We start from the raw sequence: 922746 nt of genomic DNA, 5'->3' as shown, positions 1-922746 counted from the left end.
CACCTTCGACATCGAGTTCAACGGCGGAGGCGGCCTCGTGGACACTGTCCTGGACGAGGGCGCCGAAGCAGCCATGTTCGCCTTCCTGGAGCACTTCCCGCTGGCCGATGTGACCAGCGCCGTGGCCATCATGCTGGTCGGCATCTTCTTCATCACCTCCCTGGACTCCGCCTCCCTGGTGCTGGATGACATGTGCAACGGCTACGACGGCGACGGCCGCCCCAAGGGCACCACAGCACCCCACCAGCGCGCGGTGTGGACCGTCTACATCGGCATCGTCGCCACCGTGCTGCTGACCTTCACGCCCGGCGAGGAGGGCGGTGTGGCCGTGCTGCGCGACGTGGCACTGTTCTTCGGTCTGCCGTTCATGATCCTGGCGTTCTTCATGATGTACAGCCTCCAGCGGGCCATGAAGGAGGACGCTGGTGAGATCGGCTTCCTGCGCAGCCGTCGCTGGCTGAAGACCCTGCCGCCGGAGGAGTACGAACGCCGCATGGAGGAGAACGACCCCACGCTGGCCAACATCGTGGTGGCTCCGGACTACGCTGAAGGGACGCAGCCGGAGAATGCGCCGGAGGTCGAACACGCCGAGCAGCCGGAGATCGTGGAGGAATACCGCATCCGCACCGGCGAGACCCCCACGGTGGATCCGGTCACCGGCGAACCTGTGGAGGCACCGTGGGAGGAGCCCCGGAGCTGATCATCTGTGGGCCTGTCCGCGAAACGGCCGGTATGTTCTCCTTCCTTAGTTCGCGAAGCGCGCCACGCTGGCGCGTGTCGCGAAACCCTTCGCTCACACAAGGGATCTGGGAGAACACACCGGCCGTTTCGCTGCGTTCCGAGGTCGAGCCTCAGCGCGGGGTCCTATGGTGGTGAGTATGAGTGATTGTCTGAGCGTGGGGCTGACCGGGGGGATCGCCTCGGGGAAGTCGGCGGTGTCGCAGCGGATGGCCGAGCTCGGGGCGGTGGTCATCGACGCCGACCTGCTGGCTCGGCAGGTGATGGAGCCCGGCACCGAGGGTCTCGCCGAGGCCGTGGAGGCCTTCGGTGAGGGGATCCTGCGTGCTGATGGGTCCTTGGACCGGCCGGTGCTGGGACGGATCGTCTTCGGCGATGAGGCGGCGCGTGAGCGGCTGAACTCCATCGTGCATCCGCGGGTGCGCGCGGCGTCTGCCCGGCTGCGCGAGCAGGCCGCGCCGGGTGCTGTGGTGGTCGAGGACATCCCGCTGCTGGTGGAGACCGGCCAGCAGGAACGCTTCGACGTCGTCGTGGTGGTCCAGGCTCCGGAGCAGGAGCGGATCCGGCGGATCGTGGAAGACCGTGGCGCCACGGAGCAGGAGGCGCGGTCGAGGATCGACGCCCAGGGCACGGACGCCCAGCGTGAGGCCGCCGCCGACGTGGTGCTGGACAACAGCGGGACTCTGCAGCAGCTGCAGACCCAGGTGGATGAGCTCATGGAGAAACTCACAGCGCGGGCCGCAGCACGGGCGTAAGCTGGTCCCGTGAGCTTGGCACCGAAGATCTCCCGGACCGTCGCCCCCTTCGAAGTCGTCAGCCCGTATCAGCCCTCCGGCGACCAGCCCAAGGCGATCGAGGAACTCGCCGAACGGATCGAAGGCGGCGAGAAGGACGTCGTGCTGATGGGAGCCACCGGCACGGGCAAGTCGGCGACGGCGGCCTGGCTGGTCGAGCGCATTCAGCGCCCCACGCTCATCATGGTGCAGAACAAGACGCTGGCCGCTCAGCTGGCCAACGAGTTCCGCGAGCTGCTGCCGAACAACGCTGTGGAGTACTTCGTCTCCTACTACGACTATTACCAGCCTGAGGCTTACGTGCCGCAGACCGACACCTTCATCGAGAAGGACTCCTCGGTCAACGAAGAGGTCGAGCGGCTGCGTCACTCAGCCACCAACGCTCTGCTGACCCGGCGGGACGTGGTCGTGGTCGCCACCGTCTCCTGCATCTACGGCCTGGGAACCCCGGAGGAGTACATCGAGCAGATGGTCCCGATCCGCCGGGGCCAGCAGATCGATCGGGACCAGCTGCTGCGTCGGTTCGTGACCATGCAGTACGTGCGCAATGACACCGACTTCCATCGCGGCACCTTCCGGGTGCGCGGGGACACGGTGGAGATCATCCCCATGTATGAGGAGCTCGCCATCCGCATCGAGTTCTTCGGCGATGAGATCGAAGCGATCCACACCCTTCATCCGCTGACCGGCACCGTGGTGCGCGAAGAGGAGGAGATGTACATCTTCCCGGCCAGCCACTATGTGGCCGGTGATGATCGGATGGCTCAGGCCATCACTCGGATCGAGGACGAGCTGCGGATCCGACTCGAGGAGCTGGAGTCCAAGGACAAGCTGCTGGAGGCCCAGCGGCTGCGCATGCGCACCACCTACGACCTCGAGATGATGCAGCAGATGGGCTTCTGCAACGGCATCGAGAACTACTCACGGCATATCGACGGCCGGGGACCGGGCTCGGCTCCGCACTGTCTGCTGGACTACTTCCCGGACGACTTCCTGCTGATCGTCGACGAGTCCCATGTGACCATCCCGCAGATCGGCGGCATGTACGAGGGCGACATGTCCCGCAAACGTACTCTGGTCGAGCACGGCTTCCGCCTGCCCAGCGCGATGGACAACCGTCCGCTGAAGTGGGACGAGTTTTTGGAGCGGATCGGCCAGACCGTCTATCTCTCCGCCACACCGGGCAACTACGAGCTCTCCCAGTCCGATGGGGTGGTCGAACAGATCATCCGTCCCACCGGCCTGGTCGACCCGGAGATCGTGGTCAAACCGACCAAGGGCCAGATCGATGACCTGCTCGGCGAGATCCGCAGCCGATCGGCCCAGGACGAGCGCGTCTTGGTCACCACGCTGACCAAGCGCATGGCGGAGGACCTCACCGAGTATCTGCTCGAACACGGGGTCAAGGTCGAGTACCTGCATTCCGATGTGGACACTCTCCGGCGTGTGGAGGTGCTGCGCGAGCTGCGTAAGGGAACCTACGACGTCGTCGTCGGGATCAACCTGCTGCGCGAGGGCTTGGACCTGCCCGAGGTCTCGCTGGTGGCCATCCTGGATGCCGATAAGGAAGGCTTCCTGCGCTCGACCACCTCACTGATCCAGACCATCGGCCGTGCCGCCCGCAACGTCCAGGGTCAGGTGCATATGTACGCCGACCGGATCACCGATTCCATGCGCTACGCCATCGATGAGACCGAGCGACGCCGGCAGATCCAGATGGCCTACAACCAGGAGCACGGGATCGATCCGGCCCCGCTGCAGAAGAAGATCGCTGACATCACCGATCAGTTGGCCCGCGAGGACGCCGATACGGCGGATCTGCTGCAGGGGATGGGTGGGTTGGCCACCGGATTCCAGTACGGAAAGGGTCAGCGCGGCTGGACGGGGTTCCAGAAGGACGGTGACCAGGCTGAGCAGGAGACCGCCGCCTCCACCACACCGGCCAAGGACCTGGCCGACCTCATCGAGCAGATGACCCAGCAGATGCACAACGCCGCCGAAGAGCTGAACTTCGAGCTGGCCGCACGCCTGCGCGATGAGATCGGGGACCTGAAGAAGGAGCTGCGCCAGATGAAGGCCGCGGAGTAGCCGCCATGCCCCAGGCGGCGCGCCTCCTCGAGCTCTCCGACGTCGAGGAGCTCACCGAACTGCTGCGTGTGAACCGGAACTTCCTCGCGCCCTGGTCGCCTGCCTGGGATGACGAGTTCTTCACTGGGGAACGACAGCGGGAACTGGCCCAGGACGCCCTGGGGCTGCACCAGGCGGGTTCCATGGTGCCGTGGGTGATCTGTGACGAGCGCGGCCGGATCGCCGGGCGGCTGAACCTGAACGGCATCGTGCGCGGTGCGCTTCAGTCCGCGGCTGTGGGCTACTGGGTGGGGGAGCAGTTCAACGGCCAGGGACTGGCCGGCTGTGCCGTCGCTGAGGCGGTGGTCTATAGCCGGGATGTGCTGGGCCTGCACCGGCTGCAGGCAGAGACTCTGGTGCACAACATCGCCTCCCAGCGGGTGCTGGAGACGAACGGTTTCTCCCGCTACGGGATGGCCCCGGAGTACCTGAAGATCGACGGAGCCTGGCAGGACACCTGATGTATCAGCGCATCCTCTTCTGACCCGCTGGCGCTTCTGAGAAACAGGAGTATCCTGGAGCAACGCGGGGGAGTATCCCTTCTGCGCTGTGGACGTCATCACGTGGGGCACCGATGCTTCGCCGGACACAGCGGGTCTGTACCGGCAGGAGCCTGCCGAGCCGGACGGAGAGACTCGCGACGATGCCGCACACCGTCGCGAAAGGTCCATATCCATGGAGATCACTCCACTCCTCTGGGGCGTCACCCTCACTCTCATCATCGGGCTGCTGCTCTTCGACTACGTCTTCCACGTGCGCAAGGCCCATACCCCCACTATTCGTGAGGCGGCCGTCTGGTCCTCGGTCTATATCGGGATCGCTCTGGTCTTCGGTCTGATCTTCTTCGCCGCCGGCGACCATCAGCACGCGGTGGAGTACTACGCCGGCTACCTGACCGAGAAGGCGCTGAGCGTGGACAACCTCTTCGTCTTCCTGGTCATCATGGCCTCCTTCAAGGTGCCCCGCGAGTACCAGCAGAAGGTTCTGCTCTTCGGGATCACCTTCGCTCTCATCTCGCGCACTGCCTTCATCTTCTTGGGCGCAGCGATCATCGAACGCTGGTCCGATGTCTTCTACCTCTTCGGGCTGGCGCTGCTGCTGGTGGCCGGCCAGCAGCTGCGCGGCGAGCTGACCGGGGACAAAGACGGCAAGGACGAGGCCGACAACATCATGATCCGGCTGGCCACCCGTGTCCTGCCCAGTTCGGAGGAGTACGACGGCGACCGGCTCGTCACACGCGTGGACGGCAGGCGGCTCATGACACCGATGCTGCTGGTGATGGTGGCCATCGGCGCCACCGATCTGCTCTTCGCCTTCGACTCCATCCCGGCGATCTTCGGCCTGACCCAGGAGCCCTACATCGTCTTCACCGCCACGGCCTTCTCCCTGATGGGTCTGCGGCAGCTGTACTTCCTGATTGACGGGCTGCTGGATCGCCTGGTCTACCTGTCCTTCGGCCTGGCGGCCATCCTCGGCTTCATCGGCGTCAAGCTCATCCTCCATGCCCTGCACGAGAACAACCTGCCGTTCGTCAACGAGGGCCAGAACGTCCCGATCCAGGAGATACCTACGCTGGTCTCACTGGCGGTCATCGTGGTGATCCTCGCGGTGACCGTTGCGGTCTCACTGCTCAGCCCCAAGGGACGTGCGCTGCGGGCCCTGCAGAACGCCGAGCGCTATGCCTATCGCTACACGATGCTGGCTGAGGACGCCCCGGAGGAGCAGCGTCAGGCGGCTGCGGAGCGCATGGACCGGTGGACCTCAGCGGCGGAGCGGGTCTCTGAGAAGCACCGTGATGACCTGTTGGATCATAAGGACAGGTACTCGGCGATCATCCGCGAGGCTTATGAGGCCCGGTCCGCCGCAGAAGCTCGGAGAAGATCCGGGCACCGTCCTCACTGATCCCGTCATGGTGGAACTCGTCGGTCTCCCAGACCTGCAGGTTCGCCACGGTGTCAGCTGTCTCCAGGCTGAGCTCGCGCGCCACGAAGACATCATCGGTGTAGACCGCAGCCGCGGCGGGCACTGTGTTGCGCCTCAGCTGCTCCACGTCATAGAGCCGCCCCCAATCCTCGACGCCGGCCAGGCACTCCGCGGCCTCGGCCAGCGGTGCCAGGGCCGGATCCGAGACGACATGCTCGCGCAGGATCATCTCACCCAGCAGCAGGGGAGACTCCGCCTCAGGCGAGAACTCCGGGAACTGCTGCCGGACCCGCTCAGCGGCCCATCCGGTGTCCCCACGCCCACCGGTCAGCTCAGCGGGCTGGCCATAGATCGACTCATGGACCACGGCATAGAGCGGATTGGTCGCACAGGAGATCTGCGCTGCGACGCCGGCCAGGAAGGTGTCGCTGAGCTCAGTGCAGTCAGGGTCGATGAAGGCTTCCTCCAGCAGGTAGTGCAGAGCATCGATCCGTGTATTGCCGCCCAGGAGCATCCCCAGCAGCTGCAGCCGCGGGACGGTGAGTTCGCTGCCGTCGGGGAGTCGGACCGGATCGCCCTCGGCGGCGCTGCGGCGCAGGTGCTCGACCACTGCGTCCAGACGCCGGCGGTCCTCTGGAAAACGCCGGAAGTACTCCGCGTTGCGGGCGGCCATCTTCGCATAGGTGTGCTCATAGACCCGGTCGGCATGGCCGGTCAGCGGTGCCAGTCCGCCGGACAGCAGCGCACGGTCCAGCGAGTGCGGGAAGAAGGAGAGGTAGGTCAGCGTGCAGAACCCGCCGAAGCTCTGCCCCAGGACGCTCCAGGAGCTCAGCCCGAGGTGCTCACGGAAGGCCTCGGCGTCGCGGATGATGCTCTCAGCCCGGAAGTGACGCAGATAGGCGGCCTGATCCTGGGGATCCTTCCGACCCAGGCTCTGCCGGTTCAGCGGTGTGGACAGACCTGTGCCGCGCTGGTCGAGCATGAGGATGCGGAAGTCCTTCGCCGCCTCCTGCATCCACCCCGAGAGCCGGGTCGGACGGCTGCCCTTGCCGCCCGGTCCACCCTGGAGGAAGAGCAGCCAGGGGAGCGCGGCCGTCTGCTCGGGCGTGTGCTCCGCGCCGCGGAACTCCCGGGCGTAGACGCTGATGCGCTCGCCGTCGGGATCCTCCCAGTCCAGGGGGACCTCGATCCGGTGATCGGTGACGGCGGTCCCGTCCAGCAGGGTGCGGCTCTCCGCGTGCCCGGCGATGTTCATGCGGCTCCTCTCAGCTCACCCACACGGTCCATGATCACCGCGGGAGCGCCGGACTCGTCGGAGGCGGTCAGATCGATCCAGGCGTGGATGCCCCAATCGTGATTGCCCTCGGCATCATCGAGGACCTGGACGGCATACCACCATGACCTCTGCGGATCCGGAGTCTCCGTCGGGTTCTGCTGGATGCGTATCAGTCCGGGCCCACGGGAGGACGCATCGGTGAAGACGTCGTCGTAGATCTCGAAGAAGGCATCCATCGCCTCGCCCCACCGGTCCGCATCCCAGCCGTGCTCGCCGTCGAGCTCCTCCAGTCGGCGCTCCTTCTCCTCCGCGAAGAGCTCGGCGCGCAGGAACATCGCATTGCGCACCATCACGGTGAAGGCGCGGCTGTTGGCGGTGACCCGATCGGGCTGATCCATCTGGACGATGTCCTGCTCCTTGGCGACCAGCTCTGCGAGCTTCTGCGGGTCATCGCCGGCGCTGAGCCGCTCCCACTCCTCCAGCAGAGAGTTGTCGGTCTGGCGCACCACTTCGCCCAGCCATTCGACCAGATCCTCGAGCTCATCGGTGGTCTTGGACTCAGGAACCGTCTGACGCAGCGCCTTATACGCATCCGAGAGGTAGCGCAGCAGCACGCCTTCCGAACGGGCGATCCCGTAATGGTTGACCATGTCGGTGAAGCCGAAGGCACGCTCGAGCATATCCCGGACCACCGACTTCGGCTTCAGCTCCTGATCGGCCACCCACGGCGCCCCTGAGCGGTAGACCTCGAACTGCTGATTGAGCAGATCCGCCAGGGGCTGCGGATGCGTGAGCTCATCGAGGATGCGCATCCGCTCCACATAGTCCACGCCCTCTGCCTTGAGCTCGCCGAGCCGCTCCGACTTCAGCTTCTTCACCTGGGCGCCGGTGATCTGGTGCGGAGTCTCCAGGATGGACTCGATCACGCTGATCACATCCAGTGCGTAGGAGGCCGTGCCGGGCGCGCCCGGGGTGTCCTCCGGATCCAGCAGATCCAAGGCGGCCATGGCGAAGGGGGCCAGCGGCTGATTCAGCGCGAAGTCGTCCTGCAGGTCCAGGGTCAGGTCCACGGTCCGGCCGTCGTCGTCGGGCTCGTCCAGGCGCTCCAGCACTCCTGCGGTCAGCAGCTCGCGCAGGATCTGAAGACCGCGCCGCTGCAGCTGAGCCTTGCGCACCGGCGTCTCATCCGAGGCCAGGATCATCCGGCGCATCGCGGCGATGGGATCCTCCGGACGCTCCAACAGGTGCAGGACCACGGCGTAGCTGATCTGCATGCGCGAGACCATCGGCTCGGGCTGCGCCTCGATCAGCCGTTCGAAGCTCTTCTCGCTCCAGGAGACGAAGCCCTCCGGAGGTCGCTTCTTCGGCGAAGACTTCACGGCCTGCGCGACCTTCTTCTCGTCCCCGCCGTGCTTGGCCCGGGCCTTGGCGAGCATCGCCTCGTTCTCGATCACATGCTCAGGGGCCGGGACCACCACAGTTCCGGAGGTGTCATAGCCGGCGCGTCCGGCACGGCCGGCGATCTGATGGAATTCGCGGGCGTTGAGCTGCCGGGTGCGCTCGCCGTCGAATTTGCTCAGCGCGGTCAGCAGCACAGTACGGATGGGAACGTTGATCCCGACGCCGAGGGTGTCGGTGCCGCAGATGACCTTCAGCAGGCCCTCCTGGGCCAGCTGCTCGACCAGCCGCCGATACTTCGGCAGCATGCCGGCGTGGTGGACTCCGATCCCGGAGCGCAGAAGCCGGTTCAGCGTCTTGCCGAAGCCCTTGGCGAAGCGGAAGGTCTCCAGGCGCTTCCGGATGCGCTCCTTGTCCTCTTTGGAGAGGACGTTGAGCGAAGCCAATCCGGCGGCACGCTCAGCGGCTTCGCGCTGGGAGAAGTGGACCACGTAGACCGGAGCCTGACGCGTGGAGACCAGCTCCTCCAGCTTGGCCTGCAGAGGCGTGGTGGAGTACTCGAAGTGCAGCGGAACGGGACGCTCCGCACTGGTCACGGTGACCACGTCGCGGCCGGTGCGTTCGGCGATCCGCTGTTCGAAGCGGCTGGTGTCGCCCAAGGTCGCCGACATGAGTAGGAACTGCGCCTGCGGCATCTCGATCAGCGGCACCTGCCAGGCCCACCCGCGCTGAGGTTCGGCATAGAAGTGGAACTCGTCCATGATGACCGGTCCCACATCGGCCTCGGCGCCGTCCCGCAGCGCCTCGTTGGCCAGGATCTCGGCGGTGCAGCAGATGATGGGGGCCTCGGCGTTGACCGACGAGTCGCCGGTGACCATGCCGACCTTCTCGGCGCCGAAGATCTCCACCAGCGAGAAGAACTTCTCAGAGACCAGCGCCTTGATCGGAGCGGTGTAGACGCTGCGCTGACCACGCTCGAGGGCCAGGAAGTGGGCGGCGGCGGCCACCATCGACTTTCCTGATCCGGTGGGGGTGGCCATGATGACGTGATGGCCTTCGGCCAGCTCCAGGACAGCGTCCTCTTGGGCCGGGTAGAGGGTGATGCCGCGGGATTCGACCCAGGAGTGGAACTTCTCGAGGGTCACCAGCCGCGCTCCCGCCACTCGGCGAGCTTGGGTCGCTCTGCGCCGAGAGTGGTGGGGTCGCCGTGGCCGGGATGGACGATGGTGTCGTCGTCGTAGACGGAGAAGATGCGTTCCTCCACATCGTCGATCAGCTGCCCGAAGTCCGCCTCGGAGAAGGTCTTGCCCACGCCGCCCGGGAACAGGGAGTCGCCGGTGAACAGATGGGTGGGGTCGTCCTCGACCGGGTAGACGAAGGCCACGGAGCCCGGAGTGTGGCCGCGCAGGTGGATCACGTCGAGGCTGATGCCGTCATAGCTGACGACGTCTCCGTGCTGCAGCCGGGTGGAGATCTCCACGTCCTTGTCCTCTTCGATGGCCTCGGCATCGGGTTCGCCGGCGGCCAGCGCGACGCCGGGCTGAGCGAGCTCGGCGAGGGCGCGGATGTGGTCCCAGTGCTGGTGCGTGGTGAGCACCGCGTGCAGGCCGGGGGAGCAGGGGGTGTCGGCGCCGGCCTCAGCCATCATCGATCGGATGGCCGCGGCGTCGTCGGCCGCATCGATGAGTACCTGAACCCCTGACTTCTTTGCGGTGAGCAGGTACACGTTGTTGCTCATCTCGGAGACTGAGATGCGCCGCACTGTGACGGCGGGGAGATCGTGAATCAGGGAACTGTCCGTGGCCATGACCGCCAGTCTATGGTCTGGCGCAGAAGCTGGGCCACCTTCGAAGGTCCGTGAGCAGACCAGGACGCTGTCCTCCGGCAGGCCGCCCATCGATCGAATGTTTGTTCGAAGCCGTCAGTGCGCTTAGACTTGTGCGCGTGTCTGAGACTAGAGCTGAAGCGACCCAGATCGTGGTGCAGGGTGCTCGCGAGCATAACCTGAAGGACGTCGCGGTGGAGCTGCCGCGCAACTCCTTCATCGTCTTCACCGGACTCTCCGGATCAGGGAAGTCCTCGCTCGCCTTCGACACCATCTTCGCCGAGGGGCAGCGCCGCTATGTCGAGTCCCTCTCTGCCTACGCCCGGCAGTTCCTCGGGCGTGTGGACAAGCCGGACATCGACTTCATCGAGGGTCTCTCTCCGGCAGTCTCCATCGATCAGAAGTCGACCTCGCGCAACCCCCGCTCCACCGTGGGCACGGTCACGGAGATCCACGACTACCTGCGTCTGCTGTGGGCGCGCATCGGCGTGCCGCACTGCCCGGTCTGCGGGGAGAAGATCGACCGGCAGACACCGCAGCAGATCGTGGACCAGGTGCTCTCCTTTCCGGAGAAGACCCGCTTCCAGGTGCTGGCGCCGGTGGTCCGCGGCCGCAAAGGCGAGTTCAAGGACCTGTTCCGCGACCTGGCCGGCCAAGGGTTCGCCCGCGCGGTCGTCGACGGCGAGGTCATCCAGCTCAACGAGCCGCCCACGTTGGAGAAGCAGTACAAGCACACCATCGATGTGGTCATCGATCGCCTGGTCATCCGCGAGGGGATGCGGCAGCGTCTGACCGATTCGGTGGAGACCGCGCTGAAGCTGGCCGAGGGTCGTGTGGTCGTGGATCTGGTGGATCTGGACCAGGACGGGACGCCGTCGGATCTGGAGAGGGTCCCTGAGGGGCTCACCGGACCCAAGCTCCGGTCCTTCTCCGAGAACCTCGCCTGCCCGAATGAGCATCCGCTGGAGATCGACGAGATCGAGCCCCGGTCCTTCTCCTTCAACTCTCCCTTCGGCGCCTGCCAGACCTGCTCCGGCATCGGGTCGCGCCTGGAGGTGGACCCGGACCTGGTGGTGCCTGACGATTCGCTGTCCCTCGAGGACGGCGCCATCGCACCGTGGGCCATGGGTAAGGGCACGAAGGAGTACTGGCTGCGCATCATGGGTGGGCTGGCCGCTGAGCTGGACTTCTCCCTGCGCACACCATGGAAGGACCTGTCCAAGAAGGTCCAGAAGGCGCTGCTGCACGGGCGCAACTACAAGGTCACCGTCCAGTACCGGAACCGGTGGGGCCGCGAACGCCGCTACTCCACGGGCTTCGAGGGAGTCATCGGCTACATCGCCCGTAAGCACGAAGAGGTCGAGTCGGACAACGCGCGCGACCGCTACGAGCAGTACATGCGCGAGATCCCCTGCCCCGACTGCGACGGTCAGCGGCTGAACTCCGCCTCCCTCTCGGTGCTCGTGGAGGGACGCTCCATCGCCGATATCGCCCGTCTGCCCCTGGACGAGACGGCGGAGTTCTTCCGCGCGATGACCCTCTCGGCCCGGGACGCTCAGATCGCCGACCAGGTGCTGAAGGAGATCCACGCCCGCCTGGACTTCCTGCTCGACGTCGGGCTGGGCTATCTCAACCTGGAGCGCGCCGCCGGCACACTCTCCGGCGGCGAGGCCCAGCGCATCCGGCTGGCGACCCAGATCGGCTCCGGCCTGGTGGGGGTGCTCTATGTGCTCGATGAGCCCTCCATCGGCCTGCACCAGCGGGACAACACACGGCTGATCCAGACGCTGACCCGGCTGCGTGATCTCGGAAACACACTCATCGTGGTCGAACACGATGAGGACACCATCGCCGAGGCCGACTGGATCGTGGACATCGGCCCCGGGGCGGGGGAGCGCGGGGGTGAGATCGTCCATTCCGGCTCCGTGCAGGGCCTGCGGGACAATCAGAAGTCCATCACCGGTGACTACCTCTCCGGACGCCGGAGCATCGCCGTGCCTGCTGAGCGACGTCCCCTGGACCCTGAGCGCAGCCTGCGGATCGTCGAAGCCTATGAGAACAACCTGCAGAACGTCTCTGCGGACATCCCGCTGGGAGTCTTCCTCGCGGTCACCGGCGTCTCCGGGTCCGGCAAGTCCACCCTGATCAACGAGATCCTCTACAAGTCGTTGGCCAATCGGCTCAACAACGCCAAGCAGGTCCCGGGCCGCCACCGGCGCATCGACGGGGTGGATCACCTGGACAAGATCATCCATGTGGACCAGAGCCCCATCGGTCGGACCCCGCGGTCCAACCCAGCCACCTACACCGGGGTCTTCGACCACATCCGCAAGCTCTTCGCCGAGACGCAGGAGGCCAAGACCCGCGGATACCAGCCCGGCCGCTTCTCCTTCAACATCAAGGGCGGCCGCTGCGAGTCCTGCTCGGGCGACGGCACGCTGAAGATCGAGATGAACTTCCTCCCGGACGTCTACGTGCCCTGCGAGGTCTGCCAGGGAGCCCGCTACAACCGGGAGACCCTCGAGGTCCTCTACAAGGGCAAGTCCATCGCCGAGGTCCTGGACATGCCGATCGAGGAGGCCGCAGAGTTCTTCTCCGCCTTCGCTCCCATCGCTCGGCATCTGAACACCTTGGTCGACGTCGGGCTGGGCTATGTCCGTCTGGGCCAGGCGGCCACTACGCTCTCCGGGGGAGAGGCTCAGCGCGTGAAGCTGGCCACCGAGCTGCAGAAGCGATCCAACGGCCGCTCCATCTACGTGTTGGACGAGCCCACCACCGGGCTGCACTTCGAGGACATCCGCAAGCTGCTCAACGTCCTCCAGGGTCTGGTGGACAAGGGCAACACTGTGGTGACCATCGAGCACAATCTGGACGTCATCAAATCTGCCGACTGGCTCATCGACCTGGGTCCGGAAGGCGGCACCGGAGGTGGTCGCATCCTGGTGGAGGGAACACCCGAACATGTGGCCCGCACGGCGGAGGAGACCGGTTCCCATACCGGTGCCTTCCTCAAGCCGTTGTTATGATTCCGTGGTGAGTTCAGCAGAGGAAGCATCCGGTGAGACGCCTGTGGTCACCCACAGCGCCATCCGTAAGACCTTCGCGGGAGTCGTGCGGGTCTCCTGCCGGCCGGTCATCACCGGACTCGACCACGTGCCCGCCGACGGCGGGTTCATCGTGGCGTCGAACCACCTCTCCTTCCTGGACTCCGTGCTCATCCAGGCTCTCTCGCCGCGGCCGGTGAGCTTCTTCGCCAAGGCTGAGTACTTCACCCAGCCCGGCCTGAAGGGCCGGGCCATGAAGATCTTCTTCGAGTCGGTGGGATCGGTGCCTGTGGAGCGTGACCGCAAAGCCGCCTCTGTGGAAGCTCTGCACGGGCTCGGGCGCATCGCCTCTCGGGGTCACGGCGTCGGGATCTACCCGGAGGGGACCCGCAGCCGTGACGGGAAGCTCTACCGGGGCAAGACCGGGGTGGGCTGGCTGGCCGTGGCCACCGGGCTTCCCGTGGTCCCGGTCGGGCTGAAGGGGACTGAGCATCTGCAGGCCGCGGACTCCTCGGCCATCCGCCCGCACCGGTTCGAGATGCGTGTGGGCGAGCCGCTCCGGTTCGAGAAGCTGGGGGAGAAGCATCCTCTGCCCGCCCGCCGGCAGGCCACTGCGCAGATCATGGACGCCATTGCCGAGCTCTCCGGGCAGGAGCGGGTGGACCGTTACAACAGCCCGCCGGCCGGTGGGAGCGAGGCCGGCGACTGAACTGATGGCTGATCCCGCCTCCTACCGTCCCCAGCCGGGAGAGATTCCTACCTCTCCCGGGGTGTACCGCTTCCTGGATCCCCACGGCCGCGTGATCTATGTGGGCAAGGCCAAGAACCTGCGGTCCCGGCTGAACTCCTACTTCGCACGGGTGGCTTCGCTGCCCCCGAAGACCCACGCCATGGTCCACGCCGCCTCGCGGGTGGAATGGACCGTCGTGGGCTCTGAGCTCGAGGCGATCCAGCTGGAGTACACCTGGATCAAGCAGCACACGCCGCGGTTCAACATCATGTACCGGGATGACAAGTCCTATCCCTACCTCGCGGTCACGATGAATGAGAAATTCCCGCGGGTCCAGGTCATGCGTGGAGACAAGAAGCCCGGAGTCCGCTACTTCGGGCCCTTCCACCCGGCCAAGGCCATCCGCGAGACGGTGGACACCATGCTGCGGGTCTTCCCGGTGCGCAGCTGCTCGGCCGGGGTCTTCCGCCGCGCCCAGGCCTCCGGGCGTCCCTGCCTGCTGGGCTACATCGACAAATGCTCGGCACCGTGCGTGGGCAACATCTCCGAGGAGGACCACCGTGCACTGGCCGAGGAATTCGTGGAGGTCATGGCAGGCCGCCCGGGTCCGCATATGCGCCGGATCGAACAGCAGATGAAGGGCGCGGTCTCTGAGCTGCGCTATGAGGATGCAGCCCGGTACCGCGATGATCTGGAAGCGCTGCGCCGCGTCTTCGAGCGCAACGCAGTGGTGCTCTCCGAGGACACCGACGCCGACATCTTCGCCTTCGCCGAGGATGAGCTGGAGGCTGCCGCTCAGGTCTTCCACGTCCGTCAGGGACGCATCCGCGGCCAGCGCGGCTGGGTGGTGGAGAAGGTGGAGGAGACCGACGCCGGTGCAATGGTCGAGCAGCTGCTCCTGCAGGTATACGGAGCGATCCCGGACACTGAGCGGATCCCCCGCGAGGTCCTGGTGCCTGAGCTGCCGGAGAACGCCGAGGAGATCAGCACCTGGCTGCGCCAGCTGCGCGGGGCACGGGTGGATCTGCGCGTGCCTCAGCGCGGCGACAAGGCTTCTCTGCTGGGCACGGTCAATGAGAATGCTGACCAGGCTCTGGCTCTGCACAAGGCGCGGCGCAGCTCTGACATCACCACCCGCTCGGCGGCCCTGCGGGAGCTGCAGGAGTCCCTCGGGGCCCCGGAGCCCCTGCTGCGCATCGAATGCTTCGACATCTCGCACACCGGAGGCACCAACGTCGTGGCCTCCATGGTGGTGCTCGAGGACGGGCTGCCCAAGAAGAAGGACTACCGCCGCTTCTCCATCGGGGGTGAGGCTGCCCGGGATGACACCTCAGCCATGCACGATGTCATCACGCGGCGCTTCTCCCGCTATCTGAAGGAGCAGGCTGAGTCCGGCGACCCCGCCCAGCTCTCCGGAGAGGTGGATCCTGAGGCGGAGGAGGAGCGCGGCCGCTTCGCCTATCCGCCGTCGTTGGTGGTGGTCGACGGCGGGCAGCCGCAGGTCAACGCGGCCGCCGCCGCGCTGGAAGAGCTGGGCATCACCGATATGCCGGTGGTCGGGCTGGCCAAGCGGCTCGAGGAGATCTGGCTTCCCGACGACGACTTTCCGCTCGTGCTGCCGCGCAGCTCCGAGGCGCTGTACATGCTCCAGCGGATCCGCGACGAAGCCCACCGCTTCGCCATCGCGTATCACCGCTCCAAGCGTTCTCAGCAGATGACCTCCTCGGCCCTGGACGATGTGCCCGGGCTGGGGCCCAGTCGGCGTGCTGCCGTCGTCGAACACTTCGGCTCGGTGGCCAAGCTGCGCGAGGCCACTGCTGAGCAGGTGGCGGAGGTGCCCGGCATCGGTGCGGCGACGGCGCAGAAGATTCTCGACCACCTGCAGCAGGAATAGATAAGGTCTCCCTATGAGTAATGGTGATGCCCTGACCCCGGTGAAGCCTCCGGAGAACGAACTTCTGATCCTCACCGGGATGTCCGGGGCGGGGCGCACCACCGCAGCTCACGCGCTGGAAGACATGGGCTGGTACGTGGTGGAGGGGCTCCCGCCGGAGCTGATCACCACCATGATGGACATCATCGCCCGGCACCCCGGTTCGGTGGAGAAGCTCGCCGTCGTCCTCGATGTGCGCAGCCGCGGCCTGTTCAGCAACATTCAGGACGCCTTGGCCCAGGTGAAGGCCTCCGGCATCCACTACCGCATGCTCTTCCTGGACGCCTCCGACGAGCTGCTGGTCCGGCGCTTCGAACAGGGCCGCCGGCCTCATCCGCTGCAGGGCTCCGGGCGCATCCTGGACGGGATCACAGCAGAACGCGATCTGCTCCAGGAGATCAAAGCCGGAGCCGAAGTGGTCGTGGACACCACCTCGCTCAACGTCCACGGCCTGGCCCACGCGATGAATGAGCTCTTCGCCGCCGACGGCCCCGTCCAGCTGCGGCTGAACGTCATGAGCTTCGGCTTCAAGTACGGTGTGCCCGCCGATGCGAACTTCGTGGCCGACGTCCGCTTCATCCCCAACCCGCACTGGGTTCCTGAGCTGCGTCCGCTGACCGGCCAGGACGATGAGGTCCGGGACTATGTGCTGGAGAACCAGGGTGCCGGCGAATTCGTGGACCGCTACGTCGAAGCTCTGCTGCCGGTGCTGGAGGGCTACCGCCGGGAGAACAAGCACTACGCCACCCTTGCGGTGGGGTGCACCGGAGGCAAGCACCGCTCGGTGGCGATCTCGGAGGAGCTCGCCCGCCGTCTGGACCAGCTGCCTCACGTCACGGTCAATACGGTGCACCGGGACCTCGGACGGGAGTGAGGCGTGAAGAAATCCGTCTTCCGGGTCGCGGCCCTCGGCGGAGGCCATGGCCTCTCCGCCACGCTTGCGGCGCTGCGCATCATCGCTGCCGAACATCTGACCGCCATCGTCACGGTGGCCGACGACGGCGGCTCCTCCGGCCGGATCCGCCAGGACATGGACGTGCTGCCACCGGGCGATCTCCGGATGGCGCTGGCCGCGCTCTGCGATGACACCGAATGGGGCCGGACCTGGGCCCAGGTCATGCAGCACCGCTTCCGCTCCCGGGACGGGGTCACCGGAAGTCTGGACGATCACGCGATGGGCAACCTGCTGATCGTGGCCCTCTGGGAGCTGATCGGGGACCCCGTGGACGGGCTGCGCTGGGCGGGTGCGCTCCTCGGAGCCCGCGGCCAGGTGCTGCCCATGTCGCGCCAGCCGCTGACCATGTCGGGTCTGGTCCACCCTCCGGTCCACGAGCGTACCGAGCCGGGGGAGGAGGATGGCGCTCCGGTGCGCATCGGATCCCAGGTGGAACTCGCCAAGGCGGGGCGGATGGGTCGGCTCTCCGATGTGGAGATCCACCCGGCCCAGGCGCAGGCCTGTGTGGAGGCGGTCAGCGCCATCGAACTCAGCGACTGGGTGGTCTTCGGTCCGGGGTCCTGGTACACCTCTGTGCTGCCGCATCTGCTGCTGGAGGATATGCGGACTGCGCTGTATGAGACCGAGGCCAAGCGATGTATCGTGATGAACCTCATCGCGGAGACCGACGAGACGGCAGGCATGTCTCCGGCGGACCATCTCCGTGTGCTGCACCACTACGCCCCACAGATCCGGATCGACCGGGTCTTGGCCGACCCGGAGTCGGTGAAGCAGTCTGAGAGGGAGGAGTTCCAAGAGGTCGCCGCACAGATCGGAGCCCAGGTCGTCTATCAGGAGGTCCGCTCGACGGATCGTCCCGACGTCCATGACCCGCTGCGCCTGGCGATGGCGCTCCATGAGGTGTTCAACAGCTGACCAGGCTCTGCAGCAGCTGGGAGAACCCTGGAACAGGGCATTGAGACTCCCATCGGGGAATCCAGTAGCATAGCGGGGCTGACACAACCGGAAGACTCAGGGGATCGATCACATGGCGCTGACCGAATCGGTCAAGGAAGAGCTCTCCCGCCAAGAGGCGGAGACCACCTCCGAGCGGAAGGCAGAGGTCTCCTCGATGCTCCGCTTCGCCGGCGGGCTGCACATCATCTCCGGGCGCATCGTCATCGAGGCCGAACTCGACCACGCCGCCTCGGCGCGCCGCCTGCGTGCCGCCGTCGCAGAGGTCTATGGCCACGACAGCGAGATCATCGTGGTCTCGGGCAACGGACTGAAGAAGGGCTCCCGCTATGTGGTCCGTGTCGTGCGCGAGGGCGAGACCCTGGCGCGTCAGACGGGCCTGTTGGATGCCCGCGGCCGCCCCGTGCGGGGGCTTCCCTCCGTCATCGTCAACGGGTCGGTGGCTGACGCCGTCGCCGTCTGGCGGGGAGCATTCCTGGCCCATGGTTCGCTCACCGAGCCCGGCCGCTCCTCCTCGCTGGAGGTGACCTGCCCCGGTCCCGAGGCCGCACTGGCCCTGGTCGGCTCCGCCCGGCGCCTGGGCATCACGGCCAAGGCGCGCGAAGTGCGCAGCGTGGACCGGGTGGTCATCCGGGACGGAGACTCCATCGCCCAGCTGTTGACCCGCATGGGTGCTCACCAGACGCTGCTGGTCTGGGAGGAGCGTCGGATGCGCAAGGAGGTCCGCGCCACCGCCAACCGTCTGGCCAACTTCGACGACGCCAACCTCCGCCGTTCGGCCCAGGCCGCTGTCGCAGCAGGTGCGCGGGTGGAGCGGGCTCTGGAGATCCTCGGCGAGGACGTCCCGGATCACCTGAAGTACGCCGGAGAGCTGCGCCTGGCCCATAAGCAGGCTTCGCTGGATGAGCTGGGCCGACTGGCTGAGCCGCCGATGACCAAGGACGCCATCGCCGGCCGGATCCGCAGACTGCTGGCCATGGCGGATAAGAAGGCTTCTGATCTGGAGATTCCGGGCACGGAGGCCAATGTCACCCCCGACATGCTGGAGAACTGAGTCTCTGGCCGGAGGCTCTCGGCACAGGTGACTTCATCCCTGGGTGAACACTGGGTTCATAGTCCGTAGCGGTCTTTATGCCATCTGCCTCTGGGCATAGGATGAGGTGCGGAACTCATCTCACAAGGAGGAAGATCATGGCTGAGTACACCCTTCCGGAACTCGACTACGACTATGGCGCTCTGGAGCCCCACATCTCGGGCCGCATCATGGAGCTGCACCACTCCAAGCACCACAACACCTACGTGGGCGGCGCCAACACCGCGCTGGAGAAGCTGGCCGAGGCCCGCGAGAAGGAGGACTACGCCTCCACTCCGCTGCTGCTGAAGAACCTGCAGTTCAACCTGGGTGGTCACACCAACCACTCCATCTTCTGGAAGAACCTGACCCCCAACGGTCAGGGCCGTCCCGAAGGTGAGCTTGCCGCAGCCATCGACGAGTACTTCGGCTCCTTCGAGAAGTTCCAGGCGCAGTTCACCCAGGCCGCGCTGACCATCCAGGGCTCCGGCTGGGCGATCCTCGCCTACGAGCCCATCGGCGGCAACCTGGTGATCGAGCAGTTCTACGACCAGCAGAACGGTGTGCCGGTGGCCACCACCCCGCTGCTGATGCTGGACATGTGGGAGCACGCCTTCTACCTGGACTACCAGAACGTGAAGCCGGACTACGTCAAGGCCTTCTGGAACATCGTCAACTGGGACGACGTGGCCTCCCGCTTCGACTCGGCCCGCTCCGGCGCGGGCAAGCTGGTCACGCCTTGATCGACGTGACAGAATAGTGTGCGATAAATAAAAACTGCGTTCTACAGGCAACCTGAGAACAACGATGTTGTTGGGGGTCAGTGGGCACGGCACAAGCCGTCCTGCTGATCCCCAACGCATGTCTTGAGGCAAAACGAAAGGGAACATATGGCGACAAAGATCGCGATCAACGGTTTCGGGCGCATCGGCCGCAACGTCCTGCGTGTGCTGGAAGACCAGAACTCCGAGCTGGAGCTGGTGGCCATCAACGACCTCACCGACCCGAAGGCTCTGGTGACCCTGACCAAGTACGACTCCGTGCTGGGCCGTTTCCCTCAGGACGTCTCGCTGGACGGTGAGCACCTGGTGGTCGGAGACAAGAAGATCCGGCTGCTCTCGGACCGCGACCCGGCCAACCTGCCCTGGGGCGAGCTGGATGTGGACATCGTCATCGAGTCCACCGGTTTCTTCACCACCAAGGAGGCCGCAGGCAAGCACCTCGAGGCCGGTGCCAAGAAGGTCATCGTCTCCGCTCCGGCCAAGGGCGTGGACGGCACCTTCGTGCTGGGTATCAACGAGGAGACCTACGACGCCGAGAACCACACGGTCATCTCCAACGCCTCCTGCACCACCAACTGCCTGGCGCCGCTGGCCAAGGTCCTCAACGACGAGTTCGGCATCGTCGAGGGCCTGATGACCACCATCCACGCCTACACCGGTGACCAGCGCCTGCACGACGCACCGCACAGCGATGCACGCCGTGCCCGCGCAGCAGGCGTGAACATGGTGCCCACCTCCACCGGTGCCGCAGCGGCCATCGGGCTGGTCCTGCCGGAGATCGACGGCAAGCTGGACGGATTCGCCGTGCGCGTGCCCACCATCACCGGATCCGGCACGGACCTGACGGTGACCGTCGAGAAGGACGGGGTCACCGCAGAAGACGTCAACGCAGCCTTCAAGAAGGCGGCCGAGGGTTCGCTGAAGGGCGTCCTGTCCTACAACGAGGACCCGATCGTCTCCACCGACATCGTCGGCGACCCGCACGCCAGCATCTTCGACGCACCGCTGACCAAGGTCATCGGCAACACCGTCAAGGTCTTCTCCTGGTACGACAACGAGTACGGCTACTCCTCCCGTCTGGTGGAGATGGCCTCCTACGTCGGCGGCAAGCTCTGAGCGAGTCGGCCACAGCGCCTGTGACGGCGTGACACAGCGGGGTGTCCCGGGCTGCGGTCCGGGGCACCTCTTCTGTCTCTTGTGATTGGTAATGTGTAGGAAAGCGAGCCGGGGTCCCGGCTCAGCGCGAAGCGATGTGAAGGGAAGCTCGCGAACGATGACTGCCAGCAATACGCTCGATGCCCTGATCGAGGCCGGGATCTCCGGCCGTACAGTTCTGGTCCGCTCGGACCTCAACGTCCCGCTCGCGGAGGAGGACGGCACCCGAATCGTCACCGACGACGGCCGCATCCGTGCCTCTCTGCCGGTGTTGGAGAAGCTGGCCGCCGCCGGCGCCAAGGTCATCGTCACCGCTCACCTCGGTCGGCCCAAGGGCGAGCCCACCCCGGAGTTCTCCCTGGCCCCGGTGGCCGCCCGCATGGATGAGCTGACCGATGTCTCCATCCGTCGGGCCGAGGACCTGGTGGGCGAGTCTGCCGCCTCCGGCGCGGAATCCCTCGCCGAGGGCGAGATCCTGCTGCTGGAGAACGTGCGCTTCGACCCCCGTGAGACCTCCAAGGACGATGCCGAGCGCCAGGAGCTGGCCTCCGAACTGGCCGCGCTGGTCGGCGAGGGCGGTGCCTACGTCAACGACGCCTTCGGGGCCGTGCACCGCAAGCACGCCTCGGTCTACGACATCGCCGCGCAGCTTCCGGCCTATCAGGGTGACCTGGTGGCCACGGAGCTGAAGGTCCTGCAGCGGCTCACCGAGTCCCCTGAGCGCCCCTACACTGTGGTCCTCGGCGGATCCAAGGTCTCCGATAAGCTCGCCGTGATCGAGAATCTGATCCCCAAGGCTGATGCCCTGCTGATCGGCGGCGGCATGGTCTTCACCTTCGCCAAGGCGATGGGCTACGAGATCGGAAAGTCCCTGGTGGAGGAGGACAAGCTCCACACGGCGAAGGGCTTCGTGAAGCTGGCCGAGGAGAGCGGCTGCCGGCTGATCCTCCCCACCGACATCGTCATGGCCGCCTCCTTCGCCCCCGACGCCGAGCATGAGGTGCTGCCGGTGGGTGAGCTGGAGACCGGCAAGCACGGTGCCGAGGCGCTGGGTCTGGACATCGGTCCGGAGACTGCGCGGACCTTCGCCGAACAGATCAGGGCCTCCAAGACGATCTTCTGGAACGGCCCCATGGGCGTCTTCGAGATGGAGGCCTTCGCCGGAGGCACTGTCGCGATCGCTCAGGCGCTCACCGAGACCGAGGGCTTCACCGTGGTCGGCGGCGGCGACTCCGCAGCGGCGGTGCGCACCCTCGGCTTCGACGAGGAGGCCTTCGGCCACATCTCCACCGGCGGCGGTGCCAGCCTGGAGTACCTCGAGGGCAAGGACCTGCCCGGCATCGACGCCCTCACTGCCTGAACACTACGGAAGGACATCCTGATATGACCACCCAGAAGGACGGGACGTTCGTCCGTCGCCCGCTGATCGCCGGCAACTGGAAGATGAACATGGACCACATGCAGGCCATCGCCCTGGTCCAGAAGCTGGCATGGACCCTGGACGACGCGGGCCACGACTATGACCGCGTGCAGGTCTCGGTGTTCCCTCCGTTCACCGATCTGCGCGGAGTCCAGACCCTGGTCGCCGGGGACAAGCTCAGGATCGACTACGGCGCCCAGGACCTCTCGGACCAGGACTCCGGCGCCTACACCGGCGACATCTCCGGCCAGTTCCTGAACAAGCTGGGCTGCGGCCAGGTGCTCATCGGCCATTCGGAGCGCCGCGAGATCCACGCAGAGACCGACGAGCTGCTCAACTCCAAGATCCGTGCGGCGCTGCGTCATGGACTGGCTCCCATGCTCTGCGTGGGCGAGGGCCTGGAGATCCGCGAGTCCGGTCAGCACATCGAGCACACGCTGGCCCAGCTGGCTGAGGCCCTGAAGGGCCTCTCCGCAGAGGAGCTCTCCGAGCTGATCGTGGCCTATGAGCCCGTCTGGGCCATCGGCACGGGCAAGGTCGCCGGCCCGGAGGACGCTCAGGAGATGTCGGCGGCCATCCGCGCCAAGCTCGCTGAGCTCTACTCCCAGGAGTTCGCCGAGAGCATCCGGATCCTCTACGGCGGCTCCGTCAAGGCCAAGAACGTGGCCTCCATCCTCCAGGGCCCCGATGTCGACGGCGCCCTGGTGGGCGGCGCAAGCCTGGAGGCCGAAGAGTTCGCCAACATCGTCTCCTTCGAGAAGCATCTCGTCACGGAGTGAGTCCGACCGGCGCCGGGATGACGCCTCGCTCTGCGCGAGGCGTTATCCTGGTACCCGGTTCTTCTCCCGCTAGTCGTCACGAAAGGTCGCTGTGACCGCACTGTCCATCGCACTCCAGGTCACCCTGGCCCTGATCAGCCTGATGCTGATCCTGCTGATCCTCCTGCACAAGGGCCGCGGCGGCGGCATGTCTGACATGTTCGGCGGCGGCGTGACCTCGTCACTGGGATCCTCGGGCGTCGCCGAGCGGAACCTCAACCGGCTCACCATCACCCTGGGGATCCTCTGGGGCCTGATCGTGGTCGCGCTGGGACTGCTCATCCAAGTCTCCGCCTGAGACCTCCTCACCCGATCCGGCGGGGTAGAACACCCCGCCGATCACCTCTGCCCGCACCCGATCACCAGGGGCGGGGCGCCAACCCACCGTCTCGCCGCGCAGCCGTCGACCCGCCCAGCTGACCTCCACCTCGTGGACGTGCCGGCCGTACAGGCTCGAGACCACGTCTGCCTCAGCCCCTCGGGCCTCGTCACCCTCGGCAGGGGAGAGGAGCACATGGTGCGGGGCCACAGCCAGCTCTCCGACGCATGCGCCCGCGGCCTCTGTCTCGCTGTCCCGCTGCGGACGGGAGATCCTCTGCCGCGGCACCTCCAGCCCCAGCTGCTCGCAGCGGAACCCTTCGGAGTGCAGCTCGCCACCGAGCAGCGCGGCGTCCTGCAGGAACTGGGCCACGAAGCCTGAGGCCGGCCGCTCCATCACCTCCTCCGGGCCTCCGATCTGTTGGACGCGTCCATGATCCAGGACCACGATCCGATCGGCGACCGCAAGCGCCTCGGCGCGGTCATGGGTCACATGGACGACGGTGAGTCCCAGCCGTTTGGACATGGACTGCAGCTGGGCCCGCAGCGAGGCGCGCAGCGGCTCGTCCAAGGCGGAGAGCGCCTCATCCAACAGCAGCACGCGAGGCTGGTGGATGATGGCACGGGCGAGGGCCACACGCTGCCGCTGCCCGCCGGAGAGCTGATCGGGCCTGCGGCCGCCCATTCCGGCCAGGCCCACCATCTCCAGAGACTCCTCGACCCGAGCACGGCGCTCGGCTCGGCGGACTCCGGCCAGACGGAGCGGATACCCGATGTTCTCCGCCGCTTTCATATGGGGCCAAAGGGCATGCTGTTGGAAGACCATGCCCAGCCCACGTTGTTCCACAGCCGTGCTGTGCCTGGGGGAGGAGAGCACCTGCCCGTCGATGCTGATCGTCCCACCGCTGGGACGCAGGAAGCCGGCCAGGCTGCGCAGCAGAGTCGTCTTGCCGGAGCCGGAGGGGCCCACCAGCGCGATGATCTCTCCGTCGGCTATCTCCAGACTCACCGAGTCCAACGCGCGGTGGCCGTCGTCGAAGACCACGTCGACGGCGTCGAAGCGGACTGAACTCATCCTCGGATTCCTCTCATCGGGTGTGCAGACGGCGGGTGACCAGGCCCATGCCCAGCAGACCGGCCACGGTCACCAGCACGGACAGCGCGGCTGCGGAGCCGTAGGAGCCGGCCTGCTGCAGGTTGAAGATCGCCACACCGAGGGTCTGGGCGTTGGGAGCCAACAGCAATGCAGAGATGGTCAGCTCGCGCACCGCGGTCAGCAGCACGAGCAGAGCCCCGGCAGCGGCAGCGGGCAGAGCCAGCCGGACCGAGACATCGCTGAAGGCGCGCAGCGCTGAGGCACCGCTGACGCGTGCAGCCTCCTCCAATGCGGCGGACGTGGAGCGCAGCGGGGCCTCGATCGCCTGGACCACCAGGGCCAGGAAAGACATGACATAGGCCCACAGGATCAGCCAAGGGCTGTTGTAGAGGCCCAGATGGGGAGCCAGAAGCAGCCAGCCCACAGCGCCGATCAGACCGGGCACTGCCAGCGGGAGCAGGGAGACGCTGCGCAGCAGGCCGCGTCCGGGCAGCGAGGTCCGGGTCATCACTGTGCCGATGGCCAGTCCGGCCACCCCGGTGATCAGTGCGGCACCCAGGGCAAGAGTCACGCTCAGCTGCGCGCCCTCGGAGGCCCAGGGACTCTCCAGCACAGATCTGAAGTTGTCCAGACTCAGGTTCTCCCAGCTCAGCTCCACTCCCGGCGCAGGCAGCAGAGCCTGGATCAGCAGGGCGCTGAGCGGCAGCGCGGTGATCCCCAGGACAGCCGCCCAGGTGATCCCACCCAGCGCCCAGGGCCGCTTCAGCGTCAGCGGCGCGGGTCGGGAGCTCGAGGGCTCCAGGGAGTAGGAGGCCCGGGAGAAGCGCCGGATCAGCAGCATCCCCAGCGCGACGATGATCAGCAGCACGACGCCGACGCAGGCCGCCAGCTCCACGGGGTTCTCCACAGTGCCCGAGCGCACGAAGCGGTAGGCGATCGTCGCCAGCGTCTCGTAACGCTGGGGTCCTCCCACCAGCGCGGGGATGCCGAAGTCGGCCAGATTCGAGACCGTGACCAGGATGAAGGAGGACACCAGGGCAGGGCGGAGCAGCGGCAGGGTGATGTGGACCAGCGCGCGCCGGGACCCGGCACCTGAGGCTCGAGCGGCCTCCTCCAGCTCAGCAGGAATGCGAGCGAGGGCGGCGGTCAGCAGCAGATAGGCGATCGGATAGGAGTGCAGCGCCAGCAGCAGAACCACGCCGTCCCCACCGTAGATGGTCCACACCGGTCCGCCGAAGAGCTCCTCGGCCACGCTGTTGACCATCCCCGAAGGCCCGAACAGGCCGATCCAGCTGATCGCACCGATGAAGGGCGGGATCAGCAGCGGGCTCAGTGCCAGAATGCGCAGGGCGGTGCGGCCGGGCAGCTGTGTGTGCTCGATGGCCAGCACCAGCGCCAGCGCGAGGAGGACCGCCAGAACGCCGGAGAGCGTCGCAGAGCTCAGGCTGTTCCACGCGGCCGTGCCGACCGCCGGCTGGGCGAGCTCTCCGAGGCGCCCGCTGGCCACCCCGTAGAGAGCCACAGTGCCCAGCGGCACCAGGACGACGGCCAGGCAGAAGAGCCACAGCCCGGTATTGATCAGGCCCAGCGCGGGCAGGCTCCGTTCAGCCTCCGATGGTCGAGTCGAAGGCATCCAGCGCCTCGCCCTGGACCTCAGTGATCTCGGAGAGGTCCTCCTCCATGAAGGTGATCTCGTCCAGTGCCGGAGCGCCCTCGGGGCTTCCCGCGTCGTCGCGGACCGGCAGATAGTTCTGCTCCACGGCGTACTCCTGGCCGCGCTGGCTGATCACGTAGTCCACGAACGCCTGGGCGGCTTCGGCCTCCTCGGTGGCTTGGAAGATCCCGATGGGCTGGTAGATATAGGGCACGCCCTCCTCGGGGTAGGAGACCTCGACCGGGGAACCGGCATCGCGCAGGTCGCGCATCATGAAGTCCACGACGATGCCCACCGGCTGGCTGCCGTCGGCCACGGCCTGGCCCACCGGGCCGTTGGACTCCGCGATCACCGGGGCGTTGGCGCCGAGCTCGTCGAACCAGTCCTCGCCCAGGTCGTCCTGGAGATACCAGACTGCCGCATTGAAGGCGGCAGCCCCGGAGACCGCGGGATCGGGCAGTGTGATCTCGCCGTCGTACTCGGGGTCGGTGAGATCCTGCCAGGAGGCCGGGGCGGCGTCGTACTCGGCGGTGTTGTGGGCGATGACAGTCGGGATGATCCGGGTGCCGACGTACTGTCCCTCGGGGTCCTGCCACTGCTCGGGGACGGCGTCGAGCTCCTCGGGCTCGAGCTCCATGAGGAGACCATCCTCCTTGAACCCTTCGAAGGTGGGCGCGTCGGCGGCCAGAAAGACGTCGGCTCCGGGATCCCCGGCGTTGAGATCGGTCTCCAGGCGGGCGGTCAGATCCCCGGTGCCCGCACGGAAGACCTCCACCTCGATATCGGGCTCCACCTCGGCGAAGTCGGCGAGGAGCTCGTCGATCTTCTCCTGAGGCTCGGAGGTGTAGAGCGTGATGGTGGTGGCCTCAGAGCGGTCGTCGCCGGTGCCGCAGGCGCTCAGGAGCAGTCCTGCCAGAACGGTGGTCCCCAGTGCGGCCCGGCGTCGTACAGTCTGTGTCATAGTCCCTCTTCATCCGGCGGAGCGCGTAACACGCAGTGCCGATCAATTCTGCTGACGGCAGGTGAACCGGAGGTGACCGGCGGGCGAGACCGGACTGAGGAGGGGATGAACTCGCTCAGAGCTGAGCGGCGGCGGGCCTGTCCAGATGCCAGATGGTCTCGGCGGTACCGCGGGCGTTCTTGGCGGGGATCTGCTCCACCGCGGTCTCCTCGCGGAAGGCCAGACCGGCAGCCTCGGCCTTGTCCTCGCCGGTGACCACCATCCATACGCGCTCGGCGGTGTGGATGGCATCGAAGGTCAGCGAGACGCGCGGCGGAGGAGGCTTGGGGGAGTCCTCCTCGCCGACGGTGGTGCGTCCGGTGACCTCCAGTGACTCCTTGCCGGGGAAGAGGCTGGCGATATGACCGTCGGGGCCCACTCCCAGCAGGATCACGGCGAACCGCGGCAGCGCCAGCCCACAACGTCCGTCCGCCTCGGCGAAGGCCGCCAGGTGCTCGGCATACATCTCAGCGCCGACCTGCGGGCTGGCGGCATCCTCCGAGCTGGGCATGGGGTGCAGGTTCTCCGTGGGCATGCCGTGCTCGGAGACCAGTGCATCGGTGAGCGCATCGGCGGCCTGCTGGGCGTTGCGCTCACCGTCCTCGGTGGGAAGCAGACGCTCATCGCCCCACCAGAAGTGGACCTTTGTCCAGTCCGGCTTCTCCACACCGGGGGTGCCGGCCAGCTGGCGCAGCTGCTCCAGCACGGCGATGCCGGCCCCTCCGCCGGTCAGCGCGGCATGGGCGACGCCGTAGGTGTGGATCTCATCGACCAGTACGGCCAGCAGCCGCTCGGCCACGGTGCGGACCGCAGTGTCCTTGTCCGGATAGATCTCTGTGCGCGGAGCTGCGGCGGAGGTGTTGACTGCTGGCATGGCTGCACCCTTCATGTCCGAGGTTGTGGGAGGGGGTCGTGCGGGGCGGTCAGGCCGCGGTGCGGCAGACGGTGAGGTCCACGGAGGCCAGACCGCGGACGAGCACCTCACCGAAGACCTCGTCGGCGTCGAGCCGGCGCAGCTCTTCGGCCAGGCAGTCCTCCAGCGTCCGGTGCGGCATCGGAACCTGCTGCACCGGACCGTCGGGCAGGTGCAGAGAGGCGATGTCGCCGACGGGCCGGGACAGGACGATCTCATCGCCGCCGCGGCTGTCATCGCTCAGGTGCAGACGCACGCTGCTGAGCCCGTTGTCGGTGGCGCTGCGGTGCAGCCGCACCGGCACGTCCAGCGACTTCTGCAGCCAGGCGGCCAGCAGCACGGCGCTGGGAAGCTCCGGAGGAGTCTCCACCGTCACCGCGGTGACGGTGCGGGGGTCCATGGAGTCCAGGATGCTGGCCAGCTGGATGCGCCACCTGGTCAGACGGGTCCAGGCCAAGTCGGTGTCGCCGTCGTCGTAGGAGTGGGCCAGCCGTTCCAAGGTGGCCACCGGCGCGGCCGCCATGGCACTGTCGGTGATCCTGCGGTGTGCGATGCGACCGATCGGTGTGGCGCTGACATCCTCAGGGACTTCGTCGGCCCACCAGGCCACGATGGGTGCATCGGGCAGCAGCAGAGCAGAGATCATCGCCTCAGACTGCTCGGCCAGTTCGCCGCCGGCGTTGAGGATGAGGACCTCCGAGGCCCCGGCGTCACCTCCGACGCGGATCTGGGCGTCCAGGCGAGTCTCCTCGGAGGAGCTCCCCGAGGCCAGCACGATGATCCGGCAGGGATGTTCGCGGGAGGCGAGGTTCGCCGCGGCGATGGCCGGCTCGGCATTGTCCCTCGAAGCGAGGATCACCAGGGTCAGCACACGGGTGAGGGCGACCACGCCGCCGTCCTCCCGCAGCTCGGCCAGCTTCTTGGAGACCTTGGAGGTGGTGGTGTCAGGGATGTCGACGATCATTGCGACCTCTTTCTCACGGCCTGCGCCAGGTGCGTCCGTCGCGGGCCAGCAGCTCATGGGCGGAATCCGGGCCCCAGCTGCCTGGGGCGTAGGGCTCCGGCTGGGATTCCAGGGATTCCCAGTGCTCCTCGAAGGGATCAAGGATCTTCCAGGAGAGCTCGACCTCCTCATGACGGGGGAACAGCGGGGGCTCGCCCAGCAGGACATCCAGGATGAGGCGTTCGTAGGCTTCAGGGCTGTCCTCGGTGAAGGCATGTCCATAGCCGAAGTCCATGGTCACATCACGGACCTCCATCTGGGTGCCCGGCACCTTGGAGGCGAAGCGGATGGTGGCGCCCTCATCCGGCTGCACGCGGATGACCACGGCGTTCTGGCCGAACTCGTCGTCCTCGTGGTCCTGGAAGAGCAGGTTGGGAGCGCGCTTGAAGATCACGGCGATCTCAGTCACTCGACGTCCCAGACGCTTGCCGGCCCGCAGGTAGAAGGGGACCCCCGCCCAGCGGCGTGTGTTGATGTCCAGCTTCAGCGCGGCGTAGGTCTCGGTCTTGGACTCCGGGTTGAAGCCCTCCTCGTCGAGGAAGCCGACCACCTTCTCCCCGCCCTGCCAGCCGGAGGTGTACTGGCCCCGGGCTGAGGCGGCGCCCAGGTCCTCCGGCAGCTTCACCGCGGCCAGCACCTTCTCCTTCTCAGCACGCAGATGATCCGCATCGAAGGAGATGGGCTCCTCCATGGCGGTCAGCGCCAGGAGCTGGAGCAGGTGGTTCTGGATGACGTCGCGGGCCGCACCCACACCGTCGTAGTAGCTGGCCCGTCCGCCGATGCCGATGTCCTCGGCCATGGTGATCTGGACATGATCCACATGCTGGTTGTTCCAGAGCGGCTCGAAGAGCTGGTTGGCGAAGCGCAGTGCCAGCAGGTTCTGGACCGTCTCCTTGCCCAGGTAGTGGTCGATCCGGAAGACCGCATCCGGAGGGAACACCTCCTCGACCACGCGGTTGAGCTCCCGGGCGGACTCCAGGTCATGTCCGAAGGGCTTCTCGATGACCACGCGGCTCCAGGGCTGCTGGGCAGAGCCCGACGGCGACTGCACCTGATCGCGTGAGGCCAACCCGTGGGCGGCCAGCTTCTGGCAGACCACTTCGAAGGAGTTCGGCGGGATGGACAGGTAGAAGGCGTGGTTGCCCCGCGTGCCGCGGGAGGTCTCCAGCTCCTTGAGGGTCTCGCCGAGCCGAGCGAAGGCATCATCGTCGTCGAAGCCCTCGCCCTGGACGAAGCGCAGACCGGCAGAGAGCTGGTCCCAGACGCGCTGGTCGAAGGCGGTGCGTGCCGAGGCCTTCACATGGCCGAGGACCTCCTCGGCGAACTGCTCATGGGTCCACTCTCGGCGCCCGAAGCCCACCAGGGAGAAGCTCGGCGGGAGGAGGCCCCGGTTGGCCAGGTCATAGATCGCCGGCAGCAGCTTCTTGCGTGCCAGATCGCCGGTGACGCCGAACATCACCATGGCGCTGGGTCCGGCGATCCGGTTCAGCCGACGATCGCGCGGATCGCGCAGCGGGTTGCCGTTCTTCATATCCGGCTTGTTCCTCCTGCTCAGGAAAGTGAGTCGACGGCGTCGGTGAGCTGCTGCAGGCCCGCGGCGCGGTCCCTCAGGTGAAGCTGGACCACAGGCATGCCGTGGCCTGCCAGGACCTGTGCGTCCCCATCGGCCTGGGCTGAGATCAGCTGGCTCAGGGTGAACGGCCGCTGAGGCACCTCGAGGTCCTCTGCGGCTCCGGCGGTGATCTGCAGGAAGACCCCGACGTGGGGGCCGCCCTTGTGGAACTGTCCGGTGGAGTGCAGGAAGCGCGGTCCCCAGCCGAAGGTGGTGGGCCGGCCGGCCGCAGCGGCCAGCTGCGGCCGGATCTCCTCCAGGGAAGCCTCTGCGATGCGGTCCAGATAGGCCATCACGGCGAGGTAGCCGTCGGAGGGCAGCTGCTCCAGCAGGGAGCCCAGGACCTCTGAGACGGTCTGGCCGGTCACAGACTCTGTTCCGGAGACGCGGATCTCCACGGCCCCGTCGACCACCGGTTCTGCGGTCTCGGGTGCGGGAGAGTCCAGCAGACCGCGGGCAGCCTTCTTGGCGGACTCGACGTCGGGCTGGTCGAAGGGATTGATGCCCAGCAGGGAGCCTGCCACGGCGGTGGCGATCTCCCAGAGCATGAACTGGGCGCCCAGGCTTCCCCCGGTGCGCACCACGTGGGGGCTGACCACGGTGTCGGCGTCGTCGCCGTCCACCGAAGCGCCGTCCTCGGCGTCGACGTCGATGATCTGGGTGATCAGCAGGTCCTCGGCGTCGGTGTGCAGCTCGGGCTCACCGTCGGCGACGATGACCGGCAGCACGCCGGTCCCCTCTTTGCCCGTGGACTCGGCGATCAGCTGCTCGATCCAGGCGCCCAGGCCCACCAGCGGAGAACCGGCATCAGTGATGACCAGCTTGTTGCGCAGCACTCCGTCCGGACGGGAGGACAGGGAGCCACCGATGGCGGATCCCAGCTGCAGGCCAGGGTTGGAGGAGTCGTCCTCGGCCAGCACGGCCATCGTCTCCTCGGCGTCCTCCAGCAGAGCCTCGACGTCGGCACCGGCCAGTCCGGCCGGGACCAGGCCGAACGCGGTCAGGGCGGAGTAGCGCCCGCCCACGCTCGGGTCGGCCTCGAAGATGGCGCGGACTCCGGCCTCGGCGGACTGCTCGGCCAGCGGTGAGCCCGGGTCGGTGACCACCACGGTGCGGGCCTGGGCGTCGATGCCGGCTTCGCTCAGAGCCTGCTGGACGATGCGCCGCTGGGAATCGGTCTCCACGGTGGAGCCGGACTTGGAGGAGACCACCAGCACGGTGCGCTCCAGGGATTCGGAGATCACGGCGGCGACCTGCTGCGGATCGGTGGAGTCCAGGACGGTCAGCTCCACGCCGTCTGTGGCGCAGATGACCTCGGGCGCCAGGGAGGAGCCGCCCATGCCGGCGAGGACCACGCGGTCCACGCCCTCTGCGGCGAGCTCCTCACGCAGTGCGGCGATGCGGGGGAGCAGGGAGCGGGAGTCCTCGAACAGGCTCACCCAGCCCAGACGCTTCGAAGCCTCGTCCTCTGCGGCGGTTCCCCACAGAGTGTGGTCCTGGGCTGCCAGCCGTGAGGCGAACTCGTGATCCACCAGTCCCGGGACGTGATGGTCGGCGGCTTCGCGGGCGGCGCCGCGGAGGCTCAGCGAAAGCGAACTCATGATCTGTGCATCCTTTCGGGTGAAGGGTCAGGCTGTCAGCCCTGACCGGTGCCCCGGCACGCTGCGCGGCGAGCAGGGACGGGGCACCGTACAGAGCGGACAGCCTCAGCTGTCGTTGCGCTTGAGGCCCTCGGTGATGGTTCCGAGCAGGCCTTCCCAGGACTTGTCGAACTTGGACAGTCCGTCAGCCTCCAGGTGATCGACCACCTCGCGGTAGCTGATCCCGGCGGCGGAGATGCCGTCGAGGACCCGGTTGGACTCCACGTAGGTGTCGGTCATGGTGTCGCCGTCGATCTCGCCGTGGTCGGCCAGTGCGTTCAGCGTCTTCTCCGGCATCGTGTTCACCACTCCCGCTGCGGCCAGCTCCGTCACGTAGAGGGTGTCCGAGAGGTTGGGGTCCTTGGTGCCGGTGGAGGCCAGCAGCAGGCGCTGCGGGTGGGCACCGCGATCAGCCAGCAGCTGCCAGCGCTCGGAGCTGAAGGACTCTCCGGCGATCTGGTGGGCCAGGCGGGCGTTGGCGATGGCGGCCTGGCTCCGAAGCTTCTCGGTGCCGGGCTTGCCCTCTTCCGCGGCCAGCTCCAGACGCTTGTCGACTTCGCCGTCCACGCGGGATACGAAGAAGGAAGCCACCGAGTGGATCTTCGACAGATCGCGGCCGGCGGCGTGGGCCTTCTCCAGGCCCAGCATGAAGGCGTTGATGACCGCGCGGTAGCGCTCCAGCGAGAAGATCAGGGTCACGTTGACGCTGATGCCCTCGGCGAGGGTCGCGGCGATGGCCTCGATGCCCTCCACCGTGGCGGGAATCTTGATCATCACGTTCTCACGGCCCACTGCGTCGTAGAGACGCTTGGCCTCAGCGATCGTCGCGTCGGCGTCGCGAGCCATGCGTGGGTCCACCTCGATGGAGACGCGGCCGTCCACGCCGTCGGTGGCGGCGTGGACTCCGGCGAAGACGTCGCAGGCCTCGCGCACATCAGAGGTGGTGATCTCGAAGACCGCCTGCTCGGCGTCGGCGCCCTTGGCCGCCAGCTCTGCGAGCTGCTGCTCATAGGCCTCGCCGTTCTGGAGGGCGGACTCGAAGATCGTGGGGTTGGTGGTCACACCGACCACGTTGTGGGTCTCGATGAGCTGAGCCAGCGAGCCGGAGTTCAGCCGCTCGCGGGACAGATCGTCGAGCCAGATGGAGACGCCCACATCGGAGAGGGCCTGGGTGTTCGGGTTTGCAGTCATGGAGTGTTCTCCTGTTCCGAGATCTGAGTTCTGGCGCGGCCGTGTCTGACCGGAGTCAGGAGGCCGCAGCGATGGACTCCTGAGCCGCGGCGGCCACGGCCTCGGAGGTGATGCCGAACTCCTTGTAGAGGGTCTTGTAGTCGGCCGAGGCGCCGAAGTGGTCGAGACCGACCACACGGCCGGCGTCGCCGACGTAGCGGTACCAGGTCATCGGGTGCCCTGCCTCCACGGCCACGCGTGCCTTCACCGAGGACGGGATGACCTTCTCGCGGTAGTCGGCATCCTGCCCATCGAACCACTCCAGGCAGGGGGCGGAGACCACGCGGGCGGCCACGCCCTCCTCGGCGAGGGATTCGCGGGCCTCGACGGCCAACTCCACCTCGGATCCGGTGGCGATCAGCACGACGTCGGGGGTCACCACGGCGCCGTCCCGGACCGCTTCGGCCAGGACATAGGCGCCCTTGGCCGCACCCTCGACCGAGCCGAACTCGGTGGCGGTGGCCTCTCCGGCTCCGCGGGCGAAGGTGGCGATGCCCTGGCGGGTCAGGGCCAGGCCGGCAGGCCGCTCGGAGCTCTTGAGGACCTCGCGCCAGGCCACAGCCACCTCGTTGGCGTCGCCGGGGCGGACCACGTCCAGGTTCGGGATGGCGCGCAGGCTGGTCAGCTGCTCGACCGGCTGATGGGTCGGACCGTCCTCGCCCAGACCGATGGAGTCGTGGGTCCAGACGAAGATCGATCCCACGCCCATCAGTGCGGCCAGCCGGACGGCGGGGCGCTGATAGTCGGAGAAGATCAGGAAGGTGCCGTTGTAGGTGCGCAGCGGAACGGAGAGCTGGATGCCGTTGGTGATGGCCGCGGCGGCATGCTCGCGGATGCCGAAGTGCAGGTTCCGTCCGTAGGGGTTGCCCTCGAACTTATCGGTGGAGCGATCGCTCGGCACGAAGGACGGGGAGCCGGAGAGGATGGTGTTGTTCGAACCGGCCAGGTCGGCGGAGCCGCCCCAGAGCTCGGGCAGCACCTCGGCGACGGCGTTGAGCACCTTGCCGGAGGCCGCACGGGTGGCGACGGCCTCGCCGGCGGGGAACTCCGGAAGCTCGGACTCCCAGCCCTCGGGCAGCCGGCCCTCGGAGAGGCGGTCGAAGAGTTCGGCGGACTCCGGGTTGGCCTCGCGCCAGGCCTGGAATCCCTTCTCCCACTCCTGACGGGTCTCGAGGCTTCGCTGCTTGATCTCCCGTGCGTGGGCGATGACCTCATCGTCCACGTGGAAGTGCTGCTCGGGGTCGAAGCCCAGTGCCGTCTTCAGGCCCTCGAGCTCCTCGCCGCCGAGCTTGGCGCCGTGGATCCCGCCGGTGTTCTGCTTGGTGGGGGCCGGCCAGCCGATCACAGTCCGCAGCGCGATCAGTGAGGGCTTGGAGGTCTCGGCCTTGGCGGCGTCGAGGGCGCGGGAGAGCTCCTCGACATCCTCGGCGTAGTCGCCGGTCTTCAGCCAGTCCACCCGCTGGACGTGCCAGCCGTAGGCCTCATAGCGGGCCAGGACGTCCTCGGTGAAGGCGATGTCGGTGTCGTCCTCGATGGAGATCTTGTTGTCGTCCCAGATGACGTTGAGGTTGCCCAGCTCCTGGTGCCCGGCCAGCGAGGAGGCCTCAGAGGTGACGCCCTCCTGCAGATCGCCGTCGGAGGCGATGACCCACACGTTGTGGTCGAAGGGAGACTCGCCAGCGGCAGCCTCGGCATCGAGCAGTCCGCGGAAGCGGCGCTGGCCGTAGGCGAAGCCCACGGCCGAGGCCAGGCCCTGGCCCAGCGGGCCGGTGGTGATCTCGACGCCGTCGGTGTGGCCGTACTCGGGGTGGCCCGGGGTCTTGGAGTCCCAGGTGCGCAGGGCCTTGATGTCGTCGAGCTCCAGGCCGTATCCGGAGAAGTAGAGCTGCAGATAGAGGGTCAGTGAGGTGTGACCGGGGGAGAGGATGAAACGGTCGCGGCCGATCCACGTCGGATCCGAGGGGTCATGCTTCATGACCTTCTGGAAGAGCAGGTAGGCGGCCGGGGCCAGCGACATCGCCGTACCGGGGTGGCCGGAGCCGACCTTCTCCACGGCGTCTGCGGCCAGCACGCGCAGCGTGTCGACCGCGCGCTTGTCCAGGTCGGTGAATACGGCTTGATCGGTCACTGAGTTTCCTCCAAATGAATGTGTGACAGTTGACAACGAGGATCGTGCACATCGTTGTACCACGCTGTTCCTCAGCCTACCGCCGATGAGCCTATTTCTCTCCCATGATCAGGAGATTGCCGAAGGCTCACAGCGCTGCGGCCGGGAGCTGAATCCCTCCTCTAGAGACCCAGCGCCAGAGCGACGAGCTCCAGCGAACGATGCCTGATGACCAGGTCCGCCTGTTCGGCCAGTGCGGGCTTGGGACAGAACGCGACGCCGACGCCGGCGGCGGTGACCATGTCGAGGTCGTTGGCGCCGTCGCCGATCGCCACGACCTGGTGGGGCTGCAGGCCGTGCTCAGCGCAGCGGGCCAGCAGGTATTCCTTCTTCGCCGCGCGGTCGACCACCGCGCCCTCCACCGTCCCGGCCAGCGCGCCCTGATCGATGCTGAGATCGTTGGCGTGGAAGCCGGCCAGGCCCAATCGGCCGGCCAGCGGCTCGAGGACCTGGAGGAAGCCTCCGGAGACGGCGTAGGCGGGCCATGCTTTGGCGGCGAAGGCGCCGATCAGCGCGTGGGCGCCCTGTGTGGGGGTGACGGCGTCCACGGCGGCATCGATGACCGAGCTGGGCAGTCCCTCCAGCGTGGCCACCCGGGCATGGAGGGACTGGGTGAAGTCCAGCTCGCCGCGCATGGCGCGTTCGGTGACCGCGGCGACTTCGGCCTCGCGGCCGGCGTGGCGGGCCAGAAGCTCGATGACCTCCTGGTCGATCAGCGTGGAGTCGACGTCCATCAGCAGCGCCGCGCCGGAGTCGGGGGCCGGTCGGTGCTGGACGGGCAGGACGGTGGAGGTGACGTGCTCGGGGCCACCGTTGGTCTCGGCGAGGATCCCGACTGCGTCCTCGAACAGGGCCTCGATGAGCTGGGAGCCGAAGGAGTCGTCGGCGTCATCCAACGTCACGGACCACCGCACCGCCTGGGCGGTGCCGTCGGCGCCGTCGGTCTCGCGCAGGGCGACCTCGCGCAGCTCCACACTGTGGACGGCGCCTCGGCGTTCGAACTCCTTGGTCAGCGAACGCATCAGCGCAGCGTCGAGGTGTTCGGCCGCCAGCATCGCGACCGTCCCGGCGGGCAGATCAGGAGAGTGGGTCATCACCGGACCACCCTATAGCCTCAGCGGCCGGTGGGTTCGGCATGAGCGGCATCGACTCTTCGATAGTGTTATCCGCATGAGTTCAGTGCTCGATATCCGACATGCCACCGTGCGCCGTGGCCGCAAGCTTCTGCTCGATGACGTCTCCTGGACCGTGGGCGCCGATGAGCGCTGGGTGGTAATGGGTCCCAACGGGGCCGGAAAGAGCACCCTGATGCAGCTGGCGGCGGCTCAGATGTTCCCCACCTCCGGCAGCGTCTCCGTGTTGGAGGAGACGCTCGGCGCGGTGGACGTCTTCGAGCTGCGTCCGAGGATCGGCTTCTGCTCCAATGCGGTGGCCAACACCATTCCACCGCGTGAGACGGCGCTCAATGCGGTGGTCACCGCGGCCTACGGAGTCACCGGACGCTGGCGCGAGGACTACGAGAGGCTCGACGAGCGCCGCGCCTTCGACCTGCTCAACACGTGGGGAGTGGGCACGGTCTTCGATCGCCCCTTCTCCACCCTCTCGGAGGGGGAGCGCAAGCGTGTGCAGATCGCTCGTGCGCTGATGACCGACCCGGAGCTGCTGCTCTTCGACGAACCCGGTGCCGGACTGGACCTGGCCGGCCGTGAGTCCCTGGTGGCTTCGATGGCTGAGCTGGTCGCGTGGGAGGATGCGCCGACCTCCGTGCTGGTGACCCATCACTTGGAGGAGATCCCTCAAGGCTTCACCCATGTGCTGCTCCTGCGTGACGGGCAGGTCGTCAGCGCTGGGCCGATGGGCGAGACGCTGACCGCTGAGAACCTCTCGAGAACCTTTGACATGCCGCTGGACCTGGTGGAACGTTCGGGCCGCTACAGCGCTTTTATGAAACAGTAGTTTCATGGACGCTCTTCTCGATTTCAGTCTGAACGGCCTCGGCCTGGGGGCGCTGCTTCTGGTGCTGCTGGCCGGCATCTGGGCCGGTGCGATCAACACGGTGGTCGGCTCCGGGACGCTGGTGACCTTCCCGGTGCTGGTGGCGATGGGTGTGCCTCCCGTCTCGGCCACCGTCTCCAACGCCATGGGTCTGATCGCCGGAAACTTCACCGGGGCCTGGGGCTATCGGCGGGAGATCCGGCAGGTCAGGAGCATTCTGGCCAAGCTGATCCCGGCGTCGCTGGTGGGCGGCGTCATCGGCGCCACGCTGCTGATCACGCTGCCGGAGGAGGTCTTCGGCCGTGCCGCTCCGGTCCTGATCATCATCTCGCTGGCCTTCGTCATCCTGCAGCCCCGGCTCTCCCGCTGGGTGAAGGCCCGCGCGGCCCGCCGTGAGCAGCCGATGGATGCCGAAGAGGGCGAGGAACGCGATGTCTCAGAGGAGAGGAAGTCGCCCTCGATGCCGGCAGTGGGCCTGGTGCTAACCCTGCTGGTCTTCCTCGCCGGGATCTACGGCGGCTACTTCGTGGCCGCCCAGGGGATCCTGCTCATGGCCATCCTCGGCATCTTCCTGGCGGCGAACATCCAACAGGCCAACGGCGTGAAGAACCTGTTGGTGGCCGTGGTGAACCTGACCGCTGCGATCAGCTACGTCATCGTCGACTTCCTGATCCGAGAGCCCGACGACCGCGTGATCCTCTGGGGAGTGGTGCTGATCATCGCAGTGGGCTCCACCGTGGGTGGGCTGATCGGTGCCTGGGTCGGGCGCCGTCTGTCACCGGTGGTGCTGCGCACTGTCATCGTGACGCTGGGCCTGGTGGCGCTGGCCGTCATGCTCAACAACCTCTTCGGCTGGGTCTGACCGGTCTGATACAGTAGATCGCTGGCACATCTGTGCCTGAAACTTCCATCTCCTACAGCTTCTGGCGGCTTCGCCTCAGACCGAGTCTGCTCAGCGAAGACCAGCGGCACAAGAAAAGGACACCATCATGAAGAAGGACGCCCACCCGCAGTACCAGCCGGTCATCTTCAACGACCTCTCCTCCGGCGAGAAGGTCCTGACCCGCTCCACCGCTTCCTCCGACAAGACTATGGAGTGGGAGGACGGCAACACCTACCCGGTCATCGACGTCGAGATCTCCGCTGCTTCGCACCCGTTCTACACCGGTAAGCAGCGCATCATGGACTCCGCAGGCCGCGTGGACAAGTTCAACAAGCGCTTCAAGGGCTTCGGCAAGAAGTCCTGATCTCGATTAGAGATCGCGGCTGTCCTCGTGCTAAGCTCTCTTGGTCGCGCTGATCAGCAGAGACGCGGACAGCCCACCTGCGCGGGTGGCGGAATAGGTAGACGCGCTAGCTTGAGGTGCTAGTCCTCGTATAAGAGGGTAGGGGTTCAAGTCCCCTTCCGCGCACTGGCCCAGAACGGGAGAAATCCCGCTCTGACAAGGCCGAATGTACTGCAAGGCCCCGATCCGAGTTGCTACGGATCGGGGCCTTGCTTTGTCTCCACATGGGAGCGTGTCACAAAAACGTGTCACAACCTGCGGCCTGCAATGGTTGCTATTCACTGCACGCCCGGCGTTGTGACCGGTTTATCCCACGGCGGCTACTCCGAGGGCCTGGGCTGCGCGCTGAATCCCGGTTGCACCGGACTCGGGCAGGTAGGTGGACAGGTGGACCTCCGCAGTGTGGCCCAGCAGCGCGGCTGCGTCTGCCGGTGGCGCTCCGAGGGAGTGGAGCCAGAAGGCCAGCGAGTGGCGCACGGAGTGAAGCCGGATACGACGGTGCCCGCCGGAGTCGCACAGTTTCCAGAACCATGCCGAGTAGGTAGCCGGGCGCAGTCCGCGCCCGAGTTCATCCACCACCACAAGCCCGGTGTCATGCCAGGCCCCGCCCGCTGCAGGGGGTGGCGACGGGGCTGCTCGATGATCACCTGAAGCACTGTGTGCTCGATGCCGCCAAGCTTAGCGACGAGGCCGCCCACGAGAAGATTCAGGAGGCCACTGCCGCGGTCAACCGGCTGATCCGATCGTGACTGTGTGAGTCGGCCTCGCGGGTTAGCCTACCGGCACTTCCTGCCGAGCAGGGCTCTCGCGCCGCGCACCCCGGTGCGCTCGGAGCGCGCGGAGCGCCGACAGAATGGCCACAAGGTCAACAATCTCTTGCAGCAGCGCTCCCATCACCGCCGGCAAATAGCCGGATGCGGCGACGAGCATCAAACCGACTGAGATGATGATGCCCATCCAGATCGACTGCAGGGCGATCTGCACCGTGCGCCGCGAGACATAGGCCACATCTGCCACTCGCGCGATGTCGTTCGAGGTGATCACCGCCGCTGCTGACTCGCTCGCGACCGTTGCACCCCTGCCCGCCATCGCAACACCGACGTCGGCGGCCGCCAGCACCGGGGCATCATTGATCCCATCGCCGACCATGAGTACGGGTCTCGGCCGCATCGCCTGCACAATCCGCACCTTGGTCTGGGGAGTGGTCTCAGCGTGCACCGTCTGAATGTCGACCGCGTGTGCGACAGACTCCGCGGTCGACGTGATATCACCGGTCACCATCGCGATCTCGGCTACGCCTGCTCGGCGAAGACGGGACACCGTCTCTGCAGACTGCTCACGAATCGGGTCGGACAAGATGATCACTCCGGCGAGCTCGTCACCGACCGATACGTAGACGGCCGTCTCCCCAGCTGAGAGTACGGGTCGATCGATCGGCCCGGTCACCTCTTCGATAAATGAGGGCTTGCCCACTCGCACCGAGGTGCCGTCTGCCAGGGAGGCGAGGACACCGTTTGTTGCCACCTCGTCGGCCGTCACCACTTCGGGAAGCTCAAGTTGCTGTGTGCGTGCCGATGCCACGATCGGATCGGCGAACACGTGCACGGAGTACTGCTCGGCGGCGGCCGCGAGCTGCAGCGTCTCGTCTACGGTGCGAGCAGCAGGGTGAATCTCGACGACGTCGGCTTTGCCTTCGGTCAAGGTGCCGGTCTTGTCGAATGCGACTGCACGGACCCGGGCGAGCACCTCTAACACGCCACCGTCTTTGATGATGACGTTGAGCTTTGCCGCGGAACTCATCCCGCCCATGAACGCGACCGGGGTGGCGATGAGCAGCGGGCACGGCGTCGCCACGACGAGCACCTCGGCAAACCGCACCGGGTCCTCGCTGAGAAACCACGCGAAGCCCGCAATCAGCAATGACACAATGGTGAACGGCACCGCATAACGGTCGGCGAGTCGCACCATCGGTGCCCGGGAGTCCACGGCCTCCTCGACCAACCGTACGATCGAGGCGTAGTTCGAATCGGCTGCCACCTTCTGCGCGCGCATCGTGAAGCTCGTCGTGCTGTTGACCGTTCCAGAAAGCAGTGGGTCGCCCGCGTGGTAGTTCACCGGGATCGGTTCACCGGTCACGGATGATTCATCAATCGTCGCGTGATTCGATAGGAGCACCCCGTCGACGGGGAGGATCTCTGAGGAGCGCACCAGCAGTTCGTCGCCGACTTTCACCTCTTCGATCGCGATGCGTTCGACCTCACCTGTTACCGGGTGAATTCGACCCGCGAATGCTGGGGCTCGGCTCAACAGTTGGTCGAGTTCTCGGCTCGCGCGGCGAGCGGCGAGGTCTTCGAGTGCTTCCCCTCCGGTGAGCATCAACGCGATGATGAGCCCCGCGACATATTCCTGTACGGCGAGTGTCGCGATCATGGCGATGACCGCAAGAATGTCGAGCCCCCAATGCCCGCGCATCAGATCTTTGAACATGTCGATCGCGGTGATCACGATCACGATACCGAGCACCAAGTATGCGGTGACCCCGAGAGCCATCTCTGCGCCGGTCAGCCAGAGCATAACCCCGGTCGCCAAACCGACGAGCACGAACATCATGAGCTTGCGGTTGCGAAGAAATTCCCCCGTCGATGACATTGCGTGTGACGCTTCCGAGGTACGTGGGGCGATGGTCTGGGCTGGCACGGTGCTGTTCTCAGTCTCTCTTCGAGAGGGTTGAGAGTGCGGTGAGCGCGGTCACATCAGTGATCGTGATCCGCCCCTGTTCCTGTTGTGAGATCACCCCGGTGTCGGTGAGTTTGCGAAGTTGCCGACTGAGGGACTCTGGTGTCGTGGACAGGAGCGAAGCGATGTCCTTCTTTGCGAGCGGCAGCGTCACGTCGATGGCTCCTCGCGGCCCTGGCGTCGCAGGGAGCGAGAGCAGGTAATCGGCGAGACGAGAGCTCACGTTTCCGAAGATGACAGAAGCCAGCCGCCCCTCAGTATCATCCAAGCGCTGACTCACTCCTTGCAGCATGCGCAGCCCGATGCTCGGATGCTTCTCGACGAGACGCCCGAGATCGGCATGACGGAACACGCACAGTTCGGTATGCACGAGCGCTTCTGCTGCGTGATCGGGTCTCGTGCCGGTGAGAAACGCGGATTCTCCGATGAAGTCGCCCGGACCGAGGACCCGGATCACCTGCTCGTGCCCAGCCGCACTTGTACGAGCGATCTTCACCTGACCGGTGTGCACCACCATCAACTGCGACATATCCGAGCCTGCTGTATACGCCTGCTCGACAGCGTCTAATCGGACGGTACGTGCAAATCCCGCAACTTCCACTTGCTGCGCATGTGTGAGCCCTTGAAACAGCGGTACACGGGCCACGCAGAGATCATTTGCTGGATCAGCATCCACATCGGTTGAAACAGCCAACGGCATCCTTCCCTTCCCTTCTAGTATGGCGACTCGTGGCACAACACACGCGCTTCAGCTGAAGCCAGGGGTGGCGCGTGCAGTGATGTACGCGTGTGGCGTCCGCGGGTTCGAGCGCTGCCCGATCACCTCGAACCCGGCGTAGGTGAGGGCTTCGACCATTTTGTTCATCGGCCACCGGTATGCGGCGGCGATCGGATGGTCGAATGCCTCCCGCCGCGGCCCCGCGAAAAAGGACATCAGCAGCGATCCGCCGTCACCCAGCCGAGTGCGCAGTGTTGCGAGCGCGTGTAGGAGCTCTTCTGAGCTCATGTGAATGGTCGAATACCAGGCGAGGATCCCGCCCCAGCGGGTCTCGCAACGGGCGAGATCTTCGATGGAATCGTGATGGAACACAACCGCGGGATGTCTGGCTCGGGCAATCGTGATGAGGCGATCCGATGGCTCGAGCCCTTCCACCGTGTGTCCGAGGCGTGCGAGGCGACCGGTCCAACGCCCGGTACCCGCGCCGACATCAAGAATGGGGCCATCGACTGCCGCGGCCCACGGCTCGATGACCGCACGGTCAGGGTCATCCGGTGAGATCTCGGCGCCGAGAATGCCCTCGATATCAACCTCAGGCGACCCGTATGCATCGGCCACCCGGTTTATTGAGGCCACAGGATCAGACGTCCGTGCTGCTGTGAATACGGCGTCCGTCGGTGCCTCAGGCCGCTGGGTCATGGTTCGATGATCACTTTGCCGGCAGTGTGCCCAGCCTCCACCATGGCGACGGCCTCCGCAGCCCGATCGAGACTGTACCGGTCCGTCACCTGCGGGTCGACGAGACCGTACTGGGCGACGCCGGTGACCTTCTCGAGCCCTTCACGCGTGCGCACCACCGCTACGCCACCGAGTTGCTGCACGGTGGTCGGGTCTGCGGTACTGATGATGACGCTCGGGTCTTTGGCGACGACCGCGAGATCACGAAGCGCCTGCCCACCGACCAGGTCGATGAGCACATCAACACCCTCCGGCGCGATGGCACGCACCCGGTCAGCCGCACCCTCGCCGGAGGCAACGAACGTCGCACCGGTCGACTCCACCAGTTCCTGCTTCGTTGCACTGGCCACACCGATGACCGTGAACTTGTGCACATTGCCGATCTGCGCCGCCATCAGCCCGACCCCACCTCCGGCGCCAAGAATCAGCATCGTCTGACCAGGTTCCAGCTCGATCTGATGCGTCACGTCATACGCAGTCGCCCCTGCGACAGGCAGTGCTGCAGCGTCAGCAAAGGAAAGCTCTTCGGGCTTCTGGACGGTTTGTGCCGCATCCAACACCGTGTGCTTCGCGAACGTTCCCTGTCCTTTGGCCGCGAGGCCGAGCACCATGTCACCGACAGCGAAGTTCTCGACCTCTGCGCCTACGGCGGTGACGACACCGGAGGCCTCTCGGCCCATCGGTGCGGGAAGCGGCCAGTGGGAGCCCATCTGCCCCGCACGGATCTTCCAGTCAGCAGGGTTCACCCCGGCCGCTTTCACTTCGATCGCGAGCTCTCCAGGCCCAGGCGCCGGAGCGGGGCGTTCAACGAGTTCCTGCGTCTCGGGGCCGCCATAGGCGGCGAAGACCAGCGCTTTCGACATTATTGACTTCTCCTCATTCTCCAGGTGAGTGACACTTACGTGGTTGCCTGTGGCGGAGCGTCTTCACCCGAAGCCTCTGCCGCATCAGCGAGTTCCTTCGTGGCATACTCCGCGTCAATTGCGTGCTCCGGAGGTGAATAGACGGTGTAGAGCACCAAAGGCTCAGCGCCAGTGTTGCGGAAGTTGTGGCGAGTACCGGCCGGGACAGCGCACAGGTCGCCAGCATCAACGGTGTGCGTCTCGCCGTCAAGGTCGGCCTCTCCGCTGCCCGATACAAAACTCAGCAACTGGTCGGTGGTGTCATGCACCTCGTCGCCGATCTCCCCGCCCACCGGAATCGTCATCGCAACGAGTTGGGAATGCTTTCCCGTCCAGAGCACCTGACGAAAATACGTGTTTGCTTTCGCGACCTCGTCGATGATGAAGTGCGTCGCCTTCTCGCCGACGCTGAACTGGTTCTCACTCATGTGCGCGGTCCTTTCTTAAGATGGAAGTTCGGATGAACTCTGGGCCGTGGCTGGTTCGACCGGGCGGCCTGCTTCATGTGCGGCTCGGGCGCGTTCACTCCTCGACAACGCAGTGGCTCCTTGGGTGTTGCGCAGCAGGCGCATCGCGTTGAGGATTACGATGAGCACCGATCCCTCGTGCACGAGCATGCCGATAGCCATCGTGACACCCCCTGCGAAGACCCCGACGAGCAGCACGACAACGGTGATGAGCGCGATCCAGATGTTCTGGCGCATGACGTTCACGGTGCGTTTGGCGAGGCTGATTGCTTCGGGCAGTTTCAAGAGGTTGTCGCCCATCAGGGCAATGTCTGCCGTCTCCACGGCCACCGCTGAGCCCGCTGCACCCATGGCAACACCAATGTCGGCGGTCGCGAGGGCCGGGGCGTCGTTCACGCCGTCGCCCACCATCGCGACCGTGTGCCCCTCGCGCTGCAACCGCGCGACAGCGTCGAGCTTGTCCTCGGGTAGCAACGAAGCATGGATCTCATCGATACCGACCGCCTCACCGATGGCTTCGGCGACAAGGCGCGTATCTCCGGTGAGCATCACCACCTTCTGCACCCCGCTAGCGTGCAAGCGCCTGATCATCTCCGGGGCATCCTCGCGGATCGTATCTGCGACACCGATTACGCCAAGCACGCTCTCATCGACCGCGACAATCATGGGGGTCTTGCCTGCCGCTGCCAGTTTGTTCGCAGCCACAGCCGCCCCCGCGTCGTTCACGATCCCGTACTGTTCGAGCAGCGGCACGTTACCGATGAGTACCCGCTTGCCGTGAGCGTCGGCCACGATCCCCTTGCCCACGACCGGTGTGACCGATCCCGGAAGGCCCTCGGGGGCCACTCCTTCTTCTCGTGCGGTGTCGAGGATCGGGCGGGCAAGTGGGTGCTCGGACCCTGCTTCTGCGGCGGCTGCCCAGCGAAGCACCTCGCGCCGATCCGCTTCAGGATTGAGCACAACGATGTCGGTGAGTACCGGGCGGCCCTCGGTGAGAGTCCCCGTCTTATCGACTGCGACGGCCGAGATCTTGGCCGAGGTTTCGAGGTACTCGCCGCCCTTGATGAGAATCCCGTTGCGGGCCGAGCGGCCGATTCCCGCTACGATCGCCACGGGAATCGAGATGACGAGCGCGCCCGGGCAACCGATCACGAGCAACGTGAGGCCGAGCACTACGTCACCAGAGATGAGGCCCGCCGCAAGCGCGAGTACCATCACCGCGGGCGTGTACCACTTCGAGAATCGGTCGATGAATGCCTGCGTTTTCGCTTTCGCATCCTGCGCTTCTTCGACACGGCGAATGATGCGCGCGAGCGTCGTGTCGGCTCCGATGCCGGTCGCCATGACCTGTAGGAAACCGCCCCGCGAGATCGTGCCCGCAAACACGTGATCTGACTTCGTCTTTTCGACAGGGATCGACTCACCCGTGATCGATGCCTCGTCGATCGCTCCGGTGCCTGACACGACCTGCCCGTCGACGGGAACTTTCGCTCCGTTCTTTACGAGCACGATCTCGCCCATGCGCACCTGATGTGCGGCGATCTCGACCTGCTCACCGTCGCGCATCACGACTGCAACGTCGGGGGCCACCGCGACCAACTCAGCGAGCGCTGCACGGGTCTTGTTCATCGTGCCGGCTTCGAGTGCGTGACCGATCGCGAAGAGGAACGTCACGGCGGCAGCTTCCCAGAAGTTGCCGATGAGTGTCGCGCCGATCGCTGCAATCGATACGAGCAGGTCGATACTGATGAACTTTACGAGCAGTGCCCGGACGGCCTTCACGACGATTCCGTACCCCGCGACAATTGCTGCGGCGAGCATGAACGCGTTCGCAAGGGTAAACACATGACCAGAACCGTGGGCGTGTTCGCCAGCGTCGATCCACCATTGCGGGCCGACCGTGACGTTCCAGCTGCCGCCGAAGAGCTTTTCGACGCCGAACGACACGAGAATGAGGAGGCCCGAGACAACGGGAATGAACCAGTTGCCATACCGCCACTTACGGAACGCGTTCACGAATGTGCCGCCTTTCGAATTGGTGAACTTCGTGCGTTAGGAGCTGTTTGGCTAGAACGCGGAGGCCTTCGACTTATAGCCGGCCTTATCGACAGCAGCAATGAGATCGTCGACGGAACTTCTTGTCTCATCGTGGTCGATCTCAACGCGACCCGAGGCGAAGTGCACCGTCACGTTCTCGACGCCATCGAGCTTGCCGACCTGCTTCTCGATCTTGGTCACGCACGACGGGCACGAGAAACCCTCGGCGCGCAGCAGAGTGTGGGTGGTGTCAGTAGCGTTCGCCATGATGAGTCCTTTCGCTTCACCCCGAAACGGGGATCGACCAGGAGGTTCCTGGCCTTCACGACCCAGACTATTGTGTTGACAGAGCCTCAGCCTTGACCTAGATCAAGTCGTGCTCGGAGCTCTTCTCTGTGGCTCACCAGCTACTTGGGTGCTGTGAGTCGCTTCTTGGTTGATCTGCTGGGCGCCATGAAGGTCTACAAGGCCGAACTGATCCGTCAGCAAGGCCCTGGCGGACGGTCGAGCAGGTCGAGCTTGCGACCCTCGAATACGTGTGGTGGTGGAAGCATGAGCGGCTCCACGGGGAACTCGATAGGGTCTGCTGAAGGTTCGGTTGACTTCAAGACTGCTTAGAAAGCAGGAAGGATGGAAGTCATGCCGAAAGTCGTCTACACCGAGGAGTTTCGCCGGACCGCCGTGGAGCTGGTTGCTGGCGGGATGAGCCAGAAGCAGGTCTGCGCGGATATGGGCTGCTCGAAATCTGCGCTGCAGTCCTGGGTCCGGGCCGCGAAGCTCGAAGAGCACGGGATCGAGCCGGCTAAGGATGCTGAGGAGTCTCGGGAACAGGCGAAGATGCTGCGCCGGATCCGTGAGCTGGAGCAGGAGAACAAGGTCCTGCGCGAAGCTGCGGCGTATCTCTCCCAGGCGAATTTGAAGCTGGGTGGGGCCTCCCCAAAATGATGTTCCCGCTGGTCCGTGACCTTGCCGCCGCCGGGGTGCCGGTGGCGGTGACCTGCCGGGTTCTGGGTTTCACCAAGCAAGCGTTCTACAAATGGGCAGCAGCCCCGATTTCTCAGCGGGATTGGGAGGATGCCCACCTGCTCAACGCCGCAATCGATGTTCATGCTGATGACCCGGAGCTCGGGCACCGGTTCATCGCCGATGAGCTCGCCGCCGCCGGGTACCGGGCCTCTGAGCGGCGGGCGTGGCGGCTGTGCTCACAGCAGCAGATCTTCTCCGCCACTCAGCGCAAGGGCCGGAAGAATCACAAGAAGCCAGGCCCGCCAGTCTGTGATGACCTGCTGGCCCGGGATTTCACCGCCACCAGGTCGAATCAGAAATGGCTGGTGGACATCACCGAGCACCGTACCGGTGAGGGCAAGCTCTACCTATGTGCGATCAAGGATGTCTTCAGCAACCGGATCGTAGGCTATGCGATCGATTCCAGGATGAAATCACGGCTGGCTGTGGCCGCCCTGCATGATGCGGTTTCCCGCCGCGGAGGACCCTCAGAAGTGGCCGGATGCATTGTCCATTCGGATAGAGGGTCGCAATTTCGTTCACGGAAATTCCAGCGGGCGCTGAAGGGATACAAGCTGGCTGGGTCCATGGGACGGGTCGGGGCTGCTGGGGATAACGCGGCGATGGAGAGCTTCTTCTCGACGTTGCAGAAGAACGTGCTCAACAGGCAGTCCTGGGCCACCAGGGATCAGTTGCGAGCCCGGATCATTCACTGGATCGAAGCGACCTATCATCGCCGCCGCCGACAGCGGAGGCTGGGTAAGCTGACTCCGGTCGAATACGAGACCGTTCACAAGGATGCCGTCGCCCTGGCGGCATAAGCCCGACGGTCAACCGAACCTTCAGCAGACCCCATGTCCGGGGCAGGGATGGTGAGGGCATCGGCAGTGACGGCGGTGTTGATCGTTGCCCACCCAAGCTGGTAGCGGGCGCAGGTTCGCCAGATCGGCATCCCCTCATCCAGCACTGCTTCGACGGCGGCTGCCTTCAACCGGGCGGTGCACCGGGCACGGAAAGGAAGCTGGTCGGTGACCTGGGTGAAGGTCCGCCGAGCACAGGCGGCCTCGGCGCAGAGGAACCGGGGTTTGATGATCACCAGTTCGATGTCTTTGCCGCCGACGCCGAGGTCTTTGACCTTCTGGCGGGTGCGCTGATGCACCCGAGTCGAGACCACCCCGCAGTCAGGGCAGGCCGCCTCGACGCTGTTGGCAACGGCGCTGACCCGCCGGCCGCCCAGCGGCAGATCACAGGCTGCGAGCACCTGGTAACCGTCCAGGTTGAACACCACCGAGGTCGGATCCCGAACTGCGTCAATGACGCTGCTGGCAGTGGGCAGGGACAGGTGTGGGCCCGTAGGCTGGAACATGGCTCGCGTCCTTCGGTAGACGATGTGATTCTTCGCAGAACCCATCATCCAACAAGGGCGCGAGCCCCTTGACTCACGACACCTCCACGCTCAACCGCGAATGGCCGATTTACCACCGTGGGGTGAAATCCGGGAAGTGGACCGACCCCGCCGAGCAGCCGATTAACTGAATGCTCCCGCGCCGGGATCGGCATGGTTGGAGCCAGCGCGGTTGTTCCTCCGTGCCCCCCACATAAGGGCTAGGGCGTAGCTCGTGCACGCCCCGGCGGCCAGTCCGCCAGCATATCCCCAGGCCGTGAGCGGGTCCTCTCGGTCGGCCAACCACGCGATGCCGGCAGAGGCACAGATGACCGGCAGGAGGAAGAAGTCAATCGGACGCCGAAATGCGTACGTCATCGCCAGGAAATGCAGCAGCACCGAGCTGAGAAGAAGCGCTCCGAGCAGCCACCACGCATCCCACACGAATCCGGCGATCAGACCGGCGGCTACCGCGAGGAACTCCAACCCGGAGGTCAATCCCACAAAGGCCAGGCCCTGTTTGGTGGGGGCTCTGCCTCTAACACCGAGACGAGCCAGAAGTACTGCCGAGCTGCCCATCACCGTGAAGAAAAGCCCAACGCAGAGTGCAAGGTGTCCCAGGCCCGGTGACCAGATCAGGGGAAGCAGATACAGCACTGAAAAAACGGTCAACAAGCCGATGACGCTGCGTGGTGATTGATTCATAGTGGGTGATCCATAGCTCTTCGATCCGGGGACGGGGCGGCGACGGGTCAGGAAAATGGGTGAGGCAGAAGCAGGGGCTCCCGGGCCTCGCCGGTGAACCGCTGGGATAGCTCAGCAAGCCGGGGAGAGGATAGCACCCGCTGATTCCCCCATCCGAAATCGATCGGAAGGAGATCAGGGGCAATCACCATCACTGTCTCCAGGCCCAGGCTGCGTTCGATCTCCGAGGTCTGAACATACACATAGACTTCCACCCCGTCTCGATCGAGTACACCAACAAGGTGGTCCAGCAGCGCTCTGGCTGAGGAGAAGGACGAAAATTCGGTGAGGTCCGATGACGCCTCGTTCAAAGGGACAGCGGGAGCGGGGCCGCAGAAATTGTCGTAGCGGGGGTCCTGGCCGGGAACAAACACCAGAGGATGGTCGTCGATGTCGGTGACCTTTTCGGGGTCTGCGGTGACCTCGGCGATCCTCTCCGGGTTCTTCCGGGCGACCTGCACACGCTCGGGCAGATAGGTCCATGCCTCCTCCACGGCCTGGGTGATCGCTCGAGCCGGATCAGGGTGGCAGGCGGCACCCACCGCCCGGATCTCCGGGGCTGAGGCCACCGCCACTGCAGCCGGGACTCCCGTGGGGGAGGGCATCAGGCCGGTTTCGACCTCATAGCCGAGCAGCCGAGCACGGGCCAGGACCGGTACGAGTCCAGGCAACGACTCTGGGGCAATTCTTTGTGCCGGAATCTGACCATGCCAACACGTCAAGAACGCATCACGTTCAAGAAGTTCCAGCAGTCCGAAGAGAGCTGCCTCCGTGGTGGAAGAGCCGGTGGCGCAGCCCGACGAGGTTGACAGTGCCCACCGCCGGTAGCTCATCTGTTCACCGTAGAAGACGTATTCACGAGGGATCCACACTGGCTCATCTGTGCTGAGACTGCGGCCACGTACCCACTCGTGAAGTTCATTCTCGGTATAGCGTGCGCCCCGGTGATGGTAGAAATCCTCGGGGTAGGCCGGAAAATCATTCGGAGTGACGGCCCGGCCAGGCAGGTCCTTCCCAGCGGCGAGAGTCGAGACGCCTGTTGACTGCAGGGCACCGACACAGCGTTCGATCCCCTCGACCAGGGCTGCTGTGCGGCTTCTTTCATAGGAAGTGGTGTGCCCTGACCAGGAGAGTGTGCGAACTTCTGATTTGTTCCAGTTCGGGGTTGACCCAGTGACCGGGGCGACTGTGGTCCAGCCGATCGCGTTGGTGACGGGATGCCCCAGATAGGAAGCAACGGAGTTGACCAGGAGGTGCTCGGGGAGCTCGACCTCCCCGAGGGTGCGCTCACGCAGCCCCGGGGCTGTCCCACCGGTGAGCTGCTCCGGATCGGAGTCCGCATCGGTGTCCGTGGTCTCCCACGGCTCGCTAACTGCCGGGCGGAAGAAACCGCGGCGGCTCTCACCGCTGAGGTCAAGCTCCCAGATGGGCACCTCCCCTCCCTCTTCGGCAGGGGAGAGGTGGTCCGCCATCGCCGCCAGTGCCTCACCCAGAGCGCTCCACGGCTGGACCTCTTCCAGTGTTTCGGCGTAACCGCAGCGGATGAGGCCGTGAATCCGTTCCTCCCGAGTGCGGGACCACTGGGTGCGGGCCTGCTCGGTGTGCTGCTGTGCCCAATGGGGAAGGGTGACATACCCCGAAGGTGCGCGCCAGGTTCGAGGCAGCGGGGACGGTGGCCAGTTTTGGGTCATCTGGTTCGCTTCCTCTACTTATCCCAGCGCATCAGAGAGCGGACCACGAGAAACAGCAGGGCAGAGACTCCGGTGAGGTAGAGGCACCCCAGTGCGGCATCTCCCCAGGTGCCCACATCGACCAGCGGCATAGTGACAGCTTCACGCGTGTGATAAATCGGGGTGTAGGGCGCGATGGTCTGAAGCCAGTCGGGCAGGCCCTCCTCGGGCATCATCGCTCCCCCTGCATACCCCAACGGAATCACGATGAGGACTGCGACCATCGAGACCGCAGCCATCGAGGGGACTAGGATGCCGATGAGCACGCCTAAGAAGAAGAACATCAAATAGCCCAGTACGACCGGGATCAGAGCTGCTGGAGCCGTTATGGCCGGGGTCATTCCCAGCCAGGGAGTGACACCGATGATGACCAGCAGCACGGCTTGGGCGATGGCAAACATCACCCCGACGGCGGCTTGGGAGAGCAGGATGGTCCCAGTGGAGATGGGGAAGGCCCGCAATACCCGAATCATGCCGTTCTCTTTCCACAGGGCAAGATGGGAAGCTCCGGCGAAGATGCCGACGAAGGCTGTGCCGAAGGCGACGACGTTGGAGCTCACCTCGTTGACGGAGTCCCCGCCCGAGGAAGAAGGCATATCACCGAAAGAAAGGACCAGGGCGATGAGCAGCCCGGCAGGTACCAGGAACGTGAAGATGAGCGTCGGGGCGTCTCGCAGATCACAGACCAGCAGCACCTTTGACATAGCGCGGAAGCGTTTCATGCTACATAGTCCTTTCCGGTCAGCTGCAGGTAGACGTCCTCGAGCCGGCCATTGTGTACCTGGGCAGATCCGGTGTCGATGCCCGCGGCCGAGAGTGCGGCGAAGGCAGCGGCCGTATCCGGTGTGCGGACCTCGACGCCGTCGTCGGTGACTCGCACCGAGGTGATGCCCGAGAGGCCCTCGATGGCATCAGCCTGGTGCAGTGCGGCCGGTAGCAGGATGGTGGCTCCCAGATCCGCTTCAGCAATGAGCCGGGAAGGGCTGCCAGTGCGCTGGATCTTGCCGTCGTCGATGATCGAGACTGTGTCGCAGAGCCGCTCGGCCTCATCGAGGTAGTGGGTGGTGTAGACCGTGGTCATGCCTAAGACGTCGGCAGACTGCAGCAGGGCAACCAAGTTCTGCCGGGCTGCTGGGTCCAGGCCCGCGGTGGGCTCATCGAGGAAGACAACATCGGGCCGATGGACCAGTGCGGAGGCGACGGCGAGCCGTTGCCGTTCACCCCCTGAGAGGTTCTCCACTTTGGTCTTCGCCGCGGCTGTGAGATCCAGAGCCTCGACGAGGGTGCCCACCGACGAGCGGGAGGCTCCGAAGATATCGGCTACTGCCTGCAGATGTTCGATAAGCCGGGTCTTGGTGAAGAACGCTGTCTTCTGCGGCTGGATCCCGACCCGTGCCAGGAGTTCGGGGCGCCGTGGGTGGGGGGTCTGTCCGAGGAGGGAAACACGCCCTGAGGTGGGCTGGCGAAAACCCAGAACAGTGTCGAAGAGTGTGGTCTTACCGGCCCCATTGGGGCCGATGACACCGTGGAAACTCCCCTGCTCTACACGCAGGTCGAGTCCCTTCAGTATGTGTTTCTGTTTGATCGTTACGGCGAGATTCTCGACGTCGACCGCCAGTGCTTCTGGCATGCGCTACAGTTATCCTTTCCTGCAGGGGAGACGGCGTGCGGGCCGAAACATCCGGCCCGCACGCCGGTTATTCACAGATCGTCTCACGCGGTGGCGCAGGACGAGGTCGAGGTGCAGCACGAAGTGCAGGACGAGGAGCAGGAGGACGAGCTCGAGGAGGAGCAGGTCGACCCGAAGGCCATCTCCGAGTAGTCCACGTAGTCCTTGACCTCGAAGGTCTCAGTCTCGAAGGAATCGAGCTCTGCTGCCAGGTTAGCGAGATTCGACATGATTAATCCCTTTCGGAGATTACCGAATGACTATTTCTTGAAGTGCTCGTCTTACGCGGTGGCGCAGGACGAGGTCGACGAGCAGCAGGAGGAGCAGGACGAGGAGCAGGAGGACGAGCTCGAGGAGGAGCAGGTCGACCCGAAGGCCATCTCCGAGTAGTCCACGTAGTCCTTGACCTCGAAGGTCTCAGTCTCGAAGGAATCGAGCTCTGCTGCGAGATTAGCGAGATTCGACATGTTCTTTCCTTTCTATTCTGGGTTTGCCCAACCGCGGTCGCGGATTAGGCCAGTACGAGCCATGTAGCCCATACTGCTGCTAGCACCCACGCCAAGAGCGTGAGCACCAGCAAGATCGGGTAGACGCGCACCAACACCCGGGTACGCGTTGGCAAGGCCGCCGGTAGAGGGTTCTTCCCGCTGAGAGTCCGGAAGGCCACCTGTTGGATCTGGTCGGCCCCGGCCCAGGTCTCCAGCAGCCGGCTCCCATCAGTGTTCGGGAAGAAAGCCAGACCCAGAGCCAGTACTACGGTCTCCAGGCAGACCGAGAGTGCGGCTAGTTGATGTAGCCATGACCCAGGTTCGCTGAGCTGCCAAACTGCCACCGGAACCAGCGCCAGAGCGGCGGATACGGCCGGCCCAGCAGCGATGATCTGGGCTTTCTTACCCCGCGGGAGCAACGACAAGCCCGAGAGATGCGAATTGGGCAGCGGGATAATCCCGAACCGGGTGACTCCGAGGAACGGCCGACGTCCGCCGTGCCGGTGGAACGTGCCGGCATGGGCGTTTTCATGCAGCAGGGTGACGACGGTATGCCAGAGGATGGCTAGGGCCGCACTGGCTGCGAGAAGCCCCCAGTGGGGGTCAGTGAAGAGTTCCTCCCAGGCGGCGGCAACGCTGAGGCCAAGTCCCATTGCCCCCAGAACCCCGAGGAGCATCAGTACCGTGAACATCGCAGGATGGCCAAGCCACCCGAGGTGCCGCCAGAGGGTGAAAAGACCACCGGCAGAACCCCGTGCCACGGCGGAGTCCTCCAGAGTCGAAGGAGCCTCTTTCTTGCCAGCGTCCACATGGGACAGGCCCTGATCAGTTGTGAAAGGACGCTCAACGATGCCGTACATAGCGAATTTGTTGAGCAGCTGGAACAGCTTCTGTATGGGCACCTCGACGTCATCGGCGGCCAGGGCTTCCTGGAGTGCGACGACGTCGCGCTCACCGTCCATCGCCTCAAGCAGCATGCGCTCAATGAGGCCTATGGTGATGATGCGTTCTTCGCCGGTCTGGGAGACGTCAGTGACCATGGCGGTGCCGGTCCAGCGTGCCGGGCCGATGACGAGATCCTCAGTCGGACGCGGTGTCCATTGCATAGCAGGTAGGGTAACAGGGGAGTCAGTCATCATCAGTTTCCTGCGGTTGCAGCGCGGCGACGATCTGATAGGCCAGGAAAGCCTCGTCTGCCACCGAAACCATCATCCGGTTGTTGGTCATGTGAATGAAGGAGTGACAAAGGGACCAGGCTGCCTCATGAGGGGTCTTAGCGGCTCGGTAACCATCGGTGTATTCGAAGTACAGCGGCCCGTCCTCATAGGCTGCGTCAATCGCCTCCCGCACCGTGAGGCAGACCTCCGCCCAGTTCTTCAGCACCGGCGGCAGATCCTCGAGCCGTCCGTGCCCCAGTGCGCGCAGCTGCGGGATTACCAGCTGGCTGATGGCCTTGGTCGTTGACGCGTGTTCTCTGCGACCCTCCGGGGTCCCGTAGGCCGGGTTCGTGTCATAACCGTCCACCCAACGGTGGTGGTAGGCCACGAAGAAGTCTCTGACCGTATCGAGGTCACGGAGCATGCATGCTGCGGTCAACGCCGTCATCTGGGTGGCGATGCCCAGCAGAATGGTGCGCACCCCGAGGTTTCCCAGCTTCATGAGGTCGACTACCTGGGCGGTGGAACGGACGAAGAACCACTCGGATATCATCATTCCGCGCTCGCCACCGTAGCGGGCCCACTCGGGTTCGTACTCGCGGATCTGGATCGAGTTGTTCTCAGCGAAGATCGGTTCGCCATCCTCGGTGAAGTACTTCGGGCGGTCCGCCTCGGTGAACTCACCGATGAAGAGCTGGTTGTAGAAATCGTTGTCGGACAGCTCGGTCATCGGGTGCAATGAGGGATGCTCGGCCAAGTACTCGCGCACCGGTCCCAGCACGGCATTGTCCACTGCTTCGAGGCCCACGCTGTCTGGGACTCGTACACGCAGTCGGACATGGGAGCCCTGGAGCCAGTAGTTGATGTAGAAGTACTCGGTGATGAGCTTCTCTTCGGTGAGTCGTTCGGCCAGCGGAATGATGCAGTCCGAGAGAAGCACCAGCGGGGAGCCGCCGTAGTAGACGTGGTAGGCCCTCCAGCTGTGGGTGTCGCGAAGCTGGGTTTCGTTGCTGAGGCAGAGAGTATGTGATGTCGATGTTGTCATGAGTTGTCTTTCGTCAGGCTGATTCCAACCATGGATTCGCTGGCGCGGTCTGTCTGGTCCACTGTGGCGGTGCCCTCACCGGGTAGCGGCAGGGCCTCGGCCACCTCGATATACGTTGAAGCGTCGGCGTCGCAGGTGCTGTTGTGCAGGATGCTGAAGCACAGAGCCAGGGAAGCATCGTGGTAGGCGGGCTTGTGGCGTTTGTCCGAGTCGTCAAGAATCCGCACAAAGGACTTCTGCGGAAGCCCGGTGCTCATCCAGAACTGTGTCCATTCGGCGAAACCGCCTGCGGTGAGCGGATTCGTCCGGGGTAAGTCCACAGCCGCCACAATTGCCCGAGCCCGGGCGATGACGATCCTTCCCAGCCGGATACGGGGGGAGGCGAGAACAGTTCCAGGCTCCGGCCGGCTCTCCACGGTGTCGGCAGGTTTGCGGGAGAAATTCCCGGTCGGGCCGAACAATGAGAGCACCTGATGGTGCCGGGGAGTGGCTGCCGGGACGAGGTAGCCGGGATAGATGGGGTGGACGATGGCGTCATCGTTGTCCACCAGGACCAGCCGTTTTTGGTCAGCCGCGTACCGAACCGAGAGGTCACCGACCTCGATCTGGCGCTCGCTGCGCGACCCCGGCGGATCCCCGGGGACCACGATCTCTGCCTCCACCAGGGGCCGGTGGGCGTTGAGATTGGTGAACAGCGCGCCACCAGCAACCTCAGCCAGCACCACACCTGCCTGGGCCGCGGTTTCTTCGACGTCGGCGGTGTAGCGCCGGGGGTCCTCGACCTCATGGCTGAACCGTGAGACGGGGAAGCCAATGCCGCCGAAGCTGTCGTTGAGCAGCACATCACCGTGGTCAGTCTCCTGCAACAGTACGTTGATGTGGCGGAAAGGTGGCGAGGAAAGGGGCACCTCTTCGGCGATTCCTTCGAACTCTGCGGTGAGATCCACCTCGTTCTCGAACAGCAAGGTCTGCGTTCCCAGGGGGGACTGTTCGGTTTGAGCTGTCAGGATCTCGGATAGCCTGCGTCGCCCAGCAACCCAACGCCATGCCTCTCCCCAGGTCAGCCAGGGGTCGCTGGGCAGTTCGGCATCCCCGACACGGGTGAGGTCATAACCTTCGAAGGAATCGAGCAGCTCCAGCTGGAACCCGGTGAGGAAACCACTGACATCCGGGCAGGTACCCTCCGGGCCCCAGCGGTGGAGGAAATAGCCGATCATCAGGGCGTGCTTGAGGTTAGCGTCATCCTGGAGGTCGATCAGCATGGTTAACAGGTCGAAAGGAATGCCCTCGATGTTCACCGGGGGCGCGGTGACCTGCTCAGCCGGGACCAGCACATCCTCATAGACCACTGAGCGGGGTAGCTGCCCATCGATGCCGGCCTCCTCGTAGGCGGCGGCCACAAGTTCCTGCAGGGACTGCAGCTCGTTGACCCGGTCTTCAGCCGAGTGCAGGTCGGAGAACGCCCCGGCACGGTCACAGTACGCGGCCAGGGTCGTGGCCAAGTCCTCGTTGTTGTCACTGAGACGGGCCACTGAGGCACGTGCGTCCTCGATGCCGTGGGGGTGACAGGTCAAAGCGGGGACATCGAGGAAGCCCAGCCGCAGGAGGTTCGCCAGCATCTGCCGGCTCCGTTCAGCTGAGAGGTCTCCGGCTTCTGCCAGGGAATGGGTCAGCTCGCCGAAGGTCATGCCCTCGGTGAGGAGTTCTGCGACGGTGGTGGTCAGATTGCGCTGGCCGATGGTGACCACCGACTCAACACAGGCGGCGTAGTCGTCCCGGGAGTCGATGTCTTTGAAGGACCAGCGTGTGCGTTCGACTTCGACCCCGTCATCGGTGGCAGTGACATAGGGGCTGATGGTCACGTCGAGATTCTCCAGCAGCTCGGGTTCGGTCCCCAGGACATTGAGCACCCGGGCGATCGGATAGATCGACCAGCGAGAGCTCTGCTGTGCCTCGAATTGGGTCTGCTCAGCCTCGCACCTTTCGGAGCTGGCAAGAGAGACTGGCCCCAGGGTGGAGAAGGGCGAGGTTTTCGCCGCCGCCCTGAGTACGTAGGAGAGCAGGGAGCGTTCAGTTTTTCGATCCTTCTTATCCACCCGTCCTTCTGCGATATGCCCGGCAAAGCGGCGGATGGAGGGGACCAGGCTAGGGGCGGCGATGGCGACTCCAGCCAGGAGTTCGTCGTCGTCGATATAGGTGGCAAGGCGCTGGCGTTCAGCCATCAGCCATGAATCGAACTCATCGAAGAGCTGTTCTTCAGCGCGTACTGTGGTGCGCAGCCGCTGCATGTGCTCTCCGAGTGTGGATTCGACCTCGTCACGGAACCCCTCCAGAGAGTTGATTCCCGACAGGGCAGCGGCATAGTTCGAGTTGAAGAGGTCCCGCCGGATCTTGACCAGTTTCTTACGGTCTGGGTCTTGGGCGTCCAAGGTGCCGATCAAGGCATGGAGGGCCTGGCTGATCTCATCCTGGCTGCCAGTTAGGGCCTGCCGGGCTTCGCAGAGCTGTCCGTACCAGGTTGCCGCCTGTTCGCCGGGCAGGCTGGCAGCGGCGTCGACGTCGAGCCCTCCGAGCCGGATCTGGCGGTAAGAATCAAGACGGGCCGCAGTCATGCGAGGTCCTCCAGAATCGTAGTGAGGGTGGTTGTGGTGGCGCTGAAACGGCCACATTTTTCGTCATCGACGCCGGTCATCATCATCAGCAGCGGAGTCATCCGCTCAGCCTCCAGTCCCGCATGGTGGGCGTGTTTGAGCGCGTCGAAGCCCAGGGCGGTCCCGGTGCTGATGCCGTGGCGGACAGCCTGAACTGACATCGCTTGGCACATCGCGCCGACGATGGCGTTGATGTAGCGGTATCCCCGGACTCCCCAAAGCTGGGTGGCTTCGAAGACGTTGGCACAGAGGATGACAGTGGCCGCGGCGCGATGGCCGTCATAGTTCCTCAAGAAATAGGTGGAGGCCAGGAAGTCATTCTGTGGCCCCTCCACCAGTAAGGTCAGGGGGTCTTGCTGATGCTGGCCGCCCCGGTAGGAGTAGAGGCCGGGGGTGAGCCCGTCGACGGCGGTGACGTAGACCAGGAACTCCCAGCGGGCACCCGGCCCGGTGGTGAAGAGGTCTCCGACTGTGTCGGCTCGCTGCAGCATCGTCCTGAGAGCTTCGGCAGGGACGGGGGCTCCGGTGAACCGCCCGAAGCTCGACTCCCGGTGCAGGAGGCTTCCCAGCCAGTCGTGGGGGCGGTCGGTTGTATCTAACTCGGCGACTGCGGAGGGGGTCGGGAACTCTTGGGGTCGCTGGGGTTGCGAGGACATCTCTCGCTGGAGTGCTTTGGTGGTCAGGAAGGTTCTGGTAGACGCTTCGGGACCGGTGAGGCGCTGAGGCAACTGCCGGGGCGGGGTGGGCGCCGGTTGCGAGGGGCGGGAGCTGCCCCATGCTTGGACGGCATAGACCCCATCCTCGTCCGGGTTGAGGCCGAGGAGGTCAGACAACGAGGTTTCTGCGACCCACATATCCCAGGAGGAGGAAAGCCCCGAACCCATGATCTCGATAAGCGTCCCTGCAACAGTGCCCAGATCCATGGCCGTGGCTTGATAGGCGAAGTCGTTGTACTTGAAGCCGCTGCGCCAGTAGTTGATGGTTGTCAGCAGATAGCGCTGGGCGGTATGGTCATGTCCCTGGGCGTCAGCCACGGCGTCGGTGTAATCACCCGGGGCCAGCAGCTCCCATGCGTGGTGCAGGATTGAGTAGTGGTAGATCCCTGCCGGAAGCCCTATCTTGGGCTCTAGGTGTGGTTCTGCACTGTGCGCTGCTGCAGCCGCATCGCCAGACTCCACCAGATAGACATCACCGCAGTAACGGCCCCCGCCCGAGGCGGTGGTCCGTCCCCATTTCGCGGAATCGGCCTGGGAATAGACGGTGTGACCGTCGTTGAGGTTGACCGACAGTCGCTGGGCAACGATTCCAAGAGCGATGTGGAGGGCCTCTGCCAGCGCCTGCGGGGTCGGGTGCACCGTCTCTGCCAATAGGGTGGAATCCGGCCCGGGCAGCGGCATTGTATAGGTGGTGCTGGAGGGGTAGACCGCATGGGTGAACGGCTGCCGGGACCAATCGACTTCCCAGTCATCAATGAGCATCCCGTCGGTGGCACGGCGGTAGATCAGGGAGGCATAGCTCTGTGCTGCCTGCCCTTGGGGCATCTTTGTCCAGTCGTCTAGCAGGGGCATCGGTCCTCCTAGGGAAAAGGGTGGGGGACGATGTAGGGGGCGAACTCAGTGCTGTAGCCATGGCCAGCATTGAATTTCTTAGCGACCTGAGCCAGGCGTGGCATCCGCAGGGCGCGTTGGTAGGAGAACCCGAAATCAATCGGGATGAGACCGGGGACCACCACTTTCCAGCAGCGTGCCCCGACGGCATCAGCCAGCGGAGTCTGGGCGCGAACCGCGATCGGCTCAAGCTCTGCTGCCCGGCAAGCGTCCAGAGTCTGAGCGAGATCAGCGGCTACCGAGGTTCCGCTGCCCGGGCGAGACAGGGCGTCAAGGTCGGTCAGCCGGTGGTTACTGTCCAGCCAGGGGGCAAGTAGCGGGCGCGCCCCGGGGTGAGCGAACATATCAGCATGGTCTTCCATACTGCGCACTCGCGAATAGTCGTTGAGCATGGTGGCCAGCTCGTCTTCGCGCTCGCGTCGGTGCTGAGCGACAACCTGGAAATCTGAGGCCACTTCGACCAGTGCCGAATGCAAGGCTTTCTCGGCGTTTGGGTGGGAGCCGGCCCCCACGCAGGCAGAGCCACCGGGCTCAGTACATACGGCGATGACAGTGGGGACCTCCACCCCGATTGTGGCGTTGAAGAATCGGACCTCTTGTCCACACAGTGCCATGCGGTCCAGGAGCACCCGGCTGAGGGGGTCGGTCACGGAGTCGGCCCGGATTTCATCCAGCGCCAAACCCCCGTACCAAGCAGCCAGGAAGGCATCGCGTTCAATTGCCTCCAACAACCCGAACAACAGAGCTTCCTGGTCACTGCCGCCGATGGCACAGCCATTGGAGGAGTCCTGGACCCAGCGGTGTTCATCGAGCTGTGGGTGGTAATAGACCAGACGTGTAGGCAGAGCAACCTCTTCTCCGGTGAGAAGGGATTCTCCGGTGCTCCAAGAACGGACCTCCGGGTGGGGGATGAGCCAGTCCTCATTAGCGAGCCCGAACCTCTCGGGACCGATTCTGCGTGCGCCTTCTGGAACCGCCGCGTAGAGGTTATCCCCCGGGGATTCTGCACCGAGGCGTTCAATCCCTTCCAGGATGCCAATACGTGTGGCCTCCGCATAGACCGTACGATGCCCACCCCAGGGGCGGACGAAGTGCCCATTCTCGGAGGCCTTGATCATAAATCCGGAAGACTTTGCGGTGACCAGGCTGGTGACGTCGATGTCGATGTCGGCACCAAGCGCCCCGAAGACCGGGCCTACAAAATCTTCCTCGGCGGCTGCGCCGGCGAAGAAGTCTTGGAGACGCTGGGCGCGATAGGAATCTGCCTCCGGCTCCGGAACGGCGCGGGAGATCTCCTCACAACCGGGAAGCGTTCCTACCGGCAGGCTGGTCAGATGGTGACGGTGAAGGGCGAGTCCCGTGGGGACAGAGCATTGGGCAGCTTCAGCCATGACACCAGGGAGGAAGGGGTTCGGGACGCCGTCGCTGACTCTGTGGATCTCCCGGGACCCGGTGCGCAGCAGAAACTCATCCATCTCGAGCATGCGCTGTAATGCGCAATTGGGGCGGGCGCGGCTTGGCCATGCGAGGTACCGGTAACCTTCCAGGCAGTCGCCGGCTTGCATCAGGCGGCCCTCCACGTAGCCTCGACGACGCAGAGATTGAGTGAATCAGCGAGTTCATTGGGGAGCCTGCGAACCTCGAAGAAGACCGCTTCTCGGGTGCCTGTCCCCAGGAATCGCTCCGGGTTGCCGTGACCGAGGGGCACATCGGCTTGTCTGGCTCCCAACACTTCGACCGCTGCAGTGATGAGCGCTTCTGACAGTTCAGGGGCGGCCGTTACGGCCCATCGGTTGTGGTCGTAGGCCAGCCCGACATGCCACCCTCCATGCTCACCGAGGTCTGTATACTTCATCTCGGGTGCCGTGCTGCGGATGAAATGTCCTGCCCGACTCTCTGCGAAGAGTTCACATTCCTTACCCGCAGCACGATCACTGGAGAGCGCTTTTGCGCAGGCAGCCGAGCGCACGGCACGCAGCGCAGCCTGCTCTGGGTCACGGTCGACTCCGAGGAAAGAAGGCGAGACGGTGGTCGGGGGAAGGATGGTGCTGAAGTAGTTTTCGTAGGCACGGCAGAGCGTTTCGATACGGGCGTCTGCAGTGGTCCACAATGAGGCACCGTGAACAGTGCTGCCTTTGGATGTGAGTGAGCTGACCTTCACCGGCACTTGTTCCAGCTCGAGGTCAGTGAACTCTTCGGCCGGTAATGTCATGGGGTCTACCAACTTCGCCCAGGCGGCGTCGTACTCCTCGGCTCTGGAGGAGGCGATGTCCAAGGGTTGAGAGGCAGGCGCGGGTGTTTCTTTGCGCTGGGGCTCTCCCCATTCAGGGCTGGGGGCAACGGGGTGAGTGGTGGTCTCCCCAGTAAGTCCGTTGAGCACCAAAACCTTATCCGCAGTTTCGGGACGAATTGCTCCGGTCAGACCTTTGAAGATCTCATAGGCCAGCAGGGCCCCGAACATGCGCTGGATAGGTTCGGCCATCACTCGTTCATCTACCGCAGCAGAGTGCTCAAGTAACTCTCTGGCGGCTGCTGCTGGCCCCTGGTGAGGATCACTGAGACCAAGGCTTGCCGCTGCGTCCAGCCAGGTGAAGGAGCTCAGGTCGGGCCAAGGGCGTGTCAGGGCTCGGAGTTGATTCTCATACCCGGTCACGGCCAATACGAGGTGCTCCTCGAGGTTCTCCAGGAGGTGCAGGGTCTCGGGTGCGAGAACAATGAGGTCGACGTCTTGACCGAACGGCTCCTCACGGTTGGTGAGGCCCATGGGTGCACTCGGGTGCGTGGACACTCCCCTGGCGCCGTTGTCTCTCAAGTTGGTTACCAAGGAAACGGTAAACGGAGAATCGCCGAGAACAAGTATTTTTGCGCTTGAAAAAGTCGAGAAAGACGCGTGAGGGGTGTCGGTGAACTGGGCCAGGTAGGCGATTTGGTCTGAGTTCTCCGAGCGTTCTCGCTCTGGTAATACCTCGAAGTCGGTTGCTGGTATCCATCGGATGAAACCGTGGTCTGTCAGCGGTTTAAGAAAACGCTCGATGATCGGCCAGCGGTCACCAGTTGCGTTCTTGATGTCCTGGAGAGAGTGGCTTCCGTCGAGGAAGGGGTGGATTGTGCGAAAGAGTCGATAGGCAGAGGATCCAGTGATTTCAAAGCCTGTGGATGCATTCGCCAGTTGTAGACCCGACCCGGTGTCTGTAAAAAAGGTGTCGCGTCGCAACCAGGGGTGGTCAGTAGAAGAATGCATCTTTGCCAAGTGTCTATCCCTCCGTCATACATAAAAGTTCTGTGCGCAAAATGGCACATGACGACGAATTAGTTGTTCCGCTCCAAATAAAAGTGCTACTGCCGTTCTCAGTAACCATATGACCGTATCAGGGCAAAGGTTAACGCGAGCTTTACAGCACAGAGATGTTACGGGGCTATTCACCGTTGAGCGTGGAGCCCTTGTTGGTGGGGGATCCTGCGGCGTCGGCGTGTCTGCCTGACGCTGGTGCCTAGGATACGTGATTGGTAGTTCCTCTGGTTGCGGAACCCGCGGCCGGTGCGCTTGATCTGCTTGATCCCGGTGTTCGCCGACTCGGTCCTGGCGTTGGTGACTTGGGTGCGGACGAAGACTTTGATCTCGGTCCACCACTTCGCCACCGTGGCGGCGAGTTTATCGGTCTCGGCCATGTCAGCGGCGGCCACGGCCATTTCGAAGTCGATCCGGGCGTTCTGGGCTGCCGGGATGTCCCTGGCGGCCAGCATGGCCCGCAGGCGCTCCTTGACCGCCCAGGCAGCTGCGACCTGCTCGTAGTCCTCATCATCGAGGACTTGCTCTAACCGGTGGAGTCCGGCGTCGGTGAGTCGATCGCCTGCCCGGAGTAGCAGCATCCGGTGAGCCCACACCGAGTCTTCTTTGCGGCCCCGCCGACCCAAGACCTCGCGGGTGACTCGTTGGCGGACCTCGGTGAGCATCTGATTACCCAGGCGGACTACGTGCCAGTGATCAACGCTGATCTCCACCGCCGGCAGCACCTGGCGCACCGCGTTGCGGAACGCGGAAGCGGGGTCGATCGCCACGACCTCCAGCTGGTCCAGCCAGGCTTGGGAGCGTTGGTTCAGCCAGCGGGTGATGTTCGCGCTGGAGCGGCCATCGACGACGCCGAGGATGTGGCCGGTGTCGGCGTCGACGAAGGTCGACATCCACGGTTCGACCCGGCACCACTGAGCAGTCTCGGGGTGCTTGAACCACTTAGCGCGGGCGAAGCGGTGCTCATCAATCCCGAGTGCTCGTACCGGCACCATGTCCGGGGCAGGGATGGTGAGGGCATCGGCAGTGACGGCGGTGTTGATCGTTGCCCACCCAAGCCGGTAGTGGGCGCAGGTTCGCCAGATCGGCATCCCCTCATCCAGCACTGCTTCGACGGCGGCTGCCTTCAACCGGGCGGTGCACCGGGCACGGAAAGGAAGCTGGTCGGTGACCTGGGTGAAGGTCCGCCGAGCACAGGCGGCCTCGGCGCAGAGGAACCGGGGTTTGATGATCACCAGTTCGATGTCTTTGCCGCCGACGCCGAGGTCTTTGACCCTCTGGCGGGTGCGCTGATGCACCCGAGTCGAGACCACCCCGCAGTCAGGGCAGGCCGCCTCGACGCTGTTGGCAACGGCGCTGACCCGCCGGCCGCCCAGCGGCAGATCACAGGCTGCGAGCACCTGGTAACCGTCCAGGTTGAACACCACCGAGGTCGGATCCCGAACTGCGTCAATGACGCTGCTGGCAGTGGGCAGGGACAGGTGTGGGCCCGTAGGCTGGAACATGGCTCGCGTCCTTCGGTAGACGATGTGATTCTTCGCAGAACCCATCATCCAACAAGGGCGCGAGCCCCTTGACTCACGACACCTCCACGCTCAACCGCGAATGGCCGGTTTGATGGAGACCTGTTTTATTGGATTTCCACCAGCTGGTTGGCGCCGGTGGTCTCAGCATAGAACAGCTGCTCGAACTCCGCCGGAGGGCGGTCTTCGAGGTAGCCGTGCAGGCGGGCAGTGTTATGCCAGTGGACCCACCCGAGAGTGGCCAGCTCCACGTCTTCAACGGTCTTCCACGGCCCTTTCTGGGAGCGGGCGGGGCCACGGATCAGCTCGGCTTTGTAGTAGCCGTTGACAGTCTCAGCCAGGGCATTGTCATAGCTGTCGGCCACGGACCCGATTGAGGGCACTGCGCCGATCTCGGCCAATCGTTCTCCGTATCGAATACTTGTGAATTGAGATCCTGCATCGCTGTGACAGCGCAGCTGTTCATGCTTGGGGCCTCGGGCCCAGCGGGCCATCTCGATTGCATCCAGCACGGTCTCAGTGCGCATATTCGAAGCGACCCGCCAGCCCACGATCATCCGGCTGAAGGCATCGATGATGAAACACACATAGGCGATACCTGCCCAGGTGGGCACGAAGGTCAGATCGGTGACCCACAGCCGGTTCGGAGCATCAGCGCTGAAGCGGCGTTTGACCAAGTCAGGATGCCGCGGCGCAGAGGCGTCGGGTTTCGTGGTGCGGACCTTCTTCCGGCGCTGCACACCCTCCAAGCCGGCGATCTTCATGAGCCTGGCCGTCTGATCCCGACCAATGTCCAGGCCTGCCCGTTGGGCGGCCTTCCACAGCTTCCTCACCCCGTAGACCCCGTAGTTCTGCGCATGGATAGCCACCAGCTGTGGGACCAAGTGCCTGTCCCGCAGCGTAGGAGCTGAGGGGGCACGGTTCTTCGCTGCGTAGTAGGTGCTGGCAGCCACCTGTATCCCTGCTTCCCGCAGGATCTTGCAGATGGACTCGACTCCCAGCCGCCGCCCGGCGACAACCGCGTCTTTATGCGCGTCGATGAAGGTGACTAGATCTTGTGCTGGCGGTCGAGTTCCGCGCCGAAGAAAGACGCCGCACGCTTGAGGATCTCATTAGCCCGGCGCAGCTCACGGTTCTCCTGCTCCAAAGCCTTCTCCCGCTCAGTCTGCTCGGTAGTGGTCCCCGCCACCTGGCCGGTGTCGATCTCAGCCTGCCGGACCCATTTACGCACTGACTCAACACCGAATCCCAGCTGATCCGCTACCCGCTTGACCGAACCGTTCTTAGTTCCTAACTCTTCACGCAGCTGGAGGACCATCCGCACTGCTGCTTCCTTCTCCTGCTGTGAGTACCGCCGCGTAGAAGCGACTCCGGGATTCTTCTGCTCTGGCATGACTCCATGATCCTTTCCAAGCAATGGAGTCTCCATCAAACCCAGGGCGCTTCACGCCGAGGACGTGGACGCCCTAAAGTCTTCCCTGACTGCCTCGGAGTGGCGGCGGCTCATCCTGTGCGAGTGGGCCGAGGGAGACGACGCCCTGACCACCCCCGAGGACGTAGACGCCTGTATCCGCCCCGGAGCTGCCACCCTCCCAGCCCGCAAGGGCACCGAGTACGTGGCCGCGCTGGACATCGGCACCCGCCGTGACCTCACCGCACTGGTAGTCGGCCACGCCGAGACCAGGGACGCCGGGCGCGTAGTGGTCATTGACCGGGTGCTCTCATGGAAGCCCGAGCCAGGCCAGCGCGTGGACCTGACTGAGGTGGAAGCCGCCGCCCGGCGCATCTGCAAGGGATACCGCGCCCGGCTGCGCTTTGACCGGATGCAAGCCGAGCAACTGACCGGCAACCTCACCCGGTCTGGCCTCCGAACCGATGAGTACATCTTCAGCGCCGCCGGAGCCTTACGGCTTGCCCGCTCCCTGGCAACGGCACTGCGTGACCGCGCCCTTGAACTGCCAGACGATGAGGAGACCCGCCGGGAGTTCATCACCACCCGCCTGGTAGAGACCGGCCCCGGCACGGTGAAGCTTCAGAATCCGCCCGGCGCTCACGACGACATCGTGACTGCCGTGGGCATGGTGGTCACCGACCTCATGGCCCGCCCCGAGACGGGCCGGGGCAGTGTGATGGTCCCACAGGGCCGGATGGTCAAGCGTGACCTCTCCGCCCTCGGCCCCCGTGCTGCTCGCAGTGCTGCCCACCCTCCGCGTCCGATCCGTCAGAATGCAGCGGCTGCTCTGCTGCGCGGTCCTCGGATGCAGCGCCGGGGATAGGGGGGGCAGATGTCAGAGCGAGGGAGTGCCCGTCGGGGTGCTTTACCCCAGGTTGGATAGGAGGGTAGCGACCCTCTCTCGCTCGGTCGTACCGAGCCCTTGAAGGGGAAGAGGGAGGCAGTTACGTGGGGCCAGTTCCAGGTGCTCAGCAAGGGCGGCAGTTACCCGCAGACTGCCGTACTCGCTGAACAGGTCCCATAAGGGGCTCAGTCGCTGAGCCTCGCCTAGGGCCTGGGTAGTGTTCCCTTGGATGACCGCCTGGACCATCCGCATCGCGGGTTCGGGCAAGGTCCCGCCGATGACCGAGTACCAGGCATCGGCACCTGCGACGAGGCCGGTAACTGCGGTGGGATCGCCAGAGACTCCGATGGTGACATGTTCGGGGACCGCAGCGCGGACCTCTTGGATTCGTTGCTGTGCCAGATCGAGGTCATCCGGTACCGGTGGAATCTTGATGGAGGCAACAGCGGGTAGTTCGGCGATACGGCCATATAGGTCGGAAGTGAAAGTGAATCGCGTCGTGCCGGGGTTGTCGTAGACGATCAATGGCACAGACGCGTTTACCGCGACTGCGGAGAAGAGTTGGTAGACCTCCTCATCAGTCAAGGGTTGGTAGCTGACCGGAGCCAGTAGCAGGCCTTGAGCCCCGGCTTGCTGGGCTGCCTCGACGTGAGCAAGCACTTGGGAAGTGCGCAGTGCCCCGACCCCGGCGAAGACCGGTGTGCCTTCTGCGTGTTCTACTGCCAGGCGGATAACCCGGGCGCGTTCGGCGGCGGTGAGATACGCATAGGAGCCGGTGGACCCTAGCGCGGTGATGGAGTCCACCCCTGCCGATACCAGGCGTTGGGTCAACTTGATGAAGGAATGCTCATCAACGACATCGTGAGCTAACGGGGTGAGCGGGAAGGCACTGATTCCGGTGAACATAAGGCTACTCCTGGTTTCTACGGTTTCTCGGCTGGGATGGGGATGGGTCCGGTGGTTACCGGTGGTCGGTCGCGGCGTCCTCCGCGTTGCGCGGCGGCTCCGGCTAGGACGACCAGTGCGATCCCGACGTACTGAAACAGGGTGGGCATCTGAGCCAGGATGATCAGTCCCAGTAGCAGTGCTGCGGCGGGTTCCAAGGCCATGAGCGTGCCGAAGGCGGTCGCAGTCATCCGACGAAGAGCTGCCAGTTCCAGCACGAACTGGACCACTGGGGCCAGTGACGCCAGTCCGAGGGCGATCAGAACAACCCGTAGGTCGATGTGCCCGGCGGCTTGGGGTACTCCGATCGTCCCGGCAGTGACTGCTGCCACGGGCAGGGTGATCGAGAGAACCCCTGCCCCGGTGAAACGATCTCCGACCAGTTGCAGCAACACGATGTAGGCTCCCCAGCCGATGCCTGCCAGCAGGGCGAAGAAGACTCCTGCCAGGTTGATTTCTCCCTTCCATGGCTCTGTTAGGACTACCACTCCGATCAGTGCGAGCACCGGCCAGGCCATCGCCCGCAGACTTCCGCTGCGCACCGCTGCCACGGTCAGCGGGCCCAAGAACTCGATAGCCACGGCAGTCCCCAGCGGGATTCGTTCGATCGCGGCTAAAAAGGCCACAGTGGTCATCCCCATGGCCGCACCGAGCCCCAATAGGACAGGAACGTCTCTGCGGCGTACTGAGCGCAACGGTGGCGGCGCGAGCAGGATCATCAGCAAAGTACCCATGCTCAGGCGCAGCCATGCTGAGCCGCCAGGGCCGACCATCTCGATCAGCGGTACAGACAGCGCAGAAGCCAGTTGGATCGCGAAGATCGCCACGATCGCTAGTAACCATGGAGGACCAGGGATAGTGATCAGATGGCGTGCAATCATCCAGTCACCCCGCATCGTCAGCTGATAGGAGGCGGCGCGTCGACTGCAGGCCAGGGCTAAATGCACTGAGGTGGGTGATCAGATCATCGGTAGCCGCGTGCAGGTCCTCACCGGTCAGCGGGTCGAGACCGTCGAGGATGAACAGCGCCGCTGTAGTGTCGTCCTTCAGCTGGGTCCGGGTTCCTTGCCGCCAGTTCCACCGCCGACAGGTCACTCCTGCCTCGTCACACCACGCGACCTCACCCGGCTTAGGATGCTCGACCACAGGTTCCCCGCCAGCAACGGTGTTGAACGCTTCATCCCCACTGGCTCGGACTAGCCGTGGCGCCCCCTGATAGGCATCCAGGTTCTCACCGCCCAAAGGGACGCGGTGAAGGACCGAGACCGCGTTATATATGTCGGTGAGGCGGTTGATCCTGGGCAGTCCGGCTTCAGCTCTGCGGATCAGGGCCTCGGCGCTGTTGAGGATGCGTTTCGGCTTCGCTCCGAAGGCGCGGAACGCTTCGTGCCACGAGGCGATATGAGGCAGTTCCTCCACCGGACTCTCTGCCTGCAGTGTGCGGACGGACTCTTCTGCCCTCCTCAACAGGTCTTCACTGGCCTCATCACTGGGTCCCGGTGCCAGTCTCTCGACCACCACCAGAAGAGCACGGTAATCAGGACGTAGCTCGAAGACAGCGTCATCAATCCACGCTTTCGAGAGCAAACGCGAGTAAGCGGTGAAGTCACCCATGAGATTCCTCCTGATGGAAGCCCGATGAACCACCAGGCTCGTAGACGGTCAGCGAAAACCGAGCGGATTCCCCCTCTGCATGCGCATAGGAATGGGGGACATCGCCCGGGAAGGACAGGGCGTCGCCCGCTTTGGCTCTATGAGGTTCTCCATCGACCTCAACTACCAGAGGCCCGGCATGAACGTGCAGCAACTCACGGGTGCCTGGGGTATGAGCCTCGCTGCTGTGCGACTCACCAGGCCTCAGAGTCCACTCCCACAGCTCTACAACGCCCGGAGACTCGGTGTGTGCGACCAGCACGCCGCGGCCACCGTGCTCACCCTTCCAAAGCACAGTGCCTGCGCCCGCAGGGGTCAGTTTCACCTTCGGGGAGGGTGGCTCCACCAGCGCCGGGAGTCCCACACCAAGTGCCTCGCTCAGTTTCAGCAACGTGCTCAGGCTGGGATTCGCGGCACCCTGTTCAATGTTGATGAGCATCCGCCGGCTAACGCCGGAGGAATCACTGAGCTGATCAAGCGTCCAGTTCCGATCCAGCCTCTGTCCTCTGACTCTGGTTCCGATCGCTTCAGCTATGGGGTCACTGTGTTGCACCATAAGTGCATCCTAATGCACATCGGGTGCATTGCTCGAGCTCCACTGCCGAAAGTGGATGGTTCCAACATGTCCCAGGAAGTGTCACAAAGGGCGTCATATGAGGTTCTCAGAGACCGCATCAGATCGGTGAGCGTGTCGAGAGAACCGCATGAAACCAGGGGAGAACGGATGAAACACCAGGTCAGGCGCAGATTGAGGTGCTAGTCCTCGCATAAGAGGGTAGGGGTTCAAGTCCCCTTCCGCGCACAGGTCGAGAGGCCCGGTCCCATACGGAGACGTATGGGGCCGGGCCTCTTTCGTATCCTCCCTCTGGAGACTCCGTCTCCTCGGTAGGGTGGAGCTATGACCGCATCTGAACTGAATCCCGCCGAGCAGGCGGCCGCCGACGTCGTCGACTTCTGCCGTGACCTCATCCGGTTCGACACGCAGAACTGGGGCAACGGGACCTCCAGCGGAGAGCGCGACGCCGCCGAGTACTGCGCCGCGATCCTCCGCCGAGCAGGTCTGGAGCCCCAGCTCTTCGAATCTGCGCCGGGGCGCACGTCAGTGGTCGCCCGTTGGAAGGGGACCGGCCCCCAGGGCGGCGGTCCCGACCGCGGTGCCCTCGTGGTCCACGGCCACCTGGATGTGGTCCCCGCCCAGGCTGAGGACTGGCAGGTGGAGCCCTTCGCCGCTGAGCTCCGCGACGGGCTCATCTGGGGCCGTGGGGCAGTGGATATGAAGGACATGGACGCCATGATCCTGGCCTCGGTCCTGCAGCTCACCCGCGAAGGGTTCCAGCCCGAGCGTGACATCATCCTGGCCTTCTTCGCCGATGAGGAGGACAACGGGACCTACGGCGCCGGATGGATGGTCCGTGAGCACCCCGAGGTCTTCGAGGGTGCCACGGAGGCGATCAGTGAAGTGGGCGGCTTCTCCGCAGACATCGCGGGTCAGCGTGCCTATCTCATCCAGACCGGCGAGAAGGGGATCCACTGGACCAAGATGATCGCCGAGGGCACGGCCGGTCACGGATCCGCAGTCCAGAGCGACAACCCGGTGGTCACTCTGGGCGCAGCTGTGGCACGCATCGGAGAGCACACATGGCCCGTCGAATACACCAAGACCACCCGTGCGCTCATGGAGCAGCTCTCCGAGCTGACCGGGATCCCCTTCGACGAGGAGGATCCTTCGGCGCTTCTGGAGGCCACCGGCTCCACGTCCAAGTTCATCGCGGCCACGCTGCAGAACACCTCCAATCCCACTGCGCTCGAGGCCGGCTATAAGCACAATGTGGTACCCGGCTCGGCCGAGGCTCTGGTGGATGCTCGCACTCTGCCCGAGCAGGACGAGAAGGTCGCCGCCAAGCTCGCCGAACTGGCCGGGGAGAAGGTCCGCTTCGAGCTGATGAACGGCGGCCCCTCGCTGGAGGTGCCCTTCTCCGGGGCACTGGTGGAGCAGATGGTGGCCTCGCTGCGTGCTGAGGATCCCGACGCTGTGGTGCTTCCCTACATGCTCGGCGGCGGCACCGACAACAAGCACCTGGCTTCGCTGGGGATCTCCGGCTACGGTTTCGCTCCGCTGCGCCTGCCGGCTGAGCTGGACTTCACCGGAATGTTCCACGGCGTGGACGAGCGCGTGCCGGTGGATGCCCTGACCTTCGGGGTCACCGTGCTGCACCGGTTCCTGTCGGCTCAGTGAGCGTCTGAGGCGTGGAGGGCGCTGGTCACAGCGTCTTCCTCACCTTCATGATGCGTCGGCGCAGCCAGTATTTGCGCATCCCGCCGCCGTAGATCCGGCTGCGGCGCAGCTCCCATTTGCCGTATTCGGCGTGCTCGGCCAGCTGCCGGCGCACTTCGTTGAGCGATTCATGCGGCTGGCACGTGACGACCACGTATTCCCAATCGGGGCCCGCTCGGCCGCCGGTGGTCCAGCGGTCGGAGACGGCATGGGGGAGCGGAGGGAGCTGCTGGGCCATCAGCGGGATGTCCTTCCGGGCCGGGGCCGAGGGGGCGGCAGGCGACGTGCCGCTTAGCAGGCCACCATAGCGCCGGAGGATATTTTCGCCAAGGCCTTACCGTGTTGGATCGGTGTTGATACGGTGACCCTATGAACATGGACCCTCGCGTCGCGCTCAACGCGCTGACCACCGCGCTCGAAGAGCACCTCTCAGCCTCTGTGAACCGGCGCGGCGAAGAGGACCCTGCTGTGGAGTCCGCCTTCTACAGTGTGGCCGACGCCTTCGAGGCCTATGAGGACGCCCTGTTCGCCGCCACCGGCGAGGTCACTCCGCTGGACCTCTATGACGAGGAGGGCGACGCCGACGACCTCCTCGACGATGAGGAGGACGAGGAGGACGAGGCTCTGCCCGAGGAGGAGGACCTCCTCGACGAAGACGAGGACGAGCAATAGACATCACCCTCTGAGGTGACCGGCTTCCCCAGTTCGATGGTCTAAGCTCGCTGACGTGCAGTGGATCGAAGCAATCATCCTGGGGCTCGTTCAGGGCCTCACCGAGTTCCTCCCCGTCTCCTCCTCCGCGCATCTGCGCATCGTGGGCGAGTTCCTGCCCGGAGCGGCGGACCCCGGCGCGGCCTTCACCGCCATCACACAGCTGGGCACCGAGACGGCCGTCCTGGTCTTCTTCTGGCGCGACATCGTACGCATCCTGAAGGCCTGGTTCGCCGCCGTGGCGGGTCGGCTCCCACATTCGGACCCCGATGTGCGGATGGGGTGGCTGATCATCATCGGCACGCTGCCGATCGTAGTCCTGGGCCTGTTCTTCGAAGAGATGATCGACACCGTCTTCCGGACCCTGTGGCTGACCGCCACCATGCTGGTCGTCTTCGCCGTGCTGCTGGCCTTCGCCGATGCGTATGGGCGGCAGCGCAAGCCGCTGGAGGAGCTGAACGTCCGCGACGGCATTCTCTTCGGCTTCGCCCAGGCTCTGGCACTGATCCCTGGGGTCTCTCGCTCGGGTGGGACGATCACCGCGGGACTGCTGATGGGCTACACACGCGAGGCCGCGGCCCGCTATTCCTTCCTGCTGGCCATCCCCGCCGTCTTCGGCTCCGGGTTCTATAAGCTCATCGGCGCCCTGGGCGAGCAGTCGGGGCCCTACACGATGGGGCAGACCTTCGTGGCCACAGCGGTGGGCTTCGTCGTCGCCTACTTCATCATCGGATGGTTCCTGAAGTACGTCTCCACCAACAGCTACACGCTCTTCGTCAACTACCGGATCTTCCTGGGGCTCTTCGTCTACATCATGCTCGGGGCGGGAATCATCAGCGCCTGAGCGCTGTTGGCGAGTGGATGGTGTCTCCCCAGGTGAAAGGACCGACTGCGTGAAATCGTGGACCTCCCCGGACGTTCCTGTCCTCCCGGCTCTGCCCCAGACCCTCCAGCTGCATGACACGTCCCGGGACGAGCTGGTCGGCGTCGTTGCACGCGAGGGCCTGGGCTCCCTCTATGTCTGCGGGATCACCCCCTATGACGCCACGCATCTCGGCCATGCCAACACCTACGTCCAGTTCGATCTGCTGGTGCGCTACTGGCGGGCCTGCGGGCTGGAGGTGAACTACGTGCAGAACGTCACAGACATCGATGATCCGCTGCTGGAGCGGGCCGAGGCCACCGGCGTGGATTGGCGTGAGCTCGCAGAGGAGCAGACCGATCTGTTCCGCCGTGACATGGACGCTCTGGAGATCATCGCTCCCAGCTCCTACCTGGGGGCCGTCGAGTTCATCCCCGCTGTGGTCGAGGATGTGGAGCGGCTGGTGGAGCTGGGTACCGGCTACCGCGTCCCGGCCCCGGACGCCGTCGAGGGGGAGGACATCTACTTCGACATCGTCGCCGCCGAGGCCAGCACCGACTGGCGCCTGGGCAGCATCGGCAACTTCGACCGGGCCACGATGGAGCAGCTCTTCCCCGAGCGCGGCGGGGACCCGGACCGTGCGGGCAAACGTGACCCGCTGGATCCTCTGCTCTGGCGGGCGCACCGTGAGGGGGAGCCGTCCTGGGACGGCAGCAGCCTCGGGGCGGGCCGTCCCGGCTGGCACATCGAATGCTCGGTCATCGCGCGGCGTCGTCTGCCCGCTCCGTTCACCGTCCAGGGCGGCGGCTCCGACCTGCGGTTCCCCCACCACGAGTTCAGCGCGGCCCACGCCACCGCCGCTGACGGAACGGCCCTGGCCGAGACCTACCTGCACAGCGGCATGGTCGGTCTCGAAGGCGAGAAGATGTCCAAGTCCAAGGGCAACCTGGTGCTCGTCTCCACTCTGCGCGCCGCCGGCGTCGACCCGCAGGCCATCCGTACGCTGCTGCTGACTCATCACTATGCCGAGGACTGGAGCTACACCGACGCCGAACTGACCGCCTCCGCGGACCGGCTCAGCCGGTGGAAGCAGGCCTGGGAGTCGACGCCCGACGTCGGCACCGAGACCGACGGCCAGCCCGAAGACCTGCAGTACGCTCTGCAGTCGGCGCTGTCGCAGAACCTCAATGCCCCCGCTGCGCTGGATCAGCTGGACATGTGGGCGGCCGGACACCTGGCCGCCGGAACCGGCCGGAGCCGAGTGCAGCAGGTGGTCCAGGCGCTGTTGGGCCTGGACCTCTCTCGCTGACCGACCTCCTCCGCCGGCCTCTCGCTACGGCTCAGGTGGTCTGCGCCGGCGCAGGTAGCGCTCGAACTCGTGGGCGATGGCCTCTCCGCTGGCCTCCGGCAGACTGGTGGTGTCTGTGGCCTCTTCCAGGCGTTTGACATAGTCGGCGATCTCGTCATCGTCCTGAGCGAGGTCGTCCACGCCGCGTTCCCACGCCTCTGCGTCCTCGGCGACCTCCTCCACGTCCAGTGTGAGGCCGAGGAGATCCTCCAGCTGGCGCATCAGGGCCAGCTGGGCTTTGGGAGAGGGAGCCTGTCCCACGTAGTGGGGCACCGCGGCCCACAGTGAGACCGCGGGGACGCCGGCGTGGAAGGCGGTGTGGGCCAGCACGCCCACGATGCCGGTGGGCCCCTCATAGGTGGGCTCGTCGATCTCCAGGATGTCCTGGAGGTGCTCATCCTCACTGGAGAGGGAAGCTGGGATCGGACGGCTGTGCGGCACATCGGCCAGCAGTGCGCCCACCAGGACCACTCCGGAGACGTGCTGCTCGGCCGCACGGGTCAGCAGGTCAGCGGTGAAGGCCTGCCAGCGGAAGCTGGGTTCCACACCCTGGACCAGCAGCAGTTCGAACTCGCCGGAGGGCGGCACAGCCCGGTAGAACTTCGTCGAGGGCCAGATCAGCTCGCGCTGGGATCCCGTGCCGGTCTTGCGGATCTTCGGGCGGGTGAACTGGTAGTCGTAGTAGTTCTCGTCCTCGAGACGCTCCAGCAGCTCAGCATCGAAGGTCTGGCTGAGTCCGCGCACAGCCGCCGTGGCCGCCCCGCCGGCGTCGTTCCACCCTTCGAAGGCCACCACCATGATGGTGGGCCGACCGCTCTCTGAGGAGGGGGAGCGCCGAGGGCGCAGGGCCGGCATGGCACCGGTGTCGTCGCGGCCGATATTGGTCCCCGCGGCGCGCAGATAGGCAGCCAGTCGAGCCGCCCGGTCGATGCCGGAGGGCAGTTGGTCCTCGGACTCGTTCTCCTCACTCACGTTTCTCACACTAGTCCGCTGCCGTTGGCTTGAGAAGCGTACGATGGTCTGCATGTCTTCTGCCCCCACCGCTCTGACCTCGACCTCCGCGTCTGCGCTCCAGGCCGTCTTCTGGGATATGGACGGCACGCTGGTGGACACCGAGCCGTATTGGATCGCCGCAGAATATGAACTGGTGGAGTCCTACGGCGGCACCTGGTCCGAGGAGCAGGCCCATCACCTGGTGGGACAGGCGCTGACCTACAGCGCCTCGATGCTGCAGCAGGCCGGTGTGCGGATGCAGAGCCAGGAGATCATCGACTGGCTGATCACGCGTGTGGCCGCTCGGGCCCGCGAGTCCATGCCGTGGCGTCCGGGCGCCCGCGAGCTGTTGGCCAGCGTGCATGAGGCCGGGGTGCGCAGCGCGCTGGTCACAATGAGCCACCGTCCTCTGGCCGAGGCGATCGTGGAGGCACTTCCCGCTGGCCAGATGGAGTTCATCGTCTCTGGTGACATGGTCAGCCGGGGCAAGCCGGATCCGGAGGCCTACCACCTGGCCTTCGAGACCATGGGAGCTGACCACCGGCAGCGCCGCGGCGAAGAGCTGAGCGCTTCGCGGTGCATCGCCATCGAAGACTCTGTGCCAGGGACCGCGGCCGCGGCCGCCTCCGGGCTGGTGACGGTGGCCGTGCCGCACTTCACCGAGCTGCCCGAGTCGGAGCGGTGGCACCTGCTGCCCACACTCGCCGGGGTGGACGTGCGCCAGCTCGAAGAGCTGCTCGCTGACCCGGTCCCGGCGGCCTAGCAGCGCCGATGGCCTCGCGCAGCGGCATCACCCTGGCGCGGATCGCGGGCACCCCGATCCGCTTCCAGTACTCCTGGTTCCTGGTCACCGCGGCCATCGTGGTGCTCTTCGGACCTCAGGTCTCGCGCATCTTCCCGGAGATCGGTCTCGGCGCCTATGCCGTGGCGCTGGGCTACGCTCTGCTGCTGATGCTCTCGGTGCTGGCGCATGAGCTCGCCCATGCGCTCAGCGCCCGCGTCTTCGGCTGGCCCTCCACCGAGATCGAACTGAACCTCTGGGGCGGTCATACCCAGTTCGTCGCCCACGACGCGACGCCGGGGAAGTCCCTCGCCGTCTCGCTGGCCGGGCCGGCGGCGAATCTGGTCATCGCTGGGGTCGGCTGGGCCCTCATCCAGGCCCTGGAGCCCACAGCAGTGGTGGGCCTGCTCGCCGAGGTCACCGTGCTGGTGAACCTTCTGGTGGGGCTGTTCAACCTGTTGCCCGGAAACCCGCTCGACGGCGGGCGGCTGGTGGAGTCGGTGGTCTGGCAGATCACCGGGGATCAGGGCCGCGGGATGCTGGCCGCCGGTTGGGCCGGTCGCGCTGTGGTGGGCCTGCTGGTCGGGTTCGTGATGTGGCAGGTGTTCCTCGCAGGACCGCAGACCAACCTGGTGCTGGTGGTGGTGGCCACGATGATCTGCTTCTTCCTCTGGCAGGGCGCAGGAGAGAGCATCCGCATAGCGAGAGCGAGACTTCGGCGAAGCGCTGAAGAGGGCATCAGCGATAGGCTGAGAGGATGACTCACGGACCTATCGGTGCACATATGCGGAAGGGGCCGCTGCGTGCCGGCCAGCGCGTCCAGCTCACGGATCGCAAGGGGAAGCCCAGCACCATCACCCTGCAGGACGGCGGAGAATGGCACACGCATCAGGGCGTGTTGCGCCACGATACGCTGATCGGCCGCTCCGAGGGGATCGTGATCGCCAACGACGCCGGCTATGAATACCAGGTCCTGCGGCCGCTGCTCAACGACTACGTGCTCTCGATGCCGCGCGGGGCCACCGTGGTCTATCCCAAAGACTCTGCCCAAATCGTCCAGGTGGCCGACATCTTCCCCGGGGCCCATGTGGTGGAGGCCGGAGTCGGCTCCGGGGCCCTCTCCATCTCTCTGCTGCGTGCTGTGGGCGATCAGGGCACCGTGCACTCCTATGAGCGCCGCGAGGACTTCCGCGACATCGCCGTGGGCAATGTGGAGGCCTTCTTCGGTCAGGAGCACCCTGGCTGGCAGGTCCGGGTGGGGGACATGCAGGAGGAGGCACTCCGCGCGGAGGAGCCCGGCTCCGTGGACCGTGTGGTCCTGGACATGCTCGCGCCCTGGGAATGTCTGGAGGCGGTCAAGCAGATCCTCGCTCCCGGTGGGGTGTGGGTCAGCTACGTGGCCTCGGTGACCCAGATGTCGCGGCTGGCTGAGGCGCTGCGGGCCTCCGGGGGCTTCACCGAGCCTGAGGCGCATGAGACCATGTTGCGCACCTGGAACGTGGACGGTCTGGCCGTGCGCCCGGATCACCGGATGGTGGCCCACACCGGTTTCCTGCTCTCGGCACGGCGGCTGGCCGAGGACCAGACCCCGCTGCAGCTGAAGAAGCGGGAGAAGGTCTCCGAGGCCAGCTCCGAGGATCGTGCCGCCTGGCCTGGTGAGCGCTGGAAGGACGATCCGGACGCCGAGGAAGGCTGGGACCCCACCGCGCTGAAGACCCGGACCGTCTCCGGGAAGAAGAGCCGCAAGACGGCCGCGTATGCACAGAAGATCGCAGATCAGGCGAAGGAGGTGCCGCGCGATGGATGAGCCCGCACACGTCCGCCCTGAGAGCACCGAGTCCAGGGAGCGGATCCGCCAGCTCGAGCACCAGCTGCAGACCGCAGGGCGGAACAACAAGCGGATGGCGGATCTGCTCGAGGTCACGCGCAACGAGATGCAGGAGCTGAAGAAGGCTCTGGAGGCCGACGGGCAGGCTCCCTTCACCTTCGCCACAGTGATCGCCTACCGGCCCGCGCATGCGCAGCGGGAGGGTCGGGAGATCGAGGCGGCCACCGCCGCGGGTGTGGATGTTCTGCATGCCGGGCGCAAGCTGCGTGTGAGCGTCTCGCCGCTGATCGAGGTGGAGAAGCTCACCGCCGGCGTCGAAGTGCTCCTCAACGAGAACTTCACCGTCGTGGCGATCCTGGAGCCCGAACGCACCGGTGAGATCGCGCGGGTCAAAGAGGTGCTGCCGGATGAGCGTCTGCTCATCCTCGCCCGCGGGGAGGACGAACGGGTGGTGACCCTCTCCGCCGAGCCCCAGCAGAAGGCAGACCAGCCGGTCCGGGTCGGCGACGCCGTCATCGTGGACCTGCGCACCGGCACAGCCACAGAGATCGTGCCGCTCTCCGAGGTCGAGGACGTGGTCCTGGAGGAGAGCCCCGATGTCTCCTATGCCGACATCGGGGGACTGGACGGCCAGATCGAACAGATCCGTGACGCCGTCGAGCTGCCGTTCCTCCACGCCGACCTCTACCGCGAGCACGGACTCTCCGCCCCCAAGGGGATCCTGCTCTACGGGCCTCCCGGATGCGGCAAGACGATGATCGCCAAAGCTGTGGCCGCCTCGCTCTCCGAACGTATGGGTGAGGATGATGGGGTCGGGTCGGTGGCCAGCGGCTCCACCGCCTCATTCCTGAACATCAAAGGCCCGGAGCTGCTGAACAAGTACGTCGGTGAGACGGAGCGCCACATCCGGGTCATCTTCTCCCGGGCTCGGGAACGCGCCAGTGCCGGCCATCCTGTGGTGGTCTTCTTCGATGAGATGGAGGCGCTGTTCCGCACCCGCGGCACCGGGGTCTCCTCGGACGTGGAGACCACGATCGTGCCGCAGCTGCTCGCGGAGATCGACGGCGTGGAGTCCCTGGACAACGTGATCGTCATCGGGGCCTCCAACCGGGAGGACATGATCGACCCGGCCATCCTTCGGCCCGGACGCCTGGACGTGAAGATTCGCGTGCAGCGCCCGAGCGCCGAGGGGGCCAAAGAGATCCTGCGCATCCACCTCGGCGGCCAGGTGCCGCTGCGGGCAGGGGAGGTCGCAGAGCACGGCGGCCGCGAGCAGGCCCTGGAGGCTCTGGTCGAGGCTGTGGTCGGCCGGCTCTACCCGGCCCATGCGGATCTGGTCTCCGGAGCGGTGCTGAGCAACATCGTCGATCGGGCCAAGAAGGCGGCCATCAAGGAGTTCCTCGGCACCGCTGGGGCAGCTGAGGCCAAGGGGCTCACGCTGGAGCATCTGCTGGCCGGCACGGAGGCGGAGCTGGAGGACCAGCGTCGGATGGCCCCGGAGAATCTGGCCGTGCCCGCCGAGTTCCTGCGCGGCGACGGCCCCGGCGGGACAGGAGGGGCGGCGTGAGCGTGCGGCGCCTGATCGGCATGGAGACCGAGTACGGCATCCATGCGCCCCAGAACCCGCGGGCCAGCCATGTCGCGCTGTCCATCGAGCTGGTCAACGCCTACGCGGCGGCTGTGACCGAGGCCGGTGGGGCGGTGGCCGGAACCGAGTGGGACTATCAGTCCGAGTCGCCGCTGGTCGACGCTCGGGGATGGGTGCTGCCGCGTTCCGCCGCTCATCCCAGTCAGCTCACAGACACCGAGGAGGCCGTGGCCTACGCCTCCGAGCAGGAACCCGGCCAAGGTGAGGTCCGAGACGCGCTGGGCAACCTCAGCGGAGGCGACCCGACGCCGGCGGACGCAGCTGAGCGGGGCGCCTTTCACCCGCCGGGCAGCGGGCACTGGCGCGGCGACTTCTTCCGACTGAAGAAGGACCAGCCGCAGCTGCTGATGAACCTGGTGCTCTCCAACGGGGCACGCTTCTACGTGGATCACGCTCACCCGGAGTACTCCGCCCCGGAGGCGGTCGGGGCCAAGCGCGCGGTGCTCTACGACGTGGCCGGCGATGTGGTGGCCCGGGCAGCTGCAGAACGGCTGACCCGTGAAGAGGGCGCCCCGGAGCTGCTGCTCTATAAGAACAACACGGACAACAAGTCTGTCTCCTACGGGGCCCACGAGAACTACCTGGTGCCTCGTGAGACCAGCTTCGATGCTGTGATCGCCGGACTGATCCCGTTCTTTGTGAGCCGTCAGATCCTCTGCGGGGCAGGGCGGGTCGGCATCGGGCAGACCAACTCCACGGCCGGCTATCAGATCTCTCAGCGAGCTGACTTCTTCGAAGAGGAGGTCGGGCTGGAGACCACAGTGCGCCGCCCGATCATCAACACTCGGGATGAGCCCCACGCCGATATGCACAGGTACCGGCGGCTGCATGTGATCATCGGTGATGCCAACATGAGTGAATACTCGGCCTGGCTGCGGGTGGGGACCACAGCTCTGGTGCTGGACCTCATCGAATCCGGCCAGGTCCCGGCACTGAGGGTTTTGGAGCCGGTCAGCGCTCTTCGGGCGATATCCCATGATCCGACGCTGACCGCCACAGTGGCGACCGACCGAGGAGAGATGACAGCGCTGCAGATCCAGCGGCTCTACCTCGATGCTGCGCTCGCCCGTGCGGCTGAGCAGTCCGGCCCAGGCGGCAGCTGGTCCGCCCCGGATACGGAGACCGCAGAGATCCTCGAGGCCTGGCAGGCCCTGCTGGACGACCTCTCTGAAGACGTCTCTCTGGCCGCGGATCGGGTGGACTGGGTGGCCAAGCTGCAGCTGTTGGAGTCATACCGCCGCCGCGACGGCTTGGGCTGGGACGCCGCCCTGCTGGGCATGATCGACCTGCAGTACGCGGATCTGCGCGAGGAGAAGGGGCTCTATCACAAGCTCGTCCGAGCCGGTCGTATGCGGCGGCTCTTCACCGATGACCAGATCTCCTGGGCCGCCCAGCATCCGCCCGAGGAGACCCGCGCCTGGCTGCGCGGTGAGCTGGTCAGCCGCTTCTCCGACTATGTGGCCGGAGCCAGCTGGGACCAGGTGCTGCTGCGGCCCGACGCCGTCTCACCCATCACACGGGTCCATCTGGACGAGCCGCTGGCTGGGACTCGGGCCCACGCCGAGGAGGCGCTGGAGCAGGCCACGGACGGACCCAGTCTGATCGCCAGCGTCACCACGATGCTCGATGACGTCCGTACGACACTGCCTGAGAAGGCACCGACCCCGAAGGAGGACAGCTGATGTCCGAACAGCCGCAGAAGCGCAGCCATGGAGGCCCCGGTGAGGACGGGCCCGGTGAGGATGCCGGGGTCCCCTCGGGCAGCGGGCAGTCTCAGCAGAAGGCCGGTGAGCTGGACAGTCTGCTCGATGAGATCGACTCGGTGCTGGAGTCCAACGCAGAGGAGTTCGTGAAGGGCTTCGTCCAGAAGGGCGGCCAGTAGACGGTCATGGAGCGACGAGTCTTCGGGGTGGAGACCGAGTTCGGTCTCACCCACCTGGGAAACCAGCGCCGCGGTCTTCCTCCGGACGAGGTGGCCCGATACCTCTTCCGTCCGGTGGTGGAGTGGGGGAGGAGCTCCAACGTCTTCATCCCCAACGCTTCCCGGCTGTACCTGGATGTGGGATCCCACCCCGAGTACGCCACGGCTGAATGCGATGATCTGCTCGACCTGATCGCCTCGGACCGCGCCGGAGAGCGCATCATGCACGATCTCGCGCTGCGTGCCCAGGAGGCGCTGCAGCGGGACGGCTTCGACGGCAGCGTGTACCTGCTGAAGAACAACGTGGACTCGCGGGGAAACTCCTACGGTTCCCATGAGAACTATCTGATCCCGCGGACCACCCATTTCCGGCGCCTCTCCACCGTCCTGCTGCCCTTCCTGGTGACCCGGCAGGTGATCGCCGGGGCAGGTCACGTGGTCCAGAGCAGCGACGAGCGCGGCGCACACTTCGCCTTTTCGCAGCGGGCTGACCACATGTGGGAGGGCATCTCTTCGGCCACCACCCGCTCCCGGCCCATCATCAACACTCGGGACGAACCCCACGCCGACGCCGGAGTGCACCGGCGGCTGCACGTGATCGTGGGCGACTCGAACATGTCGGAGACCACCCAGCTGCTGCGCTACGGCGCCACGGACCTGGTGCTGCGCATGATCGAGGCGGGGGTTCCCGTGGGCGACTACGAGCTGGAGAATCCCATCGGGGCCATCCGGCACATCAGCCACGACATCACCGGAACCGCTGGGGTGCGCATCCGTGGGGGTCAGGAGCTGACAGCCGTCGAGATCCAATCCGGCCTGTTGGAGAAGGCCAAGACCTTCATCGCTCGCCACGGAGCTCATCATCAGCATGTGGATCAGATCCTGGAACTGTGGGAGCGCACGCTCGAGGCCGTGCGCTCAGGTGATCACTCCTTGGTGGATCAGGAGATCGACTGGGCGATCAAGAAGCGCCTCGTGGACGAGGTCGCTGCGCGCGACGACGTGGGCTATGACCACCCTCGGTTGGAACAGATCGATATGGCGTATCACGACATCCACCCGGAGCGTGGGCTCTTCCACCTGCTGCGCCGTCGTGGCCGGGCCGCAGCCCTGTTGGACGAGGAGCGCATCCGCCAGGCCGTGATGGTCCCGCCGGCGACGACGCGGGCGGCTCTGCGCGGGCATTTCCTCTCCACCGCCAGAGCCTACGGAGCCGAGCACACCGTGGACTGGGTGCACCATAAGCTGGTGGACCGCCCCCTGGAGGCGCTGATGGTCAAAGACCCCTTCGCCGTGGAGGATGAGCGGCTCGAAGCGCTGCTGGACAAGCTCGGAGACCGATCCGCCCAGCTGCGGGAACGCACCGTCGAGGAGCGCGAGGCACAGGGTGGACCGCTGGCGCTCAGCGAACGCTATACGCTGACCGCTGATCGGCCTCACGGCGATCCGCCGGTGATCTGACGCGCCCCAGCCTGAGCCGGTACAGTGCATGAAGGCTCGTTGCTCGAGAACCCCGAAGCTTAAGGACTCCTCTGTGCGAAAGAAGTACATCGCCCTCTCCGTGCCGGCTCTGATGCTGATGTCCGGATGCTCCACCGACGGACTGGGGGATGTCGACGCCCTCTCCGGCGTCAGCCTCCACATGACGGAGGACGGCGCCCCCGAAGTCATCCTGCAGAATCCGGTGGAGGCTGAGGAGGAGTCCGCTCGGGTCCTGGACGAGGGCGACGGCGACCCCATCGATGAGGATTCCCTGCTGTACCTCTCCACGGCCATGGCCGATCCGGAGACCGGCAACGTCCAGCAGGAGGACTTCAGCGAAGAGGCCCCGTCGCTGCTCTACCTGCCGCTGATCGAGGAGCAGAACGAGTTCATCCACGAGTCCATCACCGAGACCGGGCTCAACGTCGGCGGCGAAGTCGCGATGTATGTCCCCGGCGGTGAGGGCGGAGAACCTGTGCTGATCATCGTGCGGGTCGATGAGCAGAAGCCTGACCACGCCGAAGGTGAGATCGAGGACCAGAGCGGAGACCTGCCGGCGATCCTCAATGAGGAGGGCGAGGCCCCTGAGCTCGAGGACTTCGATCCTGAGGCCGCTGAGGCTCCGGAGGAGGTCGAGTCTGAGGTCCTCATCCAAGGTGAGGGTGAGGAGATCGGTCCCTATGACCATCTGGTGATGCGCTACACCGGGTGGCGCTGGTCCGACGGTGAGGTCTTCGACAGCGCCTGGCCCGGTGTCCAGCCTGCTCCGCCGGAGGGCGAGGAGCAGCCTGAAGGTCAGGAATCGCCGGAGGAGGATGAGGATCAGGTCGTTCCGCCGATGGATTCTCCGCTGCCGCAGCTGATCCCGGGCTGGGCGGAGGCTCTGGAAGGTGTTGAGGTCGGATCACGGGTGGCGATGGTGATCCCACCTGAGCAGGCCTACGGCGAGTCCGAAGAGGAAGACGGCGAGTCCAGCGACGAGGACGGTTCCGATGACGACGGCGGGTCCGGCGTCGAGCCTCAGACTGCTGAGGGCGAGCCGGCGCCTGAGGACATCGAGGATATGGACATGGAGGAGATCGAGGAGATGCTCGGCGGCCAGCAGGGCGAGCACCCGCTGGCGGGCGAGACGCTGATCTTCGTGGTCGATGTCATCGCCGCCGTGCCCGCCTCCGATGAGCAGGTCGAGCAGATGGAGCAGCAACAGCAGCAGCTGGACGAGGCCGAGGAGCAGGACGGCCAGGAAGAGTCCGGCGAAGAAGAGACCGGGGAACAGCCCCAGGGACAGGAGAACTGAGAGATGTCTTTCGGACAGCGCACCTATGACCGCACCAAGCCAGAGATCGACTTTCCGGGCATCACTCCGCCCGAGGACCTGGTGATCGAGGAGCTGATCCCCGGCGGCGGCCCCGCCGTGCAGCCCGGTGACCAGGTCTCCTGCCACTATGTGGGCGTCTCCTGGTCCACCGGCGAGGAGTTCGACGCCTCGTGGAACCGTGGCCAGACCTTGGACTTCACCGCCGGCATCGGTCAGGTCATCCAGGGCTGGGACCAGGGCCTGATCGGAATGCAGGAGGGCGCTCGGCGCCGCTTCGAGATCCCGCCGCACCTGGCCTACGGGGAGCAGGGCGCCGGAGCGGCCATCGGGCCGAACGAGACGCTGATCTTCGTGGTCGACCTGGTCAGGGTCCGCAAGGCCTCCTGAGGAACTGATGGAGGAAGCCTCGCAGGATGCCTATGCCGAGGAGCACGTGGCTCGGGCGCTCTCCCTGGCGGCCACTGTCCTGGAAGCCTCCCCACGGGGACTGACCAAGGCTGAGATCTGGGAGCGGATCGAGTTCTATCCGGCTCGGGTCTCCACCCTCGAGGAGAGGGAGGCCCGGGAGAAGGTCTTCGACCGGGACAAGAAGTACCTGAGCCAGAACGGCATCCGACTCGTCCCAGGGGAGGGATCCTCCGAGCATGAATACCGCTATGCCATCGACCCGGAGGACTACGGACTTCCCGAGCTGGAGCTGACCGCAGCCGAACTCATGCTGCTGCGTCAGCTCCAGCGTCTCTGGCGAGGTCGGCGCGGACGTGCCACGATGCTCCAAGCCATCGGTGCGCTGACCGGGTACCAGCAGGACCTCGCCGACGCCGGTGATGCTGTGCCGCCGCTGTCGGCACCGCCGCTGGAGCTCGGCGATGACCGGGACTTCGAGCACCTCGAGACGTTGGCGGGCTTGGGCCGACGGCCTGCGATCAGCTTCGACTACATCGCCCGAGGCCGTTTCGAGGCCGAGAGCCGACGAGTGGTCCTGCTCGGCGTCGGCGTGCGTGGCCACTGGTACCTCACCGGATACGACCTGGACCGTCACGCGGTGCGGACCTTCCGGCTGGACCGCATCCACGGCGGCATCCGAGCTGTTCGGCGCTCAGCGCTGAACTCCATGGAGGAGATGGAGACGGTCCGAGCGATCAGGGCCTCGGAGAGCTACGCAGACTTCGACCTCTCAGCGGCCCTGGACGACGCGGCTGCGGCTTCCGGAGATCAGCAGAACCGTCTCCGCGCCGCCCTGCAGGCTCATCGCCAGCCTCCTGACCATCCGGGCAGGCTCCGGCCGATCCGAGAAGGCCGTTCATCGGATCCTGCGCCGCAGAAGGTGGAACGGCTGCTGAGCATGACCGCTCATCTGCACGCCAGCGGGGGTGTGCGGGTCTCTGAGCTGCTGGTCAGCTACGGCGTCGGGCCGGCCCAGCTGCAGCGGGACCTGCTCTCTCTGCAGCAGACCGGTTCCTACGACGCCGATCGCTTCGGCTCCCTGGCAGAGGTCCGTCCGGAGATTCCCCTCACCTTCGCCGACTTCGAGAAGCAGTTCGTGCAGGGCGACCCCCTGGTCTCGTTGGAGCTGCCCGACGGTGCTCTGCGCGGAACACTGACTCGGCCTATCCGGCTCTCGGTGCCGATGGGTCTCTCCCTGCTCATCGGGGTCCACAGTCTTGAGGCTTCGCCCGTGGTCGACGGACTCCGGAACAAGCTCCAGGAGGTGCTGCCGGAGCAGATGCGTCACGTGGCCGACCAGGTGAGCCTCTCCGGCGTCGAGCTTCCCGGGACGGAACATGCGCAGGTGCTGGCAGGGGCCGCAGACCAGGGCCGCGCCGTGGAGCTGGACTACGAGGACGCGCAGGGCCGGACCAGCAGGCGCACAGTGGAGCCCACTGCTGTCTTCCGCTCGGGGGCACACAGCTATCTGCGTGCCTGGAGCCGTCCCGATGAGGAGCCCCGCACGTTCAGGATCTCGCGCATCCGCTGTGTGGAGGTGCTGCAGGAGCAGATCGGTGAGCAGGCGCACCGTCTGGCTGAGCTGCCGATCGAGCCGCCGCGGGTCCCCGACCATCGGCGTCCGGTGCGTGCCGTGCTGCATTTCGCCGCTCCGGCCGCTGCCGAGGCCGATGACTACGAGCCTGAGCTGCATCGTCGGCACGAGGGCGGCGGCCGCACCGCCCAGGCCCAGTTCCGCAGCGAGGAGAGTCTCATTCGGCTCTGCGCCGAGGCCGGGGGAGACATCATCCTGATGGAGCCGGAGGCACTCCGAATCCGCGTGATCGACCGGGTCGAATCGCAGCTCTCCCCCTCGGGGCCGCAGGCGGAGTAGAATCGTGCAGACGACGAAAGGACCTCGACTGTGAGTATGCCCACCGGATGGATGATCGCGATCATCGCAGTGCTGATCATCCTGCTCTTCGGCGCCCCGAAGCTGCCGAAACTGGCCAAATCGATGGGCCAGTCCATGCGCATCTTCAACTCTGAGGTGAAGACGATGCGCACTGAGCGTGAGAAGAACGCCGACTCCTCCCAGGACGATGAGGAGAAGGACGAGGAAGCCGTCGAAGGGCGCGTCATCAGCCCGGAGAAGCAGAAGCAGTCGGGGACCCAGGGCCGCACCGGCGCTGAGTCCTACGACGAACACCGCTGAGCCCCATGGCGACGGCGCGCCACGACGAGCCTGCGAAGAAGTCCAGACGGCGCAAGCGCAGAGACCCGGAAGGGACGATGTCCCTGGCAGAACACCTCCGGGAGCTGCGCAATCGCGTGTTCATCGCTGCCGTCGGGGTCCTGCTCGGAGCGGTGGCAGGATTCTTCATCTATGACACGCTCTTCCGCCTCCTGGCCGCACCGGTCCTGGAGTTCGGAGGGACGGACCGCTCCGCGGAGATCGCCTTCAACACTGTGGGGCAGCCGCTGGACCTGATGATCCGCATCTCGCTGTTCGTCGGAATCGTCGTCTCCTCACCGCTGTGGCTCTACCAGATCTGGGCCTTCATCATGCCCGGGCTGAAGAAGTCGGAGAAGCGCTATGCCGTGGGCTTCATCGCCGCCTCGGTCCCGCTCTTCCTCGCGGGGATCGTGCTGGCCTACACCGTGCTCCCGCGTGCCATCGGGTTCTTCTTCGCGCTGAACCCGGAGGGCACCTCCAACTTCATCGCCCCCGATGTGTACTTCAGCTTTGTGCTGCACATCTTCCTGGCCTTCGGCATCGCCATGGTGTTGCCGGTGGTGCTGGTGGGGATCAACATGATGGGCCTGGTCAGCGGGAAGCAGGTCCTGAAGGCCTGGCGCTGGGTGGTCATGCTCATCGCCATCGTCTCTGCCATCGCCGCCCCGGAAGTCGTCAGCATGATCTTCATCGGGCTGCCGCTGTGCCTGCTCTTCGGCGTGGCGATCGTACTGTGCCTGCTCAACGACCGTCGGCGCGTGAAGCGTCAGGCCGAGCGTGAGGAGCAGAACGAAGAGCTGGTGCACTCCACCGAGCTGCAGTGAGGCTGTCGTCCTGCCTGGTGAGGTGGGCCGGTGATTGCGGGGCTTGCTTCCTTCATGAGCGAAGCGCGCCACGCTGGCGCGTGTCGCGAAACCCTTCGCTCAGACAAGGAATCCTGCAAGCTCCTCCATCCCCGGCCGGTGTAACCAGGGGGGCGCTGCGCCAGCTTCCCCGTGGGTGATGCGGCTAGGAACGGCTCTTGTGCTGGGCTGTGAGAGCTCGCAGGAGGTGGTCCTGCTCTTCGAGGATGATCCGGCGCAGGGCTGCGGGGGCCTCGCGGTGATCGTCCAGCCAGGACTGGGTGAGTCTGGCGGTGGGGTGCTCCTCGGGAGTCTGGCCTGGGGAGAGATCTTGGACGCCCGGGAAGAGCCCTTCGACCACGCGTGTGGCCTGGCCTTGGGTCATCCGGTCCCAGACGTCTTCCAACGCTTCGAAGTAGGCGCCGGTGTAGGCCGGGGCCAGCCCGGCTGTATCGGTCATGAATCCTGAGACCACGGCGCTGAGATGGTCGTTGGAGAGCTCCTGACCGTGTTCGTCGGTGCCGCTGAGCGCCTGGGCGAAGGCACGCTCCTTGACCTTCTTCTCCGGGAAGGCCGCCACGGCCAACCGGTGAGCGATTCTTCCGCGGGCCGTGTCGCGAGCGAGCAGCTCCGTCTCCAGCTGCCGCAGGCTGAGCCGACCGTGGGCAGCCAGAGCCTGCAGGAAGGACCAGCGCAGCTCTTCATCCATCTCCAGGCGGGCGATGCCGGCGTCGGGCCCTCCGCCGTCCAGCAGGGCGGAGAGCAGGTGGAGCTGGCTGCCATGACGCCGGGAGAAGGAGCCCAGCACGCGAGCTGCGGCCCGCTGATGGTCCTGCCGGCCCGCTGCGCCGTCGGTCTCGGTCAGATACTCCGCCAGCCGGGAGCCGAAGCGAAGCTGCAGCTCCTCGCGCTGTTCCGCAGGTGTGTAGAGCTCCAGCGCCCGGTCGGCCTGACGCAGCAGTGACTGCACCACGCCGATCTCGGGGACCTGCAGCCCATGATCCATCACGGCGTCGAGGAACTGCGACGCGGGCAGCTCTCCATCGCGCACCATCGACCACAGCGCCGCCCAGACCGTGGCCCGGCCCAACGGGTCCTCCACAGGGAAGCGCAGAGCGGCCGCCGCGGAGGCTGGATCCAAACGCAGCTTGGCGTAGGTGAGGTCCTTCTCATTGGGGAGGATCAGACGCGGCCGGCCGTCTTCGGGCACGGTGGTGACCTCGACCGGCTCGCCGGCGGCGTCGGCAGGGATCTGCACCGCCGTGGAGCTCTCCAGAGCCAGGTGGCCGTTCTGGGTGAGCGCGTAGATCCCCAGATCGATCACATGGGGACGGTGGATCGGGGAGCCGGTCATCGGGTCGATGCCCGACTCGCGCACGCTGACGACAGTTCCGGAGACCTCGGAACTGAGCTCGGGAAGCCCTGCGGTCTGCAGCCAGCTCTGTGCCCAGGCCTGCATATCTTTGCCGGTGGCCTCTTCGAGAGCATCCAGGAAGTCGCGCAGCGAGGCGTTGCCGAACGCGTGGCGGCGGAAGTACTGCCGGGACGCTTCGCGGAAGGCCTCCCGGCCGGCGTAGGCGGCCAGCTGCTTGAGCACGCTTGCGCCCTTGGCGTAGGTGATGCCGTCGAAGTTCTGGTCAGCCGCCTCCAGGTCCTCGATGTCGGCGACGATCGGGTGAGTGGTGGGCAGCTGGTCCTGGACATAGGCCCAGGCTTTGCGTCCGTTGGCGAAGGAGACCCACGACGTCGACCAGGCGGTCGCCTCGTCCACGGCCAAGGTGCCCATGTAGTCGGCGAAGGACTCTTTGAGCCACAGGTCGTCCCACCAGTGCATGGTGACCAGATCGCCGAACCACATATGGGCCATCTCGTGCATGATCGTGGTGGCGCGGCCTTCGTGCTGAGCGTCGGTGGCGGCAGTGTCGAAGACATACTTCTCGGTGAAGGTGACCAGCCCCGGGTTCTCCATGGCGCCGAGGTTGTACTCGGGCACGAAGACCTGGTCGTATTTGGCGCGCCCATCGGTGCCGCGACCCCAGGGGTATCCGTAGGAGAACTCCTCGTGGAAGAACTCCAAGCCCTGGGCCGTCACGGTCAGGATCTCCTCAGCGTCGAGATGCTGTGCCAGGGATGTGCGGCAGAGCACTCCCAGGTCGATGTCGCGCCAGGTGTCCTGGACCAGATGGTAGGGCCCGGCCAGCAGCGTGGTGATGTAGGAGCTCATCGGCTCGGTCTCGGCGAAGGAGACGGTCACCAGCCCCTCGCCGGCCGATTCCCTCGCGATCTCCGGGCTGTTGGAGCGCAGCTGCCAGGACTCCGGGCCGGTGATCGAGAACCTGAAGCGTGCTTTGAGGTCGGGCTGCTCGAAGACCGGGAAGACCCGGCGTGAATCGGCCGGCTCATACTGCGTATAGAGGTAGACCTGACCGTCGGAGGGATCCACGAACCGGTGCATGCCCTCCCCGGAGCGGGAGTAGCGCGAGGTGGAGCGGATCTCCGCGGTGTTCGTCTCCTGCAGGTTCCGCAGGCGGATGCGTGCAGTCCCGACGTCCTGGGCAGGATCGAGGGTCTCGCCGTTGAGCAGCACCTGCTCGACCGAGTCCCCGAGGTAATCCAAGAACGTGGACTGCCCTGCCTCGGCGCGGAACCTGACCCTCGTGGTCACGGGGTAGGCGGCTGCTCCGTTCTCCGCCGCCCCGGAGAGGTCCACGTGGACCTCATAGCGCTCCACCTCCAGGTGTGCGGAGCGCTGGAAGGCTTCCTCACGGGTGAGATTCTCACGGTGGGCGCCGGGGAAAGGGGAGTCCGCACGGGACGATGCATCTGAGCCGATCACTGCCATCCCACCATTCAACTCCCACGGAGCTGGAAACGCCAAGATGCGGGCGCAGCGGTCCCGCGGGTCACCTGCTGCGGTCTCTGGCGATGAGCGTGCGCTCATCCACCGGTGCCGACGACGAGGCCCGCAGCCGACGGTAGTGCTCGATGGCCTCCTCCTGGCGCTTCGCCTCAGCCCCCGAGGCCACCTCCATGCGGATGTGGTCATCGGTGTAGCCGAAGGCGTCCACGATGTCCTGGGCGTGGGGGCGGACTCGGGCGACCAGTCGGTTGATGTAGGGGCTCAGCGTCTTTGCCCGCTGGGCGGAGACACGGCCGTTGATCAGGTACCAGTCCAGGGTCTCCTCGATCCGGCTCAGTGCGTAGATGTCGCGCAGCCAGGTCATGACCTTCTTGGTGCCCGGGTCCTCGATCTCCTCCAGCGCCTCGGTGAAGGCCTCCCAGAGCAGCAGGTCGGAATGGGCCTTGGCCGCGCTGATGATCTCGTACTGGTGCTCATTGAAGGTGGCCGCCTGTTCGGCTGCAGGCTTCTTGGCCACGCTGCGCAGTTCGCCGGCGGCGTCGATCACCATCTGGCGCACCCGGTCGGTGAGCAGATCGCGCTGGACGTCGGGCTGCTTGAACCAGTTGGCGCTGCGGCGCTCATCGCCGGTGTCCTGGACCGACTGGAAGGCCCGGCGCAGTCCGAATCGGTGCAACACCGTGGACTGCGCCTGAGTGGCCACATAGCGGGAGAGAGCCCCGGCGTCGGCGTTCTTGAACTCTGCGGCGTAGTCGCTGAGCAGGCGCTTGGCCACCAGCTGCAGCAGCACGTTGTTGTCACCTTCGAAGGTCACATAGACATCCAGATCCGCTCGCAGCGAGGTGAAACGGTTCTCTGCCATGAACCCGGCGCCGCCACAGGCCTCACGGGCCTCCTGCAGCGTGTCCAGGGCGTGCCAGGTGGCCACAGGCTTGATCGCAGCGGCCAGGGTCTCCAGCTCCTGACGGTTCTGGTCGGAGTCGTCGGCTCCGGAGAAGACGTCGTCGAGCTTGGTCAGCAGCTTCTCGTGGGCGAAGCTTGCCGCCAGCGTGGTGGCCAACCGGGGGATGAGGCGGCGCTGATGGAGCTGATAGTCCATCAGGACCTCTTCCTCCGTGGTGGAGGAGGCGTTGAACTGCCGGCGCTGGTTGCCGTAGGTGATCGCCCCGATCAGCCCCAGCTTGGAAGCGGCGACGGCGGCGCCGGTCAGCGAGACCCGGCCCTGGACCAGTGTGCCGATCATGGTGAAGAAGCGGCGGCCGGGGGATTCGATGGAGGAGGTGTAGGTGCCGTCCGGGGCCACATCGCCGTAGCGGTTGAGCAGGTAGGTCCGCGGGATGCGGATCTCCTCGAAGGTGAACTGGCCGTTGTCCACCCCGTTGAGTCCGCCCTTCTGGCCGTCATCGCCGATGGTGATCCCAGGCAGCGGGTTCCCCTGGTCATCGCGGATGTGGCAGTAGAAGGCGTGCACGCCGCGGTTGATGGGGGCTTGGCCCTCCTCCTCGCCCGGGGTGATCAGCTGGGCGAAGACCACGGCGTCCTTGGCGTCCACGGCGGCATTGCCGAGGTATCGCTTGGTGGCGGCCGGGAATGGCGTGTTGAGCACAAACTCCTCGGTGGCCGGATCATAGGTGGCGGTGGTGCCCAGGGACGCCACATCGGAGCCGTGGCCGATCTCCGTCATGGCGAAGGCGCCGGGTACGCTGAGATCCATGATCCCGGGCAGGAATCGCTCATGGTGCTCGCGGGAGCCCAGGTGCAGCACCGCCGCGCCGAAGAGACCCCACTGGACTCCGGATTTGATCTGCAGGGAAGGGTCAGCGGTGACCAGCTCCTCGAAGGCCGCGATGTTCGCGCCATGGGCATCCTGACCTCCGTACTCCTCGGGGAAGGCACGCTGGATGGCGCCGGCGTCCACCAGGCCGTGGAGCTGTTTGAGGACGCGCTCGCGGTGATCTTCTTTGGTGATGCCCTCGACCTTGTGGAACTTCGGGTCGGCGGCCACGGCGCGGGAGGTGCGCCGCGTCTCGGCCCAGCGGCCCAGCAGCAGCTTCTCGAGCAACTCTTTGTCCACAGCGGCATCGGTGGTGGTCTCTTCGGTGAGGCTCTCAGTCATGGCAGCTCCTTTTAGAGTGACGGGACACACATGTAGTCTAGATACTGGTGAGTAATAAAAGCCAAATGCCACCCAGATCTCTTGAGGAGCGTGACCAGTGAGCACCCCGACCACCACTCGCGACGCCGTCATCATCGGCGGAAATCGCATCCCTTTCGTCCGGGCCCATGGTGCCTATGCGAAGGCTTCCAACCAGGACATGCTGACCTCTGCGCTCAACGGGCTGATCGCGCGCTTCGGCCTCCAGGGCGAACAGCTGGGCACAGTCGCCGGCGGCGCGGTGATGAAGCACTCCAAGAACTTCAACCTGGTGCGGGAGTCGGTGCTGGGCACCCCGCTGGATCCCAAGACGCCGGCCTATGACGTCCAGATGGCCTGTGCCACCGGTATGGAGGCCATCGGCTCGCTCGCCAATAAGATCAAGCTGGGCCAGATCGACTCCGCCGTCGGCGGCGGCGTGGACTCCATCTCGGATGCACCCATCGTGGTCACCGATGAGCTGCGCGGCATCCTCATGGAGGCCAACCGCGCCAAGACCGCCGGGCAGCGGCTGAAGGCTCTGGCCAAGATCCGTCCGGGCCACCTGGTGCCGCAGGCCCCCGGTGTGGCCGAGCCGCGCACCGGTCTGTCCATGGGCGATCACATGGCCGTGACAGCCCACGCCTGGGGCATCACCCGTCAGGAGCAGGATGAGCTCGCCCTGGCCAGCCATAAGAACCTGGCCGCAGCCTACGACGCCGGATTCTTCGACGATCTGATCACCCCCTTCCAGGGCGTGGCCAAGGACAACAACCTGCGCCCGGACTCCAGCATGGAGAAGCTGGCCAAGCTCAAGCCCAGCTTCGGCCGGGACCTCGGGGAGGAGGCCACGATGACCGCGGCCAACTCCACTCCGCTGACCGACGGCGCGGCAGCGGTCCTGCTGGGCTCGGAGGAGTGGGCCGATGCGCACGATCTGCCCAAGCTGGCCAACTTCGTGGACTACGAGGAGGGCGCTGTGGACTTCGTCGACGGCGCCGAAGGCCTGCTCATGGCTCCGGCCTATGCCGCCGCGCGGATGCTGCGCCGCAACAACCTCACCTTCGAGGACTTCGAGTTCATCGAGATCCACGAGGCCTTCGCCTCCACGGTGCTGGCCCAGATCAAGGCCTGGGAGGATGAGGACTTCTGCCGCAATAAGCTCGGACTCGACGGCGCCATGGGTCCGATCGACCGGTCCAAGCTCAACGTCAACGGCTCCTCGCTGGCAGCCGGCCACCCCTTCGCCGCCACCGGTGGGAGGATCGTGGGCACGCTGGCCAAGATGCTGCACGGCAAGCCCGGAAAGCTCGGCTTCATCTCTGTCTGCGCCGCCGGTGGACAGGGCATCACTGCGATCGTGGAAGGACGGTGACGATGAGGGACACCTACACCGAATTCGCCAACACCGGCCTGGGGCGGAAGCTCACCACGTCGCTCGGCCTGCCCCAGCCGGCCAAGCTGCGTCGCTATCGCCCCGACGCCCCACTGGTCGAAGGGCCCGTCGTCGTGGTGGGCGAGAGCGCGACCTCAGACCGCATCGCCGAGGTCATGCTTGGGTGGGGCCTGGACGTGCGCCGGCATCTGGGGCCCCGTGAGAAGGCCGCGGCCGTTGTGGCCGCCTTCGATACGATCAGCTCCCCGGCTCAGCTCAGCGCCGATGTGCTCGCCGTGGGTGGACTGCTCAAGCAGCTGAGGTCCTCGGCCCGAGTCATCACCGTCTTCCGAGACCCTCAGCAGGCTGAGGATCCTGGTGTGCGTGCCGCGCGCAAGGGGGTCGAAGGGATGACCCGGTCGTTGGCTCATGAGATGCGGGCCGGCGGGACCGCCAACGGCATCGTGCTGCAGAATGACCTCGACGCCGCCGCGCCCGGGTTCGCCGGGGCCCTGCGCTTCCTGCTCTCGGGCCGCTCGGCCTTCGTCTCCGGACAGTTCATCTCGGTGGGCAGCGTCAACGGCGCCCTGCCTGAGGACTGGTCCACACCGCTGCAGGGTCAGGTGGCGGTGGTGACCGGAGCCGCCCGAGGCATCGGCGCGGCCATCGCCAAGACGCTGCGCCGCGACGGGGCCGAGGTGATCGCAGTGGACATCCCGGCGGCCGGTGAGCACCTGGCCGCTGTGGCCAACGAGATCTCCGGAACGGCTCTGCAGCTGGACATCACAGCGGAGGACGCCGGGGAGCGGATCCTCACCCATGCTGAGCAGCACTACGGGCGCCTGGACATCGTGGTGCACAACGCCGGCATCACTCGGGACAAGCTGCTGGCCAATATGGACGCCTCCCGCTGGGACTCGGTGATCGCAGTGAACATCGAATCCCAGCTGCGGATGAACCGGGCCTTCCTCGCCTCCGAGCTGTTCAACCGCGCCGAGGCCACTGTGGGGCCGCGGATCGTGTCTCTGGCCTCGACCTCCGGCATCGCCGGCAATCGCGGACAGACGAACTACGCGGCGTCGAAGTCCGGCGTCATCGGAATGGTCTCAGCGACCTCGGCTCAGCTGCAGGCCCGGCACGGGACCATCAACGCGGTGGCTCCGGGCTTCATCGAGACCGAGATGACTGCGAAGATCCCGCTGGTCACCCGAGAGGTCGCCCGCCGGCTGAACTCGCTGAACCAGGGCGGACTGCCGGAGGATGTCGCGGAGACCATCGCCTTCCTCGCCTCACCGGCAGCCGGAGGGACCTCTGGGCTGACGCTGCGGGTCTGCGGCCAGAACCTCGTGGGGGCGTGATCATGGCCAGCATTCTGAGCTCATACCGCAAGGCCGCCCTCGGCGCACTGACCTCCAAGCTCAGCTCCAACGGGGATCTGCGCGTGCTGTCCTCGTCTCCGGAGGAGGTCAGCCATCCGGGAGCCTCGGCGGAACAGCTGGAGGCCTACCGCAGGCTCTTCGGAGGCGAAGCCTTCGACGGAGTCCACCGCAGCTCGCTGCCCTCCGTGTTGGTGCACATCCTGGGCTTCCCGCTGCAGCTGCAGCTGATGACCCGTGAGGACTTCCCTCTGCAGCTGATGGGGCTGGTCCACCTGTCCAACCAGGTGGAGCATCGTCGGCCGATCGCCCCGGGGCAGCCCCTGCGGCTGCGGGCGCATGCGGAGAACCTGCGCCCGCATCGCAAGGGGACCCAGGTCGATATCGTCACCGAGGCCTTCAGCGCAGCTGCGGCGGAGGAAGCTCCGCTGTGGCGCGGAGCATCCACCTACCTCAGCCGCGGGGTGTTTCTGGCGGGGAAGCCGGACCGCAGCGAGGAGTCCCGCTCCGGCGGAGCAGGCTTCGTCCCGCCGCCCATGACGGCACAGTGGTCTCTCGGCTCCGATGAGGGCCGACGCTATGCGGCGGTCTCCGGCGACTACAACCCCATCCACCTGTCGGGACTGAGTGCCAAAGCGCTGGGCATGCCGAAGGCCATCGTCCACGGCATGTACACCGCGGCTCGGATTCTGGAAGGCAGAGAGCCCGACGCCGCAGGTCACAGCTGGAGCATCAGCTTCGACGCCCCGGTCACCCTGCCGGGCAAGGTGGCGGTCAGCGTGGAGAAGCCGGATGAGAAGACGCAGCTCTTCACCGGGTGGAACCCGAGGAAGGGGCGCCGCCACTTCTCCGGAGAGCTTCACCTGCCCTGACGGTCGAGGCGAGGATCTGCTCATGTCTGTGACCAGCGATAGGATCGACCCGTGGCAGCACAGCGAGGCAGAGGATCAGGACGCGGCGGTTCGGCGCGCGGGGGCAGGGCCTCCGGCGGTCGGGGCGCCCAACAGTCTGCGGGAGTGGACTTCCGCGCAGTGGAGGCCTCTCCGCTGGTCCTGCTCAAAGGCCCCGAGGACTACGTGGCCACCCGTGCCACAGACCGGATCAAAGCTCAGCTGCGTGCCGAGCAGCCGGACCTCGAGTACACGCGGCTCGACGTCGCCAATGCCGCCGTCGGGGAGCTGGCCACACTGGCCTCGCCCTCGCTGTTCGGCGAGGCCCGCCTGATCCTCGCCGAGGATCTGGCGCAGATGAATGACACCTTCCTGGCCGAGGCTCTGGCCTTCCTGGAGGAGGGCGGTGACGACGTGACCATCATCTTCCGCCACTCCGGGGGCAACCGCGGCAAGAAGCTGCTCGACGTGCTGGCCAAGAAGGCCGTGGTGGTGGACTGCTCCGCCGCCAAGAGCGACACCGATAAGCTCGACTTCGTCCGCCGCGAGTTCCGCGCCGCGGACCGTTCCATCCAGCCCGACGCCGCCCGTGCCCTGGTCCAGGCCGCCGGCACCTCGCTCTCCGACCTCGGCGGAGCCTGCCAGCAGCTGCTGCGTGACATCCCCGGCGAGGTCACGGAGGATGATGTCGACCGCTATCACGGCGGCCGAGTCGAGGCCACAGCCTTCAAAGTGGCCGACGCCGCCTTCGAAGGCAGGGGAGAGGCCGCCACACGTCTGTACCGCCACGCTGTGGCCACTGGGGTCTCACCCATCGCCGTCACCGCAGCCTTGGCCGGCAAGGGGCGTCATATCGCAGCTCTGGTGGACCACCGCGGCAGCGCGGACCGGCTGGCTTCGGCCCTCGGCGCGCCGCCCTGGCAGCTGCGCCAGGCCCAGGAGACGGCCCGCCGATGGCAGTCGCACCGGGCCGCGGAGGCCATCGAAGCCGTCGCCCAGGCCGACGCTGAGGCCAAAGGCGCCTCGCGCACCCCAGAGTACGCGGTGGAGAAGGCGATCGGCATCGTGGCCGCCGCCGCGGGACGCTGAGGATCTGACGGGTTTCTCTGCTAAGATTTACTCTCAGTGTCTACGGCTCTGCGGGCTGTCCGCGGAGTCGGCACTGACTACGACGGCGATCAAGCGCTCCGACCGATGGGTCCCTCTGCCCGACAGAGGTCGGGGTGAATCGCCACGGCGCCCCACGCCGCTGAAATCTTCCGCCGTCGTCGTCAGTGCTCGTCCGAAAACACCTGATCCGTAAGGAATCGAGCACACGTGGCAAACATCAAGTCTCAGAAGAAGCGCATCCTCACCAACGAGAAGGCTCGCCAGCGCAACCAGGCCGTGAAGTCCGAGCTGCGCACCTCCATCAAGAAGGTCCGCAAGGCGATCACCGCCGGTGACAAGGACGCCGCGCAGGCCGCTCAGCGTGAGGCGGCCCGCAAGCTGGACAAGGCAGCCTCCAAGGGCGTCATCCACAAGAACAACGCCGCCAACCGGAAGTCCGGTCTGGCAGCCAAGGTCAACGCTCTCTGATCGTCACCCAGACCAGCAGCACGACCTGAGGGCGGCAGTAGACTGAGGTCTGCTGCCGCCCTCTTTGCTACCGAGAGAGAAGGACGTCCTACACGTGTCACCGAAGGCCCGCACTCCACGGGTGCCCGCCGCGACGGATCCCAGCGTCATCCGCAACTTCTGCATCATTGCGCACATCGACCACGGGAAATCCACCCTCGCGGATCGGATGCTCCAGCTCACCGGTGTGGTCCAGCCCCGGGACATGAAGGCCCAGTACCTGGACCGCATGGACATCGAACGCGACCGCGGCATCACCATCAAGTCCCAGGCCGTGCGCATGCCCTGGGAGTACCAGGACGAGACCTACGCCTTCCACATGATCGACACCCCCGGTCACGTGGACTTCTCCTATGAGGTCTCACGCTCCCTGGCCGCCTGTGAGGGCGCCGTCCTCCTGGTGGACGCGGCCCAAGGGATCGAGGCCCAGACCCTGGCCAACCTGTACCTGGCCATGGAGCACGAGCTGGCCATCATCCCGGTGCTCAACAAGATCGATCTGCCCGCGGCCATGCCGGACAAATACTCCGAGGAGCTGGCCCACCTGATCGGATGCGAACCCGAAGATGTCCTGCGCGTCTCCGGCAAGACCGGTGAGGGTGTGGAGGATCTGCTGGACAAGCTCGTCGAGGATGTCCCGGCACCGGTGGGCGACGCCGAGGCTCCGGCCCGCGCGATGATCTTCGACTCCGTCTACGACACCTACCGCGGTGTGGTCACCTTCGTCCGGGTGGTCGACGGCCAGCTCTCCCACCGCGAGAAGATTAAGATGATGTCCACCGGCGCCACGCACGAGCTGCTGGAGATCGGGGTCTCCCAGCCTGAGCCGGAGCCCTCCGAGGGGCTCGGCGTGGGCGAGGTCGGCTACCTGATCACCGGGGTGAAGGACGTCCGGCAGTCCAAGGTCGGTGACACCGTCACCTCAGCCAACCAGCCGGCGGATGACATCATCACCGGCTATCAGGAACCGCTGCCCATGGTGTATTCCGGGCTCTTCCCGATCGACGGCTCCGACTTCCCCGTACTGCGCGAGGCGCTGGAGAAGCTTCAGCTCAACGACGCCGCCCTGAACTTCGAGCCCGAAGTCTCGGCCGCGCTGGGCTTCGGCTTCCGTGTGGGCTTCCTGGGTCTGCTGCACCTGGAGATCACCCGGCAGCGCCTCGAGGCCGAATACAACCTGGACCTGATCTCCACGGCGCCTAACGTCATCTACGACGTGGTGGACGAAGGCGGGGAGCTGCACCGGGTCACCAACCCGTCTGAGTTCCCCGACGGCAAGGTCAACGAGATCCGCGAGCCGGTGGTGGATTCCACCATCATCGTTCCGGCGGAGTTCATCGGGGCGGTCATGGAGCTGTGTCAGTCCCGCCGCGGCTCGATGTCCGGGATGGACTACCTGTCCGAGGAGCGCGTGGAGATCCGGTACAAGATGCCGCTGGCCGAGATCGTCTTCGACTTCTTCGATCTGCTGAAGTCCCGCACCAAGGGATACGCCTCCTTCAACTGGCAGAGCGCCGGCGACCAGGTCGCGGACCTGGTCAAGGTGGACATCTTGCTGCAGGGCGACAAGGTCGACGCCTTCTCGGCGATCACCCACCGCGACCACGCCTATTCCTACGGCGTGAAGATGGCCTCGCGGCTCAAGGAGCTCATTCCTCGTCAGCAGTATGAGGTCCCTATCCAGGCCGCCATCGGATCCCGCATCATCGCTCGTGAGAACATCCGCGCCATCCGTAAGGACGTCCTCTCGAAGTGCTACGGCGGCGACATCAGCCGTAAGCGCAAGCTGCTGGAGAAGCAGAAGGAGGGCAAGAAGCGCATGAAGATGGTCGGCACTGTGGAGATCCCACAGGAGGCCTTCATCGCCGCACTCTCCTCTGACGAGGAGTCCGGCAAGGAGAAGGCGGCGAAGAAGTAGCGTGAGCCCTTCAGCTCTTCCGCTGGGGGATCCGCTGCCAGCCGACGGGTCCTTCCCGCAGGAGGTCCTGGGCGCTCTGCCGGGCCGAGCCCAGAATCCCTTCGGACTCTACGTCCACATTCCGTTCTGCTCGGTGCGCTGCGGCTACTGCGACTTCAACACCTACACCTCTGAAGACCTGGGGCCGGGCGCCTCCCGGCAGTCCTATCCGGATACGCTCATCAGCGAGCTGGATTTCGCTCGTGGGGTCCTGGACCGCTCGGGCGCGCCGGAGCGGCCGCTGTCGACTGTGTTCTTCGGAGGCGGGACGCCCACGCTGCTGCCCGCCGAGGATCTCTCCCGCATCCTGGGCCGGGCACGGGAGCTCTTCGGCTTCGTCGAGGGCGCTGAGATCACCACCGAGGCCAATCCCGACACCGTGACCCCAGAGTCCGCCCGGGTGTTGGCTCAGGCCGGCTTCACCCGGATCAGTCTGGGTATGCAGTCAGCGGTGCCGGAGGTGCTCGCCACCTTGGACCGCACCCACGACCCGCGCAACGTTCCCCGTGCGGTGGAGGCGGCCCGAGCTGTCGGCCTTGAGGTCAGTCTGGATCTGATCCACGGGACACCGGGGGAGAGCCTTCAGGACTGGCGGCGCAGCCTGGAGGAAGTCGTGGCGATGGGCCCGGACCACGTCTCGGCCTACTCGCTGATCGTGGAGGAGGGCACGGCCATGGCCGCCCAGATCCGCCGCGGCACGCTGCCGGACATCGATCCTGACGATCAGGCCGATAAGTACCTGCTCACCGATGAGGTGCTCACAGCGGCCGGCTACCGGTGGTATGAGGTCTCGAACTACTCCACCTCGGAGCAGACCCGCTCCGATCACAACCTGAACTACTGGAGGGATGCAGACTGGTGGGGCGCCGGTCCTGGTGCTCATTCACATATGGCCGGGATGCGCTGGTGGAACGCCAAACACCCCGCCGCCTATGCCCAACGTCTGCACGCAGGGACCACGCCGGGCCACGGCCGGGAGATCCTCGACGCCGAGGCCAAGGTCCTGGAACATCTGATGCTGCGTCTGCGCATCCGGGAGGGCCTGGACATCGCCGACTACAACGCGTTGGAGGAGTTGGCAGAGATCGACGGCGAGAGGATCAGCGCAGCGGAGCTGGGCCGGCTGGTCAGCGACGGCCTGATCGAGGAGGAAGCGGCCGTCCCCACTGAGGCTCACCCGGAGGGGCGCGCCGTGCTGACGCTGAAAGGCCGCCTGCTCGCCGACGCGGTCACTCGTCGGCTCGCGCCCTGAGCTGAGCCGTCCCGATCAGTGGATCAGGCGCAGGTTCATCCAATAGCGGTACGGGCGCCCCTTATTGCACTCGATGCCGGCGACCAGCCCGGAGAGCGTCATGACCACCCAGAGGAAGACCGCTGCGATGCCGAAGATCCACCCGATGGCCGGCAGCAGAGCCAGCAGGTAGCAGGCCAGCATGACCACCGTCAGCGGCAGGGTGTAGTTCAGCGCCTCTTTCGACTCCTGGGCGGTGAAGGGACCACGGTCCCGGAAGACCAGGTAGATGGCCAGGGAAGGGATGCAGCCCATGACTCCGCCGAAGTGAGCCAGAGTGGCCCAGCGGCGGTCTTCGCTCGGCGTCAACGGCTGGGCTGCTGCCGGTGATCCTTCCAGGTGTGCCATGGCAGAGATTTTATCCGTTGAGGTGCGGACCCGGCCAGAGACACGCGAACTACTGGGTCACGAAGTCGATGAGCTCCTCGACCCGTCCCAGCAGCGAGGGCTCCAAGTCCGTATAGCTGGTGACGGTGGAGAGGATCCGCTTCCACCCCTGGGCGATGTCGCGCTGGCCGGCATGGGGCCATCCCAGAGCCTTGAGGGTGCCTACCTTGATGTCCACGGAGCGGGGGATGTCAGGCCAGCGCTGCAGGCCCAGCAGCTGAGGCTTCACCGCCTGCCAGACATCGACATAGGGGTGGCCGAGCACCAGCACATTGCCGGAGGCGCCCGGCATCGCCATGGCCTCTGCGGCGATCCTCGACTCTTTGGATCCCTTGACCAGATGGTCCAGCAGAACGCCGACTCGCCGCTCCGGGCCGGGCCGGAACTCCCGGATCGCCCCGACGAGGTCGTCTGCGCCGTGCAGCGGCTCCACCACGATCCCCTCCAGGCGCAGGTCCTCGCCCCAGACCTTCTCGACCAGCTCGGCGTCGTGGGTGCCCTCCACCCAGATCCGGGAGGCGCGGGCCACGCGGGCTGGCGCGTTCTCCACGGCCACGGAGCCTGAGGCGGTGCGCGCAGGCTTCTTCGGCTGAGCCGTCGTAGAGGCCGGCGCGGTCAGCTCCACCGGTGAGCCTTCGTGCAGGAATCCGTGGCCCAGGGGGAAGGCGCGGGTGGCGCCGCGCCGGTCCTCCAGGACCACCACATGGACGCCGCCTGCAGCCTCGACGCCGACGATCGCGCCGACCCATCCGCTGGCGGTCTCTTCGACGACGGTGCCGCGGTCGGCGGGCAGAGTGGGCACTTCGCGGTGCTGGGCCCGGCGTCGTGCGCCCATGTCTGCGGGGCCCCAGGATGACCAATCGGTGGGGAAGCTCATAGCTGTGGGAGCCTACCACCGGCGGTGCCGCATGCCGCGGATCGGAGGCGACAGCTGTAGAATTAGCACTTGATCATTCAGAGTGCTAACCGACCTGCCCCCGGGGAGGCGTGAAGAAGATGTCGGAGACCCGTCGCCTGCAGGTCCTGCGGGCCATCGTGGAGGACTACGTGCACACCCGCGAACCTGTGGGTTCCAAGGCGCTGGTGGACCGCCACAACCTGGAGGTCTCGCCGGCCACGATCCGCAACGATATGGCGTTCCTGGAGGATGAGGGGCTGATCGTCGCCCCGCACACCTCCGCCGGGCGGATCCCCACCGACCGCGGATACCGCACCTTCGTGGACAAGATCACCGCAGTCAGGCCGCTCTCCAGCGCAGAGCGCCGTGCCATGGACACGCTGCTCGAGGCGGCCGACGACCACGACGCCATGCTGGATCAGACGGTCCGGCTGCTGGCCATGCTGACCAACCAGGTGGCTGTGCTGCAGCACCCGCAGCACAGCCAGGCCAAGATCCGTCATATCGAAGTGGTCTCCATGACCCCTCAGAAGGCGCTGGCGGTGGTCATCCTCTCCTCCGGCAAGGTGGAGCAGCGGATGGTGACCCTCTCCGACGGACTGGATGAGGAGAGCCTCCATCGGATCGGACAGCGTCTGGCCGAGGAGCTCTACAACCGTTCGGCCTCGGCCACCCCGCTGCCCCTGGACCACCTGATCGCCCAGGTGGAGCCGAGTCTGCAGCCAGCCATGGCAGTGATCGCGAACTCTGTGGAGGCCGTGTTGGAGGCCGGTCGCGTGGATCGCATCATCATGGCCGGCACTGCTAACCTCGCGAAGTCGGACCGTGACTTCGGGCCCTCCATCGGACCCATCCTCGAAGCCCTGGAAGAGCAGGTCGTCCTGCTGCGTCTGCTGACCGAGATGCAGGAGGACCCGCGCGGACTCTCTGTGCGGATCGGCCGGGAGACCAGCCACGACTCGCTGGCCGAGGCCGCCGTCGTCGCCGCCGAGTATGGACCTGAGGCCGGAGACGGGGCCAAGCTCGGCGTGGTCGGACCCACGCGGATGGACTACGGGTCCACGATGTCCGCGGTCCGAGCGATGGCGCGATACCTCTCCAGGATCCTCTCCGACGGATGACAGCACCTGACGCAACCGCACCTACTGACCTAGCAGATCGAAGGGCAAGCATTGACTGACTACTACGAGGCACTCGGCGTCAGCCGTGACGCGTCGACCGAGGACATCAAGAAGGCGTACCGGAAGAAGGCGCGCAAGCTCCACCCGGACGTCAACCCCTCCGACGACGCCGCTGAGCAGTTCAAGACGCTCGGCCGCGCCTACGAGGTCCTGTCCGATCCGGAGAAGCGCCGCAACTATGACGCCACCGGCGACGAGAACGGCCGCGCAGCAGGCGGCTTCCCCGGCGGAGGGGGAGGCTTCGGCGGCTTCAGCGACATCTTCGAGACATTCTTCGGCGGCGGAGCCTCCGGGCCCGCCTCCCGCACCCGCCGCGGTCAGGACTCGCTGCTGCGGGTCAAGATCGACCTGGAGGACGCCGTCTTCGGCACCACCAAGGAGGTCGAGTTCGAGACTGCGGTCACCTGCACCGTCTGCGACGGCAGCTGCACCCGCGAGGGCACGACGCCGAGCACCTGCCCGGACTGCCACGGCCAGGGACAGGTGCAGCGGCCCATGCGCTCCATCCTCGGCACGGTCATCCAGACCGAGACCTGCGCCCGCTGCAGCGGTTTCGGCAACATCATCGAGGACCCCTGCCAGGAGTGCGACGGTCAGGGCCGGGTGCGCGAGCGGCGCAGCCTGAAGATCAAGATCCCGGCGGGCGTGGACAAGGGCAACCGCATCCACCTCAGCGGCGAAGGGGAGGCCGGCATGGCCGGCGGGCCCTCCGGCGACCTGTTCATCGAGGTGGACATCCGTCCGCACGAGGTCTTCACCCGACGCGGCAACGACCTCCACGCGACCGTGTCGGTCCCGATGACCGCAGCGGCGCTGGGCACCACGGTCACTCTGGAGACCTTCGACGGGCCCGAAGAGCTCGAGGTCAGGCCGGGCACCCAGTCCGGTGAGGTGCTGACCCTGCGCGATCGCGGGATCGGACACCTGCGCGGCTCCGGTCGGGGTGCCATCAAGGTGCATCTGAAGGTGGAGACCCCGTCCAAGCTCAGCGACCGGCAGAAGGAGCTGCTGCGCGAGTTCGCCGAGGACCGCGGTGAGGAGCTCGGAGAGTCCACCACTGAGCACCGCGGCGTCTTCGCCAAGCTGCGCGAACGCTGGGACGCACTCTAGATCCCAGACCCCACCCGATGAGGAGACCCCTGCTGTGACTGCTCCGCTGTTCCATCTGAGCCCCGGACGTCTGGACGGGCTGACGCCCGGCTCCCAGATCACTGTGGACGGGACCGAGGGCCACCATGCCGCCACGGTGATGCGGCTGGGGGCGGGGGAGCAGGTGCTGCTCTCCGACACGCATCGCCTGAAGGTCTCGGGTGTGATCCTCGACGCCGGCGCCGGCGAGATGGTCGTCGAGGTCCAGGAGGTCTCCGAAGAGCCTCAGGACCATCCGGCCCTGGTGCTCGTCCAAGGCCTGGCCAAGGACAAGCGCGACCTCCAAGCCGTGGAATCGGCCACGGAGCTCGGCGTCGACGCGGTGATCCCGTGGCAGGCGGAACGGTCGGTGGCCCGGTGGAAGGCCGGTCGTGAGGCCAAGAAGCATGCTGAGTGGGTCAGCACGGTGACCACTGCCGCCAAGCAGACTCGCCGCACCTCGGTGCCGCAGGTGCGTGAGCTGCACACCACGGCCCAGTACCTCCGCAGCCTCGCCGAGCAGCAGGGGGTCGGCGTCGTGGTCCTCCACGAGGCCGAGGAGATCTCACTGGCCTCTGTGCTGGACCAGCTTCAGGCCCCTGAGCTGCGGGAGCTGCACCTGGTGGTGGGCCCGGAGGGCGGAATCTCCGAGGCTGAGATCGCCCAGCTCACCCAGGCCGGGGCGCGGACCGCTCGTCTGGGACGCAGCGTGCTGCGGTCATCGACCGCGGGCCCCGCGGGAATCGCCGGAGCACAGATTCTGCTCGGGCGCTGGGATTGGTGAGCGACCGCGCTAGAATGGGGCTCACATGACTGAGACTTCACACTCCTCCGGGCTCGCCGCCGGCGCGGCGGCCGCACCCGTGGGCAACATCGAACGCACTGTGCACTTCGCCGACGCGGAGACCATGTTCCGCACCCTCGGCCAGCAGGACCTCGCGGTGCGCATCCTCCAAGGCATCTACCCTGCGGTATCTCTGGGCGTGAGGGACCAGCTGCTGACCGCAGTCGGCCCGGCCGACGAGGTGAACCAGCTGCTGGAGATCGTGGACCAGCTGAAGTCGCTGGCCGCCTCCGGCACCACCGCCACCTCAGAGATGATCGAGCGGGTCACCACGATGGTCCGGGCCCAGCAGGCTCAGACCTCCGCCAAGATGGTGACCACCAACATCCTTTCGCACCGCGGCCGCACCATCCGCCCCAAGACGGCGAACCAGCAGGACTACGTCGAACACATCGACGAGTCCACCGTGGTCTTCGGCATCGGCCCGGCCGGCACGGGCAAGACCTATCTGGCCATGGCCAAGGCGGTGCAGGCTCTGCAGGCCAAAGAGATCAACCGGATCATCCTGACCCGCCCTGCCGTGGAGGCGGGGGAGCGGCTGGGGTTCCTGCCCGGCTCGCTCAACGAGAAGATCGATCCCTATCTGCGGCCGCTCTACGACGCTCTCTACGACATGATCGATCCGGAGTCCATCCCGCGGCTCATGGAGTCGGGCATCATCGAGGTCGCGCCGCTGGCCTATATGCGCGGCCGGACGCTGAACGACTCGTTCATCATCCTGGATGAGGCGCAGAACACCACCGCCGAGCAGATGAAGATGTTCCTGACGCGCCTGGGCTTCAACTCCAAGATCGTGGTCACCGGCGACATCACGCAGGTGGATCTGCCCCGCGGCACCGACTCCGGCCTGCGCACCGTCCTGGAGATCCTCGAGGGCGTCGACGACATCGCCATCTCCCGGCTCGGTTCCGAAGATGTGGTGCGCCACCAGCTGGTGGGGCGCATCGTGGACGCCTACGAGCGCCACCAGAACAGCCGGGAAGGTCAGAACAGGGCGGCACGGAGGTGAGCGCCCCCGTCCCGACGTCGCCCTCGGTCCCGACGCCGCCGGGCGTCGCCGTGGAGGACACCTCAGGCAGCGCCTGGGTCACCGCGGAGCATCTGGGCATGCTCGGTCGGCTCACCGCTCACCTGTACCGGCGTCTGCACCTGGCGGGCGAGGTGGAGCTCTCCGTGACGCTGATCGATGATGCGCAGATGGAACAGCTGCATCGCGATTGGATGGATCTGCCGGACACCACTGATGTGATGAGCTTCCCGATGGACGAACTCGTCCCCGGAACGGCCGAAGAGCCCGTGGACGAGGGAGTGCTGGGTGACATCGTGCTCTCACCGGAGGTGGCGCGCCGACAGGCCGAGGCGGCCGGGCACGCGCCGGAGGACGAACTGGCGCTGCTCTGCGTCCATGGAGTCCTTCACCTGCTGGGACACGATCACGCTGATGCTGATCAGCGGCGCGTGATGTTCTCCCTGCAGAAGGCGCTGCTGGAAGAGTTCCTGGGCCGTCCGAGTCCCGCCCCTACGGAGGCCTGAGCAGGATGGTCCCCGCTCTGCTGATCACGGCTGCCCTGATCTGCGCAGTGCTGGCCTTTCTGCTCTCCACCGCAGAGGCCGCCTTCATCCGGCTGACCCGCCGCGAGGCTGAGGAGATCGCCTCCAGAGGGGGAGGCCGCGGACGATCGGTCGCTGTGCAGATGATCCTCGACCATCCGGTCTCGCACACTGCCGCGCTGCAGATGTGGCGCTGGCTCCTCGGCACTGCCGCCGTCGTGCTGGTCACCCTCACCGCAGTGCTCACCGTGGGGGAGCTCGCCTGGGCCGGGCTGCTGGCTGCGGCCGCGCTGGTCCTGGCCGGAACGGGCCTCTCTGTGCTCTCACCCCGGAGAGTGGGCCGAGCGCACCACGTGCTGGTGGCCTCAGCCACCGCCAACCTGGTCCGCGGGCTGCGACTGGCGCTGGGCCCCGTGCCGCAGGCGATCACCGGCCTGGGGGCTCGCCTGGTGCCCGGCAGCGGGGAGGGTGATCAAGGGTTCTTCGACGACGAGGAGTTCCGCGAGTTCGTGGCTCGTGCCTCGGAGACCGATGTGCTGGAGGACGCTGAGGCCGAGCTGATCCAGTCGGTCTTCGAGCTCTCCGACACCAGAGTGCGGGCGGTCATGGTGCCGCGCACGGATATGGTCACCATGAACCTCGGCCTCTCCCTGGCCGAGGCCATGACGCTGTTCCTGCGTTCGGGCTACTCCCGTGTGCCGGTGACCCGCGGTTCGGCCGATGACATCACCGGCATGGTCTACCTCAAGGACGTCGCCTTTCTGGAGCACCACCTGCGCACCGGTGAGGTCCCCGGCGCCTATGCCGGCCGCGACTCCCGGAGCATCACTGTGCAGGAGCTTCAGCGCGACGTCCGGTATGTCCCGGAGTCCAAGCCGGTCTCCGAACTCCTCTCCGAGCTGCAGCGGGAATCGACCCATGTCGCCGTCGTGGTGGACGAGTACGGCGGGACCGCCGGTCTGGTCACACTGGAGGACCTGCTTGAGGAGATCGTGGGTGAGATCATCGATGAGTACGACACCGCCGCTGTGGAGGTCGAGGCCTTGGAGGACGGACGGCATCGGATCTCGGCTCGGATGGCCGTGGACGACTTCGCTGAGCTCTTCGCCCTGAACCTGGACCACGAGGACGAGGTGGACACTGTCGGAGGCCTGCTGGCCAAGACGTTGGGCCGGGTGCCCATCGCAGGCTCAGAGGTGCAGATCGCCGGGCGCGGCGACTCGCGTGTAGTGCTGCGCGCCGACCGGCTCGAAGGACGGCGCAATCGCGTGAGCCACATCCTGGCCTGGGAGGCCCACGACCACCGCGGAGTCCAGGCCCTCCACGCCGCAGACGGTGCACAGGGAACAGACGAGGGACACAACGCCATGGCTGTGGCTGAACAGGAGACAGTACGATGACCGCAGGACCGACCGTGTTCCCTGAGTTCGACGAGAGCTTCCGGGCGGGATTCGCCAGCTTCGTGGGTCGTCCCAATGCCGGCAAATCGACGCTGACCAACGCGTTGGTGGGCGAGAAGGTGGCGATCACCTCCTCCAAGCCCCAGACCACGCGGCACACCATCCGCGGCATCGTGAACCGTCCGGCCGACGAGCAGCGCAGCGGCGCTCAGCTGGTCCTGGTGGACACGCCGGGGCTGCACCGACCCCGCACGCTGCTGGGCCAGCGTCTCAACGATCTGGTGATCGACACGCTCTCCGAGGTCGACGTCGTAGGGTTCTGTCTCCCTGCCGACGAGAAGATCGGCCCGGGGGACCGTTTCATCGCCTCTCAGCTGACCAAAGTCCCGCATAAGCGCGTGGTCGCCCTGGTCACCAAGACCGACAAGGTCTCGCGCAGCCAGCTGGCCGAGCAGCTGATCGCTGTCGATCAGCTCGGGCGTGAGCACCTGGCCGGAGAGCGGAAGCAGGCCGAGGGCTTCGAAGCGATCATCCCCGTCTCGGCGACGGCGGGTGAGCAGGTGGACACGGTGGCCGATGAGCTCGCCGGCATGATGCCGCTCTCTCCGCCGCTCTACCCGGAGGGGGAGCTCACCGATGAGCCGGAGGCGGTCATGGTCTCTGAGCTGATCCGGGAGGCGGCGCTGGAGGACGTCCGGGACGAGCTCCCGCACTCCATCGCGGTGACGGTCGAGGAGCTCCTGCCGCGCGAAGGTCGGGACGAGGACCGTCCGCTGATCGACGTGCATGCCACCATCCACGTGGAGCGGGACTCACAGAAGGCGATCATCATCGGCCGCGGCGGCACCCGGCTCAAGCAGATCGGCAGCCAGGCCCGTGAGGGCATCAGGCGCCTGTTGGGCACCCCGGTCTACCTGGACCTGCACGTGAAGGTCACCAAGGAATGGCAGCGCGACGCCAAGAAGCTGGGGCGCCTGGGCTTCTGACCAGGCACACGCTTCTGACCAGGCCACAGAGTCCAGAGTCTGGACGTTGCGGCCGTGACCTGCGGCTGCGGCATCGTCATGCTACGGTCGGAAATGTGCAGATCATCACGCGTCCCGGGCTACTACTAGAGCTTCTCCGCCGCAGCGGGGAAGAGCCTGCGCACGCCTAGCGGCGTCATCTCGCGCACGGCTTCCTGGTCGAGTCCCCGCTGCGGAGTCACCGGCACCTGAGGCCGGCTCCCCTTTCGGCCGCACCCGATCAAGCTCCCACCCTTGAAAAGGACGCATGATGCAGAAGCTGCAGAAGCCCTCCGGAATGCCGTTCCACCGCTATGTCCCCTTCCAGGACCAGATCACGGTCTCCCTGCCTGACCGCACGTGGCCGGAGAAGACCATCACTGAGGCTCCGCGCTGGTGCGCTGTGGACCTGCGCGACGGCAACCAGGCTCTGATCGACCCGATGACCCCGGACCGCAAGCACCGGATGTTCGACCTGCTGGTCCGGATGGGCTACAAAGAGATCGAGGTGGGCTTCCCCTCGGCCTCGCAGACCGACTTCGACTTCGTCCGGCAGCTCATCGAGCAGGACAAGATCCCTGAGGACGTCTACATCCAGGTGCTGACCCAGGCCCGCGAGCATCTGATCGAGCGGACCTTCGAAGCCCTGGAAGGTGCTCCGCGCGCCATCGTCCACCTCTACAACTCCACCTCGGTGCTCCAGCGTGAGGTCGTCTTCAAGCAGGACAAGCCCGGGATCGTCGACATCGCGACCCAGGGGGCCCGGCTCTGCCGCAAATACGAGGAGCAGCTGCTGGCGACCTCCGGCACGCAGACCGACATCCGGTACCAGTACTCTCCGGAGTCCTTCACCGGCACCGAGCTGGACTTCGCCGCGCACATCTCTGACGAAGTCGTCGAGATCTTCGAGGCCACTGCTGAACGGCCCGTGATCGTTAACCTTCCCGCCACGGTGGAGATGTCCACTCCGGATGTCTACGCCGATTCCATCGAGTGGATGCACCGGAACCTGCGCAACCGGGATTCCATCATCCTCTCCCTGCACCCGCACAACGACCGGGGCACCGGCGTGGCCGCCGCCGAGCTGGGGTACAAAGCAGGGGCCGACCGCATCGAAGGCTGCCTGTTCGGCAACGGGGAGCGCACCGGCAACGTGGATCTGGTGACCCTGGGCATGAACCTCTTCAGCCAGGGCATCGACCCGGAGATCGACTTCTCCTCGATGGACGAGATCAAGCGCACCGCCGAGTACTGCAACCAGATGCCGGTGGCTGAGCGCTCTCCCTGGGCCGGCGACCTGGTCTTCACCGCCTTCTCCGGGTCCCACCAGGACGCGATCAACAAGGGTTTCGACCACATCAACGCCCGGGCCGAGCGGGAAGGCCGGTCCGTGGATCAGATCACCTGGGCCGTGCCCTACCTGCCCATCGACCCGAAGGACATCGGACGCAGCTATGAGGCTGTCATCCGCGTGAACTCCCAGTCCGGCAAGGGCGGGGTCGCCTATCTGCTCAAGACTGAGCACGGCCTGGATCTGCCCCGCCGGGCTCAGGTCGAGTTCTCCGGTGTCATCCAGCGCCGCGCCGACGACGCCGGCGGTGAGGTCTCCGGCGAGGAGATCTGGAGGGTCTTCAGCGACGAGTACCTCCCCTCCGAGGGCGAAGGTGAGCAGTGGGGCCGATACCGCCTGGGCAAGGTGGAGACGACCACCGACGACGACGGTGAGTTCTCCATGGACATCCAGCTGCAGATCGGCGGTCGTTGGACACAGCAGACCGCCGATGCCAACGGACCCATCGCCTCGCTTCTGGAGATCCTCCGACGCGACGGCGTCGATGTCCGCCTGCTGGACTACACCGAACACGCCATGAGTCAGGGCGGCGACGCCCAGGCCGCCTCGTTCGTGGAACTGGCCATCGGCGAGCGGGTGCTCTGGGGAGTGGGCCTGGACCACAACACCACCACTGCCTCTCTGCATGCTGTGGTCTCAGCGGTGAACCGCGCCCTGCGCGACGCTGAGTGACCGCAGGCGACGCCGGCGCAGTACCCTGGAGCCATGGCCGGGTCCACCTTCGCTTCGCGCAGCTACCGTGACGCCGCGATCGTCCTGCGCACCCAGAACCTGGGGGAGGCCGACCGCATCCTCACCACGCTGACGGCCTCCCACGGGTTGGTCCGAGCCGTGGCCAAGGGGGTGCGCCGTACCTCCTCCAAGTTCGGTGCCACGCTGGAACCGTTCATGGTCGCCGATGTTCAGTTCGTCCACGGGCGCAGCCTGGACATCGCCACGCAGGCCACCTCCAAAGGGACCTACGGACCGGACATCGCCGCAGACTACGAGAAGTACATGGCGGCCCACACGATGGCCGAGGCGGCGGAGCGGGTGACCGAATCCGACGACGGCTCAGCCTCCGGACAGTTCACCCTCCTGCATGGGGCCCTGTCGGCGCTGGCCCGCGGAGTCCATGCCCCTGATCTGATCCTGAACTCCTATCTGCTGCGCGCGCTCAGCGCTGCGGGGTGGGCGATCACCTGGAACGCCTGTGTCTCCTGCGGACGGCCAGGCCTCCAAGACGGATTCCATCCCGCCGCCGGAGGTCCCGTCTGTCCGGACTGCCGGCCGCCCGGAACCCGCAGCCTCACACGGGGAGCCGCTGATCTCCTCCAGGCTCTGCAGCAGGGCCGGTGGGAGCAGACTCGCAGGGCCGCCGCTGAGGACCGTCACGAGGCGACCTCTGTGGTCGGCGGCTACGTCCAACATCATCTGGAGCGACCCCTGCGATCGATGGCCGGCGGAGCGTATGGATGAACCTGACCTGCGCTATGCCCGATAATGGTCACCATGCCTTCTGAGTATGCGGAGCCCTGGCCCCATGAGGCCGGTGCCCAGCCGCCGTCGATCCCGGCACAGTTCGTGCCCGAGCACGTGGCCATCGTCATGGACGGCAACGGCCGCTGGGCCAACCAGCGCGGCCTGCCCCGCACCGAAGGGCACCGAGCCGGCGAGGCGGCGCTGATGGATGTGATGGCCGGTGCGGTGCAGATGGGCATCAAGCATGTGAGCGTCTACGCGTTCTCCACGGAGAACTGGAAGCGTTCCCCGGACGAGGTGCGCTTCCTGATGGGCTTCTCCCGGGATGTGCTGCGCCGCCGCCGGCAGGTCCTGGACTCCTGGGGCGTGCGCATCCGGTGGAACGGCCGACGGCCCAGGCTCTGGCGCTCAGTGATCAAGGAGTTGGAACTCTCTGAGGAGCAGACGGCCGCCAACGATCGCTGCACGCTGACCATGTGTGTGAACTACGGCGGCCGCGCGGAGATCACCGACGCCGTCCGGCAGATCGCGGAGAAGGCCGCGGCCGGTACGCTCGACCCCCGACGCATCCGTGAGTCCACAGTGGCCGCGCACCTGGACGAGCCGGAGGTGCCCGACGTCGACCTCTTCCTGCGCACCTCAGGAGAGCAGCGGTTCTCCAACTTCCTGCTGTGGCAGTCCGCCTACGCGGAGATGGTGTTCCTGGACACCCTCTGGCCCGATGTGGACCGGACCACCCTGTGGGAGGCCGTCGAGATCTACGCCCAGCGGGATCGCCGATACGGCGGAGCGGTGGACCAGGTCGGCAACGGCTCTCAGACCGGTGCGTAGGCCCGCATCCAGCGTGAGACCTCATCGAACGCTTCCTGGCGCACTGCAGCCTCGGAGGCGAAGACGTCATGCAGTGCTCGTCGCAGCCGCACCACGGTGACGTGACGGCCCAGCTTCATCGCACGGCGGGCCAACAGGTCCACGTCGAGGACCGAATCGTGTTCGAGCAGCTCCTCGGACCAGTGACGTCGATACTTCGTGGCGGCCGAGAGCAGGACCAGCACCGGCATCTGCAGATGAAGCCCCTCATAGACCGCTCGGTGACCGGCGAGGACCGCCTTCAGCCATCCTGAGGTCATCGGAAAGGAGTCGCGCGGACGCCATCGCGGATGCAGGGACCATTCTCCGTGGGCCTGGTCCGAGAGCGACTTCCAGTAGTTGTCCATCACCGGGAGCTTCATCGCTCGCTTCGGGCTCAGGTGGCTCAGCGGCGTCAGCAGCCCCTCCAGGGCGGTGCGGGCGGCGGCGTCTCCGGGGACCTCCAGCCACGGGCTGTTGAGCACCAGTGCCCCGAGGCGGCCGGGATGACGTTCGGCCCACAGCGCGGCGATCAGACCGCCGGTGGAGTGACCCTGCACCAGGGGCAGGGGCGCCTGAGGATGCTCGGCGGCGATGACCTCCAGTGCGGCCTCCAGATCGGCGTCATAGTGCGCAAGGTCTTCGATGTAGCCGGGAGTCTGTCCCTCCCGGAGGCTGCGGCCGTAGCGGCGCAGGTCCAGGGCGTAGAACGGATGTCCCTGCTCGGCCCAGAGACGCGCCAGGGGCAGGTTGTAGAAGTAGTCGGACCAGCCGTGCAGATGCAGCACCGGCGCCTTCGGCTCCTGCGGCGCAGACCTCGTCCCGGCGTTCTCCGCTTCGGAGGTCCTGGGGCTTGGGCGCTCGTCGAAGCGCACGAGTGTGGCGCAGAATGGTCCCTCCTCATCGTCGCCCAGGGGAAGAGTTCGGCGGGAGCAGCCGGGCAGGGGGTCCGGAACCCACTGGTCGGCGGGGGAGTCCTCCAACAGTGCCGCGGAGTCGTGGGGCCGCTGAGTCATCCTCCGAGTCTAGGAGATCGCTCCGCGCAGTCGGCGCCGTGCCGATTAGGATGGAGCTCATGCCGAGTTCCTTCTCTTCTCCGGTGCTCTACCGGGCCGTCTTCAGCACTGTCTTCAAGCGTATGGACCCGGAAGCCGCACATCATGCAGTGGTCGCCGGCCTGCAGATCGCCGCCGCCGTCGGCGCCGATCGGCTGCTCGAGCGACTGACACGGCCGCAGGAGTCTCTGCGCACCGAGGCGCTGGGGCGCAGCTGGCCCTCGCCCTTCGGCCTGGCGGCCGGGTTCGACAAGGGGGGCGTCGCAGTCCTTCCGCTGGCCGCGCTGGGCTTCGGCCATATCGAGGTGGGCACGGTGACCGCCCACGCCCAGCCCGGAAACGCCGCGCCGCGCCTGTTCCGTCTGGTGGAGGACCAGGCGCTGATCAACCGTATGGGCTTCAACAACGACGGCGCCTCCGCCGTGCGGTCTCGGCTGGAGCGCACCAGGCGCCGCATCGACAGGCTGCGCGCCTCTGGGCGGCACGCGCCCGTCGTCGGGGTCAACATCGGCAAGACCAAGGTGACCCCTCTGGATGAGGCCACGGAGGACTACCTGATCTCCACCCGCGCGCTGGCGCCGGTGGCGGATTATCTGGTGGTCAACGTGTCCTCGCCGAACACCCCGGGGCTGCGGCAGCTCCAGGACATCGAGGCGCTGCGGCCGCTGCTGGAAGCGGTGCGCCGCCAGGCTGACGAGTCCACCTCAGAACATGTCCCGCTGCTGGTGAAGATCGCCCCGGACCTGGCCGACGACGACGTCGATGCGGTGGCGGACCTGGTCACCGAACTCGGTCTGGACGGCATCATCGCCACCAATACGACCATCTCCCGGAAGGGGCTGCTCACCTCGGCGGAGGAAGTGGAGTCCAAGGGGGCCGGCGGTCTCAGCGGTCCTGTGCTGGCCGGCCGCTCCAAGGAGATCCTGGTGAGGCTGCGCGAGCGGCTTCCGCAGAGCGCGGCCATCATCTCTGTCGGGGGAGTGGTCAGCGCCGAAGACGTGGCCGAGCGGCTGGACCTGGGAGCAGATCTGGTGCAGGGCTACTCGGCGTTCATCTATCAGGGGCCGTTCTGGGTCCGGCGGATCAACGCAGGCCTGGTTCGTATCAGGAAGGGAACGCGCCTCAGGAGGGGAACTCGCCGCGGCTGACCATCGGCTTGGGCAGGCGCAGGCGCCGGATCTGCAGCGACCGCATCGCGGCGTAGAAGCGGACGCCCTTCTCCACCTCGCCGAACTTCGCCTCCAGCTGCTTGCGGACGCGTCGGGCGACCCACCAGCACTCGACGATCACGGCCAGGACGAAGAGCCAGAGCACCTGGCTCATCACCAGGCGAGCCTCGTCGGTCAGGACGAAGGAGATGAACAGGAAGGCGAGCACCAGCAGCAGCATCCACTCGCCGACGCCGAACCGGGCGTCCACCCAGTCACGGACGAAGCGTCGCTGAGGGCCCCGGTCGCGCGGAGGCAGGTACTTCTCGTCACCGGTCTCCATGGCCACGCGCTGCTTCTGGCGAAGTTCGCGCAGGTGTTCGCGCTGTGCCAGACGTGCTGCCTTACGGTCATCGGGCACCAGAGGACGCTTGCGGGCAGCCTCGCGCTCACGCCGTGTCGGCGTCGGGGTGCCCTTGGGCTGCGGGCTCCGCTTGGTCTGATCCTCGGCGGCCGCGTCCTGGGTCTCGGGCTCGGTGGTCTCGTCGGCAGTCTTCTTATTACGTCCAAACACCGGACCAGTGTAACCGCCGTCGCAGCGCGCAGGCTCCCTCCGCTCCTCCGCTGCAGGCCCTCGGGCCTGTGGGGGAGGCGGAGATGTGGGAGAGGCGGATGTGGGGAATGTTCGGGCGCACCACTGGTGTTGGTACCTTTGAACAGGAAGACCATCCATATGTGGAGAGGGGATTGCGATGTCTGCACCCGCACAGGAAACAGCCGAGCAGGCGGCACAGGCCGCCGAGATCGCGGGCAATGAGGTCGAAGGCTTCAAAGCTCATCAGGTGGAGCTCAGCGATGAGGCGGCACAGAAGGTCGCTTCTCTGCTGGAGCAGGAGGGCCGGACCGACCTGCGGCTGCGCGTCGCCGTCCAGCCCGGCGGCTGCTCCGGTCTGATCTACCAGCTCTACTTCGATGAGCGGATCCTCGACGGCGACGCCCTGCGTGAGTTCAGCGGCGTCGAAGTCGTGGTGGACAAGATGAGCGTCCCGTACCTCGAAAGCGCCAAGATCGACTTCGAGGACTCCATCTCGAAGCAGGGCTTCACCATCGACAACCCCAACGCCGGGGGATCCTGCGCCTGCGGCGACTCGTTCCACTGAGCCGCTGACGCCGCGCACCCGCTTCGTGTCACGAATATGACATCGAGCAGGTGCTGCGGGCGCTGGCCCGCACTGAGCGAAAACCCCGCCTCTTCACGAGTTCTACACCGTGTAGAAGCGGGGTTTTCGCGTATCTGTGCAGGTCATAGCGGTCCCTGCGGCGATCGGAATCGGTGTCATCGCGGAGTGTCCGGGCTCCCGGGCTTCTACTTCACGTAGTAGTCTTGTCTCCGAACGTCCAAGGCCGCCCACAGGTCCGATCCGCCGGCGGCCCCACAACGTGCTGATCGCATCGCACACCAAGGAAAGAGGAAGGGCCGTCTGTGAGTTCGCAGAATCGAACCGGCAGCCGCCGTCACCGCGCGGTCAAAGCGACCGCGCTGGCCGGCGCGGCCTCGCTGGTGCTCACCGCCTGCGTCGCGGAGATCCCGGATCCAGTCCGTCGCGGCTGGCTTCCCGGAAGTCGGGGCACCACCAGCAACACAGCAGAGCTGACTGATCTCTGGGTCAACTCCTGGATCGCCGCGCTGATCGTCGGCGTGATCACCTGGGCGCTCATGCTCTGGTGCATGGTGGCCTACCGCCGTCGCAAGGGGGAGACCGGCTACCCCCGCCAGCTGGCCTACAACGTGCCCCTGGAGATCATGTACACCCTGGTCCCGCTGGTGATGGTCGGTGTGCTCTTCTACTACACCGATGAGGTCCAGCGCTCCATCGACGAGCCCCATGAGGACCCGGAGCTCGTGGTCAACGTGGTCGGCAAGCAGTGGGCCTGGGACTTCAACTACACCTACAACGGTGAGGAGCGGCACTACGCCGGCACTCAGGCTCACCTCTCCGGCGAAGAGGGCGACCAGCAGCGTCTGCCCACTCTGTACCTGCCGGTCGATGAGGAGGTCACCTTCGAGCTGACCTCCCGCGATGTCATCCACTCCTTCTGGATCCCGCAGTTCCTGCAGAAGCGCGATATGGTTCCCGGCCGCACCACCGAGATCCACCTGGTCCCCGAAGAAGAGGGAACCTTCGACGGCAAGTGCGCCGAGCTCTGCGGCGAGTACCACTCGGAGATGCTGTTCAACGTGGAGGTCGTCTCCCCGCAGGAGTTCGAGCAGTACCTCGAGACTCTGGACGAGGGTCACTTGGATGAGACCTACGACCGGAACCCGAACCTCAACGACGTGAGTGCGACCGAAGGGGACGACTGACCGTGGCCACGACACTCGGATACACCGCTGACGAAGGGGCCGTAGAGGCTCGCTCCGTCCCGCGCTCCAAAGGCGCGATCGTCGTCAGCTGGCTGACGACCACCGATCACAAGGTCATCGGGTACATGTACCTGATCGCCTCGTTCCTGTTCTTCTGCATCGGCGGCGTGATGGCGCTGATCATCCGTGCTGAGCTCTTCGAACCCGGCATGCAGTTCCTGCAGACCAAGGAGCAGTACAACCAGCTGTTCACCATGCACGGCACGGTGATGCTGCTGATGTTCGCGACCCCGCTGTTCACCGGATTCGCCAATGTGATGATGCCCCTGCAGATCGGCTCGCCGGATGTGGCCTTCCCGCGTTTGAACGCGCTGGCCTTCTGGTTCTTCCTGTTCGGCTCCCTGGTGGCCCTCGCCGGTTTCCTGACCCCGCAGGGTGCAGCCTCCTTCGGCTGGTTCGCCTACGCGCCGCTCTCAGATACGACCTACTCACCAGGTGTGGGTGGTGACCTCTGGGTCTTCGGCCTGGCGCTGACCGGCTTCGGCACCATCATGGGTGGCGTCAACTTCATCACCACCATCATCTGCATGCGTGCTCCGGGGATGACCATGTGGCGTATGCCCATCTTCACCTGGAACACGCTGATCACCTCGATCCTGGTGCTGATGGCCTTCCCGCCGCTGGCAGCCGCACTCTTCGGCCTCGGCCTGGACCGTCGCTTCGGCGGCCACGTCTTCGACCCGGAGGCGGGCGGTGCCATCCTGTGGCAGCACCTCTTCTGGTTCTTCGGGCACCCTGAGGTCTACATCATCGCCCTGCCGTTCTTCGGCATCGTCTCCGAGATCCTGCCGGTGTTCAGCCGCAAGCCGATCTTCGGCTACAAGGGCCTGGTCTACGCGACCATCGCGATTGCCGCGCTGTCGGTGACCGTCTGGGCGCACCACATGTACGTGACCGGCGCAGTGATGCTGCCGTTCTTCGCGCTGATGACCATGCTCATCGCTATTCCGACCGGTGTGAAGTTCTTCAACTGGATCGGCACGATGTGGCGAGGGTCGATCACCTTCGAGACGCCGATGCTCTGGAGCCTCGGCTTCCTGGTGACCTTCCTCTTCGGCGGTCTGACCGGCGTCATCCTGGCCTCACCGCCGCTGGACTTCCACCTGTCCGACAGCTACTTCGTGGTGGCGCACTTCCACTACGTGGTCTTCGGCACCGTGGTCTTCGCGATGTTCGCCGGCTTCTACTTCTGGTGGCCGAAGTGGACCGGCAAGATGCTCAACGAGCGTCTGGGCAAGATCAACTTCTGGATGCTCTTCATCGGCTTCCACGGCACCTTCATGATCCAGCACTGGCTGGGCGTGATGGGCATGCCGCGTCGTTACGCCGACTACCTGGTCGAGGACGGGTTCACCACGATGAATCAGTTCTCCACGGTGTTCTCGATGCTGCTGGGCGCCTCGCTGATTCCGTTCTTCTGGAACGTATGGATCACTCACCGCAAGGGCAAGAGGGTCCTCGTGGACGACCCGTGGGGCTTCGGAGGCTCACTCGAGTGGGCTACGTCCTGCCCGCCGCCGCGTCACAACTTCTACTCGCTGCCGCGGATCCGCTCCGAGCGTCCGGCGCTGGACCTGCATCACCCCGAGCTGGGAGAGCGGCACACGCTGAGCACTCCGGCCGGCAAGATCTTCGGACCTGCTGATCAGAAGGACAAGGGTGGTATCTGATGAAGACGAATATCGGACTCTTCCTCGCGCTTGGCCTGTTCTTACTGGTGGTGGCCGTTGTCTACGCCTTCCTCACCGTGAACTGGACCGTGGCGGGATCCGGCGAGCAGACGGGCCTGGAATGGGTCGGCTTCGTCTGTCTGCTGCTGACCGCTGGCCTGGGCCTCATGCTCTGGTTCTACCTGCGCCTGACCGCCAAGAACTCGGAGGCCATGGACAGTGACAACCCCGAGGGCGAGATCGAGGAGATGAAGGGCAACTACGGCGACTTCGCCCCGTGGAGCTGGTGGCCGCTGGGCCTGGGCTTCTCGGCAGCCTTCGCCTTCTTCGGGATCGCCATCGACTGGTGGGTGTTCTTCATCGCCTGCATCCCCACGCTGTTCTTCATCACCGGCTGGGTGATGGAGTTCAACCGAAAGCGCTACGCTCACTGAGCTGACGCCGCACCGTTCGAAGAATCCGCCTCGGGCTCAGCCTGGGGCGGATTCTTCGTCTCTGATTAGAATCGAGGACCATGACCATCCGGCCCATCACCGTCCACGGCGAGCCTGTGCTGCACCGCCGTGCCGTCGAAGTAGAGACCATCGACGACGAGATCCGCACACTCATCGCTGATATGGACGAGACCCTGGACGCCTCCCACGGCGTCGGGCTCGCCGCTCCACAGGTGGGCGTGGGTCTGCGGATCTTCAACTGGAAGTACGACGGCGACACCTCAGGGGCGCCCAGCCGCGGGGTGATCATCAATCCACGGCTTCGGCTGATCGGCAAGGTCTCCAAAGAGGATCCGGATCCGGAGGAGGAGACGGAGGGGTGCCTCTCTGCTCCCGGCTATGGGTTCCCGCTCAAGCGCTCTGATCATGTCGAGATCCAGGGACTGGACGCGCAAGGGTCTGCTGTGCGCTTCGAAGCCACAGGATGGTTCGCCCGGATCATGCAGCATGAGTACGACCATCTGGACGGCTACCTCTATGTGAACCGCTTGAACCCGAGATGGGCCAAGCGGTGGAAGAAGGTTCTGAAGAAGGAGGGGTGGACAGAACCTGGCCACTCATGGATGCCGGGCGAGGACCCGGATCCGTTCGGCCACGACGAGGAGGACGAGCCCCAGTCCTGAGCTCAGGAGGCTGCTGAGAACTTCGTCCAGCGTTGCAGGACCTCGGCCGCCGCGCCGGAGTCCAACGACTGGGCCGCGCGCTCGATGTTGCGCTCCAGACGGGAGAGCAGGGGGCCTGCGGCGTCCTCATCCAGGGCGGTCAGGCCCGCGGCCGCATTGAGCAGCACGGCGTGCCGCACAGGCCCGTGCTCGCCCCGCAGGAGCCGACGTACGATCTCGGCGTTCTCCTCTCCGGTGCCGCCCTGCAGGTCTTCCACAGCACAGCGTGGGAGCCCCACGTCTTCGGGAGCGAGCTCCAGGTGCTCCACAGCGCCGTCCCGGACCTCCCAGAGGTCGCTGGCCGCCGACGCGGTGATCTTGTCCCGGCCGTCCTGACCGCGGAACACCAGGCCGCGGGTGCCCCGGGCTGCGAGCACATCCGCCATCTTCGGCGCCAGCTCCAGGCTGGCACAGCCCAGGGCCTGCGCACTCACTCGGGCCGGATTGGCCAACGGGCCCAGAAAGTTGAAGATGGTGCGCACGCCCAGGCGTTTGCGGGCGGGGCCGACGAAGCGCATGGAGGGATGGAAGGTCTGGGCGAAGAGGAACGTGATGCCCACCTGCTCGGCTGCCCGGATCACCCGGTCGGTCGGCAGGGAGAGGTCGACGCCGAGCGCTTCGATGACATCGGCGGCACCAGCTGTGCTGGAGGCGCCTCGGTTGCCATGCTTGACCACTGTGGCACCGGCGCCCGCGGCCACCAGAGAAGACATGGTGGAGATGTTGACCGTGCCCAAGCGATCTCCGCCCGTGCCGACGATGTCCAGGGTGGGCCCGGAGATCTGGGCCGGCAGGGCCCTGTCCATCATGGCGCTGCTGAGGCCCACGAGTTCCTGTGCGGTCTCTCCTTTGGCGCGCAGTGCGATCAGGAATCCGGCGATCTGTGCGTCGCTGAGCTCTCCGCTCATGAGCTGGCCCATCGCCCAGGCGGCGGTCTCTGCCGTGAGGTCCTCGGCGGCGAGCAGCGTCTCGAGCAGGACGGGCCAGGTCAGTTCGGAGGTCTCAGCCTGTGTATCCATAGCGACGACAATACCGGGCTCCGGAGGGGGTCGACACGCTCAGATTTCTACAGGCTGTCGAAATATTCTGTTTTTTTCCGAGCGCTCTGACCTTGGTACTCCCTGAGAATGACGCGGAAGCCGCGGCCTGACAAGGATCTGAAGACGCGCCACGCACCCGAGAGCGTTAGCGAACTGGGGTCTTTTCAGGCAATAATGTGTCCGTGACGTCTGCAACCCAAGCCCCAAACGTTCCGGCGCGCACGCTGCCGAACCGCCCGAACATGGTGTCCGTGGGCACCATGGTGTGGCTGACCAGCGAGCTGATGTTCTTCGCCGGCCTGTTCGCGATCTACTTCACCCTGCGCTCGGCGCAGCCCGAGATGTTTGCCGAGGGTGCCAGCCAGCTGGACATCACGTTGGCGACGACCATCACGGTCATCCTCGTGGCCAGCTCGGTGACTGCTCAGTTCGGCGTCTTCGCCGCTGAACGGCACCAGCCGCGGCGCACCGGGGGACTGCTCCAGGTGAAGAACTGGGGCATGATCGAGTGGTACATCCTCTCCTTCGTGATGGGCGCGGTCTTCATCGCCGGCCAGACCTATGAGTTCGCTGTGCTGGTGTCCCACGGCGTCGCCGTGCAGACCAACGCCTTCGGCTCGGCGTTCTACATCACAACCGGCTTCCACGGTCTGCACGTGATCGGCGGTCTGGTGGCGTTCTGCTACGTCGTCGCCCGGGCGTACTTCAGCGTGAAGTTCACCCACCGGGAAGCCAGCGCAGCCGTGGTGGTCTCCTACTACTGGCACTTCGTGGACGTCGTCTGGATCGCCCTGTTCGGCATCGTCTACGTCCTTCCGCTGCTCGTCTGATCCGGACGACGGCGCACCCATGAACCTGACAACGCACCGACAAGTGAGGAACCGGCACGTGAAGGCACTCTCACAGAAGCGCCGCCATCCCTTCGCAGGAGTGGCCCTGCTCCTCCTGGGTCTGCTGATCACCGGTGGCCTGTACAGCGCGGCCACCACGATCAACGAGGCTCAGGCGTCCGAGAACGCGGATGCATACTCCGATCCGGAGAACATCGAAGAGGGCGAGCGGCTCTTCGTCGCCAACTGCGCCACCTGCCACGGCATGAATGCCGAGGGCACCGACGCCGGCCCGTCGCTGATCGGCGTGGGCGCGGCCTCTGTTGACTTCCAGGTCGGCACCGGTCGTATGCCGATGCAGATGCAGGGTCCTCAGGCGCAGGAGAAGCCGGCTCAGTTCAACGATGAGCAGACCATGCAGCTGGCCTCCTACGTGGCGTCTCTGGGTGCGGGTCCGGCAGTTCCGGACGAGGAGTACCTCGACGTCGATGAGGGCGACCCCGCCCGCGGCGGTGAGCTCTTCCGCATCAACTGCGCCATGTGCCACAACGCCGCGGCCGCGGGCGGTGCGCTGACCGAAGGAAAGTTCGCACCCTCTCTGCATGGCGTCGAGAGTCAGCATGTCTACGAGGCCATGACCACCGGCCCGCAGAACATGCCGGTCTTCTCCGATGCCAACCTGGTTCCGGAGGACAAGCGGGACATCGTCGCCTTCCTGGAGACCTACCAGAGCCAGGGCACTCCCGGCGGCTTCTCCCTGGGCTTCCTCGGCCCGGTGTCTGAGGGCCTGTTCATCTGGACCGGTGGGCTCGCACTGCTCATCGCTTCCATGGTCTGGCTGACCTCGCGGTCCTCGTAGCCGAGGCAGTCGGCCCGATATCTTCGGCGGTGTCCGCAGCACCGCACCCACGCACTCCAAGCAATCACTCAAGCAAAGGACGAAAACCATATGGGCGAGCACGGTAACGGCGACCCGAAGGACTCGGGTGCCGTCATCAAAGCCGGTGAAGGGGAGTCGGGCGCCTACGCCATCGACAACCCGGGCCTGCCCCCGCACCGCCCGCGGCTGGCAGACGAGAGCGAGAAGGTCGCCAAAGGTGCTGAGCGCATCGTGTCGATTCTCTTCCTGCTCTCCATCATCGGCACCGTGGTCTTCTTTGTCGGCTACTTCGCCATCGGCCAGACGGAAGGGGATCTGCAGCTTCTGCGTGTGCAGAACACCCTGCTCGGAGTCGGTGTCGCCTTCGCGATGCTCGGCATCGGTCTGGGCATCGTGCACTGGGCCAAGGTGCTGATGCCCGACCACGAGATGGTCGAGGACCGCAAGCCCCTGCGCAAGGAGGCAGAGCGCGAAGAAGCCGAGAAGATCATCGGCGACGTCCTCGATGAGTCGCAGATCAAACGTCGCCCGCTGCTGCGCAACACGATGATCGGCGCAGCGCTGCTCGCTCCGCTTCCCTTCATCGTGACTCTGCGCGATCTGGACCGCTCCGAAGACTTCGGCGTCGAGCGCATGAGGCACTCGATGTGGGACGAGGGCGTCCACCTGGTCCGTGACCCCTCGGGAACCCGCATCAAGGCGTCGGACCTCACCGTCGGCACCGCGATGCACGTGATCCCGGAGAACCTGCGCACCATCTCCAGCCATGGGCAGCGGCTCTCGGAGAAGGCGAAGGCCGTGACACTGGTCATGCGCATGAACCCCGAGGACATCGAGACGGTCAGCGAGGGTCGTGAGGACTGGAGCTACGACGGGATCATCGCCTGCTCCAAGGTCTGCACCCATGTCGGCTGCCCCGTCGCGCTGTACGAGCGGCACACGCATCACCTGCTGTGCCCCTGCCACCAGTCCACCTTCGATGCCGCCAACGAGTTCAAGGTCGTCTTCGGGCCTGCTGGCCGTCCGCTGCCCCAGCTGCCCATCACCGTGGACGACGAGGGCTATCTCGTCGCCCGGAGCGATTTCACCGAACCCGTCGGCCCGACCTACTGGGAGCGCGGCAACACCGACCCGGAGGGTGATTACGCATCATGAGCGCCACCAAAGAGAAATACACCGAGGAGCAGTACCTCGAGGTCGACCAGTACCAGCCGAAGACGAGCACGGGTCGGATCGCCAACTACGTGGACACCCGCGTGGGGGGCACAGGGATCGTTCGTGAGTTCGGTCGGAAGGTCTTCCCGGACCACTGGACGTTCATGTTCGGTGAGGTTGCGCTCTACAGCTTCGTCATCCTGATCCTCTCCGGAACGTTCCTGACCTTCTGGTTCGACCCCTCGATGGCCACCACGCGGTATTCCGGCTCCTACGCTCCGCTGCAGGGGCTGGAGATGTCTACGGCGTATTCGACGGCGCTTGAGCTGTCCTTCGACGTCCGTGGCGGCCTGTTCATGCGTCAGCTGCATCACTGGGCGGCACTGCTGTTCATCGCAGCGATGTCCATCCACATGCTGCGTGTGTTCTTCACCGGCGCGTTCCGCAAGCCGCGCGAGCTCAACTGGGTGGTCGGTTGTGCGCTGCTGATCCTCGGCCTGGGCGCCGGCTTCACCGGTTATTCCCTGCCTGATGAGGTGCTCTCCGGCAACGGCCTGCGCATCATCGACGGCATGCTGAAAGCATTTCCTGTGGTCGGCACCTACATCTCGTTCTTCCTGTTCGGTGGAGAGTTCCCCGGACACGAGGTCATTCCGCGCCTCTACGTGATGCACATCATGGTCATCCCCGCGATGATCCTGCTGCTGATCGCCATCCACCTGTTCATGGTGGTTCTGCACAAGCACACCCAGTACCCCGGCCCCGGGCGCACCGAGCGCAACGTGGTCGGCTACCCGGTGGGCCCGGTCTACGCGGCCAAGGCCGGTGGATTCTTCTTCATCGTCTTCGGCATCCTCGCTCTGATCTCCGGCACGTTCCAGATCAACGCACTGTGGAACTACGGTCCCTACGACCCGTCGCCGGTGCAGGCAGGCGCGCAGCCGGACTGGTACATCGGCCCGTTCGAGGGTGTCCTGCGACTCATGCCAGGCCATCTGGGGGACTTCTCACTCGAATGGGTCCTGCCGACGCCGTGGGGTGGGAACTCTCTGGCGCTGCCGGTGCTGATCCCGCTGATCCCGGTCGGGCTGATGTTCCTCGGCCTGTTCGTGTGGCCGTGGATCGAATCGTGGATCACCAAGGATCGCAAGGAGCACCACCTCCTGGACCGTCCGCGCAATGCGCCGACCCGCACTGCCTTCGGCGCCGCGGTCATGACCTTCTACATGATCATGTGGGGCATGGGCTCCAACGACCTGATCGCTACGCACTTCGGTCTGTCGCTGAACGACATCACCTATTGGTCGCGTGTGCTGATCTTCGTGGGTCCGGTGATCGCCTACATCCTCACCAAGCGCATCTGCCTGTCCCTGCAGCGCAAGGATCGGGAGATCGTGCTCCACGGCGATGAGGCGGGTGTGATCCAGGTGGCGGCCGACGGCGGGTTCAGCGAGAAGCACCGCCGCTTGGACGACTACGAGCTGTGGACCCTGGTCTCCTACGATGCGCCGGAGCCGAGCCCGGCCGAGCCGAACGCCAAGGGCAAGATCACACTGCTCGAGAAGGTCCGCGCGCGTCTGAACCGTGCCTTCTACGAGGACCGTGTGGCTCCGGTGAGCCGTGAGGAGTACTTGGAGGCTCTGGAGCACGACCATCACGACGCTCATGAGCTTCCCTCCAGCGGCGTGGGCGCCATCGAGTCGAAGGATCACTGATCCCGATCCTCTGAGGCCACGTCCTCTGAGAGTCTGAGCGGCTCCATGACGCCGGCGGGCCCGTTTTCCACAGATGTGGGAGGCGGGCCCGCCGTCGTATGTGCTGGCGGATAGGCTGGGCGCATCGTTGATCCTGGTCGGGCCGTTGTGGTCTGGCCGAGGAGAGGAGTCTGGGTGGAGTTCCTGATCATCATCGGGCTGGTGCTGGCTGTGCTCTGCGGAGTGCCGCTGCTGATCGGATTCGCCATCGGCCAGGCGGTGGAGCGGCGGCGCTGGATCCGCTCGGGAGCCTCAGCCCCGCATATCCCGGCCCAGCAGCCATACCCGACGCCCTACGGTCAGGCTACCCAGCAGCCGCCTCAGCAGGATCATGGGGCCCGGGCAGAGACCCGAGAGTCTGTGCCCTACGCTGAGCCTGCGCTGTACGATCCGAGTTCTGGCTACCACGCATGGCAGGAGCGGGCCGACACTCATCGACCGGTGCAGCCGGCGGAACTCACAGGGCCGCTCGGATCCGAAGGGTCTGTGGAGGAACCTCTCATCCATCCTGAACCTGGCCGGGAACCCGCGCCGCATGTCCCGTGGCAGGAACAGGCACCGGCGCAGAATGCGGTGGCGCAGAGAACTGCGGAGCAGCTGGCCGCGGAGAAGAAGCGCCGGGAGCGTCGCAACATCAACGTCGCGCTCTACATCGGCGGGCTGCTGCTGGTGGCTGCGGCCCTGTCCTTCGTCGCCGTCGTCGGGGATCCTGCGCTGACGGCGGGCAGCTTGGGCGTGGTGTGTCTGGCGTTCACCGGTGGCGGCTTCCTGGTCGCACGGTTCTCTGCGGTGCTGCGACCGGCCGGCATCTCGCTCTATGGCACCGGACTGGCGCTGCTTCCCGTGCTGGCCCTGCCGCTGAACGACGCCATCATCCGCGATGGGCTGCTGACCTGGCTGATCATCTCTGCTGCGGGCACTGCTGTGTACCTCCACGGCGCCCTGGCCTTGGACAGCCGAATCCTCGGGTATCTGGTCATTCCCTTCCTGTATTCCACCGTCTTCGCTGCGACAGCGGCTGTGCGCCCGGCGCTGTTCTGGGCGCTGCTGGTGATCATCGTGATCTCCTCTGTGCTGCAGGCGGCCATGGCGTTCGTGGGCGAGCGCGTGCCACAGGTTCTGTCGAAACCCTTCGGTCAGCTCAATGGCGTCGTGGTGCCTGGTGTCCTGCTGGCTTCGCTGGTGATGCTGGGCGAGCTGAGCCGATACGAGTACGCCGCTGTCTTCGGAGTCGCGGGTGTCCATTACTTGGCGAGCTCCTGGCAATGTGTCACGCAGGCCGGTCGGATGGCGCAGCGGGCGGCTGCGCGGGCCCTCTGGTTATCGGCTGCGATGCTGGTCCTCGGGGACCAGGGGTTGGAGCCGCTGCCGCTGCTCGTCCTGCTGGTCAGCATCCTGGCGACACTCTACCTCGCGGCAGCCCATGTTCCAGGCTTCACCGTGACGCTGTGGGCGCGTGCTGACCGCCGCGTCTCGCTGCTGCTGGTGCTGGGCGCCTCGGCCCTGGCCCAGCTGTCTGTGCTGCCCTACCGTGAGCTGGACGGTTCCGAACATGTCTGGATGATCATTCTGGTGGTGATCACAGCAGCCGTGGCGGCTCACTCGCTGCTGATCACTCGGGATACGGCACCGACCTCGGCGCAGTGGGGCTGGCAGCTTGTCCTCAGGGGAGTGCTGCTGCTGTCCATGCTGGCTGCTCTGCCCCAGAACATCTGGTGGACCGTGGTCTGGGCCGCGGTCTGGCTGGTGGGAGAGCCTGCGCTGTCGCTGCGGCCCTGGCGTGCCGCCTGGCAGCGTGCGGCCGGGGCGGTGACCGTCGGCGCGTTCGGGCTGGCCCTCGGGTCGCTCCTGAACGACGCTCTGCTGGGCAACCAGGTCGCTCTCGTCGGGGTGACCCTCTTCGCTGTGTTCTGTGCCGGGATGCTCGGCGTGGCCGCTGGCAGGGCGGGTGCGCGCGGAGAGATGCCCCGCCGGCAGCTGGGGGAGTCCTGGGGATGGGCAGCAGTTTTCATCCCGGCGGCAGCACTGGGCATGGAGGTCTACCCGCTGGGGGAGTTGACTACGGTGCTGTACCTCTCGGGTGTGGTGGCGGTGGTCTACAGCATCGTGATCATGACAGCCGCTCCTGGTGCGGTGGCAGGTGCTCACAGTGATGTGCCCTGGCTCAGCGTCGTTCGTACGGCGGCCTTCATCGGCTGCGCACTGGTGGCCGTCAGGGCTGTTGACCTGGTCGGCGCCGGGGCGCAGGATCAGGCGGCCATGCTGTTGGCTGGGGCGATGATCCTGTGGGGCGGGGAGGCGCTCAGTGCCGTCTGGCTGCGCCTGCGTGGTCCTGCCGGTGGTGTCGCTGTTCGGACCTGGGTGCCGCTGCATCTCTCGTCGAATCTGCTGTGGCTGGCCACAGTCAACGCTGTGTTGGCGGCCACCGGCATCGACGGGGCCCTGTACTGGGCCACGGCGCTGCCTTGGGCGCTGTCCGCGCTGGTCCTGCTGTGGCGAGCGGAGCGCTGGACGCTGGGGCGGCTGCGGATCGCTCCGGCGCTCTACGCCTGCGGTGCGGCCGTCATGATGGTGGCCGGGCTGTTCTCCGCGGAGCGGCCCTGGTGGGCTGCCCTGGTGCTGGGCGTTGCCGGCGCGCTGCTGGTGATCCTGTGTCTTCGCCATGTGGTTCTGCCTCCGGCGGCGATGGTCCTTGCGCCCGCCGCCGCGCTGAGCGGATCTCTGCTGATGCTGGGACCGCTGGAGGCCGCTGAGGCTCCCGCAGGACTGACCCTGTACGTGGTTCCGACCGCAGCCTTCCTGCTGTGTCTGCTGGTCGGCGTCGGGACTGCGGCACTGCGTCCGGTCCAGCAGACGCGCTCTGTGCTGGTGGTCTCCACAGGCGTGGTGGCGCTTCTCGCTTCCTTGGTCCCTGTGGTGGTAGCCCCGTCGGCCGATCCGTCCGGCCTGGGGTGGACGGTGCCCGCAATGCACGTGGTGCTGCTGCTGGCCGTGCTCCGGGGTGGACCGCAGAATGCGCGGCCGACCGCGGCTCTGCTCGGCAGCCTGGCCGTGCCCGCCTCGCTGCTCTTCGCCTGGGGCCAGCATGAGCCGATCACCGGGACCACGACGGCTGCTGCGGTGCTCCTGATGCTCGCGGGACTGCTCCTCAGCGAACCGATGGTGAGTCGTACGCTCGGTGAGTCCCATCTCTTCCTGGGCACCGGTGCTGCAGTGCTGGCGGTTCTGGTGGTCACCTCGCATCAGCCGCTGCCGGCGGAGACCTCTCCCATGGTGGTGCAGGCGACGCCCTTCGTCGGCGCCGCGGCGCTGCTGACCCATGGCCTGGCGCGTCGGCACCGTGGGGCACTCTGGGCTGGCGCCCTTCTGCCCGTGGCGGCGCCAGTGCCGGAGGAGACGATGCACCTGTTCTGGCTGGTGCCGGTGCTGCACGCGTTGGTGTTCCTGGCGGAGCTGGACTGGTCTGGCGTCACACAGCGTGCCTCCTGTTGCCTTGTCGGGGCGATCGGACTGCCAGCCTCAGTCCTCTATGCCTGGGCGCGGACAGTGGAGCTCTCGCAGGTCAGTGTCTCCGTGACGCTGGTGGTGATGGTCGTGGCTCTGATGGTCAGCGAGTTCGTGCTGGCCGCTCGTGAGGAGCTGCCCAGCCAGGTGCCGAGGGCGGATCGGACCGCAGCCCGAAGGGACGGTCTGTTCTTCGGCGCTGGGGGAGCGGCAGCCACGGCTGCGGCGTTGGTCTCCTTCCTGGGGGACTCGCTCCTCGCCGAGGTGGCGCCGCTGGCCGCTTCGGCCGCTGTGCTGGTGTGTGCGCTGCTGCGCTCGAGCCGCATGGGCCTGTGGTGGGCCGCTGCGCTGATCGTGCTCAGCGTGCTCTGGTGGCTGCGCAGCTTCACCGTGCTGCTGCTGGTCACCCTGGCGGTGCTGATCATCGGCGCAGCAGTCTGGCGGCTGATCGCCATCAACCGCCGGGACGTCAGCTCCGGCGCGTGATCCCGCGCAGCTTCTCCAACCGCTCGGCCACCGCCCGCTCGGCGCCGTTGGTGGTGGGCCGGTAGTAGTCCACGCCGACCAGATCGTCCGGCGGGTACTGCTGGGCGGCCACATGGTGGGGCTCATCATGGGCGTATACGTAGCCTCTGCCGTGGCCCAGCCGGTGGGCTCCGGAGTAGTGAGCATCGCGCAGATGGGCCGGAACGGGGGCGCCCTTGCCCGCACGCACATCGGCGATGGCGGCGTCGAGGGCCCGATAGGAAGCGTTGGACTTCGGAGCGGTGGCGATGTGCACAGTGGCCTGGGCCAGCAGGATCCTGCCCTCAGGCATGCCGATGAGCTGGACGGCGTCGGCGGCGGCCACCGCAGTGGTGAGCGCACTGGGATCGGCCATTCCGACCTCCTCCCCGGCGGCGATCACCAGGCGGCGAGCCAGGAACCGCGGATCCTCACCCGCCTCGATCATCCGCGCCAGATAGTGCAGTGCGGCATCCGGGTCGGAGCCGCGCAGCGACTTGATGAAGGCCGAGATGATGTCATAGTGCTGATCGCCGTCCTTGTCATACCTCTGGACCGCATGATCCATGGCATGCTCTGCGTCCTGTGCGGTGATCTGCGCCTGCTGATCCTCGGCGGACCGGGCGGAGGCCACCGCTGCCGAGGCTTCCAGGGCGGTGAGCACCCGGCGGGCGTCCCCGCCGGACATCCGCAGGATGTGTGAGCGAGCCTCGTTCTCCAGGAGGAACTCACCGTTGAGCCCCCGGGGCTCGGCCACGGCGCGGTCGATCAGCTCGCCCAGGTCGTCGGTGGTCAGAGGCTGAAGGGTAAGGAGCAATGACCGGGAGAGCAGTGGTGCGATGACGGAGAACGAGGGGTTCTCCGTCGTGGCCGCCACCAGGATGACCCAGCCGTTCTCCACACCAGGCAGCAGAGCGTCCTGCTGCGCTTTGTTGAAGCGGTGGATCTCATCCAGGAACAGGACAGTGGTCTTGCCGCGGAGGTCACGATCCTCCAGGGCTTGATCCATGACGCGGCGAACGTCTTTGACTCCGGCTCGGATAGCCGAGAGCTCCACGAACTTTCGGGAGGCGCCCCGGGCGATCACATGGGCCAGGGTGGTCTTGCCGGTGCCGGGAGGTCCCCAGAGGATCACGGAGGAGGGGCCGGCGGGGCCCCGTGACCCTTCGGAGAGCACGCGCAGTGGTGAGCCTTCGTCCAGGAGGTGCTTCTGTCCCACCACTTCGTCCAGAGTGCGAGGACGCATACGCACGGCCAGAGGCGTGTGGCGGCCTCGTGAGGCGGTGGTCTCCGAGGAGCCGCTGTCCTCGTCTTCCGGGCCGAAGTCACCGGCGGAGAAGAGATCGGTCACAGTGCACCTCCGGTGATATTCGGAGAAAGATTCGAACGGGCGGAGTCCACTCTACCGCGGCTGCGGCTGCGGGGCATCGTCCTGCGGCGTCCCGGCACCGACCAGGCTGGGAAGTCCTGCCCGGCTGCCCATAGCAGCGACGGCGATCAGGCGGCCGAGCACCAGGACAGCAGCGGCGAACATGTTGAGCACACCGGGCAGCAGGTCCACCAGCTGATACGCGCCGATGCCGCCGGCGTAGCGCAGCAGGCGGTGAGGCAGGGCTGCCGGGCCCGGCGTCGTGGCGGAGGTGAAACGGATGCGCACAGCGAAGTCGCCCACAGTGCGTCCCGAGACCAGGGTGAGCAGTCCCAGGGCCAGCAGTGGGACCCAGACGGCGATCCGTTGGGTCAGCTCGGCGTCGATCTGTTCTCCGGTTCTGCCCAGGTGCATCTGCCAGGCATTGCTGAGCACCGCCACAGCCACGGCCAGAAGCAGCACGGCCAGGACATCGCAGACCATGCCGGTCACGCGACGCCCGAGGCTGATCCGTTCTGAGACTCCTGAGATGTCCGAGGGCGCCGCGATGGGCGCCGGCAGCAGTCTGCTGCGCAGCTGCAGCAGCAGGCTGACCAGCACGGCACCGAGAAGGGCTCCGGAGGTGTTGGCCAGCAGATCGTCTACGTCGAATACCCGGTAGGGGCAGGGGTAGATGCCCCAGACGCCGGTGATCTGAGTGGTCTCGATCATCGCGGAGACTGCCAGGCCTGTCGCCGTCGACACGACGACGCCGCGGCCCCACAACATCCGCAGGAAGCAGCCCAGCGGCATGAACAGCAGGACGTTCAGCGGCCACCTGCATGAAGGCAGGATTATGGGGCAGGGACACGCCTGTGGCCGCCGCGGTGGTGCCGATGTCGTCGAGGAGCTGCAGCGGTCTCAGCTGAGCGGAGGTGCACTGGATGTCGTTCGGAGCAGGCTGAGGCGGCCGCGTCGCCGATAGTTCAGGAAGACGAACGGGACGAACAGCACCACAGCCACCACAGCCCCTGTGAGCAGGGCGACGACGGCGGACATGATCTGGTCGCTCATCCGGTGCGCTCCATCCACGCGGGAATGATCTGGGTGCTCAGCAGAGGCGCGATGTCGGTGCCGGTGACGATCTGCTCAGCCGACATCCAGCGCAGTTCGTCGATCTCGGCGGCCGCCTGGAGATCCTCGGGGCGCTGAGGCTCAGGCAGCAGATAGGCTTCGGCCTGGACCAGCTGGCCGGGCTCATTGGCCGCATCGGCGCTGAACTGTCCCAGGTGCTCCAATGTGTGGGCGTCCAAGTCAAGGCCGATCTCTTCGTAGGCCTCGCGGGCGGCTGCCTGATGAGGGTCCTCTCCGGCCTCCGGCTTGCCGCCGGGCAGCATGAACCGGTGGGTCCCCCGTTTGCGGACGGTGAGGATCCGTCGCTGGGAATCACAGATCACGACGGCGGCGACGCGGATGATGCTGGGGTTCTGCAGGCCGGAGTCCATCCCCTCAGTCTTTCATAGGAGGGTCCCCAGAGAACGTGTCACGCAGTCATGTCAGACCCCCCCTCCGTAGGGTCAGATCATGGCAGAGAATCGGGCTCGGGCTCGGGCTCGGGCTTGGGCTCAGGACCAGGCGCAGGATCAGCGCGGGAGCGGTCGGCGGGTGCACGATCCGGAGGAGCTGCTGGTCTCTGCCTCAACGCTGCAGAGACAGGCCCGCCGGACTGAGGGCGCGCAGATCAGCAGGATGCTGGACTATCAGGATGCGCGAGAGCGCGAGATCGGGGGACTTCAGCTTCCTGCGCCACTCCGTGCTGATGTTCGCAAGGCCACTGTCCGGGATCTGGCGCTCACCTTGGGGAGCAGCGAGCGGTCGGTGACTGAGCTGCTCGGAGCCATGCGCTTCGCTCGACGGGAACTGCCCCGGGTCTGGCGACGCTTCAGTGACGGCGGCACGGACGCGGCGCGGGTCCGCAAGATTGCGCGTGCGGCGCTGAGTATGGAGGACCCGAAGAATGTGGAGTCTCTGGATCAGGCGGCGGCGGAGGTTGTGGAACACCGGGCGCCGAGCAGTCTGCAGGCCTGGCTGAACCGATACCTCGCATGTCTGGACGTGCGGGAGCATGCCGCCCGATGCCACCGGGCCGAGGAGGAACGAGCCGTCCACGTCGTCCACGGTGAGGACGGCATGAGCCTGGTCCAGGCGCTGATCCCCACAGTGGCCGCCGCTTCCATCTAGAGGCGATTGGTTGCGGCTGCCCGCGGCCGACGATCGGACCAGCGGCCAGAGGATGACCGGACTCTGGCTCAGCTCGAGGCAGATCTCTTCGCCTCGTGGTTGTTGGATGGTCGGGTGGACGGCTCCCCGGTGCAGACGAAGATCGCGATCATGATTCCAGAGGCTTCGTTGACCGAGGACTCCGAGGAGCCGGCCGTGAGCGCTGACCGGCGTTGGGCTGTTCCGGCGGAGCAGGCGCGCAGGTTGGCTGCAGCTCCCGGAGCGGCTCACGAGTGGTATGAGGCGTTCTGCGGACCTGATGTCGGCCCGGGCGAGGTGCCGGACATCCTTGCGGTGCGCTACCGCGGCCGATTCGCCCCGATGCGGCTGAGAGACGCGCTCACGTTCCGGGACGGAACCTGCCGGGCTCCGGGCTGTATGGTCCCCGCCGAGAGGTCAGATCTGGACCATCAGGTCCCTTGGCCCGCGGGCCCCACTGAGGCGGCCAACCTCTGGGCGCTGTGCCGCCGCCACCACCGCATGACGACCCACGGTTTCCTGGACCCTCCGCTGAGTGTGGAAGAGGAAGAGATGGCCTCGGAGCAGGACGAGTCGACGTCAGTGTCCCCACGTCCGGGGACAGAGTCTTGGTGTTCTCGTGCTCAGGCGGCGTGAGGGTCACTCCGATTCTCGGGTGAGTGCCTCCACGATCCGCTCTGTCGATGTGACGCGCGCGAATCCTCCGCTGTGCAGGTCAGCGGCGGTGGCCTGCGCGCTGAAGGTGGTCACAGTGCTCATGGGCCGCACCGGGAGCAGACACACCAAGGCCCGGCAGGAGAGAGGACTTCCTGCCGGGCCTCGTGTGTAGAGCTGTGGGGCTGGGGATCAGCTCGCCGCGCCGTACTTGCTCTCGCTGCTGCCTTCGCGCTTGGGCTCCGGCGTGGAGTCCACACCGGCCTCCTTGCGCTGCTGGGCGGTGATGGGTGTCGGGGCAGCGGTCAGCGGGTCGTAGCCGCCACCGGTCTTCGGGAAGGCGATGACCTCGCGGATGGACTCCTCGCCGGCCAGCAGGGCCACCACGCGGTCCCAGCCGAAAGCGATGCCGCCGTGCGGGGGCGCGCCGAACTTCATGGCGTCCAGCAGGAAGCCGAACTTCTCCTGGGCCTCCTCCTCGGAGATGCCCATGACCTTGAACACGCGCTCCTGCATGTCCTGGCGGTGGATACGGATGGAGCCGCCGCCGATCTCGTTGCCGTTGCAGACCAGGTCGTAGGCATAGGCCAGCGCCTCGCCCGGTTCCTGGTCGAAGGTCTCAGCGAACTCCGGCTTCGGGGCGGTGAAGGCGTGGTGCACGGCAGTCCAGGCACCGGAGCCGACCGCTACGTCGCCGGCGGCAGTTGCGTCGGCGGCCGGTTCGAACATAGGAGCGTCCACCACCCACACGAAGGACCAGGAGCCCTCTTCGATCAGGCCCAGACGGGCAGCGATCTCGTTGCGGGCCGCGCCGAGCAGGCTGCGGGAGGGGGAGACCTCACCGGCGGCGAAGAAGACGCAGTCGCCCGGCTCGGCGCCGACCGCCTCGGCCAGGCCGGCCTTCTCCGTCTCGGAGAGGTTCTTGGCCACCGGGCCGCCGAGCTCTCCGTCCTCCTGGATCAACACGTAGGCCAGGCCCTTGGCGCCGCGCTGCTTGGCCCATTCCTGCCACGCGTCCAGGGTGCGCCGGGGCTGGTCCGCCCCGCCGGGCATGACCACAGCGCCCACGTAGGGGGCCTGGAAGACGCGGAACGGGGTGTCCTTGAAGTACTCAGTGAGCTCGGTGAGCTCCAGGCCGAAGCGCAGATCCGGCTTATCGGTTCCGTACTTGGCCATGGCCTCACGGTAGGTGATGTGGGGGATCGGAGCCTCGATCTCAGCGCCGATGAGCTTCCACAGCCGCCCGACGAGCTCTTCGGCGAGGGAGATCACATCGGCCTGCTCCACGAAGCTCGCCTCGATGTCCAACTGGGTGAACTCAGGCTGACGGTCGGCGCGGAAGTCCTCATCGCGATAGCACCGCGCGATCTGGTAGTAGCGCTCGATCCCACCGACCTGCAGCAGCTGTTTGAACAGCTGAGGCGACTGGGGCAGGGCGTACCAGGCACCCGGCGACAGACGGGCCGGCACCAGGAAATCGCGGGCGCCCTCCGGAGTGGACCGCGTCAGAGTCGGGGTCTCGACCTCGGTGTAGGCCTGCTCATGCAGGAACTCCCGGGCGACCCGGTTGGCCTCGGAGCGCAGCTTCATCGCCTTCGCGGGTGCAGGGCGGCGCAGGTCCAGGTAGCGGTGCTTCAGGCGAGCCTCTTCGCCCACCTCCACATGCTCATCCACCTGGAACGGCAGGGGAGCGGCCGTGTTGAGGACCTCCACGGTCTCTGCGATGACCTCGACCTCGCCGGAGGGAAGGTTCGGGTTCTCGTTGCCCTCAGGGCGACGCTCCACTGTGCCGGTGACCTTCAGGACGAACTCGTTGCGCAGGGGATCGAAGTCCTCCTCGTCCCGCACCACGACCTGGGCGATGCCGGAGGCGTCCCGCAGATCGAGGAATGCCACCCCTCCATGGTCCCGACGGCGGGCGACCCAGCCGGTCAGGGTGACGGTCTGGCCAATATGTTCGGCGTTGATCGCGCCGGTCTCGTGTGTGCGGAGCACGGTGTCCTTCCAGAGGGGTCGTTCAGGGGCTTCGGCGTCCAGCCGAGGTGTTCAGACGGATTCTACAATCCGCGGAAGCCTGTCATCGTCTGCGGGGCTCCAGGTCGCGGGGTCTGCCGACGTCTGTTCCCCGGAGCGGATGTCCTTGACCTCATGGTTCCCCTCCTCATCGGTGAACCAGACGAAGGGGATGCCGCGGCGGTCGGCGTGGCGGATCTGCTTGCCGAACTTCTCGGCCTTCAACGCCACCTCAGCGTTGATCCCGCGGGAACGCAGCGTGTCTGCCACATCCTGGGCGGCCCCCCATTCCTCCTCGGTGCGCAGGGCCACGTAGACCGCGGCAGGCACCGAACGGGTCGCCGTCGCCATCTCGGAGGAGAGTACGCGGGCCACCAGCCGGGTGACCCCGATGGAGATCCCGACGCCGGGGAAGGTGCGTCGGCCCTTCGAAGCCAGAGATTCGTAGCGCCCGCCTGAGCAGATGGAGCCGAGGTTCTCGTGGCCCACCAGCACCGTCTCGTAGACGGTTCCGGTGTAGTAGTCCAGGCCGCGGGCGATGGAGAGGTCGGCCACAGCTCGTCCGGGGACCCGCTTGCCGACCTCCGCGATGAGCTCCTCCAGCTCGGCGAGGCCCTCCTCGAGCAGAGATGTGTCGCCGGTGAGGCCCTCGGCCAGTGCGCGGACCTGGTCGACGAAGGAGGTGTCCTCTGTGCGGATCTGGGCCAGGGCCAGAGCCTTCTGTGCCTGGTCGTCGGTGGCTCCCGCGGTGGTCCTGAGGTCCTCGGCCACCCGCTCAGGACCGATCTTCTCGAGCTTGTCGATGCTGCGCAGCACAGCGGTGGTGTCGTCCAGGCCGAGGGCGGTGTAGAAGCCCTGGGCCAGCTTGCGGTTGTTGATCCGCAGGCGGAAATCGCCGATGGGCATGGCCTCCAGCGCCTGGGCGATCACCACAGCGATCTCAACATCGGCGCGGAAGGGGAGTTCGCCGTCGCCGATGACGTCGATGTCAGCCTGGGTGAACTCGCGGTAGCGGCCGTCCTGGGGACGTTCCCCGCGCCACACCTTCTGGATCTGGTACCGGCGGAAGGGGAAGTTCAGGTGCCCGGCATTCTCCACGACATAGCGGGCGAAGGGCACAGTGTTGTCGAACCGCAGAGCAAGACGGCTGTCCTTCTTGGAGGCCGTGCCCTCTGCCAGCTCCTCCTGGAGGCGGGAGACGGCGTAGATCTCCTTGTCCACCTCGCCCTTCTGCAGCAGCGTCTCCAGAGTCTCCACGGCACGGGACTCCAAGGAGGAGAAGCCATGGCGTTCGAAGACCTCACGCAGGGTGTCCAGCATATGCAGCTCCACGAGCCGTTCGGCCGGGAGCCATTCGGCGAAGCCGGAGAGTGAGGTTGAACGTGCCATAGCGGTGCGCAGCACTCCTATCAGAGGGGCAGGGGTGGGATGAGCCCGTTCATCATATCGGCAGACGGTACGCTGGTGTCCATGAGTCCCGCAGTCAAGCCAGGCCATCATGAGACTTCGCTGGAGGAAGCCCGCCAGCTCGCCCGCGTCGACCAGGAGGGGCACGTCTACTCGCTCGCCTCCGGCCGCGGGGAGGAGACGTATGTCGGGCAGTACCCCGGCGTCACAGAGGACGAGGCGCTGCAGTACTTCACGCGGAAGTTCGACGACCTCTATAGCCGAGTGCTGCTGCTCAAGGCGCGCGCCGCCGCCGGGGCCGACTCGGCGAAGTCCCTGCGAGAGAGCTCCGCCGCGCTGCGTGCCGAGCTGGATGAAGGTGTGTGGGCCGGCGACGTCCCCGGGCTCACCGCCGTGCTCGATGAGACCGATCGCCAGATCGCTGAGCAGGCCGAGCAGCAGAAGAGGGCCTCGGAGGAGGCTGTGGCAGAGCACCTGGCGCTGCGGGAACAGATCGTGGCTGAGGCGGAGCAGATCGCCGACGCCGATTCCTCGACTCAGCACTGGAAGAACGCCCAGGCGCGGATGAATGAGCTCTTTGACGCATGGAAGGCGGAGCAGAAGAAGCCGCCGCGGCTCTCCAAGGCCCAGGAAGATCCCTATTGGAAGCGCTTCCGTGCAGCGCGGACCACCTTCGACAAGAATCGCCGTGCCTTCTTCAGCCAGCGTGACCGCGACCATGCCGAGATCAAGAAGGTCAAAGAGGACCTGATCGCCCGTGCTGAGGAGCTGCAGAACAGCACCGACTACGGTCCTACCACGAAGGCGTACCACCGGCTGATGGACGAGTGGAAGGCCGCCGGGCGCGGTGCCCGGAAGACTGATGACGCACAGTGGGCGCGCTTCCGCGCCGCGCAAGATGTGTTCTTCGCCGCACGCGATGCGGCCAATGCTGAGATCGACGCCGAGTACGAGCAGAACCTGAAGGTCAAGGAGGCCATCCTCCAGGAGCTGGAACAGCTCATGCCCTTCGACGAGCCCGAGCGGGTCCGTGACCAATATCATGAGCTGCTCGGCCGGTGGGATGAGGCCGGCAAGGTCCCCCGCGGCGACATCCGTCGGATGGAGACCACCATCAAGCGGATCCAGGATGCCTTCCGTGAGGCGGAGGACCGGCACTGGCAGCGCACCGACCCGGAGACCGAGGCGCGGGCGAATTCGATGCTGACCCAGCTCGATGAGACCATTGCTGAGCTTCAGGCAGAGCTCGACGCCGCGCGACAGGCCAGCGACGACACGCGCATCAAGGCGGCCGAGGAGGCCCTCGAGGCCCGCCGCAGCTGGCGCGCGATGCTGGTTCAGAACGCCGACTGACGCAGGCTCGGACTGGGCTGCTCGCGGGGAGTCCTGCGAACATGCAAGGTCACGAGTAGATTACAATCAACACGTCAGAGGCACAGGACTGACCGATTGTGCCCGGAGAACATGGGCCTGAAGAGTATTGCCGTCGAATTTCAGTGAGGACCCCCGCGTGAGCGATGAAAAGCCGCATGAGGCGGGTTCCCGTGGTCGCCGTCGCGAGATCCGCGAGGCGCGGGAACGCGCAGCTGCAGCAGAACGCGAGCGGGAAGAGGCCCTGCGCCGGCGTCGGATGAGCTTCGACCAGGATCTCCGCGAGGAGGAGGCAGAGAAGTCCGCCCCCCGCGGTCCTGTCACGCGTTCGGCCCCGGCGGAGCAGACCTCCGGCGAGGTCTTCGATCAGACGGTCTACGATCAGGAGAACGCGGGCTCGAAGCCTGCGCAGCCGGTGCGGCCCGCTGCGACCCCCGCGGAGCCCTTCGAGTCTGTGGTCTCGCCGCACCGGGCCGCCTCGCCTGTCGAGGCGCAGGACGAGGAAGCGGCCGCCGAGGCCCATGAGGACCGTCCGCGCGACTTCCTGGACGACCACCTGGACGGCGAAGACCACGTCGAGGACCACATCGAACACGATGAGGACGGCACGCCGCTGCTCATCTCCTCCTCCAGCTACGGCCGCGGCTACCAGACCGTCACCCCGGTGGACAGCGACGTGAGTCGAACCGTGCTGCAGCGTCGGCGCCAGCGTCGCCGTCGTCGCAACCTCACTCTGGCCGCTGCACTGGCGGGCTTCACAGTGCTCGTGATCGGCTTCGTCTGGGCCGTGGGAGCATTCCTCGGCGGTCGCGGACCGGAAGACTATGACCAGGTCGCCGGCGACACAGTGGAGTTCACCGTCTCAGAGGGTGATGTGCCGGATGCGGTCTTCAACCGCCTGGTGGACGAAGAGATCGTCGCCAGCGAAGAGGCGCTCACCGAGGCTTGGCAGCAGTGGCAGGCCTCCGGCGGGGACGACCTGCTGCGCACCGGGGACTTCGCACTCAATGAGGAGATGCCGGCGGAGGACGCCATCGCCGCGATCTTCGACGGCGAAGAGGCCTCCCACTACTTCAGCATCAACTCCGGTGTGCGCATCGACGACGCCTTGGACACCATCGCGGAGAATACCGGCATCGACCGCCGTGAGCTCAGCGAGATCAGTGACAACCCTCAGCAGCTCGGGCTGCCTGAGGAGGCAGAGACACTGGAAGGCTACTTGGCCGTGGGTGAGTACAGTCCGCCGGTGGACGCCACGGCCGAGGATGTCCTCCGCGAGCCCGTGGAGCGCACTTTCGAGCAGCTCGAAGAGCTCGGGATCGAGGAGGACGAGCAGTTCGAAGCCATCACCAAGGCGTCGCTGGTCACTGCCGAGTCCCACTACGACGCCGACGGCGGAGACTACTCCACGATCGCAGGCGCCATCGAGAATCGCCTGGACGAAGTGGGGGACGAGGACAGCGAGACTGAGGGCTATCTGCAGATCGACGCCGCGGTGATCTACGGTCTGGGCACTCAGCAGATCCACTTCACCGACGAGGAGCGGGAAGACTCTGAGAACGAGTACAACACCTACCAGCACCCAGGGCTGCCCCCCGGGCCCATCGAGGCTCCGCACCCGGACGCGCTGGCTGCCGTGGCGGACCCGGATGAGAACGACTACCTCTACTGGGTGACCGTGGACCTGGAGACTGGGGAGACGATGTTCGCCGAGACCTACAGCGAGCACGAGGAGAACGTGGAGCGCCTCAGCGAGTACTGCGCGGAGAACTCCGAGATCTGCTCCGGTGAGCCGGCCGAGCAGACTGAAGCAGTCGAACCCGGAGAGTGACCGTGAGCGCACCGACCACCCCAGTACCGATGACCCCAGCACGGACAGGGCGGGCGGCGGTGCTCGGTCATCCGATCGGGCACTCGAAGTCCCCGCTGCTGCACGCGGCAGCCTATGAACACCTCGGCCTGGCCATCGACTACACGCGCATCGATCTTCAGGAGAACGGTGCCCGGGAGTTCCTCTCCGCCCGCGCCCAGGAATCGGGGTGGCTCGGCTGGTCGGTGACCATGCCGCTGAAGGCGGCGATGGTCCCGCATATGGCTGAGACCTCCTCCCGGGTGGAGACCCTCGGGGTGCTCAACACGGTGATCTGCCGGGCCGACGGCACGCTGCGCGGGGAGAACACGGATGTGGACGGCATCGTGGAGGCGCTGCGCGAGGCCGGACTGGCGCCCAGCTCCTCGGGCAGGCCGGTGGGGATCCTCGGCGCCGGCGCGACAGCCTCGGCCGCCGTGGCCGCGGCGGCCGAACTGGGATTCTCCGACGTGGCCGTCTACGCCCGATCGCCCGAACGCGCGGCACCTCTGAACACGGTGGTGGAGTCCTTCGGCCTGAACATGAGTCTGCGCCCCAGCGCGGAGTTCCCGGCCGAGTCCTCGGGACTCAGCGCCGCCATCTCGACTCTGCCGCCGCGCGCCGCGGATCCGATGGCCGATCAGTTCGTCGCCGACGGCGCGCTGACCGGCATCCCTCTGTTGGATGTCGCCTATGATCCTTGGCCCTCGCAGCTCGCCCTGGGCTGGGAGCGGGCCGGAGGCACCGTGGTCAGCGGTCTGGTGATGCTGCTGCACCAGGCCGTGCGGCAGGTGGAGCTGTTCACCGACGCCACCACAGCTCCGGCGGCCGCTCAGGCCGAAGCGGATCGCGCCGCGATGGTTCATCAGATGAGAAGCGCCCTCGGGCTGTGACGCCCCGGGCACAGGCACGGATAGGATGGGGCCCATGTTGCGTTGGCTGACCTCCGGAGAATCACACGGAAAATCACTCGTCGGAATCCTTGAGGGGCTTCCTGCCGGAGTGCAACTGACCAGTCAGATGGTCCAGGACACCCTGGCCCGGCGTCGGCTGGGCTATGGCCGCGGCGCACGGATGAAGTTCGAACAGGATCAGGTCACCCTGCTGGCCGGGGTCCGTCACGGACTGACCCAGGGCGGCCCGCTGACCATCGAGGTCGGCAACACCGAATGGCCCAAATGGGAGAAGGTCATGAACCCGGACCCGGTGGACACCGCCGAGCTCGAGGGGCTGGCCCGCAACGCTCCGCTGACCCGACCGCGCCCGGGCCACGCCGACTACACCGGTATGCAGAAGTACGGCTTCTCGGAGGCACGCCCTGTCCTCGAGCGGGCCTCCGCCCGTGAGACCGCCACCCGAGTGGCGCTGGGCACCGCGGCACAGGCCTTCCTCGCTGAGCTGGGGATCCGCACGGTCTCCCACACGACCGCCATCGGGCCTGTAGAGGTGCCGGAGGAGGCGCCGGTTCCCCATGCCGACGACGTGGAGCAGCTCGACGCCGATCCGCTGCGCTGCTTCGACCCGGCCACCTCAGAGCGGATGGTCGCCGAGGTCGATGACGCCCATAAGGCCGGCGAGACCCTCGGCGGGGTGGTGGAGGTCGTCGTCGACGGCCTCCCGCCCGGACTGGGCAGCTATGTCCACTGGGACCGACGCCTCGACGCGCGGCTGGCCGGGGCCCTGATGGGCATCCAGGCGATCAAGGGTGTGGAGGTCGGAGACGGCTTCCGGACCACTCGGCGTCGCGGCACCCAGGCCCATGACGAGATCGAGCGGGCCGAGGACGGAACGCTGCGCCGCGACGGCAACAAGGCCGGGGGCGTCGAAGGCGGTATGAGCGTCGGCGGCACGCTGCGCGTGCGCGCCGGGATGAAGCCGATCGCCACGGTGCCTCGTGCCCTGCGCACAGTGGACACCGCCAGCGGGGAGGCCACCACGGCCCATCACCAGCGCTCCGACGTCTGCGCAGTCCCTGCCGCCGGCGTGGTGGCCGAGGCCATGGTCGCCCTGGTGATCGCCCAGTCCGTGCTGGAGAAGTTCGGCGGGGACTCTGTGGCCGAGGTGCGCCGCAACATGGAGAGCTACCTCGCCCACCTGCCCGTGGTGGGGGAGGATCCCCAGGCCTCAGGCAGCGACGGCGACCCCCTTCAGGCGCCCGCAGGGTTCTGAGCATGTCCAACATCGTGCTCATCGGCCCGATGGGCTCGGGCAAGTCCACTGTGGGCGCAGCGCTGGCCCGGCGGCTCGGGCGTCCGCATGTGGATTCCGACCATTTCTTCGTGGCCCGCTACGGCTCCATCCCGGAATACTTCCGCGCCCACGGCGAGAAGGACTTCCGCGAGCGTGAACACCGGATCATCGCGGAGCTGCTCGATTCGCCGCGCCCCTCGGTCATCAGTCTGGGCGGCGGTGCCGTGCTCGATGAGCGCACCCGAGCGCTGCTGAAGGACCAGACCGTGGTGATGCTGGACATCACGCCCGATCAGGCCGCTCTGCGGATCGGTGACGGCACCAGCCGCCCCGTTCTCGGCGACGAGCCGATGGAGGCGTGGACGCGCATCTACGCCGAGCGTGAGACCATCTACCGGGCCTGCGCCGATATGGTGCTCTCCGCCGATGATGAGAGCATCGAGACCAGGGCAGATACCATAGTTGCCAGACTGAACCCCACCCCTTCAGGAGATGACACCACTCCATGAGCCATGAGGCTGAGAACGGAACACCCCAGACCGACCCCGAACCGACGGTGATCAGGGTCGGCCAGAGCGGGGACGCCGGACAGGAGGTGGGCAGCGCCGGTGCCGGATCCTATGACGTGCTCGTGGGCAACGGTCTGCTCGCCAGGCTCCCTGAGATGATCGGCACCCAGGCTGAGCGTGTCCTGGTCGTGCACCCGCGTGCGCTGCGCGCTACGGGCGACGTGGTCCGCGAGGACCTCGAGAAGGCCGGCTACACGGCCATGGTCGCCGAGATCCCCGACGCCGAAGAGGGCAAGCACATCCAGGTGGCGGCCTTCTGCTGGCAGGTCCTGGGGCAGAACGACTTCACCCGCTCCGACGCCGTGGTCTCCGTCGGCGGCGGCGCGGTGACCGACGTCGCCGGATTTGTGGCCGCCACCTGGCTGCGCGGCGTCCGTGTGGTGCATATGCCGACCACGCTGCTAGGCATGGTCGACGCCGCGATCGGCGGCAAGACCGGCATCAACACTGCAGAGGGCAAGAACCTGGTGGGGTCCTTCCACCAGCCGGCCGGTGTGCTCGCCGACCTGGACACGCTGCTGACCCTGCCGCGCAACGAACTGGTGGCCGGCCTGGCCGAAGTCGTGAAATGCGGCTTCATCGCCGATGAGAAGATCCTGGACATCATCGAATCCGCCCCGGATCAGGCGCAGAACCCGCACTCCTGGCAGCTGCGCGAGCTCATCGAGCGTGCCATCACCGTCAAGGCCGGTGTGGTGGGTGAGGACCCCAAGGAATCCGGGGTCCGCGAGTCGCTGAACTACGGACACACGCTGGCCCACGCCATCGAGCTGGCAGAGCGCTATCAGTGGCGCCACGGCGCAGCGGTGGCCGTCGGTATGGTCTTCGCGGCCGAGCTGGCCCGCAGCCTGGGCCGCCTCGACGACGAGACCGCCGACCGTCATCGGGCGATCCTGACGTCCCTGGGTCTGCCCACCACCTACCGTGATGACCGTTGGTCCCAGCTGCTGGAGGGGATCCGCCGGGACAAGAAGAACCGCGGCGACCAGCTGCGGTTCGTGCTCCTGAACGGACAGGGGCGGCCGGCCACTGTGGAGATCCCGGATGCCTCGATCCTGTTCACCACCTACCAGGAGATCGCTGAACCGATCACCGGCACGACAGTGACCATCTAGAGACGGCAGGCATCTGCAGACACTGTAGAATTGGCCGTCGGTCCAAGAAGCAACTCAGAGAGAGACGCACCTGTGGCAACCTCGAACGACATCAAGAACGGCGCTGTGCTCAAGCTGGAAGGCCAGCTGTGGAACACGTTGGAGTTCCAGCACGTCAAGCCCGGCAAGGGTGGGGCCTTCATCCGCACCAAGCTGAAGAACATCACCTCCGGCAAAGTGGTCGACAAGACCTTCAATGCCGGTGCCAAGGTTGAGTTCGCCACGGTGGACCGTTCCACCTACCAGTACCTCTACATGGACGGCGAAGACTACGTCTTCATGGACCTGCGCGACTACGACCAGGTCACCGTCCCGGCCGCTGTGGTCGGCGACGCCGCCAACTTCCTGCTGGAGTCCGCCGAGGTCCAGCTGGCCATGAACGAGGGAACCCCTCTCTACATCGAGCTGCCGCCGTCGGTGGTCCTGGAGATCACCCAGACCGACCCGGGCCTGCAGGGCGACCGCTCCAAGGCCGGCACCAAGCCTGCGACCCTGGAGACCGGCCACGAGATCCAGGTTCCGCTGTTCGTGGAGCAGGGCACCAAGGTCAAGGTCAGCACCACGACGTCCGAGTATCTCGGCCGAGTCTGAACGGCGCGCGGAGAACAGTGGCAAAGAGAAGCAAAGCACGACGCCGGGCCCTCGAGGTCCTCTTCGAGGCCGAGCAGCGGAAGATGGATCCGCTGCAGGTCCTGCGTGTCCGCCGGGAGCGGGCTGACCTCATCGTCAACGACTATGTGGTCGACATCATCGAAGGCGTGAAGACTCAGCAGGAGCAGATCGACGAGCTGCTCTCGACCTACGCCCGCGGATGGACCCTGGACCGGATGCCGCGAGTGGACCTGATGGCCCTGCGCATCGGTGCCTGGGAGCTGCTCTACAATGAGGAGATCCCGGACGGCGTCGCCGTGGCCGAGGCGGTGGCGCTGACGCGGGAGCTCTCCACCGATGAGTCACCCCCGTTCGTCAACGGCCTGCTGGGTCGGCTCCAGAAGCTGAAGCCGACTCTCGAGCTCGGCTGAGGTAAGCTGACTCCGGACAACTTGATACACACAGAAGACCTCCTTTAAGGATCGTCCCGTGAGGCGAGGAAGGAGTCTATGGTGGAAACACCTGAGACCGCAGAATCATCGCAGGTCATGTCCGTCTCCGATGTGGACCGGGCACTGACGCGCATCGCCCATGAGATCGTCGAGACCCAGCGGGGGACCGACGGACTCATGCTCCTGGGCATCCCGCGCCGCGGCGCCCCCTTGGCCGTACGGCTGGGGGAGAAGCTGGCGCGCATCGATCCCTCCTTCGATCCGAGCGTCTCCGTCGGTGCCCTGGACATCACCATGTACCGGGATGACCTCCGCTCCGGAGCAGCCCGCACCCCTGAACCCACCCATGTGCCTGAGTCGGGCGTGGACGGGGCCACCGTCGTCCTGGTCGACGACGTCCTCTATTCCGGGCGCACCATCCGCGCCGCGCTGGACGCCCTCTCCGACCTCGGCCGGCCCCAGACCGTCCGGCTGGCCGTGCTCGTGGATCGTGGTCATCGTGACCTGCCGATCCGTGCAGACCACGTGGGCAAGAACCTGCCCACCTCCCGTGAGGAGCGTGTCTCGGTGAAGCTGGCGGAGACCGACGGCGTCTCCGCCGACGAAGAGGGCGTGGTGATCACCCGGTGAGGCACCTCCTCTCCACCGCAGACCTCAGCCGGGACGAGGCCCTGAACATTCTCGACACCGCCGAGGAGATGTCCGGAGTCTCCGCCCGGGAGGTCAAGAAGCTTCCCACGCTGCGCGGACGCACTGTGGTCAACCTCTTCTTCGAGGACTCCACCCGGACCCGCATCTCCTTCGAAGCGGCGGCCAAGCGGCTCTCCGCCGATGTCATGAACTTCTCGGCCAAAGGGTCCTCAGTCTCCAAAGGGGAGTCCCTCAAGGACACCGTGCAGACTCTGGAAGCCATCGGAGCCGACGCTGTGGTCATGCGCCACTGGGCCTCCGGCGCCGCCGCCCAGCTGGCCGCCTCCGACTGGACCGACTGCGCGGTGGTCAACGCCGGCGACGGCACCCATGAGCATCCCACCCAGGCCCTGCTGGACGCTCTGACTCTGCGGCGCGGCTGGTCCGCCGCCCACCACGGCCCCGAGCAGTCACCGCGCGGCACCGACCTCTCCGGGATGAAGGTGCTGATCGTCGGAGACATCCTGCACTCACGGGTCGCCCGGTCGAACATCTGGCTGCTCAATACCCTGGGCGCCGAGGTCGGTCTGGTCGCCCCGGCCACACTGCTTCCGGTGGGTGTGGAGACCTGGCCGGTCACCGTCCACTACAGCTTCGACGAGGCCCTGGCCCCCGACTCAGCAGGACGCACCCCAGACGCGGTCATGATGCTTCGCGTGCAGGCAGAGCGCATGGTCGGCGGAGCCTTCTTCCCGACGGCGGCCGAGTACACCCGTCGCTGGGGCCTCACCGATGAGCGCCTCGCCACCCTGGAACGGCTGCGGCTGGGGGAGACCGACAGCCCGGCCATGCTGCTGCATCCGGGGCCGATGAACCGCGGCGTGGAGGTCTCCTCAGCCGCCGCGGACTCTCCGCTGAACCACGCACTCGACCAGGTCTCCCACGGTGTCTCCGTGCGCATGGCGGTGCTCCACCTGCTGCTGACAGGAGCTGATGACTCATGACCGCCCCATCGAACCCCGCTCTGCTGATCACCGGCGCCCGCCCCTACGGCGAGCAGCCCCAGGACCTGCTGATCGCTGAGGGCAGGATCGCCGCCGTCGGGCCTGAAGCCTCCTCTCATGCTGAGCAGCTGCGTGCCCAGGGGACGCAGGTGGAGACCCTCGAGGCGGAGGGCCAGATCGCGCTGCCCGGCCTGGTGGATCTGCACACCCACCTGCGCGAACCGGGACGTGAGGACGCGGAGACGGTGGCCACCGGCTCCCGCGCCGCAGCCCTGGGAGGCTTCACCGCCGTGCATGCGATGGCCAACTCCTCGCCCGTCGCCGATACGGCCGGCGTCGTGGAGCAGGTGCACCGTTTGGGACTGGACGCCGGCTACACCGAGGTCTACCCGGTCGGTGCGGTCACCGTAGGTCTGGCCGGCGAGCAGCTGGCCGAACTGGGCGCTATGGCGGAGAGCTCCGCGCAGGTGCGGATGTTCTCCGACGACGGGCACTGCGTGCACAATCCGGTGCTGATGCGTCGCGCGCTCGAATACGTGAAGACCTTCGACGGCTTCATCGCCCAGCATGCCCAGGAGCCTGCTCTGACCGGCTGGGGCACCGAGACCCCGGCGCAGATGAACGAGGGCTGTGTCTCCGCGGAGCTCGGCCTGCCGGGCTGGCCCGCCGTGGCGGAGGAAGCCATCATCGCCCGAGACGTGCTGCTGGCCCAGCATGTCGGCTCTCGGCTGCACGTCTGCCATGTCTCCACTCGGGGCAGCGTGGAGATCATCCGTTGGGCCAAGGAGCGCGGCATCGACGTGACCGCAGAGGTCACTCCGCATCACCTGATCCTGACCGATGAGCTCGTCCGCAGCTATGACCCGGTGTACAAGGTCAACCCTCCGCTGCGCACCGAGGCCGATGTCCACGCCCTGCGTGAGGGCCTGGCCGACGGCACCATCGACGTCATCGGCACCGATCACGCTCCGCATCCCACCGAGGCCAAGGAATGCGAATGGTCGCAGGCGGCCATGGGGATGACCGGCCTGGAGACTGCGCTGTCCGTGGTGCAGATGACCATGGTGGAGACCGGACTGATCGATTGGCGCCGAGTCGCTGAGATCACCTCCGCCAAGCCTGCTGAGATCTACCGGCACACTCACCAGGGACGTCCGCTGGCCGCCGGTGAGGCCGCCAACCTGATCCTGGTCGACCCTGCCGCCCGCCGCACGGTGGACCCGCTCCAGCACGCTTCCAAGGGCCGCAACTCGCCGTTCCGCGGCATGGAGCTGCCCGGTGAGGTCCGGGCCACCGTCCTCAACGGCCGCGCTGTGGTCCGGGAAGGGGCATTGGTATGACCTTCGCCATGACTATGACCTATATGAACTACTTCTGGGTCTCCCTGGCCGCGATCCTGCTGTTCGGATCGCTGATCTGGCTGGGGTGGCGCAACCGGAAACGACGCCAGAGCAACCTTCCCGCGCCTGCTGAGATCCCAGCCGAGGTCATCGACGCAGAACCGCTGGCCGCAGGGGAGGGCATGGTGATCGGCACCGTGCGCGCTTCCGACTATCTGGACCGGGTTGCGGTCCACGGCCTGGGTCTGCGCACCGACGGTCGTCTGGAGGTCCACGAGGCCGGCGTCGCGGTGCTGCGTGCCGGAGCACCGAACTTTCTCATCATGCGGGAAGCCCTGCGGCACACACGCACCGACCGCGGCGTGGTCGGTAAATTCGTCGAGCGCGACGGTGCGCTCATCGTCGGCTGGCAGCTCGGGGAGGAGCTCGTGGAGACAGCCTTCCGCGCCCGCCACGCCGAAGCCCACCAGCAGCTCCTGGGTGAGCTGCGCACGCTCACCGACCGTGGAGCAGACGCCCACGGCGAGAACCCTGATGAGGAGTCCAACACCCCATGAGAATCGAACCGGCTCTCTTCGTCCTCGAGGACGGAACCGTCCATGAGGGAACAGCCTATGGGGCCCGCGGCAGCCGCCTGGGCGAGGCAGTCTTCTCCACCGGCATGACCGGTTACCAGGAGACTCTCACGGACCCCTCCTATGCACGGCAGATCATCGTGCAGACCGCCCCGCACATCGGCAACACCGGAATCAACGACGAGGACCCCGAGTCCCGGAAGATCTGGGTCGCCGGGTACGTGGTCCGCGACGCCGCCCGCCGCCCCTCCAACTGGCGCTCGGTGCGCAGTCTGGAGGAGGAGCTCACTGCTCAGGACGTGGTGGGCATCAAGGACGTGGACACCCGTGCCATCACCCGCCACCTGCGTGACCACGGCTCCATGCGTGCCGGCGTCTTCTCCGGCGAGGCCGCCTCGCGCCCTGTCGCCGAGCTCGTCGAAGAGGTCCGCAGCCAGCCCGCGATGAAGGGCGCCCGTCTGGCGGAGGAGGTCACGGTGGAGTCCGCCCACGTGGTGGAGCCGGCCGACCACGGATGGCAGGACGAGCCGCTGGCTTCGGTGGCCGCCATCGACCTGGGCCTGAAGAACATGACTCCGGTTCGGATGGCCGAGCGCGGACTGCGCGTGCATGTGCTGCCGGCCAGCACCACCTTCGCCGAGATCGACCAGCTGGACGTCGACGGCGTCTTCCTCTCCAACGGGCCCGGAGATCCGGCCACTGCGGCCACTCAGATCGGCCTGTTGCGTGAGGTGCTGAATGCCAGGAAGCCGTTCTTCGGCATCTGCTTCGGCAACCAGATCTTGGGCCGTGCCCTGGGCTTCGGCACCTATAAGCTGCCCTTCGGTCACCGCGGCATCAACCAGCCGGTGATGGATCACGCCACCGGCAAGGTGGAGATCACCTCGCAGAACCACGGTTTCGCCGTCGATGCCCCCATCGGCGAGGTCGTCACCGCTCCGCAGGAGCAGTACGGCCGGGTGCAGGTCAGCCACTCCAGCCTCAACGACGACGTCGTCGAGGGCCTGCGCTGCCTGGACATCCCCGCGTTCTCCGTGCAGTACCACCCGGAGGCCGCCGCCGGTCCGCATGACTCCGCCTACCTCTTCGACCGATTCGTCGAGATGCTGACCAGCGACCGGGTCACCACCGGCGCCGACACCCTTCCCCCTGAAGACCGGAGGCCCTCGGCCTCCGCCGAGACCACCGGAGGTTCCGCTCTCCATGCCTAAGCGTACCGACCTCAACTCCGTCATGGTGATCGGCTCCGGCCCGATCGTCATCGGCCAGGCCGCCGAGTTCGACTACTCCGGGACCCAAGCACTGCGGGTGCTCAAGGAGGAGGGGGTCCGGGTCATCCTGGTCAACTCGAACCCCGCGACGATCATGACCGACCCGGAGTTCGCCGACGCCACCTATGTGGAGCCGATCAGCCCCGAAGTCGTCGCCAAGATCATCGAGAAGGAGCGCCCTGACGCGCTGCTGCCGACTCTCGGCGGACAGACGGCGCTGAACACTGCCATCGCCCTGGACAAGGACGGGGTGCTCGAGAAGTACGGCGTCGAGCTCATCGGCGCGAACATCGACGCCATCGAGCTCGGTGAGGACCGCGAGAAGTTCAAGGGTGTGGTCGAGCGCTCCGGCGGCGAGTCCGCCCGCTCCAGGATCGTCCACTCCATGGAGGAGGCGCTGGAGGCCGCCGAGGACCTCGGCTACCCGATGGTGGTCCGCCCGTCCTTCACCATGGGCGGCCTCGGCTCCGGCATGGCCTATGACGAGGAGGACCTGCACCGGATCGCCGGCGCGGGCCTGCAGTACTCGCCCACCACAGAGGTGCTCCTGGAGGAGTCCATCCTGGGGTGGAAGGAGTACGAGCTCGAGATGATGCGCGACGCCAACGACAACGTCGTGGTGGTCTGTTCCATCGAGAACCTGGATCCGGTGGGCGTCCACACCGGAGATTCGATCACGGTGGCCCCCGCCATGACGCTGACCGACCGCGAGTATCAGAAGCTGCGCGACATCGCGATCAACGTCATCCGTGAGGTCGGCGTGGACACCGGCGGCTGCAACATCCAGTTCGCCGTGGACCCGAAGAGCGGCCGTGTGGTGGTCATCGAGATGAATCCACGTGTCTCCCGCTCCTCGGCCCTGGCGTCGAAGGCCACCGGCTTCGCCATCGCCAAGATCGCCACGAAGCTCGCCGTGGGCTACACCCTGGATGAGATCCCCAACGACATCACCCAGAAGACCCCGGCCAGCTTTGAGCCGACTCTGGACTATGTGGTCGTCAAGGTCCCGCGCTTCGCCTTCGAGAAGTTCCCAGCGGCGGATCCCACGCTGACCACCACCATGAAGTCCGTCGGTGAGGCCATGGCCATCGGGCGAAACTTCACCGAGACCCTGCAGAAGGCCCTGCGCTCCCTGGAGCAGCGCGGCAGCGAGTTCGACTTCACCCCGGCCGAAGGTCAGGAGCTCGAGGCTCTGCTGGAGGGCATGAGGACTGCGACCACGGATCGGCTCTACCAGGTCCAGCGCGCCCTGCTCTCCGGCGTCTCCTGGGAGAAGATCTTCGAGATCACCGCGATCGACCCCTGGTACCTGGATCAGCTGCAGCTGATCAACGAGGTGGCCGAGTCCGTGCGCACTGCCGATGAGCTCGACGTCGTCACTCTGCGCACAGCCAAGCGCCACGGCTTCTCCGACGAACAGATCGGCGCGCTGCGTCATATGGATCCCGCCGTGGTCCGTGGCGTCCGCCACGCTCTGGGGATCCGCCCGGTCTATAAGACAGTGGACACCTGCGCTGCGGAGTTCCCTGCGTTCACTCCCTACCACTACTCGTCCTATGACAGGGAGGACGAGATCGGTGATCACCAGAAGCCCTCGGTCATCATCCTGGGCTCAGGTCCCAACCGCATCGGACAGGGCATCGAGTTCGACTACTCCTGCGTCCACGCCACGCTGGCGCTGCGAGAGGCCGGCTATGAGACCGTCATGGTCAACTGCAACCCGGAGACTGTCTCCACTGACTACGACGTCTCGACCCGCCTCTACTTCGAACCGCTGACCCTCGAGGACGTCCTGGAGATCATCGCCGCCGAGGAGCGGACCGGCGGCGTGGCCGGCGTCTTCGTCCAGCTGGGCGGACAGACTCCGCTGAAGCTGGCTGAGCAGCTCGCCGACGCCGGGGTGCCCATCCTCGGCACCAGCCCGGAGGCCATCGACCTGGCCGAGGACCGCGGAGAGTTCGACCAGGTCCTGCAGAAGGCTGGGCTGATCGCGCCGAAGAACGGCACCGCCGTCAGCTTCGAGGACGCCAAGCGGGTGGCCGACGGCATCGGATACCCGGTGCTGGTCCGGCCCAGCTACGTCCTGGGCGGACGCGGTATGGAGATCGTCTACGACGAGCCGGGCCTGGAGCGCTACATCGCCAATGCCACGGAGGTCACTCCCGAGCACCCTGTCCTGGTGGACCGGTTCCTGGAGGACGCCATCGAGGTCGACGTCGACGCCCTCTTCGACGGCGAGGAGCTCTACCTCGGCGGCATCATGGAGCACATCGAGGAGGCCGGCATCCATTCGGGCGACTCCGCCTGTGTGCTGCCTCCGATCACCCTCGGCCCCGACATCCTGCAGCGGGTGCGCGAGGCTACCAAGGCCATCGCGGCCGGCGTCGGGGTCCGCGGCCTGATCAACATCCAGTTCGCTGTGGCCTCCGATGTGCTCTACGTGATCGAGGCGAACCCGCGGGCGTCCCGCACCGTCCCCTTCGTCTCCAAAGCCACCGGCGTGCAGCTGGCCAAGGCCGCTGCGCATATCGGCATCGGCATCAGCATCGCTGAGCTGCGTGCCGGCTCCGGCCATCCGAGCGCCGGCGTGCTTCCTGAGTCGGGAGACGGGTCCCTCCTGCCCCCGGGCGCACCGGTCTCGGTCAAGGAGGCTGTGCTGCCCTTCGCCCGCTTCCGCACGCAGGAGGGCCGTGTGGTGGATTCGCTGCTGGGCCCCGAGATGCGCTCCACCGGCGAAGTGATGGGCATCGACAAGCACTTCGACACTGCCTTCGCCAAGTCCCAGCAGGCTGCGAACAACCCGCTGCCCACCTCGGGCAAGGTCTTCGTCTCCGTGGCCAATCGGGATAAGCGTGCGATCATCATGCCGGTCAAACGGCTCAAGGATCTCGGCTTCGACGTGGTCTCCACCGGAGGCACCGCTGATGTGCTGCGCCGCAACGGCATCGAGACCGAAGTCGTCGCGAAGATCGCCGATGTCGACGGCGGCGAGACTGGGACCATCCTGGAAGCGGTTCAGGGCGGAGAGATCGCGCTGATCATCAATACGCCCTCCGGTGGCGACGCGCGCAGCGACGGCTACGAGATCCGCGCCGCCGCCACCTCGATGGGCACCCCGGTTATCACCACCGTGGCCGAGTTCGGTGCCGCCCTGCAGGCCATCGAGGCTCAGCGTCAGTTCACCTGGTCGGTCTCTTCGCTGCAGGAGCACGAGCAGCGGCTGGCTGAGGCGGCGGGCCGGTGACAGCAGCGCCTGAGGGCTCGGGTGGTTTCGGGGCCAGACTCACCGCGGCCATGGAGCGACATGGACGCCTCTGCGTGGGTCTCGACCCGCACCCGGGCATGCTCACCACCTGGGGACTGAACGACGACGCCTCCGGGCTGCGAGAGTTCGGTCACCGGGTGATCGCCGCGACGGCCGGCCGGGCTGGCGTGATCAAGCCGCAGGTGGCCTTCTTCGAGCGCTACGGCGTCTCCGGGATGCAGGCCCTGGCAGAGATCCAGCGTGAGGCACGTGAGGCCGGGCTCCTGGTCATCGCCGACGCCAAGCGAGGAGACATCGGCTCCACGATGGCCGCCTACGCCGAGGCGTGGCTCGACCCGGAGTCCGAGTTCGCCGCCGACGCCCTCACCGTCACCCCTTTCCTGGGCTTCGGTTCGCTGGCCCCGGCCGTGGAGGCCGCGGCTCGGCATGGGGCAGGGCTCTTCGTGCTGGCGCTGACCTCCAATCCGGAGGGGCAGCAGGTGCAGCTGGCCGCGCGTGAGCATGTGACTGTGGCCGAGCAGATCGTCCGTGCAGTCGCTCAGGCGGACACCGGCCGGGAAGCGGGGCAGGAGGGCCTGGCCGACATCGGTCTGGTCGTCGGGGCCACCACGGCGAGTCTGGCGGCCGAGCACGGCATCGACCTCACGGCCGGGCCCATGCCGATCCTGGCCCCCGGATACGGGGCTCAGGGCGCAACGGCCCAGAGCCTGCGTGCAGGGTTCGGAGCTGCTTACCCCCAGGTGCTGGTGAACGCTTCACGGAGCATCCTGGCCGCAGGGCCGGCCCCCAAGGCGTTGGCGGAGGCTGTCGAGAGGGCAGCGGCCGAGCTGCGCTGAGCTGGTCTGCCTGGGGGCTGAGCTGGAGCTTCTCTGCGGAAAACGGACTCGGGCGGGTCAGAGGCTATTGCCCCTCGAGGAGATTGCCGCTAGATTCTGGCACATGTGATGTCCGGTGCGCCGCACCGCCCCACTTGGAGGAGAATCAACCGTGGCTCTGCGAGAACTCAGCACAGAAGAACGCGATAAGGCCCGGAAGAAGGCGCTGGCAGCACGGATCGAGCGTGCTGAGCTGAAGCAGAGCTTCGGGGCGGGCAAGACCAGCTTCCCCGATGTCCTGAAGAAGGCCGACTCCTCGGAGGCCGTCGCTCGTCTCAAGACTCTCGAGCTGCTGGAGGCGCTCCCCGGCATCGGCCGTGTCACCGCTGGCAAGGTCTTGGAGGAGCTGGGCATCTCGGAGAACCGCCGCATCGGCGGGCTCGGAGTCAAGCAGCGTGCGGCGCTGTCCGATTATCTGGCCAGCCTGAGCTGAGCGGATCGGGTGTCCCGACCCCAGCGGGACCACTCTCGTTGAACGGATGAAGCTCTTGTGTCTCGCGTCCGAACCCGGTGGACTCAGAACATGACGCACGACTCACGTTCTGAGGAGAGCTGCTATGGGGCTGCTGGACACCGCCGTCTGGGACGGGAAGATCTTCGTCGACGAATGGACCTCAGGTTCTGGAGGCACCCGGCCGGTCGTCGAACCGGCCACGTCCCAGCAGCTGGGCACCCAAGGATTCGCCACGGCCGAGGATGTGCGGCGAGCCGCGGCGTCGGCCGCCGCCGCGCAGAAGGATTGGGTGCGGACGAAGCCGGAGGAGCGGGCCGCCCTGGTGCGCAGAGCGGGTGATCTCTTCGAAGAGCACGCCGAGGAGATCCACGGGTGGATCCAGCGTGAGTCCGGTGGGATCGCGGCCAAAGCCGGCCTGGAGACCCACGTGGCCGCCGCTGAATGCTTCGACGCCGCCGCGCTTCCCACTCTCGCTCAGGGTGAGGTGCTCTCATCCAACGATGACCGTTGGTCCTTCGCCCGCCGCCGTCCCCTAGGTGTGGTCTCAGTGATCGCGCCCTTCAACTTTCCCCTGATCCTGGCCATCCGGGCCGTGGCGCCCGCCCTGGCACTGGGCAACGCCGTTCTGCTGAAGCCGGATCCGCGCACCACCGTCTCCGGCGGCGTCACCATCATGCGCATCTTCGAGGAGGCCGGTCTGCCGGTGGGCCTGCTCCCGTCTGCTCAAGCGTGCTCATCTGGAGCTCGGCGGCAAGAACGCGATGATCGTGCTGGAGGATGCGGACCCCGCTCAGGCCGCCTCCGCCGCTGCGTTCGGCTCCTTCATGCATCAGGGCCAGATCTGCATGGCGGCAGGGCGTCACATCGTCCACGACGCCGTCTACGACGAGTACGTCTCTACGCTCGCAGACAAGGCCAAGAACCTGCCGGTGGGCGACCCTGTCGAGAGCAGCACTGCGATCGGTGCGATCATCGATGAGAACCAGCTGAGCCGCATCGAGGCGATCGTGCAGGACGCCGTATCGGCCGGCGCGAAGGTCGCCGCCGGAGGAAGCTCCTCCGGTGCCTATTACAGCCCGACGGTGCTGACCGATCTGGCGCCGGACAATCGTGCCTGGCGTGAGGAGATCTTTGGTCCGGTGGCTCCGGTGATCCGTTTCTCCGACCTGGAGGAGGCCATCGCGCTGGCGCAGGACAATGAGGATGGGCTCTCCCTGGGCGTCCTGGGCGATGTGAGCCAGGCGATGGCCATCGCCGATCGGGTCACCTCTGGGAAGGTCCATATCAATGAGCAGACGGTCTCCGATGAGGCCCATGCGCCGTTCGGAGGGTTCAAGAGCTCCGGCAACGGGACGCGCATCGGTGGGGCCAGCACCAATCTCGAGGCGTTCACTGAGATTCAGTGGCTGACGATGCGCCCGGAGATCGCCCCCTACCCCTTCTGAGGGCGATAGGATGTGGGGCATGCCCTTGCAGGATCAGCAGCAGCCCACCGTCACCGTCCTCGCCGGCCCGACCTCTGTGGGCAAGTCCACGATGAGTCGGTTCATCCGCAGCGCCTACCCGCAGGTGCACTTCTCCGTCTCTGCGACCACGCGGCCTCCTCGCCCAGGTGAGGTGGAGGGTGAGGACTATCTCTTCATCGATCCGGTGCGCTTCGACGAGCTGGTGGAGGCCGGGGCGTTCCTGGAATGGGCCACGGTCCACCAGAAGCACCGCTACGGCACGCTGCGCTCCACTGTGGAGGAGGCGTTGGCGGAAGGCAGGAGCGTGCTGCTGGAGATCGACCTGCAGGGCGCGCGACAGGTGAGGCAGACCATGCCGGAGGCTCAGTTCGTCTTCCTCGCCCCTCCGACCTGGGACGACCTGGTCTCACGGCTGATCGGGCGGGGCACCGAGAGCGAGGACGAACAGCAGCGGCGCCTGGAAACCGCTAAGATGGAACTTGCGGCAGAATCGGAATTCGACGTGACCGTCACCAATGACGACGTCGAACGTGCCGCAGCCGAACTGGTGAAGCTCATGGGCTTCGACCCAGCCGCATGAGGCCGAGACCAGCCACAGACTTTCCCCGACCGCAACCGAAGGACGCAGTTTCAAGTGACCGAGCAGCTCGAAGGCATCATCAATCCGCCGATCGACTCCCTGATGGAGAAGAGCACCTCCAAGTACGCCCTGGTGCTCTTCGCCGCCAAGCGTGCCCGTCAGATCAACGCCTACTACGCGCAGCTGCACGAGGGCCTCTTCGAGTACGTGGGCCCGCTGGTGGACACCAAGCTGAACGAGAAGCCGCTGTCCATCTCGCTGCGTGAGATCAACGAGGGCCTGCTGGTGAACCACCCCGCAGAGGCTCCGGCTTCCTGAGCCGCCGAATCGTCGGAAGACATCGACCTGATGCGCATCGTTCTCGGGGTCAGCGGAGGTATCGCCGCCTATAAGGCGGTACACCTGCTGAGACTCCTCCGAGAGGATGGGCATCAGGTCGATGTCATTCCCACGCCCTCCTCCTTGGAGTTCATCGGCCGTGCCACCTGGGAGGCCATCAGCGGCCGTCCGGTGACCACCTCCGTGTTCGAAGGCGTGGAACAGGTCCGGCATGTCCGCCTGGGCCAGGAGGCCGACCTGGTGGTCGTCGCCCCCGCCACAGCGGATCTGCTCGCTCGGGCCCGTGCGGGAACGGCCGATGACCTGCTGACCTCTACGCTGCTGGCCACCCAGGCTCGGACACTTCTGGTGCCCGCCATGCATACCGAGATGTGGCAGAACCCCGCCACTGTCGAGAACGTCGCCGTGCTGCGGCAGCGCGGCCTCCACGTCATGGATCCTGCTGTGGGACGCCTGACCGGCACGGATTCCGGGCCCGGACGCCTGCCGGAGCCTGAGGACATCAAAGCTCGTGTGGACCAGATCAGCGCTGGCGGCGTTCAGCGGCATGTCCGTCCGCAGGGCGAACCCGACGCCGCTCCGTCCGGTCGGCTCAGCGGCCGCACAGTGGTCATCACCGCAGGAGGCACCCGGGAGCCCCTTGACCCGGTGCGCTACCTGGGCAACCGGTCTTCGGGGAAGCAGGGCATCGCCCTGGCTCTGGAGGCTGCGGCCCAGGGTGCTGAGGTCACGCTGATCACCGGCATCATCGACGCCGAGCTCCCCCCTGAGCTGCCGGGCAATCTGACACGGCAGAGCGTGGAGACGGCCCACCAGCTCCAACAGGCGGTGCTGGGTGCCGCCGAGCACGCCGATATGCTCATCATGGCCGCCGCCGTCGCCGACTTCCGCCCGGCCGAATATGCCCAGGCGAAGATCAAGAAGTCCGAGGGCGGCGAGAACCCGGTGATCACCTTGGAACGCAATCCAGACATCCTCGCCGACCTGGTGCGGCGACGGAACTCCTCCGGCCGCGGCCCCGGTGTGATCGTGGGGTTCGCTGCCGAGACCGGCGACGAAGGCACCGACCCGCTGGATCTCGCTCAGCAGAAGCTGCTGCGCAAGGGCTGCGAGCTTCTGGTCTTCAACCGTGTCGGAGAGGACCTCGTCTTCGGACAGGACCAGACCGAAGTGCACATTCTGGCCTCCTTCGGTGCCCAGGGAGTGCTCGGAGAAGCCGAGCCGGTGCACGTCACCGGGTCCAAGCAGGAAGCGGCCTCCGCCGTCGTCGCCCGTGCCGCCCAGCTGCTGGAAGCGACCCAGCAGCTCTGAGCCCTCCTCCGCTCCCAGGCCCTCGTCTCAGGGGAAACCGCGGAGCGACTGCGTCCCCATATGACACTCCGGATGAGTCCGCAGATGCTCCAGCGATAGGATGATCCGGTGACCCCTTCTGATTCTCTGCGCCTGTTCTCTTCGGAGTCGGTGACGATCGGCCATCCGGACAAGATCTGCGACCAGATCTCTGACGCCATCTTGGACGCCATGCTGGCGGCCGACCCGGACTCCCGCGTCGCTGTTGAGACGCTGACCACCACCGGACTGGTGCATGTGGTCGGTGAAGTCACCACCTCCGGCTATGTGGAGATCCCGCAGATCGTGCGGAACACGCTGCTGGACATCGGCTATGACTCCTCGGCCAACGGCTTCGACGGCGCCCGAGTGGGCGTCTCGGTCAGCATCGGCCAACAGTCCCCGGACATCGCTGGAGGGGTGTTCAACTCGCTGGAGGCTCGCGGCGGCGCCCAGGATCCCCGCGATGCACAGGGTGCAGGCGACCAGGGCATCATGTTCGGCTATGCCACCAATGAGACCGACACCTATATGCCCACCTCCATCGCGTTGGCGCACCGGCTCTCCGCCCAGCTGACCCAGGTGAGGCAGAAGGGCGGGTTGGAGTACCTGCGCCCCGACGGCAAGACCCAGGTCACCATCGGCTACGACGGCGCGCGGCCTGTGGCTCTGGACACTGTGGTGGTCTCGACCCAGCACGAGGACCTGGTGACACAGGAGCAGCTGCAGGCGGACATCTCCTCCCACGTCATCGCACCGGTGATCGAGGCCTCGGGCCTGGACGCCGCATCGCACCATGAGATCATCAACCCCTCCGGCCCCTTCGTGGTCGGAGGACCGGTGGGCGACGCCGGCCTGACCGGCCGCAAGATCATCGTGGACACCTACGGCGGCTACGCTCGGCACGGCGGCGGCGCCTTCTCCGGCAAGGACCCCTCCAAGGTGGACCGCTCCGCCGCCTACGCCATGCGCTGGGTCGCGAAGAACGTGGTCGCCGCCGGACTGGCCGATCGGGCCGAGATCCAGATCGCCTACGCCATCGGCCGCGCCCACCCCGTGGGTGTCTACGTGGAGACCTTCGGCACGGAGAAGGTGGACCCGGTGCAGATCGCGGCTGCGATCCGGGAAGTCTTCGACCTGCGCCCGCTGGGCATCATCGAGGACCTGGATCTGAAGCGCCCCATCTACCGAGAGACGGCGAAGAACGGTCACTTCGGCCGAGAAGGCCAATCCTTCCCCTGGGAGCGGCTGGACCGAGTGGAGGCGCTGCGCAGCTTCTTCGACGCCTGAGCGCGTCCGAGGAGTCTCGATGGACCACGATGGGCCGCAAGACGTTGATCACCCTGACGTCGTCGTCCACCAGTGACAGGATGTGGGGGAGGACGGCGGCCGTAGTCTGCCGTATGGACATCGACCGCCCAGGAGGGTATCCATGCCACGCTTCTCCTCCCGCAGCCCCCTTGCCCGCAACGACGCCGAGCGCGCAGTGCTTCGTGGACTCGTGGAGAACATCGGATACGAGGTCGTGCCGTTCAAGACGGCTGAGGAGAAGGTGCTGGGCGCGGTGCCGACCGAGGTGCCGCTGACCATCACCGCCACCGGCGACAAGGGGCTGGACCCCACGCTCACCCTCAGCGAGACTCTGGTCCGCCAGGGCTACAGCGTCGCCCCACATATCCCGGCGCGGATGGTGTCCGGACCCGGCGAGCTGGACGAGATCGTGAGTCGTCTGGAGTCTGCCGGGATCGACCGGCTCGTCGTCATCGGCGGTGATGCCGAGGAGCCTGCCGGGGAGTTCCACCAGGCTGTGGATCTGCTGAAGGCACTGCAGACGCGTGGGCACCACTTGAGGGACATCGGGATCGGGGGGTACCCAGAAGGCCATGCCTTCTTCCCAGACGAGGCCATCGATCAAGCCCTTCGCGACAAAGCCCCCTACGCCGATCGTGTCCTCACTCAGATCTGCTTCAGTCCGGAGACGCTCATCCGATGGGGCGAACGCATCCGCTCCGAAGGTGTGGAGCTTCCTGTCTTCACAGGCATGCCGGGCCCGGTGAGCCGTCCGAAGCTGATGCGCATCTCGGCGTCGCTGGGTCTGGGGCAGTCGGCGAACTTCCTGAAGAAGCAGCAGAACATGTTCTGGAAGTTCTTCAGCCCCTCAGGCTATAGGCCCACCCGACTGATCCGCGGCCTGGTCCGTGAGCTCGGCCAGTCACGGACCTTGATCACCGGATTCCACATCTTCACCTTCAACGAGCTGGAAGCTGTCGAGAGCTGGCGTCGAGAGCTGCGGCAGGCCAGTCGAGATGACCAGTGAGGAGCACCTGTGAGGCGCGCCTCCATGTCGCTGCGGACCGATACGATCGGACTATGTCCGGTGCAGGAACCCCAGATCCAGCTCAGCAGCCTGCGCTGCTCGATGCGTTGGCCCCGCCGCCTCCGCAGAAGCTGCCTGCCGGATCGGCGGAGCACCTGCCCATCGCCCAGGTGCTGATCGAGTCGCCGGTGCCGCATCTGGACCGTGCCTTCGACTATGCGGTGCCCATCGATCTGGACGAGAAGGTCGTACCGGGCTGCCGCGTGAAGGTGCGCTTCTCCGGCCGAGAGATGTCCGGCTATGTGCTCAGCCGCCGGCAGAGGCCGGAGACCTCCTCCCGGCTCTCGCTGATCACCAAGGTCGTCTCGGCGCTGCCGGTCGTCTCACCCGAAGTGCAGGAGCTCGCGGAGAAGGTGGCCACCCGGGGAGCCGGGGTCACCTCTGATGTCCTCCGGGCCGCTGTGCCCTCGCGTGTGGCGCGCGTCGAGAAGGAGTTCGAAGACCTCCCGGTTCCTGAGCCTGTGCCCGCCGCTGAGGAGCCCGGGCCGCGTCAGGCCGATCTGGCCCTGAAGTCCTTCGGGCCTCAGGGGTGGCCGCAGAAGATCCTCGAGGCGGTGCGCCGCTGCTATGAGACCGGTGGGGACGCCGTCGTCGTCCTTCCGGACCAGCGTGATGTGGACCGTGCCGCCGAGCTGCTCGAGGCGGAGTTCGGCGACAGGGTGGCGCGGCTCAGTGCAGAGATGGGCCCGACGCCGCGCTACCGATCCTTCCTGCGTCTGCGCTACGGGCAGGCGCAGATCGCAGTGGGTACGCGCTCGGCGATCTTCGCCCCCGTTCCCGCCCCGCGGCTGCTGATCGTGCTGGACGACGCCGAGCACACCCACGCTGAGTCGCGAGCCCCCTATCACCACGTGCGTGAGGTGGCGCTGCTGCGGACCGTGCTCACAGGCTCTTCTCTCCTGTTCCTCTCCACCTCTCGCAGCCTGGAGGTCCAACGGCTGGTGGAGCGGGGGTGGCTCGAGGACCTCGCGCCGTCCCGGGAAGTTCGCCGCGAGGCCTCGCCGCGGATGGTCTCCACCGCCGACTCCTATCAGCAGGAGAGGGAACCTGCCTCTCGTCAGGCGCGGCTGCCGGCGGCGGCCTACCGCGCGGCGCGTGAGGGCCTGCAGCAGGGGCCGGTGCTCATCCAGGTGGCTCGCAGCGGCTTCGTCCCGGCGGTGATCTGCGAGCGGTGCCGCAGTCGGCAACAGTGCCCGAGCTGCCATGGTCCGTTGGCCGCGCCGCCGCACCATGGTCAGTCGGGGACGCTGCGCTGCCGCTGGTGCGGGCTGCACCATCGGGGCCATCGCTGCGCCGAGTGCGGGCATGCTGGGTTCCGCGCGGGCTCCCGCGGTGCCGACCGTACTGCTCAGGAGCTGGGCCGGGCCTTCCCGAACACTCCGGTGATCTCCTCGACCGCAGATCACCCGGTGACTCTCGTCGGCCGGGACCCGGCCGTGGTGGTGAGCACCCCTGGGGTCGAGCCTGTGGCTCCGGAGGGCTACACGGCGGCGCTGCTGTTGGACGGGGACTCTCAGCTCTCGCGGGAGGGCCTGGACGTGCCGCGCCAGGTGCTCGACCGATGGTTCCGTGCGGCTTCGCTGGTGCGTCCCCACCGCGGCACCCCTGAGGAGTCCGGGACGGTGGTGGTCACCGCGGACATGGAGGAGCTGACCGCTGCGCTGGTGCGCTGGGATCCTGTGGGTTACGCCCGTCGAGAGCTCTATAACCGGTGGGAGCTGGGACTCCCTCCGGCCACTCGCATGCTGAGCCTGACGGGAGAGCAGGCGGAGGCCGAGGCGTTCATCCGCCAGGTTCAGCTGCCGGAGGGGGTGGACTGGATCGGGCCGACCCATATGGAGGACGGCCGGCACCGCTATCTGCTGTTCTTCGGGTATGCCCAGGCCGAAGCGCTCGTGGGCGAGATCCGTCGCATTCGGCGCACGCACAGTGCTCAGCCGGCCGGTCGGACGCCGAGCCAGCGTGGGCTGAGGATCGCCGTCGACGACCTGGAGGCCCTGCAGATCTGAACCCTCAGCGGCGCTGCGCCGGACCTCAGAGGCTGTGCAGGAAGCGCCGCACCGCTCGACCGGTCTGAGCGGGCTTCTCATAGTGGAGCAGGTGGCCTGTGCCGCGCAGGAGCTCCCACTGTGGTCCCTGGCCTCTGGGGCCTGGAACAGCATCGCGCAGGGCGCGTCGACCGGCCACTGTGCTCAGCTGATCCCGGGAACCGTTGAGCAGCAGCACCGGCAGATCCAACCAGGGCGCATAGTCGGTGACGGTGTGTCGGCTGGAGGCGCGGTACGCCTCCAGCACCGTGCGGCGGTCTGAATAGGCGCCGAAGTAGCGGCGGTGCTGGTCCCGGATGTAGTCCTGAAGATCCGGTTCAGGGCTGACCATCATGGTCAGGTTCGTCACCGCCAGAGCCGCAGGAGATCGCAGCGCCCAGTCGCCGCTGCCACCTGGAAGCACCTGACAGAGCCGGTAGTAGAGCTCGACGCCGAGCGCGCCGGGCAGCAGCGCGGGCCGCCGGAAGATGTCATCGCTGATCGGTGCCAGGAGCGCGGCCCCGGCCCAACGGCGGGAACCCTCTGCGCGGTCGGAGCCTGTGGCCGCACGGTGCAGATGAGCCGAGACCACGATGCTGCCGAAGGAATGCCCGGCCACCACGTCGGTGGCGCCCAGACGAAGGCTCTGTGCCAGGGCCTCCACCACCTCGGCGTAGCGCTGAACCGTGTGCTCCAGCCTCCGCCCGCGGGCTGAGCGCAGCGCAGGGGTCTCGCCGAACCCGGGCAGGTCCGGGACGAAGATCTCATAGTCGGGCAGAGCGTCGACGATCAGCTGCATCCCGTGGTGGTCCCCGCGGAACCCGTGGATGAGCAGAAGCCGCGGACGGACCGTGGGGCCCGGGGTGTCGTCGTCCCTCAGGGTGGGCGCATAGCGGCGCAGCACGAGCTCGGCGGAGCCTTGGGGAAGCGTCACCTCGACGGTGCGGCGCTCACCGGTGCGGCTGGGGTGGTCCGTCCACGAAAACATCACGTCCCCAGCATAGGAACAATGCGAAGAGGGATTAGACTGTGTCGGGTCCCAAGCCCGCATCCGACGACATCACGACCACCGACATCACGACTACGAGGTGCCCTTTCAGTGAACGACAAGAAGCAGTATGACTTCCAGGAGATCGAGGCGCGCTGGCAGCCGTACTGGGAGGAAGCCGGAACCTTCGTCGTAGATCCGGAGGACACCCGCGAGAAGAAGTACGTGATGGACATGTTCCCCTATCCCTCGGGGGACCTCCACATGGGCCATGCGGAGGCCTTCGCCATCGGTGATGTGCCGGCCCGGTATGCGCGACTGCGCGGCTATAACGTGCTGCATCCGATCGGGTGGGACTCCTTCGGCCTGCCCGCGGAGAACGCCGCCATCAAGAACGATGCGCACCCGGCAGAGTGGACCTACGCCAACATCGAGACCCAGGCCGCCAGCTTCAAGCGCTACGCGATCAGCGCCGACTGGACCCGCCGCCTGCACACCTCCGATGAGCGCTACTACCGCTGGACCCAGTGGCTCTTCCTGCAGTTCTATCGGCAGGGTCTGGCCTATCGGAAGGACTCGCCGGTCAACTGGTGCCCCAAGGACCAGACCGTGCTGGCCAACGAGCAGGTCGTCGACGGTGCCTGTGAGCGGTGCAAGACCCCTGTGACCAAGAAGGCCCTGAACCAGTGGTACTTCAAGATCACCGATTATGCGGACCGTCTCCTCGATGACATGGAGCAGCTCAAGGGTGCCTGGCCCGAGCGTGTGCTCGCCATGCAGCGCAACTGGATCGGCCGCTCCACCGGCGCTTCGGTGAACTACATCATCGAGGCGGCCGCTGATGCTCCGCAGAAGGACATCTCTGTCTTCACCACACGGCCTGACACCCTCTATGGGGTGACCTTCATGGTCGTCGCCGCAGATGCCCAGCTCGCCGAGGAATTGGTGACGCAGGACCGCCGGGCCGAGCTGGAGGAGTACCGCGCGGCGCTGGGCAGCGTCTCCGACATCGAGCGCCAGTCCGCCGACCGTGAGCGCACCGGAGTCTTCCTGGGACGCTATGCCCTGCACCCGCTGACCGGTGAGAGGCTGCCCGTCTGGGCCTCCGACTATGTCCTGGCCGACTACGGCACCGGAGCCGTCATGGGTGTGCCGGCCCACGATCAGCGTGACCTGGAGTTCGCGCTGGCCATGGACCTGCCGGTCACGGTGGTCGTCGAGACTGAGGATGAGGATCCGGTCGCCTCCGGTGTGGCGGCGGCCGGCGAAGGCCGGCTGATCAACTCCCCGGCCTGGGACGGTCTGAGCAAGGACGAGGCCATCGCCAAGTCCATCGAGGTGCTCGGTGGGAAGAGCCTGGGCGAGGCCGAGGTCAACTATCGGCTGCGCGACTGGCTGCTCTCCCGCCAGCGGTTCTGGGGCGCGCCCATTCCGATCATCCACTGCCCCAGCTGCGGTGAGGTTCCGGTGCCGGAGGATCAGCTGCCGGTGCGGCTTCCCAGCGACATGCGCGGCGAGCAGCTCTCCCCGAAGGGCAAGTCCCCGCTGGCCGGGGCTGAAGACTGGGTGAACGTGGAGTGCCCCTCGTGCGGCGAGCCTGCGACCCGGGACACCGACACGATGGACACCTTCGTGGACTCCTCCTGGTACTACCTGCGGTACATCGCCCCGCAGGATGACGACTCCGTCTTCCCCACCGAGGAGGTCAACCGGTGGCTTCCGGTGGATCAGTACGTCGGCGGCGTCGAGCATGCCATCCTGCACCTGCTCTACTCGCGCTTCTTCACCAAGGTCCTCTATGACCTGGGCCTGGTGAACTTCACCGAGCCCTTCTCCGCCCTGCTCAACCAGGGACAGGTGCTCAACGGCGGCAAAGCCATGTCCAAGTCGCTGGGCAACGGCGTCAACCTCGGCGAGCAGCTGGATGCCTTCGGCGTCGACGCCGTGCGGCTCACCATGGTCTTCGCCTCCCCGCCGGAGGACGACGTGGACTGGGCCGATGTCTCGCCCTCGGGTTCGGCGAAGTTCTTGGCCCGCGCCTGGCGCCTGGCCCAGGACGTCGACTCCGCCGCAGGCACCGACCCTGCCGGCGGCGCCTCCGGGCTGCGATCCCTGACCCATCGGACCATCGCCGACTCTGAGCAGCTGATCGAGGATCAGAAGTTCAACGTCGTCGTCGCCCGGGTCATGGAGCTGGTCAACGCCGCACGCAAGGAGATCGACTCCGGTGCCGGCGCGGCGGATCCTGCCGTGCGGGAGGCGACGGAGGTCACCGCTCAGCTCCTGTCGCTGGTGGCTCCCTACACCGCAGAGGACATGTGGGCGCTGCTGGGACATGAGCCCTCTGTGGCCAACTCCTCCTGGCCGTCGGTGGATGAATCGCTGCTGGTCGAGAACACGGTGACCGCCGTGGTGCAGGTGAAGGGCAAGCTGCGCGACAAGCTCGACGTCCCTGCCGACATCTCCGCCGAGGAGCTGGAGGAGCAGGCGCTGGCGCTGCCCAAGATCCAGAAGTACATCGAAGAGGGCGGCGGCGTGCGCAAGGTCATCGTCCGAGAGCCCAAGCTGATCAACGTGGTGACCGGCTGACCCTTCCTATGGAACATGCGGTGCAGGAGTGGGCCCGGGCCTCTGAGGAAGAGCTCTATGCCCGGCGCTCCCGCTTCCCCGGGCGCAGGCCCAGCCTCAGGCGGCGCCGCGGTCGGATCGCGGTGGTCACCGACTCCTCCTGCTCGCTGCCCACAGACGCTGAGGGCCGGATCCGCATGGGCCAGGTGGGGGCCAACATCACCAGTGTCCCCATCCCGGTGATGATCGAGACGGCCCCTCAGGATGCTCAGATCTATGCTGGTGCCTCAGCCGAGCTGGACCGGGATCTGGCGCTGGCGGTGGCTCAGGGGACTCCCGTGCGCACCTCACGGCCCTCGCCCGGACGGCTGTCCGAGAATTATCACCGTCTGGCCGACCAGGGATATGCCGGCATCGTGTCCATCCACCTCTCCGGGAAGCTCTCCGGAACGGTGGAGGCCGCCCGACTGGCCGCTGAGGACAGTCGTATTCCGGTGAGCGTCGTGGACTCGGCACAGACGGGACTCTCGCTGGGACATGCCGTGCTCGATGCAGCGATGACTGCTCAGCTCGGCGGCAGCCAGCCCGAGGTGGTCCGTGCCGCCGCGGAGACGGCCGCCGCCTCCCAGTCGCTGTTCGTCGTGCCCAACCTGGAGCAGCTGCGCCGCGGCGGGCGGATCAACACGCTGGCCGGGATCGTCGGCAACCTCCTCTGGGTCAAGCCGCTGCTGCAGATCCGCGACGGTGAGGTCCAGCCCCTGGAGCGGCCCCGCACCCTTCCGCGGGCGCTCTCGCGACTGACAGCTCGGGTCGAGGAGGCGGCTGCCGAGATGGACCGGCCGCGGATCGTGGTCCACGGATTCGGCAACGCCGAGCAGGCTCAGGAGCTCGCTGAGGCCCTGCAGGAACACTCAGCACTGCCGGTTCCGGTGGTTCCGCTGCCTCCCGCCCTGGCCGCCCACCTGGGACTCGGGGCGGTGGCTGTCTGCGTGAGCCCCGCGCAGCCGGTGACGCCGCGGCAGTAGCTCGCCGAGCTGTCCAGCCCCGCAGATTCCTCCACAGCCCTCTGCTGGCCCACCGCGCCACGCCCGGCAGTCCCCAGCCCGACCACGGGTGTGTCCTGTTGAGCCGGTCGGGTCCTAGCGTGGCCGTATGGAGGACGAGGAGCTCATCTCACGGCGCGACCGACTCCTGCAGGAGCGGGAAGAGCGTCACCGGGTGCGCCAGGAGCGTCACAGCGCGCCCGGACGCTTCCGCCTGCGTGCGATGGCCGTGGTCGTGGTGGCCGGTGCTCTGATCGGCTGGTTGCTGGTCTCATGGCTCGGCAGCGGTTCGTCCTCCTCCGAGGCCCTTCCGGCGGCTCCCGAACTGACCGGTGAGCGTACTGCGGAGGAGGAGTCTCCCGCAGAGCCTGTCCGCGAGGGTGAGGGCCCACAGGACGAGGTACGGGAGGGCGCGGCTGCCGAGGACGACGGAGCAGGGCCTGTGGTGGCTCATGTGGCGGGAGCGGTGCAGACCCCTGGCGTGGTGGAGGTCCCACCCGGGGCTCGTGTCCATGAGGCCGTGGAGGAGGCAGGCGGACCCATCTCGGGAGCGGCCCTGGACGGATTGAACCTGGCCCAGGAGGTGCAGGACGGTGCGCTCATCTGGGTGCCCACTCAGGAGGAGCTCGACGCCGGCGAGGCCCCTCCCGCTGATCAGGCACAGCCGGGCGGACCTGTCGGGGGAGAGGAACAGGCGGAGCTGATCAACCTCAACACCGCCGACGCGGCGACCTTGGAGGAGCTGCCGGGCATCGGACCGGCTCTGGCCGAACGGATCGTGGACCACCGGGACTCCCACGGTGAATTCGGCGCGGTGGAGGAGCTGGCTGCGGTCAGTGGGATCGGCCCCGCCATCCTCGCCGATGTCGAAGACCTCGTGACGTGGTGAGTCGTCGGCCCAGGGCCCTGGCCAGCTCCACGCTGGGTTGGTTGCGGGATTCGGTCCTGGGATTCCGGAGGGCCCAGAACGACCCGCGTCCAGAGGCCGGGCTGCGGCCTCTGGATCTGCGTCTTCTGCCCGCGGCGCTGGCCGCATGGATTGCCGCCTCGGCGGCAGTCCACCTGCCGTGGACGGCGGCGGCCAGGCTGGGCTGGACGGCCGTGATCGCAGCACCGGCGTTGGGCTTGGTCCTGCTGCTGATGCAAAGACTTGCGGGAGGAGCTCATACCCGCCTCATCGGCTGGTGCAGGCATCTGCTGCTCCACTGTGTGTTGTGCTGCCTGATCGCGGCAACGGTCGCACTCTCTGCGGCCTCGCCTCAGCGTGCGGCGGAAGAGGCCGGTTGGACGGAGGCGGTCACCAGCGAGATCCCCTTCGAGGTCGTGGTCCGCGTCAACGGCGACGCTCAGCTTCTGGACCGTCCGGGCTTCGACGGTGAGGACCGTCTGTTGGCGCAGGTGAGCGTGGAATCCGCGCAGCTTCCCGGCGCCGACTCTGCTCACGGTGCAGGCAGTTCAGAAGGCGCAGCGGCCCTGGGAGCCGCTGCGGTGCTGATCGTATCCGTCGGCGAGGTCTCAGCGGACAGCGGCAGTACAGAGCTGGTGGCTGGACAGCGCTACCGGGGCACAGTGCGGGCCTCTCCTGCTGAGTCTGGGGACCGAGCCACGGCTCTGCTGTTCCCCTTCGGCCAGGACGGCTTGACTGCGCTGTCACCGGACCGCTGGACGCAGTTCACTGCGGGCTTCAACAGTCTGCGGGCAGCCACAGTCGAACACGCACAGCATGCCGTGGCTGACGGTCCGGCTCTGCTGCCGGCCATCGTGCTCGGCGATCGCTCCCAACAGTCTGCTGAGCTGCGCGACGCCATGTTGGACTCGGGGCTGAGCCATCTCAGCGCGGTCAGCGGTACGCATCTGGCGTTGGTCACCGGGGCGCTGCTGGGCATGCTGCGCCTGGTACGGGCACCGCGTTGGCTCACTCTGCCGGTGCTGCTGCTCGGGACGGTGCTCTTCGTGCTGCTGGTGCAGCCGAAGCCGAGCGTGATCCGGGCGGCGGTCATGGGGAACATCGGAGCGCTGGCGGTCTTCGCCGGCCGGGGGCGAGCCTCCTTCGCGCTGCTGTGCCTCTGTGTGCTGATCCTGCTGGTCTATGACCCGTGGTACAGCGTCGAACCCGCTTTCCAACTCTCCGTAGCGGCCACGTTGGGCATCATCCTGGCCGGACAGCGGATCAAGGAGATGCTGGACCCGTGGCTTCCAGCGATGCTCTCGGCGCCTTTGGCGCTGACCGCCTCCGCCCAGCTCTTCGCCGTTCCGGTCCTGCTGCCGTTGGCAGGGGGTGTACAGACCTACTCCGTTCCGGCCAACATTCTGGCCGGGCCTCTGCTGCCTCTGGTCACCGTGCCGGGGACAGCCGCAGCGCTGCTCAGCACCGCTGCGCCCTGGCTGTCGGCGGCGCTGTTGTGGTGTTCCGGCTGGGCGGCGGCGGGGATCGGACAGATCGGCAGGGCCGCAGCGGACATGCCGCGTGCGGTTGCTCCGTGGCCTCAGGGTGGATTCGGCCTGGCCCTGGTGGGGCTCTACCTGCTCGCGGTGCTGATCCTGGTCGTGCTGCTGGTCAGACGGGGCGCCTGGCAGATCACGTGGCTGCACGGCCTCGTGCTCGGGGCGGCGTCGGGCTCCTTGGTGGCTCTGATGCTGCCAGCAACGGTCTGGGCCGGTGGCGGGCTGCCCGAGCAGTGGCGGGTGGCGCTCTGCGATGTGGGCCAAGGGGACATGCTGGTGGTCCGCACCGCTGAGGACGCAGCGGTGGTCATCGACGCCGGGGAAGAGCCGGAGGCGGCTGATGACTGTTTGGATGATCTCGGCATCAGCGCGGTGGAGATGCTGATGATCACCCACGACCACCGTGACCACTACGCAGGTGCGCCGGGCGTGGTCCGTGGACGCGAGGTGGGGCGGGTTCTGTACTCAGCCACCAGCGGCTGGGATGCGGCTGCGGCTATGGGGATCGGAGAGGAGGTTCCCACAGTCCGCGCAGAGCTGGGCCAGGAAGGGAGGCTCGGTGAGACGTTCCCGGTGTCGTACCGGATCTGGTCGGCATACGGCCATTTCCCCAATCCCAACGACAACTCACTCGTGGTCCAGCTGTCTCTCTATGAGACGGCAGAAGCCCCAGCGGGATCCGCGAACGATCCGCTGAGGCTTCTGGTGACTGGTGATCTGGAGGAGGAGCTGACCGCAGCGCTGCTGCGGCAGGATCGCCTCCCGCAGGAGGTGGATCTGCTCAAGGTCGCCCATCATGGTGCCGCGAACGGCGGACTCGATCTGCTCAAGAGCAGGGAGCCCGCCGTCGCGCTGATCGGGGTGGGGGAGGAGAACCGCTACGGCCATCCGGACCAGAGCATTTTGGATGCCCTGGCGGAGGTCGGCGCGGTCACCTACCGGACCGATCTGCATGGAACAGTGATCCTCAGTTGGGAAGAGGGCCTGCTGAGTGCAGTCCGGCTTCCCAACTGAGGATCAGCCGTATGGAGTGATCAGAGGACGGGGAGCTTCAGCTCATCACCGACGAAGATGGTGTTCGGGTCCTGGATCTGGTCGGCGTTGGCGCCCCACAGGTCCTGCCAGTCAGCGATGCCGAGCGCATCGGCGATCTTGGTCAGGGAGTCACCCTCCTGGATGGTGTAGGTCTCCCCGGAGACCTCAACATCGGCCTCCGGAGCAGCCTCCGGCTCGGTCGGCTCCGGGATGTCCTGAGCCGGTGCCTCCTGGACAGGTGCTTCCTGAACCGGAGCCTGCTGCACGGGAGCCTGCTCAGCCGGTGCCTGCTGCACGGGGGCCTCCTGCACGGGGGCCTCCTGGACGGGTGCCTGCTGCTCAGCAGGAGCCTGCTGCTCAGCAGGTGCCTGCTGCTCAGCAGGTGCCTGCGCTGCGCCGCCGCCGCTGGGCTGGCCGGAGAGGCCGAGCTGAGCGGAGCAGGCGGGCCATGCGCCCCAGCCCTGCATCTCGAGCAGGTTCTCAGCCACGCGGATCTGCTCGGCCTTGGAGGCGTTGGCCGGGGAGCCAGAGCCGCCGGCAGCGTTCCAGGACTGCTGCGAGAACTGCAGGCCGCCGTAGTAGCCGTTGCCGGTGTTGATCGACCAGTCGCCGCCGGACTCGCACTCTGCGAGGCGGTCCCAGTCAGACTGGGCGAAGGCGGCCGGGGCCTGTGCGACGAGGGCGCCGCCGGCCAGAGTGGCTGCGGCCATGCCGCCGCCGAGGATCTTCTTGAAAGTCTTGGTGTTCTGCATAATCAGGGAGTTGTATCGAAGCCCCCGCCACTCAGACCTTCCCAGGTCTTCCTCGTGTCACCGTCCTGCTTCACCTCACGTGTCCAACGGTCTGTCCGCGGAAGCCGGCCTTATGGACGGTGATGGGGAGCGGCCGGCTCCTGCAGCTTCTGCGACGCGATCTGATCCGGAGTGGCTCCGGTCAGAGGCGGAACTCGAAAGTTACGCCGACATCACAGAAGATGTCCGCAATCCAGTAAAAGGTCTCGAAAAGGTTGCGTCAAACAGGTCAAGAACCCCCGTGTCGCCCCGGGAGGCCCGGAATCGCGGGGATCTGGGCTCGTTACCGTCCTGTTATAGAGTTTCTGTGAGTTAAATGTGAGTCGACGCGATCTCTGTGCCCTGCCGTAAGCGCCTACGGAGGCGTCATGCGAGAAGAGCAGGCGTTATGCCTGGTCAGCGGCGCTGAGGCCCGGCGTCGTCTCGGCAGCGGTCCCAGGGTGCCAGAATGGCACATATGACCAGCGGCACACCTGGAACGCGCACCCTGCGGGGTTTCGCGGTGATCTCCACCAGTGCCCTGAGCACCCAATCTGGGGCAGCAGTGGGTTCCTTGGCGTTCAGCACGATGACCCCGGTCGGCGTCGTGGCTGTGCGTCAGCTGGTGGCCGCACTGGTGCTCCTGCCGATGACCCGGCCCCGAGTATGGCAGTTCACCCGTTCCCAATGGTGGCCCCTGGCGCTGCTGGCCTTCTTCTTCGCCGGGATGAACACTGCCCTCTATGCGGCCGTCGAGCGAGTGGGCCTGGGAACGGCGGTGACCATCGAATTCCTGGGACCGCTGGCGGTGGCGCTGACCTCTGGGCGTCGCCCCAGAGATGCGGTCTGCGCGGCACTGGCGCTGTGCGGCGTCGTGCTGCTCACTCGGCCGGGGCCCACCTCGGATCTGTTGGGACTGAGCTTCGCTGTGCTGGCCGCTGTGTGTTGGGCCGGCTATATCGTGACCAACCGGGTGGTGGGGCAGAGGCTGCCAGGAGTCCAGGGGACTGCAGTGGCCACCACCCTCTCCGCCTGCGTGACGGTTCCGGTCGCCGCGCTGATCGTCTGGCAGGCTCAGCCTCCGGCGCAGGCGTTCTTCTTCGCCGCGGTGGCCGGGATCCTGGCGACGGCCGTGCCCTATTCTCTGGATCTGATCGTGTTGCGCCGGATCAGTCCTGTGGTCTTCGGCCTCGGGATGTCCATGCATCCCTTCTTCGCAGCGCTGATCGGACTGGTGGCGCTCTCCGAGGACCTGCCACTGATCGCTTGGGTCGGGATCGGATTGGTGATCCTCAGCAACGTCCTGACGATCATCAGCGATCAGCCGCACCACACACATCGAAGACGAGCTCGCGGAAGAGGCCGCGGCCGCCGGTCCACGAGCCGAGGCCCCGGAGATTCAACAGAAGGGAAGACACGATGACCATGATGGAGCAGCTGGGTATGCGCCTGCCGATCGTCGCCGCGCCGATGGCGGGCGGTCCCAGCACGCCGGAGCTGGTGGCGGCCGCTGCACGAGCCGGTGGGATCGGATTCCTCGCCGCCGGCTATCAGCGTCCTGAGCGGCTGGCCGAGCAGATCGAACAGGTCTCGGCAGCGACAGATCGCTTCGGCGTGAACCTCTTCGCCCCCACGCCGGTGGGGATCGGTGCGGAGGCCTATGACGACTACCGGCGGCGGCTCGAGCCGTGGGCCCAGCACTACGGAGTCAGCCTTCCAGAGATTCCCGTGGAGGACGACGACCGGTGGGAGGAGAAGCTGGCCGTCCTGGAAGAACACCCGGTGCCGGCGGTGAGCGTGACCTTCGGCCTGCCGACCTCCACCGACATCCGGCGCCTGCAGCGCACCGGAGCCGCGGTCCTGCAGACGGTCACCACAGTCACCGAGGCTGAGCACGCAGACATCGCCGGCGCCGATGCGCTGATTATCCAGTCGCATGAGGCAGGCGGCCATTCGGGGACCTGGACTCCTGCAGCGCCGCCGGCCCCGGTCGAGCTGGAGGAGATGCTGCTGCACATCCGGGCGGCCACGGATCTGCCGCTCTGGGCCGCCGGAGGCATCTCCACGCCCGACCGTGTGCGTGAAGTCCGTGCGGCCGGGGCCGAGGCCGCCGTCGTGGGCACTGTGCTGCTGCGCACTGAGGAGAGTGGTGCGAACCCGGTCCATCAGGAGGCTCTGGCGGCGGCGGACCGGGAGGCGACCATCATCACCACGGCCTTCTCCGGGCGTCCGGCCCGCGCCTTGGAGAATGAGTTCGCCGCGGCGCTGACCGGCGCAGCACCGCTGGGCTTCCCAGCGCTGCACCACCTTACGGCTCCGCTGCGCCGGGCTGCGACGGCGGCCGGTGATGCTGAGACGCTCAACCTGTGGGCCGGCACCGGATGGCGCGACGCCGTCGCGGAGCCCGCCGAGGCGCTGCTGCGTCGGCTGGGCTCATAGCCGGAGGGTGTGGTGCCGCGCGGTCACGAACCGGGCAGCTTCCGTGAGGAGGTTCCCTTCCACGCACGGTAGGCCCACACCGTCATGATCAGCACCACAGTCCAGGCACAGGCCACGATGATCCCTGAGAGGACCCCCGGGTGGGCGATGAACGCCCCGACGGCGACCAGGGACACCTGGCCGGGGACGGTGGAGACCAGACTGGCCGTCAGGAAGGTCCGCTGTCCGATGCCGAAGGCCCCGCTGCCGTAGTTCACCGGCCAATAGGGGAAGCCCGGCATCAGTCGCAGGGTGCAGACTGCCTGGAAGCCTGCTCCCTGCAGGTTGCTCTCGACCTTGCGCGCGTGCTCACCCAGCAGCTTCAGCACCGTTCTGTGCCCGAGTCCGCGGGCCAGCCAATAGGCGCCCCAGCAGCCCACCAGCACTCCGGCCACGGAGAGGGCGCTGCCGATGATCACACCGAAGAGCAGCCCCCCTGTGACCGCCATGATGGTCACCGGGATCGGAGTCATAGCGACAGCGGCGTAGAGGGCGAGGAAGGCGACGACGCCGACCCACCCCAGCTCCTCGATTTGGGCCTGCAGCTCGCCGACGGAAGGCAGCCGCACGTTGAAGCCCAGCCACAGCATGATCAGCAGGACGACGACCAGCAGGCCGTTGCGCAGCAGGCTGCCCCAGGGCAGACTGCCGCGCCGGTGCCCCTCGTGATGGTGGGGGCGGGGCTCATCGCTCATCTGCCCCACTGTAGAGGGTCGGAGGAGCGGCCCTCAGCCTGGAGGCCACGGTCAGCTCTGCAGGGTCCGCTCGATGGCTCCGGCCAGGGCGTCGGCGGCGTGGGGTGCTCGGTGTAGGTTCAGCGCCGGTTCGAAGAGCTCGGCCTCCAGGAGCACGGTGCCGTGCTCAGTGGAGGTGACGATGTCGATCCTCCCGTAGAGCGGGATCTCTGTGCCGGCTGCGGCCGCGCAGGCGCTGATCACACGCTCTCCGAAGGCGATCTCTTCGGCGGAGGCCCGTTCCACCTGGGGGTTCTCCTGATAGTGGCCGCCGAGGAAGCCGCCGCCGCGCTCCAGCAGCGCCCCTTTGGCGATGGTGTGGGTGTGCTCTCCGCCGATGAAGTACAGCGCCTTCTCCCGGCCCTCGGAGAGCTCGGGGACCTCCGGCTGGACCATCACAGTGCGGCCCTGCTCCAGGATCTTCCGGCCCAGTGTCAGGGCGCGCTCGGAATCGGCCTGCAGCAGCTCGGTGTCCAGAGCCCCGGCCGAGACGCTGGGCTTGATCACCACCCACTCCTCACCGTGCTGAGCCAGGGCCTGGCTGAGCTCCTCCGAGGTGTGGACCCACTCGGTGGGCACCAGGGCGACGCCGCGCTGCTGCAGCTGCTGCAGGTAGACCTTGTCCAGGTTCCACTCGACCAGCTCGGGAGTGTTCAGGACCTGAGTGCGTGAGGCTGCGGTGCGCAGCCACGACCGGAACTCCGGCTCGCGCTCGGCGTAGTCCCACGGGCTGCGCAGCACCAGCAGATCGAACTGCCGGGAGTCATCCTCTGCGGGCCAACGGTGCCAGACCACCGGCTCGGCGAGGATGTTCCGAGCCGAGAGGGCCTCGATCAGCGGCCCGGTGTCATGGTCGTCGTCGCTGGGGCGGTAAGTGTCGGTGACGACGACGCCGACGCGGGGAGTGGGCTCTTCCGACATGCTCACATCTGCCCGTTGTCCTGGAAGTTCTCGTGCCAGGACAGCGCCTCGCGCAGCAGGTGCGGAGTGTGCCGTCCGTTCGGGTTGGCCGCCGCGGCACGGTCGAAGTAGTCCTGCAGGCGGTCCCGGTAGTCGGGGTGGGCGCAGCTGTGGATGATCTTCTTCGCCCGAGCTGTGGGGGAGAGCCCGCGCAGGTCGGCCAGGCCCTGTTCGGTGACGAGGATCTGGGTGTCGTGCTCGGTGTGGTCGATGTGGCTGGCGAAGGGCACGATGGAGGAGATCGCGCCGTCCTTGGCCACCGAGGGGGAGACGAAGAAGTTCAGGTAGGCGTTGCGAGCGAAGTCGCCGGAGCCGCCGATGCCGTTGATGATCGAGCTGCCCATCACGTGGGTGGAGTTCACGTTGCCGTAGATATCGGCTTCGACCATGCCGTTGATGGCGATCAGACCCAGGCGGCGGATGGCCTCCGGATGGTTCGAGATCTCTTGGGTGCGCAGCAGGATGCGGCCCTTATAGCTCTCGATGTTCTCGTTGAAGTCGGCGGCCCGCTCGGCTGAGAGTGAGAAGCTGGTCGCCGAGACTGCGGTCAGCTTCCCGGTGTCGATCAGGTCCAGCATGCCGTCCTGGATGACCTCGGTGTAGGCGGTGAGGTTCTCGAACTCGCTGTGGGCCAGGTTGGACATCACAGCATTGGCCACATTGCCTACGCCGGACTGCAACGGCAGCAGGTTCTCCGGCAGGCGGTCGTGGTCGATCTCGTGGCGCAGGAAGTCCACCACGTGATCGGCCATGGCCTTGGAGCTCTCATCGGCATCTTTGAACGGCAGGTTGCGGTCGGGAGCCTCGGTCTCCACGATGGCCACGACCTTCTCCGGATCCACGCGGAGGTAGGGGTCTCCGATGCGCTGGAGGGGATCCAGCAGCTGCAGAGGGCGACGCTCGGGAGGAAGGCGGGTGCCGTAGTAGACGTCGTGGAAGCCCTCATAGGCACGCGGATGCCAGTCGTTGACCTCGATGATCACCTTATCGGCGAGGTCCAGCCACGTCTTGGCGTTGCCCACCGAGCTGCCGGGGACCAGCAGTCCGTTGGGCAGCACGGCGGCGACTTCGACCACTGCCACATCGAGGTTGCCGTAGAAGCCGAACCATGCCTGCTGGGCCGAGTGGCTCAGGTGGGTGTCGATGTATTCGGTGGAGCCGGAGTTGATCGACCTGCGCAGCGTCGGGTCCGACTGGAAGGGAAGACGCTTGCGCAGGGCGCCGGCCTCAGCGAGCACGCCGTCCAGCTCCGGTGCGGTGGAAGCGCCGGTCCAGAGCTCGATGCCGAACTCCTCGCCCCGTTGGTGGGAGTCCTGGGCCCGTTCGGCGAGGGCGCCGGGGACGGCCTTGGGATAGCCGGCTCCGGTGAAGCCGCTCATGCCGACGCGGTCACCGTCATGGATGTGTGAGGCCGCCTCGGAGGCTGAGGTGATCTTGCTGCTCAGGACGGGGCAGGTGATGCGAGACATGGAGTGGGGACGCTTCCTCGAGTGTGTGGATTCCGACCGGGTATCAGGGTATGTGATCTCAGCCTCGCTGAGGTTCAGATGAAGCCGGGTGTCTGGTCCTGCGCCATTCGTTCCACATCTGTCGGAGGTCCCATGCCTCGTCGGCCTGGATGGTCATGCCGCGCGCTCCGGTCCGTCGGGTCCGTCCGCGGATGATCATCAGCCGAGTGCCGAAGAGCAGCGGACCGACCTGCTGCTGGGCATCGTCGAAGAAGGTGGTGTCCACACAGCCGGTGCCGTCGTCCAGGCTGATGAACACCGTGCGGTCCCCGGAGCGCATCGGCGGCGTCTGGGTGGCCACTCGGGCCCCTGCCACCAGAACTTCGGAGCTGTTGCGCAGGCTCAGAAGATCCTCGGCGGCGACGACGCCGAGCTCTTCGAGCATCGGACGGTAGGGGTCGAGGATATGGCCGTCCACCTCGGAGGAGAGGACCTCCAGCTCGGCCTCGAGCTGTTCCTCCGGGGAAGGGTCCGGTGCTTCCGAACTGATCAGCAGCTGCTCATCGAAGAGGCTCTGCTGCTGGTCATCCGTGGCCTGAGGCCGTCGCGGTCGGGCGGTCAGCTGACGGACATAGGCGATCAGCCCGCCGCGGCTGGCTCGCTGCTCCTGGCCGGCGGCCAGCGAGTCCAGTGCGCCGATGGAGGCCAGGCGCATCAGCAGCGGACGGGAGGGCTCCGCCCGATGACGCAGCTCGGAGATGGAGGAATAGGGCTGTCCGGCGACGATGCGGTCCAGCTCAGCCTCGGTGATGCCCCGAACATCGCGCAGGGCCAGGCGGATCCCTTTCTCCTCGGCGGAGACCCGCTCTACGCGGTACTCCCGGCCGGAGGAGTTGGCGTCCACCGGCAGCAGCGGAATGCCGATCCGTCGTGCCTCGGCCATCAGCAGCCGGCGCGGGTACATCCCCGGGTCATGTTCGAACAGGGCACAGAGGAACTCCACCGGGTAGTGCGTCTTCAGCCAGGCGCTCTGATAGGTGGGCAGGGCGAAGGCCGCACCGTGGGCCTTGCAGAAGCCGAAGCTTCCGAACCCCTTCATCGCCTCCCAGATGGTCTCCGTCTCCTCTGCGGTGAAGCGCCCGGCCGCCGCAGTATTCCGGCGGAACTCTGCCTCCACCTCCTCCGGGTCGCGCTGCAGCCGGCGTCGGAGCTCGTCGGCGTAGGCCAGGTCCACATCCATGCAGTCGGAGAGGATCCGCAGCACATGTTCGTGATAGACCACGACGCCGTAGGAGTCCTGGAGGAAGGGGGCGAAGCGCGGATGCAGATAGTCCACCCGTTGGAAGCCGTGCTTGCGCTCGGTGAAGGGGCCCACCATATTCGCCTTCATCGGGCCGGGCCGGAAGAGGGAGATGTCAGCGATCAGGTCGCTGTATTCGGTGGGTTGGAGCTTGCCGATCAGCTCGCGCTGCCCGGGGGACTCGATCTGGAACATCCCCAACGTGTGCGTGGTGCGGATGGCCGCATAGGTGGCCTCGTCATCAGTGGGCACCGCATCCAGGTCGATCCGACCCTCCGGGGAGACGTAGGGGGTGTCCTCGGGCAGGCCTCCCTCCTGAGCGGCGTGGGGCCCGTTGACCCGGGCGACCTCTCGGACCGCGTAGGCCATGGCCGACTGCATGCGCACTCCGAGCACATCGAGCTTGAGCAGGCCGAGGTCGTCGATGTCGTCCTTGTCGAACTGGGACATCGGCAGGCCCATCCCTGAGGGCTGGGTGGGGGTCAGCGAGAGCAGTTCGGAATCGCCCAGGATGACGCCGCAGGAGTGCATGGAGATATGTCGGGGGAGCCGGTCCAGACGCTCGGTGAGGTCCACCAGCAGGTCCACCTGGGGCTCGGTGTCCACCAGCTCCGCGACTTCCCGGAGCTCCGGCTTGGAACGCAGGACTTTCCGGAAGTCGGCGGCGTCGAAGCGCCAGAGGCTCTCAGCGATCTGGTCGATGCGCTCCTCGCTCAGTCCCAGGGCCAGACCGGCGTCGCGGGCCGCTCCACGGGCCCGGTAACGGTTCTGCATGGACAGCAGGGTCACTCGGTGGTGTCCGTAGCGCTCGAAGATCGCCTGGTAGATCTCATGCCGACGGGCGGACTCGATGTCCACATCGATGTCCGGCAGTGTGGTGCGCGCTCGGCCCAGGAACCGTTCGAAGAGCAGGTCGTGCTCCAGCGGGTCCACAGTCGAGATGCCCAGCAGGTGGTTGACCAGGCTGCCGGCGCCGGAGCCCCGGGCCTGGACCCGTACGTCTCTGCCGCGGATCATCTCCACCACATCGGCCACTGTGAGGAAATAGGTGTTGTAGCCGAAGTGGTCGATGGTCTGCAGCTCCTGGTGGAGGCGGTCCCGGATATCGCGGAGCTGGTCTCCGGAGGCCCACGGGTAGCGCAGGGACAGGCCCACCTCGCACTGCTGGCGCAGGGCCGCGGCCGGGTCCCCGTCGATGCCCAGCGCCTCCAGCTCCGGGACTTTGGGGCGGCGCCACTGCAGGTCGGTCTCCGGGTCCAGCTGGCAGCGTTCGGCCAGCTGCTCGGTGTGCTCCAGCATGGCGACGGCGGCGGCTGTGGGGAGATCGGCCTGTTCGGCCACGCGGTAGGCGATCCGGTGCATCTCCTCGGCGGGTTTGAGCCAGGCTTGGGCATTGGGCTGGCCGGGAAAGCTGCCCAGCGGCAGCAGGTGTGCGGCCGAGTCGAGGACGTCGGCGGTGACGGCGTCGTCGGGCTTCAGATAGCGCACCGCGTTGGTGAGCACCGCCGGGGTGCCGCTGTGCTCTGCCAGGGCAAGCATCTGCGCGGCGTGCTGCAGGCTGAACGGGGTACCGGGACGGGTGTGGTGGACCACGATCTCCAGCACGACGCCGCCGGGGAGCCGCTGCCGCCAGTCCTCCAGCAGAGTGGCGGCTCGGCGCGGATCCTCGGCCAGCACAGCCTGCCCCACGTCGGACTCCGGGCCGAGCATGACAGTGGCTGTGGGGCCCTGCTCCGCCTGGAGGAAGACCGCGGGTCGGCTCCGTTCGATCCACGCCGGGCGGTGCACGCTGCCGTGGGCCTTCCGGCGCGCCCCACGCTTGGGCGCGTGGGCTGAGGAGATCAGCCGGGTCAGTCCGGCCCATCCGGCTCCGCCGGTGCTGCCATGGGCCAGCACCGTGATCTCGGACTGCGCAGAGCCTTCGCGGACCTGCAGCCCGGCGCCCACGATGGGGCGGATCCCGGCGGCCAGGCAGGCGCGGATGTGGCGGACTGCTCCGTAGAGGCCGTCGCGATCGGTGATGGCTGCGCTGTGCTGGTCAGCCGCGTGGGCGGCGTCGACCAGAGCCTCCGGGCGGGTGGTGCCGTGGTGGGCGGAGAAGGCGCTGGTGACGTGGAGATGGGTGAAGCTGGCCATCGCGCCTCAGTCGTAGATTCCGGTGATCGGCCACTGCATGCCGGAGGAGGCGATCAGGTCGAAGATCAGGATCTGTCCGTCGTGGGCCTGGGCGCGGACCTGCCACATCGGCTGTTCCAGCACATCGGCGGCCTGTCCTGCCGGGGCGCGTCCGGCGGTGGTCCACCAGGGCCGGCGGTCGAACCATTGGATCGGCTGGCCGGTGACGGTGAACCGCCTCCCGGACCAGACCAGGCGCAGCGGTACGCCGGCCTCATCGGCCCAGACTGTGGCCATCTCCTCCTGGGCCGCTGGATCTGCACTCATCGGTCACCCTCCGTCTATTCGAATACGTGTTCGAATATCGAGTGTACGACCGGCCTCTGACACGGCCAAGTGACAGCGGCCCGGATCACTCCGGAGGGCAGAGGCTCAGCGGCTCAGCTCCAGGTCAGCTTCACGGAACTCCAAGGGAGCCGAAGTCGTCGCTGCCTCGGGGCGTGAGGCCTCGAGCTCACGCAGCTCCACTCGGCGGATCTTTCCGGAGATGGTCTTGGGCAGATCGGCCAGTTCGATGCGCCGGATGCGTTTGAACGGCGGCACAGCATCACGGCAGTGCTGCAGGATGGCGGCGGCGGTCTTCTCGTCCCATTCCACGCCGGAGGCCAGCACCACGAAGGCCTTGGGAACGGCCAGACGCAGCGGATCGGGGGAGGGGACCACTGCAGCCTCGGCCACTGCGGGGTGCTCCACCAGCACCGACTCCAGCTCGAAGGGCGAGATCCGGTAGTCGCTGGCTTTGAAGACGTCATCGGAGCGGCCCACGTAGGTCAGCACGCCCTCCGCGTCGCGTCGGACCACATCTCCGGTGTGGTACACGCCGCCGCGGAAGACCTCCGCAGTGCGCTGTTCGTCGCCGTAGTAGGACTTCAGCAGGCCCACCGGCCGGTTCGGTCCGGTCTGTTCGGCCCGCAGGCAGAGCTCTCCCTCCTGGAGTCCGTCCCGGACAGGGGCCTCCTCACCGGTCTGGGGGTCCAGCAGCACCACGTCGAAGCCGGGAAGCGGACGGCCCATGGAGCCGGGGGTGACCGGCAGTCCCGGAGTGTTGGCCACCTGCAGGGTGGACTCCGTCTGGCCGAAGCCGTCACGGATGGTGCTGCCCCAGGCTCGGCGGACCTGTTCGATGACCTCCGCGTTGAGCGGTTCTCCGGCGGAGACGGTCACCCGCGGCGGGGTGCTCAGCCGGCTGAGGTCGGCCTGGATGAGCATCCGCCAGACCGTGGGCGGCGCGCAGAAGCTGGTGACCCCGTGAGTCTGCATCTGGTCCATCAGGGCATAGGCGTCGAAGCGCTGATAGTTGTAGACGAAGATCGTCGCCTCCGCGATCCACGGCGCGAAGAAGTTGGACCAGGCGTGCTTGCCCCATCCCGGCCCGGCCACATTGAGATGGACGTCGCCGGGCTGGATGCCGATCCAGTACATCGTGGTCAGGTGCCCCACCGGGTAGGAGGTGTGGGTGTGCTCCACCAGCTTGGGCAGGGAGGTGGTGCCGGAGGTGAAGTAGAGCAGCAGCGTCTCGTCGGCGGCCGTGGGCGCATCCGGAGTGAAGCCCGACGCCGCCTGGTAGGCCTGCGGATAGTGCAGCACCAGGTGCCCGCTGATCTCGGGGTCCGGGATCTGCGGGGTGTAGAAGCCGGGGACGTGGATCAGGTTGAGCTCACCGGAAACCTCGGAGAACTTCTGCAGGTCCTCGGTGCCGGCGGCCGCCCAGGTGGCCTGGCCGCGGGTGGCCCGGTCCTGCAGGTCGGCCGGGCCCATCTGGACGGCGGTGGGGATGAGCACCGCGCCCAGTTTGATCCCGGCCAGCATGAGCTCCCAGAGCTCGATCTGGTTGCCCAGCATCAGGATCATCCGGTCCCCGCGGCGCATGCCCTGTTCGCGCAGCCAGTTGGCCACCCGGTCCGAGGCTTCGGAGAGCTCCGCGAAGCTGCGGCGCAGCACGGAGCCGTCGGCCTCGGCGATGATCAGCGCGTCCTGCTCAGCGCGCTCCGGGGAGGCAGCGATGCGGTCGAACCAGTCCAGAGCGAAGTTGAACTCCTCGAAGCGAGGCCACTCGAACTGCTCGCGGGCCTGTTCGTAGTCCTGCTGGTATGCGACCAGCCGGTCCCGGGCTGCTCGGAACGCCTGGGTCTGTTCCGGCTCTGAGCTGCTCATCCTTCGGGTCCCCCTGCGTACTGGATGCGATGGTTCTCTCCCATACAGTACGCCGCGGCGGTTCAGCGGCGGCGTCGCGGGCGTCGGCGGTTCGGATTCTGAGACTTCTGGGAGCCCTGCGACTTCTGCGGCTGCGGCGGTGCCGGCGGCTGCACATAGGGAGCCGGAGTGCCCACCAGCGCGCTCACCTCGGGAGAGTCTTCGGTGACCTGGATGGGGGAGACCTTGATCTCCGCCTTGCGCAGCAGGGCCTGGGTGTCCTTGCGCTGCTCAGGCAGCATCACGGTGACCACATCGCCGGCGCTTCCCGCCCGGGCGGTGCGCCCTGAGCGGTGCAGGTAGGCCTTGTGCTCGGCCGGTGGGTCCACATGGACCACCAGTTCCACGGAGTCGACGTGTACGCCGCGGGCCGCGACGTCAGTGGCGACCAGAACGTTCACATCTCCGCCGCCGAAGGCCGCGAGGTTCCGGTCCCGGGCGTTCTGCGAGAGGTTGCCGTGCAGGTCCACTGCCGGGATCCCCTGGGTGGTCAGCTGTTTGGCCAGCTTGCGTGCTTGGTGCTTGGTGCGGGTGAACAGGATGCGTCGTCCCTGACCGGAGGCCAAAGTCCTCACCAGCTCCTTCTTGCCCTCCGGGTGGGCTTCGAAGACGTGGTGGGTCATGGCCGCCACATGGGAGGTGGCCTCATCCACTGAATGCAGCAGCTCGTCCTTCAGGAAGCGCTTGACCAGTTTGTCCACACCGTTGTCCAGGGTGGCGGAGAAGAACAGGCGCTGACCTTCGGCCGGGGTCTTGGCCAGGATACGGGTCACTCCGGGCAGGAAGCCCAGGTCGGCCATATGGTCGGCCTCGTCCAGCACGGTGATGCGCACGTCGTCCAGAGTCAGCGCCCCCTGCTGCAGCAGGTCCTCCAGGCGGCCCGGGCAGGCCACCACGATGTCGACGCCGGAGTTGAGCGCGTTGATCTGGTGTTTGGCGCTGACGCCGCCGAAGATCGTGGTGGTCCGCAGGCCGTAGGCCGCGGCGAGCGGCTCGAGCACGGTGTTGATCTGGGTGGCCAGTTCGCGGGTGGGCGCCAGCACCAGTGCGGTGGGGCGTCCGGGGCGGCGTGAGGCTGCGGCGTCGTCCTCTCCCAGGGTGGCGACCACCGGGATGGAGAAGGCCAGGGTCTTGCCGGAACCGGTCTTGCCCCGGCCGAGGACATCGCGGCCGGTGAGGGTGTCCGGCAGGGTCTGCTGCTGGATGGGGAAGGCGAGGAGCTTGCCGTCGGCGGCCAGGGCCTGCACCAAGGGTGCGGGGACGTTGAGGTCGACGAAGGTCACAGGTGTTTCAGAGATGGCATGAGCCTTTCAGAAGGTGCCGGGCTCAGCGGCGGCAGGTCTCTCTGTGCCGCCGCGTCCGGCAGGGTGGCGAACGCACCGGAGGGTGCACTCGGTTCGCCGCGAGAAGATCACTGCTGATGACAGGCTGGTTGAGAGGCCTGTAGGAATGAGGCGTTCTTACGACGCAGAAGCTCCGCAGCGGCCTGCCGGAACAGGGTTCAGCGGAACGTCCAGTCCTCGAGTCTACGGCATCGGGTGGGAATAGGGTGTAGGGCATGGGAGCTGTCAGCTGACGGACCCTCATCCACCTGCCTGAAACGAGGAGGAGCTCCTGATGCGAGCCACCATGATGTACACCGCCGGCGATGTCCGGGTGGAAGACGCCCCCGACGCCGCCCTGCAGGATCCCACCGATGCCGTGGTGCGGGTGGTCCGCACCTGTATCTGCGGATCTGACCTGCACCCTTATCACTCCAAGGCTGATTCCGAACCGGCCTTCATGGGCCATGAGTTCCTCGGCACGGTGGAGGAGGTCGGCTCGGAGGTCTCTGAGCTGAAGAAGGGTGATCTGGTGGTCGCGCCCTTCGCCTACGGCTGCGGAAGCTGTGTGCTCTGCCGCGAGGGCCTGCCCACCTCCTGCCCCCGGGGCGGCTTCTTCACCTCGGCGCAGTCGGAGGCCATCCGCGCACCGTTCGCCGACTACAACCTCACCAAGCTGCCTCACGACGTCGACGAGGCGCTGCTCCCTTCGCTTCTGACCCTGGCCGATGTCTACGGCACCGGCTGGCACGCTGCGGTCAAGGCAGGCGTCAACCCCTCGACCAGCGTCACGGTGATCGGCGACGGCGCCGTGGGACTGCTGGCCGTGCTCTCGGCACGGCAGCTGGGAGCCGAGCAGATCATCCTGATGGGCCGTCACCAGGCCCGGACGGATCTGGGCCGCGAGTTCGGCGCCACCGACGTCGTCGCCGAGCGCGGTCAGGAGGGCATCGAGAGAGTCCGCGAACTGACCGGCGGTCTGGGCACCCACGCGGTGCTGGAGGCAGTGGGTCATATGCCCGCCTATGAGCAGTCCGTCGGCGTGGTGCGTCCCGGCGGCGTGATCAGCCGCGTGGGCGTGCCGCAGTACGACCAGGCCTCGGTGGGCTTCACCAGCCTGTTCGGCCCCAACGTCACCCTGACCGGAGGCCCGGCGCCCACCAGCACCTACGTGGAACAGCTGCTGCCCGGCGTGCTGGACGGCAGTGTGGAGCCCGGCAAGGTCTTCGACCGCAGCATCAGCTTGGAGGAGACTCCGGAAGGCTACCGGGCGATGGATCAGCGCGAATCTCTGAAGGTGCTGGTCACCCCATGAGAGCCGGCGGCGGGCGCAGCCGCCGTCGTGGATAACCAGATCAGGCAGTGAAATTCTGAAAGGAAGGGGATCGTGATGACCACGATCGCAATCATCGGAGCCGGCCGTAACCTCGGTGAAGCACTGGCGCGTCGTTTCGGCCGCGAAGGGTTCAGCCTGGCGCTGATCTCCCGGAATCAGGAGCGTCTGGATGCCCTGGCCGCTGACCTGGCGGCGGAGGAAGGGCTATGCCGCCAATGTGCGTGAGCCGGAGAGCCTGATCGCCGCATTGGACAGGGCCGGCCAGGAGCTGGGTCATATCGAGGTGCTCAGCTATAACCCGCTGCCGCAGAAGGAATTTCTGCGTCCCCTGTTGGAATCCACAGTGACCGATATCAAGGCCGCTGTGGAGTTCTCCGTCTATGGGCCGGTGGCCGCAGTGCATCAGGTGCTGCAGGGCATGCGGTTCCTGAAACGCGGCTCGGTGCTCTTCGTCAACGGCGGCTCTGCCGTCCAGCCGGTCCAGCACTTCGCCGGGACCTCCATCGGCTTCGCAGGGGAGACCGCCTATGCGGAGATGCTCGACCAGGCGATGAAGGATGAACCGATCTATGTGGGTCAGCTCATCATCCCGGGTGCGATCATCCCTGGTGACGAGCAGAAGGACCCGGAGGTCCTCGCCGAGAAGCTGTGGCAGATGCACGCGCAGCGTTCTGAGTTCCGCGTCTATGCCACCGAGCTGGAGCAGCAGCCCTACTGAGCTGCGCCCTGCTGTGAGGACACCGCCGCTCAGGCGGTCTGTGCCGGCGGGAGCAGCCGGAGGCGCTCGACGACGATCAGCTCGTCCTCGGGAAGCGAGCCTCCGGCGCTCTCGCCGACCTGTCCCCAGAACTGTTCATGGGCGCGGCGCCAGGCGGCGACGTCGACGAATCCTTCGCCTTCGGCATGGGCGATCTCATCGGTGATCTCGCTGATCGGCATGATCTGGACGTCGGTGATCTCCACGACTCCGGCCACAGAACCATCCCGGGCCAGCAGCCGCTGTCGACCCGGCTGAGGGAGCGGCTGGTCGTCGGCCACATAGCTGCGGTGCAGACTGGAGGTCGCTGTCTTCGCCCCGGAGAGCACAGCGGCCACCAGCTGGTCCTGCAGTTCGGCATCCCCGAGGATCAGCGGAGGCAGGGAATCGATCTCGTCTGACATGGGCTCCATCCTATAGACGAGATGAGTCGCTGTTCGCCCCGCGCTCGCGGGAGATCGCTCAAAAGCTACAGTGGCCAGATGAGTTCAAAAGACCTCAGCATCCACATCGGACATGAAGAGCTCGTGATCCGAGGTCGGTACGAGACTGTCAGCATCATCAATGACCTTCTCATCGCTGTGTGGTTCATCGTGGGCAGCGTCCTCTTCTTCAGCACCAGCACCACCACGGCCGGCACCTGGCTCTTCCTGATCGGAAGTGTCCAGCTGCTCATCCGGCCGGTCATCCGACTGGCTCGGCGTATACACATCACCCGTATCGGGCAGACCGCCGGCGAAACCGCACGGGACTTCTGAGCGCAGCGAGACACCAGGGCGCGGCTGAGACTGGTGCTGTTCGCATCCAGGCCCTCCGGGTCTGGGTCGGGGTGAGCAGCTTCTCCTCGAATGTCACGGGGTCAATCTCTTCAGCCCTTTCTGCCTCCTCCTTCGGTGACAGTCCCTCTCAGACCGCCGGATCATGGTGGTCTGAGGCTCTTCATCACAGCCGGGGAGTCGCCAGGTCAGTCACCTCCGGTCGATCGTGAACAGCTCGCCGGGGGTGCAACCCAACGCGTCGCAGATTGCGGTGAGGCTGGAGAAGCGTGCGGCCTTAGCTTTGTTGTTCTTCAGGATCGACAAGTTGGCCATCGTGATGCCCGTCCGCTGGGAGAGTTCGGTCATCGTCATGCCGTTGGCCTCCAGAAGCTGCCCAAGGTGGCAGCGGATGCGGTGGCTGGATTCTGGCGTGGGAGTCATACGAGCCCCGTCGTGTCCTCTTCCAGGTCCCGAGTCCGAGAACTCAGCAGCCCAATGAGGATCAGTACCGAGGCGGCGATCAACAGAATGAAGGGTGACTGTCCGGAGGCCTCATAACCAGTGCTGGGCAGATCGAGGTGGTGAAGGATATGCCTCTCCACCCAGGAGAGCCCCCAGCTTCCGGCGGTGACGGCGACGGCAGCCAGCAGACCACAGGCGGATATGGTCAGGTGCCAACGCCTGGAGGCCGCTTCAGACTCCCGTCCGACGGCCAGGATGAAGCTTGCATATCCGATGATCAGCGCTGCGATTCCAACTGCCAGCACAGTGATGCTGAGCGCATACAGCGTGACCCACCCTGCACTCATCTGCGCGGCATCGACCAATGCGGTCAATGAGGCGTCTTGAACCGTGACGGCATCGTCGATCGGCGCCTCGGCGGCAGTGGGTTGCACCGTGACGGTCATGCGCTGGTCATTGATCAGGGTCCACAGGGGATTGAACCACTCGAGTGCCGCGAACGCCGCACCGACGCAGAAGATGCCGCCCGTGAAGTTGGATACCTGGGCCATGCGGTTCTTGGTGGGCATCTCGTCTCCCATATCGAATATCGATGTTATCGAATAACGATAATATGGCTGGCAGTCAGAGGCGTCAAATGGCCCCAGCGCAGGGGACCAGGAGGCCGACGGCTGAGGTGCTCGCCCACGACTCCGGTGAGGATTCTTGCTGCGGTCCTGTTTCCCGGCTGCGGTGGTCTCGGTCCGCTCATGGCCAGCTTCTGCGTGGCGCACCCTCGGGGTCATCACGGGGGTTTCACGCCAAGAAAAAGGGCCCCTGCCTGGAAAACTCCAGATCAGAGGCCCTTCTATCGGGGTGAGTGACGGGGCTTGAACCCGCGACCCTCGCGACCACAACGCGATGCTCTACCAGCTGAGCTACACCCACCATATTCATGAGCTCTCCGGCTGAACGGCCGAAAAGCAACGCCGATTAGTCTACACCTATCCGGCGCTGAGAACGAAATCAGCGGAAGACGGCCTGTCGATAGTGCTTGAGCTCCTCGATGGAATCGCGGATATCGCCCAGCGCCCGGTGATTTCCGGTCTTCTCCGGGGCGGAGGTGCGCGCCTCGGGATACCAGCGTCCGGCGAGTTCCTTGATGGTGGAGACATCGATGATCCGGTAGTGCAGGTGGTTCATCAGCTCCGGCATGCCCAGCCGCAGGAACGCCTTGTCGGCGTGGACGGAGTTGCCGGCCAGGGGGGCCTTCTTGGCTTCCGGGACCCACTTCTTCACGTAGTCGAGCACCCGCTTCTCCGCCTCCTGCAGCGAGACTCCCTGATCCAGGTCCTCCAGCAGCCCGGAGTCGGTGTGCATCTCTCGGACGATCTTCTGCATCCGGTCCAAGGCTGAGGCCGGTTCCGGGCGGATCACCGCTTGGACACCCTCGCCCAGGATGTTCAGATCACTGTCGGTGACCAGGGCGGCCACCTCGATCAGCACGTCCTGGTCCGGGTCCAGGCCGGTCATCTCGCAGTCGATCCAGACCATGCGGCCTTCCCAGGATCCTGTGCTCTTCTGCTCTGCTTCTGCACTCACGCCAGACACTCTACAACCCTGCCCTGGCCCCGGTCCTGGGGCGCCCGGCCTGCTCAGCGGTGAGATCCGCAGTGGTAGATTATCGTCGATGACATCTGTGGCAGACGCCGGGCGTTCCGGGCTTCGTGCTCCACAGATCAGGCTTCCTCACTTCAGCCCGCTGGCTGAGGGCCTTCTGGGCTCGGCGCTGATCCTCATCGGCTCCTACGGCGTCGGCTGGTTGGTCAGCATCTCTCCGCTCAGCCGCTGGGACCTGCTCCTGCCGCTGCGCACGACGCCGACCGGCGTCGTCGTCTCCACCGTCGCCCTGACACTGGGCTGCTGGCTCATGTTCCACGCCTGGCTGCGCCTGCGCGAGGTTCTGCACACCGGCGAACAGCCGCTGCGCAGCATCAGCCGGACTGCGGCGGCATGGATGATTCCGCAGCTGTTCGTGCTGCCGATCTTCTCCCGGGATGTCTTCGCCTACCTCAACCAGGGCCGGCTGGTGCTCCAGGGGGAAGATCCCTACACCACCGGAGTCTCCACACTGGAGAACTGGTTTCAGCTGGGCACAGACATCGTCTGGGCCGAAGACGCGACGCCCTACGGCCCGCTGTTCCTGTGGCTGGAGGCCGCCGTGATGCGGGTCAGCGCTGATCAGCCGGATCTGGCGGTGTTCCTCTTCCGCCTGGCCTGTGCGGCCGGTCTCGTCCTGATGATGATCTATGTGCCCAGGCTGGCCCGGCTGCTGGGCGCTGATCCGGCACGTGCCCAGTGGCTGACAGCTGCCAACCCCCTGCTGATCATCAGCTTCATCTCCAGCGTGCATAACGATTCCCTGATGATCGGCTTCGCCCTGGCGGGGATCTACCTGGCGGCCACAGCGGAGCGTCAGCGTGGTCGGGGTGTGCTGGCTGTGCTGCTGGTGACCCTCTCCATCGGCATCAAACCGATCACGATGGTGCTGCTGCCCTTCATCGGGCTGCTGTGGGCCTGGGCCGGACTGCGCGGTGAAGGGATCTCGCTGGGCTGGATGCGGCGACTGCGCCACTGGGCGTGGACTCTGCTGATCGCTGCCGCGGTGATGCTCGGCGTCGGACTGATCAGCGTGGCCGGCGGTGACGCCTACGGCTTCGGTTGGCTGGAGGTGCTCAGCGGGACCGGGACCGGCAGCATGCTCTGGTCTCCGGTCGGCCTGGCCGATGCTCTGCTGACAGGGGCCCTCATCCTGGCTGGGGCGGATCACGGATGGACCCTGGATGTGCTGCGTGTGGTCGGCCGGGCGCTCTCCGTGGTGATCGTGCTGGTGCTCATGATGCTGCCGCTGCGTGCTGCGGGTTCCGCCGCACCGGCCTCCGCATCCGCACCGGCGTCCTGCTCTGCCGAGGCAGCAGCCTCCAACACCGGTGCGGACGCACAGCTGCGGGCCCTCGTCCTGCGGATGACCTGGGCCTTCTCCGCTCTGGTGCTGCTCTCGCCGGTCATCCAGCCCTGGTATCTGCTCTGGCTGCTGCCGCTCATCGCAGTGCTGCGAGGAGGCGAAGGCCGCGGCTTCGTCGGCATCGTCCTGATCACTGCCTTCTTCCTCGCCTTCGGGGCGGCCGATCAGCTTCAGATCTGGCAGTTCCTGGAGTTCGGCGCACTCGCCCCGAGCACTGCCATGGCGCTGGTCTCGGCAGCAGTCTCTGTGATGGCCCTGACCGTGCTGCTGGTGCGGCGCAGCAGCCGCCGACTGATCCTCCCAGGAGGTGAGATCCGTGACCGAGGAGTCCGACATCCCACAGCCTGAGGCCCCCCGGCCCCGGAACCCGATCACCCGGGGCGTGGAGCGCACCCGCAACGTTCTAGGACGGCACCGGGCCACCCGCTGGCTCTTCGGCGGGGCGGAGTCCGATGTCTCCCACACCCTGCGTCAGGGCATGCTCGCCGCCCTGATGATCATGGTCGGCTCATGGGGCGTGGGGTGGCTGGCGATGTCACCGACCTCGCTGCTGGCTCTTCACCCGTGGCTGCTGCCGCTGCGCTCGACGACGGCGGGCGTGGTCACCTGCACTGTGCTGCTGACCTTCGGTGCCCTGCTCCTGCTGCGTTCCTGGCTGCGCCTGGCTCAGCGCGTGGGGCAGTGGTCGGCGGAGGCGACCGGGGTCATGTACCGGGCCGCCGCCATGTGGGGTGGGCCGCTGCTGCTGACCATTCCGATTTTCTCCCGAGATGTCTATTCCTATCTGGCCCAGGGGCGGCTGCTCTTCCTGGGGGAGAACCCCTATGAGACCGGGGTCTCTGAGCTGCCGGGCTGGTTCATGGCCGGGGCGGACGGGCTCTGGGCGGAATCGCCCTCGCCCTATGGGCCCCTCTTTCTGATGATCAGCCAGTCCTTCTGGTATCTCTCCGAAGGGATCCCCGAGGTCGCCGTCGCACTGTTCCGACTGCTCAGTGTGGTGGGAGTGCTGCTGATGCTGGCCTTCCTCCCTCGATTGGCGCGGGCCTTCGGCTCCGAGCCTTCATGGGCGCTGTGGATCTGTCTGCTCAATCCGCTGAGCCTGTTGGTCTTCCTGCCGGCGGCCCACAACGACTCCCTGATGATCGGGCTGATGATGGCCGGCTGCTGGTACGCGCTGCAGAAGAAGCGCCTGGTCGCTCTGCTGCTGCTGGTCGCGGCCGTGGCCATCAAACCGATCGCCATGGTCATCGTGCCCTTTGCCGTGCTGCTCAGCCTGGAGAGCACCAAGCACTACCTGCTGCGGCTGCGCGAATGGGGCATCGCCGGGCTGCTGGGCGGAGGTGCCCTCATCCTGGCCGGCTACGCCCTGGGCATCGGGCTGGGTTGGCTGCCCTCTGCTCTGTCCGCCGGTTCGGCCATCGAACCCATCGCCCCGGTGGGTCTGCTGGGCACCGGAGCCGGTATGTTCTTCGCCTGGATCATCGGGGCAGATCCTGATCTGATCGCCGGAGGGGTCCATCTGCTGGCCCGGTTGGCCGCCGCCGTCGTGCTGACGGTGATGCTGCTGCGGCTGCCGCTGGGAGACTCGCCGCGGAACAATCTGGTGCTGTGGTCCGGCTACGGGCTGGCCGTGGTGGTGATCAGCTCCACTGTGCTGCAGCCCTGGTATCTGCTCTGGCTGCTTCCGCTCTTCGCAGTGGTGCACGTCTATCGGGGGCGGCTGCTGATGTGGGTGATCCTGCTGATCACCGTGCTGGTGCTGCTCTCCATGGTCGGACAGCTCTCCGTGGCCCAGTGGATCGACACTCTGGTGGTCCAGTCCATCGCGATGGCGGTGGCTGTGGCCTATCTGCTCTATATCATCGTCTTCGACCCCCACACTTCGGAGCTGTTCCGTATGCGCCGTCGCTCTGCCCGTTGGAACGCCGATGAAGGCTGGACGCTGCTGAGAGGCCGCAGATGAGCGCCCTCACCGTCTTCGTCCAGCGGCTGGGCGGCGTCTCGTCGCGCCGGCTGACCTGGATCCTGCTGGCCGCGACTGTGCTGGGTGCCGCGCTCTCGGTGCTGGCCATGCAGTGGTGCCGGATCAACGGCTGGAGCGATCCCGAGCAGCACCTCTACATGTGCTATTCCGACTTCTCTCTGCTCTTCACCCAGCGGGGCCTGGCCGAAGGCGCCATGCCCTTCTTCACGGAGCCCGCTGAAGGGCAGATGATGGAGTATCCCGTACTCATCGCGCTGGTCGCCGGCGCTCTGGCTGCGCTGGTGCCCCAGGACCTGGCCGCGGATGATCGAATCCTGGTCTTCTACGACCTGAACCATGCCCTGGTCATCCTGTGCTGGGTCGGCGTGGTCCTGGTGACGGCAGCCTCTGCAGGGCGGCGACGCTCGGACGCCCTGCTGGTGGCTCTGGCCCCCGGGATCATCCTCACCCTCTCGGTGAACTGGGACATGTGGGCCGTCTTCCTGGGTGGACTGGGCCTGCTGCTCTGGGGACGGTCCCGTCCGGCCTGGGCCGGCGTGCTGCTGGGGCTCGGCGCGGCGATGAAGCTCTATCCGCTGTTCTTCCTGGGCGCGGTCCTGGTGCTCTGCATCCGTGCCGGTCGGATCCGCTCCTTCGTCACGGTGGCCGCCGCCGGAGCGGTCACCTGGTTGGCGGTGAATGTGCCGTTCATGCTGATGTCCTTCGAGCAATGGTCGCTGTTCTACACCTTCTCCTCCGAACGCGAGGTCAGCTTCTCCTCCATGTGGCTGGCCTTCGTCTGGACCGGCTGGGACGGGCAGACCTTCTCGCTGCTGTCCAACGGGATCTTCCTGCTGTGCTGCCTGGCCATCGCATACCTGGGGTGGGCCGCCCCTCAGCGTCCGCGGATGGCGCAGCTGTGCTTCCTGATCGTGGCCAGCTTCCTGCTGCTGGGGAAGGTCTACTCTCCGCAGTTCGTGATGTGGCTGATCCCCCTGGTGGTGTTGGCACGCCCCAAGGTCCGCGGATTCCTCGTCTGGCAGGCGGTGGAGGTCTTCCATTGGGCCTCGGTGTGGCTGATCAGCGCCAAGATCAACGCGGAGGAGCTTGCGGGCGCAGGTGAGCAGTTCTTCGGCAGCGGCCACCTGCTCTTCGAAGTCCTCTACGGCACAGGTGTCATCGCCCATATGGCTGTGCTGATCTGGCTGATGGTCCAGGTGGTCCGAGAGATCCTTCACCCTGAGCTCGACGCCGTAGGCCCCGATCCGCTCGCCGGCGTGTTGGCCGGACGCACAGACCGATTCACTCTGCCCGGGCTGGGAGCCGCCGATCAGGCGCAGCACGGCCCAGAGAGGAGCAGACACCTGACATGGTGACCATGCTGAGCACCATCGCCCCCATGTTCGTGGTGATCGTGGCGGGCTTCGCCGCCGGCTTCATCAGTCGGTTCCGCCAGGCGACCTCACATCTGAACGCCTTCCTGTTCTATTTCGCGCTGCCGGCCTTCATCTATACGGCGATGGTTACCGCGCCGCCGCTGGAGGGCTTTCCGCTGGCTGCCCTGGTGATACCGCTGCTGATCACTCCGGCGCTGTCGGTGGGGCTGTACTACCTGTGCCGGGTGTTGGGTGAGCAGGCCCGGCGTGGTGCGGCGCCGGCGTCGTTGGCCGGAACCTTCGGCAATGTGGGCTATTTCGGCATCCCGATCTCGATCAGCGTGATCGGCCCGGAAGCTGGTCTGGCCGCCGGGGTGATCCATATGATCCACAACGCCTTCTATATGAACGGCTATCCGCTGGTGCGCACTGCGGCGAACACCCGGAACTGCTCCGCCGAGCAGCCGCGCGGCTTCCGCAGCGTGGCCCGGCGGCAGCTCTGGCCGGTGATGCGCCGCGCCATCCTGTTCAATCCGGTCTTCTCCGCGATGCTGCTGGCACTGATCCTGGTGCTGACAGACCGGCGCATGCCTTCCCTCGTCGACGAGCCGGCGGAGATGTTGGGAGACACTGCGGTGCCGCTGGCCCTGTTCTGCGTGGGTCTGGCGCTGCATCCGGCCATCGAGGGGATCCGCAGTGGGGGAGTGCCCATCGCTCCGATCGCCGTGGGAACCGCCGTGAAGCTGCTGATCCTTCCGCTGCTGACCTGGGCTGCCGTGCTGGTCTTCTACGATCAGCTGGGCCCGGTCTGGGCTGGCACCCTGATCATCCTGGCCGCCACACCTTCCTCCACCACGGTCTTCCTGTTCAGTGAGGAGTATGACGGCGACGGCAGATTGGCTGCGGCGATCTTGGTGACAAGCACCGGACTGAGCCTGATCACGCTGCCTCTGATCGCCGAGTTTATGCGGATCTAGGCGGTTGATGGTGGTTGCTGGTCCGGCCTCTCGGAGTGGTCTAGAGAGCGGCACCGACAGGACTGCTGAGAACCTCGCGACCGTTTTACGACCGTTTTTCGTCAGCCTTTTGCACGAGTGCCGGACACTATGCACGTGTTCCGACGACTCGCAGCACAGGGGGTATCGACATGCCACGACCGCGCCTGAAGATTGGTGAACGTGGGAAGACCACACACCAGAAGATGGAAGACGGCACCTGGAAGGCCAAAGCCTCCTACCGTGACGTCAAAGGGGTCAAGCGTGAACTGACCGCTCGGGCCAAGAGCAAGAGCCGCGCTGAGACGGCTCTGAACGACAAATGGCACCGCTTGTCGAAGCAGATCATCAACGGGCGGTTGGGTACTGAGAGCATCACGTTGTCTGCGGTCTTCGACCAATGGTTCGAGCATCTGGAGCGACGTAGTGAGAGAACTGGCAAGCCGACGATGCGTAGCATCTATGACGACCGACTCGTCGTGAACAACCATGTCCTTCCCCGAGCTGGGGAATGGGCGATGGATCAGATCACTGTGGGGATGCTCAACGAGATGCTCTGGTCGATCCCAGGCAAGGACGGATCGTTGATGGCCACCGCCCGCAGGGCGCAGACGATCATGTCGAGACTGTGTGCCTACGCTGTCTCCCACGAGCTCCTCCCGTTCAACATGGGGCGGGAGACGGACAAGATCGAATACACCTCGCCCCCACCGAAGGTCGTCGAGCCTGAAGAGCTTGGTGCCATCCGCGAAGTCTTCCGTGCTTGGTGCGATCACCCCACCCGGTGGAGGACTCCGATCCTAGATATCCTCGATCTCATGCTGGCAACCGGATGCCGCATCGGTGAGGTCCTGGCACTGACCTGGGACAAGGTTCATCTTGAAGACGACGTGGCGTGGGTGATGATTGACTCCTCAACTGGCTACGTGCCGGGCAAGGGCATGGCTATCGGGCCGACGAAGAATCGAAAGAGTCTGCGCATCGCGCTGCCGGACTTTGCGGTCACCCTATTGATGCGACGGATGACTAGCCAGATCGTGGAGTCCGAATACGTCTTCCACACCAGTGCGGGCAATCCGTACTACCTCTCCCAGATCGAGCGGTCTGTTAAGTGGGCCATGAGTCCAGCGCCTCACCTGCAGCACATCTGGCAGGGAGGCTTCCGCTCGCACAGCCTACGCAAGACAGTGCTGACCGCCATCGAACGCGAGCATGGTCTTGCGGCTGCAGCTGCCCAGGGCGGGCACAGTAAGGAGTACATCACCGAGAAGTTCTACGTCGCGCCGAACCTGGCGACGATTGACCACACCGATGCCATCGGACAGCTGATCACGATGAAGAGCCCGGTGGTGGCCACTGGGGAGTGATGCTGCCTCTCCTGCGGTGAAGACCGCTGGCGCCCAGCTGGGCCTTAGGGGGTGCCTGCGGGATGCTGCGATTGCGTCGGCACCGCGGAATCGTAGGCGACTGCGACGATGGCGGCCAGCAGAGCGGTCCAGGAGACCCAGGCGAACAGACTGAACGGCTCAGCGGCGGCCGTGGCCATCACCAGCAGTGTCAGCGACACCGCGATGATCCAGAACTTCGGGGTGGTCAGGGCCTTCTTGATGGCGTTCATGGAATGTCTTTTGTCCTTGTTCAGTGACTGCGTCCGGTCTGACATTCCCACAGTGTCCGGCATCTGTCAGCAGATGTGGGACCCCGGTCGCTCGCGCATGTCGCCGATCGATCGGCTCGCTCGGGGCGCTGAAGCAACTCGGCTCTGCCCGGGCGTTTATAGAACCCGAACCCGAAGTCATCGCCAGACTGGATCGTGGCGGTGAAGCGCACCCTTGCACCCGGATTCCGACTGCCTCGTCGTCAGTCATGTGGATGGGCGGGGAAAGAAGCCGCACAACCATATTTTGGTTCTTAATCACAACAACCGCACGGGAAAGGCGCTCTCGGACTATCGCACGTTCCACGACCGCAAGGCCGGGAATCAGAAGGGCGTGCAGTCGGCGAACGACGAGCTGATGCGCGAGCACGGGCTCTCGGTCGTGAAGCGGCTGGAGCACGCGCCGAAGGACTGGGAGCTGCGCCGCGAAGACTTCGCCGAGGGGTCGCTCGACCGCGAGATGGGCGACCGGATGAGTGCGGCGCTGGCCGATCCCCGCGCGGTGGACAAGGCCGGTCTGGTCTCGGTGATCGAGGAGCAGAACCAGCAGCTCGGTGATGACGGGGATCGGGTGCCACGGATGCGGCTGCACAGCCCCGTCAGCAAGAAGGGCAAACGCGCCGGGCAGGAGACCTGGACGCTCTACATCGAGGACCGCCGCGGCGAGTCCGGGCGTGCCGAGCGCCGCAAGCGCACGAGCGCACTCTCGGCGGACTTCACCCCGGAGGGCGCGCAGGCGTTCTTCGACTACCACCAGCAGCAGAAGGAGCAGGAACATGAGCGCAGCACTCGACAGGCTGAAGCAGCAGAACGGGCCCGTGCAGTCGCCGCAACCGCTCGGCAGTCCGGAGACGATGGAGCTGTTGACCTCGATCCTCGCCGCCGTCGAGGCGCAGAATACGAGGATCGCCACGCTGACCGAGCAGCAGAAGAAGCTCGCGGGGTTCGTGAAGGTGGACAGCGAGGAGCAGGAGAAGCAGCTCTCCGCGATCTCGCATCAGCTGACCTCAACGTCGCCGCCGCCGGAGTCGAACGAGAACAGCGAACTGCTCGCCAGAATCGCGTCCACTCTCGCGGGTATGAGCGTGAACCTCAACGGGGAGAGTCTGAAGGGCTCAGCCTCTAAGTCCGAGGCTGCCGCCAAGCATCTCGATGAGAGCCGGGCTAAGTTCGAGCGGGCCGCGAACGGTGCGCAGAAGGCCTGGCGGGAGTCGATCACCCAAGCCAGCGCCGAGGCGACGAGCGCGATCAGCACGGCCCGGGATCAGGCTGTGCAGTCGATCGAGAGGGCCGCTGCCGACGCCGGGGCCGTGGCAACAGCCAAGATTGACGCCGCGAACGAGCGGGCCGAAAAGATCATCGCCACAACGGCCAAGCTGGAGGCCCGTCAGCTTTGGTCTGTCGCCGCGTCGATGTGCCTCGCGCTGCTGCCGGTCGCAGTGATCGTCGCGGGTGTTTGGATGGCCGTCGCCGGGCTTATCACGGGCGCTCAGTGGGCCCTCGACGTGGACGGGAGCGTGTGGCTCGGGATCGGTCGCTGGCTCGTGGTCTCCATGGGCCTCGCCGGGGCCGGCTACGGACTCTTCGCGTCCGTCCGCTGGGTCGCCGGTCTCGTGGAGACCTGGAAGGGCCGCGGGATGCCGAGGTGGCCCCGTTGGCGGTGATGGCTGGATCCGATCGAGCTACCGGTTCCGATCAGCAGTCGAAGGATTTTCGCAGCAGCCAGTCCTGCGGCCTCGGTGCCACCGCCGTAGCCTGACGAGCATCCCGGCCGTGACGGCCATCGCGACGGCGATCCCGGCACCGATGATCCAGGGATTGCCGAGGAGCCCTCCGACGCCTGCGAGTGCTCCGCCCGCCGCGATGAGCGGCAGGCCGCAGCAGAGCAGCAACGGAAGCGCGCAGCATGCCAGTAGGAGCAGCCCGGTCCCTGCGGCGACGATGAGACCGGCGCGCCGTTCGTCGCGGTCGTGATCGGCGCTCATCGTCTGCACCTCTTCCGGATGAGATCTCCCCGATTGCATGCGTTGCCGTTCATGCGCAGCACGAGAGCAGTGACGGGTCGGTGGTGAAGGACTTCGCGGCGATCCGGATGCCTTCGGTCATGGTCAGGTAGGGGGCCCAGGCGTCGGCGACTTCGGCGATGGTCTTGCCGAGCACGTGGACGCCTGCGGCGGCGAGTTCCCCGGCGTCCTTGGCGACGGCGGTGAGGCCGAGGATCTCGCTCGTATCGGCGTTCACGACGATCTTGATGAACCCGCGGGTGTCGCGGTTGATCACCGCCCGGGGCACATACTCCAGGGGCAGCACGCGGCAGTCGCAGCGGATCCCCGCGGCGACGACCTCCTTCTCGGTCATCCCGACCGCGCCGATCGCCGGTCCGGTGAACGTCACCCGCGGCAGATGGGAGTAGTCGACGGACCGGTCGGCGTCGGCGAACGCGTTCTCGGCAACGAGGGTGCCGTGGTGGGCCGCGACGTAGACGAACTCCGGGTGCCCGGTCACGTCGCCCGCGGCCCAGATCCGCGGGTTCGACGACTGCAGAGGGTCGGAGACGACCACCTCGCCGGAGTCCCCGGTCTTCACCCCGACCGCATCGAGGTTCAAGCCGTCGGTGACGGGACGGCGTCCGAGGGCGACGAGCACCTGGTCGGCGCGGAACTCCTGCGAGCCGCCGGACACGTCCGCGGTAACCACGACCTGCCCGGTCGCCGCGTCCCGGGACACCCGGGTCGGCACCGCGCGGCGGACCACCCGGATGCCCTCGTCGGCGAACACCTCCTGCAGTGTCCGGGACACCTCCGGCTCCTCCTTCGACGCGAGCCGGGACCGCACCAGCACGGTGACCTGGGAGCCGAGGCGGGCGAACAGCTGCGCCTGCTCCAGGGCAACGTAGCCGCCGCCGAGCACCAGCATCGACTCGGGGACCTCGGTCAGGTCCATCGCCGTGGTCGAGGTCAGGTACCCGGCCTCGTCCAGGCCGTCGATCGGCGGAGCCCACGGCCGCGCACCGGCGGCGACCAGGTAGTGCTCGGCCTCGATCGTCTCGACCGCTCCGTCTGCGGCGGTGACCTCCAACACCGGCGCGTCCGGGGTGCCCGCGAACCCGGCGTCTCCCCGCCGGACGTGCCACCCGTATGAATCGGCGACGTCGGCGTACTTCTCGCCCCGCATCGTCTCGACCAACGCCTGCTTCCCGGCGATCAGCGCGGGCATGTCCACTGGGCCTGCCGTCGTCGCGATCCCCGGGAACCGGTCGGCGGCGTCGGCGGCGACGTGCCGTGCATCGGCGGCGGCGATGAGGGCCTTCGACGGCACGCAGCCCGTGTTCACGCAGGTGCCGCCGAGCGTGCCACGCTCGATCATCACCACCGACTTCCCGAGCATGGTCGCGCGAATCGCGGCGGCGAACGCTCCGCCGCCCGATCCGATGATGGCGAGATCGTACTTCGTAGGCATCGCTGCTCCCGTCAAGGCTTGGACTTCTGTTCCGTTTCAGCCATACTGGACCTTCCAGTGCAGGGGAAGGTCAAGCGTGGCCCCTGCCGAATGATCGGAGGCCGCAATGCGCATCGGAGAACTCGCCGAACGCGCGGGCACCACCTCGAAGACGCTCCGGTTCTACGAAGAGCAGGGACTGCTGCCCCCGGCCGACCGGACGCCATCCGGGTACCGCGACTACGCGCCCGACGCCGTCGCCCGGATCGACTTCGTTCACCGTGGCCAGGCCGCAGGCCTCACCCTCGCCCAGATCCGCCAAATCCTCGACATCCGCGACAGCGGCCACGCGCCCTGCGAGCACGTGCGAGACCTCCTCGACGCGCGCCTGGCCGAGATCGAGCAGCAGATCGCCCAGCTCACCGCCCTGCACGGCACCATCGCCGACCTCCGGCACGACGCCGCGCACCCGGACCCCGACACATGCAGCCCAGACCAGGTCTGCCGGTACCTGTAGAGGGACGCGGACCGAGAAAACGAGAGCCATAACACGAACATGCGCTACCGCAACCCGAGGTGCTTCAGTCCGCTGTACTGCATCGTGGCCCCGCGGGAAGACGTCTTCGCTGTCACGAGGATTCGCCGAAACCCGGTGACCAGGAGCCTCATCGACGAGGTCCAAGACCCCAACACGTACTCGACCGCCCATGCAGCGATCGCCCATGCCGTCGAGGTCATGGACAACTGCCGAACACGTCAGCGGAAACAGGCGCGCTACCTGGAGAAAGGTATGTGACCCCATGGTTGAGATCTTCAGCGACCCCACGTACCTCGACGATTTGGACGGGATCAAGATCTGGCTGCCCCACGCGATCTTCTTCGCGTTCGCCGGATCTGTGATCGTAGGCATCCTCGTCGTGCTTGCCGTTCGCTTCCTCTGGCCGTACACCAACGCGCCTGTGGCCGAACTGATGGAGGACAAGAAGGACTGGGCCATCGTGCTCACCTCAGGCGCGATTGTGATGGTCATCCAGTACTTCGCTTGGTTGAACAGCGTACCCATGCCGGATGAGGTCGACGCGGCCCGTGAAGCGGAAGATCAGGCCGCCGCAGAGAACCGCCAGTCCACCGAGGAGCAGTTCACCGACCGCTACGGGGAGATCACTTTCCTGAGCTGCACCGGCAGACAGTGCCGGGAGGAGGACGATCTCTACGAGGAGCTGACCGAAGAGTGGGTCGGTGGGTACGCCACCCGCGATGTCTCCTTCTACGACGCCGACGGCGTGCTCGTCGAGGATGCCTACCTGCTGCGGCAGGACTCTGATGACGACGACGTCGAGTTCACGGTGAAGCTCATGGTCCGCACCGGTGCCGATGCAGCCGAAGAATACCGCCCCGAGGGAGCCTGAACCGTGATCGAGATCTACACCGAACCTGATGTGACTACATCGTTACCCTTCGAGATGTCACTCCTCGTCGTGATCGGCGGACCGATCCTCATAGGTCTGATCGCAGCTGGCTTGGTCGCTTTCAGCCGACAGAAGACTAGGACATCTGATGACGAGAAGACAGAGTGGACTGTCGCGGCCACGACCAGCATCGCGTTGATGCTCATCATGGGGTTCTTCTGGTTGCCGGAGAGACCCAGCTTCAACGAAAACCGAGCCGCCAGAGCCGAGTACGATGCGGCACTTGCCGAAAACCGATCAGCCACTGAAGAGCAGTTCACCGACCGCTACGGGGAGGTCACCTTCCTCGAATGTGAAGGCGGCGCCTGCAACCCGGCTGGGGACACCGCGCCCTACGACATTCTCACCGGCGACGACGCTACCGAGGATGTCGCCTTCCGCACCGAAGACGGCGTGCTCGACGAGGATGCCTACCTGGTGCGTGAAGACTCGGACGACGACAAGGTCGACTACACAGTGACCCTGATGATCCGCGACGGTGCCGACGACGCCCATGAGTACAGGCCGAATACGGACGAGGATGCCACCGACCCTCAGTAGGATAAGTGCCGGACACTCTACGGAGGGCGAAGAGTCAGCTGAAGCTTCCTAAGGCTTAGAGCTCCAGCGGGTCCACCGCTGGCTCTTCGGTCTCATCGGCCTGGGCAGGGTCTTCCGTGGGGTCCACCGCCGGCTCTTCCTCCTGCGCGGGCTCCTGGGCAGGGCCCTCGTCCGAATCCTGCTGCTGAACCTCGCCTTCTTCGTCGACGCTGGCCGTGTTGTCGTCATCGAGCTCGACGGTGATGTCGCCGCGACCCGAGTCCCCTTCGAGCTCTATGGCGTGGTCTTCTTCGGAATACACAGCCGGGACAGACACATCTCGTCCCGCCTGAACGAAGTTGCAATCCACGGAAGCACCATCGTCCAAGGCAAGCGGTCCATCGCAGGAGACCTCGTCAGCAGTCGTGATGGACTCCTCCACAATCGCTTGAAGCTCGTCGACCTCGATCTCATCGGTGCCGCACGCGGTCAGCGCCAGCATGGATGCAGCGGCGAGTCCGAACAGCCCGGCCCTAGAAGTCATTCGGTTGTCTCGCATCGCGGACATCTCCTTCGTTCTCTCTGTCAGTCTCAGAATATGAGACATGTCTTCGTCACCATAGTGTCCGGCGTCTCGCAATGCGAGACATCGTTATTTCAGGATGCGAGACAACGGGTTGCCATCTCGCATCCTGGGATTGTGTTCACCCTCCGAAAGCGCGGCGGGCGATGGAACGGCCGGGGCCGATCGGCTTTCCATTCGGGTCCCTCCAGCCACGGGCGATCTCGTCGATCTCACGGTCCTGGTTATAGTTGTCCAGCAGGGTTCCGGTGTTATGCCGAATCCGGTCCTGGCCTCTGGTTTGCTGAGTCCATCGATCTGGTCGAGCACCTACTCGTAGGTGTTCGAACCCATCAATTGCACAGCAGCTTGCGGTGGTTCCAGCTCGGGAGAGTCCCCGCCTGGTACAGCGAACAGCCATGACAGTGAGTGATGTTCGTCAGCGATGTATCCATCAAAGCTGGTTGACGTTTCGTAGATGATCTGTCCCATGGTCATGACCCTACTTGCAGGCTCAGAGTTCAGATCGAGGTTCCCGCACTGACACCCAGTGCGCGACCGATTTTTGGGGTCTTCGAAGCACTGGTCAATGGGTAGTGCCGCGTGGGGATCCGCCACCGGGACGCCGGCCAGCTTGACCTTGCTGATTAGTCAGTCAACCCTGTATAGTCACTGTGTGCTGACTATTGCTTCTCGTCTTGATGTCATGAACCGGCTCGGCCGCGCCATGGCAGACCCCACGCGGTCTCGAATCTTACTCTCTCTGCTGCATGGCCCCGGCTACCCAGCCCAGCTATCCCGGGACTTAGGGCTGACTCGGACCAACGTGTCGAATCACCTGGCCTGCCTGCGGGACTGCGGGATCGTGGTCACCGAGCCTGAAGGTCGCCAGACCCGGTACGAAATTGCTGATGCACACCTTGCTCAGGCATTGAATGCGCTGGTGGAGACCACCCTTGCTATCGATGAATACGCGTCCTGCATCGATCCACAGTGCTCGCTTCCTGGCTGTGCTCAGGCGCGTAGCCGCTCATGATAGTGACTGTTGCTGCACAGGCGTTAGCCCTGTTCGTTGCCACCAACATCGATGACATCATCGTCCTGTCCCTGTTTTTCGGCCGTGGCCGAGGGCAACCAGGTACGACCCGGCGAATACTGCTAGGGCAGTACGTGGGCTTCATCGGCATTCTGGGGACTGCTGTGGTTGTGGCGCTGGGCGCACAAGTGATGCTCCCAGAAGAAGTCTTGCCCTACTTCGGCCTGATCCCGCTGGGCCTGGGCCTCTGGGCAGCATGGCGAACATGGCGCAACCGCGACGAAAAAGACGACGACGAAGCCCAACTGGAAGGCAAGCGAGTCTCTGTCGGCACGGTTGCCCTAGTGACCTTCGCCAACGGTGGAGACAACATCGGTGTCTATGTACCAGTCTTCGTCAGCCTCAGCTGGGCCGCTGTCCTGGCCTTCTGCATCGTCTTCCTATCACTGGTCGCGCTCCTGGTCCTGGCTGCTAAGTGGATCACCTCACGCAAACCCATCGCTGAAGTTCTGGAGCGGTGGGAAAGCATCCTCTTTCCACTTGTGCTCATTACCCTGGGGGTCATCATCCTGGTCACTGGCGGCGCATTCGGGCTCTAGCCCTGAGCCGGCTAGTTCCGTGAGTGGCGTTGTCAGTTGAGGAACCCCAACCGGGAACACCCACCTCTGACCAGGCGTAACGCCAACTGGCCAGAGAGGGTGTCCCGTATAGGTGGTCCGCACCCTGTCCCGCTGACGGGGGGCTAACCGGGACACCGTGCGTGCGAGCTTTTAGGTCTCGATAGATCGGCGGAGACTCTGCTGGGGAATCGCGGCCATGGGGATGATTCGACGTGACCCACTGACAGATAGATGACACCACTGACAAACCACTGACAGATAGGTGACACTACTGACCACTTAGCTGGAACCTACAACGGTTCCTGACGGTCTAACGTGGACCGATGGCCCTCATGCGAAGCGGACGGATCACCCTCTGTCGAGGAAGCGGCAAGGAGGTGGCCCGATTGACCGCCAAAAGTGGTCGCTTCGCCAGCGACCGTTTTACGACCACTTTTGAACGTGACGGCGCGTGATCCTGGGTTACGGTCAATGACGGTCTAACGTGGCTGGATGACCGGAAGCTCGCGGCAAAGGGCCGTCATGGCGGGCAACGGCGCGGGTCCGTCATACTCCTCAGTGAGGAGTACGACGGCGACGGCCGCCTGGCCGCCTCCATCCTGGTGGTCAGCACTGTGCTGTCCCTGCTCACTCTGCCTCTGGTGGCGGAGTTCATGCTCTGAGAGTTTCCCTGCTGTTCACGTGCCTGCGGAAAAGTCGTGACCTATGAGCGACGATCGATCCACCATCGACCGGAACCCCGGCAATGTGCTGGAGGTCTTCTGGGTCTTCCTGAGGTTGGGGCTGACCTCCTTTGGCGGCCCGGTGGCCCACCTGGCCTATTTCCGTGAGGCCTTCGTGGAGCGGCGCCGCTGGCTCAGCGAGAAGGCCTACGCAGACCTGGTGGCCCTCTGCCAGTTCCTGCCCGGACCTGCCTCCTCTCAGGTCGGGATGGCGCTGGGGCTGCAGCGCGCCGGGTACGGAGGCATGCTCGCAGCCTGGTTCGCCTTCACCATGCCCTCGGTGGTGCTGTTGGTGGCCTTCGCCTACGGTGTGGCCGCGGCGGGGGACCTCTCTGAGGCCGGGTGGATCAGTGGTCTGAAGGCCGCCGCCGTCGCCGTGGTGGCTCACGCCGTGCTGGGGATGGCCAAATCGCTGACCCCAGATGCAGCGCGTGCCTCCATCGCAGCAGTGGCCATGATCATCGTGCTGCTGCTGCCCCACCCCTTCGTGCTGGTCGGGGCCATCGTCGCCGCTGGGGCGATCGGCCTGTTCTGGCTGAAGCCCGAGGCTGAGCAGCAGAAGCCGGAGGATGCCTTCCCGGTGCGGGTCTCCAAACGGTTCGCAGTCTGCTGTCTGGGCCTCTTCGCTCTGCTGCTGGCTGGGCTGCCGTTGCTCGCCGCCGCCACCGGGCAGGGCTGGGCGGCGCTGACGGACCTCTTCTACCGCGCCGGCGCCCTGGTCTTCGGCGGTGGCCATGTCGTGCTTCCGCTGCTGCAGGCTGAGACGGTCCACACCGGACTGGTGGACGCCGACAGCTTCCTTGCCGGATATGGGGCGGCTCAGGCTGTGCCCGGACCGCTGTTCACCTTCGCCGGATTCCTCGGCGCCTCCTCTTCGGGGGAGCCCAGCGGGATCCTCGGCGCGGCCATCGCCATCGTCGCCATCTTCCTGCCTGCTGCGCTGCTGGTCCTGGGCACTCTGCCGTTCTGGGAGGGGCTGCGCAGCAACGCCTGGGCCCGCCGCACACTCATGGGCGTCAACGCCGGGGTCGTCGGCATTCTGGCCGCCGCACTCTATGATCCGGTGTTCACCGCGGGAGTCCTCGAGGTGGGCATTGCGGCGCTGTGCATCGCGGTGGTCTCCTTCGTCGCGCTCAACAGCTGGAAGGTCCCGGCCTGGGCCGTGGTGATCGGTGCGGGGCTGGTGGGCTGGGTGGTCCTCTAGGGTGCGCCCCGGAGCGGAGCAGTCGTGCTGGCCGCCGCGTCCTTGAGGAAAACCCAAGGTCATCCTGGGTAGAGTTGGTGAGTATCTGCCACACCGGGCGGCAGCGCTCAGACTGAGGGCATGTGCGCCTGAACGAATCCGCCGGGAGGAGCTCCGCCCAATGCTGAGCACGCAAGCGCGCGGGGTCTCCCGGCTCTACGCGTTGGACGTCGCCCGCGCCCTGGCGATCTTCGGGATGATCATCGTCAACGTGGGCCCCTACACCACAGACGGTTGGGCCTCGTGGTTCGTGCGGGCCTTCAACGGGCGTGCCTCCATCCTCTTCGTGATCCTGGCCGGGATCGGCGTGACCTTCTTGGCCCGCCGGGCGCTCACCAAAGGAGTCACCCGCCGCAGCACACTGCTGTGGCGAGGTCTGCTGCTGTTCGTGCTCGGCATCGCGCTGCAGGTGCTCAACCATGACGTCAACGTCATCCTCCCCACCTATGCGGCCCTGTTCTTCCTCGCGGCCTTCATGGTGCGGATGACCACGCGCTGGCTCTTCTGGTCGGCGATCAGCTCCGCGCTGGTGGGGCCCGTCATCTGGATCCTGGTCCGTAAGCTGACGAACTTCCGTCCGCATCCGGCAGAGCTGGGTGATTCACCTCTGGAGATCCTGAGCATCATCCTCTTCTCCGGCCCCTATCCGCTGGTGGTGTGGATCGCCCCCTTCTTCCTCGGCGTCTGGATGGGCCGTCTGCCGCTGGGCAACCAGAAGGTTCAGCTGCGCCTGCTGGTCATCGGCGCGGTGGCCGGCATCGGGGCCTTCCTGCTCTCAGGCGTCCTGGTGCGCACCCTGGGCGAGCCGGACACTGAGCGGATCGACTTCGACCGGCTCATCTCGGCGGTCGGGCACTCACAGATGCCGCTGTGGCTGATCAGCTCCACCGGTACCGCCATCATGGTGCTCAGCGCGCTGCTGCTGGTGGTGCCCAAGTTCGGCAAACGCATCCGCGTGTTGGTGGCTGTGGGCCAGATGCCGCTGACCGCCTACTCGGCCCACCTGGTCATCATCGCCCTGATCGTCCGGCCGGCACCCGAGACCGCGCTGCAGGGGCTGCTCATCAGTGTGGCGATGATGGCGTTCCTGATCTTCTTCGCCGTGGTGTGGATCGCGAACCTGCGCTACGGCCCTCTGGAGATGCTGCTCAGACAGCCTCCCCCTTTCCTCCGGGTGGAATATAAGCTCCCAGCACGGCACCGCACACGCCTCTTCGCCCGTCCCGCCCCGCGCCGGGCCAGGAAGGAGTAGCTTCCCATGGCACGAACTCGTCCGATCTCCGCAGCCGCCGGGACCCTCGCGGTCCTGGGTCTGACCGCCGGCTGCCTGGCCGAGGACGATCCTCCGCCGGAGGCCTCCGAGCCTCCACAGAGTCCCTCCACCAGTCCGGAGCCGGTCGAGGACACCTTGGAGCAGCAGGGTGTCAGCGCGGGCCATCCGATGGCTGTGGCCGCGGGGGAACAGATTCTCTCAGAGGGAGGCAACGCGGTCGACGCCGCCATCGCCGCTTCCTTCGCCGTGGCTGTGGTGGAGCCCTACGCCTCCGGCATCGGGGGCGGCGGATCCGCGATCCTCGCCGGCCAGGAAGGTGATCCGGTCTTCTATGACTACCGTGAGGTCGTCAACGAGGAGGGGGAGATCCCTGACTCCGGCGCCGGCATCCCCGGATTCGTGGCAGGCATGGGGGAGCTGCACGAGAATCACGGCACGATGGACTGGTCCCAGCTGCTGGAGCCCGCCGAGACCTTGGCCAGCGAGGGCTTCGAGGTCTCCGACTATCTGGCTGAGCGGATGGCTCAGGACGATGCCCTCGCGGCCATCAGCGACCTCGAGCACTACGCGCCCGGCGGCGAGCCGCTGGGATCCGGAGAGCAGCTCGTCCAGGAGGACCTGGGGGAGACTCTCTCCGCTCTGGCCGAGAACGGTTGGGAGGACTTCTACACCGGCCAGCTCGCCGAGTCGGTGGCAGAGCAGGTCGAGGGGGTCGACCAGCAGTCCCTGGAGAACTATGAGGTCGCTGTCGCAGAACCCTCGCGCGGGGAGTTCGGCGACTATGAGCTGCTGGCCGCCGCGCCTTCGCTGCCGGGCCCTGCGATGATCCAGATGATGCAGATCGCTGAGGCTCAGGGCATCGCGGAGATGGACCCGACCTCGGCCGAGTATGTGGACCTGCTCTCCGAGTCCTGGCTGGTGGCCGAGGAGACTGTGTTCTCCGATCTGGGCGACCCCAGCTTCATCGAGGTTCCCGAGGGCATCACCGACGCGGAGTCCAATGCGGAGATCGATCTTTCTGCCGCGGAGCCTGCCGCGCAGGACTACGGCGGAGATCCGGGCGATCACGCCAACACCACGCATATCAGCGTGGTGGACTCGGACGGGCTGACCGTCTCCATGACGAATACGATCATGTACTTCTGGGGCAGCGGCCAGATGGTGGACGGGTATTTCGTCAACAACCATCTGTCCCGCTTCGAGGCCATCGATTCTCCCGCCAATGAGCCGGAGCCGGGGCGCAGGACGGTCACCTGGTCCAACCCGACCGTCGTCCTCGACGCCGAACAGCGTCCGGTCCTGGCCGCTGGAAGCCCGGGCGGACATCAGATCCTCAACATCCTGGGCACCGTCCTGGCTCAATGGGGCCTGCAGGGGCGCACCTTGGAGGAGGCCATCGCCACACCCCGCTTCCGCGCGGAGGAGGACACGCTCTACATCGAGGAGAGCACCCCCGCCGAGCTGGTCGAGGAGTTGGAGGACAGCGGCTGGCAGACCGAGGTCTGGCCGGATGCGATGGCCAGCTTCGGTTCGGTCCAGCCCCTGGAGATCGACTACGACGACGGCACGGTCAGCGGCGCCGACGATCCGCGCCGCGAAGGTGCCCACGCGATCATCGAGTGATCGATCCGGCCGAGCCACACCGGCACGCGCCGGGGTGCTGGTAGGCTCGGTCAGCACAGCACGGGGTGCTCGTCGCCGATCGGCGAGCTGAGAAGAGACCCGTTGAACCTGTTTGGTTAGCACCAGCGAAGGGAATGCCTGTGAGCGACCTCTCTGTGCTCCCGGCCGCCTCTGCGGCACGGCGCACCGTCCCCAACCTCCTCTCCATCGCCGGGACCGACCCCACCGGGGGCGCCGGCATCCAAGCGGATCTGAAGAGCTTCGCAGCCCACCGCGGCTACGGGATGGCTGTGGTCACTGCCCTGGTCGCCCAGAACACGGAGGGAGTCCGGGACATCCACCTGCCCCCGGTGGAGTTCCTGAGGGCGCAGCTGGACGCAGTCAGCGACGACGTCGCCATCGACGGGGTCAAAGTCGGCATGCTCGGCACCGCAGAGATCATCGGAACTGTCGCTGCTTGGTGGGATGAGCTGACTGAACCTTCAGGCACCGAACCTTCAGGCACCGAACCTTCCCGCACCGAGACGCCTGTCCTAGTGGTGGACCCGGTCATGGTCGCAACCTCAGGGGACCGCCTGCTGCACGCCGAGGCCGAATCAGCTCTCATCGATTTCCTGCACCGGGCGGATCTGATCACGCCCAATGTGCCGGAGCTGGCCCTGCTGGCCGGTGCGGAGCCCGCCACCACCACCGAAGACCTCCTGGCCCAGGCCGAGCAGGTCGCCGACACCCACAACGTGCTCGTCCTGGCCAAGGGCGGTCACCTGAAGGACGCCACGGTCACCGACACGCTGGTCCACCCCACCGACGACGCCGGCGGCCGGCCCAGCCATCAGCAGTTCGAATCGCTCCGAGTCGAGACCACCAACACCCACGGGACCGGCTGCTCCGTCTCGGCCGCCCTGACCGCCCTGCGAGCTCGAGGCCTCAGCTGGCCCGAAGCAGTGGCCCAGGTCAAAGACTGGATGACCTCATCCCTGCAGTCCGCCGAGACCCTCGATGTCGGCCGCGGCCACGGCCCGATCCACCACTTCGCCGACCTGTGGGCCTGAGCCGCCCAGCTCAGTCCTCAGACGGAGCTCCTTCGCTGAACCAGCCGCTCGGATTCGGCCGGTCAGCGGGCGTCGGGCCGGTGGCGCCTTCGCCGGACGTGGGCGCTTGGCGCTTCAGAGAGCTGACACGGTCGCGGATCTCTGCCATCTGCTTGTCCAGCGCGGCGGCCTTATCGGCGGCATCGCGCAGCTCCCCGAGGATGTCGTCGGGGACCTCGCCCTCATAGGTGTAGTAGATCTTGTGCTCCAGCGAGGCCCAGAAGTCCATGGCCACTGTGCGGATCTGGACTTCCACGTAGACGAACTCAGTGCGGTTGGACAGGAAGACCGGCACCTGCAGGATCACGTGCAGGGACTGGTAGCCGTTGGGCTTGGGGCTGCGGATGTAGTCCTTGACCTCCACGACCCGCAGGTCCGGCTGGCTGCAGAGCATCTCGGCGACCCAGTAGGAGTCGGAGACGAAGGAGCAGGTGATCCGGATGCCGGCGATGTCACGGATGGCGTGCCGGATGCCTTTGAGCGTAGGTTCGCAGCCGTAGCGCTGGACCTTGTCCATGATCCGATCGAGGGACTTCAGCCGATAGTTCACATGCTCGATGGGGGAGTAGTCGCGGGTGTGCTCGAACTCCTCGCGCAGGATGTTGATCTTGGTGAGGACTTCATCCATCCCGAACTTATAGTGCAGTTGGAACTCGGTGAGCTGGCGCCGGATGTCCATCATGCGGGGGACCACTCCGGTCTGCCCGTTCTTCCCGGCGTCGTCGTTGAGCTGGGAGAGCAGCTGCTGATACATGTCGGAGTCCGTGGAGGTGCCGTGGCCGGCCGTCTCCATCTCCGTGGTGGTGTGCGCAGTATGCGTCTCTGGGCTGTGGCCCTCGGCAGAGAGGAATCGGCTGTCTGCCGCGGGGGCGCTTCCAGAGGACATCATTTTCTCCTTGGAGTCGATGACTCGAATGGGGGAGCGGCTTAGGCGAGTCGGTGCAGGCTCGCCGGCGCTCTGTCGTCAACCAATTGTCGACCCTAGGGCATCCGCCTGTGAAGACCCTCCACATGGCGGCTAAGGTGGAGACAGACTGAGCGAAGGAGGTCCCTGATGAAGCCTCAGCCACTCAACCGGTCCACCCGTCAGGCCGCCCTGGAGCGTATGGCGGCGACGAGTTCCGAGGAGCCGCTGGATGTCCTGGTGATCGGAGGAGGCGTGGTCGGATCGGCCACAGCCTTCGACGCCGCCACCAGGGGGCTGGAGGTGGGACTGGTCGAGGCCCGGGACTTCGCCGAGGGGACCTCGTCACGGTCCTCGAAGCTGGTCCACGGTGGGCTGCGCTATCTGCAGATGCTCGACTTCAAGCTGGTCGCCGAGGCGCTGCGCGAGCGCGATCTGCTGCTGACCAGGACCGCACCGCATCTGGTGCGTCCGCTGCCGTTCATCTACCCCTTCGAGAAGCGCGTCTTCGAGCGGGCATTCGTGGGCTCGGGCGTCTCCCTCTACGACGCGCTCACGCTGCGTCCCGGCGGTGGCCGGCGTCGTCGGCGTCGGGCGGTGCCCTTCCACCGTCACCTGAGCCGTCATGGGCTGCGGCAGCGGTTTCCGGGGCTGGACGAGGAGAAGTTCGTCGGCGCTCTGGAGTATTACGACGCCCAGGTCGATGACGCACGCCTGGTCCTGACCCTGGCCCGTTCGGCCCACAGCCTGGGCGCCCACACGGCAGTGCGCACTGAGGCGGTGGACTACCTGCGGGACGCCGAGGGGCGGATCTGCGGTGCACGGCTGCGCGACCACGAGACCGGCCGTGAGTTCGAGGTCCGCGCCCGCGAGACCATCCTGGCCGCCGGCGTCTGGACCGGCGAGGCCCAGGAGGCCGCGCTGGAGGGCAGCGGCAGTCAGGCCGGGCTGAAGGTGCTGGCCTCGAAGGGCATCCACGTCACCGTCCCCCGTGACCGCATCCCGGCTGAGGGGACGGTCGGTGTGATCACCCAGACGGAGAAGTCTGTGCTCTTCCTCATCCCGCTGCGCGATGTCTGGGCCATCGGAACCACCGACACCGCCTGGCATGAGGCGGTGGATGCTCCTGCCCCCACCTCGGAGGACATCGACTATGTCCTGGCTCATGCCAATGAGGTGCTGGGGGCTGATCTGTCCCGTCAGGACGTGTTGGGCACCTGGGCCGGGCTGCGACCGCTGCTCCAGCCCACGGAGACGCAGGACGACGGCGACGGCTCAGCCAAGGTCTCCCGGGAGCACACTGTCATGCAGCTGGCGCCTGGGCTGATCGGGATCGCCGGCGGCAAGCTGACCACCTATCGCGTCATGGCCGAGGACGCCGTGGACTTCGCCGCAGAGGGCAGCTTCAAAGACCGGGAGAGCCTGACCGAGCTCATGCCGCTGGCCGGAGGCCAGGGCTACGGCGAATGGGTGGACCAGGCAGAGGACATCGCCCAGGCCTATGGCTGGGACGCTCACCGGGTGGACCGGCTGCTCAATCGCTACGGCTCCATGGTGGGCGAGCTCCTGGAGCTCATCGATGAGGACGAGTCGCTCGGCAGGCCTCTGGAGCACGCCCCGGCCTATCTGCGTGCTGAGATCCTCTATGCGGTGCGCTTCGAGGGCGCCATGCATCTGGACGATCTGCTCTCACGCCGCACACGCCTCTTCCACGAGGTGGCTGATCGTGGCTTGGACAGTGTCGAGGAGATCCTCGAGGTGGCAGCCCCTGAGCTGGGCTGGGATGCTGAGCGCACCGCGGCGGAGCGCTCTGCCTACGCCGGTTATGTCGAGGCTCAGCGTGCTGCAGAGAGCACAGAGCACGACGCCGAGGCGGCGGCTCTGCTCTCCGAGGCCCGCCCCGTTCCTGAGCAGCACGCCACCGAGCCCTCCGGCTCGGCCGGTGAGCCCACCGGCGCGGCGGAGAAGGAGCCCCAGGCATAAGCCCGGATCTGAGGGCTGGCCCATCGGAAAGCAGCGCTGAATCGCCTCCGCGAGCTGCCTCGCTGAGCGGCAGATTGGGACGCGTATCACTAGATGTAGCGTCAGAACGTGATCTGCGGCGCAACATCTTCGACCGATCGGGCGTTGCGACACGCCGCGACACACCTGTGGCGAAAAAATCTCAGCGGGGGAGAACCCTCCTCCACAGCTGTGGAGCGGCTGAAGGTGCCGAGCGTTCTGAGGCGTCAGATCAAGGATCGGGGAATCCACAGGGGGCTGTGCAGGGTCGGTGGAGAACTACAGCCGTGCAAGTACAGCATTTAGTGGTCACCCATAGAGCTCGACCCAAGATGTAGTATTGAGGGCGCAACGAAAAGAAAGACCCTTCGACTCCAGGGAGTAGCCGTTATGTCCGTGACTGTGTACACCAAGCCCGCATGCGTCCAGTGCAACGCCACCTACCGCGCCCTGGACAAGAACGGCGTCACCTACAAGACCGTCGACATCTCCCAGGATGCTGAGGCCCTCGAGCGGGTCCGCGCGCTCGGTTACATGCAGGCTCCGGTCGTCATCACCGAGGACGACCACTGGTCCGGCTTCCGTCCGGACAAGATCTCCGCGCTCTCCGGGAATGAGGCAGCCGTCTCGGCCGCTTAACCCTCACAGGACCTCGAGAAGCCTCGCTGCGACGATCGTGAGATGAAGACCTCCGCCCCGCTGATCTATTTCTCCTCCGTATCGAACAATACGCATCGATTCGTGGGGAAGCTCGGCCTGCCGGAGCAGAGCACCGCACGGCTGCCGCTGCGCACCAAGGACGAGACGCTCGAGGCCGCCGAGCCGTTCGTGCTCATCCTCCCCACCTATGGGGCGGACGGAGGTCGAGGCTCGGTGCCCAAGCAGGTCATCAAGTTCCTCAACGTAGAGTCCAACCGGGCTCTTCTGCGAGGGGTGATCGGCGCAGGGAACACGAATTTCCACGAGAGCTACTGCATCGCCGGGGACATCGTCGCCCAGAAATGCGGGGTTCCGCATCTGTACAGGTTCGAGCTCATGGGCACCGAAGAGGACGTGTCCCGAGTCAGACAGGGATTGGAAGAGTTTTGGAAACAGCAGTCAAGCCTCTCAGCCGCGTAGAAGAGCCAGCATTGGCCAAGGAGGTTCCCCCGCAGTGGGAGGGCCTGAGCTATCACGAGCTCAACGCCATGCTGAACCTGTACGGACCGGACGGAGAGATCCAGTTCGAGGCCGACCAGCTGGCGGCCAGGAAGTATTTCCTGGACAACGTCAACGTCAACACCGTCTTCTTCCATGACCTGGATGAGAAGCTGAAGTACCTGGTCGAGAACGACTACTACGAGCCGGCTACGCTGGAGCAGTACGACCGCTCCTTCATCCACCAGCTGTGGGACAGCGCCTACGCCGCGAAGTTCCGCTTCCCGACGTTCCTGGGTGCCTTCAAGTTCTACACCTCCTATGCGCTGAAGACCTTCGACGGCAAGCGGTACCTGGAGCGTTTCGAGGACCGCGTCTGCATGGTGGCCCTCTACCTGGCCCGCGGTGACGAGGCCCAGGCCCAGAAGCTCATGGAGGAGATCATCTCCGGGCGCTTCCAGCCGGCCACCCCCACCTTCCTCAACGCAGGCAAGAAGCAGCGCGGTGAGCTCGTCTCCTGCTTCCTGCTGCGCATCGAGGACAACATGGAGTCCATCTCCCGGGGCATCAACTCGGCCCTGCAGCTGTCCAAGCGCGGTGGCGGCGTCGCCCTGTCTCTGACCAACATCCGCGAGCACGGCGCTCCGATCAAGCAGATCCAGAACCAGTCCTCGGGCGTCATCCCGGTGATGAAGCTGCTGGAGGACTCGTTCTCCTACGCCAACCAGCTCGGCGCCCGCCAGGGTGCCGGCGCGGTGTACCTCAACGCCCACCACCCGGACATTCACCGCTTCCTGGACACCAAGCGCGAGAACGCGGATGAGAAGATCCGCATCAAGACTCTCTCGCTGGGCGTGGTGGTTCCGGACATCACCTTCGAGCTGGCCAAGCGCAATGAGGACATGTACCTCTTCAGCCCGTATGACGTCGAGCGCGTCTACGGCAAGCCGTTCAGCGAGATCTCGGTGACCGAGAAGTACTACGAGATGGTCGACGACGCGCGGATCCGCAAGAACAAGATCAATGCGCGTGAGTTCTTCCAGACGCTGGCCGAGATCCAGTTCGAGTCCGGCTACCCCTACATCATGTTCGAAGACACGGTGAACCGGGCCAACCCGATCGCCGGGCGGATCACCATGTCCAACCTGTGCTCCGAGATCCTGCAGGTCTCTGAGGCCTCTGAGTACGAGGCTGATCTGGGCTACGCCCAGGTGGGCAAGGACATCTCCTGCAACCTCGGTTCGCTCAACATCGCCAAGACGATGGATTCCCCGGACTTCGGGCAGACCATCGAGACTGCGATCCGGTCGCTGACCGCAGTCTCGGACATGTCCTACATCGAGTCTGTGCCGTCCATCGCCGACGGCAACCGGCGCAGCCATGCCATCGGTCTGGGACAGATGAACCTGCACGGCTTCCTGGCGCGGGAGCGGGTGCACTACGGTTCCGAGGAGGGCCTGGACTTCACCAACATCTACTTCTACACGGTGCTGTTCCATTGCCTGCGTGCCTCGAACCTGATCGCCAAGGAGACCGGCGAGACCTTCGACGGCTTCGAGAACTCGGCCTACGCCTCCGGAGAGTTCTTCGACAAGTACACCGAGCAGGTCTGGGAGCCTCAGACCGAGAAGGTCCGTGAGCTCTTCAGCCACGTGCACCTCCCGACTCAGGCGGACTGGCGTGAGCTGAAGGAGGAGATCCTCAAGCACGGCATCTACAACCAGAACCTGCAGGCCGTTCCGCCGACGGGATCGATCTCCTACATCAACAACTCCACCTCCTCGATCCATCCGGTGGCCTCGCCCATCGAGATCCGCAAGGAAGGTAAGCTCGGCCGTGTCTACTACCCGGCGCCGTACCTGACCAATGACAACCTGGAGTACTACCAGGATGCCTATGAGATCGGTTACGAGAAGATCATCGACACCTACGCCGCTGCCACCCAGCATGTGGATCAGGGGCTGAGCCTGACGCTGTTCTTCAAGGACACCGCCACCACCCGTGACATCAACAAGGCGCAGATCTACGCGTGGAAGAAGGGCATCAAGACCCTCTACTACATCCGCCTGCGTCAGCTGGCACTGGAAGGCACCGAGGTCGAGGGCTGCGTCTCCTGCATGCTGTGAGGCATGCCTGAGACATCTCGGCCGGCAGATCATCGTTCAGTCACAAGAGAAGGACACAAAGCGCGTGACCACTTCCGCAGAAGCGCCCCACTCCGTGTCGCTGCTCGACCATGTCGAGGCGATCAACTGGAACCGCATGCCCGATGACAAAGACGGCGAGGTGTGGAACCGGCTGGTCAACAACTTCTGGCTGCCGGAGAAGGTCCCGGTCTCCAACGACGTCCAGTCCTGGAGCACCCTGACTGAGGAGGAGAAGACTCTCACGATGCGGGTCTTCACGGGTCTGACCCTGCTGGACACCATCCAGGGGACCGTGGGCGCGGTGGCGCTGATCCCGCATTCGCTGACTCAGCATGAGGAAGCGGTGCTGACCAACATCGCCTTCATGGAGTCGGTCCACGCGAAGTCCTACTCGCAGATCTTCTCCACGCTGTGCTCCACTCGCGAGATCGACGACGCCTTCCGCTGGTCCAAGGAGAACGTGAACCTCCAGCGCAAGGCGCAGATCATCATGGATTACTACCATGGCGAGGACGGTATGAAGAAGCGGATCGCCTCCACGATCCTGGAGTCCTTCCTCTTCTATTCCGGCTTCTACCTGCCGATGCACTGGTCCTCCCGGGCCAAGCTGACCAACACAGCCGACATCATCCGTCTGATCATCCGGGATGAGGCTGTCCACGGCTACTACATCGGTTATAAGTACCAGCGGGCCCTGGAGGACGAGACTCCGGAGCGCCGTGAGGAGCTGAAGGCCTACACCTATGAGCTTCTCCTCGAGCTCTACGAGAACGAGGTCCAGTACACCGCGGACCTATACGACGGTGTGGGGCTGACCGAGGACGTCAAGAAGTTCCTCCACTACAACGCCAATAAGGCCCTGATGAATCTGGGCTATGAGGCGATGTTCCCCAAGGAGGTCACCGACGTGAACCCTGCGATCCTCTCGGCGCTGAGCCCGAACGCGGATGAGAACCACGACTTCTTCTCCGGCTCCGGCTCCAGCTACGTGATCGGCAAGGCCGTCGAGACCGACGACGAGGACTGGGACTTCTAAAGACCGATGTCCTGAGTTGTCGCCGTAAGGCCTGGCAAGGGGCCCGGATCCGCAGGTTTCTGCAGGTCCGGGCCTCTTCCATGTCTCCTCCCAATGAACACAGGAGGACGCCCCGGCGGAAGTCTCTGCTCTGCTCAGACGCCGCGTCCTAGCAGAGTGTGCTGTTTTCTGAGGCTATAGAGGCACGCGCCCACCCAGCCAGCGTTCATCACCGCTGTTGACCGCAGGGCCCAGCGCGGGCAGTTCACCGCCCCGAAGAGACAGACCCCGCTGGTCACCGACAGCCCTGTCCGCACTGCAGCCTGTGTGGTGAGCTCAGGATCGACCATCCGGTAGACGCCCGGTACCGATACTGCAGCAGCGCACCCCAGGCCATCAGCGAGCAACACGGCTTGAGACGGAGCCGAGAGGTCATCGCTCATATTCTTCATTCCTCGTTCGGCGGCATGTCTTCTCGGTCCGAGTGACGATCTGCATCCACAGCTGCTGACGGATGGCCCAAAGATCGGTCGACCAGGGCGCCCAAGACGTGGGACTGAACATCATGTCAGTTCTCCTGTTCAGATGAAGGGCACTACGACCCCGACGGTCAGAACCAGCAGACCGGCGGAGAGCCAGCGGTAGTTCTGGTACCACGGTTTGCCTTTGAGCTGCTTCGACTCCTCAGCCCATGTGCGCTTGTCGAAGGTGCATCCTGGATCGTGGCAGGGTCCGGAGCCGGTGTGAGCAGCGAAATGGTGGCGAAGCTGATGAGGCTGAGCACCACCATGATCCCGGTGGCGTAGAGGAACTGCACCCCGTGCAGACCGAAGACCTCCCCGGTGAGGAACCCGGCCAGCCCGAGCGGGGTGACCGCCACAAGGGTCCAGAAGGCTCCCTGGCGGGTTGCCCGCTTCCAGAAGATGCCCCCGACCAGGACGACGATGGGCATCGTCACGTAGCCGAGGAAAGATTGGAAGTACTCGACGAGTGTGTCGAAGCCGAGGATCACTGGGGCCCATGCCACCGCGATCACCATGAAGACGCCGACCAGTATGCGGCTGATCCGCAGCAGCGCCTTTTCGCTGAACTCCTTGCGGCTTGTCTTGATGAAGTCATTGACGACAAGGGCTGAACGCACCGTTGAGCACCGAGTCCAGGGAGGACATCAGGGCAGCCAGCAGCGCAGCCACGATGAGTCCGCGCACCCCTACTGGCATGTACTCGAAGATCAGCGAGGGCCAGGCCAGATCCGGGTACTCCAAGTCGGGGAACACATCGCGGGCCAGAATCCCAGGGAAGATCAGCAGCACCAGGAACGGCAGCTGCATGGCCCTGGCGAACAGTGCGCCCCACCGGCCATGGTCCAGGTTCCTGGCAGCCTGAAGCGCCCTGGGTTTCGTTCCGAGTCTCAGCAAGGAGAATCGGAGTATGCCCAAGAAGTTCAGTCCAGAGCTGCGTGACCGCGCCGTGCGCATGGTTCACGACCGTCAAGCCCTCGAGGGAGGTCCCAGAGCGCAGTCGATCCGTGCCGTCGCACCACAGCTCGGTGTCGGGGAGGAGACCCTGCGGATCTGGTGCAACCGCTACGGCCCCACCGAGCCGACCGGCCCGGGCGAGCCGCTCGAGGAGGAGAACCGGCGTCTTCGACGGGAACTCGCCGAGGCACGGCGCGCGAATGAGATTCTGAAGGCCGCCTCAGCGTTTTTCGCAGCGGAGCTCGACCGCCCCACGACGAAATGATCGCGTTCATCGACATGCATCGCGAACAGTTCGGGGTCGAGGCCATCTGCCGCATCCTCGGTGCGACAGAATGTGGGTTCATCACCTCCCGCGGATACCGTGCCGCAAAGAGCAGGCCAGCCTGCGCTCGTAGCATTCGGGACGAGATGCTCGTGGAGGAGGTGAAACGAATTCACAAGGAGAACTACAGCGTCTACGGGGTCCGAAAGATGTGGCACGCGATGCGGCATGCGGGATGGGACGTCGGTCGCGACCAGGTGGCACGACTGATGAGGGTCGCGGGACTCCAAGGCGTCCGGCGAGGCCGTAAGCCCGTCACCACCTGCCCTGGAGCCGGACCGGATGAGCGCCCCGACCTTGTGGAACGGAAGTTTGCCGCGGACCGTCCGCGGCAGCTCTGGGTCGCTGACATCACCTACGTCCGGATCCTCGCCGGATTCTGCTACGTCGCATTCATCACCGATGTCTTCAGTCGGAGAATTGTCGGCTGGGCGGTCGCACCCACACTCCACACACAGTCTCTACCTTTGCTCGCACTGGAGCACGCACTTCTTTCCACTGGTGCAAGCAGGAATGATAGCGGATTGGTTCACCACTCCGACAGGGGCAGTCAGGCCGTATTCAACTGGTCGTCGCAACAGTGTGTTGTTGGACTGAGCGTAGTTGATCGGCGAACGCCTCGGCGGGAGTGCGCCACCCCAAGATCCCGCGTGGCCGGTTGTTCATGGCGGTGGCGATAGCTGCGATTTCGGTGGCGTTCCACCTGGAGAGGTCAGTGCCTTTCGGGAAGTATTGCCGAAGCAGACCATGAGGTGCTCGTTGGAGCCACGCTGCCAGGGACTCTTCGCGTCAGCGAAGTACACCGGCAGCCCAGTCTCTTTCGTCAGCAGCGCATGTGCCGAGAGCTCTTTGCCGCGGTCCCAGGTCAAAGAACGGCGCAGCTGCTCAGGCAGATGGGTGATCGACTTCGCCAGAGCGTCTTTCATGGTCAACGCCCCATACCCCGCCAGTGCCGGGCCGTTCTTCGTTGGTCGAATTTGCCCGTACCCGGCCTGGCGGGGCAGGTGGACCAGTATCGCGTAGCGGGTGTGGGTTGCCCCCGGAAGTAGGTCCACGCGTTATGCGGGCCGCGGTTTCTTCAATGGGTACAGATTTCAGCATACTCAGCCGGGCTGCGGTACCCGAGCGCTGAGTGGCGCCGGATGGTGTTGTATTCCTTCTTCCAATCCGTGATGATCACCCGAGCATGGGTCAAAGACCAGAAGCTGGTGATGTTCAGGCACTCATCCCGGATCCTGCTGTTGAAGGACTCCACGTACCCATTGCGCCACGGCGCACCCGGCGGGATGTAGTGGATCCCCGTGACCTCCCCGGCCCAGTCGGCCATCGCGTGGCAGATCAGCTCCGGGCCGTTGTCACACCGTAGGACCTCTGGAAGCCCCCGGTCAGCGGCGATAGCGTCGAGGTGGGCGGTGAGGTCATCACCGGTGATGCTGCGGGCCACGATCCCGCCCAGGCATTCGCGAGTGTGCTCATCGACGATCGAGGCGATCTTGATCGCCCGGCCCGTCTCATCGGCGTCGAATTGGAAGTCCACCGCCCACACCACATTCGGCGCGTCCGCCTGCGGGGCTTCCGCGGTGGAGGACCCCACGCGTTTGCGTCGACGTCTCACCGGAACCCGCAGGCCCTCTTCACGCCAGAGCCGCTGGACCTTCTTATGGTTGACCGCCCAGCCCTCGGCTCGGGCATCATGATAGGCCCGCCGGTAGCCCCAGCGCGGGTGGTCCTTTGCATAAGCCCGTAGCCAGGCCCGCAGCCCAGCATCAGGATCACCAGCGTTCTCAGACTTCAGTGCCCGGCGGAAGGCGGATCGGGCAAGCCCGGCCAGCGCGGTGGCTCTGCGTTCACTGATGCCCATGGTGGCCATCAGGTGTCGCGCAGCTGCTCGGCGCCGGTCCGGGCTTAGAAGTTTCCCTCCGCCAGCTCCTTCAGCGCGGCCTTCTCCAGCTCCGCCTCGGCCAGGAGCTTCTTGAGCCGGTCGTTTTGCTTCTGAAGTTCCTTCAGCCGTTTGGCGTCTTCGGCTTTGAGCCCGCCGTATTGGTTCTTCCACCGGTAGTAGGTGGCCTCGGTGACTCCCAGTTCGCGGGCGGTGGCGGCGACGTCGTGGCCTTCTGCCTGGAGCTTCTCAGCGTCTTGGAGCTTCCGGATGATCTGTTCCGGGGTATGGCGTCTTCTCTTGCTTGTCATGGTCACACCAGTTTTCCTGCCCGGAGCGTCGGGCGCTAGTGCGACTCTCATAACTCGTGGACCGAAATTAGGGGGTCATGCCAGGTGGTGCGCTCGATCAACGTGGCCACGGCCGAACGCTTCAGTCCGATGATCAGGTCACCTTCCCAGTGGCCGGCGATCTTGCGGTCCTCGACCTCCTTGGGGCGTTTCTGCAGCACGGTCTCGGCAGTGACATGAGCCCAGGCTTCCTGCCGTGTGCGGGCCCGGGGCATTCGCTTGGTGCGACCTCGGCGCAGGTGCCAGGACTGCTTCCGGGCAAGCCCGCCGCGGGATTCGACGTAGAGGGCCTGATAGATCGCCTCATGAGAGATCCTCATGGTCGGGTCATCGGGGAACTCCAGTGGCAGCCGCTTGGCAATCTGCTGCGGACTCCAGGCGGTGACCCATTCACGGTCCCCACGGTGGGGCTTGTTCTTTCCATCCCAGGCCGGGCCCTCGGGGCCGACAACTTCACCTTCGGCGGTGATGATCTCACCGCTGAGCTTGTCTTGGACGTACTGGCGCAGCCGGTCGTTGGTGACCATCTTCGCGGTCTTCGGACGGCGGGCGCGCCGCTCAGCATGCCACTGAGCAATCGAGGCCTTGTACTCCAGCTGATAGGTCCTGGTCGAGGCGTTACGCCGTAGCTCCCGTGAGATCGTCGATGGGCTACGCCCCAGCCGACGGGCGATCTCACGGACCCCGCTGTCTTGGGCTCGCCATAAAGCGATGTCCTCCCGTTCAGAGGAGGAGATATACCGTCCGGAAACAGTCGAGGCCAAGTGTGGATTCACGCCACCAGCATGTCGGAACCAACGGTGAGCTACAGGCTCGGAGACACCGGCGGCTTCACCGGCCTCTCGGGTCTTAGCTCCTGCAGCGATGGCCTGCCAGAACCGCACACGGTCCTCGCGCCAAGCCACCGTTGGGCGCCCAGGAGAGACGATCTGACCGCGATATTCCCTTGCCCTCTTCTGCCTTGGGCCAATGCCCATCGAACACCTCCATCAGGTAGGTGTTGCGACGACCACTTGAATACGGCCAGTATGTCTCACTGGCCTATTCGGACGCTCTCATCGCAGCGGGGGTGAAAGCATCAGTCGGCACCGTTGGCGATAGCTACGATAACGCCCTGGCCGAGACCGTGAACGGTCTCTACAAGACGGAACTGATCTACTCGAAGCGGATCTGGGATTCGGTCAGCGAAGTCGAGTTGGCGACGATGGGCTGGGTCCACTGGTGGAACACGACCCGGCTCCACGAGGCGCTCGACTACCGCACTCCAGCGGCAGTCGAAGCGGCCTACACTCACACCACGACGACCGCGCCCGCGACCGTCTAACCACGGAACGAAACCCAGGGCGCTTCAGGCCAGGTCGCGGAAGACGCCCCAGTCGAAGCCGAACTCGGCGAAGAGCACCACGAAGATCGTGCCTGCGGCCAGGAGCAGCAGCACGCCTTGAATGGTGTCTGTGATCATCACAGCTTTGAGGCCGCCGAGGATCACGACCCGAGGAACTGGGTGCCGGAGAAGTTGGTGACGACCAGCGAGAACCCGACCAGCGGCCAGATCATGCCGCGCCCAGCCAGGAAGAAGTCGTCGGAGCTCTTGGTCCCACGTCCTACCCAGAAACCGATCGCCACGATACCGAGGGCGTAGGCAGCTATCACCGCCAGATCGAGACCAGCAAGTTCGAAACCCGGCATGATGCTCCTTGCAGCTATCAGCTCATCGATCAGGCTCCCACACGGTACGGCCGGTCCCCAGCGCAGGCAAGGAGTTCGGGTCCTCGGACCGTGGCCCGCGGGTCGCGAGCCTCACCCTTGAGAAGCACGCCGAACCAGCGCTCCAGCGGGCCTCCTACGGTCTGAGAAGTACCTACAGGGGCCAGATCCGCAGATTTCTGCGGGGCCAGGGCTGTTCTCATCGGTGGCGCAAAGGGCTGTAAAGACCTGCGCGTCCGCCTTTAGACTGGCACCGGATCGCACCGCATCATCCAGGGGAGACAAGGCACCGATGTCATACGTCGCACCACCTGAAGTCACCGAGGACATGCTGGAGCAGGGCACCTCGAAGTCCGAACTGAGCAGCTGGCAGCAGATCCTGCGATCCATGATCGCCGTGTTCGTGCTCTCGGCCGCCACAGTCATGGCGATCCTCGCCGCGGAAGAGACAGGGAACAGCCTGGTGGGAGCACTGGTCTTCCCGTTGGGGCTGGCTGTCGTCGTCGTGCTCGGCCTAGAGCTGCTCACCGGCAACTTCGCCCTGGTGCCGCTGGCGGTGCTCGATGGCCGGGCCCGCCTGTCCTCGCTCTTCCGCAGCTTCGGCGTGGTTCTGACCGGGCACGTGATCGGCGGCCTGCTCTGTGCGCTGCTCTTCGCCGCGTGGCTCACCGAATTCTGGACGGGCGGGTCAGGTCTGCTGATCGACGGGCTGATCGACACCGCCGAGGACAAGACGCTCGCCTACCGTGATCTGGGCCTGCCCGCGGGGATCGGCCTGGCCCTGCTCAGCGGCATCCTGTGTAACTGGCTGGTGGTGCTCGGCGTGGTCATGGGTATGACCAGCACCAGCACCACGGGCAAGCTCGCGGCGCTCTGGCTGCCGATCGCCGCCTTCTTCTATCTGGGACTGGAACACGCAGTGGTCAATCTGTTCGTGATCCCCGCCGGGATGATGGTCGGAGCCGATGTCGGCGTCGACGACTGGCTGCTGTGGAACCAAGTGCCTGTGCTGATCGGCAACCTGATCGGCGGCTTCCTCCTCCTCGGGCTGCCGGTCTATCTCGCGTTCAGGACCACACAGGAGGATCTGCCGGCCGACACTGCCCATGAGCCCTCCGAAGGGCTGTGAGAGACCTAGACGACGACCTCGCGGAGTGCGCTGTCCACTCGCCGGGTCCAACCGCGGGCATCGAGGTGCTCCAGCAGCGGCACGGCAACGCGGCGTGAGGTACCCAGGGCCTGACGTGCCGCACTCACGGTGAACGGCTGCTCCAGCGAGGTCAGCTCTCGCATAGCACGTGCGGGCGAGCTCGGGAGCAGGACCACGCCCCCGGGCAGCCGCAGCAGGCGCCCCTGACGTTCGGCTGCGGCCAGTTCGCGATCGTGAAGTCCCAGTTCTCGCAGCCGGTCCGCCTCAGGAGCCGAGAACGGTCGTTCCTTCAGTTCCTGCTCCAGCACGGATAGTGAGGCTTCCGCCGCCCCCAGGTCCCGGGGGCCGTCACCGGTTCTGATGCGGCCGGCACTCTGGTGCAGTCCGGCTTCGTGGATGACCGGGCCCAAGAGAGCCGGATCGGGCAGCTTCAGCGCGTCGGCGGCCGCGCCCTGGGACAGCCCCGCTGAGAGCGGATGCTCGTGCAGGTGGGCTTCGGTCGCCGTGCGCAGCCGTCGCATCCAGGCGGAGGCCTGATCGGCATCCACCAGCCAGCCGCCCCATCGCCGCACCGCGCTCGGCAGCGCCTCAGGTACGGGGATCCCCATCCTCACCAGGTGCTCCTCAGTGACGGCGCGGCGACGTCTGACCTCATCGGAGAGCTCGCCGGAGCTGCTCATCTGGGCCAAGGTCTGCCGGCGTCGGGCTCCGTCACCGCGGCGGGTGAGCGGCGGAACATCGGCATCCAGGACCTGAGCTCCGGCCAGGACGGTCCGGCGCCCGGAGCTTCTGACCAGCAGTCGGTCGCCCACCCGCAGCGGCAGCGGACGGCTGAGGGTGAGGCGGGCGTGGTCGTCGTCGAAGGGGCGGCACCGGGCAGCCACGGCCGCTGTCCCGATGTGGACGGTGACACTCTGCGGAGTCTGCGAGAAGTCTTGGCCCGAGGCATGCCGGACATCGAGAGCATCAGTGAGGTGCCAGGCATCAGGAGTCAGAAGGACATCGCCTCGGCTGAGCTGCTCGGCAGAGATGCCCCGCAGGTTGATGGCCACGCGGTTGGCCGCTCGGACTGCGGCTGCGTCCTGGCCATGAGACTGCAGGCCACGCACCGTCACTGGCGCGTCCACGTCCGCGCCGAGCAGATGAAGGCGCTGCTCACGCTCCAGGCGACCTGCTGCGAGGGTTCCGGTGACCACCGTCCCGGCCCCGCGCAGGCTGAAGGCCCGATCGACCCAGAGCCGGATCGGTCCGTCCACCGCGGGAGTCTCCGCCGCCGAGAGGACCTCATCCAGAGTCGACCGCAGCGGGTCCAGCCCCTCGCCCGTGGCGGCAGAGACGGCGACGGCCGGCGCGTTCTGCAGGGCGGTGCCGGCCAGCTCCTCACGAGCCTCGGCCAGTACGTCAGTGACACGGTCAGGGGCCAGGTCAGTGCGAGTGATGACGATCATCCCTGTATCGACGCCGAGGGCGGCCACTGCATCGCGGTGATCACTGGACTGGGCCTGCCACCCCTGGTCGGCGGCGACCACGAAGCAGACCACCGGTGCGGGCCCCAGTCCGGAGAGCATATTGCCCAGGAAACGTTCGTGGCCTGGAACATCGACGAAGGAGACGCCCCGGCCAGAGGGCAGCGTGGTCGCGGCGAAGCCCAGATCGATGGTCAGGCCGCGGCGGTGCTCCTCATCCCAGCGGTCCGGCTCGGTGCCGGTGAACGCGCGCACCAGCGTGGATTTTCCATGATCGACGTGTCCGGCTGTGGCGACCACATACATGTCACACGTCCTCTCCGAGGGGTGTGCTTCCAGACGGCGTGGCCTGCAGGTCCTGAAGGACTGAGCGCACCGCCTCGAGCACGGTCTCATCCTCGGACTCGGGGACGCACCGCAGATCGAGCAGGCACCAGGAATCGCTGGTCCGGGTCACCACAGGAGGAAGGTGGGAGCGCAGAGGCTCAGCGGCCGACTCCGGCAGCTGGACCGCCCAGCCGGGAAGCGGGACCTCAGCGCCACCGCCGCCGCCGACCCGCCCGTCATGGGCCACGACGTCAGCACCTACGGCCTCAGCGATGCGCCGTGCCCTGGTCAGCAGATCCTCCGGATCCGCATGCAGCGATGTGGTCACCGGGGCGGGACCTGCGGTGAGCGTGGCCTCCAGTGCGGCCAGGGTCAGCTTGTCGGTGCGCATCGCCCGGGCGAGGGGATGGCGCTTCAGCTGAGCGATGGTCTCGGTGGAGCCCAGGAGCAGCCCGGCCTGCGGGCCTCCGAGGAGCTTGTCACCGCTGGCGATGGCCAGGTCAGCTCCGTCTGAGAGGACACCGCTGAGGTCTGGTTCCTCCGGCAGAACGGGTTCGGGTTCGAGGACACCGCTGCCGGCGTCGACCACCAGCGGCAGTCCGTGACGCTGCGCGAGCTCGGCCAGCTCGGCGGTGGGCACCGCGGAGGTGAAGCCGGCGATCCGGTAGTTGCTGGGGTGGACCTTCAGGATGCAGGCGCGCTCACCCTGAGGCAGTGCCTCCACCGCCGAGGCGTAGTCCTGGAGGTGAGTCCGGTTGGTGGTGCCGACCTCCACCAACTCTGCTCCTGTCGATTTGATGAGCTCGGGCAGACGGAACCCCGCGCCGATCTCGACCAGCTCACCACGGCTGATGATCACGCTTCCTGCCCCGACCAGAGCGGCGGCGGCCAAGGCGAGCGCCGCGGCTCCGTTGTTGACGATGAGGGCGTCCTCCGCTGGGCCGCAGGCCTCCAGCAGCGCATGGTGGGCGGCTGCTCCTCGCTGGGACCGACGGCCTGTGTGCAGGTCCATCTCGACGTCGACGTATCCGGCGGCCTCGACGATGGCTTGGCGAGCCGCTGGGGAGAGCGGCGCCCGCCCGAGATTGGTGTGGACCACCACGCCGGTGGCGTTGATGACCGGACGGAGGGAAGACGGGCGAAGGCCCTCCAGCTGGGCGAGCACCTCGGGCAGGACCTGTTCTGGGGAGATGCTCCCGCTGCGAGCACGGCTCTGTGCTTGGTGGACGATCCGCTGGAGAACGGGACGGCTGAGTCTGTGTGCGGCTTCGCGCACCTGCGGATGCGCCAGCACCGTGTCCGTTCCCGGGATTCGACGCCGGGGATCCTCCTCAACCACGTCCAGCCTCCTCGTCGGGGTGGGAACAGGTTTGGCGGAGGTGGACGGGAATCGAACCCGCCAGACCGAGGTACTCGGTCTCAACGGTTTTGAAGACCGCGGAGCCCACCAGGACCCATACACCTCCACGGCTCAAATTACCACGTCGGCGGCGGGGACGGAGTGCCGCAGTTCATGCTGGTCAGCGCGAGATTCCTGCCCTCTGGACGGGGTATGGCCGCCGGAGGAGGCCTCTCCTATACTCGCGGTATGACTGAGCGTGCACCTTCAGCTGGAACCGGAGCAGTCCGCCTGACGACCTACGCACACGGAGGCGGGTGTGCCTGCAAGATCCCCGCAGGTGAGCTCGAGGAGGTGCTCAGCGGTCTCGGCACGCCGGAGGCGGACCAGGTGATCGTCGGGCTCAACAACGGTGACGACGCCGCGGCAGTGCGCCTCGACGGTCAGACCGCCATCCTCTCCACGGCTGACTTCTTCACACCGGTGGTCGACGACGCCTACGACTGGGGCCGCATCGCCGCGGCCAATGCTCTCTCCGACATCTATGCCATGGGAGGCTCCCCCAGGGTGGCGATCAATCTGGTCGGGTGGCCGAGGGGAACTCTGCCGATGGAGCTGCTGGCGGAGGTCCTGCGCGGTGGCCTGGCTGTCGCGGAGCAGGCCGGCTGCCCGCTGATCGGTGGTCATACCGTCGATGATCCGGAGCCGAAGTATGGCCTCTCCGTCACCGGGACGGCAGATTCCGCATCTCTGCTGCGCAACGACGCCGCAGAGCCCGGTCTGCCGCTGACGCTGACCAAGCCATTGGGGCTGGGACTGCTGAACAACCGTCATAAGGCCACAGGGGAGGTCTTCGCGGAGGCGGTTGAGACGATGGTCACGCTGAACCGGGAGGCCTCAGAAGCCGCTCAGTCCGTCGGGGCGCGTGCTGCCACCGACGTGACCGGCTTCGGCCTGCTGGGCCACCTCTACAAGATGTGCCGCGGCTCAGGAGTGGGCGCCCGCCTCGATTCGGCAGCGGTCCCGCTGGTCTCGGGTGCCGCCGAGGCGCTGCGGGACGGCTACGTCTCCGGCGGGACGCGGCGCAATCTGGAATGGGTGCGCGACCATCTGTCCACCGGAGCAGAGGTGACCGAAGAAGACCTGCTGGTCTTGGCCGATGCACAGACCTCCGGCGGCCTGTTGGTGGTGGGCGAGGTCCCGGGCTATCCGGTCATCGGACACACCACAGCGCTGCCGGAGGAGTCTCAGACCCTGATCGAGGTCAGGTAGCCGCCGGACCGCACGTCTCAGCCAGCTGTGGTGATCGAGTCGTCCACCACTCCTCGTGCACGCCGCCGCTCGAGCCGATCCTTCTGCGGCTCGATCGTGTGCCGCGGGTCCTCTGCTGAGCTGATGCCCGCGCGCAGGATGCCCACACGGGTCAGAGCAGAGCCGCCCAGCAGCAGCAGACCGCTGAGTACTGCCGTGGGACGGCGCCCACCCAGCAGGACCGATCCGGCGGTGCCGGCGAGAGTCAGCCGTTCGGCCCATCTGAGCATCGTGCCGGGCGCGCCGTTCTCCAACGGCTCGGCCTCTGCCGGGTGCATCCGCTTCTTCATAATCTTCATCGAGGCAACCTCACCGATGGCCGCCGCGGCGGAGAGCCCCCGGGCGGGCTGAGTCTGCCCGGGCGGCGTCGAGACCAGGGCCGCTCCAGACGCGGCGAGTGCCGCTGAGGAGGCGAAGAGGAACGGCAGTTCGTCGCGACCGGCGTTCCACGTCGGCACCGCGGTGTCGGCCAAGAGTGCGCCGGTGTAGCTCGCCAGAGGAGCGGCCAGCAGCGTGGTGCCGACCTCGGCCGGACTCTCGCATACACGCAGCACACGCCGCGCCGGCCCGAGAGGAAGCCTGCAGACCGACAACCGGTCCACTTCGACGGCCGCCGTCACGGCGGCCGCAGTGCTGAAGGAGCTCAGCAGCCACGTCCCCATGCTCATGGGGGAGGTCGGTTTGAACGTGCGAAGCATATAGAGGAAGCGTTCCGGCCGGCCCAGGTCGTGGATCAATGCAGCGGTCCCCAGCCCGACGGCCCCCAGTGCGGTCAGCCGGGCGTTACGGCGCAGCAGGGGCCGGTCGGTCCACCGGGCGCCGACGGCGAGCAGCGATGATCCTCCGGCCAGGCCGCCGAGGAAGAGGTAGGCCGCGATCTCGTCACCCCACGGCGGTGCTTTCACCACTGGCCGACCGTAGTAGGAGGAGAACTGCGGCTTCTCCACCAGCGGGACTTCCCGAGCGCCCTCCTCAGCCCGTTGCCCCTTCCTCCGGCTGCGGCGAGTCTCCGGCGGTCGGTGGCTGTCATGAGGCGATGTCGTCATCTACGGCCTCCCCAGGCGAAGGAGGCACCGACCGCGGCGAGCATGCCGGCTGCGGCGACCACAGTGTGCTTATACATCCGCGGCAGGTCCTTGGTGGGCACGCGCGGATCGGGTGGCAGGCCATAGACCTCCGGCTCGTCGAGCAGCAGGAAGACCGACCCTGTGCCCCCGACGCCGTCCTGAGGGTTGGCCCCATAGAGCCGAGCCTCGGTCATGCCTTCGCTGTGCAGCTGAGCCACGCGTTCACGGGCCTGGTGGACCATATCGGTGTGCTCGCCGAACTTGATCGAGGTCGTCGGACAGGTCTGGGCGCAGGCCGGTGTCTGCCCGTCCACCAGGCGGTCATGGCAGAACGTGCACTTATTGGCAGTACCCTCGTTGGGGATCTCTTGGGCGTAGCGCGATTGGTTCCGCTCCGTCTTGGCGCGGATGATGCCTTCGTCCCTGCGTTCGATCACGCCGAAGGGGCACCCGCCCACACATGTGCCGCACCCGTTGCAGATATCCTCCTGGACCTTCACCGTTCCGAACTCAGTGCGGTACAGGGCTCCGGTGGGACAGACGTCCAGACAGCCGGCATGGGTGCAGTGCTTGCACACGTCTGAGGACATGAGCCAGCGGAACTCAGCAGTGTCCGGGGGAGTGGTGTCTCTGTCCCCGGATGGGCCGGGGGCTCCGGACGAGGACGGCGGCCCCACCCCTGGCATGCCGAGGCTGACGAGCTTTCTGCCGGACTCCCGAGCAGCCTGGATGCGTTCCTGGTCCTGCTCCACGAACGCTACGTGGCGCCACGTATTGGCACCGAGTGACCCCGTGTTGTCGTAGGAGGACTCCAGCAGGCCCAGATCACTGTCCATCGGGTTGCGGTTCCATTCCTTGCACGCCACCTCGCAGGCCTTGCAGCCGATGCAGATAGAGGTGTCGGTGAAGAATGACTTCCGCTCCTGGGCACGTTCCCCGTGGGCTTCAGCGCTGCGAGCGGGGTCTTCGGTGAGCGAGCGCATCAATCCTCCTCGCTGGTCGTAGTCTCGGGCTGCGGGTAGGGCGCGGTGAGTTTCTGGTTGCCTGTCTCCACGGTAATCCCTGCTCGCTGTCGGTAGCTCTCCACCAGATCCAGCAGCGCCTGGCCGCGCGGTCGCCGTCCAGGGATGACGTCGCACTGGGCGGCCTTCGATCCCTGAATCTGCACGTTGGGGTCCAACGTGATGCCCAGCAGGTCGTTGGCGGCGTCGCCTTCGACCACTGCATCCGTCCCTGTGCCCCAATGGTAGGGAAGGCCCACCTGGTGGATGCGTCTGCCCCCGGCCGTCAGCGCACGGACACGGTCTGTGACCAGCACGCGAGCTTCGATGGCCGAGCGTGGAGAGATGATGGTGGCCCATCCGTAGTTCTCAAGGCCGACCAGCTCTGCGAACTCCGGCGAGACTTCACAGAACATCTCCGGCTGCAGCTCTGAGAGGTAGGGAAGGAACCTGCTCATGCCTCCGGCCGTGTGGTGCTCGGTGAGGCGATAGGTGGTGAACACGTGCGGGTAGACCTCGGAGCCGCGGTGAGCGGCCGAGGGCGCGAGCAGATTGTCACGGCGGGGCAGGGTGATCCTGGCTGGATTGCTCTGCTGCTCATAGAGCGGATTGGAGATGGGCGATTCCGGAGGCTCATAGTGAGTGGGCATCGGGCCGTCCACCAGCCCGTTGGGTACGAAGAGCCACCCTTTGCCGTCGGCCTGCATGATGAACGGATCATCGCCGGCCAACGCATCAGGTCCTCCGGCATCGGGATGTGACTTCGTCCCGGGAGCGAGCGTCTCGGGGAAGTCGGGGACGTCGCGGCCGGTCCACCGCCCGTTCTCCTGATCCCACCAGACGTGCTTCTTGCGTTCGCTCCACGGCCGGCCTTCCGGGTCAGCCGAAGCACGGTTGTACAGGATGCGCCGGTTGGCGGGCCAGGCCCATGCCCATTCGGCTGCGGTCTCATCCTGTTCATGGCCCGGTCTGCGCCGTGCCGCCTGGTTGACCCCGTCAGCGAAGATGCCTGTGTAGATCCAGCACCCTCCGGCAGTGGAGCCGTCGGCCCGCATCTGGGTGAAGGCTGACAGCGGCGTGCCGGCGTCCGGGCCGCTGACGTAGTATCCGTTGATCTCTCGGAGCACAGACTCGGGGTCAGGCTCCCCATGCTCATCAGTGGGGTAGTCCCAGGTGAGATCGAGCAGAGGACGGTCCCGCGGGTCAGAGGAGTCCGCGACCCGGGCACGGATGCGCCTGCCCAACTCGTGGAAGAACTCCAGCTCGCTCTGAGCGTCATCGGGCGGAGTGACAGCCTGGTGCCGCCACTGGACAAGCCGCTGAGTCTGCGTGAACGATCCGGCCTTCTCCGTGTGGTTGGCCGCCGGCATGAAGAACACCTCGGTGTCGATGTCTTCGGTGCGCAGCTCGCCGCTCTCGATCTCCGGGCCGTCCTTCCACCATGTCGCTGACTCGATGAGGCTGAAGTCACGGACCACCAGCCACTTCAGGTGGGACATGCCCATGCGCTGCATTTTCCCGTTGGCTGAACCCACTGCCGGGTTCTGCCCGACGAGGAAGTATCCGTCCAGCTCGTCCCGGAGCATCCGTTCCACCGTCTGATAGGTGCCGTGGGCGCCGGTCAGACGCGGCAGATACTCGAAGGCGTAGTCATTTCCCTCATGGGCGGCGTCGCCGAACCACGCTTTGAGCAGGCTCACGGTGTAGGCATCCGCGTTGGCCCAGAAGCCCTTCTGGAGCTTTGAGCCGATGGCTCCGGTGAAGTCTTCCAGACTGTCGTGCTGACCTGCCTCCGGCATGGGGAGGTACCCAGGAAGCAGGTTGAACAACGTCGGAATGTCGGTGGAGCCCTGGATGGTCGCATGGCCGCGCAGGGCGACGATTCCGCCGCCGGGACGTCCCATATTGCCCAGCAGCAGCTGCAACACTGCGGCCGTTCGGATGAACTGGGCGCCTTGGGCATGCTGGGTCCACCCGACGGCATAGCAGAACGCCGTGGTGCGTTCGCGACCCGAATTCTTCGTGATCGACTCCGCCAGGTAATGGAAGTCCTCAGCAGAGATGCCGCAGGTCTCTTCGACCATTTCGGGGGTGTATCGCCGGTAGTGACGCTTCAGCAGCTGGAAGACCGAGCGGGGGTCCTGCAGGGAATCGTCCCGCGCGACGTCCGCGTGCCGCAGCGCCGGGCCGCCGGCGCCGTATTCATGCGGCTCAGCGACGTCACTCTCCGGTTCTGTCCCAGGCTCCTCGACCTTCTCGTCATCTCCGCGGGAAGCATAGGACCAGGACGTCGCATCGTAGGTGCCCTTCTGTGGGTCATACCCGGAGAAGAGCCCGTTCAGGTCCTCGGTGTCCTGGTAGTCCTCCGAGACGATGGTGGCGGCATTGGTGTAGTGCCGGACGTACTCGTCGAAGTGCAGGTCGTTGCTCAACACGTAGTTGATCAGCGCACCGAGCAGGACGATGTCGCTGCCGGCACGCAGAGCGACATGCTTATCGGCCACAGCGCTGGTGCGGGTGAAGCGGGGATCGATGTGGATCACGCGCGCTCCGCGCTGCTGAGCCTCTGTCACCCATTGGAATCCGACGGGGTGGCACTCGGCCATGTTGGATCCCTGGATGATGATGCAGTCGGCGTTGGCCAGATCCTGCTGGGGTTGTGTGGCGCCCCCGCGCCCGAACGAGGTTCCCAGACCGGGAACCGTGGAAGAGTGTCAAATGCGGGCTTGGTTCTCGATCTGGACGGCGCCGGCAGCCGAGAAGAGCTTCTTGATCAGATAGTTCTCTTCATTGTCGATGGTCGCTCCGCCCAGACTGGCGATGCCCATGGTCCGGTTCACTGGGTTGCCATGCTCGTCCTCATCCTCCCAATGACGACGGCGCGACTCGACGAAGCGGTCGGCGATCATATTCAGCGCCCGGTCCCGATCGAGCTCCTCCCACTCCCGGGCTCGGGGTGCACGGTAGAGGACCTTCGTCTGGCGGCCGGAGGAGTTGACCAGCTGTTCGCTGGCCGCTCCCTTGGGGCACAGCCTGCCCCGGGATATCGGTGAGTCTGGATCGCCTTCGATGTGGATGACACGGTCGTCCTTGGCATAGACCTTCTGCCCGCAGCCCACCGCGCAGTAGGGGCAGACGCTCTGCACCACGGTGTCGGCATCTTCGGTCCGCGGAGCGGTCCGGCGCGTCTTCTGCGACGTGACAGCAGCGCCGCGGCCGGTGGAATCCCGGGAGCGCAGCTGACGGAGGACGGGCCATTCGAGAGGCGTGATCCGTGCCATAGGGCTCATGCTAACAGCTGTGAGTGCCGTCAGGGAGGACCTGACAGTGCTGCCCGGCAGATCTGTGGGCGGTGCGCTGTGGGCGGTGTGCCGGCGGGCGGGCGCAGAAGGGCGGCCGAGATTTCAGCAGGTGAGCGCAGGGACCGTAGACTCATTTCTCATGAGTGAAGCCGGGTCGCTGCTGCTCTATAGGCAGCCGGAGAGTCTCGGGGCCTCCAGAGATCTCGATCTGGCCATCGAGCTGCTCCGCGGCACTCGCCGATATGCCCAGGATCCGCACGACCCGCTGGCCACAGGCCCCATGCTGCGCATCTATCAGCCTCTGCCCACTGTCGCCTTCGGCCAGCGGGACCAGAAGCTGCCGGGCTTTCGCGCCGCGGTCGAGGCCTGCGCCGACAACGGATTCGCTCCGTTGGTGCGCCGAGCCGGAGGACGTGCCGCCGCATACCATGGCGGTTCACTGGTCATCGACCATATCGAGCCGGATCCAGACCCGATCCGCGAGTCGCAGGACCGTTTCCGTGCGTTCGGAGCGCTCTTCGTCGAGGCGCTGCAGCGCTGTGGGGTGGATGCGCTGCTGGGGCCCATCCCTGCGGAGTACTGCTACGGGGAGCACTCCGTCCATGCGGTGATGCCCGGAGAGCCGGATGTCCGCATCAAACTTGTGGGAACCGCCCAGCGTCAGGTCGGCTCCGGCTGGCTGTTCTCCACCTCTGTGGTGGTCGAGGACGGTGCACCCATCCGCCGCGTGCTCACCGAGGCCTATGACGCTTTGGGCCTGGAATGGGATCCTCTCACCGCAGGGGCTGCCGCGGATCTGCTCCCCGGGCTGACCATATCCGAGGTGGAGCAGGCCGTGGTGGACACCTATCGCCGGCATTGGGAGCTGAGACCGGGCACCCCGGGCCCGCTGGGCTGATCTGCCCCTCCGTCCGGCCGCGGTGGCCGACGGCACGGCGGCGGACGCAGCACGACCCCGGGCACAGCGGTCCGTGCCCGGGGTCGTGCTGCTTCTGAGATGCTCAGCGGCTGAGACCTCAGCTGTTGTTCTTCACAGCCTCATCCACGGTGGGCTTCTCCGCACCGACTGTGGTCGAAGGACCGTGGCCTGTCTTCACGGCGGTGTCCTCAGGCAGAGCGAAGAGCACTGTGCGGATCGAATCCACGATGGTCTCGAAGCTGCTGTAGGAGCGTCCGGTCGCGCCGGGGCCCCCGTTGAAGAGGGTGTCTCCGCCGAAGACCACACCACCCTCCAGGTCTGCCGCGTAGTAGCAGGTGGAGCCGGGGGAGTGGCCGGGGGTGTGCAGCGCCTTCAGCGTCGTTCCTGCCACGGTGAAGGTGTCTCCGTCGGAGATCTTCACATCCGGCTCCCCGTCGGGGTAGACCTGCTCCCAGAGGACCTTGTCCTCCCAGTTCAGGTGGATGTCGCCGCCGATGCGGGCCTGGACGTCCTTGACCTGGCCGATGTGATCATCGTGGGCGTGGGTGAGCAGGATTGCGGCCACCCGACGGCCGTCCACCGCCTTCTCCACGGCCTCGGCGTCGTGGGCTGGATCGATCACGATGACCTCCTGATCGTCGCCCACGATCCAGATGTTGTTGTCCACCTGGTGGGTCTCGCCGTCCAGGGAGAAGGTTCCGGAGGTCTCCAGGTGCTCGATACGTGCGTTCATGCTGTGCTCCTCATCCTTGCGGGGTGTTCCTGGGACGTGATGCGGCTCAGGCCTGGATCTCGACCACGGAGCGCAGCACCTCGCCGCGGTTCATGGTGTCGAAGCCCTCCTGGACCTTGTCCAGGGTGATCCGTTCGGTCACGAAGGCATCCAGGTCCAGACGGCCCTGCTGGTACAGGTCCACCAGCATCGGGAAGTCGCGGGACGGCAGGCAGTCGCCGTACCAGGAGGACTTCAGCGATCCGCCGCGGCTGAAGAGGTCCTGGAGCGGCAGCTCCAGGGTCAGGGAGGCATCCGGCACACCGACCAGCACCACACGGCCAGCCAGGTCGCGGGCGTAGAAGGCCTGCTTATAGGTGGCAGGGATGCCCACGGCATCGATCACGAGATCTGCGCCGAACCCGCCGGTCAGCTCTCGGATGGCTTCCACTGCGTCGGTCTCCTTCGAGTTGACCGTGTGGGTCGCACCGAGCTCTTCGGCCTTCTCCAGCTTCCGCGGGTCGAGGTCCACTGCGATGATGGTCGTCGCTCCGGCGAGCTTGGCTCCGGCGATGGCGGCAGTGCCCACTCCGCCGGCGCCGATGACGGCCACCGACTCTCCACGCTTGACCTCACCGGTGTTGATCGCGGCGCCGATGCCGGCCATCACTCCGCAGCCCAGCAGGCCCACCGCGGCGTTGGCTGAGTCGTCGACGTCATCGATGACGGTGCACTGGCCGGAGTGGACCAGAGTCTTCTCCGCGAAGGCGCCGATGCCCAGCGCGGCCTCCAGCTCGGTCCCATCGGTCAGTGTCATAGGCTGTGCGGCGTTGTGGGTGTTGAAGCAGTACTTCAGGTCACCCTTGGCGCAGGCGCGGCATTCGCCGCAGACGGCGCGCCAGTTCAGGATGACCTTGTCGCCGACTTTGACGTTGGTCACGCCCTCGCCGATCTCGGAGACTCGAGCAGTGGCCTCGTGGCCCAGCAGGTAGGGGAAGTTGTCTCCCACCTCGCCCTGCTGGAAGTGCTGATCGGTCTGGCAGACGCCGCAGGTCAGGACGTCGACGACGACTTCGCCGGGTCCCGGGTCCGGGATCACGATCTGCTCGACGACCGCCGGGGCGTTCTTCTCCTTGACCACGACAGCATTGACGGTCTGTGACATGGCATCTCCTCAGTAGGTGTGTGCAGACAGGTAGGTGCACCCTCATTCTGGCAGTCGCCCCCACGCCTGAACAGATGCTGTCCGGCTAGGTCGGCTAGCGAAACGTCCAGGTCAGGGGAGGAAGAAGAACTGATCAGAAGGTGAGGATCTGTGGGAACTCCACGATGATGCTGGCGGCCGCCGCCAGGTAGAGCAGAAGCGCGGCCACCCACCACCAGTCGCGGGCCGCCCGCCGCAGGCCCTCTCCGGCAGGGATGACTCCACAGATGATGTTGCGTGCGGTCACCGCGGCGGCCATCGGGATGACGGCGGCCCAGACGATCATGCAGTAGGGGCACAGGGCCCCGATCACGTAGACGGCCTGGGACCAGAGCCACACACAGAAGCCCAGGGCGAAGAGCACCCCGGCCTGCAGGCCGACCCAGTACCAGCGGGGCAGGAGGAGACGCCCCAGCAGTCCGACGCCGATCGCGATGATCAGCGGAAAGCCCACCACGCCGATGAAGATGTTCGGGAAGCCGAAGGTCGAGGCCTGCCAGGACTCCATGACCTGGCCGCAGGAGACCCACGGGCTGATGTCGCAGGCAGTGGAATGGCTGCTGTCCTGCCACAGCTGGATGCGTTCGTAGAGCAGCAGGAAGGTCGCCGCCGCGGCGACGAGTCCGGTGATCACCAGCCAGAGGCCCAGCCCGCGGTCCCGCGCCACGTGGGGGACGTCTGCCTGCCCGGCAGTGCTGCTCCGGCCTGCCCGCGGCTCCTCGGGGGTGCCCTGCGACACGCCCGGCGTCGTCTCAACTGCCATACTGCGATTCTACGCGCCTGTGCTCGGCACCGACGACGCCGTGATGCCGGCGGCTCCGGGCAGGTGTGCGATACTGGGGGTTATCGAGATGCGGACCACACCCGAGTATCGAGAAGGCTTTGGACATTCCGTCGAGTCGCCGCGGAAGAGACGCGGCACCACAGCCAGTGATGACGGACGGCCGGACAGCCGTGCAGAGCGCGCCCAGATAGTGGGGCAGCGCCCGGCGAGTCCCGGCAGAGCTGAGAAGACAAGGTTTTTGAGACAACACAGGCAGTTCGAAGGCCGCACCCGTGGTGAGAGGACGGGGCAACGAGGCCGGCGACACGAGAGAATCGTCGCCTCCGCCAGCTGGTGAGTGTGGCACCGCCGGAGACGGCAGGAGCAATTGCATACATGACCGACACCCCTACACCCCAGTCGTCAGGCGCTGACGTCTTCACTCCGCTCTTCCAGGCACCGGATCTGGACTCGGTGGAACCCGTCAGAGTGCGTCCTGCTGAGCACCAGGAGCCCGAGGAACACTCCTCCGACGACGCGCAGCAGACCCAGTACGCCGAAGATCAGCAGAGCCAGGACGACGGCGGCGGCCGCAAGCCGCGTCGCAAGCGTCGTCGCGGAGGCCGCAACAAGAATCGCCAGGACCAGGACGGCCAACAGGCCGACGACTCCCATGACGGGGCAGAGGCCGAGGCGTCAGGCTCCGGCGCCTCCGCCGACCAGAAGCAGGACTCAGCATCCTCCGGCAGCGAGGCCGAGGAGGAGCAGGTCATCCGCAAGCGTCGCCGCCGTCGTCGTGGCTCCATGGACATGGAGCTCGAGGAGGAGAGCGACGAGGCCCACACGGTCACCCGTGTGCGTGCGCCTCGGGAGGCCGCTGAGAGCGATGCTCCGGACAAGGTCACCAGCCTGAAGGGATCCACTCGGCTGGAGGCCAAGCGGCAGCGACGCCGCGCATCCCGCGAAGGCGGCCGGAAGCGCCAGGTCATCACGGAGGCAGAGTTCCTGGCCCGCCGCGAGTCGGTGGACCGCAAGATGATCGTGCGTCAGCGCGGCGAGCGGATCCAGATCGGCGTGCTCGAGGACGGCGTGTTGGCTGAGCACTACGTCTCCAACACCACCCAGGACTCGCTGATCGGCAATGTCTACCTGGGCAAGGTCCAGAATGTGCTGCCCTCCATGGAGGCGGCCTTCGTGGACATCGGTCGCGGGCGCAACGCGGTGCTCTACGCCGGTGAGGTCGACTGGTCCGCTGCGAATCTGGGCGGAAAGCCGCGGAAGATCGAGAACGCTCTGAAGTCCGGTGACCCTGTGCTGGTCCAGGTGACCAAGGACCCGGTGGGACATAAGGGCGCCCGGCTGACCAGCCAGGTCTCCCTGCCCGGCCGCTACCTCGTCTTCGTCCCAGGCGGAACGATGACGGGGATCTCCCGCAAGCTGCCGGACACCGAGCGCTCCCGCCTGAAGAAGATCCTCAAGGAGCACATGCCTGAGGACGCCGGCGTGATCGTCCGCACGGCCGCAGAGGGCGCCTCCGAGGAGGAGCTCACCAATGACATCAACCGCCTGCGGGCTCTCTGGGAGTCCATCCGCGAGCAGGAGCAGGATCGGAAGGTGCTCCCGCCTGAGCTGCTCTACTCCGAGCCGGACCTGACCATCAAGGTGGTCCGTGACGTCTTCAACGAGGACTTCTCCTCCATGGAGATCCAGGGGGACGAGACGTGGGACAGCGTCGAGGCCTACGTCACCTACGTGGCTCCGCATCTGCTGGATCGTCTCACGAAGTGGGAGACTCCGCAGGACGGGCAGCCCGGCGACGGGGACATCTTCGCCCACCACCGCATCGACGAACAGCTGAACAAGGCCCTGGACCGCAATGTGAAGCTGCCCTCAGGCGGATCGCTGGTCTTCGACCGCACTGAGGCGATGACCGTGGTGGACGTCAACACCGGCAAGTTCACCGGCTCCGGCGGCAACCTCGAAGAGACGGTCACCCGCAACAACCTGGAGGCCGCCGAGGAGATCGTCCGCCAGCTCCGGCTGCGCGACATCGGCGGCATCATCGTCATCGACTTCATCGATATGGTCCTGGAATCCAACCGCGACCTGGTGCTGCGCCGCCTGGTCGAATGCCTGGGACGGGACCGCACCAAGCATCAGGTGGCCGAGGTGACCTCGCTGGGTCTGGTCCAGATGACGCGTAAGCGCATGGGCACCGGGCTGCTGGAGGTGTTCTCCGAGGGCTGTGAGCACTGCGCCGGCCGCGGCATCATCACCCATGAGGAGCCGATCGAGCACCGCCCGGCCTATAACTCCCACGGGGAGCAGCAGGGCGGGCGCAGCTCCAAGAAGCGCCGCAAGTCCAAGGGTGGTCGCGGCGGAGGCGGCTCCTCGGAGAACGGCTCACACTCCAACGACTCCTCGGCCGAGCAGTCCAAGGAGGAGAGGGAGAAGACCGAGAAGGCCCGCCAGGCGCTGGCTCAGGTGGCCGCAGCCACCACCGGCAAGCAGGATGAGGCTGAGGATTCCGGCCCACGAGAGGGGGCCCAGCAGGGCTCCGGGCAGAAGCAGGGCTCAGGATCCAAGAAGGGTTCCGGGCGGAAGCAGAGGTCCGACTCTGAACAGAAGTCCGGTTCTGAACATAAGTCCGGCGGCCGGAAGGATCACGAGGCATCGGAGCAGGAGCAGCCCGTGCTGACCATCGGCGGAGAAGAGGTCCCGGTTCCCCGCGGAGAGACGCAGGGGGCAGGCTCCGGCCGGAAGAAGGCAGCCCAGCAGGCCGACCCTGAGAAGGCCGAGGAAAAGCTCTCCCTGGACTCCTTGGACCAGGTCCTGAGCTCACGCACTTCGACGGCTCAACAGGGCTCTGCAGCCCGGCCGCCGCGCCGACGCCGTGCGGCCGGCGCCTCCCAAGGTGCCGCCGGAGAGGTTCAGCAGGTCTCAGCGGCAGTCTCCGGGCCTGCCAAGACTTTCTCGTCCACCACGGCTCAGGTCGCGGCGGAGGAGCAGAAGAAGCAGGAGGAGAAGCCTTCCGCTGAGCCGATGATGTTCGGCGTCGGTGTGAAGGCCGAAGACATCTCCTCCCCGAAGAGGAACAGCTGAACAGTCCCCGTCGGCGATGGCGCGCAGCGCAGCACGTGTACGACGCGCGATCGCTTGCCGGGGAAGGGGATATGCCGTACAGTAGATCCCTGGTGTCATCGGCACCGTCATGTCTTCCATGCGCTGTCACAGGCGCATGAATTATGTCCGTTTTATTCATCGAGAGAAGTGAGTCCCAAGTGGTGTACGCGATTGTCCGCGCAGGCGGCCGCCAGGAGAAGGTTTCCGTCGGAGACCTCGTGACCCTTGACCGCGTCCCCGCCGAGGCAGGCAGCACCATTGAGCTGCCGGCAGTGATGCTGGTGGACGGGGACAAGGTCACCACCGGAGCCGAGAAGCTGGCCAAGGTCAAGGTCGAGGCTGAGGTTCTGGAGAACGTCCGTGGCAAGAAGGTCGTCATTCACAAGTACAAGAACAAGACCGGCTACCAGAAGCGCCAGGGTCACCGTTCTGAGCTGACCCGGGTGAAGATCACCTCCGTCGGCTGACCTTCTGCCCACCGGCAGACTTTCCACAGAATTCCCGTCCATCATCCTGAGAGGCAGGCAGACCTATGGCACATAAGAAGGGTGCGAGCTCCACTCGCAACGGCCGCGATTCCAACGCACAGCGCCTCGGCGTCAAGCGTTTCGGCGGCCAGAACGTCTCCGCCGGCGAGATCCTGATCCGCCAGCGCGGCACCAAGTTCCACCCCGGCACCAATGTCGGCCGCGGCGGCGATGACACGCTCTTCGCCCTCGCCGACGGTTCGGTGGAATTCGGCAACCGTCGCGGCCGCAAGGTCGTGAACATCGTCCCAGCAGCCTGAACAGGCCTGCACAGACGATCTGACACGTAGAGTCAAGGGTGGGCCCGTCTTCGGGTCCACCCTTGTTCTGTCTTAACAGCCGGTCCCACTCCGGCAGCGAGGAGAGCAGTCATGGCACATTTCGTGGACCGCGTGGTGCTGCACGTGGCCGGCGGCCAGGGAGGCAACGGCTGCGTCTCCGTGCACCGCGAGAAGTTCAAGCCGCTGGGCGGCCCGGACGGCGCCAACGGGGGCGACGGCGGCGCTGTGGAGCTGGTGGTCAGTGCACAGACCACCACTCTGCTGGACTATCACCACCGCCCCCACCGCAGCGCGGAGAACGGGGGAGTGGGTCAGGGCGACCTGCGTCACGGCCATAAGGGGCGGACGCTGGAGCTTCCTGTTCCTGACGGCACCGTGGTCAAGGATCGTGAGGGCAACGTGCTCGCGGACCTGGTCGGCATCGGCGCCCGCTTCACCGTGGCCGAAGGAGGTCAGGGCGGCCTGGGCAATGCGGCGCTGGCCTCCAGGAAGCGCAAGGCACCGGGTTTCGCCCTGCTGGGCACCCCCGGTGAGGAACGTGACATCGTCCTCGAGGTCAAATCCGTGGCGGACATCGCCCTGGTCGGATTCCCCTCGGCGGGGAAGTCCAGCCTCATCGCCGCGATGAGCGCAGCACGGCCAAAGGTCGCCGACTACCCGTTCACCACTCTGGTGCCCAACCTGGGTGTGGTCGAGGCCGGGGACACCCGGTTCACCGTGGCCGATGTTCCTGGGCTCATCCCGGGCGCCGCCCAGGGCAAGGGCCTGGGCCATGAGTTCCTGCGCCACGTGGAGCGCTGCGCCGCGCTGGTCCATGTCCTGGACTGCGCCTCCCTGGAGACCGACCGTGACCCCATCGGTGACCTGGAGGCCATCGAGGCCGAACTGGCCGCCTATGATCCTGACACGATCGAAGGGACCGGCGGCGGCTCCGAGGGCGCTGTCGACGCGGTGCCGCTGCACGAGCGTCCCCGTCTGGTCGCGCTGAACAAGACTGACCTGCAGGACGGGGCCGAGATGGCCGAGATGGTCCGCAGTGAACTCGAGTCACGCGGATACCGCGTCTTCGACATCTCAGCGCTCAACCGTGAGGGCCTGCGCTCTCTGGGCTTCGCCATGGCTGAGCTGGTCGAGGAGGCACGCGCGCAGCGCGAGGTCGACGTCGCCCCGGTCCAGGTCACTGTTCGCCCCCAGGCGGTGAACCGGAAGAGCTTCACGGTGACGCCGGAGGAGCAGAACGGCGAACCGCTGTGGCGGGTCCGCGGCGCCAAGCCGGAGCGCTGGATCCAGCAGACCGATTTCAACAATGACGAGGCAGTCGGCTACCTGGCCGACCGGCTCGCAAAGATCGGCATCGAGGATGAGCTCTTCTCCCAGGGTGCGAAGCCGGGTGACGCTGTGCTGATCGGTTCCGACGAGGACGGCGTCGTCTTCGAATGGGAGCCGACGATGGCCGCCGGTGCCGAACACCTGACGGGGCCGCGCGGCACGGATCTGCGCTTCGAGGACAGTCAGCGTCCCACCCGTGAGCAGAAGCGTCAGGAGCAGCTGGATCGGCGCGCCGCCAAGGCCGCCACCCGCGCTGAGATGGATGCTCAGTATCAGGCCGAGCAGAGCTATGAGAACCAGGGAGAGACTGAGGTGCACTACATCCGGCCCGATGCCGAGGACGAACGATGAGCACGCCCCGGCTGACTGAGTCGGTGATCTCCGGGCGCGAGGACATCTCCCGTGCTCGACGCCTGGTCATCAAGGTCGGCTCCTCCTCCCTGACCACTCTGGACGGGGGCATCTCTGTGGAGGCGGTCAACGCGCTGGTCGATGATCTGCAGAGTCTGCAGCGCCGGGGCACCCAGATCGTGCTCGTCTCTTCGGGTGCGATCGCCGCGGGCTTGGCACCTCTGGGCCTGAACGTGCGTCCGCATGATCTGGCGACTCAGCAGGCCGCCGCCGCAGTGGGCCAGGGCCTGCTCCTCTCGCACTATTCCCGGGCCTTCGCCAGCTATGGCACCACCGTCTCCCAGGTGCTGCTCACGGTGGAGGACCTCATCCGGCGGACTCAGTACACCAATGCGCTGCGGGCACTGGAGAAGCTGTTGAGCCTGGGAGCGGTCCCGGTGGTCAATGAGAACGATGCGGTGGCCACCCACGAGATCCGTTTCGGCGACAATGATCGCCTCGCTGCGCTCACTGCGAATCTCATCCGGGCAGATGCTCTGGTGCTGCTCTCCGACGTGGACGCGCTCTACGACGGCCCGCCGGACGAAGGCGGGCGGCCGGTGCCCACTGTCCGTGGGGAGGAGGACCTGCAGGGCGTCACGCTGGGTCGGCGCGGCAAGGCCGGCGTCGGGACTGGGGGAATGGTCACCAAAGTCGAGGCTGCCCGCATCACTGCCACCAACGGCATCCCTGCGATGCTCACCTCAGCTGCTCAGGCCGGTGCGCTCTTCTGCGGCGAAGAGGTCGGCACCTACTTCCAGGCTCAGGGCCGACGCCGCGGGGCGCGCTCAGCCTGGCTGGCCCACCTGGCCCATGTGAAGGGACGGCTGGTCATCGACGCCGGAGCGGTCCGTGCCGTCGTCAAGGACCGCCGGTCGCTGCTGCCGGCAGGGATCACTGGGTTCACCGGTGACTTCGAGGCCTCTGATCCGGTGGAGATCACAGATGCCGACGGCGTGGTGCAGGCGCGCGGACTGACCGCCTTCTCCTCGGAGGAGCTGCCTCAGATGCTCGGGCGCACCACGGCTGAGCTGGGACGGTCCTTGGGGCATGACTATGAACGTCCCGTGGTCCACACCGACGACCTGGTCCGGCTCCAGCAGGGTTAGGGTAGGACTATGGCAGAGATCGCAGAAGACATCCGCACCGTCTCCGACAGGGCTCGGGCCGCTTCCCGGACTCTGAACCGTCTGGACCGAGAGCATAAGGACCGGACGCTGGCCGCCGTGGCCTCGGGTCTGCGCGAGTCGGTCTCATCGCTGATGGCCGCCAACCGAGAGGACCTGGAGCGCGGACGCGACTCGGGACTCAGCCGCGCGTTGCTGGACCGGTTGGCCCTCGACGAGGAACGCATCGAGAAGCTCGCCCAGGCGGTCGAAGAGATCATCGCACTGGATGACCCGATCGGCCGGGTGATCCAGGGACGCACCCTTCCCAACGGCCTGCGCCTGAGTCAGATCAGTGTTCCGCTGGGGGTGCTCGGGGTCATCTACGAGGCACGCCCGAACGTCACAGTGGACATCGCCGCCCTCGCCCTGAAATCCGGCAATGCGGCCGTCCTGCGCGGAGGATCTGCGGCGCAGAGCACCAACGAGATGCTGCTGGCCATCATCCGTGAGGCGCTGCGCAGCACCGCAGCTCCGGTGGAGGCCGTTCAGTCCATCGATGCCTATGGGCGCGAAGGCGCGACCGAGCTGATGACACAGCGCGGATCGGTGGACGTGCTCATTCCGCGGGGCGGTCGAGAGCTGATCCAGCATGTGGTCCAGAATGCCCGGGTGCCTGTCATCGAGACCGGCGAAGGCAATGTGCATCTGTTCATCGACGCCAGCGCCGATCCGGAGAAGGCTCGGGAGATCGCGCTGAACGCAAAGACCCATCGGCCCAGTGTCTGCAACACCGCGGAGACTCTGCTCATCCACTCCCAGGCGGAGGAGGCCGGCCGCGAAGTGCTGCGTTCCCTGCACCGGGCCGGAGTCAACCTGCACCTGGACCCGCGCGCCCGGCACTGGCTTCCTGCCGAGGAACCGGAGGACCCCGCCAAGAACCAGGTGTACGGCACGGTCTCCGAAGTCACCGACGAGGACTTCGCCACCGAATACATGGACCTGGACATCGCTGTGGCAGTGGTGGACTCGCTGGATGAGGCCATGGACCACATCACCCGGTGGAGCACCGGGCACACCGAGGCCATCGTCACCGACTCGGTGACCAATGCGGACCGCTTCGTCACTGAGGTCGACGCGGCCGCGGTGATCGTCAACGCCTCCACCCGCTTCACCGACGGTGGCCAGTTCGGGCTGGGCGCCGAGGTGGGGATCTCCACCCAGAAGACCCACGCGCGCGGTCCCATGGGTATGGGCGAGCTGACCACCACCAAATGGGTCGTGCGCGGTGAGGGCCAGACCCGCGCCTGACGCGCGCGCCGGGCCCTTTCCCGTAGACTGATCCCCAGAGACTTCATCATCTTCGACATCTGACACGTTCGACTTCTGACAAGGGAGAGGCATGCTGAATCTGCCGTTCGCCACTATGTTGCTGGGCTCTGAGATGTACCAGCACACTGAGCTCTTCATGCCCGCCGAATGGTTCGGCATCATCATGTTCGCCGTTCTGATGCTGATTCTCCTGACCACCGTCGCCTTCGCCAATAAGGGCAAGGAGCTGCCGGCCCGCGCTCACGAGGACCACTGAACCACTTGGCTCAGCAGTCCCCGCGCCGCCTGGGCATCATGGGCGGCACCTTCGATCCCATCCACCACGGTCACCTCGTGGCCGCGAGTGAGGTTGCCGCTGAGTTCCAGCTGGACGAAGTGATCTTCGTGCCCACCGGCGAACCGTGGCAGAAAGCCTCCCGCAGCGTCACTGCGGCAGAGCACAGGTATCTGCTCACGGTGATCGCCACGGCCTCCAACCCGCGGTTCACCGTGTCTCGAGTGGACATCGATCGCGGTGGGCCGACCTACACCATCGATACGCTGCGGGACTTCCGCAGGATGTATCCCCAGGCGGAGCTCTTCTTCATCACCGGTGCCGACGCCATGGCGCAGATCATGTCGTGGAAGAACGTCGATGAGCTCTGGGAGCTCGCCCACTTCGTCTCTGTGACCCGTCCGGGCTATGTCTCACAGGACTTCGGGCGCACGGAGCAGATCTCGCTGATGGAGATCCCGGCGATGGCCATCTCCTCCACCGACTGCCGTCGGCGTGTGGAGGACGGAAAGCCGGTCTGGTACCTCGTGCCCGACGGCGTGGTGCAGTACATCAACAAGCACCGGCTCTACGAACTGGATTCGGCCACACGCGGCCGCAGTGACGCTCCCTCCGGCTCCGACACGCCTACGATGGAGCAGACAGACGAATCACGGACCCTTCACAGTCCGCAGGAGGCCACATCATGAGCGCAGATACCACCGAGCAGGATGGCGGCGGGGGAGAGGATCTCCGCGCCCGGTATCTGCCTGTCTCCCGCAAAGAGCTGCGCCGCCGTCGTGAGGCCGAGCTGGCGACCCAGGATGAGCCCGCTGAACAGGGTGAGGACGAGTCCGTCCAGCAGGAGCAGCCGGAGGACGAGCAGGGATCCGTCACGCTTCCGCGGCCTCCGGAGGACCGGACCGAGGTCGATATGCCAGCGGTCACCGACGCTTCTGTCGACTCCGACCAGGAGGACCTCGCCCCGGCTGATGCTCAGCCGGAGGACAAGCCGGAAGATGCTCCCACGTCTGAGAGCTCCGAGGCTGAACCTGCTGAGGATGATGGTGCCCTGGACGAGGAGGACCGGGACTCAGCCGCCGATGCTGAGCTGACACTGGCGCCTGACTCTGCAGAGGCGGATGACGCCGCTGAGGCTGACGACGCCGCTGAGGCTGACGACGCCGACGACCTCGCGGAGAAGGCTGAACCCGACGCTGAGGACCCCGCTGGCCTTGACGACCAGACTGAGGACTCAGATGCGGATGAACCCGCTGCAGATGAGCTCGCTGTAGGGGACGACGCGGACACTGCTGTCGACGAGCAGGACCCGCTGCAGAGCGCGGCGGCCGATGAGGACGGCGCTCAGGATCCGGACGAAGTGGTGGACCCGGATGACACCACCGATCTCGACGGCGACGTCGAACTCGGCGACGACACGAATCTCGGCGATGACTCCGGGCGCGAAGCCGACGATGACGAGGAGGCCCCGGTGCCGGCCTCCCGCCGGTCGCGCAGGCTTCTGCGCGAGACGGATTCTCTCGATGTCCTCGACGACGAGAAGCTGCGCGAACTTGAAGAGCTCAACCAGCAGGTCGCTCAGCGCGACGATCCGCACCGCGTGGACCCCGAGCTGCTGAAGAAGCAGCAGGCGCTGGCCGCCATGGCTATGCAGGCCAACCAGGAGCGCCTGCGCAAGGAGCAGGAGGAGCGCGAGGAGGCAGAGCGCGAGGAGCGCCGCCGCCGTCGTCGTCAGCGCCCCGAATCCGAGGTCATCACTCGCAAGGCGCTGCGCGCTCATGCCGAGTCCGACCAGGACGTCGAAGAGGAGCCCTACGCCACCGGGGAGATCGAGCCGATCCAGGCCCGCGGTGCCCACGGTCTGGAGCTGGACGAGATCGTCGAGCATTCGTCACGTCAGGCCAACCGGCAGAGCATGCTGCTGTGGTTGGTGATCATTCTCGCAGTCCTGCTGGCGGTGGCTGTGGGCGTCATCCTCTTCGTCGTGCTCTAAGCTGGAGAGGACATGGCTATCTCACAGACTGTTCTCGCAGAGCTTCGGACTGCCGCCGCGGCCGCATCCGACAAACTTGCCACCGATATCGTCGGTCTGGACGTCGGGGAGCGCATCGGCATCACCGATGCCTTCCTCATCTGCTCCGCACCGTCGGATCGGCAGATCAACGCGATCGTGGACGCGATCGAAGTCCAGCTCAAGCAGGAGCATTCCTCTGCACCGCTGCGCCGCGAAGGCCGCGACTCCGGCACCTGGGTGCTTCTTGACTATGGTCATATGGTGATCCACGTCCAGCACGAGGAGGAGCGGACCATCTACGGGCTGGACCGACTCTATGCCGATGTGGAGCGTGTCGATCTCGATTTGCATGATGCTTCAGAGGTGGATTAGAGTATAAGGGTTGCCGCGGAGGGATCCGGGGAAACAGAACAAGAGAATACGGGGCATTGGCGCAGCTGGTAGCGCGTCTGTATGGCATACAGAAGGTCATCGGTTCGAGTCCGATATGCTCCACAGAAAGATGAAGGTCCGATCCGGTCACGGGTCGGACCTTCATCGTATCTGCAGATGCATTCTGCGCTCGTTCAGTCCAGCCTTCATCGTTGAGCGCGCCCCCGAGCCCCGTGATGTACTGGCCCCATGCGGATTCTGATCTACGGCGCAGGGGCCATGGGCCTCTACCTCAGTGCTCGGCTGGCTCAAGCCGGCCACAGCGTCTCTCTGAAGGCACGCGGGGCAGCCGTCTCCCAAGCTGAGGCCGGCGTGCCGGTGACGATCGTCAGCGGGGGAGACTCCCACGAGGTCAGCACTGTGCGGACCGTCGCCGAGATCCCGTCCTCCTCCGACTTCGACCTGGTGATCCTGACGACGAAGGCCTGGCAGGTGCCGCAGGCGGCTGAGGAGGCCGCACCGGCGCTGAGCCCGCAGGGGCGTCTGCTGACCGTGCAGAACGGGGTCGACGCCCCGGCCCGGGCTGCCGAGCATGTCGCTGCCCGGCAGGTGCTGGCCGGTACCGCCGTCGTGATCGCCGAACGCACCGGACCCCTCCAGGTCTCTCTGAACGGCCCCGAGGCGCATCTGATCCTCGGACGCTGGGAGGCTGACGCTGAGGGGCAGGAGGGTGACCAAGCCATCACTGCCGCGCTCCTTCAGGCAGGACTTCTGGCGCAGTGGAGTGAAGACATCGTGACCGCGCTGTGGAAGAAGCTCGCGCTGGTGGCCTCCTACGGGGGAGTGGGTGCGCTCTCCGGGGCACCGGTGGGCATCACCCGCGCGGTCCCACAGACCAAGGCCTTGGTGCGCAACGCCATGCTCGAGGTCTTCAACGTGGGCAACGCTCGAGGTGCTTCCCTTCAGGAGCAGGACCTGGAGGACATCATGGGCACGTTCACCCAGAAGTTCCCGGAATCGACCACGTCCTCATTGCAGCGTGACCTCCTGGAGGGTCGGCCCTCCGAGCTGCGGGACCAAGTGGGAGCAGTGGTGGCTCACGCCCGTGAGCTGGGAGTGGACGTGCCGATCTTCGAGACGATCTATGCCTCGCAGCTTCCTCGTGAGCTTCAGGCGCGAGCGGCGGCCGAACGCAGCTGAGCGCCGGTCCGCCGACCCTTGAGCCCTGCACGCCGCTGTGATGGTCTGTCACCGAGGAGGTCCAGCCTCTCCGCATGAGTGCATCAGGAAGTGAGGGTCTCTGCGTATCGCCGTCGTCGGTGCCACCGGAAATCTCGGCACCGCTGTTCTGAACCAGCTGCAGTCCACACCGGAGGTCGCCTCGGTCCTCGGGATCGCGCGCAGACTCCCCGACGTCGACGCCGCTCCCTACAGCGGTGCTCAGTGGCTCAGCGCTGACATCCAGTTCGAGGAGTCGCGCAGCGCGCTGGCCGAGGCGTTCGCGTCGGTGGATTCGGTCATCCACCTGGCCTGGCTGATCCAGCCGAACAAGGAGCGCGACCTGCTGCGGCGGGTCAACGTGGACGGGACCCGACATGTGCTCGAAGCCGCTGAGAAGGCCGGAGTCGGGCATATCGCAGTGGCCTCCTCAGTGGGGGCCTACTCGCCGGTGGACGATGACCGGCCCCGAGGGGAGGACTGGCCGACCGGAGGGATCCCGACCTCGCACTACAGCGTGGACAAGGCGGCTCAGGAGCGAGTCCTGGACGAGTTCGCTCAGGCGCATCCGGAGATCGCAGTGGCCGGCCTGCGCCCGGGGCTGATCTTCCAAGCCTCCGCCGGTGCGGAGATCCAGCGATACTTCGCCGGGACGTGGGCACCTGTCCAGGTGCTGAGCTCTTTCCGCCCTCCGGTGCTGCCGCTGCCGAAGGGGCTGAGGACGCAGGCGGTGCACGCCGATGACGTGGCCGCCGCGTTCGTCCAGGCCGTGGTGCGCAGAGCTCACGGGGCTTTCAACATCTGTGCTGATGACCTGCTCACCGCCGAGACCATCTCCCAGATCGTCGGGCAGGGCCGACACCTCGACGTTCCCGGGGCGGCGCTGCGCCCGCTGCTGCGGGCCGCGCACCGGGCCAGGGTCATTCCCATGGATGAGGGGTGGTTGGACATCGCCCACCGGGTCCCTGTGATGGACAGTTCCCGGGCGGAGGAACAGCTCGGGTGGAGACCTCAGAAGTCCGCCGCGCAGGCCTTGGAGGAGCTGATCCACGGTATGGCGCGTGGATCGGGGACGGAGTCCGTGCCCCTGCGCCCCCGCAGCACGCCGGTCGCCCACCAGAGGGAGCTGCCCGGTCAGGAGCACCGTCTGCCGCAGCATGTGGACGCCCTGCTGCTGCGCCAGTACATGGCTGATCATCTGGCAGGTGCTACGGCGGGACTCGACCGGATCCTCCAGATGGCTGAGAATTTCGTGGATACACCCGTCTATCCGGAGGTCTCCGCCGTGGCAGAGGGAATCCGCTCGGAGCACGCCTTCCTGCAGGAGCTGATGAAGCGGCAGGGCTTTCCGCGCCCACCTTTCTCTACGGCCCTGACCTGGGCGGGAGAGAAGGTCGCGCGTCTCAAGCCCAATGGGCGCGGCCCGGCAGGCCGTTCCCCGGTCCGCATGGTGCTGGAGGCTGAGCTGATGATCACCGCGGTCACCGGCAAGATGCACGGGTGGAAGACGATGCTCGATCATGCCGAAGCGCTGGGCGTCGCCCCTGCCGTCTTCGAAGAGCTCATCGAGGCCGCCGAGCAGCAGAGGCAGACGCTGGGCGAGGTGCACAGCTACGCCGCACAGCGTGCGTTCCGCCAGGGGGAAGAGACCTTCGAGCCCCAGAAGCAGCAGTGAGCGGCCGCTGCGAGTCCTTCTGAACCTCTCGTAAGAGGCGACTTCGGTTGTTACTCTCAGACGTGTCCACCCCATGCGGAAAGAAACGTGTTGAAGTTGGCTGGCGACGAACAGATCCTGACCACGCGGCAGGGGCATCCTGTCCAGTACAACCAGAACATGCGCACCATCGGGTCGCGGGGACCGGCGACCTTGGAGAACTACCACTTCCTGGAGAAGATCTCCCACTTCGACCGTGAACGGATCCCGGAGCGTGTGGTCCACGCCCGGGGATTCGTGGCCTACGGCGAGTTCGAGGCCACTGGCACGATCGGTGACGAGCCGGCATCGAGGTACACCCGCGCTGCGCTCTTCTCCGAGGCTGGCAAGAAGACCCCGCTGGCCGTCCGATTCTCCACGGTCATCGGCGGACGGGATTCCTCGGAAGCTGCCCGCGATCCGCGCGGCTTCGCGGTGAAGTTCTACACCAAGGAGGGCAACTGGGATCTGGTGGGGAACAACCTGGCGCTGTTCTTCATCACCTCTTCAGCCCTCGCGGGATTCCCGCCACCTACCGCCATATGGAGGGCTTCGGCGTCAACACCTACAAGATGGTCAACGCTGAGGGCGAGACGGTGCTGGTGAAGTATCACTGGCATCCGCGGGCCGGCGTGGCCTCGCTGTCCTCAGAGGAGGCTGCCAAGGTTCAGGGCCAGGACACCGGGCATGCCAGCCGTGACCTCTTCGACGCCATCGAACGCGGCGAGTATCCCCAGTGGGACTTTTACGTCCAGATCATGGACGACCACGATCATCCTGAGCTGGACTGGGACCCCCTGGACGACACCAAGATCTGGCCCGAGGAGCAGTTCCCGCTGCGCCACCTGGGCACGATGACGCTGAACCGCAACGTGGACGACCATCACAACGAGAACGAGCAGATCGCCATGGGCACCGGTGTGCTGGTGGACGGTCTGGACTTCTCCGACGACAAGATGCTGATCGGCCGCACATTCAGCTATTCGGACACGCAGCGCTACCGTGTGGGCCCGAACTACCTCCAGCTTCCGGTGAACTCGCCCAAGGGTGTCGAAGGCGGTGCCAACACCCACCAGCGCGGAGGCCTGATGTCCTTCGGCGTGGACGTGGCGCCGGGTCAGAACCCGCATGTGAACTACGAGCCTTCGATCACCGGGGGACTGCAGGAGGCGGAGAAGAAGCCGAACAACCCGCCGGAGGTCTCCGGTCAGCTCGCTCCGGCCTCGCTGGAGCGCACCAATGACTACCTCCACGCCCGGGGGCGGTACTGCACGATGAACGGGTGGGAGCGTGACCACCTGGTCGCAGAACTCGGCGGCATGATCCAGCAGGCCGCACCGCAGGTCCAGGAACGCTTCCTGTGGCACCTGTTCATGATCCATGACGACTACGGCACTCGCGTGGGGGAGTACATCGGTAAGACCGCTGATGATGTCAGGCACCTGGAGCCGCTGCCGTCGCAGCGCTTCACTGAGGACGAGACGAAGCGCCTGCAGAACCTGGGCAGCAACAGTGATGCCTTGGACGCCTCGCAGTGGGGAGACTGGACCTCCTCGGTGATCAACCACCAGGTCACGGCGGAGGAAGTGCTGCAGGGCCTCGGATCGCTGGAGTACTCGCGCTGAGGCACCTCTGAGGTGCAGTGCTGGTAGTACGGCACACGCTGTACGGCGCGGAGAGTGGCGTACAGTCGCTGGGCCGGGCAGAGGCGGCGGCAGAAGAGACCGAGTCTCTGCCGCCGCCTTCCGAGAACTGGGCTCGTTGAGAGAAGGGAGGCATCCATGGCGCGCAGCAGCGTCGAGAACTGGTCCGGGAGCATCAGCTTCACTCCGCAGAAGCTGGCACGGCCAGGGAATGAGCGCGACGTGGTTCGCCTCGTCAGACGCGCCCGACGCCGGGGCAGCGGTGTGCGCCCCATCGGTTCAGGGCACTCCTCAACGCCTCTGATGAACACAGATGACGTGCTGGTCTCGCTGGACCGGATGAGCGGCGTCGTCGAAGCAGACCCTGATCTGGGACGGGCGAGCATCCTTCCCGGCACGGGGCTGAGTGAGCTGGGCGCAGAACTGGAGCAGTTCGGGCTCGCCATGGAGAACCTGGGCGACGTCGACTACCAGACGATCGCCGGGGCTCTCGGCACTGGGACCCACGGCAGCGGCATCACGCTGGGCAATCTCTCCTCGACGATGATCGGCGGTCGGCTGGTCACGGGGACCGGCGAGGTGCTGCCCTTCGGTGTGGACGCCGGAGAGGATCCTTCGGATCCGCTGGCGCGTGCCGCGCAGGTGTCGCTGGGAACTCTCGGCATTCTGACCTCGGTCACTCTGCAGCTGGAAGAAGCCCATGAGCTGCATCGGCAGAATTGGATGACGCACATCGACTGGGTTCTGGAGCATTTCGACCAGCTGGTCCGGTCACACCGCAGTGTGGACTTCTACTGGTATCCGCGCAGTGACCTGGCGCAGGTCAGGACGTTGGACAAGCCGGGCCAGGAACCGGACCTGATGCCTCCGGGAGAGCTGAAGAAGGACGTCGTCGGGCCCAACTACGAGGTCATACCCAACGACCGTCATCTGAAGTTCGAAGAGATGGAGTACATGCTGCCGCTGGACACTTCGCTGGAGGCGTTCCGCGAGGTCCGCCGGCGGGTCAAGGAGGTGCACCGTTCCCAGGTCGGATGGCGGGTGCTGGTCCGCACGATCGCCGCGGATCAGGCGATGATCTCCAACGCCCAGCACCGCCAGACTATGACGATCGCTCTGCTGCAGAACCACAGTCTGCCCTACGAGGACTATTTCGATGACCTCGAACCTGTGTTCCGCGAGTTTCGGGGCCGGCCGCACTGGGGGAAGAAACACTCTCTGAAGGCGCCGCAGCTGCGCATGCTCTACCCAGAATGGGCAGACTTCCAGGCCCTCCGGCGTGACCTGGACCCTGATGGCATCTTCCTGAACGACTACCTGCGTGAACTCTTCGGCGAGGAGGACAGATGAGAGACGACTCCCTGGGACGCACCACGTGGGTGTTCTCTTCCGGCTTCGCCCCGAGCGGCAGCACCGGACGAGAGCCGGAGTTCACCTCACGCAACACCCTGTGTCTGCTCAACACTGGTCAGAAGCAGGCCTGCGCGCATCTGACCTTCTACTACGACGACGCCGACCCGGTGGGACCCTACGAAGTGCTCGTGGAGGCACAGCGGGTCAAGCATCAACGGATCAACGATCTGATCGACCCTCAGGCCGTGCCGTTGGACACCGCCTATGGGCTGGTCATCACCTCAGACCGGCCAGTGGTCGCTCAGCTCTACTATGTGGACACCCGCGGGGGAGCCCTGGCGGTCAGCCATCTGAATCCTGCGCCGCACTGCTGATCAGTTCGGCATAGCCCTCACGGAAGCTGGGATACCTCAGAGGCGGGTTCGTCGGCAGACTGCGCAGAGCCGAGGCGTCGATGGTCTTGCCGCGCGGGCTGCCGTCGCCGTTGTCCGGTGGAGTCGGCACGCCCAGACGCTCGGCGATGAAGGCTGCCACCTCCGCCTGTCGGGCAGGGGCGCCATCTGTGGCGTGCAGGAGCTCCGGCGGGTCCGTCGACTCCACCAGCGTGACGAGGATCTCGGCCAAGTCGTCCCGATGGATCCGATTGGTCATCAGCATGTGATCCACGGGGTCTCCGCGCCTGATGCGTTCGATCGTGCGGGTCCGGCCGGGGCCGTAGATCCCAGCGGGTCGGATGACGACGACGTGCTCGAAGAGGTCACGGGCGTCCTGCTCCGCGGCCAGCAGCACTTCGGAGGTCTCAGTGCTGGGCGCCGGGGGAGTCTCCTCGGTGACCCGCTGGCCGTCGTAGGGGCCGATCACACTGGTGGAGGAGACGAACACGAGGCGGGGCTGCTGGTCGCCCAGGGTACGACGCAGACCCCGCAGTCCCTGTCGGTAAGTGCGCTCGTAGTCGGCTGCGGTGCGCCCGTCGGCGGTCAGCGACATCACGACGACGTCGGTGCTCGGCAGCCGCATGTCGGCCGGATCAGCGAGGTCGAGGCGCAGTGTGGCCAGAGCGCCGGAGGCAGAAGGCTGGCGTCGCAGTCCGGTGACCGCCCACCCTCGCCTGAGCAGACGAAGGCCGACCGCGGTTCCCAGGTCCCCGCAGCCGGCCATGAGCACATGAGATGTCATGGGCCCATCATCTCAGTGCTTGCGCAGCGCCGTGATGAGTTCGTCCTTGTTCATATCCGAATAGCCGGTGATGCCCAGCTCCTTCGCCCGATCCTTGAGCTCATCGACGGTCCGGTCCTCATAATTCTGTGCCTGACCGCCCTTCTCGCCCTGAGCCTCTCGGCCTTCGTCCGCTGCGGAGTTGGCGATGCGAGCCGCCTTCTCCTTGGAGTTTCCCTCCTCGCGGAGCTTCTCGTAGAGCTCCTGGTCCTTCACGGAATCAGCCATGACGTTCTCCTTCCGTCGTGCGCTGTCTCTGAGCCGCTCAGCCTCTGGACAGTTCGAGCCTCAGAAGCCCTTGCCGCCGGTGACCGGGATGACCGAGCCGGAGACGTAGGAGGCCTCCTCGCTCGCCAGGTACACATAGGCCCCGGCAAGCTCCGCGGGCTGGCCCGGGCGGCCCAGGGGAGTGTCCTGTCCGAACTCTTCCACGGACTCCTCTCCGAAGCCGGTGGCCGGGATCAGCGGAGTCCAGATGGGCCCGGGGGCCACGCCGTTGACCCTGATCCCCTTCTCGCCGAGCTCTGCGGCGACGGACTCGATGAGGGCCACCTGTGCCGCCTTGGTCATCGCGTAGTCGAACAGCGGCGGCTTGGGACCGACAGCCTGGATGGAGGTCGTCACGATGATGGACGCGCCCGGCTGCAGGTGCGGGACCGCCGCCTTGGCGAAGGCGATGTGGGCCACCAAGTTGGTGTCGAAGACCTTCTTGACCTCATCGATCTCAGTCTCATCGATGCCGGTGCGCGCCTTCTGATAGGCCGCGTTGAGGATCAGCACGTCGAGGCCGCCCAGGTCTTCCAGCGCCTGTCCCACCAGTGATTCGGCGGCCTGCGGCTCCCGGATGTCCTGAGGATAGAGGAACGCCTGCTGACCGGCCTCGCGGATGAGCTCAGCTGTGGCTTCCGCATCCTCCTGCTCCTCGGGCAGATAGTTGATGGCCACGTCAGATCCCTCTCGGGCGAAGGCGATGGCCACCGCTCGGCCGATGCCGGAATCGCCGCCGGTGATCAGTGTCCTGCGTCCCTGAAGGCGCCCGTGGCCGGTCCACGTCTGTTCGCCATGATCGGGTGTCGGCCCGGTCTCCGAGGTGAGCCCCGGCTGACCGACGTCCTCGTGAGGCGGCATCTCGTCGGAGCGGTGCTTGCCGCGCGGGTCCTGCTGGGTCTGCTCAGTCATGCTCATGCTCCTCACATCGTGTGATGGCATTCATCGATACGGTCAGGACTGTTCTGTACGGTCAGGACTGTGGCTTCAGGACGACCTTGATGCAGCCGTCCTCCTTCTTCTGGAAGGTCTCGTAGGCTCCCGGGGCGTCCTCCAGGGGCAGGGTATGGGTGACGAAGTCATCGACACCCAGCGGATCGGCGTCGTCCTCGACGAGGGGGAGGATCTGTTCCACCCAACGCTTCACGTTGGCCTGCCCCTGACGGACGGTGATCTGTTTGTCGAAGAGCGTCAACAGCGGCAGGGGAGACGCCTGGCCGCCGTAGACGCCCGAAAGGCTGATGGTTCCGCCGCGGCGGACGAGCTCGATGGAGGAGTACAGCGCGGCCAGACGGTCCATACCTGCGTTCTGCATCATCGACTGTCCGAGCTTCTCCGGAGCATATTGGGCCGAAAGCTGGGCGAACTTGGCCATGACCCCCTGGGCGCCGCCGTGCGCCTCCATGCCCACAGCGTCGACCACGGCGTCCACACCACGGCCGTGGGTGGCCTCACGGATGGTCTCGACGGCGTCGTCGCTCAGGTCATGGACCTCCACGCCGTGACGGGCCGCCATGTCGCGGCGTTCCTTCTCCGGTTCGACGGCGTAGACCTGCATTCCCTGATGGGCGGCGATGCGCGCCACGAACTGCCCGATGGGGCCCAGGCCCATGACGGCCAGGGAATCTCCCGCGGAGGCGCCGGTATAGGCCACGCCCTGCCACGCGGTGGGCAGCACATCCGAGAGGAAGAGGTACCGGTGGTCCTCGAGCTCATCGCCGACGGCGATGGGCCCGTAGTCGGCGTGGGGGACCCGCAGGTATTCGGCCTGACCGCCGGGGATCTGTCCGTAGAGCGCGGAGTAGCCGAACAGGGGAGCGCCCATGCCGGTCTCGGTGACCTGCGTGGTCTCACACTGGGTCTGCAGTCCCCGATCGCAGAAGAAGCAGCTGCCGCAGGCGATCTGAAAGGGGATCACCACTCGGTCGCCGACGCTGAGCCCGCTGTTCGGACCAGCTTCGACCACTCGGCCCATCGGCTCATGACCGACGATGTCGCCGGGTTCCATGAACGGCCCCATGACTTCATACAGGTGCAGATCCGACCCGCAGATGGCGGTGGAGGTCACCTCGATGATGGCGTCGTCGGGCTTCTGGATGGTCGGGTCCGGGACTGTCTCCACAGACATCTTGCGGGGACCCTGCCATGTCACTGCCTTCATGTGTTGCCTCCTGGACCGATCGTGGAACGTGCTCTGTGCGGAGGCGACGAGGGGACACCCGTCGTGGGCTGTGTGGCTTGCTGAACGTACCTCGCTGAACCCCTTCATCACCCTATGTGGGGCCACACTAATAGGTTCTGGCTCAGAACACACTGGTCATGAGGCCATCAGAGACCAAAAAAGTCGTGAACGATCGGTGGTGAGATGGACGTGCCGCTGAACGGCCAGCTGTCAGCTGTGTGCCCGACGGCGGATCATGCCGCTCAGCACGCGACGGCCCAGCAGGAACACCGCCAGCACGCCTGTGGCCACCAGGACGAACGAGAGCTGTGTGCCGCCGTCGGTGAACAGAGTGCGCAAGGTCATGCCGAAGATCACCGTGCCGAGCACCACAAGGATGCCGGTGGGCCAGATTCTGTTCGGGCTGACCCAGGAGAAGGCCAGGAGCCAGCTCAGCGCCAGACCGAGCAGGAAGGGCCATGCTGTGCTGATGATCTCGGAGAGTCCGAGCCCGGAGTCGTGCGAGCGGTTGCCCAGCAGAGCGAACACCAGCACCAGGAGCCCGTCACAGAGCAGGCAGAGCGCTGAATGCAGCGGCGCGTCGGTGCGATGGGTCAGGGCAGGATGGCGCTGTGACGACTGAGAGCTCATAGGTTCAGTCTAGGAGAGCGACGCCAGGCGATTAGGTTGACATAATATAGATTATCGGACGACAGTATGGATGTCCGCCGCAGGCCGGTGCAGCCCGCTGGACAGACTTTCAACACGTCACTGACGCGCCACCCCTCAGAGACTGTCTCGGTCTGACCACGCGCCCAGCGTCACCGAGGCAGAACGCGGGATACTCTGGAGGGCGATGAGTGATCTCTGGCCTCTGAGCTGCCCACACTGTTCTGCCTCCATGACCTTGGCTGTCGACGACGATCGGCTGCGTGGCTTGGACTGCCCCTCCGGTCACCACTTCACGGCAGCCAAGCAGGGTTATGTCAACCTATTGGTGGGTCGAGGGAGCTCATCCACACCAGACAGCTCAGAGATGATCATGGCGCGTGAGCGTGTCCAGCAGGCAGGTCTGTTCGACCTGGTCGCACTGAAGCTCAACGCGATGCTGGACGAGCACGCACCCGAGGCGACGATGATCCTCGACGCCGGCACCGGCACGGGCCACTATCTGCACGAGATCCTGGATGCACACCCACAGCTGCGGGGCATCGGTCTGGATCTCTCCAGCGCAGGGCTCAAGCGAGCCGCCAAACACGAACGCGGCATGGCCCTGGCATGGGATCTGTGGAAGCCCCTCCCCCTGGACGAGAACAGCGTCGACGTCGTGCTCGACATCTTTGCTCCGCGCAACCCCGCGGAATATGCGCGTGTGCTGCGCAGCTCCGGTGCGGTCGTCGTCGTGACACCGCGGAACGGGCACCTGGCTGAGCTCGCTGAGGCGGGCCTGCTCACTCAGCAGGAGGATAAGCACGAGAGCCTGCTGGCTCAGATGCGGCCGACCTTCGGTGACCCTCTCGCCCACGGCTGGGTCACCAGCACGCTTCCTGTGGAGGACGAGGAGGCCGCCGACCTGGTCATGATGGGCCCGGCGGGCCATCATCGTGACCGCGCGGACGTCCTGGTGGCCGTCGAGGGCCAGGAGATCTGGTCAGTGACCGTCGACGTCGACATCACTGTCTGGGCCGCACGCTGAGCATCTCGACGCCGCACTGCCGCCTCGATAGGGTGAAGCCATGATCGAATGGTTCAGCGAGAATCTCTGGGCCGCCTGGCTGGCGCTGGCCTTCGTGCTGCTGCTCTTCGAGATCTTCATGCTCGATCTGCTCTTCCTCATGTTGGCCGCAGGTGCTGGTGCGGCCACCACAGTGGCTCTGGCCGACGGACCGCCATGGTTGCAGGTCGTCGCAGGATCCGCGACTGCCCTGCTCATGCTCGGTGCCGTGCGTCCGGTGGCGCTGAAGCACCTGAAGAAGGGGCCAGAGGCCCAGCTGACCAATGTGGATCGCATGGCAGGCCTGGAAGCCATCGCCCTGGAACCCATCACGGAGGCCTCCGGCCTGGCCGAGGTCGACGGCGACACCTGGACCGCCCGTGCCGCCGGCGACTTCCGCATCGAGCCCGGCAGCACTGCCCTCGTGGACTCCGTCGAAGGTGCCACGGTCTATCTCAAGCCGACCCTCGGCATCGAATGGAATGAAGAAGGAACGGTGACTCCATGAACGTCGCACTCATCGTCGTGCTGCTGGCCCTGATCGCATTTGTGGTGGCGATCCTGGTCAACAGCGTCAAGATCGTGCCGCAGGCGCGCTCCGGCATCATCGAGCGGCTCGGCAAATACCAGCGCACCCAGGGGCCCGGCCTGACTCTGCTGGTGCCCTTCATCGACCGGCTGCTCCCCCTGCTGGACATGCGTGAGCAGGTCGTCTCCTTCCCGCCCCAGCCGGTGATCACCGAGGACAACCTGGTGGTCTCGATCGACACTGTGGTCTATTTCCAGATCACCGACCCCAAGGCCGCCACCTACGAGATCCAGAACTACATCGTGGCCGTGGAGCAGCTGACCACCACCACGCTGCGCAATGTGGTCGGCGGCATGAATCTCGAAGAGGCCCTGACCTCTCGCGACAAGATCAACTCCATGCTGCGCGGCGAGCTCGACAAGGTCACCGGCCGCTGGGGCATCCGCGTGGCACGTGTGGAGCTCAAGGCCATCGACCCGCCGCACAGCATCCAGGACTCCATGGAGCAGCAGATGCGCGCCGAGCGAGACCGTCGCGCGGCGATCCTCACGGCAGAAGGCACCAAGCAGTCTGCGATCCTCACCGCGGAGGGTGAGCGTCAGGCCGCCATCCTGGCCGCAGAGGGTGAAGCGCAGGCTCGTATCCTGGCGGCCAACGCCGAGGCCCAAGCGATCGAGACTGTGTTCAACGCAGTGCATGACTCGGAGCCCGGACCGGAGCTGCTCTCCTACCAGTACCTGCAGACCCTTCCGGAGATCGCGAAGTCCGACTCCAACACCATGTGGGTGATCCCTGGTGAGTTCGGCGAAGCGCTGAAGAGCCTCTCAGGCGCCTTCAGCAGTGAGTCGGGCGCTCAGCAGGACGGGTTGAGCTTCGAAGAGCGTGAGAAGGAACGGGCCGCCCGCGCCGAACGGCTGAAGCAGCGTCGCCAGGAGAAGGCCGAGGAAGCCAGTGAGCGCAAGGGGAAGCCGGCCATCTCCGATGCGATCGCAGACCTGGCAGAGTCGGCTCGCACCACGTCGGTGACAGATGACAACCCCAGCTATGTCAGCTCAGAGGAGCTCGAAGAGGCCGCTCGCAAGGCTGAGTCCGGCCGAAAAGGTCTCCAGGGCGATGACTCGCTGGCCTGGGAGCAGCAGGACCAGACCCAGCCGCCCCAGCAGCCCGACGGTCCGGATCAGCAGGGCTCCGAAGCTCGCGGACAGCAGACTCAGCACGGCCAGTGGCAGAATCCCCCGCAGCAGTGGAATAATCCCTGAGCGTTCTTCTGTTGTAGATCCAGAAGAGTACTGTCCCGAGAGCTGGAGGAAGAGCTATGAGCGATCGCAGTCTGCGCGGTATGCGCCTGGGTGCGCAGTCGATGGAGACCGAGCACGGTGTGGAGCCAGCTCCGCGTCAGGACGTGGAGTATGTCTGCGAGGACGGCGAGAAGATCGTCGTCACCTTCTCCGCCGATGCCGAGATCCCTCCCACCTGGACCTCTCCCACAGGCAAGGAGGGCGTCCTGGTGGACGGCTCCAAGCCCGATGAGACTCCGGACAAGCCGGTCCGCACCCACTGGGACATGCTGCTGGAGCGTCGCTCCGAGGAGGAGCTCGAGCAGATCCTGCAGGATCGTCTGAAGATTCTGCGTGAACGGCGCGGCGAGAAGGTCGACGCCTGAGCCTCGTCTTCCCCGCCCCATAGAGAAGCCCCGGTCGGGTGTCCGACGGGGGCTTCTCTATGTCTGGGCTGAGCGCATCACCGCGTGCCCAGCTTCTGGGCCAGAGTCTGTCCGCGCGCCCGCAGACCCCATCTCGTCACATTGGCCATGGCCTCGACCACGATGTCCGAGCTCATCTTGGAGGCGCCGAGGGTCCGTTCCACGAACGTGATGGGCACTTCGGCGATGGTCTTGCGCTGACGTGCCACGCGGAAGGTCATATCGACTTGGAACCCGTATCCCACCGACTCGATGCTGGTCAGGTCGATGTCCTCCAGCGTGCTTCGGCGGAAGGCTCGATAGCCCGCCGTGATGTCGCGGACCTTCAGGCCCAACATCGTTCGCGAATAGAGACTGCCGGCGCGGGAGATCAGCTTACGGTGCAACGGCCAGTTGACCACCGAGCCGCCGGGGACCCAGCGCGAGCCGATGACCAGGTCAGCCTCATCCACCGCAGCCAGCAGCGCGGGCAGCTGTTCGGGCTGGTGGGAGCCGTCGGCGTCGAGCTCCACGAAGACGTCGTAGTCGCGCTCCAGGCCCCAGCCGAATCCAGCGATGTAGGCACCGCCCAGGCCGTTCTTCTGGGTGCGATGCAGCACGTGGATCTGTGGGTCAGCGGCATGCATCTCTTCGGCCAGGTCCCCCGTGCCGTCAGGGCTGTTGTCGTCGACGATCAGAACGTCGGAGTCAGGAACAGCGGCGCGGAGCCGCTCCACCGTGATCGGCAGTGCCTCGATCTCGTTATAGGTCGGGATGATCGTCAGAGTCTTCACAGGTGACTTCGTGCCCTTCTGCAGCTGGTACGTCGGTGAGGCGGTGACAGTCTACTCGGCGTCACGGCTGAACAGGATGGCGCCGTCGATCACCGTGTGGACCAGCTCGGGGAAGCTCTCCCCGTCCAGATACGGCAGCAGCGGGGTCCTGGCACGCGCGTCGGTGGACCAGGCGGCGGTCCGGGAGTCAGGGGTCTGGACCGCCAGAGAGTCCACCTCCCAGACGGCGTAGGTGGCCGGGGCTCCAGGATTCAGCTGGCCGCCGGCCGCCCCACCGGCAGCGCCGCCGGCCAGTGAGCGGTAGGCGCCGCGGACCTGGGCATTGAAGCCGGCCCGGACCGAGACGGGATCCGCATCATGGTGGACGTGTTGGGAGATCAGCTCCCACGGGTTGCGGCCCTGTTCCGGCGCTGCGCTGGAGGGCAGACCCACGCTGAGTGCGGTGGCCAGGTGCCCCGGCGCGCGGAAGATCACATGCACCCCGGTGTTCAGCAGACGCTCCCACAGGTGGCGATCCGAGGTGTCGAAGCCGGAGAGCACAGTAGGTGTGGCCGGCGAAGGAGTCATCTTCTCCCGGCGCAGCCGCTCATGGGACGACACCACAGCATCGACCAGCGCGGCCGCACGGTCCCCGGCTGCTGCGGCGCCGGCGTCGTCGGCTCCGTCGATGATCAGCTGCCGCTGAGCTCCGCTGGCCGTCCGTCGGATCTCCAGAAGGATCTCCTCGGCCTGATCGGTGCTGCGCCCGGCGAAGAGATCCTCCGTGCTGACGGCGAGGGCCAGCGGTGCGCCCGCGGCCTCGTCCAAGACTCGCATCATCTGGACCACCTCGGTCAGGAAGCTGGAGGACCGCGGATCCTCCAGGTCCAGCCCGCCCATATCAGTCACATGCAGATGGGGGAAGACCGGCAGCGGGTGCTCGCGCGCCTCCGTGAGGACCTGCTGCAGCAGCTGCTCCACCACCCCCGGAGCGTCATAGCGGTCGAAGCTCTGCTCTCCCTCCGCCGTGTTGATCCGCAGACCGAGGAACCGCTCCCGGGAGATCCGCAGGTCCAAGCGCACGGCGCCGTAGCCCAGCGTCAGAGCCTGATCGAGAGCGGGGCGGCTGTCCGCCGGCTCCGGGCCGTCGAGCACCGGGGAATCGACCCAGCCGATGAAGGCGGGCGCCACCAGTGCGCGGTCCAGATCCTGGACCTCAACAGTGTCCTCGGTGCCCCGGCGGGCCGTGTCCTCATCCCCGACCCAGGCCACCAGGCCGTCTTTGACCAGCAGGGATTCGGCGTAGGGCTCTGTGGTGCTGTGCACGGTCCCGTTGATCAGCAGGCGAGGCGCGCGGGTCGCCGATGTGCTCTCAGTCGTCAATGAGGTCTTCCTCCGTCGGTTGGTAACTCACAGAGGAGTAGGCCACCACTCCCCTGGCGATCAGGTCCACCGCCTCATGGCAGGCGGCAGAGAGTTTGGCTGGGGTATGCGGGACTTTGCCCAGCTGGTCCAGCACATCGATGCACTGCTTGGCCCACCGGACGAAGTCTCCGGCGGCCAGCGGCGTATCCTCCAGGGCACTGCGGAGGCTCTGTCCGGAGGCCCACGCGTACATGGGCAGCGCCAGTCCCAGCTCAGGGGCGGAGGTGGGCTCGAGATGATGCTGCTTCTCCAGAGCCTCCAGATCTGCGTGGACCTCCAAGGCCGTGCGTGTGGCATCGCTGAGCCCCTTGGTGGGCATGACGGGCATCGCACCCTCATCCTCACGCTTGGCCTGATAGACCAGCAGTGTGGAGAAGGCCGCGAGCTCCTCCGGCTTCAGCGCTGAGAGCGTCCCGCGCTCCTGCAGCAGCTCGGTGAAGAGGTCACGCTCGCCGTAGATGCGGCGCAGGCGCTGTCCACGCTCTGTGACCACGAACTCGGCCCGCGCCCATTCCTCTCCGACCGGGTCGGCGGTAGGCATCTGCTCGGGGTCGGCCGGCTGCAGATGGCCGAGGTCGTAGAGCACGCCGGAGACTCGGTCGAAGGTCTTGGCGATGGAGCCGGTGCGGCGATCGATCTTCTGCTTGAGCTGATCGGTCTCCTTCTTCAGCTTCCACCAGCGCTCGGCCCAGCGGGCGTGGTCCTCCCGATCGCTGCAGCTGTGGCACGGGTGCCGACGCAGCTGTGACTGCAGCTGCTCCACCTGCTCCTCGCCGCCAGCGTCCTCGACGAAGCCGAATCCGGCAGTCGGAGCGTTCTTCCGGGGCGGGACCCGGTCATGGACTGCCGAACGCATGGAGGCGGCCAGGTCACGGCGGACTTTGGGCACCTTGACCTGGGGTTTGCGGGGCAGCCGGATGCTGGCGATGACCTCTGGCGGCTGCGGAAAGTCTTCCACGGTGACGTTGCGCAGCTTGCCCTGCTCGGTGATGACTCCGGGCCGCGGGTCATGCTCGGGCGCAGTGTGCACGACCAGACAGGTGCCCAGTCGGCGCTTGCCGCCGTCGACCTCGATCACATCGCCGGGCTGCAGCGCCGCCAGGACGCGGACCAGCTCGCGGCGGCGCTGGCGGTTCCGTGCCTTGGCCTGGTCCTTCTGCAGATCGTTGAGCTGGCGCCGCATGGCGGCGTACTCGCCGAAGTCCCCGAGATGACAGGCCATCGCCTCTTCATAGCCCTTCAGCGAGGACTCGCGTTTGGCCACATCGCGGGCCAGGCCGACGACCGCGCGGTCCGCCTGGAACTGCGCGAAGGAGGACTCCAGAATGGTGCGGGCCCGGCGTCGTCCGAACTGTGCCGTGAGGTTGACCGCCATGTTGTAGCTGGGCCGGAAGCTGGAGTTCAGCGGATAGGTGCGCTTGGAGGCCAGTCCGGCCACCTGGCGTGGGTCCATCCCGGGCTGCCAGACGACGACGGCGTGGCCTTCGACATCGATGCCGCGACGTCCGGCCCGTCCGGTGAGCTGGGTGTACTCCCCCGGGGTGATGTCCTCGTGAGATTCGCCGTTGAACTTGTCCAGCTTCTCCAGCACCACGGTGCGGGCGGGCATGTTGATGCCCAGTGCGAGGGTCTCGGTGGCGAAGACCACCTTCAGCAGCCCTTCGGCGAAGAGCTCCTCCACGAGTTCTTTGAAGGGCGGCAACATCCCGGCGTGGTGAGAGGCCACGCCGTTGATCAGCGCCTCACGGAAGCTGTCGAAGCCCAGGACTGCGAGGTCCTCCGCGGGCAGCTCCCACCCCATGGCTTCCACGCGCGAGGCGATCTCCTGCGTCTCCTCGCGTGTGGTCAGCCGCAGGTCGGCATGGAGACACTGTTCCACCGCAGCCTCGCAGCCGGCCCTGGAGAAGATGAAAGTGATGCACGGCAGCAGACCGTCGCGGTCCAGCGCTCGGATCATCTTGGGCCGGTTCAGCCGAGGGCGACCTGCCGGGGATCCGGAGATCTTCGAGACCTCACTGTGGTCCCTGCCCCCACGGTGAGCGCTGCTGCGGTGGTCTCGGTGCATGTCGCGGCGCCCACGACCACGCGATCGGTGCCCGCCGGAACGCCGTGAGGGAGGGCCGGAGTGCTGCAGAGTCATCCGCTGCAGCTCCGGGTTCACCAGAGACTTCGGGTCACTGTGCGGACCGCCTGAACGCCGCCCTGTCCTGCCGTCCTCCGGGGTGATGAAGAGGTCGTGCAGCTCGTGGTCGAAGAGCATGTGCTGCCACAGCGGGACCGGGCGGTGCTCGGAGACCACCACAGCGGTCTCGCCGCGCACGGTGTCCAGCCAGGCGCCGAACTCCTCGGCATTGGACACCGTCGCCGACAGCGCCACCAGCTGCACGTGCTCGGGCAGGTGGATGATGACCTCTTCCCAGACTGCGCCGCGGAAGCGATCGGCCAGGTAATGGACCTCGTCCATGACCACATAGCCCAGGTCGTCCAGCGTGGTGGAGTTCTGGTAGAGCATATTGCGCAGCACCTCGGTGGTCATCACCACCACCTGCGCCTCGGAGTTGATGCTGGTGTCCCCGGTCAGCAGCCCCACGCGGTCGGCACCGTACTCCTCGACCAGCTCCTGGTACTTCTGGTTGGACAGTGCCTTGATGGGGGTCGTGTAGAAGGTCTTGCTGCCCTGGGCGATGCCCAGATGGACCGCGAACTCCCCCACGATCGTCTTTCCCGCACCGGTGGGCGCGGCCACCAGGACTGCCTGACCGGATTCCAGGTGCCGGCAGGCCTGAAGCTGGAACTCATCGAGGTCGAAGCTCTGCTGGGCACGGAAGGCGCCCAGCTCAGTCGCAGCTTCGGCGGCCCGCTGTCGGGCGGCCGCATACCGTTCTGCAGGAGAGCGCTGCTCCTCGTCCGGAGAACTCATAGGCTCCAGCCTAATGCCTATAGGATGGCTCGTTGTGCCCTCCTCACCGAGTCGTCAGCCGATCTTCCCGTTCAGGACTGTGGTCCTCGGGGCGCTGATCCCAGCCTTCGTGTTCAGCGCGGGCCTCGGTGCGATCCTGCCGATCATCGCGCCCTTCGCGGTGGAGCAGGGAGCCTCTCTGGCGACGGCAGGTCTGATCGCGGCCATGCTGCCGCTGGGCCAGATCCTGGCAGACCTTCCCGCCGGCGCCTTGGCCTCCAAACTCGGCGACCGCGCTGCACTGCTGCTGGCCGGCTCGCTGGCGGGCGCGGCCTTCCTGGCGGCGGCTCTCTCACCTTCGCTGATCACACTGGGAACGGCCATCCTCGTGGTGGGTGCCGCCAATGCCGTGTTCCAGCTGGCGCGGCACTCCTATCTGACCGTGGTCACCCCGGTGACCCAGCGGGCACGCGTGCTCTCCACGCTCGGCGGGGTGCACCGCATCGGCCAGTTCGTCGGCCCCTTCCTGGGTGCCCTGGTGACCCTGGGCGGGGACACCCGCGGCGTCTTCCTGGTCGCCGTGGTCACCTCTGCGGCGGCCACTGTCACCGTGCTGCTGGCCAAGCCACGGCAGAGGTCCCATCCCTCCGCCCACGCAGAGCTCGACGCCGACGCCGCCCGCTCCCCTGCCGCCAAGCCCACGCTGCTGGACATCCTGGTGGAGCACCGTCGGAAGTTCCTGGCCCTCGGGACGGTTGCGCTGCTGGTGGGCATCATCCGCGGTGCCCGGCAGCAGGTGATCCCCCTGTGGGGCGAGCACATCGGATTGGACCCCACCACCATCTCGCTGATCTTCGGCCTGGCCAGCGGCATCGACATGCTGCTCTTCTACCCCGCGGGCAAGGTCATGGACCGCTGCGGGCGGCTCTGGCTGGGGGTGCCGGCCATGGTGCTGCTGGGTATCGCAATGGCTCTGGTCCCCGTGACCGCCACGGCCTCCGGGCTGGCGATCATCGGTGTCCTGCTGGGCTTCGCCAACGGACTGGGCTCGGGGATCATGATGACCATCTCCTCAGATGTCTCCCCGGAGGTGGGCCGCCCGCAGTTCCTGGGCATCTGGCGCCTGCTCACCGATATCGGAATGGGCGCCGGTCCGCTGATCCTGTCCGGCGGTGCGGCCCTGGGCTCCCTGGCCGTGGGGGTCTGGGTGGCCGCGGCCATGGGCCCGCTGTCCTCCGCCGGGATGCAGCGCTGGCTGCCCCGGTACTCCGATCATGCCAACCGGACCACCCGACGTCGGGCCGGGCTGCTCTGAACTGCTGCTGCGCGTCTGCTGCGGCTCAGCCGGTGCGTACCGGGCTCAGCTCCGCGGCCTCCTCATCGGTGAACAGTCTGGAGCGCACGATGAACCGGTGTCCGGTGGGCCCTTCGATGCTGAACCCGGCGCCGCGCCCCTGTGTCACATCGATGGTGATGTGCGTGTGGGACCAGTATTCGAACTGCGCTCGGGAGATCCATACCGGCACCGGCTCAGGCGTGCCGGGCTCGAGCTCGCCGAGCAGCACATCGGCCGGGCCGGTCATGAAGGTGCCCTGGGTGTAGCACATGGGCGCCGAACCGTCGCAGCAGCCCCCAGACTGATGGAACATCAGCGGCTGCCCGTGGTCCTCGCGCAGGGTGCGCAGCAGGGCAGCGGCCTCCTCCGTGATGGCGACTCGTTCGGCACCCATGCTTCCCTCCTCAAAGGCCTAGAAGAATCCCAGCTTGTCCTCGGAATAGCTGACCAGCAGGTTCTTGGTCTGCTGATAGTGATCCAGCATCATCCGGTGGTTCTCCCGCCCGATGCCGGATTGCTTGTAGCCTCCGAAGGCCGCGTGGGCCGGATACTGGTGGTAGCAGTTGGTCCAGACGCGGCCGGCCTGGATCTCCCGTCCAGCACGATAGGCGGTGTTTCCGCTGCGGGACCAGACTCCCGCTCCGAGCCCGTAGAGGGTGTCGTTAGCCACTGAGATGGCATCCTCATAGGTGTCGAAGCCGGTCGCAGAGACCACCGGACCGAAGATCTCCTCCTGGAAGATGCGCATGCTGTTGTCTCCGCGGAAGATCGTTGGAGCCACGTAGTAGCCCTCGGAGAGACCTTCTCCCGGATCCATCCGCTGCCCACCGGTGAGGACCTGGGCGCCTTCCTTCTGTCCGATGTCCAGATAGGAGAGGATCTTTTCCAGCTGGTCGTTGCTGGCCTGGGCTCCCACCTGGGTCTCGGTGTCCAGCGGATTGCCCTGCTTCATCGCTAGGGTCCGTTCGACGGCGGCGTCGAGGAAGTCGTCGATGATGCTGTTCTGGATCAGCGCGCGTGATGGACAGGTGCAGACCTCACCCTGGTTCAGCGCGAACATCGCGAAGCCTTCCAGCGACTTGTCGTAGAAGGCGTCGTCAGCGGCGGCTACATCCTCGAAGAAGATGTTGGGGCTCTTCCCACCCAGCTCCAGAGTCACCGGTATGAGGTTCTGCGAGGCGTACTGCATGATCAGCCGGCCGGTGGTCGTCTCTCCGGTGAAGGCGATCTTCTTGATGCGTGGGCTGGATGCCAGTGGGGCCCCAGCCTCTGCGCCGAAGCCGTTGACGATGTTGAGCACCCCATCGGGGAGCAGGTCCCCGATCAGCTCCGCCAGCACCATGATGGAGGCCGGTGTCTGCTCTGCCGGTTTGAGGACGACGGCGTTGCCCGCTACCAGGGCGGGGGCCAGCTTCCAGACAGCCATCAGGAGTGGGAAGTTCCACGGGATGATCTGTCCCACCACACCGAGGGGCTCGTGGAAGTGGTAGGCGACGGTATCACCGTCGATTTCGCTGATCCCGCCTTCCTGGGCCCGGATTGCTCCGGCGAAATAGCGGAAGTGATCCACTGCCAACGGGAGATCCGCGGCGAGGGTCTCGCGCACAGGTTTGCCGTTCTCCCAGGTCTCGGCGACCGCCAGCATCTCGAGGTTCTCCTCGATGCGGTCCGCGATCCGGGTCAGGACGACAGCACGTTCGGCGACCGAGGTGCTGCCCCAGGCCGGAGCCGCGGCATGGGCGGCGTCGAGCGCGGCGTCGATATCCTCTGCGGTGGAGCGTGCGACTTCGGTGAAGACCTTGCCGTTGACCGGTGAGGGATTCTCGAAGTATTGCCCCTTCACGGGGGCGACCCATTGTCCACCGATGTAGTTGTCATAGCGGGACCGGTAGCTGACGATGCTGCCCTCAGTGCCGGGCTGTGCGTAGACGCTCATCATGACTCCCTTGATGGTCGAAGCAATCCTTGGAAGTGATCCGTATCACTTAAGAGAACCATAGGGCCCAACGCGTTGCATAGACGTTGCACCGGCTTGCTGCCTCGCCGGTGTGAGCGAGAAGTCGTGACATGCACCGGAGTGCTCTCTACTATGTGATGCAGAACACGTCGCGATGACCGGAAGGAGCGCCATGCCAGCACTCCCGGAGGAGCCTCGGACCTGGGGCAGGCTGTCTCCCGACCTGCAGGCATCATGGCGGCGCTCAGCCGGCTACCTCGCGAATCCTGCTGCCGCCACAGCACCGATCGACTTGGGCGACCAGGATCTGGCCGCCTACCTGGAGGAACATCCGCTTCGCTTGGTGTTGCCCGTCTTCCGCCGACTACTCATCGAACCAGCCGCCGACGCAGGTCTGATCACAGCCATCGGTGACGCACAGGGGCGTCTTCTCTGGGTTGACGGCGCCCGGCCCACCCTCCGCCGGGCTGAGGGATCCGCCTTTCAGCCCGGTGCCAAATGGTCCGAAGATGCCATCGGAACCTCGGCACCGGGACTTGCCCTCGCGACCCGCCGTGGCGCGCAGGTTCACCAGGAGGAACACTTCGCCTCCTCCGCACACCACTTCTCCTGCTCCGCTGCCCCCATCCACGACCCGCACACAGGGAATCTGCTCGGGATGGTCGATCTGACCGGCGGCCCGGAGGCTGTTGCAACCCATTCGCTGCCCCTGATCTGTGCTGCGATCTCGGCCGCGGAAGCCGAGCTGAAGGTGCTGCCGGCGCGCAGTTCCAACCCGCAGCTCACCGCGCTGGGAACTGCGGCTCCCCAGCTGATCTCAGCCGGCAGGCGCGTCCGCCTGACCCTGCGTCAGGCCGAACTGCTGATGCTGCTGACCTGGGAGGCGTACACCGGCGGCCCGGAGACAGGCCTGAGCGCCGGGGAGCTCGCAGCACAGCTCTACGGCGAGACCGGACATGAGGTGGCACTCCGAGCAGAGATCCTCCGACTCCGCCGGGTCCTCGACTCAGCACCTGTCGAAGGCCTTCAGGTCCTCAGCCGGCCATATCGCCTCTCTGCTGCCCCGGAAGTCGACGTGCTCCGGTGCGCACGGGCCCTCACCGCCGGCGATCGCTCCTCCGCCCTGGATCTCTACGGCGGACCGGTCCTTCCCCTCTCCGAGGCTCCCGGGGTTCTGCACATCAGACATCGGCTGTCCGTTCTGCTGCGTGAGTCCGTGCTCTCAGACGGGTCGGGTCAGGAGCTCTGGCGCTACCTGCAGCTGCCTGAGACAGCTGGGGACGAGGACGCCGTCTACACCGCTCTGCGCACTCTGCCGGCAGACTCGCCCCAGCGTGCGGCGCTGGTCGCCCGCATGCAACGTTGATGCAACGGCCAGCTCAGTAGCTTCGGAGTACACCGCACTCAGAAGGTGCGGGCACCGATCAGAAGCACATCAGCCGTGACGAAGGAGCCACCATGAGCACTATGACAGCCGCCGTCGTCGAAGACTTCGGAAAAGACTTGGCAGTGACCGACTACCCCCGTCCCGCACCGGGGCCGGGACAGGTTCTGGTGAAGCTCATCGCTTCAGGGGTATGTCACACCGACCTCCACGCCGCTGAAGGGGACTGGCCGGTCAAGCCCGCGCCACCGTTCGTCCCCGGACACGAAGGCGTCGGACTCGTGGAAGAGCTCGGTGAGGGGGTGACGAACCTCGAGGTGGGCCAGATGGTGGGCAACGCCTGGCTGTGGAGCGCCTGCGGTACCTGCGAACACTGCCGCACCGGTTGGGAGACGCTCTGCGAAGCGCAGACCAACGGCGGCTATTCAGTGGACGGATCCTTCGGGGAGTACATGCTGGTGGACGCGGCTTTTGCGGCAGCTGTCCCGGAAGGATCGGACCCGCATGAGATCGCTCCGGTCCTCTGCGCCGGCGTCACCGTCTACAAAGGACTGAAGACGACGGGGGTCCGTCCGGGGCAGTGGGTGGTCATCTCAGGGATCGGCGGTTTGGGGCACATCGCAGTCCAGTATGCCGTCGCGATGGGAATGCGGGTGGTCGCCGTCGACGTGGCCGATGACAAGCTCGCACTGGCTGAGCGCCACGGAGCCGAGATCACGCTGAACGCCCAGGGCCGGGATCCTGCTCAGGAGATCAGCGAGAGGATCGGCGGTGCCCACGGCGTGCTGGTGACCGCGGTCCATCCCTCCGCCTTCGGCCAGGCCATCGCGATGACCCGCCGCGGCGGAACCATCGTCTTCAACGGACTGCCGCCGGGAGACTTCCCCGCTCCGATCTTCGACATCGTGCTGAAGGGTCTGACCATCCGTGGCTCCATCGTGGGAACGCGCCAGGACATGGTCGAGGCGCTGGACTTCTATTCTCGGGGGCTGATCCACCCGACCTTCTCCAAGCGACCGCTGGACGACATCAATGCCGTCTTCGATGAGATGCAGCACGGGAAGATCGACGGACGGGTGGTCATCGACTATTCAGCGTGAGTCCCCGTGTTCCTACAGCGGCTTCGGGGTGCTCCTGTGCTCCAGGCCTGCCCGGTCCGGCTCCATCCGGTCGCCACGGCCACCGCAAGACAGGCGGCTGAGGTGAGCAGGACGGCCCACCAGGCCCACGGAAGCAGGAGCATCCCCAGCGCCGCTGTCAGAGAGACCACGAGGCCCTCGGCCACCCAGAACAACACCTTCAACCCGGAGAGATCGCCAAAGGGAGTGGGAATCGGGACCAGCGAGTCCAGGGGCATCTGGCGGTTTCGCATGGTCTGCATGAAGCGGGCGGACAGAACGATGCCGGTCAGCACGAGGCTCCATCCGATCGCGGTGCCTGAGTGCTCCCCGAGCCACCACGAGGCTGTCAGCGCGGTGAGATGCCCGAGGCCGACAGCCACAAGACCTGCCGCGCAGGGCCAGGCCAGCCTCCGCAGCGTTGCTTGCCGAGCAGCCCACCCGAAGAGTGGGGCGGCGTCGAATTCGTCTTTGAGGCTGCGCCATCCATCGGCGATGGCCCCGCTGCCAAGGTGCAGCAGAGCCGTGCCGAGCAGAATGGCCGGCACGAGGATCAGCATACGATCCTCGTCCTCCTGAGAGCTCCCGGGGCCCGCGGCGCCGAGGCACAGGCTGACCAGCAGGACCCCGAGCATCATTGTTGAGAACCCGAGCACCAGCCGCCGTGGGGTCCGAGTCGCCGCCGCCACATCAGCGACGAACCCGCTGAAGGCGCCCCTCAGCCCGGTTGTCGGCCCCCGGACTGCCCAGCGCATCAGCGCGTTGCCACGGTGCCGGGGCCTGTCACGAAAGAGCTCGGCAGCGTCGTCGAAGCTGCCGGTGGAGCTGTAGAGCCGCGCATCGGCTATCCGCCTGCTCTGATCGATCAGCGTCCGCGCAGGCATGCCGCCCAGTGCAGAGGGGATCAGCACCATCAGCGCCACCCCGACGACGGCGACCGCCCCGGAGACCGCCAGCGCGGCACCCGAGGCCTGGTCCGTCCAGAGAAGGGCGAACCAACCGCCGGGTGCAAGCCAGATGCTCCTCGCAATCACCAGGGGCGCTGCGGCGAACACCGTGAGCGTCAGAAAGATCAGCAGCCCGGCGGTCGACGGCCGCGGCACGGCGGCCCACCGCTGTCCCAGGAACCAGAAGAATGCACAGTGAAAACCGGTGAAGAGCGAACCGGACAACAAGAGCCAGAGGTGGTCAGGGCCCCATACGCCGGTCTGCAGCACGGAGAAGCCCGCGACCGCCGTGGCTCCGACGACCGCCGCGGCCACAGAGGTCATCATGCTGAGGGTCGGCCGGAGGAGCACTCTGCGGCGCTCGAAATCGCCGGTGAGCAGCGTGTGCGCCAAGAAGGGCGTGAGATAGGCCGGGCCCTGGCCCGTGCCGAGCAGGTAGGCCAGCGCGCTGAGGAGGCAGAGGACGGCATTGATGACGACCAAGGCACCGTCACCGGTGAGTGCCGTGGCAGTGGCCGCGTTCAGGGATGTTCCGATGAGGTACGCCGTAGGCACCACATAGATGCCCAGCATCAGGGCGATCACGTAGAGGCTGAACCAACGGCCCGTGGCCTCGGTGGCCTCCTGCCTGCGTGAGTAGATATGCCGGACGGTTCGCAGCCGTTCCAGCTCGGTGCGCGCAGGCCCGTTCATCGACTGCCCACAGGGCCGAGATCCAGTTGCCGGGCAGACCGCTCGATGATCTCTGCCCGGTGCGTGGCAGCGACCACCAGGGCCCCAGCGGATGCCCGTTCTTCCAACACCGAGATCACTGCCTCTACCCGCTCCTCGTCGAGATGGCGCTCCGGCTCATCGAGCAGGAGAAGTCCCCCAGGGCGGCTCAACGTGAGCCCCACTGCGAAGAGCTGGAGCTGTCCGGCGGAGAGCTCATGGGGGAAGCGCCCTGCCAGCTGAGGGATCGTGAGGCGCTCCAGGAGCCCGTGGGAGGTCTCTTCAGCAGAATCCGGCGGAGGCGCCCCAGGAGGCTCCCACCATAGTGAGCTGCTCGGAGAGCGTCATCTCACGGGCCATAGGCGGGGTGTCGATGAGCGAAGCCGCCGCCGCGCGAAAGCCCCGGTCATGCTCAGCCGGGACCCCGGAGAAGCCCTCGGCCTCGCTGCGGATCTCACAGCTGCCGCTGGTGGGAGGCATCCTGCCGGCCAGAATCTTCAGCAGGGTGGTCTTGCCCGTGCCGTTGGCACCGGTCAGCGCTACGAGGCCCGGGCCGACCAGCTCAGCAAAGAGGGCGGGCAGCAGGGTCGCGTCCTCCACGGAGACGGTGAGAGCTTCACAGAGAACGCGCATTCCGCCACGCCAACACCGCCGATCTGGGGCGGAATCCTCCAAAAGGATGACAACGGGAGCTGCTGAGGAGTCAGCTCAGCCCATCAGGGGTGAACCGATGAAGGGATCGAACCCGAGGCCGACGAACAGCAACGTCAGGTACATGATCGACAGGTGGAAGACCTTCATAGCCTTCTTATCGGTCAACGCTTCGTTCTGCGCCTGGCGGTAGAGCACGTGGGACTCGAAGACGAACCAGGCACCGGCGATGACGGCCACTGCCGTGTAGGTGACGCCGGCCCATCCCATAGGGACCAGGAGCAGGGAGCACACCACAGTGGCCCAGGCGTAGAGCACCACCTGGACTGAGACGGTCTTCGCGGTGGCGATGGCTCCCAGCATCGGCACATCGGCCAGCTGATAGTCGGTGCGGTACTTCATGGACAGCGGCCAGTAGTGCGGCGGGGTCCAGAGGAAGATGATGGTGAAGAGCACCAGGGCGGGCCACTCCACAGAGTCACGGACTGCGGCCCACGCGATGAGCACCGGGAAGCAGCCGGCGAGGCCGCCCCAGATGATGTTCTGCTCGGTGCGCCGCTTCAGGATGATCGTGTAGATGACCACATAGAAGAAGATCGCTGCCGCGCCCAGCGCTGTGGCCAGCGGGTTCGTGCCGAACCAGAGCACCACCATGGAGAACAGGCCCAGCAGCCAGGAGAAGACCAGGGCCTCACGGGGAGTCAGCTCCCCGGTGACCAGCGGCCGCTTCTTGGTTCGGTTCATCACCTTGTCCATATCGCGGTCGATATAGCAGTTGAACGCACCTGCTGAGCCGGCGGCGGCGGCGCCGCCGAGCACAGTGGCCAGCGCCACCCACAGGTCGGGCAGGCCGCCCTGGGCGAAGAACATCGTCGGAATCGCAGTGACGATCAGCAGCTCCATCACACGCGGCTTCGTCAGCGAGACATAGGCTGCTGCTTTGCGCTTGAACCCGATGCGGGAGGGATTCTCCGGGGCATCGGTCTCAGGGGTGCGAGTGCTCAGATCGGTCACCGCTCCAGTGTACCTTTTCTACGCTCCGTAGAAGAATGGTTGCGCGTGTTCTCCACCGCCTGGGTCGTCTCAGGCATCGATCCGTTCCTTGTCCAGAGCCTTGGAGCCTTCGATGATGAAATCTCTGCGCGGAGCGACCACGGACCCCATGAGCAGATCGAAGACACGCTCGGCCGCCTCGGCATCTTCGACGCGGATGCGACGCAGGGAGCGGTGAGCAGGGTCCATCGTCGTCTCCGAGAGCTGATCGGCGTCCATCTCGCCCAGACCTTTGTACCGCTGGATGGGCTCCTTATAGCGCAGCCCCTTGCGCTCCAGATCGGCGAGCAGCCGGTTCAGCTCGGCTTCAGAATAGGTGTAGCGGATCTCATTGGCCCTGCGCCCGGAGTGGATGACCTCCACCCGGTGCAGCGGCGGCACAGCCGCGAAGACCCGGCCCGCCTCGATCATCGGGCGCATATAGCGGAAGAACAGGGTCAGCAGCAGCGTGCGGATATGAGCGCCGTCGACGTCGGCGTCGGTCATCAGCACCACCTTGCCATAGCGCGCCGCCTCCAGATCGAAGCTGCGGCCGGAACCGGCTCCGATGACCTGCAGCAGCGCAGCGCACTCGGCGTTGGAGAGCATATCGGCGATCGAGGCCTTCTGGACGTTGAGGATCTTGCCGCGGATGGGCAGCAGCGCCTGGAAGTCTGAGGACCGTGCCAACTTGGCGGTGCCGAGCGCCGAGTCGCCCTCCACGATGAACAGCTCCGTGTCCTCGACCCCCTTGGAGCGGCATTCCACCAGCTTGGCCGGCATCGACGAGTTCTCCAGCGCATTCTTCCGGCGCTGGGTCTCCTTATGCTGGCGGGCGGAGATGCGAGACTTCATCTCAGCCACGACCTTCTCCATCAGCGTGGTGGCCTGCTGCTTCTCAGCACGCTTGGTGGAGTTCAGACGAGTCTCGAGCTCTCTGCTGACCACTTTGGTCACGATCTGGCGTGCCGCTGGGGTGCCGAGGATCTCCTTGGTCTGGCCTTCGAACTGCGGCTCGGCGATGCGCACGGTGACCACGGCGGTCAGGCCGGCGAGCACATCGTCCTTCTCCACCTTGTCGTTGCCGGCTTTGAGCTTGCGTGCATTGGCCTCGACAGCTTTGCGCAGGGTCTTGAGCAGAGCCTGCTCGAAGCCGGACATATGTGTTCCGCCCTTGGGCGTGGCGATGATGTTCACGAAGCTGCGCACCGTGGTCTCATAGCCGGTCCCCCAGCGCAGGGCGATGTCGACCTCGCAGTCGCGCTCGACGTCCTGCATATGCGACTTGCCGTCGCCGTCCAGGACAGGAATGCGTTCGGTGAAGCTGCCGTGCCCTTGGATCCGCCAGATGTCGGTGACGCCCGCATCGGGGGTCAGGTGCTCGACGAATTCGCTGATGCCGCCGTCGAACTGGAAGACCTCCTCGACGGGCTCTGCACCGCGCTCATCGCGGATGGTGATGCGCAGCCCGGGGACCAGGAAGGCCGTCTGGCGGGCCCGGTTGACCAGCTCCTCGTCGTCGAACCGGGCGTCGGGAGTGAAGATGTGGCGGTCTGCCCAGTAGCGGATGGTGGTGCCGGTGACTCCGCGTTTGGCCTTGCCGACCGCTTCCAGCGGCGAGCCCTTCTCCGCCGGGGTGAACTCAGCGTCAGGTGTGGCTCGGGAGCCCGCGAAGGTTCCGGGTTCGCCTCGGCGGAAGGACAGCTGGTGGACTTTTCCGCCGCGTGTGACCTTGGCGTCCAGGCGTGAGGAGAGGGCATTGACCACTGAGGCGCCGACGCCGTGGAGACCGCCGACTGCGTTGTAGGAGCCGCCGCCGAACTTGCCGCCGGCGTGCAGCTTGGTGAAGACGACTTCCAGCCCGGAGAGTCCGGTGCGCGGCTCGACATCGACCGGGATGCCACGACCGTCGTCGGAGACCTCGACCGAGTCGTCCGGGTGCAGGGTGATCGAGATGGTGGAGGCATAGCCCGCCAGGGCCTCATCGACGGAGTTGTCGATGATCTCCCAGAGACAGTGCATGAGCCCGCGGGAGTCGGTGGACCCGATGTACATGCCCGGCCGTTTGCGTACGGCTTCCAGACCCTCGAGCACCGACAGATGACGGGCATCGTACTCGGAACGCTGCGCCACGAATCTCCTCCTGCATATAGCCGAACCTGTCCAGGGTAGACCGACTGAGCTCCCAAACGGCGCAGAAGCGCCGAAGCCGGCGCCCACAGGCTGCTCGGACCCACGCGCTCGGCCCGGATGCTCTGCCACGGGTCCCGAGTGCTGAGCCGGTACGCGGTCAGCGAAAGCAGCCCGTGTGAGGGCCCCTCTGCCGAATGATCGGCAGGTGTCCGTGGTTATATGGATGACACCACGTATTTGTGAGGAGGCGAAGAGCATGACCGGAACCACGGGAACTCTCGAAGCACAGACCACCTTGACCGCTCTGGACCGCTGCGACCGCTGCGGTGCTCAGGCCTACGTCCGCGCAGTGCTGTCTTCCGGCGGCTCGCTGCTCTTCTGCAATCACCACGCACGGCAGGTGGAAGAGAACCTCCGCCCGCAGAGCGCTGAATGGGTCGACGAATCCTCCAGGATCTCCTGACCCTGAGCGGCCCCGATACAGAAATGCCCCCGGTACTGTCCGGGGGCATTTCTGTATCGGCTTCCGCAGGGGCGCCTCCTCGGGAGGACGAGCTGTACAGCCCCGTCCTCCCGAGGAGGCGGTGGGCCGTGCGCCCACCGCCTGAGAGCTGATCAGTCGAGGTAGTCGCGCAGGACCTGGCTACGGCTGGGGTGCCGCAGCTTCGACATGGTCTTGGACTCTATCTGCCTTATCCGCTCGCGGGTGACCCCGTAGACCTTGCCGATCTCGTCCAGGGTCTTGGGCTGACCATCGGTCAGACCGAAGCGCATGGCGACCACGCCGGCCTCGCGCTCGGCCAAGGTGTCCAGCACCGAGTGCAGCTGCTCCTGCAGGAGCGTGAAGCTGACGGCGTCGGAGGGGACGACTGCTTCGGAGTCCTCGATGAGGTCACCGAACTCGGAGTCGCCGTCCTCACCCAGGGGGGTGTGCAGGGAGATCGGCTCGCGACCATACTTCTGGACCTCGACGACCTTCTCAGGAGTCATGTCCAGCTCCTTGGCCAGCTCCTCCGGAGTGGGCTCACGGCCCAGGTCCTGGAGCATCTGACGCTGGACGCGGGCCAGCTTGTTGATGACCTCCACCATGTGCACGGGGATGCGGATGGTGCGCGCCTGGTCGGCCATCGCGCGCGTGATGGCCTGACGGATCCACCAGGTGGCGTAGGTCGAGAACTTGAAGCCCTTGGTGTAGTCGAACTTCTCCACGGCGCGGATCAGGCCGAGGTTGCCCTCCTGGATGAGGTCCAGGAACAGCATGCCGCGTCCGGTGTAGCGCTTGGCCAGGGAGACCACGAGGCGGAGGTTGGCCTCCAGCAGGTGGTTCTTGGCGCGGCGCCCGTCTGCGATGACCAGTTCGAGGTCACGACGGAGTCGCTTGTCCTTGATCTCGTTCTCGGCGAGCTTGTGCTCGGCGAAGAGTCCGGCCTCGATGCGCAGGGCAAGGTCGACCTCCTGCTCAGCGTTCAGCAGAGAGACCTTTCCGATCTGCTTGAGGTAGTCCTTGACCGGATCTGCGGTGGCGCCGGCGGAGACGACCTGGACGGCCGGGGCGTCATCGTCGTCGGCGTTGGAGAGCACGAAGCCGCGGCCCTTGGTCTCCTCCTCCTCGACCTCTTCGCCCTTGACGGCCTTCTTGGCGTTCTCGACGATGGCCGCGGCGTTCTCCTCATCGCCTGCGGCGGCCGCGATCTTCTTGGCGACCTCCTCCTCGTCACCATCCTCCAGGGCTTTGGCGACGGCGGCCTCGAGTGCGGCGGTCGGCGCCGCGCTCTCCTTCTCCTCCTCGGCGAGCACCTCGTCCACCGGATCAGCGGCCTTCCTACGGCCTCCGGTCTTCTTGTCAGCAGGCTTCTTCGCCGAGGAGGTGCTCTTGCCGGATGCGGCCTGCTCGGCCTTACCCTTCTGAGCAGCGCTCTCCTCAGCCTCAGCAGCGGCTGCGTTGTCTTCTTTCGTCTTGGACGCAGTTGTTGGCACGGTGACCTTCCGACTCGGATGTGCGAAGGCGATGGGCTGACCAGTGGTCAACACACCTATGACCCTGTCAAGTCCGTCGCCCCGGCACAGCCCCTCTCCGGACTCTCAGAAGAGCCGCCCGGTGGGCTGGACCAGACAATGGATGCAGGGTCTCAGCATGCCATAACGGAGCTGGAGCTCTGTTCATTCCCGCTCCCGCTCAGAAATTTTCGAACAGATTTCCCCTGCTCATAGTTGCTCCAGCTCCAACTGTGCTGTTTGACCTGAGCCCAGGGACAGATGCCACCCACATCCATATAGCGGCTCAGCAGCTGGGCCAAGCGGTTCTGCGGATACCTCTCCACGCAGCGGTCGGCGTACGCCCCGGCGATGCTGCCGCGTCCACGGGCCCACTCCACCCAGACCATAAGGCTGAGGATGTGAGAGCGCGCCGGGGCGTCCCCGAAGGCATGGGCCATTCTCAGCACCATCTCAAGCGCATCGATGCGCGCCCAGTCCGGCCGCCGACCCGTGTCCCCCAGGAACGCCGCCTGGAAGTCCTCCACCGCGGCATCGAGGTCCCCCGGAGCCGGTCGCCCTTCGCGCCCGAGAAGTTCGGCGATCTTCTCCCGATGACGACCGGATCGTGGCCCTGCTGAGAGCACCAGGTACCCGCACAGGGCCGTGTCGAAGTCCAACGCCGCCATCGGAATGATCGCATCACGCAGCCCACTGTCGGTCACAGCGGTCAGCATGGCGGCCAACTGGTCCGGGCACTCCGCCAGCCATCCGGCGGAGCCGCTGACCTCAGTGCGCGAGATCGCAGCGTCCCAGGCCGCAGCACAGACATAGGGAGGGCGCCCGTCCTGGGCGGCCATGGAGTCGAACCGTTTCCTGTGGGCGGCGACATCTTCGCGCAGCTGCTGCACCTCCTCGCGGCTGTAGAGCACCTCTCCCGTCGGCATCCCCGTCTCGAGGGGAGACGACTCGAACCAGCGGACCACAGCCTCCGGGCCCTGAGCCGCCGGTACAGGCCCGCCTCGAGGTCTACCCCGGCCCTGCACGGCGAAGAGCGGATGGTCCTGCAGGACAGCATCCATCTCCCGCCGCACGTCCAGGCCGGGATACCCGCAGCAGCGACGATCAGCGCAGTCATAGTCTCGGATGCGGTCCCCGCCGACGTACCAGGTGTGGACGATCGGAGCCTCACCCCGTGTGGCGAAGGACACCTTCAGCGCCTCCAGCATCCCTCCATAGGGACGCTGGCCGGGTTCCGCCTCCTCCGGGGCGAAGAGCAGCACCAGCGCCGCCTCAGGCACGGGCGAGGCACCGGCGCCGAGCAGACATTCTGCGATGCTGTCGGCGAAGTCGCTCAGGTTCTCCGCCGGCGCCTGTGCGGCGCCCGCGGGAAGATCCACGCGCAGATGGCCGCCGGTGGTCCCCTGATCCAGGCCGATGACCACGAGGGAATTCTTCGGAAGGAACCCGAAGGTCCAGCTGATCAGGGCCAAGGCTTCCCCGGGCCGGTTCAGTGAGAGGGGTGTCTGTGTATCCATGCCGCCAGTCTGTGCCGACGGCAGGCTGCTCCCGCCGAACTGAGGCGCAGCTGTGGAGAGCCGCGCGCGGCAGGTGAGCCGCACGCTGGGCTGTGGAGGAAATCAGTCCTGACTCTGGTTGCGAAGATACGCCTCGGCGGCCGCGCCGAGCTCCTCCGCGTCGGGGACGGCGTCGTCGTTCTTGACCAGCAGAGAGCGCTGCTCTGTGCCGGCATGCTCATCGAAGTTCTTCTCCAGCCGAGCGACCAGTGCCTGGATCTCGGAGTTCTGCTCCACCTGACGACTCACGTCCTGGTCCACCAGCCGGGCGGACTCGCGCAGCTCGTCAGTGGGGAGCATCAGCTCCAGAGCCGCACCTGAGTACTCCAGGGCCGCCACAGCAACCTGCGGATACTTCCCGTTGGCCAAGTAATGGGGCACATGGATGGTGTAGCCGACCACATCGTGGCCGGACTCGTCGATCCGCATCTCCAGGACCTGCCCGAAGCCGGCCTCCAGCTGAGCCGTGGGGGCCCAGGTGGAGATGCCTTCGATGAGATCCTCGCGATTGCCGTGGGCGGTCAGTCCCAATGGTCGGGTGTGCGGGACCGGCAGGCCGAGGGAATCCACCACGACCACCAGCTGCACGCCCAGGCGGTCGATCAGCTCCAGCACCGCTTCGGAGACCCGCTCCCATTGGAAGTCAGGCTCATCACCGGTGAGCAGCAGAAACGGCTGGCCCTGGGAGTCCCGCACCTCGTAGAGGTCGAGATGTGGTCCGCGATAGTCGGAGAAGCGACTCTCGGAGAACGTCACCTGCGGCCGCCGGGTGCGGTAGTCGAAGAGCGAATCGGCGTCGAAGCTGGCCAGCTGCCGGTGCGGCAGCGTGCTCAGCAGCGAATCGGTGAGCTGTTCGCTCAGCGTGCCTGCATCGCCGTGGCCCGCCCAGGAGACGAGCATGTTGAGGTCCCGACGCTCCTCAGAGGCGCCGGAGGCGTCGCGCAGCATCAGGTCACCGCCTTCGGCCCGCACAGCACCGTCAGGCAGGGTGTAGTCGTAGACACCTTCGCCGGTCTCATCCTGGCCGACGAAACCCGGTTCAGCCGGGTACACATGCAGAAGGTCCAAAGGGTCTCTCACAGCGCATTCTCCTCTCCGCACAGGCTTGCCGGTGCGTCTGTCCGGGGCACAACGCAGGGCATAGGCGCGGCATTCCCCGGCGCAGATGATTGTGGATAGGATCGACTCGGATAAAGAGGTTCGACCGATTCGGTCCCCTGGTGGGGATCAGACAGGACAGACGTGATCAACGACTTCCATCCCACACTGACCGCCGTCTCCAGCTCCGTGGAGAAGACCGACGCCGACGCTCTCGTCCTCGGCGTCGCCAAGGGTCCGCAGGGCCCGATCCTTCTCCCCAACCCCCTGGCCGACAAGGCAGCCAAGAGCGTGGCCGACTCGCTCAAGGCCCTCGGCGCCTCGGGCGCCGCTGACCAGTTGCTGCGGCTGCCCGGAGTCGACGGCTTCAAGTCCGAGACCCTGGTGCTGATCGGCGTGGGGCCGCTCACCGGTGAGCCCACCGGCGGCGTGTCCCTGGAAGCGCTGCGCCGAGCCGCCGGCTCAGCGGTGCGTCAGCTCAGCAGCGCCGATTCCGTCGCCCTCGCATTGCCGGCCTCGAGCGCTGAGCAGGTCGCCGCGATCGCAGAGGGCGCAGCCATCGGGGCCTACTCCTTCAACCACTTCCGCAGCTCCGAAGAGGCGAAGTCGAAGACCCCGGTCGGTGCGATCAGCATCCTGACAGACCTGAAGGACCGTCACACCCGCCCGGCTCTGGATCGGGCGGCCGTGATCGGTGCAGCCGTGCGCGCCACCCGGGATCTGGTCAACACTCCCCCGAGCCACCTGTACCCCGAATCCTTCGCCGAGATCGCCGAAGAGCTGGCAGGCCGCACCAAGGCCCCCGCTCAGGGAGGCGGCACCACCAGAGCACCGAAGCTCAAGGCCAAGGTCTGGGACGAGAAGGCCTTGGAGAAGGAGGGCTTCGGGGGCATCCTGGGTGTGGGCAGCGGCTCCGCACGCAAGCCCCGCCTGGTGCGGCTGGAGCACTCCCCCTCCAAGCCTGTGGCGCATATCTCTCTGGTGGGCAAGGGGATCACCTTCGACTCCGGCGGACTCTCGCTGAAGCCCGCCAATGCGATGACCACGATGAAGCTGGACATGGCCGGTGCGGCCGCTGTGACCGCCGTCGTGCGTGCCGCTGCGGACCTCGACCTGCCGGTGAAGGTCACCGGCTGGCTGTGTCTGGCCGAGAACATGCCCTCTGACACTGCCCAGCGCCCCGAGGACGTCATCACCATCTACGGAGGCAAGACAGTCGAGGTGCTCAACACCGACGCCGAAGGCCGCCTGGTCATGGCGGACGGGCTGGTGGCCGCCTCGCAGGAGAACCCGGACGCGATCATCGACATCGCCACTCTCACCGGGGCCCAGATGGTCTCCCTGGGCGTGCGCACCAGCGGCGTCATGGGCGAGGAGGGGCTGCGCACCGCCCTGTTCGAAGCATCGCAGCAGGTCGGAGAGTCTCTGTGGCCCATGCCCATCCCGGAGGAGGCACGCTCCGGCTTCGACTCCGATGTGGCCGACCTGACCAACACCGGGGACCGCTTCGGCGGCATGCTCAACGCGGCCGCGTTCCTGCGCGAGTTCGTGGGCGAACGGTCCGACGCCGAGGCTTCCTCTCTGGATCCGGACGCCGGCCGGATCCCCTGGGCGCACGTCGACATCGCTGGACCGGCCTTCAACGAGAAGAGCCCCTACGGCTACACCGCCAAGTCCGGAACCGGTGTCATGGTCCGTACGCTGATCAGCTACCTGGAGTCCATCGGACGCTGAGCGCCCCCTGCGCCGCTGATAAGCTGAAACTCAGAGAAATCGACATCAATTCTCATGCAACCCAAGGGAGAACACCGTGGCTGATCAGCCTCAGGAATTCGACGTACTCGTCCTCGGCGGCGGCAGCGCCGGCTACGCCGCAGCGCTGCGCTCCGTCCAGCACGGACTGACCGTCGGCCTGGTCGAGAAGTCCAAGCTGGGCGGAACCTGCCTGCACACCGGATGCATCCCCACGAAGGCATATCTGCACGCAGCCGAGCTCGCCGATGAGGCCAAGGAGTCGGAGAAGTACGGCGTGAAGATGACCTTCGAGGGCATCGACATGGCCAAGGTCAAGGAGTACAAGGACGGCATCGTCGCCGGTAAGCACAAGGGTCTCACCGGCCTGCTGAAGATGCGCAAGGTTCAGGTCATCGAGGGCGAGGGCAAGCTCGTCTCTCAGGATGCGGTCGAGGTCGGCGGCACCCGCTACCGGGCCAAGAACATCGTGCTGGCCACCGGCTCCACCTCCAAGACGATGGGCCTGCCCCTCTCGGGCAAGATCATCACCTCCACAGAGGCTCTGGAGCTGGAGCGCACTCCGAAGTCGGCCATCGTCCTGGGCGGCGGTGTCATCGGCTGTGAGTTCGCCTCTGCCTGGACCTCCTACGGCACTGAGGTGACCATCATCGAGGGCCTGCCCACTCTGGTCCCCAACGAGGATCCCTCGATCATCAAGCAGCTCGAGCGCTCCTTCAAGAAGCGCGGCATCAAGTCCAATCTCGGGACCTTCTTCAAGTCCGTCGAGGAGACCTCCGACGGCGTGAAGGTCACGCTGGAGGACGGCAAGACCTTTGAGGCTGAGATCTGCCTGATCGCTGTGGGCCGCGGCCCCGTCACCGAAGGCCTGGGCTTCGAGGAGCAGGGCATCACCCTGGACCGAGGCTTCGTCATCACCGACGAGCGCCTCCACACCGGCGTCGGCAACATCTACGCCATCGGCGACATCGTGCCCGGTCTGCAGCTCGCGCACCGCGGCTACCAGCAGGGCATCTTCGTCGCCGAGGAGATCGTGGGCAACAACCCGGTGATCGTCGAGGACATCAACATCCCGAAGGTCACCTTCTGCGAGCCTGAGATCATGTCTGTCGGCTACACCCAGCCCAAGGCTGAGGAGCAGTTCGGCAAGGACCAGGTCGAGATCACCGAATACAACCTGGCCGGCAACGGCAAGTCCTCCATCCTCGGCACCGGCGGCATCATCAAGATGGTCGGCGTCAAGGGCGGTCCGATCGTGGGCGTCCACGGCATCGGCACCCGCATCGGTGAGCAGATCGGTGAGGCCCAGCTCATCGTCAACTGGGAGGCCTACCCCGAGGATGTGGCCACCCTCGTCCATGCCCACCCGACCCAGAATGAGGCCCTCGGCGAAGCCGCCATGGCCCTCTTCGGCCACCCGCTGCACGGCTGAGTCCACCCAAACGAGACGACTAGGAGTCGGACACAATGTCTGAGACTGTAAATCTTCCGGCCCTCGGTGAATCCGTCACCGAAGGCACTGTGACCCGTTGGCTCGTCGAAGTCGGTGACGAGGTCGAGGTCGACCAGCCGATCGTCGAGGTCTCCACCGACAAGGTGGACACCGAGGTCCCCTCCCCCGCCGCCGGCACCATCGAGGAGCTGCTGGTCAGCGAGGACGAGACCGTCGAGGTCGGCGCACCGCTGGTCAAGATCGGCGACGGCAGCTCCGGCGGCGGTTCCGAGGAACCTGCCCAGCAGAGCGAGGAGCCCGCCGAGGCTGAGGAGGAGGCCCCCACCCCGGCCGCCGGTGAGGCCGGCGGAGCCGAGGCTGTCGCAGAGGAGCAGAGCCCGGCAGAGGACACTGAGTCCTCCTCCGACTCTGCCCCGTCGGGTGATGCTCAGGAGGTCACCCTGCCAGCCCTCGGTGAGTCGGTGACAGAAGGCACTGTCACCCGCTGGCTGGTGGAGGTCGGCGACGAGGTCGACGTCGACCAGCCGCTGCTCGAGGTCTCCACCGACAAGGTGGACACCGAGGTTCCCTCCCCCGTCGCCGGAACCGTCCAGGAGCTGAAGGTCAGCGAGGACGAGTCCGTCGAAGTCGGCGCTGTGCTGGCCCTGGTGGGTTCGGGCGCCTCCGCAGGCGGATCGGCACCCGCTCAGGAGGAGCCGGCTGAGGAGAAGTCTGCCGAAGAGCAGGCGCCTGCTGAGGAGCCGCAGGCCGAGGCCGCACCTGCCCAGGAGGAAGCGCCCAAGCAGGAGGAGGCCCCCAAGCAGGAGCCGAAGCAGGAGGCCCCACAGGCTGAGGAGAAGCCCGCACCGGCGTCGTCCTCCTCGGCTGCTTCGTCCTCCTCGGGGGAGGGATATGTGACTCCGCTGGTGCGTAAGCTGGCCAAGCAGGAGGGCATCGACCTCTCCTCGGTCAAGGGCACCGGCGTGGGTGGCCGCATCCGCAAGCAGGATGTCCTGGACGCGGCCGAGACGAAGAAGTCCTCGGCCCCGGCTGAGTCGGCACCGGCCGGCGGCGAGGGCTCGAAGCCTGCGCCGAAGGTCGAGGTGGACACCACCAAGCGCGGCACGACAGAGAAGGCACCGCGCATCCGCCAGGTCATCGCCCGGCGGATGAAGGAGTCCCTGGAGGTCTCGGCCCAGCTGACGCAGGTGCAGGAGGTCGACATGACCCGCATCGTGAACCTGCGTGCCAAGGCGAAGGCGTCCTTCAAGGAGCAGAACGGTGTGAACCTGACCTACCTTCCGTTCATCGCTACGGCAGTCACGGAGGGACTCAAGCAGCACCCCAAGCTGAACGCCGAGTACCACGAGGATTCGCAGGAGATCGTCCACCACGACGCTGAGCACCTGGCCTTCGCCGTGGACACGGAGAAGGGCCTGCTGGTCCCCGTGATCTCCGACGCGGGCGACCTCTCCATGGCCGGGCTGGCCAAGAAGATCACCGACGTGGCCGGTCGCACCCGTGACGGCAAGATCGGCCCGGAGGAGCTGGCCGGCGGCACGTTCACCATCACCAACATCGGTTCGGTGGGCGCGCTGTTCGACACTCCGATCATCAACCAGCCCCAGGTCGCCATCCTGGGCACCGGCACCATCGAGAAGCGTCCCAAGGTGGTCACCGATGCTGATGGCAACGACACCATCGGAATCCGCCACCTGATGTACCTCTCGCTGACCTACGATCACCGGATCGTGGACGGCGCGGACGCCGGCCGCTTCCTGCAGACGCTGAAGGCGCGTCTGGAGGAGGGCAACTTCGAGGCGCAGCTGGGGCTGTGATCCCCGACTTCCTCTGAAGTCGTCTGTCCCTGTGGGGGCCCGCTCGTGTGAGCAGGCCCCCACAGCTGTCTGCGCCCACGATCGAAGCGGCGACCGTCGAGCCCCCGCACTCATGCTCCATCGGCTCCGGCCTCGCCGTCCGGCCTGCGCCGTCCATCGGGCCCGCTCTCGGTCTCCGGCCTGCTCTGGTCCCCGGCGTCGACCCCCAGAGGGTCCAGATCTTGGACCTCGTAGAGGAGCCAGCTGCCCTCGACGCGGTGCAGGACCAGCCTCACGTCCTGGCTGTGCAGCTGGTCAGTGCGGACGTCGTAGACACTGACGCGGACGTCCAGGACAGACTCGTCCTCGGCGGCTGCGACGATCTCATGCGAGTCCCCGGTGGTGGGGGCCTCCGCAGTGCCGTCGAGGGGCTCGATCCGCAGCGCGGGATCCTCATAGGTGATCTGGGAGGCATGGAGAGTGTCCATCAGCTCGCGCTCAGCGGTGAGCGCCGGGGAGTCATCCACTGTGTATGTCTGCGGAAGGTCTGAGCTGGGATCGCTGAGTGCCTCCGAGCGCAGTTCCACGATGCCGTCCAGGGCGTCCACCGGCTCGTCCTGGGCCAGCAGCTCCAGGGCCTCGTGGGCCTCCGGCGTGTCTGCCGCCTCCGGGTCCGGCGTGAGGTCATCAGCTTCCCGGGTTCCCCCAGCATGACCGACTGCCGAGTCGGCGACGTCGTCCCCTGAGGTCCCCCACCACACTGCTGCACCGAGCCCGAGGAGCAGCGCAGCCGCAGCGGCGGCCAGCACGGCTCTGCTGCGCACAGCGCCGCTGAGGCGCAGGCGAGGACCATCCTGAGGGTCCGGCAGGCGTGTGGGCAGTTCGGGCAGGACCTCGTCATCGACGTGGGCGCTCAGGTCCACCGGCTGTGCAGGTGCGGCTCTGAAGAGATCGTGGGCGAACTCACCGGCGCTCGGGCGATCCTCCGGATGCTCGGCCAGGGCCTCCTCCAGCAGTCTGACCAGGCGGGGCGGGGCCTGTGGGCAGTGGGCGCTCAGCGGCATCCGTTCCCGTACCCGCGGTGGCCTCTCACCGGTGAGAGCGAACCAGCAGACGGCGGCCAAGGAATACACGTCAGCTTCTGGGGCGAGATCACGCGCCAGCCTGCGCGAGAGGCTGCGCTCCTCCTGCTGGCTGCGCCTCAGATTCTCGCGCATCAGGTCCTCACGCTCCGGGGCCATGAAGCCGGGTGTCCCTCGCTCGCTGAGCGATGTCCCCAGCAGCTGGGCCTCCCCTAAGTCGGCCAGTGCAGGACGACCGTCGGGGGCCAGCAGTATGTTTCCCGCTGAGATGTCACCGTGGACAGCGCCCAGCCCGTGCAGATGGGCCGTGGCCTCAGCGACAGGACTCAGCACAGTCACCAGCTCGCCCGGGCCGATGCGGCCCTCTGCCCTGATCAGGGCACTCAGCGACCCACCCGTATAGGGCTCCAGGAGCAGGCCGGTTCCCCGCGACGTCTGCACTGCTCCGTAGGCACGCACGATGTGGGGGTGTCGCAGCGGCTCCATGGCCTGCAGCTCAGCCCTGATGTCTTCGGGCGCGGCTTGTGACTGCGCCTGCGTGGGCGCATCGGTCTCAGCCCTCGGAATCGTGTGGGGTTCGGGTGCCCCGTGGGGCAGCTTCAGTGCGATCTCTTCGGGCAGACTGCGCATCTGAGGCGAGGCGGCGCCAGCCCGTCTGATCAGCCACACGGTGGCAGCGCCGCCGGTGCCCAGCAGCCTCCGCACCGAGAAGCCTGGCACCGTCGGGGGCCGCTGGGTCTCATCATTGCTCTGCATGACGCCCACACTGCCCCAATCTTCGACGACGGTGCTGCGCTTCTCCACAGGGCTGGCGCTCCGAGGCCGTTCTCCACAGATGCGACGCCCCTTCCATTGCGTCGGTGCGGTCACATCTCTAAGCTCTGAAGGTTTAGGCTGGGGGCATGGACCTCGAACTTCGCCGCCTCGGCTTCGACCCCGAACTGGTCGACTACACCGAGGCACTCGAGCTGCAGCGTCATCTCCACACCAGCGTCCGCGAGGGTTCATCCCCCTCGACTGTCCTGCTGCTGGAGCACTCCGACGTCTACACCGCCGGCAAGCGCACCGAAGAGGCAGACCGTCCCAAAGACGGGACGCCGGTGATCGATGTGGACCGCGGAGGCAAGATCACCTGGCACGGTCGCGGTCAGCTCGTGGGCTACCCCATCCTGCAGCTGCGCGACCGCTCCCTGGTCAAGGACTACGTGTGCACCCTCGAAGGGGTCATCATGAAGGTGCTGGCCGAGGACTATGGGATCCAGGGACAGCGGGTCGAGGGCCGCTCCGGGGTCTGGCTCACCGACGGTCTGCGTGACCGCAAGATCGCTGCAGTGGGCATCCGCGTGCACCAGTCGGTGACGCTGCACGGATTCGCCCTCAACTGCTCCAACTCCCTGGACCCGTTCGAGAACATCATCCCCTGCGGGATCAGCGACGCCGACACCACCACGATCAGTCGCGAGCTCGGACGCACGGTCCGTCCGGCCGACGTGGTCGAGCGTATCGCCGAAGAACTGAAATCAGCCCTGCCCCAGTACATCGGTGCAGGCCAGCGGACCTCTCAGTCCGCCGATGAGGAGCCGGTGACCAGTGCCTGCTCCATCGCACAGCCGAAGGAAGGTGTCCCCCAGTGACCGAACAGGCAGTCCGTCCCGCCGGAGGATGCGGCACAGGCAGCGCAGCCAGCTCCACCGTGGCCCCCGAGGGGCGCCGCATGTTGCGAGTCGAGGCGAAGAACGCCGCAGTGCCCGTGGAGCGCAAACCGGAATGGATGCGCTCTAAGGTCAAGATGGGCCCGGAGTTCGTGGAGATGAAGAAGCGTGTGGGCCAGAAGGGCCTGCACACGGTCTGCGAGGAAGCAGGCTGCCCCAACATCTACGAATGTTGGGAAGACCGCGAGGCGACGTTCCTCATCGGCGGCTCGGCCTGCACGCGGCGCTGCGACTTCTGCGAGATCGATACCGGTCGCCCGGCCGCACTGGACGAGTCCGAGCCGCTGCAGGTGGCCCAGTCGGTGGCAGAGATGCAGCTGCGCTACGCCACAGTCACCGGTGTGGCCCGCGACGATCTCGACGATGAGGGCGTCTGGCTCTATGCCGAGACCATCCGTAGGATCCACGAGCTCAACCCTGGCACCGGCGTGGAGATCCTGATCCCCGACTTCTCCGGCAAGGAGGAGAACATCGCTGGCATCTGCGAGGCCAAGCCCGAGGTCTTCGCCCACAACGTGGAGACGGTGCCGCGCATCTTCCGGCGCATCCGCCCGGCCTTCCGCTACGAGCGCTCCCTCGATGTGCTCACTCAGGGCCGCAGCCACGGCATGATCACCAAGTCCAACCTCATCCTGGGCATGGGCGAGACGCGGGAAGAGGTCTCGGAGGCTCTCCAGGACCTTCACGACGCCGGCTGCGACCTGCTGACCATCACTCAGTACCTGCGTCCGACTCCGCGCCACCTGCCGGTGGACCGCTGGGTCAAGCCCCAGGAGTTCCTCGACGTCCAGCAGGAGGCCGAAGAGATCGGTTTCCTGGGCGTGATGTCCGGGCCCTTGGTGCGCTCCTCCTACCGAGCCGGCTCGCTGTGGGCCAAGGCCATGCAGAAGAAGGGCTGGGAGATCCCGGCCGAGCTCTCCCACATCGAACCGTCCGGGCAGACCCGTCAGGAGGCCGCTACGCTGGTCGCCGCCGGGCACTGATGCGCTAGACTGGAGCCATTATGGCAACCGGTTCATCCTCCACTCCCCAGGTCACCTCCAAAGCCGAGGCGAAGGCCCAGCTGAAGAAGCTCAGGGCCCAGCAGGCCGCTGAGAAGAAGGCTCGCAAGTCGCGTCGCAAGGACAAGAAGAACAAGGGCGAAGGCTTCTTCGCCCGGCTGAAGCAGGTCTTCAGCATGACCCGGGAGTTCGACCCGAACATCGTCTGGTGGATGGCTCTGGCCTTCCTCGTCACCCTGGCGGTCAGCTTTGTGCTCTTCAGTGTGCTGCTTCCCTTCCACTGGGTGACCGGTCTGCTGATCGGAGTGCCCTTCGGGCTGCTGGCCGCGATGATCGTGATGAATCGACGGGCGGAGAAGGCGGCCTTCGCTCGGATCGAGGGACGCCCGGGAGCATCTGCTGCCGCCCTGGGCACGCTGCGCCGCGGATGGATCGTCACCGAGGACCCGGTGGCGATGAACCCCAAGACTCAGGACGCTGTGTTCCGCGTGGTGGGCCGTCCCGGACTCATCCTGGTCTCCGAGGGCCCGGCAGGTCGGGTCAACAAGATGATCGAGAAGGAGCGACGCCGCTTCTCCCGCTACCTGCCCAACGTTCCTGTCCACGTCGTCCAGTGCGGCCGCGGCGAGGAACAGGTTCCGCTGTCCAAGCTGACCAAGTCGATCAAGAAGCTGCCCAAGACGCTGACCAAGCACGAGGTCAACGCTGTCGAGAAGCGCATCGGGGCCCTGTCCAACACCAAGCCCCCTATTCCGAAGGGCGTGGACCCCTACCGTGTCCGGCCTGATCGCAAAGCGCTGCGCGGCTGATCCTGCTCAGACGATCTGGTAGAGTGGTCTGCTGTCTGGCAGGCAGAAGTATGTCTTCTGTCGTAGTCATCGAGCACTCGGCAGCTCGAGCTCTCCCTGTGTGATCCGGAGGCCAGGACGCAGCTGTGCTTCCTTCGTGCCGCGCAGCTGCGATAAACCACGATGCCGACTGATACGAAAGGCACACTATGCCCACCACACCCCTGCGCGGTCGCCGCACCGTGAAGGCCAGCCGCGCCCTCGGCGTTGCGCTGACCCCCAAAGCCCAGAAGTACCTGGAGCGCCGCCCCTACGGCCCCGGCCAGCACGGCCGCACCCGCCGCAAGACCGACTCCGACTACGCAGTGCGTCTGCGCGAGAAGCAGCGCCTTCGCGCCCAGTACGGCATCCGCGAGTCGCAGATGGTCCGCTACTACGAAGAGGCGAAGCGTCAGTCCGAGGGCCTGACCGGTGAGAACCTCATCGAGCTGCTCGAGTCCCGCCTTGACGCTCTGGTCCTGCGCTCCGGCTTCGCTCGGACCATCGCCCAGGCCCGTCAGTTCGTGGTCCACCGCCACATCACTGTCAACGGCAAGCGCGTGGACCGTCCGTCCTACCGCGTGAAGCCCGGCCAGGTCATCCAGGTCCACGAGCGGTCCGAGAAGTTCGAGCCGTTCCAGGTCGCAGCTGCCGGCGCCCACCAGGACGTGCTGCCCGCAGTGCCCGGCTATCTGTCCGTGGAGATCGACAAGCTGCAGGCCACCCTGAGCCGCAAGCCCGAGCGCGCCGAGGTCCCCGTGACCTGCGAAGAGCAGCTCGTGGTCGAGTACTACGCACGCTGATCCCTTCAGCGCACTGAGCGAAGCCCGTCACGTCCCCACCGGGATGCGGCGGGCTTCGCTGTATCCACTAAGATTGTCCAGTCATCACCCACAGCGGAAGAAGGGTCATCCCCATCATGAAGTCTGAGGACATCGCGAGCACCTGGTACGACTATTTCGTGGCCAAGGGCCACACCAAGGTGCCCTCGGCCTCATTGGTCTCCCCCGACCCTTCTCTGCTGTTCACCATCGCCGGGATGGTGCCCTTCATCCCCTATTTCACAGGTACGGAGACAGCGCCGTATGACCGCGCCGTCTCTGTTCAGAAGTGCATCCGCACCGAGGACATCGAGGAGGTGGGCAAGACCGCCCGCCACGGCACCTTCTTCCAGATGTGTGGCAACTTCAGCTTCGGCGACTACTTCAAGGCCGGCGTGATCCCCATGGCGTGGGAGCTGCTGACCAGCCCCATCGACGGCGATCCGGAGACCGGGCTGCGCGGCTTCGGTCTGGATCCGGAACGACTGTGGGTCACCGTCTACGAGGATGACGATGAGGCATTCGGCATCTGGCGCGACACCGTCGGAGTTCCTGAGGACCGCATCCAGCGATTCGGCCCCGAGGACAACTTCTGGAACACCGGCCAGCCCGGCCCCGGAGGGCCATGCTCCGAGATCTACTACGACCGCGGCCCGGCCTATGGCGCCGACGGCGGCCCTGCCGCCGATGAGAACCGGTACGTGGAGATCTGGAACCTGGTCTTCATGCAGTACCGCCTGTCGTCGGTGCAGTCGAAGTCCGAGTTCGAGATCGCCGGTCCGCTGGAGAAGCAGAACATCGATACCGGTCTGGGCCTCGAGCGTCTCGCGATGATCCTGCAGGGCGTGGAGAACATGTACGAGACCGACCAGGTCCGGCCGGTCCTCGACCGCGCTCAGGAGCTGGCTGGGGTCACCTACACCTCGACAGAAGATCCGCAGGACCCCAACCACACGACTGACGTGCGGCTGCGGATGATCGCTGACCACACCCGCAGCGCCCTCATGCTGATCTCCGACGGCGTGCGCCCGGGCAATGAGGGCGGAGGCTACATCCTGCGCCGACTCATCCGCCGGGTCATCCTCGGTATGCGCCTGATGGGCGTGGAGAAGCCGGTCTTCTCCGACCTGATCGGCGTCTCCCGTGACGCCATGAAGGGTGTCTACCCCGAGGTCGCGACCAACTTCTCGAAGATCGCTCAGGTGGCCGAGCGTGAGGAGCAGGCATTCCTGCGCACCATCGCCGCCGGCACCGAGCGCCTGGAGTCTGCGGTGTCCGCCGCCAAGTCCACCGGAGCTCCGCTGAAGGGCGCAGACGCCTTCGCTCTGCATGACACCTACGGCTTCCCGATCGATCTGACCCTGGAGATGGCTGCTGAGGCCGGCGTCTCGGTGGACGAGGGCCGCTTCCGCGAGCTGATGAGCGAGCAGCGTGAGCGCGCCCGTGCCGACGCCAAGGGCAAGAAGTCGGGCCACGCCGACACCGAGGTCTACCGGCAGCTGCTGGCCGACACTCCGACCCACTTCACCGGTTACACCGAGCACACCACTGAGTCCCGGATCCGGGGGCTCGTGGTCGACGGTGAGAGTCGTGACCGCGCCGCAGCCGGCGAGGAGGTCGAGCTGATCCTCGACGCCACACCGTTCTATGCCGAGGCCGGCGGCCAGGCACCCGACACCGGGCGGATCACCGGTGATGGATTCGAGATCGAGGTCACCGACGTCCAGTCCCCCATCAAGGGGCTCTCCGTCCACCGTGCACGTGTGGTCTCCGGAGAGGTCCCTGCGGGGGCTGAGGCACTGGGGGCCATCGACCTGCGGCGCCGCTTGGACGCTCAGAAGGCCCATTCGGCCACCCACATCATCCACGCTGCTCTGCACGATGTGCTCGGGCCTGAAGCTGTCCAGGCCGGCTCCTTCAACAAAGAGGGCTACCTGCGCTTCGACTTCTCCGCGGATCAGGCGATGAGTGAGAGTGCCCGTCAGGAGCTGGAGGAGATCTCAAACCTCGCCATCCGCGACAACTATGAGGTCAATACGCAGGTGATGGGCCTGGACGAGGCCAAGAAGCTCGGGGCCATGATGCTCTTCGGCGAGAAGTATGGCGACGAGGTGCGGGTGGTCGAGATGAACGGCCCGTGGTCCCGTGAGCTCTGCGGCGGCACACACGTGTCCTCCACCTCAGAGATCGGCACCCTGGCGCTGCTCTCCGAAGCCTCGGTGGGCTCGGGCAACCGACGGGTCGAGGCCCTGGTGGGGATGGACGCCTTCGAGCACTTCGCCGCCGAACGCACTCTGGTCAACCAGCTCACCGAGATGCTCAAGGTTCCTGCCGATCAGGTGCCTGATCGCATCTCGTCGACCTTGGCCAAGCTCAAGGAGACTGAGCGTGAGCTGGAGCGTCTGCGTGCCGAGCAGCTGCGCGCCCAGGCCGGTGCGCTGGTCGACCAAGCGGTCGATGCCGCCGGCGTCGACGTCCTGGCCCACAACGCCGGAACCGTCTCCGGGGCCGATGACGTACGGAATCTGGCCATGGACCTGCGGGGACGCTTCGGCTCCCGGGCCGCTGTGGTGGCCGTGGCGGCAGAGTCCAAGGGGCGTCCGCTCATCGTGGTGGCCACCACCGAAGAGGCACGCGCCGAGGGGGTGTCCGCCGGTGATCTGGTCAAGCAGGCCTGCGGCGTGCTGGGCGGAGGTGGCGGCGGGAAGCCGGACATCGCCCAGGGCGGCGGTCAGGACCCCTCCAAGATCACCGAAGCGCTGGACGGACTGGTTGCCTCCGTGAGGAACCGCGGCTGATGCCGCAGCGTCCCGGCGTCCGGCTCGGAGTCGACGTGGGCGATGCCCGCGTCGGCCTGGCCGCCACTGACCCCGATGCGCTCCTGGCCACACCGGTGATGACACTGCGCCGGGACCCGAACAGGGGTTCCGACCTGCGGATGCTCACCAAGATCGTGGCCGATCGTGCCGTCACCGTCATCTACGTCGGTCTGCCCCTGTCTCTCTCCGGCGCGGAGACCCCCTCGACGCAGAAGGCGCGTGACTACGCTCAGGCGCTCTCTGGACGTCTGGCAGAGGCAGAGCTGTCGGCCGATGTCCGTCTGGTCGATGAGCGCCTCTCCACCGTCTCGGCGGCGGATAAGATGCGTGCCTCCGGGGTGGAGTCCAAAGACCAACGTGACCGGATCGATCAGGCTGCCGCCGTCGAGATCCTCGAACACGCGCTGGAGATCCGCCGCACTCAGGGAGTGGAGCCGGGCCGAGCCTGTGGATAGCCGCAGGCGCCGTCGAGCGTTCTGCGTCATGCTGGGGGGCATGACCGCAACAGACCCCTTCCGAGATCTGTACCGCCCCGACGGGACGTTCCGTTCCGAAGAGCTGCAGATCATGGCCAAGGAGGGATACCTGCGCCATCTGTTCGCCCAGGTCTATGTCGCCTCCCATGTTCCGGAGACAGCCGCCCTCCGGGCCCGTGCCCTCCGCCTGGTGCTGAACCAGACCGCTGCGCCCGCCACCGCAGTCTGCGGAGAGACTGCGGCATGGGTCCATCTGGGTGCCCCCGCGCCCGAGCGACTGAGCCTCTGCACCGAGGGGTTCCTGAGGCACCGGCCGCAGATGGACCTGCAGCGTCAGATCCACCAGGTGACCCTGTTGGATACGGAGATCACCGGGATCGACCATCTGCCGGTCACCACCGCTCTGCGGACAGCTGTGGACCTGTTCCTGGGCATCGGAACAGTGGGCAGCCGAGGCGCGGTGGACAAGGCCTCGCAGCAGCAGGCCTTCTTCCGCACGGAGGTCAGCTACTGGCCCCGGCGCACCTCATCCTGGAAGCCCGATGAGCATGTCGAAGCCCTGCACGACGCCGACGTGGCCGCCTGGACCCGGCGCATGGAGACGCTGGGCAGGCTGCTCAGCCACCTGCAGTCCCGAGGAAGCGATCTGGAGACGATCGCCGAGGAGATCATGGCAGTGCGTGCCCGCAGCTACCACCGCAGTCGTCCCACCCCCGAGCACCGTCAGTGCATCCTGGAGGCGCTGGATCATTCCGTCTCGCGGCGCTTGCCGACGGTTCTGTACACGTCGTAGACGCCGTCGATGCGTCGCACAGAGTTCAGCACATGGTTGAGATAGCGCGGGTCGCCCATCTCGAAGGAGAAGCGGGAGATGGCCACGCGGTCCCGTGAGGTCTGCACGCTCGCCGAAAGGATGTTGACCTGAGATTCTGCCAACACCCGGGTCACATCCGAGAGCAGCGACTTTCGGTCCAGGGCCTCGACCTGGATCTCCACCAGGAAGACCGAGGATTTGGTGGGAGCCCACTCGACTTCGACCAGGCGTCCGGGCTGGTCCCGCAGCTGATTGACATTGCGGCAGCCTGATCGGTGGACCGAGACACCCTGGCCGCGGGTGACGAACCCTTCGATCTCATCCGGTGGCACGGGGGTGCAGCAGCGGGCCAGCTTCACCAGCACGTTGCCCGCGCCTCGGACGATCACACCGGCGTCGGAGTATTGACTGGGTGCGGAGCTGGGCTTGGTGATCGGAGTGGTGTCGTGCTCCTCGGACTCTTCCTCCTCCGGTTCGAAGAGGGCTGTGAGGTGCTCGATGACGTTCTGAGTGGAGACATGGCTGTCCCCGATGCCGGCGTAGAGTCCGGAGATGTCCGGGTAGTGCAGCTGCTGGGCGACCTCGGTGAGGACATCCGGGTTCATCACCTTCTGCAGCGGGAGGTTCGAACGGCGGATGGCCTTGGTGAGATCATCTTTGCCGCGCTCGACGGCCTCTTCACGACGTTCCTTGCTGAACCACTGGCGGATCTTGTTGCGTGCCCTGGCACTCTTGACGAAGTGCTGCCAGTCGCTGCTCGGCCCGGCGCTCTCGGCCTTCGAGGTGAAGATCTCCACCCAATCACCGTGCTGCAGCTCGGAGTTCAGCGGAACCAACTTGCCGTTGACCCGCGCGCCGATGGTGCGATGGCCGACGTCGGTGTGGATCGAATAGGCGAAGTCCACCGGAGTCGATCCGGCAGGAAGCGCGATGACCTCGCCCTTGGGCGTATAGACGAACACCTCTTTGGCGTTGATCTCATAGCGCAGCGAGTCCAGAAACTCGTCCGGGTCCTTGGTCTCGGACTGCCAGTCCACCAGAGAACGCAGCCAACCGATGTCTTCTGTGGCCTGGGACTGCTGTGTGGTGGCCCCGCCTGTGGAGCCCCCGGTGGTGACCTCCGGGCCGCCGCCGTCGTGGGGAGCCTTCTGCTTGTACTTCCAATGCGCCGCCACGCCGTACTCTGCGCGACGGTGCATCTCATAGGTGCGGATCTGAATCTCCACCGGCTTGCCCTGCGGGCCGATCACCGTGGTGTGCAGCGACTGGTACATGTTGTACTTCGGCATCGCGATATAGTCCTTGAACCGGCCCGGCAGCGGGTTCCATCGCGCGTGAAGAGTCCCCAGCGCGGCGTAGCAGTCCCGGACGGAGTCCACCAGCACACGCACGCCCATCAGGTCATGGATGTCGTCGAAGTCCTTACCCCGGACGATCATCTTCTGATAGATCGAGTAGTAGTGCTTGGGCCGTCCGGTGATCGTCGCCGCGAGACTGGCCCCGTTGAGGTCATCGGCGATCGTCTGACGCACCTCGGAGAGGAACTTCTCGCGCTGCGGGGTCCGCTCCCCCACCAGCCGGACGATCTCCTCGTACACCTTGGGATACAGAGCTGCGAAGGACAGGTCCTCCAGCTCCCATTTGATCGTGTTCATGCCCAGCCGATGAGCCAGCGGAGAGAAGATCTCCAGAGTCTCCTTGGCCTTCTTGGCACTCTTCTCCGCAGGCACGTAGCGCCATGTCCGAGCATTGTGCAGCCGGTCCGCCAGCTTGATCATCAGCACCCGGATGTCCTTGGCCATCGCCAGGACCATCTTGCGCACCGTCTCGGCCTGGGCGGCGTCGCCGAACTTCAGTTTGTCCAGCTTGGTGACTCCGTCGACCAGCAGGGCGATCTCTTCGTCGAAGTCGGCGGTGAGCTGGTCCAGGCTGTAGTCGGTGTCCTCCACTGTGTCATGGAGCAGAGCCGCCGCCAGCGTCGAGCCGTTGAGCCCCAGCTCCGCCAAGATGGTGGCCACTGCCACGGGGTGGGTGATGTAGGGGTCGCCGCTCTTGCGCTTCTGGTCACGGTGGTGGAACTCGGCGACCTCGAAGGCTCGCCGGATCAGCGGAATGTCCTCGTCGCTGCCGCTGGAGCGCACGGCCCGCACCAGCGGCTCCAGCAGCGGAGACTCCCCGTCCGCGGAGTCCCCCACCACGCCGACGGCGCGCGCTCGTCGCGTCACCGGCGGGGACGGTGGCGTGGCAGCCGAGTGCGAGACGGCCTGGGCGGACGCGTCATTCACCAGTGCGGACCTACTTCCTTCCGAAACTGTTCACCGAGCTGGTCACCAGCGAGGTGTGTCCGCAATTGTAACGCCGAAAGGGTCCTTACGAAGATTCCCGCGGCGAGCCAGATCCGGTGTCCTCTCCCGGCTCCTCGGGGGCGGATGATTCCACGGGCACTGCCGAGGGGTCGGAGCTCTGGATCACCAGCTGCCACTGGTCCTGCTCCTCCTGCTCGTCCTCGTCCTCCTCAGGCTCAGGAAGCGGCGGGAATGCGACGGGCCTGCCGTCCTGCAGCGGGGTCCCGGAGGCCGTGACCACTGGGGTCATGCCCGCCAGGCTGAAACGCTCCTGGCGCAGGGCGAGGACCTCTCGGGTGTGCTCGACATAGTCGCCCCGGCGGATCAGCGCATACAGCGGTGCCTGCACGAAGAGGGTGGCCACAGTGCCCACGATGATGCCGACGAAGAGCGAGAGCGCGATGTCGCGCAGGGTGCCGGCGCCCAGCAGCCAGGAGCCGATGAACAGGATGGAGCCCACCGGCAGAATGCCGACCACAGAGGTGTTGACCGAACGCACCAGCGTCTGGTTGACCGCCAGGTTGGTCCGTTCGGTGAACGTCTGGTCGTACTGTCTCTCCAAGGGATCCAGATTCTCTCGGACCTTGTCGAAGACCACCATCGTGTCGTACAGGGCATAGGAGAGGATCGTCAGGAAGCCGATGATGGCGCTGGGCGTGACCTCGAAGTCAGTGGCCGCGTAGACACCCACAGTCGTGACCACCACGAAGCCCAGTCCGGCGATCGCGGCCAACGACATCTTCCAGGTCCTGAAGTAGAAGGCCATATACAGGGCCACCAGGACGACGAAGATGACCAGGCCGAGCATCATCTGTTCCGAGACGTGCTCCCCCCAGACCGGACCGATGAAGGTCGACGAGACCTGTTCGGAGCTCACACCGTAGCCTTCGGTGAGTCCCTCGGCCACGTCGAGGGTCTCGGTGTCGCTGAGCTCCTCCGTCTGGATCCGTACCGTACCGGGACCCACGTTCGTGACGGTGGCCTCCTGATCGGTGATCTCCGAGACCACATCCTCACCGATGCTGATGTCGGTGTCCTCCGTCTGCGAGACGGTGAACTCGGAACCTCCGGTGAATTCGATCCCGAGATTGAAGCCGCCGCGGAGGAACGGGATGGCCACGGAGATCAGAACGATCAGTCCGGCCAGGCCGAACCACAGCTTGGACTTCTGGATGAACGGGTACGCCCGCTCACCGGTGTAGAGCTGGTTGCCGGCCTTGGCGAATCCTGCTGCCATCAGCGGGCCTCCTCTTCCTCGTGGGCCTCGTCGTCGCCGGATGCGGCCTCAGCCTGCTTGCGAGCAGCCTCTTCGCGAGCCTTGCGGCGTTCGGCGATGGTCATCGTGGCCCATTCCGCATCTGAGATGTCAGGCACGGCCTCGATGCGATCTGCTGTGGCATGCTCCCCGCGGCGGCGGCGTTCCTGGGCACGCTCTGAGCCCGCCGCTCCAGGCTGGGACGAGGCGGCCGGTGACGGCACGGTCTCCTCTGCGTCTGCCGCTTCAGCCTCGCTCTCCTCAGGAGTGGCCGCGCCCACCGCGGCGGGGTCGGAGTAGACGACCTGCCGTCGTGCGAAACGACCCTGCCCACGGTAGAGGACGTCCACTCCCAGTTCCTTCTCCGAGAGCCCCGAGAAGCGTCTGCCTGCCGCGAAGAACTTTCTGCGGGCCAGGATCTGCATCAGCGGATGGGTGAACAGGAAGACCAGGATGACGTCGATGACGGCCGTCAGGCCGAGGGTGAACGCGAAGCCTCGCACATTGCCCACAGCCACGAGATAGAGCACGACGGCCGCGATGATGTTCACGGCTTTGGAGGCCAGGATGGTGCGGCGCGCACGGGACCAGCCGGTCTCCACTGCGCCGGCGAGAGATCTGCCTTCTCGCAGCTCGTCCTTCACACGCTCGAAGTAGACGATGAAGGAGTCCGCAGTCAGGCCGATGGAGACGATCAGTCCGGCGATGCCGGCCAGAGAGAGCCGGTAGCCCTCGGACCAGCCGAGCAGTGCGATCGCCCACCAGGTCAGCAGACCGGCGACCACCAATGAGGTGATGGTGACCAGACCGAGTGCGCGGTACTGGAAGAGTGCATAGGCAGCGGTCAGAGCCAGGCCGATCACACCGGCGAGCAGGCCCATGCGCAGCTGATCCTCACCGAGGGTCGCGGAGATCTGCTCCTCGGACTCGATGTCGAAACTGATCGGCAGCGAGCCGTAGCGCAGCTGCTCCGAGAGGTTCCGCGCCTCCTCTTCGGTGAAGTTTCCGGTGATCTGCGCGTTGCCGTCGGTGATGGGCGCGTTCATGCTCGGTGCAGAGATCACTTGGCCGTCCAGCATGATCGCGAACTGGTTGCGCTGGCCCTCGAGGGCGTTCAGCCGGGTCGAGGAGTCGGCGAACTCCTCGCGCCCTTCGGAGTCGAAGCTGAGGTTGACCGCCCAGCCTCCGGTGGAGATGCCCTGTCCGGTCTGCTCCATGCCGAAGTCGGCGTCGTCGATGTGGGTGCCGGGCACATCCACCGGGCCCAGCAGATACTTCATCCCGCTCTCGGGGTCGCAGGCGATCAGCGGCTCTTCAGGGTCAGCGGCGGCACGCTCCTCCAGACTCACGTCGCGGGAGCAGGTGTAGTTCTCGAAATCGGCGGCCAGCTCCTGGGTGATCCAGTTCGGGTCCGAGTTGTCCTGAGGCTCAGCCTCCGGCTCCGGGAAGTCCTCCGGCTGAGCGGCCTCCTCGTCATCCTCGGCAGAGCCGTCCCCATCCTCCTGGGCGGTCTCCTCGTCCTCTGGGGCCGCCTGCTCGTCCTGGTCAGCTGTGCCTTCGAGCTCCTCGTCCTGAGCGGCGAGGTCCTCCATGTAGTCGGTGTCCTGGCTGATCTGCAGGACGGGTCGGAACTCCATGTCCGCCGAGGCCTGGATCAGCTCTCGGGTCTCCTCGTCCGGGACCCCGGGCATGCCGACGACGATGTTCTCCGCGCCCTGAGTGGCGATCTCCGCCTCAGAGACTCCTGTTCCGTCGACGCGCTGACGGATGATCTCGACAGCCTGTTCCAGCTGTTCGTCGTCGACCTCTCCCTCGGTCTCATCGAGCTGGGGAGAGAGGACCATCTGGGTGCCGCCCTCGAGGTCCAGGGCCAGCAGGGGGCTCCACTGGGCCTCTCCCTGCTGGACGCCGTAGGTCAACAGCCCGCCCATGCCGAAGAGCAGGATGAGCAGGCCTGTCAGGGCGGTTCGAGCGCGCGCCACCGGTGTGGTCCTGGCCATGCGGGAGTCTTACTTCTCCTGGCCGGAGGTGGGATCCTCAGTGGTGGGATCCTCCGCGGTCACGGCAGGTTCGATGACATGCTGGACGGCCGCGACCTGGAAGTCGGCGCGGTCACCGGAGGAGAACTCCAGAGTCAGCCGCTGACGTTCCTCGTCGCGCGCGACGACGGTGCCGATCATTCCGCCGGCGGTCATCACCTCGGCACCGACCACGGCGGAGCTCACCGCCGCTGCCTGAGCGTCGCGCATCTTCTTGCCGCGGCGGAACGTCATCACCATGAAGATCAGCATGATGCCGAGCAACGCCAGCATGAAGAACTCGCCGCCGCCGGCAGCTCCTCCGCCTCCTCCGGCAAGGATCTGAGCAGCGGTGGTCTGGGCGTAGAGGAGATCGATCACAGGGTTGAGCCAATCTGTCTGTGTCACGGGTCAGGGGCGTTCTTCAACGATTCAGGGTATCAGCCGATCCTGGCACCTCAGGTGTCGGAGGGCCTCTCCTGGCCCGAAGGGATCGGAAGACCCAGGTGGGTCCAGGCGGCATCGGTCGCGATGCGCCCGCGCGGGGTCCGGGCCAGGAATCCTTCTCTGACCAGGTAGGGTTCCGCGACGGTCTCGACGGTCTCGGTCTCCTCCCCCACCAGGATGGCCAGGGTGGACAGCCCGACCGGGCCGCCGCGGAACTTGGTGCACAGCGCCTCGAGCACTGCGCGGTCCAGACGGTCCAGGCCGCGCCGGTCCACCTCATAGGTGTCCAGAGCCTCGGAGGCGGCGCTGCGTCCCACTTCCTCGACGCTGTGGACCAATGCCCAGTCACGGACCCGCCGCAGCAGACGGTTGGCGATGCGCGGTGTGCCGCGGGAGCGGGAGGCGATCTCGGCGAACCCGTGGGTGGAGACGGACATGTCCAGCATCCCTGCGGAGCGGCGCAGGACCAGCTCCAGCTCCTCTGCGCTGTAGTACTCAAGGTGCCCGGTGAAGCCGAATCGGTCACGCAGCGGAGCCGGCAGAAGGCCTGCCCGCGTCGTCGCGCCGACCAGGGTGAAGGCCGGAAGATCCAGCGGGATGGAGGTGGCCCCGGCGCCCTTGCCCACGATGATGTCGACGCGGAAGTCCTCCATCGCCATGTAGAGCATCTCTTCGGCCGGCCGAGACATCCGGTGGATCTCGTCGATGAACAGGACCTCGCCCTCGGTCAGCGAGGAGAGGATGGCTGCGAGGTCACCGGCATGCTGGATGGCCGGACCCGAGCTGATGCGCAGGGGCGCGTTCATCTCACCTGCGATGATCATCGCCAGTGTGGTCTTACCCAGTCCGGGCGGTCCGGACAGCAGCACGTGGTCAGCTGCGGCACCGCGCAGTCGGGACGACTCCAGCACCAGAGACAGCTGTCCGCGCACCGTCTTCTGCCCGACGAAATCGTCGAGGGCCTTGGGCCTCAGGGCGGCCTCCATGGCCTTCTCCTCGGCCACCGGCGAGGTGCCCACCACCTCTCGAGGGTCCTCTGTGCTCATCGGGCGCCTCCCGGCCCTCCGAGTGAGCGCAGAGTGTGGCGCAGGACTACGGAGACGTCCCGGCCGACCAGGTCCGGTTCAGCATCGAGGACTCTGTCCACGGCGGCCTTGGCGTCCTTCTCCGTCCATCCCAGAGACGCCAGCGCCTCGCGGACCTGCAGAACTGTCTCATCCTCAGCGGCAGGTCGGTCAGCGCCGGCAGCGGGCTCAGCGGCGGGGTCCACAGACTCGATGACGAGTTTGCCGGCCAGCTCCAGCAGGATCCGTTGGGCGGTCTTCTTGCCGATCCCCGGGACCTTGGTGAAGGCCGCGGTGTCCGACTCGGCGATGGCCTGACGAACTTCGCCGGGGGTGTGCACACTGAGCACCGCCAGGGCCAGGCGCGGGCCGACTCCGGAGATGGAGAGCATCGTGGTGAAGATCTCCCGCTCCCCCGCATCGGCGAAGCCGAAGAGCAGCGGGGCGTCATCCTGTCGCGGCACGAAGCTGGTCTGCAGGCGCGTCTCGGAGCCGACGCGCAGCTGGCCCAACGTCTGAGCCGTGGCGGTGACCTCGAGCCCGAAGCCGGAGACCTCCACCACGGCGTGGTCGAGGGCGACATGGAGGACTTCACCGCGGATCGAAGAGATCATCACTCACCTAACAGCCGGAGCGTCGATTAGAACAGACCTTCGAATACTAACGCACTCTGCGCTCAGCCTCCCGCCAGGCACGCTGGGCGGGAGTCAGCGTGGTCCTCTGCTTCTCAGCGGCCTTCTGCAGCGCCGTCCGGGCGCCCTGGTGGGTCCGAGTTCCGGCCGCCATGTCGAAGCGCGCGCCGATGCCGGACCGCCAGGCGTGACAGATGGCCGCCGCGTAGGCGTCGGTGGCATCCACAGGCTTGGGCAGACCAGGCAGTCGGAGGATGCGCTGGACCATCCGGGCGACTGCGTCCTTGTCCGCGCCGCCGTCGTCGGTGACCGCCGCCTTGATCTCGGAGGGCGTGTGCCAGGCGACTGGGATGCCGCGGGCCGCCGCTGCAGCGATGACCACGCCTGAAGCCTGAGCAGTGCCGACCACTGTGGGGGCGTTGGCTGAGGCGAAGACGCGCTCGATGGCCAGCACATCGGGCGCGTAGGTGTCCAACAGCTCTTCAGCCGCACGCTGGATGGCCAGGATCCGCACAGCGAGGTCCTGGTCCGACGAGGTTCCCTTGACCTCCACATGGACCGACTCGCCGGTGCGGTCGCGGCTCATCTCCACGACTGCGAAGCCGCAGCGGGTCAGCCCGGGGTCGACCCCCAGGATGCGTTGGGAGACCAAGGACCCTCCCGCCGTGCCTCGAACCGCGACCATCGCAGCGTCCGCTCAGCTCTCGGCGTCGAGCGCGTCCAGAGTCTCCTGGCTCAGGTCCGCGTTGGTGTGGATGGCCTGGACGTCGTCGAGGTCATCGAGGGCATCATGGAGCTTCAGGAACTTCTTGGCATCGGAGAGCTCCAGATCCACCTTCATGTCAGAGATGAAGGCGACCTCGTCGGAGTCGTACTCGATGCCGGCCTCCTCCAATCCCGAGGTGACAGCCTGCAGATCGCTGGGCTCGGCCTGGACCTCAAAACGGTTCTCCTGCTCCAGGACGTCCTCCACACCGGCCTCTAGCACCGCGGCCAGCACATCGTCTTCGGTGAGACCCTCGGCGTGGGGCACAGTGACCACACCTTTGCGCTGGAACATGTAGGCCACAGAGCCAGGATCGGCGAGGGTTCCCCCGGAACGCGTCACAGCAGTGCGCACCTCGGCGGCGGCACGGTTGCGGTTATCGGTCAGGCACTCCACCAGCAGGGCGGAACCGGCCGGGCCGCGGACCTCGTAGGTGACCTCTTCGTATTCGACGGTGTCGCCGGTCAGGCCAGCACCGCGCTTGATGGCGCGATCGATGTTGTCGTTGGGCACCGACTCCTTCTTCGCCTTGGAGACGGCCAGATCGAGAGCCGGATTCCCGTCGGTGTCCGGCCCGCCGTTGCGTGCGGCGACCTCGATCTGCTTGATGTAGCGCGCGTTGATCTTGGCGCGCTTGGCGTCGACAGCAGCCTTACGGTGCTTGGTGTTGGCCCATTTGGAGTGGCCGGCCATAGTTCTCCTCGTGTCTCTCTGCGACGTGACGGTTCGGTGCGCTGGGCTGATGCAGACGCCAGCCGGCGCTGAACTGTGTGGAACAGCTGAACTGTGTGGAACAGGTGCTCTGGGCCGAACAGCTCAACTGTGCGGACCAGGCATCGCTGCGGAACAGCTGATCGTTGCTCTGCCCAAGACTATCGGAGAGAGTCGGCACCACGCGGCATCTGAGCCTGGAGGCCTCACCTCAGCCCTCCTGAGAACAGCTGCACGCGCCCCCGTCAGGAGGGAGACTGCAGCGACTGCCGGTAGACCCCCACCATGCGCTGCACCACTGTGATCAGAGAAGCCGCCGCCAGCAGCGTCAGCACCCCCAGCAGCACCTCCGGTGCCAGCCCGAGCCCGGTGAATCCAGTGAACACCAGGGTCAGCACCATCCGCTCAGGCCGTTCGGCGATGCCGCCCTGGGCTGTGTAGCCCAGAGATTCGGCTTTGGCCCGCACATAGGAGACCAGCGCGCCCAGCAGCAGACACAGCGCCGCGACGATGCCGAGCCATAGGTGATCGCCCCCGGTGAAGAACCAGATCAGCAGGCCCAGGAACACCGCTCCGTCCTGCATCCGGTCCAGGGTGGAGTCCAGGAACCCGCCCAGGACAGAGCCCTTTCCGCTGAGCCGGGCCATGAGGCCGTCGATCAGATCAGAGAAGACGAAGAGCGTGATGAACACTGTGCCCCAGAACAGTTCGCCCATCGGGTAGAAGATCAGCGCGCCGGCGCATACGCCCAGCGTGCCGATGACGGTGACCGCGTTGGGCGTCAGCCCCAGCTTCAGCAGGCCCTTGGCCAGCGGGGTGAACAGTGCGACGAAGAAGGCCTTGGCGTAGCGGTTGAGCATCAGCGGTCCCCCTTCTCGACGCCGTCCTGCTGGGCTGCATCGTCCTGCTGGGCTGCATCGTCCTGCTGGGCTGCGAACTCTGCGGCTGCCTGATCCCAGGCATCGCTCAGCAGTCGGTGCGTCTCTCCCAACGTCTGAGACATGTTCTTGGTCTGAGCGATGATGGGCAGGAAGTTTCCGTCCCCTCCCCAACGCGGCACGACGTGCTGATGCAGGTGTGCGGCGATGCCGGCCCCGCCGACTTTGCCCTGGTTGATGCCGAGGTTGAATCCTCCCGGTGCTGCAACACTGCGCAGTGCGGTCATCGCCACCTGGGCCAGCCGGGTGAACTCCTCCGACTCAGCGGCGCTGAGGTCGGTCAGGTCCGGCACGTGGCGATACGGGCAGATCAACAGGTGCCCGGGATTGTAGGGATAGAGGTTCAGCAGCACGAAGCAGCGCTCACCGCGATGGATGACCAGCGATTCGGCGTCGTCGTGGGCCGGAGCCGCACAGAAGGGGCAGTCCGATCGTCCGGTGACCTGGTCCTGGCCGCGCTTCAGATACGCCGTGCGGTGGGGGTTCCAGAGCCGCTGGAAGGCGTCCGGAACCCCGGCCGGCACGAACTGCTGATCCTCGTCCCCCACGATCGGTTCAGGCTTCCTTCGTCCGGATGGCGGCCAGGATGCGCTCCACGGCCTCGTCCACAGGGATCTGGTTGTCCTGGCTGCCGTCGCGGAAGCGGAAGGAGACTGCACCGGCCTCGGCATCCTCCCCGCCGGCGATCAGCACGAAGGGGATCTTGTCCTTCGATGCTGTGCGGATCTTCTTGGGGAAGCGGTCGGAGCCGTCGTCGAGCTCAGCACGCACGCCTGCGGACCGGAGTTTCTCGATGACCTCTCCCAGGTAGTCGTTGAAGGGTTCGGCCACGGGGATTCCGCGGACCTGCACAGGAGCCAGCCAGGCCGGGAACGCACCGGCGTAGTGCTCCAACAGGATCGCGAAGAAACGCTCGATGGAGCCGAAGAGGGCCCGATGGATCATGATGGGGCGCTGGCGCGAGCCGTCCTCCGCGGTGTACTCCAGCTCGAAGCGCTCGGGAAGGTTCGGGTCCACCTGGACGGTCGAGAGCTGCCACTTGCGGCCGATGGCATCTGTGATCTTCAGGTCGATCTTCGGGCCGTAGAACGCCGCCTCGCCGGGAATCTCGGTGAGCTTGAGCCCGGAGTTCAGAGCCACGTTGCGCAGGGCCTGGGTGGCCGACTCCCAGTACTGGTCGGAGCCCACCCATTTGTCCTTCTCGTCATCGCGCATGGACAGCTCCAGTTCGAAGCTCTCCAGGCCGAAGTCACGCAGCAGCGAGACCACGAACTCCACGACCTTGGTGACCTCGTCCTCCAGCTGGTCGGGTCGGACGAACAGATGCGCGTCATCCTGGGTGAAGCCCCGGACCCGCGTGAGTCCGTGCAACGCCCCGGAACGCTCGTTGCGGTAGACCGTGCCGTTCTCCGCCAGCCGCAGCGGCAGCTCGCGGTAGCTGCGGCCTCGCTCCTTGTAGATGAGGATGTGCATGGGGCAGTTCATCGGCTTCAGGTAGTAGTCCTGGCCCTGCTTGGTGACGTTGCCCTCCTCGTCCACCTCCTCATCCATGGAGATGGCAGGCCACATGTCGTCCTTGTAGTTGGCCAGATGCCCCGAGGTCGAGAACAGATCCGCCTTCGAGATGTGCGGGGTGTAGACGTAGGTGTAGCCGGACTCCAGGTGACGGGAACGGGCATGCTGTTCCATAAGACCTCGGACCAGTCCGCCCTTGGGGTGCCAGACGGAGAGACCGGAGCCGATCTCCTCCGGGAAGCTGAACAGGTCCAGCTCCCGACCCAGACGGCGGTGATCCCGGCGCTCAGCCTCAGCCAGTCGCTCCTTATAGGCGGTCAGATCCTCCTTGGTGGGCCAGGCGGTGCCGTAGAGCCGCTGCAGCTGAGGGTTGGTCTCTTTGCCGCGCCAGTAGGCTCCGGCCGCGCGCATCACGGAGAAGCCGTTGGCGATCAGCTTGGTGGAGGGCACATGCGGGCCGCGGCACAGATCGGCCCAGACCCGCTCCCCCTTGCGATCCACGTTGTGGTAGATGGTGATCACGTCGCCGCCGACCTCGACCGAGGCCCCCTCCGCGGCTTCCCCGCCGGACTCGCCCAGCAGCTCGAGCTTATAGGGCTCATCCGCCATCTGGCGTCGCGCCTCGTCGACGTCGACGACCTCGCGTTCGAAGGTCTGGCCGGACTTGACGATCTTCTGCATCGTCTTCTCGATCGTCTTCAGATCATCCGGAGTGAAGGGCTCTTCGACGTCGAAGTCGAAGTAGAAGCCATCGGTGATGTAGGGACCGATGCCCAGCTTCGATCCGGGGAACAGCTGCTGGACGGCCTGAGCCATCACGTGGGCGGTGGAGTGGCGCAGGACGTTGAGGCCGTCCTGCTCGCTGATGTCGACCGGTTCCACGGAGGCGCCGTCGGGGATCTCGCGGGAGAGGTCCCAGAGTTCGCCGTCCACGCGCATGACCAGCACAGTGGTCTCCTCAGCGAAGAGTGTGGTGCCTGTGGTGCCCGCCTCAAGGGTCGTGGATGAGCCGTTGAGGGTGATGCTGATGTTTTCGGACACGGGGCGTGCTTCTCCTCGCTCAGGTGGTGCGTCGGACTTGTCCTGTGCGGACGGTGCGATTCTACGGGACTGTTCAGCTTCGGTGGGCATCGAGGGCGCCGGTCGGTCATCGCGCCGCTCACACCTCCGCCGTCGGACCCGGTGAGCGCCGTCTGACCCGGTGAGGTATCCGACGGGCACCCGTTCAGCGAGTCTGGCACCCGGGGCACCAATAGAGCCGACGACCCTGCAGCATGCGCATCGCGATGGTCTCCCCGCAGCGCAGGCACGGCGTTCCCTGGTGCTGATAGACGTGATGACGGCGTTCGACGTCGCGGACCTTCCCCGCATAGTAGTCATGGGTGAGTCCGGCACGAGCGTCGGTGCTCTCCGGGCGCAGTGTGCGGATCACCCCTTCGGTCACACCGTCGCGCAGCTGCTCGGTCAGCCGTACCCAGAGGGCCTCGGCCTGTCCCCTGTCCAGCGCATGCGACGCGGTATCGGGTGAGATCCGCTCCATGAACAGAGATTCGGCCCGATAGATGTTCCCGACGCCGGCGACCACAGCCTGATCCATCAGGGCCGCACCGATGCTCACGCGGCGACGCGACAGGTTCTGCACGAACTGCTCGCAGGCCTGCGGATCCACCCTGTCCTCCGGCTGACGCAGCGGATCCGGGCCCAGCCGGCGGATGACCTTCTCGTACTCGACGACGGTGAGCACCGCGCAGGTGGCCGGTCCACGCAGATCGGCCCAGCCGTGCTGACTGCGGATCCGGGCCCGCACCGCACCCTCGGGCGGTTCCGGGAGGATCCAGCCGGCGTCGTCGTAACGGGGTTCCAGCTGCTGCGCGGCGGCACGCGGGGCGCCCAGCGTCGCAGCGGTCTCCCCCTGGGTGAACTCCTCGTCCCCGCGGAAGCTGAACGCTCCGTACAGACCCAGGTGGACCTGCCAGATGTCTGCGCCCACATGGACGAACAGATGCTTGCCCCAGGCCTGGGCGCGGTCGGGCGTGCGTCCGTTCAGGCGGGCCGCACCGGCGTCGAACCGTCCCTGCGGCGAGCTGACCTTCCAGGGTCTGCCGACGAAGAGCCGGTCGACCTGTCGGGCGAGCCGGTGCAGCGTGTGTCCTTCAGGCATGACGGTGCAGGCTCAGTCCAGGATCTCTCCGGTCTCCTCGTAGTGGGAGATCTTGCCGATCCGGCGCGTGTGCCGCTCATCCTCGCTCCAGGCAGCGGTCAGGAAGGCCTCCACGATGGCGGTGGCCTCTTCCAATGAGTGCTGACGACCGCCCAAGCCGACCACATTGGCGTCGTTGTGCTCACGCGCCAGACGGGCGGTGTCCAGGTTCCAGGCCAAGGCGGCCCGGACACCGCGGACCTTATTGGCGGCGATCTGCTCACCGTTGCCGGAGCCGCCGAGGACGATGCCCAGAGAGTCCTGTCCCTCGGCACGCTCGCCGGCCACCGCCTCAGCGGCCCTCAGGCAGAAGCCCGGGTAGTCGTCGGAGGCGTCATATTCCTGCGGACCGTGATCGACCATCTCATACCCCAGTGCGGTGAGGTGCTGGACCAGATGGGCGGAGAGCTCCATTCCGGCATGATCGGTGGCGATATGGACGCGCATAGTCGACGAAGTTCCTCTCAGAGACGGCAGATCCTTCAGATCGCAACCATCCTAGCCCGTAGAATGAAGGGATCATGAGCGAGACGAATCAGCACCCCGAGCCATCAGAAGACGACCGGAAGCTGCCCGACTTCTCCCGCCGACTGGGTGCGCCCATCGCCACGGTGAAGCCGGTCGGAAAGCCGCCCTCACAGGTCAGCGGCCTGCCTTCCCGCGGCGGCGCCGTGGACCGGGAGACCGGACGTCCGGCCGGGGCAGACCTGGGCTTCCTCCCCAACCCGGACGGCAGCACACCCACGACGACGCCGGCCGCACCGCAGAGCGGCGGCTCCGGTGAGGACCAGGAGAAGTCCGGACCGGAGCAGCAGAGCTTCTACGACGCTGTGGGCGGACATGAGACCTTCAAGAAGATCGTGGACGTCTTCTATGACCAGGTGGCCGAGGATGAGGACTTCCGCGCCATGTACCCGGAGGAGGACCTCGAGCCGGCCAAGCAGCGCCTGCTGATGTTCTTGGAGCAGTACTGGGGCGGCCCCCGGACCTACCAGGAGCAGCGCGGCCATCCGCGGCTGCGCATGCGGCATATGCCCTTCCGGGTCGATGCCGCAGCCCGCGACAAGTGGCTGGACTTCATGGGCCGTGCGGTCAAGGCCGCAGAGCTCTCCCCTATGCATGAGGAGATCCTCTGGGACTACCTGGAGCGGGCGGCCCATTCCATGGTCAACAGCTGAGCCCGTGCCGCTGGTCCGGCGCGGCGGGTCAGCTCCGCACCAGGGTGAACCCGCCCTGGGAGCTCAGCCGCATCCAGCGGCCCACGCGATGGACCGTGGTCATCGCACCGGTCTCGGCCGCGCCCAGGAAGTTCAGTGCGAAGCTGCCGAAGCCCGCACCGGCCGGCAGACCGCCGTCGAGGGTTCGGCCCCAGACGCGCTCGCGGACCTGCTCCACCACATGGGCTCCCGCCGTATCCGGAACGGCCTCGGAGATCTCACGGATCCCCTCCTCTGCCGCCGAACGCAGCGTGTCATCGCTGATGGTCCCCAACGGCTCCCAGCCGGAGCGCGGCGGGGTCACAGCCGCCCAGGGTGCGTTGAGCCGGCTGACCGGCAGGGAGAGCTCGGTCTCTGCGGGGTTCATGCGGGCCAGGCGCTCGCTGACCGAGTTCAGCTCGGCGGTGACATCGGCGGTGGAGGCCTCGGCCAGAGCCATCGTGCGCAGCCCCAGCACCGCCGGCAGAGAGCCGTTGAGTGAGCTGGGTGTCATGACCGGCACCCAGGCCGCCACCACGGAGCCGGCGGCCTGCAGGCGGATCCCCTGCTCCTGGATGCGTCGTGCGCGCTTGATGTAGGTGGAGAGGTCCTGCAGCGAGACGGCCTCGGCGAAGTTCAGGACCTCAGGTGAGGAAGAGTGGGTCATAGCGTTCATTCTTCCAGAGCCCGGCGCACCTCATCGACCAGCAGCTGCATATTCTCCCGAGCCGTGCGCGTGTCCTGCTCCGCGATGCCCCGGGCCACGGCGTCATGGGCGTCCAGAGCCTCGGGCTTGGGGCGCTCGGGCATCAGGCCGTGATGGGTTCGGCCGGTGAGCACCTCGGCCACGACATCGCCCAACGCCGTGAACATAGTGTTGCCCCCGGCCTCGAGCAGCAGCCGATGGAAGGCGACGTCGGCCACCATGAACTCCTCCAGACGTCCGGCCTCGCCGAGACGGCGCATCTTTGACGCCAGGGCGAGCAGCTCCTCCATCTGCTCCTCGCTGCGGTGCTGGGCCGCAAGTTCGGCGGCCTCGGGCTCCACGGCGATGCGCAGCTGGCTCAGCTCCACATAGGCCTTGCGGGAGTGCTCCGACTCCAGACGCCATGCGATCACCGAGGGGGCGTAGACGTTCCACTGGTCCTCAGCGGTGACCACCAGCCCCACGCGGCGCTTGGAGTACAGCAGCCCCAGAGACTCCAGGACCTTCACGCCGTCGCGGGCCACCGTCCGGGACACGCCGAAGCGACCCTGCAGGGAGTCCAAAGTGAGGATCTCCCCCGGCTGCAGCGTTCCCCCGATGATCTCCCGTCCCAGAGCGGCTGACATGCCCTCCGGGCGCACGGCTGCGATGCCGTTGGCCTGCGGCGCCACACGGTCCCCTTCCCCTTGTGGTTGAGAAAAATCACACCTTTTCGAGAAAAGACGCTACCTTTGTCTGCCAGTGGCCCCCATCACAGATGGTGGGACGCCCCGGCCCCGACCCGACCTCAAGGAATTCGATGACGAGTCCTGACCTCAAGCCTATCCGGCCACGCCCCGATGCTCCTCGCCACCTGGTGGTGATGGGAGTCTCCGGCTCCGGCAAATCCACACTGGCGCTCGAACTGGCAGACCGGCTGGGACTGCCCATGGCCGAAGCCGATGAGTTTCACCCGCCGGAGAACATCGAGAAGATGTCTCAGCAGATCCCGCTCACCGATGAGGACCGCTGGCCCTGGCTGCGGACTCTCCGCGACTGGATGAGCGAGCAGACCGCCGGCGGCAGCATCATCACCTGCTCCGCTCTGCGCCGCAGCTACCGCGATGTGCTGCGTGAGGCCCACGGGCAGGTGCTCTTCCTCCACGTCACGGTGGACACTCCGCGGCTCACCGGCCGCCTGGCCCACCGCTCGGGCCACTTCATGCCCGCCTCTCTGCTGGACTCTCAGCTGGCCACTCTGGAGGCACTGCATGCCGATGAGGACGGCGTCGTCCTCTCCAACGACGGCTCCATCGAGGATCTGATCGATTCGGCCTCGGCCTGGCTGGCCAAGAGCGAGGAGGGATCGCTGCGATGACGCTGGAGAACTGGGAACAGACCATGAGCGCAGGGCCGCTTCTGGCCATCGCCGCCGGATCGGTGGCCGTGCTGCTGATCCTCATCATCCGCTTCAAGATCCATGCCTTCCTCGCCCTGCTGCTGGTCTCCCTGGCCACCGCAGCGGTGGCAGGAATCCCCACCGGCGAGATCGTCGGCGTGCTCACCGACGGATTCGGCTCCACCCTGGCCTCAGTGGCGCTGCTGGTCGGCCTGGGCGCGATGCTCGGCCGGATCATCGAGGTCTCCGGTGGCGCCAAGGTGCTCTCCGACGCCCTGATCCGACGGTTCGGCGAGGACCGGGCGCCCTTCGCCCTGGGTGTGGCCTCGCTGCTTTTCGGCTTCCCGATCTTCTTCGACGCCGGCCTGGTGGTCATGCTGCCCGTGGTCTTCGCTGTGGGCCGCCGCCTGGGCGGCTCTGTCCTCCTCTACGGGCTGCCCGTGGCCGGCGCCTTCTCGGTGATGCACATCTTTGTGCCGCCGCATCCGGGACCGGTGGCCGCCGCAGAGTTCTTCGGCGCCAACGTGGGCATCATCCTGCTGGTGGCCCTGCCCATCGCAGTGATCACTTGGTACGTCACCAGCTACCTCTTCGGTCTGTGGGCCGGACGGCGGCTCCAGCTTCCCATCCCCTCTCTGCTGGGACAGGCCTCCGAGGAGGCAGAGCAGAATCCTCCCCGGTTCAGCCTGGTGATCGCGATCCTGCTGATGCCGATGGTGCTGATCTTCTTCAACACCGGCCTGGACACCCTCTCCACCGCTGAGGTCGTCACCCAGGAGCAGACCGAACAGACCTGGTACGGACTGCTCACCTCACTGGGCGAGGTGCCGGTGGCCCTGGCGTTGACCCTGGTGGTCGCCCTGGTGACCCTGGGAACCCGCGGAGGACGCGGCCTGGGCGGTGCCCAAGAGGTCATGGACAAGGCGCTGGCACCGGTCTGCGCCGTCATCCTGATCACCGGCGCCGGCGGAATGCTCGGCTCCGTGCTGCGTGAGTCCGGGATCGGTGAGGCGCTGTCGGACTCCCTGGACGGCGTCGGGATCCCGATGATCGCCGCCGGCTTCATCATCGCCGGTGTCCTGCGCATCGCTCAGGGTTCGGCCACTGTGGCGCTGACCGCCACCGCCGGCCTGCTCTCCGCCGGTGTGATGGATGCCGGCTTCAACGAGGTGCAGCTGGCGGCCATGGTGGTCTCCGTGGCGGCCGGCTCGGTCATCGCCTCCCATGTCAACGATTCCGGCTTCTGGCTGATGCAGCGGTTCTTCGACATGACGGTGAAGCAGACGCTGAAGACCTGGACGGTGCTGCAGACGCTGATCGGCGTGATGGGCTTCGGCGCCGCGGCCGCCGTGTTCGGTCTGGCCTCGGCCTTCTGAACTAGAGTGGTCGTCAGAGTCCGCACCGCTTTCGAAGGAGCACCCGCCCATGCCTGAGCACCAGTACCGCGTCCCGACGCCTGAACAGGCCGTCGAACAGCTGGTGGGCATGTTGGACCTCGAGGAGCTTCCGGTCACCGAGGAGACCTCCCATCCGGAGGAGCGGTTCCTCGGGCCGGTCTTCGAGCAGGCCTTCTGGCGGGTCTTCGGCGGACAGGTGCTGGCCCAGTCCGCGGCTGCGGCCATGCGCACCGTGGAGCCGGGACGCGTCATCCACTCGGTGCACGGCTACTTCCTGCGGCCCGGTGATGCCACGGAGCCCATCGAGATCGGTGTGGAGCGGCTCCGCGACGGCGGCAGCTTCTCTGCCCGACGCAGCCAGGCGTACCAGGACGATCGGCCCATCCTCTCGATGATCGCTTCCTTCCAGAAGTCCTCCCACGGCCCGGAGCACCAGCTTCCGTCGCTGGAGACGGTTCCCGCCCCGGAGGACCTGCCGTCCCCTCAGGACCTCGTCGGCCATGTGAAGCATCCGATCATGCAGGAGTGGGGCTATGGACGCCCGTTCGAGATCCGGCACATCGACAAGCCGCTCTACCTGGAGCCGGATAAGTCGCCACGACCCTCCAACGGTGTCTGGATGCGTGCCAAGGCGCCGCTGCCCAATGACCCCAACATCCATCGTGCGGCCATGCTCTACGCTTCGGACTACACCCTGCTGGAACCGATCCTTCGTCAACACGGCCTCTACTGGGCCAAGCCGGGCATGAAGCTCGCGTCCCTGGACCACGCGATGTGGTGGCATCGGGACGCTCGGGCGGATGACTGGCTGCTGTACCTGCAGGACAGCCCCAGTGCGCAGAACGCCCGAGGGCTGAGCATGGGCTACATCTATGACCGATCGGGCAACCTGGTCGCCACAGTGGCCCAGGAGGGGATGGTGCGCGCCCCTGAGGGACTCAAACCGAAGATCCGCGAGACGATCCAGCGGTCGGTGATGAGGACCAAGCGCTGAATCTGGTCAGGCGCGATCAGCCCACGCGGGCCGGCGCCAGACGGCGGTAGAGCGCCAGTGCGGCATTGGCCGTGGCAGCCCAGGAGTAGGACTGCGCCGTGGCCGAGGCGGTGCTGCTGTAACGGTTCCAGGCGCGGCGGTGCAGCACCAACCAGCGCATCTGTCCGGCCCATTCCTGGGGATCCAGCGAACCGATGAGACGTCCGGTGCGCTTATGCCGGACCAGTTCGGAGAGGCCTCCGACGTCATGGGCCAGCACTGGAGTTCCGCAGGCCATCGCCTCCAGGGCCACCAGGCCGAAGGACTCGCTGTAGGAGGGGACCAGGACGGCGTCGCTGCTGCGGAAGAGCTCCGCCAGATCATGATGCGGCATAGGCGGAGCAGCATGCACCAGATCCCCGACGCCGGCCTCTGCGGCCAGAGCGGTGACATCCAGCGCATCGCTGCCGCTCTGCTGCCCGGCCACGGTCAGCTCGAGGGGCACCTCCGGCATCATGGTCCGGAAGACGCCGAGAGCCTCGATGGCCACCTGCGGTCCCTTATGCGGCTGAAGCCGCCCGGCGAAGGTCAGCCGCAGCGGACGACCCTCCAACTCGGCGCGGGGATCCTCCTCCCCCGATCCTGCGGGCGGATGGAAGACAGCGAGGTCCACACCGGGCTTGACCAGACCCACCCGCTGCCGCGGCACGCCGAAGAGCCGGTGCAGATCATCGGCCTCGTGCTGAGTGTTGGCGGTGAGCAGGTCCGCCTGCGCGGAGATCTGTGCCTCCGCGGCGTCTCGCCGCGGATCCTCCCGCGAGGAGGGGTCGCGCTCCCGCTTGACCCGCCCGATGGTGTGCATGGTGTGGATCAGCGGGCGCTGCGGGTCGGCCAGATGCAGTGCGGCCAGACCGGAGATCCAGTAGTGGGAGTGCAGGATGATCTGCTCCCCCGGCTCCCCGTACCGGCCCAGTGAGATCTCAGCGCGTCGAGCCAGCTCCTCGACATGCTCGACGAGCCGGTTCTTCTCCGGTCGGCCGTCGGGGCCGCTGAGCAGATGAGCCGGCACAGCCAAGGTATGCACGCGACGGCCGTCCTCAAGCACGGTGACCACATCAGCCTGCTCGGCTGAGCCGGCCTCCTCGATGCTGGTGGTGACGATGTCCACCCCCACACCTGCTGCACGCAGGGAGCGTGAGAGGGCGTTGACGTAGACGTTGAGCCCGCCGGCGTCGCCCTGGCCGGCCTGAACCAGCGGCGAGGTGTGGAGGCTCAGCATGACCACGCGCGGCACAGCGGCTCCGCCGCAGAGTGCGGTGGGAGCGGCGGTGGTGGTCATAGAAGGTGTCTCCGTGCAGAGGGTGTGGCGAAAAGTGCCCCAGGAGGGAATCGAACCCCCGACCGGCGGATTAGAAGGCCGCTGCTCTATCCCCTGAGCTACTGGGGCAAGGACTCCGGAGAGTCCAGTCTATGAGTGTACCGATTGGATTCCTCCACAGGCGAGCCGGAGTGCGGTGCGCCACGCCCGGGACTCCCCAGATCGCACGCTTCCTGTCCGAAGCGTATCCCTGTGAGGAGATTCTGAGGGTGGACATGCTCATCACAGGAAAGGAACTCTCATGTCAGAGACCGTCACCGTGCGAGGCTTCGCCGGCACCGATATCCGCAAGATCACCACCGATAAGGGCCTGCCGATCTCCACCTTCCGCCTGGCCTCGACTCCGCGCCGCTTCGATCGGGAGTCCGGGGAATGGGTCAACGGGGAGACCAACTGGTTCAACGTGACATGTTTCCGCAATCTGGCGCTGAATGCGCACAGCACCCTGGCCAAGGGAGATCCGGTGATCGTCACCGGTCGCCTGAAGATCCGTCCCTGGGAGAACGACGCCGGCCAGCGCGGCACAGCCGTGGAGATCGACGCCGACGGGCTGGGCCACGATCTGACCTTCGGAACCGGTTCCTTCACCCGGCTCAATCCCGGCTCCGCTGAACCGGCCGCTGCCGAGCCGAGCACCGGCGCGGCAGCAGAGTCAGCTCCGGAGGGTCCCGACGCGCAGGAGGCCGCGGAGCCCCAGCAGAGCTGGGACACCCCGGCCTCCGAACAGCGAGAGTCGGCCCCGTTCTAGGAGCGGGTCAGCTTGCGGTGGGTGACTCGGCTCGGGCGGGCCGCCTCTGGGCCGAGGCGCTCCACCTTGTTCTTCTCGTAGGCCTCGAAGTTGCCCTCGAACCAATACCAGTTGGCCGGGTCCTCCTCCGTGCCCTCCCAGGCAAGGATGTGAGTGGCCACGCGGTCGAGGAACCACCGGTCGTGGGAGATGACCACGGCGCAGCCGGGGAAGTCCAGCAGGGCGTTCTCCAGCGAACCGAGGGTCTCGACGTCGAGGTCGTTGGTGGGCTCATCGAGCAGCAGCAGGTTCCCGCCCTGCTTCAGAGTCAGGGCGAGATTGAGACGGTTGCGCTCACCGCCGGAGAGCACACCGGCCTTCTTCTGCTGATCAGGGCCCTTGAACCCGAAGGCAGAGACATAGGCACGGGAGGACATCTCCACTGCGCCGACGTGGATGTAGTCCAATCCGTCGGAGACCACTTCCCAGAGAGTCTTCTCCGGGTCGATGTTCTCGCGGTTCTGATCCACATACGAGATCTTCACCGAGTCACCGATGGTGAGGTCTCCGCCGTCGAGCTCCTCGAAGCCGACGATGGACTTGAACAGAGTGGACTTGCCGACACCGTTGGGGCCGATCACGCCCACGATGCCGTTGCGGGGCAGCGAGAAGCTCAGTCCGTCGATCAGAGTGCGGTCGCCGAAGCCCTTCTGGATGTTCTCCGCTTCGATGACCTGGGTGCCCAGACGCGGCCCGGGCGGGATCTGGATCTCTTCGAGGTCGAGCTTCTTGGTGCGCTCGGCCTCAGCGGCCATCTCCTCATAGCGCTGCAGACGCGCCTTGGACTTGGTCTGTTTGCCCTTGGCGTTGGAGCGGACCCATTCGAGCTCCTCGGACAGACGCTTGGCCAGCTTGGCGTCCTTCTTGCCCTGGACCTCCATGCGGGACTTCTTCTTCTCCAGATACGTGGAGTAGTTGCCCTCATAGGGGTACAGACGGCCGCGGTCGACCTCACAGATCCACTCAGCGACATGGTCGAGGAAATACCGGTCGTGGGTCACGGCCAGCACGGCACCCTCGTAGTCGGCCAGGTGCTGCTCCAGCCAGAGCACCGATTCGGCGTCGAGGTGGTTGGTGGGCTCATCGAGCAGCAGCAGGTCCGGCTTGGACAGCAGCAGCTTGCACAGGGCCACACGGCGACGCTCACCACCGGAGAGGTGGGTGACAGGCTCTTCCCCGGGCGGGCAGCGCAGCGCGTCCATCGCCTGCTCGAGCTGAGAGTCGATGTCCCAGGCGTTGGCCGCGTCGATCTCCTCCTGGAGCTTGCCCATCTCCTCCATCAGGGCCTCGAAGTCCGCGTCCGGGTCGGCCATCTCCTCGGAGATCCGGTTGTAGCGCTGGACCTTCTCGAAGATCTCGCCCACACCCTCCTGGACGTTCTCCAGGACGGTCTTCTCCTCGTTCAGCGGGGGCTCCTGCTGCAGGATGCCGACCGAGTAGCCCGGCGAGATCCAGGCCTCACCGTTGGAGGGCTCATCGAGGCCCGCCATGATCTTGAGGATCGTGGACTTACCGGCACCGTTGGGGCCGACCACGCCGATCTTGGCGCCGGGATAGAAGGACATCGTGACGTCATCGAGGATGACTTTGTCGCCCACCTTCTTGCGGGCTTTGATCATCGAGTAGATAAATTCAGCCATGCTCTCCAGCGTAGTCGCCAGAGCACGGATCCTGGAATCAGCGGTGCTGCAGCAGCCGGGCCGCCACCTTCTGATGACCGGGCAGGACGTAGAGCCAGGTGCTCCACGGCCGCAGCCACACCAGCAGCACCGACCCGCCGATGCCGATCAGCGTCATCACCAGCACGTGTAGGCCGGCCTCCAGCCCCCACTGCTCCAGGACGCCCCGGGCCAGGATGATGATCGGGAAGTGAGCGACATAGACGACGATGGAGCTGCGGCCCACCCATTCGATGAAGCGGACCGGGGCGACGCGGGGCAGTCGGGCGGCCAGCCAGAGGATCACGGCGATACCCAGCACAGAGATCCCGGCGGCCTCGAAGGTTCCCACGCGCAGTGCGTGGTTGTGCACTCCGATATGGGCGAAATAGGCCGCAGCCCCAGCCAGCGGCAGGATCAGCACCCAATGGGCCTTCACCCAGCGAGGCGCGAAGCGGACCGCCCAGGCGCCGAGGAAGAAGAAGGAGCCGTACCAGAACGTGCTGCCGATGATCCCCCCGGCCACGTCTCCCCACACATAGGTGGTGATCATCACGACGAACACGGCCAGGAAAGCCCAGCCGTTGCCGGTGGGGAACCTGCTCAGCAGCGGTTTGAACACCGCGGCGAAGAGGTAGCAGAGCGTCAGGGACATCAGGAACCAGAGGTAGTCCCCACCCAGCCAGTAGTCGATGCCGTTGCCGGGGCCGCCGAGGCCGTTGCGTACGAAGAATCCGTAGAGGCACATCCACACCAGCAGCGGCCAGACGATGGCGGCCGCCTTTCCCCAGAGGTACAGCGGGAGGGGCTTGGCCAGAGATCGGTGGAGCAGCATGCCGGAGAGGAACATCAGCAGCGGCATCCGGAACGGGGTCAGGTGCCGATTGATCTCGCTCCAGGTCTGGGTGTCAGCCCCGCCATGAGAGGCGGCATGGAGCACCACCACCAGCAGCACGGCGATGCCGCGGAGGAAGTCCATCCACTGCATGCGGGAGGACCCGGGGGCGGAAGGGCCGGCGCTGCGCGGCTGGGCGGAGATCCTGGTCACGGGCGTCAAGGATACCGCCACTCAGCGCTGCAGGTAGTCGCTGCAGATCGGAGCGTCCGGCATCTCCCGGTGCAGCACCCAGAGACCGTGATCGTCCGCACTGACCACCTCGAAGCCCAGGTCCTCGGCCCGTTCGAAGGCCTCCTGCGGGGTCAGCGGCTCGTTGCCGCCGAGCTCCGCGACGGTGTCATCGATGATGATCCAGTTGACGTGCTCCTCACTCAGGGTCCCGCTGAGCCCCACATAGGTGCGGTCCACCAGGTGCGGGACGGCCGTGTCCGCGGCCTCTACGCACACGCCGTCGGGAATCGACTCAACAGCGCGACGGTGTGCCGCCGCGCGCTCGTCCAACTCCCAGTTCTCCGCGGTGTAGGTCCGATGCAGCGGGAAGATCTGGTGCTCCTGCGGCACAGTGTGGGCCATCGCCGCTCCGCCTGCCAGCGTGATGACCAGCATCCCACCGGGCAGCCACAGCGCTGGACGATCGCTCCACCCGCGACGCTGTCCGATCCGGCGGAGCACGTCCAGGGCCGCCAGCAGGAAGACCGGCACCAGGATGGCGTCGTACTGATAGACCAGCCCCCACACGGTCAGCCTGTCGTTCAGCAGCCGTGAGACCACGATCGGGAGTCCGAGCAGCACATAGGGCGAGAGCAGCGGCAGCAGCCACAGCGGCAGGAGGTGAGCGGCTATCAGGCCGAGTTTGAGGGGGTGATCCACCAACGCCGGAAACACCGTCCACGGGCGGGTCACGAGAGTGGTGAGCGCAGCGCTCGCCGTGGCGCCCAACGCGGTGTACTCCCAATAGCCGAATTCCCCATCGGCCGCGAAGTGCGGGATCACCACCCCGACGGCGAACCAGAATCCCACCAGGCCCAGCAGGATCGCTGCGACTGCCGGCAGCCAGAAGCGCCGGATGGCCAGCACGAGCCCGAGAGCCACCAGCGTGGCCCCGAGGTCCTCGCGGACCAGCAGCAGGACCGCGCCCAGGCCGACCGCCAGCCAGGGACGATGTCGCTCGAGGGCCCAGATGACCCAACCGATGATCGGCACCCCGAAGGCGATCTCGTGGAAGTCCCAATCGACGAACGACTGGAAGGGCCACCACAGCAGCATTGCAGCCGCCGAGAGCATGGCCGCCGTGTGGCCGAACCAACCACGCACCACCAGATAGACCGGCACCGCAGAGGAGACCAGTAGGACCACCAGCGCGATGTTGAGCATCCGTGGGTCGTCCCAGACCCAGTAGAGCGGCGCAAGCGCAGCGATGATCGGATGGAAGTGGTCTCCCAGAAGGTGGAACCCCTCCCCCTTGATCGGCACGATCGGCGCGTCGAACTGCGCGTACTGCCGCACCGCCTGATCGAAGATGCCCAGGTCGTAGCCGCGGGCCTCGAAGTTCCGAAAACGCAGCAGCGAATGGGACAGGTACAGCACACAGACCGCCGTCAGGAGCAGACCGAGGTGGAGACGGTGGGCCGTGGTCATCGCCGCCGAGGCTCTCATGGCATCGGTTCCCTGCCGCGCTCAGAGAAGAAGGTGAGGGTCTTCGGCCGACCCCGTTCATCGGTGGACCACGGCAGCCGGACCGTGATCGGCGAGAGCACCCATCCGTCGAGCACCGCCCACCGGGTGCCGCGCATCAGGCCGATGAGGACCATGCAGATGATCGAGGTGACCAGGGAGGTCCGCAGCATCTGCTCATCCATGTTCAGGAACTGCCAGACGTGCAGCTGGTCCTGGGCCCCGTAGCAGATGAAGAATCCGACGGTGAAGAAGACCCATTTGGTCTGCCAGTCGTTGCGGATGCCGGTGACTGCGAACAGGGGCAGCAGCCACAGCAGATACCAGGGATGGATGATCGGGCTGAGCACCACCAGGGCGGTGAACGCCCACGTCATACGCTGCACGATGTGCTCGTCCCTGCCCAGGAACATCAGGGCGACCACGATCGCCACAGAGCTGAGACGTCCGAGCACACGCATCGTGTCCAAGGTCCAGTCGGCGTCCATCCCGAAGACCAGCAGCAGATCGGTCAGCCTGGTGTCGGCGATCCCCATGGGTGACCAGAAGGACTTCCCGGTGTCCCCGGTCCCGGCCAGCACACCCAACCATCCGATGCCGTAGCCGTTGGCCCATCCGACCATCAGCAGCACCGCTCCAGAGATCGCCGCGGTGAGGAACCAATAGGTGAAGCGCATCAGCCAGGTGGCCTGATCCAGACCCTTCCGGTGAGCAGCGTACGCGGCCCAGAGAAGTCCAACGAAGGGCAGCAGCACGATAGTGATCAGCTTCATGCCGATGGAGACGGTGACCAGCACCGTGGCCAGCACTCCCCGGCCCCGGGCCGCTGCATAGATCCCGGCCAGAGCAAATCCCATCATGAGGGCGTCATTATGGGCCGAGGAGATGAAGCTGATGATGAACAGCGGATTCGCCGCAGTCAGCCACTGGGCCCGCGCCGAATCCACGCCCAGAAGCCGTGCCAGCTTGGGCACGAAGACCATGATGAGCACGACGCCGGCCACACAGGCCAGCCGGAAGAGGAAGATCGACGGATCCACCGCATTGTCGGTGATCCGCATGACCAGCGCCTCGATCCACAGGAACATAGGCCCGTAAGGAGTCTCTGAGTGGGCCCACATGATGTCGGTGCCGAAATGGAACCAGTTGTCCAGCTGGGAGACGCCGACCATATAGGGATCTTCGCCGGCCAGGACCAGACGCCCCTGATTGACGTAGGCGTAGACATCGCGGGAGAAGATCGGCAGGCAGATCAGGTGCGGCAGCGACCAGACCGCTGTGGCCCAGTTGACCGTGGACAGCGAGCCTCCGGGCCAGCCGCGCAGGGCCCTGCCCAGCCGCAGCCAGGCGCGGAACATGAGCCAGCAGCCCAGGGTCAGTGCGATGGTCGTCACGGTGACACCCTCAGCAGTGGTGCGCAGCGGGATGACCCAGTCCCATCGGTTGATGGTCGAGGCGTTGGCCAACCAGCCCACCCCGAATGAGCCGAAGAGCACCAGCAGCGAGCCGACCACACCCTCGAGCACGGGCCCGCGGACCCCCTGACGCCACAGGCCGGGGCTCAGCAGAGCACTGCTCAGACGGCCCCGGTCCGCCTCAGAGGCGGTCGGGGCAGACGACGAAAGGCCGCCCCCGTCGTCGGGAGCGGCCGTTCGCGCGTGTTTCTGATGCGGCCCTGAGCTATTCACCGACTCGAGGATACTTGGTGGATGCTGAGGCAGTCATATGCTCCAGCACCCGGACCACCTGAGCCGAGTAGCCGAACTCGTTGTCGTACCAGACGTAGAGGATCGCCTGAGTGCCGTTGACGATGGTCGCCAGTCCGTCGACGATTCCGGCCGCACGCGTGCCGACGAAGTCGCTGGAGACCACTTCGGCGGAATCGATGTAGTCGACCTGCTGATGCAGCTCGCCCTCCAGGGACTCGGTACGCAGGAAGCGGTTGAGCTCCTCCTTGGTGGTCTCCCTCTGCAGCTCCAGGTTCAGGATGGCCATGGACACATCCGCAGTGGGTACGCGGATGGCGTTGCCGGAGAGCCTGCCCCTCAGCTCGGGCAGCGCCTTGGCCACAGCCTTGGCCGCACCGGTCTCGGTGAGCACCATGTTCAGCGCCGCCGAGCGTCCGCGCCGCTCCCCCTTGTGGAAGTTGTCGATCAGGTTCTGATCGTTGGTGTAGGAGTGCACCGTCTCGACGTGACCGTGATCGATGCCATAGGTCTCGTGCATCAGCTTGGCCACCGGAGTGATCGCGTTGGTGGTGCAGCTGGCGGCGGAGACGATCTGATCGGCGTCGGTGATGTCCTCGTGGTTCACCCCGTGGACCACGTTCTTCAGGTCGCCCTTGCCGGGGGCCGTCAGCAGGACCCGAGAAGCTCCCGGAGCCTGCAGGTGCTGACTCAGCCCCTCCTCGTCGCGCCACCGTCCGGTGTTGTCGACCACGATGGCATCGCTGATCCCGTACTGGGTGTAATCGACCTGGGCAGGGTCATCGGCGTGGATGACCTGGATGTAGGTGCCGTTGGCGATGATCGCGCCGTTCTCCTCATCCAGACGGATGGAACCGGCGAAGGGCCCGTGGACGGAGTCGCGGCGCAGCAGGGAGGCTCGCTTGGCCAGGTCGTTCTCCGCACCCTTGCGGACCACGATGGCGCGCAGCCTCAGCCCGGTGGCCGAGGAGGCCCTGCCCACCATGATCCGGGCCAGCAGGCGACCGATGCGGCCGAAGCCGTAGAGGACCACGTCGCGCGGCTCGGCCTGGCCTCGGCCCTTCTGCCCCACGATGTCCTCGAGCTCCTCGCGCAGGAAGGCCTCAAGATCAACGGCCCCGGATGCGCGGTACTTGGCGTTGAGCCGGGCAATGTCGATCGTGCAGGCGCCGAGGTCCAGCTCGGTCAGCGCCTGGACCAGAGGCAGCGTCTCCGAGATGGGAAGCTCTGTCTCATCGACCTGACGGGCGAAGCGATGGGCTTTGAGGATGTCCGTGGCCGACTGGTTGACCAGCTGCCGCCCGTAGATCCCGGTGACGACGTTGTTGTCCCGGTAGAGGCGGCCGATGAGCGGGATCATGGTCTCGGCCTGAGCCTCGCGATCGATCCACTGCTGAAGCTGCTGCTGGGTCTGGTGCTCTGCGCTGGAGGGCACAGTGATTTTCCTTCCGATAGACGTCCTTGTCTATGAGCGGAGCTCACCGGGACAGTCTATGGGGAGAGGGACGGGTTGGCGTGTACGCCGGATTCTGTGACGTCGGGCGATCGCTCCCCCGACGCCGGCCATCATCCATCTGGGCACCGTGTTGCCACGGCCCTCAAGCAGCCAACCCGGATGCTCGGGCGGGCAGCCCTGTCGGAGCGGAGCTCCTGCGCATCCTGTTCGGCCTTGCTCCGGATGGGGTTTACCGAGCCGCACCGGTCGCCCGGTGCGCTGGTGGTCTCTTACACCACCGTTTCACCCTTACCTGAGGGCACGCGGCCCTCAGGCGGTCTGCTTTCTGTGGCACTGGCCTGCGGGTCTCCCCGAGTGGGTGTTACCCACCATCCTGCCCTGCGGAGTCCGGACGTTCCTCGGCGCCGACCGTTATCCGCCGGGCAGACGACAGTGCCGTCTGCCCGGCGGGGCCTGGCGGCGACGCGATGGCCCGGCCAACCCGTCCCTGAGCGTCCATGGTAACGCCCCGGACGCTCAGAGGGCGTGTCGACTGACCTCAGGCAGGCAGCGGCGCCTCGGCGGAGATGAGTTCCCGCTCGCGCAGCTCCTGCCAGAAAGCAGTCGGGATCTCGGCGCCGATGGACTCGAGGTCCTCGCGGATCCGCTCAGGACGGCTCGATCCCGGGATCACAGCGGCCACAGCCGGATGAGCCGTGGAGAACTGCAGAGCGGCCGCCTTGAGACTGACGTCATACCGCTCAGCGACCTCATTGAGCGCAGCGACGCGGTCCTTGATCTCCGCGGGGACCTCACCGTAGTCGAAGTGGTCGCCGCCGAGCAGCGCACCGGAGTTGAACGGTCCGCCGACCACGATCTTGGCCTCCTGTGCCTCCGAGCGCGGCATCATGCGCTGGAGCGCACGCTCATGCTGGAGCAGCGTGTACTGCGTGGCGGAGAGGCTGATGTTCGGCGTCGCCTCCTCCATGTCCAGTGCCAGCTCGATGGGCTCGGTGGTGTTCACGCCGAGGCCCCAGCCCTTGATCACGCCCTCCTCCTTCAGCTGCGAGAGCACGGTGAACGCGCCCCGCCGGGCCTGATCGAACAGAGAGACCCACTCGTCTCCGTAGAAGTCGCGGGAGGTGTCGTGGATGAATACGAAGTCGAGACGATCGGTCTGCAGCCGGCGCAGACTGTCCTCGATGGAGCGCTTGGTCGCATCCGCCGAGTAGTCGGTGATCACCTTCTTCTGATGGCCGAACTCGAACAGCCCGGACTTCTGCTCAGGCTCCTCCTGCACCAGGCGGCCGACCTTGGTGGAGAGGATGAACTCGTCGCGGGACTTCTGGGAGAGGACCTCACCCAGGCGCTCCTCGGCCAGTCCGGCGCCGTAGAAGGGCGCGGCGTCGAAGTAGCGGACGCCTTCTGACCACGCGGCCTCGACGGTGGCCAGCGCCTCGTCCTGAGGGATGTCCCGGAACATGTTGCCCAGGGGCGCGGTACCGAATCCGATCTTGTTCTTCACTGGTTCGATCATTTCCGTGCCAACACACCACCCACCGCTGTTCCTTCCCGCTCTCGGGAGAGAATTCGCCCATGGTAGAAATGGCCTATGCCACAGACGCCATCGCTGCAGGACGTCCTCGACATGGCCGAAGAGCTCTGGCCCCGCTCCCTGGCCGAATCCTGGGACGCCGTCGGGCTGGTCGCCGGGCGCCGCAGCGCCCCGGTCGAGAAGATCCACTTCGCCGTGGACCCGGTCAGGCCAGTGGTCGAGGAGGCCTGCAGCGCCGAAGCAGATCTGCTGATCACCCACCATCCGCTGCTGCTGCGGCCGGTCAGTTCGGTGGAGGCCGGCACGTTCAAAGGAGAGCTGGTGCACCGGCTCATCGAGTCGGGGTGTGCCCTGCTGACCGCCCATACCAATGGGGATTCGGCCGTCGGCGGCGTCAACGACGTCCTGGCCGAGATATTCGGCCTGGAGGACGCGGTTCCGCTCAAAGCCGCCGAGGACGGCCTCGAAGAAGAGGGGCTGGGTCGCATCGGCACCCTGCCGCAGGGCACCACTCTGGGTGAGTTCGCCGCCACGGTGTTCTCGACCCTTCCCTCGGTGGCGGGCGGAGTCCGGGTGGCCGGAGACCGGGACGCGTTCATCCGACGCGTGGCCCTGTGCGGCGGCGCCGGGGACTCCCTGCTCGAGGCCGCACGCCGGGCCGAGGCCGATGTCTTCATCACAGCTGACCTGCGTCACCACCCGGCCTCGGAGGCCCGTGAGGCCGTGGGCGAGCAGCGTCCCTATCTCATCGACGTCTCCCACTTCGCCAGCGAATGGATGTGGCTTCCCGCCGCGGCGCATGCCTTGGACCGTGCCCTGGCCGACCGCGGCTATGATGTCGAGGTCGCAGTCAGCGGCATCAACACCGACCCCTGGGACTTCGTGATCACCCCTGGGCCCTGAGCCCCGCACGACGCTTCCGGGCATCGTCTGAAGGAGCACAGTGACCGACCTCATCGTCGAAGCCGACGGCGGCAGCCGCGGCAATCCCGGAATCGCCGGCTCCGGAGCTCTTGTCCGCGACAGCAGCGGACGGATCCTGGCCACCAGAGCCACCCCTCTGGGCAGAGCCAGCAACAACGTGGCCGAGTACACCGGGCTGGTGGACGGGCTCACTCTGGCGCGGGAGATCGACCCCTCCGCCACTGTTGAGGTCCGTATGGACTCCAAGCTGGTGGTCGAGCAGATGAGCGGCCGCTGGAAGATCAAGCATGAGGACATGAAGCGCCTGGCCGCGCAGGCCGCCGCGATCCTTCCGCCCACGCAGGTCACCTACACCTGGATCCCCCGGCGGGAGAACGGCGACGCCGACGCGCTCAGCAACGAGGCCATGGACGCCTCGGCCGCGGGAGTCCAGTGGGATCCCGCAGCCAGCCGCATCATCGTTCAGGACTGAGCGGAGCCGCCCACAGCCGCCCGGCGGCGGCGTCCTCGATGAGTTCTGCGATCCGGGGCCAGCGTCCATAGCCGTCAGCCGTCCCGAGGCGCCCGGCGCCTGGAACGACTTCGACTGTGCTGCCCCATTCCTCGGTGAGATGCTGTGCTCTTGCCAGGCCCAGGTGTGGATCGTCGTCACTGACCACCACGTGGGTGGGTGCCGGCAGAGGACCCCACGGCAAAGGGCGCTGGGCCCGGATCGCCGGCAGCCCACTCTTGGCGGTCCACACGATTCCAATCCCGCTGGTGGACACGGGCGATCGCGGCATCGGACCGTTCCAGGTGGCTCTGCCAGTGATCTTCGCCGGATCCTGTGTAGCGGGGCACCGTGAGCACGCGCATCAGGCGCAGGACCCGTCATCGGTGACGCCCCGCCGGCAGAGCTGAGTCTGCTCCACCTCCGCCAGTTCGAAGCCCTCGCCCGCCTCCGCCACGGTGACGAACAGCCGGTAGCCGGCCACGGAATCGTCCTGCAGCCCGGTCACGTCCAAGCGATAGAAATCCTCCCCGTGGTCCTCCGGGGTGCTGATCAGCGTCCATTCCGGTCCATGCTGCTGATCGGGGCCCTCGCCGGCGGCACGTTCGGCCACGCCTTCGGCGATGGTCTGGGCGTCTTCGGCCGGGGGAACCTCATCGAGGTAGTCCTCTGTGACCTCCTCGGTCCCGGCGAAGTAAGTCAGCCCACCGTCGACCCAGCCGTAACCATCGGAGAGCTCGACTTCGGTCCAGATTCCGGCCTCGGGGTCATCGGGGTCCTGACGCTGCCGGCCCGTGACCGTCACAGCGTCCAGGGGCTCCAGCTCGCCGACCACGTCGCCGTCCTGATCCAGCGGCAGGTCGAACACCTCAAGCGGCGCCTCCTCGGGGTCCAGACCTGCGACGCCGAGCTCTTCGCCCTGCTCGTAATAGAGTGCCACGTCCTCGCCGGGAAGTTCGTCCTCCGGGACCTGCTCAGAGCCACCGGAAGGCACCTCCTCACCGGGTTGATCGTGCTCACGGTCCTCGCCCTCCCTGGCACGACGGTCATCCTGATCGGCACCGTCTTCGGCAGCCGAGTCGTCCCGGACACTCTGATCGTCGTCAGTGCCCGAGTCATCCTGGACCGCGTCCTCCGAGGAGCCGTCCTCGACCTGCTGAGAATCGTCACCGGCGCAGGCGGTCAGCACCAGCAGGCCGACGGCGCCCCAAGCAGTCATCTGTGCGGTCAGTCGTGTCCTCATCGTTCTCCTCCTCGCATCAGCCCTGGTCTCCCCACCTTAGGAAACCGAATCTGAACACCCGGTCACCAAGGGATCACAACATCGTTGCGATGCCGCCGCAGCCCGCCGACTCAGGCAGCGGTGCTGATCAGGTCCAGCTGGTGCGGCGAACGACCTGCCGCCGGACGGATCTCGACGGTCCAACGCTGAGAGGCGACGGCCGCGACGTCGTCGATGGTCTCCACCGGTTCCTGCGCCCGCAGCAGCATTCCGGTGAGCTCGCCGCGGGCCTGTTTGGCGAAATGCGTGACCACCTTTCGCGCTCCGTCCTTCTCAGTGAAGCTGTTGACCATCAGAGTCCGCTGCGGGGACGGCTGAAATGCTCTGCCGTAGGTGGCCGAGCGGCAGTCGATGACCAGCTCGTCGCCCACCAGCTCCTGCAGCGGATCCCGCAGCCGGCCCTTCCAATAGGTCCCGAGGTTCCCCAGCTCTGCGAGCTTCACATCCATCGAAAGTCGGTAGGCGGGAATGCGATCGGTGAATCCGGTGACGCCGAAGAGGCCGGAGAAGATCAACACGTCCTGTGCGGCGCGCCCGCGCTGTTCCGGGGACAGAGAATGAGCCTGCAGAGCGTCGAAGAGAACTCCGGTGTAGACCTCATAGGCCGGCGCGGTGAGCGCCTCACGCAGCTCGAGGTTGGCACGGACCTCAGCCACGACCTGTGCGCCGACTTTGAGCACCGTCTGAGCGTCCTCGCAGCCGCTGGCTGCGATCAGCGCACTGAGCACCCGCTCGCGATCGGCGGCGAGCTCCGGCAGCAGGAGCGCGTCCAGGTCCAGGCCCGAACCGGATGCTGACTGCCCGGTCTCGGGCTGAGGTGCGGCTTTGCCCTCAGAGGGCGGAAGGAGGATCTTCACCCCGACAGACTAGCAACGGAATGAACTCCGTCCCGGCACAGTTGGACCCGATATGAGCGATACCCCTGAGGCGACATCCCGAACCGTCGTGCTCGCCGCCGGCTGCTTCTGGTGCCTGGACTCCCTGGCCCGTCGGCTGCAGGGCGTGGAGACAGTCCGCAGCGTCTACACCGGCGGCACCGCAGAGACCGCGAACTACAGTGCAGTCTGCACCGGTATGACCTCCCATGCGGAGGCGGTGGAGATCACCTACGACCCTGCACAGCTGCCCACTGAGGTGCTGTTGGAGGTCTTCTTCTCCTCCCATGACCCGACCTCGCTGAACCGTCAGGGCCACGACGTCGGCCCGCAGTACCGTTCGGCGATGTTCTGTGCCTCCGAGGAGGAGAAGGCGGAGTTCCAGGAGGCGATCACGCGGTTCCAGGAGCACTATGACCGCCCGATCGTCACCACGCTCGAACCGCTGGGCACGGTCTACGAGGCCGAGCCTGAGCACCAGGACTTCCACGCCCGCCGCCCTGAGGTGGGCTACTGTCAGTTCATCATCGATCCCAAAGTCGCCACACTGCGTCGGCACTGGGGCCGATGGATGCGACCGATAGGCTGATACCCGACACCTGCACCCCGTCCTGTCAGAGAGGTTCATCAGACAATGGGCAAGATCCTTGAGAACATCGCCGAAGCCGTGGGCAACACTCCCCTGGTGCAGCTGAACAGACTCGACGCCGACCTGCCCGGCAACGTGGCCGTGAAGCTGGAGTTCTACTCACCCGCCAGCTCGGTGAAGGACCGCATCGGCACCGCCATCGTGGACGCCGCCGAACAGGCCGGGGTGCTGCGGCCCGGCGGCACCATCGTGGAGGGCACCTCCGGCAACACCGGCATCGCACTGGCCATGGTGGGCGCGGCCCGCGGCTACCGCGTGGTGCTGACCATGCCCGAGACGATGTCCACTGAGCGCCGTGTCATGCTGCGCGCCTTCGGCGCCGAGATCGTGCTGACCCCCGGTGCCGACGGCATGCGCGGCGCAGTGGAGAAGGCGAAGTCCATCGTCGAAGAGACCGACAACGCCATCTGGGCGCGTCAGTTCGCCAACGAGGCCAACCCCGAGGTGCACTACAACACCACCGGCGAGGAGATCTGGCAGGACACCGACGGGGCTGTGGACGTACTGGTCTCCGGCATCGGCACCGGCGGCACCATCACCGGCGCCGGCCGCAGGCTGCGTGAGCACAAGCCCGAGGTGAAGGTGGTGGCCGTGGAGCCCGAGGATTCCCCCATCCTCTCCGGGGGCCAGGCCGGTCCACACAAGATTCAGGGCATCGGCCCGAACTTCGTGCCCGACATCCTGGACACCGATCTCTACGACGAGGTCATCCAGGCCAACCTGGACACCGCTCTGGAGACCGCGCGTCGTCTGGGCATGGAGGAGGGCATCCTCGGCGGCATCTCCACCGGCGCCAACGTCGCCGCTGCCCTGGAGGTCGCCTCCCGCCCGGAGAACCAGGACAAGCTCATCGTCACCCTCGCCTGTGACTTCGGTGAGCGCTACATCTCCACTCTCCTCTACGAAGACATCCGGGGCTGAGGACGCCGTCAGGCCGTCCCGGCACCCCAGACCTCGAAAGGCAGAAGACCTTGGGCCTCCTCAAGCGATTCCGCGAAGACGTCAAGACAGCCCGTGAGTATGACCCGGCAGCCCGCAGCGATGCGGAGGTCGTCCTGGTCTATTCAGGGCTGCACGCCATCTGGTCCCACCGAGTGGCCCACCGCATGTGGCGCCATCGCCCGCTGAAGACGCCGGCGCGGCTGCTCTCTCAGGTGACCCGCGGGCTCACCGGCATCGAGATCCATCCTGGTGCGACCATCGGCCGGCGCTTCTTCATCGACCACGGCATGGGCGTGGTCATCGGAGAGACCGCCGAGATCGGCGACGACGTCATGCTCTACCAGGGCGTGACCTTGGGCGGCACGTCTCTGGAGCAGACCAAGCGACACCCCACGCTGCGCGACGGCGTCACCGTCGGCGCCGGCGCCAAAGTGCTAGGCCCGGTGGAGATCGGCGAAGAATCCGCCATCGGCGCCAATGCCGTGGTGGTGAAGTCGGCTCCGGCACACTCCGTGCTGGTGGGCGTGCCCGCCAAGGACCGCAAACGTCGCGATGAGGAGCACGAGCCGCTGGTGGACCCCTCCACCTACGCGCTGGACCCTGCTCTGTTCATCTGAGCCGGCAGGACTGAACCGCACAGGGCTGAACCGCACAGGGCTGAATCTGGCGGGACCGAAGCGGGCCGGGCTGAATCTGGCGGGACTTCGCAGCCGGACATGACGAGGGCCCCTCACCGAATGTCGGTGAGGGGCCCTGATCATGTCACTTCGATCATTCAGGCATCGACCTCGATGCGCGTGCCCGACCAGAGGGTGTGGAAGGTGCCCTCCTTGTCCACGCGCTGATAGGTGTGTGCGCCGAAGTAGTCCCGCTGGCCCTGGATCAGGGCAGCCGGCAGACGATCGCGGCGCAGGCTGTCGTAGTAGGACAGCGAGGAGGAGAAGACCGGGGCCGGCACACCGTAGGTGGCGGCCGCCGCGACCACGCGGCGCCAGGACGGCAGGCACTCGTTGATGGCCTCGGTGAACTCCTCGGCCAGCAGCAGGTTCTGAGGCCGGTCCTCCGGCGCGGCGTCGTAGGCCTTCATGATGGTGTCCAGCAGGTCTGCACGGATGATGCAGCCCGCGCGCCACAGCGAGGCGATGGACTTCAGGTCCAGGTCCCAGCCGTACTCATCGGCCGCCGAGACCAGCATGTCCAGTCCCTGTGCATAGGCCACCAGCTTGGAGGCGTAGAGAGCCTTGCGGACATCCTCCACGAAGGTCTGCTGAGTGCCTTCCTCCTGGTACGGGACCTCAGGGGCGTTCTCATCGAGGCCGGAGGGGAAGACCTCGTTGGTCACGGTGCGCAGCTCGCGCTGGGAGGAGATGGACCGAGCGAACACGGACTCAGCGATGGCGGTGACCGGCGAACCGACCTCCAGGCCGGAGATGGCGGTCCACCGTCCGGTGCCCTTCTGGCCTGCCGAGTCCACGATGACATCCACCAGCGGGTTGCCGGTGACCTCGTCCTCCTGCTCGAGCACCTCCGCGGTGATCTCGATCAGGTAGGAGGCCAGGTCAGTGGTGTTCCACTCGCGGAAGACCTCAGCCTGCTGGACCGGCTCCAGGCCGCCCAGCGAACGCATCAGGTCGTAGGCCTCGCCGATGACCTGCATATCGGCGTACTCGATGCCGTTGTGCACCATCTTCACGTAGTGGCCGGCACCGTCGGTGCCCACCCAGGCGCAGCAGGGTTCGCCGTTGTACTTCGCCGAGATCTTCTCCAGCATCGGGCCCAGGGTCTTATAGGACTCCTCAGAACCGCCCGGCATGATCGAGGGTCCGTTCAGTGCGCCCTCCTCGCCGCCTGAGACGCCCACACCGACGAAGTGCAGGCCCTTCTCACGCAGCGCCTCCTCGCGGCGGCGGGTCTCCTCATAGAAGGAGTTGCCGGCGTCGATGACGATGTCGCCTTCGTCCAGCAGCGGGGCGAGCTGCTCGATCACGGCGTCCACCGGAGCTCCGGCCTTGACCATGATCAGCACACGGCGAGGACGCTCCAGGGATTCGACCAGCTCAGCCAGGGTCTCAGTGCGGACGAACTCGCCCTCATCGCCATGGGCTTCGATCAGTGCGTCGGTCTTGCCGGCAGACCGGTTGTGCAGTGCGACGGTGTAGCCGTTCCGGGCGAGATTGCGGGCCAGGTTTGCCCCCATCACTGCCAGACCGGTCACTCCGATATGGGCGCTCATGCATTCTCCTCTTTCGAAGTCAGATACGTCTCTCACCGATCTTACGCCCGCGAAGTGTCAGCGCTGCGACACGGCACTCACAGATGAGCAGATCGGAGGTGAGTCTGCTGAGTCTGCCAGGAGCAGACAGCAGCCCCAGCGCGGATCAGTCGCCCACTGCGTCGCGGCCGCGCCGGACGATCAGCGGATCGGGCTCCCCCACGATCTCGTGGTCCTTGCCCTCATACTCGAACTGCGACAGGAAGTAGCGCATCGCGTTGAGTCGGGCCCGCTTCTTGTCATTGGACTTGATGGTGATCCACGGAGCGTGGTCGGTGTCCGTGCGGCGGAACATCTCCTCCTTGGCCGCGGTGTAGTCCTCCCAGCGGTCCAGAGACTCCAGGTCCATCGGAGAGAGCTTCCACTGCCGGACCGGATCGATCTGACGGATGGCGAATCGGGTCCGCTGCTCCTTCTGGGTCACGGAGAACCAGAACTTGGTCAGGTGGATGCCGGCGTCGGCGAGCATCTGCTCGAACTGCGGCGCCTGCTTCATGAAGACTTCATACTCTGAGTCTGAGCAGAATCCCATGACCCGCTCCACCCCGGCCCGGTTGTACCAGGAGCGGTCGAAGAGGACCATCTCCCCGGCTGTGGGCAGATGGTAGATGTAGCGCTGGAAGTACCACTGGCCCTGTTCACGGTCCGAGGGTTTGTTCAGGGCGACCACGCGGGCGGTCCGTGGGTTCAGGTGTTCGGTGAAGCGCTTGATCGTGCCGCCCTTGCCGGCGGCGTCGCGTCCTTCGAAGACGATGACGTGCTTGAGACCATAGTCCTCGGCCCAGTACTGGAACTTCAGCAGCTCGACCTGCAGATGGTACTTCTCGATCTCATAGATGTCCCGCTCCATCCGCTCGTCATACGGATAGTTCTCCTGCCAGGTCTCCACCGCGTCGCCCTGGGGATCGATGAGGTCAGGATCGGGTGTGTGCCCATCGAGGACGGTATAGCCGCCGGCGCGCAGGTTATCGATGAACTCGCGCAGATTCTGCCGAGGCGTCTCCTCCAGATCGAACAAGGAATCGTTCTTCATACCCTCCGCCTTCGTGGACTCCGCTGGAATGACATCATCGCATCACTGACCCGTGAACTGAACGTAAACACCCGGGGAGCGCATAGAGTTGGTCCCATGCTTTCCACCGCAGCCCCGCTGAGCGAACGTACACCGCAGGTCTCCGTGGACGATCTCTTGGAAGGGCTCAAACCCTCCTTCCGCTTCTCCGAGGTCTCCTTCGACTCCTACATCCCGGACCCGGCCCACCCTTCGCAGGCTGAGGCGGTGGAGGCGCTGCGCGCCTTCTCCACCACAGTGGGCCGCAAGCGCGGCGGCCTGATGAACAAGCTCTTCGGCGGAGGCAAACCCGCTGCCGGGCCCAACGGCATCTACCTCGACGGCGGCTTCGGCGTGGGCAAGACCCACCTGCTCGCCTCGCTCTACCATTCCGTCGAGGGCAAGCGGGCCTTCGGCACCTTCGTGGAGTACACCAACCTGGTGGGCGCGCTGACTTTCCGAAAGACCGTGGAGGTGCTCAGCGACTATGCGTTGGTCTGCATTGATGAGTTCGAGCTCGACGACGCCGGTGACACCACGCTGATGTCCCGTCTGCTGCGCGAGCTCTCCGACGCCGGCGTCAAGCTGGCTGCGACCTCCAACACCCTGCCTGGCTCCCTGGGCGAGGGCCGCTTCGCCGCCAGCGACTTCAAGCGAGAGATCCAGGTCCTGGCCGATCAGTTCAAGGTCATCCGCGTGGACGGTGAGGACTATCGCCACCGCGGTCTGCCCGAAGCTCCGCCGCCGCTGACCTCCGATGAGGTGGAGAGTTTCGCGGCCGAGCGCTTCCCGGACCGAGAGATCGTCGTGGACGACTTCGACGCGCTCACCGAACACCTCTCCCATGTGCATCCCAGTCGCTACCGCCAGATGATCGCGGGGGTCGACGTGCTGGTGCTCAAGGACGTGGAGACCATCGACGCCCAGGCGCTGGCCCTGCGGTTCGTGGTGCTCGCCGACCGGCTCTACGACCAGGATGTGGCGATCGTGGCCTCCGGCCAGCCCTTTGACAAGCTGTTCACCGAGGAGATGATGAACGGCGGCTATATGAAGAAGTACAACCGCGCCGTGTCACGTCTGACCGCGTTGGCCCGCTCCGGCCAGATGGGCGAGGAGGCCCTCTGACCGAAGCTGCGGCGGCCGTGGTCACGCGACGGCCGCTTGCCTAGGCCGCGGCTGCGGGCGCCGTGCGGGCCTTGAGCTCACGGCGCAGAATCTTGCCCGTCCGGGATTTGGGCACCTCGTCGATGAACTCCACATAGCGAATCTTCTTATGCGGGGCCACCCGTGAGGCCATGTACTCCATGACCTCCTTCCCGCTGAGCTGGGCCGGCTGCTCCTGGGCGTCCTGGCGCACCACCACGAAGGCTTTGGGCGCCTCGCCCCCCTCCTCATCGGGGACGCCGATGACGGCGGCGTCGGTGATCTGATCGTGCTCGAGCAGCACCGCCTCCAATTCGGCCGGAGGCACCTGGTAGCCCTTGTACTTGATGAGCTCCTTGAGCCGGTCCACGGCAGTGAACCAGCCGCCGGCGTTGTAGGTGACGATGTCTCCGGTGCGCAGCCAGCCGTCCTCTGTGATGGTGGCGACGGTGGCCTCCTCATTGTTGAGGTAGCCCTTCATGACCAGCGGTCCGCGGGTCCACATCTCCCCCGGCGCGGATTCGCCCTCCTGGGGCAGTTCCACATCCTCTCCGGTGGCCGGATCCACCACTCGGCATTCCACATTGGCCACAGCGGGCCCGATGGAGCCCAGCGGGTTGCGGTCATCGCCGTAGGGCGCCAGATGGGAGACGGGGGAAAGCTCCGTCATCCCGAAGCCCTGCCGCAGGTCTGCTCCCAGCCGGCGGCTCACCGCGGAAGCGGTGCTCTCATCCAGCGGCGCAGCGCCGCAGAGCATGGAGATGAGGCTGTCGGTGTCATAGTCATCGACCATCGGATGCTTGGCCAGGGCCACAGCGATGGGCGGAGCGATGAAGGAGACCCTGATCTGGTGGTCCTGGATGATGCGCAGGAACTCGGAGAGGTCGAATTTGGCCATGGTGACGATCTCGGCGCGGCGGTGGAGTCCGAAGTTCATCAGCACGGTCAGCCCGTAGATGTGGAACATCGGCAGCACCGCCTGGATGGGCGCTCCGGGGTCCACCGGCAGCAGGCCTTCGAGCTGCAGCGTATTGGCCACCAGATTGCGGTGGGTCAGCATCACGCCCTTGGGCACGCCGGTGGTCCCGGAGGAGTAGGGCAGCACCGCCACATGCTCGGCCGGGTCGATCTGCGGGTCCGGAGCCTCGTGCTCCTCCCCCAGCAGCGTCAGCAGCGAGGGGTGGATGCCGTCCTCATCCAGCATGATGATGCGCTCGGTGCTGAATCCGGCCTCCTCAGCTCCTGCCACGGCGTTCTGTGCCAGGGCAGAGACGGTGATCATCATGGTGGCCCCGGAGGCCCGCAGCTGCCGCGCCACCTCGGAGGCGGTGTATAGCGAGTTCACCGTGGTCGCCGTCGCGCCGGAGCGCAGGATGCCGTGGAATGCGGTGACGAACTCGGGCAGATTGGGCGCCTGCAGCGCCACCACGCTGCCGGGTCCGATGCCGCGGGCGGACAGCGCCCCGGCCAATTGATCCACCTGCTGCTTCAGCGCCCCGTAGCTGACCGCCCGCCCGGTCTCGCCCTGGACCAGGGCCGTGCGCGCGGCGTCCTCATCGCTCAGTGAGCCGAACAGCAGGTCATACAGGCTGAGGTCCGGGATCTCGATGGAGGTGTGCGGGCTGGTGATGACAGCCATCGGGGCTCCTTCGTCTGTCGGTGACGATCGGATGATGTGACACGCATCACTCTACTGAGGATTCCACGGATGACAAGGGCTGACACATCTCGTCACCCTCACAGCGGGCCCGTGCTCACCGGTAGACTCGGGCCGCATGAGTGAGGACGTTCCCGAGCCGCTGGCAGAGATCATCGACGAGTTCCAGGCCGTGGAGGATCGGCAGAAGCTGGAGCTGCTGCTGGAGCTCTCCCGCGAGCTGCCGGAGCTGCCCGAGGGTTACGGCGATGACTACCAGGAGTCGATGGAGCAGGTGGTGGAGTGCCAGTCTCCGCTGTTCCTGAGCCTGGAGTTCGACGACGAGGCCCGCCGCGCCGAGCTCATCTTCGCCGCCCCTCCGGAGGCCCCCACGACCCGCGGGTTCGCCTCCATCCTCCACCAAGGCCTCAGCGGGCTCACCTACGAGCAGATCCTGAACACACCAGACGACGTCGCCAACCGCCTGGGCCTGGCCCAAGCCATCACACCGCTGCGGCTGCGCGGGATGAGTGCGATGCTCGCACGGGTCAAACAGAACATCCGCCGTCACCTCGACGGCGCGTAGCCGCGGATAGGAGCCGATCAGCCCGACTGCTCCGATAGGATCAGGCCCCATGACTGCCCCGGATTGGCTGACCGAGCGACCGATCGCCCACCGCGGCCTGCACCGAGGCAGCGAGGCGCCGGAGAACTCCCGGCCCGCATTCCTCGCAGCCGTCGAGGCAGGACTGCCGATCGAGCTGGACGTGCAGCTCAGCGCCGACGATCAGCTCGTGGTGCACCACGACGCCGCGCTGGGCCGGCTGACAGAGCAGACCGGTACCGTGCGCAGCCACAGCCTGCGGGAGCTGACGCAGATGGAGATCGCCGGCGGACCGCACCGGATCATGAGCTTCGCCGAACTGCTGGAGCTGGTCCGCGGACGCGTTCCGCTGCTCGTGGAGGTCAAGAGCGGCCCTGCGGCGACGACGCGTGCCGCCGCCGTCGCCGTCGCGCTGCGCCGATACCGCGGAGAGGCGGCCGTACAGTCCTTCGACCCGGACATCGTGGCCTGGTTCCGCCGGCATGCCCCCGGGATCCCCCGAGGCCAGCTCTCCGGCAGCCTCTCGGGAAAGCGGGACGTCTCAGCGCTGCGGCGGATGATGCTGCGGAACTTCGCCTTCAACGTGGTGACCCGCCCGGACTTCCTGGGCTATGAACTGGCGTTCCTGAGCTCCCGGCGGGCTGCCATGCTGCGCCGTCTGGGCAAGCCTCTGCTGCTGTGGACCATCACCTCGGAGGAGCAGCGCCGACGCGCCGAAGACTTGGGCGACAACTTCATCTTCGAGGGCTTCTCGCCCCTGCCCTGATCCAGGTGCCGGCCCGCTCAGGCTCCCGGCTGCGCTCAGTCCCCCGGCTGTGCCTCAGAGAACAGATCAGTCACCCACGAGGTCACGCGCCCGTTCCACCGCTCAGGGTCATGGTTCCACTCTTTGACGTGCCGCGCCTGCGTGAACGGCTCGAAGCTGACCAGCCCGTTCTTCTCCGCCAGGTCCCGGCTCGGTCCATGCGGAACGGTCTCATCGTCTTGGCTGTGCAGAATCAGGGTCCGCGTGTGGAGCTGCTCGGCCCGGTCGATCCAGTTCATGGCCTTGAGATCCAGCGGTGACGCCAATCCGGTCACCCGGCGCCCCCACGGGTGGGAGAGCAGCCAGCGGGACATGTTGCCCACCGGTTCCGGAACCCGGTTGACCCGAGCCTGGTGAGCCAGCACATCGATCCAGTCGATCACAGGGCCGGTGAGCACCATCCCCCGCACAGCAGGGGCCAGCTGAGAGCGGTCTGCGGCCTGTAGGCAGATGGCACCGCCCATGGACCAGCCGAAGAGCAGCACGTCTTCGGCTCCGTGGTCCAGCGCGTACCGGATGGCTGCCTCCACGTCCTCCCATTCGGTCATGCCCAGACCGTAGCGGCCGTCCGGCGCCGCCGGAGCCTCGCCGTCGTTGCGATAGGAGATCAGCAGAGAGTCCAGACCCAGCTGCTGAGCAGCCGGCAGGGCTTTGATGCCCTCGACGCGCGTGCCGGCGCGCCCGTGGACCATGATCGCCCAGATGTTCCGCCCCGCCAGGGGTGCCTGCGGATCTGCGGCCGGGACGAACCACGCCGGAGCCTCGCCCACGGGGGTGTCCACGGTGACCTCTTCGACGTCGAAGCCGGCCTGGCTCGGATCCCGGTGGAACCCGGAGCTGATCCATCCGCGGCGCGCGGCCCGCAGATCACCGTCGACCACCTCTTCCACGCGGCGGGTCACGGTGCCGTGCTTGGGCTCCAGGGCAGTGACCTCACCGATCCTGGCCAGGCCGCGACCGGCGTCGAAGTGGAGCCCATAGGTGCCGCTGACGATGGTCTCGGGCGTGCTGGTCAGCACGACCTCCTGACCCTTCGAGGTCTGGATCACGGCGAGGATCTCGACGTCCGCGCGCTTCTCGTGGACCGGGGTCACCACGACCCGGGCCAGGTAGGCAGCTATGGCGGAGGCAGTGGCTGTCAGTGTCATGCCGGTGGCGAGACCCACCCCGGCGCCGGAGGCCACCGAACGGACCCAGGGGGTCTGCGCTTCGGTCTCGGCCTGTGCTTCCCGTCTGAATGGAATCGAAGCCATAGAAGTAGAATACGCATATGCAGATCAGTGACGAGGAATGGCGGAAGAGACTCTCACCCGAGGAGTACCAGGTCCTGCGTCAGTCCGGCACAGAACGCCCCTTCACCGGGGAGCACTGGGACAACGAGCGTGCGGGCACCTATCGGTGCCGCGCCTGCGGAGCCGTACTGTTCACCTCGGAGACCAAATTCGATGCCCGATGCGGATGGCCGAGCTTCTATCAGCCCGCGGATGACGCAAATGTGACGTACCTGAAGGACACCACCCTCGGGATGGAGCGCGTCGAAGTCCGCTGCGGCAGCTGCGACTCCCACCTGGGTCATGTCTTCTCCGGGGAAGGGTTCGGCACACCCACGGACCAGCGGTACTGCATCAACTCCATCTCCATGACCTTCGACGAGAACGGTGCATGAGCGAACAGTCCAGCCCTGCGGCTTCCAGCGTGCTGGATGCCGGCTTCGCCTCCGACAACGTCTCCGGGGTCTCCGAAGAAGTCATGGCCGCGCTGACGGCCCAGAACTCCGGCTCTGCGCTTCCCTATGGTGACGACGCCGCCACCGCGGCCCTGCAGGAGACCGCCCGCGCGCACTTCGGTGCCCAGGCTGAGATCCTGCCCGTGTTCAACGGCACCGGCGCCAATGTGGTCTCCCTGCAGGCCCTGCTGCCCCGCTGGGGCGCGGCGATCTGCACGCAGGCTGCCCATGTCAACACCGACGAGGGCGGCGCTCCCGAGCGCCTCGGACTGAAGCTGCTGCCGCAGCCCTCCCCGGACGGCAGACTCACCCCGGACCACGTCCGCGCCGCCGCCGAGGACCTGGACTTCGTCCACGCCGCACAGCCCCTGGCCGTCACACTGACCCAGTCCACTGAGCTGGGGACTCTCTACACGGTCGATGAGATCGCCGCCGTGACGGAGGAGGCGCACCGGCTGGGCATGGCGGTCCACATGGACGGCTCGCGGTTGTCCAACGCCGCCGCCGCCCTGGGAACCACGCTGGGTGCGCTGACCACAGAGCTCGGCGTGGACGTGCTCAGCCTGGGAGGGACGAAGAACGGGGCGATGGCGGCCGAGGCCGTGGTGGCGATCCGTCCGGAGAAGGTCCCGGGCCTGAGCTTCATCCGGAAGCACTCCATGCAGCTGGCGAGCAAACAGCGCTACGTCGCCGCCCAGCTCGAGGCCCTCTTCGGCACCGACCTCTGGCGCCGCAACGCAGAGCATGCCAACCGTCAGGCGCAGCGCCTCGGCGATCGGCTCGCTCAGATCGAGGGCGTCCGCCTGGCCAGGCCCACTGAGGTCAACGCAGTGTTCCCTGAGATGCCACCACACATCGCCCAGGCGGTGCAGGACCGGTACTTGGCGCATGTGTGGGAGACCGCGACGAACGGCAGTCCGGTGCTGCGGCTGATGTGCTCCTTCTCGACCGAGGACGAGGAGATCGAGGCATTGGTGCGTCTCGCTGAAGACGCCGCACGGCGCGCCTAGCACATCATCCTCAGAAGGATTCCTAGGCTGGGGCCGTGACAGCAATCGGTCCCATGCACCGCGGCGTCGGCGAGGCGGCAGGCCGGAGCGGCCAGACAGGCTCCTCCGGCCTCGAAGGGCTGCCGCAGTCCTTTCTGACCGCCTTGGGAGATCTGCGCCGGGCATCGCCACGGCGCCAGGCAGTCGTGGAGGAGACGCCGGCCCCATCGAAGCTCGCACCCTACGCTGTCGCGCTGCGCGCCGAGGTCAGAGACCCGGCCGCCGCGAGTCTGGAGGGCCATCCGGTGCCGCGGCTGCGCCCGTCTCCCCAGCAGGACGAGATGCTGGCCACCGGCCGCTTCATCCTGCTCCACGACCCAGAGGGCCAGGAGGCGTGGGGCGGCACATTCCGCGTGGTCATCTACATCAAGGCTGAGCTGGATCCGGAGATGGGCAATGACCCGCTGCTGGCCTCCGTCGCGTGGACTTGGCTCTCCGATTCGCTGGCTCTGCACGGCGTGGAGCACAGCCGCGCCGGCGGAACAGCCACCCGCATCCTCTCCGAGAGCTTCGGCAGCCTGGAGGACCGGCAGGCCAGCAATGACGTCGAGCTGCGCGCCTCCTGGACACCGACAGGCTCCCGATTCGACGCCCACCTCGAGGCCTGGGCAGATATGGTCTGCTCCTTCGCCGGGCTGCCGCCGCTGCCCGACGGCGTCGTGGCCCTCCCCCACGTGAGGAGAAGCTGACACCCTGATGTCAGAGAACACCACACCTGCTGAGGACGAGCTTCCTCCCCTGCTCACCGAGCCCGAGGACGGCATACCGTTCGTCATCGACTCTGACCGCGGCCTGCAGCGCTGTGCCGATGCGTTGGCCGCCGGTACAGGCCCGGTGGCCATCGACGCCGAGCGCGCCTCCGGCTTCCGCTATGGACAGCGTGCCTTCCTGGTCCAGCTCAAGCGGGAAGGATCCGGCCTGTGGCTGGTGGATCCGGAGCCGTTCGACACGCTGGTGCCGCTGCAGAAGGCCCTGGGCGACGCCGAGTGGATCCTCCACGCCGCCACGCAAGATCTGCCGTGCCTGGCGGAGCTGGGCATGAGTCCGCATTCGCTGTTCGACACTGAGCTGGCGGCCCGCCTGACCGGGCTCCCCAAGGTGGGGCTGGGAGCCGTCGTCGAGAATCTGATGGGTGTCCGACTGGCCAAGGAGCATTCGGCGGCCGACTGGTCCACCCGACCGCTGCCCAAAGACTGGCTGCGCTACGCCGCCCTGGACGTGGAGCTGCTGATCCCCCTGCGCGAGAAGCTCACCGCTCTCCTCGAGGAGCAGGGCAAGACGGAATGGGCCGCCCAGGAGTTCGAATATGCCCGCACCCATCGTCCAGCGGTTGTGCCGCGCAAGGAGCGGTGGCGCCGAACCACCGGCATCAACAAGCTGAAGAGTCCGCGCAAGCTGGCTGTGCTGCGCGAGCTCTGGTTCGCCCGCGAGTCATTGGCGGAGAAGAAGGATGTGGCCCCCGGCCATGTGCTTCCCGACTCGGCGCTGATCGCCGCAGCGGACGCTGTGCCGCGGACTGTGCCTCAGCTGCTCTCCGTCAGCGGCTTCCACGGACGGGCGGCCAAGCGGGAGGCTCCCCGGTGGTTGCGCGCCATCAAGACAGGATCCTCCACCCGGGACCTTCCCGAACAGCAGCGCCGCACCGCCGGCCCGCCTCCGCCGCGATCGTGGAAGGACCGCAGCCCACTGGCCTATCGGCAGTACCGGACGGCACGCTCGTGGCTCACCACCAGGGCCGAAGAGCTCAACGTCATGTCGGAGACGATGCTGACCCCGGCTGTGCTCAAGCAGCTCTGTTGGACACCGCCGGAGCGGATCGACCTGGATTCGGTGAGAGAGGCGCTGACCGAACTCGGTGCCCGGCCGTGGCAGGTGGAGCAGACTGCCGCGGTGGTGACTGTCGCACTGCTGGATCCAGATCCGATGGACTCTGTCTGATCCGCTGAACGTCGACTGGTCGGTCGGACGCCGGTCTCCGGAGCAGCTCAGATCAGGACGCGGATCTCGCCTGCCTCGATCTCAGCGGTGAAGCGGGTCAGCGGCTCCCGGGCCGGACCGCCGTAGGGCACTCCGTCCTCGAGCTGGTAGACCGAGCCATGGCACGGACAGTGGAAGCGGTCCTCCTCGGCATCGACGGCGCATCCCTCATGGGTGCAGACATTGGAGAACACGTGGATCTCCTCGTGGGAGGCGCGGTAGAGCAGCAGCTCATACTCGCCTGCCTGGGCCCGGGTGGTCTCCCCCACCGGAAGGTCCTCAGCGGGCAGGAGCCACTCCCACACTGACCCCTCATGGGTGCTGGGCGCGGAGTCCTCCTCCGCCAGCGCATCGGTCCGGCAGCCGCTGACCGCCAGCCCCGAACCGCCCACCAATCCCGCGGCAGCAGTGGTGCGGACGAACGAGCGACGGGAGCAGCAGGACGAAGACACCCGGGCATTCTACACCCGCAGCAGGCCGCGGGCGCAGTGGGATCCGGACTCACACAGCGGCGTCGAAGCGGCGGCCGTTGACCCGATCGCTGGCTCCGCACTGGTCCAGATAGGGTGTGATGCCTCCGCGATGCATGGGCCACCCGGCACCGAGGATCATGCACAGGTCCACGTCCTTGGGCGAGGCCACCACTCCCTCGTCCAGGAGCAGTCCGATCTCCTCAGCCAGGGCGTCCTGGACCGTGGTCAGGATCTCGTCCGCGGTGCGCTGGGTCTGGCCCTGTGACAGCAGCTCACGCGTGGACTCTGTGATGGTGACCGAACCGTCCTCCTGGCGGCTCCAGATCTCAGTGACCCCATTGTCGATGAGACGCTGCAGGTTCGCGGAGACGTAGAAGCGGTCCCCGAAGGAGGTATGCAGGGACTCGGTGACATGCTGGGCCACTGGGATGCCCACCATGGCCAGAAGGGTGAAGGGGCTCATCGGCAGTCCGATCGGTGCCAGGGCGCCGTCGGCGGTCTTCGCATCGGTGCCCTCGTCGAAGGCCTTCTGGACTTCGGCCATCAGCCGCAGCAGCACACGGTTGACCACGAAGGCGGTGGAGTCGCGGCTCAGCACCGGAGTCTTCCGCAGAGCAGCCGCCAGCTGGAAGGCCGTGGCGATGGGCTCATCGGCGGTCTGCGGGGTGCGGGCGATCTCGATCAGCGGCATGACCGCCACCGGATTGAAGAAGTGGAAGCCGATGACCCGGTCCGGATGCTTCAGATCGGCGGCCATCTCAGTGACCGACAGCGAGGAGGTGTTCGTGGCCAGGATCGCCTCCGGAGAGACGATCTCCTCCAGCTCGGCGAAGACCTGCTTCTTCACGCCGATCTCCTCGAAGACCGCCTCGATGATGAAGTCGGCATCGGCGTAGACGCTCTTGTCCACCGAACCGGTGACCAGGGAGCTCAGACCCTCGGCCTGCTCCACGGAGATGCGCCCCTTCTCGGCCAGCTTCTTCGCCTGTCCGCGGATGTAGTCCACCCCCTTGTCCACGCGCGCCTGGTCGATGTCGCTGATGACCACGGGCACCTGCAGCTTCTGGGCGAAGACCATGGCCAGCTGCGACGCCATCAGGCCCGCCCCCACGACGCCGATCTTCTTCAGCGGGCGGGGCTGGACTTCCGGGACTCCGGCGGGGCGCTTGGCGCGCTTCTGCACCAGCTCCAGGAAGGCGTAGACCGTGTTCGCGAACTCGTCGGTGACCATGAGGTCGCCCAGAGCCGCGACCTCCTCCTGCCGTTCCTCGGCGCGGCTGCGGCGGCGCCCGGCTTCGAAGAGCTCAAGAGCGCGCTTGGGCGCCGGGGCGGAGTCGCCGGTCTTGGAGGCCACTGCCTTCTGTGCGGCGGCGAGGCCTCGCTCCCAGGCGGCCTCGGAGTGGTCCCGCTCCCGGTGTGCGGTCAGCGCGCCGATGGCGGCGGAGTCCTGACTGATCACCTGTGCCGCGAAGGTCAGCGACTCCTCCAGGAAGGTGTCGGCGCCGAACAGAGCATCGGCGATGCCCAGTGCGTAGGCCTGAGCTCCCTTGAGCGTCTTGTTGTTGTTCAGCGCATTGGTGAAGATGACCTGCGCAGCCGCCTCCGGGCCGATGATCTTCGGCAGGCGGTAGACGCCGCCCCAGCCCGGGACCAGGCCGAGGAAGGCTTCGGGCAGGGAGAGAGCCTTGGCCTCCTCGGAGACGGTTCGGTAGTGCGCGGCCAGGGCGATCTCCAGGCCGCCGCCCAAAGCCGTTCCATTGATGAAGGCGAAGGTCGGAACCGGGAAGTCTTCCAGCAGCTCATAGGCGTGGTGGCCCAGATCCGCCATGGCACGCGCCTGGTCCTTGGAGTCGATGCGGTTGACCGCACCGAGATCGGCCCCGGCCACCAGGAATCCCGGCTTGCCGATGACACCCAGTCCGACGATCTCGCCGGCCCGTGCACGCTCGGCCTGAGCGGCCACCGTCTCCCCGAACTCGATGAGCGAGTTGGGGCCCAGCGTGCTCGGACGCTTGGGGCTGTCATTGTCCAGACGGATCAGGGCGAAGGTCCCGGCTCCCTGGGGAAGCTGGACATCCTCCACGCGACTGTGGGTGACCACCTCGTCGCTGAATGCGGCGGCAAGATCGCGGTAGGCGCTGAAGTCAGAATGTTTCATAGCTCACATGCTACCCATCAGTAGCTTGAGTGGCCAGAGACACACTCTGCGGAGCGGCTCACCGGCTGATCTCCACCTTGGACAGCGGCACATCGGTGTGCTTGATGGCCGACTGTGCGGCGTCGACGGCCTTTCTGGTGCGCACGGTCTGCGAGGTCATGACAAGGGCCTGTCCCCCGCACTCGCGCGGCTGCTGCTCAGGGTCGGACAACGCGCCCAGGCCGCGCCAGGCCAGGGCCACCAGCACGGCCTCATGCACCGTGTTCGCATTGCGGCGCTCCGAGGCATTGGGCTCAGCGCCCTTCAGCGGATAGGCCACGGTCAGTGTGCCGAGGTCATCCTCCGCGGGCTCCGCATAGCCGTCGTCGGCGCACTGGGCGGCGAAGGACTCCACCAGAGCCTGCGCTTCCTCGGCCGAGGCCTTCTCAGCGGTGATCTTGCCGTTGGTGCCGACCTTGCCGTGATGGATCACAAACTCGCCGGCGCTCTCGTCGTACCAGGCCTCGCGGTAGTGCCAACCCTGCTCGGGATCACGGCGGAACAGACTGAGCATCAGGACTCCTTGGTTCGATGAAACACCGGGATCTCTCCGGTGGGAAGATCCTCACCCGGCAGCGGCCGAGCGAAGGGGACCTTGGTGCCGAGCACCTGGGCGACTGTGTCCTGAGCGATGCGCTGGGCGGTCAGGCCCACACGCTCCATCACCTGGGCACGGCTGCCGTGGGCCAGGAACTCCACGGGCAGGCCGACTTCGTTCAGCGCAGTGTCCACACCGGCCTCACGCATGGTCTGTCGGATCCGTGACCCGACGCCGCCGGCCTTCACGCCGTCCTCCACACAGACGACCAACCGGTGACGCGCCGCGGCGGAGATCAGCGACTGAGGAACCGGCAGGACCCACCGGGGGTCCACCACCGTGGAGCTGATCCCCTGGTCCTCCAGACGACGGGCCAGGTCCAGGGAGAGCTCACCCATGGTGCCGACCGAGACGATCAGGACATCCGCGGTGTAGGAACCGTCCTCCTGGGCCTCCCCGCGCAGAACGTCGACGCCGTCGTCGAAGCGTTCGAGCGCCTCGATCTCGCCGTTGACCGAACCCTTGGAGAAGCGGACCACAGTGGGGGCGTCCTCCACCTCGACGGCCTCACGCAGCTCTTCCCGCAGCCGCGTCGAGTCACGCGGCGCGGCGATCTGCAGGCCAGGCACGATCTGGAGCAGCGAGAGATCCCACATGCCATGGTGGCTGGGCCCGTCGGGGCCGGTGACACCGGCACGGTCCAGCACGATCGTCACACCGGCACGATGCAGCGCCACATCCATCAGCAGCTGGTCGAAGGCACGGTTCAGGAACGTGGCATAGACGGCCACCACCGGATGCAGTCCTCCGTAGGCCAGCCCGGCGGCCGAGGCCACCGCATGCTGTTCGGCGATGCCGACGTCGTAGACGCGGTCCGGATGCTCCTGGGCCATGGAGCGCAGTCCCACCGGGATCATCATGGCCCCGGTCAGCGCGACGATGTCCTCGCGCTCGTCGGCCAGAGCGGTGATCTCCTCCTCGAACACGGAGGTCCAGGAACGGGAGGACCCGCTGGAGACGGGTTCCCCCGTCTCCGGGTCGATCACACCGACGGCATGGAACTGGTCCTTCTCATCGGCGCGGGCCGGAGCGTAGCCGCGTCCCTTCTCGGTCAGGGCGTGCACGATGACCGGTCCGCCGTAGTTCTTGGCGTCGGTCAGAGCCTCCTCCATCGCAGACTGGCTGTGCCCGTCCACCGGCCCGATGTACTTCATCCCCAGGTCTTCGAAGAGACCCTGGGGCGCCCAGAAGTCCTTGGCGCCCTTCTTCGCAGCGTGCAGGCTGCGATAGACCATCTGGCTCAGCGGCCCCCCGTGGCGCAGCCGCTGCTTGGTGCCGTCCATGGTCTTCTCATAGATGCGATGGGTGCGGACCTTGTCGAGGAAGCAGCGGCGCAGGCTGTTCAGCTGCTCAGCCAGTCCGCCGACAGTGGGCGCGTAGGAACGGCCGTTGTCGTTGACCACGATCACCACACGGCGGTCCTTATCAGCGGCGATGTTGTTCATCGCCTCCCAGGCCATACCGCCGGTGAGCGCTCCGTCACCGATGACGGCCACCGCGAAGCGGTCCTCCTCGCCGTTGAGCACCCGCGCCTTGGAGATGCCGTCGGCCCAGGACAGGGAGGAAGAGGCATGGGAGGACTCCACGACGTCGTGGACCGATTCTGCCCGCTCGGGGTATCCGGCCAGCCCATCCTGCTGGCGTAGCGTGGAGAAGTCCTGCCGGCCGGTCACGAGTTTGTGGATGTAGGACTGGTGACCGGTGTCGAAGATGATCGAGTCCCGCGGCGAGTCGAAGACGCGGTGCAGAGCCAGCGTCAGCTCCACCACACCGAGGTTGGGGCCCAGATGGCCGCCGGTCTGCGAGACGTTGGCGATGAGGAACTCGCGGATCTCCTCGGCCAGCCGCTCCAGCTGCTCATCGCTCAGCTTCGACAGGTCCTGCGGAGACTGGATCGTCTGCAGAATGCTCATCCTCTGATTCTACTTCTCTCACGTGGAACAGTGCAGACACGACGACGGCGGCCCTCTCCCCCTTCCTTAGCTCGCGAAGCGCACCGCGCTGGCGCGCGTTGCGGAACCCTTCGCTCGCACAAGGAATCCTGGGGAGACGACCGCCGTCGTCTTCAGCTCTTCAGCCGATCAGTCAGCCGATCACTGGTTGGTGACCAGCTGCCGAAGCACGTACTGCAGGATGCCGCCGTTGCGGTAGTAGTCGGCCTCGCCGGGAGTGTCGATGCGGACGTCCGCGTCGAACTCCACAGTGGAGCCGTCCTCCTTGGTGGCGGTGACCTTCACAGTCTTCGGGGTGGTGCCCTCGTTCAGAGCAGTGATCCCGGAGATGGAGAAGGTCTCGAAACCGGTCAGGCCGAGGGTGTCTGCCGACTCGCCCTCAGGGAACTGCAGCGGCAGAACGCCCATACCGATCAGGTTGGAACGGTGGATGCGCTCGAAGGACTCGGTGATGACAGCCTTCACGCCCAGCAGACGGGTGCCCTTGGCCGCCCAGTCGCGGGAGGATCCGGAACCGTACTCCTTGCCGCCCAGGACCACCAGCGGGGTGCCCTCCGCCTGGTAGTTCTGCGCCGCGTCGTAGACGTAGGCCTGCTCGCCGCCCTTGGTGAAGTCGCGGGTGAATCCGCCCTCCACACCGGCGCCGTCGTTCTCATCGGCCAGCAGCTCGTTCTTGATCCGGATGTTGGCAAAGGTGCCACGGATCATGACCTCGTGGTTGCCGCGACGGGAGCCGTAGGAGTTGAAGTCCTTGCGCTCCACGCCGTTCTCCAGCAGGTAGCGGCCTGCCGGTGTGTCCGACTTGAACGAGCCGGCCGGGGAGATGTGGTCGGTGGTGACCGAGTCGCCCAGCTTCAGCAGAACCCGTGCGCCCTCGATGTCCGAGACGGGCTGGGGCTCCAGCTCCATGCCCTCGAAGTAGGGAGCCTTCCGGACGTAGGTGGAGTCCTCATCCCAGGAGAAGGTCGATCCCTCGGGGGTGTCCAGCTCCTGCCAGCGGTGGTCACCGTCGAAGATGGTGCCGTACTTGGAGGTGAACATGCCGGTGTCGATGGACTCATCGATGATCTTCTGCACCTCGGACGGGTCCGGCCAGATGTCCTTCAGGTAGACATCGTTGCCCTCGGAGTCCTGACCCAGCGGCTCATTCTGGAAGTCGAAGTCCATCGTGCCGGCCAGTGCGTAGGCCACCACCAGCGGCGGCGAGGCCAGGTAGTTCATCTTCACATCGGGGTTGATGCGACCCTCGAAGTTACGGTTGCCGGAGAGCACGGAGGTGACCGCGAGGTCCTCCTCCTGGATCTTCTGGGAGATCTCCTCCTCCAGAGGACCCGAGTTGCCGATGCAGGTGGTGCAGCCGTAGCCGACCACGAAGAAGCCGACCTTCTCGAGGTAGTCGATCAGACCCGACTTCTCGTAGTAGTCGGTGACGACCTTCGAACCCGGGGCGATGGAGGTCTTGACCCAGGGCTTCTGGACCAGGCCCTTCTCCACGGCGTTGCGCGCCAGCACACCGGCGGCCAGCATCACGTTCGGGTTGGAGGTGTTGGTGCAGGAGGTGATCGAAGCGATGGAGACCGCACCGTGGTCCAGGGTGAACTCCCGGCCGTCGGGCATCTTCACCGGAACCTGCTTGGAGGGCCGGCCCACGACCGGAGCACCCGAGCCGTCCATGTTCCGCGGCTTATCGGCCGGGTCCTGGGCGTCTCCCGCCGCCGGGGTCGGGGCGTCCGAGGCGGGGAAGGACTCTTCCACCGTCTCGTCCACGTGGCCGTTGCGGCCGTCCTCGTCCTGCGCGTAGTTGTGGATGTCCTTGCGGAACTGCTCCTTGGCATCGGTGAGCTCGATGCGGTCCTGCGGACGCTTCGGACCGGAGATGGAGGGAACCACAGTGGAGAGGTCCAGCTCCAGGTGCTCGGAGAAGCGCAGCTCGCGGGAGGGGTCGTGCCACATGCCCTGCTCCTTGGCGTAGGCCTCCACCAGAGCGAGCTGCTCTTCGGTGCGACCGGTCAGGCGCAGGTAGTCGATGGTGACGTCGTCGATCGGGAACATCGCCGCAGTGGAGCCGAACTCCGGGGACATGTTGCCGATGGTGGCGCGGTTGGCCAGGGGGACCTCGGCCACACCCTCGCCGTAGAACTCGACGAATTTGCCGACCACACCGTGCTCACGCAGCATCTGGGTGATGGTCAGCACGACGTCGGTGGCGGTCGCGCCGGCAGGGATCTCACCGGAGAGCTTGAAGCCCACCACGCGCGGGATCAGCATGGAGATCGGCTGGCCGAGCATGGCGGCCTCGGCCTCGATGCCGCCCACGCCCCAGCCGAGCACGCCCAGGCCGTTCTCCATCGTGGTGTGGGAGTCGGTGCCCACGCAGGTGTCGGGGTAGGCACGCAGTGCCCCGCCGACCTCGCGGGTCATGACCGTACGTGCCAGGGACTCGATGTTCACCTGGTGGACGATGCCCATGCCCGGGGGGACAACCTTGAAGTCGTCGAAGGCGGTCTGTCCCCAGCGCAGGAACTTGTACCGCTCACCATTGCGCTGGTACTCGATGTCCATGTTGCGCTCGATCGCATCGGAGTTGCCGAAGGAGTCGATCTGGACGGAGTGGTCGATGACCATCTCAGCCGGTGCCAGAGGGTTGATCCTGTTCGGGTCGCCGCCGAGATCGGTGACTGCCTCGCGCATCGTCGCCAGGTCCACCACGCAGGGCACGCCGGTGAAGTCCTGCATCAGGACACGACCCGGGGTGAACTGGATCTCCTTGGAGGGCTGCGCGGTCTCATCCCACTGTCCGAGCGCCTTGATGTGCTCGGCAGTGACGTTTGCTCCGTCTTCGGTGCGCAGAAGGTTCTCGAGCAGAACCTTCAGGCTGTACGGGAGGGACTCGTAGCCCTCGACCGAGTTGAGTCGGAAGATTTCATAATCGGCTCCGTCGACGTTGAGAACGCCTTTGGCTCCGAAGCTGTCCACAGTGCTCACGCGGGACTCCTCTGTAGTTGCCAGACTGACACTGTCCGGAAGACTGGTCTCACGGACACCGGCCCATCGGTGCCGTGGAGGTGTGACGAGGCCGTGGTCGCCTCCCCCGCGGCTCGAGCTCAGCGGTGAGCAGCGCGCCGTCGGCGGAGTCAGTGGTGCGACCAGGCCTGAGTCCGTCGTACTCCGCAGCGCTCAGGGCCGTATCGCTGTCCATCCTACTCGCTCGCCCCGCTGTGAGGTGCACCATGACGTCTCCGGCGAGGCAGCCCCGCGCGACGGCGGCTCAGCGGGTGAAGGAGGCCACCGATTCCATGTGATGGGTGTTGGGGTACAGGTCGAGCACACGCAGGCCGTCCAGCTGCCACCCGCGAGTGATCAGCTCTTTTGCGTCACGGGCGAAGGAAGAGGGCTCGCAGGAGACGTAGATGATCTGGCGAGCCTGCGTCTGATCGAGGCCTTCGATCACGCGCTCCCCCGCCCCTGCCCGAGGAGGATCGAGCACCACAGTGGCGGCACTGCCGCTGCCGCCGCTCAGGAACCTGCGGACCTGCTCCAGGGAACGTTCCACCGGGGCCTGCAGGGTCTGCACCTCGTCCATGCCGTCGAAGAGTTCGGAGGCACTGCGATGTGAGGCACCGGCCGCCTCCACACTGAGCACGTGCCCCGTCGGGCCCACCCGTTGAGCGGCCCACGCGGTGAAGAGCCCGGCACCGGCATAGAGATCGACGACGGTGTCCCCCTCCTCGGCGCGAGCCATCTCAGCCACGGCCGCGACCAGCGCCTGCGGAGCACCGCGGTGGATCTGCCAGAAACCCTCAGGTCGCATCCGCACCTCTGCACGGTCCTCGCGAGCAGGTGCAGGAAGCGGTTCGCTGACCATACGGGCGCCGGTGACCAGCTCAACGTCGACCTGTGCGGGGGTCACGGAGTCGGACCGACCGCGAGGTCCCCGTCCTCTCCTGGCGGAGGATCGCCCGTTCTGGGTTCTGCCGTTCTGTGGACCGGGCGTGGTCACGCCCAGCAGTATGTTCCCCACGGCAGGGTCCTCTGAGGCCAATGCGTGCAGGCGGCTGCGCAGGCTCTGCTGCTCCTGCGCCTGGGCCAGAGTGTGGACCACCAGGGTCACAGCGCCCTCGCCGCCGGGGGCCACGGCATCCACGCGCTGGGCACCGCGGAAGTCTGCGGAGAAGATCCGGCTCTCGTGGATGCCTTCTACGGCCAGCGGCATGCCGCGCAGTTCGATCAGCTCGTTGCTGCGATGGGGCTTCATGCTCAGCATCCCGGCGGGGTCCACGGCGAAGCTCACCCGAGTGCGCCAATGCAGTCCGTTGCTGTGGGGGCGACTGATGTCCTCCACGTGGATCTCGCCGTCGGCGTGCTCCTGCGGGATGTTCAGATCGTGCAGAGAGATTCCGCCGATCCGCTGCAGGGTATCCCGGAAGACCTGACCCTTGAGTCGGCGCTGGTGCTGGTCCGTGATGTGACCGAATTCGGCTCCGCCCACCGGCAGGCGCCCCATCTCCTCGGCCCGCAGGGAATCTGCGAGCTTCCAGATGTGGCGGCGGCGATAGTCGGAGGCTGAGAGCACCTCGATCACGTCAGCGCGCCAGAACTTGGCCTGCTCACCCCCTTCGGTGAGCCGGGCGCGCACCACCTCTCCGGGGATGGCATGGCGGACGAACACCACCCTTCCCTCGTAGCGGGCCACGCAGTGACCGCCATGGGCCATCGGCCCGACTTCCAGCGTGAGGACCTGCTGGTCCGCGGTGGGGGCAGCTGTCATGAGGCGCTCTCACGTCCGATCTGCGGTTGGGGTCGAGTGATCATCCAGCAGACCCACAGGGCCAGCGCATAGAGCGGCATTCCCATCACCAGCCGGGCGACCCCGAGCGAGGCCACATCATCGGCCAGATAGAACGGCACCTGGACGATCAGCCGTGCGGCCATGACGAAGGTGATGATCCACGTGGCCGCAGCGTAGCGACGACGCTTCAGGACATCATGCCGCCACTCCGTCCCTTCTCCGCGCACCAGACCGAAGAGGATCCCGATCATCGGCCAACGCACCAGGATGGAGACGATGAAGGCCACGATGTAGACACCGTTGATGAAGAAGCCCGGAGCGTAGAAGTCACGGCCGTCACCCGTGGTGAGGGCCGCGGCGGCACAGACCCCGACGCCGACCAGACCGGAGAGCGACTGGACCAGCGGTCCACGCTGGAGCAGCCGCCCTGCGGCGAACACCCCCGCCACACCGAGCGCGACGACCAGGGCCGGAGTGAGGTCATCGGTGACCACGAAGATGACCAGGAAGAGCGCCGCCGGCAACGAGGCCTCCGCCAGGCCGCGGACGCCTCCGATGGAGGCCATGACGTTCAGCGACCCGTCCTCACGGGTGCGAAGCTTCGAGGCCGGACTGGTGGAGAGCTGCTGCCCGACGTCCTCGCTGCTCATTGTTCGGCCGCTCCCGAGGCCGAGACGTCTGCGGCGGCGGGGTTCGGGCTGTCGCCGGTGCGACGCTGGGCCGGGTTGCGCGGCACGGTGACCCGCTTGGCCCCCTCCGGCGGCCGCAGCTGCAGCAGCTCACGTGGGGGCATGGGGTCATCGCCCCGGACCACGACGATCCGGGAGAAGAGGTCCTCCACCTCTTTGGCCGCGCTGCGGTCGATGGCCCCTCGACCGCCGACCACGCCGCGGAGGAACCACCGGTCGCCCTCGAAGCCGATGAACCGGGCCACGCGCCAGCCGGAGCGGCCGTCCTTCAGCGTGGTGGGCACTCGCGCCACGAGCTCCTTGTCGAAGCGCCCCTCAGCCTCTTTGACCTTGCCCTTCTGCTTGACCACCGACTCGTGGATCTGCTGGCGCACCTCGTCCCAGCTGCCGCCGGACTTGGGCGCAGAGAAGGGCTGCAGCTGCACACTGGCCTGACCCACAGAGATGGTCAGGGCGACTACGCGCTTGGTCTTCTGGTCGATGTCCAGACGGACCTTCTGATCCTTGCCACCGGGGATCAGCACTGAGCCGAAGTCGACATAGCCCTTGCGCGACTCGATCTCACTGATGTCGTAGGGACCGCCCGAGATCTGCCCCGCGGCGGAGTCGCCGCGCTGCTCAGCGTCCGCCCCAGCGCGGGCCGAGGCCCCTGATTCGGGCTCCGCGGTCTTCTGCGTGGAGGCGGGCTTCTGCGTAGGGGCGGTCTTCTGCGTGGGGGCCGGATCCTCGACGGGCTCAGCTGTGGCTGCCTCGGTCGGCTCGGCTGCAGGGGACTCTTCCTTCAGCGCCTCACGGATCGTCGCCGGTGCGGCGGCCTTGTCCTTCGATTTCTTCTTTCCGAAGAGCATGGGGATTGACCTCAATTCCTTACTGTTGCGAGCCGAGTCCGGTGGAGCCGAAGCCGCCCGCGCCGCGTGCGCTCTCCTCCAGATCAGCCACCGGCACGAAGTCGGCCCCTCCGACGCGCTGCAGCACCAACTGTGCGATCCGGTCCCCGCGGGAGAAATGCACCGCCTCAGCGCGGTCCGTGTTCAGCAGGCACACCTTCACCTCACCACGATAACCGGCGTCGATGGTCCCGGGGGCGTTGACCAGGGTGATTCCATGCTTGACAGCCAGACCGCTGCGCGGGTGGACCAGGCCCACCCATCCTTCCGGCAGGGCGAGGGCGATCCCCGTCGGAACCAGGCGCCGCTCCCCCGGCTCCAGCGTGAAGTCCTCGGCACAGAGCAGGTCGGCGCCGGCGTCGCCGGGGTGGGCGTAGACGGGCAGGGGAAGTTCGGGGTCCAGCTGACGGATGGGGACAGTGATCTTCTCAGGTGCGATCGTCTCAGGGGAGGTCTGCGGACTCATGCCACCGAGTCTACTCATGCGACGATAGAGATATGACGACTCAGTACGACCACGGCGTGCGCTACGCCGAGAAGCTGTGGCCCTCCTGGTGGATGTGGACCGCTGCAGTGATCATCGGGGCTTCGGTCTCCCTGATCTTCTTCCCCATCGACCTGACCTTCGGGTTCCTGGCCATGGTCATCGGCATCAGTCTGCTGGTCTTCGCTCTGATCATCACCACCCCGACCGTGGAGGTCCGCGACGGATGGCTGCGTGTGGGCAGAGCTCAGATCGAGACCCGGCATCTGGGGCGCGTCGTCGCCCATCGTCGCCAGGCGGCGCGCGAGCAGCTGGGTCCCGGCTTCGATGCCCGCTCCTACCAGTGCATCCGTGGCTGGATCGATCCGGTCATCACCGCCGAGATCACCGACGAGCAGGATGCCACGCCCTATTGGCTGTTCTCCACGCGCCGTCCCGAAGCGCTGCTGAAGGCTCTGGGGTCCGTGGAGCAGGTACGCGAAGAGGGTGTCAGCACCACCGGCTGAGCCGGGGGCCGACACCCTCCTGACGAGTGCGGTCAGCGGAGAGGACGTCTCCTGCTAGGCGTCGCAGTCCTTGCAGATGAACATGCCGCCCTGCTCCCGGGAGACCTGGGAGCGGTGGCGGACCAGGAAGCACTCGCCGCAGGTGAACTCGTCGGACTGGGCGGGCAGCACCCGCACCTGGAGCTCTTCGTCGGAGAGATCGGCGCCGGGCAGCTCGAAGCCCTCGGCGGCCTCAGCCTCATCCTCGTCGACGACCGCGGACTGGCGGTTGTTCGAGCGATTCTTCAGCTCTTCGATCGAGTCCTCATTGACTTCGTCGTCGTTCTTACGCGGTGCATCGTAATCAGTTGCCATGAGAGTCGCTCCACACTTCGAGTCCGTACGGCCTAATCGGTCGCACAGATTGTGCCCCCCGAGGGGGTATATGGACAAATCGAAGGGCCCGTGTTGAGCCGTGAGCAAAAATCGTTCGGGTCGAGCTCGAAGGATGCGGTCCCATTCTTCCTGCCCCGCGATACAGTGGCGAGAAGCGAAAGCGAGACGACCGCCCCGCCAACGGGCCCGATTCCCGTCCGGGAGACGGGCGGCAGTCTCCACAGTCTTTTCGGAGGAAGCCTCTCATGCAGCACCTGCGGATCGTCGGCGTCGGCGATGAGGAGAATCAGAATCAGCTGATCCTCTCAGACGATCAGGGCAACGAGTTCTCGCTGCCGGTCGATGACGCTCTCCGCTCTGCCGTGGGCAGAGCTGCCCGCCACAGCTCCCCTGCGGAGGATTCCTCGGCACCTCTGTCGCCGCGCGAGATCCAGGCGCGGCTCCGCGCCGGCGCCTCCGTGGACCAGGTCGTCGAGGACTCCGGCCTGGACCCCAAGCATGTCCAACGCTACGCCGGACCGGTGCAGGCCGAACGTTCCTACATCGCTCAGCGCGCCCGCAGCACCGAAGTTGCTCCGGCGTCGACGGCCGAACACCACCGCCTGGCCTTCGGCGACGCTCCGGCCAGCCTGGAGGCCATGGTCAAGGTCCGCCTGCGAGCCATGGAGGTGGAGCTGAAGACCGTCTCCTGGGACGCCTGGCGCCGCGAGGACGGACGCTGGCAGGTGGAGTGCTGGTTCGACGCCGGCTCCTCGGAGACCCATGGCGCCGGCATCGGGCTGCAGCCGCCGGCCGAATGGACCTTCAACGCAGAGACGCGCCACCTCACCGCTGCCAACCGCTGGGCCGAGTCGCTGAGCACCCTGCCGCTGCCGGGCAAGTCCCGCCGACGCGGCAGTTCGCGGCACTTGGCCGCCGTCGACGCTCCCTTCGACGTCGACGCCGAGCACACCCCAGCTTCCGGCAGGGACCGCGGCCCCCGACCGGTGCGGGAGACCTCCGGGTCTGCGCGAGCGACCGCGCAGACGCCCGCCCGCACTCCGCAGACCCCGGACGAGGGCGGCTCGGAGCAGACCGGCTCCGAAGGCGGGGAGCATGAGCACCTGCTGGATGTCCTGCGTGCCCGGCGAGGTCAGCGCCTGGGAGCCGATGAGGAGTCAGACGAGAAGCTGGCCCTGATGCTGACCCGGAAGGAGCCCGCTGACACCCCGGAGCCCCGCCTGCGCGCCGTCGAACCGGAGCACCCTGAGGCGCAGGTCGAGCAGGACGAGCAGCTGACCGGTCCGGTCCCGGGACTCGAGGACGGCGGGACCAGTGCAGACCGCTCCGAGGACAGCGATGAGCAGAACGCGCCCGGCACAGACGCCTGGGGCTTCTCCTATGAGGAAGGGGCCGAGGAGCCGGAGGGGCCCGCGGCCGACGGGGCCGCTGACCAGGAAGCCGACGAGCAGGATCCGGTTCCTGAGCCGCGGCACCGGAAGCGTTCCTCCTCCCGCCGCCCCTCGATGCCGAAGTGGGATGACATCCTCTTCGGCGGCAAGGACTGATCTCGGGATCACACCGCTGACGCTCAGTCGGGCCGGATGTCCTGACCGCTGAGCGAGAGCAGCGGAATCTTCCGTTCGGCGTCGGTGAGCGATCCGTGCTGCCCGACCATGGACAGCGGAGCCTTGCCGGACTCGGCGGTGTGGAACAGGGCGATCGGGCCGTGGACAGCCACCAGGACGTCACCGATCCGTGAGAGCACCCGGTCCTCCACGGGGCCGAACCATCCGGCGTCGAGGGCCTCCTGCTTCTGCACCACCCACGCCTGATCGCCGAAGGCCCGCTGCCAGGTCTCTCGAACCTCGGCCTCACGTCCTTCGACTGTGTGCAGGTGCAGGAACCGAGGCTCACCGGCCACGTGCTCCACGGCACCGAGCAGCTCATCCTGCTCCTGCTGTTCCAATGCCTGAAGGTCGATCCGGTTCTCCGGGGCGATGTCGATCATGCCGTGATCAGCGGTCATCAGGACCAGAGCCTGGGATCCGTAGAGGGCAGACAGCGAGGCGCAGAACCTTTCGGCCTCGGCGTCGAGCAGCTCCAGCATGCGGATCCATTCGGCCGAGTCCACGCCGTGCTTATGGCCGGTCTTGTCGAGCTCATCGACATAGAGGTAGACCATCAGCGGCGTGGGTGCGCCCTGGCGGACCTGGCCCTTCCGGGGACGGTGGCCGGAGATCCAGTCCTCGGCCAGCCGAAAACGGGCGTCCATGTGCTTGGCCCCCAAGAACTCACCGCCGGAGAGTGCGGCCTGAGTCAGCGGAGAGTCCTGGAACTGAGGCCTGGAGATCGTCACCACGGCAGCACCGGATCCTTCGGCCCGGCCCAGCAGAGAACTGTGCGGCTGCCAGCTGCCAGGATCGACCTCGGGATCCCAACCGCCGAGCATATTGACCACTCGGTCCAGGTCCTCCGCGTAGACGTTGTACCCGGTGAGTCCGTGCTCCCCCGGCGTCCGGCCGGTGCCCAAGGAGGTCAGCGAGGCCGAGGTCGTGGAGGGGACGCCCGCATCGAGGACACGGCCGGTGGCCGGCTTCCTCCAGCGCGAGGCGAGAAAGCGCGCGTGGCCGGTGTGGCGCGCCAGCTGCTCGTCGCCGAGGCCGTCGACCATGAGCACCACAGCGATGTTCGCCTCAGGCAGCCCCAGACGGTTCTGGAAGCACTCCCCGGACGCGTCCGAACTGCTCAGTCCCAGGGACGCGCCCACAGAGGGCAGGATCCGGCGCAGGTGGGCGCCGTCGTAGTCCGGTGCCTCCGGCAGGGTCAGATCAGTCACCGGCGGCCTCAGCGTGCGTACTTCACACAGGCACGGCGCAGCGCCCGCACGAAGCCTCGTGCCTCATCGACCGCAGTGTCGCCTTCGGCTGTGGCCGCGATGCGCAGCACGATGTCCTCCGGAACCCAGGTGCCGTTGTCCCCATGATCTGCCATACAGTCAGGATTGGCGCAGTCGGCCGGGACCGTCTCGAACCTCGCCCCGCCGGTCCACTGCATGTTCAGCGTCACCTCGGCCAGTCCGCGCTCGGGGCTGAACCGGTCAGGATGGCGGTGGACCTCGGAGAGGATCAGCGACCGGATGCGACTGACGGGGACCACCTCGGTGGAGATCCTCGCCACAGTGTCGCCGGACCCTGCGGCAGATTCCTGGAGCCCGCCGTCGTCGGCCTCCAGATCATGGTCGTCCAGATGAGCGACCACGACCACGTCATCAGCCAGGGCCAGCACGGTGATGTGGCGATGGACCTCTTCCATGTCGAAATGGGTGTCCACGTGCACGATCTGATGGCTGGCTTCGCGGCCGTCGAGCGCCTCGGTCACCGTGTGGTGGACCAGCGCGGGGTAGAAGCCGCCGCGCTCGATGGCCTCGCGCATGGAAAGTGTCATAGACACCATCGTATCCAGACCCTGCGGGGGTCCGGCGCACTGAGGGCTGCTGACTTTCCAGTAGCATGGACCGGTGCCCGGAAACACGACCTTCCATCACCAGAACGCCTCCCTGCTCTCTGTGGCAGAGGTCGAGGCGCCCGCCGCACTGACGTCGAAGGAGCTGGACCACCGGCTCTCCGATGCCCTGAAGCGGCTGAGACTTCCCACAGGACTCCTCCAGCGTGTGGCCGGCGTCAAGGCTCGACGCAACTGGGACACCCCCGACGGCGCCATCACCGGCGCGGTGGAGGCAGGCCGTCGCGCCATCGAGGCCGCAGGGATCAGCCGCGACGACATCACTGTGATGATCAACACCTCGGTCACCCGTGAGCACCTGGAGCCTTCGGTCGCGGTGGGCATCCACCACCGGCTGGGCCTGCCGAGCTCCGCGATGAACTTCGACATCACCAATGCCTGCCTCGGCTTCGTGAACGCGATGACCCTGGCCAGCTCCCTCATCGACGCCGGACAGGCCAAGTACGTGCTGATCGTCAACGGTGAGGACGCACGCAAGGTCCAGGAAGCGACCGTGGAGCGGATCAACTCCCTGGAGCAGGCCGTCTCCCGCGACGACTTCATGAGCGAGTTCGCCTCCCTGACCCTGGGATGCGGTGCCGCCGCGGCCGTGATCGGCCCCACCGACCAGCATCCTGAGGGCCACCGCATCATCGGTGGTGTGACCCGCGCGGCCTCCCAGCACCACGGCCTCTGCGTGGGAGATCACCACGGCATGTTCACCGACTCCCGCGGCCTGCTCGACGGCGGCCTCGAGCTGGTCATGGATGCGTGGGAGGACGCCAAGGAGCACTTCGACTGGCAGCAGATGGACTCCTATGTGACCCACCAGGTCTCCCAGCTGCACACCTCCTCCATCGTCAAAGCGGCCAAGCTGGACAAGAAGCGTGTGCCGGTCACCTACCCCGAGCTGGGGAATGTGGGGCCGGCCTCACTGCCCATCACGCTCTCGCGTGAGGCATCCTCCCTCCGGCGCGGTGCACGCGTGCTCTGCATGGGGGTAGGGTCGGGCCTGAACACCGCCATGGTCGAGATCGAATGGTGAATCGGCAGTCACCGCAGAACACAGAGTGAGGGAGCAGCGCCGATGACGAAGCTGAAGGCATGGCGTCCGATTCCGGCGGCAGGAGCGCGGCTGCCCACCGAGCACCTCCCGTCTGAGGGAGCCTTTCCCGGGCTGGATCCCGCGTGGTCCCGGCTGGTCAGCGCCAAGACCGTCCCTGCCATGGCCCGCACGGAGGCTGGCGCCTCCGCACGGGTCCCTGATGCCAGGGGCCCTGCCGTCACCCACACCTTCCACGTGCTGGACACCGGCCCGGTGCTCGCCGAGCGGGGCATCACCCCCACCGGCACCATCCTGGCCGTGCATGGCAACCCGACCTGGTCCTACCTCTGGCGCCGGGTGATCGCCGCCTCCCTGGACCGGGCCGTCGAAGGTCAGGCGTGGCGAGTCATCGCACCGGACCAGCTCGACATGGGCTTCTCGGACCGCTTGGCGCACCCCGAGGCACCGGCTCCTGAGGCGCACACCTACCGTCGCTTCGATCAGCGCCTGACCGATCTGGACGGGCTCATGGACGCCCTGGATGTGGACACCACCGTCCCACTGGTCACCCTGGGCCACGACTGGGGCGGGGTGATCAGCATGGGGTGGGCCATGCGCCACACCGAAGAGGTCGACGCCGTGATCACTCTGAACACAGCGGTCGACCACCCCACCGAAGACCACGTCCCCGCGGCGCTGCGTGCGGCCATGGCACCGGATGTACTCCCGCTGTCCACCGTCGAGACCGAAGGCTTCCTGCAGGTCACCCTCGGGCTGGCCGACGGCGGGCTGGAGCCAGCGGTGAAGAAGGCCTACCGGGCCCCCTATACCTCCCGCTGGGGCCGGGGCGGCATCGGCGGGTTCGTCGCTGACATCCCCGCCCAGGCCGAGCACCTCTCCCGCCCGGTGCTCGAGGAGACCTCCTCGCAGCTGACCCGCTGGCAGAAGCCTGCGCTGCTCCTCTGGGGCCCCCAGGACCCTGTGTTCCAGGATCGCTACCTGGCTGACCTGGTGGAACGCCTCCCCCACGCCGAGGTCCATCGGTTCGAAGGGTCCGGCCACCTGCTCGCCGAGGACCGCGACATCTCCACACCCCTGTTCACCTGGCTGTCGGATCACTTCCCCACCCCGGGGGCGGCAGAGGATCCCCGGGCCGGGCTGCGCTCACCGGCGCCTGCCGGTGAGGTGACCCGGCTGCACGACCAGCTCGAACACCTGACCATGACCTGGCGCAAAGCCAGCCCCGCTGTGGTGGACATGGGCGTGGCTGAAGACGCTGATCGGACCGTCTCGTGGGACGATCTGGCTGAGAAGGTCGACGCCCTGGCCGTCGGACTGAGCGAACTCGGCGTCTCCCCCGGCGACCGGGTCTCCCTGCTGGTCCAGCCCGGCAACGACCTCACCGTCATCCTCTATGCCTGCCTGCGCATCGGTGCCGTGACTGTGGTGGCCGACCAGGGCCTGGGGCTGAAGGGCATGACCCGGGCTGTCCGCAGTGCCAGACCACGATGGATCATCGGGGCCACGCCGGGCCTGACCGTTGCGCGGAGCCTGAACTGGCCAGGTCAGCGGATCAGCCTGAACGTGCTCTCGGGCCGGCAGGCCAAGCTGCTGGGCACTGTGGCCTCAGTGGAGCGTCTGCTGCGCAGCCACAGCGGCCGCCGTCCCGACGCTGTCCCTCATCCGGCTCCCGAGGACCCGGCCGCAGTGCTGTTCACCTCCGGCTCCACCGGCCCGGCCAAGGGAGTTCTCTACACCCACGGCCGTCTGGGTGCGCTGGTAGCCCTGCTGCGCCAGCAGTTCGCCGTGAAGCCTGGGTCCTCACTCATCGCAGGATTCGCTCCCTTCGCGCTGCTGGGACCTGCGATCGGTGCCACCTCGGTGACTCCGGACATGTCGGTGACCAAACCCTCCACGCTGACCGCCGTGGCAGTCGCTGAGGCCGCACTGGCCGGCGAGGCCACGATGTTCTTCGGCTCTCCGGCCGCGCTGCGCAACGTCGTGGCCACGGCCGATCAGCTCACTCAGCGCCAACGTGATGCCCTGGGCGGGATCTACCTGGTCCTCTCCGCTGGGGCCCCGGTGCACCCGGTGCTCCTCGATCAGGTTCAGGAGCTCTTCCCGGAGGCCGAGATCCATACCCCCTACGGCATGACGGAGGGGCTGCTCCAGGCGGACATCTCCCGCGAACAGATCCATGAGGCTATGACGTCCGGACCTGCAGGGGCCGGTCAGCCGGGAGTCTGTGTGGGCCGGGCGGTCGACGGCGTCCGCTTCGCGCTGGCTCCGCTGGATGCCCAGGGACGAGCGGCTGACCATCTGGTGGAGCCGGCCGAGAACGTCGGCACCCTCGGCGAGATCGTCGTCTCCGCGGCCCATCTCAAGGAGGGCTACGACCGCCTCTGGCACACCGACCGGCAGAGCCGACGGGACACCCATGACGGGCTGATCTGGCACCGGACCAATGACATCGGACACTTCGACGCCGAAGAGCGGCTCTGGATCCAGGGCCGGCTCCAGCACGTGATCACCACACCGGCAGGACCTGTGGGCCCCGGCGCCGTGGAGACCCCGGTCGACGCTGTGGACGAGGTGGCCCGCTGCGCCGCCGTCGGCGTGGGACCGATCGGGACCCAGGCAGTGGTGGTCATCGTCGAGCCTGAGGGCAGCGCCAAGCGGCTGCGCACCGGTCGTTCCCCGCTGGCCCGCCCGGAGTTCGCCCGAACTGTGCGCGAAGCCTCCGAGGTGCCGGTCTCAGCAGTTCTGGTCCTGGAGAAGCTGCCCACCGACATCCGCCACAACTCCAAGATCGACCGCACCCGGCTGGCCGAGTGGGCGGCTGAGGTGCTCGCTGGGGAGAAGGTGAAGTCCCTGTGAGTCCCAAGACTGTGACCGACCACGAGATCCTTCCCGGCAGCCGTGTGCTGGTCACCGGCGCCTCAGGCCTGTTGGGACGCTCCGTGGCCCGCAGGCTCGTGGAGCTCGGATATGAGGTCACCACGCTGCAGCGCAGCTCGGCCGGCGTCGACGGCGCACACGAGGTCCGCGGGTCGCTCAGCGACCCTGACGTCGTAGCTCGGGCGGTGCAGGGCCAGCACGCGATCATCCACATGGCCGCGAAGGTATCCGTCTCCGGTCGGCGCGAAGACTTCGTCGAGATCAATGTCCGCGGCACCGAGCGACTGCTGGAAGCCGCGTGGGCGGCAGGCGTGGACAACGTTCTGCATGTCTCCTCCCCTTCTGTGGCCCACGGCGGCTCCTCGCTGGTGGGCGAAGGCGCAGGCCCGGCCGACCCGCAGCATGCGGAGGGCAACTACGCTCAGACCAAGGCAGAGGCGGAGCTGATCGCCGAGACCTACGGCAGCGCCGGGATGAAGGTGTTGGTCATCCGGCCCCATCTGATCTGGGGGCCCGGCGACGGACAGCTCACCCACCGGATCGTGGCCCGCGCCCGATCCGGACGCCTGCCGATCCTGGGATCAGGTGCGGCTCTGGTGGACACCCTCTACATCGACAACGCTGTGGACGCCTTCGTGGCCGGGCTGCGCCGTCTTCCGGCGATCCACGGTCAGCGGCTGGTCCTCACCAACGGAGAGCCTCGCCCGATCGGCGAGCTGCTGATGGGCATCGCGGAGGCCGGCGGGGCCAAGCGTCCGCGGATGCGTGTGGCGCCGGGCATCGCCAAGGCGGCCGGCGCGGCTGTGGAGAAGCTCTGGGCGGCTGCCGGCCGCATCACCCAGATGCCCGGCGACGGGGAGCCTCCTATGACCAGGTTCCTGGCCGAACAGCTGAGCACCGCGCACTGGTTCGATCAGCGGCGCACCCGCGCAGCGCTGGACTGGGCACCCTCGATCAGCATCGACGACGGGCTGCAGAGGCTGGCCGATCACGTCCGCCGCACCGGCGGAGTGCTCTGAGGCTTCCCTGCCGTCGCCGCGATTGCCGCGGGTTATCCGCATTGCCGCGGGTTATATCTTGCGGCAATGCGGATAACCCGCGGCATTTCGAGGCCCCTGTGGATAACCTCTGCAGAGTTCGGAGATATCCGGCACGCTGAACGGATGAACCCTGCACAGCCCGACGCCGCCCACCCGTTCCTCATCAGCCGGCGGGAGCCGGAGGGTACCCACACGGGAAGCCAGTACGGCAGGGAGCTGCGGCGCGGCCGACTCCTCAAACTCAGACGCGGTGTCTATATCCCAGTGGACATCTGGGCCGCGTCGCACCCCTCAGAGCGGTTCAGCCTGACCGCGGCCGCCGCTGCCTTCCAGCTCGAAGAGCCGATCTTCTGCCGCGAGACCGCGCTCCATCTGCACGGCCTGCCCCTGATGCAGACGCCACCGGATGTCCAGGTCCGCGCGGCCGCACGTCATCAGGCACGGAAGCTGAAGCAGCCTTCCATGACCGGAACTCTGAGTGCTCGAGAGTTCAGCGCCCTCTTCGACAGAGGGAGACCGGAGCGTCCCGCTGGCCTAGGGCCTCACGCATTCCGCGGTTTCGGCACCCACATGATCTCTCCCACCACGGCTCCAGATCCCGCGTCACCTCTTCCCACGTCGGCTCATGGAGTCAGCCTGCTGACTGAGCCGCTGACCAGGGCGGTTCCAGACGCCGTTGGCAGGATGCGCTTCCCAGCCGGCGTCGTGGTCTTGGATGCCGCGCTCAGAGATGGTGGCAGCCGACCTGCCCTCACTCAGCAACAGTTCCAGGAGGGCGCCGCAGCTCTGCAGTGGACACGACGACGCCGCCACCTCTGGGAGACAGCCCTGGCCTTCACCGATCCGGCCTCCGAATCTCCTGGAGAGTCTCTGGCGCGGGCACAGTTCGCCGCGCTGGGCTTCGCCCCACCACGCCTGCAGGTCACCATCACAGCCGACGGGCGGCGATACCGTGTGGACTTCCTCTGGGAAGAGGCCGGGGTCATCGGCGAGTTCGACGGCTGGATGAAGTATCGGCAGGAAGGACATCATGCGCTGCGCGAGGAGAAGGTGCGGGAAGATGACCTGCGCCGACTGGGCTACGGCTTCATGCGCTGCTATTGGGAAGACCTCCACGACCTGAGGAAGCTCGAACGGAAGCTCTTGCGTGCCGGGGTTCCCCGGATAAGCTCTTAGCCCGGTTGCCGCGAGCTTTCATCATTGCCGCAGGTTATATCTCGCGGCACGTGTGAAAACGCGCGGCAAGTACCACGGTCAGCCTCACCACCGGGACATGGCGCGGCGTGCCGAATCGGTGCGCTGCTCGGGATTGGCGATCTCCACTGAAGCATGCAGAACCGTGACGCCGTCCGGGGAGGCCAGCAGCGGGGTCAGCTCCAGTGAGGCCACCTGGGGGTGGTTGTCCTTCAGGATGGCGATCCGCTGCACCGTCTCCTCCAGCGACCGGACATCCACAGCCGGAACGCCCTGGTAGCCCAGCAGCTTCTGGGCGGCGCGCGGACGGCGGATCAGTCGGCGCACATCCCGATCGGTCAGCGGCGGCACGCCGTGGGCCCAGTCATCGAGGAGGTCCACCGCATCCCCGGAGATGCCGAAGGAGACCACCGGACCCATCATCGGGTCTTCGATCGCCCGCAGGACGCACCCCTGACCGGTGGGTGCCATCGGCTGGACCTCCAGGCCGGGGCTGCCGTAGCGGGCCAAGGTCCGGCGCATCTCGGAGACCGTGCGGCGGAGCATCTCGGCGTCCTCGATGTTCAGCTGCACCCCGCCCAGGTCCAGGCGGTGCCGCAGATAGGAGTTGGTGGCCTTCACCGCCACCGGGTATCCCAGCTCCTCGGCGGCGGCCACCGCCTCTTCGTCGGTCTCGAAGGGGATGGAGCGCATGACCGAGACCCCATAGAGGCTGAGGAGCTCGGAGACCTCAGCGGCGTCGAGCCTGTACAGCTCTGCGCCGCGGACATCTTCCAACCACCGGTTCAGCATGTCATCGGCGGCGCGCAGCACGGCAGTCCCTTCCAGCCCGGCCGGGATGAAGGGCTCACCGATGCTGTCCTGGCGCCAGCGCCGGTACCGCGCGATCTTGCCCAGAGCGGCCACCGACCGCTCCGGTGAGGAGAAGATCGGCACTCCCTGCTGCAGCGCACCGGTCTCGATCACCGGGGCGGCATCGCCCACATAGTTCAGCGCGACGTTCTGGTCCAGGACACCGATGAAGGAGACCACCACCGGTTTGGCGTACTGCTGCGAGATCTGCGAGATCTCCCGGCTGCGGTCCACATGTTCGCCGGTGAAGCCGGGCTGAAGGCACAGGGCGACGGAGTCGACGTCGTCGTCGGCCAGGAGCTCGCCCAAGGATCGGCTCAAGGCCTGCCCGGCCTCCCGCCGAGTCCCCTCCACGTCCAGGTCTCCGACCACGCGGGTGGGCCTGAGGTTCTGAGACTCGGCGGCATCGGCCAGGACCCGGCTCATCGACGGAGAGTTGGACAGGATCCCGATCCGCCGCCCGGCCGGAAGCGGCTGCGTGGCCAGCACCTGGAGCACATCCATCAGCGAATCGTGGTTGCCCACCTGGATCACTCCGGAGTGGTCCAACATCGCGTCCACCGCACCCAGCGGAGCACGCGTGGTGCGCACCTCATGGCCCGGAGGCAGCCGCCGTCCCATGACGTCGGACTTCGCGACCACCACCGGCTTGGTGCGCGAGAGCCGGCGTGCGATGCGCGAGAACTTGCGCGGATTGCCGAAGCTCTCCAGATAGACCCCGACCGCCCGCGTGGCCTGATCGTCCTCGAAGTACTGCATGGCGTCATTGCCGGAGAGGTCGGCCCGATTGCCCGCGGAGATCACCGAGGAGAGCCCCAGCTCGCGCCGGTGGGCCTGGGCGTAGAGGGAGACGCCCATCGAGGCGGACTGGCTGAACAGGCCCACTCCCCCGCGCAGCGGCATGCTCGGCGACAGGGAGGCGTTCAGCGAGACGTCGGGGTCTGTGTTGAGCAGACCCACCGAGGCCGGACCCACCACACGCATGCCCCAGCGCCGTGCCAGCCGCACCAGTTCGCGCTGGTCGATCTTGGGCGAATCGGTGAGCACCAGGATCCCTCGGACTCCGTGGCGTCCGCAGTCGGCCACCACCTCCTCCAGATGCTCCGGCGGCACAGCCACCACACCTAGGTCGATGTCCTGTCTGATGTCCTCCAAGGAGGCGTAGGCCGTGGTGCCGCCGACTTCGAAGGCCTGCGGGTTCACCGAGTGGACGCCGCCGGTGAAGCGCCCCTCCACGATGTTCTGCAGCAGGTGATAGCCCACGGAACCGTATTCGCGAGAGGCTCCGATGACCGCCACCTGTTCGGGGGCCAGCAGCTCGCCGACGCTGCGCGCCTCAGCGCGGTGCTCCCGCGACTCCATGACCTCCCGGGACCGCTCGGTGGGATCGATGCTGAACTCCAGCAGCACGACTCCGTCCTCGAACTTCCGCTGGACCTCGTAGCCGGCCTCGGAGAAGACGGTCAGCATCTTTCGGTTCTCCGGCAGCACCTCGGCGGAGAAGCGTTCGATGCCGCGCTCGCGACCGGCCGCGGCCAGATGCTCCAGCAGGATGGAGCCCAGCCCTCGCCCCTGGTGTGCATCCGAGATGTTGAACGAGACCTCAGCCTCTCGGGTATCGTCGATGCGGTCGAATCCCCCGACACCGATGATCTCGTCATCGAGCAGGATCACCATCGCCGCCCGGTCGAGGTGGTCGACGTCGGTGAAGCGCTCCAGCTCCTTCTCCGTCAGCGTCGACTTATAGGTGAAGTAGCGCAGATAGATCGACGACTCCGACTGGCCCTGGTGCATCCGCTGCAGCCGCTCGGCGTCGTCGCGGCTGATGGGGCGCAGGTGAGCCGCCGCTCCGTCGCGGAGCACGACATCTGCCTCCCAGTGGGACGGATATCCCTCGGTTCTGCTCTGATGACCCATAGGATCAACAGTACGAGAAGTTTCGCACGACGGATACAGGACCTTCACTCACACTATGGCGCGCAGCACCGAACAGTCTCCGGCGACCCCCGAGGACCACATCGTCGACATCGACGTCTCTGCGGAGATGGAGACCTCCTTCCTCGAGTACGCCTATTCGGTCATCTATTCCCGCGCGCTCCCCGATGCCCGCGACGGCCTGAAGCCGGTGCAGCGCCGGATCCTCTACATGATGGCGGACATGGGTCTGCGCCCGGAGAAGGGCCATGTGAAGTCCGCACGCGTGGTCGGCGAAGTCATGGGCAAGCTCCATCCCCACGGCGACGCCGCCATCTATGACGCTCTGGTCCGTCTGGCCCAGTCCTGGGCCCTGCGGCTGCCCCTGGTGGACGGGCACGGCAACTTCGGCTCCCTGGACGACGGCCCGGCGGCCGCCCGCTACACCGAGGCGCGTATGACCTCGGCCGCCCTGGCGATGACGGCGGATCTGGATGAGGATGTCGTCGACTATGTGCCCAACTATGACAACCAGCTGACCCAGCCGGGTGTGCTGCCCAGCGCCTTCCCGAACCTGCTGGTCAACGGCGCCTCCGGCATCGCGGTGGGCATGGCTACGAATATGGCTCCGCACAACCTGCGCGAAGTGGTCCACGGGGCGCGGCACCTGATCCTGCATCCCGAGGCCACCCTCGAGGACCTGATGCAGCACATCCCCGGACCGGATCTTCCCTCTGGGGGCCGGATCGTCGGCCTGGACGGCATCAAGGACGCCTACGCCACCGGACGGGGCTCGTTCAAGACTCGCGCGACCGTCTCCATCGAGCAGGTCACCGCCCGCAAGACCGGAATCGTGGTCACCGAGCTTCCCTACATGGTCGGTCCGGAGAAGCTGATCGAGAAGATCAAGGATGCCGTCCAGAACAAGAAGCTGACCGGGATCTCCGATGTCCTGGACCTGACCGACCGCAAGAACGGCATGAAGCTCATCATCGAGCTCAAGGCCGGCTTCAACCCGCAGGCGGTCCTGGCCCAGCTCTATAAGCTCACGCCGATGGAGGACTCCTTCGGCATCAACAACGTGGCCCTGGTGGACGGCCAACCGAGGACCATGGGCCTGGTCGAGCTGCTCCAGGTCTATGTGGATCACCGTCTGGAAGTCGTCAGGCGCCGCACCTCCTTCCGACTGAACAAGCGCCAGGACCGTCTCCACCTGGTCGAAGGCCTGCTCATCGCGATCTTGGACATCGACGAGGTCATCCAGGTCATCCGCGCCGCCGAGGACAGCGGCACTGCCCGTGAACGCCTGATGACGATCTTCGATCTGACCCAGCCCCAGGCCGAGCACATCCTGGAGCTGCGTCTTCGTCAGCTCACCCGCTACTCCACCTTGGAGCTGGAGCAGGAGAAGCAGAAGCTCGAGGAGGAGATCGCCGAGCTGAAGGCCATCCTCGAATCCGAGACCAAGCTGCGCCAGACGGTGGCCGATGAGTTGGAAGCCGTGGCCGAGAAGCACGGGGACGAGCGCCGCACCGTGCTGCTGGAGTCCGAGACTGCGGAGCCCGCTGCGGCGGCGTCGGTCCCTGCGGCCTCGGCACCCGAGGCCGGCGGCTCCCTGCAGATCGCCGACTCCCCCTGCTGGGCCCTGCTCTCCACCTCCGGACAGTTGGCCCGGACCACAGACCGCTCCGCACTGGTCCATCCGACCCGGCGCAGCAGGCACGATGCCTTGGTCTCTGCGGTACCGACCACCGCTCGCGGCGAGATCGGCGCCGTCACCTCTTTCGGCCGGATGATCCGCGTCCCTGTGGTGGACATGCCCGCGGTGGAGATCGCCTCCGGAAAGGCCAACCTGGCCCAGGGGGTGAAGACCAAGGAGTTCTTCACCGGTGCCTACCAGCTGGAGAAGAAGGAGGAGCTCATCGCCTTCGTCCCGCTGGACGCAGTGATCGCCCTGGGCACAGCCTCCGGCCGGGTCAAGCGGGTCAATCCCGACTATCCCCTGAACCGGGACGAATGGGAGGTCATCGCGCTCAAGGACGCCGGCACCGCGAAGGCGGACACAGTGGTGGGCGCCTCGGCGGCCGCTGACGCCGACCAGCTGGTCTTCATCACCGCCGGCGCCCAGCTGCTGCGCTATGAGGCGTCCCTGGTACGCCCGCAGGGCCGCACGGCTTCCGGCATGGCAGGGATCAAGGTGACCGACGGCGACCGCGTGGTCGGCTTCTCCGTGGTGCCCGCTGCGGCATCCCAGGAGCAGGCGGAAGGCATCTCCCAGGCTGTGGTGGTGACCCTGGCCGCCGGCGAGGTCCCCCTCGAGGGCTTTGAGTCCGGCAGCGTCAAAGTCACCGACTTCGCCGAGTTCCCCGCCAAGGGACGCGGCACCGCCGGTGTGCGCGCCCACCGCTTCGGCAAGGGCGAAGACCACCTGAAGCTCGGGTGGGCCGGGCCCTCCCCAGCGCTGGCGGCGGCCAAGAACGGCACTGCTCGGGTGCTGCCGGCGGAGATGGCCAAGCGTGACGCCTCCGGCGTCCCGCTGGAGCGATCCATCGACGCAGTGGCCGCCAGCCCGGAGCAGCTCACGGCACAGGTCGCACCCGCCGAGACCACTGAGGCGTGAGGCGCGCCACATTGTGACACGGTCCTACTACACAATGTAGAAGTCGGGGCCTCACCAGGAGTATCGTAGTGACATGGCCACACTTGGAGATCTCGAGCGTTCCGTCATGAGCCTGCTGTGGGAGGGCGATTCTCCACTCAGCGCCAATGACGTCCGGGACCAGCTGGGCGAAGACCTGGCGGTCACCACTGTGCTCACCGTCCTCTCCCGGCTCGAGAAGAAGGGACTGGTCCGCCGCGAGCGTTCCAGCCGCCCCCATCGCTACACCGCCACCGCCTCCCGCGAGGAGCACACAGTGGAGATGCTGAACGAAGTCCTCGGCACCGCCTCCGACCGCGAGGCCGTGCTCGCCCGCTTCATCGGCGGCATCTCCGAGGATGAGGCCGCCGGGCTGCGCCGCATCCTCAAGTAGTCGCCTGCCCCGCTGAGCACCCGCGCCGCGGCAGAGCCGTGCCGCACCCACCCGTAGGATGGTCCGGTGGAGTTCCTCGCCCTCTTCCTGGCGCTGCTCGCCTTCCTGCTGGCCGTACCGGTCCCGCGGATGCTGAGCACCGCCCGCTTCCGGTCCCAGTCACCCTGGTCCGCCATGCTTCTGTGGCAGGCCATCGCGTTGGCCGGCGGCCTCTCCATCGTGGGCGCTCCGATGACCTATGGACTGGCGCCCTTCGGAGGGTCCCTGCCCCAGGCTGTGGCAGAGGTGATCCGGCTGATGTTCGCCGAAGACTACACCGCCCTGGGCGAACGCGACGTCCATCCCACCCATATCTTCGCCCTATGCTTCAGCGTGGTCATCGGTGCCCACCTGCTGCTGACCCTACTGCGCACCTATATGCGTGTGCTCGCATCCCGACGCCGGCACCGCGATCTGGTGCGCCTGCTCTCCACTCCGGTGGACGGCTCCCCCGGGGCCGACCTGGGCCGACACACCGGGCTGGGTGATCAGCTGGACGATGCTCATGTGATCGAGCACCAGGCCCCCCTCGCCTACTGCCTGCCCGGACGCACACATGCCGGCTCGGTCACCGTGATCTCGCGCGGACTGCTGGATCAGCTCTCGGAGCAGGAGCTGGCCGCCGTCGTCGCCCATGAACGCACCCACCTGCAGCAGCGTCACCATCTGCTGACCATGGCCTTCGACGCCTGGTACCGCGCACTGCCCTGGCTGCCGACTGCGCGCTACGGGCGCGAAGCTGTGCTGGAGCTGACCGAGATGCTCGCCGATGACGGGGCGCTGCGTCACCACTCGCGCGAGGACCTCCTGCGCTCACTGGCGCTGAGCTCCCCCGAGGGCGAATCCACCGAGGCCGACCTGGGCCAGCACTCCTCCAGGCTGATCACCGGTGTGCGCCTCAAGCGGCTGATCATGCCGCCGAAGCCTCTGGGGCGGGCTGCCGTCTCCGGGGTGCTCCTCTGCGCGGCCGCCCTGCTGCTGGTGCCCACCGGGCTGCTGATGACGCTGTGAGGCGGACGGAGCTGCAGAGATCCCCTACCGGCTGAGCTGCTCCTCCACCCAGGCGTCTTCCATGTCTTCATCGCTGAGCCTGCCGGAGCGCAGGCGATGGATCCGCTTGGCCTCCCGCAGACGTTCCTGCTTGGACGCGCCTGAGGCGCTGTGCCGAGCGTCGTCATCTGTGTCCAGCAGCTCCAGGTCGTTGTTGCGCGCCTGCAGTCGGGCGGCGTAGCCCCAGCCCACGAAGCCCAGGAGCCCGAAGGCCACCCACTGCATGGAGTAGGCCAGATGCGGGCCCTCATCCAGCGCCGGGCGCGCCAGCTGCTGCGGGGCCTCCTCGGGGGCCGGGGACTCCTCGGCCATCAGACCGTACGCGCCTGGGATGAGTTCGTAGCCGACCTCATCCTCATACTCGGCGATGTCCACCGAGGCCAGCTGACCCTCGGGAGCGTCACGATCGATGGCCGGCTCCCCCGGTTTCAGCCGCCAGACGACGTCGACCTCGCCCTGAGGAGGCTCAGGCAGCGTGGCGGGGCGGCCGCCGTCCTCGCTGTGGGTGGCCAGCCACCCCCGGCTGATGATGAGCACGTCGCCGGCAGCCTCGCCCTGGGTGATCTCGAAGGGCACCAGCTGCTCGTAGCCGACCGCACCGCCGTGGCCGCGGTTGCGGACCAGCAGCATGTCCTCCGCGCGGTACTCGCCGGTGGCCTCAGCCACCGTCCACTCGTCCTCCTCGTCGGTGTCCACGAAGAGCCCACGGACCTCTGAGTAGGGCACGGGGTCCTCGTCATAGTTGTGGACCACGCGATTGATCTCCTCCAGTGCCTGGTCGCGGCGGTCCATCTGCCACTGGCCCAGGAAGATGCAGGCGACCAGGAACAGGGCACAGACGGCGAGCCACCCCAGCCACGTGGGGCTGAGCAGGAAGGAATAGCGCTGCTTCATGCCTCAGTGTCCTCCAGCGGCTCCGTGCTGCGCCAGAACAGACGCTGCTGCAGGAAGTTCTCCAGCCAGCCGCGGTGCTCCTCACAGGCCAGCCAGACTTTGCGCCGCTCAGCGTCGTGGATCTTGGGGTTGTTCCAGAGGATCTGCCAGACGGCATCGGCACGGCAGCCTTTGCGTGAGCACTGGGGAACGTCCGGGCCGGGGCTGCCCGTGCTGTCGCCGAGTGAGCTGAGGAGATCCATCGTGTCCTATTCTCTCAGAGAGTTCAGCGGTCACCATCGGCGTCGTCGCTGACGATCTCGCCCTCGATGACGGTGTCCGCGGCGCCGGGGCCTGTGTCGTCGCTCGGGTCTGCCTGCTCCTGGGGCTCCCACCACGGGGACGCCTCTGCGGGCTCCTCCGGGCCAGTGCTCAGGCGTGCCTGCGGGTCGACGTCATCGGCCTGGCGACCGCGGGTGTAGCGGTCGCCGCCGGCATTGGCATCGACCACCGCGACATAGGGCAGGATCATGGCCGCGACCACGAAGGCCATGGACCACCAGCTCTGCCAGACGATGGCGATGACCGCGGCAAGGATGAAGCAGAGCATCCGGATGCCCTGGGAGCAGGCGTAGCGGAGCATGCGGGCATGCTGTTCCTCACTGTGCCGCTGTGGGGCATCAGTGATCGAGTGCACCTCGTCGCCGTGTCGTGCCACCGCCCCAGTCTACGTCCGATCTTCTACGGAAGGTAGAAGACCGACATGGGCACAGAGGTTGTGACGCGACGGTCACCGCCTCTCTGACATAGGCTGGGGTGCAGCTTTTCTGCACCGATCCTGAGGAGAATGATGTCCGGACGCAGCGTTCTGGTCACCGGCGGAAACCGCGGCATCGGCCGCGCCATCGCCGAGGAGTTCATCGCGAACGGGGACAAGGTCGCCGTCACCACCCGCAGCGGCGAGGCTCCGGAGGGGGCGCTCGGCGTGGCGGCGGACGTCACCGACTCCGCCTCCATCGACGCAGCCTTCAAACAGGTCGAAGAGGCTCACGGGCCAGTGGAGATCCTGGTGGCCAATGCCGGCATCACCAAGGACACGCTGCTGCTGCGCATGACTGAGGACGACTTCTCCGAGGTCCTGGACACCAATCTCACCGGGGCGTTCCGTGTGCTCAAACGGGCTTCGAAGGGCATGCTGCGTCTGAAGCGCGGCCGCGTGATCCTCATCGGCTCCGTCGTGGGCCTCTACGGCTCCCCCGGCCAGATCAACTACTCCTCCTCCAAGTCTGCCCTGGTGGGCATGGCCCGGTCCCTGACCCGGGAGCTCGGAGGCCGCGGGATCACCGCCAATGTGGTCGCCCCCGGCTTCGTGCGCTCGGACATGACCGACGCCCTGGACGAGGACACCCAGAAGAAGTACCTGGAGAACATCCCGGCCGGCCGCTTCGCCGAGGCTGATGAGGTCGCCCGAGTGGTGAAGTGGCTGGGCTCCGAGGACGCCGGCTACATCTCCGGCGCGGTGATCCCGGTCGACGGCGGCCTGGGCATGGGCCACTGAGGGCCTGCCCTTTACCGACGAACAGAAGGAATGAGCGATGACTGACACTCCCCAGAAGGATCTCGCCGGCAAGGGCGCGATCATCACCGGCTCCTCCCGCGGCATCGGCGCGGCCACCGCACAGCTGCTCGGCGCCCGCGGCGCCGGCGTCGTGGTGAACTATCGTGCCAAGGCTCCGCGGGCGCAGAAGGTGGCACAGAGCATCGAGGAGGTCGGCGGCCGTGCCGTGGCCGTCGGTGCTGATCTGACCGAGGCTGAAGGTACGAAGGCCCTGGTCGCCGCCGCCGTGGAGAACTTCGGCTCGTTGGACCTGCTCATCCTCAACGCCTCCGGCGGCATGGAGACCGACCGCGGCGAGGAATATGCGCTCAAGCTCAACCGCGATGCCCAGGTGCAGATGGCGCGCGCCGCCGTCGAGGTCATGCCCTCCGGCTCACAGATCGTCTTCGTGACCAGCCACCAGGCGCACTTCATCAACCAGACCGCCACCATGGACGCCTACGAGCCGGTGGCCCGCTCCAAGCGTGCCGGTGAGGACGCGCTGCGGGAGATGGCCCCCGAGCTCGCGGAGAAGGGCATCCGGCTCACTGTGGTCTCCGGAGACATGATCGAAGGCACCATCACAGCCACGCTGCTCAACCGCGCCGAGCCCGGAGCCATCGAGGCACGCCGCGAGGCTGCCGGCAAGCTCTACTCCGTGGAGGAGTTCGCCGCCGAGATCGCACAGCTGGTCGGCCGCGAGGACCTGGAGCAGGTCCACACCGAACTGGTCGGCGGTGCCGAAGACTTCCTCGCCGCCAACGGCTGAGGCCGGACCCGAGGTGAAGCCAGCCCTGGGGTGAGGCAGCAGGCCAGCCTTGCTGCCTCACCCCAGGGCTCTCACTGAGCACAGATCGGTCCGGCCGATCACTCCAGGCGTTCCGAGCTCATCACTCCAGGGTGATGAGGTCCTCGTACTCCTGGGTATACAGGTCCTCGATACCGTCGGGCAGCAGCAGGACCCGCTCGGGAGCGAGTGCCTCCACAGCGCCCGGGTCATGAGAGATGAGCACCACGGCACCCTCATAGGTGCGCAGGGCGGCCAGGATCTCCTCCCGCGAGGCGGGGTCCAAGTTGTTGGTCGGCTCATCCAGCAGCAGCACGTTCGCCTGTGATGCGACCAAGGTGGCCAGCGCCAGACGTGTCTTCTCACCGCCGGAGAGCACGGAGGCCGGCTTGTCCACCTCGTCACCGGTGAAGAGGAACGATCCCAGGATCTTCCGCTGGTCGGTGTCGTTGAGGAAGGGCGCGGCCGACTTCATATTCGCCAGCACCGACTGCTCAGTGTCCAGCGTGTCGTGCTCCTGGGCGAAGTAGCCCAGCTTCAGGCCGTGGCCATGGATGACCCCGCCCGTGTCCGATTCGGTGACACCGGCCAGCAGCTTCATCAGGGTGGTCTTTCCGGCACCGTTGTAGCCGAGGATGACCACCCGCGAGCCGCGATCGATGGCCAGGTCGAGCCCGGTGAAGATCTCCAGAGATCCGTAGGACTTGGAGATGCCCTCCGCCATGAGCGGGGTCTTGCCGCAGGCCTGAGGCTTGGGGAAGCGGATGTTGGCCACCTTGTCCTCCTGTCGTTCCCCCTCCAGGCCGCGCATCATGCGCTCGGCACGCTTGAGCATGGACTGAGCCGCCGTGGCCTTGGTGGCGGTGGCCTTCATCTTCTCCGCCTGCTGACGCAGCTGGGAGGCCTTCTTCTCCGCGTTGGCGAACTCACGCCTGCGTCGAGCTTCGTCCTGCTCCCGCTGGATCAGGTACTTCTTCCATCCCATGTTGTAGGTGTCCACCGTCTGCCGGTTGGCATCCAGGTAGAGGACCTTGTTGACCGTCTCCTCGATGAGGTCGACGTCGTGGGAGATCATCAGCACCCCGCCGGGGAAGGTCCGCAGGTGCTCGCGCAACCAGGCGATGGAGTCGGCGTCGAGGTGGTTGGTGGGCTCATCCAGCAGCAGGGTGTCGGCGTCGGAGAACAGGATGCGCGCCAGCTCCACACGCCGCCGCTGGCCCCCGGAGAGCGTCTTCAGCGGCTGGACGAGGATGCGTTCGGGCAGGTCCAGATTCGCGCAGATCGTCGCCGCCTCAGATTCGGCGGCATAGCCTCCGGCTGCGGTGAAGCGGGCCTCCAGACCGGAGTAGCGCTTCATGGCCTTGTCCCGCAGGGCCTCATCGTCGCCAGCCATGTCCTGCTCGGCCTGACGCATCTCGGCCACGACCTCATCCATGCCGCGCGCCGAGAGGATCCGATCCCGGGCCAGCTGCTCCATGTTCTCCACACGAGGATCCTGCGGAAGATAGCCGATCTCTCCGCGGCGCTCCACCGTGCCTGCCGTCGGGGCGGACTCACCGGCCAGGACCTTGGTCATCGTCGTCTTGCCGGCGCCGTTGCGCCCGACCAGCCCGATCTTGTCCCCGGAGTCGATGCGGAAAGAGACCTCGTCCATGAGCAGACGCGCACCGACGCGCAGCTCAAGGTCGGACACAGTGATCACGGAAACGCAGAACCTCTCAGAGCTTTCGGGGATGTCTGCCGGACGGCAACCTGCCCAGTGTACCGGGGGCACACCGCGCAGGCGGCATCTACTCCTGAGGCAGGGACCAGGCCCGCAGCGCAGCGATCAGCTCCTGCGGCTCGTCGGAGACCACCAAGGCGTCCCGGCGCCACTCGGCCATGAAACCTTCGGCGACCATGTGATCGACCATCGCCAGCAACGGGTCCCAGAAGCCGCCGATGTTGTAGAGCCCCACCGGCTTGTGGTGGATGTTGAGATACTGCCAGGTCCAGGCCTCGAAGAACTCCTCCAGCGTACCCATTCCCCCGGGCAGCGCGATGAAGGCGTCCCCATGCTCGGCCATGCGCCTCTTGCGTTCGTGCATATCGGCGACGACGTCCAGGCGAGTCAGCCCGGGGTGTGCGACCTCACGCTCGACCAGCACATCGGGGATGACCCCGTGTGCCTCTCCCCCGGCCTCCAGCGCGGCATCAGCGATGTGGCCCATCAGCCCCACCCGGCCTCCGCCGAAGACGACGCCGATCCTTTCATGGGCCAGCTGCGTCCCCAACCGGCGCACTTCCCTCTGGTATCCGAGATCTGCTCCGGTGGCCGATCCGGTGAACACGGTCAGATGGGAGATTTCGCTCATGGACCGATCCTATCGGGCAGACTCTGCAAGACTGGCGCGAGGGCTGTCGAGACCGAGGAGGACTGATGATCGCTGAGCATCATTTCTATGAGCCGGCCCAGGGGCACGGGCTGCCGCATTCGCCGTTCAACGCCATCATCGCTCCCCGGCCCATCGGCTGGATCTCCTCACAGAGCCGGCAGGGGGTGCTGAATCTGGCGCCCTTCAGCTTCTTCAACGCCTTCAACTATGAGCCGCCGATCATCGGATTCGCCGGCAACGGCCCCAAGGACAGCGTGTTCAACGCCGAGTCCACCGGGGAGTTCTGCTGGAACCTGGCCAGCGCGGATCTGGGCGAACAGATGAATGCCACCTCAGCGGCCGTCCCGCCGGATCAGGACGAGTTCGCACTGGCTGGTCTGACCCCTGCGGCCTCCCGCGTGGTGGCGGTCCCGCATGTGGCCCAGGCTCAGGCGGTCTTCGAATGCCGAACCAGCCAGGTGGTCCCGCTGGTCTCGGCCTCCGGAGCGCAGACGGTCACCACAGTGGTCTTCGGGGAGGTGGTCGGGGTGCACATCAGCACTGCGCTGCTGCAGGAGGGCATCTATCAGACAGCGGCCGCCGAGCCTCTGCTGCGCGGCGGCGGCCCTTCGGCCTACTTCACCGTGCGGGCTGAGGACCGCCTCGAGATGTCCCGGCCCCAGCCCACGTCCCGGCCCCAGCCCTCACTCCGGCCTCAGCAGAAGACTGCCGAGGGCCCGGACGCCGCGGCATAGGGTGGGACTATGACCAAGCCGTTCCGCCAAGTCGATGTCTTCTGCCATACGCCCTTCTCCGGAAACCCGGTGGCAGTGGTGGCTGATGCTGATGATCTGACCGACGAGCAGATGCAGGCGGTGTCACGGTGGACCAATCTCTCGGAATGCACCTTCCTGCTGACGCCCACCACCGGTGACGCTGACTACCGGGTGCGCATCTTCAGCCTGGATCGCGAGCTGCCCTTCGCCGGACATCCCACGCTGGGAACGGCGCGGGCCTGGCTGGATCTGAGCGGCCGCCCCCGCACTCCGGGGCGGATCGTCCAGGAGTGCGGTGTGGGACTGGTCCCGCTGCGTCATGAGAAGGATCGGCTGGCCTTCCGCGCTCCGCCGCTGCTGCGCTCCGGCGCCGTGGACCCGACCTACCGGGACCAGCTGCGCCGCACGCTGCGGCTGAGCGAGGGCCAGCTCGTCGACGCCGCATGGACCGACAACGGCCCCGGGTGGGTGACCGTGCTGGTGGACAGCCCCGAGACGCTCTACGGGATCGCACCGGACCCGAGCATCATCGCCGATCCGGAGCTGAAACATATCGGCGTCGCCGCACTGACCCACGGATCCGCGGCGACGGCCTTGGAGGTACGCGGTTTCTTCGGTGACGACACCGGCGCCTTCCGCGAGGACCCCGTCACGGGCAGCCTGAACGCCTCCGTCGCTCAGTGGCTGACCTTCTCAGAGCGCCTCAGCACGCCCTACACCGCAGGACAGGGTTCCGCGCTGCAGCGCGACGGACGGATCCTGATCGACGCCGACGATGAGGGCCTCTGGGTCGGCGGGAACACTGCAGTCGCGCTCTCCGGCACGATCGCTCTGTGACGCGCACTCAGCTCTGTGAGGGGACACTCACAGAAGCGATGAGAGTCACAGGACCAGTGTGGTGAGCACTCCGACCAGTCCGGCCCAGAGGTAGCTGACCAGAGTGCCGATGATGAACCGCTCAGTGGCTTTGGCCCGCTGGGCGCTGTGGGTGGCCCGCAGCTCCGGATAGCGCCCCAGACCCTTGACCGCGAGCACCACGACCACCGCTTCCGGATGACCGGCGATGATCGCCCCAGTGATGGCCAGGCGCTCCAGCACCCCGATCCAGGTGCCCCCGCGCAGCACGCCCGGGGCGTATCCCTCAGGCTCCACCCACCGCAGGATCAGCGAGACCAGCAGCGCGCCCAACGCTGCGGAGAGCCCCAGAGCGGCGACGACGATCCCGGCACTGATCAACACGTCCATGGCACCATTCTGCGTGTGGGCACCGACATCTCAGCGTGACGGCCCGGCCGTGCCCGCTGCGCGCTGCAGCAGATCGGCGATCACCGGCCGCACACGCAGCTCCTCCTCAGCCATCGCGGCCTGCAGACGCTTGCTGACCGCCTGGGGCGAGACATCGAGCTCAGCGGCGATGCTGGTCTGTGTCATGCCCTCCAGCTTCAGTGCCACAGCCTGCTGTCCGCCCTCGGATCGACGCCGGACCGCTGAGGCCAGCAGCTGCAGCACGGCAGTGGCCGAGGAGGCCGCGTGGTCATCGGCACCTTCGACCACCACCGGCGACGGCTCGCCGCGACCTTTCGCCCGCTCCACAGCAGTGCGCGCCAGGTAGAACGCCTCGCCTGAACTTTCCCGGGCGCTGGGGCCCCGAGGCTCCTCCACGGATCCTGCACCGATCCCCACCGCCCAGTGCTCACCCCGGAGAAGTCGGATGCTGAGGTCCACTGCGGCCTCGGCATCGGAGAGCAGGATCTGAACCTCATCGCCCACAGTGCGCTCAAGAGGCAGCGCGATGACCTCTGCGTTGCCCTGAGACCAGGGGCGCAGCTGCTCGATGAGCGCGGGAACACGATCCGCGCTGCAGCGGCTGCCGCGCTGATCTGCTGTGATCACGAACATGCATCAACCCTAGACCGTTGATTCGTGGAGATCAACCTCTGGAGGTTGTTCCATCAGGATCAGCTTCTCAGCGGAGACAGACAGAGGGCCCGGGTGGGGCGCCGTATCAGCGCCCCTCCCGGGCCCTCTCTGCAGATGTGCTGTGCCACATCCATGCAGGGTGTCTCGGCCGAGCCGACTTCAGATGTTGAACCCGAGGGCCCGCATCTGCTCGCGGCCGTCATCAGTGATCTTCTCGGGACCCCATGGCGGCATCCACACCCAGTTCAGCCGCCACTCGTCGACCATGGTGCCGATGTTCTGACCGACCTGCTCCTCGAGCACGTCGGTCAGCGGGCAGGCCGCGGTGGTCAGCGTCATGTCGATGATCAGGGCGCCGTCCTCGGCATAGTGCAGGCCGTAGAGCAGCCCCAGATCCACGATGTTGATCCCGAGTTCCGGGTCGATGACCTCTTTGAGGGCCTCTTCGATGTCTTCCAGCGGAGTCTGAGCAGCAACGTCAGTCATCCGGCTCTCCTTCCTGTCCGCCCGACGCTTCTCACAGCGTCAACGTCAATAGTGTCTCAGCTATGCCCGAGCCTGTGCCAGAGCATCTTTCAGAGCGGCCCATCCCAGCAGCGCACATTTGATGCGGGCCGGATACTTGGCCACGCCGGTGAACGCGCTGAGGTCCTCCAGATCCTCCTGCTTGGCCGCCTCGAGCTCCTTGCCCCGACCATGCATGAGCTCACGGAACAGGTCGCCGAGCTCATCGGCCCGCTGCGGCTGCTCCCCGTCGAGCATCTCGTGCATGATCGACAGAGAGGCCTGGGAGATGGAGCACCCGCGCCCGGTCCACGCCAGGCCCTCGAGCCTGGCGCCCTCGAGCTTCACCTGCACCGTGCACTCATCACCGCAGGTGGGGTTCACCTGGAAGGAGGACCCGTCGGCACCGGCGAGCTCGCCCTCACCCGAACGCTCTCGGGAGTGGTCGAGGATGACCTGCTGATAGAGCTGTTCCATCGCATCAGCCATGGTCAGTCCCTCCCTTCGGCAGCTCCGAAGAAGCTGCGCACACGGTGCAGCCCCTCGATGAACGCGTCGATCTCCGCCTCAGTGGTGTGAACCCCGGCGGAGGCTCGTGCAGAGGCATGGACACCCAGGCGACGGTGCACCGGCTGGGCGCAGTGGTGACCCACCCGCACTGCGATGCCGGCATCGTCCAGCACCTGTCCCACATCATGAGGATGGACGCCTTCGACCTCGAAGGCCACCACGGCCAAACGGTCCTCTGGGCTCTGCGGACCCAGCACACGCACGCCGGGCACCTGCGCCATGGACTCGAGCAGACGCCTGGTCAGGGTCTGCTCATGGGCGGCGAAGGCCTGCATACCCACATCGCTGAGGTAATCGACAGCGGCATGGAAGCCCGCCGCCTGGGCCACCATCTGGGTCCCAGCCTCGAACCGCTGCGGCGGTGGCATAAAGGTCGTGGACTCCATGGTCACCAGCTCCACCATCGAGCCTCCGGTGAGGAACGGCGGCAGGGCCTCCAGCAGCTCCCGGCGTCCGTAGAGGGCGCCGATGCCGGTCGGAGCCAGCATCTTATGGCCGGAGAACGCCGCAAAGTCTACGCCGAGGTCGTGGAAGTCCACCGGCAGGTGGGCCGCCGACTGGCAGGCGTCGAGTACGGTGAAGGCTCCCACAGCCTGAGCACGTCGTACGATCTCAGCCACCGGGGTGATGGCGCCGGTGACGTTGGAGGCGTGGGTGAAGGCCACGACCTTGGTCCTGGCTCCGATGACCTCGAAGTCTTCAGCGTCGAGCCGACACTCATCGGTCACACCGATCCAGCGCAGCCGCGCACCGGTCTTGGCCGCCAGCTCCTGCCACGGCACCAGGTTCGCGTGATGCTCCAGCTCGGTGACCACGATCTCGTCACCCTCGGAGAGCACGAACGGCTCCTCCTCGGCTGCACCACGGCCCATGCGTGCATTCAGTGTGGCGTTGAGGAAGCTGTAGGCCACCAGGTTCAGACCCTCGGTGGCGTTCTTGGCCCACACGAGCTCATCGAACTCCGCACCCACGAACTCTGCGACCGCCGTGCGTGCGCCCTCGTAGACCTCAGTGGCCTCCTCAGCCACCGCGTGGGCACCGCGGTGGACCGCCGCATTGGTGTGCTCGTAGAAGTGCCGCTCAGCCTCGATGACCTGACGAGGCTTCTGCGACGTGGCACCGGTGTCCAGATAGACGAGACGCTTCCCGTCCCGGACCTCACGGTCCAGGAGCGGGAAGTCGGCCCGAATGCGTTCGATATCGATCACGTGAGGATCAGGCGCCCACAGCGGTGAGGAAACGGTCGTAGCCGTTGGCCTCGAGCTCATCAGCCAGCTCGGGTCCGCCCTGCTCAGCCACCTGACCGTCGACGAAGACGTGGACGTAGTCAGGCTTGATGTAGTTGAGGATGCGGGTGTAGTGGGTGATCAGCAGAGTGCCCATGTCGTTCTCGGCGTGAGCACGGTTCACACCCTCGGAGACCACGCGCAGAGCGTCGATGTCCAGGCCCGAGTCGGTCTCGTCCAGCACGGCGAACTTCGGCTTGAACAGCTCGAGCTGCAGGATCTCCACGCGCTTCTTCTCGCCGCCGGAGAAGCCCTCGTTCACGTTGCGGTTGGCGAAGTCGGCGTCGACCTTCAGCTTGGCCATCGCCTCCTTGACCTCCTTGGTCCAGGTGCGCAGCTTCGGAGCCTCGCCGTCCAGGGCCGTCTTGGCGGTCCGCAGGAAGTTGGTCATGGTCACGCCGGGCACCTCGACGGGGTACTGCATCGCCAGGAAGAGGCCGGCCTGGGCGCGCTCATCGACGCCCATCTCCAGGACGTCCTCGCCGTCCAGAGTGATGGAGCCGGAGGTCACCTCGTAGCGGGGGTGGCCGGCGATCGTGGAGGCCAGGGTGGACTTGCCGGAGCCGTTGGGGCCCATGATGGCGTGGGTCTCGCCGGAGCTGATGGTCAGGGAGACGCCCTTGAGGATCTCCTTGGAGCCCTGCTCGGTCTCGATGGAGACGTGCAGGTCCTTGATCTCGAGAGTAGACATGTTCTCTGTGTGTCCTTTGCTCGTGTGGTGAAGCGTTGAAGTCAGTGCTGCCGGTCCGTGCCGGACCGACGGGGGAACTCAGAAGCCGGCGATCTCCAGCTCGTTCTCCAGGTCCTCCTGGAGGGACTCTTCGATGGAGTCCACGCCGATCTTCTGGATGATCTCGTTGAGGAAGCCGCGGACCACCAGCTGGCGGGCCTCCTTCTCCGGGATGCCGCGGGCCATGAGGTAGAACAGGTGGTTCTCGTCGAAGCGGCCGGTGGAGGATGCGTGGCCTGCGCCTTCGATGACGCCGGTCTCGATCTCCAGGTTCGGCACAGAATCGGCGCGGGCGCCGTCGGTGAGCACCAGGTTCTGGTTCTTCTCGTAGGAGTCGGTACCCTCGGCCGCCTTGCGGATCAGGACATCGCCCACCCACACCGAACGCGCGGACTCGCCCTGCAGCGCACCCTTGTACAGCACGTTGGAGGCGTTGCGCGGGGCGTTGTGGTCCACGAAGGTGCGGTGCTCGAGGTGCTGGCCGGCGTCGGCGAAGTACAGACCGTACATCTCAGCCTCTGCACCCTCTGCGGCGTAGCGGAAGTTCGCGTTCAGACGCACCATCTCGCCGCCCAGGGTCACGGCGACGTGCTTGTACTTGGCGTCGCGGCCGACCTCGGCGTCGTGCTGACCGACGTGGACGGCGTCGTCGTTCCACCGCTGCAGAGAGATGACCTTGATGTCGGCACCGTCGGCGACCTTGACCTCCACGTTGCCGTTGAAGGCGGCGCTGCCGCGGTGCTCCAGGACGAAGACGGCCTTGGCGTGGTTCTCGGCCTCGAGCACGATGTGGCTGTTCGCGCGGCTGCCGGCCTCGGTGCCGGTGATGTCCACACGGATGGGCTCCTCCAGCTCGGCCGATGCCGGAACCTTCAGGTACAGCGCCTCGGCGGCGTTCTTGGATCCGACGGCGGCGGCACGGTCAGCCGGGTGCAGGACGGTGTTCCGGGGTGCGGCGTCCTGGCCCAGGGAGGAGACGGTGACGTTCTCAGGCGCGGTGACCTCGTAGCGCACCGGCTCACCGTCGGTGGCAGCGTCGGTGAGCACGGGAGCAAGCTTCTTCAGCGGAGTGAACCGCCACTCCTCCTCGCGGCCCGTGGGCTCCGGAAAGCCGGCCACGTCGAATCCGGTGTGGCGGTTGGCGCGGGAGCCGATGCCCGCAGTGATCTCCTTGGACTCGCCCACACCGCCGTGGGAGTGGTCTGCGGCGGCGTTGGTCTGGGCGGCGAGGTTCTCGCCCTCTTCGGTCATGCCGGGGATGAAGATACGGCGTTCGCCGACCTCTACGCCAGCAACCTTCTCCGCCTGCTCAGCAGGGGTATTCGTCATCTGTTTCTCGTCCCTTAACTCTCGATGAGATCTCGGTAAAAGTGGTGGTGAAAGGCTGCCCGTCCCCACAGCCGCCCGCCGAGGCCCTCACAGGACCTCAGCGGGCGGCCGGGGTGCGGCGACGGCTGGATCAGCCGACGGAGCCCTCCATCTGCAGCTCGATCAGGCGGTTGAGCTCCAGCGCGTACTCCATGGGCAGCTCACGGGCGATCGGCTCGATGAAGCCGCGCACGATCATCGCCATGGCCTCGTCCTCAGCCATGCCGCGCGCCATCAGGTAGAACAGCTGGTCTTCGGAGACCTTGGAGACCGTGGCCTCGTGCCCCAGCGTCACATCGTCCTCACGGATGTCGATGTAGGGGTAGGTGTCGGTCTTGGAGATCGTGTCCACCAGCAGGGCGTCGCAGACCACAGAGTTGGCCGAGTTGTAGGCGCCCTCGTTGATCTGGACCAGTCCGCGGTAGGAGGCGCGGCCGCCGGAGCGGGCCACCGACTTCGACACGATCGAGCTCGAGGTGTGCGGCGCCATGTGCACCATCTTGGAGCCGGTGTCCTGGTGCTGGTCCTCGCCGGCGAAGGCCACCGAGAGGGTCTCTCCCTTGGCATGCTCGCCGGTGAGGTAGACCGCGGGGTACTTCATGGTGACCTTGGAACCGATGTTGCCGTCGATCCACTCCATCGTGCCGCCCTCTTCGACCACGGCACGCTTGGTCACCAGGTTGTACACGTTGGTGGACCAGTTCTGGATGGTGGTGTAGCGCACGCGCGCGTTCTTCTTCACCACGATCTCGACCACTGCCGAGTGCAGCGAGTCGGTGTTGTAGATCGGTGCGGTGCAGCCCTCGATGTAGTGGACGTAGGAATCCTCGTCCGCGATGATCAGGGTCCGCTCGAACTGGCCCATGTTCTCGGTGTTGATGCGGAAGTAGGCCTGCAGCGGGATCTCCACGTGCACGCCCTTGGGGACGTAGACGAAGGAGCCGCCGGACCATACGGCGGTGTTCAGCGCGGCGAACTTGTTGTCGCCCACCGGGATCACGGAGCCGAAGTACTCCTCGAAGAACTCCGGGTGCTCCTTCAGAGCGGTGTCGGTGTCCATGAAGATGACGCCCTGCTCCTCCAGATCTTCACGGATCTGGTGGTAGACGACCTCGGACTCGTACTGGGCGGCCACGCCGGCCACCAGACGCTCGCGCTCAGCCTCCGGGATGCCCAGCTTCTCGTAGGTGTTGCGGATCTCCTCCGGCAGGTCCTCCCAGGTCTGGGCCTGCTTCTCGGTGGAGCGCACGAAGTACTTGATGTTGTCGAAGTCGATCTCGGTGAGGTCGGCGCCCCAGAGCGGCAGCGGCTTGCGGTCGAAGTACTTCAGGCCCTTCTGACGCAGCTTGAGCATCCAGTCCGGCTCGTCCTTCTTGCTGGAGATGTCAGCGACGACCTCCGAGTCGATGCCGCGCTTGGCATTGGCGCCGGCGTCGTCCTTGTCAGCCCACCCGTACTCATAGGCACCGATGGCATTCAGCTCGGGGTTGGCATCCAGGACCTCCTGGATGACCCCCGGATCCTCGGTCTTGTTGATCTGCTCGGTCATGACAACCTCTCTTGTTGACGGGGGGAGATGACGATTCTCCGGCGTCCGCCGCCGGTGGCCCGGATCCGTGCCGGGTCGGCGCCTGCGGACTCGGAAGCGTGTGGTCCCGACGCGGCCGCAGTCTGTGCGGCCCGTGCGCGACGCTCTGCGGCGAGCTTCTCACGGCCCACCGGGACGTGGGTGGTGCAGACGTGGGCACCGCCGGCCTGTGTGGAGAGCCTGCGGACGTCGACATCGAGCAGGCGGGAGATCATCTCCGTCTCCTCCTCACAGAACACCGGATGCGCCTCAGCTATTTCCCGAATGGGACAGTGGCCCTGGCACAGCTGGGTGGACTGCATGGCCAGCAGCGGGTTGTCCCGGCCGACCAATCGGGTGAAGCCGGCGAAGCCGTCCTGGTTGAAGAGCTCGGAGAGCTTCTCGGTGCGCTCGTCGAGATCGGTGATGCCCTCCAGCCGCTGGCGGTACTTCGACTCGAATCCGCCGAAGTACCGTGTGGCCAGGGCCCGGGCGGCGTCGTCCTGCTCGCTCTCCTCCAGCAGGCTCAGCGCCTGCCGGGTCAGGGACAGGTAGTCGTCGCCCAACGCCTGTTGGCCGCGCTGCGAGATGACGTAGCGCCGCGACGGGCGTCCGGCGCCCTTGCGACGCGTGGTCACATTCTTGATCTCCACGATGCCCTGCTCAGTCATCGCGTCCAGGTGGCGGCGGACCGCCGCCGCGGTCAGATCCAGCCTGCGTCCGAGGGCGGCCGCGCTGATGGGACCCTCCTCGACCACGAGCTGGAGCACCCGCTCCCGGGTCGAACCGTCAGCCTCGCGGGACGTGTCGGCCTCTGCGGTCTCGCCCGGTCCGGGCGACCGCACGGCGTCGGGTCGCGAAGCGATGGAATCCATAGTCCTATTATGAACTACTAAGATCAGCAATCTCTAGTAAGGCCGACCTTGCCCCGTCGGTGCGGCCTGCTCCATCGGTTCGGCAGGGGCGCCGCTGCGGTCAGCTCACGCCCAGAGCGTCCTGGATCGGCCCAGAGACGAAGTAGAGCACGAACAGCGCCGCCGTGACGTACATCAGCGGGTGGACCTCGCGGAACTTCCCGCGCAGCACCTTGACCAGGACATAGGTGATGAATCCGGCGCCGATGCCGTTGGTGATCGAGTAGCTGAAGGGCATCATCACCAGCGTCATGAAGGCGGGGATCGCGATCTCCACGTCCTTCCAGTCGATCCTGGTGATCTGCTGCATCATCAGGAAGCCCACCAGGATCAGAGTCGCCGATGCCGCCTCAGTGGGGATCAGCTCAGCCAGCGGGGCCAGCACGATCGTCGCCAGGAACAGCACGCCGGTGACCATGTTCGCCAGACCGGTGCGGGCGCCGTCGCCGACGCCCACCGTGGATTCGATGAATCCGGAGTTCACCGAGGTCCCGCCGGCACCGCCGCCCATCGTGCCCAGCGCATCAGCCACCATGATCCGGCGGGAGTAGGGGATCTCGCCGTCGTCGTCCTTGATGTCACCGGTGTTGGAGACTCCGACCATGGTGCCCAGCAGGTCGAAGAAGTTGGCCAGCAGCAGCGTGAAGATCAGCAGAGTGGCCGCCACCATGCCCACAGATTCCCAGGAGCCCAGCAGGTTGAACTGTCCGAGCACGCTCAGATCCGGAGCCGTGATCCAGTCCTTGTCCAGAGTCGGCACATTGAGGTCCCACCCGTATTCGTTGAGCACCTCACCGTCGTCACCGGTGCGCGGCCCCACCGACAGCAGGGACTCGATGGTGATGGCCAGAACTGTGGCGCCGATGATCGAGTACAGGATGGCGCCGCGGATGTTCGCCGACCACATGGCGAAGAGGGCGAAGAGAGCGACCAGGAAGATCAGCAGCGGCCAGCCGAAGACGAAGCCGCCCACACCGAGCTCCAGACCGGTGCCGCCTGAGTTCTGGATGAAGCCGGCGTTGATCATGCCGATCAGGGCGATGAACAGGCCGATACCCACACTGATGGCCACCTTCAGCGGTGAAGGGACCGCGTTGAATATCGCGGAGCGGAAGCCGGTCAGCACCAGGATCAGCAGGATGAAGCCTTCGATGACGACCAGGCCCATGGCATCGGCCCAGGTCATCCCCGGAAGGACCACGATCCCGTAGGTGATGAAGGCCGAGAGGCCCAACGAGGAGGAGACCGCCATGGGGAATTTGCCCACCACCCCCATCAGGATGGTCAGCACGCCTGAGATCAGAGAGGTGGCCGCCGCGATCATCGCGAAGTTCGGCTCCTCGCCGCCGCCCAGGTAGTTGCCGGTGGAGTCCTGCGCGCCCCCGATGATCAACGGGTTGAGCACAATGATGTAGGACATCGCGAAGAAGGTCGCCAGTCCTCCACGCATCTCGCGGCCCAGGGTCGAACCCCGTTCGGTGATGTGGAAGTAGCGGTCCAGGAAGCTCAGGTTCCCGCGGGCGTGGGTGGTGGAATCATTCTGCTGCGTCACAGCACGGCACTCTATCGCCTGGACGGCTCGGGCGCGCACCGCTTTCTTCTACGCACTGTAGAAAAGGTAGACTGGACCGGTGCCCCAGCATCCACCCTGTCTCAGCCTGCGCCAGGTGCGGTACGCCGTGGGCTCCTCCCAGCGGAGCGCCGGAGTGAAGGAGATCCTCCGCGGCGTGGACTTCACCGCACGCAGCGGCGAGGTGACCGTCCTCCTCGGCCCCAACGGCGCGGGAAAGACCACCGCGCTCGGAGCCGCCCAAGGCCTCCTGCGCCCGTCCCAGGGAACTGTCCAGCTGCTCGGGCAGAATCCCTACAGAGCCGGCGCGGCGCTGCGCGCCCGGGTCGGTGTGATGCTTCAGGACGGCGGGCTCCCCCAGTCCCAGCAGCCCGGTGTGCTGCTGCGCCACGTGGCCCGCCTGCATCAGAACCCCTGGCCGGTGGATGACCTGATGGAGCGCCTGGACATGGGTGACTTCATGACCACCAGCATCCGCCGCCTCTCCGGCGGACAGAAGCAGCGGGTCGCCTTGGCGGCCAGCCTGATCGGGCGCCCGGAAGTGGTCTTCCTGGATGAGCCCTCCGCCGGCCTGGACCCCCAGTCACGCCAGATGGTCTTCGACCTGATCCAGCACCTGCGACGCCTCGGGCTGGGCATCGTGCTGACCACGCACCTCCTCGAAGAGGCCCAGAAGCTGGCCGACTCGGTGTTCATCCTCAAGGACGGTCTCGTGGTCCGCCACGGGACAGTGTCCGAACTCACCGGCGACGCCGACGCGGCCGCAACCGACGGTGCGGCACCGGCCCGACGGCTCGTGTTCGTGGCACCTAGGACCCTCACCCGGGTCGAGCTGGAGTCTGCTCCGCTGGCTCTGGAGCTCGATGGCAGCGCCGACAACGAGCCCGGCGCCCGGTGGGCCGCCTCGGGGATCAGCACCCCCGCCGACCTGAGCGCGCTGACCACCTGGTGGGAGCAGATCCGTCTCATGCCCGGCGAGGTCTCCTTCGAAGCCCGCACCCTTGAGGACGTCTTCTGGGAGGTCTCGACCTCATGAGCACTGAGCTCTCGCGCCCAGCCCCCGCGGCACAGCGGGTGATCGCCCATGGTCTGTATGAGACCCGCAACGTGCTGCGCAACGGCGAGCAGCTGCTGGTCTCCCTGATCCTCCCCCTGCTGGTGCTGCTGGGCGCGCACCGACTGGACATCGCCCTGGGCGACAGCTCCCTGCCGAGCATCGACGTGATCACTCCGGGCGTGCTCGCCCTGGCCGTCATGGCCTCCGCCTTCACCGGGCAGGGCATCGCCACCGGCTTCGAGCGCCAGTACGGGGTGCTGGCCTATCTGGCCACCACTCCCCTGGGCCCCACCGGGCTGATCCTGGGCAAGGCCCTGGCCGTGCTCTGTGTGGTCATCGTCCAAGCCGTGGTGCTCGGCGGCGCCGGACTGGTGCTGGGCTGGTCGCCTGAGCCGACCGGGCTGCCGTGGCTGGCCCTCGCCGTCGTCATGGGCGCCGCCGCGTTCACCGCACTAGGCCTGCTGCTGGCCGGAACCGTCCGCGCCGAAGCCACACTGGCGCTGACCAATGTGCTCTGGGTGCTGATGGGCGCCGCCGGCGGGACGGTGTTCCCGCTCGACCACGACGGCGGAGCCGCCCTGCTGCTCCTGCTGCCCTCTGCCTCGCTGGGCGAGAGCATCCGCACTGCGACTCTGGAGGGCAGCCCTGCCCTGCTGCCCCTGATCATCCTTGCCGGCTGGGCCGCCCTGGCGACCCTGGCCGCACGCCGCTGGTTCAACTGGAGATGAGGACCCTCCCATGAACATCATCGATAGCATCCGACGTCGGCTCCCGACCGAGATCACGCGCAGGACCAAGCGGATCGCCTGGGCCTCGCTGGTGGCCAACATCGGCATCATCCTCACCGGCGGTGCCGTCCGGCTCACCGACTCCGGACTGGGCTGCCCCGAATGGCCCATGTGCACCGAAGACTCCCTGGTCTCCACCGCAGAGATGGGCATCCACGGTGCCATCGAGTTCGGCAACCGGCTGCTGACCTATGTGCTGATCGCCATCGCAGCAGCCCTGCTGCTCTCCGTGGTGCGGCTCTGGCAGACCCATCGCTCGCTGGTGGTCATGTCCATCGTGGTCGTGGCCGGCATCCCGATGCAGGGCGTCATCGGCGGCATCACCGTCTGGACCCACCTCAACCCCTGGGTCGTCGCACTTCACTTCATCGTCTCGGCGGGACTGGTGATGGTCTCCACGTGGATCCTCAACCGGATCTCTCTGGAGCTGCGGACCGGCGGGCCCGGCGTCCCGCTGGTCGACGGCGACACCGATCATGTCACCCGAGGCATGGCCTGGGTGATCCTGGGCGCGGCATGGGTCGCCGTGGTGCTGGGCACTGTGGTGACCGGCACCGGGCCTCACGCGGGCGACCCGGAGGCACCGCGGCACGGCTTCGACCCCCAGCTGGTCACCCAGCTGCATGTGGTGCCGGTCTATGTGCTCTGCGCGGCCACTGTGGCAGTGCTGGTCCGCCAGGCAGGTCTGCGCACCTCCCCCGCCCAGCGCCGTGCGGCGTGGCTTCTGGTGGCTGTGATCGTGGCCCAGGGCATCATCGGCTACACGCAGCACTTCACCGGCCTGCCCCTCGGTCTGGTCTGGGCCCATATGTTGGGCTCGGCGCTGACGATGGTCGCCGCCGCCAACCTGTGGGACCGCTATCAGGGCCCCTACATCACCAGGAGTCCCTACTCCTCACCCGAGTCCCCGGAGTCGTCGAAGACGTCGATGGTTCCTGAGTAGTTCGCCACCCAGACCGAGGCGGTGACCGAGTCATAGCTGACCCCGATGGGCAGGTGTCCGGTGGGTCGGCGGTCGATCTCCTCGAAGCTCTCGGCGTCGAACTTCGAGACGGTGTCCTCGTCATAGTTGACGATGTAGAGGGCGCTGCCGTCGGCGGAGATGTCCATGGTGCGCGGCTCCTGGCCCGTGTTCGCCGTGCGGATGACCTCGTCGGTCTCGGTGTCGAAGGCCACCAGCAGGTCCGACCGGGAGAAGGTCACATACAGAGTCTCGCTGTCCGGCGAGAGCACCAGATGGCGCGGGAAGCTCGCCTGGTCATAGATGATCTCGCTCTGTTGGGACTCCAGGTCCACGCGGTAGAGCTCATCGGCATACATCGCCGTCACATAGACCGTCTCATTGTCCGGCATCGCGGCGATGCCGCGAGGCTGGGCATTGAGCGGAATGCGGAACTCCTCCTCGCCGGTCTCTGTGTCGATGACAGAGAGGTCGAAGTCGCACCAGTTGGTCACCAGCAGCCTTGAGCCGTCCGGCGTCAGCTCCACGAACTTGGGCACCCGACCCACTTCGATGAACTGGTCCCAGTCCTGCTCCTCGACGCTGTACCGGTAGACCGCAGAGGGTGCGATCGCCTCGCCTGCTGTACAGCTGTCATCAGCACTGGCGCCCATATCGGCCAGACGGTAGTTGGACACATAGGCGTACTGGCCGTCCTCAGTCCAGACCGCCTCCACCGGAGCCCCTTGGACACTCTCCGGGTAGCCTTCCGCCCCGAGATCCCCCGGGGTCACCGTGTCCGGAAGCTCCTGGACGAGCTCCCGAGTCTCCGTGTCATAGACGGTGACGGTGTTCTGATAGAGCATGTTGTTGGCGATGGCCAGGCCGTCTCCGCTGGAGACCACAGACTTCGGCGAGATCACCGTATCGGTCAGGCTGTCCTGGTGGAGCGTGGTCTCATGCTCCAGCGAGGTGCTGCTGGCCTCGGGGACGTCTGGAGCCTGCTCCTCGCTCTCCTGTTCCGGGCTCTCCTGCTCCGGGCTCTCCTGCTCCTCGTCCTCACCGAGAGGGGCCTCTGTTCCCTCGGCCGTCTGCTCGGAGGCTGTCTGCTGCTGAGTCGCCTCGTCCGATCCTGCCTCGGCGTCGTCGCCTCCGCAGGAGGTCAGCATCAGCAGCGCCGCCAACGACGCCGCGCCCCAGGCCTCATGAGTCCTCTGCTCCACCGGTCTCCCTCTCTCTGTGCAGATCTGTCCCTGTCCACGGCGCCGACGGCGCGGGGTCAGGGTCTGTACAGACTCTACTCGGAGGGACTGCGGCCGTCAGGGATCACATGCGCAGCTGGAATGTCCCTGCGGCCTTGTCGTGCAGCGCCCGCCCGTCGGGGCCGGAGAGGATGGCCGGGATCACCAGCAGCAGCAGACCGGTGCGCAAGGCCACGGGGCCAATGCCGGGGGCCTGAGTTCCGCGGACCACCTGGATCCGCACGATCCGCTTGCCGACCGTGATCCCCAGGAAGCTCACCATGGTCAGGTGCATCAGCACGAAGAGCACCAGGGCCAGGAGCCCGCCCAGCTGATCGGCAGCCTGTGCGGATCCGCCGAAGGATCCGGCGAGCACGGTTCCGAAGACCATCACCAAGGCCCAATCGATGAACAGAGCGAGCACCCTCCGTCCCAGCGGCGCCATGCTTCCCGGACCGGACTCCGGGAGCCCATACTCGTGGCCGGGCCAGCCGGCGTCGTTGTCTGAAGTCATCTGCACCATCCTAAGTGGGCGGCGAATGAGCACCTTAAGTTACATGCCTGAAACATTTGCGTGATGGGTGAGAAACTCAGCACTCGGTAGGGTGAGGGTTGACCCGAACGCATGACCCATAGACATGACCCATAGAGGAGCACGGACGCATGTTCACCAGCCCCGAGGAAGTTCTGAAGTTCATCAAGGAAGAGGACGTCAAGTTCGTCGACATCCGCTTCACTGACCTTCCCGGCCTCCAGCACCACTTCAATGTTCCGGCCAAGACCGTCGACCTCGAGTTCTTCGAGAACGGTCAGCTGTTCGATGGCTCCTCCATCCGCGGCTTCCAGGGCATCGCAGAGTCCGATATGCAGCTGATCCCGGATGTGGCGACTGCGTTCCTGGACGAGTACCGCGCAGAGAAGACTCTCGCGATGAACTTCTCCATCGTGAACCCCCGCACCGGCGAGCCCTACGCCCGCGATCCCCGCGGCGTGGCCCAGAAGGCCGAAGAGTACCTCTCCTCCTCCGGCATCGCCGACACCGCGTTCTTCGGCCCCGAGGCTGAGTTCTTCCTCTTCGACGATGTGAAGTGGTCCTCCACCCCGCAGGCCTCCTTCTACTCCGTGGACGCCGAGGAGGCCGAGTGGAAGTCCGGCGAGCAGATCCCCGGCGGCAATCTGGGCCACCAGATGGCCACCAAGGGCGGCTACTTCCCCGTGACTCCTCAGGACAAGACCGCAGACGTCCGCGATGCGATCTGCCTGGCCCTCGAAGCTGTGGGCCTGGAGGTCGAGCGCTCCCACCACGAGGTCGGCGGCCCCGGTCAGCAGGAGATCAACTACAAGTTCAACACTCTGGTGCACGCGGCCGACGACGTCCAGAAGTTCAAGTACGTCGTGAAGAACACCGCGCTGGAGTACGGCAAGAGCGCCACCTTCATGCCCAAGCCGATCTTCGGTGAGAACGGCTCCGGCATGCACTGCCACCAGTCGCTGTGGTCCGGCGGTGAGCCCCTGTTCTACGACGAGAAGGGCTACGCCAACCTCTCCGACACCGCACGCTGGTACATCGGCGGCCTGCTGAAGCACGCACACGCTGTGCTGGCCTTCTCCAACCCGACCGTGAACTCCTATAAGCGTCTGGTCAAGGGCTACGAGGCTCCGGTCTCGCTGGTCTACTCCCAGGGCAACCGGTCGGCAGCGGTGCGCATCCCGATCACCGGCTCCAACCCGAAGGCCAAGCGCCTGGAGTTCCGTGCCCCCGACGCCTCCGGCAACCCCTACCTGGGCTTCGCCGCCATGCTGATGGCAGGTCTCGACGGCATCAAGAACCGCATCGAGCCCCACGAGCCGGTGGACAAGGACCTCTACGAGCTGCCCGCTGAGGAGCTCAAGGACATCCCGCAGGCTCCCGGCAGCCTCGAGGAGGCCCTGAACGCTCTGGAGAACGACTACGAGTTCCTGCTCGAGGGCGGCGTCTTCACCGAAGAGCTGGTCAAGGCGTGGATCGAGTACAAGCGTGAAGAGGAGATCGCTCCGCTGAACCTGCGCCCGAACCCCTACGAGTTCGAGCTGTACTACAGCGTCTGATCCTGACTCGGACGCCCCCGGAGACAGGCCCCGCACCGACTGGTGCGGGGCCTGTCTCTGTCTGGAGGGGCCCTCTGATCATCCGCGAGGGCCGGGCAGCTCAGGTGAGGGGTCCCAGGATGAAGTTCGCCAAGGTCCGGTGGGCGGATTCGTTATCCGAAGGATGGTGGATTCCGGCCAGAGCGTCCCTGTGCAGCCGGGAGAGTTCGGAGGTGCGGCGGTACTGCGCTCCCCCGCTCACGTTCAGCGCGGCCTCCAGCACCGCACGCGCAGTCCGCGTGGCTGAGGTCCGCAGCGTGACCAGCCGCGGGAACCAGGACGCCCCATAGTCGGCGCCCCGCTCGATGGCCTCCGCCAGTCCGCGCAGCTGCGCGTCCAGGGCCAGCTGCTGCAGCTGCGCCTCGGCCATCTTGTACCGGATGTCAGGATCCTGGTCCATACCCTGCCCTGTGGTCAGCGCAGTCCGCGACGCCGCATGCTCAGCACCCAGCTGCAGGGCCCGGTCACCGATGCCGGTGTAGACCGAGGCCAGCAGCGTCAGGAAGGACGAGAAGACCGCGAAGACCAACGGATCCTGGTTGGGTCCGGCGGGCAGCCGACGCACGATCCGCTCGGCCGGCACTCTGGCGCCCTTCAGCGCAGTGGCATTGGAATGAGTGGCTCGCATGCCCAACATGTCCCAGTCGCCGAGGACCTCCCAGCCCTGCGCCTCGCGCGGCAGGAAGCCGAAGATCAGCGGCCGCTCCTCCGCAGCCCCGGAGGCGGAGCTGTCCTTGCCGAAGAGACCCAGCCGGGTCCATGCCGGCGAGAGCGTGGTGAAGATCTTGGTGCCGGTGAAGCTGACGGAGCCGTCGTCGTGGACTCTGGCCTGCGTCGTGGAGTCGAAGAGGACGGCGTCGTTGCCCGGTTCTGAGATGCCGAAGGCGAAGAGGTGCCCTTCGACGGTCTCCGTGAGGACCTGTTCGAACTCAAGGTGGTGGTGGGCCACCATCTGCCGAGCAACAGAGACCCAGACATGGTGCATGTTGACCGCCAGGGCAGTGGCCGGAGCGTGGGCGGCCAGCAGACGCTGGGCCTCGACCAGCTGTGGCAGGCTCCAGCCGAGGCCTCCGTACTTCTGCGGGACCAGGGCCTTCAGGTACCCGGCCTGCTGCAGCTCGTCGAGATCCTCTCGGCAGAACTCATTGGCCTCGTCATAGCCCGGTGCGCGCTGCCGGATCCGCTCCAGCAGCTGGTGGGTGAGGACATCGTCGATCGCGCTCATGGGACTCGTGCCGTCCATTCCTCGGTGCCGAACTTCTCTGCCACCAGCTGCTCCGCGCGGGCCAGCTCGTGGGGACGGATGCTGGCCACCGTGGCGCCGTGGCGCTCTGCGAAGGTCCGCACGAACACGTCCATGATCTCCTGCCGCGCCAGACCGGTCTGGCTGCGCAGCGGGTCCACACGTTTCACCGCTGAGCGGTGGCCCTTGTCGGAGAGCTTCTCACGACCGATGCGCAGCACCTGGGTCATACGCTCGGCGTCGATGTCATAGCTCATGGTCACGTGGTGGAGCATGCCCCCGTTGGCAAGCCGCTTCTGGGCGGCCCCGCCGATCTTGCGCCCCAGGCCTTCGCCCTCGGCAGCCGAGACGATGTCGTTGAGCGGTTTGTACTCGGCACGGACACCGACCCGCTCCAGGGCCTCCATGACCCAGGAGTCCAGGAAGGGATAGGAATCGGCGAAGCTCAAGCCATCCACCAGCGACTGGGGGAAGCACAGCGAGTAGGTGATGCAGTTGCCCGATTCCATGAACATCGCGCCGCCGCCGGAGATCCGGCGCACCACCTCAGTATCCAGCGCCGCCGCCGCGGCGCTGTCCACCTCATTGGCCAAGGACTGGAAGGACCCGATCACCACTGCGCGCTCTGACCAGTCCCAGAGCCGCATCAGCGGAGGGCGATTGCCCGCACCGACCTCTTCGGTGAGCACCTGATCCAGGGCCACGTTCACCGCAATCGGCAGGTTCGTGGCCGGCAGCACCTCCCACTGGTGGTCCTCCCAACCGGTGGCGCGGCCGAGCGCCCGGCGCACGGCTGTGGCCACTGCGGCCTCATCGAAGCCGATCATCTGCGCACCCTCCGGCAGACCGGCCCGGACAGCAGCGGCGATCTCCTCCCGGGAGGCGTCAGCGGAGAGTCCGGTCAACGCGGCGTTGAGGGCCTCCAAAGCGTCATCAGGTTCCAGGAAGAAATCTCCGTTGATCGATGCCCGCGCGATGACAGGGGCATCCTCGCTGAGCTCCAGATCAGCCACCACCAGCTTGCCGCTGGGCACTTTGTATTCACCATGAGCCATGCCTCCCATCCTAGGAGGTCACACCCGGCTGCGGGGGCGAGAGCAAGCCTCGTCACAGGCGGGATTATGCGAGACCGGCGCGGCGTTGACCTGGATATGTCCATCACCGCATCACGACCGCTGTCTCTGCTCGACCTCGCCCGGGTGAACCCCGGAGAGCCGATCGCAGAGGGCATCGCCCGCAGCCGCCGTCTGGCACAGACCGCGGACTCTCGGGGCTACACCCGGCTCTGGTTCGCCGAACACCACAACATGCCGCATGTGGCCTCCTCAGCCACCTCCCTGCTCATCCAGCACATCGCCGCCGCCACCGAGAACATCCGCGTGGGCGCCGGCGGCATCATGCTGCCCAACCACTCCCCGCTGGTCATCGCCGAGCAGTTCGGCACGCTGGAGACGCTCTTCCCCGGGCGCATCGATCTGGGTCTGGGCCGTGCGCCCGGCACCGACGGGGTCACCATGCGCGCGCTGCGCCGCGACGGCACGGAGGCAGACCGGTTCCAGTCCGATGTGATGGAGCTCAACGGCTATCTGGCCGGATACAGCCGTGTCCCCGGCGTAAACGCCTATCCCGGCCACCGCACCGATGTGCCGCTCTACATCCTGGGATCTTCGCTGTTCGGCGCCCAGCTGGCCGCTCATCTCGGCGTGCCCTACGCGTTCGCCTCCCACTTCGCGCCGCAGATGCTCACCCAAGCTGCGGAGACCTACCGGGAGCAGTTCGACTCCTCCAAGTCACTGACCGGCCCGGATGCGAAGCCGCACTTCATCGCCGCAGCCAACGTGATCGCCCACGACGACGCCGATGTCGCCCGTCAGCAGCGACGTCAGGCGGAGGACAGCTGGATCCGCACCATGCTGGGCCGCGATAAGCAGCTCTCCGATGACGACGTCACCCAGCTGCGAGACCATCCCGCAGGCCAGCAGGTCCTCGGTATGCTCAGCCGCACCGTCTCCGGCACCCAGCGGGAGGTCGTGGACTGGCTGGATGCCTTCGGCGACGAAGTCCAGGCCGACGAGATCATGCTGGTCAACCTGGCACCGTCTGAAGACAACCAGCACCGGACCTTGGAACTGCTGGCGCCGCAGGCGCCTGTCCTCTGAGAGGGGCCTCCGCCGCGGCAGGGTCCCGCGTCGCTGCGCAGCAGCGAGGTGGGCCGCGGTGGGGATCTGCTGGCGCCGCAGGCGCCAGTCCTCTGAGAGGGGCCCGCAGTCCGGCTGGGCGACCTCAGGCCGTCTCGTAGAAGAGACGCTCGAAGACCTGCCGGGCTCGGCGGGTGGTGCGCAGGTAGTGCTCTTCGAAGGCCGAGGTGCTGCCGGGTTCGAAGCCGCACCACCTGCCGATCGCATCCAGATCACGCCGGGCCGAGGGCAGCACGTCTGAGATCTTGCCGCGCCAGATCATGGTCGCGGCGCGGACCTTCGTGCACAGCGTCCACGCCTCGGCCAGGGTGGCGGCGTCGAAGGGGCTCAGCAGCTCTTCGTCCACCAGGATGTCCAGCGCCGCCAGCGTGGACTGGGTGCGCAGCTTCCGACGGCGGCGCGCGTGCTGCAGCTGCAGCAGCTGGACCAGCCATTCGACGTCGGAGAGTCCCCCGCGGCCCAGCTTCACGTGTCGAGCCGGATCTGCTCCGCGCGGAAGCCGCTCCGATTCCACCCGCGCCTTGATGCGACGGATCTCGCGCACCTGGGCCGGGGAAGGTTCCTCGCCGTAGCGGATCGCGTCCACCAGCTTCATGAAGTCCGCGGCAAGCTCATCGCAGCCCGCCAGCGGCCGGGCGCGCAGCAGAGCCTGGCGCTCCCAGACATCCATCCACCGGCGGTAGTACTCCGCGAAGGAGTCCAGGGATCGGGAGAGCGGCCCATTCTTTCCTTCGGGGCGCAGGTCAGCGTCCAGCTGCAGCGGGTACTCGCCGCGGACAGCGGCCCCTTGGGAGAGCAGCGCCCGCACCCGAGCAGCCAGCTTCTGGGCCTGAGCGTCAGCCTTGGTCGGGTCACCGCCCTGCGCCGTGCGGTGGACGAAGAGGGCGTCCATATCGGAACCATAGGAGATCTCACGTCCGCCCTGCCGGCCCATGGCCACGATCAGGAGTTGGACGTGCTGCCCCTCGTCGGCGTAGATCTCACGCTCGGCCATATGCAGAGCGCCCAGCGTGGCCGCACGGTCGGCATCGGAGAGCGCGACGCCGACCTGCTGGACATCCAGGTGGCCGACGGCGTCCGCTATGGCCACCCGCAGAACCTCCCGCTGGCGGATCAGCCGCACCAGGCGCACCGCCGCGGAGGTGTCGGTCTCGTGCCGGAACAATGAGTTCCGGATCTCACGCCAGAGCTGCTCGAAGCTGCGGGGCGCCAGGTCCCTGTCCTCGCCGAGCCACTTGGTGGATTCCGGGGAGTGCTCCAGCTGGTCTGAGATGAACCGGGCACTGGAGAGGATGTGGCAGAGCCGCTCGGCTGCCACGGACGAGTCGCGAAGCATCGTCAGATACCACGGGCTGGCACCCAGGGACTCGCTGAGGCGTCGGAAGGCGAGCAGACCGGCGTCGGGGTCCACTCCTTCGGCGAACCACCCGAGCATCATCGGCAGGATCCGACGCTGCAGGGTGGCCCGTCGGCTCACACCAGAGGTCAGCGCCTCGATATGACGCATCGCTCCGCGGGTGTCGGCATAACCCAGTGCCGCCAGCCGCTCCTGAGCTGCTTCCGGAGACAGCCGGGCGTCTTCGTCGGAGAGCACGGCCATGGTCGAGAGCAGGGGCCGGTAGAAGATGGTCTCGTGGAAGGTGGAGACCTCGCGGACGATCCCCCGCCACTGCTGGTGCAGAGCCTCAGGGTGCGATCGTCGCAGCGGACTGGGCGGCTCCGCCGCCAAGGCCAGCGCCCGCAGCTCCGAGTCCTTCTCCGGCATCAGGTGGGTGCGCCGCATCTGGGACATCTGGATCCGATGCTCATAGAGGCGCAGCTGCCGGTAGCACCGCGACATCGCGTCGCGGTCGCGGCTGGCCATGTACTCGCCCTGGGCCAGGGAGTCGATGGCCGAGAGGGTGTCACGGACCCGCAGGGACTCATCCACGCGCCCATGGACCAGCTGCAGCAGCTGGACGGTGAACTCCACGTCCCGCAGGCCCCCGCGCCCCAGCTTCAGCTCCCGGTCCCCGGAGGAGGCCGGGATGTTCTCGAAGACCCGACGACGCATCCGCTGGACGTTCTCCACGAAGCCCTCCTGCTGGGAGGAGCTCCAGACGAAGGGCCAGATCTTCTCCATGTAGTCCGCCCCGAGGGCGGGGCTGCCGGCGATGGGCCGGGCCTTCAGCAGAGCTTGGAACTCCCACCCGTGAGCCCAGCGGCGGTAGTACTCCACGTGGGACTCCAGGCTGCGTGAGAGCTCCCCGTCCCTGCCCTCCGGGCGCAGGTTCGCGTCCACCTCCCAGAGGCCGGGCTCCGGTGCGGCGCTGTTGATGATCTTGGAGATCCCGGCGGCCATCGCGGCGGCGGCTGTCCGCGCCCGGCCGGGGTCCACGTCCTCGGGGGCACGATGGACGAAGATGACGTCCACATCGGAGATGTAGTTCAGCTCTCGCGCTCCGCATTTGCCCATTCCGATGACGGCGAGCTCCAGGTCATCGACCAGCTCTCCCTGCTTCTCACGCTGCTCGGCACGGCTGACCGCCAGGGCGGCCTCCAGCGCGGCCGCAGCGAGGTCGGCCAGCTGCTGAGCCACCAGCGGCTGGTAGGCCAAGGGGTCCTCCGTGCAGAGGTCGCGCAGGGCCAGAACGGTCAGCTCGCGGCGATAGGCCACCCGCAGCTGGACCGAGGCATCACGGACCGTGAAGGCCTCGCCCAAGACCGCCTGGGGAACTTCAGCATGGGGGTCCGCCTGCACAGCGCGCAGCAGGGTGTTCCGCAGCTCAGTGTCCGTGCTGACCGCCGGCGGTTCGGCCGGAGTGCCATCGTCGCCGGAACCCAGCAGCACGTCGGCGCTGAGGAGCAGGTCTGCGTGCTCAGGGCGCCGGATCAGAAACTCGCTGATCGCCTGGGAGGATCCCAACAGACGCATCAGCGCAATGGCACGGGGGTACTCCCCCGCCGCTTCGGTGAAGAGCTCCTTGATCTGTGGAGCACGTTCGAGCAGCCGGATCAGCAGCAGGACTGCCTGGTCGGCGTCCGGGGCGTACCGCAGCGCAGCCAGCAGAGGTGCCGGGGCGAAGTCGGCCAGCTGCTCATCGGCCAGGAACCCCGAGGCGCGCTCGAGGTCCTGGAAGCCGGTGGCGATCAGGTCGCGTCGCGAGTATCCGGTCATACGGGGCAGCAGCGGTGGATTCGGCTCAGATGGTCCCCAGGTAGCGGTTGATCTCCCAGGGCGAGACGTTCACGCGGTACTCGTCCCATTCCTGCTGCTTATTGCGCAGGAAGTTGCTGAAGACCTGCTCGCCGAGGACCTCGGCCACCAGCTCGGAGTCCTCCATCTGGCGGATCGCGTCATGCAGGGTGCCGGGCAGCGGCTTGATGCCCAGGGCCTTGCGTTCGGCGGTGGTCAGCGACCAGACGTCCTCGGTGATGGCGTCGCCCAGGTCGTACTCGTCGCGGATGCCCTTCAGGCCGGCGCCCAGGACCATGGCGTAGGCCAGGTAGGGGTTGGCCGCAGAGTCGATGCCGCGGAACTCGATGCGCGCCGAGCCGCCCTTGGTGGGTTTGTACAGCGGCACGCGGATCAGGGCGGAGCGGTTGTTGTGGCCCCAGGAGACGTGGGAGGGGGCCTCTCCCCCGCCCCACAGGCGCTTATAGGAGTTCACGAACTGGTTGGTGACCGCGGTGAACTCGGGGGCGTGGGTCAGCACGCCGGAGATGAACTGACGTGCTGTGGTGGAGAGGTTGTACTCGGCGTTGGGCGAGTACAGCGCGTTGGTGTCGCCTTCGAAGAGGCTGAAGTGGGTGTGCATCGCCGAGCCCGGGTGCTCTGAGAAGGGCTTGGGCATGAAGGAGGCGAACTTATTGTGCTGCAGCGCCACCTCCTTGACGATGGTGCGGAAGGTCATGATGTTGTCCGCAGTCGTCAGCGCATCAGCGTAGCGCAGGTCGATCTCGTTCTGACCCGGCCCGACCTCGTTGTGGGTGAACTCCACCGAGATGCCCACTGCCTCGAGCATGCTGACCGTCTGACGGCGCAGGTCCTGAGCGACGGAGCCGGTGATGTGGTCGAAATAGCCGGCGCGATCGGCGGGTCGGGGCAGCCCGTCCGCGTCGAGCTCCTCAGATTCGAACAGGTAGAACTCGATCTCCGGGTGGGTGTAGCAGGTGAAGCCCATCTCACCGGCGGCCTCGAGCTGACGGCGCAGGACCCAGCGCGGATCCCCGGCGGCCGGTTCCTGGTCCGGGGTCAGGACATCGCAGAACATGCGGGAGGTGGGTTCCTCCTCGCCGCGCCAGGGCAGGATCTGGAAGCTGGAGGGGTCAGGCTTCAGGAGCATGTCCGATTCGAAGACTCGGGACAGGCCCTCGATGGAGGACCCGTCGAAGCCCAGGCCCTCGCCGAAGGCGCCCTCGACCTCGGCCGGGGAGAGCGCCACGGACTTCAGCGACCCGACGACGTCAGTGAACCAAAGCCGCACGAACCGGACATCGCGCTCCTCGATGGTGCGCAGTACGAATTCCTGCTGTCGATCCATGCGTGCAGCCTCCTGACACGGGGTAAGTCCAATCCGCGACCCACTCTACCCAAATCGGGCCACGCTGTACTCTATGGGCATGTCCGATGCGCAGAAGTCGACGCCGGCCCGCATCCGCACCCTTCATCTGAAGCAGTTCAAGGAGCAGGGGCGGCGCTTCGCCATGCTGACCGCCTATGACGCCATGACCGCAGGCATCTTCGACCAGGCCGGCGTCGAGGTTCTGCTGGTGGGCGACTCCGCCGCCAACGTGATGATGGGCCGGGAGAGCACGCTTCCGATCACCACTGATGAGCTGCTGGTCTTCGCGAGATCTGTGGTGGCCGGCGCGCGCCGCGCACTGGTGGTCGCAGACCTCCCCTTCGGCACCTATGAGGCCTCCCCGCAGCAGGCGGTGGAGACGGCGGTGCGCTTCATGAAGGAGGCCGGTGTCCACGCGGTCAAGGTGGAGGGCGACGCCGAACTGGCGCCTCATATCCGCGCCATGGTCTCCGCAGGGATCCCAGTCATCGGCCATGTGGGCTTCACCCCGCAGTCCGAACATGCTCTGGGCGGCTACCGGGTCCAGGGCCGCGGAGACGCGGCGGAGGCGGTGCTGACCGATGCCCGGGCCATGGAGCAGGCCGGATCCTTTGCCGTGCTCGCCGAGATGGTGCCCGCCGAGGTGATGGAGCAGCTCGACGCCGCACTGGAGGTTCCGACCATCGGGATCGGTGCCGGAGCGGCCGCCACCGGACAGGTGCTGGTCTGGCAGGACATGCTCGGCCTGGGCGAGGGCAGGAGCCCGCGCTTTGTGAAGAAATATGCAGATCTGCGCAGCGTGATGACCGAGGCGGTCAGCACCTACCGCAGCGAGGTGCTCGAGGGCCGGTTCCCCGGCGAGGAGCATTCCTTCTGAACCGCCGCGCGGACAGGGCGGGCTGAAACAGGGGGCTGGGGGTGCCGTCGGGGTTCAATTCGGCTGCTCAGCTGGACTGGCCGCCGTCGTCCTGCCAGTGTTCGGAGGCTTCTTCGTCCTCCCAGGCCTCGTTGTTGGCCTTCACACGCTCCATGGCCTGGGTCGCCTCGGCATAGGAGCTGTAGGGCCCCAGCAAGTGCTTCCAGCCGGACTGCGCGCCCTGCTCCACCTGGCCGGTCTGGATGTTGTACCAATAGTCGTTGCCCATAGCTCCCAGCCTACGTCCGCCGGCGGGCGAGCCGACAGCGCCGCCGGCCGCACAGCGTTAGGATGACACTCATGACCTCAGCGCAGTCTTCTGCATCCTCCTCCGCGCCGGTCGGCACCCTTACCAAGGGCATCGTCTCCCCGCAGCGCAGCGTCCCAGACCATATTCCGAGGCCGAACTATGTCGGTCTCGATGCTCCGCCGGAGTACACCGGGCCGGATAGCTTCGACGCCGAGACGGTGGAGAACATCCGCCGCGCCGGCCAGCTCGCCGCCGATGCGATGGTGGCCACCGGTCGGCTGATCCGACCGGGTGTGACCACCGATGAGCTCGATGCCTTCGCGCATCAGTATCTGACCGAGCGTGGCGCCTACCCCTCCTGCCTGTCCTACCGCGGCTTCCCCAAGTCGATCTGCACCTCGGTGAACGAGGTGGTCTGCCATGGGATCCCGGATTCCACAGTCCTGAACGACGGCGACATCGTGAACCTGGACATCACCGCCTTCCTGGACGGGGTCCACGGCGATCACAACGTCACCTTCCTGGTGGGCGATGTGGATGAGGAGTCCCGCCTGCTGGTGGAGCGGGCGAAGGAAGCGATGATGCGCGGCATCCGTGCGGTGAAGCCGGGCCGGCCCATCAACGTGATCGGGCGGACCATCGAGGTCTACGCCCGCCGCTTCGGCTACGGCACGGTGCACGAGTTCATCGGGCACGGCGTGGGACCGGCCTTCCACACCGGCCTGGTCATCCCCCACTTCGACGCCGCACCTGACCACTCCCAGCCGATGGAGCCCGGCATGGTCTTCACCATCGAGCCGATGATCACGCTGGGAACGCGCCACTGGGACATGTGGGAGGACGGCTGGACCGCTGTCACCCGCGACCGGAAGCGCACCGCCCAGTTCGAGCACACCCTCGTGGTCACCGAGGATGGCGCCGAGATCCTGACCCTACCCTCTGAGGAGAACTGACGTCCATGGCAACTACCGACCGCTCCCCTGACAACCTGCCGGAGGGCGACGCTCTCGCAGCCAAGGCCATCGGCCCGGCCAGCGCAGGCGTGAAGAACCTCCCGCGACGCGCCATCGGCATCGACGTCGGCGGAACCGGCATCAAGGGCGGCATCGTGGATCTCCCCACCGGTGAGCTGGTGGGCGACCGCTACCGCATCCCGACCCCCAAGCCTGCCACTCCTGAGGCGGTGGCTGAGGTGATCGACACGATCCTGCACGAGCTGCTGCACCGCAAGGGCGCGCCGTCGCCCGATGATCTGGCGGTGGGTGTGCTGGTGCCCGGCATCGTCATCGACAATGTGGTGCTCTCCGCGGCGAACGTCGATGACTCCTGGCTGGAGTGCGACGCCGGCCAGCTGCTGGCCGAGCTTCCCGGCCAGATCTACACCATGAACGACGCCGACGGCGCCGGCCTGGCAGAGGCGCGCTACGGCGCCGGCGTCGGGCGCACCGGCACAGTCATGACCATCACCCTGGGCACCGGGATCGGTGCCGCCATGGTCCACGACGGCGTCCTGGTGCCCAATGCCGAGTTCGGCCACCTGGAGTTCGAAGGCGAGATCGCAGAGAAGGTCGCCTCGGCCTCGGCCCGTGAGCGCGCCGATATGCCCTGGGATGAGTACGGGCGCACTGTGGGCCGGTATCTGAAGCACCTCGAGCGGATCTTCCCGCCCTCGATGTTCATCATCGGCGGGGGCATCTCCAAGCGCAGCGAGGACTTCCTCCCCTATGTGGAGGGCCTGCGCGCCGAGGTGGTCACCGCTCAGCTGCAGAACAACGCCGGCATCGTGGGCGCGGCTCTGTACGCTGCCGAGCAGACTGCTCTCACCGACGGGTGACTCCACGCAGGGTCTGTGGAAACAGAACTCTGCTATAGTTCTAGGCTGTTGCCGTTCATGCGGCACAGTCCGGGCGCTTAGCTCAGTTGGCTAGAGCACTTCGTTTACACCGAATAGGTCGGGGGTTCGAGTCCCTCAGCGCCCACCAGATCGTCGTTGTTCAAACCGCCGACATCACCGGTTTGAGTCCTAGTGAGGTCTCCGTCCGTCTGCTGGCGCAACGCGGTCGCCTGGACCTGGGGGTTGAACGGCACCCCGGGCTCCCCGTCCACGGTGTCAGCCTCGGTCACGTAGAGCTTGTCGAAGAAGGCCTGGTTCGCGATCCGTCGCAGCGAGTCATCGATGCTGGTGTAGATCGCATGGCAGTCCCCGGCCAGAGCCAGGCAGTCCTCCAGATGTGACTTGGGTCCGCTGAAGGTCTGGTTGACCGTGGGGCTTATGCCGCCAGGGCGACGGCTTCTTTGCAAACGGTCTCGTATTCGATCGGGATCAGCTTACCCAGCCTCCGTTGTCGGCGGCGGCGGTAGTAGATCGCTTCGATCCGATGGATGATCCGGGCCCGCAGCTGAGCGCGAGTGGCCCAGGAGCTCCCACTCGGCCCATGGACCCGGCCAGCTCGTAGCCCTTCAGGGCCCGTTGGAATCTCCGTGAACGAAATTGGCCGTATTCAAGTGGTCGTCGCAATACCTACCTGATGGAGGTGTTCGATGGGAGTCTGGGAAAAGCAGAAGAGGGTCCGAGAGTATCGGGGGCAGATTGTGTCTCCGGGGCGTCCAACAGTGGCGTGGAGAGAAGACCGGGTCCGGTTCTAGCAATCCATTGCTGCAGGAGCTAAGACGCGGGAGGCCGGTGAAGCCGCCGGTGTCTCCGAGCCTGTAGCTCACCGTTGGTTCAAGCATGCTGGTGGCGTGAATCCGCGATTGGCTCCGACTGTTTCGGGGCGGTATATCTCCTCCTCCGAGCGAGAGGACATCGCTTTATGGCGAGCCCAAGACACTGGGGTCCGTGAGATCGCCCGTCGGCTGGGGCGAAGCCCATCGACGATTTCACGAGAGCTACGGCGTAACGCCTCGACCAGGACCTATCAGCTGCAGTACAAAGCCTCTACTGCGCAGTGGCATGCTGAGCGGCGCGCCCGCCGCCCGAAGACCGCGAAGGTAGCCACGAACGATCGGCTGCGCCAGTACGTCCAAGACAAGCTCAGCGGGGCGATTCTCACCGCTGCTGGTGAGATCGTCGGCCCCGATGGCCCGGCCTGGGATGGGAAGAACAAGCCCCACCGTGGGGATCGGCATAAGCAGTCCTGGCACCTGCGCCGAGGTCGCACCAAGCGGATGCCTCGGGCCCGCACACGGCAGGAAGGCTGGGCTCATGTCACTGCCGAGACCGTGCTGCAGAAACGCCCCAAGGAGGTCGAGGACCGCAAGATCGCCGGCCATTGGGAAGGAGACCTGATCATCGGGCTGAAACGCTCAGCGGTGGCCACCCTGATTGAGCGCACCACCCGCTACACGATGCTCGTACACCTACCCCGACAGGTCGGCTACGGGCTCATCCCGCCGAAGAAGAACGGGCCCGCCCTGGCCGGCTACGGGGCACTGACCATGAAGGACGCCCTGATCAACGTTATGACTCCGGTGCCGCCGAGGCTTCGACGATCCTTGACCTGGGACCGGGGCAAGGAACTCCCAGCCCATGCTCTGTTCACTGAGGCCACCAAGACCCCGGTGTACTTCGCCGACGCGAAGAGCCCGTGGCAGCGCGGCAGCAACGAACACCTCAATGGGCTGCTGCGTCAGTACTTCCCGAAAGGCACCGACCTCTCACGGTGGAGTGCCGCGGAGATCGCTGCGATAGCCACCACGATGAATAACCGGCCCCGCGGAATCCTCGGATGGAGGACACCTGCCGAAGCCTTCGAGGATCAGCTACGCTCAGCTCAACAGTCAACTGTTGCGACCACCGGTTGAATACGGCTTGCGACCCACGGTCCGAACGAACAATGCACCCGGCCACTGCTGAAGGGCCTCCGCGACGAGCCACAGGATCGTGCAAAGCCGTCACTGCCAGACGGGACTTCATCCTGGAGTCGATGGCATATCCCACGATCCTGGTACTGAAGACATCCTTGATCGCGCACAGGTAGAGCTTGCCCTCACCGGTGCGGTGCTCGGTGATATCCGCCAACCACTTCTGGTGAGCCCCGACGGCGGTGAAGTCCCTGCCGATGAGGTCATCACAGACCGGCGCGCCCGGGTTATTGCGCTTCTTCCTGCCCTTGCGCTGAGTGGCTGAGAAGAGCTGCTGCTGTGAACACAGCCGCCACACCCGCCGCTCAGAGGCCTGATACCCGGCGGCGGTGAGCTCATCGGCGATGAACCGGTGTCCGAACTCAGGGTCATCAGCATGAACATCTACCGCGGCGTTGAGCAGGTGGGCCTCATCCCAATCCCGCTGAGAGATCGGCGCCGCTGCCCATTTATAGAAGGCCTGCTTGGTAAAGCCCAGAACCCGGCAGGTCACCGCCACAGGCACCCCGGCAGCGGCAAGGTCCCGGACCAGCGGGAACATCATTTTGGGGAGGTCCCACCCAGCTTCAGATTCGCCTGGGAGAGATACGCCGCAGCTTCACGCAGGACCTTGTTCTCCTGCTCAAGCTCACGGATCCGGCGCAGCATCTTCGCCTGCGCCCGGGATTCCTCAGCATCCTTAGCCGGCTCGATCCCATGCTCTTCGAGCTTCGCAGCTCGGATCTAGGACTGCAGCGCGGACATCGAGCAGCCCATATCCGCCCAGACCTGCTTATGGCTCATCCCTCCAGCAACCAGCTCCACAGCGGTGCGGCGGAACTCCTCGGTATAGACGACTTTCGGCATGACTTCCATCCTTCCTGCTTTCTCCGCAGTCTTGAAGTCAACCGAACCTTCAGCAAACCCACTCCTAGGTGGTGAAGTTTCGGGTGGAGACTTCTGGCCGGAGGTCCAAGCGGCGCAGCAGTTGGGCGTTGAGGGCGACCACGACAGTGGAGGCTGACATCAGGATCGCGCCGATGCTCATGGGCAGCACAAATCCGATGGGCGCGAGGATGCCTGCGGCCAGTGGTACGGAGATGAGGTTGTAGCCGGCGGCCCACCAGAGGTTCTGCTTCATCTTCCGGTAGCTGGAGCGGGACAGATCAATCACTGACAACACTGAGCGGGGGTCGGAGCTGGCCAGGATCACCCCGGCGGAGCCGATGGCCACATCAGTTCCCGCCCCGATGGCCACGCCGACATCGGCCTGGGCCAGGGCGGGGGCGTCGTTTACGCCGTCACCGACCATGGCTACCTTCTGTCCCTCCTGCTGGAGTTCTTTGACCTTGGCGGCCTTGTCTTCGGGGCGGACCCCGGCGAAGACCCGGTCGATGCCCAGCTCGGCCGCAACAGTGTCGGCGACCGCTTGGGCGTCCCCAGTGATCATGACCACCTGAGCCCCCACGGCGTGGAGGGCTTGGACCGTGGCTCGGGATTCGGGTCGGATTTCATCGGCCAGGCGCAGGGCGCCGATTACCTTGCCTTCGGCCAGGACGTGGAGGATGATCGCTCCCTCGTGCCTCCATCGCTCGGCGATGGGCAGCTCGTCTTGGTGCTGCTCGCTGAGCATGTAGGGGCCACCGACCTGAATCACGGTGCCGTTGACTGTGGCACGGACCCCTACAGCGGGTGAGGATGAGAAGTCCCCGGCGGCAGCAACCTCCAGGTTGCGGTGGGATGCTGCGCCGACGATGGCGCGGGCCAGCGGGTGCTCGCTGTCGGCCTCAGCTGCGGCGGCCAGGGCCAGGACCTCATCTCCGGTGTACCCCTGGGTGGGTTCGATGCCTGTGACGGTGGGTTCTCCCTTGGTGAGAGTGCCGGTCTTGTCGAACAGCATCGCGTCAACGGTGCGCATTGATTCCAGGGCCAGCCGGTCCTTGATGAGCACCCCGCCGCGGGCAGCGCGTTCGGTGGCGATGGAGACCACAAGCGGGATCGCCAGGCCCAGGGCGTGCGGGCAGGCGATCACCAACACAGTGATGGTCCGCACCACCGCAGCATCCGGCATCCCCAACATGACCCAGGCTGCCGCCGTGATCAGCGCGGCGACCAGGGCGAACCAGAACAACCACCCCGCCGCGGTATCGGCGATCCGCTGAGCCCGGGAAGACGAGGCCTGGGCATCAGCGACCAGGCGTTGAATACCGGCCAAGGCGGTGTCGTCTCCGGTGGCGGTGATCCTTACCCGGATGCCGGAGTCAGTGGCTACCGTCCCGGCCACCACATGATCGCCTTCCTCGCGCCGTACGGGCTTGGACTCACCGGTGACCATCGACTCATCCATACTGGCCGAACCATCAATCACCTGACCATCAGCAGGCACAGAAGCACCGGGACGCACGATCACCACATCATCGAGAGCCAACTGCGCCGGGGACACCTTCTCTACGCCGTGGTCGGTGACCTTCTCTGCCTCATCGGGCAGCAGGGCAGCCAGCGAGTCCAGGGCTGAGCTGGTTCGGGCCAGGGAGCGCATCTCGATCCAGTGGCCTAACAGCATGATCACCACCAGCAGGGCCAGCTCCCACCAGAAGTTCAGCTCATGATCAAGCAGGTGCAGGGTAGCACCCCAAGAGGCGATGAACGCCACCGTGATCGCTAGGCCGATCAGCAGCATCATCCCCGGCTTGCCGGAACGAATCTCCGAGACCGCCCCGGTGAGGAAGGGCCAGCCGCCCCAGGCGTAGATCACGGTGCCCAGTACCGGGGAGACCCACCAAACCCAAGTAGCCTCTGGCAGGTGGTAGCCGATGAGGTGGGCGAACATCTCGTTGAACCCCACCACCGGCACCGCCAAGACCAGCATGATCCAGAACAGCCTGCGGAACTGCCCGACGTGATCACCATGGCCTCCATGGCCTGAGTGGCCATGGTGAGCTGAATGGTCGTGCTCGGCATGGCCGGAGGAAGCATGTCCGTGGGCGTCGTCGCCTTTGGGATGCATCGCATGCCCATGGTGACCAGTGGGGTGGCCGTGGCCTTCCTCGGGGGCGTGCGCTACGTGGGGGCCGTGGTGGTGGCCTGAGTGGTCGTGGTGCCCGTGGTGTTCAGCCATGAGGGTTCTTCACGTTCTCCAGCAGGTCTTCCATGTGTTCGATCTCAGCCTGCTGGACGCTGATGATCTCTTCTGATAGTTCCAGGGCCTCGGGGTTCTCCCCCGTTGGCCAGGTGGTCTTCCGCCACCGTAACAGCACCTTCGTGATGGACGATCATCTGCTCTAAGAACAGTTGCGCGGCTTGATCACCCTCAGCGGTTTCGAGCTCGGCGATGTCTTCTTCGCTCATCAGCCCCGGGCCGCCCCGGAAGAGGACCCCGCCTCGTCGACGTCGACCCGCACGCGCCGGGCGACGAAGCCAGGCTCCTGGTCCGCGGCATCACGGATGATCTGCCGGATCGTCGCGGTGAGCATCTCGAAGCGGAGACCTGACGGGGTGGACAGTTCGGTGGTGGGCCCGAGAACCGATTCCCGGTGCACAATGTCCATCACCTGCGCGATCTCGGCATACGACTGGCCGTGGACCTCGTAGAGCAGCCAGGCCAGCCGCTGTTCCGCAGGCAACGCGGTCAGCACGTTCTCCAAGTGGCGCACAGCTGCTCCGCGTTCCGCCGTCTCTTCCAAAGACGGTGCCCTGGACGCGACATCCACGAAGTCCGCGGGGCCATCGAGTTCGTGCGTTGCCGTTCCCGACGGCGGACGACATCGATGCAGGCGTTGCTGACCAGGCGATAGATCCAGGTCTTGAACCGGCCCGCGTCCTCCAGAGTATCGACCCGGCGCCAGACCGTCAGGAAGGTGTCCTGCACGACGTCCTCGGCGTCGAAACGAACCCGCAGCATCCTGACCGCCAAGCGCAGCAGTGGAGCCTCATAGATGTCCAACAGCTGTTCGAAGGCGGCCACGTCTCCGTCCTGCGCCCGCGCGGCCACCGTGGCCTCGTCCACGACGGCCGGAGGCTCAGACCAACCGGAACGATGCGGGGAGCAACCGCGAGGCGATTCGGAGTTCCCGGTCTGAGGCTTCTGCTGACAGCCCACTGGTCACTGCCCACGGAACCACCGTCGTCGAGGAGACGGTCGTCCAGAAGCTCTCCGGACTCGCCGCGCGCGAGGTTCCGGGTGTGTATGCGATGGGCGACGCCGCGCGTCGGACCTTCGATGCCATCTCGGAGCGGATCCCCGGATCAAAGACCCAGGTCAGCGGCGGCGTCTCGGTGGAGAAGGGCGAGCGGGAGACCGCCATCGACCTGACTGTGATCGTCGAGTACGGCGCTGCGGTGGTGGAGGTGGCCGAGAACATCCGCCGCAACGTGATCCGCTCAGTGGAGCACGGCACCGGCCTCAAGGTGGTCGAGGTCAACGTCACCATCGCTGACGTGCACCTGCCGGAGGGCGATGACGAGAGCACCGATCATGACCTGGCCTGACCCTCGGCGTGCTCGAGAGGAGCGCATCATGATCACGACTGTCACCGGACTCCTCGTCGGCCTCGTACTGGGCCTCGTCGCTGTGTTCGCGGGCTTCCTCGCGATGCTGGGCGTGGCTTTCTTCGCGGCTCTGGGCCTGGTCGTCGGGGCCACGCTCGAAGGGCGGCTCGACCTGGTCGGGATGTTCTCTCGTGAGCGGACCCGCCGATGAGCGCCGCTGTTTCCGTCCGCGGCAGCCTGGTGGTCCACGAGGCGGTGGTGTTGAAGTCCGCCGCTCAGGCGGCCTCGGAGATCCCCGACGTACGGGCCTCGGGACGGGGCCCACTGGGTCTGTGGCGTGCGGACAGGACCACCCGACCGCAGGTGGGGGCGACGCTCTCCGGCGGCACAGTCGCTCTGGAAGTGCGTCTGGCCCTGCCATACCCGGTCCCGGTGCGCGAACTGACTGAGACAGCGCGACGGCACCTGCGCGAACGGGCCGAGGCTCTCACCGGCCTGAGGGTTCGCCTGGTCGACCTGCAGGTCGAACGGAAGGGGGTCTTCCGGGCGCCTCGCAGCCCATCATATGTCGAGCCATGGAGGGTGCAGACGAGGTGCTCTCCCTCCATATGACCATCGGGCAGCAGCGCACCGCGGTGCTGGCATCGACCATAGTAGACCCGAGCGACGTCGGAGACGTCGAGCACTGCTACGAGGTCGACACCTTCGACCAGGCGGCCCACGGGCTCGTCTCGGGAGAGCTCCTCATGGGAGAGGATGGCGACGGGATCCGCAGTTCCTCCTCAGGGCCACAGACAGAAAAGTTCGGCTGCGATGAATCGTGCGGTTGTGTGCGCCTGACATGGAACTCCCAGAAGTCGCGGGCAGCACCATGGGTAAGTGACTTGATAGTAGGCCCCTCCATACGCCTGATCAACCCCGCGGCAAGCTTCGCCGAGAGGCCCTCTTCTCGGAACTCCTCGCCCGCTGTTCTACGATCGACAGGGACAGCATTCTTCTCGCACCTGAGGACAGATCATCATGGAACAGCGGACTCTCGGACGCACCGGACGCAGCATCTCTGAGATCGGCCTGGGCACCTGGCAGCTCGGCGGCGACTGGGGTGATGTCGCGGAGGCCGATGCCTTCGCCGTCCTCGACGCCGCAGCAGAGGCCGGAGTGACCTTCTTCGACACCGCCGATGTCTACGGCGACGGCCGCTCCGAGCAGCTCATCGGTCGCTGGCGCGGGAAGAACCCGGACTGGGACGGCTTCGTGGCCACCAAGATGGTCCGCCGCGCCCCAGCCCCCAGCCTGGGGCACGCCACGGAGGCGAATTTCCGCGCCTGGACCGACCGCTCCCGGGCCAACCTGGGCATGGACACTCTGGACATGGTCCAGCTGCACTGCCCGGAAACCCCGGTCTACAGCTCCGACGCCGTCTACGACGCCCTGGACGAGTTGGTCGACGAGGGTGCGATCGCCGCCTACGGGGTCTCCGTGGAGACCGTGGAGGAAGCGCTCACCGCTCTCGCCCGGCCGAACGTAGCCTCTGTGCAGATCATCCTCAACGCGTTCCGTCAGAAGCCCCTGGACCAGCTGCTGCCTGCCGCCGCAGAGGCCGGCGTCGGGATCATCGCCCGGGTACCCCTGGCCAGCGGACTGCTCTCAGGGCGCTACACCCCGGAGACGGTCTTCGCTGAGAACGACCATCGGAACTTCAACCGCCGCGGCGAAGCCTTCGACGTGGGCGAGACCTTCTCCGGCGTGGACTTCTCCGTAGGAGTGGAGGCGGCCGCACGTTTCTCGGCACTGGCCCGCGAGGCCGGCCTGGAACCGGCCGCCGCAGCCCTGGTCTGGATCATCCAGCAGCCGGGTGTCACCAGCGTGATCCCCGGTGCCCGCAATGCCCAGCAGGCTCAGCGCAATGCGGCCGCCGCAGAGGTCCCCACCCTGTCCCAGGACTTCCTCGACGCCGTGTCCTCTCTCTACGAGGGGGCCATCAGGCCGCAGGTCCACGACCGGTGGTGAGCTGCTGGGACCGGCGCACCGCTGCGTCCCTGCACTGTCGCTCGGCTCAGTGTGTGTAGACGGTGCGCCCGGCCAGCAGTCCTGCCGCCGCAAGCAGCCCGACGGCGGCCAGCATTCCATAGAGCACCGGGTTCCATGACCCGGTGAGGTCGAAGATCGCTCCCGCCAGCAGCGGGCCGGTCGCTGCGCAGAGGTATCCCACTCCCTGGGCCATGCCGGAGAGCCGGCCGGCCTGGTGCGCGGTGCGAGCCCGCAGCGAGATCATCGTCAGCGCCAGCAGCAGCATGGTGGAGGTGGAGAAACCGCCGAGCAGGCTCCAGAGGACCACCCACGAGGGCGCGAGCAGGATGCCGAGCAGAGTCAGGACCATCGTGCAACAGACCACCGAGGAGACAGCCCGCTGGTCCCTCGCCCGCTGAAGCACCGGCCCCACCAGCAGGCTCGCCGCGATGCCGACGCCCTGCCAGAGGGAGAGCATCCATCCGGCGAAGGCTTCACCGATCCCGTGATAGCTCAGAATCGCCGGGTACCACGTCAGCATCAGGTAGAACATCCCGGACTGCAGGGCGAAATAGGCGGTCACCTGCCAGGCCACCGGGGAGCGCCACATCGAGGGTTCCTGCGCAGACTCCGGTGCGGTCGACTCGGGTGCAGTCGGCGTCGACGGCTGTTGTGCCCCGTGCCCCCAGACCAAGCGTGCACTCCACAGAACACACGCGATCAGTGCCAGCAGCGCCGTGCAGCCCAGCGCAGACTCCCAGCCCACCGCCGAGGACAAGGGCACGGCCGAGCCGGAAGCCGCTGCGGCTGCGCCGGCCATCGTGGCCGTATAGAGCCCGGTCATCAGCGGCACCCGGTCAGGGAAGTCGCGCTTGACCACTGCCGGCACCAGAACGTTGCCGACCCCGATGGCCAGACTGAGGATCACCGTGCCGCTCACCAGAGAGATCTGTGCGGCGGTGGACTCGTCGCCGGGCAGCAGCGGAGCCGGCAGAGAACGCAGCACTGTCCCGGCGGCCAGCAGGAGCAGGGAGGCGAAGATGCTGCGCTCCAGCCCCCAGCGGGAGGAGAGCAGGTGCACGAACGGCGAGACCACTCCGAAGCTGATCACGGGGATCGCGCCCAGCAGTCCGAGCAGCGAGGGACTCAGCCCAGTATCCGCCCGGATCTGTTCCAGCAGCGGACCCACGGCGCTGATCGCGGGGCGCAGATTCGCCGCCACCACCAGCACAGTGGCGATCAGCAGCACTCGCGGCAGTCCCGCTCCTCGTTCTCTCACGAGGATCAGTTCTACCAGGTTCCGGAGATGACGCGGATCAGTCGTCGAATGACCGCGACATGTGCGCATGCGGACGCGGCGATTTGATGATCTTCATCGGGAAGGCCGAATCGGTGTCCTGAACTCCTGGGATGGTCAGCACCTTGTGGGTCAGGAAATGCTCATAGGCCTGCAGGTCCGCCACAGCTACCCTCGCGTAGTAGTCCGGGGAGCGGAACTGGCGCAGCAGCTCCAGCACCTCCTCGTAGCCGGCCATCGTGTCTTCGAAGTGCTGGACCGTCTCACGGTCGCCCCATCTGAGGTCCACCGAGAGCCCCACTTCGAAGGACTGGCCCAGAACCTCCGGATTGATGTCGGCCGAATAGCCCAGGATGATGCCGTCCGCCTCCAGCCGCTGGACACGGCGCAGGCAGGGCCCGGGCGTCAGGCCCACCTTCTGGGCCAGAGCGGCATTCGAGATACGCCCGTCCTCACGCAGGGCCTCGATGATTGCACGGTCCATGCTGTCCATGCGCCGATTCTTGCACCTGTCCAGCGCCGGGGGCACCGCCGCTGGAAAAGGGCCACATAATGGAACGGCCCGCCATCGGCTCAGCGTGCTCAGGTGAGCTCGGCCAGATGCCCCAGAGCTTCAGAGAAGTCCCTGGAACGGGAGAACTCCGCAGACTGGACGTGGCGGACGGTCAGCTCAGCGTCGAGGAAAAAGCTGACCCGCTGGGCAGCGCCCCGGCCGGCGTCGAAGGCTCCGAAGGAGGCCGAGATCTCACCATGGGGCCAGAAGTCGCTGAGCAGGTCGAAGCCCAGCGGCTCCGCACCGTCACCACCGCCCTGGTCATGCAGCAGCTCAGCATAGGCACGCAGCGAATGCATGGGATCGCAGCTGATGGCCAGAACACGCACGCCATGGGCCTGAACCTCAGGCCACCGGGCATGCAGCTGCGCAAGTTCGGAGCCGCAGACCCGGCTGAAGGCGAAGGGGTAGAACATCACCCACGACGCCGCACCGGCCAGATCCGCTGATCCGACCGTCTCTCCCTGCTGGTTCCGAGCGGTGAACTCCGGGACACGGCTGCCCACCGGCAACAGCGTGCCGGCCTCAGCGCCGGAGCTGCTCACTTGCGCGAGACGAGCCTGGTGGCCGCCCAGTTCGCGCTCACACCAGCGGAGGAGGTCACATGCAGCCCAGCGTTGGGCGCAGCGTCCTGGATCTCCACCGGAGGCACATAGCCCTCGCGCCCCGAGCGCGGAGTCAGCAGCCAGACCACGCCGCCTTCGTCCAACGTGGTCAGCGAATCCACCAGAGCATCGGTGAGGTCATCGTCGCCCTCGCGGAACCACAGGAGCACGGCATCGACGACCTCCTGCTCGTCCTCATCGATCAGCTCCTCGGCCAATGCGGCCTCGAGAGCATCGCGGAACTCATCGTCGACGTCGTCGTCCACGCCGATCTCCTGGACGAGGAATTCCTTGGTGAACCCCAGTTCCTCCAACAGGTCCGATGTGTCCACCACGTTGGCGTCCGCATCGTACTTCTGGCCTGCTGCTGCGCTGACCGGTTCCTCGGCAGCTGAAGCCTGACTCACCAGAGGTTCCCTCTCTCTCTTCTCCTGCGACGGCGATTGATCGTGCATCGTTCTCGGCGGTGGGCCGTGCTGGCCCGTTCTCCCCATACGTTACGCGGACAGCTCGCCGTTCGGGAAGTGCAACCCGGTGCGTTCCGGGTAGAGTTGCGGTGAAGAAAACGAGGACCCATTGCCGGGAGACCCCTGGTGGAGGCCTCAAGGAAACCCTTCTGAAAGAGGTACCCGTGAGCGCTGGTGAAGAGAACACCCACATTCGCAGCGGCCTGACGAATCAGCTTCCGGATCACGATCCGGAGGAGACGCAGGAATGGCTGGAGTCATTCGACCAGCTCGTCGAAGCCCACGGCACCGAGCGTGCCGAGTACATCATCCGCACCCTGCTGCAGCGTGCCGGTGCACGATCCATCGACTACCCGATGGTCACCACCACCGACTACGTCAACACCATCCCGAAGGACCAGGAGCCCGAGTTCCCCGGCGATGAGGAGATGGAGCGCCGCTACCGTCGGATCCTGCGCTGGAACGCCGCGGTCATGGTGCACCGCGCCCAGCGCGAGGACATCGGCGTGGGAGGCCACATCTCCTCCTACGCAGGCGTCTCCACCCTCTACGAAGTGGGCCTCAACCACTTCTTCCGCGGCCAGGACCACCCCGGCGGCGGTGATCAGGTCTTCTTCCAGGGCCACTCCTCCCCCGGCAACTACGCACGCGCCTTCCTGGAGGGCCGGCTCACTGAGGATCAGCTCAACGGATTCCGCCAGGAGTTCTCCAAGTCGCCCAACGGACTGAGCTCCTACCCGCACCCCCGCCTGATGCCGGAGTTCTGGCAGTTCCCGACCGTGTCGATGGGCATCGGCCCGATGAACGCCATCTACCAGGCGCAGTTCAACCGCTACCTGCACAACCGCGGCATCAAGGACACCTCGGATCAGAACGTCTGGGCCTTCCTGGGTGACGGCGAGATGGACGAGCCCGAGTCGCGCGGCCTGCTGCAGCTGGCGGCCAACGAGAAGCTGGACAACCTCAACTTCGTCATCAACTGCAACCTGCAGCGCCTCGACGGCCCGGTCCGCGGCAACGGCAAGATCGTCCAGGAGCTGGAAGGGTTCTTCCGCGGCGCCGGCTGGAACGTCATCAAGGTCCTCTGGGGCCGTGAGTGGGACGAGCTGCTGGACAAGGACGACGACGGCGAGCTGGTCCGCATCATGAACGAGACCCTCGACGGCGACTACCAGACCTATAAGGCAGAGTCCGGCGAGTTCGTCCGTGAGCACTTCTTCGGCCGCGCGGCGAAGACCAAAGAGATGGTCCAGGACATGTCCGACGACGAGATCTGGGGCCTCAAGCGCGGCGGGCACGACTACCAGAAGGTCTACGCCGCGTACCAGGCAGCTGTGGAGACCAAGGGCAAGCCCACAGTCATCCTGGCTCAGACCGTCAAGGGCTACGGCCTCGGCCCGAGCTTCGAGGGACGCAACGCGACCCACCAGATGAAGAAGCTCACCGTGGACGACATGAAGCGCTTCCGCGACACTCTGCGCATCCCGATCAGCGATGAGCAGCTCGAGGCCGACCCCTACAACGTGCCCTACTACCACCCGGGCGAGGACTCCGAGGAGATCTCCTACCTCAAGGAGCGCCGCAAGGAGCTCGGAGGCTCGCTTCCCGAGCGCCGGGTGGCCCGCAACACCCTGGACATGCCCGACCAGAAGGTCTTCGACGCCGCGAAGAAGGGCTCCGGCAAGCAGAAGGCCGCCACCACGATGGCCCTGGTCCGTCTGCTCAAGGACCTGATGCGGGACAAGAACGTGGGCGACCGGATCGTGCCGATCATCCCGGATGAGGCGCGCACCTTCGGCATGGACTCGTTCTTCCCCACCGCGAAGATCTACAACCCCAAGGGTCAGAACTACCTCTCGGTGGATCGTGAGCTGATGCTCGCCTATAAGGAGTCCCCGCAGGGCAAGCTGCTGCACCCCGGCATCAACGAGGCCGGCGCTACGGCGGCCTTCACCGCCGCAGGCACCAGCTATGCCACCCACGGTGAGCCGATGATCCCGTTGTACATCTTCTACTCGATGTTCGGGTTCCAGCGCACCGGCGACTCCTTCTGGGCGGCGGCCGACCAGATGACCCGTGGGTTCATCATCGGCGCCACTGCAGGCCGCACCACCCTGACCGGTGAGGGGCTGCAGCACGCCGACGGTCACTCCCCGCTGTTGGCCGCCACCAACCCGGCGGTCAAGCACTTCGACCCGGCCTTCGGCTACGAGATCGCCCACATCATGCAGAACGGCATCTACGAGATGTACGGCGACCACGACGGCGACCACAACGTCATGTACTACCTGACGGTGTACAATGAGCCGGTCCTGCACCTGCCCGAGCCCGAGGGCGTGGACGTCGAAGGCATCAAGCGCGGCATCTACCGCCAGTCCACCTCGGAGAAGGAAGGCCCGAAGGTTCAGTTGCTGGCCTCCGGCGTGTCCGTCCCGTGGGCGCAGGAGGCCGCCGAGATCCTCGCCGAGGACTGGGGCGTCTCCGCTGACATCTGGTCGGTCACCTCGTGGAACGAGCTGCGTCGCCAGGCCCTGCAGGTCGAGCAGGAGGCCATGCTGAACCCGGAGAATGAGCCGGAGACCCCGTTCGTCACCCAGCAGCTCGAGGGAGCTGAGGGACCGATCGTGGCCTCCACCGACTACTCCGCGGCCGTGCCTGATCAGATCCGTCAGTTCGTGCCCAACAGCTTCGCTTCTCTGGGCGCAGACGACTTCGGCTTCTCAGACACCCGCGCCGCCGCACGCCGACACTTCAAGATCGACGCGCACTCCATGGTGGTCCGGGCGCTGCAGCTGCTGGCCGAAGAGGGAGCGGTCGACAAGTCCGCTCCGGCCGAAGCTCTGAAGAAGTACGACCTGAACAACGTCAACGCCGGAACCTCCGGTGAGACCGGGGGCGACGCCTGATCTGATTCGGGGCTGATCGTCGAAAGCGGCAGAGAACTCTCCTTCCTTAGCTCGCGAAGCGCACCGCGCTGGCGCGCGTTGCGAAACCCTTCGCTCACACAAGGGATCCTGGAGAGTCCTCTGCCGCTTTCTCGTGCTCGGAGGCGTCTCACCCTGCCGCGGTCGCGGGAAGATCGGCTGGGAGCAGACGGTGTCCTGGCGGGAGTTTCCCGGTCAGTGCCGGTCGGGATGAGGGTGGGTTTGTAGGGTCTGTACAATCCTTGGCATGTCTCCTGCGCCGCAGCTTCCTCCAGCAGTTCATGTCTCCGAGGAAGCGCTCCAGGTCCTGAAGTCCCATTCGGGGACGCTCACGACGGCGGTCAACGCGCATCTGGAGTCCACACTCTCCTGGTACCGCCAGCTCTCCACCGATGAGCGCGCCTCGCTGCGGCTCATCGCCCAGCGCGGCATCCAAGGGCTGGCCCATTGGTTGGAGCACCCAGAGTCCCGCTCGCTGCCCCTGGTCAACGAGCTGCTGGGACCAGCGCCCACGGAGCTGATGCGCAGCATCTCGCTGCAGCGGGCGCTGCAGCTGATCCGCACCATCGTCGAGTCCGTGGAGCAGCACCTGCCCGGGCTGGTTCCGGAGCCGGACCAGCGCGTGATGCTGGAGGGGGTCCTGCGCTATTCCCGCGAGGTGGCCTTCGCCATCGCCGATGTCTATGCTCGTGCGGCCGAATCCCGCGGCGCCTGGGACTCCCGCCTCGAAGCTCTGCTGGTGGATGCCGTCCTGCGCGGGGAGCCGGAGGAGCAGATCACCTCCCGGGCCGCCGCCGTCGGGTGGAACAGCTCCACCTCAGTGGTCGTCGTCGTGGGGGCGGCCCCCGACCAGGCGGATGCCGTGTTCATGAGCCACCTGCGGCGCCAATGCGTGCGATTCGCCTCCGATGCCGTAGTCGGCGTCCAGGGCGATCGCCTGGTGCTCTTCCTCGGCGGAGTCACCGACCTGAAGGAGGGCTTCGAACGCATCCTCAGCCGCTTCGGATCCGGGCATGTGGTCTACAGCCGCACAGAGGGGACCATCGCTCAGGCGCATCGCTGCGCCCAGGCCGCCTATTCGGGCTACACAGCCGCCAATGCATGGACCGAGGCGCCACAGCCCGTGGCGGCCGAGGACCTGCTGCCGGAGCGGGCGCTGGCAGGCGACGCCACAGCCAAAGAGGTGCTGCGCAGCAGCATCTTCGCCCCCTTGGAGGAAGCCGGCAACGGGCTGCTCGAGACCGCGACCTCCTACATCAACGGAGGCCACTCCCTGGAGGCCACCGCGCGAGGCCTCTTCGTCCACCCCAACACCGTGCGCTACCGACTCCGGCGGATCTGCGACATCACCGGATGGGACCCCATGCTCCCCCGGGACGCCTACGTCCTCCAGACCGCCCTGGCAGTGGGTCGACTATTCTGAACGCGGTTGTAGGATTGCTACAAACGTCACGGAGCAGCTTGGTCGGCCCATGACCCGCTCCGAGCCCTCCCGATATGGAAAGTTGGAACTGTGCTAGCAATCGTATGTCCAGGACAGGGATCACAGACCCCCGGCTTCCTCTCCGCATGGCTGGAGCAGGGGGAATCGGCCGCGCGTCTGAGCAGCTACGCCGAGGCCTCCGGCATCGACCTGGAGACTCACGGCACCGTCTCCGATGAGGACACCATCCGGGACACCGCCGTGGCCCAGCCGCTGATCGTCGCGGCCTCGCTCCTCTCCGCCCGCGCACTGGGCGTCGCTGAGCTTCCCACCGATCAGGTGCTCTTCGCCGGGCACTCCGTGGGCGAAGTCCCTGCCTCGGCCCTGGCGGGGGTGCTCACCGATGAGCAGGCCCTGCAGCTGATCGCTGTCCGCGCAGCCGGCATGGCGGAGGCCGCCGCAGCCGAGCCCACCTCCATGGCGGCCGTGGTGGGCGGCGCGGAGGACGAGGTCCGCCAGACCATCGCCGATGCGGGCCTGACCGCCGCCAACGCCAACGGCCCCGGCCAGATCGTGGCCGCCGGCGCAGTCGAGCGCATCAAGGCTCTGGAGGAGAACGCCCCGGCCCGCGCCCGGGTCATCCCGCTGAGCGTGGCCGGCGCCTTCCACACCGAATGCATGGCCCCCGCTCAGGAGAAGCTGGCCGCCGCCGTGCAGGACCTCGAGCCCGCCGACGCCGCCCACACTCTGCTGTCCAACCGCGACGGCGAGGTCGTCGGCACCGGCCAACAGGTCCTTGACCGTCTGGTGGATCAGGTCACCCGCCCGGTGCGCTGGGACCTGTGCATGGAGGCGATGAAGGCCCAGGGCGTGACCGGTATCCTGGAGCTGCTGCCGGGCGGAACGCTCACCGGCCTCGCCAAGCGTGGCCTCAAGGGCGTGAAGTCCTTCGCAGTGAAGTCTCCTGAGGATCTCGACGCCGCCCGCGAGTTCATCGCCGAGCACACCGCCTGAGCGCCGACCCACCTTCAGCTTCAGGCGCCGAGCCCCCGACGCCGCCGTCCCCGACCAGCCAGGACAAGGACCGATCCGCCGTGACAGCCGTTCTGAACCAGCCCACCCCCGTCCAAGCCTCCCGCGTGATGGGACTGGGCGCCCACCGTCCCGACGTCATCGTCGACAACGAGCAGATCTGCCGGTGGATCGACTCCTCCGACGAGTGGATCCGCCAGCGCACCGGCATCGTCACCCGCCACCGCGCCCGGCCTGAGGTCTCAGTGGTCGACATGGCCGAAGGCGCCGCGCGCGAGGCCATCGAGCAGGCCGGTCTCACCGGCGCCGACGTCGACGCGGTCATCATGGCCACGGTCACCCACCCCTACCAGACGCCGGCAGCAGCGACCGACCTGGCGCACCGCCTGGGCGCTGAGGCCGCCATAGCCTATGACATCTCTGCAGCCTGCGCCGGCTACTGCTATGGCATGGGCCAGGCAGATGCACTGGTCCGCTCGGGCACCGCACGCCACGTGCTGGTGGTCGGCGTCGAGAAGCTCTCCGACTTCATCGACAACCATGAGCGCAGCATGTCCTTCCTGCTCGGCGACGGCGCCGGAGCCGCCGTCGTCGGTCCGTCCGAGGAGCCGGGCATCTCGCCGAGCATCATGGGATCCAACGGCGCCAAATGGGACGCCGTCTCGATGGACGCCTCACTGCTGCCGCTGCGCGACGCCTTGGCCGAGGCACGAACCACCCAGGATGCCTCTGCACTGTTGGACGCGGAGAACCGCCTGTGGCCGACGCTGCGCCAGGATGGTCCGACGGTCTTCCGCTGGGCCGTCTGGGAGATGGCCAAAGTCGCTCAGCAGGCTCTCGATGCCGCCGGCATCGGCGCCGATGACCTGGTGGCCTTCGTGCCGCACCAGGCGAACATCCGGATCATCGATGAGATGGTCAAGCAGCTGCAGCTCCCCGAGCATGTCGCTGTCGGCCGGGATATCGTCGACGCCGGCAACACCTCAGCTGCTTCGATCCCCCTGGCGATGCACCGGTTGGTCCAGGAGAAGCCCGAGCTCTCCGGCGGCCTCGCCCTGCAGATCGGCTTCGGCGCCGGGCTTGTCTACGGCGCTCAGGTGATCCGGATCCCCTGATCCGGGACCTGCCCCAGTTGTCCCTGTCCGTCCAAGTACACCCAACCCCGAAAGGAGCCCACCGTGGCTGATAAGAACGAGATCCTCGCCGGACTGGCCGAGATCGTCAACGAGGAGACCGGCCTGGAGACCGAGGAGGTCCAGCTGGACAAGTCCTTCACCGAGGACCTGGACATCGACTCCATCTCCATGATGACCATCGTGGTCAACGCTGAGGAGAAGTTCGACGTGAAGATCCCGGACGAAGAGGTCAAGAACCTCTCCACCGTGGGTGACGCCGTCGACTTCATCGCCAACGCCCAGGGCTGATGCGATGTGCGGGCGGGTTCTCTCCCGCCCGCACATCAGTTGCCACTTCATACGCTATCCAGAGGTAGATCCATGACTCGCCTTGTCATCACCGGCCTCGGCGCCACCACCCCCATCGGCGGCGACGTCCCCACCCTGTGGGAGAACGCGCTGGCCGGTACCCCCGGAGCCAAGACCCTTGAGCACGAGTGGGTGGAGAAGTACGAGCTTCCCGTCACCTTCGCCGCCGAAGTCAGCGTCGAGCCCGCTGAGGTGCTCGCACGCCCGGAGACCCGCCGCATGGACCGCTCGACCCAGCTGGGCATGGTCGCCGCGCGACAGGCCTGGGCAGACTCGGGCCTGGCCGAGACCGAGGTGGACGGCGAACGTCTGGCCGTCTCCTTCGCCACCGGCATCGGCGGTGTGTGGACACTGCTGGACGGTTGGGACACCCTCCGCGAGAAGGGCCCCCGGCGCGTCATGCCGATGACTGTACCCATGTTGATGCCCAACGGCGCGGCCGGGGCCATCAGCCTGGAGCTGGGGGCGAAGGCCGGTGCCCGCACCGCCGTCTCCGCCTGCGCCTCCGGCGTGGAGTCCCTGGATCTGGCCATCGAGCTGCTGCGCTCCGGCGAGGCCGATGTGGTCATGGCCGGCGGCACCGAGGGTGCCATCCACCCCTTCACGCTGGCCGCCTTCTCCTCCATGCAGGCACTCTCCAAGCGCAACGATGATCCGGCGGCGGCCTCCCGCCCCTACGACGTCGACCGTGACGGCTTCGTCATGGGTGAAGGTGCCGGCGCCCTGGTCATCGAGACGGAGGAGCACGCCAAGGCACGCGGTGCGCGGATCTACGCTGAGCTGGCGGGCTCCGGGGTCACCTCCGATGCCCACCACATCACGGCACCGGATCCGGAGGCGCTCGGCGCCACCCGCGCCCTGCGCAAAGCGCTGGAGTCCGCGGGCGCATCACCGGAGGAGGTCACGCACGTCAACGCGCATGCGACCTCCACCCCGGTGGGCGACAAGCCCGAGTACGGCGCGATGAAGGCCGCCTTCGGAGACCAGCTGGAGAACATCTGCGTCTCGGCCACCAAATCCCAGACCGGGCATCTGCTGGGCGCCGCCGGAGCGGTCGAATCGGTGCTGACGGTCAAGGCTCTGCACGACCGCAAAGCTCCGGTCACGATCAACCTGGACAACCAGGACCCGGACATGCCGCTGGATGTGGTCGCCGGAACTCCCCGCGAGCTCAGCTCCGGCGATCAGATGGCCGTGTGCAACTCCTTCGGCTTCGGCGGGCACAACGCTGTCGCCGCCTTCCGGACCTACTGAGGTCCGAGGCTCCCGAAGCACGCACAGAAGGGCCCGGTCGAGACGAACGGATCGTCTCGACCGGGCCCTTTTCGCACGTATGGGAAGCTGCCGCGTGGGAAGCGACCAGCCCGTGGAGGTGGGCTGTTCTCGCAGCAGGTCTTATGTGGTGGCTGGGACGATCAGCCCACCTGGTGCAGCCAACGCACCGGAGCGCCCTCAGCGGCATGGCGGAATGTCTCCAGCTCCTCGTCCCAGGCCTCGCCCAGTGCCAGAGAGATCTCCTGGTAGACCACTGTGGGGTCTCCTGCGCCCATCTCGTAGGCGTAGCGGATGCGGCCCTCGGAGACCACGATGTTGCCGTGGACGTCTGTGGTGGCATGGAAGATGCCGAGCTCGGGAGTGTGGGACCACCGGCTGCCGTCGCAGCCGGGAGAGGGATCTTCGGTGACCTCGAAGCGCAGATGGGAGAGGCTCCGCAGAGTGGAGGCCAGCGTGGCACCGATGCCCTGCGTGCCCTGCCAGGTCAGTTCGGCCCGGTACGATCCGGGCGCGGCAGGCTGGGGGTTCCACTCGAAATCCACGCGTGCGTCGACGACCGAGGACACTGCCCACTCGACATGGGGGCAGAGCGCGGCCGGCGCCGAATGGATGTGCAGGACACCCCGGGCCGTGTGATCAGACATATCCATCCTCCACAGTTGCTGTTGGTACGTCTTCCCCTACGACCGGCAGCAATGCATCTGTGGATGGCGGAATGTGTGATGATGAAGTTGTTCCGCGCTCATCTTAACAGAGTCGGCACAGATTGACACTCACCTTTCAGGCGCGTGGATGCGAGCGTCCGTAGGCTTCCCGCAGCCGGTCCACCGAGACGTGGGTATAGATCTGTGTGGTGGACAGCGAGGCGTGGCCCAGCAGCTCCTGGACGGTGCGCAGGTCCGCGCCGCCATCGAGCAGATGCGTGGCGGCACTGTGCCGGAGTGCATGGGGGCCCCGCGCCGCCGTCGTCCCCAATGCTTCGAGCTGCTCGTCGACGACCTTGCGCACCACGCGCACATCGATCCTGCGCCCGCGTCGGCCCAGGAACAGCGCGCGTCCGGACTCCTCACCTGCGAGCGCCGGCCGACCTTCCCCGAGCCACTGCTGGAGAGCCTGTTCCGCAGGCGCGCCGAAAGGCACCATCCGTTCCTTGCCTCCTTTGCCCAGAACGCGCACCATCCGGCGGTCCGAGGCGAAGGCGTCCAGGTCCAGCCCTGCGAGTTCGGAGACGCGCATCCCCGTGGCATAGAGCAGCTCGACCATCGCCTCATCACGCAGAGTGATCGCGTAGACAGCGGGGTCCTGGTCGCGAGTCTGCTCACCGGCCTGGCTGCGCTGATGCAGACGCTGGGTCAGTGTGTCCACGTGCTGCTCCTGGAGCACATCGGGCAGATGCGAGCTGCGTGAGGAGCTGCGCAGCCGGACCGCAGGGTCTTCGGGCAGGTGGCCCCTGCGGTGAGCCCAGGAGGAGAACGCTCTGACAGAGGCGATCTTTCGGTTCAGCGTGCTGCGGCTGAGTCCCCGCTCGTGCAGCTGCGCCAACCAGGCCCTGATCCGGCCCAGGCTGAGGTCCTCCAACGCACCCTGACTCTGGATCAGCTGTGCGAGATCGCTGCGATAGGAGCGGATGCTGTGCTCGGAGAGTCCCCGCTCATGGACCAGGTGGGAGACGAACTCCTCCAGCAGGGGGTCCTGCGCGGAGTCCTCCTGGGAGCGGTTCGAGGAGTGCATACCTCGATTGTTTCCTCCACACACCGCCGCGCGCCCTGCACGACACGCCCGCGCCTCCCCAGAACGGGGATTCCCCACCTGCGCTGCCTCGGCCTGAGGCGAAGCTGGTCAGGGACGAGAGGAGCACACTGATGCGGATCAAGGACAAGGTCGGGGCCCTGGGCGAGGCGCTTGCGGCGGAGCATCTGCGCGGACGCGGCCACGTCGTGCTGCACCAGAGGTGGCGCTGCCCCGCCGGCGAGCTGGACCTGGTCACCCGGCACCACGACACTCTGGTGGGCGTAGAGGTCAAGACCCGTCGGGGAACCGGGTTCGGGCACCCTCTGGAGGCGGTGGGCGCCCAGAAGCGGGAGCGCCTGTACCGGCTCCTGCTGGAGTATGCCGTCACCCACGAGCTGCTCGACGTTCCTCGGCGTCTGGATGTCATCGGTCTGGTCCTCTCCCCTGGTGGAGTCTGCCGGGAGCTCACCCATCTGCAGGACGTGCGCCCATGACGATGGGACGAGCAGCCGGAGTCGTACTGATGGGGACCCAGGGGCACATGATCGAGGTGGAGGCGGACATCAGTCAGACCCTGCCGGCCTTCGTGCTGCTGGGCCTGCCGGATGCGTCGTTGAAGGAGAGCCAGGACAGGATCCGCTCCGCAGCCAATAACGCTGGCCTGGCCCTGCCGCCGCGCAAGCTCACCATCAATCTGCTGCCCGCACCCCTGCGGAAGTCCGGTTCCTCACTGGACCTGGCGATCCTGATGAGCGCGTGGGCGGCAGACCGTCACGTCTCCGGCACCGGAGGCACTGTGTTCTTGGCTGAGCTGGGGTTGGACGGGCGACTTCGCCCGGTGCGCGGCGTGCTGCCGGCGGTGGCCGCGGCGGTGAGAGCAGGTTTCAGCCGTGTGGTGGTCTCCCGGGGCAATGCCGCCGAGGCGGCTCTTGTCCCGGGGGCCGAGGTCCTGGCGGGCGACCTTGTCATCGAGGTGGCCTACGCCTTCCGCAGCGATCAGTGGAAGGAGCTCCCGTCCGGGGCCCCTGATCCCCTGGACCGTCATTGGGGAGGCACCACGGTCCGAGCGAGTGCTCAGGGCACCTCGCCATCAGAGACTGACGCCCCAGAGGTGCCTGACCTCGCCGAGGTCCATGGCCAGCATGAGGCTCGGTTCGCCCTGGAGGCCGCCGCCGCGGGAGGGCATCATCTGCTGCTGGTGGGACCTCCCGGTGCCGGCAAGACCATGATGGCCGAACGGCTGCCCAGCATCCTGCCGCCTCTGGACGAGGAGGCCGCTATGGAGGTCACCGCCATCGCCTCGATCACCGCCAACGCCAAGACGGTGGCCTCCCTGCAGCGCACTCCCCCGTTCGAATCTCCACATCACAGTGCCAGCTCTGCCGCCATCGTGGGAGGCGGTGCCCGAGTGGCCGCGCCCGGGGCAGTGACCCGGGCCCACCGCGGGGTGCTCTTCCTGGATGAGGCGCCGGAACACTCGCGGCAGGTGCTGGACTCACTGCGTCAGCCCTTGGAGTCCGGCTGCGTCTCACTGCACCGCTCAGAAGGGTCGGTGACCTACCCGGCACGCTTTCAACTGGTCATGGCGGCCAACCCCTGCCTGTGTGGGATGAACACCGGCTCCGGGACGCTGTGCACCTGCACGGTCCTGCAGCGCAGGACCTACCTCTCACGGATCTCCGGCCCCCTGCTGGACCGCATCGACTGCCAGGTCCAGGTGGAACGGCCCCGTTCGGTCTCGCAGAGCCTGGAGTCCTCGGGCGAGTCCTCCGGCGCTGTGCTGCGACGGGTGATACACGCCCGCGCTGCGCAGCGGGAACGCCTCGCGCCCTGGGGCTTGGAGTTGAACAGTCAGGTCTCGCTGAAGCTGCTCTCCCACGGGCTGAGGCTTCCCCGGACCGCCACCGGCCGGTTGGACGAGGCCCTGGACCGAGCCGATCTGTCTCTGCGCGGCTATGTCCGGGTGCTGCGTCTGGCCTGGACGATCAGCGACATCAGCGGAGAGGACCGCCCCGGAGAAGAGCACATCGACGCCGCCGTCCAACTGCGCCAGCAGGTAGGTGGCCCGGCATGAACCGGCAGCCGATCAGCACAGGGACGCACGAGCACGGACACGATGAAGGGATCAGCGCTGTGGACACTCAGGAACACCTCCGGCAGGTCCGGGCCGAGCTGAGCCGGATCATCGAACCAGGCGACCTGCTGGCCGGCGTGGTCATAGACCATATGGGCTGCTTCGAGGCCCACGCGCTGATCCGCAGCGGCGAGTCTGCTCCGCAGCGCCTGGTGCAGTCGGTGACCGAGGCCGCAGAGGCCGCCGGCCTCAGCGGTCGCCAGCGCGATCTGCGCGAGGCGCTGGTGCGCTGGCGCACTCGGCAGGATCAGGCCGCCGGTGCCCGCGACCTTGCCACGCTGCGGCGACTCGGCGGCGGGATACTGGTCCCCGAGGACCCTCATTGGCCCACTGGCCTGAGGGACTTGGGGCCGGCCCAGCCCCTGGCACTGTGGTGGCGCCGGGACCGCTCGTCCCATCCCGTCGAGGCTCTGCCCGAACTGCACCGGACTGTGGCGGTGGTCGGCTCCCGAGAAATCACCGACTACGGCTCCCGGGTCACTGCGGAGATCTGCGAGACCTTGGCCGAGCGCCAGATGTGCCTGCTCTCCGGAGGCGCCTACGGGGTCGACGCCGCGGTGCACCGCGCGGCGCTGAGAGTCTGGGAGCGCCGCAGCGACCATCCAGATGCAGAGGAGCATTCGCTGATTCCGACGGTGGCCGTGCTCGCCGGGGGCCTGGACCGTCTCTATCCGGCTGGCAACGATTCCCTGCTCCGCGCAGCGGCGCAGGCGGGGTTGCTGCTCAGCGAGCTGGCCCCCGGATCTTCGCCGAGCAAACACCGGTTCCTTCAGCGGAACCGCATCATTGCGGCACTGGCCTCTGTGACTGTGGTGCCGGAGGCCCGATGGCGCAGCGGAGCGCAGAACACCGCGCATCATGCCCTCAGCCTGGGCAGACCGGTGGGTGCCGTACCTGGCAGCGTGTACTCCCCGCTCTCCGCAGGTTGCCACCGGCTGCTGCGCGAGACACCCACGGAGATGGTCCGCGACGCCGCCGATGTGGCGGAGCTGATCGCCTCCGGGACCGCGTCACCGGTCTCGGCGCCGCAGCCCCGCCAGCAGATGCTGGCCCTTCCCACCGGTGAGGGCGCCTCCGCACAGAAGCACCGGACGGAGACCAGCCGCCCGGAGGATTCCCTCGGGGAGGCGGACCGGCTGCTGCTGGATGCCTTGCCCAAGCGTCGTCTCAGCCCGCCGGGCAAACTCTCGGAAGTGGCGGGGCTGCCGATGCCTCAGGTCTTAGGCGGTCTCAGTCGGCTCCAGCGCCGAGGGCTGGCCCGGTCGGTGAACGGCCAGTGGGGCAAGACTCTGACCCGGCCGTCCTCATGAGGAGCGCCTGTCTGCGAGCCGCCTCGCCGCTGATCCAGCCAGTCTCAGCTCAGACGCCGAGGTTCCAGCTCCTGCGGTGGAAGCGCGTCACGCCGCGGGTCGTCAGGGCCTGTCGATGAGCCGCGGAGCCGTAGCCGCGGTTGGAGTGCCACCCGTACTCAGGGTGGTCCGCCGCCAGCTGCTCCATCAGGCGGTCCCGTTCGACCTTGGCGATTACACTGGCACAGGCCACGGTCAGGCAACGGACGTCAGCCTTGACCTCGCAGCGGACCCGATCAGAGGTGCCGCCGGTGAGCCAGTCGTGGGATCCGTCCAGGATGACCGCGTCCAACCGGGTGCCCAGCTGCTGCTCCACGGCGTTGAGTGCGGCGATCCCGGCGCTGCGCATGGCCGCGCCGATCCCGACGGCGTCGATCTCCTCTGCGTGGCGATGCTGGACGCTGAAGGCTGCGGCATGCTCACAGATGATCGGAGACCACCGGGTTCGGGCCTTGGCGGTCAGCAGCTTGGAGTCGCGGACCCCGTCCAGGTGGTCCACCACCCCGGTCTCTGCCGGGACCTGCTGCAGCAGCGGGTCCTGCATGTCGAAGACCGAGACTCCGATGCTCACCGGGCCGGCCAGGGCACCCCGTCCGACCTCGTCGACGCCGGCGATGTAGCGCGCGCCGGTGGCAGCTGCCAGGCGCAGCTCCGGCAGCAGTGTGGCGTTCTCAGGCATGGACCAGGGTCATCCGTCCTCGGCGTCGGTCTGATCTTCAGCCGGAGGCTCGTCGGGCACCTGTTCGAAGGGCTCCCGGTCGGATCCGCCGCCGGACCAGTTCTGCCAGGGCCAGATGACCGCCGCGGAACGACCGATGATGTCATCGACGGGCACAGCGCCCATATCCGGATCCTCGGTGTGGGCGCGGGAGTCGGCCGAGGCGCTGCGGTGATCACCGAGCAGCCAGACGGAGTCCTCGGGGACGGTCACGTCGAACTCTGCGGCGCTGGGAGCGTCTCCGGGGAAGAGATAGGGCTCATCGATGGGTTCGCCGTTGACCAGGATCCGCCCCTGATCGTCGCAGCACTCCACATGGTCGCCCTCCATGCCGACCACTCGCTTGACCACATAGTGAGAGGAGGTGTCGGGCATCAGGCCCACGAAGGTCATGGCGTCCTGGAAGGCGTTGGTCTCAGGTTCCGAGCCGCTGCCCCACCACTCTCGGGTGTCTTCGAAGACCACCACGTCGCCACGGTCGATGTCCATGACGCCGGGGGCCAGCAGATTGACCACGATCCGGTCATCCACCTGCAGCGTCTGCTCCATGGACTCAGAAGGGATGAAGAACGCGCGCAGAAAGAAGGTCTTCACCACGAAGGAGATGACGATGGCCAGCACGATCACGATGGCGCACTCCGTCACGAAGGACAGCAGCGGGCTGCGTTCCTTCAGAGTACGCCGCCGCCCAGAGGCCTCCCGGCGCTGCCGACGGGTCTGCGGCTCCTCGTCGCTCTCAGCCATCGATCTCTCCGTTCTCGAGCCGGCGACGGTCATCCCAAGGCCAGAAGACATCGGTGGCTCGTCCGATGATGCGATCTTCGCTGATCATACCCCCGCCGGGTGCTCCCAAGAGGGCACGGGAATCGATCGAGACCTCGCGGTGATCGCCCATCACCCACACCCTGCCCGGAGGGACCACAGACTCGAAGGAGGTCTCGGAGGCCGGCGTCTCCGCCGAGGGCGGGGTGGCCAGGTAAGGCTCCTCGGTGGGTTCACCGTTGACGGTCACCCGTCCCTGATCATCACAGCAGGCCACGGTGTCGCCTCCCACGGCGATCACCCGTTTGACATAGGTGTCCGGAGGGGAACCAATCCCGAACCAGTGGCCGATCTGCTCCAGCGTCTGAGCCATGACCCCGGACTGGCCCTCATAGGGAGCGAAGGAGCCGGTCCCGTCGAAGAGGATGAGGTCCCCACGCTGAGCCCCCTCCTCATGGGGGTACCCCTTCTCGACCAGGATCCGTTCCCCGTCGTCGAGGGTGGGGTACATCGAATCCTGGCTGACCGTGTAGACATCGATCACGAAGCTGCGCAGCAGCACGGTGGCCAGCAGGGCCAGAATCACGACGACGCCGAGCAGGTGACGCAGCTTCAGCCGCCGCCCAGCCGCACGGCAAGAGCCCCGGGCCGGAAGCTCGGAGGCTTCAGGCCCGGGGCTCTTCTGAGAGTTCATTCAGCGAATGATGTCAGCGCATGATGCGTCAGACGAGGCTCACGCCTCGGTGACTGCCTCGACGTCCTCACCCTGCTGACGGGCGATGGCGGACTCGCGCTTCTCGGGGATGCGAGCAGCCTTACCGTGACGGTCACGCATGTAGTACAGCTTGGCGCGACGCACGTCACCGCGGGCGGCGACCTCGATCTTCTCGATGATCGGGGTGTGCACCGGGAAGGTGCGCTCCACACCGACACCGAAGGAGACCTTGCGGACGGTGAAGGTCTCACCGATGCCGCGGCCCTGACGACCGATCACGTAGCCCTTGAACACCTGGACACGAGTGGTCTTACCCTCGACGATGTTCACGTGCACGTTGACGGTGTCGCCGGGGGCGAACTCCGGGATGTCGTCCCGCAGGCTGGCTGCGTCGACGAAGTCAAGCTTATGCATAGCTCTCTCCTCCAGGGATCTGCCACAGGTCAGCTCCCTGATGTCAGGGACCCGGGCCGCCTGCAGAAGCAGTGCGGCGCTGGTCTTCAGTCTTGGGAATCCGGGTTCGGCGGAGTGCCGGAGCCCGGGGCCTGACTGTTGACGCCTCTCCCCCATGGCAGAGCCGGCGCCCAGCAGGCACAGAGATCTATCCTACCTGGATTCACGCTCCTGCGCGACCACATAGCGCGCCCAGATGTCCGGACGACCCTTTCTGGTGCGCAGCTCCTGCTGCTCGCGTCGCCAGGCCGCAATCTTCCCATGGTCGCCCGAGAGCAGGACTTGGGGAATCTCGTGACCGCGCCACTGAGCCGGCTTGGTGTAGACGGGATACTCCAGCAGCCCGTCGCCGGCGTGGGACTCCTCATCCAGAGATTCGGGGTTGCCGATCACCCCGGGCACCAGACGAGTGATGGCCTCGACCATCACCACCACAGCGGCCTCTCCCCCGTTGAGCACATAGTCACCGATGCTCATCGGGCGGACCTCGAAGTGCTCCTGGGCCCATTCGGTGACCCGCTGGTCGATCCCTTCGAAGCGCCCCGCGGCGAAGACCAGATGCTGCCGGTGGGCGAGTTCCTCAGCGGCACGCTGCGTGAACAGCTCGCCCGATGGGGTGGGGATGATCAGCACGGGGCGCTCCTGCGCTCCCGATTCTGACGGGCCGGACTCCGACGGGCCGGACTCAGACAGGCCGGACTCAGACCGGTCGATCTCTCCCGCGCCGGGTCCTGCTGAGGAGTCCAGCACATGTTCCAGGGCTTGGGCGATGGGCTCAGGCTTCATGACCATCCCGGCGCCGCCGCCGGCGGGCGGGCTGTCCACGGTCCGATGCCGATCGGTGGTGAAGTCTCGGGGCTGGATGCGGTTGATCTCCAGCAGGCCGTCCTGCTGGGCTCGGCCGATCAGCGAGAGGTCCAGGACGTCGAAGAACTCAGGGAAGATAGAGAGGAGGTCGATGCGCACTGCGTCCTCCTCAGAAGAGTCCGTGAGGCGGGTCCAGACGGATGACCCCGGCCTCCACGTCGATCTCAGGGACGAGCTCCTCCACAAAGGGAACCAGGACCTCGTCGTGGTCAGCGGTCACGACCGCCAGGAGGTCCTGGGCCGGTCCGGTAATCAGTTCGCGGACGGTGCCGAGGGTCTCTCCTGCAGGATTGAGGCAGCGCAGGCCCTCAAGTTCGTGGCTGTACCACTCATCACCGTCGTCCTCGGGCTCTGCGGCCAGCTCCACGAAGAGCACAGAGCCGCGGAGGTTCTCGGCCGCCGTGCGGTCCCGGATCTCCTCGAAGCCCAGCAGGCAGATGTTCTTGTTCCAGCGCTGCGCGGCGACGGTCAGCACCCGGGTGCTGCGGTCGGCGGTGTCCTTGCCGGGCTCACGCAGCAGCACGGCGCCCGGAGCCAGCCGTCGGCCCGGGTCGTCGGTGAAAAGCTGAACGGTGACCTCGCCGCGGACGCCGTGAGGCTTGCCGACGCGAGCGACCCGCAGGCGGTCCATCTCGGAGGATGGCGCCTGCGGGTCGTCCGCGGATGGGTGATGTGTGGTCACAGCGGGTGACCGGTCAGCGGCGATCGGTGTCGACGACGTCGACCCGGACGTTCTCGCCTCCCGGCAGGGCGGTGACCACAGTGCGCAGTGCCTTGGCGGTGCGCCCGGCACGGCCGATCACGCGGCCGAGATCCTCAGGGTGCACACGCACCTGGAGGACGTCGTGGCGCCGACCGCTCCTGCGGCGGACGTCCACGTCATCCGGGGAGTCCACAATGCCGCGGACCAGATGTTCCAGGGCGTCGGTGAGCACTGCGTCAGCAACCATGATTACTCGGCCTTCTCCTCAGCGGCTTCCTCAGAAGCTGCCTCCTCTGCCGGAGCCTCTTCGGCCTGCTCAGCAGGAGCCTCGGACTTCTCGACGACGACCGAGCCCTTGGACGGAGCGACGTACTCCTCCTTGGCGGCCTTGGTCTTCAAGGAGCCCTCGGCGCCCTCGATGCCCTTGAACTTCTGCCAGTCGCCGGTCACCTTGAGCAGAGCCAGCACCTGCTCGGTCGGCTGAGCACCGACGGAGAGCCAGTACTGAGCGCGCTCCGACTCGATGTCGATGAGCGAGGGCTCCTCAGTGGGGTGGTACTTGCCGATCTGCTCGATCGCAGCACCGTCACGCTTGGCCTTGGAGTCCATGACGACGACGCGGTAGTGGGGTGCACGGATCTTGCCCATGCGCTTCAGACGAATCTTGACTGCCACTTGTGTGGTTACTCCTGTATGTCTTGGGGTGCGCCGGGGACCTGGTCTGCGTGGGGTATGCAAACAGCCAGCGTCCTGCGCCAGAACGTTGGTCAGCGTCGAGGGAGTAGAGGGTGCCCCGGACGCTGAGCAAAGTACGTACTGATTTTGTCATAAGTCGGAGCTGAGCGCGATTCCGACAGGCCCACCCGCGGTCGCGCTGCGCTCACGTCACTTCAGGTACTTCTCGAAGCCCTTCGGGAGGTTCAGGTTCGAGGGGTCGAAGTCCTGCGCGTCGCCTCCGAAGCTGGAGCCGTCCATCCGCTTCTCGGCGGCCTGGGCACGGCGCTGCTCGGCCTCGCGGGCCTGCTGCGCCGCCTTCGCCGGGTTTCCGGACTTGCCCTTCTTCTTCCCCTTGGACACCTGCTTGGCCTTCTTCTTGCCCCCGGGTGCGCCTCCGGGCATACCGCCCATCCCCGGCATTCCTGCTCCGCCTCCGGGCATGCCGGGCATCCCGCCGGGCATTCCGCCGCCGCCGGCCATCTTCTTCATCATCTTCTGAGCCTGGCCGAAGCGCTCCAGCAGCTGGTTCACCTCAGAGACGTGGACACCGGAGCCTTTGGCGATGCGGGCACGGCGGGACCCGTTGATGATCTTCGGCGCCACCCGCTCATGCGGGGTCATCGAGTTGATGATCGCCTCGATCCGGTCCACTGAGGAGTCGTCGAACTGGTCCAGCTGCTGGCGCATCCCCTGAGCGCCGGGCATCATGCCCAGCAGCTTCTTCATGGAGCCCATCTTCTTGAGCTGCTGCATCTGGGACCGGAAGTCCTCGAGGGTGAAGTCCTCCTGATCGGCGAACTTCTGGGCCATCTTGGCGGCCTCGGCCTTGTCCCAGCTCTGTTCGGCCTGCTCGATGAGCGAGAGCACATCGCCCATATCCAGGATGCGGCGGGCCATGCGGTCCGGGTGGAAGACCTCGAAGTCCTTCAGCCCCTCACCGGTGGAGGCATACATCACCGGCTTGCCGGTCACCTGCGCCACCGAGAGCGCAGCGCCGCCGCGGGCGTCGCCGTCGAGCTTGGTCAGCACCACACCGGTGAAGTCCACGCCCTCGTTGAAGGCCTGGGCGGTGTTGACCGCGTCCTGACCGATCATCGAATCGATGACGAAGAGCGTCTCGTGAGCCCCGACGGCGGCCTTGATGTCCGCAGCCTGGCGCATCAGCTCCTGGTCCACGCCCAGACGGCCGGCGGTGTCGATGATGACGATGTCGTGCAGCTTGGACCGCGCCTCGCTGACGGCGTCGCGGGCCACCTGGACCGGATCTCCGGTGGGCGTCTCTGCTTCAGAGCTGATGCCTGGGTGAGGAGCGAAGACGGGGACGCCGGCCCGCTCACCGCCGACCTGCAGCTGGTTGACGGCATTGGGGCGCTGGAGGTCGCAGGCAGCCAGGATCGGGGTGTGACCCTTGCCCTTCAGATGGGCGGCAAGCTTGCCTGCCAGGGTGGTCTTGCCGGCACCCTGCAGACCGGCCAGCATGATGACCGTCGGCGGGTTCTTGGCCAGGCGCAGCTCACGGGTGTCGCCGCCGAGGATGCCCACGAGCTCCTCGTTGACGATCTTGACGACCTGCTGTCCGGGATTCAGCGCCTCGGAGACCTCGGCACCCAGAGCGCGGGCCTTGATCTTGGCGATGAATTCGCGGACCACCGGCACGGCCACATCGGCGTCGAGCAGCGCGCGGCGGATCTCGCGTGCGGTGCCGTCGATGTCAGCCTCGCTGAGCCGGCCCTTGCCGCGGAGATTCTTGAACGTCGCTGTCAGGCGATCGGAGAGTGAGTTGAACACGTCGCGCTGTTTCCTCAGATTGTGGTCGGGATGATCCGGGAGGGTCACATGACCCTGTGAGTCTCAAGCGTCTAGAGTATCAATGTGCGATGGATCGACGGCAGCAGCTCCTCGTCGGAGGATGAGACACCCAGGCAGGACGCGCTCACAGCCGCTCTGCGCGGCTACTCCCACCTGATGGAGACCGTGGAGGAAGCCCACGGGGCGGCCGCCCGAGCACTGTCCGGGGCACGGGCGGAGCGGGGCGGGACTCCTGCGGCGTGGCAGGAGGTCGCCCAGGCCCACACGGAGCGGGCCCAGGCCTATGCCGAGCAGCGCACCTTCGCTGAGCAGATCAGCTCCTTCTCCAGCAAGGCCCTGAGCTCGCTGGATCCGGAGGACTTCCGTTCGCTCAGCGTCCACCAGCAGCTCTCCCCCGCCGTGCAGACCCCCACCCGCCTGGTGGGCGAGGCGCTCGAATCGGGCCAGGATCTGCCGGCCGGCCGGCCGGGCATCTCGCATCCGCCGCTGGAGCTCCGCATCGGCGTCATCGGCGACGACGCCGGCTGGAAGCGCTTCGCAGGCCAGGCTGAGCTGCTCCGGGTCACCCCGGAGAACTGGCGGAGAGTCCACGGACTGGACCTGCTGCTGATCACCGCTCCCTTCGCCGACGCCGAGGGCTGGGGTCAGGCAGGTTCCCTCCACCCGGCGCTTGTCGAGGAAGTGCTGCCTGCCTTCCGCCGCGCGGCTGTGCCCACGATCTTCAGCGCCCTGGCGGAGCCGGCGGCCTTCGAGCACTTCGCCGATCTGGCAGCGGCCTGTGACCGCATCGCCACTCCGCGCGCCGAATCGGTGCAGGCCTACCGCTCCCGCTGCCCGCAGACCCAGAGCGTGGAGGTGCTGCCGGCCTCGGTGAACCCGCTGACCCACACGCCCATCGACAGCCGCCCCGCCGCTTCGGACCTCGTCCTGCTGGCCGGCTCTCCTGCTGAACCGATCTCCGGGCACGTGGCCGAGTATGCCCAGCCGCTCATCACCGGCCTGGCCGCGGCCCAACGCCCCGCCGCATTCTTCGCAGAGCACGGCACGCTGGACATCCCCGCAGACCAGGCGCTGTCCACCTTCCGGCAGCTCCCCATCCAGTCCGAGGCGCAGAATGCGCCAGAGGCACAGCGCGAGTCAGGGGCACAGCGCGAGTCAGGCGCGCAGGATGCCCTCGCGCCCCTGCTGCGCAGCGTGGACATCGCCGCTGCGGTGAGCCCGGATCCTGCCTCCCAGACCTCCGTGGAGCAGCGGGTGTTGGATCTGCAGGCCTGCGGCACCATGGTCCTGTCCACCTACAGCCAGGGTATGAACTCCTACTACCCGCAGGTCTACATCGCCAACGACGCCGATGACGTCGCCAAGACGCTGGACACCCTGACCCTGGAGGAGCTGCGCCGCGTCCAGAACGACGGGCTGCGCAAAGTCTTCCGCGACAACCACGCCCGCGATGCGCTGGGCCGACTCTGCGCAGCGGCCGGGCTGCAGGTCGATCAGCCCGAAGAGCGCGTCGTGGCAGTGGCCGAGCAGATCACCGATGCCCTGCGCGGGGCCATGGAGGCCCAGACGATCCCGGTGGAGCTGCTCAGCTGGGAGGAGCTCGCCGAGGACCCCGAGCAGGAGCAGATCACTATGCTGCTGCCGGTCTCGGCCCACCTGCACTATTCGCCCAACTACGCCCTGGATCAGCTGACCACCTTCGCCTATCAGGACGCCGCTGTGGTCACCAAGCTGCTCGGCACGGCCGAGCAGACGGACCACCTGGCCCACCGCCACCACAGCGGCAGCTCCTCCGAAGTCTTCGCACTGGAGCGCAGCGCCTGGTGGAGGCCTGGTCGGGACCTGCTGGAGTCGGCGTCGCGGCTTCGGGAGGCCGCTCAGGACGCCGTGATCTATGCCGGCGACCACATCGGAGTCCGCCGCGCACCTGCTGCCGCACCGAAGCGAGTGCGACGCAGCTTCGACGAGGTCATCTTCGGAGGAGCGGCTCAGAAGGCCACTCTGCCCCCACCACCCTCGGGAGCCCGGGGCAGGCGCGCCGGCCCGGGCTCGGCTGCGGCGGAGGTCCCCGCCGGCGCCGGACGGCGGACCCCGGCCGAGCTGACCGAGGGCGAGGACATGGAGGCGGCGGGCGAACGCTTCAGCCGCACGGCCGAACGTCTGGGCCTCGAACTGGCCGTGGTGGTGCCGATCTACAACAACGGTGACCACCTGCGGCACAAGGCCTTCGCCTCGCTGCGCCGTTCCGGCATGTTCGAGCGGATGCACGTGCTGCTCATCAACGACGGCTCAACCGACGCCGGGACCACTGAGACCATCGAGGAGCTGGCCGCGGCCTGGCCGAACGTCTCAGCCTTCCATCATGCCCGGGGCGGCTCCGGCTCGGCCTCCCGCCCCCGGAACACGGGCCTGGCCCTGACCCGCACGCCCTACGTGACCTACCTGGACCCCGATGATGAGGAGCTGGCCGAGGGCTACTCCGAGCTTCTGGAGAAGCTGAAGTCCGCACCGGAGGCGAACTTCGCCCTGGGCACGATGGCCGTCTGGACCAACCGGCTGCTGGTGCAGGACTACCACGAGTGGTTCTCCCAGGAGATCGAACAGCGCGACGGGCTGTTCCGTCCCACCAAGGACTCGCTGGTGAAGATCCGGTTCCGCCCGGCCAGCATCGAGGCCATGGTCGCCCGGACCGACTGGCTCCAGTCCCTGGGCCTGGAGCAACCGGTGGGGGCAGTCGGGCAGGACACGTTCTTCTTCCAGCAGCTGCTCTACCACACTGAGGCCTATGTCCCGGTGTTCCGCCCGGTCTACACCTACTACGGCGCGGTGGAGACCTCGATCGTCAACGTGGTCTCCCCGAACTATTTCCGCAAATACCTGGGCCTGGAGCAGGCCCGTGCCGCGTGGTTGGACGAGATCGGTCTCAAACAGGAATACCTGGAGACCCGTTTCGAGCGCTTCTTCATCACCTGGTACCTGAGGAAGCTCAATCAGGTCCCTGAGGCCCAGCGCGCTGAGGCCGCCGAGGTCCTCCATGAGATCGCCGCCCTGTACGGGGATCACCGGTGGAAGGACCTCGAAGCCAGACGCTTCTTCAAGCGTCGCCCCCGTCAACAGCTGAACGACCCACTGAAGGATGCCTAAATGACGTCACAGTCTGAGCAGGATGTCATCGTCGCGCTGCTGGAGCAGCAGGAGGCGATGCTGAGTGAGCTGCGGTGGGCCTATGCCCAGCTCGAGCGCCTCCAGGACTCCGACATCGCCGAGCTCAAGCAGCGGGTCGCTGAGCTGGAGGAAGGCATGGCCAAGGCCGAGAGCAGCCAGCTGATCCCAGACCTGGGCTTCGCCGCGAAGACCAAGCGCCGTGTGGAGTTCACGCTGCAGCATCCGGACCGCGCTGCCCGCGTGGCTCGCCAGAAGCTGAGCCGTGTCGCCAAGAAGGCCGGAATCTCGCGCTCATGACAGCACGCACGACTCAGCTGACCCGCAGCCTGGACCACGTCCGGCAGCTGCTGCAGAACCCGTCGGCCGATGAGGTGGCGCGGGCGGGGCTGCTCGGCCCGCTGCGCTCGGCACCCTTCCTGCGCACAGTGCAGCAGAATCACGAGGCCGACGCCGGCGAGCACCACAGTCCGGGAGAGCACCACAGTCCGGGAGAGCTCGGCCCGGCCGTACCCCGGCTCGATCTGCGGGTCGCTGTGCTGGCAGATGAGACGCTGAGCGAGCATCTCCAGGGCCTCTGCGAGGTCATCTCGTGGGATCCCGAAGAGAGGCTCAGCGAGCAGGCTGATCTGGTGGTCCTCTCCCCCGTCGCCGCGGCCGCCTTCGGCGAGGGAGTGCCTGAGTCGCTGCTGCCTGCCGGAACCCCGGTGGTCTTCTGGGACTACAGCTTCGAGGATCCCTCGGAACATGTCTTGACCGTCGCTCGGCAGGCCGGGACAGTCGCCGCCGCCTCCGAGGAGCAGGTCCGACGCTATGAGGAGCAGCTGACCGGAGAAGCCGTCAGCTTCGGCGGCTCACGTCCGCCGCAGGTGCACCTGCTGCCCTCGGCGGTGAACCCGTTGCAGCACTCCCCCATCGGCTCCCGCACAGCCGCCGGCACTGCCGCCGCACACACCGTCACCTTCGCCGATGCGTGGATGCCCCGGCGTCCTCATCAGGCCGGTGATCACCTGCAGTGGATCCTCGACGCCGTCATCGAGGCCGAACTCCCGTTGGTCCTGGCCGCCGACGGCTCGCACGCACAGGGCACAGCCGCCGACGGGACAGATCCCCTGGCGGATCTGCCCATCCGGCACCGCCCCTATGTGACCTCCCCGCGCACCGCTGAGGAGACGGCCGCGGCGGACCGGCGCGCCGACGTCGGGATCACGCTGAACCCGGTTGCCGATTCCCAGTCCGCCGTCGCCCCACGGGTCCTGCAGATGCTGGCCTCAGGCACGATGGTGCTGGCCAGCTACAACCAGGGCGTGAACTCCTATCTGCCTGAGGTGCACCTGGCCAACTCGCAGCAGGACGTGGCGGATGCGCTGCGCAGCCTCACCCTGGAGGAGATGCGCCGGGTCCAGGCCGACGGCCTGCGCAAGGTCTTCCTCGACCATCACGCAGCTGCGCAGCTGCGCTCGCTGTGCCGTGCCGCAGGTCTGAACGTCCAGGAGCTGGCCGAGCCTCGGGTGCTCGCCGTGACCGATCAGGTCACTGATGCGCTGCACGAGGCCCTGTCGGTTCAGCAGAGCCACCCGGTCCAGGACCTCGTCACCTGGGATCAGCTCCAGGACTATGGCCGAGACTCTGCAGACAGCCACTACGACGTGCTGCTCCCCGTCTCCGCCGAACGCCACTACTCGCCGAGCTATGTGGCCGATCATCTGGCCGCCTTCACATATCAGTCCGCCAAGATCACGGCAAAGCTCGACGCCGACGCACCCGCCGCTGACGCTCAGGCACACCGCCATCACGAGGGCTTCGCCGCGCTGGATGTGCCCCTGGAGCTGACCGCCTGGTGGAGACCCACGGCCCCGCAGCTCACCGCGGAGGCGCTGCGCACTGCGGCGCAGAGCACCCGGATCTACGCGCTGGATCATCTGGAGCATCGCCGTGCCGCGGACCGGCGGCCTGTCGGCGTCAAGGATGCCGCCGCCGCACGCGGACCGCAGGATGCCGAGCTGGAGCTGACCGTTGTGGTCCCGGTCTACAACAACGGGGCACATCTGCGGCATAAGGCCTTCGCCTCACTGCGCCGCTCCAGCATCTTCTCCCGGATGCACATCCTGCTGGTGGACGACGGCTCCACCGATCCTCTGACGGTGGCCACCGTGGAGGAGCTGGCGGCCGAGTGGCCCAACGTGACCGCCTATCGTCACGCCCCCGGCGGATCCGGGTCAGCCTCCCGGCCGCGGAACACGGGCCTGGAGCTGACCGAGACCCCCTATGTGACGTACCTGGATCCCGATAATGAGATGGTCGAGGACGGTTTCGCTCGGCTGCTGCAGGAGCTGGAGGAGCACCCGGAGATCGACTTCGCCGTGGGTGGGATGACCATCTGGTCCACCGGCCTGCGCATGCAGGACTATCACCAGGTGCTGATGGACGCGTTCGCCGACTGTGTGGATGCCTCCGGGACCATCGACGTCCCAGAGGACGCGCTGGCACGGCTTCGCTTCCGGCCCTTCGGCATCCAGACCCTGGCGGCGCGCACCGGATGGCTGCAGTCCCTGGGCCTGGCCCAGCCGGTGGGGGCGGTGGGTCAGGACACCTACTTCTTCCAGCAGATGCTGCACTACGCGCAGAAGATCCGGACGGTGGACACACCGATCCACACCTATTACGCCGTGGTCAGCAACTCCACGGTCAACACGATCAACGCCCGCTACTTCGACAAGTATCGAGCGCTGGACGAGGCACGTTCCCAGTGGCTGCGCGAGGTCGGACTGCTCCAGACCTACAACGAGACGCGGCTGGAGCGCTTCACCGAGCAGTGGCACCTGCCCAAGCTGCGGCGTGTGCCGGAGGACCAATGGTTGGAGGCTGCGGAGAATCTCGCGGCCCTGCTGAACTGCTATGGCCCACGGACCTGGAAGAGCACCCGCATCCAGGACTTCTTCGCCCAGCTGGAGGTCGCCCGCAATAAGGAGCGGATGAGGGGCTGACGCTCAGAGGGCGGGTTCCATCCGCTCGTGGATCTCGTCAGTCACCGAACGCACCAGGCCCTGGGAGAGGTGGCTGTTGTCGTTATAGGTGATGGCGCCGCCGAGCACCGCGTAGCAGGTCTCCTCGTCCTCGTCGCAGACCAGGTCCTCGGTGCCGACGAAGTGGTAGTTCTGCTCGTCGGCGAAGATCTCTTCGGACTGGGTCAGCCACCGGTCGCCCACGCGGGTGTCTTCGAGGTCGTCATGGCAGGCGGTGAGGTCGTCCCGGTTGACGTCCACGCATTCGGGAAGCGTCTCATCCTCGTTGCGCTCTTCGTTCATACGCGGGACCTCGCCGAAGACCACCACCTCCTTATCCGCGTCCAGCCAATACTGGATGGGGGTCAGCATGCTGGCCCCGGTGGAGGAGTCTCCGACGCCCTCGGGCAGGTCGACCTCTTCCTCAGGATCGCCGAACTCACTGTGCTTCTGGGAGCCGGCCACCACGACGGTGTCGATCTCCTCGTCTTCAGCCACCCGGTCCAGGATCTCCAGGTTGGCCTCCCCGCAGGGATCCTCACCCTCGGAGAGGGAAGCGCGCGGGGAACAGGCTGAGCGGGTCATGACCAGCAGCTGCTGGTTCTCCTGCTGGGCGATCTCATCCAACGCGGGCAGCCACATCGTGGCGTGCGAGTCGCCGAACACCGCAATGGTGCCCTCAGCGTCCTCCTCCTCGACTCCGAGCCAGCATTCGTGCAGACCTGCCTCCTCGGCCTCGGCCTGGCAGTCCGGGTAGACAGGTTCCTGCGGCTGCTGGGCCACCTCGGCCGGTGAAGGATAGAGCCCCATGTCGCCCTCTGGCGGAGTGCACTCCTGCGGATTCTCCAAGGCGCGGTAGCCGTAGCAGGGGTGATCCTCAGAGAGCCCCGGCTCGTGGAAGCCCTGTTCCTCCTGCTCCACCGTCCAGTAGGCGGTCGAGACGACCACGGCCATGCCGGCCGCGGCGGCGGCCAGAGAGCGCCAGGTGGGCAGGATGATCTTGGCGTAGCGCAGCGGCTTCTCGAAGTATTCGGTGCTCAGCGCAGAGATCACGATGATTCCTCCGATCAGGAGCACCTGGACGGGCAGCCGCTCGGCCCCCTCATGCACGTGGGGGGCCATCACCACCACAGGCCAGTGCCACAGGTAGATCGCGTAGGACCAGTCTCCCAGTTTGGTCGCAGGCCTCAAGGACATCCACCAGTGCATCCCAGTGCCCTGCTGCTTGCCGCCGCAGAGGATCATCAGCACAGTGCCCAGCACAGGCAGCAGCGCTGTCCAGCCTGGGAACGGGGTCTGATCGTCGTAGAGCACAGCAGAGGCCAGCACCATGGCCAGACCCAGCCAGCCCAGCAGATTGCCCCAGGCGCCGGTGAACTGGCGCGAACCCATGATCAGGGCCAGCAGACCGCCGGCGGCGAACTCCCAGATGCGGGTCGGAGTGACGAAGTAGGCCTGCGCCTGGTCCTGGGCGGTGTACCAGATAGAGAACACCAGCGACGCCGCGGCCAGAAGCCCCAGCGTCCAGAGGAAGAGCCGGCGCACTGTGGGCTCGGCGAGCTTCTCACGGCCCTTCAGGATCAGTGCCGCCACGGCCAGGACCAGGGCCAGCAGCAGCGGCCAGAGCACGTAGAACTGCTCCTCCACCGACAGCGACCAGAAGTGTTGGACGGCTGTGGCGCCCTGATCCAGCTTGGAGTAGTCCACCGAATCCTCAGCGAGGATCCAGTTCTGGACGTAGAGGGTGGAGGCGATGATCTGCCGGCGTGCTGCCGACCACTCGGTGCTGGGCATGACCAGAACCGTCAGCACGGCGGTCAGCAGCAGCACCAGCAGGCTCAGCGGCAGCAGCCGGCGGATGCGGCGGGCCCAGAACCGACCCAGACGCACGGCACCGCGAGTGGCCGCCTCTTTGAACAGGTGGGCGGTGATCAGGTAGCCGGAGATCACGAAGAAGACGTCGACGCCGACGTAGCCTCCGCTGAGGCGCCCCGGCCAGAAGTGATAGATCACCACCAGAAGGACGGCCAGGGCGCGCAGTCCCTGGATCTCCGGCTGGAAAGCTGCCCCGCGGCTGCCGCGGTCCTGCACTGTGGCTGCTGAGGCCGGTGGGGCGTCCGGGGTCCTGGTCCGTGTCCGCATAACTGATTTACTGTAACCGGTCGTGCTTGCTATAGAGTCAAGACGCGCGTTTCGACCTGCAGAATTGAGGCCACGTTGAGCAGAGAGTTCTCCACCGTCGCGGTCATCGGACTGGGCTACATCGGCCTGCCGACCGCTGCCATCCTCGCCGATCACGGGGTGAACACCATCGGAGTCGACGTCTCCGCCGGCACCGTCGAGGCGGTCAACCGCGGCGAGGTGCCCTTCGTGGAGCCCGGGCTGCGCGAGGTCCTCGAACGAGCAGTCGCCTCCGGGCAGCTCAGCGCCCAGGACCGCACACCGGCAGCAGATGCCTACATCGTGGCGGTCCCGACCCCGTTCACCGATACCCACTCGGCGGACCTGAGCTATATCGAAGCCGCCGCCGACGGCATCGCCCCGCAGCTGCGCGGCGGTGAACTGATCGTGCTGGAGTCGACCTCCCCTCCAGGGGCGACCGAACACATGGCCGCCCGCATCCTGGCCTCCCGCCCAGACCTGAGCACCGATGCCTCCCGTGCGGATCATCTGCTGGTGGCCCACTGCCCGGAACGGGTGCTGCCAGGCAAGATCATGGAGGAGATGATCACCAACGATCGGATCATCGGCGGGATCACCCAGGAGGCCGCCGAGGCGGCGAAGACCCTCTACCGCAGCTTCTGCCGGGGCGAGATCCTGCTGACCGGTGCGAAGACCGCAGAGATGGCCAAGCTGACCGAGAACAGCTTCCGTGATGTCAACATCGCCTTCGCCAACGAGCTCTCGGTGATCTGCGATGAGCTGGACATCAACGTCTGGGAGCTCATCGAGCTGGCCAACCACCACCCGCGGGTCAACATCCTCCAGCCCGGCCCCGGGGTCGGTGGACACTGCATTGCGGTGGATCCGTGGTTCATCGTCGATGCAGCCCCCCAGCAGGCCAATCTGATCCGCGCGGCCCGCGAGACCAATGACGCCAAGCCGACCTGGGTGCTCAGTCGCATCGAGGATGCCATCGCTGAGTGCGGACAGGATGCGACAGTCGCGCTGTTGGGGCTGGCGTTCAAGGCCAACATCGATGATCTGCGCGAGTCCCCTGCTCTGCAGATCGCCGAGTCGCTGGCGCTGCGTGCCCCGCAGGCGAATCTGTTGGCGGTGGAGCCGCATATCGATCAGCTGCCGGCCTCGCTGGCTGGGGCTTCCAATGTGCGTCTGGCCCAGACCGAGGAGGCGATCGCGGCTGCCGATGTGGTGGTGCTGCTGGTCGATCATGACGTGTTCAAAGCCATCCCCGCCGAGCAGCTGGGCGAGGCACGGCTCATCGACTCCCGGGGCGTCTGGCGCTGAACCGCCTCCGGGCGGGCTGCCCTCCTCGTCAGCCCCGCCCCTGAGCCCAGCACTGGATTTCGCTGCGCCTGTGCCAGACTGGTGGAGTGGATTTCGACGTACTGATTCTCTTCATCATCCTTGCCCTCGTCCTGGCCGGCGTGCTGGGCTTCTTCCTGGTGCAGGGCGGCAAGATCCTGCCTGCCGAGAAGCGCCGGAAGTACAGCTCGCAGCGGGATGAGGATGACCTCCCACCCGACGACGACGCGGAGACGGCCGCAGAGGAGCCCGCGGACGACGGCGACACATTGGTCGCCGAGCCGGAGGAGCCTGAGGCGGAGGCCGAACCCGCCGCACCCGCCGCACCCGAGGTCGAGACTCCGGAACCGGTGGCCGGCCGTCTGGCCCGGCTGCGTGCCCGCCTGGTCAAGTCCAACAACGTCTTCGGCAAGTCCCTGCTGGCTCTGCTGTCTCAGGACAAGGTCGACGACGACGTCTGGGACGAGATCGAGGAGACCCTCCTCATGGCAGACCTCGGCACTGAGCCGACTCTGGAACTGGTGGACAAGCTCAAGGAGCGCGTCACCGTCGAGGGCACTCAGGACGCCGCGAAGGTCAAGGACTTGCTGCGCGAGGAGCTGACCGCGCTCATCGACCCGTCCCTGGACCGCCGCCTCACGGTCACCGCCGAGGGCCGCCCAGCCGTGATGATGGTGGTCGGCGTCAACGGCGTGGGCAAGACCACCACGGTGGGCAAGCTGGCCCGTGTGCTCGTGGCCGAGGACAAGACCGTGACCTTGGGCGCGGCCGACACCTTCCGTGCCGCCGCCGCCGAACAGCTGACCACCTGGGGATCCCGCGTGGGTGTGCCCACCGTCAAGTCGGACACAGAAGGCGCAGACCCGGCGTCCGTGGCCTTCGAGGCGGTCACCGCAGGCATCGAGAACGAGTCCGACGTGGTCATGATCGACACTGCAGGGCGCCTGCAGAACAAGGCCAACCTCATGGACGAGCTCGGCAAGGTCAAGCGCGTGGTCGAGAAGAAGTCCGAGGTGGACGAGGTCCTGCTGGTCCTGGATGCCACCACCGGGCAGAACGGCCTGAACCAGGCCAAGGTCTTCTCCGAGGTGGTCGACGTCAGCGGCATCGTGCTGACCAAGCTGGACGGGACCGCTCGCGGCGGCATCGTCGTGGCCATCCAGCGTCAGCTGGGTGTCCCGGTCAAGCTGATCGGACTCGGTGAGGGTCCCGATGACCTCGCACCATTCGAGGCGGAGAAGTTCGTGGACGCCCTGCTCGAGGGCTGATCAGCGACGCACCACAACATCACATCAGACAGCCCCCGGAGGGCCGCAGCAGGGTCTGAGGACCACTGACCTGCGGCGACCCGGGGGCTGTTCTGTCAGCAGAGGCGGACCCTCGGATAACTTTTACGTTCCGGAAACATCGACGCGCTCGTTGTGAAACACGTCAGGACCACGATGGAACCCAGTTAGCGCCGATGAGGTACATCGGTGCACGACGTTTCCTGGAGGGACACATGGAAATACCTGACGTTGTGTGGGTCGTCGTCGCAGGTGCTCTGGTTCTGTTCATGACACCTGGTCTGGCGCTGTTCTATGGGGGTCTGACGCAGACGAAGTCAGCCGTCAACATGATGATGATGAGCTTCGCGGCCATGGGCCTGGTCTCCATCGTCTGGGCCCTCTGGGGCGACGGCATCTCCTTCGGCGGTTCGATGGCCGGAGGCCTGTTCGGCAACCCGGCGGACAACTTCGCCCTCTACCCCTCCCTCGAGGCTGGGGGAGACACCCTGGTGTGGGTCGGCTTCGGCGGCACCTTCGCCATCATCACCACCGCACTGATCTCCGGTGCGATCGCCGACCGCGTGAAGTTCTCCGCCTGGATGATCTTCGTGCCCATCTGGCTGACTCTGGTCTACGCTCCCCTGGCTCACTGGGTCTGGGGCGACGGCGGCCTGCTGGTCGAGGGCGGCATCATCGGTGACGCCGTGGGCGAGGCAGTCGACTTCGCCGGCGGCCTGGTGGTCCACATGTGCGCCGGTCTCGCCGCACTGGCCCTGGTGCTGGTCATCGGTCCGCGCAGCCACTTCGCGCCGGTCAAGCCCCATAACGTCCCGTTCGTTCTGCTGGGCGCCTCCATCCTGTGGTTCGGCTGGTTCGGCTTCAACCTCGGTGAGGCCGCCGACGGCGCGCAGATGTCGCTGAACTGGATCAACACGATGCTCTCCCCGGCCGCCGCTCTGGTCGCCTGGCTGCTCACCGAGTGGGCCCGCGGCAAGAAGCCCACCCCGGTGGGCGCTGCCTCCGGCATCGTGGCCGGCCTGGTCGGCATCACTCCGGCCGTGGCCTTCGTCTCCCCACTGGGCGCGATCATCCTCGGCGCCGTGGCCGGCATCCTGTGCTGCTTCGCCGTGGACTTCAAGTACGGCAAGTATGACGACACCCTCGACGTGGTCGGACTGCACTTCGTCGCCGGCCTGTGGGGCACCATCGCCATCGGCCTGTTCGGCCGTGAGGAGCTCATCGACGACGGTCGTGCCGGCATCTTCCTGGGCGGCGGGTTCGACCTGCTCTGGGCTCAGATCGTGGCCTGCGTGGTCACCCTGGTCTTCGCCTTCGTCGCCACCTACATCATCGGCATGGTCATCCATAAGACCATCGGATTCCGCGTGGATGAGGACGTCGAAGAGGGCGGCATCGACGCAGTGGCCCACCAGACCGAGGCCTACGGAACTCTGCCGACTCCTGCTGCCACTCAGCAGTGACCTATGGCTCGGCAGTGACGTCCGGTTCGGCAGCGATGTCGGGCTGAGGGCAGGATCACTCGCACGCTGAGAGGGGCCGGGAGCCGATCTGATGATCGGTTCCCGGCCCCTTCTGCGTCCTCGGCAGCTTCAGCGCCTGCGGGGTCTCCCCGTCCCGTACGAGTGACTAGGCCGAGCGCTGCATGGTCTCTGGGGCCCTGCTCCAGGCCGCCGCGCCGATCATCAGGATCACTCCGGTCAGGGCGAAGGCCCAGACGAAGCCGAGGTGGTCCACGATGAGTCCGGCCACCAGCGGGCCGATGATCGCCCCGAGGTCCTGAGTCATCTGGAAGACGGAGACCACCGGTCCCCCGTTGCGTCCCTGGCCGACCACATCGGCCAGCGCAGCCTGCTGGGCCGGTACCACCAGGCCGGTGCCGGCACCGGCGATCGCGCTCAGCAGCAGAAGGGTCCAGGGCTCGGGCGCCAGTCCCAGGAGTCCGGTGGCCACCGCCGCGATGATCAGCCCACACAGGATGGGCGGTCTGCGGCCCCAGCGATCTGAGCGCCGGGAGAAGGTCAGCACTGTGGCCACATTGCCGGCGGCGAAGACGGCCAGCACCAGACCGGCCAGCTGACCGGGCTCAAGCCAGGGGTTCTCCGTGAACCATGCGCTGCCGGCGAAGGCTGAGGCGGCGAAGAGCGGGATCACCGAGTTCCGCAGGCCGAAGGTGGCCCAGCCGTTGGCGAACCCTGCGGTGAGTGCCGCCCGGTAGCCGCGCACGCTCCACGCCTCGGCCAGGGTGGCCTTCTCCCGCGTGTCTCCGGTCTTCCCGTCGACCAGCCGAGACTTCCGCAGCATCACGAAGACCACCAGCGCCGCCACCACCAGTGCCGCTCCATAGACCAGGAAGGGGACGTGCGGTCCGAAGACCAGCAGACCTGATCCCACCAGGGGCCCGGCCACATTCCCGAACAGGAAGGCCGAGGCGTAGGCTCCGGAGACCTTACCGCGGATCTGCGGGGGCGCCTTGCGCGCCAAGAACGTCATGGCGGAGACGGTGAAGAAGGTGGAGCCGATGCCGCCGAGAGCGCGGAAGATCAGCAGCAGCTCATAGGTGGGCGCAAAGGCGGTGGCGATCATGGAGGCCGCCACGATCAACAGGCCGATGGTGTAGACCGGGGTCTCGCCGAGCATCTGGGTGAGCTTGCCGGAGGCTGGTGCGAAGAGCAGCCTGAACAGACCGAAGGCTGAGACCACCGCGGAGACGGCCATGGCTGAGACGCCGAAGTCGGAGGCGTACTGCGGCAGGATGGGTGCCACGATGCCGAATCCGATGGCGACGATGAACGCCGCAAAGATCATGATCCGCAGTTCGGCGGGGATGGGGATGCGGGTACCTTCAGCCTCAGTAGTCACATCGACTGGACAACGCCCTCAGACCGTCTCTTGTTCCTGCTCCCGTGACGCCATCTTCTGTGACACCACCCGGGTGGAGCCGTCCTGACGCATGGACACGCCGTAGAGCGCGTCGGCGATCTCCATCGTGCGCTTCTGGTGGGTGATGACGATCAGCTGCGAGGAGGCCCGCAGCTCTTCGAAGATCACCAGCAGCCGCGAGAGGTTGGTGTCGTCCAGGGCCGCCTCGACCTCGTCCATCACGTAGAACGGCGAAGGCCGCGCCTTGAAGATCGCCACCAGCAGCGCCACCGCCGTCAGGGACCGTTCCCCGCCTGAGAGCAGCGAGAGCCGGCGGATCCGTTTGCCGGGCGGACGGGCGTGGACTTCGATGCCGGTGTTGAGCATGTCTACGGGATTGGTCAGCTCCAGGCGTCCTTCGCCGCCGGGGAAGAGCCGGCCGAAGACCCGCTCGAACTGCACCTTGGTGTCCTCCCACGCCTCGGTGAAGACCCGTTCCACGGTCTGATCGACGTCGGCGATGATGTCCAGCAGGTCCTGCTTGGACTTCTTCAGGTCGGTCAGCTGCTCCTGCAGGTAGGTGTGGCGCTCCTCCAGGGCGGCGTGCTCCTCCAACGCCAGGGGGTTGACCTTGCCCAGGGCTTTGAGATCTCGGCGTGCCTTCTCCAGACGCTTCTCCTGCTCAGCCCGCACATAGGGGGTCCCCTGAGGCTCGCCCTCTGCCGCGTCCTCACCTGATTCGGCATCGCCAGTTTCGGCATCGGGGTCAGGGATCGGCTGGTCCGGACCGTAATGCTCGATGAGGTACTCGGGCGTCAGGCTGAGCTCGTCGCGTCCGCGCTGTTCGGCGGCCTCCAGCGCCAGGCGCAGCTCGGTGCGGGTGAGCTCGGCCTGGTGCAGCCGGCCGGTGACGGCCTCGAGCTCCTCCGCCTCTCCGGAGCGCGCCTGCCGCAGAGTGCGCAGCTGCTCGGTGAGCTGCTGGTGCTGCTGCTGAGTGGCGTCCTGAGCCGCGCGAGCCTGGTCCAGCACTGAGCTGAGACGCTCGACGGCGGCCTCAGCCTCGGCCTGGACGGCCTCAGCCTCCTGGCCCCGCTTGTTCCGGGCCTCGGCGATCTTCTGTGCCTGCTCCCGGCGGTGCTCCTCCGCTTGGGCGCTGCGCCGGAACGAGGCGGCCCGCTCGAGCATCTGCTTGTGCTGCTCCTCGGCGGCGCGCAGAGCCAGCCGAGCGTCGACCTCCTCGCGCCGTCGGGCGGAGGCCTGTTCGGCCAGCTCATCGCGCAGCTGTGTGGAGGGATCCTCTTCGATCTCCTCGTTCTGCGCGGCCTCCAGCCGTTGGGTGACCTCCTGGAGCTGCTCCTCGGCGTCCTGCTCGGCCTGAGCCGCCTCGGCGATCTCTTTCTGCGCAGAGCTGATGCGTTCCTCGGCGCGGGAGACCTCGGCGCTGAGCTGGCCCAGCTGCTCGGTGATGGCGCTGAGCTCGGCGTCGTTGGCGTGGAGGGCCCCCATGGCCTCGTCCACCTTCAGCTCGGCCGCAGCCACCTCCGCTCCTGAGCTCTCGGCCTGCTGGGTGACCTTCTCCAGGTCCTTCTCGGCCTGCTCCAGCGTGGCGGTGAGATCGTTGATCTGGGCGGTGATGGCCAGATCGGAGTTCTCCAGCGCCGTACCGCCGATCCGCTCACCGGCCCGCAGGATGGTCCCGTCTGCGGTCACGGCTGTGGAGACCTCGGGCTGCTTCAGCAGAGTCTGGGCACTGGGCTGATCGGCGCAGAGCACGACGCCGGTCAGTGCGGTCCGCAGCGGGGCGGCCAACTCCTCGGGCACCGTGATGGCATCCAGCGCCCAGAGCGCACCGTCCACCTCTGCGGGCAGGGAAGGCAGCTCGGGGGCTGCGGAGGCGCCGGGCTCCGGGTAGACCAGGTGGGCGCGACCGCCGTCCTGCTCGGCCAACCAGTCCAGAGCCCGGGCGGCGGCGTCGGCGTCGGCGGTGATCAGCGCAGTGTCCAGGGAACCCAACACTGCGGCCAGGGCCTTCTCCCAGCCGGAAGTGAGGGAGAGCTTCTCGGCCAGGGAAGATTCGATCCCCTGGGCATAGTCCTTCTGCAGGGCGGCCGCACCGTCCCGCGGGGTCCGGGCGGCGGAGAGCCCGGAGAGGCGTGCACGGTCCTCGCTGACCACATTCTGGAGGCGGCGCTGTTCAGCCAGCAGCTCGTCATGGCGCTGGCGCAGGCCGTCATAGCGCTGCTGGGCGGATTCGTAGGCGGCGTCGAGGCTCTCCTCGCCGGTCTCGATGCCGACGACCTTCTGCTCCAGCTCGGCGAACTCGGAACGGGCCCTCTGCTGGGACTCCTGAGCCTGTTCCTGCTGCTCCAGGGCACGGCGTCGCCGGGATTCGGCAGCATCAATGCGCCCCTGAGCGGTGTCCGCCTTGCCCTGGAGGGTGGCCAGGCCCGCCTTGCGGTCGGCCACGGCACGCAGCTGTTCGGTCAGCCGGGTCTCCTCGGCCTTCAGCTGAGTCTCCGCCTGCTCTCGCTGGGCCGTGATGCTCTCCAACCGAGCGGCGGCGTCATCGACTTCGGCCTTCTGCTCCTGGGCCTGAGCCGTGACCTGCTCGGCCTGGGCCCGCAGGTCCTCCGGGTCCCGCCCGGAGGTGTCCACCACAGCGGAGGCGTAGAGGCTGCGGGCGCGCTCTGCGGCCAGGGAGGCCACCGAGCGCAGCCGCTCCTGGACCTGCTCCAACCGGTGATGGCCGCCCACCAGCTTCTCGCCACGCTGGCGCAGAGCTTCGGCCTGCTGTGAGAGTGCGGAGATCTCGGCGTCCTGGCGCTCCAGGGAGTCCTTGAGCTCGGCGGCGCGGGCGCGGTCGGTCTCCTCCCCCTGACTGGACTCGTTCAGGGCTGTGGCGGCCTGAAGCAGGTCATCGGCGATGAGCCGCGACAGGGCATCGCGGACATCGTGTTGGATCCGCTGGGCGCGACGCGCCACTTTGGCCTGCCGTCCCAGCGGGGCCAGCTGCCGGGAGATCTCGCTGATCAGGTCTTCGAGTCGGTCCAGGTTGCCCTGCATGGAGTCGAGCTTGCGGACGGTGCGCTCGCGCCGGCGTCGGTGCTTGAGCACGCCGGCGGCCTCTTCGATGAAGCCGCGGCGCTGTTCTGGAGTGGCGTGGAGGATCTGGTCCAGCTGTCCCTGGCCGACGATCACGTGCATCTCCCGGCCCAGGCCGGAGTCGGAGAGCAGCTCCTGGATGTCGAGCAGGCGGCACTTCTGGCCGTTGATGGTGTATTCGGAGCCGCCGGTGCGGAACATGGTCCGGCTGATGGTGACTTCGGTGTACTCGATGGGCAGGGCGCCGTCGGTGTTGTCGATGGTCAGGCTGACCGAGGCCCTGCCGAGGGGCTGGCGCTCGGCGGTGCCGGCGAAGATCACATCCTCCATGGACCCGCCGCGCAGGGTCTTGGCTCCCTGCTCACCCATCACCCAGGCCAGAGCGTCCACCACATTGGATTTTCCCGAGCCGTTGGGGCCCACCACTGCGGTCACGCCGGGCTCGAACTCGAAGGTCGTGGCAGAGGCGAAGGACTTGAAGCCGCGGACGGTGAGGGTCTTCAGATGCATGGAGGGGTGATCACACCTGCGGGTCGAAGTCGTCCAGGCGGGGCCCCAGATCGAAGAGCTTCTCAACAGCCGCGACAGTCCGGGCAGCCGCCTGACCGTCCCCGTACGGATTCACCGCATTGGCCATCGCCCGATACGACTCAGCAGAGTCGAACAGATTGCAGACCTCCTGAACCACACGCTCCTCATCAGTACCGATCAGCCGCACCGTACCGGCATCAACCGCCTCAGGACGCTCCGTGTTCTCCCGCATCACCAACACCGGCTTACCCAACGACGGCGCCTCCTCCTGGACCCCACCAGAATCAGTCAGCACCACCGTGGCCAGATTCATCAACCGCGTGAACTCCCCATACGGCAACGGCTCAGTGACGATCACATTGCTGTGCCCAGCCAGGGCCGGCAGGATCGCCTCACGCACCACCGGATTCCGATGCGCCGGCAGCACGATCAGCTTCTGCGGATACGCATCAGCCAACCGAGCCAACGCCCGGCCCACACCCTCCATCGCCGCACCCTGATTCTCCCGACGATGGGTAGTCACCAACAGCACCTCACGGCCCGAGGCCGCAGCCTCCTCCAGCTGCGGATCCGAGAAGGGCACCTGCTTCTGAGCAACCTCCAGCAGAGCATCGATGACCGTATTGCCGGTGACCACGATGTCCTGCTCCGGCAGCGACTCCCGCAGCAGATTCGCCTTCGACTGCGAGGTCGGAGCCAGATGCAGCGAAGTGATCTGCGAGGTCATCTTCCGATTGGCCTCCTCCGGGAACGGAGAGAACAGATCGAACGAGCGCAGACCCGCCTCGGCATGGATCACCGGAATACCGCTGTAGAAGGCCGCCATCGCCCCAGCGGTGGTCGTAGTGGTATCACCCTGGACGATCACCGCATCAGGCTTCTGCGCGGTGAAGAGCTCATCAAGGCCGTTGACCGTGCGGGTCAGCACCCCGTTGAGGGTCTGGCGGGGCTGGATGATGTTGAGATCATGATCAGGCACGATCCCGAAGAGCTCATTGACCTGATCGAGCATCTCCCTGTGCTGACCGGTGACAGTCACCTCACAGTCGAAGTGCTCACTGGACTGGAGCGCTTTGACGATCGGGGCCATCTTGATCGCCTCGGGCCGGGTGCCATAGATCGGCATGATCCTCTTCATGCCGCCAGTCTATTAGGGCCTTCCCGCGGGCCCGGTACGGACACGGCGTCAGGACCGGACTGCAGTGCCGGATGCCTGCAGCATTAGACTCGGGACACGGCTCGCACGCCCCTTGTCCGGCTGAGCCTCCTCACCCTTCGACCAGACAGGAGCCGCCTGTGCAGTCCCTCGCCCTGGGTCCTGTGCGCGTCATCCATTTCAACCCAGAGCGCGTCATCCCGACCGACCCTGCCTTCCCGGAGAAGACTCCGCTGAACAACTTCGGCGACGTCTTGGGCCCAGAGCTGGTGCGCAGGATCCTCATCTCCCGAGGCATCACCTGGGACTCGGATGTGGACGCTGCACACGACCTGCTCTCTGTGGGATCGATCCTGCATTTCTCCCGTCCCGGAGCACATGTCTGGGGCAGCGGGGTGAACGGCAAGGCTCTTGAGAAGCGGTATCGCCTGGAGGGAACTCAGGTCCACGCCGTCCGTGGTCCGCGGACGCGAGCCTTCCTGCAGGAGCAAGGCCTGCAGGTGCCTGAGATCTACGGTGACCCGGGCCTGCTCTGTGCGCAGCTCTTCCCCCGTAAGGAACTCGGCGACCCGTTGTTCCATTCCGATGTCACCATCGTGCCAAACTTCCACGACTACCCCGCTGTGGCGCATCTGCCCAATGTGCTGAACCCGCGCACCCCGTTGGAACAGTGCCTGGCCACTCTGGCGCACAGCAGGTTCGTCATCGGCTCGTCCCTGCACGGAACGGTGGTGGCTGAGGCCTATGGCGTACCTGCCCGCCCGGTCGCCTCTGACGTCGAGCCTGAGTTCAAGTACCGGGACTATCTCGAAGGGACCGGTCGTCCGCAGGCCGAAGTCGCCAAGGATCTCGAGGAGGCGCAGCGACTGGGCCCGCTGCCCGCCCCAGAGTTCGACGCCGACGCTCTGCTGGCCGCGTTTCCTGCACACCTGTGGGAGGAGACGGACTCCGACGCCCCCGCCGTGGCGCCGGATTCAGCCGAGTCCCCGTTGTTATACTCGGCGGCGCAAGACGCCGCTGCAGCGGGCCGAACTGAGCCCCCAGCGCCGGCCGGCACCGCAGCTCCAGACCGAAAGGCCTTCTCCATGTCTACCCTCTCCGGGACCATCCGCCGCGGACTCTCCGTCGGCCGACGCATCGCCCGGAAGGTCACATCGCAGGGACCCGCGCAGAAGACGGCAGAGCCCGCGGCCACGAACCCAGCGGTGACTGAGCGCCGTCTCTTCATCGGTCACACCCGTTTCAGCGTCCACCAGCACGGGTCCGGCTACTTCAACGCCACCCGTGACAGCAGCCGAGGCGCCGGCTTCAGCGAGAAGGAATACACCGACTGGCTGTACAGCGATGCCCGCCTCGCACCCCGCACCGAGATCTTCACTCAGCTCTCCCTCCCCCAGCTGGCCAAGGCGGCTGAGCACCACGACGTCGTCCACTTCGTCTCGTTCTCCCCCTCGCTCCCGCAGGAGCACAAGCAGCAGCTGATCGACGCGGCTCAGAAGTACGACTTCCTGGAGCTCAACGAGACGAAGAACGCAGTGAGCTCCACGCCCTCCAAGACTCTGGTCCGCCGCGCGCTGCAGAAGCACAACGTCACCGACGCACCCTTCGGTGTCTACCGGTTGGACGACGACGACCTGCTCTCGGTCAACTACTTCTCTCAGATGGCCCCCTACGTCACGCCTAAGCACATCGGTTGGTGGGTCTCCTTGGGAAGCGGCATCTCGGCCATCCGCATGGACGGCGAGTTCACGTTCGCCCGGGACTACTACTACCCCAAGAGCGCATTCGGGCCCATGGCCATCTGCGCCCAGGACACCGACGGTGAGATCCTGAACCTCAAAGCCCCCAAACACACGATCCTCGACCAGTACAACCCGACGATCATCGACTCCCGCGAACCCGCTTTCTTCCATATCAGGCATGAAAGCCAGGACAGCACCGTCGAAGGCGAGGTCCGTCCGTTCTACCCGGAGGCCATGGGACGCATTCTCAGCGAGGGCCCTGCCGACCTCGACAAAGTGGCTGAGCTCTTCCCGCTGGTGGCGGACAAGACCACTCTGACCCCCGGCCCCGAGGGCCGAGACGTCCAGCTGCAGGCAGCATGCACTCTGGAGCGCCCCGGATTGGACTTGTCCTGGGACCAGCAGGGCCCGCTGAGTCTGCAGGTGGTGCCGGCAGGCGGGAAGTCGTTGAAGCCCAACCAGATCCAGGTGCGCCTGACCCTCGACATCCCTGAAAGCCAGCGTGAGGTCCACCAGAAGTTCCTGTCTGCGGCCAAGCTGCGCTACTCCGAACGCGACGGCACCTACTGGCGCTATATGCCGAACAAGTCCAGCGGATTCGGGCATGTCCTTCCCATCGAGCCCCCTGCCGGGGTCAACGTGACCTCTGTCCGCCTGGTCCCGGACAAGGCGGAGACCATCGAGCTCGACGAGATCGTCGGATACCCGTTGCCTCCGCGACGCGCCTGAGCCGAGGTCTCGCCATGGATCCCGAGGTCAGGACATACATCGCGGAACAGCTCTCCGGCGTCTCGCCCACCGATTACGGCGGGCGTCGGGCCGACGCGCCCAGCGCGCTGCTGAGTCGAGCAGCCCGGCGCCAGCGGCTCAGCATCCAGAACGTTCAGGGAAACCTCTACGTCTTGGGGCGTGGAAGCCGCACCGTCGGCGGCTTCGAGATCAACCAGACCTCGCTGGCCAGCGAACAAGCCCGCCTCAGCGCCTCAGACATCGACCTGGGCAAGCGCTTCCTCAAGTCCGCGGGGATCGCAGTTCCCCGGGGACGAGCTTTCTCCCCACAACAAGGCGAGGAGGCTCAGTCATACCTGAAGTCGCTGAACCGGCCTGCGGTGGTCAAACCAGCCTCCGGCCAGTCCGGTGCCGGAGTCTCCCTGGGGGTCACGGCCGAGTCAGATGTGGGAGCTGCCTGGAACCTGGCCCTCCAGGCACGTCAGCTGGGGACCCCGGATGCCAGCGACCAAGTCGTCATCGAGGAACAGTGCTCCGGTATCGACCTGCGCGCGTTCGTCGTCGGAGAGAAAGTCGTCAGTGCGCTCATCCGGCTGCCGCTGTTCGGCGTCGGCGACGGGAAGCGGACCACTGATCAGATCTTCCGAGCCGCAGAAGAGGCACGCAGCCTTCACCCGCTCTTCGGCCGTTTCGCGCCCGATCTTCTGACCCCAAGCGAGGAGCACGGCGGGATCGCAGATGAGGTCAGCCGCACCGGTGAGATCTACCAGTTCTCCGCGGGAGTCAATATGCGCCTCGGCGGCGTCACCGTCGATGTCACCGCCGGACTGGGGTCGGCCCTTCGGGAACTGGCCATCGAAAGCTGCTGGGCGGTCCCCGGATGCCGCGCCGCAGCAGTCGACCTCCTGGTCCCCGACCTGGAGAGCACTGACGGCGCACACGTGCTGCACGTGAACACCCGCGCCAGCATCGCCGTACACCACTACCCCTGGATCGGTCGCGGCCGTCCTGTGGCCGACTCTCTGGTCCAGGGCATGATCAGCCGCTCAGGAGCTTGAGATGACGCTAGTCTCCCAAGGCGCCCGAGCAGTCCGTCGACTGTTCCACAGAGACCGTTCGGCCCGTCTCTGGCGCGAGTACCGCCGCCGTCCTGATACACACCCCCAGGTGCCCAACGTCTCGTATGCCGGCTACCACCGTGGAGAGAGACCGCTTCCGAATTCCACACCCGAAGGACAGGAAGAGTCCTCTCCGGTCTTCGACGTGCGGGCCTATGGGGCAACGGCGGACGGGCATACTGACGACACCGCAGCCTTCAATTCAGCGATCGAAGCCGCCGGTGCTGCCGGTGGCGGCACCGTTCGAATCCCTGCCGGGGATTATGCCCTCGACGGTGTCGTCTGGGTCCAGCACTCTCGTGTGCTGCTCAGCGGAGAAGGCCAGGAGAACACTCGGCTCCACTTCCGCCGGCCGCTCGAGCACTGCTACCGCACCTCGCGCAGCGGCGAATGGTCGTGGGCCGGAGGACTGATCTGGTTCCTGCCTCAGGCTGTGCGACACGGCCTCGAGGAACAGGACTGGGCCTGGGGATCCAATGAAGGGTGGCGGGGGAACGCTATACTCAGCGCGGCTGCTGCGGCACCACGCGGAGCCAGCCGCGTCCGGGTGGAGAACCCCGGAGACTTCTCCGTAGGTGATCATGTCCTACTGGTTGTGGACAACATCGCAGACCACAGCCTACTGCGGCACCTCTGCGGGGATCTTCCCGAGTCCAGCTACGACTGGCAGACCGGGGCATCCTCACTGCACCGTCAGCCCAATTACTCCGCACTGCGCTGGCCGGTGCAGATCGCTCAGACAGGGGCCGAAACCGTGACCCTGGCCCAACCGCTCCGGTTCGATCTGCGACCTGAATGGAATCCGCGCTTCCTGACCCTGGGCCCTCGGATCGAAGAGTCCGGTCTCGAGGACGTCACCCTGCACATGCCGGTGGTGGATCCTCAGCCGCATAATCAGGATCTGGGCTACAACGGACCCCACTTCCAGGCCGCATTGAACTGCTGGGCTCGGCGGGTGACCGTGGAGAACAGCGACAACGCTTTCGGTCTCACCTCCACCAAAGGCGTGACGCTCCAAGAGACCACTGTCCGGGGCAGAGCACATCACCACAGCTATATCTGCCGTGAGCAGTCCCACGACAACTTGGTCCGGACCTTCGCCATCGAATCCCCCACCACCAAGCTCCCGAAGGGCTCCCTGACCCACGGATTGAACGTGGAAGGCTATTCCTCTGGGAATGCGTGGGCCGACGGGGAGATGGTAGGGACCTTCGACTCTCACCGCAGGATCCCCTTCGACAACGTGCGCACCGATATCCGCATCACCAACCGCGGCGTGGTCGGCGGAGCGAAGAAGGCCGGCCCCCACTGGGGCGCCCGATTCTGCCACTGGAACATCGAGGTCCGAAACAATCGCTCCTATGCGCTGCGGCTGGAAGAACACGCACCGTACAGCGCCATGGTGGGGATCCGGGGCACCGATAAGATCTCGCAGCAGGAACCGGAGTTCCGCGGTATCCTTCACTCCGCGACCGAAGCCCTGGACAGCCAGGTGCTGCCGCGAAACCTCTACGAGGCCCAGCTGCGCCTCAGGCTCAGATCATGACTATCCCGGAGGAGACACGCCACCGCATGCGCAGGCTCTTTATCGGCCACACGCGATTCAGCGTCCACGCCTACAGCTCGGGCAGCTTCAAGGCCACCCGGAAGGACAGCCGCTTCTCGGAGGAGGAGTACACCCGCTGGCTGTACTCGGACGATCGCATGGCTCCTCGCACTGAGCTCTTCATCGACGAGAGCCTTCCCCAGCTGGCCGAATCCCTGGAAGCGGCTGAGGACTGCGACCTGGTGCACATCGTGCACATCTCCGATTCGCTGCCCTCCACATATCGCCGGGCTCTGGAAGAGGCGGCCCAGCGCCACCCCTTCCTGCACATCAACGTGGCGCCTTCCTTCGTCGCGCCCAGTGCTCCGAACAAGAAGGTGCTCAACCGGGTGCTCAAAGGGCGCCTGCCGGAAGACAGGCTCTTCGCCATCTACCGTCTGGATGACGACGACGTCCTGCCGATCAACTTCTTCGAGCGGATGATCCCCTATGTGGATCCGGAGCACGTGGGCTGGCGCATCTCGTTCCCCCACTCGTATTCGGCTCTGCGCACTTCCCAGAGCTACATCAAACCCTGGTATCGCTACTTCCCGAAAGCCGCGGCGGGGCTCGTATCGATCCACAAGAAGACGCCGGACGGAGACTTCCTCGGGCTCCAAACCAGCCCGCCCAAGAAGGGCCATCTCTATCTCGACACCCAGTTCCCCACGGTTCTGGACTCGAGGGAACCCGGGTTCTTCCAATCGCGCCACGTCAGCCAGGACAGCACGCTCTCCGAGGACGAGACACCCTTCTTCTCCAAGATGATCAAGGAGGCCGAGAAGAAGCCGGAGGCAGATCCGTCCCTTCTGGAGAAGTACTACCCCCATGTGTTCCGTCGACTCCATCTGTGCCCTCAAGAGAACGCTGTGAGCATCGCAGACGTTGAGGGGGCGCCGCTGGGGACGCAGGGCGCAAGCTTCGAACCGCAGCTTCACGGTGCATTCCTGCTCTTCGGGAGGACGGATTCCTACAGCGAGAGTGCGAAGATCACTGTGTCTGTGGCACTGGAGCAGACCGATCCGGAGGCACCCGCCCCGCAGGCGTTCATGAAGCGTGCGGGTTTCTCCCCTGACCAAGCCGGCGGATATTCGACCACCGTGGAGACGCAGACCGCTGAGGCCGAGAACGACGGTGCCTCCGCGGGCGTCTTCGAGACTGTGATCGAGCCGGCTCCCGGTCACCGCATTGGACAGCTGACTCTCAGCGGCGACGACGATGCCGGACACCTTGAAACGCTGGCTACCTATTCCCTGACCTGAGACCCGTCTCCCACCCCACGGAAAGCTTCCCCATGCCGCGCCATACCGCTCTGACCGATCTGCTCACCGACAGCGTAGGAGACCGGTCCCCCTTCCCACAGGACACGCAGGTGTCACTGACCACCTCAGGTGACTCGCTCAGCTGGGAGTTCCCGACCGCTTTCGGCGAGGTCACCGTTCGAGCCACCCAGATCCCGGCTGGCCTCCGCCTGACCTGCCACGGATCCGGCGACGAGAATCGCCGCGTGCTGCGCAACGTGCTGGTCACCGATGCTCTGCTGAAGGCCGCGCCGAAGGAGCATCACGAGCTCGAGGTCCTCAGCGGCCGCCGCGCCACCAGACGTGCCGCGCTGACCACCGTGGCGGGATGGGTGTCGTTCATCTGTTCCCGGATGCAGACCGTCTCCCAGGTGGAGCACGGAGAGACCCCGGACGAGGACATCATCCGGGGCTTCTGGTGGGACCGGAAGGCCAACTTCGGAGACGCGATCGGTCCGTGGATCGTCTCGACGATGACCGGCAGACATGTGGTGAACGTGCGGTCCACCAAGGACTCACCCATCCCCGCGGTGGGCCGCGCCTCGGCTCTCGTGGGTTCCATCGTCCAGATGATCAACCGACCCCGGGTCGATATCTGGGGTTCGGGTCTGATGCGCCCGCTCAGCGAGGACAGCGGCCTGCGCCGACGCAGAACCACAGAGGTTCACGCGGTGCGCGGCCATCTCACTCGGCATGAGCTGCAGGAGAAGCTCGGATGGACAGTTCCGGAGGTCTATGGCGACCCGGCGCTGCTTCTGCCACGGCTGTTCACCCCCAACTCGCCCGACGGGGACCGGCGCATCGCCTTCGTCCCGCACATGAAGCACCGCACACGCTTCTCCACGATCGACGAAGCCGTCTTCGACGTCTGCGACGTCCGGGACGACCTCACTACTGTGGTCTCTCAGATCGCAGGCGCACGTGCCTGCGTCTCGACCTCCATGCACGGCCTCATCGTGGCGCAGGCCTACGGCGTGCCCTGGGTGTGGCTGAACATCTCCGATGCGCCCCTGGGTGGCGCTGACTTCAAGTTCGAGGACTTCTTCTCCACTCTGGACAGCTCCTCGCTGCCCGGCGGGGCTCCTGCGCGTGTGGACGTCACCTCCGCGGATCTGGAGAACCTCGATCTGCAGGCGATCGCAGAGAAGGCGGCTCTACCGAGCACTGCCATCGACCTCGATGCGCTCGAAGCAGCGCTGCCGCACCGCACTCTGGCCGATGAACGTCTCCGGCAGCGCGTCGACCGCAGGGCCGCCCGCCGTATGAAGCAGGCCGTGAGGAAGCTCCTCCCGAGCCGTCACCACAGCTGAGCCACGACGGCGGACCCGAGTTCGACCCGATCGTCGCGTTCGGCGCGCCTGATCAGCCTCGATCAGGCGCGCCGCTGGCTCACCGGTAGAGGTGCGGCATCTCCTCACGCAGCTTCTCGTCCAGAATCGGCGCCAGGGTCTCCACGTAGCTGTTGGTCAGGTGGCTGGCATCGCGGTAGACCACCACGTTGCCGATCACCGCGGGGCAGGATCCCTCGGGACAGATGTGGTCGAGCATGTCGACAGTGTGGATGCCCTCAGGCAGGTCCATCTCTTCCAGCGGGTTCGTCTCTGCGTAGACACCATAGTCCGGCCCACATTCTGCGGGCGAGCCTCCCTCCGCCAGACAGTCGCCGACACGCTCCTCCGGACGTGACGTGCCGCGGAGCAGGAGCAGCTCTGACCCGGCGTCGAGGATCTCATTCCAGCGTTCCTCAGCGTCCGGCGCGATCCGCTCGTCAGAGCCGGCCGGCTGTGACAACGTGCCCGGGGTGATGACTACGTCCGGCTGCCGTTCCTCGACCACTTCGGGGAATCCCGCCCGCCATTCATGGCAGGTATCGGTCTCCGGCTCGCTGACCACCCCGAAGCGGCAGCCACTCTTGTCAGCGATCAGCAGCTCCCAGTTGTTCTCCTTGGCCAGCAGAGCAAAGGCGTGCTGCCACATACCGGCATGGGAGCCTCCGGCCAGCATCAGCGTCGCCTCCGGATCCTCGGGTGCTTCTGGATCTTCACAGACTAAGACGTCCCCTGTGCCGGGATCATTGCTGAAGTCCTGCATACATCCCCAGCCCACATACATCGGCTGATCCTGAGCCACAGCCTCAGGCTGGGGGTGGTAGTCCACCCCTTCGGGCGTCTCCGGTCCGTCGGCGGTTGTGACGGCGGCGCCGGGATAGTCATCCGGGTCCATATCCGTCATGGAGTAGCCCTCCGGCAGAGGGGTATGCGTGGACGAGAGCACGAGAGAGAACGCGGCCGCGCCGGCCCCCAACGTGCTGACGCCCCAGAGCAGCGGAGTCTTCACCGCACCGGGAGAGAATCGCGCCACCGGCTGCTCCACCCAACGATGGGTCATCCAAGCCAGACCCAAAGAGACCAGGAAGACTGCCGCGGCACCACGGGCCCCGATGGCCGGATAGTCCCTGACCTCGAGGTAGAAGATGAGCAGCGGCCAATGCCAGAGGTACAGCCCATAGGCCAGGTCACCGACCCATGCGAACGGCCGCGTGGAGAGCACTCGAGACGCGGAGAACGCAGACTCGTCCTCGGTCTGCCCTGATCCTGCTGAGATCAGCACCAGTGCCAGGCCCATCAAGGGCCACAGCGCCAGCGGCCCCGGGAACTGCTGGGCCCCGTCCAGGACGAAGCCGGTGCTGACGATGAGCGCGATCCCGAGCCACCCGGCCACGAACCGAAGAGCGCGAGGCAGAACGATCCGCACTCCCACCAGTGCCAGAAGCGCGCCGAAGGCAAACTCCCACAGGCGTGTTTCGGTCATGAAATAGGTCCGCTCCTGGTCGATGCCCTGCATGTGGATGGCGTACGCAAGGGAGAGGCCCAGCAGAACTGTCATCAGAACCACTGTGGTGCGCACAGCGGAAGCGCCGAGGGCCTTGGCGATCCATACGGCGAGCAGCACCAGCAGAGGCCAGACCAGATAGAACTGGCCCTGGACCGAGAGCGACCAGAAATGTTGGAAGGGACTGGTGTCAGCCCCCGCAGCCTCGTAGGCCAGTTGGGAGCTGATCAGTTCCCAGTTCTCGAAGTAGAGAAGGGAGGACCGTGCTTCGCGGAAGAGCTGCTCGTGCTGTGTGGCAGGGAGCAGGAGCCAGCCCGCCGCAGCGGTGACCGCGATGACCAGCGCTGCGGGCAGGACGAGCCTTCGAGCCAACCGTGCCAGATATCGACCCGGCCGAAATCGGCCGCCGCTCTCGGCGACCTCGCGGAGCACCATGGCGCAGAAGAGGAATCCTGAGATTGCCAGGAAGATGTCGATCCCGCCTGAGACCCGGCCGTTGCCGAAAAGGTGGAAGAGCACCACCCCGAGGATCGCCATTCCGCGTACTCCATGGAGCTCTGGACGGAAGCGACGCTCGGGCAGGTCACGGGTCAGCTTCCCCTGCACAGCGGGGGCAGCGGTGGTGTTGGGCATAGGTCACGAGACTTTCGGGAACGATCAGCACGGCCGGTTCCGGCCGTGTCCAGCGATCCATCGTACCCCGGTTACCCCAGAGTTCCCGGCTCCCTGCCCTCAGCCCCGCGAGCCTCGAAAGACCCTGACGGCTCTCTGGACGAGCGGTGCACGCCGAAGGATCTCCAAGCCGCCGTCTTCGTCCCTCTGGGGAGCTAACGGCGCGAAGGCCGAAGCTTCAGGAAGCTCCACCGCCGGATGCAGCGAGACAGAAGCCTCGGTCGAGGCTTTGTATCCGCGCAGGCTCAAGGTGAGGAGGTACCGCCCTTCCTCCCGGACCTCCTCCGGGCTGATGCGGATCCGATGCCTCTCCCCCTCGGTACGCACTGCCACGTGCACAGTGACATTGCAGGCCTTCTCCACAGTCTGCAAGACAGCACTGTCAAGGACTTCGACTCCCGGGGGAACGACGAGCTCCACGTCGACGCCCCCGTCCTCCCTCAGCACGACCTCCGAACAGGTCATGACGTGTGGAAGCCTTTGGGGCGGGTTGACGTAGTCCGGATCGCCCGTGCTCAGGCTGAGGTGAAGCGCGTTCTGATGGCGTCCCACAGATTCTGCGGGCACGAACAGGGTGCTGGTCTCCCGTCGCCGCAGCAGCTGGGAGAGGTCTCGGAGCTGCTCGTCGCTGAGCTGTTTCGGGCCCCCTGGCACCAGGATCAACTCGTGATACAGACGTGACGCTGCCTCCAGTGAGGGCTGACGAACTCGGGACAGCCTACCCAGCAGAGCCGCGCGCCGCCGCAGCTCGCTCATACCCTCAACGGTGCGCCGCTTGTCCCAGGCTTCCCATACGAGTCTCAGCAGCTCCACCTCCGCGTCCACCACCAGCGCGTAGGCGTACTGCAGTCGGGCTGGAAGCTTCCGCCATTCCTCGATGTCCCTGAGCTCGAGCAGCCGCCGCAGAAGGCTCCGGGCCTCAGAGCCGACAGTCACCTCGGAATCCGCCCTGAGCAGAGGAGTCAGGAAACCCCGGACATGTCCTTCCAAACTGGTCCTCCAGAAGGCCGCCCATACAGGACCGCCCTGCGGCATGAGACGCTGCGCCGCCTCCAGCTCCTGTTCCAGGAGCAGCACGACGTCTCGGTTCCAGCCCTGAGACTCTGCGCTGTCTCCCGGCGGAAGAGCCGGCCTGGTATCCCGCTGGATCAGACAGACTTCGGACACGAGCAGCGTGCGGGGACGTCTCTCCAGCAGGTTCACCGACAGCGCCAGATCCTCTCCCAGCACGTGTGTACCGGGCACGATGCCGACTTGACGGGCCCACTGCGCTCGGAGAAGAAAACAGGGCGCACCCCGCAGACCGATCAGACCAGGCGAACGGCGCAGATCCGTCACGTGGTGCGGGTCGCTGATCTGCAGATGCTTCCATCGGCCGACCGGCTGGACGGTGCGGGTGGCCGAGTGCTCGAGGTGGCGTCCGACGACCAGGTCCGCCCCCTGGCGCAGCGCGGCAGCGAGCAGAGTGACCAGCCCTGCAGGTGCCGCCATATCCGCAGGGCGCAGGAACGCGAGGAACTCGCCCTGGGCTTCCTCCTGGAGCTGACGCCACCCGGCAGGTCCCGAGTCCGAGCGAATTGCTCGAACACTCACCGAATCACCGGCGGGCTGCTTCGGCAGAGAGTCCAGCAGCGGTTCGGGCCCCGCCACGAGAACCTCCAGTGAGGCACCGCGCTGGGCCGTGAGGGAGGCCAGGCATTCGTCCAGCCATACGGCGTCCTGCTCCTGGGCCATCAGCAGCACGGAAATATCAGGCCTGATCACCCTTGCCCCCGTTCCGCTCCGCCGGCCGGCAGGCTCTGAAGCAGGTCCAAGAAGCCGTGGGACATATGCCACGGCAGATGTCTGCGGGCGAAGGCATCGGCCGCGCCACGGGAGGCCGACGCCGCCGCGATCCCCTCGGAGATGGCGTGCTTCAGCCCCTCTGGGTCTGATTCGTCGAAGAGATGCACCCAGTCTTCATCTTCGAAGAGAGTCTCGAACTGAGGTTCACGAGGCAGCACGCACGGTGTGCTGAACGTTGCAGAGAGATAGGCACTGCCAGAGTTCAAGACTTTGGCGTAGGGGAAGACCATGAGATCTGCGGCACGGAACCAGGTCTGCAGCTCGTGGTCCGGCACAAACTCATAGAGGCGCACACAGTCGATGCCCTGCCGATCAACAATGCTGTCCAGCTCCTCCTCCACCCCTGCCTGGGGCTTTCCAGCCAGTAGGACAGTGATCTCCTGGCCCTGTGTCTTCAGAGAGCCGACCGCCTCCAGGAGGCGCTCGATTCCCTTATACGGCCGGACCTGACCCACGAAACCGACCACAGGACGATCCGGCCGGATGCCCAGCGACTCGCGTGCCTGATCGCGCGTGATCTCCTGCGGATAGACCCCGCGATACGTGGAGTGTTCGATGGTGACGAACTCTGCCTCGCCCACGGAACAGTGTTCGCGGACCAACTCTTCAGTGCGGCAGTTGAGCTGAATCACATGATCGGCGTAGGCCCCCATGAAATTGCTGAACCGTCGCTCCAGACTGAGGAACTCCGAGTCGTGTGAGACCAGGTTGTGCACCGTCCAGAGGAGGAAGGAACCACGGCTGCGGGCGCGCGCCACAGCGGTGCAGAAGGATCTGAGGTTCTCCTCCACCTCCTGAGGGTCCGCATCTGTCCGAAAGATCGGCCAGCTCCACTGGACGTGGATGACGTCACCTGCGCCGATCTCGTCCAAAAGCTCGACGAAGCGCGTAAGGACGCTGGTCTCCCGAACATTCCATTGCGCAGCCCTGGGAAGCAGGTAGAGCATCCTGGAATAGGGGTTCATCCCCGCCCGTGGGAAGGAGACCAGAGTGCGCATCTCTACGCCTTCACACGTCCTGCGTACCCGGCTGCCGTGCGGTGGTCTTCCAAGAACCTGAAGCCTCGTTCCTGCTGGGTGGCGTAGAGATCCGCCTCCCACAGTTCAGACACGGCCGAGGGGACGTCCTTCGGGCCTGCATACACCAAGGCGTCACCGTACTGTTCTTGAAGTTCCACAGGTGCGATGCAGACCACGCCGGCCCGCAGGGCTGCCACGATGCTGGGCTCCACCGACTCGTCCCACAGCTCACGAGTATGGACGAGCAGGAAGTCCAGCTCGTCGAGATACTCTGCGAAGCCGGTGACCGAATGGTCGCGCACCGACCAGCTCTCAGGCATCTCACCCCTGGCCAGGATCTTCTGTGTGTACAAGGTGTTGAGGTTGGCACGCAGGGAGACTCCGTACGCGCCGTCGCGCGGAAACATGACGTCGCGACGGGACGGCTCCGGCCAATTGGCCTCCTCCTCACTCCACGGTCGACCGACCATAGGAGCTCGGCCGTCGGCGATCCCCGTTGGAAGAGGACGGCGCAGGGGCTCAGCGGGCGAGTCCCATGGGTCGGACAAGACATCGTCGGTGGGGATCAGAGACCGCAGCTCCCTGATCGCGTGCGGCGAGGGTGCCGCCCAACGCGGCCGCCGGCCGAACATCGCCGCGACGTTTGCCGCAACGTCGCTGAGGTCGTAGCTCGCGCTGCCTGCGGAGAGGACCGCCGGGGCACGGTTGGCCACGACGATGACGTCCTGCGGCACCAAGGCGGCTTCGGTCCCCTGCAGCAGCTGCACCACCGGCGGCCAGTGGATGATCAGACGACCAGCCGTGGCCTTGCGGTCCAACGTCAGGCGGTCCACCCGCCCGTCCAAGAACATCTGCTGAAGTTCAGGGATCATCCGCCGTTTGGCGGCGGTCGAGATCAGGCCGTTCTGCAGCGGAATGATGCCCACTGAGAGCCCCTGGGCCAGTGCCGCTTCGATCTCCTGAAGCAGTGAGAGCGTGTTGCCGCCCCACAGTCCGAACTCCGAGAGGTAGACGACGTCGTAATGGGGAATGTGATCTTTGTTGCGCTGCGGCAGGAAGGACGGCGGGGCCACCCAACGTCGCTCACCCGGCGTGTAGTCCAGATGCGATGACGCTCCAGCGGTGATGTTCTCATGCCAGACCCGGTATGCGTCCTGGTAGATCTCACGATCGGGATGCCGGTACCCGAGACCGAAGTCGTTGCTGGTCAGATTGCCCTCTCCCAGCAATGAAAAGGCCAGCGGGACAGACACATCGGCGATCAGCTTGGTTCCGTACGCCAACTCGAATCGGGTGCGGTACTCGTTGTCCGCTGACTTCCGAACCGGGTCCCAGTAGCCGAGGGTCTCTTTGACCTCCTGGGTGCGATACATGATGGAGGCAAAGCTGGGGTGGATGACCCGGTCGGGACCCCACCGGACGAGGAACTTCATCGATTCGTCCACACGCACCCAGTTGACGATGTTTCCGGCCTTCTCAGGAGTGTCTCGCAGATCCCGTGCCTGGTACTCGATCCTCTGCGGATGGTGCCAGTCGTCCTTGTCTGCGATGGTCACGAAGTCGCCTCGGGCCATGTCGAAGGCGTCATTGCGCACGGAGTAGGCTCCGCGGTTCTCCTCACAGAAGACCACACGGATGCGATCGTCCTCGCGCTCCCACGCACTGAGCTGCTCACGGAAACCGGTGGGGTTGCCATCGGCGTCGTACTGCGGGGAGGCGTCGTCGACGATCAGAATCTCGAGGTTGCTCCACGTCTGGTTCAGCAGGGAGCGGATGGCCACATCAGTGGCCTCGTTGGGCTCATAGATGGGCATGATCACAGTGACCAGCGGCATCTCCTCGCCCTCGACCGGCGAGGCGTTCGTCACGATCTCGTAGAAGGACGGGTTCTGCGGATCTTTGAAGGACAGCGGCGCGAACCCTGCCTCCTCGAACTTCTCGTTGAGGCGACTCAGCCACTCCCCGGCCTTGTGCGGATTGCGTGCGACCACAGGATTCACCGCGTTGAGCCCGAGGAACGCCTGGGAGTAGGCGCGATCCGGTCTCTCTTCGGGCAGGGACAGGACCTGCTCCGCCTTCAGTGTCTGACCGTCCCAGGTGAGCAGGTCCGCGTAGAAGGAACGGTCCTGGCCCTCCAAGAAGTTCTCGACGTCGTAGAGGTCCTCAGCCAGCTCATAGAGCTTGAGGCAGTCCATGAGGTCCTGCGTGCTCAGCCGCTGACTGTAGAGCACTCGGGCGAGCGAGAAGAGGGCAGGCTTCCAGAGTCGACGCTGAAGAGCTGCAGCCGATTCACTGCGACGCCGACCCACCCGAGCAGCGTCGACCGCCCGCATCAGGGCGCGATAGTCCAGGGCACCGCTGCTGGCAGTCAGGGCGAGGACGTCACGCGCACCGACATTCTTGGTCTCGCGGGCCATGCGGGTGAACCAGGTGAGCTGTCCAGGACGGGAGCGCAGATTGGCGGCCCAGGCGGAGAGCGCCGAGGGCGGACCGGCCGGCTCCACGCTCTGCTTGGCGGGCTGGGCAGTGCTGGGGCTGCGTTTGGCCACCACGGCGGCGCTGCGTCCGCGGACACGACGCGAGAGCACACGGACACCGTAGATCTGGACGAGCAGCAGAGTGCCGATCGCTCCCATCACACTGAGCACGACCAGCGGTGTCAGCTGCAGCACAGCGAACACGAAGGAAGCAGCGGCAAAGAAGCCGAACACTCCCAGAACAGTCCAGTGCAGCAGGGTGAGGCTCTGCACCCTCCGTCGGAGTCCTCCAACAATGCTCACAAATACGCTACTTTCAACCTTCGGCGATCTCGGACAGCGCTGGTCAGTCTAGACCAGCACTTCGGGCACCTCAGGCAGACCCGCCAGGCGGTGCTCTGCCTCAGCGGAGCCACGATGGCCCACTGCTAGACTGGCACACGTTTCGCGCCGGGAGTGTGTCTTGTCCCGGCGCATGATGACGTTGGAAGGACTGATGATGGCCGCTCCCACCACAGAGCGCGAAACCCCCGCATTCACTGCGGGACAGCAGCGCACTGTTCAGCTGGACGGCACCCCGCTGGTCCGTGTCGGGGCGCGCCCCGGATTGCTCCAGTATCTGCGTGACATCTGGCGCTTCCGCCATTTCCTCTACTACGACTCTCACTCCCGAGTCTCTTCGGCGAACAGCTACGACTCGCTGGGACGCCTGTGGATGGTGTTCAACCCGATCCTGTTCGGTTCGGCCTACTTCTTCGTCTTCGGCATACTGCTGGAGACCGGACGAGGCATCTCGAACTTCATCGGCTACCTGGTCATCGGCGTGTTCATGTTCCGGTTCTTCACCTCTGCGGTGAACGGAGGTTCCAACGCCATCGCCGGAAACCAGAAGGTCGTCCAAGCCTTCAACTTCCCGCGCGCCTGTCTGGTGCTCTCCAGCACCATCCGGGAGCTGTTCTCCTCTGTACCGGTGTTCCTGGTCATGGCCGGCCTGGTCTACCTGCTGGGCGACACTCCCCTGGAGGGCTCACCGCGCATCGAGATCCACCTGAACTGGCACTGGCTGCTGTTCTTCCCCTGCGTCGCGCTGGCCCTGCTGGTCATGGCCGGGTGGAGCCTGGCGCTGGCCCGCGCGGTCAACGCGTACAACGACGTCAAGCACCTGATCAGCTTCGGCACCCGCATCCTCTTCTACACCTCGGCGGTGTTCTTCCACCCTGATCGTTGGGCCAATGCCGGTCAGGACTGGATCACCACGATCATGCACCACAACCCGCTCTTCTGCGTGCTGGACATCATCCGCGGGGCATGGCTCTACGACGGTGACATCGACCCCTACCGCTGGGTGGTCCTGGGCGCCTGGGCGGCCGGCTCGCTGATCATCGGCTTCCTGATCTTCTGGCACGGTGAAGAGACCTACGGGAGGGAACGATGAGCGCCACCAGCTACATCCCCCGTCGCGTCAACTGGAACGCGAAGTCCCGAGCCCCTCAGCGCGACGGCGCCCAATGGGACTTCGAGGACGACGAGGCCGTCGAGGAGCTCACCCTGGGCTCCAACCCGCTGACCGAGCAGGTCCCGGTCGTCGAGACGGTGGACCCCGACGAAGTCTCCGTGGTGGTCGATCAGGCCTCGATGACCTACCGGGTTCGGTCCCAGACCGAATATCGAAAGTCCACGAACTGGTTCGCCCGCCAGGTCAAGAAGGTCCTGGGCTCCGGCTGGGCCGAGGTCCCCGCCCTGGAGCCGATGAGCTTCATCGTCAACCACGGCGAGACCGTGGGAGTCATCGGCACCAACGGCTCCGGCAAGTCCACCCTGATGAAGCTGCTGACCGGCAAGGTCCGGCCCAGCTCCGGGGAGGTCTACGCCACCTCCACGCCGATCATGCTGGGCGTCAACGCAGCACTGGTCAAGACCATCTCCGGCCGTGAGAACATCCGCCTGGGCTGTCTGGCCATGGGGCTGAGCCCCAAGCAGGCCGAGGAGAAGTACGACCTGATCGTGGAGATCTCAGGGCTCAAGGACGCCCTGGACATGCCGCTGAAGACCTACTCCTCCGGTATGCAGTCCCGCCTGCAGTTCGCCATCGCCACAGCGGTGGATCCCGACATCCTGCTCATCGATGAGGCGCTGAACACCGGCGATGCCCAGTTCCGGGCCCGGACCAAGAAGCGCCTGGACGAGGTCCGCGCCCAGGCCGGCTGTGTGTTCCTGGTCTCCCACTCGTTGGGCACGATCAAGCAGATGTGCACGCGTGTGCTCTGGGTGGAGCAGGGCCGGCTGCTGGCCGACGGCGATCCGGAATGGGTCTGCCAGCAGTACGAGGAGTACACCGCCCACAAGTCTCAGGAGCGCAAGCGTTCGGCGCAGATCGTCTATGACCGCACGCTGCTCAAGCACAGCCCGGTCCAGGTCCGCTTCAAGGAGGGCACCCGCCCTAGGCGCGCCGGCTGATCCTCTCAGTCCAGAGCTGCAGATACAGAAGTGCCCCCGGTGAATCTCACCGGGGGCACTTCTGTAGGGTGTCCGAAGCGGATCAGGCGAACCAGATGCCGATCTCCCGCTCGGCCGACTCCACCGAGTCCGAACCGTGGACGAGGTTCTTCTGGACCTTCTCGCCCCAGTCCCGGCCGAGGTCGCCGCGGATGGTTCCCGGCACCGCCGTCGTCGGTTCTGTGGTGCCGGCCAGGGAACGGAAGCCCTCGATCACGCGGTCGCCCTCCAGGATGGCTGCGACCACCGGGCCGGAGAGCATGAAGTCCACCAGCGGCTGGTAGAAGGGCTTGCCCTCGTGCTCCGCGTAGTGTGCGGCCAGCTGCTCAGTGCTGGCGTTGAGCTGCTTCAGCTCGGCGATGCGGTAGCCCTTGGCCTCCACACGGCGCAAGATCTCACCGGTCAGACCACGCTCGACGCCGTCGGGCTTGACCAGGATCAGGGTACGTTCAGTCATCAGTTCTCTTCCTCACTTTCGGCTGCCAGAGCCTCTTCCATCCTGTATCTTTCCATCTTTTCGCGATCCAGCTGCGCACCCTTGGTCACCGCGTACCACCAGCAGAGCAGGAAAGCGATGCCCACCGGGATCATCATCCACTCGAAGATGCCCCCGGCGATGATGACCAGCTGCAGGGCCCAGCCCATGCGATACCCCAGCGGCCGGCTCAGGAACGCGCAGCTGACCACCAGCAGCGCGGCGACCACCAGTGAGCCGCCGAAGAGCCACCAGGCGAACCACTCGTTCTGGTAGAGGCCCCAGGCCATGAGGCCGTAGAAGAACATCAGCAGCGCTTCCAGGCACAGCACGGAGGAGGCGAAGAGGATCTTGACCGAACGCGGCGGTGCCGTCTGACCGGGCTGCCACTGCCGGCGCTTCTGCTCCAGACGGGACTCACGCCGGGCCATCGAGGTCCTCCTCGCCGTCTTCGGGCCGGACGTCCTCGATGCCGAAGCGTCCGAGGTCCACGTCGCTGAGGTCAGCCGCGTCCGGACGGGAGGTCGGCTGAGCGGCCGCACCGGTGTCGATCTCTTCAGCCTCCGGGGCGCCCAGCAGGGTCCGGGCCTCCCCGACCACTGTGATCGAACCGGTGATCAGCACTCCCCCGGCGTCACCGGAGTCAGAGGCATCGGAGCGGCCCACGGCCCAATCGATGGCCTCGTCCAGGCGCTCGGTGATGTGGATGTCCTCCTCGCGGAAGCCCACGTCGACCGCAAGGGCCGCGAGGTCCGCAGCGGGGATGGAGCGCGGCGAGGTGGACTGGGTCAGGCAGATGTCCTCCACCATTCCGTCATACTCGCGGTACAGCGTGGTCAGGATCTCCCGGGCGTCCTTCTCCTGGAGGATGCCCACCACCAGCACCAGCTGGGCCAGGCCGAAGCTCTCCTTGAGCGCCTGAGCGCTGGCCTCGATGCCGGCTGGGTTGTGGGCGGCGTCGACCACGATGCTCGGGCCGGTCCGCAGAGTCTCCAGGCGGCCCGGAGAGGTGATGTTCTCCGCGGCCAGCTGCAGGTTCTCGATGTTCAGCTCCTGCTGACCGCCGCCGATGAAGGCCTCCAGCGCGGAGACGGCCACAGCGAAGTTCTCCGCCTGGTGCGCACCGTGCAGCGGAAGCAGGATGTCCGGGTAGCGCCCCGCGATCCCCTGGACGGTCACCTGCTGACCACCGACGCCGGGGACTCGGGACTCCACACCGAACTCGACGCCTTCGAACCGGTACTGGGCGCCCTTCTCCCGGGCAGTCTCCAGCAGCACGTCGGCAGCGTCGGGAACCTGGGCGGCCGAGATCAGGAAGCCGTCCTCCTTGATGATGCCGGCCTTCTCCAGGGCGATGTCACGCTCGGTGTCACCCAGCAGATCGGTGTGGTCCAAGCTGATCGGAGTCACCACCGAGACCGTGCCGTCGGCGACGTTGGTGGCATCGGTGATGCCGCCCAGGCCGACCTCCAGGACCATGACGTCGACCGGAGCGTCGGCGAAGATCGCGAAGGCCAGGATGGTCACGCACTCGAAGTAGGTCAGCGGCACCTCACCCTGAGCCTCGAGCTGATGATCCACCAGCGTCAGATGCGGACGGATCTCGTCCCAGATGCGCACAAAGGTGTCATCGTCGACCGGGCGTCCGTCGATGCAGATCCGCTCGGTGACCTTGGACAGATGCGGCGAGGTGTAGCGACCCACCCGCAGGTCGTGGGCCAGCAGGCCGGCCTCGATCATCCGAGCCGTGGAAGTCTTGCCGTTGGTGCCGGTCAGGTGGATCACCGGGGCGGAGCGGTTGGGCTCACCCAGCACATCCATGGCCATCCGCATGGGCTCCATGCGGGGCTCCATCTTGTTCTCCGGCGCGCGGGAGAGCAGCTCGGCGTAGACGCTGGCCACCGAGAACTTGTCCAGCGGCTCACCGCCTGCCGGGATCATGGATTCCGAATCGGTCATGCGACCCTCACTTCCACCACAGGCTCGGCTGCGGCGTCGTCGATGTTCAGAGCCAGCTCCACCGTCAGGGTCTCGGCGGAGACCAGCTCACGGTGGGCTTCCAGGGCACGGATGGTCTCTGCCGGGGCGCTCACCGTGGTGGCGATCCGGTCCGAGACCTGCAGGTCAGCATCCTTGCGGGCCTGCTGGATGCTGCGGATCATATCCCGGGCGGCGCCCTCGGCTGCGAGCTCCTCGGTCACCTCGGTGTCCAGCACCAGGAACCCGCCGCCGGCCGGGGTCTCCAGCACGGTGACCGCCTTATCGCCCAGCTCCTCGGAGACTGTCGTGGAGAGCGTGTACTCGCCCTCGACCAGCTCCAGACCGCCGGCGGTGACCACGCCGTCCTGGACCGACCAGTCACCGGACTTCGCACCCTTGATGGCGTGCTGGACATCCTTACCCAGGCGTGGGCCGGCCGCGCGGGCGTTGACCACCAGCTGCTGGCCGATGCCCCAGGCCTCGGCGTCGGTCTGGGCGGCGTCGAGCAGCTCGACCTCCTTGAGGTTGAGCTCATCGGCGATGATCTGCTGATAGGTCCCGGCCAGGGCGTCGGCGTCGGGGACCACCACCGTCATCTTGGCCAGAGGCTGGCGCACGCGTCGGTTGGCCTGCTTGCGCAGCCCTGAGCCCGCGGAGCTGATCTGACGGGTGAGCTCCATGAGCTCCACGGCGCGGTCGTCGCGCAGGTAGTCCGAAGGCTCGGGCCACTCGGAGAGATGGACCGAACGCTCACCGGTCAGCCCCTGCCAGATCTCCTCGGCGGTCAGCGGCAGCAGCGGGGCCGCCACCCGGGCGAAGGTCTCCAGACAGGTGTAGAGGACGTCATAGGCGGCGAAGTCCTCCTCGTAGAACCGTGTCCGGGACCGGCGGATGTACCAGTTGGTCAGCGTCTCGGAGTAGCGGCGCAGCGCCTCGCAGGCACCGGAGACCTCATAGGCGTCCAGTGCCTGGGTGGTCTCGCGGACCAGGTCTCCGGTGGCGGCCAGGATGTAGCGGTCCAAGGGGTTCTTCACCTCATCGCCGCTGACCTTCTTAGCCCGGTACCCGGCCCCGCCCTGGGCGGTGTTGGCGTAGAGGGCGAAGAAGTGCCAGGCGTTCCACATCGGCAGCAGCACCTGACGCACGCTCTCCCGGATGCCCTCCTCAGTGACGATGAGGTTGCCGCCGCGCAGGATGGGCGAACTCATCAGGAACCAACGCATGGCATCGGAGCCGTCGCGGTCCAGGACTTCGGAGACGTCCGGGTAGTTCTGCAGCGACTTGGACATCTTCTGCCCGTCCGAGCCCAGCACGATCCCATGGCTGATGACATTGGTGAACGCCGGGCGGTCGAAGAGCGCAGTGGCCAGGATGTGCATGGTGTAGAACCAGCCGCGGGTCTGGCCGATGTACTCCACGATGAAGTCTGCCGGGTGGTGACCCTCGAACCACTCCGCGTTCTCGAACGGGTAGTGCACCTGAGCGAACTGCATGGAGCCGGAGTCGAACCACACGTCCAGAACATCCTCCACGCGGCGCATCGTGGACCTGCCGGTGGGGTCGTCCGGGTTCGGGCGGGTGAGGCTGTCGATCCACGGGCGGTGCAGATCCGGCTCGCCCTCAGCGTTGCGCGGGTAGTCCCCGAAGGCCTCCTTGAGCTCCTCCAGGGAGCCGTAGACCTCCGTGCGCGGGTAGTTCGGATCATCGGAGACCCACACCGGGATGGGGCTGCCCCAGTAGCGGTTGCGGGAGATGGACCAGTCGCGGGCGTTCTCCAGCCACTTGCCGAACTGGCCGTGCTTGACGTTCTCGGGGATCCAGTTGATCTGCTCGTTGAGCTCGAGCATGCGGTCCTTGAACTGGGTGACCGCCACGTACCAGGAGGTGACCGCCTTGTAGATCAGCGGGGTGCGGCAGCGCCAGCAGCGCGGGTAGGAGTGCACATAGGACTGCTCGCGGACCAGCCGGCCGTCAGCCTTGAGCCGGTTGATGATGGTGCGGTTGGCCTCGAAGACCTGGACCCCGGCGATCTCAGCCAGCGGGGCGTCGCCGTCGGGGGTCTCCTCAGCGAAGAGGTCCAGGAAGCGTGCGCCCTCGTCCACCGAGAGGATCACCGGGATGCCGGCCTCCTCCGAGGAGCGCTGATCCTCCTCACCGTAGGCGCTGGCCTGGTGGACCAGCCCGGTGCCGTCGGTGGTGGTGACGTAGTCCTCCACGAGCACACGGAAGGCGTTCTCGGTGCCCCACCGCTCGGTGTCGGTGTAGTAGCCCCACAGCGGCTGGTACTCGATGTTCGCCAGGTCGCTGCCCTGGTAGCGGGCGACGACGGCGGCGGCCGCAGCATCGGCTGCCGTGGTCTCCCCGTCGGTGCCGTCCTCCGAGTCGGTGAAGCCCAGGTCCTTGGCGTAGGCGCCCAGCAGCTCGGCGGCCAGCAGGTGCCGACCCGGCATCGGGCCGTCCTCCGGCGCCTCCACCACGGCGTACTCGAGATCCGGGCCCACCGCCACGGAGAAGTTGGTGGGCAGGGTCCAGGGCGTGGTGGTCCAGGCCAGCAGGTTGACCCCGGCCAGGGCATCGCCGTGCTGTCCTCCGCCGGTGATCGGGAAGGCCACGGTCACCGACGGGTCCTGACGCTCCTGGTAGACCTCGTCGTCCATGCGCAGCTCGTGGTTGGACAGCGGGGTCTCGTCCTTCCAGCAGTAGGGCAGCACGCGGAAGCCCTGATAGGTCAGGCCCTTCTCGTGCAGCTGCTTGAAGGCCCAGATGACCGACTCCATGTACTCCACGTTGAGCGTGCGGTAGTCGTTCTCGAAGTCCACCCAGCGGGCCTGACGGTGGACGTAGGACTCCCATTCGGAGGTGTAGCGCAGCACAGAGGCGCGGCAGGCGTCGTTGAACGTGTCGATGCCCATCGACTCGATCTCGGCCTTGTCGGTCATGCCGAGCTCCTTCATGGCGGTGAGCTCGGCGGGCAGGCCGTGGGTGTCCCAGCCGAAGCGGCGCTCCACGCGCTTGCCCCGCTGAGTCTGATACCGGGCCACGAGGTCCTTCACGTAACCGGTCAGCAGGTGGCCGTAGTGCGGCAGACCGTTGGCGAAGGGCGGCCCGTCGTAGAAGACGAACTCGCTTTCACGGCTTCCCTGATCGGCCGGACGGTTGTCGATGGAGGCCTGGAAGGTCCCGTCCTGCGCCCAGTACTTCAGGATGCGCTCCTCGATCTCCGGGAAGCGCGGGGAGGCCGGGATGCGGCGCTGCTCGGAGGCGGCTGAGGCGTCCCCGGAGGCAGGAGTGCGCGGATAGGTGGGCGAGGAGTTCTCGGTCATGGAGGTCCATCCTGCTGTGTTCGACGGTCCGGTCTTCGCGCAAGGACGCTGATCAGCGCGGTACCACCTTGCTTGTCCGCTGCGCCGCCGAAGCGGGCCTCGGACCTCTCCATGACTGCTGTGACGGGCTTACCCGTCCGGGTCTACTGGGGCCGGCGTCGCGGAGGCTCTGCTCCCCATCTGCTGGGCCTGTTCTTCCGGAAGCTCACCGGTGATGGCCGGGTCGATGCTGTTGCACAAAAGTGTATCGCCCAGGCCGTATCACGCGTAATCTCGGGAATCATGGAGATCGAGCTGCTGCCCGACACCTTTGTCACCGAAGCTGTCCTGCTGGTCTGCGCCTTCATCCTCTCCGCCGTGATCGGAGTGGAGCGCGAGGTCCGCCAGAAGTCCGCCGGGGCACGGACCCATATCCTGGTCGGCCTGGGCACGGCACTGTTCACCCTGGTCTCTGCCTACGGGTTCTCTCATCTGCTCGGCGACGACGTCGTCCTGGATCCCTCGCGCATCGCCGCGCAGATCGTCTCAGGCATCGGCTTCATCGGCGCCGGCGTGATCTTCGTGCGTCAGAACATCGTCTCCGGCCTGACCACAGCCGCCTCCATCTGGGTCACGGCCTCAGTGGGCATGGCCTGCGGGGCAGGGATGCCGCTGATCGCCGCATTGACCGTGGTGCTCTACCTCCTGGCGGTCACCGTGGTCTCCAGTCTGGCCAGGAGTCTGCCGCGGCACGGCCGCAGCAGCCTCTACTCGGTGCGGTACGTGGACGGGCGCGGGGTGCTGCGCGACATCCTCCGCACCGCCTCCGAACAGGGATATGAGGCAGCGCTGTCCCACACCAAGCGGATCGAGAGCGAGGCGGGCGACGCCGTCGAGGCCAGCATGCGCTTCACGCGCCTGCAGCGCCGGCCTGATGAGGACCTGGTCCGGCGTCTCAGCGAGCTCGACGGGGTGCTCGAGATCCGCGCCGTCGAGGAGACCCACGACTGAGGGGCCAGCTCTGCCCCCACCCCTGTCACCCGGGGGGGGTGCCTCTATGGTTTTCGTCAAGCCGCTAGGGCGTGGCCGGTGCCGCCTCTGATGGTCTCGGGGTCTTGGTAGAAGGTCCCATCACGCAGCATCGCGTAGAGGGTATCCAGGCGTCTGCGGGCTAGGGCGATGACGGCCTGTTTATGGGTCTTTCCTTCGGCGCGCTTCTTGTCGTAGTAAGCCCTCGATGGGCGGTGGTGCAGGGCTGCGAAGGCGCTGTTGAACAACGATGATTTCAATCTCTTGTTGCCGCCGCGGTTGGCGAATTCACCTCTGATCGAGGTCCCGGAACGCCTAGTCGTCGGCGCGATCCCCGCATAGGAAGCCAGATGGCCTGCGGTCTTGAAGTCCTTACCCACGACTTCGGTGAGGATTCTGGCGGCGGTCCTGACCCCGATTCCGGGCATCGAAGTCAGGACCTGGCGAAGAGGGTGGGCCTCCACCAGGGCATCGACCTGGGCCAGGACCTGCTGACGCTGTGAGTACAGGTCCTTCAGCTGTCCGGCGATGATCGGCACGATGGTTGCTGCCGCCTCGGTGCCGGGAACTACCACAGTCTGTGCGGCCAAGGCGACGAAGATCTCCTCAGTGAGTGGCTCAGCCAACCGTGGGTTGTGTTTGGTGATCCGGTTGCGCACATGGCCTCGGCCGGCGTCTTTGATCCGCTGCGGAGTAGGCCACCTGCTCAGCACATCCAGGACCCCGTAGTGATGCAGCCGTGGCCCTATGACCCGTTCCAGGCCGGGGTGGATCTGGGTCAGCAGCCCGCGCAGCCGGTTCCTGGCGGCAGTTGTCTGGGCCAGTAGGTCATCATCGAACCCGGTCAGTACCGCCAGCTCGGCGACCTGCTCATCAGATGTTGCGATCTGCCGCAACGCGGTGGGCATGGTCCGGGCGGTCTCAGCGATGATGAATGCATCCCGGGCATCAGTCTTGGCTGAACCGGCGTGCAGGTCAGCCATTCTGCGCATGGTCAGCCCCGGCAGGTAAGCCACCTCAACATCCTCAGCCTCCTGGGCAACAGCCACCGGCAGTGCGCCGATGGTCGCGGGCTGATCGACCACCAACAGGGCAGGCCCATGTCCGGCAGTCAGCTCGCCCAGCAGGTCTTGGAGTTTGGCCTCGTCGTTGGGCAGGGGCTTGTCATAGGCCTTCTCACCGGTGGTGGTCAGTGCGGTGGCGTGATGCTCACTTTTGCCGACGTCTAAGCCGATGAACAGGGCAAAGTCCTGAAGATTCCAGGCCACGAGCTTCTCCTCATCAATTGTGGAGTCCTGTCACCGCCCAGAACGGGGCGTCTGGGCAGCCAGCTGCCCAGCCCTGCCATCCCCAGGTCCTGGGGTGGAGTCGGTGGACGGGTCATGCTCGGCATCCACGTTAGAAAACAAGCCCTCATTGCTGGGGCTGTCGTGCCTCTATCAGCGATCCACGATCCGCCCGTGACCAGCTCCTGGGTGACAACACCCCCCGGATCATTGCGTGACTGGGGGCAAACGATCATGCCGAGGAGCCGGACCGGACAACACCACTTATCCTGCCGGAGAACTGGTGCCCTTAGAAGCTAACGGGGGGTGAGTTCAGGGGTGGGAGCTCCGATGCGGCGGTGAGGGAATGCGGCGGTGGAGGCTCAGGCCTCCGGGGCGGCGTACTCTGCCTCAGTGAGCTCAGGGGCCTCTCCCCCGGAGCTCAGCGTCAGCGCCTCAGCCTTGGTGGCCGCCTTCAGGTCCTCCAGCGCGGACTCCACGTGGGAGACCTGCGCCTGGGGCAGGGTCAGCGTGCCGGCGGTGATCGCGTGGCGCTGCTTCACCTCAGCCTCAGACTTGGCGCGGCGGATAGCAGCCAGGGACTCCGCCACAGCATCGAGCGTCTCGGCGTTCCCGGCAGCCGCCTCGAAGCCCGCCGCGGTGGGCCAGGCCGCCGCGTGCACCGAGCCGCTGCGCCACCAGCGCCAGATCTCATCGGTGGCGAAGGGCAGCACAGGGGCGAAGAGCCGCAGCAGCGTGTCCAGCGTGGTGGCCATGGCGGCCCGGACCGAAGCCTGGGCCTGCTCACCCTGCCCGCCGTAGGCACGGTCCTTGACCAGCTCCACGTAGTCATCGGTGAACTGCCAGAAGAAGCTTTCGGTCATCGACAGCGCTCGGGCGTAGTCATAGTCCTCGAAGCGCGCGGTGACCTCCTCCACCAGGGCCTTCAGCCGGGCCAGCAGAGCCTGGTCCAGCGGCTGGTCCACTGCGGCGGATCCGGCCTCATCGGTGACGATGTGCTCCTCGGTGACACCCATGCCGAAGGCGAACTTCGAGGCGTTGAGCAGCTTGATGGCCAGGCGGCGGCCGATCTTGAACTGCCCCTCCTCGTAGGCGGTGTCTGCGCCCAGCTTGGCTGAGGCCGCCCAGTAGCGCACGGCATCGGTGCCGAACTTGTCCAACACGTCGTTGGGAACCACCACGTTGCCCTTGGACTTGGACATCTTCTTGCGGTCAGGGTCCAAGATCCAGCCGGAGATGGCCGCATTGGTCCACGGCACCGAGCCGTTGAGGCTGTTGGCCCGCACCGCCGAGGCGAAGAGCCAGGTCCGGATGATGTCATGGCCCTGTGGGCGCAGGTCATAGGGGAAGACCTTGTCGAAGAAGTCGTTCTCCCGCTCCCAGCGGCCCGCGATGTGCGGGGTGATCGCCGAGGTCGCCCAGGTGTCGAGCACATCGGCCTCGCCGGTGAAGCCGCCGGCCGCATCCCGCTGGGATTCGTCATAGCCGGCAGGAGCCTCCGAGGCCGGGTCCACCGGCAGCTGTTCCTCGCTCGGCAGGATCGGGTTGTCGTAGTCGGGCTCACCGGATGCATCCAGGGGGTACCAGACCGGGATCGGCACACCGAAGAAACGCTGACGGGAGACCAGCCAGTCGCCGTTGAGGCCCTCCACCCAGTTCTCGTAGCGGGAACGCATGAAGCTGGGGTGCCAGTCGATCTCGCGGCCACGGGCCAGCATCTGCTCGCGCCGGTCGGCGTCGCGTCCGCCGTTCCGGATGTACCACTGACGCGAGGTGACGACCTCCAGCGGCTTATCGCCCTTCTCGTAGAAGTGCACTGCGTGGGTGATCGGCGTGGGCTCGCCGTCGAGCAGATCCTGCGCCTTGAGCATCTCGACCACGGCCTCCTTGGCGGAGTGGACGGTCTTGCCGGCCAGCTGCTCGTAGTTCGCGCGCCCCTCCTCCGTGGTGATCCACTCCGGAGTCTCGCGGGAGAAGCGGCCGTCACGGCCGATGAGCGCGCGGGTGGGCAGCTGCAGCTCACGCCACCAGGTCACGTCGGTCATATCGCCGAAGGTACAGATCATCGCGATGCCGGAGCCCTTCTCCGGATCGGCCAGATGATGCGCCTTGACCTCCACCTCGACACCGAACAGCGGAGAGGTCACCGTGGTGCCGAACAGGCCCTGGTAACGCTCGTCCTCCGGGTGGGCCACCAGTGCCACGCAGGAGGGCAGCAGTTCAGGACGAGTGGTCTCGATGAAGACCTGCTCACCCTCGGCCGTGGTGAACGGGTAGCGGTGGTAGGCGCCGGGGCGCTCCTTGGCCTCCAGCTCAGCCTGGGCCACCGCTGTGCGGAAGGTGATGTCCCACAGCGTGGGGGCCTGGGCGGTGTAGGCGTTGCCGGACTGCACGTCGCGGATGAACGCCTTCTGGGAGGCCGCCCGGGAGGCGTCGTCGATGGTCCGGTAGGTCTGGCGCCAGTCCACGGAGAGCCCCAGGCGGGTGAAGAGGTCCTCGAAGACCTTCTCGTCCTCCACAGTGAGGGCCTCGCAGAGCTCGATGAAGTTCCGGCGGGAGATCACATCCCAGTCGCGCTGGTTCTTCGCCGGCTTCTCCGGCGGGGTGTAGTCCTCGATGTAGGGCTTGGAGGGATCGCAACGCACCCCGTAGTAGTTCTGCACACGGCGCTCCGTGGGCAGACCGTTGTCGTCCCAGCCCAGCGGGTAGAACACGTTGTAGCCGCTCATCCGCTTATAGCGGGCCATCACGTCGGTCTGCGTGTAGGAGAACATGTGCCCCACGTGCAGAGAGCCGGAGGCCGTGGGCGGCGGGGTGTCGATCGAGTAGACCTGCGAACGATCGGTGTCCTCGTCGAAGTGGTAGACCTGCTCCTCACGCCAGGCGGAGTTGAGCTTGTCCTCCAGGCCCTCCAGGGCCGGCTTGTCAGGAACGTCAGGGGTCTTGATGGGCGCGTCTGTGCCCGCGATCTCTTCAGCCATGCGGCCCATTGTTTCATGCTGGACCGCCGCCGCACGCCCAGCGCCCCTGAGGACGCGGAGTGGTCTCAGCCTGTCATCTCAGATTGCGGTCGCCCATGGTGACCCTGCGCGCCTGACACTACCGTGGGAATCATGTTCACCAGCGAGAGTTCACCCCGATCCGCCCTCGTCACCGGCGCCTCCTCCGGCATCGGCGCCGCCACCGCACACCGGCTCAGCACCGATGGCTGGCAGGTCTTCGCGCTGGCCCGCCGCGCTGAGAAGCTCGAGCACCTGGCCGAGCAGGAGGGCATCATCCCGATCGTCTGCGACATCACCGACCCCGACGCCGTCCGGCAGGCCTATGCGCAGGTCGCCGAGGCCGGCGGGATCGACACTCTGGTCAACAACGCTGGCGGCGCACTCGGCGTGGAGACCGTCGGTGAGGGCAGCGTCGACGACTGGCGCTGGATGTTCGAGGTCAACGTCCTGGGCACCCTCAACATCACCCAGGCCTTCCTGCCGATGCTGCGCGAACACGGAGAGGGCACCGTCCTGAACCTCACCTCCACCGCCGGCATCGTCTCCTACGAGGGAGGGGGCGGCTACAACGCCGCCAAGTTCGGCGAACACGGCATGACCGGAGCGCTGCGCCTCGAAGAGGCCGAGCACAACATCCGGGTCATCGAAGTCCTCCCCGGGATGGTCCACACCGAAGAGTTCTCCGCCAAGCGCCTGCGCGGGGACGCAGCCGCCGCCGAGGCCGTCTACGCCGGAGTGGACAAGCCCCTGACCGCCGAGGACGTCGCCGAGGTCATCGCCCACTCGGTGAGCCTGCCGCACCACATCAACCTGGACCAGATCGTCGTACGTCCCGTCGCTCAGGCGGCGCAGCACAAAGTGATCCGCAAGGGCTGACGCCCTACTGAGGTCGAGCGGCCGCTGACTCTCCTTCCTCAGCTCACGGAGTGCGCCACGCTGCCGCGTGTCGCGAAACCCTCCGTTCGACAAGGAATCCTTGAGAGTCAGCGGCCGCTCTCTGCTCGTCAGGACGTGTCAGCCGTCGAGGGGGTAAGGCTCAGAGGTCTTGGGCGTGGGCTTTCTCCTCCGACGCCCGACAGGCTGAAGGGCCCGAGGTGTGATCAGATACGCGCGTCATCAGCGCCGAATCGGGCGATATAACGGCCTTATCTGATCACACTTGGCGCGGGCCCCGCCCGGAGGCCCTGATCCCAACACCATCCATTGGCACGGTTGAGTCGTCAGAACGCACCCGACCCCACTCAGACGTGCCAATCGACGCCCGACGCCGGCTGCTGCGCCCCCTCCGCCGAGTCCGTCGCCACAACCCCAGATCAGTCGAACTGGGGGAACTCGGTGCGGGAGCGCTTCAGTTCGAAGAAGTACGGGTAGCTGGCCAGGGCGACGGCGCCGTCGAAGATCTGGCCCGCCTCCTCGCCGGTGGGGATCCGGGTGATCACCGGGCCGAAGAAGGCGGTGCCGCGGAAGGCCACCACCGGGGTTCCCACGTCCTGACCCACCAGGGAGATGCCCTCCTCATGGGAGGCGCGCATGGCGTCGTCGTTGGCGTCCGACTTGGCCTCGTAGATGAGCTCCTCGTCCAGGTCCAGCTGTCGCAGCGCGTTCAGCGTGGCGGACTCGAACTCCTTGTTGCCGTTGTTGTGGATCTCGGTGCCCACGGCGGTGTAGAACTCGCCGACCTTCTCCTGGCCGTACTTCAGCTTCACCGCGGTGGCCGCGCGGGAGGGGATCCACCGCGAGCGCTGCTCCGGGTCCTCCTCCGGCGAGGGGTTCTTGTCCTCGTTGAGCACGCCCAGGCTCATGACGTTCCAGTGGACCTCGATGTCGCGGATCTTCTCCACTTCGAGGATCCAGCGGGAGGTCACCCAGGCGAAGGGGCACAGGGGGTCGAACCAGAAATCAACACGCTCAGCCATCGTCAGGCTCCTTTCAAGGGGATCGGTTCCAGTCATCGCAACTGCCCGCCCGGGGCAGACATTCCTTCAGCGGACTTCCTTCCAGCGGCGAGAAGGTCTCGGCTCACAGCGGTGCGTCCTCCGGAATGGGGACCTCCAGGCCGAGCAGCGCGTTCTCCACGACCTCCATGAGCGCCGGGTGGATCCAGAACTGCCCGCGGGCCACCGTGTGGGCATCCTGGCCGAAGCTCATGGCTTGGACGATCGGCTGGATCAGGTTGGAGGACTGGTAGCCCATGGCGTGGGCGCCCAGGATGGTGCCGTCGCGCCGGTCGGCGATGATCTTGAAGATCCCGTAGCTGTCCTCCATGGCCCAGCCGTAGGCGGTGTCGCCGTAGTTCTGGACCTTGGTGGTGATGTTCTGCCCGCCGATCCTCTCGCTGGCCTGGGCCTCGGTCAGACCCACCTGGGCCATCTCAGGGTAGGAGAAGATCGCCGAGGGGACGGCCTGGTGCCGGGAGGTCCGCAGGCGCTGCGGGTTCTCCAGGTTGTGGGCGACCACTCGAGCCTCGTGGTTGGCCACGTGCTTCAGCTGCGCCTCGGAGGAGATGTCCCCCAGCGCGTAGAGGCCCTCGACCGGCTCCCCCTGGGCGAGGACCCGCTGGTAGTCGTCCACGACCAGGCGCCCGTCGGACTCCAGGTCCAGACCGGCCTCTTCGGCGCCGACCAGGTCCGTGTTGGGGCGGCGGCCGATGGCCACCAGGACCAGGTCGACGTCGTAGTCCTCTTCGCGCCCGTCGGAGGTGACCAGCTGGGCGGTCACCCCGGGGTGCTCGCCGACCCCTCCCTCCTGACGTTCGACGACGGCGCCCAGGGTCCGCTGGTAGAGCACGGTCCAGTTCTTCTCAGCCTCGGCGGAGTAGGCCTTCTGGATGTCCTCGTCCAGCACAGACATCAGGCCCAGGCTGCGGTTGACCTGGATGACCTCGCTGCCCAGTCCGGAGAAGATGCCGGCGAACTCGCAGGCGATATATCCGCCGCCCAGGATCAGCACCCGCTGCGGCAGGTCCTCGATCCGCATGATCGAGTCCGAGGTGTGCACCTGCGGCAGGTCCACGCCGGGCACCTGCGGCTTCACCGGTCGGGAGCCGGCGGCGATCACCAGCTGCTCAGTCTCGGCAGAGGTGCCGTCCTCGGCGGTGAAGGCGAAGCGCCCTGACTCCCGACGCCGGCTGAGCAGGTCGGGAGCCAGGGTCACCTTCTGTGAGAGCAGCTCCACGTTCTCCAGTTCCACGTCCCGGTAGCTGCGGCCTCCCTCCGAGATGGCGTCCACCCGCGAGAAGATCCGATCTCGCATCGTCGGCCAGTCGACGCTGTGGAGCTTCAGGCCCACATCGACTTTGGCCGCCTCCTCGGGCCCGCGGGCCAGGGCGGAGGGACGGACGAACATCTTGGTGGGGATGCATCCGACGTTCAGGCACGTGCCGCCGAAGGCACCGGTGGAGCCGGTGCCCTTATCAGCGAGGACCACGCGCTTGTCCTCCCAGAAGGGAGTGATCAGTGAGTTGCCGGAGCCGGAGCCGATGATTCCGAGATCTGCGGTGACTGGTGTGGACATGCCCCTATTCAACCACCGCAGAGCTCATCCGATCACCACGAGGAGATCTCCGCCGTCGACCTGCTGGACCCCGTCGATGACCGCGCGGCTCACCGTTCCGCCGACGGCAGTGGTGATCCCGGCCTCCATCTTCATGGCCTCGATCGTGGCGATCGTCTGCCCGGCCTCGACCGTCTGACCCTCCTCCACGGTGAGGGTGACGGCCCCGGCGAAGGGCGCGGCCACATGGCCTTCACAGCTGGGGTCGGCCTTCTCGGCCGAGCGCACCACGGCCTCGACGCTCTCGTCACGGACCATGACCTGACGCTGCTGGCCGTTCAGGGTGCAGATGACCGCGCGCATCCCCTTCTCGTCGGGCTCCGAGATGGTCTGCAGGGTCACCAGCAGACGCACTCCGGTCCCCAGGGAGATGACGTGCTCCTCCCCGGGTGTCATGCCGTAGAGGAAGTCCCGGGTGTGCAGGACGATGATGTCGCCGTAGCGCTCCTTATCGGCCTCGTAGTCCCGTGTGGGCCCCGGGAAGAGCAGACGGTTCAGCGTGGCTCGCCGGGTGGGGCCCGGTTCTGCGAGCGCGGCGGCGTCTTCGGCGTCGAGGTGTTCGTCCACCGGCTTGACCGTGCGGCCCTCCAAGGCCCTGCTGCGGAAGGGCTCGGGCCAGCCGCCGGGCGGGTCTCCGAGCTGTCCGGCGAGGAACTGGATGACCGAGTCGGGCAGATCGAAGTCCTGCGGGTTCTGCTCGAACTCCGCCGGGTCCACTCCCATGCCGACCAGCTGCAGCGCGAGGTCTCCCACCACTTTGGAGGAGGGGGTGACTTTGACCAGGCGTCCGAGCATGGTGTCTGCGGCGTGGTACATGTCCTCGATGTCTTCGAACCGCTCCCCCAGGCCCAGCGCCATGGCCTGTTGCCGCAGGTTGGAGAGCTGGCCGCCGGGGATCTCGTGGCGGTAGACCCGGCCGGTGGGGCTGGGCAGACCGGATTCGAAGGGCCGGTAGATCGCCCGCACCGCTTCCCAGTAGGGCTCCATGGAGGCCACGGCATCCAGGCCCAGACCGGTGTCGCGCTCTGTGTGCTCCAGCGCGGCCACCAGAGCTGAGGCCGGCGGCTGGGAGGTGGTGGCGGCCATGGAGGCGGTGGCGACGTCGACGGCGTCGACTCCTGCCTCGGCCGCGGCCAGCAGAGTGGCCAGCTGTCCCCCGGCGGTGTCGTGGGTGTGCAGATGCACCGGCACCTCGAACCGTTCGCGCAGAGCGGTGACCAGAGTCGTGGCCGCAGCCGGACGCAGGAGCCCGGCCATGTCCTTGATGGCCAGGATGTGGGCGCCGGCGTCGACCATCCGCTGGGCCAGGTCCAGGTAGTAGTCCAGGGTGTAGAGGCTCTCCTGGGGGTCCGAGAGGTCGCCGGTGTAGCACAGTGCGGCCTCTGCCACCGCGGTTCCGGTCTTCCTGACCGCCTCGATGGCGGGGATGATCTGGTCGACGTCGTTGAGAGCGTCGAAGATCCGGAAGATGTCCACTCCGGTGGCGGCGGCCTCGGCGACGAAGGCGTCGGTGACCTCCAACGGGTAGGGCGTGTAGCCCACGGTGTTGCGACCGCGCAGCAGCATCTGGATCGGGATGTTGGGCAGCTCGGCACGCAGCAGGGCCAGACGCTGCCACGGGTCCTCGGAGAGGAAGCGCAGGGCCACGTCGTAGGTGGCACCTCCCCAGGCCTCCACCGAGAGCAGCCCGGGGGTCACATGCGCCACCGCTGGGGCTGCGGCCAGCAGGTCACGGGTGCGCACGCGGGTCGCCAGCAGCGACTGGTGGGCATCCCGGAAGGTGGTGTCGGTGACCGCCAGTGCCTGCTGCTGCCTCAGACGCTGCGCGAAGCCCTCCGGCCCTTCGGCCTGGAGAACCTGACGCCAACCCTCGGGCTTGGGGTGTTTGGAGGGGCCGTCGAAGGGGCTGCGGTCGGGCTCCTCGTATTTGTCGCCGGGGAAGCGGGGCAGCTTGTCCCTCGGGTCGATGCCGTGGATCCGGGGGCCGTGGGGCTGATTGACCGTGACGTGGGCCAGGTACTGCAGCGCCTTGGACCCGCGGTTCTGTGAACGGTTGACCTGGGTCAGCTCCGGGTGCCGATCGATGAAGTCGGTGGCCACATCCCCGGCGAGGAACTCCGGCTCATCCAGCACGTTCATCAGGAAGGGGATGTTGGTGGCCACCCCGCGGATCCGGAACTCGGCCAGAGCGCGGCGAGCCCGGCGGACCGCGGTCAGATAGTCGCGGCCGCGGCAGGTCAGCTTCACCAGCATGGAGTCGAAGTGCGGACTGATCTCCGCCCCGGCGTAGACGGTGCCGCCGTCGAGCCGGATGCCGGAGCCGCCGGCCGATCGGTAGGCCGAGACCGTGCCGACGTCGGGACGGAAGTCATTGGCCGGGTCCTCAGTGGTGATCCGGCACTGCATGGCCGAGCCGCGCACGTGCAGCTCTTCCTGCCGGATCCCCAGGTCCTCCAGGGTCTCGCCGGCGGCGATGCGCAGCTGAGAGGAGACCAGGTCGATGTCGGTGATCTCCTCGGTCACTGTGTGTTCGACCTGGATGCGCGGGTTCATCTCGATGAACACGTGCTGGCCCGCCCGCTCGCCGGCGGTGTCCAGCAGGAACTCGACCGTGCCGGCATTGCGGTAGCCCATGGCCTTGGCGAAGGCCACCGCATCCCGGTACAGCGCCTGCCGGACCTCTTCGTCCAGATGAGGCGCCGGGGCGATCTCCACCACCTTCTGGTGGCGGCGCTGCAGGGAGCAGTCACGCTCGAAGAGGTGGACGACGTCGCCCTCCCCATCGGCGAGGATCTGGACCTCGACGTGGCGCGGACGGACCACTGCCTGCTCCAGGAAGACGGTGGCGTTGCCGAAGGCCGTCTGGGCCTCGTTCATGGCGGCCCGCAGCGCCTCCGGCAGGTCCTCCCTGTGCTCCACCCGGCGCATGCCGCGGCCTCCGCCGCCGGCGACTGCCTTGACGAAGATGGGGAAGCCGATGCGGTCGGCCTCGGCGATCAGCTGCTCAGGATCATCTGAGGGGTCGGAGCTCTCCAGCACCGGAATGCCGGCCTGCTTGGCGGCACGCAGCGCACGGATCTTGTCCCCGGTGGACTCCAGGACATCGGCCGGGGGCCCGACGAAGGTGATCCCTGCCTGTTCGGCTGCGCGCGCCAGCTCCGGATTCTCCGAGAGGAAGCCGTAGCCGGGGTAGATGGCATCCACCTCGGCGTCCTTGGCCACCCGGATGATCTCCTCGACATCGAGGTAGGCCCGGACGGGATGGCCCTCCTGGCCGATGCGGTAGGCCTCATCGGCCTTCTGACGGTGGAAGGAGTTGCGGTCCTCGTGGGGGTATACGGCCACAGTGCGGGCGCCGAGCTCGACGCCGGCCCGCAGCGCTCGGATCGCGATCTCGCCGCGGTTGGCGACCAGAATCTTGGAGAACATTCATGTTCCTCTCTGCCAAACGTGAGAAGCAGACCACGCCTTTGTGACCTGCCGGAGATGACGATACCGCGCCGAAGACCGCTGTGGTATGTGCTACGCCACATGACTGTGGCGCGTTCCACAGTGGGTGCGGGAAGATCAGGTCCTGATTAGTGTTGGGACCACAGGAAAGTCCCACCCCTGCATCGAGGAGAGACCATGATCTTCATCGTCGTGAAGTTCCAAGTGAAGCCAGAGTTCGCCGATCAGTGGCCCGAGCTCACCCGCGAGTTCACCGAAGAGACCCGCAAGGAGCCCAAGAACAAGTTCTTCGAGTGGTCCCGCAGCCTGGAGGATCCCAACGAGTACGTGCTGCTGGAGGCCTTCGACGACGACGGCGCCGAGCCGCACGTGAACTCGGAGCACTTCAAGAAGGCCACCAGCGAAGAGGGCCCGATGTTCGACGCCCTGGCCTCCACCCCGAAGATCATCTCCCGCCAGATCGAGGGCGACGACTGGGGTGAGATGGGCGAGATGAAGGTCTCCTGACCCGCCTGCATCGCAAAGACCTGCGCCGATCTGATCGGGCCCCCGTGGTGATCGCCACGGGGGCCCGATCTATCCCTATGATGGAGGGGTGCAGATCATGAGCGTGTCCAGCTTGAAAGGCGGGGTCGGGAAGACCTCGGTCACCATGGGCCTGGCGTCAGCCGCCCTCCAGCGCGGCGTCAGGACTCTTGTCATCGACCTCGACCCACATGCTGATTCCACTACGGGCCTGGCCGTCTCCCGCGGCGCCGGCACCGAGGCCGGTCAGCTGCTGCGCGATGCCAAGAAGGCCGAGGTCAACCAGCACACCGTCCGCTCCGGCTGGGTGGACTTCCTCTCCGAGGAGGAGCGCGCCGAAGCCGTTCTGGACGTGATCCCCGGCTCTGCGCTCTCGGCGACCTTCGATCGCCCAGACATCCGCCCCCGCGACATGCGCCGCCTGCGCACTCTGCTCGACGGCGTCAGCGGCTACGACCTGGTCCTGGTGGACTGCCCGCCCTCTCTGGCCGGACTGACCCGCATCGCGTGGGCTGCATCGACCCAGGTGCTGCTGGTGGCCGAGCCGAGCCTGTTCTCTGTGGCCGGAACCGAACGTACGATGCGTGCGATCCGGATGTTCTCCAACGAATACGCCCCGCAGCTGACCCAGGCAGGCGTGGTGGTCAACCGCGCCCGCGCCGATTCGGCCGAACACGAGTACCGCCTGCTGGAGATGGAGCGGCTCTACAAGGACAAGCTGATGCTGCCGGTGCTGGAGGAGAACGCCTACTGGCAGCAGATCCAGGGGGCGGCCTACCCCATCCACCACTGGCCCGGCGACCAGGCCCGCGATCTGGCGAAGTCCTTCGACCAGCTGTTGCGCCAGCTCGTCTGAGCGCGGCCGTACCGGTCTGCATCGTCCGGCTCAGAACATGAGAAAAGCGCCCCTCGGGGCGCTTTTCTCATAGGTGGTGCATGTTCTCTGAGCGGACAGCCGAAGCTGGTTGGTCAGGACGCCTGGCGACGCGCGCGCATCTTAGCCAGCTCGTCCTGGCCTTCGAAGGCGTCCAGCGGAGCCTGCACGGCCTCCGCCGCTGGTGCCTCCGGATCTTCAGAACGCTCGCGGGGGAACTCAGCCAGGCTTCCCTCGACCTCCCGCCAGACACGACCCACGGCGATGCCGAAGACGCCCTGCCCGCCCTGGACCAGGTCGATGACCTCGTCCGGGGAGGTGCACTCGTAGACCGAGGCACCGTCGGACATCAGAGTGATCTGCGCCAGATCGTCCACGCCGCGCTCCCGCAGATGATCGATGGCGCTGCGGATCTGCTGCAGGGAGACCCCGGTGTCCAGCAGCCGCTTGACCACCTTCAGCACCAGGACGTCCCGGAAGGAGTAGAGCCGCGTCGAGCCGGAGCCCGAGGCGTTGCGGAGGGAGGGCTGGACCAGCTTGGTGCGTGCCCAATAGTCCAGCTGACGGTAGGTGATCCCGGCGGCCGAGCATGCGATGGGACCGCGGTAGCCCATCTGCTCGTCGAGCTCGGGCATACCGTCGTCGAAGAGGCGCTGCTGCACGGGTGCCGCAGCGTTCTCGGTAGCCTCACGCGATGCGCGCGAGTGGGAATCCAGACTCACCTCATACCCTCCTGAAGTCTTCTTCCTCCACGGTATTGCCCTGAGGGACCGCGGCCAAAGACATTCGCTCCTCAGCCTACGGCGTGTCGTCCGGAAGCGCCACAGTCAGCTGCGAAAGTCATCCGGGCCGGCCGAACCGAGGAACTTCTGGAACTCCGCGATCTCCGCCTCCGAGATGGGCCCCTTGGACTGCGGGGCCCGATCTGCCGGATCCGCCGCCGTCGTCTCCTCGCCGTCGGCCGAGACGGTTCTGAAGCGCGGGGTGACGGCCACCGCGGCCAGGGTGTCCGCATCCATGGTCACCGGACACTGGACGCGCACGGCCACCGCGATGGCATCCGACGCGCGGGCATCCAAGGTATGGCCCCCGGCCAGGGTGATGGTTCCGAAATAGGTCTGACTGTCCAGCAGTCCGATCTCGATGGTCTCCACTCCCCCGCCGAGGCTGGTGAGTGCCTCCACGAGCAGATCGTGGGTGAGCGGACGGGGTGGGGTCTTCCCCTCCAGCGCAGCAGCGACCGCGTTGGCCTCCGCGGCTCCGACCATGATGGCCACATGCTGAGCCTGGGTGCCTTCGGCGGCACCGCGCAGCACCAGGACCGGCTGCTCGGCGGGGAGCTCCACGCGCACTCCGATCACATCCAGCGGGATCTGCTGGTCATCCATGCGTCCAGTGTAGGCAGTGGCGCGGCTGGCGTCAGCTGACGAGGATCAGTTCTTGTCGAGCTGCTCCACCGCAGAGTCCATCATCGAGGAGCGCAGGTCCTTCAGGCACTGCAGCATCTCCTTGGAGGACTCGGCCACGCGCGCCCGGGCGGCGGCATCCTTGCGCGCAGCGTGGGGGGCCATGGCCCGCCCGATCAGATCCAGTTCAGCATCGGCCGAACGGCGCAGGGTCACCAGGTGCTTAGGCTCCAGGCCGTAGCGTGCCAGCACGCGCACCGACTTCACCGCTTTGAGGTCGTGGTGGCTGTAGTTGCCCTGAGCGTCAGCCCGGATGATCCGGAACTTCTCCAGCGTGTCGAGCATGCCGCGCGTCGCCCCCGACTGCGCCCGCAGCTCTTTGCGGGTCAGCGGCCGGATCCGCCCAGTGATCTGGGCTGCCATCTCATTGGTGACATCGCGCGGACCCACCGGGGCGGCGTCGGGGAGCTCTTCGGGCTGCTCCCCCGCATCCAGGGCGTCCATCGTCTTCTTGATGACGTCCAGCGGCATATAGCGGTCGCGCTGCAGCGCCAAGATGAAACGCAGCCGCTCCACATCCGCTGCCGAGTACTTGCGGTAGCCCGACGCCGTACGCGCCGGTTCCACGAGATCCCGCTCCTCGAGGAAACGCAGCTTCGACGCTGTCAGATCAGGGAACTCGTTCTGCAGCTCGCGCAGAACTTCGGAGATCGTAAAGACATGCGAGTTCGCCGGATCGTCGGCATCAGCCGACGGCTTCGGCTTCGGCACAGGCGAAACACTCACTGCGTATCCTCTTTCGGGCTCAGGGGAAGGAAAGAAGTCAGCCCCAGGATAACGTGCTGAGGAAGAAATGGTCGGTATTTGGAACAGCCGCGCACCGCTGCGGGGTCAGGCCCTATTTGGAGCCGGCGTAGTAGGTCAGACGGAACTTGCCGATCTGGACCTCGTCGCCGGACTTGAGCTGATAACGGTCCACCCGGTCGTGATTGACGTAGGTGCCGTTGAGGCTTCCCAGGTCTTCGATCTCGAAGCCGCTGTCCACACGGTGGAAGTTCAGGTGCCGACGCGAGACCGTCACATCGTCGAGGAAGATCTCGGCGTCGGGATGGCGGCCCACTGTGGTCACATCCTGATCCAGCAGGAAGCGAGCCCCCTGGTTGGCCCCGCTGTGGGCGATCAGCAGCGCCGAGCCGGACGGCAGAGCGCTGATCGCCTCATGGTCGTTCTCGGAGAGGCTGGGCTCAGAAGGGGCGGCCGCAGCAGGCGGAAGCCCGATGCTCGTGGTCTCCGAGGCGCTCTCATGAGCTGCAGGGTGAGCCTGTCCTTGCTTATCGGATCCTTCAGAAGTCCGGCCGTCGTCCTGGCCGAAAGGTGCGGTCTCCATCATGACCTCCTCTCCCCGTGCGGCGATGTTCTCTCAGCCTACCTGGTTTTCATAGTCGTCGGCAGTGAGCAGGGAATCCAGCTCGGAGGCGTCGCTGAGCCTGACATCGAAGAGCCAGCCGGCACCGTAGGGGTCCGTGTTGATCGCCCCCGGGTTCTCGTCCAGCGACTCGTTGACCGCCACGATCTCACCGCTGACCGGAGCGTAGATGTCGGAGACCGACTTGGTGGACTCCACCTCACCGATGACATCGCCGGCGGATGCGGAGGAGCCGATCTCAGGGTGCTCGACGTAGACGACGTCACCCAGGGCATCCTGAGCGAAGTCGGTGATGCCGATGCGCACCACACCGTCGGTGTCGGTGGTGGCCACCCACTCGTGCTCGGCGCTGTACTTCAGCTCAGCTGGGATATTGCTCATCGGTTCGGCTCCGCTCCTGGTGAGACATCGATTTCTCTCACCAGACAACTTAGCACCTCAGGTCAGTCCTTGACGGCGCCCTGGGTCAGACCGGAGACGATCTGGCGCTGGAAGAGGATCACCAGGATGACCACAGGGATGGTCACCACGATGGCCGCCGCCGAGATCGCCCCGGTGGGCTGTTCGAACTGCGAGGATCCGGTGAAGAACGCCAGTGCCGCGGGCACCGGGCGCGCGGCCTCTGTAGAGGTCAGCGAGATTCCGTAGACGAAGTCGTTCCAGGCGATGAAGAAGGCGATGATCGCCGCGGTGAACACGCCGGGCGCCGCCAGCGGGACGATCACCAGTCGGAAGGCCTGCCACTGGGTGGCGCCGTCGATCGAGGCCGCCTGCTCCAGCTCCCAGGGGATCTGCTTGAAGAAGGCCGAGAGCGTCCAGATGGAGATCGGCAGGGTCAGCGACAGATACGGGATGATCAGACCGAGCCAGGTGTCATAGAGCCCGATGCTGCGCCACAGGTTGAACAGCGGGGTCACCACCGAGATCACCGGGAAGATCGAGACCGCCAGGGAGGTGAAGAGGATAAACCGCTTGCCCGGGAAGTCCAGCCGCGCGATCGCATAGGCGCACAGCGTGGCCAGCACCACGGCGATGACCGTGGAGATCAGCGTGATGCCGATGGAGTTGCGCAGCGCGCTCAGGAAGAGCGTCTGGGCCTGCCCCACGAAGATCATCTCGTAGTTCTGCCAGGTCCAATTCTGCGGCCAGAACGTGCCGGCGCCGACATCGGCCGGGGTCTTGAAGCTGTTGGCGAAGATCGCGACCACCGGGAACAGCGCGTAGATGAACACGACGACGGCGATCAGGGCCCAGATGCCCTTCTGCTTGGGTGTGAGACGAGTGTTGATCATCTACTTGGTCTCCTTCTTCTGCCCGGCGTTGGAGCCGGTCCCCTCGGCCAGATTCACCTTGAATCCCTTGACTGCGATCACTGCGATGAGCACCACGCAGACGAACATGATCACCGAGACGGCCGAACCCAGGCCGATCTCCAGGCGCATGATCGACTGGCGGTAGGCCAGCAGTGAGAGGACTTCGGTGCCGGCGTCGCCGTTGGTCATGATGAAGACGTTGTCGAAGATGCGGAACGAGTCCAGGGTGCGGAAGAGCACCGCCACCATGATCGCGGCCTTCATATTCGGGATGACCACACGGGTCAGCTGCTGCCACCAGTTCGCGCCGTCCACCTTGGCGGCCTCCAGCAGGTCGTCGGAGACCTGCGCCAGACCGGCCAGCAGCAGCAGCGCGATGAAGGGGGTGTTCTTCCAGATCTCAGAGGCGATGATGACCGCCAGGGCGCTCCAGGTCTCGGCGAACCAGTCCATCTCTTCGCTGATGCCTGGAACCCAGGAGAACCAGCTGTTCACGAACCCGGAGTTGATGTCGAACATGTAGTACCAGGCGAAGGCCGAGACCACTGTGATGATGCCATAGGGCACCAGGATGGCGGTGCGCAGCGGGCCGCGCAGCCGGGCGATGGCCCGGTGCATCAGCAGCGCCAGGGCGAATCCGATGACCAGCTGCACCGACACGGCGACCACTGTGATCAGGACGGTCACGATCATCGCCCTCCAGAACACGTCGGTGCTGGAGAAGACCGTCAGATAGTTCTGCAGGCCGACGAAGTCCCGCTCATCCGGGGCCGTGAGGCGCAGGCTGAACAGCGAGTCATAGACCGCCTGGGCGATGGGATAGGCGGTGACCAGCAGCATCACCACGAAGGCCGGGCCGGCCAGCATCCAGCCGAGCCGCACCTCCTGCCTGCGCCGATCCTGCTGGGTCACCAGCTTGGCGCGCTTATCAGTGGTCGCAGTGCTCACAGCAGACGCTCCCCTCGCAGTACCTCACCGATGTGCTCATCCGCAGTGCCCGGCGTCGTCTCCGGATCCACGCCGCTGAGCGGGCTGAACTGATCCTGCAGCGTCTCGGAGATCTCGTTGTAGAACGGGGTCTGAGGACGCGGGGCGCCGTTGTCGATAGCCTCACGGATGTCATCGGCCATGGGGAACTCCTCGGCGATGGCCGGATCCTCGAAGGCCGCCTCGGAAGAGGGCGGGTTGCCGTTGGTCAGGAAGTACTCGGTCTGCCGCTCCGGGGACACGATGCACTCCACCGCGTCATAGGCCAGATCCTGGTGCTCCGAATCTGCCCCGACGCCGAGGTTGATGCCGCCCAGCGGCGGTGCCGTCGGAGTGCCCTCCTCCATCTGCGGGTACTGGGTCCAGGCGATGTCGTCGAGGACCTCCTGATCCAGCGTGCCCTCCTCCACGGCGGCGTTGGTGGCTGCCCAGATGAAGGGCCAGTTGACCATGAAGGAGCCGTTGTCGCCCTGGAAGAGACGCATGGCCTGCTCCTCGTCCATCGAGGAGATGCCCGGTCCGCCCAGGCCCTCCTCACCGATGGTGGAGAAGACTTCGGCGGCCTGCTGTCCGGCCTCGGAGTCCAGCGAGGTCTCCAGCTCCTCGGCCGGAGCCTGCGGATCCTCCAGGATGGACTCACCCTGAGACTCCACCAGCGCATTGATCCACACGGAGATCGACTCTCCCCGCACGCCGTGGACGCCCAGGTAGGTGTCGGTGCTCTCAGCGGCCTCCATGATGTCGTCCCAGGTGACCTCGCCCTCCATGTCCAGGCCGGCCTCCTCGGCCACCGACTCGCGATACCAGAGCAGCTGCGTGTTGGCCCAGAACGGGATGGAGACGATCTCGTCATCCCAGATGGCGCTCTGCAGAGAGCCCTCCAGAGTGTCCTCCGTGGTCCGCTCGGCCACATCATCGGGCACCGGAGCCAGGAAGTCCGGCTCGGCGAACTCGGGGACGAAGACAGGATCCAGGGACATGATGTCCAGCGAAGAGTCCCCCGCGGCCAGGCGGCGGGCCAGCTGTTCACGCTGGGAGGGTGCATCAGCCGGAAGCAGAGAGGTGCGGATCTCGTATTCGCCGTCGGCCTCTTCGGTGCACTGCTCCGCGATGACGCGCTGGCCGCCGTCGTCGGGGTTGATGTACCAGGTCAGAACGGGGGCGCCGTCATCGGCCCCGCATCCGGTCAGCAGCAGCATGGCCGCGGAAGCCGCACCAGCACCCCTCAGGGCGAGCTTGGTGGGGATCTGTCGCGGTTCCGTCATGGATCGCACCTTCCCCTCGTGGAGCCTCCGAGCATAGCAGTGCCTCAGTGACTCCGCTCACGTTCACAGTTCCGGCCGAATATACACCGGTGACGTGGTGCGGGACACGTTCCGCCACACGTTCTCAATGAATGAGATGGGGAAAAATTCCTGGTCGATCCAGGCCAGAGGGTCAGGCCGACTTCTTGCGCAGCTTCTTCTGCTCGTCGTGGGTGATCAGCTCAGGCTCAGCGCCCTCGCGCACCGTCTCCTCGGTCACCGTCACAGCGGCGACGTCGTCGCGGGAGGGCAGGTCGAACATCAGCGGGTTCAGCACGCCCTCCAGGATGGAGCGCAGCCCACGGGCACCGGTCCCCCGAGCCTCGGCCTGCTCCACCACGGCACGGAGCGCACCCTCGGAGAACTCCAGCTCGACGCCGTCGATGGCGAACATCTTCTGGTACTGCTTCAGCAGTGCGTTCTTCGGCTCGGTCAGGATGCTGACCAGAGCATCGGAGTCCAGGTCCTCAACAGTGGCGACCACAGGCAGGCGACCGATGAACTCGGGGATCAGACCGAATTTGTGCAGATCCTCCGGCTCGACGTCGGCGTAGCTGGCCTCGCCCTTGGTGATGGTGTTCAGCGGAGCGCCGAAGCCGATGCCCTTGCGGCCGGCGCGGGACTCGATGAGCTCCTCCAGACCGGCGAAGGCGCCGGCCACGATGAAGAGCACATTGGTGGTGTCGATCTGGACGTACTCCTGCTGGGGGTGCTTGCGCCCGCCCTGCGGGGCCACCGAGGCGGTGGTGCCCTCGAGGATCTTCAGCAGCGCCTGCTGCACGCCCTCGCCGGAGACGTCGCGGGTGATGGAGGGGTTCTCCGATTTGCGCGAGATCTTATCGATCTCGTCGATGTAGATGATGCCCTGCTCGGCCTTCTTCACATCGCCGTCGGCAGCCTGGATCAGCTTCAGCAGGATGTTCTCCACGTCCTCGCCCACATAGCCGGCCTCGGTCAGCGAGGTGGCATCGGCGACGACGAACGGAACCTGCAGCTTCCGCGCCAGGGACTGGGCCAGATAGGTCTTGCCGGAGCCGGTGGGGCCCAGCATCAGGATGTTGGACTTGCCGATCTCGACGTCGTCCAGCGGGCCCTTCTCCAGGGATGCGGTCTTCTTGGCGGAGCCGGTGGCCTGGATGCGCTTGTAGTGGTTGTGCACCGCCACGGCCAGGGAACGCTTGGCGGGATCCTGGCCGATCACATATTCGTCCAGGTAGCTCTTGATCTCCGCCGGAGTGGGGAGCTCGAAGTCATCGGGCTCCTGCACCTCGTTGAGGTACTCCTCGATGATCTCGTTGCAGAGCTCGATGCATTCGTCACAGATATAGACGCCGGGTCCGGCGATGAGCTTATAGCGGACCTGCTTCTGGCTCTTGCCGCAGAACGAGCACTTCAGCAGATCTGCGCTCTCCCCGATACGTGCCATGGACGTGAATCCCCTCAGCGACTGACGAAACGTAGTACCCGTCTAGGGTACGTGACAGAGACAGCACCGGCGGTGACCGCCATGCAGGCAGGTCACCGCCGGTGCTCAGAGTGTGGCTGTGCCGTGGATTCCGCAGCTCACACGGGCAGCTTGCGGGACTCCAGGACCTCGTCCACCAGGCCGTAGGCCTCGGCCTCGGCGGCGGAGAGGAACTTATCGCGGTCGATATCCTCGCTGACCTGCTCAGCCGTCTTATCGGTGTGCTGGGCCAGCACCTCCTCCATCCAGGTGCGGATGCGGCGGACCTCATCGGCCTGGATGGCCAGGTCGGTGGCGGTTCCGCGCTGGCCGCCCATGGCCGGCTGGTGGATCAGCACGCGGGCGTTGGGCAGCGCCAGCCGCTTGCCCGGGGTGCCGGCGGCCAGCAGCACTGCGGCTGCGGAGGCGGCCTGACCCAGGCAGACCGTCTGCACATGCGGACGGATGAACTGGATGGTGTCGTAGATGGCGGTCATCGCAGTGAAGGAGCCGCCGGGCGAGTTGATGTAGAGGGTGATGTCCCGCTCCGAGTCCATGGACTCCAGCACCAGCAGCTGCGCCATGATGTCATCGGCGGAGGCGTCGTCCACCTGGGTGCCCAGGAAGATGATGCGATCCTCGAAGAGCTTGGCGTAGGGATCGTTGCGCTTGAAACCGTAGGGGGTCCGCTCCTCGAACTGCGGGAGGATGTAGCGGCTGTCCACGCCCGGTGCCGCGGGGGCGCCCGGCATGGGGGCTGCCTGCGGAGTCTTGTTGAGATCGAAGTTCATGAAAGCTCCTTGGATGTCCTGTTCTGGCCGCTGACTCTTTCGTTCTCTCAGACTCCGCCGCCGCCGGAGACGGTGAAGGAGCGCTGGGCGATCTTGTCGAAGAAGCCGTATTCGAGGCCCTGCTGAGCGGTGAACCACATGTCGCGGGCGTTGTCCTTCAGGATGGTCTCGATGGACTGACCGGTCTGCTCCGCGGTCAGCTCCGCCATGACCTGCTTCATGTGCTGGATCAGCTCGGCCTGGATGCGGACATCCGACTCGGTGCCGCCGATGCCGCCGGAGGGCTGGTGCATCAGGACGCGTGCATGCGGGGTGGCGAAGCGCTTGCCCGGGGTGCCCGAGGACAGCAGGAACTGTCCCATGGAGGCGGCCAGGCCGGTGGCCACGGTCACCACGTCGTTCGGGATGAACTGCATGGTGTCGTAGATGGCCATGCCGGCGGTGACCGAACCGCCCGGGGAGTTGATGTAGAGGTAGATATCCGCCTCGGGGTCCTCAGCCGACAGCAGCAGCATCTGCGAGCAGATGGCGTTGGCGTTGTCGTCGCGGACCTCCGAGCCGAGCCAGATGATCCGCTCTTTGAGCAGCCGGTTGTAGATGTAGTCGTCCCGGGATGCCGGGTCCACGGTCTGCATCGTCGGCGGGGTTTGCATGCTGGGGCTCTCAGTCATGGACAGCTCCTCCACTGGATGTCTCGAGAAGAATTCGGATACGACATTACTTGCTCTGCGGCCCGCGGTCCCTCCCGGCGCGGGACTGTTCGCTGTTGGGCGAAGGCGGCGCAGATGCACGAAGCCCCGCATCCGTGGGCGGATGCGGGGCTTCGGATGCCTGGCGCAGGCGGAGATCACTTCTCCTCGGAGGACGCCTCCTCTGCGGGGGCCTCCTCCTCGGGCTCCTCCTCCTGGTCCTGCGGGGTCACAAAGTCGGTCAGGTCGACCTCTGCACCCTTGCTGTCCTTGACGGTGGCCAGCTCGAGCACCTTGGCCAGAGCCTTGCGGCGGCGGACCTCGCCCATGATCATGGGCACCTGGCCGGCCTGGTCCAGCATCTGGGCGAACTGGTTGGGCTCCATGCCGTACTGACCGGCGGTGGAGACGATGTACTCGATGACCTCGCTCTGGTCGACGCCGATCTCTTCCTTCTCGGCGATCTCGTCCAGCACGATCTCGTTGCGGAAGGCGTCGCGGGTCTGCTCCTCGATCTCCGCGCGGTGCTCCTCGGTGTCGTGGTCGTCACCGGTGCTGTGGCCCTGGCCGGAGAAGTGCTGCTCGACCTGCTCGGAGACCACGGACTCGGGGACGGGGACCTCGACGAGCTCCATGAGCTTCTCGAGGACCTTGTCGCGGGCCTCGACGCCCTGCTCGACGACGACGTTGTCCTCCGCCTTCTTCTTCAGGTCCTCCTTGAGCTCGTCGATGGTGTCGAACTCGGAGGCCATCTGGGCGAACTCGTCGTCGGCCTCGGGGAGCTCGCGCTCCTTCACAGCGGTCAGGGTGACCTTCACGGAGGCCTCCTGACCGGAGTTCTCGCCGCCCTGCAGAGTGGTCTCGAAGGTGGCGTCCTCACCGGCGGAGAGGCCCTCGAGGGCCTCGTCGATCCCCTCGAGCATGGTGCCTGCGCCGACCTGGTAGGACAGGCCGGTGGCGTTGTCCACCTCTTCCTCACCGATGGTGGCGACCAGGTCGATGGTCACGAAGTCGTCCTTGGCGGCCGGGCGCTCGATGTCCTTCAGCGTGCCGAAGCGGCCGCGCAGCTCGTCGAGCTGCTCCTGGACAGCGGCGTCGTCGGCCTCGCGGGCTTCGACCTCGACCTCCAGGCCGGAGTAGTCCGGCAGCTCGATCTCAGGCTTGATGTCCAGCTCGCCGGAGAACTTCAGGACGCCCTCGTTGGTCTTGGTGTCGGGGATCTCCTCGACCTCGACCTCCGGGCGGGACAGCGGGCTGATCTCAGCGTCGGCGAGACCGGCCTGGTAGAACTCCTGCAGGTTGTCGTTGATGGCCTGCTGGATCACGTACTCACGGCCGATGCGCTGATCGATGATCGGAGCCGGCACCTTGCCCTTGCGGAAGCCGGGGACCTGAACCTGCTGGGCGATGCTGGTGTAGGCCGCCTTGATCTTCGGTTCAAGCTCCTCCGAGGACACCTCGATGGTCAGCTTGACTCGAGTCGGGTTCAGATTTTCAACGGTGCTCTTGACCACGTGGGGGCTCCTGATAGATGACGACTGATCTGTCTGACGCGGCCCATGCCGCCGTCGGGAAGACAGGATTTGAACCTGCGACCTCTCGCTCCCAAAGCGAGCGCTCTACCAAACTGAACTACTTCCCGCAGTCCCGAAGACTCCAGAGTCTGACCCTAGAATCGGCACGGACCGATCTACAATAGCGTGTCCGCCGCGACGGCGGCGAATCGCCGGTGCTCCGCAGGGTGCGCAGCCGGGCTGATCACCTCGGATACGCGAAGAGGCGCCGCCACCTGGTGACGACGCCTCCCGTGCGATCCCCTCGGAGCTGTGGGCCCCCCGGGACTCGAACCCGGAACCTACAGATTAAGAGTCTGGTGCTCTGCCAGTTGAGCTAGAGGCCCGTCTTTGCGGGCTCCAGAGGATCTCTGCGATGCTGCCCCGATCGCTCCGGGCAACGACATAAAACTTTAGCACCGGTTCTCACCCGACGCCAACTCGAGTTCAGGGTGATCCTGATCTCACCCTCCGGCGGCCGCGTTGGATAGGCTGACCGTGCGAGCGGAGACACGCCGTTCACGCGCGCCAGCTCGCCTGACACGAACCACACACGAGCATCGCTTCGAGGAGCAGCCATGACTCAGCAGCCCGGTCAGCCCGGCGACCCCAACGAACCGCAGGACGGCCAGCCCCAGGGCCAGCCTCCGCAGCCGCCGCATCAGCCTCAGGGCGGACAGCACCCCTACTCGCATCCGGGCCAGCCCGGCCAGCCTGGCCAGCAGGGACAGCCGCCGCATCCCTATCAGCAGCAGCAGCCCCCGCACTACCCACAGCCGAGTCAGCAGGGCCAGGTCTCCGCGGCTGAGGCCAAGGGCTTCTTCGGTGCGCTGTTCGACTTCAACTTCAACAGCTTCGTCACGATCAAGTTCATCAAGTTCATCTACATCCTCTCGATCGCCTTCCTGGTGCTCCTGTGGCTGGTCTACGTGGTGATGGGCTTCGTCGTGGAGCCTGGTCTGGGCGTCGCAGCACTGCTGCTGGGCTGGATTCCGGTGATCCTCTACGTGATCTGGATCCGCGTATTCCTGGAGTTCCTGGTCAGCACAGTCCGGACCGCTCAGAACACCTCTGCGATGCGTGAAGACTTCAGCGGACTGCGGCAGGATCTCTCCCGGCGCTGAGCGGTATCACGCAGAACACTGGCAGAGTCCGACGGACAGGTCATCGCGCCGATGAGGCGATGAGATTCAGACGTGGAAGAAGCACGGCGCAGACGAGGCCCGGGCCGGCAGCACTCAGCGGTGCTGTCCGGTCTGGGCCTCCACTGTGTCCATGAAGAAGTCGATGAACTCGTAGAAGTCCTCCACGTCCCAGCGCTGCTCGATCCGCGCCTGGGGCATCTCCTCGAAGACCACCGAGCTGCACATGCGCAGCCCCACCCGGTATCCGGTGGAGAAGGTGATCTCCACTCCGTCATCATCGGTGGCCAGCCCGGCCAGATTGGTGAGGTTCACCGTGACCGGCACCGACGGGACGGGCTCGGCGCTGTCCTCCCCCGCGGCACGCGGCAGAGCCTCGCGCAGATCCACCGGGCAGAGCACCAGTTCCACCGGCTGACGCCGGTATCCCACCAACAGATGTGCGGCGGAGGCGGCCCGCTGCTGGGCCGAGGAGTCGGCGTCGTCGATCTCCGCGGTGGCGGCCGCGCAGCGGTTGGCCGCATAGAGGATGTTGTAGGAGCCGAAGTTCATCACCGAGGCGTCGAAGGTCCCGCGCAGGGCCTGTTTGAGCTGTTCCGCGGCCTCGTCGCGCTCCGTGATGGTCGCCATGGGAACAGAGTCTACGGAACGCGCGTGACCGGCGCGTAAAGTGGGGACCATGACTGAGCAGAAGGACACCCCCGCCGACGCCGGACGCCTCTCCCCCGGCGACACCGCCCCCGACTTCTCCCTGACCGCAGCGGACGGATCCACCGTCACACTGAAGGAGCTGCGCGGTCAGAGGGTCATCGCCTACTTCTACCCCAAGGCCTCCACTCCGGGGTGCACCACCCAGGCCTGCGACTTCCGCGATTCGCTGCAGTCGTTGGTGGGTGCCGGCTACACCGTGCTGGGCATCTCCCCGGACCCGGTCTCCGCACTGGAGAAGTTCACCGATAAGCAGGATCTGAACTTCCCGCTACTCTCCGATGAGGACCACGCCGTGGCCGAGGCCTACGGCGCCTGGGGCGAGAAGAAGAACTACGGCAAGGTCTCCGTGGGCCTGATCCGCTCCACTGTGGTCATCGACGAGGAGGGCACTGTGGAGCTGGCCCAGTACAACGTGAAGGCCACCGGCCATGTGGAGCGCCTGCGCACCAAGCTGGGCGTCTGAGACGCCTCAGACCTCCGACAGCTCAGACCTGAGATGCCGCAGGCCTGAGACCCAGTAGAATGGTCAGCCGCGTCCGCTCCGCCGAACGGTGGAGGGCCGCGGCAGGCGCGAGTGGCGGAATTGGTAGACGCGCTGGATTTAGGTTCCAGTGTCTTTGACGTGCGGGTTCAAGTCCCGCCTCGCGCACCGGCAAGTCCACACGATGAGGAACGGAGTCCAGATGGCCGAGATGGACCGGAGGCGCTTCTTCGGCGTCACCGGCGCCGCCGTCGCCACCTCGGCCCTGGCCCTGCAGCACGACGAAGCCGCCTCGGCGGTGGATCCCTCCGACGATCAGAGCGATGAGAGCGCCGCCCAGCGCGCCGTCGTGGTCTCTGCCGTCTCCGAAGTCCGCTCGCTGGACCCGGCCCTGGCCGTGGACACTGAGACCGAACGGGTGTGCCGTCAGGTCTTCGAGACACTGATCGGAATCGAGCGGGAGACCGGAAACATCGCTCCGCTGCTGGCCGCCGACTGGGAGATCAGCGATGACCAGCTCACCTACACCTTCGAGCTGCAGGAGGGTGTGACCTTCCAGGACGGCTCCGAACTGACCGCCGAGGTCGTCGTCGCCAACATCGAACGCTGGAGCCGGCTCGATGAGATCTACGGCGACGAGGTGCTCGAGAGCACCGTCCCTCTGGCCTTCGCGTCCGTCTTCGGCGGGTTCATCGGCGATGACGCCTGCGTCCTAGAATCGGCGGAGGCCGAGGACGAGCGCACCGTGGTGCTCACACTGCGCGAACCGGTGGTCTTCCTGCTGCAGGCGCTGACCCTTCCAGCCTTCGGCATCGTCTCAGCCGAGGCCCTCTCCGGGGACTCTGACCGGGTCTCAGAGAGCCCCGTAGGGACCGGTGCCTTCCAGCTGGTCTCTGCCGAGGACGGGGAGATCGTGCTCCGGGCCTTCGAGGAGTATTGGAACGGCTCCCCCGAGGTCGAGCAGGTCACCGTCCGGTCTCTGCCCCGGTCCTTCGACCGACTGCGGGAGCTGCAGCGCGGGACCCTCGACGTCTATGAGTATGTGACCCGGGACAATCTGCGGACCCTGGTCCAGTCGGGCCGGATGTTCCTGCAGCGGGATCCGTTCTCCGTGCTCTATCTGGGCTTCAACCTCGATCATCCGGTGATGTCCGATCCCCTGGTCCGCGAGGCCATAGCTCGGGCGGTCGACCGCGGCTCCCTGGTGCGCAACCACTTCCTGGAGGGCACCCGCACCGCCCACCAGTTCATCCCCGCAGCGCTGGGAGTCCACTCCGAGGAGGCGCTGCGCTACTCCATGCACCTGGAGGAGGCGGAGCGCCTGCTTCAGGAGAGCGACTACGACGGAGAAGAGCTGCCGTTCTACTATCCGATGAACGCCACCCGCAGCTACCTGCCTCTGCCGGAGGCGATCTTCGCCTCCATCGCTCGGGATCTGACCCGTGTGGGGCTGAACGTCGCCCCACGCCCGGTGCCGTGGAACGACGGCTATGTGGACAGGCTGCTCGCCGATGAGGACCGGGCCATGCATCTGTTGGGCCGCAACGGCGGCTACCGCTCCCCACATTCGTTCTTCGGACCGCTGTTCTCCTCGGTCACCGCGGAGTTCAACTATGACAACGAAGACGTCCGCGAGCTGATCCACCAGGCCCGCAGCGAGACCGATGACGAATCCCGCGACGACCTCTACCGCGAGGCGGCCGAGCTGATCGCCGAGGACATCCCAGCACTCCCGCTGGCCTATCCCATCTCCGGACTGGCCCTGGGCCAGAACATCGTGAACTACCCCTTCTCTCCGGTGCTGCACGAGCTGTACCGAGACATCGTCCCGCAGTGACGTCATCTGATTTCTTCCCCTGAACCGGGCGCGGGTAAAGTCTCAGACGAAGCAGGGGGCATCGGCCCCGGCCGAGCTGCCCGTGGGGATCGACAAGGAGAATTCAGTGGCCAACTCAACGAGGACCAGCACATCAGGCTCGAGCGCAGCGGCGGAGAAGTTCGACGTCGTCCTCATCGGAGGCGGCATCATGTCCACCACGCTGGGCACTCTGCTGCAGGAGCTGGAGCCCAACTGGTCGATCGCCCTGTTCGAGACCCTCGACCAGCCCGGCCAGGAATCCTCTGACCCCTGGAACAACGCAGGAACCGGCCACACCGCCTACTGCGAGCTCAACTACACCCCGCGCGGAGCCGACGGAACGGTGGGCACTGCCAAGGCGGCCGGCATCGCGGAGCAGTTCCACGTCTCCCGCCAGCTCTGGTCGCACTGGGTGGAGAAGGGCACGCTGGGCTCCCCGCGGACCTTCATCAACGCCCTGCCGCATATGAGCTTCGTCTGGGGCGACGAGAACGCCCAGTACCTGAAGGACCGGTATGAGGCGATGAAGGCGGAGCCGCTGTTCAGCCACATCCAGCACACCGAGGACCAGGCTGAGATCGAGTCCTGGGCTCCGTTGCTGACCGGAGGCCGCGACGCCGAACAACGTGTGGCCGCGTCCAAGTTCGACAACGGCACCGACGTGGACTTCGGTGCTCTGACGCGCCAGATGGCCGACCACCTCGGTGACAGCGGCGTGGAGCTGCGCTACGGCCACGAGGTCCAGAGCCTCTCCCGCGGAAGCGACGGACGCTGGGAGATGAAGGTCAAGAACCGTTCAGCCGGCGAGAAGCGCACCGTCTCGGCCCGCTTCGTCTTCGTGGGCGCCGGCGGCGGGGCGCTGCACCTGCTGCAGTCCTCGGGCATCGAGGAGATGAAGGGCATCGGTGGGTTCCCCGTCTCCGGCCAGTTCCTGCGCGCCACCGACTCCGAGGTCATCGAGAAGCACCATGCCAAGGTCTACGGCCTGGCCACCGTGAAGAACGCTCCCCCGATGTCGGTGCCGCACCTGGACACCCGGTTCGTGGAGGGACGCCGCTCTCTGATGTTCGGCCCCTACGCCGGATTCTCCACCAACTTCCTCAAGCAGGGCTCCTACTTCGATCTTCCCTTCTCCGTGCGTCCGCACAACCTGCTGCCGATGATGCAGGTGGGCCTGGACAACACCGGCTTGGTCACCTACCTCATGAAGGAGGTCACCAAGTCTCAGAAGCAGAAGGTGGACCAGCTGCGTGATTTCTATCCCGACGCCGAAGGCGAAGGATGGGAGCTGATCACCGCAGGTCAGCGCGTTCAGATGATGAAGAAGGACGCCAAGGGCCGCGGTGTGCTGCAGTTCGGCACCGAGCTGGTCACCGGCGGCGACGGCTCCATCGCCGGCCTGCTGGGCGCCTCCCCCGGAGCCTCCACCGCCCCCTCGATCATGTTCAAGCTGCTCGAGCGCTGCTTCCCGGCCCAGATGGAAGGCTGGAAGCCCAAGCTCCAGCAGATGGTGCCCTCCTACGGCCGCCTCCTCAACGAGGAGCCGAAGCTGCTCGATGAGGTCGCTGCGGCCACGAGTAAGACTCTGCAGCTGGACAGCTGAGCCTGACCGGCTGTGGGCACACTGCGCTATCCGGCGCCGGAGTCCTGCCGGACCGCTCTCGGTCTGACCGTCCACACCTGGCCTGCGGCTCGGCAGGCCGGTTCCGGAGCCAGCCCTGGCGGTGATCCGGCACCGGTGCTGCTGATCCACGGCTTCGCCTCCAACACCCTGTACAACTGGGTCAAGACCGGATGGCTGGACCCGCTGGCAGACCGTGGCAGCGCCGCAGACGCCGGCGACCTCGGGTCTGCCCAGAGCTCCGGGCGAACTGTCATCTCTGTGGACCTTCCCGGCCACGGAGCCTCCCAGGACGTCGACCCGGCCGAGATCCGCAGCGCCGACATCCTCGATGACCTCCACGAGATCATCACGGCGACGGCGCAGGCTCCGGTGGCGCTGCACGGCTATTCGATGGGCTCCCGGCTGGCCTGGCAGTTCGCCCATGACTACTCCCAGGATGTCGTGTCCCTGGTCATGGGCGGATCGCCGGTCTCCGACGAGGTCTATCGTGTGGATGCCGAGCAGGCCCGCGCCTGGGCCGCCGGAGGACCCGAGCCCGAGGATGAGGCCACCCGTAGGTATGTGACCGTGGCGGCGTCCCTCCCCGATCAGCATCTGCGGCATGTGGTCGAGCTGAGGCTCAGCCTGGCCCAGGACCGCTATGCCCCGCAGGAGGCCGTCCCCTCGGTCCCCACTCTGGTGGTGGCCGGCGCGCAGGATCCCATCGCGGCGGGGGCCGATCAGCTGGCCCAGTGGGTGCGCAGCGCCGGCGCGCCGGCGCAGTATGTGGAAATCCCAGGGCGCAACCACGTCAACGTTCTGACCTCACGGGACTATAAGCAGGCCGTCCTCGACTTCCTCTGAGCGCTGCAGCGCCGATCTGTTCGGCATGGTCAGCCGACTCATCCAGTTCAGCCGATGAGAGCCAGGATGAGTCCTCCGGCGGCGAAGCCGAGAACCGAACCGGCCAGCAGGGCGCCGCCGAGCAGCGTCTCTGAGGAGTCTCGATCGGAGGAGCCGTCCTCGGCACAGACCGGGCCGACCTGTCGGTACAGCTCCACGAGCAGGGCACCGATGGCTGCGGCGGCCAGGACCGCCGCGCAAGAGACGATCACCAGTCCGGCCCGGCCGCCCAGCACCGTGCTCAGTGCAGACATCAGCGTGCTCACCGTGGCCGTGAGGCCGACCAGCAGCACTGTGAGCGTGGTGAGCAGCCGGCGTCGTCGGGACGCGCTGACGCCGTCGCCCGCGGAAGGGAACCACCGCGAGGCCGCCGCTCCTGCGGCGAGCATCGCAGCGATGGTCAATGACGCCGACCAGGCCCCGCGGTAGACGGACAGGGCGCTGTCGAGGACGAGGATCCAGAGCAGCGCTGTGCTCCCGCCGAGCAGCACGGCTCGGACCAGCACAGCGACACGCAGTCGGCGCGAACGGACTGGGCCGCCGTCCGCTGCGCCGGCCTCTGCCTGCCGGCGTGCCGCGTCGATGCCGGCCAGCAGAGTGCGCAGCGGCGGCTCGGCGTCATCCTCGGTGGAGCGGCTGCTGTGCTGCTCGGCCTCGTCGAGGGCTCCGATGGTTGCGTCCATGGCATAGAGCGGAACGGCTGCGGCCGTCACGGCGGCCGCAGCCAGCAGGCCTGCAGCGGGTCCGGCACTCCAGGTCAGGACCGCGGTGAGCAGCGCCGCCGCGAGGAGCGCGAGGTCCTCCCGGTTCCCGTCCTGCCTCAGTCCCTGCTCCGCAGTGAGCCGCAGCGCGCGCCACCGGTCTCGGGCCACAGCACTCACCGGAGGAACGGTGGCCCCGGCCAGCGCCGCACACCCCATGACCATGACGAACAGGGTCACGTCCGAGGTGAGGGTGTGCGCATGGGTGAAGCGATCGACTGCGGTGACCAACAGAACGAGGCTGGTGACGTGAGCGGCGGCGCCGGTCAGCAGGACGGGCCGCCGGCCCCAGCGTTCTGCAGCGGCGGTGCCCAGTGAGCCCGAGAGGCCCAGCGCAGCGACCGCGGCGGCCATCACCACTCCGGTGGTGAAGGGCGAGCGCGTGCTCAGGCCGATCGCAGCGGTCAGCGCCACCGGAAGCAGCGCGGCCGGCATACGTGCGGCGATCTCCAGCACGGCCCTACCCAGGCCGGCTCTGCTCAGGCCGATGCTGGCCGGCACAGTCCTGGCCGGCACAGTCCTGTCTGAGCCAGCTCTGGCCGGGGAGCCCGTGCCGCCGGTGGTCATGCTGAGCCTCCGGTGCTCGGGCCGCTGAGGTGCATCTGGGTCCGGGAGCCGGAGGGGCTCTTGATGACGCGCAGCTGCACCGGGATGGCTTGGTGCATCTCTGTGACGTGACTGACCACGCCTACGCGCCGACCTTCTCCCTGCAGGCGCGTCAGAGCCCCCATGACATGCTCCAGGGTCTCCTCATCCAAGGAGCCGAACCCTTCGTCGATGAAGAGGCTCTCCAGTCCGATGCCTCCAGCGTCGGACTGGACCACTTCGGCCAGCCCCAGGGCCATCGCCAAGGAGGCCATGAAGGTCTCACCGCCGGAGAGCGAGGAGGTGGGCCGCTCCTCGTCGCTGTGCTGGTCGGTGACCTTCAGCTCCAGGCCTTGAAGTCCCCCGCCGCGCTTGGAGTCGTCGTGGAGCAGCCGGTACCGGCCCTCAGACATGATCTGCAGGTGACGGGTCGCGGCCTCGGCCACCCGTTCCAGCCGAGCGGCCAGCACAAAGGTGGTCAGCGTCATGCCCAGGCGGTTGTCGGGGCCCCGCCCGTTGAGCGTGTCGGCCAGCTCGCTGCGGCGGACCTGCTCGGCCAGCTGCTCCTCGCGCCGCCGCTGACCTTCCTGGAGCCGATGCAGGCTCTGGCGGAGGTGGTCCAGCCGGTCGTCGAAACGGTCCAGCGCTCGGACAGACTCCTGGTGCTGCTCAGCTGCGGCCTCGGCGACGGAGAGAGCCTCCTGGAGAGCCTCTGGCTCCGGGGCCTCCTCCCCTGCCTCAGAACGACGCCGGCCCGCCGAGACATCATCCACCTTCGCCTCCTCCTGAAGCCGCACCTCGGCACGGTCCCAGACCTCCACCCGGGACCGGCGCTCCCGCACGATCTGCTCCTCCAGCAGCGCCGCACGCACAGCCTCTCGGTCAGAGAACGCTGAGGCCTCCAGCTTCTCCTGAGCCTCCTGGGCAGTGGTCTGGGCCTGCTGAGCGCTTTGGCGGAAGAGCTGCAGCGCCTCCTCCGTCTCCTCCACCGCACTCTGCAGGCGATCCAGCGCCGTGCTGCGGGCCTGGACGCTCTCATGCTGTCCGCGCAGCTCCATGAGGGTGGATTCAGCGCGCGCGGCGTCCTCGGTCACCCGTTCATGGTCTGACTGAGCCACGGTGAGGGCGGCCTGGGCTGTGGTCTGTCGCTGTTCGGCGTCGCTGAGTTCGGTGCGGGAGGCTGCGAGCTGGACCTGCAGCTCACGCTGGGCCTGCCGCTCCTGCTCGGTCTGAGCGGTTCTCTGCCGGGAGGCCTCCAGCGCCTCCAGCAGCTCCTCCAGGGTCTGTTGGACAGCATCCCCCAGCTCTTGGGTCAGGGTACGGACGCGTGTGGTCTTCTCCTCGAGGGCGGCAGCGGCGGCAGTGCGGGCTTCGGCCGCCGTCTCGGCCGCGCTGAGGGCCTCCCGCACCTGAGCACGCGTCACCGTCTGCCCATCTGCGGCGGCAGGGCGGGGGTGTTCTGTGGACCCGCAGACCAGGCAGGGCTGACCCTCTGTCAGGTTCCCGGAGAGTTCCGCGGCGATCCCGCGCAGGTGCTCGTCCAAGGCTGCCTCATGGGCGGCCGATGCGGTCTCGGCTCGGGCGGTCGTCTCCTTCAGACGCTGCTCGGCCTCGGCCTGCTGCTGCCGTGCGGAGTCGAGCACACGACGAGATTCCGTCTGAGCGGCCAGACGGTCCTGCTCCGTGCGGGCGGCATCGCGCTGGGCCTCGAGCTCCTCAGGATCGCGGAGCTGGTTCTCCTGGGCTGTGATCCGTTGAGCCAGCTCCTGCTGCGCAGCCTCTGCCGCGCTGAGGGTCTGCTGGTGCGCCTGGATCTGCTCGTTCAGCTGCCGGGACCGCCGGTCCAGCTGCTCCTGGTGGGTCTCCAACGCCTGAGCATCCTGAGCTCGCAGCCGGCCCTGCAGCTCAGTGAGCTCCCGCCGAGCGGCCTGCAGCTGCTGCGCACTGATCTGAGCATCACCGTGTCCAGCATCATCTGGTCCGGCGCCGGCCAGTCCAGCGCCGTCCCATCGGGCACCGTCCGATCCAGCACTGTCCTGTCCGGTGCCGTCCTGCCCGGTGAGCACCGCATACTGGGCGATGTCCTGTTGGGACTCGATCAGCTGTTGGAGCGTCTGGGCCTTCCGCAGGGCCTGGCTGCGATGCTCGGTGGCCTGCGTGCTCGCCCGCTCGGCGGTGCGGAACCATTCGTCCAAGGCTTCTGCTGCGCGGTGCCGCTCCAGGGAATCGCGCAGCTGGGCAACTTCGGCGCTCTGCTGGTGATGCTCGTGCACCTGCCGCTGGTGCTCCTCCCATCGGGCGAGCTGACGGGCACGCGCGCTGAGCTCCTCTGCGTGGTCCTGAGCACGGCGCCGCTGCGTCTCGGCCGCGCTCCGCGCTGCGTCCAGGCCGCTGCGCTGGGACTGCGCCTCAGTGAGGATGCGGTGCTCCAGCGAAGCGTCCTCAGTCTCCGGTTCCTGCTTCGACTGGGGCTCCGGCTCCTGCTCCCCGTCGGGTTCCCGCTCAGGCGGCTGCTCCTGAGAGAAGTCGACCCCGGTGAGCTGCTGGGCACCATCCAGCACAGATGAGCGGAGGGCCTCGATCTCCCGGTTGGCCTCCTCCACCTGGCCCTTGGCCTCTTTGGCCTGTTCCCGCAGGTGCTGCTCCAGCTGCTGAAAGGTGCTGGTGTCGAACAGGCGCTCCAACAGCTGCTGCTTCTCGCTGCTGCTGGAATGGAGGAATTCGGCGAAGTCCCCCTGCGGCAGCAGGATGACCTTGGTGAACTGGTGACGATCCAGAGGAAGGATCTCGCCCAGCTCCTTGCCCACTGCCTGAGAACCATTGGCGGCGGCGCTCCATGTTCCGGCTTCCTGGACCTCCAGATGGGCCTTCTGGTTCTCCTGGATGAAGCCGGTGCCGCGCTGCTTGGGCCGCATGTGCTGCGGGCTGCGAGTGACCCGGTAGCGTCTGCCGCTGAGGGTGAACTCCAGGCTGACCTGAGGCACTGCCCCGGGCGCGGCGTGGTCGCTGCGCAGCCGCGTGACGCTGCGTTCGCCGGCCACCTGACCGTAGAGGGCGAAGGTCACAGCGTCGAGGATGAAGGTTTTGCCGGATCCGGTCCGGCCGTTGAGCAGAAAGAGCCCGTCCTCGCTCAGTGCGTCGAAGTCGATGATCTCAGTGCCCGGGAACGGGCCGAAGGCCTGCAGGGTCAGCAGGTGCAGCTTCATCGGGCCTCAGCTCCGCTCTGAAGCCGGACCGCCTGCAGCGCCTCCTCCAGCAGCTGCTGCTCCTGCTCAGCAGGACCGCGGCCCCGGACGTGTTCGAGGAAGCCGGTGATGATCTCAGCCTCGGAGACCGCCTCCTCCACGGCGGAGGAGTAAGTGCGCAGAGTCTGCTGCTCGGTCCCGCTGTGCGTGAAGGAGCACAGCTGCGGATACGCCTCCCGCACCCGCTGATAGGCCCGCTCGGGACGGACCGGATCGGTCAGCGTCACCTGCAGATAGGCCTCCTGGTGCTGCTGCACAGTCTCCGGCTCCAGGATCTCTTCGATGGAGCCCTTCAGCTGAGCCAACGGCCTGCCGATGGACCAGTCCACGGCGCGGATCTGCTCCCAGTCCTGCGAGTCCCACAGCCAGGCCCCTTTGGCCTGGCGGGTCTCGGAGAAGGAGAAGCGCAGCGGAGAGCCGCTGTAGCGCACGGTCTGGGAGAGCTTCTGCCGGCCATGCAGATGTCCCAGGGCCACGTAGTCGAAGCCGTCGAAGAGCTCCAGCGGCACCACAGCCAGCCCACCGGCAGTGTGCTCCTGATGATCCATCTGTTCCCCGGCAGGAGCATCCACCCCGATGGTCCGTTCAGAATCCGACCCCACACCGCGGGCGGCGAAGAGATGAGCCATAAGCACCACGCGCACCGTGCGCCGCTGCCCCAGATGCTCACGGCGAGCGCCCACGTCCTCCCAGATGCGGCGGACCACCTCGGTCATCACCGAGGTGTGATCAGCACGGTCCAGGCCGAGCTGCTCACGGATCAGGGCCGGCTCCAGATACGGCACACCGTAGACCAGCGTCAGCGGCGCCGACTCGGGCGCCTGTCCCGGAGTCTCCTGCGACGAAGCCTCCTGACCGGCGTCGGGGATCTCCACCGGGGTGAAGGCATCCTCCAGTGAGGTGCGCAGATGAACTCCGGCGGCCCCCATGAGGCCGCGGCCGAAGCCCAGGCGCTGGGCCGAGTCATGGTTGCCCGAGGTGATGATGACCCGGGTGCCGCCGGCCACCAGCTCCTCCAGGCAGGACTCGAGCTCACGGACCGCCCATTCCGGAGGCAGCGCGCGGTCATAGACGTCACCGGCGATCAGCAGGACATCCACGGTCTCCTCAGCGACGGTGGCGCAGACCGTCTCCAGCATCTCCTGCTGGGCGCTCTGCAGCGAATACCCGTGGAAGCCGCGGCCGAGGTGCCAGTCAGAGGTGTGGAGCCATCGCATGGGACCACGCTATCGCTCGGCGGGGACATGGACCGCTGACCTGGCCGGTGCTACTGTGAACGGCACAACTGAACATCCTTGTCCGACAGGGGAGCGTCCGCCGCAGGCATGCGGCCAGGCGCTGAGAGTGGGCTCACGGCCCAGACCCTAGAACCTGCCCAGGTTAGAACCTGCGAAGGGAGTCGCATATGCCTATCTCTGCGCCCTCAGCGCATCCATCACCTGCCCGCACCCGCCGCACCATGCGCTGGAGCGTGGCCGATATCCTCGTCGCCTCCACGCTCGCCGTGGCCTCCGGCGTGATCTTCTGGGGCTGGAACCTCAGCTATCACCTGGTGGGCAACCTCTTCGCTGTCTATCCGCCGGTGGAGACCCTGGTCCACGGCATGTGGCTCTTCCCCGCAGTGCTCGGCGCCCTGGTCATCCGCAAGCCCGGAGCCGCCCTGTACTGCGAGCTGGTGGCCGCCGCGATCTCCGCGCTGCTGGGCGCCCAGGCCGGTCTGACCGTGCTGGTGGCCGGATTCTTCCAGGGCCTGGGTGCGGAGCTGATCTTCCTGGCGCTGCTCTACCGCCGGTTCAGCCTGCCCCCTGCCCTGCTGGGCGGAGCTGCGGCGGGACTGCTGGGCGGCATCAACTATCACTTCGTGCTCCACTCCTATGCCTACGCGCCGCTGGAGACGATCATCCACATCAGCTGCTTCGCGCTCTCCGGGGCGGTGATCGCGGGTCTGCTCCCCTGGGTGGGAACCCGCAGCCTGGCCCGAACCGGTGTGCTCAGCCCGCTGTCCTCCCGCGGTGCCCACCGCGAACCCGTCCTGTGAGGGGCCGGGCTGTGAGGGAGACGGAAGATCTCCGACAGGAGGCGGAGCCGACAGCCTCACCGGCTGGATGGAGCTCGCCGGAGACGGCGTGCACGGAGACTGCGAGCGCGGAGGCCCCGCCCGGTGCCGCAGTGCGCGCCGAGTCCTGGACCTGGCAGCATCCGGACCGCAGCTCCCCCGCGGTGGAGGAGCTCAGCCTGGACATCCGTCCCGGGGAGAAGGTGCTGATCACCGGGGCCTCCGGCTCTGGGAAGTCCACGCTGCTGCACGGCTTGGCCGGAGTGCTCCCCGCCGAGGGGGCGAGCACCTCGGGACGGCTGCTGATCGACGGGGCAGAGCCCGCCGAAGTCCGCGGCCGGGCCGGTCTGATGCAGCAGGATCCCGAGGCGGCCGTGGTGCTCTCCCGAGTGGGCGATGACGTGGCCTTCGCCCCGGAGAACCTGGCGGTGCCCCGCGAGGAGATCCCGGACCGGGTCCGCGAGGCGCTGCAGGCCGTGGGGTTGGAGCACCTGCCGCTGGAACATCCCACCGCCCAGCTCTCGGGCGGGCAGAAGCAGCGCCTGGCACTGGCCGGGATCCTGGCGATGCGCCCGGGGCTGCTCCTGCTGGACGAGCCCACCGCCAACCTGGACCCAGACGGCGCCCTCCAGGTCCGCGACGCCGTACTCTCCGCAGCTGAGGCCACCGGGGCCACTCTGCTGGTGGTGGAGCACCGCACCCACCGCTGGGCGGCCGCGATGGACCGTGTCATCAGCCTCGACGCCGGACAGGCCGGCAGCGGAGCGGGGCTCGGCAGCGCCGATCAGAGGTCCCCAGACCCACACAGCCCAGATCGTTTCCTCGCCGTGCTGCCCGACTGGTCTCCGCCTTCTCATACTGGGCTCTCTCCCACCGGCGAGACTCTGCTCCGGGCCGAGGAACTCGCCGTCCATCGGCATCCGCCCACCACCACCTGGCGAAGCCGCCAGCCACCTGCCCCGGTGCTCAGCGGAGTGGAGCTGAGCATCCGAGGCGGTGAGGCGGTGGCCATCACCGGGCCCAACGGCGTCGGGAAGTCCACGCTGCTGCTGACACTGGCCGGGCTGATCCCGCGTCATGGCGGCCGCCTGGAGCCGGATCCGGAGGCCATGACCTCCCAGGAGCTCATCAGACATTCGGGGATGGTCTTCCAGGAGCCCGAGCATCAGTTCCTCCGCGCCACAGTGGCTGAGGAGCTGGAGCACCGGCAGGACCTGCTCCATCAGCTGCGGCTGAACCATGTGGCCGAGGCCAACCCCTTCACCCTCTCCGGCGGCGAGAAGCGGCGGCTCTCCGTGGGCACCGCCCTGGCCTCCGGGGCTGAGCTTCTGCTGCTGGATGAGCCGACCACGGGTCAGGATGCCGCCGCCTTCGCCGATCTGGTGACCCTGCTGCGCGATCATCTCGACGCCGGCGGGGCGGTCATCGCAGTGACCCATGACGAGGATCTGCTGACCGCACTGCAGGCCAGGCGCCTGGAGGTGACGGAGCACAGCCGCGCCGCCGCCTCGCCGGGTCAGCCCTCGGATGAGACCCCTGAGGCCTCCTCCCCTGAGCTGCCGGGCTTCGGCGCCGTCCGCTCCACCTCCTGGCTGGGCCGGCGCGGCCCGCTGGGCAAACTGATCGTCCTGGTGCTGATCACCCTGGCCCTGGTGGCCTCCATCGACCTGGTCTCCGCGGCGGTGGTGGTCCTGGGCTGCTTCGCCCTGCTGCCTCTGGCGGGGATCCGTCCGCTGGCGCTGATGCGGCGGATCTGGCCCTTCGCCGTCGGGGCGCTGCTGGCGGTCTGGGGCACCGCCATCGCCGGGGAGGAATCGGGACGCGTGCTGGTGGACTTCGGCTTCACCACAGTGAGCACCGGCTCGGTGATGCTGGGCCTGGCTCTGGGGCTGCGCGGCTTCGCCATGGTGCTGCCCAGTGTGATCATCCTGTCCACCACCGATCCCACCGACCTGGCCGACTCCCTGGCCCAGCAGCTGAAGCTGCCGGCGCGGTTCGTGCTCGGCGCCCTGGCGGCCATGCGGCTGATGGGGATGCTGGCCGCCCAGTGGACCACATTGGGTCATGCGCGGCGGGCCCGGGGTCTGGGCAGGGGGCGCGGCTTCGGCTCCCGGCTGGCCAGCACGCTCTCACAGATCTTCGGGCTGCTGGTCCAGGCCATCCGCACCGCCACCCGGCTGGCGGTGACCATGGAGTCCCGCGGCTTCGACGGCGGTCCGCGCAGCTGGGCCCGGCCGGCACAGTTCACCGCGGCGGACCTGCTGGTGGTCCTGGGCGGTGCCGTTCTGGCCGCTGCCGCCACAGCCGCGGCCATGGCCGCCGGGACCTGGTCGCTGGTCTGGTGAGGGCGGCGCTGATCGGGCCGGAGCTTATAGGCTGGCCAGGTGAATGACGCCCGACTCATCGACCGCTTCTCCCCTGTTCTGCTGGCGGCACTTCCGCAGGAGGACCCCGAGGCCGCCGTCCATGCAGAGGTGCTGCACCAGTACTGTCTGAGCGACGGACTGCTGGAGCTGCTGGACTGGTCCCGCCAGGGGGTGGGCGCCGACCCTCTGGCCTGCATGTGGCTGGCCTCTCTGCGCTGGTACCGCCTGATCACCGGTCAGTTCCCGCCCGGTGCGCCGGAACCGCCGGCCCGCGACGCCGACGCCGCCCTGCCGAAGGCCATCAGGAACCGTCAGCTGCGCGTGGCCGAAGGCACCGGCGCGGTGAGCCTGGCCGGTCTGGCCGACGGAGAGATGGCCTACCCCAGCGCCCCTGCCCAGCCGGAGAGCGACGATGCCGCAGCGCTGCTGCGCGTGGTGCCGCTGGGCCTGGTCCCCTATATCGAGGAGCAGATGCGGCGCAGCTGGGTCTCCCAGGCCGTCTCGCTGACCCAGGGAGCCCCGGCGCTCATCGAGGCAGCCGAACAGCTGGTGATGCTGGTCCACCGCAGCGCCTCGGGTGAGCTGGAGGACCCGGCTGACGAGCTGGAGGAGATCCTCACCCGGGTGGAGGCTCCGGAGGAGATCGCCCAGGTGCTGCGCGCTCAGCTGCAGGCCTGCGTCAGCGGTGAGCCTCAGTCGCAGGGCCCTGCCGCTGAGGCGGTGGCCGCTCTGGCTCAGGAGTGGGAGCGGGTCACTCGGCCGGCCTGAGCTGATCGGCGGGGATCATGCTGCCGTCCTCGGCCACGGCTCCCACGGGCCAGGACTCGGCCAGTGCCACGCGGAACTCAGGCTCTGACATCAGACGGATGGGCTGGCCGGCCTCGATGCGGCGCAGCGCCTCCCGGGCCTTATTGCTGCCCAGCGCCCGCTCGGCGGCCGGGTCGACCTGCCCGGCGGGAGCCTCCAGATCGGTCAGGGCGAAGCCGTCGCCGATGACCAGCACTGTGGTGGCGCCGTTGACCTTCGAGGACATCGCTCCCCCGTGCTGGGCCACCAGCCGCTTGGCCTCTGAGCGGGAGACGGCGAGGTTGCCCGTGAAGACGAAGCTCTGCCCGTAGAACGGGTGGGAGGGGTCGGCGTCGAGGGCCGGCGGCAGGTTCTTGCCCTCGTCCTGCCAGCGCATCAGATCCGGCAGATCCTCGGCGTTCACGTTCGGCGTGCGGCTGTCGAAGAGATAGGCCATCTGGCGCACCTGGGCGGTGGCCCGCGACTCCTGCTCCCGCGGCACGGTCCAGGGCTCCAGCTCCTCGGCCGGGATCCCGCAGTCGGCCGCCAGCTGCTCCACCGAACGGGCGCCGCGGCGCCGGGCGATGTCGCAGACGATGGCGGCTGAAGCGCGCGCATCCTCCAGGGCGTGATGGTGGTTCTGCAGCGGGCAGCCGGCCTCCTCCGCGGCATAGGGCAGGGCGTGTGAGACCAGGTCATAGACCGCTCGGGACAGCTGGACCGAGCAGAAGCACCGCAGTCCCGAAGAGTCCAGGCCGCTGACCTCCAGGGCAGCCTCGAAGACTTCGATGTCGAAGCTGGCGTTGTGGGCCACCAGCACATCGGTCCCGATGAACTCCCGGATCTGCGGAAAGAGCTCGGCGAAGCGCGGAGCGCCCTGGGCAGATTCTGCGGTGATGCCGTGGATGGACACGTTCTTCGGGTCGAAGCGGTCGAAGCCCTCCGGCGGACGCATCACCGCGTAGAAGCTGTCCACCTCGAGTCCGTCGCGCACCTTGACCAGCCCCACCGAACAGGGAGAGCCGCGGAAGCCGTTGGCCGTCTCGAAGTCGACGGCGGTGAAGTTCAGGCCGGCGACCGGTTCGCCAGACACCTAGGCCAGCACCTGCACCACATGATCGCGCAGCTGGGCGAAGGCCTTCCCGCGGTGGGAGATCGCGTTCTTCTCCTCCACGCTCAGCTCGGCGCAGCTGCGGGTCTCCCGCAGCGGCTGCAGGATCGGGTCATAGCCGAAGCCCTCCTCCCCGCGCGGGGCCGTCAGCAGCGTGCCCTCGAGGCGTCCGAAGGTGGTGACCTCCTGCGGCGGGGCCCCTTCGGCGCTGGGGACCACCAGGGAGGCGGCACAGACGAAGGCCGCCGCGCGGTGCTCCTCGGAGATGTCGCCGAGCTGCTCCAGCAGCAGCTGGAGGTTCGCGGCGTCGGAGGCGTTCTTCCCGGCCCAGCGGGCGGAGAAGATGCCCGGGGCTCCGTGGAGGACTTCCACGGCCAGGCCCGAATCGTCGGCCACCGCCGGCAGACCGGTCTGGGCGGCCACCTCGCGGGCCTTGATCAGGGCGTTCTCTTCAAAAGTCACCCCGGTCTCAGGGATCTCCGAGCATCCGGCCGTCTGGGCGTCGGTCACGGCAGTCTCGAGGTCGAGATCGGCCAGCTGTGGGTTCTGGGCCAGCAGCGCCCGGAACTCACGGACCTTGCCCTGATTCCGGGTGGCCAGGACGATGCGGGCTGCGCTCATGCTGCGGAGATCCTCTGCTGACCCAGGGCCTCAGCCTGTGCCTCAGCCAGCTGTCCGGTGCCCACCAGGGCCAGGTCCAGCAGCTGATCCAGCTCGGCACGTTTGAAGGGCACACCCTCAGCGGTGCCCTGGATCTCCACGAAGTCTCCGGAGCCGGTGGCGACCACGTTCATATCGGTCTCTGCGGTGGAGTCCTCGGTGTAGGGAAGGTCCAGCACCGGGGTGCCGTCGGGCAGGATGCCCACTGAGATCGCGGAGACCGAGTCGGTCAGGACCTTGGCGTTCTTGGCCACGTGACCTTCGCCGCGGGCCCATTCGATGGCATCTGCCAGGGCCACATAGGCGCCGGTGATCGCGGCGGTGCGGGTGCCGCCGTCGGCCTGCAGGACGTCGCAGTCCAGGGTGATCATGTTCTCGCCCAGCGCCTTGGTGTCCACCACCGCACGCAGGGCCCGGCCGATCAGCCGGGAGATCTCATGGGTGCGGCCGCCGATCTTGCCCTTGACCGACTCGCGGGAGGAGCGGGTGTTCGTGGCTCGGGGCAGCATGGCGTACTCGGCGGTGACCCAGCCGGTGCCCTGGCCCTTGAGCCAGCGCGGGACGTTCTCCTCGAAGCTGGCGGTGCACAGCACCTTGGTGCTGCCGAACTCGATCAGCGCCGAGCCTTCGGCGTGGGCTGACCAATTGCGGGTGATGCGCACCTCGCGCAGCTGGTCCACGGCGCGGCCATCGGTGCGGTGGTAGGTCTGTGCGTTGTTCTCATGAGATGTCATAGGTGACTCCTGCGACGGCGACGGCGAGGTCGCCGTCGTAGTTTTCCTTGGTCTTCTCCAGGACCACCTTCTGTGAGGTCCAGACAGGGATATGGGTCAGCAGCACACGCCGGGCGCCGGCCTGGGACGCCATCTGCCCGGCCCGGGCACCGTTGAGGTGGATGCCGTCGAGATGATCGTCCCGGCCGTCCTCGAAGGCGGCCTCGCAGAGGAACACATCGGCGTCGCGGGCGGCCTCCACCAGATCCTCACAGGCATCGGTGTCACCGGAATAGGTGAGCACTGTGGTGCTCCCGTCGTCGCCGGGGCCCTCCACGCGCAGCGCATAGGCCTCGTCGATGGGATGGCGCACCGGCACCGGAGTGATGGTGAACGGTCCGATCACCACAGGCCGGCGCGGCTGCCAGACGCGGAAGTCGAAGTCGGGGTGCATGCCCGGATCGGGATCCAGACCGTAGGCGTTGGCGATCCGCTGGTCGGTGTCGGTGGGCCCGTAGACCGGCAGGTGCTTGCCGGGCCAGCCTCCGGGACGCCAGCGCACCGCCACATGCATGCCGCAGAGGTCCATGTAGTGGTCCGGGTGCAGATGGCTCAGGCAGATCGCATCGAGGTCCTCGAGCTGCGTGTGCTGCTGGAGATTGCCGAGTGCGCCGTTGCCCAGGTCCAGGATGATCCTCCAGGTCCTGCCCTCGTGCTCGGCGCTGAGCAGGTAGCAGGAGGCCGGAGACTCGGGCCCCGGGAACGAGCCGCTGCATCCGATGATGGTCAGCTTCATCCTGCCAGCCTATCCTCCGTGATGCGTTCGATCACACCGGTCGGGTAGGTCTCGGTGACGTGGTCGACCTGCTTCACGCTGAGCACCTCAGGTCCCAGGAAGCGGCGGGCCAGCTGCTCGAAGGCCTCGGCGTCTCCGGTGGAGAGGAACGAGTGGGAGGCCCCGGCGGCTCCGGTCTGGGCGGCCGACTCCTCGCGCAGCAGCTCCTCCCGGGTCAGGGCCCGGTAGAGATCCTTGGGCGTCTCCTCAGCCGAGGAGACCAGGGTGACCGACTCGCCCATCACATAGGAGAGCACGCCGGTCAGCAGTGGATAGTGGGTGCAGCCCAGCACCAGCGTGTCGACGCCGGCTGCCTTCAGCGGAGCCACGTACTCCTCCGCGGCGGCCAGCAGCTCATCCCCGGCGGTGATCCCCCGCTCCACGAATTCGACGAATCGCGGGCAGGCCGCCGAATGGACCTCCAGCTGCGGCGCGGCGGCGAAGGTGTCCTCATAGGCGCGCGACCCCACGGTGGCTTGGGTGCCGATGACGCCGATCTTCCCGTTGCGGGTGGCGGCCACAGCGCGGCGGACGGCTGGCTGGATGACCTCGATGACCGGGATCCCATAGCGGGCGGTGTAGCGCTCCCGGGCGTCGCGCAGCACGGCCGCGGAGGCTGAGTTGCAGGCGATGACCAGGGCTTTGACCCCGTTCTCGACCAGCTCGTCCATGATGCCCAGTGCGTGGGCGCGGACCTTGGCGATCGGCAGCGGACCGTAGGGCCCGTGCGCGGTGTCGCCCAGATAGGTGACCGATTCGTTCGGAAGCTGGTCCAGCACGGCACGGGCGACGGTCAGACCGCCGACCCCGGAGTCGAAGATGCCGATCGCGGCGTTGCGGTCTCTCACTCGTCACCGCCCTCGGCGTCGGGCAGATGCGTGAGCATGGCGCTGAACAGCGTCTCCTGCAGCCAGGTGATGAACGTGTAGATCTCGGCCATGAAGCTCTCCGTGTCCTTGGCCTTGGAGTGCATGGCCTTCTGATGGACAGCCTCGGCGTCGTCGTCGTCCTCGATGCCCAGCCGGACTGAGAGGGTCAGCCGCAGATCGTTCAGGGCCCGGCCCAGGATGGGCGCCTGCTGCTCGCCGAGGCGGATGGGCGAGCTCTCCAGCCACATGCGCGCCGCCCGCAGGTCAGCGATCTTGGCCTCCCGCAGGGAGGCCTCGGCGAGTCTGCGGAACTGGCCGGCCTCTTCGGGGTCCTCCGAGGCCTCGGGCAGCAGGCGGCGCAGCACCGGGTCCTCAGGAGCCTCCAGGGGCTGTTCCTCGCCGAGGCCGGCCAGCTCGGCGCGGAAGTGGGCGAAGAGCGGGTCCTCCTCTGCCGCGTCGGCGTCAGAATCGGCGTCGGCGCCAGTAGCGGCGTCGGCGTCCGTCTCATCCTCGGCCTGCGGCTGGTGCTCCCCAGTCTCTGCGCGCCCTTCGAGCAGCTGGATGACATCGCCGCAGAGCGTGCTCAGCAGACGCCGTTCGTGGGCGTCCAGCTCAGCGCGATATCCCGTGGAGGTGGCGCGGAATCCGACCGCCACTACTCGGATTCCTCGAGCGTGGCCTGCAGGCCGTACTGATGCATGGCGGTCACATCGCGCTCGGCCTTCTCACGCGCGCCGCCGGCGACCACGGCCCGGCCCTCATGGTGGACCTGCAGCATGAGTTCGTGGGCGCGCGCCTCGGAGTGACCGAAGTAGGAGCGGAAGACCCAGCTGACGTAGGACATCAGATTCACCGGGTCGTTCCAGACCACCACCTGGTACGGGCGCTGCTGGAGGGACCGGGTGCTGAGGTCAGTCTCTTCACGGGTGAGCGTGGATCCCTGAACGGAACTCATGGCCGATATTCTACGCTGGAGGCTGTGACACACGAATCCTCTGCCCCCGTGAGCTCCACTGCACTGCTGACCGACCAGTACGAGCTGACCATGGTCGAAGCCGGCCTGGCCTCCGGCGCGGCACATCGCCGGTGCGTCTTCGAAGTCTTCGCCCGCAGCCTGCCCCGAGGCCGCCGCTACGGAGTGGTCGCAGGCACCGGACGCATGCTCGAAGGCCTCGAACAGTTCCGATTCGGCGGCCCCGAGCTGGACTGGCTGGCCTCACGGAAGATCGTAGGCGAACAGACCCTCGAGTTCCTGCGCGACTACCGCTTCTCCGGCAGCATGTGGGGCTACCCCGAGGGCGAGGTCTACCTGCCGCACTCTCCGGTGCTGCGCGTGGAGGCGAGCTTCGCCGAGGCCTGCCTGCTGGAGACCTTCATCCTCTCGGTGCTCAACCACGACACCGCCATCGCCTCGGCCGCCTCCCGGATGACGGTGGCCGCCGGGGAGCGTCCCTGCGTGGAGATGGGCTCCCGGCGCACCCAGGAGATGAGCGCGGTGGCCGGAGCCCGCGCCGCCGCCGTCGCCGGCTTCGCCGCCACGTCCAACCTGGAGGCGGGCCGCCGGTGGGAGCTGGGGACCTTGGGCACCGCCGCCCATGCCTTCACGCTGCTGCATGATTCGGAGGAGGAGGCCTTCCGCGCGCAGGTGGAGGCCTTCGGGCCCGGCACCACGCTGCTGGTGGACACCTATGACGTCGAGGCCGCGGTCAACAAGGCCGTGGAGATCGCAGGCCCGGAGCTGGGCGCAGTGCGGCTCGACTCCGGAGACCTCGTGGAACAGGCCCATGAGGTCCGTCGCCAGCTCGACTCATTGGGCAACACCTCCACCCAGATCATCGTCTCCTCCGATTTGGACGAGCACGCCATCGCCCGTCTGCAGTCGGCGCCGGTGGACTCCTACGGAGTGGGCACCAAGCTGGTCACCGGCTCCGGCGCTCCGACCGCCTCGATGGTCTACAAGCTGGTGGAACGCACCGACGACGCCGGCACCCCGGTCCGAGTGCGCAAGAGCTCCTCCGGCAAGGAATCTGTGGGCGGGGCCAAACAGGCTGCCCGGCGCTATGACGCCCAGGGCCGGGCCGACGCCGAACTCGTCGGCCTGGGCGAACTGCCCACCTCTCCGGATCAGCGCACGCGGGAGCTCATGGTCCCCCTGGTGCTCGACGGCCAGGTCCAGCCCGGGCACACCGGTGCTGAGGGTGTCCGCCGCGCCGCCCAGCGGCACCGCGATTCGGTGACGGAGCTGCCGGCCGCGGCGCAGCGGCTGCAGGAGGGTGAAGCGGTCATCCCGACCATCTTCGCCTGAGACCTCGGCGGCGCCCCTGCACCTTCCGTAGACTGGAGCCATGAGTGAGGCACTGATCATCGTCGACGTCCAGAACGACTTCTGCGAAGGGGGCTCGCTCGCTGTGGCCGGCGGCGCCCAGGTCGCAGCAGACATCAGCGAATTTTTGGAGGAGAACTCCGCGGACTTCGACGCCGTGGTCACCACCCAGGACTGGCACATCGACCCGGGGACCCACTTCTCCGAGGACCCGGACTACCGGTCCACCTGGCCGGTGCACTGCGTGGCCGGGACCCCCGGGGCCGAACTGCACGAGAACCTCGACACCGAGCACGTCGACGCCCGCTTCCTCAAGGGGCTCTACTCCTCGGGCTACTCCGGCTTCGAAGGCCTGCAGGGCGATCCGGAGAAGGTCGGCAGCCTCGAAGGCGAGAAGGGCATCCGAGTCGAACCGGCCGACGCCGTCGAGGAGGATGCCCAGGACCTGCACCTCTGGCTGCAGGACCATCAGATCGACGCCCTGACCATCGTGGGACTGGCCACCGACCACTGCGTGCGCGCCACAGTGCTGGATGCGGTGGAGAACGACTACCGCGTCCGAGTGATCCGCGAACTGACCGCAGGGGTGGACGAGGACGCGGTGCATCAGACCTACGACGAGTTCGCCGAGGCCGACGTCGAGGTCATCTCGCTCGAGGAGATCTAGGAGCTGACATGGAAATCACCCGGTGCACCATCACCTTCGACGCAGCCGATGTGCAGCTCGAGGCGGCATTCTGGGCCGCGCTCTTCGACGGGGTCAGTGAGGGCGACCACCAGTGGCGGGTCGTCCGCGCCCCGGACGGCACTGTTCCTGTGGGCGTCCAGCTGGCCCAGCGGCACCGGGTGGAGCCGCAGTGGCCCGGCAAACCGGCAGACACGCACCTGGATCTCTGGGTCAGCGACATCGACGCCGCCCACGAGGAGGCGCTTGCCCACGGCGCCGAGCTGCTGCAGCCGGCCGCCGGCGGTGAGAACTTCCACGTCTACGCCTCACCGTCCGGCCACCCGTTCTGTCTGTGCTGGCCGGTGGAGCAGCTCAGCGCCTGATCAGCCAGCTAGCGCTGTCCGACGAACCAGCCCTGCAGCTTCTTCAGCCGCTGCTCCAGCTGCGCCTGATCGGCCTGAGGCACGGCAGGGCCGCCGCAGGCCTCACGCAGCTTGTTGTGGATGGTCCCCTGGTGCATCCCCGTCTTGGCCGAATACGCAGAGACCGACTTGTTCAGCTGCGACCTGAGGTCCTTGAGCCGACGGTGATCCACCACATCAGCTGCCTTCTGCTCCGCCGCTCGGGGCTGACGCTTGAGCTGCTCAGCCTGATGCTGGCGCAGCAGCGTGGAGACCTGCTCTGGTTCCAGCAGCCCGGGGATCCCCAGAAAATCCATCTCCTCGTCCGAACCGACAGCACCGCCGAGGCCGAACTCGTCGCCGTCGAAGAGGACCTTGTCGAAGGAGGCGTTGGAGTGCAGCGCGGAGAACTCCCCCTGGGCCAGCGACTCTGAGGCACGGTCCTCCTTATTGGCCTCCTCCAGGAGGTCATCGTCCAGACCTTCCTCGGCCTCCTCCTCCACGGCGGACTTGGGCACGTCCAGGGCGTGGTCGCGCTCCTCCTCCATCTCGTTGGCCAGGCCCATCAGCACCGGCACCGACGGCAGGAAGACCGAGGCGACCTCGGCCTTCTTCCGAAGTCGCACGAAACGGCCGATCGCCTGAGCGAAGAACAGCGGCGTCGAGGTGGAGGTCGCATAGACACCCACACACAGCCGTGGGACGTCCACACCCTCGGAGACCATGCGGACTGCCACCATCCACATCTTGGAGCCGTCCTCGGAGAACTCCTCGATCCTGTCCGAGGCGCCCTTGTCGTCGGAGAGCACCACAGTGGTCTTCTGCCCGGTGAGCCGGTCCAGCTGATCCGCGTAGGCGCGGGCGTGCTCGTGGTCGGTTGCGATGACCAGGCCGCCGGCGTCGGAGATCTTGTCCCGGACCTTCAGCAGGCGCTTATGCGCTGCTGCAAGCACCGAGGGGATCCACTCGCCCTCCGGGTTCAGCGCAGTGCGCCAGGCGTGGTTGGTGATGTCCTTGGTGGCCGCCTCGCCGAGCTGGGCCTCCATCTCCTCACCGGCGGAGGTCCTCCACCGCATGTTTCCGGAGTAGGCCATGAAGACCACCGGACGGACCACGCGGTCGGTCAGGGCCGGGCCGTAGCCGTAGGAGTAGTCGGCCTTGGAGCGCCGCACGCCGTCGGCGTCCTCCACGTAGTCGACGAACGGGATCGGTGCCGTATCCGAGCGGAACGGTGTACCGGTCAGCGCCAGACGGCGCACGGCGGGCTCGAAGGCCTCACGGACGCCGTCGCCCCAGGAGAGCGAATCACCGGCGTGGTGGATCTCGTCGAAGATGACGAAGGTCCGCCCGGCCTCCGTCTTGTTCCGGTGCAGGGCAGGCTTATTGGCCACCTGGGCGTAGGTCACCGCCACACCGATGAACTGCTGACCGTGTCGGCCGTCGGAGTTCTTGAAGTTCGGATCGATGTTCAGGCCCACGCGTGCCGCGGCATCGGCCCACTGACGCTTCAGGTGGTCTGTGGGCGCGATGACGTAGATCCGGTTGATCTCCCCGGACTCCACGAGCATCTTGGCCACACGCAGCGCGAAGGTGGTCTTACCCGCACCCGGGGTGGCCACCGTCAGGAAGTCTTTGGGCCTCTTGCGGATGTAGAGGTCCAAAGCCTCCTGCTGCCACTGGCGCAGCGTGCCGGCAGTGCCGTGGGCCGCGCGGTGCGGGTAGACCGGTGGGAGCGATGAGCCGACATCGGTGCCGACGTCGAAGAGCGTCTCTGCCTCAGCGGCAGAGGAGTTGATCTCTGTCACAGGCGGCAGGTTCAGCTGCGGCCGAAGCCGAAGAAGCCGCCGCGCTTGCCGCCCTTGCCGGAGTCGTCGCCGTCTCCGCCGCCCTGCATCTCTTCATAGATCTCTTTGCACTCCGGGCAGACCGGGAACTTCTCGGGGTCCCGGGAGGGAGTCCAGACCTTGCCGCAGAGCGCGACGACGGCGCCGCCCTCCAGGGCGGACTCCATGATCTTGTCCTTCTTCACGTAGTGCGCGAACCGCTCGTGGTCACCAGGATCAGCCGGCTGCTGGACGGTCTCCCGCTCAATGGTGGCCGCCCCTCCGCCGGCAGGAGCAGAGGCTGGGTCAGCAGTGCGCATGTAGGGATTCTGTTCGGCCATCATGTTCTCCATTCTACGCGTAGGTGCGGATCTGCTGATAGATCTCCGGAAAGCGGCGGTCATAGGTGCGGGCACCGCTGCGGATGCCCCAGAAGAGCACGAGCAGTCCTTTGACCAGCGCCACGACCAGCAGAGTCGCCGCGGCCCAGGTGCCGGACGTGACCAGCCACACGATCCACAGCACCAGCTCAGGAATCATCAGCACCACCATGATCAGCCAGGAGGCGAACTGCACGATCAGGGATCGGCCGGCCGAGCCCTGAGGCGTGGCGAAGGGGCTCTCCCCCGGCTGCGGCACCGGGTAGAGCAGCCGCGCCGAGGTCACCGAGGAGATCCCGACGCCGACCAGCAGCATCCCCAGGCTCAGCCCGAGACAGACCAGCACCGTCGCCGCGCCGCCTGCCAGCAGCGCAGGGATCCCTGCGGCCAGCAGCGTCAGCGGCAGGGCGAAGACCAGCACAGCTGCGGCGCGTCCCAGTCGGTCATCCAGCCCTCGCACCCCCGCAGTGACGTGCTGAGCGAAGGCGGTGCTGTCATAGGAGAGATCCGCGGCGATCCCGAAGCCCAGCATCCAGGCCACGAACGGGCCCAGGCCCAGCAGCATCCAAGCGTCACCGAGTTGGGCGGACATCACGATGCCCACCACGGCCAGCACGGGCACGATGATCAGCGAGGCGCCGTAGCGCGGGTCCCTGAACCAATAGGTCAGGCAGCGTGCTGCCACTGCGCCCCACGGCGCCGACGGAGCCCAGGCGAACAGGCCGATCGCGCCGCGCCGAGCAGTCCGGGTGCGGGGCGCGGAGACCGGCCGTTCGGTGATGGTGACCATCCCGGCCCGGATCACCGCCAACGCCGCCGCTGCGGTGGCCAGCAGCACCACGGCACGGACCGCGGTGCCGACCAGGTCGCCCTCAGCCACCGCCGCCGGCAGGGCGGGTCCAGCCGCCAGCGGGGTGTAGCTGAGGACCTCAGCGATCCTCGGCAGAGCCTCGCCCAGACTCTCGAAGGCGCTGGTGATCGACATGACGATCGGTGCGGCGCCGACGGCGACGGCCACGCTCAGCAGCGCGAGCACGTCCCGTGACCTCCGGCCTGCGAACCAGGCGCTCATCGCCGTGGTGATCGCCTGAGCGACCATGGAATAGGTCAGCAGCAGCAGCGGCAGGCTGAGCAGCGACGTCGCCAGCGCACCCGGATTCCAGCGCCACAGCAGCACCTGTCCGACCAACCACATCAGAGTGATCACCGAGCCCACTGAGATCAGCGCTGCGACGACCAGTCCGGCGATCAGAGAGCGGCGCGGCACCGCATAGGTGATCAAGCGGCGGGGATCCATCAGAGAGTCCCCGCCGGAGACGAACAGCGGGACGAGCGTCCACAGGAGCATGGCCGCAGCTCCCGTCAGGGCCGAGAAGGTCAGCAGCGACTGGACGGGTTCGAGGCCGCGGCCCACCTGCACCTGGACGACCATCAGCATCGTGGCCATGCCCAGCCCGTAGATCAGCACCAGCAGCGTGCCGAGGATGGTCCAGACCGAGCGGGTGAAGTCATTGGCCATCAGCTGCAGCTTCAGCCGGATCAGAGTCGCAGCCAAGTCAGCTCCTCTCCCCCGCCCTCAAGGCCGACGAGCTCCACGAACCGGGACTCCAGGTCCTGACCGGCCCGGACCTCCTCCACCGTGCCGGCAGCCACCAGACGGCCCTCAGCGATGATGCCCACGTGGCTGCACATGCGCTGGACCAGGTCCATCACGTGGCTGGAGACGATGACGGTGCCGCCGGAGGCGACGAAGCTGTCCAACAGCCCACGGATGGTCCGGGCTGAGACCGGGTCGACCGCTTCGAAGGGCTCATCGAGGACCAGCAGCTCCGGGGCGTGGACCATGGCAGAGGCCAAGGCGATCTTCTTGGTCATACCGGCCGAGTAGTCGGCCACCGGCTTGCCGGCATCCTCCTCCAGGCTGAGCACCCGCAGCAGGTCCTCGGCGCGTTCAGCGACGGTGCCCCGGTCCATGCCGCGCAGCAGTCCGGCGTAGGTCACCAGCTGTTCACCGGTGAGCTTGTCGAAGAGCAGCACGCCGTCGGCCAGCACACCCATGGCCCGCTTGGCTGCGATGGGGTCCTGCCAGACATCGATGCCGCTGACCAGCGCGCGGCCGGCGTCGGGCCTGAGCAGACCGGTGGCCATGGAGAGCGTAGTGGTCTTGCCCGCCCCGTTGGGGCCGACGAAGCCGTAGAACGAGCCGCGCGGCACCTCGAGGGACAGGTCCGCGACCGCGGGCCGGCCTCCGTAACGCTTGGTCAGACCGTCGAGCCTCAGTGCAGGGGTGTCCATGCCCTCACACTAGCTGTGGGCGCTGATCCCTGGAAACGCGGCGCAGGACTGGAACCGGAACGCAGGACTGGATGCCGAACTCAGAACAGGGCGCGGGCCAGCTGCTTCCGGGAGGCCTGGACCCGGGGATCGCTGTCTCCCACCACCGAGTAGAGCTCCACCAGGTGGGCTCGGACCGTCTCGCGCTCGTCGCCCTGGTGCAGCTGGATGAACTTCACCAGACGGGAGAACGCATCCTCCACGTGGCCGCCGAGGACATCGACATCGGCCACTGCGGTCTGGGCCTGGGGGTCGTCGGGGTTCTGCGCGGCCTTCTGCCGGACGTCGTTGAGGTCCACACCGGAGGTCCGCTTCATCAGCTGAACCTGTGCCAGACCCAGCTTGGCGTCCTCATCCCCTGGCTTCTCGCGGATGGCCTCCTCGTAGGCGGCCTGGGCGGCGTCGAGGTCTCCCTGCTCGAGGGCGTCGTGGGCCTTCTGGTGCAGCGGCGGCAGTTCCTGCTCTGCCTCCTCGGCCGCCCCGCCGGCACGCTTGGACTGCGGCGGCAGAGCCTGCGTCATGCCGTTCTGAGTGGCCAGCTGGACCATCTGGGAGACCAGCTGACCCAGCTGCTCCTGAGGCACCGACTTGTCGAACTCGCCCACCGGGCGCCCGCCGATGAAGGCTGTGGCCACCGGGACCTGATCGGCTCCCTGGGCCTGAGCCATCTCCGGGCTGGACGCATCGATCTCGGCCATGAGGACGCGGCCCTGCTGGGCGTCCACCAGGTCCTCCAGGGCGGTGCGCATGCGCTCGGAGTCGGAGTCGGTGCCGTGGATCAGCACGATCACCGGCACCTGGGCCGAGAGCTGGACGACCTGCTGCAGCTCCTGAGGCGAGACTGAGATCACCCAGCTGTCCGCCCCGCCGCCGGACTGCGACGAAGCGGGGGCGGCCGAGGGACCGCCCGGAGCAGGAGTCTGGCTTCCCTGGGGATCGGGCGCCAGAGAGGACAGATCGACTGCCCCCTGGGTGTTCACGGGCCGCGACTCAGGCTGCGGCTGCTCAGAGCCTTGCGGAGGATTGACCGACAATTGACACCTCTCAGGATCGGGTGGGTATCACTCGTGGATGTTCACGTCACTGACAATATAGTCGACACCCAGGACCGTGATCTGCTCGTCCTCCTCTGCGGGGATGTGCAGGATCAGGGACTCACGGCTGAGGATGTCGGTGTCAGCGGTGGTGGAGCTGGTCCCGGCCAGCTCATTGAGCAGGCCTTCCTCACCGAAGTTGATGGCTGCCCCGGGCTCATCGGGCCGCAGCTGCTCCGTGGCGTCGAAGCTGCCCACGGCCAACACTGAGCCGTCCGGAAGCCGCAGCGCCGCGGCGTCGTTCAGCGGACGGGTGTAGGAGACCGTCACATCCGGTGCGGAGTCGCGGACCTCCTGCTGGTAGCTCTGCAGGTCTTCGATGTAGGCGCTCTCCCTCACGTGCATGCCGAAGTAGTAGTCGGCGTTGTTCAGGAAGACCGCGGTGCGCTCCATGGCAAGATCTGCCGGGAAACGTGCGGTCTCCGAGGAGGGGCTGACGGCGCCCACGCCACCGTCCTCAGCGGACAGGCCCGGGAACTCGGCCGAGGGGTCCATGGTGACGGCCTGGGTCAGCTTGTAGTTCTCCCGTGCAGACTCCTGCTCCAGCATGAGCACCTGCGGCAGTTCGGCGTCCTCGTGCTGGGTGATGACCAGGGCCTGGCGGGGGAAGCCCTGCTCCGAGGTCACCGCCGCCGAGAGGATCTCGGTGCCGATGGGCTCGGGCTCGGCGTTGTCGCTGATCTCGCTGTTGCGGTAGGACAGCTCCCGGACGTCCAGGGCGTTGCCGCCCACCCGGTCCTCGAGCAGCTCGGCGTCACCTGCCTCATCGCCTTCAGCGACGACCTCGGCGATGTCCTCCACGATGCTCTCCAACTGACTGTCGACCAGCACGGAGTAGTCCTGGGTCTCGGGAGCCTCGCCAGGGGTCCCGTCCTCCTCAGAGATCTCCTCATCAGCCTCAGGGGTCTCACCGTCCGACTCATCTGCGTCGTCCTCGCCCTCCTGCTGTTGGGGCTGATCCTCCTCCTGCTGCGCCGTCATCAGGGAGGGGCTCAGTGCGATGGCCACCGCCGCGACAGTGGCCACAGAAGAGCGCTTCCAGCCTCCGCGCTGATCGCCCTCATCCTCACCGGGCGCTTCGTCCTCACCGGTCACTTCGTCACCACCTGACTCGTCCGCATCGCCGGTCACGTCGTCCTCCTGAGCCGCCGCAGGGATCACCGTGGTCTCGTCCTCTGCGGGCTCATCCTCAGTGGTCTCATCCTCTGTGGGCTCGTCGGGCTGCCCGACGGAGCCTGCGCCCTCATCCGACTGAGCCTGGTCATCCACATGGGCCTGGCCTCCGACACCGTCGCCGACCTCCTCCTCGGCCTCATCAGATTCGACCTCAGTCTCCGGTGCGTCCTCGGCAGACTCGGCCGCGGGATCGACCGACGCGGTCGACTGCTGCGCCGCCTCCCCCTCCGGGGCGGCAGACTCGTCCCCGGCAACACCAGAACCGGCAGCCACAGAACCGGCCGCGGCCGTCTGTTCCGAATCGGCGGTCTGATCCGACTCCGCGATCCTCGACCGCCCTGCCCGCTCAGCGCGGCCGAGGGCCAGAGCACGGTAGAACAGCACGATGGCCACCAGGATGGCCAAGGCGCCCAGCACGATGAGGATCACCGGCATCGCAGTGTCCTCCTCCTGGGTGATCTCCGTGCTGAACTGAGCCGGTGCTGGCTCACTGCCGTCGCGGAAGAGCATCAGCGCCCACTCGCCGGACTCGTCCGGTGCGGCCCACTGGTAGTCCAGAGCTCCTTCAGTAGTCTCGGCCGCCACCCACATATCCGAGTCCGCGGGATTCGGGACCTCGGACTCACCGTCGACGAACTCGACGTCCCAGCTGCCGCCGCCCTCGCCGTCCTCGACGACGCCGTCGACACGGAGATGGGCGGCGTCATCGACCCAGGACTCGATATCGTGCAGACGAGCCAAGGCCACGGTGTATTCACCGTCCGCCTCGATCGTGAAGGTCTCCCGGCCCGAGCCGGGATCCACCACGTCCTCGGTGATGACCGTCAGCGGGGCCTCGCCCTCTGCCGCGTCGCTTTCGACGACGGTGGTGGTCTCGGGAGCCCAGGCGGTCAGCTGACCGATCCCGGTGCCGAGCGCGGCCAGGCCGAGGACGAAGGCGATGATGGGTGAGATAAAACGCACGAGACGACAGTCCTTATGGGATGGTGAAAGACAGTGGGCTGTTCCAGCGTTCTAGGATAACGTAGGTAACAATACGATTACAATCAGGAGGGTCCGCCCGTGACTGAAGAGCAGGGACGTGCGCTGCAGCCGGTCCACGCCGCGCGGCCGGTCTACAGCGGCTTCATGTTCACTGTGGGCGCCGGGTTGGCGCTGCTGATCTTCTTCGTCGCCCAGGCGAACACGCAGCTGCTGGTCTGGATCGGCGCCGCCCTGTTCATCGCTCTGGGACTGGACCCGGTGGTCCGTGCTCTGGAGAAGGCCGGACTCCCCCGGCCCCTCGGGGTGCTGGCGACCATGCTGGTCTTCGTGGGCGCGATCGGGACCTTCATCGCCGCCGTGGCCCCGACGGTGACGCACCAGATGACCCGGTTCATCACCTCTCTGCCCGGCCTGATCGACGGCATCGCCCACTCCGAGTGGTTCCAGCGGCTGGACGACGACTTCGAAGTCCAAGAGATGGTGCTCTCGGAGGTCAACCGCTTCACCGACGAACCCAGCAACATCACCAGCGCCCTCGGCGGACTCTTCGGCGTCGGGACCGCCATCGTGACCACCGGCTTCGGCATGCTGGTGGTCGCCGTGCTGGCGCTCTACTTCCTGGCCTCCCTGCCCGCGATGAAGTCATGGGCCTACAGCCTGACCCCACGCTCCCGACGTCGCCGGGTCCGCCAGCTGGGCGACCGCATCCTCCACGGGGTGGGCTACTACGTCATCGGGCAGGCCTGTGTGGCGCTGATCAACGGGATCGTCGCCTACATCGCGATCAGCATCGCAGGCGTCCCCTTCGGCGCCCTCTTCGCGGTACTGGCCGGGATCCTGGCATTCATCCCTCTGGTGGGACCGGTCACCGGCGGTACGATCGTCACCCTCTTCGCCCTGACGGTGGACTGGCAGACTGCGCTGACCTTCGGACTGATCTACTTCATCTACCTGCAGGTGGAGGCCTACTTCGTCGCTCCGCGCATCATGTCCCGCGCGGTGAAGATCCCCGCCGCGGTGGCGGTCATCTCAGTGATCGCCGGAGGCTCACTGCTGGGCGTGCTCGGTGCCCTGATGGCCATCCCGACGGCGGCCGCACTGATGCTGCTGCTGCGTGAAGTCGTGATCCTCCGACAGGAGAGCCGCTGAGCGGCCGCCCAGCCGAACCCACCTCAGCTCAGCTCAGCTCAGGCGATCTTCCAACAGTGCCTGTGCCAGTGACGCCGTTCCCCCGCGGCGTATTCGTCCCCGAAGAGCGAGTCGGCCGGCCAGACCACCACATGGGGCACAGCCGGCGGGATCTCGAGGTGACAGCCCGGACAGGTATAGCTCTTCTGCGCCGCGGCAGCTGAGATCCAGCGGACGTGGTACTCACGTCCCCGGCGTTTCACTGTGCCTGCGGAGATGCCGCCCGGTGCGAAGGTCCCTGCGGACAGCGGACGATGCTCCCGCTGCCATTTGCTGCTTCCACGCCGCCCCTTTCCCATAGAGGCAGCTCAGAAGAGTCGGCTCTCGGCGTCGTCCACGCCGCGCATCTCGTCATAGTCCAGGACCACGCAACGGATCCCTCGGTCCTCCGCCAGCGTGCGCGCCTGAGGCTTGATCTGCTGGGCGGCGAAGATACCCTCCACCGGAGCCAGCAGCGGATCACGGTTGAGCAGGTCGAGATAGCGGGTGAGCTGTTCGACGCCGTCGATGTCTCCACGGCGCTTGAGCTCCACGGCGACGTGCCCGGAGGGCCCCTTGGCCAGGATGTCCACCGGGCCGATGGGGGTGGGGTGCTCCCGACGGATGAGACTGTGCCCGTCCCCCAGGCGTTCGATCTGTTCGGCCAACAGGCGCTGCAGATCCGATTCCACGCCGTCCTTGATCAGTCCCGGGTCGACGCCCAACTCATGGGAGGAATCGTGCTCCACCTCAGCGATGAGGATGCGCAGAGTGTCATCTGACTTCTCTGCGCTCACAGTCCACACCTCGGTGATACCAGCTTCGCTCTGCTGCTCATCAGGCTCGGAGACCTTCATCCGGGCAGGCGGGGACATCCAGTTCAGCGGCTTATAGGAGCCGCCGTCGGAATGGATGAGGACGCCTCCGTCGGCCTTGACCATGAGGAGACGTTTGGCCATCGGAAGCTGGGCGTTCAGCCGTCCCGAGTAGTTCACCGAGCATGTCGCAATCACCAGTCGCACAGTCCACGATCCTATCGGACCCGCGCTGGGAAGCACGAAGCCCCGCATCCCTCTGTGAGGAGGGATGCGGGGCTCGGCGCGTGTGAAGTGAGAGTCCCGCTCAGGCCTCGCTGAGCTGGGCGTCGTCGGCGACGATGGTGACCCGGTCGGAGTCGACCGAGAAGAACCCACCGTTGACTTGAGCCTTCACCGGCGCTCCCTGGACGGGCTCGATCACGAGCTCACCCTCGGAGAGCAGCGAGAGCACCGGGGTGTGCCCGGGCAGGATGCCCATGTCACCCTCGATGGTGCGGCCGCGCACGGCCTTGGCAGCCCCGGACCAGACGGCATGGTCGCTCGCGACGACTTCGACGTCGAGTTCAGCCATGATCGATCACGCCTTCTTCTGCATCTCGGCGTACTTCTTCTCGACGTCGTCGAGACCACCGATGTTGTAGAAGGCCTGCTCGGGCACATGGTCCAGGTCACCGTTGGCGATGGCGTTGAAGCCCTCGATGGTGTCCTTGATCGGCACAGTCGAGCCCTCCACACCGGTGAACTGCACTGCGGTGTAGGTGTTCTGGGACAGGAACTGCTCGATGCGGCGTGCACGCGAGACGACGATCTTGTCCTCTTCGGAGAGCTCGTCCACGCCCAGGATCGCGATGATGTCCTGCAGCTCCTTGTTCTTCTGCAGGATCTGCTTCACGCGGGTGGCGCAGTCGTAGTGCTCCTGGCCGATGTACTGCGGGTCCAGGATGCGCGAGGTCGAGGTCAGCGGATCCACTGCCGGGTACAGACCACGGGAGGCGATCGCACGGGAGAGCTCGGTGGTCGCATCCAGGTGGGCGAACACGTTGGCCGGAGCCGGGTCGGTGTAGTCATCCGCCGGGACGTAGACGGCCTGCATCGAGGTGATGGAGTGGCCGCGGGTGGAGGTGATGCGCTCCTGCAGCACGCCCATCTCATCCGCCAGGTTCGGCTGGTAGCCCACTGCCGAGGGCATGCGGCCCAGCAGCGTGGAGACCTCGGAGCCGGCCTGGGAGAAGCGGAAGATGTTGTCGATGAACAGCAGCACATCCTGGTTCTTCACATCGCGGAAGTACTCCGCCATGGTCAGACCGGTCAGCGCCACGCGCAGACGGGTTCCTGGAGGCTCATCCATCTGGCCGAAGACCAGGGCGGTGTCCTTCAGGACACCGGCCTCCTCCATCTCGACCCAGAGATCGTTGCCCTCACGGGTACGCTCGCCGACGCCGGCGAAGACGGAGGTTCCGCCGAAGTTGCGGGCCACACGGGTGATCATCTCCTGGATGAGGACCGTCTTGCCCACACCGGCACCGCCGAAGAGGCCGATCTTGCCGCCCTGGATGTAGGGGGTCAGCAGGTCGATCACCTTGATGCCGGTCTCCAGCATCTGGGTGGAGCCCTCCAGGGTCGCGAAGTTCGGCGCCTGGCGGTGGATGGGCCACCGATCCTCGACCTCGAGGTCGGAGATCGGCATGTCCAGGGTCTCGCCCAGGACGTTGAAGATGTGGCCCTTGACGCTGTCGCCCACCGGCACCGAGATCGGTGCGCCGGTGTCCTGGACCGGAACACCGCGGACCAGGCCGTCGGTGGCCTGCAGGGAGATGGCGCGCACCAGGTTGTCACCCAGGTGGGCCGCCGTCTCGAAGGTGATGGTGCGGGAGGTGTCACCCAGGGTGATCTCCGCAGTCAGGGCGTTGTACATCTCCGGGATGGCGTCGGCGGGGAACTCGATGTCCACGACCGGGCCGATGACCCGGGCGATGCGACCGGTCGCACCCGGCTGAGCAGTCCCGGCGGACTGTTCTGCAGTAGTGGCAGTCATCTCTCTCACTTCACTTGATTGTCGATGATGTCGAACGTTCGTCAGCTCGAAGCCAGGCTGTCGGCACCTGCGATGAGCTCGGAGAGCTCCTGGGTGATCTCTGCCTGACGGGCGTTGTTGCGCAGCAGCGTGTACTTGCGGATGAGCTCGTCCGCGTTGTCCGCAGCCGACTTCATAGCCCGCTGGCGCGCCGCCAGCTCGGAGGCCGAGGCCTCCAACATGGCCGAGAAGATGCGTGACTCGATGTACCGCGGAAGCAGTGCGTCGAGGACCTCCTCTGCGCTGGGCTCGAACTCGTAGAGCGGGTGGGCTTCGGCGTCGTCGTCCTGCTTCACGGCCAGGGGCAGCATCCGGTGGGCCACCGGCTCCTGCTTCACCATGGACTGGAACTCGGTGTAGACGAGGTAGAGCTCATCGACACCGCCGTCCTCGGTGGGCTGGAGGAAGCGGTCCACCAGAGTGCGGCCGATCTCCTGGGCACGCTCGACGTCGGGGCTGTCGGTGTTGCCGGTCCAGACGGTGGCGTACTCGCGATCCCGGAAGTCGTAGAAGGCCTGAGCCTTCCGTCCGTAGAGGTACGGCACGACGTCCTTGCCCTCTTCGCGCAGCAGTGCGGTCAGGGACTCACCGCGCTTGAGCACGTTCGTCGAGTAGGCGCCGGCGAGTCCGCGGTCGGAGGTCATGATCAGCACTGCCGCCCGGGTGGGGTTCTCCACCTTCTGGGTGAGCACATGATCGATGTCATCCTGCGAGGCCACGGCCGACACCGCACGGGTGATGGCGTTGGCGTACGGCAATGCCGCCTGGGCACGGTCGCGCGCCTTGCCGATGCGCGAGGTCGCGATCAGCTCCATCGCCTTGAAGATCTTCTTCATCGACGAGGTCGATGCGATCTTCTGGCGGTAGACCCGGATCTGGGCTCCCATGCTTGTCCTTCCTGTTGGGCCGGAGGCTTATCAGAGGGGGAGAAAGGCCGTCAGCGGCCGATCTCCTCCTGACTGATGTCCTCGGCGGACAGCGCCTCGGCCTGCTCGTTGCCGACCAGCGACTCGACGCCCTCAGCCTGGAAGTTCCGCTTGAACTCGACGATGGCCTCGTTCAGCGTGCTGAGCGTGTCATCGGAGAGCTTGCCGGTGGAGGCGATGTTGGTCAGCACGTCGGTCTTCCGGCGCAGGTGGTCGATCCACTCAGCCTCGAAGCGCTTCACGTCTGCGGTCTCGACCTCATCGAGGTGGCCCTCACCGCCGGCCCAGATGGAGACGACCTGCTCCTCGACCGGGTAGGGCTGGTACTGGCCCTGCTTGAGAAGCTCGGTCTGACGCTCACCGCGGACCAGCTGCCGGCGCGTGGCCGGGTCCAGATCCGAGGCGAACATGGCGAAGGCCTGCATGTCCCGGTACTGGGCGAGGTCCAGCTTCAACGTGCCGGAGACCTTCTTCAGCGCCTTGGTCTGAGCGGCACCGCCGACGCGGGACACCGAGATGCCCACGTCCACGGCGGGACGCTGGTTGGCGTTGAAGAGGTCCGACTGCAGGAAGATCTGGCCGTCGGTGATGGAGATGACGTTGGTCGGGATGAAGGCCGAGACGTCGTTGGCCTTGGTCTCGACCAGCGGCAGGCCGGTCATCGAGCCGCCGCCCATCTCGTCGGAGAGCTTCGCGCAGCGCTCCAGCAGACGAGAGTGGAGGTAGAACACGTCGCCGGGGAACGCTTCGCGTCCCGGCGGACGGCGCAGCAGCAGCGACACGGCGCGGTAGGCCTCAGCCTGCTTGGAGAGGTCATCGAAGATGATCAGGACGTGCTTGCCGCCGTACATCCAGTGCTGGCCGATGGCCGAACCGGTGAACGGCGCCAGGTACTTGGTGCCGGCCGGGTCGGAGGCCGGAGCCGCCACGATGGTGGTGTAGTCCAGGGCGCCCTGCTCTTCCAGGGTCTGACGCACACCGGCGATGGTGGAGGCCTTCTGGCCGACGGCGACGTAGATGCAGCGCACCTGCTTGTCGACATCGCCGGACTCCCAGTTCGCCTTCTGGTTGAGGATGGTGTCGATCGCGATCGCGGTCTTACCGGTCTGGCGGTCACCGATGATCAGCTGGCGCTGGCCGCGGCCCACAGGGATCATCGCGTCGATGGCCTTGATACCGGTCTGCAGGGGCTCGCCCACCGACTGGCGCTGGGTCACCGTGGGTGCCTGCAGCTCCAGGGCACGGCGGCCCTCGGGCTCGATGGCGCCCAGATCGTCGATCGGGTTGCCCAGCGGGTCCACGACGCGGCCCAGGAAGTTGTCGCCCACGGGCACAGAGAGGACCTCTCCGGTGCGGGTGACCTCCTGGCCCTCTTCGATGCCGGAGAACTCACCCAGGACGACCACACCGATCTCTCGGGTGTCCAGGTTCTGGGCCATGCCCAGAGTTCCGTCCTCGAAACGAAGAAGTTCGTTGGCCATGGTCGAGGGAAGTCCCTCGACACGTGCGATGCCGTCGGCCGCGGAGATCACGCGTCCCACCTCGGTGCGCTCAGCGCTTCCCGGGTCGTAGGACGCGGCGAACTCGTTCAAAGCATTGCGGACGTCGTCGGCGTTGATGGTCAAGTCGGCCATCTGCAGTCCCTGCTCTCCTCTATCATGGCCGCAGCGAGCGGCCGAGTGGTTCAAAATTAACTAGCCAGTTTCCGGCTCAGGTCGTTCAGCTTGGCCGCAGCAGTGTTGTCCACGACCTCGTCACCCACCTGCACACGGATGCCGCCGACCACCTGAGGGTCGACGACGACGTCGAGCTTCAGCTCCCGGCCGAAGTAGCGGTTCAGGCTCGTGCTGAGCCGCTCACGGTAGGCCTGATCGAGATCCTTGGCCACAGTGACCTGCGCGATCCACCGCTGCTGGCGGGCGGCGACCTGTTCGGCGAAGCGCTCCACCAGAGCCTCCGGGCGCAGACCGCGCGGAGCGGTCACCGCCCGATCGATGAGCAGCCGCGCCTCCGCAGAAGCCTGCGGTGAGAGCTTGGCGGCCAGCTTCTGCTTGGCCTCGGCGCCCGCCTGGGGCTCGGTCAGAGCACGCTGGACCTCGTGGGATCCGGCCACAGTGCGCCGGAAGCCCAGCAGTGCCGACTCCAGCTGTTCCAGACCCTGGAGTCCGCTGCGTTCAGCCTGCGCGGACACCACGGAGACAGCCAGGGTCTCCACGGCATCGCTGAGGTCACGCTCACGGCTCCACCGCTTGGAGACCAAGGCCTCCAGGATGCTGTTGGTGGTGCTCTTCAGCTTGGCGCCGAAGAGGTTCCGCAGCAGACCCGTGCGAGCCTGCGGCTCGCGGGAGGGGTCGGTGAAGCTGCGCCGCAGAGCTGCCGAGCCGTCCAGCACATCGAGGGCACTGAAGAGTTCGTCCGCCACGGCCAGATCGGCGTGGACGAAGGTGCTCTCCAGCTCCTTCTGCGCCGCTGCGAGGGATTCGCTGGTCGCCGATGCCATTACTGAGCTGCTCCTGCCTGTTCGGCGTCGAGGTCCTCGAGGAAGCGGTCGACCACTCGCTGGGAGCGGGCGTCATCCTCGAGCGCCTCACCGACGATGCGGCTGGCCAGCTGAGTTGCCAGGGAACCGACGTCGGCACGCAGAGATGCGGCAGCGGCCGAACGCTCGGCAGCGATCTGCTGCTGAGCCTGCTCGGTGATGCGGGCCGCCTCTGCGGCGGCCTTCTCCTTGTGCTCGGCGACGATCTGGGCGCCTTCGGCACGTGCCTCTTCGCGCATGCGGCTGGCCTCGGCGCGGGCGTCGGCCAGGTTCTGCTCGTACTCAGCCTTCAGGGCCTCAGCCTCAGCCTTGGCCTCCTCAGCCTGTTCGAGCCCGCCCTCGATCGCCTCGACGCGGTTCTGGTAGGCCTTCTCGAAGGCCGGCCAGATCCACTTGATGACGACGAAGAACAGCACGGCGAAGCCGATGAGGGCAACCAGTGCTTCCCAGAGGTTGGGAACCAGCGGGTTGGCGTCGCCTTCGGCTGCCTGGATCAGAGTTGCGCTGATCATGTGTTCACCCATTTTCACTAGTCTGACGGTCTCAGAGGGTCCGGGGATGCCGGATCCCCCTCACACAGTGACGATCTGTGTCAGAGCACGAAGGCGAAGACGATCGCCAGAACGAAGACCGCTTCAGCAAGTGCGAAGCCGAGGATGGCGATGGGCTGGAGGACACGCTGGGCCTCCGGCTGACGGGCCACACCGTTGATGTAGGCCGCGAAGATCATACCGATGGCGATGGCAGCGCCGAGGCCGGCGATGCCCATACCGAGCATGTTCAGGGTGCCTTCCATGTGATTCTCTCTTTCTAGTCTCGATCCCGGTGCGTTTCACCGGGACAGTCTGGTTGTCGGGGGACGGACAGAAACGTGGATCAGTGGGCTTCTGCTTCGATCGAGCCCTGGATGTAGATGGCTGTCAGCAGAGCGAAGACGAAGGCCTGCAGGACCATCATGATGAGCTCGAGGAAGTAGAGCGGGATGGAGCCGACCAGGATCAGCACGCCGAGCCCAGTGCTGCCCAGGCCCTCCTGCTGAGTGATCAGGAACTCGGCACCGGAACCGGCGAGCATCACGATGATGTGGCCGGCGAGCATCACAGCCATCAGACGCAGGGAGTGCGTCAGCGGCCGGATGATGAAGTTGGAGAGGAACTCGATGGGCACCAGCAGCGGAAGCAGGAACTTCGGCACGCCGGAGGGCACGGTCACGAGTTTGAGGAACTTGCCGCCGTGGAGCTTGAAGCCCAGCACGACCCAGGCGAACCACACGATCAGGGCCATGGCGTAGGCCGGGCCGGCGTGGGAGAAGGTCGGCAGCTGCAGGCCGGGGACCGCGCCGAAGAGGTTGTTCACCAGGACGAAGAAGAAGACGGTGAACAGGAAGGGGATCCAGGGCTTGAAGTGCTTCTCGCCGAGGATGTCGCGGCCGAGGGTGTGGCGGACGAATCCGTAGGCCGACTCTGCGATGTACTGGGTCCGGGAAGGCACCAGGGCCTGCTTCCGGATGGCCCACATGAAGAACCAGGAGATGACGAAGACGGCCAGGAGCGCCATCAGCATGTTCTTGCCGAAGCCGGTCCCCCATTCAGCCATCCACGGGAAGATCTCCGGAAGGTGGGTCTCGCTGATCGTAGGGGCCTGGAAGCCACCTTCATCGGCGGCTGCGTGCGCAAGCGACTGCAACGCTGGTCCTCTCTGCGGTGTCCGTCATCGGGCATCTGCCCCGGGCATCGGCGAGCCGGAGGAAGTCCGTCTCTTAGATAGTGCGAGTGAAAAGAACTCTGTGGTCCGATCCTCGGAAAGTTTACCAAAGACCAAAGTGACTCACGGCATGTCTCCGCACCGCCCACACTTTACTACGTAGCGTAGAAAAAACCGAACTACTGCTCGGCATCGGGCGTCACAGTGAGTCGCAGGCGGCTGAAGGTGGCGATCTGCACCGCTTGGACGGTCACCACGACGGCGGCGGCGGTCAGCACCGTCCACATGGGTTCGATCCAGCCCGGGGCCGGTACGAGCATCAGCAGCAGGGCCAACAGGCTGAGCTTCAGGGCGAAGGCCAGCATGAACATGATCATGCTCAGATGCGGCGCCCGGCGCTCGGTCTGGTCCACCACGAGCAGGCTGGCCCCGGTGAGCGCCAGTACGATCGCTCCCCCGAAAGCAGCGCCGGCGGCCGCCGCGCCGGAGCTGACGACCGCCCCCAGCACGGCCGCGACCACGGTGACGGCAGCGCCCGCCGTCGTGGTAGCCATCAGGATGCGGCGCCATCCGGTGGCGCGCGGGAAGGCCTTCATACCGCGGACTCCGACTCACGATGGTCACGGTTGACCCGGCCCGCGCGACGGCGCAGCCACGGTCCCAACGTGAGAAGCGTGGCTCCGCCCAGGCTGAGGAGCATGGCAGCGGTGACCAGCCACCAGGGCAGGAAGTTGAAGGAGACCGCGCCGTAGGCGAAGAGGAAGGACCACAGGTAGAGCAGCAGCACCGCCTGGGGATGGGAGTAGCCGCCGTCGATGAGCTTATGGTGCAGATGCCCGCGGTCCGGGCTGAACGGTGAGGCCCCCCGGGCAGTGCGGCGCACCACGGCCAGCAGCAGATCCAGCAGCGGCAGCAGGGTGACCGCCAGCGGAAGCAGCACCGGCATATAGGCCGGGATGTTGCGGAAGCGGAAGCCGTCGGACATCTGGCCCAGGTCCGAGGTCACCGCCAGGGCGGCGGCCGCCATGACCAGTCCGAGCAGCATGGCCCCGGTGTCGCCCATCAGGATCTTGGACGGATGGAAGTTGTGCGGCAGGAAGCCCAGGCACGCTCCCACCAGCACCGCCATGAGCAGGGTGACCAGGTTGGACGCGTCGAACTCGTTGATCGACAGGGTCAGCAGATAGCTGTAGATGAAGAAGGCGCTTCCGCCCAGGGCCGCGACCCCTGCGGCCAGTCCGTCCAAGCCGTCGATGAAGTTGAAGGCGTTGATGGTCAGGACCACCAGGAAGACGGTCAGCAGGGCCTGGACCCATTGGTCCCCCACTCCCAGCCAGCCCACCGGCATGACCTCCAGACGGATGTCATGGAGGACCAGCAGCACCCCGGCGCCCACCTGTCCCACCAGTTTGATGGCCCAGTGGATGTCCCAGGCGTCGTCCATCATCCCCACCGTGAGGATCAGCAGCATGGCCAGGAAGACGCCGCGCACCGCAGTCAGATCGGCGAAGATGCCGCTGAGGTACGGGATGGCCGCGGCCGCCCCCAGTCCGACGATCATGCCCACGTACATGGCCACCCCGCCCCAGCGGGGTTTGATGGTCTGGTGGATGTCGCGGGCGCGCACAGGGGTGTAGACGCCCAGCCGCAGCCCGATGATCCGGATCAGCGGCGTGAGAAGGTAGGTCACCACCGCAGAGATGGTGAGCACCGTCAGGAAGTAGATCATTCGCCGCCCAGCACCTCGGGGACGACGGCGCGCAGCTCCTGAAGCGTGATGGCACCGTCGCGCACGACCTTCGCCGGACTGACGGTGCAGTCCACGATCGTGGAGGGCCGGGTGGTGCTGCGGTCGCCGTCGGCGAGGTAGACGGAGACGGCCTCCCCCAGCATGTTCTTGGCCTGTTCGGCCGTGGTGGCGGCCTCCAGCCCCGTCCGGTTGGCGGAGGAGACGGCCAGCGGCCCGGTGCGTCCCAGCAGGTCCAGGGCGAGGTCGTCGGCCGGCATGCGCAGGGCCACCGTCCCCCGGGTCTCTCCCAGGTCCCAGGCCAGCGAGGGCTGGGCCTGCAGGATGAGGGTCAGCCCTCCGGGCCAGAAGGCCTCGGCCAGGGCACGGGCCTCGTCCGGAATCTCAGTGGCCAGAGCGTCCATCACGGCCATGCGCCCGATCAGCACCGGTGGAGGCATCGTGCGGTTGCGGCCCTTGGCCGCCAGTAGCACGGTCACCGCATGCGGGGAGAAGGCATCTGCACCGATCCCATAGACGGTGTCGGTGGGGAGCACCACGCATTCGCCGGCCTCCAGGGCCTGGTGGGCGGCGGTCAGTGCGGTCTCGCGGGCTTCGGGGTCATGACAGTCGAGGATCTCGCTCACGCGCGCCATTTTGCCACGTCTCCTCTCTGTGCCCGGGCAAGCACGGCGCTGGTGGCCCGGTCCCGACCGGTCAGATCCCGGTGGGTGTGCACCGACTCCAGCAGGGGCTGCGCCGCACAGTGTTCAGCGATCGGTCCGGCTTGGAGCTCAGCGTGCTCCATGATGAACCAGCCCCCGGGACGAAGCAGCTCCTCGGCGGCCGCGACGACGGCGAAGGGAAGCTCGAGCCCGCCCTCTCCCCCGCCGTAGAGCGCCATCTGCGGATCATGCTCACGCACCTCGACCTCCGTGGGCACCATGTCCGCGGGGATATAGGGCGGGTTGGAGACCACGACGTCGAAGGTTCCGCTGAGCTCTCCCAGCAGCTCCGGTGAGCGGCGGAGGTCGCCGTGGTGCAGCGTCACCTGGGCGGCGTGGTCGGGCAGAACCTCGAAGTTCATCCGGGCCCAGGCCACGGCCTCCGCAGAGAGCTCCACGGCATGGACCTCTGCGGCAGGGAACTCGGCGGCCACGGCGGCGGCGATGGCTCCTGAGCCGGTGCCCAGGTCCACGATTCGGGGACGGCGGATCCCCTCCTCGCCGAGGCGACGCAGCTGGCCCAGGACGGCTTCGACCACCGATTCGGTCTCAGGTCGCGGAATGAAGACCCCGGGGCCGACCCGCAGCTCCAGCGAGCGGAACGGAGCCGAACCGGTCAGATGCTGCAGCGGAACGCGACGGCACCTCTCGGCCACCAGGTCACTGATGCGTTCGGCGTCGGCCCCGCTCACCTCCAGACCGGTCAGAGCTTTGAGCGCGAGCTCACCTCGGCTCAGCCCGAGCACCCAGGAGGCCAGCAGCTCGGCGTCGGCCCGCGGGGATGGGATGCCAGCATCGGCGAGCCGGCGGACGGCGTCGCGCAGCAGGTGATCGAGCTCCATCAGCCGGCGTTCTCGCCGAGTGCGGCCAGGCGCTCCTGCTCCTCCATCTGGATGCAGGACTGCAGCACGGGCTCCAGGTCACCGTTGATGACGGCGTCGAGGTTGTAGGCCTTATACCCGGTGCGGTGATCGGCGATGCGGTTCTCCGGGAAGTTGTAGGTCCGGATGCGCTCGGAGCGGTCCATGGTCCGGACCTGAGACTTGCGCGCCTGCGCGTTCTCCGCGTCGATCTGCTCCTGCTGGTGGGCCAGCAGACGGGAGCGCAGCACACGCATGGCCGCTTCCTTGTTCTGCAGCTGCGACTTCTCGTTCTGCATGGCCACCACGATGCCGGTGGGCAGGTGAGTGATGCGCACCGCTGAGTCAGTGGTGTTCACCGACTGCCCGCCGGGACCTGAGGAACGATAGACATCGATCTTCAGATCGTTCTGCGCGATCTCGATCTCCTCGGGCTCATCGACCTCTGGCAGCACCAGCACGCCGGCGGCCGAGGTGTGGATGCGCCCCTGAGACTCGGTCTCCGGCACCCGCTGGACCCGGTGGACGCCGCCTTCGAACTTCAGATGCGCATAGACGCCCCGGGCCGGGTCATCGGTGGTGGACTTGATGGCCATCTGCACATCCTTATACCCCCCGAGGTCCGAGGGCGTGGAGGAGATGATCTCCGTCTTCCAGCCCTTGGACTCGGCGTAGCGCGAGTACATGCGCAGCAGATCTCCGGCGAACAGCGCCGCCTCGTCACCTCCGGCTCCGCCTTTGACCTCGATGATCACGTTGCGGACGTCGTTCTCATCCCGCGGGATGAGCATGCGCAGCAGACGGTCCGAGGCCGCCTGGAGCTCCTTCTGCAGGCGCGGCACCTCGGCGGCGAACTCCGCATCCTCGTCGGCCAGCTCCGCGGCCGCTTCGAGGTCATCGGTCAGCTGCTTCCAGGTCTTATGCGCCTCCACGACGCCGTTGAGCTGGGCGTAGCGACGGCCCAGCTTCTTGGCCAGCGCCTGGTCGGCGTGGACGTCCGGATCCGCCAGCTTCTGCTGCAGCTCCTGATGTTCCTGGAGCAGCGTGTCGACCGAGTCGAACATGTGGGCGTTGGTATCAGTGTTCATCGAAGACCTCTGTGCTGTGGTGGTGGGGCATGGCGCCCCTGACTCTGCGGGCTGATACGGGTGAGGCCCTGTCGACGCCGCAGCACGACGTCGACAGGGCCTCGGACCGCTCAGCTACGAGTCGACGTTGCCCAGCGTGGTCTTCTGCGTGAGCATCAGGAACTCCGCATTGGACTTGGTCTCCTTGATCTTCTTCAGCAGCAGGTCCAGGCCCTGCTCCTGCTCCAGACCAGAGAGCACCCGGCGCAGCTTCCACATGATCTTGACCTCATCCGGGGAGAGGAGGTTCTCCTCACGACGGGTGGAGGACTCGTTGACGTTGACCGCCGGGAAGATGCGCTTATCGGCCAGGCGGCGGGACAGACGCAGCTCCATGTTGCCGGTGCCCTTGAACTCCTCGAAGATGACCTCGTCCATCTTGGAGCCGGTCTCCACCAGTGCGGTGGCGAGGATGGTCAGCGAGCCGCCGTTCTCGATGTTGCGCGCCGCGCCGAAGAACCGCTTGGGCGGGTACAGCGCGTTGGCGTCCACACCGCCGGAGAGGATGCGGCCCGACGCCGGTGCCGCGGTGTTGTAGGCACGGCCCAGGCGGGTCATGGAGTCCAGCAGCACCACGACGTCCTTGCCCATCTCCACCAGGCGCTTGGCGCGCTCGATGGCCAGCTCGGCCACTGTGGTGTGGTCATCGGCCGGACGGTCGAAGGTGGAGGCGATGACCTCACCGTCGACCGTGCGCTGCATGTCGGTGACCTCCTCCGGGCGCTCGTCGACCAGGACCATCATGAGGTGGACCTCAGGGTTGTTGGTCTTGATCGCGTTCGCCAGGGACTGCAGGATCATCGTCTTGCCGGCCTTGGGCGGGGAGACGATGAGACCGCGCTGGCCCTTGCCGATGGGGGCGACAAGGTCGATCACACGGGGCCCGACGTTCTTCGGGTCGCCCTCCAGGCGCAGGCGCTCCTGCGGGTAGAGCGGGGTGAGCTTGTTGAAGTCCACCCGGTTGCCGTTGTCGTCGGCCGGGCGGCCGTTGACCGACTCAAGCTTGACCAGGGCGTTGAACTTCTGGCGCTTATTGGGCTTCTCGCCCTCACGCGGTGCCCGGATGGCGCCGTGGACGGCGTCGCCCTTGCGCAGGTTGTAGCGCTTGACCTGCTGCAGCGAGACATAGACGTCGTTCTGTCCGGAGAGGTAGCCGGAGGTGCGGATGAACGCGTAGTTGTCCAGCACGTCCAGGATGCCCGCGACGGGGATCAGGACGTCGTCCTCGGTGACCTCGGTGTCATCCACCTCGGGACCGCGGCTGCGACCACGACGGTCGTTGCGATCGTTCCGGTCGTTGCGGTTGCGGCTGCGGTTGCGGCGGTTGCGGCCTTCGCCGTCCCGTCCGCCGCCGTCCCGGTTGTTGTTGTCGCGGTTGTTGTTGTCGCGATTTCCGCGGTTGTTCCCGCCGCCGTCGCGGTTGTTGTCGCGGCTGGTGTTCTCACGGTTGTTGTCGCGGCCGCCGCGGTTCTCACCGTCGTCCTTGCGGTCCTCACGGCCGTTGCGGCTCTCGCCCTGCTGGCCCTCATCCTGCTGGCCGTCCTGGCGCTTGCCGCGGTTGCGGTTCCGACTGCCACCGCCGCCCTTGCCGGACTCCTCACCGGAGCCGGACTGCGCTGCGGACTCGGCATCCTGACCAGCGCCGTCCTTCTGGGTCCGCTCCGCGTTCTGGGCTTTGTCCTTCTGGCCCTTCGCAGCGTTCTGACGCGCATCTGCGTCCTGGCCCTTGTCAGATTCGGAATGCTGCTCAGCCTTCTGCCCGTCCTGGGACTGGTCAGCCTTGCCGCCCGTCTTCGAGCGGCCGTTGGACTGGCCCTCGGCCTGCTGAGGCTTCTCGTTCTGGGAGTCGTCCTGCTGGGGCTTCTCGTTCTGGCCCTTCTCCTGGGCCTGTTCGCCCTTGGAGGCCTTCTCGTCACGCTCAGCCACGGCGCCGCCGCGCTGATGCGAAGAGATGGCGTCCACCAGAGCGGACTTGCGCATGCGTGAGCTTCCCTTGATGCCGAGCTGGGAAGCCAGTGCCTGCAGCTGCGCCAGCTTGAGGCCGGCGAGACCGCCGTTCTTTGCCTCAGATGATTCGGCGCCCTGAGCCTGAGTGGTCTCAGTGGTGGTTTCGGTCACGAAGGATTCCTTCCCCCTCGTCGGGCAGGCACGATCCGGAACTCTGATACGCCCGGTCTCGTCGTCCTGCATTGGTCGTCGACGGCACTACAGACGGCCGTCGGTTCATTGCGGGCTTTCGCGATGAGATGGATTCCTGCACGCAGGCGAGAATGAGGCTCGCTGTACTGCGAGGAAGAGAGCGCAACTCGTGCGAAAGAACTGCGGCGATCATGAACAGCCGATCATCTCGATGGACTCATCAGAACGATCACCGCGGGTGTTCCTCCACTGTAGCACCTGTGGTGCTGATCGGCAGGATCGCGGGGGTCCAGGTCTCCCCCGGCAGCTCGCTGATCAGCCCGGCCGCGGCCTGAGCTGCGTCATCACCGCTGGTGAGCACCAGGACTGACGGTCCAGCCCCGGAGATGACGGCAGCGTGTCCGGCCGCACGCAGTCGGTCCACCAGCTCCATCGAGGCGGGGAAGGCGCTGCGCCGATACTCCTGGTGCAGTGCGTCCTCGGTCGCCTGCAGCAGCACCGCGGGATCGGTGGTCAGCGCATGCACCAGCAGCGCTGAGCGCGCAGAGTTCCGGGCGGCTTCCTGATGAGGGACCTGGGCAGGCAGCAGATCCCGCGCGGCCTCAGTGGACTGTTCGAAGTCCGGCACCGCGAGGACGGTGCGCAGCTGGGGATGGGGCTGCAGCGGTACAGTCGCGAATCGGCGATCGTCCTCCCAGGACAGGGCGACTCCCCCGCGCAGAGCAGGGACATAGTTGTCCGGATGGCCTTCGATGCGCGAACCGATCTGCAGCTGCTCCTCCGGGCTCAGACCCTCCGGCAGAAGCTGAGAGGCCGTCACCACAGCAGTGGCCACTGCTGCCGCCGAGGACCCCATGCCGCGCGAATGCGGAATGGTGTTGTGTGCGCGCAGGTGCAGATCCGGCAGTGCGTAGCCGCGCGCGGCCAGGATCCTCTGGACCAGAGAGATCACCAGATGTGAGGCGTCGGTGGGCAGCGTGCCGGCCCCCTGCCCCGTGATCTCCACGCTCAGCTGCGCGGCCTCCGGGTTCCGCCGCGGCGCAGCCTGGACATCGATGACGTCCTCCCAGCCCAGCGCCAGCCCCATGCAGTCATAGCCGGGGCCCAGATTGGCGCTGGTGGCCGGCACGCGCAGCCGAAACTCCAGCGGAGCGGTGATCGGCTGGCGCAGCGTCTCCTGGGCAGACTGGGTGGGCTGGGCAGGCTGAGCTGGCTGATTCGGCTGAACTGGCTGGACGGGCCGCGCGGACTGCATCCTGCTCAGAGCCCCAGCTGCCGGGCCACAGTCTCGACGTCCTGGTCCACCTTGGTGACGGCGGAGGGTTCGGACCCGTCGGAAGCAGCGATCTCCGGATTGTTGATCGCCCAGTCCGGGTCCTTCAGGCCGTGGCCGGTCACTGTGATGACGAAGCGTCGACCCTCAGGGACCTCACCTGCTGCGTGCTTCTTGATCAGTCCTGCCACCCCGGATGCAGAGGCGGGCTCCACGAACACGCCCTCCTTGGCCGAGAGCCAACGGTGAGCATGCAGAATCTCGTCATCGGTCACCGGCTCGATCACTCCACCTGAGACGTCGCGGGCCTCCTCGGCCTGCTCCCAGGACGCGGGGTTGCCGATCCGGATGGCCGTGGCCACTGTGTCCGGCTCGGTGATCGGGTGTCCGGCCACGATCGGAGCAGCACCGGCTGCCTGGAATCCCCACATGATCGGGGTCTTGGTGGCCATCGGCTCCAGCCGCTGGTCGGTGTGCGGGTTGGTCCAGGGCTGGGCGTACTCCTGGTAGCCCTTCCAGTAGGCGGTGATGTTGCCGGCGTTGCCCACCGGCAGCAGGTGGTAGTCCGGGGCATCGCCCAGGTAGTCCACCACTTCGAAGGCTCCGGTCTTCTGTCCCTCGATCCGGGACGGGTTCACCGAGTTGACCAGGAACACCGGGTAGTTCTCGGCCAGTTTGCGCGCCACATCCAGGCAGCCGTCGAAGTTGCCGTCGATCTGGATGATCTCGGCACCGTGGGCCACCGCCTGGGAGAGCTTGCCCATCGCGATCTTGCCGGCAGGCACCAGCACCGCACAGGTCAGCCCTGCCTGGGTGGCATAGGCCGCCGCCGAGGCTGAGGTGTTGCCGGTGGAGGCGCAGACCACCGCTTTGGCGCCGTCGCGCACAGCAGCGGTGATCGCCATGGTCATGCCGCGGTCTTTGAAGGATCCGGTGGGATTCATCCCCTCGACCTTCAGGTAGACCTCGCCGCCGACCAGCTCAGAGAGGGCTGGGGCCCAGACCAGCGGAGTTCCGCCCTCCCCCAGCGTGATGACCTGGGTGGACTCGTCCACCGGCAGACGGTCAGCGTACTCGCGGACTACTCCGCGCCATTGATGCGCCATTGATGCTCCAGCCTTGTCCTACTGTTCGACCTCAACCCGGAGGACCGAGTTGACCGCCTTGACCACGCCGAGACCCTTCAGAGTCGCGACCGTATCGTCGAGGTCCTTCTCCCGGGCCAGATGGGTGACGATCTGCACCACTGCGCCCCTCTTGTCCACACCGTCGGCGTCGACCTCGCCCTCCGCGGAGACGGAGCCGGGCTGACGCATCGATTCGATGGAGACATGATGATCTGCCAGCACGCGGGCCACCTCAGCGATGACGCCCTCCCGATCGGCCACGACCATGTCGATGTAATACTGGGTCTCTGCCTCCTCGATGGGCAGAGCAGGCACGGTGCCGTCGGCGGCCTGCTCCCTGAGGCCGGGAAGGTCGGCCGGGCTGCCGCGCAGCCGGCGTGCCGCGGAGACCACATCACCCATGATGGCCGAGGAGGTGGGCTGACCACCGGCACCCTGGCCGTAGAACATGAGCTCGCCGGCGTTCTCCGCCACCACGAACACGGCGTTGAAGGCCCCGCGGACGCTGGCCAGCGGGTGGGTGCGCGGCAGCAGGGTCGGGTGGACACGCAGAATCGCGCCGGCCTCGGTCTTCTCGATGATGGCCAAGAGCTTGATGACATAGCCGGACGCCGCAGCGGCCTCGATGTCCTCACCGGTGACTCCGGTGATGCCCTCGCAGTAGACCTCATCGATGGTGAAGGGGGCATGGAAGGCCAGCGTTCCAAGGATGGCAGCCTTGGCCGCGGCGTCGTGACCCTCCACATCGGCGGTGGGGTCAGCCTCTGCGTAGCCCAGGCGCTGAGCCTCGGCCAGCGCGTCCTCGAAGGCGGCACCGGTGGTGTCCATCTGATCGAGGATGTAGTTGGTGGTGCCGTTGACGATCCCCATCACCTTGGTGATCCGGTCCCCGGAGAGGGACTCCTGGACGGGACGGAGGATCGGGATGGCACCGGCCACGGCCGCCTCGAAGTGCAGCAGCGCGCCCTTCTCCTCAGCGAGACGATGCAGTTCGCCGCCTCGGGTGGCCAGCAGCGCCTTATTGCCGGTCACCACCGCTGCGCCGCGGTTGAGCGCGCGGGTGATCAGCTCACCGGCCGGCTCCAGGCCGCCCAGCAGTTCGATCACCAGGTCTGCTTCATCCACCAGGGACTCGGCATCAGTGGTGAGCAGCTCACCGGGGATCTTCCAGTCCCGCGGGGCCTCCACGTCACGGACCGCGACGCCGATCAGCTTCACTCCGGTGCCGACGCGCCCAGCGATCAGCTCGCGCTCCTCCACCAGAGTCTTGGCCACCTGGGCGCCCACATTCCCAGCGCCCAGCAGACCGATCTTCAACGCGTCCACGCTGGCGATCACCTCATTCGTCAGTCATCCGGAGCCGACTCCGGGATTCGCAGGTCAGATCAGCCGCCCTGTCAGGATCAGGGGGCGAAGCCGGTGTCCCGGCCGAGCATGTCCTCTTCGGTCTCCCGGCGGATCAGCACCTGGGAAGCTCCGTCCTTCACAGCCACCACAGCCGGCCGGGTGAGGTAGTTGTAGTTGCTCGAGAGGGAGTGGCAATAGGCTCCGGTGGCCGGGACGGCAAGGATATCGCCCCGCTCCGTCGCCGTCGGCAAGTATACGTCCCGGACCACGATGTCACCGGACTCGCAGTGTTTGCCCACGATGCGAGACAGCGTGTGCTCTCCCTCGACCTTCCGGCTGGCCAGCACGGCCGAATAGTCGGCGTCGTAGAGCACTCCGCGTGCGTTGTCGCTCATGCCGCCGTCCACGGCCACATAGCGCCGGGTGGTGCTGCCGCCGTCAGGGGTGTCCACACCCACGTCCTTCTGCACGCCCACGGTGTAGAGCGTGACGCCCGCGGGCCCGACGATCGCCCGGCCCGGCTCGATGGAGATCCGCGGCACAGACAGACCGTGCTCGGTGCAGGACTGCTTGACCGTGGCGGCCAGCGCTTCAGCGATCTCACGGGGGTCCCGTGGAGAGTCGGCCTCGGTGTAGGCGATGCCGTGCCCGCCGCCCAGGTCCAGCTCCGCCAGCTCGACTCCGCGGTCTTCGCGGATCTCGGCCAGGAAGGCGATGAGCTTCTGTGCGGCGACCTCGAAGCCGGTGGGCTCGAAGATCTGCGACCCGATGTGGCAGTGCAGTCCGCGCAGATCGATGGCGGGTGCGTCGAGGGCCTTCTGCACGGCGGTCCAGGCCGCCGACTCCCGACCCCCGCTGAGCGAGAGGCCGAACTTCTGGTCCTCGTGAGCGGTGGCGATGTATTCGTGGGTGGAGGCGTGGACCCCGGGGGTCAGCCTCAGCATGACCGGGGCGGTTGTGCCGGCGTCCTGCGCCAACTGCGCGATCCGGTTCAGCTCGTCCAGAGAGTCTGCGATGATCCGCCCGATCCCGGCGTCCAGAGCACGCCGGATCTCGGCGTCGGACTTATTGTTGCCGTGCAGGCCGATCCGCACCGGATCCACCCCTGCGGCCAGAGCGATGGCCAGCTCCCCGCCCGAGGCAGTATCCACGCAGAGCCCCTCCTGCGCTGCCCAGCGGGCCACGTGGGTGCTCAGAAAGGCCTTCCCGGCATAGAAGACGTCCACTTCAGCCTCCGGGGCGAAGGCCTCGCCGAAGGCCTCACGGAAGCTGCGTGCCCGACGGCGGAAGTCCTCCTCGCTGAGCACGTACAGCGGAGTGCCGTGCTGTTCGGCCAGACGGGTCACCTCGGCCCCGCTGATGCTCAGGGAGCCCGAGGCCTCGCGCCGAGCATCATCGGGGAAGAGCTTCTGCTCCAGGTCGTCGGTGCTGCTCCGGGAGCTGAGCCATGACGGGGCCAGCGGATGATCCTGTGCCATGCTCACATCCTCTCCGGGGCGCTGACGCCCAGCAGCTGCAGACCGTTGCGCAGGACCTGGGCCGTCGCCTCGTTGAGCCACAGGCGGCTGCGGTTCAGGTCGGTGACGGGATCCGCGGTGCCGTCCTCGGCCACGCTGGGGGCCATGCGGCAGGCCGCATACCAGCCGTGGTAGGCGGAGGCCAGAGACTCCAGATAGCGGGCCACCCGGTGGGGCTCGCGCCGCTCGGCCGCCGAGGAGACCACGGAGGGGAATCGTCCCAGGTGAGAGAGCAGCTCCTCCTCAGTCTCATGGCTGAGCAGCGAGGCGTCGAAGGAACTCTGGTCCACTCCGGCGGCGGCTGCGTTGCGGGCCGCGTTGCGCGAACGGGCATGGGCGTACTGGACGTAGAAGACCGGGTTGTCGTTGGTCTTGGACTGCAGAAGGTCCGGATCCACATCGATGGGCGAGTCTGCGGGGTACCGCGCCAAGGTGTAGCGCAGCGCATCGGTGCCCAGCCACTCGATCAGGTCGGCCAGCTCGATGATGTTGCCGGCCCGTTTGGAGAGCTTGGCTCCCTTCACACTCATGAGCTGACCGATCAGGATCTCGATGTTCTTCTCGGCATCGTCTCCGGCACAGGCGGCGATGGCCTTGAGCCGGGCGACGTAGCCGTGGTGGTCGGCTCCGAGCAGGTAGATCTTCTCGGCGAAGCCGCGCTCCCGCTTGGAGAGGTAGTAGGCGGCGTCGGCCGCGAAGTAGGTGGGCTCACCATCGGCCTTGAAGAGGACACGGTCCTTGTCATCGCCGAAGTCGGTGGTGCGCAGCCACACCGCACCGTCCCGGTCATCGATGTGGCCCTGGGCGCGCAGAGTCTCCAGGGCACCGGCGACCTGTCCTCCGCTGTGCAGGGACTCCTCGGAGAAGAAGACGTCGAAGTGCACGCCGAAGGCGTCCAGCGTGTCTCTGATCTGGCCGAGTTGAGCCTGGTAGGCCAGCTCGCGGACGATCGGGCGAGCCTCGTCCCGGTCCATATCGCGGACGTCCGGGCGGGCGGCGAGGACCTCCTCGGCCAGCTCCTTGACGTACTCGCCCGGATAACCGCCATCGGGGACCTCCTCACCGTGGATGCGGGAGAGCACCGAGTTGGCGAAGACGTTCATCTGGTTGCCGGCGTCGTTGATGTAGTACTCGTTGGTGACCTCGGCGCCGGAAGCACGCAGCAGCCTGCCGATGGCATCGCCCAATGCGGCCCACCGCGTGTGACCGATGTGCAGCGGTCCGGTGGGATTCGCTGAGACGAACTCCAGGTTGATCACGTGGCCGGCCAGGGTCTGGGTGTGGCCGAAGCTCTCGCCGGCCTCCACGATGTTCTTGGCCAGCTGTCCGGCCGCGGCGGCGTCCAGAGTGATGTTGATGAAGCCCGGTCCGGCGATGTCGACGGTGCTGACTCCCTCGATCCGCCGTAGGCGGGCCGCCAGGGAATCCGCCAGATCGCGCGGGGGCATGCCGGCCTGCTTGGCCAGCTGCAGGGCGATGTTGGTGGCCCAGTCCCCGTGGTCGCGACTCTTGGGCCGCTCGACGCGGATCTCTTCGGGGATCTCGACGGTCAGCTCACCGGCCTCGACGGCCTCGGTGAGAGCGGATTTCACAGCTGCGGAGAGTTCTTCGGGAGTCACCCGGACAGTCTAGAGCAGAGTGAGAAGCCCATGCCCGCCAGTGACCAGCATGTAGAGCCCGAGCAGCAGCAGGGTCACACCGCTGACCAGCTCGATCCACCCGGTCACCCGCGGATCCGAGAGCCATCGATTGGCACCGTCGACCAGAAGCACCACACCGATCAGGTAAAGATACATGGTCAGCGCCACCGTTCCGCCCAGCACACCCACGGTGAAGGCCAGGGAGGCATCCTGCGGGGTGAACTGCGGAAACAGCGCCAGGAAGAACAGTCCTACCTTCGGATTGGTCATACAGGTGGCCATACCGGCCAGCAGTCCGGTCCGGGCGCGCGGCACCTTCGGCGCGGGCGGTCGGCGACCCTCTCCAGCCTCGGCGGCCGCTGAGGAGGGCGTCGGGGTGGTCGGTGATGCCGGGGAGGTCGGTGATGCCGCGGAGGTCGGCGGTGCGCTCAATGAGGAGGCGGCCTCTGCCCCGAGGTCGGCGGAGACCTTCTGCGGGGCGCTGTGCTCCACCGGCGCACCGCTCAGCACGACCGCGGCCTGCAGCCGGTGCCGGGCCGCACGTGCGGCTCGCACACCCAGCAGGACCAGATACAGCCCGCCCACCAGGCTGAGGATCTCGTAGGCCATGGGTGAGGTCTCGAAGAGCGCGGCCAGACCGGTGGCGGCCAGAGCTGCCCAGACGAACGCGGCCATCGAGGATCCGGTGGCCGCACCGAGGCCGGCCCGTCGGGAGGAGAGCGCATAGCGCAGCGAGAGCATCGTGTCCGGTCCCGGCGTCACGGCCAGGACCATCGCGACGCCGACCAGCGCGGCATAGCTGCTGAGAGTCACCGTTCTATGCTCCCCGGGGCGCGCTTCAGGGACAAGCAGATGAGACTGATGAACTCTTCGGGCTGCGGTCAGGCGCGGAGTGATGGTCCTCCACTGGGTGACCGTCGATCCGATGGCTCAGTGGGGTGCCTGGTAGAACTCCGGCTCAGGGAGACCACGCTGGTCGCGGACGCGACGCGAGATGATCTCCAGGGAGGCCAGCGCCTCCTCCACCAGCCCTGGCGTCACAGGGAAGGGCATGTTGTGGATGGTCTCACCTTCGACGGTCGCGGCCTCCGCGATGGCGCGCACCTCATCGGTGTCCTCCTGAGTCAGGCCGATCTCAGTGAGCGTATTGGGCAGGCCCACTTCAGTGGTGAACGCGATGAAGTCCTCGATCTCCCGAGCGTCGGCACCCTCCATGATGAGCTGGGTGAGAGTCCCGATGTTGACCTTCTCCCCGTGGGTGAGGCCGTGGGTCTGTGGCGCCGCGGTCATCCCGTTGTGGATGGCATGGGCGGCGGCGAGGCCACCGGATTCGAAGCCGAGCCCCGAGAGCAGCGTGTTGGCCTCGACCACTGCCTCCAGCGCCGGGGTGACCTTCTGGGCCCGCACCGCATCCAGGGCGGGGAGCGAGTTCTCCCACAGGATCTTCCAGGACAGCTCGGCCAGAGCACCGCCGGCGTGAGTGGGGGCATCTCCGACCATGGTCTTCCCGCGGGTCTTCGCCACGGCCCGGGCCTCGACCCACGTGGCCAGAGCGTCTCCGATGCCGCCCACCAGGAAGCGTTCCGGGGCCCGAGCGACCAGCCCGGTATCGATCAGCACCAGGTCGGGGTTCTTGGGGAAGAAGCGATACTCCACGAACTCGCCTTCATCGGTGTAGATCACCGACAGTGCCGAGGTCGGAGCATCAGAGGACGCCGCAGTCGGGACACTGGCCCAGCTGACGCCGGCCAGATGACCGGCCGCCTTCACCGCATCGATCGTGGAGCCTCCGCCGATGCCGGCGATCACGTCATGCTCGCCCTCTCGGATCTTCTCCGCCAGAGAATCCACGACCTCCGCCGTGGCGAACCGGCCGAAGCCTTCGCGGACCACCGGCAGGCCGGTCTCCTCGAGACCAGCGGTCACCTGTTCCTCGACGATGTCCCAGACGACATCGTCGGCCACCAGCAGCGGCGCGGAGCCCAACTCCTGCAGGCGGCTTCCCAGCTTCTGGATGACGTCACGCCCCTGGACATACCGGGACGGCGCGGCCATCACGTGTTCGATCACTGTGCTCATGTCGACTCCCCTCCTGCTCGGCATATGCTGCTGAGCGCTCATCTGCCTCGTACCTATGGTCCGCCGTCAGTCTAGGAACCGCTGAGCGAAGCGGTCCAGGTCTCAGATCGGGCGCTGACGACTGGGAAGTGATCGGCGGGTCCCGGTGTTGCTCTGATCAGGACCGGTCCATCCGGGACCGTCCGGCGACTAGGAGGAGAGCCTCGATGGCACGTATCACCATTCTCGGCGGCACCGGCTACGCCGGATCACACATCGCTCAGGAGGCCGCGGCACGCGGGCACGAGGTGCTCGCCGTCTCCCGCAGGGCCCCGGAGCGCCCCGTGGAGGGCGTGAACTATGTCAGCGGCGACGTCCTGGACGAGGACTTCCTGACCCAGCTGGCCGGACAGTCGGATGTCGTGATGATGGCCCTGTCCCCACGCGGAGAGATGGAGGGTCGAGTGATCGAGGCGGCTCGCACGCTGATCCCCGTGGCCACGGCCGCAGGAGTGCGCCTGGGCGTGATCGGTGGGGCAGGCGCTCTGCGCGTCTCCGAGGGAGGGCCCCGTCTGATCGACACCGATGGCTTCCCGGATGAGGTCAAGCCGGAGTCCTTCGAGATGGTGGAGGTCCTGGAGGCGCTGCAGGACTCTGAGGAGACCCTCGACTGGTTCTACATCCACCCTGCCGCCGGATTCGGCAGCGCCAACCCCGGCGAGCGCCGCGGCGCCTACCGGGTGGGCGGGGAGGTGCTGCTCTCCGACAGTGAGGGCAGGTCCGAGATCTCCGGCGCCGACTTCGCCCTGGCGATCCTCGATGAGATCGAGAAGCCCGTGCACCGGCGTCGCCGCTTCTCCGCCGCCTACTGAGCCGAGGCGATGCAGCCACAGCACTGGGCCGACGTCGTGGTGATCGGCGTCGGCCAGGCCGGACTCTCAGCCGGATACCATCTGCGGCGCAGCGGCCTGCTGAGCTTCGTCATGCTTGATGCCGAGGCGGCTCCCGGCGGTGCCTGGCAGCATCGCTGGGAATCGCTGCGCATGGAGACGGTCAACGGCATCTTCGATCTGCCGGGGATGTCCCAGCCGGCCATCGATCCGATGGAGCCCAGCCGCACAGCCGTCCCCCGCTACTTCGCCCAGTACGAGGCTGCCATGGAGCTGCCCATCCTGCGCCCTGTGAAGGCGCTGCGCGTCCAGGACGCCGCCACCCCGAGCCCCGGCGAGCCCAGCACCGATCAGCGCAGCACCGACGGGGAGCTGGAGGTCCGCACCGACCAGGGGGTCTGGCGCACCCGGGCGATCATCAATGCCACCGGCACCTGGAACAACCCGCTGCTGCCGCAGTACCCGGGCCAGGAGAGCTTCACCGGCTGGCAGCTGCACACCCGGGACTACCGAGCCCTGGAGGACTTCGCCGACCGCCGCGTGGCCGTGGTCGGAGGCGGGATCTCTGCGCTCCAGCAGCTGGAGGAGATCTCCCGGGTGGCCACGTCGTTCTGGTACACCCGTCGCGAGCCGGTCTTCCACGGTGAGGAGTTCCGCCCGGAGGTCGAGGGCCGGGCCACCATCGAGAAGGTCACCGCAGCGGCTGAAGCGGGGGAACCCACCGGCAGCATCGTCTCCTACACCGGCCTGGGCTGGTCCTCCTACGCCCGTGCCGCCCACGCCCGAGGAGCCCTGCAGCGCCGAGAGATGTTCACCGCGATCGAGCCCTGCGGACTGCGCGAGGCCGACGGCAGCTTCACCTCAGCAGACACGATCCTGTGGGCGACAGGCTTCCGACCGGATCTGAGCCACCTGGAACCGCTGGGACTGCGCAATGAACGCGGCGGGATCCGGATCAGCGGAACCGCGACGACGGCGGACCCCAGGGTCCACCTGGTCGGTTTCGGGCCCTCCCAGTCCACCGTGGGAGCCAACCGCGCGGGACGAGCCGCCGCCCGGGCCCTGACGGCGCGCTTAGGAGCGTCAGGCGTGGGAGCGGCGGTATGAGGCTCTCCCTGCTGGACCGGTCCCGCACACGCAGCGGATACCCGGAGGGCGATGCCCTGCGGCACTCCGTCGAACGTGCTGTGAAGGCTGAATCTCTGGGGTATCACCGCTTCTGGGGCGCGGAGCACCACGCGGTGCCGGGCATCGCCTCGGGATCCCCGGCGGTGCTGCTGGCCGCGGTCGGCGCCCGCACCTCCCGGATCCGTCTGGGCTCCGGAGGGGTGATGCTGCCGCACCATCAGCCGCTGGTGGTGGCCGAACAGTTCCTGATGCTGGAAGCGCTGCACCCCGGGCGAGTGGATCTGGGACTGGGCCGGACGCTGGGCTTCACCGCACCGGTGCGCCGGGCGCTGCGTCAGGATGCCGACGACGTGGAGACCTTCGCCGCGGACCTGGAGGAGCTGCGCAGCTACCTGCGGCGAGAAGCGCCGGTGACGGCCAGGCCCGTCACCGGGACGGCTCCCTCGCTCTTCCAACTGGCCACCGGACAAGGGCTGGTGACCGCGGCACGGCTGGGGCTTCCTGCGGTGATCGGCGGGCCGGTGCTGCACTCCCCCGAACTGGGTGAGGCCGTGGCCGCCTACCGGCGCGACTTCCAGCCTTCAGCCGAGGCTCCGCAGCCGCAGGTGATCATCTCCCTGGACCTCTACCCCGCAGAGACCCAGGAGCAGGCCCGCGAGCTGGCGCTCCCCGAGGCCTGGGCGATGGCCCGCTCCCGGGAGACCGGCGAGTTCTCCCCGCTGGAACCGGTGGAGCAGATCCGCCAGCAGCGTTGGAGCCCGCGGACCACCAGCCGCGTCGAGAAGAGCCTGCACCGGATGATCGGCGGACCGGCCGGCGTCGTGGTCCCCGCAGTGGAGCGGCTGATGGAGGTCACCGGAGCTGAGGAGCTGGTGGCCTCCACCTCGACCTATGACCGCGAGGCCCTGGCTGGGATGGATGCTGAGCTGATGAGGATGATGCTCTGAGCACTGACCTTGTGAGTGAGTTATCCACAGACTCAGAAGATGCCATTGCTTTTCATTTGATGCCAGTAGATGATCATTGCATGGCTTTTGAGAATCTCCCGTCAGACTGGTCCACCCGTCCCCTGGATGATGTGACGCTCTGTCATGACGTCGTCGACCTCTGCGTCTCCTTCCAGGACCGCGCCTCCTCCTCGATGCTGACCCTCTACGCCGATGAGCACGACGTACCCATCGGTGCACCCGTCCTCGTCGCGGGAGTGGAATGGGGCTGCGCCTCGGCAGAGCGCCGCGAGGCGGTGGATCTGATGACCGGCATGGGGCCGCCGGCTGTGCTCTTCGGCATCTCGTCCAGGACGCCCATCCCCGAACCCACGGCCCAGCGGTGGCTCGAGGAGGCCGAACGCGCCTGCCGAGCCGCCGAGGTGCGGCTTCTGGGCTTCTACAGCGTCGATATGGAGGGGATCCGCCAACTGTCAGCGGTGCCCAGCAGCTGACGCGGCCTGTCCCGGTCGTCGCGTCCGTCGTTCCGGCCGAGGCGAATGTTGCACCGGGTGCAGTCCGACGGAAGACTGCACCTCATGCAGACCTCGTCATGCCTCCCCTTCTCCGTCCTGCGGCGCTCACGATGGGCGGCGATGGCGGCCTTCGCCACCAACGGTGCTCTTCCAGCGTCCCTGCTGGCCCGCTACGCCGAGGTCAAAGAGTCGCTCGGACTCAGCCCAGCGCTCTTCGGCGTGCTGGTGGTGGGCCTGGGGCTCGGCGGCGCACTGGTGGTGCATCTGCCCGGAGTGGTCTCGAGGCGGCTGGGTGTGGCCCGCTCGGCCGGACTGGGCACGGCATGGATCGGTGCATGCCTGGTGCTGGCCGCTGCGGGTGTGACATTCGGCAGTCCGTGGGTGGTGCTGCTGGGCCTGATCCTCGCAGGCGCTGGTGACGCCGTCGTCGACGTCGCGCAGAACTCCCAAGGCATCCGCGTTCAGGAGCATTATGGGCGCTCGCTGCTGAACTCCATGCATGCGGGCTGGAGCATCGGCGCGGCTGTCGGCGGCGCCGTCGGCACCGGCGCCGCACTGCTGGGCGTACCGCTGCTGACTCATATGGCCGCCTGGGCGATCGTCTGCGTGCTGGCGATGACCCTCTGCGCTCGGCGGTTCCTGCCTGAGCCGAAACCGCTGGAGGAGGCGGGGGACCACCCGGATGAGACTCCGCAGAGCGCCGCTGCACCGGGAGCGGGGCGCATGATTCTGATCCTGGCTCCGCTGGCCTTGGTCGCTCTGGCAGGGATCTCGGTGGAGGACATCGGCAACAACTGGTCTGCGGTGCTGTTGGCCGGTGAGCGCGATGTCGCGGCCGCCTCGGCCGGCGTCGGGCTGACTGTGCTGCTGGCCGCTCAGTTCGTCGGGCGCCTGCTGGGTGACCGGGTGGTCGATGCGCTGGGCAGCAGGCTGACCCTGCTGATCAGCCTGGCCGGCGTCGTGCTGGGCCTGGGCGGTGCGGCCTGGGCGCCGAATGCGGCGCTGACGCTGATCGGACTGGCGGCGGCCGGGCTGGGCTGCGCTGTCACGGTCCCCATCGCCTTCGCCCGAGCCGATGCCATCCCTGGCCTGGCCGACCACAGCGGTGTCACCTGGATCAGCTGGGTGATGCGCACAGTGGCGCTGTGCCTCTCCCCCGCGATCGGCGCGATGACCGAGGCCGGGTCGCTGCCGCTGGCGCTGACCGCGGTGACGCTGATCGCGGTGCTGGCTCTGATCCTGCAGCTGGACCTGGTGACCAGGCTGGCCCCTCCCCTTCGCCGCCTGAGGCCACAGAGAACGACAGCCCAGAGAACGAGACCGGCCCGCCGCTGAGCCGATGCACAGCGACGGGCCGGAGGTGCGTACGCCCCGCAGGGTCCGGGCGTACCGGTCAGATGATCAGTTGATCTCCAGGCTCATCTCGCCTTCGACGGATTCACCGGAGTAGCCGGTGACGATGATGACCATGGGGCCGCCCTCGTCGACGTCGAACTCCAGGTAGGGATCCCAGCGGTTTCCGCTGTCGGGATCGCTGCTGCGGCGATCATCGTTGTACTCGGTGCCTCCATCGGGCCGGACGACGTCGAGGACCGCGTCGTCATCCCCGTTGTCGGCGCGGACATCGATGGTCACCTCGGAATCATCGGGGACATCGACGACAGCCACATAGTGTCCGTCGCGGCCGAAGGAGAAGTCGTGGTCGCCCGCCTCGACCTCCTCAGCGTCGATCGCCTCGTCCAGGTCGACCTCGACGTCAGCAGAGGTCTCGTCGCCGAACCTCTCACTCAGGCGTAGCTCGTAGTCTCCGGGGAGCAGGAACAGCTCGGTTCCGAGGCTGTCGACCTCTTCGAGCAGCCCGTTGGCGTCATGGACCTCGAGGAACGGATCCGTTCCCGCATCGGCGCTGAGGGCCACGGTGTAGACGCCGGACTCCTCGACCGTCATGTCCAGCACGGCCTCGTCGTCCTCGGCGAGGTCGACGGTCAGGGATTCGCCGATCTCCAGGGCGTCGCCCTGCGCGCCGGCACCCTCGTCAGCCTCGTCTTCGTCCGTGGCCTCCTCGTCGGTCTCGTCCTCCGCAGCCTCATCCTCGTCGTCGGTGACCGCGTCGTCTCCGGACTCGTCGGCTGCGCCGGTGCCCTCGTCATCGGAGTCGTCGCCGTTGACGGTCAGCAGGACGATGACCACAACGATCAGGGCGACCAGCAGCGCGGCCAATCCGCTGACGATCCAGACTGCGGGGCTCTTCTTCTTCGGCTCGAGCTGGCCCGGGGCGTAGCCGGCGGCTCCTGGCTGGCCCTGCGCGTAGCCTGGCTGGCCCTGCGCGTAGCCTGACTGGTCCTGGGCGTAAGCAGGAGCTCCGCCCTCGTAGCCCTGCTGTGCGTAGCCGGGGGCGCCGGTGTCCTGAGCCTGCTGTGCATCAGGCTGACCGGGGGCGGTCTGCTGTGTCCAGGCCTGGCCGTCCCAGTAGCGCATCTGACCCGGCGCATAGGGGTCCGGGTACCATCCTGCGGGCGTATTCATGATTCCCTCGTTCCACCCGGGGGGCGCCGGGTCAGCTCGTCCTCATAGTGCTGGACGTCAGCCTACCGTGAGGGCCTGGCTGGGCGAAGGTCATGACAGACCGTGTCCACCCGCTCACCGCGGTCTGCGTCGATGGTCGGCAGCATAGGCGTCGAAGACAGCACGCACGTCCTTCTCATCACTGTGGCGGCTGGCCAATGCTGAAGCCAGCTCATCGAGAGCCGCCGAGAGTTGGACGGCACCGAGCCGGACCGCCGCGCTGGATGAGGCGCTGGCGGCGTCGCGAAGGCTCAAGGCATACGGGAGCTGCCGCGCCAGGGACAGCTGTGCCTCATCCTCGTGAAAATAGTAGGTCTCACTGTGGTGGCTGAGGTCCAGGCTGACGGCAGTGAGCTGTTCGCTCAGCCCGTCCAGCACCTGCGCCGCGACCGGCTCCTCCACAGCGTCGATGTGCTCGGCATAGTTCGCAGCGTGAAGGCGATACAGGCGGAACGCCACGGCTTCCCGTTTGGCCAGCGGCGGCTGGACTTCGATGAACCAGGTCAGCGCCGCGGTGAGCAGCGCGAATCCTGTCAGGACCTGCAGCGGCGGCAGGATGCGCAGCAGGGGTTCAGTGGCTACGACGTCGCCGAACCCCAACGTCGACAGGGAGACCAGAGAGATGTAGAGCGCATCCAGCACGGCCGGGTGACCGCCAGGAGCCGGACCATCTGCGAAGTCGAAGCCCTCGGGCACATGCGGCAGGTAGACCAGAACCCAGCCGGCGCCCTGCAGCAGCACCCACATGAGGATGACCGCCACACCATGGAGGCCGGCCCTACGGTGAGACCGAACCGATGGCCAGCGGCGCGGGAGAGCCGCCAGAGCAACCCGAAGACCAGGCGACTGATGCGTCCCCTGCCGGGAGGGTGCAGGAGCTGGTGAAACATGCCCCGCAGTCCCAGCAGGATGATCACGACGCCCAACGCAGTGAACACTCCAGTCACTATGGCCTCCTTGTCCCCTTGTCACGAGAGACTACCTCTGAGCGGACGGAACGGGACACAGCATGGGCATATTCGCTGGCCTGTGCATCATCCGACCAGGACTCGCTCACTGGGCGGGCTGAACCTCTGTCAGATATGCGCGCACTTCGGCGCCGTCGTCGAAGGTGAAGCACTCACGCTCCTCGCCCGTGGTGTACTCCGGAGTCCACACCTGGGGTCCTCCCTCGGCCGGGGCGACCAGGGTGCGGGTCGTGGTGTTCGAGCTCTGGCACACGTAGTGAACCGATCGGTAGTCAGGACCGGTGACAGTGCCGCCAGGCTCGGTGAAGCACGTCGGACCTTCGGTAGGGCCCTCGTCGTACTCATCCTGGAAGTAATCGCCCCCGTCGCCGTCGTTGTACTGACGCAGCCAGAGCGCCTGTGTGGCGGTCCACTGAGCGGCGCAGTCCACGGCCGTCGACCCTGCGGCGTGACTGACCTCGCCCTGGGCCTGGGTGAGGCTGTCCATGTCGTAGGTGCCGTAGTGCTGCCAGTAGGCACCGTTCGGAGCCATGATGTAGCCGCTCGGCTCGTCGTGGAACGTCAGGCCTTCCACCTCCGGCCTCTCCTCAGCACTCTCTTCGTCAGCCTCCTCAGCGTCGGTGCCGTCCGCCTGCGGCTGCGCTGTGGCGGGTGCCCCGTGCGGCGTCGTCTCGGCCGCTTCCTGTGTCCCTGCTTGCCGTCCAGGCTACGCGCCGTGAGCGGGGCGCACCCTGGTGTTACCCGTTGCGGGGTTCACGCAGGAGAGCTTCTTCCCTGGCCACCCGTGAGTCCACGTCTTCGGCATGGGCGATCAGGTGCTCACCCTGAGACCAGATCAACTGCACCCAGGAGATCTGGTCCACCCTCGGGGCACGAAAAAGGCCCCCGATCCCTGTCATAACAAGGATCGAGGGCTTTCGACCGTGGTGCCCCCGAGAGGAATCGAACCTCTGACCTTTGGTACCGGAAACCAACGCTCTATCCCCTGAGCTACGGAGGCGGGGCCAGGCGACGCCGTCGCGCTGACCGGACTAGATTACCAGGAGCTCGCTCTGGAACCTAGCTGAGACACGGAGCGACGTTGAGACACGCCAGCGACCCCCGGCCTCAGCCGGTGACCGCCACGGTGTAGCTCCACAGCTCGGAGGACATGCCCACCGGCTTCTGCTTGGGCTCCTCGGAGTCGCCTTCCCCGTGGGACTTCTGGAAGTGCTGGGAGTTCCGCCAGTTCTCGAAGGCCTCCTCCGAGTCCCACCGGGTCAGCACCAGCCACGTGGTGCGGTCATCGGTGGGCTGCAGAAGCTCGAAGCCCTGGAAACCGGGAGTCCCTTCCATGGAGCCGTGGCGGGCGGCGAAGCGCTTGCCCAGCTCATCTCCGGAGTCCGCAGGAACAGTGATGGCATTGATCTTGATGACGCTGCTCATGGGGTCATGCTACCGCTGGGATGTGCCGTGATAGCGACCCAGCGTCTCTTCGCGGAACTCGTAGAAACGGCCCTCGTCGATGCTGCGACGGATGTCGTCCACCAACTTCACCGTGTAGTGCTCGTTGTGGATGGTGCACAGGGTGTTGACCAGCATCTCTTTGGCTTTGAACAAGTGATGCAGATAGGCCCGCGAGTAGTTCCTGCACGTGTAGCAGCTGCACTCCTCATCGATGGGGCCGAAGTCCTTCTTGAACCGGGCCTGCGGGATGTTGAACCGCCCATCGGGGTGGTAGACCCGCCCGTTGCGCGCCACGCGGGAAGGCGAGACACAGTCGAAGGTGTCGGCACCGTTCTCGATGGCGGTGAAGAAGTCCTCCGGCTCAGAGATCCCCAACAGGTGACGCGGCCGATCCTCCGGCAGCTCATCGCAGACCCAGCTCACGATGGTCCCCAGATTCTCCTTCTCCAAAGCTCCGCCGATGCCGAAGCCGTCGAAGCGCTGACCCTCGACCTCCATCGCACCCAGATCCCGGGCGGCCTTGCGCCGCAGGTCCTCGTACTGGGCCCCCTGCAGCACACCGAAGAGTGCCTGATAGGGCCGGTGCGAGCGCTCCTCAGTCAGTGCACGATGTGCGGCCAGGCAGCGCTCGGCCCACAGGCGCGTCCGCTCCAGGGACGTCTCCTGATACGCCCGGGTGTTGAACAGCGTGGTCAACTCGTCGAAGGCGAAGATGATGTCGGCACCGATCTCATGCTGAAGCTTCATGGAGATCTCTGGGGTGAAGCGGTGGGTGGTGCCGTCGATATGGGATTTGAAGGTGACGCCGTCGTCGTCGACCAGCGCCAGCCGCTCCTTATCAGGCGCCACTGCGGAGTCGTCGGGGACCACGGAGGCGTCCATGGTGATGACCTTCTTGAAGCCCGCACCCAGGCTCATGACCTGGAACCCGCCGGAATCGGTGAAGGTGGGACCGGGCCAGTTCATGAACTTGCCCAGTCCCCCGGCGGCGTCGAGCACGTCAGTGCCCGGCTGCAGATTCAGGTGGTAGGCGTTGGCCAGGACAGCCTGGGCGCCGACCTCGGCGATCTCCTCGGGCCGCACCGATTTGATGGTCGCTTTGGTAGCCACCGGGATGAAGGCCGGGGTGCGGATCTCTCCGTGCGGGGTGCTGATGACTCCGGTGCGCCCGTGGGCGCCCTCGAGCCTGCTGTCTACGGTGAAGGTGAAGCTGTTCTGGGGCACCCGCCAATCTTAGAGGCTCCACCTCTCTCGCCGTTGAAAGACATTCGAACCTGTGTTCGAATAGTGGCATGCGGTGGCAGGGGCAGAAGATCCAGAACGGCGATGAGGCGGCGCTGCTGCCGCTCAAAGGGCTGGTCCGCAGCGTCCGCACACCGGAGTTCGAAGGCGTCACCTTCCACGAGGTGGCGAGCAAGACCGCACTCAACCGAGTGCCCGGCCAGTCGAATATGCCCTTCGAATGGACCATCAACCCCACCCGCGGATGCCTCCACCGCTGCGTCTATTGCTTCGCCCGCAAGACTCACGAGTACCTGGACCTGGACTCCGGCCGGGACTTCGACAGCCAGATCATCGTGAAGACCAACGTGGCCGAGGTGCTGCGCGCCGAACTGGCCAAACCCTCGTGGAAGCGCGAGCATGTGGCCCTGGGAACCAACTCAGATCCCTACATGCGAGCCGAAGGCCGCTATCAGCTGATGCCGGGCATCATCGAGGCGCTCGCCGAATCAGGCACCCCGTTCTCCATCCTGACCAAGGGCCCGCTGCTGAAGCGAGATCTGCCGCTGCTGCGCCGCGCCGCCGAACAGGTTCCGGTGTCCGTAGCCGTCTCTCTGGCTCTGGTGGATCCCAAACTCCAACAGAAGGTCGAGCCCGGAACCCCAGACCCGCGAGCACGACTGAACCTGATCCGGTCCATCTCCGAAGCTGGCCTGGACGTCAACGTCCTGGCCATGCCGATCCTGCCCTGGCTCAGCGACTCGCCAGAGCAGCTCGATGCACTCCACACCGCGCTCGCCGAAGCCGGCGCCAGCTGGGTCAGCACCGGTGCCCTGCACCTGCGCCCAGGAGCCCGCGAATGGTTCCTCCAGTGGCTGGCAGCCGAATACCCGCACCTCGTGGCGAAGTATCGGCGCATCTACCGCAGCCCCAAGGGCGGGTTCAGCAGTTACGCCGCCAAGGAGTACACCCAGTGGCTGGGCCGGCAGTCGGCCGAAGCCCGACGCCGACACGGCTTCATCCGGCCTGCCGACCCCACCTGGCGCGGCCGCACCTCACCCGAGACATCTCACCCCGCGCAGGAGCCTGCTCAGCCTGCGCTCTTCTGAACGGCCCCGGTGCTGAGGCGCCTGCCTGCTCTCTGCCCTGTCTCCATCCCGGCGCGGCGGCGTCGTGCTTCCTCTTAGGGTTGACTTGACCATATGACCCACGGCATAGTGTCAGCCACACCATAAGAGGAGGACACTGCTATGCCGACTGAGGGCCCGCCCGCGCTCGAACTCGCCGTCTCGTCGGTGGTGTTCGCGCTGCGTCCCCATCCTGAGACCGGCGAACTGACTCTCTGGCTTCCTCTGGTCCGCCGCATCCGGGAGCCCTTCGAAGGCCGCTGGGCACTGCCCGGAGGACCGCTGGACCCACATCAGGACCTGGTCGAATCCGCCCGCAGCACCCTGCAGCGCACTACAGGCCTGACACCTCGCCACCTGGAGCAGCTCTACGCCTTCGGCGACGCCGACCGCTCCCCTGCCGCACAGGCACAGACCGGATCTCCCACCCGCGTGGTCTCCATCGTCTACTGGGCCCTGGTCCGCCAGGACGAGGATGCTGCGGCCGTGGACGGGGAGAACGTCGAATGGTTCCCTGCCGATGACATCGCCGAGGAGGCCGGACCGCTGGCCTTCGACCACGACGTCATCCTGGCCTACGCGCTGCGCCGCCTGCGCGCCAAAGTCGCCTACTCCCCCATCGCGCACGCCTTCCTGCCCGAGCGGTTCCCGCTGGCCCAGCTCCGTCAGGTCTACGAAGCCATCCTCAACCGTGCGCTGGATCCTTCGAACTTCAGGCGCCAGATCCTCGCCCAAGGCGCAGTCGAGGACACCGGCGAGCGCATGACCGGAACCGCGCACCGGCCCCCGAAGCTCTACCGCTCGTCCCCTGACCGCAGCCGCTACACCCTCACCATCCAGGAGAACTGATGACTTCCTCCGTCCATGAGCGCATCCAGCTGAGCCCCGCCCGGAGCTGCAGCACGGCACTGGCCGAGGGCCCCTGGGAGTTCGACGCCATCGCAGGCTACGGACCCGGCTCCTCCCAGGCGGACCCCGTGCCGTCGCACACTCCAACCAATGGCACCGGACGTCCTCACCAGCTGCCTGAGGCCTACCGGCAGATGCAGGACGCTGAGCTGCATGAGCGCATCCGTTCGGCCAAGGAGGCCCTCGGCGAGCGCCTGGTGATCCTGGGGCACTTCTATCAGCGCGATGAAGTCGTCCAGCACGCCGACTTCGTCGGGGACTCCTTTCAGCTGGCCCAAGCAGCGCTCACCAAGCCGGAGGCCCGGAGCATCGTGTTCTGCGGTGTGCACTTCATGGCCGAGACCGCCGACATCCTCTCCGCAGAAGACCAGCAGGTGATCCTGCCGAACCGGGCCGCCGGCTGCTCCATGGCCGATATGGCCGATGAGGACTCCGTGGAGGAGGCCTGGGAGGAGATCGCCGAATTCTACGGCTTCGATCCGAAGAACCCGCAGCCCGACGCCGACGGGAAGCTCCCGGTGCTTCCGGTGACCTATATGAACTCCTCCGCCGCACTGAAGGCCTTCTGCGGGCGGCTCGGCGGCATCGTCTGCACCTCCTCCAACGCGGCCACGGTCCTGGAATGGGCCTTCGAACGTGCTCACCGGGTGCTCTTCTTCCCGGATCAGCATCTGGGCCGCAATACGGCCAAAGCCATGGGCATCCCGCTGGACCACATGCCGATGTGGAATCCGCGGCTGCCCCGGGGCGGCAATGCCGCCGATGATCTGGAACGGGCCGAGGTGCTGCTGTGGCACGGCTTCTGCTCCGTGCATAAGCGCTTCACCGTGGACCAGATCGACCAGGCTCGGCAGCAGTTCCCCGACTGCCGGGTGATCGTCCACCCCGAATGCCCCATGCCGGTGGTGGACGCCGCCGATGCCTCAGGGTCCACCGATGCCATCCGCAGATTCGTCGAGGCCAGCTCCCCCGGCGATGTGATCGCGGTGGGCACCGAGATCAACATGGTCAATCGGCTGGCTGCCGAGTACCCGGACCGGAGGATCTTCTGCCTGGATCCGGTGATCTGTCCGTGCTCGACGATGTACCGCATCCACCCGGGCTATCTGGCTTGGGTGTTGGATTCGCTGGTGGCCGGTCAGGTGGAGAACCGGATCAGCGTGCCCCAGGAGACCGCCGCCGAGGCGCGGATCGCCCTGGACCGCATGCTGGCCGCCAAGCCGCGATGAACGGTGATGTCCATGCAGACCGCACAGATCGATGACGTCATCCGGCTCGCCCTGGCAGAGGATGTTCCCTTCGGTGATCTGACCGCCGAATGCTTCGTCCCGGCGGAAACCACGGCCGAGGCACACCTGGTCGCGCGGGAACCCGGTGTCTTCAGCGGCGGGGAGGTCTTCAGCCGTGCGATGTCCGCCGTGGATCCCGTAGTCGTGGTCGATGACGTCGCACCCGAGGGAGCCCGCTTCGAGGCCGGCCAGCGCCTCGCCACGACCAGGGGCCCGGCACGCGCCATCCTCACTGCCGAACGCACGGCGCTGAATCTGGTGCAGCGGATGTCTGGGATCGCCACCCTCACTGCTGAATATGTGCAGGCAGTCCACGGCACCGGAGCCAGGGTCGTCGATACCCGCAAGACCACACCGGGTCTGCGCGCCCTGGAGCGCCACGCAGTGCGCTGCGGCGGCGGCCACAACCATCGGTTCTGCCTCTCCGATGCGGTTATGGCCAAGGACAACCACCTGGCCGTGGTCTCCGCCGGAGACCACGATCTCGCCGAGGCGCTGCGCCGTGCCCGCGCCCGCCTGCCGCACACCACTCATCTGGAGGTCGAAGTGGACCGGGTCGACCAGATCCCCGCCGCCCTGGACGGCGGAGCCGACACGATCATGATGGACAACTTCTCTCTGGAGGACCTGCGCCGCGGCGTGGAGCTGATCGGCGGACGTGCCCTCACAGAGGCCTCCGGCGGCGTCACGCTGGAGACCGTGGGGGCGATCGCCCAGACCGGCGTGGACCTCATCAGCGTGGGCGCCCTGACCCATAGTGTGCGCGCCCTGGACCTGGGACTGGACATCCGATGAGCAGCCCGACAGTGACCTATCTGGACCATGCGGCCACCGCCCCTCCCCATCGCGAAGTCCTGGAGGCGATGTGGCCCTACCTCACCGGCACGTTCGCCAATCCTGCCTCCCAGCATGAACCGGGCGAACACGCGCGACAAGCGCTGGAGCATGCCCGGCGCCGGGTGGCGGAACATCTGGGCGCCCGGCCGGCAGAGATCATCTTCACCTCCGGTGGGACGGAGGCTGACAATGCCGCGGTGAAGGGACTCGCACTGGCTTCGGAGCACCGACGCCGCGTACTGGTCTCCGCCATGGAGCATCCTGCCGTCCTCGACTCCGCCCGGTGGTTGGAGCGATTCGGCTATGAGCACGAGATCCTCCCGGCAGATGCCCAGGGGCTGGTCTCGCCGGAGACGCTGGAGGCCGCGCTGCTGCGCGGCAGCGGACCGGGCGGCCCAGCCCTGGTCAGCATCCAGTACGCCAGCAACGAGGTCGGAACCGTCCAAGACATCCCCGCTCTAGCCCGCGTCGCCGCTGCCCACGGAGCTCCCTTCCACACCGATGCCGTGCAGGCGGCCGGCCAGCTGCCGCTGGCCGTGGAGGAGCTCGGCGTCCAGGCCATGAGCCTGGCCGGGCATAAGCTCGGCACCCCCAAAGGCATCGGTGTGCTGTATCTCCGCCGGCGCACACCCTTCGAGCCGCTGATCCACGGCGGCGGTCAACAGCGCGGACGACGCTCCGGCACGGAGAACGTCGCGGGGGCGGTCGGGATGGCAGCGGCCCTGGACCTGACCACTGCCCAGGACAGCTCAGCATTGGCCGTCCGCCGCGATGAGTTCATCCGCCAGGTGGAGCAGAGCACCGGCGGACCTGGACGGACCCAGGCTCAGCTGACCGGCCATCGCAGCCGCCGTCTGCCCGGTCACGCCTCCTTCATCATGGCCGGGCGCAGCGGAGAGTCGGTGCTGCTGGACCTGCAGCGTCGCGGCATCAGCTGCTCCTCCGGCTCCGCCTGCGACGCCGAGCGCCAGGACCCCAGCCCCGCCCTGTTGGCCATGGGGTACTCCTCGGAGGAGGCACAGGCCGCACTGCGGTTCACCTTCGGCCCTCAGACCTCCGAGGGGGAGCTTCTGCGGACCGCAGAGCTGCTGACGGAGGCCTGAATATGCGGTCGGGCTCATCGTGTTGTAGACTCTTCTGGTGCTTCGCACGCGAAGGACATCGGGCTATAGCGCAGCTTGGTAGCGCGTCCGTCTGGGGGACGGAAGGTCGTGGGTTCAAATCCCGCTAGCCCGACTCGCTGAAACCCCAGGTCAGAGCAGTTGATCCGCTCTCCTGGGGTTTTCTCATGCCCGGACCACACCCAGCGCCCGCCGCCCGGCCTTCCGCTGCTGTTCGAACGACAGGGCCGACCAGGCGGATCGCCCCGCACTGTTCCTGAAAATGCGCGCCGAATTCTCGGAAATCCGGGCAGAGCCCGGGGTGATCCCACAGAAGACCGAGGTGTGGTGGATCCGACACGCAGGAACACGCCGCACACATCGCAGAACCCAGCCGCGGCCTGTATTTTCGTGCCGGGGCGTTAATCTTCTGTACACCTTCCCCATACCGCCCCAGACTTCCCCTATGTCTGCAGAACAGCACTTCCGGAGGCGCCGCCCGCGTCACAGACTCCCCCGGCCCGCCGCCGTCGTGGGCGCACTGACCGGTCTGTCGCTGGCACTGACGAGCTGCGGGACCAACCCGTTCGTCGAGGAGCAGCGCGTCCAGGCCACAGAGACCGCCCACCAGTCAGAGACCGCGCCGCAGGGCGAGTCCGCTCCGCAGGCCCGCGCCTCCACTGCGGCTGAGACCCCGGAAACACGTGCCGAAGCCCAGACTCCCCTGACCCATGAGGTCTCCCAGCAGGTCGGCATCCAGCACGAGACCATCGCCCGCGCCGGCCAGACTCTGCAGCAGATGCAGTCACGGTCCGAGCAGCCGCCCGAGCAGGACACGGCGCAGGAGGACACGGCACAGCACGCCGGTCAGGATTCAGCGCAACAGGACTCAGCTCAACACGACTCGACGGACCAGAGACCAACCGACCAGGACCGCGCGGAGGCTGACCAGGACACCCGAGAGAACGCCGAGGAGAGCACTGCCGAACAGGCTGACCAGGGCACCCGAGAGAACGCCGAGGAGCCGATGGGGCCTCCTGCAGATGCGACCTACCCCGCCGACCTGAATCAGGCCCTGGAACAGATCGCCGAGCACCATCCGGGTGAGTACTCCATCAGCGTGGCTGAGCTGACCGGCCAGGGCAGGGTGGGCGCCTATGAATCCACCGAGCCGCGCACCAGCGCGAGCACCTATAAGCTCTTCGTCGCCTACAGCGTGATGCTGCGCACCGAATCCGGAGAGATGAGCTGGGACGACGAGATCGAAGGCGGCCGTGATCTCGACCAGTGCTTCGACGACATGCTGGCCCTCAGCGACAACCCCTGTCCGGAAGAGATCGCCGATGAGATCGGCTGGGAGTCCATCTACGCCGATGCCGCCGGCGTGGGAACGGTGAGCTCCGGGCACAACGACGAGGGCCTGTACACCACAGCCGCGGACCTGACCACATTCCTGGCGGCCCTGCAGTCGGGCTCGCTGTCCATCAGCCCGGAAGGGCACCAGCGCATCCTGGACTCCTTGGCCGGGAACATCCATCGACAGGGCGTCCCCTCCGGATCCATCGGCACTGTGATCGACAAGCCGGGCTTCCTCGACGAGAATCTGCACGATGCCGCCATCGTCCACCACCCTCAGGGCACCTACGTGCTGACCGTGATGTCACAGGATGCCAGCTGGGAAGCGCTGGCCTCCGTCAGCCACGAAGTGGAGACTTTGCTCTACGGCTGAGGCTCTCCCTACGGGCGAGCATCTGCTGCAGCCCCACCGGCGCAGCATACGCTCAGGGACCGGATCACTTCTTGCGCTTGCGCTTCTCCCGGACGCGCATGCTGACCTCGATGGGCGTGCCGGTGAAGTCGAAGGTCTCGCGCAGCCGGCGCGTGATGAAGCGCCGGTAGCCCGGATCCAGGAATCCGGTGGTGAAGAGCACGAACCGCGGCGGCCGCGTCGAAGGCTGCGTGGCAAAGAGGATGCGCGGCTGCTTGCCGCCCCGGACCGGGTGCGGATGAGCCGCGACCAGCTCACCCAGGAAGGCGTTGAGCCGTCCGGTGGGGATGCGCTGCTCCCAGTTCTCCAGGGACGTCTCCAACGCCGGGGCCAGCTTGTCCTTATGCCAACCGGTCCGCGCTGAGACGTTGACCCGAGGAGCCCAGGAGATATGGCCCAGATCGCGTTCGATCTCCCGCTCCAGGTAGAAGCGGCGCTCCTCATCGAGCAGGTCCCATTTGTTGTAGGCCAGCACGATGGCACGGCCGGAATCCAACGCCATCTGGATGATCCGCACGTCCTGCTCGGAGATCGCCTCCTCCACTGAGAGCAGCACGACGGCGACCTCGGCCTTGTCCAGGGCGCGCTGAGTCCGCAGCATCGCGTAGTACTCCGAGCCGGAGGCCATGTGCTGCCGACGCCGGATGCCTGCGGTGTCCACGAACCGCCACTGCTCCCCACCGAGCTCGACGAGCTCGTCGACAGGGTCGCGGGTGGTCCCGGCGATGTTGTCCACCACCACACGGTCGGAGCCGGCCAGCTTGTTCAGCAGGGATGACTTGCCCACATTGGGCCGTCCCACCAGCGCCACGCGCCGGGGCCCGCCCAACGGCACCAGTCCGCCGTGCTGAGCCGTCTCAGGCATCGCCTTGACCGCGGCGTCGAGAAGGTCGCCGGTACCGGTGCCGTGCAGCGCCGAGACCGGGAAGGGCTCGCCCAGGCCGAGGTTCCACAAGGCGTAGACCTCAGCCATCTGGGCGGAGTCGTCGATCTTATTGGCCGCCAGCAGCACCGGCTTCTTCTTGCGCCGCAGCATCTTGACCACGGCCTCGTCCACTGCGGTGGCTCCCACCAGGCCGTCGACCACGAAGACCACAGCATCGGCCTCGTCGACGGCCAGCTCGGCCTGATCGGCCACACGCCGGTGCAGGCCCTTGGCGTCCTGCTCCCAGCCTCCGGTGTCCACCAGGGTGAAGTCCTTGCCGTTCCACTCGGCGTCGTAGGAGACGCGGTCACGGGTCACACCCGGCACGTCCTCGACCACAGCCTGCTTGGAGCGGATGATGCGGTTGACCAGAGTGGACTTGCCGACATTGGGCCGGCCCACGATCGCCAGCACCGGAGGCGCAGGGACGAAGGGCTCGTAGTCCTCCTCGCCGGCTTCCAGGTTCAGCAGGGCGGCGTCGTCGTCCTCGAGCTCATAGTCCTCGAGGCCGGCGCGCAGGGCCTCGGCACGAGCCTCCGCCTCCTCTTCGGTGAGCTCGGCGAGCCGCTCCGCGACCCGGTCATCCTCCGTGGAGGGGATGTATTCGTCGCCGGAATCAGAGTGCTGGGTCATGGGTTGCTGCTCCTTGGATACGGCCCACGAGCGCCTCGACGGTCTCCTCGAAGGTCAGGTCTGAGGAGTCCAGGACGGCCACGCCGTCGGCCGCCTCAGTGAAGTTCGACGCTGCAGAGTCTTTCCTGTCCCGCTCCAGGACCTGGACCTTCAGGTCCTCCTCGGACTGGGTGCCGCCCATCTGCAGGCCTCGGCGGCGCAGACGCGCCTCGGCCGAGGCGGTCAGCAGCACCCGGACCTGGGCGTCGGGGGCGACGACAGAGGTGATGTCACGGCCTTCGGCGACCACGAAGCCGGCGTCGTCGATCAGCTTGCGCTGGGCGTCGATCAGCAGGGAGCGAGCCCTGCGGTTGGTGGCCACCTCGGAGACCTTCTCGGAGATCCGTGCCTCACGGATCTCCGCGGTCACGTCGGTCTGGTCCACAGTGATGACCTGGTGGTCCGGGTCCGTGGAGATGCACAGCGGCAGCTCCTCAACGGCCACGGCCACCGCATCCTCATCGCTGAGGTCCACGTTCTGGTCCAGGCAGTACCAGGTGGCGGCCCGGTACATGGCCCCGGTGTCCAGGTAGGCCGCCCCCACCGTCCGAGCCGCGGCCCGGCAGACACTCGACTTGCCGGACCCCGAGGGTCCGTCCACGGCCACGATCAGTCGACTCACGACTGGACCACCTTCCATCCCATTTCATTCAGCGCCTGGGCGAGTTCATCCCGCCTGCCAGGCAGTACAGACAGCTCCACCATACCGACCTGGTGGCCGGCGGAGTGATCCATGCGCATGTCTTCGACGTTGACGCCGGTGGTGGCGACATCGTTGAGGACTGCGGCGATCTGACCAGGCTTGTCGTCCACGATCACCGTCAGCACGGAGAAGGCCCGCGGCGGGGCACCGTGCTTGCCCGGAATCCGGGCCACTCCGGCGTTACCCTCAGCGATCAGCTGAGCCAGATCCGCCTGAGCCCCGGGAGCCGCAGGATCCTCCAGCGTACCGATCAGCCGCTGGATGTCCTCGCGCAGTCCGTAGAGGATCCCCAGGACCGCAGCGGAGTTGCCGCTGAGGATCTGCACCCAGAGGTTGGGGTCGCTGGCGGCGATCCGAGTGACGTCCCGCAGCCCGTTGCCGGAGAGTTCCAGGGCATCGGAGGGCGCGTCCTGCAGCCGGCTGGCCACCATGGAGGCGGCCACCTGGGGCAGATGAGAGATCAGCGCCACGGATTCGTCGTGGAATCCGGGGCTCATCCGGTGGATGCTGGCTCCCAGCCGGCGGGCGATCTCCTCGGCCCAGCTGAGTGCCGCATCGGAGGAGAGCCGGCCGGCGTCGGGGTGCTCGGCGGGGCAGATCACCCATGGCATGGAGGTGAAGAGCTCACCGCGGGCCGCCACCGGCCCGGAGCGCTCACGTCCGGCCATCGGGTGCGTGCCCACGTAGCGGCCCAGATCGGCACGGCTGAGTCCGGAGCCGTCAGCCTCGGTCAGCCGGATCAGGTCAGTCAGTACGCTGGCCTTGACGGAGGCGATGTCCAGCACCACGGCGTGACGATGATGGGACAGGGCTGCGGCGATCTCTTCGGCGGTGGACTCCGGAGGCGCGGCGACGATCACGATCTCCGCCTCGTCCTCGCCGTTCCACGCCGTGCCGGCACCGATGTCCTCGGCGATCCGCTGGGCGGTGGCGGAGACGTCTGAGAGCAGGACCGGGTGGCCGGCGGCGCGCAGGCCCAGGCCGATGCTCGCCCCGAGCAGTCCGGTGCCTCGGATCAGAACCGTAGGCGTTTCGCGGGAGGACTCTGGCACGGTGGTCAGCGGGTTCAGGGCCTCTCCCCTCCTTCAGGTGCGTGTGGTGACGACGGCTGCGGCGCAGGATTCTGCGGTGCGGCGGTGAGCTCGAGCAGGTGGCCCAACTCCTGCCGGCCCAGATCCCGCACGCTGCCCTGCTTCTGGTCTCCGATGGTGATCTGGCCGATGGCGGTGCGCACCAGGCGCAGCACGGGGTGTCCGACGTGGTCGAACATCCGACGCACGATCCGGTTGCGCCCCGAGTGCAGGGTCACCTCGATCATGGTGCGGCTGCCGGTGGTGCCCAGGATCCGGCAGCTGTCGGCGGCGATGGGGCCGTCCTCGAGCTCGATCCCCTCCAGCAGCTGCTTGGGCACGGACTTCTTCACCGCTCCCGCGACTTCGACCATGTAGGTCTTCGGCACCTCATAGGAGGGGTGGGTCAGACGGTGAGCCAGCTCGCCGTCGTTGGTCAGCAGCAGCAGACCCTCGGTCTCGCGGTCCAGCCGTCCGACGTGGACCAGACGCGCAGCGACCATCTCGTCGGTGAGATAGTCGTTGATCGCGGGCCGGCCCTGCGGGTCCGACAGGGTGGTGACCACCCCTGCCGGCTTGTTGAACATGACGTAGCAGTGCTCCACGTCCAGGCTCAGCCGCACTCCGTCCACATGGATGGTCACGGCCTCCGGACGCACCCGCACACCGGGCTCGACGACGACTTTTCCGTCGACCTCCACCCGGCCCTCAGCGATGAGTCCCTCACAGACGCGCCGGGAGGCCACGCCGGCCTGAGCCAAGACCTTCTGCAGACGGACGCCGTCCGGGTCATGGACCGCTTCGAAGTTCTGCTCGGCCTCGCTCAGCCGGGGTTTGGAGCGCTGCGGAGCGCTGCGGATGATCCGCTGCGGATCCTCGCCGGCGAAGGGGCCGCCGGAGCTGCCCGGTGGAGGGGTGCGCGCAGCTCGCGCGGCACGCGGCTCTTTCCGGGAATTCATGAGGGACAGTCTATCGGCCCCGGCAGGCTGGGGACGAAGCCGCAGCGGGACCTGGGGCAGGATCTGCGTCACGGCCGAAGGACCCGACCTCCGGCCCGCTTCTGCTCCGGCCCAGTCCGATCTCCCAGGCCGGACGGCTAGAGCTGGCCCTCCTCACCGAAGTCTTCGACGGCGTCGACCCCGGGCAGATGCGGCGAGAGCTGCGGGAGCTCCTCCACCGAGCTGATTCCCAGCTTCTCCAGGAAGACCGACGTGGTGGTGTAGAGCGTGGCACCGGTGACCGGGTCGGTGCCGGCGGTGTCCACCAGGCCCCGGTGGACCAGGGTGCGCACGACGCCGTCGACGTTGACTCCGCGGATGGCCGCGACCTGCGAGCGCGCCACCGGCTGCCGGTAGGCGATGATCGCCAACGTCTCCAGAGCCGCTTGGGAGAGCCGGGCGGTCTGCCCGCCCAGGATGAAGGCCGAGACCTGGTCTGCGTAGGCCAGCCGGGAGTAGAACCGGTATCCGCCGGCCACCTCGCGCAGCTCGTAGCCGCGCTGGCGTCCGCCGCTCTCCCCGTCGGCGTCGAGCCTGATCTCATCGAGCAGAGCGACCACCTGGTGCTCGGAGAGCTTCAGCGCAGCGGCCAGCTCTGCGGCGGTCACCGGCTCCTCAGTCACCATCAGGACAGCTTCCACAGCGGCCAGGTGCTCCTGGTGGGCGACCAGCTCGCTGCTGCTGTGGTCCTCCAGCGCCGGATCACTCATCGTTCCACTCCCCTTCAGCACGGCTCAGGGCCTCGGTCTCTCCGCTCTGGGCTCCGGCCCAGGTGACGGTCAGCTCCCCCAGGGGCGTCTCCTGCTCCAGCTCCACATCGCGGTCCCGGAACAGCTCCAGCAGGCCCAGGAAGCGTACGACGACGACCAGCCGGTTGGCCGCGTCGGCCACCAGGTCCGAGAAGCTGACCGTCCCGGCCGCACGCAGGGCAGCGGTCATGGTCTCCATCTCCTCACGGATGTTGACCGCATGGGCGTGCAGATGCTCCAGGCGGACGTCATCGGGCTCCGCAGCGGGACGGGCGAAGGCCTTCTGCGCGATGGCGGCGAGGTCTTCCGGAGTGGTCTTGAAGACCAGCTCGGGCATGAGCCCGGCCAGCTGGGGGTCGGTGCCGGGCAGGCGCGGGAAGCGGCCCTCGTTCTGCTCCGCCGCCTGACGGATGTGACCGGCGATCTGTTTGAAGGCTCGGTACTGCAGCAGCCGGGCGAAGAGCAGATCGCGAGCCTCCAGGGCGGCGATATCCTCTTCGGATTCGACCTCTCCGCTGGGCAGCAGCTGGGCGGCCTTCAGATCCAACAGCGTGGCGGCGATCAGGATGAAGTTGGAGGACTCATCCAGCGCCTTCTCGTGGGAGAGCTCGCGGACGTAGGCGACGAACTCGTCGGTCACAGCCGACAGGGCGACAGTGGTGACATCCATCTGCCGTTTGGCGATCAGCCCCAGCAGCAGATCGAAGGGTCCGTCGAAGTTCTCCAGGGAGACGGAGAAGCCCGAGGTGGACTCAGCCTCCTCCGGCACCGCCTCTGAAGCCTGCAGATCTATGGCGCCCCACCCCGGGCCACCAGCTCACGGGCCAGCTGACGGTAGGCCTTGGCGCCCTCATGCTTCTGCGCATAGGAGGTGATGGGCTCAGCGGCCACCGTGGCGTCGGGGAACTTCACGGTGCGCTTGATGACCGTCTCGAAGACCTTCTCGCCGAAGGCCTCCACGATCCGGGAGATGACTTCCTTGCTGTGCAGAGTGCGCAGGTCGACCATGGTGACCACCACGCCGTCGACCTCCAGGTCCGGGTTCAGCCGGTCCTGGACCTTCTCGATGGTGTCGACCAGCAGCGCCACAGCACGCAGGGCGAAGAACTCCGCGACCAGCGGGATCACCACGCCGTGGGCAGCAGTCAGCGCGTTGACGGTCAGCAGGCCCAACGAGGGCTGGCAGTCGATGATGATGACGTCGTAGTCGTCCCGGACCTGGCGCAGGGCGCGGTCGAGGACCTGCTCGCGGGCCACCTCGTTGACCAGCTGCACCTCGGCCGCAGAGAGGTCGATGTTGGCCGGCAGCAGGTCCACGCCCTCCACGTGGGTGGAGACGATGGCGTCGCGGGCCTGGACCTCTCGCTCCATCATCACGTTGTAGACGGTGGTCTCCAGATCATGCGGGCTGGTGCCCAGTCCTGCCGAGAGTGCGGCCTGAGGGTCGAAGTCCACCATGAGCACACGCCGGCCGTATTCGGCCAGGGCGGCGCCGAGGTTGATGGCCGAGGTGGTCTTGCCCACACCGCCCTTCTGATTGACCATCGCGATGGTCCGTGCCGGGCCGTGGCCGTCCAGGGCCTTGGGCACCGGGAACTCATGCTTGGGGCGGCCGGTGGGGCCGATGATCGCATCACCGTGGATGGTGAAGAGCTCTCTCGGCTGCTCGCTGGTCAACGTCTTCCTGCCTTCCTCTGCGGTCCGCAACCTGACCAGAGTATCGCGCAGCATCTTTCAGACAATATAGCGGGACAAGTCCAACTTGAAGGTTGGGACCGCTCACCCGGCAGCACGCCGAAGCACCGGCATCAGCTCCTCGATGACCCTGGGATCCTCGATGGTCGAGGGGACGCGATAGTCCTCCCCGTCGGCGATCTGGCGCATCGTCTTGCGCAGGATCTTGCCGGAGCGCGTCTTGGGCAGAGCACCGACCACGGCCACATCTTTGAAGTCGGCCACCGGGCCGATCGTGCTGCGCACCTGGGCGGTCAGCTCCTCACGCAGCTGCTCCTCCCCGATCTGCGCGCCGGCCTTGAGCACCACGTAGCCGGAAGGCCGCTGCCCCTTGAGCTCATCGGCCAGACCGATCACCGCGCACTCGGCCACGGCCGGATGTGCGGCCACAGCGGCCTCGATCTCCCCGGTGGAGAGGCGGTGGCCGGCCACGTTGATGACGTCGTCGGTCCGACCCATGACGAAGACATAGCCGTCCTGGTCGATATACCCGGAGTCCCCGGTGGTGTAGCAGCCAGGGAACGCGGTCAGATAGGAGTCGATATAGCGCTGGTCATCGCCCCAGAGCGTGGTCAGGGTCCCCGGCGGCATGGGCAGACGGATGACGAGGTTGCCCTCCTGACCCGCCGGAAGGGGTTCGCCGAAGGGGTCGAGCACCTCGACCCGGTATCCGGCCGCGGGCAGGGTGGCCGATCCTTCTCTGATGGGAAGCAGCTCGACGCCGGCCGGGTTCGCTGCGATGGGCCAGCCGGTCTCGGTCTGCCACCAATTGTCGATCACCGGGACCTTCAGCGCCTCGCCGATCCATCGTTGGGTCTCCGGGTCCAGCCGCTCCCCGGCCGCGAAGAGATACCGCAGCGAGCTCAGGTCGTAGTCCCCCACCCGTTCGGCCTGCGGGTCCGCCTTTCGGATGGCCCGCAGAGCAGTCGGTGCGGTGAACAGCGTGGTGATGCGGTGGTCCTGGACCAACCGCCAGAAGGCACCGGCGTCGGGGGTGCCCACCGGCTTCCCCTCGTAGAGCACCGTCGTGGCTCCGGCCAGCAGCGGGGCGTAGACGATGTAGGAGTGGCCGACCACCCATCCCACATCCGAGGCGGTGAGGATGGTGTCACCCGGGCCGACGTCGAAGATCGCCGGCAGGGACCAGCTCAGCGCCACCGCCGTGCCGCCCTGATCTCTGACCACGCCTTTCGGCCGACCGGTGGTCCCGGAGGTGTAGAGCACGTAGAGCGGGTCGGTGGCCGCCACGCTCACCGGGGCCGCGGGCTCGGCGTCGGCGAGCGCAGCCTCCCAGTCGTGCCACTGGGCGGCAGATCCTGCGGCGGCCTCGGCCCTGCTGTGCGCGAAGCCCTCACGATGGCTGACCACCACATGGGAGACGTGGTGCTCGGCCAGGCGGACCGCCTCGGCCACAGTGGGCAGATACTCCACGCGACGGCTGGGCTCGATGCCGCCGGAGGCGGTGAGCACCACGTCCGGGGCGGCGTCGTCGATCCTGGAAGCCAGCTCAGCGGCGGCGAACCCGCCGAAGACCACGGAGTGCACCGCGCCCAGCCGCGCGCAGGCGAGCATGGCGATGGGTGCCTGCGGAATCATCGGCAGGTAGAGGATGACCCGGTCGCCGGCTTTCACCCCGAGAGCGCTCAGCATTCCGGCGGTACGGGCGACCTCGTCGCGCAGCCGGCGATAGGTGAAGCTCTCCTGCGTCGACGAGCCCTGACCGGCGCCCCCTCCGGCCACTGCCGAGTCATAGATGAGTGCGGTCTGGTCGCCGCGTCCGGCGGCCACGTGCCGGTCCAGCGCGTTGTGGCAGAGGTTGAGCCGTCCGTCGGGGAACCACCGGTAGAGCGGGGCCCGGGACTCGTCGAGGGCCCGCTGCGGGGTGATGTCCCAGTCCACAGCGTGGGCCGCCTCCAGCCAGAACTGCTCAGGGTCCTCCACGGAGCGGGCGTAGAGCTCGGCGTAGCTGCCGGCTGCTGGGCGGGTCTCTGCTGGGTCTTCGACTGCCATAGTTCCTCCTGCCTCCTGCATGAGAACTTGATGTGGATCACACTATAGCGCCAAGGTGTATACACAGATAGTGTCCGCTGCGTGAATTCCTGAGGGAATGTCCCCGTTCCCTCGTCAATGCATCAACCTGTGTATACACTGAAGCCATGCGAGCGAGTGACGCAGCGTACACCGCACTGCGCGACGACATTGTGGAGGGCCGTCTGGCTCCGGACACCGTCCTCGGAGAGGTCGAGCAGTCCGAACGTCTGGGCGTGTCCCGGACCCCTGTCCGCGAGGCCTTCTCACGACTGACCGCCGCCGGCCTGGCCGTCCAGGCCCCCGGACGAGGGACAGTGGTCAGCCCGATCTCCCTGGCCGATGTGGACCATCTCTTCGAGCTGCGGATCCCGCTGGAGACCCAGGCTGCGCATCTGGCCGCGCTGCGCGCAGAGCCCGAGCCATTCACCTCCTTGGCCGAAGAGTTCGCCGCGGTGGCTGCGCGGGGTGCCGGTGCCGAGCGGGGCGCCGGGGCCCCGCCGGCGAGCACCTCGGAGTACTACCGGCTGGCCGCAGAGCTCGACGCCGCCCTGGACGCCGCCGTGGCCAACCCGTACCTGAGCACCGCGCTGCAGTCGCTGCGGGTCCATCTGGTGCGCATCCGGCGTCTGGCGCAGGACGAGCCGCAGCGGCTGACCGCATCCGCCTACGAGCACCGCGACATCTGCCGCGCCATCGCCGCCGCGGACCCCGAACTGGCCCGAGCCGCCACGGCCGTGCACCTGCGCCGCAGCCTGGCCTACATCAAGAACGCCGCTGAGAACCAGACCCCTCAGGAAGACCCCCTACGGAAGGAATCGGTCCCCTCATGATCGACCACACTGTCCGCGTCTACCGCAGCGAAGAGAACCTTCCGCGCGAGGATCAGCTCGCCTGGAAGATCGCTCAGACCGCGGTGGACCCTGTGAGCACCGACCCGGAGGTCACCGACATGGTGATCAACCGGATCATCGACAACGCCTCTGTGGCCGTGGCCTCCCTGAACCGGGCGCCCATCGTGGCCGCCCGTGCCCAGGCTCTGGACCACCCGGTCTCCGCCCACGGGGCCGGCGCTGCGATCGTCGGCGTGGACGCTGTCTCCTCCCCCGAATGGGCGGCGTGGGCCAACGGCGTGGCGGTGCGTGAGCTGGACTATCACGACACCTTCCTGGCCGCCGACTACTCCCACCCCGGAGACAACATCCCGCCGATCCTCGCCGTGGCCCAGCACGCCGGCCGCTCCGGAGCGGACCTGATCCGCGGCATCGTCACCGGCTATGAGATCCAGGTGAACCTGGTCAAGGCCATCTGCCTGCACCGTCACAAGATCGATCACGTGGCCCATCTGGGGCCCTCCGCCGCGGCAGGTCTGGGAACGCTGCTGGGGCTGGAGACCGAGACGGTCTTCCAGGCCGTGGGCCAGGCCCTGCACACCACCACTGCCACGCGCCAGTCCCGCAAGGGCGAGATCTCCACGTGGAAGGCCCACGCTCCGGCCTTCGCCGGGAAGATGGCGGTGGAGGCGGTGGACCGCTCCATGCGCGGGCAGACCTCTCCAGTGCCGATCTATGAGGGCGAGGACGGGGTCATCGCGTGGATGCTGGACGGCCCCGACGCCGAGTACACCGTGTCCCTGCCGGCAGTCGGCGAGGCCAAACGCGCCATCCTGGACACCTACACCAAGGAGCACTCGGCGGAGTATCAGGCCCAGGCCTGGATCGATCTGGCGCGGAAGCTGCACCATGAGCACCCCGAGGTCACCGATCCGGCCAATGTGGAGTCGGTGCTGATCCGCACCAGCCACCACACCCACTACGTGATCGGCTCCGGGGCGAACGATCCGCAGAAGTACGACCCCACCGCCTCCCGCGAGACCCTCGACCACTCCATCCCCTACATCTTCACCGTCGCGCTGCAGGACGGCTCCTGGCATCACGTGGACTCCTATGCTCCGGAGCGGGCCGGGCGCGAGGACACGGTGGCCCTCTGGCACAAGGTGACCACGCAGGAGGACCCGGAGTGGACGCGGCGGTACCACACCCCGGACATCTCGGAGAAGGCCTTCGGCGGCTCCGTGGAGGTCAGGCTGACCGACGGCCGCACGATCACCGACGAGATCGCAGTGGCCGACGCCCACCCGCTGGGTGCCCGCCCCTTCGCCCGCGAGCAGTACATCGCAAAGTTCCGCGCCCTGGCCGAACCGGTGGTCTCCGGGGAGGAGATCGAACGCTTCCTCGACGTCGTCCAGCGTGTGGAGTCCCTGGAGGCCGGCGAGCTGGGCCAACTGAACATCCGCGCCGCCGACGGTGTGATCGACCCGTCCACGGCACCGACCGGACTGTTCTGAGCGCCCACGAGATGAGAGGAGCCATCTGATGCTCTACGCGCAGACCACCCCCGAACAGAAGCGCAGAAACCTCCGAGAGATGCTGACCCCGGGGGCCGCTCGGCAGTTCCCCGGCAGCTTCACCCCACTGAGCGCACCGCTGATCGAAGAGAAGGAATTCGACGGGCTCTACGTCTCCGGAGCGGTGTTGGCCAACGAGTTGGGGCTGCCCGACGTCGGGCTGACCACGCTGAGCGAAGTGGCCCAGCGGGCCGGGCAGATCGCCCGGCTGACCAACCTTCCCACGTTGGTGGATGCCGACACCGGCTTCGGCGAACCGATGAACGTGGCCCGCACCGTGCAGGAGCTGGAGAACGCCGGGATCGCCGGCTGCCACATCGAAGACCAGTTCAACCCCAAGCGCTGCGGGCATCTGGACGGGAAGAACATGGTGGACCTGGAGACGGCCACCAAGAGGATCCGCGCTGCGGCCGAAGGACGACGCGACGAGAACTTCCTGGTCATGGCCCGCACCGATCTTCGGGCCACAGAGGGTCTGGATGCTGCGATCGACCGGGCCAAGGCCCTGGTGGACGCCGGAGCCGACGCCCTCTTCCCGGAAGCGCTGCGCAGCGTGGAGGAGTTCGAGGCGGTCTGCTCCGCCGTCGAGGTGCCGATCCTGGCCAATATGACCGAGTTCGGAAAGTCCGAACTCTATACGCGAGACCAGCTGGCCTCAGCCGGCGTCGCGCTGATCATCTATCCGGTGACCTCGCTGCGCTCTGCCATGGGCGCTGTGGAGCGCACGCTGGACACCCTGCGCAGCGAGGGGACCCAGCAGGCCGCGGTGGACCAGATGATGACCCGCGCGCGGCTCTACGAGCTGGTCGACTACGAGGCCTACAACACCTTCGACAGCGGCATCTTCAATTTCGAGGTACCCCAGCAACACACGACCTGAGGAGGTCAGTGATGAGCGAAGAGACGATCTATAAGGGCCTGGCAGGAGTGGTCGCCGACCACACCGCCGTGTCCAAGGTGAACCCGGAGACCAACTCGCTGCTCTACCGGGGCTACCCGGTGCAGCAGCTGGCTGCAGAGCTGAGCTTCGAGGAGGTCGCCCTGCTGCTGTGGACCGGTGAGCTGCCCTCTGCCGAGGAGCGTGAGGAGTTCATCGCCTTCGAACGCAGACACCGGGCGCTGGATCCGCGGGTGAAGTCGGCCATCGACCTGCTGCCCACAGACTGTCATCCCATGGATGTGGGACGCACGGCGGTCTCAGTCCTGGGGGCGAACCATCCGCAGGCCGGGGACTCCTCCCCCGAGGCCGAACTGAGGAAGGCCAAGGAGCTCTTTGCCGCCTTCCCTGCTGTGGTCGCCTACGATCAGCGGCGCCGGCGCGGGCTCGACGTGGTGCCCCCGCGTGATGACCTGGACTATTCGCAGAACTTCCTGTGGATGACCTTCGGCGAGGAGGCGGCTGACGAAGTGGTGGACGCCTTCCGCGTCTCGATGGTCCTCTACGCCGAGCACTCGTTCAACGCCTCCACCTTCACCGCACGCGTGGTGACCTCCACGCTCTCCGACCTGCACTCAGCGGTCACCGCAGCCATCGGTGCGCTCAAGGGACCGCTGCACGGAGGCGCCAATGAGGCGGTGATGCACACCTTCGAAGAGATCGGGATCGATCCGGAGGAGACGCGTGACCAGGCGGCCGCCCGCGCCAAGGCCTGGATGGAGGAGGCTCTGGGCCAGGGCCGCAAGGTCATGGGCTTCGGCCACAGGGTCTATAAGCACGGGGACTCCCGTGTCCCGACGATGAAGTCAGCCTTGGACGCCATGGTGGAGCACTACGGACGCCACGAGCTCATGGGCCTCTACGACGGCCTGGAGGCAGCCATGGACGAGGCCAAGGGCATCCTGCCGAACCTTGACTACCCCGCCGGCCCGACGTATCACCTGATGGGCTTCGACACCGAGATGTTCACGCCTCTGTTCATCGCCTCGCGGATCACCGGATGGGCAGCCCATATCCGTGAACAGCGTGCGGACAACTCGCTGATCCGTCCGCTGAGCGCCTATTCCGGCCCCGCGGAACGCTCCCTCTAGGCGATTCGAGCGGGGTTTCAGCCCTTTTCACCCCGATTTGGGCTCCATAAGGGCGCAAACCCCGCTCGAATCGCCTCTGAAGGTCAGCGGGCGCGGGGATGCGCGGAGGCGTACTGCTCCTGGAGCGCCTCAGCGGTGACCTTGGTATAGATCTGCGTGGTGGTGACCGAGGCGTGGCCCAGCATCTCCTGGACCATCCGGATGCCGGCCCCGCCGTCGAGCATATGGGTGGCGCAGGAGTGGCGCAGCGTATGGGGTGAGACCTCCTGCTCGATGCCGGCGGCCTCCGCGTGCCGCTGCAGGATGGTCCAGGCCGACTGCCGGGAGAGCCGGCCGCCGAGCTTGTTCAGGAACAGAGCCGGCGACGGCGCCCGGCGGGTCTTCGCCGAGGACCTCGCCACCGCGTCGGCCAGCTCCGGCCGCCCGGCGGTCAGATAGTTGCTGATCGCCTGCTGAGCATAGGTGCCCACCGGCACCAGGCGCTGCTTGTCTCCCTTCCCGGTGACACGGACGACGACGAGCTGGTCCGAAGCCCCCGTGTCCTCCTCCGCCTCCGGGTGCCCGGGGACCCCTGCATCCGCTCTCTGAGAGATGACGTAGACGTCATCTACATCGAGGGAGACGGCCTCGGTGATGCGGGCTCCGGTGGCGTAGAGGAACTCCAACAGGGCACGATCGCGCAGCCCCAGGGAGGTGGCGGGGCTGGGGGCCTCGAGCAGACGCCCGACCTGCTCGACGCTGAGCGCCTTGGGCAGAGTCTCCGTGGGCTTGGGAGCAGTGACGTGGGCCGCCGGGTCATGGCCGGTCCGGCCCTCCTGGGCCCAGTACTTGTGCAGACCGCGCACGGAGGCGAGGATCCGGGCCAGGGAACGCTCCGCCATGGCGGATCCGCCGTCCTCCCCTGTGCTGACCGTGCGCAGGAACTCGGCGATCAGGGCCTCTTCGATCTGCCGAGGCTCGTCGATCTGCTGCTCCAGCAGGAAGGCCCCGTAGCGCAGCAGATCATTGCGGTAGGAGCTCAGCGTGTTCTCCGAGGAGCCCCGTTCGATCCGCAGGTGGGTCAGATAGTCGGTGATCTCCGTTCCGATGGCGGTGGAGGGCACCTGGGCACGCAGCCGTCGGTAGCGCTCCTCCACCTTCATCGGTTCAGTCGCCGGATCTGCTCGACTCAGCCGCGGCGGGCCAGACCGGCCCCGATCAGTCCCGCGAAGAGCGGGTGCGGGTTGGTCGGCCGGGACTTCAGCTCAGGGTGAGCCTGGGTGGAGACGTAGTAGGGGTGCTTCTCGGCGGGAAGCTCCACGAACTCCACCAGAGTGCCGTCCGGAGAGGTCCCGGAGAAGACCAGCCCTGCCTCGGAGAGCTGCTCCCGGTAGGCGTTGTTGACCTCGTAGCGGTGGCGGTGGCGCTCGGTGATCCGCGTGGTGCCGTAGGCTTCGGCCACGACGCTGCCCTCGGCCAGAGCGGCCTCGTAGGCGCCCAGACGCATCGTGCCGCCGAGGTCGCCGGCGCCGTCGACGATGTCCTTCTGCTCCTCCATGGTGGCGATCACCGGGAACTGGGTCTGCGGATCGAACTCGGTGGAGTTGGCCTCCGGGAGTCCCACCACGTTGCGGGCGTACTCCATGACCATGGTCTGCAGGCCCAGGCAGAGGCCCAGTGCGGGGATGCCGTTCTCGCGGGCGTGGCGCAGCGCACCGATCTTGCCGTCCAGACCGCGCACTCCGAAGCCGCCGGGCACGCAGATCGCGTCCACCCCGTCCAGCGCCTTGGCCGCGCCCTCTTCGGAAGCGCAGAGGTCGGAGGCCACCCAGCGGATCTTGGTCTTGGCGTTGTGGGCGAAGCCGCCTGCCCGCAGCGCCTCCGTCACGGAGAGGTAGGCGTCGGGCAGATCGATGTACTTGCCGACCAGAGCCACCTCCACCTCGTGATCCGGGTGGTGGACGGTGTTGAGCAGCTTGTTCCAGGTCTCCCAGTTCACGTCCTGGAACTTCAGATCCAGCGACTGGACCACATAGGCGTCGATCGCCTGCTTATGCAGGATCCGCGGGATGTCATAGATGCTCGGAGCGTCCGGGCAGTTGATCACTGCGTCCTCGGCCACATCGCACATCCGGGAGATCTTGCCCCGGATCTCCTGGGGCAGCTCGTGGCCTGACCGCAGCACGATGCCGTCGGGCTGGATACCGATGGAGCGCAGAGCGGCCACGGAGTGCTGAGTGGGCTTGGTCTTCAGCTCCTGGCTGGGTCCGATGAAGGGGACCAGAGAGACATGGAGGAAGAACACGTTCTCCCGCCCGATGTCCTGGCGGACCTGACGGGCCGCCTCCAGGAAGGGCTGAGACTCGATGTCACCGACGGTGCCGCCGATCTCGGTGATGATGATGTCGGGAGCGTTGTCCTCGCCTGCCTCGTCGGCGGGAAGGCGCATGCGGCGCTTGATCTCGTCAGTGATGTGCGGGATCACCTGAACGGTGTCCCCGAGGTAGTCGCCGCGGCGTTCCTTCTCGATGACTGAGGAGTAGACCTGCCCGGTGGTGACATTGTTCAGGCCATCGAGGTTCTCGTCCAGGAAGCGCTCGTAGTGCCCGATGTCCAGGTCGGTCTCTGCCCCGTCCTCGGTGACGAAGACTTCGCCGTGCTGGAAGGGGTTCATCGTGCCCGGATCCACGTTCAGATAGGGATCGAGCTTCTGCATGACCACGGAGAGACCCCGCGCGCGGAGCAGATGCCCCAGTGATGATGCGGTCAGGCCTTTGCCGAGGGAGGAGACGACGCCTCCGGTGACAAAGATCTGTCGAGTAGTAGGGAGGCTGTTCTGGTTCCGTGAATTATTTCGCTGCGCCACGGGGTTCCATCCTATCAGTCGTGAGCGGTGCCCGATGCATTGCTGATCAGCTCCCGTGCATGGGCACGGGCCGAGTCGGAGTCCTCCTGGCCGGCGAGCATCCGCGCGAGTTCGCTGACCCGCTCGTCCTCGCCCAGTGCCGTGACGTCAGAGGCGGTGAATCCTCCGGTCTCGCCCTCTCCGGGGACCGATTCCTTGAAGACTCGAATATGGTTCTGCGCGTAGGCCGCCACCTGAGGCAGGTGGGTCACCACGATGACCTGAACATGCTCGGCCAGCATGGCCAGGCGCTTTCCGATCCGCACCGCGGCTTTGCCGCCGACGCCGGCGTCGACCTCATCGAAGATGAAGGTTCCGGTGTCCGTCTCGGCAGCGAGCACCACTTCCAGAGCCAACATGACCCGGGAGAGCTCACCGCCGGAGGCACCCTTGCCCAGCGGCAGCGGATCGGAGCCCGAATGGGGAGCCAGCAGCAGCGCCACAGTGTCGGCGCCGTGCGGACCCAGCTCCGAGGCCGCGGCCACCTCCACCACGATCCGAGCATGAGGCATGGCCAGAGCAGTGAGCTCCACACTGACCGCCTCCGCCAGGCGCTCCCCCGCCTCAGCACGGCGGCGGCGCAGATCCGCGGCGGTCTCCCAGAGCTGTGCCTCCAGCTTCTCGAGCTCGGCAGCCAGCTCATCGATGCGGTCGGCATCCGACTGCAGAGTGCTCAGGCGCTGCCGGGACTCCTCGGCCCAGGCCAGCACGGCGTCGATGTCTGGGCCGTAGAGGCGGATCAGACGGTCCAGCTCAGCGCGGCGCTGATGGACCTCCGCCAGACGCTCCGGGCCGGATTCGTCCAGGCTGGCTGCGTAGACGCCGAGCTGTGAGGCGGCATCGTTGAGCATCGAGGAGACGGAGCCGAGCTGCTCGGAGATCTCGCCGAGCTCACGGTCCTGGTCCTGGACTCCGGTCAGCGCTGCGGCGGCGGCCTCGACCATCTCCACCGCGTTGGGAGCGTCCACGGCCGTCTCGGCGGCGTCGGGTCCGGAGAGCGCCTGCTGAGCGGTGCGCGCAGCCTCACGCAGGCCCTCCACGTTCTCCAGCTTCAGCGACTCCTCCTTCAGCGCGGCATCTTCGCCGGGCTGCGGGTCGACCTCATCGATCTGCTCCAGAGCCTGCTGCAGCTGCTCGGCCTCGCGGCGCCGCTCGCGCTCGTAGGTGATGATCTCCTCCAGCTCTGCCCGTTTGGTCAACAGATCCTGGTAGCCGGAGCGATAGACATCCAGAGCAGCGGCGAACTCCTCACCGGCGTAGCGATCCAAAGCCTCACGCTGAGCGGAGGCCGACTTCAGACGCAGCTGATCGGACTGGCCGTGGACAGTGACCAGGGACGCCCCGATCTCGCCCAGCATGGCCACCGGCACACTGCGCCCACCCACACTGGCTCGGCTGCGGCCCTTGGCGCTGAGGGCCCGGCCCAGCAGCAGCTGGACCTGATGGTCGGCCTGCTGGCCGTGGGCCTGTTCTTCGTCATCCAGCCAGGCGCCGGCCTCGCGGGCCAGCTCCACTGCGTGATGCCCGGCGCCGACGGTGACCTCGGCGTCCACTGTGGCCTTATCGGCTCCGCGCCGCACTGCGGTGGCCTCGGCCCGAGCGCCCAGCAGCAGACCCAGGGCGGTGACCACCATGGTCTTGCCCGCGCCGGTCTCGCCGGTGACCACGTTGAAGCCGGGATGCAGGGGCAGCTCGGCGCGTTCGATCACGCCGAGGTCGGTGATGGTGACGTTCTCGATCATCGGATCTCCTCCCCCATCGGGTGGGAGACCTGGTTCTCGGCGTCCACGGGCCCGCGCCAACCGCTGGTGGGCAGATTGAACTTGTCCACCAGCCGTTCCGAGAAGGGAGTCTGGTTGACTCGTGCCAGCAGCACCGGCCGCTCCGAGCGGGTGACCGCCACGCGGGAGCCGGCAGGCAGCTCCAGGGACCGCCGCCCGTCGCACCACAGGACGCCGCGTTCATCCTCCCGCTGGAGGACCTCCACGGCCATGATGGAATCCGGGTCCACCACCAGAGGCCGGGAGAAGAGCGCATGGGCCGAGATGGGAACCATGACCAGAGCCTGGACCTCGGGCCAGACCACAGGCCCGCCGGCCGAGAAGGCGTAGGCGGTGGAGCCGGTGGGCGTCGCCATCACCACACCATCGCAGCCGAAGGCCGAGACAGGACGACCGTCGATCTCGATGACCAGGTCGATCATCCGTTCCCGGGAGTGCTTCTCGATGCTGGCCTCGTTGAGCGCCCAGCTGCTGCCCACGTGCTCGCCCCCGTTCCAGACCTGGACGTCGAGGGCCATCCGGCGCTCCACGGTGTAGTCCTGCTCGACCACCCACCCCACAGAAGCGTCCAGCTCAGTGCGCTCGGACTCGGCGAGGAAGCCGACGTGGCCGAGGTTCACACCCATCAGCGGCAGATCCGCCTCACGGACCAGGTCCGCCGCACGCAGGATGGAGCCGTCCCCGCCCAGGACCATGCCCACCTCACAGCGCTGGAGCGGAACTTCGCGCCCGGCCACGGCCACCGGCGTGTTCTGGAACTCATCGCCCAGCAGGCGGGCCAGCGAGTCGATGTCCTTCTCCAGCATCACAGGGGTCAGCCCCGCCGAGGCCAAGCGGGTGACGACGGCGGCGGCGGCCTCGACGGCATCGTGACGCCCGGTGTGGGCCAGCACCAGCACTTCCCTCGTCATCAGCACCTACTCCTTGTCGTCGAACGCGATGCTTCCCAGCTTACTGTCCACCTCAGACACTGCATCCTGACTCTTCGGATCCTGTGCCGTGGACCGACGCAGATGCAGGAAGAACTCGAGGTTCCCGTCCTGGCCGGCCAGGGCCGAACGGTGCACAGACTCCAGTGTGAGCCCGGCCTGAAGCGCACAGTCGACGACGCCGGCGACCGCTTCACGCCGCAGCTGCGGGCTGGTGACCACACCCGTGCGGGAAAGGCGTTGCCGCCCGATCTCGAACTGGGGCTTGACCATCATGAGCATGTCTCCGCCGGGGCGGATCTGGCGGGCCAGTGCGGGCACGATCAGGCGCAGGGAGATGAAGGAGAGATCGGCGACGATGAGGTCGAAAGGCTCCCCCAGCTGCCCAGGCTGCAGGTGGCGCAGGTTGAGCCCTTCATGATTCTCCACGCGCGGATCCTCACGCAGCGGCGCGGCCAGCTGATCATGTCCCACATCGACGGCGACCACCTGCGTCGCTCCACGCCAGAGCAGCACCTGAGTGAAGCCGCCGGTGGAGGCTCCCGCATCGAGGCAGCGGGTCCCGGTCACGGAGATCTCGGGGCAGGCCTCCAAGGCGCCCAGCAGCTTATGGGCGGCGCGGCTGACCCAGGGGTCCTGCTCGCTGAGCGCCACGCTCTGCTCGGAACTGATCTTCAGCGCGGGACGCTCAACGCGCTGGCTGTCCACTGTGACCGCTCCGGATCGGACCAGCTGGGCGGCTCGGCTGCGGGTGGCCACCAGGCCACGATCGACCAATGCTCGGTCCAGGCGGACTCGCTCCATATCCGCCTCTCAGTCCCGGCTGGTCTCGTCCAGGCGGCGAGTGAGGCTGCGGTGCAGCTCTTCGGCCTCCTGGATGTGTGTCTCCAGCGTCTGCAGACTCATCTGCTGCGATTCGGCCTGCACAGGCTCCTGAGCCGTTTCCTGACCTTGGACCGACTCCTGCTCCTGAGCCGTCTCCTGTCCCGTCCGTTGTTCCGTCACAGCGATCGGTGCTCCCCGGAGAACAGGTCTTGCAGGGTCCGGAGGATCCAGCGAGGCTGAGAATCCGCCGCGGCCTCAGCCGCAGTGTCGCGCGAATCGATGCCGGTCAGCACCAGAGCGGTCGTGAACGCGGCGCGATTGCCGCCGAGGATGTCCGTGTCCAGGCGGTCGCCCACCACCAGCGGCGCGGAGAGCTCGAGACCGGTTGCCGCCTGCTGGAAGAGCACCGGCTCAGGTTTCCCCGCGGCCTGGGGCTGCTGTCCCGTGGCACAGCTGATGGCTGCGGCCAGCGCGCCGTTGCCGGGCGCGATGCCTTCCGCCCGGGGGATGCTCAGGTCCACGTTGGTGGCGAACCAGGCCGCGCCGTCGTTGATCGCGTAGGCGGCCTGGGCCAGATCTTCCCATCCCACCGTCGGGTCGAAGCCCTGGATGACCGCCGTCGGGCCCTGCGACGCATCCTCCACCACAGTGAAGCCCGCGTCCTGGACCAGTCCGCGCAGGTAGGAACTGCCGGTGACCAGCACTGTGGAACCGGCAGGAACGTGTTCGGCCATGAGACGGACGCCCGCAGGCGCGGACCCATAGACCTCGTGGGGCTGCGCTGGGATGCCCAGCTCCGTCAGGTGCGCCGCGACCTGTTCAGCCGAGCGGGAGGCATTATTGGTGACGAAGGCGCACCGCAGTCCTCGATCTTTGAGAGCACTGACCGCCTCGACTGCGCCGGGGACCGCACCGGCTCCGGCATAGAGGACCCCGTCGAGGTCGAAGAGCACACCGTCATGGGCATCCATCAGGGCACCGGACATCAGCTCTCCCGGGGCTGCTCGTCCGCTGCGTCCTCGGCGTCCGGCGCTGCCTCAACGGCAGACGCGGCGGACTCCGCAGTGGGAGCAGATGCGTCCTCACCCGAGCTGACGGGGCCTTTGCCCAGAAGTTCCTTGACCGTCGGCACTTCCGCCGGCTCGTCGTCGAAGTCCATGATGTCCGGATCTTCGAAGGCACCGACGCCCAGCGCCTTCTCCGCCACATGGCTCTGACGCGCCCACTTCTGGGCCTCCTCGTCACGTCCCACAGCTCTGAGCGCTTCGGCATAGGCGCTGAACAGACGCGGCGAGAAGCTGAACGCCCGATTGATGTTGAGTTCGGGGATCTCCAGCGCGCGAAGGGACGAATCGATGTCACCGAGGTCCTGGTGCGCCCCGGAGACGACCATCGCCAGTTCCGCGCGCACTGCCCCGCTGAGCTTCTGCGCCTCAGGAGAGGCAGCGAGTTCGATGGCCTTCTGGGGACGTCCCAGGCCGCGTTCGCAGTCGGCCTGGACCGGAAGGTGCGTCTGGTCTCCGGTGATGCGGCGGTAGGTCCGCAGCTCACGCAGGGCTTCAGAATAGTCACCGGCCGCGTAGGCGGTCAGGCCCACAGCTTCACGCACGACGCCGAGCCGTCCGCCTCGCCGGGACGCCGCCAGAGCATGTTCGAAGGCCAGCTGCGGCTCGATGTCCACCAGTCGCCCTGCCATCACCAGGTGCTTGGACACCCATTTGCGGTTGGTATCGGTGAGGCTGGTCAGCTGCGACGCCGCGTCGCGATCCAGCTCTTTGCCGGTCACGTCCTCGTCGATCTCCGGGGACTTCTGACGGTCCTCGCTGTTGGCGCGGCGCAGATCTCTGGGATTGTGTGCCGGACGCTCCCGCTCAGCCCGCGGCTGGGAGGACCGCGGCGGGCGTGCGGGGTTCTGGGGACGGCCGCGCCCCTGTGGGCGGCGCTGACGAGGTGGCTGAGCAGCCATGGGTCTCTACGTTCTCCTTCTGGTGACGGAACGCTTCTCAGGATACCCCGGATGGGCGTCCTGTTAACTGACGAGAGCCGAGTCTGAGAATCTCCATTGATCCTCTGACTCGGCTCTCGTATCTAATGTGTGTTCGGCGGCGACCTACTCTCCCACACTCTTACGGGTGCAGTACCATCGGCGCTGTAGGGCTTAGCTTCCGGGTTCGGAATGGGATCCGGGCGTTTCCCCTACGCTATGACCGCCGTAACCCTCTCAACCACAACACCCCACCAAACCGGGGCGCTGGGTAAACCTAACGGGTCACAACAAACGGTGACACTATTCAACTATCCCTGAACCCACCAACACACAACAGTGCCGGGGTTTGTTGACAGGGGACCGCCTAGTGGACGCAAGCACACAGCTCTCAAACAACACCCCACAAACAAGGGGATGATGATGGTGTAAGTGATCGGCTTATTAGTACCAGTCAGCTTCACGTGTTACCACGCTTCCACATCTGGCCTATCAACCCAGTGGTCTAGCTGGGAGCCTTCACACCTCAAAGGGTGACGGAGATCTCATCTTGAAGCCGGCTTCCCGCTTAGATGCTTTCAGCGGTTATCCATCCCGAACGTAGCTAATCAGCGGTGCACTTGGCAGTACAACTGACACACCAGAGGTTCGTCCGTCCCGGTCCTCTCGTACTAAGGACAGACCTTCTCAAATCTCCTACGCGCGCAGCGGATAGGGACCGAACTGTCTCACGACGTTCTAAACCCAGCTCGCGTGCCTCTTTAATGGGCGAACAGCCCAACCCTTGGGACCAACTCCAGCCCCAGGATGAGACGAGCCGACATCGAGGTGCCAAACCATCCCGTCGATATGAACTCTTGGGGAGGATCAGCCTGTTATCCCCGAGGTACCTTTTATCCGTTGAGCGACGGCCCTTCCACACGGTGCCGCCGGATCACTAGTCCCAACTTTCGTTCCTGCTCGACATGCCTGTCTCACAGTCAAGCTCCCTTGTGCACTTACACTCAACACCTGATTGCCAACCAGGCTGAGGGAACCTTTGGGCGCCTCCGTTACTCTTTGGGAGGCAACCGCCCCAGTTAAACTACCCACCAGGCACTGTCCCTGGACCCGATCAGGGCCCGAAGTTAGATGCCTAACAACACCAGAGTGGTATTTCAACAACGACTCCACGATCACTGGCGTGACCGCTTCAACGTCTCCCACCTATCCTACACAAGTGATGTCAAACACCAATACCAAGCTATAGTAAAGGTCTCGGGGTCTTTCCGTCCTGCTGCGCGTAACGAGCATCTTTACTCGTATTGCAATTTCGCCGAGTTCACGGTTGAGACAGCGGGGGTCTCGTTACTCCATTCGTGCAGGTCGGAACTTACCCGACAAGGAATTTCGCTACCTTAGGATGGTTATAGTTACCACCGCCGTTTACTGGGGCTTAAATTCAGAGCTTCACCCCCGAAAGGGTTAACTCCTCCTCGTAACCTTCCAGCACCGGGCAGGAGTCAGTCCGTATACATCGTCTTACGACTTCGCACGGACCTGTGTTTTTAGTAAACAGTCGGACCCCCCTGGTCTCTGCGGCCACCACACGCCCGTCACAGCGAATGCGCGTCACGTGGATGGCCCCCCTTCTCCCGAAGTTACGGGGGCATTTTGCCGAGTTCCTTAACCGTGATTCTCCCGAACGCCTTGGTATTCTCTACCTGACTACCTGTGTTGGTTTAGGGTACGGGCGGCTTGAACCTCGCGTCGATGCTTTTCTCGGCAGCATAGGACCACCGGATCCCTCACTATGTGAGGGCCCATCAAATCTCAGCCTCACGACTCCCGGATTTGCCTAAGAGTCAGCCTACATTTTTAGACCCGGACAACCATCGCCGGGCCCGGCTACCTTCCTGCGTCACACCTGTTAATACGCTCGCTAGACCGCTTCAGGTCCCACGCTACGCCCACCACACACCCCGAAGGGTGCTCAGGTGGGTTTCGGGTGGTTAGTATCAGCGGGTTCGCGTGGGCGGTTCTTCGCCGGTACGGGAATATCAACCCGTTATCCATCGACTACGCCTGTCGGCCTCGCCTTAGGTCCCGACTAACCCAGGGCAGATTAGCTTGACCCTGGAACCCTTAGTCATTCGGCGGACACGTTTCTCACGTGTCTTTCGCTACTCATGCCTGCATTCTCACTCCCATAGGTTCCACCACTAGCTTCCGCTGCGGCTTCACCACCTATGGGACGCTCCCCTACCCATCCAACAAACGTTGAATGCCACGGTTTCGGCGGTGTGCTTGAGCCCCGCTACATTGTCGGCGCGGAATCACTTGACCAGTGAGCTATTACGCACTCTTTCAAGGATGGCTGCTTCTAAGCCAACCTCCTGGTTGTCTAAGCAACTCCACATCCTTTCCCACTTAGCACACGCTTAGGGGCCTTAACCGGTGGTCTGGGCTGTTTCCCTCTCGACCATGAAGCTTATCCCCCACAGTCTCACTGCTGAGCTCTCACATCACTGGCATTCGGAGTTTAGCTGACGTCAGTAACCTTGTAGGGCCCATCGGCCATCCAGTAGCTCTACCTCCAGGATGAAACACTCAACGCTGCACCTAAATGCATTTCGGGGAGAACCAGCTATCACAGAGTTTGATTGGCCTTTCACCCCTACCCACAGCTCATCCCCCCAGTTTTCAACCTAGGTGGGTTCGGTCCTCCACGCGCTCTTACACGCGCTTCAACCTGGCCATGGGTAGATCACTCCGCTTCGGGTCTAGACCCAGCGACTCAAAACGCCCTATTCAGACTCGCTTTCGCTACGGCTGCCCCACACGGGTTAACCTCGCCACTGAGCACTAACTCGCAGGCTCATTCTTCAAAAGGCACGCCATCACACACCCGCAGGCATGCTTTGACGGATTGTAGGCACATGGTTTCAGGTACTATTTCACTCCCCTCCCGGGGTGCTTTTCACCATTCCCTCACGGTACTGATTCACTATCGGTCAGCAGGGAGTATTCAGGCTTACCAGGTGGTCCTGGCAGATTCACACACGATTCCTCGAGCCGCGTGCTACTCGAGAACACCAGATCGGCCGGCGGAACGCATTCCAACTACGGGACTCACACCCTCTACGGTCAAGGACTCAACCTTGTTCGTCTATACGCCCGCACCTCAACCGCCAAGACTGGTAGATCTTGGACACTGGGTCTCACAACCCCAACCACGCAACCCCTACCAGGTATCACACGTGATTGGTTTAGCCCCATCCGCTTTCGCTCGCCACTACTCACAGAATCACTTACTTGTTTTCTCTTCCTACCGGTACTGAGATGTTTCACTTCCCGGCGTTCCCTCCAACACGCCTATACATTCAGCGTGTGGTCACACACCACAACAGCATGCGGGGTTTCCCCATTCGGAAATCCTGGCCTCAACGCTCGGTTATCAGCTCCACCAGGCTTATCGCAGATTCCCACGTCCTTCATCGGCTCCTGCTACCAAGGCATCCACCATGCGCCCTTTAACACTTACACGTTCACAAAATTGCTAAAGAACAAAAGATGCTCGCGTCCACTATGCAGTTCCCAAACAACAACCCCCACCCCCATCACCACCACCCACAAACGGGAACAGCAGCTACCTGAAGCAGAGGGTCCAGTCACACGGGCTTATTACCCGAGGACCCAACAGCGCACCAAACACCACACCACAACACCCACCAGAAGCGTTCCAACCACAACCACCCGTAAACGAGCAGCACACGGCGTACTAACCACCAGCAGGTGCCAAGCATGATGAACCCCAACAAAAAGGGGTTATTCGTTGATATTCCACCCATGAGCAAACCACCAGCCACACATTCGGCAGCTCAAGTGGCGCACCCGACTCGGGTGCAGCTCCTTAGAAAGGAGGTGATCCAGCCGCACCTTCCGGTACGGCTACCTTGTTACGACTTAGTCCCAATCGCTCGTCCCACCTTCGACGGCTCCCCCCACAAGGGTTGGGCCACCGGCTTCGGGTGTTACCAACTTTCGTGACTTGACGGGCGGTGTGTACAAGGCCCGGGAACGTATTCACCGCAGCATTGCTGATCTGCGATTACTAGCGACTCCAACTTCACGAAGTCGAGTTGCAGACTTCGATCCGAACTGAGACCGGCTTTTAGGGATTAGCTCCACTTCACAGTATCGCAACCCACTGTACCGGCCATTGTAGCATGCGTGAAGCCCAAGACATAAGGGGCATGATGATTTGACGTCATCCCCACCTTCCTCCGAGTTGACCCCGGCAGTCTCCCATGAGTCCCCACCATTACGTGCTGGCAACATAGGACAAGGGTTGCGCTCGTTGCGGGACTTAACCCAACATCTCACGACACGAGCTGACGACAACCATGCACCACCTGTACACCAGCCCCGAAGGGAAACCCTATCTCTAGGGCGGTCCGGTGTATGTCAAGCCTTGGTAAGGTTCTTCGCGTTGCATCGAATTAATCCGCATGCTCCGCCGCTTGTGCGGGCCCCCGTCAATTCCTTTGAGTTTTAGCCTTGCGGCCGTACTCCCCAGGCGGGGCACTTAATGCGTTAGCTACGGCGCGGAAAACGTGGAATGTCCCCCACACCTAGTGCCCAACGTTTACGGCATGGACTACCAGGGTATCTAATCCTGTTCGCTCCCCATGCTTTCGCTCCTCAGCGTCAGTAACAGCCCAGAGACCTGCCTTCGCCATCGGTGTTCCTCCTGATATCTGCGCATTTCACCGCTACACCAGGAATTCCAGTCTCCCCTACTGCACTCTAGTCTGCCCGTACCCACTGCACACCCGGGGTTAAGCCCCGGGCTTTCACAGCAGACGCGACAAACCGCCTACGAGCTCTTTACGCCCAATAATTCCGGATAACGCTCGCGCCCTACGTATTACCGCGGCTGCTGGCACGTAGTTAGCCGGCGCTTCTTCTGCAGGTACCGTCACAAAAAGCTTCTTCCCTGCTGAAAGTGGTTTACAACCCGAAGGCCGTCATCCCACACGCGGCGTCGCTGCATCAGGCTTTCGCCCATTGTGCAATATTCCCCACTGCTGCCTCCCGTAGGAGTCTGGGCCGTGTCTCAGTCCCAGTGTGGCCGGTCACCCTCTCAGGCCGGCTACCCGTCATCGCCACGGTGAGCCATTACCTCACCGTCTAGCTGATAGGCCGCGAGTCCATCCAAAACCGCTAAAGCTTTCCACCAGCACACCATGCGGTGACTGGTCGTATCCGGTATTAGACCCAGTTTCCCAGGCTTATCCCAGAGTCAAGGGCAGGTTACTCACGTGATACTCACCCGTTCGCCACTAATCCACCCGGTGCAAGCACCAGGCTTCATCGTTCGACTTGCATGTGTTAAGCACGCCGCCAGCGTTCATCCTGAGCCAGGATCAAACTCTCCATTAAAAAACAGAGAAAAACCCGACCAGACACCAGTCATCCAAGCCCTGCCGGAAAAACAGGACCCTCACGAACAACCAGTACACAAGCCGGATCGTTGATCAATGGCTATACACAATCCACACCACGGGGGTGGTAGGATCATGTCAACCAAACAATAAATAATTTGGTATCAACAAACTTGGCACGCTATTGAGTTCTCAAGCAACAAGCACACTCGGCACCACCAGAAACAAGCTCTCGTTTCCGGATCGCTCCGAAGAAACTTTACTATCTTACCTTGTGTCTCTCACGCTGTCAACTCCGTGGCCCCGGAGGGCGTCAGCAGCGTTTTCAGCGCGATCAACAACTCTAGTCCATCCTGACCAGCTCGTCAAATCAGCGTTTCCGCAGTGATTCATCCGAACCAGCCGGCTGCATAACCTTACCAGAGAAACCAGAACAATCAAATCCCGGTTCATCCCGTCATGCAGGACCAGATATATATCTTATAAGAAAGAACAAACGCAGCAAAACTGCTGATAAATCGTACCAGGAAAGCTGATCAGTCCGCATTTCGCTTTTCCGATCGGCCTGGCCTCTCAGCCATGCGCCCTGGGCACGGATGAATACTTTACACAATCGCTGTGGGCCGCGCAAACCCGATCAGCGGTGACCTCAGTCACTCCTCTGCCATCCGAAGAACCCGGTCTGACCTGGGACGACGAAGTCCTCGAGGGTCGAGTTCAGACCCTCTTGGCCACGGCCAGCTTCTTCTTGCCACGGCGCACCAGCACGTACTCGCCATGCAGCCAGTCGGCCTCATCCAAGACCGCTTCGCCGTCGAGGACCTTCTGGTTGTTCACCGAGGCGCCGCCGTCTTTGATCGCCCGGCGCGCTTCTCCATTGCTGGCCACCAACCCCGTGGCCACGAGCAGCTTCACGGCGGTCGCCTCAGCTGCCGGCACCTCAGCGAAAGGAACTTCAGCGGCCACCGATGTCAGGGTGGGCCGGTCGATCTCACTGATCTCGCCCTTCCCGAAGAGCGCCTCCGAGGCGGCGATCACCTTACGGGTGGCCTCCTCACCGTGGACCAGCGACGTCACATCCCACGCGAGGGTCTTCTGTGCCTCACGGCGGAAGGGCTCGTTCTGCACGGCCTCAGCCACGGACTCGATCTCCTCGCGGCTGCGGAAGGTGAAGACCTTCAGCCGGTCGATCACATCGGCATCGGCCTGGTTCAGCCAGAACTGGTAGAAGGTGTACGGCGAGCACAGCTGCGAGTCCAGCCAGATGGCATTGCCCTCGGATTTGCCGAACTTGGTCCCGTCAGAGTTGGTGATCAGCGGGGTGCCGAGGGCGTGCACATGGTCATTCTCCACACGGCGCACCAGCTCAGTGCCCGAGGTGATGTTGCCCCACTGGTCCGAACCGCCGAACTGCAGAGTGCAGCCGTAGTCGCGATGCAGCTGCAGATAGTCGTAGCCCTGCAGGATCTGGTAGCTGAACTCGGTGTAGGAGATGCCTTCATCGGAGTTCAGGCGCTTGGCCACGATCTCCTTCTTGGTCATCGTGCCCACGCGGAAGTACTTACCGATGTCACGGAGCATCTCCAGGGCACCGACGCCCTGCCACCAGTCGAGGTTGTTGACCATGCGGGCGGCGTTGTCTCCCTCGAACGAGATGTAGTGCTTGACCTGGTCCTGCAGGCTGTCGACCCAGCCCGAGATGATCTCCGGAGTGTTGAGTACGCGCTCTCCGGTCTGCCGGGGATCCCCGATCAGCCCGGTGGCGCCGCCGACGAGGCCCAGGGGTCGATGGCCGGCCAGCTGGATGCGACGCATCGTCAGCAGCTGGACCAGATGGCCGAGATGCAGAGACGCCGCCGTGGGGTCGAAGCCGCAGTAATAGGTGATCGGATCGCCGGCCAGCGCCTCTTCCAAGGCATCCTCATCCGTGGAGACATGGACCAGTCCACGCCACTTCAGCTCCTGCCAGATATTCTCGAAGCTCGGATCGTTACGCTGGTCGTTCAGCGCGGGATTGCTCTGCACGGCATCCTCTCCAGGGTGTTTCTCGGCCACACCGGTACGTTACATCAGAAACCGGCAGGCAGCGGCTTGGACGCGACCACATGCAGCGCATGAGTCGGCCGGGTCAGCGCCACATAGAGGCTTCCGACCTTGCCATGGGCCTCGTCAAGGAGGTCGGCGGGCTCGACGAGCACGACGGCGTCGAACTCCAGGCCCTTGGCCTCCTCCGCCGAGAGCACCACGACGTCCTGGCTGAGCGACCCCGCTCCCCTGCCGACACGGTCGCCATGGATCTCAGCGAGGTCATCGCGGACCTGCCCCACCAGCGGCTCGGGCACGATGGCCGCGATCAGCCCCTCGCCGACACGCTCCTGCTCTGCCCCGACGGCTTCGCGTGCGGCGGTGACCAGCTCCTCTGCGCGCACCTGCTCGACCACCGGCTCGTAGTCGCCGTCACGGACTGTGCGCAATGAGGTGATCTCCAGTCCGTTGGCTCGGGCGATGCCCTCGGCCAGATCGACGATGTTCCGCGGGGTGCGATAGTTGACGGTCAGCTCTTCGACGCGCATCCGCTCCCCCACGAAGGGCTCCATAGCCGAAGCCCAACTCTGGGCCGCCGACGGTGCGGAGCCCTGGGCGATGTCCCCCACCACGGTGAAGGACTTCAGCGGGCACCGGCGCATGAGCACGTGCCACTGCATGGGTGAGAGCTCCTGGGCCTCATCGACGACCACATGGCCGTAGGTCCAGGTGCGGTCCACCTGAGCACGTTCGGAGGCAGAGAGGCTCGGACCGGACTCGTCGTTCATGGCGGCGACCGACTCCGCATCGAGGAAGCCCTCGATGCCCATCTCTGCCAGCTGGGGCGTGGCGTTCTCCACGGCCTTCTGCGCGTTCTCCAGGTCCTTGTCCCGCGCAGCCTTCTGGCGAGCCTCCTCTCGGCCGGCGGTCTCATCGAGATCGCCCAGCAGTTCGGCGGCCTCATCGAGCAGCGGCACATCGGAGACGGTGAAGGGACTTCCCTTCCGGCGGCTCAGCAGCTCACGCTCCTGCTGAGTGAGCTGAGGGGCGACGTCGGCCAGATACTCCGGCTTGGAGAACAGGTCCTCCAGCAGGTTCTGCGGAGTGCGCGGCATCCAGCACATGTTCAGCAGCACCCGAACCTCGCGGGACTGGCGCACATCCTCCACCAGATAGGAGCGGTCAGCCTCATTGCCCTCGGCACGCTTCTCGACGATCTTCTCGAGCTTCTCCGCGATGTCCTTGACCACCACTTTCACGAAGGTGGAGCGCGCCTCGTTATAGGGCTTACCGGTGGCACGAGCTCGCTCACGGCCGCGATTGATCATCGCTGGGGTGACGCTGACTCGGATCCCATCGATGACGACGTCGCGCGGCTCGGCGATGGTGCGCTGACGGTGGGCCACTGCGTCGGCGATGATCTGGGTCCAGTCCAGGCGACCCTTGATCTCGTCGACGCGCGGGTCCTCCTCTTCGATCCCGCGCACGCCCGGGTACAGCTCGGACAGGGAAGACATGACCACACCGGTCTCCCCCAAAGAGGGCAGCACGCGGTCGATATAGGACATGAACGTAGAGTTGGGCCCCACGATCAGCACGCCGGCGGACTTCAGCCGCTCCCGGTGGCTGTAGAGCAGGTATGCCGCCCGATGCAGCGCCACAGCGGTCTTCCCGGTGCCCGGGCCGCCCTGGACCACCATGACCCCAGGAAGATCGGCACGGATGATGCGGTCCTGCTCGGCCTGGATGGTGGCGACGATGTCGCCCATCTGACCGGTGCGGCGCGCCTTGAGCGCGGCCAGCAGGGCGCCGTCGCCGTGGTTCTCGGTGTCCTCGTCCAACAGGTCCGCGTCCAGGACCTCATCCTCCACACCCTGGACCTCACGGCGCTTGAGCAGCAGGTGACGACGTCGGCGCACACCCTGACGTTCGAAGGCGGTGGCCTGATAGAAGACTCCGGCCTCGGGGGCGCGCCAGTCGAGCATCAGCCGCTGCTGGTGCTGGTCCGTCAGGCCGATGCGCCCGATGTACCGGCACTCGCCGGAGTCCAGATCCAGGCGACCGAAGACCAGGCGGTCGTCGACGGCGTTGAGCTGGGCCAGTCGGTCCTCGTACATCGTCGCGAAGGCGTCACGCTCGGAGACGTTCTGCATAGTTCCTACGGCACCGCTGCCGCGGACTCGACTGAGCTGCTCCTCCTTCTCGGCGCGCAGCTCATCGAGCCTGCTGTACAGCAGGCCGACGTATTCGCGCTCTTCCTCAACTCCTCCCTCCAGCGGCGGGACGGGTACATCTGAGGCGGCGATCGTGGTGTCACTCATCAAGCAGTGCGGCTCTCATGTCTGAAATCGGATGACCATAGAGTCTACCCCCGATCAGATGAACGCGATATGACTTTCGTCTATCTGCCGGTGGCCCGACTACCCGTCGATGGCGCGCCATTCGGGGAAGACGTCGGGAAAGGTAGCCCACAGTCCGGGACCGGCCGACAGCTCGGCGTCGGTCAGAGCCGCCGAGTCCAATGCCTGCCGCAGCGCCTCGACGTCCAGGCCCAGCCCGATGAATGCCAGCTCCTGGCCGATGGCCAGCAGCTCGTCGGCCTCCCCCAGCTGGTGGTCGAAGGCCAGCGGCGTCAGCGAGAACTGAGTCCCCACCTGCTCCCACCGGGCGGTGACGTGGGCACGGGTGGCCAAGCGGCAGAAGCCCGCCGATCTCAGGACCAGCCCGAAGTCGCCGCTCTCCAGCTGTTCGGTGAGCAGATCATGCAGCCGTCCAGGGTGGAACGGCCGCAGCTGCTCGTAACGCAGCGCACCGACGGCGGGACTGTGGAACTCCGGGGCGAAATCGCGGTTGAGCAGGCTGACCCAGCCCGCCCGGGTCTGTTCGGCAGAGTAGGGCTCCGTGCCGGCGATCTCCTGCCCCGCCTCCTCCAGACCATGGTCCAGGTCCACCAGGTCAAGCCTGGCCTGCGGACTCAAGTGGCTGATCAGCGCCATGACCAGGGAGAGCCGCTGCCGCGAAAGCTGCTGCCAGTTGACCAGCAGCACGGCGGAGGAGAACTCGATCTGAGTGACGATCAGCTCCGCCCGGGAAGCGAAGTGTGCCACGTCCTCCTCTCCCTCCGCGGCAGGAAAGGGCAGGCGCACGTACACCTGACCCTCCAGGTCCGCCAACAGATGGGCTACGTCGACGACGCAGATCAGGTCCTGCAGCCGGGTCTCCGCGCCAGGGCCGGCCAGCTCAGCGATCACATCCATGGCAGGGATCTCCATGGGGTACTCCACCAGTATCCCCACGTGGTCGGGCACGCGGCGCAGCAGATCCCTGGTCTGGTCCACCACGGCGGGGTTCTGGCTGACCCGATGGGCCGGGACCATCACGCTGTCTCGGGAACGCGCCAGGCGGCGGGCGTACTCCTGGCGCTCGGGCACACAGGCCCCCACCACGGCCACTGCATCGACTTGTCCGGCTGAGCGGGTGTCCTCAGACATTCGTCACCTGTCCCTCGAATCGGTATGATCAGATGCTAATGCTACTCATTCTCACAAGGAGGACGCCATGAAGGTGCGCACATCGATCCGCTCACTGAAGGACAAGCCCGGCTCACAGGTGGTCCGACGTCGAGGAAAGACCTATGTCATCAACAAGAAGAACCCACGGCTGAAGGCGCGCCAGGGCTGAGGCTCATCTGGATCAAGGCAGTCGGCACTGAGATAGCGGACGCTGGAGCCGAAGCGGCGGCGTCGGGACATCACTCCGGCGCCCCAGCACCCAGGCGTGATCAGATAGTGCCCTCATTTCGCCGAGATCTGCCCGAGTTCCGCGCGCATCCGATCACACCTCGCCACCCCGACCCTCGCCACCCGACCCTCGACACCTCCGCCGCCGAGGCGCCATCACAGACCACTGAGGGCCCGGGTCCCCAACACGCGGATCCGGGCCCTCAGCGCATCCGACGCACACTGCCTCGGACACTGTTGCGAACGATTTGCAGAATCCCGAAAGACTGTGATGAGAATGATTCTCATGAGAACTATGAGTCACTCCATCACCTCACTCGCCCTCCTCTCCGCGTTCGCCCTGACCTCCTGCGCCGATGCCGGAGCCGAAGGCGAGGAGAGCACCGAGAACGCCGAGGGAACCCAGGAGGCAGCCGCTGCCGATCCCGCCGAGCGCGAGACCTTCGAAGAGGGCGGTCCGTCTCCGCGCCTGGCCATCACCTACGACGGCGGCGTCTCCGTCATCGACGAGACAAGCCTGGAGAGCCTCGGGGATTTCGACGCCCAGGGCTTCCTGCGGGTGAACCCGGCCGGCGACGGCCGCCACTTCTTCCTCACCGAAGGCGAGTCCTTCCGCCTGCTCGACGCCGGCACCTGGGGCGAGCCGCATGGGGACCACAACCACTACTACTCCACCGACCCCTACCTGTCTGACCTGACCGTCGACGGCGCCGAACCGGCCCACGTGGTCTCTCACGAGGGACTGGGCACCCTGTTCTTCGACGGCACCGGCGAATACCGCTCGCTGGAGCTCGCTGACCTGGATGTCGAGGCCGAGAACATCGAGACCGAGGCCTACGAGACCGAAGGTGCTCACCACGGCGTGGCGCTGGTCGAAGAGGACGGCTCCCGCTTCGAGACGCTGGAGGACCGCTCCGGCGCGCGCTTCCTCGACGCCGAAGGCGATGAGGTGGATCGCAGCGAGGAGTGCCTCGGTGTGCACGGTGAGGCCGCCGGCCCGGACGGCATGATCGCTGTCGGCTGCGAGGACGGCGTGCTCGTCTTCGACGGCGAATCCTTCGAGAAGATCGACTCCGGTGAGGAATACTCCCGGATCGGCAACCTCTTCCCCGCCGAGGGCTCCTCGATCTTCCTGGGTGACTACAACCTGGACGAGGACGGCGGCGAGATGACCGAGGTCGCCCTGGTCGATGCCGAGGCCGGCGAGATCACCACCGTGGACGTCGGCTCGCCCTACAACTTCCGCAATCTGGCCCGCGGCCCCGAGGGAGAGGCACTGGTGCTGACCGAAGACGGCCAGCTGCACGTGATCGATCCGGAGACGGGCGAGCACACCGACCACCTGGACGTGGTCGAGGAGTGGACTGAGCCTGAGGAGTGGCAGGAGCCGCGCCCGGCCATCCGCGTGGTGGACGACGTCGCTTACATCACCGAGCCGGAGACTCAGGAGATCCACATGGTCGACCTGACCGAGCTCGAGGTCATCAACAGCGCTGAGTTGGATTTCGTGCCCAATGAGATCGAGCCGGTGGACGGCCGCCCCGTCGAAGGAGTCTCGGATGACTACGACGACACCGACGGCGACGAGCACGATCATGCGGATCACGACCACGGAGACGACGAGGACCACGAGGACCACGAGGACCACGACGACCACGATCATGATCACGAGGGCGATGATCACGAGGATCATGACCACTGAGTCCGCTCAGCGGCGTGACCTCTCACAGTCTCGGGTTCTGCCAGGCCCGACACTTGCTGACCGCGGTCAGTGAGACTCCTCTGGTAGGTGCGCGAGAGTGCTCAGCACTCTCAACAAGGTAGGTGGACGGCCCGGTCTGAGCTGCGACTCAGGCCGGGCCGTTTTCTGTGCTCCGAGGCACCACCTCAGGGGCTGACCTCAGCGGCCAGGGACGTTCTTTCCGGGGCGATAGGCCGAGACGCTGCGGTCACCGTCGATCCACCAGCGCCACGGAAACTCTGCGCTGCCGCCCACACCGGAGACTCCCACCCGTGGACCATGGCGCAGTCGCTCCTCAGGCACCGGTTCAGCCGGCGGCTTCAGAGCGAAGGTGACCGGCTCAGCCGGCAGTCCGATGGTCACCGGCTGGGCATCCATACTCAGCTCGATCCCCAGACCCTGACCCAGCCTCCCCGGCCCCGAGAGCAGCTTGATCCCGGTGTCCCTGCCGCCGCGGCGCTGCACAGCGAGATCACGTCCCTCCACCACCTCTCCGGCGCGCAGCAGCACTCCCCCGGCCGCACCCTCGGCACCGCATGCGAGATTCAGGCACCGGTGGATCCCGTAGTTGAGGTAGACGTAGGTGTGCCGCGGCGGCCCGAACAGCGAACTGTTGCGCGCGGTCCGCCCGTTGAAGCTGTGCGCTCCCGGATCTTCTCCCTGACCCCCGTAGGCCTCCACCTCAGTGAGCCGCACGGAGACGGATCCTTCCGGCGTCGTGACCGTGAGCTCACATCCCAGCAGTGCCGGGGCCAGCACCGTGGCGTGTTCGTCGAAGAGTCTCTGAAGTCGGCTCGCCTCTGTCATCACCTGACCTATGTCATCACAGGATCACGCCCTGAGCATCCAGTTATTGAACTGACCAGTCAGTCTAGTATGCTCGAAGCATGCTCGAACTCGAGGACGTCGGCTTCCGCGGCCACCGTGCACCCCTGCTGGAGAGCGTCAGCGCCACCGTCAGCGAAGGATCTCTGCACGAGATCACCGCTCCCACCGGTGATGCCCGCACGGCTCTGGCACTGATCTGCTCCGGCCGCGCCAGGCCGCACACCGGCACCGTACTGATCCGCGGGGCATCAGACACCGCCAGACTGCGACGCAGCACAGCGCTGATCGACTCCCCCGGGATCACCGCTCCGGAGCACCACATGCGCGCCCGCGACCTCATCAGCGAGAGTCTGGGGCTCATCCCTCGCAGGCGCGGCGTCCGGATCCCCTCGGCTTCCCGCTGGATCTCCGAACACGAAGCCGCGGACATCGCCGACCAGCCGCTTGAGGCGCTGCCCTCCGACCTGCGCCTGTGGCTGATGACTGAGCTCACCTTCACCGACCCGCAGGTCGAGCTCGCCGTGATGGACTCGCCCGACCGCCACGACATCTCCGGCGAGGAGCTCTCCGAGACGCTCGAGCAGGTCGCGGAGCCCGACGGACGCACTGTGCTGGCCATCGTCGCCCAGGAGGTCCTCCGATGAGCCTGAAGACGCTGCCCCGCGCGGAGTGGAAGCGGCTGACCAGCGGCTTCGACCCCATCAAGACAGTGGTCGGGCTCGCTCTGATCCCTCTGCTGTACGCCGCGGTGTATCTGTACGCCAATTGGGACCCCTACGGGAACATGGACAACGTCGACGCCGCCCTGGTCACGTTGGACGAAGGCGCCGAGTTCGACGGCGAGCACCGCGTCATCGGTGATGACGTCGTCGATGACCTGCTCGAGGACGAGTCCTTCGGCTGGCAGGTGGTCTCAGAGCGTGAGCTGGCCGAACAGGGCACCTCCCGGGGGGACTATCAGTTTGCACTGGTCATCCCCGAGGACTTCTCAGCGTCTTTGGCGTCCCCGGCAGAGCTGGAGGATCCGGAGCAGGCCCAGATCGAGATCATCAGCAATGAGGCCAACAACTACCTGCTCTCAAGCATCCTGGACGTGCTGGCCGCTGAGCTGCACGAGTCGGTCTCCGAAGAGGTCGGCCGAGAGGCCGCAGACCAGATGCTCACCGGCTTCGGGCAGATCCACCAGCAGCTCGAAGAGGCCGCCGACGGCGCCGGGGATCTGCAGGACGGCGCCCACGACCTCGAATCAGGACTGGTGGAGCTCCACGACGGCTCCGGGGAGTTGAGCCAGGGTGCTTCCGAGCTGAACGATGGCGTAGGCGAACTCAACGACGCTCTGGCCACCCTCCGCAGCGGCACACAGGATCTTGATGAGGGCGCAGGACAGCTCAGCGCAGGCTCCTGGGAACTCTTCGAAGGTATCGCCGAGCTGGACGACGGTGCCGGCGACCTCCAGGAGGGTGTCGGCGCGCTCGCAGGAGGGGCCTGGGAGCTCCACGAAGGCCTCGGAGAGCTCAGCTCCGGAGCTGAGAGCGTGGCCGAGGGCAACGAACAGCTCGCCGGAGCCTCTCAGGCCGCTCTCGACGTGCTCTCCGAGTATGAAGAGGCCGCCGCACAGCGCACCGGAGAGAGCGTCCAGCAGCTTGTCGAGGCAGGGATCATCTCCGAGGAGCAGGCCGAGGAGGCAGCCGCTGAGCTGACGCCGATCCTCGAGGAGAGCGAACTGGTGGGCCGCGCCCAGGAGGTCCGAGGCGATCTCGAGGGCGCACAGGACTCTGTGGATCAGCTGGCCGAGGGATCCCGCGGCGTGGCCGACGGGGCCTCCGAGCTCCAGAGCGGGGCCTCCGAACTGCACGGGGGAGCCTCGGAGATGGCCGAATCTCTCCCCGCACTCACCGACGGGCTCGGCGAGGCACGATCAGCCTCCTACTCGCTGGCCGAAGGCGCCGGAGAACTCTCGGAGGGAACCCAGGAGGCCGACGCGGGCGTCGGACAGCTCCAAGTGGGCGCCGGCGAACTCTCCGAGGGCACCGGGGAGCTGGAAGAAGGAGCCGCGGAGCTCGACGACGGCTTGGGCGAGGCGCTGGAGGGCACCGAACAGCTCAGCGAAGGCAGCGGCGAACTGGCCTCCGAGCTGGGCAGCGGCGCCGAAGAGGTCCCCTCCCCCGATGAGCAGGAGCGTGAGCAGACCAGCAGCGTCATCGGCAATCCGCTCAACATCACACAGTCCGCCCAGGCTGAAGCCGGCTCCTATGGCGCCGGAATGGCTCCCTTCTTCATGGGCCTGGCTCTATGGATCGGTGCTCTGGTGATGCTCCAGGTCCTCAGGCCCTTCTCCCCGCGAGCCGTTGCCTCCAACGCCTCCACCGCGGCTGTGGCCTTCGGCTCCTGGTTGCCGTTCCTGGCGCTGTCAGCGGTGCAGAGCCTGCTGCTCTATTCAGCCGTCACTCTGGGCCTGGGCCTGGAGCCTGCTCATCCGGGACTGGCGCTGCTGGTGCTGCTGGCCGCCTCTGCGGCCTTCTCAGCCCTGGTCCACGGCCTGGTGGCACTGCTGGGCAACCCAGGCAAATTCGTGGCCATCATCCTGCTGGTGCTTCAGCTGGTGGCCGCCGGGGGCACGTTCCCCAGCCAATCGCTGCCCGGACCGCTGGAGTCGATCCACCCGATGCTTCCGTTGACCTATGTGGTGGACGGTCTGCGACATGCCATCTATGGCGCGGACACCTCCGTGGTGCTCAGCAGCCTCGGTGCCCTGGGTGCGGCCACGGCCGTCGGGCTGGCCGTGCTGCTGGTGGCCATCCGGAAGAATAGGATGTGGACGCTGAAACGCCTGCACCCGCCCATCGAGGAGGACGCGTGAGCCCTGCCCCGCCTGCACATCCCAAGGCATCTGCCCGGGTGAAGCTCCTGCACACCATGATGGCCCTGGATGACCACCGCAGCGTCCAGGACCATACAGTCGACGAGCTGGCTCGATCGGCCGATGTCGCCAAAGGCTCGGTGTACTACCACTTCGGGTCCAAGGAGAACCTGGTCCGGGAGATGCTGGTCCACGGTGCGACCGAGCTGCAGTCGCTGATGGATGCCATCGAGCAGGATCAGGGCAGCAGTCCGCGCGAGGCATTCCGAGCTCAGCTGCGGGCCGCCTGCCGGTTCCTCGGAGAATTCCCCTCCTTCACCGGGCTGGTGGCCTTCGCACTGGCTCAGCGAGAAGGCGACAGCAGCAGTCAGCTCTACGAGGAGAAGGCAGCCATCGTCCAGCTGCTGGCTGGGCGCATCGAACGTCTGGAGGAGGCTGAGGCGGGACCGACGACGCCGGGGCCCACCTTGGAGATCGCAGCGACGGCCATGCTCTCAGCAGCCGTGACGCTGAGCATCGAGCGATTGACCGTCCACCCCGAATGGGAGATCGAAGCCTGCGTAGATGCGCTGCTGCGCCTGGTCACCTCATAGCCGGGACGCCCGGGCCCCATCAGCCGACCGCTGAGTCAGCGTACTCCTGGGCGTGGCGGGCGACGTCGTTGGCGTACTCCACCGACTGGTTATAGGCGGTCACGGCATCGTTCCACCCGTGATCGGTGGTGAGGTCCTCACCGGAGGCGCAGAGATAGACCGCAGCGGTCAGGGCGGCGTCGTCGTACTGATGGACATCAGCGCCGCCGTCCAGGTTCCCGTCCTGGGCCCAGTGGCGCCAGGTGGTGGGGATGAACTGCATGGGACCTACGGCGCGGTCCCACTCCTCGTCGCCGTCGAGCTCCCCACCATCGGTGTCAGGGATCTCCATCAGGCCCTCAGAACCGTCCAGCGGCACACCGATCACCGGAGGGTCCACCACACCGTCCTCACCGATCCGGGCGCCGTCGTATGACCCGTGGGCGGATTCCACCTGCCCGACGCCGGCCAGAGTGTTCCACCCGATTCCGCAGTCCGGGTCCTCCTGGGCGACGCGCAACGCGGCCCCGGCATAGGCCTCCACCGCGCGGGAGGGGATCCCGCTCTCCTCCGAGACCTCCTGGACCCAGCCGGGATCCGGCAGATCCGCCAGCGGGACGGCGGCCACCGTCTCCCACTCCCCCTCAGGGAGCGTGGGCACGGACTGCTCAGGCGCACTGGGGTAGCCCAGCTCGGTGGGATGCGGCTCCGGCTCCTCCTGCGGGCCTGCCATGCTGCGGATCATCACGATGATCATCAGCACCAGCAGCAAGGCGCCCAGGGCCCCCACCGCGGCACGGCGCCGCCGGGCCTTCGACGAAGCCCGGCGTGCCGCACCGGAGGTGGAGGCCACGGAAGAGCCGGTCCTCAGCTGACCGAGTCGGGCCCGACGTTGCTGCCGCGAGACTCGGCGAAGGCGCGGATGGGCTCGAGCTGACGCTTCAGCTCGGCCAGCTGCTCAGCCACCGCCTGCGGCGCCGTGCCGCCCCGGGAGGAGCGCGAGTTCAGCGAGCCGAAGGTGCTCAGGACCGTGCGGACCGCAGGAGTCAGGTGCTCAGAGATGCCGGTGAGCTCCTCATCGGTGAGATCCCAGAGCTCCACGTCGCGGGCCTCGGCCGCCCGCACGGCCTCACCGGCCAGCTCATGGGCCACCCGGAAGGGCACCCCCTGGCGGACCAGCCATTCGGCGATGTCGGTGGCCAGCGCGAAGCCGCGCGGGGCGAGCTCAGCCATGCGCTCGGTGTGGAACTCAAGAGTGCCGATCATCCCGGAGACCGCCGGCAGCAGAAGCTCCAGGGTGTCCACAGCGTCGAAGAGCGGCTCCTTGTCCTCCTGCAGATCCCGGTTATAGGCCAGCGGCAGGCCCTTCAGAGTCCCCAGCAGGCCGGTGAGGTCACCGATGAGGCGGCCGGACTTCCCGCGGGCCAGTTCGGCGACGTCGGGGTTCTTCTTCTGCGGCATGATCGAGCTTCCGGTGGAGAAGGCATCGTCCAGGGTGACGAAGGAGGCCTCCTTGGTAGCCCAGAAGATGACCTCCTCGCTGATCCTGGAGAGGTCGACGCCGACCATCGCGGCCACCCAGGCGAACTCCGCATAGACATCGCGGGCGGCGGTGCCGTCGATGGAGTTCCACGTCGCCTCGGCGAAGCCCAGCTCCTCTGCCACCCGCTGGGGGTCCAGCCCCAGCGAGGACCCGGCCAGCGCGCCGGAGCCGTAGGGTGAGACCGCCGCGCGGGCGTCCCAGTCCATGAGCCGCTGCAGGTCCCGGGCGAAGGCCCAGGCGTGGGCCAACAGGTGGTGGGACAGCAGCACCGGCTGGGCGTGCTGAAGGTGGGTCCGCCCAGGCATGGGCGCCTCGGGGTGGGCTTCGGCCTGGGTGATCAGCGCATCGATGACCGCAGTGACCTGGGCGGCCACGACCCGGGCATGGTCCCGCAGGAACATCCGGCCCATCGTGGCGATCTGGTCGTTGCGGGAGCGTCCGGCGCGCAGTTTGCCGCCCAGCTCCTCGCCGGCACGCTCCAGCAGCCCGCGTTCCAGGGCACCGTGGACATCCTCATCGGAGGCGGCCGGGCCGAAGGCGCCCGAGAGCACGTCCTCCTCCAGGCGATCCAGAGCCGAGAGCATGCCGGCCAGCTCGGCGTCGTCCAGCAGCCCCGTACGGTGCAGCACCCGGGCATGAGCCCGAGAGCCTGCGATGTCGTAGCGGGCCAGCCGGAAGTCGAACTGGGTGGACTTGCTCAGCGCCGCCAGGGCATCGGCCGGCCCGGAGGCGAAGCGGCCGCCCCAGAGGGCGCCCTCGTTGGTTCCCGAGTGCTCCTGCTGATCAGCCATCGTCACTTCCCGATGCCGTGGCCGGAGAGGTCCGGCTTGCCGTGGAGGCGCTCCTCGCGCTGGGAGGCGGTCCGGGAGGACAGGCCGTAGATGTCGATGAAGCCCGGTGCCGAGGCCTGGTCGAAGGAGTCGCCCTCGTCGTAGGTGGCCAGGTTGAAGTCGTAGAGGGAGGTCTCGGACTTCCGGCCCTGCACCGTGGCTCGGCCGCCGTGCATCTCCAGGCGGATCTCGCCGGAGACGTACTTCTGGGTCTCATCGATGAAGGCGTCCAGATTCTTCTTCAGCGGGGAGAACCACTGGCCGTCGTAGACCAGCTCGGTCCACCGCTGGTCCACGGTCTTCTTGAACCGAGCCTGCTCGCGCTCCAGGGTGATGTTCTCCAGCTCGCGGTGAGCGGCCATCAGTGCCATGGCCCCGGGGGCCTCGTAGATCTCCCGGGACTTGATGCCCACCAGGCGGTCCTCGACGATGTCGATCCGACCGATGCCCTGGGCACCGGCGCGGCGGTTGAGCTGCTCGATGATCTGCAGCGGGGTGAGGGTCTCACCGTCCAGCGCCACCGGGACGCCTGCGTCGAAGGTGATGTTGACGACGTCGGGGGCCGGCGGGAAGGCGGGGTCCTCGGTGTAGTCGTAGACGTCCTTGGTGGGACCGTTCCAGATGTCCTCGAGGAAGCCGGTCTCCACGGCGCGGCCCCAGACGTTCTGGTCGATGGAGAAGGGGTTCTTCTTGGTGGTCTCGATCGGCAGGTTGTGTTTCTCTGCGTATTCGATGGCCTTCTCACGGGTCAGGGCCAGGTCGCGCACCGGGGCGATGCACTTCAGCTCCGGGCCGAGGGTCTGGATGGAGACCTCGAAGCGGACCTGGTCGTTGCCCTTGCCGGTGCAGCCGTGGGCCACCGTGGTGGCGCCGAACTGCTGGGCGGCGGCCACCAGGTGCTTGGAGATGATCGGCCGGGAGATGGCTGAGACCAGCGGGTAGGCGTCCATGTAGAGTCCGTTGGCCTTCAGCGTGGGCATGCAGTACGCCTCGGCGAATTCATCGCGGGCATCTGCCACATAGGCCTCGACGGCGCCGCAGTCCAGGGCGCGCTGACGGACGGTCTCCAGGGACTCGCCTCCCTGTCCGACGTCGACGGCGACGGCGACGACTTCGGCGCCCGTGGCCTCGGCGATCCAGCCGATGGCCACAGAGGTGTCGAGACCGCCGGAATAGGCGAGAACGATGCGATCGGTCACTGCAGGCTCCTTGAGAGATCTGTGCTGTCTGAGCAGGTGGAAGTGTGGGCTCAGCCGCGAGTCTACATAAATATTCAGCGCTATGCATACTCACACATTTCGCCGCTGTCCCCCCAGGGTATCGCTCGGTAAGGTAGAGCACATGGCACATGACCCTGCCCAGGACGGGCCCCCGGAGCTGACCGATGAACAGCTCGAGTTCCTCAATTCGATGTTCGATCTGGCGCGCGCCGGCCGGTCCGAGGAGCTGCTGAGCCTGATCGACCAGGGCATCCCGGTGAACCTCACCAATTCCAAGGGGGATTCCCTGCTCATCCTGGCCTCGTACAACGACCACGCTGATCTGGTCCGCGGGCTGCTGGAGCGCGGCGTCGACGTCGACCGGATGAACGATCGCGGCCAGACCGCGCTCTCCTGCGCCGTCTTCCGTCAGAACGAAGAGATCACCGCCGCCCTGTTGCAGGCCGGCGCCGACGTCGAGCTCGGTCCGCAGAACGCCTATGCCGTCATCGACATGTTCGGCCTGGAGAACATGCGCACTGTGGTGGATGCGAACCGGAAGAAGGCCTGACCGTGAAGATGTCCAGCGGCGCCATTCTGCTCTGCTTCGTCTCCGGCATCGCCGTGATCTTCCTCGGTGTGACCCTGGCCGACGGCGGAACGCTGCCCGAGTGGACCCGCCTGATCTTCATCGCTGTGGGCGGCGGACTGGTGGGCCTGGGCGTCTCCGCCAAGACGCAGCAGCGCCGTCTGCGCGACCGCTGAGGTTCAGGCGGCGCGGCCTTCGGCGAAGCCGCTGAAGCGCTCCGCCACCGTCTCTCCCCCATTGGGATCCGCGGTGACCAGCATGATGGTGTCATCGCCGGCGATCGTACCCAGCACGTCCTTCAGCCCGGCATGATCCACGGCGCTGGCCAGGAACTGCGCCGCCCCCGGAGGGGTGCGCAGGATGACCAGGTTCGCACTGGCCTCGGCTGAGATGAGCAGGTCTCGGCACAGAGCCACCAGCCGGGCTGTGGTCGAGGCCTCGGTCTGATCCGCCTGCAGCTCACGCTCCGGACCGTCTGAGGGCACCGCGTAGATCAGCGTCCCCTCGGACCCACGCACCCGCGCAGCACCGATCTCCACCAGGTCGCGAGAGAGGGTGCCCTGTGTGACGCTCACGCCCTCCTCGGCCAGCCGATCGGCCAGCTCCGCCTGAGAGCGGATGCTCGAACGGGTGATGAGATCCCGAATCTTGGCATGACGGGCAGTCTTGGTGGTGGGTCCCATCAGGCCGCCTCCGCGGCGGAGCGCTCCGCAGCACGCACCAGCTCCACCGTCTGCTCGTCAGCGCGGCCGGACTCCACCAGCAGCCAGGCCATCAGGGCTTTCTGGGCGTGCAGCCGGTTCTCCGCCTCGTCCCAGATGACCGACTGGGGGCCGTCCAGCACCTCGGCGGTGATCTCCGCGCCGCGATAGGCCGGAAGACAGTGCAGGACCACAGCCTGCGGCGAAGCTTTGGCCATGGCATCTGTATCCACGCGGTAGTCGCCGAAGAGCTGCATGCGCTGCTCCTTCTCGTCCTCCTGACCCATGGAGATCCAAGTGTCGGTGGCGACCACATCGGCCTCGGCCAGCGCCACGGAGGGATCGGTGGTGATGGTGACCTGCCCGCCGGTGAGCGCAGCCCGGTCCTCGGCGGCGCCGATGATCCGCTCCTCGGGCAGATAGCCCTCCGGACCGGCGATGCGCACATCCATCCCGGCGGTCACACCGGCCAGCAGGTAGGAGTTGGCCATGTTGTTGGCCGCATCCCCCAGATAGGCCAGCTTCCTGCCCTGCAGGGAGCCCACCTGTTCGCGCACGGTCAGCAGGTCGGCCAGCAGCTGACAGGGGTGGTAGTCATCGCTGAGTGAATTGATCACCGGAGAGGCGCTGTGCTCAGCCATCTCCTCCAAACCCGCCTGGGCGTAGGTCCGCCAGATGATCAGACTGACCTGCCGTTCGAAGACCCGCGCCGAGTCAGCGATGGACTCCTTATGCCCCAGCTGGGACTCCCCCGGGTTGATGATCAGTGGATTGCCGCCCAGCGCTGCGATCCCCGCGGCGAAGGAGACGCGGGTCCGGGTGGAGGTCTTGTCGAAGATCACCGCCGCGGTCTGCGGCCCCTCCAGCGCCTTGATCGCATACGGATTTCTCTTCATCCAGGCGGCGAGGTTCAGGACTCGGTCCTGCTCCTCAGCGCTGAGATCGAGGTCGGTGAGGAAATGACGTGTGCTCATGCTTCAGGCCTCCTGGAGGTGGCGCACAGCGGCGCCGATGCGGGTGAGGAACAGATCGGCCTCCTGCTCGCTGAGGATCAGCGGTGGGGCCAGGCGCAGCGTGTGCTCCCCGGTGGCGTTGATGATCAGCTGCTGCTGCTCGCGGGCGATGCCGACCAGTTCCTTGGCCGGCGCCTCGGCGGCGAAGGCGGCCGGGTCCAGGTCCACCCCCACGTGCAGGCCGTACTGACGGACTTCGGCGATGGCCTCCAGCTCACCCAGCCCGGCGGCCAGACGGGCGCCGACCCTCTGGGCGTTCTCCAGCAAGCCCTCGGAGGCGATGGTCTCCAGGGTGACCTGACCGGCCAGGGCGGCCAGCGGATTGCCGCCGAAGGTGGAGCCGTGCTGCCCGGCGCCCAACAGACCGGAGGCCTGCTGACCGAAGGCGACCAGTGCCCCGATGGGCACGCCGGACCCCAGCCCCTTGGCCAGCGTCATCAGGTCGGGACGCACGACGCCGTCTGCCCCGGACTCGGCCAGCTCTCGGCTGACACCCTGGTGGCGGAACCAGTCACCGGTGCGTCCGATGCCGGTCTGCACCTCGTCGAGGACCAGCAGGGCTCCGTGCTGCGAGGCCAGCTGCCGGGCGCGCAGCAGGTACTCGGCGCTCAGCGGCCGCACCCCGGCCTCGCCCTGGATGGGCTCCAGGAAGATCCCGGCCACGTCCTCATCCAGCGCCGTCTCCAGAGCCGAGAGGTCATCGGGAGGGAGGAAGTCGATGCCCTCGATCAGCGGGCCGAAGGGCTCACGGAAGGCAGGTTTGTGCGTCAGGGACAGCGCCCCTGCAGTCCGCCCGTGGAAGCCGCCCTCCAGGGCGAGGATCCGGTACTTCCCAGTGTCCTTCCGATGACGAAGCACCGCCTTCAGCGCCGCCTCATTGGCCTCCGAGCCGGAGTTGGCGAAGAAGACGCTGGAGCCTTCGGGAGCGTCAGCCGCGTTGAGCAGCAATTCGGCAAGTCGCATTTGCGGCACCGAGGTGAACAGGTTCGAGATGTGTCCCAGTGTCTTGAGCTGTTCGGCAAGCGCCCCGGTAAGGGCAGGGTGATTGTGCCCCAGGGCGTTGACGGCGATGCCGCCGAGCATGTCCAGCAGCTCGTTTCCCCGGGAGTCGGTGACCCAGCAACCGCGCCCTGCGACGAGCAGTTCCTGCGGGGTCCCGAAGACACCCATGAGCGAGCTCTCATAACGTTCTTCCCACGAGTCCACGGCATCAAGCTTCTCGAGCCCCAGTAGGTCCGGATAACTCATCGTTCCTCCTTGGTCTGCGTGGGTACCTCGCCGTCGGGCACCACCTGGGTGCCGACGCCTTCGGTGGTGATGATCTCCAACAGCATCGAATGCGGGGCACGGCCGTCGACGATGTGAGCCCGTGGGACCCCCTCCTCCACAGCGGTCAGCGCGGCGGTCATCTTGGGGATCATGCCGGACTGCAGAGTGGGGAGCATCTGTTTCAGGTCTGAGGCGCTCAGCGAGGAGATCAGCGAGGACTTATCCGGCCAGTTCGCGTAGAGGCCTTCCACATCGGTGAGCATGACCAGCTTGGCCGCGCCCAGTGCCGAGGCGACGGCGGCGGCGGCCAGATCGGCGTTGACGTTGAGGACCTCGCCGGTCGGCTGAGCGGAACCGCCCTCCGCGGTGACGAACTCTGGGGCGATCGTGGAGATCACAGGGATCCGTCCGGCGGCCAACAGGTCCTGCACCGCCTCTGCCCGGACGCCGGTGACCTCACCGACCAGTCCGAGGTCCACGTCCTGGCCGTCGACTTGGGCCTTCTTGCGCTCGGCACGCAGCAGGGCGGCGTCCTCACCGGAGAGCCCGACGGCGTAGGGACCGTGAGAGTTGACCAGTCCGATCAGTTCCCGGCTGACCTGCCCGGTCAGCACCATCCGCACCACGTCCATAGCCTCCGGAGTGGTCACCCGCTGTCCGGCACGGAACTCGGACTCGATGCCCAGAGTCTCCAGCATGGCGTTGATCTGCGGACCTCCGCCGTGGACGACCACCGGGTTGACCCCGACATGACGGAGGAAGACCACATCTTCGGCGAAGGCGCGGCGCAGCTCATCGTTGACCATGGCGTTGCCGCCATATTTGATCACGATGGTCTCGCCGGCGAACTTCTGGATCCAGGGCAGCGCTTCGATCAGCACAGCGGCCTTCTCGCCGGCGTCGGCCAGGGGATCTGTCTGCCGCGGCTTCAGGGAGGGTTTCTCAGTCATGGTCTCTCAGACTCGGTGCAGGCGCCTCAGCTGGAGTAGGCGCTGTTCTCGTGGACATAGTCGTGGGTGAGGTCATTGGTGAGGATGGTGGCCTCGGCCTCACCGGCCTTGAGGTCGATGACGACCTCCACCTCACGGCCGGAGAGGTCCACCTCGTCGCGGTCCTCGCCGATGCCGCCGGCGCGGCAAATCCAGACGCCGTTGACGGCCACGTCGATGGTGGTGGGGTCGAACTCCGCCTCAGTGGTGCCCACTGCGGAGAGGATCCGTCCCCAGTTGGGGTCCTGTCCGAAGATCGCGGTCTTGAAGAGGTTGGAGCGGGCCACGGCACGGCCTGCCTCCTCGGCCTGCTCCTCGGTCAGGGCATTGACGGTGCGGATGGCGATCTCGTGATGGGCCCCCTCCGCATCGGCGATGAGCTGGGCCGCCAAGGACGCGCAGACTTCGTTGAGCACGGACTGGAACTCACCGAGGTCTGCCCCGGAGGGATCCGCCTCAGGGTGCGCACCCGAGGCCAGTGCGACGACTGTGTCATTGGTGGACATGCAGCCGTCGGAGTCTGCGCGGTTGAAGCTGATGCGGACCGCCTCGCGCAGGGCGACGTCGAGGTCCTGCTGGCTGATGACCGCGTCAGTGGTGATCACGGAGAGCATCGTCGCCATCCCGGGGGCGAGCATGCCTGCACCCTTGGCCATTCCTCCCACGGTGAATCCGGCGCCGGTGCGGGCCTCCGCCTTGGAGACGGTGTCGGTGGTCCGGATGGCCTCAGCGGCGGCGGCCGCGGCCTCCTGCTCGGCAGAGAGCGACCCCACGGCCTGCTGGACCCCGGAGAGCAGCGCCGGCATATCCAGCCGCTCACCGATGAGCCCGGTCGAGCAGACCAGCACGTCGGTGGCAGAGACGTCCATCCCCGTGGCCGTGAGCCTCTCGGCCGTCTCCTCGGCAGTGGTGTGGGTGTCGGCGAAGCCGGGCGCCCCGGTGCAGGCGTTGGCGCCTCCGGAGTTGAGGATCACGGCGTCGGCCCGTCCGTCGCTGATGACCTGACGGGACCAGAGCACCGGAGCGGCGGCCACCTTATTGGTGGTGAACACGGCAGAGGCGTGGCGCAGGGGGCCGTCGTTGACCACCAGGGCCACATCCTTCGCCTCGGCCTTGAGCCCGGCGGCGACGCCTGCGGCGCGGAATCCTGCAGCTGCGGTCACACTCATGGGGAGACTCCCAACAGATCGAGCCCGGTGGTCTCCTCGAGGCCCAGGGCGAGGTTCATCGACTGCACCGCTCCACCGGCGGTGCCCTTGGTCAGATTGTCGGCGGCGGAGACGACGACGGCGCGTCCGGCGCGCTCGTCCACGGTCAGCTGAATGGTCACATGGTTGGATCCGACCACCTGTTTGGTGGCCGGCCACTGACCCTCGGGCAGCAGGTGGACGAAAGGTTCGGCGTCGTAGTGCGCGGCATAGGCCTCCCGGAGCTGGGCCTCAGTGGTGCCCGGGGCCAGCTTGACGGTGGAGGTCGCCAGAATTCCACGCGGCATCGGGGCCAGCGTAGGGGTGAAGGAGATCTGCACCTCGGTTCCGGCCACCGAGCTCAGCCCCTGCTCGATCTCCGGAGTGTGCCGGTGGACCCCGCCGACGCCGTAAGGGCTCATCCCGCCCATGACCTCGGAGCCCAGCAGGTGTGGCTTGAGCGACTTGCCGGCTCCGGAGGTGCCGGTGGCCGCGACGATGACCACGTCCTGGGGCTGGACCAGCGGGCCTGCGCCAGCACCGGCGAAGGCCGGAGCCAGGCCGAGCAGGATGGTGGTGGGATAGCAGCCGGGAACGGCGATGCGCCCAGAGCCGGCGAGCTTCTGCCGCTGTCCGGGCAGCTCCGGCAGGCCGTAGGGCCAGGTGCCCTGGTGCTCAGTGCCGTAGAAGGTCTCCCAGGCGGCGGCCGACTCCAGGCGGTGGTCCGCGGCGGCGTCGATCACCAGGGTGTCCTCACCCAGCGCGGCGGCGATCTCACCGCTGGCTCCGTGAGGCAGGGCCAGGACGACGACGTCGTGACCGGCCAGGTTCTCAGCCGTGGTCTCGGTGATGACACGATCGGCCAGCGGATGCAGATGCGGCTGCAGCGCACCCAGACGCTCTCCGGCCGAGGAGTGGGCGGTGACCTGCCCGATCTCGATCTGCGGATGGTTGGCGAGGAGGCGCAGGACTTCTCCCCCTGCATATCCGGAGGCGCCTGAGACGGCGGCTGTATAGATCATGCCCAGAAGTCTACGCGAAGGTATGCAGAGCTATCAATATTTATGCATCTACGCTCCACGCGGAACAGGCCCGACCACGCCGGGGCAGGCTTCTTGATTATCAGAGTCCTTCGATACCCTGACGCCTATGAGCGAACAGACTGTATTCCCCGAGGACCTTCCGGACAGCGCATTGGTGATGCGCGCCGAGGAGGCCGGCGGGACCGACGTGTTCCAGGCCGCCGACGTCTCGCTCCCCTCCCCCGGGGAGGGCCAGATCCTGGTCAAGACCGCCGCGGCCGGCGTGAACTTCATCGAGACCTATCAGCGCAGCGGCGTCTACCCGGTCGACTACCCCTTCACCCCCGGCACTGAGGGTGCAGGCACCGTGATCTCCCTGGGCGAGGGCGTCGAGGGCTTCACCGTGGGTGAGCGTGTGGCCACCACCGAGGCCGCCACCGGCACCTACTCCACCCACTTCGTGGTGGATGCGGCCAAAGCCGTCCACGTCCCGGACGAGGTGACCGACGAGCAGGCAGCCGCTCTGCCGCTGCAGGGCGTCACCGCCCATTACCTGATCAACTCCACCTACCGGGTCTCCGCCGGGGAGACGGTGCTGACCCACGCCGGAGCGGGCGGCGTCGGACAGATCCTCACGCAACTGCTCAAGGCCAAGGGCGCACGGGTCATCACCACCACCTCCACCGAGGAGAAGGCGAAGATCGCCCAAGCGGCCGGCGCCGACTACGTGCTGGGCTACGACAACTTCGCCGAGCAGGTCCTGGAGATCACCAAGGGCGAAGGCGTCTCCGTGGTCTACGACGGCGTCGGCAAGGACACCTATCAGGGCTCCCTGGAGAGTCTGGCGGTGCGCGGCATGCTGGTGGCCTTCGGAGGAGCCTCCGGCCAGGTCCCGCCCATCGACCCGCAGGAGCTCAACCGCCGCGGCGGCTTGTTCGTGACCCGACCCGCGGTCCATTGGTACCTGCGCAACGCTCAGGAGCGGGCATGGCGGTTCTCCGAGCTGTTCAGCGCGCTGACCGCCGGGGAACTGGAGCTGAACATCGGGGGGACCTACCCGCTGACCGAGGTCGCCCGCGCCCACGAGGACCTCGAGGGACGGCGCACCACAGGAAAGCTGCTCCTGGTGCCCTAGCCGCGGCCACGCCCGACGACGTCGGCCCCGTCACCTCCGCTGGGAGGTGACGGGGCCGGCGTCATTCTGTGCGGCTGGTCCAGCGCTGGGCGGTCTGCTCAGGGCTGGACAGGACTATCAGCGCTGGAGAGCGCTGTGGCGCTGCTCGGCCAGAGCGACGGCGGCCGCGCGGGCCTCCGAGGCCTCCTCTGCGGTCAGCGTGCGATCCTCGGCGCGGAAGCGCAGGGCGTAGGCCAGGGACTTCTTGCCCTCCTCGATGCCGGTGCCGGAGTAGACGTCGAAGAGCTCGATGCTCTCCAGTAGCTCCCCGGCGCCCTCGACGAGCGTGGCCTGCAGCTGCGCGGCGGGCAGGGACTCATCCACGATCAGCGCCACGTCCTGGGAGGTCGGCGGGAAGCCGGAGAGCGCCGCCGCCGTGACCTTCTCCGCCGCGGCGGCGATCAGCGCCTCCAGATCCAACTCCATCACCGCAGTGCGCTCAGGCAGATCCCAAGTCTTCACCACCTTGGGGTGCAGCTCCCCGGCATACCCGAGCGCACTCTGGCCGCCGGGAAGCCGCAGCTCGGCGGTGCGTCCAGGATGGAACGCCTGGTGGGACCCCTGCACGACCTCGAGCTGCAGGTTCAGCAGCCCCGCCACAGTGTGTGCTGACTCCAGGGCATCGGCCCAGTCACGACGCCGAGCCTGCTGACCCAGCTCCACGGCCGGCTCCGAACCGGTCAGCGCCACCGCCACATGCAGCGGCTGGTCCGGGATGCCGGCCTCCAGCTCTGCGATCCGCTCAGCGCCTGGGTGAGCACCCAGCCCAGGGATGGTGGTGCTGCCCAGAGCCGCTGCAGGGTGGAACACCCGGCCGGCCTCGAAGAGCGCCACATCGCCGAATCCGCGGGAGACGTTGCGGCGGGCGGCATCCAACAGGCCCGGCAGCAGCGTGGTGCGCAGCGTCGGGTGCTGGCTGGCGATCGGGTTGGCCAGCCGGACCATCGGCAGCTCGGCGCCCTGCTCGGCTGTGCCGAAGAGCCGGTTGGCCTCCTCCGAATAGAACGGGTAGCTCAGCACCTCGGTGAAGCCGGCACCGGCCAGACCGTTGAAGACCTGCCGACGACGCTTCTGCTCAGCAGTGAGCCCCCGACCGGCCGGAGCCGCCGGCAGCCGCGACGGGATCTGGTCGTATCCGACGAGCCGGGCGACCTCCTCCACCAGGGCCTCCGGAATCGTCAGGTCGGGCCGCCAGGTCGGCGGAGTGACCGTCCAGGAGTCTGCAGAATGCTCCTCGATGCTCGCCCCGACGGCACTCAGCGTGTCCCGCAGCTGCTCAACGGTGTAGGGCACGCCGGTGATGCGCTCGGCAGAGGCAGGGTCCATGGTGATGGACTGGGGCAGAGCGGGCTCCCCCACCTGGGTGAGCTCTCCGGTGTCTGTGCCGCCGGCCAGCTCCACGAGCAGGTCCACCGCGCGCTGGGCTGCGATCGCCGGAAGCAGCGGGTCCACGCCCCGCTCATTGCGCTTGGAGGCCTCCGAGGGCAGCTTATGACGGCGCTTGCTGCGCCCGATGGTGATCGGATCGAAGTGCGCAGCCTCGATCAGCACAGTGCTGGTGGACTCCCCCACCTCAGTGGCGGCGCCGCCCATCACGCCGGCCAGACCGATGGCCCCGCGGTCATCGGCGATGACCAGGTCCTCAGGGTGGAGCTCCCGCTGCTTCTCATCCAGAGTGGTGAGCTTCTCCCCGGCCTCGGCGCGGCGCACGCGGATGGCGCCCTGCAGGGACTCGGCGTCGTAGAAGTGCAGGGGCTGACCCAGCTCCCACATCACGTAGTTGGAGATGTCCACGGCCAGACTGATCGGGCGCATCCCTGCCAGGCGCAGCCGTGCGGCCATCCATGGCGGAGTGGGCGCCTGCGGGTTCACCCCGGTGACCTTCCGAGCGACGAAGGAGTCACAGCCCGGGGTCCCGTAGATGGGTGCGGAGTCCTCGAGGATGACTTCATGGCCAGCCGGGGCGGTCTCGGGCACCTGCACCAGCTCGGCCGGATCGGTGAACGCGGTGCCGGTGGCGTGGGAGTATTCCCTGGCCACACCGCGCATGCTGAAGGCATAGCCGCGGTCCGGGGTCACGTTGATCTCAGCGGCGGAGTCGTAGAGGCCCAGCAGCTCCATGGCGTCGGTACCCGGCTCCGGATCCAGACCCAGCGTGCTCAGCACCAGGATGCCGGCGTGGTCCTCCCCCAGACCCAGCTCCTTGACCGAGGCGATCATGCCTGCAGAGAGGTGGCCGTAGGTCTTCCGCGCCGAGATGGCGAAGTTCCCGGGCAGCACAGCACCGGGCAGGGTCACCACCACTTTGTCGCCCACCTCGAAGTTGTGGGCGCCGCAGACAATTCCCTGCACTCCGGAGGGATCGATCCCCTTGCCGGTCAGGGTCTGCTCCTGGCCCTCGGGGACCACGCGGACCTGGCACCAGTTGATCGTCTTGCCGTTGGACTGCGGCTCGGGTTGCTTCTTCAGCACCTCGCCGACCACGATGGGACCGGTCAGCTCATCGGTGGGACGGTGGACGTCCTCCTCTTCGAGGCCGACTCTGACCAGCTCGGCCATGAGGTCCTCTGCGGTCCCCTCGGCGGGGAACTTGGTGTATTCACGGATCCATGACAGCGGGATGCGCATGCCTCAGACCTCCATTCCGAACTGCTGGCTGAACCGGACATCGCCTTCGATCATGTCGCGCATATCGGTGACCCCGTTGCGGAACATCAGTGTGCGCTCCACGCCCATGCCGAAGGCGAAGCCGGTGTGCTCCTGGGGATCCACACCCGCGGCGCGCAGGACATGGGGATTGACCATGCCGCAGCCGCCCCACTCGACCCAGCGCGGACCGCCCTTGGCATTGACGTCCCAGACGTCCAGCTCAGCGGAGGGCTCGGTGAAGGGGAAGTAGCTCGGACGCAGACGGATGGCGGCCTCAGGGCCGAACATCTGACGGGCGAAGTGCTCCAGGGTGCCCTTCAGATCCGCCATGGTCAGGCCCTTGTCCACGGCCAGACCCTCGAACTGGTGGAAGACCGGGGTGTGGGTGGCGTCGAGCTCATCGGTGCGGAAGGTCCTGCCGGGGCAGAGCACATAGACGGGCAGCTCACGGCCGAGCAGGGCACGGATCTGCACCGGGGAGGTGTGGGTGCGCAGCACCAGATGGGAGTCTTTGGGCTCCACGAAGAAGGTGTCCTGCATCTCGCGGGCCGGGTGGTCCGGGTCGAAGTTCAGCGCATCGAAGTTGAACCACTCGGACTCCACCTCCGGGCCCTCGGCGATCTCCCATCCCATCCCGATGAAGATCTCGGAGACCTCCTCCTGCAGCACAGACAGGGGGTGGCGGGCCCCCAGAGGCTTCCGGCGCGGCGCAGCGGTGACGTCCACCGTCTCCTCGACCAGCATCCGTTCCGCGTGCTCGGCCTCCAGGATCTCGGTGCGGGCGGCCAGGGCCTTCTGGATCCGGCCGCGGGCTGCGCCGAGCAGCTTGCCGGCCTCCTTCTTCTGGTCCTTGTCCAGATCCTTGATCTGGCGGTTGGCCAGTACGATGGGCGCCTTCTCCCCGGAGTGGGCCAGACGGGCCGCTTTGAGCTCCTCGAGGTCGGCGGCAGCCTCGAAGGCCTGCAGTGCCTGCTGGACGGCGCTCTCGACGCCGGCCTCGTCGAGGGGGTGGGGCGCAGAGGAGGCGTCCTGCTCCTCAACGCTGCCCACAGGGTGTTCGGACGTAGACATACTGCTCCCGTAAGGTGTGCGCGTGGACAATCCACGTCAGTTTATGCGCTCAGCTCGGCATCTGCAGAGTCGACGGCCAGAGCATTCGTGACCTGCCCACCGGGCCGTGGGATCACTGACGCACCCTGCGATGAAAGGTTCCCCGGGATGCCCCTGAAGAAGACCTCCGCCGCCGCGCTCGCCGCAGTCGGCCTGTTCGCCCTGTCCGGCTGCGGCTCTGTGCTGCAGAGCGACGACGTCGAGGAGACCATCGCCTCTGACCTGGAGGATGCCGGCTACTCGGAGGATGAGTTCGACGTCGACTGCTCCGGTGACATCGACGCCGAAGTCGATGAGCAGATGACCTGCACGGTGGAGTGGGAGGACGGCGCAGCCGCTGAGTCCTACCGGATCGCCATCACCGAGGTCGACGAGGACGACGTCTACTACGACGTGATCCCCGAGGAATTCGCTGAGCAGGAGACCGGCGAGCAGGACGCGGACTGACCGCCTCCGGGGGCCCGCCGAGGGATCCCCCGAGGGGCTCGCCCGGCCGAGCCCTGATCGCCCGGTCCGCCGCTGGGGCGCCGGGCGATCACGACTCGGCGACAGAGGATCGACTCAGGCCTCGCGGCGGCTGCGGCGGAGCAGAACGCCTCCGACCACCAGCAGGGCCAGCCCGAGGACGGCGATCCCGGCCACACCGAAACCGGTGCTGGCCAGGGCTCCCTGGGTGGAGCCCTGATCGCTGGCGACAGCGGCGTCAGCGCCGGCAGCCTGGCCTTCGTCAGCGCCGGCGCCGGATTCAGCGGCCGTGCCGCTGCCTGCACCCGCGGCCTCAGTGACGGTCAGCTGCGCCGAACCGCTGATCCCGGACTCATCGTCAGCCTCAGCGCCGGCTTCAGTCTGGCCGTCTGCTCCTGCACCGGACCCGGTGTCACCGTCGGAGCCGGACTCAGCGCCGGTCTCGGGCTCGGTGTCAGCTTCAGTGCCAGCCTCAGAGTCGGTCTCGGAGGACCCGAGCACCACGTTGCCAGCCTCGTCCACTGTCACCTCAGCGGTCAGGGCCGCCTGGAGGTTCATCCGCTGCCATCCGCCGTACTCGCCGGAGATATCCAGCGGGTACCCGGAGTCCAGTGCGGTGAGCTGCAGGACCTGGGCCCGCTGTTCGTCGGTGAGCTCAGGGTGGGCGAAGCGCAGCATGTCGGCCGCACCGGCAGGGACTTCGAGGGCCTGGCCGGTCTCACCGACCTGCGGGAAGCCCTAGTGCAGGCGCTCCTCATAGAGCGCGAGAGCCTCAGCCTGCGGCAGATACGGGGTCTGACGCTCCAGGACCTCGTCCACCGGAGCACCGGCATAGTCCTCGAAGACCTCCAGCAGCTCCTCTCGGGCTTCCAGGAAGAGCTCACGGAACTCCTCGTCCTCCCACCGCTGTGCCACGATGGCGGTGCCCAGCATGCGTCCACCCATGACGCCCGACGGCGAATGGGTGCCCAGCAGGATGCGGCTCTGTCCGGCGTCGGCGGCCCGGGCCAGGATTCCGTCCGAAGCCTCCGGGAAGATCGTCGCCAGCCCCATCAGCTGCCAGTAGGCCTGTGCGGTGTGTCCGGAGGGGTAATCACCAGAGCTCGAGCCCTGGGCGTTTCCACCGAGGACGTCCACGTAGTACAGCTCCTCCTCCTCGGAGAAGTAGGGCCGAGGCGAGTCCTCCACCCAGTGCTCCTTGGCGGGGGTGGAGGAGGATCCGTCATTGGCGATGCCCTGCCCGCCCCCGCCGTAGTCCGAGGAGATCAGGTGCCAGGTCTTGGGAAGGTCCCCATTGTGGACCGCCTCCAGGAAGATGGGCCCGAGTTCGGAGCCCAACCCGGTGTGTCCGGTCAGGGCCTGGTCCCCGTACTGGTCCTCCAGAGCGGTGACCATGCGCGCGTCATCGCCGTAGAGGCTGTTGTTGATCTCCACGCTGAGCTGCCGGTCATAGGCCCAGAGCTCTTCATCGGCGAGGAAGTCGTCATAGCCGCTCAGGTGCGGGAAGAACCCATGGTCACCCAGTCCGTAGGAGTCATAGCGGGTCCAGTCCATCTGTTCCGGAGTGAAGCCTCCCTTGTAGGCCTCCGGCCCGGCCTCGTAGAGCCCCTGGTCCAGACCCGGGACCTCGACGATATCCGGGTTGTTCCGAGAAGTGCCGTAGAGGCCGAGGCCGCCGTCGTCGGTGGTCTCCCGCTCGGCCTCGGCATCGATCTCACGGGAGTCGAACTCGTCAGCGCCCTCCTGCTCCGCGGAGTCTTCGGGAGCCTCTTCAGCGTCTTCCTCCGACTCGTCCTGCACAGCGCTCTCGTCATCCTGCTCGGAAGCCTCATCACTGTCCTGGCCATCAGTCTCGGCCTGATTGTCAGCACTGTCCTGCTCTTCGGAGCTGGCCTGACCCTCGGTGCTTCCCTGGTCTTCAGCAGCGCCCTCGCCGTCAGCACCGTCCTCGCCGTCAGCACCGTCCTCGCCATCAGCGCTGTCTCCGCCGGCGCCCTCGCCCTCAGCGTCGGCATCCTGGTCGGCGTCGGCCTCCTGCTGATCCGCACTGTCCTGCTGCTGACTCTGGACCTGATCGCCGGCCTCCGTCGCCTCCTCGGCGAGGGATGCGGCAGAAGCGGCCGAGCCGGGGGCCAGCAGGGCTGCGCTGAGGCTCAGCGCGGTGATCGTGCGGATGGCGCCGCCTCCGGCGATGCCGGAATCAGCCTGATGTCCCTCAGTCATGCGGTGGTGTCCTCTGCGGAGTCGTCCTTCAGATGCGGTGAGCCGCCCGGCCGGCCCCGTCTCCGGAGCCGGCCGCGGGCAACCTCTTCATCCAACGGCCTTGCGATGAACCCGCCGCACAGACGACATGAACCCCAGGCGAACTCCACGTAAGAGGTGAGGGGTCACGAGATGGACCATCGGCGACGCTGTGCTGCGCCGCCGATCAGAGCGTCTCCTGCAGCCGCTTCCAGAACTCACGGCCGGGCGCAGGGTCCACACCGAAGAGCTCGGCGTAGTGCTCATGGATCTCGCCCCAGTCCGCGTGCGCCTCCTTCTCGGAGACAACCCTGCCTTCCAGCAGCTGCTCCAGCCGGTCCATGTAGGTGTGCCACCCGGCTGCCGTCTGGGCAGCTGGGGTGTCGGGGTCGGCGAAGACATGCAGGAACATCAGTCGGCAGGAGTCCTCGTCTCCGGTGAGCTTAAAGCGGTAGAGGTCGTCGCTGAAGCTCCAGGCCAGCGTGTACGGCGCCTGTACCTGCGTGACTTCCCCCGTCATCCCGTAGGCCTCGAGCTTCTCGCCGGCCTCCGGCCCCCATTCAAGGGCGGCAGGGAACCACTGCTCGAGCTCGGTCGGGGTGGACACCGCCTTCCAGACCCGCTCGACGCCGTGAGGCAGCTTCCGCCGGAAGCGCAGGGCAGGGCGACCGTCGATGGCCTCAAGGACGCCGTCGCGTCCGATATTCTCAGTCATGGATCCTCCTCGGACTCCACCCTATAGAGACGGAACACCACCTTCACCCTTCCACCCGCATGGCGTACGGCGTACGATGTTCCAGTGATCGAGAGCAGCCTGCCCCCAGAGTCCGCGTCCCCTCGCCCCCTCGCCGCAGCGGCCCACGAGACCATCACCGTCCGCGGTGCCAGGGAGAACAACCTCCGCAGCGTGGACGTGGATATCCCCAAACGCCGGCTCACCGTCTTCACCGGCGTCTCCGGCTCCGGCAAGTCCTCACTGGTCTTCGGGACCGTCGCCGCCGAATCGCGCCGGCTCATCAACGAGACCTACGACGCCTTCATCCAAGGGTTCATGCCGGCGATGGCACGTCCCGAGGTGGAGGTCCTGGAAGGTCTGACCGCCTCGATCATCATCGACCAGGAACGCATGGCTCCCAACCCGCGCTCCACTGTGGGCACCGCCACCGACGTGAACTCGATGCTGCGGATCCTCTTCAGCCGCTTCGCCGAGCCCGCCCTGGGCAACCCCATGGCCTACTCCTTCAACGTCATGTCCTCCTCCGGCGGCGGCACCCTGACCAAGGCCGACGGCACCCGCGAGGCGGCCGGATACAGCGTCACCGGCGGCATGTGTGTCCGCTGCGAAGGACGCGGCCAGGTCAACGACATCGACCTCGCCCAGCTGGTCGACGAGACGAAGTCCCTCAACGAGGGAGCGATCACTGTCCCCGGCTATAAGCCCGGAGGGTGGTCTGTGCGCTTCTACGCCGAATCCGGATTCTTCGACCCGGACAAGCCCGTGCGCGACTACACCGAGCAGGAACGCCACGACCTGTTCCACCGGGAGGCCACCAAGGTCACCATCAGCGGCACCAATATGACCTTCCAGGGTCTGGTGCCCGCAGTGAAGAAGTCTTTCCTCTCCAAAGACCGGGACGCCATGCAGCCCCACGTCCGCGCCTTCGTGGACCGCGCAGTGACCTTCACCGACTGCCCCGACTGCGCAGGCACCCGACTGACCGCCCTGACGCTGTCCTCGCGGATCGAGGGGAAGAACATCGCTGATCTGTGCGCCATGCAGATCAGCGACCTGCTCACCTGGATCACGGAGGTCAGCTCGTCCGGGAATCTCACCGGCGCCGCTCCCCTGCTCACAGCCCTGACCGAGACTCTGCAGAACGTTGTGGACATCGGGCTGGGCTATCTCTCGCTTGACCGTGCATCCGGCACCCTCTCCGGCGGCGAGGCTCAGCGGGTCAAGATGATCCGCCACCTGGGCTCCTCGCTGACCGATGTCACCTATGTCTTCGATGAGCCGACCATCGGTCTGCACCCGCACGATGTGGACCGCATGAACGAGCTGCTGCTGAAGCTGCGCGACAAGGGCAACACTGTGCTCGTGGTCGAGCACAATCCCTCGGTGATGGCCATCGCCGATCACCTCGTGGATATGGGCCCGGGCGCCGGAACCCACGGCGGAGAGGTCGTCTATGCCGGAGACTTCGCCGGACTCCGCTCCTCGGGGACGCTGACCGGCGAGCACCTGGAGACCCGCGCCTGGCTGAAGACAGAGCCGCGCAGCCCCTCCGGCACCCTGGAGATCCGTGGCGCCCGTGCCCACAACCTGCAGAATGTGGATGTCGATGTGCCGGCGGGGGTCCTGGTGGCCGTCACTGGCGTGGCCGGCTCCGGCAAGAGCTCCCTCATCCACGGATCCCTGGCCGGCCGCGAGGGCGTGGTGGCTGTGGACCAGACGGGGATCCGCGGTTCGCGCCGTTCCAACCCCGCCACCTACACCGGGCTGCTGGAGCCGGTGCGCAAGGCCTTCGCCAAGGCCAACGGCGTCAAGCCCGCGCTGTTCAGCGCCAACTCCGAAGGCGCCTGCCCCACCTGCGGCGGCGTCGGAGTGATCTACCAGGACCTGGGCATCGTCTCGGGGATCTCCACTGTCTGCGAGGAGTGCCAGGGACGTCGCTTCCAGGCCGCCGTCCTCGAGTACACCCTCGGCGGACGCAACATCGCCGAGGTGCTGAGCATGTCCGTCGAGGAAGCACTCGCCTTCTTCACCGGAGAGGACGAGGACGCCGCCGGGGCCAGGATCCCTGCCGCCCAGAAGGTCCTCAGCCGACTCAACGACGTCGGACTGGGCTACCTGACCTTGGGCCAGCCGCTGAGTACGCTCTCCGGAGGCGAGCGCCAACGCATCAAGCTGGCCATCGAGATCGGATCCGAGGCCGAGGTGATCATCCTCGATGAGCCCAGCGCCGGACTGCATATGGCGGACACCGAGCGACTGACCCAGATGCTGGAGAAGATCGTCGACGCCGGACGCACCGTCATCGTGATCGAGCACAATCTGGACGTGGTCTCCCGGGCGGACTGGATCATCGACGTCGGCCCCGGCGCGGGACACGACGGCGGCCGCGTGGTCTTCTCGGGCACACCGGGCGACCTGGTCGGCGTCGAGGGCTCCCTGACCGGCCTGCATCTGGGACGGCGTCACCGCCGCTGAACGCCTGCGGCCGCCGATTCAGCGCTCTTGCCGCCCTATGACCCCCGGCGTACCGTCGAAGACACGGGCTGAACACACGGTCAGCCCAGACGGTGGCAGGAGGGTCAGATGGCCTATCGCTATGGAGGAGTCGGCGGCTCCTCGTCTCCGGCGCCTGCGCCCCAGAGGATCCGCAGCGCGGCCGTCGCGCTCTTCGGAGAGCAGGGCTTCACCGAGGTGAGCCTGAAGATGATCGCTGCCCGAGCCGATGTCTCGGCCCCGCTGGTGATCCACCACTACGGCTCCAAGACGGGGCTCCGGGAGGCCTGCGACCGTTGGGTCGCTGAGCAGTTCCGCCGCGCCAAGACCGACGCGGTGGAGCGCGAGGGCGATATGCCGCAGAACTGGATGTTCCAGGTCATGCAGGAGAACCGCCCCGTGGTGCGCTACATGTTCCGTTCCTTCGCCGCCGGCGGTCCCGAAGCTGATCGACTGATGGATCAGCTGGTCGAGGACTCTCTGGAGTACATCTCCCGAGCCGAGGAGCTGGGACAGGTCAAGCCGAGCCGGCATCCGCGCCATCGCGCTGCTGTGCTGCTGCTGATGACCTTCGGTTCGATGATGCTGCACCAGCAGATGAAGCGCCTGATCGGCACCTCGCCTGTGGATGACCCGCCGGAGGAATGGGGCCCGTACATCGCCGCCGTCGCCGAGATCTACCTCGACGGCGTCCTGCGCCCAGAGGCCTACCCAGATCTGCTGACCTTCATCGACGGCCCCGTCGACTCCCACCCGCCGCACCATCATCGGCCCGGCGCCTCGCCGGAGAGCCGCTTCAGAGAGGAACAGACCGATGAATGAGAACGCCCCGGTCATCCGGGCTGAGAACCTGGTCAAGACGTTCGGACCGGTCCGCGCCCTCGATGACCTGAATCTGAACATCGCACCTGGAGAGGTGCACGGCTTCCTGGGACCCAACGGCTCCGGGAAGTCCACCACGATGCGCGTGCTGCTGGGGCTGCTGCGGCCGGACTCCGGGACCATCGAGCTCTTCGGCCGCGATCCCTGGCGGGATGCGGTGGAGCTTCACCGTCGCCTGGCCTATGTCCCCGGCGACGTCGAGCTCTGGCCCAACCTCACCGGTGGCGAGGCCATCGATATGTTCCTGCGGCTGCGCGGCCGTGCCAGCGGCAGTTCCCGCAGCGGCCGCTCCTTCGATCCGGCGCATCGGGATGAGCTGATCGAACGCTTCGACCTGGACCCGCGGAAGAAGACCCGGACCTATTCCAAGGGGAACCGCCAGAAGGTCGCGCTGATCGCAGCCCTGGCCGCGGAGGTCGACCTGCTCCTGCTGGATGAGCCCACCGCCGGACTGGACCCGCTCATGGAGGCCGTCTTCCAAGAGGTCATCCACGAGGCCAAGGCCGCCGGGCGCTCCGTGCTGCTCTCCAGCCACATCCTCTCCCAGGTGGAGGCGCTCTCCGACCGGATCTCGATCATCCGCAGCGGCAATATCGTCGAATCCGGCACGCTCTCCGAGCTGCGGCATATGACCCGGACGACCATCGAAGTCCAGACGGAGTCGCCGGCGGAGGATCTGGCCTCGGTCAGCTTCGTCCACGGCTTCCGCACCGAGAGCACCCCCGGTGCCGGCGAGCGCAGCGTCTTCGAAGTCGACGGCGACCACGTGGGCGAAGTGATGCAGCGACTCTCCGCGTTGGGCGTGCATTCCATAGTGGCGCATCCGCCCACACTGGAGCAGCTGCTGATGCGCCACTACGGAGACGATCTCTCCGCCCGCGGCGTGAGCACCTCGGCGCAGAGGCAGGTGTCCTGAGATGACGCTCTCCGCCTCCACTCAGTACGCGCCCAGCCCGGCCGCCCGCCAGGCCACGCTCTCCGGCACCGGCACCCTGCTGCGGTTCATGATCCGGCGCGACCGGATCCGCACCACGGCCTGGGTGCTGGGAATCGGCCTGATGGGGTTCTACTTCGCCCATGCCGTACAGGTCGTCGCAGAGTCCCAGCAGGAGCTGCTCAGCCTCTCTGCGATGTACGCCGACCCGGTGGGCCGCATGATGGTCGGGCCTGGCTTCGGCATGGAGGAGCCCACCCATGAGCGGTTCTACTCCGGCGGCTATGCGCTGTTCATCTACATCCTGGCCGCTCTGTTCAGCATCTTCACCGTGGTCCGTCACACCCGCGCCGAGGAACAGGCCGGACGCGCTGAGCTGGTCCGGGCCAATGTGGTGGGCCGGCATGCCACACTGACCGCAGCCCTGGTCCTGACAGCGGCGGTCAACGTGGTGGCCGCCGCGCTGATCTTCGCCGGTGCCGCCTCCGCGGAGTATTCGCTGGCAGGCTCCGCTCTGGTGGCCTGCGGCTCGCTGGCCGTGGGCCTGCTCTTCGCCGCTGCGGCTGCACTCAGCGCCCAGCTCAGCGAATCCTCCCGCGGGGCCAGCGCGCTGGCCGGCGCGCTGTTGGGCCTGGCCTATGTGATCCGCATGGGCGGCGATATGGCTGAGGTCGGCGGCAATGCCCTCTCCTGGTTCTCTCCGCTGGCCTGGGCCCAGCAGACAGCGCCCTACGTGCAGGACAGGTGGTGGCCGCTGATCCTGCCGGTGGGCTTCGCCCTCGTCCTGACCGCGTTGGCCTTCTGGCTGAGCACCAAGCGCGATGTCGCGGCAAGCCTGATCCCCGTACTACTGGGCCGCAGCAGGGCTCGCCCCTCACTGGGGTCGCCGACGGGTCTGGCGGCCCACACGCTGCGCGGGGGTCTGCGCGGCTGGGGCATCGCGCTGGTGCTCAGCGCGCTGATGTTCGGCGCCTTCGCCCAGACCATGGTCGAGGCCGCCGACACTCTGCCGGAGGAGCTGAGCCAGATATTCGCCGGTGAGGACATGATGCTGGGATATCTGGCCTATATGGCCCTGTTCATGGCGGTCTTCGTCGGTGCGGCCGGCGTCAGCGGACTTCAGCAGCTGCGCGGCGAGGAAGCCCGTGGTCGGGCCGAATACGCGCTCTCGGCTCCGATGAGCCGGCTCGGCTGGCTCGGCGCCCACCTGGTGGTTCTGGTCGTGGGCCTGGTGCTGATCCTCGCTGCAGTCGGCGTCGGGATGGGTCTGAGCGCCATGGCCTCTCTTGAGGAGGGCGGCGGCCGCTACTTCGGCGCACTGTTCCTGGCCGCGCTGCTGCAGGCCCCTGCGGTCTTCGCCGTGGTCGGCATCGTGACGGCCCTGCTGGGGTGGATTCCGCGCATCGCCGCACCGGTGGGCTGGGTGCTGATCGGCTTCGCAGGTGTCATGGCCACCTTCGGCGGCCTGCTGGAGCTTCCGGAGGCGCTCACCGACCTGAATCCCTACGGTCACCTCAGCGAGTATCCGGTGGAGGAGATCGCGTGGACCCCGGTGGTGGTGCTCTGCGGCATCGGAGCTCTCGGCGTCGCCCTGGGGCTGCTGGGATGGAACCGCCGCGAGGTGAACCGGGTGTGACCGCTGGGAGTGCTGCACGGAGCGGCGTAGACTGGGGCTATGGTCTCCCGCGCATATGACGGCCCGCAGAAGGATCCGGGGATCGCCCTGGTCCTCACCATCATCGGTTTCTTCTTCATCGCCGGCCTGCAGTACTTCTACCTGGGCAAGTACATCAAGGGGATCCTGTTCCTGGTGACCCTCGGTTTCATCTATATCGGCACGGTCATCTCGCTGTTCACCATCCGGAACGCGACGCGCAAGGTCAACCGCGACCGCATGCTCGGCCTGCGCTGAGGCTCAGCGGCCCTCCGCTCCCGTCTCCGTATGGAACCGGGCGCCGGCCTCATTGAAGATGCTGATGACCTCGGCGTCCTCCGGTCCCACCGCGCTCAGCGCATGGGGCGTGAGCGTGTCGAACTCGGCGGCCTCGCCCTTGTGCAGGATGATCTCCCGCTGGCCCAGCTGCAGTCTCATCCGGCCGGAGAGCACATAGAGCCACTCATATCCGCTGTGGGTCCTCAGCTCATCGGCGGGCGGACGAGGCGAATACTGCAGCTTATAGGTGTGGACCGGTGAGGACTCGGGCGAGAGCGGGTGGACACGGATGCCGTCTGCCTCCCAGCCGTCGCGCCGGACCCGAGGGTCCTCCGGCTCCGGCACCAGCAGGTCATCGATGCTGATGCCGAGCTGACGGGTCAGCGGCAGCAGCAGCTCCAGGCTGGCTTGGCGCTTGCCCGATTCCAGCCGCGAGAGCGTACTGGCGGAGATGTTCGCGGCCTTGGCCAGCCGATCCAGGGTCCAGCCCTTGGAGGTCCGTGCGGCCTTGAGCCTGAGCCCCACCTGTGCGAGTTCGTCCATGCCTGTATCCATCCTTGCCGCAGCAGCCTTCGTGCAGTTATTGCAGTTTCTGCAAAGTTCCTTTCTAGTATGGCACAGCTCCTTCATGCTGGAGCCATGACTTCTCCAGACCCGCATTCCCAGCGCCCCTACAGCGACTCCCCCAGCGACGACCTCTCCTTCGACAGCACCCTGCCCAGCACCGCAGCCGGAGAGCTCTGGGACAGCGTCATCATCGGAGGCGGCGCCAGCGGTCTGGCCGCAGCCCAAGCTCTGGGCCGCTCCCTGCGCCGGACCCTGGTGATCGACGCCGGCTCCCCGCGCAATCGCTTCGCCGAGCACATGCACACCGTCCTGGGACACGACGGCCTCGCCCCGGCGGAGCTGCTGCGCACCGGGCGTGCTGAGGCAGCCCGCTACGGCGTGATCTTCCACTCGGGACGGGTGCGCCACGTTCGCGAGACCCCAGCTGAAGCGTCTGCTGAAGCCCTCTCCGCGAGCCCCGTCCGTCCGCGCGCTCTGACCGTCTCCCTGGCGGACAGTCAACAGCTCTCTGCCCGCACCGTCATCGCCGCAACCGGCGTCTCTGATCGGCTCCCAGAGATCCCCGGGCTGGCCCGGCGCTGGGGCCGGTCCGTGCTCCACTGCCCCTACTGCCACGGCTGGGAGGTCCGCAGTCAGCGCCTGGGCGTCCTGGCCACCTCGGAGTTGGGGCTCCACCAGGCCGAGCTGCTGCGCCAGTGGAGTGACCAGCTCACCTTCTTCAGCGCCGGAGCCGGGGAGCTCGACGCCGCCACCGCGGCTCGCCTGGAGTCCCGCGGTGTGACCATCGAGCCCACTCCGGTCGCTGAACTCCTCGGCGAGGGCGAGGCACTCTCCGCGGTGATCTTGGAGGATGGGCGCCGCATCGGCGTCGACGCGCTGTTCACCGCGGCCGAACTGGTGCCCCAGGATGATTTCCTGAGCTCGCTGGATCTGGATCGGTCCGAGACGATGGTCGGCAGCTTCATCGCCGCGGATCAGAACGGCAGGACCAGCCACGACCGCATCTGGGCGCCGGGGAACCTGAGCAGCCCGATGGCCAATGTGCCCATGGCCGTCAGCGCGGGGACGATGGCAGGCGCGATGGCGAACATGACGTTGGTCAGCGAGGACTTCGATCTGGCCCAGGAGGTAGGACGATGAGCAGCAGCTCCGGTGCCGACTTCAGCGCCGACTTCTGGGAGCAGGCCTGGCAGGGGGACCTCGGCGAGGCCAGCATGAGGTCCCTGCCGCCTCATCCACGTGTGGTGGAGGAGGTCTCGGACCTGCCGCCCGGAACAGCCCTGGACGTGGGCTGCGGCGCGGGGGCCGAGGTGCTCGCCCTGGCGCAGGCCGGGTGGACGGCCATCGGCGTGGACATCTCCGCCCAGGCGCTGCACCACGCCGCCCAGCGGGCCGAGGCCGCAGGACTGACTGAGCAGGTGAGCTGGAGAGTCGCCGACGCCACGACCTGGGAGCCTGAGCAGCGCTATGACCTGGTGCTCTCCTGCTACGCCCATGCCCCCATGCCCCAGGAGGAGTTCTACGAGAGGCTCTCCGACTGGGTCGCCCCGGGCGGACACCTGGTGCTGATCGGACACCGTCATCACCATGACGACCGCCCTGAGGAGGCGAGCACCACGGCTGATCGGGCCGCAGCGCGGTTCAGCCCCGAGGTCTGGGAGACCGTCACCGCCGAGGAGCATATCCGTACGCTGCAGAAGCCGGACGGGACCAGCGTGCCGCTGCATGATGTCATCGTGCACCTGCGACGCCGGAGTCCGTCGAACCAGTGTTCTGACAGCTGATTCACAGGTGATTTCATTCGAAGAGATTTTCGAGCAGGAAATGACCTTGCCACTGGTCTAGAAGACGTGTTCTAATAGCAAATGCGCGATGGGAAGCGCGACGCCTGCGGAGGCCCTCCTCACTGCTTCCGCAGGCGTCTCCCGTTTCTGGGGCACTACATCCTTGTCATTGCAGGGATGTAGGGCTGGCCCAGAAACGGGGCCAGAGCAGGGAGGAGAACCTCGTCCCACTCTATTCCCACCTTTGGTCGGGAACCGATGACCTCGGAAGGCACCTCCGCCGGACACTCTCACCTCAGCCCGTAGGGCGAACGTCGAGAGCTGCAAGGAGAGATCGTGCCCCGCCAACCACTAAGACCAGGGACCCACGGCGCCGTCAACGTTAAGCAGGACAGCGACGGGGGCTACTACGCCAGAGTCTTGTACAGAGATGGCATGACCCCCTAATTTCGGTCCACGAGTTATGAGAGTCGCACTAGCGCCCGACGCTCCGGGCAGGAAAACTGGTGTGACCATGACAAGCAAGAGAAGACGCCATACCCCGGAACAGATCATCCGGAAGCTCCAAGACGCTGAGAAGCTCCAGGCAGAAGGCCACGACGTCGCCGCCACCGCCCGCGAACTGGGAGTCACCGAGGCCACCTACTACCGGTGGAAGAACCAATACGGCGGGCTCAAAGCCGAAGACGCCAAACGGCTGAAGGAACTTCAGAAGCAAAACGACCGGCTCAAGAAGCTCCTGGCCGAGGCGGAGCTGGAGAAGGCCGCGCTGAAGGAGCTGGCGGAGGGAAACTTCTAAGCCCGGACCGGCGCCGAGCAGCTGCGCGACACCTGATGGCCACCATGGGCATCAGTGAACGCAGAGCCACCGCGCTGGCCGGGCTTGCCCGATCCGCCTTCCGCCGGGCACTGAAGTCTGAGAACGCTGGTGATCCTGATGCTGGGCTGCGGGCCTGGCTACGGGCTTATGCAAAGGACCACCCGCGCTGGGGCTACCGGCGGGCCTATCATGATGCCCGAGCCGAGGGCTGGGCGGTCAACCATAAGAAGGTCCAGCGGCTCTGGCGTGAAGAGGGCCTGCGGGTTCCGGTGAGACGTCGACGCAAACGCGTGGGGTCCTCCACCGCGGAAGCCCCGCAGGCGGACGCGCCGAATGTGGTGTGGGCGGTGGACTTCCAATTCGACGCCGATGAGACGGGCCGGGCGATCAAGATCGCCTCGATCGTCGATGAGCACACTCGCGAATGCCTGGGCGGGATCGTGGCCCGCAGCATCACCGGTGATGACCTCACCGCCCACCTCGACGCTATCGCCGCTGACCGGGGGCTTCCAGAGGTCCTACGGTGTGACAACGGCCCGGAGCTGATCTGCCACGCGATGGCCGACTGGGCCGGGGAGGTCACGGGGATCCACTACATCCCGCCGGGTGCGCCGTGGCGCAATGGGTACGTGGAGTCCTTCAACAGCAGGATCCGGGATGAGTGCCTGAACATCACCAGCTTCTGGTCTTTGACCCATGCTCGGGTGATCATCACGGATTGGAAGAAGGAATACAACACCATCCGGCGCCACTCAGCGCTCGGGTACCGCAGCCCGGCTGAGTATGCTGAAATCTGTACCCATTGAAGAAACCGCGGCCCGCATAACGCGTGGACCTACTTCCGGGGGCAACCCAGAGACGCCAGGGGAAACCGCCGAGAAATGCTGGTCCGAGAGAAGACCAAGGGCGCTGTGCGTCGTGTTTTCAACGAGAAGTGGCATGAGCTGTCAGAGAGGATGCACACGACCGGGTCTTTGGAAGACGTCACCATTGAGCAGCTCTTCCTGGGCTGGGCTGAGTACGAAGACCAAAAGATCCAGTCCATGAGAGACCGGGACATGCAACCGCACATCGAGCCCCAGGGTCTGCTGAAGGTTCGGTTGACTTCAAGACTGCTTAGAAAGCAGGAAGGATGGAAGTCATGCCGAAAGTCGTCTACACCGAGGAGTTTCGCCGGACCGCCGTGGAGCTGGTTGCTGGCGGGATGAGCCAGAAGCAGGTCTGCGCGGATATGGGCTGCTCGAAATCTGCGCTGCAGTCCTGGGTCCGGGCCGCGAAGCTCGAAGAGCACGGGATCGAGCCGGCTAAGGATGCTGAGGAGTCTCGGGAACAGGCGAAGATGCTGCGCCGGATCCGTGAGCTGGAGCAGGAGAACAAGGTCCTGCGCGAAGCTGCGGCGTATCTCTCCCAGGCGAATTTGAAGCTGGGTGGGGCCTCCCCAAAATGATGTTCCCGCTGGTCCGTGACCTTGCCGCCGCCGGGGTGCCGGTGGCGGTGACCTGCCGGGTTCTGGGTTTCACCAAGCAAGCGTTCTACAAATGGGCAGCAGCCCCGATTTCTCAGCGGGATTGGGAGGATGCCCACCTGCTCAACGCCGCAATCGATGTTCATGCTGATGACCCGGAGTTCGGGCACCGGTTCATCGCCGATGAGCTCGCCGCCGCCGGGTACCGGGCCTCTGAGCGGCGGGCGTGGCGGCTGTGCTCACAGCAGCAGATCTTCTCCGCCACTCAGCGCAAGGGCAGGAAGAATCACAAGAAGCCAGGCCCGCCAGTCTGTGATGACCTGCTGGCCCGGGATTTCACCGCCACCAGGTCGAATCAGAAATGGCTGGTGGACATCACCGAGCACCGTACCGGTGAGGGCAAGCTCTACCTATGTGCGATCAAGGATGTCTTCAGCAACCGGATCGTAGGCTATGCGATCGATTCCAGGATGAAATCACGGCTGGCTGTGGCCGCCCTGCATGATGCGGTTTCCCGCCGCGGAGGACCCTCAGAAGTGGCCGGATGCATTGTCCATTCGGATAGAGGGTCGCAATTTCGTTCACGGAAATTCCAGCGGGCGCTGAAGGGATACAAGCTGGCTGGGTCCATGGGACGGGTCGGGGCTGCTGGGGATAACGCGGCGATGGAGAGCTTCTTCTCGACGTTGCAGAAGAACGTGCTCAACAGGCAGTCCTGGGCCACCAGGGATCAGTTGCGAGCCCGGATCATTCACTGGATCGAAGCGACCTATCATCGCCGCCGCCGACAGCGGAGGCTGGGTAAGCTGACTCCGGTCGAATACGAGACCGTTCACAAGGATGCCGTCGCCCTGGCGGCATAAGCCCGACGGTCAACCGAACCTTCAGCAGACCCTCGCGCTTCGACACCTGGATGTCCCACGGCTCGGCGCGCAACGCTGTGGAGATGGCATCCCGGGCGCGGATGACGTCCTCAGAGAGCTTCGAGATGATCGCCCGACGACGGTGAGGTTCGAAGGTCGTCATCTGGTAGCCGGGGTAAGTATCGGCCAGAGAGACCGCACGCGACTTCCCGTCGGACTGTTTGGTGCCCTGGGGCAGCTTGATGATCTTCGAATCGTTGCCGGCATGGGAGGTCACCACAGTGTTGGACTCACGCTTGAAGATCGCCAGCCCCTCGTCGGGTTCGAAGCCGTCGAGCTCGAAGCCAGGACCGTGGTCCTCCTCGATGCGTTCGCGGACCCTCTGAACGTGCTTCGGGTTGTCGGGGCGGAACTTCTGCCCGACCCTCACACGCTTGCGCTCGATACCCATGCTGCCGCAGTTGCTCATGTTCTCCCTGCCGGTGAAAGTATGTGCCTCACTGGCCGTACATGCGCATCTGCGGGTTCCAAGGGCTCTTCAGGGGTGACCGCTGCCCCGCAGGAAGCCTCCCCCGGGGCGGCAGTGCATCAGCGATGCATCAGTCGTCGAAGAGACCCGGATCATCCTCGTCGTAGCTGATCTGCTCGCGGGACGACTGACTGATCTCAGCGTCGTCGTTCATACCCATCGAGTAGACGTAGTAGTGATCAGGTTGGATCAGGTCGCACCCTTCATCCCCGTCGACCCACCGGTATTCGGCGGCCACCTCGCGGGTCGCCGAGTGAGCGGCATCGTCAGAATCATCGGCGCCCTCATCTTCGACGAGCTCGGTGCGGACCTCGGCGGCGGCGTTGCACTCCATGGCTGTGTCCCAGGACTCGTCGCCGGTCTGCGGTCCGCAATATGGCGGGGTTCTTCAGATGCTCCGTGGCGGCACATTGCCGCGAGTGACGGAACCGGATGAGCTTCGCAGGACCACAAGGGGGTCCGTTTGCGGGACGCGATAGTCACACTCGCGCGACCACTTATCTCAAACGCTCGTCGGCGACCTGGTCGCCGCGATGGCGGCCGTACCATTGGGCTTGCTGAGCCATAACGTCGGCGAATGAGGTGTCGTCGGTTGCGCCGTAGACCGTGCCTTCGAAGTCGAGGTCGCGCTGGATCGCCCAGATCTTCTCGTGCTGGTCCGGAGATAGAACCTGGGCTGGGTCGCCAACGGCGACCCAGGCGATCGGCACCGTGGCATCGGCGGGCAGTGCCGTGTTGGCGTGCACGACGCCGTTGATGCGGACCTCGACCCGAGCAGCGAGCCGGCTCCCTGGGAACAGCGAGCAACCGGTGGCCAGAAAGCACTCTTCACCGATGGTGGCGCCGTTGACGTGGGCGTGCGGACCGATCAGCACATTGTCGCCGATCTCGACCGGGTGGATGCCGCGTCCGCGTATCAGCGCGTTCTCCATGATCACGCACCGGTGGCCAATGGTGACGCGGCCGTCCTCAGCCGTGACGACGGCACCGAACAACACGCGGGTCTCAGCGCCGATGTGGACGTCCCCGCACACCACCGCGTTCGGCGCAATGTAGGCGTCGGGGTGAACCTGAGGCGTCGCCCCTCGATGGGTGATCAGCGGCATGGTTTCACCTCCTTTCGTCGAACTCGGCATCGTGGATCCTAGCCTCGGCAGCTTGCTCATCGAGCGACTGCCGGTACGCAACGCATCCGCGCATGAATTTCGGCCAGGGCGGGACGGCAATGTCTGGATCGACCTGTTCGGGCAGGGTCCCCCAAAGATCGGGATGATGCCAGCACAAGTCATGCCCAGAACTGTCGCGATGCTCACGCACCGCGGTGCGAAGCTTCACCACCTCAGCCAGCAGCTCGTCTCGCGTCATGGCCTGCAGATCCTCATCCATACACCCAGCCTGCTCCACCGAAGGTCAACGCGGCAAGATCGAGTCCGATTGCCGATCCCCAACTGACACTTGGGCGGTGTCAGCGAGAACCGTGCCTGGGACCTGTCTGCTCTGCCAGCTCTGCCAGGGTGTGTGCCAGTGTCGTCACTTGCGAGGACCGGTCTTTCCACTGATCGCTAACCTCTCCGAGATAACCTGCTCGGGCATGTTCCAGTAGCACGCGGTCATTGCCACTGAGTTTGGGCGCAACCTGTTGGGCAGCGTCGTCTTTGGATGTCATCTGACCGGTCTCTAGTGTGACGATGATGCGCGCCATGGTTAGCAGGGCATTCCTTTCATCACCGACGATGTCCTGGATCACGCGGGGCACCACCGCCAAAAGCGCCTGTCGGAGTACCTCTGGCGGGACCGGGCCCAGAAGATCGTCCAGCTCGGGGCCACGCAGCACCGTGTGTGAATGCTGAGCCGACGCCAATAGTGCAACGGCGTCAGGATCGTGGACAGGCTTCGGCAGCATCCCTGTCACGAAGTCTTCGCGCAACCATTCACCGTATTGAAAGTCGCAGCGGGGTGCTTCAGCTATCGGGCACAGGTCGCTGAGAACCATACTGGTCACCTCCAGTGGTTGACGGTCGGCGGCACTGGGGAAATTCGCAGCGTGACCTTTCCATCCTGAGAGGTCAAGCAACACTGAGACCAGAGCCGAACGCTCAGAATCGGTCAGTGACCGGTGTGTGAGGATCAGCAAATCGATGTCGCTGTCGGGCCGCAGCCCTGTGGTCGTGGCGGACCCATAGAGATAGACGCCTACTAGGTCACCGGGGCACAGTGGTCCAGGTGTCTCAGAAGCGGGGCAAGCAGCTCATCCATCGTAAACCCAGGCTAAGTGTTGCGGGGCCTGACGTTGTTTACAGAACCGACGGGATGAGCGAAGAAGAGGAGCAGGCCCTCTGCGCTACATGATGGGTAATCGCGAAAGAACCGTCATCAGCGAAAGCGAGCCTGCTCCTCGATGTCCCACGATAACGCGCCACTGACCCCGCAAGGACGCCTCCGCCTCATCGGCCGCATCCAGAACGGACGACCGCTGGCCCACGTCGCTGCTGAAGCCGGAGTCTCGAGAGCCTGTCTGTCGAAATGGCACCAGCGCTACCAACACCACGGCGAAGACGGCCTCCACGATCGCTCATCACGGCCGCAGGCATCGCCGGATGCCACCCCGGACTGGGTGGTGGAGCTGATCGAGACCTGGCGCCGGGAGTATAAGTGGGCGGCCTCCCGCATCGCCGTCGAGCTTGAGAGCGAGCACGGTTTCAGCATCCACCCGCGCACCGTGGGCCGCTGGTTCAAGCGCCTGGGGATCAACAGGCGTCGCCACCTCGACCCGGGCGGCGAGTCGGCCCGGCAGCCCGGCACGATTACCGCCACCGCCCCTGGAGCGATGGTGCACCTGGATGTGAAGAAGGCCGACCGGATCCCCGACGGCGGCAGCTGGTTCGCCCACGGCAGAGACTCCGAGGCCGCCCGTGCCGCTGATCGGTCGAAGAGCGCCGCGAAGAAGCAGGGCCACAACAGCGGCGGCTACACCTACCTGTACTCCGCAGTCGATGGATACACCCGTATCGCCTACACCGAGGTGATGCCGGACGAGAAGGCCGCCACTGCGGTGGAGTTCTTGACCAAGGCCAGAGCCTAATTCGCCGCCGAGGGCATCACCCGACTGGGCAGAGTGGTCACCGATAACGGAGTGAACTTCGCCGCCGGAGACTTCACCCGGGCGGTGAACAACCTCGGTGGGATCCATCAGCGGATCAGGCCCTACACGCCGCGGCACAACGGCAAGGTCGAGCGATACCAGCGGATCCTGGCCGATGAATGCCTCTACGCGAGGACCTATGACTCCGAGCGAGCCAGAGAAGAAGCGATGAAGGTCTGGGTTCAGCACTACAATCATCACCGACCCCACTCAGCTGCAGGCGGTCAAGCTCCTGCCAGTCTCGTCCCGGGGCGCGTCACCAACGTCCTGCCCTCCTACAGCTAAGGGGTTCTGAGGCGATTCCTGAAGTCTTCTCCCCGTGCTTGTAGAGACTGACGTGTCAGTTGAGGATCGATGAGCGGAACGTGTTCTTCAGTGCGGTCGACCGCAGATCGCGACGAAGGTCAGCCCGCTGCTGCCGGCCCGAAGTTGTCTTGTGGATCGAGCGGAAGTATCACCGCCAACGCGCCCAGGACACCCTCGGCGGCTTGACGCCCATCGAGTTCGAAGCCAAGCTAGCCGAGCCGCACACACTCGCGGCCTAAACCGAACCTGTCACCAGTTCGTTCCTCACGCCCGGCTTGGATCTTCCCACAGTGATGGCGTCGCTGATGCGGGTGCCGGGGCAGACTTCCTCGGAGTCCATGGTCCTGCGCCGGGCCCAGGCCAGCGCCAGGCAGATCAGCATCGCGGCGACCGCATTCAGCGGGGCGAACCAGACCGAGATCTCAGCCAGCCCCGGGGACCATTCGGTGATCGCCTCGGTGACGGTCTCGTGGTGGAACTGCGGCGGATGCAGGGCGAATGCGGCAACGAACAGCGCGCCGAAGAACGAGTAGAGCGGCGGGCTCCCAAAGCCCCAGCCCTTCGAAGGTGCGACCAGTGTGTAGGCCGTCGTGTTGAAGAACTGCTGCGGCGATGTCATCACGAACCGGCAGCCGGTGCTGATGATGCTGTGCGGCGAAGTGAGCAGCGACGGCTTGCAGGGCGGAGACCATGCCTCGTGAGTGTCCGGCTTCGAAGTTCGGGGCACCGGTCGCAGGGCAGTGAGTGTGGGTGTGCGCGAAGAGGGTCGTGGTGAGGTGTGCAGGTGTGCGTGAGGAGAGATCTGAATACATGTATGTGTGTCTAGAAACTCTCACTCACACACATACACACGCCCTCTCACAGCTCTCCGACCCCTCTCACGCGCCTCATCTGCTTATGGCCCGGCGATCTGCCCTTATGGCCCGGCAAAATCCCACTATGGCCCGGCGATCTGCCCTTATGGCCCAGCGCCTTATGCCCCTGCATCCCCGCCATTCCGGGGATCACGCCCCTAATGGCCCTAATGGCCCGGCTCTGAGAGCAGACACGCATACAGGTATAATTCAGAGCAGAACCTCCCCTGTGTTTTCACGCCCCCTCATATGTGAGTTTTCCACAGCTCCACGAGACCCCCTCTGATCTCTGCTTTCACACATCCCTATAGGTGTCTATTTCCCCAGAGCCGGGCCATAAGGCCCCAAATCGGCCTCGATCCCCGGAATGACGCGGAAGTTGCGCTGGGCCATAGCCGGGCCATAAGGCGTAAATCCGGGGGTATTTTTGGGCCATTAGCAGGACACAAGGTGGGCCATTACGGCCTGAAACCGGCCGATTTTCGGGCCATTGTCGATTTGGGCCTGTTTCGGCGACTCTGCGGCTGCGGCCCGTCGCGAGACGTTTTCCACAGGCCACAGCAGGCCCCTCAAAGACCACTGAGTATGACCTGCGTCACTTACAGTGGGCGCGGGTGAGGAGCAAGCGCCGGACACTCTCGGGCCATGAGCTCACAGACCAAGGAGCAGAAGCAGGCCCCCTCGGTCGACTCCATCGTCGGCTACGACCCCATCACCGGCACCGCCGAGCTGACCGAGTCCGACGAGCAGCGCAAGACCCTACCGACGACGGTCTGGACCCCGCCGTCGCACAACTACTCCTCCTACGGGTCCTGGATGCTGCGCCGCTTTGTCCCTCGGGCGACGTTCTCGCACCCGAAGTCGATCTACGCCGTCGAGGACGCCCTGCGGTTTTACCTGACCAACAAGCCTCAGGCGAAGGTCCTGGACATCTATGCCGGATCTGGCAGCACCGCCCATGCGGTGATGCTGCTCAACGCCACCGACGGCGGAGCCCGCGAGTCGACCTCGGTGACGATCAACGAACTCTCCCCGCACAGGCTTCGCCACCTTGCCCTGGCCGGATTGGACGGCGACGAGAATGATCCGACCGGAGTCTTCTACGCGGTGTTGGTGCCGCGGCTGAAGGCTGCCCTGACCGGGCTGACCCCGTCGGGCGATCCGGTGAAGGGCAAATACTGCTTCCCCGACCGCACTGCCTGCTCGGAGGGGCTGCCCGGACAGCTGGCGGTCATGACCCGACAGGTCGTTCGGCAGGCCCAGGCGGCATAGAAAGAGCCCCGCAGACCAGCGGCACAGCTGGTCTGCGGGGCTCTGCGCTCCCCCGGCACGACTCGGACCCTCGACCCGTTCGAGGTCGCCAAGGTCTCGATGTGGCCGTATGAGCAGATGGCCGATCGCCCGAAAAAGGAACTTACCCAGTTGGTGAACCAGCTTGAGTACTCGGTCTACGTCGATGCGATCCGGAACTCGAAGTACAGCGCCATCCTCAACGAGAAGATCCCACCTATTTCCGAAGAGGTGGAGCTTCCTCCGAACTGCTCCTTCGATCTCGTGCCGGAGGGGATGCGCGAAGACAGGGAGCATCCGGACGTGCGGATCGCCCGGCGGGCGGAGAACCTCTCGCGGTTGTCTGCGGTCGCTCATGAGCGAGGTGAGGTCTCCCCCGGCCTGCGACGTGTGATCGTTATTCACGCGGTCCGGCTGGCCGACCTCGCTGCTGCACGACTCTCTTACGTGGAAGGCCGACGCGGCCCGAGTCCCGATGCCATCAACGTCCCCGAGCTGGTGGGCAATGTCATCAAGGAGCTCGGCGAGTCCTAAGTAGCACGTCGAGGAGGGTTCGCACCTCAAAACTGCGGTTCTAGAGACCGTTGTTCTACCGTTTGGGCTATCGACGCGGGGTGACAGCAGGACCTCGGTGTATCGAAGCCTACCGAGGCTAGGGGAGATCACGTCTCTGAGTGGGCCGCCCGGGAATCGAACCCGGCCCGTATCACTGTGCGCACCAGCGATGCGGCTCTCCGCAGCAACGACCCGGCACTCTGATCCCGAAGGAGCGACCCGGTGGGTTCAACAAGCCCTGCCCGGGTCATCCGGAATTCCCTTGCGGACGATGCGGGGAGGTTCAACCCTGTGCCGCGCCCATCAGCGTGCCTTGTAGGACCGGCCGGAATCGAACCAGCGCCTCCGGGGCTTCTACTTCCGGTCCTTCGGCGAGCATTTCCTCCCGCCCTAGACCGGCTGCGAACCCGGCGCTCTACCTGTTGAGCTACAGCCCTGCACGACGAGGAGGACTCGAACCCCCGCCTGCGGTTTTGGAGACCGCCGCTCTGCCTGTTGAGCCATCATCGTATGCATCATCAGACGGGACCGCGGTGTCTAAACCGCTGTCCGCCGACTGTGCGAGTTCTTAGGGGCGGCCTATACGGGCGCCGCCCAGTGCTCACTCAATTCGGGGCCTCGATCTGACTTCCGCATTGGTTTTCGATCGGCCATCTTCTCAGCTCCGTTCCCTCGGCTAGATTCGAGCCAGCCTCCTCATAAGACGGGGCTGGCTTCTCTCTGAGCGACGAGAGATGAAGCCCGCCCGCCGACGCGCAGGTACGCCTCGGGGCTAAGGACCCGTCATGGACGTCCTTCACACGGGGATGTACAGGTTCGAACTCAGTCAGGAGTTTCACTCGGTAGCTGATGTTCATAGGGTGTGTTGACGCCTCGGCGGGGCGGGCTCGTTGCACGGGTGGGATTCGAACCCACGAAGGTCATGCCATCTGGTTTACAGCCAGGTCGCGTTGTCCGCTTGCATACCGTGCATCGGTCCTCGCCTCAAGCAGTCCGTAAGGCTCAGCGGTGCTTTCTTCCGTCTGCTTCAGACGAGGCTGTGGAGGCGGCGGGAATCGAACCCGCGTCTCAGATCGCAACAGGTGAGGCGTCTCCATGTTCAGCCGACATCAGCGCTTCGAACACCACTCGGAGTCGGCGCCGCAGTGATGATCTACCCCCGAGGAAGTTCTCGCCCGCTGCGCGCTCAGGGATTCGCGCGGCGGACCAGCCGTCTCTATGACGGTGAGTCAGGCGTCGACGGCGTACACCTGGTCACCGGAGCTCATGCCGCGAGGGCGAACTCGTTCTGCTTCACATCAGAGTTGGCAGATATGGGGTGGTCGAACAGTTTCAGGAGGTCACGACCGTGGCTCCACATGCTTCCTCACCAGTTCAGCGACCTGATCGAAGCCAGGTCGCCCCCTTGATGTGCGTTCTCTATATGGTTGCCAATCAGCTGCACTCACAGAGTGTCCGGCGCTGGGGTCAGAACAGGACGCCCTGTCAGCACAGGTCCGCTGGATCCACTCAGATGGAGAACCGGCGGGCGCGGAACTCGGTGTAGAGATCCGGGTGGGCCTGCGAGAGGGCCTTGGTGTCGATGTCCTCCTTCTGGACGGTGAACTGCTTGGCCAGCTCGGGGTGTTCCTTGGTGAACTTCGACTTCGAGAAGGTCGAGTTCTGGCGGTTGGTCGCCAGCCGGGTTCCGTCTTCTGCGACGAGCTCTTCGGCGTCCTTCATGTGGCCCTCGATCACCGCCCGTGCGGTCTTCTGGCGCTCCTTGGCTGCGGCTTCGTCCTCCTTGGCCGTTGCGAACTGGCTCACGGCCTTCTCCACCTCCGGGGTCGCGGTGGTCTTCTTGCCGGACTCGGCGGTGGAGTAGGTCGACTGGATCTTCTCCAGGGAGTTGGGCTCGGGCGGGTTGCCGGCCTCCTTGCGGTCCCAGAGCTCGTCGACAGCACCGCGCAGGGCTTCGATGTCGTCGTCGTTGCGGTCGACCCTGATGATCATGAAGTCGCCGCCGACATCGGCTGCGACCCATGCGTGGCTGCGGCCGGTCACGCCCATGGAGTGCTGGACCTGCCAGTAGGCCTCCGGGGGCACTCGTCCCTCTTCCTCGTCCCAGTCGCGGCGGTTGTGGTACGAGGTCGTCTTGATCTCCAGGATGCCGCCGTCGGAGGTCAGCGAGTCCACTGAGGCGCGCATGTAGGGGCGCTCCTTGTTGGCCAGCAGTCCTCGGCGCTGGGTGGCGATGCCGGTCCGCAGGGTGAACTCTTCGCGGATGCCGGGTTCCATGGCCAGTCCGCGGCGCATCCGGTAGTTGGACTCCACCGGCTCGGCGACGCCGATCTTGTCCTCGTAGACATCCAGGACGTCCTTGTAGCGGTTCTCCCCCATCAGCGCTGAGGCTTCCGAGGAGCCGACGCCGTGGCGTCGTTCGGCCAGCCATTCCTCGCGGGTCGCGTCGGCGCGCAGGATCTGGGTCGCCTCCGGGAAGGAGTAGTCGACAGTCTCGGCCTGTTCGTCGATGCCCAGGACGTCGAGGCTGTCGTCGACATCGCCGTGCTGCTTCTGCTTCCACTTGCCGAGGTCGTCTCGGTTCTCGATCTGGGTCTGCTGGGCTGGGGAGAGGGTCTGTTCGCTCATGCCCGGTAAGTGTCCGGTGGCTGAGGCACCTCTCCGTGGGCGGGATTCCCTCTCCCAGTTGTCAGCACTCAAGAGAAGGTCATGTCGAAGAACGCGAAGATCCGCTGTTTGAGTTCAGGGTTCTGAGTGAAGGGCGCGTAGTCCGGGTCGTCGAACTTCTCCGGACGGACCAGTCGGTTGTTGATGCCCAGGCGCTCGACCGCGTACACCTCGAAGCCACGAGCGAGCTGCTCGGTCGGGGTGTTCAGGTACTGGCGGCGCTTGGAGTCGGGCTCTTGCAGCGCGGCGGCGTAGTCTCGACTGATGGAGCGGAAGTCCTGCTGAAGCGAGGCGCTCTGGCCCACGACGTGGTCGTAGTAGTGGCCCATCTCGTGGATGTAGGCCTCCGAGGTCCTGACATCGACGGCCACAGCGTTGCGATGGGGCGAGAACAGACCGCGGGCGTTGTGCCTGCCGAGCTTGCGGATGCGCAGCTCCGGGTTCCGGCCGTCAGGGATGGCCGGGAGCTTGGACTCGACCTCGGCGACGGCCTTCTCGAAGTCGGCGTACTCGGCCGGGTCCACATCGTTGTCGATCTCGACCTTGGAGAATGTGCCGCCGTTGGAGGCCGTCAGGGAGGTCTGGGCCATCATCGCCTGGTGGGCCTTGTCGGGGTGCTTCTTGTCGTCGAAGACGCCCGCGCTGGATCGGCTGGTCCGCTGGAGGTGCTTCTTCTGGGCCTGGAAGTTCCGGCCCTCCAGCTGGGCGTCCTCCATCTCGGCCAGGGCCTCGACAGTCCGCACCTGGGCGGAGGCGAACTGCTCGGTGGTGTATGACTTCCGTTCCGCGTGCAGGTCTGAGGCGGTGAGTCCCTCTTCGGCCAGGGTCTGGCGGACCTTCTGCTGGAAGGCCTGGTGGCTGTAGCCGTCCGGGAAGTCGTCGACGAAGTCTCCGGTGCTCTGAGTGAAGTGGGGGTTCATCGCGTTGATGTCGATCAGGTTCACCCCGGTGCGCCGTTCGATGCGCTCAGCGCCCGCCAGTGAGCGCAGGTCGGTCTGGGTGACCTGCTGGTGGGCGCCGATGTCGCCTCGGGAGCGGCCGAGTGTGAAGGTCCTCATCTTGTTGTGGCTGCCGTCTGTGACCAGCAGCCACCGCTGAATGCGGTCTCCGCGGGGGTTGGTGTCCTCCATCTTGGCCAGCCATCCGCGGGTGGCGTCCTTCGATGCGGTGTTCAGCAGGGCCTCGTCATCGTCGATGCGCCGGATCTCGGTGACGTGGCCCAGCTGGCCCATCAGCTCCTCGGCCTGTTCGTTGGTCATCCTCCGGTTCTCGTCCGGGGCGGAGACGCTGTGGCAGAGCCGTCCGGCCAGTCCTCGCTGGTCGAAGCGCTGTGAGGCGAAGCCGGCCGGATCAGCACCCAGAGCATCGGCCAACTCGTCGAGGTCGCGGTCGGTGGACCGGCCCAGGACCTTGCCGCGCAGGTCGGCGTTGAAGAAGCGGTTGGGCACACCGTCGAAGTCGGTGTTGAACTGCTCCTCGGCCTTCTCGAACTCGGCCATGAAGGAGTATCGCACCGGCTGAGGCTGCTCATCCTGGTCTTCGTCGAGGCCGAGCACGTCTGCGGTGTCGTCGACGTCGCCGTGCTGCTTGTGCTGGAAGCGCCCCTCGTCGTCGCGGTTTTCGAGCTGGGCCTGCTGCTTGGTTGAGAGGGCTGTCATGACTGATCAGTGTCCGGCGCTCAGCCGGGGATGTGCAGCTTGCCGTCGTCGCCGATCTCGGAGTTCTCGAAGGCGGTGCGGAAGGTCTCAGAAGCCGCCTCATCGAGGCGCTCGGCGACCTGCCGGTCCTCTGTGTGCAGCGGGTTGATCCGGTCGCGGAAGCCCACCCCTCCCCCGGATCCGGAGAGGTAGGTGTCTGCACCGAGGTCGTGCATGTCCTGGTCGGTCGCCGCGGCGAAGGCCTTCAGGTCTGCGTAGTTGTTCGACATGAAGTCTCCGGTGAGGTCGTCGAGGCGAGCAGAGGAATCCTCGGAGAGCTCGAGCTCGTGGTGGTCCATCTCCTGTTCGGGCATCTCTCCGTCTTCGGAGAAGGCTCCGTCGTTGTAGCTCATGGCGACGTCCTGCTTGAAGGTCCCGGCCAGGCCCGAGCGCATGTTGCCGAGGTCCTCAGAGGAGGCCTCAGCCGGTTCGTGCTCTGCGGCCTCGACGGCTGCGATGCCTGGCTTGGACGCTCCCAGGCGCTGCAGCGCCTGGGCTCCGCGGGACGTGTAGCCGGGCACCTCAGCGCCGGCGGCCTCGACGCCCAGGACACCGGCGGTGTCGTCGACGTCGCTGTGGGTCTTCTGCTGCCATTTGCCGCCGTCGTCGCGGTTGTTGATCTGGGCCTGCTGCTTGGCTGAGCGATGAGTCATGTCGGTCCTCGGAGTCGGTGGCTGTCAGTTGTGCAGGACGTGGACGCCGTCGAGCCCGTCGTTCTTCTCCAGGAAGGTGATCGCACCCTCCAGCTCGGCGTCGCGGGCGTAGGACTCGTAGTCGAGGTTGTCCTTCAGCCACCGCCCGTTGCGCGCCTTGACGGCGGCTTTGACCGCCTCCTCAGCTCGCTCTTCGTAGTCGGGGTGATTCAGGTGCTGGTCGATCGCTCCGTAGTCCTCGTCGTCGATCCATCCCTGCACCACCGAGCCGATGTCGCTGTTGCCGGTGCTGTCTTCGACGGATTCGCGGTCGATGTGGGTCATGACCTCGGTGTAGTCGTCGTAGTCGATTCCGGGGTCTTCGGCCTCCAGGTCGCTCTCCAGCCGGTCCATGTCGACGTGGCGGGAGAGGTTCTCGTACATCTGCTGCTCGACCTGTCGCTCCTGCTCGGTCTGGCGGTACGGCTCCTGGGGCTCGTTGGGCACGCTGGACTCGACGAGGTCTCGGGCCCAGTCCTCCTTGGACTCGTAGTCGCCGATGTAGGCCTCGGAGAACTCGTCGGGTCCGGGCTTGTGGTCGCCGAAGCCCTGGTCTTCGATCATGGCCTTGTAGGCGGCCAGGCCCTCGTCTCCGTGGTTGTCTCGGACGGTCTCGAAGTCCTGAGCCAGCTCGACGGTCTGGGACGGTGAGAGGGTGACGTGAGAGCCGATGTCGAAGCCCTCGTGGTCGGTCACCGCGACTTCGTCGCCCGCGTCGGGGTCGGGGGCCTCGTCGAGGTCCCGGTACAGGTCTGCGACGGTGACGTCCTCAGCATCCTCGGCGGCGTACCAGTTGCCCACCACGCGGCCGGCGGCGTGAGCGCCTTCGGCTTCGAGCCAGACCTTCGGCTCGGAGCGGTCCCGGTTCGGGTGCATGGGCACCGGCTGCGGGCGCTCGGCGTCGTCTTCAGAGAAGCCGAGCACATCGGCGGTGTCGTCGATGTCGCCGTGGGTCTTCTGCTTCCACTGGCCGGTCTCGTTCCGGTTGTTGATCTGTGCCTGCTGGGCGGCCGAAAGCTGTGTCGTCATGCTCCGTAAGTGTCCGGCGACTTCAGAGGACTCACCGGACCGCGGGTCATAGGGGTCTCAGTCTGTCTGTCGTTCAGAGGCGGGTCTTGAGAGCCTGGCGGCCTCCTGCTCGACCCGACGGATCATCGTCTCGTGGGCTTCGGTGAGGTCTTCAGCTTCGTCGAGCATCTGGGCCAGCTCTCTGAGACTGCGCCGGCGGTGCACGTTGAGTTCGGAGCGGTAGACCCGGCGCTGGATCTGATCACTCTGTGGTGCAGTCAGCGCCTCGGCCTGGCGGCGGGCCGTGACTGCCGAGACAGTGCGGGCGCTCAGGGGATGGTGTTCTTCGACCCACCCGTGTTTGTCGACGCTCGGAACCAATGCCGGAGCCAGCCGCCACTCCCGTCCGGGGTCGGTCAGACAGATGTGCCGGGCCGGACTGTGTTTAGCGCGGATCATCTCGGCACGGACGATGCCCATCCCCCATTTCCGATAGGTACCCAGGGTGGACAGCCAGCCGATCACCGCGCACCCGGGGCAGGACAACGGAGCCTGAGCCATTGGCACTTCGGATCCCCTGAGGGCCAGTCGGGATCCGAGGCTGATCTCCTCACCTGTCAGCAGGCGCACCTCGTTGCGCGTCATGCCCAGCGCGGCAGCTGTCAGCAAGAAGGCGTCGCGACGCCCTCGCAGGCCGGAGACCCAGCCGGATCGCGGGGTGGCCGCCAGCGACTGTGGGAGCGAACCCCAGTGGTCCGCGACCCGCCAGGCCGGCTGAGCCCCGATCATCGCCGAGCGTTCGGCCTGCCGGGGCGGGCGTCCCAGTCGGGTGCGGATGGCCCGAGACCTTCCCGCCTGGGTCGAGGCGGCCACCGGCACCTGGTCGAAGAACTCCTCATGGAGGGTGTCGGCGTCGCGGCCGGTGGCCAGGCACCAGTCGCGGTAGATCTGCCAGTGGTGCTCAGAGGCCAAGGTCGGCGGCGGCATTGTCGATCAGCGGGAAGTGCTCGCGGTCGTAGCGGTCCACCAGGGCATCAGAGGTGTGGCGGGTCTGCTGTCGAACTGCTCGGTGGTCGGCGCCGTTGCGACGGGCCTGGGTGACGAATCCGGCCCGCAGCGAGTGGAACCCGATCGGACCGGAGAGCCCGGCCTCTGCAGCGCGGCGCTGGATCATGCGGTGGAGGCCGTCTCCGCTGATCGGTCCGGCCATGTTGCCTCCTCTGCGGATGATGCGCAGCACCGGTGCCTGGGCGTCGTCGTGGCGTGCGGGCGTATCGCAGACGTGCTCCTGGCGATCCTCGAACACCGGAGTCTCGAAGACCGCGGCCATAGCCTCGGCCCGGGAGCTCAGGGCTGCGCGGCTGGCGATCATCCAGCGCCGGTAGGCACACGGCGGGCAAGTCTGGGGGTTCTGCCCGGCGGGCATGACCACCAGGGCGCCGTATCCGGCTTGGTCCCCCTTCGACCGCGGAATGGTGACCAGAAGTCCGACCGCCGGATCGTGGCGGATATGACCCTGCAGCATCGCGGCCATCTCGGAGCGCCGCATCGCGGAGGCGAAGCCACCCAGCAGCACGAAGGTGTCGCGCAGTCCGGCCAGCCCCGCAGGCCAGCTGGAGGTGTCGATGTCGCTGATGATGGTGCGGACATCGGCCAGCAGCAGCGGCCGCATCTGTCGGCTCTGGGATCCCAGGGCGCGGCGGATGCCGCGCATGACGTTCTCTACGGCCGGGTGTTTGGTCGGCGGCGAATGACCGGCGGCGGTGTGGGCGTAGCCGATGGCGGCCAGGTGGCGCTCGATCGTCGCCGGACGGTATCCGGAGTCCTCACCGCCGAGGGCCATCGAGGCCGCATAGGCTCGGACGGTCTCGACGGAGGCCGGCATCGGATCGACTCCCGCGGCGGAGCACCAGGCGGTGAACCTCCGCCAGTCAGAGGAGTAGAGCCGCCGTGTCTGCTCGGACAGGGAATTGGCTTCTGCCAGTTGGGCCGCCTCGGCCAGCATCGCCATCGCGTGCTGGGAATTCGGGCGGTCCAGGCCTGCTGTGGCAGGCGCCAGTGTGCCGGTGGTCATGACTCCACGGTAGAGGGCTCTGCTGTGATTCGCTCAGATCTGCGGCTGGCTCAGCTCGCCGCGCATCACCTTCATCATCAGGTCCTCGGTGACCACCGGGACCGGAACAAGCCAGCCGTAGCCGCGCAGATACTCTTCATCGACCCCGACGGCGCGCATCTGAGGGCTGGGCAGCATGTAGCCATCCGGGCCGTAGACCTTCGCCCCGTCGGTCCATCGCATCACCTGGTGTCCGGCCATCTGGTTCTTCTCAGTGCGTTCAACGCCCCGGGCAAGGACCTCGACGACCTCGGCCGAGGCACAGGCATAGGCATAGGACAGACCCTCGTCGAAGTCCTCATCGACGGTGATCTCTCCGATCGGGACCACCCGGTAGAGGTCCCCGTGACCGGCTGCTGCGGCGAAGAACTCGGCGAAGTCCGCATCGGGGGTGATGAAGACCGCCGGAGTTTCCGGGTGCATCCCCAGGATCTGGGCGCCGACGGACTCAGTCGGGTCCTGCCAGTGCTTCCTATCCAGGATCGCGCCGACCTCCAGGCCTGTGACTGATAGCGGGAGATGGCGGGGAATCGCAGTTTCGCTTGGCGGCTCCGGGTGCTTCTGTTCTTGCCCGGTGGGCCGTCGTCAGTTCTGGATCTCGGTCCACAGGGCGCGGACGCGGTCGTCGATCTGGTCGACGATTTCGCGGATTCGTTCCGGTGTCTCCTCGGCGGGGTCGGCGAGTTCCCAGTCCAGGTAGCGTTTGCCGGGGTAGATGGGGCAGGCGTCGCCGCAGCCCATGGTGATGACGTAGTCGGCGGCGCGGACGACGTCGTCGGTCAGTGGTTTGGGGAAGGCTCCGGACAGGTCGATGTGGCGTTCGGCCAGCGCGTCGATCACCAGGGGGTGGACCTCGGATCCGGGCAGCGAGCCGGCCGAGCGGACCTCGACCCGGTCGCCGGCGTAGTGGGCCAGCAGGGCGCTGGCGATCTGGGAGCGTCCGACGTTGTGCACGCAGACGAACAGCACCTGCGGGACGGTTGTCTCGATTGTGCCCTGTGCCAGGGCGAGAGCGCGGAGGCGGTCGGCGGCGAACCGTTCGGCGAGGATCGCCAGGTGGTCGCGGATTCTCGCGGTCCGCGACAGGGTGGTGTAGGACTCGAAGACGTAGCGCTCAATCGTCTCCGCGGAGAACATTCCCTCGTACTGGCGGGCGAGGTCATCGGCTGTGTGTTGGAGGACTTGGGTGTCGAGCGGCGGGGTGTCGGCGGCCATGGCCTGGTCCTTTCAGGAGCAGCAGGAGGAGGTGGGTGCGCCGCCGATGGTCACCGGGAGTGGCCCGGCTGGCACGTCGCAGGACCCGCCGAGGTCGGTGGTGCAGACTCCGGTCTCGGGCAGTTCGAGGTGGACGGTGTCGGCGGCGACCCGGTCACCTGCCAGTGCTGCGGCGATGGAGCGGACCTGTTCGTAGCCGGTGGCCATGAGGAACGTCGGTGCGCGGCCGTAGCTCTTCATGCCGACGATGTAGAACCCGGGTTCGGGGTGGGCCAGCAGGCGTTCACCGTGCGGGGGCACGCTACCGCAGGAGTGGAACTCCGGATCGATGAGCGGACCGAGCTGTTTCGGCGCGTCGACCGCTGGGTCGAGGTCGAGGCGCAGCTCGGTCAGCATCGACAGGTCGGGGCGGAACCCGGTGGCCGGCACAAGAACGTCCACGGTGAGCTTCTCGGCTCCGTCGGGTCCTGCGGCCTGGACGTGCAGCTGCTCGCCGTCGGTGTCGAACCCGGTGATCACGAACGAGGTGCGTACGTCGATCTGGCCGGATTCGACCAGGCCTCGGAGGCGGGAGCCGAGTGCGCCGCGGGCGGCGAGCTCGTCACGGTCCTCCCCGCCGTAGGCGTGGGAGACGTCGGCGGAGCGGACGGCCCAGCTGATCCGGGTCGCGGGGTTGTCGTCAGCGAGGTCTGCGAGGTCGAGCAGCGTGTTGGCCGCGGAGTGGCCGGCGCCGACGACGAGGACGTGGCGCCCGGCGAACCGGTCACGGTCGACACCGGTGACGGCGGGCAGGGGCTGGGTGATGAGGCCGCGGGCTGTCGCCTCGGCTTCTCCGGGGGCGGGCAGGCCGGACCGGCCGAGTGGGTTGGGCTGGTGCCAGGTGCCCGAGGCGTCGATGACGCTGCGCGCCAACACGTCCTCGGACGATCCGTCGGAGGAGGCGATGCGGACGAGGAACGGGGTGGTCTCCCTGCCGGTGCTGCGGGTCTTGTCGATCCCTTCCCGGGAGACCGCGATGACGCGGGCGTCGGTGCGGACGACGTCGCCCAGCGCGTCTGCCAGCGGGGTCAGGTAGTCGGTGATCAGCTCGTGACCGGTGGGCAGGACTTCCGGGTTCGGGGCCTGCCAGCCATCTGCCTCGAGGAGGCGGCGGGCGGCGTCGTCGATGTTGAACCGCCACGGCGAGAACAGGCGGGTGTGGCCCCAGTCGCGGATCGCGGCGCCGCTGGTGCTGCCGGCCTCCAGCACCAGCGGGGTCAGGCCGCGTTCGCGCAGGTGGGCGGCGGTGGCCAGCCCGACGGGGCCGGCGCCGATGACGACGACCGGCAGACTCTCGGTGTGGTTGGTGGTGTCAGCCATGGCTGGTCTCCTGAAGGACGGGGGCGGTTGCCGGTTCGGTGGCGGCGAGGAAGCGTTCGGCGTCTAGGGCGGCGGCGCACCCGGTGCCGGCGGCGGTGATGGCCTGCCGGTAGCGGTGGTCGACCGCGTCGCCGCAGGCGAAGACGCCGGGCAGGTTGGTGGCGGTGGTCGGGGCGTCGACGACGATGTAGCCGTCCGGGTCGAGTTCCAGCTGGCCCTTGACGAGTTCGGTGCGGGGCAGGTGCCCGATGGCGACGAAGATCCCGGTGGCATCCAGCTGGCTGGTGTTGCCGGTGAGTGAGTCGGTCACGCTCACGCCGGTGACCTTTTCGTCTCCGTGGATGGCGGTGATCTGGCTGTTGTACAGGAAGCGGATCTTCTCGTTCTGTTGTGCCCGCTGGGCCATAATCTTCGATGCGCGCAGGGTGTCGCGCCGGACCACCACGGTCACGGTCGCGGCGAACCGGGTCAGGAACAGTGCCTCCTCCATGGCCGAGTCCCCACCGCCGACGACGATGATGTGCTGGTCGCGGAAGAAGAACCCGTCGCAGGTGGCGCACCAGGACACGCCGTGCCCGGTGAGCCGCTTCTCATCGGCCAGTCCCAGCTCCTTGTACGCCGAACCCGTGGCGACGATGACGGCCGGTGCTCGGTAGGTGGCACCGGACAGGGTCGTGACCTCCTTCAGGGGCCCGGTCAGGTCGACGGCGGAAGCGTCGTCGTACTCGATGCGGGCCCCGAAGTTTGCGGCCTGCTCGCTGAGTCCCATCATGAGTTCCGGGCCCTGGATGCCGCCAGGGAATCCGGGGAAGTTCTCGACGTCGGTGGTGTTCATCAAGGCGCCGCCGTGGGTGACGGATCCGGCGATCACGCGCGGGGACAGCCCGGCGCGTGCCGCGTAGATCGCGGCGGTATAACCTGCGGGGCCGGACCCGATGATGATCAGCTCATCCGTTTGGGTGCTGGTGGTCGTCATGGTGTCAGCGCCTCACTTCGCGCCGGTCGATGCCGGCAGCAGCTCGGAGACGAGCTGCTCGATGCGGGCCTTGATGTCATCGCGGATCGGGCGGACCGCCTCGATGCCCTGGCCGGCCGGGTCTGCGAGGTCCCAGTCCTCGTAGCGCTTGCCCGGGAAGATCGGGCACGCGTCCCCGCAGCCCATGGTGATGACGACGTCGGAGGCCTTGACGGCGTCGGTGGTGAGGATCTTCGGGGACGCGGCGGTGATGTCGATGCCGTCTTCTGCCATCGCCTCGACGGCGACCGGGTTGATCTGGTCGGCGGGTTCCGAGCCTGCCGAGCGGACCTCGATCCGGCCGCCCGACAGTTCGGTGAGGTAGCCGGCGGCCATCTGGGAGCGGCCGGCGTTGTGGACGCACACGAACAGCACTCTGGGCTTGGTCGTGGTGGTGTTGGGGGCAGCGGTCATAGGACCATCCAATCCGGGAGTGGGTATTCAGTCGTTGAGAAGTGCGGAGTGCAGAGCCTGGACGCGGGCGTCGATGTCGTCGCGGACCAGGCGCATCCGTTCGATGCCCTCGATGCCGCGCTCCGAGGGCTCATCGGTGTTCCAGGTCTCGATCGTGGCGCTCATCCCGTCGACGGGTTCGACGTGTGCTTCCTCGCCGAGGACGATGACCCGGTCGACCCTGCGCAGCAGCTCGGGATCGATGGGCTTGGGCGATTCTCCGGACATGTCTGCGCCCACCTCGGCGACCACGTCGGCGGACAGGGCGTTGAGGGAGGTACCGGGCTTGGTGCCGGCCGAGTGCACCTCAACCGCGTCGCCGGCATGGTAGCGCATCAGCGCGGCGGCCATCTGGGACTTGCCGCCGTTCTTGACGCAGACGAAGAGGACGCTGGGCTTGCTGTCGGCTGAGGGGATCATGAGCTCACTCCCGTGGCGCGGCGGTTCGGGACGGTCGGGTCGTTGCGGAAGAGCTTGGGGCCAAGCCAGAGAGCGACGTAGACGAGGCCGATGAGCACCGGGACTTCGATGAGTGGTCCGACCACTCCGGCCAGTGCTTGGCCGGAGGTCACCCCGAAGGTGCCGATGGCCACCGCGATGGCCAGTTCGAAGTTGTTGCCCGAGGCGGTGAACGCCACCGAGGTGGACTTGGCATAGTTCAGCCCCACCGCCTTAGAGGCCAGCAGGCTGAACACGAACATCAGCACGAAGTAGATCAGCAGCGGCACCGCGATTCGTGCCACATCCAGCGGGTTGGAGGTGATCGCCTCGCCCTGCATAGCAAAAAGCAGCACCACGGTGAACAGCAGCCCGTAGAGCGCCCACGGCCCGATCTTCGGTAAGAACGTCTCCTCATACCAGGTGCGCCCCTTGGCCCGCTCTCCGAAGGTGCGGGTGAGGAAGCCGGCCAGCAGCGGAATGCCGAGGAAGACCAGTACCGAGGCCACGATCGCGGTGATGGAGAACTGTGCTGAGGTGGTCTCCAGGCCCAGCCAGGAGGGCAGCACCTGGAGGTAGAACCAGCCCAGCACTGCGTAGGCAAAGAGTTGGAAGACTGAGTTGATGGCCACCAGCACTGCGGCGGCCTCCCGGTCTCCGCAGGCTAGGTCGTTCCAGATGAACACCATGGCGATACAGCGGGCCAGTCCCACAATGATCAGCCCGGTGCGGAACTCCGGAAGATCGGGTAAGAAGATCCAGGCCAGCGCGAACATGAACGCCGGTCCCGCCACCCAGTTCAGCACCAGGGACAGCACGATCAGCTTCCGGTCCCCGGTGACCCGGCGGGTCTCGTCATAGCGGACCTTCGCCAGCACCGGATACATCATGACCAGCAGACCGATCGCGATCGGCACGGAGATCCCGCCAATCTTCACGGAGTCCAAGGCCGTGTCGAGCCCGGGCACGAAACGCCCCAGCAGCAGACCCACGGCCATTGCCGCCAGGATCCAGACCGGCAGCCACCGGTCCAGGAACGACATCTCCTTCGTCACCGGCACCGCGTTCTGCGCAGCCGTCGTTGCAGTGGTACTCATCCAAGCTCCTCGTATCGACGAACGTCTATCAGAAGACTAAACCGACGCATCGATAGCCGTCAATGTATAATGTAGTGATGGCTACTGCATTCGAAAACGTGACACTGCTCACACTCCATGCGAACGACTGCTGCTCGCTGGCAGTCGCACCCTTGAGCGCGGACCAGGCCGAGCAAATGGCGAAAAAGCTCAAAGCGCTGTCCGACCCCACTCGGCTGCGGGTGCTGTCGCATGTGGTCGCACAGGGATGCGACGCGGTGTGCGCCTGCGACCTGACCGAGACGCTCGGCATCAGCCAGCCGACGATCAGCCACCACCTCAAGAAACTCGTCGAGGCAGGCCTCCTGACCCGTGAACAGCGCGGCAAGTGGGCGCACTACACCGTGGTGCGCGAAGCGTTCGCCGAACTGCGCCAGTTCCTCGCCCTGGACTGATGACCGCGCAGTGGACGTGAGAGAACGAGTCGATGTTGCCGTCATCGGTGGCGGACAGGCCGGCCTGGCAGTCGGCTACTACCTGCGCCGCGCCGGATTGTCCTTCGTGATTCTCGATGACCAGGACGCCCCTGGTGGGGCCTGGAGGCACGTGTGGCCCTCGCTGCGGCTGTTCTCGCCGGCAGAATACTCATCCCTGCCCGGCCGGCTGATGCCGAGAACCTCCGGCGGTAACCCCGATGCCGATCACGTGATCCGGTATCTGGCCGACTACGAGGAGCGGTATTCACTCCCAGTCGTGCGGCCGGTGCGAGTCGCCCAGGTCATCCCTACCAGTGAGGGGTTCCAGCTGCTCACCGATGCCGGGCAGTGGCGGGCGCGTGCCGTCGTCAACACGACAGGCACCTGGTCTCAGCCCTTCTGGCCAACCATGCCCGGACAGAGGAGCTTCCGCGGGAACCAGATCCACAGTGCCGACTACCGCGGACCAGGCAAGTTCAAGGGCCAATCCGTCCTCGTCGTCGGCGGAGCGAACTCAGCCGCACAGATCGCAGCCGACCTCGTTGACAGCGCCGAGGTGACCTGGTGCCTGCGCGGGCAGCCGCGCTACCTGCCCGACGACGTCGACGGGCGTGAACTCTTCCGGGTGGCCAGCCAGCGGGTGCGCGCACTGGCCGCCGGAGAACCGGACCCCGGCGGCGTCGCGAACTTGGGCGACATCGTGGCCGTCCCACCCGTGAAGAAGGCACGGGATGCAGGACTGCTGATCCCGCACCCGATGTTCGACCGCTTCACCCGCGACGGCGTGGTCTGGGGCGACGGCAGTTTCCGTCGCGTCGATGCCGTGATCTGGTGCACCGGCTTCCGGCCAGCGCTGCGCCACCTGCGAAAACTCGATCTCCGCGAGCCCGACGGGACGATCAGCCTGACCGGAACGGCCTCAACCCGGATCCCGGGGCTCTATTTCGCAGGCTACGGAGACTGGACCGGTCCGGGATCGGCCACCCTCGTCGGGGTCGGATCCACCGCGAAAGCCACGGTCGGCGCCATCGCCGGCGATCTTGAGTCCGCCACGACTGCTGCGGCCATCTCTGCACGAGCACGGTGAGTACCATCAGCGCATGGAGATGATGTGCGCGGACTGCGGATGCGCGGTCAGGCGGGGCGTGATCGTGCGCGCCTGTGAGCAGTATCCGGATTGCTGCTGTCAGGATCTGGCCGTCGCGGGCGACCATGGCACTGCGCGCGATGCATGACGCTCTTCGCCACGAGTGACCATATTGTGGTCGGCCGCACCCAGGGCGATCCTGCTCGTCTCAAGCAGAAGCCGTCCGGGTTCCGGGCAGGCTGAGCTGGGATGCATGAAAGTCGAAATGCCGGATCGGGTAGGCGTACACGTCCATCGGGTGCCGTTGCTGCCCCGTCGCGCCTCGGAGCCGCTCGCGCGGTGCAGGGCAGGCAGCCTCTAACTCGGCACAGTTGCGGCTGTATCCATCTCTGATCGCGGTTCGATCCATGATCGTCACCCTCAGCAGGTGGGGGCTTCCTCCGGCCTGCTTATCTCACCGACAACGCGGTCAGGCTGCGGCTGTAGCAGTAACGACCGTTATCGCTACAAGACATCGCGCCACCGGCGCATCGTCGTCGGCACCAGGAGAAATCACGGCCGGCAAATCCTGACGCTGTAACGAAACTTAGTGCCAGTATCTATGTTTCGGTTCTTCCCGTTCTTCACGGGAATTGGTACATTCGGGGGATGGGACACGCTTTGGGCTATGCCCGAGTATCGACCGGCGCCCAAGATGCAAGCTTGCAGCATGACGCGTTGAAGGCGGCCGGCTGCTATCGCATCTTCGCCGACACTGCGTCGGGATCTTTGGAATCGCGTCCCGAGTTGGACAAGCTCCTCGACCAGTTGCGGCCGGGCGACACCCTGGTGGTGTGGCGATTGGACCGGCTCGGCCGCTCGATTCGGCATCTCATCGACCAGCTCGCTGAGCTGCGCGACTGCGGGGTCGAGTTCCGGTCCTTGCAGGAGAACATCGACACCGGATCATCCGGTGGCAGGCTGGTGTTCCACATCTTCGCCTCGCTGGCCGAGTTCGAACGTGACCTCATCCGAGAGCGCACCAACGCCGGGCTGAAAGCCGCTCGCGCCCGTGGCCGGACCGGGGGCCGGCCGCCGCTGCTGACGAAAGACAAACTTCGCACAGCCCGCAAGCTCTACGAGCAGCAGGACATGACGGTCGCTCAGATCGGAGAGGTCCTCGGCGTCAGCCGCACCACGGTCTACCGCGCTCTGCGTCGTGAACCCGGAGGCACTTCGCCTCGCCGCCGGCAAGCGTCACCCAAGACGGTGTAGTCATGGCTGGAGGCACTCAACCCGCGAACCCCGAGAGTGCGTCCACACGTGAGAACACAGCGGCCGCCCGCTGGCAGGTGCTGCGTCGCCACGTCGAGGACGGCACAACTCTGACCACGCTGGCCGCGACCGAAGGAATCGGACTCCGGACCCTGCAACGCTGGCATGCGGCATACCGCCGCCACGGCATCGCAGGACTCTCCCCGACCGCCCCACCCAAGCGCGAGCGAAAAATTCATCCGGAACTCCTGACGCTGATCGAGGGTCTCGCCCTGGTCAAGCCACGGCTGTCGACCGCAGCCATCACCCGGAAAGCCCGCGCAATCGCGGAAATGCACGGGTGGGAGACGGTCTCCTACAGCACAGTCCGATCCATCGTCACCGCGATGGACCCCGGCATGCTCACGCTGGCCCACCGCGGCAGCGCCGCCTACCGCGACACCTATGAAATCGTATGGCGGCACCGAGCAGAACGCCCCAACGCCACCTGGCAGGTCGATCACACCGAACTCGACATCCTCATCCAGGACGCCAACGGCAAACCTGCCCGGCCGTGGTTGACCGTCATCCTCGACGACTACTCCCGGGCAGTATGCGGCTACATGGTGTTCCTGGGCGCCCCATCCGCCTTGAACACTGCCCTGGCACTGCGCCACGGCATCTGGACGAAGAACGACCCGCACTGGCCGATGTGCGGCATCCCCGACCGGCTCTACGTCGACCACGGCACCGACTTCACCAGCGACCATCTCTCCCAGACCGCCAAGGATCTGCACTTCGAAATCATCTACTCCGCAGTGGCCAGGCCGCAGGGGCGCGGCAAAATCGAGCGGATCTTCGGCACCATCAACACCGAACTCCTGGCCACCCTTCCGGGCCATCTTGCCGAGGGCCACCGCCACCCCGACCCCGTGCTGACACTGCCGGACCTCGACGACGCCATCGGGGCGTTCATCGCCGATGACTATCACCAGCGCGAGCACCCAGAGACCACAGCATCTCCGCACCAAGCGTGGCTCGGCGACGGATGGCTGCCCCGCCTGCCCGAAACTGTCGATCACCTCAACCTGCTGCTGCTGACCGTAGCCAAACCTCGCATCGTCCACCGCGACGGCGTCCACTTCCAAGGCCTGCGCTATATGTCTCCACTGCTGGCCGCCTACGTCAAAGAGCCGGTCATCATCCGTTACGATCCCAGCGACATCTCAGAAATCCGCGTCTTCCACAAAGACCAATACATCTGCAAAGCCGTCGACCCCGACCACGTCGCCGCCACCGTCAGCCTCAAAGACGTCCAGGCAGCACGCGCCGCCCGACGCCGCGAGCTGCGCGGCCAGATCAACGAACGCCTCGCCGCCGTCACCCGACACCAACCGGTGCCTCCACCCACGCCGCAACCGACTCCCGTCGAACGTCCGAGCAACAAGAAGCCGAAACTGCGGACCTACCTTGAGGATGACTGATGCCCCAGCAACGATTCGTCGCCACCAAAGAACACCGCAGGTTCGCCGAATTCGCCGATGCCGTGCGCCGGCAACACACCATCGGCATCTGCTACGGGCAGGCAGGAATCGGCAAAACCCTGTCGGCCAGGCGATATGCCAACTGGCACAAGGCCGAGAAACTCCTGGAACAATGGGGGCCCCGCGATGACTCGGACCACCAGGTCTACGCCGCCTTAGCCCAAAGGCGAACCGTGTTCTACACCCCGCAGGTCCTCGCCAGCCCTCGCCAGTTCATGCAAGACCTCACCCACATCACCTCTCGCGTGGCGATCTGCATCGACCAACACCTGAACAAGAACGGCACGCGACAAGGACCGGTTATGCACTGGGACAAGCACGTCGAACTCATCATGATTGACGAGTCCGAACGACTTCGCCCTGCCGCTCTGGAGTACCTACGCGACAGCTATGACCGCACCAACACCGCGCTCATCCTGATCGGAATGCCAGGAATCGAGAAGCAATTCAGCCGCTACGCACAGCTCTACAGCCGCGTCGGCTTCGCCCACGAGTACCGGCCCCTCGCCGAAGACGAACTCCGCTTCGTCCTCGAACGCCGCTGGCGCAAACTCGGCCAAACCCTCGACCCCGACGACTTCACCGACGCCCAAGCCCTCGCGGCGATCGCTCGCATCACCCGCGGCAACTTCCGCCTCGTCGACCGACTCTTCACCCAGATGGAACGCATCATGAAGATCAACGATCTCAACACCATCACCGACGACGTCGTCGAAGCCGCCCGCTCCACGCTCGTCATCGGCATCACCTGAAGCCGCCACCTCCAGCTGCAGAAAGCCGCCAACTCGAGCTAACAGTCACACTCCAGGCCCGCCGCGCCGCCGTGGAAGAACGTCTGTGCTTTCAGCTGCTGAACCTCATCTTGGTCGTGCTGCTTCTTCATCCGAACCCCTTCCCATGGCTTCCACCGTCATTTTGGTCGCCCCTGTGCCGATCAGTGGCCAGCCAGACGAGATTGCCGCCGCAGGTCAAGCGAACCCGGCGTCCGACTGAAACATCTCAACGCGGTGCGACAGGCAGTTGGCCGTACATCATCCGCTGGGTCAGATCTGCGTTAACCATGTCAAATGGAGGCAGAAACCCATATCCACGTAGATGCTCGCGGGTGATTCCCATGGACTGCATCTTGGGGCTGGGCAGCATGTGTCCTTCTTCGTCATACATACGGCCTCCACCGGCCCAGGTCATCGGCCTGTGGCCTGCCATCTGATTCTCACGGGTCTTCACCACTCCGCGCTGGACGACTTCGATGATCTCAGCGGAGTCGCAGGAGTAGGACAGGCCCCTCTGGTAGTCGGGGTCCTCCCGCAGATCTCCACGGGGCACAACCTTGTAGAGGTCTCCCAGGCCGGCCTCAGCGCTGTAAGACTCGGCGAACTTCTGATCGGGGGTGATGAACACTGCCGGCAGGACGGAGGGCATCCGCAGGATCCGCCCGGCATCGGTGGCGTGCGGATCCTGCCAGTACGCTTTGTCCAGCACATCGCCGACGTTGAGACCGGCGACCCCACCATGCCAGAACTCCTGCGACTTCAGGCGTTCCTGCTCGGCGCGCTCCTGCTGACGTTCTTTCTTCCTTCTCGAGCCCTTCCCCACAGCTCTCACCGCCTCTCCTTTGGCTTCTAGCCAACGAGCCTAGCGCGGTGCGGGTTCCCGCCGATAGGTCAGATAAGGCCCATTATCGGGGGCTTCGATGCGCAGGGGCTGAAGTGAGCACGGCCGCGACGGCGGCGCGGATGAGGTCGGCACCGATGAGCACCGGCTTGCGCGGCAACCGGGCAAGCAGTGCGGTGGTAATCGGGGCAACGGCGACGTAGGCGATCATCTTGATCGACATGGCCACTCCCATGATGACGCCAGCGTCGCCTGCGGCGATGTCGAAGGCGAGCAGGCCGAGGGCGACGGTGAGCAGACCCGTGCCCAGCAGTGCGATGATCTGCGCACTGAACAGTTTCGCGTAGGTCGGGTTGCGCAGTACGGAGATCATGCGCGCACGCTCTGGTCTGTCGGGAGGATCAGGGCGGGGTCACGAACGGAGAGCCTGATGAAGAGCACTATCGGCCGCCTCGTCGTGAGTTGTGGAGCAGTGTTGGAGCTCCTCAATGAGTACGCGGGTGTTCTCGGAGTAGTCCACCGGGACATGGATGAGCTGCACTCCGCCCTGAGTAAATGCGTCTTCCAGGGCGGGGCCAAGCTGCGCAGCTTCGGTGACGTGGGTGCCGGTGGCGGCGTAGGCCCTTGCGTAGGCGACGAAGTCGGGGTTGCCGAAGGTCATGCCATAGTCGGGGAACCCGTCAACAGCTTGTTTCCAGCGGATCATGCCGTAGGCGTGGTCATCGAGGATCACCACCACAAGGTTGAGGCCGAGACGGACCGCGGTTTCGAGCTCTTGGCTGTTCATCATGAACCCGCCATCGCCGCAGACGGCCATGACCCGACGACCCGGGTGCAGGAGCGCGGCGGCGATCGCCGAGGGCAGGCCGGCTCCCATGGTGGCCAGGGCGTTGTCGAGCAGGAGCGTGTTCGCGGTGGTGGTGCGGTAGTTGCGGGCGAACCAGATTTTGTACATGCCGTTATCGAGGGCGACGATGCCGTCATCGGGCATGACCTGACGGACCTGGTGCACGATGCGTTGCGGGGTGAGCCGGTCCTTGGTGGCTCTGTCGGCGACCTTCGCGAGGATGCGCTCACGCAGCGGCAGCAGTGCTCCGGCGTGCGGTATGTGTCCGGCGAGTTGTTCGGTGAGGGCGTGCAGGGTGTGGTGGAGATCGCCTGTGACTTCCAGGTGCGGGGTGTAGACCTCTTCGACGGTGGCAGGCTGGTAGTCGAGATGCACGACCCGTGGCCCGTTGGCTCGCATGGTGAACGGGGGCTTTTCGACGGTGTCGTGGCCGATGGTGATGATCACGTCGGCCTGGTCGATGGCCTCGTGCAGGTAGTCGCCCTCGGTCAGGGCGGCGGTGCCCAGGTAGAGGTCGGTGCATCCGGAGACGGTGCCCTTGCCCATCTGGGTGGTGAAGAACGGAATCCGCGAGTGGGAGACGAACTCGGTCAGCGCCTGGGTGCATCGTGGTCGTGCTGCGGCAGCACCGAGCATGATCAACGGACGCTTGGCTCCCGAGATCACCTCGACGGCCGTGTTGATCGCCTCGGTGCTGGCGGTGGGCAGGACGGGGTGAGCGGGCTTGATGAGGTCCAGGCGGGGTGTGGTGGTGGCGGCGATGTCTTCGGGAAGTTCCAGGTGCACCGGGCCGGGCCGTTCAGCCTGAGCGACACGGAAGGCTTCGCGGACCAGGGTGGGGATTGTGCCGGGCGAGACGATCTGCTGGGTCATCTTGGTCAACGGCTTCATCGCCGCGATCGTGTCCACGATCTGGAAGCGTGCCTGCGCGGCGGTGAGGATGCCTTTCTGGCCGGTGATCATCACCATCGGCATCGCCCCGAGCAGCGCATAGGCCGCTCCGGTGGACAGGTTGAGGGCACCGGGGCCGAGCGTGGTCAGGCACACCCCTGGCCGGCCGGTGAGTCGCCCGTGGGTGGCGGCCATGAAGGCGGCTGCCTGCTCGTGACGGGTCAGAATCAGTTCGATGCTGGAGCGGCGGATCGCGTCGAGCAGATCGAGGTTCTCTTCGCCGGGCAGTCCGAAGATGCGATCGACGCCTTCGTTCTCCAGTCCGGCGACGAGCAGATCGGCTGCGGTGAAAGTGGTGGTCATGATGGCGGTGGCCCTCCTTGTCTGCTCGAATCGATCAGGTCAGCTGCAGCGTGGTGAGGCAGGTCGGGGCGTCCTCGGCGGTGGAGATCGGAACCGTGGCAGAGCGCTCACCCTGGGTGACGGTGAGGGTGGCTTCGATGTCACGGGGCAGCCAGAGCCCGGCGAAGCCGTTGTCGTAGGTGCGCACGGTCTCATCGACGAGCACCGCATCAGTCTCGTCGGTGACGGTGATGTCGATCTCCTCGTTGGCCAGTTCTCCCAGGCAGGTGGTGAGGCTGTGGAAGTGGCATTCGTGGGTGTGCTCGATGAACGGGGCGAAGGAGAGGTAGAACTCGTACTCCGGCAGCGGGACGGTGGTCTCGTTGCCGCTGGTGTCGTAGAGCACGAGCGTCTCAGGTTCGACTGAGGCGATCAGCTCCTCGGGGCGGTCCGCGACCGGCATCGCATCGAGGTACTCGGTGATCTCTCGCCCGTCGAGACCATCGAGGTCATAGTCGGCAAGCCAGTTCTCGCTCGCATCCGGGATGGCCGATTTGGTTTCGGTGTCGCTTACTTCGGATGCGGTGGAGCAGCCTGACGCGAACAGGGCCAGTGCCAGGGCGAGGGTGATCGCGGTTGCGGTGTGTGGTCTGGGGTGGGTCATCGTTCTCCATGGGGTCGACGTTCCTGGGCAGTGTCTCCGGTTTGGTGTGCGGTTACGTGCCACCACGGTGTGGTCAGACGGGGCGTGCGCAGGAGCATTGGGTTGCAGTGAGGGTGGCTTCTTGGGCGACGGCCTCTTTCTTGAGGGGGCGGTCAATGCCGCCTGGGGGTGGCGGTGGTGCGGGTGCTTGTTGGGTGGTGGCTGGCCAGAGCAGGACGGCGCCTACGGCACCGGTGACGGCGAGAGCTGCTAGGAGAGACCAAGCCCAGGTGAACCCGGCTGCGGTGCCGACCCAGCCGGCGATCGGGTAGGTCAGCAGCCAGGCCATGTGGGAGAGAGAGAACTGGGCGGCGAATGCCGCGGGTAGTTCGGAGGGACGTACCGCGGAGCGGATGACGCGACCGGTGGGGGTGACGATCAATGCCATGCCGGCGCCGATGATGATCCAGATTGCGATCGTGGCCGCCCACGAGACAACAGCGGCCCCGGTCATGGCCACGGCCGCCAGCACGCCGATCAGGAGCACGATCGCGCCGATCATCATCACTTTCCGGTCGGCGACGCGGTCCATGATCCAGGGCAGCGCGAGTGCGACCAGGAGGGTCCCGCCTCCGGAGGCGGCCAGTGCCCACGCCACATCGGACTGGGTGCCAGCCAGGGTGTCGCGAACGTGGTTGACGGTGTTGACTACGACGATGGAGCCGGCCGAGGCGACGACCAGGTTCAGGGCGATCACGCCGCGCAGGGATGTGGTCGAGGTGAAGGTATGGATACCGGAGGAGACGCGCGCCCATGGCCCGGCGTGGTCGCTGGGTCGCGCGTTGGGGATGCGGGTGGCCAGGACGAGCATCGCGGAGATCACGAATCCGACGGAGGTGGCGATGAACAGCCAGTTGAAGGTCATGAAGGTCAGGGCGATGGCGGCCAGGACGGGGCTGAGTAGGGTCTCCATGGTGTAGGCGACCTGGGATGCCGACAACGCTCGGGTGTAGTCGCTCTCTTTGGTGACAATGTCGGGGATGGTGGCTTGGAAGGTGGGCGTGAACGCGGCCGATGAGGCCTGCAGGATGCCGATGAGCAGGTAGATGTGCCACACCTCGGTGACGAACGGCAAAGCGAGGACCACCAGCGCGCGGGCGACATCGAGCAGGACCAGGAACAGACGTCGGGGCAGGCGGTCGGCGTAGGCAGCCGCCAGGGGTGCAATGAGTACGTACATGACCATCTTGATGGTCAGGGCCGTGCCCAGAACGGCACCAGCGTTCTGGCCGGCAAGATCGTAGGCGAGCAGGCCGAGGGCGACGGTGGCCAGGCCGGTGCCGAACAGCGCGATGACTTGGGCGCTGAACAGGCGACGGTAGTCGCGGATGGCGAAGAGGCCCATCTGGTATGCGTTTCCTTCTATCGTGGTGTGGGAGCTCTGGCGTGCCGAACCGGGCCGTGTCCTGGAGCTGGGCGGGTTTTGTCTACCGCGTTCGTCTGTCTCGGTCCTGCCTGGTCCTGTTGCGGGGGTCTAGTTCTGGGTGTGTTGGTGGTGCAGGCGCGGTGCCCACTGGTGGATGAGTGCGACGGCGTCGAGGCCGGTGGCCGCGACCGGTACTCCGGCATGTTCGTGGAGTACCACTGGTGGATCATCGGAGATCAGTCGTGCGGTGCTGCCGGGGGTCGGGTGTCCGGCTCCGGCGAGGATGTGTCCGTGGATGCTGGAGGTGAACGTCGAGACCGGCCGGTAAGCACCGGGATCGTCACCGAGACCGTGGTCGTACAGCAGCGTGTGCGCGGCGTGGGCTCCTTGGGCTGCGGCGTCATCCCAGTGATCGATGCGATACGCGCCGAGTTCTGGATGCTCATGGATGGCGACACCGCCGCCGGCGTAGATGCGCTGATCTGGTTCCTGCCGTAGTCGAAGCCGGTCATCGACCGGGATGCCATCGGGGCCGTTCCATGGTGAGGGGGCTGCTGGGAGGGTGCCGTGGGCGATGATCGCGAGATCACCCTCAACCCGGTCCCCGCCGTCGAGGACGATGCTGATGTGGTCGGGGTGGGTGCGCACTGCCTGGATGGTGCGACCCAGGTAGGTCGACCCGCGTGCCTGGTGCAGGTCCAGGAGTTTCTTGGCGATGTGCTCCCCGAATACCGAGGCGCCTGGCAGGGTGGACCGGCTGATCAGGGCAACGTCGTGTCCAGCGGCGCTCAGCAGTGAGGAGGTCTCTGCGGCAAGCACCCCAGCGCCGAGAATCAGCACCCGTGCCGAACCGGGAAGTGCCGCGAGCCGGTCGCGGATACCGGTGGCATCGGTCAGCGAATGCAAAGTGGTGAGCCTGCCGGTGGCCAGGGCGTCGTCCCGGCCAAGGACATCTTCTCCCAGGGTACGGGGCCGGCTGCCGGTGGCGATGATGATCCCGTCATAGGTGCGACTCTGACCAGAGGCAAGATGCACCTGGCGTGCACGGGGGTCGATGCCACGCACGGTGTCGGCTACCAGAGCCGCCCCGGTCTCTGGTAGAGCCGTCTGTTCGGGGCTGAGTAGGCCGATCGCAACACCCTTGTTGACCAGCGTGCGGTTGAACGGCTGTTCCCCGGTACGGGCGAACACATCGGCCTGAACCTCCGGCGAGACAGCCTGCAGGGTTTTCGCGGCCGCGACCCCGGCTGCTCCTGCGCCGAGGATGCCGATGCGGACCGGGCTCATCGCCCTTGCTCCGAATGGGCGTCATGAGTGAAGGCTGGCAGCAGGATCGCGTCGATGAACCACGGCGCGTCGTCGGGATCGAGCTTGCCGGTGCGGACTTCCTCAGCGGCCCCGTTGAGAACCACGTGGGTGGTGGTCAGCAGCCAGCTCAGCGGCAGATCGGAGCGGAACGCGCCTTCAGCCTGGCCGCGTTCGAGCAGACCGCGCATGCGAGCCTCAGCCTTCTCGTGCAACTCGCGAATGCGGGCAGGGGAGAGTTCCTTCTGGGCTGCGGCAAGTACCGCGCGTGACTGATCTACGAACACCCAGCTGGAGGCCACCAGCCGCTGAAAAGCATCACGTGCATCGCCATCGAGTGAGATTTCGCTCAAGACGCCCTCGGCGCGTTCGAGACTCTCCAGGAGAGCAGCATCGATGAGTTCGGGTCGGGTGCGGAAGTGCCCGTAGAGCGTCTGACGCCCCACACCGGCCTCAGCGGCGATATCCGCTACCGAGGCGTCAGGATTCTTCCGGATCGCCGTGACCGTACCGGCCAGGATCTTGGCCCGGTTGCACAGGGCATCGGCACGCTGGTTCGCCGCGCCCCGACTCCCAGTACCAGAGCTGCCAGACCCAGTGCTCGGCCGGTCACGTGTGGCAGTGGCCTTCTTGGTCGCCATCACTCCACCTTTCATCTCAGACGGGAATGTATGAGATAGTGTAGCTGTTACAAGTCGTACTCGCATGTAGGAGTTTGCGAGTGGGTGGCCGCCAGGTCACTGCAGACGCCGCTCAGAAAGGAGCAGACGCTATGAGAACGATCGTTGCGGCACGCCCAGGGGGTGGCGTGTCATGAATCAGTCGAATACCCCGGCGGAGAAGGCCGGAGCGAAGCAGTGGTGGGGCCTGGCCGTACTGGTCACCCCCTCGACACTGCTGTTCATGATGTTGACCATCCTGTTCTTGGCTGCGCCGAACATGGCCGCCGATCTGGGTCCCTCGAGCACACAGCTGCTGTGGATTCTGGACATCTACGGCTTCGTCATGGCCGGATTCCTGGTGGCCATGGGCGTCCTCGGCGACCGGATCGGCAAGCGCCTGCTCATGATCATCGGGGCGATCCTCTTCGCGGGCGTCTCGATCGTTGCAGCGTTGACGACGAGCGCGGAGTTGATGATCGCCTGGCGGGCGATTCTGGGTCTTGCTGCGGCCATGATGATCCCGGCCACCCTGGGGCTGATCTTCGTGCTCTTCGCCGATGCCAAGCAGCGCGGCGTGGCCATCGGCGTGTGGGCCGGCGGCATCTCCGCCGGTGTCGCTCTCGGCCCACTGCTCTCCGGTGTGCTGCTGGAGGGCTTCGGCTGGCAGGCCACCTTCCTGGTCGCGGTGCCGATCATGGCGCTGGTCGTCATCGGTGCCCCGCTGCTGCTGCCCGAGCACAAGGACCCGAACGCGAAGATCGACCTGTTCAGCGCTCTGCTGCTGGTCGGCGGACTGCTGGCGATCATCTACGGCATCAAGCGCTTCGCCGCCCAGGAGCCGGCCGGCCCCTCGATCGGACTTCTGGTCGCAGGTGCGCTGGTCGGGCTGTGGTTCGTGATCCGGCAGCTGCGGGCTGAGAAGCCGCTGCTGGATGTGCGGCTGTTCGCCAACCGCACCGTCTCCGGAGCACTGGCAGTGTTCCTGCTCTCGGCAGCGGCACTGGGTGGCGTGTACTCGATATTCACCCAGTACCTCCAGCAGGTCCAGGAACTCTCGCCCCTGCAAGCCGGCTTGTCAATCCTCCCTGCGGCGGCGGTGCTGATCGTGGTCTCCACACTCTCCCCGGTCTTCGCCCGGAAGTTCAGGCCCGGCAATGTGATCGCGATCGGCCTGCTCACCCAGGTAGTCGGCTACATCCTGTTCACCCAGCTCGACGCCGGCACCGGCCTGGCGCTGGTGATCGCATCCTTCGTGATCACCTACCCCGGCGTCGCCCCGTCCATGGCGCTGACCACCGATCTGGTCGTCAGCTCCGTGCCCCCAGAGAAAGCCGGCGGAGCCTCGGGACTGGCGACCACCGCGAACGACCTGGGCATCTCCCTGGGTGTCGCAGTCATCGGCAGTGTGGGGATCGCCGCCTACCGGAACCAGATCGGCGGGCTGCTGCCCGACGGACTGCCGGCCGACGCTTCGACGGCGGCATCGGACAGCGTCGACGGCGCGATGGCCACCGCACCAGGCCTGGACCCTGCCCTGGGTGAACAGGTCATCAGTGCCGCACAGGAGGCCTTCACCGGCGGGCTGAACACCGCCGCGATCGTCTCGGCCGTCATCGCCGTGGTCGCAGCGATCATCGCCGCCACCCGGCTGCGCCACGTTCGACCCACCGGGGAAACCCAGGAGGCCGAGCAGACCACTGCCAGTTGACCCCCTACCCCCCATGGGTATAGTCTCAAATAAGTCGTACACAAGAGAAGGAGTTATGCATTATGGCAACCACGACTGAGTACCAGGTGACCGGGATGACCTGCGGGCACTGCGAGGGTGCGATCCGCAGCGAGGTCTCCGAGATCGACGGGGTGACCGGCATTGAGGTCAGCGCCCAGACCGGGCACCTGGCCGTCACCGCCGAGCAGCCGGTCGAGGACGCTGCGGTGATCGCCGCGGTCGATGAGGCCGGCTACACCGCCGTCAGGAGCTGAGCATGAGGGCCCCTGCACGGCTGGGCCTGTACGGGCTGATCCTCGTGGCCGTGTTCGCCGTGGCCGGATTCACGGCGAACGCGGTCGTCCCCGAGGACACCGTGCAGGCCTGGACAGAAGAGACCGAAGACACCACCCACCACGGAGGAGAAGACGAGATGAATGGCGGGCAGGCTGATGGGCACGGCGGCCATGAGGCCGATGCGGCCTCACTGGGCCTCGGCCTGGCCCAAGATGGCTTCCAGCTCAGCGAGGTGAGTGCCCCCACCAGCACAGCCGGCGAGGGCGAGCTGACGTTCACGGTGACCGGCCCCGACGGGAACCCGGTGACCGACTTCGAGCTCGACCACGAACAGGAGATGCACCTGATCGCCGTCCGCGCGGACGGGCAGCACTTCGCCCACGTCCACCCCGAGCGGGACGAGGACGGCACGTGGTCCATCCCCTGGCGGTGGGAAGAGGCCGGCACCTACCGGGTCTTCGCAGACTTCGTGCCCGCCGATACCGGCGAGGGCCTGACCCTGTCGACCACGGTGCAGGTCACAGGTGACTACGAGCCGGTTCCGGCCGAGCCTGCTGCCCAGAGCACAGTCAACGGGTTCGACGTCGCAGTGGAAGGCGACCTCATCGCCGGTGAAGCATCCGAGCTGACGATGACCGTCACCCGCGAGGGCGAACCAGTCACTGAGCTGGAGCCTTACCTGGGGTCGTTCGGGCACCTGGTCGCCCTGCGCGAAGGGGACCTGGCCTACCTGCACGTCCACCCACACGGTGACGCACCCGCAGCCGGTGAGACCTCCGGCCCGGAGATCGCCTTCGAGGCCACCGCACCCACGCCAGGGCGCTACCTGCTCTACCTGGACTTCCAGGTCGACGGGCAGGTGCACACCGCCCCGCTGGTCATCGACACCACCAGCAGCGCTGGCTCTGGCGAGGGTCAGGACGGCAACGATGAAGGAGAGAACCATGACCACTGAGAGCACCAGCGCACAAGACGCTAGCGTGAATCTCGCCGGTGTTGAGCTGCAGATCGGTGGCATGACCTGCGCCTCCTGTGCCAACCGGATCGAGAAGAAGCTCAACAAACTCGACGGCGTCGAGGCGTCGGTGAACTACGCCACCGAGAAGGCCAGCGTCACCGCCCCCGAAGGCTACGACCCGGGCCTGCTCATCGCTGAGGTGGAGAAGACCGGCTACACTGCCGAACTGCCCAGCCCCAAGGGCGAAAAGCCCAGCACGGCTGATGAGGGCGAGTCGCGTGAGGATGCCGAGATCAGGGTGCTCAAACAGCGGCTGATCGGTGCAGCAGTGTTGGCGGTGCCGGTGATTCTGATGGCGATGATCCCGGCGCTGCAGTTCGACTTCTGGGGCTTCGCCTCCCTTGCCCTGGCCGCCCCGGTGGTGGTGTGGGCCGGCTGGCCCTTCCACAAGGCCGCCTGGGCGAACTTCAAACACGGCGCGGCCACGATGGACACCCTGATCTCGGTGGGCACCAGTGCCGCACTGATCTGGTCACTGGTCGCACTGTTCTTCGGCACCGCCGGAGACCGCGGGGTGGTCCACCCCTTCGAGCTGACCATCTCACGCACTGACGGACTGGGGCATATCTACCTGGAGGTCGCCGCCGGGGTGATCACCTTCGTGCTGCTGGGCCGCTACTTCGAGAAGACCTCCAAGCGCCAAGCCGGAGCCGCCCTGCGCGCCCTGCTGGAACTCGGCGCCAAGGAAGTCTCCATCCTGCGAAACGGCACTGAGCAAAGGGTTCCCATCGAGGAACTCAACGTCGGCGACGAGTTCGTGGTCCGACCGGGTGAGAAGATCGCCACCGACGGGGTGATCACCTCCGGCAGCTCAGCGATCGATGCCTCGATGCTCACCGGCGAATCAGTGCCCGTCGAGGTCTCCGAGGGTGACACCGTCGCCGGAGCCACGGTCAATGCCGGTGGTCGCCTGGTCGTGAAGGCCAGCCGGGTCGGCTCGGATACTCAGCTGGCGCAGATGGCGAAGATGGTCGAAGACGCCCAGTCCGGTAAGGCCGAGATCCAGCGTCTGGTCGATCGGGTCTCGGGCGTGTTCGTCCCGATCGCGATCGCTGTGGCGGTCGCCGCCCTGGGCGCCTGGCTCATGGCCGGCTTCCCGGTCAGTGCCGCGTTCACCGCGACCGTGGCGGTGCTGATCATCGCCTGCCCGTGCGCCATGGGCCTGGCCGCACCGACCGCGCTGCTGGTCGGCACCGGGCGGGGCGCCCAGATGGGCGTGCTCATCAAAGGCCCCGAGGTGCTGGAGTCCACGAAGAAGGTCGACACGATCGTGCTGGATAAGACCGGCACCGTCACCACCGGCAAAATGACCCTCACCGATGCGCTGCCCGCCCCAGGCGTGAGCCGTGATGAACTGCTGCGCATCGCCGGCGGCCTCGAGGACTACTCCGAACACCCCATCGCCCAGGCCATCGCCGCCGGAGCCACCGCACAGGTCGGTGAACTGCCCGCCCCGGAATCCTTCGACAACATCGAAGGCAAGGGCGTACAAGGCGTTGTCGACGGTCACGCCGTGGTCGCGGGCCGGGAGGCGCTGCTGGCTGATTGGTCGATCCACCTCGACGATGAACTCAAGGCCGCCAAGCAGGCCGCAGAGTCCGAGGGCAAGACCGCGATCACCGTCGGCTGGGACGGGCAGGCACGAGGTGTGCTGGTGGTCTCGGACCAGATCAAGCCCACCAGTGCGGAGGCGATCAGCCAGTTCAAGGAGCTCGGGCTGACTCCGGTGCTGCTGACCGGGGACAACCAGACCGTGGCCGAGCAAGTCGCCGCCGCCGTCGGCATCACCGAGGTCATCGCCGAGGTGCTGCCCAAGGACAAGGTCGACGTCGTCGCCCGCCTCCAAGGCGAGGGCAAGGTCGTGGCCATGGTCGGTGACGGCGTCAACGACGCCCCCGCCCTGGCCCAGGCCGACCTCGGCCTCGCTATGGGCACCGGCACCGATGTCGCCATCGAGGCCGCCGATATCACCCTGGTCCGCGGTGACCTGCGGGCGGCCGCGGACGCGATCCGGCTAGCCAGGCGCACGCTGCGCACGATCAAGCAGAACCTGTTCTGGGCCTTCGGCTACAACAGCGCGGCCATCCCGATCGCGGCCTTCGGGCTGCTGAATCCGATGCTGGCCGGAGCGGCCATGGCCTTCTCCAGCGTCTCGGTGGTCTCCAACAGCCTCCGGCTACGCAGGTTCAAGGCCAAAGCCGACAACCAGAGCGTCCCGGCAGGCAGTACACCTGCCTCGGCAGGCGAACCCGCAAGGGCCTGAAAACCCGACCTGTCATCACCAACAAGGAAAGGACACCATCCACGATGACTGCACACGACCACCACAATCACGGCCACGGCCACGGCAGCGCCTCTGGCGGCTGCAGCGGCCACGCCCCCAAGACCGAGGACCTCGCAAAGGCGAACAGCGACGATGTCACCGAGTGCCTGGTCATGGCCGGCACCCCGGTGATCAAGTCCCAGGCCGAAGCCGAGGGGCTGTACCGCGACTACAACGGTGAGCGGTACTGGTTCTGCTGCGCGGCCTGCGGCCCACTCTTCGACGCCGACCCCGACCGGTACGCCAACGCGGCCTGAACCGCACAGGGACACCGGATTCCGCGCTTGCCACAGCAGGTTCTGCCAGGCAAGCGCGGAATCCACCACCGGCAAGATCCCAGGCCCACATGATCGCGGAACGAGCACATAAGGGAAGGACCAGCGCGCATGACGAAGAACCTGACACTGACCTGGTCAGCCACCGCACTGACCGCGGCACTGGTGCTGGCCGGGTGCGCCTCGAGCGACAATGACGACCCGGCCGACCCCGCCCCCTCAACCGAGCACGACGACCACGGAGGTCACGACGATATGGAACACCCGACTGACGGCGGACCGGTGCCCGAGAACATGACCGAGGCCACCGACCCCGAATACCCAGTCGGCTCAGAGGTGACGCTGACCGCAGATCACATGCACGGCATGGACGGCGCGACAGCGACCATCGTCGGCGCCTACGACACCTTCACCTATTCCGTCGACTACACCCCCGAGGGCGGCGAACCTGTCACCGATCATCAGTGGGTCGTGCAGGAGGAAATCGAGGACGCCGGTGACGAGCGTCTCGCTGACGGCGCCGATGTGGTGCTGCTGGCCGATCACATGGAGGGCATGGCAGGCGTCACTGCGACGATCGCCTCCTCCACCGACGAGACCGTCTACGTCGTTGATTACGAGGCCGACGGCATGACCATGACCAATCACAAGTGGGTCGTTGAAAGCGAGATCGAACCCACGAGCTGAACCCACCGCTGAACCACGGAGGCGAGTACGGGTCGAACCGAACAGGAGAAATGAGACCGGCATGAACAACACACACAGTGGCCACCACCACGACCATGGTGGTGAGCACACGATGCACGACGACCGGTCTGAGCATCATGGCCACGGTCATCACGGTCAGCATGGACACAGCAGTCATGACGACCACCACGGCCACAACGGTCATGAGCACCACGGCGGTCATGACGACCACAGTGGCCACGCCGGACACGCTGGACACGGCGGGCATGGCGGGCACGCGGGTCATGGGGATCATGTGGGGCAGTTTCGCCGGTTGTTCTGGATCATGCTCGTCCTGGCGATCCCGGTGGTGGGGTTCAATGAGATGTTCGCCCACCTGGTCGGCTACCACCTGCCCGAGGCCGAATGGGTGTGGTGGGTCTCCCCGATCTTGGGCACCATCGTCTACTTCTGGGGCGGCTGGCCGTTCCTGACCGGTGCGGTCAGCGAGATCCGCTCGCGCAAACCGGGCATGATGCTGCTGATCGGCTTGGCGATCACGGTCGCGTTCATCGCCTCCTGGGGCGCGACCCTGCATATCCTGGACCACGAGCTGAACTTCTGGTGGGAGCTCGCACTGCTGGTGGTCATCATGCTGCTGGGCCACTGGATCGAGATGCGATCGCTGGCCCAGACCACCTCAGCGCTGGACTCCCTTGCCGCCCTGCTGCCCGATGAGGCCGAGAAGGTCGACGGCGACGACGTGGTGAAAGTCGCCCCGGCCGACCTCACCGTCGGAGACGTCGTGATCGTGCGTCCCGGCTCCTCAGTACCGGCCGACGGGAAGATCGTCGACGGCAGTGCATCGATGGATGAGTCCATGGTCACCGGGGAGTCCAAGCCCGTGCGCCGCGAGACCGGCGACCACGTTGTTGCCGGCACCGTGGCCACCGACTCCGGAGTACGCGTCGAGGTCACCGCGATCGGGGATGACACCGCCCTAGCAGGCATCCAGAAGCTCGTCTCCGATGCCCAGGCGTCATCGTCCCGCGCGCAGAGGCTCGCCGATACTGCCGCCGCCTGGCTGTTCTGGTTCGCCCTGGGCGCCGCGGTGATCACCGCGATCACCTGGGCACTGCTCGGGATGCCCGATGCCGCGGTGGTGCGCACCATCACCGTGCTGGTCATCGCCTGCCCCCACGCACTCGGCCTGGCGATCCCACTGGTCGTCTCCATCGCCACCGAACGCGCCGCCCGCGGCGGTGTACTGGTCAAGGACCGGCTCGCCCTGGAGTCGATGCGCACCGTCGACTCGGTGCTCTTCGACAAGACCGGCACACTGACCAAGGGCGAGCCCACCGTCACCGGTATCGAGCCGGTCGGAGACCGCAATGAGGATGAGGTGCTGGCGCTGGCCGCAGCCGCCGAGGCAGACAGTGAGCACCCACTGGCCCGAGCGATTGTCGGTGCCGCCAGCAACAAGGAGCTCCGGGTGCCCAGGGCCTCGGACTTCTCCTCCTCACCGGCCGTCGGGGTCAAAGCCACCGTCGATGGAACGGTCGTCGAGGTCGGTGGTCCGTATCTGCTCGAACAGCAGAATCGAGACGAGTTGCCGGTGGCTGACACCTGGCGCGAGGAAGGAGCGATCATCCTCCACGTCCTCGCCGACGGAGAAGTCATCGGAGCGCTGCGCCTGGCCGATGAAATCCGGCCCGAGTCCCGCGACGCTGTCGATGCCCTCCACGCCCGCGGGGTGCAGGTGGTCATGATCACCGGAGACGCCCAAGCCGTGGCAGAAACCGTCGCCAAAGACCTGGGTATTGACCGGGTCTTCGCAGGCGTCCGCCCGGAAGACAAATCAGCCAAGGTCGCCGAGCTCCAGGACGAGGGTCGCAAGGTCGCGATGGTCGGAGATGGTGTCAACGACGCCCCCGCCCTGGCCCAAGCCGATGTCGGTATCGCCATCGGCGCCGGCACCGATGTGGCCATTGGCTCCGCTGGCGTGATCCTCGCCTCCTCTGATCCGCGCTCGGTGCTCTCGGTGTTCGAGCTCTCCCGTGCCAGCTACCGGAAGATGAAGCAGAACCTGTGGTGGGCCGCCGGCTACAACCTGGCCGCCGTACCGCTGGCCGCCGGCGTGTTGGCGCCGGTCGGGTTCGTACTGCCCATGAGCATCGGCGCGATCCTCATGTCGGTCTCCACCGTCGTCGTGGCGTTGAATGCTCAGCTGCTGCGCCGCCTCGACCTCACCCCCGAAGCGAGCACCGACAGAATCCTCGACCGCTCTGAACGATAAGGACACACCATGACCACCACCGCACCCACCGTTGAAGAGGCGGCGACCGGCCACGGCTACATCAGCGACAAGAACCGCTACCTCGCCCGGCTCAAGCGCGTTGAGGGCCAGACCCGGGGCATCCACCGCATGATCGATGAGGACAAATACTGCGTCGACATCCTCACTCAGATCAGTGCGATCACCTCCGCGCTGAACAACGTCGCACTCGGGCTGCTCGATGACCACCTCAAACACTGCGTCACCAACGCCATCGAAACCGACACCGTCGATGCCGAGCAGAAACTCCGCGAGGCCTCCGCGGCGATCGCCCGCCTGGTGAAGTCCTAATGAGGGAGCTGTAGAAATGAAGATCGCCACCCGCAGTCTCCAGACACTGGCCAGCCACTGGCACCTCGGTCTCACAGTGACACGGTGCTGCCAAACCCTCCACTGGGTCTTCACCGTGCGACTCGGCCGTAACTCCGGTGGATCGTAGAGCATGAGACCGGCATCATAGCCTCACTGTCTGAACCGTACTGGGTGTTGTTCTGTCCCGCGTCAAGTAGTTGGCAGGATTTCCTTGGTTTTGAATGTCGGGGTGGTGGGGTCGGCCAGGCCCAGGTGCACCTCCTTGGGCCGGTTCCATGAGATGGCCTCGTGGGGCCGGAGCTCGTTGTACTCGATCCGGTAGTCCTCGGCCCGCTCGGCGAGCACGATCGCGTCGTCGATCTCGTCCAGGTAGAGCCGTTCGTACTTCAGCGTGCCGAAGCCGCGTTCACGGGACCCGTTCTGCCCCGGGGTCTTCACTCGGGTGCGCACGTGGTGTAGCTCGGGGTGGGCGGCGATGAAGGACTCGAAGCGGAAGGACCGGAACGGCCCGCCGTTGTCCGTCACGATGGTCACCACGGGCAACAGCTCACCGGTCTCGGGATCGACCGGGCAGGCCTCGACCAGCGGGTGACCGAACATGGCCTCGTAGTCGGCCAGGGCCAACTCGATCGCGTCGATCGCGTCGTGCTGGTTCCCGGTGGGCGAAACGTGGAAGGGGTGCTCGTACTTGGACCAGTAGTCCCGGCACCCGGCCAGCCGCCAGGTCCCTCCGGTGGTGGTCTCGAACTCGCTGAAGTCCAGCTGCCAGACTTGGTTCGGGCCTGAGGGCTCGGTGGCGAACGCGGCCTTGCGCCGCTCGGCCAGCTTCCGTCGCTCCCGTTGGTACTGCGCGGGCAGAATCAGCCCCTCGTCGCGCAGGATTCGCAGCACGGTCGCCTCGGAAACCACATGCCCGTCGTGGCGGACCATTGCCCAGATCTTCCGATGCCCCCACGCCGGATGGGCCAGCGCGTGCTTGACCACCAGTTCCCTGGCAGCCTGCCGTCCCGGTTGCGGCCACGGTCCCTTCACCGCCGTCCCGGTGCGGGCCTTGGCCTGCCAGCGGCGCCAGGTCCGCTCGGGCATGTCGAAGAGCTGGCAGAACCTCGCGGTCGACATGCCCGCTTCCACGCGGATCACCTCGAGGTCCTCGAAGGGCCCAGCCGGCCCTCCGCGGACTTCTTCCACACCCTGGCTTCCAGGTGTGCCTCGCCCAAGGCCTGGGTCAGCTCGGCGACCTCGGCCTCCAGCTGTTCCTCTCGGGAGGATGGTCCGGACCTGCCGGCCACCAGGGCGGTCTTGCCGGCTTCCAGGAACTCGGCCTTCCACCGTCCGATGGACTGCTCACTGACTTTCTCCTTGCGTGCCGCTTCGGCGATGGACATCTCGCCGGCCAGCACGCTCAGCACTATCCGGGTCTTCTTCTCCGCCGGAATCGAGGGTGGTCTACCCATGACTGACTCTCCTTCAGGACCTACATAACGGCCCTGCCACTAAGTCTGACGCGCGACAGTTCCGTCCTATCCGTTCAAGGAGGATTGAACTATGACCACGGGGCTGATGCAGGAACAGGTGACAGTTCGCTCTTAGGCCGCCAGGGCGACGGCTTGTTCCAGTAGGTGGGCTTCAAACTGTACTGGGGTTGGCATGACCCCCTAATTTCGGTCCACGAGTTATGAGAGTCGCACTAGCGCCCGACGCTCCGGGCAGGAAAACTGGTGTGACCATGACAAGCAAGAGAAGACGCCATACCCCGGAACAGATCATCCGGAAGCTCCAAGACGCTGAGAAGCTCCAGGCAGAAGGCCACGACGTCGCCGCCACCGCCCGCGAACTGGGAGTCACCGAGGCCACCTACTACCGGTGGAAGAACCAATACGGCGGGCTCAAAGCCGAAGACGCCAAACGGCTGAAGGAACTTCAGAAGCAAAACGACCGGCTCAAGAAGCTCCTGGCCGAGGCGGAGCTGGAGAAGGCCGCGCTGAAGGAGCTGGCGGAGGGAAACTTCTAAGCCCGGACCGGCGCCGAGCAGCTGCGCGACACCTGATGGCCACCATGGGCATCAGTGAACGCAGAGCCACCGCGCTGGCCGGGCTTGCCCGATCCGCCTTCCGCCGGGCACTGAAGTCTGAGAACGCTGGTGATCCTGATGCTGGGCTGCGGGCCTGGCTACGGGCTTATGCAAAGGACCACCCGCGCTGGGGCTACCGGCGGGCCTATCATGATGCCCGAGCCGAGGGCTGGGCGGTCAACCATAAGAAGGTCCAGCGGCTCTGGCGTGAAGAGGGCCTGCGGGTTCCGGTGAGACGTCGACGCAAACGCGTGGGGTCCTCCACCGCGGAAGCCCCGCAGGCGGACGCGCCGAATGTGGTGTGGGCGGTGGACTTCCAATTCGACGCCGATGAGACGGGCCGGGCGATCAAGATCGCCTCGATCGTCGATGAGCACACTCGCGAATGCCTGGGCGGGATCGTGGCCCGCAGCATCACCGGTGATGACCTCACCGCCCACCTCGACGCTATCGCCGCTGACCGGGGGCTTCCAGAGGTCCTACGGTGTGACAACGGCCCGGAGCTGATCTGCCACGCGATGGCCGACTGGGCCGGGGAGGTCACGGGGATCCACTACATCCCGCCGGGTGCGCCGTGGCGCAATGGGTACGTGGAGTCCTTCAACAGCAGGATCCGGGATGAGTGCCTGAACATCACCAGCTTCTGGTCTTTGACCCATGCTCGGGTGATCATCACGGATTGGAAGAAGGAATACAACACCATCCGGCGCCACTCAGCGCTCGGGTACCGCAGCCCGGCTGAGTATGCTGAAATCTGTACCCATTGAAGAAACCGCGGCCCGCATAACGCGTGGACCTACTTCCGGGGGCAACCCAGGGTCATCCGCCCCAGCTCCTGCTGCTTCCTCCTTCGGTGATAGGTCTTCTCGATCCAGGTGACGATCTTCATCCGCAGCTGCTGACGGGTCGCCCAGACCTCACGGTCCAGGACATTGTTCTGCAGCAGTGAGTAGAAGGACTCCATCGCTGCGTTATCCCCGGCAGCACCGACTCGGCCCATAGAGCCGATCAGCCCGTGCTGCTCCAACACTCGGGTGACTTTCTTCGCTCGAAATTGGGTGAATTCAATCGGTGGTAGCAACACTCGGTTGTTGTACTGATTCTAGATAATCTTCGAACGCTTCAGCTGGGGTTCTCCATCCCAGGGTCTTTCGCGGCCTGGTGTTGAGGGTGTGAGCGATGGCTGCGACTTCTTCAGCGCCCCATCGTGAGAGATCGGTGCCTTTGGGGAAGTATTGCCGTAGCAGCCCATTGGTGTTCTCGTTCGTGCCGCGTTGCCAGGGGCTACGTGGGTCTGCGAAATAGACTGGTACTCCAGATTCGACGGTGAACTGAGAATGAGCTGAGAGCTCTTTGCCTCGATCCCAGGTGAGTGACTTCCGCAGATGCTCGGGCAGTTCCGCAACAGTCTTCGACAACGCGTTTTTCATGGTCACTGCCCCGTACCCGGCTAAAGGAGGACCGTTCTTCTTCCGTGGGAGGGTACCGTAGCCTTGTTCGCGAGGCAGATGGACAAGCATGGTGAACCGTGTGGTGCGCTCGACCAGCGTGCCGACTGCCGAGCGATTGAGTCCAATGATCAGGTCACCTTCCCAATGGCCTGGCACGGCTCGGTCTTCGACCTCGGCGGGCCGTTGGCTGATCATGACCTTTTCATCGACATGGGCCCATGATTTCGCCTGCGCTCGGGCACGCGGGACCCGAAGGGCGCGGCCGGTGCGCAAGCAGGTCACCAATTCACGCTTCAGAGCACCACGGCCCTGAATGTAGAGAGCCTGGTAGATAGCTTCGTGCGAGATCCGCATGGACTCATCCTCAGGGAAGTCAACCTTCAGCCGATGGGAGATCTGCTCAGGACTCCAGCCTTTCACCCATCGGCGATCCCCGCGATGAGGCTTATTTCTACCCTTCCACACAGCCTCATCAGGCCCATCAATCACCTGTCCGTCAGCAGCGGTGACTTTTCCCGCCAGTCGGTCCTGAACGTAGGCCCCCAACCTGGGATTACTCACCAGCTTTGCAGTCTTGGGCCGCTGAGCGAAGACCTCCGACTTCCATTGAGCAACTGAGGCTCGATAGTCCAACTTCCCGCCTCGGGTGGCCGCGTTACGCCGTAACTCTCGTGAAATCGTAGAAGGACTCCGTCCTAGACGACGGGCTATTTCGCGAACACCGATTTCTTGGGCTCGCAGCAGAGCGATCTCCTCACGCTCTTGGAAGGAAAGGTACCGAGAAGAGACCTTCGAGGACATAAACAGCGGCATACCACCACGATTGCGGAACCATCGAGCACCAACGGCTTGAGACACACCAGTGGCCTCTGCTGCCTTCTCAGAGGTGATCCCGGTGGCGATGTGCTTCCAGAACTCTCGTTCGACCTCCTGACGATGAGACGGAGCCCCCGGCGACTTCATTGCTGAACGGCCTGTGAACTGCCGCACCCATGCTGATGGTCTTCCCATTGCACACCTCCACGATCAAGGTGTTGCGACGACCAGTTGAATACGGCTTGCGACCCTCGGTCCGAGTGAAGTACGCATCCGGCCACATTGGCGGCCCCGCGGCGGACCACCGCGTTGTTGATCGCCCGCACCGCCAGTGAGGACTTCATCCGCGAGTCAATCGCGTAACCGACGATCCGGCGTGAGCAGACATCCTTGATCGCGCACAGATACAGCTTGCCCTCAGAAGTGTGGTGCTCGGTGATATCGGTCAGCCAGACCTGGTTCGGGGCATCAGCATGGAAGTTCCGCTGCACCCGGTCGTCATGGACCGGTGGGCCCGGGCGGGTGCCTTTGCCCCGCCGCTTGCGGCTGATCACCGAAGCCACGCCCTGGGCGTTGCACAGCCGCCAGGCGGTCCTGGCGGCCATCCGATATCCGGCTTCTTCGGCCTCATCGGCGAGGTAGCGGTATCCGAACTCAGGATCCTCCCGGTGAGCATCGACCAGCGCGTTCAGTCGGTGGGCCTCGTCCCACTCTTGATCCGTCACGGGGTTGGCCAGCCACCGGTAGTAGGGCTGGCGAGCGATCTTCAATACCCGGCACGTCACCGCCACAGGGACACCATCGGTGGCGGCGAGATCGCCTACGAGCGGGTAGAGCCTTTTGACGGCAGATTCGCCTGCGAGAGATACGCTGCGGCCCGGCGCAGCACCAGGTTCTCCTGCTCTAACAGCCGGTTACGCCGGCGCAGCTCACGCAGCTCGTCCTTCTGATCACTGGTGCGGCCTTCGCGTTCACCGGCATCGGTGGCGTCCTGGCGCATCCAGTTCGTCAGGGTCGCGTAGCTGATCCCGAAATCAGCAGCGATCTGCTTCAGGCTCACACCGGCCTCGCGGTTCTTCGCGACCGCGACAACATCCTCCCGGAACTCCTCCGGGTACTTTCCTGCCATAGGGACATCCTCTCCTGCCCAGCACCAGCGGTGCTAAACATCAGATGTCACCTATCCCTGCATCAGCCCCGCGAAACTTGGAGATGAGTGTGGGACTCACGCTTTCAAGTGAGTACTCATCAAACTTCCCGAGGCCAGGCAGATACTGTTCCCGGATGAAAGCTTCGTACCTGTCCAGTCGTGTGTCTTGACTCACGGGTGTCACCTCGCTCCTCTTGTGACTGCGCTTACGGCACCCCACCCTAAAGGGGCGCTCACTGATCCGATTGAGGATATGAACTTATATGTAACATTTCTGAACACTTCGCTGACTCCTGTCGAGAGCGCTTCCTGGGTAGCTACCAATGTCATGGCTGGTTGCTAGTTCGCCAGGCTGACGATTGGCACGACTATGGCGGCGACGCCTAGTCCGAGGGCTTGGGCTCGGCTGAGACGTTCTTTGAGCACCAGAAGAGCCAGCAAGACAGGTATAGCCGGGTAGAGGGCGATAGCGATCATCACCGGTCCCAGCAGGGCGTGCCGGGTGGCGTAGAGGTAGAAGGCCATGGCCAGTGCTGCGGCGAGTCCGACGGTGGCGGCTTGGAGGGTCGCTTTCTTCGGTTGCAGGGTGCTGTTTCGCAGCCATGCCAGGGTCAGCAGGGGCAGGAGGCTGACCAGCTGTCCTGTCAGCAGTGGCTCTGCTGGCGTGCTGGAGGTGATCTGGCTCAGGGCGAAAAGCTGGGTGGCGTACCCGGCCCCGGCAATGAGGCCGTAGGAGACTGCGAAGAGATCCCTCCGTGACTCCCGGACAGAGGCATTCGGATGTGATGTCTGCTTGCTGGGTCGGCTGAGCAGCCAGATCACCGGTAGCAACATCACTCCTGCTGCGGCGGTATGCAGTTGCAACGGTTCCCCCAGGACGGTGATGGAGAGAATAAAGGGGACCGCGACTGAGACGATGCTGGTCACTGGGACCACCAGGGAGATGCTGTGCTTGCGCATTCCCTCATAAAGGGCTGCGACTCCTATTCCTGCACCAATCCCGGAGAGCACCGCCCATCCAAAGTCCTGGTCACCCATCGGCTCCAGTTCTCCCTGGGTCCAGAAGATGCTCAGCGCCCACCCCAAGAAGAACATTGCGCCGCCTGCTTGTGAGTAGACGGCAACACTCATCGCGGGGATACGACGAGAGAGCACCCCATTGAAAAAGTGAGAGGTGCCGAACATGATCGCAGCGAACACCCCTAAGAGCTCACCCACGGCACCCCCCCCTTTTTCTCATCTCGCTGGCCTCTTCTATCAGGTCTGGCCATCCTCCCTGCACCCAAGCGTTGAGGTCTAGTTCCACTTATGCACAATGACCATGTACTTTGAGTGCATGTTGGATCGCAGGGTGGAACTTTTGCGCATGGTCGCTCACGTCGGCACGGTTACCGCTGCTGCCCATGCTCTGTACCGCAGCCCCTCAGGGGTCTCCCGTCAGCTGCAAGAACTGGCCAAAGAACTCGGCGTGGAGCTGCTTGAACCTGAAGGCCGCCGGGTGAAGCTCACCCCGGCAGGCCGAACCCTGGTGGACTACGCCGATGCCACCCACCACAGATGGGAAGAAACCCGTACCGCGCTTGTGGCCGCTGAAGGTCTAAGTGGGCTGGTCACCGTAGTCGCTCACCCCTCTGCGGTGACGTCCCTGGTAGCCCCGGCCCTCCGATCTCTAGAAGATGAGCACCCAGGAGTTGAGTTGCGGATCATCGAAGACCAGCCCCCGCAGAGCTTCCACCGGCTGATCACGACAGAGGCCGATATTTGCCTAGCCGCCGTCGAAGAAGGAGTGCCGCATCGCAACGACCCCCGCTTCGATCAGCGCGAGTTGGCCAGAGAACCCATTGACGCTCTGCTGCCTTCATGCCACCGGCTTGCAGACAAATCGACTCTTGCGCTGAGGGATCTCGCCGAAGAGTCGTGGATTATCCCTGCCCCAGGGCAGGCCGGACATCATGAAGTGCTCACCGCCTGCCAATCAGCAGGCTTCACCCCATCAACGGTTCATTACGCCCGGGAATGGTCCACCGTCGGAATGCTGGTCCAAGCAACCGGGGCAGTGAGTCTCACCTCACGCTTCGCCCCGCTGCCGAACACCGGCGCAATCAGGATGCCACTAGATGGCGATCCAGCACCGGCCCGGCAGCTGATCCTCGCCACCCGAGCCGGAGCAGAAGGCGGCCCCATAGTCACAGCCATGGCAGAGGCGCTCGACGCGCAGGCCGCCTCGGAGTAAGCTCCCGAAAACGTTGAGTACTGGTCAACGATGACGTTGCTATCTGTCCGATAGACGTCCCGAATCACGCGTGAGTAATGTCCGGGTATGGCTGTTGCGATGCATCTATCACCGGTCCGTCCATCCCTAGCTGTACTGACCGGGGACGTTGATCAATCGTGAGAAGGGCGGCTGGTTGCCGCACGCTGTGTGTGGGCGGTGCTGGTTGTACTGGTGGAGCCAACCGGCGAGGGCGTCGCGGCGTTCCTGCTCGCTGGTATAGCAGCGGGCGTAGGCCCACCCGTCTGCCATAGTCCGATGGAAGCGCTCTACCTTGCCGTTGGTCTGCGGCCGGTACGGGCGCGTCCGCTTCGGCGTGATCGACAGGGCCTCGCAGGTGTCGCGCCACAGGTGTGATCGGTACGCGCCGCCATTGTCCGACAGCAGGCGCTCGATGGAGACGCCGCGGCCGGCGAACCAGTCGACGGCGCGGTGCAGGACGGCGACGGCGGTGATGGCGGTCTCGTCGTCGTGGACCTCTGTGTACGCAACGCGGGAGTGGTCGTCGATGACCGTGTGCACGAACGCGTAGCCGAGAATCGGGCCGCCATACTGGTTACGTGGCTTCCCCGGCGTGGCGGCACGGTTCTTCTCGCCTTGTCGGCGGCCGACGTAGCGCCAGCCGCCGCCGTCGGGGATGTTTCCAATCTTCTTGACGTCCACGTGCACCAACGAGCCAGGGTGGGAGTGCTCGTAGCGTCGGATTGGTTCACTGGTCGCGCGGTCGATGTACGAGAGCCGATGGAGCCGGGCGCTACACAGAATGCGGTGGACTGTCGACGGTGCGATGCCGAGCCGGGCTGCGAGCTGAACGGGCCCTTCTCGCAGCCGCATTCGCAGGCTGATGCACCGCTTCGTCACTGCCCTGGACGTCTTATTGGGGGACGTCTGGGGGCGTGACGACCGGTCTTCCATTGATTCGCCCGCGAGATAGCGGTCGACCCACCGTTTCACCGTCGGCCAAGACACCTGGAACCGGGCGGCGACCTCGCTGATCGGCCACCTCTCCTCGACGACGAGACGGGCGACCTTCAACCGATGCCGGGGTGTGAGAGCTGCGTTGCTATGAGGCATTTATGTGTCTTCCTGGGAGTGGTCGCCCAGGAAGACCTCGTGGCCTCTCAGGCGGCCGGGGTGGTGTGGGATTTAGGTGCGGGTCCACATCAGCACCTCGTAGATGGTTACTTCAGTGCGCGTCTACAAGTCCCCGTGAGGACCCGCAATCTGGCTGCGCCGCTTGGTTACCGGTCGAGACACCTTCTCGCTGGCGTACGCGGCCTGGCGGGGGCTGGCTCGATGCGCCCGATCGTCGTCCTGGGGTGCAGCCCAGGCGCGGGTCGCCCAATGGAGCGCGGGCAGCAGCGCCCAGTTGAGAAGACATTCCTGATCCCGGGTGGGAGTGCAGGTTCCGGTAAGTGCGCGCTTAGGCTCCTGGGGTCGGGTCAAGTCCAGCGGGCTCGGACGCCTACCCATGGCTCACGCCCCGGGCGGTGTCCAGGACTGTAGCCAGGTGAGCTGTCGACGAAGTGCAGCCGGGGGCGTAACCGCAAGGATCGCGTTCCTGACTCGACTCGTTATGGGCCCGCCGGAATGCGCAAGCTTGCCGACCAAATGGGACTGTCGCGCGATCCTTTGACTACGGGGTCTGCGCAGCGCGTCGTACCTGCCCAGCGCGCGCGTCAGCGTTTCCGGGTGCGGACGCTCGGCGGCTGCCAATGGGGTCAACAGTGCGACGAGGGTCGCGGCGTCCTCCATGGCCTGGCCTCCGCCCTGTCCGAGGTTCGGCGTCATCGCGTGAGCGGCGTCGCCCAGGAGCACGATGCGGTCTCGCACGTAGGTCCGCAACCGGCCGCCAAGCTCCTCGATGGGCAGAAACTGAACGCGATCGACGGACGTGGAAGCCACGAGGTCCGCGATCGGCGCGTGCCAGGTGTCGAAGGTGCGGTCGAGCGGCGTCTCCGCGCGAGACCGGCTCGGCTCGGGCACGGACGCGACGGCGAACCAGTACACACGCCCGTCTTTGAGCGGCGCGACTCCGAAGCGTCTTCCGACACCCCACGTCTCCCCCGCTTCCCCACCCAAGTCTACCGGGCGTTCCGTGATGCCTCGCCACGTCGAGTACCCCGCGTAGACGATGCCGGGATCCTCGGGCCACTGACCCCGAATAGTGCTGCGCAGCCCGTCGGCCGCGATCACCAAGTCGAACCGATCGACCTTTTCGGACCCATCAGCGGCGGCATGACGCACCGTGCCCTCCTCGGAGGCTGACACGACACGACGCCCTGCAACCAGCGTGCACGGTGCAAGGGACGACGTCAGCAGCCCGTGTAGCGCCGCGCGGTCAACCACCCTCAGCTCCGTCAGCGCGTCCATCGGATACACCGACAGCCACGAGCCGTCCGGCCTGCGCTGCCCGCCGCGGAATGACCGCGCTTTCGCGTCAGTGATCGAACGGATGCCATCACCGAGGCCGAGGGAGTCCAGAGCGTGTACAGCGTTGCCGAAGAGAGACAGTCCCGAACCACCGGGGCGGAGGTCGCGTGCCCTCTCGAACACCACGACATCCGCGCCCGCCCGTTGCAGCCCGATCGCGGTGCACAGGCCACCGATCCCGGAGCCCACCACTGCTACTCGCATCAAACCCTCCTCTACAGATGTATAGGTCATCGACGACTCTACACCTGTATGGTGCGAGTGTGCCCTTCCCAATCGCTTCCGACTCTCCGCGGCGGCAACTCATCGCCGATGCCGGGGTGCGCATCATCGCGAGTCAGGGTCTTCGCGCCCTCACGCACCGGGCAGTCGACGGGGCCGCTGGGATCGCCGAGGGTGGAACGTCGTACTACGCACGGACTCGGCACGCACTCCTCGAGCTCATCGTCGACGAGCTCACTGCGCGGTCCATCGCCGACGCGGAGAACGGGGTCCGCACGCTGCGCGATCAGTTCCCCGGCGGCTCCTCGCTCGATGTAGAGGTGCTGGCTCACGCCATCAGCGAACTGATGGATTCACTCTGGGCGCGGAGCGACGACATGCGTGCCCGGTACGCGCTACTGCTCGAGCTCGATCCGCTCGATCCTATTCGCGAGCGGCTGGCGCAGCGATCGGACGTCCGCCAAGCAATGTTCGACGAGACGTGCTCGATCTTGCAGCGGGCAGAGATCCGCAACGCCCCTGTGCGAGCGATCGAGCTTCTCGCACTGGCCGACGCGCTGCTGATGCGCCGCGCCGTCACGCAAACCGACGCTTCAGACGCGCCAATCCTCGAGGGGTATCTGCGCGGAATTGCGTGATGACCACCCTCCTGAAGTGTTCACAGCTGTGGGAGATGGTCCTTATCGCAGCGTGACCGCACAGTACGTCAATGGCCGCTTGCCCCGGTCGCGACCAAGACTGGCATCAACAAGGTTGCGAGTACGACCGGCGAGACTCAGGCCTTGACGCGAATACTAACACTCCTGCAATCGTCGACTAACTGCAACTAGCGACAGTCCTTCGATCAACGTGTCCGGTCAGTACAACTAGCTGGCGTGTCCTCGAGCTGATGCTGGGCCTGCCAAGCGAGGTGTTGGACGGCGAGGCACCTGCGTTGTCAGCATAGACATCTATTTATCACACGTGTGATATTTTTGAATCATGGTTCATCTTGATGTCGCTTCGGTGGCGTACACGCTGGCAGATGGTCGGCCGTTGCTGCGTGACGTCTCACTCAGGCTGGGTGCGGGTGAGCGGGTAGCCATCATCGGCGCGAACGGCGCCGGGAAGAGCACGCTGCTGCGGATTGTCACTGGCGCACTCTCACCGGACTTCGGCGCGGTGGCTCGTAACGGCAGCTTGGGTGTGATGCATCAGTTCATCTCGGGCGCGACAGTTGGGTTGCCCCCGGAAGTAGGTCCACGCGTTATGCGGGCCGCGGTTTCTTCAATGGGTACAGATTTCAGCATACTCAGCCGGGCTGCGGTACCCGAGCGCTGAGTGGCGCCGGATGGTGTTGTATTCCTTCTTCCAATCCGTGATGATCACCCGAGCATGGGTCAAAGACCAGAAGCTGGTGATGTTCAGGCACTCATCCCGGATCCTGCTGTTGAAGGACTCCACGTACCCATTGCGCCACGGCGCACCCGGCGGGATGTAGTGGATCCCCGTGACCTCCCCGGCCCAGTCGGCCATCGCGTGGCAGATCAGCTCCGGGCCGTTGTCACACCGTAGGACCTCTGGAAGCCCCCGGTCAGCGGCGATAGCGTCGAGGTGGGCGGTGAGGTCATCACCGGTGATGCTGCGGGCCACGATCCCGCCCAGGCATTCGCGAGTGTGCTCATCGACGATCGAGGCGATCTTGATCGCCCGGCCCGTCTCATCGGCGTCGAATTGGAAGTCCACCGCCCACACCACATTCGGCGCGTCCGCCTGCGGGGCTTCCGCGGTGGAGGACCCCACGCGTTTGCGTCGACGTCTCACCGGAACCCGCAGGCCCTCTTCACGCCAGAGCCGCTGGACCTTCTTATGGTTGACCGCCCAGCCCTCGGCTCGGGCATCATGATAGGCCCGCCGGTAGCCCCAGCGCGGGTGGTCCTTTGCATAAGCCCGTAGCCAGGCCCGCAGCCCAGCATCAGGATCACCAGCGTTCTCAGACTTCAGTGCCCGGCGGAAGGCGGATCGGGCAAGCCCGGCCAGCGCGGTGGCTCTGCGTTCACTGATGCCCATGGTGGCCATCAGGTGTCGCGCAGCTGCTCGGCGCCGGTCCGGGCTTAGAAGTTTCCCTCCGCCAGCTCCTTCAGCGCGGCCTTCTCCAGCTCCGCCTCGGCCAGGAGCTTCTTGAGCCGGTCGTTTTGCTTCTGAAGTTCCTTCAGCCGTTTGGCGTCTTCGGCTTTGAGCCCGCCGTATTGGTTCTTCCACCGGTAGTAGGTGGCCTCGGTGACTCCCAGTTCGCGGGCGGTGGCGGCGACGTCGTGGCCTTCTGCCTGGAGCTTCTCAGCGTCTTGGAGCTTCCGGATGATCTGTTCCGGGGTATGGCGTCTTCTCTTGCTTGTCATGGTCACACCAGTTTTCCTGCCCGGAGCGTCGGGCGCTAGTGCGACTCTCATAACTCGTGGACCGAAATTAGGGGGTCATGCCACAGTCAGTGAACTGTTGCTGTCGGTCGCGCAGCCGGTGGTCCGCGATGCTGCCGTGCGGCTGGCACGCGCCGAGGCCGTGATGAACGAACGAGGTACCGCCCAGTCGCAGATGGCGTTCGCGTCGGCGGTCGCCACATGGGGCGAGGTGGGCGGCTATGATGCCGAAGTCTTGTGGGACGTCTGCACTGTCGCCGCCCTCGGGGTGCCGTTCGAGCGGTGTCGCGATCGGTCATTGTCCACGCTGTCGGGTGGTGAGCAGAAGCGGCTTGCGTTGGAGGCGCTGCTGCGCGGGCCAGACGAGCTGTTGCTGCTGGATGAACCGGACAATTCCCTGGACGTGCCGGGAAAACGCTGGTTGGAAGATCAGTTGCGCGCGACGGGCAAGGGTGTGCTGTACGTGAGCCACGACCGTGAGTTGCTGGCACGTACGGCGACCTCGATCGTGACACTGGAGCTGGGCGCAGCGGGCAACACTGCCTGGACGCATCCGGGCGGGTTCGACACCTATCACCGAGCTCGGGAGCAACGGTTCGAGCGTTTGGACGAGCTACGCCGCCGCTGGGACGAAGAGCGTGCGAAGCTGCGTTCGCTCATGCTCATGTACAAGCAGAAGGCTGCTTACAACTCCGACATGGCTTCCCGGTATCGGGCGGCGCAGACCAGGCTGGCGCGGTTTGAGGAGGCCGGGCCCCCGCAGGAGCAGCCTCGCGAGCAGCGCCTTCAGATGCGGCTGCGTGGTGGGCGGACCGGCAAGCGGGTGATGAGCTGCGAGGCGCTGGAGCTGACGGGTTTGATGCGTGCGTTCGATTTCGAGGCGTACTTCGGTGATCGGATCGCGGTGCTCGGCTCGAACGGGTCGGGTAAGTCGCACTTCCTGCGCCTGCTCGCGGCCGGGGGCACCGACCCTGCACCAGACCAGGAGCCCGTGACCGATGCGAGTATCGAACCCGTGCCGCATCAAGGTGCAGCTCGGCTCGGTGCGAGAGTACGCCCGGGATGGTTCGCCCAGAATCGCAATCGTCCCGACCTCGCCGGCCGCGCACTGCTGGACATCCTGCATCGAGGTGATGAGCACCGCACCGGTCTTCCGCGAGAGGACGCCTCGCGGGTGCTTGCTCGCTACGAACTGGCGAAGTCCGCAGAGCAACACTTCGGCTCGCTTTCGGGCGGTCAGCAGGCGCGGTTCCAGGTGCTGCTGCTGGAACTCGGCGGAGCGACGATGCTGTTGCTGGATGAGCCGACCGACAACCTCGACTTCGTCTCCGCCGAGGCCCTCCAGCACGCCCTTGAAGCGTTCGAGGGCACGGTTCTTGCAGTGACTCATGATCGTTGGTTCGCACGCGACTTCGATCGTTTCCTCATCTTCGGAGCCGACGGGGACATCTACGAAAGCACCGAGCCCGTGTGGGACGAGGTCCGCGTCGCCAGGGAGAGGAACTAGGAGTCATGCCCGCACGGATCGACCCGGAGCAGCGTCGTCAGCAGGTGATCGAGGCGGCATGCCGCCTCGTGGTAGCCGAAGGCATCGAGGGTGTCTCGCTGCGGAAGGTCGCCGACGAGTCCGGCCTGAACATCGGCTCGGTGCGACACTACTTCGACGGCCACCACGACCTGCTCACCGCCGCAGCGGAGGAAGCGGGCGCTCGGATGGGTCACCGTCTCGCCGCCCATCCCCTCGAGGGACTGCGCGAACTCACAGGTGAGGCGGCGCTCGACGCCCTGCAATCCGTAGTCGAGACAGTCCTGCCGGTCGACGAACCACGTCGTGACGAGGCGATCGTGGTAGTCGAACTAATCATGGCCTCCCGAACGATGCCGGTGTTCCGCGTGATGTCCGAGCGCATGGCAGCCGACCTTGCCGCCGTCTTCCGCGACGCACTCGTCTCCCTCGACGTGCCGGATGCTGACCTCGCCGCGGCACAGCTCACCGCCGTGACCGGCGGGCTGACCCTGGATACCGTGACCCCGCACGGTGGCCTGAGTGTTGAACGCTTGCGAGCCGTCCTGCGGGCACACCTGCGGATGCTGCTCGCGAGTGCGCGCCACGGGTGACGCGCATGCCTGCATGGTTGATCACGCTGCTCGCCGCAGTGTTCGTGGTCTACACGTACGACAACGTGTTCGCCGGGACCCCGCCCCGAACTCGCCGCTGACCTCGGGGTAACCGAGGGTCAGGTTGGATAACTGGTCACCGTTTTCTCCGTCACAGTCGCCATCGCAGCACCGGTCGCGGCAGTCGTTCTCGCGGACGTGGCTCGGCGAAGACTGTTCACGACCGCGTCGCTTGTCTTCGCCGCCGAGAACGTCGCCGTCACGGCCACCGATTCGTTTGGCATGTTGACTGTGCTGCGCGTGGCCGCTGCATTGGCAGCTACCGCGATGACCTCGGCACTGTTCGCGTTCACTGTCCGCCAATATCTGGTATCGGGTCCAGATGGTGCTTCATGCCAAGCAGGCTTTCGGGGAGAAGACCCAGTCCCACGAGCACTACGTGAAGGGTTCGGTCTTCTGCGGTCAGTGCGGCTCCCGGCTGATCGTGACCATGGCCCGCAGCCGGCGAGGGGTGATCTACCCGTACCTCATCTGTGCTGGCCGGCACTCCAAGTGCACCAACTGCGAACAGAAATCCATGTTCATCCCCGATGTCGAACGCGCAGTGGAGGACCACTATCGGCGGGTGCAGATACCTGAGCACGTGCTCGCCGCGCTGCGGGATCTGATCACCGCAGAGTTCGACCGGCTCAGCGCCACCAGCAAGCAGGAACGTCAGGCATACCAACATGAACGTGATGATCTGCTGGATGAACGGGTCAAACTGCTCCAGGCGCACCTGGACGACTGCCTGGCCCTGGCGAAGGACTGCCACGCGATCTACACCAGCATCGATGACTCGCTGCGCCGGGTCGCGAACCAGGCCTTCTTCGACAAGCTCTACGTCACCGAGGCTGACACCGTGGACGGGGAACCGGGGGGGCCGTTCAACATCATGTTCAACCCCGAAGTCCAGGCCACCGCACTACGCCGTCAGACGGAAGGAGACCTCAGTAGGACTCGAACCGGTGATGTCGGCGGTTCGAACAACGACGATCTGGTGGGCCCTGCGGTGTCTGGTTTCAGGACATCGTTCCGTCCTGTCCGAGGTGTGTCAGAGATAATGCACCAGTGAGCGGGTTTAATACCCAACCAACGAGTGAAGCGCCCTGGGTTTCGTTCCGTGGTTAGACGGTCGCGGGCGCGGTCGTCGTGGTGTGAGTGTAGGCCGCTTCGACTGCCGCTGGAGTGCGGTAGTCGAGCGCCTCGTGGAGCCGGGTCGTGTTCCACCAGTGGACCCAGCCCATCGTCGCCAACTCGACTTCGCTGACCGAATCCCAGATCCGCTTCGAGTAGATCAGTTCCGTCTTGTAGAGACCGTTCACGGTCTCGGCCAGGGCGTTATCGTAGCTATCGCCAACGGTGCCGACTGATGCTTTCACCCCCGCTGCGATGAGAGCGTCCGAATAGGCCAGTGAGACATACTGGCCGTATTCAACTGGTCGTCGCAACAGTGTGTTGTTGGACTGAGCGTAGTTGATCGGCGAACGCCTCGGCGGGAGTGCGCCACCCCAAGATCCCGCGTGGCCGGTTGTTCATGGCGGTGGCGATAGCTGCGATTTCGGTGGCGTTCCACCTGGAGAGGTCAGTGCCTTTCGGGAAGTATTGCCGAAGCAGACCATTGAGGTGCTCGTTGGAGCCACGCTGCCAGGGACTCTTCGCGTCAGCGAAGTACACCGGCAGCCCAGTCTCTTTCGTCAGCAGCGCATGTGCCGAGAGCTCTTTGCCGCGGTCCCAGGTCAAAGAACGGCGCAGCTGCTCAGGCAGATGGGTGATCGACTTCGCCAGAGCGTCTTTCATGGTCAACGCCCCATACCCCGCCAGTGCCGGGCCGTTCTTCGTTGGTCGAATTTGCCCGTACCCGGCCTGGCGGGGCAGGTGGACCAGTATCGCGTAGCGGGTGGTGCGCTCGATCAACGTGGCCACGGCCGAACGCTTCAGTCCGATGATCAGGTCACCTTCCCAGTGGCCGGCGATCTTGCGGTCCTCGACCTCCTTGGGGCGTTTCTGCAGCACGGTCTCGGCAGTGACATGAGCCCAGGCTTCCTGCCGTGTGCGGGCCCGGGGCATTCGCTTGGTGCGACCTCGGCGCAGGTGCCAGGACTGCTTCCGGGCAAGCCCGCCGCGGGATTCGACGTAGAGGGCCTGATAGATCGCCTCATGAGAGATCCTCATGGTCGGGTCATCGGGGAACTCCAGTGGCAGCCGCTTGGCAATCTGCTGCGGACTCCAGGCGGTGACCCATTCACGGTCCCCACGGTGGGGCTTGTTCTTTCCATCCCAGGCCGGGCCCTCGGGGCCGACAACTTCACCTTCGGCGGTGATGATCTCACCGCTGAGCTTGTCTTGGACGTACTGGCGCAGCCGGTCGTTGGTGACCATCTTCGCGGTCTTCGGACGGCGGGCGCGCCGCTCAGCATGCCACTGAGCAATCGAGGCCTTGTACTCCAGCTGATAGGTCCTGGTCGAGGCGTTACGCCGTAGCTCCCGTGAGATCGTCGATGGGCTACGCCCCAGCCGACGGGCGATCTCACGGACCCCGCTGTCTTGGGCTCGCCATAAAGCGATGTCCTCCCGTTCAGAGGAGGAGATATACCGTCCGGAAACAGTCGAGGCCAAGTGTGGATTCACGCCACCAGCATGTCGGAACCAACGGTGAGCTACAGGCTCGGAGACACCGGCGGCTTCACCGGCCTCTCGGGTCTTAGCTCCTGCAGCGATGGCCTGCCAGAACCGCACACGGTCCTCGCGCCAAGCCACCGTTGGGCGCCCAGGAGAGACGATCTGACCGCGATATTCCCTTGCCCTCTTCTGCCTTGGGCCAATGCCCATCGAACACCTCCATCAGGTAGGTGTTGCGACGACCACTTGAATACGGCCAATTTCGAGCGAAGAAAGTCACCCGAGTGTTGGAGCAGCACGGGCTGATCGGCTCTATGGGCCGAGTCGGTGCTGCCGGGGATAACGCAGCGATGGAGTCCTTCTACTCACTGCTGCAGAACAATGTCCTGGACCGTGAGGTCTGGGCGACCCGTCAGCAGCTGCGGATGAAGATCGTCACCTGGATCGAGAAGACCTATCACCGAAGGAGGAAGCAGCAGGAGCTGGGGCGGATGACCCCAGTACAGTTTGAAGCCCACCTACTGGAACAAGCCGTCGCCCTGGCGGCCTAAGAGCGAACTGTCACCTGTTCCTGCATCAGCCCCAGCTCAGTGTGCCTCCTCGGCAGAAGTCTTCAACATGCTCTACCTGGTCAACATGCGCTTCTCAGAGATCAAGGGCTGTCGTTCATGTCGAGTAGCGTCGGCGGTGGGCAAAGAGCGAGTCTTTGATGACCGAGCGTGGCCCGGCACGAGAGTCCCACTTTTCTCCCACTTTTCACCATGATTTGGAAGGGTTTTGCGGGAATCTACGGGAGTCTTTAAACTAGCTCAGGAGAGCGAACTGGGGGCGAAGAGGCTATTTCCCGGACTTCTGAGGACAACTTCACACAGCAGAGGCCCTCCTCACTGCTTCCGCAGGCGTCACCCAGTTAAGGCCCCGTTGAGACTGAGCGGATCACCCCGCCGAGCTTCCGCAGATCGCCTATTTCGGCGCGTTCTGAGGAAGAGCCCGGTGCGATCCGGCACGTGGCAACTCTGCTGGCGCCAGCCCTCAGCGGCCATAGTCCTTGATGAGCTGCTCGACGATGGGCCGGTCCGCCGGGATCCAGGGGTACTCCAGCAGCTCCTCGGTCAGCGGAACCCAGTCCAGCCGGTCATGGTCCTCCAAGGGGTACGGCTCCCCCTCAGCCACGACACCGGCGAAGAGCCTCATCGTATGGCGCTCAGTCAGCCGCCAGCCGGTCTCCGCCGAATAGCCGGCATGCCCCGGTCCGGTGACCTCGGCGCCCAGCTCCACCTCGACGCCGAGCTCCTCCTGCAGCTCACGCACGACGCCGGCGCGCAGGCTCTCCCCCGGCTCGAGCTTGCCTCCGGGGAACTCCCACAGGCCCGCCACCGACTCGGGAGCAGTGCGGCGAGCGATGAGCATCTGCCGGACACCGTCAGCATCATCCTGATGCTCGTGGACGCGACGCATCAGGGCAGCGGCCACCACCGTCTTGGGGCCGGCTGCAGGGCGGAGCGCATCAGAGGAGACAGGAGAGGTCATACCCCTACCCTATCGAGGCTTTCCCGGCCGATCCGGAGCGCCATCGTCCTCGACATAGGGCAGGACGCTCGAACCATCCCCCATCTGTCCCTCGACGATGACGGCGAGGCCCCCGTCCTGCTGCAGGATGACGGCAGCCACCTCATCCAGGGAGCCCAGGCCCGAAGTCCTCGCCGCAGTGTGGACGTCATCTTCGACCAGCTGGTGGCGCCGCATTGCCCGCCGCTGAAACTCGCCGGCGTGATAGATGAGGACCGGAGGCGAGTCCAGAAGCCTGCGCACTGCCGGAGCGCGCCCGCGGACCAGCGCCAACAGCCATTGCAGCACGATGAGCAGCGCCAGCGTCAGGACCGTCTGCGCCAAGGGCACGTCCACGGCGGTCAGTGTGCGGCCGAACGCGGATCCGATGGTCACCGCCACGATGAAGTCCAGCGGGGTCATCGAGGCCATGGTCCTCGGACCAGAGATCCGGAGCATCACCAGAAGCGCCAGATAACCGGCGACGACGGTGACAAGAGTGTGGACGATGGGGTCCCACCCGTCCCAATACTGTGTGATATCCATCGGAAGATGCTCGCACCCCAAACTCACGGTGTCCATCATCAGCGGACGAGCAGAGCCGAGACGACGGGCGGCTGAACAGAACCTGTTCTACCGGCGCGTAACGTATGCCGCATTCCCTCGTAACAGCGTCTTGTCAGGATGAATCTCGGTACCTGGCCGCACCAGCTGCCTGACAGATCGGTCCATGACAGTCGTGGACCGCAGCGAGGAAAACCGGAAGGTGATCTGAATGGTGAGTGGACTTCTGACAGACGTGCTCGGAGCGGTCGGCGCAATCGGCCAGACCGTGACCGATCTGGTCGCAGGCCTCGGCCTCTGAGGCCACGCCTCACCAGTCGCGAGAATGTGCCGCCTTCCCCCGCCGGGAGGGCGGCACATTCATGTGCGGCGGGACCACCGAGCTAGGCCCTGTAGCGCCCCGGACGATGATTGAAGGCCAACACGATATTGAGCACCACGGCGCCTGCCGCCGAGAGCACCACACCGCTGGGCGCCATCACAGTCAGCGCCAGCAGGATCACCACCAGATCCAGAGACATCTGCACATAGCCCGCCCGCAGATGGAACTGCTCCTGTGCGATCAGCGCCAAGACGTTGAAACCACCCAGGCTGGAGCCGTGCCGGAAGACGATCAGCAGCGCCACACCGAGCAGCAGGTTCCCCGCCACGACGCCGTAGATGGGGTTGATGTCTGGGACGGGCAGCAGAAACTCATTCACCTCTGAGAACACCGAGACGATCGCCACTGAGACCAAGGTCTTGAGCGTGAAACGCCACCCCTTCTTCCACAGCGCGAGCAGGAAGAAGGGCAGATTCACCAGGACGAACAGCCATCCGAAGCTCAGCGGAGTGGCATAGGTCAGCAGCAGCGCCAAGCCCGCCGTCCCACCTGTCACGGCCTCTGCCTCCTGAAGGAGGTAGAGGCCGAGGGCGGCCAGGAAGGTTCCGGTCAGGACGCCGAGGACGTCTTCCGGCGGGGAATGTGGAATGGTCCGCTCCGTGGCCAGAGGGCGATCGTCATGACGTTTCTCGGAATCAGGCGTATGCACGATGCACCACTATAGGCGAGCTGTGTTACGGCAATGTTGTTGCAGAAAGGGGCCCTGCCGAGAATTTCGAAGGGCCTTTTTCTGCCGCGTCCGGTCAAGCCCGCATGCGCAGCGCCTGGGGATCCAGCAGCGGCTCCTGAGCCACAGATGCGGGGATCCTGCGATCGAAGTAGGCGATCTCCACGCGCGAGCCGACCTCTGCCAGCTCCGCCGGAAGCCACGCGTAGGCGATGGACTGCCCGATCGTGTAGCCCTGGTCGGCGCTGGTGACATAGCCGATCGGAGCCTGGCCGGAGGCCGCCCCCTCGGCATAGACCGGCTCGTGACCCATGACCACTTCGGAAGGGTCATCCAGCAGCAGGCAGGACAGACGACGCGACGGAACATCCTTGCCCTCGGCGGCCAGCTTCTCTGCGGCGGCTCCACGGACGGCGAAGCTCACCCCCGCCTCCGCCGGGGTGTGCTCACGCGTCATATCCGTGCCCCAGAGCCGGAAGCCCTTCTCCAGGCGAAGGCTCTCGAAGGCTCGCCGTCCCACCGGCAGGATGCCGTGGGGCTTGCCGGCTGCCATGAGTTCGTCCCAGAGATAGCGTCCGAACTCGGCCGGAGCGTAGAGCTCCCAGCCCAGCTCACCGACGTAGCTCAGCCGCATGGCCAGGACCGGCACTCCGCCGACGCTCAGCTCCCGACAGCGGTAGAACTTGAACGCCTCATGCGAGATGTCCTCATCCACCAGCGTGGAGAGCACCTCGCGGGCCTGCGGTCCCCACAGCCCCAGGCCGCAGGAGCCGGAGTGGGCATCGCGCAGCTCCAGCCGGACGCCGCGTGCGTCCATCTGTTCGCGCAGCCAGGCGGCGTCGAGGTTGCCGTTGGCACCGATGTGGTACGTGTCCTCATCGGTCCGGGCGATGGTCACATCAGAGAGGATCCCGCCCTCAGGGCTGAGCATCAGGGTGTAGACCACGCTGCCCACACTCTTGCCCATCGGTCGGCTGAGCAGGCCCTCCTCGTGCAGACCGTTGAGGAAGTCGGTGGCTCCAGGGCCCGAGAGCCACAGGCGCGGCAGGGAGGACATGTCCACCAGGCCGACCGACTCACGCATCTGCCGGGCCTCCACCGCGACGATCGGGCTCCAGTACTGGGCCGACCACGGGTCACGCGGGGGCAGAGTCTGCTCGCCCAGCATGGGAACCGCCGGGCGCCCGTCGGCCAGTGTGGCGTTGGATTCGTACCAGAGCGGGCGTTCCCAAGAGTTGGCTGCGCTGAACACGGCGCCCTTGCCGCGCTGGCGCTCATAGAAGGGAGGGGTGCGCAGTCCGCGCAGCTTCAGGGTGGTGGCTCGGGGGTGGACGATGTCATAGACCTCGTCATAGGACTCCGCACTGCGTTCGGCGGTCCATCGCTTGGAGACCTCAGAGGGGTCGAAGCGCCGCAGGTCCAACCCGTGGGTGTCGATGCCCGGGTCACCGGTGGTCACCCAGTCGGCCATGATCTGCCCGACGCCGGCCGATTGGGTCACCCACACCGCCTGGGCCATCCAGAGGCCGTCCACGCCGGGAACCGGCCCGAGCATGGGGCCGTCGTCCGGAGTGAAGGAGAAGATGCCGTTGAAGCTCATGGACTCATCCAACGAGGAGTCGCGCAGCTCAGGGAGCAGCTTCTGCGCCTCCTGCCAGCTGGGTTCGAAGTCCGCTCGGGTGAAGGGATGGATGGAGGGCTGGACACCGGTGCGCTGGGCCTGCTCGGGGCTGGCGATCTGCTCGTGCTCCACCGGGAGCGGACGGTGCTCATAGGCGCCGATCGCGATCCGCTGGCCCCATTCCCGCAGGTACATGGCATGGTCCTGATGCCGCAGCATGGGCTTGACCACCTCAGTGGGCTCGTCCAGGCCCCGCAGCGAGGAGACCGGCTGGCTGAACCCGAAGCCGTGCTCCACCGGCAGCATGGGGATCTCGATGCCGAGCATCTCGCGTGCGGCGCCAGGGCCCCACAGTCCGGCGCAGGAGATGACGAGGTCAGCCTCCAGCGAGGAGACCTCGCCGCCGCCCACCGGTTCGACGTCGACGCCGCTGACCCGACCTCCGTAGGTGCGGATGCCGACCACGCGGGTCCGGTCGATGATCCGGGCACCGCCCTCCTGGGCTCGGCCGGCCTGGAACTCCACCGCGCGGACACCTTTGACCACAGCGTCGGTGGGCGTGTGCAGACCGCCATGGATGCCGGAGACGTCCAGTCCGGGCCAGAGCCGGGCCACCTCGTCCGCAGAGATCAGCCGCGAAGGAACGCCCCAGGCCTCAGCGAACCCGTGGCGCCGGTGCAGCTCCCACAGGCGCTCCTCCGAAGTGGCGATCTCGATGCCGCCCACGCGTTTGGAGACCCACTGGCCGCCGACCTCGATCCCGCCCAGCTTGTCCAGAGTGCGCTGGGCCAGCTCCGAGGACGCTTTGCTCCCAGAGGTCTGGAAGACGAACCCCGGGGCATGGGTGCTCGATCCTCCGGTCGCGTAGAGCGGGCCCTGCTCGACCACAGTGACGTCCGTCCAGGAGATGTCTGCCCACATCGGCGAGCTGATGGATTCCGCGCCCTCGGCTCGCACGCTCATCAAGTATGACCTGGCAGTGCACCGGGCGATCTATGAGCTGATCGACAACGCCTATATGCGCGAGACGCTCTTCCGGCTGGACAACCTGGCCACGCGGCTGTGGTGGTCGGCTATCCAGAAGGCACCCTCGGCGGCGGAGCACATCGAGGGGCACCGTTCCCTGCTGGAGGCGGTGGCTGAGGCTGAGCCGGAGCGGGCCGCGGAGCTGACCGCCGAGCACGTCACCGAGTTCCACCAGCGGCTGCAGGAGATCGTGCTGGGTACAGGCGAGCGGCCGGTCTCCCCCGCCTGAGGGGAGACCGGCCGCCGGCTCGGACTGTTCAACGGTGCAGCTGAGCTGAGTGGCTCAGCTGCTCAGCGAGGTCACTGTGTGGCGTCGATGAGGACCTTGCCGTTGGAGCCTTCGATGTTGCGCTGCATGGCCGCGGCAGATTCTGCCAGCGGGTAGGTGCTGTCGATCTCCACCGACAGCGTGCCCTCGGCGATGCGGCCCAGCAGAGCCTCCAGCCCGGCGGCGTCAGGGCGGACCCAGATGAGCTGACCGCCGTGCTCGGTGAAGCCGCCGTCCAGGATGGAGGCCAGACGTCCGCCCTCGGCCAGTACGGCCAGGGTCTGATCCAGCACGTCGCCGGCGAAGTCAGCCACAGCGGTCACACCGTTCGGGGCGATCTCGCGGACCCGCTCTTCCAGGCCGTCGCCGTATGTGACCGGCGTGGCCCCGGCGGCGCGCAGCTTCTCGTGGTTCTTCTCCGAGGCGGTGCCGATGACTGTGGCACCGGCCTCCACGGCCAGCTGTGTGGCGATGTGACCCACGCCGCCGGAGGCAGCATGGATCAACAGCGTATCCTCAGCCCGCAGATCGAGCTGCTGGAGCGTCCGCAGCGCGGTCAGACCGGCCAGCGGAAGTCCGGCGGCCTGGTCGATGTCCACCCCGTCGGGGATGCGGGCCACATCGGCGGCACGCAGGGAGACGAACTCAGCGTAGGTGCCGCCGTGGACGAAGTCCTTGCGGGCGTAGGCGGCCACGCGGTCGCCCGGGGAGAACTCAGGCACGTCCATGCCGACCTCTTCGATCACGCCGGCCACGTCCCAGCCTGGGATGACGGGGAAGACCACGTCCATCAGGGGGTCCAGGCCCCCCTGCATCAGCTTCCAGTCGACGGGGTTGACCGAGCTGCGCTCGACGCGGATCAGGACAGATCCGGGAGCCACCTTGGGGGTCGGCTGCTCAGTCAGCTCCAGAGTTTCAGGGGCACCGTATTCTGCGTAAGTCATTGCTCGCATGTCTGTGGGAACAGGAGCGTCCGCGGATGCATTCCAAGGACGTCTGTCGAGGATCGAGACCCGGCGTATAGGCTCAGACCATGAAGCGCTTTGAGATGCCTCACACCGATATCACCGCGCCCCAGGTGATGCTGGGCATGATGCGGATCGCAGAGAAGTCCGATGAGCAGGTCCGTGCCCTGGTGGGCGCCGCCCGCGACGCCGGCGTCGACTTCTTCGACCATGCCGACATCTATGGACCCGGGCTGAGCACCCACGGCTGCGAACGCCGATTCGCCGAGGCCATGGCCCTCTCCCCCGCCGAGCGCGAGCAGATCACGCTGCAGACCAAGGTGGGCATCATCAAAGACGGTCCGCACTATGACTTCTCCTACGAGCACATCGTGGCCGAGACCGAGGAGTCGCTGCGCGCTCTGGACACCGAGTACATCGACATCCTGCTGCTGCACCGTCCGGACCCGTTGGTGGAGCCTGAGGAGGTGGCCCGCGCCTTCGACCATCTCGTCAGCTCGGGCAAGGTCCGGCATGTGGGCGTCTCCAACCACACCCCGGCCCAGATCGATCTGCTGCGCACCGCCCTCGCCCAGCCGCTGACGGCCAATCAGATGCAGCTGTCCCTACCCCATGCCGCCATACTGACCGAGGGCATCCATGCCAACACACTGGGCTCGGCCGCTCAGATCTCCCCCGACGGCGCCGGCACCGTGGAGTACTGCCGCCGCCACGGCATCACCCTGCAGGCCTGGTCGCCGTATCGGTCTCCCTCCGGCGCCTTCGTCGGGAACCCTGACTACCCAGAGCTGAACCGGGCGCTGGATCGCCTGGCGGAGGAGCACGCCGTGACGCCCACGGGCATCGCCACCGCCTGGCTGACTCGACACCCCGCTCAGATCCAGGTGGTCCTGGGCACCACGCAGCCCAGCCGTGTGCAGGAGGCCGTGGACGGTGCCTCCGTGACGCTGAGCCGAGCCGAGTGGTTCGAGCTGCTGCGTGCCGCCGGACATCCCGTTCCATGAGCTGGACAGTTCCATGGCCTCAGCTGTTCCATGCTCTGAGCGCCGGGTGTGGACTGCTGACGGGGGCCTGCCGCGCGCGTAGGATCTGACTCATGTCAGAGACCATCCAGCTCAACTCGGGTACCAGCATTCCTCAGATCGGATTCGGGACTTCGAAGTCCGCGGATGCGGCCTCCTCGGTGGAGGCGGCCATCCGCGCCGGATACCGCCATATCGACACCGCGCAGATGTACGGCAATGAGGCCGAAGTCGGCCAGGGAGCCCGCGCCTCCGGCGTGGCCCGCGAGGAGCTGTTCATCACCACCAAGCTCAACAATGGTCATCACGCTCCGGCCGATGTCTTCAGCACCTTCGAGGAGTCGCTGCAGAAGCTGGGGATGGACTATGTCGACCTGTTCCTGATCCATTGGCCCATGCCTCATCTGGAGGTGGACTATGTGGAGACGTGGAGGGCCATGCTGGAGCTGGCGCAGTCGGGCCGGACCAAGGCCGTGGGCGTCTCCAACTTCCAGCCGGAGCATTTGGACCGGATCATCGAGGCCACTGGGGTCGCCCCGGCGGTGAACCAGATCGAGGTCCACCCCTATTTCGCCAACAACGAGGTCCGCGAGTACTCCAAGGCCCGCGGGATCGCCGTCGAGGCTTGGAGCCCGCTGGGCAAGGGCAACGAGTTCCAGGACCCGGCCCTGCAGGAGATCTCGGCTCAGATCGGCCGCACCGTGCCTCAGGTGATCCTGCGCTGGCACCTGCAGCGCGGCGATGTGCTGATCCCCAAGTCGGACGACCCCCAGCGCATGGCCCAGAACGCAGACATCCTGGGCTTTGAGCTCAGCACCGCGCAGATGGAGGCCATCGACGCCCTGGACAAGGGCGAGGACGCCCGCCGCAGCCCGCACCCGAACGACTTCGGCGCGGAGTAGCCCACAGCTCGGAGCAGCCCACCGTTCAGAGGCTGCGTTCGACCTCGTCGCGGATGTGCTGCAGGTTCACCGTCCCGGGGCATGCAGTGGCCGCCACAGAGCTGTGCGGGATGATCTGGGTCTGCGGATCGATGCCATACTCCCGGCAGATGCGGGTGCACAGCTCGATGGAGATGTCATAGGTGTTCAGCGTGGGCCGGCGGTCCGGGTCCGCGGAGTGCTCGATGCCGATGCTGCGCTGATTCATCGACCAGTTCCCCGCGTGCCAGGCCGTGTTGATCTCGCTGACGTACTGGTGGAAGGACCCTTCGCCGATTCCGTAGTGGGCGCTGACTCCGGAGTTCGGGTCGGCGAAGGTCACATCGGCAGCGGCCAAGGTGCCCACGATGTAGTGGATGACGATGCGGTCGATGGAGGTGCCGTCGCGGCCTGCGGTGTAGTTCTCGCAGGGCTGCCAGATCGGTGTAGGCATGGCTCAGACCCCCTTGCCCAGCGGGCAGCCCAGCTGGTGGGTGGGGTTCTCCGCAGCCTCAGCGGCGTCGGATGCGGCGGAGGTGGTGGAGGAGGCCTGGGCCGCCGGAGCAGCCAAGACGGAGCCCCCGGTCATCACGGCCACGGCGGCACCGAAGAGGCTCCGACGAGGAAACGATGTGCTGTGTGACAAGCTCATGGACAGCAACCTACGGCAGGGCCTGTGCCGCAGTTCAAGCACAACCTTCAATCACGTCCATAGACCATGGCACTGCCTGGACGTCAGCCCGAACCCACTGGACGTCAGCCCAGGTCAGCTGGTCATCTGCTGAGCAGAGGCTTCCGCATGCTCTCCGGCCCGCTGTGCGCCGAGCTGTTCGTCGAGCTGTTCAGTGATCTGCCGGCGCAGCTCGTCCGCCGAACTCACGACGGCGGCCGCACCATGGGCCTCCAACTCGCCTTCGGGCGCATATCCCCAGGTCACACCGATGCAAGGCATCGTGTTGCGAGCCGCGCCCTCGACGTCGAACTTCCGGTCCCCCACCATGACCATCGGGGCAGACGCCTCTGCCTGCGGCAGCCGCTCCAGAGCCGAGGCGAGGATGGGACCTTTGCTGGTGTGCGGGACGGTCTCATCGGGATCGGAGCCGGACACCACGTCGAAGAGGTCGAGCAGTCCCTGGATCTTCAGCAGACGCACGGCCTGGGGCTCCGGCTTGGACGTGGCCACGGCCAGCAGCACCCCTTCGGCGCGCAGCGCCTCCAGCAGCTCACGGATGCCCGGGTAGACCTCGCTGGCGGCCATACCCTCACGGATGTAGCCCTCGCGGTAGTGGTCGATGAGCTGCGGGATCAGCTCCTCGGTGACACCGGGCAGCACGATCAGACTGGTCTGCAGGGGTGGGCCGATGAAGCTCTTCAGCGTCTGCTCATCCGGGACTTCGATCCCGTGAGCCTCCAATGCCGCAGCGATGCCGCCGGTGATCGCTCCAGCGGGGTCCACGAGCGTTCCGTCCAGGTCGAAGAGCACAACAGGTGAAGTCACCGCTCCATCTTTCCATGACGGGCCCCTCCGGTGCCGAGCGACGTGCCACGGACCCCGACGTCGGCGCCGATGCGACGGCGCGGAACTGACACGGTAGAATCACCCGGTCCAGTTTCGATGTTCATCACCGGGCACGGCCCTCCGGGGCACGTCTTCCGGCGCGTACGAGCATACCTGCCCTGCGCTCGCACGCCCGAGCCCTACACTGAGCACCAGCACCCCCGCCTGCGCGGATCCCCCTGAAAGGCCCCTATGAGCGACCTCATCACGGAGTACCCGGTCCTGACACTGGCGCCGCCGGTGCTGGCGCTGACACTGGTGATCCTCACGCGAAAGGTGCTGATCAGCCTCGGCTCAGGCGTGCTCGCCGCCGCACTGCTGATCCACGACCTCAACCCGCTGAGCGCTCTGCGCGCCGTTTGGGACGCCTTCGCCGCGAACTTCTGGGCCGACGGGGAGGTCAACACCTGGTCGGTCTACATCGTGGCGTTCCTGCTGGTGCTCGGTGTGATCGCCGCCTTCATCATGATGTCCGGCGGCACCACGGCCTTCGCCCTGTGGGCGATGAAGCGGATCGAAAAGCGGCCTGGAGCGATGTTCCTGCCGGCCATCCTGGGCATCGTCATCTTCATCGACGACTACTTCAACGCGCTGGCGGTCGGGCAGATCTCCCGGCCGGTGACCGACCAGCACCGAGTCTCCCGGGCGAAGCTGGCCTACATCATCGACTCCACCTCCGCTCCGGTCTCCGTGCTCTCCCCGGTCTCCAGCTGGGGCGCCTACATCATGGGCATCCTGGTGCCGATCATCGCCGCCTCCTCGCTGTCGATGAGCAGCGTCCAAGCGTTCCTGGGTGCTGCGGTCTCCAACTTCTACGCCATCGGCGCGGCCATCATGGTGTGGCTGGTCATCTTCTTCCGCATCGACCTGGGCAGCATGCGCACCGAGGAGCGGCGCGCCCTGACCAGCGGCGAGCTCTTCGACCCGGCCGTCGATGTGCCGGGGCAGCTCTCCGACGATCTGCCGGTCCATGACCCCGGTGCCCGCCGTGCACTGATCGTGCCCTTCGCACTGCTGGTGATCGGCGTGTTCGCCGGCATCGTCTGGACCGGCCAGCGGGCCGCCGGAACCTGGGACATCTTCGACATCTTGGCAGAGACCGATGCCAGTGCGGCTCTGATGGTCGGTGGACTGTTGGGCCTGGCCGCGGCGGTCTACTACTGTCTGCGCAACACCCGGAAGAACCCGCAGTTCGCGCGGTCCACCTTTGCCCGCGGCTGGATCGAGGGCGTGAAGTCCATGCTTCCGGCCATCGCCATCCTCATCCCTGCCTGGATGCTGGGCGATCTGATCGAACAGCTGGGCACCGGCGACTTCTTGGGCGAACTGGTGGAGGCCTCGCAGATCTCCGCCGGCTGGCTGGCTCCGGTGGTGTTCATCGTGGCCGGAGCGATGTCCTTCGCCACCGGCACCTCCTGGGGATCCTTCGGTCTCCTGCTGCCCATCGCCGGGGGCATCATCAACTCCATGGACCAGCCGGACCTGCTGCTTCCGGTGCTCGGTGCCGTGCTGGCCGGAGCCGTCGCAGGCGACCACGCCTCCCCCATCTCGGACACCACGATCCTCTCGGCCACCGGCTCCAGCTGCAATGTGATCACCCACGTGGTGACCCAGCTTCCCTACGTCCTCAGCGCCTCGGTCTGCGCCACTTTGGCCTACGTGGCCCTGGCTCTGTCCGGAAGCGTGGTGCTGGGACTGGTGGTGCTCGGCGTCGGGCTGGCGATCTTCGTGGTGCTGATGAAGGCTCTGACCACGCCCGTGGCGGCAAAGGAGCCGGCAGAGGCCCTGCAGTAGGCTCACGGCATGCGCATCCGCCCCGCTGTTCCTGACGATGCTGAAGCACTGACGGACCTGCACCTGGATGTGTGGGATGAGGCCTATGCCGGCCTGATCGCAGAAGAGATCCTGCAGGACCGCCGGCACCGTCGGCAGGCGCGCATCGAGACCTGGCGCCGACGGATCGAAGGATCCGAGGAGGATCATCTGCTCGCCTCGGACGACGCCGGACGCCTGCTCGGCTTCGCCGGGTTCGGCCCTTCCCCAGACGCGGAGGACCAGGGCGTCCCCTCCCTTCAGCTGATAGCCCTCTACGTCCGGGCAGAGGCCTATGGGACCGGCCTGGGGCATGAGCTGCTGGCCGCCGCCATCGCAGGAGAGCCGGCGTTCCTCTGGGTGCTCGACGGCAACCAGCGGGCCATCACCTTCTACCGCCGGGAGGGCTTCGAGTTCGACGGGACGACGAAGACCGACCCTGTGGGCCTCGAACATCGCATGGTGCGCTGGCAGACGCCTCGGCCGTGAACTGCACGTGAGTGGAAGATCGGGCTCAGCCGACCAGGTCGACCCAATACCGACGCATAGGTGCAGTACCGGGCTGTCCGGCGATGTCCTCCAGCACTCCGCCGCAGGCCTCGATGGTGCGGATGGAACCGAGGTTCGTGTCTTCACAGGTGACCAGCGCCTGTTCGACGCCGAGCTCACGCAGCTTCTGCAGCCCCAGGCGCAGCATCTGGGTGGCGTAGCCGCGGCGCCGGTGCTGCGGTCGCACTGCATAGCCGATATGACCGCCCATTTCTCTGAGCGTGGGGGTCAGCTCATGCCTGATGTGGACGCGGCCTACGACCTCCTCCCCCACTGTGCCGAGGAACATCGTGGCAGGTACCCGTCCCGGCGCGAGGTCCACGCCCTCATGCTCCCTGCGAAGCCCCTCGAGGTAGTCCTCCCAGCTCTGCTCAGGCTTCTGGAAGGAGAAGTCGAAGTCCTCTGCCGCGAGTTCCGCCTGAGCCGCACGCACCTGCTCCTCGTCAGCCGGCAGCGGCATTCTGATCTGCAATGTCTCGGTCATATGATCCTCCTGGGGCGGCCTGTCAGCTGAGAGGGAGCGGCGCTGAGGCGTGGGCGGATCTGCTGTGTCTGAGTTCTGATGACTGCTGTAGTGAGAACCCCAGGTGTTCATCGCCTCGATGACGGAAACCAGCTCTTGGCCGAGTGCCGTCAGGGAGTACTCCACCTTCGGAGGAACTTCTGGGTAGATCTCCCGGTGGACGACCCCGTCCTCCTCCAATTCGCGCAGCTGCCGGGTCAGAGTCTTGCGGTTGGCCAGTGGGACCATTCGGCTCAGCTCACCGAATCGCTGGGTCCCCTCCATCAGATGCTTGATCACTGTGAGCTTCCATGTTCCGCCGACGATCGAGACCGCCACCTCGACAGGGCAGACTTCCATGGCTCGCTGAACTGGCAACCGCATCCTGACCTCCCTGAGGACAAAACTGTCCGTACTTCCATGAGCTGCTCCTGAGCTCGAGGATATCCCTATGACGCGACGAACAGTGCTCTGGCTGAGCGCCCACCCCGAACGACACTCCCTGAACGCCACCCTGCGCGGTGACGGGCTCCGGCATCTGAGCTCCCATGGCGTGCGCGTGCTGGAATCTGATCTCTATGCCATGGAGTGGAATCCTGTGGTCACACGCACGGACGCTGGGATCCCTGAGGAGGAGCGCTTCCGTGTCAGCTCCGATACCCGCCGTGCCTACACAGAAGAGCGGCTGCCTGAGGACGTGCGGGCTGAGCAGGCAAAGCTGCGGCAGGCCGACGCCGTCGTCGTGCAGTTTCCGCTGTGGTGGTATGGGATGCCAGCCATCCTGAAGGGCTGGTTCGACCGCGTCTTCATCAGCGGCTTCGCCTTCGGCAAGGACCCCGCAACCGGGCGACGGCTGCGTTACGAACAGGGCCCTTTCACCGGCAGACGTGCCCTGGCCGCAGTAACGATCGGCGACCGTCCTGCGTCGATCGGGCCACGGGGCAAGAGCGGGGAGCTCGAGGAGCTGCTTTTCGGGCTGCTCCACGGAACCTTCGCCTATACAGGCATGAGCGCCCTGAAACCGTGGGCACTGCCCAGCGCAGACTTCACCGAAGACTATGACGCCGCACGGGACAGTCTGCTGACCCGCCTTGACCTGCTGTTCGAGGAAGAGCCCATCCCCTACCGCGCCCAGTTCACCGGGGACTACACGGACGATTGGGCGCTCCAACCCCACATCCGTCCCGGCGAGACGGGGCTGTCGGTCCACGTGGAGGGCTCGTAGTCACCGCCTGAGCGAGAACGGTGCGGGACGCAGTTCCCGGCCACCACAGCGGTTCACTAGACTCACAGGCAGAGTCACCGATGAGAGGAACGGTATGGACGGGTGGAGCGCCCTCGAGATTCTGCTGCTGGTGTTCGGCTGCGTGCTGGCGCTGCTCGTCCTGGTCGGCGGGTTCGGGCTGATGGACAAGTTCGACTCGTCCGGCAAAGGCCTCGATCGGAAAGGTGAGCTTCTGCTGCTGGCTGAGGTCACCGCAGAGGCTCATGCACAGGGTGCTGAGGCTCAGCCTGCCATCGAAGAGCTGCGTTCTCTGGCCCCTCAGCTGAAGAAGAAGGACTGGGCAGCGTTCGAGAAGCAGTACCAAGAGACTCTCGAGGCCTTCTCCAACGGCACAGGTCAGGTGGACGCCCAGATGGCGCACTTGGAGCAGCTGTTCCGCCGCGACCGGATCATCGGCCAGGCACGCCGCGAGATCCGCGGGAAGTAGACCCCCGCACCGCTGAGACCTTCAGCGGCGCTTCAGGCCTCTCGGAGGGGCGGCAGATCAATAGGCCAGGGTCCTGCGCATGGCGGTCCGGGGCCAGCGGTCCAGACCGATCTCGGCTTCTCGACGCCGAACCGCAGCAAGTCCAGGGCTGAGGCCGCCATCGGGGATTTCCATGAACCCGAGCCTGCGGTAGTACGGAGCGTTCCATGGCACGGTCACGAAGGCCGTCAGGGTCAGCGCAGAGCAGGACAGCTCCGCAGCCTGCCTGGCAGCATGCTCGATCAGTTCACGGCCACGCCCCAACCGTGCGTAGGTGGGATCCACGGAGACCTGTTCGATGTGCAGCACATCATCAATCCGATCAGCCAGCAGATACGCCTCCGGGACATCAGGGTCAGTCGCTGCCACCCATGCCGATCCCCTCCGGACGTATCCTTCGAGCTCCTCGACGCTCGGCGGGGCGTCGTCGGCGATCTGCGGCATGCCGACTGTTCGGAACACTTCCCCGGCAGCACATTCGATCTGCTGCAGGCGCGCACAATCAGTGAAGGCGGCAAGACGAATCTCCATAAGAGCCATGCTAGGACCGCCTCAGGCGAAGCGGATCCAGCGGGTCCAGTCGTTCTGGGGCCGATAGCCCATCGCTTCCCAAGCCGCTTCGCCGGCAGTGTTGCCCGAAAGCACCATCGCGTCGAATCTCACCGCTCCGAGAGACTTCAGGCGCTCCTCAGCCGCGCGCGTCAGGCGCCGCCCGATCCCTTGCCCGCGCGAATCCGGATCGACGGCCAGGCGGTACATATGCGCACGCCAACCATCCCACCCTGCGATGACGGTCCCGACGATCCCTCCGTCTGACTCGGCGATGATGATGGAGTCAGGGTCCCGCAGAAGCAGATTCTCGGTCAGCTCAGCGTCGTCCCCCGGACGTCCGGCGTTCTCCCCCGCCTTGTCCCAGAACGCGAGAAGTGCAGGAACGTCTTCCATCCGACCTCTGCGGATCCACGGCTCCGAGACACTGCCTGACCTGCTCGTGGAGTCGCCGACAGGTTGGGCCGAGTCTGACGCATCCGGCTCAGGGCCAGTCGATGAGTGCGGCATCGCCGCACTGCCGTCTGTGCTGTCATGGGGTCTGCTCACAGGCCCAGCCTAGGACGGACCGGCATGGGATGCTAAGCGCTGCACCAGGCTGTTGAGACGCTCTGGCTAACGTCGGAAGCCGCCCTCGCTGTCGATCACCTGGCCGACGATCCATTCCGCCTCATCGCTGACAAGCCAGCCGATCAGCCGTGCAGGATCATCCGGAGTGCCGAAGCGTCCGGACGGGAACCTCTGCCTCAGAGAGTCCAGAGTCGCATCATCGATCCCCTGCCCGGAATCGAGGAACCCGGTGTTCACCGGGCCGGGGTTCACAGAGTTGAGGACGATGCCGCGCTCGACCAGCTCGTCTGCGACCGTCGCCGTCACCCCTGCCAAGGCACCCTTGGCTGCGGCATAGGCCACCTCCCCGGGCATAGGACCCTTCTGCTGACCAGAAGTCATCCACACGACGCGACCACCGGGCCGAGCTGGATCGTGAACCTCCGCGAATGCTTTCGTAGCCAAGAGGACCGAACGGGCATCCGCGCCCCAGTGACCATCCAGATCATTCGCAGAGATCTCCGCCAAGGCCCCGTCGCCACCGGAGCGCGCATGGACGCAGACGAGAATGTCCAGCGGCCCGGACGCAGCGAGCGCCTGCTCGATCATCTGCTGCGGAGCGTCCGGCTCCGTCAGATCCGCTGCGATGTCGTGGAGAGAAGCGCCCGGAGTGAGGTGACTACGCACCTCCGCCAACACGTCGGCAAGGTCGTCAGCGCCCCACGGCTGCTCGGCGTCATGCGCCCGATGATGCTGGACCACGAGATCGGCGCCGCTGGCGGCCAGGCGGCGCGCCACGGCCGCACCGATGCCCCTGCTCCGGCTCACCCCTGTGACCACAGCTGTGCGTCCGGCCAAGGGATGTTCCATGGGGTCTCCTTCTGTGATGCGTTCCGCGCCATTCTCTTCGGAACGTGCCTCGCTCTGATCCCGAGACTACACAATGGCCCAATCGTGGAGTGACTGCCGGCGCCGCGATGGCCGCCTTCTTCTGCGACCCGTGAGACGCCGAGAAGACCCCGCCTCATGACATGATTGTGATGGAGGGAGCAATGATGGACGCCTGCTTCGACATCGCCTACCCCTTCACAGGAATCTGGCGAGTACAGAACAGCCCGGCTGACCGCGTGCCGAGCCACGGCACGGCGGCGTTCGCCTCAGCGCACGCCATCGACTTTGTTCCGATCTCACCACTCGGCCGCAGCGCGCCGATCCGCCTCATCTCTCTCCTGCGGCCAGAGCTGCCCGACCGATTCATCGGTTTCGGTCGCCCGATCCGCGCTCCGATCGACGGGAGGGTCATCGCAGCGAGTGACACGGCGATCGACCATCACGCCCACCGCGGATTCCCCTCTATCAGCTACGCACTGACTCAGCGGGGACGCGCATCGCGCGGCTGGCGCGCCCTTGTGGGGAACCACGTATTCATCGAGAGCCGCGGCGTCGTCGTCGTGCTCTGCCACCTGCAGCAATCGAGTGTGCGGGTGCGACCGGGCGAGCGGGTTCGCACCGGCGAGCACATCGCGCGCTGTGGGAACTCGGGCAACAGCACCGAACCTCACCTCCACATCCAGGCGATAGACCGTGCCGACGTCGATCGAGCCCAGGCGGTCCCGCTGACGTTCCACGGCCAGATCCCCCACAACGGTGAAGTCATCGACGTCCCGGAATAGCAGAGAACTCACGCCCGGCGGCGAGCGCCGAGGTCGCCTGAGGTGGGATGCTGTACCAGTGACTGCCACAGAACAGACCTACTCCCAGACGCCGGTCTTGTCGAATGACCTGGTTCGCCTTGAGCCCCTGGATCTGAAGCATCAGGATGACTTGGCCCAGGCGGTCCTCCCGGGTGAGCTGTGGAAGACCTGGTACACCCGAATTCCCGCACCCGATCACGTCACCGACGAAATCCGGAACCGGCTCGACATGCACGCGGAACATCGTCTGGCGCCGTGGGCGGTCATCGACCCCGCCAGCAGCAGAGCAGTCGGCATGACGACGTTCCTGAACCTGAACCCCGCGCATCGTCGTCTGGAGATCGGATCGACGTGGATCGGCCAAGATGCCCAAGGAACCGGGATCAACCCGGCGATGAAGCTCCTGCTGCTGAGCCGGGCGTTTGAAGAGCTGGGGTGCATCGCCGTCGAGTTCCGCACGCATTGGCACAACCATCAGTCACGCGCCGCCATCGCAGGTCTCGGCGCCAAACAGGATGCGGTCCTGCGCAACCACATCATCATGGACAACGGCACCATCCGCGACACCGTCGTCTTCTCTATCCTGGATACTGAGTGGCCGTCAGTGAAGGTCGGACTTGAACACCGCATCAGCAAGCACGTGACGTCCCGGACGAATCACTGACGCAGACTGCTCGGGTCAAGGCCAGGCCGATCGCGCACGCTGTCGGACGAGCGCCGGCAGGAAACCGGTTGGGATGTCGGCAAACCCTGCTTCACTCTTGGGTGAGGTACGTTCGAGCTTCTTTGATCTTGGCGGCCTTCGAGGTGCTGGCGAATCTGAACACGTGGCTGAAGTGCACCCGACCTGACTCAGAATCGACGAAGCCATCGCAGGATGCCAGCCGGCCGTGCGTGATGATCGTGTTGACTTCGAGGTAGTCGGAGGTGCTGCTCGGGCACGCGAAGTCGGCTGCGGCTTCGTCGCTGGCGGCTTCACGCCCGGCGACTGTCCAGTCCACGTCGTCGGTCAACCATGCTGCCATCGCCTCAGCGTCGCGCTTCGCCCAGTTGGTGACGAACTCTCCGACTATGGCGATTCTTGGCGCATTTCCGCAGTCTGTGGGGAGAACAGTTTTCATATGTATACCCCCTTCCGACGCTGTGCTCGGAACAGTCATCAGATGGCTGTTCGGTCCGCCTCCTACCGCCAGAGGATAGCGCGCCACACAGGGGACCGGAACCCCCACGACGTTTCTGTACGTACCAACCTCTGCATCGTGGATCCGTCGTCCCAAGAACTGAGGGCCAGGCACGGAGACTACGTGATCTGCCGGCACCTGTTGTTACTGTGAAAGAGTGTCGCTCCAAGCGTATGCCGCATTCCTTCCCCCGGGCAGACGCGCGGCTGCAAGGCTTGGGCCGGAAGCGACATGGTGGCAATGGTGCAGTCACAACGTTCACATCGCGAGAGCACGTGACCCCAAAGCGCCCGTTCGCGTGCTGGTGATCCACGGGGCAGGGGGTCATAGCGGCGCACTCTGGCCGATGGCTGCGCTGATCGCACAGAGCGGGTTCGACGTCGCCGCCGTCGACCTTCCCCTCTACGGTCGGACAACATCCCCGGAGGCGGGCAAGGTGCGCTATGCCGACTGGGTGCGCTTGCTCGTAGACCTGGTCGAGGCAGAGCACGACGACCGCCCGCTGATCCTGTTCGGCGGAAGCATGGGCGGGATGCTGGCGTACGAAGTGGCCGCGCACTCCTTTCGAGTCGCGGCAGTCGTCGCCACAAGTCTCCTCGATCCCCGAGACCTACGGGTCCGATCTCGCCTCACCCGGTTCGGAGTGCTGGGCGCTTTCGGTGGTCCGCTCTCCTCTCTGGCTCGGGGTCCGCTCGCGAACGTCATGATCCCCATGCGATGGGTCGCGGACTTCTCGAAGATGAGCCGCGACCCTGGACTCTCCAGACTCTGCGCGCGCGACCCGCTTGGCGGTGGAGCACGTGTACCACTCGGGTTCCTCGCGTCCTACCTGCGGTACCGGCACACCCCACCGGAATCCGCGAAGACACCTGTCACACTCGTACACCCGAGCAGGGATGCCTGGACACCGGTCAAGCTGAGCACGCGTTTTCTTCGACGCATCGCGACTCCGGGCAGGGTCGTCATGCTCCGCGAGTGCGGACACTTCCCCATCGAAGAGCCGGGGATCAGTGACCTGGTCTCCGAGATGCTCCGATTGGCGGAAGCAGCAGAAGCTGTGTCTTGATCTGGGCCTAGTCGCGACGGGAGATCGACGAAGACAGGCGCATCGTCGGATAGGGAGCCACGACGATCACCGCATGGTCGGTGGTGTAGGGCTGGTTCCGGGCAACCAGATCCAGCCCTCTTGCCGCGCCACCTCTCGATTTTCATCCGTCGGCGGTTCGCAGCTGCCGAGGAAGGCCTCGCGAGTGATGAGTGCGGCGACAACTGCATCAAGCGCGTTATCGTCGCGCACACATAAGTCCCGATATCCGTTCCAGTCCAGCCACGGAGTCTTCTCCACAAGTTCGGCCGCCAAAGCAGAACGGCCAGGGGCGTTCTGCGCACCTTTGTAGCCCCGGTGAGTCAAGGACCAGCAGTGCAATGCGGCCGCCGGATACACCTCGAAGACCACCCCAGAACCGTCACGCGCGACATCGATTCCGCGTTCTCGCAAACGAGCTTCAAGTCCGGCCCACCGGAGAGCCGGGTAGGCGATTCTGTCTGTAGAGACACTCAACGGAGTGATGCCCGTGCGACGGTGCACCTCACGGTCTGTTGTTCGCATCGCGAGGTCCCGACGCCAGGCGGAATCAGTGGATGCGGGCGCCGATAGAGTTCCGGCGGCATGGGCCCTGACCAAGTCGACGAATGGAGCCGGCCACCCGAGTGGAACATCCACTCCCGTCCTGTCCGCCGCCTCGACAGCTGCCACGAGGTCCTCATCGCTCCCGCCGACACGGACCTGCTCCAACGAGAGCGCACCATCTTCGCGCACGACGGCGACGCCCGTGCGCCGGGCTTCGGCTGCGAGGTCGATACCGACAAAGAGCATCACGGGAGTCTACCCAGAGAGCGCGGTGCGCATTGCTGCCAGCGCGCGCAGACAGCGGCTTCACCAGGGTCAGACAGGGGTGTCCCCATCCCAGAGCGCGGTCTCGTCCAGCGCCAGAGAACCCCACCGCTCTAGCTAGATGGGGACTGCCGCACGAACAGGTGTCAGAGAGGCCATCGGGCACCCAGGCGACCGCAAAGCGGCGGGCAGCGATCGGCTCAGTATGTGAGAAATGACGCCGACTGAGCACGTTGCACAGCAGCCGCTGCTGAGTTCAGCTCCACGCACCAACTCGGATACACCCGGAAGCCCCGTTTGCCGGGCCGCACTCCCGACGTGATGCCCAGCCGGGCCAGATCCGCGGCGGTGAACCGGAAGACGCCGCGCCTGCCCATTTGCTCCACGAAGACCATCAATCCCGCGGCAGCATCATCTTCACCGAACGGAGCCGTCACTCCACCGGCGCCTCGCCTCCAGAAGGCGACGAATGCACCCGGTTTGGTGGGAGTCTTCCGCGCAGTTCGAATATGCCATGAGTCACCGTCGATCTGCACGACCCCCGACTCGTAGTCGCTGTTCTGTTCCTCCGGCGCTATCGCGAGAGCGATTCCCATCTCAGCCGCGTATGCCTCAAAGGCATGAAAGATCACGCGACAACAGTACCGTTTGAGATTGCGGCGCTCTTCCACCAGGACCCCATGAACCCTCAGCGCAAGATGCCACCTCTGCCCGCCAGGTACCGCGCGACGCCAGCAAGCGTCCAGGGACGATCACACGTTGAAGCGGAACTCCACCGCGTGGCCGCAGCTAACAACCTCAGCGGACACTGGTCCGCGAGTCGCTGGCCTGATCGCGAGATAACCAGCGGCGAAGCACGTCGATCCACTCGTCGAAGGCGTCGAGGTGCGCATCATGGCTGCCGCCAGAGAGATCGACTCTGACCGTCTCGGGCCTGCGCCGGATCAGCTCGTCCTTGTCGGCATCGCTGAACATCCCGTGCTTGGCGAAAATCGCGAGAGTCGGAACCTGCAGAGCTTCCCACTCGTCCCAGCGCGGTTCATGCACAGCCTCGATCGTGCGTTGCATGACCGCGGCGTCGAAACGCGGGACGAGCCCATCATCCGTCGACTGGAGATCCGCTACCCAGGCATCAACGATCGCGTCATCACCGAGGAACTCGCGGGCAGCGGCCTCGTCCCGGAACGGAACCGGCCAGGACGCGAAGTACGCGCCGAGACCAGCAGCCTCGCGCGGATCGTCACTCCCCGACACATGACCTTCGAGCATCACGAGCCCCTCGAGCAGGTCTGGGCGCGCTGCTGCTGCGAGAGAAGCAGTGTGGGCTCCCATCGACTGCCCGACGAGCGTCGCTCGACTCCCCGGGGCGAGCTCCTCGATCGCCGCCACGACGTCGCCGACGAAGGCGTCGCGGGATAGATCATCGGGAAGCCGCGTGCTCGCACCGTGCCCTCGCTGGTCCACGAGCAGGACCCGATGGTCCTGCAACGCTCGCGCCGTGCGCAGCAACTCCCGCGAGCTCCCGGCAAGCCCGTGCAGCAGCACGACGACAGGGCCGTCGCCGCCGAGGTCGGTGACCGCGATGCAGACGCCTCCGGGGCGTTGCACGACGCAGCTGGTCACGCGACCTGTAGCGGCACGATCGCCGCGATCTGCTCACCTGCTGCGTCCTCGGCGCGGTCGAGCTCATAGTGGCTCTGCAGGTTGATCCAGAACTCGGCCGACGTGCCGAAGTACCTCGCGAGCCGCAGCGCCGTGTCTGCGGTGATCCCCCGCTTGCCGTGCACGATCTCGTTGATCCGCCGGGGCGGGACGCCGATCGACACGGCGAGCTTGTTCTGTGTAATGCCGAAGCCCTCGATGAAGTCCTCCATGAGGACCTCACCCGGGTGAATCGGCTCGATCCTGTCAGTGGTAGTCAACGATCTGCACCTCCTCTGGTCAAGCGTCGGTCCACACGAAGCAGATCCGCCACTGGTCGTTGATCCTGATGCTGTGCTGCCCGACCCGATCGCCCTTGAGCGCCTCGAGCCGATTGCCAGGCGGGACGCGGAGGTCCTCGAGAGACTCTGCAGACCCCACCTGACGTAGCTTGCGCAGCGCGACCCGATGGATCCTCGGATCGATCGAGCGCACGCGCTCACGACGCCACAGCCGTTCGGTGTCCTTGTTGCCGAACGATCTGATCACGAAACCAGTGTATAACGGAGTCCGTCATTAACGCTATACGTTAAACCGGAACTCGACCGCGTTCCGTAGCCGAATAACCTCTGTGGTGAGATAAGCGCGGCAGTCCCGCCCGGCGGCGTCTGTGTGTACGCTCACGGTTCCGCAGATGTTCGCTGGATCATCGTGATCAACGACTGCGCCAGAGACGACACCCGACTCGATTCACGATCCCAGTCGACCTGTTCCTCGCCTCGGTACTCACCGGCAGCCGCAAGGAGCAGTCCCGCACCAGCGGCGTCGACTCGCTTCGCCGCGGTGACAGCCGCCTGTTCTTTGGGGACTATCGCCCCGGTCTCCACCGTATGCAACGCACGCGCCAGAGTCAGAAGAACATTGCGACCATCCCCACCCAGATCCTCAACGAGTCCCGGCAGTGCGGCCAATTGCGCGTCCTTCAAAAGCGCGAAAGGTACATCAGCGACCAGAGCGCCCAGCGAAGGACCGTGCAGCACCTGGTGTGATGCCAAAGCTGTCGCCAGCAGGATCACCACATCCGGATCGCGCTCAGGCTCGGACACATATCCCTGGATGAAATCGCTCCTGAGCCACTCCCCGAACTGGAAATCACTCCACGGCGCGGCCACCAGAGGCTCGAGATCGTCCGCAACCAGACTCGTCACCTCAAGCGGGCGACGGCTCGTGACCTCCGGAAATACGTCAGCATGCCCCTTCCACCCCGAAAGTCCGAGCAACGTGGATACTAACGATGCCCGCTCCTGAGACGTCAGTGACCTGCGAGTCACCAGCAGCAGGTCGACATCACTCTCCGGGCCGAGCCCCGTCGTCGTACTGGATCCATAGAGGTACACCCCGACGATCCCACCGGGATCAGCCGTGAGCAATCGGTCGAGTACCTTCTGGATCAGATCGTCCATATCAGTGGAGACTACGCACCCGAAGCCCCGCGAGGCAACGCATGTATTGTCCGACCGCGCACGCGGATCGCACAGGTTGAATCGAAACTCACCCGCACGAAAGTTCGATTCAACCACCCCTCTGACCAGGGTATTTATACATTGAACCTAAACTCCACCGCATTCCGGCACATACCAACCTGAGGTTGCGTGTCTGGCTGGCATCGCCTCGGCCCCCACCTCGCCCCTTCCGGAGACGCAGAAGGTGGGGCAGCGGGGGCACGCGACCCGATCTCGCGTCCGCCTCTGTCGGCAGCCCCTGATAGGACATAATGACAGGTGACTGCGACCCACAGGGAGGTGACTTGGTGCTGCCTGCACTTGACGAGCAGACGGGCCTGCTTCCGCTGGGCCGATTCGGCGCGTCGTTGGAAGAGATCAAATCCCACTACGTTGACGATCCCCGGTTCGCGAAGTCGGCGACCCGCGCCGAGATCTGGCAACACTTCGAGTCCGCTACCGACGGCATCCGCTCTGTCGTCCCCGTGGTGTGCGTATGGGTGGGTGGCAGCTTCCTTACCGACAAGATCGATCCTGACGACATCGACCTCGTCTACTGGTGCGAAGACGTGCTCGTTGACCAGGTGACCGACCCCAAGGATCGGTACATCCTGCAGATGTTCGGGATGAACCAGGTCCGGCCAGCGACGGGCCTGCGCGTTGATACTCGATACTGCCTATGGCACGTGTTCCCCGAGGCGGACCGCGCCCACTCAGTCGAGCACCAGTCATATGCGTTGAATCGTGGCTACTGGGATGACTTCTGGATGCGCAAGCGCAACGGCGCGAAGGAAGATCCTCCGCAACGGCCGGATGCCCTACCGCAGCGCGGCTACTTCGAAGTGACTCTGGACGGTTTCCATGGCGTTTGACTGGGAGCAGTTCAAGGCCAACGTCCAAGGCGAAGCTGAGTGGCAGGACGCAGATGATCTTGCGCGCATGAGCATCGAGACTCTGCGCGCTGAGCACGGCTTGCTGCGGCGCGACGCTTCTTCAGGGTCTCTGCGCCTGACTGGGCCAGGAATCACGATCCACTCGGGAGCGATCGACGGGATTGCTGACACGCTTCGCAATTTTCAGCGCCTGGTGCTTGCGACAGGCCTCGCGGTGAAGGGGCACAAGTCGTTGCGTGGGCAACCGCCCGCCGACGTCGTCTCGAAGACCCGACTGAACCTCAACGGTTCACCACTGCCGGGAAGCCTCATCCTGCAGATCGTGCCGACGACTTCGCCAGCGGACGAGATCTCACCCGATGGCCAAGTCGGGCTGTTCGGAGACGACAATGCAGAGCCCCAGTTGATCGACACCGCCATGAAGCGAGCACTGGGACTGCTCGAGGACGGACGTCGTCTCGGCCCAGATGCCGACACCAGTGACTTCTTGGCGCGCATCCGCGAGTACGGACCGCGCGTCGCCACGACGTTGCGCGACTTCTCGACAGGTCTGGTGAAATCAGGGTTCGAGCCTGATCTCACTTGGTCCCAGCCTCGCCAGGCGCGCCTGCGCACGCGCCTCTCCACGGCTGAACTCGCTCACATTGGAGAGCTCATCGCTTCTCGGGAACTCGAGCTCGAGCCGACCACCATCCGCGGCATCTTGCGGACTGTCAGCGAGATCAGCGCTTGGCAGCTGGAGATCGAGGACGGCGAGATCGTCAAGATCGACGCGAAGAAGATCCCTGCGGCGAACACTGCAACGCTGCGCACCGGCATGTCAGTTTCAGTCGATGTGTCAGTCACGGAAGAAACCGGCCCTGCCGACGAAGTTAAGCCCAAGTACACGGCGACGTCGTTCACAGTGCTGAGCAACCCGTAAGGCCGAGTCGTTACACCACATCTAGTCCAACGGCTGGATCCGGAGGTTGGTCCGCGGCGGCAAATCCCAGCCGTGACGCGCATGAATTTCCCTAACCAACTCTTCCGCGTTGACCTGGAGCTTGGCAAGTGCAGCCGCGTCGTGGCCGACTGATCGTAAATGGCGCAGGTTGCTGCTCAGCGCGTGCGCCCAACTCATCAGCGGGTCGAGGTTCGCCACCCGCCGCTCAACGGTGTCGCCGGGCTTGGCGGCCTCCATCACCTGGCGGCCGATGGTCGCGCCCAGCGTGCGCTCGGCCTCCAGCCACGAGTCGATACCATCCCAGCCGTCGAGCTGGTCGACGAGCGCGATCGACGTGATGCGCAGGTTGGCGAGCCGCTCCCCCACCGGCTCGGCCGTCGGATCGAACCCGATTAGGCGCTGCACGGCTTCCTGCACCGCGAACCAGCGTGCGTCCTCGGCCGCCTTGCGCGACTCGGCGAGTGCCTCGTTCGCGCGCTTGTTCGCTTGGTAAGTGCCGACGCCGGCGATCAGCAGCGACAGGGCCGAGATCACCAGCGCGAGGACATCCATGGCTCGATCCTGCCACTACAAGAAACAGTTCCTGAAGCACTTCCGGCTATTGCTTGCCCGAGGCGCGTCAGCCGACTAACCCGCGCTCACTACGATGCTCCGCGCGGCGACCAATCCCTACAGCGCGAATCTCCACTCCACCGATTTCCGGTACATACCACCCTCTTGAGGTGTGCAGTGAAGCGCTCGGCCCCGCGTCCGGGACCGACAGCTTGCGTTCGACGTCAACGATAGGTCTCGTGCAACGCCTCCTCGATCTGAGACGGAGTCGGTGCACCGGCGTACCCGCGCTCAGTCGCGTAGACCCGGCACGCGAGCGAGCGAACCGGTTGCGTCGGAAACAGGTCGACGCCGTCGACGAGGATCGTGGGCGAGCCTCCGAATCGGGTGTTCACCGCTTCGGTCTCGGTGTGGATCGTTACCAGCTCGATGGGCACTTCCGCGAGCTCGGCGGCATCCAGCGCGGCGCGCGCGTTTGCTTCGGCGATGGCCGTGTTCGGGCAGTCGACGATGTGCAGCAGTTCGACCTTCATACGATCTGCTCCTTCCGGGTCCGGGCCGCGCGCAAGCCATTGAGGATCACGATGACCTCCGCGATCTCGTGCACGAGCACCACGGCAGCGAGTCCCAGGACGCCGAAGAGGGCGAGCGGGAGCAGGGCGATGATGATCAGCAGCGACAGGATGATGTTCTGGTTGATGATGTGCCGTCCGCGCCGGGCATGGTCGAACGCGCGCGGCAGCAGCCGCAAGTCGTGCCCGGTGAACGCGACATCGGCCGACTCGATCGCGGCATCCGACCCGGTCGCGCCCATCGCGATCCCGATGTCCGCGGCGGCGAGGGCGGGGGCGTCGTTGATGCCGTCGCCGATCATCGCCACCGAACCATGCTGGCCGAGCTCAGCGATCGCAGCGGCCTTGTCCTCGGGGCGCAGCTCGGCGCGCACGTCCTCGATCCCGGCCTGCGCCGCGAGAGCGCGGGCGGTGCGGGCGTTGTCGCCGGTGAGCATCGTGACCCCGATGCACTGCGCGGCGAGCGTGCGGACGACCTCCGGGACCTCCAGGCGCAGCTCGTCGCGGACGCCGATCGCAGCGACCGGCTCGCCGTCGCGGTGCACGATGACGACCGTCATGCCCTGCTCCTCCAGCCCTGAGACCCGGTCGCCGAGCGTCCCGGCGTCCAGCCAGCGGGGGCTGCCGACCGTGATCCGCGCGCCGTCGAGCTTGCCCTCGATGCCGTGCCCGGCCTGCTCGGTCACGGCATCGGCTACTGAGGCCCCCGGCGCGGCGGCGGTGATCGCGGCCGCGAGCGGGTGGGTGCTGTGTTGCTCCAGCGCGGCCGCCCACGCCAGCGCCTGCGCCTCGGTGGTCCCGTCGGCGGTGAGAACGGCGGTGACGACGGGCTCGTTTCGGGTGAGGGTGCCGGTCTTGTCGACGGCGACGTGGCGGATCACGCCGAAGCGCTCGAACGCGGCACCGGACTTGATGATCACGCCGAACTTGCTCGCCGAGCCGATCGCGGCGACCACGGTCAGCGGCACGGAGATCGCCAGCGCGCACGGCGACGCCGCCACGAGGACGACCAGGGCGCGAGTGACCCACAGCTCGGGGTCGCCGAACAGCGAACCGATCAGCGCCACCAGGACGGCGAGGACGAGCACACCAGGGACGAGGGGTCGGGCGATGCGGTCGGCGAGGCGGGCGCGGTCTCCCTTCTCGGCCTGCGCCTGTTCAACGAGCTCCACGATCGTGGTCAGCGAGTTGTCGGTGCCCGCCGCGGTCGTCTCGACTTCCAGCGCGCCGGCGGAGTTGATTGCACCGGCCGAGACTGCATCTCCCAGCTCGACCTCGACCGGGATCGACTCTCCAGTGATCGCAGACGTATCCAAACTCGAACGACCCGTGACCACAACGCCGTCGGTCGCGATCCGTTCGCCCGGCCGCACCAGCATCAGCTGGCCCACCTGGAGGTCTTTCGCGGCGACCTCGACCGTCGCGCCGTCGCGGCGGATGGTCGCTGTCTCAGGGACGAGCTTGAGCAGCGCCCGGAGCCCGCCGCGGGCGCGGTCCATCGCCTTGTCCTCCAGCGCCTCAGCGATCGAGTACAGGAACGCCAGGGCCGCGGCCTCCTCGACGGAGCCGAGGATCACCGCGCCAATGGCGCTGATCGTCATCAGCAGGCTGATGCCGAGCTTGCGCTTGAACAGTTTGCGGATCGCGCCCGGGGTGAACGTCGACGCTCCCAGCAGCAGACCGAGCCAGAACAGCACCAGCGCCAGGATCTCGAGCCCGGACCACTCCAGGACGAGACCGGTCAGGAAAGCGACGCCGGAGAGGACCGGGACCATGATCCCGCGGTCCCGCCACCAGGGTCGCTCCTGCACCTCCTCAACTGCTTCGCCGACCGTGGTCTCGGGCTCGTCGCAGCCGCACGCCGCGCTCATGCGCCTGCCCCCGTCCCGCAGCAGCCCGGCACCGGGCACTGGTCATCAACGCATGGCGCGTGCTCGTCGACGGCCAGCGTCACATCCACGAGCGCCGTGAGCGCCGCAGCGAGGTGCGGGTGGGCGATCTCGTAGCGCGTCTGCCGTCCCTCGGGCTCGGCGGCCACGATGCCACAGTCGCGCAGACAGGTCAGGTGGTTCGACACGTTCGACCGGGTCAGCTCCAGCTCGCGCGACAGCACCGCCGGATAGCTCGGGCCGTCGAGCAGGGTCATCAGGATCCGGGATCGCGTCGGGTCCGCCATGGCTCGGCCGAGCCGGTACATGACGTCGAGGCGTGAAGCAATGGTCAGCATGCACTGAACTATACAGTGACTGCTGACCTATTTTGGTCATCGCATCGGCAGGTCAGACCGCTCAATCGACGCGAGAGGTTATACGGCGAAACGAAATTCCACCACGTCGCCGTCCTTCATGACGTACTCCTTGCCCTCCATGCGGACCTTGCCGGCGGCCTTGGCCTCAGCCATGGTTCCGGCGGAGATGAGGTCATCGAAGCTGACGATCTCAGCCTTGATGAATCCCTTCTGGAAGTCAGTGTGGATGACTCCGGCGGCCTCGGGGGCAGTATCGCCCTGGTTGATGGTCCAGGCGCGGGCCTCCTTGGGACCCGCTGTGAGGTAGGTCTGCAGCCCGAGGGTCTCGAAGCCGACCCGGGCCAGCTGATCCAGGCCGGACTCCTCCTGCCCGTTCATCTCGAGCATTTCGGCAGCCTCCTCCTCGGACATGTCGACCAGCTCGGACTCGAACTTCGCGTCCAGGAAGACCGCCTGAGCAGGAGCCACCGACGCCGCCAGCTCGGCCTGCTTCTCCTCCGAGCCCAGCACGCCCTCATCGGCGTTGAACACGTAGATGAAGGGCTTGGCGGTCAGCAGGGAGAGCTGCTTGAGCTCATCCATGTCCAGAGACGCCTTGGCCGAGAAGATCGTCCGGCCGTCCTCAAGGACCTTCTGGGCCTCCAGGTACGCGTCCAGCGTGGACTGCTCGGCCTTCTTGCCCTTGACCTGCTTCTCCAGCTTGGGGATCGCATTCTCCAGGGTCTGCATATCGGCCAGGATCAGCTCGGTGTTGATGGTGCCCATGTCACTGGTCGGATCCACCTTGCCGTCCACGTGGATGACGTTGTCGTCCTCGAAGACGCGCACCACCTGAGCGATCGCGTGAGCCTCACGGATGTTGGCCAGGAACTGGTTGCCCAGCCCCTCCCCCTCAGAGGCGCCTTTGACGATGCCGGCGATGTCCACGAAGGACACCGTGGCCGGCAGGATGCGCTCGGAGCTGAAGATCTCAGCCAGCCGGCCCAGCCGCTCGTCGGGCAGATTCACCACACCCACATTGGGTTCGATGGTGGCGAACGGGTAGTTCGCAGCCAGGATCGTCTGGCGGGTCAGTGCGTTGAAGAGTGTGGACTTGCCCACATTGGGGAGTCCTACGATTCCGATAGTCAGTGCCACGATCACCTAACCTATCGCGCCCAGCACAGGGGAAGCGAGCTGGTGCCCCAGCGCACCCACATGACCGACCCCGGTGCACCAAGACTCCACTTTCTGTCTTTTTCTGACTATGCTCGTGCAGGTTCGAAACATTAAGGGCTTGCATCACATCGCTAGGTCATGACACTGAGGAAGGAACACCACTTCATGGCATCCGCCACGGATCACTCGCAGTCGCCTGAGAAGGAGACTCCCCCAACGACGAGCCGCCGGAACACCCCGGGCGTCTCCAAGGTCAACTGGCCGGTCTTCATCGTCTCCGCCGCAGCCATCACGCTGTTCACCCTCTGGGCGGCCATCCAGCCGGAGACCGCCTACAACACGCTGGAGACCACCTTCAACTGGCTCAGCACCCGCCTGGGTTGGTACTTCATCCTCACCGCCGCGATCATCGTGGTCTTCGTCCTGGTGGTGGCCTGCACCCGAGTGGGCAGGACCAAGCTCGGCCCGGACCACTCCAAGCCGAAGTTCAGCCTCTTCACCTGGGCCTCCATGCTCTTCGCCGCCGGCATCGGCGTGGACCTCATGTTCTTCTCGGTCATCGGCCCGGCCACCAACTACTTCGTCGGCCCCGGCGCGGACATCGAGCCCGAGTCGCTGGCCGCTGCGGAAGAGGCCGCACTGTGGACGATGTTCCACTACGGCATCCCCGGCTGGGCCATGTACGCCCTGACCGGTATGGCCTTCGGCCTGTTCGCCTACCGCTACCACCTGCCGCTGAGCATCCGCAGCGCCCTCTACCCGATCATCGGCAAGCGGGCCCGCGGCGCCACCGGCGACTCCATCGAGATCGCCGCCGTGCTGGGCACCATCTTCGGCATCGCCACCAGCCTCGGCATCGGCGTAGTCTTCCTCTCCTTCGGCCTGAACCTCATGTTCGGGTGGGAAGCCGGACTGACTGTCCAGGCGGGGCTGATCGTGCTCGCCGTCGTCGTGGTCACCATCTCCACCGTCTCCGGCGTGGAGAAGGGGATCCGCCGTCTGGCCGAACTCAACGTGATCGCCGCCATCCTGCTGATGCTCTACGTGCTGATCTCCGGCAACACCGTCCAGCTGCTCAACGCGCTGGTCAAGAACGTCGGCGACTTCTTCGCCCGCTTCCCCGGCATGCTCATGGAGACCTTCGCCTATGAGACGCAAGGACCCATCGTGGACGAGGGGTGGCTGGAATGGTGGACCATCTTCTTCTGGACCTGGTGGATGGCCTGGGCGCTGTTCGTCGGCCTGTTCCTGGCTCGCATCTCCCGGGGCCGCACACTGCGCCAGTTCGTCATCGGCGTGCTGCTGGTCCCTTTCGCCTTCAACGCCCTGTGGATCTCCTTCTTCGGCAACGCCACCGTCAGCCAGATCATCGGCGGCGGGCTCAGCACCGAGGAGGCTATGGACGGCGAAGGCGCAGGCTTCTTCGCTCTGATCGCCGAGTATCCGGGCGCGACCTTCGTGGTCGGCGTGTCCGTCGTCGTCGGGATGCTGTTCTACGTGACCTCAGCCGATTCCGGCGCACTGGTGCTGGCCAACTTCACCTCCAAATCCGAGGACGCCACCTCAGACGGCCCCCGCTGGCTGCGAGTGGTCTGGTCGGTGATCATCGGCGCGCTGACACTGGTGATGCTGGCCCTGGATGGGATCTACTCCCTGCAGATGGCCGCGGTCATCATCGGGCTTCCGCTCTCCCTGGTGCTGATCATGCTCATGATCAGCGTATGGCGCGCACTGCGGCAGGAGAAGTACAGCGCAGACTCCCTGGAGGCCACGCTGCCCTCCGCGCTGTCCGAACGCATCGGCGACGCCGGTGCGGCGGCGCCCGGACGCTGGCGGCGCCGTCTGGCCCGCCACATGCACTACCCCACCGCCGAGGAGATCTCGGACTACATGGAGTCCACCGCCATGCCTGCGGTGGAGGAGGTCGCCGCCGAGCTGGCCAAGCAGGGCGCCTCGGTGTACTGCGAACGCGGCCTGGTCCCGGAGACCGACATCCCGCAGATCGATCTGCATGTCGACTTCGGCGAGCAGGGCATGTTCAAGTACCAGGCCTACCCGATCGAGTACTCGGTGCCGAACTTCGCTCTGCGGATGTATGCGGCCGAGGAGACCTACTACCAGGTGGAGGTCTTCTCCGCCACGGGATCCTCCGGCCACGACATCTTCGGCTACACCAAGGAGCAGGTCATCTCCGATGTGCTGGACGCCTATGAGCGCCACCTCGCAGTGCTGACCATGAGCGACGCCGACGGCGGCGGCTCCGTCACCCTGAACACCGGCGCGATCCCGGACGACTGGGACCACGTCCGGACCCGCGGGAACCACGAGTAGGAACCCGCCCCGCACAGGTCCCGGCCTGCGGGCCGTTACGGTGCCGGGTCCCGCTGACTAGGCTGGATCCGGCACCGCCTCACCTCACATCAGACGTCAAGGAGTTCTCATGACTGCCACGCTCTACATCGACGGCCAGTGGGTCCCTGCCGCCAGCGGCGAGACCCGCACCATCATCTGCCCCGCCGACGGCACCGAGGTCGCTGTGGTCTCTGAGGCCGGCGAGCAGGACACTCTGAACGCCATCGCCGCCGCCCGCAAGGCCTTCGACTCCCGCGTCTGGGCCGGCACCCCCGCCGCCGAGCGCGGCGAGTTCCTGCTGCGCGTGGCCAAGGCCATCGAGGACCGCAAGGACGAGTTCGCCCGCGCCGAGGCTCTGGACACCGGCAAGCGGTTCGTCGAGGCCCAGATCGACATGGACGACATCATCGGCTGCTTCAAGCACTTCGGAAAGCTGGCCGACTCCGACGCCGGCCGCATCGTCGACGCCGGCGATCCCACCGTCATCTCCAAGATCGTCTACGAACCCGTCGGCGTCTGCGGTCTGATCACCCCGTGGAACTTCCCACTGCTGCAGGCCGCCTGGAAGCTCGCCCCGGCACTTGCCGCAGGCAACTCCCTGATCCTGAAGCCCGCCGAGCTGACCCCGCACACCGGCATGCTGATCATGGACGTCTTCGAGAAAGCCGGCCTGCCCGCCGGCGTGGCCAACCTGATCACCGGCCCCGGCGCCACCGCCGGCGCCCCGCTGTCCTCCCACGAGGACGTTGACATGGTCTCCTTCACCGGTGGGCTGATCACCGGCCGGAAGATCGCAGCCTCCGCCGCCCAGACCATCAAGAAGGTCGCCCTGGAGCTCGGCGGCAAGAACCCCAACGTGGTCTTCGCCGACGCCGACTTCGACGCCGCGGTGGACAACGCGCTCAACGCCGGCTTCCTGGACTCCGGCCTGGTCTGCTCCGCAGGCACCCGCCTGATCGTCGAGGAGTCCATCAAGGAGAAGTTCGTGGACGAGCTGGTCCGCCGCGCTGAGAAGATCCGCATGGGCGGACCCTTCGACGAGAACGCCGAGACCGGCCCGCTGATCTCCGCAGAACACCGCGAGAAGGTCTACAACTACACCCAGAAGGGCATCGACGAGGGCGCAGTGCTGCGCACCGGCCACCACTTCGGCGGCGAGGAGCACAAGGACGGCTTCTTCTACGCCCCCACCGTGCTGGACAACGTCGAGCGCGGCCAGCACGTGGTGGTGGAGGAGGGCTTCGGCCCGGTCATCACCGTGGAGACCTTCACCACTGAGGAGGAGGCCGTCGAGACCGCCAACGACACCAACTACGGCTTGGCCGGCGCGGTCTGGACCTCCAACCGCGGCACCGCCCACCGCGTCAGCTCCAAGCTGCGCCACGGCACCATCTGGATCAACGACTACCACCCCTACCTGCCGCAGGCTGAGTGGGGCGGCTTCAAGCAGTCCGGCTTCGGCCGCGAGCTGGGCCACATCGGCTTCGAGGAGTACCGCGAGGCCAAGCACGTCTACGAGAACACTGAGCCCGCCGTCTCCGGCTGGTTCGCCGACAACTGAGACCCGCATCTTCGAGCATCTGACAGAGGAGATCTGAACCTTGGCTGAGAACACCTACGACTACGTCATCGTCGGCGGCGGCTCCGCCGGTGCGGCTGCGGCCGCCCGCCTGTCCGAGGACCCCAGCGTCACCGTGGCCCTGCTGGAGGCCGGCCCCACCGATCAGGACAAGGACGTCATCCTGCAGCTGAACCGCTGGATGGAGCTGCTGGAGTCCGGTTACGACTGGGACTATCCCGTGGAGCCCCAGGAGAAGGGCAACTCCTTCATGCGCCACGCGCGTGCGAAGGTCCTGGGCGGCTGTTCCTCCCACAACTCCTGCATCGCCTTCTGGCCTCCCAAGGAGGACATGGACGACTGGGAGCAGCTGGGTGCCACCGGTTGGAACGCCGAGAACGCCTGGCCGCTGCTCAAGCGCCTGGAGACCAATGAGAACGACGGCGAGCACCACGGCAAGGAAGGCCCCGTGGAGCTGATGAACATCCCGCCGCACGATCCCTGCGGTGTGGCTATCCTGGACGCCGCCGAGCAGGCCGGCATCCCGCGCGTGGAGTTCAACTCCGGCGAGACCGTGGTCAAGGGCGCGAACTTCTTCCAGGTCAACCGGAAGCAGGACGGCACCCGCTCCTCCTCCTCGGTGTCCTACCTGCACCCGATCATGGAGCGGGAGAACCTGAGCATCCTCACCGACACCTGGGTGCGCGAGGTGATCTTCGACGGCGACCGCGCCACCGGAGTCTCCGTGGTGGCCAACGCCTTCGGCAAAGCTCACACCGTCACCGCGAACAAGGAGATCATCCTCTCCGCGGGCGCCATCGACTCCCCCAAGCTGCTGATGCTCTCCGGCATCGGCCCGAAGGCCCACCTGGCCGAGCACGGCATCGAGGCCCGCGTGGACTCCCCCGGTGTGGGTGAGCACCTGCAGGACCACCCCGAGGTCGTCATCGGCTGGGACGCCGAGAAGCCCATGATCGAGGAGGGCTACCAGTTCTGGGAGATCGGCATCTTCGCCGACACCCTCGAGGGAACCGGCCAGCAGGACAAAGAGGGCCGTCCGGACCTGATGATGCACTACGGCTCGGTGCCCTTCGACATGCACACTCTGCGTCAGGGCTACCCGACCTCCGAGAACTCCTTTGTGCTGACCCCCAACATCACCCACTCCAAGTCCCGCGGCACGGTGCGTCTGCGTTCCAAGGACTACCGGGACAAGCCGATGGTGGACCCGCGCTACTTCACCGATGAGGAGGGCCACGACATGCGCGTGGCCGTGGCCGGCATCAAACTGGCCCGCGAGATCGTCTCCCAGCCGGCGATGGCTGAGTGGGCCGGTGAGGAGCTCTATCCGGGCAAGGACGTGCAGACCGACGAAGAGATCGCCGACTACTGCCGCCGCACCCACAACACCGTCTACCACCCGGCCGGCTCGGTCCGGATGGGCGCCGACGACGACACCATGTCCCCGCTGGACGCACGTCTGCGGGTCAAGGGCGTCAAGGGCCTGCGTGTGGCCGATGCCTCGGTCATGCCGGAGCTGGTGACGGTCAACCCCAACATCACCACCATGATGATCGGTGAGCGTGCCGCTGACCTGATCAAGGAGGACAACAGCTGATCGGCTGATCCTCCAGACAGAGAGAGGGCCCCGGCAGGAATTCCTGCCGGGGCCCTCTCTTCGTGTCTGAGACCTTCAGAGAAGGACCAGCACCAGCGCGACGCCGCCCAGTCCCATCACGGCCAGGGAGAGAGACAGCGCCCCTCCCACGGCCGGCGGGTACTGCTCAGCGGCGATGCCGGCGTCGGCGAGCGCATAGCGACGCCGCTGGCCCGCCCAGACGCCGGCGGCCACCAGTGCTGCGGCTCCGAAGAGCCCCAGCACCACCGCACCGTAGTAGGGGGCCCATCGGATGAAGAACCCTCCCACCACAAGCATGAGCATCAGCGTCCGGGTCCAGGACAGCAGCGTGCGCTCGGGCTGCAGGCCGGGATCCGCATGGGTTCTGCTCATCGGACGCACCTCATGCCAGCATCGCCCAGATCAACAGCGCAGAGATCACCGCGACGCCGGCGCCCAGCAGCGGGGCGATCAGCGGCAGCGGCAGCGCCGAGTGCCGGCGCAGGCTGCGCTCCACCTTCAGCCAGCGCCAGAAGGCTCCGGCGCTGAGCGCCACACCCAGGACCAGCAGCAGCACAGAGAGCAGCGTGCGCACTGTCGGCTCGAAGAGGTCCTGGGTGAGCGCCTCCACCGCCACCCCGCCGGCCAAAAGGGCCAGCGAAGTGCGGATCCAGGAGAGGAAGGTCCGCTCGTTGGCCAGGGTGAACCGGGGATCCGGCTCCTCTCCCCCGCCCAGGACCTTCCGGCGCCAGGCGGCGTCGCGGCTCCCCGGGCCGGACCCGGGTGAGCTCTGTGTCTCACTCATCGGTTGGTGTCCTTGATCTTTCCGTGCTCCAGGGCGGACCAGAAGTCGCCGCGGACGTAGCGCTGCTCGGGCTCCGGGTTGAAGTCCCAGTGGCGCACCGTGCCCTGTTGCAGGGACTCGGCCACCAGGCGCCGGGTGGCCTGGGACTTCAGCACGTCCTCCTCCAGCTGGGTGAGGTCGTAGCGGGAGTCCAGCTCCTTGCGCAGCAGCGCCACCGTCTCAGCGTACTCGGGCTGAGCGGCGATGTTGTGAAGCTCCTCCGGGTCGGTGTCCAGGTCGAAGAGCTGGTCCGGATCACCCGGGCAGACGATGTACTTATACCGCCCGCGCACCAGGGTCAGCTGCGGCTTATGGGTGCCCTCGGCCAGGTACTCGATGATCACATCGCGGTCCTGCGGGCCCATCCGGCCGTCGGCCTCCTGACGGGCGATCTCCAGCACCGACTGACCGGAGACCTCGGCCTCCGGGGCGCCGCCCAGCTCCAGCAGCGTGGGCAGCAGGTCCAGCAGGGACACCGGGTTGGCGTAGCGGCCCTTGGGCACCAGGTGCTCCGGACCGGAGACGATCAGCGGCACCCGGGCGGACTGCTCGTAGGGCGACATCTTGTACCAGAGGCCCTTCTCGCCCAGCATGTCGCCGTGGTCGGAGGTGACCACGATGACCGTGTTCTCGGCCATGTCCAGCTCCTCGAGCCGGCGTCGGACCGCACCGATGTGGTCATCGATATAGCTGACGGCCGCATAGTAGGCCCGGCGGGCCCGGCGCACGTCGTCCTCGGAGGGAACGTTGACGTCGAAGCCGCTCATCTGGCGCAGCCGGTGACTGTGCGGGTCCTGCTCGATGCTCGGGATCTCCGGGTGCGTGGGGGCCGGGATCTCCACATCAGCGAAGCGGTCCCAGTGCTCGCGCGGCGGCTCGTAGGGGTCATGCGGGTGGATGAAGCTGGTGACCATCAGGAAGGGCTGCTCCTGCTCCCCGCGGGCCTCGGCGGCCTGGGCGGCGCGCTTGCGATCGTTGAGGTGGCGCAGGGTGCGGAAACCCACCTCGTCGTCGAAGTCCTGCTGCACAGTGGCCTTGGAGACGCCTGCCTCGAAGACGGAGCCGGCCTCGTGGTACCACTGCAGCTTCTGGTCCAGCGGCAGGTGCCAGTCCGGGACCATGTCCAGGTCAGCCGGGTAGACGTCTGTGGTCAGCCGCTCCTCGAAGCCGTGGTGCTGATCGGGGCCGATGAAGTGCATCCGGCCGATCAGTGCCGTGTGATATCCGGCGTTGCGCAGGTGGTGGGCGAAGGTCGGCACCGAGGACGGGAAGTCGTCCCCGTTGTCGTAGCAGCCCAGCTCGGAGGGCATCTGGCCGGTCATCATGGAGGCGCGGGATGGCGAGCACAGCGGAGTGTTGCAGTAGGCCCGGTCGAAGACCGCGCCCTCCTGGGCCAGCTCATCCATGGTGGGAGTCTGAGCGGCCTCATCTCCGTAGGCGCCCAGAGCCTGGGCTGCCATCTGGTCCGCCTGGATGACGACGATGTTCGGTGGTTTCATGAGAGTACCTTTCAGAAAGCTGTCGGGTTCTTGGTCTGCGAAAACTTTGAGGAGCTGTATCCATGAGTGCCTGCTGCGGCCCCGCCCGCGGTCCTTCCCCCGCTGAGCCGGCCCCGGAGTTCGGGACCGATCACGACGCCGGCTCCGACGCCTCCGCCGAGCTGCTCCGTTCCCTGGCCGCCCGGGCTCCGGAGGATCTGCGGATGATCGGGCTGGCCGGAGGAACCTTCCTGATGGGCGATGAGTCCCCGCTGGCCTACCTCCAGGAGGAGGCTCCGGTCCGGGAGGTCGCTGTGGAGCCCTTCGCCCTGGCCGCCACCACTGTCACAGTGGCGCAGTTCGCGGCGTTCGTCCAGGCCACCGGGTACAGGACCGATGCAGAGATCCATGGAGACTCCATGGTGTTCTCCGGCCTGGTCTCCGAGGAGATCCGGGAGATCTCCCGGTCCGTGGCCGAGACCCCGTGGTGGCGCCAGGTGTCCGGAGCCAGCTGGCACCGTCCCGAGGGGCCCGGCTCCCAGGTCATCGGCCGGGAGGACCACCCGGTCACCCATGTGTCCCGGCGCGATGCCGGGGCCTATGCGCAGTGGGTGGAGGGCCGGCTGCCCTCGGAGGCCGAATGGGAGTTCGCTGCCCGCGGCGGTCTGGTGCAGCTTCCCTACCCGTGGGGCGGTGTCCGTGAGCCGGAGGGGGTCCCCCGGATGAACACCTTCGGCGGGGAGTTCCCCGATGCCCCCGACGGTCCGGTGGGGACCGTGGCGGTCACCGCGTTCCCGCCCAACGGGTACGGGTTCCACAACATGACGGGCAATGTGTGGGAGTGGACCACTGGGGTCTTCTCCGCTGAGGATCCGCGTCCGGTGCTGCGCGGAGGGTCCTATATGTGCCACGCCTCCTACTGCAGGCGGTACAGGACCTCGGCTCGCAGCGCCTCGACGGCGGACACTTCACTGGGCCATGCCGGGTTCCGGCTGGCGGTCAACACCTGAAGGTCCTGACCGCCGGCCGGTGGGGATCAGGCCCTGGGTTGGTCGGCGTCGGGCTGCTCAGTGCTGGACTGCTCGGTACTGGACTGGTCCGCACCGGTCTGGTCAGCGTCGAGCGCCTCCTCCGCGGCGGGCACTGTGGTGATCTCGCCGGTCTCCGGGTCGTAGCCGTCGGCCCACTCCCCGGTCTCATAGTTGTAGCCGACCGGGTCGCCGTTCTCATCGGTGCGCCGGTACCACTCGGTGTAGTCCGCGTGCACCGAGTCGATGATCGCTCCGGCGCCTTGGCCCGGATCAGTGGGCCCGACTTCGAGGGCGAAGTCATCGCCGTAGCGATTCACCCCGTCGATGACGGCATTGCGCATCGCACGGTCCGCATAGCGCAGACGGATGGCTCGCGGGTCGGTCTGCAGCTCGCGGAACCAGGCCAGGATGATCAGCAGGATGACGATCGCGAAGGGCACCGCGGTGATGATCACCAGCTGCTGGAGACCCTCCAGCGCCATCTCATCGCCCAGCAGCAGCATGACCAGCGCGATGCCGGTCATCACCAGGCCCCAGAAGACCACCACCGTGGGACGGGGGTTCTGGCTGCCGCGCGAGGAGAGCATGCCCATGACCGTGGAGGCCGAGTCCAGTGCGGTGATCGCGAAGACCAGCAGGACCACGATGCTGACCGCGGGCACCCAGTCGGAGAGCCACGGCAGGTTGTCGATGACGGTGTAGAAGACCTCCGGCGGGGCCAGAGCCAGGACGCCGTCCTCGCCGTTCTCGAAGCCGGGTGCACCCTCGCTGCGCATCCACATGGCTGTTCCGCCCAGCACGCCGTAGGAGAGCACCAGCAGCAGGGTCGGGATGGTGATCACGCCCAGGATGAACTGGCGGATGGTCCGGCCGCGGGAGATGCGGGCGATGAAGATTCCCACGAACGGGGACCAGGAGATCCACCAGGCCCAGTAGTAGACGGTCCACCAGGACTGGAACTCCTGGGTGTCCTCACCCCAGGAGGCCGAGCGGCTCATCATGTCGAACATGTTGCCCAGGTAGGCCACCAGGCCCGAGGGCAGCAGGTTGGCCAGGAACAGGGTGGGCCCGGCGATGAACACCAGTCCCACCACACCCAGGGTCATGACGATGTTGATGTTGGACAGGTAGCGGATGCCACGGGAGACGCCGGAGACCGCTGAGAGGATGAAGCCGATGGTCAGCACCGCGATGATCACGATCAGCAGGGTGTTGCCGGTGTCGCTCCAGCCCGAGACGATCGTCACGCCCTGTTGGACCTGCATGGCGGCGATGCCCACGGTCGCGGCGGTGCCGAAGAGCGTGGCGATGATCGCGAAGATGTCCACCATCTGGCCGGCGAAGCCCTCGGAATGGCGCTTGCCGAACAGGGTCCGGAAGATCGAGGACATCAGCAGCACGCGGCCGCGGCGGTAGGCCGCATAGGCCACTGCCCCGCCCACCAGCGCGTAGATCGCCCAGGCGTGGAAGCCCCAGTGGTAGAAGGTCTGGCCCAACGAATAGTGCAGCGCCTCAGTGGTCTCCGCCTCATGGGTCATCGGCGGCGGGGAGGTGTAATAGTCCAACGGCTCGGAGGGGCCGAAGAACAGCACTCCGATGCCCAGGCCTGCGGCGAAGAGCATGGAGATCCAGGCGAAGGTGGAGAACTCAGGGTCCTCGTCATCTTTGCCCAAGGGGATCTGGCCGTAGGAGGAGAAGGCCAGAACCAGCATGACCACCAGGATCACCGCCGCGGTGATGTTGAACAGCCAGGAGATGTTGTAGGTCACCCAGGTGAAGGCCTGATCGGCCACGGAGGCCACCTGGGCGGGGGCGGCAAGGCCCCAGATGACGAATCCGACGGTCAGCAGGCCGGCCACAGCGAGCACGAACTTGTCGATGCTGTAGCGGCGGCGCTGCTCGTCGATGCCGATGCCCGGCACCAGCGCCGGGTGGATGTCGTGTGGGTAGTCGGGCCGGCGGTAGTCCAGGGCGCGGAGCGTGCGTCCGGCCTGTCGACTCTTCCTCCGGGCCTCGTCAGTGATCTTGCTGCGGGACTGCGGCTGTTCATCAGCCATACGTGCGTGCACCTCAGTTCAGTCGTGGGGATCCCGCACGTCACGCCGCACCCATGCAGCGGGCGCGGCGTCGTTCAGGGATCCGCCGATCCTCTTCGTCGTTCAGCGGTGGGAGAAGAGGGAGGTGCTACGGCTCGCGTCCGCACCATCCGATCGCTGCGCCTTCCCAGGAATCATTGGCGTAGCCGGCGGTGCGCCGGGGAGCAGCGATGGGGTTGGCCAGCCCGAAGGCAGCACGCAGCACGCCGTGGGGCCGAGAGCTCTCCCGGCACCGGTGCTGCAGCTGATCTTTCATGGGCATGGTCACACATACTAACCACACAGGCACCGGCTCTGCAGGGGAAAGCTCGAGCGGGCGCGTCAGAGCCCGCTCCCGGACCGGTTTCAGACGGGGGCCTCGGGCCTCCGGCCGCGCCGTTCAGATCCATCCCTGGGCCCGGGCGACCCGGACGGCGTCGTGCCGGTTCTGCGCCTGGGTCTTGCCGATGGCCGAGGAGAGATGATTGCGCACCGTCCCGTGGGAGAGCGACAGCGCAGCGGCGACGGAGCGGACGGCTCCGCCCGTTGCCGCGGCCCGCAGCACCTCCTGCTCTCGGGTGGTGAGCGGGTTGGCGGCCCCGGCTAAGGAATCTGCCGCCAGAGCCGGGTCCACCACGCGCTGACCTGCGGCGACCCTGCGGACCATCTGCGCCAGCTGATCCGCCGGGGTGTCTTTGACCACGAACCCGGCAGCCCCGGCGTCCATGGCGCGGCGCAGGTAGCCGGGACGGCCGAAGGTGGTCACGATCAGGCAGCGCACCTCCAACCGGGCCTCCACCACCTGCCGCACGGCGTCGATCCCGTCGGCTGTATCGGGGCCGCCGGGCATCTCGATGTCGACCAGGGCGACCTGGGGCCGGTGGTCCCGGACGGCGTCGAGAAGCTGATCCCCTCGCCCGACCTCTGCCACCACCTCCAGATCGGGCTCCAGATCCAGCAGCGCCGAGAGCCCTCCGCGGACCAGGTCCTGGTCATCGGCGAGCAGCAGACGGATGGGAGAGCCGGTGTCTGGACGAGTGGTCATCGGATGCTCACCTCCAGCAGCGTGCCGGGACGCTCGGGGCCCGTACCCTCCAGCTCAGGATAGGCACGCCCGACGACGACGTTCGCCCCCTCAGCGGCCGCACGCTCCCGCAGGCCGCGCAGTCCGTTGCCCTCCGCTCGGGCTCCGATGCCGGTGCCGTCGTCGGCGATGCGCAGATGCCGCGGGCTGATCTCGATCTCACATCGGTTGGCCTCAGAATGCCGGACCACATTGGTGACCCCTTCGCGCAGCGCCCAGGCCAGGGCTGCAGGAGCGGGGCTCGCCTCCCCCAGACCATCAGTGATCCGGGCGGAGATCCCGGCCGATTCCAAGGTGGTGCGCGAGACCTCCAGCTCACCGGGCAGCTCCGGCGCGCGCAGCCGGGTGACCGTGGAGCGGACCTCGCCCAGGGCCTGGCGGGAGAGGGATTCGATCTGGTCCAGCTCGGCCCGGGCGCGCTCTGGGTCCGACTCCATCATGCGCCGGGCCAGCTGTGCCTTCACATGCAGCACGGTGAGCGAATGGCCCAGCACGTCGTGGACGTCACGAGCGATGCTGCTGCGCTCCTCGGCGGCACGCAGCTGCTCGGAGTGCAGCCTCCCCTTGGTCTCATAGTATTCAGCGATCCGCAGGGCCACGATGAACAGCATGCCGATCCCGGGGCCTCCGGCCACCCACAGAGAGGCCGTCTCGGTGAGCAGCAGTCCGATGACGCTGGGGACAGCCCAGAGCAGCACTCCGACGGGAACGCCCACCAGCGGCGGGCGCGTGAAGATCACCAGAGCGGCCAGGTACGCGGTGTAGGCCAGTGCGAAGGTGCCGATGAGCGGAATCGTGGCCGCGGCGATCGCTCCGAGGACCACCAGCAGGACCAGCAGCGCACGGCTGCTGGGAGCGCTCTCCTCCGTGGTGAACCAGGCCCAGGCGCCGCAGCAGTAGACCACACCGAAGATCGCCGTGGCGGCACAGACCAGCAGGCGCTCCCACCAGGCGGTGTCGGTGGTGAAGGCTGCGATGATCGGAACCGCCAGGAAGACCAGCCAGATCGAGGCATAGACGAAGCCGGCCACCTGTTCCCGCCCGTGCTCAGCGGCGCGCTGGCCGGAGGCGAGCCCCGCCGCAGGGGCGAACCCCACCTCAGGGGCGGGCGGCTCCTCCCGAGCGGGCGGCGTCGGCGTCGGCGTCGTCATGGTCCTATCCTCTATCATCGCGGGGGCTCCGTCAGCTGGGTCAGTCCTGCCAGCTTGATCAGCCCTGTCATCTGGATCAGCCCCGTCAGCTGCGCGCGGTGCTGCGGCTGCGCAGAGCGAAGCAGGCCACGGCCAGCACTGTGCTCCAGGCCGCGATGTTCAGCAGGATGCCCCAGAGCGGGTCGGTGCCCAGGGTGCCCTCCCCGGCAGACAGGATCTCTCCGTCACTGATGGGATAGCGCGCCAGGGCGGTCACCCCGTACATCGGAGTGAAGCGCCCGATGTCCAACAGGACGCCCTCCAGCGGGAAGAAGCTGTTGCCCAGGAAGCCCAAGACCACCAGCATTCCGGAGGCAGCGCCGACGGCGGCATCGGACCGGAACGCCAGGCCTGCGGCCAATCCATAGAGAGCAAAGGGCAGGGAGGCGATCACCGTCAGAGCCGCCGTCGCGAGCCACCGTCCGGTGTCCATCTCTGTGGCGGTGAAATAGCCGACCACGTTGATCAGCACCACCGGCAGAGTGGCCATAGCCAGGGAGATCACTGACTTGGCGGCGATGAACAGTCCATGCGGCATCCCGGTCAGAGCGAGCTGGCGCCCCCAGCCCTGCTGGATCTCCACGGCGGCGGCGCCGGCCAACGACGTGGTGGCGGTGGCCGCACCGTAGACGGCGATCCCCACCAGGGTGTGGGCACTGACATTGGCGTGACCCGAGGGCAGCGGGAACTCGCTCCAGTCGGTGCTGACCCCGAAGATCAGGAACAGCACAGTGGGCAGCACGATGATGAAGAAGGAGTTGCCGACGTTCCGGAGATTCCTCCAGAAGTCCATGAGGATATAGGTGCTCAGGCTCATCGGGCTGTCCTCCTCGGGGCGGCCTGTCGGCCGGTGCCCTGCTGGCTGGGGCTGTCCTGGCGTGAACTGTTCTGCTCGCCGCCGCTGTCCTGTTCGCCGGTCAGCAGCATGAAGGCCTCCTCCAGGCTGGCCGGGCGCACGCTCAGATGAGCCGCCGGCGTCGCGGTGAGCAGATGGCGGGCCAGGGAGTCGGCGTCGTCGGTGCGGAAGGTGATGCGGCTGCCCTGCACCGTGTGAGAGATGACATGCGGAAGAGCTCCCAGATCTGCCGACGACGCCGCCCAGGTCACCGTCACGTGGGCGGCGCCGGCCCGCTGCTGGACCTCAGCGGTGGGCCCGTCGGCGATGACCCGACCCTGATGCATCAGCACAGTGCGGCGAGCGAACTGCTCGGCCTCCTCCAAGTAGTGGGTGGCGAAGAGAACGGTGGTCCCGGAGTCGGCCTGGCGGCGCATCCTGTCCCAGAACTCGTGGCGGGCGCTGGGGTCCATCCCGGCAGTCGGCTCATCGAGGATCATCAGATCCGGGCGGGGCAGCAGCGCCAGGGCGAAGCGCAGCCGCTGCTGCTGGCCGCCGGAGCACTTCCCCACTCGGCGGTCGGCGATCTGGGCGATGCCCGCGGTCTCCATGGCCTCGGTCACCGGAAGCGAGTGCCGGTGCAGGGCGGCGATGATCTGGACGGTCTCCTTGACGGTGAGATCGGGCAGAAGGCCACCGGTCTGCAGCAGCGCCCCGACGCGCCCGGCACGGACAGCCTGGCGCGGGGCGCCGCCGAAGACGCTGATCTCACCGCTGCTGGGGGCGTTGAGTCCCAGGATCATGTCCATGAGGGTGGTCTTGCCTGCGCCGTTGGGGCCCAGGACTGCGGTGACCTCGCCTGCGACGAAGTCCAGGCTGACACCGTCCACGGCGTCGAAGGTGCCGCCGGCGCCGTCGGGATAGCTGCGCCGGAGATCACGGATCCCGACGATGGGTTCCTGTGCTGTGCTCATGCCTCCAGTCTTGGTCACCGGAGGCGCCAGCGCGTAGAGCGGCTGTCACGAATCCGGCATGACATCTGTCATGGGGCGGGGCGGGTGCGGTGCGGGATGTGCGCGGGCGCGGGCTGGGTGCGCGGGATGTGCGCGTCGATTGGCACGTCTGAGTGAGCCCAACGCCGTTCTGACGACTCAGACGTGCCAATCGACGCGCATCCTTCAGCTGCGGTCGTCGCCTCCGTGCTCCTCCCCCAGATGTTCGAGGACCAAGGCGCGCTTGGCCGCCCGATCACAGGCCCACCCCGCCACGAGCAGGACCAGGACCACCGCGCCGACCGCGGGCCACATCACGGCATGCTGGAGACTGCTGCTCAGGCGTTCTTCATCGCGGTGGAGCACCACGGCGACGATGAGGAACACTACGGAGATCACGACGCTGGCCCAGCACCAGGGCACTGCCGCTCGGTGGCCCGCTGTCCAGGCGCGTTGCGAAGACATAGTCGACCAGATGCGGATGCCCACGGTGTTGTTGCGCTCCATCCCGCCGCCAGCGGCAAAGCACACCGCCAACATGATCACAGCGGCATGAAGAGACACGACAGACGCGATGATCAGGGCGTAGTCCATGTCAGAACTCTCAGATCGCGGGGGTCTCCGTGGCGGCGGGGTTGAGCAGCTCCGGGGAGAGGTTGATCAGGCGCAGCCGGCAGAGGTCCTCAATCTCGGCATCGGTGAGCGCAGCGATCCGACGACGCTCGGCCTCATCACCGGATTCGTCCTCCAGGCCGCCCTGCGGCAGGGAGCTGGAGACGGGGCCGTGGTGCAGCGGAATGTCGATCACGGTGACTGAGGCGGGGGTCAGCGGGATGAACTGCGCCCGGTCGATGAGCCCCAGCCCTTCGAAGAGCACGCGCAGAGCAGCCCCGTGGGAGACCGCCATCGTGGTGCGCAGGTCGAAGCTCAGGTCGGCTGAGGGCGTGGGCTCGATCTCGGCAGTGGCCCGGACGATGTCGAAGAAGGCGGACTTCATCCGGGAGACCAGCGCCTCATAGGACTCCCCTCCGGCCGGAGTGTAGGTCCCCGCACGCCAGCCCTGGAACTCCTCGGGGAAGCCGTCGCGGATGTCTGTGGCGTAGGCGCCTTCCCACTCCCCCAGGTTCTGCTCGCGCAGGTCATCCCAGATGTGCGGCTGCAGGTCCAGCCCGAACTGCTCGAAGGTCTGCTGCGTCCGCACCAGCGAGGACACATGAGCCTGCCGCGGGTTCTGGGCACGGACGAAGGCGCCGGTGATGCCCGCCTGCTTCTCCCCGGATTCGGCCAGTGAGATGTCCGAGTGCCCCTGCAGCCGGTGGCCCTTATTCCACTCGGTCTCGCCATGGCGCACCAGCAGAACCCGAATCATGCATGCTCCTCATTATGTCCGTCGGATGCGATCAGCACTCAGCCTATGCCATCGCGGTGACACAGGCGCCGCGCCCACTCCTCATGCCAGCAGGAAGAGCACCAGGAAGTTCAGCACCGCGAAGGCCGGGATCAGCACCACGGGCAGCACTTCGGCCCGGCGCATCTGACGACGCCGCTCCCCCGGCTCCTCCTGATCCTCGAACGGCACCGTCAGCACGTCCTCAGCGTCTGTGCTGCGCCGAATGCGCACCAGGTGCGCCCCTGTGCCGATCAGCAGACACACGACGCCGACCCCCAGCCCCCACCACGGGCTCGGGGTGAGGACCTCCTGCCGCAGCCCTGCCGAGAGGACCACGACGGCGGCGAAGTACCCGAGGCTCACCACCACGCTGACCCAGACGCGCCCCGCCAGGACCCGCAGCACGGGCCCGGTCTTCCACACCAGCAGCAGAATGGTCAGTGCCACGAGCAGCGCAGTGAGCGTCGAACCGAGCGTCACGCTCATCGGCTCCCCGGTGGCCAGCGGCACTGCGGCCGCGATCAGGGCGAACATGCCCAGCAGCTGGACGATCTGCGGCACCGCCACTCTCATCATCGCCGCAGTGGACTGCCGCGACGACGCCGGGAGCTGCAGGCTGCGTGCGTAGTCTGCAGCCGGGCCGAAGGTCTCCTCCACCGACTCCCCGGACTCGGCACAGTGGGACTCCACCTCGGCCAGCGCTGAACCGACATCCTCACCGGAGACCCCGCGCAGTCGCAGCTCGCGGACGAACTCTTCGGCCCACTCGGGACTGATACCCGGTGCCAGCTTCCTCACCAGCGCCCAGCTCTTCTGATCCTGCTTGCTCATGTCTGCGACTCCTCATCATTCTCGACACCGGCCTGTTCAGCTTCTGCCTCCTGCAGCAGTCCCGCCGTGGTCGCGGTGAACTCCGCCCACAGGGTGCTCATCTGTTCCAGCCTCTGGCTGCCCGCAGCAGTCAGCACGTAGTACTTCCGGCCGGGTCCGCCCTCACCCGGCCGCCATTCGACGTCCACCCAGCCCTTGGCCTCGAACCGCTTCAACAGGGGATAGAGAGTGCCGCCTCTGACCTTGCCCAGACCGCCCTGCTCCAGGCGGGCGGAGATCTCATAGCCATAGGTCGGGCCATCGGCGACCGCTCGCAGCACGCAGAGTTCGAGGACTCCGCGCAGCCACTCGGCCGGCCACTCCTGGTAAACATCCATAACTAGATAGTACGGCTTACTAGTTAGCGACACAATCTAGTCCGGTCATCGGATGTCACCGATTCATGTCCCTGGCTGCTGAGATGCTGGTGCTATGGATTCGATGTCACTGCTGGTCGGCCTGCTGGCCGGAATCATCCTGGGCTCCGTGCTGAGCCTGGTCCTGCTGCGCCGCCTCAACGCGGGGAGCTCCGAGGACGCCGGTCGCACTGCTGAAGTGATGCAGGAGCGCGACGAGCTGCGTACTGCTTTGGACTCCGCCCAGGAGAGGCTCGGAGTGGTGAGTCAGGAGCTCGCCGCGGCCCAGGGCAGACTCCAGGAGATGGAGCGGCAGCGGGCTGAGGATGCCGCTGAATCGCGGGAGCGGGAGTCGCTGGTGGAGATGCTGCACCCTGTGCGCCAGGGCGTGACCGAGATGCAGCGCCGCATCCAGGAGCTGGAGACCGAGCGCGCCGCCCAGCAGTCCAAGCTCAGTGAGCAGCTGCAGACCGCAGCACAGTCGGACCAGAAGATCATCGAATCCACCCAGGCCCTGCTGGGGAGCCTGCACTCCACCACAGCCCGCGGCCACTGGGGCGAGATCCAGCTGCGCAGGATCGTGGAAGCCTCCGGCATGCTCGCCCATGTGGACTACACCGAGCAGCACTCAGTCACCGACGCCGACGGCGCCGCCCTGCGCCCGGATATGGTGGTCCATCTGCCGGGCCAGCGGCACCTGATCATCGATGCCAAAGCGCCTCTGGACGCCTCCGACGCGGGTGCACAGGCCAAGGCGCTGCGACAGCACATCAACGCTCTGTCCGCGAAGAGCTACGCCGACGCCGTGGAACACTCGGCCGACGTCATCTTCTGCTTCCTGCCCGCCGAATCCCTGCTCTCAGCAGCACTGGAGGCCGACCATACGCTGCTGGACTATGCCCTGGGCCGCGGAGTCACCTTGGTCTCCCCCGCCTCCCTGCTGGCCAGCCTGAAAGCAGTGGAGACGGCCTGGCGTCAGGAGCGGCTGGCCAACAACATGAACGAGATCATCACCCACTCCCGTGAGCTCTACCGCCGGCTGGAGAAGATGAGCGAGCACCTCGAACGCACCGGAGACCGGCTGCGCCAGGCCGTCCAGGCCTATAACGGGCTGCTGGGCAACATCGAACGCCAGGTCATGCCGAAGGTGGAGAGCATCAGCCGCCTTCAGCTCAGCGGCCAGGACGAGCAGGCTCCCGATTCGCCGACTGCCCTGGACGAGCTCGGCGAGACCCTGCGGGTCAAACAGGTGGAGGCCGAGGTGAACCACCCCGGCCCCCGCCTGTCGGCTGAGCAGTCCGCTGAGACGGACCGCCTGATCTAGCGGATCATGTCGTCAGTCCGAAGACCCAGACCAGCACCGTCATGCTGACCAGCGTGATGGTCACCAGGGAGAGGATGTTCAGCCAGAAACCGCCCCGGACCATCTGACCGATGGTGACGTAGCCGGACCCGTACGCGATGGCATTGGGCGGTGTGGCCACCGGAAGCATGAAGGCACAGGTGGCGGCAAGAGCCACCGGAGCCGCCAACACCAGGGGGTCCACGCCGGTTCCCATCGCCACGCCGGAGGCCACGGGCAGGAAGGTGGCCGCCGTCGCCGTGTTCGAGGTCATCTCGGTCAGGAACAGGACGCCGCCGGCGGCGATGAGCACCAGGACCCACGCCGGGATGCCGGCCAGTCCCTCCATCTGTGTGCCCAGCCAGTCGGAGAGCCCCGAAGCACCGAACTGACCGGAGAGCGCCAGGCCGCCTCCGAAGAGCAGCAGCACGCCCCAGGGCAGCTTGGCCGCATACTCCCAGTCCAGCAGCCGCACACCGGGCTTGGCCCCACCGGGCAGCAGGAACAGCAGCAGGCCCACCACCATGGCGATGCCGGCATCGGAGATGAACGGGTCGTCCATACCCATCAGGTAGGTCGAGATCAGCGGAATGGTCACCCACGAGACCGCCGCCAGCACAAAGATGATCAGCACGCGGATCTCGCCGGCACTCATCGGACCGAGCTTCTGCAGCTCCGCACGCATCAGGTCCGAACCGCCGGGGATCTCATCGATCTCGGGACGGAAGAGCACACGGGTCAGCAGCAGCCAGACAGCCACCAGCAGGACCACCGCGATCGGGACCCCCACCAACATCCAGTGGCCGAAGCCGATGGTCATATCGTGGTTCTCGCTCATATGTCCGGCCAGCAGAGCGTTGGGCGGAGTGCCGATGATCGTGGAGACCGACCCCACTGAGGCCGCATAGGCGATGCCGAGCATGAGCGCCGTGCCGAAGTTGGACCGGATGGCTTCCTTCTTCTCCTCCGCGTCCGCCTGATCATCGCCGGACTCGCCCACCGAGCCGGGCTCCTCGCCCCGGCGGATCCTCTGGACCAGCATCAGCACCGAGATGCCGATCGGCAGCATCATGACCGCTGTGGCAGTGTTCGAGACCCACATAGACAGGAAGCCGGTGGCGATCATGAACCCGGCGATCAGGTTCACCGGTTTGGAGCCCATCACCGAGAGCGTCAGCAGAGCGATGCGGCGGTGCAGATTCCACCGCTGCATCGCCAGGGCCAGCATGAACCCACCCATGAACAGGAAGATGATGTTGTTGCCGTAGCTGGCCCCGACGTCGTCGAAGCTCACCCCGCCGGCGGCCTCGTCCCCGCTGCCGAAGTCGCCCGCAGGGACCAGCACCGGGAAGATGACCAGCGGGATCAGGGCCGTGGCCGGGATCGGGATCGCCTCGGTCATCCACCAGACCGCCATCAGCACCGCGGTGGCTGCGGTCAGCCGCGGCCAGACCTCCATATCCGCAGGCATCACGAAGTAGATCAGCAGGGCGGCGAGCACACCGCCGGAGAGCCCGATCAGCCGGCGCAGGAGCGCAGTCCGCTCAGGCGCTTCCGCGCGGGCACCGGCGGAGAGGTCCTGGGACTCTGCGGCGGACTGCTCCTGGGGGTCATATTTCTTCAGGTGGTCACCGGTCACCCGGGAACGTGGAGGCATCATCGCGGCCACTCCTGTCAGGTCGGGGTCATGCACGTCACGGTGACATGCGTCTCATGACGGGGCTCACAGAACATTATCAGTTGCGCGGCAGGACGACGGCCACCAGCACAGTCGCCACGGCCGCCAGCCCCAGCACCATGCCGACAGTCCCGGGCCAACCCGCCAGATGGAGGAAGATCCCGCCGATGAAGCCCAGCACTGAGGAGCCGGCGTAGTAGCCCAGGTTGTACAGCGACGCCGACTGGGCCCGACCTGCCACTGCTGAGGCGCCCGCCCAGCCGGAGGCCACGGCGTGGGAGGCGAAGAAGCCGCCGGTGAGCACCACCATGCCCACGATGATCATCCAGATGCTGCTGATCAGAGTCAGTCCGACGCCGGCCATCATGATGACGTTGCCCCAGATCAGCACCTGCTTGCGGGAGTATCGCGAGGCCAGCTTCCCCGCCCGCGGCGAGGAGAAGGTCCCGGCCAGATAGGCCAGGAAGATGAAGGAGCTCAGCCAGAGCGGCATCCCGAACTCCGGGCCGGTGAGTTGGAAGCCGAGGTAGTTGTACATGGCCACGAAGCCGCCCATGGTCAGGAACCCCTGCAGGTAGATCACCCACAGTGCGCTGGAGCGCAGGTTCCCGGTCAGAGCACGCACCGCCTCCCCCATGCGGGTCCGCCGCGGCGTGAAGTTCTGCGCAGCCGGGGCCAGCTTCAGGAAGATCACCACACAGATCACCGCCAGAGCGGTGACGGTGAGCATTCCCAGCTTCCACCCGATCTGCTCGCCCACAGGCGCAGCGATGATGCGACCAGAGAGTCCGCCCAGCGTGGTCCCGGAGACATAGGTGCCGGCAGCCACCGCGGCGGCTCGGCTGCTGACCTCTTCGTTCAGATAGGCCACAGCCAGAGCCGGGACCCCACCGAGCATGAACCCTTCGACCAGCCGCATGACCAGCGCCAGCGGGAAGCCCCAGTCCTCGGCGACCATCGGGGTCACCGCAGAGAGAACCGCGAAGAGACAGGCCAGACCGATGGCCCAGCCCATGGCGGGTTTTCGGCCCACCGCGTCGCCGATATACGACCAAGGGATCACGCCCAACGCCAGCCCGAGCGTGGCCGCTGAGACCATGAGCGCGGCCCGATCGGCACTCACACCCTGGTCTGTGGCGATCAGCGGCAGCAGGCCCTGCGGCGAATAGAGCTGGGCGAAGGTCGCCACCCCGATGAAGAACAGCGAGACCAGCAGTCGACGGTAGGCCGGTGAACCTGGCTCATGGCCGAGAGCCCGGCTGCTGGTCTCCTCGCTCACGCCCCCTACTCCGTGTTGCAGGCGCTGCGGCGGCGACCGCCGCGGCCGACGTCGTCGGCTCCTGCGTCCTTGAGGGCCTTGCGGACCTCCTTGGGCAGGGAGAAGACGATGTCCTCCTCGGCGGTGACGACCTCCTCGACGTCGCCGTAGCCGTACTCCTCCAGCAGGCGCAGCACCTCCTGGACCAGCACCTCCGGAACGGAGGCACCCGAGGTCACGCCGACGGTCTGGGCGTCTTCGAACCACGCCTCGTCCACCTGGTTGGCGTAGTCCACCCGCTCAGCCCGCTTGGCGCCGTACTCCTCGGCGACCTCCTTCAGCCGAACCGAGTTCGAGGAGTTCGCTGAGCCGACCACGATCACCAGGTCGACCTGCGGGGCGACCTTCTTGATCGCAGCCTGTCGGTTGGAGGTGGCGTAGCAGATGTCATCGCTGGGCGGATCCTGCAGATTGGGGAACCGCTCACGCAGCTTGGCCACCGTCTCCATGGCCTCGTCCACCGAGAGCGTGGTCTGGCTCAGCCAGATCAGCCGGTCCGGGTCCGGGACCTCGATCTGGTCCACCTCCCACGGCCCGTTGACGATGGTGGTCGACTCCGGAGCGTGGCCGAAGGTGCCTTCGACCTCCTCATGGCCGTCATGACCGATGAGCAGGATGTGGTACTCGTCTTTGGTGGTGAAGCGCACGGCCTCACGGTGGACCTTGGTCACCAGCGGACAGGTGGCGTCGATGGTCTCCAGGTTCCGCTCGGCCGCGGACTGCTTGACCGCCGGGGAGACGCCGTGCGCTGAGAAGACCAGAAGCTCACCCTCGGGAACCTCCTCGGCCTCTTCGACGAAGATGACGCCCTTCTCCGTCAACGTGTCCACCACGTGACGGTTGTGCACGATCTCCTTGCGCACATAGACCGGAGCGCCGTGAGTCTCCAGAGCCTTCTCCACGGCGATCACGGCACGGTCGACGCCGGCGCAGTAGCCGCGCGGAGCGGCGAGCAGGACCTTTCGGGGCCCCTCGAACGTCGAGGCGGCCGCCACCTCCTCCGGGCTGCGACGCCGGCGCGGAACCATCGGTGTGGGGACCGAGATGTGCTGGCGCGAGGCGTGAGAACGGTCAGGCGCTGCGGTGGTGGTCATAGCTCAAGTCTACCGGCGCTGTACAGGCCGGGCCACCAGCGCACCCAGCACCCCCAGCACCACGACGCCGGCCGCACCGGCCACGAAGAACCACCAGCTAGGCTGCGCCCAGTCGGTGAACTGGGCCTGGACGAAGTCCAGGATCGCGACGTTCTCCTGAGGCAGCTCATCGGGCATGTCGAAGTCCGGGGAGGCCACGTTCAGCGCAACCCAGAGCCCACCCAGGGCGGCGGTGATCCCGCCCAGGGCCAGCGCAGCTCCACGTCCGCGGCCCCGCCCGAGCGCCAGTCCCAGCACCGCCAGCACACCCGCGGCGACGCCGATCCACAGCCAATGCTGGGAGACCATCGCCACTGTGGCCCAGGTGTAGGGGTCGACGTCGTCGTCTGTGGCGGCCGCGGCGATGTCGACCTCCAGCTCCGGAGTGGGGATGTCGAAGCTGTCGGCGTCGACCAGGGGAATTCGGTCCACGATGGAGCTGATGGCGGCACCGGCCAACGGCTGCAGCTCCACGTGGACGTCCAGCTCTGAGGCACTGCCGCTGCTGCCCTGTTCGAAGAGCCGCTCCAGCCGATCGACATAGCCTTCACGGGTGGTCTGCAGCGTCTCGTCCCAGGCCTCGTGCATCCGCTGATCGTCGAGCAGGTCCTGCACCGCGCCGCTGATGAAGCCCTCGACTCCCCCACCGATGAAGCTGCGGGCCTGCTCCGGCAGCTGATCCGAGAGCTCGGAGACCATGATCTGTGTCACGGCCTCCCCGAACTCCTCGTCCTGGGGCAGATCCCCGGCGATCTCCTGCAGCGGCTCCTCGTCGCGGAGCAGCTGGTCGATCTGATGCGCCCCCAATGCTCCGATCGACAGAGCACCGCTGAGGATCAGGCACAGGACGGCGAGAGCATTGCGCATCGGGGCGAGACCTCCAGAGTTGTCCACAGGGCGCAGATCCATGTCACTGACCTGCAATAGGCTGTCACCATGGCAACCCTACCCGGCTCCAGCCACGAGACCTCGGCGGAATCCCCATGGCCCCTGTCTCACTTCTCCGGCAAGCTCAAAGCCCATATCGACCGGGTGGCCCCCACCTGGGTGGAGGGCCAGCTGGTGGAGTTCACCCTGCGCAACGGCAACGCCTGGATGACCCTGCGGGACCTCGAACAGGAGGTCTCCTTCTCCTGCGTGGCATGGCGGCATGTGGCCTCCGGCCTCGACGGCGTGGTCCAGCCCGGCTCCCGCGTGGTGGCCCAGGTCAAACCGAACCTCTATGAGAAGACCGGACGGCTCTCCCTGGTCACCCACCAGATGCGTCCGGTGGGCCTGGGCGATCTGCTCGCCCGGGTGGAACAGCTCAAGCGCGAACTGACCGCCGAAGGGCTCTTCGAACCCTCGCGCAAGCAGCCGCTGCCGCTGCTGCCGACGCGCATCGGGCTGATCACCGGCCGGGATTCGGACGCGAAGAAGGACGTGCTGCGCAACGTCCACGCTCGGTGGGCCGCCGCAGAGTTCGAGATCCGCGAGGTGGCCGTCCAGGGCACTGCCGCCCCCACCGCAGTGGCGGAGGCCCTGGCCGAGCTGGACGCGATGCCCGCAGTGGACGTGATCGTGATCGCCCGCGGCGGCGGCGCGCTCGAAGAGGTGGTGCTTCCCTTCTCCGATGAGCGGCTGATCCGCGCGGTCTCATCCGCCCGGACCCCGGTGGTCTCGGCCATCGGGCACGAGGCGGACCGCCCGCTGCTCGACGAGGTGGCCGATGTGCGGGCCTCCACGCCGACCGGCTCAGCCAAGCTGCTCGTCCCGGAGGAGCTCCAGGAGCGCGAGAACATCACAGCGGCACGCTCACGGATGTCCCAAGGTGTTCAGCGGCTCATCGCCCGGGAGACCGAATGGCTGGAAGCGGTGCGCTCCCGTCCGGTGCTGGCCCGCCCAGAGGATATGATCTCAGCCCGCCGCGAAGATCTGGTGAGCCTCCGGCGTCGAGCCCTGGTCTCCATGGAGGCCGCAGTAGCCCGCGCCCAGGACTGGGTGACCCACACCCGGGCCAGGGTCACAGGGCTGTCCCCGCAGTCCACACTGGACCGCGGCTATGCCGTGGTCCAGTCCCAGCAGCAGATCATCCGCGACGCCGCCGAGCTGACACCGGGCACAGAGGTCCGGGTCATGGTGGCCGCAGGAGAATTCACCGCAGATGTGACCGACGTGACGTCAGGAGAGACACGATGAGTGAGAACACCCCCGAGACCGCGGAGACGTCCTTCGCCGCTGCACGGCTCGACGACGTCGAGCAGCTCTCCTACGAGCAGGCTCGCGAGGAGCTGATCGCCGTGGTGACCAAGCTGGAGACCGGAGGGGCGCCGCTGGAGGAGTCACTGGCTCTCTGGCAGCGCGGCGAGGCGCTTGCCGACCGCTGCGAGCGCTGGCTCGACGGCGCCACCACCCGGCTCGAAGAGGTCAGGAAATCCTTGGAGGGCCCGTCCGAGGAAGATTGACCCGGCGGAAGTGACGAGCCCGGGTCAGTCCGGCGGGTCGCCTCCGACCTGCGGCCAGCCAGCGTCCGGGTGCGGTCAGCGTCCGGGTGCGGTCAGCGCGTGGCGGCGGCGTCGCGGTAGTCGCTGAGGAACTCGGCGATGCCGGCGATGGCGCTCTCCAGCTCTTCCACATTGGGCAGGGTCACCAGCCGGAAGTGGTTGGAGTCGATCCAGTTGAAGGCCCGCCCGTGGGAGACCAGGATCTTCTGCTGACGCAGCAGCTCGATCACGAAGGCCTCATCGTCCTCGATGGGATAGATCTCCGGATCCAGCCGTGGGAAGAGATACAGGGCCCCGTCGGCCTGATGGACGTCCACGCCCTCGATCTCGGAGAGCAAACGGTGAGCGAGGGTGCGCTGCTCGTAGAGCCTCCCACCGGGAGCGATGAGGTCCTCGATGGACTGGTGTCCGCCCAGGGCCGCCTGGATCGCGTACTGGGAGGGGACGTTGGCACACATGCGCATATTCATCAGCAGGGTCAGGCCCTCCAGATAGTTCTGTGCGCGGTGGGTGGCCCCGGAGAGATAGATCCAGCCGGAGCGGAAGCCGGCCACGCGCCAGGTCTTGGAGAGCCCGGAGAAGGTGATGGTGAAGACGTCGTTGCCGGTCTCGCGCACCACGGTGCAGGCGTTGACCATCTCCGCGTCGTCGAAGGTGATGTTCTCGTAGATCTCATCCGAGAGCAGCATCAGGTTGTGCCGGCGGCAGATGTCCACCATGGCCTCGAGGATCTCCCGGGGGTACACGGCGCCTGTGGGGTTGTTCGGATTGATCAGCACCAGCGCCTTGGTCCGGTCGGTGACCTTGGACTCCACCTCTTCGGGATCCGGCCACCAGGAGTTCGACTCATCGCAGATGTAGTGGACGGCCTTGCCGCCGGAGAGAGCGGTGGCACCGGTCCACAGCGGGTAGTCCGGCGAGGGGATGAGCACCTCGTCGCCGGAGGCCAACATGGCTTGAAGCACCATGGAGATCAGCTCGGAGACCCCGTTGCCGAGGTAGACGTCATCCGGGTCCGCCTCGGTCATGCCGCGGGACTGGTAGTACTGGGCGATGGCGATGCGTGCCGAATAGATCCCCCGGGAATCCGAGTAGCCCTGAGCCTGCGCCAGATTGTTGATCATCGTGGCCCGGATCGAGTCCGGAGCCTCGAAGCCGAAGGGAGCAGGGTTGCCGATGTTCAGCCGCGTGATCCTGTTGCCCTCGCGCTCCAGCCGCGCCGCCTCCTGGGCGATCGGGCCACGGACGTCGTATCGGACGTGCTGGAGCTTGGGCGACTGGGTGAACTCCTCGAATTCCTGCATCCCCTCATCTTAGGCTCAGCGGAGCTTGCACTGTGGGACATGCGACACAGGTCCGACACAGGTCGCGGCACCGTCCGCCTCAGACCCCCTCGTCGCCCGACAGCGGCCGGACGAGAGACCTGTCGAGTTCTCCGCGACGCCCCCTATGGTTGAGCAGCCGCCCCGGCCTTCGCCCAGCACGTCAAGGACTGAACAACGATGACTTCTGCAGCAGAATTCACCATCACCCGCATTCTCAACGCGCCGCGGAGCCTGGTGTGGCGCGCCTGGATCGAGGAGGAGGAGCTCGCCCACTGGCTGCACCCCTTCGGCGTGAGCACCGACTCCATCTCCTTCGACGTCCAGGTGGGAGGCCGCCTGGCCTACACGATGACCGACGAGCAGACCGAACTCGTCCTGCACCTGCGTGGGATAGCCGGCGAGCCCGGCGACGGCTTCGTCTATGACGGCTGGGACGAAGCACTGACGAACTTCACCCGCCATGTGGAAGGCCTCAGCCGCGGATGAGGGCGTCCCGGTAGCCGGTCAGGAAGTCGGCGATGCCGGCGATGGCCTCCTCCAGCTCTTCGACCGCGGGCAGCGCGACCAGGCGGAAGTGCTGGTCGTCCACCCAGTTGAAGGCGCGCCCGTGGGAGACCAGGATCTTCTGCTGACGCAGCAGCTCGATCACGAAGGCCTCATCGTTCTCGATGGGATAGATCTCCGGATCCAGCCGCGGGAAGAGATACATCGCCCCGTCCATCTGCTCCACCTGAACACCCTCGATGTCGGAGAGCAGCTTATAGGCCACATTGCGTTGCTCGTAGAGCCGCCCGCCCGGATGGATGAACTCGTCGATGGACTGATAGCCGCCCAGGGCCGTCTGGATGGCGTGCTGGGCGGGCACGTTGGGGCACATGCGCAGGTTCGACATCAGGCTCAGGCCCTCGAGGTAGTTCTTGGCCCGATATTTCGGCCCTGAGATGTACATCCACCCGGAGCGGAAGCCGGCCACGCGCCAGGTCTTGGAGAGCCCGGAGAAGGTGATGGTGAAGACATCGTCGGAGAGCGTGCAGGCGTTGATCATCTCCGCGCCGTCGTAGGTGATCTTCTCGTAGATCTCATCAGCCAACAGCATGATGTCGTGGCGCCGAGCGACGTCGACCATCGCCTCGAGGATCTCTCGGGGGTAGACCGCGCCGGTGGGGTTATTCGGATTGATCAGCACCAGCGCCTTGGTCCGCGCCGTGATCTTTGACTCGATCTCCTCCGGATCCGGCCACCAATGGTTGGACTCATCGCAGATGTAGTGGACCGGAGTGCCCTGGCACAGTGCCGTGATGCCGGTCCACAGCGGGTAGTCAGGGGCCGGGATCAGGATCTCGTCGCCGGGGTTGATCAGCGCCTGCAGCGTCATCGTGATCAGCTCGGAGACGCCGTTGCCGAGGATGACATCCTCGACGTCGGCATCCTTCATGCCCTTGGTCTGGTAATACTGCGCCACCGCAGTCCGGGCGGAATAGATGCCCTTGGAATCGGAGTAGCCCTGGGCGGTGGGCAGATTCTTGATCATGTCGACCAGGATGGAATCCGGCGCCTCGAAGCCGAAGGGCGCCATATTGCCGATGTTCAGCTTGGTGATGCGATGGCCCGCCTGCTCGAGGCGTGCCGCCTCCACTGCGATGGGGCCCCGGACGTCGTAGCGGACGTTGCGGAGCTTCTGCGCCTGCGTGAACTCCTCGAATTCCTCCATAGAGAGATTCTGCCCCAATTGTCAACAATCTGAAAAGAGGACAGCAGGAGAATTCCCCTCCTGAACAGCGCAGGTTCAGCGCGTGCTCATCCCCAGTCTTCGGGCTCGGCGATGTAGTCGTTGTCCACCAGCCAGTATTCGGCGGCCTCTTCCGGCTCCAGACCGTCCTCACCGTCGATGAGCTGACGCAGTGTGGCCAGCGCGTCGTCGTCGAGCGCTCCGGAGATCTCCTCGACGACGTCGGGCACCTCCTCGACGATCTCGGAGTCCACCACAGTCAGGAACTGCTCCTCCGGGAAGGCCCGCTCTGAGTCCTCCAGAGCGATCAGGGCATTCTGGCTGATCTGCGGGTGCGAGGTGGTCAGCACAGCCGCTTCGATCTCAGCGCTGATCAGGCTCTGGATCAGTTCGGACTCAGGGCCCTCCACGATCTGCTCCGGCTCACATCCGTAGAGCTCCTCCAGCAGCGGCCCCGGATTCTGCAGACCCTGACGCACCCCCACTTCGAACTCGTCGCAGGCCTGAGCGAAGGATGGATCCTCCGGACTGTCCGCGCCGGAGGAGATCTCATGCTGCTCAGCAGTGATCGAAGTGATCACCATCGAGTTGTCCAGCACCCCGGCCGCAGGCTCCAGCATCTCCGCGCCGGTCAGACCCGAGGAGATCAGCTCGGTCAGGTCCTCCGCCGAGGCGGCCGGCGCCACAGCCTCCTCCGCCTGGGAGGTGAGCTCCTCGTAGCCGGTCGGATCCAGCGACTCAGCCAGGGACATCGTCCGGGACAGCAGGATCTGCGTCCCCTCGTCCTCCTCGCGCTCCCCCAGGTCCTCCACGAGGTCCGCAGGGCCCTCCTCGCGGCTCTCCACCAGCGTCGGAGTGTCCCGGGAGTTCAGGGCCAACGAATAGACGTAGGCCACCGTGCGGTCCAACGGGTGGTCTCCGACCACCATGGTCCACGCCCGCTCCGCGGCGTCGCCGGTGGGCTCCTGCGCCGGGGGCGGACCTGAGCATCCGGTCACAGTCAGGGCCGCGACACCGAAGGTCACTGTGAGGCGCTGGGCGGCCGCTCCGGCGGAAGAAATCATGACGACAAGTCTAGATGCTCAGACGGAGGCACCTCCCAAACGCGCTACCCTTGGAAAGATGACCGGTGAGCTCATGGAACGTCTGCGCTGCGTCCTCCACCAGCCCTCAGACGGCGAACCCACCGCCGAGACTGCCCGCGGGTGGGTGGACCTCGCCTATGAGGCCGCCTACGGGGAACGCTATACCGCTGCTCTGGAGGCGGCGTCGCGCGGCTTGGAGGCGCCCGGGGCCCAGGACCCGGAGAACCGGCTGATGCTGCTGCGCGTCCTCTCCGGGGTCAACGAGATGCGCGGATCCTCGGACCTCGCCGCCCCCTATCTGGCCCGACGCGTCAGCCTGCTGCGTGAGCTGGGACGCAGCCACCAGGCCGATGTGGAGGAGCAGCTGGGCGGCATACTGCTGCGCGAACCCGACCGCGTCGAGGGCGAGATCCTGCGACGGGTGGCCGATGACCTGCGCACAGACGCACCCGGCTCCCTGATCCTGGCCGATGTCCTCTCCTCCCTGGCCGTCCGCGTCCTGCACGACGAAGGCCCTCAGGCCTGTCTTCCTCTGGTGCGCGAGGCCTGCGAGGTCCTCAGCGCCCAGGACAAGCCCCAGGCGCTGGCCGGCTCCCGCATGTTCCTGGCCCACGCCCTGCTGCTCTCCGGAGAGGTCGAGGAGGCCCTGAGCGTGGCCGAACAGGTCATGACCGCTCCCACCAACCGAGCAGTCCGCGGCGCCATGGCGATGCTGCGCGCCACGGTCAATCACCATCAGGAGCGCCACGAGGAGGCCATGGAGGACGCGATGATCTCCGTGGAGCTCTATGCCGCCTGCGGCGTGCGCAAAGGTGCTGCCTCCGCCGCCGCTCTGCTGGCCGGCATGACCGCTGTCCTGGAAGACGGCGAGATCTCCGTGCTCGCTTGGAAGGTCGCCGTGCAGCAGGCCGAGCTGGGCGAGTTCGACGAGTCACGCATGCTCAGCCTGGCGTTGGGCCAACAGCTCCTCGAGCTGCAGCGCCATGAGGAGGCCGAGAAGGTCCTTGACGGCCTCTCTGTCCGACTGGCCGGAACCGACGAGGACCTCTCCACCCGCGGCCGGGCGCTGATGGGGCTGGGTCATGCCGTCACCCAGCAGCGCCGTCCCGTGGAGGCCATGGCCCACTGGGAGGAGGCCGCCGAACTGTTCGTCTCCTCCGATGAGCTGGAGGAGGCGGTGCGGGCCCATCTGGCGGCCGGCGCGCTGGCGGCCTCCCTGGAGCGCACCGACGCCGCCCGCACCCATTATCAGCAGGGGCTGCGACTGGCCGAGCAGTCCGACGATCAGGACCCCTTGGTGCTGATGCAGGCGCTGCACTCGCTGGGGCACCTGCTCACCCGCACCGAAGATGCCGCGGGCCTGCCCCACCTGGAGAAGGCGCTGCGCATCGCCGAGGAGCACGGGACTCCGTGGCAGATCGCCGATGTCACCGACACCCTGGCCCGTGGCCACCTGGCCCTCGGCCAGGGCACCGAGGCGGTCTCCGCGGCGCTGCGCGCCGCGGACCTCTTCACCGAGGCGGAAGACGACCCGGCCGCCGGAGAGGCCGAGGTCTTCGCCGCCAAGGTCCTGCTGGAGATGGACCGACCCGAAGAGGCCGAGGCGATCTTCCGCATGGCCACCGACCGCCGGGAATCCGACGCCGAGCTCTCCGCCGAGACCCTCGAAGGTCGGATCGACGCCCTGATGCAGCTGGGCCGCACGGACGAGGCCGCAGAGCTGCGCCGCGAACTGACCCGGCTGAAGCGCCGCATCAGGCCGTGAGGACAACACCGATGAGTCGGATTCTGATCGTCGAGGATGAGACGCGCATCGCCTCCTTCATCGCCAAAGGCCTCAGAGCCGCAGGCTTCGAGTCCGAACAGGCCGGCAGCGGCACCCAAGCGATCGTCCAGCTGGCCAACGGCTCCTTCGACCTGGTCATCCTCGACCTGGGACTGCCCCAGATGGACGGCTTCGACGTGCTGGAGAAGATCCGCTCCGGCGGTGACGAGATCCCGGTGATCATCCTGACCGCCCGCACCTCTGTGGAGGACACGGTCCACGGGCTTTCCTCCGGCGCCCAGGACTATATGTCCAAACCCTTCCGCGTCGAAGAGCTCATCGCCCGGGTGAAACTGCGGCTGAAGAGCTCGGACGACGCCGCCGGGGCGGCATCCATCGCCGGTGCCGAACGGGAGCCGTCGGAGCGTCTGGAGCATCTGGGCGTCGTTCTGGAGGTGCCCACGCGTCAGGCCTCAGTCGAGGGAGAGCCGGTGGAGCTCTCTGCCCGTGAGTTCGCCCTGGCCGAGGTGCTGCTGACCCATCCTCGACAGGTCCTCTCCCGGGATCAGCTGCTGGCGATGGTCTGGGACAGCGCTGCCGAGACCAGCTCCAACCTCGTCGACGTCTATATCCGCTACCTGCGCAACAAGCTGGGCAGCCAGCGGATCGTCACAGTGCGTGGGGCTGGATATCGCTTGGCCACCGGGGAAGAGCTGGCGCGGGAGCAGTGAGCCCCAGCAGAGCCTCGGCGCAGGTGAGCCGGTGCTCGGCCTGGATCTCCCATCCGCTGCGGCGGGAGTCTCTCGCCCCGGCCACCAGAGAGAGGCTCACTGCGGCGGCTCGCAGCTGCAGCGCCGCCGGGTCCACTGTCTGAGCGAACACGCGGGCGAAGCGGTCGAAGGCCGCCGGAGCATGCACGTAGCGGGAGTCCACGGCCGGCAGAACGGCCAGGTGCCCCAGGAAGCAGGCCAGGTCATCCACGCGGTGACCGGGGCCCAGTGAGTCCACATCCAGCAGGCATGAGATCGCCGAGCCGTTCATCAGCAGGTTGGCCTCGTAGAAGTCACCGTGGGTGGGCACCGCCGGGCCGCGGTCGGTCTGCGGCAGGCCGTTGAGGATGGTCGCCTCCACGGCACGGATCCGATCGGTGCAGTGCGGCAGGGCAGACGCCGCCGCCGACGCGTAGGCCGGCAGCCGGTCCGTCCAGGCGTCCCGGGCCGGCAGGGTCATGACTTCAGCGGGCATCTGGTCCAGCAGGCCGATGAACTGCTCCGGGGCCAGGTGAACGGCCCCGTCGGCCAGGAAATGCTCGGCCAGTGACACACCGGGTCCTTCGGCCAGAGCCACCACGTCGGAGACCGGCTCACGCGTCGGCTGCGGGGCAGGGATCCCAGCGTCCAGCAGCATCCGGTGCCGTGCGTCCAGATCGGCGGCGCGGCCGGAGCGCAGCACTTTGAGGAACAGGCGGCTGCCGTCGTCGAAATCCGCGGCGATCACGGCCCGACGCAGCGGCCGATAGCTGATGGTCTCCAAGGCGACCAGAGTCCTGCCGAACCCCCAATGCTCAGTGACCGAGGCCGGGTCGGTGGCCAGGCGCAGACCGGGCAGCGCCGGGTCCAGCGGATGCTGCCAGACCGCCAGCGGTCCGTAGGGGCTGTGCGAGAAGACCACGCCCTGGGCATCCTGGGGAACCGGCTCAGTGGTCATCCCCACGTAGAGCTCATCCACATGGTCCGAGGTCTGGGTGTACACCCCGGCGGACCAGGTGCTGGGCATCACCGGACGGGCGGTGGCCACCCGGTAGATCCCGGTGACACCGGCGCCGGGGCGGTGCTGGACCGATTCCAGCTGGATCGACGTCGCATAGACCCCGGAATGCTGAATGGCCACGGCGATCGGTGAATGGGCGTCATAGGACTCCAGGAAGGCAAGCTGCTGCGCCTCCAGCTGGGAGGTGTTCTGCGACGGTGCAGCCCGAGGGGTCTGAAGTCCCATGTCCGGTGGTCTCTCCTGCGGCGATCAGGCGCGTCGGCGCTTGAGCACTTCGTCCAGGTCCATCGACCGGCTCTTCTCGGTCTTCTGCTTCTGGCCGGTCTTCTGCGGCGGGGCGGCCTGCGCACTGGGGCTGAGCCTGACCTCGGTGCTCGGGCGCTTGGCCTCCTCCTGGACCAGCGGCTGCGGCAGCGGCCGCTGGGCCTTCTCCGCCTCCAGATACTTAGGCTTGGGCACCTCACGGGGCTCCCAGGCGCCCTGAGGCTGAACAGCCGCGGCCTGCGCCGCCGCACCCTGAGCCGCTGCCCGACGGGCCTGCTCCACGGCAGCGGCATGCTCATCGGCAGTCTGTCCGAAGGTGCGCTCCACCTCCACCGGCAGACCATCCTCGTCCACCTGCTGCAGGGAGTTCGGTCCGCCGACACCACGGACATCTGAGCTGAGCGCATCGTAGGGGGCACCCACTGGGGCCGGACGCAGGGCCGGGTCCTCGGCGTCGGGATACATCGCCTCCCGCATCACGGATTCGATCCGCCGACGGCGCTGCCGTCTGCGGCGCACCACGGCCATCGAGCGCAGCGTCACCACAGAGAGCACAAAGACTCCCAGAGCCGTGAGCGGCGTGGCGGCCAGCACCGATCCCGCGGCGGCCAGGACTCCGGTCACCACGGCGGTGAGCAGTGCGACCACCCCCACCAGCGCCACCAGGGTGCGCCCCCAGCGGATGGTGAACGTGCTGTCAGTCGTGACGGTCATATTCGCCCTTCGTTCCCGTCTCTCGAGCACCTGTCGGCGCAGACGCTGCACACCCCGGCGTGCAGCCCGCGCCCGACGGGCCGAGAGACCTCGTCTCTTCTGCGGCGCCGGCTGGCGGGCCGACACCCTCTGGGCTCGTACGACCAGTGCGGCCAGGAAGAGCCCGGCGACCAGAACCAGGAGCACCGAAGAGTGGATGGGCAGACTGGGGATCGCGTTGATGATCGCCGCTTCGGTGCGATCAAGGCCCAGCGTCACCGCGATTCCACCTGCCCTTCTTCAGCGCCCCCGCGCTCATTCCGACGGGGGCTTCACTGATCATCAGAGATTCACTCTAGCGGATACGATGGCAGATGTGACTATGGACAAACTTCGCAAGCGCTTCGCTCCTGACCGCATCGCGATCCTCGGAGGCGGGCCCGGCGGCTATGAGGCCGCCATGGTTGCGGCCGACGCCGGTGCCCACGTCACCATCGTCGAGGACAAGGGACTCGGCGGGTCGGCGGTGCTGACCGACGTCGTCCCCTCCAAGACGCTGATCGCCACAGCTGACGCGATGCGGCGTGTCAACGCCTCCACCGCGTTCGGTGTGCGCTTCGGCGAGAGCCATGAGAACGACTACTACGAGACGGAGGCCTGGGCCGACTTCTCCAAGGTCAACGAACGTCTGCTGAAGCTGGCCCACGACCAGTCCTCCGACATCCACACCACTCTGGAGGCCGCCGGAGTCACCGTGGTCAAGGGCAAGGGACGCCTGGTGCCCCCGCACAGCATCGAGGTCACCGACCCTGCGGGGGAGACCGAACTCATCGAGGCCGACGCCGTCATCGTCGCCACCGGCGCCCATCCCCGCGAGCTGCCCACTGCGGTTCCCGACGGCGAGCGCATCCTCAACTGGACCCAGGCCTACAACCTCACCGAAGTTCCTGAGCACATGATCGTGGTGGGCTCCGGGGTCACCGGCGCCGAGTTCGCCTCGGCCTACCGCCGCCTCGGAGCCGACGTCACCCTGGTCTCCTCCCGTGAGCAGGTGCTCCCGGGTGAGGACGCCGACGCCGCCCGCGTGCTGGAGAACTCCTTCGCCCGCGTCGGCGTCAAGGTCGCCTCGAAGTCCCGCGCCGAATCGGTGGAGCGCACCGAACAGGGCGTGCGGGTCACCCTCACAGGCGGCCGAGTCCTGGAGGGGTCCCACTGCCTGATGGCTGTGGGCGGGATCCCCAACACCGAGGGCATCGGCCTGGAGGAATGCGGTGTGGAGGTCGCCGACTCCGGCCACATCCGGGTGGACACCGTCTCGCGCACCACGGCCAACAACATCTACGCGGCCGGCGACTGCACCGGCATGATGCCGCTGGCCTCTGTGGCGGCGATGCAGGGACGCATCGCCGTGGCCCACATGCAGGGCGAGGGTGTGAAGCCGCTGAAGCTGCACCAGGTAGCCTCCAACGTCTTCACCTCCCCGGAGATCGCCACGGTGGGCGTCACCCAGGAGCAGGTGGACTCCGGGAAGTACCAGGCCGATGTGGTCAAGCTGGACCTGGCCACCAACCCGCGGGCCAAGATGACGAACATCCGCGAAGGCTTCGTGAAGATCTTCTCCCGCAAGGGATCCGGCACTGTGATCGGCGCCGTGGTGGTGGCTCCGCGGGCCTCTGAGCTGATCTTCCCGCTGGCCCTGGCGGTGACGCAGAAGATGCACGTCGACGATGTAGCCTCGACCTTCACCGTCTACCCGTCGCTGACCGGTTCCCTCTCCGAGGCCGCCCGCCGCCTGCACCTGCACGTGGCAGAACCCGGCGAGTAGATTGAGAGCATGAGCCCGATGGAGCCGAAGCAGGATCCCAGCACTATGGAGTACACCCGCAGCCGAGCAGAGCAGGTCGCTGGGGAGCTCTCCCAGCATGTCGTGCCTGATCCGGGACTGACCCCCACCAACGACCCCACTGCCCCGGCCAACGCTCTGGCCGAGGAGGCCGCTGGGGTGATCCTGCAGCGCGCCGGGATCGAGCGCTTCGACCTGGCCTGCACCCTGGGCTCAGGCTGGGGCGAGGCCGCCGACCAGCTGGGTGAGACGGTGGCCGTCGTCGACGCCGAGGAGGTGCCCGGATTCCACGTCTCCGGCGTGGCCGGGCATTCGGGCCGCCTCACGGCCATCCGCACCGCCTCAGGCCACCACATCCTGGTGGTCGGAGCGCGCACCCACCACTACGAAGGCCGCGGTGTCGACGCCGTCGCCCACGGTGTGCGGACCGCGGCTGCGGCCGGCGCGGAGATCATGGTGCTGACCAACGGCTGCGGCGGGCTGAACCCGGACTGGGCCCCGGGCAGCCCCGTGCTGATCAGTGACCATCTGAACCTGACCGGAACCTCCTCGCTGCGCGGCGCGCACTTCGTGGACATGACGGATCTGTACTCCCCGCGCATCCGCGAGATCGCCCGGGGCATCGACCCCAGCCTGCCCGAGGGCGTCTACGCCCAGCTGCCCGGGCCGCACTACGAGACCCCCGCGGAGATCCGCTGGCTGCGCACCATCGGTGCGGACCTGGTGGGCATGTCCACCGCCCTGGAGGCCATCGCCGCCCGGGCCGCCGGCATGGAGGTCTTCGGCATCTCGCTGGTGACCAATGCCGCGGCGGGCACCACCGGCGAGGCGCTGAGCCACCAAGAGGTCATCGATGCCGGCCGCGAGGCCGCCCCGCGCATCTCAGCCCTGCTGACCCAGATCATCACCGAAACCCTGACTGCCTGAGCCTTCGAGGAGACTGAGTTGTCCGACGCCGCCCTGGTGAAGACCGTCCGCCGCTGGATCGAACTGGATCCGGATCCCTCCACCCGCAGCGTCCTGGAGGATCTGCTGCATCGAGCCGAATCCGGAGACGCCGAGGCTGAGGACCAGCTGCAGCGTCTCTTCTCCGGACGGCTGTCCTTCGGCACGGCGGGCCTGCGTGCCGAGCTGGGCGCAGGACCGCTGCGGATGAACCGCCTGGTGGTCCGCCAGACCGCAGCCGGGCTGCTGAAGTACGCCGAGCAGACGCTGGATGCCGCACGGCCGCAGGCGGACAACCCGCAGGATGTGAGCACTCCGGCGGCGCGCAGGATCGTCATCGGCTTCGACGCGCGCCACCAGTCCGATGAGTTCGCCGCAGAGACGGCACAGATCTTCTCCGACGCCGGCTGGGAGGTCCATCTCTTCGAGCGCCCAGGACCCACTCCCCTGCTGGCCCGTCAGGTGCTGGTCCAGGACGCCGAGGTGGGTGTGATGGTCACCGCCAGCCACAACCCGCCGCAGGACAACGGCTATAAGGTCTACCTGGGCGGAGAGCTCTCCCGGCACCTCGAGCCCGACGGGCTCGGCGTCGGGGCCCAGATCGTCGCTCCGGTGGACCAGGAGATCGCCGCAACGATCGCAGCGATCGTGGAGCAGGACTTCGCTGAGGATGCGCCGGCTCCGGCTGTGCAGCCTGCCTCTGAGGTCCCGGTGCCCGCCGGCGTCCAGCTCATCGACGACTCCGCCCGCGCCTCCTATGAGACTGAGGCCCTGGAGCTGCTGGATGCCGAACGCTTCCCCCACCGTGACCTGACCGTGGTCTACACCGCCATGCACGGCGTGGGCGGCGAGATGGTGACCAGCCTGCTCAAGGCCGCCGGCTTCACCACGGTGATCCCCGTGGCCGAGCAGTTCGAACCGGATCCGGACTTCCCCACCGCCGACTTCCCCAATCCGGAGGAGCCCGGAGCTCTGGACCTAGGACTGAAGGCCGCTGCTGAGCATGGGGCCGACCTGGTCCTGGCCAACGATCCCGACGCCGACCGGCTCTCCGCCTCCGTCTTCGACCCGCATGAGCAGCAGTGGCGCCAGCTCTCCGGCGATGAGATCGGCGCCCTGCTGGGCCGTCATCTGCTGGACCGGGGGCCGCTGCGTCCCCAGGCGGGCGCCGGAGCCGAGGGCTCCGCTGCTCCGGTGCTGGCCAACTCGGTGGTCTCCTCGCGGCTGCTGGAGCGGCTCTGCGCAGTCCGCGGTGTGGGCCATGCTGCCACTCTGACCGGCTTCAAGTGGCTGGCCCGCGTGGAGAACATGAGCTTCGGCTACGAGGAGGCCATCGGCTTCAACGTGGACCCGGTCAATGTGAAGGACAAGGACGGCGTCTCCGCCGCCCTGATCTTCGCCGAGCTGGCGGCGGATCTGAAGGCCCGGGGAACCGACGCAATCGAGGCCCTGGACGAGATCGCCGCGGAGGCCGGGGTCTTCCTCACCGGCCAGGTCACGGTGCGGGTCAACGACCTCTCCGAGCTGGGAGCGGTGACCGCCGCACTGCGTGAGGATCCGCCCGCCGAGATCGCCGGCTCCCCCGTCACCGAAGCTCTGGACCTCACCCGGGACCCGCTTCCCGGAGCCGAGCTCAGCGAGGCCACTAAGACCGATGCTCTGATCTACCTGACACAGGCCGGAGACCGGGTGATCGTGCGCCCCTCCGGCACCGAGCCCAAGGTCAAGTGCTACCTCGAGACGGTGGACGACACTGCCGGAGACGACGCCGACCGTGCCGCCATCGCACAGGCCCGCGGCCGCGCCGCCGAGCGGCTCGAGCAGCTGCGTGAGGCTATGACTGCTCTGCTGAGCTGAGGCGTGCTGAACTGCTGTTCTGAGCACGCCTCACTGTTCCAAGCCGCCCGTCGGCGGCCGCCACGCTTGAAGGAGACCCCACGATGACAGACACCCCCGTCCCCTCCCCCGCGGAGATGGCACCGCTGATCGACCACACCCTGCTCAAGCCCGACGCCGACGAGGCCGCCATCCGCGCGGTCGCGGCCGAGGCGCGCGAGCACGGCTTCGCCTCCGTCTGCGTGAACCCGCGCTGGGTCCCGCTGGTGGTCCATCTGCTGGAGGGTTCCGAGGTCAGGACCTGCACTGTGGTGGGCTTCCCGCTGGGCGCCTCCACTACGATGTCCAAAGTGGCCGAGACCGCTGAAGCTGCTGAGACCGGGGCCGAGGAGATCGACATGGTGGTCGACATCGCTCTGGCCAATGCCGGCAAGGAGGATGAGGTGGCCGCACAGATCGAGGCCATCGCCGGCGTCGCCCATGACCGCGGTGCGATCCTGAAGGTGATCCTGGAGACTGCTCTGCTGAGCGAGGAGGCCAAGGAGCTGGTCTGCCGGGCCGCAGAGACCGCAGGAGCGGACTTCGTGAAGACCTCCACCGGGTTCGCCGGCGGCGGTGCGACGGTCGAGGACATCGCTCTGATGCACCGTGTGGTGGGCGGCCGGCTGGGCATCAAAGCCTCCGGCGGAGTGCGCACCTATGAAGATGCCGCGGCCGTGGTGGCCGCGGGGGCAACGCGCATCGGGGCCAGCTCCTCTCTTGATATCGTAGGAGACAACAGCACCCGCGCTGGTCAGTCGGCCAGCAACGAATCTTCGTACTGAAAAAAGGGGATCCCCAGCATGATCAGCAACGGTAAGGTCGCCGCCTACTCCGGCCAGGGCCGCTTCCTGCAGAACTTCCTCGTCTTCCTCCTGGTCTTCGGCATGCTGATGGGCTCAGTGGTGGCACTGATGTTCTGGGATCTGGACTCGGTCTGGCTGCCCGGCCTGATCTTCCTGGGCCTCTACACCGGCACCTTCCTCGTGGCCAAGGAGCTGATCGGCCGGTCCGACTCCCTGGAGAAGCAGGATCTGCACGGCGAGCACGGCGAGCCCCTGGACGCCATGGAGTCCCGCGCCGCTGAGTCCAATGCCTCGATCCGCGAGCCCAAGGCCAGCGCCCAGCACTGAGCGCACACGCCTGAGCGGCAGATGCAGAAGGGGCGGGGAGCAGTTCTTCGGAACGCTCCCCGCCCCTTCTGCATGCGGCTGGGGGGGCCTTAGCCCGCCACGGGCGGGACAGAGTCCATCAGCGAGGCCGTATAGGAGTGCTGGGGCTCTGCGAACAGCGCCTCCGCCGGTCCGCATTCGACGATCCGGCCTTCCTGCATGACCGCCACGGTGTCGCAGGCGTGGCGGACCACGTGGAGGTCGTGGGAGACGAAGAGCATCGTCAGGTCGTAGTCCCGGACCAGGTCGTCGAGCAGGTTGAGCACCTGAGCGCGCACCGAGACGTCCAGGGCTGAGACCGCCTCATCGGCCACCAGGATCTTGGGCCGGGTGATCAGGGCTCGGGCGATGGCGATGCGCTGACGCTGCCCGCCGGAGAACTCATGCGGATAGCGCTCCGCGGCCGCACCGGGCAGCCCCACATCCTCCAGCATCGCCGTCACCCGGCTGCGCCGTTCCTCACGGGCGACTCCCCGCAGGGGCTCAGCCACCACGTCTCCGATCCGCATGCGTGGATCCAGTGACCCCATGGGATCCTGGAAGACGATCTGAGCGGTGTCCCGCAGCCAGCGCAGGTGCCGCTCCTTCCTCCCCAGGACCTCTTGGCCTCCCACGGTGACTGAGCCCGAGCCGTCCCCCTCGAGGCCGGTGAGCATCCGCAGCAGGGTGGACTTCCCACAGCCGGACTCCCCCACGATGCCGAAGCGCTGGCCGGCCCGCACGTCGAAGGAGACCCCGCGCAGCGCCTGGACCTGACGTCGGCCGCCGAGGGGTCCGGTGCGTCCATAGGTCCGGGTGAGATCCCGCGCGGCCAGCAGCGGGGCCTCATCGGTCTGGTTGAAGATCTGCGGCCGCGCCCCGGAGAGAGCCTCATGGGGACCGAGGGAGTGCCGGCGCCGTACAGGCTCCGGCACGGGTTCATGTCTCGGCGCAGATCCCGGTCCCGGTGCACGTCCCAGTTCCGGCACAGGATCCGACGCCGACCCCGACGCCGGCTGCTCCCCTGCCCCAGCGCCGATGGTCCTCAGCCGCCCGGTGCGCGGGTCGGTCTCCAGAGCAGAGGCCGCGAGCAGCCCACGCGTATACGGGTGCTGGGGCGCTCTGAAGACTTCCTCTGTGCTCCCGGATTCGACGATCTGACCCTCGCGCATGATCAGGACGCGATCGCAGAGAGAGGCCACCACGCCCAGATCATGGGTGACGAACAGCAGCGAGGATCCGGTCTGCCGCACCTGGTCGGCCATGATGTCGAGCACCTGGCGCTGCACTGTCACGTCCAGCGCGGTGGTGGGCTCGTCGGCCAGCAGCAGGTCAGGTCGGTTCGCCATGGCGAGGGCGAGCATGACGCGCTGACGCTGACCTCCCGAGAGCTCATGGGGATAGGCACGCGCTGCGCGGGCAGGTTCCGGGATGCGGACACTGTCCAGCAGCTCCAGGACCCTGTGATGCAGCTGCTCACCCGCACCGCCCCTATGGATGCGGATGGTCTCAGCGACCTGCTCACCGACCCGCATCAGTGGGTTCAGCGCCGTCATCGGCTCCTGGAAGACCATCGAGATCCGGGATCCGCGCACTGCGGCCAGACGGCGCTCCTGGGCTCCGATCAGCTCCCCCTCGCCCTCCAACCCCACCGACCCGGAGGCCTGCAGGTTCTCCGGCAGCAGCCCCATCGCGGCGAGCAGAGTCAGTGACTTCCCGGATCCGGACTCACCGATCAGGCCCACCCGTTCTCCTCGGCCGATCGTCAGGTCGACACCGTGGACCAGCCCCGTGCTGGAGGTGCCGATCCGCAGCCCGGAGATCTCCAGCAGGTCTGTGCTCGTTCGGCCCGCTGCGCTGCGCTCGTCGGCGTCGTTCATCGCCGCACCTCCATCCGCGGATCGAAGCGGTCCCGCAGGCCGTCGCCGAGCAGGTTGAAGCCCAGGATGGTCACCGCGATGGCCGCGCCTGGCCAGAGCACCAACATCGGCTGCACCTGCAGCAGTGACTGGCCCTCCTGCAGCATGCGTCCCCAGGAAGGAGTGGGCGGCGGCGTGCCCAGCCCCAGGAAGGACAGGGCCGCCTCGGCCAGCACCGCGAGGGCGAAGCCCACTGTGGCCTGGACGATCAGGATGCCGCGGATGTTGGGCAGCACGTGACGCAGCGCCAGGTAGAGCGGCCCGCGCCCTGCCGCGCGGGCGGCCAAGGCGAATTCTCGGCTGAGCACCTGCAGAGTCCCGGACCGGACCACGCGGGCCACCCCCGGCGAGGCTCCGATGCCCAGAGCCACCATCGCGGTGGCCGTGCTGCCGCCCCAGACCGCGGCCAGGATGATCGCCAGCAGCAGCGGCGGGAACGCCTGGACGATGTCGTTCCAGCGCATCATCCACAGTCCGGCACCGCGGTCGGTGATGGCGGCGGCGATCCCGAAGGGCACGCCGATGGCCAGAGAGATGAGCACCGCCGCCAGACCGACCAGCAGCGGAATCTGAGCCCCGGCCAAGAGCATCGAGGCGACATCGCGGCCCAATCCGTCGGTGCCCAGCCAGTGCTCCGGGCCAGGCCCTCGGAGACGGTCGGTGGCCGAAGTCGCCGTGGGGTCATACGGGGTCCAGACCAGAGAGAGCAGGGCCATGAGCACCACGATCCCCACCAGGATGCCCCCGAGGAGCAGAAGGCCTCCGCCGGCTCGCCGCTGGCTCATCGCGTGCTCCTCAGCCGCGGGTCGATGAGGGTGCGGGTGATGTCCACCAGCAGGTTCACCAGCAGCACCAGGACCACCACACACATCACGATCGCCTGGACCTGGATGAGATCCCGGTTGTCCACTGCGCGCATCAGCAGCGATCCCAGCCCGGGGATCACGAAGACCGTCTCGATCACCACGGCTCCGATCACCAGCGCCGAGAACTCCACGGAGGTCACCGTGACCACGGGGACCAGTGCGTTGCGCAGCCCGTGGCGCCGCAGCGCCGCCGCCGGCATCAGGCCCTTGGCCCGTGCGGTGCGCATGAAGTCCTCGCGCATCACCTCCAGCACGGCGGCTCGGGTGTAGCGCGAGAGGATGGCGCCCCGGACCAGCCCCAGAGCCAGAGCAGGCAGGGTCAACTGCCGCAGGAAGTCCCCGAATCCCTCCGCCGGGGCCGTCCAGCCGCCTGAGGGCAGCCACCCCAGGCCCACGGCGAAGATGCTGATCAGCAGCAGTCCGGCCAGGAAGTTCGGCACGGCGATGCCGACCTGACTGAGCGCCGAGAGCAGGGCGCCGTCGGGCCGGTTCTGCCGCACTGCTGCCAGCGTCCCCAGCGGCAGGGCGATCAGGACCGCGATCAGGATCCCAGCACCCACGAGGATCAGAGAGACCTGCAGCGCGTCGAAGACCTGAAGCGCCACCGGGGTGCGCGAGGAGTAGGAGGTCCCCATGTCTCCGGTGAGGAACCCGGTGATCCAGCCGAGGTACTGCACCGGAAGCGGCCGGTCCAGACCGTGCTCGGCGCGGAACTGCGCCACGTCGGCGTCGCTGGCGTTCATCCCCAGCTGCGCCCGCGCCACATCGCCGGGAAGCACGTTGAGCAGAGCGAAGACCACCAGAGAGGCAACCAGCACCGTCAGAACGAAGACGCCGATCCGGCGCAGCACGGCCACGGCCAGCACCCCGCCGGCCCCTCGACCTGCAGATCCCACAGCATCAGTGCTCACAGAGGCGGTGCTCACTGGTTGACGGTGATCTCGCTGAGGTCCATGCCCACGCCCAGGTCGTTCTGCGGCAGGCCGTCGACGCCCTCGCCGGAGATCACGATGTTGGGTGAGTTGTAGAGCCACACGCCCGGGGCGTCCTCGACCACCTGGTCGGCGGCCGCCTCCATGGCCTCGGCGTAGTCGGCGTCGTCGGTGGCGGCGCGGGCCTCGGAGAAGTGCTCAGAGGCCTCTGCGGAGTCATAGCCCCAGTAATAGTCCGGGTCGTCATAGCTGATCATGTTCCGCGGCTCCACATGGCTGACCACGGTGAGGTCGTAGTCCTGGTCGGTCATCGTCCGCTCCACCCAGACCGCCGGGAACTCCTGAGTCTCCAGCTCCACGCTGATCCCGATCTCACCCAGATCGTCCTGGACCACCTGAGCGATGGCCTCGGCATAGGGACGGTTGGGCACGGTGAACGTCAGGTTCAGATCCTCGACGCCGGCCTCCTCCAGCAGCTGCCGGGCGGCTGCGGGATCATGGGACCGCTCCTCGGAGTAGTCCGCGTAGTAGGGGTCGGTGGGGACGCTGGGGCCGCCCAGGACAGTGCCGTGACCGCTGGCGGCCGCCGCCAGGACAGCCTCCTTGTCGATGGCCAGCGATATGGCCTCGCGGACCTGCGGGTCGGAGAGCTGCGGGTGATCGTTGTTCATCGGCAGGACCACCACAGACTGGGTGTCTCCGATGGAGACCTCGAAGCGCTCGTCCCCTTCGAAGGATTCGACCTGATCATAGGCCTCGGCGCGCAGCACCGCGTCCACTCCGTCGGTGCGCAGGGCGTTGGCGGCCGCGGCGGCGTCCGAGTAGTAGACCAGCGAGGCCTCGGCCACGCCGGCGGGCTCTGCCCAGTAGTCCTCGTTGCGTGCCAGGTCCAGCTGGACGGCGTTCTCGTAGGACTCGAAGGTGAAGGGTCCGGTCCCGTTGGCCTCGGAGGCCAGGTCATCCACCGAGTCCGGGGCGAACATGGTCCCCAAGGGTCCGGCCAACCAGTAGAGCGCGTCGTAGTCGGGCTCAGAGAGGACCACGGTGGCCTCAGTCGGCGACTCCACCTCCACCGAGTCGATGGCTGCGAGATTGTCCGGAGTGTTCGCAGTCCATTCGTCGAGCCGCTCCAGGGAGAACTTCACGATCTCGGCGTCGAAGGGGGTTCCGTCGTGGAAGGTCACGTCGTCGCGCAGCGTGAAGGTGTATTCGGTGCCGTCCTCGCTGATCTCCCAGGACTCGGCGAGCAGCGGCTGCACCTCACCGTCATCGTCGAGCCGGACCAGGCCCTCGTAGACGTTGTAGAGCAGCGCCTCGAAGATGGCGGCACCACCGGTGGTGGTGTAGTCCAGATTGGCCGGCACGGCGGCCAGGCCGATGGAGACCGAGGCGTCCTGGGCCGGCCCGGCTGAGTCCGCACCGTCCTCCGATCCGGCCGAGCATGCGGTCAGACCCAACGCGCCCAGGGCGAGCGCGGCAGCCAGAGGATGCCGGTGCGGATTCCTCATGGTGTGTCCTTTCCGAGAGGGCTGGTGACGCAGGTAGCTGGCCATGCTCAGGCAGCCGGGAAGATCGCGTCGAAGACCTGCTTCAGCCACTCGAGCAGAGCGGCGTCGGTCAGATCCTCCCCTCCGATGCGGGCCGTCTGCGGCTTGGGGATCAGAACCTGCTTCATCGACTGCTTGATCTGCGAGCCAGGGTACATCCGGTCCAGGCGCATCTCACGGGACTCCGGCAGCTCCTCCACGGGGGCGAAGCGGATGAAGGTGCCCTGGGTGCCGATGTCGTGGATCCCGACGCCGCGGGCCCGGTTGCGCAGACGCGCCACCTCCACGAGGTTCTCCACCGGCTGGGGCAGCTCTCCGTAGCGGTCCTTCCACTCACCGACGACCTCATCGATCATTGCGTCCTCGTCTGCGGCGGCCAGCTTCCGATAGCCCTCCAGACGCAGCCTCTCGCCGGGCACATAGTCATGGGGCAGGTGAGCGTTGATCGGCAGCTCGATCTTGACCTCGGTGATGGTCTCCTCAGCATCGCCGCGGTAGTCGGAGACCGCCTCCCCCACCATACGCAGGTAGAGGTCGAACCCGACGCCGGCGATGTGGCCGGACTGCTCGCCGCCCAACAGGTTGCCCGCGCCGCGGATCTCCAGATCCTTCTGGGCCAGCTGCAGGCCAGCACCGAGCTCGTTGTTCGCCGCCACCGCTTTGAGCCGCTCCAGGGCGTCCTCCCCCAGCGGCTTCTCCGAGGGGTAGAGGAAGTAGGCGTAGGCGCGTTCGCGCGAGCGCCCCACACGACCGCGCAGCTGGTGCAGCTGGGAGAGCCCGTAGGTGGAGGCGCGGTCCACGATCAGGGTATTGGCGTTGGAGATGTCCAGGCCGGTCTCGATGATGGTGGTGGAGACCAACACGTCGAACTTCTTCTCCCAGAAGTCCTGGACGATCTGCTCCAGCCGGGCCTCGCCCATCTGACCGTGGGCGACCTCCACCCGGGCCTCGGGCACGAGCTCGCGGATGGTCGCGGCCATCCGGTCGATCGAGGAGACCCTGTTGTGGACGAAGAACACCTGGCCCTCACGCATGAGCTCACGGCGGATCGCCGCCGAGACCTGCTTATCGGTGTAGGGGCCCACATAGGTCAGCACCGGGTGCCGCTCCTCCGGCGGGGTGGCCAGCGTGGAGGTCTCCCGGATGCCCGCCATGGACATCTCCAGGGTGCGCGGGATGGGCGTGGCCGACATGGCCAGCACATCCACATTGGTGCGCATCTTCTTCAGCTGCTCCTTATGCTCGACGCCGAAGCGCTGCTCCTCGTCGATGATCACCAGGCCCAGGTCCTTGAACTGGACCTCCTGGGAGAGCAGCCGGTGCGTGCCGATGACCACGTCGATGCTGCCGTCCTTCAGCCCGGCCGAGACCTCACGGGACTCCTTGGCCGTCTGGAAGCGCGAGAGCGCACGGACGGTCACCGGGAATCCGGCGTAGCGCTCGGTGAAGGTCTCATAGTGCTGGGCGACCAACAGAGTGGTCGGGCACAGCACCGCCACCTGCTTGCCGTCCTGGACGGCTTTGAAGGCGGCTCGGATCGCGATCTCGGTCTTGCCGAAGCCGACGTCGCCGGAGACCAGCCGGTCCATGGGGATCTCCCGCTCCATGTCCTGCTTGACCTCGTCCATCGTGGTCAGCTGGTCCGGTGTCTCCACATAGGGGAAGGCGTCCTCCAGCTCGGACTGCCACGGCGTGTCCGCAGAGTAGGAATGCCCTCGGGAGGCCATGCGCGCGGCGTAGAGCCGGATGAGCTCGCCAGCGATCTCCCGGACTGCCTTCTTGGCCTTCTTCTTGGTCTGGGCCCAGTCGGATCCGCCCATCTTGGAGAGGCTGGGGGCGTCGCCTCCGACGTACTGGCTGACCTGATCCAGCTGATCGGTGGGGACCATGAGCCGGTCCTTGGGACCGTTGCGCTTGGAGGCCGCATATTCCAGCACCAGGTATTCGCGCACACCGGCGGTCCCCGCCTTGACCGCCTGCGGTGAGCCGACCTTGCGCTGGACCAGCTCGACGAACTGACCGATGCCGTGCTGCTCATGGACGACGTAGTCGCCCTTCTTCAGCGCCAGGGGATCCACGGCATTGCGACGACGCCGGGCCGGCACCTTCTTGCCCCGGGAGCTGTCCTGCCGGATGGAGCGGCCCAGCATCTCGGACTCGGTCAGCAGCGCCAGCTTCAGCGAATCCACGGCGAAGCCCTGGGAGAGGTTCGCGGTGGTGATGGTGATCTTCCCGGGCGCCGGGGCGGCGTCGAGGGTCTCCACCAGCTGATCCGGGACCCCGTAGTCCTGCAGCAGCTCGTGGACGCGCTGGGCGGAGCCGCCGCCGGCGGTGGTGACCACTACGGACCAGGAGTCCTTGGCCCGGCCCTCCAGAAACTCCATGACCTGCTCCACGCTGCCGCGATAGCCGATCGGTTCCCGCGATTCCACCGAGACGATGTCGGCGTCCTGCTCCAACGCGCCTCCGCCGTCGGTCTCCGGGTCCAGACCGAGCGAGGTGATGGACCACCAGCCGGCGCCGTGCTGCAGGGAGGCCTCACGGGTCTCGGCCAGGGAGGCGAAGGCACCCGCGGCGATGCCCTCCTTCTCCGCGGCGGAGACGTCCAGAGGTGCCGCACCTCCGTCGGGGGCCGCAGACCAGGCCGCCGCCAGGAACTCCTCGTTGGTGACCTCCAGGTCATGGGCGCGTCCGCGGGTGCGCTCAGGCTCCACCACCAGGGTCAGCGAACCCTCGGGGAGCTCCTGGACGAAGGGCACCATCTTCTCCACCAGCACCGGGGCCAGGGACTCCATGCCCTCGGCGGCGATGCCCTCGGAGATCTTGGTCAGCAGGTCCTGGGCGTGGGGCATCTGCGGGAGCAGCTCTTTCGCCCTGGCCTTCACCGCCTCAGTGATCAGCAGCTCGCGGCACGGGGCGGCGTCGAGGGTCGTGGGGTGCTCGGAGCCCTCCTCCACCTCGATGGAGCGCTGGTCGGCCACGGAGAACCAGCGCATCTGCTCAACCTCGTCGCCGAAGAACTCCACGCGCAGCGGATGCGGCTCAGTGGGCGGGAAGACGTCCAGGATGCCGCCGCGCACGGCGAACTCGCCGCGCCGGGTGACCATGTCCACCCGGGAGTAGGCGGCGTCGGAGAGGGCCTGGACCACCTCGTCGAAGTCGTGGTCCTCCCCCACGGCCAGGCGCACCGGGGCCAGTTCCCCCAGCCCGGCGACGAGGGGCTGGACCACTGCGCGCACCGGGGCGACCACCACGTCCAGGGCGCCCGCCTCCTCCGGGTGGGCCAGCTGGCGCAGCACGCCCAGACGCCGGCCCACTGTGTCCGAGCGCGGGGAGAGCCGCTCATGGGGCAGGGTCTCCCAGGAGGGGAAGTGGCCCACACGCGCCTGGGGCGCGTAGCACTCCAGAGAGGTGGCCAGATCATCGGCCTCACGGTCGGTGGCCGTCACGGCCAGGACCACACCGTGAGGGCTGTGGGAGCGGATGTTCTGGGCTATATCAGCGACCACAGCCGGGCGCAGACCCGAGGTCGCGGCGATCTGCAGCTCCTCAGTCCGTTCACCGGCCGCATGTGAGGCCGCTGAAGAGATCCTCGCGTAGGAGGAGTTCGCCGCCAGTGCCGTGCGCAGACCGGAGAGTGCCATAGGTGAAGGACGCCTCGTTCTTCGTCAGAGATTCGTCGGAGTTTTCGTCGGAACAGGTGGAAGGATCAGCTGGGAGAAGGATACTCGGAGCCCGGACTCTCACGCCGTCCACGGCGCAGGCCGAACTCATAGCCCAACAGTGCGATGACCCACAGCGCGGTGATCGGCAGGACGAACCACAGCATGGTCGCGCTGAACGGATCCAGAGCGGCGTGCTGGGAGGCCGCCAGGACCAGGTAGACCACGTAGGCCACGTAGAGGCCCACCAGCAGGAAACCCTCCCAGCGGGCGATGATCTGCCCGGTGAAGGCCAGCGGCAGCAGCACCAGTGCGGCCGCCACCATGACCGGCATGTCGAAGACGATGGCCGCGCGGTCCACCCCGATCCCCGCCGGGGAGACCACAGCGGTCAGGCCCAGCACCGCGCCGATGTTGAAGATGTTGGAGCCCACCAGGTTGCCCACGGCCATGTCACGCTCTCCGCGCAGGGCGGCGATCACACTGGTGGCCAGCTCCGGCAGGGAGGTGCCGATGGCCACGATGGTCAGGCCCACGATCAGCTCGCTGATCCCCAGGGCGGTGGCGATGTCGGTGGCCCCGGTGACCAGCATCTGAGCTCCGGCCACCAGCAGCCCGACGCCGAGGACGACCAGGACCAGGTCGGTGATCACCGAGCGCCGCTTCGTGGCGCGCAGCGTCTGCATGAGGCGGCCGCCGGCGTCGTCGTCGACTCCTTCGACCGTGATCTCCGGGTCCTTGCCTTCGGCCTGCTGGCGGCGGGCATAGGTGATGACGGCGACCAGATAGAGCAGCAGCAGCACCAGCAGGGCGACGCCGTCCAGAGTGCTGAGGCGTCCGTCGAGGGCCAGCAGCAGGGTGAGCAGGCACAGCCCGATCATCACCGGGATGTCGGCACGGATCAGCCGCTGGCGGACCATCAGCGCCCCGAAGACGGCGGTCAGGCCCAGCACGAACAGGATGTTGACGATGTTGCTGCCGACCACATTGCCCACGGCCAGGCCCGCTGATCCGCTCAGCGCGGCACCGGTGCTCACCGCCAGCTCGGGGGCGCTGGTGGCGAAGGAGACCACGGTCAGCCCGACGATCAGCGAGGACATCCCCACCGTCTTACCCAGGGAGGCGGCACCTCGGACCAGGGCCTCGCCGCCTCCTACCAGCAGCACGAACCCACCGATCAGCAGCAGCACACTCATCACGCTCACCAGCACGAGTCTACCGTCCCGCGCCGACTCTCCCCTGACCTGGGGCCACCGCGTAGGATGATCGCGTGCCCCGCACGTCGCACCGCCTGACCACCACAGATCGGAGAACTCCCGTGGCGCTTGAGAAAGAGACCGTGATCGCACACGAGGTCAGCGAGATCATCGCTGCCTACACCTCCAAGGACTTCCACGAGCACCTGGCCTCGAAGGTCGGTTCCGAGCTGCGCAGCTTCGAGGTGAAGGGAACCTCCGACGGCGGTTACGAGGTCGTCTCCCAGCAGGCCATGTCCGTCGACAGGCTGCCGGACATCGCGAAGAAGGTCGTCAAGGGCGAAGTCCTGGTGACGGTGGATGAGAAGTGGTCGCCGGCTGATCAGGGCGGATCGCGCCGCTCCGACATGTCGGTGAAGATCCAGGGCGCCCCGGTCAGCGCCGCGGCCTCCCAGAACCTGCATGCCCGCGACGGCGAGACCCTCTCCACGGTCCGCGGCGACATCACCGTGAAGATCCCGCTGATCGGCAATAAGGTGAAGTCTGCCGCCGAGCCGTATATGCGCAAGTTCGTGGAGCTGCAGGCCCGCGAAGTCTCCAAGTGGATCGAGAAGAACGGCTGATCCGACTCTTTCCCACGCCTGCTCCTCGAGCGGCACACGGGGGTGGACGGCGGTGCGCCGCAGCCACTCCTATGTGCCGCTCGAGGTGTGTCTGACGAGTCTCGCTAGGCGGCGTGGATCCTGTTCTGCGCCGCGGTGAGGCCCTCGAAGATGGTCAGCTCCACCGCATCGGCAGCCTGGGCGACGAAGCCGGGCAGCTCCTGCCGCTCTGTGGAGGAGAAGCGCTGGAGCACGTAGTCAGCCGTGTCCATGCGCCCCGGCGGACGGGAGATGCCGGCGCGAACCCGGATGTAATCCTTCTCCCCCTTCAGGTGCTGGGTGATGGACTTCAGCCCGTTGTGCCCGCCTTCCGAGCCGCCGCGCTTGATCTTGATGCGGCCGAAGTCGAGGTCGAGCTCATCGTGGACGACGATCAGATTCTCCGGGGACACCCCGAAGTAGTCCATGAGGCCGCGGGTAGGCTTGCCGGAGACGTTCATATAGCCCTCGGAGACGGCGAAGACGGCCTTGGGGCCTCCTGGGCTCAGCCGGGCGGCGACAGCCTGAGCGCCGACTTTGGTGCGGGTGTACTTCGCGTTCATCCGGCCCAGCAGCTCGTCGAGGACCATATGTCCGATGTTGTGCCGGGTGCCTTCGTACTTCGGTCCCGGGTTCCCCAGTCCCATGACCAGCCAGCTGCCCGTGGAGGATGTCTCAGTCGCCATAGCCTCAAGCCTATCGCCCGCAGACGCGACGAGACCCGGCGGCCGTGGAACGGCGCACCGGGTCTCGTCGAGCTCAGCGAGCGTCAGATTCAGCGGGTGAGGATCACTCCTCGGAGTCGCCCTCCTCGGAGGACTCCTCTGCTGCCTCGGACTCTTCGCCCGCGACTGCTGCCTCCTCAGTCTCCTCAGCGTCCTCGTCCTCGCCCAGGTCCTGCTCCTGCGGCTCGTAGATGGTGACGATCGGGGACTCCATGTCGTCCAGCTGCAGAGTGGCGCCGGCCGGGATCTGGAGGTGCTCGGGCAGAGCGTTCTCGTCGCGGTCGGTGATGTCGATGGTGACGTTCTCCGGCAGGGCGGTGGCGTCTGCCTCGACGGGCACGCTGACCTGGTCCAGCAGGTACTCGAAGCCGGCTGCGGGCTCACCGACGACCTCGACCGGGATGTCGACGACGACCTTCTCGCCCTTGCGCACGGCGAGCAGGTCGAGGTGGTCCACGGAGCGGTAGATGGCGTCGCGCTGGATGTCCTGCGGCAGGACCAGCTGCTCCTCACCCTCGATGTCCAGGGTGATCAGGGCGTTGGGGTTACGCACGGCCAGAGTGGTCTCGTGGTTCGGCAGCAGGATGTGGCGCGGCTCGTCTCCGTGGCCGTAGATGACGGCGGGGATGAGGCCGGCGCGGCGGGCCTTACGGGCTGCGCCCTTGCCGAATTCGGTGCGGTACTCCGCGGAGATGACGATCTTGTCGCTCATGATGTTCCTTCGTTGGTCGGGTTGATACCCCAGGGACCAGCGAGAAGTGAAGTCCAGGTCTGCCGCACAGAGTCTGCGTCAGGAAGGTCCTGGTTTTCGCCTCGTCGATCACGGAGCTGCCGGGGGTCTCTTGAGATCCCGGCGCTCCCTCGCCTGGGCACAGCTGATCACTATACCAGGTGATCGGCCAGCTCCCCCAGAGCGACCTCCCCCACCAGATCCCCGCCCAGCAGCGGGAGGGTGTCCACCGCAAGGCCGGGCAGTCGCTCGCGCAGAGTGGCCAGATGCTTCAGCTCCTGGTCACGCCGGGAGGCGAGGAACTCGCCCTGATCCGCCGGTGAGATCCGATTGACCACACAGCCGCCGACGTCGACGCCGCTGCCGGTCAGCTGGGCGTGCAGCTCCACCGACTCCAGAACCGGGAGGCGCTCGGGGGTCAGCACGATCACAAAGCTGCAGCGGCGGGCATCGGTGAGCACGGCGCGCAGGCCTTCGAAGCGATTCCTCCGCCGGGTCAGGATCTGCCGGATCCGGCGGTCGCGGTTGGTCCCGGTGCTGGACTCCGGGTCGTCATCGCCGTCCAGCGCCCGCACGGCGGCGCCGAAGCGCTCGGCCTTGCTGCGCCGATTCAGCAGTCCCTCGGTCCATGCGGTCATCGTCTCCGGAAGCGCCATCAGCCGGGCGGTGTGACCCGAGGGTGCGGTGTCGAAGACCACCAGGTCGTAGGTGTCCAGCGCTGTCTCCAGCAGCAGCGCGATCCGCTCCAGCAGAGCCGACTCATGGGTGCCGGGAGACTGGGCGGCCAGGGCCAGGTGTTGGTCCACCTGGCGGTGCAGATGCTCCGGCATGAAGTCGCGCAGGCTGCGGCCCACCTCCTCGAGGTGAGTGCCGATGGTGGCCTGGGGGTCGATCTCCACACCGTCGAGCCGACCAACAGTTCCGGCATCAGGTGCAGCGCCGGCGTCGGGCTGCCAGAGGGTGACCGTCTGGTCACCCACCGCGCGCTCCCAGAGGTGGCCCAGATTATGGGCGGGATCGGTGGAGACCACCAGCACCGTCCGGCCCTGCCGGGCCTGGTGCAGCGCCGCGGCGGAGGCGGTGGCCGTCTTCCCGACGCCGCCCTTGCCACCGATGAACAGCACTCTGCGGCTGGCGGTCAGGTCGAGCAGCATCTTCGCAGCCTCCAGGGACGACGGCGGACGGGTCAGACCGAGTATAGGTGCCGCTGTGGAGGCCCCACTGGCCCGCCCGCCGGAGCTGGCTCAGCCAGCCAGGCGACTCAGGTCCGGGTGCCGTCCACCACGGGGACCTCCAGGCGCTGCCGGATCTCCTCCACGCTGAGCCCGTAGGCCTCACGCAGCACCACCTGGGGCTGGTCCTGCCCGCCGTCGATCAGGAAGACCCCATGGTCGGTGTAGACCCGGGTGACGCACCCCAGGCCGGTGGCCAGATAGCTCAGCTCAGGCACGATCTTGGGCCTGCCGTCCTTGGCGAAGAGGCTCATCATCACAAAGACGTCCTTGGCGCCGATGGCCAGGTCCATCATTGGCCGCGGCACCCCACCCGGCGATCCGCGCTTGAGGAGCCAGGCCGAGCTTCTGGCCACCGGCCTCGGAGCCGAGCCAGACCGCCGAGGCCCCGTCGTTCATGGGTGAGGCGTTGCCGGCGGTGACGGTGCCGTCCTGGGCGCGGAAGACGGTCTTGAGCCCGGAGAGCTTCTCCGTGGTCACGCCTGCGCGGATGGTCTCGTCCCAGCCGAGGTCCACCTCGGGCACCGGCACGGTCAGATCGTCATAGAAGCCCTGTTCCCAGGCCGCGGCGGCCTTCTCATGGGAGGCCGCTGCGAACTCGTCCTGCCGCTCACGGGTGATGCCGTATCTCTCGCGCAACTGCGCGGTGGCCTCGCCCAGGGAGACGGTCCATTCGGCGGGCATGCGCTCGTTGATCAGCCGCCATCCCAGCGTGGAGTTGGCCAGCTCTAGGTTCTGCATGGGGAACGGACGCTCCGTCTTGGGCAGGACCCAGGGAGCCCGGGACATGGATTCCACACCGCCGGCGAGCACGACGTCAGTCTCCCCCAGCGCGATCTGCCGGCTTGCGCCGATCGCGACGTCCAGGGAGGAGCCGCAGAGCCGATTGACGGTGGTGGCGGGAACGCTGACGGGCAGCCCGGCCAGCAACCAGGCCATGCGAGCCACATTGCGGTTCTCCTCACCGGCGCCGTTGGCGTTGCCGAAGATCACCTCACCGACCGTCTCCTCGGCGGCCTCCGGGCTGAGGCCCGGGGCCCGCTCCACGGCGGCACTGATGACCGTCTCGGCCAGGTCGTCGGGACGGAAGCCATCCAGCTGCAGCGCGGCCCCATCCTGGAGAAGACGGTGCTGCCGTTCCGCTCCTATGTCTGCGAGCCGCTGAGCTGGGGCCGTCTGGTCCTCGCAGGCGATGCCGGCCACACAGTTCCGCCCACCGGGGCGAAGGGCCTGAACCTGGCCTTCTGCGATGTGCGGGCACTGGTCCCCCAGATCGCCGCGTTCTTCGCTGACGACGCGCGGGACTCGGCCCCGCTGGACGAGTACTCCCGCACCGCCCTGGACCGGGTGTGGCGGGCGCAGAGCTTCTCCTACTGGGCCACCACGCTGCTGCATCGCCAGCCCGAGGAGAACTCCTTCACCCGACGACGCCGGCGCGGCGAGTTCGATGCCCTCACCCTCACGGAGTCGGGCCGGACCTGCTTCGCCGACGCCTACACCGGGTGGACGGTCTGAGCCGGTGCCTCAGGCGTGGCCGTCGAAGAGTGAGGTCACCGAACCGTCGGTGAAGACCTCGCGGATGGCGGTGGCCAGGATCGGCGCGATGGAGAGCACGGTCAGCTGCTCGAAGCGCTTCTCGTCCGGGATTGGCAGCGTATTGGTCACCACGACTTCCCGGGCCCCGGATGCGGCCAGACGCTCAGCCGCCGGCTCGGAGAAGATCGGGTGGGTGGCGGCGATGATGACGTCCTTGGCGCCGGCGTCCTTGAGGACCTTCACCGCACCGGAGATGGTGCCTCCGGTGTCGATCATGTCGTCGATGAGCACGCAGGTTCGGCCCTCGATCTGCCCGACCACCTGCTTGGACTCGGCCTTATTGGGCTGGGTGACGTCGCGGGTCTTGTGCACGAAGGCCAGCGGGGCGCCGCCCAGACGCTCGGCCCACTGCTCGGCCACACGCACGCGGCCGGTGTCCGGGGAGACCACGGTGACCTCATCGTCGGCCACCTGGGCCCGGATGTGGTCGGCCAGCAGCGGCACCGCGAACAGGTGGTCCACCGGGCCGTCGAAGAAGCCCTGGATCTGAGCGGTGTGCAGGTCCACCGACATGATCCGATCCGCTCCGGAGGCCTTGTAGAGGTCCGCCACCAGGCGGGCCGAGATCGGCTCGCGGCCGCGGCCCTTCTTGTCCTGGCGGGAGTAGGGGTAGAAGGGAGAGACCACCGTGATCCGCTTGGCGGAGGCGCGCTTCATCGAGTCGATCATGATGAGCTGCTCCATGAGCCAATTGTTCAGCGGGGCCGGGTGGGACTGGAGCAGGAACACGTCCTTGCCGCGCACCGACTCGGCCGAGCGCACGTACATCTCTCCGTTGGCGAAGTCGTAGGCGCTCATCGGCAGAAGTTCTGTGCCGAGCTCCTTGGCGATCTCCTCAGCAAGCTCCGGGTGTGCCCGCCCGGAGGCGATCACCATCGTCTTCTCGGTGCTCAGCCTGATCTCGTCCATGGGTGCCTGCTGCCTCTCTGAAGGTCTCTGAAGGGAACTCTACTGTATTCGGATATGCGGGAAGGACGGGGTGAGTTCACCGGCTCAGCCGACGTCGCCCCGGGCCTTCTGGGCGGCCTGAGCGGACTGGGAGTCGGGGCGCTTCTGCTCCACCCAGCCTTCGGAGTTGCGCTGCGGAGCCACGGACAGAGCCAGCGATCCGGGCGGGACATCTTTGCGGACCACCGCGCCGGCACCGGTGTATGCGCCGTCGCCGACCTCCACCGGAGCCACGAAGACGGTGTTGGAGGAGGTCCGCACATGGCTGCCGATGACGGTGCGGTGCTTGTTCTCGCCGTCGTAGTTGGCAGTGATGTTGCCGCAGCCGATGTTGGTGTACTCGCCGATGACGGCGTCGCCGGCGTAGCCGAGGTGGGAGAGCTTGGCGCCGCGGCCGATCTCAGCGTTCTTGGTCTCGTAGAAGGCACCGATCTTGCCCTCTTCGCCCAGCACGGTGCCGGGACGGACATAGGTGAAGGGGCCCACGGTGGCGCGAGGCCCGACCCGTGCCCCCTCGGCCTGGGTCCGGGTGACCTTGGCGCCTTCACCGACGATCACATCGGTCAGGGTGCTGTCCGGCCCGACGACGGCGTCGCACTCCACATGGGTGCGCCCGTGCAGCTGGGTGCCCGGCAGGATGGTGGTGTCCTCCTCCAGGATGACGGTGGAGTCGATCCAGGTGGTGGCCGGGTCGATGACGGTGGTGCCGTGGCGCATCTGCCATTCGACGATGCGACGGTTCAGCTCGGCGCCGAGGGCCTGCAGCTGGACGCGGTCGTTGGCGCCCTCGACCTGCCACCGGTCCCGGGTGGACACCGCGGCCACCCGGCCGCCTTCGGCCCGGGCCAGGGAGAGCACGTCGGTGAGGTACTTCTCCCCCTGGGCGTTGTCTGTGGTGACCTGGTCCAGGGCGCGTCCGAGCACGGCGGCGTCGAAGGCATAGATCCCGGAGTTGATCTCACGGATCTCGCGCTGCTGCTCCGTGGCGTCCTTCTGCTCGACGATCCCGGTGACTGAACCGTCCTCGGCCCGCAGGATGCGCCCGTAGCCGGAGGCGTCCTCCAGCAGGGCTGTGAGCACGGTGACGGCGTTGCCCTGCCCCTCGTGCGTGGAGACCAGTTCGTGAAGCAGCTCCGTGGTCAGCAGCGGGACATCGCCGTAGGTGACCACCACCGTGCCGGATTCGGCCGGGGTGCCTGCGGTGGCGAGGGCCTCGAGCCCACATTCCACGGCGCGGCCGGTGCCGGGCACCTCGTCCTGGTCGGCCAGCGTCACCGCGAAGCTGTGCTCCTCGGCGAAGGCGGTGATGTGCTCGGCGACCTTCTCCCGCTGGTGGCGCACCACGGCCACCAGCTGCTCGGGATCCAGGCCGCGGGCCGCGTTGAGCGCGTGGCCGATCATGGAGACTCCACCGATGCTGTGCATGATCTTCGGCGTGCGGGACTTCATGCGGGTACCCGCTCCGGCGGCCAGGACGATGACTGCTGCCGGACGGGTGCTGGGGGTGGTCACGAAGATCTGCTCCTTGAGACGGGTGGCTCCGTTCCGCCACTAGGACTCGAACCTAGAATGCCGGTACCAAAAACCGGAGTGTTGCCGATTACACCATGGCGGACTGACAGGGATGCACAGAGAACTCTATCTGACGAGCTCCTCCATCACCGAGTTGCCCGAGCCTCAGAACGATCCTCGGAACCCCTGACTCAGAACAGCTCCTTATGAGCGCCGTAGTGCTCGCGGGCCGGCTCCAGGGGCCCGGTGCCATAGAGGCGCAGCACCTGAGCCAGACCCGGGTGGTCGGACTCGAGGGCATCGGCGGCGGTGCGGATCTCCTGGCCGGAGGCCACGGCGCGCAGCAGGTTACGCATTCCGGCCACGACGGACTCGTCGTCGGCCTCCACCGGGACCACCGCAGTGGTGCTGCGCGTCAGCCGCCCGGTGGACGCCTTGACCTCCTCCAGCTTGGCCGGAACCTGGTCACTGGGGAGAGTGCCGGACTGGATCTGGCCGACCAGGTCCTCCAAGCGCTGCAGGCGCTGCATGACGGCCGGATTGCCGATCTTGACGCGCTGACCGCTGTTGAGCTGGGAGAGCATAGGCGCAGAGATGCCCAACACGAGGGCCAGCTCGGACTGGTTCAGGCCGAAGGCCTCGCGAAAGCGGCTGAAGACCTCGGACAGAGGCTCCCCATAGGCCTGCTTCTGCTGCTCGCGACCCACCTCGGCGCGGTTCTCCTCTGTCGGCACTCTCACTCCTCTGCTCGTCATGATGCTGCCCCTCCATTGTGCATCGGCAAAGGAATGTTCGCTCGCATCCCGTTGACTTTGCTTTCGCAAGTGCCTAGCGTTGCTGCCGTAAACACTTGGGGCGCCTCATGCGGGGCAGAGTTCAGTAGGCTGAGAAGGAGCAGACCATGGATCTGCGGCAGGTCCCCGACCAGGAACGTGGCGAGATGACGATCAGATTCCCCTACCGGACTGTGGCCGGCCTCAGCCTGGTCGGGCTGCTGGTGGCCCTCACTGCACCGGAGGCACGCGCCGACGGCGACGCCGGTCACTCCGACGTCACGCTCAGCGGGACTCCGGTCTCCGGCGGCACCCACCTGGGCGATGCCCTGGAGCTCAGTCCCGGAGCGGCCTACACCGACGAATTCGTCAGCGACGGAGAGCTCTACTACCGGATCCCGCGCGCAATGGACGGCTCCACCCTCCATGTCAGCCTCACCACCGACCACGACGGCGGCGGCGAGGAGATGGACGCTTACAGCATCGAGCTGAGCACCTGGGACGGTGAGGACTGCGCCAGCACCACCGACTCCGGCACGGTGCCGGAGACCCGCGGACGGCTGCGCACCAGCCAGATCGCCAGCGGAACGGCCACAGACCTCGACGCCGATGAGGAGGACCTCTGCGGCCAGGCTGAGGAGCTCGTCCTGTCAGTGGGCGAGGGCTGGGAGGAGGACGATCTGACCGGCCAGCCCTACGAGCTGCTCATCTATGAGGAACCCACTGCCGAGGACGCGGAAGGCTCGGACGAGGAGCCCGACTACTCCGACCTCGAGTGGACGGAGATGGGGCGCAACATCTCCGGTTCCATCGCGGCAGATCCCGGCAGCGACTTCACCGACGTACCCTCGGTGGAGGCCGGCAGCACCTATGACGCGACCATCTCCCCCGGCGAGCTTCAGATCTTCAGCATCCCGTTGACCTGGGGCGAATACCTTCAGGCCGAGGCCTACTTCCCGGACACCGGCATGGTGGACTCGGTGGATTCTGTCTCGCTGGCTGTCCTGGACCCGATGCGGGGCCTGCACGAGGGCGAGTATGCGCGGCTGAGCTTCGGCGACACCGCCGAGCTGCGCACGACCACCGATCCGGTGAACTGGAGCAACCGCTACGACTCCTGGTCCTCCGCCACAGTGGCCGGTGAGTACTACCTGGCCGTGGCCGCCGATGACGCCGAGAGCAGCACTGAGGCAGATGCCGACCTGGACTACCTCCTGACGCTGGAGACCTACGAATGGGAGGACCCGGAGACGGCAGCTCCCGCCTATGCCGACGGGCTCACCGATGCCCAGCCGCCGTTCGGCCCGCAGAACGAGGCCGCGGCCGCTAAGGCCGCCGAAGAGGAGCAGCGGGACCAGATGTCTGCCCTGGAGCGGGTGCGCAGCCTGGGCGAATCCACCGGTCTGGTGCTGAGCATCGGCGCCTTCGCGCTGCTGATGATGGCCACCGGCTCGCTCTTCATGGTCCGCGCCATCCGCCAGCACCAGAGGAACAGTCCGCAGAGATACTGAGCAGGTGGTCAGCGGGCGGGCGCGAGGTCAGCAGCTGAGCAGGAGGTCGGCAGCTCAGTAGGTGGCCAGCCAGATGGTGATGGCCAGCAGCAGCACGCCCAGTCCCAGCAGTCCCGCTGCGATCGCGACGCTCTTCCCCGCCCCACTGCGGTAGGGCTGCGGACCGCTGGGCGGCATCATCGGGAGAGCCCCGGTGGGCTGTGGAAGCGGGCCGGGCTGAGGAGACTGGGGCGACTGAGGAGACTGGGGCGACTGAGGAGACTGGGGCGACTGAGGAGATTGGGGCGGCTGAGGAGCATTCCACTGAGGCGGCGGCGCCTGATGGGCCACCGCCGTCGGGACACTGCGGATGCCCATCATCTGGGTCGGCTCGCCATGACCTTGGGCGGGCACCGCACCGGGCGTCTCCGGTCCCTGCACCCCGGACGCCTGCACTTCGGGCGTCTGCACCTCCGGAGCCTCCTCAGCCTCCTGCCATCCCTCGGGAAGCGGCGGGATGTGGTCGAAGAGCTCCACCTCGCCCAGGATCTGCTCCGGCGGGACGTCCTGCGGCATCAGTCCGGCCTCCCACAGGCGGCTCTTGGCAGCCCCTGCTGAGTCGAAGCGGGCAGTCATGCTCGGGGCGGCCAGCCGGTGGACCACATCGATCAGCGTCTGCGGCAGCTCATAGGGCAGGTCGGCCTCGGCCAGCGCCTCGGCGGCCTCGGTCCCCCGCTCCGGCTTCATCCCGGTGATCATCTCCACCGCGCACATCCCCGCGCCATAGAGATCAGCCTTCGGATCCGGCTCCCAGCCGCGGGTCATGCATTCGGGGGCGAGGTATCCCGGCGTGCCCAGAGCGTAGGGCCCGGTGGTCAGCCGCGGCTCATCGGCTCCGGCGGCGATGCCGAAGTCACCCAGCCACAGATTCGGGTACCCGCGTCCGGAGGAGTCCAGCAGAAGATTCGCCGGCTTCACGTCCCGGTGGACGATGCCCTCAGCGTGCAGCACCTCCAGGGCAGTGAGCAACTGATCCAGCAGCAGGACCACCAGGCGCGGCGGCAGCGGGCCGAAGTCGCCCACCAGCGTGGCCACCGATCCCCCGCGGATCATCGGCATGGTGAACAGGACCTTGTCATCCTCACCGGCCCAGCCGGTGGGGGCGAGCACATGCTGATGCTCCAGCCTCAGACTCTGCTCCCGGATGAAGCGCAGCAGCGACGTGGCATCGACCTGACGCAGGACCTTGGCGGCACAGTAGCGGTGCCGCTTATGGTCCCAGACGCGCCAGACCGTGCCCGACCCGCCCTCGCCGAGGGGGTCGACCAGTTCGTACCGTCCGGCAAAGATGTCGCCCACAGTCGTTCAGTCTACGATCATCCGCCCCGCGGGAAGCCACATGGCAGTCTCCCCGGTACCCTGGATCCCCTATGGCAACTCAGCAAGGACTCCACCTCCTCGGGGCCGAAGGGCTCACCATCACGTTCGGCACCCGCACCGTCCTGGACGACATCACTGTGGGCATCGACGCCGGCGACCGGATCGGGATCGTCGGCCGCAACGGCGACGGCAAATCCACGCTGATGCGCCTGCTCGCGCGCAAGGAGCAGCCCGACGCCGGCCAGGTCACCTGGCGCGGCGGCACCGGTGTGGGCTTCCTGGACCAGTCCGATGTGCTGCTCCACGAGGACTCGGTGCGCCAGGCCGTGGTCGGCGACATGGCCGAACACGAGTGGGCCTCTGACCCGAAGATGCGTGACATCGCCTCCGGCCTGCTGACCGGCCTGGACTGGGAGAAGCCGGTGGGCGAACTCTCCGGCGGCCAGCGCCGCCGTGTGGCCCTGGCCAAGCTGCTCATGGGTGATCACGACGTGCTCATGCTCGATGAGCCCACCAACCACCTCGACGTCGAAGGTGTGGCCTGGCTGGCCGACCACCTCAAGCGCCGGTGGAAGTCCGGCGAGGGCGCCTTCCTGGTGGTCACCCATGACCGTTGGTTCCTCGATGAGGTCTGCACCCTGACCTGGGAGGTCCATGACGCCACAGTGGACGCCTTCGACGGCGGCTACGCCGCCTACACCCTGGCCCGCGCCGAACGGGACCGTGCCGCAGCGGTGGAGGAGCAGAAGCGCCAGCAGCTGGTGAAGAAGGAGTTGGCCTGGCTGCGCCGCGGAGCCCCCGCTCGGACCTCCAAGCCCAAGTTCCGCGTGGACGCCGCCACCGCTCTGATCAACGACGTCCCTGAGCACCGGGATGAGGTGCAGCTGAAGAAGATGGCCACCGCCCGACTGGGCAAGGACGTGCTCGACGTCGAAGACGTCACCCTCTCGGTCAGCGAAGGCGACAGCGGACCCAAGACCCTCTTCGACGAGGTCACCCTGCGGCTGGGACCGGGCGAGCGGGTCGGCGTCGTCGGTGTCAACGGTGCCGGCAAGTCCTCGCTGCTGCGCCTGCTGGACGGGCGGACGGAGCCTGAGGGCGGCCGGGTCAAGCGGGGCAAGACGGTGCGGACCGCGATCCTCACCCAGGAGGTGGATGAGCTGCGCGAACGCGCCGGCATGCGCGTCCACGAAGTCATGACGGAGGACAAGAGCGTCTTCGACGTCGGCGGCAAGGAGATGTCGGCCGGCCAGCTGCTGGAGACCGTCGGCTTCGACCGGACCCGCCAGTGGACGCCGGTGGGCGATCTCTCCGGCGGTGAGCGGCGGCGTCTGCAGCTGCTGAAGCTGATGACCGGCGAGCCCAATGTGCTCATGCTCGATGAGCCCACCAACGATCTGGACACCGACACCCTCGCCGCAGTGGAGGATCTGCTGGACGGTTGGCCGGGAACGCTGATCGTGGTCAGCCATGACCGCTACCTGCTGGAACGCGTGACCGATCACCAGATCGCCCTGCTGGGAGACGGCAAGATCCGTGCGCTGCCCGGCGGGGTGGAGCAGTACCTGCGCATCCGTGAGGGCAAGGAGCCCGCACCGCCGGTGGACGGCCGCCGGTACCGCGGCGAGAGCTCAGCCAGCGCGACGCCGGCCGCACCGGCCGCCGCACCGGCCACCGCACCCGGCGCCGGGGCTGCTGCGGCCGGGGCCTCCGAGGCCGGGAGCTCGGGCGCCGGGAAGGCGAGTGCGGCGAAGTCGGGTGCCAGCAGCTCGGCCCAGCAGCGTCAGGCGCAGAAGACCATGCAGCGGGTGGAGCGGCAGATGGAGAAGCTCTCGGCCCGCCGAGCTGAGCTCCACGACCAGATGGCCGCGGCCTCTGAGGCGGTGGACCTGGAGAAGCTCTCCGGCCTGCAGACCGAACTCAACGGGATCGAGGCCGAACTGGCCGAGGCGGAGGAGGCCTGGCTGGAGGCCAGCGAGATCGTCGAAGGCTGAGCCGCCCGGCGCATAGAGGCCGCACAGCGGCTATGGGAAACTGCGGCTGGGAGAAACCGCGGCTATGAGAATATGGCCCCATGCGGATCACACATCTCGGACATGCATGCGTACTGGTCGAGGCGGCAGGTCAGCGGATCCTGATCGATCCCGGGAACTTCTCCGGGCTCTGGCACGGGACCACTGAACTCGACGCTGTGCTGATCACACACCAGCATCCCGATCATGTGGACCCTGAGCACGTCCCGGCCCTGCTGGAGCAGAATCCGCAGGCCCTCGTGGTCACCGCCGATGACGTGGATCAGACCGCCGAGCTCCCAGGCGCCCGCACCGTCTCCCCCGGAGAGGTCCTCTCCGTCGGAGAGGTCGCCGTGGAGACTGTCGGTGGAGACCATGCGGTCATCCACGAGGACATCCCCCGGGTCCACAACATCGGCTATGTGCTCCGCGCCGAGGGCGAGCCCGTGTTCTTCCACCCGGGCGACGCATTGGACACCGCACCGGCCGGCGTCGAGGTCCTGGCGCTGCCCCTGATGGGACCCTGGGCGGCGATGAAGGAGCAGGTGGAGTTCCTGCGCGCTTTGGGCGATGCCGCCGCGGAAGCCGGCACGGCAGAGGACTCCCAGGCCGGTGTTCCCCCGTACAGCATCCCGATCCATGACGAGCTGCTCTCCGACCGCGGTCGGGGGCTCCTGAACCGCCAGATCGGCCGGCTCACCGGCACCGAGATCGTCTCCCTGCGCGAGGGAGCCTCCCGCGACTTCGCCGTCGTGGACAGCTGAGCCGCGCGCCGTGGAGATCTCCGCCGAGCTGATCCTCAACCTGACCATCATCGTCCTGGTGGCCTTCGCCGCCGTCGTCCAGCGCATCACCGGGCTGGGCTTCGCGATGGTCCTCGCCCCCTTCCTGGTGGTCTTCCTGGGACCCCATGACGGGGTCATGCTCACCAACTTCCTGGCCCTGGTGGCCCCGGTGCTGATGCTGGGCTTCGTCTGGAAGCACATCCAGTGGAGACGAGCGCTGTGGATCGGTGCGGTGGCCACGGTGACCATCCCGTTCTGCGGCTGGGCGGCCGCACTCAGCCCTCCGGGGCCGCTCTACATCGTGGTGGCCAGCCTGGTGCTGGTAGGGCTCTCCCTGACCGTGGTGCTCAGCCGCGCCACCGCAGTTCCCGACAGCCGCACCGCACGGGTGCTGGCCGGGATCGGCACCGGGGCCGGGGCTGTGACCGCCGGCGTCGGGGGCCCGGCCATGACGGTCTACAGCGTGCTGACCCGGTGGGATGTGGTGACCTTCGCCGCGACCCTGCAGCCGATCTGGATCGTGGTCTCCTGTGCCTCGCTGGCCACCAAATGGGGCTTCAGCGAGGACGGCCTGCCGGGACTGTCCTGGTGGGTGTGGCTCAGCTGCGCGGTGATGATCGTCGCCGGACTGCTGGTGGGCACCGTGCTGCAGAAGCGGATCCCGCACGAGATCGTCCGGCGCACGGTGATCGGCATGGCCTTCGCCGGGGCCGTGCTGGCGCTGATCACCGGAATCAGCACCACCACGGGCTGAACGCGGGCCCTGCCCTCAGCTGCGCGAGGTGAGCAGCCGTGCGCCCGGAGCGGGGCCGGTGACCGGGATCGCCCACACGTCGGTGCGCTCCTCCAGACTGGTGGCCAGCTGACCGGCTGCGGCGGCGTCGCGGGTCAGGAAGACCACCGTGGGCCCCGAGCCGGAGACCATGCCCTGCATAGCGCCCTCCAGCAGACCCGCATCCATCATCCGGTCCAGGGAAGGGATCTTCCGCACCGCCGGGGCCTGCAGCTCGTTGGTCATCAGCGTGGCGACCATCTCAGCGTCGGCGGTGCAGACGGCGCGGACCAGATCGGCGTCGAGCTCCGGCTCCTCCGCAGAGACCCCGGCCTCCTCACGCATCGCGTCCAGCTCCTGGTAGATCTCCGGAGTGGACAGGCCCGTGTTGGCCGGGACGATGACCAGGTGCAGCTCACCGCGGGTCAGCAGCGGGGAGAGCTCGTCGCCCACGCCCTGCCCGACGGCGGCGCCGCCCAGGATGGCGAAGGGCACATCGGCACCCAGCTCGGCGCCCACCTCAGCCAGCTGCTCCTTGGAGAGGCCGGCGCCCCAGAGGGCAGAGCAGGCCACCAGGGCTGCTGCGGCATCGGCCGATCCCCCGCCCATGCCGCCGGCCACCGGGACATTCTTGGTGATGGTCAGGTCCACACCGGAGGTGATCCCCAGGCGCTCACGCAGCTTCTGAGCGGCCTGGTGGGCCAGATTGCGCTCATCCAGCGGGATGGCGGCGGTGACGGTCTCGCCCTCGACCTGATGCTGGACCTCGGTGAAGGCCGAACGCTCCGAGAGGCTGACGGTGATGGCGCTGTCCCGGCGCGGGGCGGCGGTGACCTCCTCGTGCAGGGAGACGGCGAAGTACAGCGTGGCCACATCGTGATATCCGTCCTCGCGGCGAGGTCCCACGCGCAGGCTCATATTCACCTTGCCCGGGGCGACGGCGGTCACGTGGCCGAAGAATTCGCTGTCTCGCATGGAGGAAACTCTACCGCCGCAGCGCCAGGGCGATCTGCGCATAGGCCGCCGCGTCCAGCGTCTCGCCACGGGCCGAGGGCTCCACACCGGCAGCACGAAGCGCCTCCTCAGCGGCAGGTCCGGAGCCGGCGAGTCCCGAGAGCGCGGCGCGCAGAGTCTTGCGGCGCTGAGCGAAGGCGGCGTCGATGACGGCGAAGGTCTCCTCACGGGTGACCTCGGAGCTGATCGGTTCGCGGCGGTCGAAGCGCACCAGGCCCGAGGAGATCCGCGGCTCAGGCCAGAAGACCTTCTTGCCGACGACTCCCGCCTTGCGCATTCGGGTGTCCCAGGCGGCCTTGACACTGGGCACCCCGTAGATCTTGGAGCCGGGTCCAGCGCAGAGTCGGTCCGCGACCTCCTCCTGGACCATGACCAAACCCTTCTGCAGAGAGGGCAGGACCTGCAGGAGGTGCAGGACCACCGGGACCGCCACGTTGTAGGGCAGGTTGGCCACCAGGACGCTGGGCGCGCCCAGGCGCTCCGGGGCAGCCCGGAGGGCGTCGTCCTGGACCACGGTCAGGTTCTCCGCCTTCTCCGGGCGCATGGTCTGGATGGTCTCGGGCAGCTGAGCGGCGAGCGTGGGGTCGATCTCCACGGCGGTGACCTGAGCGGCCTCATCCAGCAGCCCCAGGGTCAGCGAGCCCAGCCCGGGTCCCACCTCCAGGACATGCTCGGAGCCGTCCAGCTCCGCCAGCCCGACGATCCGCCGGATGGTGTTGGGATCGATGACGAAGTTCTGCCCCCACTGCTTGGTGGGGTGCACGCTGAGGCCCGCGGCCAGATCACGGATATGGGCGGCCGAGAGCAGCGGAGGCAGGCTGGCGCCGTCGGCGTCGTCGGCGGGGTCGGTGGGGTTCAGGGGGTTCTCCGGAGGGTTCTGGGCACCGCTCACGTCCAGCTCCCGTAGGCCTGGGTGGTGTTGAGCATGACCTGCTGACAGAGGCTGTCCAGGCCAGCGTCGTCCTCGAGTCCGCGGGTCTGGGCCATCAGGCGCATGGTCTGCGGGATCAGGTACGGGGCGTTGGGCTGGCCGCGGTAGGGGTGCGGGGTGAGGAAGGGGGTGTCCGTCTCCACCAGGATCAGGTGCGGGTCGGCCACGGCGAGCGCCGAGCGCAGATCCGAGGAGTTCTTGAAGGTGACGGTCCCGGCGAAGGACATGTACCAGCCGTTCTCGTTGCAGATGCGGGCCAGCTCGGCGTCGCCGGAGAAGCAGTGGAAGACCACGCTGCGCGGCAGCTCCGGCGCGTCCTTGAGGATGGAGACGACGTCCTGATGGGCGTCGCGGTCGTGGATCTGCATGGCCAGGCCGCGCTCGACGGCCAGGGCGATGTGGTCGCGGAAGCTGCGCTGCTGGGCGGCCACGCCCTCCTCGCCGGTGCGGAAGTAGTCCAGACCGGTCTCACCCACGGCCACGACCTGCTCGTCGGCGGCGAGCTCGGCGATCCGGGCGAAGGCGGAGTCGTACTCTCCCCGCTCGGCCAGCTCGGGGGCGTCGTTGGGATGCAGGGCCACGGCGGCCTTGGCGCGCGGATCCGAGTTCGCGGCCTGCACGGAGAACTCGCTCGAGGCGACGTCATAGCCCACGCAGACGGCCCCGGCCACGCCCAGAGCGGCGGCGGTGTCCAGGTGCTGGGTCAGGCTGACGGCGACCTGGCCGTCGCGGAAGTCCAGGTGGGCGTGGTTGTCGATCACCGGCACCCGCAGCGGCTCCGGAGCCGGAGGGTAGTCCAGGCGACGCTTCTTCTTGGACTTCTCCTCCGTCGCGCTGCGCACTGGGCCGTCCTCGGGCGCCTGCTGCTCCTTGGGCAGGTAGGCCGGCGGCGTCTGCCCGGGTGTGGGCCGGTCCGAGGTGGGCCGGTCCGAGGTGGGCCGGTCCGAGGTGGACTCGCCTCGGAGGTGCTCGCCGGAGAAGGGCGCCCCGGGGGTCACCGCCCCATCGGCAGCCGGGTCAGCCGGCGTCGGGCTCTGCTGATCGTCACGCGCTTCACTCACGGTCCCCCACTCTACCGGGGCTGCTCCCCGCGTTGTTTGGGCGAAGAGTTGCCGTCTCAGCGGGATTTCGACCCTGAGACAGCAACTCTTCGCCCAAACAACTCAAGTGGCACGGAGGCGGACTGCTGATCGAACCTGCGAGACCGCACGACGGAAACCGTTCTGCGCATCTGAGCTGTTGTAGCAGAGCAGCAGCCACCCCTGGGCATGGAAGTCGTTGTCCCGCCGCTGGTTTCGTCGCTGCTGGTCAGGGTCGAAGTGCGTCCCACCGTCATACTGGATGGCGATCTTCAGCCCGGGATAGCCCATATCCGCCGGGTGGCTGAACGGATCCGCCGGATCCGCCGGCACCTGCAGCTCCGGCTCGGGCAGGCCAGCATCCACCAGAGCCAGCCGCAGCTCCGTCTCTTTGAACGAGTCCGCCCCCACGCGGATCAGTCCCAGCGCTTCCTTCGCCCGGGCCTTGCCCGGCACCCGTCCGGCCTCTTCGACGACGCCGACCAACTCCCTCAGCGAAGCGAAGGGTTCGTCCCGGCCCTCGAACCTCTGCCGCGGCTGACGCACCAACTGGTCCCCGAAGGCGACCACGCTGGTCAGCGAACACCGAGCCGCGAGGTCGAACCAGGTCCGCGCCGGCGTCGTGACCGGCACGCCCCCGATCAGCATGACCTGCCCCTCTCGAAGCTCTCGTCGGTGACTGGTCACACCGTGCCGGCGGATGCGGCGCGCGGTGCCCGCAGGCTGAGTGAGGTGGACGGCGTCGTCGCGGGCGACCTCCCAGGGAAGGTGCAGGCCCAGCACGCGGGCAGCCGTGACGTCGGAGACCACGCAGTCCGGCAGCTCCTCGGCGAGCAGCACAGCCCTCATCCCCAAGGTCAGCTGGTCTGCGTCCTGGCGATAGAACCCGTAGAAGACGCGGTCGGTGTCAGCCCGGCGCAGTCGCTGCGGGTGGATCCCCTCGGCCCGCAGGAGAGCAGGGGTGAGGGTACAGCCATTCCATCTCTGGGGCAGGGCCTCGGGGCGACGCATGCCCTGATTCTGCCGAGAAACGGAAAGCAGCGGCGGGAGTTCTCCACAGCCCCCGTTGTTTGGGCGAAGACTTGCCGTCTCACGCCTGAAATCCTTCTGAGACGGCAAGTCTTCGCCCAAACAACTCGGGGGTGAGAACGCGCCAGGGCAGAAAAGTGCCCCGCGGGAGGGACCGGCGTACCGGCCCACCCCGCGGGGCACCTGAATCTCCTGGTGTTATCCGGAGGGCCGGCGGCTCACCGCTCGGCGTCGACCTTCTGCTGCTCCTTGATCTGGTGCGGCAGGGGTTCCGGGTCCTCCAGGAGCCGGCCGGCCTTGCGGTCGGCCAGGTACTGCTTCATCTCCTCCTTGACCCGCGGCGCGAGGATCGCGCAGCCGAGGACGTTGATGAAGATGCAGGCGAACAGCGCCGAGTCGGCGATCTCGAAGATGTTGCCCACGGTCACCAGGCAGCCCGTCACGATCAGCACCAGCACGAACACCCGGAACAGCGTGTCCGAGAGCTGGCTCTTGCCGAAGAGATGGCGCCAGGCCTGGATGCCGTAGTAGGACCAGGTGATCACCGTGGAGAAGGCGAAGAGCAGCACCGCGACGGTCAGGATGACGTCGAACCCGGGAATGAAGGTGTTGAACGCCGCGGAGGTCAGCGCCACATCGCCCTCGCCGGCGGCCAGGGCCTCGTCGTACTCCGGCGGCCAGGCGAAGATGATCACCAGGGCGGTCATGGTGCAGACCACCACGGTGTCGATGAAGGGCTCGAGGATGGCGGTGAAGCCCTCTGAGACCGGGCGACGGGTCTTGACCGCCGAGTGAGCGATCGGAGCCGAGCCGATGCCGGCCTCGTTGGAGAACGCCGCACGCATGACACCGATGATGATCACGCCGAGCACGCCGCCCTGGATGCCCTCCGGGGAGAAGGCGCCCTCGAAGATCGCGCCCACGGCCGACGGGATCTGGCTGAAGTTCGCGCCGATGACGACCAGGCAGGCCGCCACGTAGACCGCGGCCATGGCCGGGACCAGCTTGGCGGTGACGTTGCCGATGGACTTGATGCCACCGATGATCACGACGCCGACCAGCGCGGCGAAGATGATGCCGAAGATCAGGGCCACGATCTCGTTGCCGAAGAAGCCGTCCTCGCCGCCGGTGGCGGCGCGCAGCTGCGAGTAGGCCTGGTTGGACTGGAACATGCCGCCGCCGACCACGCCGAAGAGGATGATCGCCACGGCGAAGATGCCGGTGATGATGGCCACGGGGATGCGGCCGAGCTTGGCGAAGGCGACCTTCAGGTACTGGAATGGGCCGCCGTGGACGACGCCGTCCTCATCGATATAGCGGTACTTCACGCCGAGGGTGCACTCCACGAATTTGGTGCACATGCCGAAGATGCCGGCCAGGATCATCCAGAAGGTGGCGCCGGGCCCGCCCATGGAGACTGCCGCGGCCACTCCGGCGATGTTGCCCAGGCCCACGGTGGCCGCAGTCGCGGACGTGAGCGCCTGGAAGTGGGTGACCTCCCCGGGGTCCTTGTCTGTGGTCCACCGGCCCCGCACCGTCTCCAAGCTCACCTTCGGGGTGCGCAGCTGGACGAAGCCGAAGTAGATCGAGAATGCGACGGCCGCGAAGATCGACCACAGCACCACGACCTGGGCTTGGGTATCCCCGATGGGCACTTCGGCGAAGATGATCGCGCCCAGCACCTCGTTGATGCTCGCGAACCATCCGTCGATGGTCTCCGCGATCCCCTGGACCGCGGACTGTTCGTCCCCTGCAGCCGCCGCGAACAGCGGCGAATCTGTAGTGCTCATGTGTCTCATTCCTCACGAATGCTCGGTGCGAGTGTGTTTCACCTCACAATGTAGCGAGACATTACTCGCTCGTAGAGCAATAATCTAGCCAGCGCGCGTTTCGGCCAGTTTGCCGTGAGCAACGAATATGTTTCCTCAGTGTTGCGGCGAGAGGATCATTGCGGCCTCCGCGCCGGGGATCTCAGGTGCGCAGCGCCAGTGCCGCGTCGTAGAGCTCCCTGGAGCTCACGGTGCGCCCGTCTGCGATCTCCTTAGCCGCCGCTTTGAGCTTCTCCCCCGCCGCGGCACGGTCGAGCACCTGCTGAGCCAGCTCCTCCAGGGAAGGCTCGACGCCGCTCTCAGCCAGATCCGCCCCACCGAGCACCAGAACGATCTCACCCTTCACCGAGCCCTGCTCCTGCCGTTGGGCCAGGGCCTCCGCCAGCTCACCGAGGCTGCCCCGGAGCACCTCCTCGTGCCGTTTGGTCAGCTCCCGGCACAGGGCCACGGGACGCGTGGGGCCGAGCTCGCGGGCCATCTCCTCCAGCGTCGCCGTGACCCGGTGTGGCGACTCGAAGAGCACTGTGGTCCAGTCCTCCCCAGCCAGGCGCTCGAGCAGACGACGCCGGTCGCTGGCCTTCCGCGGCAGGAACCCGGCGAAGGTGAAGCAGTCAGTGGGCAGACCGGACAGCGCCAAGGCCGTGGTAACAGCTGAGGCACCCGGGGCCACAGTGACCCCCACACCGGCTTCGATGGCCGCGCTGACCAGGCGGAACCCCGGATCCGAGACGGCCGGCATGCCGGCGTCGGAGACCACCAGCACCGTAGTTCCCTCCTCTGCCGCAGCCAGGATCTCCTGGGCCCGTGAGGCTTCATTGTGTTCGTGCAGGCTCACAAAGCGCCCTGGTGCGGTGATCCCCAGGGCCTGGCAGAGATGCCGAGCCCTGCGGGTGTCCTCAGCAGCGACGATCTCGGCGCTCAGCAGCAGTCGTCGCAGTCGGTCAGTGGCATCGCCCAGGTTCCCGATCGGAGTCGCGGCCAGCACGATGGGTGTCTCCCAGAGGGAGTCGGTGTCATGTCCCATGGTGCAAGTAGCATAGCGACGATGGAGGAGAAGCTGGGTGCGCGGCCCTACCGCCCGGGACTCTGGGGCTGGCTGGTGCCGCTGCTCATCGTTGTGCTGGCTGCAGCCCTGCGCCTGCGCGGTCTGGACGACCCGCATCTGCTGATCTTCGACGAGACCTACTACGCCAAAGACGCCTACGCCCTGCTGCTGGCAGGTCATGAGCTGGTCTGGCCCGAGGGCGCCGATGACATGTGGCTCGCCGGCACCGCCGCACCCACGGACGAGGGTTCCTACGTGGTCCATCCTCCGCTGGGCAAATGGCTGATCGCCCTAGGGATCCACCTCTTCGGGTTCGAATCGGGCTTCGGCTGGCGCGTCTCTGCCGCCGTCGCCGGAACGCTGAGCGTCCTGCTGATCACCCTGATCGCTCAGCGGATGTTCCGCTCCGTATTCCTGGGTGCAGTGGCCGGCGTGCTGACCGCTGTGGAAGGACACCACCTGGTGATGAGCCGGGTGGCCATGCTGGACATCTTCCTGATGCTCTTCATCCTGGCCGCCTTCGGCGCCCTGCTGATGGACCGGTACAGCACCCGACGCCGACTGGCCGCCTGGGTCCACGCCCGGCCAGACCCGCCCCAAGGTCACACCGGGCCGCGTCACACCGGGCCCTGGCTGCTCTGGCGCCCCTGGCTCTTCGCCGCTGGAATCCTGCTCGGTGCGGCCACGGCGGTCAAGCTCTCCGCGCTGGCCTTCGTCGCCGTGTTCGGTCTCATGGTGGTGCTGTGGGATCTGCAGGCCCGCCGCGCCGCAGGCATCCGGCGCTGGGCTCTCAGCGGTCTGACCCGGGATCTGCCGTGGGCTGCGGTCACTGTGCTGCCGCTGATCCTGGCGACCTATGTGAGTTCCTGGGCCGGCTGGCTGATGACCTCGTCCGGCTCGCATCGGCAATGGCACACCCAGCATGCCGCCGAAGGGCTGGGCTCGCTGGTCCCCGGCCCGCTGCGGTCGCTGTGGGCGTATCACACTGAGGCTACGAGCTTTCATCAGGGTCTGACCGACGGTCACGACTACGCCTCCTCCCCCTGGACCTGGCTGTTCATGGGCCGTCCGGTCTCCATGCACTACCAGTCCTATGAGCAGGGTGAGACCGTCCCATGGGGCGATGAGGCGCTCTGCCGGGCGGAGTCCTGCTCCTCAGCCATCCTGGATCTGGCCAACCCGCTGATCTGGTGGACCGCACTGATCGGCGTCGTGGTGGTGCTGCTGCTGTGGCTGGGCCGCAGGGACTGGCGCTACGGCGCGATCCTGGCCGGCTACGCCGGCGGGTGTGCGGTGTGGCTGCTGTTCCCAGACCGCACGATGTTCTTCTTCTATACGATCAGCTTCCACCCGTTCGTCATCCTCACTGTGGTGGTGCTGGCCGCCCTGGTCCTGCGAGCAGGCCACAGTTCCGGTCGGAGACAGCATCGCGAGCTGCAGCGGCGCAACACAGTGATCGTGCTCTGCTTCGTCCTGCTGGCCACAGCGGTCTCCGTGTTCTTCCTGCCCCTGTGGACCGGCGAGCTCCTCCCCACCGACCAATGGCGGCTGCGGATGTGGCTGCCGTCCTGGATCTGAGCCGACGCTGGTCAGATCTCACCTCAGCCCCACCCTCAGCCCCTACTGTGGAACAGAACTGTGGCGTAGGTAGACTGCCCATGTGAATTCCACCGACTCTCACGCCCAGCAGCCCGCCGATGCCACCGCTGGGGGCTCGCCCATCACGGAGAGCTCCACCGAGCAGGTCACGCACCTGGACAATTCGATCAACGTCACCGACGGCGTGCTGGAGCTGCTGGCCGCCTCACCGGATCAGGCTGTCTACGCGGTGCCCAACGGCGCCGGCGGCTGGGTGGATGTCTCCATCACCAGTTTTGTGGAGCAGGTCCGCCGCACGGCCAGAGGCCTGATCGGCCTGGGCCTGAACCCCGGGGATCGGGTCGCGGTCATGTCGGCCACCAGCTATTCCTGGGCCGTGATCGATCAGGCGATCTGGTTCGCCGGAGCCGTCTCCGTCCCGATCTATGAGACCAGCTCCGCTCGTCAGATCACCCACCTGCTCTCCCACTCGGAGGCGGGCCTGGTCCTGATCGGCGATGAGCAGCTGCGGCCCACCGTCGAGAACGCGGTGCAGGAGGTCTCCCACGCGGTCGAGATCCTGCCGATGGGCAGCACCGCAGACCTGGAGTCCATCGCATCCCACGGCGGGGAGGTCTCGGACGAGCTGTTGGAGAAGGCTCGGTCCGCCGCAGGGCTCGACGACGTCGCCACCCTGGTCTACACCTCGGGGACCACCGGCACGCCCAAGGGCGCGCGCATCACCCACCGAAACCTCGCAGAAGGCGGCGCCAACCTCGTCCCCTTCGCCGAGGAGATCCTGGGCGAAGGCGAGTCCCGGACCCTGCTGTTCCTGCCGCTGGCCCACGTACTGGCCCGGGCCGTGCAGCTGATCTGCCTGCACCACGGCATCCAGGTCGCCCACAGCCCCAATACTGAGCGGCTGACCGAGGACCTGGGCTCGTTCCGTCCCACCTGGCTGCTGGCAGTCCCCCGCGTCTTCGAGAAGGTCTTCCACGGCGCCTCCGCCACCGCTCATGCGCAGGGCAAGGGCCGCATGTTCGAGAGCGCCAAATCCACTGCCATCGCCTATTCGCAGGCGCTGCAGGCCCAGGCCGCCGGAACCGGCGCGGGCCCCAGCGCCGCACTGAAGGCCAAGCGTGCACTCTTCGCCAAGCTGGTCTATTCCAAGCTGCACGCCCGCATGGGCGGCAACGTCACTCACTTCGTCTCCGGGTCCTCCCCGCTGAACCCGGAGATCGCTCATTTCTTCACCGGGATCGGGCTGCCGGTCCAGGAGGGCTACGGGCTGACCGAGTCCACGGCTCCCATCACGTTGAACATCCCGGAGGCCACCCGGATCGGGTCCGTGGGCCTGCCGGCGCCGGGCGCCACGGTCCGGATCGCTGAGGACGGCGAGGTCCTGCTGAAGGGACCGGTGGTCTTCGCCGGCTACCACAACGCGGAGAAGACCACGCTGGGGGCCTTCGACGCCGACGGCTTCTTCCGCACCGGTGACCTCGGTGAGCTCGACGCCGACGGCTTCCTGACCATCACCGGCCGGAAGAAGGAGCTGATCGTCACCGCAGGAGGCAAGAATGTGCTGCCCACTCCCCTGGAGGAGGCGGTGCGCGCCCATCGGCTGGTGGCCCAGTGCGTCGTCGTCGGGGATGGCCGGCCCTTCGTGGGCGCTCTGGTGACCCTGGATGCCGAGGCTCTGGACGGGCGCAGCCTGGAGGAGGCTGCGGCTGATCCCACAGTGCGCGAGGAGATCCAGCAGGCGGTGGATCACGCCAACGAGCAGGTCTCCCGCGCGGAGTCCATCCGGAAGTTCGAGATCGTCCCGGCGGAGCTCTCAGAGGAGTCGGGCCATCTGACCCCGTCGATGAAGCTGCAGCGCCACAAGGTGCTCGAGGAGTTCTCCGAGGAGATCGAGGCGCTCTTCAGCAGCTGAGCCTCGGCAACCGGGCCCGGTTCCGTCGCCGTCGTCGCCGCCGTCTCCGCCGCCGCCAAACCCGCGTTGTGTGGGCACTTTGGGGCGCTCTGAGCATCCGAGGATCACTCAGAGCGCCCCAAAGTGCCCACACAACTGGTCAGCTCTCCAGGGCGTCCCAGGCGTCGGAGATGATGTCCTCCAGGCTGTGCCGCGGCGCCCAGCCCAGAACCTCGCGGGCCTTATGACCGGAGGCCACCAGCGTCGCCGGATCCCCGGCGCGCCGCGGCTCCTCGGTCACCGGCACCTCCTTGCCCGTGACCCGCTCGACGGCGTCGATCACCTCACGCACGCTGGATCCCACGCCGGTGCCCAGGTTGAAGATCTCGTGGGTGCCCGGCTGCACCCACTCCATGGCCAGCAGGTGCGCCTGAGCCAGGTCCAGGATATGGATGTAGTCGCGCACGGCAGTGCCGTCCGGCGTCGGGTAGTCGGTGCCGAAGAGCTTGGCGCCCTGACCCTCGCCCTGGGCGGCCTTGAGCAGGTTGGGGATGAGGTGGGTCTCCGGGTCGTGACGTTCGCGCAGCCCGTCGGAGGCTCCGCCCACGTTGAAGTAGCGCAGGCTCACAGCGGCCAACCCGTGAGCGTTGGCCTCGGCGGTGAGCATATGGTCGATGGCCAGCTTGGAGGCGCCGTAGGGGTTGATCGGGGCTGCGGGGTGGTCCTCGGTGATCAGGCCTCCGGGCAGGTCCGGCAGCGGGTTGCCGTAGACGGCCGCGGTGGAGGAGAAGACCAGCCGCCTCACCCCAGCCTCACGCATGGTGTCCAGCAGGCCCAGCGAGGCGACGATGTTGCCGTGCCAGTACCGCTCCGGATGCTGCACCGACTCCCCCACCAGGGACTTCGCCGCCAGGTGGATGACCGCGCCGAAGCTGGAGTCCAGGATCTCTGCCGCCGCGGAGAGGTCGCCGTGGTGCCACTGGGCACCGGAGAGGACGGCGTCGGGGTGTCCTGCCGAGAGGTCGTCCAGCACGTGGACCTCATGTTCCTGGGCGAGCAGCTGCTGAGCCACCACGCTGCCGATGTAGCCGGCTCCGCCGGTCACCAAGACCTTCATTCGTTCTCCTCACGTGGATCTGATCGGGCGAAGCTCCACTCTATCCACCCACGGATCGTCAGGCGGCTCTCATCCGGCTCTCATGATGACCCTCCAGGCTGATACCCATGAGCATCACAGTCGCCATGTACTCCCATGACTCGGTCGGGCTGGGCCACGCCCGCCGCAACCGTGCGATCGCCTTCGCTCTGGCCGCCGACCTCCCGCGCATCACCGGGGAGCAGGTGCGCGGGCTGCTGATCGCCGGACATCCCGATGCGACCAACGACTCCCTGCCCCCGGGCTGGGACTGGCTGGTGCTCCCCGGCTTCACCCGCACTGCGGAGGGCTACGCCTCCCGCAAGCTGACCATGTCCGTGGAGCGGCTGACCGCGCTGCGCAGCTCCACGGTCTCCGCGGCCCTGGAGGTCATCGAGCCGGACCTGTTCATCGTGGACCGCCACCCCTTCGGCGTGGGCGGAGAGCTCAAGCCCGCCCTGCGGATGCTCAAGGAGCGGGGCCGGACCACCACGGTGCTGGGCATGCGCGACGTGCTCGACACCCCGCAGGCCGCCCAGCGCGAATGGGAGCGCGCAGGCGGCGGCCAGGCGATGGCCGAGCACTATGACGCCATGTGGGTCTACGGCGACGACGCCGTCTACGACCCCTTCGCCACCGGCGAGCTCCCCGCCGAGCTGGCCTCCCGGAGCCGCTCCACCGGCTATCTGGCCCACGGCCGTCCGGATGATCCGGCCGGCGCCCATCCTGTGCACGCCGAACAGCCCTATGTGCTGACCATGGTCGGCGGAGGCTCCGACGGCGGACAGATCGGCCTGGCGGCGGCCCGCGCCCAGGTGCCCGCCGGACACCGCCACGTGATCCTGGCCGGCCCGCAGATGCCGGCGGAGGACTATGACCGGATCGTCACAGCGGTGGCCGACTCGGCGGTGAACAACGGCACGGAGTACGTCCAGGTCCGCCGCTACGCCCCCAACGTGCCCAAGCTCATCCGTGAAGCCGCCGCGGTGGTCTGCATGGCCGGGTACAACTCCATGGCCGAGGTCATGGCCACCACGACGCCGGCCCTGGTGGTCCCGCGGAGCACCCGCCGCGCCGAACAGCCCCGCCGCGCCGCCGCGCTGGCCGCGGCCGGGGCGATCAGCACGCTCCCCGCCGAGCGGCTGACCCCGGACGCCCTGTCCTCCTGGTTCTCCTCCGCGGTGGGCGGGCGCACCCTGCGCGACGGCGTGGACCTGGACGGGCTGACCCGGGTGGGAGACTTCGCCGCCCAGCTGATCGGCCGCGTCCCGGCCGCCGCCTCCACTCATCACTCGTCCGCACATTCCGAGGAGCCCCTCCATGTCCGCTGAAGGACAGCCTGTCGTCGGCTACGTCCTGAAGATGTACCCGCGCTTCTCCGAGACGTTCATCGTCTCCGAGATCCTGGCCCGTGAGGCCCAGGGTGAGAGGATCGTCATCTTCTCCCTGCGCCCCTCCACCGACACCCGCTTCCACCCGGAGCTCGCCCGGGTGAAGGCCCCGGTGGTCCACGTCTCCCGCCCCAACACCGCCAACCGCTTCTGGCAGCATCTGAGCCTCTCCGGCGAGGACCCCCTGGTGATGGCCGGACTGCGCGACTGTCTTCCGGAGCTGCTGCGGCACAGCCCCGACGACGCCGTCCAGGCGGTGTCCCTGGCCCGGCTGGCCCGGGAGCACGGGGTCACCCATCTGCACGCCCACTTCGCCTCCGTGGCCACCACCGTGGCCCGGCTGGCCGGGCGGATCGCCGGGCTGCCCTACTCCTTCACCGCTCACGCCAAGGACATCTTCCACGAGGACGTCGACCAGCTGGAGCTGGAGCAGAAGTTCGCCGAGGCCCACCACTCGATCACCATCTCCGGCTACAATCTGGCCGATCTGCGGCGCCGCTTCCCCGCTGCGACCTCCTGCCTGAAACTGGTCCGCAACGGCCTGGAGATGGAGCGCTTCCCCTATGCGCCCCGCTCCTCCGCGGCCGCCGGACCCGCCTCCGCCGGCACGCCCCGGCTGCTCGCCGTCGGGCGGCTGGTGGAGAAGAAGGGCTTCCACCTGGTCATCGACGCCGTCGCCCGCCTGCGCGACGCCGGGGTCGCCGTCAAGGCCGACATCGCCGGGGACGGTCCGCTGGCCGCTGACCTTCAGCGACAGATCGACCGTCTCGAGCTGCAGGAGGAGGTCCGCCTGCTCGGACCGCGCACCCAGGCGGAGATCCGCGACCTGCTGGGGACCCACGACGTCTTCGTCGCCCCCTTCGTGGTGGGCCGGGACGGGAATGCCGACGGGCTGCCCACTGTTCTCCTCGAGGCTATGGCCCGCGGCATCCGCTGCGTGGCAGCCGATGTGACCGCCGTCGGGGAGGTCATCCGCACCGGTGAGACCGGCTGGCTGGTCCCCTCCGGTGACACGGTGGCCCTGACCAACGCCGTCTCCGAGGCGATCCGCACCGACTCCGCCGCTGCCGCCGAGCACCGCCGGCTCACCGACAACGCCCGGGCCCTGGTGGAGGAGCTCTTCGACTCCCGCCGCCAGGCCGCCGCGCTGCGCGCGCTGGTCACAGCATCCAGAACCGTTGCGCAGGATCCTCTGAGGGAAGAGGACCTGGCTGAAGGAGCATTGCTATGAGAATCGCCTATCTGCTGGCCGACCCCGGCATCGGCGTCTTCGGCACCAAGGGTGCCTCCGTCCATGTCCAGGAGATGATCCGGGCCTTCCGCGCCCACGGGCACGAGGTCACCGTCTACTGCACCAAACGCGGGAACAGGGCCGGACGGCCGGAGACTGAATCCGTCCCGGAGGACCTCGCCGACCTGCGCGTGGTCACCGTCCCGGTGGAGCCGGCCGAGGAGGGCGTGGCCGCCCGTGAGCAGGCCATCGCCCAGGCCTCCCTGCAGATGGCCCAGCAAGCCGCCGCGGAGGACTATGAGCTGATCTATGAGCGCTACTCGCTGTTCTCCGAGGCCGGGGCCACCCTGAAGTCCCTCTACACCGAACGGGACAGCGACCTCGACCACGGCTTCATCCGTGACGTCCCCCTGGTCATGGAGGTCAACGCGCCCCTGCTGCAGGAGCAGCGGGACCACCGCGAGCTCCACGACGCCGAGGGCGCCCGCCATGCCACGCTGCGCGCGCTGGGCACCGCCGATGTGGTCTCCTGCGTCTCCGAGCCGGTGGCCACCTGGGTCCGCGGGCTGCTGGCCGGCCAGGCCGGCGAGCCCCGGGTGATGGTCATCCCCAACGGGGTGAACACCGAGCGCATCCGCCCCCGAGAAGGGGCCGGGGAGCCGGAGGGCGCAGCCGGCGGAGACCGCCCCTTCACGGTGGGCTTCGTGGGGACCCTCAAGCCCTGGCACGGGACTGATGTGCTGCTGCGCGCCTTCGCCGCCTCCCTGCACCCCGATCGCTCCTCCTGGCGCCTGGAGTTCGTGGGGGCCGGGCCGGAGCAGCAGCGTCTGGAGCGCATGGCCCAGGAGCTCGGCGTCGCCGGGCAGGTGACCTTCCACGGGGCGGTGCCCCCGCAGGACATCCCGGAGATCCTGACCCGCTTCGACGTGGCCGTGGCCCCCTACCCCAAGCCGGAGCGGGAAGGCCACTACTTCTCCCCGCTGAAGGTCTACGAGTACCTGGCCGCAGGGGTCGCCGTCGTCGCCTCCTCCGTGGGCGAGCTCCCGGAGCTGCTCTCCGGGAAGGGCGGGAACGCTCTGGAGAGGCCCGCAGAGAAGATCTCCGCCGGGCAGCGGGGCTTCCTGGTCCCTCCCGGGGATGAGGACGCCCTGGCCAACGCCCTGGACCAGCTGGCCTCCCGGCCCCAGATGCGGACCAGGCTGGCCTTCGCCGGGCGCGCCGCCGTCGTCGAACGCCACACCTGGACCCGGCGCTGCGGCGACCTGCTGCGCGCCGTCGGGCTCTCCAGCAGCACCCATGCGGGGCTGACCACGCCCCTGCCGGTGCTCTCCCCGGCCATGCTGGCCGAGCTGACCGATGACCTCCCCACAGGAGTGACGCTGTGAGTCCCAGGAACACCTCCGGCCAGGAGCTCTCACCGCGGGCCCAGCACCGCCAGGCGCTGATGCGCACGCTGCGGATGATCGGGCCGCATCTGAAGGAGCACAAGGTCCTGATCGCGCTGGGCATGCTGGCGCTGATCGGGGACGTCCTCTTCCGCATCCTGGAGCCCTGGCCGGTCAAGTTCGCCGTGGACAACGTGACCGAGGCCCTCGGCGCGGAGATCTCAGAGGTGGAGGCCGTCCCCGAGGACGTCGGCACCGTGCTGGCCTTCTGGGCCGTGATGCTCGCGCTCATCGTGGGCGGCCGTGCGGTGTGCAATTACATCTCCACCATCGCCTTCGCCAAGACCGGGGTGAAGGTGGCCACCCGGCTGCGTTCCCGCGTCTTCGACCACATCCAGAGCCTCTCCCTGCGCTACCACTCCAAGGCCAGCGTGGGCGACACCTCGCAGCGGCTGGTGGGAGACATGGGACGCCTCCAGGAGGTGGCGGTCACCGCCGGGCTGCCGCTGGTGGGCAATCTGCTCACCCTGATCGCCCTGTTCGTGGTGGTGATCGTGCTGAACCCGGTGCTCTCCATGGTGGTGCTGGCCACCGCCGCGATGTACTTCCTGATCAGCCGCTTCGCCTCCCCCAAGATCACCACCGCCTCCCGGGCCACCCGCAAGGGCGAGGGCCAGCTGGTGGGCGACGCCGCCGAGGCCCTGGCCGCCATCCGTGTGGTCCAGGCCTACGGGCTGGAGGACACCGTGGCGCAGGGCTTCGCCGCCGGCAACCAGAAGGCGCTGAAGGCGGGCATCAAGGCCCGCAAGCTCGCCGCCCGGCTGGAGCGCTCCACCGACCTGCTGGTGGGCATCTCCACCGCGGTGGTGCTGGGCTTCGGCGGCTGGCAGGTGCTGGGCGGGGTGATGACCCCGGGCGATATGGTGCTGTTCCTGATGTATCTGAAGATCGCCATGAAGCCGCTGCGGGACATGGCCAAGTACACCGGGCGCATCGCCCGTGCGGCGGCCTCCGGCGAGCGCATCGCCGATCTGCTGGACGAGCCGGTGGAGATCACCGACCCGGACCCCGCGCTGCCCATGGGCCGGGTCCGCGGAGACATCGCCTTCTACCGGGTCACCACCAAGGACGGGCACGGCCGCGAGCTCTTCAGGGACCTGAGCCTGCACATCCCCGCCGGCCAGCGGGTGGGCCTGCTGGGCCCCTCCGGCGCAGGCAAGTCCACGTTGGCGGGCTACCTGCTGCGGCTGGCCGACGTCGACTCCGGCGCCGTGCTGGTGGACGGCTATGACACCCGGCGGGTCACCCGTGAGGACCTGCGCAGCAACGTCTCCATCCTGCTGCAGGAGTCGGTGCTGTTCGCGACCTCCGTGCGGGAGAACATCCGCTACGGCCGGCTCGACGCCACCGATGAGGAGGTCGAGGACGCGGCCAGGCGGGCCGGAGCCCATGACTTCATCATGGCGCTGCCGGAGGGCTACGACTCGGTGCTCGGCAACCGCGGGGACACGCTCTCCGGCGGGCAGCGGCAGCGGATCGCGATCGCCAGGGCGCTGGTCCGCGACGCTCCGGTGGTGATCCTGGACGAGGCCACCTCCGGCCTGGATCCGGCCTCCAGGGCGCTGGTGGAGTCCTCGCTGCGGGAGCTCACCCGCGGCCGGACCACAGTTGCCATCACGCATGATCTCAGCACCATCCAAGGTTTGGACCGCATCCTATGGTTGGACGGAGGACAGATCGTCGAGGACGGCTCCCCGGAGGAGCTGCTCGCCGATGAGGACAGCATGCTGGCCCGCTGGGCCGCGACTCAGCGCGAGTCCATGCAGGACCAGCGCCTGGACGTAGAGGATCGTGTGTGACTGAACGTGCGGATGCCCATGTGGCAGAGCTTGCCGGGCTACGCGGCGCCGAGGCGCTGCTGAGCGATGAGGGGCTCTCAGAGCTCCTCGGGACCGAGACCGAGGCGACCCACCTGCGGCTGAAGCCGGGACACTCGGTGGTCGTCAGCCACCGGCTCCGGGGTTCCGACCAGCACGGCTGGACTGTGCTCGCCGACGACGCCGACAAATACGCCAAGCTGCTGATCCGGGCCGCCGAGCTCGGCCAGGAGGTCACCGTCCACCGCTCGGAGAGCCCCTACCTGGTCTCCGGAGCCGTCTGGGCCGACCGCTGGCTGGGCCGGGAGCTGGCCGCCGCCCATGAGGCCCTCGGCCCGGAGGCCCGCTGGCGCATCCTCCGGTACAACCCGCGCCGGCGGGTGGTCGCCGTCGTGGACCACCTCTCCGCCCAGGGGGAGCCCGCCCAGCATGTGGTGCGGGTCTCCGCCGGAAGCCTGGGTCACATCGTCTCCACCGCCGAGCGCTGGCGCGCGGCCGGCCTGCCGGTGACCCGGATGAAGCCGCTGGGCGGACGGGGCACGGCCACCACCGCACCCCTCTGGGGGCACACCGACCTGCTGAAGGACCCCTTCGTCCCGGCCGCGCGGACGGCCGGCCGGCGGATCGCCGAGCTGCACAGCCTCCCCGTCACGGAGGCGGAGCCTGTGCTGCCGGCGCTGGAGGCCGACGTCGACGGCTGTGTGGACGCCGTCGCGCAGATCGCGCCCTGGCTGGCGGACCGTGTGGAGGCCCTGGCGGAGAAGCTGACCTCCACCGCCATGGCCCAGAACCCCGGACGGCCGGTGGAGCTGCACGGGGACCTCTCCCCCGACCAGATCGTGCTGGCGGCCCCCGGCAGCCATAAGATCCGGATCATCGACCTGGACCGCGCCGGTCTGGGGCCTGCCATGCGCGACGTCGGCTCCTGGGCTGCCTCCTGCCGAACCTCCGGGCAGCCGGAGCTGCTGGAGGCCTTCCTGGCCGGATATCAGGAGATCTCAGCGACCGACCCCGCTGCGATGGCTCTGTGGGAGAGCTATGCACATCTGGCCTCAGCGCTGGACCCCTTCCGCAACTGTGACGCCGACTGGGCCGCTAAAGTGACCATGAGAATCGAATCGGCTGAGACTGCTGTGGAGAACTGTGCACTATCTACCCCCTGAGACTTCCCCTGCGGAGGGCCGTTCCTGGCTGATCGAGCGCGTCTGGCCCGCCGCCTCAGCTCCGCTGCCGGTGGAGGTCCGTGCCGCCGACGGCGTCGAGCCTGTGCTGCGGGCCGGCTGGTTCCACCCCGGCGAGGGCGCCTCCGCCAGCACGCTGCAGCTGCTGCCTGCCGGTGAGGATCCCAGGCTCAAGGCTCTGGCCAGCGCTGCCGCAGACGGCGTCGTGGTCTCACACCGTCCGGGAAAGCGGGCCGTGGTGCGGCGTGAAGGTGGCGCTGGCGGCGGCGGAACCCGGTTCGTCAAAGTGGTGCGCCCGGGCCGTACTGCCGAGATCATGGAGGGAATCCGGCGAGCGCAGGCCTTCGACGGGCCCTTCCGCACACCCCGCGTGCTGGGCTCCGATGAGTCCACCGTGAGCTTCGAAGCTCTGCGCGGGACGAGCCTGCATGAGGCCCACCGCTTCTCGGCCGCCGACTGGGAGGTGGCCTGGGCGCAGGTGCTCGAGGCCTGGGAGACCACCATCCAGCATCCCGGCGAGCTGCCGGAGGGCACACCGGTCCATGACGCGGATGCCGAGATCGCCGTGCTGCGCCGATGGGCTCAGCATGCTCAGCCGGTCATCGAGGACTTCGAGCTGCTGGTCGACGCCGTGGAGTCGGCGGCCCACCGGCTGCAGGAGGCGCCTGCGGGGAAGGTGGTCCCGGCGCACCGGGACCTGCATGACAAACAGCTTCTGTGGTCGCCCGATCACGGCCCCGGAGTTCTGGACGTGGACACCGCCTGTCTGGCCCCGCCGGCCCTGGATCTGGCGAATCTGCGGGCTCATGCGCGGTGGCGGGCCGAGCAGGGCGTGTGGTCCCGGGAGCAGTCTGCGGCGGTGGTCCGGGCGATCAATGACACTGCCTACCGCGCCGGCGTCGCCCAGGACACGCTGTCCGCCTATGAACAGGCCACTCTGCTGCGCCTGGGCTGTGTCTACGCCTTCCGTCCGCGCTACCCCGCTGCCGCAGCCGAGCTGCGCCGTGCTCTCCGTTCCTCTCTGCCTGGGTGATCCGAGTCGAGGCGTGGGGGTTAGGCTGGGGCTGTGGCACGTGAGCGTTCCAAACAGGAGATCCGGGCCGAACTGCGCCAGGCACGACGCCGGCTGAGCGGCTCGGTCCTCCACGCGCGGGCTGAGCAGCTCAGCCGCCTGCTGCTGGAGCAGATCCCGGCGGACCAGCGCGTACTGGCCTACCTGCCCACGCCGGGCGAACCCGATGTGCAGCAGTTCCTGACCGCCCATCACGGTCGCGGCGGCGAAGTGTTCGTGCCGGTGATCACCGGGCAGCGCCAGATGCTGTGGGTGTCCTGGAGCCCGCAGGCGCCCACCCAGCGCAGCGACTTCGCCCCGGTCGAGGAGCCGGAAGGAGATCGGCTCCATCTGCGGGAGATCCTGCAGGAATCGCCCGAGCTCACCGTGCTGGTCCCGGCTGTGGCGGTGGATCGAGCCGGTGGTCGGCTGGGCCAGGGCGGCGGCTACTACGACTCCCTGCTCGGCCCCGAAGGTGCTGCGGCGTCTCTGCTCAGCCCCCAGTCCGCGATCCGGGTCATCGCCGTGGTGCATCCGGAGGAGACCCTGGAGCCTGGGAGCTTCGAGGTCCTGCCCCACGATCTGCGTGTCCGGGAGATCGTGACCTCCGAGCGCCTGCTGCGGACCGCTATATACTGTTGAAGCTATGCCTACCTATTCGTACCTGTGCAAGGACTGCGGCCACGCCTTCGACATCGTCCAGTCTTTCAGCGACGACTCCCTGACCACCTGCCCTGAGTGCACCGGCACCCTGCGCAAGAAGTTCGGCAACGTGGGTGTCACGTTCAAAGGCTCGGGCTTCTACCGCAACGATGCGCGCGGCAGCTCCAGCTCCTCGTCCTCCGGTTCCTCCTCCAGCTCCTCCAGCTCGTCCGAGAGCAGCGGAAGCTCCGACGCCGGCTCCTCCAGCTCCTCGTCCAGCTCATCTGCGGGCTCCTCCTCGGGCAGCTCGTCCTCCTCGGGCAGCTCGTCCTCCTCCAGCACGTCGGCGAGCAGCGCCTCAGCCTGAACCGGGCGGCAGTCCGCTGGGCCGCACCTGCCATTCAGCCCTGCCTGCCATTCAGCCCTGCCTGCCGGTCAGCCCTGCCTGCCGACCAGGCTCAGATGGAGCCTGCCCTCATGTGTGGCTTCGGCGATGGCCTCTGCGGTCTCGGCCTCCACGGCCACGATGACCACATTGCCGGCCTCTCCCGCCCCGGGAAGCCAGTTCTCGTCCTCTGAGGTGGGTGTCCACAGCACCGGCGCGGCTGCGGCCACTGTGCGCGAGGAGGATCCCGACTCGGCAGAGTCGGCCGAGACCAGCACGTCCACGGTCTGGCCCGGGGTCAGCATCCCCACGATGGCGGTGTCTGCCGGGCGCACCGGCACAGCGACCACTCCATCCTCCTGTCCCTCCAGCAGTCCGGGCCCCACCAGGTGCTCCTGGTGCACCAGCGCCCCGGCCGGCAGCGGCACCGCCACCTGCCGGCCGAGCAGCTGATCGAGCTGAGCCTGCTGATCCGGGACTGCGGCCACATCCACCTGCGTCTCCTCCAGATCCGCGGCGGTGAGAGTCTGGCCGGCGGCCACCGGGGAGGAGACCTGAACCGCCGTCGCCGTCTCCACCTGGGTCTCACCTCCGGCAAGGATCCCTGCTCCCACGGCGCAGATGCCCACCAGCAGAGCCACCGGGATCCGAAGACGCTGCAACACCCTGCGCGCGGAGGATCCGCGCAGCCGCCGCTGGACCCGGGGCGGTCGGCTCCTGCGGCCGGACCGGCCGGGGTCGCGGCGCGCCGAGCGTCGATGCCGCACTGCGGCCTCGGATGCTGACCGTGGCGCGCCGGCCGAGCGAGCCTGGTCAGCACGCAGATCGCAGGAGGGCGAGGCACCGGAGCCCAGAGCCTGCGGACCGCCGCCGGCCCTCGGTCGTGCTGCTGGTCGGGCTCTCCCGCGACGGGCAGCCACCGTCTCCTGAGTCTCAGGCTCCTCCTGTGGGGCGCCGGCGTAGCTGCGGCGCTGACGGCGTGTGTTCAGGGCTGTGCCGGCGGCGTCGGTGTGGGTGCTCATAGACCCAGCATTCCGGCACACAGCAGGCCTCTGACCATACTGTCAGGGATCTGGGGAGTCCCGAGCGTGGCGGTCTCCCCACGGCTGCCGTTGTGGAGGAATCAGCCCCAGTGGGGCGGGCGCTGCTCCAGGAACCAGCGGTCGGACCTCTGTCCTGCAGAACCCGGCCCAACAGAATCCTGCCCCGCAGAATCCTGTCCAGCAGTCTTCTGCCCGGGTGCAGCCTTCCGAGGCACCTCATCGATGCTCCTCAGCGGGTCGTAGACCTCAGACTCCACCTCCTCGGGCTGCCCCGAGGTCGGTGGGGAGACCACACGACGCCGTCTCCTGGGCCCCTCCGCTGAGGGCCCCGTCACTGCACCCACTTGCCCCGCTCCCGGGGTGATGGCCACTGCTTGGCAGGGCGGTGCGCCTCCTCGTCCTCCGCGTCGGCGGCCCCGCCGAAGCGCACCGGCTGCGACCGTCCGGTCTGGATGCGTGCTCCAGCCCCCTCCTTGGGGAGACGGTCGGCCAGGGCACCGGTGGTGTTCAGCGCGATCCGTCCGGCCTCGGCGAACTCCGGCCCAGCGGCCAGGCCCACCTTGTCGGCGACCACTTCGGTGCAGCGGATCGGGTCGGAGAAGACCTCGATGGTCCAGAGCACCATGTAGTTCCAGCCCAGCCGCTCGAAGGCCTCGGGGCGCTGACGGGAGCGCTCGCGCACCGACATCTGCGCGTAGCTCTGGGTGCCGTCCGAGGCCATCGCCAGGGGCACCACCTTGGACATCGGAGTGACCTTGCGCGGGCAGGCGGCCAGGTCCAGTGTGCCGCGGAAGCCGTCCTCCACCCGGCCGCCGCGGGCACGGATCCTGTCCACCAGGTCCAACACCAGCGGGTCGGTCAGTGAGGCAGACGCCGTCGGATTGTCCTCAGAGCCCATCGCGGTCTCCAGCAGCCGGTACATCTCGGCGGCACCGGCGTCGAGCAGGTCCGGGTTGAGGTCCGAGGGGGCCAGCGAGGTCACGATCTTCAGCTGCTCGCGGGCTCGGGTCATCGCGGCGGCGAAGTACTCGCGTCCGCGGGCTTCGGAGAGCTCGCCGAAGGTGTGCACGGCGTCACCCTTGATGGAGCGCCCGAAGCCCAAGGAGAAGATGACGTCGTCGCGGACCAGGCCGTGGGCCCGCTCCACCGGAGCCACCACGAAGGTCTCCCCCGCCCCGACGCCGGAACCGGCCGCGCCGTGCTCGAAGTACGGTTTGGCCCAGGAGTGGTTGGCCAGGTTGAGTCGGATCGCATCGGCCACGCGGCGTGCGTGCCACTCGGAACCGGTGATGACCGCCAGGGAGCGGTCCCGGTTGGCCCGGACGTGTTCGAAGACCATGTCCACCACCCGGTTGACCTCCACAGTGGGAGACTCCACCGAGTCGCGTCCGCCGGGACGGTTGCTGTTCGCCCCGAGGTACTCCACGCTGAGGCTGCGGCCCTGGCCGGTGAGCTGGGCGGCGTCGGGAAGGCGCACCAGTTCCCCGCCGTAGAGCGACTCTGAGATGATGCTGGTCAGCTCCTGGTCCACCCCACGGTGAACACGGCGCAGCCGGTGCTCCGGCAGCACTGCGGCGAGCTCGGCGTAGATGGAGTCCGGGACCTGCTGCTCGGCCTCGCGGGCGATCGGATCCGCTGAAACCTGGAACTGCTTGGGCGCTCCGGAGACCGGGTCGCCGAAGGCCACCACCTGCTCGGCCCGGGAGATCGCCGCCAGTGCGGCCGGGACCGCCAGAGTCTCGGCATCGAGCAGCAGCACCGCGTCGAACTCGGCGGAGCTGGTGCCGGAGCCGGAGGGATCGTGCGGGAACTGCTCGGCCAGCCCCAGCGGCGAGGTCGTCCAGAGGGGGACCAGCGGCTGGGTCAGGGCCGGCTCCACCTCCTCGAGGTCCGGGACGATGGGGGCGGTGTCGCGCAGCAGCGTCTTCAGCTGTGCGGCGGCGGCCGGATGTGTCTCCACGGCGGACTTCCACCGCACGGCGAGCCGGTGGTTCAGCCGCTGGGCACCGGTCTCGATGTGGGCGGCGTCGGCCTGGCGGAACTCGGCCTCGATGGTCCGCAGGTTCTCGCCGGTGGTCATCGCCAGGTAGTCGTCGCCGGAGATCATGGCTTCCAGGGCGGACTGCCACCAGGCCAGCTCCAGCTCATCGGCCACCTGGTCCTGGCCGACCTGCCGGGCGGCGAAGTCATCGAGCAGCTCGCGGAAGCCCTGCTCGCGCAGCTGCTCGGTCAGCAGCGTGCGCTCGGGCAGGGTCTCCAGCGGCCGTTCATCGGAGGCGAGGGTCTCCACCGTCTGCAGCATCTTCTCTGCAGGCATGTCCATCAGCGTCAGGGAGCCGCCGCGGACCTCGTCCGGCTGCTCACGGTCCTTCCGGCCCGCAACCTCCTCCGCAGTCCCGGCAGTCCCGTCTGCGGCCTCAGTCACCGGAGCCAGCACCGAGACCAGCTTCTCCAGCTGGGTCTGGACATCTCCCATGATGTCGGCCAGCCGGTCCAGGTTCTTCGGCGCCTTGGGCAGCGACGGGTTCTTCGCGTCCCGCGGCGTCCAGGTGCCCCACTCCTCACGCTCGGACTGGATGTCCACCAGAGAGCTGTGGAGGTCGTTGATGGAGGCCCCGGGGCGCACGTACTCCTTGGCCACCCGACGCAGGCGGGAGCGGGTCATCGAGGACATCTCCACGTTGTGCTGGCGCCTCCACCAGCCCGGCGCCGTGGCCGCGATCAGGTCATCGACGGGTTTGGCGTAGACGTCGTGGCTGAACTTGCCCAGCGACTCCTGGACACGCTGGAACAGCACCACCTGCGCGTGCCAGTCGGCAAAGCTGGTGCCCAGCTCGACGCCGACCTGCTCGACGGCGTCCTGCATCTGTCCCTTCAGCCGGGGCAGCTCCTCGTTCAGCTGCCGGACCAGCGTCAGGGCATCGCGGGTCTCCTGCCGGTTGGACAGCCGTGCTCCGAACCAGGGACTGCTGCGGGTCTCCGGGGAGAAGGACCCCAGCTCGGCGGCGCGCTTGAGCTTCACCGCCACCTGGCTGCGGTCCACCGTGTTGTCCAGGACCGAACGCTTCAGCCGCACCGAGGTGGAGGGTGCGGGGTTCAGCGAGGTCAGCGCGGCCAGCGCCTGCATCGCCTGGTAGGGCGAGCACTGCCAGCGGGAGCGCACATTGTGCAGCGACTTGACGTGATCCACCAGCTGGTGGCGGCGCTCGGCGAGCTTGGCGTGCAGCGCCCCTTGACGCGGAGGCTCGGCACGTTCGGCACGGCGCAGGGCGCGGATCATCTGATCGCGCAGCTCCTCCGGGGTGGCTGAGGCCGGCACGTGCATGGCCAGAGTGCCCAGACGGACGTCGCTGAGCCGGCGCTTGAACTCCTCCAGCACAGCAGCGCGCTCGGCGACCACCAGCACCCGCTTGCCCTGCCAGGCCAGCCCGGCGGCGGCGTTGATGGCGGTCTGAGTCTGTCCGGTGCCCGGGGGTGCGGAGACCACGGCCGAGGTGCCGGCGAGGATGGCGTCCAGGGCGGCCTGCTGATCGGCGTCGGCGTCGGCCACCAGCAGCTCCTCCCGCGGATCGCGCTCATCCAGCGGCGGGAGATCGGCCAAGGCCTGTTCGGCCTCGCGCTGGGGCAGCCGGGTGCCGGAGGCCAGGGCGCGCAGCACCGGGTGGTCCAGGTTCAGAGCGGAGGGATTCCCCAGATCCGCCAGGTCGGCGAAGCTGGAGACATAGACCTGCCGCCAGACCTGCAGGGAATCCAGAGCGGCGCGGCTGGATTCCTGAGCCGGTGCGGCGCGAGAGGCCAGCCGGGAGAGCAGCTCGGCAGTGCGCACCGGGTCGAAGCGGGCGGTGGCGTAGCCGGCGTTGTGGAACTCCACCGGGTCCAGCAGCAGCCCGTGGTGGGCGAGCATGTGCCGGGCCAGCGCGGGGTTCAGCCGCGCCGGTCCGGTGAACTGGATCTCGTAGTCGTCGTTGCTCTCCTCGCGCGGGCGCAGGCTGATCGGGACCAGCATGACTGGAGCGGTGAACTGCTCAGAGCCTCCCGAGGAGGAGGCCTCGGTCCAGGAGGCGATCCCGGCGGCCAGGAAGCCGACGTCGATGCCGCGCTCCTCGGACATCTCCCGGATCTTGGCCCGGATGCCCTGGGCCGCCTGGCGGCCGGCGCTGAAGGCACCGGCCTCGTTGAGCAGCGTGGAGAGCCGGGTGCGGCGCCCCGCGAAGAGCTGCATGATCCCCGAGGTGTTTCCCTCGGTCAGGTCGATCGCGTTGTACTGCGAGGGGGTGAACCGCAGCATCGTGTCATTCTCCGTGCCGGTTCCCAGCGACTCGATCCACGCCGTGACGTCACCGCCCGCAGGGGCGCCGTCGGCATGCTCAGCGTGCTCCGTGCTCTCAGCGTCAGGCTTCTCGCTCACATTCGACCTTCCAGGACCGTTCATTCTGAGAGACGATGCTAGATCATTCCCACTCGATGGTCCCGGGGGGCTTCGAGGTCACGTCGAGGGTTACTCGGTTGACCTCCTGCACCTCGTTGGTGATGCGGTTGGAGATCGTGGCCAGCAGGTCGTAGGGCAGCCGCGACCAGTCGGCGGTCATGGCGTCCTCGGAGGAGACCGGGCGCAGCACGATCGGGTGGCCGTAGGTGCGGCCGTCGCCCTGGACTCCCACGGAGCGCACGTCGGCCAGCAGCACCACCGGCATCTGCCAGACTTCCTGGTCCAGGCCCGACGCCGTCAGCTCCTCGCGGGCGATGGCATCGGCCTTGCGCAGGATCTCCAGCCGGTCTGCGGTGACCTCACCGATGATCCGGATGCCCAGGCCCGGGCCCGGGAAAGGCTGGCGCTGGACGATCTCGGCCGGCAGGCCCAGCTCGGCGCCCACGGCACGGACCTCATCCTTGAACAGGGCGCGCAGCGGCTCGACCAGTTTGAACTGCATGTCCTCGGGCAGACCGCCCACATTGTGGTGGGACTTGATGTTGGCCGCCCCCTCACCGCCGCCGGACTCGACGACGTCGGGGTACAGGGTGCCCTGGACGAGGAACTCGACGCGGGCGCCGTCGGCGGCGGCCTCCTCCAGCACGGCCTTCTCCGCGTCCTCGAAGGCGCGGATGAACTCGCGGCCGATGATCTTGCGCTTCTCCTCCGGGTCCGAGACCCCAGCGAGTGCGGTCAGGAAGCGCTCCTTCTCGTCCGCCACGTAGAGCTTGGCACCGGTGGCGGCGACGAAGTCGCGCTTGACCTGCTCGACCTCGCCCTCACGCAGCAGACCGTGATCGACGAACACACAGGTCAGCTGCTCGCCGATGGCCTTCTGCACCAGAGCGGCCGCCACAGCGGAGTCCACACCGCCGGAGAGGCCGCAGATCGCACGGGCCTCGCCGACCTGCTCGAGGATGGCCTCGACCTGCTCCTCGACGATGTTGCCGGTGGTCCATTCGGGCCGGAGCCCAGCGCCTTCATAGAGGAAGTTCTCGATGACCCGCTGACCCTGCGGGGAGTGTTTGACCTCCGGGTGCCACTGCACGCCGTAGAGGCGGCGCTGGTCGTCGGCGAAGGCTGCCACCGGGGCGCCGTCGGAGGTGGCCAGGACGTCGAAGCCCTGCGGGGCCTGCTGCACGGAGTCGCTGTGGGACATCCAGGTGGACTGGACCTCGTCGGTGCCGCCCAGCAGAGAGTGCGGCGCCGTGGTGGAGCGGACTTCGGTCTTGCCGTACTCGCGGTCCCCGGTGCGGGCCACCTCGCCGCCCAGGGCGTGGGCCATGGCCTGGAAGCCGTAGCAGATGCCCATGACCGGCACCCCGGCCTCGAAGAGCTCCTTCTCCACAGAGGGGGCGCCCTCGGCGTAGACGGAGGCGGGTCCGCCGGAGAGGATCACAGCGGCCGGGCTGCGGCGCAGGATCTCCTCTGCGGAGAGTGTGTGCGGCACGACCTCCGAGTAGACCCGGGCCTCACGGACCCGCCGGGCGATGAGCTGGGCATACTGGGCGCCGTAGTCGACGACGAGGACCGTCTGCGCCTCCGAATCCGCCCGCTCGGCGGCGGGGACGTCTGGGCGCTCTGCTGCAGGCTGAGAAGTCACCTGACCATCCTAACTGCTGTGATGTGGGCTGAAGTCTCTCAGCACCGGGGCTCTCAGTACCGGGGTGCGGCCTCGGGCGCGGCCTCCAGATCCCGGCGGACGAAGCCGACGATCTTACGCTCCACGAAGAAGCTGAAGAACGGGATCAGGCCGCCGGAGATGATCAGCAGCAGCCGGCCCACGCCCCAGCGGACCAAGTACCAGAGCCGGAAGCCGGCGATGAGATAGACGATGTAGGCCACGCCGTGGGCCTGGGCGATCAGCGTGGAGGTGGAGCGGGCGTCCTGCAGGGACTCGGCGGGGAAGAACCCGATGGTGTTCTCCTCACCGGAGGCGGTGGTGCCGCCGATGTAGAGCTCCTGGCCGCCCTCGAAGAACACCCAGCCGAACAGCGAGCCGCTGATCAGGATCTTGGCCACCATCAGCAGCAGGAAGGTTCCGGTGATGAAGGCCATGACACGGTAGAACGTCAGCGCGCTGCGGATCTGGGCGTGGGTGCCGTAGAAGCGGCGGGCCTCTCGGCCCGGACGCGGCGGCGGGGTGCCCAGGTCGATCTCCTCCACCGGGGTTTCGACGGAGGGCTCGGCGGAGGCCTCAGCCGCTGTGTTCTCGGGGCGCTCGGCGTTCTCTGCGGGGGTGCGGGGCTCGCTCACGATGACGTGTCCTTCGGGTCTGTACTGTCCGATTCGGTGCTGGCGGCACGGGAGGCCTGCAGCTTGGCCAGCTGCTCGCGGCGCCACTGCTCCTCCCATTCGCGGTCCAGGCGCTGCTCCTCCAGCTCCTTGAGGTGGGCGTCCTTGACCATCCTCCACCAGAGATAGAAGGCGAAGCCGGCGAAGACCGCCCATTCCACGGCGTAAAAGAGGCTCTGCCAGTTGATGTCGGAGGTCTCCGGCTGGGTGTCCACCCAGACCGGCTCCAGCGGAGAGTCCTCCGCCTGGGCGCCGACCTCCTGGCCGGAGGCGTCGGTGGTCTCGAAGGCCACCACGAAGCCGGAGTAGGAGGGCTCATCCCAGACGTTGATCAGCTCGGCCACCGAGAGGGTCGGGAAGACTCCGGGGTTCTCACGCGGGCCCTCACCGGGGGCCTCGGTGGGGAGCAGCCGTCCGCGGACCTCCAGCTGCTCGCCGGCGGGCAGGGAGTCGACGTCGTCGAGGTCATCCACCCAGCCGCGGACCACGGGGATCACCTCATCATCGGGGGCGCCGTCCACGCGGAACGCTGCGACCACCCAGTAGCCCATCTCCTCGCCCTGAAGGCGCTCATCGACGATGATCTGGGTGTCCTCGACGAATTCGCCGGAGATGTCGACGATCCGGTCGGCCTCATAGATGGTCATGCCGCGCTCGGGCTCATAGATCTCGGTCATCGGCACCGGCTCCTCGGTGAGGTGCTCCACCGGATTGCCCTCGGTGCGGGATTCGCCGAACTGCCAGGCGCTCATGACCACGAACACGGTCGCAAGGAGGAGCGCGAGCAGGAGCATCGCGATCCATTTCGGCTGCAGCGCGGTCTTGAGCACCCCACCAGGATACGCACCATCCCGATACTTCTACGAACCGTAGAAGTTGCCGCTCGGATCCGCGCTCGTCCCTCGGGTCGTCCGAGGCCGGAGCGGACCCCCTGGAGCGCATTCGTGTACTCAGATGACTGTGAGACTGCTCTCGATTTACCTATGTCACACCGCTGCTGTCAGTATGGGGGCATGATGCGCTTGGATCACGTCTCGTACGCAGTCGGGCCGGACGGCATGGATGCCACAGTTCGGCGGATCGTCGATGCTCTCGGCGTGGAGCGGGTCAAGGGCGGAATCCATCCGCGCTTCGGCACGCGCAATGCCATCATCCCGCTGGCCAAGCGCCAGTACCTGGAGATCGTGGAGGTCCTGGACCACCCCTCCGCCGATAAGGCGCCCTTCGGTCAGGCGGTGCGCAACCGCTCCCAGGTGGGCGGCGGCTGGATGGGCTGGTGCGTCTCCGTGGACGACCTCTCCCGGTTCGAAGAGCGCCTGGGCCGCAAGTCCGTGCCGGGCAACCGCAAGTTCCCCGACGGCAATGAGCTCACCTGGCAGCAGATCGGCATCAAGGGTCTGATCGCTGACCCTCAGGTCCCCTACCTGCTGCGCTGGGACGAGGGCACTGAGGACATCCACCCGTCCCAGGCCTATTCCCCGCAGGCTGAGCTGACCCAGCTGGCCATCGCCGGATCCCCGGAACGGGTCACCGATTGGCTGAACTGCCCCGACGCCGATCCCTTCGAGGACGTGGACGTGGACTGGATCGCCCCCTCCGGCACGCCGGGCATCATGTCGGTCACCTTCCGCTCCCCCAACGGCGAGATCACCATCTGAGACTCCCGACGCCGGCCGCTCGGCCGGCCGCGACTGCGCCGCGCCTCACAGGTGCACAGCGCCTCACAGCTGCACAGTGCGTCACAACTGTTCAGCGCGTCATAACTGCTCAGCGCCTCAGTGCTGAGCGGCGTAGTCGTCGAAATGCCCGTCCTGCAGCGCCTCGGCGGCCTCGTCGATGGCCTGCTCATCGGGCCAGACCACTGACTGCCCGTCGGTCTCACCCAGACCGCTGTGAGGCAGGGTGAACATGTCGATGTCCGATCCACGGATGCTGCGCATCTGCCAGCCCAGTCCTGCGACATGGCCGGAATCTGCCAGCTCCTGATCGACCGTCATATGCGGAGCGAAGTCCTCCACCAGCTCGTGGACCCGGGCGGGGCTGGTGAAGGTGGAGGGCTGAAGGACCTCGTTGAGCACTCCGCCGATGAAGGCCTGCTGGTTGGCGGTGCGCTGCTGGTCGCCGGCGCCGTCGAAGGCCGCCCGCTCGCGGACGAAGGACAGCGCCTCCTCCGGGCGCAGGTCCTGTGGGCCCTCGGTGTAGGAGAACCCGTCGCGTGAGGTGAAGGCCACCGGCGGGTCCACCGTGACTCCGCCCAGAGTGCCCACCAGATTCTGGAAGCCGATCATGTCCATGGCGGCCACGTGGTCGATGGGCACCTCGAAGAGCGACTCCATGGTCTCCACGGCCAGCGGCACCCCACCCAGCGAGAAGGCGGCGTTGATCTTATGCTCACCGTGGCCGGGGATCTCCACCCAGGTGTCACGCATGATGGACATGACCTGGATGCTGTCGCGCTCATGCGGGACGTGGACCAACATCATCGTGTCCGCCCGTCCGGCGTTGGGGACCATCGGCAGGTCCTCCTCCATGCCGGATCCGCCGCCCTCATCGGAGCCGATGAGCAGGATGTTCAGAGACTCATCCTCCACTGCGGTCTGCTCTCCGTCGGCTCCGGCCTCCACGCGCTCGGGCCGCTCCGGACGGTCTGCCTCCTCGGGGAAGGTCTCGTCGAAGGTCTGGACCGACTCCTCATAGGAGTCGGCCAGGGAGTTCAGATAGAGGAAGGAGGCCACGAGCCCGACCAGCAGCAGGACTGCGGCTCCGGAGAGCACGAACACCACCCGACGCCGCCATCTGCTGTGCCGAGGCGTCTCCGCCTCTGGGGCGCCGCCATCCTGGTCGAAGAGGTGCTGAGCCATCTGCACCAGCGTACGGGTGCCCCGGAAGGCGCGCTACGTGCAGTGACCTGTGTCATCCACGTGTCACCCCGATCGGTTAGAGTCGTTGCGAACACAGCACGCAGAGCGCGCGCACAGTCCTGAAGGGAGAGTCTGAGCTGAAGCGGAAAGCCCTCTCCCCTGTCCTGTCCGTGATGGTCGGGGGAGCTCGTCTCCTCTACGCGGGCATGAAGCTGCTGCCGGTGCGTCGCAAAGTCGTGCTGATCACCCGGGAGCCCAAGCGGATCACCATCGACTTCGCGATGCTGCAGGAGTCCATCCAGCGCGACTATCCCGACCATTCAGTGGTGATGATCAAGCATAAGAAGCTCAGCTTCGCCTATGCGGCCAAGGCGGTCCGGGAGATGTACCACCTGGCCACCTGCCAGGCCTGTGTGGTGGACGGCTACATCATCCCGGTCAGCATCCTGAACCACCGCGAACAGCTGCGGATCGCTCAGGTCTGGCATGCGCTCGGGGCCATCAAGAACTTCGGGCATCTGGCCTCCGGCACCCGCGAGGGCCCCCACCCCAAGGTCGCCGAGATCATGCAGATGCATAAGCAGTACACCTTCATCACCGCGGCCGGCTCGGTCCCTGCGGAGATCTACACGGCGGCCTTCGGCGTCCCCCACGAGGCGGTCTACCCGTTGGGCATGCCCCGTGTGGACTATCTGTTGGACGAGGATCGGATGGCGGCCCGCCGCGCCGAGGTGCTGGCGGCCTATCCGCAGCTCGAAGGACGCAGAGTGGTCCTCTATGCTCCGACGTTCCGCCGCGGACGCCATATCCCCTACACCCAACTGGCCACAGCCATGCGGGATCCGGAGGCCACGCTGGTATTGGTTCCCCACCCGCTGGACAAGTCGTCGCTGCCGGAGGGCGATCACGTGCTCATCGGCCGCGGCTTCGGCGTGCTGGACTGGCTCTCGGTGGCCGATGCGCTGATCACCGACTACTCGGCAGTCGCCTATGAGGCCACGCTGCGTGACATCCCTCTGGTGTTCTGGCCCTATGACATGGATGAGTACATCGGCGCCCGCGGACTGGCCATCGACTACGACGCCGAGGTCCCCGGCCCTGTGGTGGAGACCGCCGCAGAGGCCATGGACAGAGCGCTGGCATTCGAGACTCCCGATTACACGCAGTTCCGCTCCAAGCACCTGGACTATGTCACCGACGACGGAGCCCTGCCGGCCGACTCCCCCGCCTGCACTGAGGCCATCGTCCGGGCCCTGGAGCTGCGCTGACCCTCAGCGCCTGGGCGCGGCAGCGGTGCCGGAAGCCTCAAGCGACGCTTGAATATCAGCTTTGCAGCGTGTTGATACCATGACGCAATAGGACATACCGATCACATCGCAGCTCGGCGCCTGAGTGTCGCCGTGCCCGACGCTCAACGAACGAGGGGATCAGTTCGTCAGCATGAAGCGCGTTCTCACCTATGGGACCTTCGACCTCCTGCACTGGGGGCATATCAACCTGCTCAAGCGGGCCCGCGAGCTCGGCGACTACTTGGTGGTCGCCGTCAGCACCGATGAGTTCAACGAGCAGAAGTACGGCAAGCCCGCCAGCTATCACGACTTCGAGGTCCGTCGATCCATGCTGGAAGCGGTGCGCTACGTCGATCTGGTGATCCCCGAGGTCAGCTGGGAGCAGAAGTCCCAGGACGTGGAGCAGCTCCACATCGACACTGTGGTCATGGGCAGCGACTGGCGGGGCTCCGAGCGCTTCGAGCACCTGCGCGAACAGTGCGACGTCGTCTACCTCCCTCGGACCCAGGGCGTCTCCACCAGCCAGATCCGCAGGGACCTGCTGGTCGAGGCCGTCAGCGATCAGCGCGGCCGCCGCTGGAACCACCGGCCGGTGCAGCAGGCCAGCTCCCGCGGGTTCGCCCGCTCTGCCTGATCAGAGCGAGTAGGCGTAGTGGTCGCGCTCTGACATCTCGAAGCCGACGCCGGTGAGCGTGTTCCAGCAGGAGATCCGGTCGTCCAGGGAGACACAGGCCAGGAAGCCGTCCGTGGCCGTGTCGTCATGGGCGAGGGTCTCGTAGTCCTCGTCGGCGCTGAGCTCGCTGTCGCAGTCCAGTCCCGGAGTGTCCCCATCCACCTGCATGCTGAAGGTGGCGCCGTCGTCACATCCTGCCGGGGCGCTGACGCCCTGCTCCAGGACGGTGCAGGTCAGTCCGTCGTCGAACACGCAGATCATGTTCTCATCCGGGGTGATGAAGGAGTCCATCTCCTGGGCCCCGTCGGCGTCCATCATCGGATCCGACCAGTCGGTTCCCACCGTCTCGAAGGAGTCGGCGGTCTCCTCGTCCTCCCCGCTGCGCACACCCTCGTAGACGGCTGCGGCGTGGACGGCGTCGCAGGAGTTCTGCAGGTCGCTGAAGAGGTCCTCCAGAGTGCCGGCCTCCTGCTCCATGGAATCGGCCGCTGACGCCGAATCCACGAAGGCGGCCACCACTGCGGCCTCCTGCTGCGGATCCTGGCAGGCGGAGTCATCCGGCAGAGCCATCAGCTCGGTCCGAGCCTCCTCCAGGGCTGCCTCATGATCGGTGTCGTCCTCGGCCTCATCCTGCTGGGCCGGCTCGGACGGCTCGGGAGTCGGCTCCTGCTCCTGTGCAGCGGGCTCCTCCTGGGCAGGCGGCTGCTCCTCAGCCGTCTGGCTGCCGGCATCGCCGAGCAGGAAGTAGACCAGCACGCCGACGGCGATCAGCCCGACCACCGGCAGCAGCACCGCGGCGAGCACCTTGGGCGTCCGCGAACTGCGCCTGCGCGCCGGCTGGGCTGAGGCGGCCTGGACCTGCTGAGCATAGGCGGCCGCGGCTGCCTGATCGGGTCGAGACTGTTGAGGTTCGGTGTGCTGAGGTTCGGTGTGCTGCTGCTCAGACTGGGGCTGCTGCGGCTGTTCTGCCGGGACGGCCGCGATGTGCTGGGTCTGCTCCTCCTCCGGGTCCGGAGACTGCAGCTGCTCCTCAAGGAAAGCCGGCGCTGGCACATCCGCGCCCTGCTCCGCGGCAGTCGCCTCATCCGCCCCGGTGACCGGAGGCAGCTTGCCCGTCTCCTCCTCCGCGGACGCAGCATCCACCGAACCCGCGGGGTCTCCTGCTCCTTCGGAGGCACGGCTGGCCAGGGCGGCGTCGATCTGCGGGTCATTCATCGCACCCAGGGCCTCGAGCAGCTCCGGATAGGTGCCGGGGTTGCGGGCCACAGCCGGCCGCAGGCTCGGGTAGTTCTCCGCGATGAAGTGCAGAGTGTCCCAGTCGGTATGGGGATCTGCCGCCAACGCCTCCATCTGGGCCAGACGATCATCAGGGGTGCGGTGAGTGCTCATCGCACCAAGCCTAGAGGATTCCGCGTTATGGCGTTGTTGAGAAAGCAGAATGAACCCGTTCTGAATGGCAGATAGACTCAGCTCTTGTGAAACGGGTCCTGACCTACGGAACGTTCGATCTCCTGCACTGGGGGCACATCCGCCTGCTCAAGCGCGCCAGGTCTCTCGGCGACTATCTGGTGGTCGGACTGAGCACCGACGGGTTCAACGCGCAGAAGCCGGGCAAGAAGCCCAGCTACCACGTCTACGAGACCCGTAAGACCATGCTGGAGTCCATCCGCTACGTGGACCTGGTCATCCCGGAGCTGACCTGGGAGCAGAAGCTGGCCGATGTGAAGAAGTACAACATCGACACCGTGGTCATGGGCAGCGACTGGGAAGGCTCGGAGAAGTTCGAGTACCTCCGGGACCACTGCGAGGTGATCTACCTGCCGCGCACCGAAGGGACCTCCACCTCACAGATCCGCCGCGACCTGCTCTGGGAGGCCATCGGGTACCGCGAAGAGGAGGAGCAGGCGGCCCAGGACGACGCCGAGGACTCGGCTCCCAACACTGCTCAGTTCCCCGCCGTCCCGCGCATGCGCCGCCGCTGAGACCACGGGCTGAGAGCGTGTGCTCTCAGCCGCGGGCGGCGGCCAGGACCTCCGGTGAGAGGTTGTACATGCGCAGCTTGGCGTAGTCGGCGATCTGCTGGTCAGTCATGCTCCGGATCACCTCAGCCTCGGCCTCGGGGCCTCCCTCGATCTGCGCGCCGCCCTGAGGCAGCGAGCTGGAGAGCGGTCCGCCGTGCAGCGGCACATCGATCACGCTGATCGCCGCGGCGGTCAGGGAGATGACATGGGACCGGTCGATCAGCCCCAGGCCCTCCAGCAGCGCCTTGGTGGAGGTGCCGTGGGAGACCAGTACCACAGTGCGCAGATCGTAGTCGGTGTCCACCGAGGGGGTCGGTTCCAGGTCAGCGGCGCTGCGGACCACGTCGAAGAAGGTGCTGCGCATCCGCTCGACCACGGCGGCCGGGTCTTCGCCCTGGGGCGGAGTCCCTTCTCCCTTCTTCCAGGACTTATAGAGCTCGGCGTACCGGCTCTTGGCATCAGCGGTCTGCATGCCTTCCCAGTCGCCCAGGTTCTGCTCGATGAGTCCGGGGCGCTCGATGGGGGCGAAGCCCAGCTCGAAGGCGGCGAAGGTGGCGTGGGTGCGCTTCAGCGGCGAAACGTAGCCGGCGGCGGGGTTCTGGCTGCGGATGTAGAGTCCGGCGGCCTTCGCCTGCTCGATCCCTGAGGGGGCCAGAGCCACCTCGGACTGTCCTTGGAGCCGGTGCGCCCGGTTCCACTCGGTCTCTCCATGCCTGACGCAGATCATTCGAATCACGACCATGAGTCTAAGGGATCAGCGGTCACTGGGGTGCGTGGGTGGGCCAGTCGAGGTCGCTGCGGCGGCTGGGCTCCAGTTCGCCGTCGCCAACCTCGCCGTCGCCGGAAGCTGCCTGCTGCAGGCAGGTGTAGAGGCTCTCACGCAGCACCTCGACGTCGGAGGCGTACAACGAGATCTCGTGGCTGGCCGCCGCGTGCACCCAGGCTGCGGCGTAGCGGCACTGGAAGACCTCATACTCCGGCATCCAGTCCCGTGGGCCCTGCACACCCCGGTCTTCCTGCGTCTGAGCCGGCACCGCCAGGAGGTTCTGGACGTCGTTGTAGAAGCCCACGCGCTCCTCGCGCGGCCGGTGCTCCATCTCGATCCAGGCGTGCTCCACCGGGAGGATGTGATCCAGCTGCGTGCCGGCGCCGCTGTGCTCAGCCTGCTGGCCGGTGTAGGGATCGGTGTAGCGGCCGCTGACCACGCCGGTCTCCGTGGAGTTCCAGACAACCTCATCGAGGTCCCGGGCCAGGACGCGGTGCCGCGTGTTGGGCTCGCCCTCCTCAGGGGCAGCCCAGAAGCCGAAGTGTTCGCGGCGCTGACCGCTCAGCGGGTTCCCGTGGAAGAACGAGTCGTCATCCTCGGCCTGCTCGTCGAGCTCCTCGCGCAGCGTGTCCCCGTCCTCGCCGCCGCAGGAGTCGTTGTCCTCGGAGATCGCCCGGGCGTAGGTGGTCTCCCCTCCCCCGCGCGGCGGAGTGACCGTATAGGTCTGCAGATCGCAGTCCCCACGGCTCTCGCGCTCCACGCTGCGCACCGGCACCTGGTTCTCCAGATTCCAGAGCGCGTCGGCGAGGTCCAGGCCGCTGAGGCCGGACCGGGGCCCGGCGCCGTCGTCGTCGGTGATCTCTCCCCGGGCGGCCGGGGCAGGCTCCTGCCAGTCCAGGTCCGGGCTGCGCTCCCCGGTGAGGGTCTCGGCGTCGTCGGGGAGCTCCTCCTGCAGGCAGTCCCAGAGCTGGTCGCGCAGGTGGTCCACGTCGCGCTGGAACAGCGAGACCTCGTGCTTATTGGAGATGTGGGTCCAGGTCATCGCATAGGCGCAGTGGGCGCTCTCGGCGGAGGGCATCCACTCGGAGGGCGTGTGCCCGGACTTCTCCCGGTTGATCCAGCCGATGGTGCTGGTGAGGTTCATGTGGTCGTTGTAGTAGGCCACCCGGGCCTCACGGCTGCGGTGCTGCATCTCCGGCCAGGTGTGGCCCACCGGGATCATGTGTTCGGCGTGGGTCTCGGTCTCCCCGACGTCGACCATCTGTCCGCTGTAGTGGTCCCAGTAGGTGCCGGAGACGGTGAAGCTGCTGTTGCCCATGTCCCGGGCGTGGATCTCGGTGCGGGAGTGGTGGCCGTTGCCGGTGGTGTCCTCCCAGGTGCCGTAGTAGGGAACCCGCTGCTCGGTGTTCTCATAGGGCACCCCGTGGTGGAAGTTCTCGTCCTCCTCGTCCCGGGCGTCGAACTCCTCGCGCAGCTCGTCGCCGTCGGATCCGTGGCACCAGGTCCCATCAGGGCTGAGCACGTGGACGTAGGTCTGCTCGGGCTCCAGCCCCAGCGGGTGGTTGACGGTGTAGCGCTGGACATCGCAGTCCCCGCGGCTCTGGCGCTCGTGGGTGCGCACATCGGTGGTGGTCTCCAGGTTCCAGAGCGCGTCCCAGTAGTCCTGGGCACTGTAGTCCTGGAACGGGTCGGGCACCTGATCAGGGCTGGAGTAGGCGGAGGCCGGCGGGGCGCCCAGCACGCCTACCAACAGCCCAGAGCAGAGCACGACGCCGACTGCTCGCCTGATCATCGCACCTCCCGTCTCAGCGATCATCCGTTCCTGCCCCCGGCCAGCGGGCTGCGGTCCTCCAGGCGCTGGAAGTACTGTTCGGCGCTGAGCCCCAGCACCTCGGCGGCTGTGCCGTGCGGGGTGACCAGGCCGGCGCGGACCAGGCGCTGAGTGAACCGGAATTCGAAGCTGAGATCGTGCATGACGATCGGGTCGTTGGCCTGGGAGTGCGGGCCGAACTGCAGAGCATCGTCACGGTAGCCCGGGGCCAGGGCCTTCTCCCCCGCGTAGAAGTCGGCGTGGAAGAGTCCGATCTCGGCGGGTCCGTGCTGCAGCAGGTCATAGAGGATCCGCTGGATCCCCAGCGGAGCGCCCCGGAAGTAGAGTCCGAACTCGAAGGGCGCGAATCGCAGCCAGCTCGGCGGGTCCTCGAAAGCCGGCAGGCAGTGCGGCCGGGTCACCGCCAGCTGCACCTGCTCGGCCTCCACGGTCTGGGCGACCTGGTCGTAGTCACGGATCAGGTCCAGCGCCGCGTAGTAGGAGATATCGGTGCGCGTGCCGATCTGAGGGCCGCGCCCGGGATCCAGAGGCCTGCGCAGGTTGGTGCGGACCACCACGTCATAGGAGTCGATCAGTTCCCCGAGCTCCTGATCTGCGGCGGCAGGCCCGACGACGGCCACGCGCCTGCCCGCCACCAGCTCGGCCATGCGCTGCTCACCGGGCAGGGCCGCACCCCAGGCGGCGGCCTCCTCAGCCCGTTGGGCAGCGTGGTCGCGCAGCGGGGCAGGGTCCCCGCCGAAGAGCGCGACGTCGGCGCGCAGCTTCTCCACCTGCCGGGCCACCACCGGATCCGAGGTGTCCACCGGGGCGCGGGAGGCAGTGCGCCGCAGCGCCTGCTCGTCCTCCAACCAGGCGTAGGCCCCGAGCAGGTGTTTGAGCCACAGGGCGGATTCCAAGGGGATCCTGCGCAGCTCCTGCACCCGGTTCTGCGCCATGAGACCGCGCAGCCGCGCCCCAGTGCTGAAGCCGCCGAGGAACTGGATGCGTTCGGCGATGGTCTCGATCAGCAGCTGATGCAGGGAACCGATGTGCTCCTCGTGCCGGCTCAGCGCCTCCTGCGCGCGGGCCAGAACCGCGGCGTCGGGAGTCTGGACGAACAGCGGGTCCACCGCATCCCAGAAGGAGGTGGAGGCGGCCAGGGGGCCGCGGGCGGGCTTCAGCGTGCCCGCCACCGCCCAGATGCGCGGCCAGTCGAAGTGCGAGCGTGCCCCGGAGACCAGCACTCCCTCGACGGCCCGCAGGTCTTTGGGGTTGGCGGCGAAGGCCTGCTCATAGGCGTCTGCGGACGCCTCGAAGTCGGCGATGGAGGACTTGCGGCAGGCCGCACCCAGAGCGATGAGATCGGCTGCGGCCCCGGTGCGCTCGGCGGCGGCGCGCAGCGTCTCCACCTGGGGCGGACGCTCCGGCTCCGGGGCAGGGACCAGGCCGGCGACGGCGTCGTAGTTCAGTGCCTCTCCCCCGGCCTCACCGCGCAGCGCCTCCTGCAGCAGACCGGCGGCCAGCCCGCGATAGGAGCCGGTGGCCTCGCCCTCGGGCTGGAGCCGCTGCGCCGCGGCCGTCACCGCACTGCGAGCGCCGGGCAGGCGTGCCCCGCGCCGGGCCGCAGCCTTGACCACAGCCGCAGCGGCGATCTTGTACCGCAGCCCGTAGAGGCTCACTGCCATGGGCTCAGGCCTTCTCCTGCTCGGCGGCCGGGCGCGGGAAGATCGGCGCAGCTTCCACCCGGCGCAGGTATTCGTCCTTCTCCAGCGCCATCACCTCGGCCGAGGCCCCGTGGGCGGTGAGCCGTCCGGTGGCGGCGAAGGCCTGCATCAGCTGGAAGTCGGAGTCGAGGTCGTGGGCGGTGATGACGTCGTTCATCTTCGAATGCGGCCCGAAGCCCACGTGCTGGGCCTCCCAGTAGCCCTGGGAGTAGGCCTGCTCCCCGGCATAGAAGTCCGCGTGGAAGAGCCCGATCTCGGCGGGGTCGAACTGCAGGACGTCGTAGATGATCCGCGGCACGCCCAGCGGGGCGCCGTGGAAGCACACCGCGAAGTCGTGACGGCCCACGCGCAGCCACTCCGGAGTCTCCCCGCCCAGCAGGCTGCGCACCGAGTCCATGCTCAGCGGACGGGCGACCACCATCTGCAGGTCGCCGGATTCGGCGGCGACGGCGCCTTCGGCCGCCAGCAGGCCCTGGTCGCGTCCGGCGTAGTAGGTGATGTCGGTGCGGCTGCCGATCCGCCGGGCGTTCTCCGCCACGAATCCGGCCTGGAAGCGCGTGCGGATCACCACGTCGTAGGAGTCGATCAGCTCACCGAGCTCATCGCTGGTCTCCGCCGGCCCGACGACGGCTACACGCTTTCCGCTGATCAGCTCGGCCATCTTCTCCTCGCCCGGCAGCGGGGTGGCCTCGCGCACCTGAGCGGAGTAGTCCAGATAGGGCTGGACGTCCCCGTGGAGCAGGCGGGTGTCGGCGCGCAGCTTCTCCAGACGCAGCCGGCCGCGTGCGGTGCTGGGCTGCCAGGGCAGCGGGTCGATCAGCTCCAGAGCCTCCTGGGTGCGGCCCAGGTAGCTCAGTGCGGCCAGCAGCTTCTGCCGGTGCCCCGCGTGGCCGCCGGAGGAGTCGCCCAACCATCTCAGAGTACGCTCGGCCAGGCTGCGGCGCAGTGCGAAGCCGGTGCGCAGCTGCCCGGCGAACTGCAGCCGATAGCTGATCAGGGAGACGGTCGCCCAGCGAAGCCGGATGCCGCGAGCCTCAGCGTCCTGAAGCAGGGCGAGGATCACCTGGGCCTGCTCGGCACTCACATGCGGGGCGGTGACCAGAGGGGTGAGCTGGTCGAGGAGCTCCCGGCGTCGGGCGTATCCGCGCTTCTTGCTTGCCTCGAAGACCAGGGCGCTCTCCCACATGCCGGCCCAGTCCTGGGCGGCGCGTGTTCCGGTGGCCAGGATTCCGCGCATCGCCACCGATGAGGTGGGCCGCAGCGCCAGGGCCTGCTCGTAGGCTCTCTGGGCGCGCTCCATCTGCAGCACGTGCGGGCGGCGGGCCCGGTGGGCGTAGTCGAGCAGCCAGCGGTAGGCCGGATGCTTCTCAGTGACCTCCTGGAGGCGGTCCAGGCCCGCCTCCACGTGGCCGTGGTCGAACTCGAAGCGTCCCAGCTGATAGCTGATGCCGGGATCCTCGGGGGCCAGTTCGGCGGCTCGCTGCAGCGCCTCGCGGGCCTTCTCGCCGTCGGCCACCGGCCCTTCGACCAGACCGCCCACGGAGTCGCGGACCATTCCGCCCTTGGCCGCCCGTTGGTAGGAGCGGGCCAAGGCCACCCAGCGCACCGGGTTCTGCGGCTCCAAGTCTTTGGCGCGCAGCCGCATCTGCAGAGCGGCCTCATACTCCTTGACCTTCAGGAAGCGCTGGGCCAGCCGCTCCAGGTAGCCGGCGTCGTCGATGGCCTCCAGGTCCAGACTCTCCAAGAGTTTGGCCGACCCGGTGGGATTGGCCTCGAAGAGCACTGTGGCGGCCTGTTCGTGCAGGCTGCGCAGCCTGGCGCGGCTGGGGGTCAGCGCGGACTCCGTGGTCGTGGGGACGAGGCGACCGCTGGCGACCACGGCGCGGGCTGCGGCGAGGTCGGCTCCAGGGACTTTGGCGGCGAGGCCCATGGCTCGGCGGCCGGCCTCCGCCCCGAGGACGAGTGGTTTCAGCATCGCCACCTGAGTTTACTGCGCACTGGAGCAACTCATGAACTGAACCGTCCTGGGTTTAGTTCCGAGATTTTGGTGCGGACTCGGTCCGCTGTTCATAGTAGGCGCTCTCAACTTCTGCCGGGGTCTGCTGCCCGAGGTTCTCGTGCAGCCTGGCAGTGTTCCACCAGTGGACCCAGTTCATCGTGGCGAACTCCACCTCCGTCAGCGAAGCCCACGCCGGCTGGGAGTAGATCAGCTCGGTCTTATACAGCCCATTGACGCTCTCGGCCAGAGCATTGTCATAGGAATCCCCAACAGTGCCCACCGAAGGGCGGATGCCGTGATCAGCGAGCTTGTCGGTATAGGCGATCGCCACATACTGGCCGTATTCAAGTGGTCGTCGCAACACCTACCTGATGGAGGTGTTCGATGGGCATTGGCCCAAGGCAGAAGAGGGCAAGGGAATATCGCGGTCAGATCGTCTCTCCTGGGCGCCCAACGGTGGCTTGGCGCGAGGACCGTGTGCGGTTCTGGCAGGCCATCGCTGCAGGAGCTAAGACCCGAGAGGCCGGTGAAGCCGCCGGTGTCTCCGAGCCTGTAGCTCACCGTTGGTTCCGACATGCTGGTGGCGTGAATCCACACTTGGCCTCGACTGTTTCCGGACGGTATATCTCCTCCTCTGAACGGGAGGACATCGCTTTATGGCGAGCCCAAGACAGCGGGGTCCGTGAGATCGCCCGTCGGCTGGGGCGTAGCCCATCGACGATCTCACGGGAGCTACGGCGTAACGCCTCGACCAGGACCTATCAGCTGGAGTACAAGGCCTCGATTGCTCAGTGGCATGCTGAGCGGCGCGCCCGCCGTCCGAAGACCGCGAAGATGGTCACCAACGACCGGCTGCGCCAGTACGTCCAAGACAAGCTCAGCGGTGAGATCATCACCGCCGAAGGTGAAGTTGTCGGCCCCGAGGGCCCGGCCTGGGATGGAAAGAACAAGCCCCACCGTGGGGACCGTGAATGGGTCACCGCCTGGAGTCCGCAGCAGATTGCCAAGCGGCTGCCACTGGAGTTCCCCGATGACCCGACCATGAGGATCTCTCATGAGGCGATCTATCAGGCCCTCTACGTCGAATCCCGCGGCGGGCTTGCCCGGAAGCAGTCCTGGCACCTGCGCCGAGGTCGCACCAAGCGAATGCCCCGGGCCCGCACACGGCAGGAAGCCTGGGCTCATGTCACTGCCGAGACCGTGCTGCAGAAACGCCCCAAGGAGGTCGAGGACCGCAAGATCGCCGGCCACTGGGAAGGTGACCTGATCATCGGACTGAAGCGTTCGGCCGTGGCCACGTTGATCGAGCGCACCACCCGCTACGCGATACTGGTCCACCTGCCCCGCCAGGCCGGGTACGGGCAAATTCGACCAACGAAGAACGGCCCGGCACTGGCGGGGTATGGGGCGTTGACCATGAAAGACGCTCTGGCGAAGTCGATCACCCATCTGCCTGAGCAGCTGCGCCGTTCTTTGACCTGGGACCGCGGCAAAGAGCTCTCGGCACATGCGCTGCTGACGAAAGAGACTGGGCTGCCGGTGTACTTCGCTGACGCGAAGAGTCCCTGGCAGCGTGGCTCCAACGAGCACCTCAATGGTCTGCTTCGGCAATACTTCCCGAAAGGCACTGACCTCTCCAGGTGGAACGCCACCGAAATCGCAGCTATCGCCACCGCCATGAACAACCGGCCACGCGGGATCTTGGGGTGGCGCACTCCCGCCGAGGCGTTCGCCGATCAACTACGCTCAGTCCAACAACACACTGTTGCGACGACCAGTTGAATACGGCCTGCGAACCTCTGTCCGAGTGATGCACCAGTTGGGCATCTTCCTGGCGTTTGGCAGTCGCCAGGGCATGCTCCAGCGCTTCCAACGACAGCGCCTCGGTGGTCATCGTCGAACGAGTGGCCCACCCGACGATCCGACGGCTGTAGGCATCGGTGACGAAGGCGGTATAGACGAACCCTGCAACAGTGCGCACATAGGTGATGTCAGCGACCCACAGCCTGCCCGGGGCGGGGGCTTTGAAGTTCCGCTCCACCAGATCCGGACGATGATCCGGCACCGGGGCGGCCACCGTGGTCCGGGGTCTACGGCCTCTCACTGCGCCTTCGACCCCGGCAGCACGCATCAACCGAGCAGTCTGATCCCGACCGATCTCCCAGCCTTCCCGGCGCATGGCATGCCACATCTTCCGCACCCCATAGACGCCATAGTTGGCCGCGTGGATCCGCTGGATCTCGGGAATCAGCAGTCCGTCCTTCAACGCCCGAGCTGACCGGATGCGCGCTTTGGCGGCTCGGTATCCGCGGGAGGTGATGAACCCACCATCTGCCTCGTCCATCACGCGGCAGATGAGCTCGACCCCGAAGCGATTCCGGTGCTCGTCGATGAACCGGATCATCTCGTGGTGGGACGGTCGAGCTCCTTGGCGAAAAACGCCGAGGCAGACTTCAGGATCTCGTTGGCCCGTCGCAGCTCGAGGACCTCAGCCTCCAGGGCCGCGATGCGCTTCTGCGCCTCAGCAGGCTCATCGTCTGAGGTGCTGGACTGGTCATTGACCTGACGGGTCCGCTTCAGCCACCCATAGACGGTGTGGGAAGAAGCTCCCAGCTTGGAGGCCACTGCCTCAGCGGCGCGCCATTTCGAGCAGGCATGTACCCGCTGATGATCCTCCACCATCCTGCTCGCCCGCTCTTTGAACTCCGGGCTGTACCTCTTGGCCATAGTCCCTATCCTCTCTGCTCAACAGATCGGAACAAGACCCAGGACGGTTCAGAACCCGTTGGACAACCCTCAGCTCTCCGGCTGGTCAAGCACTACGCGGTAATACACTTCGGTGATCTCGTCACCGCGCAGATCCGGAGCTTCGGGGTCCAGAGCCAGAACACCTTCGGCGATCTGATCGAGGCTCAGGAGCGAGGTGGCAGCTTCTTCGGTGAAGTGGATCTGTCGCGTGTACAGGTCTGGATTCAGACCTTCGGCTTCGACGGCGGCCGCCCATGTCTCACATGGGATGGTCATCACCACAGACATCTCAGTCTCGCCGGAGGGGGTGTCGGCATCACTGACGTTGAAATCGGCGACCTGCGGCTGGTAGCCCGCTGGCAGATATGCGCCCAACGCGGCGTCGGAGTACCAGTTGCCCTGATAATGCGTGCTGCCCAAGCCACAGGAGTATTCTTCGATGCGCTCGGCATCAGTCTCGTAGGTCGGGCTGTCCCCCGAGGCCTCCCACTCCTGGGCATTGTGGTAGTCCGCGGGAGCGAAGAGATACCAGTCGGAGTCATCACGCAGAGCGTGACTCATCTCGTGAGGTTCCGGGTCGTCCTCCAGCGAGGGCACCGGCGCTTCCTCTTCTTCCTCCTCCGTCTCTTCCTCAGTGTCCTCTACCTCGGTGTCCGGTTCGGCAGTCTCCCCCTCGGCACCGCTGTCTCCTGTACCTCCGCAGCCGGTCAGAAGCAGAAGCGAGAGCACTGAGAACGCGCTGATATGAGTGATCTTGTGGTACATGAAAACCGCCTTCAAGGAGTGAGGAAGTACACCTGCTTCCCCAATATGCCATAACCCCGGGGCAGTTTTCCGAAGGTTTAGACGCAACTCACCCTATGTTTTTCACATAGTGCAGCTACCTGAGGACTCCAGCCTCTTCCACCGCACTTATGTACTCGCTTGGTGTCATGGCCAAGACTTCCGCAGCCTTGCCCTGTGCGGTGACGATTCTGGCATGACCCCCTAATTTCGGTCCACGAGTTATGAGAGTCGCACTAGCGCCCGACGCTCCGGGCAGGAAAACTGGTGTGACCATGACAAGCAAGAGAAGACGCCATACCCCGGAACAGATCATCCGGAAGCTCCAAGACGCTGAGAAGCTCCAGGCAGAAGGCCACGACGTCGCCGCCACCGCCCGCGAACTGGGAGTCACCGAGGCCACCTACTACCGGTGGAAGAACCAATACGGCGGGCTCAAAGCCGAAGACGCCAAACGGCTGAAGGAACTTCAGAAGCAAAACGACCGGCTCAAGAAGCTCCTGGCCGAGGCGGAGCTGGAGAAGGCCGCGCTGAAGGAGCTGGCGGAGGGAAACTTCTAAGCCCGGACCGGCGCCGAGCAGCTGCGCGACACCTGATGGCCACCATGGGCATCAGTGAACGCAGAGCCACCGCGCTGGCCGGGCTTGCCCGATCCGCCTTCCGCCGGGCACTGAAGTCTGAGAACGCTGGTGATCCTGATGCTGGGCTGCGGGCCTGGCTACGGGCTTATGCAAAGGACCACCCGCGCTGGGGCTACCGGCGGGCCTATCATGATGCCCGAGCCGAGGGCTGGGCGGTCAACCATAAGAAGGTCCAGCGGCTCTGGCGTGAAGAGGGCCTGCGGGTTCCGGTGAGACGTCGACGCAAACGCGTGGGGTCCTCCACCGCGGAAGCCCCGCAGGCGGACGCGCCGAATGTGGTGTGGGCGGTGGACTTCCAATTCGACGCCGATGAGACGGGCCGGGCGATCAAGATCGCCTCGATCGTCGATGAGCACACTCGCGAATGCCTGGGCGGGATCGTGGCCCGCAGCATCACCGGTGATGACCTCACCGCCCACCTCGACGCTATCGCCGCTGACCGGGGGCTTCCAGAGGTCCTACGGTGTGACAACGGCCCGGAGCTGATCTGCCACGCGATGGCCGACTGGGCCGGGGAGGTCACGGGGATCCACTACATCCCGCCGGGTGCGCCGTGGCGCAATGGGTACGTGGAGTCCTTCAACAGCAGGATCCGGGATGAGTGCCTGAACATCACCAGCTTCTGGTCTTTGACCCATGCTCGGGTGATCATCACGGATTGGAAGAAGGAATACAACACCATCCGGCGCCACTCAGCGCTCGGGTACCGCAGCCCGGCTGAGTATGCTGAAATCTGTACCCATTGAAGAAACCGCGGCCCGCATAACGCGTGGACCTACTTCCGGGGGCAACCCAATTCCCGTCTTCATCAGTGCTTGAGTGAATTCGAAGTCGGCCTTGATGTCGTGGGCCGCCACGATGTCATTGATGTGCGAGCCCGGTCCGAACCGGTCCACAGGACGCCAGCCCTCGCTGAACATCCGGGCTCCGGTGTAAAAGTCCGAGTTGAAGATGCAGATCTCTGAAGGCTCGAACTGCAGCAGATCGTAGACCATACGCTGGATGCCCAGCTGAGCGCCTGAGTAGCAGAGCGAGAAGTCATGCCGGTAGAACCGCAACCACCGGTGTCCGAGATGGGCATGGGTGGCGTGGGTGAAGGGCCGGGCATTGACCAGCTGAAGATCCCCACGGTCCACGGCCTCCTCTGCCTGAGTGAGGAACTCATCCATGTCGAAGCCGGAGTAGTAGGCGATGTCGGTGCGGCTACCCATGGTCTCGGGATGGGCAGCGAGGAACTCCGGCTGGTAGCGCGGGCGGACCACCACGTCATAGGAGTCGATCAGCTCGCCCAGACGGTCGCCGGTCTCGGCGGGCCCGACGACGGCCACGCGATTTCCAGTGACCAGCTCAGCCATGCGGCCCTCGCCGGGAAGCGGGGCCTGCTCGCGGACCGTCTCGGCGTAGGCGCAATAGGGCTCCGCACGGCCGGTCATCAGCAGGGCATCGGCGTGCATCTTCTGGAGCCGCTGCTGGGCCTGGAAATCGTCTTTGGCCCAGTGCTGCATGCGGCTCAGCTGGGCGGCGGTCTCCGGGCTGCCGGTGTAGACCAGCGCTTTGAACAGGTTGCGCAGCGCGCTGAGGTTCTCCCCCGGCGGTGTCACGAAGTTCTGGGCGATGCGCCGCTGCTGGCTGAGCATGCGCAGCCGGAAGCCGAGGGAGAAGTGTCCGGCGAACTGCAGGCGCATCAGCACCAGAGTCACGGTGGTGGGTTTGAGATGCCGGCCGTTCTGGCCCATCTCCTCGAGCGTCTCCACGATGCTGGCAGCCTCTTCGGCGCTGGGCTGCGGCCCGGTGAGGTGGTCACCGGCGAAGAGGGCATCCAGCCGTCGGCGCAGTGTGGGGTTCCGGTAGGGCGAGCTGCCCTTCTTCAGGCGGCTCCAGTTCGCGGACGGACCGCCAGATGCGTGGCCAGTCCATGCTTCCGCGGGCTCCGACGGCGACCAGCCGGGACAGTCCCCGTTGGTAGGTGGGGTTGACCGTCAGCACCTTCTCCCAGGTATCCAGGGCGGCGTCGAAGTCTCCTGAGATGCGGTAGGCCTCCGCGAGGGCCTTCAGCGCCTCCAGGTCTGCAGGGTCGGCGGCGGAAGCTTCCTCCAGATGCTGGATGCTGGGCGCCTGCGCAGAGTCCTCCGCAGCAGATTCGGAGGTGACGGTCAGACCGACGATCCAGTCCTGGGTGACGTGGGGCCCTGCACTCATGACTGCCCCTAGGAGTGGGCCAGGCGGTAGGAGGCGCGCACATCGGCCAAGAACCGCTCCTCCAGGGAGACGCGGTTCCAGCGGAAGCGGGGCTTGACCGGGGTGACGGGCTTCTCCGCCGTTGGGATGGGGAAGGCGTTCTGCAGGGCATCCAGGTCGATGCCCAGCTCCGGCAGCACGGCCTGCTGGGCCAGCTCGGCGAAGGGCAGCTGCAGGAAGTCCTTCACTGAGGCCTCGTGGGAGGCCACAGAGTCGGCGTCGGCCAAGGTGGAGAAGAAGTCGTCGAACTTGAAGCGTGCGCCACCGATGTTGCGGTCTGGGGCGTAGAGCCATACCCAGGGCACGCCGTAGGCCTGGGCGATGATGATCCCGTGCAGGGAGGAGGAGACACACACACGGGCGGAGGCGATCTGGCTGATCACGGTGCGCAGGTCCTCATGGACGTCGACCAGGTGGACATCGTCGTCGAGGGCTTCTTGGAATTCCGCGGCGGTGGAGAAGTGGTGCTCCACGTGCTTGAAATGCGGCACGAAGGCGATCTTGCCCTCTGCCTCGGGGTCAGGCTCCGGGGTGTAGAACCTTGGGCAGAGCAGCGCCGGGTCGCCGTAGACCTCGGGGACCTCCCAGCCCAGCTGTTCCTGCAGGAGCTGACGGGTCAGCCGTCCTCGCACAGCGTGGACGGTGACGTCGCTGAGCTTCTCCAGACCGGCGCGTTCCTCATCGCTGAGTCTGCGCATCAGACCGGCACCCCAGATATCAACTTCAGAGGTGGCGGAGGTGGGGAGCATGTGGATGATCGATCCGACGGTAGCGGTCATACGGCCGTGGTTCCGCTTGGAGTAGCGGGAATTGATCATGCGCCGGCCGGTGAGCTCCTGGACCAGCCAGGGGCCGATCTGATCGCCGAAATTGGCGCGGACGTCTGCCCAGAAGCCGAAGGTGTCCTCTCCCCCGGGCTGCCTCGTGCCCTGATAGAGCTCGTGGCGCAGCTCGGTCTCCTGCTGGACGGTCTGGATCCAGGCAGCGGCGCTCTTCATGATGCGACGACCCGGGGTGCCGGTTTCGAAGCTGGCGAGCAGATGGTGCTCGCTGGGCGATGCCGTCAGCCGTGCCGCACCCAGAAGCACGCGACGCAGCTCCTGGCGCCCGGCTTTGTGGTTGGCGCGCATCTTCAGTTCGATGCCCCCGTCAGTCACGCTCAAGTACGCCACGGCCTCGCCGGAAGGGATGGCGAAGGCAAGGCGCAATAGGTTCTTGGTCCGCACGATCTCCGGCTCGACGCCCAGGGCGATGAGGCTGGAGGTGGTTCGTGCAGTTGTTCTGAGTCTCTCAAGCAGGTTGCGGTCAGTCATCCTTCTCGCCTTCCACGGAGCTCTCAAGCTGCTTGACGAGTCGCAACAGCTCCAAAGGCTGGATGGGGCGCTGCTCGGTGTAGTCCTCGAACCCGCGCACGCGCTGGGCATGCTGCAGCCACATCTCGCGCAGCAGCAGCGGGGAGATCTCGGCGCGGCGTTCGGCCATCCTGTAGTGGCGCTCCTCGATGGGCTTCCACGGTTTGAGATTGCCGTTGTAGTGGATGATGCGAATGTCTGTCTCAGGCTCGAACTTCGATTTGAAGGGCCGAGCGAACCGGTTCATCGAGGCCGGCAGTGATCGGAATCGCCGACCGAAGTCGCGGGAGACCGCGGCCAGGGCGATCTGCTCGGTGGCGTTCATCTGCGGGGAGATCTCCATCAGGGCGCCGTAGGCCTTCAGGAAGTTGTCGAAGTAGTTCCCCTCCTGCATGGCCTGATTGTCGAAGAAGGCCACACCCACATTGATCTTGTTGCTGGTGGGGAACGGGCCGCCGGTCTTCTCTTCGAACGCGACCGCGATCTTCTGCGAAGGAGCCTTGTAGCGCGGTGCCAGACGGCGGTAGGCCACGGCAGTACCAGCTTCGATAGCCTGATCCACGGCCTCGACGGCGTCGACGCAGACCACGTCATAGTCGAACTTCAGCGAGTACCTCCAACCCAGGGTGGCCAGGTGCTCTGGCAGCGCCCAGTTCAGAAAGACCTCGGCGGGCCAGCGACCCTCCTGCATCAGCGGCATCTCTTTGACTCGAGTGAAGTCCGGAACGGTGCGAGCGTCCAGGAACTCGATGCCGTGGTGGTCCATGATCTGCCGGTACTCGTTGGTCAGGTCCGCGCCGTCGAAGCATATGACTCGGTGGTACTGACCGGGGTTGTGATCCTCAAGCGACTGCAATGCCACTGCAGCCGGGAATACGATCCGGTGGTCTCCAGCGGCGTACGCCACCACACGGTCAGCCAAGATGCCTCCACAGAACTAAGAAATGACGGGCGACCAACATGCTACCCGAGGGGAATCGTCCTGACTGCGGCCGATCCGCGGTCCGGAGTGGTCACGGATTACCCTTCGGCGCCGGATCCCGATGGATCACATCAGACGGTTGAACAGGAGCAGCGCGATCACTAGCACCGCGACGAAGACGACGGTGAACCGTTTCCAACCCACCAGGTCAGTGTAGGCAGCGTTGCTCAGAGCTCCAGAGCCACGTCGAAGGGCGCGGCGTCGGCGAGCTTCTTGAGGTTGATCGGCCTCGCTGCGTTGTCCACACACTGTTCCGCTAGATCCGACGTCACCCGTTCCAGGCCGCTGAGATCCAGCGGCTCCGGCGCAGACCTCCCCACCGATTGGAAATAGTCCTCAAACTTCATGCCGTCACCAGGGATGCCCTTGCGGGCCTTGGAGACGGTGCACCAGCGCACCGGGATGCCATAGGCGTGCGCCACGATGACTCCGTGCAGAGACGTGGAGAGCACGGCTTCACAGGAGAGCAACTCACGGATGAATGCTTCGATCTCCTCCGGGCCCACACGACGCAGGTCGATGATCTTCACGTCGGGATCCACATTCTTCACCGCTCCCCGGTGGTTCACATGAAGCAGGATCCCAAGCTTGTGAGTCTTCTTGACCGTCGGATGATAGATCTTGGGGAGAAACCAGGCGGGGTCTCCATAGACCTCGTCCATGTGACCCCCGTTGCGCAGCACCAGATCTCGGGTCAGCGGACCGCGGACGGCACGGTAATCGGCGGCAGGGTCCAGCTTCTCCTCCTGTCGCGGGTTACCCGCACCCCACACCTTCGTTCCAGGCTTGGCGAACTTGATGATCGAGCCGATGGCGAGCGTGCGGTGGGGCTTTGTGCTGAATTTCGGCGGGATCCCGGTAAGGCCCTCCACGATGTAGGGATTGATCGCGTCCCCGAAGTTCCCCGGGTACGGAGTCTCCATCCACCAGAGCTTCACTCGCTGATCCAAAGTGATGCCGCGCTCCAAGGCACGCTTGTCCAGCTCAGCACGCACCTTCCGGCTCTTCATCATGTCCGCGTTCGGGCTCTTCGTCCGGATGGCCTCAGCCACCAGGCGGTCAGCCTCCTCCCATTCGCGCCGGGCCAACACACCGAGGAACTCCGCTCTCTCCGCGACCTCCCCGTAGTAGGGATCGTTGCGTCGTGCCTGAACCTGTGCAGCCAACTTGGCCCACTGTTTGGTCTTGATCAGAAAGCTTGTGTACTGGTGGAAGGGCCGCGGGTCATCTGGTGCCAGCTCGAACACCTTCTTGGAGAAGAAGTCCGCACTGTCCAGATCCTTCTCAGCCATAGCCTCTCGAGCCGCATGGTTGAAGACGCGCTTGCGGCGCTTGTCCCCCAGGACACCGACCTTGTGCTGCTGGACCTCATCGATAGAGGACTTCACATTGCCGGAGTCACCGTGCAGGAAATATGCCTGCTTCTTCTGCCGGTCCTGGCGCCGGGTCTTCACCACCGTCTCGGGACGCAGCAGCTAGAAACTGAGAAAACCCTCCCACTGGGTCAGAGCTTCCTGCAGGAAGTAGTCGTCTGTGGCGCGGACGTCGTCCATACCCTCGACCAGAGAGACCGCAAAGTTCAGGAAGTCCACGGTCCGCTCGCTGTAGCCGAAGGCCAGATAGGATGGGACGAACAGACGCGGCAGCTGTTCCGGGTCGAAGGTCACAAGGTATCGGAAGGCTCGCAGATAGCAGGTGAAGTCTGCCGTAGAGCGCAGCAGGTCATCGGGACGCCCGAGCACGTCAGTGTCCACGTCGATCCACGCGATGGGGCGCTCATGTTTGATCAGCATGTCCCGGAAGAAGCGAATCTTGGATTTGCAGATGTCTGCCCAATCCCAGTCCTCGGGAATCTCCACCCGTGAGATGTCGTGATCGACTCCCATCTCATCGAGCTGCTTCTCCAATTTCTGGGCGGCCTCGAAATAATAGTTCTTGCCGGCGGCGAAACTGACGATGACGGCTTCGTCATGGGCAACAGCCTCACAGGGAGCCTCTCTCCGGGTCTTCAGCAGGGTCTTCGTCGGCCTCGGCGTCCGACCGCAATCGCATGTGGTCACTGGCAGAACCGCGCACTCGAGTCCTATAGGACGGGTGCTCAAATCGGTGCATGAGATAACACATATCGTGCCACGGAGCGTGGTCAGGAAGAGCCGTGAACCACTTGTCCGGCGCCAGCTGAACTTCTCTGTACCCCTGGTTGAAGTCCCGGATAGCAGCCGCTTCACCAGTGACGTCGCTATAGTCCTTGATCTGGAATCCCGGCGTCTTCGGACCGATATCATCGAACGCCAGAGACACACGAGGCAGGAAATGCCGGTCCTCTGCCGCGGCGAGATGATTGAGCACACCCAGTGTCGAACTGTAGAGGTCCATATCGAAGAGCAGGGCACCGATCGGAGGGCCTTCTGCGATCCAGGCGGACACGGTCTCCTGAGCATCACCCAGCACGAGCTGACCTCGCTCCAAACGTGCCTCAAGAGCAGCCCTATCCTGCATCGCGTAATCTCCGGGGCCGAAATAGTGGCGGAGGTCGCGGTGATCGTCGGATTCCGGGATTCCTTCACCGGTATCGAATCCCCACAGCTCCACGACTACACCGGTCAGCTCTTCGACGACGTGTGCATGATCCTGCGCTGCCAGAAGTCCCTGTCCCGAGGCGACTCCAAACTCGGCCACGCGGATACGGTCTTCACCGAGCACCCTGGCCAAATCTGCGGCGTGGAGCATGGAATGCGCGTACTCAGGGCGCCGGACCGCCCCGTACCTGACACCTCTGCGGAAAGGCAGCAGGCCTCCACGGTGATGAAAGACCGGGCCGCCTTTCTTCGTCCTCCGCTGGGCATACTGCTGGTAGGCGTATCGCGCTCTATAGGGATCTTCGATCCGGTGAAGAGAGCGGGCGTAGTAATACCAGTAGTTCGGAACTGCCCCGGGTGTCGAAACGGCCAGCTCAAAGGCACGTACCGCCCCTATAGTGTTCTCCAGCCGACTGGCCAGCAGGCCCGCTCGAAAATAAGCTGCGGCTGGTTTTGCCAGAGAGCTCGCCGCGGAGAGGTAGGCAAGATACGCGCGCCTAAACTCACCTGATAATTCCATTTGGCGCGCCGCACGGAATTCTGCATCATCTCTTGCCACCGCGCCTCCTCCGGATCGACTACTCACAGTCACGCGGTCGCTAGTCCGCACAACCAGATTCCTTAGCTCCAGCTACCTCACAGAGTTTTGAAAGAGCAACTGCCCAGGGAAGGCCCCGTAATAAGGCACCTTCTTCACCTTAGCTACATTCCCAGCCAACTCCAGCTCCTGAAAGTGTTTTTCGAGTCGTTCCAGCCGACGCGAACCGGTGCGCGCCACAATTTCAAGTTCGTCCTGCCCCGCACAGAAACGTGAGACGTATCCTCGAATCGCATTGGCTCGACAGAAATCTTCAACGTCTCGTGCCGCTGAAAGGAGATCCGATTTCACGGACAGAATATATCGCTGGTCATGAATAGCTGGGTAATGCCGGTAGTGAGCGTCAGAGAACTCGCTATAATCTTCGAATTTCTTGCCAGTCAGCAGATCTGACGTCAAACGCCCCTCCGCATCCAAGAAGAGTTCTCCAAGATGATGATCCCAGTGAGTGTTAAATTTATGATATTCTCCCACCCCTCCACTGAATTCACCAAGAATAAGACCGTCGCGCCCACGCAGGAAGTCGAGTCTCATAAACGGCCCAGGGATCTCAGAAGAGACACGTGAAGCGACGGCAATCTCAGCTTCGCTGACCCCCTCTCCTACCCAGTCGTATTCGTCGTAGATGCCGGTCTTCACTTGGTTTCCATACGCGTCCCACCAACAGTACTTTTTCTCAGGGAACCGCATGATCTCAAGGATCGCAGCGACCTTCCCGTAAAACACGAAGAACTTCAGGTCCCGCGCAGGGAGACTCTCATCCTGGGAGTCGAAGATGGCGCGTTCGACGATCCACTCGTCACGGCCTACACGCCCTCGGCCCCTTAGCTTCTCCGAGGGCTCACCAGTGACCAGCGCCGAGATAATTTCGCGCACCTGCATTTCGTCACCGACGTACTGCGATTTCTGGACATCATAGATACTGGAGTCTTCTCCCAAAATGAAAACTCCACGTGACCCCAACTCTCCCCGCGGCTTAATTACCGTACCCGGGACAATCGGAAGGGTTTCAGCTGTAAACACCTCGTCATACGCCAACGCCGTCGGCAACCCGAGGTTCCTCGCGAATTTCTCCCCACGCAACTTATCAGTGACAAAAGTCTCTGGGCCGAAGTGTCTGCTGAGCTGCCTACGACGCGCCATGAGCGAGACCGAGGAGCGGAAAGATGCCACGCCTTCTAACGAAGCCCCATGCTTCTTTGCGCGGTACATCACACCATGACCGAGGCCATCACGCCCGAGCGCTTCGGTGATCACAGGATAGATCTCCCTCATCCGCTCGCGCGAAACAGCCCTACGCGCGGCGATCTCTATTTCAGTCAGAAGCTCATAGTACTCTCTTGCCACTTCCGGAAAATGGGACAGAATCTCTTGAAGTTTCTCAAGGTCGACATCCTGCTCGGCATGGATCTCATTCAACAAATCCTGCAAGTCCCGAAAGATGCCCTCTGCGAACTCATTATTGTCAGTTTCCACTGTTCACTCCAGCTCTCGAACTTTCTTTCGAGCGCACTGGGAGCAGTGCTCGAAAGTAGATTACATGCCGATATTAAGCCGGTTAATCAAGGACGGCTAGTCAAAGACTCATCTAAGTACTCCGGCTTGCTCAACATCCCGAAGATAGTCAAACGGATCCCGGGAAAGCACTTCAGCCGCCCGTCCTTGGGCAGTCACCCGTCCCGTCTTCAACATTGCCTGGGTGAACCGGAAGTCAGTGAGAAGATCGTGGACCACCACCAGGTCGTTCATGAATGACCCAGGCGCGAAGCTTCGCTTCTTCCGGTAACCTTCGGCGAACTCTCCCGAACCCGTATAGAAGTCGGAGTTGAAGATAGCGATCTCTTCGGGACGGAACTGAAGCAGATCATAGATCATTCGCTGAATCCCCAACGGAGATCCGTGGTACGACAAGGACCAGTCATGCCGGGCAAACCGCAGCCACGGCAGGTTTCGACGGTGGTGCGTGTGGTAGCTGAATGATCGTGTATTGATCAGCTGTACATCAGAGTTCTCGATGAGGCTCTCGACGTCGTCGATGAGCGTGGTCATGTCCTGACCTGAGTAGTACGCGATGTCTGTCCGGCTGCCCATCGATTCAGGGTGCGCCGCCACAAATTCTGGGTTGAAGTTCGGCCGAACCACCACGTCGTACCCGTCGATCTCAGAGCCGAGCGACTCACCGGTGGCAGCGGGGCCGACGATGGCCACCCGCTTCTTCTTGATCAGGTTCACCATTTTTCGCTCAGCAGGAAGGTAGAAGTCCTTACGAGCGTCGACCGAGTACTTGAAGTATGGCTCCGGGTTGCCCAACATCAGCTCTGCATCCGCGTGCAGCTTGGCCACGGCCATCCGCTGCTCCCCAGTGTTCTGGGCCCAGTACTTGACGTCCTGCGAGAGACGGGACGCGGTCTCCGCGTTGTCCAGGTAGACCAACGCCTGCATCATCTGCCGCAATCCGCCGAGATCCCGGACTCCGCTTCTCCTGAGACGCTGAGCCCTCCGTTCGGCGTTACGGGTTCTGAGACGGAAACCCGCCGCGAAGTGACCGAGAAACTGGACCCGCAGAACGAGCAGTCCCACTGTCTGGGGATTCAGCTCTTTGCCCTCAGCTCGGCACTCATCCAATTCGGACAGGAGGTCGGTGACCGTCTCAGCCTCGACTTCCTGCCTCGACGAGAAGAGGGAGTCCATGCCCTCAGCGACGCTCTCCGTCCGAAGGGGTGAGTGTTGGCGCTTAGATTCGATCCGATGGACGGTGCGCCAAACTCGCGGCCAGTCCATCGGCCCTCGTGCGCCGGAGTGCACCACTCCCCCCAAAGCTTTCTGGTTCTTAGGATTCAGGGAATAGGCGTGTTCGTAGCTCTCCAGCGCCTGTGAAAATTGCGCGATGTCGGGTCTGCGATAAGCCTGCGCCAGGGCCATGAGCCGCTGCTCATCTGGATGCTTGAGAGCAGCCTTCTCCAACTGAGCGAGACCCTCCTCCGCATCTCCTCGTTCCAGAAGCCGCTGGCCCAGTTCGAAAGCGATCACAGCATTGGACGGCGCAAGCGCCTGTGCACTCTTCAGAAGCTCGATGATCTCGTCTGCATGCGGAGTCTCCTGGCCCCGATGCAGGCCCACGGCAGCCCCATGAACAATCCGAGACTGTGTCTCGCTTCCGAGTGCTGCGGCCAGCGCCACATATCGGTGCGCCCGCCGAGGATCGAGATCCACTGCTCGACGACGCAGATCGATAATGTCACGGGGTTTTGCGGTCTTCAGCGTACGAGAAGCGACCCGTTCCAACAGCCCCGCCGTGGCCAGTTCTTCCTCAGCCGCGGCGAGCGCAAACCGGATCTCCCCGCCCGGGACATTCTCCAGAATCGTCTGGGCGTACTTCGCCGCTCTGCTCTGCCCGCGGGACTTCCGCCCGGTGACCAGCGTCTCCGTCCGGGACACAAAGTCCTGGCTTCCGAACGCGGCCCGGCGCATCAAATCACGGCGTCCAGCGTCGGACTTAGACATAGCCTTGATGGCAGAAGGCCCAGCCAGCTTGGTCAGCCTGTCGATAGAACTCTCAATCACGCGCCATACACCCTTTCGATGTTTCTGCAGTCGAGCAGAAACAATTCACAGAACGCCGCTACGCAGTCGTGGGCGCCATCACTCAATGTAATCTAACAGCCGGTCAGGTCAGAGTGATCCCTCGGCTCACCTTCGCGGTGACGATGTCTTCGAGGAGATCGAACTGGTGCTTCCAATCGATGTCCATAGCCACGTCCTGTTCCATTTCGTAGATCCGTGGGTTGGTCCCCACACGATCTCCGACCTGTCGCATCCTCACGAAAGGCATCAGGTAGGCCGCGTGGTTGATCTCGAACAGCGGATCAATGTCCTGGCTACGCGGCCATCTCTCCACGGAATCGTCGTAGTTGAAGGCTTGGGCCTTCTCATCCCATAGGAAGGAGTGCAGACGGGTTGCGGTGATCAGGCTGTCGTAGCCCTGCTCCTCGGCCTCACGCCAGGCCGCGATCAACTCAGAGAAGGTCTCAGATGTCACCAAGGGGTGAGTCACATGGGTCATCAGCATGGTCCCGTCTTCTTCGAGTTCCGCCGCATACTGGATGAATCTGCTCATCGGAGTGCTGGAAGAGGCCAACTCATCAGGACGTTCGTTGATCACTATGGGCTTCTCAGAAGTCCTCCTGAACTCCTCCGTGATCTCCACGACAGACGGGTCATTGGTGGAGACCACGATCTTGTCGATCTCTGCAACGTTTGCCAGCTGCTTGAGCTTGAGCTCCAACAGGCCCCCTTCGAACCCTGCGAAAGGCCTGGTGTTCTTGTCCTTGACGCGTTCGCTTCCTGCTCGACACGGCACCACTGCGACCACAGGCGAGCTGTTCCAGGTGGCCTTCGCGGACGACACCGGCTCTGACGCGTCTTCAGAAGCCAAATGCCTATACGAGCTGAACCGTGGGTCCTCCTTCATCTGTTCGACCATCTCAGCCAAGTTTTCCGGTGTGTCCACGGAGAAGGAATCATGCTCGACCACGCCGATCTGGACCTTATGCCCGTTCTCCAGGAACCGCAGGTGGTCATGCCCCTCGATCGCTTCCATCGGAGTCTTGTCCAACGACATGTAGGTGTCCAAAGCACCCTTGCGGAAGGAGATCAGATGGTAGGCCTTCAGGAAGTTCGCCACCCCGGAACGCGACGGCGAAGGGATGTCCTCGCGCGAGAAGTACATGGCCTCCCCCGCCCGGTTGGTGACCACCTTGAAGTCAGAGGGCGAGTTCACCTTGGCAGACTCGCTGGCCAGCAGCGACGTCGGGGCCTCCGAATCCAGCAGCGCTTCGACGCTGGCTTGGATATGGTCCGGGTTCAGCGCCGGCTCATCTCCGTTGATCAGGCAGATGACGTCATAGTCCATGTCCGCCGATGCCTCGGCGATCCGCTCGATCCCCGTGGTGTGATGTGTGCCGGTCATGATGGCTCGGCCGCCGTAGCGCTCGACCGCCTCCTTGATCTCCTCGGAGTCAGTGGCGATGTAGACCTCATCCACGATGGGCGACATCTGCACTCTCTGCAGTACGTGGATCACCATGGGCAGACCACAGATATCTGCCAGTGCTTTGCGCTCCAAGCGCGTCGATCCAAGGCGGCTGGGCACCATTGCGATGACCCGATGACCTCTGAATGCCATTGAGAACTGTCTCTTCCGTCGTCGAATAAGTGGGTGGTGGGGCGGTCAGGCCGTCAGCAGAGGACGCCGGCGTCCTCAACGGCGCGGACGTACTCGTCCGGAGTCTGCTCGAGCACCTCCGCGGCACGGCCCTGGGCGGTGACAACACCGGTGGCCATCAGCGCCTTCATGAACCTGAACTCGGACTTCACATCATGGGAGACCACGATGTCATTGATGTGCGAGTACGGGCCGAAGGTGTTGCCCTCGCGCCACCCGGTGGTGAACATGGAATTGCCGGTGTAGAGGTCCGAGTTGAACACACAGATCTCCTCCGGCTGGAACTGCAACAGATCATAGGCCATCCGCTGGATCCCCAGAGAGCCGCCGTGGAAGCACAGGGAGAAGTCCTGCCGGTAGAAGCGCAGCCAGTCCAGGTTCCGGTGGGCATGAGCCGCATGGCTGAAGGGACGGGCGTTGACCACTTTGATATCCCCAGCCTCTGCGGCCCCGGAGATCGTCTCGAACAGGTTGGTCAGGTCCTGGCCCGAGTAATAGGTGATGTCGGTGCGGCTGCCCTGGGCGTCCCGATTCTCCGCGATGAACTCGGGCTGGTAGCGCGGACGGACCACCACGTCATATTCGTCGATGATGCTACCGAGCCGATCGCCGGTCTCTGCAGGGCCGACCAGGGCCACGCGCCGGCCCTTGACCAGCTTCTCCATCGTGTCATCGGCGGCCAGCGGCGTGCGCTTGCGGGCCTTGCGGGAGTACTCGATATAAGCCTCAGGGCGACCGCTCATCAGCTCGGCATCCGCCTGCAGCTTCTCGAGCTGGAGGTGTTCCATCTGATCCGAAGAATCCCAGAACCGCGGATCCGCCAGGGAGGCAACGGACTCCGCGTCCTCGAGATAGGTATGGGCCTTCATCAGGTTCCGCAATTGGTGGGCCGTGGTGATGGCCGAGTTGCGCAGAGTGTGGGTGCGGCCTCTGGCCGCAGCTTCACGCAGGTCAAAGCCTGCGGAGAAGAAACGAGCGAACTGCAGACGAGTGATCACCAGGTTTAGCGCCATCGGGTGGAGCGTGCTGTCCATATTGGCCTCACGCCTCAACCCCGCCACCAGTGCTTCGACCTGCTCCTGTGTGGGGTTCTCCTGGGTCCAGAAGAGCTGATCCAGCTGATCCCGGACGTCCTCATTGTTGTACGGGGTCGCCGTCGTCTTCTTCCGAGTCTCCAGCTTGCGCACGCTGCGCCAGATCCGTGCCCAGTCCATCGGGCCGCGGGTTCCGGCGTTGATGATCCCAGAGAGGGCCTTGGTGTTCTTGGGATTCTTCTTAAAGACCCGCTCGTAGAAGGTCATAGCCTTCTCGAACTGGGCCACGTCCGGACGGCGGTAGATATCCGCCAGCTCCATGAACCACGTCTCACCGGGCTGCTTGAGCACAGCTGCCTCAAGCAGCGGGACGCCCTCGTGCACCTGTCCGGCCCCGATCAGGGCTGTGCCATATTCATGCAGCATATAGGGGTTGCCGGGGGCCAGCTCATGGCCTTGCTTGAGCAGGTCCAAGACCTCCTGACCGTTGGCGGCCACCGACCCCTTGGCCAGGCCGACGATCCAGTCATGGACCACACCCTGCTCGGATACGGCGCCCAGTGTGTTGGCCAACGCCAGGTACCGGGCAGGGTTCTCCGGGTCCAGTTCCAGCGCCCGGCGCCTCAGACGTATCGCGGTCTGGAGATTTCCCTCGCCAGCGGTGCGGGAGGCCACGCGCTCCAGGAAGTTGGGGTGGGCAGCCCCCTGCTGGTCCGCGGCATCGGCGAGAGACACCTCGCCGGAGACGGCGTTCTGCATGATCAGCAGCGGAAGACGCCCAGTCGAGGGGCGCTTGGTCCGATTCATCCTGACCTCGGCCTTCGGCATGAAGCGGCTGCTGCCGGCTGATGCCTGCTTGGCCAGGAAGGCTTCGCCACTGGGGAGATCTCCGAGGGAGGGGACGCGGCTGACGGCGTTGACCGCGGCCGCGACTGCGCGACGCTCGGCCAGCCGGACGGCCTTCCTCGCAGTGGGCACCAGGCCCTTGGGCTTCTTCGCGGACGACGTCTTCTTGGATACCATACTTCCCCACATGTGTCTGGACCGTGCTGAACGGGCGTCAGTTTACACAGTGGCCGTTTCACGGGGATGGCGAACTTTCCAGGAGAGGTTCGTACCCGTGACACACCGGTGCGGTACAGTACCCTACGATGAGTGAAGCCCAACAGGCCCTACAGGGGGTCGACGACCTGGTCCGCGACCTGATGCCGCGGCTGGACCAGCTGCGCAGCGAGGTCACCCTCAAAGGCGATGACACCCCGGTCACCGCCGCTGACGTCCTGGTGCAGACGAGCATCGAGGAGTATCTGACCTCCCGCTTCGAAGGCCTGACCTTCGTGGGAGAGGAGGGCGAGTTCTCCCCCGACCACTCGCTGGAGGGGTGGGTCGCCGTCGTGGATCCCATCGACGGTACGGAGAACTTCGCCTCCAGCCTGCCCGAATGGGGTGTGGCCGTGACCCTGTGGCATGACGGGGTCCACCAGGCCAGCATGATCTCTCTGCCCCAGCTGGGACAGCGGCTGATCACCGGTGACAGCTTCACCCCCGCCTCCTCCCGGATCACCGCGTTCTCCTCCGGGATCGACGACGAACTGGCTCGCCAGCTGGCCGATACCCCTCAGGCTCGGCTCATGGGGGCCGCTGTGTACAATCTCTACGGCGTCATCACGGGACGCTTCGCCCGGTTCATCAACCCCGTCGGTGCCTATTCATGGGACCTGCTGGCGGGCCTTCAACTCGCCCTGGAACACAACTGTGAGGTTTACCTGAATGACCAGCAATACGACGGCAGCTATCTCAAACCTGGCCAGCGATACCGGGTCGATGTACGACACCGACACGATCGTCATCCTCGGTAAGGGACCGTCCGCAGACTCTGTCAGCAGCCGGGTCTTCAAGGACTCGGTGGTCATCGGGATCAACGACGCTGAGCGCATCCACCCCACAGACATCACCATCTTCCATGAGGACTGGGTGGCCGACTCCCTCCAGGACGACGGTCTGCAGTCCAAGGCCTACATCACCTCCACCGAGTTCCACGCGCCTGGCCACACGGTGGTCCGTGCGCCGTATAAGCCGCTGAGCAACGATGAGGAAGACATCATGCTCAGCCGCTTCCAGAACCGGGACGAGACCGTCATCGAGGAAGTCATGTTCCTCACCGCCCTGGAGGTCGCGCGCACCATCGCCGACACCAAGGGCCGCACGCAGACCGTCTACATGGTCGGCTTCGACTTCTCCCCCGCATCCGGCAATGCCCGTGCGGCCAACACGCAGTACTCTCCCGAGCTGACCAGCCACCGCAAGGCCGGCGTGGAGCTGCAGCAGTACATCCTGCGCAACGCGCTCTACGTGCTGGAGGACTCCAACCTGGACGTCCACCACGTGGGCAGCCACGAGTTCTCCAACATCACCACTGAGGCGCTGAACGAGAAGTACCGGGTGGAGGTCTCCGAGCCCGCTCCTCAGGAGGAAGAGGCCGAAGAGCTCGAAGTCCCCACCGTGGAGATCACCGCTGAGATCACCACCAACCACTTCGGCGACCTGGACCGGCTGGAGAAGCTGGTCCGCTCCGCCCACGCCGCCGGCGCCGACTGGGTGAAGGTTCAGAAGCGCGACGTCGAGCACTTCTACACCGCCGAGCAGCTCGCCGCTCCGTATAAGTCCCCCTTCGGCACCACCTTCGGCGACTACCGCCACCAGCTGGAGCTGGACAAGGAGGGCTTCACGTTCCTCGACGAGCTCACCAAGGACCTGGGCATCAAGTGGTTCGCCTCGGTGCTGGACAAGCCCTCCTTCGAGTGGATGATGGAGAACCTGGAGATCCCGCTGGTGAAGCTGCCCTCGACGATCTCCCGGAAGAAGGACTACCTGGAGTACGTGGCCAACAACTACACCGGCTCCCTGGTGATCTCCACCGGCATGACGGATCAGGACTACGAGCAGTGGCTGCTGGAGACCTTCACCAAGCAGGACACCCTCTACCTGCTGCACTGCAACTCCGCCTACCCCACCCCCGATGAGCACACCAACATCGGCGTGGTCCGCCACTACGCCCAGCTGGCCGAGGAGCAGGCTTCCACGCCCGGTCCGCGGATCGTGCCCGGCTACTCCTCCCACGACTTCGGCTGGATGGCTTCGGCTCTGGCAGTGGCCGCCGGTGCCGGCATGGTGGAGAAGCACGTGAAGCTGGGCAACACCGAGTGGGCCCACTTCGACGCCGTGGCCGTGGATCTGACCACCGATGCCTTCAAGGAGTACGTGGACAACGTCCGGCAGGCTCAGATCCACGTGGGCTCCACGGAGAAGAAGATCACCGCCTCAGAGCACCACAAGTACTGAGACACCCGATGACCGCGGAAGAGGTTCAGGGGGCCGAGCAGCACCGCCCCCAGGTGAAGCTGGGCGAGCGCCCCGGCGCCGTCGAACGCTTCATCGCTGAGCGGATCGAGCCGCGGTACGCCGAGCTGCGTGAGTGGCCGCAGGTCTACGCCCATACGTACCTGCTCTTCCGCGCGGCTCGGCGCAACAAGCTGCACATGAAGAAGATCACTCACGCCCACCGCATCCTCTTCTACTCCGGTGTGGCAGTGGGCAGCGTCGACGAGGGCGTGACCTCCCTGGTCAGCCATCAGGCCCACCGCGTCTGCCGTTCCACAGGGATGGTCAGGCGCTACCTGAAGGCTGCCGAGGTCCCGACCCCGCAGAGCAGAGTCCTGCAGCACAACCAGTACTCCACGGCAGTGCGGTACTGGGAGACGCTGGGCCGGCGGGCCACGGTGAAGCCCTCCCGCGCCTCCGGCGCGCAGGGGACCACTGTGGGTGTGCGTTTTGAGGGCGACCTGCGCACGGCGTGGAAGAAGGCCGTCGACAGCGTGGATCCCCAGCACCCGATCCTGATGGAGGCCACCCACAACGGTCTGGAACTGCGCACCTACGTGGTGGGCGAGACGGTGGTGGGCGCCCTGGTCCGGGTCCCCTTCTACGTCCTCGGCGACGGGGAGTCGACGCTCGATGAGCTGGCTCAGACCGAACTGGCCCGGCGCCTCGGGCCCACGGCGGAGCTTCCTGACCTCGACGACGAGGCGCTGACCGAGGCGGGGCTGACCCGCTCCTACGTCCCTGCCTCAGGGTCCATCTGCGAGCTTCCCCCGGTGCCGGGAGCACCACGGGACGGCTCGCTCTCTGTGGATGTGACCGATGAGCTCTCCGAAGAGGTCAAACAGCTCGCCATCGACGGGATGTGGGCGCTGCCAGGTCTGGAGGCCACCGGGGTGGACCTGGTCGTCTCCGCACTGGACTCAGCCGAGGGAGCCCTGGTGGTCGACATCGACCCCGCCGCCAGCGTGGCCGACTTCCGCCATCCCGACTACGGGAAGTACCGCCAGCCGCAGTTGGCCATCATGGAGCAGATCGTCCGCCGCTCCCCCGCTCAGTAGATCCGGTGACTGGGGGTCCCGTCAGATCTCTACCAAGCTCGCGACATCTCAGCTGTCACAACCGGGCAGAGATGTCTTCAAGTGCGTAGAAGAGTCACCCGCCGCCGCGCCCGCACCGCAGAAGGCCGGCCACCCTGATCGGGTGGCCGGCCTTCTGCGGTGTTCAGTTCAGCTCAGAACGCTGGAGGATCAGTCCTCCACACCTTTGGTGAGCTCGGCGATGAGCTTCTCGCGGCGGCGCTCCTTGACCTCGTCCATCCGCGCCGCGCGGCGGGCACGGCGACGGCGTGTGGGCCAGGTAGCGATCAGCAGGACCAGCGAGATCAGCAGCACCAGGGCCGCCGCGCCGATGCCGGCATCCAGCCAGAACTGCTCCGGGTAGAGGCGGATCAGCGTGGAGTCCTCGCTGAAGGTCCAGGTGCCCTCAGAGAAGAACAGGCGGTGGAACTCCTCGAAGAAGCGCTGCCAGTTCAGCACTGCCAGCACCACGGCGGCGATGATCACCCCGAGGGTCACCCACACGCCGGCGAAGAGGCCGCGGGCGAAGCCGCCGGGGCGCCAGGAGCGCAGGAACAGTCCGAAGATCAGTGTGATGACCAGCAGCACGGCTGCAGCGAGCAGGGCCCACATCATCACGAACTTCACGTCCGTCATATGCGAGACCTCGTCAGCGGTGAACAGCTCCTCCCCGCCCGGAGCCAGCTCGGCCAGGTAGCGGGAGTTCGCGGCGTTGAACAGGTAGTCCAAGCCGTAGGAGCCGTAGACCAGGCGATCGGCGTCGTCGAAGCCGAAGGTGTCGCTGGGGAAGCCCGGACGGTTGTAGGACAGCCACAGGAACACCGGAGAAGCCACCAGGCGGATGGCGGCGACCAGCACCAGCACCGGCAGGAAGATCGCGATCATGACCTGCATGAACCGCGAGACTCCCCGCTTGTCCCGCTCAACCTCTTCCGCGAGGTCCTGATCGGTGATCTCTTCGCCGGAGGGCGTGTGTCCCACTGTGCCGCCGGCGTAGGGCATGTAGGGGGTCGCCTGATCGTCGCCGGACTTCCTGGCGTGCTTGGCGGCCTGCTTCTCAGCCTTGGCCTCCTCCTTGGCGCGCCGGGCCTCGTCCTTCTCCCGCTGCCTGAGCTCCTTCTTGGAGAGCTTCTCCTCGGCAGGGGCCTCCTGGGCGGCGGCGGGCGCAGCTCCGGCAGGGGAAGCGCCGGTCTGCGCCGCCGTCTCAGCGGGTGCGCTCGAGCGAGCCGCGGCCGTGCCAGGCGCGGCGACGTCGTTCAGGGCGCGGGTCCTGTTGTCCGCAGGAACCGGGGCCACGGCGGTCGTGGGCTGGTCCTCAGCAGAAACCGCTTCTTCGGCAGGCTGAGGAGCCGGAGCGGAGGCGACCGGTTTGGTCGCATCCTCGCTGCCGGCGTCGTCGGCTGCCGGTGAGGTCTTCTCTGCGGCGGCGACGTCGTCGTCGCCGTTCAGTGCGGAGGAGAACGTCGGGGCAGCATCCGAGGAGGCAGCCTGCTCCTCCTTCGTGAGGTGGTCCTCCGGGAAATCCGGCTCGTCTCCGGCATAGGCGCCGTAGTCCAGGCCGGATTCGAAGTCACCGCCCTCACCCGAGCCCTTCTGGCTCGAGCTCTCCTCCTTGCGAGGATTCTCTGAATTCGCGCTCATCTCTGCCTCTCCACGCATTGCTGGCCACTTTCTAAGGTACGGCTGGGAAGGACTGTTTTGGTGCAGACCTGCCGGAGAGTCGGCAGGTCAGAGCAGGAGTACCGCGCTCAGGCCGTCAGCTCGTGGGACCCGGCGTCGTAGGTCCCCAGGTCCCCGCGGATCCCGGCACGATAGGCACGTCTGCCCAGGATCAGCGTGTAGGCCCAGTAACCGGCCAGCACGAGGGCACCGATCACGATCTTCAGCGCAGGGTGCATCCCCGAGGGCGTCACGAAGCCCTCCACCACTCCGGAGATCAGCAGCACCAGCACCAGGCCCAACGCCACCGTGACCAAGCGCCTTCCCTCCTGGGCCAGCGAGGTCAGCCGCCGCTGCTGTCCCGGCGCCACCCAGGCCCAGAAGATCCTCAGTCCGGCGGCCCCGGCGATGAACACCGCTGTGAGCTCCATCAGCCCGTGCGGCAGCAGGTTCAGCCAGAAGGCCGTCTGCTCACCCTGTTCGGCCATGACTCCGCCGGCGATCCCCACGCTGACGGCGTTGAGCACCAGCACCATGGGAACCCAAAGGCCCACGACTCCGAAGGCGACCATCTGCGCGGCGATCCAGGCGTTGTTCGTCCAGACCTGAGCGGCGAAGGAGCTGTTGGGGTGCTCGGCGTAGTAGTTCACAAAGTCGTGAGAGGCGTACTGCTGCCGATCCTCGGCCGGCATGATCAGATCCAGATGCGGGCTGTGATAGGCCCACAGTCCGGAGGCGAAGCCCACGACGATGAAGGCCACACCCAGGATCACGGTGAGCCAGCGGATCCGGTAGAAGGCCGCCGGCAGGGTCTGGGCGAAGAAGTAGGCCACGGAGACGAAGACGTTCTGGCCCGCCCCGGTCAGCTGGCTGCGTGCTCGGCCCAGACGGGCCGAGAGGCCGGCCGCCAGGGCGCCGTCGGGCTCCACGGAACGGACCATGGACAGATGCGCTGAGGTGCGCTGATAGAGGCGCAGCAGCTCATCGGCCTCCTCGGGGCGCAGCCGACGCCGATCAGAGAGGTCGGCCAGACGGTCCCACTCTCCCTGGTGCACGGCGACGAAGGCATCGATGTCCATGCGCCCACCTTATCGGCTGTCACCGCGCCGCCACGCGGCCATGCCACACAGTTATGCCGTGCAGTTAGGCCACACGGTCAGACCACGCAGTCAGACCGATAGGCTGGGGTCGTGCGTACTGTGGTCACCGGCGAGGCCGTCGAGCTCGAACTTCCTGCCGCCTCTCTGTTCACCCGCGGCGGCGCCCTGGTGATCGACGTGATCCTCTACGCGCTGACCTACGTGGCGTTCATCTTCCTGTTCGGCCTGACCAGCGGAGCCGCAGCAGTCGCCTTCGACGAGGCTCTGCTGCAGGCCACCGTGCTGGCCGGTGCCGTGCTCTGCTTTGTGGTCCTGCCGATCGGCATCGAGACCCTCTCCCGCGGACGGACCGTGGGACGGCTGATCTTCGGAGTGCGCGTGGTCCGCGACGACGGCGGCTCGCTGCGACTGCGGCACTCCGTGATCCGGGTGCTCATCGCCGTGTTCGAGGTCTACATGACCTCCGGGCTGGTGGCTGTGCTCTGCGCGCTGATCAACGACAAGGGCAAACGGCTGGGAGACATGGTGGCCGGCACCTACGGCATCCAGGTCCGCCAGCCGAAGATCCGCCCCATGATGCTCCCGGTCCCGCAGCACCTGCAGTCCTGGACCCAGATCGCAGACCTGGGCCGAGTCCCCGATGAGCTGGCGCTGCGGATCTCCCGCCTGCTGCGCAGCGCGGAGAACGACCGGGCGGGCAACCCGATGATCATGGAGCAGCACGCCGCCGGGCTGGCCCAGGAGCTGCGTCCCTATGTCTCTCCGCCCCCGCCGCCGTCGTCGGCGATGGATCTGCTGACCGCCGTCATGGCCGAGCGGCGCAACCGCGAATACCGCAGGCTGCGCCGCCAGCAGGAACGTCAGGAAGCCCTGGAGCGCCGCCTGCACACCGTGCCGTACTGAGGCAGGGCCTCAGTAGCGGTAGTGCTCGGGCTTATACGGGCCGGCCACATCCACACCGAGGTAGTCGGCCTGCTCCTTGGTCAGCTCGGTGAGCGTGGCGCCCACAGCATCCAGGTGCAGACGGGCGACTTTCTCGTCCAGGACCTTGGGCAGGACGTAGACCTGGTTCTCGTACCGGTCGTCGCCCTCGTAGACCAGCGCCGACTTCTCGAACAGCTCGATCTGGGCGATCGTCTGGTTGGCGAAGGAGGAGCTCATCACGAAGCTGGGGTGACCGGTGGCGTTGCCCAGGTTCAGCAGGCGGCCCTCGGAGAGCACGATGATCGAGCGGCCGGTGGACTCGTCGAAGACCCACTCGTGGACCTGCGGCTTGATCTCCACCTTCTTCACCCCGGGCAGCTGAGCCAGGCCGGCCATGTCGATCTCGTTGTCGAAGTGGCCGACGTTGCCCACGATGGCCTTGTTCTTCATCCGCTGCATGTGCTCGGCAGAGATGATGTCCTTGCCGCCGGTGGTGGTGATGAAGATGTCGCCCTGCTCCACGACATCGTCCAACGCGGCCACCTGGTAGCCGTCCATGGCGGCCTGCAGCGCGTTGATCGGGTCGATCTCGGTGACGATCACTCGGGAGCCCTGGCCGCGCAGGGCCTCAGCCGCTCCCTTGCCGACGTCGCCGTAGCCGCAGATCACGGCCACCTTGCCGCCCAGCAGAACGTCGGTGGCGCGCATGATGCCATCGGGCAGGGAGTGGCGGATGCCGTATTTGTTGTCGAACTTGGACTTGGTGACCGAGTCGTTGACGTTGATGGCCGGGAACAGCAGCTGACCGTCACGGGCCAACTGGTACAGACGCGTCACACCGGTGGTGGTCTCTTCGGTGACACCGCGCAGGTTCTTGGCGATCCCGGTCCAGCGGTGGGGGTTCTCCTGAAGAGACTTCCGCAGAGTCTCCAGGACGTAGCCGTACTCCTCGGGGTCCTCCGGCTGGGGCTGCGGGACCGCGCCGGCGGCCTCAAACTCGACGCCCTTGTGGACCAGCACCGTGGCGTCGCCGCCGTCGTCGAGGATCATGTTCGCGCCGCGGGACGGGTCCTCATCCACACCGGGCCAGGCGAAGATCTGCGACGCCGCCCACCAGTACTCAGCCAGGGTCTCGTTCTTCCAGGCGAAGACCGGGACGCCCTGCGGGACCTCCGGAGTGCCGTGGGGACCGACGACGACGGCTGCGGCGGCCTCATCCTGGGTGGAGAAGATGTTGCAGGAGGCCCAGCGGACCTCGGCGCCGAGGGCGGTGAGCGTCTCGATCAGCACGGCGGTCTGCACGGTCATGTGCAGGGATCCTGCGATGCGAGCGCCCTTCAGCGGCTGGGACTCGCCGTACTCCTCGCGCAGCGCCATCAGTCCGGGCATCTCATGCTCGGCCAGGCGGATCTGGTGGCGGCCGGCCTCGTGCAGCGAGATATCGGCGATCTTGTATTCAAAGCTCATAGCGGGGTCCTTCAGACGGCGGAATCGGCGGGCAGCAGCGTGGGCACGCCGTGTTCGATCGGGTAGCGCATGGTCTCGTCCTCGACGGCGACCAACTCATCACCGTCCTGGCGCAGCGGACTGCCGGTGACCGGGCAGCGCAGAACTTCAAGAAGTGATGCGGGGAGGGTACTGGGCATTGGTCCAGCCTACCGCGGCCTCCACGGCGTGGGTGAGCACAGATGACCTCGTATTGCTCAGTCCTTGAGCATGCGCAGATGGCCGCGGCTGATCGCGGCCTCGCCCTCCGGCGGCGCGATGCGCTCCCGGTTCTCCCGCATGGAAGGTGCCGGGGCGGCCGGCGTCGGCGATGGGCGCTGGACGGCGTCGGCCACAGCGAGAAGATCGTCCTGACCCGTGGAGCCGCCCGCAGCGGGCGCGTAGTTCAGGCGCATGACCTCCCAGCCGCGCGGCGGATTCACCGTGTCAGCGTGCTGGGCACAGAGGTCATAGGTATGCGGCTCGGCGTACAGGCTCAACGGTCCGACCACCACGGTCGAATCCTGATAGCTGTAGGTCAGAGTGGCGACCGCCGGCCGCTCACAGCTGCTACGAGTACATCTGCGCGAAGATTCCACGGTCCCTCACCCTACCCGAGGGTGGCCCGCGGTCAGGGTGACCTCACCCCCGGAGTGTTGGGACGGCTAGCGCAGCCGCACAGGGACCGTCGCCTCATCGTCCTGCAGCGGGCTGACCCGGCTCAGGGAGAAGCGCCCCTGATCATCGGTGGTGAGCAGAGAGGCATAGACACCCTCATCCGCAGGAGGATCCACGACGACGGCGACGGCATCCTCCGTGACCTCAGCCAGCTCCTCGGCGGGAACTGTGACCGAGCGTCCTGCCGGAACCTCTGTCTGCTGAGGCTCCGAGAACTCACCGTCGGCGGCGAGCAGGCGGTAGGACACTGTCCCGCCCTCCGGGGAGGACAGCTGCAGGTCAGTCTCCGCGTCCTCGGTCCGGCCGATCTCCGGAAGGATCGCACCTGAGGTCTCGGTCAGCGGCTCTGCTGCGACGCCCCAGCTGAAGTCCAGGGCCAGGGTGCCCTCGTCCAGCTCCTCGCCCTCCTGTTGGGCGGCATCCTCGGCAGCGGCCTCATCCTCGGCGCCCAGCTCGGCCAGTTCGCCCATGCCGCGGGAGGCCACCGCAGCGGCCGAGGGATTGTCCGTGCGGACCACCACGTCATAGACATCGGCCTGGGGACCCAACAGCTCCAGGACATCGACCTGGCCGCCCTCCACGGTGAACACCGCGGGGCTCTCCAAGGCCACCTGGCCGTCCTCTCCGAAGACCTGCAGCTCCACAGTGGTGGTCTCATCGCCAGGGACGTGGAGCCACAGCTCGGCCGGCATGGATGTGGGGTCATCGGCGGCTCCCTCGGATGAGGTGTCCGCCATCGGCACGCCAGGGATGACGTGTTCGTCCTGCAGGCCCTGCGCGCTGGGGAGGAATTCGGCCCCGGTGCCGGTCAGCCCGGCGGCACGGGAGGACTGCATCTGCGCGCCCACCGGGGCGCCGGTGGCACTGACCTCCACGCCCATGTTCACGCTGCCCCCGCTCAGCGCCGCCATATTGACGGTGCGCACCGTCTGGGGTGGGACCACAATGCTGCGCGCGCCCCTGGCTCCGCGTTCGCCGTCGGCGTCGTAGGTGGTGACCTCCACAGTGGAGGCGCGGTCATAGGGGTTGGACAGGGTCAGCAGCGAGGTGGCGCCGGGGCCGGTCTCCGGGCCGAAGAACCAGTGGTTCTGCTGGGCCGGACCGCACTCCCCCACGGCCAGCCCGGTCACCGGTCCCTGGTCCGCGTGGTACTCGAACAGCCCGGCCGCGGTCAGCGGATCACCGCTCTGCCCGGCCGAGACTCCCAGCACCGGAGCCTGCTGCTGGCCGGGCTCCGCATGATGGATCACGCCCTGGCCGCCACTGAGCGACTGGCGGTTCAGCTGTCCATCGCTGGTGATCTGAGCGATGTGGGCCTCGGGGAGCTCGGCCCCGTCCTCAGCGAGCACCAACGACTGGAAGAGGCTGGAGGCGGAGCCGTCGCGGGAGGCATAGTCCAGGATCCCGTCGGTGGTCAGCGAATCGGCCTGTCCCGGCATGGGCGGGCACAGATAGGTCTGACCCGTCTGGGGCGAGGCCACTCCGGATCCGGCCACCGGTGCCAGCGGCGCGCGGTCCGAGCCGGAGAAGTCGGTCACCGCAGAGCCCGCTCCGACGCCGACCAATGCCGCGGTCACGACGACGGCGCCCACCCGCACGGCTGAGCGTCGAGACCCGGTGCGGCGCGACTTCTTCTCTGCGGCTGCGGCGGAGGCTGCGGCTTCCGGCTCCGCCGAGGCGGGAGATTCGTCCGCAGGGGTGTCCTCTGCGGTGCGCTCCGCGGCGAGCGGCTCCTGAGCGGGAGCCTCGGAGACTGCGGCAGAAGAGGCTGCGGCGCCGCCGAACTGAGCCTGCGCTCCGGCGGGACGGCCGGCGTCGCGCGCCTCAGCGGTCTGCGCTTCAGCAGTCTTGGTCTGAGCCTTCTCGGTCTCAGCCTTCTTGGTCTCAGCCTTCTTGGTCTCGGCCTGATTGGCAGACGCCTGTTTGGCAGAGGCCTTCGCCTCCGCGGCCTGCTGCGCGGCAGCCTTCTTCTCAGCTGCGCGCTGGGCCTGCTGGGCAGCCTTGGCCCGGCGGGCCTGCTCGCGCTCGGCCCGGCGACGGTCCCGACGCTGCTGCCGGATGACCTTCTTGACCTTCTTGGCGCTCATACCTGCCTCACCTCCACCGGAAGCATCCGCCAGCTGCGCGGCAGCGGCACTGCGATCAGCGTCACCAGGACCAGGAAGATCCCGACGCCGAATACCATCGGCCACCGGTAGATCGGCTGGTGTGCGATGCTCAGCTCAGCCTCTGCGGTGAGCCTCTCACCGGCGACCTCGAAGCGCTGGGCCCATTCCTCGGTGCCGTCACCGTTCTCGTCGGCGGGCATCCGGCGCAGAGTCTCTCCGTCGAGCTGCGCCTCCCATCCGGTGGCGCGTTCGCTGGCGATCTGGATGTAGTAGTTCCGCCCGGCCTCCGCCTCCAGCGGTTCGCCGTGGCTGTCGCGCAGCTCGGAGAGCTCCAGATCGACCTGATGGTTCTGACTCGGCAGCAGGGCCACGGTCTCGCCCTCATCGTCGAGAAGCCGGGCCCATGACGTGTTCGCCCCGGCCTGGCCGGCCACATGGGGGATGTCCTGATCCTGGTCAGCCTCAGCCCGCCACAGCAGTCCACGATCCGTAGGGCCCACCGCGGTCAGACCGCCGGCGGTGTCCACCGCGTCGACCAGTGCGCCCTCCTCGCTGCCGGGGATGAGCACGAACCCGACGCCGAGCTCCTCCATGAGCTCTTCCGTGTTCTCCGCCCCGGGAGAGACCACGGCGGCCACCAGCTCGGCCAAGACTTCCTCCCCGGCCAGGAGGTTCTGCTCGGCGGCAGCGCCCTCCGCAGAGCGGGCCAGCAGCGGAGAGTCCCCCACGCTGATCCCGGGCCAATAGGTGTCCAGGGTCCGCCCCTGCCCGGAGACCAGCTCGGCCACCACACCCTGCGGAGCGGCCTCCAGGACCAGCGTGCGCAGCTGCGCCGGGCCCATGCCCTGATCCGCCGCGGAGGCCGGGATCTGCCGGACCTCCCCCGGGCCGATCGCCGTGGGCTGCTGATGCACGGCGGTCAGCGGCTCGCCGGTCAGCTCAGAGGCCGGAGTGCTGCGCGGAATCGCCCACAGGCCCAGCGAGGCCACCACCGAGAGCACCAGCAGCGTGGCCGCCACCGGGGTGATGTAGCCGCCGACGCGTCGCATCGCCTGGGGCAGCCGGGCCAGAGACCCGATGCCCGCGGCCAGCAGACAGAAGGAGATGACCGAGACCAGCGGCGCCACGCTGCCGGGCAGCACGTTCAGCCCGTCATCGCCGGCGGCCAGCTGGGCCACCAGCGCAGAGAGCCCCAGTGCGGCCAGCAGGATCAGCCCGACGGCGACGGCGGTGCCGCTGCGCAGACCGGCCGGATCGGCGTCGTGCTTGGGACCCCGGCGGAAGACGGCGCTGAAGATGCCCAGTCCGGCCAGGATCAGTAGCGGAGCACCGATCAGCAGGGCCAGACGCAGACTCCAGAAGTCCCCGGTGAAGTAGTCGGAGATCCACGATCCGGACTGGCCGGCACCCGCCAGTCCGGCGGCCGGGTCGAAGGCGACGTGATGGCCCAGCAGCTGCTGCCACAGCGGGGCGGTCTCACCGGTGACACCGGGGGCCGTGGGCGGGGTAGGCTCGGCGATGAGCGTGGCCAGCACATTCTTCTCCGCCACCGCGGCCGAGGCCAGCATGGGGAAGGACACAGCCAGCGAGGGCAGCGGGATCAGCCACAGGGTCCGGCCGCTGCGTCGCTGCGGATCCCGGACGGTGAGCACGATCGCCACCGTGACGATCACCAACAGAGCCAGCGGCAGCAGCACCGGAGCCGCCGCGGTGAGCACAGCCAGCAGCAGCGCCGCACCGGTGGCATGCTCCCAGGAGCCGCGGGCGCCGATGGCGCGCACGGTGCTGCGCACTACCAGCGGCAGCAGGATATGGGCGGCCACCGTCCCGATCCGCCCCTCGCCCAAGGCCAAGTGCAGCGTGGGAACTGCGGCCCAGAGCAGGCTGGCGATCACGCGGGTGACGGCGCTGCGGGTCCAGAGCCCCGCCGCCGACCAGGCGGTCAGCGCAGCCAGCGGCAGAGCCAGGATGACCAGCCAGACCAGCACTGTGGAGGCGTGTCCGAAGCTGACCAGCGAGAACAGCAGCAGAATCAAGGAGAAGGGATCAGCGGCGGCCCGGTCCCCCAGCCCCTCGGCGGAGACGAAGCTGGTGGTGTGGTGCAGGACCTCCTGCAGGGACGCGGAGACGGGCAGAGCCGCACCTCCGGTCAGCGCCTCAGCACTGAGCAGGCTGCGGAAGGCCACCAGGGAGACCCCGGTCAGCGCCAGCAGCATCAGGAACAGGCCGAGCCGATCCCCGGAGCCGCGGGAGGGCATCTCATCGAATTCGCCGTCGGAGGAGCCCACCGCCAGCAGCGCCTCGTCCTCGGCCTCCTGCCGGGCGCGTTCCTGAGCGCGTTCATCCTGCGCGGCCCCCGGACGCAGCGTGACCGTCTCAGCTGTCATCATCTTGCGCCGGTGGGCCCGCAGCTGCGCCGAGCTCAGCTGCAGCCGCTCATCGGCGCGGCGACCGGCGCGCAGCGTCTCACCGGCGTCGACGTCGTTCTGACGCTCCCGGCGGATGAACGCGGCCTTGCGGCCCTTGGCGCGGAAGCTGCGCACATGGAACAGAGCGGCCCAGTTCAGCAGCGCCCCTGCCGAGGCGACGAACTGGCTGACCCCGGCGTCGGGGGCTTTGGTCAGGCTCAGCAGGACTAGGCGCAGCAGGGCCGCCGCCCACCTCCCCACCCAGAGGAACGGGACGAGCAGCGGATGGGCAGCGGCCAGGCGGCGTCTGATCTGACCCCGACGCTGCGGGGCAGGCAGGTAGAGCGTGCCGCCGTAGCGGTGGACGCGGGCTGGGTCGATCTCCCCGGCCTCCTGACGGTCCTGGCCCGGAGCGGCGACCTCTCGGCCGACCACGGCAGTGGGCTCGATGACCACTTCAGCGCCGACCTCGCGGGCTGCCTGGCAGAACTGCAGCGCGGCATAGTCGGCAGGCAGGGTCGGGTCGAACCCGCCGAGGTCCGCGAAGAGCGAGGACTCCACGAGCATGCCGTGGGCAGAGACTCCGGCCACCCGGTCACGGCCGTCGTACTGGCCCTGATCCAGTTCACGGGGCTCGTTCAGCGCCACGACCTCACCGGAGTGCCCGGCGGCCAGGCCCACATTGATCAGCCGGCGGCCGTGGGTGTGGTCGGCATCGGTGACTTTGGCCCCGATGACGCGGATCGAGGGGTGGGTGGTCTCATCCTTGACCGTGAAGAGCCGGTCCTCCAGGTGGGACAGCGCCTCCGGCTCCGGGACGGTGCCGGCCGGCAGGATCCAGAGCCACTGATGCTCCGCGGAGAAGCCCTCGGGCAGCTGACGCTCCAACGTGCGCCACAGCTGGGTGGACCGGGTTCCGGCCGGTCCGGGCGAGGTGGTCTGTTCGGCCCGGCGTCGGTCCCGCAGCAGCTTCGAACGCAGCGATCGGGACAGGTCCTGGGGACCGGAGTAGGCGGAGGAGGAGAGCTCGATGACGGCGTCGGGCTGCCTGGTCTGGGCCGCCAGCGCCGCACGGGTGGCGTCCGCCTCAGACGCCGAATCGCCGCTGCCGTACAGAACGACAGCGGCGATATGTGGCTCGATCAGTGGTGCGATCAGACGGCTCGCTTCCGAAGCTTGCGGCGTTCCCGCTCGGAGAGACCTCCCCAGATGCCGAACCGCTCGTCATTGGCCAGGGCATAGTCCAGGCACTCCTGCTTGACGGTGCAGGCCCCGCAGACCTTCTTGGCGTCCCGGGTGGAACCGCCCTTCTCCGGGAAGAAGGCCTCAGGATCGGTCTGGGCGCACAGCGCGTCCACCTGCCAGGCGAGCTCGCCCTCGATCTGCTCCGCGGGGATCAGTGAGGGCAGACCGAGCCAGACGTTATCCTGGGCGGCCTGAGTGTTCTCGCGCTCAGCGCGGCGGGAAGGAGCCTCGCTGAGCGCGGTCACACCGTCCTGTGCAGAAGGCTCTGCGCTCTCAGCCGCCTCATGGGCGGCGAGGAATGCGGTGGCCTGATCCTCGATGGGCTTGCCGTGCTCCAGCCGTTCGGCTGCCTGAGGGTCCGCCGGATCGACGAACCAATCAGCAGGGACGTCGAGCCCGGGGCGCCGGGCGGCAGGAGTCTGCTCCTGCTGCTCGTGGCCGATCCGCTCTGCGTTCCCCATAACCAGGGCCTCCCTGTGTGATCATCTCTGCTTCAACTGCTACCTAATTACACTGGCGTAAGTTAGCTTCGTCAAGTGCGGACGATCCGCCCCCATAAGGCTCCTTTCCCCGAGATCTCGCCCGACACGCCGCGTCATCGCACCTCAGACATCGGTGTGGCGGGCAGGAGGAACAACCATGACACCCCTCACATTGGGATCCGCGTCCCAGAATGTTCCCGAAGACTTTCCTCAGCTGTTGGAGCTGCTCGCCGGGCGGCCGCAGCCAGCCGTGGTCTGCTACCGGCCGCGCGGCGCGGACGGCGAGGTCGGTGCCGAGCCGGACAGCACTGATCCAGACGGCACTGAGCCGGAGCGTGTGGAGCTCTCCGGGCGGGTGCTGCAGAACTGGGCGGTGAAGCTGATCGGGCTCTTCACCGAGGAGCTCGAGGAGATCTTCGACCCGGCCGAGCCCACCCCGCGGGTGCTGGTCGACTCCGCCCCGCACTGGAAGTCCGCCGCCGTCGTGCTGGCGGCCTCCTCGCTCGGCGCGCAGGTGGTGACCGCGGCCGGCGCCACGGACAGCTCAGGGACGGCGTCGTTGGCGGTGACTGACCGCCCGCAGGACTGGCAGAGCTCCCCCGCCTTGGGTCAGGCCGAGCTGGCAGCGCTCTCCCCCGGGCTGTTGGACGAGTCCTTCGAGGACGCCGTCGGCCAGGCGATCCCCGCCTGGGTGCTCGACATCTCCGCGGAGGTGCGCCAGCACCCGGACCAGCTGCTCACCCCGTTGGAGCCCGTGCGGCTTCCCGAGGGCGTGGAGTCAGGCGGCATCGGGACTGGCGGCGCCGGGGCTGGCGGCACCGCTCTGGTGACCCGCACGGAGTGGGCCGCCGACGCCGTCGGGGCCCTGCTGTCCACCTGGGCGCACGGGGGCACCGTGGTGCTGATCGACGGCATGCCGGAGGATCCGGTCTGGGGTCAGGGCCGGTGGGAACAGGCCCTGCGCAACGAAGGCCTCGCCTGATCCCCAGATCTCTACCCGCTCGCCTCTCTACCCACTCGACGACATCTCCACCCCTCTGTGCGGGGCGATTTGTCCACAACCGGGTAGACGGACCGCGGCGCCGGAGTCCCTCTCCACAGAAACGACCCTTCTTCGCGAGGTTGCTGCTCATCTGCGGAAGGGTGGCGGCATGGATACTACGACGCGATCCCTGCCTCTGCTGCGACCTTCGGACGACGGTCTCAGCGCCAAACAGCTCCAGCGCCGGCCAGGTCGCGGCGCATCCCGGAGGTCCCGCAGCTGCGCCACCTCGGCCTGCCGAAGCCGCGGCACCTCAGCAGGGCCGCATCAGATGCCGCCTACCGCGCCGGGAGCCTGACCGTGCCTCTGGCTCAGCTGGAGCCAGGGATATTCGCTGAACATCTGAATGCGGAGCCGCTGCGCGCCGCCGCCGTGAGAGTTCTACCGAGGTGACGACATCTCACCCCGGGTACGACGCCGGAATTGTCGCCGAGCGGGCAGAAGACTGCCGCTGGGAAACGCCTCAGAAGCCCGGGCTCAGTCCTTCGGAGTCGGCTTGGCCTGGACCTGCTCGACCTCCCCGGTGACCAGCTCGCGGTCGGAGAGCATGTGCAGGCCCTCGCCCTCGGCCGGGGCCTCACCCTCGGCCGGAGCTCCGGCGTCGCCGGTGAACACCCAGTACCGGTAGGCGATGAACCGGAAGACCATCGCCAGGCCCATGCCCACCACGGAGCCGGAGATGAAGCTGGCCGTGGTCGAGGTCAGGCCCAGCACGTAGAACGAGATCACCACGCAGCCGGACTGGATCCCCAGGCCGATCAGATTCATCACCACGAACATGATCAGCTCACGCGCTCGGGTGGGGGTCCGCCGATGCCGGAAGGTCCAGTAGCGGTTGCCCACCCAGGAGAAGAGCGTCGCCACGGCCACCGCGATGGCCTTGGACTTCACGTGGGAGTCATGCATGGGGCCGGAGATCAGCCAGAGGAAGGTGGCCGAATCGATGAGAAACGCCACACCCCCGACGACGCCGAACTTCGCAACTTCTCGCCACAGCTTCAGCAGGAGATCACGCAGCGTGGTGTACAGACGGGAGATCATAGGATGGGGAGACTCCAAGCGACGGGCCAAGACACAAGCTCTCATTTTACGGCCTTCCGGATCGATGACCCATAATGTGGGACTGTGACTTCTCCTTCCATCGGAATCCTCGGCGACGGACAACTGGCACGCATGATGGCTCCGGCCGCCGTGGAGCTGGGCATCGAGCTCCACCTGCTGGCCGGCTCCCCGGAGGCCTCCGCGGCGCAGGCGATACCGCGGACCACGATCGGCGACTTTCGCAGCGTCGAGGACGTCCTGGCCTTCGTTGAGGGGCTCGACGCCGTCACCTTCGACCACGAACACGTCCCCGCCGAGGTGCTCACCGCCCTGCAGCAGGCAGGCCACGCCCTGCACCCCGGGCCCCAGGCGCTGCTCTACGCCCAGGACAAGCTGGCCATGCGCGGCGCCGTGGAGGAGCTGGGCCTGCCCAACCCCCGCTGGGCCCGGGTGGACAGTGTCGGAGATCTCGTCGGATTCGGCGAAGACGCCGGCTGGCCCGTGGTGCTGAAGACCCCGCGCGGCGGCTACGACGGCAAGGGTGTCCAGATCATCGCCTCTGCTGAGACGGCTGACGAGGCCGCCGACTGGTTCGACCGCGCGGCCGCCCAGGGCACCGGCCTGCTCGCCGAGGAGAAGGTCCCCTACACCCGTGAGCTCTCCGCGCAGGTAGCACGCTCAGCCGCCGGAGAGACCGTGAACTACCCGGTGGTGGAGTCCAACCAGACCGACGGCGTCTGTGACGAGGTCATCGCACCGGCACCGTTCAGCTCTCCCGAGCACCTCGCCCGCGCCGAACAGATCGCCCGCACCGTGGCCGAGAAGCTCGAGGTCACCGGCATGCTGGCCGTGGAGCTCTTCGAGATCGCCGAGGACGACGCCGAGGCGCACCGTCCCGCCGGGATCTACGTCAACGAGCTGGCCATGCGTCCGCACAACTCCGGGCACTGGTCGATGGACGGTGCCGTCACCGGCCAGTTCGAGCAGCATCTGCGTGCCGTGCTCGGCCTGCCGCTGGGCGCTGTCGAGGTCACCGGCGGCGCCGGAGGCTATGTGGTCATGAAGAACCTGCTGGGCGGAGCCAACCCGGATCTGCACGCCGCGGTCCCGGAGGCCATGCGGCGCTCCCCCGGCTCCAAGGTTCACCTCTACGGCAAGGAGCCGCGCCCGGGACGGAAGGTCGGGCATGTGAACATCCTCAGCCAGACCACCGCGGCCCAGGAGAGCGAGGACGCGCGGAAGCGCCGGCTGGCACAGGCCCGGCAGGAGGCCGCCGACGCCGCCCGCATCATCATCGACGGACCGGACGCCGCCGACCGAGCACACGCCACCGACGGCGAGGGAGCAGCATGAGCGAGCAGACACCCCAGGCGCCCCTCGTCGGGCTGGTCATGGGTTCCGACTCCGACTGGCCCACGATGAAGGCCGCCGCGGAGGCGCTCGACGAGTTCGGCATCCCCTTCGAGGCCGATGTGGTCTCGGCCCACCGGATGGCCGCTGAGATGATCGACTACGGTCGGAGCGCCCACGAGCGCGGCCTCCGAGTGATCATCGCCGGAGCCGGCGGTGCCGCCCACCTGCCGGGCATGCTGGCCTCGGTCACACCCCTGCCGGTGATCGGCGTCCCCGTGGCGCTGAAGCACCTGGACGGCATGGACTCGCTGCTGAGCATCGTGCAGATGCCCTCCGGGGTCCCCGTGGCCACCGTCTCCGTGGGAGGCGCGCGCAACGCCGGGCTGCTGGCCGTGCGCACTTTGGCCGCCGGGGAGACCGATTTCGCCGCCGAGCTGCGTGAGAAGCTGCTGACCTTCCAAGAGGAGCTCGCCGACCAAGCCCATGCGAAAGGCTCCAGGCTGCGCGAGGAGGCCGCCGAGCTGCCGACCTTCCGCAGCGCCACAGCTCCGAGGAGCGGGAGCGGCGAACGGTGAGCATCCCGGCGATCACCTACCACCGGTTCACCACGGAGCCGGATGTCATCCGACGCCCACGAACGGGCTCGGAGACCGATCGCACCCGGCGGGCCTTCCTGGTCCTGCTGATCACCCTGTTCATCCCCGGAGGCGCGCAGATCGCCTTCGGCTCCCGGCGTCTGGGCCGAGCCGCCCTGGTGGTGACCATCGGCTGCTGGTTCACCGTGCTGCTCGGCGTCGTGCTGTACCTGTTCCTGCGCGGACCGCTGCTGAGCATCCTGACCCAGCCCTTCGTCATGTGGCTGGCAACTGTGATCCTGGCCGCTCTGGCCGTGGGCTGGCTTCTGCTGTGGCTGGATGCGCTGCGCCTGGTCCACTTCGCCTCGCTGGCACCGGGCATGCGTCCGGTGATCGCCGTGCTGAGCGTCGTGCTGATGGTGCTCACCTCTGGCGGCCTGGGCTACGCAGCCCACATGCTCAATGAGGGCCGCGTAGCCCTGAGCGGGATCTTCGGCGGCGGCCCAGCCATCGACGCCGACGAGGACGGCCGCTACAACTTCCTGCTGATGGGCGCCGATGCCGGCGAGGGACGCGAAGGACTGCGCCCCGACTCCATCCATGTGATGAGCGTCAGCCGAGCCACCGGCGAATCGATCATCGTCTCCATCCCGCGCAACTTCCAGAACGCCCAGTTCGAAGAAGGCTCTCCCATGCAGGAGATCTACCCCGAGGGCTACAACTGCGGCAACGAGTGCATCATCAACTTCCTCTACACCGAGGTGATGGAGCAGTACCAGCACCTCTACCCGGAGGCTGAGGACCCCGGGGCCGAAGCCATGATGGATGCGGTCTCCGGCACCCTGGACCTCCAGGTGGATGGCTACGTCATGGTGGACATGGCCGGCTTCGAGGAGCTCATCGACGCCATGGGTGGGGTCTCCGTGGAGTCCGGCGGCTGGGTCCCCTACCGCGGCGTCCGGCCCGACGGCGAGTGGGGCGACGCCTGGTGGGAGCCCGGCGAGTACACCTTCAGCGGCGAAGAGGCGCTGGCCTATGCGCGCTCCCGCACCCACTCCTCCGACTACAACCGGATTCAGCGCCAGCAGTGCATCCAGCAGGCGATGGTCGCCCAGTTCAACCCCCAGACCCTGCTGACCCAGTTCAGCGACCTCATGCAGGCCGGCGAGAACCTGGCCGAGACCAACCTCCCGCAGTCCCAGCTGGGCTCCTTCCTGGACCTGGCGGTGGACGCGCAGGGCCACCAGCCGAAGCGGCTCACCTTGGGGGCGCCCGACTTCGGCGCCTCGGGCGATCTGTTCTCCACCTACCCGGACTTCGATGAGATCCACCAGCGGATGGAGGAGCTCAAGGCGGAGGAGGACAGTGCCGAGGAAGGCTTCTTCGGCTCCTCCGGGTACGGGTCCAGATCCGCCGCAGCCGCCCCGTTCGGCACCGTTCTGTGGCCTGCTCCCGTGGGCTTGGCCACAGAGCCGCAGGCCCAGGACGCTGTCGAGGAGGACGAGCCGCCGATCGAGGAGACCACCCCTCCGACCCAGCCGGACGGTTCGCCGCTCACGGTGGAATACCTCATGGAGGCCGAGGATGCAGGCCAGATCAGCGTGCTGGAGGAGGCGGCCTCCAGCAACTACGACTGCACTCCCCAGTGAGATCCTTCTGGCGCGCTGGTCTCGGAAAGCGCGCTGAGAGCCGCCCCTAGCGAGGTCTGCGCGCCGGAAGGATCCTCCGCATACTGCTAAGGTTTCTGCGATGTTCAGGATGACCAACCCCGTGCGGGACTACGCGTGGGGCTCCACCAGCGCGTTCAGCACCCATTTCGGCTGGGCACCCTCGACAGCCCCCCAGGCAGAGATCTGGATGGGGGCTCACCCTGCCGCGCCCTCCTCAGTGACCGCCGACGACGGCACCGAGACCTCCCTGCTGGAGCAGTTCCCAGGGAAGGACGCTCCCTCGTTCCCGTACCTGCTGAAGGTCCTGGCCGCTGAGCGGCCGCTGTCCATCCAGACCCACCCCACCAAGGAGCGGGCTGAGGCAGGCTTCGCTGCTGAGGAAGCTGCCGGAATCCCGGTGGACTCCCCGCAGCGCAACTACGTGGATCCCAACCACAAGCCCGAGCTGATCGTCGCGCTGGGCAGCTTCTCAGCGCTCTGCGGCTTCCGCCCGCAGGACGAGGCCAAGCGCGAACTGTGTCTGCTGCGCGACGTGCTCGAGCATTTCCCGCCGCCGGCAGCTCAGGCGGAGGGCACCTCCGCTCAGGAGACGAGCGGCTCCGCTCAGGACGAGAGCACCGGGCCGACGGAGACGGAGCACCCGCCGCTGCCCCCGCTCTTCGTCTTCGACCGGCTGGTCACCTTCCTGGACCATGAGGACTACGCCGGGGCGCTGGACTACATCCTGCGCAGCGGACGCGACGATTCCATCCAAGCCTCCCGCGCGGTCAACGCGCTGTTCAGCCGGCGGGCCGGCCAGGCGCCCCGCCCCAGCACCGGACTGCCGGCGAAGACCATCGACACTCTGACCCGGGTCACCCGCTCCTCCCCGGGAGATCCGAGCATCCTGGTGACCCTGCTGATGAACCGGGTCGATCTCTCCCCCGGCGAGGCCCTCTACCTGCCGGCGGGCAACCTGCACGCCTACCTCTACGGACTCGGCGTGGAGATCATGGCCAATTCGGACAACGTCCTGCGCGGTGGGCTGACCTCCAAGCACGTGGATGTGGAGGAGCTCCTGGCGGTCACCCAATGCGAGGTGCTGCCCATTCCGCACTGCCCGGCCGAACCCGCCGGGCCCGGCCGCTACAGCTACCGTCCGCCCTTCGAGGAGTTCCAGCTCAAGCGGATCGAGTTCCCCCAGGCCCAGGGCCCGGTGCGCATCCACCCCACTCCCCCGGCCGTGCTGCTCTGCACCGCTGGGACGCTGGAGATCACCGACGACGACGGCGCTCAGCTGACACTCGGAGCAGGGGAATCAGCCCTGCTGACCGCAGAGGATGCAGTGACCATCACCGCTGAGGGCAGCGCCCAGGCATTCCTCGCCCTGCCCGGCACGGGCAGACTGTCGACCGCCTGACCCGGCGGTCGGCGTCGCCACTACCGGGTGTAGGACTCCCACTTGCGCGCGCGGTGCTCGGCCTCGACGATCCGGACGGTCCCGGACTTCGAGCGCATCACGATCGACTGAGTGGTCACCCGGTCGCCGCTGTAGGTGACCCCGCGCAGCAGGTCACCATCGGTGATGCCGGTCGCCGCGAAGTAGCAGTTGTCCGAGGAGACCAGGTCATGAGTGGTCAGGACCTTCTCCAGGTCATGCCCGGCAGCCTCTGCGGCTTCACGCTCTGAGTCGTCCGTGGGCGCCAGGCGCCCCTGGATGACGCCGCCGACGGCCTTGATGGCGCAGGCGGTGACGATGCCCTCCGGGGTTCCGCCGGTGCCCATGAGGGCATCGACTCCGGAGTCCTCGCGGGCGGCGGCGATGCCGCCTGCCACATCGCCGTCCATGATGAAGCGGGTGCGCGCCCCGGCCTCTCGGATCTCTTCGACCAGTTTGGAGTGCCGCGGACGGTCCAGCACACAGACGTTGAGCTGGTTGATCCGCTTGCGCTTGGCCTTGGCGATCAGGTGCAGGTTCTGTTTGACCGGAAGCCGCAGGTCGACCATGTCGGCGGCCTCCGGACCGGTCACCAGCTTGTCCATGTAGAAGACGGCCGAGGGGTCGAACATGGATCCGCGTTCGGAGACGGCCAGCACGGAGAGCGCATTGTTGTAGCCCAGTGCGGTCAGCCGCGTGCCGTCGATCGGATCCACGGCCACGTCGGCCTCCGGGGCGTCCTCAGCGCCGCTGTTGCCCACCCGTTCGCCGTTGAACAGCATGGGCGCCTCGTCCTTCTCGCCCTCACCGATGACCACCACGCCGCTGAGGTTCACCGTGTCCAGCAGCGAGCGCATGGCGTCCACTGCCGCACCGTCGGCTCCGTTCTTGTCTCCGTAGCCGATCCAGGCGCCGCCGGCGATGGCCGCCGCCTCGGTCACACGGACCAGCTCCAGCGCGAGGTTGCGATCCGGCTCGGAATCACCGACCGCAAGGCGCGGGGACAGGTGGGAGTAGTTCTCGTGGTTCTGAGATTCGTTCATGGACATCCTCGGCCATCTCTCGTGGTCACCGCTGCTGCCAGGCACACCGGTCGGTCTGCTCCCGATCATATCCACAGCGATCGGTCCGCGTCGCCGGATGACTCGGCCCCGTCTGCGGATGACGCGGCTGACACGGGGCTGGGGCCGCGCTGAGCAGGGCGCAGACCGTAGAATGATCGGGTGACCGATCCTGACCAGAACACTCCCCGCCCGGATGAGGACGACGCCGGCTCCCCCGCTGAGGACACGGCGGAACAGGGCAGCGAGGAGCAGCCCACGCCGCAGCTGACCCGTTCCCAGGTCAAGCGGCTCTCCCAGCCGATGATCGGCATGATCATCACGATGATGGTGACCGTGGCCGCCGTCGTCGCCTTCCTCATGATGAACCCGGAACCGGATGCCGAGCCCTACCAGCGTGACGAGGACGTCCCAGTGGAGGCGGTGCATGCCGGCCGCAGCGCAGAGTTCCTGCCGGCGGCCCCCGACGTTCCGGAGGAATGGTCGGCCAACTACGCCTACTGGGAGCACCAGTCGGAGCAGGGCATCCCGCTCTGGGAGGTCGGATTCACCACCGACTCCATGACCTTCGTAGGCTTCTCCCAGAGCGACCAGGGAAACCCCACCTGGATCTCTGAGGAGACCGAGGGAGCCACCCCCTCAGGCACGCAGACCGTGGACGGACTGGTCTTCGAGGTCTTCCACGGAGACGAGGACCGCACGTGGTTCGTGCTCACCGAGGAGCACAACGACGTCGACGGCACCACCGTGGTCCTCGGCGGCGACGCCTCCGAGGAGGACCTGGAGATCGCGCTGACCGCCGTGGTCGAGGCCCTGGACCAGGAACCCGACGTGCCCGCAGATGACGAGGCCGAGGTCGAGGATCCCAGCGCCGAGCAGGACGATGAGCAGGATGCTCAGCAGGATGACGCTGAGCAGGATGAGACCGCACAGGAAGAGGAGACCGAGGATGAGTGAGACCTCCACACAGCTGACCCCGGCAGAGGTCTGGCAGACCCTGCAGGAGGGCAACGCCCGCTTCGTCAGCGGCGAGGTGAACCACCCCAACCAGAACGCGGCCCGCCGTTCCTCGCTGACCGAGGCGCAGCACCCCATGGCGGTCATCTTCGGCTGCTCCGACTCACGGCTGGCCGCTGAGATCATCTTCGACGTCGGACTGGGCGATGTGTTCGTGGTGCGCACCGCCGGGCAGGTCATCGACGACGCCGTGCTGGGCTCCCTGGAGTTCAGCGTGGACGAGCTCGGGGTCCCGCTGATCATCGTGCTCGGCCACGACTCCTGCGGAGCGGTCTCTGCGGCACTGAGCTCCTCGGAGAGCGGCACCATGCCCTCCGGCCATGTGCGCGGCCTGGTCGAGCGGATCTTCCCCTCGGTGCTCGCCGCCCAGCAGCAGGGACTGAGCTCGGTCAACGACACTGTTGAGGAGCATGTGAAGCAGACCGCCGACCGACTGGTGGACCACTCGCGGGCTCTCCACGCCGCCGTGGAGGAGGGACGCACCGCAGTGGTGGGCGTGACCTACCGCCTGGCCGAGGGGCGGGCCGACCTGGTCACCACAGTGGGGAACCTATAGTTCCCGTCACAGTGGCATCGGGGCGGCCGCCGGTCATTAGACTGGGGCCCATGACAGATTCCTCTGCATCCCAGACTGAATACCGTATCGAGCGCGACACCATGGGCGAGGTGAAGGTGCCCGCCCAGGCGCTCTACCGCGCACAGACCCAGCGCGCCGTGGAGAACTTCCCGATCTCCGGGCGCACCCTGGAGCGGGCACACATCGAGGCGCTGGCCCGTGTGAAGAAGGCCGCGGCCCTGGCCAACAAAGAGCTGGGCGTCCTCGACGCCGAACTGGCCGACGCCATCGTGATCGCCGCCGAGCAGGTGGAGTCCGGTGAGCTGGACGAGCACTTCCCCGTGGACGTGTTCCAGACCGGATCCGGCACCAGCTCCAACATGAACACCAACGAGGTCCTGGCCACGCTGGCCAACCGGCACCTCAAGGAGCAGGGGTCGGACAAGGAAGTCCACCCCAACGACCACGTCAACGCCTCCCAGTCCTCCAACGACGTCTTCCCGACCTCGGTGCACGTGGCCGCCACCTCCGCTCTGGTCAACGATCTCAAGCCTGCGCTGACCTACCTGGCTGAGGCTCTGGAGGCCAAGGCCGGCGAGTTCGGCAGCATCGTGAAGTCCGGCCGCACCCACCTGATGGACGCCACCCCGGTGACCCTGGGCCAGGAGTTCGGCGGCTACGCGGCACAGGTGCGCTACGGCATCGAGCGCATCGAGTCCGCTCTGCCGCGCGTTGCCGAGGTCCCGCTGGGCGGCACCGCTGTGGGCACCGGCATCAACACTCCCCTGGGCTTCGCGGAGAAGGCCATCAGGTCCCTGGCCGAGGACTCCGGTCTTCCGCTGACTGAGGCCCGCGATCACTTCGAGGCCCAGGCCAACCGTGACGGCCTGGTGGAGGCCTCCGGTCAGCTGCGCAACATCGCCTACTCGCTGATGAAGATCAACAACGACCTGCGCTGGATGGGCTCGGGTCCGAACACCGGACTGGGCGAGCTGGCGATCCCGGATCTGCAGCCCGGCTCCTCCATCATGCCCGGCAAGGTGAACCCGGTGATCTGCGAGTCGGCCATCCAGGTCTGCGCACAGGTGATCGGCAACGACACCACCGTCGCACTGTCCTCCACCAACGGCGCCTTCGAGCTCAACGTCGGCATCCCGGTGATGGCTGCGAACCTGCTGGAGTCCATCCGTCTGCTGAAGAACACCAGCTATGTGATGGCCGACAAGATGATCAAGGGCCTGACCGCCAACGAGGAGCGCGCAGCGTTCCTGGCCGGCGCCTCCCCCTCGGTGGTCACCCCGCTGAACAAGCACATCGGCTACGAGGCCGCCGCGGAGATCGCCAAGCATGCGGTCAAGAACAAGAAGACCGTGCGCGAGGCCGTCGTGGAGCTGGGCTACCTGGAGCGCGGCGAGCTCACCGAGCAGCAGCTCGATGAGGCGCTCGACGTGCTCTCCATGACTCAGCCGGGCTGAGCCCCACTCCCGCTGAACAGCACAGAGCCCCTGCAGACTGATCCGGCATCACCGCCGATGAAGCCTGCAGGGGCTCTCTGCTGTCCGGGCTCTCCGGGCACAGGCCCCGAAGCCGACTACACACTTCGGGAATGGTTGAGGGCGCTGCGCACTGCCTCGCAGATCTCCTCGGTGTCCGCGGATTCGCCCACCAGTGCCACGACGGCATGCGGCCCTCTCGTGCCCGCCCAAGAGCGCGAACTGCCTTCAACCTCATATCCCGAGAGCATGACATGGATGAGCTTCTTCGCCTCTGCCGTGACTTCGCCCAAGACCTCCGGTGAAGGCTCGGCCAACCACGTGCGCAGATATGCATTGTGCAGCGCGACCGCCGCACCTGAGAGCGAGACGGCCACCGCTTCAGCAGCTGGGCCTGAGCCTAGGCGCCGTCGCAGCCAGCGCCGAAAGATGCGCTCATAGGTGTGTGATGTGAGCAGCTCACGATTGCGCAGCTGAGTCGACTGCTTCAAGAGGCGATGCCTTGCCAGGGTTCGTGCTTCGTCCTCCAGGTGATACCGAAACACCAGTGTGAGGCCCTCACGCATTGCTGACGCGATGTCATGATCAGTCCGTTCCAGAAAGGCGTGGAGACGCTCGATCATCTCCTCATGATCTGCGAAGACCAGATCTTCCTTGGACCCATAGACACGGAAGAACGTGGCACGACTGATACCTGCTTCCTTCGCCAACTCATCCACGGTGGTGGCGCTCCACCCCCGCTCATCCAAGGTGCGGATGAGCTGGTTGATCACGTCCGGCGATCTGCTCATGCCATCCTTCCCTCTGAAGCATCCCTTTCATTGGCACTCAGTCTCTTGACACGAGACCGAGTCTCTCACAGAGTGACGTACAACACATCCGCGTTCGTGTGAAGGAGACTCATGATCAACGCCAATTTCGAACCGCTCACTCCGCTCTCCTTCCTGGGGCGCAACGCTGTTGCCTTCCCTGACCGCGAAGCCGTGGTCTACGGGGACAGAAGACTCACCTACCGAGAGTTCAGTCTGGCAGTCCAGCAACAGGCCAAAGCTATTCAGCGGTATGTCGCACCGGGTGAAACTGTCACCGTGGTGGCGCCCAATACCCCGGAAATGTTGTTCGCTCATTTCGCCGCGCCCTTGGCCGATGCGATCCTCAACCCCCTGAATCCGCGCTTGGCGCCACAGGAGCTGCGCTACATCCTGGAACATTCCGGATCCAAGCTGGTCCTGGTCGACGCCGAAGTGAGCAGAAAGCTTGCAGACGTCGTCCTCGAGCTGCCCGAACCGCCCGCCGTGGTGGAGATCCCCGATCCCGTGGCGGACCTCGCGGCGAGCGGCATCCCACGTCTGATGAACTACGATGCCTTCCTCCACGAAGGGGACGGGGCACCTGATCTTCGTTGGGCCGTCCACGACGAGGGGCACCCCATCACTCTGAACTACACGTCGGGAACGACAGGAGCGCCCAAGGGTGCCGTCTATTCGCACCGAGGCGCCTACCTCGGGGCCCTCGGAAACCTGATCCACAACGGATATTCGGGAAGCTCACGCTACCTCTGGACTCTTCCCATGTTCCACTGCAACGGATGGTGCACTCCCTGGGCCGTCACCGCAGCCGGAGGGACCCACATCTGTCTCCGCTCGGTCCGGGCCGAGGACATCTGGGATGCCTTCACTGCTGAGGGAATCACACACCTCTGTGGCGCGCCTGTAGTGTGCTCTACCATCGTGGAAGCAGAGCAGGCAGAGCCGCTGCAGACCCCTATCCGGATGACGACCGCAGGCGCCGCCCCACCGCCGTCGACCATCGAGAAGTTGGAGACGCTCAACATCACCCCGGTCCATGTCTACGGGCTCACCGAGGTCTATGGCCCATTCACCATCTGCGAGCCCCAGGAGGAATGGGAAGATCGCACTCCCCGGGAGCGTGCCCAGCTCATGGCCCGCCAGGGAGTCCCGATGATCCATGCTGGAGAGACCAAGATCGTCGACGAGCACATGAACGACCTTCCGGCTGATGGGGCTTCCCTCGGCGAAGTCGTACTCCGCGGCAACGGTGTCATGCAGGAGTACTACAAGAACCCGGAAGCCACCGAAGAAGCTTTCCGCGGTGGCTGGTACCACACGGGTGACCTGGGAGTTTTGCATCCAGACGGATATATCGAGCTCAAGGACCGCGCCAAGGACATCATCATCTCCGGAGGAGAGAACATCTCATCGATCGAGCTGGAGAAGGCACTCTACTCACACCCTGAGGTGCAGGACGTAGCCGTCGTCGGCATCTCCCACGACAAGTGGGGAGAACGGCCTCTTGCCTATGTTGTTCAAGTGCCTGAATCCACAGTCGACGAGGATCAGCTGCGCCAGCACTGCGCCGAACATGTTGCCAAGTTCAAAGTCCCTGACCGAATCGAGTTCGTTGCCGAGCTTCCGCGCACAGCGACCGGAAAAGTCCGCAAGCACACTCTGAGAGCAGATCAGAGCTGAACCTTGGGGCTCAAGATGCCCCCTGTCCTCCCGATCACGGCGCGGTGTACGGTGGTGCTCTCGGCGTCGTACTGCGCTTCCTCCTCGAGTGGACCTGGGCCGAGAAACGTGAGAAATCGGAGAAAGAGACTCTGGAGGCCTCCGACGAATGAGCTACTTCACTGCCCTGCACGACGCCGGCCAGCACACTCAGCCGGCGCACTACCGCGCCACCGAGCACACCGAAGGTGCCTGGAATCCTCAGGAGCAACATGTGGCTCCGGTGTTCGGGCTCATGGTCCACGTGCTCCAGCAGTGGGGAGAGCAGCGGTGGCGCGATCAGCAGTCAGGCCAGCAGCCGGCAGGTCGGCGGAGCTCCCCGCCGAGGCCGGTGCGGATGTCCTTCGACATCCTGGGGACCCTTCCCGTCGGGGAGGTCAGCTGTGAGGTCCATCCGCTGCGCGAGGGACGCACCGTGGAACTGGTCGAGGTCGTGCTCTCCTCAGGTGGCCGGGCCGCAGTGCGCATGCGCGCCTGGTTCCTGGCGGAGTTCAACACTGAGGCTCTCGCGGGCAGCAGCTTCGAGCGGCTGGAGCCACCGGAGTCCATGGAGCCCTGGGACGCCACCGCGCTGTGGCCTGGGGGTTTCATCGCCTCCCTGGAGGGCCGGCGTCGGGAGCTCGGTGAGGGGCGGGGTCAGGTGTGGATCCGTTCCGAGCATGAGGTGGTCGAGGGTGAGGAGGTCGGCGAGCTCGCCTCGTTCTGCTCCCTGCTGGACACCGCGAACGGGGTGGCCGTCCGGGCCGACCCCACCGAAGTCGCCTTCCCCAACCTGGACCTGACCGTGAGCTTCTTCCGCATGCCGCAGGGCCCCTGGGTGGGCATGGACACCACGGCCAGCATCGGCGCCACCGGCCTGGGACTGACCCACACGGTCCTGCACGACGCCGATGGCCCGGTGGGTGCGATGACTCAGAGCCTCACAGTGCGTCCGCTGAAGAAGCGGTGAAGAACTGGGCCGGGGCGCCGCTGTCGAGGGCCCAGGCGATGACCATCTTCTGATCCTCGTTCATGGGCTCGGGCAGGGCGTCCACGGAGAACCAGCCCGTGTCCACCGATTCGTCGTCATTGACCCGAGGCTCTCCGGAGACGTGCTCCATCTCCATGACCGTGTCCAGGTACCGGCAACGGTCGCCGTTGCCGTACTGGACCAGGTGAGTGGCGAAGACGCCGGCCACCCGGACCGGGCGGGCGATCACTGAGGTCTCCTCCTCGATCTCGCGGACCGCACCGACGGCAGGGTCCTCGCCCGGGTCCAGGATCCCTGAGGTGACGGTCCAGGCTCCGTTGTCGCTGCGGCGGACCAGCAGGACTTCGGGCTCAGGATCTCTGCGCAGCGTCACTCCGCGCACGGCGGGGATCCACAGCTCGCGAGTGCCGATGTGTTGGCGCAGGTCCGTGATGAATTCAGGGGTAGCCACGGCCCCACGTTAGCGGATCTGCAGGAGATGGACCGGGACCGGCTCAGCTCAGCAGCAGCGCCAAGCCGGTTCCGAGCAGCAGGAACGGGCCGAACGGGATGGCTGTATGCCGAGAGGCCCGCCGGGTGACCAGCAGGACGGCCGAGACCAACCCTCCGCTCAGACAGGAGAGCACAACGGCCGCGCCCACAGCGGACCAGCCGAGAAACCCGGCGTAGACGCCCAAGACCAACACGAGCTTCACATCCCCCATGCCCAACGACGGCGGGTGCACCAGCCGGATCCCCAGAAAGACCAGCGCCCAGGTCAGCCCGGCGGCGACAGCACGCAGCACTGCTGAACCGTCCCCGAGGAGCAGGCCCAGCAGCGGCAGAAGTGCCAGCGTGAACAGCGCCCAGGGGTAGATGATGCGGTTGGGCAGCCGGTGCTCGCGCAGATCGATGAGCGCCAGCACAAGTGCACAGATCAGAAATACCGCACCACCGAGCAGAAGCAGCACCGCGGCTGTGAGCTCCGCGGCGCCGCCTCCGGTGAGCAGGTCGCCGAGGAGAGGGATCACTCCCCCACTCTAAAAGAGCCCTGAGGCCGGCGTCGGCGGTTCTCCACAGGGGCGGTCTGGGGCTGATCTGCCCGGCGCACCTGGGCATGCTCGCCCAGGCGCTGCTCCATGACCTCCAGAGCATGCGCAGAGGAGTCGATGCAGACGAACCGACGCCCGGAGGATGCGGCCACCTCCCCCAGCGTGCCGGAGCCGGCGAAGAAGTCCAGCACCCAGTCCCCCTCTCGGGAGGAGGCCTGGACCATGCGTCTCAGCAGGCCCAACGGCTTCTGGGTGGGATAGCCGGTCTTCTCCCGGCCTGTGGGCGAGACGATCGTATGCCACCAGACATCGGTGGGCAGCTTGCCGCGGGCCGCCTTCTCCGGAGTGACCAGGCCAGGGGCCATATAGGGCTCCCGGTCCACCGTCTCAGAGTCGAAGTAGTAGGTCTCCGGGTTCTTGACGTAGACCAGGATGGTGTCGTGCTTGGTGGGCCAGCGCTTCTTGGTGCGCCCGCCGTAGTCATAGGCCCAGATGATCTCGTTGAGGAAGCACTCGCGGCCGAAGAGCACATCCAGCATCACTTTGGCGTAGTGCACCTCGCGGTAGTCCAGGTGCAGATACAGCGTGCCGGTGTCCTTCAGCAGCCGCCAGGCCTCCAGGAGCCGGGGCTCCAAGAACTCCCAGTAGTCGGTGAAGGAGTCGTCATAGGTGGCCAGCAGCGTGCGCACCGTCTGGTAGCTGCGCCCGCCGAAGCCCACACGGTCCCCGGTGCCGTCCTGACGGCGCGCGCCGGTGGTCTCGACGCGACGCTGGGCCCGCCCCGTGTTGAAGGGCGGGTCCAGATAGATCATCGCGAACGTCTCATCCGGCAGCGCCGGCAACACTTCGAGGTTGTCCCCCTCGAGCACCAGATTGCGACCCTCAGGGTCGAAGACAGCATGCTCCACCTTGGGTCTATGGGTCAGCTGTCGCTGGAGGAGCCGCCGCCCTGAGACGAGCCTGAACCGCCCCCGCCGGAACGACGACGACGGCGCCTGCGCTGGCTCCCGCTGCCGGCGCCCTGGCCTCCGGAGCTCTGACCTCCCGAGCTCCGACCGCCCGAACGCTGGCCGGCCGATGCCTTCTCGCCTCCGCCGGAGGACGCGCCCTCACCCGAGCGGGTGCGGCTGCGGTTTCGGCTGCGACCGCCGTTGGACCGGCCGCCTCCGCTGCGACCACCGTTGCGATCTCCGCGGCCGCCGTCGCTCTTCTTGTCTCCGGGTCCGCCCAGGTCCTCGAGCTCCTCGGCATCGAGGCCGGCCTTGGAGCGCTTATGGCGCGGCAGCCGGCCCTTGGTCCCCTTAGGGATGTCCAGGTCCTCGAAGAGGTGCGGAGACGAGGAATAGGTCTCCACCGGCTCCGGAACACCCAGGCCGAGGGCCTTGTCGATCAGCTTCCACTTCTGGACGTCTTCCCAGTCCACGAACGTGACCGCGGTGCCTTTCTGACCCGCACGGCCGGTGCGGCCCACGCGGTGCAGATAGGTGTTCTCGTCATCGGGGCAGGTCAGGTTGATCACGTGAGTGACATCGGTGACGTCGATGCCGCGGGCAGCCACGTCGGTGGCCACCAGCACGTCGATCTTCTCCGTGCGGAAGGCCCGCAGCGCCTGCTCGCGTGCGCCCTGGCCGAGGTCTCCGTGGATCGCACCTGCGGCGAATCCGCGGGACTGCAGCTCGGCGGAGAGCTTGTCCGCCTGGCGCTTGGTCTTGGTGAACACGATGGTCCGACCGCGGCCCTCGGCCTGGAGGATGCGGGCGATGACCTCATCCTTGTCCAGGTGGTGGGCGCGGTAGATGACCTGCCGGATGTCCTTCTTGGTCCGGCCCTCATCATCCGGGTCAGCGGCATGGATGTGGGTCGGCTTGGTCATGTAGCGGCGGGCCATGGAGACCACCGGGCCCGGCATGGTGGCCGAGAACAGCATGGTCTGACGGCCGATCTCCGGCACGGCGGCCAGGATCTTCTCCACGTCGGGCAGGAAGCCGAGGTCGAGCATCTCGTCAGCCTCATCGAGGACCACGATGTTGACGTTCTTCAGCTTCAGGTAGCGCTGCCGGTGAAGGTCGATCAGCCGCCCGGGGGTGCCGACCACGATCTCCACGCCGCGCTCGAGCTCCTCGATCTGGGGCTCATAGGCCCGGCCGCCGTAGATGGTGGCGATCCTGATGCCGCGCTTGGAGCCGGCGACCTTGAGGTCCTCGGCCACCTGCACGGCGAGCTCACGGGTGGGCGCCACGATGAGCGCCTGCGGAGCACCGGGCACGGGAAGATCCTCGTAGCCGGCGTCGTCGGGGGTGGTCACCCGCTGGATGGCGGGGATGCCGAAGCCCAGCGTCTTGCCGGTTCCGGTCTTGGCCTGGCCGATGATGTCGTAGCCGCCCAGCGCGATCGGCAGGGTCTCTGCCTGGATCGGGAACGGAGTCCTGATCCCCTTCTCGGCGAGCGCCTCGACGATCTCGGGGCGGACGTTGAAGTCCGCGAAGGTCACCTCAGCCACAGGCTGGACGGTGTCTTCGGTCTTCTCTGCAGATTCAGTCATAAGGTCTTTCATCCGTTGACCGCGGCGGCGAAGCCCACGGTCTGCTTGGTGTCGGATCCGATCTCCACGTATCCGATGGAGGACACCGGCACCACGATCTTCTTCTCGCGGCGGTCCTCAAGGGTGAGCAGGGTCTTGCCGCTCTCAAACGCCTCTGTGACGGTCTTCTCGACGTCCTCGGGCTTCGCGTCGGTCTCGACGACGATCTCGCGGGAGACGTGCTGCACTCCGATACGTACTTCCATGCCACTCCTTCAAGAGAACTGTGCCGGTCTGGCGGAGGCTGCCGCGTCAGAGGCGCCGTCATCTCTGATCTGAGGGATCAGCTGATCCGTCGTCAGGGCGCCGCGGCAGATCCATCCCGACCGATACTATCGGTTCATCCTGGCTCAGGCCCTTCCGACTCCTTGGGGAAGCCCGAAATTCCTCGCCAAGCCAAACGCGAGGTCAGCTGTGAGGAGACCTCCAGGCCCGGCCGCTCCGACAGTCGGCTCCAGTGGCGGGCTCCGGAGAGCACCATGCCGATCAGTCCGTGGCCCAGCAGTGTGGCCTCTGCCATCGGCTGCCCGGTGTCATCGGCGATCACCTCGGCGATCGCCCCGGCCACCGCGTCGTGGAAGCGCCCCATGCGGAGGCTGACGGCGTCGTCGTTGTCCATGCCGGAGGCGAAGATCAGCCGGTAGGCCTCGTCCTCGCGGTCGATGAACTCGAAGAAGGCGGTCATCGTGGCCGAGACCCGCTCCTTGTTGTCCTCGGTGGAGGCCAGCGCAGCGGTGAGCATCTCCTCCAGCTGCCCCAGGTGGGTCTCCAGCAGGTCCAGGAAGAGCTCGTGCTTGCCTGGGAAGTGCTGGTAGAGCACCGGCTTGGAGACCTGCGCCACCTCGGCGATGTCATCCATGGAGGCGTTGTGATAACCCTGGGCCACGAAGACCTTCAGCGCGCAGTCCAGCAGCTGATGACGCCGCTGCTCCCGGGGCAGACGTTTGGCCCGCTGGGTCACGGCTGTCGGCTCCGATGACCTGTCCGTCTGTTCTGACATAGCGGTCAGTATAGCGGCAGCGTCCCTGCCGGAGTGGAACCCGTGGCCCGTTCCAGCAGCTGCTCCACCGTGTGCAGGTCCGTGGTGTTCTCGCCCAGGAGGTTGGGCTTGCCCGTGCCGTGGTAGTCCGAGGATCCGGTGGTCAGCAGCTCGTGACGTCGCGCCAGCTCCAGCAGCCGCTGGCGTCCCTCCTCCGGGTTGTCGCGGTGCCAGACCTCGACGCCGGCCAGTCCGGCCTCGATCATCTCCTCCAGCTGCTCGCCGCTGACGGTGCGGCCGCGGGTCGAGGCCATCGCGTGAGCGATGACCGGCACTCCCCCGGCGGCGGAGACCAGCCGGATGGCCTCGATCGGGTGGATGTTCTGTTGGCTGACGTAGTAGGGGGAGCTGCGGTGCAGCAGCCGGTCGAAGGCCTGCTGCCGGTCGAGCACCACTCCTGCGGCCACCAGCGCATCGGCCAGGTGCGGACGCCCGATGGTGGCCCCGTCGCTGACCTGGGCCTCGACGGCTTCCCAAGTGATCGGGAAATCATGGCCCAGCCGTTCCACCATGGCCCGGGCACGCTGCTGGCGCCCCTGCCGCGCCCCGCGGATGGCCGCGGAGAGCCCCGGGTGGGCCGGATCGTGGAGGTAGCTGAGCAGGTGGACGCTGATGCCGTCCTCGGTCAGCGTGGTGATCTCCATGCCGGGGATGACCAGGATCTGATGCTCCTGGGCGGCGCGGACGGCCTCACCCCACCCCGCGGTGGTGTCATGGTCGGTCAGCGCCATGCCCTGCAGCCCGGCCCGCTTGGCCGCGGCGACCACCTCGGCCGGCGGCTGTGTGCCGTCCGAGATGTCGGAGTGGACGTGGAGGTCGAAGCTCATGCCTCTCAGCCTAGCGGTGGGGGCGTGAACTCCCCAGGCGCATGCAAAACTGGGGGCTATGAGCACCGAGAACCAGAACCCAGCAGACGAGGCGGCCGGAGACGAGCAGAACCTGGAGGAGCAGAACCTGGAGGACCGGGGCAGCAACCGGTCCCAGCGGCCCACCTCCCAGGCCTTCAGAGAGTTCATGGCCTCCCAGTGGGCGCCCGCTGATCAGCAGGAGTTCAGCCGGGACGAGGTCGCGGCCTTCGCCGCCGAACGCCGCAGGCGGCTCTCGCAGCGCTTCCCCGGTGAGCGCCTGGTGCTTCCGGCCGGACCGCTGAAGGTTCGGTCCAACGACACCGACTACCGCTTCCGTCCGCATTCGGCGTTCGCCCATCTGACCGGTCTGGGCCTGGACCATGAGCCCTCGGCGGTGCTGGTGCTGGAGCCGGCGGAGGAAGGAGCCGGCGACGACGGCGGCCACCATGAGGCCACGCTCTACTTCAAGCCCATGGCCGGCCGGGACACCGAAGAGTTCTATGCCGACGCCCGCCACGGCGAGTTCTGGATCGGTCCGCGCCCCGGGCTGGAGGAGTTCCGTCAGCGGCTGGGCCTGCGTACGGCCGACCTGTCCGAGCTGGAGGTGGCGGTGACCAAGAACGCCGGAGCGGTGGAGGTCGGCGGCACCCGCATCCGTCTGGTGCGGGAGATCGATCTGGACGTGGACGCCCTGGTGGACACCTCCCGGATCAACACCGGAGTGGACCTGGAGGCCTCGGACAGCTTCGACGGCGAGGTCGCCGAGTTCCTCTCTGAGTCTCGCCTGGTCAAGGACAGCTGGGAGATCGAGCAGCTGCGGCATTCGGTGGACGCCACCATCGCCGGCTTCGAGGATGTGGTCCGGGCGCTGCCGCGCGCCGTGGGCAGCACCCGGGGCGAACGGATCGTGGAGGGAGCCTTCTTCGCCCGGGCCCGGCTGGAGGGCAACGACCTCGGCTATGACACCATCGCCGCCAGCGGCAACAACGCCACCGTCCTGCACTGGATCCGCAACAACGGCGAGGTCCGCGACGGCGATCTGCTGCTGCTCGACGCCGGCGTCGAGGCCGACTCCCTCCACACCGCAGACATCACACGCACTCTTCCGGTCTCCGGCACCTTCAGCCCGGTCCAGCGGAAGATCTACGACGCGGTGCTCGCAGCGGCCGATGCTGCCTTCGAGGCGGTCAGGCCGGGCATCCGCTTCCGCGAGATCCACCAGGCGGCGGTGGCGGTCCTGGCCGAGCACCTGGACAGCTGGGGCCTGCTGCCGGTCAGCGTGGAGGAGGCGCTGGACCCCGCGGGTCAACACCACCGGCGCTGGATGCCCCACGGCACCAGCCACCATCTCGGGCTGGACGTCCACGACTGCGCCCAGGCCAAGCGCGAGCTCTACCTCGACGGTGTGCTGGAGCCGGGGATGGTCTTCACCATCGAACCGGGCCTCTACTTCAAGGAGGAGGACCTCGCCGTGCCGCAGGAGTACCGCGGCATCGGGGTCCGCATCGAGGACGACATCCTGGTGACCGAGCAGGGCGCCGAGAACCTATCGGCCGCCCTGCCGCGCACCGCTGATGATGTGGAGCGCTGGATGGCGGACCTGCAGGCCTGACCACGTGTGATTCTGTGGCCGCGTGCCCCTCCCCATCACCTGGGAGTGGGCTCTAAGATGGCCGTACGGACCAAAGCGGTTCGACGCGACTGAGAAGGAGGCTCACATCATGGGAATCATCGGTTGGCTCATCCTAGGCCTGATCGCCGGCGCCATCGCTCGTGCCATCGCCCCACGCAAGCCCGCAGGCGGCATGATCGCCACGCTGGTCACCGGCGTGCTCGGTGCCGTGCTCGGCGGTTGGATCGCTTCTGCAGTCTTCGGAGTCAACGTCAATGACGCTTTCTTCGACCTGGGCACCTGGATCTTCGCGATCATCGGCGGTGTGATCGTGTCCTTCCTCTGGTCACTGATCACCGGTCGTCGCGTGAACTCCTGAACCGCTGCATCTGAGACAACGCCCCCAGGCTCGGCTCCGGCCGGACCTGGGGGCGTTCTCATATCTGCTGCAGCTCTGCTTCATCTCTGCCGCCGTTCTTCTACCGGGTCGGCGACATCTCAGCCGTCACAGCTGGGGTGGGATGTCGCTGTCCCGGTAGAGAAATCCCAGCGGTCTCTGCTCAGCGCTCCTGGCGCTCCTCGTCCGACGCCGGCCCCTCCGGGATCTCGCCCTCCGGCGCCTCGCCTTCCTGCGCCTCAGCATCAGCGCTGGGCTGCTCCTGCGGCTCGTCCTTCTTCACCTCGGAGAGGCGGACGCCATAGCGCGGGCGGCCGTCGGGAAGGTTCTCGTAGCCGGTGGGCTCGCGCTCGGAGCGGCGCGCGGACTGGCCCTGCGGCGTCGTACTCTCGCCCTCTGCGCCCGCGCCCTGGTTCCCCGAGGGCACTGCCGGCCCCACAGGAGGCCGCACGCCGGTGGGGTCATCCGAGGCGCTCACGCTGGAGACCCCGGCCCCGGAGACCAGCTGCCGAGCCTTGGCAGAGACCGAGAAGTCGCAGACGATGTCAAAGGTGGTGGCCACCATCTGCGAGGAGGAGGCGAAGCCGCGGCCCTTGCGCACGGCAAAGCCGACCACTCCCATGATCATCCAGATGCCCATACCCATCAGCACCGAGAGCAGCAGGTTGGCCATCGGGGCCTCCGGGCTGAACAGGTAGATGAGCAGACCGATGAACAGGCCGAAGAGTGCGCCCTGGGCGGCACCGGCCCCGGCCACCCGCGGGTAGGTGAGCCTGCTGCGGATGTGCTCCACCGAGCGCAGGTCATTGCCCACGATGGTCAGATGCTTGATGTCGAAGTCCTGGGAGGAGAGATGATCCACCACCTGCTGCGCCTGCTCGTAGGTGCGGTACCGGCCCAGCAGCTCTCCCCGGGGCAGGCCCCCGGTCTGAGTGTTACGTGCTGTGCCACCATCAGGATTCATCGCCATAACCCCATTGTGGCACCCCGTAGACTGTGGGGGTGTCCGATAACGCTGTCCCCGCAGACGCCGTGACCGAGCGCATCCGACGCCGTCTGGCTGAGGTGATCGACCCGGAGCTGCGGCTGCCCATCACCCAGCTGGGCATGGTCGGTGACATCAGCGTCGACGACGCCGGCACCGCCTCCATCGGCATCAAGCTCACCATCGAGGCCTGCCCGATGCGCAGCCGGATCGTCGACGACGTCACTGCCGCCGCAGTGCGCGCCGAGGGCGTCTCCACCGCCGAGGTCTCGCTGGGTGTGATGACTCCGGAAGAGCGCGCTGAGCTCAAAGAGCACCTGCGCGGAGGCGAGACCGGCAAGGTCAACCGCTTCGCCCAGCCCGACAGCCTGACCAAGGTCTACGCCGTGGCCTCCGGCAAGGGCGGGGTGGGAAAGTCCTCGGTCACCGTGAACCTCGCCTGCGCGCTGGCCGACCAGGGGCTGAAGGTCGGGGTGATCGACGCCGACATCCACGGCTTCTCCGTGCCCGGCCTGCTGGGCATCACCGATAAGCCCACCCGGCTGGATGAGATGATCCTGCCTCCGGTGGCCTACGGGGTGAAGACCATCTCCATCGGCATGTTCGTCGACGGCAATCAGGCGGTGGCCTGGCGGGGACCCATGCTGCACCGCGCAGTCGAGCAGTTCCTCACCGATGTGCACTTCGGGGACCTGGACGTCCTGCTGCTGGATCTGCCGCCGGGCACCGGGGACATCGCGATCTCCGTGGCCCAGCTGCTGCCCGGCTCCGAGCTGCTGGTGGTGACCACGCCGCAGGCTGCGGCCGCCGACGTCGCCGAACGCGCCGGAGCGCTGAGCACCCAGACCGCGCAGAAGGTGGCCGGTGTCATCGAGAACATGGGGCCGATGACGCTGCCCGACGGCACTGTGCTGGATCTCTTCGGTTCCGGCGGCGGGCAGATCGTAGCCGACCGGCTCACCGAGAACCTGGGGACCGAGGTCCCGCTGCTGGGTTCGGTGCCGCTGGACTCCGGACTGCGCCAGGCCGGCGACGACGGCCACCCGGTGGCGCTGTCCGCACCTGACTCTGCCTCCGGGTCCGCGCTGCGCGACATCGCGACACGGCTCTCCGGGCAGGGACGCGGCCTGAGCGGTCGCAGCCTGCCGGTCTCCGTGGGCTGAGACACCGGCTCGGTGGGCTGAGAGACCGGCTCGGTGGGCTGAGAGACCGGGGCCTTCCGGCTCGGTGACTGCTATTGCGGGGTCATCGGTGATGTGCAACACTCCCCGTTGTGCAGATCACTGATGAGAATCCACGGACCCCGCTGATCACACGTGGACGGGTCGGTCTGCTGCTGGGGCCCGCCCTGTTCGCGGTGATCTACTTCCTCCCCGGCATCACCGGACTCGACGACGCCCCACGGGCCGTGCTGGCAGTCACACTCTGGGTGGCCACCTGGTGGATCACCGAGGCGCTGCCCATCCCAGCCACCTCACTGATGCCGATCTTCCTGCTGCCCCTGGCCGGCGGCACCGACGAAGAGACGGCCGCCATGGCCTACACCAACCCGTTGGTGTTCATGTACATGGGCGGGTTCACCATCGCGCTGGCCATCCAGAAATGGAATCTGCACCGACGGATCGCGATGGCGGTGATCCGGATGATCGGCAGCCAGGGCCAGCGGCTCATGCTGGGCGTCATCCTGGCCACGGCGGCCCTGTCCATGTGGATCTCGAATGCCGCCACGGCGCTGATGATGCTGCCCATCGGTCTGGCGCTGATCGAGGAGGTCCGGCAGAAGCAGTTCTTCGATGAGGAAGGTCTGCGCCGCTTCGCCAAGGGCCTGCTGCTGGCCATCGCCTACGCCGCCTCCATCGGTGGGCTGGCCACCCTGATCGGCTCTGTGCCCAACGCTGTGCTCGCGGCTCAGGCCGAGATCCACCTGGGCATCGAGGTCAGCTTTGCCGACTGGATGCTCTTCGCCCTGCCGCTGACCGTCCTTCTGCTGCTCTTCCTCTACCTCTACCTGGCCAAGGTCCAGTTCCGGATCTCCTCCCAGGTGGACATCTCCTCCGACTTCGCCAAAGAGCAGCTGCAGAAGCTGGGCCGGATGAGCTACGAGGAGAAGACGGTCCTGGGGATCTTCACCGTCGTCGGGCTCATGTGGGTCACCAGCGGCTTCCTGCCTGACGAGGTCCGCCTCTCAGACACCACGATCTCCATCATCGGCGCAGTGAGCATGTTCCTGCTCCCGGCCAAGCAGCTGCAGGACACCGGCGACGGTGAGCGCCGACGCGGCGGCATCCTGGTCTGGCAGGATATGCGCGAACTGCCCTGGGGCATCCTGCTGCTCTTCGGCGGTGGGCTCTCCCTGGCCGCGGCCTTCGAGGACTCGGGGCTGACCCCGTGGTTCGGTGAGCTGCTCGGCGGCCTGGAGGTGCTGCCCTACGTGGTGATCGTGGTGGTGCTCGGGGCCATCGTGCTGTTCATGACCGAGATCATGTCCAACACCGCGGTGTCCAATATGCTCATCCCGGTCAGCGTGGGCCTGGGCCTGGGCATGGGGGTGGACCCGATGGCGATCATGGCCATCGTGGCCCTGACCTCCACCTGCGCGTTCATGCTGCCGATCTCCACCCCGCCCAACGCCGCCGTGTTCAGTTCGGACTACCTGACCATGGATGACATGGTGAAGGCCGGCTTCTGGATGAACATCATCGCGCTGAGCCTGATCTCGCTCTTCGTGCTCTTCTGGCAGCCCGTGGTCCTGGCCTCCTGAGCGAGCCGGACGGGGATGTGCGGGATCAGACGGGGATCTGCTGGGTCAGAACCGGCCGAATCAGATCCTGGCGGATCAGGTGGCGTCGACGTCGAAGGGTGCCGGCTGCTGAGCCGTCTCCGCCTCCGCTGCCGCCGCTCCGGCCACGCCTGCCGCCAGTGCACTGCCGGCCGGCAGAGCCGCGTCGGACGGCCCTTCAGCGGTTGAGGTACCCTCACCGGCGGTGGGCACGGACGCTGCCGGTGTCCCGAAGACCTCGCGCGGGTCCATGCCCTGGGAGGAACGTTCAGCGGCTCCGGCCACACCGGCGCGGCTGGCGGCTTGGGAGGCACCTGTCCGGGTGGAGGCTGAGCGCGAAGGTCCTGGTCGGGAGGCCGCACGGGCTCCGGCCGCAGACCCGTTGCGAGCCACGGAACCGGCGGCGGATCCAGCGCGTGCACCCGCACGGCTGCCGGCACCTCCGGAGGCGGAGCCCCCGCGGGAGGAGCTGCGCGGCGCGGAGCCAGCAGAGCGCGACGGCGCGGAGCCGGAGGAGCGCGGCGACTCCAGACGGGCCGAGGAACGGACCTCGTTGACGGCGTCGTACTCCTCCGAGAGAGCATCACGGATGATTCGGCGGGGATCGTACTGGCGGGGATCGTATTTCTGCCAGTCCACCGCGTCGAAGTCGGTCCCGGTCTCCTCGCGGAAGCGCACTTTGGCGCCCTCAGCCATGCCGCGGGCCCTGCGCACCCAGTCAGCCAGGGTGCGGGCATACTGCGGGAGGCGCTCCGGGCCGATCAGGAAGAACGCGAGCACCATCAGTAGGAGAAACTGATAGCCGCTGATTCCGAACACGGGACTACTCTACCGTCACGCCGAGCCCTAGCTCACACCGGCGCTCACCACCGGTGATCACCAGCTGAAGATCTCGCGCAGCCCCTGCCCGACCCGTTCGAACCCGTCTGTCTCTTCAGTGGGAAGCACCTGCAGCCGGGAGCGGTCGGTGACCAGCACCCAGGCGGCGAGGTCAGCGGCGGGGACCTCGTCCATATCGGAGGTGATGACGTAGTGGGCGTAGCTGGTCCCCACCGCCACGGTCCGCTCCGGGGAGCCCTCCACGCGGTAGAGGTCGCCCGCATCACCGGTGCTCAGCTCGATCTCCTGATGCTCCGCCGCTTCCAGGTCCACCGTCCGGGCCGCCAGGTCACGCAGCGGAGTCAGTTCAGCGCCCTCCTCCTCGGCGCGGGTCTCGGCGACTTCGACCACGCTGTCGCCGTTGCTGAGCTCGACGTCGACGGTGCGCACCCCATCGACCAACTGGGTCTCGGCCTGCTGGGGCTCCAGGCCGTACCCGGAGAGCTGGGCCACGTTCCACCCCAGGGGCCTGAGCTGGTCGAGCTGATCCACAGGGATCCGGTGCGCGAGCGGAGCGGCAGCGTCATCAGTGGGCTGGCCGCCGCCGGCCTGAGCGCCCTGGTCCTCTGCGGGCAGGAGCCGTTCGCCCAGCGATCCGGCCTGGACGCGGCCGCCGACGATCCAGGCGGAGAAGAAGACGATGCCGGCCAGAGCGGCCGCGGCCACGCACAGAACAGCGATCCACCCTGCCCGTGAGCGAGTGGGCCGTCGGGAATCCTGCTGAACCATCGCCCACAGTCTGCGAGATGCAGCTGGTGACTTGCTGGAGGCACGCTGGGCAGGTCTCAGGTTCGTCCCCCATGCCTCAGCAACTAGGATGAGAACGTTATGAAGGCCCTGAACACCTCCCCGACGGCCAAGCACACCAGCTGGGCCTACGCCGAACAGCACCTCGGCGACGATCCGGTGCTGCAGGCCGCCCGCGATCTGGCCTTCGACCTGGGCATTGAGCCGGTGAGCGGAGGAACGGCCGCCACCCTGACCGTGCTGGCCGCGGCAGTGCAGGCGAAGACACTGGTGGAGGTCGGGACCGGCGTCGGGGTCTCTGGGGTCTCCCTGCTGCGCGGCGCACAGCTCGAAGCCATTCTGACCAGCATCGATGTGGATCCGGAGCATCTCCACGCAGCCCGGACGACCTTCCGTCATGAGCAGCTGCCGGCTCGACGAACGCGGCTCATCACCGGGCACGCTGAAGAGGTCCTGCCCCGGCTGGCCACCGGATCCTATGATCTGGTGTTGCTCGACGCCGGGACGGAGAACCTGCCGACCTTCACCGCCGAGAGCATCCGTATGCTCGCTCCCGGCGGACTGCTGATCATCAACGACGCCTTGGACCAGGATCAGGTGCCTCGCCCCGCAGTGCGCGAGGAGAGCACTCAGACCATGCGCGAGACGGAGCGGCTCCTGCGTGAGGATGACCGACTCACCACCACGCTGCTGGGGACCGGGACAGGGCTGCTGGTCGCCGTCAGACGTTGAACGCTGCCACAGCCGCCGAACGACGCCGTCCGGCGCTGAACGGCACCGCAGCGGAGGGGATCACTCCCCCACAGCGTCGATGAGGCAGGCCTTGAGCGCCTCGGCCTCGTCGTTGTTGATCTCAAGCACCAGGCGTCCACCACCGTCGATGGGTACCCGCATGATCAGGCTGCGTCCTTCCTGAGTGACCTCCATAGGACCATCGCCGGTACGCGGTTTCATTGCAGCCATCGGGTGATTCCCTTCTTGGTGTTCCTCGCAACATTCATTTCCATTATCACTCATCTGAGCGTGATGTGACTATCGAGGGTCGTTGCGAGGCCCCTCATCAGCCTCAGGATGAGGCCCCTCCGAGCGCTCTGAGCGGGCGTCCTGAACGTCCTCAGTGCGGGTCTCGGCCCGCGTCTCGCGCAGCTGCTGGGCCAGCGCGTCCAAGAGGGCGTCCACCTGATCCATCCGATAGCCGCGCAGCGCCGAGTCGAAGCGGACCTCCTCCAGGTGCTCCGGTGTGATCGCACCCGCCGAGAGGTCCTGGTGCGCGAAATCCTGCAGCGCAGCGCCGCTCTCCTCCTCTGGGGCGGCGACCCCCTCCCATCTGCCCATGAGCAGCAGGACGATCACTCCGAGGATCGCCAGCGCCGCCAGGTAGAGCCACATCACTCTGCCACCCTATCGGCCGCAGCGTCCCGGGCGCCCTGCTCCTCCTCCACCGGCACCTGATCGACCGCCGCGTCCTCATCGAAGGTGGGCTGATAGATCAGCACGAATGCCGCCAGGGCCACCACGTAGACGGCGAAGATGCGGAAATAGCCCTTATAGAGCAGGCGCAGCACCATCCAGAGTGCGCCCGCACCGATGACCGCCGAGACCACGAACGCCATGGTGTAGGCCTGCCAGCTGATGAAGAACCCGCCCTGATGGGTGAGCAGATCCAGAGACTGCACACCGGTGGCCGCGACGATGGTCGGAATGGCCACGAAGAAGCTGAACTGAGCGGCGATCCTGCGGTGCATGCCCAGCGCCAGTGCCATCGCGATCGTGAGCCCGGAGCGGCTGAGCCCCGGGAACAGTGCGGCCGCCTGAGCCAGGCCGATCAGCACAGCCACCCACAGGGTCATCTGCGCGGCACCGCGCCAGGTGGTCTTCACCGAGTCGGACCACCACAGGATGGCGCCGGTGATCAGCAGCAGCAACGCCACCAACCAGGGAGCTGCGAACGCGTCGGTGCCGTAGGCCCGCACCAACAGGCCCAACACACCGGTGACGCCGGTGGTCACCACGCCCAGCAGGACCAGTCGCAGGTGGATGAGGTGGCGAAGCGTCCGACGCCGGGCGAAGAGCTTCAGCTCACGGACGGTTCCGCTGATCAGCTTCTGCAGCGGCCGCCACATGACCACCACCACGGAGACCATGGTGCCCAGGTGGACGATCAGGTTGAACAGGATCATCTCCGGGGTGTCCGGAGAGGGCAGCGGGGAGCCAGCGTCGGCGAGCCAGTTCTGGGTGAGCACGAGGTGGCTCGAGGAGCTCACCGGGATGAACATGAAGAGGCCCTGGATCGCGCCCAGGAGCACGGCTTCGAGAAGGGTCAAGAGATTCTCTCCAGCAGGGTGGGAAGCATCTGGCCGGAGGGGCCACGGAGGACGAAGTCCATGGTCTCACTGAGCTCGGTCTCCTGCGGGTTGACCTCCACCAGGGGCGTGCCGCGCTCCAGGGCCAGCAGCGGCAGCCCGGCCGCGGGCTGGACGATGCCGGAGGTCCCGACGACCAGCACCAGGTCCGCCGCGCGGATGGCGGCCATCGTCGCTTCGAAGGCCTCCATGGGCAGCGCCTCGCCGAACCAGACGATGTCCGGACGGATCAGGCCGGTGGTGCAGTGCTCGCAGGAGGGTGGATCCTCCGCCTCGGGAGGTGCTTCGAAGCCGTCGTATCCCGGCGCCGGCAGCTCAGCGACGGCGTCGCAGTCTGTACAGCGGTGAGCGGCGATGTTTCCATGCAGATGGGCCAGAACCTCGGCTCCGGCACGCTCGTGGAGGTCATCGACGTTCTGCGTGGAGATCGCCAGGCTCCCGCCGGCCTGAGCCAGGCGCTTCTGCCACTGAGCCAGGGCCAGGTGACCGGGGTTGGGTTCCACGGCCTGGACCAGCGACTGGCGCCAGCGGTACCAGGTCCAGACCAACGCGGGGTCCTCCTCGAAGGCCTCCGGCGTGGCCAGGTCTTCGGCGGAGAACCGCTCCCAGAGCCCGGTCTGGACTTCGCGGAAGGTGGGGACCCCGGATTCGGCACTGATGCCTGCCCCGGAGAGCACGGCCACATGTCTGGCATCCTGTGCCAGCGCGGCGAGCTCATCGTCGACCTGGTCCAACAGCTTCATCCGAAACACCTCAATCTTTTGCGCATGCAAAAGCAGTCAGTACACTGGCCACAGGACATCGCTCACAGCACCGTCCTGAAGCATCAGGATCACACAGAGGAGGAAACCATGTCACAGCCACCTGAGGGCCGCGGCACTCCCCCGGACCCCCACCGGCTACGCCACCATGATCATCCTGATCGGCTTCATCATCGTGCCGCTGATCTTCGTCATCGCCCTGATCTTCGGCATCCTGGGCGCTGTCGCGGCCTATAACCGGCGGCCGTTCCGGTACCCGTTCAACATCCGCTTCATCAAGTGATCAGCCTCTCCGCCGCGCGGGTCATCTGATCGTGCAGCGGAGAACCAGAGAGGGCGGCCCCTCAGCCTCACCGGCTGGAGGGGCCGCCCTCTCTGGTTCCAAGAACACTTCCGCCTGATCGCAGAATGCTGTGAGGCACTCTGGGTCCACGGAATCAGCTCTTGCGGTTGTACAGCACCATCGAGATCGGCGCGAAGACGGCGACCAGCACAGCGCAATAGATCAGCACTGTGATCATGCTGCCGAGGTCGTAGACCCCGTCCATCAGCTCGCGGATGGCCGTGACCACCACTGAGACCGGGTTGTGGTCGACCACAGACTGCAGCCAGTCCGGCATGGTCTCTGTGGGCACAAAGATGTTCGAGGCGAAGGTCAGCGGCATCATGATGGTCATGGACACACCCATCACTGCCTCCTCAGTGGGCAGCAGCAGCGAGATGGTGGTCCACACCCAGGAGAGGCAGAAGCTGAAGACCAGCAGCAGGACGAAGCCAGCTGCCGCTCCGGCCAGCCCGCCCTCGGGACGGAAGCCCACGATGAAGCCCACACCCAGGATGATCACGCCGGCCAGGGCGTAGCGGACCTGGTCACCGAGCAGCGCACCCACCAGCTGAGCGGGACGCCAGGTCGGCAGGGAGCGGAAACGGTCGAAGATGCCCTTGGAGATGTCCTTGTTCAGGGTCATCCCGGTGTACATCGTGATCATGATCAGCGTCTGCACGAAGATGCCCGGGATGAAGAACTGGACATACTCGCTGATGGCCACCCCGCCGGTCTGACCGGTCCCGGAGACCACCGCACCCATGGCTCCGCCGAAGATGTAGGTGAACATCACCGTCATGATGATGGGGAAGATCGTCACGTCGAAGAGCTGGGTGGGGATGTGCTTGATCTTCAGCATCGCGCGCCACCCGAAGGTGATGGAGGCGCTGAAGGCGTTGGACGGCGTCGGGCGCTCGTCCTCGCTCAGCAGGACACCGAGCACCTTCTGGGATTCTGCGGCGGTCGGGCCGCGGCCCGGCCGCTCTGTGGTCTGGGCGCTCATGCGGAGGCCTCCTCAGTCTCGAACTCGGCGGCCGCGTCTTCGGCGACGTTGTCTTCTGCAGGCTTGCCGGTCAGGGCGAGGAAGACCTCGTCCAGGCTCGGCTGGCCCAGGGCGAAGGTCTCGACGCCGATGCCGGCGTCCTCCAGGGCGGCCAGTCCGGCTGAGGCCCCCTCGGAGGCGCCCAGCCTGGCGCTCAGCGCGGCACTGTCCTTCTCGCGAGCGATCTCGGTGCCCAGCGCCACGCTCAGGACCTCGGCGGCCCTCTCCCGATCGGCGGGGTCGATGACGCGCACCTTCAGCGCGCCGGAGCCGACCTGAGCCTTGAGCTGGCCGGGCGTGCCTTCGGCGATGACCTTGCCATGATCGATCACAGCCAGCCGGTCGGCCAGCTGATCAGCCTCCTCCAGGTACTGGGTGGTCAGCAGGATAGTGGTCCCGCCGTCCACCAGGGTCCGGATGATGTCCCAGACCTGGTTCCGCGAGCGAGGGTCGATGCCCGTGGTGGGCTCATCCAGGAACATCAGCTCCGGGGTCACGATCAGTGAACCGGCGATGTCCAGACGGCGGCGCATACCGCCGGAGAACTTCTTGACCTGACGACCGGCGGCCTCGGAGAGCCCGAAGGCTTCCAGCAGATCCAAGCCGCGACGCCGGGCCGCGGACTTGGAGAAGCCGAGGAGTCGGCCCAGCAGGATCAGGTTCTCGATCCCCGTGAGGTCCTCGTCCAGGGACGCGAACTGGCCGGTCAGGGCGATCTTCTCGCGGATGGTCTTGGGCTCGGCGAAGACATCGTGGCCCAGCACCCGGGCCTCACCCGCATCCGGGCGCAGCAGGGTGGCGAGCATACGGATCGCGGTGGTCTTGCCAGCGCCGTTGGGGCCCAGCACACCGTAGATCCCGCCGCGCGGGATGGTCAGGTCGATGCCGTCGACAGCAGTGTTCTCACCGAAGGTCTTGACCAAGCCGCGCGTCTCAATAGCAGGGGCAGCTGAAGGATTCATGCTCATAAGCCTAGTGTGTGCGCAACACTAGGGCACCCCGTGCTGAACGGAGTTCACTCACGCGTCAACCAGGAGGCTGCCCCGGACCGCCAGCCCATGTCATCCTGAGCCTGCGGTACCGTCCTGTTCTGGCCCTGCGGGGCCGTCCTATTTCGGATCCAGCCGCACCGCCCCGTCCAGTCGGATGGTCTCTCCGTTGAGCATCGGGTTCTCCAGGATCTGCAGCACGGTCCGGGCATAGTCCTCCGGCCGGCCCAGGCGGGGCGGGTGCAGAGTCTTGGCGCGCAGAGACTCCCGAGCGGCTTCCGGCAGGCCGTCCATCATCGGAGTCTCGAAGAGTCCCGGCGCGATCGTCATCACACGGATGGCATCGCGCGAAAGCTCCCGGGCCGCCGGCAGCGTCAGCGAGGCCACGGCACCCTTCGAGGCCGCGTAGGAGATCTGACCGATCTGCCCATCGAAGGCTGCCACGGAGGCGGTGTTGATGAGGACGCCTCGGTCACCACCCTCACCTCCACAGGGCTCGTTCTGCCTCATGACCCCCGCGGCCGCAGTCATCAGGTTGACAGTGCCTCCGGTGTTCACCGCCAAGACCTTCATGAACTGTTCGGCCGGCAGCGGACCTTCACGCCCCAGCAGCTTGCCGGGAGTCGCGATGCCGGCACAGCTGACTGCAACCCGCAGCGGTGCCTTGGTCTGCGCCTGCTGGGCGGCACGACGCAGAACCTGCGGGTCGGTGACATCTCCGGGGAGGAAGGTGGCGCGCTCCCCCAGAGCGGCGACGGCGTCGGCGCGCGGACCGGCTGGGAACCCTTCACCGGGGCTGCCGGCCTCGGAACGACCTGCGGCGTCGGGAAGGTCCACGACCACCACATGGGCACCGGCCTCGATGAGGGCTGCCGCTGTGGCACGCCCCAGCCCGGAGGCCCCACCGGTGACCACGGCGCTGGCAGTGCTCAGATCCATAGATGCTCCTCCTCAGGCGTGATCGGCCTCACGTCAGACTATAGGAGCCCAGGCTACAGCGGCCCCACCCCCATGGACAGATCAGGCCCGTCGCACCCTGAGCCCCAACAGAACGCGCATCACTGTGATCCATGCCACTATAGAGGCGAGAGGCAGATCCGGCGGCGGACAGCCCTTCGGGGAACCGTCCCCGCCCAGCGGCAGGAGGCAGCACCGATGACGACGCCGACCACACCCGGATACTCCGCGTCCCCAGACCGGGCCGCGCCGAGCCGAACCAGCCCGGACCGGGCGATCGCCGACCAGCTCCACAGCGGTGACGAACACCCCGATCTGCTGGACCTCGCCCGCCACCTCGACGAGGGCGAGCGACGGCGGCTTCAGGCCCTCGAGGACTTCGCCCAGCGGCGCATCCGCCCGGAGTCCATCGAACCGTGGAACCGTGAGCAGCTGCCGCGCCAGCTGCTCACCGAGCTGGGACGGCTCGGCCTGGGCGAGATCTCCGTGGACGGATCCTCCGCGCTGTTCCAAGGGCTGGCCCACGCGGCCTTGGCCCGGGCTGACCTGTCCCTGTCCACGCTGGTCGGCATCCATAACGAACTGCTGGTGGGACTGACCGACAGCCTGGGTTCGCCCCAGCAGCGCGCCGCCTGGCTGCCGGGGCTGCGCCGCCTGGAGACCCTCGGGGCGTTCTGCCTGACGGAGCCTGACCACGGCTCCGACATCGCCCGCGGGTTGGCCACCACAGCCTCGCTGCAGGACGGTCAGTGGCACCTGCAGGGGAAGAAGCGTTGGATCGGGATGGGCGCCGTCGCGGACCTCGCACTGGTCTGGGCGCGGGACACCGCCGATGACCAGATCAAGGGCTTCCTGGTCCCCACAGATGTGCCCGGCTACCGCGCGGAAGGGATCCGGCAGAAGACCGGTCTGCGGATCATGCAGAACGCCGAAGTGGACCTGGACCTCCGGGTCCCGGAGTCGGCCCTGTTGGCCGGTGCCACCAGCTTCTCCGCCGTCCATGCCGCCCTGCGGGACTCCCGAGCCTGGGTGGGCTGGCAGGCGGTGGGCGCTCAGCAGGCACTCTTCGACATCGCGCGCAGCTACGCGGCCGAGCGCGACCAGTTCGGCCGGCCCATCGGCTCCTTCCAGCTAGTCCAGTCAGCTCTGGCCCAGGTGGCCGGGAACATGGGCGTCTCCACGGCGTTCATGGGCGAGGTGACCAGGCTCCAGGCCGAGGACCGGCTGACCATGCTGCGCGCCAGCCTGGCGAAGTCCACCCTGACCCGGCTGGCCAGAGAGTCCGCCTCCCTCGCGCGGGAGGTGCTGGGCGGCAACGGGATCCTCAGCAGCCATGAGATCGCCAAAGTGGCCGCAGACATCGAGGCCGTCCACGCCTATGAGGGCAGCTACGGCATCAATCTGCTGATCGCCGGACGTGAGATCACCGGGATCTCCGCCTTCGGCTGAGCCTGAGCGGAGGCAGATGGGATGAGCTGCCAGAGATGCGCAGGAAGCGGCACCGGGTTTGTGCCGCGACTGCGCAGAGCGCCGCAGATCGCCCAGCTGCGTCCGCTCAGCCGGTGTTCTGCAGGCCGGCGGCAACACCCTTGAGCGAGATCAGCAGCAGGTTGCGGGCGTCGTCGAGCGCCTTCTCCTCGGAGGTCTCACCGGAGCGCAGCGTGCGCAGGGCACGCAGCTGGAGCAGCGAGAGCGCATCTACGTACGGATTGCGCAGCTGCACCGCACGGCCGAGCACGCGATGCTCCTCGAGCAGGCGCTGCTGGTCGGTGATCAGCAGCACCCATTTGGTGGTCAGCTCCAGCTCCTCGAGCACCAGGGCGGAGAGGTCCTCGCGGTCGCCCAGCGCCAGGTAGCGCTCGGCGATGCGCCGGTCGGTCTTGGCCAGGGACATCTCGATGTTGTCGATCAGAGCGCGGAACAGAGGCCACTCGGCGTAGGCCGAGCGCAGCAGCTCCACATCCCCGACGGCTTCCAGCGCAGTGCCCAGGCCGTACCAGCCGGTCAGGTTGATCCGGGCCTGGCCCCACGCGAAGTTCCACGGGATTGCGCGCAGGTCTTCCAACGACTCGACGGACAGTCCGCGCTTGGCCGGGCGGGAGCCGATGGCCAGCAGCCCGACCTCATCCTGCGGGGTGACCTGGGCGAACCACGGAGCGAAGCCCTCAGCACCCACCAGTCCGTGGAAGCGCTCGCGGGAGACGTCGTCCATCGTCCGGGCCAGATCGGCGAAGCGCCGGGCGGCCTCAGCATTACGCTTCTCCGTCGACGGCGCCGAGGCCATCAGCGTGGCCGCGGCGACCTGCTCGATATGGCGCAGGGCGATCTCCGGATTCCCATAGCGGGCCGAGATGACCTCGCCCTGCTCGGTGACCTTGAACCGCAGGTCCACCGAATGCGGGGGCTGGGCCATGATGGCGCGATTGGCCGGCCCGCCGCCGCGGCCCAGAGCGCCGCCGCGGCCGTGGAACTGAGTCAGGGTGATCTCGTTCTCGATGGCCCAGGCGGCGATCTTCTCCTGCGCCTCGTAGAGGGCCAGCGTGGCCGCCACCGGGCCGACGTCCTTGGAGGAGTCCGAGTAGCCGAGCATGACCTCCATGCGCCGCCCGGTCTGCTCCAGACGAGCCTGCAGGTGCGGGTTCTGGAGGATCTCGTCCAGGATGCGCGGGGCGTTCTGCAGATCGTCGTAGGTCTCGAAAAGCGGGATGACGTCCAGCACCGGGACGTTCTCCGGGCCGCCGAGGGCCTTCTCCGCCAGGGTGTAGACATCGGCGAGGTTCTGCGCGGACTGAGTGAAGGAGACGATGTAGCGGCGGGCGGCGTCGATGCCGTAGCGCTGCTGGACCGAGGCGATGGCCCGGAAGGTCTCCAGGACCTCCTCCCCCGGCACGGCCATCTTCTTGCCCGCGGCCTCATAGCCCTCCGGGTCCTCAAGCCACTCCAGCGTCTGGCTGTGCACCGCCGAGTGCTGCCGGACCTCCAGCTCGGCCAGGTGGAAGCCGAAGGTCTCCACCTGCCAGATCAGCTCCTGCAGGTCCCCGTAGGCCGCACGCAGCGCTCCGGCCTCGGCCAGGGAGGTCTGGACGATCTTCAGGTCCTCGATGAGCTCCTGGGGCACCGCGTAGGCGAGGTCGGCGTCGCGCTGGCGGGTGGCCTCCACCCGCCCGGCGATGGCGAGCATGACCTGACGGTGGGGCTCCCGAGGAGAGTGCTCGGCCGCCGTCGTCGTGAGCTCCTCGGAGAGCTGCCGGTAGCGGTTCCACAGCGCGGTGAGCTTCTCGTTCGGCGGGGTGTAGCGCTCGTCGAGGGTCAGGGAGAGCCCGACGCCGCGGGATCGGGTCTCCAGCTCGGAGAGGACGCGGTCTGCGGCCTGGGCCACGGCCTGGCGGGTGATGGAGGCGGTGACGTTGGGGTTGCCGTCGCGGTCCCCGGCGATCCAGGATCCCAGGCGGATGAAGGCCGGAGCCTTGGGAGCACCGGCGCCGCTGCCCTCGCCCTGCAGCCAGTCATCCATACGGCGGTAGGCCTGGGTGAAGGTCTTGGAGAAGGAGTTGTCGAAGTGGCCCAGGGCAGTCCGGACCTCGTCCAGCGGTGAGGGGCTGGAGACGCGCAGCTGGGCAGTGCGCCACATGTTGTCGATCTCTTCGAGCATCTCCCGGCGGTTCTTGGCACGAGCACCGGTGCCCATCCGAGGGTCGTCCCGCTCGTCGAGCAGCTCGCCGATGCGCCGGACCGAGGCGGTGATGGCGTTGCGCCGCGCCTCGGTGGGGTGGGCGGTGAGCACCGGCTGGAACCGCAGCTCCTTGAGGCGGCGCTCGGCCTCGCGCTGACCGACCTCCTCAGAGAGGTGGGCGAGCGCCGAGGCGACCGAGTCGGACGGCTTCTGTTCGGTCAGCGGCACCTCGCCGTCGCGGGAGCGCAGCGTGCGCACCCGGTGCTGCTCCTCAGCGAGGTTGGCCAGCAGGAAGTAGCAGGTGAAGGCGCGGGCGACTTCGCGGGCTCGGTAGGCGGAGAAGGAGTCGACCAGCTCCTCCGCTGCGGCCAGCGCGTCGCCGTCGGGATCATCCAGCGCTGAGATGGTGAGCTCACGCAGCTTCTCCACGTCCTGGAGCAGGCCCTCCGAGCCGTACTCGTTGAGCACCTGGCCCAGCAGCTCGCCGAGGAGCCCGACGTCGTGCCGCATCTCCTCGGGGATCTCGTGCATCGCAGCAGAGCGGGTGTGTGAGCCGGTGACGGCAGCTTCATGGGTCATGCGATTCTCCTCCACAGAACAAGATGCTCATGAGGTCCTCACGTGACCCCATCGTCACGCCTTGTCGACCTCAGAGACTACCAAGATCAGCGACGCGGCGAGTGATCCGCGTCATGGAGGGCGGGCTCAGTCGTCACCGCGCAGCGCCCGACGCCGACGCTCCAGCTCCATCAGCTCAGCGTTCAGCGCCCGGTGCTCCTCAGGGTTCTCCGCAGGGTTCATCCGCTGCAACCGACCGATGAGGTTGGCCTTCTGATGGGTGATCTTCAGCTCCACCAGGCGGTTGAGGATGGACTGGCAGTAGTTCTCCAGATCCTCCTCCGTGCGGGTGGGCAGCGTGACCACGGCCAGCTCGGAGACCAGCGAACGGATGGGCTCGGGGACCTCGTCGCGGACGTTCTGCACCCAGTTCCGCGGATCCGAGGCCTGGGCCGCCGCCACTCGGATGCCGTCGTGGATGGCCTGATGGGCCGGGGCGGTGAAGCGGACCGTGAAGATCTCCTCCCACTGTTCGGCGGTGAGCCGCGTGGGGTGCTGCAGAATGACCTCCAGCGCCTGGCGCTCCATCATCACTGCCGGGTCGCGGGTGTCGGGCCGCTGGAACTGTGGCATGGCGGGCATCCCCGGCTCGGCCGGATCGCGGGACGGTCCCTGGCCGCCGAGAGGTCCCTGACTGCCGTGGCCTCCTGAGCCGCCGTTCTGCTCCTGGGCCGAGGGCTCCCCCTGGCGGCCGGACCGAGGATCAGGCTCGGCGCCGGGCTGCAGGCCGCGACGCCGAGCAGACTCCACCGCGCGCACGACGTCGTCCATCTCCGCTCCGAGCCAGCCGGCCAGCTCACGCGTATACGCCGGACGCAGCGCGGGGTCCTTGATGCCGCCGACGATGGGCGCAGTGGCCCGCAGCGCCTGGACCCGGCCCTCGATGGTGTTCAGGTCGAAGTCTCGGAGCTTGGCGCGGATGGCGAACTCGAACAGAGGCGTCTTGGTCCCGATGAGCTCCTTGACGGCGTCGTCACCGCGGTGCTGGCGCACATCGCAGGGGTCCATGCCCTCAGGCCCCACAGCGATGAAGGTCTTGGCCAGGAACATGTGGTCCTCTTTGAAGGCCTTAAGCGCAGCCTGCTGGCCGGCATCGTCGCCGTCGAAGGTGAAGATGACCTCTCCTCCGCCGCCGTCGTCGGAGAGCAGGCGCCGAGCCACCTTCACGTGGCCCTCGCCGAAGGCGGTGCCGCAGGTGGCCACCGCAGTCTCCACTCCGGCCACATGGCAGGCCATGACATCAGTGTAGCCCTCGACGACCACCAGCTGGCGCTGCTTGGCGATGTTCCGCTTGGCGTGCTCGATCCCGTAGAGGACCTGCGACTTCTTATAGATGTGGGTCTCTGGGGAGTTCAGGTACTTGGGGCCCTTGTCGTCCTCGTAGAGGCGACGTCCGCCGAAGCCCACCGTGTTGCCGGTCATGTCTCGGATGGGCCACATCAGTCGGCCGCGGAAGCGGTCATAGATGCCGCGCCCGCCCTCGGAGAACATTCCGGTGAGCTTGAGCTCGTCGTCACGGAAGCCTCTGCTGCGCAGATGGTTGAGCAGGTTGTCCCAGCCCTTGGGGGCATAGCCGACGTCGAACTTCTCGGCATGCTCACGGGTGAAGCCGCGTTCGGTGAGGAACTCACGGGCCGTCTGCGCCTCGGCGGAGAGCAGCGCGGCGCGGTAGAACTCATCGGCGATCTTATGGGCGTCCAGCAGGCGCTGGCGCCGGCCGATCTCTTCCTTGTCCGGGCCTCTGCCGCCGTCCTCGTAGCGCAGCTCGATCCCGTACTTGCCGGCCAGCCGTTCGACCGTCTCCTGGAAGCTGGTGTGGTCCATGGCCATCAGGAAGGCGATGACGTCACCGGACTCGCCGCAGCCGAAGCAGTGATAGGTGCCGACCTGGGGGCGGATGTGGAAGCTGGGGGTGCGTTCGTCGTGGAAGGGGCACAGACCCTTCCAGCTGCCGATCCCCGCGCCCTTGAGGGTGACGTACTGTTCGACCACTTCACGCAGATCGGCACGCTCACGTACGGCGTCGATGTCTTCGCGCTTGATCAGTCCTGCCACAGCTACAAATCTACTCCGAGAGACCAAATCGGCGCTCCGGCTCTCCACAGGTCGGGGCACCCTCGTTTTACCA

General features: G+C 66.5%; 815 protein-coding genes, 15 tRNA genes, 3 rRNA genes, 2 other RNA genes, 25 pseudogenes, 1 riboswitch and 1 other annotated feature (1 of these 862 running past the window's edge). Of the genes and pseudogenes, 378 read left to right on the top strand and 482 right to left on the bottom strand.

The genetic code is table 11. From position 1 onward, the window contains the following. The 5 genes from JOF45_RS06780 to JOF45_RS06760 all read left to right on the top strand — a co-directional run. Window positions 1–700, top strand: partial view of a BCCT family transporter gene (locus JOF45_RS06780; RefSeq protein WP_210048679.1) — the 3' end only. It extends 1127 nt beyond the left edge of the window; the window shows 700 of its 1827 coding nt (coding positions 1128–1827); its start codon lies beyond the left edge, outside the window; its stop codon occupies window positions 698–700. Between the two features lie 178 nt (window positions 701–878). Further along, complete coding sequence (gene coaE, locus JOF45_RS06775; RefSeq protein ID WP_210048678.1) at window positions 879–1493, top strand: dephospho-CoA kinase; 615 nt, start codon at window positions 879–881, stop codon at window positions 1491–1493. Between the two features lie 9 nt (window positions 1494–1502). Continuing rightward, window positions 1503–3620 carry an excinuclease ABC subunit UvrB gene (gene uvrB, locus JOF45_RS06770; protein ID WP_210048677.1) on the top strand — a complete coding sequence of 706 codons (2118 nt, stop codon included), beginning with the start codon at window positions 1503–1505 and terminating at the stop codon, window positions 3618–3620. A 5-nt stretch (window positions 3621–3625) separates the two neighbouring features. Beyond that, window positions 3626–4120: a GNAT family N-acetyltransferase gene (locus JOF45_RS06765; protein ID WP_210048676.1), complete on the top strand. Its 495-nt coding sequence runs from the start codon at window positions 3626–3628 to the stop codon at window positions 4118–4120. Between the two features lie 214 nt (window positions 4121–4334). Further along, the gene (locus tag JOF45_RS06760) at window positions 4335–5561 is read left to right on the top strand and encodes a TerC family protein (protein WP_210048675.1); all 1227 of its coding nucleotides are present in this window, start codon (window positions 4335–4337) and stop codon (window positions 5559–5561) included. On the opposite strand, the gene JOF45_RS06755 is transcribed toward JOF45_RS06760, so the two are convergent. The 3 genes from JOF45_RS06755 to JOF45_RS06745 are packed head-to-tail and all read right to left on the bottom strand — an operon-like array spanning window position 5491 to window position 10063. Next, a complete protein-coding gene (locus JOF45_RS06755; protein ID WP_210048674.1) occupies window positions 5491–6837 on the bottom strand; it encodes an alpha/beta fold hydrolase in 1347 nt (448 codons plus the stop codon). The two genes, JOF45_RS06760 and JOF45_RS06755, sit on opposite strands and share 71 nt — an antisense overlap. Continuing rightward, window positions 6834–9401 carry a DEAD/DEAH box helicase gene (locus JOF45_RS06750; RefSeq protein ID WP_342591423.1) on the bottom strand — a complete coding sequence of 856 codons (2568 nt, stop codon included), beginning with the start codon at window positions 9399–9401 and terminating at the stop codon, window positions 6834–6836. Before JOF45_RS06750 ends, JOF45_RS06755 begins: the two co-directional genes overlap by 4 nt. Next, the gene (locus JOF45_RS06745; protein WP_210048672.1) at window positions 9398–10063 is read right to left on the bottom strand and encodes an MBL fold metallo-hydrolase; all 666 of its coding nucleotides are present in this window, start codon (window positions 10061–10063) and stop codon (window positions 9398–9400) included. Before JOF45_RS06745 ends, JOF45_RS06750 begins: the two co-directional genes overlap by 4 nt. A 137-nt stretch (window positions 10064–10200) precedes the next feature. On the opposite strand from JOF45_RS06745, the gene uvrA reads away from it, so the two are divergent. From uvrA to secG, 11 genes are all read left to right on the top strand, one after another. After that, on the top strand, window positions 10201–13107 hold the full coding sequence (uvrA, locus tag JOF45_RS06740) for an excinuclease ABC subunit UvrA (protein ID WP_342591422.1): 2907 nt from the start codon (window positions 10201–10203) through the stop codon (window positions 13105–13107). A gap of 43 nt (window positions 13108–13150) precedes the next feature. Next, window positions 13151–13834 carry a lysophospholipid acyltransferase family protein gene (locus JOF45_RS06735; protein ID WP_378579079.1) on the top strand — a complete coding sequence of 228 codons (684 nt, stop codon included), beginning with the start codon at window positions 13151–13153 and terminating at the stop codon, window positions 13832–13834. A gap of 4 nt (window positions 13835–13838) precedes the next feature. Beyond that, on the top strand, window positions 13839–15749 hold the full coding sequence (gene uvrC, locus JOF45_RS06730) for an excinuclease ABC subunit UvrC (protein ID WP_210048670.1): 1911 nt from the start codon (window positions 13839–13841) through the stop codon (window positions 15747–15749). Between the two features lie 13 nt (window positions 15750–15762). Then, window positions 15763–16662: an RNase adapter RapZ gene (gene rapZ / locus JOF45_RS06725; RefSeq protein WP_210048669.1), complete on the top strand. Its 900-nt coding sequence runs from the start codon at window positions 15763–15765 to the stop codon at window positions 16660–16662. Window positions 16663–16665: 3 nt separating this feature from the next. Beyond that, window positions 16666–17658: a gluconeogenesis factor YvcK family protein gene (locus JOF45_RS06720; protein ID WP_210048668.1), complete on the top strand. Its 993-nt coding sequence runs from the start codon at window positions 16666–16668 to the stop codon at window positions 17656–17658. 112 nt (window positions 17659–17770) lie between these two features. Continuing rightward, entirely contained in the window at window positions 17771–18751 is a 981-nt protein-coding gene (gene whiA, locus JOF45_RS06715; protein ID WP_210048667.1) for a DNA-binding protein WhiA, read from the top strand. A 137-nt stretch (window positions 18752–18888) separates the two neighbouring features. Next, the gene (locus JOF45_RS06710) at window positions 18889–19512 is read left to right on the top strand and encodes a superoxide dismutase (protein ID WP_210048666.1); all 624 of its coding nucleotides are present in this window, start codon (window positions 18889–18891) and stop codon (window positions 19510–19512) included. A gap of 147 nt (window positions 19513–19659) precedes the next feature. Then, window positions 19660–20667, top strand: a complete 1008-nt coding sequence (gene gap / locus JOF45_RS06705; RefSeq protein WP_210048665.1) for a type I glyceraldehyde-3-phosphate dehydrogenase — start codon at window positions 19660–19662, stop codon at window positions 20665–20667. Between the two features lie 157 nt (window positions 20668–20824). After that, a complete protein-coding gene (locus tag JOF45_RS06700; protein WP_210048664.1) occupies window positions 20825–22066 on the top strand; it encodes a phosphoglycerate kinase in 1242 nt (413 codons plus the stop codon). Between the two features lie 23 nt (window positions 22067–22089). After that, window positions 22090–22905 carry a triose-phosphate isomerase gene (gene tpiA / locus JOF45_RS06695; RefSeq protein WP_210048663.1) on the top strand — a complete coding sequence of 272 codons (816 nt, stop codon included), beginning with the start codon at window positions 22090–22092 and terminating at the stop codon, window positions 22903–22905. A 91-nt stretch (window positions 22906–22996) separates the two neighbouring features. Next, entirely contained in the window at window positions 22997–23242 is a 246-nt protein-coding gene (gene secG / locus JOF45_RS06690) for a preprotein translocase subunit SecG (RefSeq protein WP_210048662.1), read from the top strand. On the opposite strand, the gene JOF45_RS13620 is transcribed toward secG, so the two are convergent. From JOF45_RS13620 to serB, 10 genes are all read right to left on the bottom strand, one after another. Continuing rightward, entirely contained in the window at window positions 23126–24337 is a 1212-nt protein-coding gene (locus JOF45_RS13620; RefSeq protein ID WP_210048661.1) for an ABC transporter ATP-binding protein, read from the bottom strand. The genes secG and JOF45_RS13620 overlap by 117 nt on opposite strands. A gap of 13 nt (window positions 24338–24350) precedes the next feature. Then, entirely contained in the window at window positions 24351–25991 is a 1641-nt protein-coding gene (locus tag JOF45_RS06680) for an ABC transporter permease (protein ID WP_210048660.1), read from the bottom strand. Further along, window positions 25963–26973, bottom strand: coding sequence for an ABC transporter substrate-binding protein (locus JOF45_RS06675; protein WP_210048659.1), 1011 nt, complete (start codon window positions 26971–26973; stop codon window positions 25963–25965). The genes JOF45_RS06680 and JOF45_RS06675 overlap by 29 nt, the downstream gene beginning before the upstream one ends. Window positions 26974–27088: 115 nt before the next feature. Then, entirely contained in the window at window positions 27089–27886 is a 798-nt protein-coding gene (gene pgl / locus JOF45_RS06670; protein ID WP_210048658.1) for a 6-phosphogluconolactonase, read from the bottom strand. A 49-nt stretch (window positions 27887–27935) separates the two neighbouring features. Continuing rightward, entirely contained in the window at window positions 27936–28889 is a 954-nt protein-coding gene (locus JOF45_RS06665; RefSeq protein WP_210048657.1) for a glucose-6-phosphate dehydrogenase assembly protein OpcA, read from the bottom strand. A 13-nt stretch (window positions 28890–28902) separates the two neighbouring features. Further along, window positions 28903–30459 carry a glucose-6-phosphate dehydrogenase gene (zwf, locus tag JOF45_RS06660; RefSeq protein ID WP_210048656.1) on the bottom strand — a complete coding sequence of 519 codons (1557 nt, stop codon included), beginning with the start codon at window positions 30457–30459 and terminating at the stop codon, window positions 28903–28905. A 20-nt stretch (window positions 30460–30479) separates the two neighbouring features. Continuing rightward, a complete protein-coding gene (locus tag JOF45_RS06655; RefSeq protein ID WP_210048655.1) occupies window positions 30480–32141 on the bottom strand; it encodes a glucose-6-phosphate isomerase in 1662 nt (553 codons plus the stop codon). Window positions 32142–32246: 105 nt separating this feature from the next. After that, a complete protein-coding gene (gene tal, locus JOF45_RS06650) occupies window positions 32247–33371 on the bottom strand; it encodes a transaldolase (RefSeq protein ID WP_210048654.1) in 1125 nt (374 codons plus the stop codon). A 55-nt stretch (window positions 33372–33426) separates the two neighbouring features. Next, window positions 33427–35538 (bottom strand): transketolase, encoded by a 2112-nt coding sequence (gene tkt / locus JOF45_RS06645; RefSeq protein ID WP_210048653.1) that lies wholly within the window; start codon window positions 35536–35538, stop codon window positions 33427–33429. A gap of 161 nt (window positions 35539–35699) precedes the next feature. After that, window positions 35700–36671 (bottom strand): phosphoserine phosphatase SerB, encoded by a 972-nt coding sequence (serB, locus tag JOF45_RS06640; protein ID WP_245324164.1) that lies wholly within the window; start codon window positions 36669–36671, stop codon window positions 35700–35702. 76 nt (window positions 36672–36747) lie between these two features. On the opposite strand from serB, the gene JOF45_RS06635 reads away from it, so the two are divergent. From JOF45_RS06635 to JOF45_RS06620, 4 genes are all read left to right on the top strand, one after another. Beyond that, window positions 36748–37533 (top strand): ABC transporter ATP-binding protein, encoded by a 786-nt coding sequence (locus JOF45_RS06635; RefSeq protein ID WP_210048652.1) that lies wholly within the window; start codon window positions 36748–36750, stop codon window positions 37531–37533. A gap of 4 nt (window positions 37534–37537) precedes the next feature. Next, window positions 37538–38434 carry a sulfite exporter TauE/SafE family protein gene (locus tag JOF45_RS06630; protein ID WP_210048651.1) on the top strand — a complete coding sequence of 299 codons (897 nt, stop codon included), beginning with the start codon at window positions 37538–37540 and terminating at the stop codon, window positions 38432–38434. Window positions 38435–38561: 127 nt separating this feature from the next. Continuing rightward, window positions 38562–38819 carry a type B 50S ribosomal protein L31 gene (locus tag JOF45_RS06625; RefSeq protein WP_210048650.1) on the top strand — a complete coding sequence of 86 codons (258 nt, stop codon included), beginning with the start codon at window positions 38562–38564 and terminating at the stop codon, window positions 38817–38819. 79 nt (window positions 38820–38898) lie between these two features. Continuing rightward, window positions 38899–38984 (top strand) — tRNA-Leu (locus JOF45_RS06620). 180 nt (window positions 38985–39164) lie between these two features. On the opposite strand, the gene JOF45_RS06615 is transcribed toward JOF45_RS06620, so the two are convergent. After that, window positions 39165–39434: a tyrosine-type recombinase/integrase gene (locus tag JOF45_RS06615; RefSeq protein ID WP_210048649.1), complete on the bottom strand. Its 270-nt coding sequence runs from the start codon at window positions 39432–39434 to the stop codon at window positions 39165–39167. Window positions 39435–39454: 20 nt separating this feature from the next. Here JOF45_RS06615 and JOF45_RS06610 point away from each other — a divergent pair. Beyond that, window positions 39455–39607, top strand: a pseudogene (locus JOF45_RS06610) (metal-sensing transcriptional repressor); the annotation flags it as partial. Window positions 39608–39629: 22 nt separating this feature from the next. On the opposite strand, the gene JOF45_RS06605 reads toward JOF45_RS06610, so the two are convergent. The 7 genes from JOF45_RS06605 to JOF45_RS06575 form a co-directional block, all read right to left on the bottom strand. Next, window positions 39630–41507 carry a heavy metal translocating P-type ATPase gene (locus JOF45_RS06605; RefSeq protein ID WP_210051353.1) on the bottom strand — a complete coding sequence of 626 codons (1878 nt, stop codon included), beginning with the start codon at window positions 41505–41507 and terminating at the stop codon, window positions 39630–39632. 58 nt (window positions 41508–41565) lie between these two features. Continuing rightward, complete coding sequence (locus tag JOF45_RS06600; protein ID WP_210048648.1) at window positions 41566–42294, bottom strand: Crp/Fnr family transcriptional regulator; 729 nt, start codon at window positions 42292–42294, stop codon at window positions 41566–41568. A gap of 48 nt (window positions 42295–42342) precedes the next feature. Then, window positions 42343–42930 (bottom strand): class I SAM-dependent methyltransferase, encoded by a 588-nt coding sequence (locus tag JOF45_RS06595; RefSeq protein WP_342591419.1) that lies wholly within the window; start codon window positions 42928–42930, stop codon window positions 42343–42345. 77 nt (window positions 42931–43007) lie between these two features. Further along, a complete protein-coding gene (locus tag JOF45_RS06590) occupies window positions 43008–43913 on the bottom strand; it encodes an NADP-dependent oxidoreductase (RefSeq protein WP_210048647.1) in 906 nt (301 codons plus the stop codon). Window positions 43914–43948: 35 nt separating this feature from the next. Beyond that, a complete protein-coding gene (locus JOF45_RS06585; RefSeq protein WP_210048646.1) occupies window positions 43949–44380 on the bottom strand; it encodes a cupin domain-containing protein in 432 nt (143 codons plus the stop codon). Window positions 44381–44395: 15 nt separating this feature from the next. Then, on the bottom strand, window positions 44396–46435 hold the full coding sequence (locus JOF45_RS06580) for a heavy metal translocating P-type ATPase (protein WP_210048645.1): 2040 nt from the start codon (window positions 46433–46435) through the stop codon (window positions 44396–44398). 51 nt (window positions 46436–46486) lie between these two features. Continuing rightward, the gene (locus JOF45_RS06575) at window positions 46487–46723 is read right to left on the bottom strand and encodes a heavy-metal-associated domain-containing protein (protein WP_017791819.1); all 237 of its coding nucleotides are present in this window, start codon (window positions 46721–46723) and stop codon (window positions 46487–46489) included. A 195-nt stretch (window positions 46724–46918) separates the two neighbouring features. Between JOF45_RS06575 and JOF45_RS13755 the strand changes: the two are divergent. Then, window positions 46919–47040 (top strand): annotated as a pseudogene (locus JOF45_RS13755) (IS3 family transposase); the annotation flags it as partial. A 55-nt stretch (window positions 47041–47095) separates the two neighbouring features. Beyond that, a pseudogene (locus tag JOF45_RS06570) lies at window positions 47096–48282 on the top strand (IS3 family transposase). On the opposite strand, the gene JOF45_RS13750 reads toward JOF45_RS06570, so the two are convergent. The 14 genes from JOF45_RS13750 to JOF45_RS06500 form a co-directional block, all read right to left on the bottom strand. Further along, window positions 48252–48827: a transposase family protein gene (locus JOF45_RS13750; protein WP_210048644.1), complete on the bottom strand. Its 576-nt coding sequence runs from the start codon at window positions 48825–48827 to the stop codon at window positions 48252–48254. The pseudogene JOF45_RS06570 and the gene JOF45_RS13750 overlap by 31 nt on opposite strands. Before the next feature lie 162 nt (window positions 48828–48989). After that, on the bottom strand, window positions 48990–49550 hold the full coding sequence (locus tag JOF45_RS06560) for a hypothetical protein (RefSeq protein ID WP_210048643.1): 561 nt from the start codon (window positions 49548–49550) through the stop codon (window positions 48990–48992). Window positions 49551–49597: 47 nt separating this feature from the next. Continuing rightward, window positions 49598–51280 (bottom strand): YcaO-like family protein, encoded by a 1683-nt coding sequence (locus JOF45_RS06555; protein WP_210048642.1) that lies wholly within the window; start codon window positions 51278–51280, stop codon window positions 49598–49600. A 14-nt stretch (window positions 51281–51294) separates the two neighbouring features. Beyond that, complete coding sequence (locus JOF45_RS06550) at window positions 51295–52023, bottom strand: ABC transporter permease (RefSeq protein WP_210048641.1); 729 nt, start codon at window positions 52021–52023, stop codon at window positions 51295–51297. Between the two features lie 14 nt (window positions 52024–52037). Next, on the bottom strand, window positions 52038–52949 hold the full coding sequence (locus tag JOF45_RS06545) for an ABC transporter ATP-binding protein (RefSeq protein WP_210048640.1): 912 nt from the start codon (window positions 52947–52949) through the stop codon (window positions 52038–52040). A gap of 320 nt (window positions 52950–53269) precedes the next feature. After that, window positions 53270–53455, bottom strand: coding sequence for a thiazolylpeptide-type bacteriocin (locus tag JOF45_RS13745; protein WP_210048639.1), 186 nt, complete (start codon window positions 53453–53455; stop codon window positions 53270–53272). 44 nt (window positions 53456–53499) lie between these two features. Then, a complete protein-coding gene (locus JOF45_RS06535; protein WP_210048638.1) occupies window positions 53500–54582 on the bottom strand; it encodes a hypothetical protein in 1083 nt (360 codons plus the stop codon). Between the two features lie 22 nt (window positions 54583–54604). Further along, entirely contained in the window at window positions 54605–55678 is a 1074-nt protein-coding gene (locus tag JOF45_RS06530) for a lantibiotic dehydratase C-terminal domain-containing protein (protein WP_210048637.1), read from the bottom strand. Next, the gene (locus tag JOF45_RS06525; protein WP_210048636.1) at window positions 55675–58290 is read right to left on the bottom strand and encodes a lantibiotic dehydratase; all 2616 of its coding nucleotides are present in this window, start codon (window positions 58288–58290) and stop codon (window positions 55675–55677) included. The genes JOF45_RS06530 and JOF45_RS06525 overlap by 4 nt, the downstream gene beginning before the upstream one ends. Next, entirely contained in the window at window positions 58287–59897 is a 1611-nt protein-coding gene (locus JOF45_RS06520; RefSeq protein WP_210048634.1) for a nitroreductase family protein, read from the bottom strand. Before JOF45_RS06520 ends, JOF45_RS06525 begins: the two co-directional genes overlap by 4 nt. An 8-nt stretch (window positions 59898–59905) precedes the next feature. Further along, window positions 59906–61420, bottom strand: a complete 1515-nt coding sequence (locus JOF45_RS06515) for a YcaO-like family protein (protein ID WP_210048632.1) — start codon at window positions 61418–61420, stop codon at window positions 59906–59908. 80 nt (window positions 61421–61500) lie between these two features. Then, window positions 61501–63177, bottom strand: coding sequence for a hypothetical protein (locus JOF45_RS06510; RefSeq protein WP_210048630.1), 1677 nt, complete (start codon window positions 63175–63177; stop codon window positions 61501–61503). A gap of 179 nt (window positions 63178–63356) precedes the next feature. Continuing rightward, window positions 63357–64730: an ISL3 family transposase gene (locus tag JOF45_RS06505; RefSeq protein WP_245324163.1), complete on the bottom strand. Its 1374-nt coding sequence runs from the start codon at window positions 64728–64730 to the stop codon at window positions 63357–63359. A 125-nt stretch (window positions 64731–64855) separates the two neighbouring features. Beyond that, window positions 64856–66141, bottom strand: a protein-coding gene (locus tag JOF45_RS06500; protein WP_245324162.1) for an IS3 family transposase whose coding sequence is annotated in 2 segments (ribosomal slippage) — window positions 64856–65838 and window positions 65838–66141 — 1287 coding nt in all. Because the reading frame shifts where the segments join, the coding sequence is not laid out codon by codon here. A gap of 64 nt (window positions 66142–66205) precedes the next feature. On the opposite strand from JOF45_RS06500, the gene JOF45_RS06495 reads away from it, so the two are divergent. Beyond that, window positions 66206–67024 (top strand): hypothetical protein, encoded by an 819-nt coding sequence (locus JOF45_RS06495; protein WP_210048627.1) that lies wholly within the window; start codon window positions 66206–66208, stop codon window positions 67022–67024. A 42-nt stretch (window positions 67025–67066) separates the two neighbouring features. Here JOF45_RS06495 and JOF45_RS06490 read toward each other — a convergent pair whose 3' ends face one another. The 4 genes from JOF45_RS06490 to JOF45_RS06475 are packed head-to-tail and all read right to left on the bottom strand — an operon-like array spanning window position 67067 to window position 70199. After that, a complete protein-coding gene (locus JOF45_RS06490; RefSeq protein ID WP_210048625.1) occupies window positions 67067–67951 on the bottom strand; it encodes a dihydrodipicolinate synthase family protein in 885 nt (294 codons plus the stop codon). Between the two features lie 17 nt (window positions 67952–67968). After that, window positions 67969–68871, bottom strand: a complete 903-nt coding sequence (locus JOF45_RS06485) for an EamA family transporter (protein WP_210048623.1) — start codon at window positions 68869–68871, stop codon at window positions 67969–67971. A 4-nt stretch (window positions 68872–68875) separates the two neighbouring features. Further along, window positions 68876–69604, bottom strand: coding sequence for a B3/B4 domain-containing protein (locus JOF45_RS06480; protein WP_210048621.1), 729 nt, complete (start codon window positions 69602–69604; stop codon window positions 68876–68878). Then, complete coding sequence (locus JOF45_RS06475; protein ID WP_210048619.1) at window positions 69597–70199, bottom strand: helix-turn-helix domain-containing protein; 603 nt, start codon at window positions 70197–70199, stop codon at window positions 69597–69599. The genes JOF45_RS06480 and JOF45_RS06475 overlap by 8 nt, the downstream gene beginning before the upstream one ends. Before the next feature lie 342 nt (window positions 70200–70541). Between JOF45_RS06475 and JOF45_RS06470 the strand changes: the two genes are divergently transcribed. After that, window positions 70542–71879 carry a M20/M25/M40 family metallo-hydrolase gene (locus JOF45_RS06470; protein ID WP_210048617.1) on the top strand — a complete coding sequence of 446 codons (1338 nt, stop codon included), beginning with the start codon at window positions 70542–70544 and terminating at the stop codon, window positions 71877–71879. 25 nt (window positions 71880–71904) lie between these two features. Here JOF45_RS06470 and JOF45_RS06465 read toward each other — a convergent pair whose 3' ends face one another. Continuing rightward, the gene (locus JOF45_RS06465) at window positions 71905–72156 is read right to left on the bottom strand and encodes a DUF5703 family protein (protein WP_210051490.1); all 252 of its coding nucleotides are present in this window, start codon (window positions 72154–72156) and stop codon (window positions 71905–71907) included. Window positions 72157–72287: 131 nt separating this feature from the next. Between JOF45_RS06465 and JOF45_RS06460 the strand changes: the two genes are divergently transcribed. The 3 genes from JOF45_RS06460 to mshC are packed head-to-tail and all read left to right on the top strand — an operon-like array spanning window position 72288 to window position 74800. Then, entirely contained in the window at window positions 72288–72590 is a 303-nt protein-coding gene (locus JOF45_RS06460; RefSeq protein WP_210048615.1) for a primosomal protein, read from the top strand. A gap of 55 nt (window positions 72591–72645) precedes the next feature. After that, window positions 72646–73473 (top strand): undecaprenyl-diphosphate phosphatase, encoded by an 828-nt coding sequence (locus tag JOF45_RS06455; RefSeq protein ID WP_210048614.1) that lies wholly within the window; start codon window positions 72646–72648, stop codon window positions 73471–73473. A 49-nt stretch (window positions 73474–73522) separates the two neighbouring features. Continuing rightward, entirely contained in the window at window positions 73523–74800 is a 1278-nt protein-coding gene (mshC, locus tag JOF45_RS06450) for a cysteine--1-D-myo-inosityl 2-amino-2-deoxy-alpha-D-glucopyranoside ligase (RefSeq protein WP_210048613.1), read from the top strand. Window positions 74801–74824: 24 nt separating this feature from the next. Here mshC and JOF45_RS06445 read toward each other — a convergent pair whose 3' ends face one another. After that, window positions 74825–75694, bottom strand: a complete 870-nt coding sequence (locus JOF45_RS06445; protein WP_210051352.1) for a PAC2 family protein — start codon at window positions 75692–75694, stop codon at window positions 74825–74827. A gap of 169 nt (window positions 75695–75863) precedes the next feature. Here JOF45_RS06445 and JOF45_RS06440 point away from each other — a divergent pair, with 169 nt between their 5' ends. The 12 genes from JOF45_RS06440 to tatC all read left to right on the top strand — a co-directional run bounded on the left by JOF45_RS06440 (window position 75864) and on the right by tatC (window position 88296). Further along, window positions 75864–76595 carry an HAD family hydrolase gene (locus tag JOF45_RS06440; RefSeq protein WP_210048612.1) on the top strand — a complete coding sequence of 244 codons (732 nt, stop codon included), beginning with the start codon at window positions 75864–75866 and terminating at the stop codon, window positions 76593–76595. A gap of 8 nt (window positions 76596–76603) precedes the next feature. Continuing rightward, window positions 76604–77374 carry a site-2 protease family protein gene (locus JOF45_RS06435; protein WP_210048611.1) on the top strand — a complete coding sequence of 257 codons (771 nt, stop codon included), beginning with the start codon at window positions 76604–76606 and terminating at the stop codon, window positions 77372–77374. Further along, window positions 77371–78420, top strand: a complete 1050-nt coding sequence (locus JOF45_RS06430; RefSeq protein ID WP_210048610.1) for a tRNA (adenine-N1)-methyltransferase — start codon at window positions 77371–77373, stop codon at window positions 78418–78420. Before JOF45_RS06435 ends, JOF45_RS06430 begins: the two co-directional genes overlap by 4 nt. After that, window positions 78413–80008 (top strand): proteasome ATPase, encoded by a 1596-nt coding sequence (gene arc, locus JOF45_RS06425; RefSeq protein WP_425352349.1) that lies wholly within the window; start codon window positions 78413–78415, stop codon window positions 80006–80008. The genes JOF45_RS06430 and arc overlap by 8 nt, the downstream gene beginning before the upstream one ends. Then, on the top strand, window positions 80005–81771 hold the full coding sequence (gene dop / locus JOF45_RS06420) for a depupylase/deamidase Dop (RefSeq protein ID WP_378579406.1): 1767 nt from the start codon (window positions 80005–80007) through the stop codon (window positions 81769–81771). Before arc ends, dop begins: the two co-directional genes overlap by 4 nt. Further along, a complete protein-coding gene (locus JOF45_RS06415; RefSeq protein WP_210048607.1) occupies window positions 81771–81971 on the top strand; it encodes a ubiquitin-like protein Pup in 201 nt (66 codons plus the stop codon). The genes dop and JOF45_RS06415 overlap by 1 nt, the downstream gene beginning before the upstream one ends. Window positions 81972–81977: 6 nt before the next feature. Beyond that, a complete protein-coding gene (gene pafA, locus JOF45_RS06410) occupies window positions 81978–83471 on the top strand; it encodes a Pup--protein ligase (RefSeq protein WP_210048605.1) in 1494 nt (497 codons plus the stop codon). Between the two features lie 73 nt (window positions 83472–83544). Further along, window positions 83545–84789, top strand: coding sequence for an FKBP-type peptidyl-prolyl cis-trans isomerase (locus tag JOF45_RS13290; protein ID WP_210048603.1), 1245 nt, complete (start codon window positions 83545–83547; stop codon window positions 84787–84789). A 3-nt stretch (window positions 84790–84792) separates the two neighbouring features. Further along, the gene (locus tag JOF45_RS06400) at window positions 84793–85197 is read left to right on the top strand and encodes an FKBP-type peptidyl-prolyl cis-trans isomerase (protein WP_210048601.1); all 405 of its coding nucleotides are present in this window, start codon (window positions 84793–84795) and stop codon (window positions 85195–85197) included. A gap of 7 nt (window positions 85198–85204) precedes the next feature. Continuing rightward, the gene (locus JOF45_RS06395; protein WP_210048600.1) at window positions 85205–87130 is read left to right on the top strand and encodes a helix-turn-helix transcriptional regulator; all 1926 of its coding nucleotides are present in this window, start codon (window positions 85205–85207) and stop codon (window positions 87128–87130) included. A gap of 36 nt (window positions 87131–87166) precedes the next feature. Beyond that, window positions 87167–87451: a twin-arginine translocase TatA/TatE family subunit gene (locus tag JOF45_RS06390; protein WP_245324161.1), complete on the top strand. Its 285-nt coding sequence runs from the start codon at window positions 87167–87169 to the stop codon at window positions 87449–87451. 77 nt (window positions 87452–87528) lie between these two features. Next, window positions 87529–88296 carry a twin-arginine translocase subunit TatC gene (gene tatC / locus JOF45_RS06385; RefSeq protein ID WP_245324160.1) on the top strand — a complete coding sequence of 256 codons (768 nt, stop codon included), beginning with the start codon at window positions 87529–87531 and terminating at the stop codon, window positions 88294–88296. A gap of 184 nt (window positions 88297–88480) precedes the next feature. Here tatC and pepN read toward each other — a convergent pair whose 3' ends face one another. Both pepN and JOF45_RS06375 read right to left on the bottom strand, forming a co-directional pair. Then, the gene (pepN, locus tag JOF45_RS06380; RefSeq protein WP_210048597.1) at window positions 88481–91156 is read right to left on the bottom strand and encodes an aminopeptidase N; all 2676 of its coding nucleotides are present in this window, start codon (window positions 91154–91156) and stop codon (window positions 88481–88483) included. Between the two features lie 61 nt (window positions 91157–91217). Further along, window positions 91218–93290 carry an acyl-CoA dehydrogenase family protein gene (locus tag JOF45_RS06375; protein WP_210048596.1) on the bottom strand — a complete coding sequence of 691 codons (2073 nt, stop codon included), beginning with the start codon at window positions 93288–93290 and terminating at the stop codon, window positions 91218–91220. 97 nt (window positions 93291–93387) lie between these two features. Here JOF45_RS06375 and JOF45_RS06370 point away from each other — a divergent pair, with 97 nt between their 5' ends. The 7 genes from JOF45_RS06370 (at window position 93388) to hemW (ending at window position 101775) form a co-directional block, all read left to right on the top strand. Further along, window positions 93388–94683: an acetyl-CoA C-acetyltransferase gene (locus JOF45_RS06370; protein ID WP_210048595.1), complete on the top strand. Its 1296-nt coding sequence runs from the start codon at window positions 93388–93390 to the stop codon at window positions 94681–94683. Between the two features lie 2 nt (window positions 94684–94685). After that, window positions 94686–96041, top strand: a complete 1356-nt coding sequence (locus JOF45_RS06365) for a 3-oxoacyl-ACP reductase (protein WP_210048593.1) — start codon at window positions 94686–94688, stop codon at window positions 96039–96041. Window positions 96042–96043: 2 nt separating this feature from the next. Further along, the gene (locus JOF45_RS06360) at window positions 96044–96931 is read left to right on the top strand and encodes a MaoC/PaaZ C-terminal domain-containing protein (RefSeq protein WP_210048591.1); all 888 of its coding nucleotides are present in this window, start codon (window positions 96044–96046) and stop codon (window positions 96929–96931) included. Window positions 96932–96982: 51 nt separating this feature from the next. Then, window positions 96983–98038, top strand: coding sequence for a DNA polymerase III subunit delta (gene holA, locus JOF45_RS06355; protein WP_342591416.1), 1056 nt, complete (start codon window positions 96983–96985; stop codon window positions 98036–98038). A 228-nt stretch (window positions 98039–98266) separates the two neighbouring features. Next, window positions 98267–98527, top strand: coding sequence for a 30S ribosomal protein S20 (gene rpsT / locus JOF45_RS06350; protein ID WP_210048590.1), 261 nt, complete (start codon window positions 98267–98269; stop codon window positions 98525–98527). Window positions 98528–98621: 94 nt separating this feature from the next. After that, on the top strand, window positions 98622–100484 hold the full coding sequence (gene lepA / locus JOF45_RS06345) for a translation elongation factor 4 (RefSeq protein ID WP_210048588.1): 1863 nt from the start codon (window positions 98622–98624) through the stop codon (window positions 100482–100484). Between the two features lies 1 nt (window position 100485). Beyond that, complete coding sequence (gene hemW, locus JOF45_RS06340) at window positions 100486–101775, top strand: radical SAM family heme chaperone HemW (RefSeq protein WP_210048587.1); 1290 nt, start codon at window positions 100486–100488, stop codon at window positions 101773–101775. A 15-nt stretch (window positions 101776–101790) separates the two neighbouring features. Here the strand turns inward: hemW and JOF45_RS06335 are convergent, their stop codons facing one another. Further along, window positions 101791–102162, bottom strand: a complete 372-nt coding sequence (locus JOF45_RS06335) for a DUF4870 domain-containing protein (protein WP_210048586.1) — start codon at window positions 102160–102162, stop codon at window positions 101791–101793. Between the two features lie 49 nt (window positions 102163–102211). Further along, window positions 102212–103078 (bottom strand): DUF3097 domain-containing protein, encoded by an 867-nt coding sequence (locus tag JOF45_RS06330; protein WP_210048585.1) that lies wholly within the window; start codon window positions 103076–103078, stop codon window positions 102212–102214. A 119-nt stretch (window positions 103079–103197) separates the two neighbouring features. Here JOF45_RS06330 and hrcA point away from each other — a divergent pair, with 119 nt between their 5' ends. The 10 genes from hrcA to JOF45_RS06280 all read left to right on the top strand — a co-directional run bounded on the left by hrcA (window position 103198) and on the right by JOF45_RS06280 (window position 113850). Further along, the gene (gene hrcA, locus JOF45_RS06325) at window positions 103198–104220 is read left to right on the top strand and encodes a heat-inducible transcriptional repressor HrcA (protein WP_210048584.1); all 1023 of its coding nucleotides are present in this window, start codon (window positions 103198–103200) and stop codon (window positions 104218–104220) included. Between the two features lie 51 nt (window positions 104221–104271). After that, the gene (dnaJ, locus tag JOF45_RS06320; protein ID WP_210048583.1) at window positions 104272–105390 is read left to right on the top strand and encodes a molecular chaperone DnaJ; all 1119 of its coding nucleotides are present in this window, start codon (window positions 104272–104274) and stop codon (window positions 105388–105390) included. 34 nt (window positions 105391–105424) lie between these two features. Continuing rightward, window positions 105425–106192: a 16S rRNA (uracil(1498)-N(3))-methyltransferase gene (locus JOF45_RS06315; protein ID WP_210048582.1), complete on the top strand. Its 768-nt coding sequence runs from the start codon at window positions 105425–105427 to the stop codon at window positions 106190–106192. 25 nt (window positions 106193–106217) lie between these two features. Then, complete coding sequence (locus tag JOF45_RS06310) at window positions 106218–107261, top strand: PhoH family protein (RefSeq protein ID WP_210048581.1); 1044 nt, start codon at window positions 106218–106220, stop codon at window positions 107259–107261. 98 nt (window positions 107262–107359) lie between these two features. Further along, window positions 107360–107785 carry an rRNA maturation RNase YbeY gene (gene ybeY, locus JOF45_RS06305; protein WP_210051348.1) on the top strand — a complete coding sequence of 142 codons (426 nt, stop codon included), beginning with the start codon at window positions 107360–107362 and terminating at the stop codon, window positions 107783–107785. A gap of 5 nt (window positions 107786–107790) precedes the next feature. Then, window positions 107791–109203, top strand: a complete 1413-nt coding sequence (locus JOF45_RS06300; protein WP_210048580.1) for a hemolysin family protein — start codon at window positions 107791–107793, stop codon at window positions 109201–109203. Further along, complete coding sequence (gene era / locus JOF45_RS06295; protein ID WP_210048578.1) at window positions 109200–110189, top strand: GTPase Era; 990 nt, start codon at window positions 109200–109202, stop codon at window positions 110187–110189. Before JOF45_RS06300 ends, era begins: the two co-directional genes overlap by 4 nt. Before the next feature lie 289 nt (window positions 110190–110478). Further along, a complete protein-coding gene (leuA, locus tag JOF45_RS06290) occupies window positions 110479–112230 on the top strand; it encodes a 2-isopropylmalate synthase (protein WP_210051347.1) in 1752 nt (583 codons plus the stop codon). A 33-nt stretch (window positions 112231–112263) separates the two neighbouring features. Then, window positions 112264–113016 (top strand): DNA repair protein RecO, encoded by a 753-nt coding sequence (recO, locus tag JOF45_RS06285; protein WP_210048576.1) that lies wholly within the window; start codon window positions 112264–112266, stop codon window positions 113014–113016. Between the two features lie 33 nt (window positions 113017–113049). Beyond that, entirely contained in the window at window positions 113050–113850 is an 801-nt protein-coding gene (locus tag JOF45_RS06280; RefSeq protein WP_245324158.1) for an isoprenyl transferase, read from the top strand. On the opposite strand, the gene JOF45_RS06275 is transcribed toward JOF45_RS06280, so the two are convergent. Next, window positions 113835–114884, bottom strand: a complete 1050-nt coding sequence (locus JOF45_RS06275) for an alpha/beta hydrolase (protein WP_210048572.1) — start codon at window positions 114882–114884, stop codon at window positions 113835–113837. The genes JOF45_RS06280 and JOF45_RS06275 overlap by 16 nt on opposite strands. Before the next feature lie 59 nt (window positions 114885–114943). Between JOF45_RS06275 and JOF45_RS06270 the strand changes: the two genes are divergently transcribed. Then, window positions 114944–116071 carry a quinone-dependent dihydroorotate dehydrogenase gene (locus JOF45_RS06270; RefSeq protein ID WP_210048570.1) on the top strand — a complete coding sequence of 376 codons (1128 nt, stop codon included), beginning with the start codon at window positions 114944–114946 and terminating at the stop codon, window positions 116069–116071. Here the strand turns inward: JOF45_RS06270 and JOF45_RS06265 are convergent. Further along, window positions 116046–116645, bottom strand: a complete 600-nt coding sequence (locus JOF45_RS06265) for a DUF3043 domain-containing protein (RefSeq protein WP_210048568.1) — start codon at window positions 116643–116645, stop codon at window positions 116046–116048. The genes JOF45_RS06270 and JOF45_RS06265 overlap by 26 nt on opposite strands. A 178-nt stretch (window positions 116646–116823) precedes the next feature. On the opposite strand from JOF45_RS06265, the gene JOF45_RS06260 reads away from it, so the two are divergent. From JOF45_RS06260 to def, 5 genes are all read left to right on the top strand, one after another. Next, window positions 116824–117231 carry a HesB/IscA family protein gene (locus JOF45_RS06260; protein ID WP_210048566.1) on the top strand — a complete coding sequence of 136 codons (408 nt, stop codon included), beginning with the start codon at window positions 116824–116826 and terminating at the stop codon, window positions 117229–117231. 323 nt (window positions 117232–117554) lie between these two features. After that, complete coding sequence (gene ctaC, locus JOF45_RS06255; protein ID WP_210048565.1) at window positions 117555–118436, top strand: aa3-type cytochrome oxidase subunit II; 882 nt, start codon at window positions 117555–117557, stop codon at window positions 118434–118436. 2 nt (window positions 118437–118438) lie between these two features. After that, a complete protein-coding gene (gene ctaD / locus JOF45_RS06250; protein WP_210048564.1) occupies window positions 118439–120166 on the top strand; it encodes an aa3-type cytochrome oxidase subunit I in 1728 nt (575 codons plus the stop codon). Further along, a complete protein-coding gene (ctaF, locus tag JOF45_RS06245) occupies window positions 120166–120600 on the top strand; it encodes an aa3-type cytochrome oxidase subunit IV (protein ID WP_210048563.1) in 435 nt (144 codons plus the stop codon). The genes ctaD and ctaF overlap by 1 nt, the downstream gene beginning before the upstream one ends. An 80-nt stretch (window positions 120601–120680) precedes the next feature. Continuing rightward, window positions 120681–121283, top strand: a complete 603-nt coding sequence (def, locus tag JOF45_RS06240) for a peptide deformylase (protein ID WP_210048562.1) — start codon at window positions 120681–120683, stop codon at window positions 121281–121283. 2 nt (window positions 121284–121285) lie between these two features. On the opposite strand, the gene trpD is transcribed toward def, so the two are convergent. Continuing rightward, the gene (trpD, locus tag JOF45_RS06235) at window positions 121286–122341 is read right to left on the bottom strand and encodes an anthranilate phosphoribosyltransferase (protein ID WP_210048561.1); all 1056 of its coding nucleotides are present in this window, start codon (window positions 122339–122341) and stop codon (window positions 121286–121288) included. Window positions 122342–122544: 203 nt separating this feature from the next. On the opposite strand from trpD, the gene ctaE reads away from it, so the two are divergent. The 5 genes from ctaE to JOF45_RS06210 all read left to right on the top strand — a co-directional run bounded on the left by ctaE (window position 122545) and on the right by JOF45_RS06210 (window position 130971). Beyond that, complete coding sequence (gene ctaE, locus JOF45_RS06230) at window positions 122545–123192, top strand: aa3-type cytochrome oxidase subunit III (RefSeq protein WP_210048560.1); 648 nt, start codon at window positions 122545–122547, stop codon at window positions 123190–123192. Between the two features lie 58 nt (window positions 123193–123250). Further along, entirely contained in the window at window positions 123251–124051 is an 801-nt protein-coding gene (qcrC, locus tag JOF45_RS06225) for a cytochrome bc1 complex diheme cytochrome c subunit (protein ID WP_210048558.1), read from the top strand. Between the two features lie 90 nt (window positions 124052–124141). Next, complete coding sequence (gene qcrA, locus JOF45_RS06220) at window positions 124142–125227, top strand: cytochrome bc1 complex Rieske iron-sulfur subunit (protein ID WP_210048556.1); 1086 nt, start codon at window positions 124142–124144, stop codon at window positions 125225–125227. Further along, a complete protein-coding gene (gene qcrB, locus JOF45_RS06215; RefSeq protein ID WP_210048554.1) occupies window positions 125224–126942 on the top strand; it encodes a cytochrome bc1 complex cytochrome b subunit in 1719 nt (572 codons plus the stop codon). The genes qcrA and qcrB overlap by 4 nt, the downstream gene beginning before the upstream one ends. Window positions 126943–127116: 174 nt before the next feature. After that, the gene (locus JOF45_RS06210) at window positions 127117–130971 is read left to right on the top strand and encodes a hypothetical protein (RefSeq protein ID WP_210048551.1); all 3855 of its coding nucleotides are present in this window, start codon (window positions 127117–127119) and stop codon (window positions 130969–130971) included. On the opposite strand, the gene JOF45_RS06205 is transcribed toward JOF45_RS06210, so the two are convergent. From JOF45_RS06205 to JOF45_RS06190, 4 genes are all read right to left on the bottom strand, one after another. After that, window positions 130955–132340: a replication-associated recombination protein A gene (locus JOF45_RS06205; protein ID WP_342591415.1), complete on the bottom strand. Its 1386-nt coding sequence runs from the start codon at window positions 132338–132340 to the stop codon at window positions 130955–130957. The two genes, JOF45_RS06210 and JOF45_RS06205, sit on opposite strands and share 17 nt — an antisense overlap. 51 nt (window positions 132341–132391) lie before the next feature. Further along, window positions 132392–133156 (bottom strand): VanZ family protein, encoded by a 765-nt coding sequence (locus JOF45_RS06200; RefSeq protein ID WP_281069725.1) that lies wholly within the window; start codon window positions 133154–133156, stop codon window positions 132392–132394. Between the two features lie 102 nt (window positions 133157–133258). Next, window positions 133259–133411, bottom strand: coding sequence for a hypothetical protein (locus tag JOF45_RS06195; protein ID WP_210048548.1), 153 nt, complete (start codon window positions 133409–133411; stop codon window positions 133259–133261). Further along, window positions 133408–133842 (bottom strand): NUDIX hydrolase, encoded by a 435-nt coding sequence (locus tag JOF45_RS06190; RefSeq protein WP_210048546.1) that lies wholly within the window; start codon window positions 133840–133842, stop codon window positions 133408–133410. Before JOF45_RS06190 ends, JOF45_RS06195 begins: the two co-directional genes overlap by 4 nt. A 79-nt stretch (window positions 133843–133921) precedes the next feature. Here JOF45_RS06190 and JOF45_RS06185 point away from each other — a divergent pair, with 79 nt between their 5' ends. After that, a complete protein-coding gene (locus tag JOF45_RS06185) occupies window positions 133922–134578 on the top strand; it encodes a DUF222 domain-containing protein (protein ID WP_210048544.1) in 657 nt (218 codons plus the stop codon). A gap of 6 nt (window positions 134579–134584) precedes the next feature. Further along, window positions 134585–135232: an HNH endonuclease signature motif containing protein gene (locus JOF45_RS06180; RefSeq protein WP_210048542.1), complete on the top strand. Its 648-nt coding sequence runs from the start codon at window positions 134585–134587 to the stop codon at window positions 135230–135232. 210 nt (window positions 135233–135442) lie between these two features. On the opposite strand, the gene aspS is transcribed toward JOF45_RS06180, so the two are convergent. Together aspS and hisS are read right to left on the bottom strand one after the other, a co-directional pair. Further along, the gene (gene aspS / locus JOF45_RS06175; RefSeq protein WP_210048540.1) at window positions 135443–137245 is read right to left on the bottom strand and encodes an aspartate--tRNA ligase; all 1803 of its coding nucleotides are present in this window, start codon (window positions 137243–137245) and stop codon (window positions 135443–135445) included. A gap of 51 nt (window positions 137246–137296) precedes the next feature. Continuing rightward, a complete protein-coding gene (hisS, locus tag JOF45_RS06170) occupies window positions 137297–138652 on the bottom strand; it encodes a histidine--tRNA ligase (protein ID WP_210048538.1) in 1356 nt (451 codons plus the stop codon). Window positions 138653–138733: 81 nt separating this feature from the next. Here hisS and JOF45_RS06165 point away from each other — a divergent pair, with 81 nt between their 5' ends. From JOF45_RS06165 to JOF45_RS06055, 23 genes and pseudogenes are all read left to right on the top strand, one after another. Beyond that, the gene (locus JOF45_RS06165; protein ID WP_210048537.1) at window positions 138734–140023 is read left to right on the top strand and encodes a DUF349 domain-containing protein; all 1290 of its coding nucleotides are present in this window, start codon (window positions 138734–138736) and stop codon (window positions 140021–140023) included. 157 nt (window positions 140024–140180) lie between these two features. Next, window positions 140181–141872, top strand: a complete 1692-nt coding sequence (locus tag JOF45_RS06160) for an endolytic transglycosylase MltG (RefSeq protein WP_210048536.1) — start codon at window positions 140181–140183, stop codon at window positions 141870–141872. Between the two features lie 2 nt (window positions 141873–141874). Next, on the top strand, window positions 141875–142783 hold the full coding sequence (locus JOF45_RS06155; RefSeq protein ID WP_342591414.1) for a shikimate dehydrogenase: 909 nt from the start codon (window positions 141875–141877) through the stop codon (window positions 142781–142783). 34 nt (window positions 142784–142817) lie between these two features. After that, the gene (gene aroC, locus JOF45_RS06150; protein ID WP_210048535.1) at window positions 142818–144059 is read left to right on the top strand and encodes a chorismate synthase; all 1242 of its coding nucleotides are present in this window, start codon (window positions 142818–142820) and stop codon (window positions 144057–144059) included. A gap of 2 nt (window positions 144060–144061) precedes the next feature. Beyond that, the gene (locus JOF45_RS06145; RefSeq protein ID WP_210048534.1) at window positions 144062–144589 is read left to right on the top strand and encodes a shikimate kinase; all 528 of its coding nucleotides are present in this window, start codon (window positions 144062–144064) and stop codon (window positions 144587–144589) included. After that, a complete protein-coding gene (gene aroB, locus JOF45_RS06140; RefSeq protein ID WP_210048533.1) occupies window positions 144586–145764 on the top strand; it encodes a 3-dehydroquinate synthase in 1179 nt (392 codons plus the stop codon). Before JOF45_RS06145 ends, aroB begins: the two co-directional genes overlap by 4 nt. Window positions 145765–145836: 72 nt before the next feature. Then, entirely contained in the window at window positions 145837–146394 is a 558-nt protein-coding gene (gene efp, locus JOF45_RS06135) for an elongation factor P (protein ID WP_210048532.1), read from the top strand. Window positions 146395–146411: 17 nt separating this feature from the next. Further along, window positions 146412–146825: a transcription antitermination factor NusB gene (gene nusB, locus JOF45_RS06130; protein ID WP_210048530.1), complete on the top strand. Its 414-nt coding sequence runs from the start codon at window positions 146412–146414 to the stop codon at window positions 146823–146825. Between the two features lie 78 nt (window positions 146826–146903). Further along, a complete protein-coding gene (pyrR, locus tag JOF45_RS06125) occupies window positions 146904–147476 on the top strand; it encodes a bifunctional pyr operon transcriptional regulator/uracil phosphoribosyltransferase PyrR (protein ID WP_210048529.1) in 573 nt (190 codons plus the stop codon). Then, window positions 147473–148480 carry an aspartate carbamoyltransferase catalytic subunit gene (locus tag JOF45_RS06120; protein ID WP_210048527.1) on the top strand — a complete coding sequence of 336 codons (1008 nt, stop codon included), beginning with the start codon at window positions 147473–147475 and terminating at the stop codon, window positions 148478–148480. The genes pyrR and JOF45_RS06120 overlap by 4 nt, the downstream gene beginning before the upstream one ends. Next, window positions 148477–149820 (top strand): dihydroorotase, encoded by a 1344-nt coding sequence (locus tag JOF45_RS06115; RefSeq protein ID WP_210048524.1) that lies wholly within the window; start codon window positions 148477–148479, stop codon window positions 149818–149820. Before JOF45_RS06120 ends, JOF45_RS06115 begins: the two co-directional genes overlap by 4 nt. Then, the gene (locus JOF45_RS06110; protein ID WP_210048523.1) at window positions 149817–150377 is read left to right on the top strand and encodes a PH-like domain-containing protein; all 561 of its coding nucleotides are present in this window, start codon (window positions 149817–149819) and stop codon (window positions 150375–150377) included. Before JOF45_RS06115 ends, JOF45_RS06110 begins: the two co-directional genes overlap by 4 nt. Next, complete coding sequence (gene carA / locus JOF45_RS06105) at window positions 150374–151606, top strand: glutamine-hydrolyzing carbamoyl-phosphate synthase small subunit (protein WP_210048521.1); 1233 nt, start codon at window positions 150374–150376, stop codon at window positions 151604–151606. The genes JOF45_RS06110 and carA overlap by 4 nt, the downstream gene beginning before the upstream one ends. Beyond that, a complete protein-coding gene (carB, locus tag JOF45_RS06100) occupies window positions 151599–154910 on the top strand; it encodes a carbamoyl-phosphate synthase large subunit (protein ID WP_210048519.1) in 3312 nt (1103 codons plus the stop codon). The genes carA and carB overlap by 8 nt, the downstream gene beginning before the upstream one ends. Further along, entirely contained in the window at window positions 154907–155767 is an 861-nt protein-coding gene (pyrF, locus tag JOF45_RS06095) for an orotidine-5'-phosphate decarboxylase (protein WP_342591413.1), read from the top strand. Before carB ends, pyrF begins: the two co-directional genes overlap by 4 nt. Window positions 155768–155918: 151 nt before the next feature. Continuing rightward, on the top strand, window positions 155919–156239 hold the full coding sequence (gene mihF / locus JOF45_RS06090; RefSeq protein WP_210048517.1) for an integration host factor, actinobacterial type: 321 nt from the start codon (window positions 155919–155921) through the stop codon (window positions 156237–156239). 124 nt (window positions 156240–156363) lie between these two features. Continuing rightward, a pseudogene (locus JOF45_RS06085) lies at window positions 156364–157705 on the top strand (aldehyde dehydrogenase family protein). Between the two features lie 19 nt (window positions 157706–157724). Continuing rightward, window positions 157725–158306, top strand: coding sequence for a guanylate kinase (gene gmk / locus JOF45_RS06080; RefSeq protein WP_210048515.1), 582 nt, complete (start codon window positions 157725–157727; stop codon window positions 158304–158306). A gap of 54 nt (window positions 158307–158360) precedes the next feature. Further along, window positions 158361–158624 (top strand): DNA-directed RNA polymerase subunit omega, encoded by a 264-nt coding sequence (gene rpoZ, locus JOF45_RS06075; protein ID WP_210048513.1) that lies wholly within the window; start codon window positions 158361–158363, stop codon window positions 158622–158624. Window positions 158625–158654: 30 nt separating this feature from the next. After that, window positions 158655–159956, top strand: coding sequence for a bifunctional phosphopantothenoylcysteine decarboxylase/phosphopantothenate--cysteine ligase CoaBC (gene coaBC / locus JOF45_RS06070; RefSeq protein ID WP_210048511.1), 1302 nt, complete (start codon window positions 158655–158657; stop codon window positions 159954–159956). 108 nt (window positions 159957–160064) lie between these two features. Then, window positions 160065–161264 (top strand): methionine adenosyltransferase, encoded by a 1200-nt coding sequence (gene metK, locus JOF45_RS06065; protein ID WP_342591412.1) that lies wholly within the window; start codon window positions 160065–160067, stop codon window positions 161262–161264. Between the two features lie 142 nt (window positions 161265–161406). Continuing rightward, window positions 161407–162291, top strand: a complete 885-nt coding sequence (locus JOF45_RS06060) for a methylenetetrahydrofolate reductase (RefSeq protein ID WP_210048510.1) — start codon at window positions 161407–161409, stop codon at window positions 162289–162291. 53 nt (window positions 162292–162344) lie between these two features. After that, window positions 162345–164360 (top strand): primosomal protein N' family DNA-binding protein, encoded by a 2016-nt coding sequence (locus JOF45_RS06055; protein WP_210048509.1) that lies wholly within the window; start codon window positions 162345–162347, stop codon window positions 164358–164360. 25 nt (window positions 164361–164385) lie between these two features. On the opposite strand, the gene JOF45_RS06050 is transcribed toward JOF45_RS06055, so the two are convergent. Further along, on the bottom strand, window positions 164386–165366 hold the full coding sequence (locus tag JOF45_RS06050) for an alpha/beta fold hydrolase (protein ID WP_210048508.1): 981 nt from the start codon (window positions 165364–165366) through the stop codon (window positions 164386–164388). A 111-nt stretch (window positions 165367–165477) separates the two neighbouring features. Between JOF45_RS06050 and leuS the strand changes: the two genes are divergently transcribed. The 4 genes from leuS (at window position 165478) to JOF45_RS13285 (ending at window position 172436) form a co-directional block, all read left to right on the top strand. Continuing rightward, window positions 165478–167955, top strand: a complete 2478-nt coding sequence (gene leuS / locus JOF45_RS06045) for a leucine--tRNA ligase (protein WP_210048507.1) — start codon at window positions 165478–165480, stop codon at window positions 167953–167955. A gap of 8 nt (window positions 167956–167963) precedes the next feature. Then, on the top strand, window positions 167964–168959 hold the full coding sequence (locus tag JOF45_RS06040) for a DegV family protein (RefSeq protein WP_210048506.1): 996 nt from the start codon (window positions 167964–167966) through the stop codon (window positions 168957–168959). A 127-nt stretch (window positions 168960–169086) separates the two neighbouring features. Then, on the top strand, window positions 169087–169866 hold the full coding sequence (locus tag JOF45_RS06035) for a helix-hairpin-helix domain-containing protein (RefSeq protein ID WP_210048505.1): 780 nt from the start codon (window positions 169087–169089) through the stop codon (window positions 169864–169866). Further along, entirely contained in the window at window positions 169863–172436 is a 2574-nt protein-coding gene (locus JOF45_RS13285; RefSeq protein ID WP_210048504.1) for a ComEC/Rec2 family competence protein, read from the top strand. The genes JOF45_RS06035 and JOF45_RS13285 overlap by 4 nt, the downstream gene beginning before the upstream one ends. A 20-nt stretch (window positions 172437–172456) precedes the next feature. On the opposite strand, the gene JOF45_RS06025 is transcribed toward JOF45_RS13285, so the two are convergent. Beyond that, window positions 172457–173209 (bottom strand): LysM peptidoglycan-binding domain-containing protein, encoded by a 753-nt coding sequence (locus JOF45_RS06025; protein ID WP_210048503.1) that lies wholly within the window; start codon window positions 173207–173209, stop codon window positions 172457–172459. Between the two features lie 496 nt (window positions 173210–173705). Between JOF45_RS06025 and JOF45_RS06020 the strand changes: the two genes are divergently transcribed. Together JOF45_RS06020 and JOF45_RS06015 are read left to right on the top strand one after the other, a co-directional pair. After that, window positions 173706–174650 carry an EamA family transporter gene (locus JOF45_RS06020; protein ID WP_245324154.1) on the top strand — a complete coding sequence of 315 codons (945 nt, stop codon included), beginning with the start codon at window positions 173706–173708 and terminating at the stop codon, window positions 174648–174650. Further along, complete coding sequence (locus tag JOF45_RS06015) at window positions 174647–175666, top strand: NAD(P)H-dependent flavin oxidoreductase (RefSeq protein ID WP_210048502.1); 1020 nt, start codon at window positions 174647–174649, stop codon at window positions 175664–175666. Before JOF45_RS06020 ends, JOF45_RS06015 begins: the two co-directional genes overlap by 4 nt. Window positions 175667–175689: 23 nt before the next feature. On the opposite strand, the gene JOF45_RS06010 is transcribed toward JOF45_RS06015, so the two are convergent. From JOF45_RS06010 to JOF45_RS05980, 7 genes are all read right to left on the bottom strand, one after another. Next, window positions 175690–176400: a TVP38/TMEM64 family protein gene (locus JOF45_RS06010; RefSeq protein WP_245324153.1), complete on the bottom strand. Its 711-nt coding sequence runs from the start codon at window positions 176398–176400 to the stop codon at window positions 175690–175692. Window positions 176401–176451: 51 nt separating this feature from the next. Then, window positions 176452–177360: an ATP-grasp domain-containing protein gene (locus tag JOF45_RS06005; protein WP_210051340.1), complete on the bottom strand. Its 909-nt coding sequence runs from the start codon at window positions 177358–177360 to the stop codon at window positions 176452–176454. Between the two features lie 2 nt (window positions 177361–177362). Beyond that, a complete protein-coding gene (gene scpC / locus JOF45_RS06000; RefSeq protein ID WP_210048500.1) occupies window positions 177363–178868 on the bottom strand; it encodes a succinyl-CoA:acetate CoA-transferase ScpC in 1506 nt (501 codons plus the stop codon). A gap of 58 nt (window positions 178869–178926) precedes the next feature. Next, window positions 178927–182283 carry a DNA polymerase III subunit alpha gene (locus JOF45_RS05995; RefSeq protein ID WP_210048499.1) on the bottom strand — a complete coding sequence of 1119 codons (3357 nt, stop codon included), beginning with the start codon at window positions 182281–182283 and terminating at the stop codon, window positions 178927–178929. A gap of 6 nt (window positions 182284–182289) precedes the next feature. Beyond that, window positions 182290–182589: a DUF6504 family protein gene (locus JOF45_RS05990; protein WP_210048497.1), complete on the bottom strand. Its 300-nt coding sequence runs from the start codon at window positions 182587–182589 to the stop codon at window positions 182290–182292. 105 nt (window positions 182590–182694) lie between these two features. Next, a complete protein-coding gene (locus JOF45_RS05985) occupies window positions 182695–184476 on the bottom strand; it encodes an AMP-binding protein (protein ID WP_210048495.1) in 1782 nt (593 codons plus the stop codon). A gap of 62 nt (window positions 184477–184538) precedes the next feature. Continuing rightward, entirely contained in the window at window positions 184539–185798 is a 1260-nt protein-coding gene (locus JOF45_RS05980; protein ID WP_378579361.1) for a DEAD/DEAH box helicase, read from the bottom strand. Window positions 185799–186132: 334 nt separating this feature from the next. Between JOF45_RS05980 and JOF45_RS05975 the strand changes: the two genes are divergently transcribed. From JOF45_RS05975 to JOF45_RS05970, 3 genes are all read left to right on the top strand, one after another. Next, on the top strand, window positions 186133–187152 hold the full coding sequence (locus tag JOF45_RS05975; RefSeq protein WP_210048494.1) for a zinc-binding dehydrogenase: 1020 nt from the start codon (window positions 186133–186135) through the stop codon (window positions 187150–187152). Between the two features lie 75 nt (window positions 187153–187227). Next, window positions 187228–187398 (top strand): SDR family NAD(P)-dependent oxidoreductase, encoded by a 171-nt coding sequence (locus JOF45_RS13280; protein WP_245324152.1) that lies wholly within the window; start codon window positions 187228–187230, stop codon window positions 187396–187398. After that, window positions 187343–187891: an SDR family NAD(P)-dependent oxidoreductase gene (locus JOF45_RS05970; protein ID WP_245324151.1), complete on the top strand. Its 549-nt coding sequence runs from the start codon at window positions 187343–187345 to the stop codon at window positions 187889–187891. The genes JOF45_RS13280 and JOF45_RS05970 overlap by 56 nt, the downstream gene beginning before the upstream one ends. A 29-nt stretch (window positions 187892–187920) precedes the next feature. Here JOF45_RS05970 and JOF45_RS05965 read toward each other — a convergent pair whose 3' ends face one another. Further along, complete coding sequence (locus JOF45_RS05965) at window positions 187921–188334, bottom strand: ASCH domain-containing protein (protein WP_210048493.1); 414 nt, start codon at window positions 188332–188334, stop codon at window positions 187921–187923. A 78-nt stretch (window positions 188335–188412) separates the two neighbouring features. Between JOF45_RS05965 and JOF45_RS05960 the strand changes: the two genes are divergently transcribed. After that, on the top strand, window positions 188413–188688 hold the full coding sequence (locus JOF45_RS05960; protein WP_210048492.1) for a YrhK family protein: 276 nt from the start codon (window positions 188413–188415) through the stop codon (window positions 188686–188688). A gap of 210 nt (window positions 188689–188898) precedes the next feature. Here the strand turns inward: JOF45_RS05960 and JOF45_RS05955 are convergent, their stop codons facing one another. From JOF45_RS05955 to orn, 4 genes are all read right to left on the bottom strand, one after another. After that, the gene (locus tag JOF45_RS05955; RefSeq protein ID WP_210048491.1) at window positions 188899–189129 is read right to left on the bottom strand and encodes a helix-turn-helix domain-containing protein; all 231 of its coding nucleotides are present in this window, start codon (window positions 189127–189129) and stop codon (window positions 188899–188901) included. Further along, complete coding sequence (locus JOF45_RS05950) at window positions 189126–189719, bottom strand: hypothetical protein (protein ID WP_210048490.1); 594 nt, start codon at window positions 189717–189719, stop codon at window positions 189126–189128. Before JOF45_RS05950 ends, JOF45_RS05955 begins: the two co-directional genes overlap by 4 nt. 285 nt (window positions 189720–190004) lie before the next feature. Continuing rightward, window positions 190005–190077: transfer RNA gene (locus JOF45_RS05945), tRNA-His, on the bottom strand. Window positions 190078–190155: 78 nt separating this feature from the next. Beyond that, on the bottom strand, window positions 190156–190683 hold the full coding sequence (gene orn, locus JOF45_RS05940) for an oligoribonuclease (protein WP_210051337.1): 528 nt from the start codon (window positions 190681–190683) through the stop codon (window positions 190156–190158). A gap of 136 nt (window positions 190684–190819) precedes the next feature. On the opposite strand from orn, the gene mptB (JOF45_RS05935) reads away from it, so the two are divergent. The 5 genes from mptB (JOF45_RS05935) (at window position 190820) to JOF45_RS05915 (ending at window position 197855) form a co-directional block, all read left to right on the top strand. Further along, complete coding sequence (mptB, locus tag JOF45_RS05935) at window positions 190820–192502, top strand: polyprenol phosphomannose-dependent alpha 1,6 mannosyltransferase MptB (RefSeq protein ID WP_245324150.1); 1683 nt, start codon at window positions 190820–190822, stop codon at window positions 192500–192502. Beyond that, on the top strand, window positions 192471–194117 hold the full coding sequence (mptB, locus tag JOF45_RS05930) for a polyprenol phosphomannose-dependent alpha 1,6 mannosyltransferase MptB (RefSeq protein WP_210048488.1): 1647 nt from the start codon (window positions 192471–192473) through the stop codon (window positions 194115–194117). Before mptB (JOF45_RS05935) ends, mptB (JOF45_RS05930) begins: the two co-directional genes overlap by 32 nt. Beyond that, window positions 194114–195493, top strand: a complete 1380-nt coding sequence (locus JOF45_RS05925; RefSeq protein WP_210048487.1) for a glycosyltransferase family 87 protein — start codon at window positions 194114–194116, stop codon at window positions 195491–195493. Before mptB (JOF45_RS05930) ends, JOF45_RS05925 begins: the two co-directional genes overlap by 4 nt. Next, window positions 195487–196470, top strand: coding sequence for an AEC family transporter (locus JOF45_RS05920; protein ID WP_210048486.1), 984 nt, complete (start codon window positions 195487–195489; stop codon window positions 196468–196470). The genes JOF45_RS05925 and JOF45_RS05920 overlap by 7 nt, the downstream gene beginning before the upstream one ends. 224 nt (window positions 196471–196694) lie before the next feature. After that, window positions 196695–197855 (top strand): tyrosine-type recombinase/integrase, encoded by a 1161-nt coding sequence (locus tag JOF45_RS05915; RefSeq protein WP_210048485.1) that lies wholly within the window; start codon window positions 196695–196697, stop codon window positions 197853–197855. A gap of 44 nt (window positions 197856–197899) precedes the next feature. Here JOF45_RS05915 and JOF45_RS05910 read toward each other — a convergent pair whose 3' ends face one another. Then, window positions 197900–198106: a hypothetical protein gene (locus JOF45_RS05910; protein ID WP_210048484.1), complete on the bottom strand. Its 207-nt coding sequence runs from the start codon at window positions 198104–198106 to the stop codon at window positions 197900–197902. An 815-nt stretch (window positions 198107–198921) separates the two neighbouring features. Here JOF45_RS05910 and JOF45_RS05900 point away from each other — a divergent pair. Then, window positions 198922–199809 carry an ABC-2 transporter permease gene (locus JOF45_RS05900; RefSeq protein ID WP_378579351.1) on the top strand — a complete coding sequence of 296 codons (888 nt, stop codon included), beginning with the start codon at window positions 198922–198924 and terminating at the stop codon, window positions 199807–199809. Between the two features lie 18 nt (window positions 199810–199827). Here JOF45_RS05900 and JOF45_RS05895 read toward each other — a convergent pair whose 3' ends face one another. Together JOF45_RS05895 and merA are read right to left on the bottom strand one after the other, a co-directional pair. Beyond that, on the bottom strand, window positions 199828–200130 hold the full coding sequence (locus JOF45_RS05895; RefSeq protein ID WP_210048483.1) for a hypothetical protein: 303 nt from the start codon (window positions 200128–200130) through the stop codon (window positions 199828–199830). Window positions 200131–200179: 49 nt separating this feature from the next. After that, window positions 200180–201604, bottom strand: coding sequence for a mercury(II) reductase (merA, locus tag JOF45_RS05890; protein ID WP_210048482.1), 1425 nt, complete (start codon window positions 201602–201604; stop codon window positions 200180–200182). Window positions 201605–201710: 106 nt separating this feature from the next. Between merA and JOF45_RS05885 the strand changes: the two genes are divergently transcribed. From JOF45_RS05885 to JOF45_RS05870, 4 genes are all read left to right on the top strand, one after another. Beyond that, the gene (locus tag JOF45_RS05885; RefSeq protein ID WP_042529932.1) at window positions 201711–202100 is read left to right on the top strand and encodes a heavy metal-responsive transcriptional regulator; all 390 of its coding nucleotides are present in this window, start codon (window positions 201711–201713) and stop codon (window positions 202098–202100) included. Between the two features lie 135 nt (window positions 202101–202235). Continuing rightward, the gene (locus JOF45_RS05880; protein ID WP_210048481.1) at window positions 202236–202379 is read left to right on the top strand and encodes a hypothetical protein; all 144 of its coding nucleotides are present in this window, start codon (window positions 202236–202238) and stop codon (window positions 202377–202379) included. Between the two features lie 4 nt (window positions 202380–202383). After that, entirely contained in the window at window positions 202384–202992 is a 609-nt protein-coding gene (locus JOF45_RS05875; protein ID WP_210048479.1) for a hypothetical protein, read from the top strand. Window positions 202993–202995: 3 nt separating this feature from the next. After that, window positions 202996–203592, top strand: a complete 597-nt coding sequence (locus tag JOF45_RS05870; protein WP_210048477.1) for a hypothetical protein — start codon at window positions 202996–202998, stop codon at window positions 203590–203592. Between the two features lie 55 nt (window positions 203593–203647). On the opposite strand, the gene JOF45_RS05865 is transcribed toward JOF45_RS05870, so the two are convergent. Both JOF45_RS05865 and JOF45_RS05860 read right to left on the bottom strand, forming a co-directional pair. Continuing rightward, the gene (locus JOF45_RS05865; protein ID WP_210048476.1) at window positions 203648–204130 is read right to left on the bottom strand and encodes a hypothetical protein; all 483 of its coding nucleotides are present in this window, start codon (window positions 204128–204130) and stop codon (window positions 203648–203650) included. A 333-nt stretch (window positions 204131–204463) separates the two neighbouring features. Then, on the bottom strand, window positions 204464–204625 hold the full coding sequence (locus JOF45_RS05860; protein WP_210048475.1) for a dihydrofolate reductase family protein: 162 nt from the start codon (window positions 204623–204625) through the stop codon (window positions 204464–204466). A gap of 184 nt (window positions 204626–204809) precedes the next feature. On the opposite strand from JOF45_RS05860, the gene cmtR (JOF45_RS05855) reads away from it, so the two are divergent. The 6 genes from cmtR (JOF45_RS05855) to thiD all read left to right on the top strand — a co-directional run bounded on the left by cmtR (JOF45_RS05855) (window position 204810) and on the right by thiD (window position 211702). After that, a complete protein-coding gene (gene cmtR, locus JOF45_RS05855; protein WP_138170855.1) occupies window positions 204810–205169 on the top strand; it encodes a Cd(II)/Pb(II)-sensing metalloregulatory transcriptional regulator CmtR in 360 nt (119 codons plus the stop codon). Next, window positions 205166–205768 (top strand): cadmium resistance transporter, encoded by a 603-nt coding sequence (locus JOF45_RS05850; RefSeq protein WP_138170856.1) that lies wholly within the window; start codon window positions 205166–205168, stop codon window positions 205766–205768. The genes cmtR (JOF45_RS05855) and JOF45_RS05850 overlap by 4 nt, the downstream gene beginning before the upstream one ends. A gap of 726 nt (window positions 205769–206494) precedes the next feature. Further along, on the top strand, window positions 206495–207715 hold the full coding sequence (gene chrA, locus JOF45_RS05845; protein ID WP_210048474.1) for a chromate efflux transporter: 1221 nt from the start codon (window positions 206495–206497) through the stop codon (window positions 207713–207715). Between the two features lie 160 nt (window positions 207716–207875). Beyond that, on the top strand, window positions 207876–209006 hold the full coding sequence (locus JOF45_RS05840) for a DUF418 domain-containing protein (protein ID WP_210048473.1): 1131 nt from the start codon (window positions 207876–207878) through the stop codon (window positions 209004–209006). Window positions 209007–209012: 6 nt separating this feature from the next. After that, a complete protein-coding gene (locus tag JOF45_RS05835; protein WP_210048472.1) occupies window positions 209013–210650 on the top strand; it encodes a gamma-glutamyltransferase in 1638 nt (545 codons plus the stop codon). 140 nt (window positions 210651–210790) lie between these two features. Continuing rightward, window positions 210791–211702, top strand: coding sequence for a bifunctional hydroxymethylpyrimidine kinase/phosphomethylpyrimidine kinase (gene thiD / locus JOF45_RS05830; RefSeq protein ID WP_342591410.1), 912 nt, complete (start codon window positions 210791–210793; stop codon window positions 211700–211702). 10 nt (window positions 211703–211712) lie between these two features. Here thiD and JOF45_RS05825 read toward each other — a convergent pair whose 3' ends face one another. Further along, window positions 211713–212627, bottom strand: coding sequence for a GTP pyrophosphokinase (locus JOF45_RS05825; protein WP_245324148.1), 915 nt, complete (start codon window positions 212625–212627; stop codon window positions 211713–211715). Window positions 212628–212795: 168 nt separating this feature from the next. Here JOF45_RS05825 and JOF45_RS05820 point away from each other — a divergent pair, with 168 nt between their 5' ends. From JOF45_RS05820 to nrdF, 5 genes are all read left to right on the top strand, one after another. Then, on the top strand, window positions 212796–214628 hold the full coding sequence (locus tag JOF45_RS05820) for a glycerol-3-phosphate dehydrogenase/oxidase (protein ID WP_210048469.1): 1833 nt from the start codon (window positions 212796–212798) through the stop codon (window positions 214626–214628). A gap of 408 nt (window positions 214629–215036) precedes the next feature. After that, the gene (gene nrdH, locus JOF45_RS05815; protein WP_210048467.1) at window positions 215037–215285 is read left to right on the top strand and encodes a glutaredoxin-like protein NrdH; all 249 of its coding nucleotides are present in this window, start codon (window positions 215037–215039) and stop codon (window positions 215283–215285) included. 42 nt (window positions 215286–215327) lie between these two features. Beyond that, a complete protein-coding gene (gene nrdI / locus JOF45_RS05810) occupies window positions 215328–215765 on the top strand; it encodes a class Ib ribonucleoside-diphosphate reductase assembly flavoprotein NrdI (RefSeq protein ID WP_210048465.1) in 438 nt (145 codons plus the stop codon). Between the two features lie 11 nt (window positions 215766–215776). Continuing rightward, complete coding sequence (gene nrdE / locus JOF45_RS05805; RefSeq protein ID WP_281069673.1) at window positions 215777–217909, top strand: class 1b ribonucleoside-diphosphate reductase subunit alpha; 2133 nt, start codon at window positions 215777–215779, stop codon at window positions 217907–217909. Between the two features lie 64 nt (window positions 217910–217973). Beyond that, on the top strand, window positions 217974–218966 hold the full coding sequence (gene nrdF / locus JOF45_RS05800) for a class 1b ribonucleoside-diphosphate reductase subunit beta (RefSeq protein ID WP_210048463.1): 993 nt from the start codon (window positions 217974–217976) through the stop codon (window positions 218964–218966). A 589-nt stretch (window positions 218967–219555) separates the two neighbouring features. Here the strand turns inward: nrdF and JOF45_RS05795 are convergent. Together JOF45_RS05795 and JOF45_RS05790 are read right to left on the bottom strand one after the other, a co-directional pair. After that, window positions 219556–220086: a sodium:solute symporter family transporter gene (locus JOF45_RS05795; RefSeq protein ID WP_210048462.1), complete on the bottom strand. Its 531-nt coding sequence runs from the start codon at window positions 220084–220086 to the stop codon at window positions 219556–219558. Beyond that, entirely contained in the window at window positions 220061–220276 is a 216-nt protein-coding gene (locus JOF45_RS05790) for a sodium:solute symporter family transporter (RefSeq protein WP_210048461.1), read from the bottom strand. Before JOF45_RS05790 ends, JOF45_RS05795 begins: the two co-directional genes overlap by 26 nt. A 100-nt stretch (window positions 220277–220376) precedes the next feature. On the opposite strand from JOF45_RS05790, the gene JOF45_RS05785 reads away from it, so the two are divergent. Beyond that, window positions 220377–220688 (top strand): transposase, encoded by a 312-nt coding sequence (locus JOF45_RS05785; RefSeq protein ID WP_087483962.1) that lies wholly within the window; start codon window positions 220377–220379, stop codon window positions 220686–220688. After that, window positions 220646–220748, top strand: a sequence feature (AL1L pseudoknot). (Overlaps the previous gene by 43 nt.) Then, window positions 220685–221428: an IS3 family transposase gene (locus tag JOF45_RS13740; protein ID WP_210048460.1), complete on the top strand. Its 744-nt coding sequence runs from the start codon at window positions 220685–220687 to the stop codon at window positions 221426–221428. (Overlaps the previous feature by 64 nt.) The genes JOF45_RS05785 and JOF45_RS13740 overlap by 4 nt, the downstream gene beginning before the upstream one ends. Here JOF45_RS13740 and JOF45_RS05775 read toward each other — a convergent pair. From JOF45_RS05775 to JOF45_RS05765, 3 genes and pseudogenes are all read right to left on the bottom strand, one after another. After that, window positions 221310–221776: pseudogene (locus JOF45_RS05775) on the bottom strand (IS30 family transposase); the annotation flags it as partial. The gene JOF45_RS13740 and the pseudogene JOF45_RS05775 sit on opposite strands and share 119 nt — an antisense overlap. Window positions 221777–221826: 50 nt before the next feature. Further along, window positions 221827–222938, bottom strand: a protein-coding gene (locus JOF45_RS05770) for an IS3 family transposase (protein WP_210051256.1) whose coding sequence is annotated in 2 segments (ribosomal slippage) — window positions 221827–222668 and window positions 222668–222938 — 1113 coding nt in all. Because the reading frame shifts where the segments join, the coding sequence is not laid out codon by codon here. A gap of 83 nt (window positions 222939–223021) precedes the next feature. Next, window positions 223022–223954 (bottom strand): annotated as a pseudogene (locus JOF45_RS05765) (IS30 family transposase); the annotation flags it as partial. A gap of 47 nt (window positions 223955–224001) precedes the next feature. On the opposite strand from JOF45_RS05765, the pseudogene JOF45_RS05760 reads away from it, so the two are divergent. Continuing rightward, window positions 224002–224301 (top strand): annotated as a pseudogene (locus JOF45_RS05760) (integrase core domain-containing protein); the annotation flags it as partial. Between the two features lie 24 nt (window positions 224302–224325). Here JOF45_RS05760 and JOF45_RS05755 read toward each other — a convergent pair. Together JOF45_RS05755 and JOF45_RS05750 are read right to left on the bottom strand one after the other, a co-directional pair. Then, window positions 224326–224439, bottom strand: a complete 114-nt coding sequence (locus JOF45_RS05755) for a hypothetical protein (protein WP_245324445.1) — start codon at window positions 224437–224439, stop codon at window positions 224326–224328. A gap of 23 nt (window positions 224440–224462) precedes the next feature. Next, window positions 224463–224666, bottom strand: a complete 204-nt coding sequence (locus JOF45_RS05750) for a hypothetical protein (protein ID WP_210048457.1) — start codon at window positions 224664–224666, stop codon at window positions 224463–224465. A 310-nt stretch (window positions 224667–224976) separates the two neighbouring features. On the opposite strand from JOF45_RS05750, the gene JOF45_RS05745 reads away from it, so the two are divergent. Next, window positions 224977–225813, top strand: a complete 837-nt coding sequence (locus tag JOF45_RS05745) for a formate/nitrite transporter family protein (protein ID WP_210048456.1) — start codon at window positions 224977–224979, stop codon at window positions 225811–225813. A 5-nt stretch (window positions 225814–225818) separates the two neighbouring features. Here JOF45_RS05745 and selB read toward each other — a convergent pair whose 3' ends face one another. The 3 genes from selB to JOF45_RS05730 form a co-directional block, all read right to left on the bottom strand. Next, entirely contained in the window at window positions 225819–227606 is a 1788-nt protein-coding gene (gene selB, locus JOF45_RS05740; RefSeq protein WP_210048455.1) for a selenocysteine-specific translation elongation factor, read from the bottom strand. A gap of 1 nt (window position 227607) precedes the next feature. Next, window positions 227608–228966, bottom strand: coding sequence for an L-seryl-tRNA(Sec) selenium transferase (selA, locus tag JOF45_RS05735; protein WP_210048454.1), 1359 nt, complete (start codon window positions 228964–228966; stop codon window positions 227608–227610). 32 nt (window positions 228967–228998) lie between these two features. Further along, window positions 228999–229093: transfer RNA gene (locus tag JOF45_RS05730), tRNA-Sec, on the bottom strand. A 122-nt stretch (window positions 229094–229215) separates the two neighbouring features. Between JOF45_RS05730 and selD the strand changes: the two genes are divergently transcribed. Further along, the gene (selD, locus tag JOF45_RS05725; protein WP_210048453.1) at window positions 229216–230238 is read left to right on the top strand and encodes a selenide, water dikinase SelD; all 1023 of its coding nucleotides are present in this window, start codon (window positions 229216–229218) and stop codon (window positions 230236–230238) included. 17 nt (window positions 230239–230255) lie between these two features. Here the strand turns inward: selD and nrfD are convergent, their stop codons facing one another. Genes nrfD through fdh form a run of 3 tightly spaced genes read right to left on the bottom strand, consistent with a single transcriptional unit; the run spans window position 230256 to window position 235626 of the window. Next, window positions 230256–231323, bottom strand: a complete 1068-nt coding sequence (nrfD, locus tag JOF45_RS05720) for an NrfD/PsrC family molybdoenzyme membrane anchor subunit (protein WP_210048451.1) — start codon at window positions 231321–231323, stop codon at window positions 230256–230258. Next, window positions 231320–232327, bottom strand: a complete 1008-nt coding sequence (locus tag JOF45_RS05715) for a 4Fe-4S dicluster domain-containing protein (RefSeq protein ID WP_210048449.1) — start codon at window positions 232325–232327, stop codon at window positions 231320–231322. Before JOF45_RS05715 ends, nrfD begins: the two co-directional genes overlap by 4 nt. Then, window positions 232327–235626, bottom strand: coding sequence for a formate dehydrogenase (gene fdh, locus JOF45_RS05710; RefSeq protein WP_245324147.1), 3300 nt, complete (start codon window positions 235624–235626; stop codon window positions 232327–232329). The genes JOF45_RS05715 and fdh overlap by 1 nt, the downstream gene beginning before the upstream one ends. A 160-nt stretch (window positions 235627–235786) precedes the next feature. Here fdh and JOF45_RS05700 point away from each other — a divergent pair, with 160 nt between their 5' ends. Beyond that, window positions 235787–236545, top strand: coding sequence for a lipoate--protein ligase family protein (locus JOF45_RS05700; RefSeq protein WP_210048445.1), 759 nt, complete (start codon window positions 235787–235789; stop codon window positions 236543–236545). 118 nt (window positions 236546–236663) lie between these two features. Here JOF45_RS05700 and JOF45_RS05695 read toward each other — a convergent pair whose 3' ends face one another. The 3 genes from JOF45_RS05695 to JOF45_RS05685 form a co-directional block, all read right to left on the bottom strand. Further along, window positions 236664–237299 carry an MBL fold metallo-hydrolase gene (locus JOF45_RS05695; protein WP_210048443.1) on the bottom strand — a complete coding sequence of 212 codons (636 nt, stop codon included), beginning with the start codon at window positions 237297–237299 and terminating at the stop codon, window positions 236664–236666. 46 nt (window positions 237300–237345) lie between these two features. Continuing rightward, window positions 237346–238443, bottom strand: coding sequence for an S-(hydroxymethyl)mycothiol dehydrogenase (locus tag JOF45_RS05690; protein ID WP_210048441.1), 1098 nt, complete (start codon window positions 238441–238443; stop codon window positions 237346–237348). Window positions 238444–238576: 133 nt separating this feature from the next. Then, the gene (locus JOF45_RS05685; protein ID WP_210048439.1) at window positions 238577–239245 is read right to left on the bottom strand and encodes a vitamin K epoxide reductase family protein; all 669 of its coding nucleotides are present in this window, start codon (window positions 239243–239245) and stop codon (window positions 238577–238579) included. A gap of 351 nt (window positions 239246–239596) precedes the next feature. Between JOF45_RS05685 and JOF45_RS05680 the strand changes: the two genes are divergently transcribed. From JOF45_RS05680 to JOF45_RS05605, 17 genes and pseudogenes are all read left to right on the top strand, one after another. Further along, complete coding sequence (locus JOF45_RS05680) at window positions 239597–242347, top strand: Rne/Rng family ribonuclease (protein WP_378579005.1); 2751 nt, start codon at window positions 239597–239599, stop codon at window positions 242345–242347. 179 nt (window positions 242348–242526) lie between these two features. Continuing rightward, window positions 242527–242835: a 50S ribosomal protein L21 gene (gene rplU / locus JOF45_RS05675; RefSeq protein ID WP_210048435.1), complete on the top strand. Its 309-nt coding sequence runs from the start codon at window positions 242527–242529 to the stop codon at window positions 242833–242835. Between the two features lie 65 nt (window positions 242836–242900). Next, complete coding sequence (rpmA, locus tag JOF45_RS05670; RefSeq protein WP_210048432.1) at window positions 242901–243155, top strand: 50S ribosomal protein L27; 255 nt, start codon at window positions 242901–242903, stop codon at window positions 243153–243155. Between the two features lie 111 nt (window positions 243156–243266). Beyond that, the gene (gene obgE / locus JOF45_RS05665; protein WP_210048430.1) at window positions 243267–244856 is read left to right on the top strand and encodes a GTPase ObgE; all 1590 of its coding nucleotides are present in this window, start codon (window positions 243267–243269) and stop codon (window positions 244854–244856) included. Beyond that, window positions 244853–246004, top strand: coding sequence for a glutamate 5-kinase (proB, locus tag JOF45_RS05660; protein ID WP_210048429.1), 1152 nt, complete (start codon window positions 244853–244855; stop codon window positions 246002–246004). The genes obgE and proB overlap by 4 nt, the downstream gene beginning before the upstream one ends. Before the next feature lie 9 nt (window positions 246005–246013). Continuing rightward, complete coding sequence (locus JOF45_RS05655) at window positions 246014–247312, top strand: glutamate-5-semialdehyde dehydrogenase (protein WP_210048427.1); 1299 nt, start codon at window positions 246014–246016, stop codon at window positions 247310–247312. A gap of 91 nt (window positions 247313–247403) precedes the next feature. Then, window positions 247404–247589: a hypothetical protein gene (locus JOF45_RS05650; RefSeq protein ID WP_210048424.1), complete on the top strand. Its 186-nt coding sequence runs from the start codon at window positions 247404–247406 to the stop codon at window positions 247587–247589. Window positions 247590–247627: 38 nt separating this feature from the next. Beyond that, window positions 247628–248296, top strand: coding sequence for a nicotinate-nucleotide adenylyltransferase (gene nadD / locus JOF45_RS05645; protein ID WP_245324442.1), 669 nt, complete (start codon window positions 247628–247630; stop codon window positions 248294–248296). Continuing rightward, entirely contained in the window at window positions 248293–249600 is a 1308-nt protein-coding gene (locus tag JOF45_RS05640; protein WP_210048423.1) for a midas domain-containing protein, read from the top strand. Before nadD ends, JOF45_RS05640 begins: the two co-directional genes overlap by 4 nt. Window positions 249601–249612: 12 nt before the next feature. Next, window positions 249613–249993 (top strand): ribosome silencing factor, encoded by a 381-nt coding sequence (gene rsfS, locus JOF45_RS05635; RefSeq protein ID WP_210048422.1) that lies wholly within the window; start codon window positions 249613–249615, stop codon window positions 249991–249993. A gap of 50 nt (window positions 249994–250043) precedes the next feature. After that, window positions 250044–250116 (top strand) — tRNA-Ala (locus JOF45_RS05630). Window positions 250117–250242: 126 nt separating this feature from the next. Then, window positions 250243–251193: a ketopantoate reductase family protein gene (locus JOF45_RS05625; protein ID WP_210048421.1), complete on the top strand. Its 951-nt coding sequence runs from the start codon at window positions 250243–250245 to the stop codon at window positions 251191–251193. A gap of 100 nt (window positions 251194–251293) precedes the next feature. Next, window positions 251294–252886 carry an NAD-dependent epimerase/dehydratase family protein gene (locus JOF45_RS05620; RefSeq protein WP_210051333.1) on the top strand — a complete coding sequence of 531 codons (1593 nt, stop codon included), beginning with the start codon at window positions 251294–251296 and terminating at the stop codon, window positions 252884–252886. Window positions 252887–253045: 159 nt separating this feature from the next. Continuing rightward, window positions 253046–253995 (top strand): annotated as a pseudogene (locus JOF45_RS05615) (catalase); the annotation flags it as partial. Continuing rightward, window positions 253993–254529, top strand: coding sequence for a catalase-related domain-containing protein (locus JOF45_RS13495; protein ID WP_342591503.1), 537 nt, complete (start codon window positions 253993–253995; stop codon window positions 254527–254529). The pseudogene JOF45_RS05615 and the gene JOF45_RS13495, both read left to right, overlap by 3 nt. 156 nt (window positions 254530–254685) lie before the next feature. Then, window positions 254686–255897 carry a D-arabinono-1,4-lactone oxidase gene (locus JOF45_RS05610; protein ID WP_210048420.1) on the top strand — a complete coding sequence of 404 codons (1212 nt, stop codon included), beginning with the start codon at window positions 254686–254688 and terminating at the stop codon, window positions 255895–255897. Continuing rightward, on the top strand, window positions 255894–256274 hold the full coding sequence (locus JOF45_RS05605; protein ID WP_210048419.1) for a sensory rhodopsin transducer: 381 nt from the start codon (window positions 255894–255896) through the stop codon (window positions 256272–256274). The genes JOF45_RS05610 and JOF45_RS05605 overlap by 4 nt, the downstream gene beginning before the upstream one ends. Here JOF45_RS05605 and JOF45_RS05600 read toward each other — a convergent pair. The 5 genes from JOF45_RS05600 to JOF45_RS05580 all read right to left on the bottom strand — a co-directional run bounded on the left by JOF45_RS05600 (window position 256243) and on the right by JOF45_RS05580 (window position 260194). Next, on the bottom strand, window positions 256243–257076 hold the full coding sequence (locus tag JOF45_RS05600) for an NAD-dependent epimerase/dehydratase family protein (protein ID WP_210048418.1): 834 nt from the start codon (window positions 257074–257076) through the stop codon (window positions 256243–256245). The genes JOF45_RS05605 and JOF45_RS05600 overlap by 32 nt on opposite strands. A 12-nt stretch (window positions 257077–257088) precedes the next feature. Next, entirely contained in the window at window positions 257089–257343 is a 255-nt protein-coding gene (locus JOF45_RS05595; protein WP_210048417.1) for a DUF7218 family protein, read from the bottom strand. A 60-nt stretch (window positions 257344–257403) separates the two neighbouring features. Then, entirely contained in the window at window positions 257404–258294 is an 891-nt protein-coding gene (locus JOF45_RS05590) for an SDR family oxidoreductase (RefSeq protein ID WP_210048415.1), read from the bottom strand. A 61-nt stretch (window positions 258295–258355) separates the two neighbouring features. After that, window positions 258356–259543, bottom strand: coding sequence for an alcohol dehydrogenase catalytic domain-containing protein (locus JOF45_RS05585; protein ID WP_210048413.1), 1188 nt, complete (start codon window positions 259541–259543; stop codon window positions 258356–258358). A 231-nt stretch (window positions 259544–259774) separates the two neighbouring features. Next, entirely contained in the window at window positions 259775–260194 is a 420-nt protein-coding gene (locus JOF45_RS05580) for a DUF3054 domain-containing protein (RefSeq protein WP_210048411.1), read from the bottom strand. A gap of 205 nt (window positions 260195–260399) precedes the next feature. Here JOF45_RS05580 and JOF45_RS13735 point away from each other — a divergent pair. From JOF45_RS13735 to JOF45_RS05560, 5 genes and pseudogenes are all read left to right on the top strand, one after another. Then, window positions 260400–260528 (top strand): annotated as a pseudogene (locus JOF45_RS13735) (hypothetical protein); the annotation flags it as partial. Window positions 260529–260585: 57 nt separating this feature from the next. After that, window positions 260586–261239, top strand: a complete 654-nt coding sequence (locus tag JOF45_RS05575; protein WP_210048409.1) for a methyltransferase domain-containing protein — start codon at window positions 260586–260588, stop codon at window positions 261237–261239. 40 nt (window positions 261240–261279) lie between these two features. Further along, window positions 261280–261765 (top strand): NfeD family protein, encoded by a 486-nt coding sequence (locus tag JOF45_RS05570; RefSeq protein WP_210048407.1) that lies wholly within the window; start codon window positions 261280–261282, stop codon window positions 261763–261765. Beyond that, window positions 261762–263045 carry an SPFH domain-containing protein gene (locus tag JOF45_RS05565; RefSeq protein WP_210048406.1) on the top strand — a complete coding sequence of 428 codons (1284 nt, stop codon included), beginning with the start codon at window positions 261762–261764 and terminating at the stop codon, window positions 263043–263045. The genes JOF45_RS05570 and JOF45_RS05565 overlap by 4 nt, the downstream gene beginning before the upstream one ends. Before the next feature lie 56 nt (window positions 263046–263101). Beyond that, entirely contained in the window at window positions 263102–263449 is a 348-nt protein-coding gene (locus JOF45_RS05560) for an RNA polymerase-binding protein RbpA (RefSeq protein WP_210048405.1), read from the top strand. 77 nt (window positions 263450–263526) lie between these two features. Here JOF45_RS05560 and JOF45_RS05555 read toward each other — a convergent pair whose 3' ends face one another. From JOF45_RS05555 to JOF45_RS05545, 3 genes are read right to left on the bottom strand one after another with little or no spacing between them, the layout of a single operon-like run. After that, window positions 263527–264261 carry a polyprenol monophosphomannose synthase gene (locus JOF45_RS05555; RefSeq protein ID WP_210048404.1) on the bottom strand — a complete coding sequence of 245 codons (735 nt, stop codon included), beginning with the start codon at window positions 264259–264261 and terminating at the stop codon, window positions 263527–263529. A 51-nt stretch (window positions 264262–264312) separates the two neighbouring features. Then, a complete protein-coding gene (locus JOF45_RS05550; RefSeq protein ID WP_210048403.1) occupies window positions 264313–265623 on the bottom strand; it encodes a hypothetical protein in 1311 nt (436 codons plus the stop codon). Continuing rightward, a complete protein-coding gene (locus JOF45_RS05545; RefSeq protein WP_210048402.1) occupies window positions 265613–268585 on the bottom strand; it encodes a DEAD/DEAH box helicase in 2973 nt (990 codons plus the stop codon). Before JOF45_RS05545 ends, JOF45_RS05550 begins: the two co-directional genes overlap by 11 nt. 34 nt (window positions 268586–268619) lie before the next feature. On the opposite strand from JOF45_RS05545, the gene JOF45_RS05540 reads away from it, so the two are divergent. Next, on the top strand, window positions 268620–269879 hold the full coding sequence (locus tag JOF45_RS05540) for an MFS transporter (protein WP_342591407.1): 1260 nt from the start codon (window positions 268620–268622) through the stop codon (window positions 269877–269879). Window positions 269880–269904: 25 nt separating this feature from the next. On the opposite strand, the gene JOF45_RS05535 is transcribed toward JOF45_RS05540, so the two are convergent. Together JOF45_RS05535 and adh are read right to left on the bottom strand one after the other, a co-directional pair. Further along, entirely contained in the window at window positions 269905–270294 is a 390-nt protein-coding gene (locus JOF45_RS05535; RefSeq protein WP_210048400.1) for a DUF779 domain-containing protein, read from the bottom strand. A gap of 18 nt (window positions 270295–270312) precedes the next feature. Continuing rightward, entirely contained in the window at window positions 270313–271836 is a 1524-nt protein-coding gene (gene adh / locus JOF45_RS05530) for an aldehyde dehydrogenase (RefSeq protein WP_210048398.1), read from the bottom strand. Window positions 271837–272029: 193 nt separating this feature from the next. Here adh and JOF45_RS05525 point away from each other — a divergent pair, with 193 nt between their 5' ends. Next, window positions 272030–273223: a sigma-54-dependent transcriptional regulator family protein gene (locus tag JOF45_RS05525; protein WP_210048396.1), complete on the top strand. Its 1194-nt coding sequence runs from the start codon at window positions 272030–272032 to the stop codon at window positions 273221–273223. Between the two features lie 92 nt (window positions 273224–273315). Next, the gene (adhP, locus tag JOF45_RS05520; RefSeq protein ID WP_210048394.1) at window positions 273316–274341 is read left to right on the top strand and encodes an alcohol dehydrogenase AdhP; all 1026 of its coding nucleotides are present in this window, start codon (window positions 273316–273318) and stop codon (window positions 274339–274341) included. Here adhP and JOF45_RS05515 read toward each other — a convergent pair. From JOF45_RS05515 to JOF45_RS05495, 5 genes are all read right to left on the bottom strand, one after another. Further along, window positions 274329–275999 carry a hypothetical protein gene (locus JOF45_RS05515; RefSeq protein ID WP_210048393.1) on the bottom strand — a complete coding sequence of 557 codons (1671 nt, stop codon included), beginning with the start codon at window positions 275997–275999 and terminating at the stop codon, window positions 274329–274331. The genes adhP and JOF45_RS05515 overlap by 13 nt on opposite strands. Further along, window positions 275996–276256 carry an AAA family ATPase gene (locus JOF45_RS13730; RefSeq protein ID WP_425352354.1) on the bottom strand — a complete coding sequence of 87 codons (261 nt, stop codon included), beginning with the start codon at window positions 276254–276256 and terminating at the stop codon, window positions 275996–275998. Before JOF45_RS13730 ends, JOF45_RS05515 begins: the two co-directional genes overlap by 4 nt. A gap of 43 nt (window positions 276257–276299) precedes the next feature. Further along, complete coding sequence (locus JOF45_RS05505) at window positions 276300–276650, bottom strand: ATP-binding cassette domain-containing protein (RefSeq protein WP_210048391.1); 351 nt, start codon at window positions 276648–276650, stop codon at window positions 276300–276302. A gap of 75 nt (window positions 276651–276725) precedes the next feature. Then, on the bottom strand, window positions 276726–277673 hold the full coding sequence (locus JOF45_RS05500; protein ID WP_210051332.1) for a heme o synthase: 948 nt from the start codon (window positions 277671–277673) through the stop codon (window positions 276726–276728). Between the two features lie 78 nt (window positions 277674–277751). Then, window positions 277752–279833 (bottom strand): DNA gyrase/topoisomerase IV subunit B, encoded by a 2082-nt coding sequence (locus tag JOF45_RS05495; RefSeq protein ID WP_210048390.1) that lies wholly within the window; start codon window positions 279831–279833, stop codon window positions 277752–277754. A gap of 256 nt (window positions 279834–280089) precedes the next feature. On the opposite strand from JOF45_RS05495, the gene JOF45_RS05490 reads away from it, so the two are divergent. Further along, window positions 280090–280296, top strand: a complete 207-nt coding sequence (locus JOF45_RS05490; protein WP_210048389.1) for a DUF7455 domain-containing protein — start codon at window positions 280090–280092, stop codon at window positions 280294–280296. Between the two features lie 152 nt (window positions 280297–280448). Here the strand turns inward: JOF45_RS05490 and JOF45_RS05485 are convergent, their stop codons facing one another. From JOF45_RS05485 to JOF45_RS05475, 3 genes are all read right to left on the bottom strand, one after another. Beyond that, entirely contained in the window at window positions 280449–281861 is a 1413-nt protein-coding gene (locus JOF45_RS05485) for an RNA polymerase sigma factor (protein WP_245324438.1), read from the bottom strand. A gap of 101 nt (window positions 281862–281962) precedes the next feature. Further along, window positions 281963–283345: a DUF4192 family protein gene (locus JOF45_RS05480; protein ID WP_210048388.1), complete on the bottom strand. Its 1383-nt coding sequence runs from the start codon at window positions 283343–283345 to the stop codon at window positions 281963–281965. Window positions 283346–283447: 102 nt separating this feature from the next. Beyond that, a complete protein-coding gene (locus JOF45_RS05475; RefSeq protein WP_342591406.1) occupies window positions 283448–284464 on the bottom strand; it encodes a PAC2 family protein in 1017 nt (338 codons plus the stop codon). A 162-nt stretch (window positions 284465–284626) separates the two neighbouring features. Here JOF45_RS05475 and JOF45_RS05470 point away from each other — a divergent pair, with 162 nt between their 5' ends. From JOF45_RS05470 to sucB, 3 genes are all read left to right on the top strand, one after another. Further along, entirely contained in the window at window positions 284627–286216 is a 1590-nt protein-coding gene (locus JOF45_RS05470) for a leucyl aminopeptidase (RefSeq protein ID WP_342591405.1), read from the top strand. Between the two features lie 76 nt (window positions 286217–286292). Beyond that, window positions 286293–287666 carry a dihydrolipoyl dehydrogenase gene (lpdA, locus tag JOF45_RS05465; RefSeq protein ID WP_210048387.1) on the top strand — a complete coding sequence of 458 codons (1374 nt, stop codon included), beginning with the start codon at window positions 286293–286295 and terminating at the stop codon, window positions 287664–287666. A 35-nt stretch (window positions 287667–287701) separates the two neighbouring features. Further along, complete coding sequence (gene sucB / locus JOF45_RS05460; protein ID WP_210048386.1) at window positions 287702–289504, top strand: 2-oxoglutarate dehydrogenase, E2 component, dihydrolipoamide succinyltransferase; 1803 nt, start codon at window positions 287702–287704, stop codon at window positions 289502–289504. Between the two features lie 110 nt (window positions 289505–289614). Here sucB and JOF45_RS05455 read toward each other — a convergent pair whose 3' ends face one another. Further along, entirely contained in the window at window positions 289615–291369 is a 1755-nt protein-coding gene (locus JOF45_RS05455; protein ID WP_210048385.1) for a serine/threonine protein kinase, read from the bottom strand. A gap of 98 nt (window positions 291370–291467) precedes the next feature. Here JOF45_RS05455 and lipB point away from each other — a divergent pair, with 98 nt between their 5' ends. From lipB to JOF45_RS05420, 7 genes are all read left to right on the top strand, one after another. Next, window positions 291468–292199: a lipoyl(octanoyl) transferase LipB gene (gene lipB, locus JOF45_RS05450; RefSeq protein ID WP_210048384.1), complete on the top strand. Its 732-nt coding sequence runs from the start codon at window positions 291468–291470 to the stop codon at window positions 292197–292199. An 80-nt stretch (window positions 292200–292279) separates the two neighbouring features. Then, on the top strand, window positions 292280–293260 hold the full coding sequence (gene lipA, locus JOF45_RS05445; protein WP_210051328.1) for a lipoyl synthase: 981 nt from the start codon (window positions 292280–292282) through the stop codon (window positions 293258–293260). 20 nt (window positions 293261–293280) lie between these two features. Continuing rightward, window positions 293281–294087: a DUF4191 domain-containing protein gene (locus JOF45_RS05440; protein ID WP_210048383.1), complete on the top strand. Its 807-nt coding sequence runs from the start codon at window positions 293281–293283 to the stop codon at window positions 294085–294087. A gap of 188 nt (window positions 294088–294275) precedes the next feature. Continuing rightward, entirely contained in the window at window positions 294276–294908 is a 633-nt protein-coding gene (gene rpsD / locus JOF45_RS05435) for a 30S ribosomal protein S4 (protein ID WP_210048382.1), read from the top strand. Between the two features lie 116 nt (window positions 294909–295024). After that, window positions 295025–297724 (top strand): alanine--tRNA ligase, encoded by a 2700-nt coding sequence (gene alaS / locus JOF45_RS05430; protein ID WP_210048380.1) that lies wholly within the window; start codon window positions 295025–295027, stop codon window positions 297722–297724. Further along, window positions 297724–298200, top strand: coding sequence for a Holliday junction resolvase RuvX (ruvX, locus tag JOF45_RS05425; protein ID WP_210048379.1), 477 nt, complete (start codon window positions 297724–297726; stop codon window positions 298198–298200). The genes alaS and ruvX overlap by 1 nt, the downstream gene beginning before the upstream one ends. Before the next feature lie 40 nt (window positions 298201–298240). Beyond that, window positions 298241–299014 carry a hypothetical protein gene (locus JOF45_RS05420; protein ID WP_210048378.1) on the top strand — a complete coding sequence of 258 codons (774 nt, stop codon included), beginning with the start codon at window positions 298241–298243 and terminating at the stop codon, window positions 299012–299014. On the opposite strand, the gene JOF45_RS05415 is transcribed toward JOF45_RS05420, so the two are convergent. The 13 genes from JOF45_RS05415 to JOF45_RS05355 all read right to left on the bottom strand — a co-directional run bounded on the left by JOF45_RS05415 (window position 298969) and on the right by JOF45_RS05355 (window position 313373). Further along, window positions 298969–301260 (bottom strand): RelA/SpoT family protein, encoded by a 2292-nt coding sequence (locus JOF45_RS05415; RefSeq protein ID WP_342591404.1) that lies wholly within the window; start codon window positions 301258–301260, stop codon window positions 298969–298971. The two genes, JOF45_RS05420 and JOF45_RS05415, sit on opposite strands and share 46 nt — an antisense overlap. Window positions 301261–301405: 145 nt before the next feature. Beyond that, window positions 301406–302617 (bottom strand): protein translocase subunit SecF, encoded by a 1212-nt coding sequence (gene secF, locus JOF45_RS05410; protein WP_210048377.1) that lies wholly within the window; start codon window positions 302615–302617, stop codon window positions 301406–301408. Further along, complete coding sequence (gene secD / locus JOF45_RS05405; RefSeq protein ID WP_210048376.1) at window positions 302617–304635, bottom strand: protein translocase subunit SecD; 2019 nt, start codon at window positions 304633–304635, stop codon at window positions 302617–302619. Before secD ends, secF begins: the two co-directional genes overlap by 1 nt. A gap of 9 nt (window positions 304636–304644) precedes the next feature. Further along, the gene (locus tag JOF45_RS13275; RefSeq protein WP_210048375.1) at window positions 304645–305061 is read right to left on the bottom strand and encodes a preprotein translocase subunit YajC; all 417 of its coding nucleotides are present in this window, start codon (window positions 305059–305061) and stop codon (window positions 304645–304647) included. Between the two features lie 50 nt (window positions 305062–305111). Beyond that, on the bottom strand, window positions 305112–306146 hold the full coding sequence (ruvB, locus tag JOF45_RS05395; RefSeq protein ID WP_210048374.1) for a Holliday junction branch migration DNA helicase RuvB: 1035 nt from the start codon (window positions 306144–306146) through the stop codon (window positions 305112–305114). Then, window positions 306143–306778: a Holliday junction branch migration protein RuvA gene (gene ruvA / locus JOF45_RS05390; protein ID WP_210048373.1), complete on the bottom strand. Its 636-nt coding sequence runs from the start codon at window positions 306776–306778 to the stop codon at window positions 306143–306145. Before ruvA ends, ruvB begins: the two co-directional genes overlap by 4 nt. A 46-nt stretch (window positions 306779–306824) precedes the next feature. Next, complete coding sequence (ruvC, locus tag JOF45_RS05385) at window positions 306825–307448, bottom strand: crossover junction endodeoxyribonuclease RuvC (protein ID WP_245324145.1); 624 nt, start codon at window positions 307446–307448, stop codon at window positions 306825–306827. 45 nt (window positions 307449–307493) lie between these two features. After that, a complete protein-coding gene (locus JOF45_RS05380) occupies window positions 307494–308255 on the bottom strand; it encodes a YebC/PmpR family DNA-binding transcriptional regulator (protein WP_210048370.1) in 762 nt (253 codons plus the stop codon). A gap of 263 nt (window positions 308256–308518) precedes the next feature. Continuing rightward, complete coding sequence (gene pgsA, locus JOF45_RS05375; protein ID WP_210048367.1) at window positions 308519–309133, bottom strand: phosphatidylinositol phosphate synthase; 615 nt, start codon at window positions 309131–309133, stop codon at window positions 308519–308521. Beyond that, entirely contained in the window at window positions 309133–309759 is a 627-nt protein-coding gene (locus tag JOF45_RS05370; protein WP_342591403.1) for an HIT family protein, read from the bottom strand. The genes pgsA and JOF45_RS05370 overlap by 1 nt, the downstream gene beginning before the upstream one ends. Window positions 309760–309766: 7 nt before the next feature. Next, a complete protein-coding gene (thrS, locus tag JOF45_RS05365) occupies window positions 309767–311767 on the bottom strand; it encodes a threonine--tRNA ligase (protein ID WP_210048365.1) in 2001 nt (666 codons plus the stop codon). A 184-nt stretch (window positions 311768–311951) separates the two neighbouring features. Continuing rightward, complete coding sequence (locus JOF45_RS05360) at window positions 311952–312887, bottom strand: Fpg/Nei family DNA glycosylase (RefSeq protein ID WP_210048364.1); 936 nt, start codon at window positions 312885–312887, stop codon at window positions 311952–311954. A gap of 12 nt (window positions 312888–312899) precedes the next feature. Further along, on the bottom strand, window positions 312900–313373 hold the full coding sequence (locus JOF45_RS05355; RefSeq protein WP_210048363.1) for a ribose-5-phosphate isomerase: 474 nt from the start codon (window positions 313371–313373) through the stop codon (window positions 312900–312902). A gap of 260 nt (window positions 313374–313633) precedes the next feature. Here JOF45_RS05355 and JOF45_RS05350 point away from each other — a divergent pair, with 260 nt between their 5' ends. After that, window positions 313634–314104, top strand: coding sequence for a globin (locus JOF45_RS05350; RefSeq protein WP_245324413.1), 471 nt, complete (start codon window positions 313634–313636; stop codon window positions 314102–314104). Between the two features lie 28 nt (window positions 314105–314132). On the opposite strand, the gene JOF45_RS05345 is transcribed toward JOF45_RS05350, so the two are convergent. Both JOF45_RS05345 and JOF45_RS05340 read right to left on the bottom strand, forming a co-directional pair. Continuing rightward, window positions 314133–314789 (bottom strand): DUF8185 domain-containing protein, encoded by a 657-nt coding sequence (locus tag JOF45_RS05345; RefSeq protein ID WP_210048361.1) that lies wholly within the window; start codon window positions 314787–314789, stop codon window positions 314133–314135. Between the two features lie 5 nt (window positions 314790–314794). Further along, on the bottom strand, window positions 314795–315499 hold the full coding sequence (locus tag JOF45_RS05340) for a FadR/GntR family transcriptional regulator (RefSeq protein ID WP_342591402.1): 705 nt from the start codon (window positions 315497–315499) through the stop codon (window positions 314795–314797). Between the two features lie 128 nt (window positions 315500–315627). On the opposite strand from JOF45_RS05340, the gene JOF45_RS05335 reads away from it, so the two are divergent. The 3 genes from JOF45_RS05335 to JOF45_RS05325 are packed head-to-tail and all read left to right on the top strand — an operon-like array spanning window position 315628 to window position 318597. Beyond that, on the top strand, window positions 315628–316185 hold the full coding sequence (locus tag JOF45_RS05335; protein WP_210048360.1) for a gluconokinase: 558 nt from the start codon (window positions 315628–315630) through the stop codon (window positions 316183–316185). Beyond that, window positions 316182–317582, top strand: a complete 1401-nt coding sequence (locus tag JOF45_RS05330) for a GntP family permease (RefSeq protein ID WP_210048358.1) — start codon at window positions 316182–316184, stop codon at window positions 317580–317582. The genes JOF45_RS05335 and JOF45_RS05330 overlap by 4 nt, the downstream gene beginning before the upstream one ends. A 49-nt stretch (window positions 317583–317631) precedes the next feature. Further along, the gene (locus tag JOF45_RS05325; RefSeq protein WP_210048356.1) at window positions 317632–318597 is read left to right on the top strand and encodes an acyl-CoA thioesterase; all 966 of its coding nucleotides are present in this window, start codon (window positions 317632–317634) and stop codon (window positions 318595–318597) included. A gap of 16 nt (window positions 318598–318613) precedes the next feature. On the opposite strand, the gene JOF45_RS05320 is transcribed toward JOF45_RS05325, so the two are convergent. After that, window positions 318614–319915 (bottom strand): glycosyltransferase, encoded by a 1302-nt coding sequence (locus JOF45_RS05320; protein ID WP_210048354.1) that lies wholly within the window; start codon window positions 319913–319915, stop codon window positions 318614–318616. Window positions 319916–319950: 35 nt separating this feature from the next. Beyond that, window positions 319951–320023 (bottom strand) — tRNA-Arg (locus JOF45_RS05315). Between the two features lie 172 nt (window positions 320024–320195). Between JOF45_RS05315 and JOF45_RS05310 the strand changes: the two genes are divergently transcribed. Further along, the gene (locus JOF45_RS05310; protein WP_210048352.1) at window positions 320196–320702 is read left to right on the top strand and encodes a single-stranded DNA-binding protein; all 507 of its coding nucleotides are present in this window, start codon (window positions 320196–320198) and stop codon (window positions 320700–320702) included. Here JOF45_RS05310 and ettA read toward each other — a convergent pair. From ettA to JOF45_RS05275, 7 genes are all read right to left on the bottom strand, one after another. Then, window positions 320699–322381: an energy-dependent translational throttle protein EttA gene (ettA, locus tag JOF45_RS05305; RefSeq protein ID WP_210048351.1), complete on the bottom strand. Its 1683-nt coding sequence runs from the start codon at window positions 322379–322381 to the stop codon at window positions 320699–320701. The two genes, JOF45_RS05310 and ettA, sit on opposite strands and share 4 nt — an antisense overlap. A 37-nt stretch (window positions 322382–322418) precedes the next feature. Then, window positions 322419–323447, bottom strand: a complete 1029-nt coding sequence (locus JOF45_RS05300; RefSeq protein WP_210048350.1) for an acyltransferase family protein — start codon at window positions 323445–323447, stop codon at window positions 322419–322421. Between the two features lie 21 nt (window positions 323448–323468). Next, complete coding sequence (locus JOF45_RS05295; RefSeq protein WP_210048349.1) at window positions 323469–324935, bottom strand: DUF2079 domain-containing protein; 1467 nt, start codon at window positions 324933–324935, stop codon at window positions 323469–323471. Between the two features lie 14 nt (window positions 324936–324949). After that, window positions 324950–326659: a polyprenol phosphomannose-dependent alpha 1,6 mannosyltransferase MptB gene (gene mptB, locus JOF45_RS05290; RefSeq protein ID WP_342591401.1), complete on the bottom strand. Its 1710-nt coding sequence runs from the start codon at window positions 326657–326659 to the stop codon at window positions 324950–324952. Further along, window positions 326652–328112 (bottom strand): glyceraldehyde-3-phosphate dehydrogenase, encoded by a 1461-nt coding sequence (locus JOF45_RS05285; protein ID WP_210048348.1) that lies wholly within the window; start codon window positions 328110–328112, stop codon window positions 326652–326654. The genes mptB (JOF45_RS05290) and JOF45_RS05285 overlap by 8 nt, the downstream gene beginning before the upstream one ends. A 67-nt stretch (window positions 328113–328179) precedes the next feature. Continuing rightward, an RNA gene (rnpB, locus tag JOF45_RS05280) (RNase P RNA component class A) lies at window positions 328180–328617 on the bottom strand. 54 nt (window positions 328618–328671) lie between these two features. Continuing rightward, window positions 328672–329637, bottom strand: a complete 966-nt coding sequence (locus JOF45_RS05275) for an aldo/keto reductase (RefSeq protein ID WP_342591400.1) — start codon at window positions 329635–329637, stop codon at window positions 328672–328674. Window positions 329638–329724: 87 nt separating this feature from the next. Here JOF45_RS05275 and JOF45_RS05270 point away from each other — a divergent pair, with 87 nt between their 5' ends. After that, window positions 329725–330570, top strand: a complete 846-nt coding sequence (locus JOF45_RS05270) for a Nif3-like dinuclear metal center hexameric protein (protein WP_210048346.1) — start codon at window positions 329725–329727, stop codon at window positions 330568–330570. A gap of 40 nt (window positions 330571–330610) precedes the next feature. Beyond that, on the top strand, window positions 330611–331063 hold the full coding sequence (locus JOF45_RS05265; protein WP_210048345.1) for a reverse transcriptase-like protein: 453 nt from the start codon (window positions 330611–330613) through the stop codon (window positions 331061–331063). On the opposite strand, the gene JOF45_RS05260 is transcribed toward JOF45_RS05265, so the two are convergent. The 4 genes and pseudogenes from JOF45_RS05260 to JOF45_RS05245 form a co-directional block, all read right to left on the bottom strand. After that, complete coding sequence (locus JOF45_RS05260; RefSeq protein ID WP_245324144.1) at window positions 331047–331373, bottom strand: alpha/beta hydrolase; 327 nt, start codon at window positions 331371–331373, stop codon at window positions 331047–331049. The genes JOF45_RS05265 and JOF45_RS05260 overlap by 17 nt on opposite strands. 6 nt (window positions 331374–331379) lie before the next feature. Then, a pseudogene (locus JOF45_RS13725) lies at window positions 331380–331446 on the bottom strand (hypothetical protein); the annotation flags it as partial. Then, complete coding sequence (locus tag JOF45_RS05250; RefSeq protein ID WP_210048341.1) at window positions 331446–332324, bottom strand: hypothetical protein; 879 nt, start codon at window positions 332322–332324, stop codon at window positions 331446–331448. The gene JOF45_RS05250 and the pseudogene JOF45_RS13725, both read right to left, overlap by 1 nt. A 110-nt stretch (window positions 332325–332434) precedes the next feature. After that, entirely contained in the window at window positions 332435–333220 is a 786-nt protein-coding gene (locus tag JOF45_RS05245; RefSeq protein WP_210048340.1) for a YaaA family protein, read from the bottom strand. 52 nt (window positions 333221–333272) lie between these two features. Between JOF45_RS05245 and msrA the strand changes: the two genes are divergently transcribed. The 3 genes from msrA to epsC are packed head-to-tail and all read left to right on the top strand — an operon-like array spanning window position 333273 to window position 335446. After that, window positions 333273–333827: a peptide-methionine (S)-S-oxide reductase MsrA gene (msrA, locus tag JOF45_RS05240; RefSeq protein ID WP_210048339.1), complete on the top strand. Its 555-nt coding sequence runs from the start codon at window positions 333273–333275 to the stop codon at window positions 333825–333827. Window positions 333828–333872: 45 nt separating this feature from the next. Continuing rightward, on the top strand, window positions 333873–334808 hold the full coding sequence (cysK, locus tag JOF45_RS05235) for a cysteine synthase A (RefSeq protein WP_210048338.1): 936 nt from the start codon (window positions 333873–333875) through the stop codon (window positions 334806–334808). A 50-nt stretch (window positions 334809–334858) separates the two neighbouring features. Continuing rightward, window positions 334859–335446 (top strand): serine O-acetyltransferase EpsC, encoded by a 588-nt coding sequence (gene epsC / locus JOF45_RS05230; RefSeq protein ID WP_210048337.1) that lies wholly within the window; start codon window positions 334859–334861, stop codon window positions 335444–335446. A 158-nt stretch (window positions 335447–335604) separates the two neighbouring features. Here the strand turns inward: epsC and gndA are convergent, their stop codons facing one another. Together gndA and ppk2 are read right to left on the bottom strand one after the other, a co-directional pair. After that, window positions 335605–337062: an NADP-dependent phosphogluconate dehydrogenase gene (gndA, locus tag JOF45_RS05225; protein ID WP_210048336.1), complete on the bottom strand. Its 1458-nt coding sequence runs from the start codon at window positions 337060–337062 to the stop codon at window positions 335605–335607. Between the two features lie 145 nt (window positions 337063–337207). Beyond that, window positions 337208–338134 carry a polyphosphate kinase 2 gene (gene ppk2 / locus JOF45_RS05220; protein WP_210048335.1) on the bottom strand — a complete coding sequence of 309 codons (927 nt, stop codon included), beginning with the start codon at window positions 338132–338134 and terminating at the stop codon, window positions 337208–337210. A 96-nt stretch (window positions 338135–338230) separates the two neighbouring features. Here ppk2 and zapE point away from each other — a divergent pair, with 96 nt between their 5' ends. Next, window positions 338231–339277, top strand: coding sequence for a cell division protein ZapE (zapE, locus tag JOF45_RS05215; RefSeq protein ID WP_210048333.1), 1047 nt, complete (start codon window positions 338231–338233; stop codon window positions 339275–339277). Between the two features lie 40 nt (window positions 339278–339317). Here the strand turns inward: zapE and JOF45_RS05210 are convergent, their stop codons facing one another. Then, a complete protein-coding gene (locus JOF45_RS05210) occupies window positions 339318–340934 on the bottom strand; it encodes an AMP-binding protein (protein WP_210048331.1) in 1617 nt (538 codons plus the stop codon). A 136-nt stretch (window positions 340935–341070) separates the two neighbouring features. On the opposite strand from JOF45_RS05210, the gene JOF45_RS05205 reads away from it, so the two are divergent. Beyond that, on the top strand, window positions 341071–341517 hold the full coding sequence (locus tag JOF45_RS05205) for a SufE family protein (RefSeq protein WP_210048329.1): 447 nt from the start codon (window positions 341071–341073) through the stop codon (window positions 341515–341517). A gap of 49 nt (window positions 341518–341566) precedes the next feature. Then, complete coding sequence (locus JOF45_RS05200; RefSeq protein ID WP_210048327.1) at window positions 341567–342301, top strand: glycerophosphodiester phosphodiesterase family protein; 735 nt, start codon at window positions 341567–341569, stop codon at window positions 342299–342301. A gap of 35 nt (window positions 342302–342336) precedes the next feature. Here the strand turns inward: JOF45_RS05200 and JOF45_RS05195 are convergent, their stop codons facing one another. After that, entirely contained in the window at window positions 342337–343593 is a 1257-nt protein-coding gene (locus JOF45_RS05195) for an alpha/beta hydrolase family protein (RefSeq protein ID WP_210048326.1), read from the bottom strand. A gap of 17 nt (window positions 343594–343610) precedes the next feature. On the opposite strand from JOF45_RS05195, the gene msrB reads away from it, so the two are divergent. The 4 genes from msrB to JOF45_RS05175 are packed head-to-tail and all read left to right on the top strand — an operon-like array spanning window position 343611 to window position 347053. After that, a complete protein-coding gene (msrB, locus tag JOF45_RS05190) occupies window positions 343611–344006 on the top strand; it encodes a peptide-methionine (R)-S-oxide reductase MsrB (RefSeq protein ID WP_210048325.1) in 396 nt (131 codons plus the stop codon). After that, window positions 344003–345076, top strand: coding sequence for a threonine aldolase family protein (locus JOF45_RS05185; protein WP_210048324.1), 1074 nt, complete (start codon window positions 344003–344005; stop codon window positions 345074–345076). Before msrB ends, JOF45_RS05185 begins: the two co-directional genes overlap by 4 nt. Window positions 345077–345111: 35 nt before the next feature. Beyond that, window positions 345112–345804, top strand: a complete 693-nt coding sequence (locus JOF45_RS05180; protein ID WP_342591399.1) for a DUF3000 domain-containing protein — start codon at window positions 345112–345114, stop codon at window positions 345802–345804. Between the two features lie 7 nt (window positions 345805–345811). Further along, window positions 345812–347053, top strand: a complete 1242-nt coding sequence (locus JOF45_RS05175; protein ID WP_210048323.1) for a ribonuclease D — start codon at window positions 345812–345814, stop codon at window positions 347051–347053. Between the two features lie 47 nt (window positions 347054–347100). Here JOF45_RS05175 and JOF45_RS05170 read toward each other — a convergent pair whose 3' ends face one another. The 9 genes from JOF45_RS05170 to dut all read right to left on the bottom strand — a co-directional run bounded on the left by JOF45_RS05170 (window position 347101) and on the right by dut (window position 359143). Beyond that, entirely contained in the window at window positions 347101–347544 is a 444-nt protein-coding gene (locus JOF45_RS05170) for a QcrA and Rieske domain-containing protein (RefSeq protein ID WP_210048322.1), read from the bottom strand. A gap of 49 nt (window positions 347545–347593) precedes the next feature. After that, the gene (locus JOF45_RS05165; protein ID WP_210048321.1) at window positions 347594–349723 is read right to left on the bottom strand and encodes a 3-hydroxyacyl-CoA dehydrogenase NAD-binding domain-containing protein; all 2130 of its coding nucleotides are present in this window, start codon (window positions 349721–349723) and stop codon (window positions 347594–347596) included. A gap of 58 nt (window positions 349724–349781) precedes the next feature. After that, window positions 349782–350276 carry a hypothetical protein gene (locus JOF45_RS05160; protein WP_210048319.1) on the bottom strand — a complete coding sequence of 165 codons (495 nt, stop codon included), beginning with the start codon at window positions 350274–350276 and terminating at the stop codon, window positions 349782–349784. Continuing rightward, window positions 350276–352273: a 1-deoxy-D-xylulose-5-phosphate synthase gene (gene dxs, locus JOF45_RS05155; protein ID WP_210048317.1), complete on the bottom strand. Its 1998-nt coding sequence runs from the start codon at window positions 352271–352273 to the stop codon at window positions 350276–350278. Before dxs ends, JOF45_RS05160 begins: the two co-directional genes overlap by 1 nt. 180 nt (window positions 352274–352453) lie before the next feature. Beyond that, window positions 352454–355297, bottom strand: coding sequence for an aconitate hydratase (locus tag JOF45_RS05150; RefSeq protein WP_210048315.1), 2844 nt, complete (start codon window positions 355295–355297; stop codon window positions 352454–352456). Between the two features lie 283 nt (window positions 355298–355580). Continuing rightward, the gene (locus JOF45_RS05145) at window positions 355581–357080 is read right to left on the bottom strand and encodes a class I SAM-dependent RNA methyltransferase (RefSeq protein WP_210048313.1); all 1500 of its coding nucleotides are present in this window, start codon (window positions 357078–357080) and stop codon (window positions 355581–355583) included. Further along, complete coding sequence (locus tag JOF45_RS05140) at window positions 357077–357751, bottom strand: DUF3159 domain-containing protein (RefSeq protein WP_210048312.1); 675 nt, start codon at window positions 357749–357751, stop codon at window positions 357077–357079. Before JOF45_RS05140 ends, JOF45_RS05145 begins: the two co-directional genes overlap by 4 nt. Then, the gene (locus JOF45_RS05135; protein WP_210048311.1) at window positions 357748–358638 is read right to left on the bottom strand and encodes a DUF3710 domain-containing protein; all 891 of its coding nucleotides are present in this window, start codon (window positions 358636–358638) and stop codon (window positions 357748–357750) included. The genes JOF45_RS05140 and JOF45_RS05135 overlap by 4 nt, the downstream gene beginning before the upstream one ends. 19 nt (window positions 358639–358657) lie before the next feature. Beyond that, window positions 358658–359143, bottom strand: a complete 486-nt coding sequence (gene dut / locus JOF45_RS05130; protein WP_245324143.1) for a dUTP diphosphatase — start codon at window positions 359141–359143, stop codon at window positions 358658–358660. 32 nt (window positions 359144–359175) lie between these two features. Here dut and JOF45_RS05125 point away from each other — a divergent pair, with 32 nt between their 5' ends. Then, complete coding sequence (locus tag JOF45_RS05125) at window positions 359176–359667, top strand: DUF3093 domain-containing protein (RefSeq protein ID WP_210048309.1); 492 nt, start codon at window positions 359176–359178, stop codon at window positions 359665–359667. Window positions 359668–359721: 54 nt separating this feature from the next. Here JOF45_RS05125 and JOF45_RS05120 read toward each other — a convergent pair whose 3' ends face one another. Further along, a complete protein-coding gene (locus JOF45_RS05120) occupies window positions 359722–360021 on the bottom strand; it encodes a DUF4193 domain-containing protein (protein ID WP_188686494.1) in 300 nt (99 codons plus the stop codon). Window positions 360022–360287: 266 nt separating this feature from the next. Between JOF45_RS05120 and sepH the strand changes: the two genes are divergently transcribed. Further along, window positions 360288–361589: a septation protein SepH gene (sepH, locus tag JOF45_RS05115; protein ID WP_210048308.1), complete on the top strand. Its 1302-nt coding sequence runs from the start codon at window positions 360288–360290 to the stop codon at window positions 361587–361589. A 23-nt stretch (window positions 361590–361612) separates the two neighbouring features. Here the strand turns inward: sepH and JOF45_RS05110 are convergent, their stop codons facing one another. After that, window positions 361613–362860: an alkaline phosphatase family protein gene (locus JOF45_RS05110; RefSeq protein WP_210048307.1), complete on the bottom strand. Its 1248-nt coding sequence runs from the start codon at window positions 362858–362860 to the stop codon at window positions 361613–361615. 8 nt (window positions 362861–362868) lie between these two features. Next, window positions 362869–363468: a DUF5998 family protein gene (locus JOF45_RS05105; protein WP_210048305.1), complete on the bottom strand. Its 600-nt coding sequence runs from the start codon at window positions 363466–363468 to the stop codon at window positions 362869–362871. Between the two features lie 73 nt (window positions 363469–363541). Here JOF45_RS05105 and JOF45_RS05100 point away from each other — a divergent pair, with 73 nt between their 5' ends. The 3 genes from JOF45_RS05100 to JOF45_RS05090 are packed head-to-tail and all read left to right on the top strand — an operon-like array spanning window position 363542 to window position 368487. Then, window positions 363542–364570 (top strand): 3-oxoacyl-ACP synthase III, encoded by a 1029-nt coding sequence (locus JOF45_RS05100; RefSeq protein ID WP_210048303.1) that lies wholly within the window; start codon window positions 363542–363544, stop codon window positions 364568–364570. A 42-nt stretch (window positions 364571–364612) separates the two neighbouring features. Then, window positions 364613–367447 carry an alpha/beta fold hydrolase gene (locus JOF45_RS05095; protein ID WP_210048301.1) on the top strand — a complete coding sequence of 945 codons (2835 nt, stop codon included), beginning with the start codon at window positions 364613–364615 and terminating at the stop codon, window positions 367445–367447. Then, window positions 367444–368487, top strand: a complete 1044-nt coding sequence (locus tag JOF45_RS05090) for an NAD-dependent epimerase/dehydratase family protein (RefSeq protein ID WP_342591398.1) — start codon at window positions 367444–367446, stop codon at window positions 368485–368487. The genes JOF45_RS05095 and JOF45_RS05090 overlap by 4 nt, the downstream gene beginning before the upstream one ends. A gap of 312 nt (window positions 368488–368799) precedes the next feature. On the opposite strand, the gene JOF45_RS05085 is transcribed toward JOF45_RS05090, so the two are convergent. Continuing rightward, on the bottom strand, window positions 368800–368943 hold the full coding sequence (locus JOF45_RS05085; RefSeq protein WP_210048299.1) for a hypothetical protein: 144 nt from the start codon (window positions 368941–368943) through the stop codon (window positions 368800–368802). Window positions 368944–369192: 249 nt separating this feature from the next. Here JOF45_RS05085 and JOF45_RS05080 point away from each other — a divergent pair, with 249 nt between their 5' ends. Further along, window positions 369193–369684 carry a hypothetical protein gene (locus JOF45_RS05080; protein WP_210048297.1) on the top strand — a complete coding sequence of 164 codons (492 nt, stop codon included), beginning with the start codon at window positions 369193–369195 and terminating at the stop codon, window positions 369682–369684. Between the two features lie 84 nt (window positions 369685–369768). Here the strand turns inward: JOF45_RS05080 and JOF45_RS05075 are convergent, their stop codons facing one another. Next, window positions 369769–372471 (bottom strand): bifunctional acetate--CoA ligase family protein/GNAT family N-acetyltransferase, encoded by a 2703-nt coding sequence (locus JOF45_RS05075; protein ID WP_210048295.1) that lies wholly within the window; start codon window positions 372469–372471, stop codon window positions 369769–369771. A gap of 55 nt (window positions 372472–372526) precedes the next feature. Between JOF45_RS05075 and JOF45_RS05070 the strand changes: the two genes are divergently transcribed. From JOF45_RS05070 to JOF45_RS05060, 3 genes are all read left to right on the top strand, one after another. Further along, window positions 372527–375088, top strand: coding sequence for a DNA gyrase/topoisomerase IV subunit A (locus tag JOF45_RS05070; protein WP_210048293.1), 2562 nt, complete (start codon window positions 372527–372529; stop codon window positions 375086–375088). A 73-nt stretch (window positions 375089–375161) separates the two neighbouring features. Next, window positions 375162–375500, top strand: coding sequence for a BlaI/MecI/CopY family transcriptional regulator (locus tag JOF45_RS05065; protein ID WP_210048291.1), 339 nt, complete (start codon window positions 375162–375164; stop codon window positions 375498–375500). 66 nt (window positions 375501–375566) lie between these two features. After that, window positions 375567–376550 (top strand): M56 family metallopeptidase, encoded by a 984-nt coding sequence (locus JOF45_RS05060; RefSeq protein WP_342591396.1) that lies wholly within the window; start codon window positions 375567–375569, stop codon window positions 376548–376550. A gap of 24 nt (window positions 376551–376574) precedes the next feature. Here JOF45_RS05060 and JOF45_RS05055 read toward each other — a convergent pair whose 3' ends face one another. From JOF45_RS05055 to JOF45_RS05045, 3 genes are read right to left on the bottom strand one after another with little or no spacing between them, the layout of a single operon-like run. After that, window positions 376575–377483, bottom strand: a complete 909-nt coding sequence (locus JOF45_RS05055) for an SURF1 family cytochrome oxidase biogenesis protein (protein ID WP_210048288.1) — start codon at window positions 377481–377483, stop codon at window positions 376575–376577. Next, on the bottom strand, window positions 377480–377725 hold the full coding sequence (locus JOF45_RS05050; RefSeq protein WP_210048286.1) for an acetone carboxylase: 246 nt from the start codon (window positions 377723–377725) through the stop codon (window positions 377480–377482). Before JOF45_RS05050 ends, JOF45_RS05055 begins: the two co-directional genes overlap by 4 nt. Window positions 377726–377748: 23 nt before the next feature. Further along, the gene (locus tag JOF45_RS05045; protein ID WP_210048284.1) at window positions 377749–378180 is read right to left on the bottom strand and encodes a DUF3099 domain-containing protein; all 432 of its coding nucleotides are present in this window, start codon (window positions 378178–378180) and stop codon (window positions 377749–377751) included. A 129-nt stretch (window positions 378181–378309) separates the two neighbouring features. On the opposite strand from JOF45_RS05045, the gene fabG reads away from it, so the two are divergent. Both fabG and JOF45_RS05035 read left to right on the top strand, forming a co-directional pair. Next, window positions 378310–379020 (top strand): 3-oxoacyl-ACP reductase FabG, encoded by a 711-nt coding sequence (gene fabG, locus JOF45_RS05040; protein WP_210048282.1) that lies wholly within the window; start codon window positions 378310–378312, stop codon window positions 379018–379020. A 37-nt stretch (window positions 379021–379057) separates the two neighbouring features. Then, window positions 379058–379828, top strand: coding sequence for an SDR family oxidoreductase (locus JOF45_RS05035; protein ID WP_210048281.1), 771 nt, complete (start codon window positions 379058–379060; stop codon window positions 379826–379828). A gap of 121 nt (window positions 379829–379949) precedes the next feature. On the opposite strand, the gene JOF45_RS05030 is transcribed toward JOF45_RS05035, so the two are convergent. Continuing rightward, window positions 379950–381548, bottom strand: a complete 1599-nt coding sequence (locus tag JOF45_RS05030; RefSeq protein WP_210048280.1) for an ABC-F family ATP-binding cassette domain-containing protein — start codon at window positions 381546–381548, stop codon at window positions 379950–379952. Window positions 381549–381636: 88 nt separating this feature from the next. After that, entirely contained in the window at window positions 381637–382200 is a 564-nt protein-coding gene (locus JOF45_RS05025) for an LOG family protein (RefSeq protein ID WP_245324142.1), read from the bottom strand. Between the two features lie 65 nt (window positions 382201–382265). Between JOF45_RS05025 and JOF45_RS05020 the strand changes: the two genes are divergently transcribed. Next, on the top strand, window positions 382266–382955 hold the full coding sequence (locus tag JOF45_RS05020) for a flavin reductase family protein (protein ID WP_245324141.1): 690 nt from the start codon (window positions 382266–382268) through the stop codon (window positions 382953–382955). A gap of 9 nt (window positions 382956–382964) precedes the next feature. Further along, window positions 382965–383813, top strand: coding sequence for a PhzF family phenazine biosynthesis protein (locus tag JOF45_RS05015; protein WP_210048279.1), 849 nt, complete (start codon window positions 382965–382967; stop codon window positions 383811–383813). A gap of 45 nt (window positions 383814–383858) precedes the next feature. Here the strand turns inward: JOF45_RS05015 and JOF45_RS05010 are convergent, their stop codons facing one another. The 10 genes from JOF45_RS05010 to JOF45_RS04965 all read right to left on the bottom strand — a co-directional run bounded on the left by JOF45_RS05010 (window position 383859) and on the right by JOF45_RS04965 (window position 393387). Then, entirely contained in the window at window positions 383859–384221 is a 363-nt protein-coding gene (locus JOF45_RS05010; protein ID WP_210048278.1) for a hypothetical protein, read from the bottom strand. A gap of 30 nt (window positions 384222–384251) precedes the next feature. Further along, window positions 384252–384875 carry a sigma-70 family RNA polymerase sigma factor gene (locus JOF45_RS05005; RefSeq protein ID WP_210048277.1) on the bottom strand — a complete coding sequence of 208 codons (624 nt, stop codon included), beginning with the start codon at window positions 384873–384875 and terminating at the stop codon, window positions 384252–384254. A 180-nt stretch (window positions 384876–385055) separates the two neighbouring features. Beyond that, window positions 385056–385382 (bottom strand): metal-sulfur cluster assembly factor, encoded by a 327-nt coding sequence (locus JOF45_RS05000; protein WP_210048276.1) that lies wholly within the window; start codon window positions 385380–385382, stop codon window positions 385056–385058. A gap of 60 nt (window positions 385383–385442) precedes the next feature. Further along, entirely contained in the window at window positions 385443–385889 is a 447-nt protein-coding gene (gene sufU, locus JOF45_RS04995; RefSeq protein WP_210048274.1) for a Fe-S cluster assembly sulfur transfer protein SufU, read from the bottom strand. A gap of 2 nt (window positions 385890–385891) precedes the next feature. After that, on the bottom strand, window positions 385892–387178 hold the full coding sequence (locus JOF45_RS04990; RefSeq protein ID WP_342591395.1) for a cysteine desulfurase: 1287 nt from the start codon (window positions 387176–387178) through the stop codon (window positions 385892–385894). A 7-nt stretch (window positions 387179–387185) separates the two neighbouring features. Next, window positions 387186–387947: a Fe-S cluster assembly ATPase SufC gene (gene sufC / locus JOF45_RS04985; RefSeq protein WP_210048271.1), complete on the bottom strand. Its 762-nt coding sequence runs from the start codon at window positions 387945–387947 to the stop codon at window positions 387186–387188. 78 nt (window positions 387948–388025) lie between these two features. Beyond that, window positions 388026–389315, bottom strand: a complete 1290-nt coding sequence (sufD, locus tag JOF45_RS04980; RefSeq protein WP_245324140.1) for a Fe-S cluster assembly protein SufD — start codon at window positions 389313–389315, stop codon at window positions 388026–388028. Window positions 389316–389445: 130 nt separating this feature from the next. Continuing rightward, complete coding sequence (sufB, locus tag JOF45_RS04975) at window positions 389446–390903, bottom strand: Fe-S cluster assembly protein SufB (RefSeq protein ID WP_245324139.1); 1458 nt, start codon at window positions 390901–390903, stop codon at window positions 389446–389448. Then, window positions 390900–391796 carry a helix-turn-helix transcriptional regulator gene (locus JOF45_RS04970; protein ID WP_210048270.1) on the bottom strand — a complete coding sequence of 299 codons (897 nt, stop codon included), beginning with the start codon at window positions 391794–391796 and terminating at the stop codon, window positions 390900–390902. The genes sufB and JOF45_RS04970 overlap by 4 nt, the downstream gene beginning before the upstream one ends. Window positions 391797–391896: 100 nt before the next feature. Then, the gene (locus tag JOF45_RS04965) at window positions 391897–393387 is read right to left on the bottom strand and encodes an NCS2 family permease (RefSeq protein WP_342591394.1); all 1491 of its coding nucleotides are present in this window, start codon (window positions 393385–393387) and stop codon (window positions 391897–391899) included. Between the two features lie 79 nt (window positions 393388–393466). Here JOF45_RS04965 and JOF45_RS04960 point away from each other — a divergent pair, with 79 nt between their 5' ends. Genes JOF45_RS04960 through JOF45_RS04950 form a run of 3 tightly spaced genes read left to right on the top strand, consistent with a single transcriptional unit; the run spans window position 393467 to window position 396193 of the window. Beyond that, window positions 393467–394441: an ABC transporter ATP-binding protein gene (locus JOF45_RS04960; RefSeq protein ID WP_342591393.1), complete on the top strand. Its 975-nt coding sequence runs from the start codon at window positions 393467–393469 to the stop codon at window positions 394439–394441. Then, entirely contained in the window at window positions 394438–395190 is a 753-nt protein-coding gene (locus tag JOF45_RS04955; protein ID WP_210048269.1) for an ABC transporter permease, read from the top strand. The genes JOF45_RS04960 and JOF45_RS04955 overlap by 4 nt, the downstream gene beginning before the upstream one ends. A gap of 10 nt (window positions 395191–395200) precedes the next feature. Further along, window positions 395201–396193: a COX15/CtaA family protein gene (locus JOF45_RS04950; protein WP_210048268.1), complete on the top strand. Its 993-nt coding sequence runs from the start codon at window positions 395201–395203 to the stop codon at window positions 396191–396193. Here the strand turns inward: JOF45_RS04950 and JOF45_RS13610 are convergent. Both JOF45_RS13610 and JOF45_RS04940 read right to left on the bottom strand, forming a co-directional pair. Next, a complete protein-coding gene (locus JOF45_RS13610) occupies window positions 396139–397413 on the bottom strand; it encodes a beta-propeller fold lactonase family protein (RefSeq protein ID WP_210048267.1) in 1275 nt (424 codons plus the stop codon). The genes JOF45_RS04950 and JOF45_RS13610 overlap by 55 nt on opposite strands. 103 nt (window positions 397414–397516) lie before the next feature. Next, on the bottom strand, window positions 397517–397945 hold the full coding sequence (locus JOF45_RS04940; protein WP_210048266.1) for an RDD family protein: 429 nt from the start codon (window positions 397943–397945) through the stop codon (window positions 397517–397519). Between the two features lie 149 nt (window positions 397946–398094). Between JOF45_RS04940 and glnA (JOF45_RS04935) the strand changes: the two genes are divergently transcribed. Next, window positions 398095–399519, top strand: coding sequence for a type I glutamate--ammonia ligase (gene glnA, locus JOF45_RS04935; protein WP_210048264.1), 1425 nt, complete (start codon window positions 398095–398097; stop codon window positions 399517–399519). A 100-nt stretch (window positions 399520–399619) separates the two neighbouring features. Here glnA (JOF45_RS04935) and JOF45_RS04930 read toward each other — a convergent pair whose 3' ends face one another. After that, window positions 399620–400783: an acyl-CoA dehydrogenase family protein gene (locus JOF45_RS04930; RefSeq protein ID WP_210048261.1), complete on the bottom strand. Its 1164-nt coding sequence runs from the start codon at window positions 400781–400783 to the stop codon at window positions 399620–399622. Beyond that, complete coding sequence (gene lplB / locus JOF45_RS04925; protein ID WP_210048259.1) at window positions 400780–401856, bottom strand: lipoate-protein ligase small subunit; 1077 nt, start codon at window positions 401854–401856, stop codon at window positions 400780–400782. Before lplB ends, JOF45_RS04930 begins: the two co-directional genes overlap by 4 nt. A gap of 66 nt (window positions 401857–401922) precedes the next feature. Between lplB and JOF45_RS04920 the strand changes: the two genes are divergently transcribed. After that, window positions 401923–402960 (top strand): LLM class flavin-dependent oxidoreductase, encoded by a 1038-nt coding sequence (locus JOF45_RS04920; RefSeq protein WP_245324138.1) that lies wholly within the window; start codon window positions 401923–401925, stop codon window positions 402958–402960. 124 nt (window positions 402961–403084) lie between these two features. Here the strand turns inward: JOF45_RS04920 and JOF45_RS04915 are convergent, their stop codons facing one another. Together JOF45_RS04915 and glnA (JOF45_RS04910) are read right to left on the bottom strand one after the other, a co-directional pair. Next, the gene (locus JOF45_RS04915; protein ID WP_210048257.1) at window positions 403085–406156 is read right to left on the bottom strand and encodes a bifunctional [glutamine synthetase] adenylyltransferase/[glutamine synthetase]-adenylyl-L-tyrosine phosphorylase; all 3072 of its coding nucleotides are present in this window, start codon (window positions 406154–406156) and stop codon (window positions 403085–403087) included. 25 nt (window positions 406157–406181) lie between these two features. Continuing rightward, window positions 406182–407522 (bottom strand): type I glutamate--ammonia ligase, encoded by a 1341-nt coding sequence (gene glnA, locus JOF45_RS04910; protein ID WP_210048255.1) that lies wholly within the window; start codon window positions 407520–407522, stop codon window positions 406182–406184. 79 nt (window positions 407523–407601) lie between these two features. On the opposite strand from glnA (JOF45_RS04910), the gene panB reads away from it, so the two are divergent. Further along, entirely contained in the window at window positions 407602–408420 is an 819-nt protein-coding gene (gene panB / locus JOF45_RS04905; RefSeq protein ID WP_210048253.1) for a 3-methyl-2-oxobutanoate hydroxymethyltransferase, read from the top strand. A gap of 67 nt (window positions 408421–408487) precedes the next feature. On the opposite strand, the gene JOF45_RS04900 is transcribed toward panB, so the two are convergent. Further along, window positions 408488–408688 (bottom strand): SPOR domain-containing protein, encoded by a 201-nt coding sequence (locus JOF45_RS04900; protein WP_210048251.1) that lies wholly within the window; start codon window positions 408686–408688, stop codon window positions 408488–408490. Window positions 408689–408759: 71 nt separating this feature from the next. On the opposite strand from JOF45_RS04900, the gene map reads away from it, so the two are divergent. From map to JOF45_RS04885, 3 genes are all read left to right on the top strand, one after another. After that, window positions 408760–409662, top strand: coding sequence for a type I methionyl aminopeptidase (gene map, locus JOF45_RS04895; RefSeq protein ID WP_210048249.1), 903 nt, complete (start codon window positions 408760–408762; stop codon window positions 409660–409662). 5 nt (window positions 409663–409667) lie between these two features. After that, a complete protein-coding gene (gene ppgK / locus JOF45_RS04890) occupies window positions 409668–410543 on the top strand; it encodes a polyphosphate--glucose phosphotransferase (protein ID WP_210048247.1) in 876 nt (291 codons plus the stop codon). A gap of 71 nt (window positions 410544–410614) precedes the next feature. Then, window positions 410615–410691, top strand: a tRNA-Val gene (locus JOF45_RS04885). A 288-nt stretch (window positions 410692–410979) separates the two neighbouring features. Here JOF45_RS04885 and JOF45_RS13265 read toward each other — a convergent pair. After that, window positions 410980–411203: pseudogene (locus JOF45_RS13265) on the bottom strand (IS3 family transposase); the annotation flags it as partial. A 47-nt stretch (window positions 411204–411250) separates the two neighbouring features. Here JOF45_RS13265 and JOF45_RS04880 point away from each other — a divergent pair. Then, window positions 411251–412513: pseudogene (locus JOF45_RS04880) on the top strand (IS30 family transposase). Between the two features lie 4 nt (window positions 412514–412517). On the opposite strand, the pseudogene JOF45_RS13260 reads toward JOF45_RS04880, so the two are convergent. The 3 genes and pseudogenes from JOF45_RS13260 to JOF45_RS04875 all read right to left on the bottom strand — a co-directional run. Beyond that, window positions 412518–413296, bottom strand: a pseudogene (locus tag JOF45_RS13260) (IS3 family transposase); the annotation flags it as partial. Then, window positions 413297–413428, bottom strand: coding sequence for a hypothetical protein (locus JOF45_RS13490; protein ID WP_281069671.1), 132 nt, complete (start codon window positions 413426–413428; stop codon window positions 413297–413299). It lies immediately after the preceding pseudogene. Window positions 413429–413483: 55 nt separating this feature from the next. Continuing rightward, on the bottom strand, window positions 413484–415421 hold the full coding sequence (locus tag JOF45_RS04875; protein ID WP_378578931.1) for a heavy metal translocating P-type ATPase: 1938 nt from the start codon (window positions 415419–415421) through the stop codon (window positions 413484–413486). 90 nt (window positions 415422–415511) lie between these two features. On the opposite strand from JOF45_RS04875, the gene JOF45_RS13485 reads away from it, so the two are divergent. Further along, window positions 415512–415640 carry a hypothetical protein gene (locus tag JOF45_RS13485; RefSeq protein WP_281069773.1) on the top strand — a complete coding sequence of 43 codons (129 nt, stop codon included), beginning with the start codon at window positions 415512–415514 and terminating at the stop codon, window positions 415638–415640. 74 nt (window positions 415641–415714) lie between these two features. Here JOF45_RS13485 and JOF45_RS04870 read toward each other — a convergent pair whose 3' ends face one another. The 3 genes from JOF45_RS04870 to JOF45_RS04860 are packed head-to-tail and all read right to left on the bottom strand — an operon-like array spanning window position 415715 to window position 416558. Beyond that, a complete protein-coding gene (locus JOF45_RS04870) occupies window positions 415715–415900 on the bottom strand; it encodes a DUF305 domain-containing protein (RefSeq protein WP_210048244.1) in 186 nt (61 codons plus the stop codon). Then, entirely contained in the window at window positions 415900–416187 is a 288-nt protein-coding gene (locus JOF45_RS04865; RefSeq protein ID WP_342591502.1) for a sigma factor-like helix-turn-helix DNA-binding protein, read from the bottom strand. Before JOF45_RS04865 ends, JOF45_RS04870 begins: the two co-directional genes overlap by 1 nt. Continuing rightward, window positions 416181–416558, bottom strand: a complete 378-nt coding sequence (locus JOF45_RS04860; protein WP_342591392.1) for an RNA polymerase sigma factor — start codon at window positions 416556–416558, stop codon at window positions 416181–416183. Before JOF45_RS04860 ends, JOF45_RS04865 begins: the two co-directional genes overlap by 7 nt. Between JOF45_RS04860 and JOF45_RS04855 the strand changes: the two genes are divergently transcribed. Continuing rightward, window positions 416474–417040, top strand: coding sequence for an Asp23/Gls24 family envelope stress response protein (locus JOF45_RS04855; RefSeq protein WP_342591391.1), 567 nt, complete (start codon window positions 416474–416476; stop codon window positions 417038–417040). The two genes, JOF45_RS04860 and JOF45_RS04855, sit on opposite strands and share 85 nt — an antisense overlap. Before the next feature lie 28 nt (window positions 417041–417068). Beyond that, on the top strand, window positions 417069–417251 hold the full coding sequence (locus JOF45_RS04850; protein WP_210048241.1) for a hypothetical protein: 183 nt from the start codon (window positions 417069–417071) through the stop codon (window positions 417249–417251). A 64-nt stretch (window positions 417252–417315) separates the two neighbouring features. On the opposite strand, the gene JOF45_RS13720 is transcribed toward JOF45_RS04850, so the two are convergent. Beyond that, a complete protein-coding gene (locus tag JOF45_RS13720) occupies window positions 417316–417762 on the bottom strand; it encodes a Rieske (2Fe-2S) protein (RefSeq protein ID WP_378578937.1) in 447 nt (148 codons plus the stop codon). 298 nt (window positions 417763–418060) lie between these two features. Here JOF45_RS13720 and JOF45_RS04835 point away from each other — a divergent pair, with 298 nt between their 5' ends. Next, entirely contained in the window at window positions 418061–419050 is a 990-nt protein-coding gene (locus tag JOF45_RS04835) for an aldo/keto reductase (RefSeq protein ID WP_210048239.1), read from the top strand. Window positions 419051–419096: 46 nt separating this feature from the next. Here JOF45_RS04835 and JOF45_RS04830 read toward each other — a convergent pair whose 3' ends face one another. The 4 genes from JOF45_RS04830 to JOF45_RS04815 form a co-directional block, all read right to left on the bottom strand. Next, window positions 419097–420299, bottom strand: a complete 1203-nt coding sequence (locus JOF45_RS04830; protein WP_210048238.1) for a CynX/NimT family MFS transporter — start codon at window positions 420297–420299, stop codon at window positions 419097–419099. Between the two features lie 67 nt (window positions 420300–420366). After that, entirely contained in the window at window positions 420367–420840 is a 474-nt protein-coding gene (locus JOF45_RS04825) for an Lrp/AsnC family transcriptional regulator (protein ID WP_245324135.1), read from the bottom strand. An 89-nt stretch (window positions 420841–420929) separates the two neighbouring features. Beyond that, window positions 420930–421445, bottom strand: coding sequence for a redoxin domain-containing protein (locus tag JOF45_RS04820; RefSeq protein ID WP_210048236.1), 516 nt, complete (start codon window positions 421443–421445; stop codon window positions 420930–420932). Next, a complete protein-coding gene (locus tag JOF45_RS04815) occupies window positions 421442–421912 on the bottom strand; it encodes a DUF3052 domain-containing protein (protein WP_342591390.1) in 471 nt (156 codons plus the stop codon). Before JOF45_RS04815 ends, JOF45_RS04820 begins: the two co-directional genes overlap by 4 nt. A 224-nt stretch (window positions 421913–422136) precedes the next feature. Between JOF45_RS04815 and aceE the strand changes: the two genes are divergently transcribed. From aceE to fabF, 6 genes are all read left to right on the top strand, one after another. Continuing rightward, on the top strand, window positions 422137–424878 hold the full coding sequence (aceE, locus tag JOF45_RS04810; RefSeq protein ID WP_210048232.1) for a pyruvate dehydrogenase (acetyl-transferring), homodimeric type: 2742 nt from the start codon (window positions 422137–422139) through the stop codon (window positions 424876–424878). A gap of 265 nt (window positions 424879–425143) precedes the next feature. After that, window positions 425144–426319 carry a PucR family transcriptional regulator gene (locus tag JOF45_RS04805; protein WP_210048230.1) on the top strand — a complete coding sequence of 392 codons (1176 nt, stop codon included), beginning with the start codon at window positions 425144–425146 and terminating at the stop codon, window positions 426317–426319. A 90-nt stretch (window positions 426320–426409) separates the two neighbouring features. Beyond that, a complete protein-coding gene (locus tag JOF45_RS04800) occupies window positions 426410–427333 on the top strand; it encodes an ACP S-malonyltransferase (protein WP_210048229.1) in 924 nt (307 codons plus the stop codon). A gap of 128 nt (window positions 427334–427461) precedes the next feature. Continuing rightward, window positions 427462–428466 (top strand): beta-ketoacyl-ACP synthase III, encoded by a 1005-nt coding sequence (locus JOF45_RS04795; RefSeq protein ID WP_210051310.1) that lies wholly within the window; start codon window positions 427462–427464, stop codon window positions 428464–428466. A gap of 63 nt (window positions 428467–428529) precedes the next feature. Continuing rightward, window positions 428530–428775: an acyl carrier protein gene (locus tag JOF45_RS04790; protein WP_188684226.1), complete on the top strand. Its 246-nt coding sequence runs from the start codon at window positions 428530–428532 to the stop codon at window positions 428773–428775. 72 nt (window positions 428776–428847) lie between these two features. Continuing rightward, window positions 428848–430089: a beta-ketoacyl-ACP synthase II gene (gene fabF, locus JOF45_RS04785; RefSeq protein ID WP_210048228.1), complete on the top strand. Its 1242-nt coding sequence runs from the start codon at window positions 428848–428850 to the stop codon at window positions 430087–430089. Window positions 430090–430250: 161 nt separating this feature from the next. Here fabF and JOF45_RS04780 read toward each other — a convergent pair whose 3' ends face one another. Both JOF45_RS04780 and JOF45_RS04775 read right to left on the bottom strand, forming a co-directional pair. Then, a complete protein-coding gene (locus JOF45_RS04780; RefSeq protein WP_210048227.1) occupies window positions 430251–430754 on the bottom strand; it encodes a DUF3145 domain-containing protein in 504 nt (167 codons plus the stop codon). Window positions 430755–430890: 136 nt separating this feature from the next. After that, a complete protein-coding gene (locus JOF45_RS04775) occupies window positions 430891–431841 on the bottom strand; it encodes a tyrosine recombinase XerC (RefSeq protein WP_210048226.1) in 951 nt (316 codons plus the stop codon). 131 nt (window positions 431842–431972) lie between these two features. Here JOF45_RS04775 and JOF45_RS04770 point away from each other — a divergent pair, with 131 nt between their 5' ends. From JOF45_RS04770 to JOF45_RS04760, 3 genes are read left to right on the top strand one after another with little or no spacing between them, the layout of a single operon-like run. Further along, window positions 431973–432335 carry a YraN family protein gene (locus JOF45_RS04770; protein WP_210048225.1) on the top strand — a complete coding sequence of 121 codons (363 nt, stop codon included), beginning with the start codon at window positions 431973–431975 and terminating at the stop codon, window positions 432333–432335. Further along, window positions 432332–433915, top strand: coding sequence for a YifB family Mg chelatase-like AAA ATPase (locus JOF45_RS04765; RefSeq protein ID WP_210048224.1), 1584 nt, complete (start codon window positions 432332–432334; stop codon window positions 433913–433915). Before JOF45_RS04770 ends, JOF45_RS04765 begins: the two co-directional genes overlap by 4 nt. After that, the gene (locus JOF45_RS04760; RefSeq protein ID WP_210048223.1) at window positions 433912–435285 is read left to right on the top strand and encodes a DNA-processing protein DprA; all 1374 of its coding nucleotides are present in this window, start codon (window positions 433912–433914) and stop codon (window positions 435283–435285) included. The genes JOF45_RS04765 and JOF45_RS04760 overlap by 4 nt, the downstream gene beginning before the upstream one ends. Before the next feature lie 49 nt (window positions 435286–435334). On the opposite strand, the gene JOF45_RS04755 is transcribed toward JOF45_RS04760, so the two are convergent. From JOF45_RS04755 to ffh, 9 genes are all read right to left on the bottom strand, one after another. Further along, window positions 435335–436003, bottom strand: a complete 669-nt coding sequence (locus JOF45_RS04755; RefSeq protein ID WP_210048221.1) for a ribonuclease HII — start codon at window positions 436001–436003, stop codon at window positions 435335–435337. Between the two features lie 9 nt (window positions 436004–436012). Beyond that, entirely contained in the window at window positions 436013–436786 is a 774-nt protein-coding gene (gene lepB, locus JOF45_RS04750; protein ID WP_245324134.1) for a signal peptidase I, read from the bottom strand. Next, window positions 436779–437498, bottom strand: a complete 720-nt coding sequence (gene lepB / locus JOF45_RS04745; protein ID WP_210048218.1) for a signal peptidase I — start codon at window positions 437496–437498, stop codon at window positions 436779–436781. Before lepB (JOF45_RS04745) ends, lepB (JOF45_RS04750) begins: the two co-directional genes overlap by 8 nt. A 39-nt stretch (window positions 437499–437537) precedes the next feature. After that, window positions 437538–437933: a 50S ribosomal protein L19 gene (rplS, locus tag JOF45_RS04740; RefSeq protein ID WP_210048216.1), complete on the bottom strand. Its 396-nt coding sequence runs from the start codon at window positions 437931–437933 to the stop codon at window positions 437538–437540. Between the two features lie 192 nt (window positions 437934–438125). After that, window positions 438126–438938, bottom strand: coding sequence for a tRNA (guanosine(37)-N1)-methyltransferase TrmD (trmD, locus tag JOF45_RS04735; protein ID WP_210048214.1), 813 nt, complete (start codon window positions 438936–438938; stop codon window positions 438126–438128). Between the two features lie 10 nt (window positions 438939–438948). Continuing rightward, window positions 438949–439521 carry a ribosome maturation factor RimM gene (gene rimM / locus JOF45_RS04730; protein ID WP_342591389.1) on the bottom strand — a complete coding sequence of 191 codons (573 nt, stop codon included), beginning with the start codon at window positions 439519–439521 and terminating at the stop codon, window positions 438949–438951. 13 nt (window positions 439522–439534) lie between these two features. Then, the gene (locus JOF45_RS04725; RefSeq protein ID WP_210051307.1) at window positions 439535–439774 is read right to left on the bottom strand and encodes an RNA-binding protein; all 240 of its coding nucleotides are present in this window, start codon (window positions 439772–439774) and stop codon (window positions 439535–439537) included. A gap of 17 nt (window positions 439775–439791) precedes the next feature. Then, window positions 439792–440217 (bottom strand): 30S ribosomal protein S16, encoded by a 426-nt coding sequence (rpsP, locus tag JOF45_RS04720; protein WP_210048212.1) that lies wholly within the window; start codon window positions 440215–440217, stop codon window positions 439792–439794. A gap of 210 nt (window positions 440218–440427) precedes the next feature. Then, a complete protein-coding gene (gene ffh / locus JOF45_RS04715) occupies window positions 440428–442047 on the bottom strand; it encodes a signal recognition particle protein (protein WP_210048210.1) in 1620 nt (539 codons plus the stop codon). A gap of 84 nt (window positions 442048–442131) precedes the next feature. On the opposite strand from ffh, the gene JOF45_RS13605 reads away from it, so the two are divergent. Genes JOF45_RS13605 through JOF45_RS04700 form a run of 3 tightly spaced genes read left to right on the top strand, consistent with a single transcriptional unit; the run spans window position 442132 to window position 448217 of the window. Beyond that, window positions 442132–445212 carry a glycosyltransferase gene (locus JOF45_RS13605; RefSeq protein WP_210048208.1) on the top strand — a complete coding sequence of 1027 codons (3081 nt, stop codon included), beginning with the start codon at window positions 442132–442134 and terminating at the stop codon, window positions 445210–445212. Next, window positions 445213–445530, top strand: a complete 318-nt coding sequence (locus JOF45_RS04705) for a hypothetical protein (protein WP_210048206.1) — start codon at window positions 445213–445215, stop codon at window positions 445528–445530. Then, window positions 445527–448217, top strand: a complete 2691-nt coding sequence (locus JOF45_RS04700; protein ID WP_210048204.1) for a glycosyltransferase — start codon at window positions 445527–445529, stop codon at window positions 448215–448217. The genes JOF45_RS04705 and JOF45_RS04700 overlap by 4 nt, the downstream gene beginning before the upstream one ends. 3 nt (window positions 448218–448220) lie before the next feature. Here JOF45_RS04700 and JOF45_RS04695 read toward each other — a convergent pair whose 3' ends face one another. Beyond that, window positions 448221–450377, bottom strand: coding sequence for an acyltransferase family protein (locus JOF45_RS04695; protein WP_210048203.1), 2157 nt, complete (start codon window positions 450375–450377; stop codon window positions 448221–448223). 75 nt (window positions 450378–450452) lie between these two features. Between JOF45_RS04695 and wecC the strand changes: the two genes are divergently transcribed. The 3 genes from wecC to JOF45_RS04680 all read left to right on the top strand — a co-directional run bounded on the left by wecC (window position 450453) and on the right by JOF45_RS04680 (window position 454470). Then, a complete protein-coding gene (gene wecC / locus JOF45_RS04690; RefSeq protein ID WP_210048202.1) occupies window positions 450453–451703 on the top strand; it encodes a UDP-N-acetyl-D-mannosamine dehydrogenase in 1251 nt (416 codons plus the stop codon). An 86-nt stretch (window positions 451704–451789) separates the two neighbouring features. Beyond that, window positions 451790–452989: a signal recognition particle-docking protein FtsY gene (ftsY, locus tag JOF45_RS04685; RefSeq protein WP_210048201.1), complete on the top strand. Its 1200-nt coding sequence runs from the start codon at window positions 451790–451792 to the stop codon at window positions 452987–452989. A 233-nt stretch (window positions 452990–453222) separates the two neighbouring features. Beyond that, the gene (locus JOF45_RS04680; RefSeq protein ID WP_245324132.1) at window positions 453223–454470 is read left to right on the top strand and encodes an ammonium transporter; all 1248 of its coding nucleotides are present in this window, start codon (window positions 453223–453225) and stop codon (window positions 454468–454470) included. A gap of 166 nt (window positions 454471–454636) precedes the next feature. Here JOF45_RS04680 and JOF45_RS04675 read toward each other — a convergent pair whose 3' ends face one another. From JOF45_RS04675 to wecB, 3 genes are read right to left on the bottom strand one after another with little or no spacing between them, the layout of a single operon-like run. Further along, window positions 454637–455869: an MFS transporter gene (locus tag JOF45_RS04675; RefSeq protein WP_342591388.1), complete on the bottom strand. Its 1233-nt coding sequence runs from the start codon at window positions 455867–455869 to the stop codon at window positions 454637–454639. Between the two features lie 18 nt (window positions 455870–455887). Next, on the bottom strand, window positions 455888–459481 hold the full coding sequence (smc, locus tag JOF45_RS04670; RefSeq protein WP_210048199.1) for a chromosome segregation protein SMC: 3594 nt from the start codon (window positions 459479–459481) through the stop codon (window positions 455888–455890). Window positions 459482–459491: 10 nt separating this feature from the next. Beyond that, complete coding sequence (gene wecB / locus JOF45_RS04665) at window positions 459492–460640, bottom strand: non-hydrolyzing UDP-N-acetylglucosamine 2-epimerase (RefSeq protein WP_210048198.1); 1149 nt, start codon at window positions 460638–460640, stop codon at window positions 459492–459494. A 158-nt stretch (window positions 460641–460798) separates the two neighbouring features. Here wecB and JOF45_RS04660 point away from each other — a divergent pair, with 158 nt between their 5' ends. The 5 genes from JOF45_RS04660 (at window position 460799) to JOF45_RS04640 (ending at window position 468443) form a co-directional block, all read left to right on the top strand. Beyond that, on the top strand, window positions 460799–463129 hold the full coding sequence (locus JOF45_RS04660; RefSeq protein WP_210048197.1) for a glycosyltransferase: 2331 nt from the start codon (window positions 460799–460801) through the stop codon (window positions 463127–463129). A 14-nt stretch (window positions 463130–463143) separates the two neighbouring features. After that, window positions 463144–464187, top strand: coding sequence for a hypothetical protein (locus JOF45_RS04655; protein WP_210048196.1), 1044 nt, complete (start codon window positions 463144–463146; stop codon window positions 464185–464187). Between the two features lie 109 nt (window positions 464188–464296). Then, window positions 464297–465793 carry a glycosyl hydrolase family 28-related protein gene (locus tag JOF45_RS04650; protein ID WP_210048194.1) on the top strand — a complete coding sequence of 499 codons (1497 nt, stop codon included), beginning with the start codon at window positions 464297–464299 and terminating at the stop codon, window positions 465791–465793. Beyond that, complete coding sequence (locus tag JOF45_RS04645; RefSeq protein ID WP_210048192.1) at window positions 465790–467094, top strand: glycosyltransferase; 1305 nt, start codon at window positions 465790–465792, stop codon at window positions 467092–467094. The genes JOF45_RS04650 and JOF45_RS04645 overlap by 4 nt, the downstream gene beginning before the upstream one ends. Before the next feature lie 110 nt (window positions 467095–467204). Continuing rightward, window positions 467205–468443: a polysaccharide pyruvyl transferase family protein gene (locus JOF45_RS04640; protein WP_210048191.1), complete on the top strand. Its 1239-nt coding sequence runs from the start codon at window positions 467205–467207 to the stop codon at window positions 468441–468443. Between the two features lie 79 nt (window positions 468444–468522). Here the strand turns inward: JOF45_RS04640 and JOF45_RS04635 are convergent, their stop codons facing one another. The 4 genes from JOF45_RS04635 to JOF45_RS04620 form a co-directional block, all read right to left on the bottom strand. Continuing rightward, complete coding sequence (locus JOF45_RS04635) at window positions 468523–470598, bottom strand: acyltransferase family protein (protein WP_210048190.1); 2076 nt, start codon at window positions 470596–470598, stop codon at window positions 468523–468525. Between the two features lie 99 nt (window positions 470599–470697). Then, window positions 470698–472401 carry a glycosyltransferase family A protein gene (locus JOF45_RS04630; RefSeq protein ID WP_210048189.1) on the bottom strand — a complete coding sequence of 568 codons (1704 nt, stop codon included), beginning with the start codon at window positions 472399–472401 and terminating at the stop codon, window positions 470698–470700. After that, on the bottom strand, window positions 472398–473480 hold the full coding sequence (locus tag JOF45_RS04625) for a glycosyltransferase (protein WP_210048188.1): 1083 nt from the start codon (window positions 473478–473480) through the stop codon (window positions 472398–472400). The genes JOF45_RS04630 and JOF45_RS04625 overlap by 4 nt, the downstream gene beginning before the upstream one ends. A 2-nt stretch (window positions 473481–473482) precedes the next feature. Continuing rightward, complete coding sequence (locus JOF45_RS04620) at window positions 473483–476251, bottom strand: glycosyltransferase family 2 protein (RefSeq protein ID WP_210048187.1); 2769 nt, start codon at window positions 476249–476251, stop codon at window positions 473483–473485. Between the two features lie 202 nt (window positions 476252–476453). On the opposite strand from JOF45_RS04620, the gene JOF45_RS04615 reads away from it, so the two are divergent. Both JOF45_RS04615 and JOF45_RS04610 read left to right on the top strand, forming a co-directional pair. Continuing rightward, a complete protein-coding gene (locus JOF45_RS04615) occupies window positions 476454–477413 on the top strand; it encodes an ABC transporter permease (protein WP_245324129.1) in 960 nt (319 codons plus the stop codon). Then, a complete protein-coding gene (locus JOF45_RS04610; protein WP_210048186.1) occupies window positions 477410–478435 on the top strand; it encodes an ABC transporter ATP-binding protein in 1026 nt (341 codons plus the stop codon). Before JOF45_RS04615 ends, JOF45_RS04610 begins: the two co-directional genes overlap by 4 nt. A gap of 82 nt (window positions 478436–478517) precedes the next feature. Here JOF45_RS04610 and ndk read toward each other — a convergent pair whose 3' ends face one another. Genes ndk through ileS form a run of 4 tightly spaced genes read right to left on the bottom strand, consistent with a single transcriptional unit; the run spans window position 478518 to window position 484252 of the window. Beyond that, window positions 478518–478931, bottom strand: a complete 414-nt coding sequence (gene ndk, locus JOF45_RS04605; protein ID WP_210048185.1) for a nucleoside-diphosphate kinase — start codon at window positions 478929–478931, stop codon at window positions 478518–478520. Continuing rightward, entirely contained in the window at window positions 478931–479380 is a 450-nt protein-coding gene (locus JOF45_RS04600) for a DUF4233 domain-containing protein (RefSeq protein ID WP_210048183.1), read from the bottom strand. Before JOF45_RS04600 ends, ndk begins: the two co-directional genes overlap by 1 nt. Further along, entirely contained in the window at window positions 479367–480908 is a 1542-nt protein-coding gene (locus JOF45_RS04595) for a bifunctional folylpolyglutamate synthase/dihydrofolate synthase (protein ID WP_245324128.1), read from the bottom strand. Before JOF45_RS04595 ends, JOF45_RS04600 begins: the two co-directional genes overlap by 14 nt. Beyond that, the gene (ileS, locus tag JOF45_RS04590; RefSeq protein ID WP_210048181.1) at window positions 480905–484252 is read right to left on the bottom strand and encodes an isoleucine--tRNA ligase; all 3348 of its coding nucleotides are present in this window, start codon (window positions 484250–484252) and stop codon (window positions 480905–480907) included. The genes JOF45_RS04595 and ileS overlap by 4 nt, the downstream gene beginning before the upstream one ends. A 111-nt stretch (window positions 484253–484363) precedes the next feature. Here ileS and JOF45_RS04585 point away from each other — a divergent pair, with 111 nt between their 5' ends. After that, on the top strand, window positions 484364–485242 hold the full coding sequence (locus JOF45_RS04585) for an MgtC/SapB family protein (RefSeq protein WP_245324127.1): 879 nt from the start codon (window positions 484364–484366) through the stop codon (window positions 485240–485242). 56 nt (window positions 485243–485298) lie between these two features. Here the strand turns inward: JOF45_RS04585 and JOF45_RS04580 are convergent, their stop codons facing one another. Both JOF45_RS04580 and valS read right to left on the bottom strand, forming a co-directional pair. Continuing rightward, window positions 485299–486528: an IS110 family RNA-guided transposase gene (locus tag JOF45_RS04580; RefSeq protein WP_210048179.1), complete on the bottom strand. Its 1230-nt coding sequence runs from the start codon at window positions 486526–486528 to the stop codon at window positions 485299–485301. 380 nt (window positions 486529–486908) lie between these two features. After that, on the bottom strand, window positions 486909–489527 hold the full coding sequence (gene valS, locus JOF45_RS04575; protein ID WP_210048177.1) for a valine--tRNA ligase: 2619 nt from the start codon (window positions 489525–489527) through the stop codon (window positions 486909–486911). 132 nt (window positions 489528–489659) lie between these two features. Here valS and JOF45_RS04570 point away from each other — a divergent pair, with 132 nt between their 5' ends. Next, window positions 489660–490424: an SDR family oxidoreductase gene (locus JOF45_RS04570; protein ID WP_210048175.1), complete on the top strand. Its 765-nt coding sequence runs from the start codon at window positions 489660–489662 to the stop codon at window positions 490422–490424. A gap of 437 nt (window positions 490425–490861) precedes the next feature. Here the strand turns inward: JOF45_RS04570 and JOF45_RS04565 are convergent, their stop codons facing one another. From JOF45_RS04565 to JOF45_RS04555, 3 genes are all read right to left on the bottom strand, one after another. Next, the gene (locus JOF45_RS04565) at window positions 490862–491464 is read right to left on the bottom strand and encodes a mycothiol-dependent nitroreductase Rv2466c family protein (protein ID WP_210048173.1); all 603 of its coding nucleotides are present in this window, start codon (window positions 491462–491464) and stop codon (window positions 490862–490864) included. Window positions 491465–491567: 103 nt separating this feature from the next. Beyond that, window positions 491568–493061 (bottom strand): mycothione reductase, encoded by a 1494-nt coding sequence (locus JOF45_RS04560; protein ID WP_210048172.1) that lies wholly within the window; start codon window positions 493059–493061, stop codon window positions 491568–491570. A 24-nt stretch (window positions 493062–493085) separates the two neighbouring features. Next, window positions 493086–496529, bottom strand: coding sequence for a pyruvate carboxylase (locus JOF45_RS04555; RefSeq protein ID WP_210048171.1), 3444 nt, complete (start codon window positions 496527–496529; stop codon window positions 493086–493088). Between the two features lie 198 nt (window positions 496530–496727). Here JOF45_RS04555 and JOF45_RS04550 point away from each other — a divergent pair, with 198 nt between their 5' ends. Together JOF45_RS04550 and JOF45_RS04545 are read left to right on the top strand one after the other, a co-directional pair. Next, complete coding sequence (locus tag JOF45_RS04550; RefSeq protein ID WP_210048170.1) at window positions 496728–497057, top strand: putative quinol monooxygenase; 330 nt, start codon at window positions 496728–496730, stop codon at window positions 497055–497057. A gap of 88 nt (window positions 497058–497145) precedes the next feature. Beyond that, entirely contained in the window at window positions 497146–497931 is a 786-nt protein-coding gene (locus JOF45_RS04545) for a ParA family protein (protein ID WP_210048169.1), read from the top strand. 113 nt (window positions 497932–498044) lie between these two features. Here the strand turns inward: JOF45_RS04545 and JOF45_RS04540 are convergent, their stop codons facing one another. The 14 genes from JOF45_RS04540 to JOF45_RS04475 all read right to left on the bottom strand — a co-directional run bounded on the left by JOF45_RS04540 (window position 498045) and on the right by JOF45_RS04475 (window position 509209). Next, on the bottom strand, window positions 498045–498671 hold the full coding sequence (locus tag JOF45_RS04540; RefSeq protein WP_378578959.1) for a MerR family transcriptional regulator: 627 nt from the start codon (window positions 498669–498671) through the stop codon (window positions 498045–498047). 105 nt (window positions 498672–498776) lie between these two features. Continuing rightward, window positions 498777–499337: a bifunctional nuclease family protein gene (locus JOF45_RS04535; protein WP_210048168.1), complete on the bottom strand. Its 561-nt coding sequence runs from the start codon at window positions 499335–499337 to the stop codon at window positions 498777–498779. Window positions 499338–499382: 45 nt separating this feature from the next. Beyond that, the gene (gene ftsR / locus JOF45_RS04530; protein ID WP_210048167.1) at window positions 499383–500126 is read right to left on the bottom strand and encodes a transcriptional regulator FtsR; all 744 of its coding nucleotides are present in this window, start codon (window positions 500124–500126) and stop codon (window positions 499383–499385) included. Between the two features lie 127 nt (window positions 500127–500253). Beyond that, window positions 500254–500742 (bottom strand): FHA domain-containing protein, encoded by a 489-nt coding sequence (locus JOF45_RS04525; protein ID WP_210048166.1) that lies wholly within the window; start codon window positions 500740–500742, stop codon window positions 500254–500256. A gap of 33 nt (window positions 500743–500775) precedes the next feature. Further along, window positions 500776–501162, bottom strand: a complete 387-nt coding sequence (gene gcvH, locus JOF45_RS04520) for a glycine cleavage system protein GcvH (protein WP_210048164.1) — start codon at window positions 501160–501162, stop codon at window positions 500776–500778. Window positions 501163–501224: 62 nt separating this feature from the next. After that, window positions 501225–502073, bottom strand: a complete 849-nt coding sequence (locus JOF45_RS04515) for a carbohydrate ABC transporter permease (RefSeq protein ID WP_210048162.1) — start codon at window positions 502071–502073, stop codon at window positions 501225–501227. Beyond that, entirely contained in the window at window positions 502074–503042 is a 969-nt protein-coding gene (locus tag JOF45_RS04510; protein WP_342591386.1) for a carbohydrate ABC transporter permease, read from the bottom strand. Beyond that, the gene (locus JOF45_RS04505; protein WP_210048160.1) at window positions 503039–504346 is read right to left on the bottom strand and encodes an extracellular solute-binding protein; all 1308 of its coding nucleotides are present in this window, start codon (window positions 504344–504346) and stop codon (window positions 503039–503041) included. Before JOF45_RS04505 ends, JOF45_RS04510 begins: the two co-directional genes overlap by 4 nt. Before the next feature lie 172 nt (window positions 504347–504518). After that, on the bottom strand, window positions 504519–505811 hold the full coding sequence (clpX, locus tag JOF45_RS04500; protein WP_210048158.1) for an ATP-dependent Clp protease ATP-binding subunit ClpX: 1293 nt from the start codon (window positions 505809–505811) through the stop codon (window positions 504519–504521). A gap of 137 nt (window positions 505812–505948) precedes the next feature. Beyond that, window positions 505949–506581 carry an ATP-dependent Clp protease proteolytic subunit gene (locus JOF45_RS04495; protein ID WP_210051298.1) on the bottom strand — a complete coding sequence of 211 codons (633 nt, stop codon included), beginning with the start codon at window positions 506579–506581 and terminating at the stop codon, window positions 505949–505951. A gap of 86 nt (window positions 506582–506667) precedes the next feature. Next, window positions 506668–507255 carry an ATP-dependent Clp protease proteolytic subunit gene (locus JOF45_RS04490; protein WP_210051297.1) on the bottom strand — a complete coding sequence of 196 codons (588 nt, stop codon included), beginning with the start codon at window positions 507253–507255 and terminating at the stop codon, window positions 506668–506670. Window positions 507256–507467: 212 nt separating this feature from the next. Further along, a complete protein-coding gene (gene tig, locus JOF45_RS04485; RefSeq protein WP_210048157.1) occupies window positions 507468–508823 on the bottom strand; it encodes a trigger factor in 1356 nt (451 codons plus the stop codon). Window positions 508824–508877: 54 nt separating this feature from the next. Further along, a tRNA-Pro gene (locus JOF45_RS04480) sits at window positions 508878–508951 on the bottom strand. Between the two features lie 185 nt (window positions 508952–509136). Beyond that, window positions 509137–509209, bottom strand: a tRNA-Lys gene (locus JOF45_RS04475). A gap of 231 nt (window positions 509210–509440) precedes the next feature. On the opposite strand from JOF45_RS04475, the gene JOF45_RS04470 reads away from it, so the two are divergent. After that, window positions 509441–509986, top strand: a complete 546-nt coding sequence (locus JOF45_RS04470; protein WP_210048156.1) for a DUF4282 domain-containing protein — start codon at window positions 509441–509443, stop codon at window positions 509984–509986. 114 nt (window positions 509987–510100) lie between these two features. On the opposite strand, the gene JOF45_RS04465 is transcribed toward JOF45_RS04470, so the two are convergent. Continuing rightward, window positions 510101–510634, bottom strand: coding sequence for a hypothetical protein (locus JOF45_RS04465; protein WP_210048155.1), 534 nt, complete (start codon window positions 510632–510634; stop codon window positions 510101–510103). Between the two features lie 49 nt (window positions 510635–510683). On the opposite strand from JOF45_RS04465, the gene bcp reads away from it, so the two are divergent. The 5 genes from bcp to JOF45_RS04440 all read left to right on the top strand — a co-directional run bounded on the left by bcp (window position 510684) and on the right by JOF45_RS04440 (window position 515521). After that, window positions 510684–511178: a thioredoxin-dependent thiol peroxidase gene (bcp, locus tag JOF45_RS04460; RefSeq protein ID WP_210048154.1), complete on the top strand. Its 495-nt coding sequence runs from the start codon at window positions 510684–510686 to the stop codon at window positions 511176–511178. 105 nt (window positions 511179–511283) lie between these two features. Then, window positions 511284–511364 (top strand) — tRNA-Leu (locus tag JOF45_RS04455). 34 nt (window positions 511365–511398) lie between these two features. Beyond that, complete coding sequence (locus JOF45_RS04450; protein WP_210048153.1) at window positions 511399–513033, top strand: ABC transporter substrate-binding protein; 1635 nt, start codon at window positions 511399–511401, stop codon at window positions 513031–513033. Window positions 513034–513139: 106 nt separating this feature from the next. Then, window positions 513140–514657 carry a malate:quinone oxidoreductase gene (locus JOF45_RS04445; RefSeq protein ID WP_210048152.1) on the top strand — a complete coding sequence of 506 codons (1518 nt, stop codon included), beginning with the start codon at window positions 513140–513142 and terminating at the stop codon, window positions 514655–514657. 12 nt (window positions 514658–514669) lie between these two features. After that, window positions 514670–515521: an alpha/beta fold hydrolase gene (locus tag JOF45_RS04440; protein WP_210048151.1), complete on the top strand. Its 852-nt coding sequence runs from the start codon at window positions 514670–514672 to the stop codon at window positions 515519–515521. 47 nt (window positions 515522–515568) lie between these two features. Here JOF45_RS04440 and JOF45_RS04435 read toward each other — a convergent pair whose 3' ends face one another. The 3 genes from JOF45_RS04435 to JOF45_RS04425 are packed head-to-tail and all read right to left on the bottom strand — an operon-like array spanning window position 515569 to window position 521368. Continuing rightward, a complete protein-coding gene (locus JOF45_RS04435; protein WP_210048150.1) occupies window positions 515569–516837 on the bottom strand; it encodes a hypothetical protein in 1269 nt (422 codons plus the stop codon). 47 nt (window positions 516838–516884) lie between these two features. Next, window positions 516885–520112, bottom strand: coding sequence for an AAA family ATPase (locus tag JOF45_RS04430; RefSeq protein WP_210048148.1), 3228 nt, complete (start codon window positions 520110–520112; stop codon window positions 516885–516887). Further along, window positions 520109–521368 (bottom strand): exonuclease SbcCD subunit D, encoded by a 1260-nt coding sequence (locus JOF45_RS04425; protein WP_210048147.1) that lies wholly within the window; start codon window positions 521366–521368, stop codon window positions 520109–520111. Before JOF45_RS04425 ends, JOF45_RS04430 begins: the two co-directional genes overlap by 4 nt. Before the next feature lie 77 nt (window positions 521369–521445). Then, a riboswitch (TPP riboswitch) is annotated at window positions 521446–521566 on the top strand. Between JOF45_RS04425 and JOF45_RS04420 the strand changes: the two genes are divergently transcribed. The 3 genes from JOF45_RS04420 (at window position 521557) to JOF45_RS13245 (ending at window position 525341) form a co-directional block, all read left to right on the top strand. Further along, window positions 521557–522189 (top strand): ECF transporter S component, encoded by a 633-nt coding sequence (locus JOF45_RS04420; RefSeq protein WP_210048146.1) that lies wholly within the window; start codon window positions 521557–521559, stop codon window positions 522187–522189. Its footprint overlaps the riboswitch before it by 10 nt. 11 nt (window positions 522190–522200) lie before the next feature. Beyond that, window positions 522201–524552, top strand: a complete 2352-nt coding sequence (locus JOF45_RS04415) for an ATP-binding cassette domain-containing protein (RefSeq protein ID WP_210048145.1) — start codon at window positions 522201–522203, stop codon at window positions 524550–524552. Window positions 524553–524591: 39 nt separating this feature from the next. After that, window positions 524592–525341, top strand: a complete 750-nt coding sequence (locus tag JOF45_RS13245) for an ADP-ribosylglycohydrolase family protein (protein ID WP_210048144.1) — start codon at window positions 524592–524594, stop codon at window positions 525339–525341. Here JOF45_RS13245 and JOF45_RS04405 read toward each other — a convergent pair. Genes JOF45_RS04405 through clpS form a run of 7 tightly spaced genes read right to left on the bottom strand, consistent with a single transcriptional unit; the run spans window position 525325 to window position 530502 of the window. Continuing rightward, complete coding sequence (locus JOF45_RS04405; protein WP_210048143.1) at window positions 525325–526452, bottom strand: 3'-5' exonuclease; 1128 nt, start codon at window positions 526450–526452, stop codon at window positions 525325–525327. The two genes, JOF45_RS13245 and JOF45_RS04405, sit on opposite strands and share 17 nt — an antisense overlap. After that, on the bottom strand, window positions 526453–527091 hold the full coding sequence (gene rdgB, locus JOF45_RS04400) for an RdgB/HAM1 family non-canonical purine NTP pyrophosphatase (protein WP_210048142.1): 639 nt from the start codon (window positions 527089–527091) through the stop codon (window positions 526453–526455). Continuing rightward, window positions 527088–527864, bottom strand: a complete 777-nt coding sequence (gene rph / locus JOF45_RS04395; RefSeq protein ID WP_210048140.1) for a ribonuclease PH — start codon at window positions 527862–527864, stop codon at window positions 527088–527090. Before rph ends, rdgB begins: the two co-directional genes overlap by 4 nt. Further along, window positions 527851–528639 carry an MBL fold metallo-hydrolase gene (locus tag JOF45_RS04390; protein WP_210048139.1) on the bottom strand — a complete coding sequence of 263 codons (789 nt, stop codon included), beginning with the start codon at window positions 528637–528639 and terminating at the stop codon, window positions 527851–527853. Before JOF45_RS04390 ends, rph begins: the two co-directional genes overlap by 14 nt. Then, a complete protein-coding gene (murI, locus tag JOF45_RS04385) occupies window positions 528636–529526 on the bottom strand; it encodes a glutamate racemase (protein WP_210048138.1) in 891 nt (296 codons plus the stop codon). Before murI ends, JOF45_RS04390 begins: the two co-directional genes overlap by 4 nt. Next, entirely contained in the window at window positions 529523–530203 is a 681-nt protein-coding gene (locus tag JOF45_RS04380) for a DUF2017 family protein (protein WP_210048137.1), read from the bottom strand. The genes murI and JOF45_RS04380 overlap by 4 nt, the downstream gene beginning before the upstream one ends. After that, the gene (gene clpS / locus JOF45_RS04375) at window positions 530203–530502 is read right to left on the bottom strand and encodes an ATP-dependent Clp protease adapter ClpS (protein ID WP_210048136.1); all 300 of its coding nucleotides are present in this window, start codon (window positions 530500–530502) and stop codon (window positions 530203–530205) included. Before clpS ends, JOF45_RS04380 begins: the two co-directional genes overlap by 1 nt. 48 nt (window positions 530503–530550) lie before the next feature. Here clpS and JOF45_RS04370 point away from each other — a divergent pair, with 48 nt between their 5' ends. From JOF45_RS04370 to JOF45_RS04360, 3 genes are read left to right on the top strand one after another with little or no spacing between them, the layout of a single operon-like run. Further along, window positions 530551–531852, top strand: a complete 1302-nt coding sequence (locus JOF45_RS04370; protein WP_210048135.1) for a nicotinate phosphoribosyltransferase — start codon at window positions 530551–530553, stop codon at window positions 531850–531852. Between the two features lie 40 nt (window positions 531853–531892). Beyond that, window positions 531893–532537 (top strand): isochorismatase family protein, encoded by a 645-nt coding sequence (locus tag JOF45_RS04365; RefSeq protein ID WP_210048134.1) that lies wholly within the window; start codon window positions 531893–531895, stop codon window positions 532535–532537. A gap of 8 nt (window positions 532538–532545) precedes the next feature. Beyond that, window positions 532546–532920, top strand: a complete 375-nt coding sequence (locus JOF45_RS04360) for a VOC family protein (RefSeq protein WP_210048132.1) — start codon at window positions 532546–532548, stop codon at window positions 532918–532920. Window positions 532921–532928: 8 nt separating this feature from the next. Here the strand turns inward: JOF45_RS04360 and JOF45_RS04355 are convergent, their stop codons facing one another. The 6 genes from JOF45_RS04355 to JOF45_RS04330 form a co-directional block, all read right to left on the bottom strand. Continuing rightward, window positions 532929–534743, bottom strand: coding sequence for a DEAD/DEAH box helicase (locus JOF45_RS04355; protein WP_378578975.1), 1815 nt, complete (start codon window positions 534741–534743; stop codon window positions 532929–532931). Between the two features lie 11 nt (window positions 534744–534754). After that, a complete protein-coding gene (locus JOF45_RS04350) occupies window positions 534755–535105 on the bottom strand; it encodes a DUF3039 domain-containing protein (RefSeq protein WP_210048130.1) in 351 nt (116 codons plus the stop codon). A 10-nt stretch (window positions 535106–535115) separates the two neighbouring features. Next, the gene (locus JOF45_RS04345; RefSeq protein WP_210048129.1) at window positions 535116–536696 is read right to left on the bottom strand and encodes a transporter; all 1581 of its coding nucleotides are present in this window, start codon (window positions 536694–536696) and stop codon (window positions 535116–535118) included. After that, window positions 536681–537436, bottom strand: coding sequence for an ABC transporter ATP-binding protein (locus JOF45_RS04340; protein ID WP_210048128.1), 756 nt, complete (start codon window positions 537434–537436; stop codon window positions 536681–536683). The genes JOF45_RS04345 and JOF45_RS04340 overlap by 16 nt, the downstream gene beginning before the upstream one ends. A gap of 80 nt (window positions 537437–537516) precedes the next feature. Further along, window positions 537517–538455: a tetratricopeptide repeat protein gene (locus JOF45_RS04335; RefSeq protein ID WP_342591385.1), complete on the bottom strand. Its 939-nt coding sequence runs from the start codon at window positions 538453–538455 to the stop codon at window positions 537517–537519. A gap of 81 nt (window positions 538456–538536) precedes the next feature. Next, complete coding sequence (locus JOF45_RS04330; RefSeq protein WP_210048126.1) at window positions 538537–540708, bottom strand: midas domain-containing protein; 2172 nt, start codon at window positions 540706–540708, stop codon at window positions 538537–538539. Between the two features lie 99 nt (window positions 540709–540807). Between JOF45_RS04330 and JOF45_RS04325 the strand changes: the two genes are divergently transcribed. Continuing rightward, entirely contained in the window at window positions 540808–541878 is a 1071-nt protein-coding gene (locus JOF45_RS04325; protein ID WP_342591384.1) for an AI-2E family transporter, read from the top strand. 347 nt (window positions 541879–542225) lie between these two features. Here JOF45_RS04325 and nucS read toward each other — a convergent pair whose 3' ends face one another. The 22 genes from nucS to JOF45_RS04215 all read right to left on the bottom strand — a co-directional run bounded on the left by nucS (window position 542226) and on the right by JOF45_RS04215 (window position 565517). Beyond that, window positions 542226–542918, bottom strand: coding sequence for an endonuclease NucS (gene nucS, locus JOF45_RS04320; protein WP_210048125.1), 693 nt, complete (start codon window positions 542916–542918; stop codon window positions 542226–542228). A gap of 100 nt (window positions 542919–543018) precedes the next feature. Continuing rightward, on the bottom strand, window positions 543019–543285 hold the full coding sequence (locus JOF45_RS04315; RefSeq protein WP_210048124.1) for a F0F1 ATP synthase subunit epsilon: 267 nt from the start codon (window positions 543283–543285) through the stop codon (window positions 543019–543021). 6 nt (window positions 543286–543291) lie between these two features. Continuing rightward, window positions 543292–544749, bottom strand: a complete 1458-nt coding sequence (atpD, locus tag JOF45_RS04310; RefSeq protein WP_210048123.1) for a F0F1 ATP synthase subunit beta — start codon at window positions 544747–544749, stop codon at window positions 543292–543294. Between the two features lie 41 nt (window positions 544750–544790). Then, window positions 544791–545675, bottom strand: coding sequence for a F0F1 ATP synthase subunit gamma (locus JOF45_RS04305; protein ID WP_210048121.1), 885 nt, complete (start codon window positions 545673–545675; stop codon window positions 544791–544793). A gap of 50 nt (window positions 545676–545725) precedes the next feature. Then, window positions 545726–547348: a F0F1 ATP synthase subunit alpha gene (gene atpA, locus JOF45_RS04300; RefSeq protein WP_210048119.1), complete on the bottom strand. Its 1623-nt coding sequence runs from the start codon at window positions 547346–547348 to the stop codon at window positions 545726–545728. 56 nt (window positions 547349–547404) lie between these two features. Further along, window positions 547405–548214, bottom strand: a complete 810-nt coding sequence (locus tag JOF45_RS04295; RefSeq protein ID WP_210048117.1) for a F0F1 ATP synthase subunit delta — start codon at window positions 548212–548214, stop codon at window positions 547405–547407. Beyond that, window positions 548214–548765, bottom strand: coding sequence for a F0F1 ATP synthase subunit B (locus JOF45_RS04290; protein ID WP_210051294.1), 552 nt, complete (start codon window positions 548763–548765; stop codon window positions 548214–548216). The genes JOF45_RS04295 and JOF45_RS04290 overlap by 1 nt, the downstream gene beginning before the upstream one ends. A gap of 80 nt (window positions 548766–548845) precedes the next feature. Next, window positions 548846–549049: an ATP synthase F0 subunit C gene (locus JOF45_RS04285; protein WP_188684073.1), complete on the bottom strand. Its 204-nt coding sequence runs from the start codon at window positions 549047–549049 to the stop codon at window positions 548846–548848. Between the two features lie 80 nt (window positions 549050–549129). After that, window positions 549130–549939 carry a F0F1 ATP synthase subunit A gene (gene atpB, locus JOF45_RS04280; protein ID WP_245324124.1) on the bottom strand — a complete coding sequence of 270 codons (810 nt, stop codon included), beginning with the start codon at window positions 549937–549939 and terminating at the stop codon, window positions 549130–549132. Between the two features lie 197 nt (window positions 549940–550136). Continuing rightward, window positions 550137–550553, bottom strand: a complete 417-nt coding sequence (locus JOF45_RS04275; protein WP_210048115.1) for a hypothetical protein — start codon at window positions 550551–550553, stop codon at window positions 550137–550139. After that, window positions 550550–551686 (bottom strand): MraY family glycosyltransferase, encoded by a 1137-nt coding sequence (locus JOF45_RS04270; protein ID WP_210048114.1) that lies wholly within the window; start codon window positions 551684–551686, stop codon window positions 550550–550552. The genes JOF45_RS04275 and JOF45_RS04270 overlap by 4 nt, the downstream gene beginning before the upstream one ends. Next, the gene (locus JOF45_RS04265; protein ID WP_210048112.1) at window positions 551683–552339 is read right to left on the bottom strand and encodes an L-threonylcarbamoyladenylate synthase; all 657 of its coding nucleotides are present in this window, start codon (window positions 552337–552339) and stop codon (window positions 551683–551685) included. The genes JOF45_RS04270 and JOF45_RS04265 overlap by 4 nt, the downstream gene beginning before the upstream one ends. Further along, on the bottom strand, window positions 552327–553250 hold the full coding sequence (gene prmC / locus JOF45_RS04260) for a peptide chain release factor N(5)-glutamine methyltransferase (protein ID WP_210048110.1): 924 nt from the start codon (window positions 553248–553250) through the stop codon (window positions 552327–552329). Before prmC ends, JOF45_RS04265 begins: the two co-directional genes overlap by 13 nt. Further along, window positions 553250–554332, bottom strand: coding sequence for a peptide chain release factor 1 (gene prfA, locus JOF45_RS04255; protein WP_210051292.1), 1083 nt, complete (start codon window positions 554330–554332; stop codon window positions 553250–553252). The genes prmC and prfA overlap by 1 nt, the downstream gene beginning before the upstream one ends. A 138-nt stretch (window positions 554333–554470) precedes the next feature. Next, complete coding sequence (gene rho / locus JOF45_RS04250; protein WP_342591383.1) at window positions 554471–556513, bottom strand: transcription termination factor Rho; 2043 nt, start codon at window positions 556511–556513, stop codon at window positions 554471–554473. Between the two features lie 250 nt (window positions 556514–556763). Then, complete coding sequence (thrB, locus tag JOF45_RS04245) at window positions 556764–557789, bottom strand: homoserine kinase (RefSeq protein ID WP_210048108.1); 1026 nt, start codon at window positions 557787–557789, stop codon at window positions 556764–556766. 5 nt (window positions 557790–557794) lie between these two features. Continuing rightward, a complete protein-coding gene (gene thrC, locus JOF45_RS04240) occupies window positions 557795–558913 on the bottom strand; it encodes a threonine synthase (RefSeq protein ID WP_210048107.1) in 1119 nt (372 codons plus the stop codon). 18 nt (window positions 558914–558931) lie between these two features. After that, window positions 558932–560269 (bottom strand): homoserine dehydrogenase, encoded by a 1338-nt coding sequence (locus tag JOF45_RS04235; RefSeq protein WP_210051290.1) that lies wholly within the window; start codon window positions 560267–560269, stop codon window positions 558932–558934. A gap of 68 nt (window positions 560270–560337) precedes the next feature. Further along, window positions 560338–561759, bottom strand: a complete 1422-nt coding sequence (gene lysA, locus JOF45_RS04230) for a diaminopimelate decarboxylase (protein ID WP_210048106.1) — start codon at window positions 561757–561759, stop codon at window positions 560338–560340. A gap of 2 nt (window positions 561760–561761) precedes the next feature. Further along, a complete protein-coding gene (gene argS, locus JOF45_RS04225; RefSeq protein WP_210048105.1) occupies window positions 561762–563417 on the bottom strand; it encodes an arginine--tRNA ligase in 1656 nt (551 codons plus the stop codon). A 9-nt stretch (window positions 563418–563426) separates the two neighbouring features. Next, window positions 563427–564251, bottom strand: a complete 825-nt coding sequence (locus JOF45_RS04220) for a LysE family translocator (protein WP_210048104.1) — start codon at window positions 564249–564251, stop codon at window positions 563427–563429. Between the two features lie 117 nt (window positions 564252–564368). Continuing rightward, window positions 564369–565517, bottom strand: coding sequence for a glycerol dehydrogenase (locus tag JOF45_RS04215; protein ID WP_210048103.1), 1149 nt, complete (start codon window positions 565515–565517; stop codon window positions 564369–564371). A gap of 206 nt (window positions 565518–565723) precedes the next feature. Between JOF45_RS04215 and JOF45_RS04210 the strand changes: the two genes are divergently transcribed. The 5 genes from JOF45_RS04210 to JOF45_RS04190 all read left to right on the top strand — a co-directional run bounded on the left by JOF45_RS04210 (window position 565724) and on the right by JOF45_RS04190 (window position 570311). Continuing rightward, entirely contained in the window at window positions 565724–566368 is a 645-nt protein-coding gene (locus JOF45_RS04210) for an NAD(P)-dependent oxidoreductase (protein WP_210048102.1), read from the top strand. A 9-nt stretch (window positions 566369–566377) separates the two neighbouring features. After that, entirely contained in the window at window positions 566378–567493 is a 1116-nt protein-coding gene (locus JOF45_RS04205) for an NAD(P)-binding domain-containing protein (protein ID WP_210048101.1), read from the top strand. After that, window positions 567490–568461 (top strand): MsnO8 family LLM class oxidoreductase, encoded by a 972-nt coding sequence (locus tag JOF45_RS04200; protein ID WP_210048100.1) that lies wholly within the window; start codon window positions 567490–567492, stop codon window positions 568459–568461. The genes JOF45_RS04205 and JOF45_RS04200 overlap by 4 nt, the downstream gene beginning before the upstream one ends. Window positions 568462–568541: 80 nt before the next feature. Beyond that, window positions 568542–568955, top strand: coding sequence for a hypothetical protein (locus JOF45_RS04195; protein WP_210048099.1), 414 nt, complete (start codon window positions 568542–568544; stop codon window positions 568953–568955). Between the two features lie 84 nt (window positions 568956–569039). Beyond that, a complete protein-coding gene (locus JOF45_RS04190) occupies window positions 569040–570311 on the top strand; it encodes an MFS transporter (RefSeq protein WP_210048098.1) in 1272 nt (423 codons plus the stop codon). Between the two features lie 66 nt (window positions 570312–570377). Here the strand turns inward: JOF45_RS04190 and JOF45_RS13240 are convergent, their stop codons facing one another. From JOF45_RS13240 to tgt, 6 genes are all read right to left on the bottom strand, one after another. Continuing rightward, window positions 570378–571502: a DUF2510 domain-containing protein gene (locus JOF45_RS13240; RefSeq protein WP_245324123.1), complete on the bottom strand. Its 1125-nt coding sequence runs from the start codon at window positions 571500–571502 to the stop codon at window positions 570378–570380. Window positions 571503–571616: 114 nt separating this feature from the next. Then, entirely contained in the window at window positions 571617–572303 is a 687-nt protein-coding gene (locus tag JOF45_RS04180) for a potassium channel family protein (RefSeq protein ID WP_210048097.1), read from the bottom strand. A 291-nt stretch (window positions 572304–572594) separates the two neighbouring features. After that, a complete protein-coding gene (locus tag JOF45_RS04175; RefSeq protein WP_210048095.1) occupies window positions 572595–573083 on the bottom strand; it encodes a hypothetical protein in 489 nt (162 codons plus the stop codon). A 350-nt stretch (window positions 573084–573433) separates the two neighbouring features. Beyond that, window positions 573434–573509, bottom strand: a tRNA-Arg gene (locus JOF45_RS04170). A 107-nt stretch (window positions 573510–573616) separates the two neighbouring features. Then, the gene (locus JOF45_RS04165) at window positions 573617–573934 is read right to left on the bottom strand and encodes an antibiotic biosynthesis monooxygenase family protein (protein ID WP_210048093.1); all 318 of its coding nucleotides are present in this window, start codon (window positions 573932–573934) and stop codon (window positions 573617–573619) included. A 9-nt stretch (window positions 573935–573943) separates the two neighbouring features. Next, window positions 573944–575179, bottom strand: a complete 1236-nt coding sequence (tgt, locus tag JOF45_RS04160) for a tRNA guanosine(34) transglycosylase Tgt (protein WP_210048091.1) — start codon at window positions 575177–575179, stop codon at window positions 573944–573946. 68 nt (window positions 575180–575247) lie between these two features. Between tgt and JOF45_RS04155 the strand changes: the two genes are divergently transcribed. The 7 genes from JOF45_RS04155 to JOF45_RS04125 all read left to right on the top strand — a co-directional run bounded on the left by JOF45_RS04155 (window position 575248) and on the right by JOF45_RS04125 (window position 582167). Continuing rightward, entirely contained in the window at window positions 575248–576285 is a 1038-nt protein-coding gene (locus JOF45_RS04155; RefSeq protein WP_210048089.1) for an Rv2578c family radical SAM protein, read from the top strand. Window positions 576286–576426: 141 nt separating this feature from the next. Beyond that, complete coding sequence (locus JOF45_RS04150) at window positions 576427–577152, top strand: NUDIX hydrolase (RefSeq protein WP_210048087.1); 726 nt, start codon at window positions 576427–576429, stop codon at window positions 577150–577152. Beyond that, entirely contained in the window at window positions 577152–578441 is a 1290-nt protein-coding gene (gene nadA / locus JOF45_RS04145; RefSeq protein WP_210048086.1) for a quinolinate synthase NadA, read from the top strand. Before JOF45_RS04150 ends, nadA begins: the two co-directional genes overlap by 1 nt. A 12-nt stretch (window positions 578442–578453) precedes the next feature. Beyond that, the gene (nadC, locus tag JOF45_RS04140) at window positions 578454–579296 is read left to right on the top strand and encodes a carboxylating nicotinate-nucleotide diphosphorylase (protein ID WP_210051288.1); all 843 of its coding nucleotides are present in this window, start codon (window positions 578454–578456) and stop codon (window positions 579294–579296) included. Further along, entirely contained in the window at window positions 579293–580441 is a 1149-nt protein-coding gene (locus JOF45_RS04135) for a cysteine desulfurase family protein (RefSeq protein ID WP_245324122.1), read from the top strand. The genes nadC and JOF45_RS04135 overlap by 4 nt, the downstream gene beginning before the upstream one ends. Before the next feature lie 59 nt (window positions 580442–580500). Then, window positions 580501–580574, top strand: a tRNA-Pro gene (locus JOF45_RS04130). A 330-nt stretch (window positions 580575–580904) separates the two neighbouring features. Next, entirely contained in the window at window positions 580905–582167 is a 1263-nt protein-coding gene (locus tag JOF45_RS04125; protein ID WP_210048085.1) for a serine hydrolase, read from the top strand. 64 nt (window positions 582168–582231) lie between these two features. Here JOF45_RS04125 and der read toward each other — a convergent pair whose 3' ends face one another. The 8 genes from der to JOF45_RS04085 form a co-directional block, all read right to left on the bottom strand. Next, window positions 582232–583764 (bottom strand): ribosome biogenesis GTPase Der, encoded by a 1533-nt coding sequence (gene der / locus JOF45_RS04120; RefSeq protein ID WP_210048084.1) that lies wholly within the window; start codon window positions 583762–583764, stop codon window positions 582232–582234. Continuing rightward, window positions 583748–584425, bottom strand: a complete 678-nt coding sequence (gene cmk, locus JOF45_RS04115; RefSeq protein WP_378578992.1) for a (d)CMP kinase — start codon at window positions 584423–584425, stop codon at window positions 583748–583750. Before cmk ends, der begins: the two co-directional genes overlap by 17 nt. Continuing rightward, window positions 584422–585558, bottom strand: a complete 1137-nt coding sequence (locus JOF45_RS04110) for a prephenate dehydrogenase (protein WP_342591382.1) — start codon at window positions 585556–585558, stop codon at window positions 584422–584424. Before JOF45_RS04110 ends, cmk begins: the two co-directional genes overlap by 4 nt. A 14-nt stretch (window positions 585559–585572) precedes the next feature. Next, window positions 585573–586535: a pseudouridine synthase gene (locus tag JOF45_RS04105; protein ID WP_210048082.1), complete on the bottom strand. Its 963-nt coding sequence runs from the start codon at window positions 586533–586535 to the stop codon at window positions 585573–585575. Between the two features lie 137 nt (window positions 586536–586672). Continuing rightward, window positions 586673–587284, bottom strand: coding sequence for an SMC-Scp complex subunit ScpB (gene scpB / locus JOF45_RS04100; protein WP_210048081.1), 612 nt, complete (start codon window positions 587282–587284; stop codon window positions 586673–586675). Continuing rightward, on the bottom strand, window positions 587277–588092 hold the full coding sequence (locus tag JOF45_RS04095; RefSeq protein ID WP_342591381.1) for a segregation and condensation protein A: 816 nt from the start codon (window positions 588090–588092) through the stop codon (window positions 587277–587279). Before JOF45_RS04095 ends, scpB begins: the two co-directional genes overlap by 8 nt. Before the next feature lie 20 nt (window positions 588093–588112). Beyond that, window positions 588113–589054: a ParA family protein gene (locus JOF45_RS04090; protein ID WP_210048080.1), complete on the bottom strand. Its 942-nt coding sequence runs from the start codon at window positions 589052–589054 to the stop codon at window positions 588113–588115. Window positions 589055–589102: 48 nt separating this feature from the next. Next, window positions 589103–591067: an AMP-binding protein gene (locus JOF45_RS04085; protein WP_210048078.1), complete on the bottom strand. Its 1965-nt coding sequence runs from the start codon at window positions 591065–591067 to the stop codon at window positions 589103–589105. 146 nt (window positions 591068–591213) lie between these two features. On the opposite strand from JOF45_RS04085, the gene JOF45_RS04080 reads away from it, so the two are divergent. Genes JOF45_RS04080 through JOF45_RS04065 form a run of 4 tightly spaced genes read left to right on the top strand, consistent with a single transcriptional unit; the run spans window position 591214 to window position 595520 of the window. After that, window positions 591214–591918 (top strand): GntR family transcriptional regulator, encoded by a 705-nt coding sequence (locus JOF45_RS04080; RefSeq protein ID WP_210048077.1) that lies wholly within the window; start codon window positions 591214–591216, stop codon window positions 591916–591918. Then, window positions 591915–593432, top strand: a complete 1518-nt coding sequence (locus JOF45_RS04075) for an MmgE/PrpD family protein (RefSeq protein ID WP_210048076.1) — start codon at window positions 591915–591917, stop codon at window positions 593430–593432. The genes JOF45_RS04080 and JOF45_RS04075 overlap by 4 nt, the downstream gene beginning before the upstream one ends. Window positions 593433–593460: 28 nt before the next feature. Further along, window positions 593461–594372 (top strand): methylisocitrate lyase, encoded by a 912-nt coding sequence (gene prpB, locus JOF45_RS04070; RefSeq protein ID WP_210048075.1) that lies wholly within the window; start codon window positions 593461–593463, stop codon window positions 594370–594372. A gap of 11 nt (window positions 594373–594383) precedes the next feature. After that, window positions 594384–595520: a bifunctional 2-methylcitrate synthase/citrate synthase gene (locus JOF45_RS04065; RefSeq protein WP_210048074.1), complete on the top strand. Its 1137-nt coding sequence runs from the start codon at window positions 594384–594386 to the stop codon at window positions 595518–595520. 83 nt (window positions 595521–595603) lie between these two features. Here JOF45_RS04065 and JOF45_RS04060 read toward each other — a convergent pair whose 3' ends face one another. The 14 genes from JOF45_RS04060 to JOF45_RS13480 form a co-directional block, all read right to left on the bottom strand. Beyond that, window positions 595604–596662, bottom strand: coding sequence for a site-specific tyrosine recombinase XerD (locus JOF45_RS04060; protein ID WP_210048073.1), 1059 nt, complete (start codon window positions 596660–596662; stop codon window positions 595604–595606). Between the two features lie 26 nt (window positions 596663–596688). After that, on the bottom strand, window positions 596689–598383 hold the full coding sequence (locus JOF45_RS04055; RefSeq protein WP_210051285.1) for a CTP synthase: 1695 nt from the start codon (window positions 598381–598383) through the stop codon (window positions 596689–596691). Beyond that, window positions 598380–600146 (bottom strand): DNA repair protein RecN, encoded by a 1767-nt coding sequence (gene recN, locus JOF45_RS04050; RefSeq protein ID WP_210048072.1) that lies wholly within the window; start codon window positions 600144–600146, stop codon window positions 598380–598382. The genes JOF45_RS04055 and recN overlap by 4 nt, the downstream gene beginning before the upstream one ends. Then, window positions 600143–601096, bottom strand: coding sequence for an NAD kinase (locus JOF45_RS04045; RefSeq protein ID WP_210048070.1), 954 nt, complete (start codon window positions 601094–601096; stop codon window positions 600143–600145). The genes recN and JOF45_RS04045 overlap by 4 nt, the downstream gene beginning before the upstream one ends. Before the next feature lie 6 nt (window positions 601097–601102). Next, on the bottom strand, window positions 601103–601918 hold the full coding sequence (locus JOF45_RS04040; protein WP_210048068.1) for a TlyA family RNA methyltransferase: 816 nt from the start codon (window positions 601916–601918) through the stop codon (window positions 601103–601105). Between the two features lie 9 nt (window positions 601919–601927). Then, complete coding sequence (locus tag JOF45_RS04035) at window positions 601928–602119, bottom strand: hypothetical protein (RefSeq protein WP_210048066.1); 192 nt, start codon at window positions 602117–602119, stop codon at window positions 601928–601930. Further along, window positions 602116–602925 (bottom strand): HAD-IIA family hydrolase, encoded by an 810-nt coding sequence (locus tag JOF45_RS04030; RefSeq protein WP_210048064.1) that lies wholly within the window; start codon window positions 602923–602925, stop codon window positions 602116–602118. Before JOF45_RS04030 ends, JOF45_RS04035 begins: the two co-directional genes overlap by 4 nt. After that, window positions 602925–603905, bottom strand: a complete 981-nt coding sequence (locus tag JOF45_RS04025; protein ID WP_210048062.1) for a hypothetical protein — start codon at window positions 603903–603905, stop codon at window positions 602925–602927. Before JOF45_RS04025 ends, JOF45_RS04030 begins: the two co-directional genes overlap by 1 nt. Before the next feature lie 131 nt (window positions 603906–604036). After that, window positions 604037–604154, bottom strand: a 5S ribosomal RNA gene (gene rrf, locus JOF45_RS04020). 193 nt (window positions 604155–604347) lie between these two features. Then, a 23S ribosomal RNA gene (locus JOF45_RS04015) occupies window positions 604348–607448 on the bottom strand. 371 nt (window positions 607449–607819) lie between these two features. Further along, a 16S ribosomal RNA gene (locus JOF45_RS04010) occupies window positions 607820–609347 on the bottom strand. Together the 16S, 23S and 5S rRNA genes form the textbook arrangement of a ribosomal RNA operon. Window positions 609348–610066: 719 nt before the next feature. Further along, window positions 610067–611404 carry a tyrosine--tRNA ligase gene (gene tyrS / locus JOF45_RS04005; protein WP_378578816.1) on the bottom strand — a complete coding sequence of 446 codons (1338 nt, stop codon included), beginning with the start codon at window positions 611402–611404 and terminating at the stop codon, window positions 610067–610069. A 14-nt stretch (window positions 611405–611418) separates the two neighbouring features. Beyond that, window positions 611419–613695, bottom strand: coding sequence for a HelD family protein (locus tag JOF45_RS04000; RefSeq protein ID WP_210048060.1), 2277 nt, complete (start codon window positions 613693–613695; stop codon window positions 611419–611421). 99 nt (window positions 613696–613794) lie between these two features. Beyond that, a complete protein-coding gene (locus JOF45_RS13480; protein ID WP_210048058.1) occupies window positions 613795–614865 on the bottom strand; it encodes a GTP-binding protein in 1071 nt (356 codons plus the stop codon). 67 nt (window positions 614866–614932) lie between these two features. Between JOF45_RS13480 and ykgO the strand changes: the two genes are divergently transcribed. Beyond that, window positions 614933–615055 carry a type B 50S ribosomal protein L36 gene (ykgO, locus tag JOF45_RS03990; protein ID WP_210048056.1) on the top strand — a complete coding sequence of 41 codons (123 nt, stop codon included), beginning with the start codon at window positions 614933–614935 and terminating at the stop codon, window positions 615053–615055. A 354-nt stretch (window positions 615056–615409) separates the two neighbouring features. Then, window positions 615410–616816 carry a hypothetical protein gene (locus JOF45_RS03985; RefSeq protein ID WP_245324121.1) on the top strand — a complete coding sequence of 469 codons (1407 nt, stop codon included), beginning with the start codon at window positions 615410–615412 and terminating at the stop codon, window positions 616814–616816. A gap of 198 nt (window positions 616817–617014) precedes the next feature. Here JOF45_RS03985 and JOF45_RS03980 read toward each other — a convergent pair whose 3' ends face one another. Continuing rightward, window positions 617015–617662: a DNA-3-methyladenine glycosylase gene (locus tag JOF45_RS03980; RefSeq protein WP_210048054.1), complete on the bottom strand. Its 648-nt coding sequence runs from the start codon at window positions 617660–617662 to the stop codon at window positions 617015–617017. 80 nt (window positions 617663–617742) lie between these two features. Between JOF45_RS03980 and JOF45_RS03975 the strand changes: the two genes are divergently transcribed. From JOF45_RS03975 to JOF45_RS03965, 3 genes are read left to right on the top strand one after another with little or no spacing between them, the layout of a single operon-like run. Beyond that, entirely contained in the window at window positions 617743–618327 is a 585-nt protein-coding gene (locus tag JOF45_RS03975) for an ABC transporter ATP-binding protein (RefSeq protein WP_210048053.1), read from the top strand. Further along, complete coding sequence (locus tag JOF45_RS03970) at window positions 618324–620543, top strand: YhgE/Pip domain-containing protein (protein WP_210048052.1); 2220 nt, start codon at window positions 618324–618326, stop codon at window positions 620541–620543. The genes JOF45_RS03975 and JOF45_RS03970 overlap by 4 nt, the downstream gene beginning before the upstream one ends. Then, a complete protein-coding gene (locus tag JOF45_RS03965; RefSeq protein ID WP_210048051.1) occupies window positions 620540–621136 on the top strand; it encodes a TetR/AcrR family transcriptional regulator in 597 nt (198 codons plus the stop codon). The genes JOF45_RS03970 and JOF45_RS03965 overlap by 4 nt, the downstream gene beginning before the upstream one ends. A 19-nt stretch (window positions 621137–621155) precedes the next feature. On the opposite strand, the gene JOF45_RS03960 is transcribed toward JOF45_RS03965, so the two are convergent. From JOF45_RS03960 to JOF45_RS03950, 3 genes are read right to left on the bottom strand one after another with little or no spacing between them, the layout of a single operon-like run. Then, window positions 621156–621968 (bottom strand): lytic transglycosylase domain-containing protein, encoded by an 813-nt coding sequence (locus JOF45_RS03960; protein WP_342591380.1) that lies wholly within the window; start codon window positions 621966–621968, stop codon window positions 621156–621158. Window positions 621969–621982: 14 nt separating this feature from the next. After that, window positions 621983–623449: an argininosuccinate lyase gene (gene argH, locus JOF45_RS03955; protein WP_210048050.1), complete on the bottom strand. Its 1467-nt coding sequence runs from the start codon at window positions 623447–623449 to the stop codon at window positions 621983–621985. A 2-nt stretch (window positions 623450–623451) separates the two neighbouring features. Next, the gene (locus JOF45_RS03950) at window positions 623452–624687 is read right to left on the bottom strand and encodes an argininosuccinate synthase (protein WP_188686580.1); all 1236 of its coding nucleotides are present in this window, start codon (window positions 624685–624687) and stop codon (window positions 623452–623454) included. A gap of 142 nt (window positions 624688–624829) precedes the next feature. Between JOF45_RS03950 and JOF45_RS03945 the strand changes: the two genes are divergently transcribed. Both JOF45_RS03945 and JOF45_RS03940 read left to right on the top strand, forming a co-directional pair. Further along, window positions 624830–625258 (top strand): ankyrin repeat domain-containing protein, encoded by a 429-nt coding sequence (locus JOF45_RS03945; protein WP_210048049.1) that lies wholly within the window; start codon window positions 624830–624832, stop codon window positions 625256–625258. Between the two features lie 2 nt (window positions 625259–625260). Beyond that, on the top strand, window positions 625261–625452 hold the full coding sequence (locus JOF45_RS03940) for a hypothetical protein (protein ID WP_210048047.1): 192 nt from the start codon (window positions 625261–625263) through the stop codon (window positions 625450–625452). Between the two features lie 3 nt (window positions 625453–625455). On the opposite strand, the gene JOF45_RS03935 is transcribed toward JOF45_RS03940, so the two are convergent. Genes JOF45_RS03935 through argC form a run of 6 tightly spaced genes read right to left on the bottom strand, consistent with a single transcriptional unit; the run spans window position 625456 to window position 631457 of the window. Beyond that, entirely contained in the window at window positions 625456–625959 is a 504-nt protein-coding gene (locus JOF45_RS03935) for an arginine repressor (RefSeq protein WP_210048045.1), read from the bottom strand. Beyond that, on the bottom strand, window positions 625959–626951 hold the full coding sequence (gene argF, locus JOF45_RS03930; RefSeq protein ID WP_210048044.1) for an ornithine carbamoyltransferase: 993 nt from the start codon (window positions 626949–626951) through the stop codon (window positions 625959–625961). The genes JOF45_RS03935 and argF overlap by 1 nt, the downstream gene beginning before the upstream one ends. Window positions 626952–626954: 3 nt before the next feature. Next, complete coding sequence (locus tag JOF45_RS03925; RefSeq protein ID WP_210048043.1) at window positions 626955–628238, bottom strand: acetylornithine transaminase; 1284 nt, start codon at window positions 628236–628238, stop codon at window positions 626955–626957. Next, complete coding sequence (gene argB / locus JOF45_RS03920) at window positions 628235–629209, bottom strand: acetylglutamate kinase (protein WP_210048042.1); 975 nt, start codon at window positions 629207–629209, stop codon at window positions 628235–628237. The genes JOF45_RS03925 and argB overlap by 4 nt, the downstream gene beginning before the upstream one ends. 26 nt (window positions 629210–629235) lie before the next feature. Continuing rightward, entirely contained in the window at window positions 629236–630417 is a 1182-nt protein-coding gene (gene argJ, locus JOF45_RS03915) for a bifunctional glutamate N-acetyltransferase/amino-acid acetyltransferase ArgJ (protein ID WP_210048041.1), read from the bottom strand. Next, window positions 630414–631457 (bottom strand): N-acetyl-gamma-glutamyl-phosphate reductase, encoded by a 1044-nt coding sequence (gene argC, locus JOF45_RS03910; protein WP_210048040.1) that lies wholly within the window; start codon window positions 631455–631457, stop codon window positions 630414–630416. The genes argJ and argC overlap by 4 nt, the downstream gene beginning before the upstream one ends. Before the next feature lie 127 nt (window positions 631458–631584). On the opposite strand from argC, the gene JOF45_RS03905 reads away from it, so the two are divergent. Then, entirely contained in the window at window positions 631585–632592 is a 1008-nt protein-coding gene (locus JOF45_RS03905; RefSeq protein ID WP_210048039.1) for a quinone oxidoreductase family protein, read from the top strand. Between the two features lie 117 nt (window positions 632593–632709). Here the strand turns inward: JOF45_RS03905 and pheT are convergent, their stop codons facing one another. Next, complete coding sequence (gene pheT, locus JOF45_RS03900) at window positions 632710–635259, bottom strand: phenylalanine--tRNA ligase subunit beta (RefSeq protein WP_210048037.1); 2550 nt, start codon at window positions 635257–635259, stop codon at window positions 632710–632712. A 3-nt stretch (window positions 635260–635262) separates the two neighbouring features. After that, window positions 635263–636351, bottom strand: a complete 1089-nt coding sequence (pheS, locus tag JOF45_RS03895) for a phenylalanine--tRNA ligase subunit alpha (RefSeq protein ID WP_210048035.1) — start codon at window positions 636349–636351, stop codon at window positions 635263–635265. Window positions 636352–636498: 147 nt separating this feature from the next. Between pheS and JOF45_RS03890 the strand changes: the two genes are divergently transcribed. After that, complete coding sequence (locus tag JOF45_RS03890; protein WP_210048034.1) at window positions 636499–636837, top strand: DUF4333 domain-containing protein; 339 nt, start codon at window positions 636499–636501, stop codon at window positions 636835–636837. A 114-nt stretch (window positions 636838–636951) separates the two neighbouring features. Here the strand turns inward: JOF45_RS03890 and JOF45_RS03885 are convergent, their stop codons facing one another. The 3 genes from JOF45_RS03885 to JOF45_RS03875 form a co-directional block, all read right to left on the bottom strand. Then, the gene (locus JOF45_RS03885; protein ID WP_210048033.1) at window positions 636952–637533 is read right to left on the bottom strand and encodes an LPXTG cell wall anchor domain-containing protein; all 582 of its coding nucleotides are present in this window, start codon (window positions 637531–637533) and stop codon (window positions 636952–636954) included. 60 nt (window positions 637534–637593) lie between these two features. Next, window positions 637594–639078: a phosphatase PAP2 family protein gene (locus JOF45_RS03880; protein ID WP_210048032.1), complete on the bottom strand. Its 1485-nt coding sequence runs from the start codon at window positions 639076–639078 to the stop codon at window positions 637594–637596. Between the two features lie 205 nt (window positions 639079–639283). After that, complete coding sequence (locus tag JOF45_RS03875; protein WP_210048031.1) at window positions 639284–639811, bottom strand: SRPBCC domain-containing protein; 528 nt, start codon at window positions 639809–639811, stop codon at window positions 639284–639286. 87 nt (window positions 639812–639898) lie between these two features. Between JOF45_RS03875 and JOF45_RS03870 the strand changes: the two genes are divergently transcribed. The 5 genes from JOF45_RS03870 to JOF45_RS03850 all read left to right on the top strand — a co-directional run bounded on the left by JOF45_RS03870 (window position 639899) and on the right by JOF45_RS03850 (window position 646053). After that, the gene (locus tag JOF45_RS03870; RefSeq protein ID WP_378578837.1) at window positions 639899–642307 is read left to right on the top strand and encodes an ATP-binding cassette domain-containing protein; all 2409 of its coding nucleotides are present in this window, start codon (window positions 639899–639901) and stop codon (window positions 642305–642307) included. Between the two features lie 108 nt (window positions 642308–642415). Continuing rightward, window positions 642416–643147 carry a TetR/AcrR family transcriptional regulator gene (locus JOF45_RS03865; RefSeq protein ID WP_210048030.1) on the top strand — a complete coding sequence of 244 codons (732 nt, stop codon included), beginning with the start codon at window positions 642416–642418 and terminating at the stop codon, window positions 643145–643147. Further along, window positions 643140–644123, top strand: a complete 984-nt coding sequence (locus tag JOF45_RS03860) for an ABC transporter ATP-binding protein (RefSeq protein WP_210048028.1) — start codon at window positions 643140–643142, stop codon at window positions 644121–644123. Before JOF45_RS03865 ends, JOF45_RS03860 begins: the two co-directional genes overlap by 8 nt. Before the next feature lies 1 nt (window position 644124). Further along, window positions 644125–645777: an ABC transporter permease gene (locus JOF45_RS03855; RefSeq protein WP_210048026.1), complete on the top strand. Its 1653-nt coding sequence runs from the start codon at window positions 644125–644127 to the stop codon at window positions 645775–645777. Between the two features lie 39 nt (window positions 645778–645816). Next, window positions 645817–646053, top strand: a complete 237-nt coding sequence (locus tag JOF45_RS03850) for a TM2 domain-containing protein (RefSeq protein WP_210048024.1) — start codon at window positions 645817–645819, stop codon at window positions 646051–646053. A 3-nt stretch (window positions 646054–646056) separates the two neighbouring features. Here the strand turns inward: JOF45_RS03850 and JOF45_RS03845 are convergent, their stop codons facing one another. Next, window positions 646057–646617 (bottom strand): helix-turn-helix domain-containing protein, encoded by a 561-nt coding sequence (locus JOF45_RS03845; protein WP_210048022.1) that lies wholly within the window; start codon window positions 646615–646617, stop codon window positions 646057–646059. 96 nt (window positions 646618–646713) lie between these two features. Here JOF45_RS03845 and JOF45_RS03840 point away from each other — a divergent pair, with 96 nt between their 5' ends. The 4 genes and pseudogenes from JOF45_RS03840 (at window position 646714) to JOF45_RS03825 (ending at window position 651573) form a co-directional block, all read left to right on the top strand. Next, a complete protein-coding gene (locus JOF45_RS03840; protein WP_210048020.1) occupies window positions 646714–647781 on the top strand; it encodes an NAD(P)/FAD-dependent oxidoreductase in 1068 nt (355 codons plus the stop codon). Beyond that, entirely contained in the window at window positions 647778–648425 is a 648-nt protein-coding gene (locus JOF45_RS03835) for an SAM-dependent methyltransferase (protein ID WP_210048019.1), read from the top strand. Before JOF45_RS03840 ends, JOF45_RS03835 begins: the two co-directional genes overlap by 4 nt. Before the next feature lie 514 nt (window positions 648426–648939). After that, window positions 648940–650051 (top strand): IS3 family transposase gene (locus JOF45_RS03830; RefSeq protein WP_210051256.1). Its coding sequence is split into 2 segments (ribosomal slippage): window positions 648940–649210 and window positions 649210–650051, totalling 1113 coding nucleotides; the frame shifts between segments, so codons are not numbered across the junction. A gap of 335 nt (window positions 650052–650386) precedes the next feature. After that, window positions 650387–651573, top strand: a pseudogene (locus JOF45_RS03825) (IS3 family transposase). Here JOF45_RS03825 and JOF45_RS03820 read toward each other — a convergent pair. From JOF45_RS03820 to JOF45_RS13715, 6 genes and pseudogenes are all read right to left on the bottom strand, one after another. Then, window positions 651458–652042, bottom strand: a complete 585-nt coding sequence (locus tag JOF45_RS03820; protein ID WP_210048018.1) for a hypothetical protein — start codon at window positions 652040–652042, stop codon at window positions 651458–651460. The pseudogene JOF45_RS03825 and the gene JOF45_RS03820 overlap by 116 nt on opposite strands. Before the next feature lie 130 nt (window positions 652043–652172). After that, window positions 652173–652436 (bottom strand): hypothetical protein, encoded by a 264-nt coding sequence (locus tag JOF45_RS03815; protein ID WP_188686740.1) that lies wholly within the window; start codon window positions 652434–652436, stop codon window positions 652173–652175. 163 nt (window positions 652437–652599) lie between these two features. Beyond that, on the bottom strand, window positions 652600–653208 hold the full coding sequence (locus JOF45_RS03810) for a gamma carbonic anhydrase family protein (protein WP_188686743.1): 609 nt from the start codon (window positions 653206–653208) through the stop codon (window positions 652600–652602). A 4-nt stretch (window positions 653209–653212) separates the two neighbouring features. Next, entirely contained in the window at window positions 653213–653488 is a 276-nt protein-coding gene (locus JOF45_RS03805; protein WP_210048017.1) for a hypothetical protein, read from the bottom strand. Window positions 653489–653567: 79 nt separating this feature from the next. Beyond that, window positions 653568–654095 carry a DUF4111 domain-containing protein gene (locus JOF45_RS03800; protein ID WP_210048016.1) on the bottom strand — a complete coding sequence of 176 codons (528 nt, stop codon included), beginning with the start codon at window positions 654093–654095 and terminating at the stop codon, window positions 653568–653570. Window positions 654096–654170: 75 nt separating this feature from the next. Next, a pseudogene (locus tag JOF45_RS13715) lies at window positions 654171–654317 on the bottom strand (nucleotidyltransferase domain-containing protein); the annotation flags it as partial. A gap of 183 nt (window positions 654318–654500) precedes the next feature. Here JOF45_RS13715 and JOF45_RS03795 point away from each other — a divergent pair. Beyond that, window positions 654501–655529 (top strand): annotated as a pseudogene (locus JOF45_RS03795) (IS481 family transposase). A 256-nt stretch (window positions 655530–655785) separates the two neighbouring features. Here the strand turns inward: JOF45_RS03795 and JOF45_RS03790 are convergent. Then, window positions 655786–656172 (bottom strand): hypothetical protein, encoded by a 387-nt coding sequence (locus tag JOF45_RS03790; protein WP_210048015.1) that lies wholly within the window; start codon window positions 656170–656172, stop codon window positions 655786–655788. A gap of 877 nt (window positions 656173–657049) precedes the next feature. On the opposite strand from JOF45_RS03790, the gene JOF45_RS03785 reads away from it, so the two are divergent. Then, window positions 657050–657676, top strand: a complete 627-nt coding sequence (locus JOF45_RS03785; RefSeq protein ID WP_188687056.1) for a site-specific DNA-methyltransferase — start codon at window positions 657050–657052, stop codon at window positions 657674–657676. A gap of 153 nt (window positions 657677–657829) precedes the next feature. Then, complete coding sequence (locus JOF45_RS03780; RefSeq protein WP_210048014.1) at window positions 657830–658228, top strand: hypothetical protein; 399 nt, start codon at window positions 657830–657832, stop codon at window positions 658226–658228. Window positions 658229–658565: 337 nt separating this feature from the next. Here the strand turns inward: JOF45_RS03780 and JOF45_RS03775 are convergent. From JOF45_RS03775 to arsB, 17 genes are all read right to left on the bottom strand, one after another. Then, window positions 658566–658686, bottom strand: a tRNA-OTHER gene (locus JOF45_RS03775). 1 nt (window position 658687) lies between these two features. Further along, window positions 658688–658759 (bottom strand) — tRNA-Trp (locus tag JOF45_RS03770). 380 nt (window positions 658760–659139) lie between these two features. Next, a tRNA-Tyr gene (locus JOF45_RS03765) sits at window positions 659140–659221 on the bottom strand. A gap of 65 nt (window positions 659222–659286) precedes the next feature. Continuing rightward, window positions 659287–659654: a transfer-messenger RNA gene (gene ssrA / locus JOF45_RS03760) on the bottom strand. A 104-nt stretch (window positions 659655–659758) separates the two neighbouring features. Beyond that, the gene (locus JOF45_RS03755) at window positions 659759–660877 is read right to left on the bottom strand and encodes a YqaJ viral recombinase family nuclease (protein WP_210048013.1); all 1119 of its coding nucleotides are present in this window, start codon (window positions 660875–660877) and stop codon (window positions 659759–659761) included. 68 nt (window positions 660878–660945) lie between these two features. After that, complete coding sequence (locus JOF45_RS03750) at window positions 660946–662574, bottom strand: hypothetical protein (protein WP_210048012.1); 1629 nt, start codon at window positions 662572–662574, stop codon at window positions 660946–660948. Window positions 662575–662594: 20 nt separating this feature from the next. Continuing rightward, window positions 662595–663266 (bottom strand): hypothetical protein, encoded by a 672-nt coding sequence (locus JOF45_RS03745; protein ID WP_210048011.1) that lies wholly within the window; start codon window positions 663264–663266, stop codon window positions 662595–662597. Window positions 663267–663290: 24 nt separating this feature from the next. Next, window positions 663291–664334, bottom strand: a complete 1044-nt coding sequence (locus JOF45_RS03740; protein ID WP_210048010.1) for an antirestriction protein ArdA — start codon at window positions 664332–664334, stop codon at window positions 663291–663293. Between the two features lie 57 nt (window positions 664335–664391). Beyond that, window positions 664392–665285: a hypothetical protein gene (locus tag JOF45_RS03735; RefSeq protein ID WP_210048009.1), complete on the bottom strand. Its 894-nt coding sequence runs from the start codon at window positions 665283–665285 to the stop codon at window positions 664392–664394. After that, window positions 665275–666387, bottom strand: a complete 1113-nt coding sequence (locus JOF45_RS03730; RefSeq protein WP_210048007.1) for a tyrosine-type recombinase/integrase — start codon at window positions 666385–666387, stop codon at window positions 665275–665277. Before JOF45_RS03730 ends, JOF45_RS03735 begins: the two co-directional genes overlap by 11 nt. 33 nt (window positions 666388–666420) lie before the next feature. Then, window positions 666421–666849, bottom strand: a complete 429-nt coding sequence (locus tag JOF45_RS03725; RefSeq protein WP_210048005.1) for a hypothetical protein — start codon at window positions 666847–666849, stop codon at window positions 666421–666423. 162 nt (window positions 666850–667011) lie between these two features. Beyond that, the gene (locus tag JOF45_RS03720; protein WP_210048003.1) at window positions 667012–667641 is read right to left on the bottom strand and encodes an arsenate reductase ArsC; all 630 of its coding nucleotides are present in this window, start codon (window positions 667639–667641) and stop codon (window positions 667012–667014) included. A gap of 12 nt (window positions 667642–667653) precedes the next feature. Continuing rightward, window positions 667654–669000 (bottom strand): NAD(P)-binding domain-containing protein, encoded by a 1347-nt coding sequence (locus tag JOF45_RS03715; RefSeq protein ID WP_210048001.1) that lies wholly within the window; start codon window positions 668998–669000, stop codon window positions 667654–667656. After that, window positions 668993–669976, bottom strand: a complete 984-nt coding sequence (gene trxB, locus JOF45_RS03710) for a thioredoxin-disulfide reductase (RefSeq protein ID WP_168887299.1) — start codon at window positions 669974–669976, stop codon at window positions 668993–668995. Before trxB ends, JOF45_RS03715 begins: the two co-directional genes overlap by 8 nt. Window positions 669977–669988: 12 nt before the next feature. Beyond that, window positions 669989–670429 (bottom strand): arsenate reductase ArsC, encoded by a 441-nt coding sequence (locus tag JOF45_RS03705; RefSeq protein ID WP_210047999.1) that lies wholly within the window; start codon window positions 670427–670429, stop codon window positions 669989–669991. 27 nt (window positions 670430–670456) lie between these two features. Then, a complete protein-coding gene (locus JOF45_RS03700; protein WP_210047997.1) occupies window positions 670457–670888 on the bottom strand; it encodes an arsenate-mycothiol transferase ArsC in 432 nt (143 codons plus the stop codon). Next, entirely contained in the window at window positions 670885–672003 is a 1119-nt protein-coding gene (arsB, locus tag JOF45_RS03695) for an ACR3 family arsenite efflux transporter (protein WP_210047996.1), read from the bottom strand. The genes JOF45_RS03700 and arsB overlap by 4 nt, the downstream gene beginning before the upstream one ends. Window positions 672004–672080: 77 nt before the next feature. Here arsB and JOF45_RS03690 point away from each other — a divergent pair, with 77 nt between their 5' ends. From JOF45_RS03690 to JOF45_RS03670, 5 genes are all read left to right on the top strand, one after another. Then, complete coding sequence (locus JOF45_RS03690; protein WP_245324120.1) at window positions 672081–672437, top strand: ArsR/SmtB family transcription factor; 357 nt, start codon at window positions 672081–672083, stop codon at window positions 672435–672437. 16 nt (window positions 672438–672453) lie between these two features. Further along, window positions 672454–673545, top strand: coding sequence for an ArsO family NAD(P)H-dependent flavin-containing monooxygenase (locus JOF45_RS03685; protein WP_210047994.1), 1092 nt, complete (start codon window positions 672454–672456; stop codon window positions 673543–673545). Between the two features lie 648 nt (window positions 673546–674193). Continuing rightward, window positions 674194–674799, top strand: a complete 606-nt coding sequence (locus tag JOF45_RS03680; RefSeq protein ID WP_210047993.1) for a recombinase family protein — start codon at window positions 674194–674196, stop codon at window positions 674797–674799. Between the two features lie 2 nt (window positions 674800–674801). Beyond that, complete coding sequence (locus tag JOF45_RS03675) at window positions 674802–676262, top strand: Mu transposase C-terminal domain-containing protein (protein ID WP_245324119.1); 1461 nt, start codon at window positions 674802–674804, stop codon at window positions 676260–676262. Next, window positions 676262–677074, top strand: a complete 813-nt coding sequence (locus tag JOF45_RS03670; protein WP_210047992.1) for an AAA family ATPase — start codon at window positions 676262–676264, stop codon at window positions 677072–677074. Before JOF45_RS03675 ends, JOF45_RS03670 begins: the two co-directional genes overlap by 1 nt. 247 nt (window positions 677075–677321) lie before the next feature. Here JOF45_RS03670 and JOF45_RS03665 read toward each other — a convergent pair whose 3' ends face one another. The 7 genes from JOF45_RS03665 to JOF45_RS03635 form a co-directional block, all read right to left on the bottom strand. Beyond that, a complete protein-coding gene (locus tag JOF45_RS03665) occupies window positions 677322–677927 on the bottom strand; it encodes a hypothetical protein (RefSeq protein WP_210047991.1) in 606 nt (201 codons plus the stop codon). 73 nt (window positions 677928–678000) lie between these two features. Further along, window positions 678001–678309, bottom strand: a complete 309-nt coding sequence (locus tag JOF45_RS03660) for an MFS transporter (RefSeq protein ID WP_070160889.1) — start codon at window positions 678307–678309, stop codon at window positions 678001–678003. A 39-nt stretch (window positions 678310–678348) separates the two neighbouring features. After that, complete coding sequence (locus JOF45_RS03655) at window positions 678349–680037, bottom strand: acetolactate synthase large subunit (protein ID WP_210047990.1); 1689 nt, start codon at window positions 680035–680037, stop codon at window positions 678349–678351. Window positions 680038–680071: 34 nt separating this feature from the next. Beyond that, window positions 680072–680680 carry a CueP family metal-binding protein gene (locus JOF45_RS03650; protein ID WP_210047989.1) on the bottom strand — a complete coding sequence of 203 codons (609 nt, stop codon included), beginning with the start codon at window positions 680678–680680 and terminating at the stop codon, window positions 680072–680074. A 73-nt stretch (window positions 680681–680753) separates the two neighbouring features. Next, window positions 680754–682064: an MFS transporter gene (locus tag JOF45_RS03645; protein WP_210047988.1), complete on the bottom strand. Its 1311-nt coding sequence runs from the start codon at window positions 682062–682064 to the stop codon at window positions 680754–680756. Window positions 682065–682193: 129 nt separating this feature from the next. Then, window positions 682194–683372, bottom strand: a complete 1179-nt coding sequence (locus JOF45_RS03640; protein ID WP_210047987.1) for an FAD-dependent oxidoreductase — start codon at window positions 683370–683372, stop codon at window positions 682194–682196. Then, window positions 683369–684031 (bottom strand): TetR/AcrR family transcriptional regulator, encoded by a 663-nt coding sequence (locus JOF45_RS03635; protein ID WP_210047986.1) that lies wholly within the window; start codon window positions 684029–684031, stop codon window positions 683369–683371. The genes JOF45_RS03640 and JOF45_RS03635 overlap by 4 nt, the downstream gene beginning before the upstream one ends. Before the next feature lie 172 nt (window positions 684032–684203). On the opposite strand from JOF45_RS03635, the gene JOF45_RS03630 reads away from it, so the two are divergent. The 8 genes from JOF45_RS03630 to JOF45_RS03595 all read left to right on the top strand — a co-directional run bounded on the left by JOF45_RS03630 (window position 684204) and on the right by JOF45_RS03595 (window position 692965). Continuing rightward, a complete protein-coding gene (locus JOF45_RS03630) occupies window positions 684204–685760 on the top strand; it encodes an MFS transporter (RefSeq protein ID WP_210047985.1) in 1557 nt (518 codons plus the stop codon). 62 nt (window positions 685761–685822) lie between these two features. Next, complete coding sequence (locus JOF45_RS03625) at window positions 685823–686035, top strand: heavy-metal-associated domain-containing protein (RefSeq protein WP_210047984.1); 213 nt, start codon at window positions 685823–685825, stop codon at window positions 686033–686035. 2 nt (window positions 686036–686037) lie between these two features. Beyond that, complete coding sequence (locus tag JOF45_RS03620; protein ID WP_210047983.1) at window positions 686038–687012, top strand: heavy-metal-associated domain-containing protein; 975 nt, start codon at window positions 686038–686040, stop codon at window positions 687010–687012. Continuing rightward, window positions 687002–689338: a heavy metal translocating P-type ATPase gene (locus tag JOF45_RS03615; RefSeq protein WP_210047982.1), complete on the top strand. Its 2337-nt coding sequence runs from the start codon at window positions 687002–687004 to the stop codon at window positions 689336–689338. The genes JOF45_RS03620 and JOF45_RS03615 overlap by 11 nt, the downstream gene beginning before the upstream one ends. A 44-nt stretch (window positions 689339–689382) precedes the next feature. Further along, entirely contained in the window at window positions 689383–689655 is a 273-nt protein-coding gene (locus JOF45_RS03610; protein ID WP_210047981.1) for a YHS domain-containing protein, read from the top strand. Between the two features lie 129 nt (window positions 689656–689784). Then, window positions 689785–690360, top strand: a complete 576-nt coding sequence (locus JOF45_RS03605; RefSeq protein ID WP_210047980.1) for a YdhK family protein — start codon at window positions 689785–689787, stop codon at window positions 690358–690360. A gap of 61 nt (window positions 690361–690421) precedes the next feature. Continuing rightward, window positions 690422–692635, top strand: coding sequence for a heavy metal translocating P-type ATPase (locus tag JOF45_RS03600; RefSeq protein WP_245324118.1), 2214 nt, complete (start codon window positions 690422–690424; stop codon window positions 692633–692635). Between the two features lie 9 nt (window positions 692636–692644). Beyond that, window positions 692645–692965 carry a metal-sensitive transcriptional regulator gene (locus JOF45_RS03595; protein ID WP_210047979.1) on the top strand — a complete coding sequence of 107 codons (321 nt, stop codon included), beginning with the start codon at window positions 692645–692647 and terminating at the stop codon, window positions 692963–692965. 210 nt (window positions 692966–693175) lie between these two features. On the opposite strand, the gene JOF45_RS03590 is transcribed toward JOF45_RS03595, so the two are convergent. Next, window positions 693176–694105: an IS3 family transposase gene (locus tag JOF45_RS03590; RefSeq protein ID WP_152744531.1), complete on the bottom strand. Its 930-nt coding sequence runs from the start codon at window positions 694103–694105 to the stop codon at window positions 693176–693178. A gap of 17 nt (window positions 694106–694122) precedes the next feature. After that, window positions 694123–694440, bottom strand: coding sequence for a transposase (locus JOF45_RS03585; RefSeq protein WP_010080477.1), 318 nt, complete (start codon window positions 694438–694440; stop codon window positions 694123–694125). A 272-nt stretch (window positions 694441–694712) separates the two neighbouring features. On the opposite strand from JOF45_RS03585, the gene JOF45_RS03580 reads away from it, so the two are divergent. Beyond that, window positions 694713–695824, top strand: a protein-coding gene (locus JOF45_RS03580) for an IS3 family transposase (RefSeq protein WP_210051256.1) whose coding sequence is annotated in 2 segments (ribosomal slippage) — window positions 694713–694983 and window positions 694983–695824 — 1113 coding nt in all. Because the reading frame shifts where the segments join, the coding sequence is not laid out codon by codon here. Window positions 695825–695853: 29 nt separating this feature from the next. Here the strand turns inward: JOF45_RS03580 and JOF45_RS03575 are convergent. From JOF45_RS03575 to JOF45_RS03555, 5 genes and pseudogenes are all read right to left on the bottom strand, one after another. Continuing rightward, window positions 695854–696117, bottom strand: a pseudogene (locus JOF45_RS03575) (integrase core domain-containing protein); the annotation flags it as partial. A 4-nt stretch (window positions 696118–696121) separates the two neighbouring features. Beyond that, entirely contained in the window at window positions 696122–697519 is a 1398-nt protein-coding gene (locus tag JOF45_RS03570; RefSeq protein ID WP_210047978.1) for an IS30 family transposase, read from the bottom strand. After that, window positions 697468–698115 carry a DDE-type integrase/transposase/recombinase gene (locus tag JOF45_RS03565; protein ID WP_210047976.1) on the bottom strand — a complete coding sequence of 216 codons (648 nt, stop codon included), beginning with the start codon at window positions 698113–698115 and terminating at the stop codon, window positions 697468–697470. The genes JOF45_RS03570 and JOF45_RS03565 overlap by 52 nt, the downstream gene beginning before the upstream one ends. Window positions 698116–698144: 29 nt before the next feature. Then, window positions 698145–698453 (bottom strand): transposase, encoded by a 309-nt coding sequence (locus JOF45_RS03560; RefSeq protein ID WP_210047974.1) that lies wholly within the window; start codon window positions 698451–698453, stop codon window positions 698145–698147. 360 nt (window positions 698454–698813) lie between these two features. Then, a complete protein-coding gene (locus JOF45_RS03555) occupies window positions 698814–699692 on the bottom strand; it encodes an EamA family transporter (protein WP_210047972.1) in 879 nt (292 codons plus the stop codon). A gap of 97 nt (window positions 699693–699789) precedes the next feature. On the opposite strand from JOF45_RS03555, the gene JOF45_RS03550 reads away from it, so the two are divergent. Then, window positions 699790–700707 carry a LysR substrate-binding domain-containing protein gene (locus JOF45_RS03550; RefSeq protein WP_210047971.1) on the top strand — a complete coding sequence of 306 codons (918 nt, stop codon included), beginning with the start codon at window positions 699790–699792 and terminating at the stop codon, window positions 700705–700707. 126 nt (window positions 700708–700833) lie between these two features. On the opposite strand, the gene JOF45_RS03545 is transcribed toward JOF45_RS03550, so the two are convergent. Together JOF45_RS03545 and JOF45_RS03540 are read right to left on the bottom strand one after the other, a co-directional pair. Beyond that, window positions 700834–701820 (bottom strand): IS481 family transposase, encoded by a 987-nt coding sequence (locus JOF45_RS03545; protein WP_210047969.1) that lies wholly within the window; start codon window positions 701818–701820, stop codon window positions 700834–700836. Between the two features lie 402 nt (window positions 701821–702222). Continuing rightward, the gene (locus tag JOF45_RS03540; protein WP_210047967.1) at window positions 702223–703383 is read right to left on the bottom strand and encodes an FAD-dependent monooxygenase; all 1161 of its coding nucleotides are present in this window, start codon (window positions 703381–703383) and stop codon (window positions 702223–702225) included. 59 nt (window positions 703384–703442) lie between these two features. Between JOF45_RS03540 and JOF45_RS03535 the strand changes: the two genes are divergently transcribed. After that, the gene (locus JOF45_RS03535) at window positions 703443–704039 is read left to right on the top strand and encodes a TetR/AcrR family transcriptional regulator (protein ID WP_210047966.1); all 597 of its coding nucleotides are present in this window, start codon (window positions 703443–703445) and stop codon (window positions 704037–704039) included. 343 nt (window positions 704040–704382) lie between these two features. After that, window positions 704383–704721 carry an ATP-binding cassette domain-containing protein gene (locus JOF45_RS03530; RefSeq protein WP_210047965.1) on the top strand — a complete coding sequence of 113 codons (339 nt, stop codon included), beginning with the start codon at window positions 704383–704385 and terminating at the stop codon, window positions 704719–704721. Here JOF45_RS03530 and JOF45_RS03525 read toward each other — a convergent pair. Beyond that, window positions 704668–705779, bottom strand: a protein-coding gene (locus JOF45_RS03525) for an IS3 family transposase (RefSeq protein WP_210051256.1) whose coding sequence is annotated in 2 segments (ribosomal slippage) — window positions 704668–705509 and window positions 705509–705779 — 1113 coding nt in all. Because the reading frame shifts where the segments join, the coding sequence is not laid out codon by codon here. The two genes, JOF45_RS03530 and JOF45_RS03525, sit on opposite strands and share 54 nt — an antisense overlap. Before the next feature lie 79 nt (window positions 705780–705858). Between JOF45_RS03525 and JOF45_RS03520 the strand changes: the two are divergent. The 3 genes and pseudogenes from JOF45_RS03520 to JOF45_RS03510 all read left to right on the top strand — a co-directional run. Next, window positions 705859–707304, top strand: a pseudogene (locus tag JOF45_RS03520) (ATP-binding cassette domain-containing protein); the annotation flags it as partial. Between the two features lie 5 nt (window positions 707305–707309). Continuing rightward, window positions 707310–707915: a TetR/AcrR family transcriptional regulator gene (locus JOF45_RS03515; RefSeq protein ID WP_210047963.1), complete on the top strand. Its 606-nt coding sequence runs from the start codon at window positions 707310–707312 to the stop codon at window positions 707913–707915. Between the two features lie 382 nt (window positions 707916–708297). Then, a complete protein-coding gene (locus JOF45_RS03510; protein WP_210047962.1) occupies window positions 708298–709029 on the top strand; it encodes a recombinase zinc ribbon domain-containing protein in 732 nt (243 codons plus the stop codon). Window positions 709030–709081: 52 nt separating this feature from the next. Here JOF45_RS03510 and JOF45_RS03505 read toward each other — a convergent pair. Both JOF45_RS03505 and JOF45_RS03500 read right to left on the bottom strand, forming a co-directional pair. Beyond that, window positions 709082–709381, bottom strand: a pseudogene (locus JOF45_RS03505) (integrase core domain-containing protein); the annotation flags it as partial. 7 nt (window positions 709382–709388) lie between these two features. Then, on the bottom strand, window positions 709389–710786 hold the full coding sequence (locus JOF45_RS03500; RefSeq protein ID WP_210047787.1) for an IS30 family transposase: 1398 nt from the start codon (window positions 710784–710786) through the stop codon (window positions 709389–709391). Window positions 710787–710833: 47 nt separating this feature from the next. On the opposite strand from JOF45_RS03500, the pseudogene JOF45_RS03495 reads away from it, so the two are divergent. Next, a pseudogene (locus JOF45_RS03495) lies at window positions 710834–711127 on the top strand (integrase core domain-containing protein); the annotation flags it as partial. Between the two features lie 481 nt (window positions 711128–711608). On the opposite strand, the gene JOF45_RS03490 reads toward JOF45_RS03495, so the two are convergent. The 4 genes from JOF45_RS03490 to JOF45_RS03475 all read right to left on the bottom strand — a co-directional run bounded on the left by JOF45_RS03490 (window position 711609) and on the right by JOF45_RS03475 (window position 716321). After that, window positions 711609–712106 (bottom strand): (deoxy)nucleoside triphosphate pyrophosphohydrolase, encoded by a 498-nt coding sequence (locus tag JOF45_RS03490; protein WP_245324117.1) that lies wholly within the window; start codon window positions 712104–712106, stop codon window positions 711609–711611. Window positions 712107–712115: 9 nt separating this feature from the next. Further along, window positions 712116–712670: a DUF421 domain-containing protein gene (locus JOF45_RS03485; protein ID WP_210047961.1), complete on the bottom strand. Its 555-nt coding sequence runs from the start codon at window positions 712668–712670 to the stop codon at window positions 712116–712118. Window positions 712671–713071: 401 nt separating this feature from the next. Continuing rightward, window positions 713072–713719: a YitT family protein gene (locus JOF45_RS03480; RefSeq protein ID WP_342591378.1), complete on the bottom strand. Its 648-nt coding sequence runs from the start codon at window positions 713717–713719 to the stop codon at window positions 713072–713074. A gap of 94 nt (window positions 713720–713813) precedes the next feature. After that, complete coding sequence (locus tag JOF45_RS03475) at window positions 713814–716321, bottom strand: GcvT family protein (protein WP_210047959.1); 2508 nt, start codon at window positions 716319–716321, stop codon at window positions 713814–713816. Between JOF45_RS03475 and JOF45_RS03470 the strand changes: the two genes are divergently transcribed. Continuing rightward, on the top strand, window positions 716290–716613 hold the full coding sequence (locus JOF45_RS03470) for an FCD domain-containing protein (RefSeq protein WP_210047957.1): 324 nt from the start codon (window positions 716290–716292) through the stop codon (window positions 716611–716613). The genes JOF45_RS03475 and JOF45_RS03470 overlap by 32 nt on opposite strands. A 71-nt stretch (window positions 716614–716684) precedes the next feature. On the opposite strand, the gene JOF45_RS03465 is transcribed toward JOF45_RS03470, so the two are convergent. Further along, window positions 716685–717596, bottom strand: a complete 912-nt coding sequence (locus JOF45_RS03465; RefSeq protein ID WP_342591377.1) for an NADP-dependent oxidoreductase — start codon at window positions 717594–717596, stop codon at window positions 716685–716687. 89 nt (window positions 717597–717685) lie between these two features. Here JOF45_RS03465 and JOF45_RS03460 point away from each other — a divergent pair, with 89 nt between their 5' ends. Together JOF45_RS03460 and JOF45_RS03455 are read left to right on the top strand one after the other, a co-directional pair. Beyond that, entirely contained in the window at window positions 717686–718621 is a 936-nt protein-coding gene (locus JOF45_RS03460) for an aldo/keto reductase (RefSeq protein WP_210047953.1), read from the top strand. Window positions 718622–718713: 92 nt separating this feature from the next. Next, window positions 718714–719541 (top strand): aldo/keto reductase, encoded by an 828-nt coding sequence (locus tag JOF45_RS03455; RefSeq protein ID WP_210047951.1) that lies wholly within the window; start codon window positions 718714–718716, stop codon window positions 719539–719541. Between the two features lie 25 nt (window positions 719542–719566). Here JOF45_RS03455 and JOF45_RS03450 read toward each other — a convergent pair whose 3' ends face one another. The 3 genes from JOF45_RS03450 to JOF45_RS03440 all read right to left on the bottom strand — a co-directional run bounded on the left by JOF45_RS03450 (window position 719567) and on the right by JOF45_RS03440 (window position 721057). Next, window positions 719567–720013, bottom strand: a complete 447-nt coding sequence (locus JOF45_RS03450) for an N-acetylmuramoyl-L-alanine amidase (protein WP_210047949.1) — start codon at window positions 720011–720013, stop codon at window positions 719567–719569. Window positions 720014–720016: 3 nt separating this feature from the next. After that, the gene (locus JOF45_RS03445) at window positions 720017–720211 is read right to left on the bottom strand and encodes a hypothetical protein (protein WP_210047948.1); all 195 of its coding nucleotides are present in this window, start codon (window positions 720209–720211) and stop codon (window positions 720017–720019) included. Window positions 720212–720325: 114 nt separating this feature from the next. After that, window positions 720326–721057, bottom strand: coding sequence for an HAD hydrolase-like protein (locus tag JOF45_RS03440; protein WP_210047947.1), 732 nt, complete (start codon window positions 721055–721057; stop codon window positions 720326–720328). Between the two features lie 252 nt (window positions 721058–721309). On the opposite strand from JOF45_RS03440, the gene JOF45_RS03435 reads away from it, so the two are divergent. Both JOF45_RS03435 and JOF45_RS03430 read left to right on the top strand, forming a co-directional pair. Next, on the top strand, window positions 721310–722911 hold the full coding sequence (locus JOF45_RS03435) for a Na+/H+ antiporter NhaC family protein (RefSeq protein WP_210047946.1): 1602 nt from the start codon (window positions 721310–721312) through the stop codon (window positions 722909–722911). A 9-nt stretch (window positions 722912–722920) separates the two neighbouring features. Continuing rightward, window positions 722921–723418, top strand: coding sequence for a GNAT family N-acetyltransferase (locus tag JOF45_RS03430; RefSeq protein ID WP_210047945.1), 498 nt, complete (start codon window positions 722921–722923; stop codon window positions 723416–723418). A 25-nt stretch (window positions 723419–723443) separates the two neighbouring features. Here JOF45_RS03430 and JOF45_RS13230 read toward each other — a convergent pair whose 3' ends face one another. Then, window positions 723444–724364 carry a GNAT family N-acetyltransferase gene (locus JOF45_RS13230; RefSeq protein WP_245324116.1) on the bottom strand — a complete coding sequence of 307 codons (921 nt, stop codon included), beginning with the start codon at window positions 724362–724364 and terminating at the stop codon, window positions 723444–723446. Window positions 724365–724431: 67 nt separating this feature from the next. On the opposite strand from JOF45_RS13230, the gene JOF45_RS03415 reads away from it, so the two are divergent. Beyond that, window positions 724432–725205: an NAD(P)H-dependent oxidoreductase gene (locus JOF45_RS03415; protein ID WP_210047944.1), complete on the top strand. Its 774-nt coding sequence runs from the start codon at window positions 724432–724434 to the stop codon at window positions 725203–725205. 94 nt (window positions 725206–725299) lie between these two features. After that, on the top strand, window positions 725300–725692 hold the full coding sequence (locus JOF45_RS03410) for a hypothetical protein (RefSeq protein ID WP_210047943.1): 393 nt from the start codon (window positions 725300–725302) through the stop codon (window positions 725690–725692). 57 nt (window positions 725693–725749) lie between these two features. Here the strand turns inward: JOF45_RS03410 and JOF45_RS03405 are convergent, their stop codons facing one another. The 3 genes from JOF45_RS03405 to JOF45_RS03395 all read right to left on the bottom strand — a co-directional run bounded on the left by JOF45_RS03405 (window position 725750) and on the right by JOF45_RS03395 (window position 727699). Continuing rightward, complete coding sequence (locus JOF45_RS03405) at window positions 725750–726262, bottom strand: GNAT family N-acetyltransferase (RefSeq protein WP_210047941.1); 513 nt, start codon at window positions 726260–726262, stop codon at window positions 725750–725752. Between the two features lie 21 nt (window positions 726263–726283). Beyond that, window positions 726284–726676: a GNAT family N-acetyltransferase gene (locus JOF45_RS03400; RefSeq protein ID WP_210047939.1), complete on the bottom strand. Its 393-nt coding sequence runs from the start codon at window positions 726674–726676 to the stop codon at window positions 726284–726286. A gap of 219 nt (window positions 726677–726895) precedes the next feature. Beyond that, window positions 726896–727699, bottom strand: coding sequence for an SDR family oxidoreductase (locus JOF45_RS03395; RefSeq protein ID WP_210047937.1), 804 nt, complete (start codon window positions 727697–727699; stop codon window positions 726896–726898). 161 nt (window positions 727700–727860) lie between these two features. Here JOF45_RS03395 and JOF45_RS03390 point away from each other — a divergent pair, with 161 nt between their 5' ends. Next, window positions 727861–728502, top strand: a complete 642-nt coding sequence (locus JOF45_RS03390; protein ID WP_245324115.1) for a M23 family metallopeptidase — start codon at window positions 727861–727863, stop codon at window positions 728500–728502. Between the two features lie 97 nt (window positions 728503–728599). Beyond that, entirely contained in the window at window positions 728600–729187 is a 588-nt protein-coding gene (locus JOF45_RS03385; protein WP_210047935.1) for a GNAT family N-acetyltransferase, read from the top strand. Between the two features lie 91 nt (window positions 729188–729278). Here JOF45_RS03385 and JOF45_RS03380 read toward each other — a convergent pair whose 3' ends face one another. Beyond that, a complete protein-coding gene (locus tag JOF45_RS03380; protein ID WP_210047933.1) occupies window positions 729279–729644 on the bottom strand; it encodes a nuclear transport factor 2-like protein in 366 nt (121 codons plus the stop codon). Between the two features lie 217 nt (window positions 729645–729861). Between JOF45_RS03380 and JOF45_RS03375 the strand changes: the two genes are divergently transcribed. Then, window positions 729862–730770 carry an alpha/beta hydrolase gene (locus JOF45_RS03375; RefSeq protein ID WP_210047932.1) on the top strand — a complete coding sequence of 303 codons (909 nt, stop codon included), beginning with the start codon at window positions 729862–729864 and terminating at the stop codon, window positions 730768–730770. Between the two features lie 66 nt (window positions 730771–730836). Here the strand turns inward: JOF45_RS03375 and JOF45_RS03370 are convergent, their stop codons facing one another. From JOF45_RS03370 to JOF45_RS03345, 6 genes are all read right to left on the bottom strand, one after another. After that, entirely contained in the window at window positions 730837–731580 is a 744-nt protein-coding gene (locus tag JOF45_RS03370) for a DUF429 domain-containing protein (protein WP_210047931.1), read from the bottom strand. A gap of 218 nt (window positions 731581–731798) precedes the next feature. After that, entirely contained in the window at window positions 731799–732269 is a 471-nt protein-coding gene (locus JOF45_RS03365; RefSeq protein WP_342591376.1) for a MepB family protein, read from the bottom strand. Between the two features lie 127 nt (window positions 732270–732396). Further along, window positions 732397–733221, bottom strand: coding sequence for an alpha/beta fold hydrolase (locus JOF45_RS03360; RefSeq protein WP_210047930.1), 825 nt, complete (start codon window positions 733219–733221; stop codon window positions 732397–732399). Next, on the bottom strand, window positions 733218–733520 hold the full coding sequence (locus JOF45_RS03355; RefSeq protein WP_210047929.1) for a HigA family addiction module antitoxin: 303 nt from the start codon (window positions 733518–733520) through the stop codon (window positions 733218–733220). The genes JOF45_RS03360 and JOF45_RS03355 overlap by 4 nt, the downstream gene beginning before the upstream one ends. Before the next feature lie 19 nt (window positions 733521–733539). Further along, entirely contained in the window at window positions 733540–733788 is a 249-nt protein-coding gene (locus tag JOF45_RS03350; RefSeq protein ID WP_210047928.1) for a type II toxin-antitoxin system RelE/ParE family toxin, read from the bottom strand. A 131-nt stretch (window positions 733789–733919) separates the two neighbouring features. Continuing rightward, on the bottom strand, window positions 733920–734702 hold the full coding sequence (locus JOF45_RS03345; RefSeq protein WP_210047927.1) for an aminoglycoside adenylyltransferase domain-containing protein: 783 nt from the start codon (window positions 734700–734702) through the stop codon (window positions 733920–733922). Between the two features lie 347 nt (window positions 734703–735049). Here JOF45_RS03345 and JOF45_RS03340 point away from each other — a divergent pair, with 347 nt between their 5' ends. Both JOF45_RS03340 and JOF45_RS03335 read left to right on the top strand, forming a co-directional pair. Then, window positions 735050–735613 (top strand): DUF6932 family protein, encoded by a 564-nt coding sequence (locus JOF45_RS03340; RefSeq protein ID WP_344307161.1) that lies wholly within the window; start codon window positions 735050–735052, stop codon window positions 735611–735613. After that, window positions 735603–736556 (top strand): hypothetical protein, encoded by a 954-nt coding sequence (locus JOF45_RS03335; protein ID WP_210047925.1) that lies wholly within the window; start codon window positions 735603–735605, stop codon window positions 736554–736556. The genes JOF45_RS03340 and JOF45_RS03335 overlap by 11 nt, the downstream gene beginning before the upstream one ends. Before the next feature lie 21 nt (window positions 736557–736577). On the opposite strand, the gene JOF45_RS03330 is transcribed toward JOF45_RS03335, so the two are convergent. The 5 genes from JOF45_RS03330 to ychF form a co-directional block, all read right to left on the bottom strand. Then, the gene (locus JOF45_RS03330) at window positions 736578–737129 is read right to left on the bottom strand and encodes a hypothetical protein (protein ID WP_012397802.1); all 552 of its coding nucleotides are present in this window, start codon (window positions 737127–737129) and stop codon (window positions 736578–736580) included. Window positions 737130–737353: 224 nt separating this feature from the next. After that, window positions 737354–737662: a hypothetical protein gene (locus JOF45_RS03325; protein WP_019619454.1), complete on the bottom strand. Its 309-nt coding sequence runs from the start codon at window positions 737660–737662 to the stop codon at window positions 737354–737356. Next, window positions 737659–739572, bottom strand: coding sequence for a heavy metal translocating P-type ATPase (locus tag JOF45_RS03320; RefSeq protein ID WP_210047924.1), 1914 nt, complete (start codon window positions 739570–739572; stop codon window positions 737659–737661). Before JOF45_RS03320 ends, JOF45_RS03325 begins: the two co-directional genes overlap by 4 nt. Further along, a complete protein-coding gene (cmtR, locus tag JOF45_RS03315) occupies window positions 739569–739928 on the bottom strand; it encodes a Cd(II)/Pb(II)-sensing metalloregulatory transcriptional regulator CmtR (RefSeq protein WP_210047923.1) in 360 nt (119 codons plus the stop codon). Before cmtR (JOF45_RS03315) ends, JOF45_RS03320 begins: the two co-directional genes overlap by 4 nt. Before the next feature lie 78 nt (window positions 739929–740006). Beyond that, complete coding sequence (gene ychF / locus JOF45_RS03310; protein WP_210047922.1) at window positions 740007–741086, bottom strand: redox-regulated ATPase YchF; 1080 nt, start codon at window positions 741084–741086, stop codon at window positions 740007–740009. Between the two features lie 186 nt (window positions 741087–741272). Between ychF and betT the strand changes: the two genes are divergently transcribed. The 3 genes from betT (at window position 741273) to JOF45_RS03295 (ending at window position 746635) form a co-directional block, all read left to right on the top strand. After that, window positions 741273–743438, top strand: coding sequence for a choline BCCT transporter BetT (gene betT, locus JOF45_RS03305; protein ID WP_210047921.1), 2166 nt, complete (start codon window positions 741273–741275; stop codon window positions 743436–743438). A gap of 109 nt (window positions 743439–743547) precedes the next feature. After that, complete coding sequence (locus JOF45_RS03300) at window positions 743548–745020, top strand: aldehyde dehydrogenase family protein (RefSeq protein WP_210047920.1); 1473 nt, start codon at window positions 743548–743550, stop codon at window positions 745018–745020. A 40-nt stretch (window positions 745021–745060) separates the two neighbouring features. Further along, complete coding sequence (locus tag JOF45_RS03295) at window positions 745061–746635, top strand: GMC family oxidoreductase (RefSeq protein ID WP_210047919.1); 1575 nt, start codon at window positions 745061–745063, stop codon at window positions 746633–746635. Between the two features lie 75 nt (window positions 746636–746710). Here JOF45_RS03295 and JOF45_RS03290 read toward each other — a convergent pair whose 3' ends face one another. The 3 genes from JOF45_RS03290 to betC are packed head-to-tail and all read right to left on the bottom strand — an operon-like array spanning window position 746711 to window position 748978. Beyond that, complete coding sequence (locus JOF45_RS03290; RefSeq protein WP_188683817.1) at window positions 746711–747028, bottom strand: DUF202 domain-containing protein; 318 nt, start codon at window positions 747026–747028, stop codon at window positions 746711–746713. 10 nt (window positions 747029–747038) lie between these two features. Continuing rightward, window positions 747039–747440, bottom strand: a complete 402-nt coding sequence (locus tag JOF45_RS03285) for a YidH family protein (RefSeq protein ID WP_210047918.1) — start codon at window positions 747438–747440, stop codon at window positions 747039–747041. Continuing rightward, window positions 747437–748978 (bottom strand): choline-sulfatase, encoded by a 1542-nt coding sequence (gene betC, locus JOF45_RS03280; RefSeq protein ID WP_210047915.1) that lies wholly within the window; start codon window positions 748976–748978, stop codon window positions 747437–747439. The genes JOF45_RS03285 and betC overlap by 4 nt, the downstream gene beginning before the upstream one ends. Before the next feature lie 62 nt (window positions 748979–749040). On the opposite strand from betC, the gene JOF45_RS03275 reads away from it, so the two are divergent. Beyond that, on the top strand, window positions 749041–749967 hold the full coding sequence (locus tag JOF45_RS03275) for a formylglycine-generating enzyme family protein (RefSeq protein ID WP_210047913.1): 927 nt from the start codon (window positions 749041–749043) through the stop codon (window positions 749965–749967). Window positions 749968–749993: 26 nt separating this feature from the next. On the opposite strand, the gene JOF45_RS03270 is transcribed toward JOF45_RS03275, so the two are convergent. The 10 genes from JOF45_RS03270 to JOF45_RS03225 form a co-directional block, all read right to left on the bottom strand. After that, window positions 749994–752045, bottom strand: a complete 2052-nt coding sequence (locus JOF45_RS03270; RefSeq protein ID WP_210047911.1) for a BCCT family transporter — start codon at window positions 752043–752045, stop codon at window positions 749994–749996. A 127-nt stretch (window positions 752046–752172) separates the two neighbouring features. Further along, entirely contained in the window at window positions 752173–752346 is a 174-nt protein-coding gene (locus JOF45_RS03265) for a hypothetical protein (RefSeq protein WP_210047909.1), read from the bottom strand. 117 nt (window positions 752347–752463) lie between these two features. Continuing rightward, window positions 752464–753108, bottom strand: coding sequence for a response regulator transcription factor (locus JOF45_RS03260; protein WP_210047907.1), 645 nt, complete (start codon window positions 753106–753108; stop codon window positions 752464–752466). Continuing rightward, complete coding sequence (locus JOF45_RS03255) at window positions 753105–754298, bottom strand: sensor histidine kinase (RefSeq protein WP_210047905.1); 1194 nt, start codon at window positions 754296–754298, stop codon at window positions 753105–753107. The genes JOF45_RS03260 and JOF45_RS03255 overlap by 4 nt, the downstream gene beginning before the upstream one ends. 85 nt (window positions 754299–754383) lie before the next feature. Beyond that, window positions 754384–755154, bottom strand: coding sequence for an ABC transporter permease (locus JOF45_RS03250; RefSeq protein WP_210047903.1), 771 nt, complete (start codon window positions 755152–755154; stop codon window positions 754384–754386). Then, complete coding sequence (locus JOF45_RS03245) at window positions 755151–756146, bottom strand: ABC transporter ATP-binding protein (RefSeq protein WP_210047901.1); 996 nt, start codon at window positions 756144–756146, stop codon at window positions 755151–755153. The genes JOF45_RS03250 and JOF45_RS03245 overlap by 4 nt, the downstream gene beginning before the upstream one ends. Window positions 756147–756350: 204 nt before the next feature. Then, window positions 756351–756758: an SdpI family protein gene (locus JOF45_RS03240; RefSeq protein WP_210047899.1), complete on the bottom strand. Its 408-nt coding sequence runs from the start codon at window positions 756756–756758 to the stop codon at window positions 756351–756353. Window positions 756759–756768: 10 nt separating this feature from the next. Beyond that, window positions 756769–757533 (bottom strand): histidine phosphatase family protein, encoded by a 765-nt coding sequence (locus tag JOF45_RS03235; RefSeq protein ID WP_210047897.1) that lies wholly within the window; start codon window positions 757531–757533, stop codon window positions 756769–756771. An 81-nt stretch (window positions 757534–757614) separates the two neighbouring features. After that, window positions 757615–758385 carry a hypothetical protein gene (locus JOF45_RS03230; RefSeq protein WP_210047895.1) on the bottom strand — a complete coding sequence of 257 codons (771 nt, stop codon included), beginning with the start codon at window positions 758383–758385 and terminating at the stop codon, window positions 757615–757617. Continuing rightward, on the bottom strand, window positions 758382–758762 hold the full coding sequence (locus JOF45_RS03225) for a PadR family transcriptional regulator (RefSeq protein WP_210047893.1): 381 nt from the start codon (window positions 758760–758762) through the stop codon (window positions 758382–758384). The genes JOF45_RS03230 and JOF45_RS03225 overlap by 4 nt, the downstream gene beginning before the upstream one ends. Before the next feature lie 94 nt (window positions 758763–758856). On the opposite strand from JOF45_RS03225, the gene JOF45_RS03220 reads away from it, so the two are divergent. Next, the gene (locus tag JOF45_RS03220; RefSeq protein ID WP_210047891.1) at window positions 758857–760104 is read left to right on the top strand and encodes a DNA recombination protein RmuC; all 1248 of its coding nucleotides are present in this window, start codon (window positions 758857–758859) and stop codon (window positions 760102–760104) included. Between the two features lie 4 nt (window positions 760105–760108). On the opposite strand, the gene JOF45_RS03215 is transcribed toward JOF45_RS03220, so the two are convergent. From JOF45_RS03215 to JOF45_RS03200, 4 genes are all read right to left on the bottom strand, one after another. Then, window positions 760109–761779: an SLC13 family permease gene (locus JOF45_RS03215; protein ID WP_210051269.1), complete on the bottom strand. Its 1671-nt coding sequence runs from the start codon at window positions 761777–761779 to the stop codon at window positions 760109–760111. A gap of 79 nt (window positions 761780–761858) precedes the next feature. Further along, complete coding sequence (locus JOF45_RS03210; RefSeq protein ID WP_210047889.1) at window positions 761859–763079, bottom strand: MFS transporter; 1221 nt, start codon at window positions 763077–763079, stop codon at window positions 761859–761861. Between the two features lie 5 nt (window positions 763080–763084). Then, a complete protein-coding gene (locus tag JOF45_RS03205) occupies window positions 763085–764212 on the bottom strand; it encodes a 4-hydroxy-3-methylbut-2-enyl diphosphate reductase (RefSeq protein WP_378578765.1) in 1128 nt (375 codons plus the stop codon). 9 nt (window positions 764213–764221) lie between these two features. Next, window positions 764222–765160 (bottom strand): hypothetical protein, encoded by a 939-nt coding sequence (locus JOF45_RS03200; protein WP_210047887.1) that lies wholly within the window; start codon window positions 765158–765160, stop codon window positions 764222–764224. Window positions 765161–765187: 27 nt separating this feature from the next. Here JOF45_RS03200 and xseA point away from each other — a divergent pair, with 27 nt between their 5' ends. Both xseA and JOF45_RS03190 read left to right on the top strand, forming a co-directional pair. After that, window positions 765188–766429: an exodeoxyribonuclease VII large subunit gene (gene xseA / locus JOF45_RS03195; protein ID WP_210047885.1), complete on the top strand. Its 1242-nt coding sequence runs from the start codon at window positions 765188–765190 to the stop codon at window positions 766427–766429. Next, window positions 766426–766695 carry an exodeoxyribonuclease VII small subunit gene (locus tag JOF45_RS03190; RefSeq protein WP_210047883.1) on the top strand — a complete coding sequence of 90 codons (270 nt, stop codon included), beginning with the start codon at window positions 766426–766428 and terminating at the stop codon, window positions 766693–766695. The genes xseA and JOF45_RS03190 overlap by 4 nt, the downstream gene beginning before the upstream one ends. Before the next feature lie 92 nt (window positions 766696–766787). On the opposite strand, the gene JOF45_RS03185 is transcribed toward JOF45_RS03190, so the two are convergent. Continuing rightward, complete coding sequence (locus tag JOF45_RS03185; RefSeq protein ID WP_210047881.1) at window positions 766788–768038, bottom strand: pyridoxal phosphate-dependent aminotransferase; 1251 nt, start codon at window positions 768036–768038, stop codon at window positions 766788–766790. Between the two features lie 198 nt (window positions 768039–768236). Here JOF45_RS03185 and JOF45_RS03180 point away from each other — a divergent pair, with 198 nt between their 5' ends. After that, window positions 768237–768545, top strand: a complete 309-nt coding sequence (locus JOF45_RS03180; protein ID WP_210047880.1) for an SRPBCC domain-containing protein — start codon at window positions 768237–768239, stop codon at window positions 768543–768545. Here the strand turns inward: JOF45_RS03180 and JOF45_RS03175 are convergent. Further along, entirely contained in the window at window positions 768532–769770 is a 1239-nt protein-coding gene (locus tag JOF45_RS03175) for a pyridoxal phosphate-dependent aminotransferase (RefSeq protein ID WP_210047879.1), read from the bottom strand. The genes JOF45_RS03180 and JOF45_RS03175 overlap by 14 nt on opposite strands. Before the next feature lie 86 nt (window positions 769771–769856). After that, the gene (locus JOF45_RS03170; protein ID WP_210047878.1) at window positions 769857–770852 is read right to left on the bottom strand and encodes a glycine betaine ABC transporter substrate-binding protein; all 996 of its coding nucleotides are present in this window, start codon (window positions 770850–770852) and stop codon (window positions 769857–769859) included. A 58-nt stretch (window positions 770853–770910) separates the two neighbouring features. On the opposite strand from JOF45_RS03170, the gene JOF45_RS03165 reads away from it, so the two are divergent. Next, complete coding sequence (locus JOF45_RS03165; RefSeq protein ID WP_210047877.1) at window positions 770911–772638, top strand: tetratricopeptide repeat protein; 1728 nt, start codon at window positions 770911–770913, stop codon at window positions 772636–772638. Window positions 772639–772649: 11 nt separating this feature from the next. Continuing rightward, window positions 772650–773369: a response regulator transcription factor gene (locus JOF45_RS03160; protein WP_210047876.1), complete on the top strand. Its 720-nt coding sequence runs from the start codon at window positions 772650–772652 to the stop codon at window positions 773367–773369. Here JOF45_RS03160 and JOF45_RS03155 read toward each other — a convergent pair. Further along, window positions 773308–774633, bottom strand: a complete 1326-nt coding sequence (locus tag JOF45_RS03155; protein ID WP_210047875.1) for a protein kinase family protein — start codon at window positions 774631–774633, stop codon at window positions 773308–773310. The two genes, JOF45_RS03160 and JOF45_RS03155, sit on opposite strands and share 62 nt — an antisense overlap. 24 nt (window positions 774634–774657) lie before the next feature. Further along, window positions 774658–775386 (bottom strand): hypothetical protein, encoded by a 729-nt coding sequence (locus tag JOF45_RS03150; protein ID WP_210047874.1) that lies wholly within the window; start codon window positions 775384–775386, stop codon window positions 774658–774660. A 361-nt stretch (window positions 775387–775747) separates the two neighbouring features. Here JOF45_RS03150 and JOF45_RS03145 point away from each other — a divergent pair, with 361 nt between their 5' ends. The 5 genes from JOF45_RS03145 (at window position 775748) to JOF45_RS03125 (ending at window position 781161) form a co-directional block, all read left to right on the top strand. Then, complete coding sequence (locus JOF45_RS03145) at window positions 775748–777190, top strand: NAD(P)H-quinone dehydrogenase (protein ID WP_210051265.1); 1443 nt, start codon at window positions 775748–775750, stop codon at window positions 777188–777190. Window positions 777191–777199: 9 nt separating this feature from the next. Next, window positions 777200–778135: a purine-nucleoside phosphorylase gene (locus JOF45_RS03140; RefSeq protein WP_245324112.1), complete on the top strand. Its 936-nt coding sequence runs from the start codon at window positions 777200–777202 to the stop codon at window positions 778133–778135. Between the two features lie 18 nt (window positions 778136–778153). Then, on the top strand, window positions 778154–780010 hold the full coding sequence (locus JOF45_RS03135) for a phospho-sugar mutase (protein ID WP_210047872.1): 1857 nt from the start codon (window positions 778154–778156) through the stop codon (window positions 780008–780010). An 83-nt stretch (window positions 780011–780093) separates the two neighbouring features. Continuing rightward, window positions 780094–780813: a deoxyribose-phosphate aldolase gene (deoC, locus tag JOF45_RS03130; protein ID WP_210047870.1), complete on the top strand. Its 720-nt coding sequence runs from the start codon at window positions 780094–780096 to the stop codon at window positions 780811–780813. Between the two features lie 18 nt (window positions 780814–780831). Further along, window positions 780832–781161, top strand: coding sequence for a hypothetical protein (locus tag JOF45_RS03125; protein ID WP_210047869.1), 330 nt, complete (start codon window positions 780832–780834; stop codon window positions 781159–781161). A gap of 89 nt (window positions 781162–781250) precedes the next feature. Here the strand turns inward: JOF45_RS03125 and JOF45_RS03120 are convergent, their stop codons facing one another. From JOF45_RS03120 to JOF45_RS03095, 6 genes are all read right to left on the bottom strand, one after another. After that, window positions 781251–783059 carry a dipeptide ABC transporter ATP-binding protein gene (locus tag JOF45_RS03120; protein WP_210047868.1) on the bottom strand — a complete coding sequence of 603 codons (1809 nt, stop codon included), beginning with the start codon at window positions 783057–783059 and terminating at the stop codon, window positions 781251–781253. After that, the gene (locus JOF45_RS03115) at window positions 783056–783883 is read right to left on the bottom strand and encodes an ABC transporter permease (RefSeq protein WP_210047867.1); all 828 of its coding nucleotides are present in this window, start codon (window positions 783881–783883) and stop codon (window positions 783056–783058) included. The genes JOF45_RS03120 and JOF45_RS03115 overlap by 4 nt, the downstream gene beginning before the upstream one ends. Then, window positions 783880–784890 (bottom strand): ABC transporter permease, encoded by a 1011-nt coding sequence (locus JOF45_RS03110; RefSeq protein ID WP_425352348.1) that lies wholly within the window; start codon window positions 784888–784890, stop codon window positions 783880–783882. Before JOF45_RS03110 ends, JOF45_RS03115 begins: the two co-directional genes overlap by 4 nt. Then, entirely contained in the window at window positions 784887–786404 is a 1518-nt protein-coding gene (locus JOF45_RS03105) for an ABC transporter substrate-binding protein (RefSeq protein ID WP_210047866.1), read from the bottom strand. The genes JOF45_RS03110 and JOF45_RS03105 overlap by 4 nt, the downstream gene beginning before the upstream one ends. Window positions 786405–786451: 47 nt before the next feature. After that, a complete protein-coding gene (mfd, locus tag JOF45_RS03100; RefSeq protein WP_210047865.1) occupies window positions 786452–790087 on the bottom strand; it encodes a transcription-repair coupling factor in 3636 nt (1211 codons plus the stop codon). A 65-nt stretch (window positions 790088–790152) separates the two neighbouring features. Then, complete coding sequence (locus JOF45_RS03095; RefSeq protein ID WP_245324340.1) at window positions 790153–791301, bottom strand: calcium/sodium antiporter; 1149 nt, start codon at window positions 791299–791301, stop codon at window positions 790153–790155. Window positions 791302–791423: 122 nt separating this feature from the next. Between JOF45_RS03095 and JOF45_RS03090 the strand changes: the two genes are divergently transcribed. Continuing rightward, window positions 791424–791924 (top strand): DUF2505 domain-containing protein, encoded by a 501-nt coding sequence (locus JOF45_RS03090; RefSeq protein WP_210047862.1) that lies wholly within the window; start codon window positions 791424–791426, stop codon window positions 791922–791924. 104 nt (window positions 791925–792028) lie between these two features. On the opposite strand, the gene pth is transcribed toward JOF45_RS03090, so the two are convergent. The 5 genes and pseudogenes from pth to JOF45_RS03065 form a co-directional block, all read right to left on the bottom strand. Then, window positions 792029–792628, bottom strand: coding sequence for an aminoacyl-tRNA hydrolase (gene pth / locus JOF45_RS03085; protein WP_210047856.1), 600 nt, complete (start codon window positions 792626–792628; stop codon window positions 792029–792031). Between the two features lie 103 nt (window positions 792629–792731). Continuing rightward, window positions 792732–793379 carry a 50S ribosomal protein L25/general stress protein Ctc gene (locus JOF45_RS03080; RefSeq protein ID WP_210047855.1) on the bottom strand — a complete coding sequence of 216 codons (648 nt, stop codon included), beginning with the start codon at window positions 793377–793379 and terminating at the stop codon, window positions 792732–792734. A gap of 170 nt (window positions 793380–793549) precedes the next feature. Continuing rightward, window positions 793550–794551: an ArsA family ATPase gene (locus JOF45_RS03075; RefSeq protein WP_210047854.1), complete on the bottom strand. Its 1002-nt coding sequence runs from the start codon at window positions 794549–794551 to the stop codon at window positions 793550–793552. 107 nt (window positions 794552–794658) lie between these two features. Further along, window positions 794659–794886, bottom strand: coding sequence for a hypothetical protein (locus JOF45_RS03070; RefSeq protein WP_210047853.1), 228 nt, complete (start codon window positions 794884–794886; stop codon window positions 794659–794661). A gap of 34 nt (window positions 794887–794920) precedes the next feature. Further along, window positions 794921–795733 (bottom strand): annotated as a pseudogene (locus tag JOF45_RS03065) (thiolase family protein); the annotation flags it as partial. A 24-nt stretch (window positions 795734–795757) separates the two neighbouring features. Between JOF45_RS03065 and JOF45_RS13225 the strand changes: the two are divergent. Then, the gene (locus tag JOF45_RS13225; protein ID WP_342591375.1) at window positions 795758–796144 is read left to right on the top strand and encodes an FAD-dependent monooxygenase; all 387 of its coding nucleotides are present in this window, start codon (window positions 795758–795760) and stop codon (window positions 796142–796144) included. Between the two features lie 9 nt (window positions 796145–796153). Here the strand turns inward: JOF45_RS13225 and JOF45_RS03060 are convergent, their stop codons facing one another. The 4 genes from JOF45_RS03060 to JOF45_RS03045 all read right to left on the bottom strand — a co-directional run bounded on the left by JOF45_RS03060 (window position 796154) and on the right by JOF45_RS03045 (window position 799419). After that, a complete protein-coding gene (locus JOF45_RS03060; protein ID WP_210047849.1) occupies window positions 796154–797134 on the bottom strand; it encodes a ribose-phosphate diphosphokinase in 981 nt (326 codons plus the stop codon). Window positions 797135–797218: 84 nt separating this feature from the next. Then, window positions 797219–798685, bottom strand: a complete 1467-nt coding sequence (gene glmU, locus JOF45_RS03055) for a bifunctional UDP-N-acetylglucosamine diphosphorylase/glucosamine-1-phosphate N-acetyltransferase GlmU (protein ID WP_210047848.1) — start codon at window positions 798683–798685, stop codon at window positions 797219–797221. Window positions 798686–798716: 31 nt separating this feature from the next. Next, window positions 798717–798788 (bottom strand) — tRNA-Gln (locus tag JOF45_RS03050). A gap of 88 nt (window positions 798789–798876) precedes the next feature. Beyond that, window positions 798877–799419, bottom strand: coding sequence for a helix-turn-helix domain-containing protein (locus JOF45_RS03045; protein WP_210047847.1), 543 nt, complete (start codon window positions 799417–799419; stop codon window positions 798877–798879). A 167-nt stretch (window positions 799420–799586) separates the two neighbouring features. On the opposite strand from JOF45_RS03045, the gene JOF45_RS03040 reads away from it, so the two are divergent. Then, window positions 799587–800969, top strand: coding sequence for a hypothetical protein (locus JOF45_RS03040; protein ID WP_210047846.1), 1383 nt, complete (start codon window positions 799587–799589; stop codon window positions 800967–800969). 54 nt (window positions 800970–801023) lie between these two features. Here the strand turns inward: JOF45_RS03040 and JOF45_RS03035 are convergent, their stop codons facing one another. Beyond that, window positions 801024–802307 carry a serine/threonine protein kinase gene (locus tag JOF45_RS03035; protein WP_210047845.1) on the bottom strand — a complete coding sequence of 428 codons (1284 nt, stop codon included), beginning with the start codon at window positions 802305–802307 and terminating at the stop codon, window positions 801024–801026. Between the two features lie 71 nt (window positions 802308–802378). Between JOF45_RS03035 and JOF45_RS03030 the strand changes: the two genes are divergently transcribed. The 3 genes from JOF45_RS03030 (at window position 802379) to JOF45_RS03020 (ending at window position 805879) form a co-directional block, all read left to right on the top strand. Then, window positions 802379–804322: an ABC-F family ATP-binding cassette domain-containing protein gene (locus tag JOF45_RS03030; protein ID WP_210047844.1), complete on the top strand. Its 1944-nt coding sequence runs from the start codon at window positions 802379–802381 to the stop codon at window positions 804320–804322. An 80-nt stretch (window positions 804323–804402) separates the two neighbouring features. Continuing rightward, window positions 804403–805104 carry an MBL fold metallo-hydrolase gene (locus tag JOF45_RS03025; RefSeq protein ID WP_210047843.1) on the top strand — a complete coding sequence of 234 codons (702 nt, stop codon included), beginning with the start codon at window positions 804403–804405 and terminating at the stop codon, window positions 805102–805104. 10 nt (window positions 805105–805114) lie between these two features. After that, complete coding sequence (locus JOF45_RS03020) at window positions 805115–805879, top strand: TSUP family transporter (RefSeq protein ID WP_210047842.1); 765 nt, start codon at window positions 805115–805117, stop codon at window positions 805877–805879. A 15-nt stretch (window positions 805880–805894) separates the two neighbouring features. Here the strand turns inward: JOF45_RS03020 and JOF45_RS03015 are convergent, their stop codons facing one another. The 6 genes from JOF45_RS03015 to rsmI form a co-directional block, all read right to left on the bottom strand. After that, window positions 805895–806872 carry a 4-(cytidine 5'-diphospho)-2-C-methyl-D-erythritol kinase gene (locus JOF45_RS03015; protein WP_210047840.1) on the bottom strand — a complete coding sequence of 326 codons (978 nt, stop codon included), beginning with the start codon at window positions 806870–806872 and terminating at the stop codon, window positions 805895–805897. 10 nt (window positions 806873–806882) lie between these two features. Continuing rightward, window positions 806883–807770 (bottom strand): 16S rRNA (adenine(1518)-N(6)/adenine(1519)-N(6))-dimethyltransferase RsmA, encoded by an 888-nt coding sequence (gene rsmA, locus JOF45_RS03010; RefSeq protein ID WP_210051260.1) that lies wholly within the window; start codon window positions 807768–807770, stop codon window positions 806883–806885. A gap of 29 nt (window positions 807771–807799) precedes the next feature. Continuing rightward, window positions 807800–808720: a TatD family hydrolase gene (locus JOF45_RS03005; RefSeq protein WP_210051259.1), complete on the bottom strand. Its 921-nt coding sequence runs from the start codon at window positions 808718–808720 to the stop codon at window positions 807800–807802. 285 nt (window positions 808721–809005) lie between these two features. Next, window positions 809006–809932: a PDDEXK family nuclease gene (locus JOF45_RS03000; protein ID WP_210047838.1), complete on the bottom strand. Its 927-nt coding sequence runs from the start codon at window positions 809930–809932 to the stop codon at window positions 809006–809008. A 236-nt stretch (window positions 809933–810168) separates the two neighbouring features. Further along, the gene (locus JOF45_RS02995) at window positions 810169–811740 is read right to left on the bottom strand and encodes an alanine/glycine:cation symporter family protein (RefSeq protein ID WP_210047836.1); all 1572 of its coding nucleotides are present in this window, start codon (window positions 811738–811740) and stop codon (window positions 810169–810171) included. Window positions 811741–811921: 181 nt separating this feature from the next. Further along, window positions 811922–812803: a 16S rRNA (cytidine(1402)-2'-O)-methyltransferase gene (gene rsmI, locus JOF45_RS02990; protein WP_210047834.1), complete on the bottom strand. Its 882-nt coding sequence runs from the start codon at window positions 812801–812803 to the stop codon at window positions 811922–811924. Window positions 812804–812824: 21 nt separating this feature from the next. Between rsmI and JOF45_RS02985 the strand changes: the two genes are divergently transcribed. Together JOF45_RS02985 and JOF45_RS02980 are read left to right on the top strand one after the other, a co-directional pair. Further along, window positions 812825–814402, top strand: coding sequence for a dolichyl-phosphate-mannose--protein mannosyltransferase (locus JOF45_RS02985; RefSeq protein ID WP_245324111.1), 1578 nt, complete (start codon window positions 812825–812827; stop codon window positions 814400–814402). A gap of 82 nt (window positions 814403–814484) precedes the next feature. Then, window positions 814485–816335: an AMP-dependent synthetase/ligase gene (locus JOF45_RS02980; RefSeq protein ID WP_342591374.1), complete on the top strand. Its 1851-nt coding sequence runs from the start codon at window positions 814485–814487 to the stop codon at window positions 816333–816335. Window positions 816336–816474: 139 nt separating this feature from the next. On the opposite strand, the gene galE is transcribed toward JOF45_RS02980, so the two are convergent. Beyond that, window positions 816475–817431: a UDP-glucose 4-epimerase GalE gene (gene galE / locus JOF45_RS02975; protein ID WP_210047830.1), complete on the bottom strand. Its 957-nt coding sequence runs from the start codon at window positions 817429–817431 to the stop codon at window positions 816475–816477. Between the two features lie 107 nt (window positions 817432–817538). Here galE and JOF45_RS02970 point away from each other — a divergent pair, with 107 nt between their 5' ends. The 8 genes and pseudogenes from JOF45_RS02970 to JOF45_RS13595 form a co-directional block, all read left to right on the top strand. Next, the gene (locus JOF45_RS02970; protein ID WP_210047828.1) at window positions 817539–818780 is read left to right on the top strand and encodes a glycosyltransferase family protein; all 1242 of its coding nucleotides are present in this window, start codon (window positions 817539–817541) and stop codon (window positions 818778–818780) included. After that, the gene (locus tag JOF45_RS02965; protein WP_210047826.1) at window positions 818770–820071 is read left to right on the top strand and encodes a glycosyltransferase family 4 protein; all 1302 of its coding nucleotides are present in this window, start codon (window positions 818770–818772) and stop codon (window positions 820069–820071) included. The genes JOF45_RS02970 and JOF45_RS02965 overlap by 11 nt, the downstream gene beginning before the upstream one ends. After that, window positions 820068–821456: a glycosyltransferase family 4 protein gene (locus JOF45_RS02960; protein WP_210047824.1), complete on the top strand. Its 1389-nt coding sequence runs from the start codon at window positions 820068–820070 to the stop codon at window positions 821454–821456. Before JOF45_RS02965 ends, JOF45_RS02960 begins: the two co-directional genes overlap by 4 nt. Then, a complete protein-coding gene (locus JOF45_RS02955) occupies window positions 821453–823315 on the top strand; it encodes an ABC transporter ATP-binding protein (RefSeq protein ID WP_342591373.1) in 1863 nt (620 codons plus the stop codon). The genes JOF45_RS02960 and JOF45_RS02955 overlap by 4 nt, the downstream gene beginning before the upstream one ends. Further along, complete coding sequence (locus JOF45_RS13600) at window positions 823312–824496, top strand: phosphotransferase family protein (protein WP_210047822.1); 1185 nt, start codon at window positions 823312–823314, stop codon at window positions 824494–824496. Before JOF45_RS02955 ends, JOF45_RS13600 begins: the two co-directional genes overlap by 4 nt. Next, window positions 824477–825547 carry a phosphotransferase gene (locus JOF45_RS02945; RefSeq protein WP_210047820.1) on the top strand — a complete coding sequence of 357 codons (1071 nt, stop codon included), beginning with the start codon at window positions 824477–824479 and terminating at the stop codon, window positions 825545–825547. The genes JOF45_RS13600 and JOF45_RS02945 overlap by 20 nt, the downstream gene beginning before the upstream one ends. Before the next feature lie 33 nt (window positions 825548–825580). Beyond that, window positions 825581–826207 (top strand): 5-formyltetrahydrofolate cyclo-ligase, encoded by a 627-nt coding sequence (locus JOF45_RS02940; protein ID WP_210047818.1) that lies wholly within the window; start codon window positions 825581–825583, stop codon window positions 826205–826207. 4 nt (window positions 826208–826211) lie between these two features. Continuing rightward, window positions 826212–826352: pseudogene (locus JOF45_RS13595) on the top strand (FmdB family zinc ribbon protein); the annotation flags it as partial. Between the two features lie 14 nt (window positions 826353–826366). Here the strand turns inward: JOF45_RS13595 and JOF45_RS13590 are convergent. The 6 genes from JOF45_RS13590 to JOF45_RS02910 all read right to left on the bottom strand — a co-directional run bounded on the left by JOF45_RS13590 (window position 826367) and on the right by JOF45_RS02910 (window position 835231). Then, complete coding sequence (locus tag JOF45_RS13590; RefSeq protein ID WP_342591511.1) at window positions 826367–826549, bottom strand: hypothetical protein; 183 nt, start codon at window positions 826547–826549, stop codon at window positions 826367–826369. A 93-nt stretch (window positions 826550–826642) separates the two neighbouring features. After that, window positions 826643–827614: an RcpC/CpaB family pilus assembly protein gene (locus JOF45_RS02930; protein ID WP_210047814.1), complete on the bottom strand. Its 972-nt coding sequence runs from the start codon at window positions 827612–827614 to the stop codon at window positions 826643–826645. Window positions 827615–827966: 352 nt separating this feature from the next. Beyond that, a complete protein-coding gene (locus JOF45_RS02925; protein ID WP_210047812.1) occupies window positions 827967–832043 on the bottom strand; it encodes a DUF4011 domain-containing protein in 4077 nt (1358 codons plus the stop codon). A 43-nt stretch (window positions 832044–832086) separates the two neighbouring features. Then, the gene (gene guaA, locus JOF45_RS02920; RefSeq protein WP_210047810.1) at window positions 832087–833709 is read right to left on the bottom strand and encodes a glutamine-hydrolyzing GMP synthase; all 1623 of its coding nucleotides are present in this window, start codon (window positions 833707–833709) and stop codon (window positions 832087–832089) included. A 53-nt stretch (window positions 833710–833762) separates the two neighbouring features. After that, window positions 833763–834362, bottom strand: coding sequence for a DUF3817 domain-containing protein (locus JOF45_RS02915; RefSeq protein ID WP_342591372.1), 600 nt, complete (start codon window positions 834360–834362; stop codon window positions 833763–833765). After that, window positions 834359–835231 (bottom strand): SURF1 family protein, encoded by an 873-nt coding sequence (locus JOF45_RS02910; protein ID WP_210047806.1) that lies wholly within the window; start codon window positions 835229–835231, stop codon window positions 834359–834361. The genes JOF45_RS02915 and JOF45_RS02910 overlap by 4 nt, the downstream gene beginning before the upstream one ends. A 183-nt stretch (window positions 835232–835414) precedes the next feature. Here JOF45_RS02910 and JOF45_RS02905 point away from each other — a divergent pair, with 183 nt between their 5' ends. Continuing rightward, complete coding sequence (locus JOF45_RS02905) at window positions 835415–836059, top strand: VOC family protein (protein ID WP_210047804.1); 645 nt, start codon at window positions 835415–835417, stop codon at window positions 836057–836059. Window positions 836060–836176: 117 nt separating this feature from the next. On the opposite strand, the gene JOF45_RS02900 is transcribed toward JOF45_RS02905, so the two are convergent. After that, the gene (locus JOF45_RS02900; protein WP_210047802.1) at window positions 836177–837262 is read right to left on the bottom strand and encodes an LCP family protein; all 1086 of its coding nucleotides are present in this window, start codon (window positions 837260–837262) and stop codon (window positions 836177–836179) included. Window positions 837263–837435: 173 nt separating this feature from the next. Here JOF45_RS02900 and JOF45_RS02895 point away from each other — a divergent pair, with 173 nt between their 5' ends. Both JOF45_RS02895 and tagD (JOF45_RS02890) read left to right on the top strand, forming a co-directional pair. Then, a complete protein-coding gene (locus tag JOF45_RS02895) occupies window positions 837436–838530 on the top strand; it encodes a CDP-glycerol glycerophosphotransferase family protein (RefSeq protein ID WP_210047799.1) in 1095 nt (364 codons plus the stop codon). Between the two features lie 172 nt (window positions 838531–838702). After that, complete coding sequence (gene tagD, locus JOF45_RS02890; RefSeq protein WP_210047797.1) at window positions 838703–839185, top strand: glycerol-3-phosphate cytidylyltransferase; 483 nt, start codon at window positions 838703–838705, stop codon at window positions 839183–839185. Here the strand turns inward: tagD (JOF45_RS02890) and JOF45_RS02885 are convergent, their stop codons facing one another. Continuing rightward, a complete protein-coding gene (locus JOF45_RS02885; RefSeq protein ID WP_210047795.1) occupies window positions 839186–840613 on the bottom strand; it encodes a variant leucine-rich repeat-containing protein in 1428 nt (475 codons plus the stop codon). A gap of 86 nt (window positions 840614–840699) precedes the next feature. Here JOF45_RS02885 and tagD (JOF45_RS02880) point away from each other — a divergent pair, with 86 nt between their 5' ends. After that, complete coding sequence (gene tagD, locus JOF45_RS02880; protein WP_210047794.1) at window positions 840700–841206, top strand: glycerol-3-phosphate cytidylyltransferase; 507 nt, start codon at window positions 840700–840702, stop codon at window positions 841204–841206. A gap of 25 nt (window positions 841207–841231) precedes the next feature. On the opposite strand, the gene JOF45_RS02875 is transcribed toward tagD (JOF45_RS02880), so the two are convergent. The 5 genes and pseudogenes from JOF45_RS02875 to JOF45_RS02855 all read right to left on the bottom strand — a co-directional run. Beyond that, window positions 841232–841972, bottom strand: a complete 741-nt coding sequence (locus tag JOF45_RS02875; protein ID WP_245324326.1) for a histidine phosphatase family protein — start codon at window positions 841970–841972, stop codon at window positions 841232–841234. Window positions 841973–842006: 34 nt separating this feature from the next. Beyond that, window positions 842007–843827: a hypothetical protein gene (locus tag JOF45_RS02870; protein WP_210047792.1), complete on the bottom strand. Its 1821-nt coding sequence runs from the start codon at window positions 843825–843827 to the stop codon at window positions 842007–842009. Next, window positions 843824–845506: a hypothetical protein gene (locus JOF45_RS02865; RefSeq protein WP_210047791.1), complete on the bottom strand. Its 1683-nt coding sequence runs from the start codon at window positions 845504–845506 to the stop codon at window positions 843824–843826. The genes JOF45_RS02870 and JOF45_RS02865 overlap by 4 nt, the downstream gene beginning before the upstream one ends. 4 nt (window positions 845507–845510) lie before the next feature. Continuing rightward, on the bottom strand, window positions 845511–847520 hold the full coding sequence (locus JOF45_RS02860) for a tetratricopeptide repeat protein (protein ID WP_210047790.1): 2010 nt from the start codon (window positions 847518–847520) through the stop codon (window positions 845511–845513). A 55-nt stretch (window positions 847521–847575) separates the two neighbouring features. Beyond that, window positions 847576–847881: pseudogene (locus tag JOF45_RS02855) on the bottom strand (integrase core domain-containing protein); the annotation flags it as partial. Window positions 847882–847928: 47 nt separating this feature from the next. Here JOF45_RS02855 and JOF45_RS02850 point away from each other — a divergent pair. Then, entirely contained in the window at window positions 847929–849326 is a 1398-nt protein-coding gene (locus tag JOF45_RS02850; RefSeq protein WP_210047787.1) for an IS30 family transposase, read from the top strand. 1 nt (window position 849327) lies between these two features. Here JOF45_RS02850 and JOF45_RS13215 read toward each other — a convergent pair. Beyond that, window positions 849328–850271, bottom strand: a pseudogene (locus JOF45_RS13215) (IS3 family transposase); the annotation flags it as partial. A gap of 69 nt (window positions 850272–850340) precedes the next feature. Further along, complete coding sequence (locus JOF45_RS02835; RefSeq protein ID WP_210047784.1) at window positions 850341–851057, bottom strand: hypothetical protein; 717 nt, start codon at window positions 851055–851057, stop codon at window positions 850341–850343. A gap of 293 nt (window positions 851058–851350) precedes the next feature. On the opposite strand from JOF45_RS02835, the gene JOF45_RS02830 reads away from it, so the two are divergent. Further along, a protein-coding gene (locus JOF45_RS02830; RefSeq protein WP_210051256.1) for an IS3 family transposase occupies window positions 851351–852462 on the top strand; the annotation gives its coding sequence in 2 pieces (ribosomal slippage) (window positions 851351–851621 and window positions 851621–852462; 1113 coding nt in all). Here the strand turns inward: JOF45_RS02830 and JOF45_RS02825 are convergent. From JOF45_RS02825 to JOF45_RS02775, 11 genes are all read right to left on the bottom strand, one after another. Continuing rightward, window positions 852409–853470, bottom strand: coding sequence for a hypothetical protein (locus JOF45_RS02825; RefSeq protein ID WP_210047783.1), 1062 nt, complete (start codon window positions 853468–853470; stop codon window positions 852409–852411). The genes JOF45_RS02830 and JOF45_RS02825 overlap by 54 nt on opposite strands. Before the next feature lie 46 nt (window positions 853471–853516). After that, window positions 853517–853915 carry a tetratricopeptide repeat protein gene (locus JOF45_RS02820; protein WP_210047782.1) on the bottom strand — a complete coding sequence of 133 codons (399 nt, stop codon included), beginning with the start codon at window positions 853913–853915 and terminating at the stop codon, window positions 853517–853519. 8 nt (window positions 853916–853923) lie between these two features. Then, the gene (locus JOF45_RS02815) at window positions 853924–855267 is read right to left on the bottom strand and encodes a polysaccharide pyruvyl transferase family protein (RefSeq protein WP_210047781.1); all 1344 of its coding nucleotides are present in this window, start codon (window positions 855265–855267) and stop codon (window positions 853924–853926) included. Further along, the gene (locus JOF45_RS02810) at window positions 855260–856228 is read right to left on the bottom strand and encodes a glycosyltransferase (protein ID WP_210047780.1); all 969 of its coding nucleotides are present in this window, start codon (window positions 856226–856228) and stop codon (window positions 855260–855262) included. The genes JOF45_RS02815 and JOF45_RS02810 overlap by 8 nt, the downstream gene beginning before the upstream one ends. A gap of 227 nt (window positions 856229–856455) precedes the next feature. Further along, complete coding sequence (locus JOF45_RS13585) at window positions 856456–857742, bottom strand: polysaccharide pyruvyl transferase family protein (protein WP_210047779.1); 1287 nt, start codon at window positions 857740–857742, stop codon at window positions 856456–856458. Between the two features lie 21 nt (window positions 857743–857763). After that, window positions 857764–858195 carry a hypothetical protein gene (locus tag JOF45_RS02800; protein WP_210047778.1) on the bottom strand — a complete coding sequence of 144 codons (432 nt, stop codon included), beginning with the start codon at window positions 858193–858195 and terminating at the stop codon, window positions 857764–857766. A gap of 76 nt (window positions 858196–858271) precedes the next feature. Further along, entirely contained in the window at window positions 858272–859426 is a 1155-nt protein-coding gene (locus JOF45_RS02795; RefSeq protein WP_210047777.1) for a hypothetical protein, read from the bottom strand. A gap of 72 nt (window positions 859427–859498) precedes the next feature. Next, a complete protein-coding gene (locus JOF45_RS02790; protein WP_210047776.1) occupies window positions 859499–860941 on the bottom strand; it encodes an ATP-grasp fold amidoligase family protein in 1443 nt (480 codons plus the stop codon). Window positions 860942–861049: 108 nt separating this feature from the next. After that, window positions 861050–862936: a tetratricopeptide repeat protein gene (locus tag JOF45_RS02785; RefSeq protein WP_210047774.1), complete on the bottom strand. Its 1887-nt coding sequence runs from the start codon at window positions 862934–862936 to the stop codon at window positions 861050–861052. A 196-nt stretch (window positions 862937–863132) separates the two neighbouring features. Next, window positions 863133–864620, bottom strand: coding sequence for a 3-deoxy-manno-octulosonate cytidylyltransferase (kdsB, locus tag JOF45_RS02780; RefSeq protein ID WP_245324323.1), 1488 nt, complete (start codon window positions 864618–864620; stop codon window positions 863133–863135). Window positions 864621–864703: 83 nt separating this feature from the next. After that, window positions 864704–866746: a tetratricopeptide repeat protein gene (locus JOF45_RS02775; RefSeq protein ID WP_210047772.1), complete on the bottom strand. Its 2043-nt coding sequence runs from the start codon at window positions 866744–866746 to the stop codon at window positions 864704–864706. A gap of 128 nt (window positions 866747–866874) precedes the next feature. Between JOF45_RS02775 and JOF45_RS02770 the strand changes: the two genes are divergently transcribed. From JOF45_RS02770 to JOF45_RS02760, 3 genes are read left to right on the top strand one after another with little or no spacing between them, the layout of a single operon-like run. Beyond that, window positions 866875–867582, top strand: a complete 708-nt coding sequence (locus JOF45_RS02770) for an inositol monophosphatase family protein (RefSeq protein WP_210047771.1) — start codon at window positions 866875–866877, stop codon at window positions 867580–867582. Continuing rightward, on the top strand, window positions 867548–869065 hold the full coding sequence (locus JOF45_RS02765) for an N-acetylneuraminate synthase family protein (protein WP_210047770.1): 1518 nt from the start codon (window positions 867548–867550) through the stop codon (window positions 869063–869065). Before JOF45_RS02770 ends, JOF45_RS02765 begins: the two co-directional genes overlap by 35 nt. 8 nt (window positions 869066–869073) lie before the next feature. Continuing rightward, window positions 869074–870162: a hypothetical protein gene (locus JOF45_RS02760; RefSeq protein ID WP_210047769.1), complete on the top strand. Its 1089-nt coding sequence runs from the start codon at window positions 869074–869076 to the stop codon at window positions 870160–870162. Between the two features lie 189 nt (window positions 870163–870351). Here JOF45_RS02760 and JOF45_RS13205 read toward each other — a convergent pair whose 3' ends face one another. Together JOF45_RS13205 and JOF45_RS02750 are read right to left on the bottom strand one after the other, a co-directional pair. Continuing rightward, window positions 870352–871821, bottom strand: coding sequence for a TIGR01906 family membrane protein (locus JOF45_RS13205; protein WP_245324110.1), 1470 nt, complete (start codon window positions 871819–871821; stop codon window positions 870352–870354). 107 nt (window positions 871822–871928) lie between these two features. After that, window positions 871929–872918 (bottom strand): stage II sporulation protein M, encoded by a 990-nt coding sequence (locus JOF45_RS02750; RefSeq protein ID WP_210047768.1) that lies wholly within the window; start codon window positions 872916–872918, stop codon window positions 871929–871931. 111 nt (window positions 872919–873029) lie between these two features. Here JOF45_RS02750 and JOF45_RS02745 point away from each other — a divergent pair, with 111 nt between their 5' ends. Further along, a complete protein-coding gene (locus tag JOF45_RS02745) occupies window positions 873030–873842 on the top strand; it encodes an RDD family protein (RefSeq protein WP_210047767.1) in 813 nt (270 codons plus the stop codon). 9 nt (window positions 873843–873851) lie between these two features. On the opposite strand, the gene ahcY is transcribed toward JOF45_RS02745, so the two are convergent. From ahcY to JOF45_RS02715, 6 genes are all read right to left on the bottom strand, one after another. Further along, complete coding sequence (gene ahcY, locus JOF45_RS02740; protein ID WP_210047765.1) at window positions 873852–875330, bottom strand: adenosylhomocysteinase; 1479 nt, start codon at window positions 875328–875330, stop codon at window positions 873852–873854. A gap of 11 nt (window positions 875331–875341) precedes the next feature. Further along, window positions 875342–875509, bottom strand: coding sequence for a Trm112 family protein (locus JOF45_RS02735; RefSeq protein WP_210047764.1), 168 nt, complete (start codon window positions 875507–875509; stop codon window positions 875342–875344). Window positions 875510–875566: 57 nt separating this feature from the next. Further along, window positions 875567–875947, bottom strand: coding sequence for a DUF3499 domain-containing protein (locus JOF45_RS02730; protein WP_210047763.1), 381 nt, complete (start codon window positions 875945–875947; stop codon window positions 875567–875569). Between the two features lie 66 nt (window positions 875948–876013). Next, the gene (locus JOF45_RS02725) at window positions 876014–878113 is read right to left on the bottom strand and encodes a DUF5719 family protein (RefSeq protein ID WP_210047762.1); all 2100 of its coding nucleotides are present in this window, start codon (window positions 878111–878113) and stop codon (window positions 876014–876016) included. Next, window positions 878110–881430 (bottom strand): hypothetical protein, encoded by a 3321-nt coding sequence (locus JOF45_RS02720; RefSeq protein WP_210047761.1) that lies wholly within the window; start codon window positions 881428–881430, stop codon window positions 878110–878112. Before JOF45_RS02720 ends, JOF45_RS02725 begins: the two co-directional genes overlap by 4 nt. Before the next feature lie 266 nt (window positions 881431–881696). Then, entirely contained in the window at window positions 881697–882248 is a 552-nt protein-coding gene (locus JOF45_RS02715) for a WhiB family transcriptional regulator (protein ID WP_210047760.1), read from the bottom strand. A gap of 178 nt (window positions 882249–882426) precedes the next feature. Here JOF45_RS02715 and JOF45_RS02710 point away from each other — a divergent pair, with 178 nt between their 5' ends. Next, entirely contained in the window at window positions 882427–883251 is an 825-nt protein-coding gene (locus JOF45_RS02710; protein ID WP_210047759.1) for a TIGR03089 family protein, read from the top strand. A gap of 537 nt (window positions 883252–883788) precedes the next feature. On the opposite strand, the gene JOF45_RS02705 is transcribed toward JOF45_RS02710, so the two are convergent. Then, window positions 883789–884352 (bottom strand): GtrA family protein, encoded by a 564-nt coding sequence (locus tag JOF45_RS02705; RefSeq protein WP_210047758.1) that lies wholly within the window; start codon window positions 884350–884352, stop codon window positions 883789–883791. 84 nt (window positions 884353–884436) lie between these two features. Between JOF45_RS02705 and JOF45_RS02700 the strand changes: the two genes are divergently transcribed. The 4 genes from JOF45_RS02700 (at window position 884437) to manA (ending at window position 889349) form a co-directional block, all read left to right on the top strand. Next, window positions 884437–885705 carry a 5-(carboxyamino)imidazole ribonucleotide synthase gene (locus JOF45_RS02700; RefSeq protein WP_210047756.1) on the top strand — a complete coding sequence of 423 codons (1269 nt, stop codon included), beginning with the start codon at window positions 884437–884439 and terminating at the stop codon, window positions 885703–885705. Next, the gene (gene purE, locus JOF45_RS02695) at window positions 885702–886280 is read left to right on the top strand and encodes a 5-(carboxyamino)imidazole ribonucleotide mutase (protein ID WP_210047754.1); all 579 of its coding nucleotides are present in this window, start codon (window positions 885702–885704) and stop codon (window positions 886278–886280) included. Before JOF45_RS02700 ends, purE begins: the two co-directional genes overlap by 4 nt. Next, window positions 886277–887929: an LCP family protein gene (locus JOF45_RS13200; RefSeq protein WP_210047752.1), complete on the top strand. Its 1653-nt coding sequence runs from the start codon at window positions 886277–886279 to the stop codon at window positions 887927–887929. The genes purE and JOF45_RS13200 overlap by 4 nt, the downstream gene beginning before the upstream one ends. A gap of 109 nt (window positions 887930–888038) precedes the next feature. Continuing rightward, a complete protein-coding gene (gene manA, locus JOF45_RS02685; protein WP_210047750.1) occupies window positions 888039–889349 on the top strand; it encodes a mannose-6-phosphate isomerase, class I in 1311 nt (436 codons plus the stop codon). A 20-nt stretch (window positions 889350–889369) separates the two neighbouring features. Here the strand turns inward: manA and glpX are convergent, their stop codons facing one another. Next, window positions 889370–890410 carry a class II fructose-bisphosphatase gene (gene glpX / locus JOF45_RS02680; protein WP_210047748.1) on the bottom strand — a complete coding sequence of 347 codons (1041 nt, stop codon included), beginning with the start codon at window positions 890408–890410 and terminating at the stop codon, window positions 889370–889372. Between the two features lie 180 nt (window positions 890411–890590). Here glpX and JOF45_RS02675 point away from each other — a divergent pair, with 180 nt between their 5' ends. The 3 genes from JOF45_RS02675 to JOF45_RS02665 are packed head-to-tail and all read left to right on the top strand — an operon-like array spanning window position 890591 to window position 893476. Continuing rightward, window positions 890591–891385, top strand: a complete 795-nt coding sequence (locus JOF45_RS02675; RefSeq protein ID WP_210047746.1) for a DUF4245 domain-containing protein — start codon at window positions 890591–890593, stop codon at window positions 891383–891385. Beyond that, on the top strand, window positions 891378–892001 hold the full coding sequence (locus JOF45_RS02670; RefSeq protein WP_210047745.1) for a carbonic anhydrase: 624 nt from the start codon (window positions 891378–891380) through the stop codon (window positions 891999–892001). The genes JOF45_RS02675 and JOF45_RS02670 overlap by 8 nt, the downstream gene beginning before the upstream one ends. A 50-nt stretch (window positions 892002–892051) precedes the next feature. Then, window positions 892052–893476: a class II fumarate hydratase gene (locus JOF45_RS02665; protein WP_210047743.1), complete on the top strand. Its 1425-nt coding sequence runs from the start codon at window positions 892052–892054 to the stop codon at window positions 893474–893476. A gap of 116 nt (window positions 893477–893592) precedes the next feature. Here the strand turns inward: JOF45_RS02665 and JOF45_RS02660 are convergent, their stop codons facing one another. Continuing rightward, a complete protein-coding gene (locus tag JOF45_RS02660) occupies window positions 893593–894285 on the bottom strand; it encodes a TetR/AcrR family transcriptional regulator (protein ID WP_210047741.1) in 693 nt (230 codons plus the stop codon). A 111-nt stretch (window positions 894286–894396) separates the two neighbouring features. Here JOF45_RS02660 and JOF45_RS02655 point away from each other — a divergent pair. The 3 genes and pseudogenes from JOF45_RS02655 to JOF45_RS02650 all read left to right on the top strand — a co-directional run. Further along, window positions 894397–895560, top strand: a pseudogene (locus tag JOF45_RS02655) (AMP-binding protein); the annotation flags it as partial. A 123-nt stretch (window positions 895561–895683) separates the two neighbouring features. Continuing rightward, window positions 895684–895983, top strand: coding sequence for an AMP-binding enzyme (locus JOF45_RS13710; protein ID WP_378579209.1), 300 nt, complete (start codon window positions 895684–895686; stop codon window positions 895981–895983). A 148-nt stretch (window positions 895984–896131) separates the two neighbouring features. Continuing rightward, a complete protein-coding gene (locus JOF45_RS02650) occupies window positions 896132–896971 on the top strand; it encodes a thioesterase family protein (protein ID WP_210047737.1) in 840 nt (279 codons plus the stop codon). On the opposite strand, the gene JOF45_RS02645 is transcribed toward JOF45_RS02650, so the two are convergent. The 7 genes from JOF45_RS02645 to JOF45_RS02615 all read right to left on the bottom strand — a co-directional run bounded on the left by JOF45_RS02645 (window position 896943) and on the right by JOF45_RS02615 (window position 902470). Beyond that, window positions 896943–897443 carry an NUDIX hydrolase gene (locus JOF45_RS02645; protein ID WP_210047736.1) on the bottom strand — a complete coding sequence of 167 codons (501 nt, stop codon included), beginning with the start codon at window positions 897441–897443 and terminating at the stop codon, window positions 896943–896945. The two genes, JOF45_RS02650 and JOF45_RS02645, sit on opposite strands and share 29 nt — an antisense overlap. Window positions 897444–897486: 43 nt before the next feature. Further along, window positions 897487–898002 carry a prepilin peptidase gene (locus JOF45_RS02640; RefSeq protein WP_210047735.1) on the bottom strand — a complete coding sequence of 172 codons (516 nt, stop codon included), beginning with the start codon at window positions 898000–898002 and terminating at the stop codon, window positions 897487–897489. Next, window positions 897999–898931, bottom strand: a complete 933-nt coding sequence (locus JOF45_RS02635; protein ID WP_210047734.1) for a DNA-methyltransferase — start codon at window positions 898929–898931, stop codon at window positions 897999–898001. The genes JOF45_RS02640 and JOF45_RS02635 overlap by 4 nt, the downstream gene beginning before the upstream one ends. Before the next feature lie 14 nt (window positions 898932–898945). Then, entirely contained in the window at window positions 898946–900565 is a 1620-nt protein-coding gene (locus JOF45_RS02630) for a DEAD/DEAH box helicase (RefSeq protein ID WP_245324109.1), read from the bottom strand. 8 nt (window positions 900566–900573) lie between these two features. Next, entirely contained in the window at window positions 900574–900810 is a 237-nt protein-coding gene (locus tag JOF45_RS02625; RefSeq protein ID WP_210047730.1) for a DUF3107 domain-containing protein, read from the bottom strand. A 134-nt stretch (window positions 900811–900944) separates the two neighbouring features. Beyond that, window positions 900945–901604 (bottom strand): TetR/AcrR family transcriptional regulator, encoded by a 660-nt coding sequence (locus tag JOF45_RS02620; RefSeq protein ID WP_210047728.1) that lies wholly within the window; start codon window positions 901602–901604, stop codon window positions 900945–900947. A gap of 5 nt (window positions 901605–901609) precedes the next feature. After that, on the bottom strand, window positions 901610–902470 hold the full coding sequence (locus JOF45_RS02615; RefSeq protein ID WP_210047726.1) for a PHP domain-containing protein: 861 nt from the start codon (window positions 902468–902470) through the stop codon (window positions 901610–901612). Between the two features lie 58 nt (window positions 902471–902528). Here JOF45_RS02615 and JOF45_RS02610 point away from each other — a divergent pair, with 58 nt between their 5' ends. Both JOF45_RS02610 and JOF45_RS02605 read left to right on the top strand, forming a co-directional pair. Continuing rightward, window positions 902529–904103, top strand: coding sequence for an aminopeptidase P family protein (locus JOF45_RS02610; protein WP_210047722.1), 1575 nt, complete (start codon window positions 902529–902531; stop codon window positions 904101–904103). A gap of 109 nt (window positions 904104–904212) precedes the next feature. Further along, window positions 904213–904482 (top strand): GlsB/YeaQ/YmgE family stress response membrane protein, encoded by a 270-nt coding sequence (locus tag JOF45_RS02605; protein ID WP_210047721.1) that lies wholly within the window; start codon window positions 904213–904215, stop codon window positions 904480–904482. Window positions 904483–904663: 181 nt separating this feature from the next. Here the strand turns inward: JOF45_RS02605 and JOF45_RS02600 are convergent, their stop codons facing one another. After that, complete coding sequence (locus tag JOF45_RS02600) at window positions 904664–905470, bottom strand: general stress protein (protein WP_210047720.1); 807 nt, start codon at window positions 905468–905470, stop codon at window positions 904664–904666. A gap of 32 nt (window positions 905471–905502) precedes the next feature. Here JOF45_RS02600 and JOF45_RS02595 point away from each other — a divergent pair, with 32 nt between their 5' ends. Then, window positions 905503–906648, top strand: a complete 1146-nt coding sequence (locus JOF45_RS02595) for a P-loop NTPase (protein ID WP_210047718.1) — start codon at window positions 905503–905505, stop codon at window positions 906646–906648. Between the two features lie 110 nt (window positions 906649–906758). Next, window positions 906759–908246, top strand: coding sequence for an SLC13 family permease (locus JOF45_RS02590; RefSeq protein WP_210047717.1), 1488 nt, complete (start codon window positions 906759–906761; stop codon window positions 908244–908246). A 75-nt stretch (window positions 908247–908321) separates the two neighbouring features. Here JOF45_RS02590 and JOF45_RS02585 read toward each other — a convergent pair whose 3' ends face one another. After that, window positions 908322–909083: a twin-arginine translocase TatA/TatE family subunit gene (locus JOF45_RS02585; RefSeq protein ID WP_210047714.1), complete on the bottom strand. Its 762-nt coding sequence runs from the start codon at window positions 909081–909083 to the stop codon at window positions 908322–908324. Window positions 909084–909140: 57 nt separating this feature from the next. Beyond that, the gene (locus tag JOF45_RS02580; RefSeq protein WP_210047712.1) at window positions 909141–909872 is read right to left on the bottom strand and encodes a hypothetical protein; all 732 of its coding nucleotides are present in this window, start codon (window positions 909870–909872) and stop codon (window positions 909141–909143) included. 99 nt (window positions 909873–909971) lie between these two features. Here JOF45_RS02580 and JOF45_RS02575 point away from each other — a divergent pair, with 99 nt between their 5' ends. Beyond that, on the top strand, window positions 909972–910622 hold the full coding sequence (locus JOF45_RS02575) for an O-methyltransferase (protein ID WP_210047710.1): 651 nt from the start codon (window positions 909972–909974) through the stop codon (window positions 910620–910622). Between the two features lie 60 nt (window positions 910623–910682). Here the strand turns inward: JOF45_RS02575 and JOF45_RS02570 are convergent, their stop codons facing one another. From JOF45_RS02570 to JOF45_RS02555, 4 genes are all read right to left on the bottom strand, one after another. Continuing rightward, window positions 910683–910853: a DUF3117 domain-containing protein gene (locus tag JOF45_RS02570; RefSeq protein WP_210047708.1), complete on the bottom strand. Its 171-nt coding sequence runs from the start codon at window positions 910851–910853 to the stop codon at window positions 910683–910685. Window positions 910854–910922: 69 nt separating this feature from the next. After that, window positions 910923–911279, bottom strand: coding sequence for a DivIVA domain-containing protein (locus JOF45_RS02565; RefSeq protein ID WP_210051254.1), 357 nt, complete (start codon window positions 911277–911279; stop codon window positions 910923–910925). Next, on the bottom strand, window positions 911279–912214 hold the full coding sequence (locus JOF45_RS02560; RefSeq protein WP_210047706.1) for an undecaprenyl-diphosphate phosphatase: 936 nt from the start codon (window positions 912212–912214) through the stop codon (window positions 911279–911281). The genes JOF45_RS02565 and JOF45_RS02560 overlap by 1 nt, the downstream gene beginning before the upstream one ends. After that, the gene (locus tag JOF45_RS02555) at window positions 912211–912996 is read right to left on the bottom strand and encodes an SIR2 family NAD-dependent protein deacylase (RefSeq protein WP_210047705.1); all 786 of its coding nucleotides are present in this window, start codon (window positions 912994–912996) and stop codon (window positions 912211–912213) included. The genes JOF45_RS02560 and JOF45_RS02555 overlap by 4 nt, the downstream gene beginning before the upstream one ends. Window positions 912997–913162: 166 nt before the next feature. On the opposite strand from JOF45_RS02555, the gene JOF45_RS02550 reads away from it, so the two are divergent. Next, window positions 913163–913297 carry a magnetosome magnetite crystal formation protein family gene (locus JOF45_RS02550; RefSeq protein WP_210047702.1) on the top strand — a complete coding sequence of 45 codons (135 nt, stop codon included), beginning with the start codon at window positions 913163–913165 and terminating at the stop codon, window positions 913295–913297. Between the two features lie 154 nt (window positions 913298–913451). On the opposite strand, the gene JOF45_RS02545 is transcribed toward JOF45_RS02550, so the two are convergent. The 3 genes from JOF45_RS02545 to JOF45_RS02535 all read right to left on the bottom strand — a co-directional run bounded on the left by JOF45_RS02545 (window position 913452) and on the right by JOF45_RS02535 (window position 916309). Next, window positions 913452–914342, bottom strand: a complete 891-nt coding sequence (locus JOF45_RS02545) for an ABC transporter permease (RefSeq protein WP_210047700.1) — start codon at window positions 914340–914342, stop codon at window positions 913452–913454. Continuing rightward, the gene (locus tag JOF45_RS02540; RefSeq protein ID WP_210047697.1) at window positions 914339–915343 is read right to left on the bottom strand and encodes an ATP-binding cassette domain-containing protein; all 1005 of its coding nucleotides are present in this window, start codon (window positions 915341–915343) and stop codon (window positions 914339–914341) included. The genes JOF45_RS02545 and JOF45_RS02540 overlap by 4 nt, the downstream gene beginning before the upstream one ends. Window positions 915344–915490: 147 nt before the next feature. Continuing rightward, entirely contained in the window at window positions 915491–916309 is an 819-nt protein-coding gene (locus JOF45_RS02535) for an SDR family NAD(P)-dependent oxidoreductase (protein WP_210047694.1), read from the bottom strand. Between the two features lie 216 nt (window positions 916310–916525). On the opposite strand from JOF45_RS02535, the gene JOF45_RS02530 reads away from it, so the two are divergent. After that, window positions 916526–917776, top strand: a complete 1251-nt coding sequence (locus JOF45_RS02530; RefSeq protein ID WP_210047689.1) for an acyl-CoA dehydrogenase family protein — start codon at window positions 916526–916528, stop codon at window positions 917774–917776. A gap of 106 nt (window positions 917777–917882) precedes the next feature. On the opposite strand, the gene JOF45_RS02525 is transcribed toward JOF45_RS02530, so the two are convergent. Together JOF45_RS02525 and dnaG are read right to left on the bottom strand one after the other, a co-directional pair. Further along, window positions 917883–920579: a phosphoenolpyruvate carboxylase gene (locus JOF45_RS02525; RefSeq protein WP_210047688.1), complete on the bottom strand. Its 2697-nt coding sequence runs from the start codon at window positions 920577–920579 to the stop codon at window positions 917883–917885. A 126-nt stretch (window positions 920580–920705) separates the two neighbouring features. Continuing rightward, entirely contained in the window at window positions 920706–922673 is a 1968-nt protein-coding gene (gene dnaG / locus JOF45_RS02520; RefSeq protein ID WP_210047686.1) for a DNA primase, read from the bottom strand. Window positions 922674–922746: the final 73 nt, after the last annotated feature.

The sequence above is a fragment of the Nesterenkonia lacusekhoensis genome, from assembly GCF_017876395.1.
GTDB classification, from domain to species: Bacteria; Actinomycetota; Actinomycetes; order Actinomycetales; family Micrococcaceae; genus Nesterenkonia; species Nesterenkonia lacusekhoensis.
The sequence above is the reverse complement of the archived record's forward strand: the minus strand, read 5'-3'. Positions and strand labels throughout refer to the sequence as shown.

Coding starts and splice junctions, on each gene's coding strand:
- coaE (WP_210048678.1), top strand. CDS start 879: ATGAGTGATTGTCTGAGCGTGGGGCTGACCGGGGGGATCGCCTCGGGG.
- JOF45_RS06765 (WP_210048676.1), top strand. CDS start 3,626: ATGCCCCAGGCGGCGCGCCTCCTCGAGCTCTCCGACGTCGAGGAGCTC.
- JOF45_RS06760 (WP_210048675.1), top strand. CDS start 4,335: ATGGAGATCACTCCACTCCTCTGGGGCGTCACCCTCACTCTCATCATC.
- JOF45_RS06755 (WP_210048674.1), bottom strand. CDS start 6,837: ATGAACATCGCCGGGCACGCGGAGAGCCGCACCCTGCTGGACGGGACC.
- JOF45_RS06745 (WP_210048672.1), bottom strand. CDS start 10,063: ATGGCCACGGACAGTTCCCTGATTCACGATCTCCCCGCCGTCACAGTG.
- uvrC (WP_210048670.1), top strand. CDS start 13,839: ATGGCTGATCCCGCCTCCTACCGTCCCCAGCCGGGAGAGATTCCTACC.
- rapZ (WP_210048669.1), top strand. CDS start 15,763: ATGAGTAATGGTGATGCCCTGACCCCGGTGAAGCCTCCGGAGAACGAA.
- whiA (WP_210048667.1), top strand. CDS start 17,771: ATGGCGCTGACCGAATCGGTCAAGGAAGAGCTCTCCCGCCAAGAGGCG.
- JOF45_RS06710 (WP_210048666.1), top strand. CDS start 18,889: ATGGCTGAGTACACCCTTCCGGAACTCGACTACGACTATGGCGCTCTG.
- gap (WP_210048665.1), top strand. CDS start 19,660: ATGGCGACAAAGATCGCGATCAACGGTTTCGGGCGCATCGGCCGCAAC.
- JOF45_RS06700 (WP_210048664.1), top strand. CDS start 20,825: ATGACTGCCAGCAATACGCTCGATGCCCTGATCGAGGCCGGGATCTCC.
- tpiA (WP_210048663.1), top strand. CDS start 22,090: ATGACCACCCAGAAGGACGGGACGTTCGTCCGTCGCCCGCTGATCGCC.
- JOF45_RS13620 (WP_210048661.1), bottom strand. CDS start 24,337: ATGAGTTCAGTCCGCTTCGACGCCGTCGACGTGGTCTTCGACGACGGC.
- JOF45_RS06680 (WP_210048660.1), bottom strand. CDS start 25,991: ATGCCTTCGACTCGACCATCGGAGGCTGAACGGAGCCTGCCCGCGCTG.
- JOF45_RS06675 (WP_210048659.1), bottom strand. CDS start 26,973: ATGACACAGACTGTACGACGCCGGGCCGCACTGGGGACCACCGTTCTG.
- pgl (WP_210048658.1), bottom strand. CDS start 27,886: ATGCCAGCAGTCAACACCTCCGCCGCAGCTCCGCGCACAGAGATCTAT.
- JOF45_RS06665 (WP_210048657.1), bottom strand. CDS start 28,889: ATGATCGTCGACATCCCTGACACCACCACCTCCAAGGTCTCCAAGAAG.
- zwf (WP_210048656.1), bottom strand. CDS start 30,459: ATGAAGAACGGCAACCCGCTGCGCGATCCGCGCGATCGTCGGCTGAAC.
- JOF45_RS06655 (WP_210048655.1), bottom strand. CDS start 32,141: ATGAGTTCGCTTTCGCTGAGCCTCCGCGGCGCCGCCCGCGAAGCCGCC.
- tal (WP_210048654.1), bottom strand. CDS start 33,371: ATGACTGCAAACCCGAACACCCAGGCCCTCTCCGATGTGGGCGTCTCC.
- serB (WP_245324164.1), bottom strand. CDS start 36,671: ATGACCCACTCTCCTGATCTGCCCGCCGGGACGGTCGCGATGCTGGCG.
- JOF45_RS06635 (WP_210048652.1), top strand. CDS start 36,748: ATGAGTTCAGTGCTCGATATCCGACATGCCACCGTGCGCCGTGGCCGC.
- JOF45_RS06630 (WP_210048651.1), top strand. CDS start 37,538: ATGGACGCTCTTCTCGATTTCAGTCTGAACGGCCTCGGCCTGGGGGCG.
- JOF45_RS06625 (WP_210048650.1), top strand. CDS start 38,562: ATGAAGAAGGACGCCCACCCGCAGTACCAGCCGGTCATCTTCAACGAC.
- JOF45_RS06605 (WP_210051353.1), bottom strand. CDS start 41,507: ATGTCATCGACGGGGGAATTTCTTCGCAACCGCAAGCTCATGATGTTC.
- JOF45_RS06600 (WP_210048648.1), bottom strand. CDS start 42,294: ATGCCGTTGGCTGTTTCAACCGATGTGGATGCTGATCCAGCAAATGAT.
- JOF45_RS06590 (WP_210048647.1), bottom strand. CDS start 43,913: ATGTCGAAAGCGCTGGTCTTCGCCGCCTATGGCGGCCCCGAGACGCAG.
- JOF45_RS06585 (WP_210048646.1), bottom strand. CDS start 44,380: ATGAGTGAGAACCAGTTCAGCGTCGGCGAGAAGGCGACGCACTTCATC.
- JOF45_RS06575 (WP_017791819.1), bottom strand. CDS start 46,723: ATGGCGAACGCTACTGACACCACCCACACTCTGCTGCGCGCCGAGGGT.
- JOF45_RS13750 (WP_210048644.1), bottom strand. CDS start 48,827: ATGTTCCAGCCTACGGGCCCACACCTGTCCCTGCCCACTGCCAGCAGC.
- JOF45_RS06560 (WP_210048643.1), bottom strand. CDS start 49,550: ATGAATCAATCACCACGCAGCGTCATCGGCTTGTTGACCGTTTTTTCA.
- JOF45_RS06555 (WP_210048642.1), bottom strand. CDS start 51,280: ATGACCCAAAACTGGCCACCGTCCCCGCTGCCTCGAACCTGGCGCGCA.
- JOF45_RS06550 (WP_210048641.1), bottom strand. CDS start 52,023: ATGTCAAAGGTGCTGCTGGTCTGTGATCTGCGAGACGCCCCGACGCTC.
- JOF45_RS06545 (WP_210048640.1), bottom strand. CDS start 52,949: ATGCCAGAAGCACTGGCGGTCGACGTCGAGAATCTCGCCGTAACGATC.
- JOF45_RS13745 (WP_210048639.1), bottom strand. CDS start 53,455: ATGTCGAATCTCGCTAATCTCGCAGCAGAGCTCGATTCCTTCGAGACT.
- JOF45_RS06535 (WP_210048638.1), bottom strand. CDS start 54,582: ATGCAATGGACACCGCGTCCGACTGAGGATCTCGTCATCGGCCCGGCA.
- JOF45_RS06530 (WP_210048637.1), bottom strand. CDS start 55,678: ATGACAACATCGACATCACATACTCTCTGCCTCAGCAACGAAACCCAG.
- JOF45_RS06525 (WP_210048636.1), bottom strand. CDS start 58,290: ATGACTGCGGCCCGTCTTGATTCTTACCGCCAGATCCGGCTCGGAGGG.
- JOF45_RS06520 (WP_210048634.1), bottom strand. CDS start 59,897: ATGCCCCTGCTAGACGACTGGACAAAGATGCCCCAAGGGCAGGCAGCA.
- JOF45_RS06515 (WP_210048632.1), bottom strand. CDS start 61,420: ATGCTCGAGATGGATGAGTTTCTGCTGCGCACCGGGTCCCGGGAGATC.
- JOF45_RS06510 (WP_210048630.1), bottom strand. CDS start 63,177: ATGCATTCTTCTACTGACCACCCCTGGTTGCGACGCGACACCTTTTTT.
- JOF45_RS06505 (WP_245324163.1), bottom strand. CDS start 64,730: ATGTTCCAGCCTACGGGCCCACACCTGTCCCTGCCCACTGCCAGCAGC.
- JOF45_RS06490 (WP_210048625.1), bottom strand. CDS start 67,951: ATGTTCACCGGAATCAGTGCCTTCCCGCTCACCCCGTTAGCTCACGAT.
- JOF45_RS06485 (WP_210048623.1), bottom strand. CDS start 68,871: ATGATTGCACGCCATCTGATCACTATCCCTGGTCCTCCATGGTTACTA.
- JOF45_RS06480 (WP_210048621.1), bottom strand. CDS start 69,604: ATGGGTGACTTCACCGCTTACTCGCGTTTGCTCTCGAAAGCGTGGATT.
- JOF45_RS06475 (WP_210048619.1), bottom strand. CDS start 70,199: ATGGTGCAACACAGTGACCCCATAGCTGAAGCGATCGGAACCAGAGTC.
- JOF45_RS06470 (WP_210048617.1), top strand. CDS start 70,542: ATGACCGCATCTGAACTGAATCCCGCCGAGCAGGCGGCCGCCGACGTC.
- JOF45_RS06465 (WP_210051490.1), bottom strand. CDS start 72,156: ATGGCCCAGCAGCTCCCTCCGCTCCCCCATGCCGTCTCCGACCGCTGG.
- JOF45_RS06460 (WP_210048615.1), top strand. CDS start 72,288: ATGAACATGGACCCTCGCGTCGCGCTCAACGCGCTGACCACCGCGCTC.
- JOF45_RS06445 (WP_210051352.1), bottom strand. CDS start 75,694: ATGCCGGCCCTGCGCCCTCGGCGCTCCCCCTCCTCAGAGAGCGGTCGG.
- JOF45_RS06440 (WP_210048612.1), top strand. CDS start 75,864: ATGTCTTCTGCCCCCACCGCTCTGACCTCGACCTCCGCGTCTGCGCTC.
- JOF45_RS06435 (WP_210048611.1), top strand. CDS start 76,604: ATGGCCTCGCGCAGCGGCATCACCCTGGCGCGGATCGCGGGCACCCCG.
- JOF45_RS06430 (WP_210048610.1), top strand. CDS start 77,371: ATGACTCACGGACCTATCGGTGCACATATGCGGAAGGGGCCGCTGCGT.
- arc (WP_425352349.1), top strand. CDS start 78,413: ATGGATGAGCCCGCACACGTCCGCCCTGAGAGCACCGAGTCCAGGGAG.
- JOF45_RS06415 (WP_210048607.1), top strand. CDS start 81,771: ATGTCCGAACAGCCGCAGAAGCGCAGCCATGGAGGCCCCGGTGAGGAC.
- pafA (WP_210048605.1), top strand. CDS start 81,978: ATGGAGCGACGAGTCTTCGGGGTGGAGACCGAGTTCGGTCTCACCCAC.
- JOF45_RS06400 (WP_210048601.1), top strand. CDS start 84,793: ATGTCTTTCGGACAGCGCACCTATGACCGCACCAAGCCAGAGATCGAC.
- JOF45_RS06395 (WP_210048600.1), top strand. CDS start 85,205: ATGGAGGAAGCCTCGCAGGATGCCTATGCCGAGGAGCACGTGGCTCGG.
- JOF45_RS06390 (WP_245324161.1), top strand. CDS start 87,167: ATGCCCACCGGATGGATGATCGCGATCATCGCAGTGCTGATCATCCTG.
- tatC (WP_245324160.1), top strand. CDS start 87,529: ATGTCCCTGGCAGAACACCTCCGGGAGCTGCGCAATCGCGTGTTCATC.
- pepN (WP_210048597.1), bottom strand. CDS start 91,156: ATGGCAGTGATCGGCTCAGATGCATCGTCCCGTGCGGACTCCCCTTTC.
- JOF45_RS06375 (WP_210048596.1), bottom strand. CDS start 93,290: ATGACTGAGAGCCTCACCGAAGAGACCACCACCGATGCCGCTGTGGAC.
- JOF45_RS06365 (WP_210048593.1), top strand. CDS start 94,686: ATGAGGGACACCTACACCGAATTCGCCAACACCGGCCTGGGGCGGAAG.
- JOF45_RS06360 (WP_210048591.1), top strand. CDS start 96,044: ATGGCCAGCATTCTGAGCTCATACCGCAAGGCCGCCCTCGGCGCACTG.
- JOF45_RS06335 (WP_210048586.1), bottom strand. CDS start 102,162: ATGGCACACCTGGAAGGATCACCGGCAGCAGCCCAGCCGTTGACGCCG.
- JOF45_RS06330 (WP_210048585.1), bottom strand. CDS start 103,078: ATGAGCTTCCCCACCGATTGGTCATCCTGGGGCCCCGCAGACATGGGC.
- hrcA (WP_210048584.1), top strand. CDS start 103,198: ATGTCGGAGACCCGTCGCCTGCAGGTCCTGCGGGCCATCGTGGAGGAC.
- JOF45_RS06310 (WP_210048581.1), top strand. CDS start 106,218: ATGACTGAGACTTCACACTCCTCCGGGCTCGCCGCCGGCGCGGCGGCC.
- ybeY (WP_210051348.1), top strand. CDS start 107,360: ATGCTCGGTCGGCTCACCGCTCACCTGTACCGGCGTCTGCACCTGGCG.
- JOF45_RS06300 (WP_210048580.1), top strand. CDS start 107,791: ATGGTCCCCGCTCTGCTGATCACGGCTGCCCTGATCTGCGCAGTGCTG.
- era (WP_210048578.1), top strand. CDS start 109,200: ATGACCGCAGGACCGACCGTGTTCCCTGAGTTCGACGAGAGCTTCCGG.
- leuA (WP_210051347.1), top strand. CDS start 110,479: ATGCAGAAGCTGCAGAAGCCCTCCGGAATGCCGTTCCACCGCTATGTC.
- recO (WP_210048576.1), top strand. CDS start 112,264: ATGGCCGGGTCCACCTTCGCTTCGCGCAGCTACCGTGACGCCGCGATC.
- JOF45_RS06280 (WP_245324158.1), top strand. CDS start 113,050: ATGCCTTCTGAGTATGCGGAGCCCTGGCCCCATGAGGCCGGTGCCCAG.
- JOF45_RS06275 (WP_210048572.1), bottom strand. CDS start 114,884: ATGACTCAGCGGCCCCACGACTCCGCGGCACTGTTGGAGGACTCCCCC.
- JOF45_RS06270 (WP_210048570.1), top strand. CDS start 114,944: ATGCCGAGTTCCTTCTCTTCTCCGGTGCTCTACCGGGCCGTCTTCAGC.
- JOF45_RS06260 (WP_210048566.1), top strand. CDS start 116,824: ATGTCTGCACCCGCACAGGAAACAGCCGAGCAGGCGGCACAGGCCGCC.
- ctaF (WP_210048563.1), top strand. CDS start 120,166: ATGAAGACGAATATCGGACTCTTCCTCGCGCTTGGCCTGTTCTTACTG.
- def (WP_210048562.1), top strand. CDS start 120,681: ATGACCATCCGGCCCATCACCGTCCACGGCGAGCCTGTGCTGCACCGC.
- trpD (WP_210048561.1), bottom strand. CDS start 122,341: ATGGATACACAGGCTGAGACCTCCGAACTGACCTGGCCCGTCCTGCTC.
- qcrA (WP_210048556.1), top strand. CDS start 124,142: ATGGGCGAGCACGGTAACGGCGACCCGAAGGACTCGGGTGCCGTCATC.
- qcrB (WP_210048554.1), top strand. CDS start 125,224: ATGAGCGCCACCAAAGAGAAATACACCGAGGAGCAGTACCTCGAGGTC.
- JOF45_RS06195 (WP_210048548.1), bottom strand. CDS start 133,411: ATGAGCGACCAGATCATGTCCGCCGTCGTCGCCCTGCTCACAGGGGCT.
- JOF45_RS06190 (WP_210048546.1), bottom strand. CDS start 133,842: ATGGACTCCGGCCTGCAGAACCCCAGCATCATCCGCGTCGCCGCCGTC.
- JOF45_RS06185 (WP_210048544.1), top strand. CDS start 133,922: ATGGCAGAGAATCGGGCTCGGGCTCGGGCTCGGGCTTGGGCTCAGGAC.
- hisS (WP_210048538.1), bottom strand. CDS start 138,652: ATGGCACGTTCAACCTCACTCTCCGGCTTCGCCGAATGGCTCCCGGCC.
- JOF45_RS06165 (WP_210048537.1), top strand. CDS start 138,734: ATGAGTCCCGCAGTCAAGCCAGGCCATCATGAGACTTCGCTGGAGGAA.
- aroC (WP_210048535.1), top strand. CDS start 142,818: ATGTTGCGTTGGCTGACCTCCGGAGAATCACACGGAAAATCACTCGTC.
- JOF45_RS06145 (WP_210048534.1), top strand. CDS start 144,062: ATGTCCAACATCGTGCTCATCGGCCCGATGGGCTCGGGCAAGTCCACT.
- aroB (WP_210048533.1), top strand. CDS start 144,586: ATGAGCCATGAGGCTGAGAACGGAACACCCCAGACCGACCCCGAACCG.
- pyrR (WP_210048529.1), top strand. CDS start 146,904: ATGGTGGAAACACCTGAGACCGCAGAATCATCGCAGGTCATGTCCGTC.
- JOF45_RS06115 (WP_210048524.1), top strand. CDS start 148,477: ATGACCGCCCCATCGAACCCCGCTCTGCTGATCACCGGCGCCCGCCCC.
- JOF45_RS06110 (WP_210048523.1), top strand. CDS start 149,817: ATGACCTTCGCCATGACTATGACCTATATGAACTACTTCTGGGTCTCC.
- carA (WP_210048521.1), top strand. CDS start 150,374: ATGAGAATCGAACCGGCTCTCTTCGTCCTCGAGGACGGAACCGTCCAT.
- carB (WP_210048519.1), top strand. CDS start 151,599: ATGCCTAAGCGTACCGACCTCAACTCCGTCATGGTGATCGGCTCCGGC.
- gmk (WP_210048515.1), top strand. CDS start 157,725: ATGCCCTTGCAGGATCAGCAGCAGCCCACCGTCACCGTCCTCGCCGGC.
- coaBC (WP_210048511.1), top strand. CDS start 158,655: ATGCGCATCGTTCTCGGGGTCAGCGGAGGTATCGCCGCCTATAAGGCG.
- JOF45_RS06060 (WP_210048510.1), top strand. CDS start 161,407: ATGCCACGCTTCTCCTCCCGCAGCCCCCTTGCCCGCAACGACGCCGAG.
- JOF45_RS06055 (WP_210048509.1), top strand. CDS start 162,345: ATGTCCGGTGCAGGAACCCCAGATCCAGCTCAGCAGCCTGCGCTGCTC.
- JOF45_RS06050 (WP_210048508.1), bottom strand. CDS start 165,366: ATGTTTTCGTGGACGGACCACCCCAGCCGCACCGGTGAGCGCCGCACC.
- JOF45_RS06040 (WP_210048506.1), top strand. CDS start 167,964: ATGGAACATGCGGTGCAGGAGTGGGCCCGGGCCTCTGAGGAAGAGCTC.
- JOF45_RS06035 (WP_210048505.1), top strand. CDS start 169,087: ATGGAGGACGAGGAGCTCATCTCACGGCGCGACCGACTCCTGCAGGAG.
- JOF45_RS06025 (WP_210048503.1), bottom strand. CDS start 173,209: ATGCAGAACACCAAGACTTTCAAGAAGATCCTCGGCGGCGGCATGGCC.
- JOF45_RS06020 (WP_245324154.1), top strand. CDS start 173,706: ATGACCAGCGGCACACCTGGAACGCGCACCCTGCGGGGTTTCGCGGTG.
- JOF45_RS06015 (WP_210048502.1), top strand. CDS start 174,647: ATGACCATGATGGAGCAGCTGGGTATGCGCCTGCCGATCGTCGCCGCG.
- JOF45_RS06010 (WP_245324153.1), bottom strand. CDS start 176,400: ATGAGCGATGAGCCCCGCCCCCACCATCACGAGGGGCACCGGCGCGGC.
- JOF45_RS06005 (WP_210051340.1), bottom strand. CDS start 177,360: ATGTCGGAAGAGCCCACTCCCCGCGTCGGCGTCGTCGTCACCGACACT.
- scpC (WP_210048500.1), bottom strand. CDS start 178,868: ATGTCTCGCATCACCTGCCCCGTCCTGAGCAGCAAGATCACCTCAGCC.
- JOF45_RS05995 (WP_210048499.1), bottom strand. CDS start 182,283: ATGGCCAGCTTCACCCATCTCCACGTCACCAGCGCCTTCTCCGCCCAC.
- JOF45_RS05990 (WP_210048497.1), bottom strand. CDS start 182,589: ATGAGTGCAGATCCAGCGGCCCAGGAGGAGATGGCCACAGTCTGGGCC.
- JOF45_RS05985 (WP_210048495.1), bottom strand. CDS start 184,476: ATGAGCAGCTCAGAGCCGGAACAGACCCAGGCGTTCCGAGCAGCCCGG.
- JOF45_RS05975 (WP_210048494.1), top strand. CDS start 186,133: ATGCGAGCCACCATGATGTACACCGCCGGCGATGTCCGGGTGGAAGAC.
- JOF45_RS13280 (WP_245324152.1), top strand. CDS start 187,228: ATGACCACGATCGCAATCATCGGAGCCGGCCGTAACCTCGGTGAAGCA.
- JOF45_RS05970 (WP_245324151.1), top strand. CDS start 187,343: ATGCCCTGGCCGCTGACCTGGCGGCGGAGGAAGGGCTATGCCGCCAAT.
- JOF45_RS05965 (WP_210048493.1), bottom strand. CDS start 188,334: ATGTCAGACGAGATCGATTCCCTGCCTCCGCTGATCCTCGGGGATGCC.
- JOF45_RS05960 (WP_210048492.1), top strand. CDS start 188,413: ATGAGTTCAAAAGACCTCAGCATCCACATCGGACATGAAGAGCTCGTG.
- JOF45_RS05955 (WP_210048491.1), bottom strand. CDS start 189,129: ATGACTCCCACGCCAGAATCCAGCCACCGCATCCGCTGCCACCTTGGG.
- JOF45_RS05950 (WP_210048490.1), bottom strand. CDS start 189,719: ATGCCCACCAAGAACCGCATGGCCCAGGTATCCAACTTCACGGGCGGC.
- orn (WP_210051337.1), bottom strand. CDS start 190,683: ATGGTCTGGATCGACTGCGAGATGACCGGCCTGGACCCGGACCAGGAC.
- mptB (WP_245324150.1), top strand. CDS start 190,820: ATGACATCTGTGGCAGACGCCGGGCGTTCCGGGCTTCGTGCTCCACAG.
- JOF45_RS05925 (WP_210048487.1), top strand. CDS start 194,114: ATGAGCGCCCTCACCGTCTTCGTCCAGCGGCTGGGCGGCGTCTCGTCG.
- JOF45_RS05920 (WP_210048486.1), top strand. CDS start 195,487: ATGGTGACCATGCTGAGCACCATCGCCCCCATGTTCGTGGTGATCGTG.
- JOF45_RS05915 (WP_210048485.1), top strand. CDS start 196,695: ATGGAAGACGGCACCTGGAAGGCCAAAGCCTCCTACCGTGACGTCAAA.
- JOF45_RS05910 (WP_210048484.1), bottom strand. CDS start 198,106: ATGAACGCCATCAAGAAGGCCCTGACCACCCCGAAGTTCTGGATCATC.
- JOF45_RS05900 (WP_378579351.1), top strand. CDS start 198,922: ATGAGCGCAGCACTCGACAGGCTGAAGCAGCAGAACGGGCCCGTGCAG.
- JOF45_RS05895 (WP_210048483.1), bottom strand. CDS start 200,130: ATGAGCGCCGATCACGACCGCGACGAACGGCGCGCCGGTCTCATCGTC.
- merA (WP_210048482.1), bottom strand. CDS start 201,604: ATGCCTACGAAGTACGATCTCGCCATCATCGGATCGGGCGGCGGAGCG.
- JOF45_RS05885 (WP_042529932.1), top strand. CDS start 201,711: ATGCGCATCGGAGAACTCGCCGAACGCGCGGGCACCACCTCGAAGACG.
- JOF45_RS05875 (WP_210048479.1), top strand. CDS start 202,384: ATGGTTGAGATCTTCAGCGACCCCACGTACCTCGACGATTTGGACGGG.
- JOF45_RS05865 (WP_210048476.1), bottom strand. CDS start 204,130: ATGCGAGACAACCGAATGACTTCTAGGGCCGGGCTGTTCGGACTCGCC.
- JOF45_RS05860 (WP_210048475.1), bottom strand. CDS start 204,625: ATGGGACAGATCATCTACGAAACGTCAACCAGCTTTGATGGATACATC.
- JOF45_RS05850 (WP_138170856.1), top strand. CDS start 205,166: ATGATAGTGACTGTTGCTGCACAGGCGTTAGCCCTGTTCGTTGCCACC.
- chrA (WP_210048474.1), top strand. CDS start 206,495: ATGAGCGACGATCGATCCACCATCGACCGGAACCCCGGCAATGTGCTG.
- JOF45_RS05840 (WP_210048473.1), top strand. CDS start 207,876: ATGCTGAGCACGCAAGCGCGCGGGGTCTCCCGGCTCTACGCGTTGGAC.
- JOF45_RS05835 (WP_210048472.1), top strand. CDS start 209,013: ATGGCACGAACTCGTCCGATCTCCGCAGCCGCCGGGACCCTCGCGGTC.
- JOF45_RS05825 (WP_245324148.1), bottom strand. CDS start 212,627: ATGTCCTCTGGAAGCGCCCCCGCGGCAGACAGCCGATTCCTCTCTGCC.
- JOF45_RS05820 (WP_210048469.1), top strand. CDS start 212,796: ATGAAGCCTCAGCCACTCAACCGGTCCACCCGTCAGGCCGCCCTGGAG.
- nrdH (WP_210048467.1), top strand. CDS start 215,037: ATGTCCGTGACTGTGTACACCAAGCCCGCATGCGTCCAGTGCAACGCC.
- nrdI (WP_210048465.1), top strand. CDS start 215,328: ATGAAGACCTCCGCCCCGCTGATCTATTTCTCCTCCGTATCGAACAAT.
- JOF45_RS05790 (WP_210048461.1), bottom strand. CDS start 220,276: ATGCAGCTGCCGTTCCTGGTGCTGCTGATCTTCCCTGGGATTCTGGCC.
- JOF45_RS05785 (WP_087483962.1), top strand. CDS start 220,377: ATGCCCAAGAAGTTCAGTCCAGAGCTGCGTGACCGCGCCGTGCGCATG.
- JOF45_RS13740 (WP_210048460.1), top strand. CDS start 220,685: ATGATCGCGTTCATCGACATGCATCGCGAACAGTTCGGGGTCGAGGCC.
- JOF45_RS05755 (WP_245324445.1), bottom strand. CDS start 224,439: ATGATCACAGACACCATTCAAGGCGTGCTGCTGCTCCTGGCCGCAGGC.
- JOF45_RS05750 (WP_210048457.1), bottom strand. CDS start 224,666: ATGCCGGGTTTCGAACTTGCTGGTCTCGATCTGGCGGTGATAGCTGCC.
- JOF45_RS05745 (WP_210048456.1), top strand. CDS start 224,977: ATGTCATACGTCGCACCACCTGAAGTCACCGAGGACATGCTGGAGCAG.
- selB (WP_210048455.1), bottom strand. CDS start 227,606: ATGTATGTGGTCGCCACAGCCGGACACGTCGATCATGGAAAATCCACG.
- selD (WP_210048453.1), top strand. CDS start 229,216: ATGACTGAGCGTGCACCTTCAGCTGGAACCGGAGCAGTCCGCCTGACG.
- nrfD (WP_210048451.1), bottom strand. CDS start 231,323: ATGACGACATCGCCTCATGACAGCCACCGACCGCCGGAGACTCGCCGC.
- JOF45_RS05715 (WP_210048449.1), bottom strand. CDS start 232,327: ATGCGCTCGCTCACCGAAGACCCCGCTCGCAGCGCTGAAGCCCACGGG.
- JOF45_RS05700 (WP_210048445.1), top strand. CDS start 235,787: ATGAGTGAAGCCGGGTCGCTGCTGCTCTATAGGCAGCCGGAGAGTCTC.
- JOF45_RS05695 (WP_210048443.1), bottom strand. CDS start 237,299: ATGAACGCACGTATCGAGCACCTGGAGACCTCCGGAACCTTCTCCCTG.
- JOF45_RS05690 (WP_210048441.1), bottom strand. CDS start 238,443: ATGTCACAGACCGTCAATGCTGTCGTGGTCAAGGAGAAGAACGCCCCG.
- JOF45_RS05685 (WP_210048439.1), bottom strand. CDS start 239,245: ATGGCAGTTGAGACGACGCCGGGCGTGTCGCAGGGCACCCCCGAGGAG.
- rpmA (WP_210048432.1), top strand. CDS start 242,901: ATGGCACATAAGAAGGGTGCGAGCTCCACTCGCAACGGCCGCGATTCC.
- obgE (WP_210048430.1), top strand. CDS start 243,267: ATGGCACATTTCGTGGACCGCGTGGTGCTGCACGTGGCCGGCGGCCAG.
- proB (WP_210048429.1), top strand. CDS start 244,853: ATGAGCACGCCCCGGCTGACTGAGTCGGTGATCTCCGGGCGCGAGGAC.
- JOF45_RS05655 (WP_210048427.1), top strand. CDS start 246,014: ATGGCAGAGATCGCAGAAGACATCCGCACCGTCTCCGACAGGGCTCGG.
- JOF45_RS05650 (WP_210048424.1), top strand. CDS start 247,404: ATGCTGAATCTGCCGTTCGCCACTATGTTGCTGGGCTCTGAGATGTAC.
- nadD (WP_245324442.1), top strand. CDS start 247,628: ATGGGCGGCACCTTCGATCCCATCCACCACGGTCACCTCGTGGCCGCG.
- JOF45_RS05640 (WP_210048423.1), top strand. CDS start 248,293: ATGAGCGCAGATACCACCGAGCAGGATGGCGGCGGGGGAGAGGATCTC.
- rsfS (WP_210048422.1), top strand. CDS start 249,613: ATGGCTATCTCACAGACTGTTCTCGCAGAGCTTCGGACTGCCGCCGCG.
- JOF45_RS05625 (WP_210048421.1), top strand. CDS start 250,243: ATGCGGATTCTGATCTACGGCGCAGGGGCCATGGGCCTCTACCTCAGT.
- JOF45_RS13495 (WP_342591503.1), top strand. CDS start 253,993: ATGTCCTTCGGCGTGGACGTGGCGCCGGGTCAGAACCCGCATGTGAAC.
- JOF45_RS05610 (WP_210048420.1), top strand. CDS start 254,686: ATGGCGCGCAGCAGCGTCGAGAACTGGTCCGGGAGCATCAGCTTCACT.
- JOF45_RS05605 (WP_210048419.1), top strand. CDS start 255,894: ATGAGAGACGACTCCCTGGGACGCACCACGTGGGTGTTCTCTTCCGGC.
- JOF45_RS05600 (WP_210048418.1), bottom strand. CDS start 257,076: ATGACATCTCATGTGCTCATGGCCGGCTGCGGGGACCTGGGAACCGCG.
- JOF45_RS05595 (WP_210048417.1), bottom strand. CDS start 257,343: ATGGCTGATTCCGTGAAGGACCAGGAGCTCTACGAGAAGCTCCGCGAG.
- JOF45_RS05590 (WP_210048415.1), bottom strand. CDS start 258,294: ATGACTGAGCAGACCCAGCAGGACCCGCGCGGCAAGCACCGCTCCGAC.
- JOF45_RS05585 (WP_210048413.1), bottom strand. CDS start 259,543: ATGAAGGCAGTGACATGGCAGGGTCCCCGCAAGATGTCTGTGGAGACA.
- JOF45_RS05580 (WP_210048411.1), bottom strand. CDS start 260,194: ATGAGCTCTCAGTCGTCACAGCGCCATCCTGCCCTGACCCATCGCACC.
- JOF45_RS05575 (WP_210048409.1), top strand. CDS start 260,586: ATGGCGCGTGAGCGTGTCCAGCAGGCAGGTCTGTTCGACCTGGTCGCA.
- JOF45_RS05570 (WP_210048407.1), top strand. CDS start 261,280: ATGATCGAATGGTTCAGCGAGAATCTCTGGGCCGCCTGGCTGGCGCTG.
- JOF45_RS05565 (WP_210048406.1), top strand. CDS start 261,762: ATGAACGTCGCACTCATCGTCGTGCTGCTGGCCCTGATCGCATTTGTG.
- JOF45_RS05560 (WP_210048405.1), top strand. CDS start 263,102: ATGAGCGATCGCAGTCTGCGCGGTATGCGCCTGGGTGCGCAGTCGATG.
- JOF45_RS05545 (WP_210048402.1), bottom strand. CDS start 268,585: ATGAGTTCTCCGGACGAGGAGCAGCGCTCTCCTGCAGAACGGTATGCG.
- JOF45_RS05535 (WP_210048400.1), bottom strand. CDS start 270,294: ATGGGTGCCGAACGAGTCGCCATCACGGAGGAGGCCGCTGCCCTGCTG.
- adh (WP_210048398.1), bottom strand. CDS start 271,836: ATGAGCGTCTACGCACAGCCCGGCACTGAGGGCAGCATCGTCAGCTAC.
- JOF45_RS05525 (WP_210048396.1), top strand. CDS start 272,030: ATGCCAGCACTCCCGGAGGAGCCTCGGACCTGGGGCAGGCTGTCTCCC.
- adhP (WP_210048394.1), top strand. CDS start 273,316: ATGAGCACTATGACAGCCGCCGTCGTCGAAGACTTCGGAAAAGACTTG.
- JOF45_RS05515 (WP_210048393.1), bottom strand. CDS start 275,999: ATGAACGGGCCTGCGCGCACCGAGCTGGAACGGCTGCGAACCGTCCGG.
- JOF45_RS05505 (WP_210048391.1), bottom strand. CDS start 276,650: ATGCGCGTTCTCTGTGAAGCTCTCACCGTCTCCGTGGAGGACGCGACC.
- JOF45_RS05490 (WP_210048389.1), top strand. CDS start 280,090: ATGACCGGAACCACGGGAACTCTCGAAGCACAGACCACCTTGACCGCT.
- JOF45_RS05480 (WP_210048388.1), bottom strand. CDS start 283,345: ATGGATACACAGACACCCCTCTCACTGAACCGGCCCGGGGAAGCCTTG.
- sucB (WP_210048386.1), top strand. CDS start 287,702: ATGTCTGAGACTGTAAATCTTCCGGCCCTCGGTGAATCCGTCACCGAA.
- lipB (WP_210048384.1), top strand. CDS start 291,468: ATGGACCTCGAACTTCGCCGCCTCGGCTTCGACCCCGAACTGGTCGAC.
- lipA (WP_210051328.1), top strand. CDS start 292,280: ATGTTGCGAGTCGAGGCGAAGAACGCCGCAGTGCCCGTGGAGCGCAAA.
- JOF45_RS05440 (WP_210048383.1), top strand. CDS start 293,281: ATGGCAACCGGTTCATCCTCCACTCCCCAGGTCACCTCCAAAGCCGAG.
- rpsD (WP_210048382.1), top strand. CDS start 294,276: ATGCCCACCACACCCCTGCGCGGTCGCCGCACCGTGAAGGCCAGCCGC.
- alaS (WP_210048380.1), top strand. CDS start 295,025: ATGAAGTCTGAGGACATCGCGAGCACCTGGTACGACTATTTCGTGGCC.
- ruvX (WP_210048379.1), top strand. CDS start 297,724: ATGCCGCAGCGTCCCGGCGTCCGGCTCGGAGTCGACGTGGGCGATGCC.
- JOF45_RS05420 (WP_210048378.1), top strand. CDS start 298,241: ATGACCGCAACAGACCCCTTCCGAGATCTGTACCGCCCCGACGGGACG.
- secF (WP_210048377.1), bottom strand. CDS start 302,617: ATGGCAGCAGGATTCGCCAAGGCCGGCAACCAGCTCTACACCGGTGAG.
- secD (WP_210048376.1), bottom strand. CDS start 304,635: ATGGCCAGGACCACACCGGTGGCGCGCGCTCGAACCGCCCTGACAGGC.
- ruvB (WP_210048374.1), bottom strand. CDS start 306,146: ATGAGCACAGAGGACCCTCGAGAGGTGGTGGGCACCTCGCCGGTGGCC.
- ruvA (WP_210048373.1), bottom strand. CDS start 306,778: ATGATCTCTTCGATCCGCGGTGAAGTCCTCCATGTCGCCCTCGACCAC.
- JOF45_RS05380 (WP_210048370.1), bottom strand. CDS start 308,255: ATGGCCGGCCACTCCAAATGGGCCAACACCAAGCACCGTAAGGCTGCT.
- pgsA (WP_210048367.1), bottom strand. CDS start 309,133: ATGCTCAACCGCTACGCCAAGGCCTTCTTCGTCGCACTGTTCACCCCG.
- JOF45_RS05360 (WP_210048364.1), bottom strand. CDS start 312,887: ATGCCTGAAGGACACACGCTGCACCGGCTCGCCCGACAGGTCGACCGG.
- JOF45_RS05355 (WP_210048363.1), bottom strand. CDS start 313,373: ATGCGCGTCCATATCGCCACCGATCATGCCGGAATGGAGCTCTCCGCC.
- JOF45_RS05345 (WP_210048361.1), bottom strand. CDS start 314,789: ATGACCCACTCTTCCTCACCTGAGGTCCTGAACTTCGCCGAGGCCGTC.
- JOF45_RS05335 (WP_210048360.1), top strand. CDS start 315,628: ATGACGAGTCCTGACCTCAAGCCTATCCGGCCACGCCCCGATGCTCCT.
- JOF45_RS05330 (WP_210048358.1), top strand. CDS start 316,182: ATGACGCTGGAGAACTGGGAACAGACCATGAGCGCAGGGCCGCTTCTG.
- JOF45_RS05325 (WP_210048356.1), top strand. CDS start 317,632: ATGCCTGAGCACCAGTACCGCGTCCCGACGCCTGAACAGGCCGTCGAA.
- JOF45_RS05320 (WP_210048354.1), bottom strand. CDS start 319,915: ATGACCACCACCGCCGCTCCCACCGCACTCTGCGGCGGAGCCGCTGTG.
- JOF45_RS05310 (WP_210048352.1), top strand. CDS start 320,196: ATGTCAGAGACCGTCACCGTGCGAGGCTTCGCCGGCACCGATATCCGC.
- ettA (WP_210048351.1), bottom strand. CDS start 322,381: ATGGCTGAATTTATCTACTCGATGATCAAAGCCCGCAAGAAGGTGGGC.
- JOF45_RS05295 (WP_210048349.1), bottom strand. CDS start 324,935: ATGACCACGGCCCACCGTCTCCACCTCGGTCTGCTCCTGACGGCGGTC.
- JOF45_RS05270 (WP_210048346.1), top strand. CDS start 329,725: ATGCCACAGACGCCATCGCTGCAGGACGTCCTCGACATGGCCGAAGAG.
- JOF45_RS05260 (WP_245324144.1), bottom strand. CDS start 331,373: ATGCCGCGATCGCCCGTGTCCACCAGCGGGATTGGAATCGTGTGGACC.
- JOF45_RS05250 (WP_210048341.1), bottom strand. CDS start 332,324: ATGAGGACACGACTGACCGCACAGATGACTGCTTGGGGCGCCGTCGGC.
- msrA (WP_210048339.1), top strand. CDS start 333,273: ATGAGCGATACCCCTGAGGCGACATCCCGAACCGTCGTGCTCGCCGCC.
- cysK (WP_210048338.1), top strand. CDS start 333,873: ATGGGCAAGATCCTTGAGAACATCGCCGAAGCCGTGGGCAACACTCCC.
- gndA (WP_210048336.1), bottom strand. CDS start 337,062: ATGAGCGCCCATATCGGAGTGACCGGTCTGGCAGTGATGGGGGCAAAC.
- ppk2 (WP_210048335.1), bottom strand. CDS start 338,134: ATGAAGAACGATTCCTTGTTCGATCTGGAGGAGACGCCTCGGCAGAAT.
- zapE (WP_210048333.1), top strand. CDS start 338,231: ATGCTTTCCACCGCAGCCCCGCTGAGCGAACGTACACCGCAGGTCTCC.
- JOF45_RS05210 (WP_210048331.1), bottom strand. CDS start 340,934: ATGGCTGTCATCACCAGCCCGCACACCTCCATCGAGATCCCGGACCTC.
- JOF45_RS05205 (WP_210048329.1), top strand. CDS start 341,071: ATGAGTGAGGACGTTCCCGAGCCGCTGGCAGAGATCATCGACGAGTTC.
- JOF45_RS05200 (WP_210048327.1), top strand. CDS start 341,567: ATGACTGCCCCGGATTGGCTGACCGAGCGACCGATCGCCCACCGCGGC.
- JOF45_RS05195 (WP_210048326.1), bottom strand. CDS start 343,593: ATGGCTTCGATTCCATTCAGACGGGAAGCACAGGCCGAGACCGAAGCG.
- msrB (WP_210048325.1), top strand. CDS start 343,611: ATGCAGATCAGTGACGAGGAATGGCGGAAGAGACTCTCACCCGAGGAG.
- JOF45_RS05185 (WP_210048324.1), top strand. CDS start 344,003: ATGAGCGAACAGTCCAGCCCTGCGGCTTCCAGCGTGCTGGATGCCGGC.
- JOF45_RS05175 (WP_210048323.1), top strand. CDS start 345,812: ATGTCAGAGAACACCACACCTGCTGAGGACGAGCTTCCTCCCCTGCTC.
- JOF45_RS05165 (WP_210048321.1), bottom strand. CDS start 349,723: ATGAAACATTCTGACTTCAGCGCCTACCGCGATCTTGCCGCCGCATTC.
- JOF45_RS05160 (WP_210048319.1), bottom strand. CDS start 350,276: ATGCTCAGTCTGTTCCGCCGTGATCCCGAGCAGGGTTGGCACTACCGC.
- dxs (WP_210048317.1), bottom strand. CDS start 352,273: ATGAGCATTCTGCAGACGATCCAGTCTCCGCAGGACCTGTCGAAGCTG.
- JOF45_RS05145 (WP_210048313.1), bottom strand. CDS start 357,080: ATGACAGCTGCCCCCACCGCGGACCAGCAGGTCCTCACGCTGGAAGTC.
- JOF45_RS05140 (WP_210048312.1), bottom strand. CDS start 357,751: ATGAGCAGCGAGGACGTCGGGCAGCAGCTCTCCACCAGTCCGGCCTCG.
- JOF45_RS05135 (WP_210048311.1), bottom strand. CDS start 358,638: ATGCTCTTCGGAAAGAAGAAATCGAAGGACAAGGCCGCCGCACCGGCG.
- dut (WP_245324143.1), bottom strand. CDS start 359,143: ATGAGTCCGCAGACCTCCCCTGAGACGATCGCACCTGAGAAGATCACT.
- JOF45_RS05125 (WP_210048309.1), top strand. CDS start 359,176: ATGACGACTCAGTACGACCACGGCGTGCGCTACGCCGAGAAGCTGTGG.
- JOF45_RS05120 (WP_188686494.1), bottom strand. CDS start 360,021: ATGGCAACTGATTACGATGCACCGCGTAAGAACGACGACGAAGTCAAT.
- sepH (WP_210048308.1), top strand. CDS start 360,288: ATGCAGCACCTGCGGATCGTCGGCGTCGGCGATGAGGAGAATCAGAAT.
- JOF45_RS05105 (WP_210048305.1), bottom strand. CDS start 363,468: ATGACACTTTCCATGCGCGAGGCCATCGAGCGCGGCGGCTTCTACCCC.
- JOF45_RS05095 (WP_210048301.1), top strand. CDS start 364,613: ATGACGAAGCTGAAGGCATGGCGTCCGATTCCGGCGGCAGGAGCGCGG.
- JOF45_RS05085 (WP_210048299.1), bottom strand. CDS start 368,943: ATGACGTGCGGCCGCGCGGACCTGGACATCCGGTGGCGTCTGCATCAG.
- JOF45_RS05080 (WP_210048297.1), top strand. CDS start 369,193: ATGCGCTTCCCAGCCGGCGTCGTGGTCTTGGATGCCGCGCTCAGAGAT.
- JOF45_RS05075 (WP_210048295.1), bottom strand. CDS start 372,471: ATGGGTCATCAGAGCAGAACCGAGGGATATCCGTCCCACTGGGAGGCA.
- JOF45_RS05070 (WP_210048293.1), top strand. CDS start 372,527: ATGGCGCGCAGCACCGAACAGTCTCCGGCGACCCCCGAGGACCACATC.
- JOF45_RS05065 (WP_210048291.1), top strand. CDS start 375,162: ATGGCCACACTTGGAGATCTCGAGCGTTCCGTCATGAGCCTGCTGTGG.
- JOF45_RS05055 (WP_210048288.1), bottom strand. CDS start 377,483: ATGAAGCAGCGCTATTCCTTCCTGCTCAGCCCCACGTGGCTGGGGTGG.
- JOF45_RS05050 (WP_210048286.1), bottom strand. CDS start 377,725: ATGGATCTCCTCAGCTCACTCGGCGACAGCACGGGCAGCCCCGGCCCG.
- fabG (WP_210048282.1), top strand. CDS start 378,310: ATGATGTCCGGACGCAGCGTTCTGGTCACCGGCGGAAACCGCGGCATC.
- JOF45_RS05035 (WP_210048281.1), top strand. CDS start 379,058: ATGACTGACACTCCCCAGAAGGATCTCGCCGGCAAGGGCGCGATCATC.
- JOF45_RS05025 (WP_245324142.1), bottom strand. CDS start 382,200: ATGAGCGAAATCTCCCATCTGACCGTGTTCACCGGATCGGCCACCGGA.
- JOF45_RS05020 (WP_245324141.1), top strand. CDS start 382,266: ATGATCGCTGAGCATCATTTCTATGAGCCGGCCCAGGGGCACGGGCTG.
- JOF45_RS05015 (WP_210048279.1), top strand. CDS start 382,965: ATGACCAAGCCGTTCCGCCAAGTCGATGTCTTCTGCCATACGCCCTTC.
- JOF45_RS05010 (WP_210048278.1), bottom strand. CDS start 384,221: ATGGACGTGTTGATCAGTGCCGGGATCGTCGTCGCCGCTCTGGGGCTC.
- JOF45_RS05005 (WP_210048277.1), bottom strand. CDS start 384,875: ATGTTCGTGATCACAGCAGATCAGCGCGGCAGCCGCTGCAGCGCGGAT.
- JOF45_RS05000 (WP_210048276.1), bottom strand. CDS start 385,382: ATGACTGACGTTGCTGCTCAGACTCCGCTGGAAGACATCGAAGAGGCC.
- sufU (WP_210048274.1), bottom strand. CDS start 385,889: ATGGCTGATGCGATGGAACAGCTCTATCAGCAGGTCATCCTCGACCAC.
- sufC (WP_210048271.1), bottom strand. CDS start 387,947: ATGTCTACTCTCGAGATCAAGGACCTGCACGTCTCCATCGAGACCGAG.
- sufD (WP_245324140.1), bottom strand. CDS start 389,315: ATGACGAATACCCCTGCTGAGCAGGCGGAGAAGGTTGCTGGCGTAGAG.
- sufB (WP_245324139.1), bottom strand. CDS start 390,903: ATGACCGAGCAGATCAACAAGACCGAGGATCCGGGGGTCATCCAGGAG.
- JOF45_RS04970 (WP_210048270.1), bottom strand. CDS start 391,796: ATGGATTCCATCGCTTCGCGACCCGACGCCGTGCGGTCGCCCGGACCG.
- JOF45_RS04955 (WP_210048269.1), top strand. CDS start 394,438: ATGAGCACTGAGCTCTCGCGCCCAGCCCCCGCGGCACAGCGGGTGATC.
- JOF45_RS04950 (WP_210048268.1), top strand. CDS start 395,201: ATGAACATCATCGATAGCATCCGACGTCGGCTCCCGACCGAGATCACG.
- JOF45_RS04940 (WP_210048266.1), bottom strand. CDS start 397,945: ATGACTTCAGACAACGACGCCGGCTGGCCCGGCCACGAGTATGGGCTC.
- glnA (WP_210048264.1), top strand. CDS start 398,095: ATGTTCACCAGCCCCGAGGAAGTTCTGAAGTTCATCAAGGAAGAGGAC.
- JOF45_RS04930 (WP_210048261.1), bottom strand. CDS start 400,783: ATGAGCGCGATCGACGATGTCCTCACCCACCAGCTGCTGGAGCGGATC.
- lplB (WP_210048259.1), bottom strand. CDS start 401,856: ATGGCTCATGGTGAATACAAAGTGCCCAGCGGCAAGCTGGTGGTGGCT.
- JOF45_RS04920 (WP_245324138.1), top strand. CDS start 401,923: ATGCGAGACCGGCGCGGCGTTGACCTGGATATGTCCATCACCGCATCA.
- JOF45_RS04915 (WP_210048257.1), bottom strand. CDS start 406,156: ATGACCGGATACTCGCGACGCGACCTGATCGCCACCGGCTTCCAGGAC.
- glnA (WP_210048255.1), bottom strand. CDS start 407,522: ATGGATCGACAGCAGGAATTCGTACTGCGCACCATCGAGGAGCGCGAT.
- panB (WP_210048253.1), top strand. CDS start 407,602: ATGTCCGATGCGCAGAAGTCGACGCCGGCCCGCATCCGCACCCTTCAT.
- JOF45_RS04900 (WP_210048251.1), bottom strand. CDS start 408,688: ATGGGCAACGACTATTGGTACAACATCCAGACCGGCCAGGTGGAGCAG.
- map (WP_210048249.1), top strand. CDS start 408,760: ATGACCTCAGCGCAGTCTTCTGCATCCTCCTCCGCGCCGGTCGGCACC.
- ppgK (WP_210048247.1), top strand. CDS start 409,668: ATGGCAACTACCGACCGCTCCCCTGACAACCTGCCGGAGGGCGACGCT.
- JOF45_RS13490 (WP_281069671.1), bottom strand. CDS start 413,428: ATGGAAGTCATGCCGAAAGTCGTCTATACCGAGGAGTTCCGCCGCACC.
- JOF45_RS04875 (WP_378578931.1), bottom strand. CDS start 415,421: ATGCTGGTCTTGGCGGTGCCGGTGGTGGGGTTCAACGAGATGTTCGCC.
- JOF45_RS13485 (WP_281069773.1), top strand. CDS start 415,512: ATGGCCGGAGGAAGCATGTCCGTGGGCGTCGTCGCCTTTGGGATGCAT.
- JOF45_RS04870 (WP_210048244.1), bottom strand. CDS start 415,900: ATGAGCGAAGAAGACATCGCCGAGCTCGAAACCGCTGAGGGTGATCAA.
- JOF45_RS04850 (WP_210048241.1), top strand. CDS start 417,069: ATGATCACGACTGTCACCGGACTCCTCGTCGGCCTCGTACTGGGCCTC.
- JOF45_RS04835 (WP_210048239.1), top strand. CDS start 418,061: ATGGAACAGCGGACTCTCGGACGCACCGGACGCAGCATCTCTGAGATC.
- JOF45_RS04825 (WP_245324135.1), bottom strand. CDS start 420,840: ATGGACAGCATGGACCGTGCAATCATCGAGGCCCTGCGTGAGGACGGG.
- JOF45_RS04805 (WP_210048230.1), top strand. CDS start 425,144: ATGTCTCCTGCGCCGCAGCTTCCTCCAGCAGTTCATGTCTCCGAGGAA.
- JOF45_RS04795 (WP_210051310.1), top strand. CDS start 427,462: ATGGGACTGGGCGCCCACCGTCCCGACGTCATCGTCGACAACGAGCAG.
- fabF (WP_210048228.1), top strand. CDS start 428,848: ATGACTCGCCTTGTCATCACCGGCCTCGGCGCCACCACCCCCATCGGC.
- JOF45_RS04780 (WP_210048227.1), bottom strand. CDS start 430,754: ATGTCTGATCACACGGCCCGGGGTGTCCTGCACATCCATTCGGCGCCG.
- JOF45_RS04775 (WP_210048226.1), bottom strand. CDS start 431,841: ATGCACTCCTCGAACCGCTCCCAGGAGGACTCCGCGCAGGACCCCCTG.
- JOF45_RS04770 (WP_210048225.1), top strand. CDS start 431,973: ATGCGGATCAAGGACAAGGTCGGGGCCCTGGGCGAGGCGCTTGCGGCG.
- JOF45_RS04765 (WP_210048224.1), top strand. CDS start 432,332: ATGACGATGGGACGAGCAGCCGGAGTCGTACTGATGGGGACCCAGGGG.
- JOF45_RS04760 (WP_210048223.1), top strand. CDS start 433,912: ATGAACCGGCAGCCGATCAGCACAGGGACGCACGAGCACGGACACGAT.
- JOF45_RS04755 (WP_210048221.1), bottom strand. CDS start 436,003: ATGCCTGAGAACGCCACACTGCTGCCGGAGCTGCGCCTGGCAGCTGCC.
- lepB (WP_245324134.1), bottom strand. CDS start 436,786: ATGGCTGAGAGCGACGAGGAGCCGCAGACCCGTCGGCAGCGCCGGGAG.
- lepB (WP_210048218.1), bottom strand. CDS start 437,498: ATGAACTCTCAGAAGAGCCCCGGGCCTGAAGCCTCCGAGCTTCCGGCC.
- rplS (WP_210048216.1), bottom strand. CDS start 437,933: ATGCATAAGCTTGACTTCGTCGACGCAGCCAGCCTGCGGGACGACATC.
- JOF45_RS04705 (WP_210048206.1), top strand. CDS start 445,213: ATGACGTCACAGTCTGAGCAGGATGTCATCGTCGCGCTGCTGGAGCAG.
- JOF45_RS04700 (WP_210048204.1), top strand. CDS start 445,527: ATGACAGCACGCACGACTCAGCTGACCCGCAGCCTGGACCACGTCCGG.
- JOF45_RS04695 (WP_210048203.1), bottom strand. CDS start 450,377: ATGCGGACACGGACCAGGACCCCGGACGCCCCACCGGCCTCAGCAGCC.
- JOF45_RS04680 (WP_245324132.1), top strand. CDS start 453,223: ATGGAAATACCTGACGTTGTGTGGGTCGTCGTCGCAGGTGCTCTGGTT.
- smc (WP_210048199.1), bottom strand. CDS start 459,481: ATGCATCTGAAGACCCTCACCGTCCGCGGCTTCAAGTCCTTCGCCTCT.
- wecB (WP_210048198.1), bottom strand. CDS start 460,640: ATGAAGAGGATCATGCCGATCTATGGCACCCGGCCCGAGGCGATCAAG.
- JOF45_RS04655 (WP_210048196.1), top strand. CDS start 463,144: ATGGATCCCGAGGTCAGGACATACATCGCGGAACAGCTCTCCGGCGTC.
- JOF45_RS04645 (WP_210048192.1), top strand. CDS start 465,790: ATGACTATCCCGGAGGAGACACGCCACCGCATGCGCAGGCTCTTTATC.
- JOF45_RS04635 (WP_210048190.1), bottom strand. CDS start 470,598: ATGCCCAACACCACCGCTGCCCCCGCTGTGCAGGGGAAGCTGACCCGT.
- JOF45_RS04625 (WP_210048188.1), bottom strand. CDS start 473,480: ATGCGCACTCTGGTCTCCTTCCCACGGGCGGGGATGAACCCCTATTCC.
- JOF45_RS04615 (WP_245324129.1), top strand. CDS start 476,454: ATGATGACGTTGGAAGGACTGATGATGGCCGCTCCCACCACAGAGCGC.
- JOF45_RS04610 (WP_210048186.1), top strand. CDS start 477,410: ATGAGCGCCACCAGCTACATCCCCCGTCGCGTCAACTGGAACGCGAAG.
- ndk (WP_210048185.1), bottom strand. CDS start 478,931: ATGACTGAACGTACCCTGATCCTGGTCAAGCCCGACGGCGTCGAGCGT.
- JOF45_RS04600 (WP_210048183.1), bottom strand. CDS start 479,380: ATGGCCCGGCGTGAGTCCCGTCTGGAGCAGAAGCGCCGGCAGTGGCAG.
- JOF45_RS04595 (WP_245324128.1), bottom strand. CDS start 480,908: ATGACCGATTCGGAATCCATGATCCCGGCAGGCGGTGAGCCGCTGGAC.
- ileS (WP_210048181.1), bottom strand. CDS start 484,252: ATGACCGAGAACTCCTCGCCCACCTATCCGCGCACTCCTGCCTCCGGG.
- JOF45_RS04585 (WP_245324127.1), top strand. CDS start 484,364: ATGACTGCTGTGACGGGCTTACCCGTCCGGGTCTACTGGGGCCGGCGT.
- valS (WP_210048177.1), bottom strand. CDS start 489,527: ATGGCTGAAGAGATCGCGGGCACAGACGCGCCCATCAAGACCCCTGAC.
- JOF45_RS04570 (WP_210048175.1), top strand. CDS start 489,660: ATGTTCACCAGCGAGAGTTCACCCCGATCCGCCCTCGTCACCGGCGCC.
- JOF45_RS04565 (WP_210048173.1), bottom strand. CDS start 491,464: ATGGCTGAGCGTGTTGATTTCTGGTTCGACCCCCTGTGCCCCTTCGCC.
- JOF45_RS04560 (WP_210048172.1), bottom strand. CDS start 493,061: ATGTCCACACCAGTCACCGCAGATCTCGGAATCATCGGCTCCGGCTCC.
- JOF45_RS04555 (WP_210048171.1), bottom strand. CDS start 496,529: ATGTTCTCCAAGATTCTGGTCGCCAACCGCGGCGAGATCGCGATCCGA.
- JOF45_RS04550 (WP_210048170.1), top strand. CDS start 496,728: ATGATCTTCATCGTCGTGAAGTTCCAAGTGAAGCCAGAGTTCGCCGAT.
- JOF45_RS04535 (WP_210048168.1), bottom strand. CDS start 499,337: ATGGATGACCAGCAGATCCCGCTGGATGTGATCGGAGTGCGCGTGGAG.
- JOF45_RS04525 (WP_210048166.1), bottom strand. CDS start 500,742: ATGGAGACCGCACCTTTCGGCCAGGACGACGGCCGGACTTCTGAAGGA.
- gcvH (WP_210048164.1), bottom strand. CDS start 501,162: ATGAGCAATATCCCAGCTGAGCTGAAGTACAGCGCCGAGCACGAGTGG.
- JOF45_RS04515 (WP_210048162.1), bottom strand. CDS start 502,073: ATGATCAACACTCGTCTCACACCCAAGCAGAAGGGCATCTGGGCCCTG.
- JOF45_RS04505 (WP_210048160.1), bottom strand. CDS start 504,346: ATGACGGAACCGCGACAGATCCCCACCAAGCTCGCCCTGAGGGGTGCT.
- clpX (WP_210048158.1), bottom strand. CDS start 505,811: ATGGCACGTATCGGGGAGAGCGCAGATCTGCTGAAGTGCTCGTTCTGC.
- JOF45_RS04495 (WP_210051298.1), bottom strand. CDS start 506,581: ATGCCGGGCGCCCCCGCGGCACCGGGCGTGGACAGCCGCTACATCCTC.
- JOF45_RS04490 (WP_210051297.1), bottom strand. CDS start 507,255: ATGCAGACCGTGGACCCGGCATCCCGGGACGACTACATCTACAACCGG.
- JOF45_RS04470 (WP_210048156.1), top strand. CDS start 509,441: ATGACTCAGCAGCCCGGTCAGCCCGGCGACCCCAACGAACCGCAGGAC.
- JOF45_RS04465 (WP_210048155.1), bottom strand. CDS start 510,634: ATGGCGACCATCACGGAGCGCGACGAGGCCGCGGAACAGCTCAAACAG.
- bcp (WP_210048154.1), top strand. CDS start 510,684: ATGACTGAGCAGAAGGACACCCCCGCCGACGCCGGACGCCTCTCCCCC.
- JOF45_RS04450 (WP_210048153.1), top strand. CDS start 511,399: ATGGCCGAGATGGACCGGAGGCGCTTCTTCGGCGTCACCGGCGCCGCC.
- JOF45_RS04430 (WP_210048148.1), bottom strand. CDS start 520,112: ATGAAGCTGCACCTGCTGACCCTGCAGGCCTTCGGCCCGTTCCCGGGC.
- JOF45_RS04425 (WP_210048147.1), bottom strand. CDS start 521,368: ATGCGATGGCTCCACACCTCTGACTGGCACCTCGGCCGCGGCTTCCAC.
- JOF45_RS04420 (WP_210048146.1), top strand. CDS start 521,557: ATGCCTATCTCTGCGCCCTCAGCGCATCCATCACCTGCCCGCACCCGC.
- rdgB (WP_210048142.1), bottom strand. CDS start 527,091: ATGAGCGCAGCCCGCATCGTCCTGGCCACCCGGAATCAGGGCAAGGTC.
- rph (WP_210048140.1), bottom strand. CDS start 527,864: ATGACATCTCATGAGAACAACGCACAGACCTACCACCGCACCGATGGC.
- JOF45_RS04390 (WP_210048139.1), bottom strand. CDS start 528,639: ATGAAGCTGACCATCATCGGATGCAGCGGCTCGTTCCCGGGGCCCGAG.
- clpS (WP_210048136.1), bottom strand. CDS start 530,502: ATGAGTTCCGTTCAGGGATCCACGCTCACCCGTGAAGAGACTGACCTC.
- JOF45_RS04365 (WP_210048134.1), top strand. CDS start 531,893: ATGAGTGAGGCACTGATCATCGTCGACGTCCAGAACGACTTCTGCGAA.
- JOF45_RS04360 (WP_210048132.1), top strand. CDS start 532,546: ATGGAAATCACCCGGTGCACCATCACCTTCGACGCAGCCGATGTGCAG.
- JOF45_RS04350 (WP_210048130.1), bottom strand. CDS start 535,105: ATGATGGCCGAACAGAATCCCTACATGCGCACTGCTGACCCAGCCTCT.
- JOF45_RS04340 (WP_210048128.1), bottom strand. CDS start 537,436: ATGGACACCCCTGCACTGAGGCTCGACGGTCTGACCAAGCGTTACGGA.
- JOF45_RS04315 (WP_210048124.1), bottom strand. CDS start 543,285: ATGGCTGAACTCGACGTCGAAGTCGTCGCGAGCGACCATGCCGTCTGG.
- atpD (WP_210048123.1), bottom strand. CDS start 544,749: ATGACTGCCACTACTGCAGAACAGTCCGCCGGGACTGCTCAGCCGGGT.
- JOF45_RS04305 (WP_210048121.1), bottom strand. CDS start 545,675: ATGGGAGCCCAGATCCGGGTCTACCGCCAGAAGATCGCATCGACCTCG.
- atpA (WP_210048119.1), bottom strand. CDS start 547,348: ATGGCCGACTTGACCATCAACGCCGACGACGTCCGCAATGCTTTGAAC.
- JOF45_RS04295 (WP_210048117.1), bottom strand. CDS start 548,214: ATGGCATCGGCGACCAGCGAATCCCTCGCAGCGGCGCAGAAGGAGCTG.
- JOF45_RS04290 (WP_210051294.1), bottom strand. CDS start 548,765: ATGATCAGCGCAACTCTGATCCAGGCAGCCGAAGGCGACGCCAACCCG.
- JOF45_RS04285 (WP_188684073.1), bottom strand. CDS start 549,049: ATGGAAGGCACCCTGAACATGCTCGGTATGGGCATCGCCGGCCTCGGC.
- JOF45_RS04275 (WP_210048115.1), bottom strand. CDS start 550,553: ATGAAGGCCTTCCCGCGCGCCACCGGATGGCGCCGCATCCTGATGGCT.
- JOF45_RS04270 (WP_210048114.1), bottom strand. CDS start 551,686: ATGATCTACTTCCTGACGGTGCTCACCATCTCTGCGGTGGTGACCTAC.
- JOF45_RS04265 (WP_210048112.1), bottom strand. CDS start 552,339: ATGGCGCGCGTGAGCGAGATCCTCGACTGTCATGACCCCGAAGCCCGC.
- prmC (WP_210048110.1), bottom strand. CDS start 553,250: ATGGAGCTCGATCACCTGCTGCGCGACGCCGTCCGCCGGCTCGCCGAT.
- prfA (WP_210051292.1), bottom strand. CDS start 554,332: ATGTTCGACTCGGTCGACACGCTGCTCCAGGAACATCAGGAGCTGCAG.
- thrB (WP_210048108.1), bottom strand. CDS start 557,789: ATGCAGTCCGCGCGGCCCGTCCAGCCAGTTCAGCCGAATCAGCCAGCT.
- thrC (WP_210048107.1), bottom strand. CDS start 558,913: ATGGCGCATCAATGGCGCGGAGTAGTCCGCGAGTACGCTGACCGTCTG.
- lysA (WP_210048106.1), bottom strand. CDS start 561,759: ATGGCACAGGATCATCCGCTGGCCCCGTCATGGCTCAGCTCCCGGAGC.
- JOF45_RS04215 (WP_210048103.1), bottom strand. CDS start 565,517: ATGAGCACAGTGATCGAACACGTGATGGCCGCGCCGTCCCGGTATGTC.
- JOF45_RS04210 (WP_210048102.1), top strand. CDS start 565,724: ATGGCACGTATCACCATTCTCGGCGGCACCGGCTACGCCGGATCACAC.
- JOF45_RS04205 (WP_210048101.1), top strand. CDS start 566,378: ATGCAGCCACAGCACTGGGCCGACGTCGTGGTGATCGGCGTCGGCCAG.
- JOF45_RS04200 (WP_210048100.1), top strand. CDS start 567,490: ATGAGGCTCTCCCTGCTGGACCGGTCCCGCACACGCAGCGGATACCCG.
- JOF45_RS04195 (WP_210048099.1), top strand. CDS start 568,542: ATGGCTTTTGAGAATCTCCCGTCAGACTGGTCCACCCGTCCCCTGGAT.
- JOF45_RS04190 (WP_210048098.1), top strand. CDS start 569,040: ATGCAGACCTCGTCATGCCTCCCCTTCTCCGTCCTGCGGCGCTCACGA.
- JOF45_RS13240 (WP_245324123.1), bottom strand. CDS start 571,502: ATGAATACGCCCGCAGGATGGTACCCGGACCCCTATGCGCCGGGTCAG.
- JOF45_RS04165 (WP_210048093.1), bottom strand. CDS start 573,934: ATGAGCAGCGTCATCAAGATCAATGCCATCACTGTTCCTGCGGACTCC.
- JOF45_RS04155 (WP_210048089.1), top strand. CDS start 575,248: ATGCGGTGGCAGGGGCAGAAGATCCAGAACGGCGATGAGGCGGCGCTG.
- JOF45_RS04150 (WP_210048087.1), top strand. CDS start 576,427: ATGCCGACTGAGGGCCCGCCCGCGCTCGAACTCGCCGTCTCGTCGGTG.
- nadA (WP_210048086.1), top strand. CDS start 577,152: ATGACTTCCTCCGTCCATGAGCGCATCCAGCTGAGCCCCGCCCGGAGC.
- nadC (WP_210051288.1), top strand. CDS start 578,454: ATGCAGACCGCACAGATCGATGACGTCATCCGGCTCGCCCTGGCAGAG.
- JOF45_RS04135 (WP_245324122.1), top strand. CDS start 579,293: ATGAGCAGCCCGACAGTGACCTATCTGGACCATGCGGCCACCGCCCCT.
- JOF45_RS04125 (WP_210048085.1), top strand. CDS start 580,905: ATGTCTGCAGAACAGCACTTCCGGAGGCGCCGCCCGCGTCACAGACTC.
- der (WP_210048084.1), bottom strand. CDS start 583,764: ATGACCCAGCACTCTGATTCCGGCGACGAATACATCCCCTCCACGGAG.
- JOF45_RS04105 (WP_210048082.1), bottom strand. CDS start 586,535: ATGAATTCCCGGAAAGAGCCGCGTGCCGCGCGAGCTGCGCGCACCCCT.
- scpB (WP_210048081.1), bottom strand. CDS start 587,284: ATGAGTGATCCGGCGCTGGAGGACCACAGCAGCAGCGAGCTGGTCGCC.
- JOF45_RS04090 (WP_210048080.1), bottom strand. CDS start 589,054: ATGCTGCGCGATACTCTGGTCAGGTTGCGGACCGCAGAGGAAGGCAGG.
- JOF45_RS04085 (WP_210048078.1), bottom strand. CDS start 591,067: ATGGCAGTCGAAGACCCAGCAGAGACCCGCCCAGCAGCCGGCAGCTAC.
- JOF45_RS04080 (WP_210048077.1), top strand. CDS start 591,214: ATGCGAGCGAGTGACGCAGCGTACACCGCACTGCGCGACGACATTGTG.
- JOF45_RS04075 (WP_210048076.1), top strand. CDS start 591,915: ATGATCGACCACACTGTCCGCGTCTACCGCAGCGAAGAGAACCTTCCG.
- prpB (WP_210048075.1), top strand. CDS start 593,461: ATGCTCTACGCGCAGACCACCCCCGAACAGAAGCGCAGAAACCTCCGA.
- JOF45_RS04065 (WP_210048074.1), top strand. CDS start 594,384: ATGAGCGAAGAGACGATCTATAAGGGCCTGGCAGGAGTGGTCGCCGAC.
- JOF45_RS04060 (WP_210048073.1), bottom strand. CDS start 596,662: ATGAAGGTGGAGGAGCGCTACCGACGGCTGCGTGCCCAGGTGCCCTCC.
- recN (WP_210048072.1), bottom strand. CDS start 600,146: ATGATCGAGAACGTCACCATCACCGACCTCGGCGTGATCGAACGCGCC.
- JOF45_RS04045 (WP_210048070.1), bottom strand. CDS start 601,096: ATGACGAGGGAAGTGCTGGTGCTGGCCCACACCGGGCGTCACGATGCC.
- JOF45_RS04040 (WP_210048068.1), bottom strand. CDS start 601,918: ATGGAGCGAGTCCGCCTGGACCGAGCATTGGTCGATCGTGGCCTGGTG.
- JOF45_RS04030 (WP_210048064.1), bottom strand. CDS start 602,925: ATGTCCGGTGCCCTGATGGATGCCCATGACGGTGTGCTCTTCGACCTC.
- JOF45_RS04025 (WP_210048062.1), bottom strand. CDS start 603,905: ATGGCTGCTCAGCCACCTCGTCAGCGCCGCCCACAGGGGCGCGGCCGT.
- JOF45_RS04000 (WP_210048060.1), bottom strand. CDS start 613,695: ATGAGTGACACCACGATCGCCGCCTCAGATGTACCCGTCCCGCCGCTG.
- JOF45_RS13480 (WP_210048058.1), bottom strand. CDS start 614,865: ATGTCTGAGGACACCCGCTCAGCCGGACAAGTCGATGCAGTGGCCGTG.
- ykgO (WP_210048056.1), top strand. CDS start 614,933: ATGAAGGTGCGCACATCGATCCGCTCACTGAAGGACAAGCCCGGCTCA.
- JOF45_RS03985 (WP_245324121.1), top strand. CDS start 615,410: ATGAGTCACTCCATCACCTCACTCGCCCTCCTCTCCGCGTTCGCCCTG.
- JOF45_RS03980 (WP_210048054.1), bottom strand. CDS start 617,662: ATGACAGAGGCGAGCCGACTTCAGAGACTCTTCGACGAACACGCCACG.
- JOF45_RS03975 (WP_210048053.1), top strand. CDS start 617,743: ATGCTCGAACTCGAGGACGTCGGCTTCCGCGGCCACCGTGCACCCCTG.
- JOF45_RS03970 (WP_210048052.1), top strand. CDS start 618,324: ATGAGCCTGAAGACGCTGCCCCGCGCGGAGTGGAAGCGGCTGACCAGC.
- argH (WP_210048050.1), bottom strand. CDS start 623,449: ATGGCTGATCAGCAGGAGCACTCGGGAACCAACGAGGGCGCCCTCTGG.
- JOF45_RS03945 (WP_210048049.1), top strand. CDS start 624,830: ATGGCACATGACCCTGCCCAGGACGGGCCCCCGGAGCTGACCGATGAA.
- JOF45_RS03935 (WP_210048045.1), bottom strand. CDS start 625,959: ATGGGACCCACCACCAAGACTGCCCGTCATGCCAAGATTCGGGATCTC.
- argF (WP_210048044.1), bottom strand. CDS start 626,951: ATGAGCACACGTCATTTCCTCACCGACCTCGATCTCAGCGCTGAGGAG.
- JOF45_RS03925 (WP_210048043.1), bottom strand. CDS start 628,238: ATGAGTTATCCGGACCTACTGGGGCTCGAGAAGCTTGATGCCGTGGAC.
- argB (WP_210048042.1), bottom strand. CDS start 629,209: ATGACTGAGAAACCCTCCCTGAAGCCGCGGCAGACAGATCCCCTGGCC.
- argJ (WP_210048041.1), bottom strand. CDS start 630,417: ATGAGTGTGACCGCAGCTGCAGGATTCCGCGCCGCAGGCGTCGCCGCC.
- argC (WP_210048040.1), bottom strand. CDS start 631,457: ATGATCTATACAGCCGCCGTCTCAGGCGCCTCCGGATATGCAGGGGGA.
- JOF45_RS03905 (WP_210048039.1), top strand. CDS start 631,585: ATGAGCGAACAGACTGTATTCCCCGAGGACCTTCCGGACAGCGCATTG.
- pheT (WP_210048037.1), bottom strand. CDS start 635,259: ATGCGCATCCCGCTGTCATGGATCCGTGAATACACCAAGTTCCCCGCC.
- pheS (WP_210048035.1), bottom strand. CDS start 636,351: ATGTCTACGTCCGAACACCCTGTGGGCAGCGTTGAGGAGCAGGACGCC.
- JOF45_RS03890 (WP_210048034.1), top strand. CDS start 636,499: ATGCCCCTGAAGAAGACCTCCGCCGCCGCGCTCGCCGCAGTCGGCCTG.
- JOF45_RS03885 (WP_210048033.1), bottom strand. CDS start 637,533: ATGCTGCGCTTCGCCCACCCTGAGCTCACCGACGAACAGCGGGCCCAG.
- JOF45_RS03880 (WP_210048032.1), bottom strand. CDS start 639,078: ATGACTGAGGGACATCAGGCTGATTCCGGCATCGCCGGAGGCGGCGCC.
- JOF45_RS03875 (WP_210048031.1), bottom strand. CDS start 639,811: ATGACTGAGAATATCGGACGCGACGGCGTCCTTGAGGCCATCGACGGT.
- JOF45_RS03865 (WP_210048030.1), top strand. CDS start 642,416: ATGGCCTATCGCTATGGAGGAGTCGGCGGCTCCTCGTCTCCGGCGCCT.
- JOF45_RS03860 (WP_210048028.1), top strand. CDS start 643,140: ATGAATGAGAACGCCCCGGTCATCCGGGCTGAGAACCTGGTCAAGACG.
- JOF45_RS03855 (WP_210048026.1), top strand. CDS start 644,125: ATGACGCTCTCCGCCTCCACTCAGTACGCGCCCAGCCCGGCCGCCCGC.
- JOF45_RS03850 (WP_210048024.1), top strand. CDS start 645,817: ATGGTCTCCCGCGCATATGACGGCCCGCAGAAGGATCCGGGGATCGCC.
- JOF45_RS03845 (WP_210048022.1), bottom strand. CDS start 646,617: ATGGACGAACTCGCACAGGTGGGGCTCAGGCTCAAGGCCGCACGGACC.
- JOF45_RS03840 (WP_210048020.1), top strand. CDS start 646,714: ATGACTTCTCCAGACCCGCATTCCCAGCGCCCCTACAGCGACTCCCCC.
- JOF45_RS03835 (WP_210048019.1), top strand. CDS start 647,778: ATGAGCAGCAGCTCCGGTGCCGACTTCAGCGCCGACTTCTGGGAGCAG.
- JOF45_RS03820 (WP_210048018.1), bottom strand. CDS start 652,042: ATGAGCAACTGCGGCAGCATGGGTATCGAGCGCAAGCGTGTGAGGGTC.
- JOF45_RS03815 (WP_188686740.1), bottom strand. CDS start 652,436: ATGGAGTGCAACGCCGCCGCCGAGGTCCGCACCGAGCTCGTCGAAGAT.
- JOF45_RS03810 (WP_188686743.1), bottom strand. CDS start 653,208: ATGCCGCTGATCACCCATCGAGGGGCGACGCCTCAGGTTCACCCCGAC.
- JOF45_RS03805 (WP_210048017.1), bottom strand. CDS start 653,488: ATGGATGAGGATCTGCAGGCCATGACGCGAGACGAGCTGCTGGCTGAG.
- JOF45_RS03800 (WP_210048016.1), bottom strand. CDS start 654,095: ATGGTTCTCAGCGACCTGTGCCCGATAGCTGAAGCACCCCGCTGCGAC.
- JOF45_RS03785 (WP_188687056.1), top strand. CDS start 657,050: ATGAGCTCACAGACCAAGGAGCAGAAGCAGGCCCCCTCGGTCGACTCC.
- JOF45_RS03755 (WP_210048013.1), bottom strand. CDS start 660,877: ATGAGCGAACAGACCCTCTCCCCAGCCCAGCAGACCCAGATCGAGAAC.
- JOF45_RS03750 (WP_210048012.1), bottom strand. CDS start 662,574: ATGACAGCCCTCTCAACCAAGCAGCAGGCCCAGCTCGAAAACCGCGAC.
- JOF45_RS03745 (WP_210048011.1), bottom strand. CDS start 663,266: ATGACTCATCGCTCAGCCAAGCAGCAGGCCCAGATCAACAACCGCGAC.
- JOF45_RS03740 (WP_210048010.1), bottom strand. CDS start 664,334: ATGACGACACAGCTTTCGGCCGCCCAGCAGGCACAGATCAACAACCGG.
- JOF45_RS03730 (WP_210048007.1), bottom strand. CDS start 666,387: ATGACCACCGGCACACTGGCGCCTGCCACAGCAGGCCTGGACCGCCCG.
- JOF45_RS03725 (WP_210048005.1), bottom strand. CDS start 666,849: ATGCACCCGGAAACTCCGGCGGTCTTCATCACCCCCGATGCGGACTTC.
- JOF45_RS03720 (WP_210048003.1), bottom strand. CDS start 667,641: ATGGCCGCCGACACCCCGCCGCTCGACACCCAAGTCCTCCAACACACA.
- JOF45_RS03715 (WP_210048001.1), bottom strand. CDS start 669,000: ATGGCTGACACCACCAACCACACCGAGAGTCTGCCGGTCGTCGTCATC.
- trxB (WP_168887299.1), bottom strand. CDS start 669,976: ATGACGACCACCAGCACCCAAACGGATGAGCTGATCATCATCGGGTCC.
- JOF45_RS03705 (WP_210047999.1), bottom strand. CDS start 670,429: ATGACCGCTGCCCCCAACACCACCACGACCAAGCCCAGAGTGCTGTTC.
- JOF45_RS03700 (WP_210047997.1), bottom strand. CDS start 670,888: ATGATCCCCTCAGCCGACAGCAAGCCCAGCGTCCTCTTCGTCTGCGTC.
- arsB (WP_210047996.1), bottom strand. CDS start 672,003: ATGAGTACCACTGCAACGACGGCTGCGCAGAACGCGGTGCCGGTGACG.
- JOF45_RS03690 (WP_245324120.1), top strand. CDS start 672,081: ATGGCTACTGCATTCGAAAACGTGACACTGCTCACACTCCATGCGAAC.
- JOF45_RS03680 (WP_210047993.1), top strand. CDS start 674,194: ATGGGACACGCTTTGGGCTATGCCCGAGTATCGACCGGCGCCCAAGAT.
- JOF45_RS03675 (WP_245324119.1), top strand. CDS start 674,802: ATGGCTGGAGGCACTCAACCCGCGAACCCCGAGAGTGCGTCCACACGT.
- JOF45_RS03670 (WP_210047992.1), top strand. CDS start 676,262: ATGCCCCAGCAACGATTCGTCGCCACCAAAGAACACCGCAGGTTCGCC.
- JOF45_RS03660 (WP_070160889.1), bottom strand. CDS start 678,309: ATGATCTCCGTACTGCGCAACCCGACCTACGCGAAACTGTTCAGTGCG.
- JOF45_RS03655 (WP_210047990.1), bottom strand. CDS start 680,037: ATGACCACCACTTTCACCGCAGCCGATCTGCTCGTCGCCGGACTGGAG.
- JOF45_RS03650 (WP_210047989.1), bottom strand. CDS start 680,680: ATGACCCACCCCAGACCACACACCGCAACCGCGATCACCCTCGCCCTG.
- JOF45_RS03645 (WP_210047988.1), bottom strand. CDS start 682,064: ATGGGCCTCTTCGCCATCCGCGACTACCGTCGCCTGTTCAGCGCCCAA.
- JOF45_RS03640 (WP_210047987.1), bottom strand. CDS start 683,372: ATGAGCCCGGTCCGCATCGGCATCCTCGGCGCAGGAGCAGCCGGGGTC.
- JOF45_RS03635 (WP_210047986.1), bottom strand. CDS start 684,031: ATGGCGACCAAGAAGGCCACTGCCACACGTGACCGGCCGAGCACTGGG.
- JOF45_RS03630 (WP_210047985.1), top strand. CDS start 684,204: ATGAATCAGTCGAATACCCCGGCGGAGAAGGCCGGAGCGAAGCAGTGG.
- JOF45_RS03625 (WP_210047984.1), top strand. CDS start 685,823: ATGGCAACCACGACTGAGTACCAGGTGACCGGGATGACCTGCGGGCAC.
- JOF45_RS03620 (WP_210047983.1), top strand. CDS start 686,038: ATGAGGGCCCCTGCACGGCTGGGCCTGTACGGGCTGATCCTCGTGGCC.
- JOF45_RS03615 (WP_210047982.1), top strand. CDS start 687,002: ATGACCACTGAGAGCACCAGCGCACAAGACGCTAGCGTGAATCTCGCC.
- JOF45_RS03610 (WP_210047981.1), top strand. CDS start 689,383: ATGACTGCACACGACCACCACAATCACGGCCACGGCCACGGCAGCGCC.
- JOF45_RS03605 (WP_210047980.1), top strand. CDS start 689,785: ATGACGAAGAACCTGACACTGACCTGGTCAGCCACCGCACTGACCGCG.
- JOF45_RS03600 (WP_245324118.1), top strand. CDS start 690,422: ATGAACAACACACACAGTGGCCACCACCACGACCATGGTGGTGAGCAC.
- JOF45_RS03595 (WP_210047979.1), top strand. CDS start 692,645: ATGACCACCACCGCACCCACCGTTGAAGAGGCGGCGACCGGCCACGGC.
- JOF45_RS03590 (WP_152744531.1), bottom strand. CDS start 694,105: ATGTCGACCGCGAGGTTCTGCCAGCTCTTCGACATGCCCGAGCGGACC.
- JOF45_RS03585 (WP_010080477.1), bottom strand. CDS start 694,440: ATGGGTAGACCACCCTCGATTCCGGCGGAGAAGAAGACCCGGATAGTG.
- JOF45_RS03570 (WP_210047978.1), bottom strand. CDS start 697,519: ATGGGAAGACCATCAGCATGGGTGCGGCAGTTCACAGGCCGTTCAGCA.
- JOF45_RS03560 (WP_210047974.1), bottom strand. CDS start 698,453: ATGGCAGGAAAGTACCCGGAGGAGTTCCGGGAGGATGTTGTCGCGGTC.
- JOF45_RS03550 (WP_210047971.1), top strand. CDS start 699,790: ATGACCATGTACTTTGAGTGCATGTTGGATCGCAGGGTGGAACTTTTG.
- JOF45_RS03545 (WP_210047969.1), bottom strand. CDS start 701,820: ATGCCTCATAGCAACGCAGCTCTCACACCCCGGCATCGGTTGAAGGTC.
- JOF45_RS03540 (WP_210047967.1), bottom strand. CDS start 703,383: ATGCGAGTAGCAGTGGTGGGCTCCGGGATCGGTGGCCTGTGCACCGCG.
- JOF45_RS03530 (WP_210047965.1), top strand. CDS start 704,383: ATGGTTCATCTTGATGTCGCTTCGGTGGCGTACACGCTGGCAGATGGT.
- JOF45_RS03515 (WP_210047963.1), top strand. CDS start 707,310: ATGCCCGCACGGATCGACCCGGAGCAGCGTCGTCAGCAGGTGATCGAG.
- JOF45_RS03510 (WP_210047962.1), top strand. CDS start 708,298: ATGGTGCTTCATGCCAAGCAGGCTTTCGGGGAGAAGACCCAGTCCCAC.
- JOF45_RS03500 (WP_210047787.1), bottom strand. CDS start 710,786: ATGGGCATTGGCCCAAGGCAGAAGAGGGCAAGGGAATATCGCGGTCAG.
- JOF45_RS03490 (WP_245324117.1), bottom strand. CDS start 712,106: ATGACCTCTCCTGTCTCCTCTGATGCGCTCCGCCCTGCAGCCGGCCCC.
- JOF45_RS03485 (WP_210047961.1), bottom strand. CDS start 712,670: ATGGATATCACACAGTATTGGGACGGGTGGGACCCCATCGTCCACACT.
- JOF45_RS03470 (WP_210047957.1), top strand. CDS start 716,290: ATGGATTCCGCGCCCTCGGCTCGCACGCTCATCAAGTATGACCTGGCA.
- JOF45_RS03475 (WP_210047959.1), bottom strand. CDS start 716,321: ATGAGCGTGCGAGCCGAGGGCGCGGAATCCATCAGCTCGCCGATGTGG.
- JOF45_RS03465 (WP_342591377.1), bottom strand. CDS start 717,596: ATGACTTACGCAGAATACGGTGCCCCTGAAACTCTGGAGCTGACTGAG.
- JOF45_RS03460 (WP_210047953.1), top strand. CDS start 717,686: ATGAAGCGCTTTGAGATGCCTCACACCGATATCACCGCGCCCCAGGTG.
- JOF45_RS03455 (WP_210047951.1), top strand. CDS start 718,714: ATGTCAGAGACCATCCAGCTCAACTCGGGTACCAGCATTCCTCAGATC.
- JOF45_RS03450 (WP_210047949.1), bottom strand. CDS start 720,013: ATGCCTACACCGATCTGGCAGCCCTGCGAGAACTACACCGCAGGCCGC.
- JOF45_RS03445 (WP_210047948.1), bottom strand. CDS start 720,211: ATGAGCTTGTCACACAGCACATCGTTTCCTCGTCGGAGCCTCTTCGGT.
- JOF45_RS03435 (WP_210047946.1), top strand. CDS start 721,310: ATGAGCGACCTCATCACGGAGTACCCGGTCCTGACACTGGCGCCGCCG.
- JOF45_RS03430 (WP_210047945.1), top strand. CDS start 722,921: ATGCGCATCCGCCCCGCTGTTCCTGACGATGCTGAAGCACTGACGGAC.
- JOF45_RS13230 (WP_245324116.1), bottom strand. CDS start 724,364: ATGCGGTTGCCAGTTCAGCGAGCCATGGAAGTCTGCCCTGTCGAGGTG.
- JOF45_RS03415 (WP_210047944.1), top strand. CDS start 724,432: ATGACGCGACGAACAGTGCTCTGGCTGAGCGCCCACCCCGAACGACAC.
- JOF45_RS03410 (WP_210047943.1), top strand. CDS start 725,300: ATGGACGGGTGGAGCGCCCTCGAGATTCTGCTGCTGGTGTTCGGCTGC.
- JOF45_RS03405 (WP_210047941.1), bottom strand. CDS start 726,262: ATGGAGATTCGTCTTGCCGCCTTCACTGATTGTGCGCGCCTGCAGCAG.
- JOF45_RS03400 (WP_210047939.1), bottom strand. CDS start 726,676: ATGGAAGACGTTCCTGCACTTCTCGCGTTCTGGGACAAGGCGGGGGAG.
- JOF45_RS03395 (WP_210047937.1), bottom strand. CDS start 727,699: ATGGAACATCCCTTGGCCGGACGCACAGCTGTGGTCACAGGGGTGAGC.
- JOF45_RS03390 (WP_245324115.1), top strand. CDS start 727,861: ATGATTGTGATGGAGGGAGCAATGATGGACGCCTGCTTCGACATCGCC.
- JOF45_RS03380 (WP_210047933.1), bottom strand. CDS start 729,644: ATGAAAACTGTTCTCCCCACAGACTGCGGAAATGCGCCAAGAATCGCC.
- JOF45_RS03370 (WP_210047931.1), bottom strand. CDS start 731,580: ATGCTCTTTGTCGGTATCGACCTCGCAGCCGAAGCCCGGCGCACGGGC.
- JOF45_RS03345 (WP_210047927.1), bottom strand. CDS start 734,702: ATGGACGATCTGATCCAGAAGGTACTCGACCGATTGCTCACGGCTGAT.
- JOF45_RS03335 (WP_210047925.1), top strand. CDS start 735,603: ATGGCGTTTGACTGGGAGCAGTTCAAGGCCAACGTCCAAGGCGAAGCT.
- JOF45_RS03330 (WP_012397802.1), bottom strand. CDS start 737,129: ATGGATGTCCTCGCGCTGGTGATCTCGGCCCTGTCGCTGCTGATCGCC.
- JOF45_RS03325 (WP_019619454.1), bottom strand. CDS start 737,662: ATGAAGGTCGAACTGCTGCACATCGTCGACTGCCCGAACACGGCCATC.
- JOF45_RS03320 (WP_210047924.1), bottom strand. CDS start 739,572: ATGAGCGCGGCGTGCGGCTGCGACGAGCCCGAGACCACGGTCGGCGAA.
- cmtR (WP_210047923.1), bottom strand. CDS start 739,928: ATGCTGACCATTGCTTCACGCCTCGACGTCATGTACCGGCTCGGCCGA.
- betT (WP_210047921.1), top strand. CDS start 741,273: ATGGCATCCGCCACGGATCACTCGCAGTCGCCTGAGAAGGAGACTCCC.
- JOF45_RS03300 (WP_210047920.1), top strand. CDS start 743,548: ATGACTGCCACGCTCTACATCGACGGCCAGTGGGTCCCTGCCGCCAGC.
- JOF45_RS03290 (WP_188683817.1), bottom strand. CDS start 747,028: ATGAGCAGAACCCATGCGGATCCCGGCCTGCAGCCCGAGCGCACGCTG.
- JOF45_RS03285 (WP_210047918.1), bottom strand. CDS start 747,440: ATGAGTGAGACACAGAGCTCACCCGGGTCCGGCCCGGGGAGCCGCGAC.
- betC (WP_210047915.1), bottom strand. CDS start 748,978: ATGAAACCACCGAACATCGTCGTCATCCAGGCGGACCAGATGGCAGCC.
- JOF45_RS03275 (WP_210047913.1), top strand. CDS start 749,041: ATGAGTGCCTGCTGCGGCCCCGCCCGCGGTCCTTCCCCCGCTGAGCCG.
- JOF45_RS03270 (WP_210047911.1), bottom strand. CDS start 752,045: ATGGCTGATGAACAGCCGCAGTCCCGCAGCAAGATCACTGACGAGGCC.
- JOF45_RS03265 (WP_210047909.1), bottom strand. CDS start 752,346: ATGCCCATGAAAGATCAGCTGCAGCACCGGTGCCGGGAGAGCTCTCGG.
- JOF45_RS03260 (WP_210047907.1), bottom strand. CDS start 753,108: ATGACCACTCGTCCAGACACCGGCTCTCCCATCCGTCTGCTGCTCGCC.
- JOF45_RS03255 (WP_210047905.1), bottom strand. CDS start 754,298: ATGACGACGCCGACGCCGACGCCGCCCGCTCGGGAGGAGCCGCCCGCC.
- JOF45_RS03250 (WP_210047903.1), bottom strand. CDS start 755,154: ATGAGCCTGAGCACCTATATCCTCATGGACTTCTGGAGGAATCTCCGG.
- JOF45_RS03245 (WP_210047901.1), bottom strand. CDS start 756,146: ATGAGCACAGCACAGGAACCCATCGTCGGGATCCGTGATCTCCGGCGC.
- JOF45_RS03240 (WP_210047899.1), bottom strand. CDS start 756,758: ATGGACTACGCCCTGATCATCGCGTCTGTCGTGTCTCTTCATGCCGCT.
- JOF45_RS03235 (WP_210047897.1), bottom strand. CDS start 757,533: ATGATTCGGGTTCTGCTGGTGCGCCATGGCGAGACCGAGTGGAATAAG.
- JOF45_RS03230 (WP_210047895.1), bottom strand. CDS start 758,385: ATGAGCAAGCAGGATCAGAAGAGCTGGGCGCTGGTGAGGAAGCTGGCA.
- JOF45_RS03225 (WP_210047893.1), bottom strand. CDS start 758,762: ATGGATGTTTACCAGGAGTGGCCGGCCGAGTGGCTGCGCGGAGTCCTC.
- JOF45_RS03220 (WP_210047891.1), top strand. CDS start 758,857: ATGGATTCGATGTCACTGCTGGTCGGCCTGCTGGCCGGAATCATCCTG.
- JOF45_RS03215 (WP_210051269.1), bottom strand. CDS start 761,779: ATGCCTCCACGTTCCCGGGTGACCGGTGACCACCTGAAGAAATATGAC.
- JOF45_RS03205 (WP_378578765.1), bottom strand. CDS start 764,212: ATGACCACCACCGCAGCGCCTGACCGTTCTCACGCCTCGCGCCAGCAC.
- JOF45_RS03200 (WP_210047887.1), bottom strand. CDS start 765,160: ATGGATCTGCGCCCTGTGGACAACTCTGGAGGTCTCGCCCCGATGCGC.
- xseA (WP_210047885.1), top strand. CDS start 765,188: ATGGCAACCCTACCCGGCTCCAGCCACGAGACCTCGGCGGAATCCCCA.
- JOF45_RS03190 (WP_210047883.1), top strand. CDS start 766,426: ATGAGTGAGAACACCCCCGAGACCGCGGAGACGTCCTTCGCCGCTGCA.
- JOF45_RS03185 (WP_210047881.1), bottom strand. CDS start 768,038: ATGCAGGAATTCGAGGAGTTCACCCAGTCGCCCAAGCTCCAGCACGTC.
- JOF45_RS03180 (WP_210047880.1), top strand. CDS start 768,237: ATGACTTCTGCAGCAGAATTCACCATCACCCGCATTCTCAACGCGCCG.
- JOF45_RS03175 (WP_210047879.1), bottom strand. CDS start 769,770: ATGGAGGAATTCGAGGAGTTCACGCAGGCGCAGAAGCTCCGCAACGTC.
- JOF45_RS03170 (WP_210047878.1), bottom strand. CDS start 770,852: ATGATTTCTTCCGCCGGAGCGGCCGCCCAGCGCCTCACAGTGACCTTC.
- JOF45_RS03165 (WP_210047877.1), top strand. CDS start 770,911: ATGACCGGTGAGCTCATGGAACGTCTGCGCTGCGTCCTCCACCAGCCC.
- JOF45_RS03160 (WP_210047876.1), top strand. CDS start 772,650: ATGAGTCGGATTCTGATCGTCGAGGATGAGACGCGCATCGCCTCCTTC.
- JOF45_RS03155 (WP_210047875.1), bottom strand. CDS start 774,633: ATGGGACTTCAGACCCCTCGGGCTGCACCGTCGCAGAACACCTCCCAG.
- JOF45_RS03150 (WP_210047874.1), bottom strand. CDS start 775,386: ATGACCGTCACGACTGACAGCACGTTCACCATCCGCTGGGGGCGCACC.
- JOF45_RS03145 (WP_210051265.1), top strand. CDS start 775,748: ATGGACAAACTTCGCAAGCGCTTCGCTCCTGACCGCATCGCGATCCTC.
- JOF45_RS03140 (WP_245324112.1), top strand. CDS start 777,200: ATGAGCCCGATGGAGCCGAAGCAGGATCCCAGCACTATGGAGTACACC.
- deoC (WP_210047870.1), top strand. CDS start 780,094: ATGACAGACACCCCCGTCCCCTCCCCCGCGGAGATGGCACCGCTGATC.
- JOF45_RS03125 (WP_210047869.1), top strand. CDS start 780,832: ATGATCAGCAACGGTAAGGTCGCCGCCTACTCCGGCCAGGGCCGCTTC.
- JOF45_RS03120 (WP_210047868.1), bottom strand. CDS start 783,059: ATGAACGACGCCGACGAGCGCAGCGCAGCGGGCCGAACGAGCACAGAC.
- JOF45_RS03115 (WP_210047867.1), bottom strand. CDS start 783,883: ATGAGCCAGCGGCGAGCCGGCGGAGGCCTTCTGCTCCTCGGGGGCATC.
- JOF45_RS03105 (WP_210047866.1), bottom strand. CDS start 786,404: ATGAGGAATCCGCACCGGCATCCTCTGGCTGCCGCGCTCGCCCTGGGC.
- mfd (WP_210047865.1), bottom strand. CDS start 790,087: ATGGCACTCTCCGGTCTGCGCACGGCACTGGCGGCGAACTCCTCCTAC.
- JOF45_RS03095 (WP_245324340.1), bottom strand. CDS start 791,301: ATGAGTGTGCTGCTGCTGATCGGTGGGTTCGTGCTGCTGGTAGGAGGC.
- pth (WP_210047856.1), bottom strand. CDS start 792,628: ATGGCGACTGAGACATCCTCCACGGGCAGCTGGCTGGTCATGGGACTG.
- JOF45_RS03080 (WP_210047855.1), bottom strand. CDS start 793,379: ATGAGCGACAAGATCGTCATCTCCGCGGAGTACCGCACCGAATTCGGC.
- JOF45_RS03075 (WP_210047854.1), bottom strand. CDS start 794,551: ATGCTGCTCGACCTGACCGCCAGCCGCAGAGTGCTGTTCATCGGTGGC.
- JOF45_RS03070 (WP_210047853.1), bottom strand. CDS start 794,886: ATGATGAGCCTCTTCGCCAAGGACGGCAGGCCCAAGATCGTGCCTGAG.
- JOF45_RS03060 (WP_210047849.1), bottom strand. CDS start 797,134: ATGGACGAGATCAGGCTGAGCACCGAGAAGACGATGGTGATCGCCTCC.
- JOF45_RS03040 (WP_210047846.1), top strand. CDS start 799,587: ATGGATCTGCGGCAGGTCCCCGACCAGGAACGTGGCGAGATGACGATC.
- JOF45_RS03030 (WP_210047844.1), top strand. CDS start 802,379: ATGGCAACTCAGCAAGGACTCCACCTCCTCGGGGCCGAAGGGCTCACC.
- JOF45_RS03025 (WP_210047843.1), top strand. CDS start 804,403: ATGCGGATCACACATCTCGGACATGCATGCGTACTGGTCGAGGCGGCA.
- JOF45_RS03015 (WP_210047840.1), bottom strand. CDS start 806,872: ATGCGAGACAGCGAATTCTTCGGCCACGTGACCGCCGTCGCCCCGGGC.
- JOF45_RS03000 (WP_210047838.1), bottom strand. CDS start 809,932: ATGCGTCGCCCCGAGGCCCTGCCCCAGAGATGGAATGGCTGTACCCTC.
- JOF45_RS02995 (WP_210047836.1), bottom strand. CDS start 811,740: ATGAGCACTACAGATTCGCCGCTGTTCGCGGCGGCTGCAGGGGACGAA.
- rsmI (WP_210047834.1), bottom strand. CDS start 812,803: ATGGGACATGACACCGACTCCCTCTGGGAGACACCCATCGTGCTGGCC.
- JOF45_RS02985 (WP_245324111.1), top strand. CDS start 812,825: ATGGAGGAGAAGCTGGGTGCGCGGCCCTACCGCCCGGGACTCTGGGGC.
- galE (WP_210047830.1), bottom strand. CDS start 817,431: ATGAAGGTCTTGGTGACCGGCGGAGCCGGCTACATCGGCAGCGTGGTG.
- JOF45_RS02970 (WP_210047828.1), top strand. CDS start 817,539: ATGAGCATCACAGTCGCCATGTACTCCCATGACTCGGTCGGGCTGGGC.
- JOF45_RS02965 (WP_210047826.1), top strand. CDS start 818,770: ATGTCCGCTGAAGGACAGCCTGTCGTCGGCTACGTCCTGAAGATGTAC.
- JOF45_RS02960 (WP_210047824.1), top strand. CDS start 820,068: ATGAGAATCGCCTATCTGCTGGCCGACCCCGGCATCGGCGTCTTCGGC.
- JOF45_RS02930 (WP_210047814.1), bottom strand. CDS start 827,614: ATGAGCACCCACACCGACGCCGCCGGCACAGCCCTGAACACACGCCGT.
- JOF45_RS02905 (WP_210047804.1), top strand. CDS start 835,415: ATGATGCGCTTGGATCACGTCTCGTACGCAGTCGGGCCGGACGGCATG.
- JOF45_RS02900 (WP_210047802.1), bottom strand. CDS start 837,262: ATGGCTCAGCACCTCTTCGACCAGGATGGCGGCGCCCCAGAGGCGGAG.
- JOF45_RS02895 (WP_210047799.1), top strand. CDS start 837,436: ATGGTCGGGGGAGCTCGTCTCCTCTACGCGGGCATGAAGCTGCTGCCG.
- tagD (WP_210047797.1), top strand. CDS start 838,703: ATGAAGCGCGTTCTCACCTATGGGACCTTCGACCTCCTGCACTGGGGG.
- JOF45_RS02885 (WP_210047795.1), bottom strand. CDS start 840,613: ATGAGCACTCACCGCACCCCTGATGATCGTCTGGCCCAGATGGAGGCG.
- JOF45_RS02875 (WP_245324326.1), bottom strand. CDS start 841,972: ATGATCTGCGTCAGGCATGGAGAGACCGAGTGGAACCGGGCGCACCGG.
- JOF45_RS02870 (WP_210047792.1), bottom strand. CDS start 843,827: ATGATCGCTGAGACGGGAGGTGCGATGATCAGGCGAGCAGTCGGCGTC.
- JOF45_RS02865 (WP_210047791.1), bottom strand. CDS start 845,506: ATGGCAGTGAGCCTCTACGGGCTGCGGTACAAGATCGCCGCTGCGGCT.
- JOF45_RS02860 (WP_210047790.1), bottom strand. CDS start 847,520: ATGCTGAAACCACTCGTCCTCGGGGCGGAGGCCGGCCGCCGAGCCATG.
- JOF45_RS02850 (WP_210047787.1), top strand. CDS start 847,929: ATGGGCATTGGCCCAAGGCAGAAGAGGGCAAGGGAATATCGCGGTCAG.
- JOF45_RS02835 (WP_210047784.1), bottom strand. CDS start 851,057: ATGTACCACAAGATCACTCATATCAGCGCGTTCTCAGTGCTCTCGCTT.
- JOF45_RS02820 (WP_210047782.1), bottom strand. CDS start 853,915: ATGAGTGCAGGGCCCCACGTCACCCAGGACTGGATCGTCGGTCTGACC.
- JOF45_RS02815 (WP_210047781.1), bottom strand. CDS start 855,267: ATGACTGACCGCAACCTGCTTGAGAGACTCAGAACAACTGCACGAACC.
- JOF45_RS02785 (WP_210047774.1), bottom strand. CDS start 862,936: ATGCGCCGGGCCGCGTTCGGAAGCCAGGACTTTGTGTCCCGGACGGAG.
- kdsB (WP_245324323.1), bottom strand. CDS start 864,620: ATGGTGCCCAGCCGCCTTGGATCGACGCGCTTGGAGCGCAAAGCACTG.
- JOF45_RS02775 (WP_210047772.1), bottom strand. CDS start 866,746: ATGGTATCCAAGAAGACGTCGTCCGCGAAGAAGCCCAAGGGCCTGGTG.
- JOF45_RS02770 (WP_210047771.1), top strand. CDS start 866,875: ATGAGTGAAGCCCAACAGGCCCTACAGGGGGTCGACGACCTGGTCCGC.
- JOF45_RS02765 (WP_210047770.1), top strand. CDS start 867,548: ATGTACGACACCGACACGATCGTCATCCTCGGTAAGGGACCGTCCGCA.
- JOF45_RS02760 (WP_210047769.1), top strand. CDS start 869,074: ATGACCGCGGAAGAGGTTCAGGGGGCCGAGCAGCACCGCCCCCAGGTG.
- JOF45_RS13205 (WP_245324110.1), bottom strand. CDS start 871,821: ATGAGCGCGAATTCAGAGAATCCTCGCAAGGAGGAGAGCTCGAGCCAG.
- JOF45_RS02750 (WP_210047768.1), bottom strand. CDS start 872,918: ATGGACATCGATGCCTTCGTCGCCGTGCACCAGGGAGAGTGGGACCGT.
- ahcY (WP_210047765.1), bottom strand. CDS start 875,330: ATGAGCTTTGAATACAAGATCGCCGATATCTCGCTGCACGAGGCCGGC.
- JOF45_RS02735 (WP_210047764.1), bottom strand. CDS start 875,509: ATGCCCAGTACCCTCCCCGCATCACTTCTTGAAGTTCTGCGCTGCCCG.
- JOF45_RS02725 (WP_210047762.1), bottom strand. CDS start 878,113: ATGAGCGCCAAGAAGGTCAAGAAGGTCATCCGGCAGCAGCGTCGGGAC.
- JOF45_RS02715 (WP_210047760.1), bottom strand. CDS start 882,248: ATGGGGAACGCAGAGCGGATCGGCCACGAGCAGCAGGAGCAGACTCCT.
- JOF45_RS02710 (WP_210047759.1), top strand. CDS start 882,427: ATGACACCCCTCACATTGGGATCCGCGTCCCAGAATGTTCCCGAAGAC.
- JOF45_RS02705 (WP_210047758.1), bottom strand. CDS start 884,352: ATGATCTCCCGTCTGTACACCACGCTGCGTGATCTCCTGCTGAAGCTG.
- purE (WP_210047754.1), top strand. CDS start 885,702: ATGAGCGAGCAGACACCCCAGGCGCCCCTCGTCGGGCTGGTCATGGGT.
- manA (WP_210047750.1), top strand. CDS start 888,039: ATGACCAACCCCGTGCGGGACTACGCGTGGGGCTCCACCAGCGCGTTC.
- glpX (WP_210047748.1), bottom strand. CDS start 890,410: ATGAACGAATCTCAGAACCACGAGAACTACTCCCACCTGTCCCCGCGC.
- JOF45_RS02670 (WP_210047745.1), top strand. CDS start 891,378: ATGAGTGAGACCTCCACACAGCTGACCCCGGCAGAGGTCTGGCAGACC.
- JOF45_RS02665 (WP_210047743.1), top strand. CDS start 892,052: ATGACAGATTCCTCTGCATCCCAGACTGAATACCGTATCGAGCGCGAC.
- JOF45_RS02660 (WP_210047741.1), bottom strand. CDS start 894,285: ATGAGCAGATCGCCGGACGTGATCAACCAGCTCATCCGCACCTTGGAT.
- JOF45_RS02650 (WP_210047737.1), top strand. CDS start 896,132: ATGAGCTACTTCACTGCCCTGCACGACGCCGGCCAGCACACTCAGCCG.
- JOF45_RS02630 (WP_245324109.1), bottom strand. CDS start 900,565: ATGACTGAATCTGCAGAGAAGACCGAAGACACCGTCCAGCCTGTGGCT.
- JOF45_RS02625 (WP_210047730.1), bottom strand. CDS start 900,810: ATGGAAGTACGTATCGGAGTGCAGCACGTCTCCCGCGAGATCGTCGTC.
- JOF45_RS02620 (WP_210047728.1), bottom strand. CDS start 901,604: ATGTCAGAACAGACGGACAGGTCATCGGAGCCGACAGCCGTGACCCAG.
- JOF45_RS02615 (WP_210047726.1), bottom strand. CDS start 902,470: ATGAGCTTCGACCTCCACGTCCACTCCGACATCTCGGACGGCACACAG.
- JOF45_RS02610 (WP_210047722.1), top strand. CDS start 902,529: ATGAGCACCGAGAACCAGAACCCAGCAGACGAGGCGGCCGGAGACGAG.
- JOF45_RS02605 (WP_210047721.1), top strand. CDS start 904,213: ATGGGAATCATCGGTTGGCTCATCCTAGGCCTGATCGCCGGCGCCATC.
- JOF45_RS02600 (WP_210047720.1), bottom strand. CDS start 905,470: ATGGCGATGAATCCTGATGGTGGCACAGCACGTAACACTCAGACCGGG.
- JOF45_RS02580 (WP_210047712.1), bottom strand. CDS start 909,872: ATGGTTCAGCAGGATTCCCGACGGCCCACTCGCTCACGGGCAGGGTGG.
- JOF45_RS02575 (WP_210047710.1), top strand. CDS start 909,972: ATGAAGGCCCTGAACACCTCCCCGACGGCCAAGCACACCAGCTGGGCC.
- JOF45_RS02570 (WP_210047708.1), bottom strand. CDS start 910,853: ATGGCTGCAATGAAACCGCGTACCGGCGATGGTCCTATGGAGGTCACT.
- JOF45_RS02565 (WP_210051254.1), bottom strand. CDS start 911,279: ATGTGGCTCTACCTGGCGGCGCTGGCGATCCTCGGAGTGATCGTCCTG.
- JOF45_RS02555 (WP_210047705.1), bottom strand. CDS start 912,996: ATGAAGCTGTTGGACCAGGTCGACGATGAGCTCGCCGCGCTGGCACAG.
- JOF45_RS02550 (WP_210047702.1), top strand. CDS start 913,163: ATGATCATCCTGATCGGCTTCATCATCGTGCCGCTGATCTTCGTCATC.
- JOF45_RS02545 (WP_210047700.1), bottom strand. CDS start 914,342: ATGAGCGCCCAGACCACAGAGCGGCCGGGCCGCGGCCCGACCGCCGCA.
- JOF45_RS02540 (WP_210047697.1), bottom strand. CDS start 915,343: ATGAATCCTTCAGCTGCCCCTGCTATTGAGACGCGCGGCTTGGTCAAG.
- JOF45_RS02535 (WP_210047694.1), bottom strand. CDS start 916,309: ATGGATCTGAGCACTGCCAGCGCCGTGGTCACCGGTGGGGCCTCCGGG.
- JOF45_RS02530 (WP_210047689.1), top strand. CDS start 916,526: ATGACGACGCCGACCACACCCGGATACTCCGCGTCCCCAGACCGGGCC.
- JOF45_RS02525 (WP_210047688.1), bottom strand. CDS start 920,579: ATGACCCATGAAGCTGCCGTCACCGGCTCACACACCCGCTCTGCTGCG.